Annotated in this window: 721 protein-coding genes, 22 tRNA genes, 3 rRNA genes, 1 other RNA gene, 6 pseudogenes and 2 riboswitches (2 of these 755 cut by a window edge); of the genes and pseudogenes, 355 read left to right on the top strand and 398 right to left on the bottom strand. The window is 70.0% G+C overall.

The annotated features are described in order from the left end of the window. On the bottom strand, nt 1–222 hold the 5' portion of the coding sequence (locus EL266_RS10870; RefSeq protein ID WP_026426659.1) for an RNA-binding S4 domain-containing protein. Its footprint begins 18 nt before the window's first position; the window shows 222 of its 240 coding nt (coding positions 1–222); the start codon lies at nt 220–222; the stop codon falls past the left edge of the window. Nucleotides 223–445: 223 nt separating this feature from the next. Between EL266_RS10870 and EL266_RS10865 the strand changes: the two genes are divergently transcribed. After that, nucleotides 446–3,121, top strand: a complete 2,676-nt coding sequence (locus EL266_RS10865) for a right-handed parallel beta-helix repeat-containing protein (RefSeq protein WP_034514759.1) — start codon at nt 446–448, stop codon at nt 3,119–3,121. Between the two features lie 62 nt (nt 3,122–3,183). Next, entirely contained in the window at nt 3,184–3,489 is a 306-nt protein-coding gene (locus EL266_RS10860) for a hypothetical protein (RefSeq protein ID WP_051281053.1), read from the top strand. A gap of 210 nt (nt 3,490–3,699) precedes the next feature. On the opposite strand, the gene metE is transcribed toward EL266_RS10860, so the two are convergent. Further along, nucleotides 3,700–6,042, bottom strand: a complete 2,343-nt coding sequence (metE, locus tag EL266_RS10855; RefSeq protein ID WP_026426660.1) for a 5-methyltetrahydropteroyltriglutamate--homocysteine S-methyltransferase — start codon at nt 6,040–6,042, stop codon at nt 3,700–3,702. Further along, nucleotides 6,039–7,181 carry a methylenetetrahydrofolate reductase gene (locus EL266_RS10850; RefSeq protein ID WP_084500616.1) on the bottom strand — a complete coding sequence of 381 codons (1,143 nt, stop codon included), beginning with the start codon at nt 7,179–7,181 and terminating at the stop codon, nt 6,039–6,041. Before EL266_RS10850 ends, metE begins: the two co-directional genes overlap by 4 nt. 5 nt (nt 7,182–7,186) lie before the next feature. Further along, a riboswitch (SAM riboswitch) is annotated at nt 7,187–7,271 on the bottom strand. Nucleotides 7,272–7,415: 144 nt separating this feature from the next. Here EL266_RS10850 and hisD point away from each other — a divergent pair. The 7 genes from hisD (at nt 7,416) to EL266_RS10815 (ending at nt 16,223) form a co-directional block, all read left to right on the top strand. After that, the gene (gene hisD / locus EL266_RS10845; RefSeq protein ID WP_026426661.1) at nt 7,416–8,756 is read left to right on the top strand and encodes a histidinol dehydrogenase; all 1,341 of its coding nucleotides are present in this window, start codon (nt 7,416–7,418) and stop codon (nt 8,754–8,756) included. Between the two features lie 320 nt (nt 8,757–9,076). Then, nucleotides 9,077–9,331: a hypothetical protein gene (locus tag EL266_RS10840; protein WP_026426662.1), complete on the top strand. Its 255-nt coding sequence runs from the start codon at nt 9,077–9,079 to the stop codon at nt 9,329–9,331. Then, the gene (locus EL266_RS10835) at nt 9,328–10,722 is read left to right on the top strand and encodes a glycosyltransferase family 2 protein (RefSeq protein ID WP_084500606.1); all 1,395 of its coding nucleotides are present in this window, start codon (nt 9,328–9,330) and stop codon (nt 10,720–10,722) included. The genes EL266_RS10840 and EL266_RS10835 overlap by 4 nt, the downstream gene beginning before the upstream one ends. Beyond that, nucleotides 10,719–11,429, top strand: coding sequence for a hypothetical protein (locus EL266_RS10830; RefSeq protein WP_026426663.1), 711 nt, complete (start codon nt 10,719–10,721; stop codon nt 11,427–11,429). Before EL266_RS10835 ends, EL266_RS10830 begins: the two co-directional genes overlap by 4 nt. A 135-nt stretch (nt 11,430–11,564) precedes the next feature. Beyond that, on the top strand, nt 11,565–12,761 hold the full coding sequence (wecB, locus tag EL266_RS10825; protein ID WP_026426664.1) for a non-hydrolyzing UDP-N-acetylglucosamine 2-epimerase: 1,197 nt from the start codon (nt 11,565–11,567) through the stop codon (nt 12,759–12,761). After that, a complete protein-coding gene (locus tag EL266_RS10820) occupies nt 12,758–14,707 on the top strand; it encodes a DUF2334 domain-containing protein (protein ID WP_051281046.1) in 1,950 nt (649 codons plus the stop codon). The genes wecB and EL266_RS10820 overlap by 4 nt, the downstream gene beginning before the upstream one ends. A 16-nt stretch (nt 14,708–14,723) precedes the next feature. Next, nucleotides 14,724–16,223 carry a Tat pathway signal sequence gene (locus tag EL266_RS10815; RefSeq protein WP_232012017.1) on the top strand — a complete coding sequence of 500 codons (1,500 nt, stop codon included), beginning with the start codon at nt 14,724–14,726 and terminating at the stop codon, nt 16,221–16,223. Nucleotides 16,224–16,247: 24 nt separating this feature from the next. Here EL266_RS10815 and EL266_RS10810 read toward each other — a convergent pair whose 3' ends face one another. Then, nucleotides 16,248–18,869, bottom strand: coding sequence for a DEAD/DEAH box helicase (locus tag EL266_RS10810; RefSeq protein ID WP_026426667.1), 2,622 nt, complete (start codon nt 18,867–18,869; stop codon nt 16,248–16,250). A 195-nt stretch (nt 18,870–19,064) separates the two neighbouring features. On the opposite strand from EL266_RS10810, the gene EL266_RS10805 reads away from it, so the two are divergent. Next, nucleotides 19,065–20,270, top strand: a complete 1,206-nt coding sequence (locus EL266_RS10805) for a cobalamin-independent methionine synthase II family protein (protein ID WP_026426668.1) — start codon at nt 19,065–19,067, stop codon at nt 20,268–20,270. A gap of 147 nt (nt 20,271–20,417) precedes the next feature. Here the strand turns inward: EL266_RS10805 and amrS are convergent, their stop codons facing one another. Beyond that, nucleotides 20,418–21,521: an AmmeMemoRadiSam system radical SAM enzyme gene (amrS, locus tag EL266_RS10800; RefSeq protein ID WP_026426669.1), complete on the bottom strand. Its 1,104-nt coding sequence runs from the start codon at nt 21,519–21,521 to the stop codon at nt 20,418–20,420. Then, entirely contained in the window at nt 21,518–22,177 is a 660-nt protein-coding gene (amrA, locus tag EL266_RS10795; protein ID WP_026426670.1) for an AmmeMemoRadiSam system protein A, read from the bottom strand. The genes amrS and amrA overlap by 4 nt, the downstream gene beginning before the upstream one ends. 149 nt (nt 22,178–22,326) lie before the next feature. On the opposite strand from amrA, the gene EL266_RS10785 reads away from it, so the two are divergent. Beyond that, nucleotides 22,327–23,622 (top strand): integrase catalytic domain-containing protein, encoded by a 1,296-nt coding sequence (locus tag EL266_RS10785; protein ID WP_232011975.1) that lies wholly within the window; start codon nt 22,327–22,329, stop codon nt 23,620–23,622. A gap of 95 nt (nt 23,623–23,717) precedes the next feature. Here the strand turns inward: EL266_RS10785 and amrB are convergent, their stop codons facing one another. Continuing rightward, entirely contained in the window at nt 23,718–24,554 is an 837-nt protein-coding gene (gene amrB / locus EL266_RS10780) for an AmmeMemoRadiSam system protein B (protein ID WP_026427361.1), read from the bottom strand. Nucleotides 24,555–24,719: 165 nt separating this feature from the next. Here amrB and EL266_RS10775 point away from each other — a divergent pair, with 165 nt between their 5' ends. From EL266_RS10775 to EL266_RS10765, 3 genes are all read left to right on the top strand, one after another. After that, nucleotides 24,720–25,844, top strand: coding sequence for a histidinol-phosphate transaminase (locus EL266_RS10775; protein WP_026427360.1), 1,125 nt, complete (start codon nt 24,720–24,722; stop codon nt 25,842–25,844). 64 nt (nt 25,845–25,908) lie between these two features. After that, a complete protein-coding gene (gene hisB, locus EL266_RS10770) occupies nt 25,909–26,508 on the top strand; it encodes an imidazoleglycerol-phosphate dehydratase HisB (RefSeq protein WP_026427359.1) in 600 nt (199 codons plus the stop codon). Next, nucleotides 26,508–27,221: a hypothetical protein gene (locus tag EL266_RS10765; protein WP_026427358.1), complete on the top strand. Its 714-nt coding sequence runs from the start codon at nt 26,508–26,510 to the stop codon at nt 27,219–27,221. The genes hisB and EL266_RS10765 overlap by 1 nt, the downstream gene beginning before the upstream one ends. A gap of 43 nt (nt 27,222–27,264) precedes the next feature. On the opposite strand, the gene EL266_RS10760 is transcribed toward EL266_RS10765, so the two are convergent. After that, nucleotides 27,265–28,830 (bottom strand): serine/threonine-protein kinase, encoded by a 1,566-nt coding sequence (locus EL266_RS10760; RefSeq protein WP_331852922.1) that lies wholly within the window; start codon nt 28,828–28,830, stop codon nt 27,265–27,267. Nucleotides 28,831–29,020: 190 nt separating this feature from the next. On the opposite strand from EL266_RS10760, the gene hisH reads away from it, so the two are divergent. Together hisH and priA are read left to right on the top strand one after the other, a co-directional pair. After that, nucleotides 29,021–29,659, top strand: a complete 639-nt coding sequence (gene hisH / locus EL266_RS10755) for an imidazole glycerol phosphate synthase subunit HisH (RefSeq protein WP_026427356.1) — start codon at nt 29,021–29,023, stop codon at nt 29,657–29,659. A 20-nt stretch (nt 29,660–29,679) separates the two neighbouring features. After that, nucleotides 29,680–30,429, top strand: a complete 750-nt coding sequence (priA, locus tag EL266_RS10750; RefSeq protein ID WP_026427355.1) for a bifunctional 1-(5-phosphoribosyl)-5-((5-phosphoribosylamino)methylideneamino)imidazole-4-carboxamide isomerase/phosphoribosylanthranilate isomerase PriA — start codon at nt 29,680–29,682, stop codon at nt 30,427–30,429. A 66-nt stretch (nt 30,430–30,495) separates the two neighbouring features. Here the strand turns inward: priA and EL266_RS10745 are convergent, their stop codons facing one another. From EL266_RS10745 to EL266_RS10735, 3 genes are read right to left on the bottom strand one after another with little or no spacing between them, the layout of a single operon-like run. Beyond that, on the bottom strand, nt 30,496–31,779 hold the full coding sequence (locus EL266_RS10745) for a lysophospholipid acyltransferase family protein (protein WP_026427354.1): 1,284 nt from the start codon (nt 31,777–31,779) through the stop codon (nt 30,496–30,498). A gap of 39 nt (nt 31,780–31,818) precedes the next feature. Further along, nucleotides 31,819–32,751: a phosphatidate cytidylyltransferase gene (locus EL266_RS10740; protein WP_026427353.1), complete on the bottom strand. Its 933-nt coding sequence runs from the start codon at nt 32,749–32,751 to the stop codon at nt 31,819–31,821. Further along, nucleotides 32,748–33,422: a CDP-alcohol phosphatidyltransferase family protein gene (locus EL266_RS10735; RefSeq protein WP_034515119.1), complete on the bottom strand. Its 675-nt coding sequence runs from the start codon at nt 33,420–33,422 to the stop codon at nt 32,748–32,750. Before EL266_RS10735 ends, EL266_RS10740 begins: the two co-directional genes overlap by 4 nt. Before the next feature lie 193 nt (nt 33,423–33,615). On the opposite strand from EL266_RS10735, the gene EL266_RS10730 reads away from it, so the two are divergent. From EL266_RS10730 to EL266_RS10695, 8 genes are all read left to right on the top strand, one after another. Next, on the top strand, nt 33,616–34,434 hold the full coding sequence (locus tag EL266_RS10730; RefSeq protein ID WP_034515118.1) for an SseB family protein: 819 nt from the start codon (nt 33,616–33,618) through the stop codon (nt 34,432–34,434). A 29-nt stretch (nt 34,435–34,463) separates the two neighbouring features. Beyond that, nucleotides 34,464–35,171: an ABC transporter ATP-binding protein gene (locus EL266_RS10725; protein ID WP_026427351.1), complete on the top strand. Its 708-nt coding sequence runs from the start codon at nt 34,464–34,466 to the stop codon at nt 35,169–35,171. After that, nucleotides 35,168–36,703 carry a DUF6297 family protein gene (locus EL266_RS10720; protein ID WP_026427350.1) on the top strand — a complete coding sequence of 512 codons (1,536 nt, stop codon included), beginning with the start codon at nt 35,168–35,170 and terminating at the stop codon, nt 36,701–36,703. The genes EL266_RS10725 and EL266_RS10720 overlap by 4 nt, the downstream gene beginning before the upstream one ends. Before the next feature lie 296 nt (nt 36,704–36,999). Beyond that, a complete protein-coding gene (gene infC, locus EL266_RS10715; protein WP_084500919.1) occupies nt 37,000–37,635 on the top strand; it encodes a translation initiation factor IF-3 in 636 nt (211 codons plus the stop codon). Between the two features lie 102 nt (nt 37,636–37,737). Further along, the gene (rpmI, locus tag EL266_RS10710; RefSeq protein WP_026427348.1) at nt 37,738–37,932 is read left to right on the top strand and encodes a 50S ribosomal protein L35; all 195 of its coding nucleotides are present in this window, start codon (nt 37,738–37,740) and stop codon (nt 37,930–37,932) included. Between the two features lie 28 nt (nt 37,933–37,960). Next, a complete protein-coding gene (gene rplT / locus EL266_RS10705; RefSeq protein WP_026427347.1) occupies nt 37,961–38,341 on the top strand; it encodes a 50S ribosomal protein L20 in 381 nt (126 codons plus the stop codon). Between the two features lie 298 nt (nt 38,342–38,639). Further along, nucleotides 38,640–39,557 (top strand): TrmH family RNA methyltransferase, encoded by a 918-nt coding sequence (locus EL266_RS10700; protein WP_026427346.1) that lies wholly within the window; start codon nt 38,640–38,642, stop codon nt 39,555–39,557. 241 nt (nt 39,558–39,798) lie between these two features. Next, the gene (locus EL266_RS10695) at nt 39,799–40,863 is read left to right on the top strand and encodes an IS630 family transposase (protein WP_126412080.1); all 1,065 of its coding nucleotides are present in this window, start codon (nt 39,799–39,801) and stop codon (nt 40,861–40,863) included. Here the strand turns inward: EL266_RS10695 and EL266_RS10690 are convergent. The 3 genes from EL266_RS10690 to EL266_RS10680 all read right to left on the bottom strand — a co-directional run bounded on the left by EL266_RS10690 (nt 40,835) and on the right by EL266_RS10680 (nt 44,921). Then, entirely contained in the window at nt 40,835–41,686 is an 852-nt protein-coding gene (locus EL266_RS10690; protein ID WP_126412332.1) for a DUF2690 domain-containing protein, read from the bottom strand. The two genes, EL266_RS10695 and EL266_RS10690, sit on opposite strands and share 29 nt — an antisense overlap. A gap of 140 nt (nt 41,687–41,826) precedes the next feature. Then, entirely contained in the window at nt 41,827–42,558 is a 732-nt protein-coding gene (locus tag EL266_RS10685; RefSeq protein ID WP_084500890.1) for a toll/interleukin-1 receptor domain-containing protein, read from the bottom strand. Continuing rightward, the gene (locus tag EL266_RS10680; protein ID WP_126412330.1) at nt 42,555–44,921 is read right to left on the bottom strand and encodes a hypothetical protein; all 2,367 of its coding nucleotides are present in this window, start codon (nt 44,919–44,921) and stop codon (nt 42,555–42,557) included. The genes EL266_RS10685 and EL266_RS10680 overlap by 4 nt, the downstream gene beginning before the upstream one ends. Before the next feature lie 399 nt (nt 44,922–45,320). On the opposite strand from EL266_RS10680, the gene EL266_RS10675 reads away from it, so the two are divergent. From EL266_RS10675 to EL266_RS10660, 4 genes are all read left to right on the top strand, one after another. Continuing rightward, nucleotides 45,321–46,115, top strand: a complete 795-nt coding sequence (locus tag EL266_RS10675; RefSeq protein ID WP_408608498.1) for an amino acid ABC transporter ATP-binding protein — start codon at nt 45,321–45,323, stop codon at nt 46,113–46,115. 33 nt (nt 46,116–46,148) lie between these two features. Further along, nucleotides 46,149–47,156: a glutamate ABC transporter substrate-binding protein gene (locus tag EL266_RS10670; RefSeq protein WP_026427292.1), complete on the top strand. Its 1,008-nt coding sequence runs from the start codon at nt 46,149–46,151 to the stop codon at nt 47,154–47,156. 81 nt (nt 47,157–47,237) lie between these two features. Next, nucleotides 47,238–47,894, top strand: a complete 657-nt coding sequence (locus tag EL266_RS10665) for an amino acid ABC transporter permease (RefSeq protein WP_026427293.1) — start codon at nt 47,238–47,240, stop codon at nt 47,892–47,894. Next, nucleotides 47,891–48,772 (top strand): amino acid ABC transporter permease, encoded by an 882-nt coding sequence (locus EL266_RS10660; protein WP_034515076.1) that lies wholly within the window; start codon nt 47,891–47,893, stop codon nt 48,770–48,772. The genes EL266_RS10665 and EL266_RS10660 overlap by 4 nt, the downstream gene beginning before the upstream one ends. A 120-nt stretch (nt 48,773–48,892) precedes the next feature. Here the strand turns inward: EL266_RS10660 and EL266_RS10655 are convergent, their stop codons facing one another. Together EL266_RS10655 and EL266_RS10650 are read right to left on the bottom strand one after the other, a co-directional pair. After that, a complete protein-coding gene (locus EL266_RS10655) occupies nt 48,893–49,351 on the bottom strand; it encodes a type II toxin-antitoxin system VapC family toxin (protein WP_232012016.1) in 459 nt (152 codons plus the stop codon). Beyond that, a complete protein-coding gene (locus EL266_RS10650; protein WP_034515078.1) occupies nt 49,348–49,605 on the bottom strand; it encodes a type II toxin-antitoxin system Phd/YefM family antitoxin in 258 nt (85 codons plus the stop codon). Before EL266_RS10650 ends, EL266_RS10655 begins: the two co-directional genes overlap by 4 nt. Nucleotides 49,606–49,889: 284 nt before the next feature. Between EL266_RS10650 and pheS the strand changes: the two genes are divergently transcribed. From pheS to EL266_RS10605, 9 genes are all read left to right on the top strand, one after another. After that, on the top strand, nt 49,890–50,975 hold the full coding sequence (gene pheS / locus EL266_RS10645; RefSeq protein WP_026427297.1) for a phenylalanine--tRNA ligase subunit alpha: 1,086 nt from the start codon (nt 49,890–49,892) through the stop codon (nt 50,973–50,975). A gap of 1 nt (nt 50,976) precedes the next feature. Continuing rightward, the gene (pheT, locus tag EL266_RS10640) at nt 50,977–53,634 is read left to right on the top strand and encodes a phenylalanine--tRNA ligase subunit beta (RefSeq protein ID WP_026427298.1); all 2,658 of its coding nucleotides are present in this window, start codon (nt 50,977–50,979) and stop codon (nt 53,632–53,634) included. 209 nt (nt 53,635–53,843) lie between these two features. Continuing rightward, nucleotides 53,844–54,341 carry a flavodoxin domain-containing protein gene (locus tag EL266_RS10635; protein ID WP_026427299.1) on the top strand — a complete coding sequence of 166 codons (498 nt, stop codon included), beginning with the start codon at nt 53,844–53,846 and terminating at the stop codon, nt 54,339–54,341. Nucleotides 54,342–54,477: 136 nt separating this feature from the next. After that, the gene (gene argC / locus EL266_RS10630; RefSeq protein WP_026427300.1) at nt 54,478–55,602 is read left to right on the top strand and encodes an N-acetyl-gamma-glutamyl-phosphate reductase; all 1,125 of its coding nucleotides are present in this window, start codon (nt 54,478–54,480) and stop codon (nt 55,600–55,602) included. After that, the gene (argJ, locus tag EL266_RS10625) at nt 55,599–56,783 is read left to right on the top strand and encodes a bifunctional glutamate N-acetyltransferase/amino-acid acetyltransferase ArgJ (protein WP_026427301.1); all 1,185 of its coding nucleotides are present in this window, start codon (nt 55,599–55,601) and stop codon (nt 56,781–56,783) included. The genes argC and argJ overlap by 4 nt, the downstream gene beginning before the upstream one ends. A gap of 5 nt (nt 56,784–56,788) precedes the next feature. Beyond that, nucleotides 56,789–57,766 (top strand): acetylglutamate kinase, encoded by a 978-nt coding sequence (gene argB / locus EL266_RS10620; protein ID WP_051281293.1) that lies wholly within the window; start codon nt 56,789–56,791, stop codon nt 57,764–57,766. Beyond that, nucleotides 57,763–59,010 carry an acetylornithine transaminase gene (locus tag EL266_RS10615; RefSeq protein WP_026427303.1) on the top strand — a complete coding sequence of 416 codons (1,248 nt, stop codon included), beginning with the start codon at nt 57,763–57,765 and terminating at the stop codon, nt 59,008–59,010. The genes argB and EL266_RS10615 overlap by 4 nt, the downstream gene beginning before the upstream one ends. 2 nt (nt 59,011–59,012) lie before the next feature. Next, nucleotides 59,013–59,618: an arginine repressor gene (locus EL266_RS10610; RefSeq protein WP_051281296.1), complete on the top strand. Its 606-nt coding sequence runs from the start codon at nt 59,013–59,015 to the stop codon at nt 59,616–59,618. Between the two features lie 166 nt (nt 59,619–59,784). Further along, nucleotides 59,785–61,008 (top strand): argininosuccinate synthase, encoded by a 1,224-nt coding sequence (locus EL266_RS10605; RefSeq protein WP_026427305.1) that lies wholly within the window; start codon nt 59,785–59,787, stop codon nt 61,006–61,008. 152 nt (nt 61,009–61,160) lie between these two features. Here the strand turns inward: EL266_RS10605 and EL266_RS10600 are convergent, their stop codons facing one another. Next, a complete protein-coding gene (locus tag EL266_RS10600; protein ID WP_026427306.1) occupies nt 61,161–62,027 on the bottom strand; it encodes a formate/nitrite transporter family protein in 867 nt (288 codons plus the stop codon). Between the two features lie 118 nt (nt 62,028–62,145). Between EL266_RS10600 and argH the strand changes: the two genes are divergently transcribed. The 41 genes from argH (at nt 62,146) to EL266_RS10400 (ending at nt 109,236) form a co-directional block, all read left to right on the top strand. Continuing rightward, a complete protein-coding gene (gene argH, locus EL266_RS10595) occupies nt 62,146–63,654 on the top strand; it encodes an argininosuccinate lyase (protein WP_051281294.1) in 1,509 nt (502 codons plus the stop codon). 3 nt (nt 63,655–63,657) lie between these two features. Beyond that, complete coding sequence (locus EL266_RS10590) at nt 63,658–64,338, top strand: DNA-3-methyladenine glycosylase (protein ID WP_026427307.1); 681 nt, start codon at nt 63,658–63,660, stop codon at nt 64,336–64,338. Further along, nucleotides 64,338–64,610, top strand: coding sequence for a methyltransferase domain-containing protein (locus EL266_RS10585; protein WP_026427308.1), 273 nt, complete (start codon nt 64,338–64,340; stop codon nt 64,608–64,610). The genes EL266_RS10590 and EL266_RS10585 overlap by 1 nt, the downstream gene beginning before the upstream one ends. Beyond that, the gene (locus EL266_RS10580; protein WP_051281295.1) at nt 64,607–65,338 is read left to right on the top strand and encodes an endonuclease III domain-containing protein; all 732 of its coding nucleotides are present in this window, start codon (nt 64,607–64,609) and stop codon (nt 65,336–65,338) included. The genes EL266_RS10585 and EL266_RS10580 overlap by 4 nt, the downstream gene beginning before the upstream one ends. 148 nt (nt 65,339–65,486) lie before the next feature. Then, nucleotides 65,487–65,741: a type II toxin-antitoxin system Phd/YefM family antitoxin gene (locus tag EL266_RS10575; protein ID WP_034515080.1), complete on the top strand. Its 255-nt coding sequence runs from the start codon at nt 65,487–65,489 to the stop codon at nt 65,739–65,741. Further along, nucleotides 65,738–66,148: a PIN domain-containing protein gene (locus EL266_RS10570; protein ID WP_026427309.1), complete on the top strand. Its 411-nt coding sequence runs from the start codon at nt 65,738–65,740 to the stop codon at nt 66,146–66,148. The genes EL266_RS10575 and EL266_RS10570 overlap by 4 nt, the downstream gene beginning before the upstream one ends. Before the next feature lie 169 nt (nt 66,149–66,317). Continuing rightward, a complete protein-coding gene (tyrS, locus tag EL266_RS10565; protein WP_026427310.1) occupies nt 66,318–67,598 on the top strand; it encodes a tyrosine--tRNA ligase in 1,281 nt (426 codons plus the stop codon). A 153-nt stretch (nt 67,599–67,751) separates the two neighbouring features. Next, complete coding sequence (gene arcD / locus EL266_RS10560) at nt 67,752–69,227, top strand: arginine-ornithine antiporter (RefSeq protein ID WP_026427311.1); 1,476 nt, start codon at nt 67,752–67,754, stop codon at nt 69,225–69,227. Between the two features lie 596 nt (nt 69,228–69,823). Continuing rightward, nucleotides 69,824–71,372: ribosomal RNA gene (locus EL266_RS10555) — 16S ribosomal RNA — on the top strand. A gap of 621 nt (nt 71,373–71,993) precedes the next feature. Further along, a 23S ribosomal RNA gene (locus EL266_RS10550) occupies nt 71,994–75,182 on the top strand. Nucleotides 75,183–75,441: 259 nt separating this feature from the next. Next, nucleotides 75,442–75,559, top strand: a 5S ribosomal RNA gene (rrf, locus tag EL266_RS10545). Together the 16S, 23S and 5S rRNA genes form the textbook arrangement of a ribosomal RNA operon. 672 nt (nt 75,560–76,231) lie before the next feature. Continuing rightward, nucleotides 76,232–77,029 carry a tetratricopeptide repeat protein gene (locus EL266_RS14060; protein ID WP_026427595.1) on the top strand — a complete coding sequence of 266 codons (798 nt, stop codon included), beginning with the start codon at nt 76,232–76,234 and terminating at the stop codon, nt 77,027–77,029. After that, nucleotides 77,016–78,107, top strand: a complete 1,092-nt coding sequence (locus EL266_RS10535; protein ID WP_026427594.1) for an HAD-IIA family hydrolase — start codon at nt 77,016–77,018, stop codon at nt 78,105–78,107. Before EL266_RS14060 ends, EL266_RS10535 begins: the two co-directional genes overlap by 14 nt. Before the next feature lie 73 nt (nt 78,108–78,180). After that, nucleotides 78,181–78,327: a hypothetical protein gene (locus tag EL266_RS13425; RefSeq protein ID WP_156907657.1), complete on the top strand. Its 147-nt coding sequence runs from the start codon at nt 78,181–78,183 to the stop codon at nt 78,325–78,327. Nucleotide 78,328: 1 nt separating this feature from the next. Continuing rightward, nucleotides 78,329–79,204, top strand: coding sequence for a TlyA family RNA methyltransferase (locus tag EL266_RS10530; protein WP_026427592.1), 876 nt, complete (start codon nt 78,329–78,331; stop codon nt 79,202–79,204). A gap of 74 nt (nt 79,205–79,278) precedes the next feature. Beyond that, the gene (locus tag EL266_RS10525) at nt 79,279–80,208 is read left to right on the top strand and encodes an NAD kinase (protein WP_051281353.1); all 930 of its coding nucleotides are present in this window, start codon (nt 79,279–79,281) and stop codon (nt 80,206–80,208) included. After that, complete coding sequence (gene recN / locus EL266_RS10520; protein WP_026427591.1) at nt 80,205–82,022, top strand: DNA repair protein RecN; 1,818 nt, start codon at nt 80,205–80,207, stop codon at nt 82,020–82,022. Before EL266_RS10525 ends, recN begins: the two co-directional genes overlap by 4 nt. Continuing rightward, on the top strand, nt 82,019–83,221 hold the full coding sequence (gene steA, locus EL266_RS10515) for a putative cytokinetic ring protein SteA (protein WP_026427590.1): 1,203 nt from the start codon (nt 82,019–82,021) through the stop codon (nt 83,219–83,221). Before recN ends, steA begins: the two co-directional genes overlap by 4 nt. 47 nt (nt 83,222–83,268) lie before the next feature. Next, nucleotides 83,269–84,192, top strand: a complete 924-nt coding sequence (locus EL266_RS10510) for a copper transporter (RefSeq protein ID WP_026427589.1) — start codon at nt 83,269–83,271, stop codon at nt 84,190–84,192. Between the two features lie 55 nt (nt 84,193–84,247). Further along, nucleotides 84,248–85,192 (top strand): hypothetical protein, encoded by a 945-nt coding sequence (locus tag EL266_RS10505; RefSeq protein WP_026427588.1) that lies wholly within the window; start codon nt 84,248–84,250, stop codon nt 85,190–85,192. Continuing rightward, the gene (gene murJ, locus EL266_RS10500; protein WP_051281343.1) at nt 85,189–86,865 is read left to right on the top strand and encodes a murein biosynthesis integral membrane protein MurJ; all 1,677 of its coding nucleotides are present in this window, start codon (nt 85,189–85,191) and stop codon (nt 86,863–86,865) included. The genes EL266_RS10505 and murJ overlap by 4 nt, the downstream gene beginning before the upstream one ends. Nucleotides 86,866–86,877: 12 nt before the next feature. Further along, nucleotides 86,878–88,020: a glycosyltransferase family 4 protein gene (locus tag EL266_RS10495; RefSeq protein WP_026427587.1), complete on the top strand. Its 1,143-nt coding sequence runs from the start codon at nt 86,878–86,880 to the stop codon at nt 88,018–88,020. Between the two features lie 132 nt (nt 88,021–88,152). Then, the gene (locus tag EL266_RS10490; RefSeq protein WP_051281342.1) at nt 88,153–89,862 is read left to right on the top strand and encodes a CTP synthase; all 1,710 of its coding nucleotides are present in this window, start codon (nt 88,153–88,155) and stop codon (nt 89,860–89,862) included. A gap of 79 nt (nt 89,863–89,941) precedes the next feature. Beyond that, nucleotides 89,942–90,628, top strand: coding sequence for an NUDIX domain-containing protein (locus tag EL266_RS10485; RefSeq protein WP_051281341.1), 687 nt, complete (start codon nt 89,942–89,944; stop codon nt 90,626–90,628). A 256-nt stretch (nt 90,629–90,884) separates the two neighbouring features. Next, nucleotides 90,885–91,880, top strand: a complete 996-nt coding sequence (locus tag EL266_RS10480; RefSeq protein ID WP_026427585.1) for a LacI family DNA-binding transcriptional regulator — start codon at nt 90,885–90,887, stop codon at nt 91,878–91,880. 87 nt (nt 91,881–91,967) lie between these two features. Continuing rightward, nucleotides 91,968–93,251, top strand: coding sequence for an ABC transporter substrate-binding protein (locus tag EL266_RS10475; RefSeq protein ID WP_026427584.1), 1,284 nt, complete (start codon nt 91,968–91,970; stop codon nt 93,249–93,251). Nucleotides 93,252–93,327: 76 nt separating this feature from the next. Further along, nucleotides 93,328–94,233, top strand: coding sequence for a carbohydrate ABC transporter permease (locus EL266_RS10470; protein ID WP_026427583.1), 906 nt, complete (start codon nt 93,328–93,330; stop codon nt 94,231–94,233). A gap of 1 nt (nt 94,234) precedes the next feature. Continuing rightward, nucleotides 94,235–95,188: a carbohydrate ABC transporter permease gene (locus EL266_RS10465; RefSeq protein ID WP_026427582.1), complete on the top strand. Its 954-nt coding sequence runs from the start codon at nt 94,235–94,237 to the stop codon at nt 95,186–95,188. Between the two features lie 5 nt (nt 95,189–95,193). After that, nucleotides 95,194–96,105: a glycoside hydrolase family protein gene (locus EL266_RS10460; protein WP_026427581.1), complete on the top strand. Its 912-nt coding sequence runs from the start codon at nt 95,194–95,196 to the stop codon at nt 96,103–96,105. Between the two features lie 258 nt (nt 96,106–96,363). Beyond that, a complete protein-coding gene (locus tag EL266_RS10455; protein ID WP_026427580.1) occupies nt 96,364–97,782 on the top strand; it encodes a glycoside hydrolase family protein in 1,419 nt (472 codons plus the stop codon). Between the two features lie 114 nt (nt 97,783–97,896). After that, entirely contained in the window at nt 97,897–99,255 is a 1,359-nt protein-coding gene (locus EL266_RS10450) for an ABC transporter substrate-binding protein (RefSeq protein ID WP_051281340.1), read from the top strand. Nucleotides 99,256–99,340: 85 nt separating this feature from the next. Next, entirely contained in the window at nt 99,341–100,219 is an 879-nt protein-coding gene (locus tag EL266_RS10445; RefSeq protein WP_026427578.1) for a carbohydrate ABC transporter permease, read from the top strand. A gap of 2 nt (nt 100,220–100,221) precedes the next feature. Then, nucleotides 100,222–101,133 (top strand): carbohydrate ABC transporter permease, encoded by a 912-nt coding sequence (locus tag EL266_RS10440; protein ID WP_084500983.1) that lies wholly within the window; start codon nt 100,222–100,224, stop codon nt 101,131–101,133. 35 nt (nt 101,134–101,168) lie between these two features. Then, the gene (locus EL266_RS10435; RefSeq protein WP_232012160.1) at nt 101,169–102,176 is read left to right on the top strand and encodes a LacI family DNA-binding transcriptional regulator; all 1,008 of its coding nucleotides are present in this window, start codon (nt 101,169–101,171) and stop codon (nt 102,174–102,176) included. A 380-nt stretch (nt 102,177–102,556) separates the two neighbouring features. Beyond that, on the top strand, nt 102,557–103,309 hold the full coding sequence (locus EL266_RS10430) for a helix-turn-helix transcriptional regulator (RefSeq protein WP_034515224.1): 753 nt from the start codon (nt 102,557–102,559) through the stop codon (nt 103,307–103,309). Nucleotides 103,310–103,389: 80 nt separating this feature from the next. Beyond that, nucleotides 103,390–104,829, top strand: coding sequence for a Fe-S cluster assembly protein SufB (sufB, locus tag EL266_RS10425; RefSeq protein ID WP_026427574.1), 1,440 nt, complete (start codon nt 103,390–103,392; stop codon nt 104,827–104,829). An 83-nt stretch (nt 104,830–104,912) separates the two neighbouring features. Beyond that, nucleotides 104,913–106,157 (top strand): Fe-S cluster assembly protein SufD, encoded by a 1,245-nt coding sequence (sufD, locus tag EL266_RS10420; RefSeq protein WP_026427573.1) that lies wholly within the window; start codon nt 104,913–104,915, stop codon nt 106,155–106,157. A gap of 37 nt (nt 106,158–106,194) precedes the next feature. Further along, nucleotides 106,195–106,944 carry a Fe-S cluster assembly ATPase SufC gene (gene sufC / locus EL266_RS10415; protein ID WP_026427572.1) on the top strand — a complete coding sequence of 250 codons (750 nt, stop codon included), beginning with the start codon at nt 106,195–106,197 and terminating at the stop codon, nt 106,942–106,944. A gap of 92 nt (nt 106,945–107,036) precedes the next feature. Next, entirely contained in the window at nt 107,037–108,362 is a 1,326-nt protein-coding gene (locus EL266_RS10410; protein ID WP_026427571.1) for a SufS family cysteine desulfurase, read from the top strand. A 2-nt stretch (nt 108,363–108,364) separates the two neighbouring features. Continuing rightward, nucleotides 108,365–108,838 carry a Fe-S cluster assembly sulfur transfer protein SufU gene (gene sufU / locus EL266_RS10405; RefSeq protein ID WP_026427570.1) on the top strand — a complete coding sequence of 158 codons (474 nt, stop codon included), beginning with the start codon at nt 108,365–108,367 and terminating at the stop codon, nt 108,836–108,838. A 29-nt stretch (nt 108,839–108,867) separates the two neighbouring features. Further along, nucleotides 108,868–109,236: a metal-sulfur cluster assembly factor gene (locus tag EL266_RS10400; protein WP_026427569.1), complete on the top strand. Its 369-nt coding sequence runs from the start codon at nt 108,868–108,870 to the stop codon at nt 109,234–109,236. An 18-nt stretch (nt 109,237–109,254) separates the two neighbouring features. On the opposite strand, the gene EL266_RS10395 is transcribed toward EL266_RS10400, so the two are convergent. The 5 genes from EL266_RS10395 to ypfJ all read right to left on the bottom strand — a co-directional run bounded on the left by EL266_RS10395 (nt 109,255) and on the right by ypfJ (nt 114,257). Next, nucleotides 109,255–109,758 (bottom strand): flavodoxin family protein, encoded by a 504-nt coding sequence (locus tag EL266_RS10395; protein WP_026427568.1) that lies wholly within the window; start codon nt 109,756–109,758, stop codon nt 109,255–109,257. 6 nt (nt 109,759–109,764) lie between these two features. Then, nucleotides 109,765–111,432 carry a hypothetical protein gene (locus EL266_RS10390; RefSeq protein WP_051281339.1) on the bottom strand — a complete coding sequence of 556 codons (1,668 nt, stop codon included), beginning with the start codon at nt 111,430–111,432 and terminating at the stop codon, nt 109,765–109,767. Further along, on the bottom strand, nt 111,429–112,385 hold the full coding sequence (locus EL266_RS10385; protein ID WP_026427567.1) for an ABC transporter ATP-binding protein: 957 nt from the start codon (nt 112,383–112,385) through the stop codon (nt 111,429–111,431). The genes EL266_RS10390 and EL266_RS10385 overlap by 4 nt, the downstream gene beginning before the upstream one ends. 49 nt (nt 112,386–112,434) lie before the next feature. After that, nucleotides 112,435–113,250, bottom strand: a complete 816-nt coding sequence (locus EL266_RS10380; RefSeq protein ID WP_026427566.1) for a MerR family transcriptional regulator — start codon at nt 113,248–113,250, stop codon at nt 112,435–112,437. Nucleotides 113,251–113,348: 98 nt separating this feature from the next. Further along, the gene (ypfJ, locus tag EL266_RS10375) at nt 113,349–114,257 is read right to left on the bottom strand and encodes a KPN_02809 family neutral zinc metallopeptidase (protein WP_026427565.1); all 909 of its coding nucleotides are present in this window, start codon (nt 114,255–114,257) and stop codon (nt 113,349–113,351) included. A gap of 97 nt (nt 114,258–114,354) precedes the next feature. Here ypfJ and EL266_RS10370 point away from each other — a divergent pair, with 97 nt between their 5' ends. Beyond that, a complete protein-coding gene (locus tag EL266_RS10370) occupies nt 114,355–115,401 on the top strand; it encodes a quinone-dependent dihydroorotate dehydrogenase (protein ID WP_026427564.1) in 1,047 nt (348 codons plus the stop codon). A gap of 85 nt (nt 115,402–115,486) precedes the next feature. Here EL266_RS10370 and EL266_RS10365 read toward each other — a convergent pair whose 3' ends face one another. Further along, nucleotides 115,487–116,494 carry an aldo/keto reductase family protein gene (locus EL266_RS10365; protein WP_026427563.1) on the bottom strand — a complete coding sequence of 336 codons (1,008 nt, stop codon included), beginning with the start codon at nt 116,492–116,494 and terminating at the stop codon, nt 115,487–115,489. Between the two features lie 102 nt (nt 116,495–116,596). Beyond that, complete coding sequence (locus EL266_RS10360) at nt 116,597–117,196, bottom strand: DUF3043 domain-containing protein (protein WP_026427562.1); 600 nt, start codon at nt 117,194–117,196, stop codon at nt 116,597–116,599. Nucleotides 117,197–117,237: 41 nt separating this feature from the next. On the opposite strand from EL266_RS10360, the gene EL266_RS10355 reads away from it, so the two are divergent. Beyond that, the gene (locus EL266_RS10355) at nt 117,238–118,635 is read left to right on the top strand and encodes a dipeptidase (RefSeq protein ID WP_026427561.1); all 1,398 of its coding nucleotides are present in this window, start codon (nt 117,238–117,240) and stop codon (nt 118,633–118,635) included. Between the two features lie 46 nt (nt 118,636–118,681). Beyond that, nucleotides 118,682–119,863, top strand: a complete 1,182-nt coding sequence (locus EL266_RS10350) for a glycerate kinase (RefSeq protein ID WP_026427560.1) — start codon at nt 118,682–118,684, stop codon at nt 119,861–119,863. A 28-nt stretch (nt 119,864–119,891) separates the two neighbouring features. Here EL266_RS10350 and EL266_RS10345 read toward each other — a convergent pair whose 3' ends face one another. After that, nucleotides 119,892–120,920 carry a LacI family DNA-binding transcriptional regulator gene (locus tag EL266_RS10345; RefSeq protein ID WP_026427559.1) on the bottom strand — a complete coding sequence of 343 codons (1,029 nt, stop codon included), beginning with the start codon at nt 120,918–120,920 and terminating at the stop codon, nt 119,892–119,894. 151 nt (nt 120,921–121,071) lie between these two features. Beyond that, nucleotides 121,072–122,304: an alpha-amylase family protein gene (locus tag EL266_RS10340; RefSeq protein WP_026427558.1), complete on the bottom strand. Its 1,233-nt coding sequence runs from the start codon at nt 122,302–122,304 to the stop codon at nt 121,072–121,074. A 184-nt stretch (nt 122,305–122,488) separates the two neighbouring features. Between EL266_RS10340 and EL266_RS10335 the strand changes: the two genes are divergently transcribed. From EL266_RS10335 to EL266_RS10325, 3 genes are all read left to right on the top strand, one after another. Further along, on the top strand, nt 122,489–123,775 hold the full coding sequence (locus EL266_RS10335) for a deoxyguanosinetriphosphate triphosphohydrolase (RefSeq protein ID WP_034515307.1): 1,287 nt from the start codon (nt 122,489–122,491) through the stop codon (nt 123,773–123,775). Between the two features lie 92 nt (nt 123,776–123,867). Beyond that, nucleotides 123,868–125,865, top strand: coding sequence for a DNA primase (gene dnaG, locus EL266_RS10330; protein WP_026427556.1), 1,998 nt, complete (start codon nt 123,868–123,870; stop codon nt 125,863–125,865). 177 nt (nt 125,866–126,042) lie between these two features. Further along, nucleotides 126,043–126,543 carry a DUF3145 domain-containing protein gene (locus EL266_RS10325; RefSeq protein ID WP_026427555.1) on the top strand — a complete coding sequence of 167 codons (501 nt, stop codon included), beginning with the start codon at nt 126,043–126,045 and terminating at the stop codon, nt 126,541–126,543. Nucleotides 126,544–126,641: 98 nt separating this feature from the next. Here the strand turns inward: EL266_RS10325 and def are convergent, their stop codons facing one another. From def to EL266_RS10295, 6 genes are all read right to left on the bottom strand, one after another. Next, nucleotides 126,642–127,133, bottom strand: a complete 492-nt coding sequence (def, locus tag EL266_RS10320) for a peptide deformylase (protein ID WP_026427554.1) — start codon at nt 127,131–127,133, stop codon at nt 126,642–126,644. A gap of 95 nt (nt 127,134–127,228) precedes the next feature. Then, nucleotides 127,229–127,300, bottom strand: a tRNA-Asn gene (locus EL266_RS10315). A gap of 91 nt (nt 127,301–127,391) precedes the next feature. After that, nucleotides 127,392–127,934: a hypothetical protein gene (locus EL266_RS10310; RefSeq protein WP_026427553.1), complete on the bottom strand. Its 543-nt coding sequence runs from the start codon at nt 127,932–127,934 to the stop codon at nt 127,392–127,394. A 79-nt stretch (nt 127,935–128,013) separates the two neighbouring features. Further along, nucleotides 128,014–129,270, bottom strand: coding sequence for a beta-ketoacyl-[acyl-carrier-protein] synthase family protein (locus tag EL266_RS10305; RefSeq protein WP_026427552.1), 1,257 nt, complete (start codon nt 129,268–129,270; stop codon nt 128,014–128,016). Nucleotides 129,271–129,274: 4 nt separating this feature from the next. Next, nucleotides 129,275–129,523: an acyl carrier protein gene (locus EL266_RS10300; RefSeq protein WP_026427551.1), complete on the bottom strand. Its 249-nt coding sequence runs from the start codon at nt 129,521–129,523 to the stop codon at nt 129,275–129,277. 105 nt (nt 129,524–129,628) lie between these two features. Beyond that, nucleotides 129,629–130,828 carry a PucR family transcriptional regulator gene (locus EL266_RS10295; protein WP_026427550.1) on the bottom strand — a complete coding sequence of 400 codons (1,200 nt, stop codon included), beginning with the start codon at nt 130,826–130,828 and terminating at the stop codon, nt 129,629–129,631. A gap of 254 nt (nt 130,829–131,082) precedes the next feature. Between EL266_RS10295 and aspA the strand changes: the two genes are divergently transcribed. Then, nucleotides 131,083–132,552, top strand: a complete 1,470-nt coding sequence (aspA, locus tag EL266_RS10290) for an aspartate ammonia-lyase (protein WP_026427549.1) — start codon at nt 131,083–131,085, stop codon at nt 132,550–132,552. A 13-nt stretch (nt 132,553–132,565) separates the two neighbouring features. On the opposite strand, the gene EL266_RS10285 is transcribed toward aspA, so the two are convergent. Together EL266_RS10285 and aceE are read right to left on the bottom strand one after the other, a co-directional pair. After that, entirely contained in the window at nt 132,566–133,282 is a 717-nt protein-coding gene (locus EL266_RS10285; protein ID WP_126412323.1) for a hypothetical protein, read from the bottom strand. 127 nt (nt 133,283–133,409) lie between these two features. Continuing rightward, the gene (aceE, locus tag EL266_RS10280; RefSeq protein WP_026427547.1) at nt 133,410–136,169 is read right to left on the bottom strand and encodes a pyruvate dehydrogenase (acetyl-transferring), homodimeric type; all 2,760 of its coding nucleotides are present in this window, start codon (nt 136,167–136,169) and stop codon (nt 133,410–133,412) included. A gap of 343 nt (nt 136,170–136,512) precedes the next feature. On the opposite strand from aceE, the gene EL266_RS10275 reads away from it, so the two are divergent. Then, nucleotides 136,513–136,917: a DUF3052 domain-containing protein gene (locus tag EL266_RS10275; RefSeq protein ID WP_026427546.1), complete on the top strand. Its 405-nt coding sequence runs from the start codon at nt 136,513–136,515 to the stop codon at nt 136,915–136,917. A 59-nt stretch (nt 136,918–136,976) separates the two neighbouring features. After that, nucleotides 136,977–137,052 (top strand) — tRNA-Val (locus EL266_RS10270). 130 nt (nt 137,053–137,182) lie between these two features. Here EL266_RS10270 and EL266_RS10265 read toward each other — a convergent pair. Both EL266_RS10265 and EL266_RS10260 read right to left on the bottom strand, forming a co-directional pair. Next, nucleotides 137,183–137,806, bottom strand: a complete 624-nt coding sequence (locus EL266_RS10265; RefSeq protein ID WP_026427545.1) for a class I SAM-dependent methyltransferase — start codon at nt 137,804–137,806, stop codon at nt 137,183–137,185. Nucleotides 137,807–138,351: 545 nt separating this feature from the next. Continuing rightward, the gene (locus EL266_RS10260) at nt 138,352–138,924 is read right to left on the bottom strand and encodes a hypothetical protein (RefSeq protein ID WP_126412321.1); all 573 of its coding nucleotides are present in this window, start codon (nt 138,922–138,924) and stop codon (nt 138,352–138,354) included. Nucleotides 138,925–139,398: 474 nt separating this feature from the next. Between EL266_RS10260 and EL266_RS10255 the strand changes: the two genes are divergently transcribed. Beyond that, on the top strand, nt 139,399–139,854 hold the full coding sequence (locus tag EL266_RS10255; protein ID WP_026427544.1) for a peptidase inhibitor family I36 protein: 456 nt from the start codon (nt 139,399–139,401) through the stop codon (nt 139,852–139,854). A gap of 223 nt (nt 139,855–140,077) precedes the next feature. Here the strand turns inward: EL266_RS10255 and EL266_RS10250 are convergent, their stop codons facing one another. After that, the gene (locus tag EL266_RS10250; protein ID WP_026427543.1) at nt 140,078–140,401 is read right to left on the bottom strand and encodes a hypothetical protein; all 324 of its coding nucleotides are present in this window, start codon (nt 140,399–140,401) and stop codon (nt 140,078–140,080) included. A gap of 397 nt (nt 140,402–140,798) precedes the next feature. Between EL266_RS10250 and EL266_RS10245 the strand changes: the two genes are divergently transcribed. After that, on the top strand, nt 140,799–143,039 hold the full coding sequence (locus EL266_RS10245; protein ID WP_197719240.1) for an MMPL family transporter: 2,241 nt from the start codon (nt 140,799–140,801) through the stop codon (nt 143,037–143,039). Nucleotides 143,040–143,200: 161 nt separating this feature from the next. Here EL266_RS10245 and EL266_RS10240 read toward each other — a convergent pair. The 5 genes from EL266_RS10240 to EL266_RS10220 all read right to left on the bottom strand — a co-directional run bounded on the left by EL266_RS10240 (nt 143,201) and on the right by EL266_RS10220 (nt 149,168). After that, nucleotides 143,201–143,282, bottom strand: a tRNA-Leu gene (locus EL266_RS10240). A 29-nt stretch (nt 143,283–143,311) separates the two neighbouring features. Beyond that, nucleotides 143,312–143,403 (bottom strand) — tRNA-Ile (locus tag EL266_RS10235). Between the two features lie 220 nt (nt 143,404–143,623). Continuing rightward, nucleotides 143,624–145,879 carry a glycosyltransferase family 2 protein gene (locus tag EL266_RS10230; RefSeq protein ID WP_232012014.1) on the bottom strand — a complete coding sequence of 752 codons (2,256 nt, stop codon included), beginning with the start codon at nt 145,877–145,879 and terminating at the stop codon, nt 143,624–143,626. A 367-nt stretch (nt 145,880–146,246) separates the two neighbouring features. After that, nucleotides 146,247–147,770, bottom strand: coding sequence for a glycosyltransferase family 2 protein (locus EL266_RS10225; RefSeq protein WP_026427541.1), 1,524 nt, complete (start codon nt 147,768–147,770; stop codon nt 146,247–146,249). 75 nt (nt 147,771–147,845) lie between these two features. Further along, nucleotides 147,846–149,168 (bottom strand): UDP-glucose dehydrogenase family protein, encoded by a 1,323-nt coding sequence (locus EL266_RS10220; protein WP_026427540.1) that lies wholly within the window; start codon nt 149,166–149,168, stop codon nt 147,846–147,848. A 314-nt stretch (nt 149,169–149,482) separates the two neighbouring features. Between EL266_RS10220 and EL266_RS10215 the strand changes: the two genes are divergently transcribed. Then, nucleotides 149,483–150,343, top strand: coding sequence for a Nif3-like dinuclear metal center hexameric protein (locus EL266_RS10215; RefSeq protein ID WP_051281337.1), 861 nt, complete (start codon nt 149,483–149,485; stop codon nt 150,341–150,343). A 70-nt stretch (nt 150,344–150,413) separates the two neighbouring features. Next, complete coding sequence (locus tag EL266_RS10210) at nt 150,414–151,148, top strand: zinc ribbon domain-containing protein (protein WP_026427538.1); 735 nt, start codon at nt 150,414–150,416, stop codon at nt 151,146–151,148. Nucleotides 151,149–151,183: 35 nt separating this feature from the next. Here EL266_RS10210 and EL266_RS10205 read toward each other — a convergent pair whose 3' ends face one another. Beyond that, the gene (locus tag EL266_RS10205; RefSeq protein ID WP_026427537.1) at nt 151,184–151,996 is read right to left on the bottom strand and encodes a YaaA family protein; all 813 of its coding nucleotides are present in this window, start codon (nt 151,994–151,996) and stop codon (nt 151,184–151,186) included. 74 nt (nt 151,997–152,070) lie between these two features. On the opposite strand from EL266_RS10205, the gene rnpB reads away from it, so the two are divergent. Beyond that, an RNA gene (gene rnpB / locus EL266_RS10200) (RNase P RNA component class A) lies at nt 152,071–152,465 on the top strand. Nucleotides 152,466–152,553: 88 nt separating this feature from the next. On the opposite strand, the gene EL266_RS10195 is transcribed toward rnpB, so the two are convergent. Both EL266_RS10195 and map read right to left on the bottom strand, forming a co-directional pair. Beyond that, the gene (locus tag EL266_RS10195; protein WP_026427536.1) at nt 152,554–153,666 is read right to left on the bottom strand and encodes a hypothetical protein; all 1,113 of its coding nucleotides are present in this window, start codon (nt 153,664–153,666) and stop codon (nt 152,554–152,556) included. A 168-nt stretch (nt 153,667–153,834) separates the two neighbouring features. Next, a complete protein-coding gene (map, locus tag EL266_RS10190; protein ID WP_034515299.1) occupies nt 153,835–154,731 on the bottom strand; it encodes a type I methionyl aminopeptidase in 897 nt (298 codons plus the stop codon). 163 nt (nt 154,732–154,894) lie between these two features. On the opposite strand from map, the gene EL266_RS10185 reads away from it, so the two are divergent. Further along, nucleotides 154,895–155,536, top strand: a complete 642-nt coding sequence (locus EL266_RS10185) for a LysE family translocator (protein ID WP_026427534.1) — start codon at nt 154,895–154,897, stop codon at nt 155,534–155,536. A gap of 22 nt (nt 155,537–155,558) precedes the next feature. Here EL266_RS10185 and panB read toward each other — a convergent pair whose 3' ends face one another. Further along, nucleotides 155,559–156,410 (bottom strand): 3-methyl-2-oxobutanoate hydroxymethyltransferase, encoded by an 852-nt coding sequence (panB, locus tag EL266_RS10180; protein WP_026427533.1) that lies wholly within the window; start codon nt 156,408–156,410, stop codon nt 155,559–155,561. A 183-nt stretch (nt 156,411–156,593) separates the two neighbouring features. Between panB and EL266_RS10175 the strand changes: the two genes are divergently transcribed. The 3 genes from EL266_RS10175 to EL266_RS10165 are packed head-to-tail and all read left to right on the top strand — an operon-like array spanning nt 156,594 to nt 162,438. After that, nucleotides 156,594–157,934: a glutamine synthetase family protein gene (locus EL266_RS10175; protein ID WP_026427532.1), complete on the top strand. Its 1,341-nt coding sequence runs from the start codon at nt 156,594–156,596 to the stop codon at nt 157,932–157,934. 21 nt (nt 157,935–157,955) lie between these two features. Beyond that, the gene (locus EL266_RS10170; RefSeq protein ID WP_026427531.1) at nt 157,956–161,663 is read left to right on the top strand and encodes a bifunctional [glutamine synthetase] adenylyltransferase/[glutamine synthetase]-adenylyl-L-tyrosine phosphorylase; all 3,708 of its coding nucleotides are present in this window, start codon (nt 157,956–157,958) and stop codon (nt 161,661–161,663) included. 46 nt (nt 161,664–161,709) lie between these two features. Further along, nucleotides 161,710–162,438 (top strand): histidine phosphatase family protein, encoded by a 729-nt coding sequence (locus EL266_RS10165; RefSeq protein WP_026427530.1) that lies wholly within the window; start codon nt 161,710–161,712, stop codon nt 162,436–162,438. A 5-nt stretch (nt 162,439–162,443) separates the two neighbouring features. Here EL266_RS10165 and EL266_RS10160 read toward each other — a convergent pair whose 3' ends face one another. The 10 genes and pseudogenes from EL266_RS10160 to lipB form a co-directional block, all read right to left on the bottom strand. Then, complete coding sequence (locus tag EL266_RS10160; protein ID WP_232012013.1) at nt 162,444–166,445, bottom strand: tetratricopeptide repeat protein; 4,002 nt, start codon at nt 166,443–166,445, stop codon at nt 162,444–162,446. Between the two features lie 66 nt (nt 166,446–166,511). After that, nucleotides 166,512–166,976, bottom strand: a pseudogene (locus EL266_RS14055) (S1 family peptidase); the annotation flags it as partial. A gap of 5 nt (nt 166,977–166,981) precedes the next feature. After that, on the bottom strand, nt 166,982–167,359 hold the full coding sequence (locus EL266_RS10155; RefSeq protein WP_026427528.1) for a CU044_2847 family protein: 378 nt from the start codon (nt 167,357–167,359) through the stop codon (nt 166,982–166,984). Nucleotides 167,360–167,493: 134 nt separating this feature from the next. Then, nucleotides 167,494–168,315: an amino acid ABC transporter ATP-binding protein gene (locus EL266_RS10150; RefSeq protein WP_026427527.1), complete on the bottom strand. Its 822-nt coding sequence runs from the start codon at nt 168,313–168,315 to the stop codon at nt 167,494–167,496. Beyond that, on the bottom strand, nt 168,312–169,307 hold the full coding sequence (locus EL266_RS10145) for an amino acid ABC transporter permease (RefSeq protein ID WP_084500979.1): 996 nt from the start codon (nt 169,305–169,307) through the stop codon (nt 168,312–168,314). Before EL266_RS10145 ends, EL266_RS10150 begins: the two co-directional genes overlap by 4 nt. A 3-nt stretch (nt 169,308–169,310) precedes the next feature. Continuing rightward, the gene (locus EL266_RS10140) at nt 169,311–170,234 is read right to left on the bottom strand and encodes an ABC transporter substrate-binding protein (protein WP_026427525.1); all 924 of its coding nucleotides are present in this window, start codon (nt 170,232–170,234) and stop codon (nt 169,311–169,313) included. Between the two features lie 144 nt (nt 170,235–170,378). After that, on the bottom strand, nt 170,379–171,803 hold the full coding sequence (glnA, locus tag EL266_RS10135; RefSeq protein WP_026427524.1) for a type I glutamate--ammonia ligase: 1,425 nt from the start codon (nt 171,801–171,803) through the stop codon (nt 170,379–170,381). Between the two features lie 148 nt (nt 171,804–171,951). Beyond that, a complete protein-coding gene (locus EL266_RS10130) occupies nt 171,952–172,674 on the bottom strand; it encodes a DUF4191 domain-containing protein (RefSeq protein ID WP_026427523.1) in 723 nt (240 codons plus the stop codon). Between the two features lie 93 nt (nt 172,675–172,767). Next, entirely contained in the window at nt 172,768–173,862 is a 1,095-nt protein-coding gene (locus tag EL266_RS10125; RefSeq protein ID WP_084500977.1) for a lipoyl synthase, read from the bottom strand. Between the two features lie 122 nt (nt 173,863–173,984). After that, a complete protein-coding gene (lipB, locus tag EL266_RS10120; protein ID WP_026427521.1) occupies nt 173,985–174,695 on the bottom strand; it encodes a lipoyl(octanoyl) transferase LipB in 711 nt (236 codons plus the stop codon). A 118-nt stretch (nt 174,696–174,813) separates the two neighbouring features. On the opposite strand from lipB, the gene EL266_RS10115 reads away from it, so the two are divergent. Continuing rightward, a complete protein-coding gene (locus EL266_RS10115) occupies nt 174,814–176,478 on the top strand; it encodes a serine/threonine-protein kinase (protein ID WP_084500975.1) in 1,665 nt (554 codons plus the stop codon). 101 nt (nt 176,479–176,579) lie between these two features. Here the strand turns inward: EL266_RS10115 and sucB are convergent, their stop codons facing one another. From sucB to EL266_RS10100, 3 genes are all read right to left on the bottom strand, one after another. After that, nucleotides 176,580–178,313 (bottom strand): 2-oxoglutarate dehydrogenase, E2 component, dihydrolipoamide succinyltransferase, encoded by a 1,734-nt coding sequence (gene sucB, locus EL266_RS10110; protein ID WP_126412317.1) that lies wholly within the window; start codon nt 178,311–178,313, stop codon nt 176,580–176,582. A gap of 30 nt (nt 178,314–178,343) precedes the next feature. Beyond that, nucleotides 178,344–179,717 (bottom strand): dihydrolipoyl dehydrogenase, encoded by a 1,374-nt coding sequence (gene lpdA / locus EL266_RS10105; protein WP_026427520.1) that lies wholly within the window; start codon nt 179,715–179,717, stop codon nt 178,344–178,346. Nucleotides 179,718–179,946: 229 nt separating this feature from the next. Continuing rightward, the gene (locus EL266_RS10100; protein WP_026427519.1) at nt 179,947–181,536 is read right to left on the bottom strand and encodes a leucyl aminopeptidase; all 1,590 of its coding nucleotides are present in this window, start codon (nt 181,534–181,536) and stop codon (nt 179,947–179,949) included. A 123-nt stretch (nt 181,537–181,659) separates the two neighbouring features. On the opposite strand from EL266_RS10100, the gene EL266_RS10095 reads away from it, so the two are divergent. Continuing rightward, nucleotides 181,660–182,226 carry a hypothetical protein gene (locus tag EL266_RS10095; protein ID WP_051281336.1) on the top strand — a complete coding sequence of 189 codons (567 nt, stop codon included), beginning with the start codon at nt 181,660–181,662 and terminating at the stop codon, nt 182,224–182,226. 121 nt (nt 182,227–182,347) lie between these two features. On the opposite strand, the gene EL266_RS10090 is transcribed toward EL266_RS10095, so the two are convergent. Further along, entirely contained in the window at nt 182,348–184,360 is a 2,013-nt protein-coding gene (locus EL266_RS10090) for an alpha/beta hydrolase family protein (RefSeq protein ID WP_026427518.1), read from the bottom strand. 183 nt (nt 184,361–184,543) lie between these two features. Between EL266_RS10090 and dxs the strand changes: the two genes are divergently transcribed. The 4 genes from dxs to pflA all read left to right on the top strand — a co-directional run bounded on the left by dxs (nt 184,544) and on the right by pflA (nt 190,308). After that, nucleotides 184,544–186,517, top strand: coding sequence for a 1-deoxy-D-xylulose-5-phosphate synthase (dxs, locus tag EL266_RS10085; protein WP_034515219.1), 1,974 nt, complete (start codon nt 184,544–184,546; stop codon nt 186,515–186,517). Nucleotides 186,518–186,976: 459 nt separating this feature from the next. Next, nucleotides 186,977–189,091, top strand: coding sequence for a pyruvate formate lyase family protein (locus EL266_RS10080; RefSeq protein ID WP_026427517.1), 2,115 nt, complete (start codon nt 186,977–186,979; stop codon nt 189,089–189,091). Nucleotides 189,092–189,164: 73 nt separating this feature from the next. After that, entirely contained in the window at nt 189,165–189,410 is a 246-nt protein-coding gene (gene grcA2 / locus EL266_RS10075) for an autonomous glycyl radical cofactor GrcA2 (protein ID WP_026427516.1), read from the top strand. 22 nt (nt 189,411–189,432) lie between these two features. Continuing rightward, complete coding sequence (pflA, locus tag EL266_RS10070; protein WP_026427515.1) at nt 189,433–190,308, top strand: pyruvate formate-lyase-activating protein; 876 nt, start codon at nt 189,433–189,435, stop codon at nt 190,306–190,308. A 28-nt stretch (nt 190,309–190,336) separates the two neighbouring features. On the opposite strand, the gene EL266_RS10065 is transcribed toward pflA, so the two are convergent. After that, complete coding sequence (locus EL266_RS10065) at nt 190,337–191,620, bottom strand: HRDC domain-containing protein (protein WP_232012011.1); 1,284 nt, start codon at nt 191,618–191,620, stop codon at nt 190,337–190,339. Beyond that, nucleotides 191,617–192,213, bottom strand: a complete 597-nt coding sequence (locus tag EL266_RS10060) for a DUF3000 domain-containing protein (protein WP_026427513.1) — start codon at nt 192,211–192,213, stop codon at nt 191,617–191,619. The genes EL266_RS10065 and EL266_RS10060 overlap by 4 nt, the downstream gene beginning before the upstream one ends. A gap of 214 nt (nt 192,214–192,427) precedes the next feature. Between EL266_RS10060 and EL266_RS10055 the strand changes: the two genes are divergently transcribed. Then, complete coding sequence (locus EL266_RS10055; RefSeq protein WP_051281335.1) at nt 192,428–193,717, top strand: carboxylate--amine ligase; 1,290 nt, start codon at nt 192,428–192,430, stop codon at nt 193,715–193,717. A 42-nt stretch (nt 193,718–193,759) separates the two neighbouring features. Beyond that, complete coding sequence (locus EL266_RS10050) at nt 193,760–194,830, top strand: lipid II:glycine glycyltransferase FemX (protein WP_026427511.1); 1,071 nt, start codon at nt 193,760–193,762, stop codon at nt 194,828–194,830. Nucleotides 194,831–194,839: 9 nt separating this feature from the next. Here EL266_RS10050 and treZ read toward each other — a convergent pair whose 3' ends face one another. The 3 genes from treZ to glgX all read right to left on the bottom strand — a co-directional run bounded on the left by treZ (nt 194,840) and on the right by glgX (nt 201,533). Continuing rightward, the gene (treZ, locus tag EL266_RS10045; RefSeq protein WP_084500972.1) at nt 194,840–196,570 is read right to left on the bottom strand and encodes a malto-oligosyltrehalose trehalohydrolase; all 1,731 of its coding nucleotides are present in this window, start codon (nt 196,568–196,570) and stop codon (nt 194,840–194,842) included. A gap of 71 nt (nt 196,571–196,641) precedes the next feature. Then, nucleotides 196,642–199,281 (bottom strand): malto-oligosyltrehalose synthase, encoded by a 2,640-nt coding sequence (gene treY / locus EL266_RS10040; RefSeq protein WP_084500970.1) that lies wholly within the window; start codon nt 199,279–199,281, stop codon nt 196,642–196,644. 89 nt (nt 199,282–199,370) lie between these two features. Continuing rightward, nucleotides 199,371–201,533 carry a glycogen debranching protein GlgX gene (gene glgX, locus EL266_RS10035; RefSeq protein ID WP_026427509.1) on the bottom strand — a complete coding sequence of 721 codons (2,163 nt, stop codon included), beginning with the start codon at nt 201,531–201,533 and terminating at the stop codon, nt 199,371–199,373. Nucleotides 201,534–201,769: 236 nt separating this feature from the next. Here glgX and EL266_RS10030 point away from each other — a divergent pair. The 23 genes and pseudogenes from EL266_RS10030 to EL266_RS09920 all read left to right on the top strand — a co-directional run bounded on the left by EL266_RS10030 (nt 201,770) and on the right by EL266_RS09920 (nt 225,048). Beyond that, a tRNA-Gly gene (locus EL266_RS10030) sits at nt 201,770–201,842 on the top strand. Nucleotide 201,843: 1 nt separating this feature from the next. Further along, nucleotides 201,844–201,915, top strand: a tRNA-Val gene (locus EL266_RS10025). 289 nt (nt 201,916–202,204) lie between these two features. Continuing rightward, entirely contained in the window at nt 202,205–203,452 is a 1,248-nt protein-coding gene (locus EL266_RS10020) for a carboxylate--amine ligase (RefSeq protein WP_026427508.1), read from the top strand. After that, nucleotides 203,453–204,580 carry a lipid II:glycine glycyltransferase FemX gene (locus tag EL266_RS10015; RefSeq protein WP_084500968.1) on the top strand — a complete coding sequence of 376 codons (1,128 nt, stop codon included), beginning with the start codon at nt 203,453–203,455 and terminating at the stop codon, nt 204,578–204,580. Nucleotides 204,581–204,657: 77 nt separating this feature from the next. Further along, nucleotides 204,658–206,709 carry a threonine--tRNA ligase gene (gene thrS, locus EL266_RS10010; protein ID WP_026427507.1) on the top strand — a complete coding sequence of 684 codons (2,052 nt, stop codon included), beginning with the start codon at nt 204,658–204,660 and terminating at the stop codon, nt 206,707–206,709. Beyond that, on the top strand, nt 206,702–207,286 hold the full coding sequence (locus EL266_RS10005; protein ID WP_026427506.1) for an HIT family protein: 585 nt from the start codon (nt 206,702–206,704) through the stop codon (nt 207,284–207,286). The genes thrS and EL266_RS10005 overlap by 8 nt, the downstream gene beginning before the upstream one ends. 109 nt (nt 207,287–207,395) lie before the next feature. Then, nucleotides 207,396–208,052, top strand: coding sequence for a phosphatidylinositol phosphate synthase (gene pgsA / locus EL266_RS10000; protein ID WP_026427505.1), 657 nt, complete (start codon nt 207,396–207,398; stop codon nt 208,050–208,052). Next, nucleotides 208,049–209,092 (top strand): phosphatidylinositol mannoside acyltransferase, encoded by a 1,044-nt coding sequence (locus EL266_RS09995; RefSeq protein WP_051281333.1) that lies wholly within the window; start codon nt 208,049–208,051, stop codon nt 209,090–209,092. The genes pgsA (EL266_RS10000) and EL266_RS09995 overlap by 4 nt, the downstream gene beginning before the upstream one ends. Continuing rightward, nucleotides 209,089–210,276: a glycosyltransferase family 4 protein gene (locus EL266_RS09990; protein ID WP_026427504.1), complete on the top strand. Its 1,188-nt coding sequence runs from the start codon at nt 209,089–209,091 to the stop codon at nt 210,274–210,276. The genes EL266_RS09995 and EL266_RS09990 overlap by 4 nt, the downstream gene beginning before the upstream one ends. A 68-nt stretch (nt 210,277–210,344) precedes the next feature. Continuing rightward, on the top strand, nt 210,345–211,019 hold the full coding sequence (locus tag EL266_RS09985; protein WP_034515276.1) for a hypothetical protein: 675 nt from the start codon (nt 210,345–210,347) through the stop codon (nt 211,017–211,019). A gap of 25 nt (nt 211,020–211,044) precedes the next feature. Then, entirely contained in the window at nt 211,045–212,307 is a 1,263-nt protein-coding gene (locus tag EL266_RS09980; protein ID WP_026427502.1) for a PrsW family intramembrane metalloprotease, read from the top strand. Nucleotides 212,308–212,545: 238 nt separating this feature from the next. Continuing rightward, nucleotides 212,546–213,442: a pyridoxal 5'-phosphate synthase lyase subunit PdxS gene (pdxS, locus tag EL266_RS09975; RefSeq protein ID WP_051281332.1), complete on the top strand. Its 897-nt coding sequence runs from the start codon at nt 212,546–212,548 to the stop codon at nt 213,440–213,442. Then, a pseudogene (locus tag EL266_RS13895) lies at nt 213,439–214,023 on the top strand (NUDIX hydrolase); the annotation flags it as partial. The gene pdxS and the pseudogene EL266_RS13895, both read left to right, overlap by 4 nt. A gap of 189 nt (nt 214,024–214,212) precedes the next feature. Next, nucleotides 214,213–214,914 (top strand): pyridoxal 5'-phosphate synthase glutaminase subunit PdxT, encoded by a 702-nt coding sequence (gene pdxT / locus EL266_RS09965; protein ID WP_051281350.1) that lies wholly within the window; start codon nt 214,213–214,215, stop codon nt 214,912–214,914. Nucleotides 214,915–214,972: 58 nt separating this feature from the next. Next, on the top strand, nt 214,973–215,737 hold the full coding sequence (locus EL266_RS09960) for a YebC/PmpR family DNA-binding transcriptional regulator (protein WP_026427500.1): 765 nt from the start codon (nt 214,973–214,975) through the stop codon (nt 215,735–215,737). Nucleotides 215,738–215,795: 58 nt separating this feature from the next. After that, nucleotides 215,796–216,410, top strand: coding sequence for a crossover junction endodeoxyribonuclease RuvC (gene ruvC, locus EL266_RS09955; RefSeq protein WP_084500993.1), 615 nt, complete (start codon nt 215,796–215,798; stop codon nt 216,408–216,410). 136 nt (nt 216,411–216,546) lie between these two features. Beyond that, the gene (gene ruvA, locus EL266_RS09950) at nt 216,547–217,158 is read left to right on the top strand and encodes a Holliday junction branch migration protein RuvA (RefSeq protein ID WP_026427498.1); all 612 of its coding nucleotides are present in this window, start codon (nt 216,547–216,549) and stop codon (nt 217,156–217,158) included. Beyond that, complete coding sequence (ruvB, locus tag EL266_RS09945; RefSeq protein WP_026427497.1) at nt 217,151–218,191, top strand: Holliday junction branch migration DNA helicase RuvB; 1,041 nt, start codon at nt 217,151–217,153, stop codon at nt 218,189–218,191. Before ruvA ends, ruvB begins: the two co-directional genes overlap by 8 nt. A 168-nt stretch (nt 218,192–218,359) precedes the next feature. Continuing rightward, nucleotides 218,360–218,767: a preprotein translocase subunit YajC gene (locus EL266_RS09940; protein ID WP_026427496.1), complete on the top strand. Its 408-nt coding sequence runs from the start codon at nt 218,360–218,362 to the stop codon at nt 218,765–218,767. 95 nt (nt 218,768–218,862) lie between these two features. Beyond that, entirely contained in the window at nt 218,863–220,962 is a 2,100-nt protein-coding gene (gene secD, locus EL266_RS09935; RefSeq protein WP_051281349.1) for a protein translocase subunit SecD, read from the top strand. Beyond that, on the top strand, nt 220,959–222,059 hold the full coding sequence (secF, locus tag EL266_RS09930; protein WP_026427494.1) for a protein translocase subunit SecF: 1,101 nt from the start codon (nt 220,959–220,961) through the stop codon (nt 222,057–222,059). Before secD ends, secF begins: the two co-directional genes overlap by 4 nt. Beyond that, nucleotides 222,059–222,634 carry an adenine phosphoribosyltransferase gene (locus EL266_RS09925; protein ID WP_026427493.1) on the top strand — a complete coding sequence of 192 codons (576 nt, stop codon included), beginning with the start codon at nt 222,059–222,061 and terminating at the stop codon, nt 222,632–222,634. Before secF ends, EL266_RS09925 begins: the two co-directional genes overlap by 1 nt. Nucleotides 222,635–222,720: 86 nt before the next feature. Next, nucleotides 222,721–225,048, top strand: a complete 2,328-nt coding sequence (locus EL266_RS09920) for a RelA/SpoT family protein (protein WP_026427492.1) — start codon at nt 222,721–222,723, stop codon at nt 225,046–225,048. Here the strand turns inward: EL266_RS09920 and EL266_RS09915 are convergent. Then, nucleotides 225,038–225,637, bottom strand: a complete 600-nt coding sequence (locus EL266_RS09915) for a hypothetical protein (RefSeq protein WP_026427491.1) — start codon at nt 225,635–225,637, stop codon at nt 225,038–225,040. The two genes, EL266_RS09920 and EL266_RS09915, sit on opposite strands and share 11 nt — an antisense overlap. Nucleotides 225,638–225,775: 138 nt before the next feature. On the opposite strand from EL266_RS09915, the gene EL266_RS09910 reads away from it, so the two are divergent. Continuing rightward, nucleotides 225,776–226,678, top strand: coding sequence for a MerR family transcriptional regulator (locus EL266_RS09910; protein ID WP_084500966.1), 903 nt, complete (start codon nt 225,776–225,778; stop codon nt 226,676–226,678). 13 nt (nt 226,679–226,691) lie between these two features. Here the strand turns inward: EL266_RS09910 and EL266_RS09905 are convergent, their stop codons facing one another. Next, the gene (locus EL266_RS09905; protein WP_026427490.1) at nt 226,692–228,434 is read right to left on the bottom strand and encodes a DUF349 domain-containing protein; all 1,743 of its coding nucleotides are present in this window, start codon (nt 228,432–228,434) and stop codon (nt 226,692–226,694) included. 251 nt (nt 228,435–228,685) lie between these two features. Between EL266_RS09905 and EL266_RS09900 the strand changes: the two genes are divergently transcribed. The 6 genes from EL266_RS09900 to EL266_RS09875 all read left to right on the top strand — a co-directional run bounded on the left by EL266_RS09900 (nt 228,686) and on the right by EL266_RS09875 (nt 235,768). Then, on the top strand, nt 228,686–229,264 hold the full coding sequence (locus EL266_RS09900; RefSeq protein WP_026427489.1) for a hypothetical protein: 579 nt from the start codon (nt 228,686–228,688) through the stop codon (nt 229,262–229,264). A 10-nt stretch (nt 229,265–229,274) separates the two neighbouring features. Continuing rightward, nucleotides 229,275–229,967 carry an RES family NAD+ phosphorylase gene (locus EL266_RS09895; protein WP_051281331.1) on the top strand — a complete coding sequence of 231 codons (693 nt, stop codon included), beginning with the start codon at nt 229,275–229,277 and terminating at the stop codon, nt 229,965–229,967. A gap of 109 nt (nt 229,968–230,076) precedes the next feature. After that, nucleotides 230,077–230,922: an MBL fold metallo-hydrolase gene (locus tag EL266_RS09890; protein WP_026427488.1), complete on the top strand. Its 846-nt coding sequence runs from the start codon at nt 230,077–230,079 to the stop codon at nt 230,920–230,922. 27 nt (nt 230,923–230,949) lie between these two features. Next, nucleotides 230,950–232,341 (top strand): histidine--tRNA ligase, encoded by a 1,392-nt coding sequence (gene hisS / locus EL266_RS09885; RefSeq protein ID WP_026427487.1) that lies wholly within the window; start codon nt 230,950–230,952, stop codon nt 232,339–232,341. Nucleotides 232,342–232,346: 5 nt separating this feature from the next. Beyond that, entirely contained in the window at nt 232,347–234,113 is a 1,767-nt protein-coding gene (locus tag EL266_RS09880) for a dynamin family protein (RefSeq protein ID WP_051281330.1), read from the top strand. Next, complete coding sequence (locus EL266_RS09875; protein ID WP_026427486.1) at nt 234,110–235,768, top strand: GTPase; 1,659 nt, start codon at nt 234,110–234,112, stop codon at nt 235,766–235,768. Before EL266_RS09880 ends, EL266_RS09875 begins: the two co-directional genes overlap by 4 nt. Before the next feature lie 19 nt (nt 235,769–235,787). Here EL266_RS09875 and EL266_RS09870 read toward each other — a convergent pair whose 3' ends face one another. Together EL266_RS09870 and EL266_RS09865 are read right to left on the bottom strand one after the other, a co-directional pair. Continuing rightward, nucleotides 235,788–237,437, bottom strand: a complete 1,650-nt coding sequence (locus EL266_RS09870) for a cation:proton antiporter family protein (protein ID WP_026427485.1) — start codon at nt 237,435–237,437, stop codon at nt 235,788–235,790. A 469-nt stretch (nt 237,438–237,906) separates the two neighbouring features. Further along, on the bottom strand, nt 237,907–240,501 hold the full coding sequence (locus tag EL266_RS09865; protein WP_126412315.1) for a DEAD/DEAH box helicase: 2,595 nt from the start codon (nt 240,499–240,501) through the stop codon (nt 237,907–237,909). Between the two features lie 757 nt (nt 240,502–241,258). Here EL266_RS09865 and EL266_RS13750 point away from each other — a divergent pair. From EL266_RS13750 to aspS, 3 genes are all read left to right on the top strand, one after another. Further along, a complete protein-coding gene (locus EL266_RS13750; RefSeq protein ID WP_232012010.1) occupies nt 241,259–243,271 on the top strand; it encodes a hypothetical protein in 2,013 nt (670 codons plus the stop codon). A gap of 76 nt (nt 243,272–243,347) precedes the next feature. Beyond that, on the top strand, nt 243,348–244,097 hold the full coding sequence (locus tag EL266_RS09855; RefSeq protein ID WP_232012009.1) for a DNA-directed RNA polymerase II: 750 nt from the start codon (nt 243,348–243,350) through the stop codon (nt 244,095–244,097). 133 nt (nt 244,098–244,230) lie between these two features. Then, nucleotides 244,231–246,018 carry an aspartate--tRNA ligase gene (gene aspS, locus EL266_RS09850; protein WP_026427483.1) on the top strand — a complete coding sequence of 596 codons (1,788 nt, stop codon included), beginning with the start codon at nt 244,231–244,233 and terminating at the stop codon, nt 246,016–246,018. A gap of 106 nt (nt 246,019–246,124) precedes the next feature. Here the strand turns inward: aspS and EL266_RS09845 are convergent, their stop codons facing one another. Further along, nucleotides 246,125–246,448 (bottom strand): hypothetical protein, encoded by a 324-nt coding sequence (locus EL266_RS09845; protein ID WP_034515214.1) that lies wholly within the window; start codon nt 246,446–246,448, stop codon nt 246,125–246,127. Beyond that, nucleotides 246,432–246,749: an ArsR/SmtB family transcription factor gene (locus EL266_RS09840; protein WP_034515210.1), complete on the bottom strand. Its 318-nt coding sequence runs from the start codon at nt 246,747–246,749 to the stop codon at nt 246,432–246,434. The genes EL266_RS09845 and EL266_RS09840 overlap by 17 nt, the downstream gene beginning before the upstream one ends. Before the next feature lie 101 nt (nt 246,750–246,850). On the opposite strand from EL266_RS09840, the gene EL266_RS09835 reads away from it, so the two are divergent. Beyond that, nucleotides 246,851–247,618: a glycerophosphodiester phosphodiesterase family protein gene (locus tag EL266_RS09835; protein ID WP_034515208.1), complete on the top strand. Its 768-nt coding sequence runs from the start codon at nt 246,851–246,853 to the stop codon at nt 247,616–247,618. 88 nt (nt 247,619–247,706) lie between these two features. After that, entirely contained in the window at nt 247,707–248,324 is a 618-nt protein-coding gene (locus tag EL266_RS09830) for an L-threonylcarbamoyladenylate synthase (RefSeq protein WP_026427480.1), read from the top strand. Here EL266_RS09830 and EL266_RS09825 read toward each other — a convergent pair. After that, nucleotides 248,311–250,761, bottom strand: a complete 2,451-nt coding sequence (locus tag EL266_RS09825) for an MMPL family transporter (RefSeq protein ID WP_084500991.1) — start codon at nt 250,759–250,761, stop codon at nt 248,311–248,313. The two genes, EL266_RS09830 and EL266_RS09825, sit on opposite strands and share 14 nt — an antisense overlap. 178 nt (nt 250,762–250,939) lie before the next feature. Between EL266_RS09825 and EL266_RS09820 the strand changes: the two are divergent. The 12 genes and pseudogenes from EL266_RS09820 to nusB all read left to right on the top strand — a co-directional run. After that, nucleotides 250,940–252,310 (top strand): annotated as a pseudogene (locus EL266_RS09820) (replication-associated recombination protein A); the annotation flags it as partial. 122 nt (nt 252,311–252,432) lie between these two features. Beyond that, on the top strand, nt 252,433–253,257 hold the full coding sequence (locus EL266_RS09815) for a sulfite exporter TauE/SafE family protein (protein ID WP_084500961.1): 825 nt from the start codon (nt 252,433–252,435) through the stop codon (nt 253,255–253,257). A 195-nt stretch (nt 253,258–253,452) separates the two neighbouring features. Beyond that, on the top strand, nt 253,453–254,076 hold the full coding sequence (gene rpsD, locus EL266_RS09810; protein WP_026427478.1) for a 30S ribosomal protein S4: 624 nt from the start codon (nt 253,453–253,455) through the stop codon (nt 254,074–254,076). 204 nt (nt 254,077–254,280) lie between these two features. Beyond that, entirely contained in the window at nt 254,281–256,992 is a 2,712-nt protein-coding gene (gene alaS, locus EL266_RS09805; RefSeq protein ID WP_026427477.1) for an alanine--tRNA ligase, read from the top strand. A 3-nt stretch (nt 256,993–256,995) separates the two neighbouring features. Next, entirely contained in the window at nt 256,996–257,487 is a 492-nt protein-coding gene (gene ruvX, locus EL266_RS09800) for a Holliday junction resolvase RuvX (RefSeq protein ID WP_084500959.1), read from the top strand. Then, a complete protein-coding gene (gene mltG, locus EL266_RS09795) occupies nt 257,484–258,740 on the top strand; it encodes an endolytic transglycosylase MltG (RefSeq protein ID WP_026427475.1) in 1,257 nt (418 codons plus the stop codon). Before ruvX ends, mltG begins: the two co-directional genes overlap by 4 nt. Nucleotides 258,741–258,753: 13 nt before the next feature. Then, nucleotides 258,754–259,719, top strand: a complete 966-nt coding sequence (locus EL266_RS09790) for a shikimate dehydrogenase (protein WP_232012008.1) — start codon at nt 258,754–258,756, stop codon at nt 259,717–259,719. 47 nt (nt 259,720–259,766) lie between these two features. After that, nucleotides 259,767–260,987, top strand: a complete 1,221-nt coding sequence (gene aroC / locus EL266_RS09785; RefSeq protein ID WP_026427473.1) for a chorismate synthase — start codon at nt 259,767–259,769, stop codon at nt 260,985–260,987. Between the two features lie 13 nt (nt 260,988–261,000). Next, nucleotides 261,001–262,899, top strand: coding sequence for a 3-dehydroquinate synthase (gene aroB / locus EL266_RS09780; RefSeq protein WP_026427472.1), 1,899 nt, complete (start codon nt 261,001–261,003; stop codon nt 262,897–262,899). Then, a complete protein-coding gene (locus EL266_RS09775; RefSeq protein ID WP_026427471.1) occupies nt 262,896–263,429 on the top strand; it encodes a shikimate kinase in 534 nt (177 codons plus the stop codon). Before aroB ends, EL266_RS09775 begins: the two co-directional genes overlap by 4 nt. Before the next feature lie 108 nt (nt 263,430–263,537). Next, nucleotides 263,538–264,101, top strand: coding sequence for an elongation factor P (gene efp / locus EL266_RS09770; RefSeq protein ID WP_026427470.1), 564 nt, complete (start codon nt 263,538–263,540; stop codon nt 264,099–264,101). Further along, on the top strand, nt 264,101–264,694 hold the full coding sequence (gene nusB / locus EL266_RS09765; protein ID WP_084500957.1) for a transcription antitermination factor NusB: 594 nt from the start codon (nt 264,101–264,103) through the stop codon (nt 264,692–264,694). Before efp ends, nusB begins: the two co-directional genes overlap by 1 nt. Before the next feature lie 53 nt (nt 264,695–264,747). Here the strand turns inward: nusB and EL266_RS09760 are convergent, their stop codons facing one another. Then, nucleotides 264,748–265,449, bottom strand: a complete 702-nt coding sequence (locus tag EL266_RS09760; protein WP_051281328.1) for an FMN-binding negative transcriptional regulator — start codon at nt 265,447–265,449, stop codon at nt 264,748–264,750. Nucleotides 265,450–265,511: 62 nt separating this feature from the next. Here EL266_RS09760 and EL266_RS09755 point away from each other — a divergent pair, with 62 nt between their 5' ends. The 13 genes from EL266_RS09755 (at nt 265,512) to EL266_RS09695 (ending at nt 281,282) form a co-directional block, all read left to right on the top strand. Continuing rightward, nucleotides 265,512–266,393 carry an SDR family oxidoreductase gene (locus EL266_RS09755; RefSeq protein ID WP_084500955.1) on the top strand — a complete coding sequence of 294 codons (882 nt, stop codon included), beginning with the start codon at nt 265,512–265,514 and terminating at the stop codon, nt 266,391–266,393. A 216-nt stretch (nt 266,394–266,609) separates the two neighbouring features. After that, nucleotides 266,610–267,227, top strand: a complete 618-nt coding sequence (pyrR, locus tag EL266_RS09750) for a bifunctional pyr operon transcriptional regulator/uracil phosphoribosyltransferase PyrR (protein ID WP_026427467.1) — start codon at nt 266,610–266,612, stop codon at nt 267,225–267,227. After that, complete coding sequence (locus tag EL266_RS09745) at nt 267,224–268,213, top strand: aspartate carbamoyltransferase catalytic subunit (RefSeq protein ID WP_026427466.1); 990 nt, start codon at nt 267,224–267,226, stop codon at nt 268,211–268,213. The genes pyrR and EL266_RS09745 overlap by 4 nt, the downstream gene beginning before the upstream one ends. Next, nucleotides 268,210–269,517 carry a dihydroorotase gene (locus tag EL266_RS09740; protein ID WP_026427465.1) on the top strand — a complete coding sequence of 436 codons (1,308 nt, stop codon included), beginning with the start codon at nt 268,210–268,212 and terminating at the stop codon, nt 269,515–269,517. The genes EL266_RS09745 and EL266_RS09740 overlap by 4 nt, the downstream gene beginning before the upstream one ends. Before the next feature lies 1 nt (nt 269,518). Beyond that, complete coding sequence (gene carA / locus EL266_RS09735) at nt 269,519–270,757, top strand: glutamine-hydrolyzing carbamoyl-phosphate synthase small subunit (RefSeq protein ID WP_051281327.1); 1,239 nt, start codon at nt 269,519–269,521, stop codon at nt 270,755–270,757. Nucleotide 270,758: 1 nt separating this feature from the next. Then, nucleotides 270,759–274,094, top strand: a complete 3,336-nt coding sequence (carB, locus tag EL266_RS09730) for a carbamoyl-phosphate synthase large subunit (protein ID WP_026427463.1) — start codon at nt 270,759–270,761, stop codon at nt 274,092–274,094. Next, nucleotides 274,094–274,978, top strand: coding sequence for an orotidine-5'-phosphate decarboxylase (pyrF, locus tag EL266_RS09725; RefSeq protein WP_051281347.1), 885 nt, complete (start codon nt 274,094–274,096; stop codon nt 274,976–274,978). The genes carB and pyrF overlap by 1 nt, the downstream gene beginning before the upstream one ends. A 123-nt stretch (nt 274,979–275,101) precedes the next feature. Then, entirely contained in the window at nt 275,102–275,413 is a 312-nt protein-coding gene (gene mihF / locus EL266_RS09720; RefSeq protein ID WP_026427461.1) for an integration host factor, actinobacterial type, read from the top strand. A gap of 153 nt (nt 275,414–275,566) precedes the next feature. Next, nucleotides 275,567–276,166 carry a guanylate kinase gene (gmk, locus tag EL266_RS09715; protein WP_026427460.1) on the top strand — a complete coding sequence of 200 codons (600 nt, stop codon included), beginning with the start codon at nt 275,567–275,569 and terminating at the stop codon, nt 276,164–276,166. 45 nt (nt 276,167–276,211) lie between these two features. Beyond that, complete coding sequence (gene rpoZ, locus EL266_RS09710) at nt 276,212–276,613, top strand: DNA-directed RNA polymerase subunit omega (RefSeq protein ID WP_026427459.1); 402 nt, start codon at nt 276,212–276,214, stop codon at nt 276,611–276,613. 18 nt (nt 276,614–276,631) lie between these two features. Then, nucleotides 276,632–277,954 carry a bifunctional phosphopantothenoylcysteine decarboxylase/phosphopantothenate--cysteine ligase CoaBC gene (gene coaBC / locus EL266_RS09705; RefSeq protein WP_034515200.1) on the top strand — a complete coding sequence of 441 codons (1,323 nt, stop codon included), beginning with the start codon at nt 276,632–276,634 and terminating at the stop codon, nt 277,952–277,954. A gap of 44 nt (nt 277,955–277,998) precedes the next feature. Then, entirely contained in the window at nt 277,999–279,204 is a 1,206-nt protein-coding gene (gene metK, locus EL266_RS09700; protein WP_026427458.1) for a methionine adenosyltransferase, read from the top strand. Between the two features lie 23 nt (nt 279,205–279,227). Then, on the top strand, nt 279,228–281,282 hold the full coding sequence (locus tag EL266_RS09695; RefSeq protein ID WP_197719306.1) for a primosomal protein N' family DNA-binding protein: 2,055 nt from the start codon (nt 279,228–279,230) through the stop codon (nt 281,280–281,282). Between the two features lie 32 nt (nt 281,283–281,314). Here EL266_RS09695 and EL266_RS09690 read toward each other — a convergent pair whose 3' ends face one another. From EL266_RS09690 to EL266_RS09650, 9 genes are all read right to left on the bottom strand, one after another. Beyond that, nucleotides 281,315–281,998: a TetR/AcrR family transcriptional regulator gene (locus tag EL266_RS09690; protein WP_232012007.1), complete on the bottom strand. Its 684-nt coding sequence runs from the start codon at nt 281,996–281,998 to the stop codon at nt 281,315–281,317. 87 nt (nt 281,999–282,085) lie between these two features. Beyond that, entirely contained in the window at nt 282,086–283,456 is a 1,371-nt protein-coding gene (locus EL266_RS09685; RefSeq protein ID WP_026427456.1) for an MFS transporter, read from the bottom strand. Nucleotides 283,457–283,605: 149 nt separating this feature from the next. Next, the gene (locus EL266_RS09680) at nt 283,606–284,619 is read right to left on the bottom strand and encodes a DMT family transporter (protein WP_026427455.1); all 1,014 of its coding nucleotides are present in this window, start codon (nt 284,617–284,619) and stop codon (nt 283,606–283,608) included. 210 nt (nt 284,620–284,829) lie between these two features. Then, nucleotides 284,830–285,603 (bottom strand): creatininase, encoded by a 774-nt coding sequence (locus EL266_RS09675; RefSeq protein ID WP_026427454.1) that lies wholly within the window; start codon nt 285,601–285,603, stop codon nt 284,830–284,832. A 69-nt stretch (nt 285,604–285,672) separates the two neighbouring features. Beyond that, nucleotides 285,673–286,638: a DMT family transporter gene (locus tag EL266_RS09670; RefSeq protein ID WP_232012006.1), complete on the bottom strand. Its 966-nt coding sequence runs from the start codon at nt 286,636–286,638 to the stop codon at nt 285,673–285,675. Nucleotides 286,639–286,815: 177 nt separating this feature from the next. Beyond that, a complete protein-coding gene (locus EL266_RS09665; protein WP_026427453.1) occupies nt 286,816–287,943 on the bottom strand; it encodes a serine/threonine protein kinase in 1,128 nt (375 codons plus the stop codon). Between the two features lie 222 nt (nt 287,944–288,165). Continuing rightward, on the bottom strand, nt 288,166–289,077 hold the full coding sequence (gene arcC, locus EL266_RS09660) for a carbamate kinase (protein WP_034515245.1): 912 nt from the start codon (nt 289,075–289,077) through the stop codon (nt 288,166–288,168). Between the two features lie 3 nt (nt 289,078–289,080). Beyond that, on the bottom strand, nt 289,081–290,088 hold the full coding sequence (gene argF / locus EL266_RS09655) for an ornithine carbamoyltransferase (protein ID WP_026427452.1): 1,008 nt from the start codon (nt 290,086–290,088) through the stop codon (nt 289,081–289,083). 82 nt (nt 290,089–290,170) lie between these two features. Continuing rightward, nucleotides 290,171–291,397 (bottom strand): arginine deiminase, encoded by a 1,227-nt coding sequence (locus EL266_RS09650; RefSeq protein ID WP_026427451.1) that lies wholly within the window; start codon nt 291,395–291,397, stop codon nt 290,171–290,173. Between the two features lie 377 nt (nt 291,398–291,774). Between EL266_RS09650 and EL266_RS09645 the strand changes: the two genes are divergently transcribed. The 4 genes from EL266_RS09645 to rpe all read left to right on the top strand — a co-directional run bounded on the left by EL266_RS09645 (nt 291,775) and on the right by rpe (nt 295,848). Then, the gene (locus tag EL266_RS09645; protein WP_331852920.1) at nt 291,775–292,497 is read left to right on the top strand and encodes an HAD family hydrolase; all 723 of its coding nucleotides are present in this window, start codon (nt 291,775–291,777) and stop codon (nt 292,495–292,497) included. 5 nt (nt 292,498–292,502) lie between these two features. Continuing rightward, a complete protein-coding gene (fmt, locus tag EL266_RS09640) occupies nt 292,503–293,450 on the top strand; it encodes a methionyl-tRNA formyltransferase (protein ID WP_026427449.1) in 948 nt (315 codons plus the stop codon). Further along, a complete protein-coding gene (locus tag EL266_RS09635; RefSeq protein ID WP_084500953.1) occupies nt 293,450–295,036 on the top strand; it encodes an RsmB/NOP family class I SAM-dependent RNA methyltransferase in 1,587 nt (528 codons plus the stop codon). The genes fmt and EL266_RS09635 overlap by 1 nt, the downstream gene beginning before the upstream one ends. Nucleotides 295,037–295,185: 149 nt before the next feature. Next, on the top strand, nt 295,186–295,848 hold the full coding sequence (gene rpe / locus EL266_RS09630) for a ribulose-phosphate 3-epimerase (RefSeq protein WP_026427447.1): 663 nt from the start codon (nt 295,186–295,188) through the stop codon (nt 295,846–295,848). 25 nt (nt 295,849–295,873) lie between these two features. On the opposite strand, the gene EL266_RS09625 is transcribed toward rpe, so the two are convergent. Further along, nucleotides 295,874–296,941 (bottom strand): LacI family DNA-binding transcriptional regulator, encoded by a 1,068-nt coding sequence (locus EL266_RS09625; protein ID WP_051281326.1) that lies wholly within the window; start codon nt 296,939–296,941, stop codon nt 295,874–295,876. 230 nt (nt 296,942–297,171) lie between these two features. On the opposite strand from EL266_RS09625, the gene EL266_RS09620 reads away from it, so the two are divergent. The 10 genes from EL266_RS09620 to putP all read left to right on the top strand — a co-directional run bounded on the left by EL266_RS09620 (nt 297,172) and on the right by putP (nt 319,713). Next, the gene (locus EL266_RS09620; RefSeq protein ID WP_026427446.1) at nt 297,172–299,166 is read left to right on the top strand and encodes a glycoside hydrolase family 31 protein; all 1,995 of its coding nucleotides are present in this window, start codon (nt 297,172–297,174) and stop codon (nt 299,164–299,166) included. Nucleotides 299,167–299,229: 63 nt separating this feature from the next. Then, nucleotides 299,230–300,486 carry an ABC transporter substrate-binding protein gene (locus EL266_RS09615; protein ID WP_126412311.1) on the top strand — a complete coding sequence of 419 codons (1,257 nt, stop codon included), beginning with the start codon at nt 299,230–299,232 and terminating at the stop codon, nt 300,484–300,486. Beyond that, nucleotides 300,483–301,394, top strand: a complete 912-nt coding sequence (locus EL266_RS09610; protein WP_232012005.1) for a carbohydrate ABC transporter permease — start codon at nt 300,483–300,485, stop codon at nt 301,392–301,394. The genes EL266_RS09615 and EL266_RS09610 overlap by 4 nt, the downstream gene beginning before the upstream one ends. Continuing rightward, a complete protein-coding gene (locus tag EL266_RS09605) occupies nt 301,391–302,302 on the top strand; it encodes a carbohydrate ABC transporter permease (protein WP_197719239.1) in 912 nt (303 codons plus the stop codon). Before EL266_RS09610 ends, EL266_RS09605 begins: the two co-directional genes overlap by 4 nt. A 445-nt stretch (nt 302,303–302,747) precedes the next feature. Continuing rightward, complete coding sequence (locus EL266_RS09600) at nt 302,748–304,571, top strand: ATP-binding protein (RefSeq protein ID WP_026427443.1); 1,824 nt, start codon at nt 302,748–302,750, stop codon at nt 304,569–304,571. Between the two features lie 66 nt (nt 304,572–304,637). Next, nucleotides 304,638–306,206 carry an acyl-CoA carboxylase subunit beta gene (locus EL266_RS09595; RefSeq protein ID WP_197719305.1) on the top strand — a complete coding sequence of 523 codons (1,569 nt, stop codon included), beginning with the start codon at nt 304,638–304,640 and terminating at the stop codon, nt 306,204–306,206. Nucleotides 306,207–306,382: 176 nt separating this feature from the next. Continuing rightward, nucleotides 306,383–315,754 (top strand): type I polyketide synthase, encoded by a 9,372-nt coding sequence (locus tag EL266_RS09590; protein ID WP_051281345.1) that lies wholly within the window; start codon nt 306,383–306,385, stop codon nt 315,752–315,754. A gap of 209 nt (nt 315,755–315,963) precedes the next feature. Continuing rightward, nucleotides 315,964–317,418: a sugar porter family MFS transporter gene (locus EL266_RS09585; protein ID WP_026427440.1), complete on the top strand. Its 1,455-nt coding sequence runs from the start codon at nt 315,964–315,966 to the stop codon at nt 317,416–317,418. Nucleotides 317,419–317,457: 39 nt separating this feature from the next. Beyond that, on the top strand, nt 317,458–317,991 hold the full coding sequence (acpS, locus tag EL266_RS09580; protein WP_051281325.1) for a holo-ACP synthase AcpS: 534 nt from the start codon (nt 317,458–317,460) through the stop codon (nt 317,989–317,991). A 237-nt stretch (nt 317,992–318,228) separates the two neighbouring features. Continuing rightward, nucleotides 318,229–319,713 (top strand): sodium/proline symporter PutP, encoded by a 1,485-nt coding sequence (gene putP / locus EL266_RS09575; RefSeq protein WP_026427438.1) that lies wholly within the window; start codon nt 318,229–318,231, stop codon nt 319,711–319,713. A 326-nt stretch (nt 319,714–320,039) separates the two neighbouring features. Here putP and EL266_RS09570 read toward each other — a convergent pair whose 3' ends face one another. The 4 genes from EL266_RS09570 to EL266_RS09555 form a co-directional block, all read right to left on the bottom strand. Next, nucleotides 320,040–320,876 carry an ImmA/IrrE family metallo-endopeptidase gene (locus EL266_RS09570; RefSeq protein WP_034515170.1) on the bottom strand — a complete coding sequence of 279 codons (837 nt, stop codon included), beginning with the start codon at nt 320,874–320,876 and terminating at the stop codon, nt 320,040–320,042. Then, complete coding sequence (locus tag EL266_RS09565) at nt 320,876–321,223, bottom strand: helix-turn-helix domain-containing protein (protein ID WP_051281324.1); 348 nt, start codon at nt 321,221–321,223, stop codon at nt 320,876–320,878. The genes EL266_RS09570 and EL266_RS09565 overlap by 1 nt, the downstream gene beginning before the upstream one ends. A 118-nt stretch (nt 321,224–321,341) precedes the next feature. Then, entirely contained in the window at nt 321,342–322,634 is a 1,293-nt protein-coding gene (locus EL266_RS09560) for a Fic family protein (RefSeq protein WP_026427436.1), read from the bottom strand. A gap of 95 nt (nt 322,635–322,729) precedes the next feature. After that, on the bottom strand, nt 322,730–323,635 hold the full coding sequence (locus tag EL266_RS09555) for a DMT family transporter (protein WP_051281323.1): 906 nt from the start codon (nt 323,633–323,635) through the stop codon (nt 322,730–322,732). Nucleotides 323,636–323,763: 128 nt separating this feature from the next. Continuing rightward, nucleotides 323,764–323,904: riboswitch (FMN riboswitch) on the top strand. Nucleotides 323,905–324,197: 293 nt separating this feature from the next. Here EL266_RS09555 and EL266_RS09550 point away from each other — a divergent pair. Both EL266_RS09550 and EL266_RS09545 read left to right on the top strand, forming a co-directional pair. Further along, nucleotides 324,198–325,013, top strand: a complete 816-nt coding sequence (locus EL266_RS09550) for an ABC transporter permease (protein WP_026427435.1) — start codon at nt 324,198–324,200, stop codon at nt 325,011–325,013. A 59-nt stretch (nt 325,014–325,072) separates the two neighbouring features. Then, a complete protein-coding gene (locus EL266_RS09545; protein WP_197719238.1) occupies nt 325,073–326,119 on the top strand; it encodes an ABC transporter substrate-binding protein in 1,047 nt (348 codons plus the stop codon). A 47-nt stretch (nt 326,120–326,166) separates the two neighbouring features. On the opposite strand, the gene hisG is transcribed toward EL266_RS09545, so the two are convergent. The 4 genes from hisG to EL266_RS09525 all read right to left on the bottom strand — a co-directional run bounded on the left by hisG (nt 326,167) and on the right by EL266_RS09525 (nt 329,838). Next, nucleotides 326,167–327,012: an ATP phosphoribosyltransferase gene (hisG, locus tag EL266_RS09540; protein ID WP_026427433.1), complete on the bottom strand. Its 846-nt coding sequence runs from the start codon at nt 327,010–327,012 to the stop codon at nt 326,167–326,169. Nucleotides 327,013–327,093: 81 nt separating this feature from the next. Further along, nucleotides 327,094–327,357, bottom strand: coding sequence for a phosphoribosyl-ATP diphosphatase (locus EL266_RS09535; RefSeq protein ID WP_026427432.1), 264 nt, complete (start codon nt 327,355–327,357; stop codon nt 327,094–327,096). 73 nt (nt 327,358–327,430) lie between these two features. After that, a complete protein-coding gene (locus tag EL266_RS09530; protein ID WP_026427431.1) occupies nt 327,431–329,068 on the bottom strand; it encodes an ABC-2 family transporter permease in 1,638 nt (545 codons plus the stop codon). Further along, a complete protein-coding gene (locus EL266_RS09525; RefSeq protein ID WP_051281344.1) occupies nt 329,065–329,838 on the bottom strand; it encodes an ABC transporter ATP-binding protein in 774 nt (257 codons plus the stop codon). The genes EL266_RS09530 and EL266_RS09525 overlap by 4 nt, the downstream gene beginning before the upstream one ends. Nucleotides 329,839–329,984: 146 nt before the next feature. Between EL266_RS09525 and EL266_RS09520 the strand changes: the two genes are divergently transcribed. Next, on the top strand, nt 329,985–330,719 hold the full coding sequence (locus EL266_RS09520) for a DUF6882 domain-containing protein (protein WP_026427430.1): 735 nt from the start codon (nt 329,985–329,987) through the stop codon (nt 330,717–330,719). Between the two features lie 20 nt (nt 330,720–330,739). Here EL266_RS09520 and EL266_RS09515 read toward each other — a convergent pair whose 3' ends face one another. The 3 genes from EL266_RS09515 to EL266_RS09505 are packed head-to-tail and all read right to left on the bottom strand — an operon-like array spanning nt 330,740 to nt 334,075. After that, nucleotides 330,740–331,504 carry a response regulator gene (locus EL266_RS09515; RefSeq protein WP_034515167.1) on the bottom strand — a complete coding sequence of 255 codons (765 nt, stop codon included), beginning with the start codon at nt 331,502–331,504 and terminating at the stop codon, nt 330,740–330,742. A gap of 4 nt (nt 331,505–331,508) precedes the next feature. Further along, entirely contained in the window at nt 331,509–332,870 is a 1,362-nt protein-coding gene (locus EL266_RS09510) for a sensor histidine kinase (protein WP_084500949.1), read from the bottom strand. Then, complete coding sequence (locus EL266_RS09505; RefSeq protein ID WP_026427429.1) at nt 332,867–334,075, bottom strand: DUF3866 family protein; 1,209 nt, start codon at nt 334,073–334,075, stop codon at nt 332,867–332,869. The genes EL266_RS09510 and EL266_RS09505 overlap by 4 nt, the downstream gene beginning before the upstream one ends. A 98-nt stretch (nt 334,076–334,173) precedes the next feature. Here EL266_RS09505 and EL266_RS09500 point away from each other — a divergent pair, with 98 nt between their 5' ends. The 8 genes from EL266_RS09500 to EL266_RS09465 all read left to right on the top strand — a co-directional run bounded on the left by EL266_RS09500 (nt 334,174) and on the right by EL266_RS09465 (nt 343,841). Continuing rightward, nucleotides 334,174–335,166 (top strand): helix-turn-helix transcriptional regulator, encoded by a 993-nt coding sequence (locus tag EL266_RS09500; RefSeq protein ID WP_026427428.1) that lies wholly within the window; start codon nt 334,174–334,176, stop codon nt 335,164–335,166. Then, on the top strand, nt 335,166–336,167 hold the full coding sequence (locus tag EL266_RS09495) for a helix-turn-helix transcriptional regulator (protein WP_026427427.1): 1,002 nt from the start codon (nt 335,166–335,168) through the stop codon (nt 336,165–336,167). Before EL266_RS09500 ends, EL266_RS09495 begins: the two co-directional genes overlap by 1 nt. Nucleotides 336,168–336,287: 120 nt before the next feature. Further along, nucleotides 336,288–336,542, top strand: coding sequence for a Sec-independent protein translocase subunit TatA (gene tatA, locus EL266_RS09490; protein WP_026427426.1), 255 nt, complete (start codon nt 336,288–336,290; stop codon nt 336,540–336,542). An 83-nt stretch (nt 336,543–336,625) separates the two neighbouring features. Then, a complete protein-coding gene (gene tatC / locus EL266_RS09485) occupies nt 336,626–337,483 on the top strand; it encodes a twin-arginine translocase subunit TatC (RefSeq protein WP_026427425.1) in 858 nt (285 codons plus the stop codon). A gap of 20 nt (nt 337,484–337,503) precedes the next feature. Then, on the top strand, nt 337,504–338,526 hold the full coding sequence (locus tag EL266_RS09480) for a diacylglycerol/lipid kinase family protein (protein ID WP_051281320.1): 1,023 nt from the start codon (nt 337,504–337,506) through the stop codon (nt 338,524–338,526). A 10-nt stretch (nt 338,527–338,536) separates the two neighbouring features. Next, entirely contained in the window at nt 338,537–341,392 is a 2,856-nt protein-coding gene (locus EL266_RS09475) for a DEAD/DEAH box helicase (protein WP_026427424.1), read from the top strand. Continuing rightward, nucleotides 341,377–343,032, top strand: coding sequence for an apolipoprotein N-acyltransferase (lnt, locus tag EL266_RS09470; protein ID WP_051281319.1), 1,656 nt, complete (start codon nt 341,377–341,379; stop codon nt 343,030–343,032). The genes EL266_RS09475 and lnt overlap by 16 nt, the downstream gene beginning before the upstream one ends. Before the next feature lie 29 nt (nt 343,033–343,061). Then, nucleotides 343,062–343,841, top strand: a complete 780-nt coding sequence (locus tag EL266_RS09465) for a polyprenol monophosphomannose synthase (protein WP_026427422.1) — start codon at nt 343,062–343,064, stop codon at nt 343,839–343,841. A 103-nt stretch (nt 343,842–343,944) separates the two neighbouring features. Here EL266_RS09465 and EL266_RS09460 read toward each other — a convergent pair whose 3' ends face one another. Continuing rightward, nucleotides 343,945–344,298: an RNA polymerase-binding protein RbpA gene (locus tag EL266_RS09460; protein ID WP_026427421.1), complete on the bottom strand. Its 354-nt coding sequence runs from the start codon at nt 344,296–344,298 to the stop codon at nt 343,945–343,947. 201 nt (nt 344,299–344,499) lie between these two features. Here EL266_RS09460 and EL266_RS09455 point away from each other — a divergent pair, with 201 nt between their 5' ends. Continuing rightward, nucleotides 344,500–345,621: a 6-phosphofructokinase gene (locus EL266_RS09455; RefSeq protein WP_026427420.1), complete on the top strand. Its 1,122-nt coding sequence runs from the start codon at nt 344,500–344,502 to the stop codon at nt 345,619–345,621. A 33-nt stretch (nt 345,622–345,654) separates the two neighbouring features. Further along, the gene (locus tag EL266_RS09450; protein WP_026427419.1) at nt 345,655–345,972 is read left to right on the top strand and encodes a hypothetical protein; all 318 of its coding nucleotides are present in this window, start codon (nt 345,655–345,657) and stop codon (nt 345,970–345,972) included. Between the two features lie 19 nt (nt 345,973–345,991). Here EL266_RS09450 and EL266_RS09445 read toward each other — a convergent pair whose 3' ends face one another. Beyond that, on the bottom strand, nt 345,992–346,510 hold the full coding sequence (locus tag EL266_RS09445) for a GNAT family N-acetyltransferase (RefSeq protein WP_026427418.1): 519 nt from the start codon (nt 346,508–346,510) through the stop codon (nt 345,992–345,994). A 312-nt stretch (nt 346,511–346,822) separates the two neighbouring features. Then, complete coding sequence (locus tag EL266_RS09440; RefSeq protein WP_408608463.1) at nt 346,823–349,270, bottom strand: ATP-binding cassette domain-containing protein; 2,448 nt, start codon at nt 349,268–349,270, stop codon at nt 346,823–346,825. Between the two features lie 184 nt (nt 349,271–349,454). On the opposite strand from EL266_RS09440, the gene EL266_RS09435 reads away from it, so the two are divergent. Then, entirely contained in the window at nt 349,455–350,078 is a 624-nt protein-coding gene (locus EL266_RS09435) for an SGNH/GDSL hydrolase family protein (RefSeq protein ID WP_026427416.1), read from the top strand. A 91-nt stretch (nt 350,079–350,169) separates the two neighbouring features. Beyond that, nucleotides 350,170–351,195, top strand: coding sequence for a LacI family DNA-binding transcriptional regulator (locus EL266_RS09430; RefSeq protein ID WP_026427415.1), 1,026 nt, complete (start codon nt 350,170–350,172; stop codon nt 351,193–351,195). Between the two features lie 77 nt (nt 351,196–351,272). Here the strand turns inward: EL266_RS09430 and EL266_RS09425 are convergent, their stop codons facing one another. The 4 genes from EL266_RS09425 to EL266_RS09410 all read right to left on the bottom strand — a co-directional run bounded on the left by EL266_RS09425 (nt 351,273) and on the right by EL266_RS09410 (nt 356,603). Then, on the bottom strand, nt 351,273–353,270 hold the full coding sequence (locus EL266_RS09425) for a sucrose-specific PTS transporter subunit IIBC (RefSeq protein ID WP_197719304.1): 1,998 nt from the start codon (nt 353,268–353,270) through the stop codon (nt 351,273–351,275). 215 nt (nt 353,271–353,485) lie between these two features. Then, nucleotides 353,486–355,021, bottom strand: a complete 1,536-nt coding sequence (locus EL266_RS09420; RefSeq protein WP_026427413.1) for a glycoside hydrolase family 32 protein — start codon at nt 355,019–355,021, stop codon at nt 353,486–353,488. Between the two features lie 65 nt (nt 355,022–355,086). After that, complete coding sequence (locus EL266_RS09415) at nt 355,087–355,323, bottom strand: hypothetical protein (protein ID WP_026427412.1); 237 nt, start codon at nt 355,321–355,323, stop codon at nt 355,087–355,089. After that, nucleotides 355,320–356,603, bottom strand: coding sequence for an inorganic phosphate transporter (locus tag EL266_RS09410; RefSeq protein ID WP_084500948.1), 1,284 nt, complete (start codon nt 356,601–356,603; stop codon nt 355,320–355,322). Before EL266_RS09410 ends, EL266_RS09415 begins: the two co-directional genes overlap by 4 nt. Nucleotides 356,604–356,947: 344 nt before the next feature. Here EL266_RS09410 and EL266_RS09405 point away from each other — a divergent pair, with 344 nt between their 5' ends. Further along, the gene (locus EL266_RS09405) at nt 356,948–358,510 is read left to right on the top strand and encodes an Hsp70 family protein (protein ID WP_026427411.1); all 1,563 of its coding nucleotides are present in this window, start codon (nt 356,948–356,950) and stop codon (nt 358,508–358,510) included. A gap of 102 nt (nt 358,511–358,612) precedes the next feature. On the opposite strand, the gene EL266_RS09400 is transcribed toward EL266_RS09405, so the two are convergent. The 6 genes from EL266_RS09400 to gndA all read right to left on the bottom strand — a co-directional run bounded on the left by EL266_RS09400 (nt 358,613) and on the right by gndA (nt 363,912). Then, on the bottom strand, nt 358,613–359,569 hold the full coding sequence (locus tag EL266_RS09400; protein ID WP_026427410.1) for an aldo/keto reductase: 957 nt from the start codon (nt 359,567–359,569) through the stop codon (nt 358,613–358,615). Between the two features lie 119 nt (nt 359,570–359,688). After that, nucleotides 359,689–360,207, bottom strand: a complete 519-nt coding sequence (locus EL266_RS09395; RefSeq protein WP_034515227.1) for a MerR family transcriptional regulator — start codon at nt 360,205–360,207, stop codon at nt 359,689–359,691. Nucleotides 360,208–360,516: 309 nt separating this feature from the next. Then, nucleotides 360,517–360,972 carry a hypothetical protein gene (locus EL266_RS09390; RefSeq protein ID WP_051281318.1) on the bottom strand — a complete coding sequence of 152 codons (456 nt, stop codon included), beginning with the start codon at nt 360,970–360,972 and terminating at the stop codon, nt 360,517–360,519. A gap of 65 nt (nt 360,973–361,037) precedes the next feature. Further along, entirely contained in the window at nt 361,038–361,688 is a 651-nt protein-coding gene (gene ftsR, locus EL266_RS09385; protein WP_026427408.1) for a transcriptional regulator FtsR, read from the bottom strand. 101 nt (nt 361,689–361,789) lie between these two features. Next, a complete protein-coding gene (locus tag EL266_RS09380) occupies nt 361,790–362,242 on the bottom strand; it encodes an FHA domain-containing protein (protein WP_026427407.1) in 453 nt (150 codons plus the stop codon). A 191-nt stretch (nt 362,243–362,433) separates the two neighbouring features. Beyond that, on the bottom strand, nt 362,434–363,912 hold the full coding sequence (gndA, locus tag EL266_RS09375) for an NADP-dependent phosphogluconate dehydrogenase (protein ID WP_026427406.1): 1,479 nt from the start codon (nt 363,910–363,912) through the stop codon (nt 362,434–362,436). Nucleotides 363,913–364,114: 202 nt separating this feature from the next. On the opposite strand from gndA, the gene zwf reads away from it, so the two are divergent. From zwf to EL266_RS09345, 6 genes are all read left to right on the top strand, one after another. Further along, nucleotides 364,115–365,701, top strand: a complete 1,587-nt coding sequence (zwf, locus tag EL266_RS09370) for a glucose-6-phosphate dehydrogenase (protein WP_026427405.1) — start codon at nt 364,115–364,117, stop codon at nt 365,699–365,701. Next, nucleotides 365,698–366,654 carry a glucose-6-phosphate dehydrogenase assembly protein OpcA gene (locus tag EL266_RS09365; protein WP_026427404.1) on the top strand — a complete coding sequence of 319 codons (957 nt, stop codon included), beginning with the start codon at nt 365,698–365,700 and terminating at the stop codon, nt 366,652–366,654. Before zwf ends, EL266_RS09365 begins: the two co-directional genes overlap by 4 nt. Continuing rightward, on the top strand, nt 366,651–367,481 hold the full coding sequence (pgl, locus tag EL266_RS09360) for a 6-phosphogluconolactonase (protein WP_084500944.1): 831 nt from the start codon (nt 366,651–366,653) through the stop codon (nt 367,479–367,481). Before EL266_RS09365 ends, pgl begins: the two co-directional genes overlap by 4 nt. 116 nt (nt 367,482–367,597) lie before the next feature. Continuing rightward, the gene (locus tag EL266_RS09355; protein WP_026427402.1) at nt 367,598–368,521 is read left to right on the top strand and encodes an aldo/keto reductase; all 924 of its coding nucleotides are present in this window, start codon (nt 367,598–367,600) and stop codon (nt 368,519–368,521) included. A gap of 34 nt (nt 368,522–368,555) precedes the next feature. Further along, complete coding sequence (locus tag EL266_RS09350; RefSeq protein WP_026427401.1) at nt 368,556–369,563, top strand: HNH endonuclease family protein; 1,008 nt, start codon at nt 368,556–368,558, stop codon at nt 369,561–369,563. Nucleotides 369,564–369,573: 10 nt separating this feature from the next. After that, entirely contained in the window at nt 369,574–370,014 is a 441-nt protein-coding gene (locus EL266_RS09345; RefSeq protein ID WP_034515164.1) for an RNA-binding S4 domain-containing protein, read from the top strand. Nucleotides 370,015–370,046: 32 nt separating this feature from the next. Here the strand turns inward: EL266_RS09345 and EL266_RS09340 are convergent, their stop codons facing one another. From EL266_RS09340 to EL266_RS09330, 3 genes are all read right to left on the bottom strand, one after another. Then, entirely contained in the window at nt 370,047–370,907 is an 861-nt protein-coding gene (locus EL266_RS09340) for an HAD hydrolase family protein (RefSeq protein WP_026427399.1), read from the bottom strand. 182 nt (nt 370,908–371,089) lie between these two features. Next, nucleotides 371,090–372,079, bottom strand: a complete 990-nt coding sequence (locus EL266_RS09335) for a CAP domain-containing protein (protein WP_026427398.1) — start codon at nt 372,077–372,079, stop codon at nt 371,090–371,092. Between the two features lie 326 nt (nt 372,080–372,405). Continuing rightward, nucleotides 372,406–373,770 (bottom strand): glutamate--cysteine ligase, encoded by a 1,365-nt coding sequence (locus EL266_RS09330; RefSeq protein ID WP_026427397.1) that lies wholly within the window; start codon nt 373,768–373,770, stop codon nt 372,406–372,408. Between the two features lie 330 nt (nt 373,771–374,100). Here EL266_RS09330 and EL266_RS09325 point away from each other — a divergent pair, with 330 nt between their 5' ends. Both EL266_RS09325 and EL266_RS09320 read left to right on the top strand, forming a co-directional pair. Continuing rightward, nucleotides 374,101–376,341 carry a hypothetical protein gene (locus EL266_RS09325; RefSeq protein ID WP_026427396.1) on the top strand — a complete coding sequence of 747 codons (2,241 nt, stop codon included), beginning with the start codon at nt 374,101–374,103 and terminating at the stop codon, nt 376,339–376,341. A 343-nt stretch (nt 376,342–376,684) separates the two neighbouring features. Beyond that, entirely contained in the window at nt 376,685–376,936 is a 252-nt protein-coding gene (locus EL266_RS09320; protein WP_026427395.1) for a hypothetical protein, read from the top strand. 157 nt (nt 376,937–377,093) lie between these two features. On the opposite strand, the gene EL266_RS09315 is transcribed toward EL266_RS09320, so the two are convergent. Next, entirely contained in the window at nt 377,094–377,312 is a 219-nt protein-coding gene (locus EL266_RS09315) for a hypothetical protein (protein ID WP_126412307.1), read from the bottom strand. A gap of 30 nt (nt 377,313–377,342) precedes the next feature. On the opposite strand from EL266_RS09315, the gene EL266_RS09310 reads away from it, so the two are divergent. The 4 genes from EL266_RS09310 (at nt 377,343) to EL266_RS09295 (ending at nt 380,008) form a co-directional block, all read left to right on the top strand. Next, nucleotides 377,343–378,731, top strand: a complete 1,389-nt coding sequence (locus EL266_RS09310; RefSeq protein ID WP_126412305.1) for a PQQ-binding-like beta-propeller repeat protein — start codon at nt 377,343–377,345, stop codon at nt 378,729–378,731. A 148-nt stretch (nt 378,732–378,879) separates the two neighbouring features. After that, nucleotides 378,880–378,956, top strand: a tRNA-Pro gene (locus EL266_RS09305). Between the two features lie 288 nt (nt 378,957–379,244). Next, the gene (locus EL266_RS14050) at nt 379,245–379,667 is read left to right on the top strand and encodes a transposase (RefSeq protein WP_126412303.1); all 423 of its coding nucleotides are present in this window, start codon (nt 379,245–379,247) and stop codon (nt 379,665–379,667) included. After that, the gene (locus tag EL266_RS09295; protein ID WP_170175871.1) at nt 379,664–380,008 is read left to right on the top strand and encodes an IS3 family transposase; all 345 of its coding nucleotides are present in this window, start codon (nt 379,664–379,666) and stop codon (nt 380,006–380,008) included. Before EL266_RS14050 ends, EL266_RS09295 begins: the two co-directional genes overlap by 4 nt. Nucleotides 380,009–380,032: 24 nt before the next feature. Here EL266_RS09295 and EL266_RS09290 read toward each other — a convergent pair whose 3' ends face one another. Together EL266_RS09290 and EL266_RS09285 are read right to left on the bottom strand one after the other, a co-directional pair. Continuing rightward, entirely contained in the window at nt 380,033–380,239 is a 207-nt protein-coding gene (locus EL266_RS09290) for a hypothetical protein (RefSeq protein ID WP_126412299.1), read from the bottom strand. A 569-nt stretch (nt 380,240–380,808) separates the two neighbouring features. Further along, nucleotides 380,809–381,983 (bottom strand): IS3 family transposase gene (locus EL266_RS09285; protein WP_408608462.1). Its coding sequence is split into 2 segments (ribosomal slippage): nt 380,809–381,650 and nt 381,650–381,983, totalling 1,176 coding nucleotides; the frame shifts between segments, so codons are not numbered across the junction. A gap of 203 nt (nt 381,984–382,186) precedes the next feature. Here EL266_RS09285 and EL266_RS09280 point away from each other — a divergent pair. Then, on the top strand, nt 382,187–382,969 hold the full coding sequence (locus tag EL266_RS09280) for a transposase family protein (protein WP_126412096.1): 783 nt from the start codon (nt 382,187–382,189) through the stop codon (nt 382,967–382,969). A 35-nt stretch (nt 382,970–383,004) separates the two neighbouring features. Here the strand turns inward: EL266_RS09280 and EL266_RS09275 are convergent, their stop codons facing one another. The 3 genes and pseudogenes from EL266_RS09275 to EL266_RS13745 all read right to left on the bottom strand — a co-directional run. After that, nucleotides 383,005–383,889, bottom strand: coding sequence for an IS3 family transposase (locus EL266_RS09275; protein ID WP_026427392.1), 885 nt, complete (start codon nt 383,887–383,889; stop codon nt 383,005–383,007). Continuing rightward, nucleotides 383,886–384,170 (bottom strand): transposase, encoded by a 285-nt coding sequence (locus tag EL266_RS09270; RefSeq protein ID WP_026427393.1) that lies wholly within the window; start codon nt 384,168–384,170, stop codon nt 383,886–383,888. Before EL266_RS09270 ends, EL266_RS09275 begins: the two co-directional genes overlap by 4 nt. Nucleotides 384,171–384,260: 90 nt before the next feature. After that, nucleotides 384,261–385,499: pseudogene (locus EL266_RS13745) on the bottom strand (IS256 family transposase); the annotation flags it as partial. A gap of 147 nt (nt 385,500–385,646) precedes the next feature. On the opposite strand from EL266_RS13745, the gene EL266_RS09260 reads away from it, so the two are divergent. Further along, on the top strand, nt 385,647–386,957 hold the full coding sequence (locus EL266_RS09260) for an ISL3 family transposase (RefSeq protein ID WP_026426729.1): 1,311 nt from the start codon (nt 385,647–385,649) through the stop codon (nt 386,955–386,957). Between the two features lie 38 nt (nt 386,958–386,995). On the opposite strand, the gene EL266_RS13890 is transcribed toward EL266_RS09260, so the two are convergent. Further along, a complete protein-coding gene (locus tag EL266_RS13890) occupies nt 386,996–387,121 on the bottom strand; it encodes a hypothetical protein (RefSeq protein WP_269471438.1) in 126 nt (41 codons plus the stop codon). A gap of 156 nt (nt 387,122–387,277) precedes the next feature. Here EL266_RS13890 and EL266_RS09255 point away from each other — a divergent pair, with 156 nt between their 5' ends. Together EL266_RS09255 and EL266_RS09250 are read left to right on the top strand one after the other, a co-directional pair. Then, nucleotides 387,278–387,622 carry a hypothetical protein gene (locus EL266_RS09255; RefSeq protein ID WP_126412291.1) on the top strand — a complete coding sequence of 115 codons (345 nt, stop codon included), beginning with the start codon at nt 387,278–387,280 and terminating at the stop codon, nt 387,620–387,622. Continuing rightward, nucleotides 387,619–388,719, top strand: coding sequence for an integrase core domain-containing protein (locus EL266_RS09250; protein ID WP_126412293.1), 1,101 nt, complete (start codon nt 387,619–387,621; stop codon nt 388,717–388,719). Before EL266_RS09255 ends, EL266_RS09250 begins: the two co-directional genes overlap by 4 nt. Nucleotides 388,720–388,756: 37 nt before the next feature. On the opposite strand, the gene EL266_RS09245 is transcribed toward EL266_RS09250, so the two are convergent. Beyond that, on the bottom strand, nt 388,757–388,999 hold the full coding sequence (locus EL266_RS09245) for a helix-turn-helix domain-containing protein (RefSeq protein WP_051281189.1): 243 nt from the start codon (nt 388,997–388,999) through the stop codon (nt 388,757–388,759). A 122-nt stretch (nt 389,000–389,121) separates the two neighbouring features. Here EL266_RS09245 and EL266_RS09240 point away from each other — a divergent pair, with 122 nt between their 5' ends. Further along, nucleotides 389,122–389,331, top strand: a complete 210-nt coding sequence (locus tag EL266_RS09240; protein ID WP_331852919.1) for an integrase core domain-containing protein — start codon at nt 389,122–389,124, stop codon at nt 389,329–389,331. 246 nt (nt 389,332–389,577) lie between these two features. Here EL266_RS09240 and EL266_RS09235 read toward each other — a convergent pair whose 3' ends face one another. The 12 genes and pseudogenes from EL266_RS09235 to EL266_RS14110 form a co-directional block, all read right to left on the bottom strand. Next, nucleotides 389,578–394,008, bottom strand: coding sequence for a beta-ketoacyl synthase N-terminal-like domain-containing protein (locus EL266_RS09235; RefSeq protein ID WP_051281187.1), 4,431 nt, complete (start codon nt 394,006–394,008; stop codon nt 389,578–389,580). 54 nt (nt 394,009–394,062) lie between these two features. Next, nucleotides 394,063–406,092, bottom strand: coding sequence for an SDR family NAD(P)-dependent oxidoreductase (locus tag EL266_RS09230; RefSeq protein ID WP_026427039.1), 12,030 nt, complete (start codon nt 406,090–406,092; stop codon nt 394,063–394,065). After that, nucleotides 406,089–417,653: an SDR family NAD(P)-dependent oxidoreductase gene (locus EL266_RS09225; protein WP_026427038.1), complete on the bottom strand. Its 11,565-nt coding sequence runs from the start codon at nt 417,651–417,653 to the stop codon at nt 406,089–406,091. The genes EL266_RS09230 and EL266_RS09225 overlap by 4 nt, the downstream gene beginning before the upstream one ends. Then, complete coding sequence (locus tag EL266_RS09220) at nt 417,650–429,934, bottom strand: SDR family NAD(P)-dependent oxidoreductase (RefSeq protein ID WP_034514914.1); 12,285 nt, start codon at nt 429,932–429,934, stop codon at nt 417,650–417,652. The genes EL266_RS09225 and EL266_RS09220 overlap by 4 nt, the downstream gene beginning before the upstream one ends. Further along, on the bottom strand, nt 429,931–443,391 hold the full coding sequence (locus tag EL266_RS09215) for an SDR family NAD(P)-dependent oxidoreductase (RefSeq protein WP_026427036.1): 13,461 nt from the start codon (nt 443,389–443,391) through the stop codon (nt 429,931–429,933). The genes EL266_RS09220 and EL266_RS09215 overlap by 4 nt, the downstream gene beginning before the upstream one ends. 14 nt (nt 443,392–443,405) lie before the next feature. Continuing rightward, nucleotides 443,406–444,260: a methyltransferase domain-containing protein gene (locus tag EL266_RS09210; protein WP_051281186.1), complete on the bottom strand. Its 855-nt coding sequence runs from the start codon at nt 444,258–444,260 to the stop codon at nt 443,406–443,408. Then, nucleotides 444,260–445,099, bottom strand: a complete 840-nt coding sequence (locus EL266_RS09205) for an alpha/beta hydrolase (protein WP_169719949.1) — start codon at nt 445,097–445,099, stop codon at nt 444,260–444,262. The genes EL266_RS09210 and EL266_RS09205 overlap by 1 nt, the downstream gene beginning before the upstream one ends. A 79-nt stretch (nt 445,100–445,178) precedes the next feature. Continuing rightward, entirely contained in the window at nt 445,179–448,493 is a 3,315-nt protein-coding gene (gene fabD, locus EL266_RS09200) for an ACP S-malonyltransferase (RefSeq protein ID WP_034514911.1), read from the bottom strand. Further along, nucleotides 448,486–449,223: a 4'-phosphopantetheinyl transferase family protein gene (locus tag EL266_RS09195; RefSeq protein ID WP_051281184.1), complete on the bottom strand. Its 738-nt coding sequence runs from the start codon at nt 449,221–449,223 to the stop codon at nt 448,486–448,488. The genes fabD and EL266_RS09195 overlap by 8 nt, the downstream gene beginning before the upstream one ends. 133 nt (nt 449,224–449,356) lie before the next feature. Further along, a complete protein-coding gene (locus EL266_RS09190; RefSeq protein WP_197719235.1) occupies nt 449,357–450,196 on the bottom strand; it encodes an ABC transporter permease subunit in 840 nt (279 codons plus the stop codon). Next, nucleotides 450,168–451,070 (bottom strand): ABC transporter ATP-binding protein, encoded by a 903-nt coding sequence (locus tag EL266_RS09185; RefSeq protein ID WP_026427032.1) that lies wholly within the window; start codon nt 451,068–451,070, stop codon nt 450,168–450,170. Before EL266_RS09185 ends, EL266_RS09190 begins: the two co-directional genes overlap by 29 nt. Nucleotides 451,071–451,414: 344 nt before the next feature. Next, nucleotides 451,415–451,642, bottom strand: a pseudogene (locus EL266_RS14110) (IS1634 family transposase); the annotation flags it as partial. A gap of 58 nt (nt 451,643–451,700) precedes the next feature. Between EL266_RS14110 and EL266_RS09175 the strand changes: the two are divergent. Together EL266_RS09175 and EL266_RS09170 are read left to right on the top strand one after the other, a co-directional pair. Next, nucleotides 451,701–452,875 (top strand): IS3 family transposase gene (locus EL266_RS09175; protein ID WP_408608462.1). Its coding sequence is split into 2 segments (ribosomal slippage): nt 451,701–452,034 and nt 452,034–452,875, totalling 1,176 coding nucleotides; the frame shifts between segments, so codons are not numbered across the junction. A gap of 360 nt (nt 452,876–453,235) precedes the next feature. After that, the gene (locus tag EL266_RS09170) at nt 453,236–454,018 is read left to right on the top strand and encodes a transposase family protein (protein WP_126412295.1); all 783 of its coding nucleotides are present in this window, start codon (nt 453,236–453,238) and stop codon (nt 454,016–454,018) included. A 30-nt stretch (nt 454,019–454,048) separates the two neighbouring features. Here the strand turns inward: EL266_RS09170 and EL266_RS13420 are convergent, their stop codons facing one another. The 3 genes from EL266_RS13420 to EL266_RS09160 all read right to left on the bottom strand — a co-directional run bounded on the left by EL266_RS13420 (nt 454,049) and on the right by EL266_RS09160 (nt 456,029). Beyond that, a complete protein-coding gene (locus tag EL266_RS13420) occupies nt 454,049–454,237 on the bottom strand; it encodes a hypothetical protein (RefSeq protein ID WP_232012003.1) in 189 nt (62 codons plus the stop codon). A 350-nt stretch (nt 454,238–454,587) separates the two neighbouring features. Continuing rightward, nucleotides 454,588–455,688, bottom strand: a complete 1,101-nt coding sequence (locus EL266_RS09165; protein ID WP_126412293.1) for an integrase core domain-containing protein — start codon at nt 455,686–455,688, stop codon at nt 454,588–454,590. After that, nucleotides 455,685–456,029, bottom strand: a complete 345-nt coding sequence (locus tag EL266_RS09160; RefSeq protein ID WP_126412291.1) for a hypothetical protein — start codon at nt 456,027–456,029, stop codon at nt 455,685–455,687. Before EL266_RS09160 ends, EL266_RS09165 begins: the two co-directional genes overlap by 4 nt. 123 nt (nt 456,030–456,152) lie before the next feature. Here EL266_RS09160 and EL266_RS09155 point away from each other — a divergent pair, with 123 nt between their 5' ends. After that, entirely contained in the window at nt 456,153–456,656 is a 504-nt protein-coding gene (locus EL266_RS09155) for an integrase core domain-containing protein (protein WP_197719234.1), read from the top strand. A gap of 247 nt (nt 456,657–456,903) precedes the next feature. Here EL266_RS09155 and EL266_RS09150 read toward each other — a convergent pair whose 3' ends face one another. Beyond that, nucleotides 456,904–457,221: a hypothetical protein gene (locus tag EL266_RS09150; RefSeq protein WP_026427170.1), complete on the bottom strand. Its 318-nt coding sequence runs from the start codon at nt 457,219–457,221 to the stop codon at nt 456,904–456,906. 85 nt (nt 457,222–457,306) lie between these two features. Beyond that, entirely contained in the window at nt 457,307–458,194 is an 888-nt protein-coding gene (locus EL266_RS09145) for a DUF4839 domain-containing protein (RefSeq protein WP_084500849.1), read from the bottom strand. A gap of 243 nt (nt 458,195–458,437) precedes the next feature. Here EL266_RS09145 and EL266_RS09140 point away from each other — a divergent pair, with 243 nt between their 5' ends. Both EL266_RS09140 and EL266_RS09135 read left to right on the top strand, forming a co-directional pair. Continuing rightward, the gene (locus tag EL266_RS09140; protein ID WP_026427171.1) at nt 458,438–458,632 is read left to right on the top strand and encodes a hypothetical protein; all 195 of its coding nucleotides are present in this window, start codon (nt 458,438–458,440) and stop codon (nt 458,630–458,632) included. 115 nt (nt 458,633–458,747) lie between these two features. Further along, nucleotides 458,748–459,926 (top strand): aminotransferase class I/II-fold pyridoxal phosphate-dependent enzyme, encoded by a 1,179-nt coding sequence (locus EL266_RS09135; protein ID WP_026427172.1) that lies wholly within the window; start codon nt 458,748–458,750, stop codon nt 459,924–459,926. A gap of 56 nt (nt 459,927–459,982) precedes the next feature. On the opposite strand, the gene EL266_RS09130 is transcribed toward EL266_RS09135, so the two are convergent. Both EL266_RS09130 and EL266_RS09125 read right to left on the bottom strand, forming a co-directional pair. Next, nucleotides 459,983–461,134, bottom strand: a complete 1,152-nt coding sequence (locus EL266_RS09130; protein ID WP_026427173.1) for a MalY/PatB family protein — start codon at nt 461,132–461,134, stop codon at nt 459,983–459,985. A gap of 100 nt (nt 461,135–461,234) precedes the next feature. After that, nucleotides 461,235–462,029, bottom strand: coding sequence for an MBL fold metallo-hydrolase (locus EL266_RS09125; RefSeq protein ID WP_169719955.1), 795 nt, complete (start codon nt 462,027–462,029; stop codon nt 461,235–461,237). On the opposite strand from EL266_RS09125, the gene EL266_RS09120 reads away from it, so the two are divergent. Further along, a complete protein-coding gene (locus tag EL266_RS09120; RefSeq protein WP_084500863.1) occupies nt 462,018–462,344 on the top strand; it encodes a helix-turn-helix domain-containing protein in 327 nt (108 codons plus the stop codon). The two genes, EL266_RS09125 and EL266_RS09120, sit on opposite strands and share 12 nt — an antisense overlap. Nucleotides 462,345–462,354: 10 nt before the next feature. Here the strand turns inward: EL266_RS09120 and EL266_RS09115 are convergent, their stop codons facing one another. Continuing rightward, nucleotides 462,355–463,587: a glycoside hydrolase family 32 protein gene (locus EL266_RS09115; protein WP_051281263.1), complete on the bottom strand. Its 1,233-nt coding sequence runs from the start codon at nt 463,585–463,587 to the stop codon at nt 462,355–462,357. A 160-nt stretch (nt 463,588–463,747) separates the two neighbouring features. Here EL266_RS09115 and EL266_RS09110 point away from each other — a divergent pair, with 160 nt between their 5' ends. The 5 genes from EL266_RS09110 to EL266_RS09090 all read left to right on the top strand — a co-directional run bounded on the left by EL266_RS09110 (nt 463,748) and on the right by EL266_RS09090 (nt 469,444). Next, nucleotides 463,748–465,079 (top strand): extracellular solute-binding protein, encoded by a 1,332-nt coding sequence (locus EL266_RS09110; RefSeq protein ID WP_084500855.1) that lies wholly within the window; start codon nt 463,748–463,750, stop codon nt 465,077–465,079. Next, the gene (locus tag EL266_RS09105; RefSeq protein ID WP_197719233.1) at nt 465,069–466,010 is read left to right on the top strand and encodes a carbohydrate ABC transporter permease; all 942 of its coding nucleotides are present in this window, start codon (nt 465,069–465,071) and stop codon (nt 466,008–466,010) included. The genes EL266_RS09110 and EL266_RS09105 overlap by 11 nt, the downstream gene beginning before the upstream one ends. Then, complete coding sequence (locus EL266_RS09100) at nt 466,010–466,849, top strand: carbohydrate ABC transporter permease (RefSeq protein WP_026427176.1); 840 nt, start codon at nt 466,010–466,012, stop codon at nt 466,847–466,849. The genes EL266_RS09105 and EL266_RS09100 overlap by 1 nt, the downstream gene beginning before the upstream one ends. A gap of 44 nt (nt 466,850–466,893) precedes the next feature. Continuing rightward, a complete protein-coding gene (locus tag EL266_RS09095) occupies nt 466,894–468,237 on the top strand; it encodes a NosD domain-containing protein (protein ID WP_026427177.1) in 1,344 nt (447 codons plus the stop codon). A 160-nt stretch (nt 468,238–468,397) separates the two neighbouring features. Further along, nucleotides 468,398–469,444 carry a LacI family DNA-binding transcriptional regulator gene (locus tag EL266_RS09090; RefSeq protein ID WP_034514988.1) on the top strand — a complete coding sequence of 349 codons (1,047 nt, stop codon included), beginning with the start codon at nt 468,398–468,400 and terminating at the stop codon, nt 469,442–469,444. 148 nt (nt 469,445–469,592) lie between these two features. Here the strand turns inward: EL266_RS09090 and pgi are convergent, their stop codons facing one another. The 20 genes from pgi to uvrC all read right to left on the bottom strand — a co-directional run bounded on the left by pgi (nt 469,593) and on the right by uvrC (nt 493,965). After that, complete coding sequence (gene pgi / locus EL266_RS09085; RefSeq protein WP_026427179.1) at nt 469,593–471,248, bottom strand: glucose-6-phosphate isomerase; 1,656 nt, start codon at nt 471,246–471,248, stop codon at nt 469,593–469,595. 114 nt (nt 471,249–471,362) lie between these two features. Then, nucleotides 471,363–472,121 carry a polyphosphate--glucose phosphotransferase gene (gene ppgK, locus EL266_RS09080; protein ID WP_034514994.1) on the bottom strand — a complete coding sequence of 253 codons (759 nt, stop codon included), beginning with the start codon at nt 472,119–472,121 and terminating at the stop codon, nt 471,363–471,365. A gap of 105 nt (nt 472,122–472,226) precedes the next feature. Then, nucleotides 472,227–474,389 (bottom strand): bifunctional cytidylate kinase/GTPase Der, encoded by a 2,163-nt coding sequence (gene der, locus EL266_RS09075; protein ID WP_026427181.1) that lies wholly within the window; start codon nt 474,387–474,389, stop codon nt 472,227–472,229. 152 nt (nt 474,390–474,541) lie between these two features. Continuing rightward, the gene (locus tag EL266_RS09070; RefSeq protein WP_034514996.1) at nt 474,542–475,696 is read right to left on the bottom strand and encodes a prephenate dehydrogenase; all 1,155 of its coding nucleotides are present in this window, start codon (nt 475,694–475,696) and stop codon (nt 474,542–474,544) included. A 23-nt stretch (nt 475,697–475,719) separates the two neighbouring features. Next, on the bottom strand, nt 475,720–476,688 hold the full coding sequence (locus EL266_RS09065) for a pseudouridine synthase (protein WP_026427183.1): 969 nt from the start codon (nt 476,686–476,688) through the stop codon (nt 475,720–475,722). Further along, nucleotides 476,685–477,278: an SMC-Scp complex subunit ScpB gene (gene scpB, locus EL266_RS09060; protein ID WP_026427184.1), complete on the bottom strand. Its 594-nt coding sequence runs from the start codon at nt 477,276–477,278 to the stop codon at nt 476,685–476,687. Before scpB ends, EL266_RS09065 begins: the two co-directional genes overlap by 4 nt. A gap of 86 nt (nt 477,279–477,364) precedes the next feature. Beyond that, on the bottom strand, nt 477,365–478,240 hold the full coding sequence (locus tag EL266_RS09055; RefSeq protein WP_084500859.1) for a segregation and condensation protein A: 876 nt from the start codon (nt 478,238–478,240) through the stop codon (nt 477,365–477,367). Next, nucleotides 478,230–479,099: a ParA family protein gene (locus tag EL266_RS09050; protein ID WP_026427186.1), complete on the bottom strand. Its 870-nt coding sequence runs from the start codon at nt 479,097–479,099 to the stop codon at nt 478,230–478,232. Before EL266_RS09050 ends, EL266_RS09055 begins: the two co-directional genes overlap by 11 nt. Before the next feature lie 238 nt (nt 479,100–479,337). Continuing rightward, nucleotides 479,338–480,255, bottom strand: a complete 918-nt coding sequence (gene xerD / locus EL266_RS09045; RefSeq protein WP_026427187.1) for a site-specific tyrosine recombinase XerD — start codon at nt 480,253–480,255, stop codon at nt 479,338–479,340. A 64-nt stretch (nt 480,256–480,319) separates the two neighbouring features. Further along, the gene (gene secG, locus EL266_RS09040; protein WP_026427188.1) at nt 480,320–480,562 is read right to left on the bottom strand and encodes a preprotein translocase subunit SecG; all 243 of its coding nucleotides are present in this window, start codon (nt 480,560–480,562) and stop codon (nt 480,320–480,322) included. 148 nt (nt 480,563–480,710) lie between these two features. Further along, nucleotides 480,711–481,490, bottom strand: a complete 780-nt coding sequence (tpiA, locus tag EL266_RS09035; protein WP_026427189.1) for a triose-phosphate isomerase — start codon at nt 481,488–481,490, stop codon at nt 480,711–480,713. Between the two features lie 4 nt (nt 481,491–481,494). Further along, nucleotides 481,495–482,688 carry a phosphoglycerate kinase gene (locus EL266_RS09030; protein ID WP_026427190.1) on the bottom strand — a complete coding sequence of 398 codons (1,194 nt, stop codon included), beginning with the start codon at nt 482,686–482,688 and terminating at the stop codon, nt 481,495–481,497. Between the two features lie 163 nt (nt 482,689–482,851). Next, on the bottom strand, nt 482,852–483,859 hold the full coding sequence (gene gap, locus EL266_RS09025; protein ID WP_026427191.1) for a type I glyceraldehyde-3-phosphate dehydrogenase: 1,008 nt from the start codon (nt 483,857–483,859) through the stop codon (nt 482,852–482,854). 250 nt (nt 483,860–484,109) lie between these two features. Continuing rightward, entirely contained in the window at nt 484,110–485,090 is a 981-nt protein-coding gene (gene whiA, locus EL266_RS09020) for a DNA-binding protein WhiA (RefSeq protein ID WP_026427192.1), read from the bottom strand. A gap of 181 nt (nt 485,091–485,271) precedes the next feature. Beyond that, on the bottom strand, nt 485,272–486,288 hold the full coding sequence (locus EL266_RS09015) for a gluconeogenesis factor YvcK family protein (protein WP_026427193.1): 1,017 nt from the start codon (nt 486,286–486,288) through the stop codon (nt 485,272–485,274). Between the two features lie 5 nt (nt 486,289–486,293). After that, the gene (rapZ, locus tag EL266_RS09010; protein ID WP_026427194.1) at nt 486,294–487,265 is read right to left on the bottom strand and encodes an RNase adapter RapZ; all 972 of its coding nucleotides are present in this window, start codon (nt 487,263–487,265) and stop codon (nt 486,294–486,296) included. 111 nt (nt 487,266–487,376) lie between these two features. Continuing rightward, complete coding sequence (locus EL266_RS09005; protein WP_026427195.1) at nt 487,377–488,810, bottom strand: glycoside hydrolase family 1 protein; 1,434 nt, start codon at nt 488,808–488,810, stop codon at nt 487,377–487,379. Nucleotides 488,811–488,849: 39 nt separating this feature from the next. Beyond that, nucleotides 488,850–490,706, bottom strand: a complete 1,857-nt coding sequence (locus EL266_RS09000; protein ID WP_026427196.1) for a beta-glucoside-specific PTS transporter subunit IIABC — start codon at nt 490,704–490,706, stop codon at nt 488,850–488,852. 188 nt (nt 490,707–490,894) lie between these two features. Next, on the bottom strand, nt 490,895–491,755 hold the full coding sequence (locus EL266_RS08995) for a PRD domain-containing protein (protein ID WP_026427197.1): 861 nt from the start codon (nt 491,753–491,755) through the stop codon (nt 490,895–490,897). A gap of 56 nt (nt 491,756–491,811) precedes the next feature. After that, nucleotides 491,812–493,965 carry an excinuclease ABC subunit UvrC gene (uvrC, locus tag EL266_RS08990; RefSeq protein WP_026427198.1) on the bottom strand — a complete coding sequence of 718 codons (2,154 nt, stop codon included), beginning with the start codon at nt 493,963–493,965 and terminating at the stop codon, nt 491,812–491,814. A gap of 61 nt (nt 493,966–494,026) precedes the next feature. Between uvrC and EL266_RS08985 the strand changes: the two genes are divergently transcribed. Further along, nucleotides 494,027–494,857, top strand: coding sequence for a Cof-type HAD-IIB family hydrolase (locus EL266_RS08985; RefSeq protein WP_026427199.1), 831 nt, complete (start codon nt 494,027–494,029; stop codon nt 494,855–494,857). 33 nt (nt 494,858–494,890) lie between these two features. Here EL266_RS08985 and EL266_RS08980 read toward each other — a convergent pair. Next, nucleotides 494,891–494,963: transfer RNA gene (locus tag EL266_RS08980), tRNA-Val, on the bottom strand. 148 nt (nt 494,964–495,111) lie between these two features. On the opposite strand from EL266_RS08980, the gene EL266_RS08975 reads away from it, so the two are divergent. The 3 genes from EL266_RS08975 to EL266_RS08965 all read left to right on the top strand — a co-directional run bounded on the left by EL266_RS08975 (nt 495,112) and on the right by EL266_RS08965 (nt 495,368). Continuing rightward, nucleotides 495,112–495,184, top strand: a tRNA-Gly gene (locus EL266_RS08975). A gap of 37 nt (nt 495,185–495,221) precedes the next feature. Then, nucleotides 495,222–495,292 (top strand) — tRNA-Cys (locus EL266_RS08970). A 1-nt stretch (nt 495,293) separates the two neighbouring features. Continuing rightward, nucleotides 495,294–495,368 (top strand) — tRNA-Val (locus EL266_RS08965). Nucleotides 495,369–495,614: 246 nt separating this feature from the next. Here EL266_RS08965 and EL266_RS08960 read toward each other — a convergent pair. Together EL266_RS08960 and EL266_RS08955 are read right to left on the bottom strand one after the other, a co-directional pair. Further along, nucleotides 495,615–497,471: an amino acid ABC transporter ATP-binding/permease protein gene (locus EL266_RS08960; protein ID WP_026427200.1), complete on the bottom strand. Its 1,857-nt coding sequence runs from the start codon at nt 497,469–497,471 to the stop codon at nt 495,615–495,617. Next, a complete protein-coding gene (locus EL266_RS08955; RefSeq protein ID WP_026427201.1) occupies nt 497,468–499,405 on the bottom strand; it encodes an ATP-binding cassette domain-containing protein in 1,938 nt (645 codons plus the stop codon). The genes EL266_RS08960 and EL266_RS08955 overlap by 4 nt, the downstream gene beginning before the upstream one ends. A gap of 122 nt (nt 499,406–499,527) precedes the next feature. Between EL266_RS08955 and EL266_RS08950 the strand changes: the two genes are divergently transcribed. The 3 genes from EL266_RS08950 to EL266_RS08940 all read left to right on the top strand — a co-directional run bounded on the left by EL266_RS08950 (nt 499,528) and on the right by EL266_RS08940 (nt 502,647). Next, a complete protein-coding gene (locus tag EL266_RS08950) occupies nt 499,528–500,649 on the top strand; it encodes a FecCD family ABC transporter permease (protein ID WP_051281265.1) in 1,122 nt (373 codons plus the stop codon). A gap of 157 nt (nt 500,650–500,806) precedes the next feature. Next, nucleotides 500,807–501,793: an ABC transporter substrate-binding protein gene (locus EL266_RS08945; RefSeq protein WP_026427203.1), complete on the top strand. Its 987-nt coding sequence runs from the start codon at nt 500,807–500,809 to the stop codon at nt 501,791–501,793. After that, entirely contained in the window at nt 501,790–502,647 is an 858-nt protein-coding gene (locus EL266_RS08940) for an ABC transporter ATP-binding protein (protein ID WP_051281266.1), read from the top strand. Before EL266_RS08945 ends, EL266_RS08940 begins: the two co-directional genes overlap by 4 nt. 383 nt (nt 502,648–503,030) lie before the next feature. Here EL266_RS08940 and EL266_RS08935 read toward each other — a convergent pair whose 3' ends face one another. The 5 genes from EL266_RS08935 to EL266_RS08915 form a co-directional block, all read right to left on the bottom strand. After that, nucleotides 503,031–503,489 (bottom strand): zinc transporter, encoded by a 459-nt coding sequence (locus EL266_RS08935; protein WP_126412285.1) that lies wholly within the window; start codon nt 503,487–503,489, stop codon nt 503,031–503,033. Between the two features lie 392 nt (nt 503,490–503,881). Then, a complete protein-coding gene (locus tag EL266_RS08930; RefSeq protein WP_126412283.1) occupies nt 503,882–504,466 on the bottom strand; it encodes a DUF6318 family protein in 585 nt (194 codons plus the stop codon). Between the two features lie 375 nt (nt 504,467–504,841). Then, nucleotides 504,842–505,498 carry a hypothetical protein gene (locus EL266_RS08925; protein WP_126412281.1) on the bottom strand — a complete coding sequence of 219 codons (657 nt, stop codon included), beginning with the start codon at nt 505,496–505,498 and terminating at the stop codon, nt 504,842–504,844. A gap of 463 nt (nt 505,499–505,961) precedes the next feature. Beyond that, nucleotides 505,962–506,615, bottom strand: coding sequence for a hypothetical protein (locus EL266_RS08920; protein ID WP_026427790.1), 654 nt, complete (start codon nt 506,613–506,615; stop codon nt 505,962–505,964). A 1,065-nt stretch (nt 506,616–507,680) separates the two neighbouring features. Continuing rightward, entirely contained in the window at nt 507,681–509,057 is a 1,377-nt protein-coding gene (locus EL266_RS08915) for a UTP--glucose-1-phosphate uridylyltransferase (protein WP_026427789.1), read from the bottom strand. A gap of 169 nt (nt 509,058–509,226) precedes the next feature. Here EL266_RS08915 and EL266_RS08910 point away from each other — a divergent pair, with 169 nt between their 5' ends. After that, on the top strand, nt 509,227–512,088 hold the full coding sequence (locus tag EL266_RS08910) for a hypothetical protein (RefSeq protein WP_051281382.1): 2,862 nt from the start codon (nt 509,227–509,229) through the stop codon (nt 512,086–512,088). 31 nt (nt 512,089–512,119) lie between these two features. Here the strand turns inward: EL266_RS08910 and uvrA are convergent, their stop codons facing one another. After that, nucleotides 512,120–514,966 (bottom strand): excinuclease ABC subunit UvrA, encoded by a 2,847-nt coding sequence (uvrA, locus tag EL266_RS08905; RefSeq protein ID WP_026427788.1) that lies wholly within the window; start codon nt 514,964–514,966, stop codon nt 512,120–512,122. A 117-nt stretch (nt 514,967–515,083) separates the two neighbouring features. Here uvrA and EL266_RS08900 point away from each other — a divergent pair, with 117 nt between their 5' ends. Both EL266_RS08900 and EL266_RS08895 read left to right on the top strand, forming a co-directional pair. Continuing rightward, nucleotides 515,084–515,368 (top strand): YciI family protein, encoded by a 285-nt coding sequence (locus EL266_RS08900; RefSeq protein WP_026427787.1) that lies wholly within the window; start codon nt 515,084–515,086, stop codon nt 515,366–515,368. Nucleotides 515,369–515,466: 98 nt separating this feature from the next. Then, nucleotides 515,467–516,105: a class I SAM-dependent methyltransferase gene (locus EL266_RS08895; protein WP_026427786.1), complete on the top strand. Its 639-nt coding sequence runs from the start codon at nt 515,467–515,469 to the stop codon at nt 516,103–516,105. 9 nt (nt 516,106–516,114) lie between these two features. On the opposite strand, the gene EL266_RS08890 is transcribed toward EL266_RS08895, so the two are convergent. The 11 genes from EL266_RS08890 to polA all read right to left on the bottom strand — a co-directional run bounded on the left by EL266_RS08890 (nt 516,115) and on the right by polA (nt 533,891). Further along, complete coding sequence (locus EL266_RS08890) at nt 516,115–518,625, bottom strand: HAD-IC family P-type ATPase (RefSeq protein ID WP_051281381.1); 2,511 nt, start codon at nt 518,623–518,625, stop codon at nt 516,115–516,117. 19 nt (nt 518,626–518,644) lie between these two features. Continuing rightward, nucleotides 518,645–519,649, bottom strand: a complete 1,005-nt coding sequence (locus EL266_RS08885) for a TerC family protein (protein ID WP_026427785.1) — start codon at nt 519,647–519,649, stop codon at nt 518,645–518,647. Nucleotides 519,650–519,987: 338 nt separating this feature from the next. Continuing rightward, nucleotides 519,988–521,646 (bottom strand): hypothetical protein, encoded by a 1,659-nt coding sequence (locus EL266_RS08880; RefSeq protein WP_051281380.1) that lies wholly within the window; start codon nt 521,644–521,646, stop codon nt 519,988–519,990. An 8-nt stretch (nt 521,647–521,654) separates the two neighbouring features. Further along, nucleotides 521,655–523,163, bottom strand: coding sequence for a glycosyltransferase family 2 protein (locus EL266_RS08875; RefSeq protein ID WP_084501046.1), 1,509 nt, complete (start codon nt 523,161–523,163; stop codon nt 521,655–521,657). Then, nucleotides 523,160–523,792, bottom strand: a complete 633-nt coding sequence (locus EL266_RS08870) for a hypothetical protein (protein ID WP_126412279.1) — start codon at nt 523,790–523,792, stop codon at nt 523,160–523,162. The genes EL266_RS08875 and EL266_RS08870 overlap by 4 nt, the downstream gene beginning before the upstream one ends. Before the next feature lie 153 nt (nt 523,793–523,945). After that, complete coding sequence (uvrB, locus tag EL266_RS08865) at nt 523,946–526,042, bottom strand: excinuclease ABC subunit UvrB (RefSeq protein ID WP_026427782.1); 2,097 nt, start codon at nt 526,040–526,042, stop codon at nt 523,946–523,948. 270 nt (nt 526,043–526,312) lie between these two features. Beyond that, nucleotides 526,313–526,945 (bottom strand): dephospho-CoA kinase, encoded by a 633-nt coding sequence (gene coaE / locus EL266_RS08860; RefSeq protein ID WP_408608460.1) that lies wholly within the window; start codon nt 526,943–526,945, stop codon nt 526,313–526,315. 107 nt (nt 526,946–527,052) lie between these two features. Further along, nucleotides 527,053–527,370 (bottom strand): DMT family transporter, encoded by a 318-nt coding sequence (locus tag EL266_RS08855; RefSeq protein WP_026427780.1) that lies wholly within the window; start codon nt 527,368–527,370, stop codon nt 527,053–527,055. Between the two features lie 69 nt (nt 527,371–527,439). Further along, on the bottom strand, nt 527,440–529,152 hold the full coding sequence (locus EL266_RS08850; protein WP_026427779.1) for a hypothetical protein: 1,713 nt from the start codon (nt 529,150–529,152) through the stop codon (nt 527,440–527,442). Between the two features lie 211 nt (nt 529,153–529,363). Next, nucleotides 529,364–530,815: a 30S ribosomal protein S1 gene (rpsA, locus tag EL266_RS08845; RefSeq protein WP_026427778.1), complete on the bottom strand. Its 1,452-nt coding sequence runs from the start codon at nt 530,813–530,815 to the stop codon at nt 529,364–529,366. Between the two features lie 295 nt (nt 530,816–531,110). Continuing rightward, complete coding sequence (gene polA / locus EL266_RS08840; protein WP_026427777.1) at nt 531,111–533,891, bottom strand: DNA polymerase I; 2,781 nt, start codon at nt 533,889–533,891, stop codon at nt 531,111–531,113. 17 nt (nt 533,892–533,908) lie between these two features. On the opposite strand from polA, the gene EL266_RS08835 reads away from it, so the two are divergent. Continuing rightward, complete coding sequence (locus EL266_RS08835; protein WP_026427776.1) at nt 533,909–534,511, top strand: thioesterase, FlK family; 603 nt, start codon at nt 533,909–533,911, stop codon at nt 534,509–534,511. 129 nt (nt 534,512–534,640) lie between these two features. Here the strand turns inward: EL266_RS08835 and EL266_RS08830 are convergent, their stop codons facing one another. Then, a complete protein-coding gene (locus EL266_RS08830; RefSeq protein WP_026427775.1) occupies nt 534,641–535,252 on the bottom strand; it encodes an ANTAR domain-containing response regulator in 612 nt (203 codons plus the stop codon). Nucleotides 535,253–535,306: 54 nt separating this feature from the next. Between EL266_RS08830 and EL266_RS08825 the strand changes: the two genes are divergently transcribed. After that, nucleotides 535,307–535,380 (top strand) — tRNA-Leu (locus EL266_RS08825). A 149-nt stretch (nt 535,381–535,529) separates the two neighbouring features. Here the strand turns inward: EL266_RS08825 and pyk are convergent. The 19 genes from pyk to EL266_RS08730 form a co-directional block, all read right to left on the bottom strand. Beyond that, on the bottom strand, nt 535,530–536,960 hold the full coding sequence (gene pyk, locus EL266_RS08820; RefSeq protein ID WP_026427774.1) for a pyruvate kinase: 1,431 nt from the start codon (nt 536,958–536,960) through the stop codon (nt 535,530–535,532). Nucleotides 536,961–537,089: 129 nt separating this feature from the next. Further along, a complete protein-coding gene (locus EL266_RS08815) occupies nt 537,090–538,550 on the bottom strand; it encodes a glutamate synthase subunit beta (RefSeq protein WP_026427773.1) in 1,461 nt (486 codons plus the stop codon). Next, nucleotides 538,543–543,111 (bottom strand): glutamate synthase large subunit, encoded by a 4,569-nt coding sequence (gene gltB / locus EL266_RS08810; RefSeq protein WP_026427772.1) that lies wholly within the window; start codon nt 543,109–543,111, stop codon nt 538,543–538,545. Before gltB ends, EL266_RS08815 begins: the two co-directional genes overlap by 8 nt. A 66-nt stretch (nt 543,112–543,177) precedes the next feature. After that, nucleotides 543,178–544,155 carry a prolipoprotein diacylglyceryl transferase gene (gene lgt / locus EL266_RS08805; protein ID WP_232012001.1) on the bottom strand — a complete coding sequence of 326 codons (978 nt, stop codon included), beginning with the start codon at nt 544,153–544,155 and terminating at the stop codon, nt 543,178–543,180. After that, the gene (locus tag EL266_RS08800) at nt 544,156–544,998 is read right to left on the bottom strand and encodes an indole-3-glycerol phosphate synthase TrpC (protein WP_051281378.1); all 843 of its coding nucleotides are present in this window, start codon (nt 544,996–544,998) and stop codon (nt 544,156–544,158) included. A gap of 93 nt (nt 544,999–545,091) precedes the next feature. Then, a complete protein-coding gene (gene hisI, locus EL266_RS08795; protein WP_051281377.1) occupies nt 545,092–545,517 on the bottom strand; it encodes a phosphoribosyl-AMP cyclohydrolase in 426 nt (141 codons plus the stop codon). 63 nt (nt 545,518–545,580) lie between these two features. Then, nucleotides 545,581–546,072 carry a DUF4190 domain-containing protein gene (locus EL266_RS08790; protein WP_051281376.1) on the bottom strand — a complete coding sequence of 164 codons (492 nt, stop codon included), beginning with the start codon at nt 546,070–546,072 and terminating at the stop codon, nt 545,581–545,583. A gap of 121 nt (nt 546,073–546,193) precedes the next feature. Beyond that, nucleotides 546,194–546,598 carry a DUF2752 domain-containing protein gene (locus EL266_RS08785; RefSeq protein WP_026427769.1) on the bottom strand — a complete coding sequence of 135 codons (405 nt, stop codon included), beginning with the start codon at nt 546,596–546,598 and terminating at the stop codon, nt 546,194–546,196. Nucleotides 546,599–546,777: 179 nt separating this feature from the next. Continuing rightward, nucleotides 546,778–547,245: a DUF2752 domain-containing protein gene (locus EL266_RS08780; protein WP_232012000.1), complete on the bottom strand. Its 468-nt coding sequence runs from the start codon at nt 547,243–547,245 to the stop codon at nt 546,778–546,780. Beyond that, the gene (locus tag EL266_RS08775; RefSeq protein ID WP_026427767.1) at nt 547,235–547,627 is read right to left on the bottom strand and encodes a DUF4190 domain-containing protein; all 393 of its coding nucleotides are present in this window, start codon (nt 547,625–547,627) and stop codon (nt 547,235–547,237) included. Before EL266_RS08775 ends, EL266_RS08780 begins: the two co-directional genes overlap by 11 nt. 136 nt (nt 547,628–547,763) lie before the next feature. Beyond that, nucleotides 547,764–548,534, bottom strand: coding sequence for an imidazole glycerol phosphate synthase subunit HisF (gene hisF, locus EL266_RS08770; RefSeq protein WP_026427766.1), 771 nt, complete (start codon nt 548,532–548,534; stop codon nt 547,764–547,766). A gap of 47 nt (nt 548,535–548,581) precedes the next feature. Beyond that, complete coding sequence (locus EL266_RS08765) at nt 548,582–550,792, bottom strand: hypothetical protein (protein WP_126412277.1); 2,211 nt, start codon at nt 550,790–550,792, stop codon at nt 548,582–548,584. 27 nt (nt 550,793–550,819) lie between these two features. Further along, nucleotides 550,820–552,247: a Pup--protein ligase gene (gene pafA / locus EL266_RS08760; RefSeq protein ID WP_026427765.1), complete on the bottom strand. Its 1,428-nt coding sequence runs from the start codon at nt 552,245–552,247 to the stop codon at nt 550,820–550,822. Beyond that, nucleotides 552,244–552,438: a ubiquitin-like protein Pup gene (locus EL266_RS08755; RefSeq protein ID WP_026427764.1), complete on the bottom strand. Its 195-nt coding sequence runs from the start codon at nt 552,436–552,438 to the stop codon at nt 552,244–552,246. The genes pafA and EL266_RS08755 overlap by 4 nt, the downstream gene beginning before the upstream one ends. An 82-nt stretch (nt 552,439–552,520) precedes the next feature. After that, entirely contained in the window at nt 552,521–554,290 is a 1,770-nt protein-coding gene (locus EL266_RS08750) for a proteasome accessory factor PafA2 family protein (RefSeq protein ID WP_026427763.1), read from the bottom strand. After that, nucleotides 554,287–555,984 (bottom strand): proteasome ATPase, encoded by a 1,698-nt coding sequence (arc, locus tag EL266_RS08745; protein WP_051281374.1) that lies wholly within the window; start codon nt 555,982–555,984, stop codon nt 554,287–554,289. The genes EL266_RS08750 and arc overlap by 4 nt, the downstream gene beginning before the upstream one ends. Then, nucleotides 555,977–557,101, bottom strand: coding sequence for a tRNA (adenine-N1)-methyltransferase (locus EL266_RS08740; RefSeq protein ID WP_084501038.1), 1,125 nt, complete (start codon nt 557,099–557,101; stop codon nt 555,977–555,979). Before EL266_RS08740 ends, arc begins: the two co-directional genes overlap by 8 nt. 198 nt (nt 557,102–557,299) lie before the next feature. Beyond that, entirely contained in the window at nt 557,300–558,526 is a 1,227-nt protein-coding gene (locus tag EL266_RS08735; RefSeq protein WP_026427762.1) for a multidrug effflux MFS transporter, read from the bottom strand. Nucleotides 558,527–558,651: 125 nt separating this feature from the next. Further along, nucleotides 558,652–559,767, bottom strand: a complete 1,116-nt coding sequence (locus EL266_RS08730; protein ID WP_034515382.1) for a site-2 protease family protein — start codon at nt 559,765–559,767, stop codon at nt 558,652–558,654. Nucleotides 559,768–559,967: 200 nt separating this feature from the next. Between EL266_RS08730 and EL266_RS08725 the strand changes: the two genes are divergently transcribed. The 6 genes from EL266_RS08725 (at nt 559,968) to EL266_RS08700 (ending at nt 564,400) form a co-directional block, all read left to right on the top strand. After that, nucleotides 559,968–560,930: a RecB family exonuclease gene (locus EL266_RS08725; protein ID WP_084501036.1), complete on the top strand. Its 963-nt coding sequence runs from the start codon at nt 559,968–559,970 to the stop codon at nt 560,928–560,930. Nucleotides 560,931–560,952: 22 nt separating this feature from the next. Beyond that, nucleotides 560,953–561,225, top strand: coding sequence for a ribbon-helix-helix domain-containing protein (locus EL266_RS08720; protein WP_232011999.1), 273 nt, complete (start codon nt 560,953–560,955; stop codon nt 561,223–561,225). Then, complete coding sequence (locus EL266_RS08715) at nt 561,222–561,464, top strand: hypothetical protein (RefSeq protein WP_026427758.1); 243 nt, start codon at nt 561,222–561,224, stop codon at nt 561,462–561,464. The genes EL266_RS08720 and EL266_RS08715 overlap by 4 nt, the downstream gene beginning before the upstream one ends. Nucleotides 561,465–561,948: 484 nt before the next feature. After that, entirely contained in the window at nt 561,949–563,064 is a 1,116-nt protein-coding gene (locus tag EL266_RS08710; RefSeq protein WP_051281373.1) for a YeeE/YedE family protein, read from the top strand. A 28-nt stretch (nt 563,065–563,092) separates the two neighbouring features. Further along, complete coding sequence (locus tag EL266_RS08705) at nt 563,093–563,314, top strand: sulfurtransferase TusA family protein (RefSeq protein ID WP_026427757.1); 222 nt, start codon at nt 563,093–563,095, stop codon at nt 563,312–563,314. 105 nt (nt 563,315–563,419) lie between these two features. Then, nucleotides 563,420–564,400: an aldo/keto reductase gene (locus EL266_RS08700; protein ID WP_026427756.1), complete on the top strand. Its 981-nt coding sequence runs from the start codon at nt 563,420–563,422 to the stop codon at nt 564,398–564,400. Nucleotides 564,401–564,446: 46 nt separating this feature from the next. On the opposite strand, the gene EL266_RS08695 is transcribed toward EL266_RS08700, so the two are convergent. The 7 genes from EL266_RS08695 to EL266_RS08665 all read right to left on the bottom strand — a co-directional run bounded on the left by EL266_RS08695 (nt 564,447) and on the right by EL266_RS08665 (nt 573,066). Then, the gene (locus tag EL266_RS08695) at nt 564,447–564,779 is read right to left on the bottom strand and encodes a hypothetical protein (RefSeq protein WP_026427755.1); all 333 of its coding nucleotides are present in this window, start codon (nt 564,777–564,779) and stop codon (nt 564,447–564,449) included. 123 nt (nt 564,780–564,902) lie between these two features. Beyond that, complete coding sequence (locus EL266_RS08690; protein ID WP_026427754.1) at nt 564,903–565,997, bottom strand: NAD(P)/FAD-dependent oxidoreductase; 1,095 nt, start codon at nt 565,995–565,997, stop codon at nt 564,903–564,905. A 39-nt stretch (nt 565,998–566,036) separates the two neighbouring features. After that, a complete protein-coding gene (locus EL266_RS08685; protein ID WP_026427753.1) occupies nt 566,037–568,091 on the bottom strand; it encodes a M3 family metallopeptidase in 2,055 nt (684 codons plus the stop codon). A gap of 248 nt (nt 568,092–568,339) precedes the next feature. Next, on the bottom strand, nt 568,340–568,876 hold the full coding sequence (locus tag EL266_RS08680) for a TetR/AcrR family transcriptional regulator (protein WP_026427752.1): 537 nt from the start codon (nt 568,874–568,876) through the stop codon (nt 568,340–568,342). Continuing rightward, entirely contained in the window at nt 568,873–570,474 is a 1,602-nt protein-coding gene (locus EL266_RS08675) for an MFS transporter (RefSeq protein ID WP_232011998.1), read from the bottom strand. Before EL266_RS08675 ends, EL266_RS08680 begins: the two co-directional genes overlap by 4 nt. Nucleotides 570,475–570,587: 113 nt before the next feature. Then, nucleotides 570,588–571,727, bottom strand: coding sequence for a bifunctional GNAT family N-acetyltransferase/nucleoside triphosphate pyrophosphohydrolase family protein (locus EL266_RS08670; RefSeq protein WP_026427751.1), 1,140 nt, complete (start codon nt 571,725–571,727; stop codon nt 570,588–570,590). Between the two features lie 106 nt (nt 571,728–571,833). Beyond that, nucleotides 571,834–573,066, bottom strand: coding sequence for an MFS transporter (locus tag EL266_RS08665; RefSeq protein WP_026427750.1), 1,233 nt, complete (start codon nt 573,064–573,066; stop codon nt 571,834–571,836). Nucleotides 573,067–573,522: 456 nt separating this feature from the next. Between EL266_RS08665 and EL266_RS08660 the strand changes: the two genes are divergently transcribed. Together EL266_RS08660 and EL266_RS13740 are read left to right on the top strand one after the other, a co-directional pair. Continuing rightward, nucleotides 573,523–574,200: a DUF805 domain-containing protein gene (locus tag EL266_RS08660; RefSeq protein WP_026427749.1), complete on the top strand. Its 678-nt coding sequence runs from the start codon at nt 573,523–573,525 to the stop codon at nt 574,198–574,200. 377 nt (nt 574,201–574,577) lie between these two features. Beyond that, on the top strand, nt 574,578–575,312 hold the full coding sequence (locus EL266_RS13740) for a DUF805 domain-containing protein (protein WP_232011997.1): 735 nt from the start codon (nt 574,578–574,580) through the stop codon (nt 575,310–575,312). A gap of 145 nt (nt 575,313–575,457) precedes the next feature. Here EL266_RS13740 and EL266_RS08650 read toward each other — a convergent pair. Continuing rightward, a tRNA-Leu gene (locus EL266_RS08650) sits at nt 575,458–575,545 on the bottom strand. A gap of 149 nt (nt 575,546–575,694) precedes the next feature. Continuing rightward, nucleotides 575,695–576,579: a D-hexose-6-phosphate mutarotase gene (locus EL266_RS08645; RefSeq protein WP_026427748.1), complete on the bottom strand. Its 885-nt coding sequence runs from the start codon at nt 576,577–576,579 to the stop codon at nt 575,695–575,697. Between the two features lie 267 nt (nt 576,580–576,846). On the opposite strand from EL266_RS08645, the gene EL266_RS08640 reads away from it, so the two are divergent. Continuing rightward, a complete protein-coding gene (locus tag EL266_RS08640; RefSeq protein WP_034515461.1) occupies nt 576,847–578,169 on the top strand; it encodes an AI-2E family transporter in 1,323 nt (440 codons plus the stop codon). Nucleotides 578,170–578,218: 49 nt separating this feature from the next. Here EL266_RS08640 and dnaE read toward each other — a convergent pair whose 3' ends face one another. Both dnaE and EL266_RS08630 read right to left on the bottom strand, forming a co-directional pair. After that, complete coding sequence (dnaE, locus tag EL266_RS08635) at nt 578,219–581,848, bottom strand: DNA polymerase III subunit alpha (protein WP_026427747.1); 3,630 nt, start codon at nt 581,846–581,848, stop codon at nt 578,219–578,221. 156 nt (nt 581,849–582,004) lie between these two features. After that, entirely contained in the window at nt 582,005–582,664 is a 660-nt protein-coding gene (locus EL266_RS08630) for a thymidine kinase (protein ID WP_026427746.1), read from the bottom strand. A gap of 206 nt (nt 582,665–582,870) precedes the next feature. On the opposite strand from EL266_RS08630, the gene EL266_RS08625 reads away from it, so the two are divergent. Then, a complete protein-coding gene (locus EL266_RS08625; protein ID WP_084501033.1) occupies nt 582,871–583,671 on the top strand; it encodes a phosphatase PAP2 family protein in 801 nt (266 codons plus the stop codon). Nucleotides 583,672–583,701: 30 nt separating this feature from the next. Here EL266_RS08625 and EL266_RS08620 read toward each other — a convergent pair whose 3' ends face one another. Together EL266_RS08620 and EL266_RS08615 are read right to left on the bottom strand one after the other, a co-directional pair. Beyond that, complete coding sequence (locus EL266_RS08620; protein WP_026427745.1) at nt 583,702–585,507, bottom strand: DNA polymerase Y family protein; 1,806 nt, start codon at nt 585,505–585,507, stop codon at nt 583,702–583,704. Between the two features lie 2 nt (nt 585,508–585,509). Further along, nucleotides 585,510–586,715 (bottom strand): hypothetical protein, encoded by a 1,206-nt coding sequence (locus EL266_RS08615; RefSeq protein ID WP_051281372.1) that lies wholly within the window; start codon nt 586,713–586,715, stop codon nt 585,510–585,512. A 295-nt stretch (nt 586,716–587,010) separates the two neighbouring features. Here EL266_RS08615 and EL266_RS08610 point away from each other — a divergent pair, with 295 nt between their 5' ends. After that, the gene (locus tag EL266_RS08610; protein ID WP_026427744.1) at nt 587,011–587,598 is read left to right on the top strand and encodes a YbhB/YbcL family Raf kinase inhibitor-like protein; all 588 of its coding nucleotides are present in this window, start codon (nt 587,011–587,013) and stop codon (nt 587,596–587,598) included. Continuing rightward, the gene (locus EL266_RS08605; RefSeq protein ID WP_026427743.1) at nt 587,595–588,446 is read left to right on the top strand and encodes an SDR family oxidoreductase; all 852 of its coding nucleotides are present in this window, start codon (nt 587,595–587,597) and stop codon (nt 588,444–588,446) included. Before EL266_RS08610 ends, EL266_RS08605 begins: the two co-directional genes overlap by 4 nt. Nucleotides 588,447–588,484: 38 nt before the next feature. On the opposite strand, the gene EL266_RS08600 is transcribed toward EL266_RS08605, so the two are convergent. Then, nucleotides 588,485–588,943 (bottom strand): tRNA (cytidine(34)-2'-O)-methyltransferase, encoded by a 459-nt coding sequence (locus tag EL266_RS08600; RefSeq protein WP_026427742.1) that lies wholly within the window; start codon nt 588,941–588,943, stop codon nt 588,485–588,487. 210 nt (nt 588,944–589,153) lie between these two features. Between EL266_RS08600 and EL266_RS08595 the strand changes: the two genes are divergently transcribed. From EL266_RS08595 to EL266_RS08580, 4 genes are all read left to right on the top strand, one after another. Then, complete coding sequence (locus tag EL266_RS08595; RefSeq protein WP_084501031.1) at nt 589,154–589,549, top strand: ArsR/SmtB family transcription factor; 396 nt, start codon at nt 589,154–589,156, stop codon at nt 589,547–589,549. Next, nucleotides 589,542–589,985 (top strand): SRPBCC family protein, encoded by a 444-nt coding sequence (locus tag EL266_RS08590; protein ID WP_026427741.1) that lies wholly within the window; start codon nt 589,542–589,544, stop codon nt 589,983–589,985. The genes EL266_RS08595 and EL266_RS08590 overlap by 8 nt, the downstream gene beginning before the upstream one ends. Nucleotides 589,986–590,019: 34 nt before the next feature. Beyond that, entirely contained in the window at nt 590,020–590,379 is a 360-nt protein-coding gene (locus tag EL266_RS08585) for a nuclear transport factor 2 family protein (protein WP_026427740.1), read from the top strand. 178 nt (nt 590,380–590,557) lie between these two features. Beyond that, complete coding sequence (locus EL266_RS08580; protein WP_026427739.1) at nt 590,558–591,148, top strand: YbaK/EbsC family protein; 591 nt, start codon at nt 590,558–590,560, stop codon at nt 591,146–591,148. Nucleotides 591,149–591,188: 40 nt separating this feature from the next. Here the strand turns inward: EL266_RS08580 and EL266_RS08575 are convergent, their stop codons facing one another. The 5 genes from EL266_RS08575 to acnA all read right to left on the bottom strand — a co-directional run bounded on the left by EL266_RS08575 (nt 591,189) and on the right by acnA (nt 598,137). Beyond that, the gene (locus EL266_RS08575; protein WP_026427738.1) at nt 591,189–592,640 is read right to left on the bottom strand and encodes a dihydrolipoyl dehydrogenase family protein; all 1,452 of its coding nucleotides are present in this window, start codon (nt 592,638–592,640) and stop codon (nt 591,189–591,191) included. A 124-nt stretch (nt 592,641–592,764) separates the two neighbouring features. Next, entirely contained in the window at nt 592,765–593,103 is a 339-nt protein-coding gene (locus EL266_RS08570) for a TetR-like C-terminal domain-containing protein (RefSeq protein ID WP_051281371.1), read from the bottom strand. Continuing rightward, nucleotides 593,049–593,396: an alpha/beta fold hydrolase gene (locus EL266_RS08565; protein WP_084501029.1), complete on the bottom strand. Its 348-nt coding sequence runs from the start codon at nt 593,394–593,396 to the stop codon at nt 593,049–593,051. The genes EL266_RS08570 and EL266_RS08565 overlap by 55 nt, the downstream gene beginning before the upstream one ends. Nucleotides 593,397–593,638: 242 nt before the next feature. Further along, nucleotides 593,639–594,940, bottom strand: a complete 1,302-nt coding sequence (locus EL266_RS08560) for an Abi family protein (RefSeq protein ID WP_269471454.1) — start codon at nt 594,938–594,940, stop codon at nt 593,639–593,641. Nucleotides 594,941–595,452: 512 nt separating this feature from the next. Beyond that, nucleotides 595,453–598,137 (bottom strand): aconitate hydratase AcnA, encoded by a 2,685-nt coding sequence (acnA, locus tag EL266_RS08555; protein ID WP_026427737.1) that lies wholly within the window; start codon nt 598,135–598,137, stop codon nt 595,453–595,455. 582 nt (nt 598,138–598,719) lie between these two features. Here acnA and EL266_RS08550 point away from each other — a divergent pair. Then, nucleotides 598,720–600,564 (top strand): DUF7926 domain-containing protein, encoded by a 1,845-nt coding sequence (locus EL266_RS08550; protein WP_232011995.1) that lies wholly within the window; start codon nt 598,720–598,722, stop codon nt 600,562–600,564. Between the two features lie 85 nt (nt 600,565–600,649). Here EL266_RS08550 and EL266_RS08545 read toward each other — a convergent pair whose 3' ends face one another. Together EL266_RS08545 and EL266_RS08540 are read right to left on the bottom strand one after the other, a co-directional pair. After that, a complete protein-coding gene (locus EL266_RS08545; RefSeq protein WP_084501027.1) occupies nt 600,650–602,155 on the bottom strand; it encodes a class I SAM-dependent RNA methyltransferase in 1,506 nt (501 codons plus the stop codon). A 150-nt stretch (nt 602,156–602,305) separates the two neighbouring features. Then, a complete protein-coding gene (locus EL266_RS08540; RefSeq protein ID WP_126412275.1) occupies nt 602,306–604,228 on the bottom strand; it encodes a DNA-binding protein in 1,923 nt (640 codons plus the stop codon). A gap of 272 nt (nt 604,229–604,500) precedes the next feature. On the opposite strand from EL266_RS08540, the gene EL266_RS08535 reads away from it, so the two are divergent. After that, entirely contained in the window at nt 604,501–605,166 is a 666-nt protein-coding gene (locus EL266_RS08535; protein ID WP_026427734.1) for a potassium channel family protein, read from the top strand. Between the two features lie 4 nt (nt 605,167–605,170). After that, on the top strand, nt 605,171–605,887 hold the full coding sequence (locus EL266_RS08530; RefSeq protein WP_026427733.1) for a potassium channel family protein: 717 nt from the start codon (nt 605,171–605,173) through the stop codon (nt 605,885–605,887). A 26-nt stretch (nt 605,888–605,913) separates the two neighbouring features. Here EL266_RS08530 and EL266_RS08525 read toward each other — a convergent pair whose 3' ends face one another. The 4 genes from EL266_RS08525 to EL266_RS08510 all read right to left on the bottom strand — a co-directional run bounded on the left by EL266_RS08525 (nt 605,914) and on the right by EL266_RS08510 (nt 608,333). Next, nucleotides 605,914–606,687: a DUF3159 domain-containing protein gene (locus tag EL266_RS08525; RefSeq protein WP_026427732.1), complete on the bottom strand. Its 774-nt coding sequence runs from the start codon at nt 606,685–606,687 to the stop codon at nt 605,914–605,916. Next, nucleotides 606,684–607,070 carry an OB-fold nucleic acid binding domain-containing protein gene (locus EL266_RS08520; RefSeq protein WP_051281369.1) on the bottom strand — a complete coding sequence of 129 codons (387 nt, stop codon included), beginning with the start codon at nt 607,068–607,070 and terminating at the stop codon, nt 606,684–606,686. The genes EL266_RS08525 and EL266_RS08520 overlap by 4 nt, the downstream gene beginning before the upstream one ends. Further along, the gene (locus EL266_RS08515; RefSeq protein WP_026427731.1) at nt 607,071–607,844 is read right to left on the bottom strand and encodes a DUF3710 domain-containing protein; all 774 of its coding nucleotides are present in this window, start codon (nt 607,842–607,844) and stop codon (nt 607,071–607,073) included. Between the two features lie 183 nt (nt 607,845–608,027). Next, nucleotides 608,028–608,333 carry a DUF4193 domain-containing protein gene (locus EL266_RS08510; protein WP_026427730.1) on the bottom strand — a complete coding sequence of 102 codons (306 nt, stop codon included), beginning with the start codon at nt 608,331–608,333 and terminating at the stop codon, nt 608,028–608,030. A 334-nt stretch (nt 608,334–608,667) separates the two neighbouring features. Here EL266_RS08510 and sepH point away from each other — a divergent pair, with 334 nt between their 5' ends. After that, nucleotides 608,668–609,975, top strand: a complete 1,308-nt coding sequence (sepH, locus tag EL266_RS08505; protein WP_026427729.1) for a septation protein SepH — start codon at nt 608,668–608,670, stop codon at nt 609,973–609,975. A 66-nt stretch (nt 609,976–610,041) separates the two neighbouring features. Here sepH and EL266_RS08500 read toward each other — a convergent pair whose 3' ends face one another. Both EL266_RS08500 and EL266_RS08495 read right to left on the bottom strand, forming a co-directional pair. Beyond that, a complete protein-coding gene (locus EL266_RS08500; RefSeq protein WP_084501025.1) occupies nt 610,042–611,322 on the bottom strand; it encodes an alkaline phosphatase family protein in 1,281 nt (426 codons plus the stop codon). Further along, a complete protein-coding gene (locus EL266_RS08495) occupies nt 611,319–611,918 on the bottom strand; it encodes a DUF5998 family protein (RefSeq protein WP_051281368.1) in 600 nt (199 codons plus the stop codon). Before EL266_RS08495 ends, EL266_RS08500 begins: the two co-directional genes overlap by 4 nt. Nucleotides 611,919–612,010: 92 nt before the next feature. Here EL266_RS08495 and EL266_RS08490 point away from each other — a divergent pair, with 92 nt between their 5' ends. Together EL266_RS08490 and EL266_RS08485 are read left to right on the top strand one after the other, a co-directional pair. Next, nucleotides 612,011–614,551 carry a DNA gyrase/topoisomerase IV subunit A gene (locus EL266_RS08490; RefSeq protein ID WP_026427726.1) on the top strand — a complete coding sequence of 847 codons (2,541 nt, stop codon included), beginning with the start codon at nt 612,011–612,013 and terminating at the stop codon, nt 614,549–614,551. 137 nt (nt 614,552–614,688) lie between these two features. Beyond that, nucleotides 614,689–616,305, top strand: coding sequence for an amidohydrolase (locus EL266_RS08485; RefSeq protein ID WP_026427725.1), 1,617 nt, complete (start codon nt 614,689–614,691; stop codon nt 616,303–616,305). 28 nt (nt 616,306–616,333) lie between these two features. Here the strand turns inward: EL266_RS08485 and EL266_RS08480 are convergent, their stop codons facing one another. Then, a complete protein-coding gene (locus EL266_RS08480; protein WP_026427724.1) occupies nt 616,334–617,389 on the bottom strand; it encodes a GNAT family N-acetyltransferase in 1,056 nt (351 codons plus the stop codon). A 210-nt stretch (nt 617,390–617,599) separates the two neighbouring features. Then, nucleotides 617,600–619,849: a DNA gyrase/topoisomerase IV subunit B gene (locus EL266_RS08475; RefSeq protein ID WP_026427723.1), complete on the bottom strand. Its 2,250-nt coding sequence runs from the start codon at nt 619,847–619,849 to the stop codon at nt 617,600–617,602. A 313-nt stretch (nt 619,850–620,162) separates the two neighbouring features. Here EL266_RS08475 and EL266_RS08470 point away from each other — a divergent pair, with 313 nt between their 5' ends. Then, complete coding sequence (locus EL266_RS08470) at nt 620,163–620,435, top strand: DUF7455 domain-containing protein (protein WP_026427722.1); 273 nt, start codon at nt 620,163–620,165, stop codon at nt 620,433–620,435. Nucleotides 620,436–620,550: 115 nt separating this feature from the next. Here the strand turns inward: EL266_RS08470 and EL266_RS13520 are convergent, their stop codons facing one another. The 3 genes from EL266_RS13520 to EL266_RS08455 all read right to left on the bottom strand — a co-directional run bounded on the left by EL266_RS13520 (nt 620,551) and on the right by EL266_RS08455 (nt 624,187). Beyond that, on the bottom strand, nt 620,551–621,027 hold the full coding sequence (locus tag EL266_RS13520; RefSeq protein ID WP_197719231.1) for a hypothetical protein: 477 nt from the start codon (nt 621,025–621,027) through the stop codon (nt 620,551–620,553). Nucleotides 621,028–621,130: 103 nt separating this feature from the next. Beyond that, nucleotides 621,131–622,204, bottom strand: coding sequence for a trypsin-like serine peptidase (locus EL266_RS08460; RefSeq protein ID WP_084501023.1), 1,074 nt, complete (start codon nt 622,202–622,204; stop codon nt 621,131–621,133). Between the two features lie 339 nt (nt 622,205–622,543). Next, entirely contained in the window at nt 622,544–624,187 is a 1,644-nt protein-coding gene (locus tag EL266_RS08455; RefSeq protein WP_026427719.1) for an RNA polymerase sigma factor, read from the bottom strand. Between the two features lie 195 nt (nt 624,188–624,382). On the opposite strand from EL266_RS08455, the gene EL266_RS08450 reads away from it, so the two are divergent. Together EL266_RS08450 and EL266_RS08445 are read left to right on the top strand one after the other, a co-directional pair. Further along, nucleotides 624,383–625,534 carry a polyprenyl synthetase family protein gene (locus EL266_RS08450; protein ID WP_034515446.1) on the top strand — a complete coding sequence of 384 codons (1,152 nt, stop codon included), beginning with the start codon at nt 624,383–624,385 and terminating at the stop codon, nt 625,532–625,534. A 119-nt stretch (nt 625,535–625,653) separates the two neighbouring features. Beyond that, nucleotides 625,654–627,681 (top strand): Stk1 family PASTA domain-containing Ser/Thr kinase, encoded by a 2,028-nt coding sequence (locus tag EL266_RS08445; RefSeq protein ID WP_026427717.1) that lies wholly within the window; start codon nt 625,654–625,656, stop codon nt 627,679–627,681. A 59-nt stretch (nt 627,682–627,740) separates the two neighbouring features. Here EL266_RS08445 and EL266_RS08440 read toward each other — a convergent pair whose 3' ends face one another. The 3 genes from EL266_RS08440 to EL266_RS08430 form a co-directional block, all read right to left on the bottom strand. After that, nucleotides 627,741–629,081, bottom strand: a complete 1,341-nt coding sequence (locus EL266_RS08440) for a class II 3-deoxy-7-phosphoheptulonate synthase (RefSeq protein WP_026427716.1) — start codon at nt 629,079–629,081, stop codon at nt 627,741–627,743. Between the two features lie 184 nt (nt 629,082–629,265). Continuing rightward, nucleotides 629,266–630,495: a pyrophosphate--fructose-6-phosphate 1-phosphotransferase gene (locus tag EL266_RS08435; RefSeq protein ID WP_026427715.1), complete on the bottom strand. Its 1,230-nt coding sequence runs from the start codon at nt 630,493–630,495 to the stop codon at nt 629,266–629,268. A gap of 136 nt (nt 630,496–630,631) precedes the next feature. Then, nucleotides 630,632–631,363, bottom strand: coding sequence for a CPBP family intramembrane glutamic endopeptidase (locus tag EL266_RS08430; protein WP_034515374.1), 732 nt, complete (start codon nt 631,361–631,363; stop codon nt 630,632–630,634). 105 nt (nt 631,364–631,468) lie between these two features. On the opposite strand from EL266_RS08430, the gene EL266_RS08425 reads away from it, so the two are divergent. From EL266_RS08425 to EL266_RS08415, 3 genes are all read left to right on the top strand, one after another. After that, nucleotides 631,469–632,281, top strand: a complete 813-nt coding sequence (locus EL266_RS08425) for a PaaX-like protein C-terminal domain protein (RefSeq protein WP_051281367.1) — start codon at nt 631,469–631,471, stop codon at nt 632,279–632,281. 251 nt (nt 632,282–632,532) lie between these two features. Further along, on the top strand, nt 632,533–634,518 hold the full coding sequence (locus EL266_RS08420; protein ID WP_126412273.1) for a hypothetical protein: 1,986 nt from the start codon (nt 632,533–632,535) through the stop codon (nt 634,516–634,518). 351 nt (nt 634,519–634,869) lie between these two features. Next, nucleotides 634,870–636,216, top strand: coding sequence for an ISL3 family transposase (locus EL266_RS08415; RefSeq protein ID WP_034515369.1), 1,347 nt, complete (start codon nt 634,870–634,872; stop codon nt 636,214–636,216). On the opposite strand, the gene EL266_RS08410 is transcribed toward EL266_RS08415, so the two are convergent. Together EL266_RS08410 and EL266_RS08405 are read right to left on the bottom strand one after the other, a co-directional pair. After that, nucleotides 636,194–638,185 carry an NACHT N-terminal Helical domain 1-containing protein gene (locus tag EL266_RS08410; RefSeq protein WP_126412271.1) on the bottom strand — a complete coding sequence of 664 codons (1,992 nt, stop codon included), beginning with the start codon at nt 638,183–638,185 and terminating at the stop codon, nt 636,194–636,196. The genes EL266_RS08415 and EL266_RS08410 overlap by 23 nt on opposite strands. A gap of 29 nt (nt 638,186–638,214) precedes the next feature. Continuing rightward, nucleotides 638,215–639,072 carry a lysophospholipid acyltransferase family protein gene (locus EL266_RS08405; RefSeq protein ID WP_026427711.1) on the bottom strand — a complete coding sequence of 286 codons (858 nt, stop codon included), beginning with the start codon at nt 639,070–639,072 and terminating at the stop codon, nt 638,215–638,217. A 286-nt stretch (nt 639,073–639,358) separates the two neighbouring features. Here EL266_RS08405 and EL266_RS08400 point away from each other — a divergent pair, with 286 nt between their 5' ends. After that, nucleotides 639,359–641,032: a DEDD exonuclease domain-containing protein gene (locus EL266_RS08400; protein WP_269471453.1), complete on the top strand. Its 1,674-nt coding sequence runs from the start codon at nt 639,359–639,361 to the stop codon at nt 641,030–641,032. A gap of 131 nt (nt 641,033–641,163) precedes the next feature. On the opposite strand, the gene EL266_RS08395 is transcribed toward EL266_RS08400, so the two are convergent. Next, entirely contained in the window at nt 641,164–641,607 is a 444-nt protein-coding gene (locus tag EL266_RS08395) for a hypothetical protein (protein WP_026427709.1), read from the bottom strand. Nucleotides 641,608–641,779: 172 nt separating this feature from the next. Between EL266_RS08395 and EL266_RS08390 the strand changes: the two genes are divergently transcribed. Continuing rightward, a complete protein-coding gene (locus EL266_RS08390) occupies nt 641,780–642,403 on the top strand; it encodes a superoxide dismutase (protein WP_026427708.1) in 624 nt (207 codons plus the stop codon). 101 nt (nt 642,404–642,504) lie between these two features. Here EL266_RS08390 and EL266_RS08385 read toward each other — a convergent pair whose 3' ends face one another. From EL266_RS08385 to EL266_RS08370, 4 genes are all read right to left on the bottom strand, one after another. Continuing rightward, complete coding sequence (locus EL266_RS08385; protein WP_026427707.1) at nt 642,505–643,494, bottom strand: FKBP-type peptidyl-prolyl cis-trans isomerase; 990 nt, start codon at nt 643,492–643,494, stop codon at nt 642,505–642,507. A gap of 156 nt (nt 643,495–643,650) precedes the next feature. Continuing rightward, on the bottom strand, nt 643,651–644,040 hold the full coding sequence (locus tag EL266_RS08380) for a HesB/IscA family protein (RefSeq protein ID WP_026427706.1): 390 nt from the start codon (nt 644,038–644,040) through the stop codon (nt 643,651–643,653). Nucleotides 644,041–644,200: 160 nt separating this feature from the next. Further along, nucleotides 644,201–645,859, bottom strand: coding sequence for an ABC-F family ATP-binding cassette domain-containing protein (locus EL266_RS08375; protein WP_026427705.1), 1,659 nt, complete (start codon nt 645,857–645,859; stop codon nt 644,201–644,203). 187 nt (nt 645,860–646,046) lie between these two features. Then, a complete protein-coding gene (locus tag EL266_RS08370; protein WP_232011994.1) occupies nt 646,047–646,739 on the bottom strand; it encodes a hypothetical protein in 693 nt (230 codons plus the stop codon). A 387-nt stretch (nt 646,740–647,126) separates the two neighbouring features. Here EL266_RS08370 and EL266_RS08365 point away from each other — a divergent pair, with 387 nt between their 5' ends. Further along, nucleotides 647,127–649,232 carry a glucose PTS transporter subunit IIA gene (locus tag EL266_RS08365; RefSeq protein WP_026427703.1) on the top strand — a complete coding sequence of 702 codons (2,106 nt, stop codon included), beginning with the start codon at nt 647,127–647,129 and terminating at the stop codon, nt 649,230–649,232. Nucleotides 649,233–649,303: 71 nt separating this feature from the next. Here EL266_RS08365 and EL266_RS08360 read toward each other — a convergent pair whose 3' ends face one another. From EL266_RS08360 to EL266_RS08345, 4 genes are all read right to left on the bottom strand, one after another. Beyond that, nucleotides 649,304–650,164 carry a TrmH family RNA methyltransferase gene (locus EL266_RS08360; RefSeq protein WP_026427702.1) on the bottom strand — a complete coding sequence of 287 codons (861 nt, stop codon included), beginning with the start codon at nt 650,162–650,164 and terminating at the stop codon, nt 649,304–649,306. Nucleotides 650,165–650,374: 210 nt separating this feature from the next. Then, nucleotides 650,375–651,550 carry an SPFH domain-containing protein gene (locus EL266_RS08355; RefSeq protein ID WP_051281388.1) on the bottom strand — a complete coding sequence of 392 codons (1,176 nt, stop codon included), beginning with the start codon at nt 651,548–651,550 and terminating at the stop codon, nt 650,375–650,377. Between the two features lie 91 nt (nt 651,551–651,641). Beyond that, on the bottom strand, nt 651,642–652,097 hold the full coding sequence (locus tag EL266_RS08350) for an NfeD family protein (protein WP_026427701.1): 456 nt from the start codon (nt 652,095–652,097) through the stop codon (nt 651,642–651,644). A gap of 70 nt (nt 652,098–652,167) precedes the next feature. Beyond that, complete coding sequence (locus tag EL266_RS08345) at nt 652,168–652,950, bottom strand: ABC transporter ATP-binding protein (protein ID WP_026427700.1); 783 nt, start codon at nt 652,948–652,950, stop codon at nt 652,168–652,170. 166 nt (nt 652,951–653,116) lie between these two features. Between EL266_RS08345 and EL266_RS08340 the strand changes: the two genes are divergently transcribed. Beyond that, entirely contained in the window at nt 653,117–653,872 is a 756-nt protein-coding gene (locus tag EL266_RS08340; protein WP_026427699.1) for a hypothetical protein, read from the top strand. Nucleotides 653,873–654,181: 309 nt separating this feature from the next. Here EL266_RS08340 and glgA read toward each other — a convergent pair whose 3' ends face one another. Further along, a complete protein-coding gene (glgA, locus tag EL266_RS08335; protein WP_026427698.1) occupies nt 654,182–655,411 on the bottom strand; it encodes a glycogen synthase in 1,230 nt (409 codons plus the stop codon). A gap of 181 nt (nt 655,412–655,592) precedes the next feature. Here glgA and glgC point away from each other — a divergent pair, with 181 nt between their 5' ends. Together glgC and serB are read left to right on the top strand one after the other, a co-directional pair. Next, on the top strand, nt 655,593–656,837 hold the full coding sequence (gene glgC / locus EL266_RS08330) for a glucose-1-phosphate adenylyltransferase (RefSeq protein ID WP_026427697.1): 1,245 nt from the start codon (nt 655,593–655,595) through the stop codon (nt 656,835–656,837). Nucleotides 656,838–656,992: 155 nt separating this feature from the next. Next, nucleotides 656,993–657,676, top strand: coding sequence for a phosphoserine phosphatase SerB (gene serB / locus EL266_RS08325; RefSeq protein ID WP_026427696.1), 684 nt, complete (start codon nt 656,993–656,995; stop codon nt 657,674–657,676). A gap of 93 nt (nt 657,677–657,769) precedes the next feature. On the opposite strand, the gene EL266_RS08320 is transcribed toward serB, so the two are convergent. The 3 genes from EL266_RS08320 to EL266_RS08310 form a co-directional block, all read right to left on the bottom strand. Next, nucleotides 657,770–658,279 (bottom strand): SixA phosphatase family protein, encoded by a 510-nt coding sequence (locus tag EL266_RS08320; RefSeq protein WP_034515440.1) that lies wholly within the window; start codon nt 658,277–658,279, stop codon nt 657,770–657,772. Nucleotides 658,280–658,451: 172 nt separating this feature from the next. Continuing rightward, a complete protein-coding gene (locus EL266_RS08315) occupies nt 658,452–659,252 on the bottom strand; it encodes an SDR family oxidoreductase (protein WP_026427694.1) in 801 nt (266 codons plus the stop codon). Beyond that, on the bottom strand, nt 659,249–659,974 hold the full coding sequence (locus EL266_RS08310; protein ID WP_026427693.1) for an SDR family oxidoreductase: 726 nt from the start codon (nt 659,972–659,974) through the stop codon (nt 659,249–659,251). Before EL266_RS08310 ends, EL266_RS08315 begins: the two co-directional genes overlap by 4 nt. Before the next feature lie 180 nt (nt 659,975–660,154). Between EL266_RS08310 and dusB the strand changes: the two genes are divergently transcribed. Then, entirely contained in the window at nt 660,155–661,414 is a 1,260-nt protein-coding gene (gene dusB, locus EL266_RS08305) for a tRNA dihydrouridine synthase DusB (protein WP_026427692.1), read from the top strand. 54 nt (nt 661,415–661,468) lie between these two features. On the opposite strand, the gene EL266_RS08300 is transcribed toward dusB, so the two are convergent. Both EL266_RS08300 and EL266_RS08295 read right to left on the bottom strand, forming a co-directional pair. Next, the gene (locus tag EL266_RS08300) at nt 661,469–662,845 is read right to left on the bottom strand and encodes a YibE/F family protein (RefSeq protein WP_408608459.1); all 1,377 of its coding nucleotides are present in this window, start codon (nt 662,843–662,845) and stop codon (nt 661,469–661,471) included. 173 nt (nt 662,846–663,018) lie between these two features. Further along, nucleotides 663,019–664,410 carry a glycine--tRNA ligase gene (locus EL266_RS08295; protein ID WP_026427691.1) on the bottom strand — a complete coding sequence of 464 codons (1,392 nt, stop codon included), beginning with the start codon at nt 664,408–664,410 and terminating at the stop codon, nt 663,019–663,021. A 125-nt stretch (nt 664,411–664,535) separates the two neighbouring features. Here EL266_RS08295 and EL266_RS08290 point away from each other — a divergent pair, with 125 nt between their 5' ends. Genes EL266_RS08290 through EL266_RS08275 form a run of 4 tightly spaced genes read left to right on the top strand, consistent with a single transcriptional unit; the run spans nt 664,536 to nt 667,927 of the window. Next, nucleotides 664,536–665,678 carry a metal ABC transporter substrate-binding protein gene (locus EL266_RS08290; protein ID WP_051281366.1) on the top strand — a complete coding sequence of 381 codons (1,143 nt, stop codon included), beginning with the start codon at nt 664,536–664,538 and terminating at the stop codon, nt 665,676–665,678. A gap of 13 nt (nt 665,679–665,691) precedes the next feature. After that, nucleotides 665,692–666,642, top strand: coding sequence for a metal ABC transporter ATP-binding protein (locus tag EL266_RS08285; protein WP_034515358.1), 951 nt, complete (start codon nt 665,692–665,694; stop codon nt 666,640–666,642). Next, nucleotides 666,642–667,523: a metal ABC transporter permease gene (locus EL266_RS08280; protein WP_026427689.1), complete on the top strand. Its 882-nt coding sequence runs from the start codon at nt 666,642–666,644 to the stop codon at nt 667,521–667,523. The genes EL266_RS08285 and EL266_RS08280 overlap by 1 nt, the downstream gene beginning before the upstream one ends. Then, the gene (locus EL266_RS08275; RefSeq protein WP_026427688.1) at nt 667,520–667,927 is read left to right on the top strand and encodes a Fur family transcriptional regulator; all 408 of its coding nucleotides are present in this window, start codon (nt 667,520–667,522) and stop codon (nt 667,925–667,927) included. Before EL266_RS08280 ends, EL266_RS08275 begins: the two co-directional genes overlap by 4 nt. Nucleotides 667,928–668,118: 191 nt before the next feature. Here the strand turns inward: EL266_RS08275 and EL266_RS08270 are convergent, their stop codons facing one another. The 3 genes from EL266_RS08270 to leuA all read right to left on the bottom strand — a co-directional run bounded on the left by EL266_RS08270 (nt 668,119) and on the right by leuA (nt 671,607). Then, nucleotides 668,119–668,919 (bottom strand): isoprenyl transferase, encoded by an 801-nt coding sequence (locus EL266_RS08270; RefSeq protein ID WP_051281386.1) that lies wholly within the window; start codon nt 668,917–668,919, stop codon nt 668,119–668,121. A gap of 84 nt (nt 668,920–669,003) precedes the next feature. Further along, complete coding sequence (recO, locus tag EL266_RS08265; protein ID WP_026427686.1) at nt 669,004–669,753, bottom strand: DNA repair protein RecO; 750 nt, start codon at nt 669,751–669,753, stop codon at nt 669,004–669,006. A gap of 60 nt (nt 669,754–669,813) precedes the next feature. Then, entirely contained in the window at nt 669,814–671,607 is a 1,794-nt protein-coding gene (gene leuA, locus EL266_RS08260; RefSeq protein ID WP_026427685.1) for a 2-isopropylmalate synthase, read from the bottom strand. Between the two features lie 318 nt (nt 671,608–671,925). Here leuA and EL266_RS08255 point away from each other — a divergent pair, with 318 nt between their 5' ends. The 3 genes from EL266_RS08255 to EL266_RS08245 are packed head-to-tail and all read left to right on the top strand — an operon-like array spanning nt 671,926 to nt 673,837. Continuing rightward, complete coding sequence (locus EL266_RS08255; RefSeq protein ID WP_026427684.1) at nt 671,926–672,780, top strand: ABC transporter ATP-binding protein; 855 nt, start codon at nt 671,926–671,928, stop codon at nt 672,778–672,780. Then, nucleotides 672,777–673,613, top strand: coding sequence for an ABC transporter permease (locus EL266_RS08250; RefSeq protein ID WP_026427683.1), 837 nt, complete (start codon nt 672,777–672,779; stop codon nt 673,611–673,613). The genes EL266_RS08255 and EL266_RS08250 overlap by 4 nt, the downstream gene beginning before the upstream one ends. Next, nucleotides 673,613–673,837: a helix-turn-helix transcriptional regulator gene (locus EL266_RS08245; RefSeq protein ID WP_026427682.1), complete on the top strand. Its 225-nt coding sequence runs from the start codon at nt 673,613–673,615 to the stop codon at nt 673,835–673,837. Before EL266_RS08250 ends, EL266_RS08245 begins: the two co-directional genes overlap by 1 nt. Nucleotides 673,838–673,859: 22 nt before the next feature. On the opposite strand, the gene EL266_RS08240 is transcribed toward EL266_RS08245, so the two are convergent. From EL266_RS08240 to EL266_RS08180, 13 genes are all read right to left on the bottom strand, one after another. Beyond that, a complete protein-coding gene (locus tag EL266_RS08240) occupies nt 673,860–674,945 on the bottom strand; it encodes an acyltransferase family protein (RefSeq protein ID WP_034515355.1) in 1,086 nt (361 codons plus the stop codon). A 135-nt stretch (nt 674,946–675,080) separates the two neighbouring features. Further along, on the bottom strand, nt 675,081–678,638 hold the full coding sequence (locus EL266_RS08235) for a proline dehydrogenase family protein (RefSeq protein ID WP_026427681.1): 3,558 nt from the start codon (nt 678,636–678,638) through the stop codon (nt 675,081–675,083). A gap of 164 nt (nt 678,639–678,802) precedes the next feature. Continuing rightward, on the bottom strand, nt 678,803–680,035 hold the full coding sequence (gene era / locus EL266_RS08230; protein WP_026427680.1) for a GTPase Era: 1,233 nt from the start codon (nt 680,033–680,035) through the stop codon (nt 678,803–678,805). Further along, nucleotides 680,028–681,311 (bottom strand): hemolysin family protein, encoded by a 1,284-nt coding sequence (locus tag EL266_RS08225; protein ID WP_026427679.1) that lies wholly within the window; start codon nt 681,309–681,311, stop codon nt 680,028–680,030. The genes era and EL266_RS08225 overlap by 8 nt, the downstream gene beginning before the upstream one ends. Further along, nucleotides 681,308–681,766 (bottom strand): rRNA maturation RNase YbeY, encoded by a 459-nt coding sequence (gene ybeY, locus EL266_RS08220; protein WP_026427678.1) that lies wholly within the window; start codon nt 681,764–681,766, stop codon nt 681,308–681,310. Before ybeY ends, EL266_RS08225 begins: the two co-directional genes overlap by 4 nt. Next, a complete protein-coding gene (locus EL266_RS08215) occupies nt 681,763–682,803 on the bottom strand; it encodes a PhoH family protein (RefSeq protein ID WP_084501060.1) in 1,041 nt (346 codons plus the stop codon). Before EL266_RS08215 ends, ybeY begins: the two co-directional genes overlap by 4 nt. A gap of 251 nt (nt 682,804–683,054) precedes the next feature. Further along, nucleotides 683,055–683,375, bottom strand: a complete 321-nt coding sequence (locus EL266_RS08210) for a HigA family addiction module antitoxin (protein WP_197719230.1) — start codon at nt 683,373–683,375, stop codon at nt 683,055–683,057. Then, nucleotides 683,353–683,661: a type II toxin-antitoxin system RelE/ParE family toxin gene (locus EL266_RS08205; RefSeq protein WP_331852941.1), complete on the bottom strand. Its 309-nt coding sequence runs from the start codon at nt 683,659–683,661 to the stop codon at nt 683,353–683,355. Before EL266_RS08205 ends, EL266_RS08210 begins: the two co-directional genes overlap by 23 nt. 133 nt (nt 683,662–683,794) lie before the next feature. Further along, a complete protein-coding gene (locus tag EL266_RS08200; RefSeq protein ID WP_026427676.1) occupies nt 683,795–684,664 on the bottom strand; it encodes an EamA family transporter in 870 nt (289 codons plus the stop codon). Between the two features lie 115 nt (nt 684,665–684,779). Beyond that, nucleotides 684,780–685,526, bottom strand: a complete 747-nt coding sequence (locus EL266_RS08195) for an ABC transporter permease (protein ID WP_026427675.1) — start codon at nt 685,524–685,526, stop codon at nt 684,780–684,782. Further along, the gene (locus tag EL266_RS08190; protein WP_026427674.1) at nt 685,523–686,461 is read right to left on the bottom strand and encodes an ABC transporter ATP-binding protein; all 939 of its coding nucleotides are present in this window, start codon (nt 686,459–686,461) and stop codon (nt 685,523–685,525) included. Before EL266_RS08190 ends, EL266_RS08195 begins: the two co-directional genes overlap by 4 nt. Nucleotides 686,462–686,652: 191 nt before the next feature. Beyond that, complete coding sequence (locus EL266_RS08185; RefSeq protein WP_026427673.1) at nt 686,653–687,309, bottom strand: TetR/AcrR family transcriptional regulator; 657 nt, start codon at nt 687,307–687,309, stop codon at nt 686,653–686,655. 88 nt (nt 687,310–687,397) lie between these two features. Next, nucleotides 687,398–688,195 (bottom strand): 16S rRNA (uracil(1498)-N(3))-methyltransferase, encoded by a 798-nt coding sequence (locus EL266_RS08180; protein ID WP_026427672.1) that lies wholly within the window; start codon nt 688,193–688,195, stop codon nt 687,398–687,400. A 52-nt stretch (nt 688,196–688,247) separates the two neighbouring features. Here EL266_RS08180 and EL266_RS08175 point away from each other — a divergent pair, with 52 nt between their 5' ends. Then, nucleotides 688,248–689,000, top strand: a complete 753-nt coding sequence (locus tag EL266_RS08175) for a YggS family pyridoxal phosphate-dependent enzyme (RefSeq protein ID WP_026427671.1) — start codon at nt 688,248–688,250, stop codon at nt 688,998–689,000. A 64-nt stretch (nt 689,001–689,064) separates the two neighbouring features. On the opposite strand, the gene dnaJ is transcribed toward EL266_RS08175, so the two are convergent. Further along, nucleotides 689,065–690,186 (bottom strand): molecular chaperone DnaJ, encoded by a 1,122-nt coding sequence (gene dnaJ, locus EL266_RS08170; RefSeq protein ID WP_026427670.1) that lies wholly within the window; start codon nt 690,184–690,186, stop codon nt 689,065–689,067. Nucleotides 690,187–690,245: 59 nt separating this feature from the next. Next, nucleotides 690,246–691,337 (bottom strand): heat-inducible transcriptional repressor HrcA, encoded by a 1,092-nt coding sequence (gene hrcA / locus EL266_RS08165; protein WP_026427669.1) that lies wholly within the window; start codon nt 691,335–691,337, stop codon nt 690,246–690,248. Nucleotides 691,338–691,508: 171 nt separating this feature from the next. Here hrcA and EL266_RS08160 point away from each other — a divergent pair, with 171 nt between their 5' ends. Continuing rightward, complete coding sequence (locus tag EL266_RS08160; RefSeq protein WP_026427668.1) at nt 691,509–692,660, top strand: DUF3097 domain-containing protein; 1,152 nt, start codon at nt 691,509–691,511, stop codon at nt 692,658–692,660. Between the two features lie 70 nt (nt 692,661–692,730). On the opposite strand, the gene hemW is transcribed toward EL266_RS08160, so the two are convergent. From hemW to lepA, 5 genes are all read right to left on the bottom strand, one after another. Then, complete coding sequence (gene hemW / locus EL266_RS08155; RefSeq protein ID WP_026427667.1) at nt 692,731–694,041, bottom strand: radical SAM family heme chaperone HemW; 1,311 nt, start codon at nt 694,039–694,041, stop codon at nt 692,731–692,733. Next, nucleotides 694,038–695,501 carry an MFS transporter gene (locus EL266_RS08150; protein ID WP_126412267.1) on the bottom strand — a complete coding sequence of 488 codons (1,464 nt, stop codon included), beginning with the start codon at nt 695,499–695,501 and terminating at the stop codon, nt 694,038–694,040. Before EL266_RS08150 ends, hemW begins: the two co-directional genes overlap by 4 nt. Next, nucleotides 695,498–696,505, bottom strand: coding sequence for a tRNA (guanosine(46)-N7)-methyltransferase TrmB (gene trmB, locus EL266_RS08145; RefSeq protein ID WP_051281363.1), 1,008 nt, complete (start codon nt 696,503–696,505; stop codon nt 695,498–695,500). The genes EL266_RS08150 and trmB overlap by 4 nt, the downstream gene beginning before the upstream one ends. A gap of 2 nt (nt 696,506–696,507) precedes the next feature. Further along, entirely contained in the window at nt 696,508–697,365 is an 858-nt protein-coding gene (locus EL266_RS08140; protein WP_232011992.1) for an MOSC domain-containing protein, read from the bottom strand. 72 nt (nt 697,366–697,437) lie between these two features. Beyond that, the gene (lepA, locus tag EL266_RS08135; RefSeq protein ID WP_026427665.1) at nt 697,438–699,312 is read right to left on the bottom strand and encodes a translation elongation factor 4; all 1,875 of its coding nucleotides are present in this window, start codon (nt 699,310–699,312) and stop codon (nt 697,438–697,440) included. Nucleotides 699,313–699,837: 525 nt separating this feature from the next. On the opposite strand from lepA, the gene EL266_RS08130 reads away from it, so the two are divergent. The 11 genes from EL266_RS08130 (at nt 699,838) to EL266_RS08080 (ending at nt 713,176) form a co-directional block, all read left to right on the top strand. Continuing rightward, the gene (locus tag EL266_RS08130) at nt 699,838–700,590 is read left to right on the top strand and encodes a DUF3800 domain-containing protein (protein ID WP_051281362.1); all 753 of its coding nucleotides are present in this window, start codon (nt 699,838–699,840) and stop codon (nt 700,588–700,590) included. A gap of 336 nt (nt 700,591–700,926) precedes the next feature. Further along, nucleotides 700,927–701,421 carry a DedA family protein gene (locus EL266_RS08125; RefSeq protein ID WP_232012154.1) on the top strand — a complete coding sequence of 165 codons (495 nt, stop codon included), beginning with the start codon at nt 700,927–700,929 and terminating at the stop codon, nt 701,419–701,421. A 206-nt stretch (nt 701,422–701,627) separates the two neighbouring features. After that, complete coding sequence (locus tag EL266_RS08120) at nt 701,628–703,367, top strand: anthranilate synthase component 1 (RefSeq protein WP_084501016.1); 1,740 nt, start codon at nt 701,628–701,630, stop codon at nt 703,365–703,367. A 3-nt stretch (nt 703,368–703,370) separates the two neighbouring features. Continuing rightward, a complete protein-coding gene (locus tag EL266_RS08115; protein WP_232011991.1) occupies nt 703,371–704,126 on the top strand; it encodes an anthranilate synthase component II in 756 nt (251 codons plus the stop codon). A 70-nt stretch (nt 704,127–704,196) separates the two neighbouring features. Beyond that, nucleotides 704,197–705,315, top strand: a complete 1,119-nt coding sequence (gene trpD, locus EL266_RS08110; protein WP_084501014.1) for an anthranilate phosphoribosyltransferase — start codon at nt 704,197–704,199, stop codon at nt 705,313–705,315. 6 nt (nt 705,316–705,321) lie between these two features. Continuing rightward, complete coding sequence (gene trpB / locus EL266_RS08105; RefSeq protein WP_026427662.1) at nt 705,322–707,574, top strand: tryptophan synthase subunit beta; 2,253 nt, start codon at nt 705,322–705,324, stop codon at nt 707,572–707,574. A gap of 1 nt (nt 707,575) precedes the next feature. Beyond that, nucleotides 707,576–708,415 (top strand): tryptophan synthase subunit alpha, encoded by an 840-nt coding sequence (trpA, locus tag EL266_RS08100; RefSeq protein ID WP_026427661.1) that lies wholly within the window; start codon nt 707,576–707,578, stop codon nt 708,413–708,415. 315 nt (nt 708,416–708,730) lie between these two features. After that, complete coding sequence (locus tag EL266_RS08095; RefSeq protein WP_051281361.1) at nt 708,731–710,206, top strand: hypothetical protein; 1,476 nt, start codon at nt 708,731–708,733, stop codon at nt 710,204–710,206. A gap of 71 nt (nt 710,207–710,277) precedes the next feature. Beyond that, nucleotides 710,278–710,973: a type II toxin-antitoxin system PemK/MazF family toxin gene (locus tag EL266_RS08090; RefSeq protein ID WP_026427660.1), complete on the top strand. Its 696-nt coding sequence runs from the start codon at nt 710,278–710,280 to the stop codon at nt 710,971–710,973. Nucleotides 710,974–711,194: 221 nt separating this feature from the next. Further along, a complete protein-coding gene (gene rpsT / locus EL266_RS08085; protein WP_026427659.1) occupies nt 711,195–711,455 on the top strand; it encodes a 30S ribosomal protein S20 in 261 nt (86 codons plus the stop codon). A gap of 233 nt (nt 711,456–711,688) precedes the next feature. Then, complete coding sequence (locus tag EL266_RS08080) at nt 711,689–713,176, top strand: DUF1846 domain-containing protein (RefSeq protein ID WP_026427658.1); 1,488 nt, start codon at nt 711,689–711,691, stop codon at nt 713,174–713,176. 12 nt (nt 713,177–713,188) lie between these two features. Here EL266_RS08080 and holA read toward each other — a convergent pair whose 3' ends face one another. From holA to EL266_RS08055, 5 genes and pseudogenes are all read right to left on the bottom strand, one after another. Then, nucleotides 713,189–714,217 carry a DNA polymerase III subunit delta gene (holA, locus tag EL266_RS08075; protein WP_026427657.1) on the bottom strand — a complete coding sequence of 343 codons (1,029 nt, stop codon included), beginning with the start codon at nt 714,215–714,217 and terminating at the stop codon, nt 713,189–713,191. Between the two features lie 80 nt (nt 714,218–714,297). Further along, nucleotides 714,298–715,278 (bottom strand): annotated as a pseudogene (locus EL266_RS13980) (ComEC/Rec2 family competence protein); the annotation flags it as partial. A 725-nt stretch (nt 715,279–716,003) separates the two neighbouring features. Further along, the gene (locus tag EL266_RS08065; protein ID WP_232011990.1) at nt 716,004–716,798 is read right to left on the bottom strand and encodes a helix-hairpin-helix domain-containing protein; all 795 of its coding nucleotides are present in this window, start codon (nt 716,796–716,798) and stop codon (nt 716,004–716,006) included. Between the two features lie 114 nt (nt 716,799–716,912). Next, nucleotides 716,913–717,740: a DegV family protein gene (locus EL266_RS08060; protein ID WP_026427655.1), complete on the bottom strand. Its 828-nt coding sequence runs from the start codon at nt 717,738–717,740 to the stop codon at nt 716,913–716,915. A gap of 60 nt (nt 717,741–717,800) precedes the next feature. After that, nucleotides 717,801–719,045, bottom strand: a complete 1,245-nt coding sequence (locus EL266_RS08055) for a glycosyltransferase (RefSeq protein WP_026427654.1) — start codon at nt 719,043–719,045, stop codon at nt 717,801–717,803. A 274-nt stretch (nt 719,046–719,319) separates the two neighbouring features. On the opposite strand from EL266_RS08055, the gene EL266_RS08050 reads away from it, so the two are divergent. After that, nucleotides 719,320–721,308, top strand: a complete 1,989-nt coding sequence (locus EL266_RS08050) for a helicase HerA-like domain-containing protein (protein WP_026427653.1) — start codon at nt 719,320–719,322, stop codon at nt 721,306–721,308. Between the two features lie 310 nt (nt 721,309–721,618). Beyond that, nucleotides 721,619–723,892, top strand: a complete 2,274-nt coding sequence (locus EL266_RS08045; RefSeq protein ID WP_026427652.1) for a DUF7926 domain-containing protein — start codon at nt 721,619–721,621, stop codon at nt 723,890–723,892. Between the two features lie 123 nt (nt 723,893–724,015). Here EL266_RS08045 and EL266_RS08040 read toward each other — a convergent pair whose 3' ends face one another. Then, a complete protein-coding gene (locus tag EL266_RS08040) occupies nt 724,016–727,000 on the bottom strand; it encodes a leucine--tRNA ligase (RefSeq protein WP_026427651.1) in 2,985 nt (994 codons plus the stop codon). A 310-nt stretch (nt 727,001–727,310) separates the two neighbouring features. Between EL266_RS08040 and nhaA the strand changes: the two genes are divergently transcribed. Beyond that, nucleotides 727,311–728,585: a Na+/H+ antiporter NhaA gene (gene nhaA / locus EL266_RS08035; protein WP_051281360.1), complete on the top strand. Its 1,275-nt coding sequence runs from the start codon at nt 727,311–727,313 to the stop codon at nt 728,583–728,585. 57 nt (nt 728,586–728,642) lie between these two features. Here the strand turns inward: nhaA and EL266_RS08030 are convergent, their stop codons facing one another. From EL266_RS08030 to EL266_RS08010, 5 genes are all read right to left on the bottom strand, one after another. Further along, on the bottom strand, nt 728,643–729,089 hold the full coding sequence (locus tag EL266_RS08030; RefSeq protein WP_026427650.1) for an HIT family protein: 447 nt from the start codon (nt 729,087–729,089) through the stop codon (nt 728,643–728,645). A 51-nt stretch (nt 729,090–729,140) separates the two neighbouring features. Next, nucleotides 729,141–729,863: a metal-dependent transcriptional regulator gene (locus tag EL266_RS08025; protein ID WP_051281359.1), complete on the bottom strand. Its 723-nt coding sequence runs from the start codon at nt 729,861–729,863 to the stop codon at nt 729,141–729,143. After that, nucleotides 729,860–730,588: a vitamin K epoxide reductase family protein gene (locus EL266_RS08020; RefSeq protein WP_026427648.1), complete on the bottom strand. Its 729-nt coding sequence runs from the start codon at nt 730,586–730,588 to the stop codon at nt 729,860–729,862. The genes EL266_RS08025 and EL266_RS08020 overlap by 4 nt, the downstream gene beginning before the upstream one ends. Before the next feature lie 143 nt (nt 730,589–730,731). Beyond that, complete coding sequence (locus tag EL266_RS08015) at nt 730,732–732,624, bottom strand: metallophosphoesterase family protein (protein ID WP_051281358.1); 1,893 nt, start codon at nt 732,622–732,624, stop codon at nt 730,732–730,734. Continuing rightward, the gene (locus EL266_RS08010; protein ID WP_026427647.1) at nt 732,621–733,454 is read right to left on the bottom strand and encodes an HAD hydrolase family protein; all 834 of its coding nucleotides are present in this window, start codon (nt 733,452–733,454) and stop codon (nt 732,621–732,623) included. Before EL266_RS08010 ends, EL266_RS08015 begins: the two co-directional genes overlap by 4 nt. A gap of 127 nt (nt 733,455–733,581) precedes the next feature. Here EL266_RS08010 and EL266_RS08005 point away from each other — a divergent pair, with 127 nt between their 5' ends. Then, nucleotides 733,582–735,291, top strand: coding sequence for a variant leucine-rich repeat-containing protein (locus EL266_RS08005; protein WP_026427646.1), 1,710 nt, complete (start codon nt 733,582–733,584; stop codon nt 735,289–735,291). A 217-nt stretch (nt 735,292–735,508) separates the two neighbouring features. Here the strand turns inward: EL266_RS08005 and EL266_RS13415 are convergent, their stop codons facing one another. The 3 genes from EL266_RS13415 to EL266_RS07990 form a co-directional block, all read right to left on the bottom strand. Beyond that, nucleotides 735,509–739,105, bottom strand: coding sequence for a DUF5979 domain-containing protein (locus EL266_RS13415; protein WP_026427645.1), 3,597 nt, complete (start codon nt 739,103–739,105; stop codon nt 735,509–735,511). A gap of 459 nt (nt 739,106–739,564) precedes the next feature. Beyond that, the gene (locus EL266_RS07995) at nt 739,565–739,747 is read right to left on the bottom strand and encodes a methionine/alanine import family NSS transporter small subunit (protein WP_026427644.1); all 183 of its coding nucleotides are present in this window, start codon (nt 739,745–739,747) and stop codon (nt 739,565–739,567) included. 1 nt (nt 739,748) lies between these two features. Continuing rightward, nucleotides 739,749–741,332 (bottom strand): sodium-dependent transporter, encoded by a 1,584-nt coding sequence (locus EL266_RS07990; RefSeq protein WP_026427643.1) that lies wholly within the window; start codon nt 741,330–741,332, stop codon nt 739,749–739,751. A gap of 298 nt (nt 741,333–741,630) precedes the next feature. On the opposite strand from EL266_RS07990, the gene deoD reads away from it, so the two are divergent. Together deoD and EL266_RS13885 are read left to right on the top strand one after the other, a co-directional pair. Further along, nucleotides 741,631–742,353 (top strand): purine-nucleoside phosphorylase, encoded by a 723-nt coding sequence (gene deoD, locus EL266_RS07985; protein ID WP_026427642.1) that lies wholly within the window; start codon nt 741,631–741,633, stop codon nt 742,351–742,353. 81 nt (nt 742,354–742,434) lie between these two features. Next, on the top strand, nt 742,435–742,566 hold the full coding sequence (locus tag EL266_RS13885) for a hypothetical protein (protein ID WP_269471437.1): 132 nt from the start codon (nt 742,435–742,437) through the stop codon (nt 742,564–742,566). 130 nt (nt 742,567–742,696) lie between these two features. On the opposite strand, the gene EL266_RS07980 is transcribed toward EL266_RS13885, so the two are convergent. The 4 genes from EL266_RS07980 to EL266_RS07965 all read right to left on the bottom strand — a co-directional run bounded on the left by EL266_RS07980 (nt 742,697) and on the right by EL266_RS07965 (nt 745,608). Next, a complete protein-coding gene (locus EL266_RS07980) occupies nt 742,697–742,978 on the bottom strand; it encodes a DUF1540 domain-containing protein (RefSeq protein WP_026427641.1) in 282 nt (93 codons plus the stop codon). 244 nt (nt 742,979–743,222) lie between these two features. Then, nucleotides 743,223–744,116, bottom strand: a complete 894-nt coding sequence (locus EL266_RS07975) for a hypothetical protein (RefSeq protein ID WP_232011989.1) — start codon at nt 744,114–744,116, stop codon at nt 743,223–743,225. Nucleotides 744,117–744,252: 136 nt separating this feature from the next. Continuing rightward, the gene (locus EL266_RS07970; RefSeq protein ID WP_026427639.1) at nt 744,253–744,723 is read right to left on the bottom strand and encodes an Lrp/AsnC family transcriptional regulator; all 471 of its coding nucleotides are present in this window, start codon (nt 744,721–744,723) and stop codon (nt 744,253–744,255) included. A gap of 240 nt (nt 744,724–744,963) precedes the next feature. Further along, nucleotides 744,964–745,608, bottom strand: a complete 645-nt coding sequence (locus EL266_RS07965; protein WP_084501012.1) for a putative quinol monooxygenase — start codon at nt 745,606–745,608, stop codon at nt 744,964–744,966. Nucleotides 745,609–745,810: 202 nt separating this feature from the next. Here EL266_RS07965 and EL266_RS07960 point away from each other — a divergent pair, with 202 nt between their 5' ends. The 5 genes from EL266_RS07960 to EL266_RS07940 all read left to right on the top strand — a co-directional run bounded on the left by EL266_RS07960 (nt 745,811) and on the right by EL266_RS07940 (nt 747,648). Further along, nucleotides 745,811–746,044 (top strand): hypothetical protein, encoded by a 234-nt coding sequence (locus EL266_RS07960; protein ID WP_026427638.1) that lies wholly within the window; start codon nt 745,811–745,813, stop codon nt 746,042–746,044. 6 nt (nt 746,045–746,050) lie between these two features. After that, nucleotides 746,051–746,323, top strand: a complete 273-nt coding sequence (locus tag EL266_RS07955) for a hypothetical protein (RefSeq protein WP_084501010.1) — start codon at nt 746,051–746,053, stop codon at nt 746,321–746,323. Continuing rightward, nucleotides 746,320–746,724, top strand: coding sequence for a hypothetical protein (locus tag EL266_RS07950; RefSeq protein WP_084501008.1), 405 nt, complete (start codon nt 746,320–746,322; stop codon nt 746,722–746,724). The genes EL266_RS07955 and EL266_RS07950 overlap by 4 nt, the downstream gene beginning before the upstream one ends. Nucleotides 746,725–746,728: 4 nt before the next feature. Further along, nucleotides 746,729–747,004, top strand: coding sequence for a hypothetical protein (locus tag EL266_RS07945; protein ID WP_051281356.1), 276 nt, complete (start codon nt 746,729–746,731; stop codon nt 747,002–747,004). Between the two features lie 89 nt (nt 747,005–747,093). Then, nucleotides 747,094–747,648, top strand: coding sequence for a GNAT family N-acetyltransferase (locus EL266_RS07940; protein WP_051281355.1), 555 nt, complete (start codon nt 747,094–747,096; stop codon nt 747,646–747,648). A gap of 55 nt (nt 747,649–747,703) precedes the next feature. On the opposite strand, the gene EL266_RS07935 is transcribed toward EL266_RS07940, so the two are convergent. The 6 genes from EL266_RS07935 to nadD all read right to left on the bottom strand — a co-directional run bounded on the left by EL266_RS07935 (nt 747,704) and on the right by nadD (nt 751,660). Continuing rightward, nucleotides 747,704–747,776 (bottom strand) — tRNA-Ala (locus tag EL266_RS07935). A gap of 89 nt (nt 747,777–747,865) precedes the next feature. Next, nucleotides 747,866–747,941 (bottom strand) — tRNA-Ala (locus tag EL266_RS07930). A gap of 121 nt (nt 747,942–748,062) precedes the next feature. Further along, nucleotides 748,063–748,662, bottom strand: coding sequence for a histidine phosphatase family protein (locus EL266_RS07925; protein ID WP_026427636.1), 600 nt, complete (start codon nt 748,660–748,662; stop codon nt 748,063–748,065). 3 nt (nt 748,663–748,665) lie between these two features. Then, on the bottom strand, nt 748,666–749,070 hold the full coding sequence (rsfS, locus tag EL266_RS07920; RefSeq protein ID WP_026427635.1) for a ribosome silencing factor: 405 nt from the start codon (nt 749,068–749,070) through the stop codon (nt 748,666–748,668). 63 nt (nt 749,071–749,133) lie between these two features. Then, nucleotides 749,134–750,987, bottom strand: a complete 1,854-nt coding sequence (locus EL266_RS07915) for a hypothetical protein (protein WP_026427634.1) — start codon at nt 750,985–750,987, stop codon at nt 749,134–749,136. Continuing rightward, nucleotides 750,977–751,660, bottom strand: coding sequence for a nicotinate-nucleotide adenylyltransferase (gene nadD, locus EL266_RS07910; protein ID WP_026427633.1), 684 nt, complete (start codon nt 751,658–751,660; stop codon nt 750,977–750,979). The genes EL266_RS07915 and nadD overlap by 11 nt, the downstream gene beginning before the upstream one ends. Before the next feature lie 306 nt (nt 751,661–751,966). On the opposite strand from nadD, the gene EL266_RS07905 reads away from it, so the two are divergent. The 10 genes from EL266_RS07905 (at nt 751,967) to EL266_RS07860 (ending at nt 764,070) form a co-directional block, all read left to right on the top strand. Next, on the top strand, nt 751,967–752,743 hold the full coding sequence (locus EL266_RS07905; RefSeq protein WP_026427632.1) for a DeoR/GlpR family DNA-binding transcription regulator: 777 nt from the start codon (nt 751,967–751,969) through the stop codon (nt 752,741–752,743). Between the two features lie 180 nt (nt 752,744–752,923). Then, nucleotides 752,924–754,111 (top strand): glycosyltransferase family protein, encoded by a 1,188-nt coding sequence (locus EL266_RS07900; RefSeq protein WP_034515340.1) that lies wholly within the window; start codon nt 752,924–752,926, stop codon nt 754,109–754,111. Continuing rightward, the gene (locus tag EL266_RS07895) at nt 754,108–755,319 is read left to right on the top strand and encodes a glycosyltransferase (protein WP_026427631.1); all 1,212 of its coding nucleotides are present in this window, start codon (nt 754,108–754,110) and stop codon (nt 755,317–755,319) included. Before EL266_RS07900 ends, EL266_RS07895 begins: the two co-directional genes overlap by 4 nt. Then, on the top strand, nt 755,319–756,464 hold the full coding sequence (locus EL266_RS07890; protein WP_026427630.1) for a glycosyltransferase family 4 protein: 1,146 nt from the start codon (nt 755,319–755,321) through the stop codon (nt 756,462–756,464). Before EL266_RS07895 ends, EL266_RS07890 begins: the two co-directional genes overlap by 1 nt. A gap of 103 nt (nt 756,465–756,567) precedes the next feature. Continuing rightward, a complete protein-coding gene (locus EL266_RS07885) occupies nt 756,568–758,349 on the top strand; it encodes an ABC transporter ATP-binding protein (protein ID WP_051281384.1) in 1,782 nt (593 codons plus the stop codon). Next, nucleotides 758,346–759,533, top strand: a complete 1,188-nt coding sequence (locus tag EL266_RS07880) for a phosphotransferase family protein (RefSeq protein ID WP_084501006.1) — start codon at nt 758,346–758,348, stop codon at nt 759,531–759,533. The genes EL266_RS07885 and EL266_RS07880 overlap by 4 nt, the downstream gene beginning before the upstream one ends. Beyond that, on the top strand, nt 759,521–760,561 hold the full coding sequence (locus EL266_RS07875) for a phosphotransferase (protein WP_034515337.1): 1,041 nt from the start codon (nt 759,521–759,523) through the stop codon (nt 760,559–760,561). The genes EL266_RS07880 and EL266_RS07875 overlap by 13 nt, the downstream gene beginning before the upstream one ends. Further along, the gene (locus EL266_RS07870) at nt 760,552–761,895 is read left to right on the top strand and encodes a UDP-glucose dehydrogenase family protein (protein WP_026427628.1); all 1,344 of its coding nucleotides are present in this window, start codon (nt 760,552–760,554) and stop codon (nt 761,893–761,895) included. Before EL266_RS07875 ends, EL266_RS07870 begins: the two co-directional genes overlap by 10 nt. A gap of 46 nt (nt 761,896–761,941) precedes the next feature. Continuing rightward, nucleotides 761,942–763,369: a sensor histidine kinase gene (locus EL266_RS07865; protein ID WP_026427627.1), complete on the top strand. Its 1,428-nt coding sequence runs from the start codon at nt 761,942–761,944 to the stop codon at nt 763,367–763,369. Nucleotides 763,370–763,407: 38 nt separating this feature from the next. After that, a complete protein-coding gene (locus tag EL266_RS07860; RefSeq protein ID WP_026427626.1) occupies nt 763,408–764,070 on the top strand; it encodes a response regulator transcription factor in 663 nt (220 codons plus the stop codon). A 51-nt stretch (nt 764,071–764,121) separates the two neighbouring features. Here the strand turns inward: EL266_RS07860 and EL266_RS07855 are convergent, their stop codons facing one another. Beyond that, nucleotides 764,122–764,520, bottom strand: coding sequence for a hypothetical protein (locus EL266_RS07855; RefSeq protein WP_026427625.1), 399 nt, complete (start codon nt 764,518–764,520; stop codon nt 764,122–764,124). Between the two features lie 12 nt (nt 764,521–764,532). After that, nucleotides 764,533–765,840 (bottom strand): glutamate-5-semialdehyde dehydrogenase, encoded by a 1,308-nt coding sequence (locus tag EL266_RS07850; protein ID WP_026427624.1) that lies wholly within the window; start codon nt 765,838–765,840, stop codon nt 764,533–764,535. A gap of 286 nt (nt 765,841–766,126) precedes the next feature. Here EL266_RS07850 and EL266_RS07845 point away from each other — a divergent pair, with 286 nt between their 5' ends. Continuing rightward, a complete protein-coding gene (locus EL266_RS07845; RefSeq protein WP_026427623.1) occupies nt 766,127–767,290 on the top strand; it encodes an AAA family ATPase in 1,164 nt (387 codons plus the stop codon). Nucleotides 767,291–767,340: 50 nt separating this feature from the next. Then, on the top strand, nt 767,341–767,901 hold the full coding sequence (locus EL266_RS07840; protein WP_232011987.1) for a hypothetical protein: 561 nt from the start codon (nt 767,341–767,343) through the stop codon (nt 767,899–767,901). A gap of 33 nt (nt 767,902–767,934) precedes the next feature. Here EL266_RS07840 and proB read toward each other — a convergent pair whose 3' ends face one another. The 5 genes from proB to EL266_RS07815 form a co-directional block, all read right to left on the bottom strand. Then, a complete protein-coding gene (gene proB, locus EL266_RS07835) occupies nt 767,935–769,092 on the bottom strand; it encodes a glutamate 5-kinase (protein WP_026427621.1) in 1,158 nt (385 codons plus the stop codon). Continuing rightward, nucleotides 769,089–770,678 (bottom strand): GTPase ObgE, encoded by a 1,590-nt coding sequence (gene obgE, locus EL266_RS07830; RefSeq protein ID WP_026427620.1) that lies wholly within the window; start codon nt 770,676–770,678, stop codon nt 769,089–769,091. Before obgE ends, proB begins: the two co-directional genes overlap by 4 nt. Nucleotides 770,679–770,795: 117 nt before the next feature. Next, nucleotides 770,796–771,053, bottom strand: coding sequence for a 50S ribosomal protein L27 (rpmA, locus tag EL266_RS07825; protein ID WP_026427619.1), 258 nt, complete (start codon nt 771,051–771,053; stop codon nt 770,796–770,798). A 72-nt stretch (nt 771,054–771,125) separates the two neighbouring features. Beyond that, complete coding sequence (gene rplU, locus EL266_RS07820; protein ID WP_034515333.1) at nt 771,126–771,446, bottom strand: 50S ribosomal protein L21; 321 nt, start codon at nt 771,444–771,446, stop codon at nt 771,126–771,128. Between the two features lie 220 nt (nt 771,447–771,666). After that, a complete protein-coding gene (locus EL266_RS07815) occupies nt 771,667–774,822 on the bottom strand; it encodes an Rne/Rng family ribonuclease (RefSeq protein WP_232011986.1) in 3,156 nt (1,051 codons plus the stop codon). Between the two features lie 526 nt (nt 774,823–775,348). Here EL266_RS07815 and EL266_RS07810 point away from each other — a divergent pair. The 5 genes from EL266_RS07810 to EL266_RS07790 all read left to right on the top strand — a co-directional run bounded on the left by EL266_RS07810 (nt 775,349) and on the right by EL266_RS07790 (nt 783,798). Continuing rightward, nucleotides 775,349–776,863, top strand: a complete 1,515-nt coding sequence (locus EL266_RS07810) for a cytochrome ubiquinol oxidase subunit I (RefSeq protein WP_026427617.1) — start codon at nt 775,349–775,351, stop codon at nt 776,861–776,863. Nucleotides 776,864–776,890: 27 nt separating this feature from the next. Next, nucleotides 776,891–778,024, top strand: coding sequence for a cytochrome d ubiquinol oxidase subunit II (gene cydB / locus EL266_RS07805; RefSeq protein WP_026427616.1), 1,134 nt, complete (start codon nt 776,891–776,893; stop codon nt 778,022–778,024). 112 nt (nt 778,025–778,136) lie between these two features. Further along, nucleotides 778,137–779,951, top strand: a complete 1,815-nt coding sequence (gene cydD / locus EL266_RS07800; RefSeq protein ID WP_084501004.1) for a thiol reductant ABC exporter subunit CydD — start codon at nt 778,137–778,139, stop codon at nt 779,949–779,951. Further along, nucleotides 779,948–781,813 (top strand): thiol reductant ABC exporter subunit CydC, encoded by a 1,866-nt coding sequence (gene cydC, locus EL266_RS07795; protein ID WP_026427615.1) that lies wholly within the window; start codon nt 779,948–779,950, stop codon nt 781,811–781,813. The genes cydD and cydC overlap by 4 nt, the downstream gene beginning before the upstream one ends. After that, nucleotides 781,813–783,798, top strand: a complete 1,986-nt coding sequence (locus tag EL266_RS07790) for a sensor histidine kinase (RefSeq protein ID WP_026427614.1) — start codon at nt 781,813–781,815, stop codon at nt 783,796–783,798. The genes cydC and EL266_RS07790 overlap by 1 nt, the downstream gene beginning before the upstream one ends. 55 nt (nt 783,799–783,853) lie before the next feature. Here EL266_RS07790 and EL266_RS07785 read toward each other — a convergent pair whose 3' ends face one another. Next, the gene (locus EL266_RS07785; protein ID WP_026427613.1) at nt 783,854–784,507 is read right to left on the bottom strand and encodes a response regulator; all 654 of its coding nucleotides are present in this window, start codon (nt 784,505–784,507) and stop codon (nt 783,854–783,856) included. A gap of 239 nt (nt 784,508–784,746) precedes the next feature. On the opposite strand from EL266_RS07785, the gene EL266_RS07780 reads away from it, so the two are divergent. Next, on the top strand, nt 784,747–785,157 hold the full coding sequence (locus EL266_RS07780) for a hypothetical protein (protein ID WP_126412263.1): 411 nt from the start codon (nt 784,747–784,749) through the stop codon (nt 785,155–785,157). Next, nucleotides 785,154–785,807, top strand: a complete 654-nt coding sequence (locus EL266_RS07775) for a hypothetical protein (protein WP_126412261.1) — start codon at nt 785,154–785,156, stop codon at nt 785,805–785,807. The genes EL266_RS07780 and EL266_RS07775 overlap by 4 nt, the downstream gene beginning before the upstream one ends. Here EL266_RS07775 and mutM read toward each other — a convergent pair. From mutM to coaD, 5 genes are all read right to left on the bottom strand, one after another. Then, nucleotides 785,796–786,878, bottom strand: coding sequence for a bifunctional DNA-formamidopyrimidine glycosylase/DNA-(apurinic or apyrimidinic site) lyase (gene mutM, locus EL266_RS07770; protein ID WP_026427612.1), 1,083 nt, complete (start codon nt 786,876–786,878; stop codon nt 785,796–785,798). The two genes, EL266_RS07775 and mutM, sit on opposite strands and share 12 nt — an antisense overlap. After that, on the bottom strand, nt 786,871–787,689 hold the full coding sequence (gene rnc / locus EL266_RS07765) for a ribonuclease III (RefSeq protein ID WP_026427611.1): 819 nt from the start codon (nt 787,687–787,689) through the stop codon (nt 786,871–786,873). Before rnc ends, mutM begins: the two co-directional genes overlap by 8 nt. Further along, complete coding sequence (locus EL266_RS07760) at nt 787,689–788,246, bottom strand: YceD family protein (protein ID WP_026427610.1); 558 nt, start codon at nt 788,244–788,246, stop codon at nt 787,689–787,691. Before EL266_RS07760 ends, rnc begins: the two co-directional genes overlap by 1 nt. Nucleotides 788,247–788,354: 108 nt before the next feature. After that, nucleotides 788,355–788,924, bottom strand: coding sequence for an ATP synthase subunit B family protein (locus tag EL266_RS07755; protein WP_026427609.1), 570 nt, complete (start codon nt 788,922–788,924; stop codon nt 788,355–788,357). A 34-nt stretch (nt 788,925–788,958) separates the two neighbouring features. Beyond that, nucleotides 788,959–789,456, bottom strand: coding sequence for a pantetheine-phosphate adenylyltransferase (gene coaD, locus EL266_RS07750; protein ID WP_026427608.1), 498 nt, complete (start codon nt 789,454–789,456; stop codon nt 788,959–788,961). A gap of 119 nt (nt 789,457–789,575) precedes the next feature. Between coaD and rsmD the strand changes: the two genes are divergently transcribed. Continuing rightward, on the top strand, nt 789,576–790,154 hold the full coding sequence (gene rsmD / locus EL266_RS07745; RefSeq protein WP_026427607.1) for a 16S rRNA (guanine(966)-N(2))-methyltransferase RsmD: 579 nt from the start codon (nt 789,576–789,578) through the stop codon (nt 790,152–790,154). 44 nt (nt 790,155–790,198) lie between these two features. On the opposite strand, the gene EL266_RS07740 is transcribed toward rsmD, so the two are convergent. From EL266_RS07740 to EL266_RS07725, 4 genes are all read right to left on the bottom strand, one after another. After that, complete coding sequence (locus EL266_RS07740; RefSeq protein ID WP_331852914.1) at nt 790,199–790,639, bottom strand: type II toxin-antitoxin system VapC family toxin; 441 nt, start codon at nt 790,637–790,639, stop codon at nt 790,199–790,201. Further along, a complete protein-coding gene (locus EL266_RS07735; RefSeq protein ID WP_026427605.1) occupies nt 790,572–790,781 on the bottom strand; it encodes a type II toxin-antitoxin system VapB family antitoxin in 210 nt (69 codons plus the stop codon). The genes EL266_RS07740 and EL266_RS07735 overlap by 68 nt, the downstream gene beginning before the upstream one ends. Before the next feature lie 48 nt (nt 790,782–790,829). Beyond that, entirely contained in the window at nt 790,830–793,079 is a 2,250-nt protein-coding gene (locus tag EL266_RS07730) for an ATP-dependent DNA helicase RecG (protein ID WP_026427604.1), read from the bottom strand. A 180-nt stretch (nt 793,080–793,259) separates the two neighbouring features. Then, the gene (locus tag EL266_RS07725; protein ID WP_034515331.1) at nt 793,260–795,140 is read right to left on the bottom strand and encodes a DAK2 domain-containing protein; all 1,881 of its coding nucleotides are present in this window, start codon (nt 795,138–795,140) and stop codon (nt 793,260–793,262) included. Between the two features lie 301 nt (nt 795,141–795,441). Between EL266_RS07725 and rpmB the strand changes: the two genes are divergently transcribed. Further along, the gene (gene rpmB / locus EL266_RS07720) at nt 795,442–795,633 is read left to right on the top strand and encodes a 50S ribosomal protein L28 (protein ID WP_003785965.1); all 192 of its coding nucleotides are present in this window, start codon (nt 795,442–795,444) and stop codon (nt 795,631–795,633) included. 126 nt (nt 795,634–795,759) lie between these two features. Here the strand turns inward: rpmB and EL266_RS07715 are convergent, their stop codons facing one another. Both EL266_RS07715 and EL266_RS07710 read right to left on the bottom strand, forming a co-directional pair. Continuing rightward, the gene (locus EL266_RS07715; RefSeq protein WP_026427602.1) at nt 795,760–796,797 is read right to left on the bottom strand and encodes a thiamine-phosphate kinase; all 1,038 of its coding nucleotides are present in this window, start codon (nt 796,795–796,797) and stop codon (nt 795,760–795,762) included. Further along, the gene (locus tag EL266_RS07710) at nt 796,784–797,956 is read right to left on the bottom strand and encodes a D-alanine--D-alanine ligase family protein (protein WP_026427601.1); all 1,173 of its coding nucleotides are present in this window, start codon (nt 797,954–797,956) and stop codon (nt 796,784–796,786) included. Before EL266_RS07710 ends, EL266_RS07715 begins: the two co-directional genes overlap by 14 nt. Nucleotides 797,957–798,113: 157 nt before the next feature. Between EL266_RS07710 and EL266_RS07705 the strand changes: the two genes are divergently transcribed. From EL266_RS07705 to EL266_RS07690, 4 genes are read left to right on the top strand one after another with little or no spacing between them, the layout of a single operon-like run. Next, nucleotides 798,114–799,019, top strand: a complete 906-nt coding sequence (locus EL266_RS07705) for an ABC transporter ATP-binding protein (RefSeq protein WP_026427600.1) — start codon at nt 798,114–798,116, stop codon at nt 799,017–799,019. Further along, the gene (locus tag EL266_RS07700; RefSeq protein WP_026427599.1) at nt 799,016–799,846 is read left to right on the top strand and encodes an ABC transporter permease; all 831 of its coding nucleotides are present in this window, start codon (nt 799,016–799,018) and stop codon (nt 799,844–799,846) included. Before EL266_RS07705 ends, EL266_RS07700 begins: the two co-directional genes overlap by 4 nt. Before the next feature lie 47 nt (nt 799,847–799,893). Next, a complete protein-coding gene (locus tag EL266_RS07695) occupies nt 799,894–800,985 on the top strand; it encodes a sensor histidine kinase (RefSeq protein ID WP_051281354.1) in 1,092 nt (363 codons plus the stop codon). After that, complete coding sequence (locus EL266_RS07690; protein ID WP_232011985.1) at nt 800,982–801,686, top strand: response regulator; 705 nt, start codon at nt 800,982–800,984, stop codon at nt 801,684–801,686. The genes EL266_RS07695 and EL266_RS07690 overlap by 4 nt, the downstream gene beginning before the upstream one ends. 203 nt (nt 801,687–801,889) lie before the next feature. On the opposite strand, the gene EL266_RS07685 is transcribed toward EL266_RS07690, so the two are convergent. Next, a complete protein-coding gene (locus EL266_RS07685; protein WP_126412021.1) occupies nt 801,890–802,954 on the bottom strand; it encodes an IS630 family transposase in 1,065 nt (354 codons plus the stop codon). 92 nt (nt 802,955–803,046) lie between these two features. Between EL266_RS07685 and EL266_RS07680 the strand changes: the two genes are divergently transcribed. Continuing rightward, nucleotides 803,047–803,667 (top strand): AMIN-like domain-containing (lipo)protein, encoded by a 621-nt coding sequence (locus tag EL266_RS07680; protein WP_051281086.1) that lies wholly within the window; start codon nt 803,047–803,049, stop codon nt 803,665–803,667. A gap of 63 nt (nt 803,668–803,730) precedes the next feature. On the opposite strand, the gene EL266_RS07675 is transcribed toward EL266_RS07680, so the two are convergent. The 5 genes from EL266_RS07675 to leuC all read right to left on the bottom strand — a co-directional run bounded on the left by EL266_RS07675 (nt 803,731) and on the right by leuC (nt 809,284). Next, a complete protein-coding gene (locus EL266_RS07675) occupies nt 803,731–804,753 on the bottom strand; it encodes an NAD(P)H-dependent glycerol-3-phosphate dehydrogenase (RefSeq protein ID WP_026426798.1) in 1,023 nt (340 codons plus the stop codon). Beyond that, complete coding sequence (locus EL266_RS07670; RefSeq protein WP_051281090.1) at nt 804,750–805,484, bottom strand: lysophospholipid acyltransferase family protein; 735 nt, start codon at nt 805,482–805,484, stop codon at nt 804,750–804,752. Before EL266_RS07670 ends, EL266_RS07675 begins: the two co-directional genes overlap by 4 nt. Before the next feature lie 131 nt (nt 805,485–805,615). Continuing rightward, entirely contained in the window at nt 805,616–806,938 is a 1,323-nt protein-coding gene (gene murA / locus EL266_RS07665) for a UDP-N-acetylglucosamine 1-carboxyvinyltransferase (protein ID WP_026426797.1), read from the bottom strand. 199 nt (nt 806,939–807,137) lie between these two features. Beyond that, a complete protein-coding gene (gene leuD, locus EL266_RS07660; RefSeq protein ID WP_026426796.1) occupies nt 807,138–807,791 on the bottom strand; it encodes a 3-isopropylmalate dehydratase small subunit in 654 nt (217 codons plus the stop codon). Nucleotides 807,792–807,829: 38 nt separating this feature from the next. Beyond that, nucleotides 807,830–809,284 carry a 3-isopropylmalate dehydratase large subunit gene (leuC, locus tag EL266_RS07655; RefSeq protein ID WP_051281085.1) on the bottom strand — a complete coding sequence of 485 codons (1,455 nt, stop codon included), beginning with the start codon at nt 809,282–809,284 and terminating at the stop codon, nt 807,830–807,832. Nucleotides 809,285–809,463: 179 nt separating this feature from the next. Here leuC and EL266_RS07650 point away from each other — a divergent pair, with 179 nt between their 5' ends. Beyond that, nucleotides 809,464–810,198 (top strand): IclR family transcriptional regulator, encoded by a 735-nt coding sequence (locus EL266_RS07650; RefSeq protein WP_026426795.1) that lies wholly within the window; start codon nt 809,464–809,466, stop codon nt 810,196–810,198. Between the two features lie 38 nt (nt 810,199–810,236). Here the strand turns inward: EL266_RS07650 and EL266_RS07645 are convergent, their stop codons facing one another. Together EL266_RS07645 and nrdR are read right to left on the bottom strand one after the other, a co-directional pair. After that, complete coding sequence (locus tag EL266_RS07645; protein WP_026426794.1) at nt 810,237–811,379, bottom strand: glycosyltransferase family 4 protein; 1,143 nt, start codon at nt 811,377–811,379, stop codon at nt 810,237–810,239. A 51-nt stretch (nt 811,380–811,430) separates the two neighbouring features. Next, nucleotides 811,431–811,889: a transcriptional regulator NrdR gene (gene nrdR / locus EL266_RS07640; RefSeq protein WP_026426793.1), complete on the bottom strand. Its 459-nt coding sequence runs from the start codon at nt 811,887–811,889 to the stop codon at nt 811,431–811,433. 235 nt (nt 811,890–812,124) lie between these two features. Between nrdR and EL266_RS07635 the strand changes: the two genes are divergently transcribed. Continuing rightward, a complete protein-coding gene (locus EL266_RS07635) occupies nt 812,125–813,126 on the top strand; it encodes an L-lactate dehydrogenase (protein WP_026426792.1) in 1,002 nt (333 codons plus the stop codon). Between the two features lie 168 nt (nt 813,127–813,294). Here EL266_RS07635 and lexA read toward each other — a convergent pair whose 3' ends face one another. Next, the gene (lexA, locus tag EL266_RS07630; RefSeq protein WP_026426791.1) at nt 813,295–814,050 is read right to left on the bottom strand and encodes a transcriptional repressor LexA; all 756 of its coding nucleotides are present in this window, start codon (nt 814,048–814,050) and stop codon (nt 813,295–813,297) included. Between the two features lie 210 nt (nt 814,051–814,260). On the opposite strand from lexA, the gene EL266_RS13515 reads away from it, so the two are divergent. Beyond that, nucleotides 814,261–815,304: a LysM peptidoglycan-binding domain-containing protein gene (locus EL266_RS13515; protein ID WP_232011984.1), complete on the top strand. Its 1,044-nt coding sequence runs from the start codon at nt 814,261–814,263 to the stop codon at nt 815,302–815,304. A gap of 317 nt (nt 815,305–815,621) precedes the next feature. On the opposite strand, the gene EL266_RS07620 is transcribed toward EL266_RS13515, so the two are convergent. The 4 genes from EL266_RS07620 to hflX form a co-directional block, all read right to left on the bottom strand. Continuing rightward, a complete protein-coding gene (locus EL266_RS07620; RefSeq protein ID WP_026426790.1) occupies nt 815,622–816,590 on the bottom strand; it encodes a quinone oxidoreductase family protein in 969 nt (322 codons plus the stop codon). Nucleotides 816,591–816,679: 89 nt separating this feature from the next. After that, entirely contained in the window at nt 816,680–817,228 is a 549-nt protein-coding gene (locus tag EL266_RS07615) for a MarR family winged helix-turn-helix transcriptional regulator (protein ID WP_084500660.1), read from the bottom strand. A 71-nt stretch (nt 817,229–817,299) separates the two neighbouring features. Then, on the bottom strand, nt 817,300–819,201 hold the full coding sequence (locus tag EL266_RS07610) for an ATP-dependent DNA helicase (RefSeq protein ID WP_084500659.1): 1,902 nt from the start codon (nt 819,199–819,201) through the stop codon (nt 817,300–817,302). Between the two features lie 110 nt (nt 819,202–819,311). Next, nucleotides 819,312–820,895 (bottom strand): GTPase HflX, encoded by a 1,584-nt coding sequence (gene hflX / locus EL266_RS07605; RefSeq protein ID WP_026426788.1) that lies wholly within the window; start codon nt 820,893–820,895, stop codon nt 819,312–819,314. Nucleotides 820,896–821,144: 249 nt separating this feature from the next. Here hflX and EL266_RS07600 point away from each other — a divergent pair, with 249 nt between their 5' ends. Both EL266_RS07600 and EL266_RS07595 read left to right on the top strand, forming a co-directional pair. Continuing rightward, entirely contained in the window at nt 821,145–822,524 is a 1,380-nt protein-coding gene (locus tag EL266_RS07600; RefSeq protein ID WP_026426787.1) for an MFS transporter, read from the top strand. A 131-nt stretch (nt 822,525–822,655) separates the two neighbouring features. Next, nucleotides 822,656–823,255: a class I SAM-dependent methyltransferase gene (locus EL266_RS07595; RefSeq protein ID WP_026426786.1), complete on the top strand. Its 600-nt coding sequence runs from the start codon at nt 822,656–822,658 to the stop codon at nt 823,253–823,255. A gap of 46 nt (nt 823,256–823,301) precedes the next feature. Here the strand turns inward: EL266_RS07595 and brnQ are convergent, their stop codons facing one another. The 12 genes from brnQ to EL266_RS07535 form a co-directional block, all read right to left on the bottom strand. Further along, nucleotides 823,302–824,723: a branched-chain amino acid transport system II carrier protein gene (brnQ, locus tag EL266_RS07590; protein ID WP_026426785.1), complete on the bottom strand. Its 1,422-nt coding sequence runs from the start codon at nt 824,721–824,723 to the stop codon at nt 823,302–823,304. A gap of 53 nt (nt 824,724–824,776) precedes the next feature. Further along, nucleotides 824,777–825,739, bottom strand: coding sequence for a diaminopimelate epimerase (dapF, locus tag EL266_RS07585; RefSeq protein WP_026426784.1), 963 nt, complete (start codon nt 825,737–825,739; stop codon nt 824,777–824,779). A 10-nt stretch (nt 825,740–825,749) separates the two neighbouring features. Beyond that, the gene (gene miaA, locus EL266_RS07580) at nt 825,750–826,709 is read right to left on the bottom strand and encodes a tRNA (adenosine(37)-N6)-dimethylallyltransferase MiaA (protein WP_026426783.1); all 960 of its coding nucleotides are present in this window, start codon (nt 826,707–826,709) and stop codon (nt 825,750–825,752) included. 10 nt (nt 826,710–826,719) lie between these two features. After that, nucleotides 826,720–827,406 carry a type III secretion system chaperone family protein gene (locus EL266_RS13735; protein ID WP_026426782.1) on the bottom strand — a complete coding sequence of 229 codons (687 nt, stop codon included), beginning with the start codon at nt 827,404–827,406 and terminating at the stop codon, nt 826,720–826,722. Continuing rightward, a complete protein-coding gene (locus EL266_RS07570) occupies nt 827,406–827,867 on the bottom strand; it encodes a YbjN domain-containing protein (protein ID WP_026426781.1) in 462 nt (153 codons plus the stop codon). The genes EL266_RS13735 and EL266_RS07570 overlap by 1 nt, the downstream gene beginning before the upstream one ends. Before the next feature lie 168 nt (nt 827,868–828,035). Beyond that, nucleotides 828,036–828,620: an FMN-binding protein gene (locus EL266_RS07565; RefSeq protein ID WP_026426780.1), complete on the bottom strand. Its 585-nt coding sequence runs from the start codon at nt 828,618–828,620 to the stop codon at nt 828,036–828,038. Then, on the bottom strand, nt 828,617–829,441 hold the full coding sequence (locus EL266_RS07560; RefSeq protein WP_084500652.1) for an ABC transporter ATP-binding protein: 825 nt from the start codon (nt 829,439–829,441) through the stop codon (nt 828,617–828,619). Before EL266_RS07560 ends, EL266_RS07565 begins: the two co-directional genes overlap by 4 nt. 1 nt (nt 829,442) lies before the next feature. Further along, nucleotides 829,443–830,852, bottom strand: a complete 1,410-nt coding sequence (locus EL266_RS07555) for an ABC transporter permease (RefSeq protein WP_051281084.1) — start codon at nt 830,850–830,852, stop codon at nt 829,443–829,445. A 25-nt stretch (nt 830,853–830,877) separates the two neighbouring features. Continuing rightward, nucleotides 830,878–832,167, bottom strand: a complete 1,290-nt coding sequence (locus EL266_RS07550) for an ABC transporter permease (RefSeq protein WP_026426778.1) — start codon at nt 832,165–832,167, stop codon at nt 830,878–830,880. Nucleotide 832,168: 1 nt separating this feature from the next. Next, nucleotides 832,169–833,446: a DUF2318 domain-containing protein gene (locus tag EL266_RS07545; RefSeq protein ID WP_026426777.1), complete on the bottom strand. Its 1,278-nt coding sequence runs from the start codon at nt 833,444–833,446 to the stop codon at nt 832,169–832,171. 139 nt (nt 833,447–833,585) lie between these two features. Continuing rightward, on the bottom strand, nt 833,586–834,212 hold the full coding sequence (locus EL266_RS07540; RefSeq protein WP_026426776.1) for an iron transporter: 627 nt from the start codon (nt 834,210–834,212) through the stop codon (nt 833,586–833,588). A gap of 93 nt (nt 834,213–834,305) precedes the next feature. After that, nucleotides 834,306–835,982, bottom strand: coding sequence for an FTR1 family iron permease (locus tag EL266_RS07535; RefSeq protein ID WP_232011983.1), 1,677 nt, complete (start codon nt 835,980–835,982; stop codon nt 834,306–834,308). Between the two features lie 225 nt (nt 835,983–836,207). Here EL266_RS07535 and EL266_RS07530 point away from each other — a divergent pair, with 225 nt between their 5' ends. After that, entirely contained in the window at nt 836,208–837,143 is a 936-nt protein-coding gene (locus tag EL266_RS07530; RefSeq protein WP_026426774.1) for an FAD:protein FMN transferase, read from the top strand. A 107-nt stretch (nt 837,144–837,250) separates the two neighbouring features. On the opposite strand, the gene miaB is transcribed toward EL266_RS07530, so the two are convergent. After that, a complete protein-coding gene (gene miaB, locus EL266_RS07525; RefSeq protein WP_034514818.1) occupies nt 837,251–838,972 on the bottom strand; it encodes a tRNA (N6-isopentenyl adenosine(37)-C2)-methylthiotransferase MiaB in 1,722 nt (573 codons plus the stop codon). Between the two features lie 133 nt (nt 838,973–839,105). On the opposite strand from miaB, the gene gcvP reads away from it, so the two are divergent. The 3 genes from gcvP to gcvH are packed head-to-tail and all read left to right on the top strand — an operon-like array spanning nt 839,106 to nt 843,752. Then, on the top strand, nt 839,106–842,054 hold the full coding sequence (gcvP, locus tag EL266_RS07520; protein WP_232011982.1) for an aminomethyl-transferring glycine dehydrogenase: 2,949 nt from the start codon (nt 839,106–839,108) through the stop codon (nt 842,052–842,054). 29 nt (nt 842,055–842,083) lie between these two features. Further along, the gene (gcvT, locus tag EL266_RS07515; RefSeq protein ID WP_026426772.1) at nt 842,084–843,325 is read left to right on the top strand and encodes a glycine cleavage system aminomethyltransferase GcvT; all 1,242 of its coding nucleotides are present in this window, start codon (nt 842,084–842,086) and stop codon (nt 843,323–843,325) included. Nucleotides 843,326–843,362: 37 nt separating this feature from the next. Further along, the gene (gene gcvH / locus EL266_RS07510) at nt 843,363–843,752 is read left to right on the top strand and encodes a glycine cleavage system protein GcvH (protein ID WP_026426771.1); all 390 of its coding nucleotides are present in this window, start codon (nt 843,363–843,365) and stop codon (nt 843,750–843,752) included. A 79-nt stretch (nt 843,753–843,831) separates the two neighbouring features. Here gcvH and cobA read toward each other — a convergent pair whose 3' ends face one another. Further along, the gene (gene cobA, locus EL266_RS07505) at nt 843,832–845,370 is read right to left on the bottom strand and encodes a uroporphyrinogen-III C-methyltransferase (protein WP_051281082.1); all 1,539 of its coding nucleotides are present in this window, start codon (nt 845,368–845,370) and stop codon (nt 843,832–843,834) included. A gap of 76 nt (nt 845,371–845,446) precedes the next feature. Beyond that, a complete protein-coding gene (locus EL266_RS07500; RefSeq protein ID WP_026426769.1) occupies nt 845,447–846,949 on the bottom strand; it encodes an NAD(P)/FAD-dependent oxidoreductase in 1,503 nt (500 codons plus the stop codon). A gap of 290 nt (nt 846,950–847,239) precedes the next feature. On the opposite strand from EL266_RS07500, the gene EL266_RS07495 reads away from it, so the two are divergent. Genes EL266_RS07495 through EL266_RS07485 form a run of 3 tightly spaced genes read left to right on the top strand, consistent with a single transcriptional unit; the run spans nt 847,240 to nt 850,520 of the window. After that, nucleotides 847,240–848,148: a carbohydrate ABC transporter permease gene (locus tag EL266_RS07495; protein ID WP_026426768.1), complete on the top strand. Its 909-nt coding sequence runs from the start codon at nt 847,240–847,242 to the stop codon at nt 848,146–848,148. Between the two features lie 13 nt (nt 848,149–848,161). After that, on the top strand, nt 848,162–849,091 hold the full coding sequence (locus EL266_RS07490) for a carbohydrate ABC transporter permease (protein ID WP_026426767.1): 930 nt from the start codon (nt 848,162–848,164) through the stop codon (nt 849,089–849,091). 7 nt (nt 849,092–849,098) lie between these two features. Continuing rightward, the gene (locus EL266_RS07485) at nt 849,099–850,520 is read left to right on the top strand and encodes an ABC transporter substrate-binding protein (protein ID WP_034514817.1); all 1,422 of its coding nucleotides are present in this window, start codon (nt 849,099–849,101) and stop codon (nt 850,518–850,520) included. 282 nt (nt 850,521–850,802) lie between these two features. Here the strand turns inward: EL266_RS07485 and EL266_RS13510 are convergent, their stop codons facing one another. After that, a complete protein-coding gene (locus EL266_RS13510) occupies nt 850,803–851,732 on the bottom strand; it encodes a hypothetical protein (RefSeq protein ID WP_084500648.1) in 930 nt (309 codons plus the stop codon). A gap of 92 nt (nt 851,733–851,824) precedes the next feature. Next, nucleotides 851,825–852,523, bottom strand: a complete 699-nt coding sequence (locus tag EL266_RS07475; RefSeq protein ID WP_026426765.1) for a hypothetical protein — start codon at nt 852,521–852,523, stop codon at nt 851,825–851,827. A 253-nt stretch (nt 852,524–852,776) separates the two neighbouring features. Between EL266_RS07475 and EL266_RS07470 the strand changes: the two genes are divergently transcribed. Then, nucleotides 852,777–853,259 (top strand): RpiB/LacA/LacB family sugar-phosphate isomerase, encoded by a 483-nt coding sequence (locus EL266_RS07470; protein WP_026426764.1) that lies wholly within the window; start codon nt 852,777–852,779, stop codon nt 853,257–853,259. Nucleotides 853,260–853,263: 4 nt separating this feature from the next. On the opposite strand, the gene EL266_RS07465 is transcribed toward EL266_RS07470, so the two are convergent. The 7 genes from EL266_RS07465 to pgsA (EL266_RS07435) all read right to left on the bottom strand — a co-directional run bounded on the left by EL266_RS07465 (nt 853,264) and on the right by pgsA (EL266_RS07435) (nt 859,129). Beyond that, nucleotides 853,264–855,006: a formate--tetrahydrofolate ligase gene (locus tag EL266_RS07465; RefSeq protein WP_051281081.1), complete on the bottom strand. Its 1,743-nt coding sequence runs from the start codon at nt 855,004–855,006 to the stop codon at nt 853,264–853,266. Nucleotides 855,007–855,075: 69 nt separating this feature from the next. Continuing rightward, nucleotides 855,076–855,576 carry a regulatory protein RecX gene (locus tag EL266_RS07460; RefSeq protein WP_026426762.1) on the bottom strand — a complete coding sequence of 167 codons (501 nt, stop codon included), beginning with the start codon at nt 855,574–855,576 and terminating at the stop codon, nt 855,076–855,078. After that, a complete protein-coding gene (gene recA / locus EL266_RS07455; protein ID WP_026426761.1) occupies nt 855,576–856,805 on the bottom strand; it encodes a recombinase RecA in 1,230 nt (409 codons plus the stop codon). The genes EL266_RS07460 and recA overlap by 1 nt, the downstream gene beginning before the upstream one ends. A gap of 225 nt (nt 856,806–857,030) precedes the next feature. Beyond that, nucleotides 857,031–857,279 (bottom strand): DUF3046 domain-containing protein, encoded by a 249-nt coding sequence (locus EL266_RS07450; protein ID WP_026426760.1) that lies wholly within the window; start codon nt 857,277–857,279, stop codon nt 857,031–857,033. 115 nt (nt 857,280–857,394) lie between these two features. Continuing rightward, the gene (locus EL266_RS07445) at nt 857,395–857,802 is read right to left on the bottom strand and encodes a helix-turn-helix domain-containing protein (protein WP_026426759.1); all 408 of its coding nucleotides are present in this window, start codon (nt 857,800–857,802) and stop codon (nt 857,395–857,397) included. A gap of 179 nt (nt 857,803–857,981) precedes the next feature. Beyond that, nucleotides 857,982–858,512, bottom strand: coding sequence for a CinA family protein (locus tag EL266_RS07440; RefSeq protein WP_034514815.1), 531 nt, complete (start codon nt 858,510–858,512; stop codon nt 857,982–857,984). Next, nucleotides 858,512–859,129 (bottom strand): CDP-diacylglycerol--glycerol-3-phosphate 3-phosphatidyltransferase, encoded by a 618-nt coding sequence (gene pgsA, locus EL266_RS07435; protein ID WP_026426758.1) that lies wholly within the window; start codon nt 859,127–859,129, stop codon nt 858,512–858,514. The genes EL266_RS07440 and pgsA (EL266_RS07435) overlap by 1 nt, the downstream gene beginning before the upstream one ends. A gap of 156 nt (nt 859,130–859,285) precedes the next feature. On the opposite strand from pgsA (EL266_RS07435), the gene EL266_RS07430 reads away from it, so the two are divergent. Further along, nucleotides 859,286–860,743 (top strand): CapA family protein, encoded by a 1,458-nt coding sequence (locus tag EL266_RS07430; RefSeq protein WP_232011980.1) that lies wholly within the window; start codon nt 859,286–859,288, stop codon nt 860,741–860,743. A 16-nt stretch (nt 860,744–860,759) separates the two neighbouring features. On the opposite strand, the gene EL266_RS07425 is transcribed toward EL266_RS07430, so the two are convergent. The 7 genes from EL266_RS07425 to EL266_RS07395 form a co-directional block, all read right to left on the bottom strand. Continuing rightward, the gene (locus tag EL266_RS07425) at nt 860,760–863,609 is read right to left on the bottom strand and encodes an FtsK/SpoIIIE family DNA translocase (protein WP_026426757.1); all 2,850 of its coding nucleotides are present in this window, start codon (nt 863,607–863,609) and stop codon (nt 860,760–860,762) included. Nucleotides 863,610–863,715: 106 nt separating this feature from the next. After that, a complete protein-coding gene (locus EL266_RS07420) occupies nt 863,716–864,639 on the bottom strand; it encodes a PfkB family carbohydrate kinase (RefSeq protein WP_026426756.1) in 924 nt (307 codons plus the stop codon). An 18-nt stretch (nt 864,640–864,657) separates the two neighbouring features. Continuing rightward, nucleotides 864,658–866,292 (bottom strand): ribonuclease J, encoded by a 1,635-nt coding sequence (locus EL266_RS07415; protein ID WP_084500646.1) that lies wholly within the window; start codon nt 866,290–866,292, stop codon nt 864,658–864,660. Nucleotides 866,293–866,439: 147 nt separating this feature from the next. Then, nucleotides 866,440–866,515, bottom strand: a tRNA-Glu gene (locus EL266_RS07410). A gap of 43 nt (nt 866,516–866,558) precedes the next feature. Next, nucleotides 866,559–866,631 (bottom strand) — tRNA-Glu (locus tag EL266_RS07405). 43 nt (nt 866,632–866,674) lie between these two features. Next, a tRNA-Glu gene (locus EL266_RS07400) sits at nt 866,675–866,747 on the bottom strand. Between the two features lie 29 nt (nt 866,748–866,776). Then, nucleotides 866,777–866,848, bottom strand: a tRNA-Gln gene (locus EL266_RS07395). Nucleotides 866,849–867,039: 191 nt separating this feature from the next. Between EL266_RS07395 and EL266_RS07390 the strand changes: the two genes are divergently transcribed. After that, nucleotides 867,040–867,831, top strand: coding sequence for a hypothetical protein (locus tag EL266_RS07390; RefSeq protein ID WP_026426754.1), 792 nt, complete (start codon nt 867,040–867,042; stop codon nt 867,829–867,831). A gap of 120 nt (nt 867,832–867,951) precedes the next feature. Here the strand turns inward: EL266_RS07390 and gltX are convergent, their stop codons facing one another. The 4 genes from gltX to EL266_RS07370 all read right to left on the bottom strand — a co-directional run bounded on the left by gltX (nt 867,952) and on the right by EL266_RS07370 (nt 873,479). Further along, entirely contained in the window at nt 867,952–869,505 is a 1,554-nt protein-coding gene (gene gltX, locus EL266_RS07385; protein WP_026426753.1) for a glutamate--tRNA ligase, read from the bottom strand. Next, nucleotides 869,498–871,363: a LuxR C-terminal-related transcriptional regulator gene (locus EL266_RS07380; protein ID WP_026426752.1), complete on the bottom strand. Its 1,866-nt coding sequence runs from the start codon at nt 871,361–871,363 to the stop codon at nt 869,498–869,500. The genes gltX and EL266_RS07380 overlap by 8 nt, the downstream gene beginning before the upstream one ends. A gap of 107 nt (nt 871,364–871,470) precedes the next feature. Further along, nucleotides 871,471–872,604: a C45 family autoproteolytic acyltransferase/hydolase gene (locus EL266_RS07375; RefSeq protein ID WP_051281078.1), complete on the bottom strand. Its 1,134-nt coding sequence runs from the start codon at nt 872,602–872,604 to the stop codon at nt 871,471–871,473. 26 nt (nt 872,605–872,630) lie between these two features. Continuing rightward, nucleotides 872,631–873,479: a polysaccharide deacetylase family protein gene (locus EL266_RS07370; RefSeq protein ID WP_026426751.1), complete on the bottom strand. Its 849-nt coding sequence runs from the start codon at nt 873,477–873,479 to the stop codon at nt 872,631–872,633. 168 nt (nt 873,480–873,647) lie between these two features. Between EL266_RS07370 and EL266_RS07365 the strand changes: the two genes are divergently transcribed. Next, nucleotides 873,648–874,889 carry a MalY/PatB family protein gene (locus EL266_RS07365; protein WP_026426750.1) on the top strand — a complete coding sequence of 414 codons (1,242 nt, stop codon included), beginning with the start codon at nt 873,648–873,650 and terminating at the stop codon, nt 874,887–874,889. 66 nt (nt 874,890–874,955) lie between these two features. On the opposite strand, the gene EL266_RS07360 is transcribed toward EL266_RS07365, so the two are convergent. The 5 genes from EL266_RS07360 to EL266_RS07340 form a co-directional block, all read right to left on the bottom strand. Beyond that, nucleotides 874,956–875,771 (bottom strand): fumarylacetoacetate hydrolase family protein, encoded by an 816-nt coding sequence (locus EL266_RS07360; protein ID WP_026426749.1) that lies wholly within the window; start codon nt 875,769–875,771, stop codon nt 874,956–874,958. 160 nt (nt 875,772–875,931) lie between these two features. Further along, the gene (locus EL266_RS07355; protein ID WP_051281077.1) at nt 875,932–877,482 is read right to left on the bottom strand and encodes an alanine/glycine:cation symporter family protein; all 1,551 of its coding nucleotides are present in this window, start codon (nt 877,480–877,482) and stop codon (nt 875,932–875,934) included. Nucleotides 877,483–877,649: 167 nt separating this feature from the next. Beyond that, on the bottom strand, nt 877,650–879,098 hold the full coding sequence (locus EL266_RS07350) for an alanine/glycine:cation symporter family protein (RefSeq protein ID WP_026426747.1): 1,449 nt from the start codon (nt 879,096–879,098) through the stop codon (nt 877,650–877,652). 43 nt (nt 879,099–879,141) lie between these two features. Next, on the bottom strand, nt 879,142–880,638 hold the full coding sequence (locus tag EL266_RS07345; protein ID WP_051281076.1) for an alanine/glycine:cation symporter family protein: 1,497 nt from the start codon (nt 880,636–880,638) through the stop codon (nt 879,142–879,144). Between the two features lie 24 nt (nt 880,639–880,662). After that, nucleotides 880,663–882,171, bottom strand: coding sequence for an alanine/glycine:cation symporter family protein (locus EL266_RS07340; protein WP_026426745.1), 1,509 nt, complete (start codon nt 882,169–882,171; stop codon nt 880,663–880,665). 201 nt (nt 882,172–882,372) lie between these two features. On the opposite strand from EL266_RS07340, the gene EL266_RS07335 reads away from it, so the two are divergent. Then, nucleotides 882,373–885,069 carry a DEAD/DEAH box helicase gene (locus tag EL266_RS07335; RefSeq protein ID WP_026426744.1) on the top strand — a complete coding sequence of 899 codons (2,697 nt, stop codon included), beginning with the start codon at nt 882,373–882,375 and terminating at the stop codon, nt 885,067–885,069. Between the two features lie 48 nt (nt 885,070–885,117). Here EL266_RS07335 and mmuM read toward each other — a convergent pair whose 3' ends face one another. Beyond that, complete coding sequence (mmuM, locus tag EL266_RS07330; RefSeq protein WP_051281075.1) at nt 885,118–886,083, bottom strand: homocysteine S-methyltransferase; 966 nt, start codon at nt 886,081–886,083, stop codon at nt 885,118–885,120. Nucleotides 886,084–886,278: 195 nt separating this feature from the next. Between mmuM and EL266_RS07325 the strand changes: the two genes are divergently transcribed. Beyond that, nucleotides 886,279–887,619, top strand: a complete 1,341-nt coding sequence (locus tag EL266_RS07325) for an amino acid permease (RefSeq protein ID WP_026426742.1) — start codon at nt 886,279–886,281, stop codon at nt 887,617–887,619. Nucleotides 887,620–887,688: 69 nt separating this feature from the next. On the opposite strand, the gene EL266_RS07320 is transcribed toward EL266_RS07325, so the two are convergent. The 3 genes from EL266_RS07320 to EL266_RS07310 form a co-directional block, all read right to left on the bottom strand. After that, complete coding sequence (locus EL266_RS07320) at nt 887,689–888,072, bottom strand: YccF domain-containing protein (protein ID WP_026426741.1); 384 nt, start codon at nt 888,070–888,072, stop codon at nt 887,689–887,691. 34 nt (nt 888,073–888,106) lie between these two features. Further along, the gene (locus EL266_RS07315) at nt 888,107–888,505 is read right to left on the bottom strand and encodes a hypothetical protein (protein WP_051281074.1); all 399 of its coding nucleotides are present in this window, start codon (nt 888,503–888,505) and stop codon (nt 888,107–888,109) included. A gap of 175 nt (nt 888,506–888,680) precedes the next feature. Beyond that, nucleotides 888,681–889,601, bottom strand: a complete 921-nt coding sequence (locus EL266_RS07310) for an ATP-grasp domain-containing protein (protein ID WP_026426740.1) — start codon at nt 889,599–889,601, stop codon at nt 888,681–888,683. Nucleotides 889,602–889,803: 202 nt separating this feature from the next. Here EL266_RS07310 and EL266_RS07305 point away from each other — a divergent pair. From EL266_RS07305 to EL266_RS07285, 5 genes are all read left to right on the top strand, one after another. Next, nucleotides 889,804–889,876 (top strand) — tRNA-Lys (locus tag EL266_RS07305). 66 nt (nt 889,877–889,942) lie between these two features. Beyond that, nucleotides 889,943–890,018: transfer RNA gene (locus tag EL266_RS07300), tRNA-Lys, on the top strand. 325 nt (nt 890,019–890,343) lie between these two features. Further along, entirely contained in the window at nt 890,344–890,526 is a 183-nt protein-coding gene (locus tag EL266_RS07295; RefSeq protein ID WP_026426739.1) for a hypothetical protein, read from the top strand. Between the two features lie 131 nt (nt 890,527–890,657). Continuing rightward, entirely contained in the window at nt 890,658–891,134 is a 477-nt protein-coding gene (bcp, locus tag EL266_RS07290; RefSeq protein ID WP_026426738.1) for a thioredoxin-dependent thiol peroxidase, read from the top strand. A gap of 151 nt (nt 891,135–891,285) precedes the next feature. Next, nucleotides 891,286–891,367, top strand: a tRNA-Leu gene (locus EL266_RS07285). 37 nt (nt 891,368–891,404) lie between these two features. Here EL266_RS07285 and EL266_RS07280 read toward each other — a convergent pair. Then, nucleotides 891,405–892,040 (bottom strand): DM13 domain-containing protein, encoded by a 636-nt coding sequence (locus tag EL266_RS07280; RefSeq protein WP_026426737.1) that lies wholly within the window; start codon nt 892,038–892,040, stop codon nt 891,405–891,407. A gap of 182 nt (nt 892,041–892,222) precedes the next feature. Then, nucleotides 892,223–892,516, bottom strand: coding sequence for an antibiotic biosynthesis monooxygenase family protein (locus EL266_RS07275; RefSeq protein ID WP_026426736.1), 294 nt, complete (start codon nt 892,514–892,516; stop codon nt 892,223–892,225). Between the two features lie 133 nt (nt 892,517–892,649). On the opposite strand from EL266_RS07275, the gene rph reads away from it, so the two are divergent. Together rph and rdgB are read left to right on the top strand one after the other, a co-directional pair. Beyond that, nucleotides 892,650–893,471, top strand: a complete 822-nt coding sequence (rph, locus tag EL266_RS07270; protein ID WP_026426735.1) for a ribonuclease PH — start codon at nt 892,650–892,652, stop codon at nt 893,469–893,471. Then, the gene (gene rdgB / locus EL266_RS07265) at nt 893,468–894,133 is read left to right on the top strand and encodes an RdgB/HAM1 family non-canonical purine NTP pyrophosphatase (RefSeq protein ID WP_034514814.1); all 666 of its coding nucleotides are present in this window, start codon (nt 893,468–893,470) and stop codon (nt 894,131–894,133) included. The genes rph and rdgB overlap by 4 nt, the downstream gene beginning before the upstream one ends. 104 nt (nt 894,134–894,237) lie before the next feature. Here rdgB and EL266_RS07260 read toward each other — a convergent pair whose 3' ends face one another. Genes EL266_RS07260 through clpS form a run of 5 tightly spaced genes read right to left on the bottom strand, consistent with a single transcriptional unit; the run spans nt 894,238 to nt 897,536 of the window. Then, on the bottom strand, nt 894,238–894,780 hold the full coding sequence (locus EL266_RS07260; protein ID WP_126412257.1) for a DUF3054 family protein: 543 nt from the start codon (nt 894,778–894,780) through the stop codon (nt 894,238–894,240). 19 nt (nt 894,781–894,799) lie between these two features. Then, the gene (locus EL266_RS07255; RefSeq protein WP_026426733.1) at nt 894,800–895,597 is read right to left on the bottom strand and encodes an MBL fold metallo-hydrolase; all 798 of its coding nucleotides are present in this window, start codon (nt 895,595–895,597) and stop codon (nt 894,800–894,802) included. Continuing rightward, nucleotides 895,594–896,448 (bottom strand): glutamate racemase, encoded by an 855-nt coding sequence (gene murI / locus EL266_RS07250; RefSeq protein ID WP_051281073.1) that lies wholly within the window; start codon nt 896,446–896,448, stop codon nt 895,594–895,596. The genes EL266_RS07255 and murI overlap by 4 nt, the downstream gene beginning before the upstream one ends. A gap of 30 nt (nt 896,449–896,478) precedes the next feature. After that, nucleotides 896,479–897,198 (bottom strand): DUF2017 family protein, encoded by a 720-nt coding sequence (locus EL266_RS07245; protein WP_026426732.1) that lies wholly within the window; start codon nt 897,196–897,198, stop codon nt 896,479–896,481. Then, nucleotides 897,198–897,536 carry an ATP-dependent Clp protease adapter ClpS gene (gene clpS, locus EL266_RS07240; RefSeq protein ID WP_026426731.1) on the bottom strand — a complete coding sequence of 113 codons (339 nt, stop codon included), beginning with the start codon at nt 897,534–897,536 and terminating at the stop codon, nt 897,198–897,200. The genes EL266_RS07245 and clpS overlap by 1 nt, the downstream gene beginning before the upstream one ends. A gap of 124 nt (nt 897,537–897,660) precedes the next feature. Between clpS and EL266_RS07235 the strand changes: the two genes are divergently transcribed. Together EL266_RS07235 and EL266_RS07230 are read left to right on the top strand one after the other, a co-directional pair. Continuing rightward, on the top strand, nt 897,661–898,956 hold the full coding sequence (locus EL266_RS07235; protein WP_232011975.1) for an integrase catalytic domain-containing protein: 1,296 nt from the start codon (nt 897,661–897,663) through the stop codon (nt 898,954–898,956). A gap of 114 nt (nt 898,957–899,070) precedes the next feature. Further along, complete coding sequence (locus EL266_RS07230) at nt 899,071–900,459, top strand: nicotinate phosphoribosyltransferase (RefSeq protein WP_026427168.1); 1,389 nt, start codon at nt 899,071–899,073, stop codon at nt 900,457–900,459. A gap of 10 nt (nt 900,460–900,469) precedes the next feature. On the opposite strand, the gene EL266_RS07225 is transcribed toward EL266_RS07230, so the two are convergent. The 13 genes from EL266_RS07225 to EL266_RS07165 all read right to left on the bottom strand — a co-directional run bounded on the left by EL266_RS07225 (nt 900,470) and on the right by EL266_RS07165 (nt 915,455). Next, complete coding sequence (locus EL266_RS07225; RefSeq protein WP_026427167.1) at nt 900,470–902,290, bottom strand: DEAD/DEAH box helicase; 1,821 nt, start codon at nt 902,288–902,290, stop codon at nt 900,470–900,472. Further along, on the bottom strand, nt 902,287–902,646 hold the full coding sequence (locus tag EL266_RS07220) for a DUF3039 domain-containing protein (RefSeq protein ID WP_026427166.1): 360 nt from the start codon (nt 902,644–902,646) through the stop codon (nt 902,287–902,289). Before EL266_RS07220 ends, EL266_RS07225 begins: the two co-directional genes overlap by 4 nt. A 176-nt stretch (nt 902,647–902,822) precedes the next feature. Continuing rightward, entirely contained in the window at nt 902,823–903,560 is a 738-nt protein-coding gene (gene nagB / locus EL266_RS07215) for a glucosamine-6-phosphate deaminase (protein ID WP_026427165.1), read from the bottom strand. Nucleotides 903,561–903,673: 113 nt separating this feature from the next. Continuing rightward, nucleotides 903,674–905,404: a hypothetical protein gene (locus EL266_RS07210; RefSeq protein WP_026427164.1), complete on the bottom strand. Its 1,731-nt coding sequence runs from the start codon at nt 905,402–905,404 to the stop codon at nt 903,674–903,676. Next, the gene (locus EL266_RS07205) at nt 905,380–906,174 is read right to left on the bottom strand and encodes an ABC transporter ATP-binding protein (protein WP_051281260.1); all 795 of its coding nucleotides are present in this window, start codon (nt 906,172–906,174) and stop codon (nt 905,380–905,382) included. The genes EL266_RS07210 and EL266_RS07205 overlap by 25 nt, the downstream gene beginning before the upstream one ends. A gap of 194 nt (nt 906,175–906,368) precedes the next feature. Further along, nucleotides 906,369–906,650, bottom strand: coding sequence for an HU family DNA-binding protein (locus EL266_RS07200; RefSeq protein WP_026427162.1), 282 nt, complete (start codon nt 906,648–906,650; stop codon nt 906,369–906,371). Nucleotides 906,651–906,905: 255 nt separating this feature from the next. Continuing rightward, entirely contained in the window at nt 906,906–907,616 is a 711-nt protein-coding gene (locus tag EL266_RS07195; protein ID WP_026427161.1) for an N-acetylmannosamine-6-phosphate 2-epimerase, read from the bottom strand. Continuing rightward, nucleotides 907,613–908,662 carry an ROK family protein gene (locus EL266_RS07190; protein ID WP_051281259.1) on the bottom strand — a complete coding sequence of 350 codons (1,050 nt, stop codon included), beginning with the start codon at nt 908,660–908,662 and terminating at the stop codon, nt 907,613–907,615. The genes EL266_RS07195 and EL266_RS07190 overlap by 4 nt, the downstream gene beginning before the upstream one ends. Nucleotides 908,663–908,685: 23 nt before the next feature. Further along, entirely contained in the window at nt 908,686–909,606 is a 921-nt protein-coding gene (locus tag EL266_RS07185) for a dihydrodipicolinate synthase family protein (protein ID WP_026427160.1), read from the bottom strand. A 57-nt stretch (nt 909,607–909,663) separates the two neighbouring features. Next, complete coding sequence (locus tag EL266_RS07180) at nt 909,664–910,476, bottom strand: ABC transporter ATP-binding protein (protein ID WP_026427159.1); 813 nt, start codon at nt 910,474–910,476, stop codon at nt 909,664–909,666. Then, complete coding sequence (locus EL266_RS07175; protein WP_026427158.1) at nt 910,476–912,662, bottom strand: dipeptide/oligopeptide/nickel ABC transporter permease/ATP-binding protein; 2,187 nt, start codon at nt 912,660–912,662, stop codon at nt 910,476–910,478. The genes EL266_RS07180 and EL266_RS07175 overlap by 1 nt, the downstream gene beginning before the upstream one ends. Further along, entirely contained in the window at nt 912,662–913,627 is a 966-nt protein-coding gene (locus EL266_RS07170; protein ID WP_026427157.1) for an ABC transporter permease, read from the bottom strand. Before EL266_RS07170 ends, EL266_RS07175 begins: the two co-directional genes overlap by 1 nt. A 205-nt stretch (nt 913,628–913,832) precedes the next feature. Then, nucleotides 913,833–915,455, bottom strand: coding sequence for an ABC transporter substrate-binding protein (locus EL266_RS07165; protein WP_026427156.1), 1,623 nt, complete (start codon nt 915,453–915,455; stop codon nt 913,833–913,835). A 354-nt stretch (nt 915,456–915,809) separates the two neighbouring features. Between EL266_RS07165 and EL266_RS07160 the strand changes: the two genes are divergently transcribed. Together EL266_RS07160 and EL266_RS07155 are read left to right on the top strand one after the other, a co-directional pair. Further along, nucleotides 915,810–916,535 carry a FadR/GntR family transcriptional regulator gene (locus tag EL266_RS07160; RefSeq protein ID WP_026427155.1) on the top strand — a complete coding sequence of 242 codons (726 nt, stop codon included), beginning with the start codon at nt 915,810–915,812 and terminating at the stop codon, nt 916,533–916,535. Nucleotides 916,536–916,668: 133 nt separating this feature from the next. Next, nucleotides 916,669–918,618: a solute carrier family 23 protein gene (locus tag EL266_RS07155; protein WP_232011978.1), complete on the top strand. Its 1,950-nt coding sequence runs from the start codon at nt 916,669–916,671 to the stop codon at nt 918,616–918,618. A gap of 32 nt (nt 918,619–918,650) precedes the next feature. Here EL266_RS07155 and EL266_RS07150 read toward each other — a convergent pair whose 3' ends face one another. The 5 genes from EL266_RS07150 to tig form a co-directional block, all read right to left on the bottom strand. Continuing rightward, complete coding sequence (locus tag EL266_RS07150; RefSeq protein WP_051281258.1) at nt 918,651–919,430, bottom strand: hypothetical protein; 780 nt, start codon at nt 919,428–919,430, stop codon at nt 918,651–918,653. Next, complete coding sequence (locus EL266_RS07145; RefSeq protein WP_026427169.1) at nt 919,430–920,128, bottom strand: fluoroquinolone export ABC transporter permease subunit; 699 nt, start codon at nt 920,126–920,128, stop codon at nt 919,430–919,432. The genes EL266_RS07150 and EL266_RS07145 overlap by 1 nt, the downstream gene beginning before the upstream one ends. After that, nucleotides 920,125–921,093, bottom strand: a complete 969-nt coding sequence (locus EL266_RS07140; protein WP_232011977.1) for an ABC transporter ATP-binding protein — start codon at nt 921,091–921,093, stop codon at nt 920,125–920,127. The genes EL266_RS07145 and EL266_RS07140 overlap by 4 nt, the downstream gene beginning before the upstream one ends. Continuing rightward, the gene (locus EL266_RS07135) at nt 921,090–921,767 is read right to left on the bottom strand and encodes a TetR/AcrR family transcriptional regulator (protein ID WP_026427152.1); all 678 of its coding nucleotides are present in this window, start codon (nt 921,765–921,767) and stop codon (nt 921,090–921,092) included. The genes EL266_RS07140 and EL266_RS07135 overlap by 4 nt, the downstream gene beginning before the upstream one ends. A 233-nt stretch (nt 921,768–922,000) precedes the next feature. Beyond that, nucleotides 922,001–922,746, bottom strand: partial view of a trigger factor gene (gene tig / locus EL266_RS07130; protein WP_026427151.1) — the 3' portion only. It continues 673 nt past the right edge of the window; the window shows 746 of its 1,419 coding nt (coding positions 674–1,419); the start codon falls outside the window, past its right edge — the gene reads right to left on this strand; it ends in the stop codon at nt 922,001–922,003.

The following is a 922,746-nucleotide window of genomic DNA, read 5'->3' as shown; positions in this document are numbered from 1 at the left end:
GACGGCTCCCACCGGACCGCTGGGCTGGTCGACGACGACGAGATCGCCGTCGACCAGCCGGCGACCCCGACGGGTCTCCACCCTGCCGCAGACGGTGACGTCGCCTCCCTGGATGGCGATGCGGGCCTCGGCGCCGTCGTCGACCAGTCCGGCGAGTTTGAGGAACTGTCCCAATTTGATCTCTCCGCGAACGGGAACCTCCGGGGCAATCACATGTGTCATGAGTCCATTGTGACAGGTGTGACGAGAGGAGTTCCAGTGCGCGAGGCGACGGGGGCATGGGCCGAGCGTTCGAGCGACTTTGCTTCGCGTGACCCTCATGGACCCTCGGTCTGAGAATAACCAGAGAGGAGTCTGTGGCTAACCGGTGAGTGATGGGCACAACTCCCCATGCCCTGAACATCACGATATGGTGACGCCGTCACACGACAATGAGGAGACCTCGATGATGCGTCTATTCGTCGCCAAGATGGCGGTTGTAGTACTTGGACTGGCAGTGGCCGCAGTTGCCGCACCACAAGCAGCGGCAGATCCAGGAGGGGGCACAATCCATGTATCCGCTCAGGGAGGCTCCGATTCAGGGGACGGGTCGGCGGCCAGCCCCTACCAGACCATCGGAGCCGCGGTGAAGGCGGCCTCGGCCGGCGACACCATCGAGCTGGCCGATGGCACGTACCGCGAGGGCGAGCTCTATATCGACAAGAGCGTGAGCATCAAGGCCGCACAGGGGGCCACGCCGGTGCTCTCGGGCGCGAAGAACACCTCGTCCTGGAGCGCCAAGGGGGACGGCACCTGGGCGACCGGACATGACATGGTCCGCTTCTGCACGGTGTGCACCATCAATTCCGATCCCTCCGTCGAGGGCATGGCCGCCCACCCCGAGCAGGTCTTCGTCGATGGCAAGCCCCTGACCCAGGTGGCCAGCCGCGGCGAGGTCAACGAGTCCAGCTTCTACGTCGACGATCCCGACCCCGTCACGCTCAAGGACCCCAAGAACAACCGCGCGGGCTACAACGTCAAGCCCCACACCGGAACCTCCTACGTCATCGGCGTGGACCCGGCCAAGCACGACGTCGAGGTCGTCCAGCACCACCGCGCGCTGTCAGTGACGGCGGACAACGTCACCATCTCCGGGCTGGTGGTGGAGAAGTACTCCGCCGTGCAGCGCTGGGACTACAAGGACCCGCAGATCGGTACGGCCTCGGGCGGCGGCATGGCCGTCGTGGCCGGCGCCAACCTGCGCGTGGAGAACTCCACCTTCCGCTACTCCTCGACCGCCGCCGCCCTGCAGGTCATCGACTCCACCAATGCGGTGGTCACGGGCAATCGCTTCGAGAACAATGGCGCCAACGGGTTCGGCATCAACAACTCCAACGGCGTGACCGTTGAGCGCAACCACTGGACCGCCAACAACACCTCCAGCTTCATTACCACCAACTGCGGTGCGTACTGCACCCTGGCGGACACCAAGATCACTCACGCCAAGGACATCCGCTACGCCTTCAACACGGTGGACTACTCCCACACCGGTGAGGACATCTCCCAGCCCACCGTCTACGCCAACAAGCGCGGCGCCGGCGTCTGGTTCGACGAGGGGGTCATGAACTCCGAGGTCGTGGGCAACTACTTCGTCAACGTCCCGGTGGCCATCTTCGATGAGGTCTCCGCGGACAACCTCATCGCCTCGAACATCATCGAGGGCGCCGGTGTGGGCATCCACATCTCCGGCTCGGAGCGCTCCAAGGTCTGGAACAACACCATCTCCCACGCCCTGACCAGCATCATGGTTCAGGAGGACTCCCGCTCCGACGGCTGCAACGCCCGCCGCGGGGACGGCAGCTGCGCCCAGACCCAGCCCTGGAGCGCCGAGCAAGGCCTGTCCTGGGACACCACGGGCGTGGTCATCAACAACAACATTCTGTCCTCGGAGCAGACCGAGCCCAAGCCGGGCGACCCCTGGCGCTTCTCCGCCATGCTCCAGGTCACCGGTGGGTCCAACGACGATGGCTCCAGGGCCGTCTACGCCAACGAGATGATCTCCGCGATCGACCACAACGTCTACTACCGCCCCCAGTCCAATGGCAACCCCTCGACCACAGTTCTGTGGAACTGGGGCGCCGATCTGGCCACGCAGAGCATCAACGCCCCTGAGCTCTCCGAGTTCACCGGCGATGCCAAGGTGACCACCCAGGGCAAGGAGGCCAACGGCCTCGACCTGCGCGGCACTCGCGCGGAGAACCCGATCTTCGTCCGCGAGTCGGAGGACCCCACGGCCTGGAAGACCTCGGACTTCCACCTCAAGGACGGCAGCCCCGCCGCAGGCACCGGCCAGGCCCTGCCCAACGACGTGGCCAGCGAGATCGGTGTCACCGGCGGCGTCGCGGTTGATCGTGGTGCCCTGGTCAATATTGCCTGGGATGGCGGCAATGCGAGCGTCGGTGCGGGCAGCCCGGCGGCCCCGCAGCAGGCGGAGGCTCAGACCGCCTCGGCCTCTGGTGAGCAGTCCGGCGAGCAGGCCGGTGCTGGCGAGCAGGCCGGTGAGGCGGCCGATCAGGCTGGTGCCGGTGAGCAGTCCGGCGAGCAGGCCGGTGCTGGCGAGCAGGCCGGTGAGGCGGCTGACCAGGCTGGTGCCGGTGAGCAGGCTGGCCAGGCTGGTGCCGGTGAGCAGGCTGGCCAGGCCGGTGCTGGCGCGCAGTCTGGTGAGCAGGCCGGCGCTGGCGAGCAGGCCGGTGCTGGTGAGCAGTCCGGTCAGGCCGGTGCTGGTGCACAGGCCGGTGGCAGTGGCTCTGCCGCGCAGACCGACACCCAGGCTGCCGGCGCCGCTCAGAACTCTGATGCCGGCTCGCCCGGAAGCACTGACACCGCAGCGGTCAAGAGCCGGCAGGTCCAGGCGGAGACCGCCTCCAACTCCTCCGCCAAGGGGGTCACTGTTGATGGCCGCGAGGTCACGGCGGTCGTCGACACGGCCGATGCCAAGGCTGCTGACACCGAGCAGAGCGCCAAGCCCGGCATTCTCGCCAGGGCAGGCCTGGCCAACCCGGGCCTGATCATCGCGGCGGTGGCCGCCATCGTCCTGGGCGTCGGGGCGCTGATCCACCGGCGCCGCATGGCGGGCAGGTGACCTCCTCGCCAGAGGACGACCTGGCGATCGTCATCGGCGCGCGCTATCCGGTTGGTCAACGGATGCACCGGCTGACCAGCCGGATGGCGCGCGCCGTCGTCTTGTCCCGCAGCGTCCTCATTGATGTCGCTCAGCACAGGGAGGTCATCACGTACGGGGAGCTGAGCCAGTCGATCGACGGTGCCGTCCTTGCCCGCCATATGGGGCCGCTGCTGCACATGATCAGCCACGACTGCGAGGCGCGCGGCGAGCCGGATCTCGCCTCCCTCGTCGTGTCGGCCAGCACCGGAGAGGTGGGGACCCCCGATGGATCCTGGGCCGTCCCCCAGCGGCGGGCCTGCTGGGAGTACTGGCAGGACGAGGCCTGAGAACGACTCTGCTCGCCCACCGGCGCGGCCTTCGACCCGGCGGCCTTCAACCTGCCCGCGCCCTCGGTGCCATGATCGACAGGCCCCGGGGGCGGATCGCCGAGCACCGCTCTGCCCGCGACGCCGGATGAGGCGCGCGGGGCATGAGTCGAGGGCTGGGGCCTGTGCGCCAGGCCCCAGCCCTCGAAAGCCCTGAGAAGCTCTCGGAGCTCAGGCGCCCTGGCTGCGAATGTGAGCGGCGGCCTGCACGAGATTGACCAGGCTGGCCTCGGTCTCCTCGTATCCGCGGGTCTTGAGCCCGCAGTCCGGATTGGCCCACACCGTCTCAGCCCCCAGGGCATCGACGGCCCGGGCGAGCAGCTCGGTGCACTCCTGAGCGCTGGGCACGCGCGGGGAGTGGATGTCCCACACGCCCGGGCCCAGCTGGCGCTCGAAGCCGTGGGCGGCCACGGCCGGCAGGATGTCCATCCGCGAGCGGGAGGCCTCGATGGAGGTCACGTCGGCGTCGAGGTGGTCGACGGCGTCGATCACCACATCGAACTCCGAGTAGCACAGGTGGGTGTGGATCTGGGTCGACGGCGCCGCCCCGCCGGTGGCCAGGCGGAAGGAGCCCACCGACCACTCCAGGTAGTCGGGGCGGTCCTCGGCCCGCAGTGGCAGGGTCTCGCGGATGGCCGGCTCATCGACCTGGATGACCCCGATCCCGGCCGCCTCCAGGTCCTCGACCTCGGCCCGCAGGGCCAGCCCCAGCTGATCGGCGACCTGGGCGCGGGGCAGATCGTCGCGCACGAAGGACCAGGCCATGATCGTCACCGGGCCGGTGAGCATGCCCTTGAGGGGCTTATCCGTCAGGGACTGGGCGTAGGACGACCACGCCACCGTCATGGGCGCGGGCCGGGCGACATCCCCCCACAGGATCGAGGGGCGGGTGCAGCGCGAGCCGTAGGACTGGACCCAGCCGTGCTCGGTGGTGACGAACCCCTCCAGCAGCTCGGCGAAGTACTGGACCATGTCGTTGCGCTCAGCCTCACCATGGACCAGGACATCCAGGCCGATCCGCTCCTGGAGGGCGATCACCGAGGCGATCTCGGCGCGCATGGCCTCCTGGTAGGCGGTCTCGTCGATCTCCCCACGGCGGTGGGCGGCGCGCGCCTTGCGGATCTCGGCGGTCTGGGGGAAGGAGCCGATGGTGGTGGTGGGCACCTCAGGCAGTCCCAGGCGCGCCTCCTGGGCGGCCTTGCGGGTGGCGTAGGGCTCCCGGGTGCGATCCGCCGCCGTGATGGAGGCGACGGCCTGGCGCACCTCGGGGCGCTGGACCCCGGGGTGGGCGGCGCGCTGGGCGCGCAGCTCGGCGTCCTGGTCCAGCTCGGCCGCGATGGCCTGGCGGCCCTGCTCCAGGCCCCGGGCCAGGATGAGGACCTCCTCGACCTTCTGGTCGGCGAAGGCCAGCCAGGAGCGGATCGCCGGATCCATCGCGGTCTCACGCTCCACGTCATGGGGGACATGCTGCAGTGAGGTCGAGGTGGCCACCGTGATGGGGGTCCCCGAGGGCAGGGCCTCGCGCAGGGCCTCCAGCCGCTCCAGCGCGGCGGACAGGTCGGTGCGCCAGATATTGCGGCCCGAGACCACGCCGGCGACCACTGACTTGCCCTCCAGGGCGGCCAGGTCCTCGCTGGAGGGGACCCCTCCGGCGACCAGGTCCAGGCCCACCGCCTCAATGGGCGAGGCCGCCAGGGCGCCCAGCGCATCGCCCAGATCGCCGTAGGAGCCGACCACCAGGATCTGGGGGCGCTCGACAACCGCTCCCAGCCAGGCGTAGGCCTCGCGCACCGCGGCCAGGACGCGCTCGCGTCCCACCGACCAGGAGTCGGCGACCAGGGCCGGCTCGTCGAACTGCACCCAGGAGGCGCCAGCGGCCTGAAGATCCATGAGGAGGTGACCGTAGGCGTGCAGGACATCGGGCAGGCGGTCCAGGGGCTCGAATCCCTCGGCGGCCTCATCGGTGGGCTTGGCCATGAGCAGATAGCTGACCGGGCCCACCACCACCGGGCGCACGGCGGCCGTGCTGCCGGCGCCGGCCTGGGCGGCCTCCACAACCTGGCTGGCGAGGCTGCCCTCGACATAATCGATGGGAGTGGACTCATCGATCTCGGGCACGAGGTAGTGGTAGTTGGAGTCGAGCCACTTGGTCATCTCCAGGGCCGGCCGGTCGCCCTGGCCGCGGGCCAGGGTGAAGTAGCCATCCAGGTCCAGGGCGCCCTGGGCATTGAGCAGGTCGCGGAAGCGCGCCGGCACCGCCCCCAGGGCGGCCGTGACCGCGAGGACCTGGTCGTAGAAGGTGAAGTCGGCGGGGATCGAGGAGTCCTCGGACAGCCCCAGGCCTGCCAGGCGCTCCCGGGTGGCCGCCCGCAGCCCCGTGGCCGCCTGGCGCAGCTCCTCGGTGGTGATGGCGCCCTTCCAGTAGGACTCCACGGCGCGCTTGAGCTCACGATCCCGGCCGATGCGCGGGTATCCCAGGATGGTGGCCGAGGGCAGTGGGGAAGCGGTGGTCATACGGTCTCCTTGACGGTGGAGGTGCTAACGGACAGTGAGGCCGTGCCGGGATGCCCCGGCCTCGAGGCGCTGGGAGGGCTCAGGGGGCTGTGCGCCTCCTGCAGGAAGGCCGGCATTCCGCCCGGCGTGGCCTGCAGGTAGCCGCGCTCGATCGCCTCGCGCATCTGCGGATCAGGGGGTGAGCCGGTCAGGATCCCTCCCAGCCGCAGGTGGCTGACGACGTCGAGCGCCGGACGGGTGCGGTTGAAGGTGTAGAGGTGGAGGCCGGGCGCCCCCTCGGCCAGGAGCTCGGTGGCCAGCGTCAGGGTGGCGTCCAGGCCGCGGCCCACGAGCCTGGCCCCACTGGCCGATCCCAGGGCATCGCGCAGATGCGCCGGCACGCGCACCCCGGTCAGTGCCTCCAGGCGCGTCAGGCGCCCCAGGTCGGTCAAGGGGATGAGACCGGGCAGGATGGGCATGGTGATGCCGGCATAGGTGGCTCCCCGCAGCAGGGCCGCGTAGTCCTGGGAGTCGTAGAAGACCTGGGTGATGGCCATATCCGCGCCGGCGTCCTGCTTGGCGGCCAGTACCTCGATGGCCTGGGCGTGATCGGAGGTCGCCGGATAGGCGGCCACCGCCACGGTGACATGCTGCCGGCCATCATCGAAGTACTCGGCCTCGACCTCACGGATGACGCGCACCAGGTCATCGGCGTGGGCCAGCTCCCCGGCCAGCTCGTCCGCGGCCGTCCCGGCGGGAGGATCGCCCCGCAGCGCCAGGAAGCGGCGCACCCCCATGCGCAGGAAGAGGGTGACGATCTCGACCACGTCCCGCTTGCGGTAGCCGATGCAGGTCAGGTGGGCCATGAGGGGGACCCTGCTCGTGGCCAGGACATGGGCGACCACATCCTCGGCGGGGTTGTGCTCGCGCACCACCCGCACCCCTGCGCCCCCCTCATCGTCCCGCGGATCGGTGACGAACCTGGGACGATAGGTCACTGAGACGAAGTCGGGTGAGGTCGACAGCAGGGTGTCGATGCGACCCCAGGTGGCGGCGGCAGCCGGACCGGAGCGGGGAGGGAAGAGCTCCATGCTCAGGGTGGGGCGCACCGTGGCGGCGACAGGCGCCGGCGGGCTGTGCGGTGGCTGCGGGTGCGCCATGCTCTCCTCCATCGATCCTGGCTGAAGCACCCGTGGCCCGGGTTGCTGCGGCGTCATGGAGCCAGATCTCTCGGCCGCTCTGGATGGTGGGGCCACATTATGCAGGCCGACCGGGACGGCGGTCACCCATCCCACATCGCGAAATCCGTCCATTGGGTCGGGATGATACCCTGCCCGTCCTGCCCGGCCGGCTCCGAGGTCGCTGGGCCGTGAGGCGCTCAGTAGGCTTGGGCCATGCTGAACCGCATCGATCTGCGCATGACCGACCTGAGCCCCGCCGAGCTGGCGGCCGCCCTGCCGCGGGCCGCCCTCGATGTCAGCGCGGCATTGGACCAGGTGGCGCCGATCCTGGCCGATGTGCGCGCTCGCGGCGCCCAGGCCCTGCGAGACGCGGCCGAGCGCTTCGATGGCGTGGTCCCCGAGCACCTGCGCGTGCCGCCCGCGGCCATCACCGCGGCCCTGGAGTCGCTGGACCCCGCCGTGCGCCGGGCCCTGGAGATCTCCATCGAGCACAACCGGGCCGGTCACGCGGCCCAGCTCCCCGCCGAGGCCTCCACCGAGATCGTCCCGGGCGGCATCATCGCCCAGCGATGGGTCCCCGTGCGCCGCGTGGGTCTCTACGTTCCCGGCGGGCTGGCCGTCTACCCCTCCTCGGTGGTCATGAACGCGGTTGCCGCCCAGGTGGCGGGTGTGGAGCAGATCGCCCTGGCCAGTCCGCCCCAGGCGGAGCACGGCGGCCTGCCCCATCCCACGATCCTGGCGGCCTGCGCCCTGCTGGGAGTCGAGGAGGTCTACGCCGTCGGCGGGGCCCAGGCCATCGCCATGCTCGCCTACGGGGCCCAGGCGGTCAGCGAGGTCGACCGGGCCGACGCCGCGGGGCCGGTCCTGTGCCAGGGCGTTGACGTCATCACCGGCCCGGGCAACATCTACGTCGCCGCGGCCAAGCGCGCCGTGCTGGGAGTGGTGGGCATCGATGCCGAGGCGGGCCCCACCGAGATCGCGGTCCTGGCCGACGCAGGCGCCGATCCGCAGTACGTGGCGGCCGACATGCTCTCCCAGGCCGAGCACGACCCGAATGCCGGATCGGTTCTCATCACCGACTCCCCCCAGCTGGCCGACGACGTCGAGCGGGCCCTGGCCCAGCGCCTGGCCGCCACCCGGCACGCCGAGCGCGCCGCCACGGCGCTGGCCGGCCCGCAGTCGGCCATCGTGCTGGTGCGCGACCTGGACCAGGCCGTGGACGTGGCCGATGCCTACGCCGCTGAGCACCTGGAGATCCACACCGCCGACGCCCCGGCCGTGGCCCGGCGCATTCGCAATGCCGGAGCCATCTTCGTAGGCCCCTACAGCCCTGTTCCCCTGGGGGACTACCTGGCGGGCTCCAATCACGTGCTTCCCACCGGCGGCACCGCCCGCTTCGCCGCGGGACTGTCCGTCATGGCCTACCTCAAGCCCGTTCAGATCATCGAGTACAGCGCCGATGCCCTGGCGGGGCTGGCCGAGCCGCTGGAGGCCCTGGCCCGCTGCGAGGATCTTCCGGCCCACGGCGAGGCGGTCCGGGCCCGACTGGCCTGAGCCCGTCCGGCGGTCCCGCCGCTTCGATGAGCCCCGGGACCGCCTCGTCTCAGCGCGCTCCCGGGCCGTGGGCGATGGGCCGCGCGGCGTTTTCTCCTGGTACCCTCAGGACCGCTTTGATGGTCCTGAGGATTCCTCTAAAGAGTGAAGTCGATCACGGTTGATCCTCACAGTTTCGCTATCCGTTACGGTATCGTTATATTCCGGTATGACGCGCGGTGCGTCGTGCCCCGCGGGATGAGTTCCCACATCCCGTCCCCCTGGCACGCCGCACCGCGGCGCCGCCCCCGTACCCCCGATTCCCACTTGGACGGCCCGACATGCACTACTCCCCACTCGCCACTGGTACCGGACTTTTCATCCTGTGGCACGCGGTTCCCTCCGATTCCGTGCCCGGACTCATCGCCCGCATCCTCATCGACATCGCCGGCCTGAGCTTCGCCGTCATCCTGGCCTATTTCCTGATCGCCAACCTTGTGGGCGCCATCAGGACGGCCGTGGCGCGCAGGGGAGCGGTGGTGGGCCGTCACAGCCTGCCCGCGCGCCGCGGCCTACTCGCCTTGGCGGCGCGATGACTCCGCTCGGAGCGGTCGGCGCCGCAGGCCGGACGCAGGACCTGCTGGAGGTCCTGCCCACGGCCCTGGACCGCATCGGCTGGTGGGGAGCGCTGGCCATGATCGCGCTGTCCCTGCTCTACGCCCTGACCCTGCTCATCGCCTCCCGCTCCGAGCCCCGGCGCTCGGCCCCCGCCGTGACCCCGCCCCTGCACATCGTCATCCTCATGCCCTGCCTCAATGAGGCCGAGGTCATCGGCGCCAGCGTGGCGCGCCTGAGCGCCATCACCGACCCCAACCTGCGCATCCTGGTCATCGACGACGGCTCCGATGACGAGACCGCCCAGCAGGCGCTCATCGGCGGCGACCCCCGAGTCGAGGTCATGAGGCGCGTGGCGCCACGCGCCCGCCTGGGCAAGGGCGAGGCCCTCAACGACGCCCTGGACCTGATCCGCCGCCGCTACGCGGCCATGCCCGCCCGACAGGTGATCGTCGGGGTCATGGACGCCGACGGCCGCCTGGACCCCCACGCCATCGCCGACGCCCACCGCGCCTTCGCCTCCCAGGAGGTCGGGGCGGTCCAGATGGGCGTGCGCATCAACAACCGCTTCGGCTCCCTGCTGGCCCGCATGCAGGACATGGAGTTCGTCGTGTTCACCGAGGTCTTCCAGCGCGGCCGGCGCCGCCTGGGCAGCGTGGGCATGGGCGGCAACGCCCAGTTCGTCCGCCTGGCGGCCCTCAACGCCCTGGGCCCGCGGCCCTGGACCCGATCCCTGACCGAGGACTTCGACCTGGGCGTGCGCCTGAACACCACCCGGTGGATCAACGAGTTCTGGTCGGGCGCCTCGGTCCACCAGCAGGGCGTGACCAGCCTGAGCCGCCTGTTGCGCCAGCGCACCCGCTGGTTCCAGGGCAACCTCCAGTCGGCCGGGCTGCTGTGGCGCGTGACCAGGCAGCGCCAGGGCTGGGGCAGGGCGGACACCCTGTGGCAGATCCTCACTCCCTACATGCTCCTGGCCGGGTCCCTGCTGTCGCTGTCCTTCCTCATCACCATGATCATGGTCGTGGTGGCCGCGATCATGGGATGGCCCCAGCCGTGGGCCTGGATGGTGGTCGCCTACACCATCGCCTTCGGTCCCGGGCTCATCTACGGCTTCCTGTACTGGCGCATCGAGCGCCACGAGGGCCTCGGGCCGCTCAGGGCCCTGGCCTACGCCCACCTCTTCGTGCTCTACGGCCTGCTGCCCAGCCTCTACGGCTGGCGGGCCCTGGGCCGGGCCCTGGTCGGGCGCACCGGCTGGGCCAAGACGGCGCGCGAGGCCGAGCCCGCCACCCAGGCGCCCACGGGCCAGGCGGGCGGGCCCGGCGGACCCTCACCCCTGATGGCCGATGAGGCCCAGGAGGCCGCATGACCACTGAGCTCCCCGGCTACCCCAAGCCCCGGGGCCGCCCCAGGCCCCGGCGCATGCGCCGCATCGTCACCGTGCTCGGCGCCCTGGCCCTCGTGCTGGGACTGACCGGCCTGTGCCAGGCAGGAGGATGGATGAGCCGGGCCGACTGCGGGCAGTGGGACGTGGTCTTCGACGGGTACGGCCAGGCCACCTGCGCCGACGGCCTGCTGCGCCTGTCACCCAGGGCCGCCACCGTGGCAGACCGCACCCACGCCGGGCTGGCCACGTCGACCTCAGCCAGGATCGAGCAGAACACCACCCAGACCATCTCCACCACGATGACCACCGTCGAGCAGCTGCGCGAGAACGACAAGCCCAACACCTGGGAGGTCGCCTGGCTGCTGTGGAGCTACACGGACAACAACCACTTCTACGCCCTGGTCCTCAAGCCCAACGGATGGGAGGTCTCCAAGCAGGACACCGACTATCCCGGGTACCAGCGCTTCCTGGCCTCGGGGGACACCCCCTCATTCCCGACGGGCACGAGCTACGAGGCCTCGGTGCGGGTGGAGACCACCGGCTCACGCGCCGTCTTCACCATCACCGTCGACGGCCAGGAGCTGGCCACCGTCACCGACACCGACTCCCCCTACATGTCAGGGGCGGCGGCCGCCTACTGCGAGGACGCCGTCGTGACCTTCACCCCGATCACGCGCACCGAGGAGTAGGCGCCGCCCCGCCCGCCGCACCCGATCACAGCAAGGAGCCCGCCTCACCGACCACCACCTCTCCCCGTGCCGATCAGGCACACCGGCGACCCACCCAGGCCGCCGGCCCCACACCCTTCCCAATGAGGAGAACACATGACAGCCCCGATCCCGAGCCGGCCCCTGCGGGTCATGCTCGTCTACGGCACGCGCCCCGAGGCGATCAAACTGGCCCCCCTGGTCGAGGCGATGCGCCAGGACGAGGGATTCACCCCCATCGTCGTCGTGACCGGCCAGCACCGCGAGATGCTCGACCAGGTCCATGACTTCTTCGGCATCGCCCCCGATACGGATCTTGATATCCACGCCCCCGGCCAGAGCCTGACCCAGATCACCACCCGGTGCCTCCAGGGAGTCGGCGCCGCCCTGGAGGAGCACGCCCCCGACGCCGTGGTCGTCCAGGGAGACACGACCTCCGCCTTCGCCGCGGCGCTCGCGGCCTTCTACCACGGCGTGCCCGTCCTGCACGTCGAGGCGGGCCTGCGCACCGGGGACATCACCTCGCCCTTCCCCGAGGAGGCCAACCGCCGCCTGGTCTCCCAGATCGCCGCCCTGCACCTGTGCCCCACGCAGACCAGCCGCGACAACCTCCTGCGGGAGAGCATTGAGGAGGCCCGGGTGGTCGTCACCGGCAACACGGTGATCGACGCGCTGCTCGAGGCGGTGCGCCGCCAGGTGCCCGCGCCCGATGAGGCCCTGGCGGCCGCCCTGTCCGACCCGCATCGGCGCATGGTGCTGGTCACCGCCCACCGCCGGGAGTCCTGGGGCGAGCCGATGCGGTCCATCGGGCGGGCCGTGGCCCGTCTGGCGCGCGCCCACCCCGACGTCCTCTTCGCCCTGCCGGTCCATCGCAACCCCCGCGTCCGCCAGGACCTGCTGCCCCAGATCGAGGGCATCGACAACGTGGTGTGGACCGACCCGGTGGAGTACGGGGCCTTCTGCGCCCTGATGAACCGGGCCTCCATCGTGCTCACCGATTCGGGAGGGGTCCAGGAGGAGGCCCCCGCCCTGTCCAAGCCCGTCCTGGTCATGCGCGACAACACCGAGCGCCCCGAGGCGGTGGACTTCGGAGTGGCCGAGCTGGTCGGCCCCGATGAGGAGCGGATCGTCGAGAGGGTCTCGGCCCTCCTGACCGATCCCGCCCAGTACGCCGCCATGGCCCAGGCGGCCAACCCCTACGGGGACGGCCTGGCCTGCCGTCGCATCCTGGCGGCCACAGCGGCCCTGTTCGGACGCGGCGAGGCCATGCCCGCCTTCTCACCCCTTCCCCACGCACTCAAGGAGGCCTCATGAGCACCGCACCCCTGAGCCCCGCGCGCCCCAGGTCGGAGCGCGCCCGCGCACGCGCGCGGAGTCGAACCGCCCTGCTGGCCCTGGCCGCCTGCCTGGCCACCGCCCTGGGCGCGGCTCTGCCCGTCTCGCCCCCGGCGCAGGCCGAGCCCGAGCAGGAGCAGGCCGGCCTGGCCGGGGCGCCCGATGCGCCCCTGCCCGCCCCGCCCGAGCCTGAGGCCGCCGCCCAGGAGGTCCTGCCCCTGGAGCTCGATGAGCAGGCGCAGGTCGATCTCCAGGCCCCGGTCGCCCCCCAGCCGGCTGCGCAGCCGGCCCTGCGCGATCTGGGCGTCAACCCGCCCAAGGTGCCCAAGAGCGCGGTGAGCTTCTCCAACAAGAAGGCCGGTCCGGCCACCACCCTGGTCCTGTTCGACACCACCGGCCCCACACCGACCCTGGGGGAGTACTACGCCCTGGCCATGGGCACCCTGGCCAGCCACTCGGGGCGGGTGACCGCCATGCCGGTCAAGGACTACCAGCCGGGACTGGCGGGCCGATTCACCAATGTCATCTACACCGGCTCCACCTATGACGAGCCCCTGCCGCGCGGCTTCATCGATGACGTGCTGACCGGTGACGTCCCCGTGCTGTGGTCGGGCTTCAACATCTGGCAGCTCACCCGCACCGAGGCCGACCGCGCCGCCTTCATCCAGCGCTACGGCTGGGATGCGGCCACCTCCTACATCGACTCCGCGGACCACGTCACCCAGATCACGTACAACGGCGCCTCCCTGAAGCGCAACGAGCTCAACACCTCGGGCATCATCGCCCCGCATATCACCAACCCCGAGGCGGTCACCGTCCTGGGCCAGGCCCAGTGCTCCGGGCCCGACGGCGCGGCCAAGGCCTGCGAGCCCATCGCCCAGACCCAGGGGAACTCCTTCCCCTGGGCCATCGCCTCCTCGGGACTGACCTACATCGGCGAGGTTCCCCTGACCTACCTGGGTGAGCACGACCGCTACATCGCGGTGGCCGACATCCTCGTCGACGTCCTGCAGCCCGGTGCCGCCGAGTTCCGCCAGGCCGCGGTGCGCCTGGAGGACATCAGCCCCGACAGCGATCCCGCCGAGCTCCAGGCCATCGTGGACTACCTGTACTCCGAGCAGGTGCCCTTCCAGCTGGCGGTGGTCCCCATCTACAGCAACCCCAAGGGCGTGGACAACGGGGGCGTGGCCCAGTACCGGACCCTGCACGATGCCCCCGAGCTGGTCGCGGTCCTCAAGGACGCCCAGGCCAAGGGCGGCACCATCATCCAGCACGGCACCACCCACCAGTTCGACTCCCTGGACAACCCCTACAACGAGGTCTCCACCGACGACTTCGAGTTCATCCGCTCCTGGTGCACCCAGACCAATGACCGCAACGCCCCCCAGGTCGCCTGCGCGCAGAACTCCTGGGTGCAGATCGGCGGCGCCCTGCCGGGCACGGACAAGGACTGGGCCGAGGACCGCGTGGAGCAGGGCCGGGACATCTTCAAGGAGGTGGGCCTGGGCAAGCCCAGAATCTTCGAGACCCCCCACTACTCGGCCACCCGGGAGGCCTATGCGGGCATCGGCGAGGAGTACAAGGTGCGCTATGAGCGCGAGCTCCTCTACGCCGGCACCCTGACCAGGACCACGGCCGGGCCCCACGACTACTACGGCCAGTTCTTCCCCTACGCGGTCAACGACCCCTACGGCACCCGGGTGCTTCCCGAGAACCTGGGCAACTACGAGCCGGAGGCCGCCAACCAGCACCCGCCCCGCCTGGCCGCCGACGTCGTGGACGCCGCCCGGGCCAACCTGGTGGGGACCCACGCCACGGCGAGCTTCTTCTTCCACCCCTACTACCCGCTCTCCGAGCTCAAGGCCATCGTCACCGGCATCAAGGGCCTGGGCTACACCTTCGTGCCCGCCGGCCAGTTGAAGTGAAGGAGACAATGGGATCATGACCACTCCGTCAGATGCGCATCACGCGGGAGAGGGCGACATGAGCAGCATCCCCGGGACAACGAGGAGGACGGCGCTTACCGTCCTGGGGGCCACCACCGTGGGGGCCTCGCTGATGGGCGGCGGCCCGGTCGGCGCCGCCCAGGCGGCGGGAACCACCCACCTGCGCCTGCGCTTCAGCGACGCCAACGGCAATGCCATGGGCCTGGCAGCGGTTCGCAGCATCCAGTCCCACGGCCTGGGAGAGGTGGGGTACGACGACGCCCTCCTGGACTCCTCCACCCTGGAGGTCGTGGCCATCGCCCCCCTCTACCAGGACGAGTCGGGCGCCATCAGCCTGGATGCGCCCACCGGGCGCTCATGCACCCTGACCATGTCCTGGCCCACGAGCCACGGCTACTCCGCCCTCATGGTGGATCTGCCGGCCTCGGGGGAGGTTGAGGTGATGGAGGCCGCCGCCCGGAGTCTGCACTCGCGCCAGGAGGCCCGGGCAGCCGGGGTCTCCGACGCCGCGCTGGCCTCTGCCCGGGCCACCACGGGGGCAGAGCTCACTGCCTGCCAGAAGGCCGCCAGCGCCACCCAGCGCGGCGCGCACGCGGTGCGGGCCCTGGAGTCGGCCTCCACCGCCCAGCTCGCCCTGGACGGGGCCCTGTCCACCACGGCGCCGGGCGACTCGGTGCTGGGCGTGACCTTCACCCGTCCGCCCTCCAGCGCCGAGGCCTCAGGGCTGGCCGGCCGCCTGGGCGGGGCCGGGCGCACGGCCGTGCGCATCGTTGTGGAGGACCCGGGCGACGCCGCCGCCATGGCCCAATGGCGCGGCGCCGTGACCACCCTGCAGGCCCAGGGGATCCGCGTGGTGGGGCAGATCTGCGACTCTCGGATCATGGCCGGGCTCGACGACGCCGCCTGGGACCGGCGCGTGAGCACCCTGCTGACCGGGCTGCCCGGGCTGGAGACCTGGGAGATCGGCAATGAGCTGGGCGGCAACTGGCTGGGCGCCTCACCGCTGCCGCGCATCATCCGGGCCGCCAAGGCGGTGCGCCAGCGGACCAAGGCGACCACGCTGCTGACCCTCTACTACCAGCTGGGCCTCGACAGCGCCGAGCACTCGGTGTTCAACACGGCGCGCGCCGTGGCCGCCAGCGAGCTGGCGGGCCTGGTGGACGTGGTGGGCCTGTCGGTCTACCCGCAGTGGCATCCCCTGGGCACCGCGGCCGATCGGGTCCTGTCCGCCCTGGCGGCCACCTTCCCCAAGGCGCGCACCGCGGTGACCGAGCTGGGCTACGGAGGGCCCAGCCTCAGCGGACCGTGGTGGTTCGGCTCCAAGACCGATGTCGCCGCGGGCCGGCGCGCTGTCATCGATCACATCACCAAGGCCGCCCTGGGGCGCCCCGGAGCCTGGGGCGCGCCCTTCTGGTGGTACTACCTGGAGGATGAGGCCCCCGGCGCCGTAGGCGGCCCCGTCCAGCCCACCCTGGCCCGCCTCAAGCCCGCCTAGGCGCACCGCCTGGCCCGGCGCCGCTCAGCGCTGGGCCAGGACCAGGGGGTGGACGGCGGCGGCGCCGGCACGGCGCAGCATGGCGGCGGCCACCGTCACCGTCCACCCCGAATCGGTGAAGTCGTCGACAAGCACCACGGTGGCGCCATGGAGGGCCTGGAGTTGGTCAGCGTCCCAGTCCTCCAGGCTCAGGTCGCGAGCCACATGGGCCAGCCGGGTCGCCGAGTTGACATCATGACGGCCCGCCGGCCCGCTGACGCCCACCGCCCCCAGGGGACGGCAGCCCAGGCGGGAGGCCACCGCATGACCCAGGTGGCGCACCAGGCGGGGGCGCGAGCGCGAGTCGACGATGACCACCGCGTCGATTGCCGCATCGGCCTGTGGGTTGGCCGGTGCGTCGGTCGGCGCGTCGGCCTGGATCATCTGGGCGAGCCGGTCGATGACCTCGACAACGGCTCCGCGCAGCTCCACCGGCACCAGCCCGTCGCCGCCGCCCCGGGCCTCGGCGGGCTCAGTGGGCTTAGCGGGCTCAGCGGCATGAGTGCCCCCGTGCCCAGGTCCGACGTCGGCTGGGCCCGCACCAGGGCCGCCGTCGGCCCCTGTGCCCGAGACCGCCCCCACAGGCCCAGCACCTGGCGTCCCGGAGGACTCGCGGCCCTCATGATCAGGCCCATCCCCCGGGGCGGGGCCCGCATCCGCCCCATCCTGGACTGGGCGACCAGCGGGCTCCATCAGCCGGCGCAGCGCCACCGAGATCCCCAGGCCGTCCAGGCGCCCCACCGCCAGGCCCGCACCAGCCTGCTCCTCGGCCGCGATCCGGCCGGAGAGCTCGGGCAGGCCCAGGCGGGCCATGCCCGTGGGCCACTGCCTGCGCGCCACCAGCTCGACCCCCGCGCGCTCCAGCGCCTCGCGGGCCCGGAGCACCGCCTCCTGGTCGGGAGCATCGGGCAGGACCAGCCCTCCGCACAGATCGCATGCCCCGCAGCGCCACCCCGCCTCCAGGACCGGGTCATTGAGAATGGCCCGCACGAAGGCCATGCGGCACTCGATATCCTCACCGGCCCGGTCCCGCCCCAGCGCCTCATAGGCCAGCATGGCGCTCTCCTCATCGGCGCGGGCCCTGGCCACCCGGGCATAGCGCTCAGCGTCATAGTCCCAGGGCTCGCCCGTGGAGACCCAGCCCCCGCGCACCCTGCTCACCGCCCCGTCAACATCCAGGACCTTGAGCATCAGCTCCAGGCGGGAGCGCCGCAAGGAGGTGGAGGTCTCCAGGGCCGCCGTGGACAGCGGCGGGCCCCCGGCCTCGCGCTGGGCATCCAGAGCGCCCAGCACCTGGTGGACCTCCTCCTGGGGCGGGAAGCCCTGGGAGCCGAACCACGCCCAGATGGCCCGATCCTCCGCCCCCGGCAGCAGGATGGCCTCGGCCCGCTCCACCCCGCGCCCGGCGCGCCCCACCTGCTGGTAGTAGCTCACCGGAGAGGAGGGCGCCCCCACATGCACCACGAAGGCCAGATCGGGCTTGTCGAAGCCCATCCCCAGGGCCGAGGTCGCCACCAGCGCCCGGAGGCGATTGGCCTTGAGATCCTCCTCCAGCCGCTCGCGCTCAGCAGGCTCGGTCTGCCCCGTGTAAGTGGCCACCTCCAGCCCCGCCGCACGCAGATGCTGGGCCACCTCACCGGCTGAGGAGACCGTCAGGCAGTAGACGATGCCGCTTCCCCGCGCCGAGCGCAGATAGGCCGTCAACCACGCCAGGCGGGAGGCGGAATCGGGCAGGGACGTGACCCCCAGGTGGAGGGAGGAGCGCTCCAGGCTCCCGCGCAGCACCAGCACCCCAGCGCCACGAGGGGCCGTGGGGCCACTCCCCGCGGGCACGGAGCGCTCGGCGGCCGGGTCCACCGGCGCATCCTCGCCATCGCCTCCCCGGCGGCCCAGTTGCTCGGCCACATCCTGCGTCACGCGCGCATTGGCCGTGGCCGTGGTGGCCAGCACCGGGGTGGTCGGGCCCAGGCCCGCCAGGAGCGTGGCGATGCGCCGGTAGTCCGGGCGGAAGTCGTGCCCCCAGTCGGAGATGCAGTGCGCCTCATCGACCACCACCAGGCCGGCCCCCGCCGCCAGATGGGGCAGGACCTCCTCGCGGAAGACCGGATTGTTCAGCCGCTCGGGGGAGACCAGGAGAACATCGACCTGGCCCTGGCGCACCTCCTGCTCGATCTGCTCCCACTGGGTGGTGTTGGCCGAGTTCATCGTCACCGCATGGATGCCCGCCCGCCGAGCCGCCGCCACCTGATCGCGCATGAGGGCCAGCAGAGGCGAGATGATGACCGTGGCCCCCGCCCCCGAGTGCGAGCCGGCCGACGGCGGGGGATCACCCGGGCGCCACTGCGACCAGCCCTCGCGCATGAGGACCGTGGCCACGAAGTACACCGCCGACTTGCCCCAGCCGGTGCGCTGGACCACCAGGGCCCGGCGGCGCCCCACCACCAGCGCCTCGATGGCCCGCCACTGGTCCTCGCGCAGTCGCGCATCCTCGCGCCCCACCAGGGCGCGCAGAACGGCCTCGGCGCGCTCGCGGATCGCACCCGCCTGCGGTGACGCAGGTGCTGCAGGTGCTGCACTGGTCTGACGCTCGTTGCTGCCCTCACTCATGGTCCCACCGTAACCGCGACCACCGACAGGCCACTGACAGGCAACCGACACGCGGGGCCTGGCCCGGGCCACTGGCGGAAGGACGGGAGCGCGGGCGGGTCGGCGGCGTGGTCTACAGTGTCCGTGCCCTCACGCCCGTACCACCGACACCCTGCGCGCATCGCGCCCCGCATCCGTTCGTCTGAGAGGACACCCATGTCTGCCGCCATCCGCACCACCCACGTCGGCTCCCTGCCCCGCACCCAGGCGCTCCTGGAGGCCAATGCCGCCCACCACGCCGGAACCCTCGACGACGCCGGGCTGGCCGCCGTCGTCACCGCCGAGACCGACGCCGTGGTCGCCCGCCAGGCCGAGATCGGGCTGAGCATCGTCAACGACGGCGAGTACGGCCACGCCATGACCGAGAAGGTCGACTACGGGGCCTGGTGGTTCTACAGCTTCCAGCGCTTCTCCGGCCTGGAGGTCATCAGCCCCGAGCAGGCTGCCGCCTCGCGCAGGCCCACCCCGGCCGGCAAGCTCGAGCTGGACGCCATGACCGACCGGCGCGACTGGGTGGCCTTCGCCGAGGCCTACTGGGACCCCACCTCCGGCATCCACCTGGCCAACGGTCCCGCGCCCGTCATCCCGGCCGTCACCGGGGAACTGGCCTACACCGGCCAGGAGATCGTCGCCCGCGACATCGCCGCCCTGACCTCAGCCCTGGACAAGGCGGGCAAGCCCGTCTCCGAGGGCTTCATCGCCTCCATCTCCCCGGCCTCGGCCGCGCGCATCGGCAACTACCACTACGAGGACGATGAGGCCGCGGTGTGGGCCTGGGCCGAGGCGCTGCGCGAGGAGTACCTGGCGATCACCCAGGCGGGCCTGACCGTCCAGATCGACGCCCCCGACCTGGCCGAGTCCTGGGACCAGTTCCGCATCGAGCCCGCTCTGGAGGACTACCGGGCCTTCTCCGAGGTGCGCATCGAGGCCCTCAACCACGCCCTGCGCGGCATCGACCCCGCCCAGGTGCGCTACCACGTGTGCTGGGGATCGTGGCACGGACCCCACTCCACCGACCTGGGCTTCGCGCATATCGTGGACCTGGCGCTGTCGGTCAACGCGGCGGGCCTGACCTTCGAGGCCGCCAACGCCCGCCACGAGCACGAGTGGCGGATCTGGCAGGACACCGAGCTGCCCGAGGGCAAGTACCTCATCCCCGGCGTGGTGGGCCACGCCACCAATGTCCTGGAGCACCCCGAGCTCGTGGCCGACCGCATCGAGCGCTTCGCCCGGGCCGTGGGCCCCGAGCGGGTCGTGGCCTCCACCGACTGCGGCCTGGGCGGGCGCGTCCACTCCCAGATCGCCTGGGCCAAGCTGGAGGCCCTGACCCAGGGCGCGGCAATCGCCTCCGAGAGGCTCTAAGGAGCTCGCCTCCCTGCTCGTGACCTCGGCCGGCTCGGTGGAGTGCGCCCTGACGCGCCTGGACTACGAGGAGATCATGCTGACCTCCCGCCCGCAGTGAGCCACAGCCCTCTACCGATCCGGGCTGTTCCGGGCAGTGCGGGGCAGTCAGGCGCCGACGTCGACCCGTCGCGGCCACCACTGGCCCACCGCCGGTGGCGGGCCGGCCGGGTCCCAGAGGCCCGCAACCCCACGGTCGCACTGCGGGCAGGCGCCCTCGGGTGTGATCCGGTAGTCGGTGACTCGGTAGCCCTCACGGCCCACGAGCAGGGCCCCGCAGCCGGCGCAGCGGGTGGAGGAGCCGTCACGGGTCCGGACGTTGCCGAGGTAGACGTGGGCGATCCCGGCGTCACGGGCGATCTCCCGGGCCCGCTCCAGGGTGGAGGCCGGCGTGCGGGGCACGTCCAGCATGCGGTGGGCCGGGTGGAAGGCCGAGAAGTGCACGGGCACCTCGCTGCCGAGCTCGGCGACGATCCACGCGCACTGGGCGGCGATCTCAGCGTCGGAGTCGTTGCGCCCGGGGATGAGCAAGGTGGTGATCTCCAGCCAGGTCCCCAGGGAGCGCACCAGGACGAGGGTATCCAGGACGTCGGCCAGGCGCGCCCCCGTGGTGCGCCGGTAGAAGTCCTCGGTGAAGCCCTTGAGATCGATATTGGCGGCGTCGACCGCTGCGAAGAGCTCGCGCCCGGGGGCCGGCTCGATCCAGCCCGCGCTGACCGCCACCGCCAGCAGTCCCGCCTCATGACAGGCCTGGGCGACGTCGATGGCGTACTCGGCGAAGACCACCGGATCGTTGTAGGTCAGGGCCACACCCACGGCGCCCTCCTGCCCGGCGGCCCGGGCCAGTACGGCGGGGGAGGCGCTGGCGGCGAGCGCGTCCACGTCCCGCGAGGTGGAGATCTCCCAGTTCTGGCAGTACCTGCACGCCAGGTTGCAGCCAGCGGTCCCCAGGGACAGGATCGTCGATCCCGGCCGCACATGCGCCAGCGGCTTCTTCTCGATCGGGTCCAGGGCCAGACCCGAGGAGCGCCCGTAGGTGGTCAGGACGATCTCGTCGCCGCGCCGGGCCCGCACGAAGCAGAACCCGCGCTGGCCATCGCGCAGCGTGCACCGGCGGGGGCACAGCTCGCAGCGCAGCCGGCCGTCCGCCATGGGCCGCCACCACCGGGCCGTGCGGGGCTCGGTCCCCGCTCCGGCGGACTGCGCGCTCATGGCAGCCTCCCTCCTTCCGGATCGCCCGTGGGGACACCGGCCGCCGTCTCCTGCCAGGCAGTCACCGTGTAGGTCTCGATCGTGACCTCGGGCCCCCAGTAGTCGGCGGGCAGGCCCGCCTTGCGGCGCAGATGGGCCAGGAAGTCGGCGGGCTCGGGCAGCTGCTCCCACACCTGGGGCAGGAAGGTCGCGCGGCGGCCGCAGGCCGACAGGACGACGCCGTCGACGCCGGGGCGCAGCCGAGCCAGCAGATCCGCCTCGTCCACCACCGGCAGGGCGGCCGGGGCGGACAGGACGCAGACCTCCACGACGGTGTCGGCGAGCTCGTGCGGGGCTAGGGGCGGGAAGCGGGGGTCGCGCGTGGCGGCCGCGACGGCATTGGCCTGGATGTCCTCGCCCAGGGGGCGGTGGGCCTCAAGGCTGCCGATGCAGCCGCGCAGGGGTCCGCCCGGGGCCCGTCCCGAGGTCAGGGTCACGAAGCTCGCCCCGCTCGGTCGCAGCCAGGCGGCGCCCTCGGCGGAGTGCTCAGCGGCGTCCTCGGCGAGGGCCGGGTGGGGCAGGCCAAGGCGGCGGGCGATGGCGCCGCGGGCCAGCGGTAGGAGGACGAGACCGGCGTCGGGAGGCAGCCGCGGTACTGAGGTCGGCGCTGAGGTCATGGCGGTGCACCTCCTGGGTGATGCCCCTCCATGGTGCGCTCGCGGGCGCCGCCGCGTCCAGCACGCGACGAGACTCATCGTGGATGCCCGCGAAGGAGGTCCCGTGCCTCATGTGGAAGTGCCCGCGAAATCCGCGGACCGTGGTGGGCATGGGAAGCGAGTTGTCGATGGGGGCTAGGGCTGAGATCACCAGGAAGTACGCCACGGCGTATGCCAGGGCGTCCAAGGGCGATAAGGGGCGGATGCTCGACGAGGTGTGCGCGGTGACTGGCTGGAGCCGGGACAACGCGCGCAGGCGCCTGACCCAGGCCGCCAAGCGCCCTGGCGGGGCCAAGAAGGAGGCGCCCAGGCCCAGGGGCCGCAAGTACTCCTATGACGCCCTGAAGGTCCTGCAAAAGGTGTGGGCGGCCAGTGGCGGGCAGTGCGGCAAGTACCTGGCGGCGTCCATGCCGCTGCTGCTCGACCTGCTCCAGTCCCACGGGGAGCTGGATGACGAGCCCCGATACACGCCCCAGGTGCGGGCAGAGCTGGAGGCCATGAGTGCGGCGACCATCGACCGGTACCTGGCCCCAGTACGCGCCAAGGACCCCGTCCGGGGGATCAGCACCACCAAGGCCGGGCCGCTGCTGCGCAACTCGATCACCATCCGCAAGGCCGGTGACGAGATCGAGGCCGCCCCGGGGTTCTTCGAGGTCGACACCGTCGCCCACTGCGGCCCGGTCCTCAAGGGCGAGTTCGCCCGGACCCTGAACATGACCGACGTGCTCACCGGGTGGGTGTTCACCCGCACGATGCGCAACAACGCGGAGAAGCACATCATTGCCGCCCTGGACGCAGCCATCGACGCCGTCCCGTTCCCGCTGCTGGGCATGGACTTCGACAACGGCAGCGAGTTCATCAACCACGGGGTCGTGGCATGGGCCGGCAACCTGGGCATCTACTTCACCAGGGCCCGGCCCTACCGCAAGAACGACCAGGCGACCATCGAGTCCAAGAACAACCATCTCGTGCGCCGCTACGGCTTCTACTACCGGTACGACACCGACACCGAGCGCGCCACCCTGAACCGCCTGTGGTCCCTGGTCGACGACCGCCTCAACTTCCTGACACCCACCCGCAAGCCCGTCGGGTGGGGCACCGACAAGGCCGGGCGGCGCAAGCGCCTCTACGACGCCCCCGCCACCCCGCTGGAGCGGCTCCTGTCCACTGATGCCCTGACCGGCCAGCACAAGGATGAGCTGATCGCCTACCGCGACAGCCTCAACCCCGCCAAGATCGCCAGGCGCATCCACGACCTTCAGGCCTCCCTGATCATGCAGGCCAAGACCAAGACCGACGAGCTCTACGCCGCCCAGATCCCCAGCGCCCTGCCCGACGTCCACCACAGCATCCGCGTCAAGAAAGCCTCCCGACACCCCACCCGTTTTGCGGGCATTCCTACATGAGGCACGGAGAAGATTTCGCGGGCACCTTGACATGAGGCACCCCGGACGTCCCCATGCCGTCGCCTGCCCGACTGGGCCGGATCCGGGCGCCGGACTCATGAGCCCGGAGGGTCGTAGAAGCCGACGGCGACATAGCCCACCACCCGGTCCGGGGTGCCGGCGGTGTCCGCGGAGGTCGCCGCGCCCAGCAGGCGGGGCCTCAGGCCCCGCTCACCGGCGGCCAGCAGGAGGGCGTTCACGCCGGTGGCGCCGCAGGCCTCCTCATGGCTGATGCCGGCGCGTAGCGCCAGGATGCGTCCAATGGTCGCGTCATCGACCCGCCGGGCCTCCGCCTGGGGCAGGTAGTGGGACAGGTCGGAGCTGATGACCACCAGGGTGTCCTCGCGACCCAGGAAGGGGCGCAGAGCCTCAGCGGCGCGCTCCGGGGTGACCCGGCCCACGGCCAGGGGCACGAGGCTCGCCTCCGGCAGGACGGTGGTCAGGAAGGGGAGCTGGACCTCCAGGGAGTGCTCGGCGGCGTGGACATCGGGTCGGGTGACCACCAGTCCGCCGGCGGCCAGGGCCTCGACCTGGGGCGGGACCTCCACCGTCACGGGGCCCAGCGGGGTGTCCATGGCCCGGCAGCCGGGCAGGGCGAGGGCGCGCACTCCCACCCGGTGCGTGGGCCCCAGCATGACGACCCGGCGGACCGTCCCGCGCAGGGCCTCGGCCTGCGCCCAGGCCAGGGCGGCGGTGGGACCCGAGTAGACGTAGCCGGCGTGGGGGACGATGAGGGCCGCCGGGGCGCCGGCGGGCTCGGTGTCACCGGCGGGCCTCGCCGCCTGGAGCATGGCCTCCACATCGGCTCTCAGGCGGGAGGGCTCGGCGGGGTAGAACAGGCCCGCCACCGCTGGTGGGCGCACCTGCTGGGACTGGTATGGCGGCTGACTCATGAGGATCGCGCTCCCGGGATCGCCTGACCCCTCCAGGCTACCCGTCCGGTCCGTCCTACGGGGCAGGGTGAGCCAGGGGCGTTGGCTGCCTCGCCTGCCCCGGCTGCCCCGGCGCGCAGGACGCCCGCGGGTCGTCCCGGCACATGGGCACGTAGACTCCGGGCCGTGACCATCCTTCCCATCCGTCCCGGGCTTGAGGACGAGACCCCCTACGGCGCCCCCGAGCTGGAGGTGCCCGCGCGTCTGAACGTCAACGAGAACCCCCACCCGCCCAGCCAGGCGGTCATCGACGACATCGCCCAGGCCGTGGCCCGGGCCGCCGGCGGGCTCAACCGCTACCCGGACCGCGACTTCCCGGCCCTGCGCCAGGCCCTGGCCGACTACCTGGGCGCCGAGTCGGGCGTGCGCCTGGCCGGTGAGCAGATCTGGGCGGCCAACGGCTCCAATGAGGTCATGCTCCACGTCCTGCAGGCCTTCGGCGGGCCGGGGCGGGCCTGCCTGTCCTTCACCCCCACCTACTCCATGTACCCCGAGTACGCCCGCGACACCCTGACCGACTACGTGACCGTGGAGCGCCGCCCGGACTTCAGCATCGACCTCGAGGCCGCCGGTGAGCGCATGAGGGAGCTGCGCCCCGCCGTGGTCATCGTCACCAGCCCCAACAATCCCACCGGAACTGCCCTTCCCGCCGCCGACCTGCGGGAGATCCTCGCCGTCGCCCGGGGCAGTGGCCCGGCCGGGGCCGACGGCGCTGAGACGGACTGCGTGGTCATCGTCGACGAGGCCTATGCCGAGTTCCGCCGCCCCGGCGTGCCCAGCGCCCTGGAGCTGCTGGCCGACAACCCGCATCTGGCGGTGACCCGCACCATGTCCAAGGCCTTCGGGGCCGCCGGGCTGCGACTGGGGTACCTGGCCGCCTCCCGCGAGCTGGTCGATGTGCTGAGGATCGTGCGCCTGCCCTACCACCTGTCGGCCATCACCCAGGCGGCCGCCCTGGCCGCCCTGGCCCACCGCGAGGAGCTCATGGGGCAGGTCGCCTCCCTACGCGCCGAGCGCGATGGCCTGGTGGACTGGCTGCGCGCCCAGGGGCTGACCGCCCATGAGTCCGACGCCAACTTCGTGCTCTTCGGGCCCTTCGCCGATCGCCGTGCCGTCTTCGAGCGCCTCCTGGCCGACGGCGTCCTCATCCGGGTCGTGGGTCCCGAGGGCTTCCTGAGGGTCAGCGTCGGCACGCCGGAGGAGATGCGGGCCTTCCGCGACTCGCTCGGCGCCGTGCTGACGGCGGGCTGACACCCACGGCGGGCAACGCGGTAGTCTCACCGGGCAGAGCCATCCGCCGACCCAGGGAGCAGGCATGAGCCGCACCGCCCGCATCACGCGCGCCACGAGCGAGTCCAGCGTCGTCGTCGAGCTCGACCTCGACGGGACCGGAGCCACGCAGATCTCCACCTCCGTGCCCTTCTACGACCATATGCTCACCGCACTGGGCAAGCACTCCCTGATCGACCTGAGCGTGAGCGCCACGGGCGACACGCATATCGATGTCCACCACACCGTGGAGGACACCGCCATCTGCATCGGACAGGCCCTGGGCCAGGCCCTGGGGGACAAGCGGGGCATCCGGCGATTCGGCCAGGCCAGCGTCCCGCTGGACGAGGCGCTGGCCACAGCCGTGGTCGACATCTCCGGGCGCCCCTACCTGGTGCACGAGGGGGAGTCGGAGGCCTTCGTCCACCATCTCATCGGCGGGCACTTCACCGGATCCATGGTCCGTCACGTCCTGGAGGCCATCGCCTACCACGCCGGGATCTGCCTGCATGTGCGCGTCATCTCCGGCCGTGACCCCCACCACATCGCCGAGGCGGAGTTCAAGGCCCTGGCCCGGGCCCTGCGGGCCGCCGTCGAGCCCGATCCGCGCGTCGACGGGATCCCCTCCACGAAGGGAGCGCTGTGATGACCTCCTCACCCTCACCGGAACAGCCCGAGCGGGACGTGGACGCGGAGTTCGCCGCCCTGATGGGGGGCGTGTCCCTCCCCGACCTGGAGCCCGACCTGGAGGAGGGCACCGGGGTCGAGCCCGATGAGGTCCCGCGCAATGTCTACCGCGAGGACGGCGAGCCCACCGCTGGGCGTGACGCCGAGCAGGAGCCGCCCAAGGCGGTCAAGGTCGCCGTGGTTATCACCCCGCTGGCCAGTGCTGAGGCCCTGGCCTCCCTGTGCGCGATGAGCGACCTGGAGTGCACCGTGGTGCCCTCCTCATCGGGCGCCTTCGCCGTCAAGCAGTTCGTCTCGGCCCATGCCGAGTGGGATGTCGCCGAGCTTCTGGGCGGGGCCGACTCCGAGCCCGCTGAGGCAGCCGAGCTCGCCGGGCGCCTGTCCATGCTCTCGCGCGCCGGCGTGATCCTCATGACCGCCGACCTGGCCACCGATGTGGGCATCGAGACCGGGCTGTCGGGAACCATCACGGCGCGCCGCTATGTCAGTGGCGAGGCGGGTGAGGACGCTGCCGCGGGGCTGCTGCTGGCCAACCTGGACCAGGTCGTCGAGGACGTGCTGCTGGGGATCACGGAGGCGCACGAGGCGCCCGGCGCGGTGTCCACCAGCGAGGTCAAGCCCTCCAAGGCCATGCGCTGGCTGGGCAGGGGCCTGCGGCGCCCCCGCGGCTGAGCACCGGTCGCCCCGGCGGCTCGCCGCTGCGGCCTCAGGAGCCTCAGGAGGTGGCGACGGCGCAGGAGAACCCGCGGTTCGACGTCGTCCTCCACTCCACCTCACTGGGGCCCAGCACGGTGATCTCGGGATCGGACCCGCCACGGGCGCCGGCCGCCTCAGCGGTGCAGACGTCCTGGACATTGGGGTCGGCCGCCAGGTCGGCATCGGTGAATCCGGAGGTGGACTCCGCCAGCGTGCCCACGGCGAACACCTCCCAGTGGTGGGGCTCGGAGCAGTCCACCTCGCGGGCGCTGGAGACCCCCGAGACGGACACGATCCCCGACAGGCACGCCCCCACCTCGGCAGGCGGCGTATTGGCCGGGCCCTGTGATGGGGCAGGGGACTGCTGCGAGGAGGCGGGGGAGACGGGGGAGACGCTGCTGGCGCTGCTGGTCGCCCCGGGACTGGCCGCATGCGCCGGAGAGATCCTCGGCAGCATGATCGCAGCCGTCTCCCAGCCCCCGACGGCCCCCAGCGCCAGGCCCGCCGCCAGGCCGGCCAGGGCCGCGGGCCACCGCTTGACGCCGCGCCTGGTGCGGCGCCTGGACGAGCCCGCCGAGCGCATCCGGCTCTTGCCCGAGCCCGCGCTGGCCGCCGAGGCAGCGGGCCCCGCCTCCGCCAGGCGCAGGGAGGCCAGCGGGCCGCTGACCGTCAGCCGGCCCGCCCCGAGCTGGCCGCGCACCTGGTACAGGGCTGAGGCCAGCTCGCGGCCCGAGGCGAAGCGGTCCTCGGGCTCAGGGGCCATGGCCTGCTCCAGCAGGGGCAGCACAGCGGCAGGCACCTGGGGATCCCTCAGGTCCAGGGGATCCTCCAGGCAGCGCACGATCTCCGGCAGGCTGCGAGCCACCCCGTCCGGGCCGCGCCGGGGACCGCGGCCGGTCAGCAGGGCGAAGAGCACCGCCCCCATGGACCACACATCGCCCTGCGGGCCCGGGCGGGAGAGCATGAAGGCCTCCGGCGGGGCGAAGTCCGGGGTCAGGCACTCCAGGGTGACCGTGGGGTCCTGGCCCTCGCGCTCGACCGAGGCGATGCCGAAGTCCGACAGGCGCGGGGAGCCGTAGGCGTCCAGGAGAATGTTGGCCGGCTTGATGTCGCGGTGCATGACCCCTGCCGCATGCGCCGCCGCCAGTCCCGAGCAGGCGGCGGTCACCAGGGCCACGGCATCCGCCGGCTCAGTGGGGCCCTTGGCGACCAGGTCCGCCAGGCTCCCGCCCGAGCACAGCTCCATGATCAGGTAGGGCCGGGCGTCCGGCAGCACGCCGGTGTCGATGAGCGAGACCACGTGCGGGTGCCCGGCGATCCGGGAGGCGGCCTGGACCTCCCGCATGAAGCGCCGCTTGTTGCGCGGGTCGTCCAGGGGGCGCGAGTCGATCTTGACCGCGACCGGGCGCTCCAGTGAGCCCTGGATGCCGGCGTAGACCGTGGCGAATCCTCCCCGCCCCAGCACGCTGTGGAGCTGGACCCCGGCGATCGTGTAAGGGGTGGACAGGGTGTCGGCCAGATGGGGGCGCGAGCCGGGATCCGGCTCGGGCGCAGCCGTCTCGGGCGGGGGGAACTCGGTGGTCACCCCGGAATGATCGCCCATGGGACAAGTCCGCGCGACCTCATCTCAGCGACCACGGCGATCTCAGCGATCTCAGCGTTGGAGGGCCCGGGGCCGCTCATCGTGCCAGGCCGGGGCGCGATGAGCGGCGCGCCAGAGCCGCCACGCGGACGGCGGCACCGGACCGCGGTCTGCCAACGGTAGGCTGAGCAGCGTGAACTCCCCCCGCGTCGTCGTCCTTGCCTACGGCTCAGGCAATGTCCGCTCTGCGGTGCGTGCCCTGGAGCGCGTCGGAGCCCAGGTGACCCTGAGCGCCGATCCCGATGAGGTCGCCCAGGCCCACGGCCTGGTGGTGCCCGGGGTTGGCGCCTTCGAGGCGGTGATGACGCAGCTGCGGGCGGTGGACGCCCCCCGCCTCATCGAGCGCCGCCTGGCGGGCGGGCGCCCTGTTCTGGGCATCTGCGTGGGCATGCAGGTCATGTTCGAGTCCTCCCAGGAGCACGGCGCCTCCTCCCCGGGCCTGGGGCAGTGGCCCGGGACGGTACGGCGCCTGCGCGCCCCGGTCGTGCCGCATATGGGCTGGTCCACCGTGCGCCCCGGGGCCGGATCGGTCCTGTTCGACGGCGTGGCCGATGAGCGCTTCTACTTCGTCCACTCCTATGCCGCCACCGTGGACCCCGCCACGTTGCTGGGCCCCGGCCCCACGACGCAGCCCCTGGCCACCTGGGCCACCCACGGCGAGGACTTCCTGGCGGCGGTGGAGAACGGCGCCCTGAGCGCCACCCAGTTCCACCCCGAGAAATCCGGCGACGCGGGGGCCGCGCTCCTGCGCAACTGGCTGACCACCCTGTGAATCCCGTGAAGGAGACCCGCATGCTCACACTCCTGCCCGCCGTCGATGTCTCCGACGGCAAGGCCGTCCGCCTCCTGAAGGGCGAGGCCGGCTCCGAGACCGATTACGGCAGTCCTGTGGACGCCGCCCGCGACTGGGCGCAGGCCGGTGCCCAGTGGATCCACCTGGTGGATCTCGACGCGGCCTTCGGGCGCGGCTCCAATGCCGAGCTGCTGGCGCGCATCGTGGGGGAGGTCGGCGTCAAGGTCGAGCTCTCCGGGGGCATCCGCGACGACGCCTCCCTGGCGCGGGCCCTGAGTGCCGGGGCCGAGCGCGTCAACCTGGGCACCGCCGCCCTGGAGGATCCCGCCTGGACCGAGCGGGTCATCGCCGAGCACGGCGAGCGCATCGCCGTGGGGCTCGATGTGCGCGGCACCACCCTGGCGGCCAGGGGCTGGACCCGAGAGGGCGGGGACCTGTGGGAGACCCTGGAGCGCCTCGATGAGGCGGGCTGCGCGCGCTACGTGGTCACCGACGTCAACCGGGACGGCACCCTGACCGGCCCCAACACCGAGCTGCTCACCCAGGTCTGCCAGCGAACTGAGGCCCCGGTGGTGGCCTCGGGCGGAATCGCCCACCTCGATGACCTGGTGGCCCTGCGCGGGCTCGTGCCCCTGGGGGTTGAGGGGGCCATCATCGGCAAGGCCCTCTACCACGGGAACTTCACCCTGGCTCAGGCCCTGGAGGTGGCCGGCCAGGACCCCGACCCACTGGCCAGCGGCCTGCGCTAGTCGCGCTTCCTCAAGGGGCAGCGCCCTGGCTGAGCGGTCATCGCCGCTCGCGGGGCGCGGCCCGCCTCAGCGCCCGCTGGGCCGGGACTGCCAGTGCTTGATGATGCGGTGCAGTGCCGTGGAGAAGACGGCCCCGGTGGTCAGCAGGTAGGGGCCGTAGTGCTGGCGCGTGATCGGCCCCAGGGGCCTTTCCAGGGCCGCGACGGCCGCCGTGAAGGCGGCCATCCGCGCCGCCCGCTCCCCGCTGGCATGCACCAGGACCGGCCCCAGGGGGAGGTCGCGCCGCCCCGACTCGGCGGCGAAGAGCTTGACGGGGATGCCGGTCAGGGCCTGGTGCCAGTAGCCGCGCGCCCCGCGCTCCAGGTAGCGGGAGGCCGCCGCCTCCATGGACGGCGTCGTCCACGGCGCCGGTGGACGGTGCCCGGCCCGGGTCAGCAGGTGGGTGATGGCCACACCGGTCACCGAGCCCGCCACCACGAATCCGGCCCGGCGCCACAGCTGCTTGGGGCGGGTCAGCCCCAGCCACACCTGGCTCATCTCGGCCATGATCGGGAAGGACACGGCCTCGGCCAGGCCCCAGGCGAACATGAGGGCATCGCCCCTGGCGCCGGTCATGGCCTGGCGGATCACCGTGTGCAGGTCGGAGACCGGGACCGGGCGGCGGGGGCGCTGGAGCATCTCCACGATCTGGTCGCGGGCCTCCTGGCTGACCGCGGAGACATCCTCGCTGGGCTCGATGGGAGCGCCCACGCGCACCTCCACGGGGGAGTAGCAGGGCGGGCCGCCCCGCTTGGGCATCATCTCCCGGGAGCCCACCAGGGCCACGGGGAGCACCGGGATGCCGAAGTCCCGCGCCAGCCGGGCCGCCCCGGAGTGGAAGTGGCCGACCTGCCCGTCCTGACTGCGCGTCCCCTCGGGGAAGATGAGCACGCTCATGGACTCGGCCACCCGGGGCGCCAGGGCCGAGCGCAGTTCCTCATAGGCGCCCTCGCCGTCACGGCGCACCGGATAGGCCCCCAGCAGGCCCCGGGCGATGGCCCGGCGCGAGCCCTTGGTGAACCAGTAGTCCTGCGCGGCCACGGTGACCACGCGCATGAGCGTGGGCGAGGCGCTCATCATGGCGATGGTGTCGGCATGCGAGCCGTGATTGGCCACGACGACGTAGGGCCCGCCGGTATCGAACTCCCCCTCGACGTGGACCCCGCCGAAGGGCGCGATGATCGCCGACCAGAAGCGCTGGCGCGCCACGGCTCGCCAGGTGACCTTCTGGGGCGTGCGCACGATGGAGCGCAGACGGCGACCGGCTGAGGCGAGGTCGGCCGGGCCGGGCAGCTGGGGGAGGGAGGGCATATCAGTGGCCTTTCTCAGATCGAACGGACGGGGGAGCCGCTATCCCAGGACAGCGGCCAGGGGCAGCACCAGCAGGAGGGAGTCCACACGGTCCAGCAGTCCCCCGAAGCCCGGGAGCCAGGAGCCGGCGTCCTTGACCCCCGCGGTGCGCTTGACCAGGGACTCCAGGAGATCTCCCAGGACTCCTCCCAGGCCGACGGCGATCACCAGGCCCGGGGTGATCTGTCCCAGGAGGGTCAGGATGAGCACGGATCCGATCATGGCCCCCGCCAGGCCGCCCACCGTCTTGTTGGGGGACAGGGGGGACAGGGGGGACAGGGGGCGCCTGGCCCAGGCGAAGCGCCGGAGGAAGGTGCCCCCGGTCCAGGCCGCCACATCAGCGGCAGCGGCGGCGAAGGCGATGAGGAAGGCGTCCTGCCACAGCACCACCAGATGCGCCAGCGACCAGGGGATCCACACCGAGGAGAATCCGGCGATCGTGGCGCGGCGCACCCCGTGCTCGGCATCCCCGGCCAGGACTGCGGGCATGGCGCAGACCAGAACCATGAGCGGGGCCAGGCCCATGAGCCCGGGGCGCAGCCAGGCGGCCAGGGGATAGACCACGGCCAGCAGCGCCAGCAGGGCGGTCTCCGGCCGGGGAAGGCGCGTGAGCCGGGCCAGCTCGCGCACGGCCTGGAGGGCCAGGAGGGCGGCCAGCAGCGCCGTCGTCCCGCGCCCCACCCAGATGGGGATCCCCACGGTGGGGATGATGATGGCCCACGTCGTCCAGCGGCGGCGCAGCTCCGCCTTGCCGGAGATGGCCACGCCGATGCCGGCCACCACCAGGATGGCGATGGCCGCGGCCGCCAGGAAGACCGCCCGTCCGGTGAGCACCCAGCCGGCGCCGGGGACCACAAGGGTCCAGCTGCGCTCATCACCCAGCAGCCAGTCCACCACCCCGGTCAGTGCCGGGGCGGCCGATGCGGGGCTCACGGCCGGCTCCCGTCGCCGCCCAGTCGGGCGATGTCATCGGGAGGGGTGGGAGCCGAGAGGTCGGCCAGGGCCGGACCCGTGGCCCCCGACAGGGTGCGGGCGGTGCGCACCAGGCGAGTGGTGGCCGTCAGCAGGGAGCCGGCGATGATCAGCCAGGCGATCGCCGCCAGGTACTGGGGCAGGGCGCAGGCCACCACGGCGGCCAGGCAGCGCTCGGTCTTGCCGAAGGGCCCGCCGTTGAGCCTGGGAGCCCCGGCTCCCGCGGCGCTGAGGGAGACGAAGGTCGGCAGCGTGGCCGCTGCCAGGGCCACCAGGGTCAGCGCCACTGTGCCCTGGCCAGCGCCCTGCCGCAGGGCCAGCCCCACCAGCCCCGCCATGATGAGCAGATCGGACAGGCGGTCACCCAACTCATTGAGGACGAAGCCGAAGGGCCGGGAGACCCCACGGGCGCGGGCGACCGCGCCGTCGAGATTCGCGCCGCCGAGCCTGGCCGCCAGCAGGATGAAGGCCAGGGGCCACCAGCCCATGATGAGCGCGGCGCACCCGGCCGCGGCGGCCAGCACGCCGACGGCGGTCCAGACATCGGGGGAGATGCCGCGGCGCACCGATGCCCTGACGAAGAGGCCCAGTCTGCGCGTGTACCAATGCTTCAAGCCGTAAAGCGAAACCACGCCACCAGGCTAGAGGGCTCGATCCCGCCATGGCGGCGATTCCGGCGCGGAGAACTGCCCATGCGGCCGGGCGGGGCAGGGCACTGCGCCGCGGCTGAGATCCGCATGGACCCGCGTGGATCCGCATGGCGGGCGTGGAGCCGATACCGTGACGCATGTGAGCACCTCTTCGGATCCCGCAGCGCCACCGGCCATGATGCCCGCTGACCCGCTTGCCCCCCAGGCGGCGGCCGCCCAGGCCGCGCGGGCCAAGATGCAGCGCCTGCTGTCCGCGCCCACCCCCTTCGCGGGGGATGACGGCGCCCCCGACCCCGCCGTGACCGCCGCCCTGGAGGCCACCGACCGTCCCCGCCACGAGTACCTCGACGCCCTGTGGACCGCCCTGGCCGCCAGCCGCCTCCTCGTCCCCGTGACCGCCCACGCCCTGAGCACCGGGCCGCAGGCCCCGACCCCGTCCGCTGGTCAGGACAACGGCGGACAGGCCGGGCGCGTGCCCTCCCACCAGGTCCATACGGCTGACGCCTGCCAGGACGCGGCCACCCTGGCCGTCGACCTGCCCGATGGGCACCGCGCCCTGCCGGTCTTCACCAGCGCCCGGGCCCTGGAGGCCTGGCGCCGCGATGCCCGGCCCGTGCCCGTGGACCCGGCGCGAGCCGCCCAGGTGGCCTGCCTGTCCACCGACCAGCTGTGGATCCTGGATCCTGCCAGTCGCGACCTGCGCCTGCCGCGCCCGGCCATCCTCGCCCTGGCCACCGGGCAGGACTGGGTGCCCTCGTGGCGCAACGAGCCGGTACAGGCCGAGATCCGCGCAGGCCTGGAGCAGGTCGCGGGAGTCACCGGCGTGGCCTTCGCCCCAGGGGAAGGGGCGGAGCTGCGCGTCTTCATCCGCATCGACGCCTCAGGCGGGCGCAGCCGGGTCGCCGCCACCCTGGAGGCCTGTCAGCACGTCATGGTCGATCCCGCCTGGGGAGATGTCATTGACTCCGTCGAGCTGTGCCCGCTTCCGGCCTGAACCCGCAGGCGCCGTGATAGAACAGGGGGATGAGAGCCAAGACCGTCAGGGCCGGGAGAACTCTGGTCTCGGCTCAGCAGGTCAGCGTCGGCTACGACGGCAACCCGGTCTGCGCCCCGGCCACCTTCACCCTGGAGCCCGGTCAGGTCCTGGCCATGGTGGGCATCAACGGCGCCGGAAAATCCACGCTCCTGCGCACCTGCTGCGGCATGCTCAAGCCCCTTGACGGCAGGGTCGAGCTCCTGGGGCTCAAGCCCGACCCCAGGTCGGCCACCCAGCGCGCAGCGGTGGCCGCAGACATGGGGGAGGCCTCCTTCTTCCCCTCCCTGAGCGTCGCCGAGCACCTGCGCCTGGTCTGCTTGGGCCACCGGGTGCCCCAGGCGGACCAGGCCGTCGAGGACATCCTCATCGACCTCGACCTGACCCGGCAGGCGCATGCCCTGCCCGATGCGCTCTCCAGCGGCCAGAGGCGCCGCCTCGCGCTGGCCGCCGCGCTGATCCGGCCCCGTCGGCTCCTGGTGCTCGACGAGCCCGAGCAGCGCCTGGACCACACCACGCGCCTGCTCCTGGCCGACCGCCTCACCGCCGAGCGCCAGGCGGGCGGGGGCGTCCTGATGGCCAGCCACGATCCGGATCTGGTGGCGGCCTGCGCCACCGCCGTCCTGCTCGTGGGCTCCGACACCCGGCTGATGAGCGTCGATGAGGGCGTGGACGCCATCCACGAAGGGCTGTCATGAGTGATCCGCCCTCCCCGGCAGGCCTGCCTGATGGCGCCGCCGTGCGCCGCTGGGCCAGGAGGCAGTCCCGCAAGGAACCGGTGGGCACCTGGAAGATCCTGGACCGCATCTACACGGTGCTGATCTCCGTGCTTGTGGGCGGAGCGCTCGTGGCGCACCAGCTCTCGACCCTGTCCGCACTGGGCGAGCGTCGGAGGCTCGACCTGAGCCTGGACCCGGCCTGGATGGCCGTGAGCGTCGTCGCGGCGGTGGCCGTCTGCGCGATCCGGCCTCTGATGCGCCTGGGCCCGGTGTGCCTGCGCCCCCATGAGGCCACCTGGTGGCTCGCCCTGCCGGTGGAGCGGGTCGGGCTGCTGCGCCCCGTCGCCCTGGTTCTCATCGCCCTGGCGGCCTGCGCGGGAGCCCTGATCGGGCTGGTCGTCTCCGCCCTGGGCGCTGCTGGCTGGGGCGGCGCCCTGGCCTGGGGCGCCGCCATGGCAGCCGGGGCGGCATTGCTCGTGATCACCCTCATCGGGGCCCAGGTTGAGGGCAGGACTCGGCGCGCCCCGGAGCTCGTGACCGCCAGTGCCGCGGGCCTGGCCCTGGTGGGCGCTGTGGCGCTGCCCTTCCCCACCAGCGCGGCGGCTCACGCCGTGACCGGCGCCGTGGGGGCGGCCATGGCGCTTGCCGCCGTGGCCGCCTGGCGACGCCATGGCCCGCGGCTGGGAGAGGTGCACGATGCGGTGCTGGTGGAGGTATCTCTCAGGGCCCACAGCGCCCGAGTCTCCTCCCAGTCACTGGACACGCGCGCTCTGGGCAGGCTCCTGAGTCCGGAGCCGCGCCTGCCCGGCAGGCCCTGTAGCCTGCCGCTGGCGGCGGTGGGAGCGGTCCTACCCAGGCCCTTCGCCGTGGCCCTGGCCGTGGCCCAGGCTGATCTGCTCGTCCTGGCGCGCCAGCCCCAGCGCTGGTGGCGACTGGTGCTCAGCGCCATCATCGCCCTGGGGCTGCAGTTGGTCCCGGGAGCCGGAGCGCTGGCCATGGCGGGCGCGCATGTGGTGGGCGTGTGGCTTGCCGTGCTGACGGTGGCCGAGCCGGCCCGGCGCGCCTGGTTCGATCCCGGCCCCGAGGAGCAGCTTCCCGGCGGGTCGACGGCGCTGAGCGCCGGCCACCTGCTGGTTCCCACCGCGCTGATGAGCGCCTGGTCCCTGGTGGTCGCGCTGCCGCAGCTGCTGGGGCCGTCCGATGCCCGGACCGGCCTGGTGCTCGCCACGATGATCCTGGCGGGCCTGGGCTGGGGCGGGGCCGCGCTGCGCGCGGGCATGCGCCCGATGCCCGACTTCTTCGAGCCCCCGATGCCCTCGCCAGTGGGCCCCGTCGCCCCCTGGCTGGGCCAGGCCGTGGTCGCTGGCTACGACGCAGCGGTGCTGTGCGCCGCGCCCACCGCGCTGCTGGCGGCCGGAGTCACACCGTCGTGGCTGCTGCTGGGCCTCCAGGCGGTGCTGACCGCCCTTGTCATCGCCTGGGGGATGAGCGATGGGAGCCTGGAGCGATGAGACGCGTGGGCAGCCTCACGCAGGCGGCGCCGTCGGCCACCTTGGGCACGATGCCTGGCACTGGTAGCCTTGACGCCTGACCGGCCGGGGCCCAGCCCCGGTGCGCAAGCGGAGAGATCCCACCTTGATCCCAACAAGGGGACCGGGTTCATGCGAGGGCACCAGCCCTCCACGGTCGTCCCACGGCCCTGGCCGTGCGGGCAGCCGTGCTCATTCGAGGCCTCCGACCTGCGTGACAGGGCGGGGGCCTTTCTCCGCTCCTGCGGTCTTCCGTGACTCTAGAGTGAGGAACCGCCATCAGCGAGCCCCGTATCAACGAACGGATCCGCGTTCCCGAAGTGCGCCTCGTCGGTCCCAGCGGCGAGCAGGTCGGCGTCGTGCGCGTGGAGGATGCCCTGCGTCTGGCCGAGGAGGCCGACCTGGATCTGGTCGAGGTCGCCCCGGACGCACGCCCCCCGGTGTGCAAGCTCATGGACTACGGCAAGTTCAAGTACGAGTCGGCCATGAAGGCCCGGGATGCCCGACGCAACCAGGCCAACACCCAGCTCAAGGAGATCCAGTTCCGCCCCAAGATCGATGAGCACGACTACGCCACCAAGCGCGGGCACGTCGAGCGATTCCTCAAGGGCGGGGACAAGGTCAAGTGCATCGTGCGCTTCCGCGGCCGCGAGCAGTCCCGCCCCGAGCTGGGCATCCGGCTCCTGCAGGGCCTGGCCGAGGAGATGGCCGAGCTGGGCACCATCGAGTCCCACCCCCGGCAGGACGGCCGCAACATGGTCATGGTCCTGGCCCCGGTCCGCAAGAAGGCCGAGGTCAAGTCGGATCAGCGCCGTCGTCGCGAGGAGGCCCGCGCCGCCCGCCGCGCCGAGAAGCACGCGGGCAGGGGCGCCAAGCCCTCCGCCGCGGGCGCCTCGGCCCAGGATCAGGCCTGAGGCCCGCCACCACTGACGACCACCCAGACCCACCCCCTCACCACCGTGAGCGGGGTCCGCAGTCCCGGGCCCATCGGCCAAGGACCAGGAAGAGGAAGAAATATGCCGAAGAACAAGACGCACTCCGGTGCCAAGAAGCGCTTCCGGGTGACCGGCAGCGGCAAGCTCATGCGCGAGCAGACGAACAAGCGCCACCTGCTTGAGGTCAAGTCCTCCCGTCGCAAGCGCAAGCTGTCCCAGGACCAGCCGGTGGCCCCGGCCGACGTCCGCAAGGTCAAGAAGCTGCTCGGCCGCTGAGCGGCCCCATCACTGAAGGAGTCATCGCATGGCACGTGTGAAGAGGGCCGTCAACGCCCAGAAGAAGCGTCGTTCCGTTCTTGAGAAGGCCTCGGGCTACCGCGGTCAGCGCTCCCGCCTCTACCGCAAGGCCAAGGAGCAGGTCACCCACTCCGGCGTCTACGCCTTCCGCGACCGTCGCGCCCGCAAGGGCGACTTCCGTCGCCTGTGGATCCAGCGCATCAACGCCGCCGCCCGCGCCGAGGGCCTGACCTACAACCGCTTCATCCAGGGCCTGGGCCTGGCCGGGGTGGAGGTCGACCGCCGCATGCTGGCCGAGCTGGCCGTCAACGAGCCCGCCGCGTTCTCGGCCCTGATCGAGACCGCCCGCAAGGCACTGCCGCAGGACGTCAACGCCCCCAAGGCCTGATTCTGCCGCGTCGCCGGGCCCGATAGCCCGGAGCACGCGAGACGAGCCCTCGCGGATGACTGGTGCGCCGGTCATCCGCGAGGGCTCGGTGCATGGGGCGGTTGGGGGAGTGGTGCCGGGGGTGCTGCTCGCCGGCGCCTGCTCGCGTCACGGACGTGGGTCTGCGTATCGGACGAGGGTTCGCGTCATCGCACTGGGGTTAGCACGGGGGTTAATGAGGCAAACCCTCGTCGTCGACGCAAAAGCACGTTCACGATCGCTGCCGAGTGCGTGCGAAGGGGTCCCGTAGGCTGGCGGCATGAGCCCTTCGACTCCCTTTGACCCTGACGAGCTCCTGCGCGACGACGAGGAGCAGGCCCCTGCCGTGCGAGGCCCCAGGCGCCGCACGATCGGCGAGGGCCCGGCGGCGGGCCGGGAGATCCTGACCAATACGGCCTCCACGCGCGTGGCCCGGGTAGCGGGACTGGCCCGCAGGAGCGCACGATCCAAGCACCGCCGCTTCCTGGTCGAGGGCCCGCAGGGGGTGAGGGAGGCGGTGCGCTTCTCCCAGGAGCGGGTGCTGGATGTCTATCTGACCGAGGTGGCGCTGGAGAGGCACTCGGAGATCTGGCAGGAGGCCCAGGATGCGGGCCTGTACGCGCATGTGGTCAGCGGCCCAGTCATGGAGGCCATGAGCCGGGACGCCCAGGGGGTCCTGGCGGTGGTCGCCATGGATGAGGCCACGGGCAGCGAGGCCTTGGCTCGGGCCCTTGAGGGCGCGCGGCTGGTTGCTGTTCTGGCGGAGGCGCAGGACCCGGGCAATGCGGGCACGATGATCCGCGCGGCCGACGCCGCGGGGGCCGATGCCGTGATCCTGGCACGGGGCAGCGTGGAGGCGACGTCGCCCAAGGTGGTCAGGGCGAGCGCGGGCAGCCTCTTCCACCTGCCGGTCGTCACGGGGGTGGCGCTCGACGACGCCGTCGATGCTGTGCGCGCGGCGGGTCTGACCGTGCTGGCGGCGGATGCACGCGGGGACTTCGACCTGTTCGAGGCCGGCGACCTGCTGGCAGCGCCGAGCGCGTGGCTGCTGGGCAACGAGGCTCATGGCCTGCCGCCAGAGGCCCTGGGCCTGGCCGACGCCGTGGTCTCGATCCCCGTCTACGGCAAGGCGGAGTCCCTCAACGTGGCCGCCGCGGCAGCGCTGTGCCTCTACACATCGGCGCGGGCAGTGCGGTAGCGCTCGAGTATTGAGCATCGTAGTCTTTTTCTTAACTGCTGCATAAGTCGCCTACAGCCTTCTCTCCAGAGTTAGTTGTGCCCTCGAAGTGAACGCAGTAGATGGTACTGCTCTCATCGTCTCCTCCCGCTGTGGCATCGACCATACCGGTCCATCCGCGACTATGGCCGGAATTAAACAAAACCGTATTCCGGTGTGTTCTTGGGTGGATATTGGTGCGGGCGAGGTATAGAATGGGCGCATGCGGGTTGATGTCACGTCGGATGAGCGCGATGTCCTTTTGGGATGGAAGAAGCGCAATGACACGCTGATCCTGGTCAGATTGAAAGCCGAGGCGATTCTCTACGCGTCCCGTGGCGTTGACGTGGGTGTTATCGCTGAAATGGTCGACCGATGCGAGAGAACCGTGAAGGAATGGCTGGCGGACTGGCGGCGCACCAGACTGCATTCCGTCGTGACCGGTCACGCCGGAAATGAGAACGCCGCGAAACTCACCCGCACCCAAAAGGAGCAGCTCAAGGAGGTCCTGAGCCAGCCACCATCGCGGTCCGGCATCGCCGCCGACTTCTGGGACGTACCCGCCCTGCGCGACGTGGTCAGTGCGAGGTTCGGCGTGGAGTACGCCTCGGACTCCTCCTACCAGCTGCTCCTGCGCTTGGCCGGCATGAGCTTCAAGCTGCCCGATCCCTTCGACAAGCGCCGCGATGAGAAGGCCATCACCGAGCGGATGGCGCAGATCCGCGCCGAGGTCGCCGGCCTGTTGGCCGGCGGCTGGGAGGTGTACACCGTCGATGAGGTCCGTGTGGAGCACGAGGCCGAGACCCGTCGTATGTGGCTGCCCAAGGGCGAGCGCACCAAGATCCACGTTGACCGCACGCGCTCGGCCCAATCCTTCTTCGGGGCCCTGAGCCTGACCACCAAGAAGATGAAGGTCTATCCCATCGAGGGCAACCAGAACGCCGAACAGATCATCCTGGCGATGGCTCGCCTGGCACGCGAAACAGACAACGACAGGATCGCTGTCGTCCTGGATAACGCCAGATTCCACCACGCCAAGGCCCTGACCAGCCTGTACGAGCCCGGCGAGGCACTAGACCGTATCACCCCGATCTACCTACCGCCCTACGCGCCGGACCACAACCCCACCGAGCACGTTTGGAACACCGCGAAAGGTCACATCGCCAACATTCAACGCGACACCCCCGAGCAGACCTGGACCGCGTTCACCAGCTACATCACTAGCCGCACCTTCGACTACGACTTCGAACACCTACCAATCACCCCACCAGAAGGAAACCTTGTTTAAAGCCGGCCATAGCATAGTCTTGACCTCTTACTCTTTCGCTCTTGTTGTCGCGCTTATTTCCCGAATTGTCATCATAGCTTTGAATAAAAAACTCAGTATCACGATATGAGGTCAAGTCGTAGCCAGTGATCATTTCGAAGTGACCCCAGTTCGCTCCACACTTAGGGGAGTAAACAAGCGAGATAGTTCCGATCTCGCGCGGAGAATCTCCGTCGGTACCGATGGACGCAGAAGCGACATCGATTCTTTCATCATCAGTTTCGCAGTTAGTTCCCTGTGGATCTTTGTTAAGGCAAGTTTCCTGGTGGCAATATGGTTGCTTGGAGAGGTGCTCTCCTTTTAAGGCTAAGAAAGTGTGAGAGAATGTGAGCGCCGCACAGACGCTAACAAATACGCCTAGTGTAATGTAAATAAAACGAGAAGATTCTTTTTTCGACTTGCGACGCAGGTCAGCCTTCGAGTTGCTTTCATGTTGAAGCACGAGGGGAAATGCAGTGATGGAAATAACTGAAGTTAGAATAATTAACACGACTGTCACATTAAAGCATGTTGATGCAGTATCGAGTAAAGTATTGATTCCCGAGAAGTTAGGAGCCCCTTTTTCCACCAATTGACGACTGTCGGCGACCTTCTGGTCCGAATTCACAAGAATTCCGACAAATGATAGTGCTACGGATGCATGGGTTAGTAGGGCTATGAACACGTCTGTTGTTGTTGTGGTTTCGCTATTAGACTTATTAGTTCGATCTTGACGTGCAATAAAAATCTGTCGCCGATAGTTTCTGTTCATGTTTCGACCGGCATTGGCTCGCGATGGAGTCATGGACCTGCCCTTTCGGTGCCTCACTGATGATCTGTCTGGTCGAACTGCTTTATGTAGCGGCAGCTTCTAGGCAAGATAGGTGTCGAGAAGATCGGGTTTGTTTGAATGCTACAACGGTGGGTGCGGCGATTTCGGATCCTCTATTTGACTCTTGGTGGTCCTTTCATTGTATTGCTCTTTCGTTTTGGCTTACGAACATGTTCAGGTTTGCCGTCTATCTGCTCCTTTAACCAATCGACCAACAAAGGCTGGGACTGCCATCCCCAGCCATGATGCACGTATCGGTGTGCCCGACCGAACTGTTCATTGTTCGCGGCGATCGAGATGATGCGCTCCCAATTCTGCTTCTCAAGAGAAGAGGCCTGCGCAAGGAGTGACACGATCGAATCGCTCTCGTCAAATGATGACGACGACGCAAGGCTCGTGATGAGATGCTGAGTGAGCGGATCCCTCAGGGGTTCTAGTCGGAAGCACCATTCAGCTATTGCTTGAACGTCGTCTTCTGCGGAATCGCTAGGCTGGGATGTATGCGCCTGCGTTCCTGCGAGCAGTCCGCAAGGGAGTTCTTTGACATCGTAAGAGATCCAGAAGATCGGCAGCCTGCGTGCCAGCGCCCATCCCACCTCCTGCTGGCACCAGGCTCGTTGGGAAAAGCCGGGTGTGCCGAGGCAGATGAGAGCGTCGCTCGAATCCAAGAATGACTCTATGCCGTCGTCCCACTGGGTGCCGGGAACAACGTCGTGCTTAGCGACGATGATGTTGATACCGACTCCCTCGAAGATCTCTTGAATGTCGATGGCTCGTTCCGATCCTGTATCCTCGGCAAAACTCAGAAAGATCTGAAGGGTAGAATGGTTGTGGTTCTTTTTCATGATTCTCCTGAAGGGGGTGTAGACTTAGATGCGAGAGAGATGAGCCCTTTGGCAATGAGCCCAGCAAGCTCCGCGGGGCGATGCGTCCTCGACAGTCGGGAGACATCGGCCTCGCTCAGTCCAATGTCAGTCCGCCAGTGGTAGGAGCGGCGAATCTCGTCGATAGCACTGCTCATCGCAGGACTCATCTTTCCAATCGTGGTGGGAAGCTTGTCATCCTGACTGCCGGGAAGATCGAGTTGTTTGGCCAGCAGTGCTGACGCGCCACCGAAACCACCAGCGATATAAAGAGGCTGTCCGGCGCGCACGGTGACCAGCGCTTCCTCGATGATTCCCGGCATCGATCCGCTGTAGCCGTCAGGATGGGAATCTGATCGAGGGATAGTTTTTCCGCCGATAACGAGTCGGGCGTGACATAACCGCGGCAGTTGACTGCGGACGGCGCTGATTGCGGCGGCGATCTGGGTGGGAGTGCTGGAATCGGGCCAAATAAGAGTCTCGTTCTCCTCGTCCAGATCATGAGTGTGACCATAAGCGTCGATCGTTTCAAACTTTACCCGATTGCAGAGTGCCTTGCGGGCCATTCTCAGACGCTCTAGTGCTTCACTTGTTTTGATCTGAGTGCAGGGAGTAGTCACATAGAACATGGGTCCGGGGTGGTATGTTTTAGGGATTGCCTCCCGTGCTCGGAATTTCTGCTCTTCACGCAGGGTGAACTCGGTGTATTGGCTCACTGCATCGAGGACGGCTGACGTGAGATCGGGGGCATGAGTCCCGAGCGCTCCGGCATAGGTGACAGACCCGCCGGCCAGTAGGACCAGTTGGGCGATCTCAGCAACGACTTGTTCCAAGTGGACGGGCTTGAGGCCGAGCGCACCCTGGTCCTCACTCAGAGCCATTGAGAGACCCAAACGCCAGTGGGCCAGGGGACGGCCAGCATCCAGATCGTTGAGCGAGGCAGCGATTCGGTGTTCATCGCCAGGCTTGTCGTCAGCCAGAACGCCTCCGGAGGCAAGGAAGGTCCGCGGCGTCAGAATGTGCACAGAGTTCCGCTCGTATTTTGCGAGTTCGCACAGATCGAGGATCGTCTCGTGCTCCGGTGCGAGAAGTGGTGGATCAGGATGGATGAGCCAAAATTCTCTATCATCCTTATGATCTTCTCGGTGCTCGCGTAAGAGCTTGGCCAGCGTTGTCGGTTCAGGTGAATGTACAGGCCTCGCGTCGAAGCCAGTATTGTCGGCTGACAGCGATTCAGCGACTGCCTTCCTGAAGACGGTTTGCTTTGTCCATAGAGCTCGCTTGAGGCACTCGTCGACCAAAGCGTTCAATGCAGTCATCACAGCGCGTCTGCGGAGATTGGCGATATCGTTGTTGTGGTCGGCACCCTGAGGAATCGGTGGAGTGGGTGATGCGGGGTAGGCGATAGTGGGAATGTGGTCCATGAGAAAGGATCCTCGAGATTCACCGTGCTCCAAGGCTGTAAGACTCACAATGGGAACATCGGCTCTCTTGGCATCCAGGACCTCCCACTGGGTGAATGAGCGACTTGAGTAGTGGTCGGTGCGCAGCATGAGAAGAGCGTGGGTGCTGGCCTTTTCGGCGATGGCCTGGTGCCAGTCGTCGTTTCCCTGAATATCACGAATGTCGAGAAACCTTCTGAGGCGAGTTTTGTCGATGAGCTCGGTTGCGTCGGTTACGACGTTTTGCTGTTGACTGTGTATGCTACCAGGTTCGGGAATATCCTGGCGTGCATGGCTCAGGAATACTGTGATCCGCTCGTCGGCATTCGAATCTGTGAGGAGCGCTTGGACGATCATTTGGCTCAGGTCGCGAGTCAGAGCCCCCATGGACTCGACGCTCTCTGCTGCCACCCTCTCTGACCAGGTGAGGCTGTCGTAGTGGAGTCCTTGCCTGCGTAGTAGTTCCGATATTACGTTGGGTGCGCCGATCGTGCTGACACCGTCCTGTAGGATCGGTACGACAATTCTCCGGCGCTCCTTGTCATCGGGTTCGTTGCGCAATTTGAGAAGATCGACAATGTAATGCGCCCACGGACCACTACTCGCCTGCTCCATGAGATGGACCCCGATGACCGGGAGGATGACGGTGAACTCCGCGGCGTCCTGGCCGGTGGAAGGCGAGCCTTCCAACGGCTTCACCGGGATGGGCAGGGGCTTATCGGCGCCGTATGCTGGTTCCGATCGTGCGTACACATCGATGGCACCGCCGGCCAGGCCTGAGTAGGCCTCGCTGTGGTAGTGCTCGTAGATCGTCGAGAAGACGCGTTCGCCAACGCGGTCCTTGGGATTCCAGACGACGAAGATGTCCAGGATGGAGGGTGTGGGCGCTGAAGGGGGCGACATGCCACTACGCTAGCATTCTTCCGGCGGTTGCAGGTCGTATTTGTGGGACAGCGTTGGTATCCAGAGTGAGGCAGTGGATGCCTTGCCTGCGATCCGCGCTTCCGTGGCGATCCTCCTGGGCGTGCGGGGATCGGGCTGGGCGCTGGTGCATGCTGGCTCACGGTCGTTGCCACGCCATGTGCTGGGACGCGTTGACGGCGCCGTCCCGCGCGGTGCTAGCCTCTGTGGCGACTAGCCGCGACCGACGGCGGCCCCCTGCGTAGGGACACAGAGCCGTCGGCCCGGGACGCCGTGAGATAGGGGAATGCAGTGCGCATGCGGATGTGTTGCTGTTGCTGTCGGTGAGACAGCTCATCAGCCTTGCCCATCCGCCCACAACGAGACGAGGTGCTCGTGAACATTGCTCCCAACCCCCACGACCAGGCGCAGGACAACGCTCCTGACACGTCGTCCGACGAACTGCCGCTGGTGCGCATCAGCGAGGTCACCAAGCGCTTCGGGGACTTCACCGCCCTGGATGGCGTGTCCCTGGACATCAGGCAGGGCGAGGTCGTCGCCGTCATCGGAGCCTCGGGCTCGGGCAAGTCCACCCTGTGCCGCACTATCAACCGCCTGGAGACCATCACCAGCGGCAGCATCATCATCGATGGCACGCCCCTGCCCGAGGAGGGTGCCGAGCTCGCACAGTTGCGCGCCGAGGTCGGCATGGTCTTCCAGTCCTTCAACCTCTTCCCGCACCGCACCGTCCTGGACAACATCACCCTGGCGCCCATCAACGTGCGCGGCATCCCCAAGGACAAGGCCGTTGCCCGGGCTCATGAGCTCCTGGAGCGCGTCGGCCTGGCCGACCAGGCCGCCAAGCGCCCCGGTCAGCTCTCCGGCGGCCAGGCCCAGCGCGTGGCCATCGCCCGGGCCCTGGCCATGGACCCCAAGATCATGCTCTTCGATGAGCCCACCTCCGCACTGGATCCCGAGATGATCAACGAGGTCCTCGACGTCATCGGCGACCTCGCCGCCACCGGCATGACCATGCTCGTGGTCACCCACGAGATGGGATTCGCCCGCAACGTCGCCGACCGCGTCGTCTTCATGGACGCCGGCCAGATCGTCGAGGAGGGCGACCCCGCCACCTTCTTCACCTCACCGCGCACCGAGCGCGCCCGCGACTTCCTGTCCAAGGTCCTGAGCCACTGACGGCGCCGCGCCGCCACCACGAAAGGAACGCCCATGCTCACCCTGACCCGCCGCGCCGCCCTGGGCGCATCCGGAGCCGCAGCCGTGGCCGCAGTCCTGGCCGCCTGCTCCGACACCGGAGCCGACGGCAACGCCGTCGCCAGCGGCGATGCCTCCGAGGCCTACAAGAAGGCCATCAACTCCGGACCCCTGGCCGACGAGGACGCCGTCGCCGCCTCCACCTGGGCCTCCGCCATCAAGAAGACCGGGAAGCTCAAGACCGGAGGCACCAAGACCTCCCTGGTCTTCTCCCAGGAGAACCCCACCACCGGCCAGCTCAAGGGCTTCGACGCCGGAATCTCCCAGGCCCTGGCCCGCTACATCATCGGAGGCGACGACGCAGCCAGTCTCGTCGAGGTCGTCCAGGCCACCTCCGACACCCGTGAGAGCTTTCTGGAGAACAAGCAGGTCCAGGCCGTCTTCGCCACCTACACCATCACCCCCGAGCGCGCCGAGAAGATCTCCTTCGCCGGCCCCTACTACTCCTCGGGCCAGGCCATCCTGGTCAAGGCGGACAACACCGAGATCAAGAGCCTCGATGACCTGGCCGGAGTCAAGGTCGCCGTCCAGTCCGGATCCTCCTCCGGACCGGCCCTGAGCGAGCACGCCCCCAAGGCGGAGGCCGTCCAGTTCGAGGATGACGGCAAGTGCCTCGCCGCGCTGGGCAGCGGCCACGTCCAGGCCTACGTCGTCGACCAGGCCCTGCTGCTGTCCCACGTCGCCAAGGACGACTCCTACAAGATCGTCGGCGAGCCCTTCACCGAGGACCCCTACGGCATCGGGCTGCCCAAGGACTCCGACGCCCAGGAGTTCGTCAACAGCTTCCTGACCGCCATCTACGAGGACGGCACCTGGGAGAAGATCTGGCAGGCCACCATCGGTGAGATCACCGGCGGCGACGCTCCCAAGCCACCGGCCCTCGGATCCGTCCCCGGCTCTGAGACCGCCGCCCCCGCCGACCCCAGCGCCGGGGCGCAGGACAGCGCCTCGCCCGCCAGCTGAGCCCCCGGGGCCGGGGTCAGCCGCCGTCGGCCCTGGCTCCGGGCCCCGACCCTCGCCGCACCGCCCCTGAGGAGGAACCGCATGGACGTCATCACCGACAACCTGGGGATGATCGGCTGGGGACTGGCCACCACCGTCATCATCGCCCTGCTCGCCTACGCCGGCGCCCTCATCCTGGGGGCGGTCATGACGGTCTTCAGGGTCGGCCCCATCCCGCCACTGCGACTACTGGCCACCGCCTGGGTGACAGTCGCCTGCAACATCCCCACGCTGTGCTTCATGATCCTGCTGGCCTTCGGCGCCCCCAGGGTCGGCGTGGGCATCTCCCTGTTCTGGTCGGCCGTTACCGCCATCGTCTTCTCCGCCTCCGGATTCGTCTGCGAGACGCTGCGCAGCGGCGTCAACTCCGTGCCCAAGGGGCAGATCGAGGCGGCCCGAGCACTGGGCATGCCCTTCGGGTTCATCATCCGCGCCATCGTCTTGCCCCAGGCCTTCGCACGCACCATCCAGCCGCTGGTCAACATCTTCATCTCCTGCCTCATCGGCTCCTCGCTGGCCGCGGCCATCGGCGTGCGCGAGCTGACCAATGTCACTCAGCAGCTCAACATCGTCTACGCCGAGGCCGTCATCACCTTCCTGCTGTCCGGGCTCATCTACCTGGGCATCGCCTTTGGCGCCACCAAGATCGGCGCGCTTGTCGAGCGGGCCGTCACCGCCACCCCAGGAGCGCGCTCATGACCTCCCCGGCAGTACTGACCACCGCACTGGGAACCCGCCTGGGCCGACGGCGCCCCCAGGCCGCCTCCGACGCGGACCTCCTCTTCGACGCCCCGGGCCCCAAGGGCCGCAGTCGGATTCTCATCGGCTCCATCCTGGCTGTGATTGTCATGGCCACCATCGCCGGCCTGGCACTCCACCAGGCCGGCATCAACGGCGAGCTGGCCTACCCCAAGTGGCGCTACTTCCTCGGGCAGAGCACCGTCGCATTCCTCGGGGGAGCGCTGCGCGACAGCCTCATCGCGGCGGGCATCGCCGCTGTCGCCTCCTTCCCCCTGGGGATCCTGCTCGGCTGGGCGCGCATGGCGCGCAACGCCGTGGTGCGCGGGGTCGTCGGCCTGTGGATCGACGCCATGCGCGCCATCCCCATGCTGCTCCTCGTCTACTTCTTCCTCCTGGGCGTGCCGCCGCTGACGGGCTATACCTTCCCCGTCATCTGGATGCTCGTCATCCCCATCATCATGTGCTCCTCCGCCACCACCGCCGAGGTCTTCAGGTCAGGAGTCAGGGCCCTGGACGCGGGGCAGAGCGAGGCCGCCGAGGCACTGGGGCTCAGCCGTGGCCAGACCATGCGCCTCATCCTGGCGCCCCAGGCGCTGCGCATGATGCTGCCGACCCTCATCACCCAGCTGGTCACCATCCTCAAGGACACCTCGCTGGGATACGTCGTGGCCTACAACGAGCTCATGTACGCCGGACGGCGCCTGGAGACCTTCACCCGCAGCGAGTACAGCATGGATGTCTACCTGCAGACCTACGTGGTCATCGCCGCCATCTACCTGCTGGCCAATTGGGCCCTGGGAGTCCTGGCTCGTCGCATCGAGGCCCGCACCCGATGAGGCGCCGAGCGCCCGGAATCTGTCCACCGTGAACAGCTTTAACCGCCTCCGCGCCCGGGTCCCACGCGGCAAAGGCGCTCCGACCTGCGCGTTTGCCAACGCGGCAAGCGGTGGTGAGTCTTAAAACTGTTCACGGTGGACAGAACCCGGTGCGTAGACGCGCATGCCGATCGCGACCGCTGCGCGGCTCATCTCATGGTCGTAGGTCACAAGTGCTTGTGCGCCGGTCATCGTGGCGACGGTGAGGTGGATGGCGTCCGCGGCTCGCAGACCGCTGCGTGCCCGAGAGGCCTGCAACAGGTGATCCCGAGACAGGTCGACGAGTTCGATGCCCGCCAACAGGCTGTCGACCACAGAGGTCTTGAGGGCGGCGCGGCGCGCGCAGGCGCAGTGCAACTCGGTGTGCAGGAGGAGCGAGGAGCACAGGACGCACTCATCGAGCACGGCATCCTGGAGCCATCGCGCCAGTCGCGATGACTCCGGCTCATTGATGAGGAGCTTGAGCGCTGCGGAGGTGTCGACGTAGATGAGCGTGCCACTGGCGAGCGCCGCCATGGGCTCGGAGGTCGGGGTCCTCACCTGTCGCCTCGAAGGTCATCAAGGACCTCCCGGCTGGTCAGGCTGTCCACTCGTTCCAGGGCGGTGAAGTCGCAACCGGTTGCCGGGATCGTCGCCCCCGCGGCACGCAGCTGCTCGAGAGGCTCGTCCGGCACGGGGATGAGCAGTGCGACGGCCTGCCCGTGGTTGGTGATGCGGAAGGACTGGCCGGCCTGAACCCGCCGGAGCACCTCCGCGCTCTCGTTGCGCAACCTGCGATGTGCGAGACTCTGCATTCCACTCACCTCGTAGCAAATGTAGCACACTGGTCGATCGCCTGAGTCAGACTGTCCACCGTGAACAGCTTTAACCGCCTCCGCGCCCGGGTCCCACGCGGCAAAGGCGTTCTGACCTGCGCGTTTGCCAACGCGGCAAGCGGTGGCGAGTCTTAAAGCTGTTCACGGTGGACAAAGCGCCCCTCGCGCCGGCTTTCAGGGGCGCTGCTGCCTGCCACGATTTCAGGCCCTCGCAGCCGCCGGACTAACCTAGGCGCGACGTACCACATGGAAGGCGCTCGCACATGACTGACGTATCCGGCGCGCTCTCGCCACTGGACGAGGCGGGCATCAACGCCCTCGTCGAGGAGGCCCTCGCGGCCATCGCCGCCGCCACGGACCTGGCCGCACTCAAGGAGACCCGCCTGGCCTACACGGGCGACTCCTCGGTGCTCGCCCGCACCAACCGCGGCATCGGAGCCCTCGACAAGGCGGACAAGCCCACCGCCGGCAAGCTCATCGGCGCCGCGCGCGGACGCATCACCGGCGCGCTGAGCGCCCGGCAGGCCGAGCTGGAGGCCGCCGCAGAGGAGGAGATGCTGCGCACCGAGGCGGTGGATGTCACCGTCCCCAACCTCCGCGGACCCGTGGGCGCCCGCCACCCCCTTGACCTGCTCATCGAGGAGATCTCGGACTTCTTCATCTCCATGGGCTGGTCCATCGCCGAGGGCCCCGAGGTCGAGCACGAGTGGTACGACTTCGACGCTCTCAACTTCGACACCGATCATCCCGCCCGCCAGATGCAGGACACCTTCTACATCCAGGGCGAGTCCGTCGGCGCCCAGCCCGGGGACCCCTCCAACCTGGTCCTGCGCACGCACACCTCCCCGGTCCAGGCCCGCGTCATGCTGGGCGGGCAGCCGCCCCTCTACGTGGCCTGCCCCGGCAAGGTCTTCCGCTCCGATGAGCTCGATGCCACCCACACCCCGGTCTTCCACCAGGTCGAGGGCCTGGCGGTGGACAAGGGCCTGACCATGGCCCACCTCAAGGGCACCCTCGACCACTTCGCCAAGTCCATGTTCGGCCCCGAGGCCCGCGCCCGCCTGCGCCCCTCCTTCTTCCCCTTCACCGAGCCCAGCGCCGAGATGGACCTGTGGTTCCCACAGAAGAAGGGCGGCGCCGGTTGGATCGAGTGGGGCGGCTGCGGCATGGTCAACCCCAATGTGCTCACGGCGTGCGGCATCGATCCCGAGGTCTACACGGGCTTCGCCTTCGGCATGGGCCTGGAGCGCACGCTCATGCTGCGCCACGGCATCTCCGACATGCATGACATCGTCGAGGGAGACATCCGCTTCTCCCAGCAGTTCGGCTCCACTGGAAAGGGACACTGACATGCCATACATCCCCCTGGAGTGGCTGCGCGAGCACGTCGAGGTCCCCAGTGGCCTGAGCGCCGAGCAGCTCGCCGCCGATCTGGTGCGCGTGGGCCTGGAGGAGGAGCGGATCGTTCCCCCCTCCGTGACCGGCCCGCTGGTCGTCGGGCGCGTCCTGACCCTGGAGTCCAAGGAGCAGTCCAACGGCAAGATCATCAACTACTGCCGCGTGGATGTGGGGCCCGAGCACAATGACGCCCCCGGCACCGGCAAGGAGCCCTCGGAGCTGCCCAGCCGTGGGATCGTCTGCGGCGCCCACAACTTCGCGGTGGGGGACTCCGTGGTGGTCAGCCTGCCCGGGGCCGTCCTGCCCGGCGACTTCGCCATCGCCGCCCGCAAGACCTACGGCCATGTCTCCGACGGCATGATCTGCTCGGCCCGCGAGCTGGGCATCGGCGAGGACCATGACGGCATCATCGTCCTGCAGGACTACCTGGCCGCCAACGGGCACGACGGCGAGGAGCCTCCCGCCCCGGGCACCGATGCCCTGCCCCTGCTCGGGCTGGGGGAGGAGGTCCTGGAGATCAACGTGACCCCGGACCGGGGCTACTGCTTCTCCATGCGCGGCGTGGCCCGCGAGTACTCACACGCCACCGGGGCGGCCTACACCGACCCCGCCGACGGCGCCAACCCCGGCCTCTACCCGAACGGGATCGCCGCGGCTGGCCCTGACGGCTACCCGGTCACCATCGCCGAGGGCCCCAGCCCCATCCACGGCCGCCCCGGGGCGGACCGCTACGTGGCGCGCGTGGTGCGGGGCATCGACCCGGCAGCGCCCTCCCCGGCGTGGATGCGCGACCGGCTCACCGCCGCCGGCATGCGCCCCATCTCCCTGGCCGTGGATGTCACCAACTACGTCATGCTGGACCTGGGCCAGCCCCTGCACGCCTTCGACCTGGGCAAGCTCGCCGCCCCCATCGTGGTGCGCCGGGCCAGGGCGGGGGAGACCCTGACCTTCCTCGACGAGGTCACCCGCGCCCTGGACCCCGAGGACCTGGTCATCAGCGACTCCCCGGATGGTCAGGGATCGCGCCCCCTGGTGCTGGCCGGTGTCTTCGGCGGGGCCGCCGCCGAGGTCGATGCCACCACCACTGATCTGCTGATCGAGGCCGCGCACTTCGACCCGGTCTCCATCGCCCGCTCCGCGCGCCGCCACCGCCTGCCCACCGAGTCCTCCAAGCGCAATGAGCGCGGGGTGGACACAGCACTGGCTCCCGTGGCCGCCCAGCGGGCCGTCGATCTGCTCGTCGAGTACGGCGGGGGCACGGCCGAGCCCATCGCCACCGACATCGACCGCACCACCGCCCCTGCGCCGCAGATCATCCGCGCCGATGAGGCCGAGCGCCTGACGGGCGTGCCCTACGGCAAGTCCCGGGTCACCGAGCTGCTGGAGATCATTGGCTGCACTGTCAACCCGGCCGGGGCCGACGACGCCGGTCGTGAGCTGCTCGAGATCACTGCCCCGACGTGGCGGCCCGACCTGGTGGGGCCGGCCCACTTCGCCGAGGAGATCGCCCGGCTCGACGGCTACGAGGCCATCGACTCCATCGTGCCCAGCGCTCCGTCGGGCGCGGGGCTGACCGGGCGCCAGCGCCTGAGCCGCGAGGCGGTCCGCGCGCTGGTCGGCGCAGGCCTGACCCAGGTGCTGTCCTACCCCTTCATCGGAGGGGTGCACGACCTCCTGGAGATCCCCGAGGACGACCCGCGCCGCCAGGCCGTGCGGCTGGCCAACCCCCTGGCCGAGGACGCCCCCTGGCTGCGCACCTCCATCCTGGACTCCCTGGTGGAGACCGCTGCCCGCAACATCTCCCGAGGGCTGCCCGATGTCGCCGTCTTCGAGGTCGGCTCGGTCACCCTGGCCCAGGGCACGGTGCCCGCCGCGATCCCCGGGGTTGACCACCGCCCCAGCGATGAGGAGATCGCCGCGCTGGCGGCCGGCGTTCCCCGGCAGCCCATGCATGCGGCCGCCATCGTGACGGGCGCCAAGGAGAGCCCGGGAGTCCTGGGCGCCGGGCGCGCCTGGGACTGGGCCGATGCCATTGAGATCGCGCGCACCGTTGGCCGTGCCCTGGGGCTGAGCCTGGAGACCGTCGCGCCCCCGGCCCCGGTTGCCCCCTGGCATCCCGGGCGCCTGGCCGAGCTGCGCCTGCCCAGCACCCGGCGCGGCAAGGAGATCGTGGCGGGCCAGGTCGTCGGCCATGCCGGCGAGCTGCACCCGCGCGTGACCCGGGCTCTGGGGCTCCCCGAGCGGGCGTGCGCCGTGGAGATCGACCTGGAGCCCATGCTGGAGGCGGCTCTGGGCCGCGGGGTCCTGCAGGTCGCCCCGATCTCCACCTTCCCCGCCGCCAAGGAGGACATCGCCCTGGTCGTCGATGAGTCCGTCACCGCCGCCGAGGTGGAGTCCGTGGTGCGCGCCGGCGCCGGAGCCCTCCTGGAGGACCTGCGGCTCTTCGATGTCTTCCGCGGCCCCCAACTGGGGCAGGGGCGCAAGTCCCTGGCCTTCGCCCTGCGCCTGCGCGCCAGTGATCGCACCCTGACCGCCGAGGAGACGGCAGCGGTGCGCAAGCGCGTGGTCAAGCGGGCCGCCAAGGCTATGGGCGCCGAGCTGCGCTCCTGATCCGCCTACCCGGCTCGCCAGCAGGGCGGTCCGCCTGCCCGGCCCGCGGTGATGCCGGGAGACGCATGGGGCCGGCGGCCGGACATCCGGCAGCCGGCCCCGGCACCAAGGGCTCGACAATGGGACGCGGATGTGTTTCTAGTTACACGACGGTGGCCTGGGCCTCAGGTCCAAGACGCGGGGTGGCCAGCGCGTGAATACTGGCGGCCATGAAGCTCCTTCTCACCTCCTCCTCCCGCCACGGCTCCACCGACGAGGTCGCCGCGGTGATCGCCGAGCGCCTGCGCTCGGCCGAGATCGACGTCGACACCGCGCAGCCCGAGGATGTCGAATCAGTGGATGGCTATGACGCCTTCATCCTGGGCAGCGCCGTCTACATGACCAAGTGGACCAATGCGGCAGTCGCCTTCACCGAGCGCTTCCGCGAGGCGCTGTCCGCCAAGCCTGTCTGGGCCTTCTCCGTGGGGCTCTCGGGCCTGCCCAAGGGCAAGATGGCCGATCCTCAGCGCATCGGCCCGGTTCTGCTGGCCCTGGAGCCGGAGGACCACATCACCTTCGCCGGGCGCTTCGACCCTGACCGGCTCAGCCTGCGCGAGCGCTCCATCGCCAAGCTGGGTGGTGCCGCCGAGGGCGACTTCCGCGATTGGGACCAGGTACGCGAGTGGGCTGACGCGATCGTCACCTCCTTGCGGGACCGGCCGCTGTGATTCGCGCATCAGCCGAGGACGTTGTCGTCGGCCATCGCGCCCCGTCTCGCGGCGCGGTGCGCGGACACGTACGGGGTGATGTCTCACCACGGCCCGCCAGTTCGTATTTCTATGCATCGAGTCGTATGGTTTGCGCATGACGTGGACTGCAGCTGTTGCCGGAGCCACCGGCTACGCCGGAGGCGAGGCCCTGCGGCTCCTGGCCGCACACCCTCAGATCGAGATCGGCGCGCTGACCGCCGCCTCCTCGGCGGGCACGCAGCTGGGACAGCACCACCCCCACCTCGCCTCACTGGCCGGGCGCACCGTCGAGCCCACCGAGGCCGTCCGCCTGGCACGCCATGACGTCGTCATCCTGGCCCTGCCCCACGGCGCCTCCGGTGAGGTCACGGCGGCCATCGAGGCCGAGGCCAGGGCAGCCGGCACCGACCCTCTGCTCATCGACTGCGGCGCTGACCACCGCCTGACCGACCCTCAGGCCTGGGCGGCCTTCTACGGATCGGACTACGCCGGAGCCTGGAGCTACGGCATGCCCGAGCTCCTCCATGCCGGTGAGCGCACGGCCAGCGCCCAGAGGGCCGAGCTGGCCGCCACCCGGCGCATCGCCGTCCCCGGCTGCAATGTCACCGCGGTGACCCTCGCCGCCCAGCCCGGCATCGCCGCAGGACTTCTCGACACCTCCCCGGATGCCCCTGCCATCACCGCGGTCCTGGCCGTCGGCTACTCCGGGGCCGGCAAGTCCCTCAAGCCCCATCTGACCGCCGCCGAGGCCCTGGGCTCGGCCCAGCCCTACGCCGTGGGCGGCACCCACCGCCACATCCCCGAGATCACCCAGAACCTCCTGGTCGCCGGAGCCGGATCGGGGGCCGGGCGACTGGCCTTCACCCCCGTGCTGGTCCCCATGAGCCGGGGCATCCTGGCCACGGTCACCGCACCGGTGACCAGCGCCGTCCATGACAGCGACGACCCCACCGCCATGCTGCGCCAGGCCTGGGCCCAGGCCTACGGCGGGCCGGGCGAGGACGGCGAGGCCCTCATCCACCTCCTACCGCAGGGGACCTGGCCCACCACCGGCGCCGTCGCCGGCAGCGGTCTTGCCACCGTCCAGGTCGCCTACGACCCGGTTGCCAGGGCGGCCACCATGCTGTGCGCCATCGACAACCTGGGCAAGGGCACCGCCTCGGCGGCGCTGCAGTCCCTCAACCTGGCGCTGGGAATCCCCGAGACCACCGGCGTCATCACCGAAGGAGTCGCACCATGAGCGTGACCGCAGCCAAGGGATTCAGGGCCGCAGGGGTGACCGCGGGGCTCAAGGCCTCCGGCAAGCCGGATGTCGCCCTGGTCGTCAACGACGGCCCCATGCGCACAGCCGCCGGCGTCTTCACCACCAACCGCGTGGTGGCCGCCCCCGTGGTCTGGTCGCGACGTCAGCTTCAGGCCTCCGGGGGCCAGGCCCGCGCCGTCATCCTCAACTCCGGATCCGCCAACGCCTGCACCGGCCAGCAGGGGGCCGACGACGCCGCCTCCACCGCCCAGCACGTCGCCTCGCTCCTGGAGTGCCGGGCCCAGGAGGTGCTCGTGTGCTCCACCGGCGTGATCGGTGAGCCCCTGGACATGCCCCGCCTCCTGGAGGGGGCCGGGGCCGCCGCCTCGGCGCTGGCCACCACCGCCGAGGCCGCCGGCCAGGCAGCGGCCGCCATCATGACCACCGACACCGTCTCCAAGGAGAACGCCCTGAGCGTGGGCCAGGGGGAGCAGCGGTGGAGCATCGGCGGAATGATCAAGGGCGTGGGGATGCTCGCACCGGGCATGGCCACCATGCTCGCGGTCATCACCACCGACGCCGTCGTCGAGCCCGACGCCGCCCGTGAGGCGCTCATGCGGGCCACCTCACGCACCGTCAACAGGATCAACTCCGACGGCTGCATGTCCACCAACGACACCGTCCTCCTGCTGGCCTCCGGCGCCTCCGGGGTGAGCCCCGGCGCCCAGGACCTGGAGGCGGCCCTTCAGGAGGTCATGGCTCGCCTGGGCCGCAGGCTCGTGGCCGACGCCGAGGGCGCCACCCATGACATCGCCATCACCGTGACCGGGGCGGTCAGCGAGGAGGCGGCGGAGGCGGCCGCCCGTGCCGTCAGCGCCTCCAACCTCCTCAAATGCGCCGTCGCCGGCGGGGACCCCAACTGGGGCCGGGTCCTGTCACAGTTGGGGACAGTGCCCGAGGAGGTCTGCCCCTTCGATCCCGACCAGGTCGATGTGGCCATCAACGGGGTGACGATCTTCCGGCACGGAGGCCTGGGGGAGGACCGATCCGGGGTGGACATGACCCCGCGCGAGACCCGCATCGACATCGCCCTGAGCGCCGGCCAGGCCAGCGCCACGGTGTGGACCAATGACCTGACCCACGGATACGTCACCATCAACGCGGACTACACGACATGAGCGACATGACCAGTGCAACCCCCCGTCCCCGGTCCCTGCTGCGCCCGGCCGGCTCGCCCTCCACCTCGGGCCTGTCCCCTCAGCACAAGGTCTCCGTCCTGCTGGAGGCCGTGCCCTGGCTGCGCAGCTACAAGGGCGCCACCATGGTCATCAAGTACGGCGGCAACGCCATGGTCGATGAGGAGCTCAAGCGGGCCTTCGCCCAGGACATCCTCTTCCTCCACCAGGTGGGGGTCCGCCCCGTCGTCGTCCACGGGGGAGGGCCGCAGATCAATGCGATGCTCAAGCGCCTGGGCATCGAGTCGGAGTTCCGCGGGGGCCTGCGCGTGACCACCCCAGAGGTCATGGACGTGGTGCGCATGGTGCTCACCGGCTCGGTCCAGCGCGAGCTCGTCTCCCTGCTCAACACCGACGGCTCGGCGGCCGTGGGCATCTCCGGTGAGGACGGCGGCCTGCTGCGCGCCAGCCAAAGGCCCGCCACCGTTGACGGCCGCAGTGTGGACGTGGGGCTCGTGGGCGACGTCGTCGAGGTCAGTCCCCAGCCCATCATCGACCTGCTCGACCAGGGCCGCATCCCTGTCATCTCCTCGGTGGCCCCCCTTGTTGAGGACTCCTCCACGGTCCTCAACGTCAACGCCGACACCGCCGCCGCCGCCATCGCCGTGGCGCTCAAGGCCCGCACCCTGCTCATGCTCACCGACGTCGAGGGCCTCTACGCCTCCTGGCCCGACCGGGCCTCTCTGGTCCCCTTCATCAGCGCCGCCGCGCTGGAGGAGCTCCTGCCCAGCCTGGAGACCGGGATGATCCCCAAGATGGAGGCCTGCCTGCGGGCGGTGCGCGGAGGCGTGAGCCAGGCCCACATCGTCGATGGGCGTCAGGCCCACTGCATGCTCCTGGAGATCGTCACCGATGAGGGCGTGGGCACGGCTGTCCACCCCGGAGACGCCCCCCTCACGCCCCTGCGCAGAGGACAGGCGCTATGACCGCCCTCGGCTCCGCAGCGCAGACCGGCCAGTCCTGGACCGACCGCTACACCGCCTCGGTCATGAACACCTTCGGCACGCCCCAGCGGGTTCTCGTGCGCGGCCAGGGCGCCCGGGTCTGGGACGCCGACGGCGCGGAGTACCTCGACCTGCTGGCCGGCATCGCCGTCAACTGCCTGGGCCACGCCCATCCGGCGATCACCGACGCGGTAGGCGCGCAGCTCGCCTCCCTGGGCCACGTCTCCAACTTCTTCACCACTGCCGCCCAGGTGCGCCTGGCCGAGGAGCTCGCCTCCCTGGTCTACCCGGGGCGCGAGGCGGGCACCAGGGTCTTCCTGGCCAACTCGGGCACCGAGGCCAATGAAGCGGCGTTCAAGATCGCCCGCCGGCACGGCGGCCCCCAGCGCCCCCGCGTTCTGGCACTGGAGCAGGCCTTCCACGGCCGGACCATGGGGGCACTGGCCCTGACTCACAAGGCCGCCTATCGCGAGCCCTTCGAGCCCCTTCCCGGCGGGGTGGAGTTCCTGCCCGCCGGGGATGCCGCCGCCCTGGAGCGGGCCATGGGGCCCGATGTGGCGGCCCTCATCATCGAGCCCATCCAGGGCGAGGCGGGGGTCCGCGAGCTGGGCACCGACTACCTGGAGGCGACCCGCCGCCTGACCGAGCAGGCCGGAGCCCTGCTCATCATCGACGAGGTGCAGACCGGCATGGGGCGCACCGGGGCGTGGATGGCCCACCACCTCCTGGCCCCCGGGCTCATCCCCGACGTGGTCACCCTGGCCAAGGGACTGGGCGGGGGCATCCCCATCGGCGCCGTCGTCGCCCACGGGCCGGCGGGCGAGCTGCTGGGGCCCGGACAGCACGGCACCACCTTCGGCGGCAACCCGGTGGCCTCCAGCGCCGCCCTGGCCGTCATCGAGACCATCAGGTCCCATGGCCTCCTGGAGCGGGTGGCCCACCTGGGCGCCCAGTGGGCCCGGGACATCGCCGCCATCCCCGGGGTGGAGGAGGTCCGCGGACGCGGACTGCTGCTGGGCGTCGGCCTGGCCGACGGCCTGGCCTCAGCCCAGGTGGCGGCCGCACTGCTGGAGCGCGGCTTCATCGTCAACGCTCCGCGCCCCGACACCATTCGCCTGGCCCCGCCCTTCATCCTCACCGATGAGGAGGCCGCGAGCCTGACCGTCGCCCTTGGCGAGGTCCTGGAGGAGCAATCGGCTGGCGCCGCCATAGGGGGCCGGTCATGAGCATGGCACTGGAGGAGCACGACCTGGCCGCAGACGAGGCAGGGGCTCAGAGCCCGCGGACCACGGCACGGGCCGGGGCCTCCAGCCCCAGCACCAAGGCCGCCAGGCACGCCCTGATCACCCGCATCCTGGCCAAGGAGCGCATCCGCTCCCAGGCCCAGCTGCGCGACGTCCTGGCCTCCCACGGTGTCAGCACCACGCAGGCAACCCTGTCGCGGGACCTGGTCGAGCTGCGCGCGACCAAGATCCGCTCGGCCGGCGGCCGCCAGGAGTACGCCATCCCTGAGACCAGCGTCCCGGGTCAGGCGCCCACCGGCGCCCCCGTGCGCGACGACGGCACCCTGGCCGACCACACCACTGCCCGCCTGACCCGCTGGTGCGCCGATCTTCTGGTGACCGTGGAGTGGGCCGGCGGCCAGGTGGTTCTGCGAACCTTGCCGGGAGCGGCCGAGCTCCTGGCAAGTGCAGTCGATGACGCGATGATGCCCGGCATCCTGGGCTGCATCGCCGGGGATAACACCGTTCTGGTCATCACCCGCAGTGAGGAGATCTCCGCAGAGGTCTCAGGCCATCTTCTCGCCTTGGCGGACAGCCGCCCCCGGCTCTGAGGACTCCGGCGCCATCGCGCCACCTGCCATGGGGCAGGGCCACCCGTGCTCTGCCCACCACCAACCCCAGCCAGGGGCGGAGCGCACCCATTTTCGCCCTGTTTTCGCCCTGGCACCCGCAGACGTTTCCCGGCTGCCCCGGCAGCCCAATGGGAGGAGAAGAATCATGAGCACGCACGCGAACAAGGTGGTCCTGGCCTACTCCGGAGGCCTGGACACCTCCGTGGCCATCGGATGGATCGGCGAGCAGACCGGCAAGGAGGTCATCGCCGTCGCCGTGGATGTGGGCCAGGGAGGCGAGGACCTGGAGGTCATCCGCCGCCGCGCCCTGGACTGCGGGGCCGTCGACGCCTACGTTGTTGACGCCCGCGAGGAGTTCGCCGCCGACTACTGCATGCCGGCGCTCAAGGCCAACGGTCTCTATCAGGGGACCTATCCGCTGGTCTCGGCGATCTCGCGTCCCCTCATCGCCAAGCATCTGGTCAAGGCGGCCCGGGACTTCGGCGCCGACACCGTCGCGCACGGCTGCACGGGCAAGGGCAACGATCAGGTCCGCTTCGAGGTCTCCATCACCTCCATGGCCCCGGATATGCACTGCATCTCCCCGGTGCGCGACCTGGCCCTGACCCGGGACCTGGCCATCGACTACGCCGAGAAGCACCGGCTGCCCATCGAGACGACCAAGCACAACCCCTTCTCCATCGACCAGAACCTCTGGGGGAGGGCGATCGAGACGGGCTATCTGGAGGATCTGTGGAACGCCCCCACCAAGGACGTCTACTCCTACACCGAGGATCCCACCTACCCGCCTCTGCCCGATGAGCTGATCATCAGCTTCGAGTCCGGGGTGCCGGTGGCCATCGACGGGCGGGCCGTCACCCCGCTGGAAGCGGTCCAGGAGATGAACCGCCGCGCCGGTGCCCAGGGCGTTGGCCGGATCGACATCATCGAGGACCGGCTCATCGGCATCAAGTCCCGCGAGGTCTATGAGGCCCCTGGGGCCCTGGCGCTGATCGAGGCCCATCGGGCCCTGGAGGCCGTCACCCTGGAGCGGCTCCAGCACCGCTACAAGCGGCAGGTCGAGATGACCTGGTCCGACCTGGTCTACGAGGCCCAGTGGTACTCCCCGCTCAAGCGCTCCTTGGACGCCTTCATCGAGGACACTCAGCGCCATGTCACCGGGGAGATCCGCATGGTGGTGCACGGGGGCCGGGCCACGGTCAACGGACGGCGCTCCGAGGTCGGCCTCTACGACTTCAACCTGGCCACCTATGACTCGGGGGACACCTTCGATCAGTCCTGGTCGCGCGGCTTCATCGAGATCTACGGCATGCCCTCCAGGCTGGCAGCGGCTCGGGAGATCCGCACGGGCGGGGCCACCGGCTTCTGAGCCGCGCGGAGCGCGCCTCATGCCCACGATGCGCCCTGCCCCGGGCCGGTAAGCGCTTACCGGCCCGGGGCAGGGCGCATCAGAGTGCCTCGTCGCGGTAGGACTCAGCGCTGGGAGTCTGAGTCCTAGGCGCCCTAGTCGTCCTGGCCGTCCTAGTCGTCCTGGCCGTGCTGGTCGGCGGTGCGCCGCAGCCAGCGCGAGTCATCATTGACATAGGCGTAGTAGGCGCCGATGAGCAGTCCACCGCCCACGAAGTTGCCCAGAAGCGCGATCCCCACATTGCCGGCCGCGGCGGCGACATCCACCCCGTGGGTCAGGCCCACCACCGTGAAGAGCACCGTGTTGGCCACCGAGTGCTCCAGGCCCAGGAAGGCGAAGACGAAGACCGCGATGATCATGGAGAAGATCTTCGACCAGTCCTCCTTGATGTAGCCGTTGTAGATGAGCAGCATGGCCAGGTTGATCATGAAGTTGCACAGGATGGCCCGCACGAACAGGTCCACAAGGCCTGAGGCGGACGAGACATAGGCGAGCTTGGTCTCCACCGAGTGCAGGGCCTGCTCACCGGTGGGACCCTCCACAAGAGTGGAGAAGCGGTAGAGCAGTGCGAAGATCAGGCCTCCCAGGAAGTTGCCCAGGAAGCACAGTCCCAGGACCCGCAGGCCTCGCCACACCGAGATCCGGTGGTAGTAGCCGCCGATGACCACCACCATCATGTTGCTGGTCAGCAGCTCTGACCTGGTGTAGTAGATGAAGACGAGCGCGGGCCCGAAGGCCAGCGCTCCCAGCAGTTTGCCCACGGATGCCAAGGAGTCGCCGCCGGCGCTGATGGAGTCGAAGACGCCCACGATCGCGTAGTTGACCACGTAGAAGACCGCCACGATCATGCCGGCCATGCCCGCGCGCATGAGGTAGCGGTGCGCCAGGGATCCGGTCATGCGGGTCTTGGTCTCCAGGGCCTCGAGCACTGTGGAGATGAATGCTTTTCCCGGGAAGAGGGAGTCCGTGGGCTGTGTCATGCCCCTATCGTTCCATGTCCAGCCCCTGCTGTGGCCGTGCCGGTTGTCCGATGTCATGGTCGACGACGCACATCCCCCGCTCCCCACGGCGGGGCGCGACATGGGCGAGGATGAGGCCATGAGCACCGTCGAGCCCAGCCCCCAGTCCGCCGACTCCGAGAGCGCCCCGGGCATCAGCCTGTGGGGAGGCCGCTTCACCGGGGGCCCGGCCCAGGCCCTGGCCGCCCTGAGTGTGTCCACCCACTTCGATTGGCGCCTGGCTCGCTATGACATCGCCGGATCGCGCGCCCACGCTCGGGGCCTTCGCCGCTGCGGGCTGCTGGATGATGCTCAGCTCGCCGGCATGCTCGGCGCCCTGGACGCCCTGGAGGAGGAGGTGATCTCCGGTGCCTTCGCCCCCACCCCCGCCGACGAGGACGTCCACACCGCCTTGGAGCGGGGCCTGATCGAGCGGGCGGGGGCTGATCTGGGCGGGCGCCTGAGGGCGGGGCGCTCCCGCAACGACCAGATCGCCACCCTCATCCGGATGTATCTGCGCGACCAGGCCCGCCATCTCGCTGGCCTGGTGCTCGACGCCGTCGATGCCCTCATCGACCAGGCGGCCGCGGCCGGGGAGGCCATCATGCCCGGCCGCACCCATCTTCAGCACGCCCAGCCCGTCCTGGTGGCCCACCACCTGCTGGCCCATGCCTGGCCCCTCATGCGCGATGTCGAGCGCCTGGAGGACTGGGACACGCGCGCAGCCGTGAGCCCCTACGGCTCAGGGGCCCTGGCCGGCTCCACCCTGGGCCTGGACCCTGATGCGGTGGCCGCCGAGCTCGGCTTCGACTCCGCGGTGGAGAATTCCATCGATGGCACCTCCGCCCGCGACGTCGTCGCCGAGCTGAGCTTCATCCTGGCCATGACCGCCGTGGACCTCTCGCGCCTGAGCGAGGAGATCATCATCTGGAGCACCAAGGAGTTCGGCTTCGTCACCCTGGACGACGCCTACTCCACGGGCTCGTCCATCATGCCCCAGAAGAAGAACCCGGATGTGGCCGAGCTCGCCCGCGGCAAGGCCGGGCGGCTCATCGGCGACCTGACCGGCCTGCTGGCCACTCTCAAGGCCCTTCCCCTGGCCTACGCCCGCGACCTGCAGGAGGACAAGGAGCCGGTCTTCGACGCCGTGGACACGCTGGCCGTTCTTCTGCCCGCTGTCACCGGGATGGTCGCCACGATGCGCATGAATCGGGAGCGCATGGCCGAGCTCGCCCCCCAGGGATTCTCCCTGGCCACCGACGTGGCCGAGTGGCTGGTCAGGAGCGGGGTGCCCTTCCGGGACGCCCACGAGATCTCCGGTGCCTGCGTGCGCGCCTGCGAGGCGCGCGGCATCGAGCTGTGGGAGCTGACGGATGAGGACTTCGCCGGCATCGATCCGCGCCTGGCCCCCGGCGTGCGCGAGGTGCTGTCGGTCGAGGGCAGCGTGGCGGCGCGCAGCGGCCATGGGGGCACCGCGCCCGTGCGCGTCGTCGAGCAGTTGGTCCGAGCCATTGAGCGCTCGGCGCAGCTGCGGGTCTTCGCCTGGGAGGGCTCGCTGCTCGACGGCCCTGACGCTCCCGATGCGGCGGATGCGGGGGAGCGGGACTGAGATATGTCTGAGGCTCGGGATCAGGTGGGCCTGCCCGAGGAGCTTCATGCGGTGCTGACCCTGGACTCCCTGGAGGCGGCGCCGAGGCTCCTGGGAGCGGTCTTCACCGCCACGGATGCTGAGGGCACCGTCGCCGTGCGGATCACCGAGGTGGAGGCCTACCGCGGTGAGAAGGACCCCGGCTCCCACGCCTTCCGAGGCCCCACCGCCCGCAACGCCTCGATGTTCGGCGCCGGTGGCATCATCTACGTCTACTTCACCTACGGCATGCATCACTGCCTCAACGTGGTCACCGGTCCCAAGGGCCTGTCCCGCGCGGTGCTCCTGCGCGGCGGCGAGGTGATCGAGGGCCTGGACCTGGCGCGCTCCCGTCGGCCAGCGGCGCGCGCCGACCGCGATCTGGCCCGGGGCCCCGGGCGCCTGTGCGCGGCCCTGGGGCTGAGCCGCGTTGACGACGGCGCCGCGCTCGGGCCGCCCGGTGCGCGCGTGAGCCTGGCCCTGCCGGGTGCGGGGCAGGCTCCGGCGCCGGGCGCGATCCGCACCGGTCCGCGCACGGGAGTGGCCGGCCCCGGCGGTGATGGTGAAGCCTTCCCCTGGCGCTTCTGGATCGAGGGCGAGCCCACCGTCTCGCCCTACAAGGCGGCGGCGCCCAGGCGCGGGAGGGCCGCGTCAGGAGGGCCCTGATGCCCGAGCAGTACTGGAACCACAATGCCGCCTTCCATGACGAGATCCTCGCCGAGACCTCCACCCGTGGCGGTCGGGCCTGCGACGTTGGTTGCTGGGAGGGTCTGCTTCTGCAGCGTCTCGCGGGAGTATGCGAGGAGATCGTGGGCATCGAGGTCGACCCGGCCACGGCGCGGCTGCTCCCAGGCAGCCGAGTCCGGCGCCGCTTCTATTACCGCTACACCCTGACCTGGGACCGCCCGGCGGGCCTGGCGCCGGAGGCGGGCCGGTGAGTGGGGACGGGAACGGGGACACCGGCCGTGCCCCGTTGCGGCTGCGCCGGCTCCTGGAGGTCCTGCGCGCTGAGTTGGGGACGGGCCACGGCTGGCCGGCGGACTCGGGCTTCGAGATCATGGCGGGCGCGGTCCTCGTCCAGAACACCGCCTGGGGCAACGCCCTGCGCTCCCTGGAGCGCCTGCGCACCGCCGGTGCCCTGGAGCCGACGGCGCTGCTGGCCCTGCCCGAGCAGGGCGAGGACTGTCTGCCCCGCCTCATCCGCCCCTCCGGTTTCATGACCGGCAAGTCGGCCACCCTGCGCGCCCTGGCAACCTGGCTCACCACAGGGCCCGGGCGCCAGGCTGGCTCCATGAGTGACGGCGCACTGCGCTCCTCCCTCATGGGCCTGCGCGGCGTGGGGCCGGAGACCGCCGACGTCATCAGCCTCTACGCCTACGACCGGCCCCGCTTCATCTGGGACACCTACGCCCGGCGCATGCTGACTGCCCTGGGGACTCCCGTGGGGCGCGACTACGAATCCACCCGCAGGCTCCTGGAAGAGGCCGTGGCCCAGGAGGCCCTGGACGCCGCCGAGCACCAGGAGCTCCACTGGCTCGTCCTGGAGGCCGGGAAGGCCGCGCGCGCCCAGGGAGGCTGGCCCCTCTACGCGCAGCGGCTGGGGTTGGGGATGTCAGCGGCGGCCGCGGTTGCGCCGCCGTCGGGGCCCGGGAGGACGGGCGGATAAGGGGCGAGGGGACGACGCTCGCCCGCCGGCCGGTGCCCCGAGCCCTGAGTCGGGGGGGCGACGGCGGCCGGGGGCTCTCGCCCGGACGCCGCCTTCCCCGTCCCTGGAGTCTTCCGACGATTGTGCTACACGATGCTACGATGAGGTCATGGAGATGGCGCGGATCAGCCAGCGAGAACTGAGGAATGACAGCGCTGCGGTCCTGCGCCGCGTGGAGGCCGGGGAGGAGATGACGGTGACCCGGCGAGGAATCCCGGTGGCGCGCCTGTCCTCCGCCACACCGGATTCAGACCTCCGATGCGTCAAGCCAGCCGTGCGCAGGCACAGGTACTCGGAGTTCCGGCGGGTTAGGCTTGAGGAGAGCACTGAGGAACTCCTCGCAGCGATCCGTGATGACCGATGAGGTGGTACCTCGACACCTCGGCGGCCCTGAAGCTCCTCGTTGAAGAGGCTGAGTCCGAGGCATTGGCCGAGCGGATCGATGAGGCGAGGGCGGATCTTGCCGGCGCACTCCTGCTTGAGACGGAACTGCGTCGAGCCGCTGCGCGCCGCACTGCTCTGACGCAAGGCGCCATTACCTCCCTTCTCGAGGGGATCGATCTCTTCGACATGCCGCGCTCGCTCTACACGGAGGCCGGGTTGATCGGGGGAGCCGGCCTCCGTTCGCTGGACGCCCTGCACCTGACGGCGGCCATCCGATGCAGGGCCACCTATCTTGTGACCTATGACGCGCGCCTTATCGACTCGGCGCGCGACGTGGGAGTCCAGGTCTTGTCGCCTGGAGCGGATTCGGGGCCGGACGGCTGTTGAACCGTGCCCACGGTCGTTGACCACGTGGATACCGCCTGGGAGGTCCTCCGAGGGAGATGCGGGAGTGGTCAAGCGCGGTGGTCGTGGCAGACTAGCGCCGCCGAGGCGCGCGCCCGGCGCCGTCGCCCCTCATGGGGGCCGGCCCAGTCCCATGGAAGGCAACAGGACCGTGACCGATATCCTGGAGGAGTTGCAGTGGCGTGGGCTCATCGCCCAGCACACCGACATCGACGCGCTCCGCGCGGCGCTCACCGAGGGGCGGATCACCTTCTATTGCGGCTTCGATCCCACGGCGCCCTCCCTGCATCATGGTCACCTCGTGGCCGTCAAGGTCATGCGCCACCTTCAACTGGCCGGCCACCACCCGCTCGCCCTGGTGGGCGGGGCCACCGGGCTGGTGGGCGACCCCCGGGACAGGGGCGAGCGAAGCCTCAACACCCCCGAGGTGGTCGCCGGATGGGCTCGCTCTCTGCAGTCCCAGCTCGAGAACCTCCTCGACTTCGAGGGGGACAACCCGGCCCGGATCGTCAACAACCTCGACTGGACCGCAGAGCTGACCGCCATCGGCCTGCTGCGGGATCTCGGCAAGTACTTCCGCATGGGCACCATGCTCTCCAAGGACGTCGTCGCCCGGCGCCTGTCCAGTGAGGAGGGCATCTCCTACACCGAGTTCAGCTACCAGATCCTCCAGGCCAACGACTACCTCGAGCTCTTCCGCCGCTACGGCTGCACCCTCGAGGTCGGCGGCAACGACCAGTGGGGCAACCTCGTGGGCGGCATGGACCTCATCCACAAGGTGGAGGGCGCCTCCGTGCACGTCATGACCAACCCCCTCATCACCAAGGCCGACGGCACGAAGTTCGGCAAGACGGAGGGCGGGGCCATCTGGCTCAACCCCGAGATGCTCAGCCCCTACGCCTTCTACCAGTTCTGGCTCCAGGCCGACGACGTCGACGTCGTGCGCTTCCTCAAGGTCTTCACCTTCCTGGATCGCGCCGAGATCGAGCGCCTGGAGGCAGCGGTGGCGGACAACCCCCGGGCGCGCGAGGCCCAGCGGGCGCTTGCCCGGGAGGTCACCCGCTGGGTGCACGGCGAGGAGGCGCTGGCCCAGGCCGAGGCGGCGACGGCGGCACTGTGGGGCAGGGGAGACCTGACCCAGATCGATGCGGGCACCATGGCGGCGGCCACGGCCGACCTGCCGGCCGGCGAGCTGGAGACGGGCGTGTCGACCATCGTGGACCTGCTGGTGAGCACCGGTCTGGACAAGGGGCGCAATGCCGCGCGCAAGACCGTGGCCGGCGGCGGCGCCTACCTCAACAACATCAAGGTTGAGGACGAGGACGCGACCATCGGCGCTGATCAGCTGCTGGCCGGGGGAGTGGTTCTGGTGCGCAAGGGGCGGAGGAATCTGGCTGTTGCGCGTGCGTCTCAGGCCTCTGACCCTGCCTGAGATGGAATAGCGCTTTTCCGCCTGCATGAGTATGCGGTGAAAGGAATAGATTTCCGATTCGCATGTTATGACGGTTATTTCCTATCTTGACGTCTGATGACTTGTGGGAGACAATTGCATTATTGTTTCCCCACTCCTTGGAGATGTCGAGTGATGTCTGAATCTGGCTCTGCTGTGACGAGTCCGCCCGCTGAAGATGCGAAGGGCGGTGGTTCAGCCGTCAGCACCCTGCCTGTTGTCGGGCTGACCGCACTCGTCGTTGGTTCGATGATCGGTGGGGGGATCTTCGGCCTCCCATCTCAGATGGCCAAGGTGGCCGCACCGGGGGCTCTGCTCATCGGGTGGATCATCACCGGGGCGGGCATGCTCGTCCTGGCCATGTGCTACCAGCGCCTGGCGGTCAAGCGGCCGGACATCGATGGCGGTGTCTACGGCTACGCCCGGGCCGGCTTCGGCGACTACGTGGGCTATGCCTCGGCCTGGGGCTACTGGCTCAGCGCCTGGATCGGCAATGTTGGCTATCTGGTCCTGCTCATGTCCTCCCTGGGCGTGGTCTTCCCCATGTTGGGATTCGGCTCCGGCAACACGCTGCCCGCGATCGCCTGCGCCTCGGTGGTCCTGTGGCTGCTCCACTTCCTGGTGCTCCAGGGCGTGCAGCAGGCAGCATTCGTCAACACCATCGTGACCGTGGCCAAGGTGGTGCCCCTGGTGGTGTTCATCGGGATCGCGATCATCGCCTTCGACGCCGGCCTGTTCACCCAGGACGTCTGGGGGCGCGCTCTGACGATCGACGGCGCGCCGCTGGGCTCCATCCTCGATCAGACCAAGGGCATGATGCTGGTGACCGTCTGGGTCTTCATCGGGGTGGAGGGCGCCTCGGTGTTCTCCGAGCGCGCGCGCAGCCGCAGGGACGTGGGACGAGCCACCCTGCTGGGATTCGCCTTGGTCCTGGTGCTCCTGCTGCTGGTCAACTTCCTGTCCTACGGCCTGGTCGAGCAGGACCAGCTCGCCGCCATGGAGGATCCCTCGCTGGCCCATGTGCTGGCTGCGGCCGTCGGTGACTGGGGGGCGACCTTCATCTCCGCAGGCCTGGCCATCGCGCTGATCGGAGCGGTGCTGGCCTGGGTCCTCATGTGCGCTGAGATCCTGCGCCTGCCGTCGCGTGACGGCGTTCTTCCCGCCTGGCTGGGCAAGGAGAATCGCAACGGCACCCCGGTGGGCGCGCTGATCCTGACCAACGTCTGCTGCCAGGCCCTGCTCATCTGGACCCACTTCAATGAGCAGACCTACACCGCGCTCATCATCCTGGCCAGTGCGCTCATCCTGCTTCCCTACCTGCTGTCCGCCATCTACCAGTTGCTCCTGGCCGTGCGAGGCGGGACGCTGAGCGACAAGGTCGTCGGCGGCCTGGCCACCGTCTACACGGTCTGGCTGCTCTACGCCGGTGGAATCCAGTACCTCCTCATCAGCGCCATCGTGTACCTGGCCGGCACGGCGCTGTTCGTCCAGGCCCGCCGCACTGCAGGCGGCCCGATCTTCAAGGGCTGGGAGTACCTGCTGCTGGCCATCTTCACCATCGGTGCGATCGCCGGCGTCATCGGGCTGAGCTTCGGGGTGATCACCGTCTGAGCCCTTGCCCTGGCCTCGCGCAGGACAGCGGGGCGATTCGGCACCGAGCGGGCACCGCCCGAGGCCGGGTCGCCCCGCTCCTCATCTGCAGGGCCTAGCCGCGACTTCGTGGTAACTCGAGACATGTGTCAGCACTCACTGATTCAGGGTTTGACGGACCTGGGGGCTGTGCGTAATGTTCTCTCCGGCCCGAAGGCAGCCGGATGCATAATCCGACCGGACGGTCACCGAGAACTGAAGGAAGACGCGAATGGATGACGAGGGTCACGAACCTTCGATTTGACATTTGAATGCAGTTTCGCTAAAGTTTCTTGGACGCTTCTGGTGCAGGACTGAGGAGACGAATTTCCTCAAGTTTCCGCGTCAGTGGGTGTGTTGTTTGAGATCTCGATAGTGTGTCATGTTTTTTATGCCATTTTTGGCTGGGGCATTCCTTTGGGCTGCGTGATTGTTTTTGGTTGTGTGGCTTGTGGGGGTGTTCTGGTTGTTTTGTTTTTGGTTTGGTCTGCCCGTGCGCTGTGTGATGCGATGTTTTGTCGTGTTGTGTGGTGTTGTGGGTGGGTTGGGCTGGGGGATATTGTTTTCTCCGAGATGTTTTTTTGGAGAGTTTGATCCTGGCTCAGGACGAACGCTGGCGGCGTGCTTAACACATGCAAGTCGAACGGGCCGGCCCTGGCATTTTTGTTGGGGTTGGTTAGTGGCGAACGGGTGAGTAACACGTGAGTAACCTGCCCCTCACTCCTTGGATAACCTCATGAAAGTGGGGCTAATACGGGATATTCTGGTCTCCTGCTGCATGGTGGGGCCGGGAAAGGTAATTGTTCTGGTGGGGGATGGGCTCGCGGCCTATCAGCTTGTTGGTGGGGTGATGGCCTACCAAGGCGGTGACGGGTAGCCGGCCTGAGAGGGTGGACGGCCACACTGGGACTGAGACACGGCCCAGACTCCTACGGGAGGCAGCAGTGGGGAATATTGCACAATGGGCGCAAGCCTGATGCAGCGACGCCGCGTGAGGGATGGAGGCCTTCGGGTTGTGAACCTCTTTCGCCAGTGAAGCAGGCCGCCTCCTGTGTGGGGTGGTTGACGGTAGCTGGATAAGAAGCGCCGGCTAACTACGTGCCAGCAGCCGCGGTAATACGTAGGGCGCGAGCGTTGTCCGGAATTATTGGGCGTAAAGAGCTCGTAGGCGGCTGGTCGCGTCTGTCGTGAAATCCTCTGGCTCAACTGGGGGCTTGCGGTGGGTACGGGCCGGCTTGAGTGCGGTAGGGGAGACTGGAATTCCTGGTGTAGCGGTGGAATGCGCAGATATCAGGAGGAACACCGGTGGCGAAGGCGGGTCTCTGGGCCGTTACTGACGCTGAGGAGCGAAAGCGTGGGGAGCGAACAGGATTAGATACCCTGGTAGTCCACGCCGTAAACGTTGGGCACTAGGTGTGGGGGGCCTTTTCCGGGTCTTCCGCGCCGCAGCTAACGCATTAAGTGCCCCGCCTGGGGAGTACGGCCGCAAGGCTAAAACTCAAAGGAATTGACGGGGGCCCGCACAAGCGGCGGAGCATGCGGATTAATTCGATGCAACGCGAAGAACCTTACCAAGGCTTGACATGTCAGCGCCGGCCGCAGAGATGTGGTCTCCTCCTTTGGGGGCGCTGTCACAGGTGGTGCATGGTTGTCGTCAGCTCGTGTCGTGAGATGTTGGGTTAAGTCCCGCAACGAGCGCAACCCTTGTCCTGTGTTGCCAGCACGTGGTGGTGGGGACTCGCGGGAGACTGCCGGGGTCAACTCGGAGGAAGGTGGGGATGACGTCAAATCATCATGCCCCTTATGTCTTGGGCTTCACGCATGCTACAATGGCCGGTACAGAGGGCTGCGATGCCGTGAGGCGGAGCGAATCCCTTAAAGCCGGTCTCAGTTCGGATCGGTGTCTGCAACTCGACACCGTGAAGTTGGAGTCGCTAGTAATCGCAGATCAGCAACGCTGCGGTGAATACGTTCTCGGGCCTTGTACACACCGCCCGTCACGTCATGAAAGTCGGCAACACCCGAAGCCCGTGGCCCTACGGGGAGCGGTCGAAGGTGGGGCTGGTGATTGGGACGAAGTCGTAACAAGGTAGCCGTACCGGAAGGTGCGGCTGGATCACCTCCTTTCTAGGAGCCCGAATAGTGGCGCGGCAGGACCCGCGACCCGGACAAACCAGTTGGGGCCCTGCCTGGGGCCCGGTCCGGGGCGCAGCATGGGGGCTGCCGCCAAGTTGGGAGACCCGCACCACCATCCCCCCAGCAGGTGGGGTGTGGTGCGGGGTTGAGTAATGGCATGAGGAACCACCACCAGCATCCCCTCTCCTTGGGGGTGTGGGTGGTGCCCTGGTCTGCCTGGTCGCCTGCGCCCCCCTGCTTGTGGGGGTGGGGGTGGTCGGATGGGGTGGGGGTGGCATGCTGTCGGGCTCTGGGGCGGTGCGCCCTGGTGGCCCGGCCCTGCTGGGCGGCCCTGATTGTTGTCGGGGTTGTCTGGGTGGGGTGTGGGTGGGTTGGTTGTGAACTGTATAGTGGGTGCGAGCATCTCGCATTGCCTTGTCGCGTGTCCCGGGGGTTCTTGGGGTGCGTGCGGGGGTGGTGCGTGTAGTGCTGTGAATGTGTTGTGGTCGCGCTTCTGATCGCAGCCTGTTGGGTTGTGGTTGGTTGTGTGGCCTGTGTTCTGTGTTTTGTTGTGTTGTGTCGCACCATTCGCGCGTGGCTGACTGTATGGTTGGTTGTGTGGGGTGGTGTTGTTGTTTTGTTTTTTTGAGCGTTCGGTGGATGCCTTGGCATCAGGGGCCGATGAAGGACGTGGTGGCCTGCGATAAGCCTCGGGGAGCCGGCTGGCGGGCTGTGATCCGAGGGTTTCCGAATGGGGGGACCCGGCACGAGTCATGTCGTGTCACCCGTGTCTGAATTGTCTAGGGCGCGGGGGGTGACGCGGGGAAGTGAAACATCTCAGTACCCGTAGGAGAAGATATTCCGTGAGTAGTGGCGAGCGAAAGCGGATGATGGTGAAACCGTGTGCGTGTGATACTCGGCAGGGGTTGCGCGCGCGGTGTTGTGGGGCTTTGCTGTTCGTCTCTCTGCCGGGGGGCGGCGCTGGGTGTGCTGGTAGCCGAGGCGTCTGGGATGGCGTGGCGTAGAGGGTGAGACCCCCGTAGGCGTAACCGGTGATTGTCCTGGTGTGGGTGGGGTTCCCAAGTAGCATGGGGCTCGTGGAATCCTGTGTGAATCTGCCAAGACCACTTGGCTGCCTGAATACCTCCTGATGACCGATAGTGGATAGTACCGTGAGGGAATGGTGAAAAGTACCCCGGGAGGGGAGTGAAATAGTACCTGAAACCGGGCGCTTGCAAGCCGTCAGAGCCCTTGCCTGCTTTGTTGTGGGTGTGGGGTGGTGGCGTGCCTTTTGAAGAATGAGCCTGCGAGTCAGTGGCGTGTCGCGAGGTTAACCCGTGTGGGGTAGTCGTAGCGAAAGCGAGTCCGAATGGGGCGATTGTAGTGGCGCGTCCTGGACCCGAAGCGGGGTGATCTACCCATGGCCAGGCTGAAGCACGTGTAAGAGCGTGTGGAGGGCCGAACCCACCTAGGTTGAAAACTGGGGGGATGAGCTGTGGGTAGGGGTGAAAGGCCAATCAAACTCCGTGATAGCTGGTTCTCCCCGAAATGCATTTAGGTGCAGCGTCGCGTGTTGCCCGGCGGAGGTAGAGCTACTGGGTGGCTGATGGGCCCCACAGGGTTACTGACGTCAACCAAACTCCGAATGCCGCCAGGGTTGAGCGTGGCAGTGAGACCGCGGGGGATAAGCTCCGTGGTCGAGAGGGAAACAGCCCAGATCGCCGGCTAAGGCCCCTAAGCGTGTGCTAAGTGGGAAAGGATGTGCGGTCGCGCAGACAACCAGGAGGTTGGCTTAGAAGCAGCCATCCTTGAAAGAGTGCGTAATAGCTCACTGGTCAAGTGGTCGTGCGCCGACAATGTAGCGGGGCTCAAGCACACCGCCGAAGCCGCGGACCCACCACGTATGATCCCTCCAGGGCTGGGCTTGTCCCGGCTTCTTTTGGCAGGGGTGGTGGGTGGTAGGGGAGCGTCCCGCGCCGGGTGAAGCCTCGGGGTGACCCAGGGGTGGATGGCGCGGGAGTGAGAATGCAGGCATGAGTAGCGATACTAGGGTGAGAAGCCCTAGCGCCGAATGACCAAGGGTTCCAGGGCCAGGCTAGTCCGCCCTGGGTGAGTCGGGGCCTAAGGCGAGGCCGACAGGCGTAGTCGATGGATGACGGGTTGATATTCCCGTACCGGTGAAGCACCGACCATGCTGACGCGCGGGTGCTGACCCACGCCCAGGCCCCCACGCAAGCACCTGGCTGCCGCTTCGGTGGTGGCTGGGTGTGGTGGGGGCTGGGTCTGGGGACCCTCCGCGCAGGTAGGCAAGCGTGTTAACAGGGGTGACGCACAGTGGTAGCCTCCGCGGGCCTGATGGCTTGGCCCGTTCAAGCGCGCAGCCCGGTCCCCAGGCAAATCCGGGGGCCTGTCTTGGATGACGGGGGTGAGGCGTGATGGTGACCCCACCACTGGTGGGGGATAGTAGGGTGATCCTGTGGTGCCGAGAAAAGCCTCGACGCGATGGTGCCAGCCGCCCGTACCCGAAACCGACACAGGTGGTCGGGCAGAGTATGCCTAGGCGCACGAGTGAATCATGGTTAAGGAACTCGGCAAAATGCCCCCGTAACCTCGGGAGAAGGGGGGCCCAACCCTTGAAGCCCCGTTTGCGGGCTAGGGGGGAGGGTCGCAGAGGCCAGGGGGAAGCGACTGTTTACTAAAAACACAGGTCCGTGCGAAGCCGCAAGGCGATGTATACGGACTGACGCCTGCCCGGTGCTGGAAGGTTAAGAGGAGCCCTCAACCACATGGTGGTGAAGGGGTGAATTCAAGCCCCAGTAAACGGCGGTGGTAACTATAACCATCCTAAGGTAGCGAAATTCCTTGTCGGGTAAGTTCCGACCTGCACGAATGGCGTAACGACTTCCCCGCTGTCTCAACCATGAGCTCGGCGAAATTGCACTACGAGTAAAGATGCTCGTTTCGCGCAGAAGGACGGAAAGACCCCGGGACCTTTACTACAGCTTGGTATTGGCGTGTGGCATGGCTTGTGCAGGATAGGTGGGAGACGCTGAGGCCGCCACGCCAGTGGTGGTGGAGTCACTGTTGAGATACCACTCTGGTCATGGTGCGCGCCTGAACCTCGGCCCGTGATCCGGGTCAGGGACAGTGCCTGGTGGGTAGTTTAACTGGGGCGGTTGCCTCCTAAAGAGTAACGGAGGCGCTCAAAGGTTCCCTCAGCCTGGTCGGCAACCAGGTGTTGAGTGCAAGTGCACAAGGGAGCTTGACTGCGAGACCGACAGGTCGAGCAGGTGCGAAAGCAGGAACTAGTGATCCGGCGATCCCGTGTGGATGGGTCGTCGCTCAACGGATAAAAGGTACCCCGGGGATAACAGGCTGATCCTGCCCAAGAGTCCATATCGACGGCATGGTTTGGCACCTCGATGTCGGCTCGTCGCATCCTGGGGCTGGAGCAGGTCCCAAGGGTTGGGCTGTTCGCCCATTAAAGCGGTACGCGAGCTGGGTTTAGAACGTCGTGAGACAGTTCGGTCCCTATCCTCTGCGCGCGCAGGAGACTTGAGGAGGCCTGTCCCTAGTACGAGAGGACCGGGACGGACGAACCTCTGGTATGCCAGTTGTCCCGCCCGGGGCACGGCTGGTTAGCCACGTTCGGAACGGGTAACCGCTGAAAGCATCTAAGCGGGAAACCATCTCCAAGACAAGGTCTCCACACCCCCAACGGGGTGGAAGGCCCCCAGCAGACCACTGGGTAGATAGGCCGGAAGTGGAAGACCAGCAATGGCCTCCGAGCTGACCGGTACTAATAGGCCAACACAAAACAACCCCCCAACACCCCAACCCAACCAAACAAGGAACAGGGACAAGGGCAAACAAAAAAAGAGGGGGGGACAAACACGCAAACAACAACCACCGCACCCACTATACGGTCCACAACCAACCCACACACAAACAAACAAACCAGCCACCACAACCCCACCACACAATGGTGGGACCCACAACCGAATAACCCAACCACCGCACCACCCCCCCACCCCACACACAAAGAAAAGGGGACACAGGGGGGAGCAAGCCCCACCACCGTCTCGGTGGTCACAGCAGCAGGGGACACGCCCGGACCCATCCCGAACCCGGAAGCTAAGCCCGCCAGCGCCGATGGTACTGCACCCGCCAGGGTGCGGGAGAGTAGGACACCACCGAGCACACACCACACCGGGCCCCCTGGGGACCCGCCCCACACAAGCAGGGCGGACCCCAAGGGGCCCGGACACATACACACCACACCCAAACACCGACCGACCCACCGCTGGATCTGCGGGTAGGCTTGGCCCAGCCCGAGTCCCCGTCTTGAAAGAAGCATCATGGCCGATCACGATCATCCCGACCGCCGTGACCGCAGGCGGGATGCCGGACGATCCGAACGGCATGGCTTTGGCCGTCGCGGTGATCACGGCGGTCGGGGCAACGGCCGTGGAGAGCGAGACGATCGCGAGCAGCGCTTCGGGCGCCCGGCCGACAGGCCCGGCAGTCGGCGCAGCGATGGTGAGCAGCGACGCGAGCGCAAGCCCTGGGGCCGTCATGAGGATGGCAGGGCCCTGGAGCAGCGCAGATGGCGCGATGGCGAGGGGCGCGGGCGGCGCGAGGAGGACGCCCCCCGTGGCGGTCGCCGAGGCGACCGGGGCCACAGGCGCGACGACCGCGGCCGCGGATCTCAGCGGTCCAACGGTGCCTCCGGACGGCCTGCCCAGCGTCAGCGCGTCCCTGAGCCGGCGGTCCCCGAGGGCATCGAGCCCGCCGATCTTGACCGCAGCGCCCGCCTTGAGCTCAGGGCCCTGGGGCGCGCCAATGCGGAGAACGTCGCCCGCCACCTGATCATGCTCCAGCGCCTGCTCAACGACGACCCCCAGGCGGCCTATGAGCACGGGCGCTACGCCGCCTCGCAGGCGGGACGGGTCGCCGTCGTCAGGGAGTCCACCGGTATCGCCGCCTACCTCGCCGGCCTCTACACCGAGGCGCTCCGCGAGATCAGGGCCGCGCGCCGACTCTCCGGCCTGGACCTTCACCGCGCCATCGAGGCGGACTGCGAGCGCGCCCTGGGCAACCGTGACAAGGCCCTTCAGGTCGTCGCCGGCGCCGACCCCCGCCAGCTCGACGACGTAGAGCGAGCCGAGCTGGCCATGGTCGCCTCCGGTATTCGCCATGAGATGGGGCAGACCGAGCTCGGTCTCATGGTCATCGAAGACGCGATCAGGGCTCGTCCCACGCGTAGCGAGATCCTGTGGCGGCTCCACTCCGTGCGCGCCGACCGGCTCGAGGACCTGGGCCGCCAGGCTGAGGCCCAGGCCATTCGTGAGCGCATCGGTCCCGACCCCGCAGAGCAATTCGAGGAGGAGGTCGAGGTCTTCGACATCGAGGACGAGGACGATGACGAGCCCCAGCAGCCGACTGCTGAGGACGCCGCGGCGCCGGATGCTGAGCCGGAGACCGCAGACGCCGTGGACACAGCGGAGGCTGCGGATTCCGCCGACCCAACCGCCTCGGCGTCCCCTGATGATGACACGGACGAGGACGCCCACTGGTCGGCCGAGTTCGCCCAGCGCGTCGAGGACGAGCTCACCGAGCTGCTGGCCGAGGCCGAGCAGGACCCCAGTGCGCCCCATGAGGAGGTCTGAGATGATCACCAGCGCACAGCCCGGCACCCAGGAGCGAGTCGGCCTCTTGGCCGCTACCGAACCCCTGTGCGAGATCCACGACGTCGCCCTGCTCGACCTCGACGGGGTCTGCTTCGCCGGCAATGCCCGCATCGCCCACGCCGCCGACTCGGTCAACGGCGCTCGCAGCGCGGGCATGCGCATGTCCTTCGTCACCAACAACGCCTCCAGGACCCCTCAGGCCGTGGCCGACAAGCTCGCCGACAACGGCATCCAGGCCAGCCCCGCCGAGGTCTTCAGCGCCGCCATGGACGGCGCCGCCCTCCTGGCCGAGCACGTCCCCGCGGGGGCCACCGTCCTGGTGGTGGGGGGCGACGGCGTGCGCGAGGCCCTCATCGACCAGGGGTACCAGGTCACCGACACCGCCGAGCACCGGCCAGCGGCCGTCGTCCAGGGCTGGGACCCCGGCGTCGACTGGGCACTGCTGTCCGAGGCCCTCTACGCCATCTCCCAGGGCGCCCTGCACGTGGCCACCAACCTCGACTCCACGCTGCCCACCGAGAGGGGCTTCGCCCTGGGCAACGGCAGCCTGGTGGCGGCCGTCGTCAACGCCACCGGGGTCCAGCCCCTTGCCGGGGGCAAGCCGACCCCCGGGATCTACCAGCGCGCACTGGCCCGTGCCGGTGGCAGCCGCCCCCTGGCCGTGGGGGACCGCCTCAACACCGACCTGGTGGGCGCTCGCACCGCGGGCTTCCCCGGCCTCCACGTACTGACCGGGGTCTCGAGAGCTCGCGACGTCATCCTGGCCGGGCCTCACGAGCGGCCCAGCTACCTGCACACCGACCTGCGCGGCCTGACCGAGCCGCACCCCGCCCCCCACGCCGTCGAGATCGAGGGCGCGACCTGGTGGCAGGTCAGCCAGCAGCGAGCCCGCGTGGTCGGCGGGCGACTGGAGCTGGACGGCTCAGGCCTCCTGACCGAGCCCGGCGCCGTCCGCCTGGACGCCTACCGCGCCCTGGTCGCCGCCGCCTGGGACCACGCCGACACCACGAGCGGGGACTCGCTCCAGGTCCCCGAGCTCGACGTCCTGGCCCCCTGAGACGCGCCTGCGCAGGAAGGACCTCGACCCGCCAGTGAGCCCCCACCCCCGTCCGGCGCCCAGACCAGGGCCTGTGCCCGGTCCGGCGCGCAGCGCCCCTCTGACCGACCACGAGGCAGCCCTGGAGGCCATCGCCGAGCTCCCCCTGGATGAGCGCGCTCAGGCCCTGGCCGACATCCACGAGGACCTGTCCGCAGTGCTGCGCGAGACCGGCGGCTGATATGGCCCGCCTCATCCGCATCGACTCCGAGCTGGCCCGCCGCGGCCTGGCCCGCTCCCGCACCCACGCCGCCGAGCTCCTGGCCCAGGGGCGCGTCACAGTCGACGGCGCCGTGGTCACCAAGCCGGCGCGCCAGGTCAACCCGGCCCAGGCCATCGAGGTGCTCCCTCCTCGCAGGGGCGGCGACGGTCAGGACTACGTCTCCCGTGGGGCCCACAAGCTCGCCGGCGCCCTGGACGCCCTGGCCGATCGCGGCCTGGCGCCGCGGGTGGCCGGGCGCCGCTGCCTGGATGCCGGGGCCTCCACCGGAGGCTTCACCGACGTCCTGCTGCGCCGCGGCGCCGCGCATGTCGTGGCCGTCGACGTCGGCTACGGCCAACTGGCCTGGTCCCTGCGGTCCGACCCCCGGGTCACCGCCCTGGACCGCACCAATGTGCGCACCCTGGACCCCGCCGCCGTGGCCCCCGGTCCAGGACTGGTGGTGGGCGACCTGTCCTTCATCTCCCTGACCCTGGTCCTGGAGCCCCTGACGCGCGCCGCCGCACCGGATGCCGACCTCCTGCTCATGGTCAAGCCCCAGTTCGAGGTGGGCAAGGAGCGCCTGGGGCGCGGGGGAGTGGTCCGCGATCCCGACCTCCATGTCGAGTCCGTCGTGGAGGTCGCCCAGGCGGCCCACCGACTGGGCCTTGCCGTGCGGGCCGTGACCGCCTCGCCGCTGCCGGGTCCCGCCGGGAACGTCGAGTACTTCCTGGCCATGCGCGCCGGCCAGGCCGGGGGCGCCGGTGACATGGACGGCCAGGAGCTCTACGACCAGGCCCTGGAGGCCGTCGCGCAGGGCCCGGCCGGTAACCTGGGCCGCGGAAGGAGCCAGCCGTGACCACCCAGCAGGGCAGCGCCCATATCGCGCCCCACCATGCCGATGCCCACCAGCATGCGCAGCTCCAGCGCGTCATGCTCTTCAGGCGCGACCTCAACGACAAGCCGGTGCCCCCGCACCACCGCTCAGCGCCCACCGCCTCCGCCCTGGCCCGCGCCGAGCAGGCCCTGCGCGCCCACGACGTGGAGCCCGTCGGGCCGGGATTCGAGGGAGAGGTGGACATGGTGCTGGTCCTGGGGGGCGACGGCACCATTCTGCGGGCCTGCGAGGTGGCCCGCGAGCGGGACATCCCCCTGGTCGGCATCAACACGGGGCATGTGGGCTTCCTGGCCGAGGCCGATCCTGACGCCGTGGAGCAGGTGGTGGCCGATATGGTCGCCGGGCGCTACACGGTGGAGACCCGCACCGCCCTGAATGTCGAGGTGATCGGCCCCGATGGGACGGTCAGCCGCCAATGGGCCCTCAATGAGGCCGCCCTGGAGAAGCGGGATCGGGCGCGCATGCTCGAGGTCGCCATCGGCGTCGACGGCCAGGCCGTCTCCTCCTTCGGCTGCGACGGGCTGATCATGTCCACCCCCACAGGCTCGACCGCCTACGCCTTCTCCTGCGGCGGCCCGGTCATCTGGCCCGAGGTCGAGGCCATGCTGCTGGTGCCCATCGCCGCCCACGCCCTGTTCACCCGCCCCCTGGTGCTGGGCCCGCGCTCCTGCCTGGAGGTGGTCATCCAGCGCGCCGGCTTCGGCGGGGCCGAGGTCTGGTGCGATGGGCGGCGCAGCCTGGACGCCCCCGTGGGCTCCCGCATCCGAGTGACCCGGGCTGAGCGCCCCGTCAGGCTGGCGCGCTTCAACGAGGCCCCCTTCTCCACCCGGCTCGTGCGCAAGCTCGACCTGCCGGTCGAGGGCTGGCGCGCCTCGGCCAGTGCCGAGAGCGCCGAGGAGACCGGGGACCTCGAGGACGTCCCCGCCTCACCACAGGGCCGCGGCCCCTCGGGGGGCGCGGCGTGATCGACTCCCTGCACATCGAGGACCTGGGCGTCATCGAGAACGCAGAGCTGGATCTGGCCCCGGGGCTCAACGCCCTGACCGGGGAGACCGGAGCGGGCAAGACCATGGTCCTGACCTCCCTGGGCCTCCTGCTGGGCCAGCGGGCCGACGCCGCCGCCGTGCGCGCCGGGGCGCAGCGCTGCCTGGTGGAGGGCGCCTTCATCATCGACCCCGACTCGCGCGCCGCCCAGCGCGCAGTTGAGGCCGGGGCTGAGATCGACGAGGACCTGCTCCTGGCCTCACGATCAGTCCCCGCCTCGGGGCGCTCCCGCGCCCACCTGGGGGGACGGGCCGTGCCCTCCTCCGTGCTGGCCGAGGTGGGCTCCTCCCTGGTGTCCGTGCACGGGCAGTCCGATCAGCTGCGGCTGCGCTCAGCGGCCGCCCAGCGCTCCGCCCTGGATTCCCTGGGAGGGGCCGAGCACCTCGACCTGTGCCGCCGCTACTCCCAGGCCTACCGCGCGCGCCAGGAGGCGGCCCGAGCACTGGAGGAGTGGCAGGCCTCCGCCGAGGCGCGAGGTGAGGAGATCGAGCGTCTGCGCGGCTGGCTCACCGCCCTCGAGGAGCTCGACCCCCAGCCGGGGGAGGATCGCGCCCTGACCCAGGAGGCCGAGCGCCTCGATCACGCCGAGGACCTGCGGCGCGCCGCCACGGCCGCGCTGAGCGCGCTCAGCGGGGAGGATGACGCGGTCCAGGCCCCTGACGCGGTGAGCCTGATCGCCGAGGCCGAGCGGGCGCTGGCCGCCGAGGCCGCGGTGGACCCCGCCCTGGCGCAGCTGGCCACGCGTGCCGGTCAGCTGGGCATCGAGGCCGCCGATATCGCCGGGGACCTGTCCACCTACCTGGCGGGCCTTGAGGCGGACCCGGCCCGACTGGCCCACGTCCAGAACCGTCGCGGCGCCCTGGCGCAGGCCTGCCGCGAGATCGCGGGCGCCGAGCGGATTGAGGACGTCGACGCCCTGCTGGCCTGGGGGCAGCGCGCCGCCGCCCGCCTGTTAGAGCTCGACGGCCCCCACGACGGCGCCTCCGCCCTCGCCGAGCACCTGGCCCGGGCCGAGGACGATCTCGCCGCCCGGCGCACCGAGCTCACCGGGGCCCGTCAGCGCCTGGCCACCCATCTGGAGCAGGCCGTCACCGCCGAGCTGGAGGGCCTGCAGATGAAGGGCTCGCGCCTGGTCGTCGAGCTCACCGAGCTGGACGAGCCCGGCCCCACCGGCGGGGAGTCGGTGACACTGGCCCTGATCTCGCACCCTGGTGCCCCGGCCCTGCCGCTGGGCAAGGGCGCCTCAGGCGGCGAGCTCTCCCGCATCATGCTGGCCCTGGAGGTGGTCCTGGCCGAGGCCCGCGCCACGACAGCGCCCTCCGCCCCAGGCCGGGGCGTGCGCACCCTGGTCTTCGACGAGATCGATGCCGGCGTGGGCGGCAGGGCCGCCCGCGAGATCGGCAGGCGCCTGGCCCGCCTGGCCCGAAGCCACCAGGTGGTGGTGGTCACCCACCTGGCTCAGGTGGCGGCATGGGCCGACCAGCACCTGGTGGTGCGCAAGGACACCGTCCCGGCTGGTGACGGGCAGTCCGAGCTACCCCTGGATCCCGCGCAGAAGCCCGGCGGAGCGCCGGCCGCCCGCACCAGCGTCGTCGTGGTCACCGGCCAGGAGCGCCACCGGGAGCTGGCCCGGATGCTCTCGGGGCACGAGGACTCCGAGGTCGCCGTCCGGCACGCCGCCGAGCTGCTGGAGGAGGCGGCCCACCAGGCCGCCGTGGCAGAATCCCACGCGTGAGGAGTCCCTTCCGCAGGCCTGCGTCCCGATCCGCGCGCTCCACCGGGGTTGTGCGGGTCGATACACGCACCAAGCGGCTCACCAAGCGCCTCCAGCCCGGTGAGATCGCCGTGATCGACCACACCGACCTGGACCGAGTGGCGGCCGAGTCCCTGGTGGAGCGCCGGCCGGCGGCCGTCCTCAACGCCGCCCCGTCGGTCTCCGGGCGCTACCCCAACCTGGGCCCGGGGATTCTCATCGAGGCCGGCATCCCCCTCATCGATGACCTGGGGCCGGACATCATGCGCCTGCACGACGGCCAGCGCGTCGAGATCCACGACGGGGCGGTCAGCCACATGGGCAAGACCCAGGTCATCGCCGAGGGCACGCTCCAGAGCGCCGAGTCGGTGGACGCGGCCATGGAGGAGGCCAAAGCGGGGCTGGCCGTCCAGCTGGAGGCCTTCGCCGCCAACACCATGGAGTACATGCGGGGCGAGTGGGACCTGCTGCTCAACGGTGTGGGCATGCCGGCCCTGCGCACCCAGATGAGCGGCAAGCACGTCCTGGTGGTGGTGCGGGGGTACTCCTACAAGGAGGACCTCAAGGCGCTGCGCCCCTACATCCGTGAGTACAGGCCGATCATCATCGGCGTGGACGGGGGCGCCGACGCGGTTCTCGAGGAGGGCCTGAAGCTCCACATGGTGGTGGGGGACATGGACTCGGTCTCCGACAAGGCCCTGACCAGTGGGGCCGAGATCATCGTCCACGGATACCGCGACGGGCGCGCCCCGGGGCTCTCGCGCGTCGAGGACCTGGGCGTGGAGCACTCCGTGTTCTCCGCCACCGGCACCTCGGAGGACATCGCCATGCTCATGGCCGACGAGGCCGGGGCGGAGATCATCGTCGCCCTGGGAACCCACGCCACGCTCCTGGAGTTCCTGGACAAGGGTCGCTCGGGGATGTCCTCGACCTTCCTGACCCGCCTGAAGGTGGGCGGGCGGCTCATCGATGCCAAGGGCGTCTCCCAGCTCTACCGCACCCGCATCTCCGGGTGGTGGCTGGTGGGCCTGGCCCTGGCCGGGCTCCTCGCCCTGGCCACGGCGATCATGTCCACCCCCGGCGGTCAGGCCTTCCTGGGCCTGTCCGGCGTGCTGTGGGACGACATCATCAACTTCTTCCGCGCTCTGGTGGGCCTGTCCCCCCAATCGCCCACTGTCTGACGCCCCCAGGGCCACCAAGGCTCGACCACGAATCGAAGGCCACCATCATGATCGACTTCCGCTACCATCTGGTCTCCCTCATCTCGGTGTTCCTCGCCCTGGCCGTGGGCGTCGTGCTGGGGGCGGGCCCCCTGCAGAACTCCCTGGGAACCGCCCTCAACGACCAGGTCGCCGCCCTGCGGGAGGAGCGCAAGGCCACGCAGCTGCAGCTGGAGCAGACCGCCACGGCCGTCAATGAGCGCGACAACTACATCACCCAGGCCGCCGCGGGCTTCCTCCCGGGAACCCTGGAGGGCAAGACCGTGGCCATCGTGGTCCTGCCCGAGGCCAAGAACGAGGACATCGAGGCCATCCAGACCCAGATCCAGGCCGCCGGAGGGAGCGTCGACGGGCGATTCGCCCTGACCCAGGAGTGGATCTCCACCAGCCGTGCCGGCTACCGATCCACCTACTCGGGCCAGGTCGCCTCCGCCCTGGGCGAGCCCGCCTCCAAGGACGCCGACGCCATCCTGGGAGAGGGACTGGGCAAGGCGCTGACCTCCAGCGAGGCGGAGGCCGCCACCCTCAAGAGCCTGCTGACCGCCACCGGCCAGCCCCTGATGACCGTCGAGTCACAGCCCTCCGCCCCGGCATCCATGATCGTGGCGGTCGGGCCCCGCCCCACCGGCGGGCCCGAGGCGAAGGCCACCGCCACGGCCTCAGGATCCGTGGACCCCGCCGTATGGGCCAAGTCCCTGGGAGGAGTCGCCAGCGCCGCGACCACCGTCGTGGTGGGAAGCGCCGACGGCGAGGCCAGCCTCATCGGCGTCATCCGCTCCGCCAGGGCTCAGGTGACCACCGTCGACTCGGTGGGGCAGGCCACCGCCGCGGTCTCGACGCCGCTGGCCCTGGCCGCCACCGATGCGGGCACCCGAAGCCACTACGGATTCGACGAGGGTGCCCAGGCGGTGATCCCGCCCGTGGCCCGCTGAGCGGCACGGACCGCGCCGTCGCACCTGCGCCCCAGCGCTGGCCTAGGCTGAGTCCATGACGCGCGCGCCCAGCACTCGATCGGCCCTCCTGCACTCGCTGGCCCCTGCGGCGCGGGCGGGTCGAGCCGCCCTGGAGACCTCCAGCGGGCTGAGTGGGGTCCCCAAGCTGACCTCCCGCATGGAGCGCACCAACTACCGGGGCCGCGCAGTCAGCCTGCGCGGGGGGATCGGGGCGGCGGCCGGGGCCTGCATCGCAGCCCTCGCGCCCGCCCTCACGCCCGCCCCGCGCCGCCGCGGGGGCCTGGAGCCCGGCCGCGCCGCCTCCATCGCCGCGGTCGCCGCCACCACCTCGGCCGCGACCGCCGGGCTGATCGATGACCTGACCGAGGCCGCGCCCCAGGGCCAGGACGGCCGGCGCCCGCCCAAGGGGCTCAAGGGCCACCTGGGGGCGCTGGTGCGCGGGCAGGTGACCACCGGGGTGATCAAGATCGCCGTCATCGGCGCGGGGGCGGCCGTCGCCGGCGGAGTTCTGGCGGCCAGCCGCGGCCAGGGCGGCACCGCAGGGCGCGTGCGGGTGCTGGCCGACGCGGCCGGGTCGGCCGTCGTCATCGCCTCGTGGGCCAATGTCATGAACCTGCTCGATCTGCGCCCGGGTCGCAGCCTCAAGGCCGCGGGCCTGGCCTCGGCGGCCGTGCTGGCCCTCGCCGGCCGGGACGCCGGGCCCAGTCGTCGGCTGGCGGGAGCCGGCCTGGGCGTGGTGGCCGCCGCCCTTCCCGAGGACCTCATGGAGACCACCATGCTCGGGGACACCGGCGCCAACACCGTGGGCGCCCTGGTGGGCACGGCCCTGGCCGCCCATCCCCGCCGGTCCCTGCGGTGGGCGGCGGCGGGGACGGGAGTCGCCCTCATCCTGGCCAGCGAGAGGGTCTCCTTCTCCCAGGTGATCTCGACAACCCCGGTCCTGGCCGCCCTGGATGACCTGGGGCGCCGACCGGCATGAGGGTGGCCGACGACGGCGCGGGCGGCGGGCCGGCGCCGGGCCCGAGGCGAGCGCGCAGCGCCCTGGGGGCAGCGGGGGGAGTGGCCGGCCTGACCCTCATCGCCCGCGCCCTGGGATTCCTGCGGTGGATCGCTCAGGCCTCCGCGGTGGGCGCGGGGACCGTGGCCGGGGCCTACGCCAGCGCCAATCAGCTCCCCAACGTCCTCTACGAGGTGGTGGTCGGCGGCGCGCTGGCCGCCACGATCGTGCCCCTCCTGGCCCCCGCCGTCGCCGCCTCCCGGCGCCAGGAGGCCGAGCGCACGGCCGGCGCGCTGCTGGGCATCGTCCTGGTGCTGCTCGTGCCCCTGGGGGCGGCCCTGGCCCTGGCGGCCGAGCCCATCGCCGGCCTCCTGCCCGTCTCCCAGGGCGAGGACAGCGCCGTGCAGATCGCGCTGGCCGCGGACTTCCTGCGCATGTTCGCCCTCCAGGTCCCCCTCTACGGCGTCGGCGTGGTGCTCACCGGTGTTCTGCAGGCTCACAACCGCTTCGGCTGGACCGCCATCACCCCGATCCTCTCCAGCGTCGTGGTCATGGCCGCCTACGGCCTCTACGGAGCCATGACCCAGGGCGCCGAGGGCGCCTCCGACGCCGCTCTGCGGGTGCTGGGATGGGGGACGACCGCGGGCGTGGCCGCCTTGAGCCTGCCGCTGCTGTGGCCCATCCACCGCATGGGGCTGCGGCTGCGGCCCAGTATCAGACTCGATGCGGCCGCATGGGGACGGGCGCTTCGGCTGGGCTCAGCCGGGGTGGTGACCCTGGTGGCTCAGCAGATCAGCGTCCTGGCCGTCCTGGCCCTGGCCCGATGGGGCGGGACAACGGGGACCGTGGCCGTCCACCAGTACACCCAGGCCGTCTACGTCCTGCCCTACGCCGTCCTGGCGGTCCCCGTGGCCACGGTCCTCTACCCGCGCCTGTCGGCGGCCTTCGACGAGCGCGCCCGGGCGGGGGGCCCCGGGCCGGGGCAGGACCGGGCGGGCGTCGGGTCGGGCGCCCGAGAGCTGTCCGCACGGGCCACCGCGGCGGTCAGCGCCGTCGCCGTGGCGGGGGCGGGGATGCTGCTGGCCGCCTCCCACGGTGCCGAGCGCTTCTTCCTGCTCCTGGCCGACGTCCAGGGGATGAGCATGGCCCTGGCCACCCTGGCGCCCGGGATCGTGGGCTACTGCCTCATCTACCAGATCACCCGCGTCCTGTTCGCCGCCGACCGCGCCCGCGACGCCGCCCTGGTCACCGCGGCGGGATGGCTCCTGGTGGCCGTGGTCTCGTGGTTGGCGGTCGGCGGGCTCTCCCGGGGCGGTGACGCCCCGGCCACCCTCCTGGGACTGGCCGTGGGGCAGAGCGCCGGCATGATCCTAGCCGGGGCGGGCCTGATGGCCGTCATGGCACGGTTCCTGGGGTGGACCGTCCTGAGGCCGAGCCTGCGCGTCCTGGGCGCCGCAGCGCCCGTGGCCCTTGTGGGCGGACTGGCTGTCCGTGCGGCGAGCGCAGCCCTGGCCTCGCCATGGGCGGGGATCGCGGTGGCCGCCACCGGGGCGCTGTTGACCGCGGCGGCCGCGCTGGGCGCCGCGCACCTGGCGGACCGCGGCCTGCTGAGCGGGCTGCGGGCGCCGTCAGCGCCACTGAGTGAGACCGAGTGAGGAGGACGGATCATGACGACGGCGACTCACCCCGAGGCGGGGCCTGCGGGAAGCGCCCGCAGGCGCATTCTCCAGGTCGCGGGATCGGCCGCGGGAGGGGTGCGCGCCCACCTGGCCGACTGCGCCCGGATCCTTGCCGGGCAGGGCCATGATGTCATCGTCCAGGCACCGGCCGCGGTGCTGGAGGGACTGGACGTGGGAGCCGCGCGCGCCGAGGCCCTGGAGATCGGCCCGCTGCCCAGCCCCACCGATGCCATGACCGTGGCCCGACTGCGGCGCCTGGGACGACGAGCCGATGCGCTTCACGCCCATGGGCTGCGCGCAGGCGCCCTGGCCGCCCTGGCCCTGGGACGGCGCCGTCCGGGTCGTGCACGGCTCGTTGTCACGCTGCACAACCTCACCGTGGGGGGCAGGGCCGCACGCGCCCTGGGGCGATGGCTGGAGGGGATCGTGGCCAGGCGCGCCGACCTCGTTCTGGCTGTCAGCCCCGACCTGGCCGAGCGCGCCCGATCCCGGGGAGCCGCGGCTGTGGAGCTGGCCATCATCCCTGCCCCCGAGGCCGGGGCCGCTCAGGACTCCTCCGTCTCCTCCATCCCGCCCGCGGACCACGATGAGGCCTGGGGGCAGGGCCTGCGGATCCTGACCGTGGCCCGCCTGGCCCCCCAGAAGGGCATCGACCTCCTGCTGGAGGCCGCTTCCATCCTGTCGCGCAGGGTCGGCGTGGGCGAGATGCCGGCCTTCACCTGGGCGGTGGCGGGGGAGGGGCCGGTGCGAGTCCAGGCCCAGGACCGCATCGCCGCGGACGGCCTGCCCATCAGGCTCCTGGGACAACGGCAGGATGCGCCGGGGCTCATGGCCGCCAGCGACATCGTGGTCCAGACCAGTCTGTGGGAGGGGCAGCCGCTGACCATCCAGGAGGCGCTGCGCTCCGGGGCGGCCATCGTGGCCACCGACGTCGGCGGGACGGCACTGACCGCCAGGGGAGGCGCCGTGCTCGTGCCCGCTGAGGCGCCCGCCCTGGCCGAGGCGATCGCCGAGCTGCTGACTGATGACCGGGCCCGTGCCCAGGCCTCCGGGCGAGCCAGCCGTGCCTGCCAGAGCCTGCCGACCAGCGCCGATCTGGCCGCCCAGTTGCGCCGGGCGATGAGCGCCTGACGCCCCGATGCGCCCCGCGGGGGCGTCGAGCGCCGCATGGCCGGACTCGCCCAAGGCGCAGGGGCAGGGCGACGCCCCTATGTGACACCGGTGTGACGGGGCGGGGACGGCGCGGTGCTAGGTTGAAGTCCCGTGAACCACGCACCCGCTCGAAGCCACAGGAACCAGCCCACCGTCCCCCGTCACATCTTCGTCACCGGGGGAGTGGTCTCCTCGTTGGGCAAGGGCCTGACCGCCTCCAGCGTTGGGCGCCTCCTGCGCGCCCGAGGGCTGAGCGTGGTCATGCAGAAGCTCGATCCCTACATCAATGTCGATCCCGGCACCATGAACCCCTTCCAGCACGGGGAGGTCTTCGTCACCCAGGACGGGGCCGAGACCGACCTCGACATCGGCCACTACGAGCGCTTCCTCGATGTCGATCTCTCCGGCAAGGCCAATGCCACCACCGGCCAGATCTACTCCACCGTCATCGCCAAGGAGCGGCGCGGGGAGTACCTGGGGGAGACGGTCCAGGTCATCCCGCACATCACCGATGAGATCAAGCGGGTCATGCGCTCTCAGGCCGAGCCCGACGACGACGGCCGGGTCCCCGATGTCATCATCACCGAGATCGGCGGCACCGTGGGCGACATCGAGTCCCAGCCCTTCCTGGAGGCCGCGCGCCAGGTGCGCGCCGACCTGGGGCGCGACAACGTGGCCTTCGTCCACGTCTCCCTCATCCCGTACCTGCCGGCGGCCGGGGAGCTCAAGACCAAGCCCACCCAGCACTCCGTGGCCTCCCTGCGCAGCATCGGGATCCAGCCCGACGCCCTCGTCCTGCGCACCGACCGCCCCCTGCCCGAGGGCGTCAAGGACAAGGTCGCGCTCATGTGCGACGTCGACCAGGACGCCGTGGTGGAGTGCAGGGACGCGGACTCCATCTACGAGGTCCCGCCCACCCTGCACCGCGAGGGCCTGGACGCCTGCCTCGTCCAGCGCCTGGGCCTGACCTTCCGGGACGTGGACTGGACCCAGTGGAACGGCCTGCTTGAGCGCGTGCGCTCACCGCGCCATCATCTGGAGGTGGCGCTGGTGGGCAAGTACGTGGACCTCCACGACGCCTACTTGTCGGTCTCCGAGGCGATCAGCCACGGCGCCTTCGCCAATCACGCCCGCGCCGAGCTGCGCTGGGTGGCCTCCGATGCCTGCCAGAGCCCCGAGGGCGCCGAGCGGGCCCTGGCGGGCGTGGACGCCGTCGTCGTCCCCGGGGGCTTCGGCGTGCGCGGCATCGAGGGCAAGCTCGGGGCGCTGCGCTGGGCGCGGGAGAACCGGGTTCCCACCCTGGGGCTGTGCCTGGGTCTGCAGTGCATGGTCATCGAGATCGCGCGCAACCTCCTGGGCCTGACCGAGGCCTCCTCCACCGAGATGGATCCCCAGACCCCCGACCCCGTGGTCACCACCATGGACTCCCAGCGCGACATCGTCTCGGGCGGGGGCCAGATGGGCGGCACCATGCGCCTGGGCTCCTATGACGCCGTCCTGGCCCCCGGGTCCCTGGCCGCCCGGGCCTATGGGGCCACCGAGATCAGTGAGCGCCACCGGCACCGCTTCGAGGTCAACAACGACTACCGCCAGGCTCTGGAATCCGCCGGCCTGCGCATCTGCGGCACCTCTCCCGACGGCGAGCTGGTGGAGTTCATCGAGTTGGACCACGACCTCCACCCCTACTACATCGCCACCCAGGCCCACCCGGAGTTCACCTCCCGGCCCACCCGGCCCCACCCGTTGTTCGCCGCCCTCATCCGCGCCGCCCTGGACGCCCGGGACGACGGCGGCCAGAGCCCCGGGGCCGCGGCGCACTAGGCGCAGCCCGCGCCCGGCTCCCAGCTCCGCGCCCGCACGGGCGCACCGATCGATCATGCGCACCAACGCAAGGACGGACATGAACCAGCAGTCGCCCACCCACCAGCAGCCCCCGATCAGCGACCAGCGCCAGGATCGCGAGGTCATCTCCTGCGAGCGGGTCTGGTCCGGGCCCATCTTCGCCGTCGACGCCGAGCAGGTCGCGCTGACCCCCGGAAGCCGGCCTCTGGCCCGCCAGACAGTGGCCCACCATGACGCCGTCAGCGTCGTCGCCCTGCGCGAGGGGCAGGACTCCTCCCAGCCCGACGGCGCAGCCGAGATCCTCATGGTCCGCCAGTACCGTCACCCGGTGCGCGCCAGCCTGTGGGAGATCCCGGCCGGCCTGCTGGACCTGCCCGGCGAAGAGCCGGTCATCGCCGCCCAGCGCGAGCTCGCCGAGGAGACCGACTACACGGCCGCCCGCTGGGATGTCCTGGTGGAGTTCTTCGCCTCCCCGGGATTCACCACTGAGGGCGTGCGCGTCTTCCTCGCACGGGATCTGCGGCCCCTTCCGCTCGAGCAGCGCACCGTGCGGCAGGCCGAGGAGGCCGAGTTCGTGCCCACGTGGTGGCGATTCGATGACGTGGTCGCTGCCGTCATGGCCGGTCGCCTCCACAACCCCTCCACGGTGGCGGGCGTGCTGGCAGCCGACCACGCGCGTCGCCATGACTGGCACGGCCTGCGCCCCACCGACGGGGACTGGCTCACCAGTCCGCGCAGCCTGTAAACGGTCCAGCCCGCCGCACCGCGGCGCCAGGGACGCAAGAGACGCGCCGGGGACTCGGTGGTCGAGCAGACCGCCGGGCCCCTGGCGCTTTGCGGTTGCCGGGGCGCCGCAAGACCCGCGGAGACCCCAATCCATCAATCGATTAATTGACTGAGAATGAATCCGTTAATCGGTTGACTGAAGGCGGCGGTGACCGCATACTGATGCCACCGGGCACCGACGCACGGCCCGCGCCAAGCGGATGGGAAGGAGGATCATGGTCACCCTGGCTGATGTCGCCGATCTTGCCGGAGTCTCCACGGCCACCGTCTCCCTGGTCCTGTCCGGCAAGGCCACCGGCCGCGTGGGCGCCCAGGCCTCCCAGCGCGTGCGCGATGCCGCCGAGGAGCTCGGCTACGTGCGTGACGCCCTGGCCGGCGGCCTGCGATCCCAGCGCACCCGCACACTCGGCGTCATCTCCGAGCAGGTCCTGTCCACCCCCTACGCGGTGGCCATGATCGAGGCGATCGTCTCGGCGAGTCGCGAGCTGGGCTGGTCAGTGCTCCTGACCGAGGGGGGCGCGGACCGCGAGCAGACGCGCCAGGTGCTGCGCGAGCTCCAGTCCCGCAGGGTCGATGCCATCGTCTACGCGGCCATGTACCACCAGGAGGTCGAGGTCGATCCCTGCCTGGAGTCCGTGGCCGTGCTCAATGGCTTCGCCGATAGGCCGGGCGTGGCCGGCGTCGTGCCCGACGAGCGCCTGGCGGCCCGCCGGGCCGTGGAGCATCTGCTGGAGCTGGGCCACCGCAGGATCGGACACATCACCTATGACCAGGACTCCACCATCGCCGTCGGGCTGCGGCTCCAGGGATACCGGGAGGCGCTGGAGGAGGCGGGGCTGGACTACCGGGAGGAGCTGGTGGTGCGCGGGGCCAGCGACCCCGCGGGCTCCGAGGCCTGCGCTCACGCCCTGCTCAGCCGGCCCGATCCTCCCAGCGCCGTGTTCTGCTTCAACGACGGCATGGCGGCCGGCGCCTACCGGGCCGCCGCCCGCCTGGGCCTGTCCATTCCAGCGGACCTGTCCGTCATCGGCTTCGATGACCTCAAGCTCATCTCCACCAACCTCGCCCCCGCGCTGACCACGATGCGCCTGCCCCATTACGAGATGGCGGCATGGCTCACCCGGGCGGTGATCGGCAAGGAGACCGAGGGGCGCACGGTGCTCGTCCCCTGCGAGCTCATCGCCCGAGACTCCACCGCACCGCCACCCTGATCCGTCGCGCCTCAATCCCATGCTTCCGGGAGCCGCATCTCCCGGTCGACCCCTCCCATCACCGAGCACACCAAGGAGTGCACTGCCATGCTCATCAACCGCCGCAGCTTCATCGGGGCTGGCGCCCTGGCCGCGTCCGCTACGGCTCTGGCCGCCTGCTCCTCCCAGCAGGGAGCCTCCTCCGGGGGCATCACCCTGTGGACCCACAACGGGGGCAACACCGAGGAGCTCGCCGTGGTCAACAAGGCCGTGGAGGCCTTCAACGCCGCCAACCCCAAGACCACGGTCACCGTCAAGTCCTTCCCGCAGGCCTCCTACAACGACGCCATCGCCTCGGCTGCGGCCGCGGGGGACCTGCCCGACATCCTCGACCTGGACGGACCGATCATGCCCAACTGGGCCTGGGCCGGGTACCTGGCGCCCCTGACCATCTCCAAGGACCTCGAGGGCTCCATCATCGACTCGGCCAAGGGCTACTGGAACGACACCCTGTACTCCGTGGGCCCCTACGACACCTCCCTGTGCTTCCTGGGCCGCAAGTCCGCGCTGGATGCCGCGGGAGCGCGGATCCCCACCATCGACAAGCCCTGGACCAAGGACGAGTTCGACGCCCTGCTCAAGAAGCTGGCCGAGCTGCCCGACTACAGCTACGCCATCGACATGGGCGTGTGGGACACCGCGGAGTGGTGGCCCTACGCCTACGCCCCCATGCTCCAGTCCTTCGGCGGGGACCTCATCAACCGGGATGACTTCTCCACCGCGGAGGGCTTCCTCAACAGTGCCGAGGCCGTGGCCTGGGGGACCTGGTTCCGCAGCCTCTTCGCCGACGGACTGGCCTCGGAGACCCCCGCCACCGACGGGCAGGACTTCCTGCAGTCCAAGGTCCCCATGGTCTACACCGGTGGCTGGAAGGTTCTCCAGGCCCAGGAGGCCTTCGGGGCGGAGGAGGTCGTCATCCTCCCGCCGGTGGACTTCGGCAAGGGCGCGCACGTGGGCGGCGGCTCCTGGCAGTGGGGCGTGTCGGCGACCTCCAAGAACCCCGAGGCCGCCAACAAGTTCATCGAGTTCCTCATGCAGGACGACTACCTCGTGGAGTACTCCAACGCCATCGGCACCTACCCCTCGGTGGACTCGGCCATCTCCGGGACCAAGAACTACGGGGAGGGCAAGCCCCTGGAGCCGGTCCACCAGATCGGCAAGGCCTTCGCCCTGCTGCGCCCGGCGACGCCGGGGTACAAGGTCATCTCCTCCATCTTCGACAAGGCCGCCCACGACATCGTCTCGGGCGCCGATGTCAAGAAGACCCTGGACCAGGCGGTCAAGGACATCGACGCCGACATCGCCTCCAACAACGGCTACAAGGCCAAGTGATGCTCCATCCGTGAGCGCCCCAGCCCGATCCTGGCAGAGGCGCTCCGGGAGCATCCCCAGCATGTCAAGGAGACACATGTCCGCCACCGCTACCCCGCGGCGCTCGGCCGCGCTGCGCAAGGAGGCCAGGATGGCATGGCTCATGTCATCCCCGGCCCTCCTTCTCCTGGCGCTCTTCATGGGCGTCCCGATCCTGCTCACCTTCGTGCTGAGCTTCACCAACGCCAGGCTCATCTCGCCCGATCCCCCCAGCTTCGTGGGGCTGGGCAACTTCACTCGGGCCTTCGCCCACGACCCCACCTTCCTGCGCTCCCTGGGCAACACCGCATTCTTCGCCGCGGTTGTGGTGCCCTGCCAGTCCGGCCTCGCCCTGGCGCTTGCGGTGCTGGTCAACCAGAAGGTCAGGGGAGTGACCGCCTTCAGGACCATGATCTTCATGCCCGTGGTCACCTCCATGGTCGTGGTCTCCATCCTGTGGAGCTTCTTCTACGAGGAGAACGGCCTGTTCAACTCCATGCTCAACACGCTCACCGGCGGTGGGTGGACGGCGATCGCCTGGCTCAACAACCCGGGCTCGGCGATGCCCGCCATCATCGTGCTGTCCATCTGGCAGGCGGTGGGCCTGCACATGGTCATCTGGCTCGCCGGCCTGCAGATGATCGATCCGGCGCTCTACGAGGCGGCCTCCCTCGATGGGGTCAATGCCTGGCAGGAGTTCCGCTACATCACCTGGCCGGGCCTTCACTCCACGATGGTCTTCATCCTGGTGACCATCACCATCGCCGCCCTGGGGCTGTTCGTGCAGGTCGATGTCATGACCTCCGGCGGGCCCCAGGACGCGACCTCCACACTCGTCTACCACGCCGTGCGCAAGGGCTATCGGGAGCAGGACATGGGGTACGGCTCGGCGATCTCGCTGATCTTCTTCATCCTGGTGCTGACCATCTCCCTCATCCAGCGCCGGCTGACCAAGGAGGACTGAGATGACCACCATCTCCTCAGAGCTGCCCGACCTGGAGTCGGCGGTGGACAAGGCGCTCGACACCCCTGGCATCGGGCGGGCGGCCTCCAAGCGGCGCAAGAAGACGCTGACCTACGTCGGCCTGGTCGCGGCATCCTCGGTGGCCGTCTTCCCGCTGCTGTTCATGATGTTCTCCTCCCTGAAGCCCGATTCCCAGATCTTCTCCGACCTGGGCACCATCAGGGCGTTCCTGCCGATCGGGGATCTGAGCCTGGACAACTACGTGGGCGTGTTCCAGCGCGTGCCGGCGGCCCGGTTCCTCATGAACTCGGTGATCGTGACGGTCGGCATCGTGGGCTGCGGCCTGGTGGTCAACTCCATGATCGGGTTCGCCATCTCCCGCATGCGGTGGAAGGGCAAGAACGTCATCCTGTCACTGGTGCTGGCCACCCTCATGGTCCCCTTCGAGACCATCGCGGTTCCCCTGGTGTTCTGGGTGGCCAAGCTGCCGCATGTCTCCTGGGTCCAGGACGGATTCCTGCTGGACCAGAGCCTGCTCAACACCTATTCGGTCCAGATCCTGCCCTTCATCGCCAATGCGCTGGCCATCTTCCTGTTCGCCCAGCACTTCTCCGACATCCCCAAGGAGATCGATGAGGCGGCGCGCGTGGACGGTGCGGGCTGGTGGACGATCTACCGCAAGATCGCCGTCCCCCTGTCGGGGCCGACCTTCGCCACGGTCGCTATCATCACGATGCTGCCGGCCTGGAACTCCTATCTGTGGCCGCTCATGGTGGTTCAGGAGGAGGAACTGCGCCCGGTGAGCGTGGGCATGCAGTACTTCTTCCAGCTCAACCCCGTCTGGGGGGAGATCATGGCCTACGGCACGCTCATCACACTTCCCGTGCTCATGATCTTCGTGGCCTTCCAGCGCTCCTTCGTGGCCTCGCTGGCCGGCACCGCGGTCAAGGGGTGAGGGGCGTGGCACTGTCACTGGCCGACCACTGGGTGTGGGACCACTGGATCGCCGACGACGGCGAGCAGTACCACCTGTTCTTCCTGCGCGCCTCCCGGGCCCTGCATGATCCTGACCGTCGGCACTGGCGCGCCGGCCTCGGGCATGCGGTCTCCGATGACGCGCGCACCTGGCGTCTGATGCCCGACGCCCTGGTCCACTCCGACGGCCCGGCCTTCGACGACCAGGCGATCTGGACCGGCTCGACGATCATCAAGCCCGACGGCTCCCTGCGGGTCTTCTACACCGGCATCTCCCGGGCCGAGGGCGGGATGGTCCAGCGCATCGGCTGGGCGGACAGCGATGACGGCACCGTCTTCCACCGCACCTGCTCCTCGCCCCTGGAGGCGGATCCGCGCTGGTACAAGAAGGCGGGCGAGGACGCGCCCGACGAGCACTGGCGCGATCCCTTCGTCTTCGCCCATGAGGGGAGATGGCACATGCTCATCACCGCTCAGGCCACCGGCGTGGAGCGCAAGCGCTCCGGCGTCATCGGGCACGCGGTCTCCGACGACCTGGAGACCTGGGAGGTGCTGGAGCCCTTGACCCAGCCGGGAGGCTTCGGTCAGCTCGAGGTCGCCCAGTCCCGCTGCATCGAGGGCCGTCACCTGCTGGTGTTCTCCTGCGGGCAGGACATGCAGGCCGAGCCCGGTCCCGGGGGCGTGTGGCTCGCCGAGGGGGACAGCCCTCTGGGCCCCTGGGATGTCGCCTCGGCGCGCTACGTGCGTCTCGAGCACCTCTACGCCGGCCAGCTCCTCCGGCTCAGGCAGGGCCAGTGGGTCTTCACCGGATTCGACGACGGAATCGGCCAGACGCCCTTCGTGGGCTCCGTGCCCGATCCGATTCCCTGGGAGCGGATCGAGCTGATGAGCCGCTGAGGCCGCAATAGCCGCTGGGATGAGCGCATGCGGCGCGAGCCGTGCTCCCGTCAGGGCGGGCGCCACCGACCGGTGGCGCCCGCCCTCGTTCATGGGGCCGCGCGCGTGAGCGGGGCATTCAGGGCTGGGGCCTCCATGCCCGCATGCCCCATACGCGGAGCGGAGTGAAGATGAGTGCGCAAACGCTTGACCAGTGCGATGCTGACCCGCTAACCTCGTGGAGTCCGCAGATCAATCGTTTGACCATCAGGACCTGCCATGAGATCCGAGATCTTCTTCCGCCCGGCGCCCCACTGGGTGGGGGACGTCATCCCCTTCAGTGACGGAAAGCGCCTTTCCCTCTACTACCTCTACGAGCGCCGCACCCAGCCCAAGCCCGGCACGCCCTGGGCCCTGACCACCACCACGGACCTGGTCCATTACGAGGACCGCGGCATCGTCCTGCCCAGCGGGGGGCCGCAGGCGGAGGACCACAACGCCTACACCGGCAGCATCGTCCAGGACGACGAGGGCCTCCACCACCTCTTCTACACCGCGAGCAACCCCGAGCGCCTGGCCGCCGACGGGCGTCCCCTCCAGCTGGTCTCCCACGCGACGAGCCTCGACGGCGAGCACTGGGACAAGCACCCTGAGGACACCTTCGGCGCTCCGGCCGGCTACGACCCCGCCGACTGGCGCGACCCCTTCGTCTACCGCCTGCCCGGCGAGGACCAGTGGTCGATGATCCTCGCGGCCCGCCATGCGCAGGGGGCCGACCGGCGTCGAGGCGTGGTGGCCAGGCTCACGAGCCATGACCTGCGCCGCTGGAGGGTGGAGGCGCCCCTGTGGGACCCGAGGCGCTTCGTGACCCAGGAGTGCCCGGAGGTCTTCCGCATCGGCCAGTGGTGGTACCTCGTCTACTCCGAGTTCACCGACCGCTTCGTCACTCGCTACCGGATGTCCCGCAGCCCCCACGGCCCCTGGACCGCCCCTGCCCATGACACCCTCGATGGTCGTGGCTTCTACGCCGCCAAGTCCGCCGATCTCCACGGGCGCCGCCTCTTCTTCGGATGGATCGCCTCGCGCAGCGGTGCCAGCGATGACGGCCCCTGGCTCTGGGCGGGCACGATGGCCTGCCTGGAGGCGAGCCAGAACGAGGATGGCAGCCTCTCAATGAGCATCCCCACCGAGGTCCTGGAGGCCTACGGCGCACCGGTGGCCGCGACGTCGCCAACCGCTGCGGTGGGCTCCCGGGAGGCCTACGGCGCCACGGTCCTCACCGACGTCCTGCCCGACGACGTCGCGGTCGGTGTGGACCTGTCCTGGGAGCCCGGCACCAGGGAGACGGGCCTCCTGATCAGGACGGATGCCGAGGGGGAGACCGGCTACATCGTGCGCCTGGAGCCCGTGCACAACCGCCTCGTCCTGGACCGCTGGCCCAGGAGGACCGCCGGCGCCGAGCAATGGCATCTCGCCGGGGACATCCCGCACGTCATCGAGCTGGAGCGCCCGATCGACCTGAGCGCGGGCCGCGCTCACATCGACCTCATCATGAGCCACGAGCTCCTCCAATGCTGCGTGGACACAAGGGTCTGTCTGTCCACATCGGTCTACGACCACCCCAGCGGCCGGCTCGGCCTGTTCAGCCTGGACGGGGCGACCACCCTGGCCGGCCTGAGCATCCGCACTCGCACCTGAGCCCTGCCAGGCGGCACGCCGCCCGACCGGCGCATCCCTTCAGCATCACCCCATCCCAACCGCACCACGGCCCCGGCCGCCGAGCCGCCCGGGGCACTTTCGAAGGAGAAAGACATGACCAGTCCCCACCTGAGCCGCCACCAGTTCCTCGGCCTGGCCGGACTCACCCTGGCCGCCCCCGCCCTGGGCGCCTGCGGTGGGAGCAGCGCCGCCCCCTCCGGGCCCGTGACCATCAACCCGAGCGGGAGCATCGAGCCGCGCGAGATCTCCTGGCTCCTCTCACGCCCCGCCAACGGCGCGGTGATCACCACCATGCAGCAGATCGCGCAGGACTACGCCAAGGAGCACGACGGCTTCAAGCTCACCCTGATCACCACGCCGGACCGCCCCTCCTACATCCAGAAGTACGAGACCCTGGCCGCGGCGAACAAGCTCCCCGAGCTCTTCGACACCGATGCCACCCCCTTCGCCCGCAAGCTGGCGAAGAAGCACCAGATGGTCGACATCGCCGCACTCCTGGACAACCTGGGCATCACCAGCACCTACCGCCCCTCCGCCCTGGACTACCAGCGCTTCGACGACGGCTCGCTCTACATGATCCCGCTGGAGTACGGCATTGAGGTCTTCTGGTACAACAAGGCCCTCTTCTCCGCGGCTGGCGCGGACATCCCCGCCAGCCTCGACGACTTCCCCCAGCTGTGCAGGAAGCTCGCCGGCTCCGGGGTCATCCCGATCGCCCTGGACGGCCTGGACGGCTGGCCCCTGGAGCGCTACGTGGCCTACCAGCCCTTCCGGATCGCGGGGGAGAAGTACATCACGACGCTCAAGACCGGCGAGGCCTCCTTCGCCGACGACCCGGGCAGGCGAGCCGCGCAATGGCTCCACGACCTGGGCGAGGCGGGCGCCTTCCAGAAGGGCTTCTCCTCCGTGGGCTACACCGACGCCCAGAACCTCTTCACCTCCGGCAGGGCCGCTATCTACTGCATGGGCACCTGGGAGCTCCCGAGCCTGGCGACGACGGACCTTCCCGCGGACCTCCACAAGAGCATCGGCTACTTCACGCTGCCGACCATCTCCGGCGGCGTCACCGGCGCCAACGAGTACGTCGCCCCCTCGGGCATCGGCGTGGCCGTCAACGCCGCCACCTATGACCCCCTCGTCCACGACTTCCTCCGCTTCGCCCTGGAGCGCTACCCGGAGATGTACGCCGCCACCGGTCTCCTGGGCCCCACGACCACGCCCCCCGTGGTCCCCGACAACGCCCTGCCGATCTATCAGCAGGCCATCGACGAGGCCGCCAAGGTGGAGGGCGCCGCGCTGATGCCCTGGGACACCCAGCTCGACCCCACCACCAACACCACGCTGCTCCAGGAGCAGGTGCTCCTCGTGCAGGGCGATATCACCGTCGATGAGTTCATCTCCACCATGGATCAGGCCCTGTCGACCAACGCCCCCTCCTACTTCAGCGAGTGAGCCCTGCGGGGCGGGGGATCCTCGCCCCGCGGCAGGGCCCCCGCCCCGATCCCCCAATCACTGCTGAGCCCAATGTGAGGTCCTCATGCTTCCTTATCGCTCACGACGGTCCGTGGCCGTCTTCCTGCTCCCGCCGATCCTCCTGTTCGGCGGCGGCGTTCTGCTGCCCATCATCCAGTCCCTCGTCCTGAGCTTCTTCCACTGGGACGGCATCACGCAGATGCGGTTCGCGGGCCTGGACAACTACACCAGGATGCTGGGGCAGGACCCGGTGTTCTGGAAGGCCTTCGTCAATCAGCTCCTCTACCTCGTCATCTGCGTGACGATCCAGATGGGGGTCGGATTGGGGATCGCCTGCCTCCTGCTGACCATCACCCGGGGGCGAGAGGTCCTCAAGGTCCTCCTCCTCATGCCGGCGGTCATCTCCACCACCGCCATCGCCCTGCTCTTCCAGCGCATCTACTCCCTGGATCCCCGGGGCCTGGTCAACTCCGTCCTCGACGCCGTCGGGCTGGGATCCCTGGATCAGGCCTGGCTGTCCAACACCAGCACGGTCCTGGCCGCGGTCTCCGTCCCCGAGGGCTGGCGGTTCCTCGGGCTCTACACCATTATCCTCTACGCCGCTCTGCTCTCGGTGCCCAAGGAGCTGGAGGAGGCCGCCTCCCTCGACGGCGCCGGCGCCTGGAAGGTCTTCACCGCGATCCGCTTCCCGCACATCAGGCCCGTGTGGACCACGACGCTCGTCATGGCCGTCACCTACGGGCTTCGGGGCTTCGACATCCCCTACCTGCTGACCAATGGCGGCCCTGGCCGGGCCTCCGAGCTCGTCACCACCTACATGTACAAGACCGCCTTCACCTCGACCAACTACGGCTACGCCTCCGCGATCTCGGTGTTCATCGTCGTCGAGTGCCTGGTCGCCGTGGGCCTCATCGTCGGGATCATGAGAAGGGGGAAGGACTGATCATGACCACCACCGCACCCACCCTGCCCGGCATCCCGGACAGCATGCCGCGCCAGCACTGCCAGCACCGCCAGCACCGTCGGCGCCGGCTGCGCGCCGCGCAGATCCTCCACAGGCTCCTCCTGGGGCTCGCGCTGGTCATCCAGGTCTACCCGTTCATCTGGCTGATCCTCACCTCCGTGCGCGGCCCCGAGGACTTCGCGGCGGGCAATCCCTTCGGACTGCCCGCATCCCTCACCCTGGACAACTTCGCCCGAGCCATCGAGCAGGGGGACCTGGGGACCACGATCCTCAACTCCGCGATCGTCACCCTGGGATCCTGCGCCCTCATCGTGGTGTGCGGCATGATGGGCGCCTACGCCATCCAGGTCCTGGGCTTCAAGGGCGCCGGGCTGATCCGCGCAATCCTCCTCATGGGGATCGTGGTCCCCGTCCAGATCGCGCTCGTGCCGCTGTTCATCGACTACTCCAGGATCGGCATGCTCGACACCCACCTGTCGATCATCATCCCGCTGGCCGGGTTCGCCCTGCCGATGTCCCTGTTCCTCTTCATGTCCTTCTTCAGCTACATCCCCCGCGAGATCTACGAGGCCGCCTCGATCGATGGCGCCGGCCCCTACCGCATCTTCACCCGCATCACCATGCCCATGTCCCTCAACACCGTCGTCACCGTGGTCATGGTCAACGCGATCTTCATCTGGAACGAGTTCGTCTTCGCCAACACCTTCGTCCTGACCGAGGGGCTCAAGACCGTCCCCCTGGGACTGCAGAACTACATCGGCGCGATGGGCAAGACCGACTGGACCGCGACCTTCGCCGCGGTGACCATCACGATCACCCCGCTGCTCCTGGTATTCCTAGTCCTCAACAAGGCCATGATCTATGGTCTGGAGAGCGGATCGACGAAGGGATGAGGATGAGCCGGGCGGGCGAGGGCCATCGCGTCACCATGCGGGAGGTGGCCCAACGAGCAGGGGTCTCGGTGACGACCGTCTCCCACGTGGTCAACCACAAGACGGAGGCGCGGATCGGCCCCGAGGCGCGTGAGCGGGTGCGCCAGGCCGTCGAGGAGCTCGGGTACCGCCCCAACGCCCTGGCCAAGACCCTGGTCCAGGGGACCAGTCCCTTCATCGGGCTGGTGGCCGACTCCATCGCCTCGACTCCCTTCGCCGGGCAGATCGTCCACGGCGCCCAGGAGGAGGCCTGGAGGCACGGTCACGTCCTGCTGGTGACCAATACCGAGGGCAACCAGGAGGCCGAGGAGCGGGCCATCGCCATGATGCTCCAGTACAACGTGCGCGGCATCCTCTACTCGCGCTGGTACCACCGCGAGGTGGAGGTCCCCCCCGCACTGGGCGAGACCGACTCGGTCCTGGTCAACTGCTACGGCCGGGTGGGGGCGGGCCCCGCCGCGGTCGTCCCCGACGAGGTCGACGGGGGCAGACGGGCGGCAGAGATCCTCCTGAGGCGGGGGCACCGCCGCATCGCCTTCATCAACACCACCACCGCCTCGCCCGCCCGCTCGGGGCGCCTGCAGGGCTACCGGCAGGCGCTGGCCGGGGCGGGCATCCCGGTGGACGAGGATCTCATCCTGGAGGCCAGGCCCGATCAGGAGGGCGGCTACGGGATCGCCGACGACCTGCTGGCCACCGGGGCCACAGGGGTGTGCTGCCACAACGACCGCATGGCCATGGGCCTGTACGACACCATCAAGGAGCGGGGTCTGAGCATCCCCCAGGACCTGTCCGTCGTCGGCTTCGACAACCAGGAGGTCATCGCCGGCCACCTCCACCCCTCCCTGTCCACCGTGGCGCTGCCTCACTACGAGATGGGGGCCGCTGGGGTCAGGGTCCTCCTGGGCCTTCAGGAGGTCCCGGCAGGGGGGATCCTGACCGTCCCGTGCCCGCCGGTGGAGCGCGACTCCGTGGACGGCGCCGCAGCCCCGCCGACCGGCTGAGGCCACGGCGGCCCGTCCCTCTCGACATCCCTCTCGACATCTCCCTCGACATCCTTCCTGATCACCGTGCCCCCTTCGGCGTGGGCGCGCCGCTCCGGGCTGGTGCGCAGCGCGGAACCGGCCCGCGACACGGCCCATAGCAGCAGCCGCCTATTGGTAAGGCCTGCCTGGCCCTCTAGGAGCTTCTATCGTCGGTGGTGTTGAATCCCACCATCGAGATGTGCTCGTGAACTTGCCTGGATGGAATTCGGCAAGCATGATCTTGGTTAAAGTACTCGTGGGGCCACCAGGCGCCCCGCCGCCGGGCGGATCCGAGGGTCATCCGAGGGACGCAGGCCCGGCAGCCGAGCCGGATTACGCGGAGAGGAGCGATGAGAGCCATGGCAGCGCCCGCCGATGACGACTCCACCCGGGCCCGGGTGCTCGATCTCATCGCCGAGAAGGGCCCGGTGTCCGCCGCCCAGCTCGCCAAGGTCCTGTCCCTGACACCCGCCGCCGTTCGTCGGCACATCTCCGCCCTGGAGGACGAGGAGCAGATCGAGGTCCACAGCCCGGCGACCATGGGCAAGCGCGGGCGGGGCCGCCCGGCGCGCCACTACGTGCTCACCGCCACGGCCCGCACCTCCTTCGCCGAGGGCTACTCGGACCTGGCCAACCGGGCGCTGCGCTACCTGTCCCAGGTGGCCGGGGACGGCGCCGTCGACTCCTTCGCAGCCGCCCGCGGCCGCGATCTCGAGCGGCGCTACTCCGGTGCTGTCGAGGCAGTCGGCAAGGACCCGGCCGAGCGGGCCCGCGCCCTGGCCGACGCCCTCACCCTCGACGGCTACGCCGCCTCTGTTCGCGACGTCGGGGACGGCTCCTACGCGGTCCAGCTCTGCCAGGGCCACTGCCCCGTGCGCGACGTCGCCGGAGAGTTCCACGAGCTCTGCGATGCCGAGACCCAGGCCATATCCCGCCTGGTGGGGGTGCCCGTTCAGCGCCTGGCCACCCTGGCCGGCGGGGAGCACGTGTGCACCACTCACATCCCCATCGCCATGCCCGCGCTGCGAAAGCGCGCGGTGCGGGCGGCCAAGGGCGCCCAGGGCCTCAGGCCCCCGGCTGCCGGCAGGCAGGGCCCCGCGGCCACGAGCTGATCCCCGCACACCACCCACGACCTCCACCACCGTCACGACGCGCCACTGCGGCCGTCAATGGAAGGAATTCGATGACTTCGATGACATCTCCTACGACCGAGACCGTGCGCAGCAGCGACGACGAGATTATCGACTCGATCTCGACAAGCTACGACTTCGGCTGGCACGACTCCGATGCGGCCGGGGCCAATGCCAAGCGGGGCCTGGATGAGCAGGTGGTCCGGGAGATCTCCGCCATCAAGGGCGAGCCGCAGTGGATGCTGGACAAGAGGCTCAAGGCCTACAGGACCTTCGAGCGCAAGCCCATGCCCACCTGGGGCGTGGACCTCTCGGATCTGGACATGGACGCCGTGAAGTACTACGTGCGCTCCACGGACCGCCCCGCCAACTCCTGGGATGACCTGCCCGAGGACATCAAGAACACCTACGACCGCATCGGCATCCCCGAGGCCGAGCGCGAGCGCCTCGTGGCCGGCGTCGCCGCCCAGTACGAGTCCGAGGTCGTCTACCACCAGATTCGCGAGGACCTGGAGGCCCAGGGCGTCATCTTCGTGGACACGGACACCGCCGTGCGCGAGTACCCCGAGCTGGTCCAGGAGTACTTCGGCACGGTCGTGCCCGCGGGGGACAACAAGTTCGCCGCCCTCAACACGGCCGTGTGGTCCGGGGGCTCCTTCATCTACGTCCCCAAGGGCGTGCACGTCGAGATCCCGCTCCAGGCCTACTTCCGCATCAACACCGAGAACATGGGGCAGTTCGAGCGGACCCTCATCATCGCCGACGAGGATTCCTACGTCCACTACGTCGAGGGCTGCACCGCCCCCATCTACTCCACCGACTCCCTCCACTCGGCCATCGTGGAGATCGTGGTGAAGAAGAACGCCCGCGTGCGCTACACGACCATCCAGAACTGGTCCAACAACGTCTGGAACCTCGTGACCCAGCGCGCCACCTGCGCCGAGGGCGCCACCATGGAGTGGATCGACGGCAACATCGGATCCAAGCGCAACATGAAGTACCCGGCCGTCTTCCTCATGGGACCCCACTCGCGAGGCGAGGCCCTGTCCATCGCCTTCGCCGGGGAGGGCCAGCACCAGGACACCGGCGCCAAGATGGTTCACATGGCGCCCCACACCTCCAGCCACATCGTCTCGAAGTCCGTGGCCCGCCACGGGGGCCGCTCGGCCTACCGGGGCTTGGTGCAGATCATGAAGAACGCGCGCCACGCGAAGTCCAACGTGCTGTGCGACGCCCTGCTGGTCGACGAGGTCTCCCGCTCGGACACCTACCCCTATGTGGATGTGCGCAACGACGACGTCGAGATGGGCCACGAGGCCACCGTCTCCAAGGTCAGCGCCGATCAGCTCTTCTACCTCATGCAGCGCGGGCTGAGCGAGACCGAGGCCATGGCCACGATCGTGCGCGGCTTCGTGGAGCCCATCGCCCGCGAGCTGCCCATGGAGTACGCCCTGGAGCTCAACCGCCTCATCGAGCTCCAGATGGAGAACTCCGTGGGCTGAGCCCCGCCGGCCACAGCCCAGACCCCAGGACCATCCACCCGGATCATCACCCGTCGCGGTATCCCCGCGGCAAGGAGCCATCAATGCCTGACCTGTCCACCGACCACTCCGGCGCGCAGCTGGATGGCGCCCACTCCCACGGCGCCGCCCAGGGCCCCGGCCCGCGCTACGTCTCCTCGCGCGCTGAGCGCCCCACCTCCTTCGACCCCGCGCAGATCCCTGTTCCCGGTGGCCGGGAGGAGGAGTGGCGCTTCACCCCGATGAGGCGCTTCGCGCCCCTGTTCGACCTTGATGCCGTGGCCATCGGCACCGCGGCCGACGCCCTGCGCGTGGAGACCGACCTGCCCGCCGGGGCCATGGTGGAGGTCGTGGACCGCCACGACCCCCGCCTGGGCACCATCGGCGCCCCCGTCGACCGCAGCGGCGTGACCGCCTGGGCCGCCTTCACCAGCGCCACCGTCGTGACCCTGAGCGCCGGAGCGCGCCTGGAGCGGGCCGCGCGCCTGGACATCATCGGCCAGGATGAGGAGCTGGCCCACCCCACCGCCCAGCACCTCCACATCGCCGCGCAGGCGGGCTCGGTCGGCACCGTCGTGCTGGACCACACCGGGACCGCCGCCCTGACCCAGGGCGTGGAGATCGACGTCGCCGATGGCGCCGAGCTGACCGTGGTCAGCATCCAGGGCTGGCAGCACCGCTCCGTCCACGCCTCCAACCACCGCGTGCGGGTCCAGGGCCGGGGCGTGCTCAAGCATGTCGTGGTCTCCCTGGGCGGGGACGTGCGGATCTGCCCCGACCTGGGCTATGCCGGCGAGGGCGGGCGCATCGACGCCTACGGCGTCTACTTCACCGACGCCGGCCAGCACCAGGAGCACCGCCCCTACGTGGCGCACACCGAGCCCCACTGCTACTCCCGCGTCACCTACAAGGGCGCCCTTCAGGGCGAGGGGGCCCATGCCGTGTGGGTGGGGGACTGCCTCATCGGGGCAGGGGCCCGGGGCACCGACACCTACGAGCTCAACCGCAACCTGGTGCTCACCCCTGGGGCCAAGGCCGACTCCGTGCCCAATCTGGAGATCCAGAACGGCAATATCGAGGGGGCGGGCCACGCCAGCGCCACCGGGCGATTCGACGACGAGCAGCTGTTCTACCTGCGCTCGCGCGGCATCACCGAGACCGAGGCCCGCCGGCTGGTGGTCCTGGGCTTCTTCAACGAGATCGTCGCCGAGATCGGCGTGCCCGAGGTCGAGGAGCGCCTCATGAGCGCCATCGAGCACGAGCTCCAGCTCACCGGCGTCATCGCCGCGCGCACCGACCAGCAGGGCTGAGCCCACCCCACGAACCGTACAAGCCGAAAGCACATCCATGAGCACCCTTGAGATCATCAACCTCCACGTCCAGGTCGAGAGCAATGACGGACCCAAGCCCATCCTCAAGGGCGTGGACCTGACCATCGACTCCAACCAGGTCCACGCCATCATGGGCCCCAACGGCTCGGGCAAGTCCACCCTGGCCTATTCCATCGCCGGCCACCCCGACTACGAGGTCACCGAGGGCAAGGTCCTGCTCGACGGCGTTGACCTGCTCGAGCTCAGCGCGGACGAGCGCGCCCGCGCCGGCCTCTTCCTGGCCATGCAGTACCCCGTGGAGGTTCCCGGGGTCAGCGTCGCCAACTTCCTGCGCACCGCCAAGACCGCCATCGACGGCCAGGCCCCGAAGGTCCGCCAGTGGGTCAGCGAGGTCAATGCCGCCATGGAGCGCCTGCGCATCGACCCCTCCTTCTCCCAGCGCGACGTCAACACGGGCTTCTCCGGCGGGGAGAAGAAGCGCTTCGAGATCCTGCAGATGGAACTGCTGCGCCCGCGCTTCGCCGTCCTGGACGAGACCGACTCGGGCCTGGACGTCGACGCCCTGCGCATCGTCTCCGAGGGCGTCAACCGCCTCCACGCCGAGTCCGAGGCCGGCTTCCTCCTCATCACCCACTACACGCGCATCCTGCGCTACATCAAGCCCGACTTCGTCCACGTCTTCGTCGACGGGCGCGTGGCCGAGGCCGGCGGCCCCAACCTGGCCGAGCGCCTGGAGGAGGAGGGCTACGACCGCTTCCAGGCCTGAGCGCTCGTCCCGGGGCGCACCGCGCGCCCCGGGACGGTCCCAGACTCACCGTGAGCAGACCGTGCCACGCCCCATCGCCCGGAAGGCAGCTCATGACACCCACCGCCACCGCCCTCAGTGACCGGGAGGTCGACGCGATCCGCGCCGACTTCCCCTACCTGGCGCGCCCGGCCCGCAACGGCGAGCCGCTGGTGTACCTGGACTGGGCCGCGACCAGCCAGAAGCCCGCCTGTGTCATCGAGGCCGAGGAGCGCTTCTACCGCCTGTCCAACGGTGCCGCCGGCCGCTCGACCTACCAGCTGGCCGACGAGGCCACAGCCACCTGGGAGGACGCCCGCCAGGCCGTGGCCGCCTTCGTGGGGGCCCGAGGCGACCAGCTGGTCTTCACCAAGAACGCCACAGAGGCGATCAACCTGGTGGCCCTGGCCATCGGCCATGCTAGCGCCGGCAGGCCCGCCTCCCATGGCGAGGGCCGGGCAGCGCCCCACGACCCCTCCTCCCGCCTGGCCATCGGCGCCGGCGACGAGGTGGTGGTCACCCGTGCCGAGCACCATGCCAACCTGGTGCCCTGGCAGGAGCTGTGTGCCCGCACGGGGGCGCGCCTGACCTGGTTGGATCTCAGCGATGACGGGCGCATCGACCTGGAGACCCTCGAGGTCATCACCGAGCGCACCCGGGTGCTGGCCCTGACTCACGCCTCCAATGTCACCGGGGCCATCAGCCCCCTGGAGCAGATCCTGCCGCGGGCTCAGGCGGTCGGGGCCCTGGTGGTCCTGGACACCTGCCAGTCCGCCGCCCACCTTCCGCTGGACTTCTCCTACCTGAGCGCGGCGGGCGTCGATGCCATGGTCCTGTCCAGCCACAAGATGTGCGGGCCCACCGGGATCGGGGCCCTGGTGGCCACCGAGGAGCTGTTGAGGTCCATGCCACCGGTCCTGACCGGCGGATCCATGATCGAGGTCGTGACCATGGAGTCCTCGACCTACATGTCCGGTCCGGCGCGCTATGAGGCCGGCAGCCAGCCCCTGGCGCAGGCAGCGGGGTGGCAGACGGCCGTGGACTACCTGGGCGCGGTGGGGATGGACCGCCTCCACGCCACCGAGATGGCCCTGCTGGAGCGGGCCCTGGAGGGCCTGGGGGGCATCGAGGGGCTGCGGCTCATCGGGCCGCAGGACTCCCGCGACCGCCTGGGCGTGGTGGCCTTCACCATTGAGGGGGTCCACCCCCACGACGTGGGCCAGGTCCTGGATGCCGCTGGGGTCGCGGTGCGCACCGGCCATCACTGCGCTCAGCCGATTCACGCCCACTTCGGCGTCCACGCCACATCGCGCGCCTCCTTCGGGCCCTGCTCCAGGGCCGAGGACATCGACCGCCTACTGGACGCCGTCCAGGACGTCCGCCGCTACTTCCGGAGGTGAGCATGAACGAACTCGACCAGCTCTACCAGCAGGTCATCCTCGACCACTCCCGCGAGCGCCACGGATGCGGCGCTCTTGAGGCCCCTGACGCCACCAGCCACCAGGTCAACCCGACCTGCGGGGATGAGGTGACCCTGGGCGTGCGCGTCCAGGACGGGCGGATCGAGGCCGTGGGCTGGCAGGGGCAGGGGTGCTCCATCTCCCAGGCCTCCATCTCGGTGATGCACGATCTGGTCGACGGCGCCGACCTGGCCACCGTCGCCCGCCTGGAGGCCGACTTCGACATCCTCATGCACTCGCGCGGCAAGGGCGTCGATGAGGAGGTCCTCGACGAGCTCCAGGACGCCGCCGCCTTCGAGGGGGTCTCGAAGTATCCCAACCGTGTCAAATGCGCCCTGCTGGGCTGGATGGCCCTCAAAGACGCCCTGGCCAAGTCCGGTGTGGCGCTGCCCGACGTCGAGCCCCGGACCACCTGAGTGCCGCATTCCGCGATCAAGGAGAACCCATGAGTGAGAGCACCGCCGCCAATCCGATGGCGGCACAGCACAGCCCAGCGCCCGTCGAGCAGGTGGACGCCGCCGCAGTCGAGGAGGCGCTGCGCGACGTCATCGACCCCGAGCTGGGCATCAACGTCGTGGACCTGGGCCTGCTCTACGGGGTGTCCATCGACCCTGATGGCACCGTGGTGCTGGACATGACCCTGACCACGGCCGCCTGCCCGCTGACCGATGTCATCGAGGAGCAGGCCCAGCAGGCCCTGGTGGGCATCGCCGACCAGGTGCGCATCCAGTGGGTGTGGCTGCCGCCGTGGGGCCCGGACAAGATCACCCCCGAGGGCCGCGAGCAGCTGCGGGCGCTGGGCTTCAACGTCTGAGGCCCCCGGGCCGCCGGGTCAGGGCCGGGCGAGCTCGGCGCCCCATGCGCGGGCGGCCTGGGCCTCGCCATGGGCCAAGGGCCCCTGGGTGCCGGTGACCACGAGGCTGCGCATCGGGGCTCGCCGGCGCCCGAGGGCCTTGAGGATCTGCCTGGCCGCTGAGCCGTGGAGCCAGGAGCGCCCGGTGACGGTGTCGAAGGCCGCCACGCGAGCCTGCGGGGGGATCGGGGCGGTGGCCAGCCACTCGCGCATGCTCCGACCCGCAGGACCGCCTGCGCGCTCCGCGCCGTCGTCGCCCCCTGCCGCTGCGGCCTTGGCCAGACTGGCGGTGGTCGGCAGCCCCCGGTTGTGGGTGGGCGCGCCCAGCACGACGAGCCCGGCCCCGGCCAGCGCCTCGCCGGTGGCCTGGCCGGGGGACAGGACCCGGGCGGGGACTCCGGCATCTTGTAGTCCCCGCGCGATCTCCTGGGCGGCCGCCCGGGTGGAGCCGAAGCAGGACTCGACGACGATCACTGCGGTCATGGGGGATCATCCTCTCGATGGTGCGGGTTGAGGGTGGATCGGTGAGAGGCCCGGATGAGGCAGTCCCGGGCGGGTGGTGCCGGCCAGCATGAGGTCGCGCCGTCGGTGGAGGAGGATGCCTGAGGCGATGAGGACGACGGCCATGCCGAGCAGCCACCACGATCCGCTCTGGCCGGCCTGGGCCGCAGGGTTGGCGTCACGGATCCCCTCGGGCAGGTCCAGGCTCGCCCCGAACTGCGTGATGCCCAGGCTCGCGAGTACGGGGATCCAGGCCAGCCCTCGCCACCGGGGCCGGGCCGCGCACACGAAGGAGGCCAGGCCGGCCGCCGCGATCGCTGCGGGCCACTGCCCGGCCACGAGCCGGAGCGCATCCCAGGAGTCTGTCCCCAGGGCATCCTCCCCGACGGTCGCCGCTGCCCCGGCCGCGCAGGTGAGGGTCAGGCCGGAGTTCACCAGCGCCGTCATCCACCACGCCAGGATGGTGCGCACCGTCGTGACACCGGTGGCGGACACCGCCTCGATCCTCCCGCTGAGCTCCTCGGCTCCCGCACTCGAGGCCAGGGACACGGCCTGGCACGCGGCCAGCACCCCCAGGAGGGAGCCGAGGTAGGCCAGGAAGGCCTCCCCGGGATCACTGCTGCTGCCCAGAAGCGACCCCATCTCGCTGTCAGAGCTCAAGCCGCCCTGCTGGGCCAGTTCCACCAGGCTCCTGCCCATATCTGTGAACAGTCCCGCGGTCGCGCCCACCGCGAGCGCCCAGGTGATCATGCTGCGCGCCGAGAGCCACAGGGCCAGCGCGGCGGGCCCAGGCGCGCGCAGTGGCATCCGCATCCAGGGCGGGCGCACTGAGACGAGGCCCTGCCCCAGATCCCGACGGCGCGCCATCACGGCGGCCACTCCCGTCAGGAGGATCCAGGCGGCCAGCGCCCACAGGCAGGGCGTCCAGTCATGGCCCTCACCCGCTGCCAGCTCCTCACGCAGCCGGAAGGGCGAGGCCGCCGCGGCCAGGCCGGACCACCGCCAGTCCTTGGCGCAGTCCAGCCCGTAGGAGAGGAAGCTCGCCGCCAGCACGGTCATCCCCACGGCGCGGGTGCCCGCGGCATCCGCGGCGAGCTGGGCGCCCACCTGGGTGGTGGCGGCCAGCAGCAGGCAGGTCAGTCCCACGGCCACCCCGTAGGAGCAGGCGTCGGCGGCGCCGGCGCCCTGCAGGGCGAGCAGGCCCGCGCCCGCGGCCGCCCCGACCAGCGCGCTGAGGATCCCCAGGAGGGCGGCCTGTGCGATCACCCGGGGCACCGGTCCCGCGCAGGCGGCGTGCAGGAGCTCGGCACGGCCCTGGTCCTCCTCGCCCCTGGAGACGGCCGCAGCGCGCAGGACGATGACGATGCCCAGGACCAGGCAGGTCATGGCGCCCAGTTCCCACACCGCGATCTCAACGGCGTCCGCCTCGCTGTCCAAGCGGCCGTACAGGAGCATCATCGTGTCGTTCGCGCGGGCCTGGGCCACGACCTGCTGCTGATCCGCCCTCGAGGCGAAGGTCCTGCCGTAGGAGGGGGATAGGGCGGCGGTGAGCAGGAGGACCCCCATGGGCAGGGCGATCAGCCATGCGCGCTCGCAGCGCAGGCGCAGGCGCATGTCGATGAGCCACGGGCGCAGCGCGCCATCGCCGGGGCTCATCGTGCCTCCGCCCGGTAGTGCTCGAGGAAGACCTCGTCGAGGGAGGCGGGAGCGCAGGTGAGCTCGCGCGCCCCGGCGTCGAGCAGGGCGGCCAGGACCGCGGGCACCTGCTCGGCGGGCACGGAGGCGCGGAAGCGGCCCTCGGCGTCGGGCTGGGGCCAGGCGGGGTCCTGATTCGCGGAAGACGCGGACCACCTGTGGGGGAGGAGCCCGCCGAGCCCGCGGCGGTGGCGCCCCAGTCGTGCTCCCGGGGGAAGCTGGCAGGTCAGGCGCGAGGCCCTGAGGTGCCGCAGCGCGGCCATGGACCCGGACTCGACGGCCCGGCCGTCCTTGATGATGGTCACTGCCTCGCAGAGCCTGTCGACCTCGGCCATGATGTGACTGGACATGAGGACTGTCCGGCCGTGATCGGCGGCATCGCGAACGGCGGCGACGAAGGTCTCGGACTGGAGGGGGTCGAGCCCGGAGGTCGGCTCATCGAGGATGAGGAGCTCGCAGGGCGCCGCCAGAGCGGCGACCAGCATGACCTTCTGGCGGTTGCCCTTGGAGTAGGAGCGCACCGGCTTGGAGGGATCGAGGCTGAAGGCCTCGATGAGCTCGGCCTCGCGGCGGGGGTCGCGGGCGCCGCGCAGGCCTGCCAGGGCATCGAGCGTCTGGCCTCCGGTCAGGGCCGGCCACAGGGCCACGTCGCCGGGCACGTAGGCGGTGCGCCTGGTGATGGTGGCGGCATCGCGGGCCGGATCGAGGCCCAGGACGCTCACCGCGCCGGCGTCGCGGCGGTACATGCCGAGCATGACCCGGATGGCGGTGGACTTCCCGGCTCCGTTGGGGCCCAGGAAGCCGTGGATCTGGCCGGCGCGGATCGTCAGGTCGAGCCCGTCGAGTGCCCGCAGGCCCCCGAAGGTCTTGACCAGGCCCGTCACCTCGATGGCGGGGGAGTCAGGAGTGCTCATGCCTCCACGATCGGGTGTGACGTGGCGTCGCACGCAAGGCCCGGGAGTGTCAGGACTCCTCCGATACCGCCCAGTGATCGATCGCCTCGAGGAGGCGAGCCTCCATGGCCCGGGCGTAGGCGGATCCCAGCTGTTCGAAGGAGGCGAAGAACTGGAAGACCGCGTGGATGGCCTCCCGGTCCGCCTCCCGGGCCAGGGCGCGCAAGCGCTCGGGCTCCACGCGGCGGACGAGGCGCTCGACCATCGCGGCGGCCATTGCCTCGGTCTCCTCCTGGCTCAGTCCCGCGCCGGCCCTGCCATAGGCGGCCAGCGTGGCGGCGTCATCCCCGGCGTCGGGATCGGGGAAGAGGAGCTCGGCCTCCGCGGGCATCTGGCCCCGGTAGCAGGCCAGGTCGACGGCGTCCCGGTCGGCCCGCACGGCGGCCCGGGTCCGCTCATCGGAGGCCGCGGCCTCCATGCGGTCGAAGAAGGCGGCCATGCGCGGGGGCATGGGGCTCACTGCCATCCCGGCCCGTGAGCGCTCCAGGAGCGAGGCGAGCATGTCCCGCTGGGCGGTGACCTCCTCCAGGTGGGCCTCGGCCGAGGCCAGTGCGGCAGCGAGGTCCTGGGTCACTGATGCTCCGTCGGGCGCGCCGTCGTCGGGGACCGTCGTCGGCTCAGCGCCATCAAGCACCCGGGCGACGGCACTGAGCGGCACCCCGGCCCGCACCAGCCAGCGGATGCGCGACAGGCGCGCCACATGGCTCAAGTCGTAGTCCCGCCAGCCGCCGCGCTCGGCGGGCACGGGCAACAGTCCCAGGGAGTGGTAATAGCGCACCGTGCGCACCGTGGTACCCGTCAGCCGGGCGATCTCCGCGACTCGCATGGGGCAAGTCTGCCAGGCGCGTCCGCTGGCGCTGTGGGCCGCGTCTCAGCCCCGAGTGCTCGCGGGCGCGGACCCGGGAGCGCTCATGGCCTTGAGGATCACAGCTGGGAGGCGTCCACGGCGAAGGTGTCGCAGGTGTGCACCGAGCCCGACTCCATCCCGGTGGTGAACCAGCGCACGCGCTGCTCGGAGGAGCCGTGCGTCCAGGTGTCGGAGTCGACCTGACCGGCGTGGCGCTCCTGGATGTGATCGTCCCCCACGGCCTCGGCCGCGTTGATGGCCCCGGTGATCTCCTCGGCCGAAGGGCGCACGAGGAAGGGCTTGCCCGTCTCGGGGTCGGGCGTGGTCGAGGCGTAGTGGACCCACAGGCCCGCATAGCAGTCGGCCTGGAGCTCCAGGCGCACCGAGTCCGAGGTGGCGCCTGCCCCCGAGCGGTCCGCGGCGGCCATGGTCCCGGTCAGGTGCTGGACGTGGTGACCGAACTCGTGGGCCACGATGTACTCCTGGGCCAGGGGAGTGTCCTTGGCGCCCAGGGTGCGCTCCATGTCGGAGAAGAAGCCCATGTCCAGGTAGACGCTCTCGTCGCCCGAGCAGTAGAAGGGGCCCACTGAGCTGGAGGCCGTCCCGCAGGCCGAGTTGACCGCGGTGCCGTCCCACAGCACGAACTCGGGGCGCCGGTAGGCCGGCCCGCCCTGGGAGGGGAGCTGGTCCCCCCACACCGCGTCCAGGGACTCGGCGGTCGCGATCATGCGGCACTGGGTGTGCTCGTTGGCCGCGGCGCCATCGGTGCACATCGAGGTGTCGATGGTCGAGGAGGTCGAGGCCGTCGAGGCCCCCTGCTGCTGGTTGAGCAGGCCGCTGAGATCCACTCCGGTGAACTGGGAGATCAGGACGACGGCAATCACCGTCAGAATCGATCCGCCACCAATGGCGGCCCCGCGCCTGCCCCCGCCGGAGCGGGTGGACACGCGGTTGGGATCGAGCTGGATGTCGCGGTTGAAGGACACGGGCTACCTCGGTGATCGTGGCCCCTGCCCCGGTGCCGGGATCGGCGGGCCGGCGGCTCAGGGCGATGGCGCAATGCTGTCAGGGTAGCCTGAACCCGTGCTCTACGACCTTCTCTACAAGACGACACTGACCCGCATCGACCCCGAGCTCATCCATGACGTGTGCCTGAGGGCCATCAGGACCACCAGCAGGGTCCCCATCCTGCGGGATGTCGTGCGCCAGGCGTGGGGGCGTCGTCCTGCCTTCCCCGTGCCCTCCAGCGGCCAGGGCGGGCCCCTGGCCCGACCGGTTCCCGGGCTCCTGGGCCTGGCCGCGGGCATGGACAAGGACGGGGAGGCGATCGAGGGCCTGGACATGCTCGGATTCGGCTTCATCGAGGTGGGCACGGTCACCGCTCGCGGCCAGGAGGGCAATGAGCCTCCCCGCATGTGGCGCCACCCCCAGATGCGCGCCATCCGCAACCGCATGGGATTCAACAACGCCGGGGCTGATGAGGCTGCCGAGAGCCTGAGGCGGCTGCGCTCCACCGTGCGCGGGCGCTCCATCGTCGTGGGCGCCAATATCGGCAAGACCAAGACCACGCCCCTTGAGGGGGCGGTGGAGGACTACCGCTACTCCGCCTCCCGCGTGGCGCGCTGGGCCGACTACCTCGTGGTCAACGTCTCCAGCCCCAACACCCCCGGGCTTCGCAGCCTGCAGTCGGTCGAGGCCCTGCGCCCTATCCTGGCGGCCGTGCGCCAGGCCGGGGATGCGGCGGCGGGACGGCGAGTGCCCCTGCTGGTCAAGATCGCCCCGGACCTGGCCGATGAGGACATCGATGCCGTGGCTGACCTCGTGCTCGAGATGGGCCTGGAGGGCGTGGTGGCCACCAACACCACCATCGACCACGATCTGGGGGAGGGCGGTCTGTCGGGCTCTCCGCTGCTGCCCCGCGCCCTGGAGGTGGTGCGCCGCCTGCGCCGGCGCCTGGGGGAGGGGCCCATCATCATCGGCGTGGGCGGCATCTCCTCGATCATGGATGCCGAGCTCATGCTCGACGCCGGGGCGGACCTGCTCCAGGCCTACTCCGCCTTCGTCTACAACGGCCCGGCCTGGCCGGGCCGCATCAATCGGGCGCTGTCCCTGCTCCGCCCGGCGCGCTGAGGAGCCTGTCACGCGCCGAGGCCCTCGGCAGGCGCGCTGGAGCGCCGGCCGAGGGCCTCGCCTCTTCAGAGTGGGTGTGCGGCGCTCAGGCCGGACGCTGCTCGGGGGAGACCGTCAGCGCCGGGTCGCGCTCGATGACGCCCTCCAGGGCGGCGTCGATGGCAGTGAGGACATCCTCGTCAAGGACCACCCCGGAGGCCTTGACGGTGTCGCGCAGCTGCTCGGGGCGCGAGGCGCCCACGATGGCGGCGGAGATCGCGGGGTTCTGCAGCACCCAGGCGATGGCCAGCTGGGGCATGGTCAGCCCCGCCTGCTCGGCCACGGGTACCAGGCCCTGGACGGCGGTGAGGACCTCGTCGCGCATCCAGCGCGAGATCATGTCCTTGCCGCCCTTGGCATCGGTGGCCCGTGAGCCGGCCGGGGGCTGGGCACCGGGAAGGTACTTGCCGGACAGGACGCCCTGGGCCATGGGGGACCACACGATCTGCCCCAGTCCCAGCTCCGTGGATGCGGGCACGACCTCGTCCTCGATGATGCGCCACAGCGCCGAGTACTGGGGCTGGTTGGACACCAGGCGGAAGCCCATCTGGGAGGCCAGCTCCTGGCCGGCCCGGATCTGCTGGGCCGTCCACTCCGAGACGCCGATGTAGAGGGCCTTGCCCGAGCGCACCACGTCGGCGAAGGCCTGCATGGTCTCCTCCAGCGGGGTGGCGTAGTCGTAGCGGTGCGCCTGATAGAGGTCGACGTAGTCCGTGCCCAGGCGTGTCAGGGAGCCGTTGATGGCCTCCATGATGTGCTTGCGCGACAGGCCCACGTCATTGGGGCCCTTGGGGCCGATGGGCCAGTAGACCTTGGTGAAGATCTCCAGGGACTCGCGGCGCTGGCCGGCCAGTGCCTTGCCCAGGACCTCCTCTGCCGCGGTATTGGCGTAGACATCCGCCGTGTCGAAGCTGGTGATGCCCAGGTCAAGCGCGGTGTGGACGCACTCGGTGGCGGTGTCCGCCTCCACCTGGGAGCCGTGCGTCAGCCAGTTGCCGTAGGTGATCTCAGTGATTTTCAGGCCTGAGGAGCCGAGATGACGATATGCGACCATAGCGCGATTCTAGGACCGGGGCGGACGGGCGGGAGGCGGCTGCCCACCACCTGGTCGGTGTCCGCGCTGCGCGGACGTCGAAGGGACTGCCGGCCTGCAGGCTCAGGAGGGGTAGTCGCCGCGCGCCACCAGGGGGGAGGGCTGGCGCCAGCGGCGCACCTGCATGCAGCGCATGAAGACGTAGAAGAAGATCCCGCCGGCCTTCCTGACCTCCTCGGCGCCGAAGGCCGCCACCAGGCGCCGGCGCACCAGCAGCCAGCACAGGACGGAGTCCGCGATGGCCAGGAAGAAGACGGCGTAGACCGAGAGCATCACGTAGATGCCCGTGTTGCCCAGCCAGGAGGAGAAGGCGAACATGAGCAGCATGAGGACCAGTGTCAGCGGCATGAAGACCTCGCCGATGCAGAAGCGCGCATCGATGTAGTCGCGGACGTAGCGCTTGATCGGGCCCTTGTCGCGTGCGGGGAGGTAGCGCTCGTCCCCGGTGCGCATGGCCTCGCGCTGGCGCTCCCAGGCGGCGTCCCGGGCGGCCTGGGCCTCGCGCTTGGCCGCCTTGCGGTCAGCGGGGACCACCGGCCTCAGGCCCTTGGCCTCGGCCGCCTTGCGCTTGGGGGTGGGGCGCCCCTTGCCGACCACCGGCTGGTCCTCGACGACGGCCGGCTCGGGCTCGGACTGCGCGCGGCGCTTCTTGAACAGATCCACGAAGCACAGACTAGCCGCAGCGGCGCGATACCCTGAAAACCATGATCACAGTCGATACCGTGCGCACCGCCGTCCACTCCTCCTTCCCCGACATCGTTGCCGACCTAACCGACCTGGTGTCCATCCCCTCTGTGTCAGCATCCAGCCACGACCAGTCCCAGGTCCTGCGATCCGCGCAGGCCGTCGTCGAGCTGCTGGGCCGGGCCGGGCTGGAGGCCGAGATCCTCACCGCCCAGGCGCCCGATGGCACGGTCTCCAGGCCCGCGGTCCTGGCTCACCGCCCCGGCCCCGAGGGCGCCCCGCGCGTCCTGCTCTACGCCCACCACGACGTCCAGCCCGTGGGCGACCCCTCCGGCTGGGACCAGGCCGACCCCTTCCGCGCCGAGCAGCGCGGCGACAGGCTCTTCGGCCGAGGAAGCGCCGACGACAAGGCCGGGGTCGTCACCCATGCCCACGCCTGCCGCCTCCTGGCCGAGCTGGGCGGAGGCGAGCTGCCCTGCTCGGTGACCGTCTTCATCGAGGGCGAGGAGGAAGTCGGCAGTCCCGCCTTCGAGGCCTTCCTGGCCGAGCACCGCCAGCGCCTGGATGCCGACATCATCATCGTGGCCGACTCCATGAACTGGAAGGTGGGCATCCCCGCCCTGACCACGACGCTGCGCGGGGTGGTCCAGGTCGACGCCCGCCTGGAGGTCCTGGATCATGCCCTGCACTCCGGCCAGTACGGCGGCCCGGTCCTGGACGCCGCCACCGCCATCTGCCGCCTGGTGGCCTCCTGCCACGACGAGGCGGGGGATGTGGCCATCGCCGGCCTGGTCACTCGCCCCCAGGCCGAGCCCGGGGCCCCTGAGTACACCGAGCAGGACTTCCGCGCCGATGCCGCAGTGCTCGACGGCGTGGAGCTGACGGGAACCGGCGACCTGACCGCCAGGCTGTGGACCAAGCCCTCCCTGACGCTGATCGGCACGGACATCACGCCCCTGCACCTAGCCGGCAACGTGCTGGCCCCCTCGGCCACGGCCCGCCTGTCCCTGCGCATCGCCCCCGGCCAGGATCCCCAGCAGGCGCTGGAGGCCCTGAGCGATCACCTCCACGCCCATGTGCCCTTCGGGGCCCGCCTGACCGTCTCCGGGCGCGAGGCCGGCCCGGCCTTCGACGGCGGCGATCAGACGCCGGCCACCCAGGCGGCCCACTGGGCGCTGACCGAGGCCTGGGGCCAGCCCTCGGTGGGGATCGGCCAGGGCGGGTCCATTCCCTTCATCGCCATCCTCAAGGAGACCTTCCCCCAGGCGGAGGTCCTGGTCACCGGCATTGAGGACCCCGACACCCGCGCTCACAGCGAGAACGAGTCCATGCACCTGGGCGAGCTGGAGCGGATCGTCGTGGCCGAGGCGCTGCTGCTTGCGCGCCTGGGCGGCGCCATCGAGGACATCGAGGAATGAGGGCCCCGGTAGCCAGGAGCGGTGCCGGTGCGGGCGGAGCCCGGCGATGAAGGTCCTCCTCGCCGTCGGCGCCATGCGCCCCGAGCCGGCCGGCGTGGCCCTGGTCGGCCCGCGGCACGGCCTGCCCGCACCTCGCGTGGCCAGGGCCCTGGCCACGGGATGGGGCAGTGCCCGGGGCGGGGATGCGCTGCGGGCACTGCCCCTGGCCGACGGCGGGCCCGGCTCGGCCCAGTGCCTCCCCGACTCGCTGGTCCTGGGGCGAGAGGCGCTGCAGGCCCCCGGTCCGCTGGGCCAGGTGCGGGAGGTCGACCTGCTGCAGCTGGCGCCCCGGGCGGAGGATGACCGCAGCGGTGCAGGGCGAACCTGGTTCCTCGATGCCGCGCGCCTCATGGCACTGCCCACCGATCCCCTCCAGGCGGCCAGGGAGGCCCGCCAGGGCTCATCGGCCGGTCTGGGGGAGGTCGTGGCACAGGCCCTGGCGCGCACGCAGCCCGCCGACACCCTGGTGGTGGGCCTGTCACGCTCCGCGCTTCACGACGGCGGGGCGGGCGCGATCGAGGCCCTGGGAGGTCTCAGGGCAGCGCGCCAGCTGCTGCACGGCCGCTCCCTGGGCCTGGCACTGGCCGATGATCTTCCCCTGGGCGGCCTGGGCGGCGCGGGCGCGGCCCTGGCCTCGGTGAGCGGGATCGCCCCCGAGGAGGCCCAGGAGCTGGACAGGGCGGCCTGCGCCCGCGGCGGTGAGCTGCTGGACCGAGCCCGGCGGAGCGCTCCGCGAAGCCTGCCGGTGGTGGGAGGCGGTCAGCCCGAGAGGATCACGGTCACGACCTGGGGGACAGGAGCCTGCGGGGGAGGGGCGCTGGCACTGCGCGCCCTGGGCGCCTGGGCCGCCCCCGGGGCGAGGGTCATGGCCTCCCTGACCGGGCTGGCGCAGGCCGTCAAGGGCCAGGACCTCGTGGTCACGGCCCATGGCGAGGTCTACGACATCGTGGCCGACTCGGTGGTCGCCCTGGCCGGGCAGGCCGCCGGCGCGCTGGCACTGCCCGCGGTCCTGGTCGCCGGGCGCTCCAGCCTGCCCCGCGGGGAGATGGCGGCCGCGGGCATCTCCGCGGTCTACAGCCTGGAGCAGCCCCATGCCGGGGACGCCGAGTGGGACGCCGGAGGGCCCGGGGCCATCGCCGAGCGCCTGACGGGGCTCGGAGCGCGCCTGGCACGCTCATGGTCGCGCTGATCGCCTGGCGCACCGGGCCGGCGGACCGTCAGGAGCCCTCGTGGGGCGAGGAGGGCGCCGGGGCGGTGGAGGAGCGCACGATGAGGTCGGGGATGAAGGACATCTCCGCATCGGCCGGCTCCCCGCCGTCGATGGCGCTCAGGATCGTGCTGACCGCGGCCCGGCACATCGCTGAGACCGGCTGGCGCACCGTGGTCAGGGGCGGGTCGGTCAGGGCGATGAGCGGGGAGTCGTCGTAGCCGACCACTGAGACGTCCTTAGGAACGCTCAGGCCCGCGTTGCGCACCGCCTGGACCACGCCCAGGGCCATGATGTCCGAGCCGCAGAACACGGCGGTGCAGCCCTGCTCCACGAGCCGTGCCCCGGCGGTCAGCCCTCCCTCATAGGTGAACAGGGCCTCGGCGATGCGCAGGGGCTCGTCAGGCAGTGCGGCTCGCATCGCGTCGCCGTAGCCCGAGCGCTTGCGCTGGGCCGGCACCATGCGGGTGGGCCCCATGGCCAGGCCGATGCGCCGATGGCCCAGGGAGATCAGATGCTCCACCGCCATGCGCGCCGCCGCCGAGTCATCGGTGGTGAAGCCGGGCGCCGTGATGGTGGGGGCATTGCCGTTGATCGTCACCACCTGCACCCCGCGCTCCCGCAGGCGGTGGTAGCGGGTGACATCGCTGGTGGTGTCCGCATGGCGGCCGCACACGAAGATGATGCCGTCCACGCCGCGGTCCACGAGCATCTCGATGTACTCGTCCTCGCTGATCCCCCCGGGTGTCTGGGTGCACAGCAGGGGAGTGCGCCCCGTGGGCGCCAGGAGCTGCTCGATCTCCTGGGCGAAGAGCGGGAAGACCGGGTTGGACAGCTCGGGGACGATGAGCCCGATCAGCCCCTTGGAGGCCTGGTGGAGCGACTCGGGCCTCTCGTACCCCAGCACGTCGAGGGCGGCCAGGACCTGGTGGCGGGTCGACTCCGCCACATTGGACTTGCCGTTGAGCACGCGCGATACCGTGGCGGTGGAGACGCCTGCCTGATCGGCGATGTCTGCGAGGGTCAGGCGCTGGGGCACAGGGGCTCATCCTCTTCGCGGCGGGTGCGGGCCAAAGTGATTCTCCTTCGAATCGAGATGGTGCGTCGATGGTCGACGGTCCGAAGGTAAACCAATCGTGCAACGAATGCAAGAAAACATGCAGCGGCTTGCACTCGCGCGGTTGCCGAGTTCAGGCGACGGTCGAGGCCTCCAGCCAGATCGTCGTCGTCTCCGGCAGCACGATCCGTCCCTCATCCTGTCCCAGCGGCCCTGAGGCCAGCAGCGGACGGGCCTCAGGGGGCAGCAGTATCGGGCTGGTGGACAGGTTGACCACCACCAGGACGTCACGGGCCAGCAGCGTCAGGGCCTCGGGCGGGCACCAGTCAAGCCCGGTGACGAAGGCCAGCGGTGCCGTGGCCAGGGCGTGATCACGGCGCACGTGGGCGGCATGGCGGATCGTGGCCACGGATGAGCCCAGATGCGAGGACTGGGTGCGGGCGTGCTCGGCCACCAGGTCGGCGAGCTCGCGCGGCGCGGTGGGCTTGTCGGCGTCGACCATGGCGATCTCATCGCCCTGGCGCAGGTAGAGCACGCCGGGCAGGGCCAGCATCATGGCCTGAAGGGCGCCGCCCCGAGTCACGCGGGCCTCAGGATCCGTGGAGTACCAGCGCATCCCGTCACCCGGGTCGAGCTCGGCCAGGAGCGAGTGGGAGGGCAGGAGCCTCCAGGCGGGAGGAGCGCCGAAGCGGGCGTGCTCGGCCAGGGACTGGGTCAGGTGCGTGGTGATCGAGACCGCATCCCAGCGCACCAGGGTCAGGCAGTCATCGCGCAGGTGGTGGATCCAGTCCTCCTGAAGATGGTGACGCAAGGAGTCGGGGTAGTCGGCGGTGACATCGGCGCCCACGAAGCCCTCGTCGCAGTGCGCCGCCACCAGGGCCTGCAGGCGCGCGAAGTAGGTGCTCAGCGCCGACAGGTCCGTCTCATCGGTCACCTCCGGCGGGATGATCGTGCCCAGATCGATCCCCTCGGCACCGGCCCGCAGATAGGCCTCAGCCCTGCGCATGAGGTCCTCGCCCTTGCCCTCCAGCCCGGTGAGGTACGCCGTGTGCCGCCCGGCAAGGGGGCCCGTGACGGGGCCCAGGGCGCCGGATATGCGCATGACCACTCGTAGATCCCGCTCATGGGCGCGGGCGATGAAGGCGCGCACGGCATCCATGTCCCCGCGTGAGGCGGTATCCACCAGGCTCGGGCGCGCCAGCACCCCTCCCAGGCCCAGGGAGACGATATGGTCGAGCACCTGGTCACTGTCCAAGAGGTCCTGGGCCGACAGGCTCGGGGAGGCGAGCTCGTAGACCAGCCCGTGGCGCCACCATTCCTGTGGCGCCTCATCAGGGCGGTGGACAAGCGTCGTGGTGGTTGGCACAGGGCGCGTCTCCCTTCGGCCCGGGCGGGCGCCCGGGCATTCCAGCCATCTTAACCTCCACCTGCGCTACCTTGTGACCATGTCCCACGAGCAGCCCGACGACGATGCGGCCAGCCGGCTCCGGCTCGTCCTGGTCGCCCCCGCCGATGATCCCGCCGCGCCCGGCACCCAGGCCCTGGAGGGCATGGAGGGCATGGAAGGCATGGGGGGTTACGGGGCCCACGACGTCGAGCGATTCGTCGACGAGCCCGCCAAGGACCCCCGGCGCACCCACTTCGAGCGCGATCGGGCCCGCGTCCTGCACTCCTCCGCCCTGCGCCGCCTGGGGGCCAAGACCCAGGTCCTGGGGCCGGCGGCCGATGACTTCGTTCGCACCCGCCTGACCCACTCCCTGGAGGTCGCCCAGGTGGGGCGGGCCCTGGGCCAGGAGCTGGGCTGCGACCCCGACGTCGTCGACGCCGCCTGCCTGAGCCATGACCTGGGCCATCCCCCCTACGGCCACAACGGGGAGCGCGCGCTGGACATCGTGGCCGCCGACATCGGCGGATTCGAGGGCAATGCCCAGACATTCAGGATCCTGACCCGACTGGAGCCCAAGGCCCTGGGGCACCAGGGACGACCGGTGGGGGTCAACCTGACCCGGGCCAGCCTGGATGCCGTGGCCAAGTACCCCTGGGGCAAGGGGCAGGGCAGCGGCGGCAACGGCGAGAACAGGGCCAAGAGCCTGCGCAAGTACTCCGCCTATGAGGAGGACGCCGAGATCTTCTCCTGGATGCGCCGCGGCGCACCGGCGGGCCGGCGCTGCATCGAGGCCCAGATCATGGACCTGTCCGATGACATCGCCTACTCGGTCCACGACGTCGAGGACGCCATCGCCCTGGGGCGCATGGACCCTGAGCGCCTCACCGACCCCCAGGAGGCCCAGGCCCTGGTCGAGGCCACGCGCCAGTGGTACGGCAGCGCCCTGGATGCCGACGAGCTCGGGGCGGCGTGGGACCGCCTGGTCTCCCAGCCCTACTGGATCGCCTCCTACAGCGGATCGCGCGCCGATGCCGCGGTGCTGAAGAACCTGACCAGCGAGCTCATCGGGCGCTTCGTGTCCTCGGTGGCCCGGGCGACCCGCCAGATCCACGGCCAGGGCAGGCTGACCCGCTACCAGGGCGACGTCGTCCTGCCCAAGGACACCGCCGCCGAGATCCAGATCCTCAAGGGGGCGGCCGTGCGCTACGTCATGGCGCCCCGCGAGCACGAGCCCGTCTACATGCGCCAGCGCACGGTGCTGTTCGACCTGGCCGACGCCCTGCTGGCCTCCGACGGCCAGCACCTCGATCAGTCCTTCGCCGCCGACTGGAACGAGGCCGCCGACGACCGGGGCCGGCTGCGCGTGGTGGTCGACCAGCTCGCCTCCTTGACCGACACCTCCGCCCGGGCCTGGCACGCCCGCCTGTGCGGGCTGTTCTCCCAGGTCTGATACCCGCTGTCTGATCCCCGCTGCGCGCCGCCGCCCGGCAGGGGAGCCGGGGCAGGACTGGTGATGTCGCGGCCCTCGCCTACGATAGGGCCGTGGCGGGACTGATCAAGCGCGAGGACATCGAGGCGGTGCGCCAGCGCGCCCAGATCGAGGACGTCGTCGCCGAGCACGTCACGCTCAAGAGCGCCGGCGTGGGATCCATGAAGGGGCTGTGCCCCTTCCACGATGAGCGCACCCCCTCCTTCCATGTACGCCCCCAGCTGGGCTACTGGCACTGCTTCGGCTGCGGCCAGGGCGGGGATGTCATCAGCTTCATCCAGCGCATCAACCACCTGGGCTTCACCGAGGCCGTGGAGTACCTGGCCGACCGCACCGGGGTCCAGCTGCGCTATGAGGAGGGCGGGCAGGTCCGCCGGGGAGTCGAGCCCGGCACCCGCCAGCGGCTCATGGACGCCAACCGCCTGGCCCAGTCCTGGTTCGCCGAGCAGCTGGCCACCCCCGGGGCCCAGGCCGCCCGCGACTTCCTGACCTCGCGCGGATTCGACCGGCACGCCGCCGCGCACTTCGGAGTCGGCTACGCCCCGGCCGGCTGGGACAACCTCGCCCGCCACCTGCGATCAGCCGGCTACACCGAGGCCGAGCTCGTCGATTCGGGCCTGTGCAGCCGTGGGGGAGCCGACGGCGCCCGCGTCTACGACCGCTTCCGCGACCGTCTCATCTGGCCCATCCGGGACGTCACCGGCGCCACGGTGGGATTCGGGGCCCGGCGTCTGTCCGAGGAGGACAAGGGGCCCAAGTACCTCAACACCCCCGAGACCGCCGTGTTCCACAAGAGCCAGGTCCTCTACGGGCTGGACCTGGCCAAGAAGGAGATCGCCAGGTCCCACCGCATCGTCGTGGTCGAGGGCTACACCGATGTCATGGCCGCCCACCTGTCCGGGGTCACCACGGCCGTGGCCACATGCGGCACGGCCTTCGGGGCCGATCATGCGCGGATCGTGCGGCGCCTGCTCGGGGATGTGGCGGATCCGGCGGCCGGAGTGGTCACCGGCAGGGGGCAGCAGGCTCGCGGTGGGGAGGTCATCTTCACCTTCGACGGTGACGCCGCGGGGCAGAAGGCGGCCCTGCGCGCCTACGCCGAGGACCAGCGCTTCGCCACCCAGACCTTCGTCGCCGTCGACCCCGGCGGGATGGACCCGTGCGACCTGCGCATGAAGGAGGGCGACCAGGGCATTCCCCGGCTGTTGGGGCGGCGCGTTCCCCTCTTCGAGTTCGTCATCCGGGCCAGCCTGGCCAGCCTCAACCTGGACACCTCCGAGGGGCGCGTCCAGGGGCTGCGCGCCGCCGCCCCCGTGGTGGCCGGCATCAAGGATCGTGCCCTGAAGCGCGAGTACACCCGCCGCCTGGCCGGATGGCTGGGCCTGCCCGATCGCGAGGTCGTCAGCGCCGTCCAGGGCGCGGAGCGGCGCAGTCACCGCGGCCAGGCCGAGCAGTGGCCCATCGATGGGGAGGGAGGTCAGGCCCGGCCCCGCGGCCTGCCCCCGGTCAGCGACCCGGTCGAGCGCCTCGAGCGCGAGGCCCTGGCCGTCATCATCCAGCTCCCCGGTCCCGCCGGTGCCGCGGCCGCCGATGAGATCGGGGCCGACTCCTTCAGTCAGCCCACGCATCGGGCCGTCTACGAGGCCATCGAGGCCGCCGGCGGCACCGCCCAGGCCCTCAGCCTCATCCAGCGCGCCACTCAGGCCGGGCTGGCAGAGCCGGAGGCCAGTCGCAGGGCGACCCAGCGCTGGATCGAGCAGGTCCGCGACGGGGCCGTCGGCCTCATCGACGCCGCCATCACCGAGCTGGCGGTGGCGCCCCTGCCGCTGCCCACCATCCGCGGTCGCGGCACCGAGATCGATCCTGGCGCCCTGGAGCGCTACGCCGCAGGGGTGCTCAGCTCCCTGGCCGTCATGGGGATCAATCGGCGCCTGGCGGATCTGCGCTCCCGCCACCGGCGCATGTCCGCCGAGCAGGAGGGCTATCGCGAGCTGCTGGGCGAGATCACCTCCCTGGAGCAGCGCCGCATGCGCATCAAGCAGCGGCTGTGAGCTCGCCGCCCGCCCGCGCGCAGTGCTGATGCTCTGCGATGCGACCGGCGCCTCACTGGATTTCCATGCTTGCCTGGGGCACAATGTCTCTGCATGCCGCGTGCGTCGTGAATGCGTCCCGTTTGGGTCGAGACCGTTGGGGAAGACGAATCTCGGACCATCTAGGAGGCGTTCATCATGATCGGTGCCTACACCCGCGGTGTACTTTTCGTGCACTCAGCACCCCGGGCGCTGTGCCCCCATGTCGAATGGGCCGCCGCCGAGGTGCTCGATTCGCGTGTCCGCCTGGACTGGACGGAGCAGCCCGCAGCGCCGGGGATGATGCGCGCCGAGACGAGTTGGGTGGGTCCCGCGGGAACAGGGTCCAATCTGACCTCAGCGCTGCGCGGCTGGGCGAACCTGCGCTACGAGGTCACCGAGGAGGCCAGCGCTGGCATCGACGGCGGGCGCTGGTCCCACACGCCCGACCTCGGCATCTTCCATGCGCAGACCGATGTCCACGGCAATGTCGTGGTGCCTGAGGATCGGATCAGGGCGGCGCTGCTGCACGCCGCCGACCCCGAGCGCATGCGCCGTGAGCTGGACCTGGCCCTGGGGCAGGCCTGGGATGACGAGCTGGAGCCCTTCCGCTACGCCGGCGCCGGCGCCCCCGTGCGCTGGCTGCACCGCGTGGGCTGACCCCTGACTCCGCCAATTTGCGTGAGTTCGTGCTTTTCCGGGCCCGGAAAAGCACGAACTCACGCAAATTGGCGGAGTGACAGAGGGGACGGGGTGTCCTACAGGCCCTTGGCGCGCAGCTCCTTCATGGCGTGCGCCCGGTTCTTGCGGTCGAGGCGATCCAGGTAGAGGTGCCCGTCGAGGTGGTCAAGCTCGTGCTGGATGCACCGCGCCATGAGCTCCTCGCCCTCGACCACGACCGTCCTCCCGTCCAGATCCGTGCCCTCGGCGCGGGCGTACCAGGCCCGCTCGGTGGGGTACCACAGCCCGGGGACCGACAGGCAGCCCTCATCGCCGTCCTGGTACTCGTCCTGGGAGGACTCCACCAGCCTGGGGTTGAGGATGTAGCCGATCTCGCCGTCGATGTTCCAGGAGAAGGCCCTGAGGCCGACGCCGATCTGGTTGGCGGCCAGGCCCGCCCGCCCCTCATCGTCGACAGTCTCCAGCAGGTCCTCGACCAGGGCCTTGACCGAGTCGTCGATATCAGTGATCCAGTCGCATTCGGTGCGCAGGACCGGGTCGCCGATGATGCGGATGTCGCGATAAGCCATGGCGCCAATCCTCGCACGCCTCCGGCCCGGCGATGCAAGCAGGGGCGCGCGGCGACGACGAAGCCCCGGCTGTGGGGGCCGGGGCTCGTGGTGGGCTCCTGCGGCTGGACTCGAACCAGCAACCGTCCGATTAACAGTCGGATGCTCTGCCATTGAGCTACGCAGGAATGCGTGTTGCGCGGGTTGAACTGTAGCAACGATCCCGTGCCTGCGTCGAATCCCCCCGGGCGCGCCGAATGGCTGAATCCTCGGGAAATGTCAGTCTGTGGGCAGACCCACACCGTCCGCGGCCCGACGGCGCAGGGCGCGCAGCGCCGCCTCATCGGCCTCACCCTGGCCACTGGCCGGGCGAGTGACGATGTAGAGACTGGAGTCCTCGGCGCGCCTGACGCTGGCCGAGGCCGGCAGGCCGCTGGGCAGGGTGGCGGTGACGGCATGGACAATGGCGGCCTCGACCCTCTGGCGCAGTGCCCGGGCGAAGGGTGCCACATCCCAGGAGACGAACTCGCCGTGGCGGCGCACCCCGGCAACGACGCGAAGGATCAGCGGATCAGCAGCTTCATCGGTCCAGGTCACGGTGAAGGTCCGGGTCTCAGCCTCCCAGGAGGCGCGCTCGACCCCGGTCCATGGGTGGGCGGTGGCCGGCGCCGCCTGGGACAGGATGATCAGCCGCCCGGCCGTGGCCACCGCCCAGGACGAGTCGTCCTCGGCCAGGGGGACGGCGCCCAGGACCTCTTCGTCAACGCCGGCGAGCAGGGTGGTCGGGACCGTCGGGCGCGAGCGGCGGGTGAAGATCGGCATGCCGCCAGGCTACCTGCGCCCCCGGTGAGAACCGCAGTGGCGGGAAGTCGGCCCTGGGCTCAGCCCCGCTCAGCCCTGCTCAGCCCCGCTCAGACCCGTGCGGGCTGGTGAAGACCAGGGCTGCGTTATGGCCGCCGAATCCGAAGGAGGTGGACACGGCGGCTGTCAGGCCGGGCAGATCCCGTCCGCGGGGGCCGACCACATCGATGCCCAGTGCGGCGATCTCCGGATCAAGGCCGGCGGGAAGCAGGGTCGGGGGCGCCCAGCGCTCCTGGAGCGCCAGGACCGTGACAACCGCCTCCAGGCCGCCCGCACCGCCCAGGAGGTGGCCGGTCAAGGACTTCGTGGCGCTGATCGCCGCCCGGGGCAGTGCCCGTGCCAGGACGGCGGCCTCGACGGCGTCGCCCGCCGGGGTGGAGGTGGCGTGGGCGTTGACATGCCCGACCTGCTGGGGGAGCACCTCGGCGCGCTGCAGCGCCAGGCGCAGGGCTCGCTCCTGCTGGGCGCCACTGGGCTCGGGGCGGGCCACGTCATAGGCGTCGGCCGTGACGGCGGCCCCGGCCAGCACGGCCAGGACGCGCGCGCCCCGGGAGGCGGCGTGCTCGGCGGACTCCAGGACCAGGACGCCGGCCCCCTCGCCCAGGACGAATCCATCGCGGTCGGGTGCGAAGGGGCGGGAGGCCGTGGACGGGTCCTCGTTGCGGGTGGACAGCGCGCGCATGGCTGCGAAGGCGGCCACGGTCATGGGGTGCAGGGCCGCGTCCGTGCCGCCGGCCACCACCACCTCGGCTCGTCCCAGGGCGATGAGATCGGCGCCGTAGGCGATGGCCTCGGCGCCCGAGGCGCAGGCCGAGACCGGCGCGTGGATGCCGGCGCGCGCTCCCAGCTCGATGCCGACCCCTGCGGCAGGGGCGTTGGGCATAAGAGCGGGGACGGCGGTGGGAAGGACCCGTCGCGGCCCCTTGCCGCGAAGATCGTCCCAGGTCTGCATCACCGAGAGCACGGGCCCCATGCCCGGGGAGATCGACACCGCCAGCTCATCGCCGCTGACCTCGGGGGAGCCTGCGTGCTCCCAGGCCTGGCGGGCGGCGAGCACCGCGCACTGGGAGGACCTGTCCAGACGGCGCATCTGGCGGGGGCTCAGCGTCTGCGCCGGATCGATGGCCAGGAGCGCGGCCAGGCGCACCGCCAGGCCGTGGTCCTGCGCCCAGTCGGCGTCGAGACGGCCGACGGCGCAGCGCGAGTCCCGCAGCGCCTGCCAGGTGGAGGCGGCATCGCCGCCCAGGGGGTTGACCGTGCCCAGGCCGGTGACGACGGCCTGGTGGGCAGGCGGCATCGGCTCAGGACCGCTGGGCGGCAACGAGATCGACCAGTGCGCCCACAGTGGGCAGGGTGGGGATGAGGGAGTCGTCCAGCGTCACCCCGAAGCGCTCCTCGACCTGGGTGGCGATCGTCAGCAGCCCCAGGGAGTCGATGTCCAGGTCCTGGGCGAAGCGGCTCTCGGTGGTGATCCGGGAGGGCTCTTGGCCGGCCTCCTCTGCCACGATCTGGGTGATCGTCTCCAGGATCTCTGGGTCGGGCGAGCTCATAGGGGTCTCCTTCCTGTCGGTGGTGGCGCAGGCGGGCCGGCGCCGCAGCCGCGAGCCATTGTCCCGCGGTCGGCGCCCAGTGGGGAATCGGGTGGGGCGGGCCGCTCACTCCTGGCGATGAGCCGCCAGGCGCCCGATGATGATAGCCATGTGGAGCATCAGCCCGTCGCGAGCGTCGGTCGCGTCCCAGCCGACCTGCTCGCTGACCCGGCCCAGCCGGTAGCGCACGGTGTTGGCGTGGACGAACAGGCTGCGGGCCGTGGCCTCCAGGCTGCCGCCCAGCGCCAGGTAGGTGGCCACGGTGCTCTCGAAGGGGTCGCCCATCTCGTGGAGCGGGGCGTGGACCAGGTCGAGGATCTGCTCGGTGGCCAGCTCGTCGCCTGCCAGGAGTCGCTCGGGCAGGAGGTCGTCGGCGTGCACGGGGTTGGGCGCCTCGCGCCACCCCGGCAGGGCGCGTAGGCCGGCCAGCGCCGAGCGCAGGGAGCGCCCGGCCAGGCCGATGCCCGGGACCACCGGGCCCACAACGGCTGATCCGCCCAGGCCGCCCGCGATCTGCATGGCGGCCTCATCGATGAGCCGCTCGGGCGTCTCACCGCTGCCGCCGGCCTGCCCTGCCTGGTCCTCGGTCCGGCTGGAGCCGCCCAGGACGATGAGCACCGAATCGCCGCGCACCGAGACCAGGCAGTCCGAGGTCAGGGCCCTGCAGTCGTGGCGCAGGCGCGAGATGCCCAGCGCGTCCAGGGAGGTGCGCGCGGCGATGCCGACCACGGGGCCGGCACCGGTCCACCCGGCTGAGCCCGCACGGGTCGAGGCGTCCTGGGGGCTGTCGTGGAGCATGGCGTCCACGGCCACGGACTCCAGACGAGCGTCCCAGGCGCCCCTGGCCTCGGCGGCATGGGCATAGACCTCGGCGGCCGCGAAGCCGACGTCCCGCCCGAAGGTCAGCACCAGGATCCTCACGGCATCGTGATCCTCCTGGGGGACGGCGCGGGGGGCCTCGTCGACGACGACGTCCAGGACGGTGCGCACCAGGGCCAGGGTCTGCTCCAGGGAGATGACGCCGGTCAGGGCCGCGGGAGCATCGGAGAAGATCTGAGATGGGGAGGTCGTGGAACGGGGGTTCTCCGCGGTATCCACGAACAGGGTCACGCCCAGGCGCGCGACGGCGGCGATTTGCTCACGATCGCCCTCGGGGAGGGTGCGATAGAAATCATGTGCGGAGCTGATGCGATCCAAGGAATGTTCAATAATCGTGTCCTGCGCCTCTCGCAGCGCAGTCACGGCCGGAGTGCTCAACTCATCCATGGCGGAGATGCTACATAATGGAAAACCTCGATCACAGCAATGTCACCTCCGGCATGGCGAGCGGTGCGGCGCCGGTTTCCCGCGAGATCTGGGGAAATAGGTCCGGATTGGCTTGATGTGGCGGGTTGAGACATGTGATAAAGTTGTGACCTATTGTCGGCTTCCCATAGTCGTTTCATCCTGAGCGGCCGGACATGCGCTACCGTGCAGGTGTCAATCATCCTAGAAGCGCATGACATGCGAGAGGAGCGACGATGCTGCAGGCCACGCGGACGGAGGAGGATCTCCTGGGGCCCAGGGAGGTGCCGCTGGAGGCGTACTGGGGGATCCACACCCTGCGGGCGTTGGAGAACTTCCGCATCTCCGGCGCCGCGATCGGCGACGAGCCCGCCTTCGTGCGGGGGATGGTGCAGGTCAAGCAGGCATCCGCCCTGGCGAATGCGGAACTGGGGACCCTGGATCCGCGGATCGCCGAGGCCATCGTGTGGGCCTGCGGGCAGATCCTGGAGGGTGGGCGCTGTCTCGACCAGTTCCCGGTCGATCCGTTCCAGGGCGGTGCTGGTACAAGCGTCAACATGAACACCAACGAGGTTGTGGCGAATCTGGCGCTCGAGCATCTTGGCTATGCCAAAGGCCGCTACGACATCGTCAACCCCAATGATCATGTTAACAAGTCTCAATCCACCAATGATGCCTATCCGACGGGTTTTCGGTTAGGACTTCATACCCTTGTGGAGGAGCTCGTCGGCGAGCTTGAGCGTCTGATCGCCGCGTTTCGTGATAAGGGCGCGCAGTTCCAGGGGGTCCTTAAGATGGGCCGCACTCAGCTCCAGGACGCCGTGCCCATGAGCCTGGGCAAGGAGTTCGAGGCCTTCGCGGTGCTGCTGGATGAGGAGGTCTCGCGCCTGCGCAACAACTCCGCCCTCCTGCTGGAGGTCAACCTGGGGGCGACGGCCATCGGCACGGGACTCAACACCCCTCCTGGCTACCAGGACGCTGTCGTGCGCCATCTGCGCGAGGTCTGCGGGCTGGAGATCCATGGGGCCCGTGACCTGCTGGAGGCCACCAGTGATACCGGTGCCTATGTCTCCATGCATGCCGCCATCAAGCGCCTGGCGGTCAAGCTCTCCAAGATCTGCAATGATCTGCGTCTGCTCTCCTCGGGCCCGCGCGCCGGGCTGGGGGAGATCCGACTGCCTGAGCGGCAGGCGGGCTCATCGATCATGCCGGCCAAGGTCAATCCGGTGATCCCCGAGGTGGTCAATCAGGTCTGCTTCAAGGTGATTGGAAATGACGTCGCGCTGACCTTCGCCGCCGAGGCCGGTCAGCTTCAGCTCAATGTCATGGAGCCGGTCATCGCCCAGGCGAGTTTCGAGTCCCTCAACCTGCTGGAGCGGGCCATGGCCTCACTGCGCGAGCTGTGCGTGGTGGGCATTGAGGCCAATGAGGAGGTGTGCCGGCGCAACGTGCTGGAGTCCATCGGGATCGTCACCTACCTCAATCCGGTGATCGGGCACCACAACGGTGACCGCGTGGGTCGGGAGTGCGCTCGCTCGGGTCGCAATGTGCGCGAGGTGGTCCTGGAGATGGGCCTCCTGGAGGAGGCCGTCCTCGACGAGCTCCTCAGCCCCGAGAACCTGCTTCAGCCTCACTACCGCGATATGGGCGCCCACTCGGGAACTGATCCCTCGGCTCCCGACGACGGTGCCGCTGAGGGCAGTTGATCAGCGCCCCGACTCACAGGTCGGAGTGCATCGGGCACTGGCTGACGATGCCCTGGTGGACGTCCTTGGCGATGATGCTGCTATCGGCGTCATCCTTCTCCGAGGCTGGTCCCTGATCCCGCCAGTACACCTGGTTGTAGTACCCGGATTCGACCTCCATGCCGGCCCAGTTGGCCACCATGCCCTCCTCGAAGACGACCTCGCGCACGGAGTTGACCCAGACCGTGTTGTTGGAGCCTTTGATGGTCAGGGTCTGCAGGTCCGAGTCGATGACGTAGATGAGGTCCGAGGCCTCGATCGTGACGTGCTGCGCGCCGGACTCGATCCTGACGATGTAGGAGCTGAGCGTGGCATCGGAGCCGACGGTGACCTCCGGGGCGCCGGGGATGACGTGGACATGCTCGGTCTGGGCATCGGCTGCCGCTCGATCCGTCAGAGGGTCGGGCTCGTCGCTGTCGTCGTCGCCCGTGGCCTCGAACTCGGCGACCTCGTCGGCCGTGCAGTTGCCGTACTCCATAGGCGACAGCGGCTGATCCGGCCGGTCCTCGGAGTCCTGGTCCTCGGGCTCCGAGTCATCGGCCTCATCCTGGGAGGCCGCCTCCTGCTGGGAGGCGGGGGCGCCGTCGGCCGAGGTCCCGGTCCGGCCCCCGGGCAGGCCCACCAGGCTGCAGGCGCTCAGGCACAGGCAGCCGACGGCGGCCAGGAGCATCTGGGGCAGTGATCGGCGCATGGGGCCATGGGACATGGAGACCTCGTCTCTCAAGTGCTGGCGCTGGGGAGGGTCGCGCCACAACTGACTGACGGCGCCATCCTAGGCCAATCCCGGATGACGCCGTCAGCGCTGCGATGAGTCCTGCTCAGGCCTCCCCGCCCTGACCGCCGGAGGTTCCGGCGTTGACATTGTGGAGGTCGTAGCGGCCGATGGCCTCGGACAGCACGTGGCGGCCCAGGGATCCCTGATCGACCAGCGCCTGGAGCGCCTTGACCACGACGGACTGGGCGTCGATGAGGTAGTGGCGGCGCGCCGCGGCGCGGGTGTCGGAGAAGCCGTAGCCGTCGGCGCCCAGGGTGCGGTAGTCGCCCGGGACCCAGGGGCGGATCTGGTCGGCGATGAGGTGGTCGTAGTCGCTGGTGGCGATGAAGGGGCCCTGGGCCTCGGAGAGCCGGGAGGTCACATAGGGGACGCGCTGCTCGGCGTCGGGAGCCAGGAAGTTGGCCCTCTCCACTTCCAGGGCCTCGCGGCGCAGCTCGTTCCAGCTGGTGACCGACCAGGTCCCTGCGCGCACGCCCCAGTCCTCGGCCAGGAGGCGGCGCGCCTCCTCGATCCAGGGCAGCCCCACGCCGGAGGCGAGGAGCTGGACCACCGGTCCCTCGCCCTCAGGGGCCGCCTGAAGGCGGTGCAGGCCGCGGATGATGCCCTCGACGTCGACATCCTCCGGCTCAGCGGGCTGGTGGATGGGCTCGTTGTAGACCGTCAGGTAGTACATGACATCCCGGTTGCGGCCCGAGTCCGGCCCGTACCAGCGCTCCAGGGCGTCGCGCACGATGTGCCGCATCTCGTAGGCGTAGCCGGGGTCGTAGGTGATCACGGCGTCGTTGGTGGCCGCGATGATGGGGGAGTGGCCATCCATGTGCTGGGTGCCCTCACCGGTCAGGGTGGTGCGCCCGGCGGTGGCCCCGATGATGAAGCCTCGCGCCAGCTGATCCCCGGCCGCCCAGAACTGGTCGGCCGTGCGCTGGAAGCCGAACATCGAGTAGAAGATGTAGACCGGGATCATCGGCTCGTCATGGGTGGAGTAGCTGGTGCCCACCACCTGGAACAGGGCGGCTGAGCCGGCCTCGTTGATGCCGGTGTGCATGAGCTGGCCGGAGGTGGACTCCCGGTAGGACAGCATCATGTCGGCATCCACGGGCGTGTAGTTCTGGCCCTGGGTGTTGAAGATCTTCTTGGTGGGGAAGAGGGACTCCAGGCCGAAGGTGCGCGACTCGTCGGGAACGATCGGCACGATGCGGCGCCCGATGCCCTTGTCCTTGATGAGCTCCTTGAGCAGCTGGACGAAGGCCATGGTCGAGGCGATCTCGCGCTTGCCCGATCCGGCCTTGAGCACCTCATAGGTCTTGTCCCCGGGGAGCTCGAGCTGCTTGCCGGAGTCGCGGCGCTCGGGCAGGAACCCGCCGAGCTGGCGACGGCGATCGAGCATGTAGAGCAGGGCCGGGTCGTCCTGGTTGGGCCGGTAGTACGGCGGCATCTTCGGGTTGGCCTCGAGCTGCTCATCCGTGATCGGGATGTGGAGGCGGTCGCGCAGCGCCTTGAGGTCGTCGAGGGTGAGCTTCTTCATCTGGTGGGTGGCGTTGCGCCCGGCGAAGTGCTCGCCCAGCAGGTAGCCCTTGACGGTGTGGGCCAGGATGACGGTGGGCTGGCCCTTGTGCTCGGTGGCGGCCTTGTAGGCGGCGTACATCTTGCGGTAGTCGTTGCCCCCGCGCTGCAGGGCCCAGATCTCGTCATCGGTCCAGTCCTTGACGAGCTCGGCGGTGCGCGGATCGCGGTTGAAGAAGTGCTCGCGCACGTAGGCGCCGTTATTGGCCTTGAAGGTCTGGTAGTCGCCGTCGAGCGTCTCCATCATGAGGTGCTCCAGGGCGTGGTCCTTGTCCGCGGCCAGCAGCTGATCCCAGCCGCGGCCCCACAGGACCTTGATGACGTTCCAGCCCGCGCCCTTGAAGAAGGCCTCGAGCTCCTGGACGATCTTGCCGTTGCCGCGCACCGGGCCGTCGAGCCGCTGGAGGTTGCAGTTGACGACGAAGGTCAGGTTGTCCAGCTGCTGGTGGGCGGCGAGCTGCAGCATGCCGCGGGACTCGGGCTCGTCCATCTCGCCGTCGCCCAGGAAGGCCCATGTGTGCTGCTGGCTGGTGTCCTTGATGCCGGCACCGGTGAGGTACTTGTCGAACCAGGCCTGGTAGATGGCCTCTGCCGGGCCCAGGCCCATGGACACGGTGGGGTACTCCCAGAAGTCCTCCATGCGGCGCGGGTGCGGGTAGGAGGGGATGCCGCGGCCCTCGCCGCGCGCGGGGTGGGAGACCTCCTGGCGGAAGCCGTCGAGATCGGCCTCGCTCAGGCGCCCCTCGATGAAGGCTCGCGCGTAGTTGCCGGGGGAGGCGTGGCCCTGGAAGAAGAGGTGGTCCCCGCCGCCGGGATGGTCCTTGCCGCGGAAGAAGTGGTTGAAGCCCACCTCGTAGAGCGTGGCGGTGGAGGCGTAGGAGGAGATGTGGCCGCCCACCCCGATCCCCGGGCGCTGGGCGCGTGTGACCATGACCGCGGCGTTCCAGCGCAGCCAGCGGCGGTAGGTGCGCTCCAGGGCCTCATCACCGGGGAAGTAGGGCTCGTCCTCCACCGGGATCGTGTTGACGTAGGCGGTGGTGGTCTGCCCGGGGACGGTGACATTCTTCTTGCGGGCCTGGGCGAGCATCGACAAGAGGATGAAGCGCGCCCGGGGACCGCCCTTCTCCTCGATGAGGGCGTCGAGGGATTCGCGCCACTCGCTGGTCTCATCGGGGTCATTGTCGGCGACCTTGGTCAGGAGGCCGTCGATGAGAGGCGTGGAGTCGCTTGTAGGGCTCACGGAATCCTTCTTCCTGGCATCGAAGCGGTTGGGGACCGGCCGGCACAGGGCCGCGGAGCCGACTCGGGATCGGCGGTGCGCCCGGTGAGTCAGGCCGCGATGATTGACAGCCCTAACATACGGCCTTCTGCGCTCCAGCAGTGTGCTGCGACGGGAGGAAGGTCCCATGTCACGTGTGAGGTGGGGCACTGTGACTGGTGAGGCGATGGGGCTGTCGGAGCTGGCCGGGCAGATGGGAGCGTGTTCACTTGCGCCGGGGGCGCCTGGTGCGATGGGCTAGGCCAAGCGCCCAACCCCGGGCGCTGCGAGCACGGGCCGCGGCCCGCAGGAATGGAGGACAGACGTGGCGAGCACACCAGGCGGGGCCTTCGGCTTCGCCTCGGGCCTGATCATTCAGGAGTTCGGGTATGACGAGGATGCCGACCAGGCTCTGCGCGAGGCCGCTGAGACTGAGACCGGCACGGCGCTGGTCGACGAGGACTACGAGGATGTGGCCGACTCGGCCATCGTGTGGTGGCGCGACGACGACGGCGATGTCGACGATCTGACCGATCTTCTTGTGGATGCTCAGGCGAATCTCGATGGTGCCGGCGTCATCTGGGTTCTGACTCCCAAGGCCCGCACCACCGGCTCGGTTCCCACCTCCGAGATTGAGGAGGCGGCGGCCACCGCGGGCATGCATGCCACCTCGGCGGCGTCGATGGGGTCGCGCTGGAGCGGGATCCGCGTGTCCTCCCGGGGGCGTTGAGCGGCCCTGACCGCGCCGGGGCGCGAGGGCCCGTCGGCAGCCGGGGCGTCGCCCAGCATGGACCTGTAGCTCAGCTGGTAGAGCAACGCGTTTACACCGCGTCGGTCGTCGGTTCGAGTCCGGCCGGGTCCACCACGATGTCCTTATCCGACGGGAGTCCGACGGGAGTAGGGAGGAGCGCGATCAGCTCGCGCGCATGGCTGTGGGTGTTGGGGAAGCTGGGGGAGGTGGAGCGGCCTACGCGATGGCCGACCGCCGTGGAGCGTCAGTCCGCCGTCCAGCGCAGCAGATAGCGGTAGTACAGGCCGCGGCGGATCTGGGCATCGGGCAGGATGGTGCGCGCCGCGCGGCGGACCTGGGCCAAGGTGTGCACGGGCTCTGCCTCGACGACGCCGATGTCGGCCTGCTCGCCGTGGAATGCTGAGCCGAGTCGCGCCCATGGCTTCTGCATCCCGGCGACGAGGGACTCCACTGGGCCCCGGTTGGCGGGGATGCCCACGATGAGCAGATCGCCGCCCGGCGCCAATAGATTGCGGGCGCGCAGCAGTGCCCTCTCCAGGCGCATGTGGTGGATCGTGGCGACGAAGGTGATGAGGTCGAAGCGCACGCCGCCGGAGTTGAACTCGTCGAAGGGGAGCTTGTAGAGCCGGGCCTCGGGGACTCCCTCGAGGCGCGCACGGGCCCGTGCCAGGGCGAAGTCGTCCGGGTCGATGCCTGACAGGCTGTCCGCGTAAGGGGCGAGGCGCTCCAGAAGCAGTCCCTCGCCGCAGCCGACGTCCAGGACCACGCGGCGCCGGCGCTCACGTGCCACGCCCAGGATCCACGGGTGGTAAGCCGTGTTGTGGTTCCAGTAGGCGCGCGGGGGGTGGGCGCCGGGGACGTGGTTCATCACGGGCACGTTACCAGTGTCGTCGGGGAGTCCATGCCCAGCGATCCGCGTCACAGCAGGCCAGATGGGAGATAAGACTCCCAGGTGTCGGGAGATGGCAGAGGGCTTCAAAGGCGTCGTTACCAGGATGTTATGGGTGGCGGGATCGCCGGGCAGCGCGCTGAGCGACCCGCCGTGGGGCAGCGTCGCCGTGAGTATGCACCGCTATGAGCGAAGCGCGTGGGGCTGGGCCAGGTGCCCTCCTGTGGCTCACGCAATCCTTGGGTGTCAGGAGTGGCGGGTCCCGGTGCGGCCGGAGGGCCGACGACGGCGTCGCGGGCGAATCGATTGCGTGACCTGTCTCATCCGCGAAGCGAGGGACGCCGAGCTGAGTATGACGCCGCCGGTCGCCTGCGACCACAATCACATGCGGTGTCTCAAGACTGTCTTCCTTCGCCGGTCAGTTACGCCCTTCTTCGCGGCGCTCGCCTGCGCAGCGACCGGGTCGCTCGGGGGAGTGGTGGTGGGCGCTTCGGCGCGGATGGGCGGCAATCAGGCCTGCCGGGCTATCGCGGCGCCCTGTGATGCATAATTTTTTGAACAAGATAGTTGCCAAGCAGGATAACGATACCTCCAACTGCCAGTGCGATCGCACTAAATTTAGCGATAGTCGCAAAACTGGCCGCGACATAAAGCGGCTGCCAATCTCTCGGGAACAGAAGCAGCAAACTGCTGATCGTGATATTTTCTAGCCAGTCAAACACTGCGGCAATCCATGGCAAGGCCGGCAACGCTTTGAGGTGGCGAAAATTGTGGCCGGTGCGACAGTGCCGAAGCAGTATGACCATCCAGCTCGAGTAGAATATCGCATACGTCAGTGGGTAAAACGTGTCGACCAGATAGAATCTCAAATAGGCGACTCTGCCATTCTCGCCAAGCGCTACAATGGTTTCGCGAATGAAGCCTGGTGAGTTGCCGATATTCAAGTCCAGAATGGAGACTCCGCCAGTAGTCTCCGCAACTTGCCCGGCGGCATGGCGCACAATCAACATGGAGACGACGAAAATCAATCCAAGGATCAATACGTGGAATCCAGTGATTTTCAACCTCAAACCAAGCATTCTGCTGATCGGCCTCATAATGGTCATCATAGCAAGAGCAGACTTGAGATGTTGTTTGAACCCAGGCGTATTGCGGCTTGCAGAGCCGAAGAGTGGGTCAGTGGGCCGAGGAGTGGCGCGGCCTGGCCGGGCTCCAGGGCCGGCAGAGGATCATTTGGTGGGGCCAGGGTATGTCCTAGGGCATGTCAGGGCCTGCGCTGAGGCCACCCCAGTGGTGAGCCCGTCCGTGCCCCGGAGATCCGGGCGCCGGCGGATGCGCCTCTCTACTGGCCACTGCTCTATGGTGGGACTCGGGTTCTCCGGCAGATCCTGGTGGATGACGTGGGGAGTACTCCCCATGGGCTCGCTGTCTGGTGCAGTCATACGGTCGAGTGGTCGAGCATCCGTGAGTAATCTCGGCATGACGGGGGCGCATGGACAGGCCCCCAGTACGTTCCCAAACCCCGCGAGCACTTCCGTTGAGGTGCTCACTCTCTGAGAGGAGTCCCGCTCATGTCCATCCGTGTCAACATCCGCCCGCGCCTCATCGGCCTGGCCTCCGCCGCAGTGCTGGCGGCCGGCGCCCTGACCGCTCCGGCTGCTGCCGCGCCACCGCAATCCACGGAGCAGAATGGCATCTGCGAGAAGAATGAGATCTGCCTCTACTACGGCAGTGGTAATCGCGGATCATTATCTGATTTCTCTGTGAATACCTTTGTTGATGACTATGGCGATTCCCGGGACGACTGCTACAAGTTCATCAGCCCGGGCGCAGGGCGGGGGGAGTGCATCAAGAACAATGCTGAGTCCATTGTGAATAACAGCAAATTCGATGTGTCGGTTCACACCTCTGGTCCTGTTGGTGAGTTCACGTGGATGTCCTTCGATTTTGCTCCCTATTCATCGGATGATTTCGATGATGAGCTCAAGAACTATAATACGACGCACCGCCTGTTCATAGCGATCTGAGTTCTTTGCCCACCTCGACTCTCAGGTCCGTGGCATCGAGGTTGTCTCGCCTGGATCGGAGCTTGACCTGGATGATCGCTGGGAGGATAGGGAGAGGCGCGTCTCGCGCACGGGTGTGGGCCAGCTCCTGGGACCTCCTATCGTTCCAGTCCTGATGCGTCTGTCTTCGCTGTGAGGCGTGTGGCATCCGCTCGCCGGCAGCGAGGCAGCGCGCTCAATCGGCTTAATCCACCGGAGCGGCGGGTGAGGAGGATGAGGGTGGAAGGCTGAGCGCGCCGGGGGCGATCTCGGGGTCATGATTGGCGATGAGACCCAGGCATCGCGGATCATGCTCGACGGCGCGCACCCACGCCAAGGAGGTCTCCGCCTGCGAGGCGTTGACGACCACGCCGGGGCGAAGGCCCTCGTCGAAGGACGGGCGGCCGTAGCCCGCGTCGGAGGTCAGCAGGTAGAAGCTGCGCGGGTCCTCGGAACCTGGGGTGTCCACGCCCTTGACCCAGCCGGCGCAGGCTGTGCCGGCGCCGTCGGGCGCCTGGTGCCCGCGCACGATCGTTGCGCACAGCCCCGGGAATGACCGTGCCGGTGTGAAGAACCTCCAGTGTGGTGCTCATGCGACAACTGTGGGGTGCTGCGCTTCGTAGGGCTTAAGGCGTGGAAGCGGGTCTCATCTCGCGATGATCCGCGCTGTTCTCCTCGTTTCCTCGATGACGGCGGCTCTGATTGGCAGGTCATGAGGGGTACGACACCCGATCCTCATATTACGAAACTGCTTGACTTCGTTTCACTGCACTGGGATGCTGCACCCGTGACGCACTCCTGGCCCACCACGGCGTCGACCTGCGCGGCATCCCCGTGGATGCCTCCATCTCATGCGTTAGCGGGGGTCAGGGTCCGGCGCGTGACTTTGAGTGGATGAGGCCGATCTCGGCTGGAATCCGGCCTGAGTGAAGCAACTAAGCGGCGAGAGGAACGAAGCATTGGTTCCGGTGCGGTCTGCCCCCGAATCAGGAACGCGACGCCGGCAGGCGGGACCGCTCGCCGGGCTCGCGGAGCACGCCGCGCGGCGGCCATGGCACGGCATCCTCTTGGGCCTGCTTCTCCTGATCCTCGGGGCGGTGGCCGCCACGGGCACGATGGACCGGCTGCTGCTGAGCCGTTTCGAGAGCCCCGGCACCGAGTCGGCGACGGTCGAGCAGCGCCTGGGGGAGGAGTTCGGGACCGGCAAGCACCACTTCCTGCTGCTGGTGACCGCCCGCTCGGGCGATGTGGACGACCCGGCGGTGGCCTGGGCGGCGGAGCGGCTGGAGACCGAGCTCGCCCGGCGCCCGGAGATCCTGGAGACCGCCTCGTACTGGAGCCGAGGCGAGTCGCCCACCATGCGTTCCCGGGACGGCTCGCAGGCGATCATCACCGCGCGGCTGGCCGGCACGGTGACCGAGGCGCGCACCGCGCTGGCCGACGTCTCGACCGATTTCAGCCGCGAGGATGAGTTGATCTCGGTGCAGGTCGGCGGCGGGGACGAGATCTTCCGACAGGCGGCCGCTCAGGCGAGAGCCGACTTTCTTCTGGCCGAGGCGATCGTCTTCCCTCTCATCCTCCTCCTGCTCCTGCTGCTGTTCCGAAGGCTCGCGGTGGCCGCCCTGACCCTGGGCATGGGACTGCTCTCGGTGGTCACGACGCTCGCGCTGCTGCGGGCGATCACGTATTTGACGGATGTATCGACCTTCGCCGCCAACCTCGTCCTGGTCATGGGCGTCGGACTGGGAGTGGACTACAGCCTTTTCATCATCAGCCGCTTCCGGGAAGAGCTGGCCTCCGGAGCCGATCCCGGCCCGGCCGTGCAGGTGGCGGTGCGGCGGGCGGGCCGCACTGTCGCGTTCAGCGGCCTGACCGTGGCCGTCTCGCTCTCGTGCCTGCTGCTGTTCCCCTTCCCGTTCCTGCAGTCCTTCGCCTACGCGGGCATCGGTGCGGTCCTCACCTCAGTCTTCGCGGCTCTCGTGATCCTGCCCGCCGCACTCGCGAAGGCCGGCCGTCGGGTGCTGCCGCGTCGCGGGCTGGAGCCCGAGAGCGGCTGGTGGCGCACGACGGCGCTGCGCATGATGCGCCGGCCCCTGCTCTTCGGGCTGCCAGCCCTCGCGCTGGTGCTGCTGCTGGCCGCTCCCGCACTCACTCTGAGCGTCGGTCTGCCCGATGCGAGGGTCCTGCCGCAGGGGACCAGCAGCCGGGACGTGCAAGACCGGATCGAGCGGGGCTTTGACCAGGAGCAGATGGATGCGGTATTCGTCCTCGTCGATCTGCCCGACGGCGCGGACCGGGCCGCCGAGGTCTCCGAGTATGCGACGCGGCTCTCCCGCATCCCGGGTGTGGATCAGGTCGACGCCCTGACCGGGCGTTTCGCGAACGGGCAGCGTTTGGCTGGACCCGAGCCGGGCGCGGAGCGCTACGCCGGCCCGAACGCCACCTGGCTGTCCGTCGTGCCCGAGGCATCCGCTCTGGCGGATGCCGAAGAGCTACTCGACGAGATCGCACGGACCCCCGCCCCCGCCTCCGCGGCCGTCGGCGGCTACCCGGCGGATCTGCACGACTTCCGGACCGCGCTGCTGGGAGCCGTCCCGCTGGTCTTCGGCCTGATCCTGGTGGCCACCTTCGTGCTGCTCCTGCTGATGACGGGAAGCCTGCTGCTCGCGTTCAAGGCGATCGTGCTGAACGTGCTGAGCATCGCGGTCATGTTCGGGGTGATGGTGTGGATCTTCCAGGAAGGGCACCTCTCCGGGCCGCTGAGCTTCACCGCGAACGGCACTCTGGAGGCGACCTTCCCGATCCTCATGTTCTGCATCGCCTTCGGGCTGTCCATGGACTACGAGGTGTTCCTGCTGTCCCGGATCAAGGAGGAGCACGACCGCGGCGCCGCCACTGCGGAGGCGGTTGCCGCCGGGCTCCAGCGCAGCGGCCCGCTCGTGACGGCGGCCGCGGGCATCCTGGCGGCCTCCTTCGCGGTTTACGCGGTCTCCGAGGTGCTGTACCTCAAGATGCTCGCGATCGGCATGGCCGCGGTGATCATCGTGGATGCGACTCTCATCCGGGCGGTGCTGGTGCCCGTGTTCATGCGAATCGCCGGCGAGGCCAACTGGTGGGCGCCCCGCCCGCTGGCGCGTCTGCACGGGAGACTCGGCCTGTCCGAGTGAGCCATGCGCCAGCCCCGCCTTGACGGTCTTCCTCGTTCACCTCGGGCTTGCCATCGTCAACCCGCTCATGCTGCGCTCTCCGGACGGCTGGGTCTAGAGGAATGGCGGATCGGCACGCATTGCCCCGCGGGCCCGGCGTCGGTCCCAGACCATCGACATTGTGCCTCCGGCGGGACTCGAACCCGCACGCCCGTAGGCAGCGACTTTTAAGGTCGCGGTGTCTACCGATTCCACCACGGAGGCTCGGAGCCCGGCATCCACCGGGGTACCGGTGCCCCCACTGGGATTCGAACCCAGGACCTTGTGCTTATCAGGCACGAAACGAGGTATAAGCTCGCTGCTCTAACCGCTGAGCTATGGGGGCGGTGACTGGAGTCCGGCGCAGGGCTGCGCCGGGCGATGCCGGGGAGTGGCAACGCCTGAAGGCTACCCCAGTCAGAGGCCTGCTCCTGACCGTTCTCGTGGGGAGTTCTGTACATCTCCCACATAGCCGCTACGGGGCCCGTGCCATCGGTGAGCGGAGGCCCGCCAGAGTCGGTCTCGCGCCGTGGGGAGGGGCCCGGGAGGCTGCGCGCGGACTGGCTCTACTGCCAGGAGCCGGCGGGGATGTTGCCTGTGGGGTAGGTGCGCGACTTGCGATGCATCGCCGCCCCTTTGCCAGGAGCCGACGACGGCGTGGAGGCGGAGTTGCTCACGCGTGCGGTCGGCGACTTCTCCGGTGGGGGAGGAAGGTGCCCGTGACCGGAGTGGCCCGCCTGGCCCGCCTGATCGGCGCGCTCGACCTGCTCGGCCTGGCTGGCGTGCTCGGCCTGTGCGGCCTGCTCGGTCGGATCAGCACGGTCGAGGTGATCGACGGGGGCGGCAGAAGCGACGTCCGCCTCGTCCCTCTCGGCCGGCGGAGGGGGCGGAGGGGCGGGTGCCGGCGCAGGGACGGGCGCCGGCGACGACGCGGAGGGCGAGTTGGCCGCCCAGGCGGTCAAGGGCTTGGCCGGGGGAGGCGGAAGCGGCGAATGGCCCAGGCGCGCCGGCGACGTGGTCCTGGGCCGCTTGCTGGGCGGTGGGACAAGGAGGTCCGCGGCCGAGGGGGGCGGAGGAGGGGGCGGCGGAGCGGCTCCGGCGTGAGCCGACTGTGAGCCCAGCACGCCCGGCCGGGGAGCAGGCGGCCGGGAGACCGGGCGCGTCGATGCCGCTCGGACCGGGGTCGCCTGGGGCTTGATGGAGGAGCGGACCGGGACAGGGCCTGCGGGCGCGACCACCAGGAGGTCCTGCTCCTGGGAGTTCTCCTTGACCTCGACCTGCTGGCGGGTGTTCCAGCCCATCTTGGTGCTGGTGACCATCCCCCACAGACGCAGGGGCCGCAGCAGGAAGGTGGTCCACAGGGTCGCCAGGGGCGAGATCACCAGGGAGCCGTAGCGCTGGCGCGAGGAGACATCGGAGCGCCACACCCCCACATAGCGCAGATTCTGGGCCAGTCCGATGAGGATGGGGACTAAGAGGACCTCGATGGGGATGCCGTAGTCGGTGAACAGGGGGCGCCAGACCACTAGGTAGACGAACACCGAGGACACCGCCCACAACTGCAGCCAACCGGTGACCTGGCGCCACCAGCCCCACGAGAGGATCGGCAGGAAGCGGATGCGCCACAGCCCGCGGATGAAGGAGCCGCGGAACCAGCGCATCTGCTGGCGGTAGTGATGGCTGAACCGGTCGGGCATCCAGGCGAAGGCGAAGGCCGAGGGCTGCTGGACGGTGCGCCCGCGCAGCATGGCGAAGAGCGTGAGCATCGAGTCATCGGAGAACTCCACATGACGACCCATGTAGGTCTCGTTCATGTAGATGTCGATGTTGTCGGCCAGGATGGAGTAGCGGTAGGCCGCCAGGCCGCCGGAGTTGACCATGACGGTTCCCAGGCGGGACATGGAGGAGCGGTCGGTCAGCTGCTGGCCCACGAAGATCATGTCCGTGATGCGCGCCAGCAGGTTGACGCGATTGTTCATCGCCAGGATGATCCCGGCCACCGACATCACCCGCTGCTCGGCGAAGGGCCTGGTGATCTCCTTGAGGGCCTCGGCGTCGAGCATGGAGTCGGAGTCCACGGTGACGAACAGGTCCGCCCTGCGGATCTGCCGGAAGGCCTGGGCCTGGGCGTGGCGCTTGCCCCGATTGGGCGTGCGCTGCCAGGTGGCTTGAATCCCCTGATTGGCCGCCTGGGCCAGGAACCACTGCCTCTCCTGGGGGTAGGCGCCCTGCGTGGAGCCGTCGTCGACCACGTGGATCTCCTCAGGCGGCTGGCTCTGGGCCAGCAGCGCTCCCAGCATGCGGCGCACCACCTGATGATCCTCGTTGTACAGCGGGATGAGCACCGCGACCCTGCGGGGCCCCTCCCCGCCCCCGACGATGCGCCGCTCGGAGAAGGCCAGTGCGAGCTGGAGCGCCACCAGGGCGAAGATCATGTTGAAGGTCCAGATCAGCCACGGATCGAAGTGCCCTCTCCACGTCACCGTGATGCGCCAGTACAGCCAGATCACCAGGAACGCGGCGACCAGGAGCAGGGCGGGGGAGTAGCGCGAGGAGGTGGCAAGAGCGCGGGGCAGGCCCGTGCGATCGGCGAACTCCTGGGCGTCATCGATGGAGGCCTGCCGCTCCTGGGGGTCGTCCTCGGCGGCCCGCGGTCCCCGGCTCGACGTGGCTCGCGACGAGCGCCCCCTGCCCGAGCCCAGGGAGACGTCGGGCTTGAACAGGAGCTTGACCCCAATCGCCGCCAGGAGGATGACCCCGCACATGAGCACCACGAACATGCCGAAGGGCATGCCCGGAAGCGTGCTCAGTGGGGTGACCATGGAGACCTCGTGGGGAGTGGTAAGGATGCAGTTGGCTGGGCTGACGCCCCGGTGCTCCCCGAAGGGGACGCAGGCCGCTGCTAGCGACGCCCTGCGGCGACCTTGAAGCGCAGCGGCCTCGGGCGGCGGCAGGCGCCCTCCGTGCGCTCCCGAAGTCCTGCACCCGCATTCAACCTCAGTGCCAAATGATATGGAATCGTGACACGCCACCCTCGACAGTGGCGCGATTGTGTGGAAACCGCACGATGATGCGGCTGCTGGCTTGTGGGTAACGACGGACCCGCCAATGTGATTCGAGACACATTCACGGGGTGGGAGACTTGTGTCCTCCCACCCCGTGAGATCTCGTGATGCGTTCTGCCGGGTTCTACGCGGATGCCGCCTGGGTGGTCACCTCAACGCTCTGGCGGGTGTTCCATCCCATCTTGGTGCTGGTGACCATCCCCCACAGGCGCAGGGGCCGCAGCAGGAAGGTGGTCCACAGGGTCGCCAGTGGCGAGAGCAGCAGTGACAGGCGCCGGGCGCGGTCGGAGACATCGGAGCGCCACACGCTGACATACCTCGCGTTCTGCGCCAGTCCGATGAGGATGGGGACCAAGAGGACCTCGATGGGGATGCCGTAGTCGGTGAACAGGGGGCGCCAGACCGCCAGGTAGACGAACACCGAGGAGACCACCCACAGCTGGGCCCACCCCAGCATCTGGCGCCACCAGCCCCACGAGAGGATCGGCAGGAAGCGGATGCGCCACAGCCCGCGGATGAAGGAGCCGCGGAACCAGCGCACCTGCTGGCGGTAGTGATGGCTGAACCGGTCGGGCATCCAGGCAAACGCGAAGGCCGAGGGCTGCTGGACGGTGCGCCCGCGCAGCATGGCGAAGAGCGTGAGCATCGAGTCATCGGAGAACTCCACATGACGACCCACATAATTCTCATTCATATAGATCTCGATGTTGTCCGCCAGGATGGAGTAGCGGTACGCGGCCAGGCCGCCGGAGTTGACCATGACGGTTCCCAGGCGGGACATGGAGGAGCGGTCGGTCAGCTGCTGGCCCACGAAGATCATGTCCGTGATGCGCGCCAGCAGATTGGTCCTGTTGTTGGTGGCCAGGATGATCCCGGCCACGGACATGATGCTGGGGTCCGAGAAGGGGCTGGTGATCTCCTTGAGGGCCTCGGCGTCGAGCATGGAGTCGGAGTCCACAGTGACGAACAGGTCCGCCCTGCGGATCTGCCGGAAGGCCTGGGCCTGGGCGTGGCGCTTGCCCCGATTGGGCGTGCGCTGCCAGGTCACGTGGATCCCGCGGTTGATGGCCTCGGCGTGGAACCACTTCCTGACCTCGGGGTAGGCGCCCTGCGTGGAGCCGTCGTCGACCACGTGGATCTCGGAGGGCGGGGCGCTTTGCACCAGCAGCGCCTCCAGCATGCTGCGCACCACCTCCGGGTCCTCGTTGTAGAGGGGGACCAGGACCGCGGTGCGGTGGTCGTGCTCCTCTCCCACGATTCGCCGCTCGAAGAAGGCGATGAGCAGTTGGGCGGCCACGGCCGCGAAGACGATGTTGAAGGTCCAGATCAGCCACGGGTCGATGGTGTCCCGGAGGGTGACCGCGATTCGCCAGTACAGCCACAGCCCCAGGCCGATGACGACGATGATGAGCAACGGGCAGAAGACGGACGGGGCCGGCAGTGCGCGGGGCAGCTTGGTGCGATCGGCGAACTCCTGGGCGTGCTCGGGGGTGGTCACCCGACGCCTGGTGGTGCGCAGCGCTTGACGGCGCGGGGTGCGGGAGGGCGTGAGGTCCAGGCCGCGTTTGAAGCACAGCTTGATCGCCAGGCAGGCGAACAGCATGAGCACGCAGACCAGGACGACGAACACTCCGAAGGACCAGCTCATGGTGGGGGCTCCTTGGATGATCTCGGTCTCTAGGACAGTGATGCCGGTGGGATGCGGGTGGGATGCGGGTGGGTGTCAGCGCCGGCCGATGCCGATGTAGGTGAATCCGGCGGCCTTCCACGCCTGGGGGTCCAGGGCGTTCCTGCCGTCGATGACCCGGGCGTGGCGCATGAGACGGGCCGCGCGATGGGGGTCCAGCTGGGTGTACTCATGCCACTCAGTGCCCAGGATGGCCAGGTCGGCGTCGGCCAGCGCGTCCTGGGCCTCGGTGGTGACCTCATAGGGGAGGTCGTCATTGACCGCCAGGATCGGGGCAGCCTGCGGATCGGTGACGACGACGCTGCCCGCCCGCCGGGCCAGGTCGGTGGCGATCTCCAGGGCGGGGGAGTTGCGCATGTCATCGCTGTCGGGCTTGAAGGTCGCCCCCAGGATCGCGATGCGGGATGTGGGCAGGTCGTCGCCCAGGAGCTCGGCGGCGGTGTCGATGACACTCGCCCGCATCCAGTCGTTGATCCTGTCGACCTCGGCCAGGAAGGCCAGCGTCTCGCCTTCCCCGAGCTGGTCGGCTCGGGCCTGGAATGCGCGGATGTCCTTGGGCAGGCATCCTCCGCCGAATCCGATCCCGGCGCGCAGGAATCGGTGGCCGATCCGCTCATCCATCCCGATCGCGTCAGCCAGGTCGGTGACGTCGGCCTTGACCGTGTCGCAGATGCGGGCCATGGCGTTGATGAAGGAGATCTTCGTGGCCAGGAAGGCGTTGGCTGCGGTCTTGACCAGCTCCGCGGTGGCGTAGTCCATGCACAGGCGGGGCGTGCCCGAGCTCATCACCGGGGCGTAGACGGCGTCGAGCACGTCCTGGGCCTCCTGGGCGTCCCTGGGGTCGTCGGGCAGCCCGTAGACGAGGCGGTCGGGCTCCAGGGTGTCCTTGACGGCGAAGCCCTCCCGCAGGAACTCGGGGTTCCACACCAGGGTGGCCCCGGTTGCGGCGATCCGCTGCGATAGGCGCGAGGCCGTTCCCACCGGGACGGTGGACTTGCCCGCGACGATCTCGGCTCCCGATTCGCATGCGCCCAGATGGGGCAGCATCTGCTCCACGGCCTTGTCGACGTAGGTCAGATCCGCGGCGCCATTGGAGGACTGGGGCGTGCCGACCCCGATGAAATGGACCTGGGCGCCACGGATCGCCGAGGAGTCTGTGGAGAATGACAAGCGCCCTGAGGACACGTTCCGCCTCAGGAGCGTGGACAGGCCCGGTTCGAAGAATGGAGCGTTGCCGGCCGATAGGGAGTCGACCTTCTCCTGATCAATGTCAATCCCAACAACCTCGTGGCCGATGTCGGCCATTGCGGCCGCGTGAACCGCTCCGAGGTATCCGCATCCAGTTACTGAAATTTTCACGGTCCGTATTCAACGTGAGTCCTAAATGTGATGCTCTTGTGACTTACGGCAGAGGATGGGGGTGGGTTGTGTGGGTTGCGGAGAAACTGCAGGTCAAGGGTTGTGCGGGAGGCGCGCTCTTATGTTCTTCCCTGAATGTTATCAGGAATTTATCAGACTGTGATTGCGATAGAGAACATATGAAGGCCCTTATTCTTTGGCAATTTTCTGATGTCGAGCGCGCCGCTGGCGCTGGCAGTCCCGGCGCCGGTGCCAGCGGCATGCCCGACCCAGCGGTCCCGCTGCCGCCAGGAGGCGGCGCTAGCCTGGGCGCCATGAACCAGTCTGGCGCCAAGGCCCCCGCACTGACCGTTGCCGACGTCGTCGCCATGGTGGAGGCGGCCGCACCGCCGCATCTGGCGGCGCCCTGGGACTCCAACCGCCTGATCTGCGGGGACCCCGACGAGGCCGTGGCCTCGGTTCTCCTCGCCGTGGACCCTGTGGCCTCCGTTGTCCAGGAGGCCATCGAGACAGGGGCCGACATGCTCATCACCCATCACCCCCTCTACCTGCGGGGGACCGACCATGTCTCGGCCGCCGACCCCAAGGGGAGGCTGGTGCACCGACTCATCCGCAACGGGATCGCCCTGCTCAATGCGCATACGACGCTGGATGCCGCCCACGGGGGAGTCGCGGCCGCCCTGGCGGCGGCCGTGGGCCTGCGCGCGGCGGTGCCCCTGGAGCCCGACTCCCAGGACCCCACTCAGGGCATCGGCAGGATCGGGGCGCTGGAGCGGCCCACGCGCCTGAGGGACCTGGCGGCCGTCGTGGCCGCGGCCCTGCCCGACTCCGCCCCCGGGCTCCTGGTGGGCGGGGACCTGGAGGCGACCGTGGAGACCGTGGCCGTCAGCGGGGGCGCGGGGGACTCACTCCTGGAGGCCGCCCGGCAGGCGGGCGCCGATGTCTTCCTGACCGCGGACCTGCGCCACCACCCCGCCTCGGAGCACCTGGAGGCCGGGCGGCCCTACCTGCTGTGCGGAACCCACTGGGCCACCGAGTGGGTGGGGCTGGCGCCTCTGGCGCAGCGCCTGGAGCGCGCCGCCGCCGCTCGGGGAGCACGGCTGGAAGCCACGGTCTCGCGGATCGTCACCGATCCCTGGGTGATGCGTCTGCCCACGGGCCCGGACAGTCCGTGAGAGGATCTGCGCAGCCGGCCGCACCGGCTCCACCTGCTCTCAACCCTCCCAGCAGCGAAGGACCCCCGCCGTGAACAGCGCCCCCATCGCCCAGCAGCGCCTGCTCATCGACCTGCAGTCCGTTGACTCCCGGCTCGCCCGGCTGCGCCACGAGCGCGCCAGCCTGCCCGTGCTGTCCCGCATCGAGGCCACTGTTGAGCGCTTGAAGGCCAATAAGCGGCAGGCCGTCCTGGCCGACGCCGCCCTGGTCGAGGCCCGGGCCGCGGCCACGCGCCGCGAGGATGAGGTGGCCCAGGTGGTGCGGCGCGCCCAGACCCTGCGCGAGCGGCTCCACTCCGGCAGTGCCGGGGCCCGGGACCTGGGCGCGATCCAAAGCGAGATCGATCATCTGGGCGTGCGCCAGGGCGTGCTGGAGGAGGCCCAGATCCAGGCCATGGAGGAGCTCGACGCCGCCCAGCAGGAGGTTGAGCGCCTGGCTGGCCAGGAGCAGGAGATCCGGGCCGCGGGTCGCGAGCTGACGGCCCAGCGCGACGCGGAGTTCTCCCGACTCGACGCCCAGATCTCCTCGGCGGAGGACCAGCGGGCAGACCTGGCCGGTTCCATCGATGCCGCCCTGCTGGAGATCTACGACCAGGTGCGCGCTCGGACGGGAGGGCTGGGCGCCGTCGCCCTTCACGGGCGGCGCATCGACGGCGGCTCACTGGAGATCAGCCCCCACGAGCTCGCCCGCATCGCCGCGGCGCCCCGCGATGCCATCGTTCAGGCAGAGGAGAACGACGTCATCGTCGTGCGCATGGAGATCTGAGACGGGCTGGTCCTTTGAGCGCTCAGGCTCGGCGCTCAGGCACCGGGGCGGGTCAGCACCGTCAGATCGCGCCGGCCCCGCCTGTCGGCCCGGCCCAGCTCCACGTCCTCAACCCCGTCGATCCCCGCGGCGATCCGGGCCACGTCCTCGGCCTGGCACTCAGGGTCGAGGGATCCGCCGGCCACGGCGCCCAGTAGCGCGCCGGTCAGCAGGCCGCGCGTGTGCTTGGCCTGGTGGGAGATGACGGCCCTGCCGCCCTGGTCATCGATCGCGACGGCCTTGACGCGCAGCAGAGTGATCCCCAGTGAGGCCAGGGGCTGCCATGCGGCGGCGTAGGCCGCCGAGCGGCAGTCGACCACCGTGCGCCCCGCGGCCAGGCTGTCGAGGACCGGGGCCAGAGGGGCCTTCCAGTAGGCCGACATCCGTCCCAGGCCCGGCAGAGCCCGGCCCATGGACAATCGGTGGTCGGGCAGCAGGTCGGTGGCCCTGACGGCGCCCCACAGCCCTGACAGGATGACCGCGTGCTTCGCCAGTGCGCCACCGGCCGCGTCCTGGCGGGCAAGGGCACTCAGCCGGGCCGCCTCATAGAGCACCCCGCTGAACAGATCGTGCGCGGGGGCGCAGGCCGAGCTCTCCAGGCTCAGATTGAGGGCGGCGTCGGCGGCGCTGCGGGGGCCCAGCCCGAGGAAGGAGGCGGCCTGAGGAGAGGCGCTGACCTCCTTGAGCGCCTCCATCGCCCGCTGGCGCGCCGGCGAGAGTCTGCTCGCGCCCAGCAGGCCGCTCATGTCCAGGCGGGGTCCCGATTCGGGCGCGGACTTTCCCTCAGAGGGAGGCAGGAGGATCAGCACGGGCCTATGCTAGGTGAGCTCCTGGGCGGCAATGCTGCTGGTCGGGCTACGTCGGGCTATGCTGTGCCCGCGGACGAGCCGACCGGGCGGCCGCGGTACCGGTATGCCAGGCCCCTTCGGGGCCGGGCGCCGGGCTGAGGAACGTCCGGGCTCCACAGAGCAGGGCGGTGGCTAACAGCCACCCGGGGTGACCCGCGGGACAGTGCCACAGAGAGAAGACCGCCGGCCCATGGCCGGTAAGGGTGAAAGGGTGGGGTAAGAGCCCACCAGCGCGGCGGGTGACCGTCGCGGCTCGGTAAACCCCGCCCGGAGCAAGACCGCACAGCCGGCGCCCGAGGGCTGCTCGCCCGAGCCGGCGGGTAGGTCGCTCGAGGCCATCGGCAACGGTGGCCCAAGATGAATGGTCGCCGCCGCCCAGGCCGGTAACGGCGGGCGGTAACAGAACCCGGCGTACAGGTCGGCTCGTGCGCGCAGGGGCGCCCCGCCAGTGATCACTGGCGGGGCGCCCCTGTCATGCTCGCCCGTGGCATCCGCGCTCAGCGCGCGGGGCCAGGCGCTCACTTGGCGGCGAAGTACCGCTCCGTCTGGCCGAAGGTCACGACCCAGGTGCCGGAGTTCGCGTTCTCCGAGGGGATGGCGAAGGTGTAGTAGCCCGAGGCAGAGCCGCCATCGCGAGGCATGGTCTGCTGGGAGAACTCGTCCTTCAGGTCGTAGAACCGCGTGGCCTCGACGGAGTTGCCGTCCTTGTCGTAGTCGACGCTCAGGTCGTACTCGCTGAACTGCCCTGAGCCGTGATAGGTCACCGTGACCTTGACGCGGACGTAGACCGAGCCCTCCGGCGGGGCCTCGTAGCTGTACTTCGAGGTGTTGGCCTGGACATCCGAGGTCGCATCCCACTGGACCTCATCGATCTGGACATCGATGGAGGAGTCGGGGTTGGAGGAGTACTTGCTGGCCTTGATGGTCACGACGTCACTGTCCGGGTCCAGCGGGTCGCTCGGACTCGATCCGCGCTCACCGGAGGTGTCCCCACTGTCCCCGCCGGAGTCACCGGACTTGGCGCTGGAGCTGCTGCTCGACTTCGTTGAGGTCCCGTCGGCGTTGTCGCTGCCGCCCGAGGACATGGCGCTGAAGGCGGCGACGGCGATGACCAGGACGACGACCAGGACGACGGCGATGATGGTCCAGAACCACCACTGCTTGGTCACCGGCTTGGCGGCCGCGGCCGCATAGCCCGCGCCGACGTCCACCGGCTGCCATCCGCCGCCTGCTCCCGGTGCGCTGGGCACGCCCGGCGCGCTGGGGACCCCGGGGGCGCCCGGCATGGGCTGGGAGGCCTGCCCCTGGTAGGGGGTGGGGGCCTGGGCGTAGTCGCCGGAGGCGTAGTCGCCCGTGGGAGCGGATGCGGAGGCACCCGTGGGGTCGGCCACCGGCGCCGTCGGGCCCGTGCCCACGGCCTGGGTGGGGGCCCAGGCGGCGTCGGCCTCTGAGGACTCGGCAGCCGATCCGGTGGTCTGGGGAGAGCCGGCGGAGGGGGCGGAGTCATCGACCCAGAGCTGCCATCCCTCGGGCGCGGGGCCCCAGGCTGGGTCGGGCTGCCAGCCCGCCGGGGGCTCGAAGCCCTCGGGCGGCGCTGGCCAGTTCGGCGGCGGGTTGAAGCGCAGTGCCATATGTACCTCCGGAGATGGAAAGAGCGGGGTGCGCTCGGCAAGAAGCGTTGCTGTCGAGTCAAAATGTACACGCCCGTGCCCGGGATGTGACCAGCGGTCTGACCCAAGAGATGGGGAGGAGGGCACCTGGAAGCCGCCTGAGTCCGTGTGGGCGCCCCTCAGGGCCCCTCAGGGCAGGGTCAGGATCTGCGCGCCGTCCTCGGTGACCACCAGGGTGTGCTCGAACTGGGCGGTGCGCGAGCGGTCCTTGGTCAGCACGGTCCAGCCGTCCTCCCACTGCTCCCACTCGATGCTACCAAGGGTGAGCATCGGCTCGATGGTGAAGACCATGCCGGTCTCGATGATCTCGGAGTGAAGGGGCGCGGCGTCGTAGTGGGGGATGATGAGGCCGGAGTGGAAGGCCTCGCCCACGCCGTGACCGGTGAAGTCCCGAACCACCCCGTAGTTGAACCGCTTGGCGTAGGCCTCGATGACCCGGCCGATGACATTGATCTCGCGGCCGGGCATGACCGCGCGGATGCCGCGCTCCATTGCGGTGCGCGTGCGCTCGATGAGCAGCGCCGACTCCTCATCGATCTCACCGACGGCGAAGGTGGCGTTGGTGTCGCCGTGGACGCCCCCGATGTACGCGGTGACGTCGAGGTTGATGATGTCGCCCTCGGCCAGGACGGTGGAGTCGGGGATGCCGTGGCAGATCACCTCGTTGACGGAGGTGCAGATGGACTTGGGGAAGCCCATGTACCCCAGGCAGGAGGGGTAGGCGCCGTGATCGCACAGGTACTCGTGGGCGATGCGGTCCAGCTCATCGGTGCTCACCCCCGGGGCGATGGCCTTGGCGGCCTCCTCAAGGGCCCGGGCGGCGATCCTGCCGGCCACGCGGATGCGCTGGATGGTCTCGGGGCTCTTGACCTCCGGGGCGGTGACCCGCTCGGGCCCGTCATGGAAGAGGTACTCCGGGCGGGCGATGGCGCTGGGGACCTGGCGCTCGGGGCCGATGGTCCCGGGAACCAGGGTGCCCCGGGGGGCGCGGTCGGCGAGGGACGAGGCGGAAACCGGTGACGTCATGACCCCCAGCATAGGAGTCGAGGACGGCGCGGCGCACTCATCCTAGGATGTGCCCCATGGTGAGGACGTCGCGCGCGCAGGCCACAGGCGCGGCGCGCCCGCAGCGAGGCAGGGTCGGCGCGCGATCGGGCGCGTGCTGGGATGCGATCGGCGGGAGCGCGTCATGACCCTGGCACAGGCCCTGGCGGGCTTCGCCGTCGTCGCCCTGCTGCTGACCCTGGCGCCGGGCCTGGATTTGGCCATCGTGCTGCGCCAGTCCCTGACCCGGGGTCGGGGCCATGCCGTGGCCACGATCCTGGGCATCCAGTGCGGACTGCTGGCCTGGGGCGCGGCCGCGGGGGCAGGGGCCACCGCGGTGCTGGCGGCCTCCCAGGGCGCCTACCGGGTCCTGTCCGCCGGTGGGGCCGTCTACCTGGCGTGGATGGGGGCGGTGATGCTGCGGCGCGCCTGGCGCCCCCAGCCGGCGCCCGCCCGCCGCGGGCCCGGGGCGCCCCAGCGCGGTGGGCTGTGGCGCGCCTGGCTGACCGGGGTCGCCACCGATCTGCTCAACCCCAAGGCGGGAGTGTTCTACCTGGCCACGATCCCCCAGTTCATGGCCGACGGCGTCAGCCCCCTGGTCATGGGGGTCCTGCTGGCAGGGGTCCATGTGGCGCTGTGCGGGGCGTGGTTCGGCCTCGTGGCCCTGGGCGCCTCCCGCCTGGGGGAGCGCCTGCGCTCCCCGCGCGTGATGCGGGCCGTGGACGGCCTGACCGGGGGAGTGCTGGTGGCCTTCGGGGTGCGGCTCGCCCTGGACGCCCGGGCATGAGGCCCCCGGTCCTCAGGGCGGCCTACTGCTCGAAGCCGTGCTCCGGTGCGGGGAAGGAGCCCTCGCGGACGGCCTGGCCGTAGTCCTGGACCGCCTGGTGCAGCGCCTGGCCCACCTGGCCGAACTGCTTGGCGAAGCGCGGCCGCCAGTCGGTCATGCCGGCCATATCCGCCCAGACCAGGACCTGCGCGTCGCAGTGGGGCCCGGCCCCGATGCCGATGGTCGTTCCGCTCAGGGCCTGGGTGACGCGCTGCGCCAGATCGGAGGGCACCATCTCCAGCACCAGGCCGATCGCCCCGGCCTCCTCCAGGGCCAGTGCGTCCTGGAGGAGCTTGTCACCGGCCTCCTGCCCGCGGCCCTGGACGCGGAAGCCCCCCAGGGAGTTGACGGACTGCGGGGTGAAGCCGAGGTGCCCGACCACCGGGATGCCCGCCTGGCTCAGGGCGCGCACGCTCTGGGCGCGCGGCGCCCCGCCCTCGAGCTTGACGGCGTTGGCCCCGGCTCGGAGGAGGGCCGCGGCGCTGTCCAGGGCCTGGGCGGGGCCGGCCTCATAGGTGCCGAAGGGCAGGTCGGCCACCACCATGGCGCGCGTGACGGCGCTGGCCACCGCGCGGGTGGCGACCTCGATCTCCTCCAGGCGCACCTGAAGGGTCGAGGAGTGCCCCAGCATGACGTTGCCAATGGAATCGCCCACCAGGAGCATGTCCATCCCGGCCTCATCGAAGATCCGGGCGGTCAGGGCGTCGTAGGCGGTGATCATCGTCAGCCGGGCTCCGCTGGCCTTGGCCTGCCGGAGGTGGTGGACGCGCACCGGCCTGCCGCCGCCGATCAGGTCTGGGGCGCCAGAGGGCGCGCCGGGGGAGACATCGCTCATGCCCGGGAGTCTATCCCCTGCCCATCGCCGCCCCGCGGTCGTGGCCCCGCTGCCCCGGTCGGTGGTCGTCAGGCGGCTCGTGCCCTGGCCCCACCTGAGGGGGAACAGCGGCTAGGCTCGTGGCACGGGGCTCGTCCGGGGCGAGCGGCCCGCCACACTGTGCCCAGCGACCGCGGAGGGATGATGGACAAGCAGCAGGAGTACGTTCTGCGGGCGATCGAGGAGCGGGACATCCGCTTCGTGCGCCTGTGGTTCACCGATGTGTCCGGCCAGCTCAAGTCCGTGGCCATCGCCCCGGCGGAGGTCGAGGGCGCCTTCGAGGAGGGCATCGGCTTCGACGGCTCGGCCATCGAGGGCCTGACCCGGGTCTTCGAGTCCGACATGCTCCTGGCCCCCGACCCCTCCACCTTCCAGATGCTTCCCTGGCGCGAGGGCGCCAACGGCGTGGCCCGCATGTTCTGCGATGTGCGCACCCCCGACGGCGAGCCCGCCCGCACCGACCCGCGGGCGGTTCTCGAGCGCCAGATCGCCCGGGTCGCCGAGGCCGGATTCACCTGCTACATCCACCCCGAGATCGAGTTCTACCTGGTCAAGCGCGATGAGCAGGGCCGTATCCGCCCCACCGACTACGCCGGGTACTTCGACCACGTCCCCGGGGGCACCGCCCACGACTTCCGCCGCCGGGCCATCCTCATGCTCGAGCAGATGGGCATCTCCGTGGAGTTCTCCCACCATGAGGGCGGCCCCGGCCAGAACGAGATCGACCTGCGGTTCGCCGACGCCCTGTCCATGGCCGACAACATCATGACCTTCCGGGCGGTGGTCGAGGAGGTCGCCCTCCAGGAGGGCAGCATGGCCACCTTCATGCCCAAGCCCTTCGCCGACCAGTTCGGGTCGGGCATGCACACCCACTTCTCCCTGTTCGAGGGGGACCGCAATGCTTTCTTCGACCCCTCGGGCCAGTACCAGCTCTCCGCCACCGGGCGGGCCTTCATCGCCGGGCTGCTCCACCACGCCTCGGAGATCACCGCGGTGACCAACCAGCACGTCAACTCCTACAAGCGCCTGTGGGGCGGGGGGCGCGGCGATGAGGCCCCCAGCTACGTGTGCTGGGGCCACAACAACCGCTCCGCCCTGGTGCGCGTGCCCATGCACAAGCCCGGCAAGGCCCAGTCGGTGCGGGTGGAGTACCGCGGCATCGACTCCTCGGCCAACCCCTACCTGGCCTACGCCGTCATCCTGGCCGCGGGCCTGAAGGGAATCGAGGAGGGCTACGAGCTGCCGCCGGAGGCCGAGGACGACGTGTGGGCGCTGTCCCCCCTGGAGCGCAAGGCCCTGGGCATCCACGCCCTTCCCACCTCCCTGAAGAGCGCCGTGGCCGCCATGCAGGGCTCGGACCTGGTGGCGGACACCTTCGGGGAGGACACCTTCGAGTACTTCCTGCGCAACAAGCGCCGCGAGTACCAGGCCTACGACGCTCAGGTCACCGCCTTCGAGCTCGACCAGTTCTTCCCCCGCTCCTAAGGCCCGGGACAGCCAGTGGCCGTGGAGCATCAGGACGATGAGCCGCCTCGGCCCGCGGGCCAGGCGCCCGCGGGCGCGCGCCGATCCTCGCCGCGCGCCCGCCTCTTCCGGGCCGGATTCGCCGACACCGACCGGGCCGCCTCCCTGCTGACCGACCCCGACCTGCGCGCCCTGCTGGGCCAGCGCCCCGGCCCCGGGGACCCCGTCCAGGCGCTCATCACCGACCTGTCCCAGTGCGCCGACCCCGACCTGGGCCTGCTGACCCTGGTGCGCCTGGCCCAGGCCTGCCGCCAGGAGACCCCCCACGGCCCCCGCCCCGCGGCGCTCCTGGCCAGCCTCATGGCCACCGCCACCGATCGGGCGGCTCAGGCAGCCCAGGACTCTCCGCATGCCGGCGCCGACCTCCAGGCCAACGACGGGGACGATCCCGGCGCCCGGGCCCAGCACTGGCGCAGGCTCCTGGCAGTCATCGGCTACTCCCAGGCCCTGGGCGACTTCCTGGTCTCCCACCCCTGGAGGATCACCGCCCTGAGCCCGGCCAATGCCTGGGAGGCCAGTGGCAGGGGCGAGGCGCACCGCATGCTCATCCAGGCCGCCCGCCAGGCCCTGGAGGCCCCCGAGGATCAGGAGCCGGCGGCCCCCACCGTCACCGAGGCCCGCAACGGCGCCGAGCCCCGGATCGCCCGCGCCACCGCGGCCCTGCGCTGCGCCTACCGGGACCGCCTGGCCGCCGTCGTCGCCGACGACCTGCTCAGCGGCGACCCCGTTGAGCACATGGCCACCGTGGGGGAGCGCATGACCCGCCTGGCCGACGCCGCCCTGGAGGCCGCCCTGCTCATCGCCCGGGCCGCCGTCGGCCCCCGGGCCCAGGAGGTCGAGCTGGCCATCATCGCCATGGGCAAAACCGGGGCCGGAGAGCTGAACTACATCTCGGATATCGACGTCGTCTACGTCGTCGCCCCCACCGACCCCCAGGCCGGGCTCACCGAGGAGCGGATCGTGGCCACCGGCACCCTCATCGCCACAGAGCTGGCCCGCATCACCTCCGCCACCGGGCCCGAGCCCGCCCTGTGGCCCCTGGACACGGCGCTGCGCCCCGAGGGCAAGGACGGCGCCCTGGTGCGCACCCTGGAGTCCCACCTGAGCTACTACCAGCGCTGGGCCGAGTCCTGGGAGTTCCAGGCCCTGCTCAAGGCGCGCCCTGCCGCCGGCAGCGCTGAGCTGGGCGCGGCCTACTCCCAGGCCATCACCCCGCTGGTGTGGCAGGCCTCCAGCCGCGAGAACTTCGTGGAGGACGCGCGCGCCATGCGCCAGCGCGTGGAGCGCGCCTCGGAGCGGGCCGGCACCGACCGGCGCATCAAGCTGGGGCCGGGAGGCCTGCGGGACGTCGAGTTCACCGTCCAGCTCCTCCAGCTCGTCCACGGCCGCGGCGACCCTGCCCTGCGCGCCCCCGCCACCCTGGAGGCCCTGAGGGCCCTGTCCGACGGCGGCTACGTCAGCCGGCAGGACGCCGCCGCCCTGGCCGACTGCTACAAGGCCCTGCGCGTCCTGGAGCACCGCGCCCAGCTCCACCGCCTGCGCCGCACCCACGAGCTGCCCTCCCGGCCCGAGGACCTGCGGCGCATCGGCCGCAGCCTGCACCGATCCCTGGCCGACGCCCCCTCCCTGTGGACCGTCTTCCGCGAGCTGCGCCGCCGCGTGCGTGCCCTGCACGAGGAGATCTACTACCGCCCCCTCCTGGGCGCCGCCGCCAGCCTGAGTGCCGACGAGATGGCCCTGAGCCCCCAGGCCGCGCGCGAGCGCCTCCAGGCCGTGGGCTACCTCGACGCCGAGGGCGCCCTGCGCCACATCCAGGCCCTGACCGAGGGGGTCTCCCGGCGCGCGGCCATCCAGCGACAGCTCCTGCCGGTCATCATCGGATGGATCGGGCAGGGGGCCGACCCCGACGCCGGGCTGCTGTCCTTCCGCAAGCTCTCCGAGACCATCGGGGGCTCCCACTGGTACCTGGCCATGCTGCGCGACTCCCCGGTGGCGGCCCAGCGACTGTGCCAGGTCCTGTCCGGCTCCCACTGGGCCACCGAGCGCCTCACCGAGTTCCCCGAGTCCATCGCCTGGCTCGATGACGACGCCGAGCTCGCCCCCCGCACGCCCGAGGCCCTGGCCGAGGAGATCGCCTCCGTCCTGCGCCGCCGTCCCCTGGACGCCACCGAGGCCACCGCCCTGGAGGCCCAGGCCCTGGAGGCCGTCCAGGCCGTGGTGCGGGTGCGCGCCCGCGAGGAGGTGCGCGCCCTGCTGGCCGACTGCCTCGACGGCATCGACCCGCGCCGCACCGCCGCCATCCTCACCAGCGCCACCGACGCCGTCCTGGCCGGGGCGCTGAGCGTGGCCACCGCCCTGGTGGCCGCCCAGCGCAGCGGCCAGGACCCGGACGGTCACCCCGCACAGGACCCGCAGGATCCGCAGGGCCCCCTGGCCAGGCACGCCATCATCGCCATGGGGCGCCTGGGCGGGGCGGAGACCAGCTACGCCTCGGATGCCGACGTGCTCTTCGTCCACGAGCCCGCCCCCGGGGTCGAGGAGGGTCGGGCCGCCGGCGAGGCCGAGGCCGTGGCCCGCACCACCGTCCGCCTGCTGGCCGCCGCCCGCCCCCACCCCCTGGAGGTCGACGCCGATCTGCGCCCGGAGGGACGGCAGGGCGCCATGAGCCGATCCCTCCAGGCCTACGCCGACTACTACGGGCGCTGGGCGCAGGTGTGGGAGCGCCAGGCCCTCCTGCGCGCCCGGGCATGCGCCGGGGACCCGGGGCTCGGCCGCCGATTCGAGGCGCTCATCAACCCCCTGCGCTGGGCCCCCCAGGGCCTGAGCCGTGATGAGCTCAGGGAGATCCGCCGCATCAAGGCGCGCGTGGAGACCGAGCGCCTGCCCCGCGGCATCGCCCCCGCCCGCCACCTCAAGCTCGGCCCCGGGGGGCTGAGCGACGTGGAGTGGAGTGCCCAGATCCTCCAGCTGCGCCACGCCGGCCAGCATGAGGGCCTGCGCACCACCTCCACCCTGGAGACCCTGCGCGCCGCCGTCAGCGCGGGGCTGCTCAGCGCCGAGGAGGGCGGAGCGCTCGCGGCCGCCTGGGTGATGGCCAGCCGCCTGCGCGCCGCCATTGTCCTGGGCACAGCGCGGACCTCCGCCCCCCGCAACCAGGTCCTGCCAGATGCCATCAGGGAGATCCGCCTGGTGGGTCGGCTCATCGGCCTGTCCGCCGGGCGGGAGCGCGAGTTGGAGGACCTCTACCGGCGCAGCGCCCGCCACGCCCGCAGCGCCGCCGAGCACCTCATCTTCGGCGCGGAGGCCGCGGACGCCGATGCCTCGGGGGAGGAGGACGAGGCTCTGGCAGTCCCCGCCCGGGAGCCGATCAGTCGCGCCGCCCTGCGCGATGAGGAGGCCGTGCCGCAGGCGCGCAGCAGGCGAAGCGCGGCAGGACGCCGGTCGGCTGTCCCGGGCCGGCCGGGGCCGGACAGTGACAGGGGGAGCCGGCCCGCCGCCGATGCGGGCGAGCGCCCTGATGAGGCGGGCAGCTCGGGGGAGGCGAGGGGCCAGCAGAGGCACAGTGCCGGTAGCCCCGGCGGCACTGGAGCCCCTGGCGGTCAGGCGCGCCGGCCGGCCCCGGGTGGCGCTAGGCGCGGGGGAGCGGCCCGGCCCCGCAGGCGCCGTGAGGGGCCTTACCCCTGGAGCTGAGCGGGTGAGGGGCCAGGTGGCGCGGGCGGCTGGCAGACTTGGGTCCGTGAAACTCCTCCTGGTCCGTCACGGCCGCACCATCGCCAATGTCATGAACGCCCTGGACACCGCCTTCCCCGGCAACCCCCTTGACGATGAGGGCCAGGCCCAGGCCCGGGCCCTGCCGGGGCGCCTGGAGGCCGCCGGGCACCTGGAGGGCATCTCCTCCCTGTGGGTCTCCCCGATCCTGCGCGCCCGCCAGACCATCGCCCCACTGGAGGCCGCCACGGGGATCACCGCCCGCATCGCCAGTGGGCTGCGCGAGGTCCTGGCCGGGGAGCTGGAGATGAACACGGATGCGCGCTCCATGCGCTGCTACATGGACACCACCCGCTCCTGGATGGTGGGGCGTACCGCGGCCCGCATCCCTGGCTCCCACGAGGACGGTCAGTCCACCTTCGAGCGCTTCAACGCCGTGGTCGAGGAGATCGCCGGAGACCAGGGCACTCAGACCAGCGCGCAGGAGAACCCCGTGCTCGGGCAGGGTGCCGCTGGGAGGGGCACCACTGGGAAGGATGCTGCTGCGGCGGGCGGTGGAACCGCCCTGCTGGTGGCCCATGGCACGATCCTGCGCCTGTGGACGGCCCTGGCCGCGGCGAAGGCCTCCGGCGTGGACCCGGCCTGGATCGCCAACTCGCCCCTGCCCAACACGGGCATCGCCGTGGTCGAGGGCGGTCCCGCCTCCGGCTGGCGCCTCCTGGACTGGAACGAGGGCGCCTGGCGGGCCGGCTCCTAACGGCATCACTCCTCGTTGAGGATGCCCGCGATCAGGCGCTCACGGCTCTCCTCATCAAGGAAGCGCAGGGCGTCATTGAGATACTCCCGTACAACATCGCGGTTGCCAGTCCGCGCCAGTTCGTGCAGCGCGCGGCAGGACTCTTTCGCCATCTCCTCATCCTGGGTGAGGAGCGCATAGCTCAGAGTGTGCGAGTGGAGGAGAAGAACATACTCGTCCTGCGGGTGGTCAACAATGAGGATGGCCAGATCTTGAAGAATCATCCTCATCAAAAGGAGATAATTGATCTCCTCTGAAATCATGAGCGCTTCCTTAAAGCACTCATGGGCGACAGAGTGTTCGCTCTGGCTATGGGCGAGGGTTCCTAGATTATGGAGGGTTGTTGCGGTGCTGTGCTTGTCGCCGAGTTCGCGGAAGATGGCGAGGGATTGGTGGTAGAGGTCTTGAGCCTTGGAGTACTCGCCCTGGTCGTGGGCGAGGTTCCCAAGATTCCCGAGGGCTCGTGTGGCGCCTTGCTTGTCGCCGAGTTCGCGGAAGGTGGTGAGGGATTGGTGGTAGAGGTCTTGAGCCTTGGAGTACTCGCCCTGGTCGTGGGCGAGGTTCCCAAGATTCCCGAGGGCTCGTGTGGCGCCTTGCTTGTCGCCGAGTTCGCGGAAGGTGGTGAGGGATTGGTGGTAGAGGTCCTCGGCAGTGGGATAGTCGCCCTGGAGTCGGGCGAGGATTCCCAGTTGGCGAAGGATTTGTGCGGTGCCTTGCTTGTCGCCGAGTTCGCGGAAGGTGGTGAGGGATTGGTGGTAGAGGTCCTCGGCAGTGGAGTACTCACCCTGGAGTTGGGCGATTTTCCCCAGGTTACCGAGGGCTCGTGTGGCGCCTTGCTTGTCGCCGAGTTCGCGGAAGGTGGTGAGGGATTGGTGGTAGAGGTCCTGGGCTTTGGAGTACTCGCCCTGGAGTTGGGTGAGGTTCCCCAGGTTGTTGAGGGTTTGTGCGGCGGCTTGCTTGTCGCCGAGTTCGCGGAAGGTGGTGAGGGATTGGTGGTAGAGGTCCTCGGCAGTGGAGTACTCACCCTGGAGTTGGGCGATTCTCCCCAGGTTACCGAAAGTTTGTGCGGCGCCTTGCTTGTCGTCGAGTTCGCGGAAGGTGGTGAGGGATTGGTGGTAGTGGTCCTGGGCGACTTGATAATAGCCCTGTTTCTGGAAGACATCCCCTAACCGCTGCGACCATTCAGCCGCCGCGACGCTGCCTGGGGCCGCAGCGTTCAACTGCTGGCGCGCCAGGGATGCCGCGTCATCCCACATTCCACTAGTGATCATCCGGGAGACTACCTTCTGGGATACAGAATCGGCTCCTTCGACGTCTCCCGCAGCCAGTCGATGATCCCGTACGAGCAAGAGATCATGGGCATCCGCTTCCTGCCCCTGCTGGGTCACGCGGAATCTCGTGAGCCAGTAGCGTGCGGCACGCTCATGACGAGATGCGGAGGAGGGCATCGACTCCTCGGCCTGCTCCCAGACCCTCTCCAGGGCCGTCGCAGTCCAACGATGCACGAACCACTGAGGGGGCGCGGCTGAATCCTTGGAGCTTTTTATCTCAGTGAGCAAAGAGGAGCGACACAGCTCATCTAACTGGGCGATGAGGGAATCGGACTCCGGTGTCTGTCTCCACTGGGTGAGCCACTGCGCATCCTCATCGGTGCCAGCGGACGCTGCCTGTGGTCGAGAGACGAAGGCGATGGCCTCCAAGGGGATGGGCTCGGTGAAGACCGAGACCGCCGCCAGGAGACGGTGGGCCTCCGCCGTCAGCGTCTCTAGCAGCTCGGGAAGAATGATGTCATCGGCGGCCACGGTCACGGCATCGGCCAGGGCGGAATCCAGGGTGCGCTCCTGTGCCAGCCACTGCGCCGGGGTGGTGTCCGATCCCGCCAGAACAGTGTCCAGGGCAGTGCGGAGCCTGTCGGTCACATGCCTCAGTCGTCCTGCTCCGTGAACAAGCAGGGCATCCACCGTCTCCAGGGTTCGCGGGTGCCCGCCCACCGACGACCAGAGGGTGTGCAGGTCCTCCCAGGGCAGCCAGGCCAACTGCGGCAGCGCCCAGACCATGTGGAGAGTCTCGGGCCAGGACAGCGGGGGAACCTGCCTGGTTTCCATACCCGTCAGCCCAGTCAGCTCGAAGGGATACCGGCAGGTGATGAGCATTCCGCCGCGCCCGGGATCACTGCCCCAGGCGGTGAGGAACTCGGCCAACTGCGAATCACGCAGCTCGCGGTGTGACGAGCCCTCGCCCGGCTCGAGCAGGTTGTCCTCCGCGTTATCGAGAACCAGGATCACCGGGTATTCATCCAGTACCTGCTCGCTCAGCACTTCGAGCCGGTCCTGCCAGCGTAGATCTCCGCTCCGCAAGTGATTGAGAAGTTGGTTGAAGCCAGTGTCCTCCTGCCCGGGGAAGGCCTTGCACAGAGCCGATGCGGTGGCCTGAAGCACCTGATCGGCCGTCACCATTCCCTTCAAGGGCACGATGATGGTCGAGGGGTCGATCTCCGTGAGGCGCCGGATGACCTCTGTTGCCAGGGTGGTCTTTCCCACTCCGCCGATCCCCTGGAGGACCACGCCCGAGCACTGCGGGGATAGGAGCAGTCTGGGCACCTCATGCTGCTCGCGCCGCCGTCCCACAAAATCCCCAGGCTCCAGGGTGAGAAGCTCTCCGATGCGCCGAGAGCGCGACGGTGACCCCCAGGAAGGAAGACTTGGCCCGCTGCTGCGCGTGATGGGCAGAGGATTCTCCCAACGCGCCGTTGTGGCGGTGACAACGCTCCAGTCCCCGCGAACCTGATCATCCTGGTTGCGCGGGTCCTTACTGCGGTCGAGCTCCTTGACGGTGCTGCGGCGAGCGTGGGCCAGAGCGGTGATCGTCTCAGGTCTGCTCGCACTGGCCAGCTCCCGGTAGAGACTGGCGAAGACAAGCGTCGCGTAGCGGTCCGAGATCGCGCTCGTCGTGCCCACCACCGCGGGAGCCCCGGCATCGGCCAAGCCATCAGCGAAGGAGCCGATCTCCGCCTGACCGCTCAGGCTCGTCTCGCAGGCGGCCAGGCAGATGACCGGCGGCATCATGCCGGCAGGGATGGCCTCCCTGACGAACTCAGCGGCGGTCACCTTCCGGGCACGGGAGTCCTCATCCTCCAGCAGCAGATGGCCCGCCGAGCCGTGCGCCGAGATGTGAAGAACATGGACATCGCCCTCATCCAGCGCCCTGCGGATGGCCTCAGTGGTGGCGAAGTGGATGATCCGCACCCGAGCGCCGGCACCGCGTGCCGAATGCACTGCCTCGAGGATGTTGCGCAGCTCGGACTGGTAGTCCAGCGGTGCGCCACCGCCCTCAATCGGCGAGGCGATGGCAACAACAATGGTCAGAGGCCCCTCCACCGCATGAGGCTCGGCGCCTGAGCCCGCGCGGCGGAAGAGCGCGACCAGATAGTGCAGCGCCACGGGCTCCGACTCCCCGGCAAGCCATAAGGACTCCCAGGGCAGGGCGCGCAACTCCTGGCCTGCGGCGCTGAGATCCAGGGCGAGGAGCACCGGTTGGTGCCCAGCCTCGGCTTGCCTGAGAATGCCGCGCAGCGCCTCGCTCATCTCCCCGGAGACGAAGAGCTCGGACAAGCGCCGCCCGACGCGCTCCACGCCTTCGCTCACCGCCTGACTGGACTCTCGGGCCGCGAGCGAATGTCCGTAACGCGTGGAATGCCGGTTGCGCGCGAGCTCCTCCAGAGCCCAACGGATATCCGCATCAGGCCCATCGTGGTCAGCCGTCAGGTCGATCCCCAGCTCCGCGCAGGTCAGATGCACCCGGTGATCGTCAATGCGCAGACTCACCCGCGCTGGGGCGGCACAGGGCCCCGTGGCATCCGGTAGGAGGCTGCCGCTGGGATCAATGAAACGCCGAAGCTCCTCCACCGGGGCCAGCCACACGGTATCCCTGCCCCAGGAGTCGGGGGCGTTGTAGCGGGAGAGCACCATGCCCACGACCGCGGGAGCGGTCACCCCGGAGGAGTCGCAAGAGGTGCCGCTGAGAAGGACCGGTGCGCCGGACATCCCGGGATGCAGACTCTTGCAGTCGATGCGGGCCAGAGGCACCCCCTGCTCCAGACTCGTGCCGTCCCAGTGCCCAGTGGTCGAGTAGTACTCGAAGGAGCGGTCTCGACCGCGATCCTCCATGATCGCCATGCCATGCACCTCCACCTCGGCGTGCATGGCAGCGTCGCCCAGTGGCGGCGGTGCGGCCGGCCAACGGTCGGCATCGACCTCCAGGGAGGCGATATCAAGAACCGGGTCGAGCCTGGTCAGACGCGCGGCAATCGCCGTGCCCCGCATCGGCTCGACGGTCACCTCGGGCGCCTCGTGCTCAGCACCTGGGGCGATGACCTCTCCGGTGGCATCCCTGATGACATGCGCCGCCGTGACCACCAGGCCGGGGGCCGCCAGCCAGCACGTCCCCACCGCGGTGCCCGCAGAGCCGAGCACCCTGCCAAGGAATTCCGGCGCCGCCATGCGCATCACGCCTGCTCGCCGCGCCTCGCGGTCCTCGCCGAGGACGCCGAGGACTCGGGGCGGAAGGTCATGGACACCGCGATGGAGACCTCGGCAGTGGAGGAAGCCACGACGACCGTCCCCGCCGTCGTGATCTTCAGACCGATCGTCGCCGTCACCTCGGCCGGAGCGGGGCCAGCGGCACCGAGATCGTCCAGGGTCTGGGACAGGTCACTGGCCACGGCCCCGATGACCGAGCGCACCGCCTCAAAGGCATCCTCCGCCCGATCACGGGCCCTGCTGGCCGCAGAGGTCTGCTCCGTACCGCTGCGGCGCGCGGGAACCGCCTCGATCTCAACGTCCTGCCTGCCGATTCTCGTTGTGATCGTGGTGGGGAATGCCACGGAGACCTCCTAGGGATGGCTTCCCGCGCATCCTACCCACCATCGCCATAGTCATGTGCCGTGTGACATGGTTTATCTCGGATCGCCTGGAGGCGGTCGCTGAAACAGGACTCCGCCCGCCCTGCGCCCGGTGCCTAGAGCACCGAGGACAGGAAGGTCTTGGTGCGCTCGGCCTGGGGGTTGTCGAGGACCTCGGTGGGCAGGCCGGACTCGCAGATGACGCCGCCGTCCATGAAGATGAGTTGGTCGCCCACCTCCCGGGCGAAGCCCATCTCATGGGTGACCACCACCATGGTCATGCCCGAGGCCGCCAGGTCCTTCATCACCTGGAGGACCTCGCCCACCAGCTCGGGATCCAGGGCGGAGGTCGGCTCATCGAAGAGCATGAGCTCGGGGTCCATGGCCAGGGCCCGGGCAATGGCCACGCGCTGCTGCTGGCCGCCGGAGAGCTGAGAGGGGTAGTGGTCCAGGCGATCGCCCAGGCCCACCCGCTCCAGCAGCTCGATGCCGCGCTTGCGGGCCTGCGCCTTGGGGATCTTGCGCACATGGATCGGTGCCTCCATGACATTGGCCAGCGCCGTCATATGCGGGAAGAGGTTGAAGCGCTGGAAGACCATGCCGATCTTGGCCCTCTGGGCGGCGGCGGCGCGGTCGGAGAGCGCATGCAGCACGGTGCGCCCGTCCTTGACCACCTCGCGCATGCCGATCAGCTCGCCGTCGACCCGCACCCGCCCGGCATCAATGGTCTCCAGCTCATTGATGCAGCGCAGCAGGGTCGACTTGCCCGATCCGGAGGGGCCCACGAGCACCGTCACCGATCCGGGCGCCACCGTCATGTCCACGCCGCGCAGCACATGCAGCTCGCCGAAGAACTTGTGCAGGCCCGTGATCTCGACCTTCGGCGTGCCCGGCGCGGCAGGGGAGGAGGTGGCGGGGGAGTCGTTGCGTGCGCTCATGGGGTGACCTCCCGGAAGGGATCGTCCTTGGTGGTGTGGGCATCGAGGATCGCCTGCTGGCGCGCGGACAGGGAGCGCTTGGCGCCCTTGCCCGGGGAGTCGGAGTCGAATCCCTTGCCGTAGTAGCGCTCGATGTAGTGCTGGCAGACCATGAGGATCGAGGTGATGATGATGTACCAGATCGCCGCCACCAGGAGCAGGGGGATCGTCTGGTAGGTCCACGAGGCGTAGGAGTTCGTCACGAAGGTCAGGTCCAGGGTGAAGGGGACCGCCAGCACCAGGGAGGTGGTCTTGAGCATGGAGATCGTCTCATTGCCGGTGGGCGGCACGATGACGCGCATGGCCTGGGGGATGATGATGCGCCGCAGGATCTGGCCCTTGGACATCCCCAGGGCCCGGGCCGCCTCCGACTGGCCCCGGTCCACCGAGTTCAGGCCCGAGCGCACGATCTCCGAGAGGTAGGCGCCCTCATTGATCCCCAGGCCCAGCACGGCGGCCACGAAGGGCGTGAAGACGGTGGTGGTCTTGAAGGTCAGCAGCTCGGGGCCGAAGGGCACCCCCAGGCTCAGATTCTGGTAGAGGGCGGACAGCGCCCCCCAGAACACGAGTTGGGTGTAGATCGGGGTGCCGCGGAAGAACCACAGGTAGGCCAGGGAGACCACCCGCAGCACCGGGTTGGAGGACTGGCGCATGATGGCCGTGGTCACCGCCAGGATGATGCCGATGAACATCGCCATGAAGGTCAGCAGCAGCGTCCAGCCCACCGCGGAGACCACGCGGACCTCGCGGAAGAAGAACCAGACCGTGTCCCAGTGGAACTTCTCATTGGTCACCAGCGCGTTGATGAACATGGCGCCCAGCACGGTCACCACGACGGCGCTGATCCACGTCCCCGGGCGGGGGACGGGCTTGGGGCGGTTGAGCTGGACGGGCTGGGCGGCCTGGGGGCCGTCCTGCTCGGCCCGCACGGATACGGGGGTGCTTCCTGCCATGGCTCAGTCCTTCACTCTCGGGTTGAGCTCGGCCTTGGTCAGGGCCGCATCCTCCACGCCCCAGGTGGTGAGGATCTCCTCCCAGATCCCCTCATCCATGAGGTACTGGAGGGCGGCCTGGATCGCCGTGGTCAGCTCGGTGTCCTGCTTGGAGGTGATCACCCCCTGGGGCAGGGCGTCCTCAACCTCCCCGATGGTCTCCACCGCGCCGTCGGTCCGCTCCGCGGCGTAGCCGGCCACCGTGGAGTCCGAGTAGGTCGCGTCGATGGTGCCGCCGGCCAGGGCGGAGGTGGCGGCGTCCTGATCGTCGTAGGGGCGCACGTCGATGGGGGGCTGGTCGGCCTGGGCGCACTCCTTGGAGGAGGCGTTCATCGTCTCCTCCTGGGCGGTCCCCACCTGGACGCCGACGGTGCGGCCGCACAGGTTCATGTGGCTGGAGGCGTCGACGCCCTGCGGATTGCCCTGGGCGACGTTGAAGCGCGAGCCCACGTTGATGTAGGAGGTCATGTTGACCTCGGCGGTGCGCTGGGAGGTGATGGTGAAGGAGGAGATCCCGGCGTCGTACTTCGATCCGATGGCGGCGATGATGGAGTCGAACTCGGCGGTGTGCGTGGTGGCCTTGATCCCCAGGACCGCGGCGATGGCCTGGGTCAGGTCGACGTCGTAGCCGATGGGCTTGCCGGAGGTGTCCAGGAACTCCGCCGGGGCGTAGTTCGTCGCCGCGCCCACGTCCAGCACGCCGTCCTCCAGGGCGTCGGCCGGCAGCAGCGCGGCGATCTCGGGCTGCACCTCGATGCCGGAGACGTCGTAGCCCGTGGGCTCCGGATTCGTCCGCGCCCGCCAATCAGCGGCATTGGTGCAGGCGGACAGGGCCAGGCAGCAGGTCATCGCTGCCAGCCCCAGAGCCGCCGTGTGGTGGATCCTCATGCTGGGCTCCTTCGATGCGATCGGCGATGCGCGAACGATATCCACTGACGAGCATAGGTATGCAAGTCCTGGAGGGTGGCGTGGGGCACGTCGGCCCCATGCGCGGCGGTCCCGGCCCTCATGAAAGGGCCGGGACCGCAGTGCTCACAGGTCGTAGTAGAGCTCGAACTCGTAGGGGTGAGGCCGCTGGCGCAGCGGATCGATCTCATGCTCGCGCTTGTAGTCGATCCAGGTCTCGATGAGATCGGGGGTGAAGACATCGCCCTCGGTGAGGTAGTCGTGGTCCGCCTCCAGGGCCTCCAGGGCCTGATCCAGGCTGTAGGGGAGCTTGTCGATGTCGTGGTACTCCTCGGGGGCCAGCTCGTAGAGGTCCTTGTCCACCGGATCGCGCGGCTCGATCCGGTTGCGGATGCCGTCGATCCCCGCCATGAGCACCGCGGAGAAGCACAGATAGGGGTTGGAGGAGGGATCCGGGACGCGGTACTCCACCCGCTTGGCCTTGGCCGAGGAGCCGGTGACCGGGATGCGGATGCAGGCCGAGCGGTTGCGCGCCGAGTACACCAGGTTGACCGGCGCCTCGAAGCCGGGGACCAGCCGGTGGTAGGAGTTGACCGACGGGTTGGTGAAGGCCAGCAGCGAGGGGGCGTGAGCCAGGATCCCGCCGATGTACCAGCGGGCCACATCCGAGAGCTGGCCGTAGCCGCGCTCATCGAAGAACAGGGGCTTGCCGTCCTTCCACAGCGAGTGGTGGGTGTGCATTCCCGAGCCGTTGTCCCCGAAGATCGGCTTGGGCATGAAGGTCGCGGTCTTGCCGTGGCGCCAGGCCTCGTTCTTGATGATGTACTTGAACTTCATCATGTCGTCCCCGGCGGCCAGCAGGGAGTCGAACCGGTAGTTGATCTCCTGCTGCCCGGCCGTGCCGACCTCATGGTGGGCGCGCTCGATGTCCAGGCCCGACTCGATGCAGGTGCGCACCATGGCATCGCGCAGATCCGCCATCTGGTCATTGGGGGAGACGGGGAAGTAGCCGCCCTTGAAGGCGGTCTTGTAGCCCTTGTTGCCGCCCTCCTCGGAGCGGCCCGTGTTCCAGGCGGCCTCGGCCGAGTCGATGGCGTAGCGCGTGACCTGGGGAGTGGACTCGTACTCCACGGAGTCCAGGAGGTAGAACTCGGCCTCAGCCCCGATGTAGCAGGTGTCGGCGATCCCGGTGGAGCGCAGGTAGTCCTCCGCCTTGGCGGCGATGGAGCGCGGGTCGCGCGAGTAGGTCTCATCGGTGAAGGGGTCCACGATGGAGAAATTGATGACCAGGGTCTTCTCGGCGCGGAAGGGGTCCAGGAAGGCTGTGGTGACATCCGGGATGAGCTTCATATCGGACTCGTGGATGGCCTGGAATCCTCTGATCGAGGAGCCGTCGAACATGAGTCCGGAGGTCAGGGCCTCATTCTTGAAGGCGGAGACGGGAATCGTGAAGTGCTGCATGACGCCGGGCAGATCGCAGAAGCGGACGTCGACGAGAGCGACCTCCTCCTGCTCGATGAATGCCAGGGCCTGGGATGCGTCGGTAAACATGCTCTCTCCGGGATGTGACTCCGCACGATCCGTGCGGCTGACGAAAGAACGCTAGGGCCGCGCCGTGACGCGGGCGTGCCAGTCGTGTTGCTCCGGTGTTTCGCGCCGGGCGCCGCTTCAGGATGCGGCCATGGGGTGCCGGCGCGGCTCAGCGCCCGCGCATGGCGCGCCTGTCGATGCGCATCTTGGTGGGGTCGATCCCCTTGGGAATGGGCAGGCCCTTGGAGGACAGGGAGCTCAGGCGCTTGGAGACCTGGGAGATCTCGGAGTCGGTCAGGCGCACGGGCTTGGTGGGGAGCTTCCTGAGGGTGCCGGGAAGATCCTTGAGGCGCACCTGCTCCGCGCCGGTGCCCACGTGGACGGTGTGAATGGGCACAGTCGACAGGATGCGGTGCACCTTCTTGTGCTCGTCGGCCGCCATCTTCTGCACGCGCCCCATGGGGCCCTCGACGATCAGCACGATGCCCGGGCGCCCCACCACCCGCCACACGGCGTCCTGGGTCTTGGGGTTGACGGCGGCGGGCTCGGACTCGACGTACCAGCCCCGGCCGATCTGGTCCAGCACGGCCTTGGCGGCCCCGGGCATACCCTCGATCTGGGAGTAGGAGGCGCGCCGCACGGTCAGGGACAGGATGATCATGCAGACCATGAGCGCCAGCAGAACGCCCAGGAACAGGCAGTACCACAGGGCCAGCCCCGTGAGCCGGGACAGCCCCACCGACAGGGCGATGGCGCCCAGTGCCGAGCCCAGCATCGCCCACCCGACCCACGGGTAGGTGCGCCGCGAGATCGTGTAGGAGTCCTTGATGTTCTGGAAGTACTGCCCCAGGCGGCGCCTGCGCGTGGGCTTGGGTGTCTGACTGGTGCTCACGGTCCACACAATAGACGACGCCGTCGCCCCCGGATGCCGGGAGAGGACCGGCGCTTCCAACCGGCGCTTCCAACCGGCGCTTCCAACCGGCGCTTAGGAGGCGGCGGACAGGGAGGCGTGGTGGGCCAGAACCGCTGAGGCCTCCTGGCGGGCCGTTCCCGGCTCGGCCAGCGCGGCCAGGTGCTCGGGGATCGGCCAGCCGCGCTTGATCATGGCCCGGCCCCACAGCATGCCCGCGCGGTAGGAGGAGCGCACCATCGGCCCGCTCATCACCGCGGCGAAGCCCATCTCCTGGGCCAGCTCCGACAGCTCGACGAACTCCTGGGGCTTGACCCAGCGGTCGATGGGGTGGTGCAGCTTGGAGGGGCGCAGGTACTGGGTGATGGTCAGGATGTCGCAGCGGGCGGCCAGGAGCCCCTCCATGGCCGACTCGATCTCCTGGCGGGTCTCGCCCATGCCCAGGATGAGGTTGGACTTGGTGACCAGCCCCGCCTCGGAGGCCGCCGTGATGACCTCCAGGCTGCCCTCATAGGAGAAGGCCGGGCGGATGCGCCGGAAGATGCGCGGCACCGTCTCCAGGTTGTGGCCCAGGACCTCGGGGCGCGAGGAGAAGACCTCCGCCAGGGCATGAGGATCGACATTGAAGTCCGGGATGAGCAGCTCGACGCCGGTGCCCGGTGAGAGCTCGTGGATCTGGCGGGCGGTCTCGGCGTAGAGCCAGGCGCCGCCGTCGGGGCGGTCGTCGCGGGAGACCCCGGTGACCGTGGCGTAGCGCAGGTCCATATCCCGGATGGACACGGCCACGCGGCGCGGCTCGTCGACGTCGTACTCGGTGGGGCGGCCGGTGGCGATGTCGCAGAAGTCGCAGCGGCGCGTGCACAGCTCCCCGCCGATGAGGAAAGTGGCCTCGCGATCGTTCCAGCACTCGTAGATATTGGGGCAGTTGGCCTCGGCGCATACCGTGTGCAGGTTCTTCTCCCGCACCAGGCCCCGGACCTCCTGATAGGTCTGGGAGACCACGGCGCGGGTGCGCAGCCACTCGGGCTTGGTCTCGATGGGGGTCTGGGCGTTGCGCGCCTCGACGCGCAGCAGCCGGCGGCCCTCAGGCGCGACGGCGCCAGAGGCGCTCGGGGCGCCGCCTGTGCTGGCGGGGCGGGCAGTGCTCGCTGTGCTGGCGGTGCTGGCCATGGTCGGGATCTCCTCATCGGCTCGGTCCGTCCTGCCGGATGCGCCGGGTGGGCGCTGATCTGCTGGCCGGATGGCTCCGGGGGAAGTCTATGCCCCCAGCACGAGGGCGTAGGACCTCAGCCCTATGCCCTGAGCGGGGCCGCAGTGGCATCGGCCACGAGCGGGCCAAGATGCGCCCTCAGCGCCCGGACCAGGGCCTCGGCCGGCTCCGCGGTGGCCATGGGGCGCCCGGTCTCGGCGCTCAGGGAGGTCACCCCGGCGTCCTCGATGCCGCAGGGCACGATCCGCTCCAGGGAGAAGGCCCGAAGATCGGGATCCACGTTGAGCCCGATGCCGTGCATGGACACCCCCCGCGCCACCCTGATGCCCAGGGCGCAGACCTTGCGCTCCACGCGCCGATGCTCCTGGGGGTGGCCCGCATCTCCCGGCACCCACACCCCCGAGCGGCCCTCGACGCGCATCGCCTCCAGCCCGTATCCCGCGCACAGCTCGATGACGGCGGCCTCCAGCGCGCGGACATAGGCGATGACATCGATGGGGGAGGCCAGGCGCAGGATCGGGTAGACGGTGAGCTGGCCGGGGCCGTGCCAGGTGGTCTTGCCACCGCGGTCCACCTCCACCACGGGCACGCGCTCGGGCCCGACCACCTCGCCGGCGGGGCGCTCCCAGGAGTGGGTGCGCCGCCCCAGGGTGTAGACATCCTCGTGCTCCATGAGCAGCAGCGTGCTCGGCAAGGCGCCCGCGACGACCTCGGCATGCACGCGGCGCTGGAGCTCCCACCCCTCATGGAAGGGGACGAGCCGTTCCCCCAGCCCGACATCTCGACGCTCCACCCGCCCAGCCTACGCCCACCGACTCCAGCCACCGCGTGCCGCCGAGCGCGGGCGGACGTTATCCACAGGCCCTGCTGAGAGCTGGCACGGGAGGAGCCGAGGGGCGGAGGATTCTCCTATGAGCCCGACGACGCGCCCAGAGCCCTCCCGCAGGCACCGCACCCAGCCCACTGGCCCGGCTGATCCGCCCGGTGCGGGGAGCCCGGGGCGCAGCAGGCGGTCCCGACGGGCCAGGACCGGATCGCAGGAGCATGACGAGGCGGGCCTCAGCGCCCAGGAGCACCAGGCCCTCAGGTCAGCGGGACTGGCCGTGGGCACGCCCCTGGCCAGGCGCCTGGGCCCCGGAGCGCCCCTGCGCGCCCTGGACGCGCAGGGCAGGCATGTCGTGGTGCGCATCCTGGAGATCCCCGAGAGCGAGGCCGGGGCGGCCATGCTGCGCCGGATCGCGGGGATGCGCGCCCTGCGCCACCCCGCCCTGGTGCCCATCCGCGAGGTCATCTGCCTGCCGCAGGGCCGTGCCGCCGTCGTCATGGATCTCATCGAGGGGGCGAGTCTCGACGTGGTCCTCGGCGCGCGCGGGCGCCTGCCCTCCGGCCAGTTGGCCACGCTCCTGGACGCGCTGGGCTCAGGGCTGGCCCATATGCATGAGCGCGGATCCATCCACGGGGATGTCTCCAGCGGCAACGTCGTCATCGACGTCTCCGGGCAGCCGGTCCTCATCGACCTTCTCGGCTCGGTGATGGAGACCGGCACGACCTCCTGCGCCGCCCCCGAGAGGCTGGCCGGAGGGCCCGCCACACCGGCCTCCGACGTCTACGCCCTGGCCGCCCTGCTGCGCGAGTGCGCCGGCAGCTCCGCAGCGGCCCGCCGCCTGGAGCGGCTCATCGGCGACGCGATGTCGGAGCGCGCCGACCAGCGGCCCAGCGCGCGCGACCTGGCCGCCCGCGCCCCCGAGCTCGCCCAGCCCAGCCCGATCGTCCTGCCCGACGGCGCCCGGCTGGCGGCCGGGTCCCTCAGGGCCGCCGCCCGCACCCCCACCCGGATGGTCGAGCCCCGATCCCGCCTGGCCCGCTCCGGCCTGCCCCGGGCGGACCGGCCCCGCATGGGCCGGGCGCGGCCCCGCAGGCACCTGGCCGTGGTCACCTGCGCCGCTCTGGCGCTGATCGGCGGCGCGATGCTGTGGAACCCCGGGGACATCCTCGGCCAGGTCCTGCCCGCCTGGGCGGCCACCGCCCACACCGGCGCCAATCGGCCGACCGCCAGTGCTTTCTCAGCCTCCCCGAGCTCCTCGGTCTCCTCAGCGCCGAGCCCCCCGGTGCCCGGCTCCCCGGCGCCGAGCGCGGGCCCCAGTGCCGCCCCATCGCCCCAGGGCTCGCCCGGGACCGGTCAGGACCAGGAGGACCTGGTCACCATCGTCACCACCCTGGCCAGGGCCCGCGATGAGGCGCTGATGGCCGGTGACCCCCAGGCCCTGGCCACCATCACCGTCCCCGACTCACCGGCCGCCACCGCCGACGCGGCCATCCTGGAGGAGTTGGCCGCCACGGGTGAGCGCATCGAGGGGCTGGAGACCTCGGTCAGCCAGATCGTCGAGGTCCCGCTTCCCCCGCAGGCCGGCGCCTGGCCGAATGCCCGGGCGGTGCGCCTGACCCTCTCGCAGGGGGCCAGCTCGCGGGTCGGGCCGCAGGGAACGCGCACGGTGCCCGTGCTCCAGGCCCGCCAGGTCGTGCTCATCCTCGTGCCCGGTCCGTGGCGCGTGGCCGAGGTCCTGGCCGTGGACTGAGCACCCGCCGCGCATGCCAGTGCGGTGCGCACCGCGGGCGGGAACCCTGTGGTGCGCACCGCACTGGCGCGTCATGCCCTCAGGCGCGAGGGGCTAGGGCCTCACAGGCCGAGCTCGCCGGCGAAGTCGGCGTCCTCCAGGCGCTTCTTGACCGTGGCCAGGTAGCGGGCGGCATCCGCGCCGTCCACCAGGCGGTGGTCGTAGGACAGGGCCAGGTAGCACACCGAGCGGATGGCGATGACCTCGGCGCCGTCGGCATCCTTGATGATGCGCGGCTGGCGGGTGATCGCGCCCAGGCCCAGGATCGCGACCTCGGGCTGGTTGATGATCGGGGTGTCGAACAGGGCGCCGCCCGAGCCGGTGTTGGTGATGGTGAAGGTCGAGCCGGAGAGCTCATCGGGATTGACCTTGTTGTCCCGGGTGCGGGCCGCCAGGTCGTTGATGCGCTTGGCCAGGCCGGGGATGTTGAGGTCGCCGGCGTTCTTGACCACGGGGACCAGCAGGCCGCGCGGCGTGTCCACCGCGATGCCCACATGCTCGACGTCGTGGTAGGTGACCTGCTTGCCATCGATCGAGGCGTTGACCTTGGGGTGGGCCTTGAGGGCCTCGGTCGCGGCCTGGACGAAGAAGGGCAGGAAGGTCAGCTTGGTGCCATTGGCCGCCAGGAAGGCGTCCTTGGCCCGGGCGCGCAGGGCGGCCACGCGCGTGACATCGACCTCGACCACGGTGGTCAGCTGGGCGGAGGTCTGCAGGGAGTCGACCATCCGCTCGGAGATCACCTGGCGCAGGCGGCTCATCTTCTCGGTCTTGCCGCGCAGCTCGGTGTCCACCGCGGGCTTGGCCGCAGCCCCGGCGGGCGCGGCGGGCACTGAGGGCCCTGCAGCCGGGGTCTCGGGTGCCGGTGCGGCGGCTGCCCGCGCCGCCTCCGCCGCCTTGCGGGCCGCCTCCGCAGCGGCCTCGACATCCTGCTTGCGGATGCGTCCGCCCACACCGGTGCCGGTCACCGTGGACAGGTCCACGCCCCTGTCCCGAGCGAGCTTGCGCACGATCGGCGTGACATAGGCGGTGGAGGCCCCGGCCGACGGCGCAGCGGCCGGCTCGGGGGCCAGCGCTGCGGCCGGTGCTGCGGCCGGCTCGGGCGTGGCGGGGGCTGAGTCCTGGGCGTCCTGGGCGTCCTGGGCGGCGGGTGCCGGCTGCTCGGCGGGGGCGGGCTCCGTGGGGGCGGAGTCGGCCTGGGCGGGGTCGCCGATGATGGCCAGGACGGTGCCGACCTCGACGGTCTCGTCCTCGGGCACGAGGATCTCCAGGATCACGCCTGCGGCGGGGGAGGGGACCTCGGTGTCGACCTTGTCGGTGGCCACCTCCAGCAGGGGCTCGTCGACCTCGACGGTATCGCCGACGGCCTTGAGCCAGGACGAGACGGTCCCCTCGGTGACGGACTCGCCCAGAGCGGGCATGGCCACCTGGGTGCCGGAGGCCTCGGCCGATGGAGCAGGGGTGGGCTCGGGTGCGGCGGGGGCTGAGTCCTGTGCGGGCTGCTCGGTGGATGCCGGTTGCTCGGCGGGGGCGGGCTCCGTGGGGGCGGAGTCGGCCTGGGCGGGGTCGCCGATGATGGCCAGGACGGTGCCGACCTCGACGGTCTCGTCCTCGGGCACGAGGATCTCCAGGATCACGCCTGCGGCGGGGGAGGGGACCTCGGTGTCGACCTTGTCGGTGGCCACCTCCAGCAGGGGCTCGTCGACCTCGACGGTATCGCCGACGGCCTTGAGCCAGGACGAGACGGTCCCCTCGGTGACGGACTCGCCCAGAGCGGGCATCTTCACTGACTCGGACATTGCTGTCCTCCTAACTCTCTTATCCTGGGATCAGCCGTGGTTGTGCAGAGGCTTGCCGGCAAGGGCCATGGCAGCCTCACCGAGGGTCTCGTTCTGGGTGGGGTGGGCGTGGACCAGGGAGGCGACGTCATGGGCGTCGGCCTCCCAGGAGACGATGAGCTGGCCCTCGCCGATCTGCTCGCCCATCCGGGTCCCGATGGCGTGGAAGCCGATGATGGGGCCGTCCTTGAGGGAGACGAGCTTGACGAAGCCCTGGGTGCCCAGGATCTGGCTCTTGGCGTTCCCGGCCACGTTGAACTCCGAGGTGGTCACGGCCTCCCGGCCATGGATCTCAACCGCCTTGGCCTCGGACAGGCCAACGGAGGCGATCTCCGGCTCGCAGAAGGTCACCTTGGGCACCAGGACGTCGTCGACCGGGGCCGGGTCCTGGCCGGCGATCTTCTCGGCCACGACGATGCCCTGGGCGAATCCGCGGTGGGCCAGCTGGACGCCCGGGACGATGTCCCCCACGGCCCACACGCCCTCGATATTGGTGCGGCCGTACTCATCGGCCAGGACGAAGCCGCGGTCCATCGCCACCCCGACCTCCTCATAGCCCAGGTTCTGGGTGGCCGGGCCGCGCCCGACGGCGATGAGCATGACCTCGGCCTCGTGGGTCTTGCCGTCGGCGGTGCGAACGGTGACCCCGCCGTCGTGGCGCTCGACCGACTCGAACATGGTGGAGGTGTGGAAGGCGATCTTGCGCTTGCGGAAGGCTCGCTCCAGCTGCTTGGAGATGGCCTCATCCTCATTGGGGACCAGATGGGGCAGGCCCTCGATGATGGTGACTTGGCTGCCCATGGAGGCCCAGGCCGAGGCGAACTCCACGCCGATGACGCCGCCGCCCAGGATCACCCCTGAGGCCGGCACGCGGTCCAGCTCCAGGGCCTCCTCGGAGGTCAGCACCCCGCCGGAGATCTCCTGGCCGATGGTCTTGGAGACCGACCCCGAGGCCAGGACGATGTTCCTGCCCTCGATGCGGCGGCCGTCGACCTCGACGGCGTTGTTGGCCACCAGGCGGCCCCAGCCCTGGATGAGGTCGATGCCGCGCGAGGAGACCAGTCCCGTCAGGCCCTTGTACATCCTGGTCACGACGCCGTTCTTGTACTCCTGGACCCCGGCCATGTCCACGCCCTCGAAGGAGGCCCGGATGCCCAGGGCGCCGGCCTCGCGGACCGCCTCGGCGGTCTCGGCGGCGTGAAGGACGGCCTTGGTGGGCACGCAGCCCCGGTGCAGGCAGGTTCCGCCGACCTTGTCAGCCTCGATCAGGGCGACCGTGAGTCCCAGTTGGGCCCCGCGCAGGGCGGCGGCGTAGCCGCCCGATCCAGCGCCCAGAATGACCATGTCGTAGACGGTCTGTGTCACGAATCCACTCCTCGTTTCGGTCCTAGCGCCCTTGTGGGGGCTCGGCACGAGGGCCATTGTGTCACCCCATCCCGATCTCCATGACCCGAAACCGGTGCTGAACGGGACCAGGGTCCTGAAAACGGCATGAGACCGGTCACTGATTTCTTCTGGAGGTTGCCGCTCCCATGGGCCCGGGGTCGGCCGGGCCGCCATGCGACCAGCCCTGCGACCAGCCCTGGGCCGGCCCTCAGTGGGGCTGGGCCTGGGAGCGGAGCCACTCCACGAGCGTGGCCACCCCCATGCCGGTGCCGCCCGTGGGGGTCAGGCCCCAGGGCGCCTTGTCGTTGTAGGCCGGTCCGGCCACATCCAGATGCGCCCAGGGCGTGCGGCCCACGAACTCCCGCAGGAACAGGCCCGCCGAGAGCATCCCGCCGAATCGGCTGGACATATTCGCATTGCGCAGATCGGCGAAGGGGGAGTCCAGGCCCTCGCGCAGCGACGCCGGCAGGGGCATGGGCCACAGGGCCTCGCCCGAGCGCTGGGCGGCGGCGACCAGCTCCTCGCGCAGCATCGGGGTGCCCATCACCCCGGCGACGCGCTCTCCCAGGGCGATGAGCTGGGCGCCGGTGAGAGTGGCGACGTCCACGACGGCGTCGGGCTCCTCGGCCACGGCGGTGGCCAGGGCATCGGCCATGACCAGGCGGCCCTCGGCGTCGGTGTTGGTGATCTCCACGGTGGTGCCCGAGCGCATGGTGACGATGTCGCTGGGGCGCTGAGCCCCGCCCGAGGGCATGTTCTCGGCCAGGGCGAGCCATGCCGTCACCCGTACCCCCAGCTCGAGCTGGGCGGCGGCCATGACCGTCCCCAGGACCGCGGCAGCACCGGCCATATCCGACTTCATCTCCGGCATGGAGGCCGCGGGCTTGAGGGACAGGCCCCCCGAGTCGAAGGTGATCCCCTTGCCGACCAGGGCGACATGCGCGGCCGGGTCCTCAGGCGCCCACTCCAGGCGCACCAGCCTCGGCCCGTTGACCGATCCCTGGCCGACCCCGATGATCCCGCCGCAGCCCTGCTCAGCCAGGGCCTCATCGTCCCAGACCGTGACATCCAGGCCGGCCTGGGCGGCCAGCTCCTCGGCGCGCTCGGCGAAGACCGGGGGAGTCAGGCGATTGGGCGGCTCATTGACCAGGTCACGGGCCAGTGCGGTGGCCCTGGCCAGTGCCCTGGCGCCGGCCAGGGCCTCCTGGCCGGCGTCGGCCAGCGGCGAGACCACGGTGATGCGCTCCAGCGCCTCGGTGTCGGCCTGCGAGGACCCCTGGTCGGGGCCGGTCGAGCGCCCCGACCAGGAGTAGGCCCCCAGGGCAGCCCCCTCGATCACGCTGCGCAGCTCGGAGTCGCTGGGGGTGGGCAGGGCCATGGCCGCCCACGTCGTGCCGGCCAGCGCCCGTGCCGCGCGGCCCGCGGCTCGGCGCAGCAGGCCCGGGCGGTCGGCGCCCAGGGCGGCCTCATCGTCGACCGTGCCCGCCTTGGTGGGATCGGCCGCGGCCCAGGCCTTGCCCAGGCCCACGACCACCAGCACCGGCGGCCCGCAGTACTCGGCATCGCTGACCGCGCCGGCGGGAACCCTGGCCACCGCGTCCTGCTCGGCCTTGAATCCCAGATCGGGCAGGAGCGCGGCCAGGGCGCGGGTGTCCACGCCGGTCTCGGCGGCGCCCTCCACCAGGAGCTCAACGCCCCTGGCCTCACCGTCGGGCACTGCTGCCAGGACCAGGGTCTGGGGGGCGGGCGCATCATCGCTGGTCGTGGGAACGGATTGAGACAACTCGATAGTGCTCACACCTGGAATGGTAGCGTCGTGGGCGCCGGCACCGGGAGAGCCCGCTCCTGCGTGCCGGACGGTGCCCAGCGTGTGATCAGCGGGCCCTGATGCTCACACCTGATTCCCGGAAAGGAATCGCGTATGGACGAGCGCCTCCCCGCGCGCGAGGTGCAGGACACGCGCCGTCCCGCCTACGGCGCGGGACGGCTCCTCGTGGTGCTCTTCGCCGGCCTCGGACTGGTGATCCTCCTGCCCGCGGTCGTGGCCCTGGTGCGGGCCCCCCACACCGCCCCCGTGGTCGAGGCCTTCAACATCCTGGGCGGCCTGCTCTACCTCCTGCTGGCCGTGTGCGTGGCCCACAACGGGCGGCGGATGCGCAATATCGGCTGGATGAGCCTGGCGGCCCTGGCCACCATGGCGGTGCTCATCGGCGCCCTCAGCCTGTCCAGCCCCGTGCCCTACCTGGAGGGATCGGCCTGGGCGCACGGCGGGGCGCGCCTGGCCTACCTGCCGCTGATCGCGCCGGTCGTGGCGGCGGTGTGGATGTGGATGTCCGACCCGCGGCGCATCGTGGTCAATGCCGAGAGGATCACCGAGCTGTCCGACTCCCTGAGCGAGCGGGCGCGCGCAGCGCGCTCGGCCGAGCCGCGCGACCAGGATGGCCAGGACGGGGCGGCCGGCGGCGCGCAGCCCGATACTGAGCAGTGACGCCAGGTGAGGCGACGCGGTGAGGTCAGGCGGTGCCGCGCCCCCACCGCAGGGATCGCGCTGAGGCGCGGCGCCGGTGAGACGGCGGCAGCCCTGGCAGTGGATGCGGGGACGGGCCCCCTCACCGCCCCTGGTGGAGGTTCTCCACGGTGATGGCCCGGCCGTCCTCAGCCACGGACTCGATGCCCCACACCTGGCGGAAGAAGCTCAGCTCGGTCTCGTAGTGGCGCCGGATGCTGGCGGCCAGGCGGAAGCCGTGGCCCTCCCCGTGGAAGATCTCCAGGGCGACCGGCGAGCCCTTGGCCCGCAGGGCCTCGTACATGAGGGTGGCCTGCTCGGCGGGGACGATCGGGTCCTCCGAGCCCTGGAGCAGCAGCAGGGGAGTGGTGATGGCCTCGACCTGGTTGATGGGGCTGCGCTCGGCCATGAGCGGGTCGTTCGGGTCCTCGGTGCCCAGCAGCTGGCCGATGTAGTGCGACTCGAACTTGTGCGTCGTGCGCGCCAGCAGGCTCAGGTCCGCGATCCCGAAGCAGGAGGCCGCCGCGGAGAACACATCGGTGCGCGCGATGGCGCTGAGAACCGTGAAGCCGCCCGCGGAGGCGCCCCGAATGGCGATGCGAGCCGGATCGACCAGGCCGGCCTCGATGAGATGGCGCGCGCCGGCGATGCAGTCATCGACGTCGTAGACGCCCCACTGGCCCTCCAGGGCTTTGCGGTAGCCCGTGCCGTAGCCCATGGAGCCCCGATAGTTGACGTCCAGGTAGCCGAAGCCGCGGCTGGTCCAGAACTGGATACGCAGGTCGTAGCCGGGAACCGCGGTGGCGGTGGGACCCCCGTGGACATTGACGATCAGCGGCGGCAGCTCCCCCTCGGGGGCCCGGTGGTCGGCAGAGGTCGGGGGGTAGTAGAAGCCGTGAGCGGTGGCGCCGTCGCTGGTCGGCCAGGAGACGGGCTCGGGGAAGGCCACGCCGATGGACTCGGGCTCGAACTCCCCGGAGTCGCGCAGCACCGTCACGGCGCCGTTCTTGACCTCCACGATGCTGGGCAGGGCGAGCTCATTGGAGGCCAGCATGACCACCCTGCCCGATGAGGAGGCCACGTTGCCGATGGGCTGCCACCCCACGTTCCACTCCTCGAGCTCCCCGTTCGACAGGCGCAGGGTGCCCAGGTGGGCGACGGCGTTGCGCGACCAGGTGGCGATGATCCGCTCGCCGTCGAGGATGTCGAAGGAGTGGGGGCCCAGCTGCCATGCCGGGTAGGTGAAGGTGGCCTCGGCCGGGTGCAGGGCGCGGGTGCGCAGATCACCGGTCCAGCCCTCGCGGTTGGTGCCGCGCCGGGGGAAGCCCTCGGTGCGGTACAGGTTCCAGAAGCCCGAGGAGTTCGACCCGTGGACCAGCTCGCACTCCTCGGTCCAGCGGGGCTCGGCCACCGAGTGGCCGGAGCCGCCGTCGAGCACGGTCTGCTCGCCGATGGTGCCATCGGGCAGCAGATCCCCGACGTGCAGGCGGGCGTTGTCCCAGGGCATGCTGGGGTGGTCCCATGTGATCCAGGCCAGGTGCTCCGAATCGGGTGACAGCGTGGGGGCCACGACGAAGTCGGTGCCGGAGACCACGGTGCGCACGGCGTCGTCGTCCCGGGCGGCCGAGCCGTCCAGGGGGATGGCCACCAGGGAGTTGACGGCCTCGCCCGGGCCGCGGTGGTCCTCGCGCACCGCGTAGACCAGTCCCCGGGCGGTGTCGATCTCCAGGTCCCCGTGGCGCACCTCCCCGTAGATCGTCAGCGGGACCAGGCCCCGCAGGCGGTGGGCCACGTCGTAGCGGTAGAGGCGCCCGTCCCCGGCATGGGAGACCACGATGATGCCCCCGTCCACCGCGTAGGCGCGCCCGCCGTACTCATGAACCCTGGTGCGCACATCCACCAGCTCATCGGCCGGGGTCAGGGGCAGGACCTCGCCGATCTGGCCATCGCCGTCGCGGCGCAGCAGCACGTTGCGCCCCGCCTGGGAGGCGCGCTGCTCCACCCAGTAGGTATCCCCCGCGTCGACCCGCACCTGGGACAGGCGCACCGTCCTGGTGGTGATGGTTCCCGGCGTGATGGGCGAGTTCCAGGTGCCGAAGGGGGCGGTGGTGCTCATGGTTCCTCCTGGCATGAGAGGCGGGGCGGGGCGGTGACCGCAGTGGCCGGGCACAACACTACGTGCTCGGCCCGTGATGCGCGTGACACGTCCGGTCCTCGGTCCCGAGCGCCTATGCTGGTCGCTTGACGTCCTCAGTCGCCCTGGCTGAGTCGCCCCTGCGAGCCCATGAGAAGAGGAACCTTGCCTGCATCCCCGCGCACAGGTCGGCCGGGAGCCGAGCGGCCCGTAGGCGATCTGCTCGGCGGCGTGCGCCAGCCATCCGATCTGCAGCGCCTGACCAGCGATGAGCTCGTCGCCCTCGCCGCCGAGATCCGCACCCGCCTGGTGGAGTCCGTCGCTCGCACCGGGGGGCATCTGGGCCCCAATCTCGGCGTGGTCGAGCTGACCATCGCCCTGCACCGCACCTTCGAGTCCCCGCGGGACACCTTCATCTTCGACACCGGCCACCAGGCCTATGTGCACAAGATGCTCACCGGCCGCCAGGACTTCAGCCGCCTGCGCGAGCGCGGCGGACTGTCCGGCTACCCCTGCCGCGCGGAGTCCGTGCACGACGTCGTGGAGAACTCTCACGCCTCGACCTCCCTGTCCTGGGCCGACGGCGTGGCCCAGGCCAACCGCCTGCTGGACCAGGGGGACCGCCATGTGGTGGCCGTCATCGGGGACGGCGCCATGACCGGGGGCATGGCCTGGGAGGCCCTGGACAATATCGCGGACTCCTCGGACAAGCACCTGGTCATCGTGGTCAACGACAACGGCCGCTCCTACGCCCCGACCATCGGCGGACTGGCCCACCACCTCGACGCCCTGCGCACCAACCCCGGCTATGAGCGGATGCTCTCGGGGGTCAAGCGCACCCTGCTGGCGCAGGGCGCACCGGGCAGGGCCGCCTTCGACGCCCTCCACGGCCTCAAGCGGGGCCTGAAGGACGTCCTGGTGCCCTCGGCCTTCTTCGAGGACCTGGGCATCAAGTACACCGGCCCCGTCGACGGGCACGACATCACCGCCCTGGAGTTCGCCCTGACCCGCGCCCGGGAGTACTCCGAGCCGGTCATCGTTCACGTCATCACCGAGAAGGGCCGGGGCTACACGCCGGCCGAGGAGCACGGCCCCGACCGCTTCCACGCCGTGGGCCGCATCCATCCCGAGACCGGGCTTCCGGTGGTGCCCGAGCGCTTCGGGTGGACCTCGGTGTTCGCCCAGGAGATCGTGGAGCTTGCGCGCGCCGATGAGCGCCTCGTGGGGGTGACCGCGGCCATGCAGGCCCCCGTGGGCCTCCAGCCGCTGGCCGACGCCATGCCCGAGCGGGTCATCGACGTGGGCATCGCCGAGCAGCACGCCCTGACCGCCAGCGCGGGCATGGCCTACGCGGGCCTCCACCCGGTGGTCGCCCTCTACGCCACCTTCCTGAACCGCGCCTTCGACCAGGTGCTCATGGATGTGGGCCTCCACCGGGCCGGGGTGACCATCGTGCTGGATCGGGCCGGGCTGACCGGCACCGACGGCGCCAGCCACAACGGCATGTGGGACATGGCCCTGCTGGCCCATGTCCCCGGCCTGCGCCTGGCGGCCCCCAGGGATGAGGCCGGGCTGCGCCAGGCCCTGCGCCAGGCGGTGGCCGTTCCCGATGCCCCCACCGTGGTGCGCTATCCCAAGGGCGCCATCCCCGAGCCCCTGGAGTCCCTGGGCCTGCTTCCCGGCGCCCAGGGCGGTGACCCCTCCTCGCCCTTCGACGCCGTCGATGTGCTCCTCGATGAGGGCGCCCGGAGCGGCGGGCCCCGACTGCTCCTCGTGGCCGTGGGGCCCATGGCCACGGCCGCGGTGGCGGCCGGTCGCGAGCTGGGCCGCCAGGGCCGCAGGGTCACAGTGGTCAGCCCCCGCTGGGTGATCCCCGCCCCCGGATCCCTGGTGGCCGCCGCCGCGCAGGCCGATGCCGTGCTCGTCATCGAGGACGGGCTGGCCGACGGCGGGATCGGATCCCAGCTGCGCGACGCCGTGGAGTCGGCCCATCCCGGGCGCGCCGCGGCCTGGCGCCGCGTGGGCGTTCCCCGGGCCTTCCTCGACACGGCCTCGCGCGAGGAGCTGCTGGCCGACTTCGGCATGGATGAGGCCGGCCTGCTGCGCGCCGCCCAGGAGCTCGTGGGGGCCGCCGGCTAGGGACTCGGGCCGGGCATCTCCCCGGTCGCGGCTGGTGGTCGCCTCCCGATGGCGCGGGCGCCCTGGGCGATCGGGACTTTGGGACCGCCACGGGCACAACCGCCGCCGCGGCGCGCCGATGCCCGCGATCGCATGGGACGGCCGTCCTAGCGGCAGGCATTCGACACGGCGACGCACTTCGCCAATCCCCCGCCAATTCCCCGTCTGCCGTGGTCTGATCAGGATGGGGCGGCCACTCAACGGGATGGCCGGGATTCGAGCGCGACGGGACCTTCGTCCCCGGTATGGGGTGCGCGCAAGACCCCTGTGAGTCATCGCACCGAGCAGCCAGGGACTAGTGGCCCAACTCCAGGCGGGCGCGGCCTAGGCTGGGGGCGACGGCGCGGATGTGCCGCCTCGCCTCACAAGGGCGATCACCACCGGGTGGCTCACCGGCCGCCCACATGAGGGAGGGCAAGGATGACCGCCGAGCTCACGACAGCCGCCACCACGGGCGCCAGGGATGAGGCCTGGGAGGGCTTCGTCACCGGTCCGTGGACCGAGAGCACTGACGTCCGCGACTTCATTCAGCGCAACTACACCCCCTATGACGGCGACGCCTCCTTCCTGGCGGGCGCCACCGAGAAGACCCTGCGCGTGTGGGACACCCTGGAGAAGGAGTTCCTGTCCAAGGAGCGCAAGGTCCGCATCCTCGACGTCGACACCCACACCCCCGCTGATATCGACGCCTTCAAGCCCGGCTACATCAGCCCCGATGACGATGTCATCGTCGGTCTGCAGACCGACTCCCCGCTCAAGCGCGCCATGATGCCCAACGGCGGATGGCGCATGGTGGAGACCGCGATCAAGGAGGCCGGCAAGGAGGTCGACCCCGAGGTCAAGAAGATCTTCACCCAGTACCGCAAGACCCACAACGACGCGGTCTTCGACATCTACACCCCGCGCATTCGCGCAGCCCGCTCCTCCCACATCATCACCGGCCTTCCCGACGCCTACGGGCGCGGTCGCATCATCGGCGACTACCGGCGAGTGGCGCTCTACGGCGTGGACCGGCTCATCGAGCTCAAGCAGATCGCCAGGGACGAGGTCGCCGGCGAGCCCTTCTCCGAGCACTGGGCGCGCTACCGCGAGGAGCACTCCGAGCAGATCAAGGCCCTCAAGAAGCTCAAGGCCATGGCCGCCTCCTACGGCTATGACATCTCCGGTCCGGCCAGGAACGCCCATGAGGCCGTGCAGTGGACCTACTTCGCCTACCTGGCCTCGGTGAAGTCCCAGGACGGCGCCGCCATGAGCATCGGGCGCCTGTCGGCCTTCCTCGACGTCTACTTCGAGCGCGACCTGGCCGCCGGGATCATCGACGAGACCCGCGCCCAGGAGCTCATCGACCACATCGTCATCAAGCTGCGCATCACCCGCTTCCTGCGCACCATCGACTACGACCAGATCTTCTCCGGCGATCCCTACTGGGCCACCTGGTCGGATGCCGGATTCTCCGAGGACGGCCGCTCACAGGTCACCAAGACCTCCTTCAGGCTGCTGCAGACCCTGCGCAACCTCGGCCCCGCCCCGGAGCCCAACATCACGATCTTCTGGGACGAGAACCTGCCCCAGGGCTATAAGGAGTTCTGCGCGCTGATCTCCATCACCACCTCCTCCATCCAGTACGAGGCCGATGAGCAGATCCGCGAGCACTGGGGGGACGACGCCGCCATCGCCTGCTGCGTGTCGCCGATGAAGGTCGGCAAGCAGATGCAGTTCTTCGGCGCCCGCGTCAACTCCGCCAAGGCCCTGCTCTACGCCATCAACGGCGGGCGCGACGAGATGACCGGCAAGCAGGTGGTCTCCGGGCTGCCCGGCATCGAGGGGGACGGTCCGCTGGACTTCGATGAGGTCTGGGACAAGTACGAGAAGATGCTCGACTGGGTGGTGGCCACCTACGTCGAGGCCCTCAACATCATCCACTACTGCCACGACCGCTACGCCTACGAGTCCATCGAGATGGCCCTGCACGACTCGGAGATCATCCGCACCATGGGCTGCGGGATCGCCGGGCTGTCCATCGTGGCCGACTCCCTGAGCGCCATCAAGTACGCCACGGTCACCCCGGTGCGCGATGAGACCGGCCTGGTGGTGGACTACATCACCGAGGGCGACTTCCCGATCTACGGCAATGACGACGACCGCGCCGACGACATCGCCGCCACCGTGGTCCACACGGTCATGTCCAAGATCAAGGCCCAGCCCTTCTACCGCGACGCCATCCCCACCCAGTCGGTGCTGACCATCACCTCCAATGTGGTCTACGGCAAGGCCACCGGGAACTTCCCCTCCGGGCACCGCAAGGGCACGCCCTTCTCCCCGGGGGCCAACCCGGAGAACGGCATGGACACTCACGGGATGGTCGCCTCCATGCTCTCGGTGGGCAAGCTGGACTACAACGACGCCCTCGACGGCATCTCGCTGACCAACACCATCACCCCCCAGGGCCTGGGCCGCACCGAGGCCGAGCGGGTGGCCAACCTCGTGGGCATCCTCGACGCCGGATTCGTTCCCGACGACTGCGCCGAGATCTGATCCGCCCTGTGGCGGATGACTCGGATCACCGCCAGACCACACACTGTTCACCGATCACGAAAGGGGCCTAGCCATGGCCACGTATGAAGAGCGCCTCGCCTCGATGAAGGCTCAGCGTCAGGACAACGGCGGCGTCAAGGGCCTGTACCACGCCAACATCAACGTCCTTGACCGCAACACCCTCGAGGACGCCATGGAGCACCCGGAGAACTACCCGAACCTGACGGTGCGCGTCTCGGGCTACGCCGTCAACTTCGTCAAGCTCACTCGCGAGCAGCAGCTCGACGTCCTGGACCGCACCTTCCACTCCCAGGCCTGAGCCGAGCATCAAGCGGTCGTTGATGTCCGAGACGCGCACGACCGCGCAGGCGGGCGGCCGGGACCAGGACTTCCTGGCCCCGGCCGCCCGCCTGCGCGGAGCCGGCATCGGCGGGCTCGAGGAGCTCACCGACCTTCAGCGCTCCGAGCGCCTGGAGCGCATGCGCAGCGGTGAGCTGGGCTCCATCCACTCCTGGGAGCTCGTCACCGCGGTGGACGGCCCCGGCACGCGGATGACCGTCTTCCTCAACGGATGCCCCCTGCGCTGCCTGTACTGCCACAACCCGGACACCTTCCTCATGAAGGACGGCGAGCCGGTGGAGGCCGCCGAGCTCCTGCGACGCATGCGCCGCTACCGGGGCGTCTTCCGCGCCTCCAAGGGGGGCATCACCCTGTCCGGCGGCGAGGTCCTCATGCAGCCGGCCTTCGCCGCCCGACTGCTGGCCGGGGCCAAGGCCATGGGCATCCACACCTGCATCGACACCTCCGGCTACCTGGGCGCCAACGCCACCGATGAGATGCTCGACACCATCGACCTGGTCCTGCTGGATGTCAAGAGCGGGGATGAGGAGACCTACGCGGCGGTCACCGGCAGGGAGCTGGCTCCCACCATCGCCTTCGGCGATCGCCTGGCGGCCAGGGGCATTGAGATCTGGGCGCGCTTCGTGCTCGTGCCGGGCCTGACCGATGACCCGGCCAATGTCGAGAATGTCGCGCGCATCATCGAGCGCTGGGGCTCGGTGAGCCGAGTCGAGGTCCTGCCCTTCCACCAGATGGGCACCGACAAGTGGGACAGCCTGGGCCTGGACTACCGGCTCAGGGACACCCGGCCCCCCGAGCCCGAGCTCGTGGAGTCCACCCGCGCCATCTTCCGCGCCCACGGATTCACGGTCTACTGATCATCGCCCGGCCCCGCGCGGGATCGGGTCAGGCCAGCGCGCCGGCGATGGCCGAGGCTGTCTGCTCGACCTGCCAGGGCCTGGCCCCCAGCGCCTCCAGGCGCTGCTCGATCTCACGGGTGCCCGGACGCCGATGGCCGTCCTGAGCCTCCAGGCCCAGGCGCCAGGCCAGGCGGCGCTGGACGTCAGGGGCGAGCAGCAGCTCCTGGGGCACCCGGATGGCCTCGGCCCGCTCATGCACCGTGGCGCGCACACGGGCCAGGGCGCGGGCGGACTCTGCGTGGTGGCGCTCCCAGGAGCGCGGCTGGGGCAACTCATCGGGGCCCAGGGGGGCACGCGTGGGCGGCAGATCGTCGTCGGGAAGCTGCAGGGCGCGCTCGATGGCCCGCCACCACCTCTCCTGGTACTGGCGCGCCTGGCGTGAGGAGAACTCCTTGAGCGCGGTCATCTTGCGCCGTGAGGTGGGCCGGGCAACCGCCGCCGCCACCAGCGCCTGATGCGGCAGCACCTTGGAGGGGGTGCGGTCCAACTGGGCGGCCAGCTCCTCGCGCGAGATCCACAGCTCGCGCAGAATCGCCAAGGACCTGGGGGAGCGCACGGCCTTGCCGGCCCGCGGTGTCTTGCGCCACGGATCGACCTTGGCAGGCCTGGGCGGACGGGTGCGCACATGCTCGAACTCCTGGGCCGCCCAGTCGGCCTTGCCCGCGGTATGGAGCTCATCGCCCAGGGCCTGCCGCAGCTCGATGAGCAGCTCAACATCCAGCGCGGCGTAGACCAGCCAGGAGGTGGGCAGGGGCCGGGTGGACCAATCGGCTGCGGCGTGATCCTTGGCCAGGCGCAGGCCCAGGGTCTCCTCGACCACCGCCCCCAGGCCCACATGCGCCCGGCCCAGCAGGCGGGCGGCCAGCTCGGTGTCGAACAGGCGGGATGCGCGCAGGTCCAGGGCGGTCAGGCAGGGCAGGTCCTGATCGGCGGCATGAAGGATCCACTCGGGCCCGTGCAGCGCCCGCGCCAGGGGAGCCAGGCTCCCCGAGCTGAGAGGGTCGATGAGCAGCGTGCCCGTGCCCCGGCGCCGCAGCTGGAGGAGGTAGGCGCTCTGGCCGTAGCGGAATCCCGAGGCCCGCTCGGCGTCCACGGCAATAGGGCCCGCGCCTGCGGCCAGGGCGCGAGCGGCGTCGCTCAGCGCCTGGGGATCGGCGGTGATCGCCGGGAGCCCGTCACGGGGACGCAGGTAGTCGCGAACCTGCTCAGGAGCTATGGGGTGATCGGTGGTGCCCGGCTCGGCGGCGGGCAGAGGAGGGGAAGGGGTCACTGACGGTCTCCGGCCAGGCTCAGGGGGCGCACCAGGGCCGGCTCATGCCCGGAGGCCATGAGGATGAGCTCGTACCAGGCCGTCAGATGAGGGCTCAGATCAGCCGTGGCGGGGGACCAGGAGGCGCGGATCTCAGCGTGCCCGCAGGCATCGGAGAGCTCCAGGCCCCCGAAGGTCTCCGACAGCACCCGGGTGACCGTGCCCACCAGGGCGTGGTAGCCGGCGCCGGCGTCGTCCAGTGAATCCGTCAGCCACGACCAGGCGGCCGTTCCCAGCAGCGGGTCGACGTGGACCTCGTCGTCGAGCCGAGCGCGCACCATGACCACCATGCGGAAGTCGGAGTCCCAGGACTCCTGCCCCGCCGGGTCGTGCAGGATGACGAATCGTCCCGAGCCCACCGGCGTGCCGCCCACAGTGTGGACAGTCTCCGCTGTTAGCGCAGCGGCATAGGGCGCCATGCGGCTGGGGGCCGGCACTTCCTCCAGCACCAGGCCACGAGGCCGGGGAGTGTCGCGAATGGACAGCAGCGCCTCCTCGAATCGTTCGGGGATAGCGCTTGTCTCGCCCTGCTGCGACCAACCAGTGCCATTCACACCCTGAACGCTAGCCGTGAGCCGGAGTGGGCACGCGGTGCCACGCCGCGCCAAAAGATCGCAATCCGCCAACTCCGACAGGACTGTGGTTTTGGACTCGCCGGTTCTCGCCGAGAATCGGAGAGATTTCTTGGGCTATCGTGACAGCCCCGCTAAGGAGGACGGCGGGTATCGGCTGCACAGCAGTGGCACAGGACGGGGGAGAGGCACTCGGATGGACACGACTCTGGGCTCACCGGGCGGCTCGCCGCTGTCACAGGGCAGGGCGCCGGGACTCATGCCTGTCATCCTGGGCGGCGATATCGGGGTCTACGCCCTGGCGCGCTGCTTCCACGAGGCCTACCGGGTGCCCTCGGTGTGCATCGCGCCCAGTCCCACCCAGATCCTCACCCGCTCGCGGATCGCCCGGACCGTGGCCCTGGGGGCGGGCGCCCAGCCGGGCGACTACGTCGAGGCGGCGGTGGACGTGGCCCGCCGCAGCCCCGGAGCGCGGCGCATGCTGCTGGCCAACACCGACTGGCACATCCGCGTCATCAACGACCACCGAGACGCCCTCGCCGAGCACTACGCCATCCCCGCCCCCCAGGCGGCGGTCGCGGCCAGGGTCTCCGACAAGGCGGTCTTCGCCTCGATCTGCCAGGAGCTGGGGGTGGCCACGCCCACCACGGTCATCCAGGACTTCTCCGGCGCCGATGACCCCCAATGGTCCCCCGCCCCCGTGGAGCACCTGGGGGCCCCGCTCATCGCCAAGCCCGCCTCCTCGGCGCAGTACAACGACCTGCGCATGGAGGACAAGAAGAAGGTCTTCGTCCTCAACGACGCCTCCCAGGCCCACCAGCTGTGGGAGCGCCTGCGCGCAGCCGGCTTCCGCGGGCGCTTCCTGGCCCAGGAGCTCATCGGCGGTGATGACACCTCCATGCGCTCCCTGACCGCCTATGTCGACTCGCGGGGCACGGCCCTGCTGACCGGATCGGCGCGCGTGCTCCTGGAGGACCACGCACCCACCATGCTGGGCAACCCGGTGGCCATGATCACCGAGCCCTTCGATGAGCTCATGTCCAGCGCGGTCAGGCTGCTGGAGCACGTGGGCTACACGGGCTTCGCCAATTTCGACATCAAGGTGGACCCGGCCACGGGGCGCGCCCTGTTCCTGGAGGTCAACCCGCGCATCGGGCGCAACTGCTACTACATGGCCGCAGCCGGCAAGAACCCGGTGATCCCGGCGGTGCGCGACCTGCTCCTGGACCGCAGGCCCGCCGCCGAGCGACTGGAGGAGGAGATCCTCTACTCCCTGCTGCCCCACCGGCTCCTCACGCGCTACCTGCGCGACCCCTCCCTGCGCTCCCGCGTCGAGGGCCTCATCGCCTCCGGGCGCACCGCCAACCCCCTGCGCTACCAGGCCGACCGCTCCGTGCGGCGCGCCCTGGTGGTGCGGGCCCAAGAGCTCAACCAGTACCGCAAGTTCTCCCGCTACTACCCCCATCCCACGGATTTCTCCGCCTGATCCCGCCAGGATCTGGGCATCAGCCAAGAGAGGCGCATAGAGATGAACAGCACGGCACCTCCAACGACCCCGGGCACGATGCGCGAGGTGGACTGGGAGACCTTCCGCCAGATCGCCGCGCAGGCCTCGACAACCCTGCCCATCGAGCAGACAGCGGTGTGGGACGCCTTCGACATCGCCGCCTCGGGCCGCGAGCCCTGGGGCCGTGTGGTCTACCGGAATGCCCAGGGCAAGGACCGGGCCCTGGTGTCCCTGGCGCGCATGACCGTGCGTGGCGTGCCCTACCTGTGGGCCCGTCATGCGCCGGTGTGGCTGGGCGAGCCGCCCAGCGCGGCCGAGGAGCAGGACCTGCGCGACCGCCTGGTGGCCGGCGTGCGCCGCAAGGACCGGGGCGCGGCCTTCATCCGGATCCACTCCGCCTCCCAGGGCCCGGACTGCCACGAGCTGCTGCAGACCATGACCTACGACCGCACCATCGTCCTGGACCTCGATCAGCCCGACGACGAGGCGATCCTGGCCTCCTTCAAGTCCCGGGGCCGCCGGGATGTGCGCAAGGCCCTGCGCAACGAGGAGCTGACCTTCCACGATGAGACCGACATCGCCGAGGAGGTCTTCTCCGAGCTCTACGAGATCCTCGTGGAGACCGGTGAGCGCGACGGCTTCAGGCCCGCCCCCGAGGAGGTCTACCGCACCATGCTGCGCTCCCTGGGCCCCGAGCACGCCCGGCTGTACGTGGCGCGCCGCAAGGGCCAGGAGGCACTGGTGTGGTCCCTGACCACCATCTACGAGGACCAGGGCCTGCGCTTCTACGCGGGATCATCGGCCGAGGGCCGCCACCTCAGGGCGGCCGACGCCCTGGTGTACAAGGAGGCCTGCTGGCTGCGCGCCCGGGGCGTGCGCCACTACGACCTCATGGGCGTGGACTCCCAGCGCGTCCCCGAGCTGGCCGGCGTGCGGGAGTTCAAGAGCAAGTTCTCCACGCGCGGCCCCATCGAGGTCCCCGGGGCATGGGACGTGCCGGTGCGCCCCCGCCTCCACCGGGCCCTGGTGCGCGCCATGGGCCTCAAGCGCTCCGCGGAGCGCATGCTCTCGCGCCTGCGCCGCACCCCCTGAGGGGCTTGATCAGCGGCGGGCGATCAGCGTGTGACCGGGCAGCAGGACCGTGGGGCACTCGTCCTGGGGGAGCCCCGGAGCCCAGCGGGCGAGCGGCTCGTCGACATCGGGGACGGGCCGGCGGGCGCCTCCCAGATTCGCCGCGACGACGATGTCCTCGTAGGTCACGGTGATCATGCCCTCGCTGTCCTCAACCGCGGGCCACTGGCGGCGGTCGGCCCAGCCCAGCTCGCGGCGCAGCGCGATCAGCTCGGTGAACCAGGCCAGCATGCGGGCGTGCCCCTCATCGCCGAGCTCCTGCCAGTCCAGGCACGAGGCCCGGAAGGTCCCCGGATCCTGGGGGTCGGGGATATCCGTGGCATCCCAGCCGAAATCCGCGAACTCCCGGCGCCGCCCAGCACTGACACCAGCGGCCAGAGCGGGGTCGTCGTGATCGGTGAAGAACTGGAAGGGCCGGCGCGTGCCCCACTCCTCGCCCATGAAGAGCATGGGGGTGTAGGGGCTCAGCAGCACCAGGGCCGCCTGGGCCGCCACAGCGCCGTCGTCGAGGCCGGCTGAGGGGCGATCCCCGATGGCCCGGTTGCCCACCTGATCATGGTTGGAGGCGAAGACCACGAAGCGCCGGGGGTCGGTGCCCTGGGGGACGGGCGCCCCCCAGTTGCGGCCCCTGAAGCTCGACCAGCACCCGTTGTGCAGGAAGGCGCCGGCATAGGCCTTGAGCCACGCCCCCGGCTCAGCGAAATCCGCGTAGTAGCCCTGGGACTCACCGGTCAGGCGCGCATGCAGGGCATGGTGGACATCATCGGCCCACTGGGCCGTCATCCCCAGGGCGGGCATGCGCGCCGGCGGCGTGGCATGAGTGGGGGTGATGACGCCGACATCGTTGAGATCCGACTCCGCCACCAGGCTCAGGGGACGGCCCTCCTGGGCCGACAGCGCCGCCACCGCATCGGAGAGCTCGGCCAGGATATGGCGCGGGGAGTCATCGACGATGGCGTGAATGGCATCCAGGCGCAGGGCGTCGACATGGAAGTCCCGCAGCCAGCGCAGGGCGGCATCGATGATGTAGGCGCGAACCTGCTCGCTGCCCTCCTGGTCGACATTGACCGCCTCCCCCCACGGCGTGTGGTGGGCGCCGGTGAAGTAGGGGCCGAAGACGCTCAGGTAGTTCCCCGAGGGGCCCAGATGGTTGTAGACCACATCCAGGCACACCGCGATGCCGGCGCCATGGGCCGCATCGACGAATCTCATCAGCGCATCGGGCCCCCCGTAGGCCTCATGCACGGCCCACAGGCTCACCCCGTCATAGCCCCAGCCCGCGGTGCCGGGGAAGGGCGCCAAGGGCATGAGCTCCACCATGTCCACGCCCAGGGCGGCCAGGTGGCCCAGGCGCTGCGCGGCCGCATCAAGAGTGCCCTGGGCGGTGAAGGTCCCCACATGGAGCTCGTAGATGACCGCGCCGCGCGCATCGCGGCCCCGCCACGCACCGTCCGTCCAGCTCTCCCGCCAACGGGAGGCCTCCACCCTGCGCGAGGGGCCGTGGACGCCGTGGGGCTGGTGGGCGCTGCGAGGATCAGGCCGATCAGGGCCGCCGTCGACCCGGAAGGCGTAGTCGGCGCCGTCGGGCACCTCCACGGGCGAGCGCCACCAGCCCCGCCCCGTGGGCTCCATGGCCACCAGCGCTCCACTGGCCGGCAGGTGCAGGTCAACCGAGCTGGCCGACGGCGCCCACACCGGCACGCCGGAATCCGGCGGCGGGGCGGGGGAGACCCACGGCGCGGCGTCGGGGGCGCTCGCGGCCCGCGCCGCGCTCACTGCTCGCCCCCGATCGCGCCGGCGCCCTGATCGGGGGGCTCCTCATCGCGCATCCGGGCCAGGACGACGACGGGGGCCTCACCCATCACCTCGGCCAGATGGCAGTCCCCGCCCTGGCACCGTGCACCGGAGAGCACATCGCGCCACTGCCCCGGGGGCAGGACCACCGAGTCCTGGCGCCAGCCGCCCAGCTGCTCCAGGCGGCGCGGCAGGCGCCGGGCGATGACCACCACGTCGGGCTCGCCGTCCAGCAGCCGGGCATAGGCGAAGGCCAGTGAGGTGGTCACCGGGATGGCCCGATAGCCCGAGCGGGGACCAACGAAGGTCTCGGGCCGCTGGGCGCGCAGCCCCGCCAGGCGGGAGACCAGCGCCAGCTTCTCCTCATCGAGGCTGCGGGGCGTCTGCCCTGCCTCGAGCCGCTCCAGGACGGTGGACAGGCCCTGGGGCCCGTCATAGTCCACCGGTCGGCGGTTGTCCGGGTCCACCAGGGAGGTGCGCGTGGTCTCCGAGCCCTGGTAGACGTCGGCCACGCCCAGCCAGGTCAGGGTCAGGGCCTTGTTGGCCAGCACGCAGGCGCGCACCGAGCGGGCGGTCAGGGAGGCGAAGGCCCGCATCTCCTCGGCCACCTGCTCGTCGGTCAGCAGATGAGCGGCGTAGTCGGTCAGCGCCCTCTCGCGCGCCTCATCCGGGGCGGTCCAGGTGGTCCAGACCTTCTGCTCCCGGGAGGCCTTGATGAGGTAGGCGCCCAGGCGCTCGGCGGTCATCGGGTCGCCCGAGTCCGGAGCCCAGGTCCCCCACAGGGTCTGCCACAGCAGGTTCTCGCTGCGACCGTCCAGGTCCGTGGGACGGGCCGCGGCGGTGGCGGCGCGCAGGCGGTGAACCATGTCCTCCCACTCGGTGGAGTAGGAGGCCAGCACGTCCAGGCGCGCGCGCACATCCTCGCCCCGCTTGGTGTCATGAGTGGTGGAGGTCACCATCGTCACGGGCCACAGCTCCTGGGTGCGGGAGGCCCAGGCATGAGCCTCATCGGCGCTGAGAGCGAATCCGAAGGGATTCCCTCCGACCTCGGTCAGGCTGGTCAGATGCGTCCAGCGGTAGAAGGCCGTGTCCTCCACGCCCTTGGCGGTCACGGCCCCGCAGACCTGCTGGAAGCGGATCACGGCCTCAGCGCGCTCAGGGGAGTCCGACAGTCCCTCGGATCCCACCGCCTCGCCCAGCAGCAGGGCCACCACCAGGTCCAGGGTCTCGGCCTGGTCCGCCTCCAGTCGGGTGCGGGCCCGCTCGGCGTCCCCGCGCAGCACGGCCTCCGTCTCCGGTGAGGGCGCGACTCCGGGCACCACGTAGGCGCGGTACTGGTCGGCCGCGACCAGCAGCTCGACCACGCAGTCGCGAAGGTCCCGCACCGTGTGGTCGCGCAGGCGCACGTCCTGAGAGGTCAGGGAGCCCAACAGCCGGGCCAGGCGGTCGACCTCCGAGGCCAGGGATCCGGTGATGATCTCCCGCTTGGCGGCCTCGACGACGCGCTCGTAGAGCACCGGGCCCTCACCGGTGAACTCCTGCATGAGGGCGCCCAGGCGGGCGGCCCCGGCGCTGTCGACCTGGAGCTGGTCGATGCGCCAGGCGGCGTCGTAGCCGGTGGTGCCGGCCACGGACCAGGAGGTGGGCAGCGACTCGGTGGGGGCCAGGATCTTCTCCGCCGCGATCCAGGCCCCGCCGGTGGCCTGGGACAGGCGGTTGAGGTAGCCGCCGGGATCAGCCAGGCCGTCGGGATGGTCCACCCGCAGGGCATCGATGACCCCGGAGTCCATGAGCTCCAGGATCAGGGCGTGGGAACCGGCGAAGACCTCGGGGTCCTCCACGCGGATGGCCGCCAGGGTGCCCACATCGAAGAAGCGCCGGTAGTTGATCTCCTCATCGCCCACCTTCCAGTAGGCCAGCCGGTAGTGCTGGCGCTCGACCAGCACATGCATGGGCAGGGACTGGGTGCCCTCGGCGACGGGGAAGGCCTGGTCGTAGTACCGCAGCACCCACTGGGGGCCCTCGGCCTCCAGGCCGGGCACCACCGCCTGCTCCAGGACCAGCTCCTCCTCGGCCAGGACCGCCCCGATGCGCCTGCCCAGCACCGGCATGAGGATCGGCTCATCGACCGAGACGTCGAACCAGGCGGCGAATGGGGACTGGGGGCCCTCGCGCAGCACGGACCACAGGGGCAGGTTGTGCCAGGCCGGGGTGGGCACGGCCATGTGGTTGGGGACGATGTCCACCACCACGCCCATGCCGGCCTCATGGGCGGTGCGGGCCAGGGCCTCCAGGCCCTCGCGCCCGCCCAGGTGCTCGGCGATGCGCCGGTGATCGACCACGTCGTACCCGTGGGTGGACCCCGGTGCGGCCGCCAGGATGGGGGAGAGGTAGAGGTCGGTGATGCCCAGTCGCTTGAGGTAGGGCACCAGCTCGGCCGCATCGGCGAAGGTCATCGACTCGCCCAGCTGGATGCGGTAGGTGGTCACCGGGGTGCGGCGCCCCGGGGAGGGCACATGGCCCGACCAGGGGGCGTACTCCCCGCCGGTGTCCTGCTCGGGCCGCTCCGGGCTGCGGGCGGTGGTGATCTGATCGGCCGTGCTCTGCGGTGTCTCCATGCTCAGCTCCAGTACGTGGTGGTTCGGTCGCCCGGGGCCGGGCGCGGGCCCGACCGCCCGGGTCAGGATCGGTCGGGCCCGCGCCGCGGTCAGGACGAGGCGTGCTCGGCGCTGATCGCCTCGGGGTCACAGGTCAGGAAGAGCATGGAGCGGGACTCGACCACGACGGTCTCACCGGCCTCCAGGACGGGGTCGGAGTCCCCGTCCACCGCCGGGGCGGTGTCCAGGGCCACCTGCCAGCTGGGGGCGTAGTCCGGGGTGGGCAGGGTGAACTCGATGTCCTCCTCGGAGGCGTTGATGAGCACCAGGAAGGAGCTGTCCACGATGCGCTGGCCGCGCAGGTCGGGCTCGGCGATGGCCTGGCCATTGAGGAAGACCATCATGGCTCGGGCGTACCAGGTGCCCCAGTCCTGCTCGGTCATCGACTGCCCCGAGGGGGTGAGCCACTCGATCTCCCCGAGCTCGGACTCCCCGCCGTGCCCGGCGTCCCCGGAGAAGAAGCGGCGACGCCGCAGCACCGGGTGGTCGCGGCGCATCCACATCATGGTGCGGGTGAAGTCCAGCAGCTCCTGCTGATGCTCATCGAGATCCCAGTGCACCCAGGAGATCTCGTTGTCCTGGCAGTAGACGTTGTTGTTGCCGCCCTGGGTGCGGCCCATCTCATCGCCATGGCAGATCATGGGCACGCCCTGGCTGAACAGGATGGTGGCCAGGAAGTTGCGGATCTGACGCATGCGCAGCTCGATGACCTGCGGATCATCCGTGGGGCCCTCGGCGCCGCAGTTCCAGGAGTGGTTGTTGGAGTCGCCGTCGGCGCCGCCCTCCAGATTGGCCTCGTTGTGCTTGGTGTTGTAGGAGACCAGGTCGCGCATGGTGAAGCCGTCATGCGCGGTGACGAAGTTGATGGAGGCCACCGGGGTACGGCCCGAGTGCTGGTAGAGGTCGGAGGAGCCGGTGATCCGGGAGGCGAACTCTCCCAGGGTCGAGGGCTCACCGCGCCAGAAGTCGCGCACCGTGTCGCGGTACTGGCCGTTCCACTCGCTCCACAGGACCGGGAAGCCGCCGACGTTGTAGCCGCCGTCGCCCACATCCCAGGGCTCGGCGATGAGCTTGACCTGGGAGAGGACCGGATCCTGGTGGATGATGTCGAAGAAGGCGGAGAGCTTGTCCACCTCGTGGAACTGGCGCGCCAGGGTGGAGGCCAGGTCGAAGCGGAAGCCGTCGACATGCATCTCGGTGACCCAGTAGCGCAGGGAGTCCATGATCAGCTGCAGGACGGCGGGGGAGCGCATGAGCAGGGAGTTGCCGGTGCCCGTGGTGTCGAAGTAGTGGGCCTGGTCGCCGTCGACGAGCCGGTAGTAGGAGGCGTTGTCGATGCCGCGGAAGGACAGGGTGGGACCCATGTGGTTGCCCTCGGCGGTGTGGTTGTAGACCACGTCGAGGATCACCTCGATGTCGGCCTCGTGGAGGGCCTTGACCATGGATTTGAACTCCTGGACCTGCTGGCCGTCGGAGCCGTAGGCCGTGTAGGTGTTGTGCGGGGCGAAGAAGCCGATGGTGTTGTAGCCCCAGTAGTTCGACAGGCCTTTCTCCTGCAGATGCGTGTCATTGACGAACTGGTGGACCGGCATCAGCTCGATGGCCGTGATCCCCAGGGACTTCAGGTGCTCGATGATCACCGGCTGGGCCAGCCCCGCATAGGTGCCGCGCAGGTGCTCGGGGACCTCGGGGTGGAGCTGGGTCAGGCCCTTGACATGGGCCTCGTAGATGATCGTCTCGTGGTACTCGTGGCCCGGGGGGCGGTCGTGCCCCCAGTCGAAGAAGGGGTTGATCACCACTGAGCGCATGGTGTGCTCGGCGGAGTCCTCCTCGTTGCGGGCCTCAGGGTTGAGGAACTGGTAGGAGTAGAGCGCCTGCGAGGGGGAGACCTGGCCGGACATCGCCTTGGCGTAGGGGTCCAGGAGCAGCTTGGAGGGGTCGCAGCGGTGCCCGCTGGCGGGGTCGTAGGGTCCGTGCACGCGGTAGCCGTACTTCTGCCCCGGGGAGATCCCGGGCAGGTAGGCGTGCCAGACGTCGGCGTCGACCTCGGTCAGCGGAATCCTCGTCTCGGCGCCCTTGTCATCGAACAGGCAGAGCTCGACCGAGGTCGCCACGGCCGAGAAGAGTGAGAAGTTGGTGCCCGCCCCATCGTAGGTGGCACCCAGGGGATAGGGCTGGCCTGGCCAGGTCTGCGGAGTCTGAAGAGTCGCCATGGCACAACCTTGCCACGTTCGCGACCACGGGGCGGGTCACTTGGGCCGGGGATGCCGCAGGCCGGACAGGAGCCCCGGGCGGGGGCGAACAGGCGGCGTGGGGCTGCTGCTCCCCGCTGGGCGCGGCGCGCCCGCATATGATGAGTGAGCCACCTCATGCCCTCTGGTCTGCTCGGCGCTTTGCCGCCGAGCCGGGGCTCTGCTAATTTTCTTCCCGCACCCCACAAGGGTGTCACGCGGATGTGGCTCAGTTGGTAGAGCATCACCTTGCCAAGGTGAGGGTCGCGGGTTCGAGTCCCGTCATCCGCTCGGGCGATTGGCGCAGCGGTAGCGCGCTTCCCTGACACGGAAGAGGTCACTGGTTCGAACCCAGTATCGCCCACCGGCATCACGGATACCGAGCAGGCGCCCAGGGGCGCCTTTTTTGCTGCTGGCGCGCCTTGGGCCGGTGGGCCGCCTCATCCCCGGGACAGGCCCGGCCTCCTGCGCATGACCAGGGGGCGCGATGGCCGAATCATCCCGACGAAGGATCGGGATGACCCTGATCGTGCCATATGGTGGGCCTTATCGCTCTTGCTTGTGATGACCGATCCCCTCGCGGACGCACGGCTCGCAAGCGCGCGACGCCGGTCCCAGGCGGGTCCGGCCCCATCGGCACAGAACGGATAGGAATGGCAGCACGCTTCGGGCACCTGCTCCCGATCGTCCTCGGAGGGGACATCGGGGCCTACGCTCTGGCCCGCCAGCTCCACGAGGCCACCGGCAACCGGGTGGCACTGGTGGCCAGCGAGCCGATCGTGGCGATCACGCGATCCCGTTACATCGACGTCGTCCATCAGGAGGCCGGCGCGCCCGGCGAGCAGACCGTCGCGATCATCGAGAGGCTCACGGCCGACCGCCCTGAGCGCAGCGCGGTGGTCATGGCCAATACCGACGCCGCGGCCGCGCTGATCGCCGCCAACCGCGAGCGCCTGGAGCCCACCTGCGTGCTTCCCTTCCCCGACCTGGAGGTCATGGAGCGCGTCAGCGACAAGGCCTCCTTCTCCCGCCTGTGCGCCGAGGTCGGGGTCGCCACTCCCCGCGAGGTCATCGTGGACCTGGCCGATCCCGCCTGCACTCCGCCCCTCGACCCCGAGCCGCTGGGCGTTCCCTTCCCCCTGGTGGCCAAGGCCGCCATCGGATCGGATTACGACCGGGTCTCCTTCGAGGGCAAGCGCAAGATCTGGTTCATCGACGACGCCCAGGAGCTCGCCGCCATGTGGCAGGCGCTGGAGTCGGCCGACTACCGCTCGCCCTTCCTCCTCCAGGAGCGCATCCCCGGGGATGACACCGCCATGCGCTCGGTCACGGTCTACATGGACTCCACCGGCGCCATGCGCCTGGTCGGCTCGGCCCGCGTCCTGCTGGAGGACCACGCCCCCTGGCTCATCGGCAACCCGGTGTCCATGATCACCGAGGCCTTCCCGGGCCTGTGGCGGGCCACCGAGGCGCTCCTGACCCACGCCGGCTACCGGGGCTTCGCCAACCTGGACATCAAGGTCGACCCCCGTGATGGTCGCGAGCTCTTCTTCGAGGTCAACCCCCGCATCGGCCGCAACTCCTTCTACCTGTCCGCCGCGGGCGCCAATCCCATGACCGTCATGCTCGACGATCTGGTCTGCGACATGCGCGGCCCGCGCACCGAGGTCACCACCCAGGTGCTCTACTCCCTGGTCCCCTACCGCCTCCTGAGGCGCTACCTGGCCGATCCCGAGTTGCGCGGCCGGGCCGACTCCCTGGCGCGCGGCCTGGCCGACCCGCTGCGCGACCCCACCGAGCGCTCCGTGCGCCGCCGCCTGACCATCGAGGCGCAGCGCCTCAACCAGTACCGCAAGTTCGCCCGCCACTATCCGATCTCCTCCAACGACAGGTCCCGCTGAATGTCCACGCACAGTCCCTCGCAGTCCTCGCCCCGCCCCGCCTCCCAGGGCGGCGCAGCCCAGCGCCCGGCGGTCCCCAGGGCACTGTCAACCCCCGGACGCTCGGAGACCCTGCGTGCCGTCGACGGGCGCGAGATGCGCATCGCCGTGGGCAACAGCCCGATGCCCGTGGAGCAGGCCGAGTGCTGGCAGCGCTTCGAGGAGGCCCTGGGGCGCCGCCTGTGGGGCCGCTACCTCTACGAGGACGGCGGCAAGCCCGTGGCCGCCATCGCCCTGTACCGCTACGAGCTGGCCGGCCAGGCCTTCCTGTGGGCCAAGCACGGTCCGGTCTGGCTCAAGGAGCAGTCCCCCCAGCGCGAGGCGCATCTGCGCGAGCTCCTGCGCATGGAGGTCAAGCGCCGGGACCGCTCGATCCGGTTCATCCGCATGCACGCCCGCTACGGCGCCAAGGATCTTCGCGAGCTCATCTCGACCATCACCTATGACCGCACCTATGTCATCGACCTGACCCCCAAGACCCCAGAGGCGATCGCGGCCGCCATGCCCAAGGACGGGCGCCGCGCCGTCAAGCGCGCCGAGAGGGTGGCCCGCGAGGCCGGCTGCACGATCAGCGACGAGACCGGGCTGGACCGCCAGGCCTTCGAGGAGGTCTACGAGGTGCTGCGCGAGACCGCCGAGCGCGACGGCTTCTCGCCCCACGGCTCCGAGGTCTACTGGACCATGCTGACCTCCCTGGGCCCCGAGCACGCCCGGCTCTTCGTCCTGCGCCAGGACGGGGTGCCCCACGCCTGGGACCTCATCCTGACCTCCGGCAAGGACTCCGTGGCCTACTACGGCGCCTCGTCCAACGCCTCGCGATCCTTCCGCGGGGCCGAGGCCCTGGACTGGTGGGCCGCCTGCGCCCTGGCCCAGGAGGGCTACCGCGGACTGGACCTCATGGGCGCCGGCTCCACGCGCGTGCCCGAGCTCTACACGGTGGGGCAGTACAAGAAGCGCTACGCCCAGCACGTCACCGAGGTCGACGGCGCCTGGGACGTGCCGGTCTCCCGGGTGGTCTACCGGGGGCTGGTCAGTGCCAAGCGGATGCGTGATGCACTGCGCTCCCGGGGCGGCGAGCAGGTCGACTGACTCGCGGCGCTCCCGGTTAGACTCAGGGCCAAGCCAGGGTGCTGGTGCAGCACCCCATGACCCAAGGAGACAAGCGCGTGGAAGCCCAGCCCACCTGTGACATCACCCTCGACGGCCTGGTCAGGAGCATCGAGCCGGGGACCACGGGCACGGCCCTGTTCGGGCAGGAGGCGATCAGGGCCGGGGTGGTGGCCATGCGCGTCAACGGCGAGCCCTGGGACCTGGAGCGCCCGATCCCGGCCGGTGCGGCCGTTGAGCCCATCACCATCGACTCGCCCGACGGCCTGGACATCCTGCGCCACAGCGCCACCCATGTCATGGCCCAGGCCGTCCAGGAGATGTTCCCCGAGGTCAACCTGGGCATCGGACCCTTCATCACCGATGGCTTCTACTACGACTTCGGCAATATCGACGCCGTGACCCCCGAGATGATGCGCGAGATCGACAAGCGCATGAAGCGCATCGTCAAGGAGGGCCAGCGCTTCGTGCGCCGCGAGATCACCGAGGCCCAGGGCGCCGTCGAGCTGGCGGACCAGCCCTACAAGCTCGAGCTCATCACCACCAAGGGCGCCGGGGCCGAGGGCGCCTCGGTGGAGGTCGGCTCGGGGGGCCTGACCGTGTATGACAACGTCCGGCGCGATGGCAGCGTCGCCTGGAGCGACCTGTGCCGCGGCCCCCACCTGCCCTCGACCCGGCATATCGGGATGGGCTTCGCCCTGACCAAGTCCTCCTCCGCCTACTGGAAGGGAGACCAGTCCGGGGACTCGCTGCAGCGCATCTACGGCACCGCCTGGGCCACCAAGGAGGAGCTCAAGGCCTACCAGGAGCGCATCAAGGAGGCCGAGCGGCGCGACCACCGCAAGCTCGGCGCCGAGCTCGACCTCTTCTCCTTCCCCGAGGAGATCGGCCCCGGCCTGGTCGTCTTCCACCCCAAGGGAGCGATGCTGCGCCACGAGATCGAGAGCCATGTCATCGCCCGCCACCGCGAGTACGGCTTCGACTTCGTCCACACCCCCGAGATCTCCAAGGGCGGGCTGTTCCACACCTCGGGCCACCTGCCCTACTACGCGGACACCATGTTCCCGCCCATGCTCGCCGATGAGGAGCGCGACGAGGCGGGCAACATCACCAAGGCCGGCCAGGAGTACTACCTCAAGGCCATGAACTGCCCCATGCACAATCTCATCTTCCGCTCCCGGGGGCGCTCATACCGCGAGCTGCCCCTGCGCTTCTTCGAGATGGGGCACGACTACCGCTACGAGAAGTCCGGAGTGGTCCACGGCCTGACCCGCATGCGCGGATTCACCCAGGACGACTCCCACACCTACTGCACCACCGAGCAGGCCGGGCAGGAGATCAAGGCCCAGATCGCCTTCTTCATCTCCATCCTCCAGGACTTCGGCCTGACCGACTTCTACCTGGAGCTGTCCACCCGCGATGAGGACGGCGCCAAGAAGGACAAGTTCATCGGCTCCGACCAGGACTGGGCGGTGGCCACCGCGGCCCTGAAGGAGGCCTGCGACGCCTCCGGCCTGACCGTCGTTCCCGACCCCGGGGGCGCGGCCTTCTACGGGCCCAAGGTCTCCGTCCAGGTCAAGGATGCCATTGGGCGGACCTGGCAGATGTCGACGGTCCAGTACGACTTCAACCAGCCCGAGCGCTTCGACCTGGAGTACACCGCCTCCGATGGCACGCATCAGCGCCCCATCATGCTGCACTCGGCCAAGCTCGGGTCCGTCGAGCGCTTCATCGGGGTGCTCACCGAGCACTACGCGGGCGCCTTCCCGGCCTGGCTGGCTCCCGTCCAGGTCCGCCTCATCCCCGTGGCCGAGGCCTTCGACGACTACGTGCGCGAGGTGGCCGAGCAGCTGCGCGCCCGCGGGGTCAGGGTGGAGGCCGACCTGTCCGACGACCGCTTCGGCAAGAAGATCCGCAACGCCTCCAAGGACAAGATCCCCTTCACGCTGATCGCGGGTGGAGAGGACGCCCAGGCCGGCGCCGTGTCCTTCCGCTTCCGCGACGGGGAGCAGACCAATGGCGTGCCCGTGGGCCGGGCCGTGGAGCACATCGCCTCGGTGATCGCCCGGCGCGTCAACGACCCGGCGGGGGAGAGGCTCAGCCGTGACTGAGCGGCCCGACCCGCCCCTGGTCGAGGAGCCCCCCTACCACGAGGGCGCTCCGGCGGCCTTCCAGAGGCTGTGGACGCCCCACCGCATGGTCTACATCGGCGGGCAGAACAAGCCCGCTGATGACACCCCCTCCCAGTGCCCCTTCTGCATCGGGCCCCAGCAGGCCGACGCTGAGGCGCTGATCGTCCATCGCGGCCTGAGCGCCTATGTCATCATGAACCTCTACCCCTACAACACCGGTCACCTCCTGGTGTGCCCCTACCGGCACATCTCCGACTACACCGAGGCCAGCGAGGATGAGCGGGCGGAGATCGGCGAGCTGACCGCGCGGGCCATGGAGGTGGTGCGCTCGGTCTCGCGCCCCCACGGCTTCAACCTGGGGATGAATCAGGGCGAGGTGGCCGGCGCCGGCATCGCCGCGCACCTCCACCAGCACATCGTGCCCAGGTGGCAGGGGGATGCGAACTTCATGCCCATCATCGGACGCACCAAGCCCGTCCCCCAGCTCCTGGGCACTCAGCGCGACATGCTCGCCCAGGCCTGGGACACGGCCCCCGGCGCCGCTGGGCCGGGCTGAGCGGCGCCAGGCCATCCTCGCGGGCCGCCGGCCCGCCTGACAGTCCAACCCTGATCAACCCCGACCAACCCCGACCAACCCCGACCAACCCCGACCGACGAGGCAGCACATGCTCGGACAGCACGGACGGGGCCTGAGCACGGCCCTGTTCACCCGGCCCGCCCTGGCCCTGGCCAGGGCGGGGGTCACCCCCAACATGCTCACCGTGGCCGGCACGGTGCTGACGGTGGGCGCGGCCGTGTCCACCCTGCCCCAGGGGCGGTTCCTCCTGGCGCCCCCGCTGCTGGCCGCGCTGCTGGCCGCCGACTCATGCGACGGGATTCTCGCCCGCGCCACCGGACGGACCTCGCAGTTCGGCGCCTTCCTGGACTCGACCATGGACCGCCTGGCCGACGGCGCGATCTTCGGCTCCCTCATCGTGTGGGCCGCACTCCACCTGGCCGACGGCGCCCTGCGCACCACGACGGTGAGCCTGGGGGTGGTCTGCGTCGTCCTGGTCGCAGCCGTCCCCTATGCCAGGGCGCGGGCGGAGTCCATCGGAGCCACCGCCTCGGTGGGCATCGCCGAGCGCACCGATCGGCTTGTCATCATCGGCGTCGCGATCCTGGCGGTCGGACTGGGCGCGCCGGCCTGGGTGCTCAGCGCGGGACTGGCCCTGGTGGCCGCGGCCAGCGCCGTGACGGTGATCCAGCGCATCGTCGTCGTGCGCTCCCAGGCCCTGGCCCAGGAGCGCGCCGGGGCGATGCCAGGCGGGGAGCGGGCATGAGGCGGCCCGGCGTCCAGGACGCCTATCGCATGGCCTGGAGGCATGCGCACCGCCTCCCGGCCCCGGTGGGCTACGCCCTGGCCCACGGCGTGGGCGACATCATCTGGTGCCTCCACCGCCTGCGCGGCGCGCTGGGCGGCGCCGGCACGGGCAGCGGAGTGGGCCAGCTCGAGCGCAACCTGTCCAGGGTCCTTCCCGGTGCCAGCCCCGCCCAGGTGCGGGCGGCCTCACGGTCGGGCATGCGCTCCTACATGCGCTACTTCTACGAGGTCTTCGCCCTGCCGGGGATCGGTCCGCAGCAGCTCCAGGCCCGCGTGCGCGCCGATGCCGACCCCGCCCTCCATGAGGATCTGCGCCGCGGCGGCGTCGTGCTGGCCCTGGGCCACACGGGCAACTGGGACCTGGCCGCCGCCTGGGCCTGCCGGGAGCTGGCGCCCGTGCTCACCGTCGCCGAGAGGCTCGAGCCGGCGGATCTCTTCGAGCAGTTCACTGCCTTCCGTCAGGGCCTGGGCATGCGCATCATCGGCCAGGCCCGTGGCGAGCGAGTCTTCGACCGCCTGGTGAGCGCCGCCCGCGAGGAGCACTGCGCCATCGCCCTGCTGGCGGACAGGGACCTGAGCTCGGCGGGGATCGAGGCCCGGCTGTGCGGGCACAGCGCCTACGTGGCCGCCGGCCCCGCCGCGATCGCCGCGCACCTCGACCTGCCCCTGTATGTCGCCTCCATCCACTACGAGCGCCTGACCGGCCAGCGCCGTCGTCGGGCCGGATCCCCCTGGGGGCTGGTGCTGACCATCAGGGCGGTGCCCGGTGTCCAGGACGGGCCCGATCGGGTGGCCGAGCACACCCGTACCTGGGTGCGCGAGCTCGGACCACTGCTGGCCGCTCACCCCCAGGACTGGCACATGCTCCAGCCCGTCTTCACCGAGGACCTCGATCCGCAGCGGCTGGCCCGCGGCTGGGCCCGGGACAGCCGGCAGGAGTCGCACGCGAGCGCGGAAAGCGCCATGGTCAAGAACGAGCCGGGCCAGGAGGGGGCATGAGGATCGGGATCGTGTGCCCCTACTCCTTCGAGGCCCACGGCGGGGTCCAGGCCCATGTCATGGACCTGGCCGGAGAGCTCCAGTCGCGGGGCCATGAGGTCCAGGTCCTGGCCCCCGCGGCGGAGGACACAGAGCTGCCCGAATGGGTCACCAGCGCCGGGCAGGCCATCGCCATCCCCTACAACGGCTCCGTGGCCCGTCTGAACTTCGGCGCCCTGGTGGCCCGGCGCGCCCGGCGCTGGCTGGAGGCAGGCGACTTCGACCTCGTCCATATCCACGAGCCCATCACGCCCAGCGTGGGCATGCTCGCCCTCCAGGCCGCGCAGTGCCCCGTCGTGGGCACCTTCCACGCCGCCCTGGACCGGTCCCTGGCCCGCGAGCTGCTCTCGCCGGTGGCCGTCCCGCTCATGGAGAGGCTCACCGCCCGCATCGCGGTCTCCGAGGAGGCCCGGCGCACCCTCATCCAGTATCACGGGGGCGACGCCGTGGTCATCCCCAACGGCGTGCGCACCGCGCCCTTCACCCGGGCCCGCGGCGACGACCCCCGCTTCGCCGGCACCGAGCAGGCCCCCACCATCGCCTTCCTGGGGCGCCTGGACGAGCCGCGCAAGGGCCTGGACGTTCTGGCCCGCGCCATCCCCGCCGTCCTGCGCGCCGTGGCCGGGGCGCGATTCCTCATCGCCGGGCGCGGCCAGGCCCTCCACATCAGGGAGCAGCTGGAGAGCCACGGCGACTGCGTGGCCTTCCTGGGCGGGATCAGCGACGAGGACAAGGCCGCCATGCTGGCCTCGGCAACCTGCTACGTGGCCCCCCAGACCGGGGGGGAGTCCTTCGGCATCGTCCTCATCGAGGCCATGGCCGCCGGAACCCACGTCATCGCCTCGGATCTGACAGCCTTCTCCGATGTCCTGGACCAGGGCCGCTACGGCGCGCTCTTCCGCAACGGGGACAGCCAGGACCTGGCCCGCGTCATCATCGAGACCCTGACCGAGCCGGCCGCGGCCATTGAGCGCGGCCGGGCGGCCAGCGCCATCGTGGGCCGCTACGACTGGGCGGCCGTGACCGATGAGATCCTCGACGTCTATGAGATGGCCCTGTCCACTGCACAGGCGCCGGGGGCTCCCGAGGCCAGGACCGGCACCGCGCTCGACCGCCTCCGCCGCGCCCGCCAGGAGGAGACATGATCCCGCCCCGGACCCAGGCCCCGCTCCTGCAGCCCTTGATCCTCGGCGATGGTCCCTGGCCCACTGTGATGAGCGTGCTGGTCATCGTCCTGCCCGTCCTGCTGGTCATCGGATGGTCCCTGTACGTCATGGCGGTGCGCGTTGACCGCCTCCACCGGCAGGTCCTGGGCTCCCGGGCGACCCTGGAGGCCCAGCTCACCTACCGCGCCGAGGCGGCCTGCGACCTGGCCGCCAGCGGCGTCTTGGATCCCGCCTCCAGCCTGCTGCTGATCAGGGCCGCTTGCGAGGCCCTGGACGCCGAGGGGCCCATCGTGGAGGACGGCCTGGATCCCGGCCCCCGAGTCGATGCCGCCGATGCCCCAGATGCCGCAGATGCCCCGGTCCAGCCCGGCCACCGTGGCCACCGTGCTCAGGGCGAGGCGCATCCGGGCCAGCAGCGCCGAACGGCCCACCGAGCCGGCCTGGAATCCGATCTCAGTCGGGTGCTGCGCACCGTGCTGAACGTCCCGGCACGGGCAGAGCTCACCGATGCGCTCGGCGCCCAGGCTCTGGCACGGTTGGACAGGGCGTGCAGCCGGCTGGTCCTGGCCCGCCGTTTCCACAACACCCATGTCAGTGAGGCACGGGCCCTGCGCTCCAGCCTGATCGTCCGGGTCTTCCACCTGGCCGGGCGGGCCCCCATGCCCCAGACCTTCGATGCCGACGACGACGCCGAGCCGGCCCCTGGGCCCACAGGGCCATGAGCCGACGGCCATGTGAGAGGGAGTCATGAGCGCACCACCACCCGGAACAGGAGCCTGGGCGCCGCGCCCGGGCTATCGGCGCGCCGAGCTGCCCGTGCTCTCGGGAGCCTCCCGGCGCCCAGAGGGCGCGATGGGGGCGCGGGGGATGGCCCTGCCCGGCCATGCCCCGGCCGGCACCCTGGGACAGGCCCCGGACTGGGGCGCCCCCGGGGCGACCGGGGGCACGTGGCGCGACGTGCTGCGGATCGTCCTGGTCGCCCTGGGCTCCCTGGGGCTGATCGCCATGCTGTGGATCGTCTCGCTGTCCGCCTCCAGCCTGGCTCAGCTGGCCTCGGTCATCCTGCTGGCGATGATCCCCCTGGTCATCGTCCTCGCCGTGGTGCGGTGGATCGACCGCTGGGAGCCCGAGCCCTGGAGCACCCTGACCGTGGCCTTCCTGTGGGGAGCGGGGGTCTCCACCGCCATCTCCCTGGTGGTCAACACCACCACCGTGGGGCTGGTTGCCGGATCCTCGGGCGACCTCGAGGACGCCATGTTCTTCTCCGCGGTGGTCTCCGCCCCCATCATCGAGGAGCTGACCAAGGGCCTGGGAGTCCTCATCATCTTCCTCATCTGGCGCCGGACCTTCAACGGCGCCGTGGATGGGCTCGTCTACGCCTCGGTCGTGGCCGCCGGATTCGCCTTCGCCGAGAACATCTCCTACTTCGTCCAGTACAACGACATGCTGGTCTACGTCTTCATCATCCGCGGAGTCTTCTCCCCCTTCGCCCATGTGAGCTTCACGGCCTGCACCGGTCTGGCCATCGGGCTGTCCGCCCGCAGCCGGTCCAGGGCCGCCTGGGTGTGGTGGACGCCCCTGGGGCTCGTGGGGGCCATCATCCTGCACGCCTTCTGGAACGGCGTGGCCAGCTCCTCCGCGCTGCTCTACCTGCTTGTCGAGGTCCCTCTCTTCCTGGTGTGCATCGGCATGGTCTTCTGGCTGCGATGGGCCGAGCGGATGACGATGCGCACCCGGCTGTCCGACTACGCGCGCGCCGGCTGGTTCTTCCCCACCGAGGTCACCATGCTCACCACGGGCTCGGGGCGGCGACGGGCCAAGCAGTGGGCCGGCTGGCAGGGACCGGCGGTGGCCCAGGCGATGGCTCGCTTCCAGAAGGCCTCCGCGCAACTGGCCCAGCTGCGCCAGCAGGCCGTCGACGGCCACGCCGAGCCTGACTTCGCCCAGCGCGAGAGCCGGCTGCTGGCCGAGATCACCTCCTCCCGCAAGGTCTTCCTCGGCCAGTACTGATCCCGGCCGGCGCCGGGACCAGCCGGCGGCTGGGCGGCTAGCGGGCAGGCGGGTAGTAGCATCGGGGCGGCTCGGGCCGAGCCGCCGCGAGATCACCCTCCGATGCCCCGCCCGTCCCCGGCCTCGCCGGCATTCCGCACTCGCTACACCCGCTATACCCGCTGCACCTGCTGCACCCGCTATACCCGTCACACCCGCACGCCGCCCTTGTGGGGGCGGCCCTGCCCCGAGGATCACGATGAGCACGACGAACGCGACCACCGGCACCCCGACCATCAAGCGCGGCATGGCCGACATGCTCAAGGGGGGCGTCATCATGGATGTGGTCACCCCCGACCAGGCCCGCATCGCCCAGGATGCGGGCGCTGTGGCCGTCATGGCCCTGGAGCGCGTCCCGGCCGATATCCGCTCCCAGGGCGGTGTGGCCCGCATGTCCGATCCCGACCTCATCACCGGCATCATCGAGGCCGTCTCCATCCCGGTCATGGCCAAGGCTCGCATCGGCCATGTCGTCGAGGCCCAGGTCCTCCAGTCCCTGGGCGTGGACTACATCGACGAGTCCGAGGTCCTCACCCCCGCCGACTACGTCCACCACATCGACAAGCAGGCCTTCACCGTGCCCTTCGTCTGCGGGGCCACCAATCTGGGGGAGGCCCTGCGCCGCATCGCCGAGGGGGCGGCGATGATCCGCTCCAAGGGCGAGGCGGGCACCGGGGACGTGTCCAATGCCGTCACCCACATGCGCACCATCCGCGACGAGATCCGCCGGCTCACCTCCCTGCCGGAGGACGAGCTCTACGTGGCTGCCAAGGAGCTCAGCGCCCCCTACGAGCTGGTCGCCGAGGTCGCCCGCACCGGGAGCCTGCCCGTGGTCCTGTTCACCGCCGGGGGCATCGCCACCCCGGCCGACGCCGCCATGATGATGCAGATGGGCGCCGAGGGCGTCTTCGTGGGCTCGGGCATCTTCAAGTCCGGCGACCCGGCCAGGCGCGCCGCCGCCATCGTGCGCGCCACCGCCCAGTTCGATGACCCGGCCGTGATCGCCGAGGTCTCACGGGGGCTGGGCGAGGCGATGGTGGGCATCAGCGTCGAGGACGTGCCCGCGCCCCACCGCCTGGCCGAGCGCGGCTGGTGAGCGCCTCGAGCACCGCCGCCGGGGCAGCCGCGACGCGGGCCGCCGACCTGACTGGGGACCTGACCCGGGACCTGACCCGGGACGGCCGCGACCCGCACCTGGTCCCCGAGGACTGGGCGCTGACCCTCGACCCCCAGGAGTGGCGCCTGGGCCCCGATGGCCTGCCCTCCAGGCGCGCCGCCAGGGTGATCGTCCTGACCGGACAGGACTCCGGTGAGAACCGGGTCCTGCTCCTGACCGGGCATGACACGGCCGATCCGTCCCACAGCTGGATCTTCACCCCCGGCGGCGGCCTGCGGGCTGGGGAGGGGGCGGCCAGCGGCGCGGCGCGCGAGCTGGCCGAGGAGACGGGGCTGCGGATCGAGCCCGGCGATCTGGAGGGCCCCGTCGCCCATCGTGAGGCGCTCCTGCGATTCGCCCGCCTGGTCTGCCGCCAGAGCGAGACCTACTTCCTGCTGCGCCTGAGCACCCCGTACGCCCCCTCCGCCGCGGGATGGACCGCTCTGGAGCGCGATGCCGTGGACAGCGTGCGCTGGTGGAGCCACGACGAGCTGGTCGGGGCGCGCGAGCGGGGCGAGGAGGTCTACCCCCGGGCCCTGCCCGAGGTCATCGAGGCGCTCGGCCGGGGATGGGATGGGGCGGTGATGGACGTGTCCGACCCGGGTGACGCCGTCGAGCCGGAGGCACCGAGCGACCCCCGGGCCCGGCAGGAGCAGCGGCTCGCCGGCCACGGCGCTGCCAGCGCCCCCTCCAGGGTGGATGGCTCGACCCTGAGCGCCCTGAGGCCCCGGGCCCTGTTCCCCGCCGCCTCGAGGCTCGATGCGCGCCCGACCATCGGGGTGCTCGCCCTGCAGGGGGACGTGCGCGAGCACAGCCTGGCCCTGGAGGCCGCCGGAGCCCGGGCGGTGGCCGTGCGCAGCGCCGGGGACCTGGGGGCGCGCCCCGGGGACCGGCTCGACGGGCTCATCCTCCCGGGGGGCGAGTCCACGACCATGAGCACGCTGCTGACCTCCTTCGGGATGCTCGAGCCACTGCGGGCCCTCGTGGCCGAGGGGCTGGCCGTCTATGGCTCCTGCGCGGGCATGATCATGCTGGCCGACCGCGTTCAGGGGGCGGCGCCGGGGCAGTCCTTCCTGGGCGGCATCGGCATGACCGTGCGGCGCAATGCCTTCGGGCGCGAGGTGGACTCCTACGAGGAGGACCTCATCGCCCCCGGGCTCGGCGCGGGACCGGGCGATCCCCTCAGGGCCGTGTTCATCCGCGCCCCCTGGGTCGAGGAGGTCGACGAGGGCGTCGAGGTCCTGGCCACGACCCGCTCGGGCAGGGCCGGCAGTGATGAAGGCTCAGCATCAGGCGGTAGGATCGTGGCGGTTCGTCAGGGACCGCTGCTGGCCACCTCCTTCCACCCCGAGGTCGGGGGCGATCACCGCGTCCATGGCGTCTTCGTCGATATGGTGGCGCACCGGTCCTGAGGCCGCGGCGCCGCACTCGCCCATCCGCCACATCCACTGACACTCCCAAGGAGCATGTATGTCGGGTCACTCCAAGTGGGCCACCACCAAGCACAAGAAGGCCGCCATCGATGCCAAGCGCGGCAAGCTCTTCGCCCGCCTCATCAAGAACATCGAGGTGGCTGCGCGCACCGGCGGCGGTGACCCCACCGGGAACCCGACCCTCTTCGACGCCATCCAGAAGGCCAAGAAGAACTCGGTGCCCGCTGACAACATCACCCGCGCCGTCAAGCGCGGCAGCGGGGAGGAGGCCGGGGGAGCGGACTGGCAGACCATCATGTACGAGGGCTACGGCCCCGGCGGCGTGGCCTTCCTCGTCGAGTGCCTGACCGACAACCGCAACCGCGCCGCCTCCGACGTGCGCGTGGCCTTCTCCCGCAACGGCGGCAGCCTGGCGGATCCCGGCTCGGTGGCGTACAACTTCTCGCGCAAGGGCGTCATCGAGGTCCCCAAGGCCGAGGGCGTCGATGAGGACTCCATCCTCCTGGCGGTCCTGGAGGCCGGCGCCGAGGAGGTCGAGGACATGGGGGAGTCCTTCGAGATCTACTCCGAGCCCGGCGACCTGGTGGCCGTGCGCACCGCTCTGACCGAGGCCGGGATGGACTACGACTCCGCCGAGGTCCAGTTCGTGGCCGGGACCAAGGTGGAGGTCGACGTCGAGGGCGCCCGCAAGGTCTTCCGCCTCATCGATGCCCTGGAGGACTCCGACGACGTCCAGAACGTCTTCACCTCCGTGGACATGTCCCCTGAGGTCGCCGCCGAGTTCCAGGCCCACGAGGACTGAGCGCGCCGTGTCCCCCGCGCCGATCCGCTCCCGCCAGGCCGTCGTCGCCCAGCAGCGAGTGCTCGGGATCGACCCGGGCCTGACCCGGTGCGGCCTGGGCTGCGTGGACATCGATCCCGGCCGCAGGGTGCGCCTGGTGCAGGTCGGCGTGGTGCGCACGCCTCCGGCCCAGAGCCCGGAGCTGCGCCTGCTGACCATCACCGAGGCCATCGAGGACTGGATCGCCCGGCTGGGGCCATCGGTGGTGTCCATCGAGAGGGTCTTCGCCCAGGACAACCTGCGCTCGGTCATCTCAGTGGCCCAGGTCATGGGAGTGGCCATGGCCGCCGGCGCCCGGGCGGGCCTGGAGGTGGCCCAGCACACGCCCAGTGAGGCCAAGGCCGCCGTCACCGGATCGGGGACCGCCGACAAGGCCCAGGTCCAGGCCATGGTCACCCGCATTCTCGGCCTGGACGCTCCCCCTCGGCCCGCCGACGCCGCCGATGCCCTGGCCCAGGCCATCTGTCACGGATGGCGCGGTGGGGGCACGGGCGCCGACGACGCCACCGACATGGTCTCCGCCGGCGGATCGGTGCGGGCCTCGGCGCGCACCCCCGCCCAGCGACAGTGGGCCGCGGCCCAGGCCGCGGCCCGCCGCACCGGCGCCGTCGACCCCCGGCGCATCCGGCGCTGAGACCTGCTCTGGCCCGCTCTGGCCCGCTCTGGTCCGCCCAGACCCAACGGGGCCGCGCGCCTGGGCGCACCGAGCACAGGCGCCTGCTAGGCTCCGAACATCTGTTCGACCCCGTGTTCTCAGGAGATCCCCAGGCATGATCGCTTCACTGCGCGGCACCGTGCTGGACCTGTCCCTCACCGGCGCGGTGATCGAGACCGGCGGCGTGGGCATGAGCCTGCAGGCCACGCCCGCCACGCTCTCGGGCCTGAGAGTCGGCCAGGAGGCCCTGGTCCACACCGAGCTGGTGGTGCGCGAGGACTCCATGACCCTCTACGGCTTCGCCGAGGCCGACGAGCGGGACTGCTTCCGCGTCCTCATGAGCGCCAGGGGGGTGGGGGCCAAGCTCGCCCTGGCGATCCTCGCCGTCCACACCCCCGACGCGCTTCGCCGCGCCATCGCCGACCAGGACGTGGCCGCCCTCAAGCGCGTTCCCGGCCTGGGGCCCAAGGGCGCCCAGCGCATCATCATCGACATCGGCGACAAGCTGGGCGCCGTCGTGGGGGATCCCATCGCCGTGGCCCAGGGCGCCGCGCCAGCGGTGGCCGGTGATCCCGACCCCGATGTCATGGCGGCGCTGACCCAGCTGGGCTGGAACGAGTCCGCGGCCCGCCAGGCGGTCCTGGCGGTTCAGGATGATCACCCGGCGGACACCGCCGAGCTGCTGCGCGCCTGCCTGCGCTGGCTGGGAGGCGGCCGCCATGGCTGACATGGCTGACATGGGAGACCAGCGCATGGTCGATGGCGGCGCCCAGGACTCCGAGCGCGCCGCCGAGGCCGCCCTGCGCCCCAAGCGCCTGGAGGACTTCATCGGCCAGGAGGTCGTGCGCGGCCAGCTCTCGGTGGTGCTGCGCTCGGCCCGGGCCCGCGGTGTGACCGCCGACCATGTGCTGCTCTCGGGCCCTCCCGGCCTGGGGAAGACCACCCTGGCCATGATCATCGCCGCGGAGGTCGAGGGCTCGCTGCGCCTGACCAGTGGCCCGGCCATCCAGCACGCCGGGGACCTGGCCGCCATCCTGTCCTCCCTGGAGGAGGGCGACGTGCTCTTCATCGATGAGATCCACCGCCTGGCCCGAACCGCTGAGGAGATGCTCTACCTGGCCATGGAGGACTACCGGGTGGACATCGTGGTGGGCAAGGGCCCGGGGGCCACGTCCATCCCCCTGTCCCTGCCCCCCTTCACGGTGGTGGGGGCCACCACTCGCGCCGGCCTCCTTCCCGCCCCCCTGCGCGATCGCTTCGGCTTCACCGGTCATCTGGACTTCTACGGGCCCGGTGAGCTGACCCGGATCCTGCGCCGCAGCGCGGGCCTGCTGGGCGTGGACCTGGAGGGTGAGGCGGCGAGCGAGCTCGCCCGCCGCTCGCGGGGCACGCCGCGCATCGCCAACCGGCTGCTGCGCCGCGTCCAGGACTGGGCCGAGGTCCACGGCAGCCCCGGGCGCCTGGACTTAGAGGCGGCCCGCGGCGCGCTGGAGGTCTTCGAGGTCGACCCCCTGGGACTGGATCGGCTGGACCGCCAGGTGCTCCATGCGCTGTGCACGCGCTTTGGGGGAGGGCCCGTAGGACTGACCACCCTCGCGGTCAGCGTGGGCGAGGAGCCCGAGACGGTCGAGACCGTGGCCGAGCCCTATCTGGTGCGCGAGGGACTCATGGTGAGAACTCCCCGGGGCCGGGCCGCCACGGTCGCGGCCTACGAGCATCTGGGACTCCAGGCGCCGGCTGAGGGAGTCCTGTTCACCTGAGGGCCTGCGCCGGGCGGGTCCCGGCCAGGTGCGGGCCGTCGAGACCATCTTGTGCCCGATTCCTCGTGCATATCGCTTGTGCTCTTGACTCGGTGGCCTAGACTCGCCCCCGTCGGTTTGCGCCATCCTGGCCCTGACATCACCCCGATGCGAAACGGAGACGCCATCATGGAACTGTTCGCAATGCTCGCACTCATGCTGGGCGTCTTCTGGATCATGTCCTTCTTCGCCCGGCGCCAGCAGTCGAGGATGGCCGAGGCTCAGGCCCAGAGGATCGAGGAGGCCCTGGTCCCCGGCGCCTGGGTGCGCACCACCTCCGGCTTCTACGGAACCGTCGTCGAGGTCGATGGGGATGTGGTGACCCTCGCCACTCCGCTGGGCGATGAGACCCTGTGGGCCAAGCGCGCCATCAGTGGCGCTGAGGAGCCGCCCTTCGCCTCGGCGCAGGACGAGGAGGGCTCATCCGACTCCGATGCCATCGATGAGGTCGACGGCGTTGAGGACGGCGAGGACGAGACTCCCGGGCAGGAGCCCGCCAAGGAGTCGGACCAGCCCTCGGACGAGAACCGGCCCTGAGCCCCGGCATCACAGCCGCGCAGGCTCCCACACCTCCAGGAAGGGACCACGTGTCCACCACACCGCAGCGAAAGCGCTCGGGGCAGCGCCTCCTGATGCTTCTCATCCTCATCGCCCTGGGCTTCGGGGCCCTGGTCGCGGGATCGGTCACCGGGCGCGCCTCGATGACCCCGGGCCTGGCCCTCGACCTCGAGGGCGGCACCCAGATCATCCTGACCCCCACCACCTCCGACGGCTCAACAATCACCGACGCCGACGTGGACCAGGCCATCGACGTCATCCGCCAGCGCGTGGACGCCTCCGGCGTGGCCGAGGCCCAGATCTCCAGGCAGGGCGGGCAGAACATCGTGGTCTCACTGCCGGGCAAGCCCAGCCAGGAGACCCTGGACCTCGTGCGCACCTCGGCGGTCATGTACTTCCGGCCCGTTCTGCGCGTCATCGAGGCCAGCGCGCCGATGATCGCCCAGGCCCAGGCCTCGCAGGCGGGCCAGCAGACCGCGCCCGCGCCGTCGGCCAGCCCCGATGCCGTGGTTCCGGACGGTGCCGCCACCGCCGAGCCCGGCGTGAGCACCGTCGCCCCTGAGGAGACCGAGGTCGAGCCCGCGGCCACCCAGCCCGCCCCCGATCCCGCCGCCGAGCCCACGGAGCCGGCGGCGCCCCAGGAGGAGCAGCCCACGGAGCAGCCCACCGAGGCGCCCGCGGAGCAGGCCAGCCCCGAGGCGCCGACCGAGCCCATGACGGCCGAGCAGATCGCCACCCAGGCCGCCGACGTCAACGGCGATGGCACCATCTCGACCGACCCGCTGCCGGCGACCTCCCAGGACAACTCCTCGGACCACTGGATGACTGAGAAGCTCATCTACGACGCCTACATGACCAACTGCACCGACCCCGCCAACCTCACCGGCCAGACCCAGGACCCCAAGAAGGCGGTCATCTCCTGCGCCAAGGAGGGGGCGCCGGGCGCCTACATCCTCGGCCCGGCCGAGATCACCGGGACCGAGCTGGACAACGCGGCCTCCGGCCTGGAGACCACCAGCCAGGGCGGGACCACCAATCGCTGGGTGGTCTCCCTGGAGTTCGACTCGGCCGGAACCAAGAAGTTCTCCAGCCTCTCCGGGCGCCTCATCGGCTTCCGCGACTCCTCCGGGGCCGCCGCGATGGGCGGGGCCGCCTCCCCGGATGCGGCCAAGGCCCAGTTCGCCATCGTCCTGGACGGCCTGACGATCATGGCCTCCGGCTTCAATCCGGAGGTCACCACGGCCATCACCGACGGTCGCGTGCAGATCAGCGGCGACTTCACCCAGAACCAGGCCAACACCCTGGCCAATCAGCTCTCCTTCGGCTCGCTGCCGCTGAGCTTCACCGTGCAGTCCGAGCAGCAGATCTCCGCCACCCTGGGAACCGAGCAGCTGCGCAACGGGCTGATCGCCGGGCTCATCGGCTTCGGACTCATCATCATCTACCTGGCCTGGCAGTACCGGGGCCTGTCGATCGTCGCCGTGCTCTCCCTGATCATCGCCGCCGCAATCACCTACCTGGCCATCACGGCGCTGAGCTGGGGGATGGGCTATCGCCTGTCGCTGGCCGGAGTGGCCGGCCTGATCATCGCCATCGGCATCACCGTGGACTCCTTCATCATCTACTTCGAGAGGATCCGTGATGAGGTCCGCCAGGGCCGGGTCCTGGCCACCGCCATCGATGAGGGCTGGAAGCACGCCCGGCGCACCATCATCGTCTCCGACATCGTCAACCTCGTGGCCGCCGTGGTCCTCTACTTCCTGGCCGTGGGCGGGGTCCAGGGCTTCGCCTTCACCCTGGGGGTCACCACCCTGGTGGACCTGGCCGTCGTGGTCATGTTCACCCACCCGTTCATGGTCTGGCTCGTGCGCTTCCGCTTCTTCGGCGAGGGCCACCGCCTCTCCGGCCTGGATCCCGAGCACCTGGGCTCGACCTCGGCGTCCACATACGGTCGGCGCCGTGAGGCCATGGCCGGGGAGATCGTCTCCTCGCTGGCCCGCCGCAAGGTCGAGGCGCGCCGCGCCGCCTCATCGGCGGATGACGGCCCGGATGAGGACCCCCTGGAGGCCGACCGGGACGAGGCGCCCACGACCACCGATTCCGATGGGGCTGAGGAATCCGATGATGCCGCCGACGCCCTGACCTCCTCAGGAAAGGACGGTGAGCGGGCGTGATCTCCCTGTCGAGCCTCGGAAACGACCTCTACTCCGGTCGGACATCCTTCCCGATCGTGGCCAAGCGGAGGATCTGGTACACGATCGCCGTGCTCATCATCGCCGGCTCGGCCCTCCTGCTGGGAACAGTCGGGCTCAACCCCGGCATCGACTTCAAGGGGGGCTCGGAGATCACCATCACCGGCATCTCCTCACCCGCCGTCGAGCCGGCCAATGACGTGCTCAGGGATGCCGGGCTGAGCTCGGGCTCCTCGGTGAGCACCATGGGCTCGTCCTCCGTGCGCGTCCAGACCAATGAGCTGGCCAAGGCCGAGCTCGACAGCCTGTCGGCCCAGCTGGCCAAGGCCTACAAGGTCGACGCCGGGGCCGTCACCGCCACCACGGTGGGACCGACCTGGTCCTCCGACGTCACCACCAAGGCCGCCCGCGGCCTGGCGCTGTTCTTCGTGCTGGTGGGACTGCTCATCTGGTTCTACTTCCGCACCTGGAAGATGGCGGTGGCCGCCATGGCCGCCCTCGTCCACGACATCGTCGTCACGGTGGGCATCTACGCCGCCACCGGCTTCGAGGTCACCCCGGCCACGGTCATCGGGGTGCTGACCATCCTGGGCTACTCCCTCTACGACACCGTCGTGATCTTCGACAAGGTCCGGGAGAACACCGCAGGCTTCGAGGCCCAGACCCGCTCGACCTACGGCGAGCTGGCCAACCTCGCGGTCAACCAGACCCTCATCCGCTCCCTGAACACCTCGGTGGTCGGGGTGCTCCCGGTGGCCTCCCTGCTGGTGGTCGGGGCCTTCATCCTGGGCGCGGGCACCCTGCGCGACATCGCCCTGACCCTGTTCATCGGCATGATCGCGGGAACCCTGTCCTCGGTCCTCCTGGCCGCGCCACTGCTGGTGGACCTGCGCTCCCGTGAGACGGTGGTCATCGAGCAGGCCGCCAAGGTGGAGGCTGCGCGCCAGGACCGCATCGCCCAGGCCGGCGACGATCAGGAGGCCCTGGAGGCCATCAGCGCCGCTCCCGCGGCCTCCCCCCTCATCCCCGGCCATCACCTGGGCGTCAGCGCCCAGCCCAAGAGGAAGAAGAGGCGCTGATGACCGCCGCATCATCACCTGCCCGCGAGGGCTCTGCCCTCCCCGCGATCCCCCAGGAGCTGACCGGGCTCGTGCTGGAGCATCTGCGCGAGATCCCGGACTTTCCCGAGCCCGGTGTCCTGTTTCGCGACATCACGCCCCTGCTCGCCGACGGGCCGGCCTTCTCCCGGCTCGTCGAGGGCCTTGCCGACCACTACCGCGGACGCGTGGACGCGGTGGCCGGCCTGGAGTCACGGGGCTTCATCCTTGCCGCGCCCCTGGCCGTCGCGCTGGGCACCGGCATGCTGACCGTGCGCAAGGGCGGCAAGCTGCCCGGACCGGTCATCGGGGCGGACTACGCCTTGGAGTACGGCACCGCCCGCATGGAGCTGCGCCCGGAGAGCGTGGAGCCCGGATCGCGGGTGCTGGTCATCGACGATGTCCTGGCCACCGGGGGGACGGCCGCGGCCTCCATCAGCCTCCTCGAGCAGGCCGGGGCGCGGGTCGACGACGTGTGCATGCTCCTGGAGCTGGCCGCTCTGGGGGGCAGGGCCCAGCTGGCCGGCCGACGGCTCGCCTCCGTCGTCGTCTTCTAGCGGGCCGGCGGCCTGACCGGCCAGGGCTCCACTGCGCTGAGGGCCTGGAAGAGGCGGCACGGTCCATAGGCGGATATGATGCCGCAATGACGGAGACCAGAAGCGCCACGGACACGACCGGGGACAGCATCGTCCCCGGCTCGCGCGTGCGCAGTCGGCTGGCCTGGTTCGGCTCCCGGGGCCACTCCACGCCGGCGGCCATCGAGCCTCTTCTGAGGGCGGTGAGGGCCAATCACCCCAAGGCCGACACGAGCCTGATCGTGCGCGCCTATGAGGTGGCGCAGAAGGCCCATGACGGGCAGCGGCGCAAGTCCGGCGAGCCCTACATCACCCACCCCGTCGCGGTGGCCACGATCCTCGCCGAACTGGGGATGACGCCCCAGACCCTGGCCGCTGCCGTGCTGCATGACACCGTCGAGGACACCGACTACAGCCTGGAGCGGCTGCGAGCGGACTTCGGCGATGAGATCGCCCTGCTGGTCGACGGCGTGACCAAGCTGGACAAGCTCCAGTACGGGGACGCGGCCCAGGCCGAGACCGTCCGCAAGATGATCATCGCCATGTCCAAGGACATCCGGGTCCTGGTCATCAAGCTGGGGGATCGCCTGCACAACGCCCGCACCTGGAAGTACGTCTCCGCGGGGAGCGCCGCCCGCAAGGCCAAGGAGACCCTGGAGATCTACGCGCCCCTGGCTCACCGCCTGGGCATGAACACGATCAAGTGGGAGCTGGAGGACCGCTCCTTCCGCGCCCTGTATCCCGGGGTCTACGAGGAGATCGAGCGCATGGTGGCCGACCGGGCCCCGGCCCGGGAGGAGTACCTGCGCCAGGTCCGCCTGCAGATCGAGGAGGATCTGCGGGTCAACAAGATCAAGGGCGTGGTCACCGGCAGGCCCAAGCACTACTACTCGATCTACCAGAAGATGATCGTGCGGGGCAAGGACTTCGACGACATCTACGACCTGGTGGCCGTGCGCGTCATCGTGGACTCCATCCAGGACTGCTACGCCGTTCTGGGCTCCCTGCACTCGCGCTGGACCCCGATGAGCGGGCGCTTCAAGGACTACATCGCCGTTCCCAAGTTCAACCTCTACCAGTCCCTGCACACCACCGTGGTGGGCCCCGGCGGCAATCCCGTGGAGATCCAGATCCGCACCCATGAGATGCACCGCATGGCCGAGTACGGGGTGGCTGCCCACTGGAAGTACAAGGAGGACCCCAACGCCTCTGGACCCAGCCCCTTGGGCGGGGGCAAGGAGGGGGACGGCTCCGAGATGGGCTGGCTGCGCCAGCTGCTGGACTGGCAGAAGGAGACCCAGGACCCTGCGGAGTTCCTCGACGCCCTGCGCTACGAGATGGCCGGCACCCAGGTCTACGTCTTCACCCCCAAGGGCGATGTGCGCTCCCTGCCCTCGGGGGCGACACCGGTGGACTTCGCCTATGCGGTGCACACCGAGGTCGGTCACCGCACGGTGGGGGCCCGCGTCAACGGGCGCCTGGTCCCCCTGGACACCCGCCTGGAGAACGGCGACACCGTCGAGGTCTTCACCTCCAAGGCCGCCAATGCCGGCCCCTCCCGGGACTGGCTGAGCTTCGTGGGCTCCACGCGCGCCCGCAACAAGATCCGCTCCTGGTTCTCCAAGGAGCGCCGCGAGGAGGCCATCGAGGAGGGCAAGGGAGCCATCGCGCGCGCAATGCGCAAGAAGGACCTCCCCATCCAGCGCCTCATGAGCCATGACTCCCTCATGGATGTGGCCAAGACCCTCGACAAGGGCGATATTGACGGGCTCTACGCCGCAGTGGGGGAGGGGCATGTCTCCGCCCAGCACGTGGTCGACACCCTCGTGTCCGCCATGGGCGGGGAGGACGGCGCCGAGGAGACCCTGGCCGAGGGCATCCTGCCCACGCGCGCGACCAGCCAGCGCCGGCACCGCACCACCGATTCCGGCGTGGTGGTGGCCGGCATGGACGCGGGGGACGTCTACGTCAAGCTCGCGCGCTGCTGCACCCCCATGCCCGGGGATCCCATCATGGGCTTCATCACCCGTGGCTCAGGAATCTCGGTGCACCGGGCGGACTGCCAGAACGTCGCCCAGCTCCAGCGCGAGCCTGAGCGCCTGGTGGGGGTCGCCTGGGCGGAGCGCGCCCAATCGGCCTACCTGGTCCAGGTCGAGGTCGAGGCCCTGGACCGCGGTGGTCTCCTGGTGGACATCACCCGGGCTCTGGCCGAGGGGCATGTCAATCTCATCAGCGCCAACATCAGCACCAGCAGGGACCGGGTGGTCAAGGGCCGCTTCGTCGTCGAGCTCGCCGAGGCCGGGCACCTGGACCACACCCTGGCGGCGCTGCGGCGAATCGACGGGATCTTCGAGGCACGGCGATCCCTGTCCTCCGCACGACCGGTCAAGGGCTGAGAACGGCGGGCAGCTGCTCGATGATCCGCTCGGCGCGGGGCCGCCCGACGGCGGCTGCTCCCCGGCAGTGGGACAGGGCGAGGAGGAGCTCGATCCGACTGACCCCGGCGGTTCTGGCGGCCAGGAGGGCCCGGACGGCCTGAGCCGGTGGCGCGGTACGGGCGATGTCGACGGCGGCGCGGGCCAGGCTCGCGCAGGCGCGGCCCCCGATGGTCACCAGGTCGGCGTGGGGCAGAACCGTGCGGTGCAGGGTATGACGGCGCCAGCGCCCCCGGTCGCGGTCGGCCACCCCGATGACGAGCTGGTGGGGCGGGATGCCACCGGTGTGGACCCACAGGGCGGTCGAGGCGAGCAGGGCGCCTCTGGCGGGCAGCTCGGGCTCGAGAGCCGCCACCCGCCCCTCGGGGCTGGAGAGCAGATCGAGAGGGTAGGGGCGTCCCAGCACCGTGGCGAAGAGCCGCTTATCGAGATCCGCGCAGCGCAGAAGACGGGCCTCCTCCTCATCCACGGCGGCAAGGATCGGCGAGCTCGGGCGGGGGGCCAGATGCGCCAGTGCGGCGTGGCCGGGAACCGTGATGATGCGGGCCATGACTCATCCTGGGGCCCTCGCCCCGGTTCTCGCCACCGCAGACGTGCCCTGTGGATAACTCGCTGCCAGGGGCGTGGCGCCCCTTGACCCTCACGCGACGTCAGGCATGAGGCTGCTCGGGTGAGAGATGCTCTGATCATGACTGACACGACTGGCCCTGGCAGTGGGATGACCGTGGGGGCGCTCGCCTCTCTGATGGGCCTGAGCGTGCGCACCCTGCACTACTGGGACGAGATCGGGCTGGTCGTCCCCTCACGGCGCAGCCGGGCGGGCTACCGCCTCTACTCCGAGGAGGATGCCCAGCGGGTCCAGCAGGTCCTGGTCTACCGGCAGACGGGCCTGAGCCTGGCGGAGATCGGGCGGGTGCTCGCCGAGCCGGGCAGCGACGCCGCGGCCCATCTTGCGCGCCAGCGCGAGCTGCTGGAGGAGCGGATCTGCCGGATGCAGGCGATGGTGCGAGCCATCGACACCATGATGGGCAGGCGGGCCATGGGTCAATCGCTGAGCGCCGCCGAGCAGGCCGAGATCTGGGATTCCGACTGGGGGCCGTCCTACGCCCAGGAGGCCGAGGAGCGGTGGGGCGGCACTCAGGATTGGGCCGAGGCCGCCCGCCGCCAGGCCCGCATGTCCAAGCCGGACTGGATCCGGGCCCATGAGGAGACCGAGGACCTGGAGGCCGACCTGGCCCAGGCCTTCGTCCAGGGTGTGGAGCCGGGCAGCCGGCGCGCCAACGAACTGGCCGAGCATCATCGCGCCGATCTCAACCGATGGTTCGAGGTCTCAGTGGCCAAGCAGGTGCTCATCGCCCGCAGATACACCTCCGACGAGCGCTTCGCCCGGCACTACGACCGGCGCGCCGTGGGCCTGGCCGCCTGGCTCAGAGCAGTCGTCGAGGTCGGCGCCAGGGCCCAGGGCGTGGACCCCGCCGCTGCGCGGTGGGACTCAGGCGCCTCGGTGGGCGGCCCCAGCGGCGATGGTGCCCGCGCTGACCACGGCGATGGGCCGCTGCCTCCCTCTGCGGGGAGACAGCGGCCCATCTGAGCAGTCCGCGGCCTCAGGCCTTGGCGGAGCGCCGCACCTGGTCCAGCCAGGCGCGGCGGGCGGTCAGCGCTGCCTCTGCCTCGGCGATCTTCTTGGCATCGCCCGCGGCCTGGGCCTTGGCCAGGTCGGCCTCCAGGCTGGCGATGGCATCCTCCAGCTGGCCGGCCAGGCCCTCGGCGCGAGCCTTGGTCTCCGGGTCGGAGCGGCGCCACTCGGCGTTCTCAGCCTCGCGCACGGCATCCTCGACGGCGCGCATGCGCCCCTCGATGCGCCGCAGGGCCGAGCGCGGCACACGGCCGGCCTCGTCCCAGGCGTCCTGGATGGGGCGCAGCGCCTTCTTGGCGGCCTTGACATCCTTGATCGGCAGCAGTGCCTCGGCCTTGGCCACGAGGGCCTCCTTGACCTTGAGGTTCTCGGCGAACTCGGCGTCGGCGGCCTCGTCCTTGGCCCGGCGCGCGTCGAAGAAGACCTGCTGGGCGGCGCGGAAGCGGGCCCACAGCGCGTCGTCCTCCTTGCGCGAGGCCCGCCCGGCCTTCTTCCACTCGGTCATGAGGTCGCGGTACTTCGCCGAGGTGCCCGCCCAGTCCGTGGAGTGCTGGAGCTCCTCAGCGCGCTTGATCAGCGCCTCCTTGGCCTCCTTGACCTTGGACTGCTTGGCGTCCAACTCGCTGAAGAACTGCCGGCGGTGCCGGTCAAAGGTGGTACGCGCGTGGGAGAAGCGCTTCCACAGCCCGTCCTCGGAGGCCTTGTCCAGGCGGGGCCCGCGGCGCTGAGCCTGCTTCCAGGTCTCCAGCAGCTCGCGCAGCTCGGCGCCCGAGCTCTTCCACTGGGTGCGGGCCGGGTCCTGGGCGGCGATGGCCTCAGCGCGCTCCACGATGGCGGTGCGCTCCTTGAAGGCCTGCTCCTTGGCGGCGGCGCGCTCGGCGGCGACGGCGGCCCGACGCTCGGCGGCCACGGCCTTCAAGGCGTTGAAGCGGGCGCGCAGGCCCTCCAGATCGCCCACGGCAGCGGGCTCGGCCAGCGACTCCTCAACGGACTTCAGCGTTGAGTCGATCTCCCGGACGCTGAGCTGGGGCAGGCGAGTGGCGAACAGATCCACCGTGGCCTTGAGGTCGAGGTAGCGGCGCACGTAGAAGGCCATCGCCTCGGCCACGGGGGCGTCGGGGAACTGGCCCACCTCGCGCTCCGCGCCACCATCCTGCACATAGACCCGACCCTCGCCGTCCACGCGGCCCCACTTGGCGGCATCCATGGCCTCCTGGGGGTCCACCGGTGCCTGCGCAGGGGCTGCGGGAGCACCGCCCTGACCGTCAGCCTCGGCGGCCGGAGCATCCTGGACCGGAGCATCCTGGACCGGAGCATCCTCGGCGGCAGGATCGGCGTCGTCCTGGGCCGAAGCGGCCTGAGCCTCCTCGGCGGCCGGTGCGGCGTCCTCGGTCGGAGCGTCCTCGGCGGCCGGTGCAGCGTCCTGGGCCTGGTCGGCCTCGGCGGACTCGACCGGTTCTGTGGTCTCAGGGACCTCAAGGGCCGGCTCGGCCTCCTCGGCGGCGTCAGCGGGATCAGCCGAGGGGGCCTGCGGGGCGGGGGCGTCGAGATCGACGCCCGCATCGGTCCCGGTCTGAGTCCCGGCCTCGGTGCTGGTGGCCGAGGGCTCGACACTGCTCTCGGCCGGGTCGGCGGTGGCGGACTCCTCCGCCTCGGGGGTGGACGTGGCAGCGGCCGTCAGCTCGGTGTCGCGCTGGTTCTGCTCGGTCACGGGGTGCTCCTTCGAATAGTGACGGGGTGAGGGAGGATCTGATCCCTGTTCCGTTCGCGCCCGGCCTCCTCAGCCGGATGGCGGTCCACTGGGCCGGTAGGCGCCAGTGCGCCGAGCCTACCCGCAACCCCGCATAAGTCCGAGTCCTGCTTGCCATCGGCTGCCATGGCGCATGAATGCGCAACACGGTAGAATCAGTTGCGTCCATTCGGCGGCCTCCAGTGCCGAGATCCGCGGGAGAGGAGAACCGGATGACTCTGACCATCGCCGATGTCTACGCCGAGCAGGGCCTCGACTACGACGAGGAGGCCTACGCCCGCCAGCTCCAGGCCATGCTGCGCCAGGCGCCGCGCGCCATGGCGGTGGGGGAGAGCATGCTGGCCGACCTCCTGGAGCACGGTGGCCTGAGCGAGCCCGAACGCCTGCGGTCATGGTCCACCCAGGACGCCGCCCGCCTGGCCACTGGCCATGCCGAGATGATTATCAACCGGACCCTGGAGCTCACCCTGTCCGCCGCGCAGGCGGCCGAGGAGCTCGGCATCAGCCCCTCCAGGCTCTCCCATCGCGCCGCCTCGACGCCGCTTGCCTCCACCATGGTGGGGGGCCGCAAGCGCTACTGGCGCTGGCAGTTCGCCTCCGGGCACGCGCTTCCCCGCCTGGGGGAGGTGGTCTCACGAATCCCGCAGGAGCTGGCCGGTATCGATGTCGCCGTCATCATGACCTCCCCGGAGGAGTCGCTGGGAGGCCGCAGCCCAGTGGACCATCTCCTGCTCGGGGAGGGGATCGAGCCGGTCGTCGCACTGCTCGACGCCGCGGCCCGGGCGGCCTGAGCAGCCCGACATGCCAGCCTCGCCCATGTCCTGGGATGCCCCGAAGAACCCCGTCTCCCCGCCGGTGCCGCTGAGGATCGGCCCTGAGGACATCCGGTCCTACCAAGGACTGCTGTGGCGCATCCATCGCACGGCGGGGGAACACCCGTCGGCCTGGAACTCCTTCCGCTCCTTCGGGCCGCTGCCCACCATGAGATGGGACCCCCACCCTCAGCCCCTCGGCGAGCACCCCGGCAGCGCAGTGCTCTACGCGGCCACGGACCTGCGGACCGCGGCAGCCGAGGTCTTCCAGGCTCAGCGCCGGATCGATCCGATGAGCGCAGGCGTATGCGCCACCACCTTCGTGCCCGCTCGCCCGCTCCGGCTCCTCGCCCTTCTCGCCACGGACTCGCCCTGGCTGCTGCGCCACGGCGCCAGCCACTCGCTCATGGCGGCCCCGCGGTCGACCTGTCGCGCCTGGGCCCGGCAGATCGCGCGTGCCGAGCCCGCTGACGGCATGGGCCCCCTGGACGGGCTCTGGGTCGAGTCGACGATGACGGGGCGCCCCATGGTCGTTCTCTTCGCCTCGGCGCTCCCCGCCCTTCCCGATGCCCCGCGATCCAGCGCGCCCCTGGCCGCCCCCGTCATGATGGCGGCCCTGGCGGATATCAGCGACTCCCTGGGCTGGGAGCTCGCCTGGCCCGTGCCGCCCATCGGCGCCTGACCGCCCCGTGAGAGCCCCTTCGCTGCGAGCCGGCCACCGGCGCTCATGCCGCCGGATGGCCCAGGCGGTGATGCGCGGGGCGCCGGGAGCCCGCGGCTAGGCTGGCACCATGATCCTGGAGCGCACGATCGCACCCGTCTTCGCCGCCAACTGCTACGTGCTGGCGCCCGGGCCCGGCAGCCCCGCCCTCGTCGTCGACCCGGGGGCCGGCGCCGCGGCCGGAGCCCTGGCCCTGATGCGCGGTCACGGCCTGACCCTGGGGGCCATCCTCCTGACCCACGGCCACGCCGACCACGTCTGGGACACTCACAGGCTCATTGAGGCCGCCTCGGCGGCAGGGATGCTGACCGGCCAGGACCCGGCTGACCCCGCCGAGGCCGCAGGCCGCGTGCCCGTCCACATCCCCGAGCCCGACCTCTACCGCCTGGAGGATCCCGATGCCACGACGGGCGTGCGCGCCCAGGGCATGGGATTCGCCGACCTGGCCGGCAGCCCCTGGGCGCGCCCCAGCGGCATCCGGCCCTTCCCCGGCCATGGCTTCAGCCGCGCCGTCGAGCTCGTCCCGGGCATCGGGATCCAGGCGGTCCCCGCCCCGGGCCACTCCGAGGGCTCCAGCGTCTTCTTCCTCAACGCCCGCCTGGGCGCCAACGATCTGCTCATCGAGGCCGAGGTCCCCGAGCTCATCGAGGCCGACCCCTCAGCGGCCGACCAGGAGCGGGATCACCTCATCGCCCTGAGCGGCGATGTCATCTTCAAGGGCTCGGTGGGCCGCACCGACCTTCCCGGAGGCGACCAGGTTCAGATGCTGGGCACCCTGCGACTCCTGGCCTCAGCCATCGACCCGGCCACCGTCCTGCTGCCCGGTCACGGCGCTGCCACCACCATGGCCCACGAGCACCGCGCCAACCCCTACCTGGCCGAGGCCAAGGTCCGCGGGGGAGACCTCAAGGCCTGATCCCGCCCGGGCACCGGCCATGACACAATGCCGCCCATGGCAGCAGCACAGGCACGAGCAGCGATGTCCTCACTCTCCGGCTTCCCCGAGTGGCTCCCGGCGGGCCGGATCATCGAGCAGGCCTTCATCGACGCCCTGCGCACCACCTTCGAGCTGCACGGCTTCGCCGGTATCGAGACCCGCGCCGTCGAGCCGCTGAGCCAGCTCACCTCCAAGGGCGAGACCTCCAAGGAGGTCTACCTGCTCTCGCGCCTGCAGGCCGAGCCCGGTGAGCTCGAGGCCGATCCCGCCAAGCAGCTGGGGCTGCACTTCGACCTGACCGTGCCCTTCGCCCGCTACGTGGCCGACAACGCCGGCCTCCTGACCTTCCCCTTCAAGCGATACCAGATCCAGAAGGTCTGGCGCGGCGAGCGCCCCCAGGAGGGCCGCTTCCGCGAGTTCATCCAGGCCGACATCGACATCGTGGGCGACGGCGCGCTGCCCCTGCACAACGACGCCGAGATCCCCCTGATCATGCACGAGGCGCTGGCCGGTCTGCCCATCCCGCCGGTGACCATCCACGTGTCGAATCGGAAGGTCGCCCAGGGGTTCTACCAGTCCATCGGCATTCAGGACGCCGATCTCATCGAGGTCCTGCGCGTGGTGGACAAGCTCGACAAGATCGGCCCGCGGGCCGTGGCCGCCGAGCTCACCGAGACGGTGGGGGCCACCGCCGAGCAGGCCGAGCGGGCCCTGGCCCTGGCCACCATCACCGGAGCCGAGCCCGAGCAGGTGCGCGGCGCCGTCCTGGAGGCCCTCCAAGGAGCCCAGCCCTCGGAGCTTCTGGACCAGGGCCTGGACGAGCTCACCACCCTCCTGGCCACCGCCGCCCGACGGCGCCCCGGGGCCCTGATCGCCGACCTGAAGATCGCCCGGGGGCTGGACTACTACACCGGTTCCGTCTACGAGTCCTTCATGGCCGGTCATGAGGACCTGGGCTCGGTGTGCTCGGGGGGCCGCTACGACTCCCTGGTCACCAATGGCAAGCGCTCCTTCCCCGGGGTGGGGATCTCCATCGGCGTCTCGCGCCTGCTGGCCCGTGTCATCGGGCAGGGGCTGGTGTCGGTGACCCGGCCCGTTGCCACCTGCGTGCTCGTGGCGGTCAGCGATGAGGAGCACCGCGCCGTCTCCGAGGCCGTGTCCCAGGCGCTTCGCGCCCGGGGGATCAGCGCCGATGTGGTGCCCAGCGCGGCCAAGTTCGGCAAGCAGATCCGCTTCGCGGACAAGCGCTCCATCCCCTTCGTCTGGTTCCCGGGGGCCGACGGCGAGGCGGACTCGGTCAAGGACATCCGCTCCGGGGAGCAGGTGGAGGCCGACGCCGCCTCCTGGGCGCCCCCGCAGGAGGACCTGGTGCCCCGCGTCATCGCAGGCCAGGGCTGAGTCGCGTGACGCTCCGCCCGGCTCCCGGCCCGCAGCTCCCGCAGGCCCTGGCCGCGCTTGGCCGCGCGCTGGGCGCCCTGCGCCTGCCCTACGCCCTGCCCGGCGCCGCTCAGGCGGCAGACCGCGGGCAGCTGCTGGCCGATCAGCTCGCGGACTATGTGCTGCCCCGCCTGGCCTCCATGGACGCCCCGCTGCTGGGCGTCATCGGCGGCTCGACCGGCGCCGGCAAATCCACCCTGGTCTCCTCCCTGGTGGGCCGTCCCGTCACCGCGGCCTCGGCGATCCGACCCACCACCAGGAGGCCCGCGCTGCTGCATGCCCCCTCAGACGCCCCCTGGTTCGAGACCGATCGGATCCTGGGCTCCCTGGCGCGCCTGCGCGTGGCCGAGGACGCCCCGCCGAGCCCGGCCGGTCAGCACACCCCTCGCGAGCTGGAGCTGCGCGCATGCTCGGCGCTGCCCGCGGGACTGGCCCTTCTGGACGCCCCCGATATCGACTCCGTGGTGGCGGAGAACCGCGAGTTGGCCGCCGGGCTCCTGGCCAGCGCTGACATGTGGGTCTTCGTGACCACCGCCGCCCGCTACGCCGACGCCGTGCCCTGGGAGCACCTGCGCGCGGCCGCGCAGCGGCAGGTGACCGCCGCCGTCGTCCTGGACCGGGTACCGCCCGGGGCGCAGGGCGAGGTGGAGGCCGATCTTCGGCGTCGGCTGGACGCCGCGGGTCTGACGGAGGCCCCCATCTTCACCATCCCCGAGACCGCCCTGGATCCCCAGGGCCTGCTCCCGGCCGAGGCGACCGCCCCCGTGCGCCACTGGCTGGGGGCACTGGCCCAGGACGCGGCCGCCCGCCGGGCGGTGGCCCAGCGCACCCTGGCCGGGGCGATCGGCTCCGCCCTGGGGCAGGCCGAGATCCTGGCGGTCGAGATCGCCGCTCAGGAGGCCGAGCACGCCGAGCTCGTGCAGGGCGCCGCCAGCGCTCATGCCCAGGCCCTGGAACGGCTCGCCCAGGCCACCGCTGATGGCTCCCTGCTGCGCGGCGAGGTGCTGGCCCGATGGCAGGAGTTCGTGGGAACCGGCGACCTCATGCGCTCATTGGAGTCCCACATAGGCCGCCTGCGCGACCGCCTGGGCGCCGCCCTGCGGGGCAGGCCCGCCCCCGCAGCGCGCGTGGAGGAGGCCATCGAGTCCTCCCTGGTGGGGCTCATCGTGGCCGAGGCCCAGCGCGCTGCCATGGACACCGAGCGGTCCTGGCGGCGCTCGGCCAGCGCGGCTCCCCAGCTGCGGGCCGCCCTGGAGGCCCTCCCGTCCCATCAGGCCCTGGAGCGCCAGGCGATCTCCCTGGTGCGCCTGTGGCAGGGGGAGGTCCTGGCCCTGGTGCGCGCCGAAGGCGCGGATAAGCGACTGACGGCCCGCCTGGTGTCCCTGGGCGTCAACGGCGCCGGTGTGCTGCTCATGATCCTCGTCTTCGCCCATACCGGGGGGCTCACCGGGGGAGAGGTGGGCATCGCCGGTGGCACGGCGCTCCTGGCCCAGCGCCTCCTGGAGGCCGTGTTCGGGGACCAGGCCATGCGCACCATGACCCGGCGTGCCCGGGCCGATCTGACCGAGCGGGTCCAGGCCCTCTTCGCCCAGCAGGAGGGCGGCTTCATCCAGTGCCTGGACGCCCCCGTCCCCGCCAGCCAGACCCTGCGCGCCCATGTGGAGCAATGCCGCAGCGCCGCTCAGGACCTGTCCCTGGACCCGACCTCCACGACGAGGCAGGAGCCGCGATGAGCCAGTCCAACGCCGTCCAGCAGGATGAGTCGGGGCTCGCTGCGCGCCTGGAGGCCCTGGAGGGCGTGGTCGAGCTCGGTTCGCGCCTGGGCATGGAGGCGCGACTGGGCCCGACCCGCGAGCTCCTCCAGCGCGCCGGCCAGCGCCGTCGCCTGGCCCCCGGCACCACCGTGGTCGCGCTCCTGGGCGCCACAGGGGCGGGCAAGTCGAGCCTGGTCAACGCCCTGGCCGGGGCGCCGATCGCCCGGGTCGCCGTGACCCGTCCAACCACGTCCCAGCCCCTTGCCCTCCTGCCCGGGACCGGAGAGGACCAGGGGGCCGGTGACGCCATCCCCGCGCTCCTGGACTGGCTGGGCGTCGGGCAGCGAGTGGTCGCCCCCGAGGCGCTGGGCCAGCGACTGGGCGCCTCGACGATCCTGCTGGACCTGCCGGACATCGACTCCGATCACCCCGAGCACAGGGCCCTGGCCGAGCAGCTCGCCGGCAAGGTCGATGTGCTCGTGTGGGTCCTGGACCCCGAGAAGTACGCCGATGCCGTGGTCCACCAGGATTTCCTGGCCCCCATGTCCGCCCATGGGGAGGTCACCCTGGTGGCCCTCAACCAGATCGACCGGCTTGACCAGGACTCCGCCCGTGCCGTCATGGACGACGCCGCCCGGCTCCTGGCGGCCAACGGGCTGGACGGCGTGCCGCTGCTGGCGGTCAGTGCCCGCACGGGCGCGGGACTCCAGTCGCTCAGCGAGGCCATCGCCGCCATTGCCCGCAACCGCGCTGCCGCGACTCGTCGGCTCAGCGCCGATGCCCGAACCGTGGCGGGCAGGCTGCGCGTCGGGCTCGGGCTCTCCGGCGGCCAGGTGCGGGGGCGGGCCGACGACGAGGCGGGCCTGCGCCTGCACCGGGCCGCCAGCGCGGTGGCGGGCACCGAGCTCATCGCCAGCGCCGTGGCCGGGGCGCACAGGCATCGGGCCCGCAGCGCGGTGGGATGGCTCCCGGTGCGCTGGATCGAGCGGCTGCGGCGGGACCCTCTGACCGCCCTGCACCTGGGACAGCGCCCAGGCGCGGCGCTGGAGCACCACCCCGCGCCCGCTGGGCGCAGCTCCCTGCCCGAGGCCGGGCCCGGGGACACAGGGGCCCTGTGGTCAGCGGCCCACGCCTACGCCCTCAATGCCTGCGCCGGGCTTCCCGAGGACGCGGCCGCCGAGGCGGTGGCTCGCAGCGACGATCGCGCCCGGTCCCTGGCCCCCGCCCTGGATGAGGCGGTGGCCGGCGTCGAGGTGGGCCAGCGCCGGCCCGCATGGTGGTCGGTGGCCAATGCCCTGCAGTGGGCGCTGGGGCTGACCGCGCTGGCCGGCGGCCTGTGGCTGGCAGGACTCCACCTCATCGAGCGCTACCTGCTCATCGCGGCCGACCCGCCCCGCTGGGGGCAGATCCCCTGGCCCGTGATCCTGCTGGTGTCGGGCATTGTCCTGGGCATCCTCCTGGCGCTTGCGGGAGGCCTGGCGGCACGGGCGGGCGCCGCCAGGCGACGACGCGCCGCCGCGGCCGCGCTTGAGGCGGCTGTCAGCGATGTGATCGAGTCCCAGGTGATGGCCCCGTTGCGGGCCGAGCTCGACGACTGGCAGCGGGTGGCCGAGCTCCTGGACCGGGCGACCTGAGGCATCGCCCGGTCGCGGGTCAGGCCGGGGCCGGTCTGGGCGCGTGCTCGACGACGGCCTCCGGGGCCATCGGGGAGGAGGGCCATCGGTCCTCGGCGGCGTGGGCCAGGGCCTTGCCCACGCCTTCGTAGATGTTGATGACCGTGCTCACGCCGCGCCGGCGCATCTCGCGGGCCTCGTCCTTGTAGCGGGCCACGGCCAGCACCTCGCCGGCGAACTCGTGGTGCTCGATCCAGTCCAGCACGGCCAGATTGGCGCCGGGCTCAGGCATGGCCAGCACGGCGATGCGCACACTGCCCGCCCCCAGGCGCTGCCAGAAGTCGGTGTCCGTGGCGTCGCCCTCGATGACATTGAGGCCCTGGGCCGCCAGGCGCTCGACCTTGTCCGCGTCGTTGTCCACGCCCATGATGGGGATCGGGGCGCCCTGGGGCCGTGCGGGAAGGTCCTCGACGAGTTGGTTGTAGGTCACCAGGCCCACGCGCCCCATCCCGAACACGACGATATCCACGCCCTGGGCCTCCACCGGGGCCTCTGCGGGATGCAGGTCGTCCGGGGCGTGATCGGGCATGGCATGGGAGAGCTTGCGGACGATGTTGCGGGCTCTCTTGTTGACAATGGAGGCCACCACGAAGGACAGGGCCACCGCCAGTGACAGGCTCTGGAGCCATTGGCTTCCCAGCACGCCCTGATCGACCCCCACCTTGGCAACGACCAGGGCCAGTTCGGAGTAGGAGGCCACGGCCAGGCCGGTGAGGACCGCGCTGCGGTGGCGCAGCCGCAGGAACCACAGGGCTGCCGTGTAGGCGGCCGAGCGCAGCGGCAGGAGCGCCACGAGGATGAGCGCCATGACGACGGCTCCGGCGCTGGGCACCCCCGCCGTGCCGATCCCCACGAAGAAGGCGACGAGGAAGAGCTCCTGGATGGGGCGGAAGGACTCGGCGAGATCCGCGGCGCTGTCATGGGTCGCCAGCATCGCCCCCACCAGGAGGGCGCCCAGGGTCCCGGGAAGGCCCACCCAGGCGAAGAGCTCGTAGCCGGGCAGAAGCGCCATCGTGATGCCGAACAGCGCGTACATCTCGCGATGCTCGATATGGTCGAGCACTCTGCCCAGGAGCTTGACCACCGGCAGGAGCAGGACCAGGCCCAGCGCCAGGGGGCTGGGGGCCGTCCCGGCGATGAAGACGAGCAGGATGATGGAGGCGGTGTCCTGGAGGATGGAGGTTCCCACGGCGATGCGCCCGTAGAGGGCGGAGGCATCATCCCGGTCCTCCAGGATCTTCATGATGACGATGGTCGAGGAGGAGGCCAGGCCCAGGCCCAGCATGAGCGCCGCGCCCCATCCATCGACGAAGCCCACGCTCAGGCCCAGGATCAGGACGACGACGCCGATGACCAGAGCCGTGGCCAGGGCGATGAACACCATGGTCACGGCTGCGGTCCCGGCGATGACCTTGCGGCCCAGTGTGCGCAGGTCCAGATCCAGTCCGATGGAGAACAGCAGGAGAGAGGCGCCCATCTCACCGACTGTCTCCATCCAGGGAAGATCAGGCAGCCCGCTGGCTCCCAGGAGGAAGCCGGCGGCGATGAAGCCGACCATCGGGGGAAATCTGAGCAGTGCCGCGGCGAAGCCAAGGATGACGACGGCGGCGAGATAGATGGCGAGTGTCACGTAACGGGATCCTCATCTGGTGGAGGCCAAGGCGGAGCCACTGGGGAGGCGGCCCGCGGGGGAACTGGCGGTGCTTGCTGGTGCATCTGGATGGGCCACGGCTTCCTTGCCGGCGCCCAGGGCCGCGATGTGATGCCTTCGGGTGGTGGCGGCCATGAGGCGGACGTGCCGATCCATGCTGCCTCCCCATTGTTCATCTCGGTGTCGGGTCCCACGGGGCAAACGCCCAGGTGACTCGGAGTATTCCCGGTCAGCGCGGTCAACGGGGCACCCGGCGCCGGCCCGTCGCGGGCAGCGGCGGGGAGGGCCTGAATATGCGATGCGGGGCCCGATCGCGGAGGGCAGGGCGTCAGCCCCTCCTCCGTATCCGGGCCCCGCATCGCGAGGCAGTCTCCTGGGCCACTGCGGTCCAGCAGTCCATCGGTGCTCTCCGCCGACCCCGATGGCAGCACCAGGCGGCGATCAGGTCTCAGCGGGCGTCGCGGTTGCCCCGGTAGCCCCCGCCCCGGTTGCCGCCGAAGCGGCCCGAGCCACGGTCATCCCTGCCCGAGCGGTAGCCTCCGCCATCGCGGCCCCGCTGGTCCCCGCGTCCGCCGCGGAAGTCCCGGTCCTCCCAGCGGCGCCCGCCGCGGGAGTCCCGGCTCTCCCAGCGTCCGCCGCGCTCGGAGCGCTCGGAGCGGTCGGCCCTGAAGCCGCCGCGCCCGCCGCGGGAGTCCCGGTCCTCCCAGCGTCCGCCGCGCTCGGAGCGCTCGGAGCGGTCGGCCCTGAAGCCGCCGCGCCCGCCACGGGAGTCCCGGTCCTCCCAGCGTCCGCCGCGGAAGTCCCGGTCCTCCCAGCGGCGCCCGCCGCGGGAGTCTCGGTCCTCCCAGCGTCCGCCGCGCTCGGAGCGCTCGGAGCGGTCGGCCCTGAAGCCGCCGCGCCCCCCGCGCTGCTGGTCGCCGTTCGGGCCGGACCAGCCGTGGCCCGGTCCCTCATCGGGGCGGATGCGCAGCTCGCGGCCCGCATAGGTGGCCCGGCCCATCGTCTCGAGCTGATCCGGGCTGAGGTCGGTGTGGATGGTCACCAGGGAGAAGGACTGGAGGATGTCGATCTTGCCGATATCCGACCCGGAGATCCCGCCCTCATTGGCCAGCGCTCCCACAATCGCGCCGGGCTGGACACGGTCACGGTGCCCGACCTCCACCCGGTAGACGGTCCCGGGGCCCTCGTGGTCGCGGCGCCCCCCGCGGGCGGCGCCGCGCTTGCCGTCGGGGCGCTGGCCCCGACGGCGGTCCTCGCGCCCGCCCTCGAAGGAGGCGGACACGAAGGCGCCCTCCTCATCCAGGTTCTCCTCGCGCCGGGGCCGGCGAGCCTCGCCGTGGCTGTCCTCGCGGTCCTCCCGACGGCGCGGCCCCTCATCGCCCACGGCCAGGGCCAGCAGGGTGGCGGCCAGCTCCTGGGCGTCAACCCCCAGCTCGGCCGCGGTGGACTCCACCAGGGGCAGATAGACCCCCAGGCGGCCACGAGCGTGGCGGGAGGCGGCCCGGGCCATGAGCCTGGCGGCGCGGTGCTCGGAGACATCGGCGGGGGAGGGCAGGGTGATCTCCTCCAGCCGGGTGCCGGTCAGGCGCTCGATCTGGCGGAGCTTGCCCTTCTCCTTGGGAGTCAGGAAGGTCACGGCCTCACCGGTGCGCCCGGCGCGCCCGGTGCGCCCGATGCGGTGCACGTAGGCCTCGGCCTCCCGCGGGACATCGAAGTTGACCACCAGGCCGATGCGGTCCACATCGAGCCCGCGCGCGGCCACATCCGTGGCCACGAGCACATCCAGGGTGCCGCCGCGCAGGCGCTCGACCAGGCGCTCGCGCTCGCGCTGGGGCACATCCCCGGAGATCGCGGCGGCCTGGATGCCCCGTCCCGCCAACTCGATGGCCACGTCCTCGGCCGTGGACTTGGTGCGCACGAACACGATCGCCGCCTGGGCGTCGGTGACAGCCAGCACACGGGAGACCGCGCCGATCTTGTGGCGGAAGGGGACCACCGCATAGGTCTGGTGCACGGTGGAGACGGTGGAGGAGGGACGGGAGACCTCGACCTGGACCGGCTCATGGAGGTGCTGGCGGGCCACGGCCTGGATGGCGGGGGGCATGGTCGCCGAGAACAGGGCGGTGCGGCGCTCGACGGGAAGGGACTCGGCGATGGTCTCCACATCCTCGGCGAAGCCCATGCGCAGCATCTCATCGGCCTCATCCAGGACGAAGTAGCGAACGTCCTCCAGGCGCAGGGCCCCCTTGTCGATGAGATCGATGACGCGGCCGGGTGTTCCCACCACGACCTGGGCGCCCGACTTCAGCGCACCGATCTGAGGGCCGTAGGGCGCGCCGCCGTAGACGGCCACCACATCCAGGCCGCGCGAGCGCGAGGCCATCTCGGTGATCGCCTCGGCGCTCTGAAGGGCCAGCTCGCGCGTGGGGGCCAGAACGAGCGCCTGGACGGAGCCGTCACGCGCGTCGACGGCATCGAGCAGGGGCAGTCCGAAGGCGGCGGTCTTGCCAGTGCCGGTCTGGGCCACCCCCACCACATCGCGGCCGGCCAGGAGCACCGGGATGGCCTCCTTCTGGATGGCGGTGGGGGTCTGGTAGCCCATGTCCGTGACAGCCCTGAGCAGGTCCGCGGGCAGGCCCAGGTCGGCGAAGGTCACGGCGTCCACGGGGTCTGCGGGGTCCGCAAGGTCAGCGGCGTCCTTGACCCCGTCCCGGGCCTCGGCAGGGTCATCGTCGTCCTCATCGTCCTGGTCGATGAAAGGCGCGTGGCCATCGACCTGCTCCTCGTCGATCTCCTCATCCTCGTCCTGCTCGGGATCGTCCTCCTCATCCTCAGGATCGGCCTCGGGCACATCGTGCTCGACGTCGTCCTCCTCATCCTCGTGCTCGATGTCCACGGGATCCTCGGGGGTGTCGGAGGCCACGGGGGCGACGAAGTCCTCAGGAGACTCCTGCGCACGGGCAGCGGGCGGCGGAGCCACATCGCCGGAGAGCTCGGTGGCGAACAGGGCGTCAAGGCTCAAGGGCTCGTTGGGGGTGCTCATGAAATTTGTCCCGAATCTGTCCCCTATGGCGGGGACTGCTGCGGAGTGTGGGGGAGGGTCCGTTGCCCTCCACTCTTGCCGCACCCGGCCCACCACACTCGCCCTGCACCCGGCATGATGCAGGGTGTCGATGGGCTGGACGCACAGACTCACGGGATGCCCGACAGCGCCTGTGCGGCGGCGTCGGGGCCCGAACGGGGCCAATAGGACGCGGTTCGCTCCTGCGGCGAGTCTATGGGGCGCGGTCAGTGCAGCGCACGACGGCGCGCATCAGGTCACAGGTGAGGTCGGTTACCCGCAATGCGGGAACCGACTCCTCGCCGTCCTGACGGCCCCGGCCCATCGTGTGATGGGTGGTGAATGAAATTTCATGCCTGCGCTCAGTGCCCGGCAATGCGTATGTGACACCCCTTCTGCGCCGCTGCGCATAGGGAACTGTGACCGAAGAGAGACGTCCGCGGCATGAGGAGTGGAATCATGCGCCGCCAGGGCGCTCCAATACCGTTTTTCGCCGGATATTCTGCCAAAAGAGTCGTGCGCCCCCGAGATCAGATGACAGAGGGGATCGCGGGGGGAGCGCCCTTCGCGCAGGGGGCCGGCCAGGTGCGGCCGCCAGCGGCGCGGGGAGCGCGGATATGATGTCTGGACGACGACTCGGTGCATTGCCTTTCTCCCGCAGGACCGATCGGCGCCTGACAATCCGCATCAGATCCCAGCCAATGGCACTCTCCACATCCTGCCCCATGAACGAGCCCACGTGACGCATTACATCCATCGATCCTCGACAGCCCGCCTGACCAGGCCCGCTGCGATTGGCGCACTGCCCATGACCCTTGGCCTGCTCCTGGCGGCCTCCACGGGCCTGGGCCCTGTTGCCGTGGCCGACGAGACGGGACAGCAGAAGGCCGATGCCGCCGCGTCAAGCCCGGCGACTCCCTCCGACGCGGACGAGCCGACCGCGGCTGCCGAGGACGCCAAGGACCCCGAGGACTCCGGGGACTCCGAGGACTCCGGGGACGCTGCGCCGGATGCGCGGGCGGGCCAGCGGGATGCCGCATGCGCGCCCCAGGCCACTGTCACCCATCCTGAGGGCCAGAACGCCCAGACGCCCGTCTACGTGGTGGGACAGCCCGTCGGCATGACGGTCAGTGGCTGGTGCTCGACCCCGGGCACGGCCCTGCCCCATCCCGGGATCACGGTCAATGTCCATCACGGCGATGCGGTCTCCTCCTATGAGACCGAATACGTGCTGGTCGTCAACCGCTCAGGGCCCGACGCGGGCTCGGCGCAGGGGCAGATCGACATGGATGCGCTCCTGGAGGATGTGGCCGATATCCACGGCATCGTCGTCGGCCGTACGGGGACCTTCAGCATCACCCTGTCCTCTCAGGGCTCCACGGTCACCACGGGCACCTTCATCGTCACCGATCCCGCCCCTGAGGAGCCCAAGGAGCCGACCCCGTCGCCCACCGCATCGCCCTCGAGCGAGCCCACCGCTGAGCCCACCGAGTCCCCCCGTCCCGATCCGACCCCGTCGGCCTCCGCTGAGCCGAGCACGTCTCCGGCGCCGTCGGCGAGCCCATCAGCCGGGCCCAGTGCGGAGCCCAGCACGACGCCGTCGGCCCAGCCCAGTGCGAGCGCGGAGCCCGATCCGATCTGCGACCCGGCCAAGGCCCGGAGCCAGGTGGTCGTGCCCGACAGCGGCGCCTACACCGCCGGTCAGGCGATCGTCCTGCGCGTCAGCAACTGGTGCGACTCCCAGGGCCGGCTCGCCACCGGGGAGGCCACGGTGACCGTCAACCTCTCCACCCCCGGCGGGTATGCCGGCAACCCAGTGACGATCCGGGTCCTGTTCACCCAGGGCGGTTTCGAGGCCGCCGTGCCCGCCGCCGTCTACAACGGCGTTCCGATCGAGTCGGGGCAGTCCTACTACCTGCAGATCAGTGCTCACGGAGCGATCAGGGGCTCCTCGAGCTTCACGATCATCCAGCCCCAGACCCCGGCGGAGCCGTCCCCGGCGCCCGAGCCGCAGGCCACGGCCGCGCCGGCCGAGCCGGAGCGGCCCGTAGAGCCCCCCGCCGCCCCGGCCTCCGCCGAGGAGGATGACAGCGCCGCTGCCACGGAGCCGAACAGTCCGGCGCTCACGGAGGCGCCAGCGGACGAGGATCCGGCGAGCTCAGCGGCGGAGTCCGTCGTGGAGCGGCCCGAGTCCTCCCAGGACGCCGACTCCCCGCAGCAGGAGGCATCCCAGGATCAGCGGTCCGAGGATCGCACCGCGCGTCCTGACCGCGCTCCGGTGGCGCCCGTCAGTGATGCCTCCGAGCTCAGCGCTGACAACGCGGGCTCCCTGTCCGGGTCACGGCAGGGCAACCTCGTCACCCTCATCCTGCCCTCCTGGGCCGTTGCCGAGGGGGACTGGGTCTCCGTCTTCGTCTTCCCCGGCGGCAAGACCGCCGGATGGGTCCAGGTCGGTGCCGACAACTCGGTGACCATCGACATCTCCTCCCTGGGATCGGGCAGCTACGAGCTGGCTGTTGCCAGCCGGGACAACGCCCTTCTGGGGTGGGCTCGCCTGGAGATCGCCGAGGCCTCCTACGCCCCGGGGGATATCCGGGAGGCCCGTGTGGTCACAGGCGGCGAGCTCGCCGCCGGCCCGGGGCTCATCGGCCCCGATGACTGGCTCCTCATCTCGGCGGGGGGCCTGCTGGTCCTGGGTGCGGCGAGCTTCCTCGTGGCGGCTCGCTCCGGACTGGCGGCGATCAAGCGCTGAGGTTGCTGAGGTCGAAGTGATGAGTCGCATGGTGGTCCCGCGGGGCCACGATCAGCAGGATGAGGAAGGAGGAGCCGTGCTACGACTGCCTGTCAGGATCCGGGCGGGTCGAGTGCCGCTGGGCCATCAGGCTCTTGGCGCGATCTGCCTGCTGGTCATGGGCCTGGGCGCGATCGTCGGCTCGGTCGTGCCGACTGCGAGCGCGAATGTCGGCTCTGGAGCCTCGACGACGGGAACGGCGTCGACGGTCAGCCCGTCGACGGTTGCCCGTGGCGGGACCGTCATGTACACGGTGTCGGGCTTTCCCCGCGGCGCCCAGGTCCACATCCTCATCGATGACGGCGCGCTGGTCGACACCGGCAATGCCGCTGATGCGGTGGCCGCGACCTTGACCATTGAGGCGGATGGAACCGCCTCCGGATCCTTCGAGCTGCCCGACTACGTGGAGCTGGGCACCCACTGGCTGCGATTCAAGGTCGCCGCGGGCCAGGACGTGGCCACATCCCCGGTGCGCACCGCCGACTACACGAACAAGAGCCCCTACTTCACGGTTGCCGGGGTGACGATCATCGGCGGGACGGACACCGTCCCCTCCGCTCCTCGCGACCAGGCCACGACCCCGGCCTCGGTGAGCGCGCGCCAGGAGGACGAGGGCGATGCCCAGAGCCCTCAGGCGGCTGGATCCGTCGCCCGACCGGTGGCCGGACCGGGATTCCCCATCGTGGGCGCCTCGGTGCTCATCCTGTGCGTCGTCCTGCTCATGCTGGCGATCCTGGTGGCGGTCAATCGGCGCCGGCTGGCGCGCTTTCACAGCGCTCAGGCCTGAGACACTGGAGCTCGTGGGCGCGCTGCGGGCATGCGCCCTCTGCTGCTCGTAGACTGCCCGCGGCGCTCGCCCGTCTCGCGGTGCGCCCCGCCGGGCACCGGATCAGTGCCCCTCATGGAAGGAACCCAGCACCGTGCTGCGAACCCGCACCGCAGGCTCCCTGCGCACCGCCGACATCGACACCACCGTGACCCTGACGGGATGGGTGGATCGGCGCCGCGACCACGGGGGCGTGGCCTTCATCGACCTGCGCGACGCCTCGGGCATCGCCCAGGTGGTCATCCGCGAGGAGATCGCCCACGACCTGCGCGCCGAGTACGTCCTGAGGGTGACCGGAGTGGTCGCCGCCCGGCCAGAGGGCAATGCCAACCCCAACCTGCCCACGGGCGAGATCGAGGTCGTGGTCAGTGATGTCGAGATCCTCAACACCTCGGCGCCGCTTCCCTTCCAGGTCTCCGACCACGCTGAGGACGCCGGACAGGTGGGGGAGGAGGCCCGCCTCAAGCACCGCTACCTGGACCTGCGCCGCAGCCCCATGCAGAGGGCCATTCGCCTGCGTTCCAAGGTCTCGGCCGCCGCCCGCCGTGTGCTGGAGGGCCACGACTTCGTGGAGATCGAGACCCCGACCCTGACCCGCTCCACACCTGAGGGCGCCCGCGACTTCCTCGTCCCCGCGCGCCTGGCGCCCGGGTCCTGGTACGCCCTGCCGCAGTCGCCCCAGCTGTTCAAGCAGCTGCTCATGGTGGCGGGAATGGAGCGCTACTACCAGATCGCCCGCTGCTACCGCGACGAGGACTTCCGCGCCGACCGCCAGCCCGAGTTCACCCAGCTGGATATCGAGATGAGCTTCGTCCAGCAGGACGATGTCATCGCCGTGGCCGAGGACGTTCTGCGTGAGGTGTGGGCCCTGATCGGCCACGAGCTTCAGACCCCGATCCCGCGCATGACCTACGCCGAGGCCATGGAGAGGTACGGCACGGACAAGCCGGATCTTCGCTTCGGCCTGGAACTGGTGGATCTGACCGAGTACTTCGCCGGCACCGCCTTCCGGGTCTTCCAGGCCGCCCACGTGGGGGCCGTGGTCATGCCCGGCGGAGCCTCGCAGTCGCGCCGCACCTTCGACGCCTGGCAGGAATGGGCCAAGCAGCGCGGCGCCAGGGGCCTGGCCTACGTGACCGTGGCCGAGGACGGCACGCTGGGCGGCCCGGTGGCCAAGAACATCTCCGAGGAGGAGCGGGCCGGGCTGGCCGCGGCCGCCGGCGCCGAGCCCGGGGACTGCATCTTCTTCGCCGCTGGTGCCGTCGAGGCCGCTCGCGCCCTGCTGGGAGCGGCTCGCCTGGAGGTCGCCAAGCGCTGCGGGCTCATCGACGAGGACGCCTGGTCCTTCGTCTGGGTGGTGGACGCGCCCCTGTTCAAGGCGGCCGCCGAGGCCCGCGCGGAGGGCGATGTGGCGCTGGGGGGATCGGCCTGGACGGCCGTCCACCACGCCTTCACCTCGCCCAAGCCCGAGTGCCTGGAGACCTTCGACACCGACCCGGGCAGCGCGCTCGCCTACGCCTACGACATCGTGTGCAACGGCAATGAGATCGGCGGCGGCTCCATCCGTATCCATCGCCGCGACATCCAGGAGCGGGTCTTCGCGGTCATGGGCATCGACGAGCAGGAGGCGGCTGAGAAGTTCGGCTTCCTGCTCGAGGCCTTCGCCTATGGCGCTCCGCCCCACGGTGGCATCGCCTTCGGCTGGGACCGCATCGTCTCCCTGCTGACCAAGGCGGCCTCGATCCGCGACGTCATCGCCTTCCCCAAGTCCGGCGGCGGCTACGACCCGCTGACCGAGGCTCCCGCCCCGATCACGGCCGAGCAGCGCAAGGAGGCCGGCGTGGACGCCGAGCCCGAGGAGCCGAAGGCCGAGCGCGCCTGAGGGCCTCTCAGGCACGGCCCGCGCTGAACAGCGCAGACGAGAGCCGGGGCGGGTGCCCATGGGCACCCGCCCCGGCTCTGTTGCGAACTGGGAGCGAGTCCGGAGCTCAGGCCGCGTGGGTGCACGTGGCGCAGGAGCAGTCCTCGCACGCGCATGATGAGCAGGAGTCCGAGCAGTGCTCGCACTGGCAGGTGTTGTGGTTGCAGGTCGGGCAGGAGCAGGCGGCGCACTGGCAGGCGGCGCAGACGTCGTCGCAGTCGGGGCACGAGCACACCGTGCACTCGTCGTAGTGGCCGCCGTCCTCGCGGTGGGCGTGGCCGTTGTGCAGGTAATCGACGTGATCGCCGTGGATGACGGCCGTGTGCCCGCAGTCGGGGCCGTGGGTGTGAGTGTGCGCCTCGGCGGGGCGGTGCTCAGTGGTGACAGTCATGCTCGTGTTCCTTCATATGTCTGAGCGCATCGAGGAAGATCGATGCGACGTGGTCGTCGATGAGGGAGTAGCTGCTCCTGCGCCCGTCCTTGAGCGCCTCCACCAGATGCGCCTCCCGCAGCACCCGGAGGTGATGGGAGACCAAGGGCTGGGAGGCGCCGAGCATCTCAACGAGCTCGGAGACATCGGCAGGGGACTCGGTCAGACGGTGAATGATGCTGGCCCTCATGGGGTGCGCAAGAGCCTTGAAGAGTTGGACGACCGGTGAGTCGTCGGTCAGCGCCTCAATGCTCTGTTGCATAAAAGGGATCTTATATGAAGAAACGTTGATGAGCAAGGAGGGGAGGGCCTGCGGGGCCGGGTAGCCTTGGCCCCAGCTCCCACCCACCCAGGAGGTTGCCCGTGAGCGCGCAATCAGCACCCCGCCTCGAGCGTCGCATCTACGCCCATCGGGGCTTGAGCGGGCGCGCGCCCGAGAACACCCTGTCCGCGGTGCGCGCGGCCGCTCAGGCCGGGGCGACCTGGATCGAGGTGGACCTCGATGTGCTCCGCGATGGAACAGTGATCCTCATCCACGACTCCACGCTGGACCGCACCACCAACCGGTCGGGGCGCTACGACGATCTGGGTGCCGAGGATCTGGAGGGCATCGACGCCGGCGCGTGGTTCTCGCCCCGATTCGCCGGCGAGCCCCTGCCCACCCTGGCCGATCTGGTGGAGGTGCTCAATGAGACCGGGCTCAAGGCCAATCTGGAGCTGAAGTCCAACGAGGCCGGCGCGCAGCGCAGCCTGCTGCTCCTGGACCAGCTCATCAGTGGGCTCAAGGGCCTGCGCGGCGAGGGCGGCGAGGGGCGCATCCTCATCTCCTCCTTCAATCACCTGCTGCTTTACCTGCTCAAGGAGCGGGCGCCGCACCTGCCCGTGGCCTGCCTGTACGAGGCGGCCACGCTGCGCTGGGACTGGCGCTCCGTCATGGAGCTGACCGGCGCCGAGCACATCCATGTGGAGGACGCGGGTCTGAGTCGGGAGATGGTCCACATGGCGCGCGGGGCCGGCTACGGCGTCAGTGTGTGGACCGTCAACTCCCGGGCGCGCGCCCACGAGCTCCTCAACTGGGGCGTGACCGGTATTTTCACGGATGTCGCCGAGGAGATGCTCGACCTGGTCTGAATCAGGCCCGACCTGAGCGGTGATGGACTCCGGACAGGGCGGAGCGTGACGTTATTGTGAGTGTCATCACTGCGTGTAGCATGGGGGCATGTCGCGCTACATCGAGCTGCACCCGGACAACCCCCAGGCCCGCCGAGTCGCCACGGTGGTCGACTCCCTCAAGGACGGCGGACTGATCGCCTATCCCACGGACTCGGGCTACGCCCTGGCCTGCGCGCCGGGCAACAAGGAGGGGCTGGAGCGCATCCGCGCCCTGCGCCAGCTCGATGGCAAGCACAACTTCACCTTCATCTGCGCGGACTTCGCCCAGGCCGGGCCCCTGGCCATCGTGGGGAACAACGCCTTCCGCCTCATCAAGCGCCTGACCCCGGGCCCCTGGACCTTCATCCTCAAGGGCACCAAGGAGGTCCCGCGCATGACCCTCAACCCCAAGAAGCACACCCTGGGCGTGCGCATCCCCGACCACGCCATCACCCAGGCGCTCGTGGCGGAGTTCGGGGCCCCGATCCTGTCATCAACCTTCATCCGGCCCGGCAACGAGGAGCCCGAGACCGACGGCTGGCAGATCGAGGACTCCCTGGGGCACCTCATCGACATCGTCATCGAGGGGCCGGTGGGCCGGGCCGAGTCCACCACGGTCGTCGACCTGACCGACGACGTCCCCGAGGTGCTGCGCGAGGGCGCAGGCGACATCAGCCTGCTGTAGGAGGCGGAGGCGGCGCCTCCATCATGGCCGCCGGCGGCCGGTGCCCGTCGTACTGCTGGTGCTGCTGATCCTGCGGCGCGATCGGCCCCGGCGATGGCGCGGGAATCGCCTGTGCGGGCGGATGGGTGAGGCGGACGTGCTCGTGATGGACCCCGGGGGCGCCATGCAGGCCCCTGAGCCACTGCGGGGCCCACCAGTTCCAGCTCCCCAGGAGCTTCATGACGGCGGGCACCAGCAGAAGGCGCACCAGCGTGATGTCCAGTGCCACGATCACCGCCAGGGCCAGCCCGATCTCCTTGACCGCCAGGAGCCGGCCGGTGATGAATCCCGCGAAGACCACCACCATGATGAGGCCGGCGAAGGTGATGATTCGTCCCGATCGCTGCAGCCCCCGCTCCACGGCGGTGTCATTGTCGAAGCCCGCTTGGCGGTACTCGGTGATCCGCGCCAGGAGGAAGACCTCGTAGTCCATCGCCAGGCCGAAGCCCAGGGCGGCGGTCGTCGCCACCACCGTCGCCTCCAGGCCTCCCACCGGGGTGAAGCCCAGGGGGCCGGCTCCGTGCCCGTCCTGGAAGACCCACACCACGACGCCCAGGGAGGCGCACAGGGACAGGACATTGACCGCCAGGGCCTTGAGGGGGATGAGCAGGGAGCCGGTCAGGCCGAACAGGAGGATGAAGATCGACAGGGCCACAAGGGGAAGCGCCACGGGCAGGCCCTGGATGATCGTGGCCTTGAAGTCGACCTGATTGGCCGCCTGGCCGGTGACCCAGATGTCCACCGGCGCGTCCAGGGCGCGCACCCCGATGACGGCCTGCTCGGCGGAGGCGCTCCACTGCGAGCCCTCCAGGTCCAGGTAGACCACCGTGTAGTCGCCCGCTGTCGATGGGTTGAGCACCGACTCGACCCCGGCGACGCCCGCCACCTCATTGTTGATGAAATCGGTGACCCGGGATCCGGTTCCCGCCAGGATGAGCGTGGCGTCCTGGCCGGCCACCGCCGGGTAGTCCTTCTCCAGCGTCTCGTGGTGGAGCCGCTGCTCAGAGCCAGGGGGCAGCTGCTCGATCGAGGTGTTGAGCAGCTGCATGTGGCGCAGTGGCAGTGCCAGGAGCACCAGGATCATGAGGCAGCCCAGGAGCACCGCCCAGGGATGCGCGTGGATCCTGCGCGCCAGGGCGGAGAAGGAGCCCTCGTCCCGGGTGACATCCCCGACCCTGCGCAGCACCGGTCCCAGCACGGGCACCGTGGACAGCACCGAGCGCCTGGATGCCCTGCGCCCCAGGAGCACCAGGACGGCCGGCACCAGGGTCAGGCTGGCCGCCGCGGAGACCAGGGCCGCCGCCGCTCCCGCCAGACCGATGGAGCGCAGGATCCCCGGCCCCATCGCCACCAGGCCCATGAGGCTGATCGCCACGGTCAGGGCGGAGAAGATGATCGTTCGCCCCGCGGTGCGCATGGCGGTGGTCATGCAGGTGACCACCAGAGTGTCGCGCCGACCGCTGCGCCGTCGCCGCCTGGTGGCGGGGCGGGAGCCATGGGTGAGCTCCTCGCGGGCGCGCGCGAGCTCCTCGCGGTAGCGGAAGGTCAGCAGGAGCGCGTAGTCGATGGACAGCCCCAGACTCATGACGCTGGCGACATTGACCACGAAGGACTGCAGGTCCATGACCAGGGACATCCCGTACAGGGCGCCCACCGTGCCGAGGATGGCCGCCAGCGCGCCCAGCAGCGGCATCCCGGCCAGCAGGAAGCCGCCGAAGACCAGGATCATGATGAGCAGCGCCGCCGGAAGGGCGATGAGCTCTCCGACCAAAAGGTCCCGCTCGGCCTGGTCGTTGATGGCCTGGGCCCGCAGGCCCTCATGGGAGACGATCCCGGTGGCCTTGGGCTCAACGGCCCTGAGCTCGCCGGGAACCCTCTCCAGGCGCTGGCTGACCTGCTCGACCTGGCCCAGGACCGTGGCGGCGTACTCCTGGTCCTGGGGATCGGCGACCTTGGGGCCGTTGGGGTTGACCGTGGCCACGATGATGAAGCCGTCACCGCTGGTCGAGGCCATGGACTGCGCGGCTGGGGAGGTGAGCATCCCGGGCACCACGAAAGGGTCCAGGACATTCTCCTTGCCCACGATCGCCCCGAGGTCGGCATGGGCCTGAGTCAGCGCCTCGGCGATCGCCTCCTGACGGGCGGTGGTGGTCAGATCGACATCGGTGACCAGAAGGGTGACGATCACCGAGTCCCCGGCCAGGGAGTCGAGCACCTGCTGCCCCTCGGCGCTCTGGGTGCCGGGCAGCCCGGTGGAGCTGGGGCTCAGGCGATCGAAGAGCCCTGATCCTCCCAGCCCTGTCAGGCTGACCGCCGCGACGACCACGAGCATGAGGACCCAGGTGATGACGACATACCAGGCGTCCTTGATGACGCGGTGAGCGAGCCAGGAGAGCATGAGGGCATTCTCCCACCTCAGCGGCCGGTAGCGCGCCATATGCGACGCGATCATGGCGGCGCCAGGACCATAAGCGCCGGGAGAATCTGGGCGGCGAATGCGCGCGGAGGGCCGGCGCGCGCGGTGCGCCGAGCCCCGCGGGGCCGGGACCACCAGGGCGGGCGCTAGGCTCAGGGCCATGGACCTGTTCGAGTCTGCCGGCACCGATGAGGCGGGCCTGCCCACTGATGCGCATGCGCCCCTGGCCGTGCGGATGCGACCGCGCAGCCTGGATGAGCTGGTGGGGCAGGGGCATCTGCTGACGCCGGGCTCACCGCTGCGGCGCCTGGTCGAGCCGGCCGACGGCGCTGCCGCAGGGGCGGGGGTCTCATCGGTCATCCTGTGGGGGCCTCCAGGGACGGGCAAGACCACGCTGGCCTACCTGGTGGCCCGGGGATCGGGGCGGCGCTTCGTCGAGCTGTCCGCGGTGACAGCGGGGGTCAAGGATCTGCGCGCCGTTGTCCAGGACGCCCGGCGCCGCCTGGGAGCCTCTGGCCAGGAGACGGTCCTGTTCGTCGATGAGGTCCACCGCTTCTCCCGCTCCCAGCAGGACGCCCTGCTGCCCAGCGTGGAGAACCGCTGGGTCACGCTCATCGCCGCCACCACGGAGAATCCCTCCTTCTCTGTGGTCTCGCCCCTGCTGTCGCGCTCCTTGCTGCTGACCCTGCGCCCCCTGGAGGCCGAGGACGTCGCCGCCGTCGTTGATCGGGCCCTTGCCGATGAGCGAGGGCTGGGCGGCCGTGTGGGCATCACCCAGGAGGCCCGTGAGCAGGTGGCGCGCATGGCCGGATCCGATGCGCGCAAGGCGCTGACCGTGCTCGAGGCGGCCGCGGGCGCCGTCCTGGCCGATCCGGGTGCACGGACCCCCGGTGAGCAGGGGGAGGCAGCGCCCCTCATCGCCGTGGAGGATGTTGAGCGGGCCGCTGACGCGGCCGCAGTGCGCTACGACCGCGCCGGCGACCAGCACTACGACGTCATCAGCGCCTTCATCAAGTCCATGCGCGGATCGGACCCCGATGCCACCATGCACTACCTGGCCCGCATGATCGCGGCCGGGGAGGACCCGCGCTACATCGCCAGGCGCATCACGATCCACGCGGCCGAGGATGTGGGGCTGGCCGATCCCGGCGTGCTGTCCACGGCGGTGGCCGCGCAGCAGGCGGTCGCGCTGATCGGCATGCCCGAGGCCGGGCTCGTCCTGGCCCAGGCGGCCCTGGCCGTGGCCACCGCCGCGAAGTCCAATGCGGTCACCCTCGCCCTGGACCGGGCCATGTCCGACGTGCGCGCCGGTCGGGGCGGGCAGGTGCCTGCCCACCTGCGCGACGCCCACTACCCGGGCGCCCAGTCGCTCGGCCACGGCCAGGGCTACCTCTACCCGCACGACTTCCCGCATGCCGTGGTCGCCCAGTCCTACCTGCCCGAGGACCTGGAGGGGGCCGAGTACTACCGGCCGACCTCCCACGGCTTCGAGGACCGCCTCGCCCAGCGCCTGGCCTCCATACGCAGGATCCAGCGCGGCACGACTCCGATCGATTCTCACCCCGGCGGCCCGACGGAGGCCGAGCGGTGCTCGCAGGCTCGCAGCGCACTGAGCCAGGGCCCGTGGTCGGGCGCCCCCAGAGGGCAGGAGTCATGAGGCGCACCGCGCCGCCGGGCTTCCCCTCCCAGCGCGCCGACGCCCAGCCGTGGGGAAGGAGGGCCCTGGCGGGCCTGGTCGGCGCGGGCGCCGGGCTCCTGTCCGGGCTGTTCGGGGTGGGGGGCGGCATCGTGCTCGTGCCCGCACTGGTGGTCGTCCTGGGCCTGGACCAGCGCAGGGCCGCCGCGACCTCCCTGGTGGCCATCATGCCCGCCGCCCTGGTCGGCGCGCTGAGCTACGGCCTTCGCGGCGAGGTCTCGCTCATCGCCGCGGCCCTGCTCGTGCTCGGCTCGCTCCTGGGCACCCAGATCGGCGTGCGCCTCCTGCACAGGCTGCCCACCCGGGCCCTGAGCTGGGTCTTCGTGGCCTTCATCATCGTGGTGCTCATCGGCCAGCGCCTGTCCGCCCCGGGGCGGGGCGGGGAGCTCGCGCTGGATCCGACCCGGTGCGCAGGCCTGGCGGTGGTCGGGCTCGTGGCCGGGGTCATGGCCGGACTGGTGGGCGTGGGCGGGGGAGTGGTCGTCGTGCCGGGGATGGAGATCGTCCTGGGCGCCGGCGACCTGCTGGCCAGGGGCACATCCCTGGCGGCCATGGTGCCCACCGCGCTGTCGGGGACGGTGAGCAATCTGCGACGGGGCAGTGCCGACCTGCGCATCGGTCTGCTGGCGGGTCTGGCCTCGGCCGCGACCTCCCCGGCCGGGGCGGCGCTCGCCGCGGGCCTGAGCCCGGCCGTGGGCAGGTGGCTCTTCAGCGCCTTCCTCCTGCTCGCCGCCCTCTCGGTGATCCACCGCGCGCAGCGGGCGGGCGAGGGCCGTGGGTGATGAAGATCGCTCCAAGGAGTGCGGGTGAGGGATGCGGCCCCGGCCGCGCCGGGGCTAGAGTTCTGGGGTTGTCCGTCGACGCCCCGCGTCCGGCGGGCCTCCTGGGGTCCCGGCCCGATCATCCGATCAGCGGCTGACCCCGCGCCGGTGGCACCGTCATCGGCGTGCGATTCACTCCGACAGGAAAGACAACACATGAGCTCCTCACGCTCTCGCCGCCAGGTGCGCCTGTCCCGCGCCCTGGGCATCCCGCTGACCCCCAAGGCCGTGCGCTACTTCGAGCGCCGCCCCTACGGCCCCGGTGAGCACGGCCGCGCCCGTCGCCGCACCGAGTCCGACTACGCCGTGCGCCTCAAGGAGAAGCAGCGCCTGCGCGCCCAGTACGGCATCCGCGAGGCTCAGCTCCAGCGCGTCTTCGAGGAGGCCCGCCGCGAGAAGGGCCTGACCGGTGAGTCCCTGGTCGAGCTCCTCGAGATGCGCGTGGACGCCCTGGTGCTGCGCGCTGGCATCGCCCGCACCATCGCCCAGGCCCGACAGGCCGTCGTCCACCGCCACATCCTCGTGGACGGCAAGGTCGTGGACCGCCCCTCCTACCGCGTCAAGCCGGGCCAGACCATCCAGGTCCGCCCCCGCTCCCAGGTGATGGTGCCCTTCCAGGTCGCCGCCGCCGGCGCCCACCGCGATGTGCTGCCCCCCGTTCCGGACTACCTGACGGTCGAGCTCGAGAAGCTCTCGGCCACCCTGGTGCGCCGCCCCAAGCGCGACGAGGTCCCCGTGACCTGCGACGTGCAGATGGTCGTCGAGTACTACTCGCGCTGACCCTCCCCGAGACGTCACGCGGGGCGCCCCGGACCGGTCCGCGGTTCGGGGCGCCCCGCGTATGGGGACTACCCTCACTCACGGCCCTAACCCGGTCCACCGCATCACCCGTCGCCGACTCAAGACGCCACCACCGACGCCCGCCGGCCCGCACCGAGCCACCCCAACCTCCCGGGCGCGCCTGACACGAACAGGATGAGGACTATGCGCACCTCCGAGATCCGCAGCCGCTGGCTGGAGTACTTCGCCAAGAACGGGCACGAGATCAGGCCCTCGATCTCTCTCATCTCCCCGGAGCCCTCCATCCTGTTCACCGTGGCCGGGATGGTCCCCTTCATCCCCTACATCCTGGGCACCGAGGAGGCCCCGTGGCCCAGGGCCGCCAGCGTGCAGAAGTGCATCCGCACCAATGACATCGACAATGTCGGCTTCACCACGCGCCATGGCACCTTCTTCCAGATGAACGGCAACTTCTCCTTCGGGGACTACTTCAAGGAGGGGGCCATCTCCTACGCCTGGGAGCTGCTGACGGGATCTCGCCAGGAGGGCGGCTACGGCCTGGACGGCGAGAGGCTGTGGATGACCATCTGGGAGGAGGACCAGGTCTCCCTGGACTACTGGACCCGTGTCATCGGGGTGCCGGCCCAGCGCATCCAGAAGCTCCCATTCGCCGAGATCTCCTGGTCCACCGGCCAGCCGGGCCCGGCGGGGTCCTGCTGCGAGATCCACTACGACCGCGGGCCGCAGTACGGTCCTGAGGGCGGCCCGGCGGCCGATGCCCAGGGCGACCGCTTCCTGGAGATCTGGAACCTCGTCTTCGACGAGTACGTGCGGGGCGAGGGCTCGGGTCATGACTTCGAGCTGGTCGGCAAGCTCGACCCCACCGCGATCGACACCGGTGCGGGCCTGGAGCGCCTGGCCTTCCTCATGCAGGACAAGCCCAACATGTATGAGATCGACGAGGTCTATCCCGTCATCGCCGCGGCCGAGGAGATGTCCGGGAGGACCTACGGTCGCGGAGCGGCCGGTCCCCAGGCCGGCGAGGCCTACATGGATGACGTGCGCATGCGGATCGTCGCCGACCATGTGCGCAGCGCCCTCATGCTCATCGGAGACGGCGTGCGCCCCGGCAATGACGGCCGCGGCTACGTGCTGCGCCGCCTCATCCGCCGCGCGGTGCGCTCGATGCGCCTGCTGGGCGTGGAGGAGGCCTCCCTGCCCACCTTGCTGACCGTCTCGCGCGATGCCATGAAGGCCTCCTACCCGGAGGTCGAGGAGAACTGGGGCACCATCTCCGATGTGGCCTTCGGCGAGGAGGAGGCCTTCCGGCGCACCCTGGCGGCCGGCACGACCATCCTGGACACGGCGGTGGCGGCGGCCAAGAAGACGGCCGGCCCCAGCGCTGCGCCCGTGGTCCCCGGGCGCAGCGCCTTCGAGCTGCACGACACCTATGGCTTCCCCATCGACCTGACCCTGGAGATGGCCGCCGAGCAGGGCGTCAGCGTCGATGAGGCCGCCTTCCGCTCCCTCATGGAGGAGCAGAAGGAGCGCGCACGGGCCGATGCCCGTGCCAAGAAGGCCGGTCACGCGGACCTGCGCGTCTTCCAGGAGCTGTCACGGCAGATGGAGGGCGGGTCGACCTTCTTGGGCTACACCGACTCCGCCGCTGACGCCTCTGTCGCCGGCCTTCTTGTCGACGGCGTGCCGGTCACCACCGCCAGCGCCCCGGCGCAGGTCGAGGTCGTCCTGGACCGCACCCCCTTCTGGGCGGAGATGGGCGGGCAGCTCGCCGACCAGGGCACCATCCGCCTGTCCGACGGCGGAGTGGTGGACGTCGTCGACGTCCAGGCCCCCATCAAGGGCCTGTCCGTCCATCGCGGCGCCCTCACCGAGGGGACGATCACCGTGGGTGAGAAGGCCCACGCGCAGATCGACACCGCTCGCCGCCTGGCCATCGCCCGGGCCCACACCTCCACCCACATGGTCCACCGCGCCCTTCACGAGGTGGTCTCCGACAGCGCCACCCAGGCCGGCTCGGAGAACTCGCCCTCCCGGCTGCGCTTCGACTTCCGCCACGGCACGGCTCTGGCCGGTGAGCAGATGGCGGGCATCGAGGAGCTGGTCAACACCCGCCTGGCCCAGGACCTGCCGGTGACCGACGAGGTCATGGACATCGACGCAGCCCGTGCCGCCGGGGCCATCGCCCTGTTCGGGGAGAAGTACGGCAAGCAGGTGCGCGTGGTCTCCATCGGCGGGGACTGGTCCAAGGAGCTGTGCGCCGGCACGCATGTTCCCGCCACCGGTCACATCGGCCGCATCACCCTCATGGGGGAGTCCTCCATCGGCTCGGGCGTGCGCCGCATCGACGCCCTGGTGGGCGACGGCGCCTATGGCTTCCAGGCCCAGGAGCACGCCCTGGTCTCCCAGCTCACCGCACTGGTGGGCGGACGTCCCGAGGACCTGCCCGGGCGCATCGAGTCGCTCATGGGCCGGCTCAAGGAGGCCGAGAAGAAGGTGGCCGCCGCCGAGCAGGCCGCCACCGCCGCTCGCGCAGCCGACATCATCGGGGCCGCCACCCGTGTGGGCGGCACGCGCCTGGCGGCGCTGTCCCTGGGCGAGCTGGGCTCGGCGGACGCGCTGCGCCCGCTGGTGGCTGATGTGCGAGAGCGCCTGGGGGAGGCCGAGCCCGCGGTCGTCGCCGTGGCCGGCGTGGTCTCGGGCCGACCGGTCATCGTCGTCGCCACCAATGCTGTCGCGCGGGACAAGGGGATCAAGGCCGGCGCCCTGGTGCGCGTGGCCGCCACGGCCCTGGGCGGTGGCGGCGGAGGCAAGGACGACCTCGCGCAGGGCGGCGGTCAGAACCCCGAGGCTCTGCCACAGGCCCTCAAGGCCATCGCCACCGAGCTGGCGGACTGAGCCATGGAGTCAGCGGCGCTGCGCCCCGGGGTGCGCCTGGCCTTCGATGTGGGTCGGGCGCGCATCGGCGTGGCGCGTTGCGATCAGGACGCTCTTCTGGCGTTTCCCGTGCTGACGCTCAGGCGGGACCGCTATGGTGCGGATCTTGACGAGGCTGCGGATCTTGTCGCCGAGCACGACGCCGTGGAGGCGGTGGTCGGCCTGCCCATCAACCTCAGTGGCGCAGGCTCCTCCTCCTCCAGGGATGCGCGGCGATGGGCTCGCGAGTTGGCTGATCGCATCGCCCCGGTGACGGTGCGCCTGGTCGATGAGCGCCTGACCACCGTCTCGGCGCATCGTCATCTTCACGAGGCCGGGCTGAAGGAGAGGAGTTTCCGCAGCATCGTCGATCAGGCGGCGGCTGTTGTCATACTGGAGCAAGCCCTGCACGCCGAGCGCAGCACCGGGCGACCAGCCGGGCAGCGAGTCCATCCGAGTAAGAAAGGCAGAGCGTGAGCCACGACGATTTCTTCGCCGAGCTCGGCATCCAGCGCGAGGATGCGACCTCTGGCGAGGCCAAGCCCAAGGCCCGTAAGGAACGGCGCCGGGAGAAGGTCGAGCGCAAGCGGCGCAAGCGGCGCCGCCACTGGCTGACCACCGTGGTGCTGGTCATCGTGCTGGCGGCTGTCGGCGTCGTGGGCTACAAGGCCGTGGGGATCATGCGAGGCGTCAGTGGCATCGGCACCTCCGTCGAGGACTACGAGGGCACCGGGGACAAGAGCATCGTCGTCACCGTGCCCGAGGGCGCCACGGGCCGGATCATCGGGGAGATCCTCAAGGAGAAGGGCGTCGTGGCCAGTGTCGAGGCCTTCGTCGAGGCGTACAACGCCAACACGAAGGCGGGCACGATCCAGGCCGGGACCTATTCGCTCAAGACCCGCATGTCCGCGGCCAATGCGGTGGCCGCCCTGCTCGACCCCAGGAACAAGGACGGGCACGCCCTGACGGTTCCCGAGGGCTTCACCAAGGCGCAGATCAAGGACCGGCTCATGAGCGTGGGGGGCTTCAGCGCCGAGGAGGTCGACGCCGCCTATGCCGACACCGCCGCCATCGGACTGCCCGAGGCGGCCGGCGGCAATGTCGAGGGCTGGCTGGCGGCCTCGACCTATGACATCCCCGACGGCGCCACCGCCACGGACGTCGTGGCCCAGATGGTCGCGGCCACGGTCAAGACCCTGACCACCCTGGGCGTCGAGCCCGACAACTACCAGAGGGTGCTCATCAAGGCCTCCATCGTCGAGCGCGAGGTCGCCAGCCCCGAGTACTACGGACAGGTCGCCCGGGTCATTGAGAACCGTCTCATCGATACCGAGGGCGAGACCCGCGGCCTGCTCCAGATGGACTCCACCGTCCAGTACGGCCTGGGCCGGGTGGGCGGGATCCCCAGCAAGGAGGAGATCGCCGACGGCTCCAACGCCTACAACACCTACCAGCACGCGGGCCTGCCCCCCACCCCCATCGGCAGCCCCGGCACGGAGGTCATCAAGGCCGTCCTGAACCCGCCCCAGGGCGAGTGGCTCTACTTCGTGACCGTCAACCTCGAGACCGGCGAGACCCTGTTCGCCACGACGCATGAGGAGCAGGACGCCAACACGACCAAGCTGCGCGAGTACTGCGAGAAGAACAAGAAGGTCTGCGAGGGCGAGTCCGGCGGCGCGACGCCCGGCTCGGAGTCCAGCGCGGCGCCCAGTGCCGCACCCACCCCCTAGGCAGGGAGTCATCATGGCCATGACACAGGATCCGGGACCGGGCGGCGGGCGGCTGCTGACGCACCGGGCGGCGGTGATCGGGCAGCCGGTGACCCACTCCCTGTCCCCGGTGCTCCACCGCGCCGCCTACGCGGACCTGGGCCTGGAGGACTGGCATTACGGGACGCGGGAGGTCGTCCCCGACGGGCTGGCCGGCCTGCTCGCCGATGTCGCCGCCCCCGCCGGGCCGGGCCCGGAGTGGGCGGGGCTGAGCGTGACGATGCCCCACAAGCAGGTGATCGCCAGCATGCTCGACGTCGTCGACCCCCTGGCCCGGACCGTCGGGGCGATCAACACCGTGGTGGCCCAGCGCTCGGGTCGCGGCCCGGCACTGCTGGCGGGCTTCAACACCGACGTGGCCGGCATCGTCCAGGCCCTGCGCGAGACGCGAATGGCCGCCGCGGGGGCCCGCGCCGGTCGGGACTGGGGCAGCGCCCTCATCCTGGGCTCGGGCGCAACCGCGTGCTCGGCCGTGGCAGCGCTCAGCGAGGTAGGGGTCGGCTCCATCGCCGTGGCGGCCCGCAGGCACGCCGGTCCGCGACGGGCCGCCGCTGCCGCCCACCGCATGGGCGTGGCCATCGAGACCCTCGACTGGCAGCCCGGGCGGGCCGGCTCCGATGAGGCCCTGGCCAGGCGCATGGCCGGATGCGGCGTCGTGGTCTCCACCCTGCCCTCCCGGGGGGCCGATGACCTGGCCGGGGTCCTGGCCCGGCAGCTGTCCGTGCGGCCATGCGCGAGTGGAGCCGTCCTGCTCGACGTCGCCTACGATCCCTGGCCCTCGGCCCTCGCGGCCGCCTGGCACGCGGCAGGAGGAGCCGTGGCCCCCGGATGGCTCATGCTGCTGCACCAGGCGGTGGACCAGGTCAGGCTCTTCACCGGGCACAGCCCGCGCCTCGAGCCCATGCGCCAGGCCCTCCTCCTGGCCCTCCAGGCGCGCTGACCTCCCGGTGGGCGGAGGCCAGGCGCGGATATGGGATGATCGGCGTCATGCTTCGATGGATGACCGCCGGTGAGTCTCACGGCGAGGCCCTGACCGCCATGATCGACGGCGTGCCCGCCGGCATCGAGATGACAAGCGAGATGATCCGCGCCGCACTCGCCCGGCGCCGCCTGGGGCACGGCCGCGGCGCTCGCCAGGCCTTCGAGCGCGACGAGCTGAGGGTCCTGGGCGGCATCCGCCACGGCAGGACCCTGGGAAGCCCCATCAGCCTGCTGATCGGCAACTCCGAGTGGCCCAAGTGGTCGACGGTCATGAGCCCCGACCCGGTGGATCCCGCCGAGCTGCTCATCGATGCGGGCACCGGTGATGAGCGCGAGATCGCCCGGAACCGGCCCCTGACCAAGCCCCGGCCCGGCCACGCCGATCTGCCCGGCATCCTCAAGTACGACCTTCCCGACGCCCGCGGGGTCCTGGAGCGGGCATCGGCGCGCGAGACTGCGGCCCGGGTGGCCCTGGGCGCGGTGGCCGAGGCCCTCCTGGAGCAGATCGCCGGCATCCGCCTGGTCAGCCATGTGGTGCGCATCGGCACGGTGGCCCTGCCCGAGGACGCCCCGGCCCCCGGCCCCGCGGACGGCGAGCGCCTGGACGCCGATCCCGTGCGCTGCACGGACCCGGCCACCAGCGCCGCCATGGTCGCCCACATCGACGCGGCCAAGAAGGCCGGCGACACGCTGGGAGGCGTGGTCGAGGTCATCGCCGAGGGCGTCCCGGTGGGCCTGGGCTCCCACGTGGCGGCCGACCGCAGGCTGGATGCGCGCCTGGCCGCCGCGCTCATGGGGATCCAGGCCGTCAAGGGCGTGGAGATCGGCGAGGGCTTCGCCCAGGCGGCCCTGCCGGGCTCCCAGGCTCACGACGAGATCCTGTCCGTCGACCAGGGGCGGATCGAGCGGGCATCCAATCGGGCCGGCGGGATCGAGGGGGGAATCTCCAACGGCTCGCCGCTTCGCGTGCGGGCCGCCTACAAGCCGATCTCCACCGTCCCGCGTGCCCTGCGCACCATCGACCTGGCCACGGGCCAGGAGGCCACCGGCCTGCACCAGCGCTCAGACACCTGCGCCGTCGTTCCCGGCGCCGTCATCGCCCAGGCCATGGTGGCCCTGGTCCTGGCCGATGCGCTGCTGGACAAGACCGGGGGCGACAGCCTGCCCGAGTCCCGGCGTAACCTGGAGGCCTACCTGGCGCGCACCGCCGCGCGCACCCAGTGGTGAGGAGTGCACAATCATGTCCTGGCATCACATGCCCGAGATCGCCCTGAGCGATGACCAGCTTCCCCTTGTCCTGGTGGGACTGCCCGGGGCGGGCAAGACCACCGTCGCGCGCCTGCTCGCCCAAGCACTGGGGGTCCAGGTCACCGACACCGACGCCGAGATCCGGCGTCGGGCGCGCATGACGATCCCGGAGATCTTCGCCACCGAGGGCGAGGAGGGCTTCCGGGATCGGGAGTACCGGGCCATGCTGGCCGTCCTCGACTCGCCTGCCGCGGCCCAGGGCGTCATCGCCCTGGGCGGGGGAGCCGTGCTGCGCCAGAGCAATCGCCGGCTGCTGTCGGGGCGCACCGTCATCCATCTCAGCGCATCCCCGGCCACCGCCGCCGCTCATGTGGGCGACGGCGCCGGCAGGCCCGTGGTCAAGCCCGGCGCCGACTCCGACCAGGCCCGGGCGGCCCAGGAGGGCCCCGGCGGCGCCACCCCCGATGCGATCCTGGCCCTGATGGAGACCCTGCACGAGCAGCGCTTCCCGCTCTACACCGAGGTCGCCTCCCTGACCGTTCCCACCGACGGGCTCAGCCCCCAGCAGGTCGCCGCCCTCATCCTGGTCGCCCTGGGAGCCGACGCCCCCCAGACGGCTCGGGCCCTGTCCGCCATGGGAGCCACCAAGCATCAGCGCTCCGGCGAGCCGGCGAGCGAGCCGGCGCCCACCACCCGGGCCGCCCCTGCTCCAGGAGCCAGGAGCCGCCGAGCCGAGGCGGAGGGGCACGGCCTGATCACGCCGGAGCTGCCCGGGGTCGACGCCCACGGGAGACGGCGCATTCAGGTCGGCGGTCCGGCCCCCTACGAGGTGGTCATCGGCCACGACCTGACGCCTCAGCTCATCGAGGCGGTCGCCCAGGCCCCCGGGCGCGGAGCCGGGGGCGTGGCCATCATCCACAGCGCCTCGCTGGACGCCGCAGCCGGGGCCTGCCAGGCGGCACTGAGCGAGTCGGGGCTGCGCGTGAACAGCATCGAGGCGCCCGACGGCGAGCAGGCCAAGACCACGGCCGTCCTGGACCGGATCTGGGGCGAGCTGGGGCAGATGCGCATGGGCCGTGACGGCCTCATCGTGGGCCTGGGAGGAGGGGCGATCACGGATCTGGCCGGCTTCGCCGCAGCGACCTGGCTGCGCGGCGTGCCCGTCGTTCAGGCCCCCACGAGCCTGCTGGCCATGGTCGACGCCGCAGTGGGCGGCAAGACGGGGATCAACGCCGAGGCGGGCAAGAACCTCGTGGGCGCCTTCCACACCCCGGCCGCTGTCATCGCCGACCTTCGGGCCCTGGAGACCCTGCCCGTCGAGGAGCTGAGGGCGGGACTGGGTGAGGTCATCAAATGCGGCTTCATCGCCGACCCCGTCATCCTCGACCGGATCCTGGCCGACCCCGCCGACTGCCTGGTGTGGGACTCGCCGGTGCTGGCCGAGCTGGTGGCCCGCTGCGTGGCGGTCAAGGCCGCCGTCGTCTCCCAGGACCTGGCCGAGGCCGGCCTGCGCGAGATCCTCAACTACGGGCACACCTACGCCCATGCCGTCGAGCGGCTCACCGATTACACCTGGCGCCATGGGGAGGCGGTGGCCGTGGGCTGCGTCTTCGCCGCCGAGGCCGCCAACCGCGCCGGCCGCCTGGACTCCGACGCCCTGGCGCTGCACCGCCAGGCCCTTAGCGCCGTCGGCCTGCCCACGACCTTCCCTCAGGGGGCGGGGCGCTGGCGGGAGATGGCGCAGATCATGGGCTCGGACAAGAAGGTGCGCGCCGGAGGACTGCGCATGGTTCTTCTCGACGCCATCGCCCATCCGGTGCGCTGCGCCGCCCCCGAGGAGGCGCTTCTGGAGCACGCCCACCAGGCCGTCACCCAGGAGGCGGCATCGTGACAACGGCGGCCGGCATCATCCTGACCGGCCCTCCCGGCGCCGGCTGCAGCAGCGTCGGCCGCGCCCTGGCGGAGCTGACCGGCTCACCGCTGGCCGACCTCGCCGAACTGACCGCCGATGCCCTGGGCGTCGAGCCGGGCACGGCGCTGGTCGCCGTCCCCGAGCCCGACTACCGGCGCACCGAGTCCGCCACGGCGCTGCTGGCGCTGGAGCAGGTCCTTGCCCAGGGCGCCGTCCTGGCCCTGGGGTCCGGATGCCTGGGCGATGAGACGGTGCGCAGCGCGCTGATCCAGGCACGTGATCGTGGTGCTCGCATCATCGCCCTGGGCGCCCCCATCCGCGTCCTGACCTCCCGCAACGGCCTGGACGCGCCGCGCTCGGTGGCGCTGGGCCCCGTCCACCACCAGTTCACCCAGATGCTCAGGGCCCGCGAGGCCGCCTGCCGGGACGTGGCCGAGACCGTGATCAGCACCGCCTCGACCAGCCCTGAGCAGACCGCCGCTGCCATCATCGGCCTGCTCGGCGCCTGAGCCAGGCCCCCGTGACCCGCCTGACACGCAGCGCCCCGAGGGGCGGTTGCGCCGACGCGGTAGACTCCGCTCATCCGTCCACGTCACCCAACAGTGAGGAATCCGCCTGTGGCAACAACGAATGACCTGAAGAACGGCCTGGTGCTCAACCTCGAGGGACAGTTGTGGCAGGTGGTTGAGTTCCAGCACGTCAAGCCCGGCAAGGGCCCGGCCTTCGTGCGCACCAAGCTCAAGAACGTCCTGTCGGGCAAGACCGTGGACAAGACCTTCAACGCCGGCCTCAAGGTCGAGACCGCCACCGTGGACCGCCGCGACATGCAGTACCTGTACAAGGACGGCGAGGACTACGTCTTCATGGACACCACCAGCTACGAGCAGACCTATGTGCCTGCCTCCACGGTGGGGGAGGCCGCCACCTTCATGCTGGAGAATCAGGATGTCATCGTGGCCTTCCACGAGGAGACCGTGCTCTTCGTCGAGCTGCCCGCCTCGGTGGTCCTGACCGTCTCCCACACCGAGCCCGGCCTGCAGGGCGACCGCTCCTCGGCGGGAACCAAGCCCGCCACTGTTGAGACCGGCGCTGAGATCCAGGTGCCGCTCTTCCTCAACACCGGGGACAAGGTCAAGGTGGACACCCGCTCGGGCACCTACATCTCCCGCGTCACCGACTGATGGCCCAGGACCTCCCTGATGCCGGGCGGCCCGGCGCCCCGGCGCTCAGCGCCGAGGGTGCCGAGGGTGCCGAGTCGTCTCCCGACGCACCCGAGCCGAGGACGAGTGCCATCAAGCATCCGGTGACGGCTCGCACCAAGGCCCGGCGCCGCGCCGTCGAGATCCTCTACGAGGCCGATCAGCGCGGCATGATCCCCGCCAGGCGCAGTGGGCGGGATGAGCAGGACCCGGCCTCGGATGCCGGCCAGCGCTTGCGCGACTTCGCCGCCGAGCGGGCACTGCACTCGGCCAACCACACCGAGGCGCCCGCGTACACCCGGGAGATCCTGGCCGGCCTGGCGGATCATCTCGAGCAGGTCGATGAGACCATCGAGACCTATGCCCAGGGGTGGACGCTGGGGCGCATGCCCGCCGTGGACCGCGCCATCGCCCGCATCGCCACGTGGGAGATCGTCCACAACGATGAGATCGACCCGCCGGTGGCCGTCGATGAGGCGATGACGCTGAGCCGCATGCTCTCCACCGACGACTCACCCCGCTTCCTCGGCGGCCTCCTGGGCCGCATCGGCGATCTGGCGGAGACCCTGAGGTAGGACCCAGGCGGGGGAGCGCGCAGCCGGGCGGGGCTCCTGCGGGCCCCGCGCCCTCAGGGAGTGCGCCCCGACGGTCGGCCCGTGATACTCGTGATACCACTGACCGCCGCTCGCGCGCCCTCAAGGCGCTCGATCGTGGCGAATCGCTGCTCGGCGTAGGGAAGGCTGACATCCCGCAGGAAGTCCACCATCGTGGTCTGCCCCTGCTCCTCAAGCGCCTCCATCAGGCTGCGGATGTCATCGGGGTGGCGGTTCTGGCTCATCTTGGCCTTGCCCTCGATGTGCTCGACCTCCACCTCCACCGCGACGATGGCCCGGGCCATGGCCTCCAGGTTGTCCTGGCCGACCGCATCGAGGGTCGCGGCCGACTCCATCCTCAGCGTCAGCTCGCGGGCGGCCTCCAGGGCCGCCCGCGGGTCCTGGCTGATCCTCATCGGACCGCGCACGTGGAGGGTGATGTAGTCCCAGGTCGGCACATTGGCCTTGACGGCGTTGGTCGCGTACCAGTGGGGGGAGACGTAGGCATCGGCCTCATCGAGGATGACCAGCGCCCGGCCCAGGGCCGGCTGCTTGGCCTGCGGGTTGTTGCGCACCAGGTGGGTGATGAGGGCGCCCCGATCCTCATCGAGGTAGAAGGGCACGAGGGTGGCGGCCGGCCCGTCCTCATGAGCGGTCACCAGATTGCCCACCCGCACCTGGGACAGCAGCGCGGTGGCATAGTCCTGGGGAAGGCTGAAGTGGCGCGGGACATACATGCCCCGATGCTAACGGTTGCGGCCCACTCCCAGATGCGCCGGTGGTGTGCTACAAACGGGGCATGAGCGCAGTGACGCAGGCCGCATCCATGCCCATCATCGCCGTGACCGGCGCCACGGGGAAGATCGGCGGGATGGTGGTCGATCTGCTGCGCGCCCGTGGTCTGAGCCCCCGGCTGCTGGTGCGCGATGCCTCCCGGGCGCCGCAGTGGGCTGATGACGTGGCTGTGGCCGAGTATGGCGACCGGCCCGCGGTGCGCGCGGCGCTGGAGGGAGTGGATGCCCTGCTCATGGTCTCGGCCGCCGAATCCGAGGACAGACTGGAGCAGCACCGCGCCTTCATCGCCGAGGCCGCGGCCGCGGGCGTGCGCCATGTCGTCTACACCTCCTTCCTGGCGGCCTCGCCCCGGGCCACCTTCACGCTCTCGCGCACCCACTGGCACACAGAGCAGGCCCTGCGGGACTCGGGCATGGCCTTCACCTTCCTGCGCGACTCCTTCTACGCCGATTTCTTCATCGAGCTCGCCGCGGAGGGAGCCATCACCGGCCCGGCGGGACAGGGCCGGGTGGCGGCCGTGGCCCGGGACGACGTCGCCGCCTGCGCCGCCGCCGTACTGCTCGACCTGGCATCGGGGAAGGGCGACCATGCCGGCGCCGCCTACGACCTGACCGGTCCCGAGGCCTTCACCATGGCCCAGGCGGCCCAGATCATCTCCGAGGTCACCGGGCGCCCGGTGACCTACCACGAGGAGACAGTCGAGGAGGCTTATGCCTCGCGCGCCCACTACGGCGCTGCGGACTGGGAGGTTGAGGCCTGGGTGAGCACGTACACCGCTATCGCCTCGGGCGAGCTGTCAGCGGTCAGCGACGACGTCGAGCGCCTGACGGGGCGTCAGCCCCTGTCGCTGGCCGACGTGCTGCGCCAGCGCTCCGGATCCCGCTGAGCACCGCGCCCACCCGCGCTAGGTATCCTCCCTGGGCGCGATCCTCCATGCCCTGGGCCTTCATCTTGTCCATGGTCGCAATCGTGTGATCAAGGCCCCGCACCGACCCGCTCCCAGATGGCGGTCGCGGCGCGCGCCCCGGTTCCTCGGGCGCTAGAGTGGCGCCTGCCAGACATCCTTTAAATCCGTCCTGTGAGGCGGGGAAGGGGGCCTCTCATGGCCGAACATCTGTCAGGCGCCGCTGGCGCACCACCCCAGGGCAAGGGCATTCTCGGCCCGCCCGACATCGCCCGCTCCCTGTTGCGCATCGCGCACGAGATTCTGGAGCACAACGGCGGGGGCAAGGACATCGTGGTCCTGGGCATTCCCAGCGGCGGAGTGCCGCTGGCCCGCAGGCTCATCGAGGCCCTCGCCGTCGCCGCGGCCAAGGAGCCCGAGGGCGCACCCGCAGTCGACATTCCCGTGGGCACGCTGGACATCACCATGTACCGCGATGATCTGGGACGCCACCCCATCCGCGTCCCGAGCCCCACCCGCATCCCCGAGACCGGCATCGACGACAAGATCGTCATCCTGGTCGACGACGTCCTGTACTCCGGGCGCACCATCCGCGCGGCCCTGGACGCCCTGGGCGCCATCGGGCGGCCGCGCGCCGTCCAGCTCGCCGTCCTGGTGGACCGCGGGCACCGCGAGTTGCCGATCCGCGCGGACTACGTGGGCAAGAACCTGCCCACCTCCCGCTCGGAGAAGGTCGTGGTCTCGCTGACCGAGCTCGGCGCGCAGGAGGACGCCGTGACCATCATCCCCGCCAGCGCTCAGGAGGCCACCCGATGAAGCACCTGCTCTCCGCCAAGGACCTGAGTCACGACGAGGTCGTCATGGTCCTGGACACCGCCGAGGCCATGGCCGCGACTCAGCGCCAGGCCGTCAAGAAGCTGCCGACCCTGCGCGGCAAGACCGTGGTCAACCTCTTCTTCGAGGACTCCACCCGCACCCGCCTGTCCTTCGAGGCGGCGGCCAAGCGCCTGAGCGCCGATGTCATCAACTTCTCGGCCAAGGGCTCCTCACTGTCCAAGGGCGAGTCCCTCAAGGACACCGCCCAGACCCTCCAGGCCATGGGGGCCGACGCCGTCGTGGTGCGCCACAGCGCCTCCGGCGCCGCCCACCTGCTGGCCCACGCCGGCTGGATCGACGCCCCCGTGCTCAACGCGGGAGACGGCACCCACCAGCACCCCACCCAGTCGCTGCTGGATGCCATGACCCTGCGCCGCTGGTACGACCCGACCAGCCCCGGCGGGGCCGACGGATCCCCGGCGCCACGGGGACGAGACCTGGCCGGGGCGCGGGTCATCATCGTCGGTGATGTCCTGCACTCGCGCGTGGCCCGCTCCAATGTGGACATGCTCGCCGCGCTCGGCGCCGAGGTCACCCTGGTGGCCCCGCCCACCCTCCTGCCCGTGGGCATGGAGAACTGGCCCTGCGCGGTGTCCTACGACCTGGATGCCTCCATCGCCGAGCTGCGCCCTGACGCCGTCATGATGCTGCGCGTCCAGCGCGAGCGCATGAGCGCCGCGGGCGGGGGCTTCTTCCCCAGCCCGGCCGAGTACGCGCGTGCCTACGGCCTGGACCTGGCCCGCCGCCGGGCCATGCCCGACCACGCCATCGTCATGCACCCCGGCCCGATGAACCGTGGCCTGGAGATCACCGCCGAGGCCGCCGATGACCCGCGCTCGCGCATCATCGAGCAGGTCGGCAACGGCGTCTCCGTGCGCATGGCCGCCCTCTACCTCCTCCTCGCCGACGAAGGGAACCAGCTGTGACCTCCCACCTCCTGACAGGCCTGCGCCCCTACGGCGAGGACCCCACCGACATCCTCATCACCGACGGGACCATTGCCGCGATCGGGCCCCAGGCCCGCGCCGACGCCCCCGAGGGCACCACCACCCACGACCTCGCCGGGCTGGTCGCCCTGCCCGGCCTGGTCGACATCCACACCCATCTGCGCGAGCCCGGCGGTGAGAGCGCCGAGACGATCTTCTCCGGCACCCGCGCCGCCGCGGTGGGCGGCTACACGGCGGTCTTCGCCATGGCCAACACCGACCCGGTCCAGGACTCCGCCGGCGTGGTCGAGCAGGTCCTTCGCCTGGGTCGTCAGGCCGGCTGGGTCGACGTCCACCCCGTGGGCGCGGTCTCGGCGGGGCTGCGCGGCGAGCAGCTCTCCGAGATGGGCGCCATGGCCGCCAGCGAGGCCCGCGTGCGGGTCTTCTCCGATGACGGCAAGTGCGTGTGGGACCCCGTCCTCATGCGCCGGGCGCTGGAGTACGTCAAGGCCTTCGACGGCGTCATCGCCCAGCACGCCCAGGACCCGCGCCTGACCGAGGGCGCACAGATGCATGAGGGCGCCCTGTCCGCAGAGCTGGGCCTGCGCGGCTGGCCGGCCGTGGCCGAGGAGTCCATCATCGCCCGTGACGTGCTCCTGGCCGAGCATGTGGGCTCGCGCCTCCACGTCTGCCACGTCTCGACCGCCGGCAGCGTGGAGATCATCCGCTGGGCCAAGTCCCGTGGGATCCAGGTCACCGCGGAGGTCACCCCCCACCACCTGCTCCTGACCGATGAGCTGGCGCGCACCTACTCGCCGCTGTACAAGGTCAACCCGCCACTGCGCACCAGCGGTGATGTCGAGGCCCTGCGCGAGGCCCTGGCCGACGGGACCATCGACGTGGTGGGCACCGACCACGCCCCCCACCCGGTGGAGGACAAGGACTGCGAGTGGGCCGCCGGCGCCTTCGGCATGACCGGCCTGGAGACCGCCCTGAGCGTGCTCATCGAGACCATGATCTCCACCGGCCGCATGAGCTGGCGCGACCTGGCTCGGGCCATGTCCGAGGTTCCCGCGCGCATCGGATCGCTGGAGGATCAGGGCAGGGGCATCGAGGTCGGCGCCCCGGCCAACCTGACCGTGGTTGACCCCGAGGTGCGCCGCACCGTCGACGGCGCCGCCCAGTGGACGCACTCCACCAACACCCCGTACGCGGGAATGGAGCTTCCCGGACAGGTCAAGGCCACCTTCCTCCACGGGCGCCCCACCGTCCTGGAGGGCCTGCCCGTCGAGCGGGACGCCTGAGATGTCGACCGCGGGGACGCCACCCGATGCGCGCACCCGCTCCACCGCCCTGCTCGTGCTGGAGGACGGCTACGTCCTGTGCGGCAAGGCCTACGGCGCGTCGGGTCGCGCCCTCGGTGAGATCGTCTTCAACACCGGCATGACCGGATACCAGGAGACCCTCACCGACCCCTCGTACCACCGCCAGATCGTCGTCATGACCGCCCCGCACGTCGGCAACACGGGCGTCAATGACGAGGACCCAGAATCCTCACGGATCTGGGTGGCGGGGTACGTGGTGCGCGACCCGGCGCGCCGCGCCTCCTCCTGGCGGGCCCGCCGCGAGCTGGAGGACGAGCTGCGCGGGGCCGCAGTGGTGGGGGTGTGCGAGATCGACACCCGGGCATTGACCCGGCACCTGCGCGAGCGCGGGGCCATGCGCGCCGGCATCTTCTCCGGCGCGGCACTGCCGGCCGGGGCCGACGACCCCGCCGGCCCCTCCGCGGCGGCGGTGGAGATCTGCCTGCACGCGGTGCGCAGCGCGCCCCTCATGGCCGGGCAGGCCCTCGCCGCGGAGGTGAGCACCCCGCGGGGCTACGTCGTCGAGCCCTCAGGGGACTTCGCCGGCAGGGAGCCCGTGGCGGTGGTCGCCGCCGTGGACCTCGGCATCAAGGCCCGCACCCCCTTCCAGCTGGCCGAACGGGGCGTGCGCGTCCACGTCATGCCCCAGTCGACGACCCTGGCCGAACTGCTCGCCCTGGAGCCCGACGGCGTCTTCTTCTCCAACGGCCCGGGCGATCCATCCACAGCGGGCCATGAAGTCGACCTGCTGCGCGGCGTGCTCGACGCGGGAATCCCCTTCTTCGGGATCTGCCTGGGCAACCAGATCCTGGGCCGGGCCCTGGGGTACGGCACCTACAAGCTCGCCTACGGGCACCGCGGCGTCAACCAGCCGGTGCTCGATCGGGCCACCGGCCGGGTTGAGATCACCGCCCACAACCACGGCTTCGCCGTCGACGCCCCCATCGAGGCGCCCTCGGTCTCGCCCTATGATTCCGGCCGCTACGGGCGCGTCGAGGTCTCCCACCTCGGTCTCAACGACGGCGTTGTCGAGGGCCTGCGGGCCCTGGACCTGCCGGCCTTCTCCGTCCAATACCACCCCGAGGCGGCCGCGGGACCGCACGACGGCGAGCACCTCTTCGACCGCTTCGTCGATCTCATGGTCTCCCATCGCGCCGACCACCGCCAGGAGGCCCCCTGACATGCCCTTGCGCACCGACATCACCTCTGTGCTGGTCATCGGATCGGGACCAATCGTCATCGGGCAGGCCTGCGAGTTCGACTACTCGGGTACCCAGGCCTGCCGGGTCCTGCGCGCCGAAGGCATCCGCGTCATCCTCGTCAACTCCAACCCGGCCACGATCATGACCGACCCGGAGCTGGCCGACGCCACCTACGTCGAGCCCATCACCCCGGAGGTCGTCGCCTCCATCATCGCCATGGAGAGGCCCGACGCCCTCCTGCCCACCCTGGGCGGTCAAACCGCCCTCAACACGGCTATGAGTCTGGTGGAATCCGGTGTGCTGGAGCGCTACGGCGTAGAGCTCATCGGCGCCAGCGCCCATGCCATCAACGCAGGGGAGGACCGTGAGGCCTTCAAGGCCGTCGTCGAGCGCTGCGGCGCCGAGGTCGCCCGCTCGGTCATCGCCCACACGATGGAGGAGTGCCGGGCGGGCGTGGCGGAACTCGGCGGATACCCGGTCGTCGTGCGCCCCTCCTTCACCATGGGCGGACTGGGCTCCGGAGTGGCCTTCGACGAGGCCGACCTGGATCGGATCTGCGGACAGGGCCTGGCGGCCTCCCGCACCACCGAGGTGCTCCTGGAGGAATCCATCCTGGGCTGGAAGGAGTACGAGCTGGAGCTCATGCGCGACACCGCCGACAACGTCGTCGTCGTGTGCTCCATCGAGAATCTCGACCCGGTCGGGGTGCACACGGGCGACTCCGTCACGGTGGCTCCGGCTCTGACCCTGACCGACCGCGAGATGCAGCGGCTGCGGGACGTGGGCATCGCCGTCATCCGTGAAGTCGGGGTGGATACCGGCGGCTGCAACATCCAGTTCGCCGTCGACCCCGCCACGGGACGGATCATCGTCATCGAGATGAACCCCCGCGTGTCGCGCTCCAGCGCCCTGGCATCGAAGGCCACCGGATTCCCCATCGCCAAGATCGCCGTGCGCCTGGCGGTGGGCTACACCCTCGATGAGATCCCCAACGACATCACCGGTTCGACTCCAGCCTCCTTCGAACCGACCCTGGACTACGTCGTCGTCAAGGTGCCGCGCTTCGCCTTCGAGAAGTTCCGCGGAGCCGATCCGACCCTGACCACCACGATGAAATCCGTTGGCGAGGCCATGGGCGTGGGCCGCTGCTTCACCGAGGCCCTGCAGAAGGCCATGCGCTCCATCGACAAGAAGGGCGCGGCCTTCCACTGGGACGGCCCGCCCCCGGGGCCCGAGGAAACCGCCGAGCTCGTGGCCGGGCTGGCCGTTGCCACCGAAGGGCGACTCGTCGACCTCCAGCAGGCGCTGCGTGGCGGGGCCGATCTCGGCCAGATCCACGAGCGCACCCGCATCGACCCCTGGTTCCTCGACCAGATGCTGCTCCTGGAGGAGATCGCTCGGGAGCTGCGCGAGGCGCCGGCCCTGACCCGCGACATCCTCACCACCGCGAAGCGACATGGTTTCTCCGACGCCCAGGTGGCCGCGCTGCGGGGCATGGGGGAGGACACCATCCGTGAACTGCGCCACGCCTTCGGTCTGCGGCCCGTGTACAAGACCGTCGACACCTGCGCCGCCGAATTCGCCGCGCGCACGCCCTACCACTATTCGACCTACGACACCGAAACCGAGGTGGCACCGCACCGGCGCGAAGCGGTCCTCATCCTGGGCTCGGGGCCCAACCGGATCGGCCAGGGCATCGAGTTCGACTACTCCTGCGTTCACGCCACCATGGCCCTGGCCGAGGATTACGAGACGGTCATGGTCAACTGCAACCCGGAGACGGTCTCCACCGACTACGATGTCTCGGATCGCCTCTACGTCGAGCCTCTGACCTTCGAGGACGTCATGGAGGTCTATGAGGCGGAAGCGGCGGCCGGCCCGGTCGCCGGTGTGATCGTGCAACTGGGCGGCCAAACCCCCTTGTCCCTGGCCGCCCGGCTGCAATCCGCCGGCGTGCCGGTGCTGGGCACGAGCCCCGAGGCCATCCACATGGCCGAGGACCGGGAGGCCTTCAGCGTCGTCCTGGACGCTGCGGGGCTGCCTGCTCCCGCGCACGGCACCGCCATGTCTGACGCTCAGGCCCTGGCGGTGGCGCGGTCGGTGGGCTACCCCGTGCTCGTGCGCCCCAGCTACGTCCTGGGGGGACGGGGCATGGAGATCGTCTACACCGCCGAGGGCCTTGGCGACTACCTGCACCGCGCCGCCGAGGAGACCGGCGGGGCCTGGACCAGTGGCCCATTGCTCATCGACCGCTTCCTCGACGACGCCATCGAGATCGACGTCGACGCCCTCTACGACGGCACCGAGCTCTTCCTGGGCGGAGTCATGGAGCACATCGAGGAGGCGGGCATCCACTCGGGCGACTCGGCCTGCGTGCTGCCGCCCATGAGCCTGTCGGATGTCGAGATCACCCGGATCCGCCACTCCACCGAGGCGATCGCCGCTGCCGTCGGCGTGCGCGGACTGATCAACATTCAGTTCGCGCTCATGAGTGACACCCTCTACGTCATCGAGGCCAACCCACGGGCGAGCCGCACCGTGCCCTTCGTCTCCAAGGCCACGGGCGTCCAGCTCGCCAAGGCCGCCTCCCTGGTCATGGTCGGCCACTCCATCGCCTCCCTACGGGAATCGGGCGTGCTGCCCGGCGTCGACGCCGGGGTCTCCGACCCGCGCGACCCCATCGCCGTCAAAGAGGCGGTGCTGCCCTTCAAACGCTTCCGCACCCCCGAGGGCAGGGTCGTCGACACGGTCCTGGGCCCCGAGATGCGATCCACCGGGGAGGTCATGGGGTACGACGTCGACTTCCCACGGGCCTTCGCCAAGTCCCAGGACGGCGCCTACGGCGGCCTGCCCGATGAGGGCACCCTGTTCGTCTCCGTGGCGGACCGCGACAAGCGGGATGTCATCCTCCCGGTGGCGCGCCTGGCGGAGATGGGCTTCACCGTCCTGGCCACCGCCGGCACCGCCCAGGTGCTGCGCCGCAACGGCATCCCGGCGGCCGCCGTGCGCAAGGTCAGTCAGGGCGCCGGCGACCATGGAGAGATGACCATCGTGGACCTCATCGAGTCCGACATGATCGACATGGTCGTCAACACCCCGCGCGGGCAGGGGGCGCGCGCCGACGGGTACTCCATTCGCGCGGCCACCACCAGCGCCGGCAAGCCGATCATCACCACGGTTCACCAGCTGCAGGCCGCCGTCCAGGCCCTCGAGGCGCAGCTGCGCGGCCCGCTGCGGGTGCGCAGCCTCCAAAGCCACAACTCCGACCGCGCGGCGCGCCGCGCCAAGACGACCACGCAGGAGGATGTCGCGTGATCCAGGACCACGAAGCCTTCCCGGGCACTCCGGGCACTCTGCCCTTCGGCGCCCGTCTCAGTGAGGCCATGGACGCTCACGGTCCCCTGTGCGTGGGAATCGACCCTCATCCCGGACTGCTGCGCGCCTGGGGCCTGGCCGACTCACCCGCGGGTCTGCGCGACTTCACCCTGCGCACCACCGAGGCGCTGGCCGGGAGGGTGGCCGCGGTCAAGCCGCAGTCGGCCTTCTTCGAGCGCCACGGCAGCGCGGGCATCGCTGTTCTGGAGGAGGCGCTGGCCGCCCTTCGAGATGGCGGAACCCTGTCCATCCTGGATGTCAAGCGCGGCGATATCGGCTCCACGATGGCCGGCTACGCCCAGGCCTACCTGGGCGATGGCCCCCTGGCCGCCGACGCCGTGACCCTGGCTCCCTACCTGGGCTACGGGGCCCTGGCCCCCGCCCTGGAGCTGGCCGAGAGCAACCAGCGGGGTGTGTTCGTCCTGGCCCTGACCTCCAACCCTGAGGGGGCCGCGGTCCAGCACGCCCGCGACCCGCAGGGCCTGCCCGTGGCCCGTTCCATCGCCGAGGCCGCGGGAATCTCCAACGCCCCGGCGCGCGCAGCCGGGATCCTGGGCAGCGTGGGCCTGGTGGTGGGAGCGACCATCGGCAGCGCGGTGGCCGATCTGGGCATCGACCTGCGGGCCAGTGGCGGTGCGCTCCTGGCCCCCGGCGTGGGGGCCCAGGGCGCCGGGGCACGGGAGCTGGAGCGGGTCTTCGGGGCGGCGCGCCGCCAGGTCCTGGCCTCAACCTCCCGGGCGGTGCTGGGAGCGGGCCCGGGCATCGAGGATCTGCGCGCTGCTGCGGCATCGGCGGCTGCGGAGGCCCATTCCGCGCTGCGCTGAGGCGCACCGAGCGCAACAATCCTACTCAAGGGGGATTTCGCGGCGCGCTCGCGCTGCGGAAACCTCTCAACAGTTTTATCCTGGTGTTGTGTGTCACCGACGATGAGGTTAAGGAGGACACTCATGGCGCTTCCCACGCTGACACCAGAACAGAGGAGCGAGGCACTGAGGAAGGCTGCCGCTGCGCGCCTTCGACGTGCCGAGGTCAAGGCCGAGCTCAAGAGCGGGACGATGAGACTCTCGGAGTTCTTCGAGGCCGCGGATCGCGAGGAGGTGCTGGCCAAGATGAAGGTCAAGGCCCTCCTGCTCTCCCTGCCCCGGGTGGGGGTGACCACCGCAGATGCCATCCTCACCGAGGTGCGCATCGCCGAGTCCCGCCGCGTCCGTGGTCTTGGGGCCAACCAGCGGGCGGAGCTCATCAGCCGATTCGGCTGATCTCACAGGCTCCGTGCCGGGAGGATGAGGCAGCCCCCTCCCGGCACGGATTATCGACGCAGGGCGGCTCCTCTTCGCAACGGCGCGCAGATCATGGGATCACGCCCTGAGTCGCGCTGGCACGGTGTCCTCGCCATGGGCCATCATGTGCCCATGACCCATGCCTCTCATCGGGCTGCGCCCCCTGGCCATGACGGTGCGGCCCGGCTGACCGTGCTGGCCGGTCCCACCGCCGTCGGCAAGGGAACGATCGTGGCCGAGCTGCGGCGTCGCCACCCCGGGCTCTTCGTGTCGGTCTCCGCCACCACCCGCAGTCCTCGCTGCGGGGAGATCGACGGGACCCACTACCACTTCATCAGCGATGAGGAGTTCGACGCGCTCGTCGATGACGAGCAGATGCTCGAATGGGCCACCGTCCACGGCTGCCACCGCTATGGCACGCCCAGGCGCCCCGTCATCCAGCGCCTTGAGGCCGGGGCTCCCGCACTGCTGGAGATCGACCTGGCCGGTGCCCGGCAGGTGCGAGCGGCCATGCCCGATGCCCGCCTGGTCTTCATCGCTCCTCCCAGCTGGGAGGAGCTCGTCTCCCGGCTGGTCGGCCGGGGCACTGAGGGCCAGCGCGAGCAGGAGCGGCGCCTGGCCACCGCCCGGGTTGAGATGGAGGCCGCAGGCGAGTTCGACCACACCGTGATCAACGACTCCGTGGCACGTGCCACGGATGAGATCGAGTCCCTCATGGGACTCAGGGGCTAGACTGTCCCGGCGCAGCATCTACCCTCAAGAACCGGAGTCACACACATGCTCGGAACCTCACCCCAGCCCGAGGGCATCACCAACCCGCCGATCGACGACCTCCTGGCGAAGGTCGACTCCAAGTACGGCCTGGTGGTGGAGGCGGCCAAGCGCGCCCGGCAGATCAACACCTACACCCAGCAGCTCGAGGACAACCAGTTCGAGTTCTTCGGCCCCCTGGTCGAGACCGAGTTGGAGGAGAAGTCCCTGGGCATCGCACTGCGCGAGATCGCGGCGGACAAGCTCGAGGTCATTCCCGGGGATGTCGCCCGCGCCCGCCGCGCCGAGGCCGAGGAGGCCCGTCGCGCCGCGGAGGAGGACATGTTCTCCGACATCGACCTGGACGCCCCCCTCTCCCTGGGAGACTCCGAGGCTGAGACCACCAGCCTGGACGACATCGAGTTCTAGGCACGGGCGCCCACGCCAATGCAGGCGCATTCCTCGCCCCGCAGGGGCACCGCGCGCATCGTCCTGGGGGTCTCCGGCTCCATCTCGGCCTACAAGGCCCCTTTCATCATCCGGCAGCTGCGCGAGGCGGGGCACGAGGTCAAGGTGGTGGCCACGCAGTCCGCGCTGCGCTTCATCGGCGCCCCAGCGCTGGCCGCGATCAGCGGGCAGCCCATCGCCAGCGGCATCTTCGAGGATCCCGCCGCCGTCGAGCATGTGGCGGTGGCCGAGTGGGCCGACCTGGTGGTCGTCGCTCCCGCCTCAGCAGACCTCATCGCCCGGGTCAGGGCGGGCCGGGCCGATGACATGCTCACGGCCACCCTTCTCACCACCGCGGCGCCGGTGCTCATCGCCCCAGCCATGCACACCCAGATGTGGCTCAACGCCGCCACCCAGGAGAACGTCAGCCGGCTCCGCAGCCGCGGCCTGATGGTCATGGACCCCGATGACGGGCCCCTGACCGGAAAGGACTCGGGTCTTGGCCGCCTGCCCGAGCCCGAGCGGATCGTCCACGAGGCCCTGGCCCTGCTCAGACGCGCGACGGCTCCAGCCGGCCCCGCCCACCCGGGGGCGCCGGACCTGACAGGCCGGCACATCGTGGTCTCCGCAGGAGGCACCCGAGAGCCGATCGACCCGGTGCGATTCCTGGGCAACTGGTCCTCGGGGAGGCAGGGCTGCGCCCTTGCCGCAGCGGCGGCGCAGTGCGGGGCGCGCGTCACCCTGGTGCAGGCGCATGTCAGCCCCGAGCTGCTGGCGGCCCTGCCCGCGCGAGTGGAGACCGTCCCGGCGGGAACCGCCCTGGAGATGGAGGCCGCCGTGCGTCGGGCCGCGACGGATGCCGATGCCGTCATCATGGCCGCCGCCGTCGCCGATCACCGACCCGCCCGCGTGGCCGCCACCAAGATCAAGAAGCATGACGCCGCAGACGGTCCAGACGGTCCAGCCGCCTCACCTGCTGCGATCGACCTGACGGAGAATCCGGACATTCTGGCCGGCCTGGTTGCCGATCCGCCCCGGCCCGGCCAGATCGTCATGGGATTCGCCGCCGAGACCGGCGACGAGGCCGCCGGGGTGCTGGAGCACGGCGCGGCCAAGGCCCGGCGCAAGGGCGCGGACCTCCTGGCCGTCAACCAGGTCGGGGGCGGGCGCGGATTCGGCGAGGTGCCCAACAGCGTCATCGTGCTGGACCGCAAGGGCGAGCGTGTCGCGCAGGCCCAGGGGAGCAAGGAGGACGTCGCCCGCGCGCTGATCGCCCTGATCGGCGAGCGCCTGGACGGTGGTCCAGGGTCCGCCCCCGTGTGACACGCCACCGATTGTTGTCGGTGCCGCATGGTTACCATTGCCGAGTGACATCATCTCTGCGCCTGTTCACCTCCGAATCCGTCACTGAGGGACACCCCGATAAAATCTGCGACCGGGTCTCCGACGCGATTCTGGATGCCATCCTCGAGCAGGACCCCACCGCGCGCGTGGCAGTGGAGACGATGGTGACAACCGGCCTGGTGCATGTGGCCGGCGAGGTCACCACCGAGCGCGCCTATGTCGAGATCCCCGAGATCGTTCGCTCCGAGATCACGCGGATCGGCTACACCTCCTCCGATGTGTGCTTCGACGGCCGCTCCTGCGGCGTGTCAGTCTCCATCGGTCAGCAGTCCCCGGATATCGCCGCCGGCGTGGACAAGGCCCTGGAGGCGCGGGTCGATGCTCAGGCCATTGATCCTCTTGACCTTCAGGGCGCCGGGGACCAGGGCCTCATGTTCGGCTACGCCTGTGATGAGACCTCCGCCCTCATGCCCGCCCCGATTCATCTGGCCCACCGCCTGGCCGAGCGCCTGGCCGAGGTTCGCAAGAGAGGAATCGTGGAGGGCCTGCGCCCCGACGGCAAGACCCAGGTGACCATCGGATACGACGGCGATCGCGCCGTCAGTCTGGAGACCGTGGTCGTGTCCACCCAGCACGATGAGAACCGCAGTCGCGCCTGGCTCACCGATGCCATCTCCTCCCAGGTCATCGCCCCGGTTCTTCAGGAGCAGGCGGCCCAGGGCCTGGAGCTGGACGCCTCCTCCATGGACCTGCTGGTCAACCCCTCCGGGCAGTTCGTCATCGGCGGACCGGTTGGGGATGCCGGCCTGACCGGACGCAAGATCATCGTGGACACCTATGGGGGCATGTCCCGTCACGGAGGCGGCGCCTTCTCGGGCAAGGACCCCTCCAAGGTGGACCGCTCGGCCTCCTACGCCATGCGCTGGGTGGCCAAGAACGTCGTGGCGGCGGGCCTGGCGCGCCGCTGCGAGATCCAGGTGGCCTATGCGATCGGCTCGGCGCGACCCGTGGGCCTGTACGTGGAGACCTTCGGCACCGAGTCAGTGGCCCCCGCTCGCATCCAGGCCGCCGTCGAGGAGGTCTTCGACCTGCGGCCCGCGGCCATCGTGCGCGACCTGGACCTGCTGCGCCCCATCTACCGGGCCACCAGTGTCTACGGGCACTTCGGCCGTCCCGGCTTCGCCTGGGAGGCCACGGACCGCGTCGAGGCCCTGCGCCAGGCGGTGTGATCGGCGAGTATGGGGGAGTCGCCATGGGGCTGAGCGGGGGAGCGGGGCTGAGTGAGCCGGCCCCGCTCGGCACCCAGGGCGAGCTCTTGGACATTCCCGAGGCGTCCTCGCGCACCGTGCGCGTTGCGGGCGTGGACCGTCCCGTGGCGCGCGTGCTGCTGGACTCCTCGGTGCCGCATCTGGACCGTGTCTTCGACTACGCCGTGCCCGCGGAGCTCGCCGAGCAGGCCCGCCCCGGCACGCAGGTGATGGTGCGCTTCGGCGGTCAGGAGATGCGCGGATGGGTGTGGGAGCGCGCCTCGACCACCACCCACCTGGGGCTGTTGACTCAGGTGCGGCGGGTGGTCTCCGATCTGCCGGTGCTGCCCGAGGCCTCCAGGCGCCTCATCGATGCCCTGGCAGCGCGTCAGGCGGGCATTCGTGCTGATCTTGTGCGCCTGGCCGTCCCTCAGCGTCATGCCACCACCGAGGCCGCCATGCGCGATCAGGCCCCGGTCCGCCTGGCCACCTGGCAGGCCCCCCAGCCCGCCGTCTGGGAGTCCTATGACGGCGGCCCGCAGTTCCTCAGCGAGCTGGCCGACGGCGGTGCCCCCCGTGGCGCCTGGTGCGCGCTGCCCCCGGGTGGCTCGGGCGCCCGGGCGCAATGCCTGGCCCTTGCCGTGCGTGCAGCCCTGGCCGGCGATCGTGGCGTGCTCATCGTGGTGGCGACCACCGACCAGGCCGATGAGCTGGCCGATTCGCTGAGCGGCGCCCTTCAGGACGAGGACGTCGTCGTCCTGTCCGCCGAGCACGGGCCCGCTCGACGCTACCGGGCCTTTCTCAAGCTGCTGCTGGGGCGCTCCCGCGTTGTGGTGGGCACGCGCGCCGCAGCCTTCGCCCCGGTTCATCGCCTGGGACTGGCCGTCATCTGGGATGACGGCGACCACCGCCTCGATGAGCGCCGCGCCCCCTATGTCCACGCGCGCACGGTGCTGGCGCTGCGCTCCTCCCTGGAGGGCGCCGGGCTCCTCCTGGCCGGGTACACCCGCACCGTGGAGGCCCAGTCCCTCGTTGAGCAGGGATGGTGCGCTGACCTGCTGGCCCCCAGGGAGCTCAGGCGCCAATGCGCCCCGAGGATCGAGGTTCCCGGTCTTCCCGAGCTGGATGCCGAGGGCGCCTCAGGATCGGCGCGCATCCCCTCCCTGGCGCACCGGCTCCTCAAGGAAGGGCTGACCGAGGGCCCGGTTCTGGTCCAGGTGCCCCGATCCGGATACGCCCCCATGGTCGCCTGCGCCGATTGCCGCACTGCGGCGCGCTGCAGGCACTGCGGCGGACCGCTGGCGATGCTCCGCGACCACAGGACCTTCTGCCGCTGGTGCGCCAGGCCCCAAGGAGCCTGGACCTGCACCGAATGCGGCGGGCAGGCACTGCGCATGGTAGTGGTCGGCTCGACGCGCACCGGTGAGGAGCTGGGCAGGGCACTGCCAGGCACCCCGGTGGTGATCTCGGGTGCCAGGGAGGACCACGGCGTGCTGCGCTCGGTCGACGACTCGCCCCGGTTGGTCGTGGCCACCCCGGGCGCTGAGCCCGTGGCTCAGGGAGGCTACCGGGCCGTGCTGCTGCTCGACGGCGCGGCGCTGTCAGCCCGGGCGGATCTTGGTGCGGGCAGTGAGGCCTTGCGGCGCTGGACGAATGCGGCCGTGCTCGCGCGACCCGATGCTCGAGTCATGCTCCTGGGCCATCCCGATCAGACGGTGTCCCAGGCCTTCCTGCGCTGGGATCATGCCGGATACGCGAGTCGTGAACTGGCTGACAGGGCCGAGCTCCACCTGCCGCCGGCCTGGCGGGCCGCCAGGATCGATGGCCCGCAGCGCGAGGTGGAGAGCCTGGCCGCACAACTATCGAGCGGCTTCGAGGTGCTGGGGCCAGTCATGCCCCGCCGCGAGCCCGCCCAGGCGCCGACGGCGCGGGCGCTGGTCAGAGCGCCCCTGTCCCGCGGCCACGACCTGGCCAGGGCCCTGCTCCTGGCCATGCGGGAGCGCTCCATCAGGCGCGAGGAGCCGGTGCGCGTCGAGGTGGATCCCACCGTGCTGTGGTGAGCTGTGGTGAGCCATGGTGAGCTGGGTGAGGCTCAGGTGCTGCGGGTCTCCACGACCTGCGGCACCGGCAGACCGTTGGCCGCGCTGATGAGGATGGTCAGGTACTGCGCAGCGGTGGCGCGCACGTCACGGCCTTCGCTCAGGGCCGTGACAGCGGCGCCGTCGACCACCGCGATGACCATCTCGGGCTCCACAGGACTGCCCAGGTGTTCCAGGACCCGGGAGACGGCGGCATTGAGGCGCTGGCGCCCCTCGCGGTAGGCCTGCTCCACCGGGGCCGAGGTCCCCGCGGCGATCAGCTGAAGGTAGTGGCCCATATAGGGACCCTGCGCGGGAAGGGTGGCTCGCAGCAGGTGGGAGACCCGCTGCTCGATGCGCAGCGGCCCGGACAGGGACTCGACCTGGTCGGCCACGCGCTCCGCGCGGGCGGCCCACAGCGAGATATTGTGCAGGCCCGCGTGGTGGAGCAGGTCATCGAGGCCCTTGAAGTAGTAGGTGGTGGCAGACAGCGAGCATCCCGCCCGTTTTGCCACGCTGCGGTGGCTGACCCCCGATGGCCCGGACTCTCGTAGTTGTGCCGCAGCGGCCTCGATGATGGCCTGCCGGCGGTCGTTTCCCCGGGGAGTCGTGCCCGAGTCCGGTAGACCGGAATCGGGCACGACCTGCGTGAGGGCGGTTGTCTCCATGATCTCCTCCGTTATCGTGGCATCAACCATGACGGCCATCGTAGGCCGGAGCCCTGCAGCGTTCCTGGTGAGCGCGCTGATGTCTCAGCCGCTGGTCCCAGGGCGTGTCATCGTCACCTACTCATCCGAGGCGCCCTCGCCGACGGCCTCGGTGAGCTCGGAGCCATGAATGACCCGGGACTTGACGATCGCGATCATCGCGATGATCGCAACGGCAGTCAGGTAGAAGGCGGGCACCAGGGTGACGCCAGTGACCTTGATGAGCCACGTGACGATGAGCGGCGTGGTTCCACCCAGCAGGGCATTGGCACCGTTGAAGGACAGGGCGAATCCGGAGTAGCGGACATTGGTGGGGAAGGACTCGGCCAGGAAGGTGGCCAGGGTGCCGTCATTGGCCGTGAGGATGAGAGCGAAGACGATCTGGCATGCGATGACCACCCAGAGCATCCCGGCGGCATGCGTCATGACGTAGAAGAGCGGCACGGTCAGGACGATGAAGGCCACGCAGGCCGCGATGAGCATCTTGCGGCGCCCGAAGGAGTCCGAGAGATGCCCCATGAAGAAGATCGCGGCGATGTAGACCGTGAGCATGATCGAGGTGGCCATGGTCGCGGTGTCCTGGCTGAAGCCGAGCTCCTCATGGACGTAGGTGGGCATGTAGCTCAGCAGCATGTAGAAGGCCACGGCATTGAGACAGGACACGCCGAAGGTGATGAGGACGTCACCGAGGTGGTTGTAGGCGAGGAGACGCAGCGGCTCGGCCCAGTTGGAGGACTTGGGCTCTGAGGGCAGCTCCTCGACCATGGCCTGGTAGACGGGGGAGTCCTCCAGGTGGACACGGATGTAGCGGCCGATGAGACCCAGGGGCCCGGCCAGCAGGAAGGGGATCCGCCAGCCCCAGGACTGCATGGCGGCATCATCCATGACGACGAGCATGCCCGAGACCATGAGGGAGCCGGCCAGCAGGCCCGTGGCGGTGGAGGCGGGAACCAGGCTGGTGTACATGCCCCGCTTGGAGGCAGGGGCGTACTCCGCCAGGAAGGTGCCGGCTCCGGCGTACTCCCCGGAGGCCGAGAAGCCCTGGACCATGCGCAGGAGGAGAAGAAGGATCGCGGCCCACCAGCCGATAGCGGCGAATCCGGGCAGGATGCCGATGAGGAAGGTCGATCCGGACATGATGAGGATGGACCAGGACAGCGCCCAGCGGCGGCCCCAGCGGTCTCCCCAGGCGCCCCACACGACGGCTCCCACGGGGCGCAGGATGAAGGACATGGCGAACACCGCGAAGGCGGACAGTGTCTGAAGCCCGGACTCCGACTCGGGGAAGAAGACGCGACCGATGATCACAGCGAGGTAGCCGTAGGAGGCGTAGTCGAACCACTCGATGAAGTTGCCGATGAAGCTGGCCTTGGCGGCGCGGCTCAGCGCAACCGCCCTCTCATGCTCATCTGGGTGAGTCGCGTGCTGATGGTTGGCATTGGTACTCATGTTGGTGCTCTCTACCGTGCAGGATGCAATCATGTGGGCGCGCATGGCGCTCCAAGGCTGGATGCGGCAGGCGCCGGTGCCTGCCTGTGACCATCATATCCGCAGGTCACAGACAGGCCAAGGACTTTCAGCCGTCATCCAGCCTTGGGTCAGCCGCGGCGCTTCATCATGTCCAGCACGATCGGGGCCAGACCGCCGCCGACGATGAGCAGGCCGCCGATCACCCCGACGGGCGTCAGGCTCTCACCCCACACGAGCAGGCCGCACAGGATCGCGACCGGGCACTCCCAGTAGGCGATGGTGGAGTACTCCACAGCAGGCAGGTTCCGCCCGGCCACGACGAGGAAGCCCAGGGCGAACAGCCCGCAGACGAGGAACAGGGCCACCGCCCACCTCCAGTTGTAGGCGGTGAAGGTCGACACGCCGTGCCAGGGGCTCAGGATGATGGACATGATGAGGGTGGCCACGGCCGCCCACAGGAAGTTCCACACACCGCGCACCACGGAGTCGATGTCCTTGCGGTAGCCGTAGAAGAACATGGCCAGGCCGTAGAAGACGCCGGACAGCAGGCCGAAGAGGTCACCGAGCGCCTTGTTGGGGTACTCCGTGGAGGTCGCTGACAGGTCCAGGCCGAAGACGAAGCCGCCGTTCTTGAAGTCGATGATGCCAATGGTCAGGAGCATGCCCACGAACACCAGGGAGAGGAAGACCGCCGCCAGGGCGGAGATGTGCTCCTTGCGGAAGATGCGGGCGAGGATCGCGCAGAACAGGGGGCCGGTGTAGATGAGGAAGACCGCGTTGGCGATCGAGGTCATAAGGGTGGAGGAGATGTAGAAGCCCAGGGACAGGCCGATGCACACTCCGCCCAGGATGACGGTCATGCTCAGCTTGGTGGAGCGGAACAGCCCGACCTTCTTGGTCAGCCACAGGATGAGCAGGAATCCAAGGCAGCCGGTGGTCATGCGGCCGAAGGCCAGGAAGGATCCGATGACGGACTTGTCGGCGTCGGCGAGCCCGGCGGTGGCGCCCCGGCTGATGGTGCCGACCAGGCCCATGCCGGTGGCGGACAGAAGCATGGCGATGGCGCCGAGCTTCTTGTTCATGACGTACTCGCCAGCCGTCGTTGGGGCCTTGGCGGCGGTCGTCGCGGTGGACTGGGACATTGTTGTTGAGGTTCTTTCGTGAGCGGATCGATGGGATTGATGACGCATGAGCGTCATCACGAGTGCTGGGATCCGGGCCGTCGGGCCCGGTCCCGTCAAGCTCGACCTGGCAGAGGCGGGCTGCGGCCCCCTCTGCCACCGGTCCGGAGGCTTGACACCTGGGGCCGTGCGACGGCATGCGTCATCGCACGGCCCCAGGGAGGCGTTGCTCTACATGCCGAATCTGCCGGTGATGGACTCGGCGATGCCGGAGACGATCGATTCGGCGAGGATGCGGCCCTTGTCCGCCGATGCCGCCAGCCCCGAGGACAGGCAGCCTGAGCTCGGAGTCAAGGAGGGGTCGACGGGCAGAAGGTCGTAGAGGGGAAGGTCGGCGGGTGGCAGATCCATGACGCGGTCCATCGCCACCTGCTCGGGGAAGTACTCGAGCATCAGGGAGGTCTCCATAACCCCTCCGTGCTCGACATCCCACCCGGGGAAGCCGTCGGGATAGAGCTGGGCGATGACCTCCTCGGTGACGAAGTCCCAGTAGGACAGGATCATGACCGATGGAGCGTCCTGGTCACCGATCTCGCGCAGTGCCAGATCCACTCCCTCGTAGATGAACTGGTAGTTCTCGTAGTGCCCGTTGACGAACACGATGCGCCGGGCGCCGTGCCTGGTCAGCTCCCTGACCAGGGTCTGGCAGATGCCGATCACCGTTGCCGCATCGAATCCGAAGGAGCCGATGAGGTGATTGCCGCCGCCCGAGCGCTGCTGCGACTTGTAGCCGGTGGTCACGGTGGGGCCCACCAGGGCGCCGATGCGCTCTGCGGCGAGCTCGGCCATGCGCGTGGACAGCAGCATGTCGACCCCCAGGGGCATGTGGGGGCCGTGCTGCTCGATGGCGCCCACGGGGATGAGGATCGGGGGCTGAGGCTGGGCGGCCAGTCGCTCCCGGTAGGTGAAGGCATCCAGTCTGGTGATATTGACGTCACTGCTCATGGGGTGTCCCACTCTCTCAATGTGCGAGTCTGCGTCGGAGTCAAGGTGTTGGTGAGGAGAAGTTAGGAATCAGGAGCCTGCGCTCACGGCAACCGGCTCCTCTTCGGCAACAGCGCCGGCCACGGGCTTCTTGGTGGAGAAGACGATCTGGGAGACGCCACCGATGATGATGAGCGCGCCGCCGATGGCCTGCATGAGGGCCAGGTGCTCGCTGAACAGCGCCATGCCCAGGATCGTGGCCATGATCGTCTCCTGATAGGAGATGGTCGCCAGCTCGCCGGCAAGAAGGATCTTGGAGGCCACGGTCAGGAAGAAGAACGCACCGAATCCGGTGATGACTGCCGCCACTGCCAGGACGATCCAGCCCCTGGTGGTCATCTCCGCCAGGCTGGGCCGCATGAAGGCCAGGATGATTCCCAGGGTGACGATCGCGAAGGTGAAGTTGAGGTAGGACCTGACATCGGAGTCGACATCAGTGCGGTAGCGGCTGAAGAAGAGGAACAGGCCGTAGGCCACGCCGGAGGCCAGGGCAACCATGTTGCCCACCATGTACTTCGGGTCCAGGTCCAGGCTGACGGTGAAGCCCTCGGCGGAGGTGTAGTTGATGATGCCGATGATGAGCAGGCATCCGACAACCACTGCGGCCAGGGAGAAGGCGGTGACCTTGGTGAAGGGCTCCTTGAGGAAGATGGTGGCCAGCACCGTGGAGTAGATGGGGCCGGTGTAGATGAGGAACGCCGCATTGGACAGCGTGGTCATCTGGGTGGACATCACGTAGAGACCGGAGAGCAGGCCCAGGAAGATGCCGCTGAGAAGGATCGCGGGAGTGATCTTGAGCCCCTTGAACTTGTGAAAGCGCCTGGCGGCGAGAAAGATCAAGGTCATTCCGATGAAGCCGGCAAAACTCCGGTTGAAGGAGATGAAGATCCCCGGCGCCTCGATGTAGCGCGCAAAGGCGCCGATTCCTCCCATGAGGCTTGAGGACAGGAACATGAAGCCGAATCCCTTGAGCTTTTCACGACCTGAAGTGTCCAACGTCCGCTCCTTTGCGGGTTTGCACCGTGGCGGTGCCGTAGTTGTCTATGTGGATAACGTGGTGGTGATTGAGGCTGATGGTGTAGGAGGTGGGTGGGAGGGGCACTGCGCGGTGCCGGTGGTGCCGGGGGCGGCGGCCTGTCGACAGGCCGCCGCCCCCGGGTGAGTGTCACCGGATCAGACGAGCGTGGGGTCGTCGACCTGGTTCGGGAAGTAGTCCTCGCAGGTGCCCTCGCGGTAGACGTCCGCCGTGGCGCAGTGGAGACCACCGCCGAAGGCGTAGGCGTCGCGGAAGGGAACCGGGATGACGTTCATGCCCAGCTTGTCCATCTGCTCCATCTGGTGGACCTCGCTGGCCTCGACACACACGGTCTTGTGGTCGATGACCAGGCAGTTCATGGACAGCCACACCGAGGAGTAGCACAGCGGCGGCGGGGTGTCGTGGGCCGGCTGAGCCGCGTCGACGATCTGCCAGTCGTTGGCCTCGAAGATCTTGCGCTGCTCCTCGGGCAGACGACGGTGCGGGTTGTTGATGATCAGGCCCGGCCGCAGCGGCACGAAGGTCGCGTCGATGTGGATCGGGTAGGGGTCACCGGGGAAGTTCACAGCGTGCACCCGCAGGTCGGGGTAGTAGCGCTTGAACCACTCCATCGCCGTCCTGTTCGTGGTCAGGCCGTGCTGGATGAACAGGTCCTTGCCCACGCGCATGACGTCGGCGGCGTCCCACATGGGCTCGAACTCGGTGGTGACGAAGTCCTTGGCGGCCGTGCGCTCGAGACGCTCCTCCAGGGAGATCTTCTCGTCGTAGTAGTTGTGCTTGTAGGACTTGTCGGTCAGGCGAGGACGGGGGGCCTGGGTCCACAGGAACTCCGGGTCCTCGTCGAAGTACTGCTTCATGAGCGGCCAGTAGGCCAGGTACTCGAAGTAGCGGCAGCGGAAGGAGTTGGCCGAGGAGATGATCTCCTTGCCGATGGTGAGCAGGATGTCACGCGGGGGCATCTGGGTGAAGCCGGACTCGGTACGGAAGTCGGGCGTCGTGATGGCCTGGTTCCACTGCAGCGGGGTGGGCCGGTCAACCTTGATGCCCAGACCCTCGAGGATCTTGGCGTAGTTGTCCAGCTGCTCGTTGGCGGCCTCGACCGTGGCGGTGGGGCGGGGGCCCCACATTCCGCGCATCTCGGAGTCGATCGGCACCTTCTCAGAGGTGGCGGGCTCCTCGGGAGGGATGACGGAGAAGTCAGCGCGTCCGACGATGACGTGCTTGAGCGGGTCGAAGTCGTTCCACGAGTTGACGATCGTCGTCATGAGTGAGTCACTCCTTTGTGATGGTTGTTTACTGCTGATGGTTGTGCTTCGTTGAGTGGGACCGAGCTGCGCGATGCAGGGGTGCAGCGGCGCGGTCCCATGCGTACCGGTGTGAAACCACCTCCTTGAGGCCCGATACATTCTTGCAGGTCAAGGCCTGTTCGGGAAGCGAGCCTCAGGCATGTCGCGCCTGATGCCGCCTCTGGCGAACAGGGTTGGTGATCAGCCTCCGAGAGTGACGATGGTCCCGCCGGTGCCCTCCAGGATGGTCGAGGCATCCTCCAGGCGCCCGATGGCGGCGGTGCCTCCGGCGAGCTCCACGAAGCGGCACACCGCGTCGACCTTCGGCCCCATGGAGCCGCTGGGCAGGCCCATGTCGCGCAGCTCGGCGGGGGTGGCCTGCGGGATCCGGCGCTGGTTCTCAGTGCCGAAGCCCTCGTAGACGCCGTCGACATCGGTGAGGATGAGCAGCGCGTCGGCATCCAGCGCCTCGGCCAGGACCGCGGCTGACAGGTCCTTGTCGATGACGGCCTCGATGCCCTCGAGCTTGCCCTCGCTGTTGCGCACCACCGGCACGCCGCCGCCACCGGAGCAGATGACCACGGCACCGGCGTCGACCAGGGTGCGGATCATCCTGGTCTCGATGATCCTCTGGGGCTGGGGGGAGCCGACCACGCGGCGGTAGTGCTCGCCGTCGGCCTTGACCGTCCACCCCCGCTCCTCGGCCAGGCGCTCGGCCTCCTCCTTGGAGTAGACCTCGCCGACGAACTTCGTCGGGTTGGCGAAGGCAGGATCGCTGCCCAGGACCAGGGTCTGGTTGACCATGGCCGCGACATGCTTGCCGGGCAGCTCGTTCTGCAGGGCCTGCAGCAGCCAGTACCCGATCATGCCCTGGGTCTCGGCGCCCAGGGTGTCGAAGGGGTAGGGCTCGCTGAGACGCTCGTCATTGGCCGACTCCAGCGCCAGGACCCCGACCTGGGGGCCATTGCCGTGGGTGAGGATGAGCTCGTGCTCCTGAGCGAGCTTGGCAAGCTCCGTGGCGGCCACCTGAACATTGTGAATCTGCGTGCGGGCGTCAGGCTTGTCCCCGCGGCGCAGGAGGGCATTGCCCCCGAGAGCAACAACGATTCGCACGGCTCAGTCCCACTCTCCCAGCGTGGCCACCATGACGGCCTTGATGGTGTGCATGCGGTTCTCAGCCTGGTCGAAGGCGACGTTGTGCTCGGACTCGAACACGTCGTCGGTGACCTCCAGGCCGTCCATACCGGTCTTGGCGAAGATGTCCTCGCCCACGGTGGTGTTGCGGTCGTGGAAGGCGGGCAGGCAGTGAAGGAACTTCACGTCCGGGTTGCCGGTGGCCTTCACCAGCTCGCCGTTGACCTGGTAGGGGCGCAGCAGGGCGATGCGCTCGTCCCAGACCTCCTTGGGCTCGCCCATGGAGACCCACACGTCGGTGTAGAGGAAGTCCACCCCGGCCACGCCGGCGGCCACGTCGTCGGTCACCAGGATCTTGGCGCCGGAGTCCTTGGCCAGGCGCTCGGCCTCCTTGACCACCTCGGGCGGGGTCTGGAGCTCGGAGGGAGCCACCATGCGCACGTCCATGCCCATGAGGGCGCCGGCGATGAGCAGGGAGTTGGCCACATTGTTGCGGGCGTCGCCCAGGTAGGCGAAGCTGATCTCCTCGATCGGCTTGCCGGAGTGCTCCAGCATCGTCAGCTGGTCGGCCAGCATCTGGGTGGGGTGCCAGTCATCGGTCAGGCCGTTCCACACCGGCACGCCGGAGAGCTCGGCGAGCTGCTCGACGTGCTCCTGCTTGGAGCCGCGGAACTCGATGCCGTCGTAGAAGCGACCCAGGACTCGGGCCGTGTCAGCCACGGACTCCTTGTGGCCCATCTGACTGCCGGAGGGGTCCAGGTAGGTGACCTGGGCGCCCTGGTCGTAGGCGGCGACCTCGAAGGAGCAGCGGGTGCGGGTCGAGGTCTTCTCGAAGATCAGGGCGATGTTCTTGCCGGTCAGGCGCTTGACCTCGCGCCCGGCCTTCTTGTCCGCCTTGAGCTGGGCCGAGAGCTCGAGCAGGCTGCCCCACTCCTCCTTGGAGAAGTCGAGCTCCTTGAGGAAGCTCCTGTTGTGCAGGGGATGGGTCATCGTGGCACTCCTTGATGTGGATAGATGTGACAGGGATTGACAGAAGGTGGGAGATGCGCGCCCCGGCGGCCGAGCGCCGGGATCAGGCGTCGACCGGCTCGCGCAGGGTCGGGCAGCTCATGCAGTGCGGGCCGCCGCGGCCGCGGCCGAGCTCGGCGCCGGGAACGGCCAGCACCTCGATGCCGTGGTCGGTGAGGAACTGGTTGGTGTTGACGTTGCGGTCGTAGGTGAGGATGACGCCGGGGGCGATGGCCAGGGTGTTGGAGCCGTCGTTCCACTGCTCGCGGGCGGCGGCGCGGGAGTCCTGGGGGGTGACGAGCACGCGGAGCTTGTCGATGCCCAGGGCCTTGGCGATCACGGAGTACATCTCCTCGGGGGCGTTGCGGGTGATCTCGATCCCCTCTGCGTCCCCGGGGCGCAGCGTCAGAGTGGGAAGGGTGCCCAGGTCGCCGTAGACGGTGAAGGTGCCCTTATCGACCATGGTCATCACGGTGTCGAGGTGCATCTGGGCGCGGTTCTTGCTCATCTCGACGGCGATGATCTGGGAGACCTGGCCGCCCTTGAACAGCCGGGAGGCCAGGCGCTCGATGCCCTGGGCGGTGGTGCGCTCCGAGACGCCCACGAGCACGGCGCCGTTGCCGATGATCTGGACGTCGCCGCCCTCGACCGTGGCGGGCCCCGCGGCCAGGCCCTCGGACCACAGCGGGACGTCCGAGCCGGCGAACAGCGGGTGCCAGCGGTAGATGGCCTCGTAGTGGATGGTCTCGCGCTGGCGGGCCTCCATCATCATCGAGTTGATGGACACGCCCCCGTAGATCCAGCAGGAGGTGTCCCGGGTGAACAGGTGGTTGGGCAGCGGGGTCAGCAGGAGGTCGTCGTCCTCCATGGTGGACAGGACCAGGGAGTCCGCGCCGGTCGTGCGCTCGAGGAGCTCCGCCTTGGTGATACCGGCGATGAGCAGCTCGGCGAGCTCGGGCTCGGGGAGGGACTCGGCCAGGGCGCGCACGGTCTGGGCAGCGCGCGGACCGCAGGTGTTCTCGTTGAAGACATAGTCCAGGATGTAGGACTTGGCCTCGGCGACCTGGAGGGTCTGGGCCAAAAGCTCCTGGAGGTAGAGGACCTCGGCGCCTCTGTCGCGCAGGATCTGGGCGAAGCGGTCGTGCTCCTCCTGGGCCTTCTCGAGCCACAGGATGTCATCGAAGAGCAGGTGGTCCTTGTTCTGCGGGGTCAGCCGGAGCATCTCCTTGCCGGGGCGGTGGATGATGACCTGCTTCAACTTCCCGATTTCGGAATCCACGGAGAAACCCATGACTCCCTCTCTGACACTGCGTTGTGTCGTCGCATTGAAGAATGGTGTGATCGATTGCGCGGCTCCTGGTGGACCAGCGGCCGCGCCTGGTACATCCGTACCGGAGTGGTACGAGCGTACCAGACCTCACCGGCAAAGAGAAGCCCAGGTGAGGGGCAGTTTGCGGCATCCTCCAGCCAGTTCATCTGACCATTGAGACCTTGGTCCCTGGTCGGGGTCGTTCGGTGCCTGCCGTATCTCCCGGCCGCGCTCCGGGCCGGCTGAGCTCGCGGGAGCGCCTTGTCGCAGATCTCCAAAGCGCATCGTCAGGCGATGACCGGCTAACGGCTCCGGCCGGCTCATGGTGATGCACCACACTCTGCGCAACAATGACGAGCATGAGCCACCCGAACCCCTCCCGTACTGCTCGCACTGCTCGCGCTGCTCGCACTATGGCCGACGCCACGGCCCGCGGCGCGGCGCCCGCGCCATCACAGCCCATCGAGGCCGTCATCCTCGACTACGGCAACGTCCTCTACACCTGGGAGGCGACCGCCGCGATCGCGGGCCGCGTCCCCCTGGAGACGTGGGAGGAGTTCGTCACCGGGGCGGACTTCAGCCAGTGGAACGTCATGTCTGACGCCGGAACTCCCTTTGAGGAGGTGGTGGCCGCACTGATGGCCCGCCACCCGCAGCGCCCCGACTGGGCGGAGCTGCTGCGCACCTATCGGCGGAACTTCGCCCACTCCCTGACAGGACCCGTCCCCGGAACCGCCGACGTGATCGACGATCTGCTCGCCGCCGGCATCCCGCTGTACTGCCTGACCAACTTCGACGCCCCCACCTTTGACGGCGCGGACGGGCTCGTGCCCCAGCTCGCGCGCTTCAAGGGCGTGGTGGTCTCGGGCCGGGAGCACCTGGTCAAGCCCGATCCCGCGATCTTCGACCTCCTCATCACCCGCTACGGGCTGAGCGCGGAGCGCACCCTGTTCGTCGATGACACCCCGGCCAACATCGCCACGGCGCAGGCCCTGGGCCTGCGCACCCATCTGTTCACCGGCGCCGGTCGTCTGCGGGCCGAGCTGACATCCCTGGGCCTGCTGGAACCGCTCGTAGACTGACCCTCATGCGCCTTCTCTTCGCCGGGACCCCAGAGGTCGCCCTGCCCACCCTGACCGCGCTCATGGAATCCCAGCACGAGGTGGTCGGCGTCCTGACCCGGGCCGACTCCCGCCGGGGCCGGGGCCGGGGCCTGAGCGCCTCACCCGTGGCTGCCGCCGCCAGGCGGGCGGGACTCGATGTGCGCACCCCGGACACGCTCAAGGACCCCCAGGTGGGGGAGTGGATCACCCGGGCGCAGGCCGATGCGGCCGTCGTCGTCGCCTATGGGCGACTGGTGCCGGCCGAGCTGCTGAGCGTCCCCGGGCACGGCTGGCTCAACCTCCACTTCTCCCTGCTCCCCGCATGGCGGGGAGCAGCCCCCGTGCAGCGGGCCATCATCGCCGGGGAGGAGATCACCGGGGCATGCGTCTTCAGGCTGGAGGAGGGCCTGGACACGGGCCCCGTTGTGGCCAGGCTGACCGAGACCATCGGCTCGCGCGACACCAGCGGCGACCTCCTGGACCGTCTGTCCACCTCAGGCGCTCAGCTCGTTCTCCACGCCCTGGACCGGGTGGCGGCCGGGGCAAGGCCCGAGCCCCAGGACGACTCCCTGGCCACGCTGGCCCCCATGCTCAGCGCTGCCGACGGCCAGGTCCGCTGGAGCGATCCCGCCCAGGCCATCGACCGGCGCATCCGGGGCGTGACCCCCGCCCCTGGAGCCCACACCACATGGGCGGGCAAGCGCTTGCGACTGGGGCCGGTCGAGCCCCTCCCCGAGATCACCGACCTGCTGCCCGGCCTGATCCGGGCGCTCAAGCACGAGGTTCACGTGGGCACCGGGGGCTGCGCAGTGCGCCTGGGGCGGGTCGCCCCCGCGGGACGCTCCTGGATGGAGGCCGCTGACTGGGCCCGCGGCGCCCAGCTCAGCGCCGGTGCGCTTCTCGGCGATCCCGCTGGCGGGAGCCGGGGCTGATGGCGAGGGCTTCGCGGCGGGGCCAGGGCCGGGAGCGCGGCCGCCACGAGCGCGGGCACGCAGGCGCACAGCGTCGCGGCCAGGGCCGGGAGCGCGGTCGCCAGGACGACCGGGCACGGCGCTCCAAGAGCCCGGCAGGCCGGGACCGGGGGAGCGCGGCGACCACCGGCAGGGCTGGACATGGGAAGGATCCGGCGCGCCAGGTGGCCCTGGACGCCCTGACAGCGGTGAGCAGGGACGGGGCCTATGCCAATCTCGTCCTTCCCCCACTGCTGGACGCCGGCGGCCTGGAGCGTCGCGATGCGGCGCTGGCCACCGCCCTGACCTATGGCACCCTCAGGCTCCAGGGCCGCTATGACGCCATCATCGCCGTCTGCGTGGATCGGCCTCTGGAGAGGATCGATGCCGTGGTCCTGGACCTGCTGCGCCTGGGCGCCCACCAGCTGCTGGGCATGCGCGTCCCCAGCCATGCGGCCGTGTCCGCCACCGTGGACCTGGCCACCACGGCGGCAGGGCGCGGAGCCGCGACCTTCGTCAACGCCGTGCTGCGCCGTATCGCGGGCAGGACGCTCCAGGCCTGGATCGCCGAACTGCGCGAGAGCGCGGGGGATGAGACCCAGGCCCTGGCCTGGGTGGAGTCCCACCCGGTCTGGGTCGTCAAGGCCCTGCGCCAGGCGCTCATCGCCAACGGGCGGCCCGACGAGGAGCTCGGGGCGCTGCTTGCCGCCGACAATGAGGATCCCCAGGTCGTCCTGTGCGCCCGCCCCGGCCTCATCGCCCCCGAGCACCTGGCGCGCCAGGCCGCGGCGGCCTGCGGGCACGAGCCCCGGCTGGGCGACATCAGCCCGGTGTCCGTGCTGCTGGGCGGGGGCGACCCGGGTCGCATCGGCGCCGTGCGCGACTCGCGAGCGGCCGTCGAGGACGAGGGCAGCCAGCTCGTGGCCCTCATGCTCGCCCAGGAGCGCCTTGAGGGTCGTGATGAGCGCTGGCTGGATATGTGCGCCGGCCCCGGGGGCAAGGCGGCGCTCCTGGCCTCCGTGGCCGCGCAGCGCGGCGCCCGCGTGGTGGCCAATGAGATCGCCCCGCATCGCGCGGATCTGGTGCGTGGCGCGTTGCGGGCCATTGCCTCGGGGGTGGCCGAGGTGCGCTGCCATGATGGCCGCCGCTACGGGCATGAGGAGCCGGGGCACTATGACCGGATCCTGGTGGACGCCCCCTGCTCGGGGCTGGGCTCGCTGCGCCGCAGGCCCGAGGCCCGGTGGCGCCGAAGCCAGGCGGATGTCGCAGAGCTGGCCGATCTTCAGCGCGAGCTGCTCGCCAGCGCGATGGCGGCCGTGCGCGTCGGGGGCGTCGTGGCCTACGTGACCTGCTCGCCCCATGTGCTGGAGACCAGTCTGGCGGTGCGCGATGCGCTGCGTCGGCTCGAGCGCGGCGGCATCGGGGTCGAGGTCCTGCACGCCGGCGATGCCGCCACGCGCATCGCTCCTCGGCCCCCGGCCGGGGCCGAGGCCCAGATGCTGCAGCTGTGGCCCCACACCGATTCCACGGACGCCATGTTCTGCGCCCTGCTGCGGCGGACCTCCTGACCGTTGCCCGGCCTCCATCCGGTCGTCGCAGTCGGTCCGCGATCTCCGCGATCACGTCTCGATCCGGCGCGCCCGGGGCATGCCGGCGCGCCCCAGGGGCACAATGGGGGGACTGCCGCGCGGCAGCGCATGACCCATCAGGAGCCGCCATGCCCTCTCCAGCGATCCACCCCTCCATTCTCAACTGCGATATCTCTCGGTTGGGCGAGGAGCTCGCGCGGATCTCAACGGCCGACGGCGTGCACGTCGATGTCATGGACAACCACTTCGTGCCCAATCTGTCCTGGGGTCTGCCGGTCGTCGAGGCGGTGCTGGGAGCCACGGGCCTGCCGGTGGACGCCCATCTCATGATCGAGGACGCCGACCGCTGGGCACCTGCCTATGCCGAGGCCGGCTGCCACACCGTCACCGCTCACGCCGAGGCCACCACCGCTCCGGTGCGCCTGGCCGGTGAGCTGCACCGCCTGGGTGCCAGGGCGGGCATCGCCCTGCGCCCGGCCACGCCCCTGGAGGCCGTGGCCGATGTGCTGGGTGAGCTCGACATGCTGCTCATCATGACCGTCGAGCCGGGCTTCGGCGGACAGTCCTTCATCGAGGCCATGCTCCCCAAGATCCAACGCGCGCGCCGGCTGGTGTCACGCGGCGGTCTGGACCTGCGCATCCAGGTCGATGGGGGAGTGTCCGCCCAGACCATTGAGCGCGCCGCGGAGGCCGGCGCCGATGTCTTCGTGGCCGGCTCCGCGGTCTATCGGGCCGACGACGCCCTGGCCGCCATCACCGAGCTGCGCGAGCTGGCCACGGCGCACTGCTGAGGCGGGCGAGTGGGGCGGACCAGGCTCAGGCGCTGGGCTCGGCAGAGCGCCGCGGGGAGCCCAGCCGGCTCGCAGCGGGGGAGTCCCGGGTGATGAGGGTGTTGCCGCGCTGCAGCGCCACGGGCAGGAGGATCGGCTCAGTCCCCTGGGCCTCATCGTCCTCCACGTGGGCGATGAGCAGGTCGACCGCCTGCTCGGCCAGCGCCTCATTGCCCATCTCGAAACGCGCCGGCTCGTAGGGCGAGTGGGCGTGCGCGCCGCGCCATGCCGAGGCCAGCAGGGAGATCTCCTGGCCGGGCCTCAGGCCCTGGCGCTCCAGGGCGTTGGCCCAGTCATCGGCGTCGATCAGAGGACCCAGGATGATCGCCTCGCCCGCCTGGGGGCGCATGGCGGCCACGGCGCTCAGGGCGCCGGACAGTCCGGGCTGCGCTGAGTGCACGGCCAGGCCCACCTCGACGCTGCGCGCCTGCTGGCAGGCGCCCTGAGCGAAGCGGCGCAGGAAGCCCAGGGCGCGCACGGACTCATCGGCGCTGCCAACCAGGTGCAGGTGCCCGTGCCCGCGCGCCACCAGCTCGGCCACGGCCTGGCGCCCCGCGGCCTCGTAGTCCGCGTCGATGGCGATCGCCCCGGGATGGCCGGGCAGGCCGATGAAAACGGCGGGCGTCGTAGCGGCGGTCACCTCGCGGGCGCGCGGATCGTCGTCGATCACCTCCATGATGAGCAGGCCATCGCACAGCCCGGTGGAGACGACCCGCCGCACGCCGGCCACGCCCTCATCGGTGGTCAGGGTCAGCAGGTCGTAGCCGTGCATGCGCGCCCGGCGCGCCAGGGCGATGATGAGCTCATGCTGCGCCGCGGCGTCGGCACCGGCCCGATAGGGGACCATGGCGCCGATCACCCGGGCGCGCCGGGACCGCAGGGCCCGGGCGCTGGCATCGGGACTGTAGCCGAGCTCCTCCATGGCCTCGAGCACGCGCTGCCGGGTGCGATCGGAGACCGGGCGGCGCCCGCTCATGACGTAGGAGACAGTGGTCTGCGAGACGCCCGCCAGGGATGCCACATCGCGGCTCGTGGCCTTGCGTCCCGAGTCCATCGTCGTTCTCCCTCCCCGTGCGGATGACTCACACAGCCCAACCACGCCGCTCAGAGGCACTGATCAGGGTTTGTTCAGCGCCTTGACAGGTGCGGTGCATGCTGCCTAGCCTACGTCCATTCCGCGCACAAGCATCGGCGCTTGAGTCGCGGCACAGGACGCATACGTATGCGCAGTGGAGCGCATGCACCGTCCTCACGGCTGACAACGGAAAGGCTGGCGAAGAGGCCATGATCGAGTGCACCCAGGGTGAGCACCACGTCGAACTGCGGTACCGGCACGATGTCATCAGGATCGAGTCCTGGGGCCGTGACGCGATCCGGGTGCGCGCGGGGCGCCACCGCATCGCCGAGGAGGACCACGGGGCCCTGGGGACTCCGCCGCTGCGCGAGGCCATGACCCTCGACGCCCTCCCCGAGGGCACCGAGGCCACCATCGGCCTGGGGGCCATCAGCGTGCGCGCCGTGCTCGACCCCGGCTCGGGCAACCCCCGCCTCATGCTCAGCTTCCTGCGCGATGGCCGTGAGATTCTGACCGAGGCCGCGGAGCACTTCTGGTGGCCGGGACCGCGCTCCATCTCCAGGGGCCCCGATGGCTCCCAGATCCGACAGTCCTTCGTCTCCGACCCCTCCGAGCGCCTCTACGGCCTGGGCCAGCACAGTCACGGGCGCCTCGACCTCAAAGGGCTGGTGGTCGACCTCATCCAGCGCAACGGCGAGGTGAGCATCCCCTTCCTCCTGTCCAGCCGCGGCTACGGCCTGCTGTGGAACAACCCCGCCGTGGGCAGGGTCGAGCTCGCCGCGGACCGCACCCGCTGGACCGGCCACGGCACCGAGCAGATCGACTACTGGCTCTGCCTGGCCCCGACCCCGGCCGGCATCCTGGGCTCCTACGCCGACGCCGTCGGCCACGCTCCGCAGCTGCCCGAATGGGCCACGGGGTTCTGGCAGTCCCGCCTGCGCTACACCAGCCAGGAGGAGATCCTCCAGGTGGCCCGCCGCTACCGCGATGAGGGTCTGCCCCTGTCGGTGATCGTCACCGACTTCCTCCACTGGCCCGCCATGGGCGACTACTGCTTCGACCCCGAGGAGTACCCCGACCCCGATGGGATGCTCCGCGAGCTCGAGGCCATGGGCACCAGGCTCATGGTCTCGGTGTGGCCCACGGTCTCGCCCCACTCGCGCAACGTTGAGGAGATGCGCGCCAAGGGCCTGCTCGTGGCCACCGAGGCCGGAGTGGAGTACCACCAGGAGTTCAAGGACAAGGGCATGGACCGGCCCCTGCCGGTCAGCTTCTACGACCCGACCAACCCCGCGGCCCGCTCCTACCTGTGGCAGCGCATCGTCGAGGGGTACTACGACCTGGGCGTGCGGCTGTGGTGGCTCGACGCCTGCGAGCCCGAGCTCAGCCCCGGCCACCCCGGCAACCTCAGCTTCTACTCCGGCCAGGGCCTGGCGGTGTCCAACACCTATCCGCGCGAGCACGCCCGCGCCTTCTGGGAGGGCATGACGGACAGGGGCGAGCGGCACACCGTGCTGCTGTGCCGCTCGGCCTGGGCAGGCTCCGCCCGCTACGGCGTCGCCGTGTGGTCGGGGGACATCGCCCCGACCTGGCAGGCGCTGCGCGCCCAGATCCCCGCCGGCATGAGCATCGGCATCGCCGGCATCCCCTGGTGGACCTCGGACATCGGCGGCTTCCATGGGGGAGACCCCGCCGACCCGGACTACCAGGAGCTGTTCATCCGCTGGTTCGAGTTCGGGACCTTCTGCCCCCTGTTCCGACTCCACGGCCATCGCGAGCCCCGCGAGGCCGTGGGCGCCGTCAGCCCCGGCGGCCCCAATGAGATCTGGTCCTACGGACCCCAGGCCCACCGGATCGCCGCCGATCACATCCGGATGCGCGAGCGCCTGCGCCCCTACATCGACTCCGTCATGGATCAGGCCTCTGCCACAGGCCTGCCCGCCATGCGGGCGCTGCTCGTGGACTTCCCCCAGGACCCGCGCTGCTGGAGCGTCGAGGACCAGTTCCTCCTGGGGCCGGACCTCCTGGTCTGCCCCATCACCGAGCCCGGTGCCCGTCAGCGCCAGATCTACCTGCCCGACGGCGCCCAGTGGCGGGACCCCGTCGACGGCGCCGTCTACGACGGCGGGACCACCATCACCCTCCCGGCGCCCCTGGAGCGCATCCCGGTGCTCATCCGCCAGGGCTCGGAGCTGGAGATCTAAGACCTCGCCCCTTGGGGCGTCGCACGCACGCATGCACACACGTTTCGCAAAGGAGAGAACACCATGAGTGCAGCATCATCGATCCGCATGACCCGCCGCAGCGCGCTGATCACCCTGGCCGGTGCCGCGAGCGCCGTCGGGGCTGTCTCCCTGACGGCCTGCGGGGGCGGCCAGAGCGGGGGCGGGCAGGCCAAGGGCGCTGTGGAGATGTGGGACTACCTGGGCCAGGGGGTCTCCCACACCGCCATGGAGGCCGTGGTGGCGGCCTTCCACAAGGCCAACCCCGACATCACCATCACCCGCAAGTCCTTCGCCTACGGCGACCTGGCCACCTCCATCATCCAGGGAGGAGTCGGCGGCGAGGTCCCGGACATCGCCGTGGTCGACGTCGTGGACAACCAGAACTTCGCCGCACTGGGCCTGCTCAAGGATCTGACCGAGACCCAGGGCAAGAAGTCCAGCGAGTTCCACGAGGGCCCCTGGACCTCCACCCAGATGGACGGCAAGACCTACGGACTGCCGCTGAACTCCAACAACCTGGGGCTCTACTACAACAAGACCCTGCTGGAGGCCGCCGGCAAGAAGGCGCCCACCACCTGGGAGGAGCTGACCGACGTCGCCAAGGCCACCACCCAGGGCGATGTCACGGGCCTGGCCATCTCCGCGGTGAAGAACGAGCAGGGGACCTTCCAGGTCCTGCCCTTCGTCTGGCAGACCGGTGGGGACCTCGACACCTACGAGACCTCGGGAGCCGAGGCCCTGACGTACCTGAAGTCCCTCATCGACTCCGGGGCCATGTCCGCGGCCGTGACCAACTACAGCCAGGAGGACGCCCGCACCCAGTTCGCCGCCGGGAAGGCGGCCATGATGATGAACGGCCCCTGGGAGCTGGCCAACCTCTCCGACGTCGACTTCGAGTGGGCGGTGGCGCCCCTGCCCAGCGGCAAGCGCGCGGCCACCGGGCTCGGCGGGGAGAACGCCGTGGTCATGGCCCAGGGCAAGAACCCCGAGGGCGCGGAGAAGTTCGCCGCCTTCCTCACCAGCGCCGAGGGCGCCAAGATCTACTGCGACGCCTCCGGCCAGCTCTCGGCCCGCCCGGACCTGGCGGGCAAGCTCTCGGGCGCCAAGGACGCCAATATGCAGGTCTTCGAGAAGCAGCTGGAGGTCGCCCGCGCACGGGCCTACGGCAAGGACTACGCCAAGGTCTCCGAGGCGGTCCAGCAGTCCATCCAGCAGGCCCTGACCGGCGCGGCCAGCCCGCAGGACGCCGCCAAGACCGCGGCGTCCACCATCGCCCCGCTGCTGGACGGCGCCAAGTGACCAGGCCAACCGCGGCATCGGCGGCGGGGGCCATGCGCACCCGCCGCCTCGGCCTGGTGCTCTCCGCGCCGGCCATCGCCTACATCACCGTCTTCCTCCTGGCACCCCTGGTCTACAACCTGTGGATCTCAGCCAGTGACGCGGGAGGCGCCAGACTCATCTCGGGGGAGTTCTCCTTCAACAGCATGGCGAACTACCGCCATGTGCTGACCGACCCCGATTTCTGGAACGGGCTGCGGCTGTCGGCCATCTTCACCGTCTCGTGCCTGAGCCTTCAGTTCATCCTCGGCTACGCCCTGGCGCTGCTGTTCCGCCGCCCCTTCCCGGGCAACGGGGTCATCCGCGCCCTGCTGCTGGTGGGCTGGATCCTTCCCCCCGTGGTGACCGGGACGGTCTTCCGCTGGATCTTCGACTCCGACTACGGCGTGCTCAACCACGCGCTTGTCTCCGCCGGGATCATCGAGACCCCGGTGCTGTGGCTGACCGGGCCCACCACGGCGATGGTGGCCGTGGTGGTGGCCAACCTGTGGGTGGGCATCCCCTTCAACATGCTCCTGCTCCTGTCGGGCCTTCACACCATCGACGACAGCCTCTACGAGGCTGCCCAGGTCGACGGAGCCGGCCGCTGGCGCTGCTTCACCTCCATCACCATGCCCCTGATGATCCCGGTCATCGTCTCGGTGCTCCTGCTGGGGGTCATCAACACCTACAAGGTCTTCGACCTCATCTACACCATGACCAGCGGGGGACCCGTCAACGCCACCACGACCCTGCCGATCTACACCTATCTGGAGACCTTCAAGGTCTTCGAGTTCGGAAACGGTGCGGCGGCCTCCACCCTGACCATGGTGCTGCCGCTGGCACTGTCATGGTTCTACGTCCGCAGTCTCAGGCAGGAGGATCGATGAGCACGACTGTGACCCGCGACGCCCGCGACGCCCGCGATACCGGCGCCTCGCGCCACGGCGCCCTGTCGGCGGCTGAGCGCCGCAGGAGACGGGCATCCCTGGCCGCCTCCGCCCTGGCCTGGGCCATCGCCATCGTCTACCTCTTCCCGGTCTACTGGATGGTGGTGACATCCCTCAAGGGCAGGGCGGAGACCTTCGCCCAGCCTCCCCATCTGTGGCCCCATGCCCCGACCCTGGACGCCTACCGGGCGGCGCTGTCGGCGACCTACGGAGTGGCCCCGGCACTGGTCAACTCCCTCATCATCGCCACGGGCACGCTCGCGCTCACGCTGCTCATCGCGGTGCCCGCCTCCTACGCCGTGGCCCGATTCCGCACCGGGGTGACGACGGCGATGATGGTGATGCTCACGGTGGTCCAGCTCCTGCCGGCCATCGCCATCTCCATCCCGATGTTCGTCATGTTCCGTCAGGCAGGGCTGGTCAACACCCATCTGTCGATCATCCTGGCCGATGTCTCGGCCACCCTGCCCTTCGCGGTCATCCTGCTGCGGCCCTACTTCAAGCAGTTCCCGGTGGAGGTCGAGGAGGCCGCTCGCCTGGACGGGCTGGGATCCATCGGCACGATCGTGCGGATCGTCATCCCCACCATCCGTCCTGGGATCATCATGATCTCCTCCTTCGCCTTCCTCATGGCCTGGGGCGAGTTCACCTATGCCCTGACGCTGTCCACCGATCAGTCCATCCAGCCCTTGACGGTGGCCCTCAACCGCCTCATCGGCCAGTACGGCACCAACTGGAACGATCTCATGGCCGTGGCCACCGTCATCGCCGCGCCGGTGCTCGTGGTCTTCATCGCGCTGCAGCGCTACATCGTGGCGGGCCTGGCCGGAGGAGCCACCAAGGGCTGAGTCAGGGCGCGATACCAGCCGCATCTCGTCGATTGTGGTCAAGGACACAGGGAGGTGGTGCTGGTGGGATTCATGTGGCGTGAGGGTGCAAAGGGGAAGGTGGGGCGATCCGCTCCGCTGGATTGTGGGAAACCTCAAAGCCGGCGCGAATGGTACCCCCACCTTTCCCGTGCGCCCGTTATGACGCGGCTTTCCCAGCCTCTCGGCCGTTAGGCCAAGGCAATCGGCTGTCTTTGTGAGGTTTCCACAAATTGCTCCCTCGTGCCGAGCCCGTAACCTCACCACTGGCGGCTCCCGACGTTCCGGCCCATGCTGGGGCAGACAGGGCGGCCACGACCCGCAAGGACATGCGGCGCACTCATCGGATGCACGGCCCGGATTGAGAGGAATCCACCGTCGTCGCCGGGAGCGCCGCCACAGGCACCACAGGCTAAGGAGACACTCGGTGACCTTCTCCCGCATCCTCATCGCCAACCGCGGTGAGATCGCACTGCGCGTCCTGCGCACCGTCCGCGACCTCGGGGCGACCTCCATCCTTCCCTACACTCCCGAGGACCTCATGAGCCCGGCCGCCGAGCTCGCCGATGAGGCTCACGCCCTTCCCGAGGGCTCGTCGTACACCGACGCCCAGGCCATCCTCGCCCTGGCCCGCTCCACCGGCGCCCAGGCCATCCATCCCGGCTACGGCTTCCTGTCCGAGAGCGCCGAGTTCGCCCAGGCCGTCATCGAGGCCGGCATCACCTGGGTGGGCCCCTCGCCCTCGGCCATGGAGGCCCTGGGGGACAAGATGAGCGCCCGGCGCACGGCCGAGAGCGCCGGGGTCGACCCGGTCCCCGGCATCACCGAGCCGATCACCGAGGTGGAGACCATCACCGCCTTCGCCGCCCGGTACGGCTACCCCGTGGCCCTCAAGCGCACCGATGGCGGCGGTGGTCGTGGCATCACCGTTCTGGCCAGTGACGAGGAGGCCGCCTCCACCCCGGCGCTGGCCTCTGCCGCGGCCGGCAGCGGAACTCTCATCCTGGAGCGGTTCGTGACCCGAGCGCGGCACATCGAGACCCAGTGCGCCCGCGACGCCCACGGCGGCTTCGCCGTCATCAGCTCGCGCGACTGCACCCTGCAGCGCCGCAACCAGAAGCTCCTGGAGGAGGCTCCCGCCCCCTTCCTGCCCGAGGGCCTGCACGAGCGCCTCGTCGAGGCCTCCCGCCGCCTGATGGAGGCCGTGGGCTACGTGGGCGTGGCCACCTGCGAGTTCCTCCTGACCCCGGCCGGAGACCTGTGGTTCCTCGAGGTCAACCCCCGCCTGCAGGTCGAGCACTGCGTCTCCGAGGAGGTCACCGGCCTCGACCTGGTCGCCCTCCAGCTCCGCCTGGCCGAGGGCGGGCGCATCGGCCAGATCGACCCGGTGCGCGGCCACTCCATCGAGCTGCGCATCACCTGCGAGGACCCCGGTCGCGGACTGGCTCCGGCCACCGGCACCATCACCCGCCTGCGCTGGCCCGCCGGTCCCGGTGTCCGCATCGAGTCCGGCGTCACCGAGGGCGACGTCGTCACCCCCATGTTCGACCCCATGCTCGCCAAGATCGTCATCACCGGGGCCGACCGAGACCAGGCCCTGGCCCGCGCCCGCCGCGCCCTGGCGGAGACCATCGTCGAGGGCGTGACCGTGTGCACCGGCCTGCACTCCGAGGTCCTGACCCGGCCCGCATTCACCCAGGCCGATGAGCAGAGCGGCCTGGGCGTGTCCACGCGCTGGATCGAGGAGGAGGTCCTGCCCGACCTGGCCCAGGAGGCGCCCGCCGCCGATGACCAGGGTGAGCAGGCCCCAGCCGAGCAGTCCCCGCGCACCCGCTCCAGCTATGTCATCGAGCTCAACGGCCGACGCATGCAGCTGACCCTGCCCGACGGCATCCTGGCGCCCTCCAACCCCGGGCGCGGCTTCACCTCGCGCTCGCGCCGCATGCAGCCCCTGCGGGGCCGGGCGAGCTCCGGGCGGACCCGCACCGGGGCCGATAGCGGCATGACCGAGCCCGGCGTGATCGCCGCGCCCATGCAGGCCATCGTCACCCGGATCTGCGTCGAGCCCGGCCAGCAGGTCTGCGAGGGCGACCTGCTGGTGGTCCTGGAATCGATGAAGATGGAGAACTACGTCCACGCCCCCCATGACGGCCAGGTCGGCGAGATCCCCGTCTCGGCAGGTCGCACCGTCTCGGCAGGGGACGTCCTGGTCCGCCTGTCCACCCCCGAGCCCACCCCCCAGGAGGCCTGAGCCGTGACCACCAGCGCCATTCCCACGCCCTCCCAGGGCATCGCCTCCGCTGCCGCCGGCGACTCCATGGCGGACTCCGCCGCCACCACCGCCTTCCGCCAGCGCATGTCCCGGGTGGACCGCGAGGCCGAGGAGCGCGCCGCCGAGCGCCAGCACGCCAAGGGCAAGCGAACCGCCCGCGAGCGCATCGACGACCTGCTCGATGAGTCCACCTTCCTGGAGATCGGCCGCTACACCGGCTCGGGCGCAGGCGACCGGGCCCGCCCCTCGGGAGTGGTCACCGGATTCGGGCAGATCGACGGACGCCAGGTCGCCGTGTACTCCCAGGACTTCTCCGTCTCCGGCGGGGCCCTGGGCAGCGTGGAGGGGGACAAGATCGTCCGCCTGCTCGACGACGCCCTGCGCCTGCGCATCCCGGTCATCGGCCTCATCGACTCCGGCGGCGCCAAGATCCAGGAGGGCGTGGGGGCGCTGCGCCAGTACGGGCGCATCTTCAACCGCACCTGCGCGGCCTCGGGCCTGGTTCCCCAGATCAGCGTCATCCTCGGCCCCTGCGCAGGCGGCGCCGTCTACAACCCGGCCCTGACGGACTTCGTCATCGCCACCCGCGAGGCCTCCCACATGTTCGTCACGGGGCCCGACGTCGTGCGCTCGGTGACCGGGGAGAACATCAGCGCCGAGGACCTGGGCGGCGCGCGCATCCACGGCTCGGTCTCCGGGGTCGTGCACTACGTGGCCGAGGATGAGGGCGATGCCCTGGGCCAGGTGCGCACCCTGCTGGCCTACCTGCCCTCCTCGGTGGAGGCCGAGGCCCCGCACTACGCCTATGACGACTCCGATGCCGAGGCCGACGCCCAGACCGCGCGCACCGTGGGCTCCCTGGTCCCCTCCTCGACGCGTCAGGCCTATGACGTCGTCGACGTGGTCTCCGCGGTGGTCGACCACGGCGAGCTGGTTCAGGTCCAGGAGGAGTTCGCCACCAATGTGGTGGTGGGCTTCGCCTGCTTCGAGGGCCAGCCCGTGGGGATCGTGGCCAATCAGCCCCTGGTGGATGCCGGGACCCTGGATGTGGACGCCTCGGAGAAGCTGGCGCGCTTCGTGCGCTTCTGCGACGCCTTCGGCCTGCCGGTGGTGACCTTCGTCGACGTGCCGGGCTACCGGCCCGGCGCCGAGCAGGAGCACGCCGGCATCATCCGCCGCGGGGCCAAGGTCATCAACGCCTACGCCACCGCCACCGTCCCCCTGGTCACGGTGGTGCTGCGCAAGGCCTACGGCGGCGCCTACATCGTCATGGGCTCCAAGGCCATCGGCGCCGATCTCAACTTCTGCTGGCCCGGGGCGGAGATCGCCGTCCTGGGCGCCGCCGGCGCGGTGGGCATCATCCACCGCCGCGACCTGGCCACGGTGCGCTCCGAGCAGGGCGATGAGGCGGCGGCCGCCGAGCAGGAGCGGCTGATCGCCGAGTACACCGAGTCAGTGATCAACCCGGACAAGGCGGTGGCCATCGGCGAGATCGACGCCGTCATCGCCCCGGAGGACACCCGCACCGTCATCGTCGACTCCCTGGCTGCCCTGCGCGGCAAGAACGACGCCAGACCCACATCCCCCAAGAAGCACGACAACGTGCCCCTGTGAGGTAGCCACCGATGAGCCAGACAGCGCCTGAATCCCAGGCATCCCAGACCGACAACCACAACCCCGCAGCGCCTGCCATGGCCCCCACCACGAAGGACTCCACCACCGTGCACGTCACCGACACCCCCGCCCCTGACACGATCGCCCAGCGACTGGCAGGCGGCGAGGCCTACATCATGACTTTCGGCGGTCAGGCCACCCCGTGGCGCTCGACCCTCGACGAGCTGGTCTCCCTGGACCGCGGCCTGGCCGCTGAGCTGGCCCGGATCGACCAGGCCGTTGCCGACCGCCTGGCGCCCGTGGCCACTGAGCTGCTGACGGTGACCCCGCGCGGATCGCGCCTGCTTGACGAGGAGGCCACCCCGGTCTCCCCGGCCCACCGCACTGCCGCCGACGGCGCCGACGTCTCAGTGCCCGGCATCCTCATGGCCCAGCACGCCGCCCTGGCCAGCCTGGGCGGGGCCGGGGTCGATGTGTCCGCCAAGGCGCCGGTTCGCGCCATCGGTCACTCCCAGGGCGTCCTGGGCGTGGCCCTCCTGGAGGCCCTGGGCGCGGGGGAGGGGGACGTGGTTCAGGTCCACGCCATCGCCCGCCTCATCGGCGCCGCCGCCACCCGCACCACCCGCCGCCTGGACCTGGCCACTGTGGGCCAGTTGACTCCCATGCTCTCCGTGCGCGGCGTGACCCGCTCGGTCCTGGACTCCGTGCTCGCCCGGGTCCCCGGCGCCGAGCGCATCTCGGTGGGCGTGGCCAACGGCCGCCAGGCCCATATCCTCTCCGGGCGCCCCGCCGACCTGGAGAAGGTGATCACCGCGCTGGAGGCGGCCGCGGCCCGCAGCGCCAAGGCCCGCAAGGAGCGCCGTCGCGGCGGCGCCGTGCTCGCGCCCGTCACCGAGTTCCTCGCCACCTCGGTCCCCTTCCACACCCCGCTGCTGGCCCCCGCCGTCGAGGACGTGGCTGCCTGGGCCAAGGCCTGCGGGCTCGATGAGACCCTGGCCCGCGAGCTGGCCCAGGCCGTGCTCATCGACCCGGTGGACTGGCCGGCCCTGGTCAACAGCGCCCTGTCGGGCGAGGAGCCCGTCAGGACCGTGCTGGACCTGGGGCCCGGAACGGTCCTGGTGCGCCTGACCGAGGCCGTCGTCGCCGGGACCGGAACCACCGTGGTGCCCGCCGGCACCGCCAGGGACATCGACAATCTCGACCGGGCCGGCGCCGCCCCGGCGGCGGCCGTGGACCGCTCGCGCTTCGCCCCGCGCCTGACCCGTCTCCCCGACGGGCGCCTGACCCTGGACACCGCCTTCACCCGCCTGACCGGGCGCAGCGCCGTCCTGCTGGCCGGTATGACCCCCACCACCGTGGACCCGGCCATCGTGGCGGCGGCCGCCAACGCCGGCTACTGGGCGGAGCTCGCCGGTGGCGGCCAGACCACCCCCGCCGTGCTCACCGAGAACCTGCGCGGCCTGGAGGAGGCCCTGGAGCCGGGGCGCACCGCGGCCTTCAACGCGATGTTCATGGACCGCTACCTGTGGAACCTGCACCTGGGCACCCAGCGCCTGCTGTCCAAGGCCCGCGCCGGCGGTGCCCCGGTGGACGGCATCGTCATCTCCGCGGGAATCCCCGAGCTGGAGGAGGCCACCGCCCTGCTCGAGCGCCTCCACGCCGAGGGCTTCCCCTACATCGCCTTCAAGCCCGGGACCGTCGACCAGATCCGCCAGGTCCTGGCCATCGCCCGCGCCGTTCCGGCCTCACCGGTCATCATCCAGATCGAGGACGGGCACGCCGGAGGCCACCACTCGTGGGAGGACCTGGACACCATGCTCCTGGCCACCTACGACGCCATCCGCGCCGTCGACAACGTCGTCCTGTGCGTCGGCGGGGGCATCGGCACCCCGGCCAAGGCCACCGACTACCTCACCGGCCGCTGGGCCCTGGCCTACGGCACCGCCGCCGCCCCCGTGGACGGCGTCATGGTGGGCACCGCCGCCATGACCTGCCTGGAGGCCAAGACCAACGACGACGTCAAGCAGCTCCTGGTCGACACCCCCGGCATCCCCGAGGACTCCGGGGTCGAGGGCGGCTGGGTCCCCTCCGGGGAGTCCATCGGCGGCATGACCTCGGGCCTGTCCCACCTGCGCGCCGACCTCTACGAGATCGACAACTCCTCGGCCCGCGCCTCGCGACTCATCCAGGAGCTCGCCGGCGATGAGGCGGCCATGACCGAGCGCCGCGAGGAGATGATCGCCGCGCTGGCCAAGACCGCCAAGCCCTACTTCGGCGACGTGGAGGAGATGACCTACCTGGAGTGGGCCACCCGCTACGCCGAGCTGTGCGTGGCCCCCCACGACGGGCGCGCCGCCACCGAGGCCGACTGGGCCGACGAGGGCTGGTACTACCGCTTCCTCGACCTGCTCCACCGCATCGAGGCCCGTCTGGACAGCGCCGACCACGGCGAGATCCCCACCCTGTTCGCCGACTACGACGCCGTCATCGACGCCGACGCCGCCCTGGCGGCGCTGGCCGAGCGCCACCCCACGGCGGCCATCACGCGCGTCGAGCCCGTGGACGCCGCCTGGTTCGTCGACCTGTGCCGCAAGCACCCCAAGCCCGTGCCCTTCGTCCCCGTCGTCGACGCCGACATCCTGCGCTGGTGGGGCACCGACTCCCTGTGGCAGTCCCAGGACCCGCGCTACAGCGCCGACCAGGTGCGCATCATCCCCGGCCCCGTTGCCGTGGCCGGCATCACTACCATCAACGAGCCCGTGGGCGAGCTGCTGGGACGCTTCGAGACCGCCGCCGTCGAGGCCCTCCAGGAGGGCGGCACCCCCGAGCACCGGGCCGCCGGCCGCCTGGGCGCCGCCCCGGCCGTGGCCGATGGCTCCCTGGTCTCCCCGGTGGCCGACGCCACCGAGCTGGTGCGCGTGGCCCCCCACGTGCTGTGGAACGGCCACCTGACCGTCAACCCCGCCACCGTCCTGGGGGAGGAGGCCTACAGCGTCGTCGCCCGCCCCGACGTGGCCGAGGACGCCTACGACCTGGACATCGTCCTGGACACCCACTGGGACTCGACCCCCGGCGGCCAGGACATCCACGCGGTGCGCCGACTCGTCGTCCCCCTGCGCCTGGCCCGCGCCTGGGACGGCGCCGCCCCCCTGGTGGATCCCGAGCGGATCAGCGACACCATGAACGACCTGCTGCGGGCCACCGCCGGTGTGGGCGCGGTGTCCATCACCGGTGACCATGTCTCCCACCTGCCCGAGGTGCGCCAGGCCGAGCCCGGCGCCACCGACGCCCTGGGCCGCCCCGCCACTCAGCCCTTCGGAACCATCCACGGCTCCTTCACGCTGGCCTCCACCCTGGGCCACGACCACGCCTCGGTGACCGCCGACGCCCTGGAGTCGGACCTGTCAGCCGCGCCCCTGGTGCCCGACGCCCTGCTGGGTCCCTGCTGGCCCGTGGTCTACGCGGCCCTGGGATCTGTGGTCGAGGAGGGCATGCCCCTCATCGAGGGCCTGCTCGGCGCGGTCCACCTGGACCACACCGTCGACCTGCGCCTGACCCTGCACCAGCTGCAGGCCGCCGCCCAGGCCAACCCCACCATCACCGTCACCGGCTGGGTGGCCGCCCTGGAGGAGTCCAGCGCGGGCCGCGTCGTCGACGTGCGCCTGGAGCTGACCGACGCCTCGGACGGCACCCTGGTGGCCCTCATGCGCGAGCGCTTCGCCATCCGCGGGCGCGCCTCGGGCAGCGCCGTGCCCTCGGCCCCCGAGCTGGCCGGCGGGACCGGGCGCCCCACCGCCCCGGCCGCCCGCCGCATCCTGCGGCGCACCACCGTCACCGCCCCGGCGGATATGACGGCCTTCGCCCGGGTCACCGGCGACTTCAACCCCATCCACACCTCCTACCACGCCGCCCGCGTGGCCGGGATGGAGGCCCCGCTGGTGCACGGCATGTGGCTGTCGGCCACCGCCCAGCAGGTGGCCGCCTCCACCGCCGCCGACGGCTCGCGCCATGTGCTGGCCGGCTGGACCTACGTCATGACCGGCCCGGTCGAGCTCGGCGACGAGGTCGAGGTCACCGTCGAGCGCACCGGACTGGTGGTCGGCGGAGGCTACGTCCTGGAGGCCGTGTGCCGCATCGGCGGAGAGGTCGTCTCGCGCGGCACCGCCGTGACCATCCCCGAGCCCACCGCCTACGTCTACCCCGGCCAGGGCATTCAGGCCCCCGGCATGGGCCTGGACGAGATGGCCACCTCCAAGGCCGCCCGCGAGGTCTGGGAGCGGGCCGACGCCCACACCCGCGCCGAGCTCGGCTTCTCCGTCATCAACCTCGTGCGCGACAACCCCACCGAGATGACCGCCCGGGGCGTGACCTACCGCCACCCCGAGGGCCTGCTCAACCTCACCCAGTTCACGCAGGTCGCCCTGGCCACCGTGGCCCTGGCCACCACCGCCCGCCTGGCCGAGGCCGGGGCGCTGGTGGAGGGCGCCGCCTTCGCCGGCCACTCGCTGGGGGAGTACACCGCCCTGAGCGCCTACGGGCGCGTCATGCCGGTGGAGACCACCATCTCCATCGTCTTCCAGCGCGGCTCGACCATGCACTCCCTGGTTCCCCGCGATGAGGAGGGCGCCTCGAACTACCGCATGGGGGCGCTGCGCCCCAACCAGGCCGGCATCGGGGCCGAGGAGGTCGAGGACTACGTGGCCTCGATCGCCAGGGAGTCGGGGGAGTTCCTCCAGATCGTCAACCACAACCTGGCCGGCGTGCAGTACGCCGTGGCCGGCACCATCAAGGGCCTGGACGCCTTGGCCGCCGACGCGCGCGCCAAGGCCAAGGCCCGTGGGGCCAAGAACCCCTTCATGTTCGTGCCCGGCATCGACGTGCCCTTCCACTCCGAGGTCCTGCGCCCCGGCGTGCCCGAGTTCCGCGGGCGCCTGCTCGAGCTCATCCCGGCCGACCTGGACTACCAGCGCCTCATCGCCAGCTACGTGCCCAACCTGGTGGCCCGTCCCTTCGCCCTGAGCCAGGACTTCGCCCGCGCCATCCTGGAGGTCGTCCCCTCCGAGCCCATCGAGGAGATCCTGGCCGACTGGGACTCCTGGGCCAGCAGGCCCAGTGAGCTGGCCCGCCAGCTGCTCGTCGAGCTCCTGGCCTGGCAGTTCGCCTCCCCGGTGCGCTGGATCGAGACCCAGGACATCCTCCTGTCCTCCCCCCAGGAGGGCGGCATGGGCATCGAGCACGTCGTGGAGGTGGGGCTGGCCAACTCCCCGACCCTGGCCAACCTGGCCAAGAACACCCTGGCCCTGCCGCGCCACCTGGGGCGCCACGTCACCGTGCACAACGCCCGCCGCGACGAGGCCCGCGTCCTGGCCACGGACACCGACCCCGCCGTCGAGCTGAGCGAGCCGGACTTCGAGGCGCCTGCCGCTGAGTCCTCCGCCGCGCCCGCGGAGCCGGCAGTGCCAGCCGCCACGGCGGCTGAGAGCGCCCCCGCCCCGGCAGCGGAGGCGGCTCCCGCCGCTGCGCCCGCCGCCCCGTCGGCCGGGCCCGCCGAGGACATCGCCTTCGGGGCCACCGACGCCCTGACGGTGCTCCTGGCCCACGCCTCGCGCATCCGCCCCGAGCAGATCGGGGCCACCGACACCACCGAGACCCTGACCAACGGCGTGTCCTCGCGGCGCAACCAGCTCCTCATGGACCTGGGCACCGAGTTGGAGCTGGCCTCCATCGACGGCGCGGCCGACGCGGACATGACCGCGCTGTCGGCCACCGTGGCCAAGGGCGCGCCGGGCTACAAGGCCTTCGGGCCGGTCCTGACCGAGGCGATCCGGGCGGGCCTGGGCCGCATCCTGGGCCCCTCGGGCGTGCGCGCCTCGCGCATCGCCGAGCGCGTCACCGGCACCTGGGCCCTGGGCCCGGGCTGGGTCTCCCACGTCACCGCCGCCCTGTTCCTGGGCACTCGTGAGGGCGCCTCCATGCGCGGCGAGGACCTGGCCTCCCTGGGCTCCTCGGCGCCGCTGACCTCGGCCGGGGCCGTCGATGCCCTCATCGACTCCGCCGTCCAGGCCGTGGCCGCCGAGCGCGGCGTGGCCGTGTCCAAGCCCAGCGCCGGCGGGGCGGGCGGAGCGGTGGTCGACTCCGCCGCCCTGGATGCCTTCGCCGCCAGTGTCACCGGCGAGGAGGGCGTGCTGGCCACGACCGCCCGCACCCTCCTGGAGGCCCTGGGACTGGCTGACAAGGCCAGCGTCCCAGCGGACGCCGGCGATGAGGATGCCCGCACCCGCGCCGCCCTTGCGGCCCTGGACGCCGAGCTGGGCAACGGCTGGGTCGCCTCGGTGACCCCGGCCTTCACCCCCGAGCGCGCCGTCCTCATCGACGACCGCTGGGCGACCGCCCGCGAGGACATCGCCCGCTTCGGCTCCGGGGAGACCGAGCTGGAGCGGGGCCAGGAGCTGCTCGTCCCCGAGCGCTTCACGGGTCTGGGTCAGGCCGTGGCCGATCAGGCCGCCTGGTGGCAGCGCCAGCTGGCCGACGCCGAGCTGGCCGACGCCTCCCAGCGGGCCGCAGTCCTGTCCGCCATCGCGCAGGCCGCCACCACCCGGCCGGCCGCGGGCAGCGCCACTGTGCGCTGGTCCGACGACGTCGCCGTGGTCACCGGGGTCGCCCCCGGCTCGATCGCCGCGGCCGTGGTCGGCGAGCTCCTGGCCGGCGGCGCCACCGTGGTGGCCACCAGCTCGCGCCTGAGCCACGAGCGCCTGGCCTTCGCCACCGAGCTCTACCGCGAGCATGCGGTGGCCGGGGCGCGCCTGTGGATGGTGCCCGCCAACCTCTCCTCCTACCGGGATGTCGACGCCCTGGCCGAGTGGATCGGCAATGATCAGATCGTCACCGCCGGGGGCAAGACCACCGTGGTCAAGGAGGCGCTGGTTCCCACCCTCCTGTTCCCCTTCGCCGCACCGCGCGTCTCGGGCACCCTGGCCGACGCCGGGCCCGCCGCCGAGTCCCAGACCCGCCTGCTGCTGTGGAGCGTTGAGCGCTCCATCGCCGCACTGAGCGCCATCGGCACCGACACGCATGTCGACCACCGCCTGCACGTGGTGCTGCCCGGCTCGCCCAACCGCGGCACCTTCGGCGGGGACGGCGCCTACGGCGAGGTCAAGTCGGCCCTGGACGCCGTGGTCAACCGCTGGTCCTCCGAGCGCGCCTGGGCCGGGCGCGTCACCCTGGCCCACCCGCGCATCGGCTGGGTTCGGGGGACCGGCCTCATGGGCGGCAATGACCCGCTCGTGGCCGCGGTCGAGGCCGCCGGCGTGCGCACCTGGGCCACTGAGGAGATCGCCTCCGAGCTCATCGCCCTGTGCACCCCCGAGGTCCGCTCCCAGGCCATGCAGGCCCCGGTGAACGCCGACCTGACCGGTGGACTGGGCGACGACGTCGACCTGGTGGCACTGCGCGAGTCCGCGGCCGCACAGGCAGCCCCCGCCGTCGAGGATGCCCCGGCCCCCGCCACGGTCAAGGCCCTGCCCACGCCGGTTGTTCCCACCCAGCCCACCGCCCCCAACTGGGGCGAGGTGGACGCCGATCTGGATGACCTGGTCGTCCTGGTCTCCACCGGAGAGGTCTCCACCTGGGGCTCGGCGCGCACGCGCCGCGAGGCCGAGCTGGGCATGAGCGGCGGGGAGAGCGTCGAGCTCACCGCAGCCGGAGTGCTCGAGCTCGCCTGGGGCATGGGCCTGCTCACCTGGCAGAACAGCCCCAAGGCCGGCTGGTACGACGCCGAGGGCGAGTTCGTCGATGAGTCCGAGATCCTGGAGCGCTACCGCGACGAGGTCGTGGCCCGCTGCGGCATCCGCGAGTTCGTCGACGACGGGGTCATCGCCCCCATCGCCGACGAGGAGGTCGCCGTCTACCTGGACCGCGACATCACGCTCACCGTGCCCGACGAGGCCACCGCCCGGACCATCGAGGCCTCCGACCCCGAGCGCACACTGGTGGCGCCCGACCCGACCACGGGGGAGTGGACCGTGACCCGCCTGGCCGGCTCCCTGGCCCGCGTGCCCCGTCGCGCGGCCCTGAGCCGCACGGTGGGCGGGCAGTTCCCGCGCGACTTCGACCCGGAGCGCTGGGGCATCCCGGCCTCCATGGCCCAGGGCATGGACCCCATCGCCGCCTGGAACCTGGTCACCGCCGTGGACGCCTTCCTGTCAGCCGGCTTCACCCCCGCCGAGCTCCTGGCGGCCGTCCATCCCTCCGACGTGGCCTCCACGCAGGGAACCGGATTCGGCGGCATGGAGTCGATGCGCAAGATGTTCGTGGGACGCCTTCTCGATGAGGAGCGCCCCAGCGACATCCTCCAGGAGGCCCTGCCTAATGTGGTGGCCGCGCATGTCATGCAGTCCTACGTGGGCGGCTACGGCTCCATGGTCCAGCCGGTCTCGGCCTGCGCCACGGCCGCGGTGTCCATCGAGGAGGGCTGGGACAAGATCGCCCTGGGCAAGGCCGATGTGGTGGTGGCCGGCGCCATCGACGACATCTCGATCGAGTCGGTGGTGGGCTTCGGCAACATGAACGCCACCGCCGAGGCCGCCGCCATGCGCGCCAAGGGCATCTCCGACCGCCACTTCTCCCGGGCCAATGACCGCCGCCGCGGTGGCTTCGTCGAGGCCGAGGGAGGCGGCACGGTGATCCTGGCCCGCGGCAGTGTCGCGGCCCGCCTGGGGCTGCCGGTGGCAGGCGTGGTGGGCTTTGTGTCCTCCTACGCCGACGGCGCCCACACCTCCATCCCCGCACCGGGGCTGGGGGCACTGGGAGCCGGGCGCGGCGGGACGGACTCGCGCCTGGCCCGGGCCCTGCGCGCCCTGGGCGTCCAGGCCGATGACATCGCCGTGGTCTCCAAGCACGACACCTCCACCAATGCCAACGACCCCAACGAGTCCGAGCTGCACACGCGCCTGGCCCGGGCCCTGGGCCGCTCCGAGGGCAACCCGCTGGTGGCCGTGTCCCAGAAGACCATCACCGGTCACGCCAAGGGCGGTGCCGCGGTCTTCCAGGTCTCCGGCCTGGCCGAGATCCTGGCCACCGGCGTGGCGCCCGGCAACGCCTCCCTGGACGTGGTCGACGCCCCGCTGGCCAAGGACGCCTTCTGGGTCTGGCCGCGCACGCCCATCCGCCTGGCCGGCCGGGGCGGCGTCTCGGGCCAGGTGCCCGGTGCCGGCCCGGTGCGCGCGGGCCTGCTGACCTCGCTGGGCTTCGGGCATGTCTCCGGGCTCATCGCGATCGTCCACCCCGGTGCCTTCGAGGCGGCCCTGCGCAAGGCTGGCGGCCAGGAGGCGGTGGATGCCTGGCTGGCCTCGGCCAACGCCCGTCTGGCGGCCGGCACGCGCCGCCGTCGGGCCGGGATGATCGGCCGGGCCCCGCTGTTCGAGCAGGTCCAGGGGCGCCGGCTGGGCGAGGAGACCAAGCAGCGCGACCCGCACGAGGTCGAGGCCGCCATGCTCCTCGACCCCGATGCCCGACTGGGCGCCGACGGCGTCTACCACGCCGGGGAGTGAACGTCGCCTGATGCGCTGAGTGGCGGTCCTTGAGGGGGCCGCCACTCAGCGCATCAGCGCCGAGTGGGCTGGCTGGGGGCTACTGGCACCGGAGCGCCGCACCTACTCCGAGAGGAGTGATCTATGTCATATTGATATATTTGTCAGAACATATTGAGGAATCAGCGTTAGGGTCGGTGTCACCTTCAAGTCCTGACAAAGGAGTCGACGTGACACACGACCCTACAGCCACGGCGCATAACTCTGGCCTCCCGCCGTTGACGCCCGGCCGCTACCGCAGGCGACTCGGCTTCGTCACCCTCATCGCCACGCTCGGCGGTCTGCTCTTCGGCTACGACACCAGCGTGATCAACGGGGCGGGCGGATTCATGGCCCAGCCCGACCAGCTCAATCTCGACGACTTCGGGTTGGGCGTGGCGGTCAGCTCGCTGCTCTTCGCCAGCGCCGTTGGAGCGCTGGTCGGCGGAGGCGTCTCCGATGCGATCGGGCGTAAGAAGACCATCACGGTGATGGCCTCGATGTTCATCCTCGGCGTGGTCATGGTGGTGGCCTCCCTCAACCTGGCGATGATCGTTACCGGACGCATCATCCTGGGCCTGGCGGTCGGATCGGCCTCCGTGGTCGTGCCGGTCTACCTGGCCGAGCTCGCCCCCTACGAGATCCGCGGCTCCCTGGCCGGCCGCAACGAGATGATGATCGTGACCGGCCAGCTCCTGGCGATCATCATGAACGCCATCATCGGCAACCTCTGGGGGGAGCAGTACCCCTGGGTGTGGCGCGTCATGTTCACCCTCGCGGCGCTGCCCGCCATCGCGCTCCTGCTCGGCGTCTCCCGCCTGCCCGAGTCCCCCCGCTGGCTGGCGGACAAGGAGCGCCAGGACGAGGCTCTGGCAGTCCTGGACAACCTCCGCCCGGAGGGACGGGCCAAGCCCGAGCTCGATGAGATCAACGCCGCCCGCCATGAGGAGGCGGCGCGGGAAGACTTGTCCATCCGCGAGGTCATTGCCGACAACAACCTGGTGAAGATCGTGCTCATCGGCTGCGGCATCGGCTTCTTCCAGCAGACCACCGGCATCAACTCGATTCTCTACTACGGGGAGAGAGTGCTGGAGGAGGCCGGGTTCGGCCGGGGCGGCGCTCTCATCGCCAACATTGCCCCCGCTGCCATCTCGGTCATCACGGCCATCATCGCCCTGCAGATGATGGACCGCTTCTCCCGGCGCAAGACCTTCCTGTGGGGCTACGGCCTGGTGGCCTTCTCGCATGTGCTCATCGGCACCACCGCCGAGCTGATGCCCGAGGGCGGGGCCAAGCCCTACGTCTTGCTCTTCCTCATCGTGTTCTTCGTCGGCTCGATGCAGCTGTGCCTCAATGTGGCCACGTGGGTGACGCTCTCGGAGATCTTTCCCCTGAAGATGCGCGCCTTCGGCATGGGGGTGTCGGTATTCATCCTGTGGATGACCAACTCGGCGCTCGGCCTGTTCTTCCCCACGCTCATCGCCACCATCGGCATGTCCGGGTCCTTCTTCACCTTCGCCGTGCTCAACGCGATCGCCTTCCTGTTCGTCCTGACCTTCGTCCCCGAGACCAAGGGGCGCACCCTGGAGCAGTTGGAGGAGGATGTCATGAGCGGCAAGATCTTCCACCGGGGCGCGAGGGCGTAACCCACTCGGATGGCTCCGAGGCCCCAGTAGCATCGGGGCATGGTCGGCGCACACCCCTCATCACCGCCGCCCGCCGCGGCACCGCCACTGCCGCCGCTGCCCGCACTCCCTGCGGGTAGCGGCGTGCTCGGCGTCGGGATCGATCTGGTCCACATCCCCGACCTCGCCCATCAACTCACCATCCCAGGCACCGTCTTCGGCGAGCGGGCGTTCACCGCCCGCGAGCTGCGCGACGCCGCGCGACGCGCCGAGGTCTCCGGTTCCACACGGGCCGAGCACCTCGCAGGCCGCTGGGCAGCCAAGGAGGCCTTCATCAAGGCCTGGTCCGCTGCCGCCAACACCCGTAGCGGACGGGCCGTGGCCCCGCATCTGCCACCCGAGACGGTCGACTGGCGCGATATCGAACTGGTCGGCGACCGCTGGGGACGTCCATCGCTGCATCTGACCGGAACCGTTGCCGCTGCCATCTCGACCAGCCTGGGCAAGGGCGCCGTCACGGCGGCGCACTGGCCCGTCTCCATCAGCCACGACGGCGACTGGGCCGTTGCCATCGTTTTGTGCACCACCCACTGACACTCCGACCCGCGCATCAAGTGATCGGTCGCCGAATCGGGGCGCGCGGCAGCGGCCATAGGCCCTCCGGGGCTCCATCAGCACCGGCAGGGTCACCGGTGGGGTACCTCGGCGTCCCACACACAGAGCCGATGACGGCTGCTCACGGCGCAGCCCATTAGGCTGAGCGCAACGGCCTTCGCGAGCCACTGCGCCTGCAGGCTCGGCGTCCCGGCCCCACAAGAGTCAGGAGTTCCGATGACGGACACAACCTTTGAAGCCATTGCCATGATCGTCTACTTCGTGGCGATGATCATGATCGGACTGTGGGCCTATGTGCGCACCAACGATCTCGACGACTACATGCTGGCCGGACGGGATCTCAACCCCTTCGTCGCCGCCCTATCCGCAGGGGCATCGGATATGTCCGGCTGGCTGCTCATGGGCCTGCCCGGGGCGCTGTACAGCGCGGGCCTGGTGGAGGCCTGGATCGCGATCGGCCTGACGGTGGGGGCCCTGGTCAACTGGATCATCGTGGCCCCCCGGCTGCGCACCTACACCGAGGTGGCCGGCAACTCCATCACCATTCCCAGCTTCCTGGGCAATAGGCTCCATGACTCGAGCAACTACCTGCGCTGGGCCTCCGGGGTGATCATCCTGGTCTTCTTCACCTTCTACGTGTCCTCGGGGATGGTGGCCGGTGGGACCTTCTTCGAGTCCTCCTTCGGCATGGACTACCGGCTGGGCATGACGCTGGTCGCGGGCATCACCGTGCTCTACACCCTGGTGGGGGGATTCCTGGCGGTGTCCTGGACGGACCTGGTCCAGGGACTGATGATGGTCGGGGCGCTCATCGCCGTTCCGGTGGTCGGGGTCATTCATGTGGGCGGCCCGGGGGCCGTGGTCGAGGCGGTGAGCCGGGTCGATTCCGACTACTGGGCCCTGGTTGGGCCCTCGGTCTCGGTGATCGGTGTTATCTCGGCTGTGGCCTGGGGGCTGGGGTACTTCGGTCAGCCGCATATCATCGTGCGCTTCATGGCGATCCGTACGCCGAGGGAGGCCCTTCAGGGCGGGATCATCGGCATCAGCTGGATGATCTTCGCGGTTGTGGGCGCGATCGGGACCGCCGTGGTGGGCGTGGCCGTCTACGCCCGTGACCCGGAGAGGCTGGCCAATCCTGAGGCGGTCTTCATCAGTCTGGGCCAGCTCCTCTTCCACCCCCTCATCGCCGGCTTCATGCTGGCGGCGATCCTCGCGGCCATCATGTCCACCGTCTCCTCCCAGCTGCTGGTGACCAGCTCAGCACTGATCGAGGACCTCTACCGCACGATCCGCAAGAGCGAGCTCTCGAGCTCTCACCTGGTTATCGCCTCGCGCACTGCGGTCTTCCTGGTGGCCCTGGTGGCGGCGATCATGGCCTGGACCCCCAGTGACACGATTTTGGCCCTGGTGGCCTTCGCCTGGGCGGGCTTCGGCGCGTCCTTCGGCCCCACCATCCTGCTGTGCCTCTACTGGAGGCGGCTGACGGCGGCCGGGGCTCTGGCCGGGATGATCACCGGCGCGGTCCTGGTGGGGCTGTGGGGAAACCTGGAGGGCGGTCCCGGGGGGATCTTCGACCTCTACGAGATCCTGCCCGGCTTCTTGGGGAACCTGGCCGTGGCCTGGGGCGTCTCCCGGCTCGGCGCCCCCGAGCAGGCCGTCTCCGAGGAGTTCGACCGGGCCGTGGCCGCCACCAAGGCCTGAGCGCCGGTGAGCGATCCGCGGCCCCCGTTACCTTATTAGTGGTCGTGGGGATAACCGCTTAACCCTCCGGGCTACGGCTGACGGTGAGTCGCCTGCTTCCACAGTCCAGGACTGAGCAGGCCGGTCTGCTCGATCGGAATGAGCCCGTCGTCCAGTCCGCGCATCCGTTTGTACAGTGCTCTAAGGGCTGCCTTCGAAAGCACACCTGCACGCACAGCGCGCTCAAGCACGGTTGTCGTTCGCAGTAGTTCGATGCTGCCTACTTCCGGTCTGGAGTAAAGAAGTTGAGACCAGGTCCAGCGTCGAAGATGATGGGAGACACTGACCTACTCCGGGGAGTCCCCGAGAAGAGCATCGAGCTCGTCAAGGTCAACCTCGTGAAGTGGGGCGTCACCAGCCTCCTGCCACGTGGGCTCGACTGCCACTGGAGTTATTCCGGCACTCTTGAGCTCGCTGAGTACCGTGCTGAGCGGGTTTCGCTGGAGGGTGGCAAGAATTTGAGGCTTGACAACGCCGAGGCGGTATCCCTCGATTGCGCGTTCCAGGAGACGCCTGGGAGGTCGTGCCTTCTGGGACTGCTGCGACAGAGAGTCGTAGTAGGTGCGCCACCCGAAGCGCGTCGCGAGTTCGGGTGTGCGCACGCCCATCCACTCTCTCTTGCGCTCCTGGGAGATATGCCTGGCGATGCTGAGCTGGATCGCCACCATGGCCGGAGAGGCGAGGTAGGAGCGGACGAGATCCGAGAGATCATCGAGTTCCCAACTGACCCCGTTGCGCGGTCGAGCCTGTTCGACAGCGGGGAGCGGGACGAGGAGGTGACGTGCGAAAGCGTCGGCCAGGCGCTCCGGAGCAGGTCGCATCCCGTTTTGCGGATCGGGGAGGTCGATGGCGAGGTCGTGATGGAGAAGATGGCTGAGCTCGTGAGCCAGGGTGCTGCGCTGGCGCATGGGATGCTGCGTGGTGGCGACGGCCATGAAGGTGACGCCGCGCTGAGAGTCGGTCATGGTTAGCCCGTGCTCCTCATCAGGGGCGTCGACGATGGCGACATCGCATTCGGTGGTCTTCTCAATGAGCTCGATGAGATCGCCGATCGGGGCTGTGCCCAGTGCGTGTTCGCAGCGAAAGCGCTCCGCGGCCAGGCGCCCCTGCTCCTGAGTGCTCATCAGTGCCCCCGGGGCACGGCCTGGCCATCGAGATAAGCATCAAGCTCATGGAAGTGCAGGAGCGTGCCGCGCATGCTGTCCATCGCGGCGTCGCCCTCACGCCGAGCCGCGACTTGGCAGCGTTCGGCCAGCGGACTGACTCCGCTCAGCATGGTGAGAGGGACGCTCAGCGCTTGGGAGAGCGCGAGCAGTTCCGGCACGGTCGCGGTCCGACTGCCGGTGACGATGCGCGAGAGCGTGGCCTGTGAGAGTCCTGCGGCAGCCGCGGCCTGGCGCTGGCTCATGCCCGCTACGCTGAGCGCTTGAGCCAGTGCCTGCGGGACTGTCTGCGTCGTGTCGGCGACCATGACATTTCTCCTTGTGAATCAGACTTTGGCTTCTTGATTCAAGGTTACCTGATCCTAGCCCCACCGACATCCCCTTGCGTCTGCGGAGTCAGACGTGTGAGCGATACCTCGGCTCTGATCACGGAGCCGCGGGGACTGCTCGTACGGGCGCTGAGGCCTTGGTGTCGAAGCGGGTGCTGGCCAGGCGCCGCTCAGCCCAGGTGATGGTGTCGAGAACGGCCTGGGCCGCATAAGCACGTCTATTGGGAGCAATGGACAGGGTGGTGAGCACGCCGGCCTCTTCCAGTGATTGGAGTCCACGCGAGGCAGCGGGGTGGCTGACCTCGAGCATGCCGGCTGTCGTCGTTGGAGTGAGAATCGGAGCGCCGGGCAGGATCGCCAGCAGTCGACGCGCGGTGGAGTCCCCGCGCAGAGTGCGCCTGCGCGAGGACTCCCACCGTGCGATGAGACGCTCCCACTCGCCTCGAACCTCAGCGACTTCGGCGGCGATGAGCTCCGCCTGATCGCATGCCAGGCACGCGGCCTCGATGAAGAACATCAACCAGTCCCAACGCGGGTCGCGACCAGTCGCTGCTGGAGGGGTGCCGAGACAGGGGTCCGCGTTAGGAAGGCGGAAGGCGGTGAGAGCCTTGACATACTGCTCGCTGAGGGTGGCCAGCACCAGACTGATCGGCAGGACCGCACCCGCCGTCAGGCCCCGTCGCGCCAGAACGGTATGGATGAGGGCCCGCCCCACACGACCGTTGCCATTGGTGAACGGATGGATCGTCTCGAACTGCGCATGCACGAGTGCCGCCTGGATCAGAGGGCTTGTCGCGGCTCCGTTGAGACAGACCAGCAGGTCATCAATCAACCAGGGCACGTCCTGTGGAGGCGGCGGCACGTACTCAGCATCCAAGGGGTGGTGGCTCGAGCCACCGAGCCAGTTCTGAACCGTGCGCAGGCCGTGGTGCTCGGGGTGGTCAGGCAGGAGACTGCGGTGGAGGGCAAGAAGGTCGGCTGCGGTCACCTCGGAGGCCTCGACCAGTGCCTGCGTCGCGGAGCGCACGAGGGTCATGTTGTTGGCGACCAGGCGAGCCTGCTCCGAGATGCCTCGAACCGTTTCACGCTGTCCCAGCTCAGCAAGCGCAACGTTCTTGGCCGAAGGAGCTATACCCTCGATCTGAGAGGAGGCGATCGCCTCGGAGCGCAGGAGGAATCGGTCGATGGCCTCCAGGTCGTTCGAGGCGCGCAAGGAGCGGATGCGGCGCTCAGCATGGGCGACGAAGAGAGACAGCTCGTCGTCGACGACGACAGGCCCGTTGATCGACTCAGGGATGAGGGCCTGGTAGTCGCCCGAGCGGCGGTCCCGTGGACGCAGACCGCTGACGGCGCTCGACTGCCAGTTCAGTGTCACCCATGTGCCTGCCATCCCACACCCTCCCGTATCCGTTCACTCATCCTGTCATGCGTGAACTTTAACGCATAAAGTATGCGTCGTGGCCTTGGTGGTGAACCGAACGGCCGTCAATCGCGCGGCGGCCCTGCGCCAGCGGCGCGCCGGACCAGGCGGTCGGCGCGCACAGCGGGACCCAGCTCGCTGAGCAGCATGGCTGTGATGACCAGACCACCGCCGATCACCATGCGCCAGGTCAGCGACTCCCCGCCCAGGAGAATCGCGAAGAACGCGCTCCACACCGGCTCCATGCTCATGAGCACGGCGGCCCGCGCGGCGCTCATCCGCGCCTGGGCCCAGGTCTGCCCGAGGATCGCCAGGAGGCCGGAGGCGATCGCCATCCACAGGAGCGGCCCCCACACCTGCCACGTCGCGGGGACGTGGACGCCTCCCGGCAGGGCCCCCACCCAGCACAGGGCGGCGATCGCCACCATCTGCACCGCCGCCAGGGCCAGGGCGTCCGCGCCCCTGGACCGCAGGCCGAGCACCATGATGTGCAGCGCATAGCCCACCGCGGAGAGCAGGCACAGCAGGACCCCGGGGCTCACATCGAAGCCGCGCAGGCTGAGCACCCCGATGCCGATGATGGCCAGGACCGCCGCCATCGCTGTCGTCGGCCCCACCCTGGTGCGCAGGAGAAGCAGCCCCAGCAGCGGTGTCAGCACCACGTAGACGGCCGTGACGAAGCCCGCCGTGGAGGCCTCGGTGAAGCGGATGCCCTCGGTCTGGGCGAGCTGGGCCAGGCCGTAGATGACCCCCGCCCCGAGCCCGGAGAGCACCTGGCGGCGGGTGAGCCTGGCCAGCCTGCGCCCGGCCAGGGCGAGCCCTCCGATCGCGGCGATCGTGAAGCGCATGGCGAGGAAGTCCCCGGTGGCCACATGGTCCAGGGCATCCTTGAGCATGAAGAAGGTCGACCCCCACATGGCGGTGACCGCGAGCATCGCCGCCGCGGGCAGCAGGGAGGTCAGGCGCGCCATCGCAGCAGATTAGGCTCCTCGCCGCGCAGCCTCGACCGCAGCGCATCGCCTGTGAGCACCTCCACATCACCAGTGTGCTTCCAGACCTCCGGACTCAGTGCCCCGCAGCGGTAGCCTTGCCCGCAAGCAACGTGCTCCGGGGTCGGTGAAAGTCCGAACCGGCGGTGAGAGTCCGCGACCCGGCCGCAGGCGCCCCCAGGCGCAGCGGACGGTTGAGCCGGTGGAATTCCGGCACCGACGGTGAGAGTCCGGAAGGGAGGATGCACGTGGCGCCCGGTCGCAGACGCATGTCTGCCCGCATCCTGGTGCGCTGCGCGACGCGCGGCGCCAAGGAGGCGCATCGGTCGCCCAGCACGCGGAGTGCCGATCAGTCGGCCCGCCGCGGACCCCGGTGCATGCCGGGGGCGCGCGTCCCCGGATCAGACCGGGAGGAGACGCCGTGAGCAGTACCAGCGCCCTTGGCGTGCGCAGCGACGTCAGCAGCCGGGCCGCGCCCATCAGACAGGCCGAGGACGCCTGCGCCGGTAAGCCCGCCGACGGCGCCGGTGATCATGCGCCGGGCCTGTCACGACCTCGCCGTGGAGGCCTCAGGCCCAGCCGTGATGCCCCCCAGTCCCGCCGGCCCTGGCCGGCCCTGGCCCTGGGCGCCCTCATCCTGGCCGCCTGGCACGCCGCCTCGGCCTCAGGCGCCATCCCCGCCGTCTTCCTGCCCGGGCCTGCGGCGGTCGCCGGGCGGCTCTGGCTGTCACTCACCCAGGCCCGGCTCCTGGACTACGCCTGGGTGACGCTTCAGGAGGCCATCCTGGGCTGCCTGCTCGCCGCCGCCATCGCCCTGCCCCTGGCCTGGGGGCTGCACCACTGGGGCCTGTTCTCCCGCGCCGTCCTGCCCTATGTGGCCGCCAGCCAGGCCGTTCCCGCCATCGCCGTCGCCCCGCTGCTCGTCCTGTGGGTCGGCTACGGCACCTGGCCGGTGGTCATCCTGTGCGCCTTCATGGTCTTCTTCCCCATCACCGTCACCGTCCTGCTGGGACTGCGCGGGCTGGACACCGACATCGTCGACGCCGCCCGGCTCGACGGCGCCCACGGCTGGAGCATGCTCGTCCACATGGAGCTGCCCATGGTGCTTCCCGCCATCCTGGCCGGCCTGCGCACCGGATTCACCCTCTCCATCACCGGGGCAGTGGTCGGAGAGATGACCATGGGGGGAACGGGCCTGGGCATGGCCCTGGCCTCCCAGCGCGACGCCGTGGACACCACCGGCCTGTTCGCCACCATCGCCCTGCTGTGCGCCATGGCCACCACCATCCACTGGGGGCTCCACACCCTGGAGAGGCGCAGCCGCACGGTTGAGGCCATGCGCGGGCGCCGCGCCACCTGAGGCCCGCCGCAGCGCCCCCACCCCACGCCTCATCGAGCACCGACCACGAAAGACCCACCATGACCACTGCCGTCTCAGCATCACGACCCTCCCTGAGCGGGACCTCCCGCCGCAGCCTGCTGGCCGGAGCCCTGCTGACCCTGGGTGCGGGCGCACTGAGCGCCTGCTCCTCGGGCACCGCCTCCCGAGCGGCCTCGGCCTCCGGGACCGGGCAGGGCCTGACCATCGGGCTGACCTACACGCCCAATATCCAGTTCGCCCCCTTCTACCTGGCAAAGGACAAGGGGCACTACGCCTCCGGGGTGGCGCTGCGCCACCATGGCGCCCAGGAAGGGCTCTTCGATGCGCTGGCCACCGGCGCCGAGCACATGGTGATCGCCGGAGCGGACGAGGCGGCCGTGGCGGCCTCCAATGGCTCAGAGCTGGTCATCATCGCCGGCTTCTACCAGCAGTACCCGGTGCGCATCATCGTGCCCGAGTCCTCGCCGATCACAGCCCCCGCGGATCTCAAGGGCCGCAGCGTGGGCCTGCCGGGGCGGATGGGGGAGAACTGGTACGGACTGCAACTGGCCATGGCCGGCGCCGGCCTGAGCGAGGCGGACCTGACGATCCAGGAGGTCGGCTTCACCCAGCAGTCCGCCCTGGTCACCGGCGCCGTCGATGCCGTGATCGGCTTCTCCAACAATGACGCCGTCCAGATCGCCCAGTCCGGCACCCCCGTGCGCACCATCGCCGTGGCCGACGACGTCCCCCTCATCGGGGCCAGCCTGGTCACCACCCGCTCAGTGCTGGGCGCCCGCCGCCAGGAGCTCACCGAGGCGGTGGCCGCCTCCATCAAGGGCATGACCGCCTTCGCCGATGACCCCGACTCCGCCGTGGAGTCCACCAAGGCGCATGTGCCCGATCTGGTCGATGCCACCCAGGCTGCCAACGCCCGGGAGGTCGCGGTGGCCACCGGCACGCTCATCCGCCCCGAGGCCGACTCCGTCGTCGGAGCGCTGGCGGTCGATCAGGTGACCAGGATGCTCGACTTCCTGGCCGAACGCGGGCTCATGGGAGGCGCAGCCGTGAGCGCCGATGCCCTGGCCGACCCCCTGAGCGCCTGACATGATCACTGGGGCCGGATACCGGTGGCGGTATCCGGCCCCAGTGATCACAGTCGGCAGGCCAGGAGGGAGGAGACGAGGATCGCGCGGGCGCCGATCTCGTAGAGCTCGTCCATGATGCGGTTCATATCCGCCCGGGGGACCATGGCCCGCACCGCCACCCAGTCGGGGTTCTGCAGGGGAGAGACGGTGGGGGACTCGATGCCGGGAGTCAGCTCGGCGGCCACGTGGAGCTTGTTCATGGGGATGTCGTAGTCCACCAGCACATAGGAGCGCGCCCGCAGCACCCCCTCCAGGCGGCGCACCAAGGTGGCCAGGCCTGGGGCGTCGCGGTACTGCTCGGTGGTGATGAGCACGGCCTCGCTGACCAGGATCGGCTCGCCGAAGGTCTCCAGGCCCGCCGCGCGCAGCGTGGTGCCGGTCTCGACCACATCGGCGATGAGGTCGGCCACGCCCAGGTGGACCGAGGACTCCACGGCCCCGTCCAGGTGCACGGTCTGCGCCTCGATGCCCCGCTCCGCCAGGAAGCCGCGCACCAGGACGTCATAGGAGGTGGCCACTCGCTTGCCGGCCACATCCTCCAGGGCGGTCATGGTGCCGGCGGGGGCGGCGAAGCGGAAGGTGGAGCGGGCGAATCCCAGGGCCAGATGCTCAATGGCCTTGACTCCGGAGTCCAGCAGCAGGTCGCGCCCCGTGATCCCGGCATGAACCGTCCCCTGGCCCACATAGACGGCGATGTCCCGCGGTCGCAGGAAGAACAGCTCGATCTCGTTGGCGTCGTCGACCAGGACCAGCTCGCGCCCGCTGCGACGGGTGCGGTAACCGGCCTCCTTGAGCATGGTGACGGCGGGTTCGGACAGCGAGCCCTTATTGGGCACGGCGATGCGCAGCACGGCGGATCCTCACTGTTGATGCGGGCACGCGGCAGGGCGCCGCGGCACTGGGGGAGCGGAGCGGGACTCAGTCCCAGGGCCTCACAGATGCCTGTAGACGTCCTGGAGGGAGTAGCCCTTGGCGACCATCATGACCTGGAGGTGGTAGAGCAGCTGGCTGAGCTCCAGGCAGGCGGCCTCATCGGACTCGTGCTCACAGGCCATCCATGCCTCGGCGGCCTCCTCGACGAGCTTCTTGCCGATGAAGTGGACACCGCGGTCCAGCTCGGCGACCGTGCCCGAGCCCTCAGGGCGGGTGGCGGCCTTGTGCTCGAGCTCGGCGAACAGGTCCTCGAAGGTCTTCATGGGCGCAAGACTAGCGAAGACCTGCCCGGACCTGCTCACAGCCGCCTCACCGTGCCATCAGGTGACCGGGGCCTCAAGCGCCCTCCCGCACCGCCACGTGCCGCGCCCGGGCGATGGCCGCCGCCATCGCCCCGCAGCCGATGACCGCGCTGAGCCCGGTGATCGCCAGCCAGGTGCCGGGGAAGGCCTCGGCGACCCGCATCCATGCCCAGGGGCCCGCCACCCACAGGGAGGTCCGCGCCAGGACATCATTGCCGCCGATGACCAGTCCATCGAGCAGGAGGATGGCATTGAGCACGATGGAGGCCACCGGTCGGGCGCACATGGCCACCGCCAGGCTCACGGCCACCATCATGAAGGCCACCGCCGGCATGACCATCAGGCCGTACAGGCTGCCGCTGATGGCCGCGGCCTCGGCCTCAGTGGGCGTCAAGGGCTGGCCGGCCTGGGCCACCAGCCAGGACCCGACCCCCACGGTCACCATGAGCATGCCACCGTGCACCATGAGCGAGCCCAGCAGCACCGCGGGCTCACGGCGCACGATAAGGCTGCGCCAGGAGGCCTGAACCGAGCCCCACAGGCAGATCCCCACCACGGTCGCGGAGATCGGCAGGCCCACCAGCTCCAGCAGTCCCAGGGCGGCCTCAGGGGAGTAGGCGCTGCGCACCACCACCAGGATGAGGAATTCGACTCCGGCCAGTGCCAGCCACAGCCTCCAGGGAAGAGCCGGACCCAGGCCGCGCAGCGCCGAGCGCGAGACCCGGGCCGGGCCCGCGCCGCCCGCATCCGTCTGGCCCGCCTCCCAGTGCCGGGCAGAGGCGGGCCCGTTGGCCCGCCGGGCCTGGGCTGCCGAGCCCCGTCCCGGCAGGGCGTCGGGCCAGCCGACCGACGAGCGCAGCGGACGGTCTCCCAGGGCGATGCAGGCCATCGCTCCCAGCGCCGCCAGTCCCACCGAGGCGAGCGCGCCGGGCAGCACCGGGTAGTCCCAGACGGGGGATCCGGTCTCCAGGATGACGCTGTTGCCGTGCACGCCCAGCAGGGGCAGCACGGGGCGGGCCGACCACGCCCAGGGCAGCATCCACCAGTCAGGGCGCTCGGCGCTGCCAAGCCCTGCCACGGACCACACCAGCCCCAGGACAGGGGCGGCTCCCACGGCCACCACCCCCATAAGCCGGTAGGCCACCATGCCCCAGGCGCTGGCGCCCGTGACCTGGATCCACATGAGCAGGATGAAGGCCAGGTATCTGGGCCAGGGCCCCCATCCGCCTCCGGTGATCAGGGCGTGGATGACCACCGGTGCCACCAGGGCAAGCTGGCAGGCCAGGGCCGAGACGCTGAGGATCCCCATGCGGGCGGCCAGGACGCGCCGGGGGCTCACGGCCCGCCAGGCGGTCCCGCCCTGGCGCCAGCGGTCCTCGCGCCATTGGGCCATGACCCCGACCAGCAGGCCCAGGGGGATGGCGAAGCCCGCTGGGTAGAAGTGCATCCAGGCCAGGGCGTTGCCATTCCAGGCGACGTCCTCCACGACCCCCCGGCTGATGGTCGCGTGGGCGAGGATGAGGGTGTGCACAGTGAAGGCCAGAGTCGCGCCGATGACGCCCCAGGTGAAGGTGCGCCGTGAGCGCAGCAGCTCGGCGCCCAGTAGACCGCCCAGGCCCACGCGCGCGCCAGGAGTGCCCATGATTCTCGTCGCAGTGGTCGCGGTGGTCATGATGCCACCGCCTCGGTGGCGTGGGTCGGATCGGTGGCGCCCACGGCGCGAAGGAAGGCGGCCTCCAGGGCCTGGGGGTCATCGGTGCCGGCGAAGTCCTCCAGGGGCCCCTCGTAGACCAGCGATCCCGACGCCAGCACGCCCAGATCGTCGCACATGTGGGCGATCTCCCCGAGCTGGTGGCTGGAGACCACCAGGGTGCGCCCCTGGGAGGCCAGGGCGCGCACGAGGTCGCGCAGCTCGATGATGCCCTGGGGGTCCAGGCCGTTCTGGGGCTCATCGAGGATGAGGACCTGGGGGTCGGTCAGCAGCGCCATGGCCAGGGACAGGCGCACCTTCATCCCGGTGGAGAAGGCCCCGGCCCGCTTGGAGCCTGCCTGGCCCAGGCCCACGCGCTCCAGGAGGGGGCCGATCACCGCGGGGTCGGTGCCGGTCAGCCGGCAGTGGACCAGCAGGTTGCGCCGGGCGGAGAGCTGGGGGAAGAGCGCGGGACCGTTGATGGCCGCCCCCACCTGGGCCAGGCTCTGGCGGGTGAGGGCCGATCCCTGGATCTCCACGGCCCCGGTGTCGGGGCGCAGCAGGCCCAGGGCCACGTTGAAGGCCGTGGACTTGCCCGCGCCGTTGAGGCCCAGCAGGCCGTAGACGCGCCCGGGGCGGGCGGTCAGGCTCAAGGATCGCAGCACCTCCTGGTGGCCGAAGGACTTGGTGACATTGATCAGCCGTAGCCCGGCAGGCGCGCTCGGCGCGGTAGCAGTACTCATGGCAGTGATGCTCCCCGTCCCACCCGTCCGGCAGATCCCCACCAGGGATCGCGGTGCGCGCCGTCACCGTGCCCGCTCCTCCTCCCGCAGGAGGAGGACACCTGGCGGGGCACTGCTACGTAACCTTCCTGTGATCTTTTGCTAACGTGTGCGGCGTGATTCCTCAGCTCCGTCGGGTCGGCCAGCGCGCGGCCATCTACGCCCTCGTCCGTCAGGAGATGCTCGCCGAGATCCTGGAGCAGCGGCTGGGGGAGTACGACTGGAGCGTCAACCTTCCAGAGCGCCGCTTCGTCTTCAGCTCCGAGCGCGGGAAGATCACGGCCACCGGCCAGGTCCTGGCCTCCATCGCCGTGGATCCGGCCACCCTGCTGTGGGGATTCGCCGCTCCCTTCGCCCCGTTCACCGGCCAGGACCCCGCCGCCGCCCGCATTCCCATATTCGGGGCGCGCCACAGCCTGGACATCCTTCAGCGCGAGGAGGTCCCCTACGCCGTGCGCCCGCAGGACGACCAGGTCGATGTCATCACCTCGCTGTCGCACGACGTCGGCATGGCCGCCACGGAGATCTTCGGGCCCACGGCCCTCTACTACTCGGGGGCCACCGGAGGGGCGGGCTCCCGACAGGTCTTCCTCCTGGACGATCTCTCCGTCCCGGTTCCCGAGCTCACCCTGGGCAGGCTCTTCCCCTCACTGACTCGCTATGTCATGGCCGTGGACGACATCGACTGGTCCCTGCACGGCCTGGTCCACCTCATGCCCGGCTGGTCGCTGAGCCGCGAGGACGCGGGAGTGACCACCGGCTACCGGATCACCGACAGCCGAGGCGAGTCCTACATGCTGTCGGTGACCCGCAACGAGCAGGGCGGTATCGCCAACGTCTTCATGTCCTGAGGCGCGCCTCCAACGAGGGTCTACCGGTGCCCCTGGTTCACGCGGGGCAGGGGCACCAGGCCGACGGCGAAGGCGTGGATGACCAGCTCGACGCGGTTGGTGCACCCCGTCTTGCCCAAGATCGCCTTGACATGCGTCTTGATCGTGGACTCGGCCAGGTAGAGGCGCTGGGCGATTCCGGCGTTGGATTGGCCCTGGCACACCAGGGCCAGTACCGCCTCCTCCCGCGGGGTCAGGGGCTCGTAGAGCCCGCCAGGGATCGGGCTGGGCTCCAAGGACGGCGCTGGGCCCGGTGCCGCGCGCCCGCCCGCGGTGGGCGGTCCGGCGTCGGGATGGCCCTCCAGGTGGGCCAGCACCGTGCCGGTGATCGTCGGGTCCAGCCACGCCCCGCCCTGGGCGACCACCCGGATCGCCTCAAGGAGGACCTCGGGGGAGGCGTCCTTGAGCAGGAATCCGTTGGTGCCGGCTCGCAGGGATGCCAGCACCAGCTCCTCGTCATCGAAGGTGGTCAGCACCAGGATGGGCAGGCCTGCACTGGCCTGGTGGGCGCGCAGCGACGCGATGGCGCCGATGCCGTCCATGACCGGCATGCGCAGGTCCATGAGCACGACCAGGGGCGCCGCGCCCCGGGCCTGCCGGAGCTCGGCGCTGAGGCGCTCCAGGGCCTGGCGCCCATTGCTGGCCGTGATCGCGACCTCCATGTCCGCCTGGGCTCCGATAAGAGCGCTGAAGGCGGAGACGAGCAGGTGCTGGTCGTCAACGATCGCCACGCGGATCGTCGTCATCTCATCACTCCTGAGGTGCTGGGCCGGGGGAGGCGTTGACGGGGAAGGAGGCCTTCAGACGGAAGCCGGGGGCGCCGTCGGGAAGCGTGAGTGCGGAGGCCTCAAGGCGGCCCCCGGCCAGGCGCAGGCGCTCCTCCAGGCCGATGAGGCCGTAGCCCGCTCCTGCGCCCTGCGCGTGGCCGTCCCGCCGCTCGGGGCTTCGGGCGTTGATCACCTCATTGATCACCTCATTGATCACCTCCAGGTGGCAGTGGCCCTGGCGCAGGCTCAAGCGCATCTCGATGGGCCCGGCGCCGTGCTTGACGGCGTTGGTCAGGGCCTCACCCACCAGGCGCACCAGGGTCAGGCGCTGCATCATCGACCAGTGCTCGCTCCAGGTCTCCAGCACCGCCTGCTCGGGCAGCTCGGCCTCCACCCGGCGCCCGGCGCTGCGGGCGGTGGCGATCAGGTCGGGGATGGTCCGCAGGTCGGCCAGGGCGGTGGTCTGGTGGGCCTGGGAGCGCAGGGCCCTCACGAGCTCGCGCACCGAGTCCAGGGAGGCGCTGGCCGACTCCCGCACGGACTCCAGGGCGCTGCGCATCTGCTCGGGCTCGCCCAGGGCCAGCCCGGTGGAGGCCTGGACGGTGACCGCCGTGAGACTGTGGCCCACCAGGTCGTGGAGCTCGCGGGCCATGCTCAGGCGCTCGGTGGCCACCGCCGCGGTGGCCGCAGAGGATGCGGCGGCCATCGCGCTGCGGACCTCCTGGGCGTGGTCCTCGGCGGCGCGGCGCCGGGAGGAGGCGTGCAGGTGGGTCACGATGACCGTCCCCACGAAGACCAGGCAGATCAGCATGAGGGGGATGAGCAGGATCCCGGTGCTGGCGGCCTGGAAGCGGATGGCCATGATGGCGGCCGGGTTGATCACCGCACCGGCCAGGGCCAGCAGGAGGGCAGCGGTGCCCCAGCGCCGGTCGGGCTCCCAGCGGGTGACGGCGTGCAGGGTGGTGACCGCGGTGATGATGATCGGATCGACCCCCAGGTTGACCGGGGAGAGCACCACCAGCAGGGCGTAGGCGGCAAGGAGGGCGAAGGTGGCGATGAATGCGGCGCGCAGGCGGGTCAGGCGCACCAGCTGAACGAGGGCCAGGCCCAGGCACAGGGCGAGGTTGAGCACGTAGACCGTGTAGGCCCCGTAGTCCAGGATGAAGTCGAGGTTGCGGTAGGCCACCGCCAGGAAGAGGGCGCTCCAGGCCACATCGACGGCGGGCAGTCCGCGCCGGGCAGCGCCCGGTGGGATCCTGCGGCAGCGCCGGCTCCAGTCGTAGGGGGAGGGTACTGCGGCCAGGGGCGTGCCCGCTTGTGTGGAGGCGCCCGAAGGCGCGCTCATGAGCCTGCGGGCCCGACGGCGCCGGCCTCCAGCAGGCCGCGCGCCCGGCGCCCGGCGGCGGCGGCGGCCAGGAAGGCGGCAGGGTCGGCCTCAAGCCCGCGCCCCATGGTGGACAGGCGCACCCCGGTGGCCTCCCGCACCCCCTCCAGGGCCAGGTCCAGGCCGTCAAGGCGCACGGGCACCAGGCGATGGCCCGCCCGCTGGGCAAGCCCGACCAGGGCCTGGGCCTCGAGGCGCACCTGCTCACCCAGCTCTCCGGGCAGCTCGGGCACCGCGATATCGGCAGCGGCCAGGGCGACGCGACCATAGGCGGTGATGGAGTGGTGGGAGACGCCCCTGTGGCGGGGGCGGGGATCGGCCTGGGAGACGCGCAGGCAGGCCACCGCCCTGCCCCCCAGCGCCGCCACCGCGTTGACCGCCTCCCCGCAGGCCACCCCGGAGAAGCCCCAGGGCGTTCCCGTCCCCAGGTTGCCGGGCCCCTGGATGACGACGACGACCTCGGCTGCCAGCACATGGCGCGCCGCGAGCAGCGCGTTGTGAAGGGAGACCGCCTCGACGTCGCCGCCCCAGGCCTGGCCGGCGCTGACCGTCCCGGACAGCCATCCGGCCTTGGTCAGGGCGGCGCAGGTGCGCGAGTAGGGCAGGGGCAGGGCCCCGCCGTCGGTCATGATGTAGACGGCCCGGGGCGCCTGCGGAAGGTCCTGCGATGCCCCGGGGGATGCCTCGGGAGTGACGGCGCGCAGGCCGGCTAGGATCGCCGGCAGGCTGGAGTGAAGATCGGCCACCACCACGGGCATCCCCTCCAGGCCGAGCTCGCCGATGGGCGCCGAGAGCAGGCCGTGATGCTCACTGCCCTGCTCATCGACCCCGGTGACCATGACCTGGTCGGGCATGTAGCGCGCCTTGACCAGGTGGCCCGCGCGGACCGGGTCGGGCGGCAGGACGTCGAGCCGGGCGGTCACCATGGCGTGCCCGCCGGTTCCCAGGCCGCGGTCCAGTGCCGAGACCTCCAGGCGCAGGCGCTCACCGGGCCCGGGCAGGCCGGTGAGCGCCTCATAGGCCACCGCCGTGATGCGCTGCCCGGCCCTGAGGGACTGGGCGCCCTCAGGGGCCGCGATGATCTCCACCTCCACCTGGGCGCATGCGCCGGTGCCCGCGCCCCAGCTCTGGCCCTCACCCGTCACTACGCCATCGCGCCACATCATGGTGCCAGCCTACCCAGGCCTGCCCGGGGCTGCTCAGGCCGCTGTCCGGCCCGCGCGCCATGCCCCGGCGGACCAGGCCTGCGCCTACGCTGGGCGCCGTGAGCGAGCCGACCCGCAGTGCCGAGGAGCGCCTGGTCAACCTGGTGCTCTCCCTGCGCAACACCGAGACCGGGATGAGCGCCGCCGAGATCATCGAGGGCGTGGCCGGCTATGCCGCCAAGCCGGCCTCGGCGCGGCGAATGCTCGAGCGGGACAAGGAGATGCTGCGTGACCTGGGCATCGAGCTGAGCACCTCCGGCCCGGCCGAGGAGCCGCGCTATCGCATCGAGGAGGGCGACTACGCCCTGGCCCCGCTTCACCTGGACGCGGCCCAGGCCGCCGCTCTGGACCTGGCGGCCTCCGCCTGGCGCCACGGCACCCTCCCGGCCACGGCTCGCCGGGCGCTGACGAAGCTGCGGGCGGTCACCCAGCGCACTGGGAGCGGCCCCGACAGCCAGGGCCCCGCACCGGAAGAGCATGCCGTGCCGTCCCTGAGCGCGGACCTGGCCGGTGAGCAGATCCCCGAGGCCCTGGTGACCGCCGTCGACGAGCGCCGCCTGGTGGCCTTCGACTACGCCTCGGCGCATTCGGGCACGAGGAGGGCCCGCACAGTCGAGCCCCATCATCTGCGCATGAGCGAGGGAGCCTGGTACCTGGAGGCAGTTGAGGCGGGCCGCAGGCGTACCTTCCGCCTGGCCCGCATCATCGGGCGGGTCACGCCCCTGGGGCGGGCCGGCGCCTTCAGGCGCAGCGAGCGCGTCGCTCCTGAGCCGCGCAGCGCGCTGCTGGCCATCATGCCGGGACGGGCCCTGGCCCTGCGCCTGGCGGGGCGGAGCGCGCAGCCCTCAGCCGCAGGTCACGTGAGCCAGGTGAGCCAGGCCGCTGTGGAGGGCCGCGACGTGGTGGCCGTTGACTACACCGATCCCTTCTCCTTCGCCGGGGCCCTGGCCGGCCTGGGGCCCGCCGTCATCGTCCTTGAGCCCGCCGAGCTGCGCGAGGCGGTTGTCGAGCATCTGCGCGGGGCCGCCCGGGCATGCGGGGGTGAGCGGTGATGGCGCGCCCCTCGTCAACCGAGCGCCTGGCCCGCCTCCTGGCCCTGCCCGCCTGGGTGGCGCATAACGAGGGCGCCACCATCGCCGAGGCCGCCGGGCACTTCGGGGTCACGCCCCACCAGATCGAGGCCGACGTCAACACCCTGTGGGTCTCGGGCCTGCCCGGTGGCCTGCCCGGCGACCTCGTGGACTTCAACGCCGCCGACTTCGAGGCCGGCTACCTCAGCCTGGCCGAGCCCCTGGGGCTGGACCGTCCCGTGCGCCTGTCGCGCCAGGAGGCCCTGTCCCTGGTCCTGTCCCTGCGCGTGCTCGCCCCCCTCCTGGCTGACGATGCCGCAGCCGCGGCAGCTCTGGTCTCAGCTGAGCGTGCCATCGCCGAGCTCCTGGTCGCCCACGGGCCCCGGGTCGAGGGCGAGCGGGCCGGTGAGCCGCCCGATGAGGCCAGCGGCGCCGATCAGGCCCGCTCGACCCGCTCGGGCGAGGTCCTGGCGGCGGTTCGCACCGCCCTGGCGGCTGGGCGCCGACTGGAGCTGGACTACGTCTCGGCCACCGATGCCCGCTCCCAGCGCCAGGTCGACCCCATCGAGCTGGTCTCCGACGGCGCCCACCTGGCCCTGCTCGGATGGTGCTTGAGCGCCGGCGCCAGGCGGACCTTCCGCCTGGACCGGATCCTGTCCGCCACCGTCCTGGAGCACCCGGCGGCCCCCCACCGTGCCTCGCGCAGCCAGCAGGACGACCAGCTGCCCCAGGCCATCCTCACGCTCAGGCCCACCGGGCGGTGGCTGACCGAGCAGATCGAGTGCCTCAGTGTGGAGCAGACCCCTCAGGGCACCATCCGCGCCGTCGTCGAGGGCCGCGACGAGGACTGGCTGACCGGCCTGGTTCTCAGCGCGGGGGCCCATCTGGTCAGCGTCGAGCCCGCGTCCCTGGCGGAGCGGGCCGGCCAGCAGGCCCGCCTGGCCCTGGCCGCCTACGGGGAGGCGTCGCCGCACGATGACTGAGATGACTGATCTACCGGGCCCACAGGTGCGCGGCAGGCGGCGCTGGTGCGGACCACCGTCGCGGGGGCGCTAGACTCGTGCGCGTACGCATATGCATCCAGCGGAAGTGAGGGAACGACTATGAGGCTGTCACCGTGGCAGATCGTTGTTCTTGTCGTCCTTGTCATCCTGGTCTTCGGGGCCGGACGACTGCCCGATATCGCCAAGAGCGTTGGCCAGTCCATGAAGGTCTTCAAGAAGGAGGTCAAGGAGTTGCGCGAGGATGACGACGCCCCCGCGCAAATCCAGCAGCCCCAGGAGGGGACCTACTACACCCAGCCCACGCAGTCCGGGCAGACCGCGCCTCAGAATCCCGAGGGCACGCCCCAGCAGTGAGCACGATCCGCCCGCCCCACGGGGCGGGTGGCCCTCAGGCTCCCGGACAGACAGATCACCACAGGCACGACAGGAGGTGTGCGGTGCCCAAGCTTCCCAAGTTCCCCACGAGCAAGCGCAAGGACAATCCCGAGGCTCGGATGTCCATCGGGGACCATCTGCGCGAGCTGCGCAACCGCATCATCATCTCCGCCGTCGGCGTCCTGGTCTGCGCGGTCATCGGCTACATGATCTACGACTGGGCCTTCGCCCTCGTGACCTACCCGGTGACCAATGCCAATGCCCATGGGGCCAACCTGTCGATCAACTTCGCCACGATCCTGGGCTCATTCGACATGAGGATCCGGGTCTCCCTGTGGTTGGGTCTCATCATCTCCGCGCCCCTGTGGATGTACCAGTTCTGGGCCTACGTGGGCCCGGGCATGACCCGCAAGGAGAGGCGCTACGCCTGGGCATACGGCGTGGTGGGCCTCCTGCTCTTCGCCTGCGGTGTGGCCCTGGGCGTCTTCCTGCTGCCCCATGCCGTGCAGATCCTCACCAGTTTCATCCCCTCGGGCGCCACCTCAGGCTTCATCGACGCCAGCACCTATCTGTCCTTCGTCATGCGGATCATCCTGGTCTTCGGACTGGCCTTCCTGGTGCCGGAGATCATGGTGGCCCTCAACCAGCTGGGCCTGGTCAAGGGCCGGACCCTGCTCAAGGGGTGGCGCTGGGCCGTGGTCATCATCTTCGCCTTCATGGCCCTGGCCAACCCGCTGCCCGACCCCTGGTCGATGATCTTCATGGCCCTGCCCGTCACCGGCCTGTACTTCCTGGCCTGCTACATCGCGATCGCTCATGACAAGCGCGTGGAGAAGAAGCGCGCGGCACTGGATGCCGAGCTGGACGCCGCCCTGGCCGAGCCGACCGACACGTCGCTGCCGCCGGGCAGCCAGGGCTGAGCCCTCCAGCATCCCCGCCGATGCGCATCGCCCTGCTCTCCAATCCCTCCTCCGGACGCGGCCGCCACGCCGCCGCTGATGAGAAGGCCCGGCGCACCCTGGCCCGGCTGGGCCACGAGGTGGTCCACCTGCGGGCAGGGTCCTATGAGGAGGCCCGCCGCGCCGGCACCGCCCTGCTCGACGATGGCATCGACGCCCTCGTGGTGGTCGGCGGCGATGGCATGGTGCACCTGGGGGCCGACGTCGTCGCCACCACGCCCGTCCCCCTGGGGATCGTGGCCACGGGCACGGGCAACGACGTCGCCCGGCACTTCGGCCTGCCCCGGCGCGACCCGCAGGCCGCCGCCCGCCTCATCGATGACGCCCTGTGCGGCCGCGGGCGAGTGGCGGACATCGATGCCATCCGCGCCACTCGCCCCGACGGCTCGCCCGTTGACGACCAGCACGAGTGGTCACTGGCGGTGGTCAGCGCCGGCCTGGACGCCGCGGTCAACGCGCGCGCCAACCTCCTGTCCTGGCCGGCGGGGGAGGGGCGCTACCTGCGCGCGATCCTGCCGGAGCTGGCCGCCCTGGCCCCCTACGGCTATCGCCTGACCACCGACTCGGGCACCTGGGAGGGCCCGGCCCTCCTCCTGGCCGCCGCCAACACCCGTTACGTGGGCGGGGGCCTGGACCTGGCCCCCGGGGCCGACCCCGAGGACGGCCTGCTGGAGGTGCTGCGGCTGGACCCGGTGGGCAGGGCGCGCCTGGTGGGCCTGCCGCGCAAGCTCCTGGCGGGAACCCACCTGGACTCGCCCCACGTCCACCTCCAGCGCAGTCGTCGGGTGCTCATCGAGGCCCTCGACGAGCGCACCGGCCGCGACGGAGGGCTTCGGCCACCGCCCCACCCCTATGCCGACGGCGAGCCCCTGGCGCCCCTGCCCCTGCACCTGGAGGCGGTCGGCTCAGCGGTGCGCCTCCTTGTGGCCCGGGCCTCGGGCAGCGCCGCGGGCCGGGCGGGTGACCGCGGCGGGGTGCCCGGGCCCGACGGCGCGCGATCGTAGGGTTGGCCCCATGAGCACACCCGCGCAGCGCTACGCGGCCGCCAGACGCCGCCAGGCGGCATCCCGCACGGAGCTGGCCCGCTTCGCCTCCGGCTACGACTTCCCCCTTGATCACTTCCAGGAGGAGGGCTGCGCCGCCCTGGAGCGGGGCCAGGGCGTGCTCGTGGCGGCGCCCACCGGGGCGGGCAAGACCGTCGTGGGGGAGTTCGCCGTCCACCTGGGCCTGGCCCGCGGGCTCAAGACCTTCTACACCACGCCCATCAAGGCCCTGTCCAACCAGAAGTACCTGGACCTGGTGGCCCGCCACGGCCCCGAGACGGTGGGGCTGCTCACCGGTGACGCCTCGGTCAACCCCCACGCCCAGGTGGTGGTGATGACCACCGAGGTGCTCCGCAACATGCTCTACAGCGGCTCGCGGGACCTCGATGGCCTGGGCTACGTGGTCATGGATGAGGTCCACTACCTGGCCGACCGCTTCCGCGGCCCGGTGTGGGAGGAGGTCATCATCCACCTGGACCCCGCCGTGCAGGTGGTCTCCCTGTCCGCCACCGTGTCCAATGCCGAGGAGTTCGGGGCCTGGCTGGGCCAGGTGCGCGGCACCACCGCCGTGGTGGTCAGTGAGCACCGGCCCGTGCCCCTGACCCAGCACATGATGGTGGGCCGGCGCCTTCTGCCCCTGCACGCCCAGTCCCACCCGCAGGAGGCTCAGGAGACCGAGACGCCGCCGGTCAACCCCGAGCTGGTCGAGGCCGTCAAGCGGGCCCGGCGCGCCGCGGCGGGGGAGGGCGACCGCCCTCAGCCCTGGCGCCGAGGGGCCGCCACGCGCGGTCGGGCCCCGCGCCGGGGCCCCTCGGGGGCGCGCGTCGCCCGGCTGCGCCCGCCCTCGCGCACCGCCGTCATCGACGCCCTTCAGTCGGCGAGCCTGCTGCCGGCCATCGTCTTCGTCTTCTCGCGGGCAGGCTGCGAGCAGGCCGTCGCCCAGGTGATCGCCTCGGGCGCGGACCTGACCACCAGCGCTGAGGCGGCCCGCATCCGCCGGGTCATCGATCGGCGCACCGCCGACATCCCCGCGGGCGACCTGGGGGTCCTGGGATTCCACTCCTGGGCCCACGCCCTCCAGCGCGGAGTGGCGGCGCATCATGCGGGCCTGCTGCCGGTGTTCAAGGAGACCGTCGAGGAGCTCTTCAGCGCCGGCCTGGTCAAGGTCGTCTACGCCACCGAGACCCTGGCGCTGGGCATCAACATGCCGGCGCGCACCGTCGTGCTGGAGTCGCTGCGCAAGTGGAACGGATCGGCGCATGTCTCCCTCAGCCCGGGGGAGTACACCCAGCTGACCGGCCGGGCGGGGCGCCGGGGCATCGACGTCGAGGGGCACGCCGTGGTCCTGGCGGCCGACGAGATCGATCCCGCGGCCGTCTCCTCCCTGGCCTCCCGACGCACCTACCCGCTGGTCTCGGCCTTCCGCCCCACCTACAACATGGCCGTCAACCTCCTGGGGCGCACCTCCCGGGCGCGGGCCAGGGAGGTGCTGGAGTCCTCCTTCGCCCAGTTCCAGGCGGACCGTGGCGTGGTCGAGCTGGCCGCCCAGGCGCGCGCCAAGCGCCGCGGCCTGTCCGCGCTGGAGGAGGCCATGGCCTGCGACCTGGGGGACTTCCGCGAGTACGCGCGCCTGCGCCAGGACATCGCCGATGCCGAGGCCGACCTGTCCCGGGCCACGTCGGCGGCCCGGCGCAGCCAGGCCGGGCGGGACATGAGCGCCCTGGCGCGCGGCGACGTCGTCGTCCACCGCCGGGGCCGGCGCCTCAAGCACGCCGTGGTCCTCGACGTCGAGGCCGACCGCACCGGCGCCCCGGCCATCACGGTCCTGGGCGAGGACTCACGGATCGCCACGCTGACCCCGGACACCACGCCCGAGGGAGTCACCCGGGTGGGAACGCTGCGAGTGGCGGCCAGCGCGGATATGCACCGGCCCCGGGACCGCGATCGCCTCGTGGGACGACTGATCGAGGCCCTGCGCTCGAGCGACCTGGACAAGGGGCCGCGGCGCCGCACCCGCGGGGGCCAGGACGCCCGGCGCGCCGGGGCGGTCTCCCGCCTGGAGGACCTGCGTCACCGCATGCGCGCCCATCCCTGCCACGGCTGCCCCGACCGTGAGGAGCATGCCCGCGTGGGCCGCAAGTGGTCCAAGGCGCAGGCGGCCCTGGACCGCCTGCACGCGCGCATCGAGGCGCGCACCGGCACCGTGGCGCGCCTCTTCGACGCCGTGTGCCAGGTCCTGGTGGATCTGGGCTACCTGGAGCCGGTCGACGCCGACCAGCCCCTGGGCGAGCTGCGGGTGACCGGGGACGGCAGGATGCTGGCGCGCATCTACGCCGAGCGGGACCTGCTCATCGCCGAGTGCCTGCGCACCGGGATCTGGCGGGACCTGGACTCCGCCCAGCTCGCCGGGGCCCTGAGCGCCTGCGTCTACGAGCCGCGGGCCGCGGCCCAGCCCTCCGGCCTGCCGGTGGCACCGGGATCGGCGCTGGGGGCGAGCCTGCGCGCCCAGATCGGGGTGGCGCGCCGCATCAACGAGCGCGAGGCCCTGGCGCGCCTGGAGCCCTCATCGGGCGCCGAGCCCGCCCTGGCCGGAGCGATCCAGGCATGGTGCCAGGGCGCCGCCCTGAGTGAGGTCCTGGAGGAGGGGGATCTCAGCGCCGGGGACTTCGTGCGCTGGTGCCGCCAGCTCCTCGACGTCGTCGGGCAGATCGCCTCCCTGCCGGCCCGGGGCGCCGACCAGCCCGACGGGCTGGCCTCACTGACGCTGCGCGCCGCCGAGGCCGCCCAGGACATCGACAGGGGAGTGGTGGCATGGTCCGCGCTCTAGGATTGCCGACCGCTGCGCTGCGGGTCGTCCTGGCCGCGATCTGCGGCCTGCTCACCTATACGGCCTTCCCGCCCATGGGACTGTGGTGGGCGGCCTTCGTGGGGGTGGGGGGCCTCATGGCCCTGGTGCGCGGCAGGTCGCTAGGCGGTGGGCTCGTCCTGGGGCTGGTCTACGGCGCCGGCCTGTTCACGCCGCTGCTGCACTTCACCGCCGTGGCCATGGGCAACCCCATCGGCTGGGCGGCCCTGGTCACCCTGCAGTCCCTCTACCTGGCGGCCCTGGGCAGCGCCTGGGCACTGGTCAGCCGCCTGCCCGCTCTGGAGGACCGTGAGCAGCAGGAGACTGCGCCGTCGTCCAGCGCCAGGGGGAGCGGGACGGGCGCCGTCAAGGGACGCCGGATCCACCCGGGCCTGGCTCGCATCGGGGCCTTCGCCATCCTGTGGTCAGGGGTCGAGGAGCTGCGGTCCTCCTGGCCACTGGGGGGATTCCCCTTCGGCCGCCTGGCCTTCGCCATGGCCGATGCCCCCATGCTCCCCCTGGCCGCCTACGGCGGGAGCATCGGGCTCAGCCTCATCACGGCCCTCATCGCCGCCTGCCTGGCCGAGGCCGCCTGGTGCCTGCGCCGAGCGCGCGCCTTCCCCGCCATCGTCTCAGCCACCGCCGCCGGCGCGCTCCTCCTGGCACCCATCATCCTTCCCGTCGACACGCGCACCCAGGAGGGCACCATCCGCGTCGGCGCCATCCAGGGCAACGTGGCCAAGGACTTCGAGAACGCCTACGGCCGGGCCCTGGAGGTCACCGGCAACCACACTGAGGCCACCCGCCGGCTCCTGGCCGAGCCGGGCACGGGCCGGCTCGACATGGTCATCTGGCCCGAGAACGCCGCCGACCTCGACCCCCGCACCCACCGCGCCACCGCGCGCCTGGTCGAGCAGGCCGCCCAGGAGGCGGGCGCCCCCGTCCTGGTGGGGGCCGTGGCCGTCGAGGGCCAGGTGCGATACAACGACATGCTCATCTGGAGCCCGGACCAGGGGGCGGGAGACTACTACCGCAAGCACCGCCCCGTGCCCTTCGCCGAGTACATCCCCGCCCGCGACCTCGTGCGCCGCCTGACCACCCAGGTGGACCGCATCGGCATCGACATGGCGCCCGGCCACGGCCCCTACGCGCTGAGCGTACCGGCCGCCGCCCAGGACCGGAATGTCACCCTGGCCATGGGCATCTGCTTCGAGGTCGCCTACGACGACGCCCTGCGCGCCGGGGTGCGCCAGGGCGGCCAGGCCATCGTCATCCCCACCAACAACGCCTCCTTCCTGGACTCCGGGGAGGCCGCCCAACAGCTCGCCCAGGGGCGCGTCCAGGCCGTCGTCCACGGTCGCAGCGTCATCCAGGTCTCCACAGTCGGCTACACCGCCATCATCAACCCCAAGGGCGCTGTCCTCCAGGTCACCGAGCCCTACACCCAGGACGGGATCGCGGCCGACGTCGGCCTGCGATCCAGCGTCACGGTGGCCGACCGCCTGGGGCCGTGGCCTGGGCTGATGGCTGAATCGCTGGCCGGGGCACTGGTGCTGGCGGGTATCGTGGGCGCGGTGCGCCGCTGGCGCGCTGCCCGGACCACCAGGCGGACCCGGAGCTGACCACCAGCCTCATCGACCGGAGAACATACGTGCAGGCCCTCGTCGTCATTCCCACCTACAACGAGATCGAGTCACTGCCCAGCGCGCTGGACCAGGTGCGTCAGCACGCCCCAGCAGCGCATATCCTCGTCGTCGACGACGGATCGCCCGACGGGACCGGGGACTACGCGGACTCCCGGGCCGCAGCCGATGACCACATCCACGTCCTGCACCGCACGGAGAAGAACGGCCTGGGCCCGGCCTACCTGGCCGGCTTCTCCTGGGCCCTGGCCGGGGGGTACGAGCTCATCGTCGAGATGGACGCCGATGGCTCCCACCGGGCCGAGGACCTGGCCCTGCTCATCCAGCGCGCCGAGATGGCCGACGAGCCGGACCTGGTCATCGGATCGCGCTGGGTCTCCGGCGGCGCCACCCAGGGCTGGGACGCCAAGCGCGTGGCCCTGTCTCGCGCCGGCAATCTCTACATCAACGCCATGCTGGGCATGCGCGTCAAGGACGCCACTGCCGGCTTCCGCGTCTACCGGGCCTCCATGCTGCGGCGCATGGACCTGGGCAGGATCGAGGCCCTGGGCTACGGCTTCCAGGTCAACATGACCAAGCTCGTCGACGAGGCCGGCGGGCGGATCGTGGAGATGCCCATCGTCTTCAAGGAGCGCGAGGCCGGGGTCTCCAAGCTCTCCGGCGGGATCATCACCGAGGAGCTGGCGCTGGTGACCCGGTGGGGCGTGACCAAGCGGGGCGGCCAGCTCGTCGACCTGGCCAGGCAGACGGCCACGCGCCTGCAGTCCCGGTCCCGCTCGGGGCGCTGAGACCACTGCCTGACACGAGGCGAGGCGGCAGGGGACCGGATCCCACTGCCGCCTCGCCTCTCGCCTTCTCAGCCGGCCTCACCCAGCCGACTCGGATGCCGGGTCAGACCCGCTCGCGGTAGACCTCCCCGCTGCGCAGCTGCTCCAGGCGCTCATCGAGCAGCTCCTTGAGCTCATCGACGCCGCGCCGCTCCAGGAGCATGTCCCAATGGGTGCGGACGGTCTTCTTGGGCTCCTCGGAGTCCTGGTCGTCCTCGCCGCGGCGCGCTGCGGCCTGACCGCACTCGGGGCACTCCCAGGTGGCGGGGACCTCGGCCTCGGTGGACATGGGGACGCTGGTGACGTGTGCGAGCGGGCACTCGTAGGTGATGATCATCCGCTCGGCGAACTCGACGCCCTCCTCGGACTCCATCGACTTCGCGCCGATGGTCATGCCCCGCAGTGCGCGGTCTGCCATGCTGCTGCCTTCCTCGTGGCTCGTGCTGCGGCGCCGATGGCGCCAGAGGGATCAACAGGCGAGCGCCGGCGATTGTTCCCGGCGGCCTGCTCATCGCCCTCATACCAGCCCCGCATGATACCGGCTCCCCGGTCGCGCTGAGGAGTGAGACGCCGCTGCCCATAGGCCGCCTACCTGTGAGGATCACGGCATACTGGCCCTATGACAAAGCGCATTGGCATTCTGACGGCAGGCGGGGACGCCCCGGGGCTCAACGCAGCGATCCGCGGATTCGGCAAGGCGGCGATCCAGGAGCACGGCTGGGAGCTCATCGGCTTCCGCGACGGCATGCGGGGCCTTGCCGAGAACCGCTTCACCGAGCTGGACGCCGGGGCCCTGTCCGGGATCCTCACCACCGGCGGCACCATGCTGGGCACCAGCCGGGACAAGGTCCACCGCATGATGGTCGACGGCGAGGCCCGCGACATGATCCCCACCATCGTGGAGAACTACGACAAGGACCAGCTCGACGCCCTGGTGTGCCTGGGCGGGGGCGGGACGGCCAAGAACGCCAAGCGCCTCATGGATGCCGGGCTCAACGTCATCCACCTGCCCAAGACCATCGACAACGACATCGTTCACACCGACACCTCCTTCGGCTTCGCCACCGCCCTGGAGATCGCCACCGAGGCCGTGGACCGCCTCCACTCCACCGCCCACTCCCACCACCGCATCATCCTGACCGAGATCATGGGGCACCGCGCCGGGTGGCTGGCCCTGGGCGCGGGCATGGCCGGTGGGGCCGATGTCATCCTCCTGCCCGAGATCCCCTACTCGGTGGAGGCCATTGCCGAGAAGATCGAGCGGCGCCGCTCCCGCGGCTCCAGCTTCTCCGTGGTGGCCGTGGCCGAGGGCGCCCTGAGCGTGGCCGACCACGCCGAGCTCGAGCACGCCCGCGCCCTGGTCAAGGACGCCTCCACCCCGGAGCGCAAGGCCATGGCCAAGCGGGGCGTCAAGGCCCTGGAGGCCTCGCACCGGGCCAACACCTTCACCCTGGCCGAGCAGCTGGAGGCCGCCACCGGCCTGGAGGCGCGCGTGTCGATCCTGGGCTATGTCCAGCGCGGGGGCTCGCCCTGCGGCGCCGACCGCATGCTGGGCACCCGCCTGGGCGTGGCCGGGGCGAGCGCCATCGCCGAGGGCCGGCACGGCGTCATGGTGGCCGATCGGGGCCACGGCACCGATCTGGTGCCCCTGGCCGATGTGGCCGGCCGGACCAAGTTCGTCCCCGCCGACCACGAGTGGATCCAGGCCGCCCGAGCCGTGGGGACCGCGCTGGGGGATTGACCGGCGAGGGCGTGCGTGCAGCGGATGGGAGCCATGGAGATGAGTGACTCACGCGCGCGCTGGTGGAGGCGGGCCTTTGTTGCCGGGTTCGCCGTCGCCTTCGTGATGGTGAACTGGTCGGGGCCTGGCCGCAGCGCCGCGATGATGATCGCCGCGACGGCTCTCATCACCGTTATCGCCATCGAGTTGGGCTCCCGCCTTGGCGCCGTTGTCGCATCGATGGCGCTCCTCGGTGCCGTGGTTCTGGCCGCGCAGGTCGGCACAGTGCTGCAGTGCGTGCCACTCGGCGCGTTTGTGGCTGTGGCCTGGTGGCGGATCGAGGGACGACGGCGCGCGGAGCCCAGGGCATGACTCGGGCGCCGCGCTCGACTCAGCGCCCGGCCAGAGGGCGGCTCATGAGGGTCAGGTCCAGGACCCGCCCGAGCTTCTCCCCGGCCTGCGGGATGGTGCCCACGACGGTGAAGCCGTGGCGCTCGTGCAGGCGGATGGACACGGCGTTTCCTGCCTCGATGGCGGCGATCATGGTGCGATCCCCGGCGCGCTGCGAGGCCTGGATCAGCGACCCCAGGAGCCTGCCGCCGAGCCCGTGGCCCTGGGCAGCGGGGGAGAGGTAGATCGAGTCCTCCACGGTGCGGGCATACCCCTCGTAGTCGCGCCAGGGCGTGGCCACGGCGAATCCGACGATCCTGCCATCGGCGGGATCGCCGTCGCCCTCCTCGACGGCCACTAGCGCCGTGCCGCGGCTGACGGCGGGCTCCAGCCAGGCGCGCGCCTGGCTGGGGGAGTGCTCGCGGGATGTCCACAGGGCCAGCGACTCGCGGGCAGCGGCATTGCGGATGGCCCGAATGCCCTGGGCATCCGCCATCGTGGCGGAACGGATGGAGATCATGGCGCCAGTCTGCCGTGCGCTTCGCCGGCGATGCATCCTCCCGTCGTCGGACGTGATACCGTCGATATCATGCCTGACAACGTCGAGCTGCGGATACTCTCTCGAAACTGAGATCCGCCAAATCCTGGGCGAGGTGGTGAGAATGCTCGAGGAGAATATCGGAATAGCTTTTTATCGCTTTGGTCAGGAAAATGGGGGATTCGACCTAGAACTTCCTTCGCGAGAAGTCGAGGATCATCCCGCAGCCCTTTTCTGATCGAACCTCGTCCGATCGATTCGACAATGCTCTAAGAAATCATCGACGAATCGTCGTCAACGATCAAGGTACTCCGCCAGGTGCTGGCCGGTCAGGGTGGAGCGGGCAGAGACGAGCTCGGCGGGAGTGCCCTCGAAGACCACTCGTCCGCCGTCGTGACCGGCGCCGGGGCCCAGATCGATGATCCAGTCCGCATGGGCCATGACCGCCTGATGGTGCTCGATGACCACCACGGTGCGACCGGCCTCCACCAGGCGGTCCAGCAGGGCGAGCATCGCCTCGACATCCGCCAGGTGCAGGCCAACCGTCGGCTCGTCCAGGACGATGACGTCACCGTCCTCGCCCAGGTGCACGGCGAGTTTGAGTCGCTGGCGCTCCCCGCCCGACAGCGTGGTCAGCGCCTGGCCGAGGCGGAGATAGCCGAGCCCGCAGTCGGACAGCCGATCCAGAATGCGCAGCGCCGCCGGCAGGCGCGCCTCGCCGGCTGAGAAGAGCTCCTGGGCGGCCTCCACGCTCAGATCCAGGACATCGGCGATGGAGTGCCCGCCCAGGGTGTGGGCCAGGACCTCCTCATTGAAGCGGCGCCCGCCGCAGGCCTCGCAGCGCGACTCCACGGTCTCCATGAAGCCCAGCTGGGTCTCGATGACACCGGTGCCCCCGCACACGGGGCAGGCCCCCTCGGAGTTGGCGGAGAAGTGCGCCGGCTTGGCTCCGGCATCCTTGTTGGCCTTGGCGAAGGCCTTGCGAATGGGCTCGAGGAGCCCGGTGTAGGTGGCCGGGTTGGAGCGGCGCGAGCCCTTGATGGGGGACTGGTCGATGGTGACCACGCCCTTGACGGGGGACAGGTGCCCGTGGATGAGGCTGGACTTGCCCGAGCCCGCCACGCCCGTGACCACCGTGAGAACGCCGCGCGGGATATCCACGTCCACGTCGGCCAGGTTGTTCGTGGCCGCGCCGCGGATCTCGATGACACCGGTGGGGGAGCGCAACTCGTCCTTGAGCCGGGCGCGGTCGGCCAGATGGCGGCCGGTGGGGGTCTCGGCGTGGCGCAGCTGCTCCACGGTCCCCTCGAAGCACAGGCGCCCGCCCGCCGCCCCTGCACCCGGGCCCAGGTCCACGACATGGTCCGCGATGGCGATGGTCTCCGGCTTGTGCTCGACGACGAGCACTGTGTTGCCCTTGTCCCTCAGGCTGACCAGGAGCTCGTTCATCTGGTGGATGTCATGGGGGTGCAGCCCGATGCTGGGCTCATCGAACACATAGGTGACATCCGTCAGGGCCGAGCCCAGGTGGCGCACGAGCTTGGTGCGCTGGGCCTCACCGCCTGAGAGCGTGGAGGCCGGCCGGTCAAGCGACAGGTACCCCAGGCCGATCCTCACAAAGGCCTCCAGGGTCTCGCGCAGGGAGGCCAGCAGAGGAGCGGCCCCGGCCAGGCCCTCGACGCGGGGGAGCGGCCCGTCATCGTCGTGGCCGCCGCGCTCCTGCCCGGTGGCGGCGCACTCCAGGCGGGTCACCCAGGCGGCGAGGTCGGAGATCTGCATGGCGCAGGCATCGGCGATGGAGCGCCCGTCGATGAGGCAGGAGCGAGCGGGCTCGGCCAGGCGCGTGCCATCGCACTGCGGGCACGTTCCGAAGACCACGGCCCGCTCGACGAAGGCGCGGATATGCGGCTGGAGAGCCTCGGTCTCCTTGGAGAGCATGGACTTGCGGATCTTGGGGACCAGGCCCTCGTAGGTGATGTTGACGGCCCCCACCTTGATCTTGGTGGGCTCCTTGTAGAGGAAGTCGTCGAGCTGCCTGGGGGAGAAGGAGGAGATCGGCTTGTCGGCGGGGAAGAAGCCGGACTCGGCGAAGCCTCTCACCATCCAGCCGTCAGCGGTGTAGCCCGGGACCGTGATGGCGCCGTCCTTGAGGGACAGGCTCTCGTCGTAGAGCTCGGCAAGGTTGATATCCGAGACCCTGCCCAGCCCCTCGCAGTTGGGGCACATCCCGCCCACCACGCTGAACTTCTTGCGCTCGACGACCTTGCGCCCGCCGCGCTGAGTGGTCAGCGCCCCGCCGCCGGTCACCGAGGGCACGTTGAAGGCGAAGGCCTGCGGGCCGCCGATATGCGGTGTGCCCAGGCGCGAGAACAGGACGCGGAGCATGGCGCCGATATCGCTGACCGTGCCCAGGGTGGAGCGGGGATTGGAGCCCATGCGCTCCTGATCGACGACGATGGCCGGGGTCAGGCCCTCCAGGCGATCGACGTCGGGGCGCGCGTTGGAGGGCATGAAGCCCTGGATGAAGGCCGAGTAGGTCTCGTTGATGAGCCTGCGCGACTCCGCGGCGATCGTGGCGAACACCAGTGAGGACTTGCCCGAGCCGGACACGCCGGTGAACACGGTGAGCCGGCGCTTGGGGATCGTCAGGCTGATCCCGTCCAGGTTGTTCTCGCGCGCGCCGACGACGCGAATGAGGTCGTGGCTATCAGTGCGGCTGCTCGATGCGGGAGACGTGATCACGCAGGGATTGTGCCATGCGGCCGGTCCGGCCCAGAGCAGGCTCGGAGAAGACAAGGAAGACAAGCGTGTCCAAAACCCCAAGCCCCTTCTCGCAGAGCCGATAATGCACATTATGTCATTCTCTGGGAAGAGAAGAGTCCTCACGTCCCGCCCCGGCGCACGCCCCGACGGCTATGGTCTGCGCATGTCCACCATCCCGCATGCCAGCGACTTCCCCACCGCCGTCTTCCTGGGCGACTCCGTGACCACCGGCTGGCGCGGCGTGACCCACCCGCGCCAGCGCTGGACCTCGCTGGTGTGCGAGCACCAGCGCTGGCGCGAGGTCAATCTGGCCGCTGACGGCCTGGGTCACTTCGCCCGCCGCGGTGGCCATGCCCCCGGCGGGGCCCGCACCCCCTCCTGCCGGGACACGACCTGGCTCGAGGCCATCCTGCGGTGCGAGCCCGACCTGGTCACCGTGAGCCTGGGTCTCAACGACGCGGCCTTCCTGTCCTCCCAGCGCGAGCTGGTCGACCAGGCCATTGAGCACGATCTGAGCTTCCTGGCCGCTCGCCTGCGCGGGACCGCCATCGTCGTCGCCCCCTACTTCCCCGCCATGGACACCGGCCCCCGCTTCCAGGCGGTGCGCCGCATGATCCACGAGCACGCCACCGCCCTGGGCCTGACCTCCACCGACACCCTCAGCCAGGCCATCGACGGCGACGACGAGCTCCTGACCATCGATAGCATCCATCCCGATGACGCCGGGCACGCCGCCATGGCCCGCGCCATGATCGGCCTCTATGAGGAGTTCCTGACAGTCTGCTGACGATCGACGCGCATTTGTGCAGGTCACTTGGGCAATGAGGGGCAGTGGGCATATGCTTTGCGGGTAAAGATCAGACATCTGGAGGAGCCACGTGCCATCACGTCACGAACCCACCCTGGCTGACGTCGCCCAGGCTGCCGGGGTCTCCCTGACCACGGTCTCCCGTGTCCTGAACGACCGCGGCTACCTGTCCCAGGGGACCCGTGAGCGCGTCTCGGCTGCCATCGCTGAGCTCAACTACCGTCCCAATCAGGCGGCCAGGGCGCTGCACGGCAAGTCGACCCAGTCCATCGGGCTGATCGTGCCCACCGTGGGCCTGCCCTTCTTCGGCGAGCTGGCCGAGCATGTCGAGGACGCCCTGGCCGAGCACGACTATCGGATCTTCATCTGCAACTCCATGGGCAAGGCCGACCGTGAGCGCGCCTACCTCGACCTGCTGGTCTCCCACCGGGTCGACGGCATCATCTCGGGGGCTCACAACGAGAACATCACCGAGTACTCCACCGTGCGCATGCCGCTGGTCACCATCGACCGCTCCCTGTCCCCCACGATCCCCAACATCCGCTGCGACAATGAGGCCGGCGGCCGCCTGGCCACCGAGAGGCTCCTGAGCCGCGGCGCCAGGCGCCCTGCCCTGCTGACCTCGCGCTCCGGGAAGCACAACCTTCGCGAGACCGCGTACCGGGCGGTGCTGGCCGAGGCGGGCATCGAGCCGGTCGTTGTGACGGTCGACTTCCACACGCCTGATGACCTGCGGCCCCGTCTCATCCACGAGCGGCTCGACGCCGTCGCCCAGACCATCGACTCCGTCTTCGCCACCGATGACCTCTCCGCGGCCGCCGTCCTGGAGTGGGCGGCGATGCGCGGTCTGCGCGTTCCCGAGGACTTCAAGGTGATCGGCTTCGATGGCACTGCGGCGCTGCGGCGGGCCCTGCCGGGCCTAACCACGATCCGCCAGCCGATCGCCGAACTGGCCTATGCGGCCGTCGATATCCTCCTTCGCCAGATCGAGCAGGCGCACTCCCAGGAGGAGCAGGAGGAGGCTGAGGCGGCCCAGGAGTCCCTCCCCTCCCCCACTCCCCTGGGCGTTGAGCTCCTGGAGGGCCAGACCGCCTGAGTCCTGACATGCTGGTGGGCCGGCTCCCTTGAGGGAGCCGGCCCACCAGTTCTAGGGCTCAGCGCGAGTCGATGAGATCAGGCCTCGGCTGGCTCCGCGGCCTTCTGGAGAACTCCGTAGAGCTCATCGCCGCGGTGGATCGTGCCGGAGCCCTTCTCCTCGATGCCCTCGAAGGTCGCGCCGTTGGACACGACGATCGGGGTGACGGTCTGATATCCGGCGGCGCCCACAGCGGCCCAGTCGACCTCCACCAGCGGCATGCCCCTGAGGACCTTGTCGCCGGCCTTGACCTTGGGGGTGAAGTGCTTGCCGTCCAGCTCGACCGTGTCCATGCCCACGTGGATGAGCAGCTCGATGCCGCTGGCCGAGCGCAGGCCGTAGGCGTGCCCGGTGGGGAAGGCCACCATGACCTCGCCGTCGACCGGGGAGACCACGGGTCCCTCGGCGGGGACCACGGCCATGCCCGGGCCCAGCATCCCCGAGGAGAAGGTCTGGTCCTCGACGTCGCCCAGCGGGATGGCCCGGCCCTGGATCGGAGAGGTGATCGTGAAGTCCTCGGCGGCCTCGGCGGGCAGCTCCACATGCTCGGCGTGCTCGGCCATGGCCTCGGCCTCCAGAGCGGCCTCATCGACATCGCCCGCCTCAGTGGCCAGGGAGGCCCGGCCCTTGGCGGATCGGGCGTAGGCGAAGGTGGCGGCGAAGGCGATGGCGAAGGTGACGACCTCCAGGATGAGGTAGGTGGGGATGTCAGAGGGAACGATGGAGACGAACCCGACGAAGCCCGCCGCTCCCAGGGCCTGGTTGTGGATATCGAACAGGGCCACCAGCGCGCCGCCGATGGCGGCAGCACCCATGCCGATGAAGAAGGGCCAGCGCAGGCGCAGGTTGACACCGAAGATCGCGGGCTCGGTGATGCCGAAGACCGCCGAGACACCACCGGCGCCGGCCAGACCCTTCATCTTGGCATCGCGGGTGTTGAAGAAGACCGCCAGGGCCACGGCGCCCTGGGCCACATTGGCCATGGAGGCGATCGGGAAGATGAAGGAGCCGGGACCGCCGCTGCTCATCTTGGCGATGAGGGGCAGCTCGACAGCCGGGAAGGACTGGTGCAGGCCGGTGACCACGATGGGCGAGTAGACCAGGCCGAAGAGGAATCCGCCCACCGGGCCGGCAGTGTTGTACAGCCACTCCAGGCCGTTGGTGATACCGTCGGAGAGCTGGCGGGTCAGCGGGCCCACGACGACGAAGGTGAGGAAGCCGGTGACCAGCAGGGTGATGAGCGGGGTGAGCAGGAAGTCGGCGGTTCCCGACAGGCGCTTGTGGAGCCACTTCTCGATGAACGAGAGGATCCAGGCCACGCACAGCACCGGGATGACCATGGCCTGGTAGCCGATCTTGTCGACCGTCAGGCCGAAGAGGTGCCAGACCTCGATCTCGCCGGCCTCGGTGGCCTGCTGGATGTTGTAGGCGTTGGTCAGCTCGGTGGAGACCATCGCCGCGCCCATGGCCGCGCCCAGGTAGACGTTGCCGCCGAAGCGCTTGGCGGCCGAGAAGCCGATGAGCACCGGCAGGAAGGCGAAGGCCGCCGAGGAGACCAGGTTGATGAGGCTGGCGTAGTCGGACAGCCAGGCCCAGCGCTCGACCAGGGCCTTGTCGCCGAAGAGGCCCTCGGCGGTCAGGACGTTGTTGATCGCCATCATCAGACCGCCGGCGATCAGGGCCGGCAGGACCGGGACGAAGATGTCCGCGATCACCTTGATGAAGCGAGACACGGGGTTGCCGCCCTTGGCGGCCTGCTCCTTGGCCTCGTCCTTGGAGACCTCCTTGACGCCCCCGGTCTTGATCATCTCGTCGAAGACGTGGTCCACGTCCCCGGGGCCCACGATGATCTGGAACATGCCGCCTGCGATGAAGGTGCCCTTGAGATCAGGGTCCTTGTCGAGGGCCTTCTGGTCGACCTTGTCCATGTCGCTGAGGACAAGGCGAAGTCGGGTTGCGCAGTGCGCAGCCGCATTGATGTTCTCGGCGCCGCCGACGTATGTCAGCACGTCCTTCGCCACTCGGGCGTGATCCATTGCCACCCGGGCATCCTTTCTCGTGATGGCGCCGCATTCCTTGGGAGGCTTGGGGAAGCCCACGGTGCGGGATCGTCAGTGACTCCCATGCGGCCACACCTGTGTCAATCGATAGTCACACTACAGTCAGGGTTACCTGACCGCAACCGCAGGACGGGTTGTGGTCACGTGCTGGGATGGCCGGGCCGCCTTGAGAGCAGGTCGAGCGCCGAGCCTCAGTCCCGGATGCAGCAGGCGCCGTCAGCCAGGCGCAGGCCCCCCTCCACCAGCAGATCGGCCCCTCCGTGCTGGGGGTCCACGAAGCTGCGCAGGGTGAAGGCCAGGTCGCCCTCCCCCACGAAGACCTCGGTGACCGAGCGATCGTGAAGGATCTCCAGCACCGGTGGAGTGCCGGCGGGCAGTGTCACCGTGCGCTGGGCGCCGTGCTGGGTGTAGCGCGAGGCGCGGCGATCCACGTGGAGCGCTCCGCGCTCCAGCGCGATCTCCACATAGGAGTCCTCAGAGCCGATGCGCACCCCCCAGCGGCCCGACGACGGGGCCTCGGCCGCCAGGCGCAGATGCCAGCTGCGATGCGAGCCGAGCTCCTCGATGCGGTGGAGCCCCGCGCCCAGGGGCTCCCCCACCAGCGCGGGACGCCGGGCGTCATCGGGCAGGACGACCGCCGGGCGCTGGATGAGCCTGCCCGAGCGCAGCGACAGGGCCCGCGGAACGGTCAGGGCGTGCACCCATCCGCCTGTCCCGCCGTCGGGCTCGATGGAGGGCTGGTCATCCTGCGAGGCGTTGCCCGCCCAGCCGGACAGGAGCGCAGGGCCGGGCTCGCTGGGACGCCGGGCGAAGATCTGAGGGGCGTAGAACTCGAAGCCGCGATCCACCTCGTGATAGACCCCGGTGGTCTCCCGCAGCTCAGTGCCCACCAGACGGCCGACTGTGTAGACGCAGGGGAAGATGTTCTCAAAGCCCTCCCGGTCGGGATCGATTCCCTGGGGGCACCAGATGAGCACATCCCAGGGCTCACCGGAGTCCTCATCGTGGAGGCGCACGATCCCCGGGCACTCCCACATGTAGCCGAAGTCGTCGAATGCACCCGCGGCATCGGGGAAGGACAGCTCCCCCTCCAGGTCCCAGGACAGCAGGTCGGCCGAGCGGAACAGCAGCGCGGCACCGGTCTCATCGGCGCGCTGGACGCCCAGGAGCATGCGGTACTCCCCCGGCCGGTCCGGGTCTCGGAAGACCTGCGGGTCGCGGTAGTGGGCGGTGTAGCCCTCAGCGTGATCCGGGATGAGGGGGTTGCCCGGCCACTTGCTGAACTCGCGCAGATCGGGGCTGGTGACCAGGCACTGGCTGGCCGTGCGCTCATCGGTGACCGGGTCCTTGAGATTGCCGGTGTAGAAGAGCTGGAAGGGGGCGCCCGCCGGGGCACTGCTGAGCTCCTCGCCCTCCAGGACCAGGGCATTGCCGGAGTACGCGCCCGAGAGGTCGTAGGAGGAGTCGGGGATGATCGTCGGCTCGTGGTGCTCCCAGGTCACCAGATCGCGTGACGAGGAGTGCCCCCAGTAGACGAGCTTGCGCCGCGGGTGGAAGGGGCTGAACTGGTAGAAGGCGTGGTAGGTCTGCCCATCGACCAGCAGGCCATTGGGATCGTTGAGCCGCCCCACGGGGGCGACGACGTGGAAGCGGGGGTAGTCGGGGTCGTCGCTCGCCCTCGATGAGGCGATCGCGTCCAGGGCCAGGGTCTTGAGGTCCTCAGTCACGCATGGAGAGTAGCAAGCCGGCGCCCGTGCCGGTGGCCCTGCGAGCGGACTGATGCGCTCGCGTCTCAGTGGAAGTAGGGGATGATGAGCCACAGCCCGTACAGGACGATGAGTCCGGCCAGGAAGAGGAGGACCCCGGCTGAGAGCTCTGCGGCATGGAGGCCCTTGACCTCATGGTTGCTCCGCTTGATATGCACCTCATCGAGCATGCGCGCCGCCCACGAGCAGATGACCATGATGAATGCGGTGCCCAGGACGGTCACTGCCGTCACCAGTGCCAGCGAGGCCCAGTCGATGCTCATGCCACGCTCTCCCTGCTCTGCTGAGTGCTGATCGCCTCGGAGGCCTCCGAGGCGAGGTCGTCGGCCAGGACGGTGCGCGAGTGATCCTCCTGGCCCGTGAGCTCGCTGCGGATCTGCTCCACGCTGCGGGGCGCGCGCGTCAACTCCGGGTGCTGGCGCTTGACCACCACGACCTCCTCGGAGTCGTTGACGTTGGAGAAGTCGACCCGGTTGTGGCTGGCCTGGCGAATGATCGCCAGTGAGCCGCAGATCAGCAGGCCGATGACCAGCACGGTGCCCGCCACGCCGCCGCGCACCGCGATGTAGGAGGTCAGGCCCCCCACGACGCCGGCACAGGGCAGGGTGATGAGCCAGGCGATGCCCATCTTGCCCGCGGTCCCCCATGAGACCTTGGTTCCGCGCCCGATGCCCGAGCCCAGGATGGAACCGGTGCAGATATGGGTGGTGGACAGGGCGAATCCCAGGTGGGAGGAGGCCAGGATGGCCACTGTCGATGCGGTCTCGGCGGCGAAGCCCTGGGGGGAGTCGATGTGGACCAGCCCCTTGCCCATGGTGCGCATGATGCGCCAGCCGCCCGAGTAGGTTCCCAACCCGATGGCCAGTCCGGCCGCGCCGATGACCCACCACTGCGGGTTGGTGCCCGGTGCCTGGTATCCGCCGGCCACGAGGGCCAGGGTGATGACTCCCATGGTCTTCTGGCCGTCAGAGGTCCCGTGGGCCAGGGCCACCATGGAGGCCGACAGCCTCTGCCCGTTGCGGAAGACCGCCTGGGAGTAGCGGTCCGAGGGGCGGGCCAGCCGGTAGGCCAGGACCGTGGCCAGCGCGGCGGCCAGGCCCGCGACGACGGGGGCGACGAGAGCGGGAAGGATGATCTTGGAGACCACGGTGCCCCAGTGGACGCCATTGACGCCCGCGGCCACCATGACCGCTCCGATGAGGCCGCCGAAGAGCGCATGCGACGACGATGAGGGCAGCCCGAACAGCCATGTGGCCAGGTTCCACAGGATCGCGCCGGCCAGCCCGGCGAAGATCATCGCCGGAGCCTCCTGTATGAGCATGTCATCGAACATCCCGTGGGAGATGGTCTTGGCGACCTCGGTGGACAGGCAGGCGCCGATCACGTTGAGAACCGCGGCCACCAGAACAGCGCGCCGAGGACTGAAGGCGCCCGTGGCGACCGAGGTGGCCATGGCGTTGGCGGAGTCGTGGAAGCCGTTGGTGAAGTCGAAGATGAGAGCCGTCACCACGACGACGATCACGATGAAGAGAATGGTGCTCATGCCGTTCCCGTTGGGAGTCTCAATGGCCGGTCACTGAGGGCAGCGTCGGCCCGGGCCGCACGGGGCGCAGCCCACCGATATTGTTACCAGTCCGGGGCCCTGTTGGCGAATGGGCTGCACCCTCTCCTCGTGCAGGCGACGGACTCCCCATGCGCCAGTCTTGGGCTGACGCCTGGCGCAGGGCGCGATGCCCTGCGTCCGCCCAGAGTATCCCTGGGCTCGTTATCACATGAGGGCCAGAGGTCTCAGAGGCGCGCCCGGGCCTTGAAACCTGTCATGACACGGTTGCAGTTCAGCAGGTGAACCCGCCCCCGGCTCCCAGGATGCCGCGATATGGTCGGCTCATGGCAGTGGACAGTGGCACCTTCCTCAGTGGCAAGAGCAGTATCGATACCGATGTCGACCTCGGCATCGACCTGGGGACCACCCGCACCGTCGTGGCCCGGGCCGATCGCGGCAACTACCCGATCCTGGGCTTCGCCGACGAGGAGGGCGATGACCACGACTTCATCCCGTCCTTGACCGCTCTGGAGGACGGCGAGATGGTGCACGGCTTCGCCGCTCGCGCGGCGGCTCGTCGGGGCGCTCCCCTGCTGCGCAGCCTCAAGCGGCTCCTGGCCTCCCCCACGGTGACGGCGGACACCCCGGTGGAGCTGGGCGGGCAGCGCTTCACCGTCCTGGACATCCTCACCGGATTCCTGGGCCACCTGCGCTCGCGCCTGGAGGCCGCCGACATCGATGTCACGCGCTCGCGCGTGGTGGTGGCCGTGCCCGCTCACGCCTACGGCGCCCAGCGCCTGCTGACCCTGGAGGCCTTCCGCGCAGCCGGGTTCCACGTGGCGGCGATGCTCAATGAGCCCAGTGCCGCCGGATTCGAGTACACCCATCGCAAGGCCTCGACCGTCTCCTCCAAGCGCACCCGCGTGCTGGTCTACGACCTGGGAGGGGGTACTTTCGACACCTCGCTGGTGGACGTGGTGGGCACCTCCCATGAGGTGCTGGCCTCCCACGGCCTGGGGGATCTGGGGGGCGACGACGTCGACCTGGTGGCGGCCCAGATGGTGCTGGAGCGCGCCGGCATCGCCGAGGAGGACCTGGCCGCCGCTGAGCTCGACGAGTTGCTGGAGCAGTGCCGCGATGCCAAGGAGGGCCTGAACCCCCAGAGCCGGCGCGTGGTGGTCGTCCTCAGGGGTCAGGACGTCATCATCCCGGTCTCCGAGCTCTACGAGGCCTGCATGCCGCTGATGGAGCGCTCCCTGTCAACGATGGCGCCCCTGGTCGGTCACCTGGAGGACGGCACCCCGGATCTGACCGAGATCGCCGGGGTCTACCTGGTGGGAGGGGCCTCGGGCCTGCCGCTGGTCCCCCGGCTGCTGCGCGAGCGCTTCGGCCGGCGCGTTCACCGCTCCCCCTACCCCGGCGCCTCGACGGCGATCGGACTGGCCATCGCCGCCGATCGCACCAGTGACTACGATCTGACCGACCGCCTGTCGCGGGGCTTCGGCGTCTTCAGGGAGGCCGACGGCGGGCATCGCCTGGTCTTCGACGCGATCCTCAGCCCCGACTCCATCCAGGCCTCCCCCGGCGGCAGGGAGGGCACGATCATCACCCGCGAGTACCAGGCCGCGCACAACGTCGGCTGGTTCCGCTACGTGGAGTGCGCGGATGTTGATGAGGCCGGTGAGCCCAGCGGCGAGCTGGCCCCCTACCAGGACATCGTCTTCCCCCTGGAGGCCGGGCTGCGCGAGGTCGAGGACCTGCGCGACGTGCCGGTGGAGCGCCGCGACCACGGCGCGCGCATCCAGGAGCACTACCGCATCGATGAGGCGGGGCTGGTGCGTGTCACCATCACCGATCTCAGCGATGGCTACTGCCGCCAGTACGTCCTGGGGCGTCGCACCCACTGACCGGAGCCGAGCGCCACGACTCACTGTGGTCACCCAGAATCGGGTGGGGCCCTGACCTGTGAGACAGGTCGGGGCCCCACCCGCTCCTGAGCCGTGCAGCGATCAGGCCGGCTGGGGCCGCGCGGCGTCGGAGGCGCGAGTCAGCATCTCGGTCTCCTCCTCGGCCAGCTCCAGGCTCATGGCCTGGAGGAGGGGGCCGAGCTGGTCCAGGTTGCGAGCCGATGCCAGCGGGGCGACCACCCCGGGGCGGTCGCGCAGCCAGGCCAGGGCGACCGCCGCGGGCTCCACGCCGTGCGCGGCGGCGATCTCCACCAGCGCATCGACGACGGCGTAGCACTCCTCGCGGTCATAGTCGGCCACCATGCCGGCTCTGTCGCCCTGGGCCTGCTGCCCGCGGCGGTACTTGCCGGTCAGGAAGCCCGCTGCCAGTGAGAAGTAGGGCATCAGACCCAGGCCGTGCGCGGCGGCGACCTCTCCCCTATTGCCCGGCCCCTCGACATCGCCCCGGTGCAGGAGGTTGTAGTGGGGCTGAAGGACCACTGGAGGGGCGAATCCATTGACCTGGGCGATGGAGACCCACTCGTTGATGCGCTCGGGGCTGTAGTTGGACAGGGCGACATGCCGCACCAGCCCCTGGCGACGGGCGTCCTCGAAGGCCGTGATCGTCTCCTCCAGCGGGGTGTTGGCGTCGTCGAAGTGGGCGTAGTAGATGTCGACGTAGTCGGTGCGCAGGCGCGTCAGGGACTCCTTGAGAGCCGTGTCGATATTCGATGCGGCCAGCCCCGAGCGGTCCGGCTTGGTCGAGACCTTGGTGGCCAGGACGACGTCGTCGCGCCGCTTCCGCTTGTGGAGCCAGGAGCCGATCACGGTCTCCGACTCCCCTCCGCTGTTGCCGGCGGCCCAGAAGGAGTAGCCGTCAGCGGTATCGATGACGTTGCCGCCCTGCGCCAGGAAGGCATCCAGCAGATCGTGGGAGGTGGACTCATCGGCGGTCCAGCCGAAGACGTTGCCTCCGAATCCGATGGGACTGACCTCGAGGTCGGCGATCCGTCGTGTCATGGTTCCTCCTGGCTGTTGCTGACGAGGCCGCGTGCGTGCACCAGCATAGAGGCGGGGCCGATGCGGCACCACGGGTGCGCTCGGCCCCGGACATGATCGCGGGCACTGCCCCTGAGGGCTCAGCCCGCCTGCTGGCGCTTGGCCTCCCGCCTCTTGGCGAGCTCGTCCTCGACCACGGGCTGGGAGGCGTGATCCACGGGCAGCTCCGCCAAGGAGCCCTCAACCTCGTGCCACACCCGGCCCACGGCAATGCCGAAGACCCCCTGGCCGCCCGCGACCAGGTCGATGACCTCGTCCGGTGAGGTGCACTCGTAGACCGAGGCGCCATCGCTCATCAGGGTGATGGAGGCCAGGTCATCGACGCCCCGGGAGTGGAGCGCGGTGACTGCGGCGCGGATCTGCTGCAGGGAGACGCCGGTGTCCAGGAGGCGCTTGACGATCTTGAGCACGAGGATGTCGCGGAAGGAGTAGAGCCGCTGCGAGCCCGAGCCCTTGGCACCACGGATCGACGGCTCCACCAGGCCGGTGCGAGCCCAGTAGTCGAGCTGGCGATAGGTGATGCCGGCGGCGCGGCAGGCCACCGGGCCCCGATAGCCCGAATGAGCATCGAGTTGCGGGAGCGGATCGCCGAACAGCATGCCCTGGACGCGCTGGGGCGCCGCCTGGGCGCTGGCCTCTTTCACGCTCACGTTGCCTGCTCCTGTCGGGGTTGTCGGGATGCGCGGGTCCGCGCTGCGCTGCCGCTGGAAGCGGCCACGGCCCCACGATAGAACCCCGCACCGCGTTGCTCAATGAAGGGCGCGCCATCACCAGGGGCTCAGGAGGGTTTCAATCTCGACCGCAGGTTGAGGGTGATGCGAGCCAAGCCGGTTTTGCCGCGGAATGACGGCGATCCACTGCTCCGCCAGCGTCGCGCATCTATGTTGCATGTCACATCCTTAGTCACATCAGTCACATTCGTCCCGCGTGTCGCAGTCGAGGTCTCTGTGCGTGTCTGGAGTCGGATCGGTGAAGTCCCAGGCCCTCAGGCGCAGCGCCTCGGCACTGGCCAGCAGTGGAACGCTCTGCGTGCAGCCGAGCACCATCCCGTCCCCGGCGCCGCAGGGCACGGTCACAGGCTCGCTCCCGTTGGCGGCATCGAGGACGAGACGGGCGGTGATGCGGGCGTCGGCATCGGCGTCGAGCTCCAGACGGATGAGGCGGCCCCCCAGGGTGTGGACCAGATCCTCGACGACGCCGGCCCAGGAGGGGGCGCGACCCACCTGGCATCCTTGCAGCGCCAGCCCCTGGCGGGCCGTGACCGGCACCGCCAGCACAGCGGGGCCGCCGTCCTCAACCAGGACGGCCACCAGGCCCCGCTCAGGCTCTGTGGACCGGATATCCACCAGTCGCATGGCGCGCATCTGCCCACCATAGAGGTCGCGGCAGCGCCTGTCTTGCCGACGGGCGTCAGACAACACCGGATTCGTCAGTCCAGCGCGCTGACGGCGCGGTGCAGCAGGGCCGTGTGCAGCTCGCCCACGAGCTCGGCCAGTGCGCGCGCCGACTCCTCGGCGCTGCCATGCGAGCGCACGCGCAGGTGGGAGACCGCCTGATCAATGGCGTCGGCCTCCCTCTCGGCCGAGGTCCGCACCGCGCGAAGATTGCGCAGCGGCAGGCCGCGACGGGTGACCTCCAGCGCCAGGCGCACGGTGCGCAGGCACTGGGAGGAGTAGCGACCATGCGCGTCGGGGCTGATGAGGCCGACGGCGACCATCTCCTCGATCTGCGACTCCGTGGCTCCGCTGTGCGCCGTCAGGGAGGTCAGATCCATCGCCCCGGTCTCGACCAGGCGGCCATCGCGGGCTACCACCCGCGCCACCGGCTGCGGGGCCGGAGCCTGCTCATCGGCGTCGAGCTCGGCAAGGCGCTGCCTGATGACGCTCAGGGGCAGGTAGTCGTCCCGCTGCGCCGACAGCGCGTAGCGCAGTCGCTCCAAGTCCGCCTGGGAGTAGCGGCGATAGCCGTTGCCCACCCGATGCGGGGAGATGAGCCCCTCCCCCTCCAGGTAGCGGACCTTGGAGATGGACAGTGCCGGGAACTCACCCTTGAGCGCATCGACGACCTGCCCGATCTTCATCTTGGGCTCGCGCGAGATTCCGCGCGGCCATGGGGCCGGCTGGGCAGCGGCGACCCCGGTCGCTGGGGCGCCGCTGCGATTGGCCCGGGCAGCGGCCGCGCTCACTGGGCCGCTGCCGCCCGCTGGGGGCCGGGGTGATAGGTCATCCGGTACTTGCCGATCTGGACCTCATCGCCGGGGCTGAGCGCCACCTGCTCCACCCGGGTGCGGTTGACGTAGGTGCCGTTGAGGGAGCCCGAGTCCCGCACCCCGTAGCCGCCATCGGGCAGCGCGGAGAAGACGGCGTGCTTGCGCGAGACGGTGACGTCGTCCAGGAAGATATCGGCCCTCGGGTGGCGTCCCACTGTGGTCTCGGCGGCATCCAGTAAGAAGCGCGCACCGGTGGTGGGCCCATGGTGGACGAGCAGAAGCGCGGTACCCGCGGGAAGCGCGGCGATGGCCGCGGCGTCCTGCTGGCTCAGGCCCATGATGGGCATCGAGCCGGAGGTGTTGTGGTCAATGACCCCGAACGTCTGCGTGGAGGAGGGATCCTGTTCGATCGGCATGCTCGACATTCCTGCCCCTCAGGTCTTTGCGGCGCCTGGTGCGCTGCCTCAAGGACCACCATACCGCCCAACGCAAGCGCGTCTAACCGAGAATCACCGTGTCACCGTGGATGCGGGCCCGCTTCCGCGCGCCTCCATGCCTCAACGGAATCAACCGCAGGGAACTCCCAGGGTTTTCCCCGTACTCATTGTCCCTTTTCTCAGTTCCACTTCTCCTCGGCGCGCTCCGGGGTGGACCACAGCGTGTGGTAGACGCCAGTCGGATCATCCACTCGGTGATAGGTGTGGGAGCCGAAGAAGTCGCGCTGCCCCTGAATGAGGGCGGCCGGCAGGCGCTCGGCGCGCAGCTGGTCCACATAGGCCAAAGAGGCGGCGAAGGCCGGGGCCGGAACACCGGTCAGGGCGGAGGTGGCCACCACCTGGCGCCATGCCGGCAGGGCGCCGGCCAGCGCGGCGGAGAACACCGGCGCGGTCAGCAGGCTGGCCAGCTCCGGCTCCTGGGCGTAGGCCCGCGTGATGTCCTCCAGGAAGCGGGCGCGGATGATACAGCCGGCGCGCCAGATCGTGGCCATGGCGCCCAGGTCGATGTTCCAGCCGTACTGGGCCGAGGCCGTGGCGATCTCATCGAAGCCCTGGGCGTAGGCGGCGATCTTGGAGCCGTAGAGGGCCTGCCTGACGGCCTCGATGAAGGCCTCGCGCTCGACTCCGGCCAGCGGCGCGTCCTGGGAGGCGCCCAACTCGATGCTCGCGCCGCGCACGGCGGCCCGGGCGTCGGCGGAGGACGAGGCGGCGCGCGCGAAGGTGGCCTCGGCGATGGCCGGCACGGCCACGCCCAGCTCGAGGGCGGTCTGGGTGGTCCACACGCCGGTGCCCTTCTGCCCGGCAGCGTCCACGATGACATCGACGAAGGGCTGGCCGGTGGCCGGGTCGGTGCGGGAGAGCACCTCGGTGGTGACGTCGATGAGGTAGGAGTCCAGCTCGGAGTCCTTCCAGGAGCGGAAGACCTCGGCGATCTCGGCGACGCTCAGCCCGCCCACGTGCCGCAGCAGGTCGTAGGCCTCGGCGATGAGCTGCATATCGGCGTACTCGATGCCGTTGTGCACCATCTTGACGAAGTGGCCCGCGCCATCGGGCCCCACATGAGTGCAGCAGGGCGCGCCGTCGTCGGCCCGGGCGGAGATGCTCTCCAGCATGGGCCCCAGGCGCTGGTAGGACTCCTCGGTCCCCCCGGGCATGATGGAGGGGCCCAGCAGTGCGCCCTCCTCTCCCCCGGACACGCCCATGCCCACGAAGTGGATGCCGCGATCGCGCAGCGCCTCCTCGCGACGGCGGGTGTCGGTGTAGAGCGTGTTGCCGGCGTCCACGATGATGTCGCCGGGCTCCATCAGCTCGGCGAGCTGGCCGATGGCCTCCTCGGTGCCGGCGCCGGCCTGGACCATGATGATGGCGACCCGGGGGCTGCGCAGGGAGGCCACGAAGTCCGCCAGGTCGGCGGCGGGCACGAACTCGCCCTCGGCGGCGTGGTTGTCCATGAGTCGCTCGGTGCGCGCCGTCGTGCGGTTGTACACGGCGACGGCGTGACCGTGGCGGGCGAGGTTGCGGGCGAGATTGGCCCCCATCACCCCCAGTCCGTAAACACCAAGGTCGGCCGAGGACGGTGCGGGGGTGAAGCCGGTCATGAGGGGCCCTTCCAAGTGCGGACTGTGTGCGCCGGGCGAAGGCGCTCCGATAGTGCAGACACTACCCCGCCCACGGCATGGGACGAAGGTCGTTGGATTTGGCCTGTCTCTCATGCTGTCTTGCCGGCGAGCGGGCGGTGGAGCCCTAGGATGGGGACCAAGCGCCCCGGCGCGGGGCGCTTCCCGTCTCAGGAAGGCTCGCGTGCCCACCACAGACTCAGCGCCTGCCGGCCAGCAGGCCAACGCTCACCCGCAGGGAGTCAATCCGCTTCTCGATCCCCGGGATCTGAGACTGCCCCGTATCGCCGACCCCTGCGTGCTGGTCATGTTCGGCATCACCGGCGACCTGGCCCGTCATAAACTGCTCCCGGCCATCTACGACCTGGCCAGCCGAGGCCTGCTCTCCCCCAGCTTCTCCCTGGTGGGCGTGGGCCGGCGGGACTGGAGCGATGAGGAGCTGCGCGATTACGTCGAGCAGGCCGCCCGCTCGGGAGCCCGCACCCCGTGGCGCCCGGCCATCTGGGACCAGTTGGCCGCGGGCATGCGCTTCGTGGAGTTCTCCTCCTTCGAGGACGACGACGCCTACGCGGCACTGAGCCGGGTCGTCGCCGAGTTGGACGCCACTCGCGGCACCGCCGGCAACCGAGCCTTCTACCTGTCCATCCCGCCGGGGTGGTTCCCGGCGGTCACCGAGCGCATCGCCCGCTCCGGACTGGTCGACGAGGCGGCCGGGTCCTGGCGCCGGGTGGTCATTGAGAAGCCCTTCGGGCACGACCGCGCCTCGGCTCGCGAGCTCGATGATCTCGTGGGGCGCATCGTGCGACCCGACGACGTCTTCCGGGTGGACCACTACCTGGGCAAGGAGACGGTTCAGAACATCCTGGCACTGCGCTTCGCCAACACCATGCTCGAGCCGCTGTGGAACCAGCGCTATGTCGACCACGTCCAGATCACCATGGCCGAGGACATTGGCATCGGCACACGGGCCGGCTACTACGACACCATCGGCTCGGCGCGCGACGTCATCCAGAATCACCTCCTCCAGCTCCTGGCCCTCACGGCCATGGAGGAGCCCACCTCCATGGATGCCGCGGCGGTGCGCGCCGAGAAGGAGAAGGTCCTGGCCTCGGTGGTCCTGGAGCGCGACGGCGTGCTCGACCTGGACCTGACCACGGCCCGCGGCCGCTACGACTCCGGCTTCCAGGGCGGACTGCCGGTTCGCGGCTACCTGGAGGAGGAGGGCGTGGGCGCCGACTCGCGCACCGAGACCTATGCGGCGATTCGACTGGAGATCGCCAACCGCCGCTGGGCCGGGGTGCCCTTCTACCTGCGCGCCGGCAAGCGCCTGTCCCGGCGGGTCACCGAGGTTGCGGTGGTCTTCAAGCGCCCGCCCTTCCTCCCCTTCGAGGCGGCTGCCACCGCAGGGGTTGGCGCCAACACCGTCGTGCTGCGCATCCAGCCCGATGAGGGAATCACCATGCGCCTGGCCTCCAAGGTCCCGGGAACCCAGATGGAGCTGCGCGATGTCTCCATGGACTTCGGCTACGGGGCCTCGTTCAACGAGGAGTCCCCAGAGGCCTATGAGCGCCTCATCCTGGACGCGCTGCTGGGCGATGCGCCGCTCTTCCCCCACCAGCGCGAGGTGGACCTGTCCTGGCGGATCCTGGACCCTGTCATCGAGCACTGGGCGGCCTCCGGCGCCCCGCAGGGCTACCGGCCCGGCTCGTGGGGGCCGGCCTCCGCCCGTGAACTGCTCGCCCGTGACGGCCGCATCTGGAGGCGCTCATGATCACGACCCTGACCGCGACCACGACCGCCCGGATCGTCTCCGAGCTGCTGGAGCACTCCGGGGCCGCCGGCGCCTCGCGCGTGCTGACCCTGGTCATCCCCACCGATCCCGGGGGCCTGGAGGAGGCGCTGTGCGCGGCCCACGGCGCCAGCCTCGACCACCCCTGCCGGGTGATCGCCGTGGTCTCCCCGCCCGAGGATCAGGCCGCCGTGGGGCCGCGCAGCCGTGACGGCCATGTCTCGGCCGATACCCCCGGCCACCTGGACGCCGAGATCCGTGTGGGCCACGACGCCGGTGCCGGGGAGACCCTCGTGCTGCGGCCCTGGGGAGAGGCCGCCAAGCACACGGACACCCTGGTGGTGCCCTTCCTCCTGCCCGATGTCCCCGTGGTGGTGTGGTGGCCCGACGCCGCTCCACCGGTGCCCTCCGAGGATCCCCTGGGGCGCCTGGGCACCACCCGCATCACCAACACCCCGGCGCGGCCCGAGCCGGCCCACGACCTGTCCGCCCTGGCCCCGATCAGCGTGCCCGGGGACATCGACCTGGCCTGGACCCGCATCACGCTGTGGAGGGCCATGGTGGTCGCCACGTTGGACAGCGCCTTGCGCTCCGGGGAGATCGAGGGGATCGTCGTGGCCGGTGAGCGCCTCAACTCCTCGGTGTCCCTCATGGTCACCTGGCTCAGGCTCCGCCTCAACGTGCCGGTCGAGCGCGAGGACCAGGACGGCTTCCAGGGGATCGCCTCCATCACGGCCCGCACCGCCCAGGGCGATATCACCATCGCCCGCCATGACCATGAGCGCGTGACCATCACCCGCCCCGGCTCCCCGCCCAGGGTGGTGACCATGGCCCGCCGCGAGCCGATCACCACCCTCAATGAGGAGCTGCGCCGCCTGACCCCCGATCTCGTCTATCACGAGGTCCTGGCCGCCTTCGATCAGGAGACACGATGACCACCTCACCCGCAGACGCTCCCTCCACGCCCCCCGCCCGTGCGGGTCTGCCCTCGCCCGAGGAGGCCCGCGCCCGCATCGAGCGGGCGGCCGCCGCCCTGGAGGCTCCCTCACTGGAGGTCCTGGCGAGCCTGGACAAGGCCGCCCGCGCGGCGGCGGCGCAGACCGCGCGACTCCTGGATGAGGCGGTGGCCGAGCGCGGACTGGCCCACCTGGCCCTGACGGGTGGCTCGGGGGGCGAGGCCCTGGCCGAGCACCTGGGCCGCGAGCTGGGCGCGCTGGAGGAGCCGGTGCGGCAGGCCATTCACCTGTGGTTCGGTGACGAGCGCTTCGTGGAGGCCGGGGACGCCCAGCGCAACGACCTGCTGGTGGCGCCGCTGGTATCAGCCGGCATTCCCGAGGGGCAGGTCCATCGCCTGGCCGACCCCGAGGCGGTCGCCGACCTGGATGAGGCCACCGCCCTGATGTCCCAGGACCTGCGGGCCAACGGCCTGGGGGCCGGGGCCTTCGACGTGATCCACCTGGGTCTGGGGCCTGACGCCCATGTCTGCTCCCTGTTCCCCGACCACCCTGCGGCCCTGGCCCTGGGCGCCCCGGCGGTGGCGGTGCGCGAGTCGCCCAAGCCCCCGCCCCAGCGCGTGTCACTGACCTTCGAGGTCATTCACCGAGCCCGCTGCGTCATGGTGATCGCCGGCGGTGCGGGCAAGGCCGAGGCGGTGGCCTCCGCGCTGGGATCGCCCGACGCCCTGGTGCCCGCCTCCTGCGCCCGGGGCGCGAGCACCGTGTGGTACCTGGACAAGGCCGCCGCCAAGAACGTGCCCAACTGAGCACCCCATGGCGGCTGGTCGGGGGCTGGGCGAGGCGACGCGCGCCCCGGTGGACGCCGCACCGACCGAACTGCTCGCGCCGCTCGGGCCGGGACCGGCCGGGCTAGCCTTGGGCCATGAGAAGCATCGCTCTGGGCGGCTCCGACCTGTCGGTTCCCAGCCTCATCCTCGGCCTCATGCGCATCCAGGATCTCAGCGACGCGGAGATCCGCGCCCTGGTGTCCGCCGCCCAGGAGGAGGGCATCACCATGGTCGACCACGCCGACATCTACGGCGTGGACCATGCCTGTGAGGAGCGCTTCGGCTCGGCCATGGGCCTGTCCGCCTCCCAGCGCGAGGAGCTGATCATCCAGACCAAGTGCGGGATCCGATTCGGCTGGTTCGACTTCTCCGCCGAGCACATCATGAGGACGGTTGAGGCCTCACTGCGCGCCCTGCGCACCGAGTACATCGATGTCCTCCTCCTGCACCGGCCCGACGCGCTCATGGAGCCCGAGGAGGTCGCCGGCGCCTTCGACCGCCTGGAGGCGCAGGGCAAGGTGCGCCGCTTCGGCGTGTCCAACCACACCCGCGGCCAGCTCGAGCTGCTGCGCTCCGCCGTCAGGCAACCCCTGCTGGCCAACCAGCTCCAGCTCTCCCCGACTCACGCCCCGATGATCGCCGAGGGCCTCGCCCTCAACATGGCCCACGATCAGTCGATCATGCGCACCGACGGCATCCTGGACTACTGCCGGCTGACCCATACGACGATCCAGGCCTGGTCCCCCTTCCAGTCCGGTGACGGCTCCGGCCCCTACCTGGGCAACCGTGAGGCCTACGGCGAGCTCAACGACGTCGTCGACCGCCTGGCCGCCGAGCACGGCGTGGCTCCCGAGGGCATCGCCACCGCGTGGATCCTGCGCCACCCGGCCAGGATGCAGGTGGTGCTGGGCACGAGGCGCCCTGAGCGGGTGCGCGCCTGCGCGGCCGGGGCGGACATCGAGCTCTCCCGCGAGCACTGGTACGAGATCTTCCGCGCCGCCGGGTATATCGTTCCCTGAGTCCCGCCCGCCACAACAGATCCAGCCTCCGGTGATCACCCTGCCCCAGCGCCTGTCCCCTCTTGCCGCCCTCCTGCTGGCCGCCTGCCTCCCACTGGCCGCAGCACCGGCGCGGGCCTCCGCTGAGGATCCTGCCCAGGGGCCGACGGCGCAGGTCGCCTGGGATGATCGGGGCGACCAGGTCCTGGGGCCCGCCGAGGCGCTTGAGGCCCTGGAGGCCCTGCCCCAGGACTCCCCGGCGCCCGAGTCATGGGGGCAGGGCGGATCGCGCAAGGGCTGGTTCGGCGAGCCCTGGCTGGATGTGGACGGCGATGCCTGCGACACGCGCAACGAGATCCTCGCCCGGGATCTGGTCGATGCGGACTACTCCCGCGCCCCTGGCCTTCAGGGCCCTGAGGAGGCGGCCGGTCAGGGCGCCTCGGTGTGCCCGGATGCCACGGTGTGGACGGGTACGCTCCACGACCCCTACACCGGGCAGACCATCGCCTTCCAGCGCGGGCAGGAGACCTCTGCGGCGGTACAGATCGACCACGTGGTCCCTCTGAACTACCTCTACGCCCACGGAGCCTGGGCCTGGCCGGAGCGCACCCGACTCCTGGTGGCCAATGATCCCCTCAACCTGCTGGCGGTCGACGGCCAGGCCAACCAGTCCAAGGGCGCCTGCGGCCCGGCGACCTGCCCCATCGGATCAACGGAGACGGGCAGCTGGCAGACGGCAAGCGGCCCAGGCTGGTGGCCACCGAGCAAGGAATTCCGCTGCCACTACGCCCAGCGCTTCACCTCGGTGGCCTCGGCCTACGATCTGGGGCTGCCTGACGAGGACCGGCAGGCCCTGCGCAGCACTCTCAGCGACTGCGCCGCAGGTGGGGACGGGGCGCCGTCGGCCATCCAGGAGGCGGCGGGCACGGCTGAGGACCTTGGCCGCACCATCCTGTCCTCGCCGTGGCTGGCCGCGCTGGCCGCGCTCGGCGCCCTGGTCCTGGGCTGGGGGCTGATTGTCCGAGGGCGCAGGTCGGTGCGGCGGCGTCGGCGCTGGCCCTAGGATGGGCGCCATGTCCCGTGCATCATCTCGCGCCTCGGCATCCCAGAGCGGGGCTGCCGCAGGCGGGGAGCCGGTCTCGGCCAGGATCGACGTATGGCTGTGGAGCGTGCGCCAGATCAAGTCGCGCTCCGCGGCGACGGCCGCCTGCAAGGCAGGCCATGTGCGCATCAACGGCGAGACCGCCAAGCCCGCGCAGCATGTGACGATCGGCGATGAGGTCCGCTACCGGGTCGATGGCTTCGACCGGTTCCTCAGGGTTGAGCGGATCCTGACCAAGCGGGTGGGGGCGCCGATCGCCCGGACGGCCTACGAGGACTTCTCGCCTCCTCGCCCCTCCCCCCTCCTGGCTCCCGCTGCGGTGATCCGCGACCGTGGCGCCGGGCGGCCCACCAAGAAGGAGCGCCGCCAGCTCGACGCCCTCATGGGAGGCGGCCGGCACCGCGAGCGGTGACCGGGCGCCTGGCCCGGGCGCGGCCCGCCGGATCAGTCCATGCGCGACAGGAGCTCGGCCAGCGTGCGCAGCACGCCGTCCTCGGTGTTGGCCGGTGCGGTGTAGGCGGCCACGGCGTGGATCCCCGGGTGGGCGTTGCGCATGGCGAAGCTCAGCTCGGAGTGCTCGAAGAGGTCGAGGTCGTTGAGGTAGTCGCCGAAGACCGCGGTCTGGGCGGGGGTGATGCCCAGGCGCCTCTGCAGGGCGGCCAGGGCGCGACCCTTGGAGGCGGCCATGGGCATCAGGTCGGTCCAGTGCTTGCCTGAGACCACGGTCTGGGCGTCGGGTACGGCGGCGGCCAGGGCCTGGGAGCTGCCGTTCTCCACGTCGTCGAAGTCGAAGGTGGCCACCTTGAGCACATCGTCCAGGGGCCGCTCCATGAGGTCGTCGACGACCTCCAGCGCCTCGTAGTAGCGATCCGCCTGCTCCAGGAAGGCCGGGTCCTGGCGCTCGATGTAGGCGCAGCGCGAGCAGGCCAGCACGGCGCCGACGTCGTGGCCATCGAGCCTGAGGTCCCGCACGGTGGTCACGGCCGCCGCGGCCTGGGCGCTGGAGAGGGTGTCGATGTGGATCTCCTCCTGGCCCTGAACCACGAGAGTGCCGTTCTCGGCGATGATGGGGGCATCGTCGACCTCGGGGCCCAGGACGGCGCGCAGGTTGGCGAGCTGGCGCCCCGAGGCCGGGGCGAAGACGATACCCGCGGCGCGCAGTGCGGAGATCATGGGGGCGAATCCGGCGGGGACGCGGCCCTCGCCGTCGAGCAGGGTTCCGTCCATATCGCTGACGACCAGGCGCAGATCCACCTGTGCGGGCAGGGGCTCGGTCAGCTCTGGTTCCAGGGGTGCATGCCTCACGGGGACCATCATGGCAGAGTCGCGGCCTCCGGACTCGCTCCTGGGCGCCTCATCATTCCTCGTGCCGTCCCATCACCGGGCGCAGCCCTGGAGCGGCCGCAACGGCGGGGTGCCCGCCACCGGAACGCCGGCGGCGGGCACCCCGACCTCATGCAGTGCTTGTCTCGGCTGTCTCAGCTGTCTCAGCTGTGGCGACGACGGCGCAGCAGCAGGACCAGTCCGACGCCGACCAGGCCCGGGACCAGGAGGGCCACTGCGATGCTCGGGCCGGTCCTTGCCAGGCTCCGGCCGGGCGAGGAGGCACCGGCGGCGGCCGGTGCGGTGGTCGAGGTCGCCGCGGCCTGGGAGCCGGTGAGCTGGTCGTCGGTCCGCGGGGACGCATCCTGGGTGCTCGGGGCCTGCGATGTGGCGGGCGCCGTGGGGCTGGGCGAGGGGGTGTCCGACTCGGGCGCCCCGGTGGTCCCCGAGGCCGTGGGCTCAGGCTCGGGAGCGTCCTGGGTGGACGGGGCCGACGGCGCCTCCGAGGGGGCGTCCTGCTGCGGGGCGGGCTCGGTCGTGGTCTGCGGTGAGGGCGCGGGGCTGTCCTGGGAGCCGCCGTTGCTCGAGGAGTTCGAGGAGCCCGAGCCGCCCGACTGGGTCAGCCCTGCGGCGCTGGCGTTCTGGTAGGCGGCGAAGTTCTGCGTGGCGTACCAGGCGCCGGTCGAGTCCTGGGCGATGCCGATGCCGATGGAGTTGGCGTCGGGGCTGACCATGTTCTCGTAGTGCCCCGGCGAGTTGAGCCACTGCTTGAACAGCTCCTCGCCGATGTCCTCGTTGGAGGCGCTGCTGCGCATCGCCACGTTCTCCGACGCCGAGGTCCAGCCCTTCGGGTAGGACTCGGCGTACGTGGGGTTGTGCTCCATGGTCCTGGAGGCCGCCATCTGCTCCGACCAGTTCTGCGCCACGGTGTCGAGCTGGGTGTAGCGGGTCACGGGGGTCAGGCCCTTGCTGGTGCGCAGCTCGTTGACGCGCGTGAGGATGGTCTGGGCGTGGCGCGCTCCTTCGGCGCTGACCGCGCCGGGCAGGATCGAGCTCTGCACGCCGCTGTCCACGGGGGCCGCATGGGCCGGGACCGTCAGGCTCAGCGGCATGACAGCGAGGGCTGCCGCAGCGATGACTCGCTTGGTGATCATGAAGACTCTCTCTGCTTGGGGCACGGCAGCGCATGGTTGATCCCGAGGACGTGGCGGAGTCTGCGCTCTGGCGCAGTGGGGCATGCGCTGCCCTGGTCGTCCACCGGGTGATCACTCAACCACATCACAAGTTGAATACGCACGTGACCGCAACGTGACGTTTCTGACGTTGCTCTGTGACCATGGTGAGCGGCAGCGCTGTGGCAATATGCGCTGCCGGCCAGCGATCTGCGCAGGTCACGGCCCATTCGCCTCCCAGGGGCCGGTCAGCGGCCAGTACTGCGCTCAGGCGCTTCCCACCGTGCTCGGAGTCCACCGCGCCCGGACTACAGGGCGCTGCGCTCGTAGACCTGCTCGATCCTGCTGCGCCCCGGCTGGTCGAGGTCGTTGATGAGGCGCTCGGCCGGGGTCAGGCCGGACTCGACGATCTCCTCCAGGGGCTCCAAAAGGATGGACTCGTCCTGCCCCTGGGCGTTGCGCAGATCACGGGCGGCCAGGCCGGAGCGCGCCAGCTCGACGATGTCGCGGGCCAGATCGCCCAGGCTCCCGCGACCCATGGATGTGCGCAGGCCCAGTCGTGGGGCCTGCTCGCGCAGATCCTGGCGTTCCTGGGCGCTGAGATGCTTGACCAGGTCCCATGCGCCGGCCAGCGACGGCCGGTGGTAGAGCAGCCCGGTGATCAGTGCGGGCAGGGCCGTGATGAGGCCGGGGCTCACCGAGTCGGCGCCCCGCATCTCCAGGACCCGCTTGAGCCTGACCTCGGGGAAGAGGGTGGAGAGGTGGTTCTCCCAGTCCCCCAGCGTGGGCCGCTCGGCAATGCTCGGATGGCGCCCGTTGAGCAGATCGCGGAAGGTCCCGGAGGTGGCGTCGTGGTAGGCGTCGCCGCGCTTGAGGAAGTACATGGGCACGTCCAGGGCGTAGTCCGTGTAGCGCTCGTAGCCCATGCCCGACTCGAAGACGAAGGGCAGCATGCCGGTGCGCTGGGGGTCGGTGTCCAGCCAGATGCGGGAGCGCATGGACAGCCAGCCGTTGGGGGCGCCGTCGGTCATGGGCGAGTTGGCGAACAGTGCGGTGACCAGCGGCTGGATGGCCAACGAGAGCCTGTACTTGGCCACCATGTCCGCCTCGCCGCTGAAGTCGAGATTGGTCTGGACTGATGCGGTGCGCAGCATCATGTCCAGGCCCATGGTGCCCACGCGCGGCATATGGGCGGTCATGATGTCGTAGCGGCTCTTGGGCATCAGCGGGATCTCCTCGCGTCTCCAGACCGGGCTCATGCCCAGGCCGAGGAAGCCGATGCCCAGGGGGTGGGCGACGGCGGCGGCCAGGCGCAGGTGGTCGTCGAGCTCGTCGGCGGTGTCGTGAAGGGAGGTGTAGGGAGCGCCGGAGAGCTCGAACTGGCCGCCGGGCTCCAGGGAGATGGCGCCCCCTGATCCGTGCAGTCCGATGATGCGGCCGGCGTCCATGATCGGCTCCCAGCCCAGGTGCGCCGCCATGCCCTCCAGGAGCTGGCGGATGCCGGGCCGCGGCCCCTCGTAGGGGACCGGGCTGAGGTCGTCGCGGTAGTAGGGGATCTTCTCGTGCTCGGTGCCGATCCGGTGGTTCGAGGCGGGCTTCTCCCCCTGGGCGATCCATCCGGCGAGCTCCTCGACGGACTCGATGGGCACGGAGTTGTCGATGTCGCGGGCCATACCAGGCTCCTTCACAGCGCGGGCGCGAACGCCTGTGGTGATCTCGGCGAGCGGGGCCGGGCGCTTCGCCGGCCCCGCTCACGGGCATTGCTGGCCTGACAGGTCGCCAGCCGCAGGTGATCATCCTGTCATACGGGCGGGCCGAGGCGCCGTCGGCCTGCGCGTGTTGGGCTCAGGTGGGCCCGGCATGGCCCCGACCTGCGGCAGGACTGGGCGACTCCCCGGCTGCGCGCCCCAGAGCGCCGGGGCCTGGGGGCTTGGGGAGCCGTTCCCTTCACATTCTGAGTCAAGGTGCAGCGGCGCCGTGGATATCACCGCAAGAATGGGGGCATGGCTCCGATCTACTCCCCCACGCCGTCGGGCGGGCCCGAGTCGAAGGATGAGGCCCCCGTCGAGCCGTTGCCTGCGGCACCGGCCGCCCTTGGAAGGATCAGCAAGCCCAAGCGCACCCCTCCCCCGGTCAAGCGCCGGCGCCGCCGCATGAGCCGCGGCGCCCTGATCACGAGCATCACCGTGCCCGTGATCATCATGCTCGTCGTGGGGAGCTCGGTGATCTACACCCGGTGGGCGGATGCGCGGGACCACACGCAGGCGCCGCAGTTGGCCGCTCGTGCTGATCTGAGCAGCTTGGGAGACACGATCGTGGCCAAGCCCTTCAACGCGAAGGGACAGACCATGCTGCAGCACGGGAGCATGAGGATCTTCAGGGCCGACTATGGCCAGGGGCAGGCACTGATCGGCCTGGACCTGACCTCGTCCACCGGGTACCCGGCCTGGATCTCGCCGCTGCCCGAGGAGCTGGAGACTGAAGATCTGTCCTGCGCCATCACCGATGGGGTGCTGGACTGCGGCGAGGGAGTCAGGGTCTCGGTGTCGGGCGGCACCAACGACGCCAAGGCAAGAATCATCTCCGGGGCCACTCAGGAGGCCTCCGCCCCGCCCACCGAGGCCGCCGGGGGCCAGAGCGCTGAGGGCACGGGCTCAACCATCCGCCTGGGGCAGAGCGCCGCCACCAAGGACGCCCCCATCCTGTCCGATACCGGCACCCTGACCACCGCCGACGGCAAGTCGATCGAGGGGCTGTCCTTCGACCCGCTGGCGCCGGTGTGGGCGGTGCAGTCCGAGGCGCCCCGCCGCCTGGGGCCGGTTCGCCTGCCGGGGGGCAGCAGCATCTGGCTGGTCAGTGACGGCACGACGCTGGCGGCCATCAAGGGACGCAAGGTCATGTGGACGCGCACGCTGCCCGAGGGGTCGGCCCAGCTCAACAGCCTGGGCGGCGAGAGCACGCCCCTGTGGTCGGCCTCCGGCAGCTCCCTGCTCATCGCCCAGCCTGACGGAATCGTGTCCATCAACGCCGCTGAGGGAACCACCCAGTGGCAGGTCGCCACCCCGGTGACCTCCTGGGTCTCCGTGCCCGGGTCGGTGGTCGTGTTCAACGGGACCTCCATCTCCCTGCTGTCCTCCGAGACCGGGGCCAAGCAGTCCCCACCCGCCAAGGATGTTCCCCAGCCCCTGACCCAGGAGCAGTTGGGGAACAGGACTCTGTCCCTGCCGGCGGAGTGCCCCGTGGGGGCGCAGGACGGGGAGTCGGGCACCTGGAGCGCCGAGATGTCAGGCGGGGTGGCCGGGGATGCGCAGGCGGGCCCCTCGGCGTCCATCACCGCCGCGGCTCCCGGTGTCTCCGCCGGGCAGCCGATCACCATCGCCTCCCTGTCCTGCTCGAGTGAGCAGGGCTCGGGCGATGTGGTGGCCGCCTACGCCGCGGACGGCAGTCTCCTGGGGTCGATTCCCATGGAGTCCCTCACGGGGCTCGGCTCGCTGTCGCGAGTGAGCATCGATGAGCTGCGCGTGGTGGGGCAGACGGTGCTCTTCCGCGTGCCGGGCATCCTCATCGCCGGGGACTCCTCCTGTGAAGGATGCTCGGGCAACGGGGCCGCCACCGTGACGGCCCAGTGGAACGGCAAGGGATTCACCATCGCCGACACCCTCTACCACACACCGGCGGGAGAGTCCCGGATCCCCGATACGGCTGAGGTTCAGGCCTTCTACGATGCCGTGGCCAACCAGGACTACGCCACCGCCGGCGAGCATGCCGATGAGAAGCTGCTCAAGTCCCTGAGCACGCCGCGCGGGGAGGGCACCCAGATCGCCAGCGCCTCGGACACGATCCGCAGCGCCCAGTTCCCCCCTGGGGGCGTGGTCACCGGCTGCTTCATGGCCGGTCCCGCTGCCGATGGGGTGACGCCGGTGCCCGGCGGTGTGGTCAAGTATGCGGAGTTCGAGGGTGGGGACGTGGTGTGCCCGGTGACCTCGGAGGATCCGGGGCATCCGTGGATGAGCCCTGCGCCTGATGAGAACGGCACCGTGGTCTATCAGGTCTGGCTGGTGCTCAAGGGGCTGCCCGACGGCACTTTCGAGGTCACCGCCTTCGGCCCGCCGCTGCCCGATCCCAAGCCCACGACGCCAACGCCCTCGCCGACGCCCAAGGAAGGCGAGGGCAGTGAGGGCGGCGAGCAGGGAGACCAGGCAGACTCGGCGCAGAGCCCTGAGCCGACTCCCCAGGAGGGATAGGGGGCATCCCCAGCCGGGCAGGCTCCTGCCTGAGGCACCGGGAGAACCGCTGTTCAATCCGCCCCGCGGAGGGGGATCGGCGACATAATTCCACTATGACTCCCGTCACCCCAGATTCGCATCCCGCTCCCACGTCACCCGATGATCACGACACAGGGCCCGTCGCATCGCCGGCCCCCGCGACCCCTGCTCCGGAGGCTCCGGCGGGCGCGGCTGCGCCGAGTCCCGCCTCCCTCGCCGGGGCCTCCCCCGGTAGGAGTCGACGTCGGCGCGAGCCGTTGGCGGGTGTGGCGGTCATGGCCGCCGTGGCCATGGTCCTCAGCGGAGGCTGGGCCCTCACGAGATGGGCGGCTCGCTGGAGTACCTTGACCCGCCGAGGATCGCCGCCAGTGCTGACACCTCCGGCCTGGGCCAGGAGATCCAGCCACTGCCCCTGAGCAGTGCGGGCGAGGTGGTGCTCACGGTGGACGATCTCATGTTCCTGCGGATCGGCTACCGCTCGGGCCAGGCGCTGGTGGCGGTGGGGCCCAGGCGGACTCCAGCACACCTCGGTGGATCGTGCCGATCCCCGGGGATCTGGACGGCAGTGACCTGAGGTGCCGAGTCAGCTCCGGCATCCTGGACTGCGGGGACCAGCTGAGGATCGACCTGGCCACCGGCGGGCTGACAACACCGCCTGCGCCCAATGCCGTCCAGATCCCTCAGGCGGAGGCAACGCAGCCGACCGCCGACGGCGCACCTGGGGATCCGGATCAGGAGGCATCGGCCACCGGCGATCCCGGAGCCCAGGCCTCCACTCCCCACGAGGGCCAGGCTCCCCTGCCCGACGGCGCCGCGCCCAACAGCAGCGCCACGGCGGTGGCGACCGAGGACGGTGGCCAGGCCCAGGAGAGCGGGCCACCGGCTGCCAAGCGCTCCACACCCATGAGCGCCGCGGGCGAGCAGGCCCCTGCGGTTGACGCCCAGGGCAAGGTGAGTGTTGAGGGGCCGCCGTCGAGGGCGTGGAGCTGGAGCCCGGGGCGCCGGCCTGGTCGATCGCGGCTGAGCCTCCTCGACGCGTGGCCGGGATGCGGGTGCCGGGCATGCGGTCAACAGCCTGGGTGATCAGCGATGGCGGGACACTGGCGGGCGTCCGGGGCGGGAAACTCTTGTGGAGCAGGCCCCTTCCTGAGGGCGCCGCCGCCCTCAACAGGCTCGGCGGCGCCGAGCAGCCCCTGTGGCTGGCGGTGGGCGGCACGCTCATCATGGCCCAGCCCGACGGGATCGTGGCCATCGACGTCGTCGACGGCTCCACGGTGTGGCAGGCGAGCACCCCGGTGGACTCGTGGGCGGCCGCGGGTGAGCAGATCGTCGTCGTCCATGGCGGGCAGGTCACGGTGCTCACCCGCCAGGGCGACGACCTTCCCGAGGCCTCGGCGCCGCCGACGGCCGCCGCCACTGCGTCGGCGGCGCCGGGAATGGAGGATCTGAGCGATGCCACGCTGAGTGTGCCCGAGCAGTGCGCTCCCGTCGGGGAGCCGGATGGCAGCGGGCTGGTGAAGGCGACCTTCGTCGATGGTGTCGCCACCGGGCAGGAGATGGCCGGCGTCGCCCCGACCGTCACGATCTCATCGGCCTCCCCCACCGTGCTGGACGGAAAGCCCGCCTCGGTGGTCACCCTGTCCTGCTACGGCGGGGGCAATACCGCGTACAGCATGATCACCGTCTACGGGCAGGACAATGCCTATCTCGGCGGCCTCGAGCCCGAGAGGATCGCATCCCTGGGAGGCATGCCCGATCAGGTCATCACCGACCCGCAGCCGGTCGGTCCGGCGATCATCTTCTCCCTGGCCGGTGTTCAGATCGCAGGCGATCAGAACTGCCACGCCTGCCGGGGCAGCGCGTCGGCCACGGTGACGGCCATGTGGAGCGGATCGGGCTACGACATCGCCGATGTGCTCTACCAGACCCCTGATGGCGAGGTGAGAATGCCGCGCCTGAAGGAGGTCCAGGCCTTCTACGACGCCGTCGCCTCCGGTGATGACGCCACCGCCGGCGAGCATGCGGATCAGGCTGTGCTGGCATCGCTTGAGCAGTCGACGATGGAGCCGGGGAAGACCAAGCGCGAGCTCGGCTTCCCGCCTGGCGGCAGGATCAAGGGCTGCTACATGCCAGGGCCGCAGGCGGGGACGATGCCGTCGTACCCGGTGGGCCCCGGCCAGGTGCACAGCCCGGGACTCCAGCCAGGCGACGTGGTGTGCCCGGTGGTCTCCGATGATCCGGCCCAGTCCCTGCTGAACCCGGCGATGGATGCCAGCACGGGTCGGGAGACCTACCTGGTGTGGTTGAAGCTGCGCCCCGATGGCAGCGGCTCCTTCCGCGTCACCGACCTCATGATCGACATGGGCTGAGGCCGGGCTGGGCCCCGCGTTCGCGGGCATCTCGCGAGCATGGGGCCCAGGAGGTGGTGAGCGGAGTCACCATCGTGTCATTTCGACGAGGGGGCGCCCATGGGCTAGGGTTCTACTCGTTCCGAGCGGTCAGCTGGTCGCAAGGACACGGGCTGTGGCGCAGTTTGGTAGCGCACTTGACTGGGGGTCAAGGGGTCGTGGGTTCAAATCCCGCCAGCCCGACCAATTGCATCGTACTCAAACCCACGTCATGAGAGGCTTCTGGCGTGGGTTTTTGGTTGGAAATTGGCTGGTTCGGGGCGATTTCGGTCGGGTTCGGGGCGTCTGGGCGGCTTCGTGGCGCGGTGGTGGGCTGAGAGTTTTCGACTTCAGTGCCACTCTCGACATGGTGGCCACCAGGCCTCATCGGCGCTTCGAGATCCTCCTGCCCCATCGCATCCTCTGCGCTCTGCGTTGGGGTGAGTGGTGTTTTTCGGACAGGGGAGGATTTTCGTCTTCCTTTGATTCGATAGGATGGGACCATGTCAAGGGCGAGGTGACTGTGAGGGGTTCAAGGAACAGGTGGTGCGCGAGGTGATCGACAAGGAGCGGTCGATCGCGTCGGTGGCGGCCTCCTATGGTCTGGTGGCTCAGACGGTGGGTAACTGGGTCGCGAGGCACAGGATGGAGCACGCCACGGATCAGGAGAAGGAAGCGGCAGCGGAGGCGGCTGAGATCACTCGGCTTCGGCGTGAGGTCCGCGAGTTGCGTCAGGAGAACGAGTTCCTGGGAAAAAGCGGCAGCCTTCTTCGCGAAGAACGACCGGTGAGCCAGCGCTACGAGCTCGGGGCCGCGAGGAAGGCAACTACCCGATCTCCTCGATGTGCCGCTGGTCGAGGGTCTCCCGATCGGGTTACTACTTCTGGCGGGACCGGCCGCAATCGGCGACCTCGATGAGAAGGGAAGAGCTGACATCGATGATCAAGGCCGAGTTCGAGGCCTCGGATGGCACTTACGGCTACCGGCGTATTACTGCCCGTCTGGGGCGTCGGGGCGTGGTGACGCACCATGGCACCGTGCGCTGCCTCATGCGTCAGGCCGGTCTGGTGGCCGCGCAACCTCGCCGAAAGGTCCGCACCACCACCCCGGCGGCTGACCTGGAGGGGCGCCCGGATCTGGTGGAGCGGGACTTCACCGCCACAACGCCAGGAACCAAGTGGGTCGGGGACATCACCTATATTCGCACCTGGGTGGGATTCGTCTACCTGGCCACTGTTCTGGACTGCGCTTTGACCTGACTCCTGACACTTTGGTGTCCCGTTTCAGGTTTGGGGCGTCAGGGCTGTGAGGATCTGGTGGGCTTGGGGGGTGATGGGGTCTGTGGCGGTGTAGGGGTGTCCGGCGATGAGGATCTCGATGGTCTGGATCGGTTTGAGTGTCTGGATGATCTTCTTGATCGAGGTCCCGGTGGTCTCCTGGAGGTGACGGGCGATGGCCAGGGAGGCGGTGACCATGGTCAGGTGGGCCACTGGTGGAGTCGATCTGGTGGTGGAAGACCGGGCGGGCTGCCAGGTCGTGCTTGGACATGCGCCAGGTCTGCTCGATATGCCACAGCGCCTGGTAGGAGGCCACCACCTCGCTGGCCTCCATCCGGCTGGCGGTCATGTTCGTGACATAGCCCTTGAGACCAGCGGCGCTCAGGGCCCGCTGGTAGGCGTCCTCGTCCAGGGCCAGGTCCGCCTTGGAGCCCTTGACGAACCTGGGCCTGCGCGCTGAGGCCTGGCCCGCCACGACAGCCAGCGCCTTGTTGCGCTGAGCGTTAAGAGCCTGGTTGTCGCGGGCGAACCGCTTGGCGCTGTAGTGCCACACCACCCGCCATTGGTTCGGGTTTTCCTTGGGGTCCCACGGGGGCGGGGCGTGCCTACGGGAACCACCCAGGCTGTGCTGCTCGTCCTTGTCCTTCCTGGTCCTGGCCGGAGCGCGCCGGTGCCTGGGGGTGGTGGTCTCGGTGATCCAGCCGGCGGTGGGAGAAATCCTTGTCCCCGAAGGCTTCGAAGGGTGGACTGCTGGGTGTTTTTCGGACTGTGTGTTGTGTTGGTCAGGCTGCCTTCTTGTGGTCCAGGAGCTCGCGTTCCACCTCGTTAGGGGTGCGATATCCCAGAGAGGAATGCAGTCGGGTGTGATTGTAGACCAGCTCGATCCATGAGGCAATATCATTCATGGCCTTGCTCCGTGTGGGGTACACCATCCGGTGAACCCTCTCGTTCTTGAGTGTGGCATTGAAGGACTCCGCCCATGCATTGTCCCAGCACACCCCGGTCCTGCCCACCGACAGGCGAATACCGTAGGCGCCCAGGTGCTCAGCGAATTTCTCGGAGGTGTACTGCGACCCGCGGTCGGAGTGGAAGATCGTTGTTCCTCTCGTCGGCGGGCAGTTGCGCACCGCCATATCAATCGCCTGGCAGACAAGCTCAGTGCGCATGTGATCAGCCATGGCATAGCCAACAACCTTCTTCGTGGCGCAGTCCAGAACAGTGGCCAGGTAGACGAATCCCACCCAGGTGCGAATATAGGTGATGTCCCCGACCCACTTGGTTCCTGGCGTTGTGGCGGTGAAGTCCCGCTCCACCAGATCCGGGCGCCCCTCCAGGTCAGCCGCCGGGGTGGTGGTGCGGACCTTTCGGCGAGGTTGCGCGGCCACCAGACCGGCCTGACGCATGAGGCAGCGCACGGTGCCATGGTGCGTCACCACGCCCCGACGCCCCAGACGGGCAGTAATACGCCGGTAGCCGTAAGTGCCATCCGAGGCCTCGAACTCGGCCTTGATCATCGATGTCAGCTCTTCCCTTCTCATCGAGGTCGCCGATTGCGGCCGGTCCCGCCAGAAGTAGTAACCCGATCGGGAGACCCTCGACCAGCGGCACATCGAGGAGATCGGGTAGTTGCCTTCCTCGCGGCCCCGAGCTCGTAGCGCTGGCTCACCGGTCGTTCTTCGCGAAGAAGGCTGCCGCTTTTTCCCAGGAACTCGTTCTCCTGACGCAACTCGCGGACCTCACGCCGAAGCCGAGTGATCTCAGCCGCCTCCGCTGCCGCTTCCTTCTCCTGATCCGTGGCGTGCTCCATCCTGTGCCTCGCGACCCAGTTACCCACCGTCTGAGCCACCAGACCATAGGAGGCCGCCACCGACGCGATCGACCGCTCCTTGTCGATCACCTCGCGCACCACCTGTTCCTTGAACCCCTCACAGTCACCTCGCCCTTGACATGGTCCCATCCTATCGAATCAAAGGAAGACGAAAATCTCCCCCTGTCCGAAAAACACCACTCACCCCAGGGAGCCTGTCAAGTTTGGACTGCTGGGTGTTTTTCGGACTGTGGGTGTTATTCATGGGGGTTTGTTCGTGTCGTTAGTTGGTGCATCGGCCGTCTCGGGAGAGAATTGGGTTACCACACTCGATTCTCTTGGGGAGGCGGCCGATGCATTACGAGTCTACCACGGGGCTGTGCGATGAGGATATCGATGAGCTTGTCGGGCGCATCGAAGAGGTGCTCGAATCTCGGGGCCAGAGTCTATTGGGCTACCGCCTGGGGCTCAGGCAGCAGGTGGAGTTGACCTTGATTCTGGCGCGCCATAACATCTCCCAGGCCCTGGCCGCCGACATGTGCGGCGTCTCCCAGCCCACCGTCTCCAGGATCTGGAGGCGCATGGTCCCCTTGCTGACCCATGTGCTGGCCATGAGTGGGATCTCTCTGTCCCAGGCAGTGGCTCAGGGCAGCCTGCTGCTCGTTGATGGCACGCCGATCCCCACTGGTAACAGGCCCGCAGCCGGCAGGCAGGTCGAGAAGGCCAACTACTCGGGCAAGCACCATGCCCAGTGCCTGAATGTCCAGGTCGCCGCCACCACCGACGCCACCCTGGTGGCGGTCTCGGACCCGGTGCCCGGCTCACGTCACGACAGCGCCGCCTTGAGCCTGTGCGGCTGGGACACGATCCTCACCGGCGCCGATTGGATCGCCGATACCGCATACACCGCTCATGGCGCACTGACCCCCATCAAGAAGACGCCGGGAAGAGATCGTCTGGAATGGGAGAAAGACTTCAACAGAGCCGTGTCATCCACGCGCGCCGCCATCGAGCACACCATCGCGACGCTGAAGAAATGGAAGATCCTATCCACCGGCTACCGCCACCGCCTGGCAGAGCTCCCCAGCATCATCACCCTGATCACCAAACTCGAACTCTACAGAACAGGCTGGTAACCCCCACATGAATAACACCCTGTGTGTTGTGTTGGTCAGGCTGCCTTCTTGTGGTCCAGGAGCTCGCGCTCCACCTCGTTAGGAGTGCGATATCCCAGAGAAGAATGCAGCCGGGTGTGATTGTAGACCAGCTCGATCCATGAGGCAATATCATTCATGGCCTTGCCCCGTGTGGGATACACCATCCGGTGCACCCTCTCATTCTTGAGCGTGGCATTGAAGGACTCCGCCCACGCATTGTCCCAGCACACCCCGGTCCTGCCCACCGACAAGCGAATACCATAGGCGCCCAGGTGCTCAGCGAATTTCTGACAGGTGTACTGCGACCCCCGGTCGGAGTGAAAGATCGTCGTTCCTGTCACCGGCGGGCAGTTGCGCACCGCCATATCAATAGCCTGGCAGACAAGCTCAGTGCGCATGTGATCAGCCATCGCATAGCCCACGACCTTCTTCGTGGCGCAGTCCAGGACGGTGGCCAGGTAGACGAATCCCACCCAGGTGCGGATATAGGTGATGTCCCCGACCCACTTGGTTCCTGGCGCCGTGGCGGTGAAGTCGCGCTCCACCAGGTCTGGCCACTCCTTCAGGTCGGCCGCCGGGGTGGTGGTGCGAGTCCTTCGGCGAGGCTGAGCGGCCACCAGGCCGCGCTCGCGCATGATGGAGCGCACGGTGTCATGGTGCGCCACCACGCCTCTGCGCCCCAGACGGGCGGTAATCCTGCGGTACCCGTAGGTGCCGTCCGAGGCCTCGAACTCGGCCTTGATCAGGGCCGTCAGCTCTTCCCTTCTCATTGAGGTCGCCGATTGTGGCCGGTCCCGCCAGGAGTAGTAGCCCGAACGGGAGACCTTCGACCACCGGCACATCGAGACGATCGGGTAGTTGCCTTCCTCGCGATTGATGAGCGCATACTTGTGACTCACCGCTGTTCCTTCGCGAAGAAGGCCGCCGCTTTTTTCAGGAACTCGTTCTCCTGCTGCAGCTCGCGGACCTGTTTCCTCAGGCGGGCTACCTCCTCGGCTTCGGCAACCGCTTCTCTTTCCTCAGCGCTGCCGTGCTCCTTCCTGTGCTTCGCGACCCAGTTGCCCACCGTCTGGGGCACCAACTCGTAGGAAGCGGCCACCGACGCGATCGACCGTTCCTTCTCGATCACCTCGCGCACCACTTGTTCCTTGAACTCATCAGAGTACTTTGCCCTTGACATGGCTCCATCCTATCGAATCAAAGGAGGATGAAAATCCTCCCCTGTCCGAGAAACACCACTCACCCCAGTTTTCTGTGTAAGCGGGTTTGATCAGAGGTAGGGGTTGATGCGGTCGGGGTAGGCGGTGGTGAGTTGGGCCAGGGCCTGTGTCCAGCTGGTGGTGGTCTGGCCCTCGATGAGGTGGCCCTTGGCGCGCCTGTCGGGGGCGCGCTTGCCGGCCTCCTTGGCTCGCTGGTGGGCCCGTTTGTCCTCGATGTCGCAGATGGTCAGCCACAGCAGCTTGACGGCCGCCTCATCACTGGGGAACTGGCCGCGGGACTTGGTGACCTTGCGCAGCTGGTAGTTCAGCGACTCAATGGAGTTGGTCGTGTAGATGACCCGTCTCAGGGCTGGGGGGAAGGCCAAGAACGGCGTGAATCGCTCCCAGGCCCTCTCCCAGGTCGCTGCGGTCTCGGGATACTTACCTCCCAGGGGACTGGATGCGAAGTCCTCCAGGGCCTTCCAGGCGGCCTCCTGACTGGGGGCGGTGTAGATCGGTCTGAGGGCGGCGGCGACCTTCTTGCGGTCCCCGTAGGACACGAACCGCATGGAGGAGCGGATCAGGTGGACCACGCAGGTGGGGACCACTGAGTCGGGCCAGGTCGCCTCGATGGCCTCGGGCAGGCCCGTCAGCCCATCGCATTCCCCCGCGCGCTTCGCTTTCAAGCGGGAGGTGCCCCCTCTACGATCAGGCGCATCGGCCACGCCTCTATTGGCCAGGTCGGCGCACACATGCCGCCCGTCAGCGAGGCCCCTTCGTCGGCCTGGACCCAGATCCCCAGGACGTGCTTGATCCCTTCCATGTCGACCCCGATGGCGATATGGGCGGCCCGGCTCATCACCCGGTGGCCCTGGCGGACCTTGACGCGGATCGCGTCGAGGTAGATCACCGGGCAGGTAGGCCTCCAGGGGCGGCGCTGCCAGTCCAGGACCGCCTCGCACACCGCGTCGGTGATCTTCGAGGGATCGTCGCACTGGACAGGTCCACATCCAGGGTCTTGCGCAGGTGGTGGGAGATATCCCGCACTTATCAATCCCACCGGCGAACCAGGCCTGGTGATTCACACGCATCCAGCCCGCCCCGTGCGCCTCTGGCCCTTACGCACCAGGCGCGGTGTGAAGGTCCCGGCCCGATCCCGGGGGACCACCGGTCTCAAAAGAGCCCACCTGTCAATCCACGGTCTTGGCAGTGGTGCCGTTACGGGCGTTGCCGCGAGCCGCAGTCGTGGGCTCGCCCTTGGCATAGCCCAGGTGGTCATCAAGCTCGGCGCGCAGCCCGGCCTCCAACGAGTTAAGCGGCTCTTCGTGTTTAGGGGTGTGGTAGGTGGGGGTTATTGGTGTGATTGTGTGTGGTGGGGGTGCGTCGTTGCTGGGGTAGGGGTCGAGGTCCTCTGATGATGGGAGCTGCTTAGACAACCCATCTGCGAGGACCTCGACATGGCTGACACTACCTTCACCGCTGCTGATCTGACCACTTTCCTGGGGCTGGAGGCCCTGGGCCTGCGGGCGGTGGGCCAGCGCCTGCAGGACGATGGGGCGGTGGTGGAGTGCCGCCTGGCGGTCAGCCTGGAGGATCCCTTCTGCCGGGTCTGCGGGGCTCAGGGGGTGGCTGTGGGCACCGTCTCGCGTCGTCTGGCCCATCTGCCGGTGGGGTGGCGCCCCACACAGCTGGTGGTGCGCCTGCGGCGCTTTTCCTGCGCGCCGTGCCGCCGGGTGTGGAGGCAGGATGCCGCCCGGGTCGCCGCCAAGCGCTCCAGGCTGACGTGGTCGGCGGTGGACTGGGGGATGCGAGCCCTGGGGGCGGAGTTCATGTCCGTGTCGCGCATCGCCAAGGCTCTGGGGGTGGCCTGGCACACCGCCAACAGCTCGATCCTGTCCAGGGCCCAGCAGGTGCTGCTCGAGGACCCCGGCCGCCTGGAGGGCGTGGAGGTCATCGGGGTTGATGAGCACGCCTGGCGCCACACCGCCAGGGGCGATAGGTATGTCACCGTCGTTATCGACCTGACCCCCGTGCGCACGGGCACCGGTCCCGCTCGGCTGCTGGACATGGTCCCTGGCAGGTCCAAGCGGGCCCTCAAGGACTGGCTCGAAGGACAGGACGAGGCCTTCCGCCACAGAATCGAGGTGGTGGCCATGGACGCCTTCACCGGGTTCAAGAGCGCCGCCGCTCAGGCCCTGCCCGACGCCACCGAGGTCATGGATCCCTTCCACGTGGTGGCCCTGGCCGGCGATAAGCTCGATCGCACGCGTCAGCGCCTCCAGCGCCAGACCACCGGGCGCCGAGGCCGCAAGAACGACCCCCTGTACAAGGCCCGCAGACTGCTGCGCACCGGGGCGGGACTGCTGACCGACAAGGCCTGGGATCGCCTCGAGGGCGTGTTCGCCGATGAGCGTCACGCCGCGGTGGAAGCCACCTGGAGCGCCTATCAGCGGATCATCGCCGCCTACCGCGCCAAGACCCCCGCCGCCGGCAAGGCCCTGATGACCAAGATCATCGACACCCTTGGCACCGGTGTCCCCCAGGCCCTGGGCGAACTGGCCGAGCTCGGTCGGACCCTGCGCAAGCGCCGCCACGACATCCTGGCCTACTTCGACCACCCCCACGCCTCCAACGGCCCCACCGAGGCTATCAACGGCAGGCTCGAGCACCTGCGCGGCATCGCCCTGGGCTTTCGCAACCTGACCCACTACACCACCCGCAGCCTCATCCACGCCGGAGGATTCAGGAAAAAACTCCTACACCCCTAAACACGAAGAGCCAGTTAAGCAGAGCAGGCAGCAGGCCATCACAGCCCCTCAAGCGCCACAGAGCCGTCCTCGATCCGCTCGAACAGCTCATCCAGGGCCCCGGAGTCCCGAAGCGCCCGAGCCACCTCCGCGCCCGAAGCAGGAGCAGTCGTCTCATCAGTCACCCTCAATCAGTGTGTCAGTCCTTCCAACAGAGGGGCTTACACAGAACAGTCAACACGCCCCGGCGTTCTGGTTTGCTTCAGCGTTCGTGTCCGGTTTTGGGTCTGGGATCAAGCAACATCGGTACGGTCTTGATGAGGCCTTCAGGAGGGGGCGCGATGAGCAACAACGGGAGCTCGGTACCGAGGAAGCGGCGACCGAAGAAGGTGCTGTCGCCATCGGCGAAGTACGAGATCTGGCTACGGCTGGTCCGCGGTGAGGTCACGATCTCACAGGCCGCGAGCCAGGCCGAGGTGGACCGGTCTACGATCATTCGCCTGCGACAGGTCGCCAAGGACGGGGCGTTGACGGCCTTGGCGGCCTCGAAGCCCGGGGCTCGGGGCAAGCCGGCCCGGGACGTGGAACTGGAGCAGGCTCACGCCGAGATCGAACGTCTGAGCGAAGCGGTTAAGGAACTAGCGGTCAAGCTGACGGTGCTGGAGAAAAAAGGGGGCTCGGAATGAGTGTCGGGGCCCCGGTCCCCGCCCGGGTCGACGCGCGCGTCAAGCAGGGACTGCTGGAGGCGGTGGACTACGCCACCGGCCAGGGATGGGCTGTATCCAAGACCTGCGAGGTCCTGGGATTGGATGTGCGCCGGGCCCGCCGATGGAGGCGCCGGTGGCGGGTCAACACCGAGACCGGGCTGGTCGATGCCCGTCCCGGCGCATCGGTCAACGCGCTGACGCCCTGTGAGGTCGAGGCGATCTTGGAGGCCTTCGAAGCCTTCGGGGACAAGGATTTCTCCCACCGCCGGCTGACTCACCGAGGCTCCTATAACGGGCTGTTCTGGGTTGGCCCCTCCACGGTGCGCCGGGTGCTCAACGACCACGGCCTGAGGTTTCGTCACCCGCCGAGACCGTCGGGATCCAGGCGTCGTCCGTTCCCCGATTGGGCGACCTACACCCCCAACTCGATCTGGATCTACGACTCCACCCATTTCACCGCCTGCGGCATGACCGTGCTGATTATCGAGGACCTGGTGTCACGCAAGTGGATCACCCACGTCGTCTCATCTGAGGAGACCCACACCCAGGTCCGGCTGGCTTTTGAACAGGCCTTGGATGCCGAGGGACTGCTGGAGGCCGCCCTGGAGCGGGCCGACGCGCTGGATGAGGCCACAGACCCTGACGGGGACGAGGAACTGACCCCGATCCTGCTGGCGGTGTCGGACAACGGCTCGCAGATGATCTCGGCGAACACCCGCAAGTTCATGGCCATGGTCGCTATCGCCCAGCATTTCGGCCGCCCGGCCACCCCGAGTGACCAAGCGTGGATCGAGTCTCTCAACGGCACGCTCAAGCACGAGTGGCCTCACCTGCTGGCCATCACCGATCCCGCCATCCTTCGAGCCGAGCTCGACACTGTGCGCACCGAGTACAACACCGCCCGTCTGCACTCCGGCATCGGCTACGTCACACCCCACGACGAGCACACCGGTCGCGGCCAGGCCATCCGCCAGGCCCGCCAGGACGGCCTGAGACGAGCCGCCCAAGACCGGCTTGCCTACCACCGCAACCAACGAGACAATCAACCCAACCACGACCACCCCGATGTGGTCTGATCCAACCGCCCAAAGCGGACATTAACGCTGAAACACCTCAGTTCTCATTTCCGGCATGCCCGGTCACGACGGAATGCAACCTGGTGCGCCGCCAGTCCGAGAGCCATTCCTTCACGGTCCTTTCGGCTCGGTCGACCATTTCAGCGATAACACCCACGTCAACGCCACGGGACGCGTAGAGAATCGCCTCGGCTTTCAATCTGACCAGGATCAGCGTGTCATTGCGCTTCTTCCACCCCACAAGGACATCGCGCTCATCCGACGTGACATCAACTCGCATGCGCCCATTCTATGCCCCGCCCACACCAATATCCACCCAAGAACACACCGGAATACGGTTTTGTTTAATTCCAGCAATATTCGCTTGTCGGTGGGTAGGACCGGGGTGTGCTGGGACAACGCATGGGTCCGAGCCATGCGATGTCCTTCAATGCCACGCCCGGGAATGAGAGGGTGCGCCGGATGGTGTACCCCACACGGGGCAAGGCCTTGAATGATATTGCCTCATGGATCGAGCTGGTCTACAACCACGCCCGGCTGCACTCCTCTCTTGGATACCGCACCCCCAACGAGGTGGAACAAGACCTCCTGGACCACAGGAAGCCAGCCTGACCAACACAACACACAGTCCGAAAAACACCCAAGCAGTCCACATCGTCAGCCACGACCGTCACCTGCTGTCCCGGCTCGGACTCACCGGGTCTTCGATCTCTCCCCCGACGGCACGCTGCGCCCCAGCGAGATCAGGGATTCACCGTCGCCGGAATCACCGCCGATGTATCGGTAGCTCCCAAGTATTTCGCGCACGCCGCTCACGCCGCGACGCTGACAAAGGGGTCCGGCGCGGCCGGGCCGCCTTCACGAGACTGAGTACAAGCGGTCACGAAGGTCGTCCAGCAACTCCTGCTCGCTCTGGTCGTGGTGGAGGAAAAAGTGGTCGCCCTCGAACACGCGCAATGCGAAGGAGCCGCTGGTCAACCCCTCCCAAGCGCGCATCTCCTCCTCGACCACGAACGTGTCGCTGCGACCGTGGTAGCCAGCGATAGGAATCGTCAGACCCTCCTCGTCGGGGTCGAACTGATACGTGTGCACAAGCCGGAAGTCCGAGTACCCGACGGGTTTTAGTGCATAGCGCATCTCGTCATTGACCTCGATTCCGAAGGTCTCACTGATGTAGTCCTCGTACTCTTGGGACCGATCCTTCGGCATCTGGATCAACTCCTCCACCTCGGGGAGCGTGTCGAAACCGAATTCATGGAAGGATTCGACCACGCGGTCATAGACGGGGTTGGACCCGATCGACGGCGACGAAAATGCCCCCACGAACAAGTGCCGCAGCAACCCGTCGGATCGCTCGGCAAGACGATGGGCCAACCGGAAGGCCACCAAGGCCCCCACACTGTGCCCATAGATCGCGAAGGGCCGGTCCATGTAGCTAGCGAGCACCTGCTCGAGCGCACCCACCGCTTCATCCATCTCGGAGATGGGTCGCTCGTTGATTCTGCCCTCCTTCCCGGGGAACTGCACGGGGCACACGTCGATGTCGTCGGGCAACAGGCTTTTCCACGAGGCGTACAGCGATGCGCCCTTGATGCCGTAGGGAATACAGAAGAGCCGGGCGCGCGGTGCCGCGCTTAGACGCTCATGGGCCAGCCAATCGCCGGGCTGCGTCGAATATTCGCCGGAGTGCCACGAGACCTGCTCGTCCGCTTCATGTCTGGAACGACTGTCATCGGCGCCGTTGATGATCCTCAGGATAGACGCACCCAGACCGTCGATGCTGGGCCCTTGGATTAGCAGTTCCAGCGCGAGTTGGACACCAAATTCGTTCTTGACGGATCGGCGCAGCTCAAGCGCGGCAAGCGATTCCAATCCCAATTCCGCCAAGGAGACGTCGAGGGGGACATCGCCGTCCCCGTTGCCGAGGATGTCCTGGACGGCCGCGACGAGGTGGCCACGAATCCGCGACTCCAGTTCTTCGTCCGCCTCGGAGCTGAGCCCACCCGCCCTCGCGTCCACGACGGTGCCGTCGTCACCAGGCACCCCCGCGACCTCGCCGGTCAGTTCCTTGGGGATAACACGCAGCCGCATTCCTTGACACCGGGTCACGTAGTTGCCGCTGCCGTCGTACACGTCAAAGTTGACGGAGATGGTTCCGGCCTCCTGGTCATCGACGGCCCACAGATGGCACCAGACCTCTTCTCCCCAACGTCGGTCGGGAACCTCGAAGTGGGCGATGTCCACAGTGATGTAAAGGTCGTCGTCGGCCAGTTGGTCCCTGCCTGCGATCATGGCCAGTTGTGCACAGGCATCGAAGAACCCCGGCGACAGGTGCGCGGCCGCCTCACCCTCGGACGCCCGCGTGCGGATCCTGGCCAGCGCTTGCCGCGCGCCGATCCGCACCTCCTTGACCAGCCTCACCGAGGCCCCCACTTCGAATCCACGAGCAGCGTAGTCCTGGTAGAAGTCGCTGCCCTCCAGAGTCTGCGGGCACTGGTCCATGATCTCTTGGCGACCCTCGCTGGTGACCTTCGGACGCATGGGGACATGACGCGCCTGGACGGTACCGCGGGCGTGGAGCTCCCACACGTCACCGTTCGCCTCTCGACTGTGGAACTCGAATGGCTGTTTGCCTTGGTCGTCAGGGCTCCCCATCACCATCTGCACGAGGCGGTCGTCCGTCCCGGAGATGTGGAGCGCCTTCACGAACGTGAAATCCTCCACGATCATGTCACCGACCATGCCCAGTTCACGCAGTGCGTGCTCGACCATGCGGGTGTAGTAGCCGATGTGGAACAGGCCACCGGTGTCCGCGATCTCGGGAAGCAGCCAAGTGTTGATGCGAGCCTCGACCTGTCGGGTTGGCAGCGGCGACGCGACGAGGGAACCCGGGACCGTCTCCTGGGTCTGGCCGTCGGCGACCGCCACCGGATCCTCGAGGAAGAGCCGGTACTGGAAGGGGTAGGTCGGCAGATTGAGCATTCGCGCGGGCACGGTCTGGAAGAACCGCTGCCAGTCCATGTCCCACCCCTCCTGGGCCAGGCGCGAGACACCACTGGACAGCAGTTCCCAGGCACCCTCCGCTTCGCTCACCGATGCGACAACCACCGTGTCTGTCCCAGCTCCGCCCAGTTCGCGGCCGGACACGTAGACCACGGCCCTGTAACCGCGTCCGAGAAGTGCGGTCATCTGAGCTGCGACGTCCAGAGGTGGGCATGGTTGGTTCCACGAGTCTGCGCCGGTCTGGGCACGACCATCGGCGCATATGAAACGCACTTGCGCGGGGCGCAACTCAACGTCCACCACAGGCCCCTGGCCATGCCTCTGGGCAAGAATCGCCAGGGCCTCGTCCTCGGTGAGCAGGCCAGCCACCACGGCTGCGGGGAGGTCGCCGTCCCCTTCGGCGAGGATGGCTGCGGGTCGAATGCCCCAAGATATCCACAATCGAGCGACGCCCAACTGAGCGGCAAAGTCCTGCGCCGCCCGCGTCAGCAGCTCGTCGCACGAGCCATCGACGCCCGCCTGCTGATGGGCGTCCAACCACTGGGCAACCTGGTTCCAGGTGTCGACAAACACCGATTCAGTGGCGAGCTCGTCGAAGATGACCGAGGGCGCCTCAAGGTGACCACCGAAGACCATGGCGATGTTGCCGCCTGCGCCTCGGCTGAAACGCCCCCTGTCGATGGCATCGGTTAGCTGCCGCACGGCGTCGTCGATCGACTTGACGCAGAATCCCCGCCGGACCCTGTGCTGGACGCGCCCCTCGCACATGGTTCGACACAGGCTCGCCAGCGAGGTCTCGGGCTGGGCTTCCACGTATAAGAGGAGTCGGCGCATGCTCTCGGCCAGCGGTTCATCTGCACGAGCCGACATCACCAGAGGATAGGCGGTCCTGTGATCGGGCTCGTCCGCCGCAGCAGCATCATTCTCGTCGGCCTGGGTGATGATTATGTGGGCATTCGTGCCGTTGAACCCAAAGGAACTGATCCCGGCCGCTCGGACAGCCGTATCCGGCCAGGGCTCCAAGACCGTGGGAAACCTGACCGAGGAGACATCGGCCGTAATCCGGGAGTTCAGTTTCGTGAGGTGCACGTTCGGTGGCACTTGCGCGTGCCGCAACGACAGAACCGCCTTGATCAGTCCGGCGACGCCCGCCGCTGCTTCCAGATGCCCGACGACGGACTTGGCCGACCCCACCAATAACGGGGCCTTCCTGCGCTCGCTCACGTAGGACTCCAGGGCCGCACGTACCTCGATCGGGTCACCTAGAGGAGTCCCCGTGCCATGCGCCTCGAGGTAATCGACCTGCTCGGGCTCCAATTGTGCCGATTCGAGCGCCTCAGAGATGAGGCGATGCTGGGCCGTTCCGTTGGGGACGGTGACGCCGCTGCTGTGCCCATCGTGGTTGATCGCGGTGCCGCGAATGACCGCGAGGATCGGTGATCCGTCCGCCTGGGCGTCGCTGAGTCGTCGCAGGACCACCATGCCGCACCCCTCCGACCTCACGTAGCCGTCAGCCGCCTCGTCGAAGACCTTGCATCGGCCATCCGGGGATAGCGCGCGCATCTTCGAGAGCATCACGAATGGCGCTGGGGAAAGCAGCGCATTGACCCCGCCCACGAGGGCCGCATCGATCTGCCCGCTGCGCAACGCTCCAACCGCCAAGTGGACCGCCGCCAACGACGACGAGCATGCGGTGTCGACGGCCAGCGCCGGACCGCTCAGGCCCAGGGTGTGTGAAATCCGGCCCACGGCGACGCTCATGACTGAGCCCGTGGCCGCATAGGGACCGATGTCCGTGTTGCGGGGCAAAGTGGCGTACTCGGAGGCCGTCGCACCGACGTACACGCCGATGCGATGCCCGGGTAGTCGATCGGAAGGCAGCGCCGCAGACTCCAAGGCCTCCCAGCTGGTCGTTAGCAGGAGTCGATGTTGGGGGTCCATCTCGCGTGTCTCCGCGTCCGAGATCGAGAAGAACGCGGGGTCGAACCGGTAGAGATCATCGGCAAGGAAACCGCCATCGGCGACGTAGGTCTTTCCAGGAGCATCCGGATCTGTGTCCAGATACGCCTCGGCGCTCCAGCGATTGGCGGGCACTCGTGAGATGGCATCCCTGCCCGAGGCGACCAGATCCCAGTACTCGTCGGGATTGGAGACCCCACCCGGAAAGTGGCATGCCATCGCTGAGATCACTATCGGCTCGGTGCCCCGAGACCTCGCCGCTTCGAGTTCATTCTTCAGTTCCTTAATCGTCAACAGTGCCCGTCGGATCAATGTCTCGTCTTGCACGCTGGTCTCCTTTCGTCGGTGCTCGGCAGGGGTGGGGGTCGGGGATTGCAGGGATCACCAACCTGAGTCCAACTCATCGAGCAATTCGGCGAGTTCGGACTGTGCTTGGCTCGGTGTCGTCTCTTGGGCCCGCTCGATGGGCAACAGGGCCGACAGCTGTTCCATGTCGGCGACCACGACGCCGACCTCGGCCGCGTCCCCGGAGAGTGCGGCGTCGAAGGTCCTCAGGCCCGATCCGGTGGGGAGCTGAGCGATGCCCAACCGCCTTCGCATCGTTTCGCGGGTTTGCTCGTCCAACGCCATGCCGCCATCGCGCCATGTTGGCCAAATGAGGGCACGGCTGAGCCCATGGCGTCGACCGTCGATCCGGAGTTCCTCGCGAGCAGCAGCGAATGAACCCAGGAACCGGTTGGCGAAGGCGTAGTCAGTCTGTCCGGGATTTCCACCCACGGACGCCATCGACGAGAAGACCACGAAGAAGTCGAGCCGATCCTCCGACGTGGCCGCGTCGAGGTTGAGTGCACCGGCCAATTTGGGATCGATCACCGTGTGCATCTGCTGTGCGGTCCGCGTCAGGAGCATCCCGTCGTCCAAGACGCCGGCCGCATGGATGACACCGGTGATGGGCCCCCGGTTCCGAATCGACTGCATGAGCGAGGACACTGCCGCTCGGTCGGTCACGTCGATGGACTCGTAGCTGGCCTCGGCTCCCAGCCGCCGCAGCTCCTCGATCTGGGTGACGTGGCGCCCGTCCTGAGCTGACCTGCCGGTCAGGACCAACCGCTTGACGCCAAGTTTGACCAAGTGCCGGGCAACGATCCGCCCCAGGCCACCTGCTCCTCCGGTGATAACGCAGGTGCCGCCCCCATCGAGGCGGATCTCTGGCGACGATGATTCGGCCACGTTCATCTGCCTGAGCGAGCGTGTCCACCGCTGCCCCCAACGGTACCGGACCTCGTGCTCGGCTGAGTCACCACCGAGTTCACGCAGGCAGGCCTCGGCGATGAACGAGACACGATCCTCCACATGAGCGACCTCCAGACCCAGCGTGCGAACCACCACGTTGGGACTCTCGTGCCTGACTGCACGACCAAAGCCACCGAACCCCTCATGGACGGGATCAGGCGTGCCGTTGAACACGTGGGCGTAGACGATGTCCACAGGGCGAGTGGGTCGAGACCTGACAACGGCCTGCACCAGGTGGAATGCGGGGAACGAACATTCCCCTTCCGCGCCATCGGCGTGGACCGTCCTGGTGGGGCGGAGGTCAAGAATGACGTCGGGCATCGTCCCCAGATCGTCGAAGAGCCGTCGAAGATCATCCGGCTCGTCACGCCCGATCCTGAAGGTGGACTGGTCACATCGCGCATATGAGTCCCCGGCAAGGACGAGGACCACCGGCTGACCCGGCCACATCCCACGCGCAAGGATGTACTCTCGCACTGCGTCATCCGCGTCAAGGATGACCAGCGGTCCCGTGGGCAGATCGTGGTTGGGGGCCGCGACCTCCGACGTCACCCAGTTCGCGGTGTAGATAACGCGCTCCAGAGCCGAGTCGTCCACGAGCTCATCCTGCCCCTCCTCCAACGGAGCCGTGGCGCTCGACCACGTCCGGGAGAGCTCCGCTGCCAACTCCTCGATCGTTGGATGGTCGAACATGGCATTCGCATGCAGGACGATGCCAAGGTCCAGCTCGACCTGGCTCACTAGCCTCGTGGCGAGCACGGAGTCCATTCCCATCTCGAAGAAGCCGCTGCGACCATCCACGTGGGAAGGATCCGGGATCTCGAGAAGTTCGGCGACCTTCTCGCCGAGGTACACGGTCAGGATCTGACCGCGCTCGCCCTCGGTGGCGTCCGACAGCTCGCCCTTGAGCCCAGTGCCGATGTCGGACGATACACCGGGGGCGCTCACAGCCTCGGTATGAGGCGCCGGCGGCGCGGGGGCGGACGGCTCGGAGCCGCTCGGCCGTGACGCATCGAAGGGATCGACGATCCAGTACGACGCGCGCTCGAAAGGGTAGGTTGGCAACGGCACCCGCCCGGGCGTTCCGTGGGGGTAGAGCTGACGCCAGTCAGGTTCCTCTCCACGGAGCCACCGCCCGGCCAGGTCGCTCGCGAGGCCCCGCGCCGACTTCCCTCGGTCCGTGTCAGGATCGCGCGGTCCCCCGTCCCCGGCACCTGAGCGGGGGGACCCAACCTCGGTGACCCGAAGATCATTGGACTCCCGGCCCTCCCGGACGAAACTCTCTAGAGTCTCGGCGGCTGCCTTGGGGTCGCTCGCTAGGAGGGCGAGCCTGTGCTTCAGTGATCGCCGACCGTCCTGGAGGGTCCAGGCGATCGACGAGAGGTCCCCCTCGCTCGGCTCCACGCCTCTGAGATGCTCGGCCAACCTCGATGCTGCATTCCTCAGCGCAGACGGGGTCCTGGCTGACAGGACGAGAACCACGGGGCCGTCGCCCCGCGGCCGTCGGTCCTCCACTGGCTTGGGCGCCCCTTCTACGATCACGTGGACGTTGACGCCGCCGGCCCCGAAGGAACTCACCCCGGCCCGTCTGCGGCCACCTCTCGCCGCAATTGGCCATGGTCCCAGTGAGCGCTGCACCGTGAAACCCACACTGTCGAAGTCGATATTCGGGTTCAGATTGTCCGAGTGGATCAGCGTCGGAACCAGCTGCGCGTGGGTCAACTGCAGGACAACCTTGTGCATCTGGGCGATTCCCGCAGCCGCCTCGGCATGACCGATGTTCGACTTGACGGAACCGATCGCACAGCGGGACGGCCTGTCGTTGGCGTCCCCCAAGGCTCCGACCAGACCCCTGATCTCCAGCGGATCACCAAGGCTGGTCCCCGTGCCGTGCGCCTCCACGTAACTGATGGTGTCGCTGATCACCGACGCATCAGCCAACGCCGCCGAGATCACCTCGGTCTGAGCGACGGGGTTGGGCACGCTGTACCCGAACGTGTGACCGTCATGGTTAATGGCGCTCCCCAGGATCGTCGCGTATACGTGGTCACCGTCCTCGAGCGCCTGCGAGAGGGGCTTGATCAGTACCGCCCCGACGCCCTCTGCCGGCACGTAGCCATCGCCGCCCTCGCCGAACGAGTGGCAGCGCCCATCGCCCGCGATGAAGCCAGACTCCGCAAGCGTGACGTACTTCGACGGATGCAGGGTGAGGTTCACTCCTCCCGCGATCGCGGCGTCGCATTCTTTCCGCCGGATCGCCGCGCACGCCAGGTGGATGGCGCTGAGCGAGGACGAGCATGCCGTGTCCACGGTGAGGCTTGGCCCCGCAAAGTTCATGAGATACGAAACGCGGTTCGCCAGCGAGAACGTCTGCGAGTTGACGGGGAGCCAGTCGCCGTGCTCCAACTGAGAGGCGGCGTACATCTGGTAGTTATTATACGTCGCCCCGACGAAGACGCCGACGCGCCCCCTGGAATCACCCGCGGCCCCGCGCGTGATCGCCTCCGGAGTGTGACCCGAATCCTCGATGCACTGCCATGCTGTCTCGATGAACAGGCGCTCCTGGGGATCCAGGAAACGCGCTTCGAGGGGAGAGATGTTGAAGAACTCGGGCTCGAAGGCGTCATAGCCATCGATGAAACCGCCCCAACTGGGATACGACTCCTTCCCCAGTCTCTGGCGCGCCACCTCCTCGTACTTCTCCCAGCCGGGACGGTCTGCAGGGATAGGGCTGACACAATCCCTGCCGTTGACCAAGTTCGTCCAGAACTCCGACAGGTCGTCAGCCATCGGATATCGTCCGCTCATCCCCACGATGGCGAGCAGTCGTCGATCCTCGCCCAGCGGTGGGCGCTGGAACATCGTCGCGGCCTCGGACGCCGGGTCACCACTGCCCTTGACGGTGTCTTCACGTACGTCCTCCTCGACCTCGGCGTGGACTGGGACTAGATGGCGGTCGACGTAGTCCGCGAGCGCACCGGCAGTCTTGAACTCGAACAGCACGGTGGCGGGGAGGGCACCGAACTCAGCGGCGAACGCCTCGTTGGCCTCCTTCACGAGGACCGAAGTGAATCCCAGTTCCTCGAAGGTCGCCTCGGGGTGGATCTCGGAGGAATCCCACCCGAGCACGCGCGCAAGCAATCGCTGGACGCGCGCCAACGTGGTCCGGCGAGAGGCCTCCTCTCGGCGATCGGTGACGATGTCCGACGGTGCTGGCTTCGGCGTGGGCGGCTCAGATTGAGACGCAGTGTGGCTTGCCCCAGGCCGCGCATACTTGCCACGAGGTTCGAGGTCGATCCGGTGGATGGTTGCGTCTAGCCAACACCTGCGGGGCTCGAACGGGTAGGTGGGCAGCGACACCCGCAAGGGGCGTGCCCCGTCCCACAGACGGTCCCAGTCGAGGTTGATACCCCCGACCCAGAGCCGCGCCAGCTTGTCCGGGGTGTGCGATTCCCGCAGTTCACGCTGATAGGCATCGCCCTCGGCTCCGGTCAACAACAGCCCGGTGAGGTCCTGCACCGCTGAGACGTCCCCCGTCCAGACGCCCGGGAGGGACCTCTCGCCGTCCAGGTGTCTCCCCAAGAGGTCGTGGAGTTCCTCAACGCTGCCGGCCACGATGGCCAGACGGTGCGCGAATGGTTCGCGACCGGTCTGCAGGGTGTAGGCGAGGCCATCGAAGTCGACGGGCGCCCGCGTCAGTTCAGCCAACGCCGAGTCAACGCCCAGCTCGCTGCCGATGACGTCCACGAACTCGCTCACCGTCCTGCAACGCCCCGCGGTCATCAGGTCACCAGGAATCTGATACTTGTCCGACACTCGGGTGCACAGGGTCGCCATGTCCACCGGATCCAGACCGATCTCGCCAAGATCCTCGTGGGTGTCGATGTCGGACGGATCGACCTGCGCGATGTCGGCCACCAGTCGCGAGACCTCCTTGAGGTGTGTCTGCGTTTCGACGGGCACACTGCGGCGGTTGCGTTCCAAATGCGCGAGCAGCGCGCGACCTTGACGTTCCAGTGCGTCCATGGTCTTGGCGCTGAGTGTCACGACCTGGGGACGGCCGGACGAGACCGCCGGAACGGGCTGCCGGTGCTCCTCGAGAACGATGTGGGCGTTGATGCCGCCGTACCCGAAGGAACTGATGCCCGCTCGTCGAGGCGATCCATCGGCGTGGGTGGGCCAAGGTCGGAGCTCGCTCGAGATCGAGAACGGGGTCGGATCCAGGTTCAGAAGTGGCGACACGGCACGAAGGTTGGACTGCGGTGCGATGACCCCATCCCTCAACGACAGGAGCACCTTCATGAGGGACGCCATGCCGGCGGCCGTCTCAAGGTGGCCCACATTGGCCTTCACCGAACCGAGGGCACAACCTGTCCCTGGCGCCGCGTGATGCCGATTGAAGGCCTCAACCAGGCCTTTGATCTCGACAGGATCGCCAAGCCGGGTGCCAGTGCCGTGAGTCTCGATGTAGTCGGCGCTGGTGACGGAGACGTCGGCTTGATCCCAGGCGGCCTCGATGATATCGGCCTGGGACTGCGCCGATGGAGCGGTCAGTGAGACGCCCCGTCCCCCATGGCCGATCGCCGAGCCCCGGATCAGAGCGTAGACGTGGTCGTGATCCGCTTCGGCGTCGGACAAACGCTTGAGGACGACGGCCCCGACCCCCTCCCCTCGGATGTACCCGTCAGCGTCGGCGCTGAAGGGCTTGCAGACGCCGTCGGACGCGAGCATGCCGGCCTGCGAGAACGCGATAAACCCGGTGGGAGAGCACAAGGCATTGACGCCGCCGGCAATGGCAGCGTCCGACTCATGAGCACGCAACGCTTGGACGGCACGGTGCATGGCCACCAGGGACGCCGAGCAGGCGGTGTCGATGGGCTCGGAGGTGCCACGCAGGTCATAGAGGAACGAGATGCGATTGGCGAGCAGCGAGTGCGCAGACCCGGTGGCGGTGTGTGCCCCCACACCCGCCCCAGAGGCCCGCAACAGCTCGGAGTAGTCAGAGCCGCCCACACCCACAAACAGACACATGTTGGTCCGGGCGAATTCACTCATTCGGTGTCCGGAGTCCTCGACCGCAGCCCACACGGCCTGCATGAAGATACGCTGCTGGGGATCCATCAGCTCGGCCTCACCCGGCGAGACCCCAAAGAACTGGCAGTCGAAGTTCTCGATCCCCGGCGCGAAGCCACCGAACCTCACACCATTGGCTTCGTCGTCGCCGGAGCCCTGCCATTCGCGCCAGTCCCAACGCCACGCTGGCACCTCTCCGGTCATGACCTCACCAGCGCGTACGCGTCGCCAGAACTCCTCGGTGTTCCCGCCCGGGAAGAGACCAGCCATACCCACGATCGCGATGGGTTCGGGGGCATCGTCACTCTCGTTGGTCCGAATCGTGGCCGCCACCTGCGGGGTAGCGATGGCCAATGGGTGTGCATCATCGCGATCCGACGTCCGCTGTGAACCCTTCTCAGCAGGGTCCGGGTCCGTGGGCTCGGCAGGCACGCTGGGAGCGTCCGGCTTGGTCCCAGGCGTCTCGGGGACGGAGACAGCCCAGCCGCGCTGCATCGCGACCTCACTGCCGAACTCGTCCGCGACGAAGTCCACGAGCGATCTCAGCGTGGTGTGGTCGTAAAAGACCGACGGCAGCAGCTCAAGGCCCCACAGGTTATTGAGCCAGGAGGCCAACTCGGTGAACGTGATCGAATCGAAGCCGAACTCGACCAGTTCTGCCCTCAGGTCGACGTCTTGGTCCGCCAGACCCAGGGTGGTGGCCACACCGCGCGCGAGGTCGCTTCCCAGCAGGTACCTGACGCGGTCCGTCTCCGCGTCGTGCGCCGGCTGCGCCACCTGATCGACGTTGCCCGGTCGGTCGGCAGGGTGGCCCTTCCGAACCGTGCCGCCGAGTCCGTCCTGGGTTCGGACGTCCCCGTCCGGCAATCTGGCGGTCTGGTCGGCGAAGAACCGTCCGGCGATCTTGGAGTGATCTCCCTTGACGATCGAGATCACCGGGTGAGGCGCGTCGTGGATGAGGTTGGCGAGGATGGTGAGGCCCTCCCCGGTTCCCAGCGGGTTCAGACCACCAGTCTGGCGCATGAATCGCTCAGTGGCAGGGTCGACCCGCATTCCGCCGTCCTTCCACAGCGGCCACTCGATCGATAATGAGGTTCCGGGGCGGTCCGCGTGCCGCGACCGCCAGACCATGAGCTCGTCGACGGCCCGGTTGGCATATGCGTAGTCCGACTGACCAAGGTTGCCCCTGAGCCCCGCCACTGACGAGAACACCACGAAGAAGTCCAGAGGATCGTCGGACGTCAGTTCGTCGAGGCAGACCGCCCCAACCGCTTTGGCGGCGACCACGTCCTCGACATCCCCAGGCGACTTCTCCCAGGTCAGCGAGTCGTTCAGGACGCCCGCCGCGTGCAACACTCCTCGGATTGGCCCCAGGGTCCGGGCGTGCGCGAGGGCCTCGGCCAAGGCACCGTGATCCGTGACGTCGACCTTGATCGAGGTCACCGGCCCAGCGAACCGGGCCAGCCATTCGGGGGAGGCACCAGAGCGCGAGAGAACCACGGCGTGCCCACCGGCGGCGACAATCCAGTCGACAAGGTGCCGACCGATGCCACCTGTTCCACCGGAGACCAAATACACCTTCCCAGCCTGGATCGGAGTCTCGTGGAGCGTCCAATCAAGCGGAATCTCGCGAATCCTCGGTGATCGGCACCCCTCGGGGCCCATACGAACTTCCTGGATGCCGGACGTGGTCACCGCGGCGGCCAGTTCCCCAGCCAATGCCGCGACCGGATCGGTCGCCATGACCACTCGAGCGGAGAAGCCCGACCATTCCAGCGCGACACTGTGCGCCCAGGCGCCGACGGGCTTGTCCCACATGCTCATGATGGACTGCTCCTGCGCACCCAGGAACACGAGTCTGAGCGTGCCGGCGGCCCTGTAAACGGCGCCAACCAACGCGGTCAGATCCATCACGCAACGGCGGTTGGATCCACCCATCCACAGCACCAAGTCTGGCTCCCGCGATGCTCGAGCTGAAGCGGCGTAGGCGTCAGCAGCCGCGTCCGGGAGCACGACCTGCGCCACCTCGCCCCCGGCGCTGGTCACCCGCCGCACCACCTCGTCCTGGCGCCCCTCGCCGACGACGAGGACCGTCTGCCCCGCCAAGTGCCCTGCGACAGGGCTGGCGCAGTCCACCCAGTCCTCGACCAACCCCACGACTCCAAGGCCCACCCACCTCAGCTCGAAGTCCCGAACGACCAAGAGGACGCGACCTTGGTCGTCCGCGATGTCGAGGTCGAACCGAATCTGATCGGAGCGGGCGGCGGACGTGGACCGCTGGGCGCGCACCCACATCCGGTCGTCCAACGCTGCGTACCGCTCGATCCGGCCGATCCGGAACGGTAGGTAGAGCGGACGCACGGTCTCCTTGACCGGCGCTTCCGAACCGACCACCACACCGCTGATCGTCTGCAGTGCGGCGTCCAGCAAGGATGGGTGGAGCGGCCAGTCATGCACGCTGTCACGAAGGTCATCGGAGAGTTCGAGACGGGCCAAGGCCTGACCATCACCACGGTAGAGACGGGTGATCGAGCGGAACGATGGGCCATAGGCCAGTCCGGTCCGGCTGAACTCGTCGTAGCATTCCTCACCAAGTCGGAGGTCGGGGCAGTGCTGTATGATCGACGAGACGTCGAGAAATTCCTGCGTCCCGCGCCCTGAGCCATACTCGAGACGCCCACTCGAACACACCTTCTCGTTGTCTCCTTCGAGGCATCCGATGGTGAACGAGGCACGGGTGTCCGACTCCTTGCGGACGACCACGTGTACCTCAGCACCCTCGGATGCCATGATCGGCGCCGCCCAGGTCACGTCCGATATGGTGTCGGCCCGCAGCTCGGGGAAGCCGGCCTCGCTGGCGCGCAGCGCAAGGTCCAGGTGTACCGCGCCCGGAACGACGTTGTCTCCCTTGACCACATGGTCACGCACGACGAAGTCTTGGCGCGTCAGATGGATGCGGTAGTGGACCTCGTCGTCCTCACGAACGACGCTGGCGCGGGACGTGGCTGTGGCCGACCGCGTCGAGTCCCCCAGGACATCTGTGAACCAGTAACGATCACGAGCGAACGGGTAGGGGGGCAGGCTGGTGACCCCGCCGGAGGGGCCCAGGGCGTTCCATTCGACGGGCTCCCCCTCCTCAAACCGACGCGCCGCATTGTGCCTCGGGTCGGACCCGGCCGCGTGGGCAGGAAACTGACCGCCGCGTGCAAAGGTCTCGAGTTGCGTCACCGCATCGTTGGCGTCCACGACCACGAACGCCGCCCTCGACGTCATGGTCGCCCGACCCGTTTGGAGGGTGTGGGCGGTGTCGGAAACCGTCGACCGCCGCTTGGCCAGGTGACCGGCCAAGAGACCAGCCATCTCGCGCAGCTGCGGCTCGGTCCTGGCGGAGAGCGGCAGGATGTGGACTCCCGCCCGATCGACCTCTCCGGGATGGCTGTACTCCTCCACAACGATGTGCGTGTTGCTGCCCGACATGCCGAAAGAACTGACTCCCGCGCGTCGAGGCGTGCCGGTCCGACGCGGCCACTCCTCCAGATGATCGTTGATCCGGAGACCAGAGCCCTCGATCTCGAGATAGGGGTTCCGCGTCGAATGGTTCGGCATGGCAGGAATCTCACCGTGTTGCATAGAGAGGATCACCTTGATCAGCCCGGCGAGGCCCGCGCACGCCTCGAGGTGACCGACATGCGACTTGACCGAGCCGATCACACAGTCGAATGATGAGTCTTCGCCTGCGACCTCGCGGCGTGCCGTCACGAGCGACTTGGTCTCGATGGGGTCCCCTAGGAGGGTTCCCGTCCCGTGCGCCTCGACATACCCGAGAGTGCTCGGGTCGACACCGGCATCGGCCCACGCTTCGCGGAGCACGGCCACCTGGGTTTCCGGGGACGGTGCAGTCGGACTGTTCGCCCTTCCGTTGTGATTCGTGGCCGTCCCCTTGATCACCGCATGGATCCTGTCACCGTCCGCGAGCGCCAGATCGAGGGGCTTGAGCAGGACTGAGGCGACCCCCTCGCCGGGGACGTAGCCGTCGGCGGCGGCGTCGAAGGAACGGCAACGGCCCGTCGGTGACAGTGCCCCGACCCTGCTGGTGTACACGTAGTGCAGGGGGCTAATGAGCAGGTTCGTCCCCGCCACCACCGCCTGTCGACACTCTCCGGCGCGGAGGGAGGCCACCGCGAGATGCAAGGCGGTCAGGGAAGAGGCACACGCGTTGTCGACCGGGACGCTTGGCCCCCGGAAGTCGAAGATGTACGACAGACGCCCCGACAGCGCCGACGGCACACACGACACCGCTTGGTAGTCCGTGAACTCCACGCCCGATCTGAGGATCTCGTCCCAGTACTCGTGGAAGGCGACCCCAAGGTAGAAACCGGTGGTGGTCCCCCGCAACAGGTCGGCGCATCCGGCGTCCTGAAGGGTGCCATGGACGACTTCCAGGAGGACACGCAACTGCGGGTCCAGCCACAACGCCTCGCGAGGCGCGACTCCGAAGAACCCCGCGTCGAACTTGTCCACCTCGATGAAGCCGCCCCATCGCGACCGGGACCGGTTCGGGGCCCCCGGCTCGGGGCTGTACCAATCGCGCCAGTTCCACCGTTCGGCCGGGACCTCAGTGATCAGGTCGTCGCTGGCACGCAGGTGCTCCCAGAAGGTCCACAAGTCGGGCGAACCGGGGAAGCGTCCATCCATCCCGACGATCGCAATGTCCCTGTTGCTCTCGGGCACGACGGCCGGGACGGGCCCCGACGGAGCCGGAGCCGGCTCGTCGCGGGTCGCGTCCATTGAGGCTCCGAGACGAGCGGATAGGGCCTCTCCGTGCTGGGCCACCAGGGCGGCGCTGAGTTCTGCGATGGTGGGATACTCGAAGAACAAGGTGGGGTACAACTCGAGACCCAGGTCGTCCTCGAGAACACCCGTCATGGCAATCATCTGGGCGGAGTCCGCCCCCAACTCCATGAAACTGACTTGGTCGTCCAGAACCTCGCCCGTGCCGAGCGTCCGTTGCACGAGTCCGGTCACGTAGCGATGCACGGTCGCGTCCGACGCATCCGACGCCCTGGAGGGCGGCTCGGGGGCCGCCCCAGTCGCCTCGGTGGGCTGCGCCGACGCCAGCGCACCGCCGATGCGGCGCAGCGTCATGCCGTCAACCTCGAGGACGCACCGTCCCTCGTCGTCATGGAAGCGAAGATCCATGGTGATCAACTGGTCCGTCACCCGCACGGAGCTGGCGCGGCACCAGCAGGCGTTCGGAAGGGTGCTTCCCGTTCCCCGCATGGCCCGCACCGCCATGGTCACCCAGGTCGACCCATCCGATGGCGTCAGGACGGCGGGATCAACGAGCGTGCCACCGACTACGAAACCACCGTCGAGGAGTGCAGGGTGGACCGCGAGCTCCCCCTCCGCCGTGATGGCTTCGGGGCGCAGTTGCAGCCGCCCCAAGGCCTCGTCCCCTCGGATCCAGACCCGGCTGACGCAGTCGAGAACCGGGGCGCGAGACAGCAGCGGGACTGCCCGGATCTCGTCTGGGGACAGCGTTCGGTCGGACGTCCCCGTGAACGTATCGATCACCATCGGCTCCGTTACGCAACCACCGTCATCCATGTCCCCCAACTCAGCCGTCATGGTCACGCGCTGCGCTCCCCCGCTGATCGAGAAGCGACCGACCAGCTTGCTCACATTCGCGTCGTCGCGCTGGACGACCACGTCCACGCTCGTCCCTGGGGGAACCACGACGGGCTCGACAAGCACGAGATTGCGCACACCGAATTCCTCGGACGCAAACTGGGCCGCCATGGAGTAAAGCGTGGTGCCCAGCAGCACCTGCTGCCCCTGGACGACGTGTGCGGCCAAGTACGGTTCATCATGAACCCATCGCCGCTGAACAGACTCCCCCCGGGGACGGCTCCCACTCCTCACCAGCTCCCCCACCTGGTCCCTGGTCAGCTGCCCGCGGGCGAACATCTCCAAGGCCACCGTGATCGAGTGCTCGTGGCGGGGCTCGGCAGGGTCGGACTGACGGTTGTCCGGAGTATCGCTCATGCTCGCGGATTCCTCTCCCATGGTTCTGCGGACGCGGGATTCGCTTCCAACAACACTGCGGCCGCCTCCGGGGACAGCTGGCCGGCTTCGATCTTGTCGAGCACCGCCTCGAGGTCACCCACCGCCAGGTCCGATGGGTTGGCCACGCCGATGGGGTCACCCACCTTGAGGTGCCTCCGGTTGAAGCGAGGGGGCGCCAACGGCTGACGGGTCGGAAGATCCGGGTCGGCCGCCTCAAGCACGACGTGGGCGTTGGTGCCCCCGAACCCGAAGGCCGACACTCCCGCTCGACGCGGATGGGCGGCATCCCCTGGCCACAGCACCAGTTCGCTGACCGGATAGAAGGGCGACTCCGAGAAGCGGAATCGGGGGTGCGGATTCGGACAGTTGAGGGTAGGGGGGATATGCCCATGTCGAAGAGCAAGGATCACCTTGATGAGGCCGGCAATCCCAGCTGCCCTTAGCAAGTGGCCGATGTTCGACTTCACCGACCCCACACCGCACTGTTGACGCTCCGCGCCGTCCGCGATGAAGACACGTGAGGCGGCCTGGATCTCAATCGGATCGCCGAGCGAGGTCCCGGCCCCATGGGCCTCCAGGTACGAGATGTCGCTGGCCCGGACGCCAGCCGCGGCAAGCGCACTCGCCACGACGTCCTGCTGGCCGTGGGGGTCGGGGACCGTCAGCCCGATGGTGTGACCGTCGTTGTTCACGGCACTGCCCAGGATGACTGCGTGGATGGTGTCCCCATCCCTGATGGCCGCCCGGTAGGGTTTGAGAAGCACCAGACCAGCCCCCTCACCGGGCACCATCCCGTCAGCGTCCGCGTCGAAGACGCGGCAGACACCGTCCGCAGCCAGGGCGCCCGCCTTGCTGAAGCCGATGTGCACCTGCCCGTCGGTCAGAAGCTCGACGCCGCCCACGATCGCGGTGTTGCAGTCCCCCGCCCGCAGGCCGGCACACGCCTGGTGGAGTGCCACCAGCGCCGACGAGCAGGCAGTGTCGATCATCTGCGACGGACCCCTGAGGTCTAGGAAGTCCGAAACTCGAGCAGCGGCCATGTTCGGGATCGTGTTGACCACAGCGCGCCGCATCATCGCACTGGACAGTTGCGAGAGCTGGCCCTTGAGGTAGTTGCTCTCGCCGCCCCCCAGGTAGACGCCGGTCTTCGAGCCAGCAAACTCCTCGGGCCGGTACCCGGCTTCATGCAGCAATTCCACCGATAACTCCAGCACGAGCCGGTGGTGGGGATCCATGACCATGGCGTCCTCCTCACCGATTCCGAACCAGTCCGGGTCGAAGGCGAAGATGTCATCGTCGAGGAAGCCACCGTGCTTGGAGTACGTGCGACCCGCCGCGGACCGGTCGGCACTGTAGAGCTGGTTCACGTCGAAACGATCTCGGGGCATCTGGCGCACCAGACAGTCCCCCGACTGCAAGTGACGCCAGTACTCCTCGACCGTCCGGGATCCCGGCAATCGCGCGGCCATGCCGATGACTGCTACCCGGTCAACGTCGTGGGGAATCTCTGGGGCCTGCGCGACGTCCCTCCCCTGGTCCACCGACGGCTGTGGGGCTACCGAGGGTCGATCGGGCACCACAGGGCGACCAACCCCCCGGTCCTCCAGGTGGCGGGCCATCATGGCCAGAGTCGTGAGCTGTGAGAACTCGCCCGGGGCGACCGTGGTCGAGAAGGCCTCCTCCACGCGGTTCATCAGCGTCATCAGCCCGATGGAATCGAGGCCGTAGTCGTGGATGTCCTCGGTCGGATCGATCTCGCTGGGCGGGTACTTGAGGATGTCCGCACAGATGTCGACCAAGCGGCCCTCTACGTCGCGATGGGAGGGCGCCGCCGCGTCGTCCGTCTCGACCGCGCAGCCAGACAGGCCCATGACTTCGGTGACGCGCTCGCGATGACCATTCAGGACGCCCACCCAGGGTCGTCCAGCGGCGAGAAGCGATCCGAAGAGACGCTGTCCGACCTCGGTGGCCATTGGGACCGTTCCGACCGTGCGCTCGAGTCGTGCGATGGCCTCGTCATCCAGACCCATGCCCCCGTCCGACCACAAGGGCCAGCCGATCGACAGGCTCCTCCCAGACCGTTGCCCTGACGCGCGCAACCGCTCCCGATCGGAGATGTAGGCGTCCATGAAGCGGTTCGCATACGCGTACTCGCACTGGCCGGGGTTGCCGACCGCTCCTGCCAGCGACGAGAAGCAACCGAACCAGTCCAGGTCCATGTCGGCGGTCTCCTCGTCCAGGACCACCGTGCCAGTGACCTTCGGGGCACACACCTCGTCCCATGCTCCGGAGTCCTTGATGGCGAGCAAGCCATCACGAAGCACGCCCGCCGCATGGAGGATCCCCCTCAGTGGTGGACGCTCGGAGCCTCGAAGCATCTGAACGAGTTCGCGAACCGATGCTCGATCGGAGACGTCGAGCGCTCGGTACTCTGCCGCGCACTCCAGCGAGTCCAACCAGGCGGCTGCCTGCGGGTCCAATGCTCTGCGACCGGTGAGCACGACGCATCCCGCCCCCCGCGCGGCCAAGAACTCCGCGAATCGACGGCCCAGGACGCCCAGGCCGCCGGTGATCAGGTAGGAGGCGTCGTGGCGCGCGCGAAAATCGGTGGACTCGTCCAGGATGAATCCGGCCCAGCCCAGCACCTCGCGATCCGACTCCTGAAGCCGAACCTCGGCATCGTCGGCCCCACCCCGGATCTCGTTCAAGAGCGCGTCCGGGGCCACACCGTCGCCGACCTGGACCGCCGAGGCTCGCAGCCGCGGTTGCTCCGCGCGCACGGTGCGAGCCATGGCCGCCAGGGCCCGGACGTTGGCGGATGCACCGTCGTGCACCATGACGAGGCGTTGGATCCGCCTGTCCGCAACGGCGTTCCTTAGCGCATGATAGGCGCCGGTGGCATCCACGTTCTGGTACGCAACACCAGATTCGAGAACGAGTCGTTCGAGAGGCGGCGACGCGTCTACCAGGAGGGTGCGCGTCTCAGATGGACCCACCTGGGCCACGCCGGACGCCGGCTTCTTCCGCCAGTCAGGCCCGAACACAACGTGACCAACCTCCCCCTGCGACGCTGGGTTCCCGGGCGCGTGGTCCGGCACCACCGGCGCGGCAATCGCAAACTGGCGGAGCATGAGGCCATCGATCCGCACGACGGGATTCCCGCCGTCATCGGTGACGACGATGTCGACCTTGCGCACCCGCGCATCCGGGCAGCGCACGACCTGCACCCAGCCGCTGCCGGGAAGTTTCCCGCTCCACGTGAGTCGAGACAGGGCGAAGGGCACCCAAACGTCCCCAACATCGTCCGGGTCCGACAGGCCCAACACGGTCTGGAAGGCCGCATCGATGATGCTTGGGTCGAGGGTGTCGTTGCCCGTCCCGCCACCAGAGGGAATCTTCCACCTCGAGAGTGCCATCTGGCTGCCACAGTGGATCTCGCGCAGCCCCCGGAAGGTGGGGCCGTAGTGCAGACCGGCGTCGTCCAAGGAGCGGTAGCAGTCCTCAGCTGGGAGGGTCCGATGCATCCTGTGCAGGAGGGCATCCGGATCGACGCGTTCGCCCATGTCTTCCGGCTGACGGGACACGTGGATCCGCCCCTGGCAGTACTCGGTGGCCTGATCGGCGCCATGCCCCGTGACCGCGAAACGGATTGTATGGTCCGATGCCGTCAGGGACAGGTCAACGCTGGTCGTCCGATCGGTGGCCTGGATGGGACGTGCCCACAGGACGTCGGAGATGGCGCGCACAGGCTCCCCCGACGCCAACGTCCCACCTGCCCGTGCCATCTCCAGTACCGCCGCACCGGGCAGTGTCGGGTCCCCCAACACCACGTGGTCCGCCAGGTGGGGCTCGTCAGACCTGAGCACGGTGGTGAATCGGGTGTCCGTCAGGGAAGACGTGTTCGTCCCCAGCAGTGGTGCGAGGCGCCGATCTTCGTGAGCATCATGCACGGCGCTCACCGCAGCGTCGCTCTGGTGGACCACTCCGGTCCGGCTTCGAGGGAATCTGCAGTCGACATGTTCGAAGGGGTAGGTCGGAAGCTCGACGGTCCTGGCTCCCTGCCCCAAGGGCACGCGCTCCCAATCGATGGTGGCCCCCATCACCCACAGACGAGCCAGTTCGGCCCAGTCCTCCTGATCGATCGCCAGCTCGACGTCCGCCTCATCGGGACGATCGCCGCGCCGCTGCGTTGGGCGAGTCGACCAAGCGTTCTCACGGTTCGCCGCGGCGTCAAGTTCGGTCAGCAACTCGGCCAGCGTCGACACCACGAAGCCGATGCGCTCGTCCATCGGCTCCCTGCCCACCCGCAACGTGTGGGCCACGTCGATCAGCCGGAGGTCGCTTCGGTGGCGGCCACCCAGATCTGCCACGTCCACGAGCTCCAACAGGCTCGAGTCAAGCGATATGTCGGGCAGCGAGCCGCAGCGTGGGGCGCCCACGTCCGTGAGCAGGGTCGTGAGTCCGACTATGTCCAACCCTTGCTCACCGAGAGTCGCCTCGGGGTCGATCGCGTCCTCGCTGACGCCGAGCACGCGAGCGGCAGCCGTCACGAGTCGACCGAGCCGGTTGTCGTCCTCCCGGGCCGACAATGTCCCTCGCCTGGCGCGAAGGTGATCGGCCAGGGCGGCACAGTACCGGCTCAGCCGCTCGGGAGTTCGAGCGGACAGCACCACAATCTGGGGGCCAGCGCAATCTCGAGGGGCATCACTGGTGAATTCCTCGACCACCACGTGCACGTTGGTGCCACCGGCCCCGAACGAACTGATGCCCGCCCGCCGCGGCCCCTCGACGAGTTCGCCCGCGACCATGCTGGTCGGGGCCTGCCACTCAGATGCAGCCGTCTGCAACTCGATGCGAGTATCGTCGAAGTCCAGTCGAGGGTTCACCGGCGTGCAGTTGAGCGTCGGCACGAGCGTTTGGTGCCGGAGCTCGAGGATGGCCTTGGTCAAGCCAGCGATACCCGCCGCGCCTTCCAGGTGTCCGATGTTCGACTTGACCGAACCCAGGGAGACCGCACCCAGGTTCCCCGCGGGGGCGCCCACCACGTTCTTCAGCGCGGCCAGTTCGATCGGATCGCCCAGGACGGTTCCGGTGCCGTGGGCTTCGACGCACCCGATGCTGCCGGGGTCCACACCTCCGGTTTCGAGGGCCGCGCGAATGACATTCGACTGGGCGGCGGGATTGGGAACGGTGTAGCCATTGGTCCGGCCACCATGGTTGGTCGCGGTCCCCTTGATGACGGCGACCACGTTGTCACCATCCTCGAGTGCGTCCGCCAGCGGCTTGAGCAGGACGGCGCCGACTCCCTCGCCGGGGACGAAGCCATCGGCGTCCTGACCGAAGCTCGAACAGCACCCGGTGGGAGACAGCATCCGCGCCTGGGCCAGCGTGATGTACTTCGCGGGATGCATGTAGAGGTTGACGCCGCCTGCGAGCGCCATACGGCAGGATCCGTTGCGCAAGGCCTCGCAGGCGAGGTGGACGGCGCTGAGGGACGCGGCGCAGGCGGTGTCAACCGTCATGCTGGGGCCACGGAGGTCCATGATGAAGGACACCCGATTGGCCAGTGACCACGACGCCGACTGCGGGTTGACTCCGCTCTCGGCGGCCCACTGTTCTGGAGCCCACATCTGGTTGGTGTATGTCGTCACTCCGGCAAAGACGCCCACCTCATCACGGGATGTTCTCAGTCGCGATGGCGGGTAGCCGGCCGCCTCGAAGGTGTGCCAGGACGTCTCGAGGAAGAGGCGTTCCTGCGGGTCGAGGGTTTCCGCATCGCGCGGGGAGATGCCGAAGAACTTCGGATCGAACCGTTCGACCCCGTCCAAGAAGCCGCCCCACCGCCCGTACGAGCGGCCCCCCCTGGTATTCTCGGGATTCTCGTCGAGGAGCGCATGGGCGTCCCACCGGTCCAGGGGGACTTCCCGAATTGCGCTCCTTCCCGCCACCAGCAGGTCCCAGAACTCGTCCAGATCGTCCGCCCCCGGATAGCGCCCGTCCATGCCGATGACGGCAATGTCGTCCGACCGAGCCCGGGCAGGATCCGGGAGCAGCGGCCGACCTGCCAGGACCTCTGGCCGAGGGACGTCATCGTCCGCGGACGACGAGACACACTTCTTGGCCGGAGCGGTGCCCTCTTGTCCTGGAGCTGGTCGCTCCCTGGCCAGCGCACCCAAGGCGTCCCCATGGAACCTGACCAGGTAGTCGACCATCTGCGCCAACGTGGGATGCTCGTAGGCCAAGGTGCTCGGCACCTGCCCCAGAGCCTGCATCAAACCCCTGTTCAGGCCGCGAACGACCATCGAGTCCATGCCCAGTTCGGCCAAGGGTATGCCCGGTGCGATGTTCTCCGGCGCAAGCCGCATTTCCTGGGAGAGGATGGCCCGGAGCAGTCGCTCGGCGGTGTCGCTCGCGCTCTCGGCGGGCCCCACCCCAGCGGCAATTGCTCCCGAGTTCGCAGGCGGATCCGATCGAGGGTCCGGGGCAGGCGACTCGATCGGGAGAGGCGGCGTGCTGGTGCCCCCGACCCCGACGCTCGGGGTATCCCGTTGCGCCCACGCGCGGTCTGGCGAGTCGAAGAGGTCCACGAGCGTCGCGTACAAGGTGGGTGTTCCGTACGCACACAGGAGCTCGGGTTCGTCGCTGATGAGGGCTCCCGTGAGCGCGCCAAGACCCGCGGCGACCGGCAGCCGCTCGCCACCTAAGCGCGCCAGATCCTGCATACGAGCGGCGTCGACTCCCATATCCCCGCCCGCCCACAACGGCCAATGGACGACCCGCACCGTTCGATCGCCCTCGGCGCGTCGTTGCTGGGCGTAGTGGGCGAGGAAGGCATTCGCATAGGCGTAGTTGCTTTGTCCCGCATTCCCGACGACGCCCACTGAGGACGAGAACAGCAGTAGGAATTCCCTTCCGGCCCCGCGAGTGGCGAGGTCGATGTTGCGGGTGCCTTCCGCTTTCGGGCCCAGCACTGCCTCGATGTTCGCCCTATCGAGGTTGCGGACGAATCCATCACGCAGCGTTCCGGCGCAGTGGATCACCCCGTCGATGCGTCCATGGCGTGCGATGACCTCCTCCATGAGCGCCGTGACGGCGGACGCTTCGCGGACGTCGCAACTCGCATACTCTACCGTTGCGCCCAGCGCGCGAATCGAGTCGAGCAGTCCGTCCTCAGGAAGCGACGACCGTGCCATCAGCACCAGGTGGGCCTGAGGCGTCTCGGCAACGTGCCGCGCCACATGGGCGCCAAGGCCCCGCCCCCCACCGGTGATGACGTAGACGCCGCCTCGACGGAACGTTGCCGCGTTGGGACCAGAACCAGAGCTGGCCACGGACGAGTCCTGGACCAAGCACCTCGTCGACCGACGCTGGCCGTCCCATCGGACCTCGAAGCCATCCCGCTCACCGAACTCCTCCAACAGATCAGCGATCTGCCAATCATCCGACACCTCCACGGTTCTCGCGTGGAACTTCGGTTCCTCCTGCGCGAACGACCGCAGGAATGCGGCGATCGCCGCGTTGGCCGGATCGGCGCCCCCGCCGCAACGCGCGTGGGTGCGGACGAAGCGCAGTTCGGAGAGATCCCGTCGACCACTCAAGGAGACGAAGAACGCGGACAGCTGCACGAGCGTGTCCACTGGGTCCGGCTCTTCGGCAGGGTGCGTCCCATCCAGCGCAGACAGGTCGAGCACGTCGATGGTGCCGCTGCTGGGGATCGACTCGGTGCCGTGTGGCCCGTTCCCGGGGATCCGCACCACGGTGCGCCACTGGTCGGCCTCCACCGGCCACTCCTCACCACCGATGACCACGAGGACGTCGCCTTTGACCGCGATGCGGCCGCCAGCGGCCGGCCTCCACACTGGTCGCAGCCACGAGACCGCGGGCTGCTCCTCGCAAGGCGGAACGGCCAAAGGTCCCGGTAGCCAGTGACGCTCAGCGGCGAAGGGATAGGTGGGCAGCGACACTCGCTGGAAGTCGTGGTCGAGCTGCGCATCAGCCCAGTCGACGTCCAGACCGTGTGTCCAGCACGAGGCGAGGTCATCCCACGCGCCGCTGGCCACGAGGTGGTCGACCAGAGCCGTGCTTGATCCGCTCGCCGAGAGCCGCTTGGCCAACGAGTCCTCACGTCCCACGGTGCCACGATGGACGCCTGGGACCAGGTCATCGGCCAGGAAGGAGTCCAGGGCAGTCCCCACCTGCTCGAGATCGGACGCGACGATCGCCAACCGTTCGGGCATCGGCTCGCGCCCCTCCTGCAGCGTGCGGGCGAGGTCGGTGAGCGAGAGCTCGGGGTGGGCCGCGATGTGCTCACGAACGCTTTGCGCGTAGCGGCGGAGCCGGTCGGCATCCTTGGCACTGAGCGTCACGACCTCGGCGTGGGACGACGTGCGAGTGGCGACCCGCGTCGGGGGTTCCTCGACGACGATGTGGGCATTGACACCGCCATATCCGAACGAGCTGATGCCGGCCCGCCGGGGGGTCCCATCCTCGTGCAAGGGCCAAGGCTGCGGACGCGTCGGGATCGTAAAGACAGTCGAGTCGAGCCTCAACAGCGGCGACACCGTCTCGAGAGTGGGGTGTGGGGCGATCGTGTCGTCGCGCAGGGAGAGAAGCACCTTAGCCAAGGAGGCGATGCCAGCTGCCGTTTCCAGATGACCAACGTTCGCCTTCACCGATCCGATTGCGCAGTGTTTGGAGAAATCGTGGTCGTGCTGTCGGAAGGCGTGGTCGAGGCCTTCGATCTCGACAGGATCGCCGAGGCGTGTGCCCGTCCCGTGGCTCTCGATGTAGTCCGCAGTGGTGATCGGAACTCCAGCATTGCGCCAGGCGGCGTCGATCACCTCGGACTGGGACCGCGCGGAGGGCGCCGTCAGCGAGACGCCGCGGCCACCGTGCCCGACCGCGGTGCCCACCACGAGACCGTAGATGTGGTCGTGGTCAGCGCGCGCCTGGGACAGCCGCTTCAGGACGACGGCCCCCACCCCTTCGCCACGGACGTAGCCATCGGCGTGCTCGTCGAACGCCTTGCACAGCCCGTCCGGTGACAACATCCCCGCCTCGGAGAACGCCACGAATCCCGTTGGGGAGCACAAGACGTTGACCCCGCCCGCGATTGCCACATCCGAGTCACGGTTGCGCAGCGCCTGCACCGCCCGGTGGATCGCCACCAGCGAGGCGGAGCAAGCCGTGTCGATCGGCTCGGAGACCCCACGAAGATCGAACAGATAGGACACCCGGTTCGCGAGGACGGAATGCGCAGAGCCCGTGGCCGCATGGGCCATCATGCCCACCCCGTCCGCCCGAAGGAGCTCGGCGTAGTCCGATCCTCCGACGCCCACGAACAGACTGGTATTCGTGCCCGCGAGCTCGCTGATTCGGTGACCAGAATCCTCCACGGCGGACCACACCACTTCGAGGAACAGCCGCTGCTGGGGATCCATCAGGTCCGCCTCGGCGGGCGATATGCCGAAGAACTGACAGTCGAAGTTCTCGATTCCTTCGATGAAGCCACCGAAGCGGACGTCGGTCCGATGTCCCGAACCCGTTGCGCCGTGCCAAGCACGCCAGTCCCAGCGCCAAGCCGGGACCTCACTGGTCAGGACTCTCCTAGAGCGCAGCGATTCCCAGAACGACTCTATGTCACCGCCCGGGAATCGTCCCGCCAAACCCACCACGGCGATGGGCTCGTCGGCGGCAGCTGCCTCCGACGCAGATGGGCAAGCCACGTCCAGCGCTGCCGGGACGGGCTGGGCGAATGTCTCTCCATTCGTGTGGACCAGGTCGTTCGTCTGGACCAGGTCGTTCGTCTGGACCGCGTGGACAGGTTCGACACCCCGCCAGCCTCGGTGGTCGGCGATCTCGTCACCGAAGCATCCACCGACGAAGTCCACGAAGGATCCGACTGTGGCGTGGTCGTAGAATACGGACGGCAACAGTTCCAGGGCCCAGCGTTCGTTCAGCCAGGACGCCAGTTCGGTGAAGGTGATCGAGTCGAAACCGAATTCCACGAACTCGGAAGAACGGTCGATCTGGTCGAGCGGAACGCGCATGGTCGTCACGATCGCCCGAGCCACGTCATGCTCCACCGACTCGGCAATGGTGGCAGACCCAGCGCTCCGTACCGCCGTCGGTCGCTTGGGGGCGTTTTCGCCCGGCGGTTCCATGAAACGATCGGAGATCTTGCGACGATCGCCCTTGAGAATAGCGGTGGTGGGGTTCGGCGCGGCGTCGAGGAGGCTGCCGAGGACGGCCAACCCCTCGCCGGTCTCAAGCGACGAGAGCCCACCCGTACGACGCATGTATTGCTCTGCGGCGGGCCCTGGACGCATCCCGCCATCTGCCCACAGCGGCCAAGCGATCGAGAGCGAGGCACCAGGATGGCCTGAATGGTCGGCACGCCATTGGATCAGCGCATCCAACACCCGATTCGCATAGGCATAGTCGGACTGGCCCAGGTTGCCGCGCAATCCAGCCACCGCCGAGAAGGCAACGAAGAAGTCGAGGGGGTCGTCGGCCGTCGCCTCGTCGAGCCACAGCCCGGCACACGCCTTCGTCGTCACCACCTCGGTGATGTCGGCGGCGGACTTCTCCCAGACCAATGAATCGTGCAGGACGCCCGCCGCGTGGATCACACCACGCACCGGCCCCAGCTCCCGCGCCTTCGCCAAGGCCCGCGCGACGCCGTCACGATCACCGAGGTCGGCGACCACCGACGTCACCGCCCCGCCAAATGTGGACAACCAGTCCGTCGGCGCGCCCGACCTGGACACAACGACGGCGAGACCCCCTGCTCGAGTCACCCACTCGGTGACGTGCCGACCGACTCCCCCGGTTCCACCCGTGATTACATAGACGCCCCCCGGGACGAGGGGCGGAGTGCGCCTGTTCAGGGTCAGGGGGATCTCGGTCAGCCGAGGCGAGCACCGGCCATTACCGCTCCAACGGCTCTCTTCCACACCCAAGGTGTCCTTCACGAGGGCCAGCTCCGTCGCCATCACTTGCTGCGGATCACCACCGCATGTCACACGGGCATGGAATCCCGACCACTCAAGGGCGACGCTCCGCGCCCATGCCCCGATGGCGCAACCCCAGATGCCTTGGACGGTTGACGCCTCTCCTCCGACGAACACCAATCGGAGCTCGTCCATGGCCTCGTGGGCGGTGCCCACCAAGCTGGTAAGGTCGACCACCGTCTGGGGTCCGTGTGTGCCGAGCCAGACCACGGCATCGGGCGTTCGGGACAGCCTCACCAGCTGGGTCAATTTCTCCGCCGCCTTGCTGGCGCTCGTGAGCGTCACCTCGCCCACTCGGTCCGACAAGAGCGCATCCGACTGTGGCGCATCGTCGTCGCAAACCAGCAGCACGTGCCAGCCGGTCACGTCCGTGCCCGCGACGGGAGCATCGTCGACCCAGTCCTCCACAAGAGCCATGATCTCCCCGTCCGCCCGGAGGGAGCGGATGAGGCTCGCGCCGTCTGCGGGCGACAGCGAGCCACTCTCGATACGGGCGAGAATGTTGTCGACTGGCAGCGGGGTCGTCATGCCATTTCCTCCACTCGTTTGCGGGCGTCCGTCACAGTGATCTTTCTCCTAGACAGTTTGGAGAGCAGATCCTCCAATGGATCCGGCTCCTCGTGCTGCCCGTCGAGGCGGTTCGTGGCCGTGGATTGCTGCCTCATGGTCAAGTCGTGGAAGGCGACCCTCGTGGCCCCCTGATCATCCACGATGCGCACGTCGAACCGGTGCCCGCCCTGGCTTGCAGGGGTTGATGACGGTCGAACCAGGGCCCAGCCAGTGGCCGGGGTGGCAGCCAGTATGTCAATGCGTCCGACATCGAACGGCACGCTGGGACGCGAGCTGTGGGCCAGTTCGCCCTCGTCGAGAACCCCAATGCCGCCCTGTAGCGCCCCGTCCATCACGGCGGGGTTGAGCACGCAGTCGACAAGGGCTTCATCCGACGGCGCATGGAGCCGGACCAGCACGCCGCCATCCACGTGGTACAGGGTCTCGATCGCTTGCAGCGCAGGACCATAGTGCAACCCGTGCCGGCCAAACGACTCGTAGATGTTCTGGCCGTCGGTGGGCGGACGCGTTGCAGACGACAGCAGCCGTTCCAGATCGACGCGAGCGGGTTCCGATACCACCGCGTCGTCCACAAACACGCGTCCCTGGCTGTGAACCACGCGTCCGTCCTGGCTGGCGAGTGTGAAGTCGAGGGATCCCCCACGGCGCATTGAGATCGTGGTCTCGACAGTGATGCCCCCACGGGGGACGACGATGGGCCGCGACCAGACGATCCCCCTAATCACATGAACTGGCGCACCGGTCGCGATCTCGCTGGCAGCCCGGACCATCTCGATCTGAGCAACGCCCGGAACGGTGGGGTTGCCAGCGACGATGTGGTCACGCACCACGCCCTCCTCGCGCGTCAGATGCGTCATGAAGGCGCAGTGATCGAACGTAGACATGTTCACGTGCAGCAGCGGATGGAGACGCTGCGGGCGCCCGGAGGGGCCCTCCGTTCCCACCGCGATGGACACGTTCGTGGGGGCCCAGTAGCTGTCCCCCCCAAAGGGATACGTCGGCAATGACAGTCGCTGGGGTGACTCGTCCCGGAACAGGACCTCCCAATCGACCACACCGCCAGCCAGGAAGTCGCGCATCGCGGCCTCCACGTCCGTCGAGGCCGCCGAACTGTCCACCTCGCGGTAATCGTCCTCGGCCCGCGCGAGGACCAGGCTCCTCAGCTCCGCGACGCTCGAAACGACCCATCCAGCCCGGTACGAGAAGTGCGACCGTCCGACCGCCAAGGTGAACGCGAGGTCGCGCAGGTCGGCGTCCGGATTCTGGTCGATCCACTGGGCCAGCTCGACCAACTTGTGCCGGAGATCGCCCTGCGATCGCGCGGAGACGGGAACTGGGTGGGCGGCACGTCGAGACTGACGTTGTTCCTGCGTGCCAGGCGCTTCGCGCACCACCAGGTGCGCGTTGGTCCCGGAGAATCCGAAGGAACTGATCGCGGCCATTCGCTGGCGCCCATTCGGCGTCTCCCACGCGTGCAGGCGCTGGTTCACCCTGAAGGGCGAGTTCTCGAAGTCGATGAGGCTGTTCTCACGTGTGACATTCACCGTCGGGACCAGCATGCGATGATCCAGACACATCAGTGTCTTGATGAGCGCCGCAACTCCCGCGGCGGCCAGCGTGTGGCCGATGTTCGATTTGATCGAACCGATCTCGCAGTAGCCGTTGGCCTTGGTGTGCACACGGAAGGCATCCGTCAGCGCGTCCACCTCGATCGGGTCGCCCAGACGCGTGCCCGTACCGTGCGCTTCCACGTAGGTGATGTCGGACGCGTCGATCCCATACCGCTCGTAGACAGAGAGTTCGAGCTGGGTCTGCGAGGGCCCGCTGGGCGCCATGATCCCGTTGGTCTGACCGTCCTGATTCGTTCCCGACCCCACGATGACCCCGTAGATGTGGTCACCGTCGGCGACGGCATCCTCCAGCCGCCTGAGCACGACCACGCCCACGCCTTCGCCGGGGATGAATCCGTCCGCATCATCGGAGAACGTCCGGCACAACCCCGACGGCGAAATCATCCCGGCGCTGCTGGCGAGATGGTGGAAGAACGGCGTCGTCATGATCATGACCCCGCCGGCCAGGGCCGAATCGATGCTGCCGTCCCTGAGAGCCCGGCATGCCGTGTCAACAGCTACCAGGGATGACGAGCAGGCGGTGTTGACGGTGACGCTCGGACCGCGTAGGTCCAAGCAGTACGACAGCCGCGCAGCGAGGATCGCCTCACTGTTCCCGACGAAGGCGTGCGAATCGGGGTGCTCCACGCTATCGTCGACCAGACGGTAGTAGTCACTGCCGTTGAAGCCGACGTAGACGCCACACGAGCTTCCACGCAACGAGTCCGGCGAGTGTCCCCAGTCCTCGATCGCGCGCCACGACTCCTGGAGGAGCAGCCGATGCTGGGGATCCATCACCTCGGCTTCACGCGGTGAGATGTTGAAGAACAGCGGGTCGAACCGATCGACCTTGTCCAGGAAGCCGCCCCTCCTGCTGTACGAGATCCCCGGATGGTGACGGTCATAGGGGTTGTCGGAACCCCAGTGGATGCTCTCGCCCACGGAACAACGCCCCGCGCAAAGGTTGGCCCACAACTCGTCTAGGGCGCGGGCACCGGCGAATTGGCCGGACATGCCGACCACCGCGATGTCCAGCGCCTTCGGACCCGCGGGGGATACGGGCCCATCGGCCGTGACTTCACGTTGAGCGGGCGCGGCTGTTCCCTCAGACCGCGGAACCCGCGACGCCAGCGCCGCACCGTGTTCTCGGCAGATGTGGGCCACGAGCTCGCGGGGACTTGGGTAGTTGAACAGGTCGGTCGACCTGATTCGGATCTTCATGGTCTCGTTGATGACGTTCGTGATCTCGATCGCCATCACCGAGTCCACCCCCCGATCGGCATGTGGCGCGTCGAGATCGAAGTCGGCCTCGCCCACATGGAGGATGTCGGCAATGATTCCCACGACGGTCTGCGTGACCCATGACGTGAGCGCCTCATCCCCATCGTCCGGCGGGGGCACCGCCGGAGCTGGGGCGGTCGTCTCCGCCCCCTGCCCGGACAACAACGATTGCGGCTGCGCCGCGACCAGCTCGGGTTCGCCGGACGCGACCGCTACGATGACGCTTTGCTGGTCCGCTAGCGTCTTGGGCGCATCGGGCCCAAGACCGAGGACTTCGCACGAAGCGAAGCCGGAGGACGCAAGCACCTCGAGCCAGCCATTGCGGTCGATCATCGGGGACGCGGGCAATCGGCGGTGCTGATCCCTGCTGCTCCACCAACCGGGGAAGAGGCCAAAGGTCAGCGTCGCGTAGTCGTGGATGCGCGTTCCCTCGTTGAGGATGATCCACCCCCCGGGGCGGAGGAATTCCCGCACCCGGCCAACCGATACGGCAACGTCGGATGTCGCATGGAGCACGTTCGTCGCAACCACGAGGTCGAAGTCGCTCCCGTCCCGGCCCTGCTCAGCGAGGTCGCGTTCGATGTCGAGGATGCCGAACTGCATTCGGGGGTACCTGGCGCCCAGCCGCGCCTTGGCCTGGGCCACCAGCTGGGCAGAGATGTCGGTGAACTCGTAGGAGACGTGCGCGAGGTCCTCCCCCAGTCCTCCCAGGATGACCTCGGTGGTCGCACCCGTGCCCGCCCCGACCTCGAGAATCCGGATCGAGTCCCAACCGCGGGCCAATCGGTCGCGTACCGCGGCCCTGATGGTGTGGGACACCAGGCGGTTGAAGTGATGAGTGATCGCGTCCCCGCGATAGACCTCCTCGAGCAGATCCCCTCGCCCGCCTGGGAACATGACCTCCGTGGGGGTGACCTCGCCCTTGAGGAGTTCCGGGTAGCGGTCCATACACGCCTCCAGAAGGCGGACGTGCGCCCGAACCCCCGGATACTCGTCCGCGAGGCGACGCCCGTCTTCTCGAAGCGCCGTCAGGCGAAGGTCCTCGTCAGGTCTCGGATCCTGGGCGTCCCGGTCCAAGATGGCGGCCATCGCCGCAACCAGCCGATCATGCTCGGCTGCCCTGTCTGGCCATTCGCGCAGGCGCGCAGACAACGACCCACCAACATCTCCCGCTGGGACGCACAAGGAGGTGGCCACAACGCGCAGCCAACGGCGCGCAAGGTCCGCCAGGCCAGTCCACGCCGCCTCGGCGTCGCGAAGGGTCTCCCCGTCGAGCCTGGGTGCATCTGCCAGGGCCGTGCGAAGATCGGGGCCGGGGTCGTCGGCTGGACCTTCCGACTTGCCGTCGGTCAGGCGCACATACTGGCCCAGTTTCTCCGTGTCGACCTGGGCCGCCATGACCTGGTCGACACTGTCGCTGGCCAACAGTCGAGTCACGACCTCCAGCCCAGAACTCGGCTCGATTGGCTGTGCTCCCTGTTCGCCCAGCCGCCGCGCATAGGACGGCGCGGACACTGCGCCCACCGCACCCCAGTACCCCCAGTTCACGACCTTGACCGGCCACGGCGCCCCGACGCGCAGCCACTGAGCGTACCCGTCCTCGAACTGCGACGCGGCAGCATAGTTGCCCTGTCCCGCGGCGCCGATGAAGGTCTGGGCAGAGGACATCAAGAGCAGGAAGTCCAACGACTCCCCCCGAAGGGCGTCGGCCAGGGCAACCAGTCCGGCGACCTTTGGAGCAAAGACGTCACGGAGATCGCCGTCGGTCATCGACCTCAGCGTCTGGTCGCGCAGGACCATGGCCGAGTGGATCACGCCGTCCAGACGGCCGAACCCGTTCTTGGTGGTCTCGATCGCTCGACGCACCTGCTCACGGTCGGTGACATCGCAACGGATGTAGAGCCCTTCGCCGCCCTCCGCCTGGATGGTGTCCAGCAGCTCACGATGGCTTGCTCCCACGGCGGCGCGGCCGAGCAGCGCGACCTTGGCGCCACAGGCCTTCGCCAGATGGCGCGCCAGAAGCGAGCCGACGCCCCCGGCTCCCCCCACGATGAGGTAGACGCCCTGCGAGCGGAACGGACTGCGGTAAGCGTCCTCGACAGTGACGGGGCGCAAAGCCCTGACGAGCAGCCTGGTCCCTTCGATGCGGACCTCCTCGCCGAACGGAATGGGTTGTCCCAGCAGAAGGTCGACGTTGCGCGGCGAAGGCTGTGCGCCGTCGATGTCGGCGATCACCACTTCCCATGCAGGGTGTTCACGCGCAGCCGATCGGGCGAGTCCCACACAGGCGGCCGCGTAGGGAGCGGCAGGTCCGCCGATGGAGCGGTGGACATCACGGGTGACCACCCAGAGGCGGACGGGTGTCTCGGACAAGCCCGCCGCGTCCATGCCCCTGATCAGCCTGAGCAAGCCCAAAGCCGAATCCGATTCCTCACTGCCGGGGAGTACCTCGTCCGCCTCATGGACGCCCAGGAACCAGACGTCCTCGGAGGGGCCGGGGGTGTCCCCCGCCAGGTAGTCGTGGAAGGTCGCGGACGTATACCGGACGGCGATCTCTTGGGCCAACGCGGCTCCCTGACCGCTGCTCACAATCCAGGCTCTGTCGGAACGTCGTTGCCCACCTTGCGAGGAACGCGCCGCTTCGACCCAGCACGGCTCGCGCAGGATCGACAACAGCGGGTCAACGGACACTGGCAACGCCGAACTGGGAGCGGAAGGGGTGCTCTCGAACCAGTACCGGGTGCGCGCGAAGGGATAACTGGGCAGCGGCACGCGGCGAGGCTCACTCGTGCGATCCAACGAGCCCCAGTCGATGCCGAGGCCCCGCACCCACAGGTCGGCCAGCTCCTCCACACGCTGCGTCCGCCACAGCGACGCGACCTGCCCGCGGCTGACGTCGATTTTGACAGAGTCCAGTTCTCCGGAAGCCGACGAGTTCGTGACGGCCATCGCCGGCGTGGTGCCTGCGGCAAACGTCGACAGCTTCTCCGCCGCCTCCCCGAGGGTCGACGCTACGAAGGCCAGCCGCTCGCCCATCTGGTGCCGCCCCACTTGCAGGGTGAAGGCCACGTCCTCGAGGGTGACCCCGGCCGGCCCCCCTCCGTATCTCGCGCTCCTGAGAGCTTCGGACATGCGCGCCGCATAGTCCCGCAGACGATCCTCGGTCCGCGCCGACAACACCACGAGCTGGCGAGAACCGCCTCCGATCGGAACCTCCTGCGGAGGCGCCTCCTCGACGATGACGTGCGCATTGGCACCTCCGAAGCCGAACGATGACACACCCGCTCGGAGAGGCAACGCGACGCCGCCGTGGTCGACCGCCGCCCGCCATGGGCCGGTCTCGATCCCCAGACGGAATCGGGACCCATCCAAGGGCAGGTACGGGTTCTGCAAGGTGAAGTGGAGTAGCCCCGGAAGGGTGCGATGCTTCATGGCCAGCACGACCTTGATCAAGCTGGCGACGCCAGCCGCGGGCTCGAGGTGGCCGATCTGATTCTTGACCGAACCCAAGGTGCAACCCGGATCCGCGACGTGGTCGTCCCCATAGCTCTCAAGAGCGGCAGTGAAACCGCGCACCAGCCCCTCCACCTCGATCGGGTCGCCCAGCTCGGTCCCTGTCCCGTGCGCCTCCACGTAGGTGACGCTCGCCGGGTCAACACGGGCGTCCGCCAAGGCACGCTGGACCACCTCGCCCTGCGCGATGGCGTTCGGCGCCGTGGGCGAACTAGCCCTGCCCCCGTGGTTGACGGCGCTGCCGCGCAACACCGCGTACACGTGATCACTGTCCCGGAGCGCGGATTGCAGGGGCTTCAGCAGCAGGACTCCGACACCCTCGCCCCTGACATAGCCGTCGGCGCTCGAGTCAAAGGTCCTGCAGCGTCCTGTTGGGGACAACACACCCGCCTGGTTCGACAGCACGTGGTAATACGGACTCAACACCAAGCTGACGCCACCGGCCAGAGCCGCCTCGCAGTCCCCCGTCCGCAGCGCCCTGATGGCCCGATGGATTGCGACCAAGGAGGACGAGCACCCGGTATCGACGCTTTCGCTCGGGCCCCTGAGATCGAGGAAGTAGGAAACCCGGTTGGGGATCATCGTGTGCGCATTGCCCGTGCCGACCTGGACTCGTTGGATCCCCGCCTTGTCCATGAGGGACTGGTATTCCGAGAATTGGACGCCCGCGAAAACGCCGATCGGGCGTCCTCGCACCGCGTCGGGCAGCCATCCCGCGTCCTCCAGGGCCGCCCACGACGTTTCAAGGAAGAGACGCTGCTGCGGGTCCATCAACTCGGCCTCGCGGGGCGAGATGCCGAAGAAGTCCGCGTCGAACATGTCGTGTCCCTCAAGGAAGGCGCCCCACTTCGACTGCGTCCTGCCCGGCGTCATCCTCTCGGGGCTGTAAATGTCCTCCCAACACCATCGGTTGGTTGGTACCTCCGTCACCAGGTCGTCGCCGGCAACCAGCCGCTGCCAGAATGAGTGCGGATCGTCTGCTCCCGGGAATCGGCCTGCCATGCCGATCACCGCCACGGGGTAGTTCGCTTCCCCACCCAGGTCGACAGCGGCCGACGCGGACGAGGACGACGGTTCGCCGATGGTCTCGAGGACACGCTCGGCCGCGGGCGGATGGGGGGAGGTTTCCCGTCCTTGACGAGCGACGCCGATGCCATCGGGGTCATCGCGAACGATGAATTCCGCCACCGAGTCCAGCGTCGGGTAGGTGTAGAAGACCGTGGGCGTCACCACTACGCCGAGCTGCTTCTGGACGGCTCGGGTCAGTTCCTTGAGAGTGATGGAATCGAAGCCATATGACCCAATGTTCTCGTGGGGATCGATGTCTGCCGGCTGGACAGTCAACACCTCGGCAGCCATGGCCGCCAGTCTCTCGCTCACCCACGGGACGAGGACGTCGGCGTCGTTGACGATTTCGGTGTTTTCGGCGTGGTCCGTCTCCAGCTCGCCAGCGTCCTGCGCTGCCTCGGACATCTCGGCGTTTCCCTCCTGCGGCGTCGTGATACGGACGAGGGCCTCGTGGGTTCCCGACAGGACCACGGCATGAGACAGGTCGGACGCCATGACGGCGTCGAAGGCGGCGAGCGCATCGTCGGTTTCCAGGTAGTCGAGCCCCGAGGCGCCCAAGTAGAGCGACTCGTTCGTCACGTGCATGCCCCCGTCGCGCCACAGCGGCCACGCGATGCTGACGCTGCGGCCTCGCCGCTGTCCAGCAGAACGGCGCAACTCGCGCTCGGTCACGTAGGCGTCCAGGTATCGATTTGCGGCGGCGTAGTCGTCCAGGCCCATTCCGCCCAGCGCCGATGACGCCGATGAGAAGACCACGAACGCGGCGAGGTCGTCGGTGCTCGTCGCCTCGTCGAGAGCGCGGACCCCAAGTACCTTGGGCGCCAGGACGGAGTCGATGTCCGCGTCGGCCTTGTCGAACCATGGCCGACCGTCGGCGACGCCAGCGGCATGGATGACGCCACCGATCCGTCCCAGCCGCGCACGGACGTCGCCCATCAGGGACGCGACTGCCTGGGCGTCGGTGACGTCGAGCTGGCAATACTCGCAGTGTGCGGCCCCGGCCGATCGGAACTCGGCTACGACCCGCTCGGATTCCTGCGATGGGGCAGAACGCCCAGTCAGGACAAGCCCTGCATGGAACCTCTCGGCAAGGTGGCGGGCCAGTAGCCGCCCCAGCGCACCCAGCCCACCGGTCACGATCCACGGACCGTCGGCGTCGAACGGCGGACAGTCTGGGCCGACACCGCCGATCCTGGCCAGCGCGAGTGTCAGTTGTCTCTTCCAACGGTTGCCGGACTCGAGTCGTACCTCGCCTCCCTCACCACTCAGCTCGGTTAAGGCCACCTCCACGAGGGACGCTGGATCGCAGCTGTCAGACACCTCAGCCACGGTGAATGGGCACCGAATTGCTGCTGGAGTCAGCGTCACCGCACCCAAGGCCACCGCTGCGGGATGGGGCGGCTGAGCAGCCTCGTGCCCGTGGACGATGACGACGCGGCGAGGAGCCCGCCGTCTGAGTTCGGCAAGCAGTCGGAAACCGAAGCGCAGCGACCATGCGGGCCCCCATAGGATGATGACGTCCGCACCATCGACGAGGGAGGGCTCCAAGGTGACGTCCGACCCGGCCAGAGCGATCTCCGCGACGCGAACGTCCTGGCCACAGCGCAGACCCGTCCGGGCTTGCCCCAACGCCTCCTGGTCTCCGAGCAGGACAACGGCTCCCCCCACCGCACGTTGCGCAGGGCCGACTGCACGCCATCCGGGCACATACAGCTCCGACGTGCGGCGGTCCTTCGTTGACTCCTCGCGGTCTGCAGTGGCGTCGTCCGCGTCGGGTCCGGTCGGAGAGATGGGAAACCAGTGTCGATCCGGACGGAAGGGGCGGGGCGGCAGCAAGATCATCCGCCCGGGGGCACTTCTCGGCATGGGCGCTCCCTCGAGCCAAGCGCGAGCAGCCCGCACGTCCGCGGTCTCGTCGTCGGTTTCCCAGCCGACGGTGCCGGGCGCGGTCTCTCGCAACAAGCCGATGGCGACGTCAAGGCGATCCGCCACGACGGCCATCCGGACTAGGTGGGTCTCCCGTCCGTGCCGCAGGGTGTAGGCCACGTCGCTCAGCGCCGGGCGCTCGAGTTCGATGTGGTGCGCGACCGAGTCGGCCCAGCGGCGCAGTTGATCCTCGCTGGGAGCGGTCAAGAGCAGGACGGAGGCCCCTTCCTGCTCGAGGGCAGGATCGGGACGCATCGGGGCCTCCTCGACAACCACGTGCGTGTTCGTGCCCGAGAGACCGAACGAACTGATCCCCGCGCGCCGGGGACCACCGTAAGGCGTCGTCCAGGGCTGCGGGTCCACATCGAGTTCGAACGGCGCGTCGTCGAGCGCCAAGTAGGGATTCGGTGCTTCGAACCCGGACATGCCGACGTACGTTCCGTGGTGCATGCACAGCACCACCTTGATGAGGCTGGCCAGCCCCGCCGCCCCCTCCAGGTGGCCGATGGCGGGCTTCACGGAGCCGACCCGGCAGACGGACGACGTGACCTCGGCGCGCAAGAAGGCCTGCTTGATGGCCGAGAGCTCCACGGGATCACCCAGGAGGGTGCCCGTACCGTGCGCCTCCAGATAGGTGATGGCGTCCGCGTCCACCCCCGCGTCCTTCCACGCCGCCTCCAGCACGGCCACCTGCGCGTCGCCGCTCGGGGCGGTGGGATTGTTCGATCGCCCGTTGTGGTTGGTGGCGCTGCCCTTTAGCACGCCTTGGATGGGGTCGTGGTCGCGGATCGCTGCGTCGAGGGGCTTGAGGAGGACCGCCGCAACGCCCTCACCTGGCACGTATCCGTCCGCGCGGGCGTCGAACGTGTGGCACTGCCCACTCGGAGACAACGCCATGGCCTTGGCAGCCGCGACGTGGTGCAGTGGACTGAGAACCAAGTTGACTCCGGCGACAAGCGCCGTCTCACTCTCTCCCAACCGCAGCGACGCCATGGCGAGGTGCAGGGCCGTCAGGGAGGAGGCACAAGCAGCGTCAACCGTGACGCTCGGACCATGGAGGTCAAAGGTGTAGGACAAACGACCAGCCAGGGCGGAGAACAGCCCCGAAGCGGCCTGGTAGTCCTGGATGGGAACGCGAGCACGGACAACCTCGTCCCAGTAGTCCGTGAAGCAGCTCCCGACGAAGGTCCCAGTCGTCGTGCCCTTGAGACGTCCCCCCATGCCAGCCGCCTCGACCGCCTGGTGACAGACCTCGAGCAACAGACGCAACTGCGGATCCATCCATCGTGCCTCGCGGGGCGACACACCGAAATGTTGAGCGTCGAACTGCGCAACGTCGATGAAACTGCCCCAGCGAGAATAGGTCCGGCCTGCCGAGGTTGGGTCCTCGTCGAACCAATCCCGCCAGTCCCACCTGTCGGAGGGAACCTCGCTGATGAGATTCCTGCTCGCCGACAGGTTCTCCCAGAACGAGTCGAGATCCGGCGATCCGGCGAATCTGCCAGCCATCCCGATGATCGCGATGTCCGCGCTGTGCGCTGCCGGTTCGGGCGCGGGGCGCGGCCCTGCCTCGGCCGGGCGTGAAGTGGCCTGGGGCGCGGGCGCGTCCGAGTCTGCAAATTGTTCGAACGCACTCGCATGGTTCTCCGCGAACCATTCGACGAGTTCGGTCAAGGTCTGGTGCTCGAAGAACAGGGTCGGGTACAGCGCCACACCCAGGTCGTCCTCGATGCTGCGCGCCAACTCGATCAACTCCATGGACTCCATGCCATTGGACATGAACGTCTCGTCATCCAGGACATCGACGTGGCCGTTGCGCTGCCACAGTTTGTCGGCCAAGAAGTCGCGGACGCGGTTCCGCAGCGGCATAGTGGCGGCATCTCGAACGCCGGGTGACGACGTGTCGACGCTGGGGAAGTCCGCCCCATAGCGCACAAAGCGGTAGGTGAAGCCGACGATCGACAGCAGCACCCGGCCCTCGTCGTCGCACAGGGCGATGTCACACGTGTGGATGTCGCCGCGTGAGCGTGCGTTGCGAACCACGCACGTGGAACTGCGACCCACCAAAGCATGTGCCTCAACCCGATCGATCGAGAACGGGATCCAGACCCCCGTGGCCCCGTCGAGATCCCCATGCTCCCCATCACCATCGACCAGCTCCAGACTGGCCACGTAGCCAGCATCGAGCAACGAGGGGTCAACGGCGAGGCAACTGGCGTCCAGTTCGAGCTCGTCGCTCATCTCCAACTCGGCGACCACCCGTCCCTGTCCGCTCCAGAGCCGACGGATGCACTGGAGGGAAGGGCCTCGTTGACCCTCCACCCGCGTGGCAAGGCGGTGTGCGTCCACCTCCTGGAGGCCGTCGCGGGCCGCCTCAAGGTCCACCGACTCCGCCGCACCGGCGTCGCACTGCCGGGCTGACGCGACGGTCGTCCCCACTGGATCGTTCGGGCCGACGGTTTCCACCGTCACGACGCCAGTGGCGAGTTGCGTTTCGACATGGGCGATGACCTCGGCGTCTTCGCCGTCTAGCAGGACTGGACGATCGAAACTGACCGAACGCAGCCCCACGGCACCGCCTTGAGCTCGCATGAGCGTCGTGATCGCCATGGCGCACCACGTCAGACCGAGGACCACCCGGGTGCCGGGCCTGGAGTCGAAAGGATTGAGGCCCCTGTGGTCCCTCACCCGGGGCGCCGCATAACCGATGGTCGCGCTCGGTGAATCGGATCCGAACTCCAGGATCCGCTTGGCCTCGCGATTCGACATACGCCCGTCGCGGACCTCCCGCAGGGTCTGTCGAAGAACCTCGGAACGGAAATCACTCGGGCGTGTGTTCATCGGAGTCCCTCCACCTTATCGAACGCCTCGTCCACTGTGAGCTGACCGTCCCTGACGGCATCAAGCAACCGCTCGAACTCGTCCTTGCCCGCACCGACGCTCTCGTCATGGGCCCGCAGCCGGAACTGCTTGCGGGAGAATGACGGGGCGGGGTGCGGGCGCCTGCGGAGCACGAACCCCGGTGGCACATTGAACTCCTCGAGCACGAGGTGCGCGTTGGTCCCGCCGAACCCAAAGGACGAGACGCCCGCCCGCCGGGCTCCTCCGCCCGGCACGTGCCACGGTTCCAACTCCGTCACCGGACGGAACGGGGATTCGGAGAAGCGGAAACGCGGATGCGGATTTTCACAGTGCAGGGTGGGAGGGATCTGACGATACTGCAGCGACAAGACCACCTTCACCACCGACGGCATCGCCGCTGCCCTGAGCAGGTGACCGACATTCGACTTGACCGAACCTACCCCGCAGTGGCCGATTCCACTGCCGTGTTCACCGAGCACCTTGGACGCGGCGCGGATCTCGATCGGGTCACCGAGGAGGGTTCCGCTGCCATGGGCCTCGAGGTAGCTGATACTGGCGGGACTCACGCCCGCCGCCGCGTATGCCCTGCGCAGCACCTCTTCCTGACCTTCGGCGCTCGGAACGGTCAGCCCCATCGTCCGACCATCGTTGTTGACGGCACTGCCCAGGATGACCGCACGAACGTTGTCACCATCGCGAATCGCGGTGTCGTACGGCTTGATGAGCAACAGGCCCGCTCCCTCGCCCAGAACCATGCCCTTGGCACGCTCGTCGAAGACGTAGCAGATGCCGTCGTCGGCGAGCACCTCGGCCTTGCTTAGTGCGATGTGCAGGTACCCGTCGACGAGCAACTCGATGCCGCCGACGATCGCCTGCTCACAGTCGCCTGCCAGCACCGCGCGGCAGGCATTGTGCACAGCCACCAGCGACGACGAGCAGGCCGTGTCGATCACCTGGGCGGGTCCATGCACGTCGAACGCGTCACACAAACGAGCCGCCATCATGTTCGGGATGGTGTTCACCACCATCTTCCTCTCGAACTCGGGGAGGAGACGGTCGGCAGTACGATTCACGTAGTTGCTTTCACCACCGCCGATGAACACCCCAGTGCGGGATCCCGCCAGCTCGGCGGCGTCGTAACCTGCATCGGCCCACAGTTCGTCGGCCAACTCCATGAGCATTCGATGCGTGGGGTCCATCGCAAGGGCGTCGGCCTCGGTGATTCGATATCGCGCCGCATCGAAGCCATAGATATCGTCCAGGAACCCACCCCAGCGTGAGTACGACCGCTGGGCGGCGGTCTTGTCGGCGCTGAAGAACCCATCCAGCGGCCAGCGATCGGACGGGATCTCGGTGACGACGTCTCGGCCATCGACCAGGTTCCGCCAATAGTCGTCCAAGGTGGCGGCGCCGGGGAAACGTCCCGCCATGCCGATCACCGCCAGGCGACCATCATGGCCCCCCACGCCTGCGGGGCGCGGCTCTGATGAACGGGACGGTGCCGACGACAATAGTCCCGCCTCTGGAGAACTGGACGGGTCCGACAGCGAGCGTTCCGTCTCGGGGACAGACCCTTCATGGGCCATGCCGCTGAGCGCCCCAGCCATGTCGCGGATCGTGGCTTGCTCGGCGAGCACGCCCGGTTCGACGATGACGCCCAGTTCCCTCTCGATCGCCTTCATCAGGGAGATCATCATGATCGAGTCCACGCCATAGTTGGTGATGTCCTCGTCGACGTCCATCTCCGAGACGTCCACCCTCAAGAAGTTCGCGACGACGCGCATCAGGGTGTCCTCATCGGCAGCCAGCGAGGCATCCGGTAGGTCTCGCGGCTGGTCTTCCACCAGGAGTTTTTCCCGAAGGGTCGACACGTCTCCGAAGGCCACCCCCACTCGGGTCTGGTTGGACAGGGTCGCCGCGTCGAAGACCTCCAGACCGACGGCGGTGGGCATCGGAGCCATCCCGAGGGTCTGGCGGAGCCGATCCACCACGTGACCAGGCACCGTCATCCCACCCTCCTGCCACAGCGGCCACGCGATGGACACGGTGTGACCGGAGCGTCGGTGGAGCTCAACCAGTTCCTCCCGTTGGCGTGCGAAGGCGTCGAGACGGCAGTTCGCGTAGGAGTAGTCAGCCTGCCCTGCGTTGCCCAACACCCCGGAGCACGAGGAACACAGGACGAACAGGTCTAGGTCGTCGCGTGCGGTGAGTTCATCTAGGACCTCGGCCCCGCGTACCTTCGGCTCGACAACATCAACCCAATCCGCATCGCTCTTTCGAGCCAGTGCCCCATCGCGAACCACGCCAGCCGCATGGACGAGGACATGGAGACCACCAAAACGGTCACGGGCACGCCCCAGGGCGGCGGCGGTCGCCACTCGATCCGTCACATTCGCGTCCTCGAGCATCACCGGCACCCCGAGCTGGCGGGCCCAACGCTCGCTTTCCGCGTCGGCCGGATGGCGGCCGATCAAGACCACACCAGCGACGCCGCGCCCCACCAAATGCTCGGCCAACAACCGACCGATCCTGCCTCGACCCCCCGTGACCACCGCGATCGCACCTTCGCGGAAGGGCCGACCGGACGGTGCAGGCAGCTCGATCTCGCGGAGGGACTGACGGAATCGGCCGTCCGCCCCATGCAGGACGACGACATCGTCGTCTCCTCGCGAGACCTCGTGACGGACCCGCTCCACGTCCGGGAGACCGTCCGTCTGGACCACCGAGACTGCCAGCTGCGGGTTCTCGAGTCGGGAGGTGCGGGCAAGTCCGGACAATCCCTCACTCACCGGGTCGCGCCGATCGGTGACGATCACAAGCCGTCCAGGATTTCTCTGGGCAACCAGGTCGCGGCAGGCGTGGAACACATCCTCGACTGTGGCCGTTCTCATACTCATATCCGCTTCCAGCATGTGTCTCAAACGAGAGGCCTCCCCGACGCACAACACCTGTACCGGGCGGTCCTTTTGCGCAGCTTCCCCCAGATCCCGGGGCACCCAACAGGGGGCGAAGGTGAGGACCCCATCGGTGGTCGAGGGATCGCCGATCGCCACCTCGGGGTCCCCGTAGCTACCGTCGGTCACGGGTGCCATCTGGCGCAGCGCCAGGTCATGGACGTCAACACACACGGCTCCGTCACCGTCCGTGATCCGAAGGTCGAAGCGGGGAACGTGACCGGCGCCCTGGCCTCTCCTGGTCGCATGGGCCCAGCCATTGGACGGAAGCGGCGCGTGGATCTGGACCTCCCCCATGCTGAAGGGCACGGACGGATTGCCGCTCGACTGGTCGACCAACGCCAGCAGTGTGTGCAGGGCCCCGTCGAAGGTGACCGGGTCCAGTATCCAGCCTCGCTGCTCGGACGCCGGCTGCGGTGCTCGGGTCCACCGGGCGAGAGCCTCGTCCGCCGCAGACCACACCTCATCAAGACACTGGAATGAGGAACCGTACTCCAGCCCGGATCCCCGGAGCCGTTCGTAGCATTGGGCCCCGGAGGCGAATGGCGTCAAACGGTCTCGGATGGCGGCAATCGGCAATGGCTGCTGGGGCTGCGCTGACTCGGACACGAGGCATCTGGCCCGCGCGTGGATCCCTTCGTCCGAAGTGAACTCGATCGACACCGTTCCGCCCGGTCCCGCGGACGCGGCGGACCGCAGCTCCACGGGCGAGGGACCAACTACCAAGGGCTTGGCCCAGATGAGGTCTTTCACCACGCTGATCGTTCCCCCCACGTGGAGACCCGCCGCGTAGCGGGCCAGTTCGAGGAAGGCAACCCCGGGGAGGGTACGGAAGCCATGAACCACGTGGTCTCGCAGGAAGAGTTCACCTCCTCGCAGGGTGGTTGTGAGGGTCCAAACTCCTTCCCTTTCGTTGACGCTGCCCGCGAAGGGATGCGTTGGTGGTGCGTCCGGAACTGTCCCAGCAACGGGTTCCGGCCCGCTGAACCAGTGGCGGGAGGGTTCGAACGAGTACGTCGGCAGCGACACCTTCCGCCCGGACATGTACGTGGACCAGTCGACGTCCTCGCCACGCAGCCAGTCCCTCGCGGCGGCCTCTTCGTCGCTGTCCCCGCTCCCGCCAACCAGGGTCTCTGCTTCCCGCCCGTCGGCAAACTGCTCGAGCTGCTCCACAAGCTCGTCGATGGAACCCACCACGACCGCGTAGCGGCGTGGGTGCGCTGCACGTCCCACCGCCAAGGTGTAGGCGACGTCGCCGAGGTCCACCGTGGCAGGCAAGCCCGCAGCGAGCTCGGCCACCGTGGTGTCAAGGCCCACGACAAGGCCGTGCGGCCTTGCCCCACACTGGGACCGCAGCCGCGACACCACCGACGCGATGGACGTCGCGTCAAGCCCGACGTCGCCCAAGGCGGTGTCCCCGTCCAACTCGGAGAAAGGCACTCCCAGACACTCGGCCAACACGACCCTGACCCTCTCCAGGCGTCGGTCGAAATCTCGCGACAGGAAGTCCGCCAGGTGCCTCGCGGATCGGCGAAGCTGCGCATCCGTGCGAGCGGAGAGCGTGACCACTCGAGGATCCCCGACTTCCCCCGCAGGTTCGCCTGCCGGTGGCTCCTGCCGGTGTTCCTCGACGACCACATGCGCATTCGCCCCGCCGAAGCCAAACGAGCTGACGCCGCCGCGACGCGGTTCGCCGTCGATGATGGGCGCCGGCCAGACCGTGGAGCGATCAACCACGGTGAAGGGGCTACCCTCCAGTTCCAAATAGGGATTTCGCGGCAGGGCATTGAGCGTGCCCGGAATGATGTGGTGGCGCAGCGCAAGGATCAACTTCACCAGACCCGCGATCCCAGCGGCCGGCTCCAGGTGACCGATCTGTGTTTTGACGGAGCCCAATCCGCAGGCACCGATCGCGGGGGCCCTTCCCGAACGGCGGGCCGACTCGTCAAACGCTGTCGACAGACCCTCGACCTCCACGGGGTCACCGAGCTCCGTTCCCGTACCGTGAGCCTCGATGTAACCGATATCTGCGGCGTCAACGCCCGCATCATCCCAGGCCGCCAGCAGGAGGTCAGCCTGCGCCCGGGGGTTCGGAGCACTAAATGAGTGGGCATGACCACCATGCCCGATTGCGGAGCCTCGTAGCACCCCCCAGACATGGTCGTTGTCCCGTATCGCCTGTGCCAACGGCTTCAGGGTCAGGACGCCGACGCCCTCTCCCCGCACATAGCCGTCCGCGTTGGCGCCGAAGGTGTGGCAGCGCCCACTGGGCGACGCCACGCCCATCTGGGTGGTCAGCACGTGGTATTGGGGCGTCAGCATCAGGCTGACCCCACCGACCAGCGCGATCTCCGTCTCACCCGATCGGAGCGACCGCATGGCACGGTGGACCGCCGTCAGCGCGCCGGAACAGGCGGTGTCCACGACCTCGCTCGGCCCACGCGCGTCCAACAGGTACGAAATGCGGTTCGCGAGCATGGAGTGTTCCACTCCGGTGCCAATCTGGGCTCGGCTGAGACCAGCCGAAGCGAGCAACTGTGCATACTCGTGGAACTGTGCCCCCACGAAGACCCCCAGCCGACGGCCCGTGATGGACTCGGGCATCCATCCCGCGTCCTCGATGGCCGCCCAAGCCGTTTGGAGCAGCAAGCGCTGTTGCGGATCCATCATCTCCGCCTCCAGCGGCGAGATCTTGAAGAAGCGTGAATCGAACTCATCGACTCCATCGATGAACCCGCCCCACTTGCTCACCGACCGCCCTTCCCGATCCCCGTCAGGCGAGTACCAGTCCCGCCAGTCCCACCGATCACGTGGAATCTCGACGATGGAGTCGACTCCCCCGACCAAGTTCCGCCAGTACTCCTCTGTGTTCTCGGCGCCCGGGAAGCGGGCTGCCATGCCGACCACCGCGATGGGCATGCTCGCGTCATCGCGGACGTCCATCACCGGGTTGACGGCAGCCACGTCGTTCGCCAAGCCGTCGGTGAGATCTCCCGGCCGGAGGTCACTGTGACCGTTTGACACAGGGGCGGGGGCATCACCGAGCAAGGAGTCGGTCGCGTCAGCGGGGTCTGCATCCCTTTCGGGAGCCCGGCTGGCGGGGGGTACCTCGATCTGGTCGCCGTGCTGGTCCACGAGGAGACGTAGCACCTCACCCATCGTTCCACACGCGAAGAACACGGTTGGCGAGACCGGAATCCCCAGCTCCTCTGTCAGCCGTCGCGCATGGGTCTTGAGCGAGACGGAATCAAAGCCGTAGTCCGCGAGGTCCGCCTCGAGGTCAATACGCTCCACCTCGATCCCGAGCGCCCGAGCAGTCGCATTGAGAACCTGCTCGCGTAGCGACTCGGACCCGGCAGTCTCCGGGCGGGCCGGCTCAGCAGCGCCACCCGTCGTGTCAACAGTGGGCAGGTGGTCGGCATCGGCTCGCGGTGCAGGCGCCGCGCCGTCGTGAACGGCCGGCATCACCACGGCCGTTGAGATGCCGCGGGCGAGGACGGTGTCGAAGATGGCAAGGCCCTCTGCCGTACCGAGTGGCACGACGCCAGACGCCTGCTGGTGGAGTCGCTGTCCCCCCGCTCGCATAGCGCCGTCCTCCCAGAAAGGCCAGTCGATCGATACGGTCGCGCCCCGTCGGGCGCCTTGGGCGCGCAGGTGATTGCGGTACTCGCAGAACGCGTCGAGGAATCGATTAGCGACACCGTAGCCGCCAAGCCCGAAGTCACCCAAGACCGCCGACGCCGACGAGAACAAGATTACCGAATCGAGGTCCTCGTCACGAGTGACCTCGTCGAGCACCTGGACGCCTTCGACCTTGGCCTTGAGGGCACTTTCGAGTGCCCGTTCATCCATGGCACTGAGGGGGCGGGAATCGAGGACTCCGGCCGCGTGGACGACGGCATGCACACCCCCGCGTTGCTGTCTGACGGACCGCACCACCTCGCGCATGGCCATCACGTCGCTGACATCGGCCTGCAGGTAGACAGCACTGGCGGCACCGGACGACTTCAGCGATTCCAAGTGTTCGCTCGTTTCCAGCGTGGGAGCCGAACGCCCCACCAGCACCAGGTGAGCCGCGAGGGTGGATGCCAGGTGCCGGCTCACGATCCGGCCGAGGGCCCCCATTCCCCCGGTGACGAGGCACACCGCTCCCCGACGGATGACGATGGGCTCGTCGGCGGCAGCCGGTGCCGCCAATTCGGGCACGAAACGGGCGCCATCACGACGCAGGACCTCGGGGTCGGAGGCCGCCCACTCGCTGACGGCATGGTCGACGCACTCACCGACAGAGGCGGCGCCATCGACCCGGAGAAGGGTGAAGGTCATTTCAGGCGCCACGAGAGCGGCGGAGTGCCCCACCGCCGCTGCAGCGTCATCGAAGGGCTGGGGAACGCTTCCTCGGCGAGTCACACACACCACGCGCCGCACTCGCGCCGAGGTCCGTCCGGCCGCGCCGACGAGGTGGAGCGAGGCCCCGAAGGCGGGGTCCACGGATGCGTCGGAACCGGCGTGCAGGGGCCACAGGTTCAGGACATCGATGGGGACGTCTCCGGCCTGCGCGGCCAATAGCTTGTCGAAGTCGCCCGCGCTGCGGGGGCTGATTCGCCAGCTCTCTCCCACGGGCACGAGCTCATCCTCGGAAGCCTGACCCACCAGGATGATGGGCGTCGAGGGCCAGTGTCGCCGGACCGCAGCTATGTCGCTTTCATCGCCCATCAGCAACAAGCGTCGAGGGGACTCGACGGATGATGGAGCAGGTTCTGGCCGCCACGCCGGCACCTTCACCTCGAAGTGCCTAGTCGAGTAGACGACGCTCCCTGCGGGCTCGCTTGGCCGTCGCTGGAAGTTGATGTGGTCGAAGCGGTAGGGCGGCAGGCTCACGGGGGGCGCGAGAGGCTCGCCGTGGAGTTCGGCCCACGGCACGTCCAGTCCGTCCACCCAGGCCCGCGCCAGCGGCTCGAGGCGTCGACGCCGGGCGAGATCCGCCAGGAAGTCGTGCCCGGCCCGGTCGCTGAACAACGAGGCAATCGACGACAGCTGCGCCATGGTCTGACCCGCGAAGACTGCCTCGGACTCGCCGCGTTGCAGATGCTCCCGAAGCCGGGTGACGAGCTCCGAAGTGCTGGACGCCAGCACGGCGACCCTGTGCCCATGCGCGGTGCGGTTGAGCTGGGTCGTACGGGCGATCGCCTCCAACTGCGGGGCGGCATCGCAATCTCCTCGTTCCACCCATTCGAGAAGCGCCTCCTCATTGCGGCGCAACGCCGTCTCGGTGTGGCCTGACACGACGACGACGTGTTCGAGGCTGCCATCGCGATCGGCGTGCTCTGGAGTCGGGGCCTCTTCGAGTAGGACATGCGCATTTGTGCCGCTCAGCCCGAATGCGCTGACCGTGGCTCGTCGTGGACCCTGTTCGGGCACCTTCCACGGCGTTGCTTGCTCGGGAAAGTAGAATGGGGACTCGTCCCAGACCATCAGATCGCTGGGCGTGTTGACATGCCACGTCGGCGGAATGGTTGCATGACGAAGCGCTTGGACGACCTTGATCACGCCGGCCACGCCTGCTGCCGCCGCGGCATGGCCCATGCTGGCCTTCACCGACCCAAGCGCACAGTAGGTGCGCGCGGCCGTGAATCGCCGATGCGCTGCGGTGAGGGATTCGGCCTCGACGGCGTCGCCGAGCCGCGTTCCCGTCCCATGCGCCTCCGCATATCCGATGCTCGTGACGTCAATCCCCGCCTGACGGTAGACCTCCTCCGCCAGGTCAGTCTGGGCTCGGGCGCTGGGCGCGGTGAATCCGTTGGACGCCCCGTCGTGGTTGAGCGCGGAACCGCGGATCACCGCGAGAATGCGGTCGCCACTCCGACGAGCCGCGCCAACCGTCTTGAGGACCAGGGCGCCGGCTCCCTCGCCGGGGACGAATCCGTCGGCGCGACTGTCGAAGGGACGACAGGCACCTGCCGACGAGAGCAGTGACATATTGCTCATAGCCACGTGGAAGCGCGCCGAAGGCATCACGAAGACGCCGCCCGCCAGTGCCATGTCGGTCTCGCCCGAGCGCAGGCTCTGCACCGCCAAGTGGAGCGCGACGAGCGAGGACGAACAGGCCGTGTCGATCGAGATGCTCGGACCATGCAGATCCAGAAGGTAGGAGATCCTGGCCGCCAGCACCGAAGAGTAGGAGCCCACCGTTGCGCCAGGGTCCGCGGAGGCGCCCTCCAGCTCGTTGAGCAGAGGCGTCTCATTTGCCACACACCCGACGTAGACGCCGCACTTCGTGCCCCCCAAGGACACCGGAGGATAGCCGGCATCCTCGAGGGCCTTCCACGCATGTTCGAGGAAGACGCGCTGCTGTGGATCTGTGATCTGCGCATCGCGACCCGACATGCGGAAGAAGAGCGGGTCGAAAAGGTCCGCATCGGGGATGAGCCCAGCCACCTTGCAGTAGGTGCGGTCGAGCCGGTCCGGATCCGGGTCATAGACGGCGTGGACATCCCACCGCTCGCGGGGAACCGGCCTCACCGAACAACGACCCTTCACGATGTTGTTCCAATAGGCTTCTGGATCTCGAGCGTCCGGGAACGTGCCCGACATTCCGATGATGGCGATGGGGTCATCGTCGGCCGCCGGGGGTTCCAGGCTCGCGTGGACCTGCCTCGCTGGTGTGACCAGTCCCACAGTTGGAGTTGGTGCCTCACGAACTTCCCAACTCCCAGGGTCCCACTCCACGCCGGAATTGCGAAGATGCTCGATGAGCTGATTGGGCGTCGAATGCTCGAAGAGAACCGAGGCACTCAACTGGGTCCCCAGCGCCGAGTTCAGGGTCGCAACAAGTTCCGGCGCGATGAGGGAGTCGACACCGAGCTCCGCGAAGGCGGTGTCCGCATCGACGCCGGCGACGTCCGCCTCAACTGCTTCCACCACGGAGCGCAGAACCGTCGCACGCAGCGCATCGGAACCGGACTGCCCATGGTCCCGACGACTCTGCGCTGCCTCTGGCGAGTCGACGCGATGGCCCGCGTCGTCTCGCCCTGGTGTCCGCCGCAGCTCTTGTCGGATCGACGCCAGCTTGGCGGCGACCATGACGTTCTGGGACACGCCGTACCTGCCCACCGTCGGCCCCAGAACGGTCGTGGGGCCGAACCCCCCGTCCGACAGGACGGAACTCCAGTGGGTGGCGTCCAGCAAGGGGGATTCGGGGATTCGCACCTCCGGGTCGCGGAACAGCCACCAGCCGTCGAGAAGCCCCGCCGCCATCGCATACACGTCGGGACAGCCGGTCAGCTCGTTGAGGACGAGGACTCCCCCTGGCCGCAACAACGAGTGCAGATTGCGCGTCGATTCACGAATGTCAGGCGTGGCATGGATGACGTTGGTGGCGATGACGATGTCGGCGTCGTCGTAGGCGAATCCCTGCTCACCGGGATCGACCGAGATGTCCAGCCGGGCGAAGTGGACGCTCGGAAAATCCTTTTGAAACTTTTTGGCTCCCCATGTACTGAAGGCCAACGAGAGATCCGTGTAGGCGTAGTCGATGCGGTCCTTCCACCGGTTCAACGCCTCCAGCACCGGCCGCGTGGTGCCCCCGGTGCCCGCCCCCACCTCGATCATCTTGATGGTGCGGCCAGCGGGGACCTTGTCGAGGATGTGCTGAACGCACTGCCAAGCGACCAAGTCATTGCACAGATCCGCCATCTGGTTGCCCGTGTAGAGACGGCTCATCGGCGTGTCACTGACCTTGGGGAACAGCACCTCGACCGAGGTTCGGGTGCCAGCAAGAATGTCCGGATAATGCTCGAAGCACAACGCCAACAGCGGCGTGTAGATGGCCGCTTCAACGAACTCTCTCTCGATGTCCTGCCGTCGCTCGTCCAGGGCTGCCATCGGCTGAGCGCTGGCGGTGATCTGCAGGTGATCGCCAGCGGTGCGCATGAACCCCTCGCGAACGAACATGCTGACGAGATGCTCGAAATGCTGTCGATGACGATCAATCACCTGGACGCTGTCTGCTAGGGCGTCCACGGTGTGCGTACTTCCCCGCGCCCAATCACCGGCCGCGTCCGCCAGGACCGCGAACAACGTTTGCATGGCCCACGCGGTCAACGCGCTGTGGGCACGCTCATGCTCGTCGAGTTCCCGGGCCGACAGCTCCGGCGCGACCGATGATCGCTCGGGCCCCGCATCGTGGGGCGCTGACGAGGCCGATTCCATATCCGTAGGACCGCCGATCCAGTAACGATGGTCGTCGAACCGATAACCGGGCAATGACAGTCGTTGCCAGTGGTCGCTGACGTGCAGTCGTTCGAAGTCGACTGTCGCACCACCGCAATAGCCACGGAAGACGTCGGTCAACTCGTCCGCCGAGATGTCGGGGTTGCCTGGGTCACTGCCCCCCTGTCGTTCGCCATCCAGCCGGCGGTCACCGCTCGACCAGAATGGCGCCATCCCGCCCTCCTGGGACAGCGCCTGCTCGATCTGGAGGCGGAGCGTGCGACAGTCGTCCACAACAAAAGCGCGCCGACGAGCATGGTGCTGGCGACCGACCTGCAAAGTATAGGCGACGTCGCCCAGCGCGGCGTCATGGGTCGCGAGCCATTCCGCCAAGGCAGCGAGGTTCCCCCTCAACGCCTCGTCAGTCCTCCCCGAGACAGGGATCAGCTGCGGACGCTCACGACCGATCGAGCGACGAGCTGGTTTGAACTGCTCGAGGATCACATGCACATTCGTGCCATTGAAGGCGTAGGCGTTCACTCCCGCTCGCGTCGGCAACTCGCCGTCGGACGCCAACCGCGTCGGGGTCGCTCCGAGGACGAACGGCGAATCATGCGATGACAGGTGCCGATGATCAGCCTCGCCCCCGACCCATCCGGGGGCCTCGCCGCGACGGAAGGAGGCGAGCACCTTGGCCACTGCGGCCATGCCCGAGGCAGCCACCGCATGCCCCAGGACGCTCTTGGTGGACCCGAGAACGCAACTGTGAGGCGTAGCTCCCAGCTCGGTCAACGCCGCCGTGAGGGCAGAGAGCTCCGCGCTGTCGCCCACAGGCGACCCGGTGCCTTGCGCTTCCATGAGGCGTACGCTACGCACATCGGTCTCGCTGTCGCGGTATAGTTCGACGATCATGTCACGCATGGATCGGGTGACTGGCGCCATGATGGACGGTGCGCGTCCGTTATGGCTCATTGCGCTGGCTCGGACGATCGCGTAGACGTGATCGCCGTCGGCCAGCGCTGACGGCAAGGGCTTCAGGACGAGCACTCCCACACCATCCCCGAGCACCATTCCGTCGGCGTCTTCGCGGAAGGGACGACACCGTCCGCTGGTGGACAGCAAACCCGCCTCTGCAGCAAGCGCCTGGAACCGCGGCGAGGTCACGAACACTCCGGCAACGATGGCGAGCTCGCACTCTCCACGCCGAATGCTTTCCGAGGCCATGTGGAGCACCGCCAAGGACGAGGTGCATGAGTCGTCCACCGTCACGCAGGGGCCCCTCGTGTCGAACCAGTGGGCGAGCCGACCGGACAAGACGGACATCTCGTTGCCGAGCAACGCCTGGGAAGAAGGCCCGTCCACCCCAACGACCTGATCCTCGTAGCCGCCTACCTTCGCTCCGACGAAGACCCCCACACGGTCACCTGCCAAGGAGGCCGGATCATGCCCGTAGTCCTCGATTGCGTGATAGGCCTCTTCGAGCAGCAGACGCTGCTGGGGATCCATCCTGCGCGCCTCACGAGCGCTGATGCCGAAGAACGGCGCATCGAACCGGTCTGGGGTGGAGATGAACCCGGACGGAGCCTGGTCGCAACGCCAGGTGATCGAGCCCTCATTCCTGGCGTCAGCCCCCCACAAGGCCGCCTCGAGCGCGTCGACGTTGTCGAGATCCGCGAATCTCATGGACTGACCGACGATCGCCACGGGCACCGTGGCTTCCTCAGCTGGCGTCGAATCGGATGTGAAGTCGACGAGTCGGTCGTCAGGCGCGGGCATGGAGAGCAACGACTCGATGTGCCCCGCGAGTTGCCCGGGAGTGACGAAGTCAGAGATTGCCTCGGCGCTGAGGCTGATCCCCAACTCGTCGTTGAGCGCATCGACCAAGTCGGCGGAGTACACCGAATTTAGCCCCAAGTCCGTCCATGTTCGGGCCGGGTCCCAAGGGCCGACATCCTGCCTCAAATGCACCTTGGCCAGTCGTTCGACGACGTCAAACAGGGAATCACGGACGGGGGACATCGTCATGCGGTCAGCCGAAAGCAGCTCCTCGGCGGCCATGGACAGCCCAGCCAAGGTCGGATGGTCGTAGATCGCCTCGGCACCGAGGGTGAGGCCGTACTCGGCGTTGATCTCGTCTACGAGATCAACACCAAGGACCGACGTCAACCCCTGTTCTGCCATGGGTAGCGACGGGTCGATCTCGGCCTCGTCGCCGTTGGTGATGTCAGCAAAGAGGGAAAGCAATCGAGCAAGGACGGGGGTGGGAGTCACTTGTCAATCTCCTGTCAGATTGTCGGTCGTCTGGCGGCGCTCACATGAAGTTGTCGGATCTGGGCATGTCGGGGACTTCGCACAACGTCACGCCAGCGTCGTGAAAGGTGGCCCATGGTCGAACTGCTCAGGTAGCCGTCCTGAACGAGTCGCGACGGGATGCTGATGCCCTCGGAGCGCGAGAAGATCTCGTCACCCAGCACCGCACTGTGCGCCGCCACGATGTCGTAGTCAACGTCGACGAACCCGGTCTCGCGCAGGAGCAGCGGAAGGTCTCGGCCGATCAGTGGGTTACCGCCCTCGTCCTCGCGCGCCCTGCAATAGGCCGAGTACACCTCGCGCAACTCCGGCACTGGCGGGCTCGCCATGAGATGCATCTCGAAGTCGTTGTCCACTACGACTGCACGTCCGCCAGGCTTGGTGATCCGAAGGATCTCGTGCAGCGCCCTCTCGGGATCGGGCAGGTGCTCGAGGACGAGTCGCACGAGCACGAAGTCGAATGCCCTCTCTTCGTAGCCAGTGTCCAGAATGCTCGCCTCTCGAACGGTCACGTCCAACGACTCCTCGGCGAACATTTCCCGAGCGCGCACCACCAGGTCGGGATCGAGTTCAAGCCCGTGCAGTTCGAGACCGGGAAACTCGTGGGCCATGTGGCGCAGAACGAAGCCGGGACCACACCCCAACTCGACGACCCGACGGGCGGCGCCGAGCCCGTAGGACTCGTAGAGCCTTCTCTCCTTCTCCCAGAAGAGGTCGACCTGGGCCGAGAGCCGCGCCGTCTCGGCGTCGATGCCGGCGCCGATTGAGCAGGCATCATATGAACTGGCACGGGTGCGGGACGCGAAGATAGGAGCTCCTTGCTGCGGCATCAGCGCTCCTCCAACGATTCGAGGAAGTCGATCAGTCGGTCCGCGACCGCGACCCAGTTCGAATCGAGCATGGCCGCATGACCTACGCCGGACACGATGGTGGCGTCCACGCCATAGACATCGGCAGTCGCGTGATTCACCTGCGGGGCGAAGAACAGGTCCTCTTCCCCCCCGATGACCGCCACCGGCACGCCCACCGACTTGGGGTCCCGCAGAACCGTCCGTGACAGTTGCTTTCCGGCACGCTGTGATTCTCCCTGCATCCGGCTGCCGTACGAGACGAGCGTGTCCTTGTCGAGATCACCGGCGAAGAACATCCCGTAGGGGAAGGCCGTCCGATCAGCAGCATCCTCGGGACCGAGCTTGCCGCTGTGCAGCTTCCACAGCTTGACCATGGCCCCCATGCCGAGCTTTGTCCACGCCAGCGCCTCCTTCCCCCCGACGCCGGACGGGGGCACCGAGGACAACAGCACGACGCCGGACACAAGGTCCTCGTCAGCGCCAAGGACCTTCTGAACGATGCCACCACCCATCGAGTGCCCGACAACGACCGGTCTCGTCGGCATGGCCTTCAACGTCTCAACGACGTCCTCGACGTACTGCTCGAGCCTCAGCGATCTGAGCGGCTGCGTCGTGCGGCTTGCGCCGTGTCCCCGCAGACTGACCGCCCACGAGCCGTAGCCCCGGTCCGCCAGATACGGCTGGAACTTCTCCCAGCACCATGCCGCGAAGTACCCGCCGTGGACGAAAAGGACGGTGGTGCCACGCCCCTCCCTCGTCGGTTTCACCCGAATCGTCTCCAAGTCCAGCATCACGTTTCTCCTATAGGTCTGCATCATCGGTTTCGAGTAAGTCATCCAGTCCGTCTGCGTCATCCAGGCGCGTAACCGATCAGATGCCATGCGTCAGCGTGGTCAGTCAACTCGCAAAATCTGCGAAGTCCCGTGACCTCGAATCCAACAACCGGCCCATTTCGGTAATCAGCTTGATCCCGATGTCATCAACATGACGGTTCCGCCAGCTCTCGAACTCGGTGCCCTTGACCCACTGGTTGAACGCCCCCAACGCCGGTCCGCAGTGGACTTGGAAGTCGACCACTCGAGTCTTGTCTCCGGCTAGGGCGAGCTGCGTCGAATGGGCGAGGTACCACTTGAAGACCGCCAGCATCTTCTGCCGATCGGTGGGCGCTCCCCCGCAGTTGATGCTGACGCGCGACTTCACCTCATCCCAGATGCCGTCGAAGGAGCGACGGAAGTACCGCTGCTCGAGCTGGTGGCGCGTGTCCACATCGATCGTCTCCCAGGAGTCGAACTGGCGGTACAGGGAGTAGAGCTTGTTCGCGCGAGCCGGGAAGAACACTCCTCGTCGCAACACCTGCACACGGCTTCCCAGCTCGAACATGTCCCCCGCCGGAGCGTAGTCGGTATCCTGGACGTTGATGTCCTGGAGAAGGTCCTTCATCACCTCGCTGGCCCCAGACTCGACGGTGCACTGGTTGATCGAACCGGTGACGATGTATTCGGCGCCGAGCAGGTAGGCGGCAGCCGCAGACTCAGGAGTTCCGATACCACCGGCACCCCCGACTCGCACCCGAGGCAACTGGGGAGACTCCTCCTGCATGCGGTCCCGCAGACGGGCAATGGTGGGGATCAGGGTGAGGGCGACCGCAGCGTCCGTGTGTCCACCCGAATCAGCCTCGGCCGTGACATCGTCTGCCATGCGCACGTCACGCGCGAGGCTCGCCTCCTCGGCCGTGATGACCGCCGCATCCTTGAGCTGCGAGACGATCGATTCCGGCGGCGGGCTCATGAACGCGGCGGCGACCTCGGGGCGGGAGAGTTTGGCCATGACCCGGTGCGGTGTGATGATCCGCCCGTCCGCACCCCTGTGCGCGCCGTTGAGTCGGAACCGGACCAGGGCCGGACTCACATCAACGAAGGCGGATGCCTCGATCACGTTCACGCCTCGCGAGAGCAGCAGATCGACCAACTCGTCCTCGCGTCGAGGATCACCGTGGCTGTGCAGAAGGTTGAACCCAAACGGCGTCCCCGCCGGAAGCCGCCGCTGGAGGTAGTCGATTGAAACGCCGACCTCGGACAGCGGCATTCCCCCAGTGCCGACAAACCCAAGCATGCCGGCCAGCGCGATACGCTCAACGAGTTCCTTGGACGCAATCCCGCGATACATCGAGCCGGTGACATAGGGATGCTTGAGCCCGTATGCCGAGCAGAGCGTCTCATTTCCGGGCGCTGGCACGGGGGCGGACTCGACGCGCGGCTCTGGTTGTCCCGAACTGACCGATCGACGTACCCCCTCGGCGCGGGTCGTCTTCTCGTTCTGAGCCTTCGCGTCGCTGCGCACGATCGCGTGTGTCAGGCCGGTCAGCACGTTGCCGGGACCAACTTGCTCAAGGGTCGCTCCGGCGCGCATCAAGTAGCGCACCGTATCAACCCACTGCACGGGAGAGGTGATCTGCTCGGCAAGAAGGCGTGCCGTGTCCGCGTCATAGGGGCGAGCGGTGACGTTTGAGATGACTGGGCAACAAGGCCTCCCAAAGGAAATACCCTTCAGCTGTTGCTCGAACTGCTCCCGCGCATCGCGCATGTAGCGGGAGTGGAACGCACCGCTGACGTTGAGCGGCACGAAGCGTGCGCCCGCCGCCGTGAAGAGCTGCTCGCAACCCAGCACCTCTTCACGCATTCCGGAGATGACGACTTGCTCGGGCGAGTTGAGGTTGGCGATGTCGACGCCCTGCTGGCTGCCCTTGGCGAGGACTGCGGCCACAGCGTCTTCGCCAAGTCCCAGAACCACGGCCATTCCTCCGCCACGGGCCCGAGCCATCAACTGACCTCGGATCTTCACGAGGGACAGCCCCGTGGCGAAGTCCACAATCCCTGCCGCATGGAGCGCGTTGTACTCACCCAAGCTGTGTCCCGCGACGAAGTCGGGAAGGGGCGCACCGTTCGCTATCTTACTGAGATAGCTCAACGCATTGACGACGTAGAGGGCTGGCTGCGTGAACTCCGTGTTGTCTAGGCGATCCTTCGGACCGGCGAGGCACAACTCCTTCACCGACCAGCCGAGGATCCGATCGGCCTGGGCGAGCTCTTCCGAGTGCTGGTCAAAGAGCTCATGGCCCATACCGATGGACTGTGAACCCTGGCCTGGGAAGACGTAGGCGAGCAATTCATTGCCATCGGGTTTCCCGGACGGTTGTGGTGACATGAGACGGAGCTCCTCTGTAGTGGTGTCGACGGATTGGGGGGCGGTGGAGGCGCGTCGGTCCCTCCCCGTGGGGTATTGGTCGGACAACGTGGACAACTTCTCGACCATGTGGCTGCTGTTCATGAATGGCGTCACCAGGGCGTGACTGGACTCGGTGGGAATGGAGTGCTGGCGCAGGATCGCGGACATCGAGGTTCCCGGTCCGATCTCGACACAGCGATACCGCCCCGACTGGGCCATTGCCCGCAAGGCGGTCGCTGCCCTGATCGGTTCTCGGAAGACGCGCCACCAGTGGCCGGGCTCGAGCGAGTCTACTCGTCCACCAGCGGCACACGAATAGAAGGGCACTCGCAGTGACGATCCCGCACTCGCTTCCGTGCGGGTTGGAGGCTTCAGGGAGTCAAGCCGTCTTGAGTGGAACGGATACCTCACCGGCAGCGCGACGTAGTTGACGGCGGCGGCATCCAGTTCGGCCTGCAATGACTTGAGGTTGTCCAGCCCTCCCGTCACGACGAAGTGCTCCGGCCCGTTCACCGACACGAGGTCGCACTCGTGTCGGGGGGCGATGCCATCGTGCCATACCTCCGGACGGGCAAACACGGCCATCATCCCGCCCGGGGAACACTGCTCGACAATTCGATCGGATTGTTCACAGATCATTCTGACTGCCGTCTCGGCCCCGAACCCGCCGGCGAACGTGGCCGCTGCCACCTCTCCCAGGCTGGCCCCCACCAAGCAGGTCGGCTGCACCCCGCGTCGGATCAGGAGTTGCGATACGGAGTACTGGAGCGAGAAGATCGCCGGATGGCTCACGCGAAGATCCGTCACGGCGTTGGCCCACTCATCACCATACAGCGCGTCCAAGAACCCGTCGCCGCGGTAATCCCGCACCACGGTGTCGATCTGCTGCATGTCCCTTCTGAACTCGGGAAACCGAAGCCAAAGGTCGTGCCCCATGCCGGGGAACTGGGAACCCTGCCCGGGAAAGATGAATGCCCAGTCACGCATGGGCCACCCCCGCGACGAGTGCCTTCGTTGAGTCGAGTCCTTGGAGCTCCGTGTCGCGCGGATGGCCCAGAGCCACCGCGTAGTTTCTGATTCGAACCGCCCTGGCCCCGTACTGGATGAGATTCCGGAACCGGATGCGGTACCCATCATGATCTGCGACCACGGACGACACCTCGAGCAGCGAGGACGGCACGGTCAGTCCCGTGAGCATCGCCTTACCCACCGCCTCCTTGGCGCACCACAGATGGGTACTCATCTCGAGCATCGACACCCGGTGTGCGAGGCACAAACTGACCTCGCTGTCGACCACTTGGGATCGCAGGGTGGCCTCCCGCCTCCGATTGATCAACTCAATGTCGATTCCCATGGGATGCCCGACGTCGAAAGCGATCGCCACGGCGCATCCGCCGCTGTGAGCGATGCTGACCCCGACCCTCGCCGACTCAGGGCAGCGGACGATCGGCTGTCCGAACACACCAGGCTCGATGAGGATTGAAGAAGGACGAAGCCACGTCGCGAGCTGCGCGCAGATCGCCAATTTAGCTGCATGGTGCCCAGCCACGAAATCCGACCGCCTCTTGTCGGACCTCGCGCGCCCCAACTGCTCCCACTCGTAGGGGTGCAATGACTCCACAAAAGACGACCAGTCGCCGACGAGAACGCAACTAATGGTCGCTTCCGACTGACGGCCCGAGCGCGACAAACGCAACCGCCTCGTGCTCTCGAACATAGTCGTGCCTCACCTCCGGTCCGTGTACAGGTCCCAAAAAAGCCGCGCAGATAGCACGCGGCGGTTGACCGCAGCGCTGTCGGTGCGCTATACCGCCCCGCTGGCGGATGATGCCCGTGGGGTCTTTCGCAAGTTAGGCCGAGATGTCCTTGCGCCGATACACGAATACTGCAACGGCAAAACATCCGACGATCACGAACAATGACACCAGTAGATGGGCAAGATCCATCGTGGCACTCCCCTTGGTCGCTTCGTCGACTCGGACGTAGGAGAAGAACGAGAACCACGATAACCACTGGGCCGAATCGCTGGAGTTCGCAAGCATCTGAAGAAAATAAGCGCCGAGAGAGATTCCGATGGTGAGCGGGTAAATGACCCGGGAACGCACTACGAAGACCGACAGAAGGAATCCGATCGCAGCAAATATCAAGTGCACGAGAAACGACCCGAGAGCCAGTTGGAGGAGCGCCTGCAGGGAATACCCGTCCTGCTGGAAAGCGACACACATCGCCCAGGACGCAAGAAACAGAACGATGTTGAGGGCGACAGCATAGAAAATGACCACTGCGACCTTCGTCACCACGATCGCGGTACGACTCAGTGGCTGCACCAACAGGTACTCGATTGTGTTGTCGTCTTCTTCCTTGGATAAGATCGTTGCGCCCAGCATGATCAAGTAAACCGCGCCCAAGAGTACTAGGACCGAGAAGACACGAGCCCCATAGTACCCGGTGATGCTGGTCATGTCGACGCCGGCAAGGCCGAACATTGCCACTTCCGCCGGCGAAAACTCCTGCAGAGCCTCCTTGGCAAAACCGTACTTTTCGTAGAACTCAGGGTATCCCGCCATGCGGAAAATACTCATGAGTGGCAAGATCAACGCCCAGACGATGAACGAGGTGCGGTGACGACGAACGTCCGTGCGGAAAAGGACCCCATGCACGTCAGACCCCCCTCCCTTGAGTCTTGTCATCGCCCGAATAGAAGTTCAAGAAGACTTCCTCGAGAGGCGGGTCTTCGATTGTCAGTTCCTCGACCTCATGCCCGGCGAGCCAGCCGAGCAGTCGATTGACATCACCCTGGATCATAAACTTGTACCCAAGTTCTGTCTTCTCCATGGAATTGGCCCCCGCGAACTCCGGTTTCACGTCAGGGTCGCGGAACCGGACTCGAACCGACTTGTACTGGGCAGCGCCGGGCTCGGACAATTCCTCGACCGCGACGAGCCTGCCCTCCCTGATGATCGCGACCCTGTTGCAGAGTCGCTGCACCTCGCTGAGAACGTGGGACGAGAAGAAGACGGTCTTGCCAGCGCCTTGTTCGTTGCGAAGAATCTCGTAGAAGGTGTTTTGGACCAAAGGGTCCAAGCCACTGGTGGGTTCGTCGAAGATGAGCAAGTCGGGATCGTGAAGAATGGTCTGGATGATCCCGACCTTCTTCTTGTTTCCTGTCGACAGCGAACGGAACTTCTTCGACAGGTTGAGATCCAGCCGTGAACTGAGTTCCTTTATCTTCTCAGACCCATCGACATCGTGGAACCTCGCAGACAAATCAAGCAACTCACCCGCCGTCATGTCATCGTAGAGGCTGACGTCTGCAGGGAGATAGCCGATTCTCTTGTGGATTTCGCGAGACTCCTCGACCACGTCGTAACCCAAAACCTTAGCGCTCCCACTCGTGGGCTTCAGGAAGCCGAGAAGTGTTCGGATAGTCGTGCTCTTTCCCGCGCCATTTGGGCCGATGAAGCCGAAGACCTCACCCCTCTCGACGGCGAGATTGACATCCTCGACACCACGGGATTTTCCGTAACTCTTGGTTAGTGAACGCGTCTCAATGACCAGCGACATGAGTCACCCCCTTTACACCGAATGGGGGACGTGGCCGTGCGACGGGTTGTGGCGGTCTGACACATAGTCATGCGTATACCTTGACCCATCCGACGGGGCACCACGCCGCAAGTGTACAAGACGAGCGGACGATGGCAAGACCGACGGATGTGCTCTCAACTTGTAAGGGTGGGTGGGGGCATCAATTCAAGGATTGTTGCCCACGTTATAGAAACGCATCTCGATGATAACAGCGCCTCCACTGGGGTGTCAATGGCTGGCCCCACCAAGCTTCACGGACTACACGTATGCTGCCCGAGTCGCGCCGAACGCCGGTGGCGTACTGGCACCTGAGTTGTCTCAACTTAGTGCCCCGAGGTTAGTTCGTTGATGATTTTTTGTGCTGTTGTTGCGATTTGGGGTTGGGCAATAATGTGATGCCCGTTAACGCTGATGATGACTTCTTGTGGTGGTTTGAGTTCTTGGATGATTGTTTTAATGCTTATCCCGGTCGTCTGTTGGCGGTGATGGGCTATGGCCAGGGCGGCGACAACGATGGTCAGGTGGGCCTCAATGGCGTCGCGGGTGTGGTTGGGGTGAGTGGTGTTTTTCGGACAGGGGAGGATTTTCGTCTTCCTTTGATTCGATAGGATGGGACCATGTCAAGGGCGAGGTGACTGTGAGGGGTTCAAGGAACAGGTGGTGCGCGAGGTGATCGACAAGGAGCGGTCGATCGCGTCGGTGGCGGCCTCCTATGGTCTGGTGGCTCAGACGGTGGGTAACTGGGTCGCGAGGCACAGGATGGAGCACGCCACGGATCAGGAGAAGGAAGCGGCAGCGGAGGCGGCTGAGATCACTCGGCTTCGGCGTGAGGTCCGCGAGTTGCGTCAGGAGAACGAGTTCCTGGGAAAAAGCGGCAGCCTTCTTCGCGAAGAACGACCGGTGAGCCAGCGCTACGAGCTCGGGGCCGCGAGGAAGGCAACTACCCGATCTCCTCGATGTGCCGCTGGTCGAGGGTCTCCCGATCGGGTTACTACTTCTGGCGGGACCGGCCGCAATCGGCGACCTCGATGAGAAGGGAAGAGCTGACATCGATGATCAAGGCCGAGTTCGAGGCCTCGGATGGCACTTACGGCTACCGGCGTATTACTGCCCGTCTGGGGCGTCGGGGCGTGGTGACGCACCATGGCACCGTGCGCTGCCTCATGCGTCAGGCCGGTCTGGTGGCCGCGCAACCTCGCCGAAAGGTCCGCACCACCACCCCGGCGGCTGACCTGGAGGGGCGCCCGGATCTGGTGGAGCGGGACTTCACCGCCACAACGCCAGGAACCAAGTGGGTCGGGGACATCACCTATATTCGCACCTGGGTGGGATTCGTCTACCTGGCCACTGTTCTGGACTGCGCCACGAAGAAGGTTGTTGGCTATGCCATGGCTGATCACATGCGCACTGAGCTTGTCTGCCAGGCGATTGATATGGCGGTGCGCAACTGCCCGCCGACGAGAGGAACAACGATCTTCCACTCCGACCGCGGGTCGCAGTACACCTCCGAGAAATTCGCTGAGCACCTGGGCGCCTACGGTATTCGCCTGTCGGTGGGCAGGACCGGGGTGTGCTGGGACAATGCATGGGCGGAGTCCTTCAATGCCACACTCAAGAACGAGAGGGTTCACCGGATGGTGTACCCCACACGGAGCAAGGCCATGAATGATATTGCCTCATGGATCGAGCTGGTCTACAATCACACCCGACTGCATTCCTCTCTGGGATATCGCACCCCTAACGAGGTGGAACGCGAGCTCCTGGACCACAAGAAGGCAGCCTGACCAACACAACACACAGTCCGAAAAACACCCAGCAGTCCAAGCCGACTCGATAGAGCCGTCGTTCGCCGACTTGGCGGTCTTGTTGATCTGACCGGACCTCGCTGTACCGGCAGCCTGTCCGGCTCGGTGCAGCGCCAGCATCAGCAGCACCCGAGCCAGCGCCTCAGCATCGATCTTCTGGCGCCATGACGCCACCGCTCGGTAACGCGGCCGACAAGCGCCTCGATTCCTGTACCTCATGACACTCGCCTCCGCTTAGGGTGTTATTCATGGGGATTGGTTCGTGTCGTTAGTTGGTGCATCGGCCGTCTCGGGGAGAGAGTTGGGTTACCACACTCGATTCTCTTGGGGAGGCGGCCGATGCATTACGAGTCTACCACGGGGCTGTGCGATGAGGATATCGATGAGCTTGTCGGGCGCATCGGTGAGGTGCTCGAATCTCGGGGCCAGAGTCTATTGGGCTACCGCCTGGGACTCAGGCAGCAGGTGGAGCTGACCTTGATTCTGGCGCGCCATAACATCTCCCAGGCCCTGGCCGCCGACATGTGCGGCATCTCCCAGCCCACCGTCTCCAGGATCTGGAGACGCATTGTCCCCCTGGCCACCCACGTGCTGGCCATGAGTGGGATCTGCCTGTCCCAGGCAGTGGCCCAGGGCAGCCTGCTGCTCGTTGATGGCACGCCGATCCCCACTGGCAACAGGCCCGCAGCCGACAAGCAAGTCGAAAAGGCCAACTACTCGGGCAAGCACCACGCCCAGTGCCTGAATGTCCAGGTCGCCGCCACCACCGACGCCACCCTCGTGGCGGTCTCGGACCCGGTGCCCGGCTCACGCCACGACAGCGCCGCCTTGAGCCTGTGCGGCTGGGACACGATCCTCACCGGCGCCGATTGGATCGCCGATACCGCCTACACCGCTCATGGCGCACTGACCCCCATCAAGAAGACACCGGGCAGGGAACGTCTGGAATGGGAGAAAGAGTTCAACACAGCCGTGTCATCCACGCGCGCCGCCATCGAGCACACCATCGCCACGCTGAAGAAATGGAAAATCCTATCCACCGGCTACCGCCACCGCCTGGCAGAGCTCCCCAGCATCATCACCCTGATCACCAAACTCGAACTCTACAGAACAGGCTGGTAACACCCACATGAATAACACCCTTACTCCGCTTCACCAGCGCCGCAGGCACCAGCGCGCCCCGGCCACGGCGCCGGCGACAACGCCTGCCACCGCGACCGCCCACCGGTAGCGCCAGGCCAGCTCCACCGTCCAGACCAGCAGCACGACGCCGCCGAACAGGTACAGGCGACTCCTCCAGAACCTCACCGCGAGCGAGTGCATCCCGCCACCGTCCGACATGCTTAACCCCTCTCATGATCCGACCTCCTTGGCGAGTTTGGTTTGCTTCAGCGTTCGTGTCCGGTTTTGGGTCTGGGATCAAGCAACATCGGTACGGTCTTGATGAGGCCTTCAGGAGGGGGCGCGATGAGCAACAACGGGAGCTCGGTACCGAGGAAGCGGCGACCGAAGAAGGTGCTGTCGCCATCGGCGAAGTACGAGATCTGGCTACGGCTGGTCCGCGGTGAGGTCACGATCTCACAGGCCGCGAGCCAGGCCGAGGTGGACCGGTCTACGATCATTCGCCTGCGACAGGTCGCCAAGGACGGGGTGAGGTGTTTCAGCGTTAATGTCCGCTTTGGGCGGTTGGATCAGACCACATCGGGGTGGTCGTGGTTGGGTTGATTGTCTCGTTGGTTGCGGTGGTAGGCAAGCCGGTCTTGGGCGGCTCGTCTCAGGCCGTCCTGGCGGGCCTGGCGGATGGCCTGGCCGCGACCGGTGTGCTCGTCGTGGGGTGTGACGTAGCCGATGCCGGAGTGCAGACGGGCGGTGTTGTACTCGGTGCGCACAGTGTCGAGCTCGGCTCGAAGGATGGCGGGATCGGTGATGGCCAGCAGGTGAGGCCACTCGTGCTTGAGCGTGCCGTTGAGAGACTCGATCCACGCTTGGTCACTCGGGGTGGCCGGGCGGCCGAAATGCTGGGCGATAGCGACCATGGCCATGAACTTGCGGGTGTTCGCCGAGATCATCTGCGAGCCGTTGTCCGACACCGCCAGCAGGATCGGGGTCAGTTCCTCGTCCCCGTCAGGGTCTGTGGCCTCATCCAGCGCGTCGGCCCGCTCCAGGGCGGCCTCCAGCAGTCCCTCGGCATCCAAGGCCTGTTCAAAAGCCAGCCGGACCTGGGTGTGGGTCTCCTCAGATGAGACGACGTGGGTGATCCACTTGCGTGACACCAGGTCCTCGATAATCAGCACGGTCATGCCGCAGGCGGTGAAATGGGTGGAGTCGTAGATCCAGATCGAGTTGGGGGTGTAGGTCGCCCAATCGGGGAACGGACGACGCCTGGATCCCGACGGTCTCGGCGGGTGACGAAACCTCAGGCCGTGGTCGTTGAGCACCCGGCGCACCGTGGAGGGGCCAACCCAGAACAGCCCGTTATAGGAGCCTCGGTGAGTCAGCCGGCGGTGGGAGAAATCCTTGTCCCCGAAGGCTTCGAAGGCCTCCAAGATCGCCTCGACCTCACAGGGCGTCAGCGCGTTGACCGATGCGCCGGGACGGGCATCGACCAGCCCGGTCTCGGTGTTGACCCGCCACCGGCGCCTCCATCGGCGGGCCCGGCGCACATCCAATCCCAGGACCTCGCAGGTCTTGGATACAGCCCATCCCTGGCCGGTGGCGTAGTCCACCGCCTCCAGCAGTCCCTGCTTGACGCGCGCGTCGACCCGGGCGGGGACCGGGGCCCCGACACTCATTCCGAGCCCCCTTTTTTCTCCAGCACCGTCAGCTTGACCGCTAGTTCCTTAACCGCTTCGCTCAGACGTTCGATCTCGGCGTGAGCCTGCTCCAGTTCCACGTCCCGGGCCGGCTTGCCCCGAGCCCCGGGCTTCGAGGCCGCCAAGGCCGTCAACGCCCCGTCCTTGGCGACCTGTCGCAGGCGAATGATCGTAGACCGGTCCACCTCGGCCTGGCTCGCGGCCTGTGAGATCGTGACCTCACCGCGGACCAGCCGTAGCCAGATCTCGTACTTCGCCGATGGCGACAGCACCTTCTTCGGTCGCCGCTTCCTCGGTACCGAGCTCCCGTTGTTGCTCATCGCGCCCCCTCCTGAAGGCCTCATCAAGACCGTACCGATGTTGCTTGATCCCAGACCCAAAACCGGACACGAACGCTGAAGCAAACCACCCACACCCAGGTCCGGCTGGCTTTTGAACAGGCCTTGGATGCCGAGGGACTGCTGGAGGCCGCCCTGGAGCGGGCCGACGCGCTGGATGAGGCCACAGACCCTGACGGGGACGAGGAACTGACCCCGATCCTGCTGGCGGTGTCGGACAACGGCTCGCAGATGATCTCGGCGAACACCCGCAAGTTCATGGCCATGGTCGCTATCGCCCAGCATTTCGGCCGCCCGGCCACCCCGAGTGACCAAGCGTGGATCGAGTCTCTCAACGGCACGCTCAAGCACGAGTGGCCTCACCTGCTGGCCATCACCGATCCCGCCATCCTTCGAGCCGAGCTCGACACTGTGCGCACCGAGTACAACACCGCCCGTCTGCACTCCGGCATCGGCTACGTCACACCCCACGACGAGCACACCGGTCGCGGCCAGGCCATCCGCCAGGCCCGCCAGGACGGCCTGAGACGAGCCGCCCAAGACCGGCTTGCCTACCACCGCAACCAACGAGACAATCAACCCAACCACGACCACCCCGATGTGGTCTGATCCAACCGCCCAAAGCGGACATTAACGCTGAAACACCTCACCCCGTCCTTGGCGACCTGTCGCAGGCGAATGATCGTAGACCGGTCCACCTCGGCCTGGCTCGCGGCCTGTGAGATCGTGACCTCACCGCGGACCAGCCGTAGCCAGATCTCGTACTTCGCCGATGGCGACAGCACCTTCTTCGGTCGCCGCTTCCTCGGTACCGAGCTCCCGTTGTTGCTCATCGCGCCCCCTCCTGAAGGCCTCATCAAGACCGTACCGATGTTGCTTGATCCCAGACCCAAAACCGGACACGAACGCTGAAGCAAACCACGAGCGGGATGGCATCCTCGTAATGGGCCTGGAGGAGCTTGTCCCACTGATGAACCAGCCTCTGCCGGGTAGCGGTCAACTGAGCCAACTGCTGCTGGGTGTCCTGAACCATGAGCTCGAGCCGGTGGCGCAGGGCCTGCTCCAGCTCCCCACGACAGCCAGGATGCAGCCGAATCCGCCGATACAGCGCCTCCACTTCTTCCTCGACCATCTCGGTCAGGGTGGCACGGAACGTGCACTCGGGCTGCTTCATTCACACCGGAAAATCCAGGAAAACTCCCATCCCCCTCAGCGCGAAGAACACAAAATTGTCGCTGCCATCAACTACAGAAATCGAATCACCGCACAGTCGTTGCGATCGGATCAAGTTGGAATAGGCCAGTCGCCGGATCGTATTGACCAACTTTAGCGACGAAGTGCAGATTGGCGCCAACGGGAACGGACTCAGGAGCAGTCTCTGAAGGAAAACGAAAATCGTAATAGTTGATGTCGGAGAACTGGAATGATGGACCCGAGGCGCTGTCTGGATCGTAGTCTCCCGCAGAGAGCAGGTAGTCAAAGCGAGTCTTGGTAGAGCCATGTTGAGCTACCGCGACCACGCATCCATCAAACTCGATGACCTGGTTCTTGTATGTTGCCGCAAAACTGGCCACCGACGGATCGAACGGGTCCTTTAGCATTAGAAGAACAGCGAGGTCTTCGTTGTTCTCCGCGGTCAAAGTCGCGGTCGTTGTTGTCGGAGCGGGACCGGTGGTCTGAGGCGCCTTCGGGACAGGGGAAACACTTGGTGATACTGTCATGGGAGTAGGCGACACGGTCGCTGGCAGAGGCGACGCAGTCGCAGATCCCTCAGGCATGGGCGAAGGACTTGCGTCCTCGGGGAAGGTGTGATAGCGAATGATCACCGGAACAGAAGGGTCGAAACGCTCTCCGGTAGTGAATTCGGTATCCCCTCCGATTGAGATCTCCTCTACCTCTCCATCCTCTACCAACCAGCCGAGAACTAGATCGGGAATAGGCTCCATCTTCACATTGGTGAAGCCGGCCTCCTGAAACAGGGCAGCAACCTCTAAATAGTCATGATCGTCAAACTTAGATGATGACAGCGGCGGCTGCACCTGCGGCACTGCTTCACTTTTGCCGCACGCACTCACAGGAAAAACGATGAGCGCAGTTGCCAGCATTCCAACGACGATGTTGTCGCGCAATTGCGAACGAGAGAACATGACTTCTCCTCTAAGGATGGTTATCTATGGGGAGTTAAGTTTTTGGTGTGTTATTAGGGACGCGTCGGTCGTCTGACGAGAGAATTGGGTTACCACACTCGATTCTCTCGCGGAGGCGGCCGATGCGTTACCAGTCTACTACGGGGCTGTCTGGAGATGACTTCGATGAACCTATCGGCGGGATCCAGGGCATGCTCGGTGCTCGCCTCCCGGGAGTCCACCGGCTCGGGGATCTAGCGTCGCATGGTACCCCTGCTGAGCCATGTGCTGTCCATGAGCGGTACCAGCCTTACCCAGGCCGTAGCCCAAGGCAGCCTGCTGCTCACCGACGGCACCCCGATCTCCGCCAGCAACAGGCCCGGCAACGGGAACGCCATGACCAAGTCCAACTACTCAGGCGAGCACCACGCCCCGTGCCTGAGCGTCCAGGCGCTGTGACGCCTGGCCACCATCTACTCCGGGAGCACAGCCTAATGGAAAAGGCTCATTGTGGATCTACCCTGTGGTCGAGGGCGCCACCAGGCTCCCGGTCCTCCTCCATGGAAGCAGTGTCATGAAGATCGCCCAGCGCGCCCTGTCCGCCCAGCCCTTCCACGCCATGAGCATCGGCGCTCGCGCCCGGGAGATCGAGGCCCAGGGCCATCATGTGGCCAAGTTGAGCCTGGGCGAGCCCTCCTTCGGGGCTCCCCCGGCCGTGCGGGAGGCCGAGCGGGCCGTCATGGACGGACGCGACCTGCCCTACACGCCCGCGGCGGGACTTCCCGACCTGCGCCAGGACATCGCGAGCTACTACCGCGACCACCTGGGCGTGGAGGTCACCCCGGATCGCGTGCTGGTGACCTCGGGGGCATCTGCCGGCCTGCTGCTGGTCACCGCCCTGACCACCGAGCCGGGGGACGACGTCGTCCTCGCCGACCCGTGCTACCCCTGCAACCGTGCGCTCATCGAGACCTTCGGCGGGCGCGCTGTGCTCGCCCCGACCACGGCGGCATCGCGCTATCAGCTCGATGTGCGGATCATGGAGCGGGCATGGACCCCGGCGACGCGCTCGGTCATGCTGGCCACGCCCTCCAATCCAACGGGGACCACGATCCCCTTCGATGAGCTGACTCGCCTGTGCCAGACCGCCCGCGACCGCCAGGCGTGGCGGATCGTCGACGAGATCTACTTGGCGCTGGCCGACCCGGATGTCGAGGGCCGGCCAGCGCGCACGGCGCTGGAGGCCGATCCCGAGGCCATCGTCGTGTCCTCCTTCTCCAAGCAGTTCGGCATGACGGGATGGCGCCTGGGCTGGGTGGTCCTGCCCGACGCCCTGGTCGAGGCCGCGCAGAACCTGGCGGTCAACTTCTTCCTGTGCGCCTCCACGCCCACGCAATTGGCGGCGCAGGCCGCCTTTACCGCGGAGTCTTTGGAGGTGTGCGAGCAGCGGCGCATCGAGCTGTTGGCCCGCCGGAACATCGCCCTGACCGGACTTAAGCGCCTGGGCCTTGAGGTTCCGGTGCTGCCCGACGGCGCCTTCTACATCTACTTCGATGTCTCCTCCACCGGCATGTCCTCCTGGGAGTTCTGCATGCGCGCACTCGATGAGGCGCATGTGGCTCTCACGCCGGGACGCGACTTCGGGACGGCCACCGGCGAGACCCACGTGCGCCTGTCCTACGCGGCCTCCCGCGAGGAGATCACCGAGGGCCTGGAGCGCCTGGGCGCGTTCTTGAACCGCAGCGGCTCCTAGCCCGGCAGGCCGCTGAGACTCACGACTCGCCCGACGCATGGGCCGGGAGTTCAGGCTCACCGCTGATCGGCGCAACGAGCGATCCTGTCGACCGCCTCAATGATGATCTCGGACGCGCAGGCCAGGTTCATCCGCGCATACCCATGCCCAGGGGGACCGAAGGCGGGGCCGCTGCCCAGCGCCACATGCGCATGCTCAAGAATGTGGGCGGCCGGGTCCTCTCCCCAGCCCAGGGCGCTCATGTCGAGCCAGGCCAAGTAGGTGGCGTTCGAGGACCGCCGTCGCACCTGCGGCAGTTTGTCGGCCAGGTGCTCATCGAGCAGGGCGATGTTGTCCTCGATGGTGCGGACCGTCGACTCCAGCCAGGGGCGTGAGCCGGCGAAGCCTTCACGAGTAGCGATAAGTCCGAGCAGACCAGTCCTGAAGCTCACCTCTTCGGGCAGGGAGGCGATGAGGCCGTTCATGCGCTCGGATGCGGCGACGAACATGGCGCATTTGAGCCCTGCGAGATTGAAGGCCTTGCTCGCCGACTGCGCCGAGATGCCATGCTCGCGCGCCTCATCACTGACGGCGAGGTAAGGGGTGAAGGCGCGCCCCCGGTGAGTCAGCGGGGCGTGGATCTCATCGGAGACGACCACCGCACCATGGTGGGCGACGATCCTGGACAGGTCATCGAGTTGCTGGCGCGAGTGCACGAGCCCCACCGGGTTGTGGGGGCTGCACAGCAGCACGGCGCGGGCGCCATCGGCCAGTGCACGGTCGATTCCCGCCAAATCCAGGGCGTAGGACTCGCCGTCGTCGAGCAGGGGGACATCGACGACGGTCCCTCCCGCCTCGGGGACCAGATCGAAGAACGGCGGGTAGACCGGTGAGTTGATGATGACCCCCTCACCGGGGGCGATGAGTCGACGCAGCGATTCGACGATGACGACGCTCACATCAGTGGTGTAGCCAATGGCAGCGGGATCGACCTCCCAATCCCAGGCCTCGCGCGCGTAGGAGGCGAAAGCCCGGGCGGCGCCGGTGTCATGAGGGTTGACGTACCCGGTGTCGCCGATCTCGATCGCCTGGTGCAGGGCCGACGCGATCCCCGGGGCCAGGCCGAAGTCCATCTCGGCGACGAACATCGGTAGGACATGATCGGGGTAGGTCGTCCACTTCTCGCTGGAGCGGCGCCGCAGCGCCACCAGGTTCTCAGCACTCGTCATCCATCCTCCTGGGCTCATCCTGTGGGCGGGTACGCGCCGCATCGACTGAGCAGGGCGCTCGCACCAGGCCCGGTGTCGGCACGGACCGGACCTTCCCCGGTCAGTGGCTGAAGGAGACGTCGCGCTCATGGGCGCAGAGCACATCGACACCTTCTGCCACCTGACGGTACAACCAGGCCCGGCTCTCCCGCCAGGCACGGCGGTCGGTTCTCATCAGCCGCTCGAAGACGGCCAGCCCGAGCGGGGTGCGGCCGCCGCGAAGGACGCGAGTGTCGTAGACAGCGTCGCCCACGTGAAGAAGGGGCCCAAGACCGGGCCTTGTGATCATCACCCCGCAGTGGCCCTCGATGTGACCATCCAGCGCCACAAGATGAATGCGATCGTTGACCTGCGCACTGGGTCTGCCAAGGCCCCTCCCCCGCAGCTGCGCCGGCCTCCACAGCGGCCCGTGCCGCCACTGCTGAGGGCGCAGCCGACCAGCCAGTCGGGCGTCGAGGGCCGGGGCGATCAGGCTCAGATGCGCGCTGGAGAGATGCACCTCGGCCCAGGGGAAGTCCGCCAGCCCACCGGCATGGTCGAGGTCGTGGTGGGTCAGGACGATGCTCGTCACCCGGCGCGGATCAATGCCGAGCGCCGCCACCTGCGCCACCGCCGGCTCGGCAGGATCCAGCGCGGGGCCGCAGCGACGGACGAACTCCTGGCCCAGGCGCCCGACTGGATCGGCCAGGTCCAACGTGCCCAGTCCGGTGTCGATCAGCGTGTACTCCCCGGCCGCATGCTCCACCAGGAGGCAGTTGCAGGCCAGGCGAGCGCGCTCGAGCAGGCCGCCTCGCCCATTGACGAGCCGCGCGGATGCAGGGCGGAGTGTGCCACAGTTGAGGTGATGGATTCCCATGAACTCAACTCTGACCCTTCGGGTCGACCCGAAGGCAAGCTCATCGGCGCGGCAGCGGCGGAACTGGGTGTCTCCGTGCACGTCTTGCGGCATTGGGAGGACGTCGGGGTCCTCGTCCCCGCCCGAGACGCCCTGGGACGCCGCCGCTACGGCGATGCCGACCTGCGCGGCGACGAGCGCGATCGCGAGGCACTGCTCCGCGAGCACGGCCGGTCCCTGGAGTCGGCGCAGCGCGAGCTGGCTCAAGCGCTCGCCACGGTCACCGCGGCCCTCTCCGACCCGGGCGACCGGGCCTGCCCCTACAGTCTCCGCTGACGCAGGCCCGTCAGGGCGCGGCAGGGGTCTCCGGGTCCAGGACCTGGACGTCGAGGTCCGCACCGCTGGCGAGTGCGTACCCGCAGCTCCCGCAGCACACCTCGACGATGGGGCCGTCCACGATGAGCGTGACGGCCGCGCCGGGAGCCACAGGCACAGTGACAGGCGCCTGGTCGCCCTGCTGGACCCGGATGCCCCCGGAGTCGCGGTGAAGCAGCGTCGTCGCGCCGGTTCCGTCGCTGATGCGCAGGTCGCCGTCGGCCGGACGCCACTGCGTGAGCAGCGGTGCGATCCCGTCCCCGTCCGGCTCCCACGCCTTGACCTGGGTTTCGACCCCGGGATGGACGCGCATGACCAGCTCGCCATCGACCATCGACAGGAGGTAGGGGACGCTGTGCGCCCCGGCCCAGCCGGCCTGCTCGTCGAGCGCGCCTCGCAGCCAGAAGATGAGGCACGGCCTGCCCAGGCGGTCACGGAAGAAGGAGGGGGCGTAGTAGCTCTCGCCGTAGGTCAGCCGGCGCCACGTGTCAGGGCGGAAGCGCCCGTTCTCCCAGCGCCCAGTGGCGTAGGCCACGTAGTGGAGCACATCGTTGTCCCATATCGAGGTCACCAGTACGTCCTGCCCATCCACCGTGAACAGTTGCGGGCACTCCCACAGGCTCCCTGTCCACACCGGCTCCGTGAGCGCACTCGACCGGGAGGCGGCGATGCCGTCATAGGTCCACGCATGGCCATCCGGTGAGGAGAACGAGGTCGCGGCCGCCGTCCCGTTGCTCAGGGCGACGCCGATCAGCATGCGCCAGCAGCCGGCATCCCGGAAGACGAAGGGGTCGCGGAACGCGATCGCGTCGAGCTCCGGTGGCAGACCGACGACGATCTCCTCCTTGACCCAGCGCCTCCACTGGGGATCCGCGGGACGTGCGACGCGAACGCGGCCGATGCCGAAGTCCGGCACCTGAACCGAGGTGTAGTAGGCGCGCGCACCCTGGTCGTCATCACGGGCTATCGAGCCGGACCACACGCCGTCGTCGCCGTCGCCGGGCTCCAGGGCGATCGGGTGCTCGCTCCAGTGGACGAGGTCGTCGCTGACCGCGTGACCCCACCTGCACTGCGGCGCCCAGGTCGTGCTGCCCGGCACGTGCTGGAAGAACAGGTGGTAGCGGTCGTCGACGACGCTCAGTCCGTGGGGGTCGTTGATCCAGCCGGACGCGGCGGTGAAGTGGATGCGTGGGCGTGAGGTCATGGCCATCCTCCTCGATGTGGCGGGGCGCCTCCGGTGGCGCTGGTTCCAGTATGGGGTTGACACGACGTTTTGGCAAAACGTATTGTCAACCGCATGGGGCCGCCTCGCTGACCCCGGTTCTCATCTGCACCGCCGCACGAAGATCGGAGGCGAAGTAACGATGCTTCGCAACAGTCCTTCACATCCCCCCTCGGGGGGCGCCTGGTCGGGCGCACGCCCGACCAGGCGCAGCCTCCTGACGGGAGGCCTCGGCCTCGCAACGGCAGCCACGCTGGCCGCATGCGGGGTTGGCGGGGGCGGGTCGTCCGCCTCCAGCAACGCCCTGACGCTCCTGGTTGAAGCAGGGGGGCACGGCGAGCTCCAGCCCATCGCGGACAAGTTCCAGGCGGAGACGGGCACCACCGTCTCCTTCGTCGAGCTGCCCTACGACGGCCTCTACAACCGCCTGAGCAGTGAGCTCAACGGCAACGCCGTGTCCTTCGACATCGCCGCTCTGGACGCCATCTGGTTGTCCGCGTTCCGCGGCGCCCTCCTCCCGCTGGATGACCTGTTCACCAAGGAGGTCAAGAGCGACCTGTTCCCCTCCCTGGTCAAGGAGGCGGCTCCCGACGGGACGTTCATCGGCATGCCCGCGTGGACCAACGCCGAGATCGTCTACTACCGCACCGACCTGCTGGAGGACCCGGCGCACAAGTCCTCCTTCGTCAAGGCCTACGGCTACGACCTCGCCCCGCCAACGACCTGGGAGCAGTACCGCGACGTCGCCAAGTACTTCAGTGAGGCCATGGACGGCAAGGTGTACGGCACGGACGTCAAGGGGGCCGTCGAGACCGAGTGGCTCGCCACGCTCGCCCAGACCGGTGAGAAGAACCTGGTCGTCGACCCGGACGGCACCGTGTCCCTGGGCAACAAGAACAGTCTCGCGGCCCTGAACTTCTACACCAGCCTCCTGCCGTACGCCCCCTCCGGCGCCGCCCAGCTGGACTGGGCCGGGGCCCAGAACCTCTTCAACCAGGGCCAGCTCGCCCTCATGCGCTTCTGGGCCCACGGCTACCGGCAGATCCCCGAGGACTCCCCCGTCGCCGGGAACGTCGGCGTGGCGCCGATGATCGGTGGCGCGGCGGGCCCGGCAGCCATCCCCGGGGCGTGGTACCTCTCGATCGCCAAGGGCAGCCGGAAGCAGGACCTGGCGCGCAAGTTCGTCCAGTACGCCTACGACCACAACGAGCTGAGCATCGAGACCAGCCTGGGCCTGGCCGCGCGCGTCTCAGCCCTGGAGGCGCAGGCCGACAAGGCCGGCTTCGAGTACGTCGCGCCCCTGCTGGAGACGCTCAACGCGCCGGCCACCCTGCCGCGCCCGGCAGTGCCGCAGTGGCAGGAGATCGTCGACACGGCGCTGACCCCCATGATCCAAAAGGCGATGGAGTCTGGCGCGGACAACGCCACGCTCCTAAGCGATGCTCGCAAGGAGGTTGAGAACATTGTCGCCTGACATCTCCGCACCCGCCCGCCCCACGCGCTCGCGCGGGCGAGGCCTCCAGCTCACCGACCGCCAGTTCGCCACGCTCCTCATGGTGCCGGCCACCGTCTTCCTCATCGCCTTCGTCGGACTGCCGCTCCTGTCCTTCATTCGGGACTCCTTCTTCGACATCGACCCGGTCACCGGTGAGCGCACCTTCGTCGCCCTGGAGAACTACAGCAAGGCGATCGGCGGCTCAGCGTTCCGCGACGCCGCGTGGCGGACCGCCGTCTACACCGCCATCGTCGTCTTCTTCGAGTTCTGCCTGGGTCTGGCTGTCGCGCTGCTGTTCTCACTGATCGGGAACTCCTCGCGCGTCTTCCGGACCATCTTCCTCTACCCGCTCATGATCGCCCCGGTCGTGGCCGGTTTGCTGTGGCGATTCCTGCTCATCGACAACTTCGGAATCGTCAACGAGCTCCTCTCCCGAGTCGGGATCCTGGACTCCGCCAGCGACATCGCCTGGCTGAGCGACCCGGATATCGCCCTGTTCTCAGTGGCGATCCCCGACATCTGGCTGACGACGTCCTTCATGACCCTGGTCCTGTTCGCCGGACTGCAGAACATCCCCGGCGACGTCATCGAGGCGGCGCGGATCGACGGCGCACGGGCCCCGACGATCCTGTTCCGGATCATCATCCCGCTCCTGCGCCCGGTCATCGCCGTCGCGCTCATCATCCGTGGCATCGACGCCGCCCGCGCCTTCGATGTCATCCTCATCCAGACCAACGGTGGCCCCCAGAACAGCTCGGAGGTCATGTCCATGCTCATCTACCGCACCATGGTGAGATTCGGTGATCCCGGACTCGCAAGCGCGATGAGCACCCTGTACCTCATTGTCATGATGGTGGTCGCCTCGATCGCGGTGCTCGCCATCTGGAAGCCCGGAAGCGAGGACAACTGATGGAAGGCCTCCAGGTAAGACGCAAGCCGACCAGGATCGTCCTGTGGGTCCTGCTGGTCGTGACGGTCCTGATCTATGCGTTCCCGTTCCTCTACATGCTGCTGACCTCATTCAAGGCGCCGCTGGAGACGATCGCGGTTCCGCCCAGGATCTTCCCGAGTCACTGGACGATCGAGAACTACACGACCGCGGTCTCGCGTGAGGGCGTGCTGGCCTCCTTCGTCAACGGGATGATGACCGCCGCGCTGAGCACGGCAGTGTCCCTGCTCCTCGCCGTTCCGGCGGCCTACGCCGTCACCAGGTTCCGAACCCAGTACGGCCGGATCTTCATCGTTCTCGCACTGGTCATGAGGATGGTGCCGCCGATCGCCATCGGAGTGCCGATGGTCCAGATCTTCCAGTCGGTCGGCCTGTACGACACGACCTTCGCCCTGGCGCTGGCGCACGTGACCATCTCCCTGCCGCTGTCCGTGTGGCTCATGTCCAGCTTCTTCGAGGCCGTGCCAGTCGAGCTGGAGGAGGCGGCCAAGATCGACGGCGCGAGCCGACTCGGCGCCTTGTGGCGGGTCGTCCTGCCAGTGGCCTCAGGGGGCATCGCGGTGACAGCGATCTTCGCGTTCCTCGCCTCGTGGAACGAGTTCCTCTTCTCGCTGCTCCTGACCGCCTTCCGCTCTCAGACCACGCCGATTGTCATCGCGAACTTCCAGACGCAGTTCGGCCTGGACTGGGGCGCCATGACGGCGCTCGCCGTCCTGTACTCGCTTCCGGTGATCGTCCTGACGATGCTCATGCAGCGTCACATCGTCGCCGGCATGACGCTCGGCGCCGTCAAGGGCTGACCGAGGCGTGAGCCATCAGAGCCTACGAGAGGAGTGAGAAGGCCATGACCGCACCCAACAGGTACGACGTGACCGAGTGGCCCGGGGGTGACCCCCATGACGACATCGGCGCGGTGATCAACAGCATCGTCGCGGACATCAAGCACCGTCAGCGCTCGAAGGACGAGGATGACGGCGGACGGCCAGGAGCCGTCATCATCATCCCGCCCGGCGACTACCGTTTGCGCACGCAGGCAGTCATCGATGTCAGCTACCTGCGGATCGAGGGCGCCGGGCACGGCTTCACCTCCTCGAGCATCCGCTACAACGTCCCGCAGTCGCAGTGGAGCGAGCTGCACGAGCTGTGGCCGGGAGGCAGCCGGATCCTGGTGGACCTGCCTCCGGCCGATCACGGGGACGAGGCGAGCGCGGCAGCCTTCCTCGTCGCGCGCCAGGGCGATCCTCGAATCAGCTCGGTCGAGTTCTCCGGTTTCTGCATTGACGGGCTCCATTTCGAGCCCGACGGCGTGAGCGAGAACCCGGAGAACTCCTACCGGAACGGGCGGACCGGCATCTACGTCGAGGACCCGAACGACTCGTTCAGGATCTCCCAGATGGGAATGGTCTACCTTGAGCACGCCGTGACGATCCGGAAGGCCGACGCGCTATCGATCCACGACAACTTCATCGCGGAGTGCGGCAGTTGCATCGAGCTTCTCGACTGGGGGCAGGCCTCCAAAGTCACCGACAACCTCATCGGCGCCGGGCCGTACGGCCACTCCATCTACGCCGAGAACCACGGCGGTCTGCTCATCGCCACGAACAACGTCTTTCCCCGGGGTGAAAGCAGTATTCGCCTCTCGGGCGTGACACGGTCCCTGGTGAGCGCCAACCGACTCCACTCCTTCTACCCGGGGGTTGTCATCCTCACCGATGACAGCGCCGAGAACCTCGTCGAGGGCAACCATCTCCTGCGGGACCAGGAGCCCTGGGCTCCCTTCCTGGAGGTGTCCAACGGGCGAGGCGACTCCTACGGGATCATCCACGTGGAGGGAAGCCACAACACGATCGCCAGCAACCACGTGTCGATCTGCGTGGACTCGACCACCCTCGCGACAGCCGACGAGGGGATCGTCGGTGTGCGTCTGGCCTCAGGCAGGGGCAACTATGTCTCGACCACGCACGTCGTGGCGCGAGACGTCGCCCGCAACAGCGGGGAGTCGGCCTTCGAGGCGCAGGTCAGCGCACTGCTGTCGAGCGCTGACCTGGGGGCGCTGGACGTTGTAACGGTTCAGGTGGACGCCGCATCGACCGCGAACACGGTCATGGACTCGGGCACCGAGGAGGAGGTGGCGATTGATCGCACCGCCAACGCGTTCCGCCCCACCCCGCGCCTGGGTGCGCTCTAGGAGGGGCAGGTCGACTGGCCGATGCGGCGGTGCGGTGGGTAGGGCATCGGCCAGCCGGCCATTCCGGACGCGCCGCCATCGCAGACGGCTACCGCGCAGCGGGACAAGAGGGTACAAATAGTGCTGTCGCGGTCCCGGATACGTGGAGAAGGCAGGTCACATGGCAGGGCGCAAGAGTGTGGGGATCCGTGACGTCGCGCGTGAGGCCGGGGTCTCGGTGACCACCGTGTCTCACATCCTCAATCAGGTCCCCTACGCGCGCGCCAGTGACGCGACACGGCAACGGGTGCATGCGGTTGCGGCTCAGCTCGGCTACGAGCCCAACCGCATGGCCCGTGGCCTGCGCACCCAGAGGTCGGAGATGATCGGCCTGCTCAGCGAGGACATCGCGACCACCCCCCACGCCGGCCAGATCATCCTGGGCGCTCAGGCGGCAGCGCGTGAGGCCGGGCTGACGATCGTGCTGGTCAACACCACGCAGGAGCCCACCGCGGCCGACCGGGATACCGACATCCTGCTGCGCCAGTCCGTGGACGGGGTCCTCTACGCGACGATGTACCACCGCACCGTCAAGGTTCCTCAGGCCCTGGCGGGCGTGCCGACGGTCCTCATCGACGCGCAGGACAAAGAGTCACGTGTGCCCTGGACCGTTCCCGACGAGACGTCCGGTGCCCGGGCAGCGGTCGAGGAGCTCACCGAGCACGGGCATCGCCGTATCGGATTCATCACCAACACGGACGATGTGCCCGCCACCCACGGCCGGCTCGAGGGGTACCGCGCCGGATTGAGGAGCGTGGGTCTGACTGACGACGACATGCTCGTCGTCGCCCGCCCGTCAGAGACGCCCGGCGGGTACCAGGCGGCCATCGAGCTGCTGAGCCGCAACCAGGAGGTCACGGCGCTGTTCTGCTACAACGACCGCATGGCGATGGGCGCCTATCGCGCAGCGGCGGAGTTGGGGCTGCGCATACCCGAGGACCTGTCGATCGTCGGCTTCGACAACCAGGAGATCATCGCCGACGGCCTGTTCCCCGCGCTGACGACCGTTGCGCTGCCGCACTACGACATGGGTCAATGGGCGACCCGGAAACTCATCACGATGCTCCCCGGCGGGGACGACGGGCAGACGAGCATTCCGGACTCGGCTGTGCTGCCCTGCCCTCTCGTGCGGCGATCCTCCGTCACCGCGCCTCGCTCCCGGGCGTAGGGCGCACGGGATCGAGACGCGGAAATCTCGGGGCGGACGGCAAGCACCGTGAGATCTCGGTCAGTCACTCCCGCAGGGAAGTTCCCGAGAGGCCTCGGACCCGTCCTTCGCCAGCCGGTGCGGGCACACCGCCCTGACGTCACTGGCGTCACTGCCTCCACTGGCGGTAGCGGGCGATGAGGCCCTGGGTGGAGGCGTCCTGTGCCTCCAGGGCCGCGGCGTCGCCCTGGACGGCCGGGGCGATCTCCAGGGCGAGCTTCTTGCCCAGCTCCACGCCCCACTGGTCGAAGGAGTCGATCCCCCACACGATGCCCTGGGTGAAGGTGATGTGCTCATACAGGGCGATGAGCTGGCCCACGACGCTCGGGGTGAGCGCGGGGGCGAGGATCGAGGTCGTCGGCTTGTTGCCGGTGAACACACGGGCGGGCACGATCTCCTCGGGCGTGCCCTCGGCGCGCACCTCCTCGGCGGTCTTGCCGAAGGCCAGGGCGGCCGTCTGGGCCAGGTAGTTGGACAGGAACAGCTCGTGGACATCCACTCCCCCATCCTTGGTGGGGTGGGCGGGCGTGGCCACGGCGATGAAGTCGGCCGGGATGAGCTGGGTGCCCTGGTGGATGAGCTGGTAGAAGGCGTGCTGGCCGTTGGTGCCGGGCTCGCCCCAGAACACCTCTCCGGTCTGCGTGGTCACGGGGCTGCCGTCCCAGCGCACCGACTTGCCGTTGGACTCCATGGTCAGCTGCTGGAGGTAGGCGGCGAAGCGGTGGAGGTACTGGGCGTAGGGCAGGATGGCGTGGGAGCCGGCCTGGAAGAAGTTGACGTACCAGACGTTGAGCAGGCCCATGAGCATGGGGACGTTCTCGGCCGGCTCCTTGGTGGCGAAGTGCTCATCCACGGTGTGGAAGCCGGCCAGGAACTCGGCGAAGCGCTCGGGGCCGATCGCCACGGCCAGGACCGTGCCCACGGCGGAGTCCACCGAGTAGCGCCCGCCTACCCAGTTCCAGAAGCCGAAGGCGTTGGCCGGGTCGATGCCGAACTCGGCGACCTTGTCCAGCGCGGTGGACACGGCCACGAAGTGCTTGGCGATCGCCCCCTCAGTCTCCACGCCCTTGGCGGCCAGGGCCTCCAGGAACCAGTCGCGGGCCATGCGGGCGTTGGTGAGGGTCTCCAGGGTGGTGAAGGTCTTGGAGGCCACGATGAACAGGGTGGTCTCCGGGTCCAGGCCCTTGACCTTCTCCGCGCAGTCGGCCGGGTCGATATTGGAGATGAAGCGGCACTCCAGGCCCTCCTGGACGTAGGGCTTGAGCGCCTCGTAGACCATGACGGGCCCCAGGTCGCTGCCCCCGATGCCGATGTTGACGACCGTCTCGATGCGCTTGCCGGTCACCCCGGTCCACTCCCCCGAGCGCACGCGGCGGGCGAAGTCGTAGACCCTCTCCAGCACCTCATGAACATCGGCGACGACGTCCTGGCCGTCCACGCTCAGGGAGTCCGTGGCGGGGCGGCGCAGCGCCGTGTGCAGGACCGCCCGGTCCTCGGTGACGTTGATGCGCTCGCCGGCATACATGGCGTCGCGGCGCCCGGGGACATCGACCTCGATGGCCAGGGCCGCCAGGGCGTCGCGGACCTCGTCGGTGAGATAGTTCTTCGACAGGTCGACGAACAGGTCGCCGAGCTCGAGGCAGTAGCGCTGGGCGCGCTCAGGGTCCTCGGCGAACCAGGAGCGCAGATCCGGGGAGAGGGTGGAGCGGAGCTCGGTGAGGGTGGTCCAGGCGTCGGTGGTGGTGGCATCAACAGGCTTGAGCATGCGCCCCAGTCTACGGGCTGCCCCGGCTCCATGGGCCGTCCCCGCCGCGCTCAGCGGCCCTGCGCCCGCCCCGCTGACTTACCGGATCGCCTCACCCTCAGGGAGCGAGCGGCGCTACCCCTGGCGCTCGACGGCGCGAGCGGCCTCGTAGGCGGCACCGACGATGCCCGCGGTGTTGAGCAGGGCGGCCGGGACGATCGGCGCTCGCAGGTCGAGCAGGGGCAGGAACTTCTCATGCTTCTTGGACACGCCGCCGCCCACGACCAGCAGATCCGGGGAGAAGAGCATCTCGACGTGGCTGTAGTAGCGCTGGAGGCGCTTGGCCCACCGCTTCCAGCCCAGGTCCTGCAGCTCCTTCTGCGCGGAGGAGGCACGGGTCTCGGCGTCATGGCCATCGATCTCCAGGTGGCCGAGCTCCGTATTAGGGACCAGGGTCCCATCCACGACGACCGCCGAGCCGATGCCCGTGCCAAGAGTGGTGACGATGACCGTCCCCTTGACGTCCTTGGCGGCGCCATAGGCCACCTCCGCCAGGCCTGCGGCGTCCGCGTCGTTGAGCGCGTGCGAGGGGCGGCCAAGGTGCTTGGTCATCAGCTCATCGACATTGATGCCGGTCCATGTCTGGTCCAGGTTGGCCATGAAGGGCACGACGCCGTGGACGATCGGAGCGGGCAGAGTGACGCCCACGGGCACGTCCTGGCCAACCTCAAGGGCATCGACGATCTGCCGGCAGACCTGGGCGACCGAATCGGGAAGTGCGGGCTGGGGCGTCTCGATGCGCACCCTGTCGCCGATGAACTCGCCGGTGTCCAGATCCACCAGCGCACCTTTGATCCCCGATCCTCCGATGTCAATGCCGCATGCCGTGCGCATCGCGATGCCTTCCGTCAGTGCCAGTGCAGTGTGGGTCACACGGTACCCCCACACCTGGGCCTGCCGCACCCGAATCGCGCCGATTGGCCGTCGAGCCCTCGCTCATCACCGACCCCGCTTGCGCTTCTCGCGCACGCGCACCCCGATCTGGATGGGCGTGCCCACGAAGCCGAACTCCTCGCGCAGGCGCCGCTCGATGAAGCGCCGGTAGCCGGCGTCCAGGAAGCCGGTGGTGAAGATGACGATCCGCGGAGGGGCCACCTGCGCCTGGGTGGCGAACAGGATGCGCGGCTGCTTGCCGCCGCGCACCGGGTGGGGCGTGGCCGACTGCAGCTCTCCAAGGAACCCGTTGAGCCGCCCCGTGGGCACGCGCGTTCTCCACCCCTCCAGGGCGGCGTCCAAGGCGCGCACCAGGCGGTTGGTGTGCCACCCGGTGCGGGCGGCCAGGTTGATATGCGGCGCCCAGGAGACATGGGCCAGGTCGTGCTCGACCTCCCAGTCGAGCATGCCGCGGCGCTCCTCATCGACCAGGTCCCACTTGTTGTTGACCAGCACCAGGGCCCGGCCGGCGTCCACGGCCTGCTGGATGACGCGCACGTCCTGCTCGGTGATCGTCTCAGAGGCGTCCAGCAATACCACGGCCACCTCGGCCTTCTCGATGGCCCCCTGGGTGCGCAGCACGGCGTAGTAGTCCGCCCCCCGCGACTGCTTGACGCGCCGCCTGATGCCGGCGGTGTCCACGAACACCCACTTGCGGCCCTCGAGCTCGATGATCTCGTCAACCGGGTCGCGCGTGGTCCCCGCGGTCTCGTTGACCACCACCCGCTCGGCGCCGGCGATGGCGTTGAGCAGGGAGGACTTGCCCACGTTGGGGCGCCCCACCAGGGCGATGCGGTGCAGGTCGCCCTCGGGCGCCGCCCCGGCCACGGCGGAGACCTCAGGCAGCGCCTCCATGACGGCGTCGAGCACCTCGCCACTTCCCCGGCCGTGCAGGGCCGAGACCGGGAAGGGCTCCCCCAGCCCCAGGTTCCACAGGGCCGCCGCGTCCCCCTCCTGGGCCGGGGAGTCCACCTTGTTGGCGGCCAGGACCACGGGCTTGCCGCTGCGGCGCAGCATGGAGACCACACGCGCGTCGGTCTCGGTGATGCCCACCTGGGCGTCGACCACGAGCAGGACGGCGTCGGCCATCTCCACGGCGACCTCCGCCTGGGCCGCCACCGAGGCCTCCAGGCCCTTGACGTCGACCTCCCAGCCCCCGGTGTCCACGATGGTGAAGCGCCGCCCCGCCCACTCAGCCGGGTAGGAGACGCGGTCACGGGTCACTCCCGGAGTGTCCTGGACGACGGCGACCCTGCGTCCCAGCACCCTGTTGACCAGAGTGGACTTGCCCACGTTGGGGCGGCCGACGACGGCCAGCACCGGCAGGCCGGGCTCGACTCGCTCGGCGGCCGGGGCATCGCCGTCGGCCTCCAGGAGGGCGCGGTCCTCCTCGTCGAGCTCGTAGTCCTCCAGGCCCAGGCGCATGGCCTGGGCGCGCAGGTCCTCCTCAGCGTCCTGGGCGGCCGCCTCATCGACGGCCTGCTCCACCAGGTCCAGGACGCGGGCGATGGACTCATCCAGGCTCAGCTCGGAGGTGTCCACGAGGGTCACGCCCTCGAGCGCGGTGAGGAACTGGGAGACGGTGGAGTCGTCGCGGTCGCGGCGCAGCACCTGGTCGCGCAGGTCGGCCGCCTCGACCGCCTTGCCGGCGCGCTCGAGCTCATCGGCGCGGCGGGCCAGGCGCGCCTCCTGGGAGGCGGTCACCAGGAGGCGGGCGTCGGCATCCGGGGCGATGACGGTGGTGATGTCGCGCCCCTCGGCGACGATTCCCGCGCCGCCGGAGAAGGAGGAGTCATGGCCCTGGCGCTCGGCGCTGATGATCTCGCGCTGGCGCCGGGCGAGCTCGGCGCGCACCGCCAGATTGGTGGCCACGGCGGAGACCACGGCGGCGATATGCGGCTCGCGGATGGCCTCGGTGATGTCCTGGCCGGCGCAGGTGAAGACGGGCCGGGCGGGGTCCAGGCCAACGCTCAGGGGCATGGCCTCCACTGCTGCGGCCACCGCCTGGGCATCGGCCAGGTCGATGCCCTCATGCTCGCACCACCAGGCGGCGGCCCGGTACATGGCGCCGGTGTCGAGGTAGGCCAGGCCCAGCTCGGCGGCGACAGCCTTGGAGACCGTGGACTTGCCCGATCCGCTCGGCCCGTCGATGGCGACGACGATTCCCATGGTGCCCTCCAGGCGTCAGTGATTGGCGTCAACGGGGCCAAGCGTCCCACAATCGGGCGCATCGACGCGGATTGGGCCGGATGAGTCCGCACACAGGACCCGGGCGCTGAGGCCCATGAGGCCGCCCGGCGCGCTCTGCCCGCCGCCCTCGCTCAGGAGCCGACGACGCGCCAGCCCTTGGCGTCCAGCGCCTCCTCCAGGCCCTGGGCGGCGGCGGGGAGCACGGAGACCATGGCGATGCCGGCGCTCTGGCCCGCCGAGTGCTCCAGGGCGAAGTCCTCGACGGAGACCCCAGCCTGGCCGATATCGCCGAAGAGCCGTCCCAGCTGGCCCGCGGAGTCGGGCACGAGCACCTGGACCTCGGCGTAGCGGCGCGGCGCCCCGCCGTGCTTGCCCGGGATGCGGGCCTGTCCGGCATGGCCGCGGATCATGACATCCGTGATCGCTCCCACCGCGCCGGGGGCGATGGTCTCCGCCCTGCCCGAGGCGGCGTACTCGGGGCTGTCGGGGTCCAGGGCGGCCGGCTCGATCCCGGCCAGGAGGGCGTCGAGGTCCTCGCGCAGCTCCCGAAGGAGCTCGGCCACCGGCCCCGCGTTGCCCACGACGATCGCCGACCACAGGCGCGCATCGGAGGCCGCGATCCGCGTGACATCGCGCAGGCCCTGGCCGGCCAGGGACAGGGCGGGCTCGCCCAGGCCCTCGAGGCGGGCCGCCACCAGGGAGGAGACGAGCTGGGGCATATGCGAGACGGCCGCCACGGCCTGATCGTGCTCGGCGGCGCCCATGCGCACGGGGGTGGCGCCAGCGTCCACGGCCAGGTTCCTGATGGCCAGCTCCGCGTCGGGGTCGGCCCCCTCCCCCACGATCACCCAGGGGCGCCCGGCGAACAGGTCGGAGTCGGCGGCCACCGCGCCCGAGCGCTCCCGTCCGGCCATGGGATGGCTGCCCACATAGCGGCTCACGCCGCTGCCAGCGTGCGCCCGCACCTCGGCGGCCACCCGGTTCTTGACCGAGGCGACATCGGTGACCACGGCCGAGGGGTGCTCCTCCAGGGCGCGCAGGACAACGGCGGCCGCCACATCCGGTGGCGTGGCCACCACGACGATGCGCGGTTGGGGGTCACCGTCCTGGCGGGGCCTGCCCGCGCCCATGTCCCGGGCCAGGGCCAGGGAGGTGGGCGAGGTGTCGCTGAGCTGGACCTCCACGCCGGCGGCGGTCAGCGCCAGTGCCAGGGAGGTGCCCAGCAGCCCGGTGCCCACCACGAGGACCGGCCCCTGCGTCGAGGCGCGCCCACGGGAATCGCCCATGCCGTGCAGGTCATCGATCCCGCTCACAGCCCGACCTCCTTCTGCAGCGCCATGATCTCCTCACGGCTGAGCCGCCGCATCTGCCCCGGCGCCAGGCCCGCCACCCCCAGGGGGCCGAGCCGGGTGCGCGCCAGGCGCCTGACCGGGTGACCCACCTCGGCCAGCATGCGCCGCACGATCCGGTTGCGCCCCGAGTGCAGGGTGATCTCCACGATGGAGCCGCCAGGCCCGGAGTCCTTGACGGTGACCCGGTCGGCCTGGGCCGGGCCGTCCTCCAGCTCGATGCCGCGGCGCAGCTTGCGCGGCACCCACGGCTCGACCTGCCCCTCGACAATGGCCACATAGGTCTTGGCGATCTCATAGCTGGGATGCATGAGCCGATGGGCGAGTTCGCCGTCATTGGACAGCAGCAGCAGCCCCTCGGTCTCGGTGTCCAGCCGCCCGACGTGGATGAGGCGGATGGCCTGGGAAAGCTCCGGATGCTCCTCCAGGAAGCGCTGACCGTACTGGGCGACCGTCTCACGGCCCTGAGGGTCCTCCATGGTGGTGACCACGCCGGCGGGCTTGTGCAGGAGCACGGTGACATGATCCGGGTTGGTCAGGATCCGCGTGCCGTCCACGCGGATCTCCTGGGCGGCGGGGTCCACGCGCAGGCCCGGCTCCCAGACGGTGACGCCGTCGACGGTCACGCGCCCCTGGGAGATCATCTGCTCACTGGCGCGCCGGGAGGCGACCCCGGCGTGGGCGAGCACCTTCTGGAGGCGCTGGCCCCCGGCCACATGCGGGTCCCGCTCCCCGCCCCGCCCGGCGCGCTCACGGTCCTGCCAGGCCCGCTCCTCCTCGTCCTCGCCCATGGCCTCGGCGTCGAAGGCCGCGAGCTCGGCGGCATCAGCGCCCTCGTCGAGCTCCTCGAGATCGTCGTCGTCGTAGAACTCCTCACCGCCGAAGTCCCCCGGGGGGATCGGCTGAGCCCCGCGTGCTCGTGCTCTCATCGCATGCTCCTGTCGGTCAGCTCCTCATGGAGGTCGCCCAGGGCCTCGGGGCCGGGCAGGTAGGGGGCCAGGGGAGGCAGGTCCTCCAGCGAGTCGATTCCCAGATACTCCAGGAACTCCGCGGTGGTGCGGTAGAGGATGGCGCCCGAGGGCTCGGTGCCGGTCTCCTCGATCAGGCCCCGGGCGTGCAGGGTGCGCACCACGCCGTCCACATTGACCCCCCGGATCGCGGCGACTCGTCCGCGCGTCACCGGCTGGCGGTAGGCGATGACGGCCAGGGTCTCCAGGGCGGCCTGGGACAGGCGGGCCGTGGCTCCTCCGATGACGAAGGCCTCCACCAGGTCGGCGTGCTCGGGCGCCGAGGCCAGCCGCCAGCCGCCGGCTGCGCGCCGCAGCACGAATCCTCGCGGCCGAGAGCCCGAGTCCTCGCCCCGGTACTCAGCGGCCAGCTCCTCCAGGAGCTGGTCGGCGGCGCTGTCCTGCAGCCCCAGGGCCTCCGCCATCGCCGCGGTGGTCACCGGCTCATCGGCGACGATGAGGATCGCCTCGGCCGCGCTGCGCAGCTGGGGGGCGGCCACGGCGCTGACCATGGCCTGCTGGGGGGCCTGCTGGGGGGCCTGCTGAGCAGTGCCCCGCGGGGAATGGGAGGCCTGGTCAGTGTGCGCTGGCGCCTGGCTCATGCGAACTCCTCCTCGACATCGGCCTCCATGATGCCCATGATGCCGTCCTGGTCGCCGCACCACCGCACCGTGATCTCACCCATGGCCTCCTCCTGGTCCAGCTCCGCGCCTCCCTGGCGGTGCAGGAGCAGAATCGCCAGGAACCGGGCGACGACGACGGCCGTGCGCTCGGCATCCTCGATGATCTGCGCGAAGGTCAGGGTGCCGTGGCTCCGGAGTCTGGTGACGATGAGCCCCAGTTGCTCGCCCACGGGCACGGCCTCATGAAGATGGACGGTCCGGACGCCGGGGTGGTCGGGTCGGGTGAGGGCGGCCACCGCCAGGCGGGCGAGGTCCTCGGGGCTGATGGTGGCCACCAGCCGGGGCAGGAGGGCGGCCAGGTGGGGCTCCAGGCCGACGACGCGGGGGTGGCTTCGCGAGGCGCCCTCGGCCAGATCCCGGAAGCCGGCGGCCGCCTCCTTGTAGGCGCGGTACTGGAGCAAGCGGGCGAAGAGCAGGTCGCGGGCCTCCAGCAGCTCTAGGTCCGGGGCCTCCTCGCCCTCCTCCTGGGGCAGGAGGCGGTGGGCCTTGAGCGCCAGGAGCGTGGAGGCGACCACGAGGAACTCGCTGGCCCGCCCCAGGTCCCAGTCGGCGCGCATATGCGCGATGAACTCGTCGGTGACCTCGGCCAGCGCCAGCTCGGTGACATCCAGGCGCCTGCGCGCGATGAGGCTGAGCAGCAGGTCGAAGGGCCCCTCGAACTGGGGCAGCGCCACGTTGAAGCCGGCCACGCGCACCGGCCCCTGCTCCTGGGCCGATGCGGCGGCAGATGCGGCGGGCGGCTCCTGCGGGAGGGGGACCTCCAGTGGGGGTTCGCCGGGCTCAGGCGACATCGCCGCGCGCGATGATCTCCCGTGCCAGGCGGCGGTAGGCCTCGGCCCCCGGGTGGGTGGGGGCGTAGCTGGTGATGGGCTCGCTGGCCACTGAGGCGTCCGGGAACTTCACGGTGCGCCGGATCCGGGTGTCGAAGAGCTTGTCCCCGAAGGCCTGCTCCAGGCGCTCGAGCACCTCGCGCGAGTGCAGGGTGCGGGTGTCGACCATGGTGGCCAGGATCCCATCGATCTCGAGGCTGCCGTTGAGGCGGTCGGTGACCCGCTCGACGGTCTCCACCAGGAGGGCCACGCCGCGCAGGGCGAAGAACTCGGTCTCCAGGGGGATGATGACGCCGTGGGAGGCGGTCAGGGCGTTGATGGTCAGCAGCCCCAGGGAGGGCTGGCAGTCCACGAGGATGACGTCGTAGACGTCCATGACCGGGCGCAGCACGCGCTTGAGGGCCTGCTCCCGGGCGACCTCGTTGACCAGCTGGACCTCGGCGGCGGACAGGTCGATGTTGGCCGGCACGATGTCCAGGCCGTGAACCGTGGTGCCGTGGATGATCGTGCCCACATCGGGCTTGTTGGCGACCAGCTGGTCGTAGATCGTCGAGTCCAGCTCGTGGGCGTTGATGCCCAGGCCCGCGGAGGCCGCGCCCTGGGGGTCGAAGTCCACGATGAGGACCCTGCGGCCGTACTCGGCCAGGGCAGCCCCCAGATTGATGGTGGTGGTGGTCTTGCCCACCCCGCCCTTCTGGTTGCACATCGATATCACCCGCGCGGGCCCGTGGGACTCCAGTGGTGCGGGGACAGGGAAGACCTTCTCCTCCGGATTGGAGGCGGACGAGTCGATCAGGCCGGGCTGCTTGGAGTCGTTCACAATGGCCAGCGTAGCCGAAACGTGTGCTCAATCCCTGATACTGAGCGCAGAACACCCTGGTGAGAGTCCCGGAGACCTCGCCCCGGCGAGCCGGATCCGCTCGGCCCGGCGCCCCTGTTGGTACCCAGTCGGCGCCGAGGTCCCGCCGGATCGACGCCCGCTGAATGTCGCTGGACGTCGCCGGGCATCGCTGGGCGTCGTGGTCTGCGGGATCGGCGGGATCGGCTCGTGGCGGCGGTCAGGCCAGGGCGCGCGGGTGGCTGGTGGCATAGACCTCGCGCAGGTGGTCGACGGTGACGCGGGTGTAGATCTGGGTGGTGGTCACCGAGGCGTGGCCCAGCATCTCCTGGACCACCCGGACGTCGGCGCCGCCGGCCAGTAGATGCGTGGCGAAGGAGTGGCGAAGCGTGTGCGGGGAGACGTGCCGATCGATCCCGTCCTGCCCCAGATCGGCCCGCTGGGCGGCGGCCTGGAGCACGGCCCAGGCGCTCTGGCGGCTGAGCGGCCGTCCCAGGGTGTTGACGAAGACCTCGGGCACTCCCCTGCCGCGACTGACCAGCACCGGCCGGCCCCGCACGAGGTAGGCCTCCAGCGCCTCCCAGGCGAATCCGCCCATGGGGACGATCCGCTCCTTGCTCCCCTTGCCGAACAGGCGCAGGACGCCGGAGTCGGGATCCAGGTCATCGACCACCAGCCCGACGGCCTCGGAGATGCGGGCACCGGTGGCGTAGAGGAGCTCCAGCAGGGCGCGGTCGCGCAGGGACACCGGTGAGTCGTCAACGCCTGCGGCCTCCAGGAGCCGGCGTACCTCATCGATGCTCAGCGCCTTGGGCAGGCGCCTGCCCGGCTGGGGCGGGCGCACGGCCGCCGACGGGTCCTCGTCGGTCATGCCCTCCTCGGCCAGGAACCGGTGCCAGCCGCGCGCGGCGGTCACCGCGCGGGAGGCCGAGGACGCGGCCAGGGGTCGCCCGGCGTCGGAGCCGGTGCGCAGGGCCTCGAGGAATCCGGCCACCTGGCTCGGCTCGACCTGCCGGGGGTCATCGATGCCCAGTGACGCCAGATAGGCGGTGTAGCGCGTCAGGTCGCGCTCATAGGCGGCCAGGGTGTTGGGGCTCAGGCCCCGCTCAACCCGCAGATGCGCGAGATACCCGCGCAGCGCGCGCGCAAGGGCGTCACCGCGCGGGTCGGTGTCTCGGGGCGGCGCAGACGTGATGCCCGCTTCAGCTCAGCTTGGCCAGCAGGCCCAGGCCGATGATGGTCGCGGTCCAGGTCAGGGCCACGCCCACGGTGATGCGGTTGAGGTTGCGCTCGGCGACGCCGGAGGAGCCGGCTGAGGAGGAGATCCCCCCGCCGAACATGTCCGACAGTCCGCCACCCTTCCCCTTGTGCAGGAGGATGGACATGATGAGGAAGAAGCTCGAGAGCACGAGCAGCACCTGCAGGACGATGCGCAGGATGTCCACGCCATTCCCTTCGTCGTTGTCGTGGGCCAGGGCCCACCGGTTCGCGGCCGAGTCTACCCGCATACAGGGGTGGCCCGGTCACCTCATTCTGTGAGGTGACCGGGCCAGCGTGACAATACGGTCTCCGCCTGCGGCCGGAGTCAGGGACTCAGGCGTAGAAGCGGGCCATGGCCGCGAAGGACTCGGCCTTCAGCGAGGCGCCGCCGATGAGGGCGCCGTCGACGTCGGCCTGGGCCATGAGCTCCTTGATGTTGTCGGGCTTGGCCGAGCCGCCGTAGAGGATGCGGGTGGCCTCGGCGGTCTCCTCGCCGAAGTCGGCGCGCAGCGCCTCGCGGATGGCAGAGCACACCTCCTGGGCGTCGGCGGCGGTGGCGGTCTCGCCGGTGCCGATGGCCCAGATGGGCTCGTAGGCGATGACGATCTTGGCGACGTCCTCGGCGGCCCAGCCGGCCAGGGCGGCGCGGATCTGGCCCAGCACGAACTCCACGTGGGTCCCGGCCTTGCGGACCTCGAGGGCCTCGCCGCAGCACAGGATCGGGGTCATGCCGGCGTCCAGGGCCTTGCGGGCCTTGGCGCCCACGAGCTCGTCGGACTCGCCGTGGTACTCGCGTCGCTCGGAGTGGCCCATCACCACGTGGGTCACGCCCAGCTTGTCCAGCATGGCGGTGGAGATCTCGCCGGTGTAGGCGCCGTTGTCGTGGATGGAGACGTCCTGGGCGCCGTACTTGATGCTCAGGGAGTCGGCCTCGACCACGGTCTGGACGGTGCGCAGGTCGGTGAAGGGCGGGATGACGACGACCTCGCACTTGGAGTAGTCGTGGTCGTGGTCCTTCAGCTCCATGGCCAGGCCCTGGATGAGGTGGTTGGCCTCGAGGTGGTCGAGGTTCATCTTCCAGTTGCCCGCCATCAGCGGGGTGCGGTTGCTCATGCTTTCAGCCTTCCAGGACGGAGATTCCGGGCAGCTCCTTGCCCTCGAGCAGCTCGAGGGAGGCGCCACCACCGGTGGAGATGTGGGAGAAGGTGGACTCATCGAAGCCCAGGACGCGCACGGCCGCGGCGGAGTCGCCACCGCCGATGACGGTGAAGGCGCTGGACTCGCTCAGGGCCTTGGCCACGGCGCGGGTGCCGCCGGAGAAGGCCTCGAACTCGAAGACGCCCATGGGGCCGTTCCACACCACGGTCTTGGCCGTGGCGATGGCCTCGGCGAAGATCTCGCGGGTCTGGGGGCCGATGTCCAGGCCCATCTGGTCGGCGGGGATCGCATCGGAGGGCACCACGGTGGCCGGGGCGTCGGCCTTGAACTCCGGGGCGATGACCGTGTCCACCGGCAGGAGCAGCTCAACGCCGTTGTCCTTGGCGGTGGCGATGTAGCCCTTGACGGTCTCGATCTGGTCCTTCTCCAGCAGGGAGGTGCCGACCTCGTGGCCCTGTGCGGCCAGGAAGGTGTAGGCCATGCCGCCGCCGATGATGAGGCGGTCGGCCTTGGACAGCAGGTTGGCGATGACGCCGAGCTTGTCGGAGACCTTGGAGCCGCCCAGCACCACCGTGTAGGGGCGCTCGGGGTTGTTGACGGCGCGGCCCAGGGACTCGATCTCCTTGACCACGAGCAGGCCGGCGGCCGAGGGAAGGAGCTTGGCGACGTCGTAGACGGAGGCCTGCTTGCGGTGGACCACGCCGAAGCCGTCGGAGACGAAGGCATCGGCCAGGGCGGCCAGCTCGGCGGCGAAGGCCTCGCGCTCGGCGTCGTCCTTGGAGGTCTCGGCGGCGTTGAAGCGCACGTTCTCCAGCAGGACGATCTCGCCCTCGGCGGCGGCCTCGACGGCGGCCTTGGCCGAGGGACCCACGGTGTCCTCGGCCAGGGTGACCGTGACGCCGGTGACCTCGCCCAGGCGCTTGGCCACCGGGGCCAGGGAGAAGTCGGGGTTGACCTGGCCCTTGGGGCGGCCCAGGTGAGCGGTGATGATGACGCGAGCTCCGGCGTCCAGCAGGGTGCGCAGGGTGGGCAGGGCGGCCTGGATGCGGCCGTCGTCGGTGATGTTCTTCTCGGCGTCGAGCGGAACGTTGAAGTCGGAGCGGACCAGGACGCGCTTGCCCTTCAGGTCGCCCAGGGACTCGATGGCTCTCATGCGAAACCTCTCAGTCGTTGATGGAAGGTGAATGGTCATGGCCGACGGCGCAGCCGGGCCTGCGGGCCGGAGCGCTGCGGTCCGGCCCTACGGGACTGCGCCCGCGCACGCAGGGCGCGTGCACGGGCGCAGTCGGGATGTCATGCGTGGACGAGGCGGGCGCTCAGGCCAGCTTGGAGCCGACCAGGGCGGTCAGCTCGACCAGGCGGTTGGAGTAGCCCCACTCGTTGTCGTACCAGGACAGGACCTTGACGAGGTTGCCGATGACCTTGGTCTCGTTGGCGTCGAAGATCGAGGAGTGCGAGTCGCCGACGATGTCGGTGGAGACGATCGGGTCCTCGGTGTAGTACAGGATGCCCTTGAGCTCGCCCTCGGCGGCGGCCTTGACGGCGGCCTTGACGGACTCCACAGAGACCTCCTTCTCGGCCTGGAAGGTCAGGTCGGTCAGGGAGCCGGTCGGGGTGGGCACGCGCACGGCCAGACCGTCGAACTTGCCCTTGAGCTCGGGCAGGACGAGGGCCACGGCCTGGGCGGCACCGGTCTTGGTGGGGATCATGTTGAGCGCGGCGGCACGGGCACGGCGCAGGTCGCCGTGCGGGGCGTCGAGGACGCGCTGGTCACCCGTGTAGGAGTGGATGGTGGTCATGATGCCCTGGACGATGCCGAAGTTCTCGTGCAGGACCTTGGCCAGCGGCGCGAGGCAGTTGGTGGTGCACGAGGCGTTCGACACGATGCTCATCGTGGCGTTGTCGTAGTCGCCCTCGTTGACGCCCATCACGAAGGTGCCGTCCACGTTCTTGGCGGGGGCGGAGATGACGACCTTCTTGGCGCCGGCGTCGATGTGCGCCTTGGCCTTCTCACCGTCGGTGAAGAAACCGGTGGACTCGACGACGACGTCCACGCCCAGGTCGCCCCAGGGCAGCTCGGCGGGGTCGCGCTGGGCGAGCACCTTGATGTGCTTGCCGTCGACGGTGATGCCCTCGTCGTCGTAGGAGACTTCGCCGGTGAAGCGGCCGAGGATGGAGTCGTACTTCAGAAGGTGGGCCAGGGTCTTGTTGTCAGTCAGGTCGTTGACTGCCACGACCTCGATGTCGGCGCCCTGCTCGAGAGCGGCACGGAAGAAGTTGCGGCCGATGCGGCCGAAGCCGTTGATACCAACGCGGGTGGTCACTTTGCGTCCTCCTAGTGCGCCGTTGAGGCACACGGTTTCTGGGCTCATTCGCACATGTGCTGTGCTCCGGCTCCGCGAGTCCCCTGGGATTGAGAACCCTCGGCCTGCCGGCAGTACTGAGTCTAGCCACACCGTGCGGGCCTCACTGATCTTCCTCCACGCCACGGGCGAACAAGATCGACGCAGTCCAATGGGCGAAGCGAATGTGACCGACCTTTGACCGATAGACGGGACCTCGGTCCCGGATCGATCAGGGCTCGAGCATGTCCTGGGTCAGGGCCGACTCGGTGTCGGGCACGCCCAGCTCACCGGCGCGCTTGTCAGCCATGGCCAGCAGGCGCCGGATCCGCCCGGCCACCGCGTCCTTGGTCAGCTGGGGGTCGGAGAGCTGCCCGAGCTCCTCGAGAGAGGCCTGCTTGTGCGCGATGCGCAGCTGGCCGGCCTCCAGCAGGTGGGGGGGCACGTCCTCCCCCAGGATCTCGAAGGCGCGCTCGACCCGTGCCCCCGAGGCCACCGCCGCGCGCGCCGAGCGGCGCAGATTGGCGTCATCGAAGTTGGCCAGGCGATTGGCGGTGCCACGGGACTCCCGGCGCGATCGCCGCTCAGTCCAGGTCGTGGTGGCCTCCGGGGCCCCCATGCGGTCCAAGAGGATGCCGATGGCCTCACCATCGCGCACCACCACGCGGTCCGCGCCGCGGACCTCTCGGGCCTTGGCCACCACCTCGAAGCGACGCGCCGCCCCCACCAGGGCCAGGGCGGCCTCAGAGCCGGGGCAGGTGACCTCCAGGGAGGCGGATCGACCCGGCTCGGTCAGGGAGCCCCGGGCCAGGAAGGCGCCGCGCCAGGCCGCCGCCGCCGCATTGCGCCCGCCCTGGACCACGGCCACGGGCATCCCGCGCACGGGCCGGCCGTGCTCGTCGACCAGCCCGCTCAACCGGGCCAGGTCCTTGCCCCGGTTGGTCACGCGCAGCACGTAGCGCGAGCCGCGGTGCAGGGAGCCCCCCTGAACGACCATGACCTCGGGCTCCATGCCGTAGAGCTCCTTGAGGTGGCGGTGCAGGCGGCGCACGGCCCCGCCGTGATCGAGCTCAACCTCGACCACGATGCGCCCGGAGACGATATGGAGCCCCCCGCCGAAGCGGAGCATGGCGGAGACCTCGGCGCGCTTCTGCGCACTGTTCTCAGGGGTGACGTGCGCGAGCTCGTCCTTGACCGTCACCGTCAGCGACATATACCGAGTCCTCGTTTCTCATAAGCGGTTCCTGCGCGCGGGCATGACTTCATGAGGAAGACTAGCGGACGGTCTGCCCGCTCATCCCGCTTCCGGCGCATATTCCTTCGCAACAGCTTCATCACTGCCGCGCTCCAGGCTCCCCTCGGCGGGCCTGGACCGTGGCCCGTGCCCGGCCGGCCTAGAGCCGCTCCTCGCCTGCACTCGGTAGATGCTCGACATCCCCCAGCGCCCCCTCGAAGGCGTCCCGGAAGGCGGCCGCCAGGCGCAGGGGGTCGTGGTGGCACTGGGCCTCGCCGGTGCGCACCTGGCGCAGCATGAGGGTGGCGCCCAGGGAGCGGGCCGCGGACTCCAGGTCATCGATGTCCTCGACGGTGGAGGGATCGGCCAGGATGACATCGGCCCGGATCTCCGGGGCGCAGTCGGCCAGGACCCGCAGGTGGTCGGCCGCGGTCATCCCGTCGGTCTCGCCGCGCTGGACGGAGAGGTTGAGCACGATGGCCTTGCGGGCGCCTGTCGCCGCCAGGGCCTGGCGCATGGAGGGCAGGATGAGGTGGGGCAGCACCGAGGTGTACCAGGAGCCGGGCCCCAGCACCACCCAGTCGGCCTGCTCGATGGCCGCCAGGGCGGCGGGGTGGGCCTGGGCCTCCTGGGGGACGATGGACACGTTCTCCATGCGGCCCCGCGCGCTGGCCACGGCGACCTGCCCCGAGACGCGCTCGCGCTGATCACCGTTGACGATATCGGCCTCGATGACCAGGGGCGAGGGCGACATGGGCACCACGCGCCCATGGATCGACAGCAGCCTGCCCACCCACTCCAGCCCGGCGACGTCGTCGCCCAGGAGCTGCCACAGCGCCAGGATGAGGAGGTTGCCCAGGGCGTGGTTGTCCAGCTCGCCCTGCCCCTCGAAGCGATGCTGGAGCACATCGCGCCAGGTCAGGCCCCATTCGGAGTCGTCGCACAGGGAGGCCAGCGCCATGCGCAGGTCGCCTGGGGGAAGGCAGTCGAACTCCCGGCGCAGCCGGCCCGAGGAGCCGCCGTCGTCGGCGACCGTCACCACGGCGGTCAGGCGGTGGGTGATGTGCTTGAGGGCTCGCAGCGTGGCGGACAGGCCATGCCCCCCGCCCAGGGCCACGACGGCAGGGCCCTCCTCGCCTCTGCGCGGCCAGCCGGCGACGTCGATCGTGGTGCCCATGACGCTCACTCCCGTCCCAGGTCCCGGTGCTGGACGACGACCTCGAAGCCGCGATGGCGCAGCCTGGCGCCTATACGCTCCGCCGAGGCCACGGAGCGGTGCTTGCCGCCGGTGCAGCCCACGGCCAGGGTGACATAGGGCTTGAGCTCGTTGACATAGCTGGGCAGCGCCGGCGTGAGCAGGTCGGCGTAGCCATCGACGAAGGCGGCCGCCCCCTCCTGGGCGAAGACGTACTCGGCCACGGGCGCATCGCGCCCGGTGAGATGGCGCAGCTCGGAGACCCAGTACGGATTGGGGATGAAGCGCACATCCAGGACATGGTCGGCGTCCAGGGGCAGGCCGTACTTGAAGCCGAAGGACATGACATTGATGCGCAGGGCGAGGTCCGACTCCCGGGCCACGAGCTCGCGCACGCGCCGGGCCAGATCGTGCACCGAGTACCGGGAGGTGTCGATGACGGTGTCGGCCACGCCCTTGAGTCCCCCCAGGAGGGTGCGCTCGTGCTGGATGCCATCGAGGATGGAGCCGGTGCCCTGAAGGGGGTGGGGGCGCCGGGAGGACTCGAAGCGCCGGACCAGGACGGCGTCGGAGGCGTCCAGGAAGATGAGGCGCACGTCAGTGCCTGCCTCGCGGACCTTGCGCAGGTAGTCCATGAAGTGCGCGAAGAACTCGCGGCTGCGCACGTCGACCACGGCCGCCAGGCGGTGGACGCCGGCCCCCACGGTTGTCATCATCCCGGCCAGGGCCGGCAGGAGCTGGGGAGGGAGGTTGTCGACCACGTACCAGTCGAGATCCTCCAGGGCGTTGGCCGCCCGGGAGCGGCCCGCGCCGGACATGCCCGTGACAATGATCATCTCCGGCCGCTCGGCGGGCGGCACCGGCGGGGTTGCGTCGTCCAGGGCGGGGATCTCGATGGGAACCGTGTCCCTGAGCGGGTCCCGGGCCTGGCTGGTCTGGGGGCGGTCCTGGGCATCCATGCCCCAAGCATGGCATGGCGATCTGCTTATCCACGCCGAGGTAGACGTTTTCCGCCGAGATCGACGGCGAATGCGTCGACCTCGGCGGAAAATGTCTACCTCGGTGGAGGATCAGTCGGCGAGACTGGCGCCGTTGCTCGCGATGACCTCCTTGTACCAGTCGAAGGACTTCTTGCGGTAGCGCTCCAGGGTTCCGCTGCCGTCGTCATTGCGGTCGACGTAGATGAAGCCGTAGCGCTTGGAGAGCTGGGCGGTGGAGGCCGAGACGCAGTCGATGCAGCCCCAGGTCGTGTAGCCCAGCACCGTGACGCCGTCGGCGATGGCCTCGCCGACCTGGATGAGGTGGTCACGCAGGTAGTCGATGCGGTAGTCGTCGACGACGGTGGGCTCGCCGTCGGGTCCGGTGACCAGCTCGTCGCGCGCCCCCAGACCGTTCTCGACGATGAACAGCGGCTTGTTCCAGCGGTCCCAGAACTGGTTGAGCACGACCCGCAGTCCCACCGGGTCGATCTGCCAGCCCCACTGGGAGGCCTCCAAGGTGGGGTTGGGCACCCCGCCCATGATGTTGCCCTCGCCGGCCTCGACCTCCTGGGTGGCGGTCTCGCAGACCGACATGTAGTAGCTGAAGGACACGAAGTCCACGGTGTGCTCGCGCAGTAGGGCCAGATCCTCCTCGGTGGCACCCAGGTCGGACAGCTCCAGGCCCTCCTCGCGCAGGGTGCGCAGGAAGTACCCCGGGTAGACCCCGCGGACGTGGACGTCGGAGAAGGCCAGGTTGGCGTGGTCCGCCTTCATGGCGGCCAGGACGTCCCGAGGGTCGGGAGTCAGCGGGTAGATCGGCGTGGCGATGACCATGCAGCCGATGAGCGCCTCGGGAACGACCTCGCGGGCGATTCTCGTGGCCGCGGCGCTGGCCACGAGCTCGTTGTGGATGGCCGTGTACAGGTCCTTGCGGCTCAGCTCGTTCTTGGGGGTGTTGATGCCGCCGGACATCAGCGGCGCGTGGAGCACCGAGTTGATCTCGTTGAAGGTCAGCCAGTACGTGACGCGCGAGCCGTAGCGCTCGAACAGCGTGCGGGCGTAGCGCTCGTAGAAGCCGATGAGGCGCCGGTCGGTCCACCCGTCGTAGGTCTCGGCCAGGTGCAGCGGGGTCTCGTAGTGGCTGATCGTCACCAGTGGCTCGATGCCGTGCTTCTCGCACTCATCGAGAACCCGATCGTAGAAGGCCAGGCCCTCCTCGTTGGGCTCGGCCTCATCGCCCAGCGGGAAGATGCGCGACCAGGCGATGGAGAAGCGGAAGACCTTGAACCCCATCTCCGCCAGCAGGGCGATGTCCTCGGCGTAGCGGTGGTAGAAGTCGATGGCCTCGTGCTTGAGGTTGTCGGGCGTCGGCGCGTCGGTGCGCGGGGCCATGATGCCGCGCGGCATGACGTCCTGGATGGACAGGCCCTTGCCGCCCTCGTCGTAGGCGCCCTCGACCTGGTTGGCGGCGACTGCTCCGCCCCACAGGAAGGTCTCGGGGAAGGTCGGTGCGGTGGTGGTCATCAGTGGTGTCTCCTTCGTGAGCGGTGGGGGGGGTGGTTGTCAGTGGTCGATCTCGACGACGGTGGTGCTCGTGGTGACCTCGCCCTCGACGATCGGGACGACTGCGGCCAGGGAGGCGGTGTTGGTGACCACCAGGATGGTGGTGGGGTCGTAGCCGGCGGCGCGAACGGCCTCCAGGTCCACCTCCACCAGGGGCTGGCCGCGATCGACGCGCTGCCCGGCGGTCACGGCGGGGCTGAAGCCCTCGCCCTTGAGGTTGACCGTGTCCAGGCCGATGTGAATGAGGATCTCCACGCCGTCGTCGGTCTTGATGCCGTAAGCGTGCCCGGAGTCCATGGCGGTCACGACGGTTCCCGCCGCCGGGGCCACAACGGCGCCGCCGGTGGGCAGGATGCCGACTCCCCCGCCCAGGGCCCCGGAGGAGAAGACGGGGTCTCCGACCTTCTCCAGAGGGGTGGCCCTGCCCGGGACCGGTGAGGTCAGGGCGAGGGTGGGCTCGGCGGACTCAGTCGACTCGGCGGGGCCCGTCGTGCCAGCGGCATCGGCCTCCTCCTTGAATCCCAGGAGCAGGGTGAGGGTGAAGCTGATGATCACAGCCACCATCATCCCCAGGAGGACGAGGAGAAGGTTGCCCTGCCCGAGCAGGGCGGGGATCCCGATGAGGGAGGGGAAGACGAAGGAGGTCGTCGCGCCACTGGCCGCTGCGACGATGACGCCGCCGACGGCACCGCCGATGCAGCCGTAGATGAAGGGGCGCTTGAGCGGCAGGTTGACGCCGTAGATGGCCGGCTCGGTGATGCCGGCCAGGAATCCGGACAGGGAGGCGGGCCCGGCGAGCTGGCGCATCTTGGCGTTGCGGGTGCGGATCATGACAGCGAGCGTGGCCGCGGCCTGGGCCAGGACGGCGGGGAAGATCGGCCCGGCCATGAGGGAGTAGCCGGGGTCCTTGTACTGGGCGAGCATGACGGGCACCAGGCCCCAGTGGACGCCGAACATGACGAAGACCTGCCAGAAGGCACCCATGATCGCGCCGGCCAACCAGGGGGCGACCTCGAAGAGGACGTTCATGCCCGAGGCGATGCCGTTGGACAGCGCCGTGGTCACCGGACCGACGGTGATGAGGGTCAGGGGAACCATGATGAGCAGGACCAGGAGCGGGACCATGAAGTTGCGGATGGCCGAGGGCAGCACCGCGGTCAGCCAGCGCTGAAGGTGGGACTGAACCCATACGGCCACGATGATCGGCACCAGGGAGGAGGCGTAGGAGGTCATGACCACGGGGATACCGAAGAAGCTGACGGCACCTCCCGCGTCATTGAGGGCGACGATGTCGGGGTAGACAAGCGCTCCGGCCAGGGCGACAGCGGTGATCTCGTTGGCCTTGAAGTGGCGGGCCGAGGTGATGGCCAGAAGGATCGGCAGGAAGTACAGAGCGGAGTCCCCAGCGGCGTTGAGGATCGTGTAGGTCGTAGACTCCTGCGACCAGCCCAGTGTCGTGGCCAGGGTCAGGAAGGCCTTGATGAGGCCCGCTCCGGCCAGGGTCCACACCACCGGGTTGATCAGAGCGGAGACGATCTTGATGAAGCGGTCGAAAAGACTGCCCTTCTCACCGCCCTGCTCCTGGGCGCCATCGCCGTGACCCAGCGAGGTGATCTTCCCCAGCTCCTCATAGAGCATGGGGACGTCATTGCCGATGACCACCTGGTACTGGCCGCCGGCCTGGACCACGGTGACCACGCCATCCATGGCGCTGATCTGGTCGGTGGCGGCCTTGGACTCATCGACCAGGACCAGGCGCAGCCTGGTGGCGCAGTGGCTCAGGGCGCGGACATTGGCCTCACCTCCGACCTTCTCCAACAGCTGCGGCGCCATCGCCGCGAAGTCGATCTTTGCCATGGGGATCCTCCTTGATTCTCTGGGCCCGCTCGGAGAACAAAAAAGACCCGAGACGAAGTCGGGCGACATGGGTCGCCGCGATGTCTCAGGTCTTGCCCCTGGCGGGTCACAATCCTGTTCGCTGAATTCCCTGAGGGAATGCAACTACTGGAGAAGACTACGGAGTGATCACGGGAACCACAAGACGGTCAATTGTGCTGCGCATCACTCCCAGATTCGTTGGCGTTGAGCAGACGGGCCACATGCATGGTCAGGTAGGCGGTCTCATCAGCCAGAACCCTCATCCCCAGACGCATCTCCAACAGCTCGGCGATGCGCAGCGCCAGCCGGTGCGCACGGGGCTGGGTCTGGCGCAGCGACTCGGCGACGATCGATGCGGTCCCATCCTGGATCTGGACGCCCGTGCGGGCGCGGACCAGGAAGTAGCGCAGGTGGACGGCGAAGCGCGCCGCGTTGATCGAGTGCTCATCGAAGCCCTCCCCCAGCGCGGCCTTGAGCAGCCCCATCACCTGGCCGATGAGACGGGACTGGGCGGAGGCCTCCTGGGTGGAGGGCGCACCGACCGCGGCGGTGAACAGGTGCAGCGCCAGGGCGATCGCCTCGCCGGCGGGGAGCTGGACCTCCTGGGCGGCATTGAGCTCGGCGACCATCCGCTCGGCCAGCCTCAGCTCATCAGGGTGGAGGTGGGCGACCTCGGCCCGCAGCGGGTAGTCCATGGTGATACCCGCACTCACTCGCTCCATGGCCTGATTGACGTGATCGACCACCGCGACCACTGTCGATGAGGGCACTCCCGTCCCCAGCTCCCGTGCGGCGGATCGGAAGACCCGCTCGATGAGGGCGATGCGCTCCAGGGGGATGCCGGCGATGACCTCGGCCACGGACTCGGCATTGTGCGCCGGCACGTAGCGCCGATCGATGAGCGTCGTATCGACGCGCTGGCCCGCCTTGCGGCCGAAGGCCAGCCCCTTCCCGGTCAGGATGGCCTCGCGCCCGATCTCGTCGCGCGCCAAGACGACGTTGTTGTTGAACACGCGCAGGATCTCCACAGGGAGAGTCTGCCACCTCGATCCGCATCCTTCCGCGTGTTGGTGAACTCCCCAGCTCAGGCGGAGCCCTCCGCGTTGAGATGATCCAGGACGGCCTGAGCCAGGGCCGGGCCGATGCCCTTGACCTGGGCCAGGCGATCGGGGGTGGCCTGGCGGATCCGCTTGACCGATCCGAACTCGCGCAGGAGGGCCGCCTGGCGGGCCGGCCCCAGCCCGGGGACGCCGTCGAGCACCGAGCGGGTCATGCCCGCCGTGCGCTTCTTGCGGTGGTGGGTGATGGCGAAGCGGTGGGACTCATCGCGCAGGTGCTGCAGGAGGTAGAGGGCCGGTGAGGTGCGCGGCAGGACGATCGGGAACTCGTCCCCGGGCACCCACACCTCCTCCAGGCGCTTGGCCAGTCCGATGAGGGGCACGTCCACGCCCAGCTCATCGAGGACGGCTTGTGCGGCCCCCACCTGGGGCAGGCCGCCGTCGACGACGACGAGGCTGGGGGCGTAGCTGAAGCGCCGGGCCCGCCCGGTGGTCGGGTCGATGGGCCCTGAGGCGACGGCGATGCCCTCGGCATCCTCGATCTCCTCGGCGGCCTGGTCGGCGGACACCGCACTGGTGTCACGACCCTGCTCGGCGATGAGGCGCTTGAATCGCCGGGTGAGGACCTCGTGCATGGCCGCGGTGTCGTCGGCGGCGCCCTCGCCCTGGGGGCCGCGGATGATGAAGCGCCGGTAGTCCGACTTGCGGGGGGCGCCGTCCTCGAAGACCACCATGGACCCAACCTGATGACTGCCCTGGGTATGCGAGATGTCGTAGCACTCCACGCGCAGGGGCGCCTCGGGCAGGTCGAGGGCCTCGGCGAGCTCCTCCAGGGCCTGGGCGCGCTGGGTCAGGTCCCCGGCCCGCCGGGTCTTGTGCAGGCGCAGGGCCTCCTCGGCGTTCCTGCGCACGGTGGACATGAGGGAGGCCTTGTCCCCCCGCAGCGGGACGCGCAGGCTCACAGCCCCGCCGCGCAGCTGGCGCAACCAGGCGGTGATGGTCGCCGCATTGGCGGGAAGGACGGGCACGAGGATCTCCCGGGGCACCGCCGTGGTGGCCGTATGGGCCACATCGTCCACGCTGGTGGCCGCCGCATCCCCCTCCCGGGCGGCGGGAGCATCGGGGGCGCCTGCGCGCGGCAGCGCCCGGGCATGGTGCGACTGGCCCACGCCCAGGGATGTGGTGGGGCCGGAGGCGGGCGCGCTGGGGCCGCGGCCCGCGCCGGCCTCATCGGCCGGATCCACCAGGGCTGAGTAGACCTGCTCCAGGAGGCGCTCGATGAGCTCGGCGTCATCGGCGTCGTCGGCCAGGTCCAGGACCCAGCCCCTCTGGCCCCGAACGCGCCCACCGCGCACGTGGAAGACCTGGACGGCGGCCTCGAGCTCGTCGCGCACCAGGGCGAAGACATCGGCATCGGTGGCATCGGGCAGGACCACGGCATTGCCCTCGATGACCTTGCGCAGGGCGGCGGCGTCATCGCGCAGGCGGGCGGCCCTTTCGAAGTCGAGCGCGGCGGAGGCCGCCTTCATCTGGGACTCGACCTCTCGCAGGTAGGGGCCGGTGCGCCCGGCCATGAAGGAGCACAGGTCCTCGGCGATGGCGCGGTGATCCTCGGGGCTGATGCGCCCCACGCAGGGCGCGGAGCACTTGTCGATGTACCCCAGCAGGCAGGGCCGACCCGAGGAGCGGGCGCGGTTGAGCACCCCGGTGGAGCAGGAGCGCACGGGGAAGACGCGCAGGAGCTGGTCGAGGGTCTCGCGGATGGACCATGCCGCCACGAAGGGCCCGAAGTACCGGGCGCCGGCACGGCGGGCCCCGCGCATCACCTGGGCGCGGGGGATCTCCTCCTGCATGGTGACGGCCAGGTAGGGGTAGGACTTGTCGTCCTTGAACATGACGTTGAAGCGCGGGTCGAACTCCTTGATCCAGGAGTACTCCAGCGCCAGGGCCTCGACCTCGGTGGACACCACGGTCCACTCCACGGCGCAGGCGGTGGTCACCATCCTCTGGGTGCGCGGGTGCAGGGCGGCCAGGTCCTGGAAGTAGCTGGACAGGCGCGCCCTCAGGCTCTTGGCCTTGCCGACGTAGATGACGCGCCCCTGGGCGTCCAGGAAGCGGTAGACGCCTGGCGACGTGGGGATCTCACCCGGTGCGGGGCGGTACGTCGAGGGGTCGGCCATGCCGGAAGACTACGTGCCGCCAGGGCTTCCGGCCCCGAGCCCGCGTCGTTACGATCGCGACATGATTCTGCTGATCGATGTCGATGGGACGCTGGTGACCTACCGCAATGAGGTGCCGCGCTCCGCCGCGCGGGCCATTGCCGCCGCGCGCCGTGCCGGGCACCGCGTCTACGCGTGCACGGGGCGCTCGCGCGCCGAGATGCCCGAGGAGATCTGGGCCCTGGGCCTGGACGGGATGATCGGCGGCAATGGGGCCTATGTGGAGGACGACGGCGAGGTGCTGCTCCATTGCCACCTCAGTGACCAGGAGTGCGGGCGTATCGTCGGCTGGCTGCGGGAGCGGGGCCTGGGGTTCTACCTGGAGGCCAACTCCGGCCTGTACGCCTCCCACTCCTTCCGCGACGCGGCCCGCCCGGCGCTGCGGGCCTATGTCGCCTCCAAGGGGCATGCGGATGTCGAGGGGCTGGAGGTTGAGGATGTCCTGCACGGACTGGTCTATACCGAGGACCTTGTGCGCGGGGACGTCAACAAGATCAGCTTCCTGCTCTCGGGTCCGCAGGATGCTCAGGCGGCGCGCGAGGAGTTCGCGGGACTGATCGTGGGCACGTGGGGCGGGCGCGGCCATGCCGCGCTGTTCGGGGATGTGGCGGCCCCGGCCGCCACGAAGGTCGAGGCGATCGACATCCTGCTGGCCCACCGCGGGGCGAGCGTGGAGGAGGCGGTGGCCTTCGGCGATGCGACGGTGGACATCGGGATGCTGGAGCACTGCGGCGTGGGAGTGGCCATGGGAAATGGGTCCGCCGAGGTCAAGGAGGCAGCGGATCTGGTGACCGATGATGTCGAGGAGGATGGCCTGGCCACGGCATTCGCCCGCCTGGGACTGCTTGATTGAGAGGCGCGCCAACAGGTCAGTGAGGACCGGGAGTGGGCGATACTGGAATCGAACCAGTGACCTCCTCGGTGTGAACGAGGCGCTCTAACCCCTGAGCCAATCGCCCGGTGCGGCGACAACCATAGCCACCTGGGACGCGCCGGAGCAAACGTCAGTCCGGTGAGGTGAATCACCGGAGCGTGATTTGGGGGTTCCCATCGTGACAGTGCTATGGTTCTCAGGCACCAAGTGGTCCGGCAGGACTGCGAGGGTTCGCGGATGTGGCTCAGTTGGTAGAGCATCACCTTGCCAAGGTGAGGGTCGCGGGTTCGAGTCCCGTCATCCGCTCCGAGGAGCCGGGAGCGCCCAGCCCCCAGCATCTCATGGTGGGTTGGCCGAGAGGTTAGGCACCGGCCTGCAAAGCCGTTTACACCGGTTCGAATCCGGTACCCACCTCGGGCGATTGGCGCAGCGGTAGCGCGCTTCCCTGACACGGAAGAGGTCACTGGTTCGAACCCAGTATCGCCCACCATGAGCCTCGGGCACGCGTTGATGCGTCTCCGATGTCATTCTGATCCTCTCAACAAAGAATCGGAGCGTGCTCAAGAAGATCGGATCCGAGTCGCGCAACCGCGTCGTCCGGATTTCCAGCGAGCGCCACGGGCATGATCGCCCTCATCGACGATCACATCAACGAGCACCGCGATCAGCTCAGATCAACTCAGATCAACTCAGCGATCAGTTCAGGGGCCGGGCCGCCTCCCGCACTCCTGCCAGGTCATTGCGCGCCCACAACCGCCTGACCGCACGACGATGCCCAGAGCGCCTCACTCACGGACCTCGTCCCGCCGTCGTGGAGGAGCACGACCGCATCGCAGGCCCTCATGACGGCGCGCCGGTGGGTGATGATGATGGTGGTCCGGCTCGGTCTGCCGTGGATCAGGGCCTCGAGGAACTCGGCCTCGGTCCGGGTGTCCAGGCCCGCGGTGGGCTCATCGAGGACGAGCACGCTCGGGTCGCGCAGCAGGCCTCGGGCCAGGCCGAGGCGCTGGCGCTCCCCGCCGGACCATGCCGCTCCCCGCTCAGCCAGCACCGTGTCCAGGCCCTGCGGCAGGGCCCGCACGTGGTCCGCCAGGCGAGCGGCCTCCAGCGCCCGCCAGATCCCCTCCTCGGGAGCGTCGGGGGCCAGCAGGTTGTCTCGCACCGACGCCTTGAAGACGTGGGGGTGCTGCCCCACCAGGACCAGGCGCTCGCGGGTCCTCTCGGGGGCCTCGGCGCCCGTGTCAACGCCGTCGATGAGGATCTGCCCCTTCTCCTGCGCGATGAGTCGAGCCAGGCTCAGCGCCAGGGTGGTCTTGCCGATCCCGCTGGGTCCGACGACGGCCACCATCTGCCCGGCCTCGACATCCAGATGGACGCCGTCGAGGACGGGTCGGTCGACGTCGGGATAGCGCACCCGCAGGTCCCGAACCTGTACGCTCCCGAGCCCGTGGGCCCCCAGGTGGTCCTGCGGGGCCTGCGATTTCTGCGCAGCGCCGGCCGGGTCCCTCTGCGGGCCGGAGGCGTCGTCGTCGGGCCCGGGCCGCCCATATGAGGCGGCCGACGCCGGGGGCGCCACCGGCCTGATGCCCGGGGCGCGGATGAGGGCGTCCACCCGCTGCGCTGCGGCCGCGGTCTCCCCCAGGCGGCTCATGGCGCCGGTGATGGCCGTGGCCGGCAGGAGACTGACGCCCGCCAGGGTGACGACCACGGGGACCAGGTCCGGCTGGAACTGCCCCCGGCTCGACAGGTCGGCGGCCAGGATGAGCGCCAGGATGACCAGGGCCACCGAGGCCGCCTCGATGAGGGCCTGTTCGAGCCCGGTGCGCAGAGCCAGGGCTCTGCGGGCCGATTGGACCCGGCGCGTCTGCGCGGAGGCCTGACGGGAGACCTCGGGCAGCCGGCCCAGGAGCAGGGTCTCACGTGCGCTGGCCCGAGCCGACAGGGCATGCGCGGACAACTCCGCCAGGGCGGCTCGCAGCATGGTGCCCTGCCGTGCGGCCCGGGGCAGCAGGAGCACCGGAACGAGCACCACGAGGGCCTGGGCCGCGGGGATGACGAGGGCCCACGGCCCGAGCCAGGCCAGGGACAGCCCGCTGACGGTCAAGGCCGCCAGGACTCCGGCCAGCACCTGCGCGGCGGTGTGCGCGTAGAACCACTCCAGGCTCTCAGCGTCGGCCATCGCTGCCGAGACGGTCTCGCCGGAGCGGCGGCGGGCCAGGCCCAGCGGCGCCAGGCGGGCGATGGCCCGGTGGATCCTCAGGCGAATGGTGTCGATGACCCGATAGGCCAGCACGTGGGCGAACCACTGCTCGAACCAGGCGACCAAGCCGACGGCGAGCACTCCTGCGAGCAGCGCGACAAGCAGGTGGCCGGCGCTGCGGGCACCGGATGCCGCCAGTGCGGAGGCCGCTGCCACCGACAGGAGGGCGGTGGTGATGGACAGCAGGAGGGAGAGCCACACGGTGGCCAGGACGATCGCGAACAGACGGCGCTGGTTGCGCAGGTGACGGCTCATGGCCAGGACGGAGCGAGTCATGTCGACCAGCCCCGGGGCTGCGGGGACAGGTGTCTGGGCGACAGTGGACTGTCTCATCGATGCGCTCCTTGCCTCTCGCGCTGCGGCGTGGCCAGGGCCTCGCAGGGCTCGACGGCTTGCGAGCCATTGAGCTCGGCGGACACGAGGGCGGCGAAGGCGCCGCCCCGGGCGACAAGCTCCTCCGGCGCGCCCTGCTCGACCACGCGCCCGTGATCCAGAACGATGACGCGGTCGGCGCTGCGGGCCACGGCGAGACGGTGGGTGATGGCGATGACGGTGCGTGCGGCGTCGCGGCGCACGGCCTCGACAAGTCGGGTCTCAGCGGCCGGGTCGAGCGCCGAGGTGGACTCATCCAGGATGAGGATCGCGCGCTGCTGCGCCAGGGCCCGGGCCACGGCGACGCGCTGACGCTGCCCTCCCGACAGGAGGGCGCCCGCCTCCCCCACGGCTGTTCCCAGGGTCAGGGTGGCGTCGTCAGTGCCGATCCCTGCGGTGCGCGCCGCCCGGGCGATGACCTCCTGGCTGTGCCGGCTGCGCTGGGTGGCGCCCGAGGTCGGGACCGCCGGTGAGACCCCGGTCCCCCTCAACGGCCCGCCATCACCGGGGCCACCGGGAGCGCCGGGATCCTCTGGCAGGCCCAGGGCGATGTCCTGCTCAACGGTGACGCCGAGGAGCACCGGGTCCTGGGGGACGAGACTGACGAGGTCCAGGAGCCGGTCGGGGCCGCAGGCAGTGCCGGAGACCTCGATCGTTCCGCTCTCGGGGGCGAGCAGTCCCACGAGAGCCGCGGCCAACGTGGATTTCCCTGAGCCCGTGGCACCAACGATCGCCGTCAGGCCCGGGCAGAAGTCGAGATCGATGTCGACCAGCGCCGGGGCCTGGGCACGCGGGTAGCGGGCGCTCAGGCCGCGTACCGTGACCACGGGGGCTGCGGGCGGGTCTCCATCGGCAGGTCCCGGCGCATGGCGGGTGCTCCTGGGCTGCTGCGCGTGCGGGCGCCGGGAGGCGCCGTCGGGCTCGTGGCCTCGATGGTGCGCGCCCGTGGCATCGGAGTCGAGCAGTTCCATGATGCGGGGGCCCGAGAAGGTCCCCAGGTATCCGGCATGCCACAGGGCCGCCAGATCGCGCAGGGGTCTCACCAGCTCAACGGACAGCAGCACCAGTACGAAGACCTCGAAGGCGCTCAGGTCCTTGCTGCGGGCGACGACTGTGGCCAGGACAAGGGCGGGCACGGCGGACAGGGCGAATCCGGAGAGCCCCGATTCGAGCAGGGAGATCCGCAGCTGCCCCAGAGTGCGCGCGAGCAGGCGCTGGGACGCCTGGGCCAGCTGCTCCTCCCGCCACAGGTCCGCCCCGAAGGCGACCAGGGTCGTCATGCCCTGCATGGAGTCGACGAACTCGGCGTGCAACTCCTGGTAGGCGTCCCAGTGGTCGGCACCGCGAGAGGCCAGGATCCGATCCCACAGCCGCGGCAGGCTCGGAAGCAGTAGAGCCGCGGCCACGGCGATGACTCCGGTCACCGGATCGATGGCTGTCATGATGCTGCCGACCACACCGAGGACGAGGATCGTCACGGCCATCTGAGGGATGTAGCCCGAGAGGTAGGCGTCGAGGTTCTCGATGCCGTCGACGACGGCGGCGTGATCGTGCCCCGTGCGACCAGCGGCAGGATCGAGCGCGCTGCGGCGGATGAAGGCGGTCAGCGCCCGGGACCGCAGCGAGGCCTTGACCCGGGTCATGGCATGGTGGGCCAGGAGTTGACGGACCATCACCAGCAGTGGCCTGATGAGGAGCACGGCCACCAGGGCGAGGACGCTGGGGGCCAGTGCAGGGTCGGACAGCGGCGCCTGGGAGATGAGCATCGCGAAGATCCGCGAGCTCAAGAGCGCCTGGCCGGTCCACGCCGCGGCCACCGCGACCCCTACCGCGGTCAATGCCACGAGAAGGGCTCCATGGCCGGCCCACAGTCGCATGAGGCGCATGTGCTGCATGTCCATCCTTTGGTCGGATCGCTTCCCTGCCTCGGGGTGTCGGGGAACGCTTCGGTCAGCCCTAAGAGGCGTGCCGCAGCGATCTCGAACCGCACCTTAACGAGAATGATTACCATACGCACATGCCTGTCGCCCCTCCCCTGAACCCGCGCTACCGGCCTGGCGGCCTCCTCCGGCCCCCTCGGCGCCGCCAGCGCGCCTGCCGCCCGCTGCTGGTGATGGCCGTCCTGGCGGCCGCGCTTCCCCTCATCGCCCTCGTGTCGGTGGGGATCGGCCAGGTCCATGCCTCACCCATGGAGGTCGTGACGGCCCTCCTCAGCCGCGAGACCACAGCCGCGCCGTCCTCGACCCTGGAGACCGTCGTGTGGCAACTGCGCCTGCCCCGGGTCCTCACCGGACTGTGCGTGGGCGCCGTTCTGGCCTGCTCCGGAGCCGCACTCCAGGCCGTGGTGCGCAACGTCCTGGCCGACCCCTACCTGCTGGGCATCTCCTCCGGGGCATCTCTCGGCGCCGCCCTGGTCATCGCCGGGGGTCTTGCCAGCACGCTCGGCGCCGCCATCGGCACGGCCGCCACCCCGATGAGCACCCTGGCAGTGACCGCAGGCGCCTTCGTCGGAGCGATCAGCGCCCTGGGACTGGTCCTCGTCCTCGTGGGCGCCAGGCACCACCGGACGTCCGGCTCGCGCCTCATCCTCGCCGGGCTCGCCGTCGGCTACTTCCTGTCCGCGGCCACGAATCTGGTCGTTGTCCTGTCGGACAGTCGCGACGCCGTGCGCGCAGTGACCTTCTGGATGCTGGGATCCCTGGGGCGCGCCTCATGGTCCGAGGTCCCGCCCCTGGCAGGGGCCGCCCTCCTGGCCGTCGGCTTCCTCACCCTGCGCGCTCGGCGCCTCGATGCCGTCGGCTTGGGCGACGACGTCGCCCGATCCATGGGGATCGACCCGGAGCGACTGCGTCGATCCACAGCGGTCGTGGCGGCACTGGCCGTGGCCATCGCCGTCGCCGTGGCCGGAACCATCGGCTTCATCGGCCTCGTGGTCCCCCATCTTGCCCGGCTCCTGGTGGGCGCCACGCATCGCCTGCTCCTGCCCACCAGTGCGCTGCTGGGCGCCCTGGTCCTCACCGGCGCCGATGCCCTGGCCCGCACCGTTCTCGCGCCCCGGGAGATCCCCCTGGGAATCCTCACCGCCCTGGTGGGCACACCGCTGCTCATGGTCATGCTGCGGCACAGGAGCCCCAGGTGACCCGCACATGCCGACTCTTCTCCCCGCCTGACCGCGCTGACCGCGCTGACCGCCACGGCGGTCATATGAGCGGATCCACGACCAGTGCCACCACGCGACTCAGAGCGGCATCACCGCCTTCACCACATCAGTTCACGACACCACGCTAGGAGAATCAATGCCCTCCCCTCTCATGCTGCGCTCTATCCGCCCGACTGCGGCGCTCACCGCGATCCTTGTGGGCCTCGGCCTGATGGGCTGCTCGGCGGTCAAGGACTCCGACGCCTCCTCGCAGGGCGCCTACCCCGTCACCGTCGAGGACTGCGGGAGCACGGTCACCATCGACGCCGAGCCCAAGCGCATCCTGACGGTGGGCACGGCCGCCGTCGAGATGCTCGACGCCGCAGGAGCGGCCGACCGCATCACGGCCCGCACCGGCGAGTTCGGCGCTCCCCTGCCGGAGACGCTGAAGAACCCTCCGTCCGACGATCTCATCACCAACCCGTCGGATCCCACGACTGAGGAGATCCTGGCCGCCGAGCCGGACCTCGTCCTGGGATACGGCCTGTTCAACGCCGATATCGACCAGTTGCGCCAGGCCGGCATCACCGTGCTGACCGTCCAGGGCGAGTGCGGGCATGACAGCACCTCGCAGTCGGGCTCCGGCGTGACGCTGACAACCGTCACCGACGATCTGCGCCGACTCGGAACCGTCCTGTCCACGTCCTTCACTGCTGATGCCGCCGCCGCGAGCCTTGATGAGCGCATCGCGCAGGCCAGGCAGGACAAGGCCGGCAGCACGGCCGCCTGGGTCTACTACTTCTCCTCACAGGACCCGCTGTCCGCCTACGGCGGGCAGGGCCTGGCGAACTCCTCGCTGCAGGACGCCGGACTGACCAATGCCTACGCCGCGAGCATGGACGCCTATCTCACGATCTCGGTGGAGAGCCTGTTGTCGCAGCAGCCCGATTGGATCATCCTCAGCTATGGCCTGTACGGGGAGAGCGAGGAGGAAGCCAGGCAGAAGTTCCTCGCATCTCCCGGCGTCGACTCACTGACCGCTGTCAGCCAGAACCACCTCGTGCTGCTGCCCGCAAGCGCCTCGGCACCAAGCCCTTCGGGCATCGCCGGCATGGAGCAGCTCGTTGAGGCGACCCGGAAGTGAAGCCCGACGCGGATGGCACGTCCCTCGCACCGCCGTCCTCGCATGGGCGCGGGGATTGCCCCAAGACCGCGGCCCTGGCGCGAGCCGGCTCGAGAGCCAGCGCCCTGGAGGCCGACGACGTCCACCTCACCCATCGTCATGCCGATGCGCTGGCTGGCGTGAGCCTGCGTGTTGAGTCGGGCGAGACGGTTGCCGTGGTGGGACCCAACGGGTCGGGCAAGACGAGCCTGCTGCGCATCCTGGCGGGCATCACGCACCCGACCCGGGGGCAAGCCCTGCTCGAGGGCCGGGACCTGCGCAGCATCAGGGACAGGGAGCGCGCCCTGCTGGTGGCCTGCATGGCTCAGGAGGAGCACACCGATCTTCCCTTCACAGCTCGAGAGGTTCTGCTGCTGGCCCATACAGCGACGATGAGCGACTGGCGCCCCTACCGGGCGCACGACCATCGAGCGGTCGAGGATCTGGCCGACTCCTGGGATCTGGGCGGCCTGCTGGACCGCAGTCTTCAGCAGATGTCCGGGGGTGAGCGCAGGCGGGTGTTCCTGGCCCGAACCTTCGCCCAAGGCACGCGCACGGTCATCCTCGATGAGCCCACGAACCATCTCGACCTGCGGTATCAGCATGATCTACTGGAGCGCCTGTCCGCCTCGTCGCGCACCACTGTCGTCGCGCTCCACGACCTCGATCTGGCCGCAGCCTATTGCGATCGGATCGTGCTCATGGACGCTGGCCGGGTCGTCGCCGATGGCCCGCCGGGTCAGGTGCTGACCGCTGCGGCGATCGAGGCGGTCTACGGTGTCACAGCTCGCCGAGCCGATCTTGACGGGCGCGTGCGCATCCTCATCGGTCGCTGACCGAGCGGGCGTGGGGGCTGCCCTTCTGCCTCACCGGAGTGATCGTCCTCTACCCTCACCTGGAGGCGGACGCGCTCTTCCTGGAGTTTCCGGACACCTCGCCTCTGCGCTTAACGGGGCCTGCGGCTGTCATCGCCGCACCCATGGTGACATGGCACGCCCATGGCCTTGATGGCCTTCGCAGCCATCCCGGTCTCGAGCCGCTGCGGATTCGCGATCATACGGAATCCTGATCGACCCTCGCCGCCCCGCGGGAACGATGACGATGCATCCTGAGAACAGGGGCGAGGTCTTCACACAATCCCTGAATGCGTCGTGATGGGATGATTCGCGCTTCCATGCGCCCCCTATCAAGCCTCTGGACGATTCTCAGCGAGAATATCTCAGTGGTTTTGCTCTTCTTCGGCGTCGTCGGTGAGGTAGGTGATGGTGCGCACCACGTCGTAGGCGGTGGTGGTCTCGGTGGTGGTCAGGGTCCCGGGGATGGGGCGCCAGGCGCTGGTCCCGGCGGGCTGGTAGCGGGCCCTCCAGGTCGTGGTCAGCGTGGTGTGGATCTGGGTATGCGTGGTGGTGTAGTCATGCCACACGGTGTGATCGGGCCAGGCCGCCCCCGGATCAGTGGTCGACAAGTACACCCCGTCGCCGAAGTCCCACAGGTAGGAGATCGGCGTGGTCTCAATGGTCACCGCCCGACCCAGGATCTGGGCGGTATAGGTGCGGGTCGCGGAACTGGTGTAGACGATGAAGGGCTTGGTCGACAGCACCTGGGGCCCCGGGGGCTGACGAGTGATGCCCGACCCGCTCAGGGACAGGGCCGCCAGATCATGAACACTGACCACCACGCGCCCACCCCCACCCGGGGCAGCCGGGGCCGGGGCCGGGGCAGGGGCCGGGCCGGTGGCACGGGCCAGCAGCTCACCAAGCCTGCACACATCAGCACCCGCGCCCCTGTCATCACAGGAGGACTGCTGAGTCTCCACCACCACAGCCCCACCCCCATCCGAAGGCCCAGAACCCGACTCAGCCGACGGAGCCGAAGCAGCAGGCTCCTCATACACCACCGACTCCTCACCAGTGACAATAACGGAGTCTCCAGCGCCTTCGCCACCGAACACGGTCTCTCCATCTGCTTTCGCGGTGCTGAGAACGTGATTTAGTGCCATCAAGATGCAAAGCGCCACGAAGGCCGTCACAGTTGGCTGCGCAATACTCGCAGGCGCACCTTTCTTAGCTCTCACAGATGCTGCCCCTCCCGTACGATCCAGCGATTTCCATTCCACCGGAGCGCTAGTTTGATCTTGTCCTCAGGGCTGGCATCATAGGCGGTCTTCCCACCTTTACCGTCATGCTTACTGGCCTCACCCTGACTGATCGTCACATCCACGGCCGCATAATCGTAGCCCTCATTCTGAACATAGATCGTCGAGTCGGTAACGGAAAACTCCCAAGGGTCCATCCAGCCGCCCGAATCATGAAGAGCCGTCACATTGTCAATGACAGATTGGCAGAATTCGCAGCCTTCTTCACTCATGGCTTTCCACTCGGTGAGATCACCAGTCGAATACACGTACGGGTAAAGCGAGATGAAGTACTCGGCGGCGGCGCCTCGGCCCTCGGGAGTGTTGTAAGTCGCCAACTCGGGCATCACCGGCGCCGCAGTGGCCAAAGCCTCCTGCTTAAGCCCCCACTCCTCCACACTCAGCCCCTCAGCAGCAGCACTGGCACTGACCACCGCCGAAGCACTGGCCGCAGCACTCGCACTGGCACTGGCCGCCGCAGACCGCTGCGCATCCCACGTCGCCTGCTGACTGGCCATCATCTCCGCATGCGAGGCCCCACCCGAGCACCCCGCCACCACCAGCACCAAGGCAGCCACGGCCACAGCGCCAACCAGCCCCAGCAGGCCAGCCCGACCAGCACCACGCTCGCCAGAGCGCCCAGCACGCGCACCAACAACCGACCCAGCAACCCGCACACCCATGAGCGGCCACCCTCCATGCGATCCGAACCAGCACGGGCCTCACCCTCGAGACCAACACCAACACTACCCAAACCACCCCCACCAACGTCAAGACCCAAACGTCCTCGACCCAGACCTCCTGGAGCCAAGCCCCAGACAACCAGACCTGCTCGCACCAGGGCGGCTCTGATCAACTGTCTTGTCAACAGCAGGTCGCGAGGCCGAACCCGCCGCTCACGGGACCGGGTCCCCCAGGCACAGGGAGAAGTCGAACCTATTCGTGTCCTTGGCCATAGTCACACGGAGAGACTCAATCGGGTTGCGGTCGCCGTCGGGAGGGATGATCCGCTCCAGGCGCCAGCTGTAGACCGAGTCGATCGGCTCCTCCACCCCGGTGCACACCTCGGCACCCGGGAGGTCTGAGTCCGAGAGCAGGGTGGGGACCGTGCCTTCGGCGACAGCCAGGACCGGAAAGGCTCCCGATTCGCACGGCGAGCGCTCCGCCGTGATCTCCTGGGCGCCGGGCGAGGCGGAGGCGGCGGCCGAGCCCCGAGGCTGTCCTTCGGTCAGGGTGACGCAATCACCGGCTGCGATGGTATTGATCTCCTTGGCGAGATCAGAGGAGGCCAACGCCATGCACGCCACGAAGCCATTCTCGTAATAGATCGACTCCGCGCCGGCAACCTTGACACATTCGGGGCTATCTTCAGCTAGGTCGACGATCCGATACTTCGCCCGCTCGTTGCCGCAGTCGATCACCTTGCCGGAGCCTTGCGACGGATCGGTCACGCATTCGCCGACCTGGGCAGAGGTGATGTCCTTCCGGCCAAGATCCTCCAACGCGGGCTTCAGCATGACAGCCGCGCACAGGAGAACCACGATGATCGCCACGGCGATGATGATCAGGTTGAGGCGCTTACTGCTCCTCCCGCCCTGCCGCGGGCCGGACTGCGGACCATAGGGAGGCATCGCCGTGCCCGGCGGCTGTGCCGCAGGAGTCCAGTGGTAGTACCCCGCACCAGGGAGCGCCTGGTTATGGGGCCCGTACGGCCCGGGAGCCGGGTGGTGGTGCATGACATGTCCTCCTGACTCGCGCTCCCGCGCTGAGGTGCATCGACGGAGCCGGGAACTCACCCGCCGACGCATGCAATCCGTTATACACCAGTGATGGCTGCCCGGGGCAGGGTTAGCAATGGGGAGCTCAATCCGGGCAGGGCAATGCCACCACGTCTCCTCTACCGGCCACTGAAGCGCCGCAGATGCGCCGAGTCGCCCGGGATGCCTCAGCGCCATAGGACATCGTGGACAACTCCCACTGGCGCAGCAGAACGGCGTCGGACTGGCGGCCCGCCACTCACATGATCGGACTCCCCAGGCACAGGGAGAAATCGAAGATGTTCGCATCCTCAGCCGAGGTCACGCGGAGGGACTCGATCGAGCCGCGATCGCCGTCGGGCGGGATGATCCGCTCCAGATTCCAGCTGTAGACCCAGGTAACGGACTCCTCTACCCCGGTGCACACCTCGCGGCCCGGGGCACGTGAGTCCGCGATCAACCCGGAGGGCTTGCCCTGGGCGACGGCCAGGACCGGGTAGGCCCCCGATTCGCACAGCGAGCGCTCCGCCGTGCGCTCCTGGGCGCCGGGCGAGGCGGAGGCGGCCGAGCCCCGAGGCGTCCCTTCGGTCAGAGTGACGCAGTCACCGGCCGCGATGGTGTTGATCTCCTTGGCACGATCAGAGGACACCAGCGCCATGCACGCCACGAAGCCATTCTCATAGTAGATCGACTCCGCGCCGGCGACGGTCACGCAGTCGGCGCTGCTCCTGGCCAGTGCGAGAATGCGGTACTGCGCCCGCTTGTTGCCGCAGCCGACAACCTTGCCCGTGCCGCGCGATGGGTCGGACACGCACTCGCCGACCTGGGCAAAGGTGATGTCCTTCCAGTGCAGGTCACCCAGCCTGGGCTTCAGCACGACAGCCACGTACACGAGCGCCACGACGACCACCACGGTGATGAGGATCCAGAGGCGCCGACCGCGCCTCCCACCCCGCCGGCCCCGCCGAGGGCCGGGCTGTGGGCCATAGGGATGCATCACGACTGCCGGGGGCCGCGCCGTCGGGGCCCAGTGGTAGTACCCCGCACCAGGGAGTGCCTGGTCGCGGGGTATGTGCTGCCCGGGAACCGGGTGGTGGTGCATGGTACGTCCTTCTATCTCGCGCTCCTGCACGGATGCGTCCAGGCGCGGCCGACCGGCCGTCCAATGAGTCCTGCGAGGCGGGCCCGAGCGCACAGGGCGGATGCCCACCGACGGAGCCGGGAACTCACCCGCCGACGCCTGCGATCCGTTATACACCAGCAACAGCGGCCCGTGGCGGGGTTCGCAGACCGCCGACGCCGCCGGGCCTCCAGACCCTCACATCGCGGCGAGGCTCGGGCGGCCCCCACGATCCCCGATCCCGGGCACCCTCCCCGGTTGCACGAAGGCCGACTCCACCGAACTTTCAGATATTTATCAGGAGGCTGTCGGTTACGCGTCTTGCTGTGAGTTGGCGCTGAAAATCAGCCTGATCTGGTCTCATCAATCGATCCTCCCAGCCCGCCTCGCCCGGCATCCTTGGGTATGCTCGTGACGGCCGCGGATGGGGAAGGGCACAGCGGTGGCTCTGCCCCAACCCGGCCAGGCACATGACCGCGGGCACCTGGTGCCCATTGTTCCGGGGAGGGGAACCTCTCCCCATCCCTCAGCAGTCCTCATCCCAGCGTCGACCCCTCACCATGGTGCTCATCCGCACTGCCGCACCCGCAGCCAGGAGTCCTCGCCACACCCATGATTCGGATAGGAGCACAGGCATGGAGGCCTTCGAAGAACTCATCGCCATCCTCGACGAGCTCAGAGCCGAGACCCAGGAGGAGATCAGGATCCTCGAGGTCATCGCCAACCCTCCGCCGCTTCCCATCCCCGAGCCCCTTGGCGCATCAGGGAGTCGTGAGGCCGAGGCCGTCGGAATCCGACTGGCCCCGGCCTGCGGCCCGGCTTCCCGGAGCATTCTGCCCGTGCGCCGCTGCGTGCCCCTCAGATCCTGGCGCCGTCGTCAATCCGGCCAGGCGCGCCTTGGGCACTCACGCAGGCCTCGCCAGTCGCGACCACGCTGGCACCGAACGTCCAATCGCCGGTGACGCTCAGCGAGCGCGCCCCGCGCAACGAGGGCGCCCCGACGGGGAAGCGCTTCTCGAAATCCCTGATGGTCTTGTAGTGCGCCGGGTCGAGGCTGACGGTGCAGGCCTCCTCCACGGTCTGGACCAGCAGTCCATCCTCATCGACCTCGTAGACATCCGAGCGCAGCAGCAGCAGATCATTGGTGGTCTTGACCGGTAGGAAGCGGCTGCGGGGGACCTCCACCGCCGTCGCCCCCTCGAAGGCCTCCACGGCCGCCCCCATCGCGGTCTCCAGTTGGATGACGGCGGGAGAGGCGGGATCGGAGGGATCCACGGTCTTGCTGTTCTTGATCAGCGGCAGCCCCAGAATGCCCCGGCGCTCCGCCAGCGTGTCACGCAGGACCTCCAGATCGAACCAGAGGTTGTTGGTGTGGAAGAAGGGGTGGCGGAACTGGTCGGTGAAGTAGTGCATCTGGTCCGCGGGGGTCTGAGCCGTATCCCGCAGGATGATGCGCCCATCACTCTTGCGCACGGCGAGGTGCCCGCCCTTGACATCGGCCGGGGTGCGCCGGCACATCTCCGGGGCGTAGGGGGCGCCTGAGGCCGCGAACCACCCCGCGATGCGCGCCGAGGGAGCCGCGCCCAGGTTGTCCGAGTTCGAGGTCATCGCATAGCGATAGCCCTTGTCCAGCAGGGCGTCGAGAACGCCGGAGGCGACCAGTGCCGTGTAGATGTCGCCATGCCCCGGCGGGCACCACTCCAGATCGGGATCGGCCTCCCAGGTCACCGGGGTCAGGTCATCGGCGCGCAGCTTGGGCTCGCGATTCTGCAGGAAATCCAGCGGCAGGCCCTCGACGCGAATATCCGGGTGGGCCTCGAGAGCGGCCAGGGAGTCCTGCCTGGTGCGGAAGGAGTTCATGAGGATGAGGGGGAGGGTGGCCCCGTAGCGCTGACGGGCGGCCCTCACCTGATCGACGATGAGATCCAGGAAGGTCTTGCCCTCGCGCACGGGCAGGAGCGACTTGGCCTGATCCAGGCCCATCGAGGTGCCCAGGCCGCCGTTGAGCTTGATGATGGCGGTGCGCCTGAGGGCCTCGCGCGCATCACTCTCACTGATCTCGACATCGTCGATGGAGTCGATGCTGGTCAGCGGCTCAATGGTCTCCTCGGGGATGAGGCCGGTGGCCCCCTCCTCCAGCTCACGGTAGTAGTGGGAGAAGACGTCGATCGCCTGCTCGGCAACGCCCGCGTCGCGCATCTTCCTGACAGCCTGGGTGAGTCCGGTCTCGCTCATGGCAGCAGACTACCTCAGAATGAGCGATCACGTCTGCTAATGTGCGAAATTGTTCGATAGGAGCGTGATCACGTCCGCTTCTCGTCATCCACTGGTGGGCACTCCCCGTGGTCACCGGTGCGGCGAGCGCCTACGCTGTTCGTGCTGCCGAAGGCGCAAGGAGGAGCACATGTCATCGCCGTTCCCATCAGGGCCCACCACGGACCAGATCATGCAGCGCCTGGACCTCCTTGAGCGCAAGATCGACTGGCTCGCCAGGCACGCCGCCCTGATGCCTCCCCACAGCGGCCCCTCGGCCATCGTTGAGACAACCGCTGAGACAACCACTGAGACAACCAATGAGGCATCGGCATCCCAAGGGGAGCTCAGCACGCCCCACCAACCCGCCCCGTCCTACGGCATCGTCCCCGACGACGCCGACGACCCCGACAACCCCGACGACGCTGACAGCCCCTTTGCTCCAGATCCCCATGCCGCCTCCTCGGCGACGAGCGCGGCTGGACAACAGTACGGGCGAGTCTCGCCCTCCGAAGCAGCCGAGTCGGCCACCGACCCCGCCAAGCCCGCCGAGCCCATCAAGGCGGATCAGCCCTCAGCGCCCACCCAGCCCGCCGCGGCCTTCGCCCCGCCCTCGATCCCACCGGCGGGCCGGGCGCTGCCCGTACCTCCTGCCGGCCTCGCCCATCCACCCCTTCAACATCCCCACCCAGGCTTCGCACCGGGCTGGCCCGCTGCCTACCACTACCAGCCGATGCGCCCCGACCAGCGCTTGGCACCACCCGGCGGCCCCGTGCCGCCCCAGTGGCCTGTCGGCAGGCCTCCCATGCCAGGCGCCCCTCCGACGGGCCCCGGCGTCGGCGCTGGCGCTACCGCCGCTGCTCCCAAGCCCGCCTGGCCATGGCTCGAGCGCATCATTCAGGAGGGCAAGCTCGGCATGTTCCTCCTGTCAGGCGCCGCGGCCCTCCTGGTCATCGCCGCCGCGGTGAGCCTGATCGCCCTGGTCTGGGACTCCATCCCCGATCTGCTCAAGATCGGGGGCCTGGCCCTGCTCGCGGGAAGCCTGACGGCCGTGGGGTTGGCCCTGTCCATCACCCGGCCGGGGCAGCGCGTCGCCGCCGGCACCCTGACCGGCACCGGCGGTGGGCTGGGATTCGTCGCCGTCATCGGCGCCGCCCTGCTCCTGCCCGGGGTCTCCGCGCCACTGGCCATGCTTCTCATGGCCATCTGGGGCGTCCTCCTCCTCATCGTCTCGCGCCTGACCCGTGTGCTGTTCACCGCCGTCGTCTCCACCATCGGAGCACTGGTGACCATCATGTTCGCCGGGGCCGAGGCCTCTCGGCAGCCGCAGCAGGCAGTCGTCATCTGGCTGCTCGTCCTGGCCTACGCCCTTGTCCTCGCTCTGAGCGGCGCGATCCTGGCACGCGGTGCCCCCGAGACGCGCCAGGCCGCCTGGTACCCGCTGACCTCCATCGTCGCCACCCTCGCCGCGCTGGCCCTCGCCCCCGCGCGGCACATGCTGGATGCCTCCGTGGGCATGAGCATCGCGATCCTCCTGACGCTCAGCGCACTGCTCATCGCACAGGTCCTCCACTCCGGCCTGTGCCTGTGGCGGATCGGCAGGCGCGCACTGACCGGATGGGACTGGCTGGCCACGGGCCTGTTCCTCCTCGCCATCGACACCATGCTCATCACGGCCCTGCGCGCAGACCACCAGGAGGAGGCCTGGGCCGGACTCCTCGTGGCCATCGCCATCCTGGTCATGCTCGTGGCCGTCTCCGTGGCCCTGACCACGCTCCCCGCCCCCGAGCAGTGGCGCCGCGCCCTGGCCATCGCTCAGCAGGTCGTGGCGCCCGCGCTGGGAGGAGCCGTCGTGCTGGCCGTGGGCGAGCCGCTCCTCTACCCCCTCCTCCTGCTCGCCGTGGCCCTGTGCCTGATGCCGGCGCTCCGGCTCCAGTGCGCCGAGGCCCACCTCGTCATCCCCATCCTGGGCTTCGGAGCCGTCTTCCTCCTTTTCGAGGGGCGCTCGGCCGCTTGGCTGACGATCCTGTCCATCCTGCTGGCCGTCCTGCTCAGCGCCTCCCTGGAGGGTGCGGCGCGGCACCCCTCCCCGGCCGCCGTCGGCAAGAGCCTGGCAAGCGCCCTGCGCGCAGCGGTGATCATCACCGCCGTCAACATGGTCGCCCTCATCCCCCTGGCCGTGCTGCTCATGATCGATGCCTCCAATCACGCCTTCGGCCTGGCCCAGATCCTGCCCGGGGTCCTGCTCGTGAGCCTGGCGCTGCTGGGTCTGTTCTCCCCCGGGGCGACACTGCTGCAGGTCCTGGGGGCGCGACTGGTGGGCAGGCGCTACGGCATCGATGCGGCCGGGCGCCCCCTGACCGGCACCGGTCCCACTGGCGGCGCGGTGCTCAGCGCCCTGCTGCTCAAGGCCACGGGCATGCTCCTGCTGCTGATCGCCCCGCTGCAGCCTCTCCTGGTCTGGAAGGCTGCCGTGGTCCTGGTGGTCGCGGCTCTGGGAGGCTGCGGCTCCTGGATGCTGGCGCCCTGGGCGCGCCGCCCCGGCACCTCACTGATCATCGCGATGAGCAGCTCAATCCTCGTGCTGGGCTCGGTGATGACGCTGACCCAGACGGGCCCCGGCTCCGTGGTGACCTCCGTGGTTCTCCTGCTCATCGGGGCGGCGTGCATCGTCGTCGGCTTCCGCCAGCGCCTGACGCCCCTGCGGCACTACGGGCTGGTCCTGGTGCTCGTGGCCGTGCTCAAGCTCGCCGTGGTGGACATGGGATCCCAGAGCTCGATGGGCAGGGTGCTGTCCCTGGCCATGGCCGGCGCGATCTGCTTCGTCCTGTCCCTCATCTACAGCCGCTACTCCAAGGAGATCGGTGGTCCGGCGCCCGTGCCCGCGGGCGGGTGGGGAGTCAACCCCGCCGGGCCGCAGGGCCCAGGCGGCCCGGTACCACCGGGCGCACAGCCTCCCACCGCATACACCTGGCCGCAGCCTCCCCCGGGCAGGCCTCCGGCCATGGGCTAGCCTCCCAGCGGTGAGCGGCCCGAGGCCTCCTCTACCGGCGCAGGCCCTCGAAGACCTGGGCGAGGAAGCGGCCGGTGTGGGACTCCGGTGTGGCCGCCACCTTCTCCGGGGTGCCTGCCACCACCACGCCTCCCCCGCCCTTGCCGCCCTCGGGGCCCATGTCGATCACCCAATCGGCGTTGGCGATGACATCGAGGTTGTGCTCGATGACAACCACCGAATTGCCCTTGTCCACCAGGCCCTGGAGGACGGCCAGCAGCTTGCGGATGTCCTCGAAGTGCAGGCCCGTCGTCGGCTCGTCCAGGACGTAGATGGTCCGGCCGGTGGCCCGGCGCTGCAGCTCGGTGGCGAGCTTGACGCGCTGGGCCTCACCCCCGGACAGGGTTGTGGCCGACTGCCCCAGGCGCACGTAGCCCAGCCCCACCTCCACCAGGGTGCTCAGGTGCCGCGAGATCGCCGAGGAGGCGGAGAAGAACTCGGCGGCCTGATGAATCGTCATGTCCAGGACATCGGCGACCGTCTTGTCCTTGTAGCGGATCTCCAGAGTCTCACGGTTGTAGCGGGCGCCATCGCAGACCTCGCAGGGCACATAGACGTCGGGCAGGAAGTTCATCTCGATCTTCAGCGTTCCGTCGCCCTTGCAGGACTCGCAGCGCCCTCCCTTGACATTGAAGGAGAAGCGCCCGGGGCCGTAGCCGCGGACCTTGGACTCGGGGACAGCGGCGAAGATCTTGCGGATGTGATCCCACACCCCCGTGTAGGTGGCGGGGTTGGAGCGGGGCGTGCGGCCGATCGGGGACTGGTCGACGTGCACCACCTTGTCCAGGTTCTCCACGCCGCGCACGGTCTTGTGGCGCCCGGGCACGCCCCGGGCCCGGTTGAGGCGGTTGGCCAGCACCTGGTAGAGGATCGAGTTGACCAGGGAGGACTTGCCCGAGCCGGAGACGCCGGTGACAGCGGTGAACACGCCCAGGGGGAAGGTCACTGTCACATCCTTGAGGTTGTTCTCCCGCGCCCCCACCACGGTGACCTCCCGGCCCTTGGTCCTCTTGCGACGCACCGCGGGGACCTCGATGCTGCGGCGCCCCGCCAGGTAGTCGCCGGTCATGGAGTCCTCGGCCTCCAGCAGACCGGCGAAGGTGCCGCTGTGCACCACCCGTCCCCCGAGCTCCCCTGCGCCGGGGCCGATGTCCACGATCCAGTCCGCCGAGCGGATGGTGTCCTCATCGTGCTCGACGACGATGAGGGTGTTGCCCAGGTCCCGCAGTCGAGCCAGGGTCTCGATGAGGCGGGCGTTGTCCCGCTGGTGCAGGCCGATGCTGGGCTCGTCCAGGACGTAGAGGACGCCCACCAGGCCCGAGCCGATCTGGGTGGCCAGGCGGATGCGCTGGGCCTCCCCGCCCGAGAGGGTCGCGGCCCCGCGGGCCAGGCTCAGGTAGTCCAGGCCCACATCCACCAGGAAGCCCAGGCGGGCATTGATCTCGGTGAGCACGCTGCCGGCGATCTGCTTGGCCTGTCCTGACAGGTCCAGGCCCGCCAGGAGGTCCCGGGCCTCGCTGATGGGCAGCTCGCAGAGCTCGGCGATGGAGCGCTCCCCCACGCGCACGGCCAGCACCTCGGGCTTGAGGCGGGTGCCCTGGCAGGCGGGGCAGGGCACCTCGCGCATGTAGCCCTGGTAGCGCTCGCGCGACCAGTCCGACTCGGTCTCGTCGTGCTTGCGCATGACGTAGTCCAAAACGCCCTCGAAGCCCGAGGAGTAGATGCGCTCCCGGCCCCAGCGGTTGCGGTAGCGGACCTTGACCTCGTAGTCCTTGCCCCGCAGGATCGCCTCCCTGGCCCGCTGGGGCAGCGCCCGCCAGGGGGTGTCGACGTCGAAGGACAGCTCTTCTCCCAGGGCAGCGAGCTGGCGGGTGAAGTACTTCTGATGCCCGGTCCACGGAGCGATGGCGCCCTGGGCCAGGGTGAGCTCCTCATCGGGGACCACCAGATCGGGGTCGACCTCCAGGCGCGTGCCGATCCCGGTGCACTCGGGGCAGGCGCCGTAGGGGGCGTTGAAGGAGAAGGTGCGCGGCTCCATCTCATCGAGCTGGAGGGGGTGCTCATTGGGGCAGGCGCGCTTCTCGGAGTAGCGCTGCTCGCGGGCCGGATCCTGGGCATCGAGGTCGACCTGCTCGATGATGAGCAGGCCCTCGGCCAGTGCCAGGGCGGTCTCAACGGAGTCGGTCAGGCGCTGGCGCATGCCCTCGCGCACAACGAGGCGGTCGACGATGACCTCGATGTCATGCTTGAGCTTCTTGTTCAGGACGATGTCCTCATCCAGGCGGCGGGTCTGGCCGTCGACGCGCACACGGTTGAAGCCGCGCCCTCGCAGCTCCTCGAAGAGCTCGAGGTACTCGCCCTTGCGCCCGCGCACCACCGGTGCCAGGACCTGGAAGCGCGTGCCCTCGGGCAGGGAGCGGACCTGGTCGACGATCTGCTGGGGGGTCTGGGAGGAGATGACGGCATCGCAGGTGGGGCAGTGCTGGATGCCGGCTCGGGCGTAGAGGAGGCGCAGGTAGTCGTAGACCTCGGTGACCGTGCCCACGGTGGAGCGGGGGTTGCGGGAGGTGGACTTCTGATCGATGGACACCGCCGGGCTCAGGCCCTCGATGAGCTCGACGTCGGGCTTGTCCATCTGGCCCAGGAACTGGCGGGCGTAGGAGGACAGGGACTCGACGTAGCGGCGCTGCCCCTCGGCGAAGATCGTGTCGAAGGCCAGTGAGGACTTTCCCGATCCGGACAAGCCGGTGAAGACGATCATCCGGTTGCGGGGCAGGTCCAGATCCACGCCCTTGAGATTGTGCTCGCGGGCTCCACGGACGATGAGAGAGTCATTCACGGGAAAGGAGTCTATGCGCCATAGCGCTTCGCACACGTGTTCGACACGTCTCACAGGCCCGCCCGCCCGGCGCCCGAAATCCCCTCCGCAGGGCGTGCCCGCCTCTAGCCTGGTGCCATGAGCACGATCTACGCCGTTGAGTACGCCTACGTCACCGACCGTGATGAGGAGATGGCCGAGCTGCGACCCGCGCATCGGGCCTTCAACCAGTCCCTGGCAAACGAGGGCCGGCTGCTGGCCGCCGGCCCCTATGTGGGCACGCATGACGCGCTCATCGTGGTGCGCGCCGAGGACGAGGCCGATGCCCTGGCGCTGCTGGAGGATGACCCCTTCCAGCAGGCGGGCTTCATCGCCACGCGCACCCCTCGTCAGTGGAATCCCGTCATCGGCGTCCTGGCCTGAGCCACCGCCCCGGGCATCGTCCAACCGGATGCTGCCTATCGACCATATTTTGCTGACAGTCCTTGCTCGGCCTATTCGCGCGATGGAAGCCTGGTGGCATGGAACCCGCCATGTCGCCCGCTTTGCCCAAGGCCCCCGCGCACTCGCAGTTCTCCAGGCCCTCCTCCAGTCTCATCGGCCGGCTGCTCCTCACCGCCATGAACCAGGGCCACCAGCCCTTGCACGCGTGGGGACTCAAGCGCCTGGTGCTTCGTCCCTCCGATCGTGTCCTTGATGTGGGCTGTGGCGGGGGCGCGGCGATCAAGCGGATCCTGCGTGAGACCAGAAGGGAGGTGGCTGGGGTCGATCACTCCCCCGCAGCCGTGGACACCGCGTTGAGGGCCAACCGCGCCGCCGCAGCCAGTGGCCGCCTGAGAGTTGTTGAGGCCTCTGTGGAGGATCTTCCCTTCCGCGACGGGTTCTTCGACGCGGTCACCGCCTTCGAGACCACCTACTTCTGGCCGGACATCGCCGCCGGGATGGCGGAGATCCGCAGGGTCCTGCCTCCCGGCGGACGCCTGCTCATCGCCAATGAGTACGCAACCCGCAGCGATGCCGGCCATTGGGCCGACAGGCTGGAGATGACGATCCCCGACGGCGACCACCTGGCAGGCATGGCTCGTCAGGTGGGCTTCAGCCAGGTCGACTGGGACCACCATCCCCGTCGCTCATGGCTGCGCCTGGTGGCCATCGCCTGAGCCCATCTCTTACTCCCCCACGCCGAGCAGCCGCCTGCGCAGGAGGTAGACGGCCTCGATTCCCGCCACGGCGGCGCCTGCCATCACCGCAACCGCCAGCCACACCCCGGGGGCGGGCCAGGCCAGGAGGAAGAAGCCCCGCACGGCGGGCACCAGCACCCCGACCAGGGCCCCGGAGCCCATGAGCAGGACGAGCCCGAGCCTCCAGCCGAACAGCGGGCGCGCGGTCAGCGTCAGCAGCCACAGGCCCGAGGCCACCAGGACCAGGGTCGCTCCGGTGGAGACCTGGCCCGCGGGCGCGCCGCTCAGGGAGAGCCAGGCGCGGGTGATCAGGACGGCGCATCCCGCCACCACTCCCGCGGGCGCTGCCAGGGTCAGGACTCGGCCCAGGAATCCGGCCCGGTAGCGCCGCGCACTGGGCGCCAGCGCCAGGATGAAGGCGGGAAGGCCGATGGTCAGCGTGGAGACGATGGTCAGCTGGCGCGGCAGGAAGGGGTAGGAGATGGCGGTGGCCGCCACCACGACGGCGATCAGCGAGGCGTAGACGGTCTTGGCCAGGAACAGCGAGGCGATGCGCTCGGTGTTGGCCATGACGCGCCGGCCCTCGGCCACCACGCGGGGCAGGGCGGAGAACTCCCCGTTGATCAGCACCATGCGGGCCACGGCCTTGGTGGCCGGCGCGCCGTTGCCCATGGCGATGCCCAGGTCGGCGTCCTTGAGGGCCAGGGCGTCGTTGACGCCGTCGCCGGTCATGGCCACCACATGCCCCCTGGAGCGCAGCGCCCGCACCAGGGAGCGCTTCTGCTCGGGCGTGACCCGGCCCAGGACCTGGGCCCCCTCAACGGCCTGGGCCAGGCGCTCCAGGTCCTCGGGCGAGTCCTCGCCGTGCTGAGCGCCGGGGGGCAGCTCACGGGCGTCGATGGCGACCAGCTCTGTGCCGTCGGGGGCGGTCACGCCGGCCTTGCGGGCCACAGCGGCCACGGTCTGCGGGTTGTCGCCGGAGATGACCTTGGCCTCCACGCCCTGGCCGCGGAAGTAGTCCAGGGTCTGGGCGGCGTCGGGGCGGATCTCCTCGGCCAGGGTGATCAGCGCCGCCGGGGCCAGTCCTGCGGGCAGGTCGGGGTCCTCCTGCCCCTGGCCCCAGGGCTGGGAGGATCTGGCCAGGGCGAGCACGCGCACGCCCTGGGCGGCATGCTCCCTGACCCGCTCCAGGGCGCCGGCACCGTCCTGGGCCGCGGCCAGCACGATCTCGGGGGCGCCCAGGATCCAGGTGGTTCCCTGGCTGCGGATCGCCGACCATTTGCGGCGCGAGGAGAAGGGCACCGCCTCGGTGGGGCCGGTTCTCTGCGCGGCCGGCAGCGCCTGCCCCAGGTACTCCGGGCGCGCCAGGCCCTGGGCGATCGCCGTGGAGGAGGCGTTGGGATCCTCGCCGCCACTGAGCAGCGCCAGGGCCTCGAGGGCGGCCCGGTCGGCGGGCCCGCCCTGGGCTGCGGTGATGTCCTCCAGGGTGATGGCGCCGGTGGTGATGGTGCCGGTCTTGTCCAGGCACAGGGTGTCGACCCTGGCCAGGACCTCCACGGCCGGGAGCTCCTGGACCAGCACGTTGCGGCGGGCCAGGGCCAGTGAGGCGGCGGCGAAGTTGACGCTGGTGAGCAGCACCAGGCCCTGGGGAACCATGCCGACCACACCGGCGACGCCGGCGACCAGCGCCATGCGCCATGTCCCCGAGGACAGGGCGGTCTCGAAGCCCCCGTGGGCGCGCATCTGGGACCACACGAGCAGCAGGGCCACCGGCACGATCACCCAGGAGATCCAGTGCAGAACCCGGTTGGTGCCCGCCTGGAGCTCGGAGACGGCCAGGGAGTAGCGGCGGGCCTCGCGAGCCAGGCGGTGGGCGTAGGAGTCGGCTCCCACGGCGGTGGTGCGGAACAATCCGGTCCCGGCGATGACGGTGGTGCCGGACATGACCCGCTCCCCCGCGCCGGGGCGCACGGGCCGCGACTCGCCGGTGAGGATGGACTCGTCGATCTCCAGGCCCTGGGACTCCAGGACCTGGCCGTCGGCGGGGACCTGCTGCCCGGCGCGCAGGCGCACGACGTCGTCGAGCACCACCTGCCCCAGGCTCACCTCCTGCTCGGCGCCGTCGCGCACCACCTCGGCCCGGGGGGCCTCCAGGACGGCGAGGCGGTCCAGGGCGCGCTTGGCGCGGATCTCCGCCAGGGTGCCGGTGGCGGTGTTGAGCAGCAGCACGAAGCCGAACAGCGCGTCCGCCGGATGCCCGACCACCAGCACGACCACCAGTGCGGCGCCCAGGATCGCGTTGAAGATCGTCAGGACATTGGCGCGCAGGATCTGCGCGGCGCTGCGGGAGGTCCGCTCCCGGTACTCATTGGTCTGACCGGCCTGGACGCGCTGGGCGACCTCGGCCGCGCTCAGGCCCTGGACTCCGCCCGTGCGGGAGGACTGATCACTGCTGACTGTCACAGTGCTGACAGTAGCGGTGCGGCTGGGCCGGGCCATCCGCCTGCTGAACGACCGCTCAGGCGGCGGTCTCCGCCCTGCGGCGGTCCGCGCGGGACTTCACGATGGAGGCGATCACCGTGATGAGGATGGTGACCACGATGAATCCCAGGGAGACGCCGATGGAGGGCTCGGGAACGAGGTGCACCTCCTTGCCCCCGTTGATGAAGAACACCTCGTTGGTGTGCAGCGCGTGGTTGACGAGCTTGAGACCGATGAAGCCCAGGATCGCGGCCAGCCCGTAGTGCAGGTAGACCAGGCGGTCGAGCAGGCCGTCGATGAGGAAGTAGAGCTGGCGCAGCCCCAGCAGGGAGAAGGCGTTGGCGGCGAAGACCAGGTAGGGCTCGGAGGTCAGGGAGTAGATGGCGGGGATGGAGTCCACGGCGAACATGACGTCGGCGGTGCCGATGGCGATGATGCACAGCATCATGGGGGTGATCATGGTGCGCCCGGCGTGGCGGTGCACGAGCTTGCCGCCCACGAAGCCGTCGGTGATGGGCACGACGCGGGAGATGAAGCGGACGAAGCCGCTGGGCTCGTACTCCTCGCTGTGATCGCCGGGCTCCTCCACGCCCTCGCGGGCCTGGGCGATGGCAGTCCACAGGAGCCAGGCGCCGAAGATGTAGAAGATCCAGGAGAAGTTATCGATGAGGGCGGCGCCGGCCAGGATGAAGACCAGCCGCAGGACCAGGGCGATGATGATGCCCGCCAGCAGCACCTCCTGCTGGTACTTCCGCGGCACCCGGAAGGAGGAGATCATGATGACGAAGACGAAGAGGTTGTCCACGCTCAGCGCCTTCTCGGTGATGTATCCGGCGAAGTACTCCTGGCTGTAGACGCTGCCCCACACGGCCCGGACGATGCCTCCGAAGACGACAGCCATGGCGATGTAGGCCGCTGACCACCAGGCGGCCTCCTTCATGGTGGGCTCGTGCGGGGTGCGCACATGACCGACGATGTCGATCGTGATCATGATCAGGATGATCGCTCCGAGGGCGATCCATCCCAGGGCGTGGACATCCACGTGATTCTCCTCCGGTACGGGTCTGGTACCGGAAGGTCTCCTCCCGCCGCGCCGGCGCCCTGATCGCGCCGGCACTGGCCCTCGACGCCGGGAGACGGGCCGGCGCGCCGCTTGGCGCGCGACCCTCCGCCGCGATGACGACGCCGCTGTTGGTGGGAGTACTCCCCTGCGCCGGTAACGCTGATGAGTCTAACGTCCCGGTTCGCCGCGGGTCGGAGTCGCGGGTCACCTCGGCACTGTGTGATCGGCAACGGCCCGCCGCGTCGACGGCCGGTCCCCGCCGGGGCGCGCCGCCGCCCGCCGGCGGGGGGTCCCGCAAGGAGTGCTCAAAGGAGTGCTCAGGGGTTGAACTGGTAGAGCCGCCATTCGCGGCCCTCGTTGTTGCTCCACGCCGCCACGAGCGTGGCATTGCCTCCCCCGTCCCACAGGTGGGGGTGACGACGGCGCACGGAGTCCGCCGGGGCGAAGGTCTCGTCGGCCACCAGCGCGTAGCTCACCCCGTGGGCGGGAGGATCATCGACCACCTCATCGAAATCGCGGTCCGGGGTGATGATGAACTGCTTGGGCCTGTCGCTGTAGAGGATGATCGGGAAGGTGTAGGCGGCGTCGGTGATGATGCTGCCCTCGGGCAGGCCCATCCCGTCGATCTGGGCGGCTGCCTGGCGCAGCATCGGATAGCGCCCCTCGCGCACGGCCAGGGCGGCCTGGTGCTCCTCGCGCGCCAGCTCCGGATTGGCCAGGGCCCGCCAGGCCACCGGCAGGGACAGCACGAGGGCCGCCACCACCGCCACCGACGCCGCTCGGCGGCCCGCACCGGCAGGCGGGACCAGGCCGCCGGTGCGCTCGGCGCGGCTCAGCGAGCCGGCGAGGTAGCCCGATGCCAGGACCACCAGTGGGATCGCCGCGATCTGGAATCGCATCCACCCGAAGGAGCTGCCGGCCACGAAGGTCAGCCACTGGAAGCCGAGGATGGCGCCGAAGGTCGCCAGCGGTGCGGCGATCCTCGGGTCGTTGCGCATGACGGCCACCCACGCGGCCAGGCCCACCACGGGCAGCAGGAGGGGCGCGGTGTTGGCGAGCTGCTCCACGACATGCGCCATGCGCTCGACCGCCGTGCTGCCCGTGGCCGCCGCGATGCCGGTGCGATAGGAGCCCACCTGCGCGGTGTTGCCGTACTCGGAGGTGAAGGTCTCCAGCCAGGATCCCACGATGAGCCGGCTCATGAGCGCCCAGACGATGAAGGCCGTGGCCAGTGGGGCGACGGCCAGGAGCGTGTCGGTCATCGCCGCGGCCCGCGGGGCCCGCCGGTCACGGGAGCGGGCCAGGGAGACCGCCAGGACCAGCGCCCCGACTGTGGGACCCATGGCCAGGGCCTCATAGCGCACGAAGTAGGCCGTGCCGCAGCCCACCCCCACCAGCACCAGGTGCCAGGGATCGTCCTCCAGGAGCCAGAGCATGAGGTGGATGGTGACGAACAGGCAGGTCACCAGCAGCATGGCCTCGCTGGCACCGGTGGCGGCAGCCAGAACGATCAGCGGGTGGAGGGCCATCGCGGCGGTCAGGACGCCCTGAGCCAACCGGCCTGATCCGAGCATGGCCAGCAGGCGGTAGGTCTGGGAGACCGTGGCCGCTCCGCACAGCACCGAGACGATGACTCCTGCCAGCACGCCGGAGGCCATGAACTTGAACACCGGCGCCACGACCAGCAGCGGCAGGACCGCCAGGGAGGGCAGCGGGTTCCAGACGAATCCGATGGCCGCCAGGCGCGGGTCGCGACTGAACAGGACGTAGTAGGCGTTGGCCACCCGGCTCATGGAGTCGGGGAAGATGTAGTCGTTGACGATGAGCCACACGCCCAGGAGCCCGTAGACCAGCAGGCAGGACCAGAACACGATCCTGCGCCCCACGTCCTTGCTCCCGGCGCGGGCGACCCGCGGCGCCGAGGCGGGCGTGGTGGGGGCAGCGCGGTGGCGCAGCGGCAAGGCGGCAGTGCTCACCGCCGCGCTCATGACGCTCCCCCGACCGGGGCGCCCGCCTGCCCAGCGCTCTGGTGCAGGCCGTGGGCGGTCTTCTCCCAGTAGGAGGGCTTGGTGATGAGCTGGAGGGCGGCCTTGACCGCGGCCAGCCACATGAGGATCCAGTACACGGGGCTGAGCACCGCGGCCAGGAGCAGATCGGGCCGGTCCATCTGCCTGACCGTGAACAGGTTCATGTACATGACGGCGAGATTGCCCAGGATCAGGCAGATCATGCCCGGGTAGTAGATCGCGGCGGGGAAGAGCTCGGCCACCACCCGGGTGTTGGCGGAGAACCACATGGCGGTCAGCGCCCACAGCACCCCGTTGATGGCCGAGAGCACCGGGGTTCCCGCCACGAAGATGATCAGGCCCGCCAGGGCTCGGGCTCCCAGCTGGCGGCTCACGAGGCGGGGCTGGCGCATATGGACCAAGAAGGTCTGCAGGTAGCCCTTGTACCAGCGGCTGCGCTGGCGCACCCAGTTGATCGGGTCGGGGTTGGCCTCCTCCAGGGTCACCGAGGCCAGCACCCCGACCTTGTATCCCGCGCGGTGCAGGCGCAGGCCCAGATCGGCGTCCTCGGTGACATTCCACGGATCCCAGGCTCCCACCTGGCGCAGGACGTCGGAGCGGAAGTGGTTGGAGGTGCCGCCCAGCGGCACCGGAGCGCCCAGGGCCACCAGTCCGGGCAGGATGGTGCCGAACCAGGCCCCGTAGTCCAGGGTGAACCATCGGGTCAGCAGGTTCTGGCGCGAGTTGTAGAAGCCGAGCTGCGCCTGGATGCAGGCGTACTGGGGACCCAGGCGGTGCAGGGCGATGACGGCGCGGCGCAGCTGGAGGGGGTCGGGCTCGTCCTCGGCGTCGTAGATGGTGCACATCTGGCCGGTGGCCGTCAGGAAGCCGAAGTTGCAGGCCTTGGGCTTGGTGCGCGGCTGGTGCGGGGGCACGTGGACGATCGTCAGGTGGGGCCGGGGCTCGAGCACGGAGGCCGCCTGGACGGTCTGATCGTCGTCGGCCTCCAGCAGGAGGCGGATGTCGAGGCGATCGCGCGGGTAGTCCAGGCGCTCCAGGCGGGCGACGAGCTCTGCCACCAGCGGCTCCTTGAAGACCGGGACCAGCACCGTGTAGGAGGGCAGCGCCGCCTCGGGAACGGCCAGGGCCTCCTCATCGGTGACGCGGGTCAGGTGCCCGCCGCGCGCGCCCATGCGGAACAGCAGGAGCCGGTACCCCAGTGCGGTGATGTAGGCGATGGTGGTGCCGGTCATGATGATGATGGCCGTGAGCCACGGGACCAGGATCAGCCCGATGACGGCGGACACCACCACGGCCAGGAGGGCGAGGCGCTGCCAGCGCCACAGGACGTACCTGGCGGAGTAGGCGGGGGCCTGCGATGACAGCCCGTAGCAGGACATGCTCACCAGGGCGTCCCGGTCGCCGTGGAAGGCGTGGGCCGGGGGCAGGGCCAGGGACGGGGGCGAGGCGGTGTCGGGGCGGCTCATAGGAGGATGTCCCGGTAGGCCAGCAGCCCGACGGCGACGGCGGAGACCAGGGGGAAGAAGAACCGCAGGGGCATGATGGCCCGGTACTGGTCGGCCTGCGCCGGTCCCCGCATGAGCACAAGAGCGATGGCGCCGAGCAGGCACAGTCCCAGGCCGCAGATGCCCATGGGCAGCGAGGCGAGGAAGGGGCTCATGCTGGCGATGGCAGGAACGACGGCGGGGCTCCACCACCAGGTGATGCGCGTCCCGGCCACGGCCAGGCTGGCGCCCATCATGAGGCACAGCCCGGCGAGCATGCGGACGCCGTGAGCCGCGGTGGCGTCCCACTGCACCACCAGCCAGGCGGCGGTCAGGAAGGCGCCGGTTGCCAGGATCCGATCAAGGTCGCGGTCATCGATATGGGGCTGGGGGTGCTGGGTGAGTATGAGCGTGCCCAGGGCGATCGCAGCGCCCAACCACCACAGCGGGGCGCCCTCGCCCAGCGGGTACCAGGGCAGGATGACCACAGCGCCCGCCACCATCGCGCCGGCCAGCATCACATGGGCGATGACCTGGGCAAGGCCCGGCAGGCGCAGGGCGGTCGTAGAAGGGGAAGCGTGCTGGATAACAGGGGAAACGGCGGTAGACACGCTCGGCACGCTATCATGTTATGAATACCCAAATCACTTATACACAATCTCCAGTTTTCTGTGGGGAATCTTTCAGATTAGGTCAAGCGAGCAGGTCACAGCGGGTTACCGTCACCCGCGGCCTCGAGGGCGCCTGGGGAGTCCGACCCGGTCTCACGATGCCTCGCGCATCGCGCGCAGCTCCTTCTTGAGGTCCTGGATCTCATCGCGCAGACGGGCTGCGAGCTCGAAGTGCAGCTCCTCGGCAGCGGCATGCATCTGCCCGGTCAGCTCGCTGATGAGATCTGCCAGCTCGCCCTGGGCCGCGCCGGCCAGGCGCTCGCGGGCCGTGGCCTCGGCGGCCTTCTTGCGCCGCGTGCGGGCGCCGGCCTCCTCGTGCCCGCGATAGCCGCCGGCCAGCAGCTCGGCGGTGTCGATGTCCTCGCGCGCGAGCATGTCGGTGACATCGGCGATCCTCTTGCGCAGGGGCTGGGGATCGATCCCCCTCTCGGCGTTGTAGGCCAGCTGCTTGGTGCGCCGCCGCTCGGTCTCCTCGATGGCCTCGGCCATGGCCGCGGTGACGGAATCGGCGTACATGTGAACCTCGCCGGAGACGTTGCGGGCCGCTCGGCCAATGGTCTGGATGAGGGAGCGGGTCGAGCGCAGGAAGCCCTCCTTGTCCGCATCCAGGATGGAGACCAGGGAGACCTCGGGCAGGTCCAGGCCCTCCCGCAGCAGGTTGATGCCCACCAGCACATCGAAGCGCCCCAGCCTCAGCTCGCGCAGGAGCTCGACGCGCCTGAGCGTGTCGACGTCGGAGTGCAGGTACTCCACGCGCACGCCCCGCTCGGCCAGGTAGGTGGTCAGGTCCTCGGCCATGCGCTTGGTCAGGGTGGTCACCAGGATGCGCTCGTCCTTGTCCACCCGGGTGCGCACCTCCTCGAGCAGGTCGTCGATCTGGCCCTGGGTGGGCTTGACCACCACCTTGGGGTCCACCAGTCCGGTGGGCCGGATGATCTGCTCGACGACGCCGTCAGACAGCTCCAGCTCATAGTCCCCGGGGGTGGCGGACAGGTAGACGGTCTGACCGATGCGCTCATTGAACTCGGCGAAGGTCAGGGGCCGGTTGTCCAGCGCGGAGGGCAGGCGGAAGCCGTGCTCGACCAGCGTGCGCTTGCGCGAGGCATCGCCCTCGAACATGGCGCCGACCTGGGGGACGGTGACGTGGGACTCGTCGATGACCAGGAGGAAGTCCTCGGGGAAGTAGTCCAGGAGCGTGTTGGGGGGCGTGCCCGGATCGCGCCCATCGATGTGCAGGGAGTAGTTCTCCACCCCTGAGCACGCCCCGATCTGCTGGAGCATCTCCAGATCATAGGTGGTGCGCATGCGCAGGCGCTGGGCCTCCAGGAGTCGCCCATCGCGCTCCAGGACGGCCAGGCGCTCGGCGAGCTCGGCCTCGATGCCGGCGATGGCCTTGGCCATGCGCTCGGGCCCGGCCACGTAGTGGGATGCGGGGAAGACGAAGACCTGCTCGGCGGTGGCGATGACATCGCCCGTGACCGGGTGGAGGGTGGCCAGGGCCTCGATCTCGTCGCCGAAGAACTCGATGCGGATGGCCAGCTCCTCGTACATGGGGATGATCTCGACGGTGTCCCCACGAACCCGGAAGGTGCCGCGGGTGAAGTCGAGGTCGTTGCGGGTGTACTGCATGGACACGAAGCGGCGCAGCAGGTCGTCGCGGTCGATGCTCTGCCCCACCTCGAGGGCGGTCATGCGGTCCACGTACTCCTGGGGGGTGCCCAGGCCGTAGATGCAGGACACCGAGGAGACCACGACGACGTCACGGCGGGTCAGCAGCGAGTTGGTGGCGCTGTGCCGCAGGCGCTCGACCTCGTCATTGATGGAGGAGTCCTTCTCGATGAAGGTGTCCGTCTGGGGCACGTAGGCCTCGGGCTGGTAGTAGTCGTAGTAGGAGACGAAGTACTCCACCGCGTTGTTCGGCAGGAGCTCGCGGAACTCGGCGGCCATCTGCGCGGCCAGGGTCTTATTGGGCTCCAGGATGAGAGTGGGGCGCTGGACCCGCTCGACCAGCCAGGCGGTGGTGGCCGACTTGCCGGTGCCGGTGGCGCCCAGCAGGACGATGTCCTTCTCCCCGGCCTCAAGGCGCTCGGCGAGCTCGGCGATGGCCGTGGGCTGGTCGCCGCTGGGGCTGTAGGGGCTGATGACCTCGAAGGGCTTGGCGGCGCGCTGAAGCTCGGTGACAGGACGCATGCCCCCCAGGCTACGCGCCGCACCGCGATCGGGGCGTCATCCCTGCGACCAAGGCGCAACCCCAACGATGCGTCACTGTATCCAGAAGTGGCCGAATATATACATTTTCCCTATTACCTTTGCTCCCGTTGGTGCGCTCACGCACCCCGATCAATCTCCCAAGGAAGCACAGTCAGGAGCCGTCATGGCCTTCATCCTCGCCCTGTCCGCCACCGTTGTCACCGCCTACGGCCCCGCCAGGGCCACCGCGCGCAAGGAGGGCTGAGAACCTCAGCCCTCCGGGGCGAGCTGCTGGTCCCACAGGTGGTCGACCGCCAGGGCGAGATCCTCCAGTGAGCCCGAGTTGGCGATCACCGCATCGGCCACCGCCCTGCGCTCGGCATCGGTGGCCTGGGAGGCGATCCTGGCCATGGCCTGCTCAGCCTCCATCCCCCGCGCGGCCAGGCGCTCCAGACGCGCCTCCATGTCAGCCTCGACGACGACGACGACATCGAACATGTCCTCCATCTGCCCCTCGACGAGCAGGGGGACGTCGTAGACCGCGACGCGCCCGGGCTCAACCTCCTCCAGGCGCGCCCAGGCCTCAGCGGCGATGAGGGGCAGGAGGATCTCCTCCAGGCGCGCGCGGCGCAGCTCATCGGCGAAGACCAGCCTCCCCAGGGCCGAGCGGTCCAGGGAGCCGTCTGGGCGCAGGACCTGCGGACCGAACTCGGCCACCACCGCATCCAGGCCCTGGGTGCCGGGCTCGACGACCTCGCGGGCCACGTCGTCAGCCGCCACCACGACAGCCCCGTGGCGGGCCAGGTGCTCGGCGACCGTGGACTTGCCCGCGCCGATCCCCCCGGTCAGTCCCACGCGCAGAGCGCGCCCTCGAGGGTGGCTGATCCGTGATGCATCACTCATGAGCACATCATGCCCGCAGCCCACCCACCCGTGTCCAGAGTTCGACCACGACTTCCACGACTTCCACGGCTTCGCCTCGTCAGGGGCCTGCGCGCAACGGGCGGGGCTCAGGCCTCGGTGATCTTCAGCCCGACCACACAGCTGATGAGTCCCGTCAGCAGCAGGACCCTCACCACGGAGATCGCCTCGGCGCCGGTGATCATCGCCCAGATGACCGTCGTCGCCGCCCCGATGGCCGTCCACACGGCGTATCCCGTGCCCACCGGGATCGTGCGCAGCGCGTAGGCCAGCCCGGCCATGGAGATGAGCAGGGCCCCGGCGAACACGAGGCTGGGGATGAGGCGGGTCAGGCCCTCGGAGCGTGACAGCGCGGTGGCCCACACGGCCTCGAAGAGGCCGGAGCCGATGAGAATGATCCAGGCCATGGCCCGGGCTCCTTACCGGGGCCGTCCCCGCATGAGGTCCTGTGGGCGGCGGGTCGTCCCGCCGCCGTGTCAGCCTACCCCAGCGCCGCTCCCCCGGCGCCGCCCGCCCCGGCCCCGCCCGTAGGGCGCCACGCGCGTCTCGATCTCCGCCAGGCGCTCGACGACGCCCTGGGGAGGATGCGCGCAGCGCGCGAGCTGAGCGGATGCGCGGTTGAGGATCTCGCGCACCACGGAGGCCCGCGAGTGGTCCTCCTCGACGCCCTCGACCAGGTTGGCGGCCAGGGCCTCCATGACCCTGGCGCTCAGGCCCGGATCCCCGATGGCATCGGCCAGGACGGTGCAGCGCTCCCCTGGTCGGCCCGAGGGCCAGTTGGCCAGCTCAGCGCGGCATCGCTCCCAGCTCACCCGCGAGCCGGCCAGGTTGCCCCGCGCATGGGCTGCGTGCGCCGCCAGCGCCAGGGCCGCGCAGGCCATCTCGGTCCAGCCCTGGCTCAGGCTCAGCTCGGCGGTGTCCAGGTTCTCCTTCTCAGCGCGCTCATTGGCCCCGAGCGCGGCCAGGAGCCGGCCGAATGCCAGGCGCAGGTCGACCACGAGCTCCAGGGCGGAGTCGTCCGTGACCTCGGCCAGGGAGGCGCTGACCGTCTCCGCCAGGGGGATCGCCCGATCGTGCACCGACTCCATCCCGTAGCCGCGCCCCAGGGTCAGCAGCTCGCGCACCTCCCGCAGCAGCGCCGGCCGGTTGCGGAGCCTGGCAGGATCGGTCGGAGCCGCACTGGTCACCGTGCCGTAGGAGCGGGCGGACAGGCTCGAGGACTCCGCCGCCATCCGGGTCTCGACCCGCAGCGACACCGTGTTGTTGCCGTTGCGCTTGTCCAGGCGCACGGCGATGGCCCTGACGAAGGCCGTGGTCAGGTCGTAGGCGCGCGCCACGGTGTCCCATCCGGTGATCTTGAGATCCCCCCACGGGGTCGCCCAGTCCAGGGACAGCCCCACAGCATTGCGCCCGTAGTCGGCGCGCACCGCCTCTCGCAGGACCAGGGCCAGGCCGACACCGGCGTTCATCAGGGTCCAGCCGCTGGCCTTGGCCGCCCCGGTCAGATCGGTGTGCCGCAGCATGGCGAGCGCTCGCTGCCACTGGGAGGACAGCCCCAGGAACTCCAGCTGGTCCCCCAGGGCCCGGAGCCGGGCGGAATGAGGCAGGTCCAGCTGCGCCAGGGAGGCCAGGGCGTCCTCGGCCTCGACGCGCCGGCCCTGGGCCAGGTACGGGATGAGTGTGGCGCCCAGGCTGCGGGCGGTGCCCACGGGGTCCGCCTCAGGGCGGGAGGCGACCGCGGTGGTGGTGCGGATGACGCCGGAGTAGTCATCGTGCAGGCGCGCCGCGGCCAGGATCGCCCCGGTGTCGGCCCCATCGAAGGAGAAGAGACGGGCCACCCGCAGCTGCTCGATGGCGTCGTCACGCTGGCCCAGAGTGCCCAGCGCCTCCACGCGGGCGTAGCGCGGCGGCATGACGGAGTGGCCGTGGGCGGCGCGCAGCTCCTCGCAGCGCTGTGCGGCCGCCTCGATCTGCTCCTTGGAGGTGTCGGGATCCTGGCCCAGCTCGGCGATCCAGACGCGGTCGACCTCTGCCAGGGCATCGACGATGGCCTTGGGCACCTGCCCCGCCGGGATGGACGACTCGCCCAGATCCTCCAGGGCCTGACGCAGATCCGTCACGCTCCCCCTGCTGGGACACTGAGGATCCACAGCCCGCAGGGCGCGATCCAACTCATCCCAGCTCGTCATTCGATGCCCTCCTTGATCGGCATTGTCTCATTGCTCTCCAGCTGCCGCTGATGCCGCACCATAGCCGCCGCAAGGGTCACACACTCCGGCGGATCCTGCGATGGGCATTGCGGCCCCTGTCGCGATCGCGAGGCCCGACCGCGGCACCCATGGGGCGGGGCCCCACCCGCTCATGCGAATGGGGCCCCGATCCTAGAAGCGCTGAGCGGGCTCAGTTGCCGGTGAGCTTCTCGCGCAGAGCGGCCAGAGCCTCGTCAGAGGCCAGCGTGCCCGAGGCCTCAGAGGGGGCCGAGGAGTAGGAGGAGGTGTTCGCCGGGGCGGCGGCACTGGTGTCCTGCTCCTCCTCGAAGGCCTTGGCGACCTGGGACTTGTGAGCCTCCCAGCGGGCGTGGGCAGCCGCGTACTCGGCCTCCCAGGCCTCGCGCTGGGCGTCGTAGCCCTCCAGCCACTCGTTGGTCTCCGGGTCGAAGCCCTCGGGGTACTTGTAGTTGCCCTCCTCGTCGTACTCGGCGGCCATGCCGTACAGCGAGGGGTCGAAGTCCTCCGAGGAGGGGTCGACGCCCTCATTGGCCTGCTTGAGGGACAGGGAGATGCGACGGCGCTCCAGGTCGATGTCGATGACCTTGACGAAGACCTCGTCGTTGACCTTGGCGACCTGCTCGGGAACCTCGACGTGGCGCTGGGCGAGCTCGGAGATGTGGACCAGGCCCTCGATGCCGTCCTCGACGCGCACGAAGGCGCCGAAGGGCACCAGCTTGGTGACCTTGCCGGGCACGACCTGGCCGATGGCGTGGGTGCGCGCGAAGGCCTGCCACGGGTCCTCCTGGGTGGCCTTGAGCGACAGCGAGACGCGCTCGCGATCGAAGTCGACGTCGAGGACCTCGACGGTGACCTCGGTGCCGACCTCGACAACCTCGGAGGGGTGGTCGATGTGCTTCCAGGACAGCTCGGAGACGTGGACCAGGCCGTCCACGCCGCCCAGGTCCACGAAGGCGCCGAAGTTGACGATGGAGGAGACCACGCCGGAGCGCACCTGGCCCTTCTGCAGGGTCTGCAGGAAGTTGGTGCGAACCTCGGACTGGGTCTGCTCCAGCCAGGCACGGCGCGAGAGCACCACGTTGTTGCGGTTCTTGTCCAGCTCGATGATCTTGGCCTCGAGCTCACGGCCCACATAGGGCTGAAGGTCGCGCACGCGGCGCATCTCCACCAGGGAGGCGGGCAGGAAGCCGCGCAGGCCGATGTCCAGGATGAGACCGCCCTTGACGACCTCGATGACGGAGCCGGTGACGACGCCGTCCTCCTCCTTGATGCGCTCGATGGTGCCCCAGGCGCGCTCGTACTGGGCGCGCTTCTTGCTCAGGAGCAGACGGCCCTCCTTGTCCTCCTTCTGAAGGACAAGGGCCTCGATCTGGTCGCCGATGGAGACGATCTCGTCGGGGTCGACGTCATGCTTGATCGACAGCTCACGGGAGAGGATGACGCCCTCAGTCTTGTAGCCGATGTCAAGGAGGACCTCGTCGCGGTCGACCTTGACAACAGTGCCCTCGACGATGTCGCCGTCGTCGAAGTACTTGATGGTCTCGTCGACGGCGGCGAGGATCTCCTCGGTCGTGCCGATGTCGTTGACGGCGACCGGGGCGGGGGTGGGCGTAGTGGTGGTCATTGAGTGGGTGCTCCGAATACGGATAGATGGTTCGGGTTGACAGATACCATGCCTCTCCCGCAACGGGGACCGGCCCGGACCGAGCCCCCGGTGCAGTTGGACATCCTGTGAGACAAGGCCATCAGATCACTTCATACGAAAGTGTCTATAAAGACTTCTTCATGCAAGACGCCCAGAGACGCACGGCTGAACCCTATCAGCATGTGACGAATCCGTGACTAGTCCTTTCGCTGACCGAGTGCCGACTGTGAGGGTGGGATCGATCACATGCGCCGGTGAGGCCCGCTCCGCCGCCTCAGTGGGCGGCCTCCCGCCAGGTCCGCCCGCGCCCGGCGGCGACATCCAGGGGCACGGAGAGCTGGGCCGCCGCCGCCATCTGCTCGATGAGGAGCGCCTCGACCTCGTCGGCCTCCCCGGGAGCGATCTCCAGCATGAGCTCGTCGTGGATCTGAAGCAGGATGCGGCTGGACAGGCCCCGCTCCCCCAGGGCGGCATCGACGTCGATCATGGCCCTCTTGACGATGTCGGCGGCACTGCCCTGGATGGGGGCGTTGAGGGCGGCGCGCTCGGCCATCTCGCGGCGCTGGCGGTTGTCGCTGGTCAGATCCGGGAGGTAGCGGCGCCGCCCGAACATGGTCTGGGTGTATCCATCCCGGCGGGCCTGCTCGACCACCGAGACCAGGTAGTCGTTGACGCGCCCGAAGCGGGCGAAGTAGGCCTCGCGCAGCGCGGAGGCCTCGGCATTGTCGATGCCCAGCTGGCGGGCCAGGCCGTAGGTGGACAGCCCGTAGGCCAGCCCGTAGCTCATGGCCTTGACGTGGCTGCGCTGCTCGGCGCTGACCTCCTCGACGCTGATGCCGTGGACCAGGGCGGCGACATAGCGGTGCAGGTCCTCGCCACTGCGGAAGGCCTCGATGAGGGCCTGGTCCCCCGACAGGTGGGCCATGATGCGCATCTCGATCTGGGAGTAGTCCGCCGTCATCAGGCATTCGAAGCCCTCTCCCACGGTGAAGGCCTGGCGGATGCGCATGCCCTCCTCGGTGCGGGCAGGGATGTTCTGCAGATTGGGGTCGATGGAGGACAGGCGCCCGGTGGCGGCGATGGTCTGCTGGAAGGTGGTGTGGATGCGCCCGTCGGAGGCGATGGCCTTGCGCAGTCCCTCCACCGTCTGGCGCAGCTTGATGGCATCGCGGTGCTCCAGCAGGTGGGCCAGGAAGGGGTGGCCGGTCTTGGCGTACAGTCCCGCCAGCGCCTCGGCATCCGTGGTGTACCCGGTCTTGGTCTTGCGGGTCCGGGGCATGCCCAGCTCCTCGAACAGGACGGTCTGGAGCTGCTTGGGGCTGGAGAGGTTGAGCTCGTGCCCGGCCTCGGCGAAGGCGCCCTCGGCCGCCCTGGTCACACGGGAGTCCAGCTCCGCGGCGCGCTCGGCCAGGACGGAGTCATCCACGGCGATGCCGGCATGCTCCATGAGGGTCAGGGTCGCGGCCACCGGCATCTCCAGGGCGGTGAAGAGCTCGCTGGCCTGGCGATCGGCCATCTGGGCCTCCAGCGCCGTCAGGAGCGGGCCCATCGTGGCGGCGCGGCGAGCGGAGTCCAGGGCGGCCCGGGGCGGGGCGTCGGCCTGGAGGGACTGCAGGTCGAAGGCGGGCTGCTCCTCGTCCTCCCCGTCCTGGCTCAGCGAGGCCAAGTCGATGCCCAGCCACCGCTGGGCCAGGGTCTCGACGTCGTAGGTGCGCTGCTCGGGGCGGCACAGGTAGGCGGCCAGGGAGACATCGGCGATGACGCCGTCCAGGTTCAGGCCCTGGGCGGTCAGGGCATGCCAGGTCCCCTTGGCGTCGGCCAGGATCTTGGGGCGCTGGGGATCGGCCAGAAGGGCCTCCAGGGCGGCCTCGTCCTCAACGCTGAGCTGGGTCAGGTCGATGGCCAGGGCGCGGTTGCCGTCGCTGAGCGAGACGATCTCGGCGCTGCCCGCCACGGGGCGAAGGCTCCCCACGACGTCCAGGCCCAGGGCGCGGTCGTTGTCGGCCAGATGCTCGGCGAGCCACGCGCTGAGCGCACCGGGGGCCAGATCGTGGCCCAGGACGGCGACCTGCAGCTCGGCCAGGCGCTCCAGGGGCCCGTCGTCCTCGGGTCGACCGTGGTCGGAGGGGTCGGCGAACTCCAGGGTGCGCAGCGCCCGGGCGTGCAGGGTGCGGAACTCCAGGGTCTCGAAGATGCGGGCCAGCGCGCTGCGGTCGGCGCCCGACAGGCGCAGGGACTCGGGGGTCAGGCCGAGGTCCAGATCGGTGAGCAGGTGGTTGAGGCGGCGGTTGCGCAGGACATCGGGCAGGTGGTCGCGCAGGGACTGCCCGGCCTTGCCCTTGATCTCCTCGGCATGAGCGATCACGCCGTCCAGGCCGTCGTAGAGGGTGATCCACTTCGCGGCGGTCTTGGGCCCCACCCCGGGCACCCCGGGCAGGTTGTCGCTGGACTCGCCGACCAGTGCGGCCAGGTGCGGGTAGCGCTCAGGGGGCACGCCGTAGCGCTCCTCGACCTCCTGGGGCGTCATGCGGCGCAGCGTGGACACGCCCTTGACCGGGTAGAGGACGGTGCACCTGTCGGTGACGGTCTGGAAGGAGTCGCGATCGCCCGAGCAGATGAGGACCTCCAGGCCCTGCTCCTGGGCCTGGCGGGCGAGGGTGGCCAGGATGTCGTCGGCCTCGTATCCCGGTGCGGTGATCGCCGGGATGGCCATGGCGCCCAGGACGTCCTGGATGAGCTCGACCTGTCCGATGAAGGGCTGGGGGGTCTCGTCTCGGGTCCCCTTGTACTCGGCGTACTCCTCGGTGCGGAAGGTCCCCCCTGGCAGGTCGAAGGCCACGGCCACATGCGTGGGGGCCTCGGACTCCACAAGGGAGAGGAACATGGAGATGAAGCCGTGGACGGCGTTGGTCGCCTGGCCGGTGGAGGTGGTGAAGTTGTCCACGGGCAGGGCGTAGAAGGCCCGGAAGGCCATGGAGTGGCCGTCGATGAGGAGGAGTCGGCCGGCGTCCTGCTGACCGGTGGAGGGGTGCGGACTGGTCGCGGTGGTGCTCACCGTGTCAGCCTAGGCCCATGACTGAGCAGCAGCCCGACGACGTTCCCAACAGCGCCGCATCCGGTCAGGACATCCCCACGATTGTCGGCCCCATGGGGCCTGTGGGCCAGACCACGGGAGCCTTCTTCTCAGGTGCGAGCGCCGCACCGGTCGCCTTCCCCGACCCGGTTCACCGCCCCTACCCTGAGCCGCGCCCTGCCGGCTCGGCGATCTCGGCCTTCTCGGCGGTGCGCACTGATGCCGGTCTGGCGGACAGCGAGCTCGGCACGCTCATGGAGACCCTGGGCATGGAGGTCACTCAGCGCGACGCCCAGTGCACCCATGTGCGGATGCCCGTCGAGGGCGCCCTCCAGGTGGCGGGCATGCTCCACGGGGGCGCCACGGCGGCACTCATCGAGACCGCGGCCTCCGTGGCGGCGCGCGAGGCTGCGCCCTCGGGCTCTGTTCCGGTGGGCGCCGAGCTGACGGTCTCCCACCTGCGCCCGGTCTATGAGGGCTGGGTGACAGCGGTGGCGACCCCTATCCATGTGGGCCGGCGCACCGCCGTGTACGACGTGGCGGTCAATGACGATGAGAACCGCCAGATCGCCCGTGGGACCCTGCGCAGCCTGTTCACGTAGGGCGCGGCCTCAGGGGGCTCGGGTCGGGTCCCGGTCTCTCATCCCGATGATCAGATGATCATTCGCCTGATCATTCGCCGCTGCGCCCTGCCCGCGCCTCAGTGGACCCTCAGTGGGCCCTCAGCGGGCTCAGTCCTCCTTGGCGGCGGAGCCGACCTGCTCGATGACGGCGTCAGCGACCTCGCGCATGGTCAGGCGCCGGTTCATGGAGGTCTTCTGCAGCCAGCGGAAGGCCTCCGGCTCGCTCAGGCCCATGCGCTCCATGAGCAGGCCCTTGGCGCGGTCCACGCGCTTGCGGGTCTCGAAGCGCTCGTTGAGGTCATTGATCTCATTCTCCAGGGAGACGATCTCCTCGTGACGGGACAGGGCGATCTCGAGGGCGGGAATGAGATCGGCGGGAGTGAAGGGCTTGACCACATAGGCCATGGCGCCCGCGGCGCTGGCGCGCTCGACGAGCTCGGTCTGGGAGAAGGCCGTGAGCATGACCAGGGCGCAGGAGTGCTTGTCCAGAATGCGCTCCGCAGCGGTGATGCCGTCGGTCACGGGCATCTTGACATCCATCACGCACAGGTCGGGCTCGTGCTCCTCGACCAGGCGGATGGCCTCCTCGCCGTCGGCGGCCTCGGCCACGACCTCGTAGCCGGCCTCCGTGAGGGTCTCCACGATGTCAAGGCGGATGAGGGTCTCGTCCTCAGCGACGAGGACCCGGCGGGATCGGGTGGTACTGGACTCGTTGCTCACGGCATTGATCCTAGTATGATTCGGCTGTCGCCGCCTTCTGAGCGGCAAGGACGGGCCTCCGTAGCCCAATTGGCAGAGGCATCCGACTCAAAATCGGAGTGTTGTGGGTTCGAGTCCCACCGGAGGTACTCCCACCGGAGTTCCCGCGCTCAGCCCTGATCCGGCGCCCATGGGAGGCCGGCTCGCGGCATGCGGGAATGCTGGCCAGTGCGATGCGACTGCGGGGCGCGAGCATTGCTCGCGCCCCGCAGTCGCATTCCGCCCAGGCGGACGTGGCTCAGACCTTGTAGTCCACGGTCTCGCCCACGGTGTGAACGCGAATGGAGTTGGTGGAGCCGGGGGTGCCGGGGGGCATGCCGGCCACGATGATCACCGTGTCCCCGGCATGAGCCAGATGCTTGTCCTGGAGGATCTCATCGACCTGGGCCACCATGTCATCGGTGTGGCGCACCGCGGGGACCTTGTAGGTGTTGACGCCCCAGGACACGGAGAGCTGGTTGCGAGTGGAGTCCAGCGGGGTGAAGGCCAGCAGCGGGATCGGCGAGCGCAGGCGGGACAGGCGCCGGGCCGTGTCCCCGGACTGGGTGAAGGTGACCATGTAGGTCACGTCCAGCTGCTCGCCCATCTCGGCGGCGGCACGGGTCAGGGCCCCGCCACGGGTCTGGGGGTAGGAGCCGAGCGCGGCGATCCGCTCCCCGCCGTTCTCCTCGACATTCTCGATGATGCTGGCCATGGTGCGCACCGCCTCAATGGGGTAGGCGCCCACGGAGGTCTCCCCCGAGAGCATGACGGCGTCGGCGCCGTCCAGAATGGCGTTGGCGCAGTCGGAGGCCTCAGCGCGGGTGGGGCGGGGGTTCTGGATCATCGACTCCAGCACCTGGGTGGCCACGATGACCGGCTTGGCCTGGCGGCGGGCCAGCTCGATGGCGCGCTTCTGCACCAGCGGCACCGATTCCAGGGGCATCTCCACGCCCAGGTCACCACGGGCGACCATGATGCCATCGAAGGCGGAGACGATGTCGTAGAGGTTCTCCACCGCCTGGGGCTTCTCCACCTTGGCGATGACGGGGATGCGCACCCCGACCTCGTCCATGATCTCGTGGACATCGCGGATGTCATCGGCGTTGCGCACGAAGGACAGGGCGATGACATCGGCGCCGACCTCCAGCGCCCAGCGCAGGTCCTCGCGGTCCTTCTCCGAGAGCGCGGGCACCGAGACCGCCACGCCGGGCAGGTTGATGCCCTTGTTGTTGGACACATACCCCGGCACCTCGACCTTGGTCACCACATCGGTGTCCGTGACTGACACCACGCGCACCGCGACGTTGCCGTCGTCGATGAGGAGACGGTCCCCGGGGCGGCAGTCGCCGGGCAGGCCCTTGAAGGTGGTTGAGGAGCGCTTGACGGTGCCCAGCACCTCATCGGTGGTGATGGTGAACTCGTCGCCCTTGTTGAGCATGACCTTCTGGTCGTTGACGAACTTGCCCAGGCGGATCTTGGGCCCCTGGAGGTCCACCAGCACGGCCACCGAGCGGCCCGAGGCCTGCGCGGCCGCGCGCACGCGGCCGATGACCTCCTCGTGGTCCTCGACCCGTCCGTGAGAGCGGTTGATCCGCGCGACGTTCATGCCGGCGTCCACGAGCGCTTGCACCTGCTCGGGAGAATCAGTGGCCGGTCCCAGGGTGCAAACGATCTTGGCTCTACGCATGCGCCAATCCTAAACGACGGCCGGCCACTGCGAGCGGGGGACGGGCGAGTCACCGTGGTTGTCCCCCTCACGCGCCCCGCCCGCAGCGGCGGCGTGACGTGGTCCTCCCGTCGGCGCCGATCGCGGCTCTCAGGGCTGGAACTGAACCTGGTCGGGGGTGATGGGGCTGGGCAGCTCGGTCGAGCCGCGCAGGTAGCGGTCCACGCTGGCGGCCACGGACCGCCCCTCGGCGATCGCCCACACGATGAGGCTCTGCCCGCGTCCCGCGTCACCGGCGATGAACACCCCGGGAACCGAGGAGGCCCAGTCCTGGTCGCGCTCGATCCGCCCGCGCGGATCGATGCTCACGCCGAACTGCTCGACCAGGCCGGCCCCGGCCACGCCGGTGAAGCCCATGGCCAGCAGGACCATCTGGGCGTCGATGACGCGCTCGGTGCCCGCGACCGGCGTCGGGCGCCCGGCCTCCAGGCGGACCTCGGTGAGGCGCAGCCCTCCGACCCGGCCGTGCCCGTCGTCGAGCATCTCGACCGTGGAAGTGGCCCACAGGCGCTCACCGCCCTCCTCGTGGGCGCTGGCGACCTTGAACAGGCGCGGATAGGTGGGCCAGGGCTGGTCGGCCGGGCGCTGCTGCGGCGGGGCGGGCATGATCTCGATGGAGGTCACCGAGCGCGCGCCCTGGCGAATGGCCGTCCCCAGGCAGTCGGCGCCGGTGTCCCCGCCCCCGATGATGACGACGTCCTTGCCGTGGGCGCTGATGGGAGCGGGGCCGTGTCCGTGGACCTCCCGGGTGGCGGCGGTCAGGTAGTCCAGCGCCTGGTGGGTGCCCTCCAGGTCGCGTCCCGGCACGTTGAGGTCGCGGCGCAGGGGCGTGCCCACCGCGATGACCACGGCCTCATAGGATTCGCGCAGCTCCTCGCCGGTGATGTCGCGGCCCACGTCGACCCCGGTGTGGAAGCGGGTCCCCTCGGCCTCCATCTGCGTCAGGCGCCGGTCCAGAACGGATTTCTCCAGCTTGAACTCGGGGATGCCGTAGCGCAGCAGTCCGCCGGGCAGGTCGTCGCGCTCGAAGACGGCCACGGTGTGGCCCGCCCGGGTCAGCTGCTGCGCCGCGGCCAGCCCGGCCGGTCCTGAGCCGATGACGGCGACGGTGCGCCCGGTCAGGAAGGCCGGGATCTGAGGGGTGATGAGATCGCGGTCGAACCCGGCGTCGGCCAGGGAGTGCTCGATGCTCTTGATCGTCACCGCGGGCTGGTTGATGCCGAGTGTGCAGGCGTACTCGCACGGGGCGGGGCACAGCCGTCCGGTCAGCTCGGGGAAGTTGTTGGTGGCGTGGAGCCGCTCGAGCGCGCCGTCGAGGTCGTCCCTCCAGGTCAGATCGTTCCACTCGGGGATGAGGTTGCCCAGTGGGCAGCCGGAGTGGCAGAAGGGGATGCCGCAGTTCATGCACCGTGAGGCCTGCCGGCGCAGCATCGCCTCGTCCTGGGTGGAGCGGTCCTCCACCTCCTTGAAGTCCAGGATGCGCACGTCCACGGGTCGGTTCGCCGGGATCTGGCGCTCGGTCACGGTCAGGAAGCCTCGGGGGTCAGCCACGGGACACCTCCAGGATGCTCTGCCATACGGCGGGGTCGGACGGGGTCATGCCCTGGGACTGGGCCTGGGCGAGGATGCGCCTGACGGCCGCGTAGTGGCGCGGCAGGACGCGGGTGAAGCGGGAGGCCAGCTCGCCATCGGCCAGCAGCCGGGAGGCGACCGCGGATCCGGTGAGCTCGGCATGCGTGCGCATGATGGTCTGAAGCACGTCGAGATCGGCGGGCTCGGGCGGTCCCAGCTCAATGGCCCCCGAGGCGAGGGCCTCGGTGTTGACCAGGGCCGGGTCCAGGTCCAGGAGGTAGGCGGTTCCCCCCGACATCCCCGCGGCGACGTTGCGCCCCGTGGCGCCCAGGATGACCACGGTCCCCCCGGTCATGTACTCCAGGGCGTGGTCCCCGGCCCCCTCGGCCACCAGGGTGGCGCCGGAGTTGCGCACCCCGAAGCGCTCGCCGACCCGCCCGCGGATGAACAGCTCGCCGGCCGTGGCGCCGTAGCCGATGACGTTGCCGGCGATGACGTTGTCCTCGGCGACGAATCCGGCCTCGGGTCCGGGTGCCACGCTGATGCGCCCGCCGCACAGGGACTTGCCCACGTAGTCGTTGGCGTCGCCGGTCAGGTGGATGCTCACCCCCTGGGGCATGAAGGCCCCCAGGGACTGCCCGGCCGATCCGGTCAGCTTGATCTCGATGGTGTGCGGGTCGAGCCCGTGGTCGCCGTGGAGAGCGGCGATCTCGTGGCCGAGCATGGTGCCCACGGAGCGGTCGGTGTTGCTCACCGGGTGGGTGAGGGTCACATGCGCGCCCTGGCGCAGCGCCGGGGCGGCCTGCTTGATCAGGGTGCGGTCCAGGACGGCGTCGAGCCCGTGGTCCTGGGCGCGCACCTGGTGGAGCGCCGATCCGGGCTGGGGCTGGGCCATGGTCAGGGTGTCGGTCAGGTCGAGCCCCGAGGCCTTCCAGTGCTCGATCGCCCTGGCGGTGTCGAGCAGATCGGTGCGGCCCACGGCCTCCTCGATGCTGCGCAGGCCGAGGCTGGCCAGCAGCTCGCGCACCTCCTCGGCGATGTAGGTGAAGAAGGTGATGAGGAACTCGGGGCGCGCGTCGAAGCGCTCTCGCAGCACCGGGTTCTGCGTGGCCACCCCCACGGGGCAGGTGTCCAGGTGGCACTTGCGCATCATGATGCAGCCCGAGACGACCAGGGCGGTCGTGGCGAAGCCGAACTCCTCGGCCCCCAGCAGGGCTGCGATGACGACGTCGCGGCCGGTCTTGAGCTGACCGTCGCACTGCACGACGATCCGGTCGCGCAGGTCGTTGAGCACGAGGGTCTGCTGCGCCTCGGCCAGGCCGATCTCCCACGGGGCCCCGGCGTGCTTGATGCTGGTCAGGGGCGCCGCCCCGGTTCCGCCGTCGAATCCTGAGATGAGGACGACGTCGGCCTTGGCCTTGGCCACGCCGGCCGCCACGGTCCCCACACCGATCTCGGAGACCAGCTTGACGTGGATGCGGGCCCGCTCGTTGGCGTTCTTCAGATCGCTGATGAGCTGGGCGAGGTCCTCGATGGAGTAGATGTCGTGGTGCGGCGGCGGGGAGACGAGCCCGACGCCGGGGGTTGAGCGCCTGGCCTGCGCCACCCACGGGTAGACCTTGTGCGCCGGGAGCTGTCCGCCCTCACCGGGCTTGGCCCCCTGGGCCATCTTGATCTGGATGTCCTCGGCGAAGCTGAGGTACTCGGCGGTGACCCCGAATCGCCCCGAGGCGACCTGCTTGATCTTGGAGCACCGCTGCGGGTCCCGGAGGCGCTCGGGCATCTCCCCTCCCTCGCCGGTGTTCGACTTGCCGCCGAGCCGGTTCATGGCGATGGCCAGGGTCTCGTGGGCCTCCTTGCTGATGGATCCGTAGCTCATGGCGCCGGTGGCGAAGCGGGTGACGATGGAGTCCACCGGCTCGACCTCCTCCAGCGCGACGGGCTCGACGTCCTCGGTGCGCAGGCGCATGAGTCCGCGCAGGGTCATCAGGCGCGTCGAGGCGTCGTTGATCTCATCGGTGTACCGGCGGAAGACCTCGCGCTGCTCGGTGCGCGTGGCGTGCTGGAGCCTGGCGATGGTGGCGGGGTTGAACAGGTGCTCCTCGCCCTCCCTGCGCCACTGGTAGTCGCCGCCGGTGTCCAGGGTCCGGTGGGCGGGGGCGATGCCCGAGGGCGGGTAGGCGAGGCGGTGGCGCCGCAGGACCTCCTCGGCGATGACGTCCAGCCCCACTCCTCCCAGCGGTGAGGAGGTGCCGGTGAAGAACTCGTCGACGAGGCCCTGGCTGAGCCCGACCGCCTGGAAGACCTGGGCGCCCCGGTAGGAGGCGACCGTGGAGATCCCCATCTTGGACATGACCTTGAGGACTCCCTGGCCCAGGGCCCGGACCACGTTGTCGACCGCTCGCTGCGGATCGACGTCGATCTGCCCGGTGCGGGCCATCTCCTCGGCCGATTCCATGGCCAGGTAGGGGTTGACCGCGCCGGCGCCGTAGCCGATGAGCAGGGCCACGTGGTGGACCTCGCGCACGTCACCGGCCTCGACGACGATCCCCACCTTGGTGCGGGTGCGGCGGCGCAGCAGGTGGTGGTGGATGGCGCTGGTCAGCAGCAGTGAGGGGATGGGAGCCATCTCCGCGGTGGACTCGCGATCGGACAGGACGATGAAGGAGGTGCCCTCCTCGATCGCCTGGTCGACCTGCTCGCACAGCTCGGACAGGCGCTCGCGCAGGGAGGCCTGCCCGCCGCTGACTCGGAACAGCCCGGAGATCTTGGTGGCCCGCAGGCCCTTGCCCGCCCGTGCGCGCCCGATGTGGGTGATCTGGGCGAGCTGGTCGGAGCTGAGCACCGGGAAGGGGATGGCGAGCTTGTGCGCGTGCTCGGGGAGGTCCGCGAGCAGGTTGGGCTCCGGGCCGATTGCCGCGGCCAGGGAGGTGACCAGCTCCTCGCGGTAGGAGTCCAGGGGCGGGTTGGTGACCTGGGCGAAGAGCTGGCTGAAGTAGTCGAACAGGAGCCGCGGACGGGCGGACAGGACCGCGATGGGGGTGTCGGTCCCCATGGAGCCGATGGCCTCGGCGCCGGTGCGGGCCATGGGGGCCAGCAGCATGCTCAGGTCCTCGTGGGTGTACCCGAAGGTCTGCTGGCGGCGCAGGACGGAGGAGGCGGAGTGCCCGACGTGCTCCCGCGCGGGGAGGTCCTCCAGTCGCACCAGGTGCTCGTCGAGCCACTGCTGGTAGGGGGCGCCGTGGGCCAGGGCGGTCTTGACATCGACGTCGGGGACGATCCGGCCGCTGTCCAGGTCCACGAGGAACATGGTGCCCGGCTCAAGGCGGCCGCGGGCGCGGATATTGGACTCCTCGATGGGCAGGACGCCGGTCTCCGAGGCCAGCACGATGGTGCCGTCCTTGGTCTCGGTCCACCGTCCCGGTCGCAGTCCGTTGCGGTCCATGACCGCGCCGACCTGGGACCCGTCGGTGAAGACCATGGCGGCCGGGCCGTCCCAGGGCTCCATGATGGTCGAGCAGTACTCGTAGAAGGAGCGCAGCGCCGGGTCCATGGTGGCGTGCTTGTCCCAGGCCTCGGGGATGAGCATGGCCATGGCGTGGGGCATGGAGCGGCCTGCCAGGGTGAGCAGCTCGAAGACCTCATCGAAGGAGGCGGAGTCCGAGGATCCCGGGGTGCACACCGGCGTGAGCGGGGCCAGGTCCCCCAGGGCGGGGCACTCCATGGCCCCCTCGCGGGCGGCGATCCAGTTGCGGTTGCCGCGCACCGTGTTGATCTCGCCGTTGTGGGCGATCATCCTGAAGGGCTGGGCCAGGGGCCAGGAGGGGAAGGTGTTGGTCGAGAAGCGAGAGTGCACCAGCGCCACACGGGTGGCCAGGCGCTCGTCGGACAGGTCGGGGAAGAAGCCCGCGAGCTGCCCGGTGGTGAGCATGCCCTTGTAGACCAGGGTGCGCGTGGACAGGGAGGCCATGTAGACCCCGGCCTCGTGCTGTGCGCGCCTGCGCAGGCGGTAGGCCATGCGCTCCAGCGCCAGGCCGTGGGCCCGCCCGCCGCGGTCGGTGACGACCAGGTGCCGGAAGGTGGGCATGCAGCCGCGGGCGGTGGGGCCGATCATGGAGTCGTCGATCGGCAGGTCGCGCCAGGCCACGACCCGCAGGCCCTCGTCCCGGGCCAGGCGCTCCACGGCCGCCACCGCGGTGGAGCGCGCCTGAGGGCCGTCATGGGCCCCGGGCAGGAAGACCAGTCCGACGGCGTAGGAGCCCTCCGGGGGCAGCGCGGCGATCTGCGCCCGCAGGAAGGCGTCGGGCACGCCCATGAGGATGCCCGCCCCGTCACCGGAGTTCTCCTCCGCGCCGACCGCGCCCCGGTGGTCAAGGCGCTCCAGGACGTGCAGCGCGTCAGTGATGACCGAGTGCGCGGGCTTGCCGTCGAGGCGAGCGACGAATCCCATTCCGCAGGCGTCGTGCTCGTTGGAGGGATCGTAGAGGCCCTGCCGTGGGGGGATCGCGCCATGGGAGGGCTGGGCTGCCGGAGAGTGCATGCGGACCGTCCTCGAAGTGGGAAGTCGCGGTGGTCTCGCATCGGAGCCGGTCGCCCAGGTGCGGGACTACCGTGTCTCGTTCTGGGCGAGGCTCTCAGCACTGGGTTTCGGCGCTATTTCAGCATCCTCTCCTTGCGATTCTCGCGAAGGCGCGGCACTGTGATCGGAGTCGCGGTGCACGGCGTCACTGAGGGCGCGACGGGAGGAGATGATGAAACCGATCAGGCCCGCGGTGAAGACGATGACGGAGGTCCACACGTTCAGGCGCAGCCCCGCCACGATCTGGGCCTCGTCGACGCGCAGGTACTCGATCCAGACCCGGCCGGCTGTGTAGACCATGAGGTAGGCCCACAGCAGGCGCCCCCCGGTGACTCCCCCGTTGGCCAGGAGGCGTCGCCCCAGCCACACCAGGAAGGCGGCTCCGGCGAGGTTCCACAGCGCCTCGTAGAGGAAGGTGGGATGGAACAGGGTGCCGGGAGCGTAGCCGGCGGGGATGTGCTGGGCGTCGATCTCCAGGCCCCAGGGCAGAGTGGTCGGCCCGCCGAAGAGCTCCTGGTTGAACCAGTTGCCCAGGCGCCCGATGGCCTGGGCCACCAGGAGCGCGGGGGCGACGGCGTCGGCCAGGGGCGCGAATCTCAGGCCCCGGCGACGGATGTACCAGGCGGCCGCCCCCACGCCTGCGGCGATCCCGCCCCAGATGCCCAGGCCACCGTTCCAGATCTGAGGGATGAGGGCGGGATCCCCCTGGGGTCCGAAGTAGGCGTCGGGCGAGGACAGGACGTGGTAGATCCGCGCCCCCACGATGCCTGCGGGCACGGCGATGATCGCCACGTCCTGGATGATCTCCTTGTTCCCGCCCCTGCGCTCATAGCGGCGACCCGCCCACCACACGGCGACGAACACCCCGGTGAGGATGCACAGCGCGTAAGCGCGGATCGGGACGGGGCCCAGGTACCACACGCCCGTCGAGGGGCTGGGCAGGGATGCGGGCGGCAGCGCGGTCGGCAGCGCGGTCGGCAGTGTGGTCGGCAGTGTGACGAGCACTCAGCGGGCCTCTCGATTGGCGACGTGGAGAAGGGAGGGATGCGCGCCGGCGGCGACGAGCTCGGCGACGAACTGCTGGGGGTCTGTGGAGCGGAGGATCGCCTCGCCGGCCAGGACGACGTCGGCGCCGCTGCGAGCCAGGTCCATGACGTCGTGGGGCCCGAGCACTCCCCCGGCGACAATCCGCGTGATGCCTGCGGGCAGGACCTCGGCGACCTGGTCGAAGCGACTTCGATCCACTTGGCGGGTCTGCGGGTCGCGAGTGTCGACGGCGATCATGCGCCCGCCGGTCTCGATGGCGGTCAGGGCCTCGCGCCGGGTGCGCACCTGAACGACGGCGCTCATGCCCAGGGAGTGCACGCGCTCGATGAGCCCCTCGAGGATGAGGGGCTCCAGGCGCGCGTCGAGCATGAGCAGATCGGCGCCGTGGGCGCGGGCCTCATGGACCTGGTACGGGGTGACGACGAGATCATGGGCGAGGACCGGCACGTCGATAGCCTCGCGGACGGCATCCAGGTCCTCCAAGGAGCCGTCGCAGCGATGAGGGTCGGTGACCACGGAGACGCATGCCGCCCCGCCGGCGGCATAGAAGCGGGCGAGCATTCCCGGGGCGCCCGCGCCGCTGAGATCGGCGAAGGTCGCGGCGGAGCGCTTGACCTCGGCGATGACGCTGACGGCGCGATCGGGCGCGCACAGCGCGGTGCGCGCGTCCCTGGCCCCCGGTGCTCGGCGGGCCATCTCCTTGAGGCGCCGCATGGGAACGCGCCGGGCCCGCGACTCGGCAGCAGCCCGCGCGTCGGCGGCGATCCGCGCGAACCGCTCGGGCTCCTGGGCTGCGGCCATCCTGCGCCTCCTCCTAACAGGCCTGCCACAACAGATGCGCCGTGGCGTCATCAGGCACAATCGTGGTCCTCAACGCCCCGGCAGGCAAATCTGTCATTCGTGCGCCCCTGCCCCGGGCGAGGCCTGTGGGCGGCTGCCGACGACCGCGCCCAGGTCCCCTCCCTGGAGGAAGCAGGTGCGCTGACCGGTGTGGCAGGCGGCGCCCACCTGGTCGACCTCGATGAGCAGGGCGTCCCCGTCGCAGTCCAGGCTGACGGACTTGACGTACTGGGCATGCCCGGAGGTGTCGCCCTTGCGCCAGTACTCGCCTCGGGATCGGGACCAGAAGACGACGCGCCCCTGGCGCAGGGTTCGGGCCAGGGCGGTGTCGTCCATCCAGCCGACCATGAGCACCTCCCGGGTGTCGTACTGCTGGACGACGGCGCAGACCAGGCCCGCCCCGTCCCGCTTGAGGCGCGAGGCGATCTCCGCCGGCAGCGCGTGCGGGTGCGGCTCAGGTGGCGCGGATGGGGAGGTCATGGCTCGAATTGTCCCACAGCCGCAGCGCGGCACCGCCCGGCTCCGTGGGACTCGCACCGCCGCTTACAACGAGAGCATCGTGCTTGAGTAGTCCGCCGTCTCCGAGATGTTGTAGACCACGGCGCCCACGAAGGCGATGTAGGCGACGAATACGATGACGGCCAGCGCGAGCGTCACCGCTGAGATGATGAGGCCGGCCATGGCGATGCCCTTGTTGTCGGCCTTGCCGTCGCGCACGGCCATCATCGCGATGATCCCGAAGATCAGGCCGACCGGCTGAACGCCGCACAGGGCGAGGATCAGGGAGACGATCCCGGCCCAGTTCATCTCATCGGGACGCCGATATCCCGGAGGGTAGGCCCCGGGAGGCGGATAGGCGTAGCCCCCGGGGTAGGACTGGGCCGGGTAGGGCGCGGGACCGCCGGAGGGCTGACCGCCGGGCGCGCCGCTCCACGGCGAGGGGTCGGCCTGCTGGGCCGGGGCGGGGCCCTCCCCGTAAGCGGCCGAGGCGGCGTAGGGGCGATCGGAGTCGTCGACGCGGTCGGAGGATGTCATGCACAGGAGTGTCCCACCGATCGGCTCCCGGGCACATGGGTCCGGGAGCACTGGATGAGGTGACCGATGGACCCCAACGAACGCAGCCGGGCGCAGGCGCGCCGTCGTGCCCGAGGGCGGCTCACCCGGGCGGCCCCAGCAGGGGGCCCAGATGGATCCACATCCCCGGCAGGTTCCTCACGATGAGGAACAGCACTGCGGCAAGGGCGTAACCGGTCATCTCTGCGCCCGACATCAGGGCGCCGTCGCGGCCGGCTCGCCTGCGGACGACCCAGCGCAGCACGAGGAGCACCGCGACAAGCTCGGTGGCCACGGCGAAGGGGTTGTAGGCCATGGCCGCCTCAAGATCTCCGCGGATCAGGGCGGCCGTGGCCCGGGTTCCCCCGCACAGCGGGCACCACAGGCCCGTTGTGCGATGCAGGATGCACAGGTCGGGAACAGCGGAGAACCGCTGAGGCAGGAGAACACCGCCCAGGATGAGCACCGCACCGGGAATCGCGGCAAGCCCCGCGATCCTGTACGGCAACGCACGAGATCGCGTGTGCCGCGACTCCCGGTTGGCAGATGCGGATAGTGACTCGACCATGAGACTCGACCCTGGGGGTGTCATGCCTGTCATCCCTTGTACCTCGACGTACCGCGACCACTCGCGTGGGCCGCCCATCGTGCGCGACCGGCCCACGCCCCGCACCCGGTGGCGAGCGTTCAGCCGGGCGGTCCCAGCAGCGGGCCCATATGCAGCCACATTCCGGGCAGGTTCCTGATCACGAAGAACAGTCCGGCGGCAACGAGATACCCGGTGATCTCGGATGTGGAAAGGAATGCGGCGCTTCGATGACGCAGGCGCCGCAGCATCCAGCGCAGCATGACCACGACGGCCACAACCTCAGTTGCCAGGGCGAAGGGGTTGTAGGCCGATGCCGTGCTGAGATCACCGCGGATGAGCGCGGTGGTGGCACGAGTGCCTCCGCAGAATGGGCACCACAGCCCCGTGGTCTGATGCATCACGCATAAGTCCAACTCCCCGGTGATCGGCGTGCCCGCGAGTGTGCTGCCGATGATCACCGCTCCGGGAAGGAGGGTCGCCGCCAGAAGCGCGCGGCCGCGCCACGTCTGGGGGCCCCAGGTATCGAGATCCAGGGCCCGCCGCCGCATCGCCGGCTCAACTGCCAAGGTTCGTGAACGCTCCAGTGGAGATCTGGTAGATGGTGCCGATCACGCTGAGCACCGTGAAGATGATTCCGATGATGAAGGCGGCCTGCGCCACGCCGCCGTTCGTCGCACGGCCCTGCTCGGCGGCCTGCTTGCCCATGTACCCCATGACGGCACCGGCGATCGCCGTGGGAAGGCAGCAGAATCCGAAGATCGCCAGGCCCAGCGCCCAGGCGTTGAAGGCGTTCTTCTCCGTGGGGTTGGGGGCGCCGAAACCGCCGTAGGGGGCGCCGAAACCGCCGGGGCCGGGCTGGCCCGGGTAGGGCTGGGGGCCTCCACCGGGGTAGGGCTGCTGCTGGTTGTTGGGGTCGTAGGGGTTGGGCTGGCCGGGGAACTCACTCATGCCGCACTCCTCAATGGGTGATGGGGGAAGCGCTCCGGGCAAGGCTTGCAGCCGCATCAGCAGGAGCGCCTCGACACATGCTGATGCCGTGAACCGTACCGAGATCGCGATTCGGGCGCAAACCTGCGGCGAGCCTCTACCGCACCGGGTGCCCGGCCTGGCGCAGGGCCTCCTTGGCCTGGCCCACGGTCATGGTCCCGTAGTGGAAGACGGAGGCGGCCAGCACGGCGTCGGCCCCATGATCGGCGGCGATGGCGAAGTCCTCCGGACGGCCCGCGCCCCCCGAGGCGATGAGGGGCACGCTCACGGCCGCGCGCACGTCGTCGATCATCTCGGTGTCGAAGCCCTTGGTGACACCGTCGGCATCCATGGAGTTCAGGAGGATCTCCCCCACGCCGAGCTCAGCGGCGCGCACCGACCAGGCCACGGCATCGATGCCGGTTGAGCGGCGCCCGCCGTGGGTGGTGACCTCGTAGCCGGAGTCCGTGCTCACGCCCTGGGGGCAGCGCCGCGCATCGACCGACAGCACCAGCACCTGGTTGCCGAAGCGCTCGGCGACCTCGCTGATCAGCTCGGGGCGGGTGATGGCGGCGGTGTTGATGCCGACCTTGTCCGCACCGGCGCGCAGGAGGGCGTCGACATCCTCAGCGCTGCGCACCCCACCGCCCACGGTCAGGGGCACGAACACCTGCTCGGCCGTGCGGGCCACCACCTCGATCATGGTCGAGCGCCCCTCGGCCGAGGCCGAGACATCCAGGAAGGTGATCTCGTCCGCCCCCTGGCCGTCGTAGCGCGATGCCAACTCCACCGGGTCACCGGCATCGCGCAGGCCCTGGAAGTTGACCCCCTTGACCACTCGCCCGTCCTTGACGTCCAGGCAGGGGATGACGCGGATGGCAACGCTCATGCTCATTCCTTCTCGATGAGTCTGACGGGGCTTGAGAGCCTGCCGGCTCAGGACTCCTTGCGGGCGGGGGTTGCGGCGCCGGTGGCGCCGGCTGGTGTTGGGGTCGCGGGAGCAGGCGCGCCGGCGGAGGCATCGGCTGCAGGGCTCGGCTCGGCAGGCGCTTCGGAGGACACCTGGCCGCGCTCGATGATGCCCAGGATATCGATGACCACGGCCTCGGCGTCCTCGCCCCGCGCCTGTTCGGCGGGCAGGGCCAGGACGACGCGCGATCCGACCGGCACATCGACAAGCAACTGGGAGATGCCCGCCAGCGTGTTGGTCATGTCGATGGGACGGGGCAGCACCGCAGTGCCATAACTGGACGTGCCCATCGCCTTGCCATCGGACCAGCGGACAATGGAGTGGCGGGCGATGATGACATCCTTCTGGCCGATCTGGCGGCCCTCGCCCTGGATAAGTGTGGCGATGGTGGCGCGCTCGGGAACCGGCAGGTCCTTGACGCTCAGGGAGGCCGTGCCGTCCTTGGCGAAGCTGACCTGGGGCATGCCCTCGGTCGCGGGGCGCTCCTCCCCCACCGCGGTGGTGGGCAGGATGTCGATGACGGTGATCTCGGTGGTCGCGGTGGAGCTCTCCTCGTGCGCGGAGCGCAGCACGATGCGCGAGCCCTCCTTCTGATCCTTGACAGCGGCGTCGATCTCCTGGCCCAGCTCCGGGTTGAGGGTGGCCACCTTCAGGGAGACGCCGGAATCCGTGCCAGTGGTGTTGCGGCCATCGATCCCCGAGAAGGTGGAGACCGACAGCAGGACGGGGTCGCCCTCGGCCACCGTGCGCCCGCTGCCCTCGGTGAGCAGATCGGTGCGCACCTCGCTGGTAGCCGTGAGCCTGCCCTTGAGGGAGACCACGGGAACGCCGCCCGGATCGCCTGCCACCTCCATGATGGAGCTCAGCTCACCGTCCCCGGGCAGCACCGTGGACTCGGCCTGGGCGCTGGCCTGCGCCCCCTCGCCGCGCAGTCCCAGGTTGTTGACCGCCAGTGGGACCAGCACGATCACCAGGACGACGACGCCTGCCAGTGCCACGGCCAGCAGCCCCTTGGGCCGGCGTCCCAGGGCGGCGCCCACGGCGCGCTGCGTGCCGGTGACGGCCACGGGCTCGCCCGCCGTGGCGGAGTCCTGGCGAGCATCCTGCTCAACCTGGGCGGCCCGCTCCTCGGCGCTGCGCCGGGTGCGCTGGCGCTGCCCCGAGCCCTTGCCGCCGGGCCGGTCTGATACCCGGCCCTCGGGCGCACTGAGCGACGGTGCCGAGGCGGAGGGAAGACTCGCTCGCAGCGCGGCACCGAAGCTCGACGGCTCGACGGCGCCGGGCGCCTCATCGGAGGCATCTGGTATCTCGGTCATCTCGCGGGCTGGCGACGCCGGCTCAGCGGGGACCGTGCCCGCCAGTCCCTGCGGCACGCCCCTGGGCGAGGCCTGGTGCGCGGTGGGCTCCTGGCCCACCGCGGGCACGCTGACGGTGGGCTGCTCCGCCGCCTCGCCCGGGGCCAGCGCTCCGGGTACCGGCATGGAGGGCCTGGCGGCAGGCCACGCCGGCGCTGGTCCCGCCGGGGTTGGGGGCATGCGACGCATGCCGCCGGCAGGCGTGGGGATGCTGGTCTGGGCTGGTCCGGGTCGAGCGGAGCCGGCCGCAGCGGCCGGATCGAGTGTCGGGCTCGCCGTCGGATCCACCGCCGGACCCGCGGCGGGCCGCCAGGCAGGCCGGGCTGGACCCGCGGGACGCTCCACCGATGGGTCCTGCGCCGAGCGGGCCTGGGGCGTGGAGTCGGGGATGCCGGGCATGCGTGAGACCCGACGACCGGCCCCAGCGCGCGTGCCCGCCGGGCTGGCCGAGGTCTGCGGCATGGCGCCGCCGGGCTTCGGCCGCCCAGTGGCGGTCTGGGCGGGTGCGGGGCCCGTCCCCCTCGTGGCCGGGCCCGCGCCCTGGGTCGGGCCAACGGCGCGCAATCCCCCACTGGGTGTGGGCATGGCCCACTCCGCCGCACCGGGCCCGCCCTGGCGGGTCTGCCGAGCACCGGCCGATGCTGCCCCACCGGCCTGGGAGGCCGAGGCAGCTCCGGGCCCCGCGGCTCCGGCCTCCGGCGCGGCCTGGACGGGGACCTGGCCGGTCTGCCTGAGGAACTCCTCGTGAGCGCGCTCGCGCTCGCGCCGCTGACGGCGTGTCAGCGGCGCGCCGTCCCCAGAGGGGGTGCTCGGTGTGCTCATCGGGTGAGTCTCCTCGTCATGGGCGGGTCAGACCCCGGTGGGGAGCCCGCGGGGGCCGGACTCCATCGCCTCCAGCAGAGCGTCGACGCGCTCGTCCCTGGTGGTGAAGGGATCCTTGAGACTGATGGTAGAGGAGGTACCGTCGTCAAGCCTAAGACTGACCCAGTCCACGCTCAGGTCGCGGCGCAGATCCTCGGCCCTGCCCACCGCCGTGCCCCGCAGATGGGCGCGAGTGGTGGCCGGGGGCTGCGAGACGGCCTGGCGGCAGGCCTCCTCATCGACCCAGCGGCGCAGCAGGCCGGCCTGCTCCAGGCGGGGCCGCAGGCCGTCATTCGCGCCGATGTCGTGATAGGCCAGTGCCAGGCGGGCCATGCGCGGATCGTCGAGAGTCACGCCGCTGCGGGCGGCGTACCGGGCCAGGAGCTGGTGCTTGACAGCCCAGTCCAGCTCCGTGGCCACCAGCGCCGGGTTGGCCGCGCGCACGGCCTCCAGGCCCCGATCCCACAGGTCGAGCACGGAGTGCTGAGAGTCACTGAGGTCCAGCTCTCGTCGGGCATGCTCGCTGACGCGCTCGAGGTGCTCGGCCTGCAGATCCACGGGGGTGATGGTCCCCCCATCGGCGCGCTCCAGGGTGACGGTGCCGCTCAGGTCCAGGCAGGTGTCGCGGATGGCGCGCATGGGCTCGGCCAGGGCCAGGTCATCCAGGCTCCCGCCGGACTCGAGGTAGTCCAGCAGCAGGTCCATGGCCCCGGCTCTCAGCAGCGTCGAGCCCTGGGCCATGGTGGAGTCCCCGGCGATGACATGCAGCCTGCGGTAGTGCTCGGCATCGGCATGAGGCTCGTCGCGGGTGTTGATCAGGGGCCTGGCGCGCGTGGTGGCCGCTGAGACCGGGTCCTGCATCTGGCCGGCCCGCTGAGAGAAGCAGTAGCGCACTCGTCCCCGCGGATCGGCGGTGATATGCCCCGCGCCGGTCAGGATCTGGCGGGTGACCAGATGGGGCACCAGGGCCTGGGCGTCCTGGAAGAATCCGGCAGAGCGCCTGATCAGGTAGTTCTCGTGGCTGCCGAAGCCGTTGCCCTGGGCGTCCAGGTTGTTCTTGAGCAGGTGGATGCGCCCGGGCACGCCGGCCTCGGCCAGGCGAGCATTGGCCCGCTCCGCCAGGTCGGTCATCATGAGGTCTCCGGCCCGATCCTGGGCGATGAGATCCTCCAGGCGGTCGCATTCGGCGGTGGCGTACTCGGGATGCGCTCCCACATCCAGGTAGAGCCGCCCCCCGCCACGGGTGAAGATGTTGGAGGAGCGATGGCGCTGGAGCAGGGGCTCGAAGAGCTCGCGGGCGGCCTGCTCGGCGTCCAGTGGCGGTGCGTCCCCGGTTGAGGAGGCGCAGGTGATGCCGTACTCGGTCTCAATGCCCACGATGCGACGCGCCGTGGGGCGTGAGCCGCTCGCGCTCATTGGCCGCCCTTCTGGACGAAGCCCTGGACGAAGGCCGCCGCATTGGTCTCGATCACGGCATCGATCTCGTCGAGGATCGCGTCAACACCGGCGACCTGAGCCTGGCCCGCGCCCCCGAGGGCACCGGGGCCGGTGTCCTGCGGGCCGGCATCCTGGGGGTGGGCGAAGCCCTGTCCCGCTGTCTGCGCCATGTGCCTGTCCTTTCTGGCCTGCCTGGTTGTTGTGCCGGCGCCGAGCCGGGGACAGGTCCCCATTGCGCAACGCGGGTTGGCCTCAGTCTCCCCCAGGACGGGTCGCGCGGCCAATCTCCTGGTTCATGGCGGCTGTCTCATCGGCGGTGACAGCAACACTGTCAGGCAGGGCCAGGCGCATCAGATCGGGGCGACCTGGCAGATCCAGGACCACCGAGGTCCACGAGGCGCCCACGACAGCGGCATGCTGGGCGATGGCGGCCCCTCGAATGGCGGCGCGCGTGCCCGACGGCGGTGAGTCGGCAGCAGCCTCCACCTCCTGTGGCGTGACGAGGCGGCGGATGCGGCCGGCCGCATCGAGGGCGTGGATCACCGAGCGGCCCGGGCGCAGATCGGCCCACTGGATGTCCAGTGCTGCCAGACGAGGATCGGCCCAGGACGAGCCCGTGCGGGCGCGAAGGCCCTGGCACAGCTCCAGCTTGGCCACCCACTCGACGAGGGCGGGCGCCGCCCCGGTGCCGTCGGCCGCCCACTGCTCCAGGGCATCCAGGGTCTCCAGCCACAGGTCGAGGGCCTCCATGACCTCCCCGGACGCGGTGACACCACCGTTGAGCGGCTCGTGGTCCTGGGCCTGCTCCTCGGCAATGGCCTGGCGCACGGCATAGAGGAAGGCCCGCTGGATGTCCAGGGCGCTGCGAGGACCTGACACGGTGGCCAGCTCGTGGCGCAGGGAGGTGTCATGTGACAGCGCCCACTGCTCGGCGACGGCGTCCCCGCTGAGCTCCAGGCGCGCCAGAGGGCCCAGGCCCTCGCCGCGGGAGTGGAGGCGCTCCAGGCACCACAGGACCAGGCTGGTGGAGGCGACCTTGAGGTAGATGGGGACGTCGAAGCGGTTGGCGTCCCCGTTGATGACATGGAGGCGCCGCCATCGCCGGGCATCGGCATGGGGCTCGTCGCGGGTATTGATGATGGGGCGGTTGAAGGTGGTCTGAAGGCCGATGGGGGACTCGACGTAGTCGGCGCGCTGGCTGATCTGGAAGCCGGGGGTCTGGCTGCGCTGGCCGATGCCCACGCGCCCGGCCCCGGCGATGATCGGCCGGGTGACCAGGAAGGGCGTGAGGACCCGGGCGATGTCCTCGAGCGGCAGGTCGCGCTGGAGCAGGTAGTTCTCGTGGGAGCCGTAGGCCGCGCCCTTGCCGTCCACATTGTTCTTGTACAGGACGATCTCCCCGCCGGGGCCGCCCGCCCTCGCGTGGGCCTCCATGGCGCGCCGGGCGATGACCTCACCGGCGCGGTCCCAGATGAGGGCGTCGCGGGGGGTGAGGACCTCGGGCGAGGAGTACTCGGGGTGGGCGTGATCCACGTAGAGACGGGCCCCGTTGGTCAGGACGGCGCCCGCGGCCCGTGGGAGGGCGGCCTCGGCGACGCTGGGGCGGGGCCGCATCCCCCATGGTGGCCGCGCCTGGTCGGGCCCCGACCCGACCGACCCCGCCGATCCGCCGGGGGCGATCCGGGCGCCCGGATCGACTCCTGTGGAGTCGGTCAGGCCGGGGTCGGCGTCGGGCGAGGGGGCCGGGAGCCAGGGGTTGTCGGTGAGCTGACTGGGGTGGGCCGCGGCCCTGGCCAGGCGCCCACCGCGAAGGTCGGCCAGGGGGTCCTCCCCCTCATAGTCCCAGTGCGCCGGCGGGGCAGGGTCCCCAAGGGCGTCGGTCAGGCCCTGGCGGGAGATGTCGGCGTAGGCGCCCACGATCTGCGTGGACATCTCCACGGCGTTGGCCCCCGGCTCACCGGGGCGCAGGACGCCGAACTCGGTCTCCAGGCCCACCGGCCGGCGGATCGGGCCCGCCCTCATGGCGCGTCCTGCCGATCGGCTCCACCGGCGGCCAGGCGGCGCACGCTGCGCACGGCCGCGCCTCGGCCGCCCAGCAGCCGGGTCCAGCCCTCCGGCGTCGTCGCCCCGGTGATCTCCTCGCTGCGGCGGGCCTGAAGCGCCACCGCCTCCAGGACGCGCGCCGTGCTCAGGCCCCCCGGCTCCCCGGCCAGCTCGGCCTTGATGGAGGCGGTCTTGGCCCGGGCGACGACAGCGGCCAGCATGGCCCCGCTGACCAGATCCCCCAGGTGGAGGGTGTGTCGAGTGGCGTCGGCGTAGACCACCTCCAGAACAGCGGTGGCGGGGCTGCGCTCATAGAGCGCCGCCACGGCGGCACGGCGCATGGCCGCGGCAGTGGCCTCGCGGTCCCCGCCATGGGCGGCCAGCTCCTCGGGCGCCAGGGGGAGCTCCGCGGTCAGGTGCTTGGACAGGATCTCCTGGGCTCCAACGGCGTCGGGGCGCTCGATGCGGATCGTCACATCCAGGCGACCGGGGCGCAGGACGGCCGGGTCGATCATGTCCTCCCGGTTGGAGGCCCCGATGATGACGACATTGCGCAGGTCCTCCACCCCGTCGATCTCCGCCAGGACCTGGGGGACGATCATGGTCTCCACATCGCTGGAGACTCCCGATCCGCGGGTGCGGAACAGGGCCTCCATCTCATCGAAGAACACGACGACGGGGCGGTCCTCGGCAGCGACCTTGCGGGCCTGGTCGAAGATGGCTCGGATCTGGCGCTCGGTCTCGCCGACGAACTTGCTGAGCAGCTCGGGGCCCTTGATGTTGAGGAAGGCGGCCTGGCGCCCGCTGGTGCCCGAGGCCAGGGAGGTGGCCACCGCCTTGGCGATGAGAGTCTTGCCGCAGCCCGGAGGGCCGTAGAGGAGCAGGCCCTTGGGGGCGCGCAGGCCGTAGGAGCGGTAGAGGCCGGGATGGGTGAAGGGCAGCTCCAGGGCGTCGCGGATCTCCTCGATCTGGGGCCCCAGCCCGCCGATGTCGTCCCAGGAGACGTCCGGGGTCTCGGAGACCACGAGCTGCTCGACGCTCGTGCGCTCGATCAGGGCGGTGGCCACATCGGCCCGCAGGTCGGCGGCCAGGGTGTCGCCCGGCTGGAGGTCGGCGGGGTCCAGGTGCCCGGCCAGGGTCAGGATGCGGGCCGAGCCCGAGCCGGTGGTGGCCAGGACGCGGGTGGCGTCCAGGGTCTCCTCCAGGGTGACGGCCTCCCCGGTCTCAGGAGGCGGGAGGGTGCCGACGATGAGCATCTGGTCGTTGACTGCCACGAGTCGCCCCACCGTCAGGTCCTCGTCGGGCACGCCGGGGTGGACGCCCAGGCGCATGGGGCGGCCGGCCAGACTCACCCCCGCCTCGCGAGGGCGCTCGGCTCGGGAGGGCTCGGCGGTGTCCCCGGAGGCCCCGGCACCCGCGGGGGCGCTGATGAGCAGGCCGAGGGTGGCCGGGGGGAGGGTCGCGGCGTCGAGCTGGGAGCCGAGCTCGGCGATGCGCTCGCGCGCCGCGGTCAGGGCCGCCACAAGGCGCTCGTTCTTGGCGCCCAGGCTCACCGCCTCGGCGCGGGCCTCGCGCAGCTGGTGGGCGGCGAAGTCGCGGTCGGGCAGGCCCAGGAGCTGCGGCTCGCGCTCCCCCTGGCCACCCTGGAGGCTGGTCTGGCCGGTGTCAGTCATGATGGGACTCGCTCTGCCGTGGCGCCGCGCCCGCGGGGAGCACGGGGGTGGCGTCCTCGGGCTGCTTGGCGCGACAGTCGCGCAGGACGCGGCGGACCTTCTTATCGGTGCTCGTGCGCTCCTTGACGTCCTCGGGCAGCCAGTACCCGCCCTCGTCATAGGCCCCCCGGGCGGGCGGGCGCTTGCGGGTCAGGGGCGCCGAGCCTGCGGCCAGGCGCCGGGCCGAGAGCAGGAAGCCGGTGTGGGCCACCATGCGGTGGTCGGGGCGCACCGCCAGACCGTCGACGTTCCACGTCCGCACCATGGACTCCCAGGACTCCGGCTCGGTGAACAGGCCGCAGTGGCGCAGGGCCTCCACAGTGCGCGAGAGCTGGGTGACGGTGGCGACATAGGCCAGGAAGACCCCGCCGGGCGCCAGGGCGCGCGCGGCGGCCTCGATGTTCTCCCAGGGGGCCAGCATGTCCAGGACCACGCGGTCGATGCTGGCGGGCTCCACATGGGCGGCGACGACCTCGGCGAAGTCCCCGGCGCGCAGCTCCCAGGCGGGGTGGTGCCCGCCGAACCACGAGTCCACATTGGAGGCCGCGATCCGGGCGAAGTCCTCCCGGCGCTCAATGGACAGCAGGTGGCCGGACTCACCGATGGCGGAGAGCAGGTTCATGGTCAGGGCTCCCGAGCCCACGCCCGCCTCCAGGACTCTGGCCCCCGGGAAGATGTCCCCCAGGGCGATGATCTGACCGGAGTCCTTGGCGTAGACCACCTGGGCGCCGCGGGGCATGGACAGGACGTAATCGGCCAGCAGGGGGCGCAGGAGCAGCAGCTCGTGACCGGACTCGGTGGTGATGACGCTGCCCTCCTGGAGTCCCACGACGTCTCGGTGGTGGAAGGAGCCGCGCACGGACTGGAAGTAGCCGCGCTCATCGAGGACGAAGGTGTTCTTGCGGCCCTTGGAGTCGGTGACCTGGATGCGCTCACCATAGCGGAAGGGCCCGCGCCGGCCTGCCTGGCCCAGAATCTCCTGGCTCAGCGTGCGCGGCGCGGGCTGGTCGCCGGGTTCGCTGGACTCACCGGACTTGTCGTGGATCTCGTCAGGGCTGGCGCTTGGTGTCATGGTCATCGGGAGAAGTGTATGCGCGCCCGTAGTTGTCCACCGTGAACAGCTTTGCCGGCGCTCGCTCGCAAGTATCGTCAAGTAACTGTGCTCTGACCTGCGTACTCACAATCGGGGCGCATGCTGCCGATCGTTAAAAGTGTTCACCGTGGACACCGCGAGCACTGCGGAGCACCATGGACGCCTCGACCACCCGGGTCCGCCTCAGGCGGCGGGCAGGCGGCGGCTGTGCCCGGCCCTCCCGGCCAGGGTGTAGGCGCACCACGCCCCGGTGATGCCCATGAGCATGACCACCACCATGGGGATGGCGCTGTCCCCGCCCCCGGAGCTGGCCAGTGGCGCGGAGATGCCCATGGCGATGGCCTGGGCGACGCCGAGCATGGCGCTGGCCGCCCCGGCCACATGCCGCACCTCTCCCAGGGCGAGGGCACTGGCGTTGCCGAAGACGAATCCCTGCGCCGCCATGGTCACCACGAATCCCAGGCACAGCGGGATGAGCGCCACGCCCAGGGCGAGCACGCTCACGGTGACCACGGTGATGCCCAGCGCGGACATGCTCAGTCCCACCGCGATGAGCCGTCGGGGCCGGTAGCGGCCCACGAGCCTGGAGTTGAGGATGGCCATGAGCATGTTGGAGCCGGCGGTGCAGGCGAAGAACACGGAGTACTGCATGGGGGTCAGGCCCTTCATCTCCTGCAGGACGAAGGAGGAGGCCGAGACGTAGGCGAACATGGCGAAGCCGGAGCATGAGGAGGTCAGCAGGTAGCCCATGAAGCGCCTGTGCGCGACCAGCTCGGCGAAGCCCGTGGCGAATCGGCGCAGGCCCCCGCTGGCGCGCTCGTCAGGGGGCAGGGTCTCGGGGATGAGGAGGGCGGCCATGGCCATCATGAACACCCCGAACCCGGCCAGGCTCCAGAAGATGGCCCGCCAATCGGCCACCGACAGGACTGCCCCGCCGGCGACGGGCGCGATCATGGGAGCCAGGCCGACCACTGCCATGAGCACGGACATGATCCGGGCCAGCCGATCACCGTGGGCCACGTCCACCAGGACGGCACGCCCCACCACGGAGGCCACTCCCCCGCCCAGGCCTTGGAGGAGCCGGCCGGCGATGAGGAGGGAGATGCCCGGGGCCAAGGCGCAGATGATGGAGCCGATGGTGCACACGAGCCCGCCGGTGATCATGGGCAGGCGCCGTCCCCACTGGTCGGAGGCGGTGCCGCCGAGCACCTGGCCCACCCCCATGCCGATGAAGAAGGCGGTCAGCGTGAATCCCACGGCGGCGGCGCTGGCGCCCAGCTCGTTGGCGACCTGGGGGAAGGCCGGGGAGTACATGTCCGTGGCGAAGGGCGGCACGGCGCTCTGGACAGCCAGGGCGAGGATGAGGCTCACGGTGATCGCGGCCTCGGGCGCGGGGCGCGAGGGGGTCATGGAGGTCTTTCAGTGCGGACGGGCGGACCGGTTGATTCGGGTGAACACGGTACTACCGACCGGTCGGCGCAGCCCGCAGGGCGCTGCACGGCGCGATGGCAGAAGCGTCGGGGCCCGCCCGCGGCTCAGCGCGCGCCGGTGGGCACGGCGCCGGTGGCGCGGCCGTCCTCCACGAGGATGAGCCAGCGGGAGACGGATCGTGCCCTGCTCATGGCCTCGGCGGCCGCGGGGCCGGTCAGCTCGGTGGTGATGGCGGCGGCGGGCAGGACGGTGCAGACCTGCCCGGCGGTGGCGCCTGCGTGACCGGGCGCCTCTGCCAGGCCTGCCTCGCGCAGTCCGGTCCGGTCGATGCTGCCCAGGAGCTGGTCGGCGTCGGTCACCAGGACCAGGCCGTCGCCGGCCAGGAGGTCGCGCACCTGGCTGATGGGGGTCTCGGCGGGCAGGATGGCCAGAGGGCGGGCGAGCTGGCGCAGGTCGAGGCGCTGGGCGGCGCGCGAGCCGCCTCCCAGGCCCAGGATCCTCCAGCTGGTCGAGCCGATGGACCAGGAGATCATGGCCACGATGATGAGGTTGAAGGTGTTGGGCTGCCTGCCATCGAGGATGAGGGGCCCGATCACCCACCACCACAGGATCCCGGCGACGACGGCCAGGCCTCCCCAGGCGGCGGTCGTGAGCCCGAGGCGATGGTTGCCGGTGAGCTGGGCGATGGCGGCGGACAGGGCGTGCCCGCCGTCCAGGGGCAGTCCGGGCAGGGCGTTGAAGATGGCCAGGGCGAGGTTGACCCAGCTCAGGGCCCAGATGGCGAAGGCGGCGGGCAGCGGGATGGAGGATGATTCGATGAGGGCGCGACCGGCGGCCCACAGGGCCAGGTTGGTGGCGGGCCCCGACAGGGAGACGGCGGCGTCCTTCCAGGGGGTCCAGGTGGCCGGGGCGCGGCCGAAGGTGGTCAGGCCGCCCCACAGGTAGAGCTCGTAGCGGTTGGGCCGACGGCCCAGAAGTGTGCCGGTCAGGCCGTGGGCGAGCTCGTGAAGGAGGATGGAGACTCCCACCCCGGCAACGGTGGCGACGACGACGCCCAGGACCGTGGTCAGGCCAAGGCCGCTCAGGGCGCTGGAGACCAGCGGGTACCAGCTGGCCGCGATGAGCAGGCCGAGCAGCAGGGAGGTGGGGGCGACGACGACGGGCGCACCGCCGATTCTGCCCAGCACCCATTCGCCGGCGCGGGGGGCTGCAGGTGACATGGCCCCGAGACTACCGGGGGAAGGGGCGGGCTCAGACGGAGGGTCCTGAACCGGAGTCTTATCGTGAGTCTCGTCGCGCCTCGAGGCCTGCCTGCTCGTCGGGCACCACAGGCAGAGCCCTCAGCGCGCATCACCGCCCATCTGTGGACGGGGCGAGCCACGCCGCCCTTGCGCCTCGGCCCGGCGGTAGCGTCGTGCCCATGAGCCAGTCGCCCATCTCCTCCAACGTGGACGCCCCTCTCCCCTCGCTCGAGGCACTCCCCCACGACTCCCCCGATTCGTCACAGGCGCAGCAGACCGCTCAGGGGGCTGGCTCCGGCTCTCGTCCGGGCTCCGGGCGCAGGGCGGCGCTCTCGCCGTCGCGGGCCAAGGACTTCATGCAGTGCCCCCTCATGTTCCGCCTGCGCACCGTGGACCGCCTCCCAGAGCCGGGCTCCCTGGCCACCCACAAGGGCACTGTGGTCCACAGCGTCCTGGAGCGCCTCTACGATCTGCCCGCCCCTGAGCGCACCCAGGACGCCGCCCTGGGCCTCCTGCCCGGCCAGTGGCAGGCCCACCGGGAGAAGAACCCCGGGGTCATGGAGCTCTTCGAGGCCCCAGAGCAGGTGGAGACCTGGTTGGGTGAGGCGCGCGCCCTCATCGGCTCCTACTTCGCCCTGGAGAATCCCGAGCGCCTGGAGCCGGCCGAGCGCGAGCTCTTTGTTCAGACCGAGACCGCCGACGGGCTCTTGCTGCGCGGATTCGTCGACCGCCTCGATATCGCCCCCAACGGCGCCATGCGCGTGGTGGACTACAAGACCGGCCGCAGCCCCCACCCGCGCTACATGCAGGACGCCCTGTTCCAGATGCGCTTCTACGGCCTGGTGCTCTGGCGCCTGCGCGGCCGCCCCCCGGCCCGACTCCAGCTCCTCTACCTCAAGGACGGGCGCACCCTGACCCACGACCCCCACACTCTGGAGCTGGAGTCCGTGGAGACCAAGGTCTCCCGCATCTGGGACGAGGTGGAGGACTGCGCCCGATACGGGGACTTCCGCCCCCAGCGCTCCCGCCTGTGCGACTGGTGCGCCTTCCAGGCCCAGTGCCCGCTCTTCGGCGGGGACACGCCGCCCCCGCCGGAGGACGGCCTGGCCCAGCTCCTGACGGCCCGCCGCCCGGCGGGGTGAGAGTTGCCGGACAGCCCCAAGAATGATCGCCATCAATGAATTTTCGTTATACGATAATGGCATGGTGTCCGAAGAGCAGATCGCGCAATGGGTGGCTGAGGCAGAGGCCGGCTATGACGTCGAGGAGTTGAAGAAGCGTGGGAGAGGGCGCCCAGGACGTGGGGCCCAGCCCATGCAGGTGATCGCCGTGCGGTTGACAGCCGAGGAGATCGCCGCCCTGGACGCAGCGGCCGACCGCCAGCACATCTCGCGCTCTGAGGCAATCCGCCAAGCGCTGAGTGCCTTCGCTGCATGAAAGTCCACCACAGCGCTCTCAAGCACGGAATCGATGCGGAGGACGCGACCCATGCCGCCTACTGGTCACAGTGGATCGAGCCGTTGGAAGACGAGGAGTGGCCGCACAGGGAGTTGCGCCTCGGGTTCGACACACAGGCACGACTCCTGGAAACAGTCGTCCTCATCTTTGAAGGCGGGGATGAACTGATCATTCATGCGATGCCCGCGCGCAGGCAGTTCTGGGACCTGCTTCCCTGAGCACTCCGACGACTGCCTGGCCCAGCTCCTGACGGCCCGCCGTCGGCCAGGGTGAGGGTCTCGGCACAAGAGACGGTCTTGCCCTAACTTGCCCCGAGGGGCGGATGCGCATAGGGTCCCGGTGCCGCGCAGGCCCTGCGCGTCGCAGCACTGTCACCGACTCGGAAGCGACCCTCATGAGCGCCCACCAGGCACGCACCATCCGCACCGCTCAGCGCGGCGGCATGTGTTGTATGCGCTGCCTGGTCCGGATGCCCTGAGGCGGGTGACAGGCACACCGCCCTCTCCGGTCGCCCGCACCACGGCGGTGCCCGGCTGACCACCTCCGACCAGGCCTCCACACATCATCCGGAGGAACCGTCATATCCCTGCGCACCCTCTGAGCCCGCCGTGGACGCCCCGCGTCCGGCTCAGGGGACGGCGCGCGCTCCTCCGGTCCACCGGCCGCCCGCACGACCGCGGCCCGACCCAAGGACACACAACCATGATCATCACCGGACTCGCCGTGGGCGCCGCCCTCGGCTTCATCCTCCAGCGCGGCCGCTTCTGCATCACCGGTGCCTTCAGAGACCTGTGGGTCTCGCGCTCCGGGCGCTGGTTCACCGCCTTCCTCGTGGCCGTGGCCGTCCAGGCCATCGGCGTGGCCGCCCTGACCGGCGCGGGCGCCATCTCCCCCGAGATCCCCCAGTTCTCCGTCGTGGCCACCGTCGTGGGCTCCTTCATCTTCGGAGTGGGCATCGTCCTGGCCGGGGGCTGCGCGACCGGCACCTACTACCGCGCCGGCGAGGGCCTGGTGGGCTCCTGGTTCGCCCTGGTGGCCTACGTCCTGAGCGCCGCCGCGGCGCGAGGCGGCATCCTGGCCCCCGTCACCGACTGGGTCAAGGGAGCGTGGACCACCGGCCTGACCACCATCCCCGCCAGCATCGGCATCCCCGAGTGGGCGGGAGTGATCATCCTGGCGGGAGCGACCGCCCTGCTCGTCCACCGCCACGTGGTGGCCTCCCGCGCCCGCAGCGCCCCCGTCCAGCTGCCGGCCCAGCGCCGTGGCCTGGCCCACCTGCTCCTGGAGAGGCAGTGGAACCCGCTTGTCACCGGCGCGCTGGTCGGCGCGATCGCCATCATCGCCTGGCCCGCCTCCTGGGCCACGGGGCGCGAGGACGGCCTGGGCATCACCGCCCCCTCGGCCAACCTGGTGGGCGGCATCGTCACCGGGGACGCCTCCCGCTTCGACTGGGGCGTCCTGCTGATCCTGGGCATCGTGCTGGGCTCCTACATCGCCGCCAAGGCCTCCGGGGAGTTCCGGGTGCGGGTGCCCAGCGCTCAGGTCATCCAGCGCTCCATCGGCGGCGGCCTCCTCATGGGCGTCGGCGCCGCCTGGGCCGGGGGCTGCTCGATCGGCAACGCCCTGGTCCAGACCTCCCTGCTGTCCTGGCAGGGCTGGGTGGCCCTGGTCTTCCAGATCCTGGGAGTCGGGGCGGCTGCCTGGGTGCTGCTCATCCGCCCCCGCCAGCGCCGTGCCGCCGAGCGCGCCGCCGCGCGCCAGGCCGCCAGCGCTGAGACCGCCCCGGATTCCGCCGAGCCCGTCACCGCCGGCGCCTAAGACCCATCACCAACCCCAAGGAGGCATCATGCGCACTGTTCTGGAGACCACCGGCCTGGTCTGCCCCTTCCCCGTCATGGAGGCCGAGGAGGCCATGGCCGATCTCGATCCCGGTGACGAGCTCGTCATCGGCTTCGACTGCACCCAGGGCACCCAGTCCCTGCCCGCCTGGGCCGCCGACAACGGGTACACCGTCACCGAGTTCGAGCGCACCGGCGAGGCGGCCTGGTCCATCACCGTCCGCAAGTAGCGGCCTTCCGCCCGGGAGCCATGGGCCGGGCCCCGGCGGCAGCAGGCCGCCCGGGCCCGGCGCCCGTGTTCAGGTTCCGGTCAGGGACGCATTACGGTTAGCACTATGGAGCACAGGAGACTCGGCCGCACCGGAATGCGCGTGTCCTCAGTGGGCCTGGGCACCATGACCTGGGGCCGGGACACCGATGAGGTCGAGGCCAGGGAGCAGCTCGATGTCTTCCTCGACGCCGGTGGCACACTCCTGGACACGGCCGCGTCCTACTGCGAGGGCGCCAGCGAGGAGGTCATCGGAACCCTCCTGCGCGAGCACGTCCACCGCCAGGACATCGTCCTGGTCTCCAAGGCTGGCGTGCGCACCTGGCGCACCGGCGAGCGCCCCAGCGTGGCCGACGCCTCACGCGGAACCCTCCTGGACACCTTGGACACCACGCTGGCGCGCCTGGGGACCGACCACCTGGATCTCTGGCTGGTCCAGGTCCCCGACCCCACCACCCCCCTGGAGGAGACCACCCACGCCCTGCGCATGGCAGTGGCCTCGGGCCGCACCCGCTACGTGGGCCTGTCCAACCACCCCGCCTGGGTGAGCGTCCATGTCTCCGATCTGCTGGGCTCCGGCTCCCAGGGACCGGGCCTGGCCGCCGTCGAGGTGGAGCACTCCCTGCTCTCGCGCGGTGTGGAGCGCGAGCTGCTTCCCGCCGCCGGCGCGCTGGGCTTCGGGGTCATCGGCTACGCGCCCCTGGGGCGAGGCGTCCTGACCGGCAAGTACCGCTCCTCCACTCCCCCCGACTCGCGGGCCGCCTCCCCGCACCTGCGCTCCTACGTGTCCCCCTACCTGGGCCAGGCGCATCATGGGGTCGCCGAGGCCGTGGCCACAGCCGCCGCGGGCCTGGACCGCAAGCCGGTCGAGGTGGCCCTGTCCTGGGCGCGCGATGCCCCGGGCGTCACCTCGACCATTGTGGGGGCGCGCACCGCCGCCCAGCTCCAGGGCGCCCTGGCCGCCGAGGACCTGCGCCTGCCCGTCCAGATCCGTCATGCGCTGGACGAGGTCACCGCCCCGGCCCTGGGCTACCCCGAGCGCTTCTGAGAGCCCGTCGGCGTCTCGCTCGGAAAACGGGGCTCAGAAAACGGGCTCAGCGAACGTAGTCCTCGTCCTCATCGTCGACGTCCTCGATGTCGTCCTCATCGAAATCGTCGTCGTCATCCTCGTCCTCGTCGTACTCGTCCTCATCGTCATAGTCATCGTCATCGACGTCCTCGTCCCCCTCGCCATCGAAGGCCTCGAAGGGCAGCTCGATGCCGTAGGCGGTGAACAGCGAGTCGTCATAGGTGAAGAAGGCGTCCTGGAGGACATTCTCAGCGGCGACAACGGCCGGCGAGTCCTCGTCACCGGTGGCGGCGGCGTCCAGATGCGCCTCGAATGCGGCGATGAGTCGGTTGAGCGCGGACCGCGGGTCGTTCGTCATGTGGGATACATTACCTGCTACCCGCCCAACAGTGCACTGCCCGGGCGCAGGCGGTGGCCAGGGCGGGAGAAGCACTCCTCGCCCCGGCCCCTGGCCGAGCCCGGGCATAGTGGGTCGGGTGGATCACTCGGCCACGCCCAGGGCCTCGCGCACGAAGCCGAGGAAGAGGTCCTCCCCCTTGATGCGGCTGGTCTCCTTAGGGCCGACCACCACGCGCACGCCGTCGCGCAGGATCTGGGACGCCCCGCCCTCGGGCCCCAGGGGCAGGAGCAGCAGCTCGGCGCCGGGGGTGTAGGTGGCCGACGGCTCCCGGCCGGCGATGAGGTCGGCGATGTTGGCGGCCACGACCTTGGCGTGGGCGCGAGCGACGTCGGCCCGCTTGGACTCGCGCACATCGGTGATGTCCCCGATGGCCCACACGCCGGGGTGGTCGATGACGCGCAGCTGCTCATCAACCCGGATCGTCCCGTTGTAGTGGCGGATCTCGTCGTAGTCGGCCCCCAGGAAGCCGGTGGCCGCGGCCGATCCATAGGCGCGCATCCACATATCGGCCTCGATGCGGCGCCCGCCCTTGGTCTCGACCCGGAAGGGGGCGAGCACGCCCACATCCACCGGGGGCAGGTAGCTGAGCTTGTCGCCGGTGATGATCTCCACGCCGCGCTCGATCAGCTGGGATGACACGGACTCGCGCAGCTCCTGCTTGACGTCGCTCTCGGGGAGGATCTGCTCGGCCTGCTCCAGCAGGGTGACCTCGATGCTGGGGAAGGCGGAGGTGATCTCCCCGGCCATCTCGATGCCCACGGCGCCCGCGCCCACGATCAGCACGCGCCCGGCCTGCTCCAGATTGGTGCGCATGCGCTCGATGCGGGCCTTGGCGATCACCGAGGAGGACTCCATGTGCTTGGCCGGGAAGGGGTAGTTGGTGCCGGTGGCCAGGATCAGGTAGTCGGCCTCGATGGCCCCGGCGCCCGAGACCTCCACGGTGGTGCCGCGCACCGTCAGCGCGGTGCCGTGGACGACGCGGCCCCTGGTCAGCAGGCGGTCGTAGGGGATGAAGATCTTCTCGGCCCATTCGCGATCCACGGCGGCGCGCAGGGCGGCGGCGTGGTTGACGAAGGTGTCCTTCTGCTCGACGAGGGTGACCTCGGCGACGTCGTCGAGCGCCTTGGCGGCCGTGATGCCGCCGTAGCCGCCGCCGACGATGGTGACGCGTGCCATGGTGTGTTCCTTCCGGTCGGGGTGGGTGCTGCTGCGGGCTCAGGTCAGCCCGCGGCGCTCCAGGAGTGGCTGGATGCTGGGGTCGCGCCCGGTCAAGGCGCGGTAGGAGGTGTGGGCGGGCCGGGAGTCGCCGCGCGAGAGGAGCTCCCGGCGCAGTGCCTGCCCGGCGGCGCGGTTGAGGCCCAGGTCGCCGCCTCGCGCACCGGCGCCGTCGGTGCGCAGCCACCGGGTGGCGTCGGCATCCATGACCTCGCTCCAGATGTAGGCGTAGTAGGCGGCCGCGTATCCTCCCGAGAAGGCGTGGGCGAAGTAGGTGGAGCGGTAGCGCGGCGGGACGAGGGCGGCATCGATGCCCGCGTCCTGGAGGGCCCGGCGCTCGAAGTCCTCCACGTCCCCAGGCTCGGGCACCTCATCGGGGCTCAGGGTGTGCCAGGCCTGGTCGAGCAGGGCGGCCCCCAGGTACTCGGTGGTGGCGTAGCCCTGGCCGAAGGCCCCCTGGCCGCGCAGCTGCTCGGCCAGGGCCGCCGGAAGCGCCTCACCGGTCTTGACGTGGCGGGCGTAGGTGGCCAGCACCCGGGGGTGGAGGGCCCAGGACTCGTTGAGCTGGCTGGGGAACTCCACGACGTCGCAGGGAACGGCGGTCCCCGAGGTGCTGGGGTATCGGGTGTCGGACAGCAGTGCGTGCAGGGCGTGGCCGAACTCGTGGAAGCAGGTGATGACCTCATCCCAGGTCAGCAGGGCGGGTCCGGAGCGCGGTCGCTCGATATTGGCGCAGTTGATGACCACCGGCCGGCGCCCCAGCAGATGGGACTGGTCGACCAGGCTGTCCATCCACGCCCCACCGCTCTTTCCGGGCCGCGCGTAGTAGTCGCCCACGAAGATCCCCAGCACGGGTGCGGGCCCGCTTTGCGGCGCGGCGTCGTGCACCTCCCAGACCCGCACGGTGGGGTCGTACATGCGCTCGGCCAGGTCGGGGCGCTCATGGAAGGTCAGGCCGTAGAGGCTGGTGGCGGCATGGAAGACGCCCCGCTCGATGACGCTCCACAGCTCCAGGTAGGGGGCCAGGACCGCGTCGTCGACGCCGAAGCGCTCCTTGCGCTCAGCCGCCTCGTAGAGGGGCCAGTCGGCCGGGCCGAAGCTCTCCCCCGGCTCGGTCTGCGGGTCGGCGGCCATGCGGGCGGACAGGGCCTCGGCCTCGGCGCGGGCATTGGCCATGGCCGGGGCGCTCAGGCTGGTCAGCAGCTGGGATACGGCCTGGGTGGTGCCCGCGGCGCTGGCCGCGGCGACGATGGCGGCGTGGTGGGGGTAGCCCAGAAGGTCGGCCCGCTCGGCCCGCAGCCGCGCCAGCTCGACGACGATGCCCCGGGTGTCGTGCTCTCCCTCCAGCCCTCGCGACATGGCGCGCTCGAGCAGATCGAGCCGAGCGCGATGGGGGCGGGTGGTGGCCAGGGCGGGTGTGGCCGTGACGTTGGCGACTCCCGCGGCGTTCATGGCCTGGGTGGCCAGGGTGGAGAAGCGGGCCTCCAGGGCGGTGATCCGGGCATTGATCTCCCGAAGCCGCTGAGCCTGCGCTCCGTGGAGGGCCACGCCGTCGCACTCGAAGTCCTCGACCGCCAGACGGATGAGCCGGGCGGTCTCGGCGTCGATGACCCGCCCCTGGGCGTCCCGGGCCCGGCCCGCGCCCGCACCGGCCACCAGGGTGTCCAGGGCGACGAAGCGCCGGTAGAGGCGCTCATCCAGGTCGTAGGCGTCCTGGTGAGCGGCCAGCTCGGGGGCCAGCTCCTCCTCCAGGGCGTCCAGATCGGGGCAGTGCGTGGCCGAGGTCAGGGTGTGCAGCACGGTCAGGGCGCGGTCCAGCAGGTCACCGGAGCGCTCCAGGGCCTCGACGGTGTTGGCGATGGTCGGCTCGGCCGGGTCGGTGGCAACCGCCTCCCACTCCTGCCGTTGCGCGGCCATGCCCGCGCGGATGGCGGGCTCGATGTCCTCGTGCGCCACGGCCAGGAAGTCGGGCAGGCCCAGATCGAGCGTCCACGGGGCGGCGAAGGGGCTGGCCTCGGGCAGGAGACCGCGGGTGCCGCCGGTGAACTGCTTCATGGGACCATCGTGCCATGGCCGGACCGAATCGCCGTCCCGCATTGCTGGTCCGCCTCATCAAGCCGGTTCTCCGCCTGGGCGGATCACGGAACCTCAGCCCGCATGAGCCGCACCGGGGTCGCGAGCCGTGCAGTGCTGGCGCGGCAGGATCAGCCGGCGTCCCAGAAGCGGTCCTCCAGAGGGCCGTCCTGGGTGAAGAGCCGCACCTGCGTGATGAGTCCATCCTCCACGGTGAGCAGGTCGACTCCCTACAGGGCCCGGTCACCGGCGGCCAGGGCGATGATCAGACGGCGGGTCTCCTCGTCGTCAGGGTCGTGGTAGCCGGTCTGCAGCGCCTGGTTGGCCCACCAGCCGTCGATGGCCAGGATCGCCACGCGCTGGATGGGGTCGAGCTCCCCAGGATCGCCGATCCAGTCCCTGCACAGCTGGCTCCAGGCCTCGGCCAGCGCGGCCGCCTCCGGGCCGCCGGACAGGAGGAAGGACAGCTCTCCCGGCAGCACCTGACTGCCAACGGTGCTGGCGGCCAGGGCCCGTATCCGCTCAGAGCGGTTGGAGTCCTCCACCGGCTTGCCCAGCTCTGCCTGCGCCTGGGCTCGCCAGCGCGACAGCAGGGTTGCGGCGATCCCCTCCAGCAGCGCCTGCTTGGTGGCGAAGTGGTAGACCAGCCCTCCACGGGTCAGCCCCACGTGCTCGGCCAGCGCCTCGAAGGTCAGCGCCTCGAAGCCGCTGCTGAGAGCCAGCTCCAGCGCGCCCTCAACGATGCGGTCGCGATTGGAGGCCCTCATGCCACCACATCCGAGCGCGCCTCGGCGCCGGCCTCTTGGGAACGGCCCTCATCGCCGTGCGGGTCATGGGAGGCGCCCTCGGCGGGCACGCGGCGGGCGGCCATGATCCCGGCTGCCAGCAGGATGATGGCCGCGATGACGGCGGTGGTCTGCATGGCCTGGGTGAAGGCGGCCTGCGCCTGGGAGAGGAGCTCGAGCTGGGCCGGACTGGAGCGGTCAGCCGCGCCGGCGAGAGTGGCCAGCGACTGGTGGGCAGCGTCGACAACCGCCTCGGGCACCTGGTCTGAGGCCTCGGGCAGGCGCAGTCGGTAGCCCACATCCTGAACCGTTCCCAGGATCGCGATGCCCAGGGCGACGCCCAGCTCCAGGCCGGTCTCGGAGATCGCCGAGGCCGCGCCCGCGCGATCGGCGGGCACCGACCCCAGCACGGCGCCGGTTGAGACGGTGAAGGCCAGCCCGATGCCCGTGCCCACGAGGAACAGCCCCACGCAGATCAGTGCGAAGCCGCCGTAGGACTCGGCCACGGCCACCACGATCAGCCCCGCGGCCCCCAGCATCAGCCCGCCGCCAAGCGCCCGGCCGTGGCCCAGGCGGCGCACCACGCTGGCCACGACCACCACCACGGCGATGGAGGACAGCGAGACGGGCAGCTCGGCCAGTCCCGCCTGGAGGGTGGAGAATCCGCGCACCAGCTGGAGGTACTGGGAGAAGAAGTAGAGCAGCCCGGCCAGGGCGAAGATCGCCATGACCGTGGCCAGCACCGCCCAGGTGAAGGTGGGGCGCTTGAACAGCTCGACGTCGATCAGCGGCGTGGCCAGGCGGCGCTGCCGGCGCAGGAAGGCGCGCCCGGCCAGCAGACCCGCCGCCAGGGCGACCACCGCCCCGATCGTCAGCCCGTCATGGGCGAAGGACTTGACCGCATAGACGATGGGAACGATCGCCACCACGGACAGGACCGCGGAGAGCATATCGACCGGGGCGCCGTCGCTGTTGCGGGACTCGGGCAGCAACCACGGCCCGGTGGCGACGACCAGGACCATGACCGGGACGTTGATGAGGAAGACGCTGCCCCACCAGAAGTGCTCCAGGAGGAGGCCGCCCACCAGCGGCCCCAGGGCCGTGCCTCCGGAGGTTCCCGCCGTCCAGATGGCGATGGCCGTGGTCCGATGGCGCGCGTCGGGGAAGATATTGCGGATCAGGGACAGCGTGGAGGGCATGATCGTGGCCCCCGAGATGCCCAGCAGGGCCCGGGCGACGATGAGGGCGCCGGCACTGGGGGCGAAGGCGGCCAGCACGCTGGACAGGCCGAAGCCCACGGTGCCGATCAGCAGGAGCCGACGGCGCCCGATGCGGTCGGCGACATTGCCCATGGTGACCAGCAGGCCCGCCAGGGTGAAGGAGTAGATGTCGCCGATCCACAGCAGCTGACTGGCACTGGGGGCCAGGTCCGCGCTCAGTGAGGGGATCGCCAGGGCCAGGACCGTTGAGTCGATGGCCAGCAGGGTCACGGCCAGGGTCAGGACCGCCAGGGCCGCCCACTGGCGGGGCCCGGGCGCTGTGGCCTCGCGCCCGGCGCTGATGGTGGAGTCTGCAATCACCACCCGAACTTTACTGCACGTGCAGTAAAGTTCGGGTCGGGACGGCGGAGGCCTTCAGCACAGCGCCGTCGGCTCGATCACCCCGCCGACCGCGCGCAGCGGGCTCGGCGGGCTCACAGCCCCTGCTGGCCTCGCAGCACCCCGGCCACATCCGGGGGGAAGTAGTCCGGCCCCTTGAGGACCTTGCCGTCGTGCCGGTAGACGGGCCGTCCATCGGCCCCGAGCTTGGACATGTTGGAGCGCTGAACCTCGGACAGGACCGCGGCCAGGTCGATGCCGGTCTCCAGGGCCATGCCGTAGATGACGTAGATGAGGTCGGCCAGGGCGTCAGCGGCCTCCACGGTGTCGCGGGTCTCGTCGTCGCCGGCCACGGCCCGGGCGCAGGCGGACTCGATCTCGGCTCGGGCCCCCGCCCCGTAGACGGCTCCGGCCAGCTCGGCGAACTCCTCGGCGATCAGGCCCATGCGCATGTTCAGGCTGGCCCGCTCCAGGCTGGGCCCATCGGTCTGGATGGGCAGCCCGTAGACGCGGTGGAAGCGGCGCACCAGGGCCTCGGGATCATCGCCCTCGCGCTGCCCGACACCATCATGGGCCACCAGCGGCATCTCACTGGAGCGGGCGTGCTGCGAGCCCTGGCGAACCGGGCCGTCCCAGGGGGCCACCGGCTGGCGGGGGTCGTCCTTCATGAGGGTGGCGATCCAGCCATCGCGCAGCGCGCCCTTGTCGGCGATCAGGGCGCGGACCGTGCCCTCACGCCGGAATCCCAGGCTCCAGGCGATCCTCCACGACGGCCAGTTGGGGACGCCGTCATGGATCATGCAGCGCCAGCGCAGCGCTGTCAGCCCCAGGCCCTGGTCATCGAAGGCCGTATCGACAACCGCGCGCACGGCCCGGGTCATGAGGCCGCGTCCGCGCGCAGCGGGATCGAGCCAGTACCCGATCTCCCCGAGCCGGCCCTCGACGGCGATGCCGACCATCCCCACCAGGACGGGCTCGCCATCACCGGACAGTTCGCGCACCGCCCAGGTGGCCTCCTTGCCCTGGGCCAGGTCGGCCCGCTCGCGGGCCACGAGGTCGCGCAGGAAGGCGTGAGCCGAGTCCAGCGTGTAGTCGCTGGGCATCTCTGTCCACCGCGGGATGTCCGAATCCCGGCAGATCTCGGTCATGCGCTCGGCGTCCTGCTGGACCGGGACGGACAGCAGCAGATCGGGCAGGGCGATCGTCAGGGACTCCATAGACTCCATAGACTCCATGGTCGACGATGGTAGTCAGGTTGCCCCTTATGAACATCAGTGCGCTCCCGCGGGCCCTCCCCCGGGCCTGAGGGGCGCGCTCATGGCGGACGCCGACCCGACGCGCTCAGGCTCGACGGCGCAGCACGGGCCAGCAGGTGGCCAGGATCACCCCGCCCAGCAGCCCGTAGGCCAGGGCGACCCACTGGCCGTGGGCATCGGAGAGCCATCCGACGATCGGCGGTGCGATGAGCCCGGCCAGGCGGGCCAGCCAGGACACGATGGTCAGGCCCAGTCCGGGGGGCAGGCCCTCCACGTCGTCGGCGGCGGAGTAGGTCACCGGCACGGCCACGGCGCAGCCCAGTCCTGAGATGGCCATGCCCACCAGGGTCCCCGGCACGGAAGAGGCCAGCAGGGCGATCCCCATGCCGGCGGTCACCAGCACTCCTCCCCCGGCGATCACGGCCCTGGCTCCCACGGCGTCGATGACGCGGTCCCCCACCAGGCGGCCCAGGATCATGACGCCCTGAAGGGCGACGACGCCCAGGCCCACCTGGCTGGCCCGGGCCCCCTGGTCGGCCAGGAGCAGGGAGGACCAGTTATGGGCGATGTCCTCGGGGAACATGGCAGCGGCGCACAGCAGGCCGACGACGCCCAGGAGCCCGGCGGTGACGAGCCGCGGCCGGGCCGGCCCGCGCCAGGTGGGGGCGCTGGGGCTTCCCAATGGCTCGACTGACTCGGGGCGATCCAGGGAGTCATCCCCGGGCAGGAACCACCCCAGGGCGAGAGGGCCCACGCAGACCGCCAGCAGAACCATGGCCGTGATGAGCATGTGAGTCACCAGGCCGACCCCCGCGCCTGCCATGGCCTGGCCGGCGACGGCGCCCAGAACCGCGCCCAGGGACCAGGCGGCATGGAAGCTGGTGACGATCGAGGACCCCCAGCGGCGCTGGATGCGCAGGCCGTGGGCGTTCTGGGCGACGTCCACCACCGCGTCGGTACCGCCCATGATGAGCATGCAGGCGGCCAGCACCGCCCAGGACTGAGCGCCGGCGGCGCCGATGAGGGATGCTGCGACGAGGAGCATCCCCAGGGAGGCCACGCGCGCCGAGGTGTAGCGGGTGATGAACCGGGAGGCGGCGAGCCCGGCCAGCAGCGCCCCAACACTGGCCGCGGCCACGGCCTGACCGAAGGCGGCCTTGGTCAGGTCCAGGTGGGCGACGATCTCGGGATAGCGGGGCATGAGGTTGGCCACGCCCAGCCCGTTGCCGAGGAAGACCAGGCAGACGGCGATCCGGGCCCGGATGAGGCTGTGCCGATCAGCCGGGGCGCCGCGGGCGGATGCCGGGTCATGTGTCACAGGGGTTCCTCCACGTGCTCGGCGGGCAGACGGCGATCGAGCACGATCCTGTCGCGTCCTCATCACTGAGGCAGGGCATGCAGGAGCGGCCAGACCTGCGCAGCCTAGCGGAAATCAACCGCGCGGTCGCTTCAGATGGGCGAGGGCCGGGTCCGAGTGATGCCGCCATGGGCATCATGGGCATCATGGGCATCATGGGCATGGAAAGGCCACGCCACAGTGCGGCCGAGCCCCGGGGTCCCCCTCTGCTGCTCACCACGGCTGATCGACGGCATCCCTCACCGAGCAGCCGCACCACATGGGTCATACGACCCATCTGCCGGAATCGGCGTGACTCGCGGGCGCTCGGGTGCTTAGTCTGTGGGCATGCGCCGTTGGCAGTCGGCCTTCGCCGGGCCGGTGCAGCCTGGCTGCCCAGCAGCGCCTCGCCCACCCCCACATGATCTTGGAGACTTCATGTCATACGGTACGTCGCCTGACCCGTACAGCGCCCAACCCGGCCAGCCCGGCTACGGCCAGCCTGGCGGCTATCCCGGCCAGCCCGGCCAGCCCCAGCCGGGATACTCCCAGCCCGGCCAGCCCCAGCCGGGCTACAGCCAGCCCGGCCAGCCCCAGCCGGGCTACGGCCAGCCCCAGCCTGGCGGCTATCCCGGCCAGCCCGGCTTCGGCGCGGGCGCCTACGGCCAGCCCATGGCGCTGCCGGAGCACCTCGCCCCGCTGCCCGGCGCCAGCCTGGCCGATGCCATCAAGCGCTTCTTCAAGCGCTACGCGCAGTTCAAGGGCTACGCCTCACCCTCCGAGTTCTGGTGGGCCTACGGCGCCAATGCGGCCGTCGGCGTGATTCTCTATATCGTGTTCGCCATCATGGCTGCCGCCGGAGCCGCCTCTGCCTCGGATCCTGATGCGGCCGCCGCTGGCATCGGGTTGTCGGCGGCGATCTTCATGGTGCTGCTCGTCGTCTACGCCCTGGCGACCGTGGTCCCCATGATGGCATTGACCGTTCGCCGCCTTCATGACACCGGCAAGCCGGGCCTGTTCGCTCTGTTCTATCTCGCAGGTCTCGGCATTGTCCCCCTGGTCCTGTGCGCCTTCCCCTCGCGCCCGGATCTTTACCAGCCCGAGTGGCACAGCTGATCCTCACGCGTGAGGGGGTGGCCGATCAAGCGGTCCTCCCCCATTCCCCTGCGGGAACCTGGCGATTCCGCCAGCAGTCCCGCAGGGGACTGTGCCTTCAGCGCCTCGGCAGGCTGAGCGTCGCCGCTGCCCGCATGGCGAGTCGTCGACGTTGACATGCGGCGGCAGGGCGATTGGCTGATGGGTGAGAGGGGCTGACCGCGCAGCTGCCGACTCGGCACGAGCTGTGGAGTGGTACCCATATGACATCGCGGTGCAGGCACGTATGATCCGCCGATGTGCGCCCCTGCGGGATCTCCGCCAGCGACGCGCCCGATGGGCGGTCGCAGCGCCTCAGGGACCCCAGCCTCACACCATGCCCCTTGATCGGAGACCACATGTCCTACCAGCCCAGCCCCGCCTCCGATGACCCCCAGCCCCAGGACGGCGCCCCACTGGGCGATCACCCGCAGGACTATGCTCCGTCGGGCGGATACCCCCAGGGCTATCCGGGCGGGTACGCCTATCCCCAGACAGGCGGATACCCCCAGGGCTACGCCCAGCCGGGCGGGTACGCCTATCCCCAAACAGGCGGATACCCCCAGGGCTACGCCCAGCCAGGCGGGTATTACTACCCTCAGCCAGGCGGGTATCCGCCAGGTGCGCACGGCTACGGAGCCGGGTACCCCTGGGCCGGCGTGCCCATTCCAGAGCACAGCGCCCCGATGCCCGGTGTTGGTCCAGGTCTTGCGATCAAACGATTCTTCCAGCGCTACGCCCAGTTCAGAGGTTACGCCTCACCCTCAGAGTACTGGTGGATTCAGATCATCTCTTTGGTGGTCAATATTGCCATAGTATACGTTTTCGCAGCATTAGGAGCCTTCTCCACTCCGAGCTCTCACTCCACTACGGACACCGCTCCGATCGAGGTTCTCGCCATGTTAACGCTGTTCGCCTACGCGATCGTCCTCATTATTCCTTTATGGGCCGTGACTGTGCGGCGCCTCCATGACACCGGCCAGTCAGGATGGATGGCACTGCTAGCACTCATTCCTTATATCGGTGGTTTCATCATTTTGATCCTATGCGCCTTCCCGTCGCGGCCTCACCTCTACCAGCCCCGATGGAGTTGATCCTGTGGATTCGAGTCCGGATGCGCCACTGCGCGCCTCAGGGGCGGTGACCACTCACCAGGGCGCTGCTCACTGTTCCTCGGCTCATCACCATGAATATCAAGGGGCCCCTGGGCTGCTCAGCAGTCCAGGGGCCCCTGGTGGGTGTCCGAGGGGGGACTTGAACCCCCACGCCCGTTTAATAAGGCACTAGCACCTCAAGCTAGCGCGTCTACCTATTCCGCCACTCGGACGTGCGGCTGCCCGTGGAGCAGGCTCCGCGGGGCAACGCAGAGAAACTTAGCATGCCGCCGCCGCGGGCCACCAATCCGTCTCCCGGTGCTTCGGATCACACCTGTTGGTCGGTGCACTGGTCCCCCTGCCCCGGCCACCCCGGCAGGTGCTACAGAGCCTCGACCCCGATGCGGGCCTGCATGGACCACGTCGCCCCCGGCTCGATAACAGGGGCGTGGTCGCGCACGGCCCCGCTCTCCACGCAGAGCATGGAGGCGAACTCCGCATCAGCCATATCGGGCAGCGCGGAGGCGGCGGACCAGGGGTTCCACACGATGGTCGAGGGGGCGGAGCGCTTGGACACGGTGATGACCCGGCCGTTGCCCGGGTCGGTCAGGGACACCGCCGCGGTGGAGTCGTAGATGCGGTCCACCGGGCCGTTGATGCGCAGCCTACCGCCGCTCGACCTGCCATCGCAGGGCCCTGGGCCGCTCGTGAGGTTGTCCCAGTACCGACTCCCCTCCAGGCCGGTGAGCTCGGCGGAGGTCACGTCGTGCAGTGCCAGGTAGGTGTGGAGGGCCGCCTCCACGGTGCGGGGGTGGGCGCCATCGTTGCGCACCGAGAGCGTCAGGCCCAGGCTTGAGCCCGCCTCCACCTCGTACAGGAGGCTCAGCCCGTCGCGATTCGCGGCCAGAAGCGCGCGCACTCCGCCCTCAGCGGTGGCCTCCACGGAGCGCAGCGACCAGGCCACCAGGCGCGCCCAACCGTGCTTGGGCAGGGCGTCCCCGTGGATGCCGGTGCTGAAGTCCGGCAGGCACAGGGGCACGCCCCCGCGGATGGCCGTGGCGCCGTCGAACACCGCGTCGCGGGAGGTGAAGAGGACCTCCTTGCCGCCGCGCGGAATCCAGGAGGTCACGGTGGCGCCGTGCAGGTAGATCTGCGCCGAGGCCGCCGGCGCATCGATGAGGAGACGGGGCTGCCCGCCCCTGCCGGGGCCCAGCGCGGCGCTGCGCGGCAGGCGCGGAACGGGAAGAGGATGCGGTCCACTGCTCATGGCCCCACGCTAGTAGGCTGACGCTGCCTCTCGCACGGCTTGGAGCGGGCGGCATCGCAGTATCGCAGCCAGGAGAAGGGGAGGAGAGCCGGCAGCGTGGAGGAGCACACCACCGATCCGCACGCATCAGCGCAGTCCCTGCCCAGTCGGCAGGCCGCGCCCGAGGAGCCCGAGAAGGCCGACGAGCAGGAGCCCGTCCCCCAGCGCGATCCCTCGGCATCGCCCGCACCGCCTGCCGTCACGGGCGGTGGTCCGGTGAGGCGGCTCATGAGCGCCTGGAGGCGCGCCGTGGACCGGGTCGACCAGCGACGTCGGGCGGAGCGCGCCTGGCAACTGCACTACGAGGAGTCCGTCGGCTCGCGGACAGGCGAGGCCCCGGGCGAGCGGGCTGCCGGCCCTGCGCCCAGCGGCGCGGCGCACACGGCGGACTCCCCCGCTCCGCAAGCGGCCGCGCATTCGGGCCTGCCCCCGGTGATCGCCACCCGCTCGACCGCCCTGGCCTCCCTGCCCTCCTGGCTGGTGCGCGGAGGACTGGGGGCCTGGCTGGGGCTGGGCATCATCATCATGATCGCCCTGGTGGTCTACGCGACCTCCATCATCGTGCCGGTGTTCATCGGCGTGTTCATGGCTCTGGTCTTCACCTCCATCCTTCAGCCCCTGGTGAGCCTGTTCGCCCGCGTCATGCCGCGCTACCCAGCCACATTCCTGGCCCTGCTGACCACGCTGGCCGCCATCGTGGGGCTCATGACCTACGTGGTGACCTCGGTGACCAGCCAGTGGGCCTCCCTGACCTCCCAGTTCTCCGATGGCCTGGACACGATCGTGGACTTCGTCGAGCACGGGCCCCTGCCGGTGCACCTGACCCAGCAGGAGCTGGCCGAGCAGTTCCAGGCCTGGGTGCGCCAGGGCCAGGACTACCTCCAGTCCAATGCGCCCACCCTGGCCACCGAGGTCCTGTCCAATGCCAGTGCGGTGGTGGACTTCTTCGCGGTCATGGCGCTGGCGATCTTCTCCACCATCTTCTTCCTGGCCTCCGGGGGCAGGATGTGGCGCTGGTTCCTCGATGAGCTGCCCGCCCACCTGCGCGAATCGGTGCACCGGGCCGCCGGGGCCGGCTGGTACACCTTCGCCGGATACGCGCGCGGCACCGTGATCGTCGCCCTGGCCGACGGCGTCATGGCCGGCATCTTCCTTCAGCTCGTGGGCATCCCGCTGGCCGCTCCCCTGGCGGTCCTGGTCTTCATCGGCGCCTTCATCCCGATCATCGGGGCGCCGGCGGCCATGATCATCGCCATGGTGGTGGCCCTGGCCTCCCACGGGCCGCTGACCATGGTGGTGGTCGGCCTGGGGGTGGCGGCCATCGGCCAGATCGAGGGCCACATCCTCCAGCCGCTCATCATGGGCCGGCAGGTCTCCCTGCACCCGGTGGTGGTCATCATCGGCGTGGCCGTGGGCACCTACGCGGCGGGGCTGCTGGGGGCGATCATCGCCGTGCCGCTGATCGGCGTCCTGTGGTCGGTCTACTCCGAGCTGCACGTCAAGGACGCCCCCGTGGTCGGCGAGCTGCCCGCCTACACCGCCCGGGGCTGATAGCGCCCCCGGCCGCCGCGGCCGGCCTCAGGGGCTGAGAGGGCCCCGGTCAGCACCAGTCCCGACTGCCGGTGGGGGTGATGCCGCCCAGGGCCTCGAGGTGCTCGGCGCGCAGGGCGGTCACGCCATCGCCCCTCTCCACGGTGCCGCGCACGATCAGCGCGGTGGCCCGCCTGCCGATGGAGCGGTAGCGGCGCCACATGCCCGCTGAGCAGACCACGTTGAGCAGCCCGGTCTCGTCCTCCAGGTTGAGGAAGATCATGCCCGTGGCCGTGTGAGGGCGCTGACGGTGGGTGACCACGCCGGCGGCCCTGACCCGCCTGCCCGGCTCCTGGCGGCCGACCTCGGCCAGGGCCAGGATGCCGCGCTCCCCCAGTCCCTCCCGCAGGCCGGCCATGGGATGGTCCTGGGTGGTCACCCCGGTCAGGCGCAGGTCGGCCACCTGCCGCTCGCGCTCCCCCATGGCGGGCAGGCGCGGGGCCCGGGCCCCCACTGCGGTGCCCGGCAGGGTGGGCTGGAACCACCCGCGCCCGGCCTGGCCCTGGGCCTCGGGCTGTGGGGGATCCTGGGCCTCCTGACCGGTCCCGTCGTGGCCGAGCGGCGCTCGGGGCGCGATGGTCACGGGGCGCGGGCCGCGGCGTCGGCCCCGGGTCACGGCGGGGGCAGCCGCTCCGGGCCCTTGATGGCGGGCCCCGTGCTCCTCGGCCAGGACCCCGGCGGCCCACAGGGCCTCGCGCCGCTCAACCCCCAGGCTCTCCAGGGCCCCGGAGGCGGCCAGGGCCTCCAGCGCGGCACGGCTCAGGCGCACGCGCCGGGCCAGGTCGGCCAGGTCCCGGTAGGGGCCGTTGGCCTGCCGCTCGGCCGCGATGGCCTCGGCTCGCTGCGCGCCGATCCCCTTGATGGCGGCCAGCCCCAGGCGCACGGCCAGGTCGTCATGGGCGTCAAGGGGGCTCAGGGCCTCGGGTGAGGGGGTCAGGGGGAGCCACTGGCGGGCGCCAGAGGAGCCGGCCTCCACGGCCTGGGGGCGCGACTCGACGATGGCCTGGGCCCCTGAGGCGTTGACGTCGGCGGGCAGGACGCGCACCCCGTGGCGGCGGGCGTCGGCCACCAGGCTCTGGGGCGACCAGAAGCCCATGGGCTGAGCGGCCAGGACCCCGGCATAGAAGTCCTCGGGCTTGCGGGCCTTGAGCCAGGCCGAGGCGTAGACGAGGTAGGCGAAGGAGAAGGCGTGGGACTCGGGGAAGCCGAAGTCCGCGAAGGCCCGCAGCTTGGCGAAGACGGCCTCGGCAACCTCCGGCTCAGCGCCCTGGAGGCCGACCATGCCCTCCACGAAGCGGGTGTGGAGGGCCTCCATGCGCTCGGCGGAGCGCTTGGCCCCCATGGCCTGGCGCAGGGCGTCGGCCTCGGCGGGGCTGAAGCCGGCGGCATCGACGGCGATCTGCATGAGCTGCTCCTGGAAGAGCGGCACGCCCAGGGTCTTGGACAGGGCGGGCCTGAGGCTGTCGTGCAGGTAGTCCACCGGCTCTCTCTTCAGGCGGCGGCGGATGTAGGGGCTGACCGCATCGCCCTGGATGGGGCCGGGGCGGATGAGGGCCACCTCGACGACGATGTCGTAGAAGCACGTGGGCCGCAGCCGGGGCAGGGTGGCCATCTGGGCGCGGGACTCGACCTGGAAGACGCCCACGGTATCCGCGGCTGTCAGGAGGCGGTAGACGGCCGGATCGTCCTCGGGCAGGGTGTGCAGGTCCCAGGGCCTGCCGATCTGGGCGGCGCGCAGGACTCCGGCGGGCGCTGAGCCCCCAGTGTCCCCGGTCCGCCCAGCGTCTCCGGCCCGATCCTCCTCCGGGCGACCCGCGGCCCGGCCCTCCCCTGCGGCGCGGTCGCTCCGGGAGGGCGAGGGCTCGGGGACGGTCTCTCCGCGCTGGGCCAGGGTGGTGAAGGCCAGGCGCAGGGCGGTGAGCATCCCCAGCCCCAGCAGGTCGAACTTGACCAGCCCGGCGGCGGCGCAGTCGTCCTTGTCCCACTGCAGGACGGAGCGGCCCTCCATGGCGGCCCAGCGCACGGGGCAGACCTCGGAGACGGGGCGGTCGGCCAGGACCATCCCCCCGGGGTGGATGCCCAGGTGGCGGGGCAGGCGCAGGAGGCGCTCGGCCAGGCCGAGGACCTGGTCGGGGACCTCCTGGCGGGACGCCCGGGCCGAGCCGTTGGGGGGCAGGGCGCCGGGCTCGGCGTCCTGCTCGATGCGGAGGGTGGACCAGCGCCCCATCTGGGCGGCCCAGGCGTCCTGCAGCCCGGCGGGGTGGCCCAGGGCCCGGGCGGCGTCGCGCACGGCGGAGCGGGGCCGGTAGGAGATGACGTTGGCGACCTGGGCGGCGCAGTCGCGCCCGTAGCGGGAGTAGACGTGCTGGATGACCTCCTCGCGGCGGCAGGCCTCGATATCCAGGTCGATATCCGGGTATCCGGCCCGCCCCGGGGACAGGAAGCGCTCGAAGAGCATCTGGTGGCGCACCGCATCCACCGCCGTGATGCCCAGGGCGTAGCAGACCGCCGAGTTGGCCGCCGAGCCCCGGCCCTGGCACAGGATGCCGGAGCGCTCGCAGAACTCCACGATGGAGCGCACGATGAGGAAGTAGCCGGCGAAGCCCAGCGCCTCGATGATCTCGAGCTCATGGTCCAGGACCTGCCAGGCGCTCGGGTCCTGGGCACGGCTGCCGTAGCGGGCGGTGGCTCCGCGACCGGTGAGCTCGCGCAGCCAGCTGGCGGGGGTGTGTCCCGGCGGGACGTCGGCGGCGGGAAGGTCTGGGGCGATGAGGGCCAGGTCGAAGGCCAGCTCGGAGCCGATCTCGGCGGCGGCCTCCACCGCCCCGGGAGCGCGGCGGTGGAGCCGGGCCATGTCGGCGGGGCCGCGCAGCCAGCGGCCGATGGCGGGCAGATGGCCGCGAGCGCCCTCCAGGTCGGTAACCAGGCGGGTGGCGGTCAGGACGTCGGCCAGGCGGGCGTCCGCTGGGCGGGCGCAGCGCACGGCGCCGGTGGCCACCAGGGGCAGGCGGTGGGCGGCGGCCAGGCCGGTCAGGGCGTGGGTCAGGGCGGCGTCGGTGGGTCCTCCGTCCAGGGCCAGCTCGACGGCCAGGCCGGTGGTGGCGCTCTCGCCGACGGCTGGGCGGGTGGGGCGGTTGGGGGCGAAGAGCTCGGCGAGGCGTCCCAGGCAGGCGTCGGCGGCGTCCAGGTCCCAGGCGCTGGGGCGGTGGGGGCTGCCCAGGGCTCGGCGCAGGGGGCCGTTGACGGTGCCGGTGAGGATCAGGCAAGTTCCGGCCAGGGCGGGGGCCAGGTCCTCGGGGCTGTGGGCGGGGTCGCGGCGGTGCCCGGCGGTGAGGTTGTGGTCGGAGATGGCGGCGACCAGGCGGTGGTATCCGCGGGGGTCGCGGGCCAGGATGGGCAGGCGGGCGCCGTCGGCCAGGGTGAGCTCGCTGCCGTGGATGGTGGGCAGGCCGTGGGCGCGCCCGGCCTGGGCGTGCTTGACGATTCCGGGCATGCCGTCGTGGTCGGTCAGGGCCAGGGCGTCCAGCCCGAGCTCGGCGGCGGCGGCCACGAGGTCCTCTGGCTCGTTGGCCCCGTCGAGGAAGGAGTAGGCGGAGTGGGCGTGCAGCTCGGCGTAGCGCGGCGCCCCGGATTCGAACATGTGTACAGTCTAGGCGGATGGCCGGCCGGGGGCATGATCCTGCCTCCTGCTCACGATCCGTCTGCGCGGTTTGTGGCCCCACCGGTTCTTGGTCCCACAGGCGGTGAGCCGCTCGGGAGGGCGGTGGCGCGGGGCGCAGCGGGGTTGGGGCCCGTGCTACTCGTGGGGCAGGGCGCCGCCGGCGGCGAGGTAGCACTTGCCGCACAGGGACTCGTAGGTGATCTCGCCGGCGTCGATGGCCACCTGGTCGCCGTCGAAGACGTAGTGGCCGGCCTGCCCGCCGGTCTTGCGCGCGTTGAAGATGGCCTTGCGCCCGCAGCGGCAGATGGTCTTGAGCTCTTCCAGGGAGTGGGCGATCTCCAGCAGGCGCCGTGATCCGGGGAAGCTCAGGGTGCGGAAGTCCGAGCGGATCCCGTAGGCCAGGACGGGGACGTCGTCGAGCAGGACGATCTCCATGAGCTGGTCGACCTGGCGGGCGGTGAGGAACTGGGCCTCGTCGACCAGCACGCAGTCCAGGGCGCATCGCAGCTCCTTCGGCTCCTCGCCGGCGCGCCCGCCACCGCTGGGCGCACCGGCGTCGCGCCCCAGGATGCGGCGGTGCACGAGGGCGCGCAGGTCCTCGTCGGAGTCCACCAGCAGGTCCACTGCGCGCGAGAAGCCGAGTCGGGAGACGACGGTGCCCTCCCCCTTGGTGTCCACCACGGCCTTGATGATGAGGACTCTCTGGCCCCGCTCCTCGTAGTTGTGGGCGGTCTGGAGCAGGCCGGTGGTCTTGCCGGAGTTCATGGCGCCGTAGCGGAAGTAGAGCTTGGCCATCGCGTTCCCTTGCTGTGCCCCGTGGTGTGCTCCGGCCGCCCGGGGCTGGGAGGGGCGGGCGGAGGCGCAGATCGCCTGGATGCTACCGCCGCCGGCCTGCGATCACTGCCAGGCCCGGCTGCGCCCTCCCCTGCTCTTGTGTCCCTCGGGGGCGGCTCAGCAGGGGCTCACAGCGGGGGCATAGCCCTGGCGGCTAGGGTCTGGGCATGATCAGCCTGGACCATCTGCCTGACACGTGGCGCACTCCTCGCGCCGTGACCCTGGCCGTCTGCGCCGCGCTCCTGCTGGGCCTGTTTAGCTGGCTGGCGGTCACCGCCCCGGCGGGTGCGGGTCTGGCCGTCTTCGACTCGCGGGTGAGTGCCTGGGCGGTGTCGCTGCGCACGCCCCCGGTTTCCGCGGTGATGACGGCGGTCTCCGCCCTGTGCTCGACCCCGGGCCTGAGCGCGCTGACCGTGGTGGGCGTCCTGGCCCTGGCCTGGTCGGGGAGGCGCGGCCAGGCGCTGGTGCTGGCGGCAACGATGATCGGCTCCTCCCTCATGACGGTGGAGCTCAAGCGCTTCTTCGGCCGTGAGCGCCCCTCGACGGCGACGCTCCTGGGCGAGCCCGAGCACACCCTGTCCTTCCCCTCAGGGCACTCCCTCAACACGGCGGCCTTCGCCTGCGTGCTGGCGGGCATCGTCCTGTTCAGCGCGGCGCGGCTCATGGGCAGGGCACTGGCGGTGGTCGGCGCGGTGGGACTGGCGGGCCTGGTGGGGGTCTCGCGGGTCTATCTGGGCCATCACTGGATGACGGATGTGCTGGCGGGCTGGGCCTTCGGGGCGGCGTGGGTGTGCCTGGTGGCCCTGGCGGTTCTGTGGCTCCGGGGCAGGCGGGTCCCGCTCGGCGAGCATCGCGGCGCGGGTGAGCACGGCGGCGAGCATGGCGGCGAGGCAGGGCCTGCAGAGGCGGAGGCGGCCGTGGGTGCGGTGCCGCGCCTCGATGGGGCCGGGGCAGGGCCTCAGGAGTAGTCAGGTGCACTCAGGAGTATTCAGGAGTACTCAGGAGTAGATCGCCTCGAGCCACCACTGGCCGGCGCGCATGAGCAGCAGGGGCGGCCCGGCGTCGGTGGTGACCTGGAGGTAGGCGCGCTGCCAGGCCCCCTGTGGCGTCCACCATCCCTCGTCCAGGGGCCAGGGCCCGGCCCAGGAGGTGACTTGCTGGGGGCCCGACGCCCATGGTTGCGCCCTCCCCCTGACCTCGGGATGGTGATCCCATGGCATCTCGCCCTCGATGCTGACCAGTGCGGGGGCGGCGTCGATCTGCCCGTGGATGTCGACGCCGATCTGCCGTCCCTGGGCGTCGGTCAGTGTCACCGGGATGGGGCGGGCCAGGACGATGGAGGGCGAGGGCCGGGGCAGGGCGCCCGCCCAGGGGGCGGTCTGGGGGCTGCGTGCCTGAGTCGTCTGAGCGGTCCGGGCGCCCCGAGTCGCCTGGGCGCTCCGGGCCGTGGGGTCAGCGCGCTCCCCCCAGGGGATCAGGCGCGCCCGTGAGCGCGGGTCCCGTCCATCGGTGAGCAGCGGGGCCTGGATGCCGCCGGCCCCCAGGAGGGACTCGACGCGCTCAGCGGCTCGGGCGGCCCGGGCTCCGGCCTGCTCCCCGGGCGCCTTCCACAGGCCCGCCTGACCGGCTCCCGCGGGGCTGATCTCCAGGGCGCTCAGGCGCAGGCGCGTCAGGGGGGAGGCCGGTGGCCTTCCGCTGCGCCCGGCCAGCCAGCCCTCGAGCTGCCAGCGCACGCGGTCGGTGAGCTCGGAGACGGTGGGCGCGGTCTCCAGAGCCCAGGAGCGGGCGAGCTCAGCGCCGTCCTGGCAGTGGGCCTCCACCAGGAGCCGCCCTGCGCTGGCCCCGGCGGACAGGAGGCCTGCAGCCAGATCCTCGGCAAGGCTGCGCGCGGCGAAGGCGGCGGTGTCCGTGCGCTCCACGGGAGGGTCGAGCAGGGTCTCGACGGTCAGATCCCCGACGGGTCGGGGGGTGGTCTGCGCCTCATGGTCGATGCCTGAGGCCAGGCGGTGGAGCCGGGCGCCCGTCACGCCGAAGCGCGCTGCGACATCCCTGCCGGGCAGGGCGGCCAGGTCCCCGAGTGTGCGCAGCCCGAGCCTGCTGAAGGTCTCCACAAGGGCGCGAGCCTCATGACGCTGACGGCGCAGGGGCAGCGCGGCCAGGAGGGCCTCCAAGGGCCAGGGCTCTAAGAAGGCGGGGGTGGCTCCTGACGGGACGATGATGCCCCGCCTGGCGGCCAGGATGGCTCCGGCCAGGCCCTCACCGATGCCCACCTGGCACTCGGCATCAGCCCGCTCGGCAACGGCCTCGACCAGGGCGGCCGCCAGGGTCTCCTCTCCCCCGGCCCATCGGGCGGGGCCTCTGGCCCCGCTGATGGCCAGGCCGGGGCGCAGCACGAGGGGATCGGCCAGCAGGCGGTCCAGGGCGTCCATGACGGTCTCGAAGGCGCGGGCCTGGCGCTCAGGCTGGGGAGGCAGGACGGTCAGATCGGGGCACAGGGATCGGGCGACGCGCAGGCGCATACCGGTGGTGATGCCGGCGGCGCGGGCGGGGGCGGAGGCGGCCTCGACGCCGTGAGCCCCGACGATGGCGACAGGCTCCAGGGCCGGGTCGGGCGGCAGGAGCTCCCGGGGGCCGCCTCCGGCAGCGCCCGCCGGCCGGCCAGCAGTCCGGCCAGCAGTCCGGCCAGCAGTCCGGCCAGCAGTCCGGTCAAGGCCGCGGCGCTGGGCGCGGGCCTCCAGGGTCAGGGCGACAACGGGCCAGTCGGGAGCCCAGATGGCCACGCGTCTGGGTGCGCATCTGCTCATGCTCATCCGGCCTCCGTCAAGGCGCGAGGATGAGGCTGAGACTCCATCCCCGCGCCCCCGGTCTCCTGGCCCCGCCCCGGGGCCGACGCGGGATCCAGGGCCGGCGCTTGAAGGCTCAGGCCCTCCTCGCCCAGGGAGAGGGTGCTGATGCCCTGGCCTCGCTCGGGATCGGCCAGGGCCCAGGTCAGGCGGGTCAGGAAGCCGGAGGGCATCTCCTGGGCGGGCCCGGCCCCCCGGGGAGCCCCAGCCCTCCCCGTGCTGGCAGAGCCCTGTTCCCGCGAGCTCCCCGCCCCGCCCCCATGGCGGACCTGGCGCGAGTGCAGGGCCACGACGACCCCGCCTCGCCTCTGACCGGGTCCCGTGGCCTGCGGATCGCCCGCCTGAGCGGTGCGGGCCCCCTCAGGCGCCGGAGCCAGGGGCATCGGCTCGGCGCCCCCGTCACCCACGGCCTCCCCCGTCATTCCCGCCCCGGCCGGCCCGGGAGCACCGGCTCCCGTGGCACGGACTCCGCCGTCGGCCTCCAGGAGGGTGGCACGCAGGGTGCGGGCCCCCTCCCAGGGGGCGGGGGTGAGGATGAGGGCGCCGCGCTCGCGGGCCCGGGCGGTCAGGAGGCGCCGGTCCCGGGGACGCAGGGCACTGGCCGTCCGGGCTGTGACGAGGAGGAGATCCACGCCGTCGAGCAGGGCCCCGGTGGCCGCCAGGAGCAATCGGGGCTCAAGGGCTCCGGCCGGGACGACCAGGACTCGGGAGACGTCCAGGCCGAGCTCCACGGCGGCGCACCATCCCAGGTCCTCGCCGCCCACGACACCGCACCAGCCGTGGGAGCCCTGGCGCGCGGCGGCCGCTGCCAGCAGGAGGGAGGTGGAGCCCGCCAGGCTGACAGCGCCGCAGGACTCCGTGCGCAGCCCCTCCCAGGGGCCGGTCGGCGCATGCTCGCCGCCTCCCCGCGGCACGCCCGGGGGTCCCGGGATCAGGCGCGGCGGAGCCGGCGCGAGGACTGCTGGCGCCGCGCCGGCCAGGGCGCGCTCCACCTGGCGGGCGCCGTCGGCTCGCAGACCGGTGCGCTCCTCGGCCCGAGCCAGGGCGAGTCTGGCCGCAGCGAGCCGCTCCCGGGAGCTCGAGGGCGCCCCGAGGCTCCCGGCCCTCCTCACCGGCTCAGCCGGCTCAATCGGCTCAATCGGCACGGCCCGCACCGCTGCCTCGCTCATGCGCCCTCCCCTCAACGTTCTCATGACCCTCATCACAAGGGTCACCACAACCAGACAAATGATCGAACATGTGTTCGACCCCTGGATTCCAGGATAGCGCCTGCCCGCGACAGGATCAGCCCCGCTCTGGCCGTCGCGCTGCCGCGCCCTTCCCGGCGCATTCCCCGAGGCCCGGCGGCGACGCAGCGGGCCCAAGGCGTCTAGAGTGGAGCAGCGCCCCTGCGCACCCGACCAACGTCCCAGGTCACGATGTCATATCGCGACAAGCCGCACCACGAGTCATGAGGAGGCATCCATGGCAGCCGATCACAGCCCCGATCTGTCACGCACCCGACCGCCCGCTCCCTACGACTTCCTCCCCGCTGTCCCGGCTTTCACCCTGACCTCTCCGGACATCGAGGAGGGCGGACGGATCGCGGACGCCTTCACCGGCGTTCACGACAACATCTCCCCGGCCCTGAGCTGGTCGGGCTTCCCCGAGCAGACGCGCTCCTTCGTGGTCTCCTGCTTCGACCCCGACGCCCCGACGCCCTCAGGGTGGTGGCACTGGACGATCGTGGATCTGGACGCCTCGGTGACCTCCCTGGCCCAGGGGGCGGGCGCCAGCGACCTCCAGCTCGACGGCGCGGCCTTCCACCTGGCCGGCGACAGCGGGGATCACGCCTGGTTCGGCCCCTACCCGCCGGCGGGCGACGGCGATCACCGCTACATCTTCGCGGTGCACGCCCTGGATGTGGACACCCTGGGGATCGATGATGAGACCAGCCCCGGCGCGGCCGCCTTCCACCTCTCCTCCCACTGCATCGCCCGGGCGCTGCTGACCGCCACCTACAGCGTGCCGGGAGACCCCGGCACCCCGACCTTCCTCAAGGAGAGCAAGTGAGCCCACAGGCCGATGCCGTCCCGATGACCCGCTCCGGGAGGCGCCGCCGCGACGGCGGGGCGGACTTCACGCCCGCCTTCGGCTTCTCCGCCATCACCTCCGGGCGCCATCAGCGCCGCCCGGTGGCCCTGGTGACCGGGGCGACCTCGGGGATCGGCCTGGCGGTGGCCCGGGACCTGGCCCGGGACCACAACATGATCCTCATGGCCCGCACGCTCAAGGATCTTGAGGAGCTGGCGGCCGCCCTGGAGGAGGAGTCGGGGGCAGCCGTCCTGGTCTGCCCGGTGGACCTCACCGACGATGCGACAGTGGCGCGGATGACGAGCCGCATCCAGCTCGACCGCCTCGACGTGCTCGTGCACTGCGCGGGGGTGGAGGCCCCCGGGCGGATCGATGCGCTCGCGCCCGCGCGGTGGCGCGAGGTACTGGATCTGGACCTGGTCTCCGTGGCCCACCTGACCAGCCTGCTACTGCCGGCGCTGCGCCGGTCCAAGGGCCTGACGGTCTTCATCAACTCCGGAGCTGGCCTGCGCACCAGCGCCGGCCACGCCCTGTACTGCGCGGCCAAGGCCGGGCTCAAGGCCCTGGCCGATGCCCTGCGCGAGGAGGAGCGCGGCCAGGTGCGGGTGACCACGATCTACCCGGGCCGCGTGGACACCCCCATGCAGGAGCGGCTCCAGGCCGTGCATGCGGCGCAGCGTCGGGCCGAGGGCGCCACAGCCCCGGCCTACCGAGCCGCCGATCACATGACGCCGCAGTCGGTGGCCTCCGCGGTGCGCCTGGCGGTGAGCACCACCATGGATGCGGTGGTCGAGGACCTGGCGATCCGCCCCTCGGCCATGCTCTGAGGCCCCGGGGTCGTCAGCCACCCGCAGTCACGCCCGCCCTACTGCCCACCGGGGAAGCCGAGGCTCCTCCAGGCCTCGTACAGGCCGATGGCGGCGGAGTTGGCCAGGTTGAGGGAGCGGCTGCCCGCCACCATGGGGATGCGGATGCGACCGGTGACCCGGGGGTGGGCCATGGCCTGCTCGGGCAGGCCGGTGGGCTCCGGGCCGAAGAGGAGGGCGTCGTCGGCCCGCCAGTCAACCTGGGCGTGCAGGCGCTCGGCCTGGGCGGTGAAGGCGAAGACCCTCCCCGGGATCTGGGCCAGGCAGGCCTCCAGGCCCTCATGGACACGCGTGTTGGCCAGGTCGTGATAGTCCAGGCCGGCGCGGCGCAGCTTGGCGTCCTCCATGTCGAACAAGGGGTCGATGAGGTGGAGCATGGAGCCGGTGTTGGCGCTGAGCCGGATGGCGGCCCCGGTGTTCCCGGGAATCCGCGGCTCGAAGAAGATCACGTGCAGCACGGGCGCCATTGTGGCACCCGGCCGCGGCAGCAGGCCGACCGCCGTCGACAGTCGGCCGCTCCCCCGGCGGGCTCCCGCGATCGCTGCCAGCACGATCCTCGGCAGTCGCCTCTGCCATGGCAGGCACCGCTGATCACCAGATGACCAACGCACATAAGTACAAACAGACGTTTGTGATACGCTGCGTTCACTCGATTCAGGAGGGGCGCCATGGGCAAGCAGGCAGCAGACGACCTCGATCTGGCGCTGCGCGCGCTGGCCGATGGGAACCGCCGGGCGATCCTGCGGGCGATCCGTACCTCCCCGCGGCCGGTGGGGGCGATCGCCGAAGAGCTCGGCCTGTCCCAGCAGACGACCTCGCATCATCTCGGGGTACTGCGCAGGGCGGGACTCGCCGTCGACGCCCGGGAGGGCACGCGCCACCTGTTCGCCGTCGATACGGATGGCCTGGCGGCCGTGCGCTCGTATCTCGACGACTTCTGGCCGCAGAGGCTGGCCGATCTCAAGGCCGCGGTCGAGACCCGCGAGGCTCGCACGTCGATAACGCACCCGCCCCAGGAGGAGCTCAAGCCCCGCCAGACGCAGGAGGCCCGGCGTCATGGCTGAGTTCCACGACTCGATCGAGATTGCCGCGCCCCCGGAGGCGGTCTTCGAGTACTTGATCACCAATGAGGGCATGACGGCGTGGATGGGCCAGCATGCCGACCTTGACGCCGTCCCGGGCGGGCGCTTCGCGGTCAACATCGCGGGCCACCCGGTGCGGGGCACGTTCCTGACCGTCGAGGCGCCGAACCGCGTGGTGGTCTCCTGGGGGTTCGCAGGTGACGAGGACCTGCCCGCGGGCTCCTCGAGGGTGGAGTTCCGACTCACGCCGATCGACGGCGGAACCCGGGTGGACCTGTGCCACTTCGATCTGCCCGCCCCCAGGCTTGCCGGTCATGCCGATGGATGGGCGCACTTCCTGCCCCGACTCGCCGTCGCGGGCGCCGGTGGCCAGGCCGGGCCGGATCACTGGCGGCCCCTGGCCGACCGCCTTGCATGACACCTCACTGACACCACGACCCTAGGAGGACCATATGAGCCCCCGTACCGCCTACGACACCGTGCAGGCCTATCACCGGGCCTGGACGAGCGGCGACATCGATACCGCCATGGATTGCGTCTCCGATGAGATCACCTGCCGCGCCCCCGGAGTAGACCTGGAGGGGAAGGAGGCCTATCGCGCCTTCATCGCCGGCTTCGCCCCGAAGCTGACCGGCATTGGCGAGATCGCCGAATTCGCGGACGGAGACCGGGTCGCACTGTTCTACTACCCGCAGACCGCCGTCACCTCCACCGCCCCGGCGGCCGAGTACATCACCGTGGCCGACGGGAGGATCGTCCAGAGCATCATCATCTTCGACCGGCTCTCCTACGCCCCGCCCACGCGGGGCTGAGGCAGGGAACAGGCACGACTCCCCCGCTTCAGCGCGCATGCGCGCGCTGCATGCCGGCGACAGGCGCATCCGCGCACTCCCGATGGGGTCACCCAGCGGACGGCGACGGCGCAGCGCCCGCCGAGCGCCGTAGGCTCATGGTGTTCCAATCCGCCCTGGACAGACCGAGGAGGAGCAGATGAGCGAGCCGCGTGATCCGCAGGAGGTCTTCGCCGAGGAGATCGGATGGCGCCCGGCGCTGGAGCATCCCGAGCTGCTGGCCCCCAGCACCGCCGCCGCCCTGACGGCCCTGGCCGAGGGCTCGCCCCAGGAGGCTGCGCTGGCCCGCCAGGCGGCGGTGGTCGAGATCGACCCGGATCTGTCGGACACCGATGCCCTCAACGCCGCGTACAGCCTGGACCTGGAGGCCACGGGCAACTGCGTGCTCGTGGCCGGCAAGCGCTCGGGCCAGGAGCGGGTGGCGGCCTGCGTGGTGCGGGCCAGTGACTTCGCCGACGTCAATCACGTGGTCAAGCAGCGCCTGGATGTGCGCAAGGCCTCCTTCATGCCGATGGAGGCCGCCGTGGAGCGCTCGAGCATGGCCTACGGCGGGATCACCCCGGTGGGGCTGCCCGAGAACTGGAGGCTGTTCGTCGATGCGGCGGTGGCCGCCCGCGCCACGGTGCTCATCGGCTCGGGCGTGCGCCACTCCAAGCTGCTGGTGCCCGGCGCCCTGCTGGGGGCCCTGCCCGGCGCGGAGGTCGTCGAGGGCCTGGGCGTGCGGCCCTGAGCCCGTCCGCCGCGCGGCGGACAGGCCCACGGACCCGGGCTCAGCCCAGGGAGTCCAGGACGATGTTGAGTCCCTCGCTCATCGTGGGGTGGGTGATGACGGCGTCGCGCAGCTGGCGCCAGGTCAGGCCCCCCAGCATGGCCATCTGGACGCTGGGGACCACCTCGCTGGCCTCGGGGCCGATGATCGCGGCTCCCAGGATGAGATCGGTGCGCGCATCGACGATCACCTTGTAGAAGCCCTCGGTGCGCCCCAGGGTCTTGGCGCGCGGGACCGCGGCCGTGGGGGTCTTGGCCACGAGCACCTCATGCCCGGCGGCCCTGGCCTCCTCCTCGCTCAGGCCGACGTGGCCCAGCTCGGGCGTGGTGAAGACCGCCCAGGGGATGAGGCGCCCCGCGGTGGTGGCCTCCTTGCCCGCCAGGATGTCGCGCAGAACGCGGAAGTCGTTCCAGGAGGCGTGGGTGAACTGGGGCGTGCCGGCCACATCCCCAGCGGCGTAGACCTGCTCGGCGGTGGTGCGCAACTGCTCGTCCACGCGCACGAAGCCCCGATCGGTCAGCTCCACGCCGGCGGCCTCCAGGTTCAGCCCCTCGGTGACGGGGGTGCGCCCCAGAGCCACGAGCAGGTGGGAGCCCGATGCCTCGCGACCGTCCTGGGAGTGGGCCACCACTGACCCATCGGCGCCGGCGCTCACCCGCGAGACCTGCGCACCGGTCAGCACCGTGACCCCCAGGGCCTCCAGGCCCGCCGTGACCTCGGCGGCGACGTCGGCGTCCTCACGATCCAGGATGTGCTCACCCGCGTGCATGAGGGTGACCGGCACGCCCAGGAGTCCCATGAGGGAGGCCATCTCCACCCCGATGACGCCCCCGCCCAGCACGACGAGGCTGGTGGGCAGCGCGGGCAGGGTGAGCAGGTCCTCGCTGGTCCAGTAGCGCACCTGCTCCAGTCCCTCGATCGGGGGCACGGAGGGCGCGGTCCCGGTGTTGATGAGCACCCGGGCCCCGCGCACGCGGCGGACGGGGCCGCCCTCGACGTCGATCTCCACCGTGCGCTCGGCGATGAAGCGGGCGGTGCCCAGCACGAAGTCCATACCGGAGGAGGGGTAGAGCGTGTCACGGTGGGCGGCGACCATGCCGCCCACCACGGCCTCCTTGCGGGCGCGCAGGGCCGCCAGGTCGATGCGGGCCCGGCTCAGGGCCTGGGCCCCGCCATCGGCGGCGGGAAGGTCGACGCCGTGGGCGCCCGCCCCCTGGGCCTCCCCCAGGACGCGGGCCGAGGAGATGAGGGTCTTGGTGGGGATGCAGGCGACGTTGATACAGGTCCCGCCGATCTTGTCGCGCTCGACCATGACCACCTTGTCCCCGGCCTTGGCGCGCAGCATCGCCAGCGACTTGCCCGCCTTGCCCCCGCCGACGACGAGAAGGTCAACCTCCTCCAGCTCCTCCGATTCGTGGGCTCCGGCAGGGGCGGCGGCGTGGTTGTCGGTCATGGTTCTCTCCTCGGATGTGTTGGGCCCGCCGTCCTGCCGGCGGTCTCTGCCAGATCAGAACGACGGTGAGGCTCAGCGCTATTCCCGATCATGCCCCGGGGCGGCGCGGGGAGCTCGTGAGGCACTACCTGGAGCCGGAGGCTAGGGAGCGCAGGGCGGCGTCGAGCATGTCCAGCAGCACGGTGAAGCTCTGGTCGACCGGCTCGGGCCACGCGAATCCGCCCTTGACCTCGATGTCCGCGAATCCGTGAAGCGCCGAGCGCGTCATCATGACAACGTCGATCATTCTCGCCTCGGGGATGCTGTAGCCGGCTAGTGCCGCGACGACGATCTCCACAGCGCGCTGCGCCTGCACTGAGTCGGCATCCGCGTTCGCGCTTCCGCCAACGCCCCCGCCCCGGAACTGCGTCAGTGGATAGAGGCCGGGGTAATCATGGGCGAAGCGCCGGTAGGCCTGGCCCATCGAGATAAGCGCGTCGCGTTCCGCACGATGTTCGTCATGACAGTGGTTGCACGGAATGCCGACCAGTACCCGGGCCTGCACAGAAGGTCGGAGAGAGCTGCGGCTCTTTCACGTCCGCCCACAAGGAGCACCGGTCCCGCAGTGGCAACAGCACCGAGGTGCTCCAGCAGGGCGATGAGGTCGCGCGCGGTGTCCTCGTCCCCGTACGAGAGGAAGTTCGCATCACTGTCACCATGCCCGCGTAGATCGGCGGCAATGACACGGAACCCGCTGCCGATGAGCGCCTGCGCCAAGGCCTCGTAGGCGTCACGGAAATCGCCCCATCGCGGGCGAGCGGATCACGAGCGGCCCCTGGCCCCGATCCTCGAAGTCGATCCGGCCACCATCAACACCCAGTTGGCTAATATTCATAGCCTTTTAGTTGCCAACATTAGCCATCGAGAGCGAGTCCGACCCGCCGGGCGGCCACGAGCCTCCGGGAAGCTTGACGCCCGCGTAAGCACAGAACCCCTGATGCTGCCCACCCGCAGGTCAGTCAGGTCGACACAGAAAAACTACCGGTCGCGTTTACCTCGTCAATTTTCACAGCGAAATCCTTCTCGCAAACAGAGTTCAACAGGTCAAGTGGCGACCCGGTCCGGCCACCCTCACCCGACGGCAGATCCGGATGTGGCGTTTGCCACCAGTCCAAAAGTGCTTTAGCCACGCCGACTGAAGACACCCCGTCGCAGGATGAGGAAAGTTTCCGGTTGATCTCCGCAAGAGCATCGATGATCTTCCCGTCACGAAACTGGAAGGTGGGGTAATATTTTGTCTTTCCGAGTTGAATCTCGATCACGACTCCATACTTGAGGTAGGCTCGCAGCAACGCACGCTGGGCTGCCTTCATCGCTCTGTCAGTCTGTGTTGAGGTCTGAGCACAGTCAACCTCAGTAGGTTGTGCACTGGTGAGCGCTTCCCGAGCCTCGGCAGCCGTCATACACGATGCACGATCAAGCAGGTTCGCAGCGAGCATCGGTTCATGATCGAGCATAAAGCACTTGCTCCATATTGGATTTCCTCTCCACTTGTCTGGAAATCCGAGTTTCCCTATATCAAATCCCACCGAGTCGGCCCGCTCCTCGATGAAGTCGACAAGATCAACGACGTCAGCCCTACCCGGCGCGATGCTCAGCAGGAGATAACGCATGATGATCAGCACACCGTAGAGTCTATTGTTCACATCTTTTCTCACGAGCGACGCTAGAAGGTCATCAGCGTCTTCGCGAGCCCGCCCTGGTGCATCAATGAGCACATCGAATGTCCGGTTCCACAAGCGTCCGTAGTGCGCACAGATGTTTCGCACATTCCTAAGATTGTTGAGCCAGTTATTGAGGGCACCGCGATCACCGCGCCCATCTGCGGTTCGAATCTGGAAACGCGCAGCAATAATCTCCTGATCGCTTTGCCGCATCAGTCCGTAGAGCTTGGTCAGGGCACCGAAGGACATTACTTCAGTTGCCACCCAAATAGGAAGATGGGGACCATACTTTTCGCGGAAATGAGTAACGAAATCTCCTCGAGCGCGCCCCTCCAGGCGATCGTACTCGCTGAGCCATTCGCGATAGGCGGCAGTCGGCTCAGTCAGAGAGTCAGGGCCTTCCTGCCTCACTGCGCCAAGAATATAAGGTTCTCTGTGCGCGAAGGTGTTGATCATGCCGAGCCGATGACCGATGAAGAAGCGGAACGCCGTCTCAATTATGCTGAGGATACTGCCGACACGATTCCGGAGCTCGTGATCAAACTCGTACACCGAGACTACCTGTGCGAGGCGAGTGTCGGGAAGGAAGGTGTCCAGCCGACTTTCGCGCCCTCCCTCATCTCGTCGGGGGGGGTCGGAGGAGCAGGCCAGTCACGATAGACATACCAGTAGCCCGACAATCGGTAGTAGCCGTAGCGTTGCAGGACCTCCGTCGCGTAGGCATCGTCTCCACAGTCCATGCCGCGCTCGCGTAAGCGGCGAATCTGCTCGGGTACCGTGAGAAACGGTTTCTCATAGGTGCTCTCGAGAGGTGTCACACTCACGTCATCCCACCTTCCGCCCGCACACCCAATATAGAAAAGAGAACAGGCCCGCGTCTCACCTGGAGAAGCGAACCCGTCGTGTTGGTCTCAGGATAGAGACTTTGCAGGTTCAGGTCAAAGCGACAACAGCGTTCCCAACAAGACCATCAGAGTGAGGTGAGCCACACTCATTGCTCGCAGAGCGCCGCACTGCAGAAACATGCCCCAGCCTATCCCCACGTCCCTATCCCCGCGCCAAGGGGCTGGTGCCCGCACGTCACCACGCGGGCACCAGCGCAGCCTGTCTCAACTGCGGGCGAGCGAGCGCAGCACGTACTGCAGGATCCCGCCGTTGCGGAAGTAGTCGGCCTCGCCGGGGGTGTCGATGCGCACAACCGCGTCGAAGGCGACCGCGCTTCCGTCGGCCCGCTCGGCGCGCACCGCAACGGTCTTGGGGGTCACCCCGTCATTAAGCGCCGTCAGCCCCGTGATGGAGAAGGTCTCGGTGCCATCCAGGCCCAGCGAGGCGGCCGACTCCCCCGCCGGGAACTGCAGGGGCACCACGCCCATGCCGATGAGGTTGGAGCGGTGGATGCGCTCGAAGGACTCGGCGATGACCGCGCGCACGCCCAGCAGGGCCGTTCCCTTGGCCGCCCAGTCGCGTGACGAGCCGCTGCCGTACTCCTTGCCGCCCAGCACCACCAGCGGCACGCCGGCCGCCTGGTAGGCTTGGGAGGCGTCGAAGATCGACTCGACCTCGCCGGTGAGGAAGTTGCGGGTGAACCCGCCCTCGACGCCGTCGAGCAACTGGTTGCGCAGGCGGATATTGGCGAAGGTGCCGCGGATCATGACCTCGTGGTTGCCGCGGCGCGAGCCGTAGGAGTTGAAATCCGCCCGCTCCACGCCGTGCTCGGCCAGGTACCGACCCGCCGGGGAGTCGGCCTTGATGGCGCCGGCCGGGGAGATGTGGTCGGTGGTCACCGAGTCGCCCAGGAGCGCCAGCACCCGGGCGCCGTCGATATCCGTCACCGGGTCCAGCTCCATGGTCAGGCCCTCGAAGAAGGGGGCCTTGCGCACATAGGTAGAGGCCTCGTCCCAGGCGAAGGTCTGGCCCTCGGGCGTGTCCAGGCTCCGCCAGCGCTCGTCCCCGGCGAAGACATCGGCGTAGTCGCGCGTGTACATCTCCCGGTCGATGGTCGCATCAATGGTGGCCTGCACCTCGGCGGGGCTGGGCCAGATGTCGGTCAGGAAGACGTCGTTGCCCTCAGCGTCCTGCCCCAGGGGCTCGGTGGCGAAGTCGAAGTCCATGGTCCCGGCCAGCGCGTAGGCGATGACCAGAGGCGGGGAGGCCAGGTAGTTCATCTTGACGTCGGGGTTGATGCGCCCCTCGAAGTTGCGGTTGCCGGAGAGCACGGAGACCACTGCCAGGTCCGCCTCCCCCACGGCCGCGGAGACCTCGGCCGGCAGGGGGCCGGAGTTGCCGATGCAGGTGGCGCAGCCGTAGCCCACCACATTGAAGCCCAGCTCGTTGAGGGCCGGCCACAGCCCCGCCTTCTCGTAGTAGTCGGTCACCACCTGTGAGCCCGGCGCCGTGGAGGTCTTGACCCACGGCTTGGAGCGCAGGCCGCGGGCCACCGCATTACGGGCCAGCAGCCCCGCGGCCACCATGACCGACGGGTTGGAGGTGTTGGTGCACGAGGTGATCGAGGCGATCGCCACATGCCCGTGGTCCAGCTCGGTGACGGTGCCGTCGGCCAGGGTCACCGAAGTGGGCCTGGAGGCCTGGTCGGCGTAGGTGGGCAGCACCTGGCGGAAGGCCTCCTTGGAGGCGGTCAGCTCGATGCGGTCCTGGGGGCGCTTGGGCCCGGCGATGGAGGGCACCACCGTGGACAGATCCAGCTCCAGGTACTCGGAGAAGACCGGCTCGCGGGAGGGGTCGTGCCACATGCCCTGGGCCTTAGTGTAGGCCTCCACCAGGGCGATCGACTCCTCGGAGCGCCCGGTCAGGCGCAGGTAGTCCAGGGTGACCTCATCGATGGGGAACATGGCGGCCGTCGAGCCGAACTCGGGGCTCATGTTGCCGATGGTGGCGCGGTTGGCCAGGGGCACAGCGCCCACGCCCTCGCCGTAGAACTCCACGATCTTGCCCACCACGCCGTGGGCGCGCAGCATCTGGGTGATGGTCAGCACCACGTCGGTGGCCGTGGCGGCGGCCGGGATGGCACCGGAGAGCTTGAAGCCCACCACCTTGGGGATGAGCATGGACACGGGCTGGCCGAGCATGGCGGCCTCGGCCTCGATGCCGCCCACGCCCCAGCCCAGCACGCCCAGGCCGTTGACCATGGTGGTGTGGGAGTCGGTGCCCACGCAGGTGTCCGGATAGGCCACCGTCACCTGGGCGCCGTCGCGGGTCTCGGTGCGGGTGAAGACGGTCCGGGCCAGGAACTCGATGTTGACCTGGTGGACGATGCCGGTGCCCGGGGGCACCACGCGGAAGTTGTCCAGGGCGCCCTGCCCCCAGCGCAGGAACTGGTAGCGCTCGGCATTGCGCTCGTACTCCAGCTCCTTGTTGCGCTCCAGGGAGCCGGGCAGGCCGAAGGAGTCGATCTGAACGGAGTGGTCGATGACCATCTCGGCGGGGGCCAGGGGGTTGATGGCCTCCGGGTCGCCGCCCAACTCGGCGACGGCCTCGCGCATGGTGGCCAGGTCGACGATGCAGGGAACACCGGTGAAGTCCTGCATGACCACCCGGGCCGGGGTGAACTGGATCTCCGTGTCCGGCTCGGCCGTGGGGTCCCACTGGGCCAGGGCGCGCACGTGATCGGCGGTGACATTCGCGCCGTCCTCGGTGCGCAGGAGGTTCTCGGCGAGCACCTTCAAGGAGTAGGGCAGCCGCTCCAGGCCTGGGACGGCGTCGAGACGGAAGATCTCGTAGGTGCGCCCGCCCACGTCGAGCGCGTCACGCGAGGCGAAGGTGTTGAGACTGGCCACCGGGGTTGCTCCTGTTCCTCATGCTGGTCCGTCCGCCGCAGGGCGGGGAATTCTGGGCCGACGCTACCGAAGGCCGCGTCATGCGCCGTCAATGACTGGCACCGCTCCCCATCGGGAGCGCCATGCCCAACCATTTACGTCACGCCCACTGCGCGCAACACCGCTGCTCACCCGCGAATCGCGAGGCCGCCCTGCGGATCCCCGCGAGTGCAACGGCCTCCGATCACCCACATTTTGAGACACCCGCCACAGCCCGTCCCTGCTCACCGGCCCGCAGCATCCGCGAGTCGGGTTCCAATTCGGTCACAGCACGGCTCCCGCAGCGACCCCCTGGGCCACCCCTGACAACCGGCAAGGCACTCGCTCTTCCTGACAAGCGCTGACCCCGTCAGGGATTGTCCAGACAGGCCGTGCCCCCGCAGCGCTGGCGCCGCGATCCCATGGGGGCTACGAAATGATCACCGAGCCCGAATCATCGTCAATTCACGGACAACGACTACTTAGGCTTCTTCCATACCGCTGACCGTAGGAACAACGCGGTGGGCCCAGCCCAACTCATCCCGATCTCTTCCCATGGAGGCCATGATGCAATTCCAGTACCCCGCTGCGCACCGCAGATATGCGGCTGCCGCGCTATCCGCGGTGCTCTTGATCCTGGGCGGCCTTATCGCCCTGACCGTCCCCTCGGCTCACGCCGCGCAGAACTCAGCGGTCAAGGTGTCCTTCGAGCCGCTCGTCCTGGCCGACCACAGCGGCAACGAGTACCCGGGCAAGCCGGCCCATCTCGAGGACCCCGTTCGCCTGAAGTTCACCTGGGACGCCTCCGCCGCGAATCCGCAGCCGGGAGAGTCGTTCATCATCGCCCTGCCCGATGAGTACCGATTCCGCGAGATCGGCCGCCAGGACGACCTGGTCCTGAGCGACGGCACGAAGGTCGGGGACTGCGTGACAGAGGCCGCGGCCCTGACCTGCACCTTCAACACGGCGATCTCCGCGGCCACCGAGCTCAAGGGATCGGGCAACCAGCTCCTCGTCGCCCAGCAGGTGACGCAGACCAGCACCACCACCTTCAACGCCAACGGCACTGATGTCACGGTCTCCCACCCCAATGACGAGCCCATCCTGCCCATCGCGTGGGAGGAGAAGGACCTGGGCAAGTACGCCAACTCCCTCAACCGGGAGTCCAGCTCCGCGACCTGGCACATCCAGTTCAGCGGCACCACCATCGCCAACCACCTCGGGGTCGCCGACGGCTCGGTCAGCTCCGTGACCCTCAAGGACACCACCGGCGGCGGGCAGGTGCTCAACCCCGATAAGAGCACGTGGTACGTGCGGGTCAATCCCCAGAGGTTCGGCGGGGGCGCCGACGGCTACTTCGACGTCGCCAAGGCCGACGGGACTCAGATGACCACCGAGCACGGCACCTTCACCCTGACCCCGACCATCTCCGAGGACGGCACGAGCGCCACGGTGACCCTGACCCGCACCGACGGCACCTTCGACCCCGACACCAACTACGAGATCGTCTACCAGTCGCTGGCCGAGGGCGGCCGGATCGTCCCCGGGAAGGTCTACACCAACAGCGCGACGCTGGAGGGCGGCGCCGGCACGACCGTGTCCACCCAGGTGTCCTACAAGGACCCGATCTCCTACGACGTCCAGCTGACCCAGGGCTTCGGCTCCTTCGGCGTCAAGAAGTACGTCACCGGTGAGCGCCAGGGCGATGTCACCTCCGAGACCAAGGTGCGGGTCACGGTGGCCTATGAGCTGCCCAACGGCACCACCGAGGCGGACTACCGGAACTGGACCAACAAGCCGGCGACCAACCCCTACACCGTCGAGGTGGCCGTCAATGAGAAGCAGCCTGACAACACCCTCTACGAGTTCCCCAAGGGCACGCGCATCACGCTGACCGAGGACACCTCGGCCGCGACGCTGCCGGACTCCCTGGCATGGGGCGAGACGACCTTCTCGGTCAACGACTCCCAGAGCCCGGACACGGCCTCCTTCACCGTGGCCGAGGAGGTGACCCCGGTGAGCCTCTACAACGAGGTGACCACCGAGACGCCCCAGCCCACCCCGGACCCGACGCCGACTCAGGACCCGACGGACCCCACGCCCACCCAGGACCCGACGGAGCCGACGCCGACTCAGGATCCCACGGACCCCGCGCCCACCCAGGACCCGACGGACCCCGCACCGTCCCAGGACCCGACGGACCCCGCGCCCACCGAGAGCCCGGTTGGCCCGACGCCCACCGGCGACCCGACCGGCCCGAAGGCCTCCACGACGACCGTCCCCGTGCCCACTGGTGGCACCGGCGCGCTCGCCAGCACCGGCGCAGCGGTTGTCATGGCTGTGATCCTGGGCGCGAGCGCGCTCGTGGCAGGAGCGATCCTCATGGCTGCGCGCCGTCGCTCTGAGTGAGGCACTCCCGCATTGACGGGCCCCGGTCCTGGAGGACCGGGGCCCGTTCATTCCTCCCCGTGCTGAGGGTGGGGGCGTGCGCGCCTCAGCGGCGCTCGAGAACCGCGATGGTCTCGAAGTGGTGGGTGTGGGGGAACATGTCCAGGGCGCTCATGGCCGCCAGCTCGTAGCGATTGTCCAGGAGCACGGCCAGGTCGCGGGCCAGGGCCGCCGGGTCGCAGGCCACCAGCACGATCCGCTCGGGGGCCAGGCCCGCCAGGGCGCCGATGACCTCGCGCCCGGCACCCTGGCGTGGTGGGTCCAGGACGACGACGTCGGGCGCTTTTCCCATCGCCTGGCCTGCCTGGGTCACCGAGCGCGCCGTGACCCGCCCGGTGGACAGGCGGACCGAGCCAAGGCCGTGGAGGTTGCGCCGCGCATCGCCCACGGCCTGGGAGCTGCCCTCGATGGCGCACAGCTCGCCGCCGTCGATGAGCATGGCCAGGGGCAGGGTGAACAGCCCCGCCCCCGAGTAGAGCTCCATGACCCGCTTGCCCCGGGCTCCGCCCAGGGCCTTGGCGCCGTCGCCCCCTGTGCCCGCGGCACTGGGCTCCTGGCCCAGGGCAGCGCGCACCACGCGGTCGACCAGGGTGACCGGTGCGTCGCGGTGGATCTGCCAGAAGCCCTCGGCGTGAAGGCTGTAGCGCAGCTCGCCCAGCCCCAGCCCAGAGGCGTCCACCGCCTCCTCGACGCGGCGCCTGCCCGTGGCGTGGGCCTGGGAGGTCAGGACGCGGTCATCCAGGAGCACCAGGGGCTCCCCGATGCTGGGCGCCACGGCCTCGACGCGCATTCCGGGCCGGTAGTGCTTGCGCCAGCGGGAGCTCTCCAGGAGCCCGATCTCCTCGATGGCGGCAACGGCCAGGGGGAGGCGGTCCAGGGGCTGCACCGTCCCGGAGCGGAAGCCGTGCATGCCCGGGCGCCCATCGGGTCCCACGGTCAGGGACACGCGGGTGCGCGTCCCCGTCCCTGCCAGTCGCGCCTCCCGGGCCTGCCCGCTGGCCTCGGCCGCGGCCTCGCTGGCCAGCGGCTCGACGACGATGCTGCCGCTGCTGCCGGCCTCCTCCAGGGCGGCGACGGCCTGGGCGGTGGCGGGCCCGCCGATGCGGCGCAGGCAGTCGGCCAGCACCCAGCGCTTCCAGGTGCGCTGGGCGGGCAGGGCGACGTGGGCCAGCTCTCCGCCGCCCACTCCCCCGGGACCGGCCTGGGGCCACACCGAGTCCACCCGGTCCGGGGAGGGGGTGAGGATCTCAACGGCATCGGCCCGCCAGATCTTGGCATTCTTCTCGGTCATCGCGGCGCGCACCGTCTCACCGGGCAGCGCATGGCGCACGAAGACGACGCGGCCGGTGGGGTCGTCAGCGGGTCGGGCCACGCAGTGGCCACCGTGGGCGGGTGCGCCCACGGCCAGGATGATCTCCTCGGCCGGTCCGCGCTGAGCGGGCTCATCGACGGCCTCGTGCCGGCGCCTCCCCGCGTTGCCCGCCCGACCACGGGGGCGGGAGGGGCCGCGGCGCGCGGGACTGGAGGGCCGCTGGGGGCGCTGAGGGCTCATGGGTGGCTCCTGGATGACGGGGCGGCTCGACCGAGACCGATGGGACAGAGGCGGATCAGGGGGCGCGCAGTGGCTGGGTGAGTGGCTGGGTGGCTGCCTGGCAGGATCCGCGGCGGGGCGCCTGGGCGGGCCGGCGCCCCCGGGCGAAGGCTAGTCGATGGGCCGGCGCCGGTTGCGGGAGGCGCGACGGGCCGCGGCGTCGGCATCCACGATCTGGCTGTCCGTGCGGGCCCGCACGCCCCCGTGGACGTGGGTCTGACCGGGGTCGCCCAGATGCCAGGGGACCGTGGCCACGATGACCCCGGGGGTGAACAGCAGGGCGGCCCGCAGCCCCAGGGCGGCCCGGTTGTGGAGGAGCTGCTGCCACCAGTGGCGCGCCAGGTACTCGGTCAGGAAGACCACGACCAGGTCGCGCGGGGACTCCCGGCGCAGGGAGCGCACATAGGCCACGATCGGGTCGCCCAGTCCCTCGGGGGCGTCCAGCAGTGTCAGGGGCACGGGGATGCCGGCGCTGCGCCAGTCCTCCACCAGGCGCCGGGCATGCCCGTCGCCCAGATCGACGGTCAGGGCCTCGATGGTTGCGGGCTGGGTGGACTGGGCGTAGCTCAGGGCCCGTAGCGTGGGCCGGTTCAGGCGCAGGGCCGGCACCAGGGCGTGGATGTGAACGGGCATGGTCCTGGCCTCTGAGACCTCGCTGAGCGCCAGCTCCTCATCGAAGCCGCGGTAATGGGCTCCGATGGCGCGCATGGTGACCCAGACCAGGGCGATGGCGGCCAGGACCATCCACGACCCGCGCCCTGCCAGCGCCACCACGGCCAGGAGCAGGAGCGCCCCTGAGGCCACCGCGGCGATGATGCTCAGGATGCGGGCGCGCCGGATGCTCTGGCGCCGGGTCGGCTCGGTGGCCCGGCCCAGCTCCCTGGTCCAGTAGCGCGTCATGGCCGCCTGGCCGAGCGCGCTGCTGGCCGTCGCGGTGACAACCGCCAGCACTGCCAGGCACCCCACGGAGGCCCCGGTGGCCGCCAGCAGGAGGCTCGCCCCCAGCCACAGGGCGATGATGCCCCCGGCGCGAGCCCGACTGGAGCGCGAGAAGAGCTGGCGGGGCAGGTAGGCGTCCCTGGCCAGGATGCCCATGAGGGCGGGAACGCGCAGGAAGGCGGACCCCGCCGCAAGGACGAGCAGGCAGACGGCCAGGGCCATGACGACCAGGCCCGCCAGTCGCTGTCCGCCCAGGGCCGCGGCGGAGATCTGTCCCAGCACGGGCCAGGCCGGCGCCGCCTCGCGTGGGGCGGAGGGACCTGGCCATCCGGCACCCGCAGCGCCCACGGCTCCCATGGCCGCGCCCAGGCGGGTCAGCCCCAGGAGGAGCAGGCCACTGACGGCCACCAGCAGTGGCACGCGCGCCCTGAGCGCCACCAGGACCGCACGGTGGAGCAGCGCCCGGGAGCCGCGCTCGGTGACACCGGCGCGCCCCGGGGCCGAGCGCCAGCCGGTGGCGCCCCGCAGGCCGAGCCAGCCGCCGGGGGCTGAGGGGATGCGGCAGATCCCGATGAGGATCAGCCCGCCCAGGGCCAGCGCCTGCAGCACCGCCACAGCGTCCGTCCCCATATCCGTCTCCACCGGGCGGCCCTGCGCCCCGCCGGGCGCGGCCTGCCCGCCCGGGTGCAGGCTCCCGGCCAGATCCCGTGCCAGTCCCCAGACCACCACCGCTGTCAGGACGATCAGCAGGCCGCCGACAGCGCCGGCCTGGACTCGCAGGCCTGCGCCGCCAGGCCGTCCACGCCCCAGGGGCGCGCCTGCCAGGGCAGCCAGGGCCAGGGCCGCGGTGGTCCCAGTCGCCACGGCCAGGCGGTAGGGGGCCAGGGCGGGGAGGATCGCCGCCAGGTGGACGGTGGCGGCGGCCAGGAGGAGGGCGGCCATGACCGCGCCCTCGACGAGCATGGTCGCGCCTGAGGCAAGGCCGGCATTGGGCCCCAGGACTGACAGGGACACCTCGTAGTCGCTGCGGCGCCGATGGGCCAGGGCCGCGCGCCGCTGGGACAGCAGGACCGCAGTCCAGACAAGGAGGGCCACCGCGGACACCATGAGTGCCGCCCAGCTCCCCGGGATCATCCTGACAGAGCCACCCTCAGCAAGAGTGGCCAGAATCACATCAGGGAGGCAGATGATGGCGGCCAACGGCCCCAGGATGGCTGCCGGCAGAGCAGCGCCGGAGCGCAGGGGCGCCCGGCCGCCGGCCCGTCCCCGAGTGCCAGGGCCGGTGGACGCCCGCTGGGGGCGGTCAGCGGAATCACGCACGGTCACCGATGCTACGCCGCCCGCCGGGCGGGAGTACCGTCTTCCTCGTGCATTTCGTCATCATGGGCTGCGGCCGCGTCGGCGCCACCATGGCCACGCGCCTGGACCGCATGGGCCATTCCGTGTCCGTCATCGACCGCTCCTCGGAGGCCTTCCGGCGCCTGCCCCAGGACTTCAGCGGCCGCAAGGTCAAGGGCATCGGCTTCGATCGCGACGCCCTGGAGCAGGCCGGCATTGATGAGGCCTATGCCTTCGCCGCGGTGTCCAATGGCGACAACTCCAATATCGTCTCCGCCCGCGTGGCCCGCGAGACCTTCGGGGTTGAGCACGTGGTGGCCCGCATCTACGACTCGCGGCGCGCCGACGTCTACGAGCGCCTGGGCATCCCCACCGTGGCCACGGTCCGCCAGACGGCCGAGCAGATGATGCGCCGCATCCTTCCCGAGGGCTTCGCCCGCCTGGCCGAGGACCCCTCCGGCACGATCGCCCTCATCCAGCCCGATATCGCCCAGGCATGGGCGGGGACGAGGATCGCGGCGCTGGAGGAGGCGCTGGGGGTGCGAGTGGCCTGGATCTCGCGGCGCTCGACCGCTCTGCTGCCGGGCCCCAAGACCCTCATCCAGCACCAGGACCGGCTGCACATGGCGGTGCCCACCGAGCGCATCGGCCAGGTCCAGCGCGCCCTGTCCCGACCCCCCGCCCAGGAGGAGTGAGCCCATGCAGATCGTCATCGCCGGAGCCGGGTCGGTGGGCCGCTCCATCGCCCGGGAGCTCATCAGCCACGGCCACGGGGTCACCCTCATGGACCGCTCCCCCGATGCCATGCGCATCGCCTCGGTGCCCCAGGCCGAGTGGATCCTGGCCGATGCCTGCGATGTGGAGGCCCTGGAGAAGGCGGGCATCCCCGACTGCGACGTGGTGGTGGCCGCCACCGGGGACGACAAGGCCAATCTGGTGGTCTCCCTGCTGGCCAAGACCGAGTACGCGGTGCCGCGCACCGTGGCCCGCGTCAACAATCCCAAGAACGAGTGGCTCTTCGACGAGGCCTGGGGCGTGGACGTGGCCGTGTCCACCCCTCGCTTCATGACGGCCCTGGTCGAGGAGGCGGTCAGCGTGGGCAGCCTGGTCTCGGTCTTCCGCTTCCATCAGTCGGGCACCTCCATGCACGAGCTGACCCTGCCCGAGGACTCCCCGGTGATCGGTCAGCCGGTGGGATCGGTCCGCCTTCCCGCCCACACGGTGCTGGCGGCGATCCTGCGCAACAACAGGCCCATCAGCCCGGAGGCCCAGGAGAGGTTCGAGCGCGGCGACGAGCTGATCTTCCTGACCGCGCGGGAGGGTGAGCACGGGCTGGAGAGGATCCCGGCGATCCTGACCGCCCAGCCCTCCGACCCCCTGGCGCAGGCGGCCGAGCCCGATCCTGAGGACCTGTGAGGCCCGCTCGCCCCTGACCGGCCGGCTCAGCCGCGGCGCAGGGGTGAGACCAGCAGCCAGATGATCCACAGCCCCAGGGCGTACAGGGGCAGGCCCAGGACGATGCGGGCCACTCCCAGGGCCGCCACGGCCGAGTCCCCCGCCAGGAAGAGGGGCACCTCGACGATCAGGCGCAGGGCGAACACGCCCGCCAGGACGGCGGTGGCCAGGGCGTAGCGGCGCCGCGCCTCGCGCTGGGCGGGGTCGGCTCGCCAGCCCCACGGCCCGGAGGACCCCTCAACTTCGGCGCCCCCGTCATGCGCGCCGGGATCCTGCTCAGGCCCCTGCGTCTCGGAGTCCCCGGAGCCCTCGTCCCCGCCGGCCCCGGCGGCGGCCTGCCACAGGGACAGCAGCACTCCCACCAGCGGCCACCCTGCTACCAGGGATCCCAGGCAGGCCACCAGCCACACGGCGTTGATGGCCAGGCCCACGGTGAAGAAGCTCGAGGCCTCCCCGCTGCGCCAGGCCCACAGGGCCGAGATGACGGCCAGTGCCGCTCCCCCCATCACCTGGGTCACGCCCTGGCGCTGGATGAGGCGGGAGATCAGGCCGACGGCGCTGATCGACAGCGACACGATCAGCGCCGGGACCAGCGCTGCGGGCCGCAGCGCCACGACACTGATGAAGGCCATGATGGGCAGGACGGACTCGGCGATGCCCCGCCATCCGCCCAGGGCGGCCATGGCGTCGTAGCGCTCCGCTCCCACGGCCCCCAGGCCGCTGCGGGATGGGGCAGGGCGCCGCCGCGGGCTGTCTGTCATTGCTCGCCTTCCAGAAGCTCGTAGACGGGGTTGTAGATCTGAAGGCGCTGACGGCCCTGGCCCACCATGCCCTCGGCGATGAGGAGAGCGCCGGGGACGATGCCGGCGATGCGCCGCTGCCCCATCCACACCAGGTCAAGGCTGCCGGTGGCGTCCACGAGTCGGCCCACCAGCGCGGGGCGCTGGTTGCCGGTGTGGTAGGTCACCGCCCGCAGCACTCCGCCGACCCGGGCCCGACTGCGCGGCCGCAGCCGGGCGATCGCCTCGGTGCCGGCCAGTCGGGGTCGCAGCTCGGGGCCCTGATCCGCCTCGCCGGTCCTGAAGGCGGGCAGGCGTCCCAGGTACTGGCCCAGATTCTCGGCCAGGGTCTCGATGAGGCGCATTCAGCGCACTTCGGCGATGGTGGGGCCCGGGCCGATCGGGTCGATGCCCGGCAGCTCCTCGGCCTCGGGGGCGGGGGCCGCGCCCGGTGGGTGGAGGGGCAGGATCTCGCGCGGGGGGCGGGCCTGGCTGTCGCGGACCACCACGATGCCGCGCAGCACCTCGCGCAGCGGGGTGCTCGTCTCCTCGGAGGCGGCGGCCGGCCCCTGGAGGACCCCGCGCAGGAACCACCGGGGCCCGTCGATGCCGATGAAGCGCACGGTGCCCGTGGAGGTGGTCCCGTCCGGGGCCCGCATGGGGATGTGGGCCAGGATCTCGGTGCCGTGCTCGCCGTCGACCTCCTCGTAGCGGGCCCTGGCCCCGGATAGCTCCCGGGCGATGTCCTCGCGCAGCTCCTGCCAGATGCCGGCGGTCTTGGGCGCGGCGAAGGCCCGCAGCTCCAGGGCGGATCCTCCCAGGGCCAGCACGACGGCGGTGATGCCGTCCTGAGCGCTCTGCTCCAGGCGCAGCTGCATGCCGTCAACCGCGGGGATCCGCAGCGCCCCCAGGTCGAGGCGGGTGACGCTCTCCTGGGAGGCGGGCAGCGATGCCTGGTCCCAGGGGCCGTGCGCGGCCCCGCCGGCGGTACCCGCAGAGCCGGCCTTGCGGCTCCTCGCGCCTGCCTCCGCCCCGGCCGCTGCCGAGCGGGCGGGCGTGGAGGCCGAGGAGGTCCTGGCCCTCCTGCCCGAGGTGGTGGAGGCGGCCGTGTCATCACGGCGTCGCGAGAACAGTCCCATCGAGAATCTCCTGGGGGTAGGCGGGAGGGCGGGCGCCCTGCACCGCAACTCTAGACAACTGTCGTGCGCGATCGCACCGCGCGGTGCCCGGTGGCACGGGGCGCGGCCCCCTGACTGGGCGTGCGGCGGGCGATCGGACGCAGGTGCCGGGTTTCAGCCGGCATCAGCCGGCATCAGCCGGCATCAGCCGGCGCAGTCGGCGCACACGGGAAGGCCGGTGGCGTCATCCACGTAGGCGAGCTGGCTGCGGTGGTGGACCAAGAAGCACTCCGAGCAGGTGAACTCGTCCTCGAGCTGGGGCACGACGTGCACGCTCAGCTCCTCGCGGGACAGGTCCGCGCCCGGCAGCTCGAATCCCTCCGCGGCCTCGTTCTCATCCTCCTCGATCGCAGCGGAGGACTGATCCTTCTGCCGGGATGTCAGCTCTTCAATGGAATCCGCCTCGGGCTCGTCATCGTGCTTGCGCGGGGCGTCGTAGTCGGTCGCCATAGCCTCGTCATTCTTTCTCGTCGACGGCTCTCGGTTGGCTCCCGGAATCGCAAGCGGCCGCGGCCACCGGGGCACCGGCACCACGATGCGGTGCTGAGGCCCTCCGTTCCGGGGAAGGGCACGCGCACAATAGCACCGAGTCGCCATACGTCAAGCCAGAACGCCGCCCCCACTGCTGCACGACTGCCGGGCAGTTCTCCACCAGCCGCTGGATCAGGCCGGCGCGCCCCGCCTCACACGAGGCACACCGGCCTGCCTCCCGGCCAGGGACTGCCAGTGATGGCAGGCTGAGTCTGTATCGTGCAAACAGCGGGTACGAAAGGGGACTCAACCCATGGTCGAACTCGAACTGCTGGGCGCCAACGGGGACACGATCGTCATGACTGATGCTGATGGCGAGCGCTACAGCATCGTCGTCGACGACGCCCTGCGCGCCGCGGTGCGCCGTGACCGCGGAGCCATCGCGCCCGCGCCCAGTCCCGTTGTGGATTCTGCCGCGCCTGTGCGGCCGCGCCACCTCCAGGCCCTCATGCGCGCCGGCGCCACCGCCTCGGAGGTGGCCATCGCCACCGGCATGACGGTGGATCATGTCCGGCGCTACGAGGGGCCGGTGCTCGCCGAGCGCCAGTGGGCCGTCACCCAGGCCCAGGCCTGCCGCATCGGCTGGGAGAAGGACTCCCCGCTGCTGGGCGAGCTGGTCGTGGACCGCCTGGCCACGCGCGGCGTGGACCCGGCGTGCCTGGAGTGGGATGCGGTGCGCGAGGGCCGGGAGCCATGGCTGGTCATGCTCACCTTCATCCAGTCCGCCCAGGAGAAGCAGGCGCGCTGGACCCTGGACCTGACGGCGCGCTCGGTCCACGCCCTGGACGATGAGGCGCGCTGGCTGACCGAGGCCGGCGCCGCGAGCCAGCGCCCGGCGGTCTTCGACCAGGACTCCTCGGCTCGTGGGGCCTCGGCGCATGCCCCGTCCCTGATCTCCCTGCCCTCTGACCTGGCTCAGGCAGAGCCTGAGTCCGCCCAGCAGGCCCAGCCCGCCTCCCCTGCCCCGGCGGCCTCCCATGACGCTCCGCACCTGGAGATCCCCCTGCTGAGGGATCCCGCCCAGGACGACACCGACGCCCTGCTGGCCGATCTGGCCTCCAACCGGGGCCGGCGCATCGAGGTGGCCCTGCCCCTGGACGACGACGAGGAGGACCAGGGCTCCCCTGCCTCGGCGGGCTCCCCTGGCGCCCCGGAGGCCGGGCAGGCGGCCAGGCAGGAGCCGGAGCCCACCACCCAGACCTCGGGGATCCGCGCCCAGGTCTACTCCATGTCGGAGCGCCGCAGGCGCTCCACCGGCAACCACCCGGCCGGCTCCCGGCTGGGGGCCACCGCCCCCTCGCCCAGTGAGCCCTCGGCCCGTACCGCCTCGGGGGGCCTGCCCCGCGTGATGCCCCCCGCTGCCGGCGGGTCCTCCAGCGCCGACGACGAGCCCGTCACCGAGCCGGTGCCCTATGTCCCCATGCCGCCGCGCAGGGGCACGGCCTCCCAGCAGGAGCCGCTGCCCCAGATGCCAGCGGCTCCGGCACCGCGGCCCAAGCGCCGCTCGCGCCGCTCAGTGCCCTCCTGGGATGAGATCGTCTTCGGCGCCAAGCCCGAGTAGGCCCGAGTAGGCCCGAGCGGGCCCGAGCAGCTGACCAGCCGCCCCTGCGCGGCGGTGCCGGGCGGCTCAGCCCGCGATGAGCAGGGGGATCCCGGTCTCGGCCCGGGTCAGGCCGCCGTGGACGCCGGGCATGGCGATGGCGGCCGGGGCGTGGACTCGGGGGTCGACCAGCACCCAGGCGCCGTCCATGACCACCACCACATCTCCCACCACGCCCCGAGCGCGCTCGCCCAGGGGCCCCATGAGGGCGCCGACCTGCTCGCGTGTCCCCACCCAGGCGGCCCTGTCCCCCAGCGCCTGGCGGTAGCGCTTGGCGACGCGCTCGGCCAGGTCGGGGTCGGAGTCGGCCACATGCAGGTGGGTGAAGCGGGGCTCTCCGGCCACCGCCACGATGCCGCGCGCCAGATCGGGCTCGGCGCTCAGGTCGATGCGGTGGGAGGCGTCGGTGTCGACCATGCCGTGGTCGGCGGTCAGGATGATGCGGGTCCCGGGCGGGACTCGGCGCTCCAGATCGGCCATGGCCGCATCGAGGTGCTCCAGGCGCGTCAGCCACTGGGGGCTGCGCCAGCCGTGGAGGTGCCCGGCGTGGTCGAGCTCGCCCACATAGAGGTAGACCAGGGGCGCGCCCTGGCGCAGGGCCCGGGCGGCCAGCGCGGGCCGGTTCTCCAGGCGGTCGGCCCCCACGTGCCTGGCTCCCCGGAGCCCGGCCTCGGTCAGCCCCGATCCTGCGAATCGCGCCGGGCCGATGCTCACCGCCAGCGGCTCGTCGGGGGGCTCGGCCTGCGGCTCGGTGCGCAGGCGCTCGAAGACGCAGGGCACGTCCTGCCAGGCCCGGGGGTCGAGCCCCGCCCCCTGCCAGGCGATGAGGCTGAGCAGCTGGTCGGGATGCGGGACCGTGCCCGCCGGCAGGCTCGGCCCCAGCAGGGGGCTCAGGACGCTGTAGCCGACCATGCCGGTGGCCCCGGGCGGGGCGGTGGTTCCCAGGGTGGTGATGGCGGCGGCCGTCGTGGAGGGCAGGCAGGTCGACAGCCGCGGGTCGCGGCCATCGGCCTGGGCGCCCGCCAGCCAGGCGCGCAGGGTGGGGGCGTGCCCACGGCGCTCGAGCAGCTGCTCCAGGCCCAGCCCGTCGACCAGGACGAGCACGGTCGGCGCGCTCTGGGCAATCCCCCACGCCTGGGCGGCGCGGCGGGCCTGGGCATCGCTCAGCACCGACCCGCTGCCGACCGGGCCCGGATCGGCCAGGGTCAGGCCGGCGCCCACGGCCGCGGCGGCCAGGACATGGCCCAGGCCCAGCTCCTCATGATCCGCCGCGGCCCGCGCCCCGGCGGCACTGGCTGCGCCACTCATGCGCGCAGGGCCGCGCGAGAGGTGATCTGGGACAGGATCCGCGCGAAGGCCTCGGCCCGGGCCAGGGCCGCATCGCCCTCCACCCCGGCGGACACGCGCAGGGCGATGTCATCGGGCATGCTCACCCCCGACATGCCGTGATCGGCCTGGCAGTCAGGATCGGCGCAGGAGGCGGGCTCCAGATCGATGCGCCGCACCGAGCCCCAGGAGATGGCGATGGTCATCTCGGTCAGGCGGCCCCCGTCGTCGGCCGGGTCGCTGACGCCCCGGGTCAGGGCCACTGAGCGGATCCGGCTGATGGCCACCGCCTCGGAGGTGGCCAGGGCCCCGGGCCTGCCGTCCTCGCGGGGGGCGTCGTCGACATGGACGATGATGAGGCGGCTGGCGGTCAGGGCCAGGACGGTCAGGTGGCGGTGGACCGCCTCGGCGAAGGTGGTCTCCGCCTGGACCAGGCTGATGACGATCTCCTCCCCGGCCGCCGCCAGGGCCAGGGTGTCAAGGACCAGCTCGGGGTAGTAGCCGGCCCGCTCCACCTCCGCGGCCAGTGCCTGGCCCTCCTTGGTGTGCCGCACAGCGCGTCGATCCTTGGGAGTCATGACACGCATTGTGCCATTGCCCCCAAGGCCGCGCCCCCTGCGCCCGGGTGTCGCTGTTGGCGGCGGCGGGGGCCGGCGCGGACAATGCGGCCATGCCCAAGTCCAGCCAGACCGCCGTGATCGACGGTGAGATCGTCGACCTCGACCTGTCCGCGGAGATGCGCACGAGCTTCCTGGAGTACGCCTACTCCGTCATCTACTCGCGCGCCCTGCCCGATGCCCGCGACGGCCTCAAGCCCGTCCAGCGCCGCATCCTGTTCCAGATGGACCGCATGGGGCTGCGCCCCGACCGCCCCCATGTCAAGTGCTCGCGCGTGGTCGGCGATGTCATGGGCAAGCTCCACCCCCATGGCGATGTGGCGATCTATGAGGCCCTGGTGCGCCTGGCCCAGCCCTTCACGATGCGCCTGCCCCTGGTGGACGGGCACGGCAACTTCGGCTCCCTGGACGATGGCCCGGCCGCGGCCCGCTACACCGAGGCGCGCCTGGCCGCCCCGGCGCTGGCCCTGACGGCGGATATCGACGAGGACACGGTCGACTTCTCCCCCAACTACGACTACACCCTCACCGAGCCCGAGATCCTGCCGGCGGCCTTCCCCAACCTCCTGGTCAACGGCGCCTCGGGGATCGCGGTGGGCATGGCCACCAATATGCCCCCGCACAACCTCATCGAGGTGGTGGGGGCGGCCCGTCACCTCCTGGAGCACCCCGAGGCGAGCCTGGAGGACCTCATGGCCTTCGTGCCCGGCCCCGACCTTCCCGCCGGAGGCATGATCGTGGGCCTGGAGGGGATCCGGGAGGCCTACCGCACGGGGCGCGGCAAGTTCCTGACCCGGGCCACCGCCCAGATCGAGTCCATCGGCCCGCGCCGCAAGGGGATCGTCTTCACCGAGCTGCCCTACATGGTGGGGCCCGAGAAGGTCATCGCCCGCATCAAGGAGGCGGTGACCTCCAAGAAGCTCCAGGGCATCACCGATGTCAACGACCTGACCGACCGCAAGAACGGCACCCGCCTGGTCATCGGGATCAAGAACGGCTACAACCCCGAGGCCGTCCTGGCCCAGCTCTACCGGCACACGCCCCTGGAGGACTCCTTCGGGATCAACAACGTCTGCCTGGTCGAGGGCCAGCCGCGCACCCTGGGGCTGCGCGAGCTCCTCGAGGTCTTCGTGCGCCACCGCCTGACGGTGGTGACCCGCCGCACCCGCTTCCGCCTGGGCAAGCGGCGCGAGCGCGCCCACCTGGTGGACGGCCTGCTCATCGCGATCCTCGACATCGACGAGGTCATCGCGCTCATTCGCTCCTCCGAGGACGCCGCCACCGCGCGCGAGCGCCTCCAGCAGGTCTTCGACCTGACCGAGCCGCAGGCCTCCTACATCCTGGAGCTGCAACTGCGCAGGCTCACGAAGTTCTCGGTGATCGAGCTGGAGAAGGAGCGCGAGGAGCTGGCCCGCGAGATCGAGGCCCTCGAGGCGATCCTCGCCGATGAGGTGCTGCTGCGCCGGGTGGTCTCCCGGGAGCTGGCGGCCGTGGCCGAGGAGTTCGGCACGCCCCGGCGCACCGTGCTGCTGGAGGCCCCGGGCGCGGGGGCGGCCGGAGATCAGGCACCGGCCGGTTCCCAGGCCGCGGGGCCGGGCGCGACCGGCCCTGGAGCCTCAGCGGCAGCACTGTCCCTGACGGCCAGCGCCTCACGGGACACCCCCCTGACCATCCCTGACGGGCCCTGCCGGGTGCTGCTGTCGACCACGGGCCTGGTGGCGCGCCTGGCCGGGCAGGACCCGGTGGCGCGCACCGGCGGGCGCCAGGCCCACGACGCCCTGGTCAGCCAGGTGGCCGCCACGGTGCGCGGCCGGGTCGGGGCCGTGACGGACACCGGTCGACTCGTCCTGCTGGAGGTGGTCTCCACCGCGGAGATCCCGCGCCTGGAGGGGGCGGCCTCCCTGGCCGGCGGCACGCCCGTGCGCCAACTGGTGGACATCACCCCCGAGGAGAGGGTCGTGGGCCTGGTGCCGCTGGGGGCGCCCGGTCAGGGCCCGGCGGCCGCGCCGATCGTCCTGGCCACGGCCGCCGGCGTCGTCAAGCGCGTCAAGCCCGGCGATGAGCCGCGCAACGCCCAGGCCTGGGAGGTCATCTCCCTGGCGGAGGGCGATCGGGTGGTGCACGCCTCCACGGCCTCCGACTCCGACTTCCTGGCGCTGATCAGCTCCGATGCCCAGCTGCTGCGCTTCAGCGCGGCCAGGGTCCGCCCCCAGGGGCGCGGGGCCGGGGGCATGGCGGGCATCTCCCTGCGCGAGGGGGCGCGGGTCATCGCCGCCGGAGTGGTCCCCGAGGAGCTTGTGGCCGAGGCCGTCGTGGTCTCGGTGGCCGGGGCCCGGGGGGCGCTTCCGGGCACCGGCGGGGGCAGCGCCAAGGTCACTCCCCTGGACCGCTACCCGGTCAAGGGACGGGCCACCGGCGGGGTGCGCACGCACCGGTTCCTGCGCGGGGAGGATGAGCTGGTGGCGGCCTGGGTGGGCGTGGGCCCGGCCCGGGCAGTCGGCTCCGGGGGCCAGGCCGTGGCCCTGCCGGAGCCCGATGAGCGCCGCGACGGCTCGGGCGCCCCGCTGCCCGGCCCCCTGGCCGGTATCGGCTGACCCGGGCCCTGGGCCGGACGGCCTCCCCCGCCCCGGGGGCTTCGCCGTCGTCCCCGCAGCGGCTCCAGGCAGGGGAGCATCTCGGATCGGGACCTCCGCTCCGCGATGAGGGCCCCGGATGGTGCCTATGGTTGCCCATGGCCGAACTGCTGATCAGGGACGCGCGCATCGTCCCGTTGCGCTCCCGCTCCCGCCTGTCCCAGGTCCGCGCCCGCACCGGGGCCGCGGCCCCGCCCTGCCCGGTCCCCGACCCCGTTGACCTGAGGATCAGCGCCGGCAGGGTCACCCAGGTGGGCCAGCACCTGGCCGACGACGGCGCCCGGGTCCTGGCGGCCGACGGCGCCTTCATCATCCCCGGCCTGTGGGACGCCCACGCCCACCTGGACCTCGAGGCCGCCCGGGCGGCCCGCCTGGACACCCTGTCCACGCGCAGCCCTGAGGAGGCCCTGGCCATTGTCGCCGCCGCGGCCAGGGCTCTGCCCACGGGCCCTGGGCCGGTGACCATCCAGGGATTCGGGCATCGGCTGTCCAACTGGACCCGCCTCCCCACGGTGGCCGAGCTCGACGCCGTCACCGGCGCCATCCCCACGGTCCTCATCTCCGGGGATGCCCACTCCGGGTGGCTCAACTCCGCCGCGCTGCGCCTCCTGGGCCTGCCGGGCGCCTCCGCCCAGGACCCGGGGGCTCCCATCACCGAGGACCCGTGGTTCGCCCTGCTGAACCGGCTCGATGAGATCCCCGGCTCGCGCGAGCTGCGCGAGTCCGGCTACCGCACGGTCCTGGCCCGCATGCTCGCCCAGGGCGTGACCGGCGTGGTGGACATGAGCTGGTCCAGCGATCACCGCGACTGGCCCCGGCGCACCGCCGCCTGGGCCGCCGAGGGCCGCCTGCCAGCGGTCCTGCCGCGCATCCGCTCCGCCGTCTACCGAGACGGCCTCGACCAGCGGGTCGAGGCGGGCCTGCGCTCGGGCTCGCCGCTGGAGGGCTCGCCCCTGGCCGCCGACGGCGCGCCCCTGATCACCCAGGGGCCCCTGAAGGTCATCGCCGACGGCTCCATGGGCACCGCCAGCGCCCACATGTGCGCTCCCTACCCGCCCGAGCTGGGCCTGGACCGCCCCTGCGGCGTGGCCAACATCAGTCGCCGCGAGCTGAGCGAGCTCCTGGAGCGCGCCCGCCTGCTGGGCTTCGAGGCCGCCATCCACGCCATCGGGGACGCGGCCATGAACGACGTGGCCGCGGCCTTCACCGCCTCGGGCGCCCGTGGGCGCCTGGAGCACGCCCAGCTCCTGCCCGCCGACGCCATGGCCGATCCCGACGGCGCCCTGAGGCAACTGGTGGCATCCGGCATCGAGCTGTCGATCCAGCCGGCCCACCTCATTGACGACTGGGAGGCGGTGGGACGGGTGTGGCCCGGACTGCAGGAGCGCACCTACGCCTTCGCCGACATGATGAGCGCCGGCGCCCTGCTGCACCTGGGCTCCGACGCCCCCGTGGCGCCCCTGGACCCCTGGCTGGCGATGAGCGCGGCGGTGGGCAGGCGCACCCCCGACCAGCAGGTCTGGTCCCCCGGCCAGTGCCTGAGCCCCGAGGAGGCCCTGGCTGCCAGCATCGACGGCGCGGGCCCCCTCGCCCAGGGCTCAGTGGCGGACCTGGTGCTCCTGGCCGAGGACCCCCTGGTCATGAGCGCTGAGCAGCTGGCGGCTGTGCGCCCTCTGACCACGATCGTCGCCGGGGCTCTCGCGCCCCGACCCTGAGCGCAAGGGGGCGCGGGCCGGCCTGCGCTCACACGTCCAGGACGTAGAGGATGGTGCCCCGGGTGGGCTCATACCCCAGGGACTCGTAGAGCTCGGTGGCGCCGGAGGGGTTGTCGGTGTCCATGCCGGCGGCCGCATAGTCCATGCCATCGACCGCATAGGCCCGCATGGCCGCGGTCAGCAGGGCTGATCCCACCTGGCGGTGGCGGTAGTCGCTGAGCACGCCGAGCATGTCCGTGTAGCCCTCGCGCCACCCCAGCGCCTCCCAGTCCTGCTCGTAGCGGCTCGATCGCAGGTAGCCGGCCACCCGGCCGCGATCCCCGGAGCGGTCCATGGCCACGAAGCTCCACTGGGGCACCACGAAGGTCGCCCCGGCGACCCACTCCTCGGGGCTGACGGCATGGGCCCCCCAGGCGTCGCCCATCGCCTGGTTGTGGGCCCGGCGCACCGCGTCGTCGATCGCCGGGCTCCACGGCTCGATGGCCAGGAAGCGGTCGAGCTCGACCGAGGGGATCTCCAGGGCCAGGGAGCGGCGCACCTCCCGGTACCAGCGCTTGGGGGCGAATCCCAGGCGGTCGAGGTGCTCCTGCATGCGCTCGTCGTCCTCCAGCACCGTGGTCACCACGTGGGCCGAGCCGTGCTCCCCCGAGTGCTCCCGGGGGTGACCGGCCCGTTCAGCGCCCACCAGGTGGCGCGCCCTCTCGGCCTGCCAGTGCAGCAGGGCCCCGCCGATGCCCTGCCTGCGACTGACCGGATCGACCACCCCGGTCATGGAGGCGTAGATCTCCCCTGCCGGGCGCAGGCGCACCAGGCCGAAGGCCCGCATCACCCCCTCCTGGTCACGGCCGGCCACGCCCGAGTAGATCGGATCGACGAAGTAGTCGGCGGTCTCCTGCGCGGTGGTGCGGTAGGGAGGGTTGTCCACGGCCTCGGCGCGGGCGATGAGGGCCGCCAGCTCGGCATTGTCCTCCGGTCCCAGAGGCATCCAGGACAGCTGGCGCGGCAGGGAGGAGCGGGGCCCCGGGCGCAGCATGGCCCAGGGCGAGCGGCCGCCACCGCGGGGGTATCCGTAGACGGGTGCCATAGCGCCTCCTAGATTGGGAGCAGACCGGCGGGGAGCCGGGAAAGGGACGAGCGCGAGGATCAGTGCGCAGAGACTACCCCAGCCATGGATTGCGCTGATCCCGTATATCAGGATCCAACATGATCGCCGCCCCGGGGATTCCCTCCCCCGGATCGACGGCCCCTCCAGGGAGGCGGTCCGACCCCGGGCCGCGCCGGCGGCCAGCGGGCCTCAGGCGTCGATGCGCTCGCGGTCCACGTGGGAGGCGCCCTCAACGATGAAGTCGCGACGCGGCTCGACCGAGGAGCCCATGAGCAGCTCGAAGACGGACTCGGCCTCCATGATCTCGGCCTCATCGCCCAGGGTGATGCGCCGCAGGGTCCGGTGCTCGGGCTCCATCGTGGTCTCGGCCAGCTGGTGGGCATCCATCTCCCCCAGGCCCTTGTAGCGCTGGGGCTCCTTGAAGCTGCGCCCCTGCTTCTCCAGGCGGCGCAGCGTGGTGACCAGCTCGTCGTCGGAGTAGGTGTAGAGGATCTCCTTCTTGCGCCGGCCCTGGCCCGAGACCTCGATGCGGTGCAGGGGCGGGACGGCGGCGAAGACGCGCCCGGCCTCGATCATGGGGCGCATGTAGCGGAAGAAGAGGGTGAGCAGCAGGGTCCGGATATGGGCGCCGTCGACGTCGGCGTCGGTCATGAGGATGACCTTGCCGTAGCGGGCGGCCTCCAGGTCGAAGGTGCGCCCCGATCCCGCGCCCACCACCTGGATGATGGCCGAGCACTCGGCGTTGCGCAGCATGTCGGCCTGGGAGGCCTTCTGGACGTTGAGGATCTTGCCGCGGATGGGCAGCAGGGCCTGGAACTCGGAGTTGCGCGCGTTCTTGGCCGTGCCCAGGGCCGAGTCCCCCTCGACGATGAACAGCTCGGAGGCGCTGACGTCGTCGCTGCGGCAGTCGGCGAGCTTGGCGGGCAGGGTGGAGGACTCCAGGGCGGTCTTGCGCCGGGTGATCTCCTTGTGCATGCGCGCCGAGATGCGGGCGCGCATCTCCCCGACGATCTTCTCCTGCAGCGCGCGCGACTGGGTCTTCAGGTCGCGCTTGGTGGAGGTCAGCAGGGCGGTGAGCTCGGACTCAACCACCTTGGCCACGATCTGGCGCACAGGGGCGGTGCCCAGAACCTCCTTGGTCTGGCCCTCGAACTGCGGCTCGGGCACGCGCACGGTGATGACGGCGGTCAGCCCGGCCAGGATGTCGTCCTTCTCGATGCGACCGTCGCGGGAGGTGACCTTGAGGGCCCGGGAGTTGGCGTCGATCTGCTTGCGCAGCACCTTGGTCAGGGCCTGCTCGAATCCGGTCAGGTGAGTCCCGCCCATGGGGGTGGCGATGATGTTGACGAAGGAGCGCTCGGTGGTGTCGTAGCCGATCCCCCAGCGCAGGGCGACGTCCACCGTGCAGGTGCGCTCGACCTCGACGGGGCGCAGGTGGCCCGAGCCGTCGAGCTGCTGGACGGTCTCGGAGTAGGAGCCCTGGCCGGTCAGTCGGAAGGTGTCGGTCACCGAGCCGTCGGTGGCCAGGAAGTCCACGAAGTCAGCGGTTCCGCCCCGGGCCTGGAAGACCTCGACGCCGTCGTCGCCACCGGTGTCGAACAGGTCCCCGGCCCCCTCGACGGCGTTCTTGGCCGAGGCCCGCAGGGAGACCTCGTGGACGGCGTCGTCAGTGGCCCCGGCGTCGGCGGCCGGGGTGCGGGAGGCGGCCTCGGCCTCGGCCTCAGGGCGCTGGTCCTCCAGGCGCAGGGTCAGCCCCGGCACGAGGAAGCTGGTCTGGCGCAGGCGGGCGCGCAGCGCACCGGCGTCGTACTCGGTGGGCTTGGGGAAGATCTGGGGGTCGGCCCAGTAGCGCACGCGGGTGCCGGTCACGCCGCGCTTGGCCTTGCCGATGACGCGCAGCTCGGAGGCGTCGGTGAACTCGGTGAAGGGGGAGTCGGGGCCGCGGCCGGCCGAGTCGTCGAAGATGCCGGGCTCCCCGCGGTGGAAGCTCATGGCGTAGGTCTTGCCGCCCCGGTCCACCTCGACGTCCATGCGCGCGGCCAGGGCGTTGACCACCGAGGCTCCCACGCCGTGGAGTCCGCCCGCGGCGCCGTAGGAGCCGCCGCCGAACTTCCCGCCGGCGTGCAGCTTGGTGTAGACCAGCTCCACACCGGTCAGGCCGGAGGAGGGCTCGATATCCACCGGCACACCGCGCCCGTTGTCGCGCACCTCGATGGAGCCGTCGGCGTGGACGGTCAGGCGGATGTCGTCGCCGTGGCCCTCCAGGGCCTCGTCGACCGCGTTGTCCAGGATCTCCCACACGCAGTGCATGAGTCCGCGCTGGTCGGTCGAGCCGATGTACATCCCGGGGCGCTTGCGCACCGCCTCCAGTCCTTCCAGGACGGAGAGGTGTCGGGCGGAGTAGTCCCCACGGCTGGTCTTGTTCTCGGATGCGGGCACGGCCGGACTCTAGCGGACTGGGCCCGACGCGGCGCTGTCCCGCGCCGCAGCCGCGCTTGTGGCATGGGTATGCCAGCCCAAGCTCTCCAGGCGCTCTATCTCGCTGTCACGTACCTCCTGCCAGGATGTGCATGAAGTGCATGATGCGGCTGCCATGGAGTCCTCCTTCCACATGCGCATTCGAATACGTGCTCTCCCCCGTGATCGTCGACCGCTGATTCCCTAATGCGCCGTCGGCGAAAGCCCGTGCGCCGGGGGCGGAAACGGGGCCTGGCGGGCATGGAGACCGGTTGCTGCGTGGTGGAATGCCGACATGAGCACCACGAGCACCTCCCCTGCTCCCGAGGCGATCACGATCCAGGACGAGCAGGGCTCCACCACCGCCGGCACCGCCGAGCAGCGCCCGCTGACCACGGCCGACCGCTGCGACGTGTGCCAGGCCCAGGCCTATGTGCGCGCCGTCCTGCTGACCGGCGAGCTCTTCTTCTGCGCCCACCACGCCCGCAAGCATGGTGAGCGCCTCAAGGATGTCGCCCTGCTCTTCCAGGACGAGACCCGCCGGCTCCAGGAGACCGGCCAGGCCTGAGACCAGTCCGCTGACAGGCCCTGGCGGGCGACCCCGCCGATTACAGCACGCGTTGTCAACACCTGCGCCGCTGACCGGTCGCTGAGGCCGACCGGCCAGCGGCAGCGCTTTGCCCTCACCTCTGCTCGGCCTGGGTGACGCTGCGATCGCCGAGGGGCTCATCGAGGGTCACCCGGAGAGTTGTGCGCAGGGCCATCGCCGGGCAGTCGCCGTCAGCTCCGGGGATGGCGCCCTCGGCCAGGTCGATGGTGACCGTGTCGGCGTCCTCAGTCACCGTGGCGCTCACGCCCACACAGGACTGAGGGCCAGTGGTGAGCGTGACCTCGATGGTGGTCTCATCGATCTGCGTCCACGACTCCCAGGCCAGGGGCCGGGGGTCGATGAGGTCATCGCGCGCCACGATCCCCCCTCCCGACGGCGTCTGGCCCGACTCGGGACTGGTCAGGCTGTGCGCGGTCGAGGATCCGGGGCTCTGACCGGGGGCACTGCTCGCCTCCGGGGCAGGCGCTGGCGGGGACTGAGAGGCGCCGGGGGTCCTCCCTCCACCGCCGCAGCCTCCCGCCAGTCCCAGCGCGATGATGAGGCAGGTCATCGCAACAGCCCGTCGAGCCGCGCCTGCGGCCCGGGGAGCACGACGCTTCCCGGGCCGCAGGCGCCTGAGGGTGCCGAGCACCCCGATGGTTCTGCCCGCGTCATCAGTCCGCGGCGGTCGCATCCATCATGTCCTTGACGTACCGGGAGAAGTACGGCCCCCAGTTGTGCTTGGAGACCGGATGCCACAGGGAGGTCACGGACCGCACTCGTCCCAGGGAGGCGCTCGCGTCGTAGCTGTGAAGCCAGGGGCCGCCTGAGGCTCCGAATCCGAAGTCGCAGCCGTCGACCATGCCCATGGAGGATTCCTCGATCACGCCGTCCTTGCACTCGCGCATCACCGGGTTCCCGCCGGGAGCGGACTGATTGCTCGGGTAGCCGTGGATCGTGGCCTGGAAGTCGTGACTTCCTCCCCAGGCCAGGCCGTGTGCGCCAACCGCGTCCGCCACCGGCTGGGTGGCGTCACCGCCGTCATTGAGGGTGACGAATCCGACGTCGTTGGTGTAGTCGGTGGTGTTCTCGATCCAGGCATCGAAGGTGCGCAGGGATCGCGCCGTCCAGACGCCCGCGGGGGCGGCGTCCTCAGCGGTTCCGTCATATCCGGGGACGAAGACCATGTTGGTCATCCAGAATCCCTGTCCGTCGGCTGAGGCCCCGTAGACGCAATGGCCGGCGGTGACGAGCACCCGCTTGGAGGGGGCGTTGACCACTGAGGCCGAGCAGGAGGAGGGACCGTCGGGGCTGTCGAAGAACAGGATGCCGTCGGGCATGGTCGAGGCTCCGGAGCTGGCGTCCTTGGGGCCGACGGGGTCGATCTTGCCGAACGGGTCGGTGGAGCTGGTCGAGCCCGAGGCGGGCTTGGGCGGGCCATCGGCATCGGGCTGGGGCCCCTCATAGGGCTTGGCGGCCGCCATTCGCTCCTCCGTCCAGTACGCGGCCACCTTCTTGTCAGGAGCATTGCTGCGGCCCGAGGCCGCCTGCGGCCCATCGGAGATCTTTGAGGCCTCCTGGCCAAAACTGGTCGGAGCCGTCACTGCGCTGGACACATCGCCCTTGGTTCCCGATTCCTCGGCGCTGGCTGTGCCGCCCAGGGCCGCTGGTGCCAGGCCCGCCAGGGAGAGCACCGCCACCGCCCCCAGCGTCGCACTCCGGCGTAGGGAGAATCGATTCCCTCTCATCTAACGTCCTTCCGTCGAATAAGCAGTGCGGTCGACGCAGGGGACGACGCGCCCGCCTCATATGACGCCGCGCACGAACTCCCCAGGTCAACCATTGTCAAGATGACGACCACATCAAACTATCACGATTCAATAACGACGCCTGAGGGCGCACAACACAAAATCTCCCGACACCTTCTGTCACACCTCCTGAATGAGGCCTGAACGGCGCCGAAAATATGAATCGTCAATGACGTCGGGCAGTGGCGAATCGAGCGCGAATAAGGCCGGCGGCTCCGGCGGGGCGCACGATGGTGCCCCGCCGGAGCCGCCGGCCTCGATGAGCGTGACCCGCAGGCCTCAGTCCAGGTAGTCGCGCAGGACCTGGCTGCGCGAGGGATGGCGCAGCTTGGACATGGTCTTGGACTCTATCTGCCGGATGCGCTCGCGCGTGACCCCGTAGACCTTGCCGATCTCATCGAGGGTCTTGGGCTGGCCATCAGTCAGGCCGAAGCGCATGGAGACCACCCCGGCCTCGCGCTCCGAGAGCGTGTCCAGCACCGCGTGCAGCTGCTCCTGCAGGAGAGTGAAGCTCACGGCGTCGGCGGGCACCACTGCCTCGGAGTCCTCGATGAGGTCGCCGAACTCGGAGTCGCCGTCCTCGCCCAGAGGCGTGTGCAGGCTGATGGGCTCGCGACCGTACTTCTGGACCTCGATGACCTTCTCCGGGGTCATGTCCAGCTCGACGGCCAGCTCCTCGGGGGTGGGCTCGCGCCCCAGGTCCTGGAGCATCTGGCGCTGGACGCGGGCCAGCTTGTTGATGACCTCCACCATGTGCACCGGGATGCGGATGGTGCGGGCCTGGTCGGCCATGGCGCGGGTGATGGCCTGGCGGATCCACCAGGTGGCGTAGGTGGAGAACTTGAAGCCCTTGGTGTAGTCGAACTTCTCCACCGCCCGGATCAGGCCCAGGTTGCCCTCCTGGATGAGGTCCAGGAAGAGCATGCCGCGGCCGGTGTAGCGCTTGGCCAGCGACACCACGAGGCGCAGGTTGGCCTCCAGGAGGTGGTTCTTGGCCCGCTGGCCGTCCTGGGCCACCCAGTGCAGCTCGCGGCGCAGCTTGGAGGGCAGGTCGTTGCCCTCCTCGGCCAGCAGGTGCTCGGCGTACAGGCCGGCCTCAATGCGCTTGGCCAGCTCCACCTCCTGCTCGGCGTTGAGGAGCGCCACCTTGCCGATCTGCTTGAGGTAGTCCTTGACCGGGTCCGCCGTGGCGCCCGCGGTGACAACCCGCTGGGCGGGCTCATCGCCCTCATCGGTGTCCGAGACGGTGAAGGAGCCGTCCTTGTCCGTCTTGGAGCGCTTGCCGGCCTTCTTGGCGGCGGCCCGCTCGGCCTCCTCGCGGCGCATGCGCTCCAGCTCGCCGGTCAGGGCGGCGATGGAGGGCTGCATCTTGATGCCCTTGATGACCCAGCCGCGGAAGATGTATCCGTTGTGGGCCAGGTAGTCGCGGGCCACCATGGGCTCGGAGTCCCCGATGACGAAGCGGGGCACGGGGCCGTGCCCGTAGGGCGCCAGGGTGATGGGCTCCTCAATGGTGCCGTGACCGGCGATCTCCAGGTCCTCGACCACCGTGCGTGAGCGGATGAACAGCGTGGCCCCGGGAGCCAGGCGCACGCCCTTGAGAGAGGCCACGGTATTGAAGGGGTGGCGCTTGGTGCCGTCCCCGTTCTCCTCCAGGCTCACATCCAGGTAGTAGTCGCGCAGCTCGGGGGCAGGCCCCTCATCCTCCTCAGGGGCCTGGGAGTCGGGCCCCTCCTCATCCTCGTCCTCGGAGTCCTCCTCCTCGGAGTCGTCATCGCCGTCGTAGTCCTCGTCCTCCTCATCGTCCTCGGAGTCCTTGTCGAAGTCCTCGTCCTCATCGAGGTCGAAGTCCTCGTCCTCAACGGTCTCGTCGACGTCGTCGGTCAGCTCGGGGCGCTGACGCGTCGCAGTGGAAGAAGCCACGGAGTTCCTTTCGCAGGGCGGGTGAACCGGCGACCAGTGGACATGGGCCACCACTATGGGTACAAGTAGGCAACCCTCCGATTGTAGCGTTTATTCCAGCGCCTCGTGCCCGGCGTTCCACGACCCCACCACGACCCCACCAGGGCCCCGGGCCGGCGCTTCATGGCGCGCTCCGGCCCCGTCTACCCTGTGCCCATGAGCGATGTCTCCGAGCCGCTGGGCGCCCTGCGATCCGCCGTCGAGTCCCGCCTGACCGAGGTGATCGACGGCTGCCGCGCCCGGTGGGGCGACCTGGGGGACGCCGGCGCCCAGATGCTCGACGCCGCGGCCCAGGCCCTGGAGGGGGGCAAGCGGATGAGGGCCGTCCTGGGCGCTGTCGGCGCCGGCATGGGTGCGGGAGACGAGCGCGCGAGGCGGATCACAAGCTCCCCGGTGCTGCATCTGGGCACCGCCCTGGAGCTCTATCAGGCCAGCGCCCTGGTCCATGACGATGTCATGGACGGCGCCCTGACCCGCAGGGGGCGGCCGGCCTCGCACCGGCTCTTCGCCGCCGCCCACGCCGAGGGCTCCTGGCGGGGTCGGGCCGAGGACTTCGGCACCAGTGGGGCGATCCTGCTGGGCGACCTCCTGCTGTCCCTGGCCAGCGAGGAGATGGGGGCGATCCGGGCGAATCGGGCCTTCCCCTCCCCCGAGTCGGTGGTGGCCTGCCGGGCCGCCTTCGACGCCATGACCACTGAGGTGGCCCTGGGCCAGTTCCTCGATGTGCGCAGCGAGGCCATCGCCCTGCCCGACGGCGCCGATCCGCTCAAGGAGTCGGCGCGCATGGGCGAGGCGGCCCTGGCCGTCATCCGCCACAAGTCGGCGCGCTACTCCGTCCAGCACCCCCTGCTCATCGGCGCCCTGCTGGCGGGCGCAGACCCCTTGGGTGAGGCCTTCGGGCATCTGCGGGAGCTCGGGGAGGAGATCGGGATCGCCTTCCAGCTGCGCGACGACGAGCTCGGCGTCTTCGGAGACCCGGCCGTCACCGGCAAGCCCGCGGGCGACGACCTGCGCGAGGGCAAGCGCACAGTGCTGCTGTCCCTGGCCTGGGGGATGACCGACGCCGCCGGGCGCCGTCTCCTGGAGCAGGTGCTGGCCAACCGACAGGCCGAGCCTGCCGAGCTGGAGGCCGCGGCCCGCATGGTCGAGGACTGCGGGGCCCGGGCCGCCCATGAGGAGGCCATCGCCGCCCACCGGCAGGCCGGCGCGCGCGCCCTGGCCGCACTGGCGAACACCGGCGAGGCCGACTGCCAGACCCTGGAGGACCTGACGGCCCTCATGCACCGGCTCATCGACCGCAGCGCCTGACTCGGCCCGACTCGCCCGGCAGCGGGCAGTGGCGAGCAATAGCGAGCAGTGGCGGGCGGGGTGGGGCGACGCGGTGCGATGGCGCTTGCGCGCCGCGGGCGCACCGTAGAATCACACCCGTGGTAGAAGATCCCCTCATCGGTCGCCTGATCGACTCGCGCTACGAGATCGTCGATCGTGTTGCCCGTGGCGGTATGGCCACTGTCTACCGCGCCCATGACCGGCGACTGGACCGCCGGGTGGCGCTCAAGCTCATGCACCCCCACCTGGCCGACTCCCCCGACTTCGTCTCGCGATTCCGCCGCGAGGCCCGCGCCGCGGCGCGCCTGTCCAATCCGGGGGTGGTGGCCGTCTACGACCAGGGCAGCCTCGATGGGGTGGCCTACCTGGTCATGGAGTACGTCGAGGGCCCCAACCTGCGCGATCTCATCGCCCAGGGGCCCCTGTCGGTCAAGGAGGCCCTGGGCCTGGTCTCCCAGCTGCTGCGCCCCCTGGGGGCCGCCCACCGGGCGGGGCTGGTCCACCGCGACATCAAGCCGGAGAACGTGCTTCTCCCCTCCGATGGCTCGGAGGCCAAGGTCGCCGACTTCGGGCTGGCCCGGGCCGTGACCGAGGTCGCCCAGACCACGACCGGCAATGTGCTGGGAACGGTGGCCTACCTGGCCCCCGAGCTCATCACCTCAGGGACCTCCTCCTCCCGGGCCGATGTCTTCTCCGCCGGCATCGTCCTGTACGAGCTGCTCACCGGCGTCCAGCCCTTCTCCGCCGACTCCCCCATCCAGATCGCCTTCCGCAACGTGCATGAGGATGTGCCCCTGCCCTCGGCCCTGGTGCCGGATATGCCGGCGGATGTCGATGAGCTGGTGGCGACCATGACGCGGCGCAACCCCGAGGAGCGCCCCGAGGACGCCGACGCCGCCCTGGCCCTGCTGCGCGATGTCCATGATGAGCTGACGGTCTCCGAGCTCGCGGTGCGCCGCGGGGGCGGGACCACCTCGATGCGCGACCTGGAGGCCATGAAGACCGGCCTGGAGGCCGAGGCTCCCGCGGTGCGCGCGGCCTCCGCCCCCTCACCCCAGGAGTGGGAGGACTCCCAGGACTCCCCGCATGTGGGCATGCGCACGGTCTCCCTGCCCATCGGCTCCATCGGCCCTCAGTCGGGCCGGTCGGCCCGCAGGGCGCAGCGCTCGGCACTGGCCGCCGATGCCAGGCAGACCGACCGCCTCGCCACTCGGCCGAGCTCCTCGCGCCTGACGCGGCGCGCCCTGCTGGGGGGCGGGGTGCTGGCCCTTGCCCTGGCCGGGGGCGGGGGTGCCGCCGCCTGGTACTTCGTGGCCGGCCCGGGCCGGAAGGTGACTGTGCCCGCGATCGTCGGCAAGTCCCAGGAGGATGCCCAGGCGGAGGTCGAGGCCCTGGGCCTGGTGTGGGCCTCCCCCTCGCGCGCCTACTCCGACACGGTCAGCGCCGGTGCGGTCATCTCCTGCGAGCCGGCCCCCGGCCAGCAGGTCCCCCAGGGCCAGGCGGTGGCGGCAGTGGTCTCCCGAGGGGTGGAGACGATGGCGGTGCCCAATGTGGTGGGCAAGACCGAGGCCGAGGCCCGCAAGGCCATCCAGGGTGCGGGGCTGACCGTGGGCTCGGTGACCAAGGAGTACTCCGCCGACGTCGCCTCCGGCAAGGTGATCTCCACCAATCCCGCGGCCAAGAAGGTCGTCAACCACTCCACCCCCGTCGACATCGTGGTCTCCCAGGGCAAGCAGCCCACCACTGTCCCCGACGTGACGGGGATGAGCCAGGACGAGGCCACCACAGCCCTGGAGAACGCGGGGCTCAAGCGCGGCACGGTCAAGAAGGACTACTCGGACACCGTGCCCAAGGACGCGGTGATCTCCTCCTCCCCCAAGGCCGGCGAATCGGCCTACTACGGGGATGCCGTGAGCATCACGATCTCCCGGGGCCCGGAGAACGTGGAGGTCCCGGACGTGACGGGCATGAGCGAGGAGGAGGCGGTCTCCGCCCTGGAGGACGCGGGCCTCAAGGCCCGGGTCGAGTACAGCCTGGGGGGCCTGTTCGACAAGGTGCGCTCCACAGAGCCCGCAGCGGGGACCCGCGTCAAGACGGGATCCACTGTCACCGTCACGGTCAGGTAGGGCCTCTGGCCCGTGAGGCGCGCCTGGTCCTGAGGCGCGCCTGGCCCCGAGGCCGGGCCTCAGCCCTTGAGCATCTCGGCGACCTCGAAGGCGACCTCCAGGGACTGCTGGTGGTTGAGGCGCGGGTCGACCAGGGTCTCGTAGCGCCGGCCCAGGGCCTCCTCGTCGATGGGCTCGCCCCCGCCCAGGCACTCGGTGACGTCGTCGCCGGTCAGCTCGACGTGGATGCCCCCGGGCACGGTTCCCAGACTGCGGTGGACCTCGAAGAAGCCGCGGATCTCATCCATGATGGTCTCGAAGCGGCGGGTCTTGTAGCCCCCGGCGGCGGTGATGGTGTTGCCGTGCATGGGGTCGGCGATCCAGGTCACGGGGCGCCCGTCGGCGCGCACGGCCTCGATGAGGGGCGGCAGCACCTCGCGGATGCGGTCGGCGCCCATGCGGGTGATGAGGCTCAGGCGCCCCGGATCGCCCTCGGGGTTGAGGTGGTCCATGAGGCCGCGGATCTCGTCGGGGGTCGTGGTCGGGCCGATCTTGACGCCCACGGGGTTGTGGACGCCCTCGAGCAGGGCGACGTGGGCGTCCTCGGGGTCGCGGGTGCGCTCCCCGATCCACAGCATGTGGGCGCTGGTGTCGTAGAGGCGCCCGGTGCGGGAGTCCTCGCGGATCATGGCGTCCTCGTACTCCAGGAGCAGGGCCTCGTGGGCGGCGTAGAAGTCGACCTGCCGCAGGGCCTCGAAGTCCACCCCGGCGGCCTCCATGAAGCGCATGGCCCGGTCGATCTCCTCGGCGAAGGACTCGAAGCGCTTGTAGGCCGGGTTGGCGGTGAAGCCGCGGTTCCAGGAGTGGACCTCGCGCAGGTCGGCGTAGCCGCCCATGGTGAAGGCGCGGATGAGGTTGAGGGTGGTGCCGGCGCGCAGGTAGGCGTCCAGCATGCGGGAGGGGTCGGCGGTGCGGGCCTCGGGGGTGAAGGCATGGGAGTTGACCGAGTCGCCCCGGTAGGAGGGCAGGGTCACGCCGTCGCGGGTCTCCTCATCGGCGCTGCGGGGCTTGGTGTACTGCCCGGCGATGCGCCCGATCTTGATCACGGGGGTGGAGGCCCCGTAGGTGAGCACCGCGGCCATCTGGAGGATGGTCTGGATCTTCAGGCGGATGTTGGTGGCGGTGTTGTCGGTGAAGGACTCCGCGCAGTCCCCGCCGGTCAGCACGAAGGCGCCGCCGGTGGTGGCCTTGGCCATGAGATCGCGCAGGGCGTCGACCTCGCCGGCGAAGACCAGGGGCGGGCGGGAGCGCAGGTCGGAGCTGACGGCGGCCAGCGCCGCGGGGTCGGGGTAGGACGGCTGCTGGCTGGCGGGCCGATCGCGCCAGCCCGTGGCGGTGCGCTTGACGTCGAGCTCATTCATCACGGGCTACAGCATAGGTGAGGAGCGCGCGCCGCCCCCCGCCCGGTTCACAGTGCGGCCGTGGTGGTGCCCGCCGCAGTGGCGCCCACCGCATCGGCCGGGGCTCCCTGGACGAGGCCGCGCCCAGGCTCCCGCTGATGCGGGTCCGGGGCGCGGCTGGTGTCTGGGCTCAGGCGCGGCGGGCTCAGTGCTCGGCGCTGACCTCAGCGGGCTCGATGCTCTGGCCGAGCTCGTTCATGAGCTCGACGAACCAGGGCTGGGTGATGTCGAAGGGCTTGGCCCCGGCGATGCGCGGGAAGGGGATGGCGACCAGGGCGTCGTCGTTCTCCTCGTCCTGGCCGATGACGCCGGACTCGCCGCGCAGGGCGCACTCGACGGCCAGGTCGCACATCTCCTTGATGAGGGCCAGGTCCTCGGCGTTGGCGTGCGCGGCGCGCGAGTAGTAGCCGGACTTCTGGACCATGACCTTCTCGGCGCCGATGAGGGAGGCGAACTGCCCCGCGAACCACTGGCCGGGGTTGATGGTGTCGAGCTTGACGTGGCCGAAGGGGTCGCGCTGGACCTCCTCGCCCTTGGCCTCCATCTCCGCGATGATCTCGGGGACGCCGGCGCCCTCGGACAGGAAGATGTTGACATTGCCCTGCTCGTCCATGATGGCCTTGAGGCGCTTGGCCTCGGCGGCGATGTCGAGCTTGGCCTCGGGGACGAACACGGCGTGGACGTCCCAGCGCTCACGGCTCAGACCCAGGGAGGGCGCCCACTGCTTGGTCCCCAGCAGCTCGTGGTAGCGGCGGGCGGTCTCGGCGGTGAGGTAGCCGCAGTTGCGGCCCATGCACTCGTGGACGATGAGCATGCGGGGGTTGGAGCGGTGCTCCCCGATGATGTTGAAGGCGAAGCCGGCGCCCTCCTCGGCGGCGGTCCAGGCGCCCAGGGACTGGCGCACGGGGACGACGTCGTTGTCGATGGTCTTGGGCAGGCCCACCACAGTGAGCTCGTAGTCGTTCTCGTGCAGGTAGGCGGCCAGGTCGGCGGCGGTGGTGTTGGTGTCGTCACCGCCGATGGTGTGCAGGACGTCGACGCCGTCCTTGCGCAGCTGCTCGGCGGCGAACTCCAGGGGGTTGACGCCCTCCTCGACCAGTCCGCGCTCGACGAGGTTCTTGGCGTTGGTGAGCTTGACGCGGGAGTTGCCGATGGGCGAGCCGCCGAAGTCCCGCAGGATGCCGGCGTTCTTGCGGCCCTCGTCGTCGATGACGATGTAGTTGCCGGTCAGCAGGCCGTGGTAGCCGTACTGGTAGGCGATGATCTCGACCTCTGGGGCGACCTCGGTGTAGCGCTCGATGAGGTCGCCGACGGCGGCGGACAGGCAGGGGGCGAAACCGCCCGCGGTGAGCAGGGCGACGCGACGGATCGACATCGGGAACCTTTCGGGTTGTGGACTCGCGGGGCGCGGGCCCCGGTCGGATGTATGCGGCGCTCGCCGCATCACCGGCCATCCTACGCGGGGCCCGGCCGGCGGCAACAGACGCTGCGGCCCGGAACGCTGCCGCCGGTCAGCCGCTGTAGTGAATGCCCTCGAGGATGCCCTGGATGAGGGGTGGATCGCCCAGTACGTGGGCCATGGCGTGAGCGATGTAGGCGGGCATCATGCTCCGACCGCTGGCAATGAAGAGCGTGGAGAGCAGGCTGAACAGGACGAAGCTGGAGACCCAGTAGGAGGGCCAGACGTGGTGGCCGACGATCCCGTGGTACACCGCCATGAGCGCGCCTGTGATCACGATCTGGAGGAGGCGGCTCGTGCCGCATCGGGCCAGGCGGTCCAGGATGAGGCCGCGGACCATGATCTCCTCTCCGAAGGCCAGGATCAGGCCCATGGCCATCATGAGGGGGCGCTGCCAGGTGATCGCCAGCGGATCGCCTCCGCGCGCGTAGGCCAGTGCGGCCCAGGCCAGGCCGAAGAGCACGGCGATGACCATCGCCGGTCGCGGGGCGCGTTTGCGCCAGCCCAGCTCCGCGAAGGTCTCCCCGGCTAAGCGCTGGCGCCACCAGGCGAAGGAGGCCAGCCCCAGGCAGGCGATGAAGTAGACGGCGTCGAGTAAGAGGGCGGCGTTCAGGCTGGTCCCCCAGCTGTCATAGATCCACTGGGCCCCGATAACGAAGCAGCCAGCCCCGAGCACCGTCCACAGCACGGCGGTGGTCAGGGCTATCTCCCGCCATGCGGCCGCCCGGGTGAGCGGCGGCCGCTCGGCACGCTCCGCACTGGGACAACGATCTCGCACTGTCATGACGCACTCTCCTTACGTTTCGTAGTCGCATCGAAGTGAATAGTAGGTGAGCCACGCCCCTGGCGCCACGCGACTTCTGAGTCGATCTGGGCGCAGGATGGTGCCATGCCTCCAGCCGCGCAGCACCAGACCGCCGTCACCTACGGCACGGTCGCCTTCCTGTGCGGTCTGGCCGAGACGGAGGAGTTGCCCGGCACCTTCCTCGTCGAGGTGCTCACGGCACTGGGGATGAGCGGCTCAGGTGCGCGCTCTCACCTGAGGCGCGCAGTGGGCGACGGGCGATTGGCCACGCGCCGAGTGGGGCGCCGCACCTTCTACCGGCTGTCCGGGGTCTACCTGCAGCAGTACCAGCAGGTCGAGAGCAGGTTCAGTGAGCCTCCTGCATGGGAGGGGCACTTCCACATCGTCATCTATGACGTTCCCGAGACGAGGCGGGCCGAGCGCGATGCGCTGCGCGCGGCGGCATTCGAGAAGGGCTGGGCCTCCCCTCGCCCCGGGGTGCTGCTGGGCATGGGCCCGCCCGGCGCCTGGGCGGCCGATCCTTCCTGCTCGGCCGGGCGCTTGGAGATCGACGACGTCGCTGCGCGCACTCTCGCTGCACGCGCCTGGCCTCTGGCTGAGGCAGCCATGAGAATCCGGCATCTCGCGGCGGAGTTGGAGGAGATGGGGCAGGCGCAGCCGCACGAGCAGAGCACTCGCGACGATGCGCATGCCGTCCTGCTCGAGCGGATCGTCGACGCTCACACCCTCCTGCGTCGCGCTACCTACCTGTGGGGCTCACTGCCGCACCTGCCTGCCGAGCTCCTGCCAGAGGACTACCCGCACGATCTCCTGGCGCGGATCACCGACACGATGAACGGCCCCATCATGGGAGCCGGCGTGCGCGCCGCCCACCGGCTCCTGGCGGAGCACCAATGATTCCGGGACAGCACTCTCTGCCCACGCGTCCGCGTCCGGGACAACCGCCATCGGCTATGCGTCGTCGTCGACCTTCTTCACATCCGCGGCATACAGGTCCACATACTCCTGGCCGTCGATCAGGCAGTCGTAATCCCGTCGCTGTCAGCATCGGTGAGGAGGCGCTCTCTGACGAGTCGGAGGGCAGGGTCTGGCGCGAGGTGCATGAAGGTCTCGAAGTGCTCCCAGACCGAGGCGCCCAGGAGCCAGGAGTGCACCAGGCAGGCACGCCCCAGCGACTGCCACGCTCGCAAGGCCTCGGAGTTCCCCTCGACGGCCTCAGCGCAGGACTGGCACAGGTCGGCCAAACTGCCACAGTAGGAGGCCAGTTCTTTCCTATCGACGCCTCTGGCACCCACTGCCGTCGCCAGCTCATGTTGGGCGGCGGTCAGGGCCGAATCAATGTCACCCTGCTCGCACATGGCAGTAAGCGCGGATTGGAGCGCTGTGGCTCGACAATCACTGCATACGTCCAAAGAGCCCGCAATATCCCGCGCCTCATCGGTCTGTCTCGCCAGAGCCAACAGACCAGCCACGCGGGCCAGGGCTCGAGCACGGTCCCAGGGGTCATCGATTCGCTCGGCAACCCGCTGCGCCTCATCAGCCCGACCGGCCCGAACCAGCACACCAGCCACATCAGCCAAAACCCGCGCACGATCCCAAGGGTCATCGATCTGCTCGGCAATTCGCTGCGCTTGACCTGCCACAAGCGCCGCCTCATCAGGCTGTCCGGCCCGAACCAGCACACCAGCCACATCAGCCAAAACCCGCGCACGTTGCCCGGGGGTCGTGATCCGCTCGGCAATTCGCTGCGCCTGACCAGCCACAACCACCGCCTCATCAGGCTGTCCGGCCCGAACCAGCACACCAGCCACATCAGCCAAAACCCGCGCACGATAACCGGGGTCTATGATCTGCTCGGCAATTCGCTGCGCCTGACCAGCCACAACCACCGCCTCATCAGGCTGTCCGGCCCGAACCAGCACACCAGCCACATCAGCCAAAACCCGCGCACGTTGCCCGGGGGTCGTGATCTGCTCGGCAACCAACTGCGCCTGACCAGCCACAACCACCGCCTCATCAGGCTGTCCGGCCCGAGCCAGCACACCAGCCACATCAGCCAGGGCTCGAGCACGGTCCCAGGGGTCATCGATTCGCTCGGCAACCCGCTGCGCCTCATCAGCCCGACCGGCCCGAACCAGCACACCAGCCACATCAGCCAAAACCCGCGCACGATCCCAAGGGTCATCGATCTGCTCGGCAATTCGCTGCGCCTGACCAGCCACAACCACCGCCTCATCAGGCTGTCCGCCCCGAACCAGCACACCAGCCACATCAGCCAAAACCCGCGCACGTTGCCCGAGGGCTGTGATCTGCTCGGCAACCAACTGCGCCTCATCAGCCCGACCAGCCCGAACCAGCACACCAGCCACATCAGCCAAAACCCGCGCACGTTGCCCGGGGTCTATGATCTGCTCGGCAACCAACTGCGCCTCATCAGCCCGACCAGCCCGAACCAGCACACCAGCCACATCAGCCAAAACCCGCGCACGTTGCCCGGGGTCTATGATCTGCTCGGCAATTCGCTGCGCCTGACCAGCCACAACCACCGCCTCATCAGGCTGTCCGGCCCGAACCAGCACACCAGCCACATCAGCCAAAACCCGCGCACGATAACCGGGGTCATCGATCTGCTCGGCAATTCGCTGCGCCTGACCAGCCACGAGCGCCGCCTCATCAGGCTGTCCGCCCCGAGCCAGCACACCAGCCACATGAGCCAAAACTCGCGCACGTTGCCCGGGGGCTGTGATCTGCTCGGCAATTCGCTGCGCCTGACCAGCCACAAGCGCCGCCTCATCAGGCTGTCCGGCCCGAACCAGCACACCAGTCACATCAGCCAAAACCCGCGCACGTTGCCCGGGGGCTGTGATCTGCTCGGCGATCTCCTGTGCCTGACCAGCCACAACCACCGCCTGCTCAGTCCGGCCGGCCCGACCCAAGGCACCAGCCACATCAGCCAAGGCCTGAGCACGGTCATCGGGGTCATCTATTCGCTCAGCGATTCTCTGCGCCTCCTCGATCCGACCAGCCCGAGCCATGGCCCGAACGCGACCCCTGGGGGCTGTGATCCGCTCGGCAACCTGCTGCGCCTCCTCGATCCGGTCGGCCCGAGCCAACGCTCCGGTCACATCAATTAAGACCCGAACATGGTTGTCGTGACTATGGATCTGCAGTGCCATGTCAAGCACATCTTGAGTTACCGCACCAATCCGATCTAGTTCGCCTGCATCGGCGAACAGAAGAATCTCTGATCGGAGAGCATCTACGCAAACTAATGGCCAATCTCTCAGCGAGTCAATAACATCCGAAATAAGACCTGAATCAATACAAATTCGCCGATCCTCGAGAGACAGCGGTGCGTCAATGAGTTCCTTAAGGGGCTCTTCCGGTTTGAGGGGGTGAGGGGTGCGTGGCGGGTGGAGTGGGGTCGAGGTCCTGGGCGATCATGGGGTTGCTCAAGACTCACCATGATGCCGAGGACCTCGACGATGGCTCACACTACCTGCCCTGGCCCGCCTGCTGGGGGGTTTGACCCTGTTGATCCTGATCGGCTGCTGGGCCTGGATGTGCTGGGACTGGCTGCCACTGGCCAAAAGATCATCGATTCGGGCGGACGGCAGGTGCTGTGGGTCCAGTGCCGGCCCGTGCTGGAGGCTGGTGATGAGCGCCTGTTTTGCGCCTGCTGTGGGGCGATGGGCAGGCGCAAGGGCACCGACGCGCGGATTCTGGCCCACGCCCCAACCTGCGGGCGGGTCACTCGCCTGCTGGTGAGAGTCCCTGAGCTGACCTGCCAGCACTGCCGGCGGGTGTGGAGGGTGGACATGACCTCGGCAGCTGAGCCCCGGGGGCTGCTGACTCACGGCGCGGTGCAGTGGGCCCTGGAGGCGGTCGCGGTGGACAACATGGCCATCTCGCGGGTCGCGGCACGCCTGGCAGTGTCCTGGGACACCGCCAACGACGCGGTCATGGTCGCGGGCTTGGAGGCCCTGGGGCCCCTGGAAGAGCGCCTCAAGGGTGTGCGGGTGCTGGGTGTGGACGAGCATGTGTGGCGCCACCGGGGCCACCAGCGGTACGTGACGGTCCTGATCGACCTGACGCCCGTACGCCAGGGCACCGGCCCAGCGCGCCTGGTCGACATGATCCCCGGCAGGTCGAAGACGGCTCTGGTCTCCTGGCTGGCCGACCGAGACCCCCACTGGCGAGGCCAGATCGAGATCGTAGCCATGGACGGCTTCACAGGATTCAAGAGCGCCGCCGCCGAGCAGCTACCCACTGCCACCACGGTGATGGACCCCTTCCACGTTGTGAGCCTGGCCGGCGACGCCCTGGACGAGACCCGTCGCAGAGTCCAGCAGGCCACTACCGGACGGCGGGGAACCACCAAGGACGCCCTGTACACGGCCCGGCGCACGCTCTTGACCGAGATCGACCTGCTGACCGTGCGTCAGGGCCAGCGCCTCGAAGAGCTATTCGCTGACGAGCGCAACACCCCAGTGGAGGTGGCCTGGGACGTGTACCAGACGATGATCGACGCCTACCGACACAAAGACCGCACCCAGGGCAAACGCCTCATGAACCGGCTAATCGACTCCATCGCATCTGGCGTACCAGCCGGCATCGAGGAGGTCACCCGCCTGGGTCGGACCCTGAACCGGCGCAAAGACGACATCCTGGCCTACTTCGACCACCCGGGCTCCTCCAACGGCCCCACCGAGGCCATCAACGGCCGCCTGGAACACCTACGCGGCATCGCACAAGGCTTCCGCAACCTCACCCACTACATCACCCGCAGCCTCATCCACACCGGCGGCCTCAGACACCGACTAACCACCTGACCACCCCCTCAAACCGGAAGAGCCCCTTAAGGGCCCTCTCTCGATCACTCGGGTCTTCAAAACTGAGAATCAAGCCGCGGAGCGGCTCAAAATCACCTTCTGCACTGAGCGCCTCCACAGTCACTAGTCCGGGGATATAAGGGAAAGATCTTGTGAGACGCTGACGCTCCTCGGCGACACCGAGAAGGATTTTAATATCAGATTCTTCACAATCAGAACCGCGGCCTTCAAGATAGCGATTTGCACACTCGTCAATGAGGCTGATCACTCCATATCCGCTGCCATTCCGTTGCGCAATTCGATCATTGCGCTCCCGAACGCCCAAAAGTTCAAGGACGCCCCGGTCACCCTGCTCCCGCTGAACCACCGACACGTACCCTTCACCCAGAAGGTAAGAAGGTGAGTTTCTCGACCACTCATGCGTCTCAGCCCAGTGAATAATCGTGTTCCGATAGGGCTTCAACACCCTATCTCGTAGTCCAGCCCAAAACAATTCACCTTCAGGATCGTCTCCCTCGCCAAAGCTATCCGGGCTCAGTTTGCGCAGGGTCTTCCTGAGCATCACATCGTGCCCTAGAGAATAGGCCATAATTGGGCTTCGACCCATACCGATGTTCATGACGTTGAGAAGCCGGCCGGGCGCCCTTTTAATAAAGCCACCCAACGCCGCCGAATTGCCCCCATCGCTCAGTCGGCCCATCAACGCCGAGAGATTGTCCACTGTCAACTGGCCTTCACACGCCGCGAGGAGGGCGCCGACGGTCAGGCCACACTCATGGTTAAAGAACTTATCGATATCTTCAGGGCTGACTTCCGCTATCGCATGCGGCGAAGAGCTCAGTTCCCAGTCAATGCGATGTTTCCAGGCCTCACAGAGCACGTCCGTGGGAACGGGAGGATTGGGTCGCGATGCCGTGATCACCTTGAGTTGCCCTGGAAGCCTGGGGGGCAATGTCGAGAGAATCGATGCATCCCTGTCAGGAGCCTCGAAATAGACATCCTCATCCAATCCGTCGACGAGAAGCACCAGGCGCTCACCCCGACTCTCACAAACAGCAGTCGCCATCCTCAAGGAATCAGCTAAATATGCAGACTGCGCCAGCTGCGTTGCTTGCGCAACTGAGTACACGTAACGATCTCCCAAGATTTCAGCCAATTGAGTCATCACCGAGAGGAAGAAACTTTGATGATTGTTACTTGCCTCGCTCCTTCGCACGAAGTAAGAGACAACTCTCACCCCTCGTGGCGGGCGGAGAGCAAAGTCCGCCATCACGGCAGTTTTACCGCTGAGCATCGGTGCCGTATACGCCACCCACTGCTCTGGCGCCTCATGAACAAACTTCTTCAGATCGGCCTTCTCTGTTTCACGATCTTTGAGTTCTTCTGGCGCCAGCATTTGAGTCTTGTGTCGGTGGGCGTCCATCATTTCTCGTACCAGAGGCCCGCGCTGCATACCTTCACGAATATCGCCGAGCACATCACTCATCTCGCCGAGGAGCTCGATAATCCTCTCCAGGGCCTCACTGTCCGTGAACAACTCGGCCACCTGCCGGCAGGCCTCCTCCAGGAGCCAATCGAAGGCAGTCTTCGCCTCCTCATCTCCAAGATTGGCTCTGCGCTCCCGGCCTCCCGCCTCGAGAACAGCCTTCCGTAGTGCTTCAGCGTCGTAACCCGCATTGCGCCGCTTCTTCTCAGGCAGGTCCCTCAGCAGCGCAGCCACATCCTGCGCGGCGGCCTCCCACTGGTGGTCTTCAATCTGCCTGTACTCCTCCCCAGACGGGACACGTTCGGCGATCTCCTCCGCCACCCGCTCGCCAGCCCGGACCTCCTTGCCCGGCTTGGGCACCGGAAGACGATCCAGCAGGCCCGCCACGCCACCGGCGAGAGCAGCATGTCCGCTATCGCCGGAGATCAGCAGGGTGATCTGGACAATGGCCAAGCCAACGCTGACAATCGCCGTCGCACTCATGACCCGCACTCCCGCGCTGCCTTGAGACCTCAGGACTCCGAGGGATCGTCCTGCCTGGCGTCGTCCTTGGTTTCATCCTCGGGCGGCTCGGGAACACTGACATCAGGGGCGGGCCGCCCACCGGGAGCGGCCACGCGGGCAGCCGCCGGACGGGCCCTGGCCTGGGCCTCCAGCATCTCGGCCACCACCTCATCAGCGGACTTCTTCTCCGCATCCATCGCGTTCTTCACATCCGCGGCATACAGATCCACATACTCCTGGCCGGACAGCGCCATGAGGGCGTACATGATCTCATCGGTGATCGAGCGCAGGACGAATCGGTCGTTCTCCAGGCCCTTGTAGCGGGAGAAGTCCAGCGGCTCACCGATGACGATGCCCACGCGATGACGGGTGGAGGGGATCGCCTGGCCGATCGGCTGAGCCAGGTTGGAGCCGATCATCGCCACCGGGATCACCGGCGCCCCCGTGGCCAGGGCGATGCGGGCCACGCCGGTCTTGCCGCGGTAGAGCCTCCCATCAGGGCTGCGCGTGCCCTCGGGGTAGATGCCGAACAACTCCCCGGAGCGCAGGCGGTCGATCCCCGCCTGCAGGGCCGCCTGGGAGGCCTTGCCGCCGGAGCGGTCCACCGGGATCGTGCCGACGGTCTTCATGAAGTTCTTCACCGCCCAGCCCTTGACGCCCTTGCCGGTGAAGTAGTCGGCCTTGCCGATGAAGGCCACCTCCCGGTCCACCAGCAGCGGCAGGAAGAAGGAGTCGATCACCGCCAGGTGGTTGGAGGCCAGGATCGCGGCCCCCTCCGCAGGAATGTTCTCCTCGCCGCGGATCCAGGGCTGGTAGAGCATCTCCAGGGCGGGGCCGACTGTCGCCTTGATGGGTCCGTATCCCAACGGGGCCTCCTGTGATCTGCGGGCGGGACGGCCGCGCAAACGCCCGCGCCATCGGGGATGGATGGCGCCGGTGCCTGAAGGGCCGCTCGGGTGTAGGGACGATTCTAAGTCGCCCGACCCTGTGCTCGCACCGACTTGCCGAGGCCATCCCCACCTGGCCCGACGACGCCCGCCCCACTCTCCCTTGCGTCCTTGGAGCATTGGTGTCATCGCCCTGCCCTACCCTGCCCATGTGAGCACCGCAGCGCCCCCGCACTCCCCCACCGGGGACTCCGCGGGCACCTCCCTGGCTCCTGGCCGGGCCGCCGCGCCCACCGCGGGCATCCAGGCCAGCCTGGAGGAGATGGGCACGCCCCTGAGCCAGGTGACCTTCGTCGTCGTCGACCTGGAGACCACCGGGGGAGTGCCCGGCGCCCGGGCACTGACGGAGATCGGGGCCCTGACCGTGCGCGGCGGCCAGGTCCAGGCCGACTTCTCCACCCTGGTCAACCCGGGCACCGCCATCCCCGCCCAGATCACCATGCTCACCGGCATCACCAACGCCATGGTGGCCACCGCCCCCAGCCCCCGCTACTGCCTGGAGGCCTTCCTGTCCTGGGCGCGCCTGGAGGACCCCGATACGGTCCTGGTGGCGCACAACGCGCGCTTCGACGTCGGCCACCTCCGCGCCGCCGCCAAGGAGCTCGATCTGACCTGGCCCGAGCCACGGGTCCTGGACACCCTGGCCCTGGCCCGCAAGGCCTGGCCGCGCACGCAGGTGCCCAACCACCGCCTATCCACGCTGGCAGCCTTCGTCGGCTCCTCCACCCGCCCCGAGCACCGCGCCCTGGGCGACGCCCGAGCCACCGTCGACGTCCTGCACGCCGCCCTGGAGGCCCTGGCGCCCCTGGGCGTCACCCACCTGGAGGACCTGGCCACCGCCACCGACGCCGTGCCACCGGCCCGCCGCGCCAAGAGCCGCCTGGCCGACGACCTGCCCACGGGCCCCGGCGTCTACCAGTTCTGCTCAGCGGCCGGGCAGGTCCTCTACATCGGCAGCGCCACCAGCCTGCGGCGCCGGGTGCGCTCCTACTTCACCGCCGCCGAGAAGCGCCGGAAGGTCGCCCAGATGCTGGACACGGCCGTGGCCGTGCGGCACATCCCCACCCCCACCCTCATCGAGGCCCGAGTGCGCGAGCTGCGGCTCATCGCCGAGCTGGACCCGCCGGTCAACCGCCGCTCGCGCAGCCCCGGCCGCCAGCCCTGGCTGCACCTGGCCGGGGCGCACACCGACGAGCCCCGCCTCGCCCTGACCACCGTCCTGCCCGCGGCCGAGGCCGCCTGCGCCCTGGGCCCCTTCTTCTCCCGCGCCAGCGGCAACGAGGCCATGCGCGCCGCCGAGTCCGTGCTCAGGCTGCGCCACTGGGACGAAGCCGGCCTGCGCGCCGTCGGCGCCCAGGATCGCCCCGCCAGCCCCGAGCAGGCGCGCGCCGCCCTGTCCGGCCAGATCGACCTGGTCGCCGTCCCGCTCCTGGAGCGCATCGCGGCACTGTCGGCCAATCAGCGCTACGAGGAGGCGGGCCTGTGGACGCGCCGCCTGCGCGCACTGCTGCACGGGGCGCTTCGGGCCGAAAGACTGCGGCCCCTGCTGGCCTGCCCCCACCTCATCGCCGCCAAGCGCCGCGAGGCCGGCGGCTGGGAGCTCGTCGTCGTGCGCTGGGGCATGCTCGCCGGCACCGCCGTCTCACCGCCGGGGGCCGATCCCCGCCCCATGGTGGAGACCCTGCGCGCCAGCGCCCGTGTGGTGGATCGGCCGGTGCGCGTAGGCCAGAGCGCCAGCGCCGAGGAGACCAGCCTGCTGGCCGACTGGGTGCTGGAGGCCGGGACCCGGCTGGTCGAGGTCGAGGGCGATCCCGCCGCCCTGACCTGGCCGCTGGGATCGGCGGCGCGCCACCGCCGGGTGCTTCAGGCCGAGGGATGAGGCGGCCGCCCCCAGGATCTCCATGAGGCGAGATCGGCAGGGGCGGCGTCGGCAGGATCAGCGACTGACCATGACCAGCAACTGATCAGCACTGACGAGCACCACGGCGCCCGCCTGCGCCGTCGGGCCGCTCAGCCGGCGGCCACCACGGTCCCGGGACGTGCGGTCAGGGCCCGAGTCACGCCCTCCTGCAGGCTCGGCGGGTCCAGGGGGCGGGAGACAACGGCCTCGGCCTTGGCCCAGGCGGAGAGCCAGTCATCCTGGGGACGGGCGGTCAGCAGCACCACCGGGGGGCGCTGGTCGAGTTCGGTGAACAGCTCATGGGCCAGGCCCATGCCGCCGAACTTCTTGGTCTCGGCATCGAGCACCAGGCCGTCGAAGGGCGCCAGGCCCTCATCCTGGCGATCCTTGATCGCCATGCGCACGCCCTCGGCAGTGGCGGTCTCGGTCCACGACACCAGGGGCAGGCCCTTGGCCGGGCGACGGCCGACCCCCTCGATGACCTCGCGGCGCACCGAGGCGTCGTCGGAGAAGATGAGGAGCTCGAGGCGTTCGGATGCGGCTGTGCTGGTCATACGGTCCTCCGTGAGACGTGGGCAGCGAGGCGTTCAGCGGTCAGTGTAATCGCTGGGACGCTCGCCCCAGCCCCCTGTCCGCCCCCGGCGAGGCCGCCTACGATAAGCACTGTCCAGGACCTCAGTCCTATTCATGGGCTGGAGCCGTGTTCGACCGACGAAAGGCAGCCACATGGCCGTGTACACCCTTCCCGAGCTCCCCTACGACTACGCCGCGCTGGAGCCCCACATCTCCGGGCGCATCATGGAGCTCCACCACGACAAGCACCACGCCGCCTACGTCGCCGGGGCCAACGCCGCCCTGGAGGCGCTGACCGCCGCTCGCGACGCCGGGGACCTGGCGGCCGTCAACCTGTGGGAGAAGAACCTCGCCTTCAACCTGGGCGGTCACACCAACCACTCCGTGTTCTGGAAGAACCTCTCCCCCAACGGCGGCGGTGAGCCCGAGGGCGAGCTGGCCGAGGCTATCAAGGACTCCTTCGGCTCCTTCGAGAAGTTCAAGGCCCACTTCACCGCCACCGCCATGGGCATCCAGGGCTCGGGCTGGGCCGTGCTGGCCTACGACTCGATCTCGGGCAAGCTCGTGATCTTCCAGCTCTTCGACCAGCAGGGCAACGTCCCGGTGGGCACCCTGCCCCTGTTCATGGTGGACATGTGGGAGCACGCCTTCTACCTGGACTACCTCAACGTCAAGGCCGACTACGTGGCCGCGATCTGGAACATCGCCAACTGGCAGGACGTCTCCGAGCGCCTGGCCGAGGCCGTGGCCAAGTCCCAGGGCCTCATCGTGCGCTGACCCCTCGCCCCTGACTCCGCCAATTTGCGTGAGTTCGTACTTCTCCGGGCCCGGAGAAGTACGAACTCACGCAAATTGGCGGAGTGAGGTGGGGCAGTGGGTCAGAGGATCTGCTCGATATCCACCACATGGGCAGAGGCCGGGGCGCCCGAGGCGGCGTCCGCGGGGGTGAGGACCACCACGCGCGATCCCGCCGGCACGCCCACGAGGTCACTCATCGGCTTCTGATCGGTGACCGGGATGGACTGCGGGGACTGGTTCTCCCAGGTGGAGTTCGGGGTGCTGTTGTCCCAGGACATGCTGGCGGTGTGGGCCAGGATCGTGTCGCCCGCCTTGATCGGCTCGCCCGTGCCCCGCGCCAGGACGATGACCTCCGGGGCCGTCGGCTCCGCGGCGCCCTCGTTGACCGAGACCGTCGCCGCCGCGCCGAGCTCGCCGCCAACCGTGACGCCCTTGGCCTGGACCGCGGCCTCGCCCTCCATGACGGCGTCCTTGGTCCCAGCAGCAATCTCATCGGAGCTGCCGCCGCCCTTGATCTCGACGACGAAGACCAGGGTGCCGGTGGGCCGGCCACCAGCGGGGTCATCGCCGTAGGCCAGATCGGCGGGGATGGACATCAGCACCCGGTCCCCCACATGCGCGCCGGTCAGGCCGCAGGTCCACCCGGAGACCACCTGCTGCAGCGAGAAGGCCGCCGGGCTGCCGCCCCTGGACCACGAGGAGTCGAAGGCCTCGTTGGTGTCCCACTGCCAGCCCACGTAATGGGCGATGACGGTGTCGGTCTCCTTGAGCTCCTGGCCGCTGCCCTGGTCGAGGGTCTTGACCGTGAGATTGGCCGGGGGCTCCTTACCGGTCCAGGACACCGCGGGCTCGGCGCCGGCCTCCCCCTTGATGACGGGCAGGGCGTCGGAGTCGGAGTCGACCGTCACGGTCGAGCAGTCCACTGGGCCGGGCGCCGGCTGAGCCGTCGCCTGAGTGCTGGCCTGGGCAGCGGCGGTGGACTGGGCGCCGCCGCCGGACTGCCCGCATGCGGCCAGGGTCAGGCAGGCCGCCAGGGCCATGGTGGTCAGGGTCAGGTGTGTGCGGCGCACAGATGCTCCTTGCGACGAGGAATTATCACGGTGTCAGCGGTGCCGACCCCGCTCATCATGCACGCCGCGGCCCGCCCCCGCGGGGAGGGGCGGCGCGGTGAGCGTGTCGCCCTGGCGTCACGATGAGACCACGGGCGGCTCAGCGCCGAGCCCGGATCAGTTGAAGGACTCCCCGCAGGCGCAGGTCCCCGCGGCGTTGGGGTTGTCGATGGTGAAGCCCTGCTTCTCGATGGAGTCGGCGAAGTCGATGGTAGCGCCCGACAGGTAGGGCACGCTCATGCGGTCCACGACCACCTCGACGGCCTCCATCTCGGCCCCCGCGGTGGGGAAGGATCGCACGGCGTCGCCGTCCAGGAGGCGCTCGTCGAAGTAGAGCTGGTAGACCAGACCCGAGCAGCCGCCGGGCTGGACGGCCACGCGCAGGCGCAGGTCGTCGCGGCCCTCCTGGATGAGGAGGCTGGCGACCTTGGCAGCCGCGGTCTCGGTGAGGATGACCTCGTGCTCGGCGACCTCGGTGCTCGGGGCGGTCGCAGTGGTCTCGGCCATGTCTGTCTCCTGTCAAGCGTTGGGTGGGATGCCTCGGGCCCAGGGCCCGTCCGGCTCTCTTCCACCGGGGCGAACACTGCGAGGCACGACCTTGTTCCCACCCACCCTACGCGCTCACCGCCCGGGGCGACGAGGCGGTGGGACAGGCACCCCCGCGCGCTCAGGCCAGTGTGACCAGTTCCATGTACTCCTCGCCCCACAGATCCTCGTCGCCGTCGGGCAGGAGGAGCACGCGGTCGGGGCTCAGGGCCTCCACGGCCCCCTCGTCGTGGGTGACCAGGACGACGGCGCCCGTGAAGGTGCCCAGGGCGCGCAGGATCTCCTCTCGGCTGGCCGGGTCGAGGTTGTTGGTGGGCTCGTCCAGGAGCAGGACATTGGCCGAGGAGACCACGAGCATGGCCAGGGCCAGCCGGGTCTTCTCCCCTCCTGAGAGCACCCGGGCGGGCTTGTCCGCATCGGATCCCGAGAAGAGGAAGGAGCCCAGGATGCTGCGCACCTGGGTGTCATCCAGGCCCGGGGCCGAGCGGCGCAGATTGCCCACCACGGTGTCGGAGGTGTCGATGGTCTCGTGCTCCTGGGCGTAGTAGCCGATCTTCAGGCCGTGGCCGGGAACCACCTGCCCGGAGTCGGGCTCCTCCGCCCCGCCCAGCAGGCGCAGCAGGGTGGTCTTGCCGGCGCCGTTGAGGCCCAGCACCACCACGCGCGACCCGCGGTCGATGGCCAGGTCCACCCCGGCGAACACCTCCAGGGACCCGTAGGCCTTGGACAGGCCCGTGGCGCGCAGCGGGGTCTTGCCGCAGGGGGCCGGGTCGGGGAAGCGCAGATGGGCCACCCGCTCGACGGCGCCCTCCTCCTCCAGTCCGGCCAGGAGCCTGTCGGCCCGCTTGAGCATCTGCTGGGCGGCCACGGCCTTGGTGGCCTTGGCCCGCATCTTCTCCCCCTGGCTGCGCAGGGCGGCGGCCTTCTTCTCGGCGTTGGCGCGCTCACGACGGCGCCGGTGCTCATCTTCGGCCCGCTGCTTGAGGTAGGCGTCCCAGCCCAGGTGGTAGACGTCGAGGGCGCCGCGTGCGGCGTCGAGGTAGAGGACCTGGTTGATGGTGTCGCGCAGCAGCTCGACGTCGTGGCTGATGACGATGAACCCGCCCGAGTAGGAGCGCAGGTGGTCTCGCAGCCAGACGATGGAGTCGTGGTCCAGGTGGTTGGTGGGCTCATCGAGCAGGAGGGTGTCCGGCTTCTGGAACAGCACGCGGGCGAGCTCGACCCTGCGCCGCTGACCGCCCGAGAGCGTGCCGATGGGCTGGTCCAGGATGCGCTCGGCCAGGCCCAGGGCGGCCGCGATGCGAGCCGCCTCGGAGGCCGCCGCGTAGCCCCCGGCCATGGTGAACTCGTGGTCCAGCCTGGTGTAGCGGTCCAGGGCCTTGGCCTGGGCACTCCCCTCGGTGGTGGCGATCCGCTCCTCGGCCTTGCGGATGCGGGCCAGGAGCTGGTCGATGCCGCGCGCCGAGAGGATGCGGTCGCGCGCCCTCTCCTCCAAGTCGCCGACCTTGGTGTCCTGGGGCAGGTAGCCCACCGAGCCCTGGCAGGCGATCTGCCCCTCGTGCTCGACCGCCTCCAGGCCGTGGCGCTCATCGGCGTCGGCCACGGCCTGGCTGGCGCCCTGGGCCACGCAGGCGGCGGCCAGCAGCTTGGTCATCGTGGTCTTGCCGGCGCCGTTGCGGCCCACCAGGCCGATGCGCATGCCCTTGTCCACGCGGAAGGAGGCGCCGCCCACCAGTTGGCGGGCACCGATGCGCATCGTCAGGTCCTGAACATTGATCACAACCGCAATGCTACGGCGCCGCCGCCCACCGGCGCTCCAGCGCCTCCAGACCCTTCAGGGCCGCTGGCAGGACTGGGAGTACTGTCAGCGCTGATGCCGCCGGCAGTGTCGGCAGCGTCGACAGCGTCGGCCAAGCCCGCCGCGCCGACGGCGCCAGCGGTGCCAGCGGTGCCGGGATGCCAGCGGGTCAGTCCCACCACATCCACCAGCCCGGCGCCCCGCCGGCCCACTCCGGGCGGAGCCGGCGGATCTCATCGGGCATGGCCAGGGCATCCAGGCCGTAGCGCTGGCTGACTCGGGCCCACAGCGCCTCGCACTGGCAGCCGTCTCGATGCTCGGGATGAACGTCGAGGTCCTGCAGGTCGTGGTCGGCCGCCCACAGGGCCTCCACGCTCAGGCGCTCGTCGTGGCGCTGGGGACCGATCCCGTATCCGGAGAGGCGGAGCTGGCCCTCAGATCCCGCGCATGCCTCCAGCAGGGTGCGCAGACTGGGCGCCAGATTCTGGCGGTCTGCCAGGTTGGCCTGGGGCAGGAGCTCCAGGAGCTGGCGCGCCGCCTCGCCGTCCATGCCGTGGAAGGGGACGTAGTCGCTCACAGGGCCTCCGCTCGCATCGATGAGCGGGGCACCGGCCCGCCCCTCGGGTGCCGGGCCGGGACTGCGCGCAGGGCCGGGCCATTGGTCCAGGATGCGCCACAGACCCAGCCTCACGCTCCAGCCGGGCGAGCCGTACAGGCCCTCCTCTGCCTGGCGCCCGGGCCACTGCCCTGGGGACAGCGGGGCCATGCCGTCCCCGTTATCTGCGACTCGGATCGGCGCCTCCGGCGGCTCAGCGCTCATAGGCGCCGGGGTCTCGATGACGCTTCGGCTCATCGTGGTCATGTGCTCCTCCTTGGTCCCTCGTGATCCGTTCATGGCCGGCCCCGCGGCAGGCCGCGTGCCCGAGTGCGGCACAGGGTCAGGGTGCGAGCCCAGGTGGCCAGCGTCACCTTGTGAGTCGACCGCTTGTGGAGCCGGCGAGCACTCGATACTCAGTCGCCATGTGGGGTTCCCGGCTCGCCGCGCGATTCCCGTGGATCACGGCGTGTGAGGAGCGGGCGTCGATGTGCTGAGACCAGCGGGTCTATGCCTTTCGCTGGTGGCCTAGTAGCCTGTGATGCTGTCCGTCTCCCTTGACGGATCGCGACAAGCGGTGCGCACAACCATCTTGGTCGCTGCTGGAGACCTCCGGACAGCGCAAGAGGCCGAGGCACCGGGAAAGGTCCCTTCATGGCAACCACCACGTCCACCCCAGAGGCGATCCTTGACGCCGTTGGTGGTCCTGGCAACATCATCCACCTCACCCACTGCGCCACCCGACTGCGCTTCGAGCTCAACGACGCCTCCGTCATCGACAAGGCCGCCGTTGAGGCGATCCCCGGAGTCATGGGTGCCGTCCCCCAGTCCGGAGACCGATACCAGATCATCATCGGCGGCGCCGTCCAGGGCGTCTACACCGACATCATGAACCTGCCGGCGATGAAGGGCCAGGGCGCCGATGCCTCGGATGCCGACGTCAAGGCGGCCGCCCGGGCCAAGGCCCGTGGCAAGAACGCCTACATCGACGCCTTCTTCGAGTACCTCTCGGACTCCTTCCGCCCCCTGCTGCCGGTGCTGCTCGGCGCCTCCCTCATCATCGCCTTCGAGGCCGTCCTCGACGCCGCCGGCTGGGTCGACTTCCGCGATGACACCGCCAAGGGAGCGACCTGGGTCTTCGTGGACGCGATGTGGCGCTCGGTGTTCTACTTCCTGCCGGTCATGGTGGCCTACAACGCCTCCAAGAAGCTCAACATCGACCCCTGGGTGGGCACCGCCGTCATGGCTGCGATGCTCACGCCCAACTTCATGAGCCTGAACTCCATGGCCTACACCGAGACCGAGGAGGGCTCGGGGCTGTACACGGCCGCGCTCATGTTCTCCGATCAGGTCACCTGCACGACCAACGAGACCCTGGGGACCGAGTCCTGCGTCGCCCAGGTCTTCGGGCTTCCCATGCAGCTCAACGACTATGGGGGCCAGGTCTTCGTGCCCTTGATCATGGCGGCGGTCCTGGCCGTGGTCTACAAGGGCCTGACGCGGATCTTCCCGCCCAACCTGCAGATGGTCTTCGTCCCCTTCTTCTCCTTCGTCATCATGATCCCGGTCACGGCCTTCGTCCTGGGCCCCATCGGCGTGTGGGCGGGTAACGGCATCGGCGCGGCGCTGGCATGGCTCAACGACAGCGCGCCCATCGTCTTCGCCATCATCATCCCGCTGCTCTACCCCTTCCTGGTGCCGCTGGGCCTGCACTGGCCGCTCAACGCCCTGATGCTCATCAACATCGACACCCTGGGCTACGACTTCATCCAGGGCCCCATGGGCGCCTGGAACTTCGCCTGCTTCGGCGCCACCGCCGGCGTGCTCGTCCTGGCCATCCGGGACAAGGACAAGGTCATGCGTCAGACCGCCTCCGGTGCTCTGGCAGCCGGGCTCTTCGGCGGAATCTCCGAGCCCAGCCTCTACGGTATCCACCTGCGCTTCAAGCGCATCTACCCGCGCATGCTGGTGGGCTGCGCCGTCGGCGGTCTCATCGTCGGCATCGGCGGCGGCCTGAAGGCCTCGACCTTCGTGTTCACCTCACTGCTGACCATCCCGGTCTTCTCCCCCATGGTGCTCTACATCATCGCCATCGCGGCGGCCTTCGCCACCTCGATGACCCTCATCGTCCTGACGGACTACCGCACCAAGGAGGAGCGCGCTGAGGCCGCCGCGGCGGCCGCCGGCGGCGCCGTCCAGGCCTCCGCCGAGGAGACCGCCGCGGACCTGGCCCTGGAGGCCGACTCCGCGAAGGACGCCGCTCCTGAGACCAAGCCGGCCCTCGAGCCCGGCGCGGTCACCGAGCTGCCCGCCCCCCTGACCGGCACGGTCATGCCCCTCGATGAGGTGGCCGACCCGGTCTTCTCCTCGGGCGCCGTCGGCCAGGGAGCCGGCCTGACCCCGGTGGGCGACATCGTCGTGACGGCCCCGGCGGACGGGACCGTGGTCGTGGCCCCCGCCTCCGGGCACGCCTTCGGCATCACCCTGGACAACGGCATCGAGATCCTCGTCCACGTGGGCCTGGACACCGTCAACCTTGAGGGCAAGGGCTTCGACGTCAAGGTCGCCCAGGGCGACCGCGTCAAGGCCGGCCAGGAACTGGTCACCGTGGACCGCGCGGTCGTCGAGGAGGCCGGCTACCCGCTGACCACCCCGGTGCTGGTGACCAACACGGCCTCCTTCGCCTCGGTGGAGGTCGTGGCCGAGGGCGAGATCGCCTCCGGCGCACCGCTGCTGCGCGTCACCGCCCCCGAGGCCTGATCGCCTCATCACCGCCAAGGGCCGGGCTCCTCCGTGGAGCCCGGCCCTTGGTGTATGCGCCTACCGCCGCCTCACGGGACGCGCAGCGCCCAGAAGGCCACTGCCGCCGCGGCCGCGACGTTGAGGGAGTCCACCCCGCCGGCCATGGGGATGCGCACGACGGCGTCGGCCGCCGCCACCGTCCTGGCCGCCAGGCCGTCCCCCTCGGTGCCCAGGATGACCGCGACCCGGGAATCCGCCCCCGTGCAAGCCGGCGAGGCGGCGAAGTCATCGAGGCTCACCGCCTCGGGGCTCAGGGCCAGGGCCGCCACCGTCATGCCCGCGCCATGCAGCTCGCCCATTGCGGGCCACGGGTCGATCCGGGTCCAGGGCACCTGGAAGACGGTGCCCATGGACACGCGCACGCTGCGCCGGTAGAGCGGGTCGGCGCAGCGCGGCGTGACCAGCACGGCGTCGATCCCCAGGGCCGCCGCTGAGCGGAAGGCGGCACCCACATTGGTGTGGTCCACCAGGTCCTCCAGGATCGCGACCCTGCGCGCCCCCTGCCCGCCCCGGGCATCGGCCAGGAGCTCGGGCACCGAGGCCAGGGCGGGGCGGTGCATGGCCGCCAGGGCGCCGCGGTGCAGGTGGAAGCCGGTGATGGACTCCAGGGCCTCCTCGGGGGCGAGGAAGACCGGCACCGGGCCGCCGTCAGCCCTGCCCTGGCAGCCGACCGCCGAGGCGATGACCGGGGCCATCTCCTCATAATGGCGCGGAGCCATGAGGAAGGAGCGCGGGGCGTGCCCTGCGGCGACCGCCCGGGAGATGACCTTGGTGGACTCGGCCATGTAGAGGCCCCGCTCCGTCTCCAGGCGACGGCGCAGCGCCACATCGGTCAGGCTCGTGTAGTCGGCCAGGCGCTCATCCCCGGCCCCGCTCAGCTCGATGATCATGCCGCGCCCCCGCCTCCGAGAGCCCAAGCGCGGCCGGTGGCACGACGGCCTGCGGCCCGCAGGGTCGTGTGGGAGGGAGCGCATGGCGCCGGATCGGGGGGATCGGGGCGGTGATGAGACAGCAGCACGGCGGGAAGACTAGACGCGCATGAGGTGCGCTGCCCAGGTCCTCCCGCCGTGCTGCCAGGCTGTGAGGCGCGGATCACCGGCTCACTGCTGGGGCTGGCCGCCCTCGGGGCTCACCGTCCCATAGTCGCCGGAGGGCGAGGAGGGCCGGGAGGCCGGCGGCACCGAGGGCGGCGCCGTCGGGGCGCCCGCGCCGCGGGGAGCACCGGGCACCTCCTCACTGGCCTCCTGGGAGGCAGACTCGGCCTCACCCCGGGCCTGGGCCAGGGCCTCCTCCGGAGTGGGCAGGTTGGTCGACGCCAGGTCCGAGGCGATCCCCAGGTCCAGGGAGGTCCCGGTCAGGTCCACGCCCACCGGGGCCTCCTCCCCCGAGCCCGAGGGCGCGGGGCCGGAGGACCTGCCGCCCAGTGCCCCGGAGATGCCGTCGAGTGCGGCGGTGAACTCCGTGGGCACGATCCACATCTTGGACGACGAGCCGTTGGCGATCTTGGGCAGGGTCTGCAGGTACTGGTAGGCCAGCAGCTTGGGGTCGGCGTTGCCGCGGTGAATGGCGTCGAAGACCTGGAGGATGGCGCGCGACTCACCCTGGGCCTTGAGGATGGCGGACTGGGCCTGGCCCTCGGCCCGCAGGATCGCGGACTGCTTGTCACCCTCGGCGGTCAGGATCTGGGACTGCTTGACGCCCTCGGCGGTCAGGATCGCGGCACGGCGGTCGCGCTCGGCGCGCATCTGCTGCTCCATGGCCCCCTGGATCGAGGCAGGCGGGTCAATGGACTTCAGCTCCACATTGGACACGCGGATGCCCCAGCGCCCGGTGGCCTGGTCCAGCACGCCGCGCAGCTGACCGTTGATCTGGTCGCGGCTGGTCAGCGTCTGCTCCAGGTCCATGGAGCCGATGACGTTACGCAGCGTGGTCACCGTCAGCTGCTCGATGGCCTGGAGGTAGCTGGCGATCTCGTAGGTGGCGCGCTTGGGATCGGTGACCTGGTAGTAGATGACCGAGTCGATGCTCACCACGAGGTTGTCGGAGGTGATCACCGGCTGGGGCGGGAAGGACACGACCTGCTCGCGCAGGTCCACGGTGGAGCGCACCCGGTCCACGAAGGGCACCAGGAAGTGCAGCCCGGCACCGTACTCGGCCTGGAACTTGCCCAGGCGCTCGACGATGATCGCGTAGCTCTGGGGCACGATCCGGACCGCGCGGAAGATCGCGACGATCACGAAGACCGCGATGAGGATGAGAATGACGAAGGGGATCATGGCGAACTCTGACACTTGCAGGGCCTCCTCATGAGGTAGTCGAGTGGGGGAACGTGACACGGGCAGTGTCTGGTGGTGGTCTCCGAGGACCTCAGGTGGCCTGGGGCGCGGTCGCCTGGGCGGGGGCCACGACGGCGATGGCGCCGTCGATGTCGACCACCGTCACCTTGGCGCCCGCGGCCAGGCGGTCGCCGGCGCCGGGGGCCAGGCGGGCGCTCCACTCGCCACCGGCCAGGCGGACGCGGCCACCGTGGTCATCGACGGCGGTCAGGGCCGTGGCCGAGCGCCCCACAAGGGCATCGGCATTGGTGCGCATCTCCGGTGTGGTCGCGGCCAGGCGCCGCCTGGCCCAGGGGCGCACCGCGAAGACCATGAGCACCGAGACCACGGCGAACACGACGACCTGCACGAACACGGGGGCGCCCAGGGCGGCGGCCACGGCCCCGCCCACGGCGCCCGCGGCGATCATGAGGAAGGTCAGCTCGGCGGTCAGTGTCTCGATGACGGTCAGGACAAGGGCTCCTGCGAGCCAGAGCAGCCATCCCATGATTTCCTCCTGATGCGGTCTGATGCGGTGTCCGGTTGATATGCGCCTCGGCCTCAGCGCTCCACGACACCTACTGGCCCCGGGCCCAGTAGCGCCCCCGGTCCGTGCGGATCTCCAGCGGCAGGCCGAAGGTGGCTGACATGACCGGGCCGGTCAGGACCTCGGCCAGGGGGCCGGCCGCCTCCGCGCTGCCCTGGCGCAGGGCCATGGCGTGGGTGAAGCCCACCGGGATCTCCTCCAGGTGGTGGGTGACCAGCAGCATGGAGGGCGCCCCGGGGGCGGAGATGATCTCGGTCAACGAGGCCAGGAGCTGCTCCCTGCCGGCGACGTCCAGCCCCGCCGCCGGCTCATCGAGGATGAGGAGCTCCGGGTCGGGCATGAGGGCCCGAGCCAGCTCGACGCGCTTGCGCTCACCCGAGGACAGGCTCGCCCAGCGCCGCTGCGCCAGATGACCGGCGCCCAGTGCGGCCAGCAGGCCGTGAGCCCGCTCGATGTCGAAGTCGTCGTACTCCTCGCGCCAGCGACCCACCATCCCGTAGGAGGCTGACAGCACAATGCCCAGGACCTCCTCGCCACCGCCCACGCGGGCGGCCAGGGCCGCCGAGCACAGGCCGATGCGCGGGTGCAGCTCGGCGATGTCGACCCTGCCCAGGCGCTCTCCGAGCACCCGGACGCTTCCCGAGGAGGGGAAGAGACGGGCGGCGGCGATCCGAGCGATGGTGGTCTTGCCTGCGCCGTTGGGGCCCAGGATCACCCAGTGCTCACCCTCGTCCACGCTCCAGGTGACCTGGTCGAGGATCTGGGTGGCACCACGATGGAGGCTGACGCCGTCGAGGTCGAGCACACTGGTCATGGCGCGATGCTACCGTGCGCGGGTGATCTCAGTCCCAGGTCCGCGCGGCCGGATGGGTCGGCGGCAAGGCCCGCCGTGGACGGCGCTCACCATCGCCAGGGCCCTGGCCCTCCAGGCCGACCGGGCCGGGCTCGGGCAGGGCACGGGAGGAGCATCGTAGGGTCGGCTGGTGAGCCTGACCCTCCCGCCCTCCGTCCTGCTGGCCCTGTGGCTGCCGTCCCCCTCCTCTCGAGGCGCCGCCGTCGTCGAGGGCCAGGACGGTGCGCATACGGTGGAGGACCCCACCATCAACGACTCAGACGACTCAGACGGCTCAGGCGACCCAGACGACCCGCTGCCCCTGTCCGCCTGGATGGCCCGGGTGGGCCGGCCCACGCGCGTGACGGCCGTGCTCCCGGCCCCAGCCGATCCCATCCCCGGGCTGCCACTGGCGCTGGAGGCGGGTGAGGCGGTCATCCACGAGAGCGGCCCGGGTCTGCGGCGCCTGCTGGTGCCCAGCCCCTCGGGCACCTCCATGGTGTGGCGGGTCAGCGCGCTGCCCACGGCGGCACCGCCCTTCGACGCCTCTCAGGCCCGGCGCGAGGTCCACCGGGCGACCCAGGAGGCCATCGAGGCGCTCATCGAGCTGGACCTGGCCCGCGAGCGCCCGGATCTGGCCGATGCCCTCAACGATCTGATCACCGCAGTCATCGATCCCCGCATCCTGCCGCCCGCGGTCGATCCGCGCCGGGTCGAGCTCCTGGAGCGCTCGGCGCGCCTGCTGGGGATCTGCGAGCTGGCCCTGGCCGACGACGGCGCGGCGGCCACGGCCCTGCAGGCCAGACGCCGTGCCGAGGTGCTGCGTCCGCTGGCGGCGGTGGCCAGGCGCGGGGTTAGCGCGGCCACTGAGCGGTGGGCGCCCACCTCCGGGGCTGCTGGCTGAGGGGTCGGCGTCGGGCGGGCCCCAGTTGAGCCCTGGGCTGGGCCCCGGGGCCTGCCCGCCTCCCCTGCGGGAGGGTCCGGGGTGCACCAAAAGGTGCCTGTCCCACAACGCTCTGTGTCCGCATCCCCCGCGGGAGGGTCCGGGAGACGGCGCCCACCCGGCCCGCCCTCCCCCACGACCTCCCTTAGCCTGCGATGGGGCCCCGGGACAGCGCGGCTGTCCCGGGGCCCCATCGCGGGCTTGAGGGTCGGCACCGGGCGGATCGCCGTCGTCCTCAGGGAAGGCGACGGGCCTGCCGGCGGGTGGGGCTCAGCCCTGCTCGAGCACCCAGGTGTAGACGTCCATGGTGCGCTGGGCGATGGCCTGCCAGGCGAAGTGATCCTCGACCCGGGCCCGGGCGGCCTTGCCCATGGCGCTGACCTTCGCGGGGTCGGTGACCAGGGCGGTCAGGCGCTCGGCCAGATCGGCCTCGAAGCGGGCGGGATCGATGGGGGTCCCCGTTCCGTCCTGAACCTGCTCGATGGGCACCAGCAGGCCGGTCTCGCCGTCGACGATGACATCGGGGATGCCCCCGGTGGCCGAGCCGACCACGGGCAGGCCCACGGCCATGGCCTCGAGGTTGACGATGCCCAGCGGCTCGTAGACGCTGGGGCACACGAACACGTCGGAGGCGGCCAGCACGGCGATGAGCTCGGGGCGCGGGAGCATCTCCTCGATCCACACCACGCCGGTGCGCTTGTCCCGCAGGCCCGCCACCAGGCCCTCGACCTCGGCCTTGATCTCGGGGGTGTCCGGCGCGCCGGCGCACAGGATCACCTGGACGTCGTCGGGCAGCATCTCGCAGGCGCGCAGCAGGTGGGGAAGGCCCTTCTGGCGGGTGATGCGCCCGACGAACACGACCGTGGGGCGCTGGGGGTCGATGCCCAGGCGCTCCAGGGTGGCCTGCGCCGCGGCGTCGGCCTCCTGCCCCTCGGGGCGCTGCCAGGCCTCCAGGTCGATGCCGTTGTGGACGACCTTGACGCGCTCGGGGTCCACGGCCGGATAGGAGCGCAGGATATCCTCGCGCATGCCGTTGGACACGGCGATGATCCCCGAGGCGGCCTCGTAGGCGGTGCGCTCGGCCCAGGACGACAGGGCGTAGCCGCCGCCGAGCTGCTCGGCCTTCCAGGGGCGCAGGGGCTCCAGGGAGTGGGCGGAGATGACGTGGGGCACGCCGTGAAGCAGGCCGGCCAGGTGGCCGGCCAGGTTGGCGTACCAGGTGTGGGAGTGGACCAGGTCGGTGCCCTCGGTCCCCTGGGCGATCTCCAGGTCGACGCCGAAGGTGCGCAGGGCGGCGTTGGCCTCGGCGAGCTCTGCGATCTCGGGGTAGCCGGTCACGCCCTCGTCGGCCCCCTCGGTGCCGGGCTCGCGCGGGCCCCCGAAGGCGTGGACGCGCACATCGGCCAGTGGTCGCAGCACCTTGGCCAGCTCGTTGACGTGGACTCCGGCTCCGCCGTAGATCTGGGGCGGGTACTCCTTGGTCAGCAGGTCGACCCTCATGGGCATGCCTCTCTGTTGTCGCGGTGAGCCGACCGCACCGCCTGCGGTGCAGGGCTGCGGCCGGTCGGCGCCGGGCCGCACCTCCGACGGTAGCCCGCCTGGGCGCATTACGGGAGCATTCGGGAGATTCACTAGTCCCATTCGGCCCCGCGCGGGCCCGTGAGGACGTAGTGTGTGCCACATGGCTCAACCACGTGTTCTCGCAATCGTCCTCGCAGGTGGTGAGGGCAAGCGCCTCATGCCCCTGACCGTCGATCGCGCCAAGCCCGCCGTGCCCTTCGGCGGCATCTACCGGCTCATCGACTTCTCCCTGTCCAACATGATCAACTCCGGCTTCCTCAAGGTCGTGGTGCTGACCCAGTACAAGTCCCACTCCCTGGACCGGCACATCTCCAAGACCTGGCGCATGTCGGACATGCTGGGCAACTACATCGCCCCGGTGCCCGCCCAGCAGCGCGTGGGCAAGCACTGGTTCCTCGGCTCGGCCGACGCGATCTACCAGTCCCTCAACCTGCTCGATGACGAGCGGCCGGACTATGTGGTCATCACCGGTGCGGACAACATCTACCGCATGGACTTCTCCCAGATGCTGGAGCACCACATCGCCTCGGGGCTGCCGTGCACCGTGGCGGGCATCCGCCAGCCGCGCTCCCTGGCCGACCAGTTCGGCGTCATCGAGACCGACCCGGACAACCGCGGCAAGATCAAGGCCTTCGTGGAGAAGCCCAAGGACACCCCCGGACTGCCCGACTCCCCTGAGGAGATCCTGGCCTCGATGGGCAACTACATCATGGATGCCGACGCCCTGCTGGAGGCGGTGACGGTCGACGCCGCCGACGAGGGCTCCAAGCACGACATGGGCGGCAACATCGTGCCCTGGTTCGTGGACCGCGGCGCCGCCGGCGTCTACGACTTCAAGGACAACCACGTCCCGGGGTCCTCGGAGCGGGACCGGGACTACTGGCGCGATGTGGGGACGGTGGACGCCTTCTTCGACGCCCACCAGGACCTGATCTCGGTGACCCCCGTGTTCAACCTGTACAACGACCGCTGGCCGCTGTTCGCCGGCTACCAGGCGGCCATGCCCCCGGCGAAGTTCGTCTACGGGCACCACGAGCGCCTGGGGCACGCGGTGGACTCCATCGTCTCTCCGGGCGTCATCGTCTCGGGAGGCGAGGTCATCTCCTCGGTCCTGTCCCCCGGGGTGCGGGTGAACTCCTGGTCCTCGGTGCGCGAGTCCGTGCTCATGGACGGCGTTGAGGTGGGCCGCAACACGGTGGTCAACCGCGCCATCCTGGACAAGTACGTGCGCGTCGAGGAGGGCGCCATGGTGGGCATCGACCCTGAGCGCGACCGGGAGCGGGGCTTCACCGTCACCGAGTCGGGCATCACCGTGGTCGCCAAGGGCCAGGTGGTCGCTCGCTGAGCCCCTGCCGCGCAGGCGGACGCCGTCGTCGGGCCATTAGTGGTGGCCGGCGGCGGCGCCTTGGCGTGCCGGGGCATGCGGGTTGGTCGCGGGGCGATCTCCATGCCGCGGTGGGCAGCCGCGACGGCGGGGCCGGCAGTGGCTAGCATGCGGCCATGGATGCCACCTCCCCCCGCGTCTCCGGCTCGCCCGCCTCCGGCCCCCTGCGCGAGCGGGGGCCCGGGCTCCTGGTGATGGATGCGGACTCCACTCTTATCGAGCAGGAGGTCATCGAGATGCTCGCCGAGCATGCCGGTGCCCAGGAGCGGGTGGCCGAGGTCACCGATCGGGCGATGCGCGGGGAGATGGACTTCGCCGCCTCCCTGCACGAGCGGGTCGCGACCCTGGCGGGCCTGGAGGAGACGGTCTTCGCCGAGGTGCTCGCCCAGGTGCGCCTGACGCCGGGCGCTGAGGATCTCATCGAGGAGATGCACCGGCGCGGCTGCCGGGTGGGCGTGGTCTCAGGGGGCTTCGAGGAGGTGGTTGTGCCCCTGGCCCGGCGCCTGGGGATCGACCATGTGGCGGCCAACCGCCTGGAGACCGCCGAGGGCCGGCTCACGGGCCGGGTGGTCGGGCGCGTGGTGGACCGCGAGGTCAAGGAGATCATGCTGCGACAGTGGGCCGGGCAGGACGGGGTGGACATGGCGCGCACGGTGGCCGTGGGCGACGGCGCCAATGACCTGGGCATGATCGGGGCGGCGGGACTGGGAGTGGCCTTCTGCGCCAAGCCGGTCGTGGTCGAGCAGGCTCCGGCGGCCGTGCATGTGCGCGATCTGCGCGCCGTCCTCGATCTCCTCTAACCCTGACTCCGCCAATTTGCGTGAGTTCGTGCTTTTCCGGGCCCGGAGAAGTACGAACTCGCGCAAATTGGCGGAGTCAGCGGAGTCAGCGGGTCAGCGGCGGGCGGTGAGGATCTCACGGATGCGCGCCGTGCGGGGAGCCAGCTCCTGCCAGGCGCAGGGCACGTCCAGCAGGACGGCGGTGGCCGTGGGCACGCCGAAGGAGATCTGGGAGGCCAGGTCGTCATCGGTGTCGTGCAGGAGGTGGCCCAGGATGGAGATGGTCGGCTCATGGCCCACCACGATCACTGTGCGTGCCTGGGCCTGCTGACCGACCAAAAGCCTGAGGATCCCGTTGGCCCCCAGGGTGTAGATCTCCTCGTGCACCGAGGTTGCCGAGGGCTCCAGACGACGGCGGATGGGGCGGGCGGTCTCGCGGGCGCGGGTGGCCGGGGAGACCAGGAGCTGGTCGGCGGACACCAGGCGGCTGCGCAGCTCGCGCGCCAGCAGGTCCGCGAGCTCAGCGCCCTTGGAGCTCAGAGGACGCTCGATATCGGTGGCGGCGTCATGGGAGGCCTTGGAGTGGCGAACGAGGACGAGCCTGCGCATGGTATCCGTGCTCACGCGCACACCTTACGGCACCTTCGCCGCCCCGCGCTCCCCACAGCCTGCCCAGCGCCTCACCCAGCTCACCCAGCACCTCGCCGCACCGATCCGGATCCGCCCCTTCGCCGGCTCGGCCAGGCCCGTCGGGATCCGATCCGAATCCGATTCCGATCCGGGCCCGGCCCGGGTCTCAGTGCCCGGTGATGCCCGCTCCGCCGTCGGCATGGATGACCTGGCCGGTGGTGGCGGGCAGCCAGTCGGACAGCAGCGCCAGGGCGCTCCTGGCCACAGGGGCCGTGTCCTCGCCGTCCCAGCCGAGCGGGGCGCGCGCCTGCCAGCCGGCGAGGAGATCCTCGAAGCCGGGGATCGCCGAGGCTGCCGGGGTCCGCAGGGGCCCACAGCTCAGGGCGTTGACACGCACCCCCTGGCCGCCCAGCTCAACGGCCAGTGCGCGCACGCATGCCTCCAGGGCGGCCTTGAGCGGACCCATCCAGCCGTAGCCGCGGTGGGCGCGCTGGGAGTCGAAGCTCAGCGCCAGCACCGCCGAGCCTCTGGCCAGCAGGGGCCGGACGGCGTGAACCAGCCCGGGCAGGGATGCCGTCGAGACGGCGAAGGCCCGCTGGAGGGACTCCAGTCGGTCCGACCCCTCGGCCCCGGGCTCGCTGGGGAGCATGTCCCCCAGCAGGTCGCGCTCGGCGTGGGCGATGGCATGGACCAGGCCATCGAGCCGGGCCACGCCCAGGGCTCTCAGGCCTGCCTCCAGCCCGCCCAGGCTGGCCGGGTCCCCCGCGTCAAGGGCGATGGCGGGATCCAGGCCGAGCCTGCGGGCGGTGGCCGTGGTGATCGCCATGGTGGCCGGGGCACCGGTGAGGATGACTCGGGCCCCCTGGTCGGCGGCCAGGGCGGCGATGGATGAGGCGATGGATGTCGGGCGCAGAACACCGGTGACCAGGATGGTGCGGCCGGCCAGCAGGCCCGGGGCGGGGCTCATCGGCCCATTCCCATGCCGCCGTCGACCCCCAGGATGGTGCCGGTGATGTAGGAGGCGCCGGGTGAGGCCAGGAAGATGATCGGCCCGACCACCTCCTGGGGCTCGGCGAAGCGCCCCAGGGGGATCTGCTCCAGGTAGGCCTCACGGGCGGGCTGGGGCAGGGACGCGGTCATGTCGGTCTCCACGAATCCCGGGGCCACGGCATTGACGGTGATGGCCCGCGGGGCCAGCTCCCTGGCCAGGCTGCGGGTCAGGCCCTCGACCCCGGCCTTGGCGGCGCCGTAGGCAGCGAGCCCCACTCCCCCGCGCGCGGCGATGACCGAGGAGACCAGGATGATGCGCCCGCTGCGGGCGCGCATCATGGCGGGCAGCACCGCCCGCACGATGGCGAAGCTGCCGGTCAGATTGGTCTCCAGGGCCTGCTGCCACACCTGGGGCGGGGTGCGCGCCGCCAGGGCGTCGCGGCTGGCGCCCGCCGCGGCGATGAGCACCTGGGCCGGGCCGTGGGCCTGCGCGGCGGCCTCGGCGGCCTCCTTGAGGGCCTGCGGGTCAGTCACATCGGCGGACAGGCCCAGGACGCCCTCGGGGGCGGTCCCCGAGCGGGAGATCCCGGCGACCAGATCCCCCTGAGCGGCCATGGCACCGGCGACGGCCGCCCCGATGCCGCCGGAGGCCCCGGTGACGACGACGGCGCGCGGCTCATCCGATGCGAGTGGCTTCACGGGATCAAGCCTAGAGGAGACGGCCGCCGGGCCGTTGGGGGTCGGGGCCTTCAGGGCCACTGGCGGCTCGTGTGCCAGCATGGCCCGGTGATGATGACCGACGACGCCCGCCCCGCGGACACCGGCGCCCACCCTTCCCCCGGTGGCACCTCGGCGACCCGCCATGGGACGGCGCATGAGATGGCGCCCCTGCGCATCGGCCCCCTGGAGATCGCCACCCCGGTGGAGCTCGCGCCCATGGCCGGGGTGACCAACGCCTCCTTCCGGCGCCTGTGCCGGACCTTCGCCGAGGAGGCCCTGCCCCCCGGGCTGCGCCCGTCCCGGCCAGGCCCCCTCGTCACCGGGGACAACGGGCTGGCAGCGCCGGCGGGCCTGTACGTCACCGAGATGGTCACCACCCGCGCCCTGGTGGAGGCCAATGCCAAGACCCTGGACATGGTGCGCACCGACCCGGCTGAGAGGGTCCGCTCCATCCAGCTCTACGGGGTCGACCCCGCCACGGTGGCCGCGGCGGTGCGGATCCTGGTGGAGCGGGATCTGGCCGACCACATCGACCTGAACTTCGGCTGCCCGGTGCCCAAGGTGACCCGCAAGGGCGGGGGCGCGGCACTGCCCTGGAAGCGGGATCTGCTGGCGGCCATCATGCGCGAGGCCGTGGCCGCCTCGCAGGCCGCGGTGCGCGCCGCGCGACGCGACCGCGAGGTCCCGGTGACCATCAAGATGCGCCTGGGCATCGATGAGGAGCATGAGACCTTCCTGGATGCGGCCCGGGCGGCGGCCGACGCGGGCGTCTCCGCCCTGGCCCTGCATGCGCGCACCGCCCGCCAGCACTACTCGGGGCAGGCGCGCTGGGACCAGATCGCCCGGCTCAAGGAGGCCACCGACCTGCCGGTGCTGGGCAACGGCGATATCTGGAGCGGGGCCGACGCCGTGGAGATGATGCGGGCCACCGGATGCGACGGCGTGGTGGTCGGCCGCGGGTGCCAGGGGCGCCCCTGGCTCTTCGCCGACATCGTGGCCACCATGCACAACCGCGCCGAGCAGGTCCTGGAGCGCGCCCGCCCGGACCTGGATGCCGTCATCGCGGTGATCCGCGAGCATGCCCGGATGCTGGCCGACGAGATGGGCGAGGACCGCGGCGTGCGGGACCTGCGCAAGCATGTGGGCTGGTATCTGCGGGGCTACCCGGTGGGAGGGGCGGCGCGCGCCGACCTCATGCGCGTGGCCTGCCTGGAGGAGCTCGATGCGGGCCTGGAGCGGATGCGCTCCCACCTTCCCGAGTCGGTCCCCTTCCCCGGTCCCGCCGCCGAGGGCCCGCGGGGGCGGGCCGGCAGCCCCAAGACCCCGCATCTGCCCGAGGGCTGGCTGGACTCCCCCTACCTGGCCGAGGCCGACCGCGGCCTCCTTTCCGAGGCCGAGTCCGACGCCTCCGGGGGCTGAGCCCGACGGCGGCCCTACCGGCGCCCGGGCGAGAGTCGACCGGCGTCCGCGGGGTCAGTGCTCCTCGGGCACGGCGGTGGTGCGGCACAGGGCCGCGGCGATCGCGGTGGTGGCGGGGATGGCCAGGACCAGGCCGATGGAGGAGACCAGGGTGCGCACGATCTCCTCGGCGATCTCCCCCGACAGGAGGGTGCCGGTCACCGGCCGGTCGATGAGGGAGGCCGACAGGATGAGCGGCAGCGCGGTGCCGGCGTAGGCGAAGGCCAGGGTGTAGACGGTCGAGGCGATGTGGTCGCGCCCGATGCTCATGCCCCCGGTGAACAGGCGCGTGCGCGACAGTGACGGGTTGGCGGCGTGCAGCTCCCAGACCGCCGAGGCCTGGGTGATGGTCACGTCGTTGAGCACGCCCAGGGCGGCCACCACCATCCCGCAGGTCAGCAGGGTCTGCAGGTCGATGCCCTCGACGACGGAGGCCAGGGTCAGGGCGGTCTCATCGGTGGCGCCGGTCAGGCTTGCGGCCTCGGTGCCCCACATGGACAGGCCGACGGTCAGCACCACCCCGGCCACCGTGCCCAGCAGGGCGGTGGTGGTGCGCACCGAGACTCCGTGGGCCACGTAGACCGCGGCCAGCATCATGGCCATGGAGCCCACGAGGGTCACCGCCAGTGGCGATGAGCCGTCCAGCAGGGCGGGGATCATGAAGAAGACCAGGACTCCGGTGGCCACGAGGAGCCCCAGGACGCTCAGGGCTCCCTTGCGCCCGGCCACGGCCACCACCAGCAGCAGGTAGACCACGGCCAGTGCCGCCACCGGCACCTGGCGCGTGTAGTCCACGTAGACGTAGGGGGTTCCCGAGGCCACGGCCTCGGGGGTGTACATGACCTGGAGCTCATCGCCCACATCGGCGATGTGGCGCGACTCGGCGGGGATGTGGACCGGCATGGTCAGCCCCTGGCCCTTGCCCGACTCGATGCGGGCGCACACGGCGTCGGCCAGCAGGGCGCCGCTGGAGATCCCCTCCAGCGCGCCGGAGTCGTCGGCGCAGTCGGCTGCGTTAAGGGAGGTGATGGTGGCGGTCTCCAGCTCGGTTCCCTTGGCGGTGAAGGGGCGCGAGCCCACCAGGGAGCTGGAGCCCGGCCACAGCACCACCAGGCCGATGAGTGTGGCCACCAGCAGGGGGATGACCAGCGCGGCCAGGACGATGCGCGCTCGTTTGGCCTCTGAGGCGTCCAGGTCGATGGGCCCATGGGAGTGGGAGTGCCCGTGCGAGTGCCCCTGGGAGTGCTCGGCGCCGGGTGACGCCGGGGCGTGGGCGTGACCCGGGACCCGGCCCCGGGCGCGATGGCGCCCCGCCGCCAGAGGGCGCTGGGGCTCCTCCCCCAGGTCGGAATCCGGCTCCAGGTCCTCGTGCGGGGTCGTCTCGTGGCTCACCGGACCATGATGCACGGCCACGGCGCGCACCCTTGGGCAACCCGCCCGGGAGTTCCGCGTGGGCGATCCGCCCTGAGGACCCATCCGGTCTCGGTCGGATATGGGCCCGGGGGCGCGGCCAGGATCGCGCGTCCCGGCCGCGCCCCCGGTATGGCCGGGTCGCGCGGGGCGGCTCAGCAGCCGATGAGGCGCTCGGCCAGGTAGCGCTCCACGCCCTCGATCGGGATGCGCTCCTGGGCCATGGTGTCGCGCTGGCGCACGGTGACCGCCCCGTCCTGGGGCGAGTCGAAGTCGTAGGTCAGGCAGAAGGGCGTGCCCACCTCGTCCTGGCGGCGGTAGCGGCGGCCCACGGCGCCGGCGTCGTCGTAGTCGACGTTCCAGTTGCGGCGCAGGCGGGCGGCCAGCTCGCGGGCCGGGCCCGTCAGCTCCTCCTTGCGGCTCAGCGGCAGCACGGCGGCCTTGACCGGGGCGATGCGCGGGTCGAGCTTGAGCACGATGCGCGTGTCCGTCCCGCCCTTGGTGTTGGGGGCCTGGTCCTCGGTGTAGGCCTCCACGAGGAAGGCCATGAGGGAGCGGGTCAGCCCCGCCGCCGGCTCGATGACGTAGGGGGTCCAGCGCTCGGAGCGGCCCTGATCGAAGTAGGACAGGTCCTTGCCGGAGTGCTCGGCGTGCGTGGACAGGTCGAAGTCGGTCCGGTTGGCGATGCCCTCCAGCTCGCCCCACTCCGAGCCGGAGAAGCCGAATCGGTACTCCAGGTCGACGGTGCGCTTGGAGTAGTGGGAGAGCTTCTCCTGGGGGTGCTCGTAGAGGCGGATGTTGTCCGGGTCGATGCCCAGGTCCACGTACCAGGCTTTGCGGTGGTCGATCCAGTACTGGTGCCACTCCTCGTCGGTGCCCGGCTCGCAGAAGAACTCCATCTCCATCTGCTCGAACTCCCGGGTGCGGAAGATGAAGTTGCCGGGGGTGATCTCGTTGCGGAAGGACTTGCCCACCTGCCCGATCCCGAAGGGCGGCTTCTTGCGGGCCGCGCTCATGACATTGGTGAAGTTGACGAAGATGCCCTGGGCGGTCTCGGGGCGCAGGTAGTGCAGGCCGGACTCGTCGTCGACCGGGCCCAGGTAGGTCTTGAGCAGGCCGGAGAAGGAGCGCGGCTCGGTCCACGAGCCGGCCTGGCCGGTGACCGGGTCGGGAACCTGGTCCAGGGTCACCGTCTCGGGGTCCAGGCCCTTGCGCTCGGCGTACTCCTCGATGAGCTGGTCGGCGCGGTAGCGCCTGTGGGTGTGGAGGGACTCCACGAGCGGGTCGGTGAAGGCCTGGACGTGACCGGAGGCCACCCACACCTCGCGCGGGAGGATGACTGAGGAGTCCAGGCCCACGACGTCGTCGCGCGAGCGGACCATGTACTGCCACCACTGGCGCTTGATGTTCTCCTTGAGCTCCACCCCCAGCGGCCCGTAGTCCCAGGCGGAGCGGGTGCCGCCGTAGATCTCGCCGCAGGGGAAGACGAAGCCGCGGCGCTTGGCCAGGTTGATGACGGCGTCGAGTCGTGAGGGGGTCTGTGCCACCGGAATTCTCCTCAGGGGTCGTCGTGGCCCCACCTGGTTGGCGGGGACGAGTGCGGCCAGTCTATGCGGTGCCCCGGGCGGGGTGGGCACGCCGTGCTTGACCCTCGGCCGCGCACAGGTTGAGAATGATTCCCATGAAGACATCTGCCTCTCACTCATCGCGCCGGCTGCGCCGCCCCCTGGCAGCACTGGCGGCCCTGTCCCTGGCCGCGGCCCTGACGGCCTGCTCCGCCCTGGGAGGATCCGGCTCCTCGGGGGCCGGGGCCGACGGCAAGGTCGCCGTCTCGACCTCCTTCTACCCCATCACCTACCTGGTCCAGGCCGTGGGCGGGGAGCATGTCACCGTCACCTCGGTGACCCCGCCCAATGCCGAGCCCCACGACTACGAGCTGTCCCCCAAGGACGTCACCGCCCTGGGCCAGGCCTCGCTCATCGCCTACGTCCCCGGCTTCCAGCCCTCCCTGGACGAGGCCGTCGCCCAGGTCTCGGGCCCCACCGTCCTGGACCTGGGGCCGGCCGCCAACCTGGTCCACCACGAGGGCGTCGGCGAGCACCACCACGATCACGGCGACCACGGCGAGGAGGACCCGCAAGCCTCCCAGGAGCCCTCCGCCCACGCCCACGATGATGACCACTCCCACGAGGGCGAGGAGGGGCATGGGGATCATGGGGATCATGGGGATCACGAGGACGAGGCCGCCCCCGCCCAGAGCGCCACGCCCTCCGCGCAGGCCCATGATGAGGACTCCCACGAGGCCCTGGACCCGCATTTCTGGCTCGACCCCGAGCGCATGACCGCCGCGGCCCAGGCCGTTGAGGCGGCCCTGTCCAAGGCCGACCCCGATCACGCCGCGGACTACAAGGCGAACCTGGACACGGTCATCACCTCCCTGGGCGCGCTGGACACCAACTACGGCGACGGCCTGAAGACCTGCGAGCGCACCACCGTGGTGACCACCCACGCGGCCTTCGGCTACCTCACCGAGCGCTACGGCCTGACCCAGGCCTCCATCTCCGGCCTCGACCCGGAGTCCGAGCCCAGCCCCGCCGAGCTGGCCGCTGTCAAGAAGGTGGTCCAGGACACCGGCACGACGACGATCTTCACCGAGGAGCTCGTCTCGCCCAAGACCGCCGAGGCCCTGGCGGCTGAGACCGGCGCCACGACCGCCGTGCTGAGCCCCTTGGAGTCGGCCCCCGAGAAGGGCGACTATATTGACGCCATGACCGCCAATCTTGAGGCTCTCAAGACTGGGCTGGGATGCCGGTGAGGCCCCACCGCTGATGAGCCCGTCCCCCCGTGACGCGACGCCGCCCGACCACCCGCGGGCGGCGTCGCCGCGCTGCGCCGAAAGCCCCGACAGGGCCCGGAGCGCCGCTGATGCCACTGACGCCACTGGCGCCGCGCCCGTCGAGGTGAGCCAGGCCAGCGTGGTCCTGGGATCGAGCCTGATTCTCGACGGCGTCGACCTGCAGGTGGGCCCGGGGGAATCCGTGGCCCTGCTGGGGGCCAACGGCTCGGGGAAGTCCACGCTGGTCAAAACCGTCCTGGGGCTGGTCCCCCTGGTCGGCGGGACGGTCAGGCTCCTGGGGACTCCGGTGCGCCGTCGCCGCGATGTGGCATGGGACCGCGTGGGCTACGTGCCCCAGCGGGTGACGGCCTCCTCCGGCGTTCCGGCCACCGCCCTGGAGGTGGTGCGCTCCGGGCTGCTGGGGCCCACCCGCCCCTGGGCGGATCGGGGCCGGCGGGCGGCCCAGCGCGCCATGGAGGCCCTCGACGCCGTCGGGCTGGCCGATCGCGCCGGCGACCACGTCCAGGTCCTCTCCGGGGGCCAGGCCCAGCGCGTCCTCATCGCCCGGGCCCTGGTGCGGTCCCCCGAGCTGCTCATCCTCGATGAGCCCCTGGCCGGCATCGACCGGGCCAGCCGCGAGTCCCTGGCCGCCATCCTGGCCGATCTGCGCTCCCGGGGCCTGACCCTGGTGACCGTGCTCCACGAGATGGGCGAGCTGGCCGAGGTCGTGGAGCGGGCCGTGGTCCTGGCCGACGGGCGCGTGGTGATGGACGTGCCGGCCCACCGGGTCCTGCCGGCCCATCACGACCACTCCCGTCATGCCGAGCTCGGCCATGACACGGCCGAGGACTGTGAGCACCAGCACCTCCACGGCCCCACCGGCCCCGCTCAGCACCGCGCCCCGGCGCTGAGCGCCGACCCCGTCCGACAGGAGCCCCGCTGATGCTGGCCGACCTCGCCCAGATGCTCGCCAGCCCCCTGATGCAGCGGGCCTTCATCGTGGCCGTTCTGGTGGGACTGGCCGCGCCCGTGGTGGGCACCTACCTGGTCCAGCGCGGCCTGGCGCTGCTGGGTGACGGGATCGGGCATATCGCCCTGACGGGCATCGCCCTGGGCTGGCTGGCCGGGGCGGCGGCCCACGCCACGCCGCGCGACGCGCTGGCCATCCCCGGGGCGATCATCGCCAGCATCGTGGGCGCGGTGGTCATCGAGGTCATCCGGGCCCGGGGCCGCACCCGCGGGGACGTGGCCCTGGCGCTGCTGTTCTACGGGGGCATCGCCGGAGGCGCGGTGCTCATCAAGCTCGCCGGGGGGACGACCACCAACCTCAACGCCTACCTGTTCGGCTCCATCTCCACGGTCTCGGTGTCCGACGCCTGGTTCACCATCATCCTGGCGGCAGGGGTCCTCATCGTGGGCCTGGGGCTGCGCGGTCCCCTGTTCGCCCTGTGCCATGACGAGGAGTTCGCCCGATCCTGCGGCCTGCCCACCGGGGCGCTCAACATCCTCATCGCCGTGGTGGCGGCCCTGACGGTCTCGGTGTCCATGCGGGTGGTGGGGGCGCTCATGGTCTCGGCGGTCATGATCGTGCCGGTGGCCATCGCCCAGCTGGTCTGCCGCTCCTTCACCCGTACCATGCACCTGGCCATGGGCCTGGGGGTGGCGGCCTGCGTCAGCGGCCTGGTCATCACCTACGTCTGGGCCCTGTCCCCCGGGGCGATGATCGTGGTCCTGCTTGTGGGGGCCTACGCAGCCGTCGCGATCGGCTCGGGAGCGGTACGGTTGGTCAGCCGGGAACGTCACCGTCAGGAGGCCAGCCGATGACCGAGAGGTCCGCCCGCCGCTCCACCCGCCAGAGAGCGGCCGTGGTCGACATCCTGGAGCGCACCGATGAGTTCCGCTCCGCTCAGCAGATCCACTCCGCCCTGGACGCGGAGGGCACCCGGGTGGGCCTGGCCACCGTCTACCGCAACCTGCAGGCCCTGGCGGAGTCCGGGCAGGTCGACCAGCTGCGCAGCGCCGACGGCGAACTGCTCTACCGGGCCTGCGCGGGCAGCGAGCACCACCACCACATCGTGTGCCGCAGCTGCGGGCGCACCGTGGAGGTCGCCGGCGGGGAGCTGGAGGCCTGGATCGAGAGGGTCTCGAGGGAGCACGGATTCACCTCCATGGTGCACACGGCGGAGTTCTTCGGCCTGTGCGCCTCCTGCTCGGCTCCCACCGCGTAGTACACGTAGTACTTGCTCGAGACGGGTCTCATCCCCGCGCCTCGCAGGCGCGCCTTCGCGTACCGGACGTGACTTTGCGTACCAGACGATGGTCTGCGTCATTCACCCCTGTGCCAACCTCAGTGCGATGACGCGAACCCTCGTCATCGACGCAAACACTCGTCTGCCACGCAGACCGGCGCTCCCGCCTCTCAGGGCGCCACGCGGTCGATGGCTCCGCCGAAGCGGCGCTCGCGGTTGACGTAGGCCTCGCAGGCCCGCCAGAACTCGGCCCTGTTGAAGTCCGGCCAGGCCAGGTCGGAGAAGTACAGTTCGGCGTAGGCCGAGGACCACATGAGGAAGTTCGAGGTGCGCTGCTCCCCGCCGGTGCGGATGAACAGGTCCACGTCCCGCATGGTCGGCGAGTACAGGTAGTGCTGGAAGATCGTCTCGTTGATGGCCGAGGCCTTGAGCCGGCCGGCGGACACGTCCTCGGCGATCGCCCTGGCGGCGTCGGCGATCTCGGCGCGCCCCCCGTAGTTGATGCACATGTTGAGGGTCAGGCGCGTGTTGGAGGCGGTGAGGCGCTCGGCCTCGCGCAGCTCGCCGAGCACGGAGCGCCACAGGCGCGGGGAGCGTCCCACCCAGCGCACGCGCACGCCCCAGGAGTTGAGCTGGTCGCGCTGGGCCCGCAGAACCGTGCGGGCGAAGCCCATGATGAAGCGGACCTCGGCCGGGGAGCGCTTCCAGTTCTCCGTGGAGAAGGCGTAGGCGCTGACCTCCTGGATCCCCAGCTCCACGGCCCCGGCCACCACGTCCATGAGATTGGCCTCGCCGGCGCGGTGCCCCTCGGTGCGCGGCAGGTTGCGGGCGTTGGCCCACCGGCCGTTGCCGTCCATGACCATGGCCACATGCGCGGGCAGGGCCTTGGGGTCCAGGGCCGGGGGGATGAGGCCCGGGCGGTGAAGGGGGGTGGGGCCGCTGTAGGTCAGATCGGGCAGCGGATGGGCCAGGGCCGCCTCCTCGGAGCGCTCATCGTCGACGGGCTGGTCATCGCTGCCCGCGTTCAGCGGCTGATCAGTGTTGTCTGCCACGGCTCATGCCCTTTCCACAAGTGCCAGGGAGCGCAGTCGGCGCTCCAGGTGCCAGGTCGCGTAGGCCGAGACTAGCCCGGAGGCCTGTGAGCGCTCCCGCTGACCGGAGGCGTCGGCCACCGCCCAGTCGCCGGAGAGCAGCGCCCCCAGCAGGACCATGGCCCCCGCCTCCACCGCCACGGCCCCGGCCGAGCGGCAGTTCTCGCACACCGCGCCGCCGGCCTGGATGTGGAAGGCCGCGTGGGGGCCGGGCGAGCCGCAGATGGCGCAGTCGTAGCAGGAGGGGGCCCAGCCCGCCAGGGCCAGGGAGCGCAGCAGGTAGGAGTCCAGGATGAGTCCGGGGGCGTGGCGCCGGTGGGACATGGCGGCCAGGGCGCCGGCCAGCAGCAGGTACTGCTGGGGGCTGGAGTCGGTGCCCAGGTCGCCGTTGTCGGCGCTGAGTCGCTCGGCGGTCTCCACCATGGTCGAGGCGCAGGTGAACATGGCGTAGTCGGAGGCGATGGCCCGCCCGAAGGGGTCGATGGTCTCCACCTGGGTGACGGTGTCCAGCCCGCGTCCGGCGTGGAGCTGGACGTCGATCATGGAGAAGGGCTCCAGGCGCGCCCCGAAGCGCGAGGAGGTGCGCCGCACCCCCTTGGCGACGGCCCTGACCTGGCCGTGGTGGCGCGAGAGCATGACGATGATGCGGTCGGCCTCCCCCAGCCTGTAGGTGCGCAGGACCACGGCCTCGTCCCGGTAGAGCCTGCTCGTCACCCCCACAGTCTGCCACGTCGGCCCGACGGCGAGGCGCATCGCCGTCGGGCCGGTCCGCCCTCAGCGCAGGGCGCGGTTGACGGCCGAGATGATGGCCTTGAAGGAGGCGGTGGTGATGGAGGCGTCGATGCCCACGCCCCACAGGACTTGCCCACCGACCTCGCACTCCACATAGGAGGCGGCCTGCGCGTCGCGCCCCTGGCTCAGGGCGTGCTCGGCGTAGTCCAGGATGCGCACCTGGATGCCGGTGGTCTCCAGGGCGGTGACGAAGGCGTCCACGGGGCCGCTGCCCTGCGCGGTCAGGGTCGTCTCCTGGCCGGAGTCCCTGATGGTGACCGTCAGCTCGGAGTCCTGGCCCGAGCCCGCCGAGGTCAGGGTCGCCCCCGCCAACTCGTAGCGGCCCCACGGCTCCAGCCCGTCCAGGCCCTCGGAGTCGTGGGCGCCGTGGGCGGGGAGGTACTCATCGGCGAAGATGCGCCACAGGGTCATGGCATCCACCTCCCCGCCGTAGGTGTCGGTGTGGCGCTGGACGATCCGGGAGAACTCGATCTGCAGGCGGCGCGGCAGGTCGAGCTTGCGGGTGGCGCCCAGCAGGTAGGCCACGCCCCCCTTCCCGGACTGGGAGTTGACGCGCACCACGGCCTCGTAGGAGCGCCCCACATCGTGGGGGTCGATGGGCAGGTAGGGCATCTGCCAGGGCACGGCGGTCTCGGCCGCCGCCTCATCCAGGCCCTGATCGCGCTGGGCCTGGACCTTGGCGGCGCGGGCGGCGAATCCCTTCTTGATGGCGTCCTGGTGGGAGCCGGAGAAGGAGGTGTAGACCAGGTCGCCGGAGTAGGGGGTGCGCGGGGGCACATCCATGCCGGTGGCCTGCTCCACGGTGCGGCGGATGTGGTCGATGTCGGAGATGTCCAGCATGGGGTCGACTCCCTGGCTGAACAGGTTGAGGGCCAGGGTCACCAGGTCCACGTTGCCGGTGCGCTCGCCATGGCCGAACAGGCAGCCCTCGACCCGCTGGCCGCCGGCCAGCAGGCCCAGCTCGGTGGCGGCCACGCCCGAGCCGCGGTCGTTGTGGTTGTGCAGGGACAGGCACACATGCTCGCGGTGGGGCAGGTTGCGGCTCATCCACTCGATCTGGTCGGCGTAGACATTGGGGGTGGCGCGCTCGACCGTGGCGGGCAGGTTGAGGATGATCTCGCGGCCCTGGCCGGGCTCCCACACGTCCATGACGGCGCTGCACACCTCCAGGGCGTACTCGCGCTCGGTGTCCACGAAGATCTCCGGGGAGTACTCGAAGCCGACGATCGTCTCCTCCCCCAGGACCTTCTCGGCTCGGGCCATGACCTGGCGGGTGCCCTCGACGGCCAGGTCGCGGACCTGGCCGCGGTCCATGCGGAAGACGACGTCGCGGAAGAGGGGGGCCACGGCGTTGTAGAGGTGGATGGTGGCCCGCGGGATGCCCACGCAGGCATCCAGGGTGCGGTCGATGAGGTCGCCGCGGGACTGGGTGAGCACGGAGATGGTGACGTCGGCCGGGATGGCGTCGTCATCGACCAGGGAGCGCACGAAGTCGTAGTCGGTCTGGGAGGCGGCCGGGAAGCCGATCTCGATCTCCTTGAAGCCCATGCCCACGAGCAGGTCGAAGATGGCGCGCTTGGCGGCCGGCCCCATGGGCTCGATGAGGGACTGGTTGCCGTCGCGCAGGTCGGTGGACAGCCAGCGGGGGGCCTGGGTGATGCGACGAGTGGGCCAGGTGCGGTCCGGCAGGTCCGTGGCGAGGGTCTCGACGAAGGGGAGGTACTTGGCGTAGGGCATGCCGGAGGGCTGCTGAGGTGCGGGGGGTGCGGTGCGCATAGTGGTTCCTGAGTCAGTGGTGGCGGTCGGGCGATCCTGGGCGCCCGGCGGCTGGCAGCACGAAGAGCCGCGGTCGGGGTGCCGGCCTGTCAGGCCCCGCCGCGGCGACTAAGCAGCAGGCTCTGCGGACGCGCCGCCGAGCAAGGGGTGGCTCCTATCGCTCGCACGGGGGCGACGCTATCGCAATTCAGGGCGGTGCGCAGGTCGCAACGCACTGAGACCGGTGCATGGCAGCCATTCAGTCAGCGAACTAGTTCGACATGAGATAGTATGTCTACTACATTTAGATGTGCACCTACTGACACTCAAGGAGGCACGATGCCGTGCGTCATCTCCACGGAGAACCTGGAGTTCTCCTACGGCGCCACCCCGGTCCTGCGGGGCGTTGATCTGAGCATCCGGGCAGGGGAGGTCGTCTGCCTGCTGGGGCCCAACGGGGTCGGCAAGACGACGCTGGTGGAGAACCTCCTGGGCTCTCTCACCCCGGGGGCCGGCACCGTTGAGGTCCTGGGAACCGATCCTCGCCGCGCCGGCGCCCGCTTCTGGTCGCGCGTGGGCCTGGTCCAGCAGAACTGGTCGGACCACGCCAAGTGGCGGGTGGCCGACCAGCTGGAGTGGGTGCGAGCCATGCACGCCACCACCGTCAGGGCATCGGAGCTGCTGAGCGTGCCCGAGGCCCTGGAGGCCGTCGGACTCGCCGACAAGGCCACCACCCGCCTGTCGCGACTGTCCGGCGGGCAGCGGCGCTCCATCGATATGGCCGCCGCCCTCATCGCCCGCCCCGAGGTCCTCATCCTCGATGAGCCCACCACCGGCCTGGACCCCGTGTCCAAGTCCCGCCTCCACGAGGTCATCCTCGACCGGGTCGACGACGCGGGCGCCGTCCTGATGACCACCCACGACCTGGCGGAGGCCGAGCGGATCGCCTCACGGGTCCTCATCATGAGCCAGGGCCGGATCCTGGCCGACGGCACCGTCACCGAGCTGCGCGAGGGCCTGGCCCACGACGCCGAGGTCACCTGGAGTCAGGACGGCGAGCGCCACGTCCACTCCACCTCCGACCCGGAGCGCTTCGTGTCCGCCCTCGACCTGGAGACCATCAGCGACCTCACCATCACCCGCCCCACCCTCGAGGAGACCTACCTGGCCCTCGTACGCAAGGAGGAGTCATGAGCACAGCACCGGCCATCGCCCGCGCCGTCGTCCGTCAGGTCATCGGCGACCTGCGCCCCATCATCCTGGGCAGTGGAGCCTTCTCCATCCTCGCCTCAGCGGGAGTCTTCGTGGTGATCGGCGTGCTGGACCAGAAGCCCATTGAGGGCACCTCACTGCCGTTCGGCGCCATGCTGGCCGCCAGCGCTGTGGGCGCCACCAGCGGCTTCATCTCCCTGCAGATCGTCAGCGAGGCCTACACCGACCGGATCGGCGGCGCGCTGGTGCGGGTGCGGGTCCTCCCCCACGGCCCGCTGGTGTGGGCACTGGGCAAGCTGATCACGGCGCTGACCCAGATGCTGATCATCCAGGGCACGGTCCTGCTCGGGATCCTCCTGGCCGTGCGCTCGCTGCCGGTCACCCCGATGCAGGCTCTGATCTGCCTGCCCCTCATCCTGCTCGGCTCGGCCGCCTCCGCGCCGTTGGGCTTCGTGATCGCCTCCCTCGTCCGGGGCGTGTACTCCATGGTGCTCGCCCTGCTGGCGATCACCGCCGTCGTGCTCACCGGTGGATTCGTCTTCCCCCTGTCGCAGCTTCCCACCTGGCTGCAGGTCATCCAGCAGGTGCTGCCCACCTACTGGGCCGGTCACCTGAGCCGGTGGGCGCTGGTCGGAGACCCGTCCTGGGAGATCGGCGGGGCCTTCCACCCGATGCTCGCCCTGGGAGTGCTCCTGGCCTGGGCCGTGGTGGGCTTCGCCTGCACGCCCTTCATCGTGCGCTACTCCTTCCGCAAGGAGAGCATCGGTAACCTGGCCCGTATGCAGTCCCAGCTCCGCACCCAGTCAGGCCTGTGATGAGCGAGGAGTCCGTCCACAACCGGATCGCCCTGCTGCGCACCGACCGGAAGGTCTCCCGCCGGGAGCTGGCCGAGGCACTGGGCGTGCACTACCAGACGGTCGGCTACCTGGAGCGCGGCGAGTACGCGCCCTCGCTGCACCTGGCGCTGCGCATCGCCCGGTACTTCGACGTGCCCGTGGAGTCCGTGTTCTCCCTGGAGGAATTCCCCCGCCTGATATGAGGCGGGGGCGAGACGAGGCCGCTCAGGCCAGATGGGCGTTGCCCCAGTGGCGCATGCGCCGCTCAACCGGGTGCTCGATGAACCTGTACAGGGCCCACGCCAGGGCCAGGGCGATCGCCAGGACCGGCGGGTACCACAGGAGGTTCCCCACGCTCTCGGACTGGAAGCCGACGACGTCGCGCACCGTGTACATGACGGTGGCGTGCACCAGGTAGAAGGCGAAGGACCAGGCCCCCAGCCTGACCATCAGGCGGTGGCGGAGCCAGGAGCGGCCCTGAGCCAGGTCGCGGTTGGCGATGCCCAGGATGAGCAGGGCGAACAGGACGGCGAGCACCTGGAGCTCGAATCGTTGGGCGGCCAGGGACCAGGCGTCGGCCCAGCCGTGGCGGCGGGACAGGACGCACCACGCGATGAAGGCCAGGAGCGCGCCGTAGCCCAGCCACGGGCGCACCCAGCGGCCCGCGCCCAGCTGGACCAGGCGCGCGACCACCATCCCCAGGGCGAACTCGCCGAGCCGGGCCACCGGCGTCGGGAGCTGGGCCAGTGCCCCCGCCTCATCGTGGAGGGCGGCCAGGCGGTGAGCCATGATGACGGCGATGACTGCCGCGAGCACGACGAGCGCCCCGCGCCTGCCCGTCCTGCGCAGGACCAGGTTCCCCCAGGGGTGGAGGAGGTAGAAGAAGGCCTCCACGCCGAGGGTCCAGGCCGCTGGATTCCCGGAGAAGAGGATGACCGGGTCGCTGGACCAGCTCTGCAGCAGCACCAGGGACAGCAGCAGTGGAGCGATGGACAGCGTCTTGACCCAGGGCTGGCCGGGGTCGGGCGCCAGGGAGTAGAACACGGGGATCGCCAGGATGAGGGCGACGACGTGGGCGGGGTAGATGCGGGCGAAGCGGCGCCAGTAGAAGTTGCGGACCGTGGTCCCGCCGGTGCCCGCCGACCAGGTCAGCACGAAGCCCGACAGGACGAAGAAGAAGGCGACGCCGTGGTTGCCGAAGCGGGCGACCTCGCCCAGGAGCGGCACCGGGGCGAGGTTCTTCATGTGGTACAGGAAGACGGCGAAGGCCGCCCACCAGCGCAGGCCTGTCAGCGAGTCGAGCCGCATCATGCCCTGCGAGCCGGTGCGGTGAGGGATTCTCCTGGGGAGATAGGCATGGCCACACCCTACAGGCACCGCGCCCGATCCCTTTTATCAGCGCAGGTCGGCGGGCAGACCCGGGCCTGCCCGCCGGCGCTGATCCGGTCACAGGATCCCAGCGGCCAGGTCGAAGGGCGTGCCGAAGCGGTGGGTGGTGATGGACACCGCCTGCTCGCGCAGGAAGGGAAGCAGCTCGCTGTGAGGGCAGGCCGTGACCTCACCGGTGTACAGCGCCACATCCGGGCTGCCCCCAGTGACCTGGGAGGCCTGCGCCCAGCGCTCCTGCGGGCTCTGCTCGCGCGGTCCCAGGATGCGCACCCACGCACCCAGCTGGCCCGATGCCGCCAGATCGGCGAGCCTGGCCTGCCACACCACGGGCATCTCCACCACCGTGTCGACCTGAGCGGCGCTCAGGGCGCCGCGCAGCGAGGGGCTCAGGGGCTCGGGCACCGAGACCAGGAGGCTGGCGCGGCTGAGAACTCCCGCGGCCAGGACGCGGACGAGATCTGCCGCAGCGGTCCCCTCGTGGGCCCGGATGATGACCTGACCGGGCCGGTAGCGCAGCACATTGCGCTCGCAGGCCAGTCCCGTGACATCGCGGGACTGGCCGTAGGAGGCCTGCCAGGCCCGCTGGTCCGCAGCCAACGCCGCCCGCAGGAAGCACAGCTCCTCATCGGGCAGGTCGCGGCGCACGGCCTCGAAGAGCCCGGCGACGCCCGGGTCGACTGGGCCGATCTCCAGATCGGCCAGGGCGCCGCGGTCCCCGGCGACCAGGTCCCCCAGCCCCAACAGGTAGCTGGGCCCTCCCGCCTTGGTGGTCGAGCCGATGGCCGAGCGCTTCCACCCGCCGAAGGGCTGGCGGCGCACGATGGCCCCGGTGATGCCGCGATTGACGTAGAGGTTGCCGGCCTGGACCTCCTCCAGCCACTGGTCCAGCTCCTCGGCATCCAGGGTCTGCAGGCCGGAGGTCAGCCCGTAGTCGACGGCGTTGACGGCCTCAATGGCCTCCTGGAGGGTGTCCACGCGCATCACCCCCAGAACCGGGGCGAAGTACTCGGTGAGGTGGAACTCACTGCCGGGCACCACCCCCGCCCGAATGCCGGGCCGCCAGAGCCCTCCCCCCAGGTGGCGGGGCCGCAGCACCCAGTGCTCCCCCGGGCCCAGCGTGGTCAGGCCCCGCAGCGCCTTGGGCTCATCGGCCACGACGACGGGCCCCACCTGGGAGTCCAGGCGCTCGGGGCCGGCCACCGTCAGGGAGGCGGTGGCATCGACGAGCTGGCGGGCGATCCGCTCCGAGCGCCCCGCGGAGCCCACCAGGATGAGCAGTGAGGAGGCCGAGCACTTCTGCCCGGCATGCGCGAAGGCCGAGGCCACCGTGTCGCGCACCGCCAGGTCCGGGTCCGCCGAGGGGGTGACGATGATGGCGTTCTTGCCGCTGGTCTCCCCCAGCAGGTGCATGTCGGTCTTCCAGGAGCGGAAGAGGCGGGCGGTGTCGTAGGAGCCGGTGAGGATCACCCGGTCCGCACCGGGGTGGGTCACCAGGTGCCGGGAGGTCTCGCCGTCGTCGATGGGGGCCAGCATGAGGACATCGGAGGGGATCCCCGCCTCATGGAAGGCGGCCACCAGCTCGGCGGCGCAGCGCTTGGCCGGCGGGGCGGGCTTGAGGATGACGCCGCTGCCGGTGGCCAGGGCGGCCGCCACTCCCCCCACCGGGATCGCCAGGGGGAAGTTCCAGGGCGAGGCCACCACCGTCAGCCGGGAGGGCACGAAGCGCGCCCCCGCCAGGTACTCCGGGCTCTCCAGCTCCAGGCTCATCTGCGCGTAGTGGTGGCAGAAGTCGATGGCCTCGGAGACCTCTGGGTCGGACTGGTCGATGGTCTTGCCCGCCTCGCTGGCCGCCACCTCGATGAGCTCGCCGCGCCGGCGGGCCAGGACATCGCCCGCCCGGTGCACGATGGCGGCCCGCTTCTCGGCGCCCAGCCCCGCCCAGCCGGCGGCGGCCTCCCGCACCAGCTCGACGGCGGCGTCCACGGCCTGGGTGGTGCTCAGGCGCGCCGCCCCCGAGGCCACGGCCTGCGCGCCGCGCTGACTGGAGGGCACCGCGGCGGCGATGGCACGGGCCCACTGGCGGTTGTCGGCCAGGGCCGGGTCGGAGTCCGGGGTGGAGACGAAGGGACGGCGAGCGTCCTCGGGGCCGGCCTGCGGCAGCTGGTAGGCCTGCCCCGCCTGCTCCGCCAGCCGGTTCTGGCCGCGGCGCGGGGCGGGCAGCGGCGCGGTGGGGTCGACGTCGGCCAGGGAGGCCAGGAAGCGGTCGCGCTCGCGGTTGAAGACGGCCTCGTCGGAGGCGATGTCGAAGACCCCGGACATGAAGTTCTCGGGGGCGGAGTTCTCCTCCAGGCGGCGCACCAGGTAGGCGATGGCCACGTCGAACTCCGTGGGCGAGACCACCGGCACGTAGAGCAGGAGCTGGCCCACGTCGCGGCGCACCACCTCGGCCAGGCCCGTGGCCATGCCCGAGAGCATCTCGAACTCGACGGCGCTGCCGTGGGCCAGGCCGCGCTGGTCCCTCATCTCATAGGCCAGGGCGATGTCGAAGAGGTTCTGACCGGCCACCCCCAGGCGCACCGCCTCGGTGCGCTCCGGAGTCATGGCCCACTCCAGGATGCGCTTGTAGTTGGTGTCGGTGGCCTGCTTGGTGGGCCAGGTGGTCATGGGCCAGCCGTGGATCTGGGCGTCGACGGCCTCCATGGCCAGGTTGGCCCCCTTGACCACGCGCACCTTGATGGGGGCTCCGCCGGCGGCTCGGCGCTGGGCGGCCCAGGCCTGGAGGCGCTGCATGGCGTCCAGGGAGTCCGGCAGGTAGGCCTGCAGGACGATGCCGGCCTCGTAGTCGCGCAGGTCCTCCTGGCTCAGGATGGAGGTGAAGACCGCCAGGGTCAGGTCGAGGTCCTTGTAGTCCTCCATGTCCAGGTTGATGAAGGTGCCGTGGTCACGGGCCAGGCGGTAGAGGGGGCTGAGAGCCTGCGCGCCGTGGGCCACCACCTCGTCGAAGCCCCAGGGGTTGTGGGGCCCGGTGACGGCCGAGACCTTGACCGAGACGTAGTCCACGTCCTGGCGGCATACCAGGTCGGCCACGGCGGTCAGTCGCCGGGCCGCCTCCTGCTCGCCCAGGACGGCCTCTCCCAGGAGGTTGACGTTGAGGCGGTTGCCGTCCTTGCGCAGGCGGGCCAGGGCTGAGCCCAGGCGCTTGTCGGTGGCGTCGACGACGAGGTCCCCGACGATCTCGCGGAAGGTGCGCCTGGCGGCCGCGGCCACGACCGAGGGGGCCAGGCGCGAGGCCGTGCCCCCCAGGCCCATGGCGGCGGCCAGCGCGGGGGGAAGGAAGTCGGTGCGCCTAGAGGCCAGGCGCTGCAGGGCGCGCCCGGCCACCTCCAGGTCGGCGGGCCGCACGACGTCGTCGACGAAGCGCGTGGTGAACTCCAGGCCCTCGGGGTCGGCCAGGATGCGCGACAGGAGGGCGGCGGTGCGCGGCACCGGCAGGGAGGCGGAGGCGTTGGCCCAGCGCCGGGCACGGGCCACGGCCCGTTGGCCGAGCTCCCAGAGCTCATCCGGGCATGGCCGAGGGTCGGTGCTGGGGGCTGGGCGGGGTGACGTCGTTGTCATCGTGTGCGCTTCCATTCGTATCAGGGAATGATGCTGAGCTGGCCTGGAGCAGCAGCGGAGACCACCTTATAGTGTGCGTCATCACAGCCCTTGTTCGCAGCGCATCCGCGCCGCGAGTCGCCCGCCGCGACGCCCCCGATCCGGGGCCGGGGCTCGAATGGGGATCAGAATCCGAGGCGCGCCAGGGCCTTGGGGTCGGACTGCCAGTCCTTGGCGGTGCGCACGTGCAGGTCGAGGTAGACCTTGCGCCCCAGCAGCCTCTCGATTCCCTGGCGGGCGCGCACGCCCACCTCCTTGAGGCGGGCACCGGATCGGCCGATGACGATGGCCTTCTGGGAGTCCCGCTCAACCACGAGGGAGACGCGCACCTGGAGGCGCTGGCCGGTGCCCTTGACCAGGCCGGCCTCGCGGCTGGTGTCCCTGGGGTCGGCGATCTCGTCGACGACGACGGCCAGGGAGTGGGGCAGCTCGTCGCGCACGCCCTCCAGGGCGGCCTCGCGCACGAGCTCGGCGATCATGACCTCCTGGGGCTCATCGGTGATCTCCCCCGTGGGGTAGAGGGGCGGGGAGAGTGGCAGATGACCGACGAAAACCTCCTCGAGCACGTCGATCTGCTCGCCGCTCTTGGCCGAGACCGGGACGATGTCCGCCCAGTCCCCCAGGGCGTCGACTGCCAGGAGCTGGGCGGCCAAGGCCTCACGGCTGACCGTGTCGGCCTTGGTGACCACGGCGACGACGGGGGTGCGCAGGTCGGCCAGGTCGCGGGCGATGAATCGGTCCCCGGGGCCGACCTTCTCGTCGGCCGGGATGCACATGGCCACGACGTCGACATCCGCCAGGGTCTGGCGCACCAGGTCGTTGAGGCGCTTGCCCAGCAGGGTCTTGGGCCGGTGCAGCCCGGGGGTGTCGACCAGGACGAGCTGGGCGGTGGGGCGGTGGACGACGCCGCGCACGTTGTGCCGGGTGGTCTGGGGGCGCCCGGAGGTGATGGCGACCTTGGTGCCCACCAGGGCGTTGGTCAGCGTGGACTTGCCGGCATTGGGCCTGCCCACGAAGCAGGCGAAGCCGGCCCGGAAGTCCTCGGGGTAGTCCGGGATCTGGACGCTGACGCGCGCCGAGGCCAGGCCGCCCTCGGCGCTGCCGGGGCTGTTCTCCCTGTTCTCCCTGTCCTCACCGTCCTCGCCGTCCTCCCAGTCCTCATCCTCCAGGGCGTTGGGGCCGTCCATGAGCTCGGCATCGGAGGGGAAGCGGATGGGGGTCGGGGCCGGAGACGGGGCAGCCGCGGGGGGCTGCGGCGTCGGGGCATCGCCCGGCGCCGGGACCTGGACGGCCTCCAGGGCGGGCTCGGTGAGCCCTGAGGGCTGTGGGGGCTCAGGGCGCTCGGTGGGCTCAGTCATCGGTGTCCTTGTCGTGGTCGGGAGTGCGGGATGCGATGAGGGTGGAGACCTGGCGCCGCCGCCCGGCGACATCCTCGGCCTGGAGGCGCAGACCCTGGATATCGCCTGTGGCCCCGGGCAGGGGGACCCGGCCGATGGCCTTGGTCAGCAGGCCGCCGGCGGTCTCGACGTCGTCGTCCTCGATCTCCAGGTCGAACAGGGCGCCGAGCTCGTCCAGGGCCAGGCGTGCCGGGACCCGGTAGCGGCCGGGCGCGACCTGGGCGACCTCGGGAAGCTCGGGGTCGTGCTCATCGGTGAGCTCCCCGACGACCTCCTCCAGGAGGTCCTCCATGGTGATGAGCCCGGCGGTGCCGCCGTACTCGTCCACGGCCAGGGCCATGTGGAAGCGGCCGGTCTGCATCTCGCGCAGGAGGTCGTCGGCCAGCTTGGTCTCCGGGACGTACTCGGCCTCGCGCACGAAGGAGGCCACGGGGTGATCCTCGTGCTCGGGGTGGGCGGCCAGGCGGCGCAGGACGTCCTTGAGGTAGAGGATGCCGCGCACGTCGTCGGCGTCCTCCCCGATGACGGGCACCCGCGAGTATCCCGAGCGCACGAAGAGCCGCATGGCGGCCGAGGCGGGCTTGGCGGCGTCGATGGTGACCATGTCGGTGCGCGGGACCATGACCTCGCGGACCAGTGTCTGGCCCAGCTCGACGACGCTGCGCATCATCTGGCGGTCCTCGTCCTCGATGGACTCCGACTCGCCGATCTCGTCGATCATCTCGCGCAGGTCCTCGTTGACGGCCTCGCGGGCCTCGGCGTCGGTGGGCGCGGCGTCGCGCCGGCGCCGGGCGGCCAGGCGGTGCCAGGGCGAGACCAGGGCGTCGACCCAGGCCAGCAGGGGCCCCAGGGTGAGCAGGGTGGTGGCGGGGTTGCGGCGCCCGTAGGTGCGTGGGGACAGGCCCACCACCACGCCGAGCAGGAGGATGTTGGCCAGCAGGGAGACGATGAGCACGAGCCACCAGCGCTGGACCAGGCCGGCGACCGCCAAGGTGGTGAGGACCGCTACGATCATGTCCACGGCCACGCGCACCAGGGCCAGGGAGGCCAGGGCGGAGTCGCGGCGATCGGCCAGCGCCTGGACGCGGGCGGCCCCGCGGCGCCCCTCCTGTGCCAGGTCCTCGGCGGCGGCGCGGGTGAATCGCGCCAGCGCCGCCTCCCCGGCCGACAGAAGGGTGCCCAGCGCCAGGGCGATGACGGCGCCGGCGATGAGCAGGGCGACGGGGATCCCGCTCACGCGCGGCGCTCCGCGAGGAAGGTCAGAAGGAGCTTGCGCTGCAGGGCGAACATCTCCTTCTTCTCCTCGGGCTCGGCGTGGTCGTAGCCCAGGAGGTGGAGGATGCCGTGGGTGGCCAGCAGGAGCATCTCCTCGACCGCGGAGTGCCCGGCGGCCAGGGCCTGCTCGGCGGCGACCTGCGGGCACAGCACGATGTCGCCCAGGGTTCCGGCGGGGGTCTCGGCGCCAGGCGATCCGGGGCGCAGCTCGTCCATGGGGAAGCTCATGACGTCGGTGGGGCCGGGCAGGCTGAGCCAGCGCTCGTGGAGCTCGGCCATGGGCTCGGGGTCGATGAACAGAATGTTGAGCTCGGCGGCCGGATTGACGTGCATGGCCCTCAGGACGTGGTCGGCCAGTGCCGCGAACTCGGCGCCGTCGATGTCCACGGATGTCTCGTTGTTGACCTCGGTGCTCATGCGCGGCTCCTGTCATGGTGGGCGGTGCGAGCCGGCCGGGGGCCCGGGACGGTGCGGCGGGTGCCGCGACTGCGGGCGGCCTGACGGGCGGCGATCTGGGCGTCGTAGTTCTCGTAGGCCTCGATGATCCGGCCCACCAGGCGGTGGCGCACCACGTCTGCGCTGCCCAGCTCGCAGAAGGCGATGCCGTCCACGCCCTCCAGGATGGAGCGCACGACGACGAGCCCGCTGGTCCGTCCCCCGGGCAGGTCCACCTGGGAGATGTCCCCGGTGACGACCATCGTGGAGCCGAACCCCAGGCGGGTCAGGAACATCTTCATCTGCTCGGGGGTGGTGTTCTGCGCCTCGTCGAGGATGATGAAGGCATCGTTGAGGGTGCGGCCGCGCATGTAGGCCAGGGGCGCGACCTCGATGGTGCCCGAGGCCATGAGGGTGGGCAGGGCGTCCGGCTCCATCATGTCGTGCAGGGCGTCGTAGAGGGGGCGCAGGTAGGGGTCGATCTTGTCGGTCAGGGATCCGGGCAGGAAGCCCAGGTTCTCCCCGGCCTCGACGGCGGGGCGGGTCAGGATGATGCGCGAGACCCGCTTGCGAGTCAGGGCGTCGAGGGCCTTGGCCATGGCCAGGTAGGTCTTCCCGGTCCCGGCCGGGCCGATGCCGAAGGTGATGGTGGCGGAGTCGATGGCGTCGGTGTAGGCCTTCTGCCCCAGGGACTTGGGGCGCACGGTGCGGCCACGGGCGGTGAGGATGTCGTCGGTGAGGACCTCGGCGGGGCGGGCGGCGGCGGCCAGCAGGCCGATGGCGCGCTCGACGGCCTCAGCGGTCAGGGGCGTGCCGGCGCGGGCGACGTCGATGAGCTCGGAGAGCAGGATGACGACCGTCTCGACGCGGGAGGGCTCGCCGGTGACGGTGACGGTGGTGCCGCGCACGTGAATGTCGATATCCGGGAAGCCCTTCTCCACAGCGCGCAGGACCTCGTCTCGCGGTCCCAGGAGCCGCACAGGTGCGAGGTCCTCGGGCAGGATGAGCGTGCGGGTCACAGCCGCCTGGGTTGCGGGGTCGGCAGTGGGAGCCGTGGGGGCGGAGGGGGCTCCGGGTGCGAAGCCCGCGGCGAGCGGGCCGGCGGTGTGAGGCTCAGGTGCGGAGGTGGTCTGCGGCGCGCGACGCGGCGCTACTGGATCGATGGGCTCGATGGGCGATGTGGTCATCGCAGCCGATACTACCGGGGCGGGGCGGGGCGCGCCTCGGCCGCGCCAATCCTCGGTCCCGGGGCGGCCCGGCGGTGGCCGGCTCAGGCCGCGTGGATCGGGGAGATGCCCGTGAGCTGCTCGGAGATCCGCTCCTCGGCGAGGTCGAGGTCGTACGCGGTCTGCAGGTTGAGCCAGAACTGCGCCGTTGTCCCGAAGTAGCGGCTCAGGCGCAGCGCCGTGTCCGCCGTGATGGCGCGCTTGCCATGAACGATCTCATTGATGCGACGCGGTGGAACGCCGATCGCCACAGCCAGCTTGTGCTGCGTGATGACGAATCCCTCCAGGAAGTCCTCCATGAGAACCTCTCCCGGGTGGATCGGGCTCAGCCGGTCCGTTGGTTCAGTGGTAGTCAACGATGTCAACCTCCTCGACTCCGGCAGCGGTCCACACGAAGCAGATGCGCCACTGGTCGTTGATTCTGATGCTGTGTTGCCCAGAGCGGTCTCCGCGAAGGGCCTCCAATCGGTTGCCTGGAGGAACTCTCAGATCGTTGAGGCTGGTCGCCGCATCCAAAAGCCTCAGTTTGCGCAGAGCTGACCGCTGGAGGCGAGGATCGATCCCAGGAACGCGCCAGCGACGCCATAGAAGCTCCGTGTCGCGACTCGCAAACGATCTGATCACGACCTCAGCCTGCCAGGCATAACGCATCTCGTCAATAACGCGGTGCGACATATCTTCCACAGACTCCCTGGAGCCCCCCACCCTGCATTGGAGCGGGAAGCGTCGTCGGACGTGAAGGCGGGCAGGCGCGCTCATGCGCCCAAGGCCTTCGACGCTCGCCTCATAGCACCATCGCGAGTGTCCCGGCGGTCAGCAGGGCCAGTCCTGCCAGGTAGCGACCACTCAGGCGCTCGCGCAGGACGAGCGCGGAGAAGGCCACCGTCACCAGGATGCTCAGCTTGTCGATGGGCACCACCACGCTGGCCGGTCCGTCTTGCAGCGCGCGGTAGAAGCAGAGCCAGGAGGCGCAGGTCGCCACGCCCGATGCCAGGATGAGCACCAGTTCGCGCCGGGGAATCCGCCTGACCTGGCGCATGCGTCCCGTCACGCCCACCATCACCCAGGCCATGACCAGCACCACCGCCGTGCGGATCGCCGTGCCCAGGTTGGACTCCACCCCCATGATCCCCATCTTCCCCAGGATCGCCGTCAGAGCGGCGAAGACCGCCGAGCCCAGCGCGTAGGCCAGCCATCCGCCGCCAGAGGCCAGGGCCGCGGGCAGAGCCCGGACATCCTCCCGCTCCAGCATGAGCACAGTGCCCACGGTGATGAGCAGGACCCCGGCCCCGCCCACCGGGCTCAGCCGCTCCCCCAGGATGATGAGCGCCAGGACAACCGTCACCACGGTGGAGAACTTGTCGATGGGGGCAACCTTGGAGACCTCACCGATCTGGAGCGCCTTGAAGTAGCACAGCCAGGATGCCCCCGTCGCCAGGCCCGAGAGCACCAGCAGCCCCAGGCTGCGCAGGTCGATCTGCCCCAGGCCGGCCTGCGAGCCGACCACGAGCACCATCACCCATGCCCCCGCCAGCACCACGGGCGTGCGCACAGCCGTGGCCACGGTCGAGTCGGTGACCCGGATGCCCGCCTTGGCCAGAACCGCCGTCACCCCGGCGAAGAAGGCGGCCCCACAGGCGAAGACAATCCACATGGGGATCAGGCTACGGCCCCGGGGAGGCTCCCCGAATCCGCCGCGCTCTCCGCTCCAAGCAGAGCGGGGAGCGCGAGGCCGCACAGCCGCGGCACCGGAACGTTAGCGGCGCCTCTCAGCGGGTCTTGCGGGGCATGGTCAGCGGCGCTGCCGCAAGCAGCACCAGGCCGATGACGGCCAGCACCCCCATGTCCGCGACAAGGCCCTCGGTGACCTCCGAGCCGGCCCGCACCTCGTTCACGGCGTTGATCGCCCAGCTCATGGGCATCACATCACTGACGGGCTGCAGCGCATCGGGCAGCTGGTCGCGGGGAACGAGCAGCCCGCACAGGAAGATCTGCACGCCGATGAGCAGCGGCATGAACTGCACCGCCTGGAACTCCGTGCGCGACAGCGCCGAGACCAGCAACCCCATCGCCACGCCCACGAAGGCATCGAGCAGGGCAGTGAGGATCACCCACCCCCAGTTCCCCAAGATCGTCACGTCCAGCGCCCAGGCGCATACGGCTGAGACCGCCAGGGCCTGGCCCACCGCGACAAGCGTGAAGGCCGTCGCATAGCCCATGAGCAGATCGGCTCGGCGCATCGGCGTGGTCCACAGGCGCTCCAAGGTGCCGCTGACCCGCTCCTGCAGCATGGTGATGCTCGTGACCAGGAACATGACGGACATGGGCAGGATCGCGATCATCTGCACCGCGACCCGATCGAAGAGGACATCCCCGCCCGGGTAGTCCTTGTAGACGAAGTACAGGAGCGTGACCAGCAGCGCGGGCACACCCAGGATGAGGGCGATCGTGCGCTTGTCGTTGAGCAGCTGGAGCAGGACGCGTCGCACCGTGGCGACATAGGTGCGCAGGTTCATCGGCTCGTCTCCTTGCTCGCAGTGCTCGCCGCGGCAGCGCTCACCGTGGCGGTGGGTGCGGCGCTGTCAGTGAGCCCCGCCTGGCGGATGATGGTGAGGAAGGCGTCATCGAGGGTCTCGGCTCCAGTGCTGGCCAGGAGCTCGGGCGCGGTGGTGTCCGCCAGGATGCACCCCTCCCGCATGAGCAGCACGCCGTCGCAGCGGAAGGCCTCATCCATGACGTGGCTCGACACCAGGATCGTCGTGCCGCCCGCGGCGATGCGGCGGAAGGCCTCCCACAGGTCCTCACGGGTCACCGGGTCCAGTCCGACGGTTGGCTCATCGAGCACCAGCAGCTCGGGCGCGGCCACGAGCGCGCAGGCCAGGGACACCCGGTTGCGCTGCCCGCCGGAGAAGGTGGAGACCAGTCGATCAGCGATGTCGGCGATGCCCACCTCCCGCAGGACCTCGTCGACGCCCCGAGCCCGCGGGCCCGCGAGGCTGGCGAAGTAGGCGACGTTCTGCCTGGCGCTCAGGTCCCGGTAGATCGAGGCCTCCTGGGTGAGGTAGCCGATGCGGCCCCGCAACGATGTGCTGCCCGGCGTGGCGCTGAGAACCTCGAGCCTGCCCGAGTAGTGCTGCACGCCGACGATCGCGCGCATGAGCGTGGTCTTCCCGCATCCCGAGGGCCCCAGCAGGCCGGTGACGGATCCGGCCGCCAGCCGCAGGTCCAGGCCATGGAGGATCTCCTGGCCCCCGCGAGTCACGACGAGTCCCGAGGCCTCCACCACCGGCCTGGGGGCGGCCGGAGTCACGGGCATCGCCGCCGGCGCAGCAGCCGGCGCAGTCGTGCCCGCCGCCGCGGGCGGGCCGACCACCTGGGAGACGACGACGGGCTCAGTGGCCGCCCCGGACGCGAGACTGCGCTCGATCGTGATGGAGATCCGCTCGATCATTGGCGGCGCCCCCTCATCCGGAGCCCCGGAAGAGGAATCCTCGTTATTCATCATATGATGAATGTAAGGACGCGACTCCGCCCGTGTCAAGGGCTCTGGAGCGCATCAGCCGCGATCGGGGCGACCCAGGATCCTCCGGCGGCCTGCGCGGCGCCTACGGCGGTGGACCCGGCAGGCCCGGTGGGCCCGCCCTACTCGCCGGGCGCAGCGGGTACCGCAGGCGCACCAGACACCGGAGTCTCCGCGCAGGGGGGCAGTTCACCGAGCGCATAGCGCTGGATGGTGGGCCCGATCAGCGCCACGGCCCCATCGACGTCGAGCGCCGCCACGTGGTCCGCGCGCGCCACCCAGCGCGCCATGCCCAGCCCGATGAGCTGGCTGGCGATGAGCTGGCCGCGCAGCTCGGGGCGATCAGCGGAGAAGCGCTTGACCAGTGGCCCCAGGATCCCCGTGGTGATGAAGTCGCGGAATGGCGCCAGAGCCTCATCGCTGCTCATCGCCGCGCGCAGCACCGCGGCGAAGCGCTCGGCGCCCGCGCCATCCCACAGGGTCAGGTAGGACCGGACGATGCCCTCCCCCAGCTCCTCGGCCGGCAGAAGCGCGATCGCCTCGGCGCGTGCCGCCACGTCAACGTCCTCGCCGGCCATCGTGGAGATGACCGCCTGGGCGAACAGCGTGGCGCGGTCCTTGAAGTAGTGGTGGATCAGCGCCGGATCCACACCAGCCTCCCGCGCCACACCGCGCAAAGAGGTCTTGTAGCCATCCCGGGCGAAGGCTGAGCGCGCCGCGACGAGGATCGCCTCGCGGGCATCCGGGCTCCCAGCGGGCCTGCGCCCGCGCGGGCTCATCGCCGCCTCACAGCCGGCAACTCCATCATCAGCATGACCGCAGTATGCCCCACCATCGCGCCATCACCCGCCATAGGAGCGCGTCATATCAGGACCACAGGCCGGCGCGCTGGGCGAGCACTGCCAGGGCCACTGGGCCGGCGGAGGCGGTTCGCATGACATGGGGCCCCAGTCGCACCATCCGGGCGCCGGCCTCGACCAGTGCCGCGGCCTCCTCCCCGCCGATCCCGCCCTCGGGCCCGACGATGACCGCCAGCACCGCGGCCCCATCGCCCGCACCGGTGGGCGCGGGCTCGGGCAGGCTGACCAAGGGCGCCTCGGCCTCCTCGTGGAGCAGGCCGACCACTCCCCCGCCCCGGCATGTCAGCTCGATCCACTGGGTCAGCTCGCGCGTTGACCGCGGTGCCTCGACGTGGGGCACGACGGCGCGGCGCGCCTGCTTGGCCGCCTCGCGGGCCGTGGTCGCCCAGCGCTCACGCCCCTTGACCAGCTTGGGCCCGGACCACACGGAGATGGAGCGGCCGGCCTGCCAGGGCACGATGAGATCGACGCCGACCTCAGTAGCGGTCTCCACCGCCTGCTCATCGCGCCCGCCCTTGGCCAGGGCCTGGATAAGGGCCAGGCGGAGGGGCGGCTCGGGCTCGCTGACCCGGCGGATCAGGCTCACCTCAAGGCGGTCCCGGCCCTGGACGGCGCTCACCTCGCACTCCAGGCGCAGGCCGTGACCGTCCACCAGATCCACCCGCTCCCCGGCACGCAATCGCCGTACTGACACGGCGTGGCGCGCCTCGGGCCCGGTGAGCACCAGCTGCACCCCGGGCGCGGCGGCATCAGCGCCGGCGGGCTCGAGGGTGGCGGCAGTGAGGATGAAGACAGGCGCGGTCACGCGCCCCAGCCTACGGGCACCAGACGCCGCCTCCGGTGTAGCGTCATGGGATATGCAGCCCGACGATCCAGCACCAGCCTCCGGCCCTGCCCCCATCTCAGCCAGCGCCGAGGACTTCCAGCGCACTCTGGCCGTCGTGCAGGGGCGGATCGATGCCGCCGCGCAGCGCGCCGGCCGCGATCCCAAGGAGGTCCGACTGCTTCCGGTCTCGAAAACGGTTCCCGAGGAGCGGCTGCGGGCCGCCCACGCCGCGGGCATCATCCAGATGGGGGAGAACAAGGTCCAGGAGGCCCAGCGCAAGAGCGAGAATCTGGCCGACCTGGGCATCCACTGGGCGCTCATCGGCCACCTGCAGACCAACAAGGCCCGCAGCGCGGCCGCCTTCGCCGAGGAGTTCCAGGCCCTGGACTCCCTGCGCCTGGCCCAGGCCCTGGACCGGCGCCTCCAGGAGGCCGGGCGCGGCATGGATGTCTACGTCCAGGTCAACTCCTCGGGCGAGGACTCGAAGTTCGGTCTGCCGCCCGCCGAGGTCCCCGCATTCCTGGCCCAGTTGGGCCCCTGCTCCAGCCTCCGCATCCGGGGGCTGATGACCCTGGCCGCCAACACGCCCGACCGCGAGCGCGTGCGCGCCTGCTTCCGTCTCATGCGCGATCTGCGCGACGCCGCCCTGGAGGCGGGCACGATCGGCCCGGGCCTGCTGTCGATGGGAATGAGTGGGGACTTCGAGATGGCGATCGAGGAGGGCTCGACCTGCGTGCGGGTGGGCCAGGCGATCTTCGGGGCGCGCCCCTCCCCCACTGCCTGAGTCCGCTGCCTGAGTCCCCTCCCAGGCGGTTCCCCGTCCGGGCGCCGCCGAGGGCTCGGCGGGCTTACCGGCCGGAGAAGCGCTCCTTGAGCTTGCCCATGACGCCCTCGTCCTTGGCCGGGGCGACGTCGTCCTCCCCGCGCAGGGCCGCGAGCTCCTTGAGGAGCTGGCGCTGCCTGTCATCCAGGCGGGTGGGGGTCTCCACGACGATGGACACGTGCAGGTCCCCGCGGCCCTTGCGTCGCAGGCGGCCCACGCCCAGGCCGTCGAGGACGACCTCGTCGTTGGGCTGGCTGCCGGGCCTGACGGTGACCTGCCGCTCACCGTCGAGGGTCTGGAGGGGGAAGGTGGCGCCCAGGGCGGCGGCGGTCATGGGGACGCGGAGCTCGGTGTAGAGGTCGTCGCCCTCGCGCTCCAGGAAGTCGTGGGGCTTCTCGTGGATCTCCAGGTAGAGGTCGCCGTTGGGGCCTCCTGCCGGCCCGGCCTCGCCGCGCCCGGACATGCGGATGCGCGTCCCGGTGGAGACGCCTGCCGGGATGGAGACCTCCAGCTCCTGGCGCCGATGGGTGCGCCCCTCCCCGGAGCAGTCCTTGCAGGGGGTGACGATGACCGTGCCGTAGCCCTGGCAGCCCGGGCAGGGCGAGGAGGTCATGACCTGGCCCAGCAGGGTGCGGGTCATGCGCTGGATGGATCCCTGGCCGTTGCACTGCGAGCAGGTCACCGGGTCGGTGCCCGGGGCGCAGCACGATCCCCCGCAGGTGGTGCAGGTGACGTAGGTGTCCACGGGGACGGTGCGCGTGGCCCCGAAGGCGACGTCGGCCAGCTCGACCTCGACGGCCACCAGGGCGTCCTGGCCGCGCCTGGCGCGTGAGGCGGGTCCCCGGCCGCCGGCGGCCCCGCCGAAGAAGGACTGGAAGATCCCCCCCAGGTCCCCGAAGTCGGCGCCGGCGAAGCCGCCCCCGAATCCTCCGCCGCGCAGGGCGTCCTCGCCGCCCAGGTCGTAGACCTGGCGCTTGTCGGGATCGGAGAGGACCTCGTAGGCGGTGGAGACCTCCTTGAACTCCTCCTCGTGACCGGGGCCGGCGACGTCGGGGTGGAGCTGGCGGGCCTTCTTGCGGTAGGCCTTCTTGATCTCCTCGGCTCCGGCGTCGCGGCTGACTCCGAGCACCTCGTAGTAGTTGCTCACGTGGCGTGTTCCTTCGGTCTGCGTCTGGGATGGTCTGGTGGTCCGGGGGCGGAGTCGGCCTAGGGCTCGGGGTCCTGGGCCTGAGTGGGTGACAGGAATCGGGACAGGTAGCTGGCCACCGCCCTGACGGCCGCCATGGTGGCCGGGTAGTCCATGCGGGTGGGCCCGATGACTCCCAGGTGGGCGACGGCGTCGCCCTCGCGGGGGCCGTAGGTGGTGGTGACCACGGAGGCCTCGGCCAGTGCGTCGTCCTGGTTCTCCGAGCCGATGGACACGTGCATCCCCGCCAGGCTGCGCCCGCCGGAGGCGGGGTCGGCGGTGAACAGGCGCAGCAGCACCACCTGCTCCTCGATGGCGTCGAGCAGGGGGCCGATGGAGGCGAAGTCGGGGATGGAGCGGGCCAGGTTGGCGGTTCCGGCCACCACCAGGCGCTCCTCGGCGTCGGGGCGCAGGGCGGCGACGAGCTCCTCGGAGACCGCGGACAGCAGGGCGCGCTCCTCGGCGGGTGCGTGCTCGGCCAGGGCGGCCAGGATGGGGGCGACGTCGGCGGCGCGCCGGCCCACCAGGGCGGCGTTGAGCCGGGTGCGCAGGCGCTCCAGGGTCAGGGGGTCGATGACCTGCGGCAGGTGGAGGTCGGAGCCCTCCACGCGCGTGGCCGCGAGGCTGACCGTGCGCTGCTCGACGCGTCCGGTGTCGGTGATGATGACCAGCAGCAGGCGGGTGGGCCCCAGGGCCACCAGCTCCAGGTGCTGCAGTGAGGTGAGCTTGAGGCTGGGGTACTCCACGACGGCGAGCTGGCCGGTCAGCTGCGCCAGGGCCCGCACGGTGCGGGCGACGACCTGCTCGAGGTCCACGGCGCCTGCCAGCAGGGCGGTGATGGCGTTGCGCTCGGGGATGGACAGGGGCTTGATGCGGGCGACCTCGTCGACGAAGAGGCGGTAGCCCTTCTCGGTGGGCACGCGGCCGGCGGAGGTGTGGGGCTGGAGGATGTAGCCCTCGTCCTCCAGCACCGCCATGTCGTTGCGGATGGTGGCCGGTGACACGCCCAGCTGGTAGCGCTCGGCCAGGGCCTTGGAGCCCACGGGCTCGCGGGTGCGCACATAGTCGGTGACGATGGCGGAGAGCACCTTGAGTCGGCGGTCGTCTGCCATGGGGCCCTCCTTCCGTGTCCTGGGTGGTCCTGGATGGCCTGAGCGGATGGTGCTGCCGCTCCCGGCGCCGTGGCCCTCCCCGACGGCGCGTTAGCACTCCGGGGATGTGAGTGCCATCCTACGCCGTGGATCGGCGGGTCAGGCTGTGGCGGGCCGTGAGGTTCCCCTACCGTGCCCAGGGTGAACACCGCCCCGTACCGCACGCCAGTCCCCGGAAGCACCGCAGCGCGCCGAGCCGCGCTGCGCGCCCGCGCTGAGGCTGAGCGGGCGGAGTTGGCGGGACGCGCGGAGCCCTCGGGGCAGGCAGGGTCCTCGGACGGCGCACTGTCCGGGGCGAGGCCGTCTGCGGGCCGGCAGGCGGGGGCCCGGGGCGCTGCCAAGCGGAGGGCCGCTGCCCCGACGGCGACGACCCCGGCCCGCCGCCCCTCGTCCTCGGACCGCTACGGCGGGGACGTTCTTGCCGCAGACCCTCACCGGGTGGGGCCCGGGGCGATTCGCCCCGAGTCGGTGCCCGTCCCGGTCTCGCGCGGCCTGGTGGTCGAGGACCGCGAGACCGGGTTCGTGGGCGCGGCCGTGGCGGTGGAGAAGTCGGGGGGCCAGCACGTGGTGGTCTTGGAGGACCGCCATGGCACGCGGCGGGCCTTCCCCCTGGGGCCGGGCTTCTGGATCGAGGGCCGCCCCGTCATCCTCCAGCCGCCGGTGCCCCGCAAGCGGCCGCCCTCCGGGCCTCGCAGCGCCTCGGGGCGCAAGCTGACCGCGTCGGGCTCCTATGCCGTGGAGGGCGAGCGGGCCAGGGTCGCGCGGGCCTCGCGCATCTGGGTCGAGGGCAGGCACGACGCCGAGCTGGTGGAGAAGGTGTGGGGCGATGACCTGCGCCACGAGGGCGTCGTCGTCCTCATGCTCGACGGCGTGGACAACCTGCGCGCCGTCCTGGAGGACTTCTCCCCCTCCCCCGAGCGCCGCGCCGGGGTCCTGGTCGACCACCTGGTGGCCGGCTCCAAGGAGTCGCGCATCGCCCAGGAGGTCAGGGACATGCCAGGCGGTGACAACGTCCTGGTGCTCGGTCACCCGTACGTGGATGTCTGGCAGGCGGTCAAGCCCGAGCGCGTGGGCCTGGAGCGCTGGCCGGAGGTGCCACGCGGCACCGACATCAAGCACGGCACGCTCGAGGCCCTGGGCTGGCCGCACGCCGATCAGGCCGACGTCGCCCGCGGATGGCAGCGCATCCTGGCCACGGTCCGCACCTACAAGGACCTGGAGCCGAGCCTGCTGGGGCGCATGGAGGAGCTCATCGACTTCGTCACCGCCCCCGGCACCGCCTGACCCCGCACAGCTCCCCGATGCCGCCCTGCCGCGCCGCCTGTGGCCCGGCAGTGGTCCAGCAGTGTCCGGGTCAGTCCCCGACCAGGGCGCGGGTGACGGTGTCGGCCATGAGCCGGCCTCGCAGGGTCAGCACGGCCCGCCCGTGCAGGGCGGCCTCGCCCTCCAGCAGCCCGTCGGCCACCAGGCGCCCCACCACCGGGACCAGCCGCCTGGGCGTCCGGCCGGGCGTCCGATGGCTGCCCTCCGAGGACACAGCTGCCCCGTCGGCCTCAGCGGCCCCGGCCTGCCCCAGTCCCGCCAGGGCGATTCCCTCGCGCAGGCGGATGCCCAGCATGACGCGCTCCAGCTCGCGCGATCGGGCGTCGATCACCTCATGCCCGGCCACGGGCAGGGCCCCGGCCCTGATCTGCCCCGCCCAGGCCACCGGGTGCTTGGTGTTCCACAGCCGCACGTCCCCCAGGTGCGAGTGGGCCCCGGGGCCCGCGCCCCACCAGTCCCAGTCCTGCCAGTAGGCGCGGTTGTGGCGGCACCGGCGCCCGGGCAGGGACCAGTTGGAGATCTCGTACCACTCATAGCCGGCCCGCCCCAGGGCGGCGTCGGCCATCTCGTACTTGGCGGCCTCATCGTCATCCTCGGGCATGGGCAGCTCGCCGCGAGCGACCTGACCCCACATGCGGGTGCCCTCCTCGATGACCAGCGCGTAGGCGCTGATGTGATCCGGCCCGATCTCGATGGCGGCCTCCAGGGATCGGCGCCAGTCATCCATGGACTCCCCGGGCGAGCCGTAGATGAGGTCCAGGGAGGTCTCCAGGCCCGCTCGCCGCGCCCACTCCACCACCCGCGGCACCCGGGCGGGCTCATGGGTGCGCTCCAGGACCTCCAGGACATGGGGGACGGCCGACTGCATCCCGAAGGAGACCCGGGTGAAGCCCCCCTTGGCCAGCTGCGCGAGTCCCGCCTCATCGATGGAGTCCGGGTTGGCCTCGGTGGTGACCTCGGCGTCGTCGGCCAGCGAGAAGCACTGCCGCACCAGCCCCAGGATGTCCACCAGGTCGCCGGCGGGGAGCATGGTGGGCGTGCCCCCGCCCAGGAACACGGTGGAGGCCTGGCGCGCCGGCAGCCCGGCCGCCTCCATGGCCGAGCGCGACAGCTCCAGCTCGCCGGCCAGCGTGGTCACGAAGTCCTTAGCCGAGGCGCCCTGGCCCATGGCCAGGTTGGTGTAGGTGTTGAAGTCGCAGTACCCGCAGCGCACTCGGCAGTAGGGCACGTGCACGTACACCGACAAGGGCCGCGCCTGCCCGTCGGGAGCGGGGGACGCGGCCTGGGCGGGCAGCGCGCCCAGGCCGGGCAGGGGCGCGCCCAGGGGCTGGGCGGGGCTCACCCCTGGCCCCCATCGGGGTCCCGCCGCGAGGGCTCATGACTCGAGGGCTCCTGGGGGCGGTCCCCGATGTCCGCACCGGTCGAGGCCCCGGCGCCGCTCGGCTCGTCTTGGCTCCCGGCGCCCTCCAGGACCGCCAGGTGGCTGGCCGGCCTGGCCGTGCGGGCACGAGCCGTGATCTGCCCGCAGACCGTCATGATGACCAGGGCCCCCACCACCACGGCGAAGGGGATCCGCCACCCGCCACTGGCGCCGTGGATCCAGCCGGTGACCACCGGCCCCGTGGCGGCCACGCAGTAGCCCACGGACTGGATGAGCGCCGTGGTCTGGCGGGTCTCGTCGATGGACTCCGAGCGTCGGATCACCAGGGTGAACAGGGCCGCGAAGAAGGCCCCGTGGGCGATGCCCGAGAGCATGCAGGGCACGAGCCACAGGGAGGGGGCCACCACCAGGCACACCGGCAGCGCCAGCCAGCAGGCGCAGATGCTGCCCAGCACCCGCGCATCGGACCACTTCAGCACGCCGAACATGATCGGCACCAGCAGCGGCCCCACGATCCCGGTCAGGGAGAAGACCGAGGCGGCCGCGCCCGCGCCGGCCTCGCTCATGCCCAGCATCGCCACCAGCGCGGTGGGCAGCCACCCCAGGATCGAGTAGTAGGAGAAGGTCTGGGCCGCGAAGGCCACCGCCATCACCCAGGTCAGGGGCCGGCGCCACACCGCGCGCCCCCGAGAGGCGGCGCCGGAGTCCAGGTGCCGCTCGCGCACCCAGGAGACCATGCCCGAGCGCTCGCGCAGGCTCTGGCGCGGGCTCTGCGCGCCAGGAGGGAAGACCCACCACCACAGCAGGGCCGAGACGGCAGCCGGGATGACGGCCCACCCGGCCGCGGAGGCCCGCCATCCCACGACCAGCGCCACCGGCACCGCCAGCGCCGTGGCGGCGGTGACGATCACATTGCTCACCGCCGAGTACAGGCCGGTCATCAGGGATGTCCGGTGCCAGAAGTCCCGGCCGATGAGCATCGGGGCCACCAGGTTGCCCATGGTCAGCCCCACCCCGATGATCACGGTGCCGGCGAAGGCCGCCCAGGTCGTGCCCGCCGAGCGCAGCAGGGCCCCGGTCAGCACCAGGGCCAGGGTCACCATGCCCCCGGTGTTGATGCCCACGCGGCGCAGCACCACGGAGGCCAGCGGCGTCATCAGGCCGAAGCACACCAGCGGCACCGAGGTCAGCGCCCCTCGGGCCACCTCCCCCATGCCCAGGTCCTGACCCATGCGCGTCAGCAGCGGTGGAATGACACCCACAGGGGCGCGCAGCACCGCGCAGAAGGCCAGGAAGCCGACGACGATCAATGCCAGCCAGACCCGGCGCGGCAGCACCCGCCGCGGGCCGGGCGCTGCCCGGGGCGAGTCCGGCTGCCGGTCCCCCGCCCGGTCGTCCCCGACGGCGCCCGCCGGGCTCATGGCAGGACCGTCCCCAAACCGCCCATGGCATCAGCGCCCCGCAGCCGCCAGGGCTCCTCCTCCAGGCGGTCCCAGGCCCGCCCCTCCAGCTCCAGGCGCTCCAGGGTCCTGGCATCCTGCGGGGGCTCCCAGGGGGCCTCGGTGCGCACCGCGGTCAAGTCCCTGATCGTGCGCCCCTCCTTGATACCCCTGGCCTCGAAGCGGGTCATCACCCGGCCCGCGAAGCGCTCGGACCACCCCCCGAGCATGCCGGAGGCGGATCCCGGGTCCACGCCATTGCCCAGGCTCCCGGCCACGGCACCGGCCATGCCCAGGTCGGGGCGCGCCCCGGCGTCGTCATAGCGGAAGTAGGGCTCGGTGGCGTCGCCCCGCAGCCCCTGCGGCAGGGCGGAGGCCGCCTCCAGGACGTCGCGCATCTGCCAGGCGTAATCCGACCAGTCCGTGGCCAGGCGCCACACGCCCCCGGGGCGCAGCACCCGGGCCACGCAGTCGGCGAAGTCCCGGGTGACCAGGCGCCGCTTGCGGTGCCGGGGCTTGCGCCAGGGATCGGGGAAGAAGACCCACACCTCGGCGGCGCAGCCCACCGGCAGGGCGGTGGCCAGCAGCTGGGAGGCGTCGGCCGGGACCACCCGCACGTTGTGCAGCTCCTGGCGGCCGATCGCGGCGACCAGGCGGGCGATCGCGGTCTCCCAGACCTCCACCGCCAGGTAGTCGGTGCCCGGGTTGGCGGCGGCATGAGCCAGCAGCGCCTCCCCGCTGCCCGAGCCCACCTCGACGATCAGGGGCCGGGCCTGGCCCGGGTGGCCGAACACCGCCTCAGGGTCCAGTCGGAAGCCGCGGGCCACCGTGCGCACGGCATCGGCCCGGGGGACCTGGACCAGGTATCGGGGGCCGAACTCGGCCAGGGCCTGGGCCTGCCCCGGGCGCAGGCGCCCCCCGGAGCGGGAGAAGGAGCGCACGCGCGAGGGGATCGCGTGAGAGCGGGGAGGATGCTGCTGCGCCATCGTCACCCCTCCTCAGCCGCGGGCCGCTCGCCGGCGGCGGCCTGCACGTACTTGCGGGTGAAGGGCGCGATGACGCACCGGCCGGAGGCCTCGGCGTCGAGCATCGCCCGGGCGTCGCGAGGATCGTGGTGAGCGAACCAGCGCCGGCAGGTCACCCCATGCCCCGGGGTGGTCACCACGCCCACCTCATCGCCCGCCCGCGCGCGGCCCCCTCCCAGCACCGCCAGGTAGACCCCCACCCGGTTGCGCGAGGAGAAGACCTCCACCCAGTCGGCCCGCCCCACGCCCCGGGCGAAGGTCGGGCAGGGATTGCGCACGCCGGTGACCCGCACGGTGATCCCTCCGTCCCCGGGATCACCGATGGACAGGACCGCGCCGATCTCCACATCGTCGATGCCCACGCCCGCGGCGCTCTCGATGAGCATGTTCTCCCCCAGCGCCCCGGGCTCGATGCCGCCAAGAACACCCGACCAGTGGCGCGCCTCAGCGCCATCCATGACATAGAGGGCCTTGTCCGTGCCCCCGTGATGGGCCCGATCAGCCTGCTGATCATTGACGATGCCCAGGGCATTGACCTCCGCCGGGCCCTCGATGGGCCCCTTGCGGATCGCCGAGACCCCCGCGTCCCCGCAGTCGGGGCGCAGCCGGCGCACCGCGCAGACCGCGCTGATCCGGCCCACCGCCTCCCCCGGGGCGAAGGGCGAGGGCTCATCGTCATGGCGCCCATCGGCCCCCGCATGGGGCTCGCCCAGCACCCGGGCCAGGGGGCGGCTCAGAACCAGGCCGGAGCCGTCGTCGGACATGGCGGCCTCAACCGTGCCGGAGGTCACCGGCACGCCGTCGATCATCCGCTCGCTCATGGCCCGCTCCTCCTCGTCTCACCGATCCTCCGGCAGGGGCTCGCCCCGGCCTCAATTGTCCCGCGCGCCCGCCTACTTGTCCTTGCCCGTGGGGCTGTCCGCCCCCAGGGCGGCGATGAAGGCCTCCTGGGGCACATCGACCCGGCCGATCGCCTTCATGCGCTTCTTGCCCTCCTTCTGCTTCTCCAGCAGCTTGCGCTTACGGGTGATGTCGCCCCCGTAGCACTTGGCGAGCATGTCCTTGCGCAGCGCCCGGATGGTCTCCCGGGCGATCACCCGGGTGCCGATGGCCGCCTGGACGGGTACCTCGAACTGCTGGCGCGGGATGAGGTCCTTGAGCCGCTTGGTCATCATGACCCCGTAGGAGTAGGCGCCGTCGCGGTGGACGATGGCGGAGAAGGCATCCACCTTCTCCCCGTTGAGCAGGATGTCGACCTTGACCAGGTTGGCGTCCTGAGCCCCATCCATCTCGTAGTCCAAGGAGGCGTAGCCGCGCGTGCGAGACTTCAGCGCGTCGAAGAAGTCGAAGACGATCTCCGCCAGCGGCAGGATGTAGTGCATCTCCACCCGGGTCTCCGAGAGGTAGTCCATGCCCTGCATGGCCCCGCGCCGGGACTGGCACAGCTCCATGACCGTGCCCACGAACTCGCTGGGGGTCAGGATCGTGGCCCGCACCACCGGCTCGCTGACCGAGGAGACCTTGCCCTCGGGGAACTCGCTGGGGTTGGTCACCGTGTGGGTGGAGCGGTCCTCCATGGTGACCTCGTAGACCACGGAGGGGGCCGTGGAGATGATGTCGAGGTTGAACTCGCGCTCCAGGCGCTCGCGGATGATCTCCAGGTGCAGCAGGCCCAAGTAGCCGCAGCGGAAGCCGAAGCCCAGGGCCACCGAGGTCTCCGGCTCATAGGTCAGGGCGGCGTCGTTGAGCTTGAGCCGGTCCAGGGCGTCGCGCAGGGCCGGGAAGTCCGATCCGTCCACGGGGAAGAGCCCGGAGAAGACCATGGGCTTGGGGTCCTGGTAGCCGGCCAGGGGCTCAGTCGCGGGAGCCGCCGCCGAGGTGACGGTGTCCCCCACCTTGGACTGGCGCACGTCCTTGACCCCGGTGATGAGGTAGCCGACCTCCCCGGCCCCCAGTCCCCCCGAGGGCTTGGGCTCGGGGCTGATGACGCCGATCTCCAGCAGGTCGTGGACCGCGCCGGTGGAGAGCATCTCGATGCGCTCACGGGGCTTGAGGGCCCCGTCGACGACGCGCACATACGTGACCACGCCCCGGTAGGTGTCGTAGACCGAGTCGAAGATCATGGCGCGAGCCGGGGCCGAGGGATCGCCCACGGGGGGCGGGACGGCCTCGACGATCCTGTCCAGGAGCTCGGGGACGCCCAGGCCGGTCTTGCCGGAGACCTTGAGGACCTCCTCGGGCTCGCAGCCGATGAGGGAGGCGATCTCCTCGGCGTGCCGCTCGGGCTCGGCGGCCGGCAGATCGATCTTGTTGAGCACCGGGATGATGGTCAGGTCCCCCTCGATGGCCATGTACAGGTTGGCCAGGGTCTGGGCCTGGATGCCCTGGGCGGCGTCGACCAGCAGGACGGCGCCCTCGCAGGCGGCCAGGGAGCGGTTGACCTCATAGGAGAAGTCGACGTGCCCGGGGGTGTCGATCATGTTGAGGGCATGGACGACGGCGCCGTCGGGGCCCTCCACCGCCCAGGGCATGCGCACCGCCTGGGACTTGATGGTGATGCCGCGCTCGCGCTCGATATCCATGCGGTCCAGGTACTGGGCGCGCATGTCCCGGGGCTGGACGACGCCGGTGGCCTGGAGCATGCGGTCGGCCAGGGTGGACTTGCCGTGGTCGATATGCGCGATGATGGAGAAGTTGCGCAGGAGCTCGGGCGCGGTGGCCGCGGGCTGGACGGCGCTCATCTGCTCGGGCGTGGGAATCGGTGACACGTGGGCTCTTCCGTGGACTGGACGTGGATCTGGGGCCAGTGTCCCACGGCCGCGGCGCGGGCGACGACGTCGCAGGCGGCCCGGCGCCGGATTGTGGCCAAGCCGTCGCGGCGCCGATCCGGCTCCGGCTGCCGGCCAGGCTCGGGCGTACACTTCCAGCTGCGCTTCCAAGGTCTCACTCTCGTGCTTCTCCGGCAGCCGCACAGCCTTCACGGGCGACAGCCGGAACCAGAGCGCCGTTCTCGATGTCACGCGGAGAACCTCATTTCCACGGATGGTGCAGAGCATGCCCGCATTCGTCCCCGTCCCCCAATTGAGAACAGTCATGTTCGCGCATGCCGAAGACATCTACTAAGATGGCAATTTGCGGGCCAAATGACCCGCATGACACCGGCGAGCAAACTGGAACCGTCCATCCCCACCCTATTTCAACCCGTCTGGAGCATGAGGGCCCATGACCTCTCCCGCCGCCACCGACCCGCCCCGTCACCCAGCCGACAGCGTCCGCACCCCTCAGGACCGACCGTGAGCAGTCAGGAGTGGGTCGCCTACCTCGACGAGTCGCAGCAACGATCCCACTACTTCGTGGGAGCGGCCCTCGCTCCTGAGGATGTATGGCAGGAGATAGCGTCGCGCCTGGCCGCACTTCGCTCATCCATCGCTTCGACCTACGGCATCCCTGCGGATATCGAATTCCACGGCAATCCTCTCATGAATGGCAAGGACGGGTGGGAACCACTGCGCGGCAGGCACCGCGAGGTTGCCAACACCTATCTCAGAGCGCTGACAACGCTCGACGGCCTGGAATCGCCCCACCTCCTCTTCTACGGCGTAGACGTGCAACGACTCAATGCGAGGTACAAGTATCCCATGAGCCCTCATGAGGTATGCATGGACCACCTGCTTGAGAGGATCGACGACTTCGCAAGATCTCAAGGACTCGGGCAGGTCATGGTCGTCGCCGACCAGTCGAGTCAGGAGAAGCAGCTCCAGGATCGGTTCGCGCGCAATCAACGCCTCGGCACAGTCGGCTACCGGCGCAGCCGACTCGAGCAGATCAAGGCCCTGGAGTTCAGGTCATCGGCGGACACGGACGGCCTGCAGATCGTCGACCTGGCCCTCTACCTCCGTCAGAGAGCATTCCACGTGCCCCAGGAGAAGCACCCCCAAGGCCCAAGCAAGCCGGGAAAAACTCCTGGGAAAGATCAGTCCGCGAACGAGGCGCTGGGAAGTATGGCGACCATGAAAACAGCCACCCCGGAGGGGTGGCTGTGCTGACGATGCCTCGGCAACCGATTCATCGTGACTCAAGTCTAGCGGCTCCCATGAGGAGACCTCAAGTCCGCGACGAGACTCATCGTGGATGCCCGCGAAGGAGGTCCCGTGCCTCATGTGGAAGTGCCCGCGAAATCCGCGGACCGTGGTGGGCATGGGAAGCGAGCTGTCGATGGGGGTCGGCGCTGAGACTACCCGCACATACGCGACAACTGGATCCAGGTCCTTCCGGTTGCACGGGCGGCCCGGCGCCGGATTGTGGCCAAGCCGTCGCGGCGCCGATCCGCCGTTCGGGCCGTTGGGTCCGCCCGCGTAACTTAGGCTAGCCTTGCCCGCGTGATGGACCGGATCAACGACCTGCCCTACGGCTGGCTCTTCGCCTTCTTCTGGTGCCTGGGCATGATGCGCTCCCACACCATGTACTGGATCGGCCGGGGCATCACCGCCGGCACGGCCCACAGCAGGTGGGCGGGCGTGCTGGAGACTCCCCTGTACGCCACCGCTCAGGCCTGGGCGGCGCGCTGGGGCGTCCTGGCGATCCCGATGTCCTTCCTGACCGTGGGGCTGCAGAGCTGCATCCAGATCTCGGCGGGCGTGACCCGGATGCGCCTGGGCCTCTACTCCCCTGCCGCCGCGGCCGGCTCCGTGGTGTGGGCCGCCGTCTACACCACGGTGGGCATGGCGGTCATCGCCGCCTGGCTGTCGAGTCCCGCCGGCCGGGTCGTCTCGGTTCTCATCGCCGCGGCCGTCATCGGCTCGATCATCGCCCAGCACCGCCACGCAGGCTCCCGCATGCGCCCCTCATCGATCCGCGACCCGCAGGTCCACGGATGACCGGCATGCGGACAGTTGGGATGCCCGGGCAGGCTGGGTCTACAGTTGCGCCCATGACCGCGCGGCACCGCACCTGGTGGTGGCTCTCCTCTCGGCGAGCCGCCCCTTCTCCGCGCTAAGACGCACCGGCTCGCTGACAGCGGGCCACCCCGGCACCACGCGTGAACGGCCCGCCTGACCCCGATGGAACTCAGGAAAGAGGCCCCATGGAACCCGCCCCGACCCCACTGACGCGCACCGTCGCCTATCACGCCGACGGCGGCGCCCTCCTGGAGTCGCTCATGCGCCAGGGCGTGCTGCGCACCGACTCCAGGGGCTCGCGCCCAGTGGACTGCGTCCTGCTGGAGAGCGCGGACATCACCACCAAGGCCTCGCGCACCACCGTCGCGATCCTGGAGGCCACCACGAGGCTGACCTGCTGGGGAGGGCAGGTGCTCGCAGAGGCCCTTCCCGCCGGCGCCCGGGGCCAGTTGCCCGGCGCGGACGGCCTGGCGGCCCTGTCCCGCCTGGAGGATGCCCTGGGGGACCACGTCGTGGATCACAGCTGGGGCCGCCTGGCCCTGGAGCTGCCCACCAGCGCCGACGACGACCCCGCCGTCGAGGAGCGCACGCGACTGACCGCGCTGTCGACCATCGAGCCCCTGCGCATCCTGGCGGCCGCCGAGATCGACCATCCCCACCTGCCCCTGGAGGCCGGCGCCTTCGCCTTCGACTACCTGGCCACCTTCGAGTTCCTGCCCGAGGTCGCCCAGTCCACCAACACCTGCCCCGACTACCTCTTCTACGACGCCCGCATCATCCTGGTCATCGACCATCCCACCGGCGAGGCGACCCTGGTGGGCGCCTCGGTCGACCTGCCGGGCCTGCAGACGCGCATGGCCGAGCTGGCCGCCGCCATCGACGCCGCCCCCCAGGGCGGGGAGTCGGCCGATGCCGACCACCGCCCCCCGCGCCCGGCCGATCCGGAGCGGACCGTGCTGGCGAGCCCCACGCTGTCCGACGCCGCCTTCGAGGAGGTGGTGGCCGAGATGAAGGGCTACATCGCCGCGGGAGACGTCTACCAGGTGGTGCCCTCCCGGGGCTTCACCATTGACTGCCCGGATGCTCTGGCCGCCTACCACGTGCTGCGCCGCTCCAACCCCAGCCCCTACATGTTCTACGTGGCCGCACCGCGCTTCGAGCTCTTCGGCGCCTCCCCCGAATCAGCCCTGCTGCACTCGGCGCGCACCGGTGAGGTGGCCATCCGGCCCATCGCCGGCACCAACCCCCGGGGCCTGCATCCCGACGGCAGCCTGGACCATGAGCGCGACACCCGCCTGGAGCTGGAGCTGCGCACCGATGCCAAGGAGGTCGCCGAGCACGTCATGCTGGTGGACCTGGCGCGCAACGACGTGGCCCGCGTCAGCCGCCCCGGAACCCGCAGGGTGCGCGACCTCATGCGGGTGGACCGCTACTCGCGGGTCATGCACCTGGTCTCCGAGGTCAGCGGCCAGCTGGCCGAGGGCCTGGACGCCCTGGACGCCTTCAGGGCCTCGATGACCATGGGGACGCTGACCGGCGCCCCCAAGCTGCGGGCCGCCGAGCTCATCCGCGCCGCCGAAGGCGTGCGGCGCGGCTCCTACGGCGGCTCGGTGGGCTATATCCGGGGCGACGGCGAGCTGGACACCTGCATCGTCATCCGCTCGGCCTTCGTGGCCAGGGGCAGTGCCCTGGTCCAGGCCGGTGCGGGCGTGGTCTCCGACTCCGTGCCGGCCAAGGAGGCGGCCGAGACCGTGCACAAGGCGCGAGCGGTTCTGGAGGCCGTGGCCACCGCCCAGGGAGCCAGCCTGGTCATCGACCCCGGCGCCCCGCCGCCGAGCACCCGCAAGGACGATCCGGACAGGGAGCGCCGTCGCCGCGCCCGCGATGCCATGCTGCGCGGCATCACCCAGCAGGAGGAGGCCTGAGCCATGGATGACGCGACCACCACCGAGCCCATGACGGCGCCGACCGCCCAAGAGTCTCAGGAGCCCCAAGAGCCCTCGGAGCACCTCCAGGAGCGCAGCGGTCACAGCGGGCACGATGATCAGGCGGGGCCCTCCCGCGTGGTCCTGCTCGACAACCGAGACTCCTTCGTCTACAACCTGGTGGACCAGTTCGCCTCCCTGGGCTCGCAGATCGAGGTCTACCGCAACCATGTCAGCGCCTCCCTGGTCCTGGAGGCCCTGGAGCCCGGGGATCAGGACAGGCGCGCCGGGCGCCGCCCGGTGCTGTGCCTGTCCCCCGGCCCCGGCCACCCCAGGGACTCGGGCTGCCTCATGGAGCTGGTGAGCACCGCCGTCGAGCAGGGCATCCCGCTGCTGGGCATCTGCCTGGGATTCCAGGCCCTGGTCGAGGCCTGCGGGGGCGAGATCGCGCCGGTCGGCCCGGTCCATGGCCGCAGCCACCGCGTGGAGGTCACCGCCGAGGGCCGCGCGGACGGGGCGCTTGGCGTCCTGGCCGGCGGTCCCCTCGACGTCGCCCGCTACCACTCCCTGGGCACCCGGGACCTGCCCGAGGACCTGACCTGCCTGGCGCGCACCGATGACGGGATCGTCATGGCCGCCCGCCACCGCAGCGCCCCTGCGATCGGCCTGCAGTTCCACCCCGAGTCCATCCTCACCCCCCAGGGCCCCGCCCTTCTCAAGGCCATCACCGCGGACCTGGGCGCGACCGCCCGTGCCTGAGGCCGCTTCGCGCCTCGCCGGGCACACCGCCGATCGTCCCCAGCCGACCAGCCCCACTCAAGGAGAGACCATGACCGCCCCAGCCGACCAGCCCGCCAGCCCCGACTCGCCAGACCCCATCCCGGGCGCGACCGCCGGGCAGGTGCCCACCGACGCCGACGCCCACCAGTTGCTGCGCGGCGTCATCCAGGGCGCGCGCCTGAGCCATGACCAGGCCTCGATCGTCTTCGCCGCCCTGGGCGCGGGGGACCTGTCCGAGGCTGAGACCGCGGCCCTGCTGGCGGCCCTGCATGCCCGGGGCGAGGAGGCCCAGGAGGTCAGCGGCGCGGCCACGGCCTTCCGCGCCGCGGCCCGCGCCTTCCCCGAGGTCACCTTCCCCCTGGTCGACGTGGTGGGCACCGGCGGGGACGGCGCCGGCACCATCAACATCTCCACCGGGGCGGGCCTGGTGGCGGCCTCCATGGGGGTCTCGGTGGCCAAGCACGGGAACCGGGCGGTGTCCTCCAGGACGGGGGCCGCCGATGTCATCGCCGAGCTGGGCCTGCCCCTGGACGTCGATCCTGAGGTGGCCGTCGAGCTGCTGGCCCGCGACCACTTCACCTTCCTGTTCGCCCAGGCCTACCACCCGGCGATGCGCCACGTGGCGCCGGTGCGCAAGGACCTGGCCACGCCCACGATCTTCAATGTGCTGGGGCCGCTGATCAACCCGGCGCACCTGACCTTCCAGCTCATGGGCGTGGCCAACCCGGACATCCTCGACATGATCGCCGAGTCGATGGTCCAGCTGGGACGCAAGCGAGCCCTGGTGGTGCACGGCGCAGGCCTGGACGAGATCGCCGTCCACGGCCCCACCCTGGTGCGCGAGGCCACCCCCCGGGGGATCAAGGCCTACGAGGTCACCCCCGAGGAGCTCGGGACGGACCGCGTCGACCTGGAGGATCTGCGCGGCGGGGAGCCCGCGGAGAACGCCCGCCTGCTGCGAGAGGCCCTGGCGGGCCAGGGGCGTCAGGCCCACCGGGAGGCGATCGCCGTCAACGCCGGGGCCCTGCTCTACCTGGCAGGACCTGCCGACAACCTGGCCGACGGCGCCGCCATGGCCCGCGAGCAGCTGTCCTCGGGCCGCGTGGCGACCCACCTGGACTCCATGACCAAGGCCGCCGACCTGGCCGAGCCCGCCAACAAGGAGTAAGACCCGATGACTGACTCCCCCAGCGCCTCAGGCGCCCCGCGCGCCCACCGCGAGCACCGTGAGCACCGTGAGCCCATTGAGGCCCGCCTCATCGCCACCGGCACCGTCCTGGACTCCATCGTCCAGGCCCGCAGGGAACGCATCCCCGAGCTGCGCGAGCGCTTCGGCCACCTCAGCGCCGGGGAGCTGCCCCGCTCCGAGCGCTCCCTGGCCCAGGCGCTGCGCACTCGCAGCGGAGCGCGCCACAGCCCCCAGCCGGCCCTCATCATGGAGTGCAAGGCCGCCTCGCCCTCGCGCGGCACCATCCGCTCCGACTACGACCCGGCCGCCCTGGCCAGCCAGTACGCCCCTCACGCCTCGGCCGTCTCGGTGCTGACCGAGCCCGACCGCTTCAACGGGTCGATGGACGATTTAGCGGCCGTGCGCGCCGTGGTGGAGGCACCGGTGCTGTGCAAGGACTTCATCGTCGATGAGGTCCAGGTCCTGGCGGCCCGCCACCTGGGGGCCGACGCGATCCTCCTCATGCTCTCCGTCGTCCCCGACGACGTCTACCGGGAGCTGGCGGACCTGGCGGCCGACCTGGGCATGGATGTTCTCACCGAGGTCTCCACCCCCGAGGAGATGCACCGCGCCCGCGCCCTGGGGGCCCGGATCATCGGCATCAACAACCGGGATCTGCGCACCCTGTCCACGGATATCTCCCGCACCGAGGAGATGGCGCCCCTGGCACCGGCCGGAGCGGTTCTGGTGGGCGAGTCGGGCATCGAGTCGCCTGGCGACGTGCTCCGCCTGGCCGGGCTGGTCGACGCCCTGCTGGTGGGCTCCTCCCTGTCGGGAGCCGACGATCCCGGGGCGGCCGCGGCCGCCCTGGCCACGGCCGTGCCCCTCCCGCCAGCCGGGCAGGGCCGGGATGCCGGTGAGCCGGCTGCGGGCACCGGGCCGGCGTCGTCGAACGGCCAGGCCTCCCACCCGCGCCTGCCCGCCTTCTTCGGGCCCTACGGGGGCCAGTTCGTCCCCGAGCTGCTCATCCCCGCCCTGGACCAGCTCGAGGACGCCTTCATCGAGGCCCAGGCCGACCCCTCCTTCCACGCCGAGCTCAACGAGCTCATGACCCGCTACCTGGGCCGGCCCACCCCGATCACCGAGTTGCGCAACCTGCCCAACCAGGGGCGGGCCCGCATCCTGCTCAAGCGCGAGGACCTGGTCCACGGAGGGGCGCACAAGGGCAACCAGGTCCTGGGCCAGGCGCTTCTGGCCAAGCGCATGGGCAAGCGGCGCATCATCGCCGAGACCGGCGCCGGCCAGCACGGGACCGCCACCGCCATGGTCTGCGCCCTGCTGGACCTGGACTGCACGATCTACATGGGCGCCACCGATGTGGTGCGCCAGGCCGCCAACGTCGAGCGCATGGAGCTCATGGGCGCCACCGTGGTGCCGGTGGCCAGCGGCGCCGGCACGCTCAAGGACGCCGTCAACGAAGCGCTGCGCGACTGGACGGCCTCCTTCCACACCACCCACTACCTGCTGGGCACGGCCGCGGGCCCTCACCCCTTCCCCACGATCGTGCGCGAGTACCACCGGGTCATCTCCCGGGAGGCCCGCGCCCAGGTGCTGGCCCTGACCGGGCGCCTTCCCGATGAGGTCATCGCCTGCGTGGGCGGTGGCTCCAACGCCATCGGCATGTTCGCCGACTTCATCGACGATGAGTCGGTGGCGCTGACGGGCGTGGAGCCGGCCGGCGAAGGCCTGGGCACGGCGCGCCACGGGGCGCCGATCGCCATGGGACTGGTGGGCATCCTCCACGGTGCCCGCAGCTATCTCATGCGCACATCCGAGGGCCAGGTCGAGGAGTCCTTCTCCGTGTCGGCGGGCCTGGACTACCCGGGAGTGGGGCCGGAGCATGCCTGGCTGTCGGATACGGGCCGGGCCCGCTACGTGGGCGTCGAGGACGACGAGGCCATCGAGGCCTTCGAGCTGCTCTCACGCCATGAGGGCATCATCCCCGCGGTGGAGTCGGCCCACGCCCTGGCCCACGCCCTGCGCGTGGCGCGCCAGACCCCGCCCGAGGACCCGGCCCCGGTGCTGCTGGTGTGCCTGTCCGGCCGGGGCGACAAGGACCTGGACCAGGTGCGCATGCGCCTGGGCGGCTCCTTCTCCGCCGACGGAGCGGTGGCCCGGGCCTCGCGCATGGTCGAGGAGATGGGCAAGCGCAGCGAGTACACCGCCCTGGCCCAGCCGGGCGCCCGGAAGGAGTCATGAGATGAGCCGCTACAGCGAGATGTTCACCGGCCTTGAGCAGCGCGGCGAGGGGGCCTTCGTTCCCTTCGTCATGGTGGGCGATCCCAGCGCCGAGCTCAGTGAGGTCGTCATCGAGGCACTGATCGCCGGCGGGGCCGACGCCCTGGAGCTGGGCGTGCCCTTCTCCGACCCGGTGGCCGACGGCCCCACGATCCAGCGCTCGCATATCCGCGCGCTGAGCTCCGGGGCCGACTTCCACGCCTGCATGCAGGTGGTAGCCCGTATCCGCCAGCGCCACCCGCGCCTGCCCATCGGCATGCTCATCTACGGCAATGTGCCCTTCGCCCTGGGCCTGGAGCGCTTCTACGCCGAGTGCGCCGCGGCGGGCATCGACTCGGTGCTCCTGCCCGATGTGCCGGTGCGCGAGTCGGCCCCCTTCTCGGCGGCCGCGCGGGCCGCCGGGGTCGATGCGGTCTACATCGCCCCGCCCTCGGCCTCGCCCCACACCCTGGATGCAGTGGCGAAGGCCTCGCGCGGTTACGTCTACGCGGTCTCGCGGGTGGGGGTGACCGGCACCGAGCACGCCTCCTCCACGGTGGGGCTGGCCGAGTCCGTGGCCAGGCTCCGGGCGGATGCCGCTGCCCCGGTCATGCTGGGATTCGGCATCTCCCGGCCCGAGCAGGTGGCCGAGGCCATCGCGGCGGGCGCCGATGGGGCCATCTCCGGATCGGCCACGGTCCAGATCGTCGAGGCCCACGCTCCCGCCCTCATGGGCGACCGCCCTGACCGGGCCGCCCTGGAGGCCCTGGAGCGCGCGCTGCGCGACTTCGTGGCCACGATGAAGGCCGCCACGCGCCGCTAGCCCCTCCGTCCGGCGGCGAGGTTGTCCGTGGTGAACAACTTTAGGGCCTGGCGTCGTCAGCTCGATTTTGATCATCCCAGGTCACCCCATGATTACTCGCTGATATTAAGCGCGTGGGGCGCTCAAAGTTGTTCATCACGGACACTCGGGGAGCCTGGTTCCGGTCTTTACCAGATATAACGGCGGCGTTATATTACACGGACATGCATCGTCAACGCAGTGCCGCTCGACGACACCCCGTTCCCACTGAAAGGCCTCCTCATGAGAGCGTCCCCCAGCCGCCGGCACCCCACATGGCGGCAGCTCCTACACGCCATGATCCTCACCCTGCCCCTGATCGCCTCGCCGCTCCTTGGCGCCCCGGCACAGGCGGATACCCCTCAACCCTCCGGAGACATCGCGGCCTCAGGGACGTACTCCACGGCGGGAGCCGACTGCCATGGAACGGATAAGGCCACCGGCTGCCTGTCCTGGGGACTGCGCGTCCCCGCCACCGCGGCCCCCAATCAGACCACCACCCTGACCATCGAGATCCCCTCCCAGCCGGGCCAGTGGGAGTGGGCCTGCCGGGATGAGAGCCGAGTGGAGGGCACGGCCACCTACTACACCGCCCCCCACGAGGGCGCTCCCATCGAGAGGCTCACCCAGTCGGGCCTGGGCTTCTTCGACCACCTGCGCTATGACAGGCACGGCAGCTCGGTGGGATACGCCAAGAGCGTGTCCTGCACCCCCGAGCGCCTGAGCCTCACCTACGAGGTCGAGTTCGACCAGGCGCCCTCGGGCACATACCTCGACTTGAGCATGGATGCCGTGGTCGTGGCCCCCGGAAGCGCCGAGCGCACCTACTCCATTGCCCCGACGATCACAACCTCCCATGACAATGCGGTCCGCACCCCCTCCGCCTCGGTGACCAAGCCCGATGCCGCAGCTCCCCAGGTCACCGTGACCACGGCTCCCGGCACGGCGGCCCCGGACGCCGACTCGGGCGCCGGGCAGTTCGTGGCCACCGTGCGCAATGACTCGACCACTGCGCTCAGCGCCTTCACGGTCAGCGTCGCCACGACGCAGGGACCTGCCAGCATCACCGGGCTCAGCTGCGACCTGCGCGCCCATGGGGGCTCCGAGCTCGTCGCCCCCACGACCGGCCGGAGCGTGGATCTGTCCGTGGACTCCGCGGACAAGACATCGGTGCCCGCGGGCGGCGAGTTCACCTGCCTGGTCAGCTACTCCGGTGCTGTGGGACGCAATACGCTGACCACGAGCGTGTCCACCGGGGGCAGGAGCGTGTCCTCGGATCATCAGGACAACCGCCCCGGACAGGAGGTCACGGTCCAGGCGGAGAAGAGCAGCGTCAGCGTGGATCCTCCCGGGGGCGTGGTGTCCACGCCCCACGTGAGCATCAAGTACACCGTGACTGTCACCAACCCGACCGACGCCCACGGCTCGACATCCGAGATGCGCCTGCGGCCGCAGGCTCCCAACGGGCTCACGCTCAGCAGTATGTGGGCCAGCATGCCGCGATGGACGTTCTGGATCGACCCCGAGGAGGATGGGACCTTCCGGATCGTCTCGGCCGACCTGCCGGCGAACTCCTCGCAGACATTCAGCTTCACCGCCATCTACGCGGTTGACACCGCTGCGATCGACGAGCAGGGATGGGCGTCACTGAAGACCTGCAAGGCCGGCGACCCCACCACCGGAGTGACGACGCTCATCGACCTGGCGCCCGCCAATGCGGGCCAGGCCCCGACCACCATGGAGACCTGCACCGCGGTGGAGCGCCCGAACTGAGGCGGCCCCTGGCGTCGGCCCCGCATCCGCGGGTCACCGCTGTCGTGGCACGGCGACTGTAGGGTGGCGCCATGACCAGCCTCGTCAATCGACTCCTTGGCGCGCTCGGGCGGGCCGCCTCGCACGCCGCCTCCGACGCGCTCGGCAGCGCCCTGAAGTCCCCGGGGTCGCAGGGACAGCAAGGGAAGGGCGGGCGCAAGCGCCCCTCCTCGGGCGGGTCCTCCGGCTCGGCTCCTGGCAGGCCAGCGGGCTCCGCGCCGTCACCGGGCCCAAGGGCAGCCAGCGGACCCAGTGGATCCAGTGGCCCCAGAGGACAAGGCCCCACGCGCGTGGAGCAGACCGGGGCGCCCGGGTCAGTGGCGGTGTATGACGTCGCCGCCACGGGCCTGCCCGAGTTCTCCTACTCCCCCGACCCCGATGGGGACGCCGACCCCGGCGAGGTCGTGTGGACCTGGGTGCCCTACGAGGAGGACGCCTCCCGGGGCAAGGACCGCCCCGTCCTCGTGCTGGCGCGCTCCGGGGGGCGCCTCGTGGTGGCGCAGATGACCTCCAAGGACCATGACGGCGATGCCGCGCAGGAGGCCCGCCACGGGCGCTACTGGCACGACGTCGGCACAGGGGACTGGGACCGCCAGGGCCGCCCCAGCGAGGTGCGCCTGGATCGGCTCCTCCTGGTCAGCCCCGACTCCGTGCGCCGCGAGGGCGCCACGATGGCCCGCCGGACCTTCGACGGCGTCGTGGCCGCCCTGCGCGCCCATCACGCCTGAGAAATCCGAGCCGGCCGAGGCGATGCACCTCACGCCCGGGCCTCTGCCTGATCCCTGGGGTTGCGGCAATGCCGGATGATAGAGTCCCCCACTGGACCTCTGGCCTGGCCGGCTGCGGGGTCCGGCGACCGGGCCAGCCAGGTGCCCCACCACCCACGTCAGCCCGAGGCGCGAACCCTCTTTCCGGCCATTGACCACACCAGACACGAGAAAGCTTCACCGTGGCGAACATCAAGTCCCAGATCAAGCGCATCAAGACCAACGAGAAGGCCCGCCTGCGCAACAAGGCCGTCAAGTCCGAGCTCAAGACCTACGTGCGCCGCGTGCGCGAGGCCGTCGAGGCCGGCGACAAGGGCACCGCTGAGGAGCACCTCAAGGCCGCCTCCCGCAAGCTGGACAAGGCCGTCTCCAAGGGCGTCATCCACAAGAACCAGGCGGCCAACCGCAAGTCCAAGCTGGCCAAGCGCGTCGCCGCCCTGTGATCCGCCACCTGTGATCCGCCAGGCGGACAGCCGCAGTTGAGCATGCGCCAAGGGGCGCCTCCCGCAATGGGAGGCGCCCCTTGGCTCTGCCCCGCACCGGGCCCGAATCGAGACGCTCATCCTGGACCCGTCACCTCCCGGTCATGTTCACCGGGCTAGCATGTCCCCCGGCCTGCGGCCGAGTCGGCCGCCAGGCGCCCGACTCACTGCGACCACCAGGAGCGCTCATGCCCATGCGCATCGGATTCGACCGGGACAAGTACCTGGGGATGCAGTCCAGGCATATCGCCGAGCGGCGCGCCCAGTTCGGCGGCAAGCTCTACCTGGAGTTCGGCGGCAAGCTCGTCGATGACCTCCACGCCTCTCGCGTCCTGCCCGGCTTCACCCCGGACAACAAGATCGTCATGCTCGCCGAGCTCGCCGAGGAGGTCGAGATCGTCGTGGCGGTCAACGCCAAGGACTTCGCCCGCAACAAGGTGCGCGCCGATCTGGGCATCCCCTATGAGGACGACCTGCTGCGCCACATCGATGCCTTCCGGGCCTATGGCCTCTACGTGGGCTCAGTGGTGGTGACCCAGTGGACCGATGACAACCGTCAGGCCCAGGACTTCAAGCGCAAGCTGGAGACCCTGGGCATCCGGGTCTACCGGCACTTCCCCATCGCCAACTATCCCAATGATGTGGCCCTCATCGTCTCCGATGAGGGGTATGGGCGCAACGAGTACATCGAGACCAGCCGGGACCTGGTGGTGGTCACCGCCCCCGGGCCGGGCTCGGGCAAGATGGCCACCTGCCTGTCCCAGCTCTACCACGACCACCGCCGGGGACTGTCCTCCGGCTACGCCAAGTTCGAGACCTTCCCCATCTGGAACCTGCCGGTGGACCACCCGGTCAACATCGCCTACGAGGCCGCGACCGCCGACCTCGACGATGTCAACATGATCGACCCCTTCCACCTGGCCGCCCACGGGGTCCAGACCGTCAACTACAACCGGGACGTGGAGATCTTCCCCGTGCTCTCGCGCCTGTTCGAGGAGATCCTGGGCTCCTCGCCCTACTCCTCCCCCACGGATATGGGCGTCAATATGGCCGGGTACTGCATCAGTGACGATGAGGCCTGCCGGGAGGCCTCCCGACAGGAGATCATCCGCCGCTACTACCGGGCGCTGGTGGCCGAGAAGCGCGAGGCCACCGAGGCGGTCCAGTCCAGGCGCATCGCCCTGCTCATGGCCAAGGTGGGGGTTGCCGGCCAGGACCGGCCGGTGGTGGGCCCCGCCCTTCACGTCGCGGCTGCCACCGGCGCCCCGGGGGCGGCCATCGAGCTGCCCGATGGGCAGATCGTCACCGGCAAGACCAGTGCTCTGCTGGGCTGCTGCTCGGCGATGCTCCTCAATGCGCTCAAGGTCCTGGCGGGCATCGAGGACAGTGTGGATCTGCTGGCCCCCCAGTCCATCGAGCCCATTCAGACCCTCAAGACCCAGCATCTGGGCTCGCGCAACCCGCGCCTGCACACCGATGAGGTGCTCATCGCCCTGGCGGTGTCCGCCAACGGGGATGACAACGCCAGGCGCGCACTGGACCAGTTGGAGAGCCTGCGCGGCTGCGATGTGCACACCTCCACGATCCTGGGTCCGGTCGACGAGGGGATCTTCCGCTCCCTGGGCGTTCAGGTCACCAACGAGCCCGTCTACGCCACCAAGTCCCTGTACCGCAAGCGCTGAGGCGCCCGGCGCTCAACGGCGCCGCGCCCCTGAGCGCCGGGCGCGGCAGATGGTCAGGATGGCGCGCTCGACGGCGTAGACCGGGTCGCGGCTGGCGCCCTTGGCCTCAGCGTCGGCTCGGGCCACAGCCAGGATGGAGGTGGCCAGGGCGTCATCGGACCAGCCGGAGAGCTCGCGGCGAGCCCGGTCGACCTGCCAGGGGGCCATCCCCAGTTCGGCGGGGCTCATGCGCCTGCCCCCAGCGGCGGCCACACGCGCCAGCTGGCGGATCTTCATGGCCAGGGCCGCCACGATGGCGACCGGGTCGGTGCCGGTGGCCACGGCGTGGCGCAGGGCCGTGATGGCGGCGGGCGTGTTGCCGGCCGCGGCGGCGTCGGCGACGGTGAATCCGGTGGCCTCGATGCGCCCGGCGTAGTAGGTGCGCACGTGCTCAGCGGTGATCGTCCCCTGGGTGTCGGACAGGAGCTGGTCGACGGCGGAGCACAGCTCGCGCAGGTCGCTGCCCAGCGCGTCCACGAGTGCGCCGACGGCCTCGGGCTCGATGCTTCGCCCCGCCCGGCGCACGTCGGCGTTGACCAGGGAGGACTTGTCCTTGGCGCTCTTGATGGCCTCGCAGGCGACCACCGGGTGGGCGGAGGCCTTGATGGCATCGAGGAGCCTCTTGCCGCGCTGGCCGCCGTTGTGGCGCAGGATGACCACGACGTCTGGGTCTGGCGCCCCCACATAGGCCAGCAGGTCGGTCAGCAGGGCGTCGGTCATCTGCTCCAGGGCGGGGATGAGGATGAGTCTGGGCTCGCCGAACAGCGAGGGTGAGACGAGGGTGTCGAGCTGGTGGGACTCGTAAGTGGCGGCCTCGAGTCGCGTGACCTCCGTCGTGGGGTCCTTGTCCCGGGCCTGAGCCAGGAGACGGGCCACCGCCCGGTCGGCCAGGACCTCCTCGCCCGCGCGGATGAGGACGATGGGGGCGAGCTCGACCTGATCCCAGGACGGGCCGGCGGGCGCCCGTGAGCCACGAGGGCGCGATGAGCGGGGGGATGCCATGGGCCAAGCCTGCCATGGCAGGCGGCCTTCCAGACCCGCGCCAGGCCCGATCGTGCCCGCCGGGAGGCGGCCACGAGGGCTGCGGCCTCCAGGGCGGCCAGTCCCGCCGCGCCGGGCAGACCCGCCGGCCAGGCCACCTGCGCCCCGGGCAGTCCGGCGAAGAACCGCGCCAGGAGGACCAGCCAGGAGCAGGCGACCACCGCCGGCCAGGCCAGGGCTGCTCCGGCCTGCGGCCACAGCGGGGCGATGAGCGCTGCCATGAGGCCCAGGACCGTGGCCAGGGGGACCACGGGGGCCGCCAGCGCATTGGCCGGAACCGACCAGAGCCCGACCGCAGGCTGGAGCAGGATGAGAATGGGGGCGCAGGCGGCCTGGGCAACCAGGGGCAGCGCGATAAGGGCCGCCAGCCATCCGGGCAGGCGCTGGGACAGGGCGGCGGTGGCCGGCCGGGAGGCCAGCAGGATTCCCGCGGTGGCGGCCACGGACAGGGCGAAGCCGTAGTCACGGGACTGCCAGGGGTCGGCCAGCAGCAGGACGATGACGCCGCCGAACAGGGCGGGCAGCGCTGCGGCCCGGCGGCCGGCCGCCACGCCCACCAGCATGACCGAGCCCATGGCCGCTGATCGCAGCACGGAGCCCGAGGGGCGCACGAGCACCACCAGGGCCGCGAGGACCACCGCTCCGGTCAGGGCCCGCCATCGGCTCGGCAGCACCCCCAGGGCGGTCAGACTCAGCCCCAGGACGATGGCCACATGCTGCCCGGACACGGCGGTCAGGTGGGTCATGGACACTGCTCGCATGTCCTGCCGCAGGCCGGCGGGCAGGGCGTGGTCGTCCCCCAGGGCTATTCCGGGCACGAGCTCTCGCGCCCCCTCGGGCCACGGGCCGGCTTGGCCCGTTCCGGCCGCCCGGGCCAGGCCCTGGCGCAGGGAGGCGACGGCGCCCAGGGTCCCTGAGGCAGGGGCCAGGAGGCGCGGCGAACCGCGGCCGATGAGGGCCGCCTGAGCGCTGCCGGGCTCTGCGGGCCGGATCGAGGTGCGGACCCGCACCTGGGCCCCCATATCCAGGTCCGCCCATTCCTGGCCGCCCAGGACTGTGGCCGAGAGGCCCGATGCGGCTCCGTCCACACTGGCGACATCCAGGACGGTGAGCACTGTGGTGGCGCGCGCGGAGGCGATGACGCGCGGCTGCTGCGCGATGGTCCCGATGAGTGTGGCGCTGCGCCCCTGCTCGGCGGCCTCGGTCAAGGGGTCCTGCTGCCTGGCCCACACCTGGGCCGAGCTGACGGCCAGGGCGCTGGCCGCCGCCAGGCAGCACACCATGAGGCTGGCGGTGGGCGTGCCCATAGAGGCCGGCTCCCCCTCGGGCGCGCCCGGGCGCGGGTCGGCGCGGTGGCGCGGTGGGCGGAATCGGCAGAGCGCGGCGGCCAGGAGCGCGGCGACGCCCAGCGCGGCAAGTGCCGCCGCCGCGGGCTCCTGCCATGCGGCCGCGCCGGTGCGGCCGACCGCCCAGGCGGCTGCCGCCCAGGCGCTCAGGGCAGGGACGGCCAGGCGCAGATCCAGGGCCTCGGGGGCCTTATCCGCCGGAGCGGTGGCCGGCTCAGGTCCCAGGGCGGACAGAATGGCGGGGTCATCCCAGGCGGCCGGGGGAACCTGGACCGGCTCACCCGTCCGCGGGCTCCGGGAAGGAGCGCAGCCCGCGGGCGCCGCCTGCGACTGCCCCGGCGATAGGTCCGGTGCGGAGGGCCCGCCGGAGGCTGGGCCGCCCGCGGCGGTGCGATCCCGGGTCATACGGTGGCCTCCTCCTTGAGGGCCTCCATCTTGGCCTGGCCGATGCCGGGAACGTCGGTCAGGTCCTCGACCGCGCCGAAGGGGCCGTGGGCCTCGCGGTGCTCCACGATCCGCTTGGCCAGGGCGGGGCCGATCCCGGGCAGCTCCTCGAGCTGTGAGGCCGTGGCAGTGTTGATGTTGATCCTGCCCCCGGCCTGCTGCGCGGATGCGCCCGCGGTGGCGCCTGGGCCGGCTGGGTCACCGCCGGCGGGCTGCTCGGGCAGGGTCTCGCCGATCCGCGGGACGCGTACCTGCTCGCCATCGCTCAGGATCCTGGCCAGGTTGAGCTGGTCGGTGTCGGCGTCGGCGCTGGCCCCTCCTGCGGCCTCAATGGCCTCGATGACGCGCGAGCCGTGAGGCAGGCGGACCACTCCGGGTGCCTGGACGGCACCGGCCACATGCACCACGACGATGCCCTCCGGATTCCCGCCTACTGCCGGGGCGCTGGCCGATCCTGGATCGGGCGGGGCGAGCACGGGGGCGGATGCGCCCTCCTGCGTGGGCCCTGGGCTCGCCGTCGAGGCCGCATGTGCCGGGGCTCCGCTGGGCTGGGGCACGGCGGTGGCCCCGCTGATGGCCCGCATCGCGAGCATCAGGGCCAGGCCGATGAGGATGACTCCTGCGATGATGGCGGCACGTGGCGCGATGGCCAGGCGGCTGGGGCGGCGCTCTGGCTCCTGCGGGTCGGTGGAGCAGGCCAGGCGCACAAGGTCGTCCAAGGACTGCTTTCCTGATGCTGCGCGCCTGCCCATGGCAGGACGCTAGGGCAAATCGCCGTCGCACTGCCTGGGCCAGCGGTGGGCCTGTGGAGGCCGCCGGCATGGGCTGGCCTGTGGTGACCGGCCTGCCGCGTCGTCGTGCGAGGGTCAGAGCAGGCCCCGTGCCGGGGCGATCGCGATTCCCAGAGCGCCTGGTCCCAGGTGGACCTGCAGCGCCTCGTCGATGGGGAGGATGTGGCGCTCGACGACGATGGCGCCAGCCTCCTCCAGGGCCTGGTCGAGTTGGGCGGAGGTCTCCTCCAGGATCTGCGGGTCCTGGCCCTGGAGGGCCAGGCGCACGGGCTCGGCCGGGGGCCTGGGGCCGGACAGGGCCGTGCCCCCGGCGGCGTGGACGGCCTGGGCGATGAGATGGCGCCGCGCCCGTGCCGCCCCTCTGACGGTCTCCACCGCCCGGATGCCCTCGGGGGTGACGGTGAGGATCGGGCGGATCCCCAGTACTCCCCCCAGGCGCGCCGTGGTCCGATCGATCCGGCCCGTGCGGGCCAGGTGAGCGAGGCTATCGATGATGAAGAACTGGTGGGAGCGGGCCGCGGACTCGCGAGCCAGGGCGGCGCCGTGCCTGAGATCCCCCGCACCGCTGGCGGCCAGGGCGGCCAGGGCCAGCGCCGCCGAGCAGGTCCCGGAGTCGATGACCTCCACCTCGATGGGCTCCTCGGCGCTGACCTGCTGGGCGGCCAGTCGGGCATTGTCCATGGTGCCGGACAGGGAGGCCGACAGGTGGAGGGCCAGGACCTCTCGGCTGCGCCCGCCGGCGCTCCGGTAGGCCCGGGCGAGCTCCTCGACGCTGGGCCGGGAGGTGGTGGAGGCGCCAGTCTCATCGGTGTGGGCGTGCAGCGCGACGACCTCGATGCCGTGGTCCTGGGCGAGACTGGGCGTCAGGCAGGCAGCGGAGTCGGTGACGACGGCGAGGGGCATGCCCAACAGCCTATCGGCACTCCCGGGATCAGCAGGGATGGGGCCCGGCGCGCACCGCTCTCAGCGGCGCGCCTCGATGAGGCCGGTGTACAGGTCGATCAGCCGTCCTGCGGCCGTGGCGACGTCGAAGTCCTGTGACACCTCCAGGGCCCCGCTGCGCAGGCTCTCCAGACGCGCCTCATCGCCCAGGACCTCGTTGAAGGCCCGGGCAAGGTCCTCCCCCGTGATGCCGCTGGCGAGGACGGCATTGCGCTCGGTGAGGCACTCGGTCATCCGCTCATCGCAGTAGACGATGGGCAGTCCTGCCGCCGAGGCCTCCAGGAAGACCATGGGCTGGTTGTCGAAGTGGTAGGAGGCCAGTGCGAAGACATCGGCCTGCTTGAGCAGGGTCGCGACCTGCTCGGGCGGGAGCATCCCGGCGAAGACCACGCGATGGGCCACCCCCAGCTCTTCGGCCCGGCGTCGCAGCTCCGCCTCCGAGGGCCCGCCGCCCACCAGGATGAGGCGTACCGGATCGGGGAGGTGGGCGAGGGACTCGACAAGCGCTATCTGCCGCTTCTCAGGGCTCAGGCGCGCCACGCAGATGATGAAGCGCTGCCCCGGCTCCTTGGGGATGAGGGAGTCCTCGGCCCGCGCGTGTCGGTAGAAGGCGGTGTCGATGCCGTTGGGCAGCACCGTGCACGGGATGCTCAGCCCGCCGTCGTGGATGAGGATCTGGGCCAGGTGCTGGGAGGGCGCCAGGCAGGCGTCGCACTTGTTGGCGAAGGCCGCCGTGAGCCTCCACCCGTGGCGCGATAGGGCCGCCTTGATCGTGGAGCGGCGCAGGTGCTTGATGGAGTCCCGATGCACCCGAGGCAGGACCGGGGTGGACTTCAGGGCCACGGGAAAGGCGAAGGAGACGGCCAGGAGCCCGGCCACGATCGCCACGGGGTAGTCGTCGATGAGCTCGGTGTAGAGGGTGTGGATCGTCGTGACATGGGGGATCCCCTGACGCTTGGCCACTGAGTGCGCCAGGACCCCGAGGCTGAACTGGGTCTGGCTGTGGACGACATCGAAGTCGTAGGCGTCGAAGCGCTTGGCCAGGCCGGGGTAGATATTGGCCATCTCCCGGCTGTCGAACACGTAGTACTTCGAGGAGGACAGGCGAATGATGTGGTCATCGTGCTCGATATGCCCCTCGGCCTTGGGGGCGACGATGAAGACCTCGTGGCCCAGATCCTCCAGGGCCCGGCGGAAGGCGGCGGTGGATGTGGCCACGCCGTGCACGGAGGGCAGGTAGTCGTCGATGAAGAAGGCGATCCTCATCGCAGGCCTCGCATGAGTGGCGCTGTCGCGGTGCTGGGCAGGAACATGAGTATGCAGTGACCTCGTGATGCGGGAGAGCTGGCGTGGACGAGCTGGCTGGGGATGTCGAGCGGTCGGGCGGCGGTCAGGCAGGCCTTAGGCGAGGCTACACCGGGCGACGAGGATGGACAGGCCCCTGGGGCGGGTAACGCCAGCCGATGCCCGGCGAGGGCAGGGCGCTCGGCGCCTCAGCGCTGCTCCGGCTCCTGTGAGGCGCAGCCCTTACCATGGCGCCATGAACGACTCTGAGATCGCACGCCTCAAGGCCGAGGCCGCTCAAGCCGCCGCCGAGGCCGCCGCCGCCAAGGCAGCAGCCGCTCAGGCCGCGCTGGACGCCGCCCTGGCCACGGCTCCCGCCCAGGCCGCGGAGGCTGAGGATGCTCCCGCCGACGACGCCGCGCCCGCTACCACTGAGCCCCGCCCCGTCGAGGCCGCCTCCAGTGAGTCATCCGACGACGTCGTCCCTGACCAGGCCCCGCCCGCCGAGCCCGCTGCTGCTCAGGCCGTCCCGGATCCCAGCCCGCAGGCCAGCCCTGAGCCCCCCTCCGGATCCGATCCTGCCTACGCCGCCCAGGTGCGCGCGGGCTACACCTTCTCCTCCCCCGCGCTGCCAGTGGGCACCTATCTCGACACGCAGTCCGGTGGAGAGCCGGCCCCCGTGGCGGGCCTGGAGGTGGGCATCCCCCTGAGCCTGCTCAACCGCCACGCCCTGGTTGCCGGAGCCACGGGAACGGGTAAGACGCGCACCCTCCAGCTGCTGGCCGAGGGCCTGAGCGCCGCGGGGGTCCCGGTGTTCCTCTCCGATGTCAAGGGCGACCTGACCGGACTGGCCGAGCCAGGGTCCACCAGTGAGAGGCTGGAGGCCCGCACGGCCTCAACAGGACAGGCCTGGCAGGCCCAGTCCTTCCCCCTGGAGCTGTTCACCCTGGGCGGTGCTCAGGCCTCACAGCCCGGCGCCATCGCGGGCACTCCGATCCGCACGACGATCACCGACTTCGGCCCGATCCTCCTGTCCCGCGTCCTGGGCCTCAATGACACCCAGGCCTCCGCCCTCCAGCTGGTCTTCCACTGGGCCGATGCCCAGGGCCTGGCGCTGCTGGATCTCAAGGACCTGCGCTCCGTCGTGGACTACCTGACCAACTCCGATGCCGGCAAGGCCGAGCTCAAGACCATCGGCGGGGTCTCGGCCGCCACGGCCGGGGTCATCCTCCGGGAGATCGCCGCCCTGGAGGCAGCCGGTGGCGAGGCCTTCTTCGGCGAGCCTGCCCTGGATGTGCGTGACCTCATGCGCACCTCCTCCGATGGCCGGGGGCTGATCTCCGCCCTGGAGCTGGCGGATATCCAGTCCCAGGGCACCCTGTTCTCCACCTTCCTCATGTGGCTGCTGGCCGAGCTCTTCGAGACGCTGCCGGAGGTGGGAGACCCGGACAAGCCGACGATGGTGTTCTTCTTCGACGAGGCCCACCTGCTGTTCGCCGGCGCCTCGAAGGCCTTCCTGGAGGCCGTTGTGCGCACGGTGCGCCTCATCCGCTCCAAGGGCGTGGGAATCGTCTTCATCACCCAGTCCCCCACGGATGTTCCCGAGGAGGTCCTGGCCCAGTTGGGCTCGCGCATCCAGCACGCACTGCGCGCCCACACGCCTGCGGATGCCGCGAACCTCAAGAAGGCCGTGTCCACCTTCCCCACCAGCCCTCTGGACCTGAGCCAGGTCCTGACCTCATTGGGCACCGGGCAGGCGGTGGTCAGTGTCCTGGATGAGAAGGGCCGTCCCGCCCCCGTGGCGCCGGTGGTCGTCAATGCGCCCGCCGCGGTCATGGGGCCCGCCCAGGAGTCCACGGTGGCGCAGGTGCTGAATGCCTCGGCGCTGGCTCCGAAGTACGCCTCGCCGGTGGACAACGAGTCCGCCTATGAGCTGCTGGCGGCCCGGGTGGAGGCTGATGCCCGTGCGGTGGAGGCGGCCCGTGCCGAGGAGGAGGCTGCCAAGGAGCGCGCCAAGGCGGAGGCCGCGGCCCAGAAGGCGGCGCAGAAGGAGGCCGCTCAGCGCCAGAAGGAGGCTGAGCGCCTGGAGCGCGAGGCGGCCAAGGAGGCCGAGCGCCGCCAGCGGGAGGCTGAGAGGACGGCCCAGCGCCGTCAGCGCGAGGTGGAGAAGACCATCGGCTCGGTGGGCCGCCAGATCACCCGCGAGCTCACCCGCACGCTGCTGGGCACTCTGCGCCGACGGTAGTCCGGCGTCGGGATCCTGACCTCCCGGATCACGACCTTCGACCCCTCTCACCTCCGTGAAGCCCTGGAGCCCATGCATTGTGCGTCTGTCGGAAGAGCACATATTCCGGCCCCGGTTTTTTGCGATGCCTCACGAAGCTGTTATCACTCCGATGCCATCCCGCGCATTTGACATCAAATCGTCATCATGGATGCGCCGGGCACCATAGATTCGCCTGGGCGGCGGGTTCTAGCATCGACGGGTCAATCCCATCCATGGCTCAGGTCCCATGAGCCTGCGCCACGATGCTCCACCCGTCGAGAGGATTACTGTGCCCTCCCTATCCTCACCGCGATCCCTTCGCGGGGCCGCCCGGACCACTGGGGTTCTGGCCGTGCTGCTGGCCATGATCGGCGCACTGCTGGTCGTCCTGCCTCATTCCGCGCAGGCTGCCACCAATGAGAGGATCATCATCAGCGACCTGAGCCTGATCTCCTCTGACGCCAATGGGAATGAGGACCCCTCGGACACCAGCGTCAAGGTCGACGACTTCCTCAAACTCAGCTTCAGCTGGGACGGATCGGCTGCCGATATCGCCTCCGGTGACTCCTTCCAGATCACTCTCCCCGATTTCCTGCGCAACCGCGAGACCATTCCTGCCCAGCCCCTGTCCGTCCAGCACAACGGCACCACGGTGGACATCGGCTCCTGCGCCCTGGAGGCCACGACCATCACCTGCACCTTCAATGACAAGCTCACCGAGGTGCGCGATCAGGGCTTCAACGGCTTCCGCGGCAAGGGCAGTGCTCTCCTCGTGGCGACGCAAGCCACGGAATTGGACACCGCTGAGATCAACGCCAACGGACAGATCACCCAGGTTGCCATCCCGGGTGGCAAGATCTCGGAGAACGTCGGCCTGAACTACGAGCCCGAGGGCCTGCGTAAGTGGGCCTTCCCTGTCACGGCGAGCTCCACGGCGGTGGACTGGGAGATCAGCTTCGGCTTCCCCCGCGTCCAGGAGGCGCTGGCGGCTGCGGGAACCCCGATCATCGTGGATGGCCAGACCCGCTCCACCATCACCCTGACCGATACCCTTGAGCCCGGCCAGGTCTACGTCGAGGATCCCAGCGCGTGGAAGCTGGAGATCGGCACCGCCCGGGACCGCTCCGCGGTCCACGGCCAGGTCACCGACGCCAGTGGCGCTGACAAGGACACCTCCCAGGGCGACTTCGATCTGAGCGTCACAGTGAATGGCAATACCGCCACCATCACGGTGACCGGGCCCTTCGCGCCTGACACCAACTACATCGTCTACTACGCCTCCACCCCGATCTCGCAGAGCGGCACGGTCCAGCCCGGCATGGAGTACACCAACCGGGCCTCCCTCGTGGGGACCGATCTGAGCTCCAGCTTCACGGTGTACTACACCAAGTCCTTCTCCATCGAGGTCACCATGGAGCGCGGCTTCGGCGGATTCTCCGTCACCAAGCTGCTCTCCGGCGAAGCCGCCGACAAGGTCAAGGAGGGCACCTCCTTCGACGTCGTCATCGACTACCAGCTGCCGGGCTCCAACAAGGTCAGTGACTACGCCGATGAGGGCTGGAAGGCCCCGGGCACGATCAACGACAGTCAGACCGGTGGACGCACCACGATGAAGGTCACCGTGGGTGAGATCACGACCTTCAACGGGACCTTCCCGGCTGGCACGATCATCACCCCCAGCGAGGATCCCACGACGGCATCTCCCGCTCCTGCGGGCGTGACCTGGGGAGCTCCGAGATTCAGCATCGGTGACCTCTCCGGCCCGTCCTTCACCATCGGCGATCAGCAGTCCGCCGCGGTCTTCCTGCGCAACTCCGCGCAGACGCAGGACGTGCCCGCGACCGGTCGATTCGCGGCCACCAAGAATGTTGAGGGCGCCGAGGCCTTGGAGGGCGACGAGTTCTCCTTCACCTACGAGTGCCTCAACGGCAGCTCCGGGAGCTTCACGCTCACAGAGCACAATGAGCGCACGCAGTTCTTCGAGAGCCCGGAACTGCCCGCAGGCACGCAGTGCACGATCACCGAGACCAACGCGGAGCGCGGCGGCCACACCGTGGTCACCACGATCACTGTGAGCAGTCCTGATGCGGCCCCGGGGGATACTCCCCCGGTGACGACGGGCAAGGCTGCGACCGTGACCATCCCCGGCAGCTCTGAGCCTGTGCTCCTGTCCGTGGTCAACACCTATACGCCGAGGACCCCGGACGAGCCCGAGCCCCAGCCCACCCCGGACGAGCCCGAGCCCCAGCCCACCCCGGACGAGCCCGAGCCCCAGCCCACCCCGGACGAGCCCGAGCCCCAGCCCACCCCCGATGAGCCCGAGCCCCAGCCCACCCCGGACGAGCCCGAGCCCACCGAGACCCCGACGCAGGAGGGCTCCACGCCCGCTCCTTCAGCGCCCGGTTCCTCAGCTCCTGGCCAGCCGCAGTCCCCGGACTCGCCCACCCCGTCCCAGCCGAGCGGCGGGCTGGCGAGCACCGGTGCGGGCCTGGGCCTGCTCGGAGTGGGGCTGACGGTCCTGGTGGCCGGAGCGATCGCTCTGCGTCTGCGCCGTCGGGCATGACGGCCCCGGCCTGAGCCACCGGCACTCGCCAAGAACCGGGTGGTCTGGCACTGAGGACTCAGTGCCAGACCACCCGGTTCGTCTGTGTTCATCTGTGCATGCGACGGGCGGGCCGCGGCGGATTCACTCCGGGACGATGCTGACCAGCTTGGGGGCCTTGACGATCACCTTGCGCACGCCCTTGCCGTCCAGGGCGCGCACCACGCCGGGGGCGGCCAGGGCCAGCCGCTCCAGCTCCTCGGCGGAGATGCCCGGGTCCACCTGGAGGCGGTCGCGCACCTTGCCCTTGATCTGGACCACGCAGGTGACCTCCTCCGCCTGCAGCAGCGACTCGTCGGTCACCTGTGGGAAGGGCTCGTGCGCCAGGGAGGCCTCATGGCCCAGCCGGCTCCACAGCTCCTCGGCGATATGGGGGGCCACCGGCGCCGTCATGAGCACCAGGGCCTCGATCGCCTCGCGCGGCACCGACTCCAGACCGGTCAGGTGGTTGTTGAGCACGATGAGCTTGGCAATGGCCGTGTTCAGGCGCATGCCCTCGTAGTCCTCGCGCACTCCCACGATCGTGCGGGCGACCAGGCGGCGCGTGGCCTCATCGGCCTCCTCCTCCACCACGGTGAGCTCGCCTGTGGCCTCATCCACCGCATTGCGCCACAGGCGCTGCAAGAAGCGCTGGGCGCCCACCACGGCCCGTGTCTCCCAGGGCCGATCCACGTCCAGGGGGCCCATGGACATCTCGTAGACGCGGAAGGTATCCGCCCCGTAGGCCTCGTACATCTCATCGGGAGTGACGATGTTCTTCAGGGACTTGCCCATCTTGCCGTACTCGCGCTTGACCGGCTCCCCCTTCCAGGTGAACGCGGGCGAGCCGTCCTCACCGGTGACCTCAACGACCTCATCGGCCGGCACGTACTGGCCGCGGGCGTCGGTGTAGGCGTAGGCCTGCACGTAGCCCTGGTTGAACAGGCGATGGTAGGGCTCGGAGGAGGAGACCACACCCAGGTCGAAGAGCACCTTGTGCCAGAAGCGCGAGTAGAGCAGGTGCAGCACCGCGTGCTCCACGCCGCCCACGTACAGGTCGGTCCCACCGGAGGTGTTGCCGGCCTCGGGCCGCGGCCCCATCCAGTAGGCCTCGTTGGCGGGGTCGATGAGCGCGCTGTCATTGCTGGGGTCGGCATAGCGCATCTCATACCAGCACGAGCCCGCCCACTGGGGCATCGTGTTGGTCTCCCGGTAGTAGGTCCGGGGCCCCTCCCCCAGGTCCAGCTCGACCTCCACCCACTCGGTGGCCTTGCCCAGGGGCGGCTCCGGGGAGGACTCGGCATCCTCGGGATCGAAGGAGCGCGGCGAGTAGTCGGTGACCTCCGGCAGCTCGACGGGCAGCATGGACTCGGGCAGGGCGTGGACGCCGCCGTCCTCGTCCCACACGATCGGGAAGGGCTCGCCCCAGTAGCGCTGGCGGGAGAAGAGCCAGTCGCGCAGGCGGTAGGTCACCGCGCCGCGCCCGACCCCCTTGGCCTCCAGCCAGGCGATCATGGCGGCCTTGGCCTCGTCCTTGCCCATCCCGTTGAGGTCCAGGTCCTCATTGGCGGAGTTGATGACCAGGCCGTCACCCGTCCAGGCGGCCTCCTCCAGGCTGAAGCCCTCAGGGGGCTGGATGGTGGCGACGACGTCGAGCTCGTAGGCGCGGGCGAAGTCCCAGTCGCGCTGGTCGCCGGAGGGCACGGCCATGATGGCCCCGGTCCCATAGCCCATGAGCACGTAGTCGGCCACGAAGATCGGCACCCGGCTGCCGTTGACGGGGTTGATGCCGAAGAACCCGGTGAACACCCCGGTCTTGACCCGGCCCTCATCGGTGCGCTCGGCCTCGGTGGCCGCCGCCGCACGCGCCCGGTAGGCGGCCACCGCCTCAGCGGGGGTGGCATGACCGCCGGTCCAGGCATCCCGCGTGCCCTCGGGCCAGGACGCCGGGACGCTCAGCGCCTCCGCGTCAGCAGCGATCTGAGCCTCCGTGCGCACCGAGGCGGAGGAGGCCAGGCCACCCAGCATCGGGTGCTCGGGGGCCACCACCATGAAGGTGGCGCCGAACAGCGTGTCGGGGCGCGTGGTGTAGACACTGAGCTCGCCGACCTCGGAGCCCGCCTCCGCGGCGCCGGGCACGGCGAAGGAGACCTCCGCGCCCTCGGAGCGGCCGATCCAGTTGCGCTGCATGAGCTTGACCTTCTCGGGCCAGTCCACCGTGTCCAGGTCCTCGGCCAGTCGATCCCCGTAGGCGGTGATGCGCATCATCCACTGGCGCAGATTGCGCTTGAAGACCGGGTAGTTGCCGCGCTCGGAGCGGCCCTCGGCGGTGACCTCCTCATTGGCCAGGACCGTTCCCAGGCCCGGGCACCAGTTGACCGGGGCGCTGGAGACATAGGCCAGGCGGAAGGAGTCGATGACCTCGGCCTGCTCAGCCGCGCTCAGGCCCGACCACGGGCGGCCATCGGGCACGGCCACCTCCCCGCTGGCGAGCTTGTCGCGCAGCTCGGACACGGGACGGGCCGCGCCCCGTCCCCGCCCATCGCGGCGCGGAGCCGTGGGGTCGAACCATGAGTTGAAGATCTGCAGGAAGATCCACTGCGTCCAGCGCACATAGTCCAGGTCGATCGTGGCCAGGGAGCGACGCGGGTCGTGGCTGAGCCCCAGGCGGCGCAGCTGGCGGCGCATATTGGCGATGTTGGCCTCGGTGGAGATGCGCGGGTGCTGGCCGGTCTGGACGGCGTACTGCTCGGCCGGCAGGCCGAAGGCGTCATAGCCCATCGTGTACAGGACGTTCTTGCCGGTCATGCGGGTGAAGCGGGCCACCACATCGGTGGCGATATAGCCCAGCGGATGGCCCACGTGCAGCCCCTTGCCCGAGGGGTAGGGGAACATGTCCAGCAGGAAGAACCTCTCCCGCTGAGCCCCGGGGCCGGCCAGGTCCCCCACGGGGTTGTCGCTGTGGAAGACGCCGTCCGCCTCCCACCGATCCTGCCAGGCGGTCTCGATGGAGTCTGCCAGGGCCGCCGTGTAGCGGTAGGGGGTGGCTTCCGCCTCGGCGGCCTGGGCGGCCTGACTGTGGTCCGTCATCCTCGCGGCGCTCTCTTCCGTGTCCATGAGACTGCGGCGGACCGGGACCACCGGCGCTATGGCCGAGGCCGTTATGCGCGAGAACTCGCCCGATCCGCCCTGTACCAGGGCACAGCCTATATCCTGGCGGCCGCGCACCGGTCCGCCACCTGCCCGGACGGGATTTGAGGCCCATCACGTCCCGTCCGCCGTCGGCCAGCAGCACCAGAGCACGAAACACTCATCGGGTAGCCTGATCCTCCGGATAACCCGTGGCAACCGCATGTGGGCCGGAATCCCGCACCCGGGCACACCCCTGAGAAGAGGATGCATGAACCCGAACTCCCCCCACTCACGCAGTTCGAGCTCACGGACGGGAGCCATCGGCGCGCTCCTGGAGCGAGTGACCCACAGGCTCGAGTCCGAGGTGTTCTCGGGCCTGCTCATGGTGACGGCCGCCGTTGTGGCGCTCATCTGGGCCAACTCGCCCCTGCGCGGGAGCTATGAGGCGATCTCGAGCACTGTCATCGGCCCCCACTCCCTTCATCTGGACCTGTCGGTGGCGACGTGGGCGGCGGACGGCCTCCTGGCGATCTTCTTCTTCGTCGTGGGCCTGGAGCTCAAGCAGGAGTTCGTCGTCGGCTCCCTGCGGGATGTCAAGGAGGCGGCCCTGCCGATGCTGGCCGCCGTCTTCGGCATGGTGGGCCCCGCCCTGGTCTACGTGGGCATCCAACTGGCCTCGGGCTCCGGGCACCTCCATGGCTGGGCGGTGCCCACGGCCACTGATATCGCCTTCGCCGTGGCGGTGCTGTCGATCTTCGGCCGTGGCCTGCCCCCCGCGGCCCGCACCTTCCTGCTGACCCTGGCCGTGGTCGACGACCTCCTGGCGATCATCGTCATCGCCCTGTTCTACTCCCATGGCTTCCACCCGCTGGCGCTTGTGGGCGCCCTGGCCGTGGTGGTGGTCTTCGCCCTCCTGGTGCGCAAGGGCTTCACCCGGTGGTACGTGCTCATCCCGCTGGGCGTCATGGCCTGGTGGCTCATGCACTCCTCGGGCGTGCACGCCACCATCGCCGGCGTGCTGCTGGGCATGGTCGTGCCCGCCAAGCCCACCCGCACCGAGCCGACCGGCATGACGGCGCGCTTCGCCCATGCCGCCCACCCGTGGAGCGCGGGGCTGGCCCTGCCGATCTTCGCCCTGTTCGCCGCCGGGGTCAGCATCGTCGACGGCGGGGGCTTCGGGCAGGTCATCACCGACCCGGTGTCCATGGGCATCTACCTGGGCCTGCCCCTGGGCAAGATCCTGGGCATCTGGGGCTCTGTGGTGCTCCTGACCCGGTTCACCCGCCTGCACCTGGGCCACGGCATCGACAATGCCGACATCCTGGCGCTGTCGGCCATCGCCGGCATCGGCTTCACGGTCTCGCTGCTCATCGCCGGACTGGCCTTCGGCGATGGCCCTCTGACCGACCACGCCCGGGCGGCGGTCATTCTGGGAACGGCGATCTCGACGATCCTGGGGGCGGGGCTGGTCCAGCACCGGGTGCGCCAGCCGCGCAGGGGTCAGCCCTCCACCCGCGGCCACGTCATGCGCCCCCGCCACTGAGCTCGTGCCCTGGGGCCGGCCACTGCCCTCCACCGCCCGGCCCCAGGGCTGGGGCCCCTAAAGCGCCGCGGAGCTCAGGTCCGCGGGGACGAAGGAGGCCCACCCCTGCTCGCGCAGGCCGGCGCGCAGACGCTCCATGGCCTCATCGAGCTCCACACCGGGGACGTCACGGCGCGCCGAGGCGAAGGCCAGCTCCGCCTCGTTGCGGATGGGCAGGACATGGAGGTGGAGGTGGTCCACGCCGAAGCCGGCCACGATGAGCCCGGCCCTGGGCGCCCCGAAGACCTGCACCTGCGCGGCGCCGATGCGCTTGGCCACCACCGCCATATGCGCCACCAGCTCATCGGGGGCGTCGATGTAGGAGTCGATCGCCTCCCGGGGCACCACCATGACGTGTCCGGGAGCATGCGGCTCGATGGTGGCGAAGGCGACCACCTGCTCGTCAGCCCACACGAATCGGCCGGGGATCTCGCCGGCGATGATCTTGGTGAAAACAGTGCTCATGGCCCCATTATCCCCTGCCGCCCCGGGTTGCGGGCACGGTGCACGAGTGCATCAGGCCAGGATCCACACCGTCCCGTCGGGCACGACGGCGGGCACCGCTCCCTCATCCAGGCGGCGCACCGCACTGGCTCGCCTGCGCTTGCCCTCGGGCTCGGCCGGGGCCATGGTCCCCCTCTCAATGAGCTCCACTCGGGTGTCCAGGGCGATCCCCGCACGGGCCAGGTGGCGCAGCGTCTGGGAGTCGTCCTTGATCCGCCCCACCAGTCCCTGCGCCCCCACCCGCAGGGACTCCACCGGCACCAGCTCGGGGACCACCAGGTCGCCCTCAGCGGTGGGGATGGGGTCCCCGTGGGGGTCGCGCAGTGGCCGGCCCAGCACCGTGTCCAGGCGCTCCAGGAGGCGGTCGGACACGGCGTGCTCCAGCTCCTCGGCCTCGACATGGACCTCGTCCCATTCGAAGCCCAGGCGGGTGACCAGGTAGGTCTCCAGGAGGCGGTGGCGGCGAACGATGGCCATGGCCCTGCGCCTGCCCTCCTCGGAGAGGGTGACCGCCTTGTAGGGCTCGTGGATGAGCAGGCCCTCGTCGACCAGGCGGGCCACGTTCTCCGAGGCGGTCGAGGCCGCCACCTCCATGCGCCGGGCCAGCCCGGTGATCGAGGCCCCGGCCCCGCCCCACTCGCAGGCCGCCCACACGGCCTTGAGATAGTCCTGGGTCACCGTGGACTCGGCCACCGAAGGATCTCCAGCGGCACCCGATGCGCCCGGGGGTGTCACAGCAGCGCCATCCACTGGTTCCAGAAGGCGACGACGATCACCAGAACCACCATGAGGTACAGCAGTCCGGTGATCCACCAGCGCTGCCCCGCCAGAGTCCCGGCCACCTCCCGGCTCAGCCCGAGATGCCCGCCCAGGGCCGCCCACGCCCAGGTATTGACGGCCACGGGGATCGTCACCGCCCAGATCACCATGCAGTAGGGGCACAGCTTGGCGAAGGTCACCACGGAGATCGTCAGGAACCAGGCCACGAAGGCGATGCCGCCCGCGCAGCCGGCGCTCAGCGCCCACCAGATCCATCGGGGCAGGCGGACACCGGACAGCAGCAGCGCCCCGATGGCCGCCAGCGCAGCGAAGGCCATCGCGCCGACGAAGGAGTTGGGCACCCCCAGCAGGTTTCCCTGCCAGACGTTGAGCGTGTCCCCACAGGCGACGAGGGGGTTGAGATCGCAGGTCAGATCGGCCAGGGGCTCTTTGAGGAGCTGGATCTGGGATCGGATGAGCTGCCAGCAGGCCAGCCCTCCGATCGCCGAGCAGATGAGGAGCAGCAGGCCGTAGGAGCGGGGGGCTCCGCTGCGCTGCAGCCATCCGGCCTCCGGCTCCTGTCCCGAGGGGCCGATGAGCTCGGACATGGCGCTGTCATGCTGGGAGGCGCGGCTCAGGTACTCCTCCAGCTCCTCCTCGCTCATGGCGTCGATCTCGGCCTCGGTGGGCACTCGCGTCATCTGCTGATGTCTCCTTGCTGATGAGGATCGGCAGGCCGGGCCGGCTGCGAGCCGGCCCTGTCCGTGTGCCTGGCTGGACACGGCGCTCATTGTGCCCCATGTGGGCCGGCAGGCGAACGGTGCCGACGTCGGCCGGTGTCGTATCACCTCTGGGCACCGGTGCTGCTCGGCGTCGGCGACTGGCTGGGTCCGGTGGTGGGGCTGGCATCGGCCGCTGAGGGCTGTGCCGGGGGAACCGGTCTCCAGGCCCCCACGGTCACGGAGGAATCAGGGTGGAGGATGATGACTCGCCATGCCACCAGCGCGCCGCCGGCGTCGAATGACATCACGTGCAGGTAGGCGTCCTCGGTCACCGCCCCCAGCGAGGTGCCGCCCTTCCCGGCCCCCGAGATCAGGGCGGAGACTGGGCCGTTGGGTCCCTGCACCGTCGTCATCCCCCGCTCGGCGTGGACGTGACCGGCCAGGAGCAGGGGGGCGCAGCCCGAGGACTGCAGGGGCTCGAAGGTGGCGGGCTGGTGGATGAGGACCAGGTCGGGTCGCGTGCTGCCGCAGCTGGTCGAGGCCAGGCGCTGGCCGACCTGCGCGGCGCTCTCCCCGTTGCGAGAGCGACTGCCGGTGGCGGTGGTGCGGTCCGGGTCGTCGTCGCCCAGGATGCGCAGAGGTCCGACGGCCTGGACGGTGCCGTCGGTGACGGTCCACCCCTGGGAGCGCAGGCGGGCCGCGGTGGAGTCCGAGTCGTGATTGCCGATCGTGGCAACCTTGTCCACCCCCTTGGGCAGCGCGTTGCTCAGCGCGTCGACGCAGACCTGCTCGGGGTTCGAGCCGGTCATGGTCAGATCCCCGTCGTCCATGTGAATGTCTGAGCCGGAGAGCTCGTTGAGGGTCCCGGCGAGCGAGATGACGTCGAGGTTGCAGTGCAGATCGGTGGACAGGACGGCTGTGGTGACTGCGCGTGAGGCAACGGCGGCCGCGCCCGTCAGAGGCGGGGAGGCACTCGCCGCGGCGGTCGGGCCTCCTGAGGCTGTGGACGCCGTGGACGCTGTGGACGCCGTGGGCGCAGCGGGCGCTGTGGTGGCGCCGTCGCCCGGCGCCGGCTGGGAGGCGCTGCCGGCCACGAGGGCCGACAGCGCCGTGGCGGAGACGATGGCGGCCTGCTGGGCCAGGGCCTCATCGTCCACCTGCCCGTCCGCGGCCTTGACATGCACGGCCCCACCCAGTTCCTGCGAGCGCTCCCAGGCGACGCGGAGATTGGTCTCGGCCGTGGTGTAGAAGGTCTTATTGGTCTCCAGGAACTCGGTGACGCGCGGGCCGTAGGCGGTGGCGATATCGGCGATGCGGCCCGACAGGCGCGCGTGGGCCAAAGGCGTGCCCTCCAGCGCCGGGAGCGTCGTCCCGCGCACGGGATCGGGGCGCAGCGCGGGCACGAGCAGGGCCGCGACGGTGGCCACGACCACCGATGAGGCGATCACGGCTGCCGGCCTTCGCCTCGCGCCCAGCCACAGGACATCGCGCAGGCGCCCGGAGCCGGCCATGCGGATCGCCGTGATCGCGCACAGGATGAGGGCCTCGACGACTCCGGCCCGGCGCAGCGCGTCATGGATGAGGGCGTGCTGAACCCGCTCGATGGTCAGCTCGGGATGGCTGATGACGGAGATGTAGGAGGCGACGTCGGAGGACAGGGATTCCCCCACACTCGCCGAGTCGGCGGCCGCGGGGTCAGGGGCAGAGGGGATCTCCCCCAGGACGACCTCCACGCCGAGAGGGCCGGCCGGCGAGTCCATCGAGGCCATTCCCAAGGGCCCCAGGTCGAGGGTGACCCTGGAGTCCAGGGTGGTGGACCAGGTGGCCTCGTGGGGGCCCAGGGGCGATGAGACGCTGGCGGTGGCCAGCCCGATGAGGGCTGACAGGAGCGAGGTGGTGACCACCAGCGCCAGGGTGCGCACGGCCTGCCGGAAGCCCAGGCTGCGCCCGCGCCACCACAGCCACAGGCCGCTGAGTGCACGGCCCGCGGCGGTCCTGACCTGCCAGGGCCTCACCCAACCGCCTCCCGGGCCGTGGACTGCTGGGGGATCCGCCTGGCCAGCTCGTCAACGACGACGACGGTCTCCTGCCAGTCGGCGACCGCCCGGCAGGGCACGCCCAGCGCCTTGACCGGGTAGTCGTTGCCGTCGGGGTCCAAGCGGTCCCCGATGAAGAGCATGCTCTCAAGGCCGATGCCGGTGACCTGGGAGAGCCTGCGCATGCCGTAGGCCTTGTCCACGCCCTTGAGCGTGATGTCCACGCTGGTCGAGCCGCCCGATCGCACCTCCAGCTCGGGCAGGCGGGCGGCGACGGCATCCCGCAGGGCGCTCTTCCGCTCACCGGTGGGGTCCCAGGCCTTCTTGGCCTCCAGAGGGGCCTCCTGGCCCAGGGCGGAGAAGGTGATCTGGCTTCCGCGGTTCTCCAGAGCCGGGCCCCAGGTCCGCTCCTGCCACAGTCCCAGGGCCCTGGCCTCTGCCTCGACGACGGCGAAGCCCTCCTGGATCTGCTCGGGGCTCAGGTCGTTGGCGTAGACGAGTCGCCACCCGGCAGGAGCTCCATCCTGCTGTGGGGCAGCAGCATCATGCACGTAGTAGCGAGTGCCGCAGGTGGGCATGAGGTGCAGGCGGGCCAACTGCTGCGGCCCGGCCTCCAGGTGCGCGAGAACCTGGTCGCGGAACTGGGCGATCTGGCCCCCGGAGATGATGCAGACCGGGACGACGTCGAGCAGGGAGCCCAGGGCGGTCGCCATGGTGGGCGGCATCGCCGACTTCGAGGGGGCCAGGGTGTCATCGAGATCGAAGGCGACCAGGGCCGGGGCAGGACTCGCCTGTTCTGGTTCAGTCATGACCGACATTGTCGCCCACCGCCCTGGAAAAGCGCGCAACGGCGTGCTGGGCGCTGCCGGACCCTGTGCCCTCACTGCTCGCGCCATTGCTCCCCGCACACGCGCTCCAGGGCCGTATGCTCCAGACATGTCCCAGGATGACGGCATCTCGCCGAGTCTCTCCGCCGCCGAGCGCGCCGCCGATCCTGCCACCCCCGAGGCTGAGCTGCGCCAGCTGTCCTTGCTGCGCCACGACCTCCACCACCTGCTGGCGGCCAATCCCACCACGCCCGAGGACGTTGTCGAGCGCCTCCGATCCTCCTCGGATCGACGCGTGGCCGCGGCACTGGCCGCACGGCCTCCCGCGTCCTCGGCTCGGCCCGCGCGCCGGCCCTCGTCGCCCGCCGAGCCCATGGGCCCCGCATCCAACGATGCCGCGACAACGGCCACGCGGATCAGCGCGACCCTCCGCTCCCCCACCCTCCGTCAATCGCCCTCCCCACCGCTCAACCGCCGTTCGCCCCGCCGAATGGTGGTCGGCGCCGTGATCGTCCTGGCCGTCGTGGCAGCGGGAGTCCATCTGGCCGGCCGGGATGATGTCTCCTTGACGGTGGGAGCGCTCAACGCCGCCTCGGCGTCACCCACCGCGACGACGGGTCCCTCGGTCCCGCAGGGCCTGCTGTCCACGCCGTCCACGGGCGGCGCCGTGCCCCAGGGCGCTGACGAGTCAGCGTTGTCGGATGCCTGGGCGCGGGGCGCCGCGCGGGTATGGGGGGAGAACATCGGCACCGACCACGATGCCATCGTCGTCGCCGGCGACTACCTCCTGGCGCTCAAGGGGGCGGCCCTGAGCGCCTATACCCCGATCGCGAAGGATGGCCTCAAGGAGGCGTGGCGCATCCAACTCCCAGAGGCAACGGATCTGCCCCTCCTGCCATGGGGCGACAACACCGCCATCTACGGCTCCACGCTCATCGACCTGGCCACGGGCAGCACGCGTCCAGCGCCTTGGAGCAGCGGGACCACGGTAGTTGTGGCCGACGATGTGGCCATCAGTTGCGATGCCGCCGGGACCTGCACCGCCTGGAGCCTTGAGGGGACGATCCGCTGGAGCATCTGGATTCCCGGGTCGAGTTCCTCCCCAACGCTGCTTCCCTCAACCGGGGATGGCCTCTCCGTTGTCCAGCACGGCGGGCAGCGGCTCATCGCGCTGAGGAGCACGGTGGTCAACCTCGACGATGGAGCCACCATGGCCCTGGCCCCTCCCCGGGGTGGGCGGAGCGATGACGTCGAGGCCATCGAGACCCTGCCGTGCCGGGACGGATGGTTCGTCGTCGTGCGCTTCGCGAGCCCTGACATCCCTGACCGGGCCGCGGCCTATGACTTCTCCGGGCGGCATCTCTGGGAAGGGCCGCTGAGCCTGGACGATGCCCGCGAGCTGCCCCGCGCCGTGATCCCCGAGGGCACCTTCCCCACGCTCCAGGAGCGGTGGGCGCAGGGCGTCGGCGCCCAGGAGGCCTTCTCCGGCAGGGCCTTCGCCACGGTGGAGCAACAGCGGGTGGTCACTGTCACTCTGACCAACGGCGACACGATCTCCGCCCCCACTCATCGTGAGGACTCATTCACCACCTTCGCGGCCACCACGACGCCCAAGGGGCGCCTCATCGCCTTCCACGGCCGTACCGACCAGGAGAGCAGCACCTGCCTCACGGGTCTGTACGACAGCCGGAAGGGCCGGTTCATCGCCTTCTACGACGTCAAGCCCGGCGAGGATGTCCTCATCCAGGTCTCTCCCGAGCTCCTGGTCACCTATGACCCGGAAACAGGCGGCCTCAAAGCCTATGCGCCGCTCGGATAGGACGCTGAGGCAGAGAGCCTGCCCGTGCGGGGCCGACTCGCCGGCGGCCAGTGGCGCCGGTGACGCGCGCACGGCTCACCTCCGCGTCCCCATCAGGCCGCGCAAGGCCGCACCGGTCGACTATCCGCGCAACCTCGTCGAGGTTGCGCGGATAGTCGCCTGGTCGCCATCGGCGGGGACATCGGCGCTCAGGGCTCAGCGAGCGCCGAGTCGATGCTCAGCCCCTGCGGCGTCGAACCAGGGCCACACCACCGATCATGGCGGCCAGGATCATCACCATGGGCAGCCCCACGCTGATGCCGGTCCGGGCCAGGGAGGGCCCGGGGGCGGAGGCAGTGGCAGGCGGCGTCTGCTCACCAGACGGCGTCGGCTCGCCAGGGGTGGGGGACTCACCGGGCGTGGGCGCCGGCGGCTCGGGGCTCTCGGCGTAGGCGTTGATGAAGGTGGTGGCCACCACCTCGTCCTTGTCCGAGATCGTCACCGTCTGGGCCTGCGGTGCGGCCAGGGTGTGGCCCTCCAGCTCGGCGGCGGCCGCGTCCTCGGTGATCGTGCACTGCGTGCCGGTGGGCAGCGCCGGGCCGGATACTGCCTCACCGTCCGCCTTGACGGACAGCGCGCCTTCGGAGCCGTCGGTGCAGGTGTAGGCGAAGGAGAACTCCTTGTCACCGACCTGGGCGCCCGTCACCGTCTTGAGCACCGAGAAGGTGCCCGTGTGGCGGGTGTAGGTGTTGGTCAGGGACAGGGCCGCGGTCTCGTCCTTCTTGGAGATCGTCACCGTCTGGGCCTGAGGGATGGCGACGTCGTAGCCCGCGACCTGGGCCGAGGAGCCCCTCTCCGCCACGCTGCACTCGGCGCCGATGGGAAGCTGGATCCCCGAGCCCACAGCGCTTCCGTCGCCCGGGACCTGGATCTCGCCGGCCCTGTCCCCCTCCACGGAGGTGCAGGAGTACTCGACGATGAAGGACCTGCCCTGGTGCTCCTCGGCCCCGTCACCGGCCACGGTCTTGGCCACGGAGAAGGTGCCGCGATCAAGGGTGTAGGTGTTCGTCGCGGACACTGCCACGGCGGCGGCGTCCTGACCGGTGATGTCGAAGGTCGCCTTGGCGCCGTCGACGGCCTTCCCGTTGACGCTCAGAGCACCGTTCCAGGAGGCGCGCTCGATGGCGGCGTCCTTCTCGGTGACCGTGCATGAGCCGGTGGGCACGTCGGCGACGTGCTTGGTCTCGCCCGCCTTGAGCGTGAGCTCCTCGGAGACGGTGGCCTTGCCGGTCACGGCGTCGGTGCAGGTGTAGGTGAAGGTGAAGTCCTTGTCCCCGGCCAGCGCGGCGCCGTCGCCCTGGACGGTCTTGGACACCGAGAAGCCCCCGGTCAGGCGGGTGTAGGTGTTGGTCACCGTGGCCTCGGCGACCTGGTCCTTGACGATGGTCACCGTGGGCGAGGAGTAGGCCGTGGTCACGGAGAAGCCGTCGCGATGGGCCGAGGCCGCGTCCTCGCTCAGGGTGCAGGAGGTGCCGGTGGGCAGGGCCGGGCCGTCCACGGCCGTGCCGTCCATGGGCACCTCGAGGGTGCCGCTGGTGGTCTCGGCGTCGTCGCAGGTGTAGGTCACCTTGACCGAGTCGCCGGCGGCGGGGGCGTAGTCGCCCTCGACGGCCTTCTTGACCGTGAAGGTGCTGGTGTCGCGGGTGTAGGTGTTCGTGGCGGTGACGGCGACGGTCTCGTCCTTGCCGATGGTCACCGTGTCCTGGGACAGGCTGGAGGCCACCGAGTAGCCCGCTCTGGCGGCCGAGGCGGCGTCCTCGGCCACGGTGCAGGTGGCGCCCGCTGGGAGCCTCGGGGAGGTCACCGCCGTGCCGTCGCCGGGAACCGACAGGGTGCCCTCAGTGCCATCGGTGCAGGTGTAGGTGAAGGAGAAGGCGCTCTTGGCGAAGCCGTCCTCACCGCCCTGGACCGACTTGGCGATGGAGAAGGCGCCCATGTCGCGCGTGTAGGTGTTGGTGAACTCGGCGGTGGCCACCTCGGCGGTGGCGGCGCCGATCGTCACGGTCTGCGCCTCGGGGGCGGTCAGGGTGTATCCGTCGATCGCGGCGGCGGAGGCATCCTCGGTCACGGTGCAGGTGGTGCCCGGGGCGAAGGTCTTGTCCGCCGCGACGGCTGCGCCGTCACCCTTGGCCATCACGGTCCCCGACTGCCCATCGGAGCAGGTGTAGGAGAAGGTGTAGTCCTTGGTCCCGGCGCCCTCGGCACCGGAGGCGGACTTCTTGACCTGGAAGGTGCCCGGCTCCTCGGCCGGCTCGGCGATGTTGACCAGGGAGACCTTGGTGGAGGTCTGGTCGGCGATGGTGAAGGTGCTGGTGGCCTGGTTGCCCACGGTGAACTCGGGGGTCATCCAGGCATAGCCCTCGGGCTTGGGAGAGGCGCTGGCGGTGTCCTCGGACAGGGTGACGACGGTGCCCTTGGGGAATGTCGCCGGGAAGGTGCTGGTCTTGCCGATGTGGACCTTCATGGTGGTCGATCCGCTCATGCCATCGGCGTTGAGCGTTCCGGGGGCGCTCCAGCCCGTGTAGGCGGAGGCCGGTCCGGGGAGGGTGTAGTCGACTGCGACGTCGAGAGTGGTGCTTGCCACATCGACGGAGTCCAGGGCGGAGCCCTTGAGGCTCTTGAGGACCTCGAAGCCCCCGAAGCCCGCGGCCATCTCCACGGTGACCTTGAATGACTCCGCGTAGCTGCGCGTGAACTCGCCCTCGATGCCGGAGTTGTTGAGAGAGGCCTGGTTGCCGTACTGCACTCCAACCGTGGCCTTGCCGCTCTTGGAGGTGAAGGTCACCGGGTAGGAGATCTTGTAGTTCGTCTTCGCGGCGAGGGGGCCGGTGATCGTGATGGTGGCGACCTGTCCGTCAACATCGACCGACATGTCGAAATCGCCGTAGGTGTTGTTGAGGTCCGTGCCGGCGGCGTTGGTGACGGCGACTCCGGCGAGGTTGGGCTCGGCGGCGCTGTTGCGCACCATGAGGAACCACTTGCTCATGTCGGTGCCATAGGTCATGCCGGCGCCCAGGGTGTCGGTGATGACGATGGTGTCGCGGGTGGCGCCGTCGACCGTGATGGGGCTGGAGCCGTTGGCCAGCCCCTGCTTGATGTAGTCCGAGCCGAAATTGACCTCCCAGATCATCGAGGTGGAGGAGGAGTTGATGACTGACGACATCTTGGTGAACTTGAAGGGGGTGTAGACAGTCGGCGCGACGCCGGAGATGCCTCCACTGCCAGGGAGCTTGACACTCACCGTCTGGGAGCCGTTGACCGTCATGTCCACCGAGCTGGCAGTGGTGGTCTGGGTGATGAGGAGCAGACCCATGCCGGCGCCCTTGAAGTCCGTGAACCCGGCATTCCTGAGCTCATCCACCTTCGAGGAGAAGGTGCACACGACCTCCTTCTCGCTCAGCTCGCAGGTGCCGATCTCGGTCAGCTGACCGTTGTAGGTCACCTGCATGGGGGCGCTGATGGGGTACTCGAGATTCTTGAAGTAGGTCCCCAGGTTGATGGAGAAGGAGTCCCCCGACTTGACGGTGGTCTTGGTCGCATCCCAGTTGTAGCTGAGCTTGGCGACATCCTGGTTGGTCAGCCCCCCGGAGGCGTTATTGCCGTCGCGGTCGGACTTGATGAGCGTCAGACCGGTGACCTCGATGCCGGGGTTGACGGCGGCATGGGCCTGGATGGGCGTGACGACGCCCAGGGCCAGGGCCAGCAGCGCCAAGAGGGCGGCTGCCAGCGGAACCCGTCTGGACTCCGCCCATCTGCGGCTGGTGGGAGTGAGCATGGGAACTTCCTCTTCAGTAGGGATGATTGATTCACAAACAATGCATCCAGCATACAGAGGGGAAAATTATCTCGTCGTGAATGTGAGCAACCAGGCGATAACTCTTGTCACCGTTATATGATCGCGATGGAAACATGATCTCAGTGAGATAATGAGACTGGCGCCGATACCGCTCAGAGATCCTTCTTAATATTTCCTCCACATACCGCAACGCTCTTTTCCTTTTTCCACAGCGGGAAATCCTCCGGGCGATCGCCTCTCCCACTCAGGGCCGTCCAGGGCGATGCGCCTGCCCGCGCCGGGCCGTCGCCCACCAAGGACCGCGTGGGCACCGCTCAGCCGGCCGGGGCGGGAGTCACGTGGGCCCGGGGACGCGAAGACCTCCGGGATGGATGCGGATGCCTGATGGCCCCGCACCTGCCCGGAGGTCTTCGTATCGTCCTGCTGACCCGTCGTGCCTCAGTCCACCTGGTCCTCAGTGGTCTGGCCTCGCAGGTGGGCGTGGGCCGCCTGGGAGGCGGCCTTCTTGGCGTCGCGCTCCTCGCGCCGTCCCCGGGAGATCAGCGCGGTCACGGACACTGCCAGGCCGCCCCAGATGATGACGATGGACACCAGCAGGAAGGCGATCGCGGATCCGGTCATGTCACTTCACCTCCTCGAGGGCATCGAGGTCCAGGGGCGTGAACTCATCGACAGGCACCCTCCAGGGCATGAGGGTGGCGACCGCGGTGACCACGGCCACCAGGAGCAGCATCCCCCAGCCGAAGATCGTCTCGAAGGCGCCGGAGTAGGCGTAGCCATCGGTGGCGTAGGACCAGAAGGTCTGAACGAACATCGTCCCCAGGAGGGCGGGAACGACGATGGCGATGATCGCTCGCCACCAGGCCCCGATCACACGGGACTCGGAGACCAGATTGAGGTGGCGCTGGAGGGGCCTGAGCTGGCGGGCGGCGACGCCCACGGCCAGGCACATGATGATGGTCGAGCCCACCACGCCGATGTTGTTGATGAAGGCGTCCACGACGTCGAGGGTGTAGAGGCCCGAGGAGGTCCCGAACAGGATGAAGGACAGCAGGGCCGCGGGCGCGCCGACGATCACCGTCGCCCTGGGAATGTCCACATCGAGCTTCTCGGCGACCGCGGCGGCCACCACCTGGATGATGGAGATGAAAGAGGTCAGCCCCGCCATGGAGAAGGAGGCGAAGAACAGCACCCCGAACAGGGGGCCACCGGGCATCTGGGAGATGACGGTGGGGAAGGTCGTGAAGGACAGGCCCACCCCGGAGATGTCCTCCAGATCGCCCACGCCCACGCCCTGAACATGGGCCATGAAGCCCAGTGTGGAGAAGACGCCGATCCCGGCGAGGATCTCGAAGGAGGAGTTGGCGAAGGCGGCCACCGTGCCGGTGCCCACGAGGTTGGAGCGGCGCTTGAGGTAGGAGGCGTAGGTCAGCATGATGCCGAATCCCACGGATAGGGAGAAGAAGATCTGCCCGAAGGCCGCCATCCACACGCGGTGGTCGGACAGGGCCGACCAGTCCGGGGTGAACAGGGCGTTGAGGCCGTCGGTCGCGCCGGGCAGGAGCAGTGCTCGCCCCACCAGGACCACGAACATGATGACCAGCAGGGGAAGGAAGAGGCGGTTGGCCTTCTCCACGCCATTGGACACGCCGCGGGCGATGGTGACGATCCCGAAGACCCACACGATGACCAGGGGGATGATCACCCCGGCCACGGGGACGATCGAGTAGGCGGGAGTGCCGGAGGTCGACAGGTCCGCCAGCTCGATGTAGGAGCCGAAGAAGGCCGCGGCGTTATCGCCCCAGGCGGTGTTGACCGAGAACAGCGTGTAGCGCAGCGCCCAGGCCACGATCACCGCGTAGTAGGTCATGATGAAGAAGCAGATGAAGACCTGGAACCATCCCAGCCACTCCAGCTTGGTCGACACGCGGCGGAAGACCGCCGGTGCGCTGCCGCGGAAGCGGTGGCCCAGGGCGTAGTCCAGGAAGAGCACCGGGATGCCCACGCAGACCAGGGCGGTGATGTAGGGGATCATGAAGGCGCCGCCCCCATTGGTGTAGGCGACCCCCGGGAAGCGCCAGATATTGCCCAGGCCGATCGCCGAGCCGATGGCGGCCATGAGGAAACCGACCTGACCGCTCCACTGCTCTCGCTTGGGCGCCTGGGGTGTTGGCTGGGCCTGACCGGCTCCAGGGCTGGATGTCATGGATGACCTTCTTCGTCTCGGCGATCGGCCATCATCGGACCGCCGGGTGGGTGGGATGCGGCGGACAGGAGGGCCCCATCCGCCGTCCGCACGTCATTGATGGCCGCGGACCACAGAACGTTAGAGGTGTTGCCCCGGTCTGTCGCCTGGAGTCCAGAATACGGACGGTAATGCGCGCGGCGCCTATTGCCGCTATCAGCAGTGGGGAGATGGTGCCGTGCGTGCTCGCCTGTGTCACACTGGCGACGGCAGGCCCTGCCCCGGGGCACTGATACCGCCTTTTTGCGAAAGGATCCCCATGGCCACCGCGCATATTGCCGCCGAGCCCGGCGACTTCGCCCCTGCTGTCCTCATGCCCGGCGACCCCAGGCGTGCCCAGCGCATCGCCGAGTCCCTCATAGACGACGCCCGTCTGGTCACCGATGTGCGCGGCATGCTCGGCTTCACCGGCACTGTTGACGGCAGGCCGCTGAGCGTCATGGGCTCGGGCATGGGTCAGCCCTCCTGCACCATCTACGCCACCGAGCTGTTCTCCACCTTCGGGGTTGAGCGGATCATCCGGGTGGGCACGGCGGGCGGCATCGCCCCGCAGGTGGCCGTGGGCGACGTCGTCCTGGCCACGGGCGCCCACACCGACTCCTCCATGAACCAGGCCCGCATCCCGGGGGTCAACTTCTCCGCGGTGGCCGATTTCCATCTGGCCCGGGCGGCCTGGGAGGCCTCCTGCTCCGGCCGGGCCGACCAGGAGGGGGCGGTGCATGTGGGCACGATCATCTCCCGGGACCACTTCTACTTCACCCCTGACCAGCAGACGGAGCGCCTGGCCGCCCATGGCGTGCTGGCCGTGGAGATGGAGGCGGCCGCCCTCTACGGCGTGGCCGCGGAGTTCGGCAAGCAGGCACTGGCTGTCCTGACGGTCTCCGATCATCTGCTGGATCACTCCGGCGATATGAGTGCGGCCGATCGGGAGACCCGCTTCGCCGGGGCGCTGCGCCTGGCACTGGCCGCCGCCCACAGCTGACTGCCGCCTTCTCTCCCATCGCCTCGCCTCTCGCCGCCCAACCACCGCCCCAGGGCTGGACGGCAATGCCAGAATGCGTCTATGTCGACCTCAGCACGTGCGACGCAGCACTCCATCACCGTGGTGGGCGGACCCACGGCCGTCATCGATCTGGCCGGCTCATCTGCGGCACTGCGGCCGCCCCGCTGCTGGGAGAGCGCGCCACCGGGCTGACCCCCTGGCAGAGCGCGACCGTCGAGGCGTCCGACGGCGCGGACACGCGCCGAGGGGCTCCGCATGGCGCGGGGCCCCTCAGTTGTCGGTCGCCGTCCTCGGGCTGGGCGCTCGACCCGGCACGTGGGTCTCAGCGGGCCTCGTAGGACAGGCAGGAGGCGGTGTCACCTCCGACGCTCACGGCCTCGGCCGAGCACATGAGGTCGGTGTTGTGCACGCACTCCAGGCGCTGGCAGGCGCCGACGTGCCCCTCGGCCACGGGCAGGCCGCCGCGGGCGTCCAGGCTGATGAAGGTGTCGCAGGAGGGGCTGCCGGCATCCCCGCCCACGGTGATGGCGAAGGCCGTGCAGCCGCCGTGGTTGAAGGCGCAGGCGGTGGTGGCGCAGGACTTGATCTGAGTGACGGTGGCCATGATTGCTTCCTTGTCGAGCGGTCGGCGATTCGGACACCATTAACGTAAATCCGTCGTCGTCCACCGACAACCAAGGTCAGGCTGCCCTACTCGATTCAGTCTCTCGAATCCTTGCAATCACGCGGTTTTACGGAGCACCGGGGAGCGCTTCACCCGAATTCAATGGCGGCTTCGAGCGCCCGCCTTCGATGCCATCGGCTTTCGTTATTCCAGCCAGGTAAGGCAGGCCTGGCAAGACAGTGCCTCAGGGGCGCGTCAGGCGCTGAGGCAGGAGCTCGGCCGCCAGATCCTCCAGGACCTGACCGACCTCACCCGCCGCAACGGGTCCGTGCGGGAAGGCGACCACCAGGGTGACGACCTCCTCGCTGGTGATGTGCATGAGGGTCGTGCCATGGGCATCGACGTCCACGCACAGGGTCCTGCCCCACAGGCTGGCGCAGACGCCGACGGCCGGTCGGCGCGAGCAGACCCATCCCGGGACGGCGCTGTCACGCACGGCGTCGCAGATGGCCTGCAGGCCCAGTGGGCCGACGGCGGTGACGGCCTCGTGGGCGGCCAGAGCCTCCTGTGAGCCCCAGGCATCCGCGGAGGGGCTCTCGGAGTCGAGATCGAGGATCTCGCCAATGGCGTGACCGGAGACCCCGGTCACGCAGTGGAGCATGACGCGATCAGCGACGAGAACACCCAGCCGCCCACCGGGCCAGCCTGAGACATCGGCGATGCGCTCGATGGGATCCTCCCCGGTGATGGCGCAGTGGCAGGCGGGCGTGCGGGCGGAGGCCAGGGCGAGGGCGGTGTCGGCCTCATCGATCCAGGTGAGGGTGCCCAACAGGTGAGCGGTGGCCGCGGTGATGCGCACGCCGGGCTCAGCGGCATCCAGCGTGATGTCCATGCGGACCTCCACCGGCAGGCCTGCGGGGGCGATGGCAAGGGGCTCCCCCGGCGCGGGGCACGCGGCGATGAGGATGCGACCGTCCTGGCACAGCGCATGGGCGACGAAGGCCGCGGGTGCGGCGGGGTCGACGCGATAGGCGGTCACTGCCGCGCTGCCGGCGCCGGACAGGAGCCTGCGCGCCGTGCGGCGGGCCTGCAGAGCGATGCCGGAGCGCTGTTCGCCTCCGATGCGTGATGAGCTCACTCCTCGATGCCTTTCTGCGGTCCTTCGATCGGTCCCGGACCGCCAGGGCGGCCGTTCAAGGTGAGGCTACCCTCAGTAGACCGCCTGGCCAAGGCGTGTCCACGTCACAGAGTCGCAGAGGGGCGGTCGCCTCCTCTCAGGGGGTCTCACCAGTCAGGAGTGGCACGGTCCCGTCTCCCCCGATGCGCTTGACGACGATGGTCGACCTCAGGGACTGCACCCCGGGCAGGGTGGAGTAGATCGAGTCGTGGAGGCGCTGATAGTCCTCCAGATCTGTGGCCAGGACCCGCAGGAGGTAGTCGGGCTCGCCGAAGAGCCGCTGCGCCGAGACGATGGAGGGCTCGGTTTGGACCGCATTCTCGAAGTCCCTGATGGTCGCCGCATCCGTGCGCCCCATGGTGACCAGGATGACCGCCTCGAAGTCCAGGCCCACCGCCCTGGGATCGACCACTGCCGCATAGCGCTGGATGGCCCCGATGCGCTCCAGATCCTTGAGGCGGCGGTGGCAGGCGGACAGGCTGAGGCCCACCTGCGAGGCGAGCTGTGTGACGCTCAGGCGCCCATCATCCTGGAGGAGGAGAAGAATATTGCGGTCGATCCTGTCCATGCAGACAATTCTTGCACTATACCCAACTGTTACGCTAGGTCCTCTGAGTACTTCCGGATCTTCTCGGCATAGTCTGCGGTCTGCACTACCCGCATTGGGGTCGGCTCACGCCGTCAGTCCCTGGACGGCCTCGGTCGTCACCCTCACGCATGTCGTTGCCGCATCAAGGGGCCGCCGCGATCGTCCGAGTATCCTGCGAGAGCGGGGTTTGGGCAAGACGGAGGCCGGAACCGGCGTGCCCTACGGCGCAGCGGGCTCATCCGGTCGCTGGATCCACTCGATCTGGCAGCCGGGAACGCCGGTGAATGAGGCCCACAGCCGAGCGGCGGCATCGCCGATCGCATCGGCGACATCCTCTCCCCCGGAGGTGATCACGGCGGTCACCGCGCAGGTTGCGCCATCCTCGCGCATCTGCCCGATCTCGACCGCCCATCCCCCGGCGCCGAGCACGCCGTTGGCGTCGGTGTCGCACTGAGCGATGTACTGCGCCCGTGCCCGGGCGGTCTCGTCTCGCGATGACGTCGGCGCACTGATCTCGGCGACCAGCCGGCGCACCGCTGCAGGCTGCCACAACCAGTCGTAGTCCAGCGAATAGGGAACGGGCTCGTCGACGTCGGACACGAGGTAGTCCCGCGCGATTCCGCGTGTGCGCTCGCCCCAGGCACGCGCGCGCAGCCCACGACGGTGCCTGTCAAGATCGGCCCGAGACCGCCAGCGCTCGTGCACCGCCCACACCAGCCGATCAGCGGTGGGGGTCACCTCGAACAGCAGGCACCCGGTCTCCCTGCGGGAGATGTCGACATGCTCGGCGAGGAGCTCGCTGACGACCTCCGCCGCATGGTCGTCCCCGCATCGCAGGGTCCCTGTCAGCACCACATGTTTCATGGCGGCGCAGTCTATCCACTCGAATCCGAACGTCGCTGTAAGAGTGATGATGGTGGGTGGACGCTATGCGAACAGCCCGCGCGCAGGGCGTGAGCCTGAACGCGCTGGCGCGTCACTTCGGGGTTCACCGGGGCACGGTGTGGGCGAAGACGCGGTGGCGGAACCGCTTGGCAAGTTCCCTTGCGACAAGTAAACTTGTGACATGGAGGCGGAACCGATCATCCTCGACAGCGCCCACCGGCACGGCGTCACCGATGAGGCGATGCTCCATGCGCTCCGTTTCCCTGTCCGCCATTTTGTGCAAAACCACTCGATGACCATGTTCATCGGTCCCGATGAAACCGGCACCCTCGTGGAAGTCGGTGTGATCGAGTGGCACGGTGTCATCGCTATCGCTCACGCCATGCGCCCGGCCCGACCCAAGTATCTGAGGTGAACCACCATGACTCGACGCTCCATTGCAGACATCAAGGCCCGTGCCGACGAGTTTGCCGACGCTTTCGAGAACTATGACCCGAAGCCCGGCGATCAGGACGCACCCCTCCCGCCCACGATGGCGGTCAAGCTCGCCGCGTGGCGACGCGACGCCGCCGAGAAAGAGCTTGCCGAAGCGGTGCGCGCTGCACGCGAACAGCGGCTGTCTTGGCGCGAGGTGGGAGAAGCGATTGGCACCAGCGGCGAAGCCGCCCGACAGCGTTACAGCGCGACGACATGACGAGCGGCTCGATCATGCGACGCATCAACGGTGAGAAGTTCGGACGGTGGAGCCTCCGACTCGACGCCGCCTATTGCACGGTGCTGGGTGCTGCGGTGGCGCTGTTCGCCGGGCGGATCGCCGAGGGTGTCGCGCTGCCCGCGCTGCTCATCGCTGCTGCCGGTGTCGCTGTCGTGGTGTGGGCGGGCGGCATTGTGTGGATGCTCGCACGTCTACCACTGCGCTCCGCGCTTCGCCTTGTGATGGTCGCCAATCTGGTCGCCGCCATCGCGGTCGGGTTCGCCTCGGCGACCGCCGCGACGCTGCTGATCGTGCTTGCCGTCGTGACAGTGGCGATCGACATCGCCCTGTTCGCTACGAGCCAGGCCGTTGCGTTGCGGGCGCTCCCTGTCAGGGGCTAAGCAGATGAGCATCTGGGAGGCGGGCCAGGGCGTCGTGGAGCTCCCCGACGGTCGGCGCATCCGAGGTCGAGGGCTGCGCAAGAACTTGCTCGGGAGCGTCGAACCGGAGTTCGGCGTCTACTTGCTCGGTCGTGACCCGAACATCGAGGGCTGGCCCTCGCGCTGGGTGCGCTGGCGTGACTTCCGGCTACCGGACTCCACCGGCGAGCTGACCCTAGAAACGAGTGAGCCAGCGGACGCGGCCGAACTGCTCAAGACGATCTTCCTCCCCGACGACTAACCCCACCCCTCGCCCGAAGGACCACTACACCACTTCCAGGGACTTGACCTGGAGGAGGCGACAGCGAGCCAGAGTGGTAGCGTACCCAGATGCATGCCGAGGTGAACCTGCGATCCGCGACTCTCGCTGATATGCCGCTGGTGGAGCGTTGGTTCCGGGCCGAGCACGTGCGCCCCTTCTGGTCGCAGGACCTTGACGCGGACCTTGCGGACGTGGGCAGTGAGCTCGCATCCGGTGGTCCTACCAGCTACTTCATCGCCTTGCTCGACGGCACTCCTGTGGGCTTCGTGTTCTACTACCGTCTTCGCGACTACCCCGAGTACGCCAAGGAACTCACCGAGGCAGGGGTGGGTGTGCACGACGGCGATTGGAGCCTCGACTATCTGATCGGAGAACCGCACGCCCTGGGTCGCGGAGTGGCCGACGCGATGCTCCGACTCGCCATCGGCGATCTCTGGCGTGCTCAAACTGCGTCGACGCGCCTGGTGGTCGCCGTCAACGTCGCCAATCGGAGCTCGTGGAGGCTGCTCGAAAGAGTGGGATTCGCGATCGGCCCTGATCCGGTGGAGATGGAGCCCGACAACGACGAACTACCGCGCCAGCACCTCATCGCCACTCGGTTCCGCCCTCACGTGCTGACATGATCGTCATCATCACGTGAGCGGAGCAGACGGTGGACATCCCTGTCCGCGAACTGGGTGGAGCTAGGGGGATTCGAACCCCCGACCTCTTCCATGCCATGGAAGCGCGCTACCAACTGCGCCATAGCCCCGTGGTGGGCGACCCTCGCGGGTCGTGGCCGGTCACCCCGGCCTCAGCGAAGGAGCCTCGTCCCGGGTAGGGATGGTTGGACTCACTCGCTGGTGGAGCTAGGGGGATTCGAACCCCCGACCTCTTCCATGCCATGGAAGCGCGCTACCAACTGCGCCATAGCCCCGTCACTCGGGCACCGCCCCGGCGGGCGACGCGGATAACTGTATGGAGTTCAAGGCCAGCGGGGCAAATCCCCGGGGCGTGCACTACCTCACCACTCCCCCAAGCGGCCCAGGGCCCCCGCCTCAGCCGAGGTTCCACCCCGTCAGCACCCAGCCCGGCTCGCGCCGGGCCGAGCGCAGCACCCCGTAACGGCAGTTGTCCAGGCCACGGAGCCCGAACCATGCCGAGACCCGCTGCCCCAGCAGGCTGCTGGCCGCGATGCTCAACGCTGAGCCGTGGGAGACCACCACGACGCGCTCATCCTCCTCCGCCGTGGCGCAGATGCGCTCCAGCGCAGCGCGCACACGGGTCGCCACCTGGTCGCGGGTCTCCACCCCCAGGCCCCGAGGCTCCCCGCCCTCACGCCAACGGCGGTACTCCTCGGGCCACCCGGCCGCGATCTCCTGACGGTCCTTGCCCTCCCAGGCCCCGAAGGAGCGCTCGACCAGTCCCTCCTCCACAGTCACCGCAAGACCGCAGCGCTCCCCCAGGACCTCGGCGGTCTGCAGAGCGCGCTTCAGGGGCGAGCACACGATTCGATGAGGCTCCAGGGCTGCCAAAGCCGGTGCCACCGCCTGCGCCTGAGCCACACCCGTCGCATTGAGTGGAATGTTGGAGCGGCCCTGGATGCGCTGGTGGAGATTGGCGTCGGTCTGACCGTGCCGCCACAGGACGAGCTCCACGGCTCAGGCCCCCTCCACCGAGTCAGGCACATCCAGAGCCGTCATGTCATCGAGTCCGGGGATCTCGATGGCAGGGCAGTCCTTCCACAACCGCTCCAGGGCGTAGAAGTCACGGTCCTCGCTGCGCTGGATGTGGACGACGACGTCCCCGTAGTCCAGCAGCACCCAGCGCGCCTCCGTCAGCCCCTCACGCATGCGGCGCTTGGCGCCGGCTTTGAGCATGGCCTCATCGACGACATCGACGATCGCGCGCACCTGACGGTCATTGGCCCCAGAGGCGATGAGGAAGACGTCGGTCAGGGCAAGCCGATCGGAGACATCGATCGCGATGATCTCCTCGGCCTTCCTCTGCGAGGCCGCCAGCGCGGCGCGTCGGCACAACTCGATGGCGCGGTCAGTGGCAGGCACAGGACTCCTTACATGTCTGGGCGGATGCTCGTTGCCCACGATGCCATCGCGGGCAACGCAAGCCTAGACGAGCTGACGGTCCCAGGGCCCGATGGGGGCCAGGGCCGCAGCGCTGTTCGAGCCATTGCTCAGGAAGTACCACACCACCGCGAGCAGCACCAGTGCCACCACCAGCACCACCAGGAGGATGAGAAGCACCTTGCCCAGTCCCGAGGACTTGGCGGGCTCGGGCTGGGCCGGAACCCTGGGGCTGAAACCGCCCCCGGCATCAGCCTGCTCATCCGATGGCGCGGCAGCCGACGCGACCTGATCCCACCGCGCCTCTTGCTGGAAGGAGTCCGCCGCAGGCTCCGGCATGCCGCCCGGTACCTCGGCGCTCGGCGCCTGGCCGGAGAGCGAATAGGGGCTCATCGGCTGCTGGCCTCCCACCAGGGAGTCATCGGTGGTCATCCGCTCGCGCAGGGACTTCCACTGCGGGATCTCCCCGGTGTCGAAGCCGGACCCGCCCTCGCTGGTGTCCAGCACACCTGTCTCCGTGGCATCGGGCAGGGCCTGGACCGCCTCATCCACGGGCATCTCGAATTCCTGATCGCCAACCGGGCCGGCCCCGTCGGCCTCACCGGCCTCCGACGGGCTCACGGGCTGGACGGCACTGAGCTCTCCAGTGGAGATGTTGACCGTGCGCACACCCTGGGCGGCTGCGGGAATCTTGACGATCGGGCGCCGCACCGAGCCGGGAGAGGCCGCCGCCGGCGCGCCCTGGGCGCCGGGAGCATCGGTGGGCTGAGCGGGCTGAGCAGCCTGCTCGCCGAAGCCGCCTGTCGGCTGGTCGTCCCATGGCTGCACCGGCACGGCGTTGGCCGCCTGAACCGCGCTGGAATCCTCCTGGCCGGACTGCCACTGGGGCAGCGCCGCAGCACCGTGGGGCTCAGCCCCTGCAGGCACCGCGGGCTCAGCCTCCTGCCCCGCCGCATAGCCCTCATCGGAGGCCATGGCGTAGGGCGAGGGCTCGGCACCGCCCTGGACAGGCGCCTCCATCTCGGCGGGGCCGGGCAGATCCTGCCCGGCGTCCTCGCCCGGCACCGTGCCGTAGGGCTGCGAGGCCCCCGTCACCGAGGGCACCTGGCCGGTCTCCAGCCTCTCGCGCAGTGAGGACCGAGTGGGCACCGGGGCGGGCTCTGTGAGGACCTCGGCCGCCGCGGCGCGCTCGGCCTCCGCTGAGGCGATGGGAACATCGACGGCGTCCATGAGCCCGGTGGGCAACTCGGAGATGGCCACAGCCTCATCGGCTGTCAGGGAGCGCCATGCGCGCCCCGCGCTACCGGCGCTGGCCGCGCTGCTGGCGCTGGGCGCACTGCCGACACTGGCCGCACTCCCAGCACTGGCCGCGCTGGCACTCTGCCAGCCTCCGGTCTGCGCCCCGGCCTCAGGCGTCGGCTCGCCGAGCTGGGCGGCTGCCGGCTCAGCATCGAGCGCGGCGGCCGGAGCGGCGCTCCAGGAGGGCGTGTGCTCCACGGCGGGATGGGCGGTCAGGGTCTGATCGGCGTCGTCGGACTGCCATCCCTCCGGCTCCTGGATCACCGGCTCGCTGCGCGAGGCTCCCTGCCCGATCGGTGCGGCGCCGTCGTCCGCACCCCCGTCCTGGGACTGCTGGCCCGTGGGGTCCTGGAGGGCACGGGCCTGCTCGGGCGTGATCTCCCCGGCCTCCACCGCTGCGCGCAGCGCCGCGGCCTCCTCGCGCAGGCGCCGCATCTCCCGCCGGGTGAGCAGGGGCTGCTGCCCGGTCAGGATCGCCTCGCGCTCGGCTGCCCGCTCAGCCTGTCGGATCGCGCGGCGGCTGCTGCGTGGCCGACCCTGCGCGCCCTCCGTCAACTCGTTGGACGCTGGGTCGTTAACGCCGGTCTGATCAGTGCTCACCGTCGTTCTCCTTCCTCAGGGACTGCTCGTGGGCCACCCGCGCCGTCATCGACGTCGCCGATGAGGGCCGCAGAGGCATACGATAAAGCCCATACTTGCGGATGTACTGCACAACGCCGTCAGGAACCAGGTACCACACGGGAACCCCCTGGCTGACCCGCCGACGGCACTCCGTTGACGAGATCGCCATTGCCGTGACCTCCAGCAGCGAGACGCGATCCCGCGGGACGCCGGACTCGGTCAGCGCATGCCCTGGCCGCGTGACCCCCACCAGATGAGCAAGATCGAAGATCTCGTCACTGTCCTTCCAGGTCAAGATCTGCGCCAAGGCATCCGCGCCGGTGATGAAGTACAGCTCAGCACCCGGATACTCCGCGCCGATATCGTGGAGGGTGTCGATGGTGTAGGTGGTTCCCCCGCGATCAATATCAACCCGGGAGACCGTGAAGCGCGGATTGGAGGCCGTGGCCACGACAGTCATGAGGTAGCGGTGCTCGGCCGGGGAGACGCGATGGTCCTTCTTGAAGGGCTGAGCCCAGGTGGGCACGAAGATGACCTCGTCAAGCTCGAAAACGCTTTGAACCTCACTGGCCGCCACGAGGTGCCCGTGGTGGATGGGATCAAAGGTTCCGCCCATGATGCCGATGCGCAGCGGGCGTGCAGGTGCGCTCACGCCGTGCGCCTCGTTCCATGACTGGCGGTCACGTCAGGTCCCTCCGATGGTGCCGATGCATGCAGACATTGAACATACTGCCATGTATGGCCACATGCGTGGGCCTGCGCAACGCCCGCAGCGAATCCTGAGCGCCTTGATGGCACTGTGCGCGTGCGCACACGATCCTGCTTCGGCGGGCCATTGCCGCTGCCGGCCCGTGCGCGCCGCAGCCGGCTCCGCTCTATGCTCTATGCTTCCCTCTGCCCGCCGTGCAGCGCCGCCCGGCAGGCTTCCCCAGCGCAACCACCATGCAGGAGGACCCCGATGTCCCGCCACGAGCGTCTGTCCGCCATCCTGGGCATTGTCGTCGAGGAGGGCAGTGTCCACATCGATGACATCATCACCCGCCTGGGCGTCTCAGCGGCCACCGCCCGGCGCGACCTGGACCTTCTGGCAGACCAGCAACTGGTGACCCGCACCCGCGGGGGCGCCAGCGCCAACCCCACCTCCGGCGAGCTGCCCCTGCGCTACCGCCCCTCCCGCATGGCCAGGGAGAAGACCCGCATCGCCCGGGCCGCGGCCGCCATGGTGTCCCCCGGCGACAGCGTGGGCCTCAACGGGGGCACCACCACCACCGAGATCGCCCGAGAGATCGCGCTCCTCCCCGAGCTCACCGACCCCGAGACCCCTGTGACAGTCACCACTAATGCGATCAACATCGCCAGCGAGCTCGCCGTGCGCCAGTGCGTGCGCGTGGTGGTCACCGGCGGGGCGGCCCGGGCCCACTCCTTTGAGCTGACCGGCCCCCTGTCCGAGCTCATCCTGCCCTCCATCACCATCGGCACCCTCTTCCTCGGCGTCGAGGGCATCGACGAGCACGGCACCTACACCCCGCACGAGTCACTGGCCGCGGTCAATGCCGCCCTGGTGCGGGCCGCGCGACGCGTGGTGGCGGTCTGCGACCACACCAAGCTGGGCGCCTCCGCCTTCGCGCTGATCAGCCGCCTCGATCAGATCGATCTGCTCATCACCGACGACGGCGCTGACCCCGCCGTGATCGAGAGACTGCAGCGAGCGGGCCTGGAGGTCCGCCTCGTGTGAGGACCGCGTGAGGGCCGCAGCGCGGGCCCAGCGCAGGCCCGGCGCCCCGATCCTGGCCGCCCTCATCTAGTTTAGAGTTCTCTCATCTCCTCCTCATGGCCGCCTATTTCTGGCCCTCCAGGCTTGAGTCTGGCCCAGTCCGGGCCAGTCTCATGACAGCGACCAGGAAGGGGAGGTCCCATGACCGCCGCTCCCATCAGAGTGATGCTCTACAGTCACGATGCCCAGGGCCTGGGGCATCTGCGCCGCAACCTGGCGCTGGCCCACCACCTGGCCCAGGGCCTGCCCTCGCTGACCGGTGCCCCGGTCACCGGCATGGTCATCACCGGGCTGGCCCCCGGGGAGGGATTCGACCTGCCCGAGGGCTTCGACTGGCTGGTCCTGCCCGGAGTGGCCAAGGGGGCCGATGGCTACGAGCCTCGCAGGCTGGGGGTCTCGCGCACCGAGCTCGGCCTCATGCGCTCCAGCCTCCTGGACGCCGCCCTGTCCTCCTTCGCCCCGGACCTGCTCATCGTCGACCGCCACCCCTACGGTGTGCGCCAGGAACTGCGCGATCCGCTTCGCAGCCTCAAGCGCAGGCACCCGCGCGCCAAGGTGGTCCTCGGCCTGCGCGAGGTCCTCGACACCCCTGACGCCCTGGCCCGCGAGTGGAGCGCCCTGGGCTCGACCGAGCTGCTGCGAGAGCTCGTCGATCACGTGTGGGTCTACGGCGACCCGGCAGTCCATGACCTGGTGGACACCGGTGAGGCGCCCACCGGTCTCATCGACCGCATCCGCTTCACCGGCTACCTGGCCCACGGTCGCAGCGAGGCGGAGGCTCAGGTCGAGCCCTACACCACGCCCTTCGTCCTAACCACGGCCGGTGGCGGCTCGGATGGATACGACCTCCTCCTGGCAGCCGCGGCTATGAAGCCGCCCATCGGCCACGAGCATGTGGTGGTCACCGGACCCCAGCTCAGCGACGAGGAGTTCTTGAGCATCGCAGCCGCCGGAGGCAGCCGGACCCTGGTTCGGCGGACCTGGCCGGGCATGAGTCGGCATGTGGCCGACGCATCGGCGGTCATCTCGATGGGCGGCTACAACACCATCTGCGAGATCCTGTCCACCTCCACCCCCGCGCTGATCGTGCCCCGGGAGGTCCCGCGCCTGGAGCAGCTCATCCGCGCCCGAGGCCTGGAGCAGGCCGGCGCCGTCGATCTCATGCGCTCCCAGGACGTGGACTCCTCGGCACTGGGGGCCTGGGCCGCCTCGATGGTGGGCCGCCAGGTCAGTCGTGCCCACCTCGACCTCGACGGACTGGCCGCCGTGCCGCGCCTGGCCCGCGAGCTGCTGCGCGGCCCGCGCCTCATCGAGGGGCGAGTGGCATGAAGCGGATCGGATACGTCCTCAAGGTCTACCCCAGGTTCTCCGAGACCTTCATCGTCACCGAGATCCTGGCCCGCGAGGCGCTGGGCGATGACCTGTCCATCTACGCGCTGCGCCCCACCACCGATGCCCGCTTCCACCCCGAGATCGCCAGGGTGCGCGCCCAGGTCCACTGGGTGGAGCGCTCCATGACGGCCAAGGGCATGTGGGCCCAGCTGTCCGCCAACCTGGACACCGAGGAGCTGCGCGAGCGCTTCTCCCGGATCATGCCCGTCGTGGCCGATCTCAACGGCGATGAGGTCGCGCAGGCGGTGTCCCTGGCCCACCAGGCGCTGGCTGACGGCATCACGCATCTGCACGCGCACTTCGCCTCCCTGGCCGGCCGGGTGACCTGGATCGCCTCGGCCCTGACCGGGATCCCCTACACGGTGACCACGCACGCCAAGGACATCTTCCATGAGTCCGTGGACCCGCAGTGGCTGAAGCGCATCTGCGCCGACGCCGACCGGGTCATCGCCATCAGCCAGTTCAACGAGGCGCACCTTCGCCATGAGCTCGAGGGCAGCGGCGCCAGGATCTCCCTGCGCTACAACGCTCTGGAGCTCAGCCGCTTCGAGTACCGGCCCCCCGTCCGCCCGACCCTGCCCCTGCAGGTGTGCGCCGTGGGGCGCCTGGTGCCCAAGAAGGGCTTCGCGGACCTCGTCGAGGCCGTGCGCCTGCTGGCTGACGCCTCCGTCCCCGTCCAAGTGGAGATTGCCGGGGATGGCGAGGAGCGCCAGCGCCTGACCGCTCAGATCGAGGCCTTGGGCCTGGCCGGTCAGATCCGGCTTCTGGGGCCCCTGACTCAGGAGGAGGTCCGTGGTCTGCTGGAGCGCTCCGACGCCTTCGTGGCTCCCTGCGTGGAAGCGGCCGACGGCAATGTCGATGGCCTTCCCACGGTGATCCTGGAGGCCATGGCCTGCGGCACACCTGTGGTGGCCACCGCGGTCTCGGGCCTGCCCGAGGTGGTGCGCGACGGTGAGACCGGCCTGCTGCTGCCCCCGGGGGATCCCGCGGAGATCGCCCGGGCGCTGCGAAGCATCGCCGAGGGGACCGTGGACATCCTGGCCCTGTCCCAGGGGGCGCGGGCACTGATCGAGGAGCAGTTCGATTCCCGGCACCAGGCGGCGGCCCTGTCCGCCTGGCAGTCCGGACGATGGGGAGGATTCTGATGCGCGTCGCCTATATCTGCATGGACCCTGGCATCCCGGCATTCGGGACCAAGGGGGCCTCAGTCCACATCCAGGAGGTCATCCGCGAGCTGCGGGCACTGGGCCACGAGGTGGCCCTGTACGCGGCCCGCACCGGTGAGCACCTCCCCGATGACCTTGCGGACCTGGAGGTCCACCACCTGCCCGCCGGCGCTCAGGACCCCGCACTGCGCGAACGGGCCCAGGGCATTGCCGCCGCTCAGGCCGCCCAGATGGTCATCGACGCCGGGGCCGACCTGGTCTATGAGCGCTACTCCCTGTTCAGCCAGGCCCTGGCGGAGATCACCTCGGCACTGGGCATCCCCGGCATCCTGGAGGTCAACGCCCCTTTGATCGATGAGCAGCGCACCCATCGCCACCTGGTCGATGAGGAGCGCGCCCACGAGGTCCTGCTCGCCCAGGCGGCCGCCGCCGCAGCCACGATCTGCGTCTCGGACCCGGTGGCGTCCTGGGTGCGCCAGGCCACCGCCGGCATGGAGAGCGCCCCGGAGATTCATGCTCGCATTCACACCGTTCCCAACGGGGTCTCAGTGCGTCGCATCACCCCTCAGGACGAGGCCGACTCCGTGGTGGTCACCTTCGTGGGCACCCTCAAGCCCTGGCACGGGGTTGCCGATCTGCTCGAGGCCGCGTCCCGGGCCACAGTCGACTGGAACCTGCGGATCATCGGCGATGGGCCTGAGCGCGAGGCGCTCGAGTCCCAGGCCACCGCCCTGGGACTCACGGTCGACTTCCGCGGCGCCGTCGCCCCCCAGGACATGAGCTCTCACCTGGCCGGATCAGCGATCGGCGTGGCTCCCTACCCCGACCTCGGCGGCCAGGACCAGCAGTACTTCTCCCCCCTGAAGGTCCTGGAGTACATGGCGGCCGGGCTGCCCGTGGTGGCCTCCGACGTCGGGCAGATCCCCCAGCTCCTGTCCGGGGTGGGCATCCTGGTCGAGCCCTCCAATCCCACGGCACTGGCCCGGCAGATCGATGCCCTGGCAGCCGATCCGGAAGCCCGGGCCGACCTGGGCCTGCGCAGCCGCGAGCGCGCCATCGAGCAGCACTCGTGGATGATGGTGGTGCGCACGATCCTGGATCATGCGGGGGTCGCTGATGACTGACGCACCCGCGCGCGGCTCTGGCGCGCCGGGCGATAAGGGGTCTGCAAGCGGCCGGTCCCGCACGAAGGGCAGGGCCGACGACGAGCGCAACCGCCCCACGGCGCTGCGCCAGACCCTCCGACTGCTGCGGCCCGACGCCGCCCCCCAGTGGCGCCTCATGGTGGGCGGCACGGTGGTCCTCCTGGCCGAGGTGGCCTTCCGCGTGCTGGAGCCCTGGCCGCTGAAGATCGTCATCGACGCCGTGGTGGCCTCCATGGGCTCATCGACAGGAACCGCGCCCGCGACCCTGGGCCTGCTCCTGGGCATGGGCGCCGTCCTGGTGGGACTCGTCGCGGCGCGAGCCCTGTGCAACTACCTGGCCACCGTGGCCTTCGCCCTGGTGGGCTCGCGCACCGCGGCCTCGCTGCGCGCCCGCGCCTTCCAGCACGTCCAGGGCCTGTCCCAGCAGTTCCATGCCCGCAACCGCAGCGCTGACACCGTTCAGCGGCTCATCGCCGATGTCAACCGCATGCAGGAGGTGGCGGTCACGGCGGGCCTTCCCCTGGCCGCCAACATGCTGACCCTTCTGGTCATGCTGATCGTCATGGTGGTGCTTGACCCGCTGCTGGCCATGATCGTGGTGGTGGCGGTGGCGCTGTTCGCCCTGACCTCCCAAGGGTCCTCCAAGCGGATCACGGCGGCCTCGCTGCGCTCGCGCCGCTCTGAGGGGAACCTGGCCAATACGGCCCAGGAGGCGCTGTCCGCAATCAAGGTGGTCCAGGCCTACGGGCTGGAGCCGCTGCTCCAGGAGCGCTTCACCGGCGCCAATGCCGTGTCCCTGAGAGAGGGCGTGCGCTCCCGGAGGATCGCCGCCCGCCTGGAGCGCTCGACGGATGTCATCGTGGGCCTGGCCACGGCGGTGGTCATCGTCGGCGGTGGGATGCGGGTCCTGCAGGGGGCCATGACCCCTGGAGACCTGGTGCTGTTCACCACCTACCTGCGCACCACGATGAAGCCACTGCGCGACATGGCCAAGTACACCGGGCGCATCGCACGTGCCACGGCCTCGGGCGAGCGGGTGGCGGATCTCATGGCCGTGGAGCCGGATATCGTCTCCCCGCACTCGGGGCTGGCGCCCAGCGAGGTGCGCGGCATGCTCCGCTTCGCCTCGGTGCGCGCGGCCTATGAGGGTGTTGAGGTGCTCCACGGGGTTGACCTCACCGTGCGCCCCGGGGAGCACGTGGCGCTGGTGGGCCCCTCCGGGTCGGGCAAGTCCACTCTGGCCTCCCTGGTGGTGCGGGCCATGGATCCCACATCAGGGACGGTGAGCCTGGACGGCACCCCCCTGCCCGAGCTGGAGCTGAGCCATTTGCGCTCCCAGGTCTCGGTGCTCCATCAGGAGGCGGTGCTGCTGACCGGCACCATCAGGGAGAACATTCGCCTGGGCCGGCCCGGGGCCAGTGATGAGGAGGTTGAGCGGGCCGCCCGCGCGGCCTACGCCCACGACTTCATCTCGGCCATGCCCGACGGGTATGACACGGTGGTCGGCGAGCGGGGCGGAACCCTGTCGGGCGGTCAGCGCCAGCGCGTGGCCATCGCCCGGGCCTTCCTGCGCGACTCGCGGATCGTGGTCCTCGACGAGGCCACCACCGGGTTGGACCCCGCGTCGACGTCGCTGGTGCTCGACGCCGTCGACCACCTGGTGGAGGGCCGCACCACGCTGACGGTCACCCACGAGCCCCAGGCCGCCCTGCGCGCGGGCCGGGTGGTGTGGATCCAGGATGGGCGCATTCTGCTCAATGGCGCCCCCAGGGAACTGCTGCTGACCTCCCAGGACTTTCGGGACTGGGCGCGCACGGCCACCCAGGAGGACCACCAGTCCGCGACTGCCCAGGAGGACTCATGAGCAGCGTCTCGACTCTCGCCGCCGTCACCGAGGTGCTGGACGCCGAGCGGCTCAGCGAGCTGATCGGCCGCCCGGTGCGAGCCGTGCAGATGCGCGTCAAGCCGGGGGTCTCCCTCATGCTGGGTCTGGCGGAGCGGCCCGGGGGACGGCCTGCGGGCTGGGCCCGCGTCCTGTGGCCGGTCTCGGCCTCCAAGGCGGCCAAGACGCGGCAGCAGGCCGCGCGCATCGGCTCCGCGGTGATCACCCGCGACCTGGCGGGAGGCCTCATCCTCCAGTCCGGCGGCATCGACACCGATCCCAAGCTGTCCCCCTATCTGCGGCAGGCGGTTGAGCACAGCCTGCTGGAGGGATGGGCCACCGGTGATGTTCTGCGCTACAACCCTGCGCGGCGGCTGGTGCTGCGCGACGGCGAGACCGTTGTGCGCATCCGCGCGACATCCGGGGGCCTCGGTGATGATGTCCACCGCGCCGTGGAGGGGATCCTGCCCGCGCCGCGGCTCCATGAGCTGGGCGAGCGGTGGGATGCCGGCCACTACAGCCGTCAGGACTGGTGCGGCACCACCGACCTGGAGCGGGGCCCCGACCAGGAGGCCTCCCGTGCGGCGGGCGCCATCTTCGCCCGCCTGCATGACGCAGCAGGACAGTTGCCCGACCAGGTGCACAGGCGCCTGGATCGCGGAGCACCCAGGGCCGAGGACCTTGCCGCCACGCATGCGCGCATCCTGGAGCCCCTGATGCCCGAGCTGGCTAGGCGCGTCCGGGCTGTGGCCGGTCCCCTGACCGACGCCCTGACCGGCGCCCCGGCCCTGATCCACGGCGATGCCTCGCCTGACCAGGTGCTGCGCGATCCGGCCGATGGGCGCGTGTGGCTCACCGACTTCGACCGCGCCCGGCTGGCTCCGGTCTGCCTGGACCTGGGCTCATACCGAGCGATGGCCGCCCATGAGGAGTTCGAGGCCCTTCTGGAGGGCTATAAGGCGGCAGGCGGCGCGCCTCCCAGCATCACGGACCTGCGCGCGGCCACCTGCCTGGCCGAGCTCTCCCGACTGGCCGAGCCCCTGCGCCATGGGGATCCGCGGTGGGCCGAGGCCATCTCGGCGCGGCTCGACCGCCTGGAGTCCCAGGTCGCCGACCTGGAGCGGGGCGATGGGCGCGTGAAGGGGGGCGGATCGTGGACGCTCTGAGCATCCTGTGCACAGTTCCCGGACTGGAGCGGGCATGGCCCGGCAAGAAGGGCGGCCTGGTCTTCGAGTCCCGTGACGATGAGGGTCGCCTGCGCGCGGGATCCATCGGCCCCGACGGCGCGACCCACCTGCTGGACTACGCCCGCGACCCGGCACTGCCCGGACTGACCCCCGGCCTTGACGGTGAGCTCGTGGTGCACCGTGCCGGGCGCAGGGCGGTTGTGGTGGGGCCAGGCGGGGTCAGAAAGCTGCTCCGGCCCGGCCGGGCGAGCATGCCGGCCTCCCAGGAGCTGGCCCAGGCGCTGTGCTCCACGGGGCTGCGCACCGCCGAGATCCGTGAGATCGGGCATGCCCACATCGACTTCGAGCTCCTGCCCGGGAGCAGCCTGGGCGATCTGGGAGACGCGGGCCTGCCCGGCTGGAGACGCCTGGCACAGGCCTGGGGCGCGCTCGGCAGGGCACCTGGCGACGCGCATGGTGATCTTCCCGTCCACGGCCCGGCCCAGGAGGCCGAGGTCCTGCGCCACTGGCTGGGGCGGGCCCAGGAGCACGGGGTGCTGGCAGGGCTCGTGGAGGATCCCCGGGACCTGGAGACAGCAGTCGATACGGCCTGCGCCAGTCTCATGGAGGACCCTGGGGAGCTGGTCCTGGCTCACCGCGACCTTCATGAGGGGCAGCTGCTCTGGGACGGCACCGACCTGTCCGTCCTGGACCTGGACACCGCCGCCCGTGCCGAGGCGGCACTGGATCTGGGCAACCTGCTCTGCCATGTCGAGCTCATGGCCCTCCGGGGGCGCCTGTCCCCCTCGGCGCATCAGCGCATCGAAGGGCTCGTGGAGGACATGGCCGCCAGGGCACCGACCACCAGGGCGCGCCTTGCCGCCTACCGCCATGCCTCGGCCCTGCGCCTCATCTTCGTCCACGCCTTCCGGCCGACAGCCCGGGCCTGGCTCCCACAATGGGTGCAGCGACGCCTGGAGCACACCATGATGAACACCACCAAGGATTGGAGCGCACCATGCGCCTGACAGTAATCGGATGCGGATACCTCGGAGCCGTCCACGCGGCGGCCATGGCTCACCTGGGCCATGACGTTCTGGGCATCGACACCGACCCCCACCGCGCAAGCACCCTGGCCCGGGGCGAGGCCCCCTTCTACGAGCCCGGCCTGCCCGAGCTGTTGGCCCCCGGCGCCGCCGACCATCGCCTGCGCTTCACCGCGGAGCCCACCACCGAGGACCTGGCCCTGGCCGATGTCCACTTCATCGCCGTGGGCACCCCCCAGTCCGCCCACGGCGGGGGCGCGGACCTCTCCCAGGTCTTCTCCGCCGTCGACCTGCTGCTCGAGCACCTGCCCGAGGGGGGCAGCCCCCTGGTGGTGGGCAAGTCAACGGTGCCGGTGGGAACCGCCCGCGAGGTGGCCCGCCGCCTGGCCGGCCGCGCCCACGTGGTGTGGAACCCCGAGTTCCTGCGCGAGGGACTGGCCGTCAAGGACACCCTCCACCCCGACCGGATCGTCTATGGCCTCCCCGATGACCCCGACCAGGCCCGGGCGGCATGCCAGAGCCTCGACACGGTCTACGCCGAGCTCCTGGCCGAGGGCATCCCGCGAATCACCATGGACTACGCCACCGCCGAGCTGGTCAAGACCGCCGCCAACTCCTTCCTGGCCACCAAGATCAGCTTCATCAACGCCATGTCGGCCATGTGCGAGGCCGCAGGGGCCGACGTCACGGTGCTCGCCCAGGCGCTGGGGCACGACCAGCGCATCGGCCACCGCTTCCTGCAGGCGGGCGTGGGATTCGGGGGCGGCTGCCTGCCCAAGGACATCCGCGCCCTGCGGGCCTCGGCCGTCTCCATGGGAGTCGATGCCCTGGCCGATCTGCTCGCCCAGGTCGATGCCATCAACCAGGCGCAGCGCGAGCACATCGTCGAGCTGGCCGTCCAGCACGCCCAGGGCGGCCCGGAGGGCGTCAAGGGCATGGAGGGCATGGAGGGCATGGCGGTGACGATCCTGGGGGCCGCCTTCAAGCCCAACAGCGATGATCGGCGCGATTCCCCCGCCCTGGATGTGGCCGACCGGCTGGCCCAGCTGGGGGCCACGGTCACCATCTGCGATCCCAAGGCACTGGACGGCGTGGCGCAGTCCCATCCCGGCCTGCTGCCGCAGGTCGACGTCGAGGAGGCCCTCAAGGGCGCCGAGCTGGTCCTGCTGCTGACCGAGTGGCAGCAGTTCGTCGAGCTCGACCCGGCCCGAGCCGCTGAGCTGGTGGCCCGCCCGATCATCATCGACGGCCGCAATGCCCTGGATCCCCAGGCGTGGCGGGCCGCCGGGTGGTCCTACACCGGCATGGGCCGGTAGCCGCATCATGCTGGGGCAGGGGCCGGGCACCGGGCACAATGGTCCCGTGCGCGCCGAGCAGATCGCACCGACCTTCACCGTCGGGACCCGGGTCATGGCGGCCATCATCCTGGTGGCCACCATCGCCCTGGCCATGTCGGGCACGATCGTGTGGCTCCTGGGCCAGAGCAGCTTGCGCGCCGAGATCGATGAGCAGTTGGAGCGCAACCGGAATCGCTTCAGGGTGCTGGCCACCCAGGGGGTGGATCCCTCGACCGGCGCCCGGTTCACCAATGCCTCACAGGTGGTCTACACCCACATCCAGCGCGCGGTCATCCATCCCGGGGAGAGCGAGCTGGGATTCGTGGGCCGGGAGGTCAAATGGCGTCCCGCTGAGAACACGACGCTCAGGCCGGACCAGGATGCCCAGCTGGTCGAGGCGCTCGAGCCCCACGTGGTGGCCGACGAGTCGGTGATCACCACCATGGAGACGGACAAGGGCTCCTATCGGGTGATGGTGGTTCCCCTGCGGGACGGCAGAGCCCAGGCCGCCCTGGTCCACATCATCGACCTGGACGCCGCGGGCCAGGAGCTCAGGCGCACCATGCTCCTCTACGCGGCCTCGGCGGTGTTCACCATAGCCCTGGTCTCCGCCCTGAGCTGGTTCGGCGTCGAGCGGCTGCTGCGCCCCATCGGCGAGCTGCGGCGCGCCACCGAGTCGATAGGGGACAACGACCTGACCTCCCGGGTCCCGGTGCGGGGGCGGGACGACCTCAGCGTCCTGGCCCAGACCATCAACTGGATGCTGGACCGGGTCCAGCGCTCGGTGGAGGCCGAGCGCAGCCTGCTCGATGACATCGGCCACGAGCTGCGCACGCCCATCACGATCATCCGGGGGCATCTTGAGCTCCTGGACCCCCAGGACGCCGAGGATGTCACCCAGACCCAGACCCTGGCCATCGAGGAGCTGGATCGCATGGGCATCCTGGTCAACGACCTGCTGCTGCTGGCGAAGTCCACGGGCGCCGATCTCATCATCCCCGAGGAGGTGGACGTCGAGGACCTGACGCTGGGGGTCTTCGACAAGGCCCAGGCCCTGGGAGACAGGCGATGGGAGCTGCAGGAGACGGCGACAGCCACCTGCAGGGTGGACCGCCTGCGCCTGACCCAGGCCTGGCTGCAGCTGGCCGCCAATGCGGTGAAGTACTCCGATCCCGGCACGCGCATCGCCATGGGGTCGCGCATCGACAACGACGAGCTTCTCCTGTGGGTCACCGATGAGGGAATCGGCATCGCTGAGAAGGACCTGGACCTGGTGCGCACGCGCTTCGGCAGGAGCGCCGACGCCGAGCGCAAGGCCCACGGCACCGGCCTGGGGCTGAGCATCGTGGAGTCCATCATCGGGGCGCACCAGGGCACGCTCGACATCGCCTCCCAGCCATCAGCCGGCTCGACCTTCACCCTGCGGATGCCCTGCGGGGGCATTGGCCGTTAGTATCGACCGTCCAGCACCGCAACGAAGGGTAGGCTTCGATGAGTAGCATCCTCGTCGTCGAGGACGAGACCCGCATCGCCTCCTTCCTGGTCAAGGGGCTCAGGGCCGCGGGGTTCACAGCGCAGACCACCGCCTCGGGCAATGAGGCGATCCACCTGGCGGTCCAGGACGATATCGACCTGATCATCCTGGACGTCGGACTGCCCGACACCGATGGATTCGCCGTCCTGGAGCAGATCAGGGGGCAGGGCGTCTCCACCCCTGTGATCATGCTCACCGCCCGCTCCTCGGTGGCCGACAGGGTCGCCGGCCTGGAAGGAGGGGCCGACGACTACATGCCCAAGCCCTTCTCCTTCGAGGAACTCCTCGCCCGCATCCGGGTGCGCCTGCGCTCAGATGCCTCAGCAGCGGCCGACCCCACCCAGCTCACCCACCGGGACCTGGTCCTGGACCTGCGCACGCGCACCATGGAGGCCGATGGCCGGATCATCGAGCTCTCCGCCCGAGAGTTCGCCCTGGCGGAGACCCTCATGCGCCACCCCGGTCAGGTCCTCAGTCGCGAGCAACTGCTGAGCTCGGTGTGGGGCTATGACTTCGACCCCGGCTCCAATGTGGTGGAGGTCTACATCTCGTATCTGCGCGCCAAACTCGGCAAGGACCGGGTCCAGACCGTGCGAGGGATGGGTTACCGCCTCGTGTGAACCGGGGTGGTCGCGCCGGCGCTGCCGGGCCCTGGCGGCGGACCGTCGGCCTCAGTCGTCGATGTCGACCTCACCGAGGTCGTCGTCATCATCGTCGAGATCATCATCCGTTGGAGTCGGCGCCGGGGCGGGCGCCTGCTGGGCCGAGGGCTCTGACGCGGGAGGCTCTGACACGGGTGGCGCGGCCGGCCCGGATTCGACCGTGGCGGGCGCTGCGGGCTCGACGGCTTCGGAGCTGGTGGGGGTCGAGGGCGTGGGCACCGATGATGAGGGGGGCCAGGCCTCCCGCTGCGCCGCCGTGGATGTGGAGGTCATGACGATGCCCGGCTCATTGACCTTCGCGCCGGGCTCGCTGAGCGCTGCCCAGGTCACCCAGGCCAGGAGGACGGAGGTGACGGGAACGGTGATGGCGGCGATCGCACGGCCGCGGCTGGTGAACAGGCTCCTCATCAGGCGCTCCTCTCAGGTGCGGATATGTCCGTCGCCCTCAACGATCCACATCGTGGTGGTCAGCTCCGCAAGGCCCATGGGACCGCGGGCATGGAGCTTCTGGGTGGAGATCCCCAGCTCGGCTCCCAGCCCCAACTGGCCGCCGTCGGTGAAGCGGGTCGAGGCGTTGACGATAACGGCCGCCGAGTCCATGCCGGCGATGAAGTCGTTGATGACAGAGGCGTCCTGTGCCAGGACGGCCTCGGTGTGGCCCGTGGTGTGGGCGCGGATGTGCTCGATGGCGGCCTGGACGTCGTCGACCACGCGCACGGCCAGGTCCAGGGAGCCGTACTCGGTCTCCCAGTCCTCGGGGGTGGCGGCCTCCAGGAGCGCCTCATGCCCGCCAGCGCCTGCGGCGGGGGCCAGGATCTGGAGAGCCTGCTCATCGGCGTGCAGAGTGGTGCCCTTCTGCCACAGCGCCTCGGCTGCCCGCGGCAGCCAGGCCTTCGCGATCTCCCGGTGGACGATGAGCGTCTCGGCGGCGTTGCAGACGCCGACGCGCTGAGTCTTGGCATTGATGATGATCTCGACGGCCTCATCCTGCTGGGCGCTGGCATCGACGTAGACATGGCAGTTGCCGGAGCCGGTCTCGATGACTGGGACGATGGAGTTCTCGACCACCGAGCGGATGAGGCCGGCGCCGCCGCGCGGCACCAGCAGGTCGATGGCCCCGCGGGCTCGCATGAGCGCCGTGGCGCCCTCGCGCCCGGCCGCGTCGATACTGGCCACGAGCTCAGGGGGCAGCCCTTGAGCCTTGAGGGCCGAGCGCAGGGCAGCGATGATGGCGGCGTTGGAGTCCTGGGCCGCGCTGCCGCCCCGGAGGATGACGGCGTTGCCCGCCTTGATGGCCAGGGCCGCCACATCGACGGTCACATTGGGACGGGCCTCGTAGATCATGCCGACCACCCCGATGGGCACGCGCACGCGCCGCACACGCAGGCCGTTGGGCATGACCGAGCCGTCAAGGATCTGACCCACCGGGTCGGGCAGGGCGGCGATCTCCCGCAGGGCCTCGGCGATGCCCTCCAGACGGGAGGCGTCCAGGGCCAGGCGGTCCAGGAGCCCGGGCTTCATGCCGGAGTCCCGGCCCCGCTGGAGGTCCGAGGCATTGGCGGTCAGGATCTCATCGGTGTGGGCCACCAGGGCATCGGCCATGGCCACAAGAGCCGCATCCTTGACCGCGCGCGGGGCCCCGGCTATGGAGCGCTGCGCCGTGCGGGCGGCACTGGCAGTGGCGGCGACAAGGTCCTGAGCATCCCGGGGGGCGGTCGATTCAGCCATGCGCCCTACCCTACGGTGAAAAGATAAGAACGGGGTGGGCACGACCTGACTTACCGGAGGCAACCCGCTGAGAGCCCCCGCACCAGTGCCGGGCTCACGCCCAGGCTCGCGTGCCGCTCAGAGCCCATGACGCCGCCTCCCGACTCGCCGTCCCCTGTCTCACCGGCGTGATGCCCCATCACCGCTCCCGGGCTCAGACACCTTCTGGCCAGGATCGCTGTCACCAGCCACAGGATAGACTCGGGGAAGATGCTCTGGAGAACCGCATGATCGGAGGGCCGCTGCCGTGAGGATCACCCATCTGGAGGCCAGCAACTGGCGCAACTTCAAGAACGTCTCCTTCGACATCGGCGACCGGCTCTTCGTCGTAGGGCCGAATGCCTCCGGCAAGTCCAATCTTCTGGATATCTTCCGGTTCCTGGGGGACCTGACCCCGGCCGGAGGGGGTCTGGGTCACGCGATCAAGAAGCGTGGGGGCCTGAGCAAGCTGCGCAGCCTCTTCGCCCGCAACAACGCCAAAGGGCACCTGGTTGTGGCTGTCACCCTTCAGGATGGCGAGGACACGTGGGAGTACCGACTGTCGATCAAGGGCGAGGGCCAGGGCCACAATCGTCCGGTCGTGGCCGAGGAGCTCGTGATCCGTAACGGAGAGCGACTCCTGCGACGACCAGACGCTCAGGACGACGCCGACCCGGAGCGACTCACACAAACCCACCTGGAGCAGATCTCGGCGAACCAGCCATTCCGCGCTCTCGCCGACTACTTCACGCGGGTCCAGTACTTCCACCTGGTCCCGCAGATCATTCGGGACCCAAATCGAGTAGGCATCCCCGACAACGACCCCTACGGAGCCCACTTCATCGCCGAGATGAACGCCACGCAGACCAGAACCCGCGACGCCTGGCTCCGTCGAATGGAGAAGGCCCTCCAGGCCGCCGTTCCCGGCTTCGAGACACTTAACATCGAGACTGACAGCGCGGGTAAGCCGCACCTCATCGCGGGGTACAGGAACTGGCGGTCCAAGCCGGCGCTTCAGAGCGAGGCGGACTTCTCCGACGGCACCCTGCGCCTCATCGGCCTGCTGTGGTCGATCATCAAGGCCCCAAAGACCCCCGGCATCCTCCTGCTGGAGGAACCCGAGTTGTCCCTGAACAGCGCTGTGGTGCGCATGCTGCCAACGGTCCTGGCCCAGGCACGCCGCTCCTCCGACCTGCAGATCCTGCTGTCCACCCACGCGCCTGAGATTCTCAATGACGAGGGTGTCGTCCCCTCAGAGGTACTTGTGCTCACGGTGACGAAAGACGGGTCCCAGGCGGGTCTGCTCTCGGAGCCGGCCTTCGGCACCGACGAGAACCTGACCCTGGGGTTGAGCCTCGCCGAGATCGTCGACGGACTCATCACTCCGGGTGATCTCACCGGGCTGACCGTGGCCGCACGGAGCAGTCGATGACCGTCCCGCCATGTGTGAGCGTCGCGGTAGAAGGACGCTCCGACACAGGCATGGTGCAAGCCCTGCTGCGCCACGTGGGCCTGGCCCTCACGCGACCATGCTTGGAGAAGAGCGGCTCGGCGAACCTGGACAAGCTGATCAAAAGGCTCGCCAACGCGCCCCTGGCCAACCCGTGGATCGTCTTCCGGGACTCCGACTCCCACTGTCCCGTTGAGCTTCGAACGCAACTGCTCGGTCAGGCCTCTGTCGGTGAGGGTTTCATCCTGCGCCTGGCCTGCTCGATGACCGAGTCCTGGCTCATGGCGGATACCACGGGCTTCGCTGAGCACTTCAAGGTCCCGCATACCCGCGTTCCCGCCCGTCCCGATGATCTGCCTCACGCCAAGCAGGAACTGCTACGGCTGTGCCAGCGCTCAAGGTCCTCACAGATCAAGAAGGATGCAGTTCGCCAGGACGGCAGCCCCGGCCCGCTGTACGTCACCGTCATCAACACCTTTGCCCAGGAGCATTGGGATGTGGCACGGGCGTGCGAGAGCAGTCCGAGCCTGAGTCGCGCCGTCGCCGATCTCGCGCGACTCCGCGATCTGCTGGTGAGCGCGCAGGACCAGTGAGTCCGACGCACTCGCCGCTGACGGGTGGGAGTCTCAGACCCCTGCGGTGCGGGGGAGCTCGGCCAGGTCGTCGCGGTGGACGACGGGGGCCACATGGTCGGGCACCGGCCCTCCGGTGGCCCGAGCGGCCAGGACCTCCTCCAGCTCGGCTGCCGCATAGCGGCAGATCCCCCGGGCCACGATGCGCTCGGGCCCCACGACGTCGACCACGGCCCCGGACTCGAAGTCCCCGGTCACGCCGATCACCCCGGGAAGCAGAAGCGACTTCTTGCCCACGGTCAGGGCGCGGGCCGCTCCCTCATCCACCAGGACCCGCCCTTCGGGCACCGAGGCGTAGGCCATCCACAACCGCCGGCTGGGGCGGTGGGGCCCAGTGGGGGCGAACCAGGTGCCCACGTCGGCGGGCAGCCGCGGTCCGGACAGGAGGCGGGCGGCGTCGTCAGCACTGGCGATGAGGGTGGCGGTCCCTGAGGCGCAGGCAATGGTGGCGGCCTGGACCTTGGTGGTCATGCCGCCGGTGCCCACCGCCGAGCCACGGCCGCTGACGGATACGCCCTCCAGATCGGCCCCCGATCGCACCAGCCGGATCGGCTCGGCCCCCGGGGTGCCCGGGCGGGCGGTCCACAGCCCGTCGACGTCGGTGAGCAGCACCAGGACATCGGCTGTCACCAGGTGGGAGACCAGGGCCGCCAGGTGATCGTTGTCCCCCAGGTTGAACTCCGTGGTGGCCACGGCGTCGTTCTCATTGATGATGGGCACCGCACCCAATGACAGCAGGGCGTCGAAGGTTGAGCGAACCGTGCGGTAGTGACTGCGCACCGCCACGTCCTGGGCTGTCAGCAGCACCTGGGCGGTGACCACCCCATAGGCGCTCATCGCCGTCTGCCAGCGGGCGAGCAGATTGCCCTGTCCCACGGAGGCGGCCGCCTGAAGCAGGCGCAGCTCGCCGGGCCGGCGCTCCATGCCCAGCGGGGTCAGGCCCGCGGCTACCGCCCCCGAGGAGACCAGCACCACGTCATGGCCCCGGCCCCGCAGTCCGGCGACAAGACCGGCCATGATGTCGATGCGGTTGAGGTCCAGTCCGCCGTCGTCACGGGTCAGGGAGGATGAGCCGATCTTGACCACGACGCGCGCGCCGCTCGGCAGCGCCTCAGGCCGCCCCGCCTGCACCTGGGCGGATACGGTGCTCATCGCTGATCCCCCTCATCCCAGGCGGCATCGGTCCACAGGCCCTCAGCGGCCTCAGCCCGCAACTGGGCGCGAGCGGCCTCCTTGGCGTCCATCCGCTCGTGGTACTCGGCACGGCGCTCCACATTGGTGCGCCTGGTGCTGGGGTCCACGCGCAGGTCGGTTCCCCGCGCCCCCAGCAGCTCGGGCCCGGTGGACAGGGATGGCTCCCAGGTGAAGAGCACCCCCCCTTCCAGGGCGCCGATGAGCACCGGGTCACCGGCCTGCGCCCCGGCCTTGACGAGCTCGTCCTCCACTCCCGCGGCGGCCAGGCGGTCGGCGAGGTAGCCGACCGCCTCATCATTGGAGAAGTCGGTCTGGCGCACCCAGCGCTCGGGCTTGTCCCCGCGCACCTGGTAGACCCGCCCCTCAGTGGGATGGGTGACGTAGCGCACCTCGGCCACCGGCTCGGGCCGACGGCGCCCCACGGCGGCAGGCCGGATGACGGGACGCTCAGCCTCGGCGGCTGCCTGAGCGGCGGCAGCGGTGACCGGGGCGGAGGAGCGGGCCTCATCCACCAGGGAGGCCAGGGCGAAGGACAGGGGGCGCAGTCCCGTGCGCGCGACGGCGGAGACCGCGAAAACCGGCATCCCGCGGGACTCGAGGTCCTCACGGACGAAGTCGGCGAGCTCGGCCGCATCGGGGACGTCGGTCTTGGCCAGGACGGCCACGCGCGGCCGCTCCATGAGCGGGACCCGCCCGGTGACGGCCGGGTCACTCTCCTGATCGCCCAGGCGCTCGGCGTAGGCGGCCAGCTCGGCCTCGATGGCGTCCATGTCGCTGAGCGGGTCGCGGCCCGACTCCAGGGTGGCGCAATCCAGGATGTGGACGATGACGGCGCAGCGCTCGATATGCCGCAGGAACTCCAGGCCCAGGCCCTTGCCCTGAGATGCTCCCGGGATGAGACCGGGCACATCGGCGATCGTGTAGCGGGTGGAGCCGGCCTCCACCACCCCGAGATTGGGCACGAGGGTGGTGAACGGGTACTCGGCGATCTTGGGCCGCGCGGCGCTCATGGCGGCGATGAGGGAGGACTTGCCGGCACTGGGGTAGCCCACGAGGGCGACATCCGCGATGGTCTTGAGCTCCAGGGTCACATCCAGGGCCTGGCCGGGCTCGCCCAGCAGGTGGAAGCCCGGGGCGCGGCGCCGCGCGGAGGCCAGGGAGAAGTTCCCCCGGCCCCCGGTGCCCCCGGCGGCCACCACGACGGAGGCCTCGGCGCCGACGAGGTCGGCGAGGACCTCCCCGGAGGCGTCCTTGACCACGGTACCCTCGGGGACGGGAAGGATGAGGTCCTTGCCATCGGTCCCGCGCCGCCAGTCCCCCATGCCGGGGGTGCCGTTGCCGGCCCTGCGGTGCGGGGAACGGTGGTAGGTCAGCAGGGTGGTCACAGAGGGGTCGGCCACCAGGATGACGCTGCCGCCGTGCCCACCATCCCCGCCGTCGGGGCCTGCCAGGGGCTTGAACTTCTCACGATGGACGGAGGTGCATCCGTTCCCGCCGTCGCCGCCGGCGACGTGAAGGACCACTCGGTCGATGAAGCTGGGCATGCGGCGCTCCTGGGTCTATCAGCTCAGCGATGGGGGATCCCATCCGGTACGCCGCGAGGGCGGACGGCCCGTGCCGTCCGCCCTCGCGGCGTGAAGGAAGCGGGTGCTCTCCTGGGCTCAGGCCTCGGGGAGCACGATGTTGACGACCCTGCGGCCGCGGAAGGTGCCGAACTCGACATTGCCGGCCGCCTTGGCGAAGAGGGTGTCGTCATTGCCGCGGCCCACGTTCTTGCCGGGGTGGAAGTGGGTGCCGCGCTGGCGGACGATGATCTCGCCGGCCTTGACGAACTGGCCCCCATAGCGCTTGACGCCCAGGCGCTGGGCATTGGAGTCGCGGCCATTGCGGGAGGAGCCAAGACCCTTCTTGTGTGCCATGTCAGGCTTCTTTCTTCTCGATCTGGTGAGTTCAGGGGGACCGGTGCCGTCAGGCTCGACGGCGCCGCGGGGTCACTTGATGCCGGTGACCTTGATGGCCGTGAGCTGGGCGCGGTGGCCCTGGCGCTTGCGGTAGCCGGTCTTGTTCTTGAACTTCAGGATGTTGATCTTGGGGCCCTTCTCATCGCCGATGATCTCGGCGGTGACGGAGGCCTTGGCCAGGTCGGCAGCGGCGGTGGTCACCGTGTCGCCATCCACCAGCATGAGGGGGGCGAGGGAGACCTCGTCACCGATCTCGCCGGCGAGCTTGTCGACAACCACGACGTCGCCGACGGAGACCTTCTCCTGACGGCCGCCGGCCTTGACGATCGCGTAGACCACTTGAATGCTCATCTCTGTCGTTACTTCATCGGGCTCTGCGCGCAACGAGCGTTGCGCCGGGCCCTCTCCTGGGCAATGGTGCAGCACGCACCGGCTGACAACTTTAGGCGATACGACGCGCCGCTCCAACCTCCTGGCCCTTGACCCGCCTGTGTTCTTGGGCACCCCGCCTCGGGAGAATGCCGCGGCGGCGGGCCCGGCCAATCAGTCGGCGCGAGTCATTCAGCGCCGGTCAGTCGGCCGGAGCCTCCTCGGCCTGAGCCTCAGACTGACCCTCAGACCGGGCCTCGGCCTGGACCTCGACCTGGGAGTCCTGAGCCTCCTGCTCCCGATGAGCGTGCTCGGCCGCGGCGGCGATCTGAGCCAGGGCCCCGCGCACAGCGGCGCGGGCCTCCTCCTCCGCCTCCGGGGAGGTCGCCTCCTTGGTCTCCTTGTCCTTCTTGCGAGCGGACTTCTTGTCCTTCTTCCCCTTCTTCTCCTTGGGCGCGGCCTCGGAGGAGGCCTCCTCCTGGCGCTTGCGCCCCCGGGAGCGCCCTGACCCGCGGGAGGCAGAGGCGGACATATCCGCCTGCTGGTTCTCCACCGGCTCGTCGTGGACGATGAAGCCCCGGCCCTTGCAGCACTCGCAGGTCGTGGAGAAGGCCTCGACCAGGCCCTGGCCCACGCGCTTGCGGGTCATCTGGACCAGACCCAGGGAGGTGACCTCGGTGACCTGGTGGCGGGTGCGGTCCCGCCCCAGGCACTCCACGAGCCGGCGCAGCACCAGGTCACGGTTGGACTCCAGGACCATGTCCACGAAGTCGATGACCACCATGCCGCCGATATCGCGCAGGCGCAGCTGCCGGACGATCTCCTCGGCGGCCTCGATGTTGTTGCGGGTGACGGTCTCCTCCAGGGTGCCCCCCGCCCCGGTGAAGCGGCCGGTGTTGACGTCGATGACCGTCATGGCCTCGGTGCGGTCGATGACAAGGGTGCCGCCGCTGGGGAGCCAGACCTTGCGGTCGAAGCCCTTGGCCAACTGCTCATCGATGCGGTGAGCGGCGAAGACGTCGTCGGGCCCGGTCCAGTGCTCCAGGCGGTCGGCCAGGTCGGGGCTCAGCTCACCGACGTACTCCGAGATGGTCCGCCAGGCCTCGGGCCCGGCCACGACCAGCTTGCGGAAGTCCTCGTTGAAGACGTCGCGGACCACGCGCACGGCCAGCTCCGGCTCCCCCTTGAGGAGCATGGGGGCCTTGGCCGAGCCCTTGAAGACGCTGGCCGCCTTCTTGTCGATGGCCTCCCACTGGGCGACGAGGCGAGCGACGTCAGCGGCGAGCTGCTCCTCACTGGCGCCCTCGGCGGCGGTGCGCACGATGACGCCCGCGGAATCGGGCACGATCCGCTTGAGGATCTTCTTCAGGCGCGAGCGCTCGGTGTCGGGCAGCTTGCGGGAGATCCCGGTCATCGTGCCCCCGGGCACCAGGACCAGGAAGCGGCCGGCCAGGGTGATCTGGCTGGTCAGGCGGGCTCCCTTGTGGCCGATGGGGTCCTTGGTGACCTGGACCAGGACGGGGTCCCCACTGGAGAGGGCATCCTCGATGCGGCGCGGCCGGCCCTCCATTCCCGCGGCGTCCCAGTTGACCTCCCCGGCGTAGAGCACGGCGTTGCGACCCTTGCCCAGGTCCACGAATGCCGCCTCCATCGAGGGCAGGACGTTCTGGACGCGGCCGACGTACACATTGCCCACCATGGAGGTCTGGGTGTGGCGGGCCACGTAGTGCTCCACCAGGAGGCCGTCCTCCAGGACGGCGATCTGGTTGAGGCCATCGGACTCGCGCACGATCATCTGGCGGTCCACGGACTCCCGGCGCGCCAGGAACTCGGCCTCAGTGACGATGGGCCGACGACGGCCGGCGGCCCGGCCCTCCCGGCGGCGCTGACGCTTGGCCTCCAGGCGCGTCGAGCCCTTGAGCGCGGTGACCTCGTCACGCACGTCCCGCCCGGCATCGGATCGGGTGCGCGAACGACGGCGCCTCCGCCGCGAGCTGGAGCCGCCCTCGTCCTCAACCTGGATGCGGGAGGACGACGCCTGATCGTCATCGGACTGCGCGTCCTGGGAGCGGTCCTGCTCAGCAGCCTCCTTGGAGGGGGACTGCTCGGGCGTCTCCTCACGGCCGCGGGAGCGGCGACCCCGCCCTCCCCGACGGCGCTTGCGGCGCCCGCCGGCGGACTCCTCGTCACCGCCCTGCTGGGCCTGCCCAGCATCGTCCGCCTGCTCGAGGTCCTCGTCCTGAGTGGCCTCCCCGCTCACCTCGGGGGCGCCTGCGGCCGCGGCGGCCTTCCTGCGACGACGGGGGCGACGCCCGGCCGGGGCCTCCTGGTCCGCGGCGGCGTCGGCATCCCGGGAGGACTCCTCACGGTCCTGGTCCTGATCGGCGCTCGCCTCCGCAGTGGATCGTCCCGGGCGCTGCCGGGCGGCGGGCGCGGCGCTGGGCGCTGTGGTGGCGGCCGTGGCACGGCGACGACGGCGGGCGCGCGCGGGGTCGGGGGCCTGGAAGAGCAGCGATGCCGCGGGCAGCCGGAAGGCCTCCTCATCGGAGTCATTCGGGGAGTCCTCGGAGTGCTCGGCGCTCTCAGCGTCCTCTGCGTCCTGGTCCTCCGCGCCCTGGTCCTCGACGGCGCCCTGGTCGTCATCCTCCTCGACGGTCGGGGCCTCCTGCGAGGCCTCCTCATCCCCCTGCGGCTCTTCGGCGGCCTGGGCGCCGTCCTGGGACACGGCGGTCTCGCCCGACTCATCAGCCGGGCTCTGAGCATCCGTCTCAGGCTCCGGCGCCACAGCCGGCTGCTCGGCGGCCGGGGCCTGCTGGGGGGCGGCCGAGGCGGCGGTCGCCTTGCGGCGGCGGCGCGGGCGTCGGGCCGGCTCCTGCTCGGCAGGCTCCTGGGGCTCGGCGTCCCCGGTCGCGGCGGAGTCCTGAGCGGGTTGGGCCGCCTCGTCATCCGGATCAGTCGGGGCACCGCCGGCCTCGTCCAAGGCCGCGGCCTCCTGAGCGGCTGTGGCCTTGGACCGGGCGGCACCAGTGGTGCGGGAGGATCGCCCGGCGGCGCGCTTGGATGAGGGCGCCTTCGCCGTCATCCTCGCCGTCGGGCCAGACGCCTCATCCGTGGGCCCGTCGGTCTCCACCGGGGACTGGGTCGCCTCAGCGGGCTCAGCGGTCGCCTCCTGGGCCCGGAGCTCCTCGACGGCCGGGGCCGCGGCCGGCGCGGTCACTGAGGACGTGGCCCGGCGCCGTCGGGCGGGCCTCTTCGGGGCCTGCTCCACTGCGGCGGCCGCGACGGCGTCGTCCGCCGACTCCGGCGAGACTGCCGGCTCGAATGATTCTGATGATTCTGATGTGGTGCGATCTGCCATCTCGGACTGCACTCTCCGGCCGCTGTCGCGCCGTCGTACCTCCGGCGCGACAGCGAGGTTGTGCCCCCGAGTCTCGGGGGCGCTCATAAAGTCTGCGTCTGCGCCATGGGGCGCCTCGCCCTCGGGGGACGCCCGCTCAGTCCGGACTCGCGGCGACGCTCGAGGCGGCGCGAGAATCCCGGGCGGGGTCTTCCCCGAAGGTCTGGGCACCGGGTGCCGGTACGGGGCACGCGGAGCCGAGACGAGTATTCCACACCCTCCCCCGGATGCGCGCAGGGATCTGCCTCACGGCGCGTCCCGCACCAGACCGACCCCGCGCCGGGTCCCAGACGATCCGCAACCGCCAAACACACCCAAAGATCTCAGTAAAATTTCCAACAACCCTCATCAGATCACATAGTCGCAACTGATGACAGCCTTTACTGACATGCCGTCACAGCATTGCTAGACTCGAGCCTATTCCCGAGCGGGACGAACCGCCACATACCCTATTAAACTCATCGCCGTTCCTGAAAGGTGGTGCCGCTTGAGTATCGCACCGCTGGCACTGGACTCCCTCGACCTGGCTCGATGGCAGTTCGGCATCACAACCGTCTACCACTTCATCCTGGTGCCCCTGACCATCGGCCTGTCACCCCTGGTGGCGCTGATGGAGACCATGTGGCGCCGCACCGGGAACGAGCAGTGGCTGGTCGCCACCAAGTTCTTCGGCAAGATCCTGCTCATCAACTTCGCCCTGGGCGTGGCCACCGGCATCGTCCAGGAGTTCCAGTTCGGCATGAACTGGTCGGAGTACTCGCGCTTCGTCGGCAACATCTTCGGCGCCCCGCTGGCCTTCGAGGCACTGCTGGCCTTCTTCATGGAGTCCACCTTCCTGGGCCTGTGGATCTTCGGCTGGGACCGCCTCTCCCCCAGGCTGCACAACCTGTGCATGTGGGCGGTGGCCGCCGGCACCAACTTCTCGGCCTTCTTCATCCTGGCAGCCAACTCCTGGATGCAGCACCCCGTGGGCACCGTCATCAACCCCGTGACCGGCCGCGCCGAGCTCGACGGTGTCAGCGGCTTCCTCGAGGTCCTGTCCAACCCCATCCTGTGGACCACCATCGCCCACGTCGTCGCCTCCTCGCTGCTGGTGGCCGGCGCTGTCATCGTGGGGGTCAGCGTGTGGTGGATGACCAAGGCCGTGCGAGCCGAGCAGGAGACCGAGGCCCGCGAGCTGTGGGGGCGCCTGACCCGCTTCGGCGCGGTGACCATGGTGCTGGCAGGCCTGGCCACGGCCGGCACCGGGCACTTCCAGGGGCACCTGGTGGTCGAGGAGCAGCCTGCCAAGATGGCCGCGGCCGAGGGCCTGTGCCACACCGAGTCCGGGGCCCCGTTCACCGTGGCCGCCTTCGGGGACTGCGACAAGGGGATGACGCGCTTCATCTCCGTGCCCGGCGTCTACTCCTTCATGGCCACCAACGATCCCAGCGCCGAGGTCATGGGGCTGGCCGAGGCCCGCGAGATGTACGCCCAGCGCTACGGCACCACGGACGCCCGGGGCAACGAGGTCGATTACGCCCCCAACGTCATGGTCACCTTCTGGTCCTTCCGACTCATGATCGGCCTGGGCATGGCCTCCCTGGGGGTCGGCGTCCTCGCCCTGTGGCTGACCCGCGGCGGGAGGCTGATCAGCGATCCACGACTGGGCAAGGCGGCCCTGTGGTCCATGTGGCTGCCCTTCATCGGCATCTCCTTCGGGTGGATCTTCACCGAGATGGGGCGCCAGCCCTGGGTGATCGTGCCCAACCTGGCCGATCCGGTCTCCCAGGTCTACATGCTCACCGCTGACGGGGTGTCCACCGTGGTCCCTTCCAGCACGGTTCTGGCCTCCATGGTCATCTTCACCCTCCTGTACGCGGCCCTGGGCGTGGTCTGGTTCATGCTGCTGCGCCGCTACATCCGCGAGGGCGTACGCACCCGGGCCGCCACCAAGGAGCCCCCCGTCGAGGACGGTCAGGAGCCCGACGCCTCGACGCCGGCCCTGTCCTTCGCCTACTGAGACCGGTTGGAGAGTGTAGGAGCACCCATGACACTGGACATCCTCTGGTTCATCCTCATCGCCGTTCTGTGGATCGGCTACCTGACCCTGGAGGGCTTCGACTTCGGGGTGGGGATGCTGCTGAAGATCCTCGGCCGCAACGAGAAGGAGCGGCGCGCCACCCTGGGCACCATCGGCCCCCACTGGGACGGCAACGAGGTCTGGCTGCTGACCGCAGGCGGAGCCACCTTCGCCGCCTTCCCCGAGTGGTACGGCACCCTCTTCTCCGGGGCGTACATCCCCCTGTTCCTCATCCTGCTGGCACTGATCGTGCGCGTATGCGCCATTGAGTGGCGCGTCAAGATCAACTCCCAGTCCTGGCGCGACCGCTGGGACTGGGCCCACACGATCAGCGCCTGGGTCCCCTCCGTCCTGTGGGGCGTGGCCTTCGCCAACCTCGTCCAGGGCATGCACGTCGAGGTGGTCAAGACCGCGACCGGCGAGGTGGTGCCCTCCTCCATGGTCCCGGCCAACACCCTCATCAACGGCGCCGCGCACCAGATCACGGGCGGGTTCTGGTCCATGATCACGCCCTTCACCCTGCTGGGCGGGGCGGTGACCTGCCTGCTCTTCCTCAACCATGGCGCCCTGTTCGTGGCCCTGAAGACCACCGGCGAGCTCTCCGACCGCGCCCTGTCCCTCTCGCGCAGGCTCGCGGTGGCCGCCACCGTCGCCACCGCCGCATGGGGCCTGTGGGCGCAGGTCGCCTACTCGGCCTCCCAGCTGTCCTGGATCCCGCTGGTGGTCTGCGCCGTCGGGCTCATCGCCTCGCTGATGGCCGGGGCCAAGGGCCGCCAGGGCTGGGCCTTCTCCCTGCACTTCCTGGGGATCGCGGCCGCCGGAGCGTTCATCTTCGCGGCTATGGCTCCCGATGTCATGCGCTCCTCGGTCTCCCCGGCCTACTCCCTGACGATCACCCAGGCGGCCAGTGCGCCGACCACGCTGCTGATCATGACCCTTGCCTCGGTGATCTTCCTGCCCGGGGTGCTGGCCTACACGATCTGGAGCTACAAGGTCTTCGCCAAGCGCATCAACGCCGAAGAGATCGACCCTGACCAGGGAGGCCTGCACCCCACGAAGGTGCGCGACTCGGCTCAGCCCGAGGCGCATATCGGCTACTGACCGCACGCCCCATCGTGACTCCGCCAATTTGCGTGAGTTCGTACTTTTCCGGGCCCGGAAAAGTACGAACTCACGCAAATTGGCGGAGTCAGGGAGGCCCTAGACTGATCGCGTGAAGCCCCTCGACCCACGGCTGCTGCGTCATGCCCGCGCGGCGCGCCGGTACATCGTCACCACGACGGTCACCGGCGCCGCCACCGCCGGCCTGGTGGTCGGCCAGGCGGTGCTCATCTCCCTGGCGCTGGCCCCTGTCATCGCGGGCGAGGCGGGCATCGGGCAGGTATGGCCGCTGGTGGCGCTCCTCGCCCTGGTGGTGGCCGCCAGGGGCCTGGTGCTGCTGATCCAGGAGGCCCTGGCGCACCGGGCGGCCACGAGAACCATCATCGAGCTGCGCCGCCAGGTCCTGGAGCATGCCGCCGCCCTGGGGCCGCGCTGGCAGGCCGAGCACGGGCCCGATACGGCCACCCTGGTCACCCGGGGCCTGGAGGACCTGGAGCCCTACTTCACCCGCTACCTGCCCCAGCTGCTGCTGGCGGCCACGGTCACCCCGGCCACGGTACTGGTCCTCTTCACCCAGGACTGGCCCTCGACCGTGGCGGTCATCCTGACCATCCCCCTGATCCCGATCTTCATGATCCTCATCGGCCGTATGACCGTCAGGCTCTCCACGGAGCGGCTGGAGGCCATGGAGCGCCTGGGCAGCCAGGTGCTCGACCTCATCGCCGGACTGCCCACGCTCAAGGCCCTGGGCCGCGAGGAGGGCCCGGCCCGACGAGTGCGCGCCCTGGGGCGCTCCTACCGCCTGGCCACCATGTCCACGCTGCGCATGGCCTTCCTGTCCGGGGCGGTCCTGGAGTTCATCACCACGCTGTCGGTGGCGATCATCGCCGTGGAGGTCGGCTTCAGGCTCCTGTTCGGCCAGCTGGACCTGACCACGGCGCTGCTGGTGCTCATGATCGCCCCCGAGGCCTACCAGCCGATCCGTCAGGTCGGCTTCCACTTCCATGCCTCGGCCAACGGCGTGGCGGCCGCGGAGACGGTGTTCGAGGTCCTTCAGACCCCGGCGCCCCGGCGGGGCAGCCACAGCGCCCCCGACCTGTCCCGGGCCACCATCGTCATCACGGACCTGTCCGTGGTCTCCCGGGGATCCCTGGCCCCCCACGGACTGAGCGCCCTGATCCCCCCGGGGCGCATCACCGCCCTCGTGGGCCCCTCGGGCGCGGGCAAGACGACGACGACCCAGGTCCTGCTGGGGCTTCTGCCCGCCGATGAGGGTGGGGTGAGTGTGCGGCTCCCTGACGGCGAGCGCGTGGAGCTGGAGCAGATCGATCCTGTCAGCTGGTGGGCCCAGATCTCGTGGGTGCCTCAGCGCCCGGCCATCGTCCCGGGCACCCTGCTGGACAACATCCTGGGCGAGAGCCGGGCCGGGGAGCCCGACGGGCGGCGCCCTGTCCCCGAGGCGCTTGAGGCCGCCGCGCGGGCCACCGGCCTGACGGAGGTGGTGGCGAGCCTCCCCCAGGGCTGGCACACCGTGATCGGACAGGGCGGGATCGGGCTCAGCCTGGGTCAGCGCCAGCGCCTGGCCCTGACCCGGGCCCTGGTCTCACCCGCCCCACTGGTGGTCATGGATGAGCCCACCGCGCATCTGGACGCGGCCAGTGAGGCGCATGTCCTCGACGGCGTGCGAGCCCTGTCCCAGGCGGGGCGCACGGTTGTGGTCATCGCGCACCGCCCCGCACTGATCGCACTGGCCGATGAGGTCATCGAGGTCACGGCGGGAGGCGCTGCCCCGGATTGCAGCGCTGAGGGCGATGGCCGGGATCGAGTGGATCTGGGCGCTGCCTCCGGTGGGCTGCGACGCGCTGCCCCGCCTGCTGAGGCTGCCTCCCGCCCCGGCCCGGACGCGGCCCGTGAGGAGGACCGATGAGCGCCGTGCTCTCCCCCGGCGAGCGCCGGTCCCTGTCCCGGGCGCTGTCCCTGCTCGATCTGGAGCGTGGGCGCTTCGCGGCCTCAGTGATCACGGGAGCCGCGGGACTGGCCTCCGCGGTGGCGCTCGCCGGAGTGGCCGCATGGCTCATCGCCCGGGCCTCCCAGATGCCCGATGTGGTGGCCCTGGGCGTCGCCCCGGTCCTGGTTCGCTTCTTCGGGATCTCCCGCTCCGTTCTGCGCTACTGCGAGCGCCTGGTCTCCCATGACACGGCCCTGCGGGGAATGGGAACGCTGCGCGCGCGCCTCTACGAGATCCTGGCCGGCGCCCGCACCGACACGGTGGCAGCCCTGCACCGCGGGGACGTGCTGGCCCGCGTGGGCGCGGATGTCGATGCCGTGGGCGACCTGGTGGTGCGAGCCCTGCTGCCGATGGCCGTGGCAGGCACCGTGGCGGTGGCCACATGCCTGGCCGTGGGGCTGATCTATTGGCCGGCAGCCCTCATCCTGGCGGTCTGCCTATTGCTGGCGGGTGTGGTGGGGCCCCTGCTGACCATCCGCTCGGCCCGCCTGGCGGAGCTGGCCCGCCAGCGCAGCGCCACGGATCTGGCGACGGCCTCCATGACCATCCTGGAGTCGGGGGCGGAGCTGGCGGTCTCCTCGCGCCTGGCACCGGCCCTGGCCGGCCTGGGGCGCATTGAGGAGGACCTGGCGGCGGCGCGCGACCGCGCGGCTCGTCCTGCTGCCGCGGCCGCCATGATCGATGCCCTGGCCATGGGCCTGGCCGTGATCGGCGCCCTCCTGGTGGGGATCCCGGCGGTCTCCTCGGGTGCGCTGGGTCCGGTGTGGCTGGCGGTCATCGTGCTGATTCCCCTGGCGGCCTTCGAGGCCACCTCGGTCATGGGGCCTGCCAGCGTCCAGCTGGTGCGCTCGGCTGGAGCGGCTGAGCGGATCATCACCCTGGTCGAGCAGGCCGAGGCCGGTGCGGCGGAGGTCATGACGGCGCGGCAGGAGCGGGTCGAGCAGGGCGGCGATGAGGACGATGGGGGGCTGTCCGGTGACGGGCAGGCGCGCCTGGAGGCCCGAGGGCTGGCAGTGGGCTGGCCCCAGGGGCCGGTGGTGGCCGAGGGCATCGACCTCGACCTGTCCCCCGGACGCCGCGTGGCGATCGTGGGGCCTTCGGGAATCGGCAAGACGACGCTGCTGCTCACCCTGGCGGGTCTGCTTGAGCCCAAGGGCGGCCGCCTGACGCTGGACGGCCTCCGACCCTGGGCGATGGCGCGCCGGGAGGCGGCCGGGCGGATCAGCCTCACCGCTGAGGACGCGCACATCTTCGACACCACGGTGCTGGAGAATCTGCGCGTGGCACGCGGCGACGTCGGCGAGGAGGAGGCGGCGGAGCTGCTGAGGCGCACTGGCCTGGGAGACTGGTTGGAGGGCCTGCCCCGGGGCTTGAGCACCGTCTTGGGCACGGGGGCCTCGATGCTCTCGGGTGGGGAGCGCCGTCGGCTCCTGGCGGCTAGGGCCCTGGCGGCCCCGGCACCGCTCATGGTCATGGATGAGCCGGGCGAGCACCTGGAGCCCGCGACGGCGGACCGCCTGGTGGGCGATCTGCTGAATGCGGGCCGCGATGAGGGACGGGGCGTGCTGCTGGTCACCCATCGGCTCAGCGCCCTGGCCGCCGCCGACGAGGTCGTGGTCATGGGCCGCCCCCAGGGCGCCCAGGGCGCTGAGGGCACTGAAGGCATCGAGGATGCTGAGGGCTCTGGGCCGGCGAGGATCCTGGCCCGCGGACCCCATGCCGAGCTGGCCAGGTCCAATGCCGCCTACCGTTGGGCGCTGGGACAGGAGGAGCAGGAGTGATGACGCCAGACCGCAGCAACCGAGCGGAGGAGGCCGCCCCGGTGGCCTTCCCGGGCTTGCCCGACGACGATCTGCTCTTGGCGGTGCCCTCCAGTCCCAGCCCTGAGGATCCGGCGGGGGTGGGGCACCTGGCCTATGCGGTGCACGCCGATCAACTGGCCTCGACCCGCAGCGCCTCTCCGGGACGGGCCCGCCCCGGGATGGATGAGGCGGCTGTTGAGCTCATCCAGGCGGCGTTGCGCATGACGGGGTCGCTGCGCGTGCCCGAGGCCCTGCGCCGCCTGGTGGAGTCGGCCTGCCAGATCACCGGCGCCGCCTGGGGGACGATCGCCGTGCTCAACCGCGCTGACGCCCATGAGGCGCAGGCGGGGATCGGGGCCACGGTGAGTGCCGGGGCGCCCACCGCCAGTGTTGATGAGCTGGCGGCGCGCGCGGGTGGCGCTGGCGCGGGCACCGGAGAGGAGGGCGTGAGCATCAGCAATGACCTGTCGGGGATCTCGGCCTTCACCGGCGCCATTGAGGATGAGGAGCCCGGCAGTCTGCTCAGCGCTCCGCTGCGGGTCCACGGCCAGGTCTACGGGCGCCTCTACCTGTGCGACAAGCCGGGCGGCTTCACCCATGAGGATGTCGAGGCCGTCCTGACCCTGGCGCAGGCGGCTGCGGTGGCGGTGGAGAATGCCCGCCTGTACCGGGAGGCCCGCGATCGCGAGAAGTGGATCTCGGTGTCCCAGGAGCTGACCACCCTGCTGCTGTCGGGGGCGGCGGAGGATGATGCCCTGACCCTCATTGCCCGTCGGGTTCGCCGTGTGGCACGGGCTGACACGGCGGCTCTCATCCTTCCCAGTGTTGGGGACACGTGGATCTGCGAGATCGCCGACGGCGAGCATGCTCAGGAGCTCATCGGCGCCCTGTTCCCGCCGGAGGGGCGCGCCCGCTCGACCCTGGACCTGCAGACGGGCCTGCTGGTGGAATCCCTGGCCCGGGCCTGGGACCAGGATGATCTGCAGGTGCCCCAGCTGGCTCGATTCGGCTCGGCCCTCTACGCCCCGATGATTCACAGGGGCCGCGGAGTGGGGGTCATGCTGCTGCTGCGGGCCGAGGGCGAGGCGCCCTTCACCGATCAGGACCTGGAGATCGCCGAGCTGGTGGCCGGGCAGGCGACGATGGCCTTCGAGCTGGCCGATGCCCAGCATGCCGAGGAGATGGCCACGCTCCTCGATGAGCGCGCCCGCATCGGCCGCGATCTGCACGACCTGGCCATCCAGCAGCTCTTCGCCACGGGGATGCAGATCTCGGCGGCCCAGGCCAGGCTGCGCCAGGGCGAGGACATCGATCATGAGGCGGTCTGCGCGGTGCTGGCCTCAGCCCTGGAGGCGGTGGATGACTCGGTGGGCCAGATCCGCTCCATCGTTCGCTCCCTTCGGGACCGCGATGAGGATGTCAGCCTCGTTGAGCGACTGAGGCGGGAGGCCTCCTTGGCGCGCACCGCGCTGGGCTATGCGCCGTCCTTGCTGCTCAGTGTTGATGGGCGGGGCCTGGCCCAGGGCGAGCGCGAACTGGAGGATGAGCTCATCGCGGCGGTTGAGGCCGCGGTGGAGGACGATATCGCCGATGACATGGTGGCCGTGGTGCGCGAGGGGTTGAGCAATGTGGCCCGGCACGCCCGGGCCTCCTCGGTGACGGTGGATGTCAAGATCGAGGGGGTGCTCCCGGCGGGCTGCGCGGATAGCGTCGGACTGGTGGGCGGTCAGGGCCCGGCCTCGGGCGACTCCGAGCCCTTCACGGGCACCCCTGTGGTGGAGATCGTCTGCCGCGACGACGGCGTGGGGGTGGATCCGCGAGTGGCCCGCCGTTCGGGGACGGCCAATATGGCTGAGCGGGCTCGCCGCCATGGGGGCAGCTTTGTCATTGGCCCCAGGGCTCGCTCCGACGGCGAGAGGCGCGGCACCTGCTTCACCTGGCGGGTCCCACTGGATGGCCGGTAGGCGGGCCTGCGGTCGGCGCCGTGCGGCGCCCGCAGGATCCCGGGGTGGGGGACCTTCAGGCGTTGCGCCAGCCGGATGCGCGCTGGCCGGCGACCCAGGCGGCCACCTGGGTGCGCCGCTGCAGGCCCATCTTGGCCAGCAGGGAGGTGATGTGGTTTTTCACGGTCTTCTCGGCCACGCCCAGGCGCTCGCCGATCTCCCGGTTGGACAGGCCGTCACCGATAAGATCGAGGACCTTGCGCTCGGCGTTGGTCAGGTCCGCGGTGGGGTCGTCGTGGTCGGCCCGACGGCGGGTGACGGTGCGCTCATCGAGCAGGACGCGTCCTGCGGCCACGGCCCGTACGACGTCGCTGATCTCGGCGCCGTGCACGGTCTTGAGCAGGTAGGCGCGGGCTCCGGCGTCGAGGGCCTCGGCCAGGGCCTCGTCGTCATCGAAGGAGGTCAGGACCACGGGCAGGGCGTCGGGGACGGAGTCGCGCAACTCGCGCATGAGCTCGATGCCGGTGCCGTCGGGCAGCTGGAGGTCGACGAGGATGACGTCGGGGCGCACGAGCTCGGCGCGGCGGGTGGCCTCGGCGCGCGATCCCGCCTCGGCCACGACGTCCAGGCCGTCAGCGCGGTCGATGATCTCGGCGATGCCTCGGCGGACGATCTCATGATCGTCCACGATCATGACGCGGACTGTCTCCGGCGAAGGGGGGTTGGGCATGGCACGAACCCTACCAGCGCTGGGGACCAACGTCACACACGCCCGCAGCATTCCGGGAAAAAGTCGCGGACGCAGGTCCCAGACCCGTACCGCGTGGGCTCGCCACGGACAAGGCATGGAACGAGTATCGGGAAGGTTGGGGCACTGGTGACTCAATGACAATCCAGAGGACACCGGGGATCACAATCGGGTAACCTGAGCCAGGTTGTTCCGTACCGTTGATCACAGGAGGCTTTTCCATGGCAGATGCGCATCTGACCGCGTTCCGAATAGGGGCCCTATCTGAACGCACAGCCGCCCCCGGCATCACCACATCGATCAGTCGACCCAAAGTGTTCGCCATCGAGGCCGCCGAGGAGTTGGCCACTGAATCAGTGCGGACGCTTCTCCGGACCATGATGGCTCAGGTCGCCAATAACGGCCATCTGCCCCCCAACGCGTATGACGAACAAGGAAAACCCTACAATTACGAATGGATGAAGGACGACAATTCATCGGATCATCCGACGATCGACATCAGGTCTGTGTTGCAGGACGACAAGCAAAGCGGACAGTTTAACGAGTGGCTTGACGACCCAAATATCGCTAGCTCCGACCTAACACAATCTTTCGATGCGGGAATCAGAGACGGCCAGGGAACCGCATTATGAGCATCGATGTATCTTTTTTCTCATCACTCAAGAAAAGCCTGACTTCCTCGCGACGTTGTCGCCTTTTCGTCTCAACCATTGCTGCCATCGTTCTCATCGGCGCGGGATCAGTGTCCTATGTTGTCATCGATGACTACATCGACTCCAGACGCGACGACTACTGCCTCGTCTTCAGCGAGGGAGACTTCGGCTCAGTCCTAGACGGAATCACCAGCACATCCGATGACGACGAAGGCGAACGTCGGCAATCCCCGGATAATTGGAGTTGCAGGATCGATGGAGACAACGGTCAGCGACTCCGTATCGAATCGACGTCCAACGCAGATTTCTATTTCCCTAAGGACCCGAATCTCACCCGGGCGGAGGATCGCTCTATGATGCCGGGATCCGTGGTCAGCGATGTTCCCGGCAGTGACGCGCTGGTTGCCTCCTGGACAGGAGACGGATATGCTGCCGCCGGATGGTTCGAAGGAAATTCCGCTATCGCCATCTACACCTTGGAGTCCGTCGAGTCTTCTCAGTGCGAATACACAGCCGAAATCTTGACAAAGGTTATCCTGCGCCGGGCCCCAGCCCTCCTGAGCGAAACAGGATTCACTCCCACTCATACCCCCACGACCACACCCGAGCCCGCCTCCTCACCGACCTGATCGCCGGCTTGCCACCTGTACGGAGGTGCCGCCTCGCGGACGGGTCTGGCAGCGCGGGCAGAAGGCATGGGAGCGCCCCGCGATGATCTCACCGCGCATCACCGCCCCACAGCGCCTGCACTCCTGGCCGGCGCGCCCATAGGCCTGCAACTGGCGGGCGAAGAATCCGGCTGCGCCCTCGGCATCCACATACAGCGCGTCGAAGCTCGTCCCGCCCACCGCCAGGGCCTGCTCCATGACCTGCGCCGTCGCCTCCAGCAGCCCCAAGGCCACCCGCGGCCCCAGGGCTCTTCCCGGGCGCAGGCCATGCAGACGAGCGCGCCACAGGCCCTCATCGGCGTAGATGTTCCCCACCCCCGAGACGATGCCCTGATCCATGAGAAGGGTCTTGACGCCACGGCGCGAGGCGCGCATCCGCGCCACCGCAGCGCCCCTGTCCAGGAACGGATCCAGCAGGTCACGGGCGATATGGGTGGCATCCGCCGGCAGGAGCGGCGCCTGGCTCCCCTGGCCGCCAGGGGCGCCGTCGGCCGTGGGAGCCAGGTCCACCACATGCAGGCCCCCCAGCATCCGCTGATCCACCAGGTCCAGGGCCGCCCCCGTCCCCGGGTCCCCGGGACGGGCGGACAGATGCAGGCGCACCCTCAGGTGCCGGGGATGCGCCGACAGGTCGCGCACCAGGCTCGGCGCGCGCGTCGCCGTCAGATCCACACGGGCCGCTGCCGGATCGCCCAGGAAGGACTCCCCGTCAGCCACCGGGCCCGAAGCGCTCCGGTCATCAGGCGCATCGGACCCGGGCCCGGCCGAGGTGCCGCGCACGAGGAGCTGGCCGCTCATGCCCAGGTGGGCGCTCAGCGCCCTGCCGTCGTCCAAGGCCAGCCACAGGAACTTGCCCCGGCGCACGGCCGCGGTGATGGCGCGGCCCTCCAGCTCCCGGGTGAAGGCCTGCGCCCCGCCGACCTGCCGGCGCAGCGGCCGGGCGTCAAGAACCTCCACCCCCGCAACAGTCCGCCCCACCACATGCCTGGCCAGCCCGGCGCGAACGGACTCGACCTCCGGCAGCTCAGGCATCGGCGGCCGCGCCCGCCTCGCCCTGCCCGGCCAGACGATGCGCCTCAAGGTCGGCTCGCAGAGCCTCATTGACCCCGGGCAGGTCGAGCCCGCCATCACCGTGAGCGGCCAGGATGGCTGCATAGGCGGCCTCGGCGGCCGCATGCTCGGCGACCTTCTTGGAGGTGCCGCTCCCCCGGCCCTTCTCCTGCCCGCCGATGAGGGCGCGGGCGGTGAAGACCCGGTCATGGTCGGGGCCCTCGCCGCTCACCTCGTAGGACGGGCTGCCCAGGCGGTGGGCGGCGGTCAGCTCCTGCAGGCTCGTCTTCCAGTCCAGGCCCGCCCCCCGGGTGCGGGCCGACTCCAGGAACCGGGAGACCAGGCGGATGACCACGGTGCGCGTGGTCTCCAGGCCGTGCGTGAGATACGTGGCCCCGATGAGGGCCTCGACGGTGTCGGAGAGGATCGAGTCCTTGTCCCGCCCCCCTGACAGGGCCTCGCCCTTGCCGAGCTTGATGAACTCCCCCAGGCCCAGGTCCCGGCCCGCCGCGGCCAGGGCCTGCTCGGAGACCGTGGCGGCGCGCATCTTGGCGAGCTGGCCCTCGGGCACCTCGGGATGGGTGCGGTAGAGGTGCTCGGTGACGATGATGCCCAGCACCGAGTCCCCCAGGAACTCCAGGCGCTCATTGGTGGGCAGCCCCCCATTCTCGTGGGCCCAGGACCGGTGGGTCAGGGCCAGGTCCAGCAGCTCAGGCTCGATGCCGGGCCCCCACCGGTAGACCAGGGCCTCGACGTCGGCGCGTGCCGGCGGTGCGCTACGGCGCTTGGCCATCAGGCCTCCTCATCATCCGGGTCCGGGGAGGCCAGGGCCGCCAGCGCCGACCACCGGGGGTCGAGGTCCTCATGGTGGTGGCCCTCCTCCAGGTCCTCCATGCGCTCACCGCACTGGGAGCACAGGCCCGGGCAGTCGGGACGGCACAGGGGGCGGAATGGCAGTGTGGGGACCAGGGCGTCGCGCAGGGCGGGCTCCAGGTCCAGGGTGGTCTCACCCAGGACATACAGCTCCTCCGCCTCCTCATCGCCCTCGTCCTGCTGGGCCTTGACGGCCTCGGGCAGGAAGTAGAGCTCATCGATGCGCACCGTGCGATCCTCATCCAGATCGCGCAGGCATCGCACGCACTCACCATGGATGTGCAGGTCAGCGCTGGCCTGGGCCAGAACGCCGTCGTCCATGGAGGTCAGGGTCACCGCGATGCCCAGATCGCTGCCCTCGGGGACGCCGATCACCCCGGCGCCCAGGTCAGCCGGGGCCGGGGCGGTGATCTCCAGGGTCTTGACCGAGCCGGTGGCCCGGGGCAGGTCGGCGATGTCAATGACGAGTCCGGGCATGGTCTCCTCCAGGGGTGTGGATATGCGTGCGGCGCGACTGTACCCGCCGTGGTGGACTGCAGTGGCCTGACATGGACTGCCGTGGGCTGACGTGGGCTGAGAATGGTCTCAGCGCAGCGCGCCGGGGTCCACGGACCAGTTGGAGCGGCGCCGCACCGGCTCCTGGACCTCGCCGACGGCGGCCTGGCCGGAGTCCGCCTGCCAGGTGTCCAGGCGGGTGGCCAAGACCTCGCGGCCCGCGCGCACCTGCTCGGCGATCTTGGCGACCTCCGACTCCAGGCCGGCCAGGGCGCGGTCGGAGTACTCATCGGCGCCGTGGCGCAGGGAGGCGGCCTTGTCCTCGGCTGATTTGATGATGGCATCGGCCCGGTCATTGGCCATGCGCACCACGTTCTCCCCGGCCACGAGCCTCTCGGCCTCCTGGTGGGCGTGCTCGATGAGCCGCTCGGACTCCTCACGGCCCTGGGCCAGGACCGCGTCGGCGTCGGCGACGATCTCCTCGGCCCGGCGCACGGCCATGGGCACCGAGCGCCGGGCTCGATCGATGAGGTCGAGGACCGACTCCCGGTTGACGATGACCGAGGAGCTCATGGGCATCGAGCGCGCCTGGGCGACGAGCTCGCCGAGCTGGTCGAGGATGCGCAGCAGGTCGTCTCCGGCATCGCGGCTGGTCGTCACGGTTGGTCCTCTCGGTTGTTCGGGGAGCCGGGGCCTACTGGGAATCCCGGCCGGCAGGCAGGGCTGCGGCCAGGGCCCGGGCGACGGCGTCGGGCACCAGGCCGTGGACATCGCCCCCATGCCGGGCGACATCCTTGACCAGGGAGGAGGATATGTGGCCGTGGGCCGGGGAGGCCGGCAGGAACACGGTCTCGGGGGCGCCCAGGTCCCGGTTGAGCAGGGCCATGGGCACCTCGGCATCCAGGTCGCTGCCGTGGCGCAGGCCCTTGACGATGGCGGTGGCGCCGCGTGCGCGGCAGTAGTCGGCCAGCAGCCCGGGCACCAGGTCCACCTCGACGCCCGGGATATCGGCCGTGGCCTGGCGGGCCAGCTCGGCGCGAGTGGGGGCCTCCAGCAGGTAGCGCCCGGTCTTGTCCGCGTTGTGGGCGATGGCGATCACCACCCGGTCGAACAGCGCTGCCGCGCGCCCGGCGATATCGACATGCCCCAGGGTCAGGGGGTCGAAGCTCCCAGGGTAGACGGCGAGGCTCATGTCCCCACGCTAGCGGCCGGGCCCAGTGGCGTGCGGGACGCGCGCCGAGTCGCCGAGTCCCAGCGGCGAGCCCGGCCCCGGCACCGGGCTCGCTGCCACAGGCGGGTAGGGTCGGGACCATGACCAGGATCGTGGCCGGCGTGGCCGGCGGCAGGCGGCTTGAGGTGCCCACGGCGGGGACTCGCCCCACCTCGGAGAGGGTGCGCGAGGCGCTGTTCTCCCGCCTGGAGCACTACGGGGTGGTCCGCGGCGCCCGTGTGGTGGACCTGTGCGCCGGATCGGGGGCGCTGGGCCTGGAGGCCGCCAGCCGGGGCGCCGCCGAGGTGGCCCTGGTGGACAGCGCCAAGCCCGCGGTCGCCGCCTGCCAGCGCAATGCCCGCTCCCTGGGGCTGGCCGGCGTGCGCGTGGTCAAGGCCAGTGCCTCGGCGTATGTGGAGGGCGCTGCCGGCGCGCCTGTGGACCTGGTCCTCATCGACCCGCCCTACGACGCAGACCAGGAGTCACTGGCGGCCATGCTGGAGCCCCTGGCCCGCGCGGAGGATCCCTGGCTGGTGCCGGGGGCGGTGGTGGTGGTCGAGCGCTCGACCCGCTCCCCCGAGCCGCCCTGGCCGGCGGGCCTGCGCCGCTTCTCTCACAAGCGCTACGGGGAGACCGCCGTCTGGTTCGCCGAGCCGGCTGCAGGCGACCATGCCGACTGACGCCCTGCTCATCGCCTGTGCCTTGAGCGCCGTACGGCCGCCGTCTATCGATAACCAACCCCGAGTTCGTCGGCGGCAGCTGCCAGGCGCTTATCCCTAGTCCACAGCAGCGCACCCCGCTCGGCGACAACGGATGCAAGTAGGTGCACGTCTACGGCGGACAGGCCCCTTCCCCATAGGCGGCGACGCTCGGTGAACCAGCGGACCTCGCAATCGGAGATCTGGGGCACCCGTCGTAGAGATCCCAGGGAGTTGAGGACCTTCTCACGGTTCTTGATAGATCCAAGCGCCAGTTCGGTGAGGACGGCCTCGTGGGTGGCAGCCTCATCTCTCTCGAGGAGGGCCACGAGACGGTTGTCGCTGACGTGCAGGTGGTCTATCCACACGTTGGTGTCTATGAGGATCATGCGGAGCCGGTCAGCAATCCTGCCGGTCCCGCATGCCTCGATGGCGCGGGGCCGCTTCGGCGGCAGGGTCGGAGCCACCGAGTGCGATGAGACGCCGCGAAGACTCCACTCTGATGAGAGTGCTGACCGCCTGCCTCACAAGCGCAGCCCGCTCGGTAATGCCTGTCAACTCGCTTGCTCGTTCCACAAGGTCGTCGTCGAGTGTGATCGTGGTGCGCATGGTTCCTCCTGCATCAATTCTGATGCAGAAGGATGCTCTTGTCCATGCTCAGGAGCGCGCGAGGTAAGCCTGGGACTCCTCATCGAGGCGGTCGACGATGGCGGCCGCGAGCGCCCGGTGCTCCGTCAGCTCGGGGTCGGCGGCGATGATCTCCTCGGCCTGGCGCCGGGCGGTGGTCAGGAGCTCGGCGTCGCGGGTCACGCGCAGCAGGTCCAGGCCGGAGGCGCGGCCCGACTGGGAGGCGCCCAGCACGTCGCCCTCGCTGCGCAGCTCCAGGTCGGCCTCGGCCAGGGCGAAGCCGTCAGTGGTGGAGGCGAAGGCCTTGAGCCGGTGGAAGGCGGTGGTGCCGACCTCCACGCCGGTCACGGCCATGCAGATGGCCTCGGCGCTTCCGCGCCCCACGCGCCCGCGCAGCTGGTGGAGCTGGGACAGGCCGAAGCGGTCGGCGTCCAGGATGACCATCATGGTGGCCTCGGGCACGTCGACGCCGACCTCGATGACGGTGGTGGACACCAGGATGGGGGCGGCCCCTGAGGAGAAGGCCCCCATGGCCTCCTCCTTCTCGGCGCTGGTCATGCGCCCGGTCAGGGCGCCCACCGCGATGCCGGCCAGGGCGGGCTCACCGCTCAGGCGCTCCACCCACTCCTCGACGGCGGCCAGTGGCCTGGCGGGGGCCTGCTCGGGACCGGCGGGCTCGGCGGGTCCCGCGGGATCAGGCCCGCCGGTCTCTTCGTCCTGGTCGGCATCCTGATCGGCATCCTGGTCGGCACTGATGCGGGGGCACACGACGTAGACGCGCCCGCCGCCGGCCACCTCCTGGGCGGCGCGCCGCCAGATGCCCTCCACCCAGGTCTGCCGCTGCCAGGGCACCAGATACGTGACCACGGGGCTACGGCCGGCGGGCAGCTCATCCAGGACCGAGGTGGCCAGGTCACCGAAGACCGTCATGGCGATGGTGCGCGGGATCGGGGTGGCGGTCATGACCAGCAGGTGGGGGGTGCGGCGCTGGCCGGTCACGGGGTCGGCGGCCCCGCCGCGCTCCCGCAGGGCGTCGCGCTGGGCCACGCCGAAGCGGTGCTGCTCGTCGACCACCACCAGCCCCAGGAAGGGGATCTGGACGGTGTCGGACAGCAGGGCATGGGTGCCCACGACGATGGCCCCGGCGCCCCCGGCCAGGTCCGCCAGGATGTCGCGGCGCTGGGCGGCGGGGGTGGAGCCGGTCAGCAGGTGGATGCGGGTGGCGCGCTCGGCGCCATCGAGCATGCCGCCGCGGGCCAGTGGGCCCAGGATGGCGCTCAGGGAGGCGTGGTGCTGGGTGGCCAGGACCTCGGTGGGGGCCAGCAGGGCGGCCTGCCCCCCGGCCCCGACCACCTGGAGCATGGCGCGCAGCGCCACCAGGGTCTTGCCCGAGCCGACATCCCCCTGCAGGAGGCGCTGCATGGGCACGGTCCCGGCGAGCTCGGCCGCCAGCTCGGCGCCCACGCGCCGCTGCCCGTCGGTCAGGGCGTAGGGCAGGGAGGCGTCCAGGTCGGCCAGGAGGCTCCCGCTGGGCTCGGGGAGGGGCCAGGCGACGGCGGTGCGGGTGGCCTCATGGTGGGCGCGGCGCTGGGCCAGGGCCGTTTGGAGGATGAGGGCCTCCTCATGGCGCAGGCGGTTGCGGGCGGCGCGCCACTGCTGGGCGTCCCGGGGGCTGTGGGCCCACTGATAGGCCGTCAGGGCGTCGATGAGCCCTGCCTGGCGCCGGATCCGCTCGGGCAGGGGCTCGGGGACGTCCTGCGGGCCCAGCTGGTCCAGGACGGTGCGCACCGCCTTGGCCACGCGCCAGGAGGGCAGGGAGTCGGTGGCCGGGTAGATGGGCATGGGGCGGGCCAGGAGGGCCTCGCGCTCAGCCTCGTCGAGCTCGTCCAGGACGTGGAAGCGGGGGGAGGCCAGCTGCCTGCGGCCCTGGTGCCGGGAGACCTTGCCCGAGAGCAGGACGGTGGTGCCCGGGCGCAGCTGCTCGGCGACGGCCTTCATCTGGCCGGCCGCGCCGAAGAGCACGACGTCCATGGTGGCGGCGCCGTCGGTGACGGTGGCCTCCATGAGGGCGGGGGGCCTGCCGGCACGGGTGCGGCGGGAGGAGGAGCGGAGCACCTGGGCCTGGATGGTGGCCTGCTCGCCCTCGATGAGGGCGGCCAGGTCGGTCAGCTCTCCCCAGGTGTCGTAGCGGCGGGGCAGGTGGCGCAGGAGGTCGGCGCCGCGGGTCAGCCCCTGCTTGGCCAGCTGGGTGGCGGTGGCCTTGCCGACCAGCCGCTCCAGGGACCGGTCCAGCGGCGGGACGGCGCCGCGCGGAGCTGCGGATGGTGTCATGGCGATGAGCGGTGGCCTGCGATCTCCTGAGGTGCGGGCCCGCCTCGGGGCGGGTTGCGTGCAGGCTACCCCACAGCAGGGCACGGCCCGGTCATTGCCCGCCATCGCATGCGCGGCGGCTCCGGGCGCCTACTCGATGGCGATGAGGACATCGGGGCGCTGCTGGCCCCCGGCGTGGATGGCGACCTCGACCTCGGGGCCCGCGGCCCCGGCGGCCAGGGCTCCGACGTCCCGGCCGGCGTGGCGGCCGGTGATGACTGTCAGGAGCTCGTCGTCGGGCCTCAGGGCGGCGGCGACGGTGCGGGCCACGGCCTCGGCCTCGGCGGCCGGGCCGTCCAGGGCGATGGTGCGCAGGCTGGCCCCGGCGCTCCAGGCGCGACGGGCGAGGTCGGCCAGCTCGGCGTCCTGCGCTCGCCCGGCCGCGGCCACGGCGGCCGCCAGGACCCGGGCCTCGTCATCGGTGTCGCAGACCAGGAGCTGGATGCCCTCCGCCTGCGGGGCGCCCTGAGAGGAGCCGCGCGGCCCGTGCGCCCCCGGTGGCGCGGCGACCGTGGAGGCGGCCGAGCGGGCGGCCAGGAATCGTGCGGCCTCGTGGGCCGCCTCGGTGCAGGCGGCGTCGCAGGGAAGGACGATGGCCTGGGCGGCGCCCAGATCCCCGGCGGCGCGCACGATCCCGTCGCGGTCCGGGTCCAGGACGACGACGGCGCCCGAGCGGGCGAGCTGCTCGATGAGCCCGGGCGCCCGGGTGCAGGCGATGACGCCGATGCCCTCATGGCGGGCCGGTGAGGGTCGAGGGGGGCGCCGGTAGGCCTGGGGGGCGCGAGCGGTGGCGGCCTGTGAGGGGTGCATGCGCACCGATTGGGCCTTGCGCTCGGCGCGCCGGGCCGCCAGGCGCTCGAAGGACACCACGTGGCCCTGGGGGTCACCGCCCTCGCCCCACGGGGAGGGGGGCTCGTCAGCGGGGGCGACCAGGGCGGTGGGGTGGAGGTGGTGGATGCAGGTCTGGCGGGCGCGCCCCTGGCGCGGCAGGGCCGCACGGGGGGTGTCGGTGTGGACATGGACCTGATAGAGGCCCACGCCCAGGGCGTCTGGGGTTCCCACCACGCCCACCGAGTCCCCGATGCGCCCCAGGTCCTGGCGCAGCTGATCGGCCTGGGCGGCGGTGGCCTCCAGGAGGTACATGACCTCGAACTCCCCGGTGGACATGCCCTGATTCCGCTCGGCGTCGTGGCGCACTCCCCCCACCGCCAGGTCCACCAGCATCTGGTGGGCCACCGCGGTGTAGGGCGCCCTGGGCTGCAGGCCGCCTCCCGGGCCCACCCGCTCCAGCGCGACCTGCTCAGGGGTGTCGATGCAGTCCGACAGGCAGGTCAGCAGCAGCATGAAGGCGGCCCCGCCGGCATCCACCGGCCCGTGCCCCAGTCCCACGGTCTCGACCACGGACTCCTGGGCGCCGAAGGCCGCCGCCGCGGCGATGGAGCTGATCGAGGCGGGCGCTGCGGCACTGGACTCCTGCAAGGCGGTGCGGGCGGCCAGGGCCGCGTCGCGGGCCACTGTCAGCAGGGTGCCGGTCACCGGCCTGGAGACCGCCTGCCAGGTGGTGGTGGCCATGCGCTCATAGGCGGCCACCAGCTCCACGGGGCGCAGGCTGGTGGGGTCGGGGGCCTCGGCGCAGATATCGGCCAGGGCGGCCAGGGCCTGGGAGATGAGCAGACCGGAGTTGCCGCGCGCTCCGCGCACCGCGCCATCGGCGGCCGCCCGCGCGACCTGGGCGGCGTCGGCGGCCCGGGGCAGGCGCACCAGGGCATCGCTGGCCGAGCGCAGGGTCAGCAGCACATTGGTGCCGGTGTCGGAGTCCGGGACGGGGAAGACGTTGAGGGAATCGACCAGATCGCGGACCTCGGCGGCCACGGACTCGGCCAGCTCCACCCACTGGCGCACCAGATCCCCATCAAGACCGCTGGACGCGCCTCGAGGCAGGATCGGCCCGGTGCCGCCTGGCTGCGCCATGCCTGCCTCCTTCATCATTGAGATCTCGCCGTGGGGTACGGCCGGCCCGGGTCCTGGGCCCGCCGCCGTTGGATTCAGGCTAGCCGGTCAATTCTCGCTTGTCCTATCGAAGCAGGTGACAGCGGTTCCACCGCTCCCGGCCACGGCATGTGCCTGAGCACACGCCCACCCCGCTTGGGCCCTGCCAAGGGCATCGGCTATGGTGTGCGGGTTGCCCAGCGCACCAGCGCTCTGGGCGGTGGACCTAGCGCAGGGCCGTATCGGCCTGAGCGCTCCAGCGTGGAAGATCAGGAGTGAGACCGTGGCTGCTGTGTGCGATGTCTGCGGCAAGGGCCCCATCTTCGGCAAGAGCGTCTCGCACTCCCACGTGCGGACCAACCGCCGGTGGAACCCCAACATCCAGCGCGTGCGCGCACTCGTGAACGGCGCCCCCAAGCGTCTCAATGTGTGCACGTCCTGCCTCAAGGCCGGCAAGGTGACGCGCAACATCTGAGCGCGCCCCCTGCTTGAGCAGCGCAAGGCCGCCGCCTCTGCCGAGGACGGCGGCCTTCGTCATGCGTGCCCGGAATGGGCTGCGCGGAGTGCGCGCCGCGATCGGCAGCGCAGGGCCCCGCGCCCATCAGCCGAAGTGATCCCAGCCCAGGTCCGCTCCCGCGCTGCGGCCACCCACCAGGACCCCTGGGCCCTGGGCCGAGGCCTCGCGCACCCGACCGATCACCCGGGCGCCGTCGGGCAGCGAGCCCAGGGAGGCCTGGGGGACGGTGGCCAGCAGGCCGTGATCCTCTCCCCCGGTCAGCACCCACCACCGGGCCAGCTCGCGCGGCCGCGTGCCGGGGAGCACAGCGGCGACCTCCTCCAGGAGCTCCACATCAGCGCCCAGCACCGCCTCCGGCTCCCCCAGGTCGAGGACCACGGAGGAGGCGCGGGCGATCCTGCCGGCGTCGCGCAGCAGCGAGTCGGAGACATCCATCATGGAACTGGCCCCGGCCGCGGCCAGGGCGGGACCGGCATGCAGGGGCGGTCTCGGGGCGCGGAAGGCATCCAGGCACGCGGCGGCCCGCGCGATGGTCTCGGCGCGCGGCGCCAGCCCGGCCTCCAGCAGCGCCCATCCAGCGGCGCTGCGCCCCAGGGTGCCCACATGCACCACGGCGTCCCCAGGCCTCGCCCCGCTGCGCAGCACGGGGGCGCGCCCCTGGAGGTCCCCCACAACGGTGACCGCCACCATGAGGCTCTCACCGGCGCTCAAGTCCCCGCCCACGACCCCGGCCCCGCACTCGCGGCAGCCGGCCGCCAGTCCGGCGGCGAAGTCCCGCACCCAGTCCACCGTGGTCGTGGGCGGCATGACCAGGCCGACCACCAGGGCGGTGGGCAGCGCGCCCATGGCGGCGGCGTCGGCCAGGTTCTGAGCGGCGGCCCGCCGCCCGACGTCATGCCCGGTGGACCAGTGCGCGCGGAAGTGGCGGCCCTCAACCAGCACATCCGTGCTGAGCGCCGCGCAGCCATCCGGCAGGGCCAGGACCGCGCAGTCATCCCCGCTGCCCACCAACTCGCCCGGCGCGTGGGGAAGCATCGGGGTGATCAGGGCGATCAGCGCCTCCTCGCCGAGCTCGGCCACGGTCGCGCCGGGAGCGACCGCAGGGGGCTCAGCGGTTGACATCCGTGGAGCGGGTGCGGGCCAGCTCGATGAGCTCAGTGACGAGCTCCCCGTAGGACAGGCCCGAGACCTGCCACATGTAGGGGTACATGGAGTAGGGCGTGAAGCCCGGCATGGTGTTGACCTCGTTGACGATGGCCTGGCCCTGGGGGGTCAGGAAGAAGTCCACCCGGGTCAGTCCCTCGGCGCCCAGGGCCTCGAAGGCCCGGGCGGCGGTCTCCATGAGCAGCTCGCGCTCGGCCGGGGAGATGCGCGCAGGGCAGACCATGGCCACGGCGTCATGGGCCAGGTACTTGGTCTCGTAGTCGTAGAACTCCCCGGCCCCCTGGGAGGCGTCCATGACGATCTCGCCGGGCTCGGCGACCCGCGGGGGCTCATCCCCTCGCCCGCCCAGGACGGCCACCTCGATCTCGCGGCCGGTGATCCCGGACTCCACGAGCACCTTGGGGTCGACCTCGCGGGCGGCCTCGATGGCGGCGCGCAGGTCCTCGGGGCGGTCGACCTTCGTGATGCCCAGGGAGGAGCCGGCGCGGGCGGGCTTGACGAACAGCGGGTAGTCCAGTGACTGGCAGGCCTCCAGGATCGCCTCGCTCTCGCGGCGCCAGGCATGGGGGCCGACCACCACGTGGGGGGCGGTGGGGATGCCGGCATCGGCCAGCAGCACCTTGGTGACCTGCTTGTCCATGCCGGCCGCCGAGGCCAGGACTCCGCAGCCCACATAGGGCAGGCCCAGCATCTCCAGCAGCCCCTGGATCGTGCCGTCCTCGCCGTAGGGGCCGTGGAGCAGGGGCAGGACGACGTCGATCTCCCCCAGGACGCTGGGTCCCTCGGCGGTCAGGGCCACCGGGGCCCCGCCGCCCAGGCGCATGGCCAGCTCGCCGCGTCCCAGGCCGTCGGCGGTGATCTCCACCGGCGGGGCGTCATCGCGCAGCTCCAGGGCCGAGGGGTCGTCATCGACTAGCACCCACTTGCCCGACGGGGTGATGCCCACGGGCAGGACCTCGTAGCGCTGACGGTCGATGGCGGAGAGCACGCCCGCGGCGGTGGCGCAGGAGATCGTGTGCTCCCCGCTGCGCCCGCCGAAGACGACGGCGACGCGGGGCCGGTCAGGCGCGCTCGCGCCGTTCTCAGAGCTGGCGGCTGGGTCCAGGGCATCAGGCATGGGCACAGGCTACCGCCGCTGCGCGCGAGGCACGCCCACCGGGCGTCACCATCGTTTTTCCCTTGTTTTTCCTCATATCTGTCCACCGAGAGATGGATAGAACTGTCCACCTGACCACGGATACAACCGACCCTCCCGACGGGTCCATAGTCATGTCATGGCTCACTCCCCGACTCCCGCGGTCCAGATCCACGAGCTGACCAAGGACTACCCGCCCAAGAGGGTCCTGCGCGGCCTGGACCTGGAGATCCCGCACGGGGCCACCCTGTGCCTGCTGGGCCCCAACGGGGCCGGCAAGACCACGGCGGTCGAGATCCTCCAGGGCCTGCGCCGCGCCACCTCTGGCACGGTGCGGGTGCTCGGCCAGGACCCGGCCCCGCGCACCAGGTCCTGGAGGGCCCGCCTGGGAGTCGTGTCCCAGGCCTCCGGCGACCTCGGCCAGCTGAGCGTGCGGGAGGCCGTGGAGCTCGCCTCGCGCTTCTTCACCCAGCCCATGGCAGTCGAGGAGGCCATCGAGCGCGTGGGCCTGGCCGACGACGCGCGCACCCGCGCCGGGCGCCTGTCCGGTGGGCGACGGCGTCGCCTCGACATCGCCCTGGCCATCGTGGGCCGCCCCGAGCTGCTCTTCCTCGATGAGCCGACCACCGGCTTCGATCCCGGGGCGCGCCGGGCCCTGTGGCGCCTGGTCGCCGACCTCAAGAGCGAGGGCACGACCATCCTGCTGACCACCCACTACCTCGACGAGGCGGAGGTCCTGGCCGACGAGGTCGCCATCCTCCTGGAGGGGCGCATCGTCGAGCAGGGCAGCCCCGCCGACCTGCGCGCCCGCTCCGACCAGGGCGCCACCGTCTCGTGGATCGAGAACGGGACCGCCCACCGCCTCGACACCCCCGCCCCCACCGCTGTCCTGGCCGACCTCATGGGCCGCCTGCGCGGGCCCGACGGCGAGGTGCCGGGCCTTCAGGTCGTGCGCCCGAGCCTGGAGGACCACTACCTCGCGCTCATCGAGGCGCACCACCACGCTGATGACTCCGCACCCGCATCCACCAGGAGGGCCTCATGACCGCCGCCACCGCCCCTGCACGCGCCGCGCGCCGCCCCGGACCGGCGTGGCGCATCGTGACCGGGCTGGCGGTCACCAACCTGCGAAAGATGGCTCGCACCCCGATCGTCATCATCATGGCCATGGCCTACCCGGTGGGCATCTACGTCCTGTTCTCCGCCGTCTTCACCCAGCCCTACCCCGGGGGCCTGACCCACGCCGCCTACTCCCTGCCCTCGATGGTGGTCATCGGACTGATGTCCAACTGCCTGTTCAACCTCTCGGTGGACGTGACCAGTGAGCGCGAGGAGGGCCTCCTCAAGCGCCTGGCCCTGCTGCCCTGCCCGGCCTGGGCCTTCCTGACCGGCAAGATCGTCTCCGCTGCGATCATCACCGCCCTGTGCACGGCGGCGCTCATCCTCACCGGCGGCCTGGTGATGGGCGTGCCCCTGCCCACCTCGCCGGCATCCTGGGGGCTGATCCTGCTCACCTGCCTGCTGACGATCGCCTACTGCGCGGCCCTCGGCATCGCGCTGGGGCGCACGCTGCGCAGCGCCCAGGTCACCCTGGGGGTGGTCCTGCCCATCTTCATCATCGTCCCCTTCGTCTCCGGGATCTTCCTGCCCATGTCCATGCTGCCCGGCTGGCTGGTGACCGGCGCCTCCATCCTGCCCGTGCGGTGGTCCGCCCAGCTGCTGCGCCAGGGCTTCCTGCCCGACGCCCTCAAGGCCGGCGAGCAGGGCGGCTCCTGGCAGACCGCCACCGGCCTGGCGATGGTGGCCTGCTGGGTCCTCATCGGCCTGCTGTGGGCGATCATCGCCTCGCGCCGGGACACCTTCGACCGATGAGGTCTCCGGGCAGAGGCCCTGCGGCGCCCATCGGTCACACTGCCCCCATGAGCGCCACCGCCCCTGCCACCGCCGCTCCGCGTGAGGCCACTGAGAAGATCGAGCCGATCACCTCCTTCGAGCGCTGGTGGTGGTGCGCGGCCGCATGGGCCCTGGCCGCGCTCAACCTGTACCTGCTGACCCTCACGCCCCTGGCCTGCGGGGGCATGTCGGTCGTCTACCCGGCCCTGTGGATCACGCACCGCTCGCTGCGCAGCGCGATCACGGCGACCCTGGTCTTCGCGGCGGGCATCGCCCTGGCCCTGAGCGTCCCGATCGGGTGGTGGCCGGCCGTGACCGTCGCCGTGCTGTCAGCGGCGGGGTCCTTGAGCATCGGCGTGTGGCTCGTCCTGCTGGACTCCATGCGCCAGCGGACCCGCCGGGCGCTGGCGGACAAGGAGGACGCCCTGACCGCCACCCGGCAGGCCCTTGACGAGCTGGCCGCGGCCCAGGGGGCACTGGTATCCGCCGAGCGCGCGGCCGCCGCCAGCGCTGAGCGCCAGCGCTGGGCGCATGAGGTGCACGACACCCTGGCCCAGTCCTTCGTCTCCCTCATCACCCTGGCGCAGGTGGCCGCCTCCTCCTCGGGCCAGGAGGCGGAGGCGGCCCATGAGCGCATCATCGCGATCTCGCGCGAGGGCCTGCGCGAGGCCCGGGCCCTCATCGCCGGGGATCAGCCGGTGGCGCTGCGCGGCGGGCTGCGCGAGGCGCTGGCCCGCCTGTGCCAGGCCCAGGCCCAGGACGGCAGCCCCGTGCCCGAGCTCGACCTGCGCCTGGATCGCGAGCTCGCCCCGCAGGTGGAGGCGGCGACCCTGCGGGTCGTCCAGGAGGCGCTGACCAATGTGCGCCGCCACGCCCATGCCTCCTGGACGCGTGTCGAGGTCGCCGTCGAGGTCGCCGCCGAGGCCAGCGCCCCCGATCTCGTCGTGCGGGTGGTGGACGACGGCGTCGGGCTTCGCGGGGCGCCCGAGGGCACCGGAATAACGGGGATGCGCGAGCGCCTGGGGACCCTGGGCGGGTCACTGACGGTGGACCCGGCCAGCACTCATGCGCCCAACGGCATGACGGGCACGCTCCTGGAGGCCAGAATACCGATGTGAGTTCCACGCCCGCCCTGCTCGAGACGGCTCCCCGCACCGTCAGCGCGCCCACAGGCCCCGTGGGCAGCATTCGCCTCCTGGTCGTGGACGATCATCCGGTGGTGTGCTCCGGGATCGTTCAGCTCCTGGGGCGCGAGCCCGGGATCGACGTCGTCGGCGAGGCCCGCGACGGCGCTCGGGCGGTGGAACTGGCCGCCGTGACGCGCCCGGACGTGGTCCTCATGGACCTGCGCATGCCGGCGATGAGCGGCGTGGAGGCCACGCGCCGGATCCGGGCCCTGCCCAGCCCGGCCCAGGTCGTCATCCTGACCACGTATGAGGCGGACTCGGATGTCTCGCGCGCCGTGGAGGCCGGGGCGATCGGCTACCTGCTCAAGGACTCCACCCGCGAGCAGATCGCCGAGGCGGTGCGCACCGCGGCCCTGGGGCGCTCGTCGCTGTCGCCCGAGATCGCCGCCCGCCTCCTGCGCGCCTCGCGCCGGGCCACCAAGAGGGCCTGCGAGCCGGCCCTCTCGCCCCGGGAGACCCAGGTGCTGGGCCATGTGGCCCAGGGGCTGTCGAACGCGCAGATCGGCGCGCGGCTGTTCGTCTCGGAGGCCACTGTCAAGACGCATCTGCTGCGCGCCTACACCAAGCTCGGCGTGGACTCTCGGGCGGCGGCCGTGGCCGAGGCGATTCGGCGCGGCGCGCTGGAGGTCTGAGGCGGCGTTGCGCTGGCCCTGCCGGCCCTGCGGGCCGCTCCCCCGGCCGGTCGCGGGCTGGGCTCCACCCCGGATGGAGAGTTCTCCTCCATGCCGATTCCGGTGCTCAGCACGGATGCGCCGTACTCTGGATTTGCGCGCACCATACAGATCGAGACAGTCCTGGAGATATCATGAAGCACTATCACCTCCTATGGCCAGAATTAAACAAGATCGTGTGCTGGCGTGATGTTTGGGAGGTGTTCGAAGTCGTAGTCGAAGGTGCGGGTGTTGATGTAGCCCATGAATGCGGTGTAGGTCTCCTCGGGGGTGTCTCTCTGGATGTTCGCGATTGTGCCTTTGGCGGTGTTCCAGACGTGCTCGACCGGATTGTGGTCGGGTGCGTAGGGCGGCAGGTAGATGAGCTTGAGGCTCTCGAGCCGGCCTCCGGGCTGAAGCTGCTCTCTTAGCGCTTTGGCGTGGTGGAACCCGGCATTGTCGAGAACCACGGCGATCTTGTCGTTATCGGTCTCGCGCACCAGGCGAGTCAGGCAGGAGAGGATCTTCTCGGTGTTCTGGTTGCCCTCGATGGGGTAGACCTTGACCTTCTTGGATCTCAGGGACAGTGCGCCGAAGAAGGAGCAGGCGTTGCGGGTGCGGTCCACGTAGATCTTCGTTCGTTTACCCTGGGGCAACCACATGCGGCGGGTCTCAGCCTCGTGCTCCACGCGCACCTCATCGGCCGCGTACACCTCCCACCCGTCGCTCAGGAGGTCTGCGACCTCGTCTTGGATCTGGGCCATCCGCTTGGTGATGGCCTCCTCGTCGCGGCGCTTGTCAAAGGGGTCGGGCAGCTTGAAGCTCATGCCCGCAAAGTGCATGAGCAGCCGGTAGGAGGAGTCCGACTCGTACTCCACGTCGAATCTGGTCCTCACCACGTCAGCCAGGGCGGGAACATCCCAGAAGTCCGCCTTGATGCCGGACTGTGACGGTGGCCGGCTCAGAACCTCTTTGAGCTGCTCCTTCTGCTCGCGGGTGAGCTTGGCCGCATTCTGATTTCCCTTATGACCGGTGACCACCGAATGCAGACGGCTGACACGCCAAGACGCCAACCACTCCTTAACAGTCCTCACCGTGCGCCCCACCATCTCCGCAATGAAATCCAGGTCAACGCCGTGCGAGGCGTAGAGAATAGCCTCAGCTTTCAACCGGATGAGAATGAGGGAGTCACCTCGCTTCTTCCACCTGATAAGGACCTGCTGCTCCTCGTCTGTCACAACCACGTGCATGAAGAAATTCTACAACGAAAGGTGCCGTCATATCCAGCCCAGAAAGCCCCGGAATACGGTTTTGTTTAATTTCGGCCATACCTGCCCTCGTCGTGGCCCTGGGTGGCTCGCTGGCACTGAGCGCCTGCAACTCCAGGGAGTGGAGCGAGGAGCTGGCATCCAGCGCCAACTCGCCGACCGCCCAGGCCGCCGCCACAGCCGCCGGCGCCGATCAGTCGCCGACCACCACGGGGTCGCTGACCGGTGACGAGGCGGCCGAGAGTCCCACACAGACCTGGGAGGGCGCCGCCCAGGAGAAGGGGGCCGCCCCCGACTCCCAGCTGACCATCACCGATGTGCGCTCCGGCTGGCACGAGGACGAGGGCTATGACCGCGTCGTCGTCGAGTTCGCCGGCCAGGGCACCCCGGGGTGGATGGCGCCGCAGTGGGTCGACCAGGCCACCACGCCGGGCAAGGGCGACCCGATCAGCATCGAGGGCCAGTACATCCTAGTCATCACGGGCACCGGCGCGGCAGCCGTCCCCGATGCCCAGACCGAGTACAGCGGGCCGACGGACATCACCGTGGACGGCACGGGGATCAGGGCCGCCCACATCGACGCTCCCTTCGAGGGGGAGTACCAGATCGTCCTGGGAACCGATACCCAGGACTTCCGGATCTTCACCCTGGACAGCCCCACCCGCCTGGTCATCGACGTCCTCAGGAACGAGTGAGCCCCTCCCCCAGGAGCGGCGCAGGCGCGGCGCGCCTGAGACCGCCCGGGACCGGGCCGGGTCTCAGGCGTGGAGGCCCTCGGCCTTGCGCGGCCGGGCCAGGAGCTCATCGGTGACCTCGGCCACGCTGGCGGCTCCCTCGACAACGGCCACCACGCCGGCGGTGATGGGCATCTCCACGCCGTGGGCGGCGGCCAGGTCCAGGACCGCGCGCGCGGACTTGGCGCCCTCGGCCACGCCGCGCGAGGCCGCGGCAGCCTCCTGAACGCTCATCCCCTCCCCCAGGTGGCGCCCGAAGACCTGGTTGCGGCTCAGCGGCGAGGAGCAGGTGGCCACCAGGTCCCCCATGCCCGCCAGCCCCGCGAAGGTCTCGGGCCTCGCGCCCAGAGCCGCGCCCAGGCGGGTGATCTCCACCAGGCCCCGGGTGATGATCGTGGCCTTGGAGTTGTCCCCCATGCCCCGCCCTGCAGCCGCCCCCACGGCCAGGGCGATGACGTTCTTGACCGCGCCGCACAGCTCGACTCCCAGAACGTCGGTGTTGGTGTAGGGGCGGAAGGCCGTGGTGGCGCACAGGGCGGCCACGCGCGCGGCGACCTCCTGGTCGCCGGCGGCCACCACGGTGGCGGTCGGCTGACCGGCGGCGATCTCATCGGCGAGGTTGGGCCCGGAGATGACGGCCACCCGCTCCTGGCCCAGCCCCAGGGCCTGAGCCAGGACCTGGCTCATGCGCAGCCCCGTGCCGGCCTCGATGCCCTTCATGAGGGAGACGGCCACAGCCCCCGCCTCCACCTCGCCCAGGGGCGCCAGGGCCCCGCGGGCCTCCTGGGAGGGCAGGGCGACGACGATGAGCCCTGCTCCCGCCACCGCCTGGGCCAGGTCCGTGGTGGCCCTGATGGTCTCGGGCAGCTCCAGCCCCGGGGTGTAGCGCTCATTGCCCCCGGCGTTGATCTCCTCGGCGACCTGCCTGCGCCGGGCCCAGATCGTGGTGGGCGTGCCGGCCTGGGCCAGCAGCCAGGCGAAGGTCGTGCCCCAGGCTCCCGATCCGATGACGGCGGCACTGGTGATCGCCGGAGCGGCGGCGCTCACGGCTGGCCCTCCTGCCCGGCGCTCTGCTCCCCCGGATCCGACTCGGGGGCCGGCGCGGGGTCGGGGCGGCGCACGCCGATCTGGCCCTTGCCCGGATCGCCGTCGTAGTGCATGTCGTAGGGGCGGGGGGCCTTCTCGCCGCGCAGCTCCTCGACCAGGGCGGTGATGGCGCGCATGATCTCGGCGGTGCACTCGCGCACGGCCTGGCGGTCCTCGATGTCCTGGCCGAAGCGGCCAAGGTCCAGTGGGGCGCCGATCGTGATGCGCACGTCCTTGCGGGGGAAGGGCCGCAGCTTCTTGGAGTAGCCGTCCAGGATGAGGTGGGCGCCCCACTGCCCCATGGGCAGCACCGGCGCCCCGGTGCGCATGGCCAGGCGCGCGGCCCCGGTCTTGCCGGTCATGGGCCACCGCAGGGGGTCGCGAGACAGGGTGCCCTCGGGGAAGACCATGATCGACTCCCCCGCCCGCAGGAGCCTCTCGGCCTCCGCCAGGGAGCCGGCCGCATCCGTGGAGGTGCGGTGGACCGGGATCTGCCCGCCGGCGCGCAGGATGGATCCCAGGACCGGCACTGAGAACAGGCTGGACTTGGCCAGGGAGTAGACGGGGACGTCCTGGTCGACCAGGGCGCGCATGGCCGTCAGCGAGTCCAGCTCGGTGAGGTGGTTGGCCACCGCGATGAAGCCCCCCTGGCGGGGGATGTTCTCCTGGCCGGTGACCTGCTGGCGGGACATGGCCTTGAGCGCGGGGATGATGACCCCTCTGGCGGCGAAGCGGTAGAAGGGCGTGAACTGTCGCGTGGTGGGCACGCACGCACTCTAGCGGCTCCTGGCGCCTTGGCGCCTCGGAGTCCAGCCCGGAGCGCTCAGGCCAGGCGGGTGACGTCGGCGTCCAGGGCCGCGAGCTTGGACATGAAGCTCTCGTAGCCGCGGTCGATGAGGTTGACCCCCTCGACGCGACTCGTCCCCTGGGCGGCCAGGGCGGCGATGAGGTGGGAGAAGCCCCCGCGCAGGTCGGGCACCACGATGTCCGCGCCGGTCAGGGGCGTGGGCCCAGAGACGACGGCGGAGTGGTAGAAGTTGCGCTGGCCGAAGCGGCACTCGGTGCCCCCCAGGCACTCGCGGTAGACCTGGATGGTGGCCCCCATCTTGCGCAGGGCCTTGGTGAAGCCGAAGCGGTTCTCGTAGACGGTCTCGTGGACGATCGACAGGCCCTCGGCCTGGGTCAGGGCCACCACGAGGGGCTGCTGCCAGTCGGTCATGAAGCCGGGGTGGACATTGGTCTCCACGACGATGGAGCGCAGATCCCCGCCGGAGTGGTAGAAGCGGATGCCGTCGTCGCGCACGTCGAAGGCCCCGCCGACCTTGCGGAAGATGTTGAGGAAAGTGGTCATGTGGCTCTGGTGGGCCCCGCGCACGAACACGTCCCCGCGGGTGGCCAGTGCGGCAGAGGCCCATGATGCGGTCTCGATGCGGTCCGGCAGGGCGGCGTGGTTGTAGCCGCCGAGCTCCTCGACGCCCTCGACGTGGATGGTGCGGTCGGTGTCCACCGAGATGATGGCGCCCATCTTCTGCAGGATGTCCACCAGGTCCATGATCTCGGGCTCGACGGCGGCGCCCCGCAGCTCGGTCAGGCCGTGGGCGCGCACCGCCGTGAGCAGGGTCTGCTCGGTGGCGCCCACCGAGGGGTAGGGCAGGTCGATGACGGTCCCGTTGAGCCCGTCGGGAGCGGTCAGGCGGATACCGGCCTGGAGCTTGTCCACGCTGGCGCCGAACTGGCGCAGGATGTCGAGGTGGAAGTCGATGGGGCGGTCCCCGATGCGGCATCCCCCCAGGTCGGGGATGAAGGCCTCCCCCAGGCGGTGCAGGAGGGGGCCGCAGAAGAGGATGGGGATGCGAGAGGAGCCGGCATGGGCGTCGATGTCGGCCACATGGGCGGTCTCCACCCGTGAGGGGTCCAGGGTCAGGATGCCCTCGGTCCGGTCGTGCTCGATGCTCACCCCGTGGAGGGTCAGCAGGCCGGAGACCACATCGACGTCACGGATGAGCGGGACATTGCGCAGCACGGAGGGCGTGCTGCCCAGCAGGGCCGCCACCATGGCCTTGGGAACCAGGTTCTTGGCCCCGCGGACAGTGATCTCGCCGGTGAGCGGACGACCGCCCTCGACCTGGAGCAGACCGTCGACCATGCGTACCTCCGAGACATGATGTGGCGTGGATGGGGCTGCGCGGGCAAGCCCGCCCGGCGCGGGCGCCAAGCCGTCCCAGCATAGGCCCCGCCCTGTGCCTCCTCGGCTCCCACGGGGGTGTCCTTTGCCTCAGCCAATTGCCTCGGCTCATTGCCTCAGCCAATCGGCCGGCCGGGCCGGGCGCGACCGGCCGTGCGGGTCAGGGACGGGGCATGTTGGCGGCGCGGGCCGGCACGACCTCCTGGGCGGGCAGGTGCTTGGCCGGCAGGGTGCGCGGCTTGAAGGCGGGCCGGCCACCCTCGTAGGCGACGATCTCCTCCTCATGCGTCAGGGTCAGGGAGATGTCATCCAGGCCCTCCATGAGGATCCAGCGCACGTAGTCGTCGATGCTGAAGGCGCAGCGGAAGGCGCCGGCCTCCACGGTGCGGTTCTCCAGGTCCACGGTGATCTCGGTGCCCGGCGAGGTCTCCAGGATCTTCCACAGCTGCTCGCAGTCCTCCTGGCTGATGACGCCGGCCACGAGCCCCTGCTTGCCGGCATTGCCCCGGAAGATGTCGGCGAAGCGGGGGGCCAGGACCACGCGGAATCCGTAGTCCTTGAGGGCCCACACGGCGTGCTCGCGCGAGGAGCCGGTGCCGAAGTCGGGGCCGGCCACCAGCACCGAGGCGCGCTTGTAGGCCTCCTGGTTGAGGACGAAGTCGGGCTCCCCGGATCGCCAGGAGGCGAAGAGGGCGTCCTCGAAGCCGGTGCGGGTGATGCGCTTGAGGTAGACGGCCGGGATGATCTGATCGGTGTCCACCTCGCTGCGGCGCAGGGGGGCGCCGATGCCGGTGTGGGAGATGAACTTCTCCATGATCTGCTGCTCTCCTTGTCGTGGGCTGGCTGGGCGGCTCAGGCGGGAACGGGGGCCGGGCGGTCGGCGCCGCGCCCCTGCCCGTCCAGCGGGGGGAGGTCGGCAGGGGTGGACAGGGTGCCGCGCACGGCGGTCGCCGCGGCCACCACGGGCGAGACCAGGTGGGTGCGCCCGCCGGTGCCCTGGCGCCCCTCGAAGTTGCGGTTGGAGGTCGAGGCGGCTCGCTCACCGGGGCTGAGCTTGTCGGGGTTCATGGCCAGGCACATGGAGCAGCCGGCGTTGCGCCACTCGGCCCCGAAGTCGGTGAAGACCCGGTCCAGGCCCTCGTCCTCGGCCTGGAGGCGCACGCGGGCGGAGGCGGGGACCACGAGCATGCGCAGGCCCTCCGCCTTGGTGCGCCCGCGCAGGACCTCGGCGGCGGCGCGCAGGTCCTCGATGCGCCCATTGGTGCACGAGCCCAGGAAGACGGTGTCGACCCGGATGTCGCGCAGGGGCATGCCGGGGGTCAGGTCCATGTACTCCAGGGCGCGCTCGGCGGCACGGCGCTGGGTCTCGTCGGCGATCTCCTCGGGAACGGGCACGGTGGCCGAGATCGGCAGGCCCTGACCGGGGTTGGTGCCCCAGGTGACGAAGGGCTCGATGTCGGCGGCTTTGAGGACGACCTCGGTATCGAAGACCGCGTCCTCATCGGTGCGCAGGCTCATCCAGTACTCGACGGCGGCGTCCCAGTCGGCGCCCTCGGGGGCGTGGGGGCGCCCGGCCAGGTAGTCGAGAGTGGTCTGGTCCGGGGCGATCATGCCGGCCCTGGCCCCGCCCTCGATGCTCATGTTGCAGATCGTCATGCGGGCCTCCATCGAGAGCTGCTCGATGGCCCGGCCGCGATACTCGATGACGTGGCCCTGGGCGCCGTTGGTGCCGATCTTGGCGATGATGGCCAGGATGATGTCCTTGGCGCCCGAGCCGGCGGGCAGATCGCCGTCGATGGTCACGCTCATCGTCTTGAAGGGGGCGATGGGCAGGGTCTGGGTGGCCAGGACGTGCTCGACCTGCGAGGTGCCGATCCCGAAGGCCAGGGCCCCGAACGCCCCGTGAGTGGAGGTGTGGGAGTCTCCGCACACCACGGTCATGCCCGGCTGGGTCAGCCCCAGCTGGGGGCCCACGGCGTGGACGATGCCCTGATCGGCGTCCCCCAGGGAGTGCAGGCGCACCCCGAACTCGGCGCAGTTGGCCCGCAGGGTCTCGATCTGCGCGCGGCTGGTGACATCGGCGATGGGCAGGTCGATGTCCAGGGTGGGGGTGTTGTGGTCCTCGGTGGCCAGGGTCAGGTCGGGGCGGCGGACCTGACGGCCGGCCAGGCGCAGGCCCTCGAAGGCCTGGGGGCTGGTGACCTCGTGGACAAGGTGCAGGTCGATGTAGAGCAGGTCGGGAGCGCCGTCGGCCCCCTGGGAGACTACGTGATCGCGCCAGACCTTCTCGGCCAGGGTCATGCCCATTGCGCTGCCGTCCTTTCCTGACAGTCCCTCCGCGCCGAGCCCTTCGGCACGAGATTGCATGTTCTGCGGGGCGCGCGCGCCGAGCCCGGACTAAACTGCTCGACAAGATACTGACGCCGCGCCACCTCTCTGGACGACGCTACTTGAAGTCTCGCACCTCGGGATGGGAGTATCAGAGTATGGACAGTTCGATTGAGCACGACTCCTCCAGCGGCGTCGGCGTTATCGACAAGGCGGCCCTGGTGCTCAATGCCCTGGAGGCCGGCCCTGCGACGCTCGCGCAGCTGGTCGCCATCACCCACCTGGCCCGCCCGACGGCGCACCGCATCGCCGTCGCCCTGGAGCACCACCGCCTGGTCACGCGCGACACCCAGGGACGCTTCGCACTGGGGGCCCGGCTCGCCGAGCTGTCCGCCGCCGCCGGCGAGGACCACCTGCTGTCCGCGGCCGCCCCGGTGCTGGCCGCCCTGAGGGACAAGACCCACGAGTCCGCCCAGCTCTACCGGCGCCAGGGGGATGTGAGGGTCTGCGTGGCCAATGCCGAACGGCCCATCGGACTGCGCGACTCCATCCCCGTGGGAGCCACCATGTCCATGCAGGGTGGCTCGGCCGCTCAGGTCCTGCTGGCCTGGGAGGAGCCCGATCGCCTTCACCGCGGGCTGGTGGGGGCGCGCTTCAACGCCACCATGCTCTCGGCGGTGCGGCGCCGCGGCTGGGCCCAATCCGTCGGGGAGAGAGAGCCCGGCGTGGCCTCCGTCTCCGCCCCCGTCAGGGGCGCGGGCGGCAAGGTCGTGGCGGCCATCTCCATCTCCGGGCCCATCGAGCGCATGGGCCGCCAGCCCGGGCGCGCCCACGGCCCGGTGGTCATGGCCGCCGCCCGGCGCCTGTCCGAGGTCCTGCGCGCCGAGGGCTAGGAGACCGGCAGGCCTGCCGCCCTCAGCCCCTGCCGCCCTCAGCCCCTGGCCGCGGCGATGGCACGGCGGTAGGCCTCCTCATGCATGCCCACCACCGCCGCCCACTCGACCGCGGGGGCGACCGCGCGGTTGTGGGCCCTGATGCGCTCCAGCATCTGACGGTCGGTCAGGAGCGTCTCCAGGGCGCGGGCCAGCTCGGGCTCGTCGTCGACCAGCAGGCCCTCGACGCCGTCCTCGATGAAGTCGCTGACCCCCGAGGAGCGCCGCGCGATGATGGCCAGTCCTGCCGTGCGCGCCTCCAGCACGGCGATGCCGAAGGAGTCATCCGTCGAGGTCTGCAGGAAGATGTCCCCGCGATTGAGGGCGCGAGCCAGCTCGGGGCGCTCCAGGCGCCCCACCAGGACGATCCGCTCGGCCACCCCGGAGCCCTCCACCTCCCGGGCCAGGCGCTGGCGCAGCGGCCCATCGCCGTACATCATGAGAACCGCGCGCTCATCGCCGACCGCCTGCACCGCATCGGCGAATGCGCGCACCACCTGCAGTGGCCGCTTGCGCCCGATCCAGCGCTGCGAGGCCGTCACCGTCAGCGGCCGGTCAGGCGAGTGATCGGGGCTCTGCCAGTCCTGAGGCAGCCGCCAGTCGGCCACGGTGATCCCGTTGGGCAGGATGTCGACATCCCTCCCGCCCGCGGCCTCGACCTGGCGAACGAGCATGGAGGAGACCGCCGTGAGGTGGGCGCCGGCGCGCTGCCAGCGGCGCACGGGGCTCAGCGCCCCGGCCAGCGCCCCCGCCCGGGCCCAGGGGCCCAGCACGCAGTGGAAGGTGATGAGCAGCGGCAGTCCCCGGCTCTGGGCCGCGGCGATCCCCGACCAGGCGAAGGGCGAGACGATGCCCACATGCACATGGACGACCTCGGGGCGCAGCCGGTCCATGGCAACGCCGATCTCGCGGCGCGCCAGGGGGTGGACCGGCAGCTCGGCCGGCAGTGGCACGGTGGTGCGCCATACGGGGAATCCATCCTGGGTCTCGATGCTGCGCCCGCGCTCACGCCCCACGGGGGTGGCGGTCACCACGGTCGGCTCATGCCCAGCGGCCCGCAGGTTGAGCGCCAGATCGCGCACCTGGGTCTCGATCCCGCCCAGGCGCGGCGGATAGCAGTCGGAGACGATGAGCACGCGCATGGCGGCAGTGTGCCACGCACCGCTTGACGATCCGAGCAAGGCCCGGGCGACTCAGCCCGGCTGGGCGACGGGGGCCCGCAGCTCGGCGATGGCCGCCTCGAAGTCCTCCAGGGTCTCGAAGGAGGAGTAGACCGAGGCGAAGCGCAGGTAGGCGATCTGGTCGAGCTCGCGCAGGGGGCCCAGGATCTCCAGCCCCACCTCATGGGAGTCCACCAGCGCCTGGCCGCCGGCCCGGATGGACTCCTCGACCTTGTGGGCCAGCAGGGCCAGGTCGTCGTCGGAGACGGGGCGGCCCTGGCAGGCGCGGCGCACGCCGACCATCACCTTGTCCCTGCTGAAGGGCTCGACGACGCCCGAGCGCTTGCGCACCGAGAGGCTGGAGGTCTCCAGGGTGGTGAAGCGCCGCCCGCACTGCTGGCACTGGCGTCGACGGCGGATGGAAGCGCCATCCTCTGCGGTGCGCGAGTCCACCACGCGCGAGTTGTCGTGATGGCAGAAGGGGCAGTGCACGCCGGCATCTCCCGTCTTGTGGCGTCACGGGTCACAGGCAGACTAACAGATCGCCCCGCAGCCGCGGGCCCCACCGATCGCACGGCGGCCCGCTGGGTCCGCTGGGTGCGCCTGGGCGGGAATGATGCGTCAATGCGGGACCGCTGGCCCCTGCCCCGGGCTCCGGTCAGCACGTAGGCTTGGCCCTGGTAGGCGCTGCAGGGGCCTGCCGATCGATCCCACCGAGGAGAAGAACGTGTCCGACCGTATCACCAACACCGCTGAAGGCTCCTACCCCATCTCCCGCTCCGGCCGCCCCTCCAAGGTCGCCATCATCGGCGCCGGAGCCGTGGGCTCAACCCTCGCCTACGCCTGCGTCACCAAGGGCGTGGCCCGTGAGATCGTGCTGCAGGACATCGCCAAGGAGAAGGTTGAGGCCGAGGCCCTGGACATCGCCCAGGGCATCCAGTTCACCTCCGCAGGCGCGGTCTCAGGCTCCGATGACCCGGAGATCTGCCGCGACGCCGACGTCATCGCCATCACCGCCGGGGCCAAGCAGAAGCCGGGGCAGTCGCGCCTGGAGCTGGCCGGGGCGACTGTCGGCATCATGGAGAAGATCCTGCCCAAGCTGGTCGAGGTCGCCCCCAACGCGATCTTCCTGCTCGTGGCCAACCCGGTCGATGTGGTGACCTACTGCGCCAAGAAGATCACCGGCCTGCCCGAGAACCAGGTCTTCGGCTCGGGCACCGTCCTGGACACCGCGCGCATGCGCTACCTGGTCTCCCTGGAGACCGGCACCGCCACCCAGAACATCCACGGCTACATCGCCGGCGAGCACGGCGACTCCGAGGTGCCGCTGTGGTCCTCCACCGAGATCGGCGGCGTGCCGATCACCCAGTGGGGCCAGACCCTGGACGGCGGGCAGTTCGATGAGGCCAAGCGCGAGCGGATCGCCCATGACGTCGTGCGCTCGGCCTACCGCATCATCGAGGGCAAGGGCGCGACCAACTACGCGGTGGGCCTGGCGGTCCAGCGGATCATCGGCGCCATCCTCAACGATGAGCAGCGCGTGCTGACCGTCTCGCCGCTGCTGACCGACTGGCACGGCATCTCCGATGTGTGCATGGCCGTGCCCACCATCGTGGGACGCGAGGGCGCCGGCCGCCGCCTGGAGCTGCCGCTGACCGACGACGAGCACGCCGCGCTCAAGGCCTCCGCCGATCACCTGCGCGAGGTCGCCCGCGGCCTGGGCTACTGAACTGAGCTGAGCAGCCCGCCTGCGCCGTCGCCCCTCAGCCGCTGAGGCCCGACGGCGCAGGCGGCATCGCGTCACGGCATCGCCGACCACGCGCTTGGGGCGCGCCTCGGGAGCACCGAGGCGCGCCCCAAGCGCTGTGCGAGCGGGAACCGGCCGGGAGTCACCGTCCTACAGGGAGCGCAGGACGGTGACGACCTTGCCCATGATCGTGGCCTGATCGCCGTCGATGGGGGCGTAGTCTGGGTTGCGCGGCAGCAGCCACTGATGGCCGTCGCGCCGGGACAGGACCTTGACGGTGGCGCTGGCCCCGTCGACGTCCTCGATGAGAGCGGCGACGATCTCGCCGTTGGCGGCGTCGGGCTGGGAGCGCACCACTACCCAGTCCCCATCGCAGATGGCCGCATCGATCATGGAGTCCCCGTGGACCTCCAGCATGAACAGCTCGCCCTGGCCGGTCAGGCGCCGCGGCAGGGTCATGACATCGGTGATCTCCTGCTCGGCCAGGATGGGAGAGCCCGCGGCGATGCGCCCCACCAGCGGGATGGCGACCCCCTCCCCCGCCGGGCCCGGGGAGGCCGGGGCCTGGGGGCCGGCCTCCCCGAGGGCGGGCACAGCGCGCAGCTCAACGGGAGGAGTGGGCTCATCGGCCGGCTCGCCGGCCTCGGGCAGGAGGACCTCCATGGCGCGGGGACGCTTGGGGTCGCGGCGCACCAGCCCCAGGCGCTCGAGCTTGTCGAGCTGGTGCTTGACCGAGGAGGGGCTGGTCAGGCCCACCTGCGAGCCGATCTCGCGCAGGGAGGGCGGGTAGCCGTGGGACTCCACCGCCTGTCGGACGGCCCGGTAGACCGCCCGGGCCCGGTCATCAAGGCCCTCCAGGATCTCGGCGACCGCGGGGCCGCCGCCCCGGTCAGTCGTGGTGCTCATGGCCCCTCCTCAGCCCCCTCATGGCAGGACCGGGCAGTCCGGCTAAGAGGGGCGGATTCATGTCAGTGGTCGGTGATGTCGTGATGCCACAAGCCTAGAGGCGATCCGACCCACATTCAAACACGTGTTCGAAGAGATGCTGGACGTGTCGCCCTCCAGGCAGTAACCTGTCGAACAGACGTTCGTCGAACATGTGTTCAGGAGGAAGACATGAGCGCCTTCATCGCCCCGCCCCGCCCCTCGCGCGGCCCTTCCGCGCAGTCCCGGCGGCCCGGGCAGCAGCCCGGCTCCTCGTGGGAGGCAGTCGGTAGCGCCGCGGGCGCGGTGCCGGGAAGCATGTCAGGACGCAGGGGGCACCTGCGCCTGGTGACCGAGGCCGCGCCAACTGGCGATGGGTCCCCGGGGCGCCCGTCGCGCGCTGCGCGCCGCGCGCCCCTCACCTCCTCCACCGGCGTTCCGCGCCTGCGCCTGGTGGGCCATGCGCCGGCAGGTCCCGCTGCGCGCGCCGACGGCGCTCACGGCACTGGCGACACCAGCGGCACCGGCGGTGCTGCTGGCGCGTCCGGCGCGGTCACTCCCCAGTCGCGGGTCACTGCGCCCCGTCGTCCCGCTGCGCCGGCCACGACGCGTCCCCGGCCGGCACCTCGAGCAGCGAGGCCTGCGCGCCCGGCCGCTCCTTTCGCTGGGCGCGGCTCAGCGGAGGCCTCATCCCTGGGGATCGAGGATGCCCTAGAGCTGCTGGCGCCGCGCCATCCCGCGGTGCGCGCGGCCCGGCGCCGCTCCCAGGCGGCATCGCCGCGGCCGGTCCGGCCCACGCGCCCCGGCCGGCCCGCCCCACGCCGTGAGCGGACTGCCGTGGGCGCCTCCGCGCGCAGACCGGCCACGCGCGGATCCTCCGCGCCTCGCACTGCTCGCACTGCCAATGGCTCGGTCACCGCCAGGCGCGACCGGCCGCAGGCGGCAGGGGTCGCCGTCCAGGTGCGCCGCGCCGTCACGGTGATCAGCGCCTGCCTGGCGGTGATCGCCCTGGTCGCCACGGCAGCGGTGGCCGCAGTGGCGCTGCCAGGCGTGGGCTCGGCTGAGGCAACGGGAACAGCCGTCGCGGTGGTCCAGCCGGGCCAGTCCCTGTGGGAGATCGCCTCGAGCACCGGCACCTCGGATGTGCCGGGCACGGTGGCCACCATCGTCGAGCTCAACAGCCTGGAGGATTCCACCATTCACGCCGGCCAGCGCCTCACGGTTCCCGTGCACTGAGCCGGCCCGGACCGGATCCGCTCCCCCGTTGGTGCCACGGGACTGTGATCTGACACAATGGGGACCCCTGCACCTCGACGAAGGAGTCCCCGTGCGATCCGCTGCCAAGGCCCTGCTCTCCCTGATGGGCTTCATCGCCCTGTTCCTGGTCACCGTCTTCCTGTCCTCCCCCGCCGCCGCCCTGGGCCTGTGAGGGCCGCGCGCCCACGGCTCAGTAGGCCCCCAGGGGACAGCGCCGCACGGCCCAAAAGGCTTGCCCCAGCGCATCGCGTCGGCGACCCTGAGGGATCACCGACGCTGACATGCCCCGCGAGTGATCAGCTCCGCGGTTCGTGGACGAGCACGGTTTTGCCGATGGTCGATCCTTGGCGCAGGGCGGCGATGACGCGCGGTGCTTCCTGGATGGGGGCCCGCTCGCTGATGTGGATCCCCACCTCGCCGCTGGCCACGAGGCCCACTGCTCGCCGGAGGTACTGGCCGACGAGCGCGGGATCGGCAGCGGTCAGCGCCCCCAGGTTGAAGCCGATGACACCTGCGCCGCGCAGCCACAGGGACGTGGAGTTGATGAGCTGGTCTCCACCGCGGGCGGCATCCCCCAGGGCCAGGAGCCGTCCTCCCACACGGAGCAGATCCAGGCTCCTGAGCCGGCCGGGGCCGGAGACCGGGTCGGCGACGACGTCGAACTGCCCGCCCTCAGCGGAGTCGAGCTCCTCGGGCAGCCAGGCCTCGTCGTAACCGAGGTCCAGGACCGCCTGGCGCTTGGCGGGCGAGCGGGTGACTCCCACAACCCGCTCAGCACCCAGCAGGCGGGCGACCTGCCCCATCTGGGAGCCCAGCCCACCCGCAGCGGCATGGACCAGGACATGCTCCCCTGCGCGCATGTGGGCCACATGCTCCAGGGCGATGAGAGCCGTTGTCGTGTTGGCCGGAACCACTGAGGCCAGGGCTGGATCCAATCCGTCGGGCAGCGGGGCCACAAGATCAGCGCCGGTGACGACCACCTGCCCGTAACCGCCGCCTCCCATGATGAGAGCGGCCACGACCTGGCCGGGCTCGAGGCCGGTGACGCCCGGGCCCACCTCGCGGATGGTGCCGGCCACCTCCAGCCCGGGGGTCCAGGGAAGCTCCCGCTGCAGGAAGCCCTCGGCCAGAAGCGCCTCGATGTAACCCACCCCGGAGTACTGCGCATCAATCGAGACCTGGCCGGCTGAGGGCTCAGGCAGGGGAGCCTCCTGGTAGCGCATCCCCTCGGCCCCGTCGAAGCTGACGATCTGCATCGCTTTCATATCAAGATCCTCCCTTGAGTCAAGTGCCTCGATCATATCAAGATCTTGACACAGATGAAGTGGCGGATGCTCTGCTTCGCTGTCAGCGGTCAGCCAGGCGTCCCCTCCTCGAGACCACCGGCAGCGCTTGACACCGGCTCTGACGCCGAGCCCGCCTGATGGTCGCAGGATCCACTGAAGGCCTGCGTCGCGCGCTGGAGCATCTCCACCAGGAGGTCGAGCTCCTGGGAGGAGAAGGCGTCCAGCGCCCGCTGCTCGATGGCCCGAGCGGCCTCATCCGCCCTGACCAGCACGGCCTCGCCAGCCGGGGTCAGACTGGTGATGAGAACCTTGGCGTGCACGGAGGAGGGGGAGCGCGAGATGAAGCCCTTGGCCTCCAGCTTGGTCAGGACGGCGGCCATGGCCTGCGGGGTGACGCCAGACTCCCGGGCCAACTGCGCGGAGGATCGGCCCGAGTCGTAATGGAGCGCCAGCAGAACCGCGTACTGCGCCACAGTGAGATCGAATTCCCGCAACGCCTCCGCCTTGGCCGCCATCATCGCCGCCTCAGCGACCTTGATATGGCGACCCAAGCGGGCGCAGGAGTCCTCCTGGAACTCACGACGGCCGCGCCGCAGCCCCGGGACCACTGAAGGCATCTTCACGCAGTCATGCTAGCAGCGCCAAGGAATCCGAGGAATCGGAGATGACAACATCTATCCACGGCATCTCAGCCGGCACCCGCCAGGCGGGCCAGAGCACCTCGGACCACGGCCGGGTCCGTCGTCGGCCACAGGGCGGGCATGGAGCGGGTCAGGAAGCCGGCGTAGCGGGCCGTGCGCAGACGGGAGTCCAGGACCGCGACCACGCCGCGGTCATCGCCTCGGCGGATGAGCCGGCCCGCCCCCTGGGCCAGCAGCAGGGCGGCATGAGCCGCCGAGACGCTCATGAACCCGTTGCCGCCGCCGGCCACCACCGCGTCGGTGCGCGCCTGGGCCACCGGGTCATCGGGGCGGGGGAAGGGGATGCGGTCCATGACCACCAGGCGGCAGGTCCGCCCCGGCACATCCACTCCCTGCCACAGGCTGAGCGTGCCCACCAGGCAGGCGGCGTCGTCGGCCGCAAAGGCCTCCACCAGGGCAGGCAGGCTGTCCTCCCCCTGGGCGTAGACCGGCAGGGAGGTCGCCCCGCGCAGGACCTCGGCCGCCTCCTGGGCGGCCCGCCGCGAGGAGAACAGGCCCAGCATCCCGCCCCCGGAGGCCTCCGCCAGGGCGAGCATCTCGTCAAGGGCGGCCTCGGATATCCCCGCACCGGGGCGCGGCAGGTGCGCGGCCACGTAGAGGATCCCCTGGCGCGGATAGTCGAAGGGCGAGCCCACGTCCAGGCCCTCCCACCGCTGCTCCGACAGCGTCAGTCCCAGGGCGCGCGCCATGGGCTCAAAGCCCCCGCCCAGGGCCAGGGTCGCCGAGGTCAGCACCGCGGTGCGCTCGGCCAGAAGACCAGTGGCCACCGAGCCGGCCACCTCGATGGGCGCCAACAAAAGCCGCGGCGGCTCGGCCCCCATGCGGGGCCGCTCGATCCAGGCCACATCCCGCCCCTGGGCCACCGAGTCCGAGACCATGCGCTCCAGGGCATCGACGAGATCCGCGATGGCGGTGCGGGCCAGGGCCAGGCCGCCCGCGTCCAGGCCCGAGCCCTTGGCCCTGCCCTGCTCTCGCACATCGGCGGCCACCTGGCGGGCCGCGGCCTCGAGCACCGCCAGGGACTGGCCCAGCGCCGGGGGCAGGCCATCCTCCAGGCGCCCGTCGGCAAGCTCGGCCAGGACCAGCTGGAGCTCCTGGCCCGCCGCCTCCAGATCGGCCACCAGCACCGCGGCGTGCTTGCGGGCCGTGGCAGCCGTTCGCGCCACCGATCCCGCTGAGAGCACCACCGTGCCCTGGGAGCGCACGCGCTCGGCCAGATCATGGGCCTCATCGACGATGAGGACCTCGTGCTCGGGCAGAACCCCCGGGTTGCCCGCGGCCACGATGCCCAGCATGGCGTGATTGGTGACCACCACGTCGGCCTGCCCGGCGGCGGCACGCGCCGCCTCGGCGAAGCACTCGGCCTTGAGCGGGCACGCCCCGCCCAGGCACTCGGCCCGCGAGACCGAGGCCTGAGCCCAGGCCCGGTCGGACACGCCGGGGACCAGATCGTCGCGGTCACCGGTATCCGTGGAGGCGGCCCACTGGCGCAGGCGGAGCACCTGCTCACCCAGGCCCGCCTGCGCGCCCTTGCCCGTTCGAGGGCGGGCCAGCGCCTGGTCGGCGTCGAACAGGGTTCCCTCATCCTGGTCGGGGTATCCGCCCTGGAGGCGGTGACGGCACAGGTAGTTCTGCCACCCCTTGAGCAGGGCCACATCCGGCCGGGCCCCGGTGACGGCCTCGACGGCGCGCGCCGCCAGGGGCGCGTCCTTGATGAGGATCTGGCGCTGGAGGGCCAGGGTCGCGGTGGAGACCACGACGCGCTGACCCGACTCCACGGCATGTGCCATGGCGGGCACCAGGTAGCCCAGGGACTTCCCGGTGCCGGTCCCGGCCTGGACCAGCAGGTGGTGGCCCTCCTCGATCGAGGCGGCCACGCCGCGCACCATATCGGCCTGACCGCTGCGCGCACGCCCGCCCAGCTCCTGGACCGCGATGTCGAGGGCGCGCGTCGAGACCCCCTCCAGGCCCTCCGCCGCCCGGGACTCGGGAGGCGGGGTCACGGCCGGTCCGAGGCCCCGCGGGCGGCCTGAAGCTCAGCCGCCAGGGCGGGATCGACCCGGGCCACCAGGCGGGTGCCGGACTCGACGTACTCAACGGTCTCGATCTCGCCGTCGGCATGCGCGCGGGAGACCAGGTCGCCGCGCGAGTAGGGCACGACGACGTCGACCACCACCTCGGGGCGGGGCAGCATCTCCTCGATGCGCGCGCGCAGATCACCCAGGCCCTCCCCCGTGCGAGCCGAGACCATCACCGCCCCCGGCAGTCGGGTGCGCAGGGCGGCCAGCGTCACGGCGTCGGCCAGATCGGTCTTGTTGAGCACAATGAGCTCGGGCACATCCAGAGCGCCGGGGATCTCGGCCAGCACGGTGCGCACGGCGGCGATCTGGCTGAGCGGGTCGGGATGAGCCGCATCGACGACGTGCACGAGCACATCGGCCCCGGCCACCTCCTCCAGGGTGGAGCGGAAGGCCTCGATGAGCTCGTGGGGAAGGCTGCGCACGAACCCGACCGTGTCGGTCAGGGTGTAGACGCGCCCATCAGCGGTCTCAGCGCGGCGCACCGTGGGGTCCAGGGTGGCGAACAGGGCGTCCTGAACCATGATCCCGGCATCGGTGAGCCGGTTCATGAGCGAGGACTTGCCGGCGTTGGTGTAACCGGCGATCGCCACCGAGGGGATGGACCCACGGCGCCGGGAGCCGCGCTTGGTGGCCCTGGCGGGCTCCATCGCCTTGATCTCGCGGCGCAGCTTGGCCATGCGCTCGCGGATGCGACGCCGGTCCAGCTCGATCTTGGTCTCGCCGGGGCCCCTGGAGCCGATGCCCTGTCCGGCGGCCACCCGCCCACCGGCCTGACGGGACATGGACTCCCCCCAGCCGCGCAGGCGCGGCAGCAGGTACTCCAGCTGGGCGAGCTCGACCTGGGCCTTGCCCTCCCGGGACTTGGCGTGCTGGGCGAAGATGTCCAGGATGAGGGCCGTGCGGTCGACGACCTTGACCCCCACGGTGTCCTCCATGGCGCGGCGCTGGGAGGGGGTCAGCTCGCCGTCGACGATCACCGTGTCCGCCCCGACCGCGGCCACCATCTCCGCCAGCTCGCGGGCCTTGCCGCTGCCCAGGTAGGTGGCGGGATCGGGGTGGTCGCGCCGCTGGATGAGGGCGTCCATGACCTGGGAGCCGGCGGTCTCGGCCAGGGCGGCGAGCTCGCGCAGGGAGGTCTCGGCGTCCTGGGCGTCGCCGGGCAGCGCACCAGGGGCGGCGCCGGTCGGTCGCCTGGCCGGCCGCTGATGGGGCAGGTCCAGGCCCACCAGGACCACCTTCTCCAGGCGGACCTGGCGGTACTCGACCTCGGAGACGTCCTCGAGCTCGGTGGACAGCCCCGCCACGCGCCGCAGTCCCGCGCGCGCCTCGCGCTCCAGGGCGCCGTCGTCGTGCTGGCCGTCCCAGTGCCCGCCGTCGGTGGAGGCCAGGGCCGTGCCGGTGCGCGAGAGAACCCGGGCGACGATGTCCTCGGGGGTGCGGGCGGGGACGGTGGGCGCTGCGTCGGCGGACGCAGTCGAATCAGGGGTGCGGATCTCGTTCACAGGGGTTCCTTGTCGTATGCGTGGGGATGCGGGGCATCGATGGCCCCGCCCAGGGGCCTGCGGGCCGATGAGGGCAGGGGGTGAGCGTGGGGCGGCGTCACAGCCACCGGCTCATCGCATACGGGAAATCCACATGGCGGCATCCTAGCGCATGCCCACCCCGTCGCCATGCCATCGATGCCGGGCGGGGCGCACGGCACCGGGCGCCGACCGCGAGCACCCGGGCGGGGCGCCGGTAGCCTGGCCAACGTGACTCCTCCCCCTGCCGGGCACCCGCCCCTGTCGCTGCGCGCCGTGCTGACCACGCGCCTGGGGCACCTGGTGGTGGCCATGCTCACGGTCGAGCTGCTGGCGGGCATGCAGATCTACATCAATCAAACGGTGCTGCCCCTGCTGGCCACCGAGCTGCATGCCCGCAGCCACTACGGCCTGGTGACCGCCGCGGCCCAGGTGCCCGCCTTCCTGACCATGCCCCTGGGCGGGGCCATGCTGGCGCGCTGGCGGGCGGACCGGCTCATGACGGCGCTGACCGCCCTGCTCTGCGCCGGGGCCGTCATGGGGGCGATGGCCCCGGGCATCGGGGTGTACGTGGCCGGCGAGGTGCTGCGGGGCCTGGCGGCCGGGGCCCTGGCCACGGTGACCATGGGTGTTCTGGTCGCGGGACTGCCCGATCAGTGGCGGCGCCTCTTCCTGGCCGTCGGGTCGGCCACATGGGTGGTCTCCTCGCTCCTGGGCCCGGCCTACGCCGCCACCATCGCCTCGCTGTGGGGGTGGCGCTGGGCGCTGGTGGCCTATGTGCCGCTGCTGGTGGTGGCGCGCCTGCTCATGGCCCGGGAGATCCGCGGGCTGCGCGTGGAGGACGAGGGCGGCAAGGCCCCCTGGTCGGCGGCGCTGGCGCTGGCCGGCGGGGTCGGGCTCATCGGGGCGCTCCCGGGAGGATCGGCGTGGTTCTGGCCGGGCTGCGGCCTTGGGGCGGCGGCCGCACTGTGGGCCTGCACCCGGGTCTTCCCCGCCGGGACGCTGCGGCTCCGCCCGGGGCGTCGCGCCGCCATCGCCGCCCTGGCCTGGGTGTGCATGGCCTACTTCGCCCTGGACTTCCTGGTGGCTCCCGGCGCCCATGACGTTCTGGGGCTGGGGGCCGGCGCCATCGGCTGGGCGCTGACCGCGGCCGGGGTGTGCTGGTCGGTGGTGGCGATGTGGTGCGGGGCAACCCCGGCGCGAGCCCCAGTCACCTACATGCTGCGGACCGCGGGCGGGGCCGGCTGCTTCCTCACCGGGGGGCTGCTCATGGCCGCGGCCTTCGCCGATGCCCTGCCCTGGTGGTGGCTGCACGTGGGCTTCTCCGTGGCGGGCCTGGGGATGGGACTGACGCACCAGGACACCCTCATCCGCTGCGTCAGCCAGCCGGGCCCCGATGGGCCCGACGACGGCATCTCCCAGGCGCGGGCGGCCACGGCGGTCACCGTCGCCTCGGCGGCCGGGGGCGCGACGCTGGGCACGGCGGTCACGGCCTTCGTGGCCCCCACCGATGCGGGGGTCGAGGGGCCCAGGCTGGTGGGCGCCGTCATCGCCCTGTCCCTCATGCTGGGGGCGACCGCGCTGCTGACCCGGCGCGCCGCCGGGCGGTGACCGCGCGCTTGGCCCCCGCCCTCCTCCGGCTCGCCCCGGGCCGGGGCCCTCGCCGTGGGCCCCGGCGCACAGTGGCGGCCCCGACCCCGGCGAGGAGCCGATGGGGCGGGCGTGGCCGGTAGCCTGGGAGCGTGAGCGAGCACTACTTCTCGGCCTCCCCGCAGGGCGATCCGCGCAGCCGCACCCACCGCTTCACCATCCGCGGCACCGAGCATGAGGTCATCACGGCCGCGGGCGTGTTCAGCGCCGACCGCCTGGACAAGGGCACGCAGGTGCTGCTCGATCACGTCCCCGATCCGCCCGCCCACGGCACCGCCCTGGACCTGGGCTGCGGCTGGGGGCCCATCGCCCTGGCCCTGTGCGACGCCGCCCCCCAGGCCCGGGTCCTGGCCACCGACATCAATGAGCGGGCCGTTGACCTGACCGCCCGCAACACCGCCGGCCGTAATGCGCGCGCCCTCCTGGCACCCGACCTGCTGGCGGAGCTTCACCGGAGCGGGGACCGGCTCGATGTCATCTGGTCCAATCCTCCGGTGCGCATCGGCAAGACGGCCCTTCACGCCCTCCTGGCCGATTGGCTCCCCCTCCTGGCCGACGACGGCGAGGCCTGGCTCGTCGTCGGCAAGAACCTGGGCGCCGACTCCCTGGCCGGGTGGATGGCCGAGCAGGGCTGGCGGGTCAGCCGCGAGGCCTCCGCCAAGGGCTTCCGCATCCTGCGCGTCAGCCGCTGAGCCCCGGACCGCGCGGCGCGACCGGGCGTGGCCCCGGGCCCGGCCCTCAGGGGGCCGAGGCCTCCTGGGTCAGGTGGGAGGCCACCGCGTGGGTGATCTCCTCCTCGGCGTCGCTCTTGTCGTCGGCCGGCGTGGTCCAGCGGCCCCGGTGGATGTCCCAGGCCAGTCCCACCAGGACGGCCACCGTGGTGGGCAGGATCCACCCCGTGGCGTCATCCCACATCCCCGTGCGCGCCAGGGCCTGGGAGGGGGCGGCGACCCCGACGTCGGCCAGGGCCGAAACCAGGCCCAGCAGCCCGGAGACTGCCACGCCCCAGCGGTAGGCGGCCTTCAGGTGCCCGGGGGCCACCACATCCACGATGGTCACCGTGATGAGGGTGATGGTCATGGGGTAGAGCAGCAGGGTGACCGGGGAGATGATCTGGATGATCGCGGCCAGGCCCAGATTGGACAGGATGAAGGTGACCCCGGCCGCGCCCAGGAGCTGGCCCTCGAAGCTGGTGCGCGCCAGGAGCGTGGAGGCGTAGCCGGCCCAGGCCGACAGCAGCCCGACCGCCGTGGTCAGGCAGGCCAGCAGGACGATGGCCCCGAAGATCACCACCCCTGCCCGACCCAGGCCGTCCTCCGCGGCCGCGCGCAGCAGGGCGGTCCCATCATTGACGGGCCCGGGCGTGCGCGCCCCGATCATGGCCAGGCCCACATAGACACCGGCCAGAAGCGCCGCCGCCAGGCATCCCGCCCCCGAGGTGTAGGCCACGATCCGCCGCTGGTCGCTGATCCCCTGGCCGCGCAGGGCGTTGAGGACCACGATGCCGAACACGGTGGCCGCCAGGACATCCATGGTGAAGTAGCCCTGGGTCAGCCCCTGGGCCACGGGAGCCGCGGCGTAGGCGGGCTCGGGAGCGCGATCGATGACCCTCCCCGCGCTGATCGCCACGGCGCACAGCACGATGATGAGCAGGAGCAGCGCCGGGGTGAGCCAGCGCCCGATCCGGTCGGCCAGGCGGCTGGGGCGCAGGGCGATGAGGGAGCTGACCGCGAGGAAGACCAGGGCGTGCACCGGCAGCGCCCAGGGGCCCACCGGGATCCCGGCCAGCTCCAGCAGGGGGCGCGCGGTCAGCTCGTAGGACACGGTGGTGACCCTGGCGATGGCGTAGAGGGGGCCGATGGCCAGGTAGACGGCCGCGGGCATGACCAGGCCGAAGCCGCGGCCCACGCGCCGCGCCAGTCCCACGATCCCCTCCCCGGAGGTGGACACGGCGATGATCGCCACCAGGGGCAGCAGCACGCCGGTGGCGAGGAACCCGGCCATGACGGCGGGCAGGCCCGGCCCGGCCGAGGCGCCCAGCACCGGCGGGAAGATGAGGTTGCCCGCCCCGAAGAACAGGGCGAAGAGCATGAGCCCGGTGGTGATGAGACGGCGCGCCGGCGAGCCCGCGGGGGCGCCATCAGCGGTGGGATGGGACATGTCGTTGGTCTTCGTTGGTCGTCGTCGGTCTTCTTGCTCGGGCAGGCTGATTCTCAGGCCACAGTGATCCTGGCGGTGATGGAGGCCGGTCCGGTCAGCAGCACGGTGGCCCCGGGCGCCAGAGGATCGGGCCCCACGTGGACGCCCAGTTCCCCTCCGGCCACGAGCAGGCGGTAGTCCTGGGGGGCGTCCTGTCCCTGCCACACGCTCAGAGCCACAGCCGCTGCGCAGGCGCCGGTCCCACTGGAGAGGGTCTCCCCCACGCCCCGCTCAAGGACTCGCATGCGGGCCAGCCCCACGGCCCGCCCGCTGTCAGGATCCGTCTCCTCCCCCAGGGGCACCACCAGCTCCAGGTTGGTGCCCTGGTCGGGGGCTGGATCGTAGGCCACTGGCTCGCCGGAGCCCTTCAGCCCCGCCAGCTCAGCGGAGTCCAGCTCGGCCTCCTCCCCCAGGGCGAGGACGGTGTGCGGGCTGCCCATGGACACGCTCAGGGCGGCGCGCTGCCCCTTAAGCCCGGGCACGACGACGGCGGTGTCCCAGCCCTCGGCGCGGGCGGCCTCGCGGTGGGGCAGCCGTGCGGGCCCCATGTCCACGGTCCACAGGTCGCCCAGGCGGGTGAGGCTGCGCGCCCCCGCCCGGGTGCCGATGGTGATGGACTCCTCCTCCCCCACGTCAGCCAGGCCCTCATGGTCCAGGACGTGGGCGAAGAGCCGGGCGGCGTTGCCATTGACCTCGGCCACGGTGCCGTCGGCGTTGTAGTAGTCCATGAACCAGTGCGCCTGGGGGGCCGCGGCGGCGAAGTCCTGCGCGCCGGGCAGGGCCTGGGTGCGCACCACGCGCACGAAGCCGTCAGCGCCGATGCCCGCGCGCCGGTCGCACACGGCGGCGATATCGGCGGCGGAGACGGCGGCATCGCGCTCGGGGTCGACGAGCAGGAGGAAGTCGTTGAGGGTGGCGTGGCCCTTGATGAGCTCGCGCCCGCTCAGGCCCGCGCCGGGTCCCAGGGTCGATGGCATGGGCCCAAGCCTAAGGGACGAGCTCCGCGCTGCCGATCCGCTCCAGGGCCGCCTCCAGGACCCGCTGGCGCTCGCCGTCGGCCCAGTCGCCCTGGCGGGTCAGGGCCGCATCGATCCACTGGACACGCGGATCGCGGCGGAACCACTTGATCTGCCGGGAGGCGAGGCTGCGGGTGGCCTGGGCGGTCTGCTCCACGGCCTCCTGCGCGCTCATCCGGCCCGCGAGGACCTCAAGCGCCTGGGCATAGCCGATGGCCCGCGGCGCCGTGCTCCCCTCGCGCAGGCCCAGGGCCACGAGGTCCTCGGTCTCCTCCAGCAGGCCGGAGTCGAACATGGCGGCGGCGCGCGCGTCGATGCGGGTGTTGAGGACCTGTCGATCGACTCGCAGCGCCAGGTGGACGGTGGGCGCCGCGTCCCGGTAGTCCGGCAGGGAGGCGGAGAAGGGGCGGCCGGTGATCTCGATGACCTCCAGGGCCCGCACGATGCGGCGGGTGTCGCCCGGGGCGATGCGGCCGGCGGCCACCGGGTCTTGCTGGGCCAGCTCCTGGCCCAGGGCCCTGCCGCCCTCGGTGCGCGCGCGCTCCTCCAGGCGGGCGCGCACCGCGGGGTCGGTGCCGGGGAAGTCCATGTCATCGGTCAGGGCTCGCACGTAGAGCCCCGAGCCCCCCACGATGATGACCCTGGCTCCACGGGCCTCGATCGCGGCGGCGTCTGCGCGGGCGTGACGCTGGTAGGAGGCGACATTGGCCTCCTGGCGGACCTCGAGCACGTCGAACTGATGATGGGGCACGCCCCGGCGCTGGTCGACCGGGAGCTTGGCGGTGCCGATGTCCATGCCCCGGTAGAGCTGGGAGGCGTCCGCGTTGATGACCTCCGCGCGCCCCTGGTCCCGCGCCCCCAGTGCCTGGGCCAGGTCCAGGGCCAGGTCGGACTTGCCCGTCGCGGTGGGGCCCACGACGGCGATGCGCACCGCCGCCACCTCAGATCTCCGGCAGCAGGGGGCCGACGGCGCTGAGGGCCTGCGTGCAGGAGGACAGCGCCGTGTTGAGGTGCAGGCGCAGCTGGGTGTCGGTGATGCCGGAGTTGAGATCCACCATGTAGGTGGCGCGCACGCGCGGCCCCATGGGACCGTCCAGGACGCCAACGGTGGGGAAGAACTTGTCGCGGTTCCAGTCATTGGCGCTGGAGGCGATCTCATCGCGCTGGGAGGCGGGAGCGGGCTCCTGCCAGTCGCCCGAGACCAGGAGCCAGCCCTCGTGGCCCTGGGGGATCTCGATGACGAAGGGGAACTCGTCCCAGGTGCCCAGCAGGCAGGAGTGACCCTCCTCGCTGTGCTGGCGCACCGCGTATCCCATGGGCCCGGTCAGCATGGTCTCAATGCGATCCAGGTCCAGGGGCAAGGGGGCCTCGATGGCCGTGGGAGCGGAGTCCTGCGCCGGTTCCGGCGCCACTGGGCGCCGATCGGCCCGCGCCTGGGGCCGCGCGAGTCCGCCCTGCGCGTCCATGCGCGCCGGGTCGTCTCCGGTGCGCGCCGCGGGCTCCTCGGAGATGCGCCGAGCGCGGGGACGGGGATGCCCGGCGGCGCGGGGCGCCTGGGCGCGCGAGTCCCTCTCCTTGGACAGGAGCCGGGCGATGAGCCGGGACAGTCTCGGCCTGCGTCGTGGCATCACGGCTCCAGGCCTCCGCTCAGCGGGTCGGGGAACCTCTCCTCGGCCTGGCGCATGAGAGCGATGATGAGGCGGCAGCTGGTGAAGATGAAATCGGACAGCTGCTGGTCGGTCATCCCGGCGCGCAACGGGTAGGTCGCCTCCCCGTGGAGTCGGACCACACCGGCGTCATCGATGGTCAGGTAGGCCTTGGGACCGATCCGGGTGACATTCCAGTCTTCGACGAGCTCACGCAGGTGGGGAAGGTTCTCGGTCTCGGCGATGCGGTGCCATACGCCGCGCAGCTGGATGGCGCGGGTGTCCTGGAAGATGACGTGGATGGTCACCAGGCGCCAGGGGATGCCCACATCGCCCTCGTCGTCGATGAAGTAGCGCAGCCCCAGGCCCTGGACGCTGCGGCGCACGCGCTCGGTGTCAACCGGTGCGGGCGCGACTGGCGCGGGCGTGTCGGAGGCGGGCATGCCTCCAGCGTAATGGGGTCGCCTTCGGGGAGTCTGCATGCTGTGGCGGGCTCCACCCTGAGCGCAACGCGGGGCACGGCCGGCACGGCCAGCAGGGCCGGGCGCTGTCCACGGCTGAGGCCTGAGGGCGTCAGGGAGCACCAAGGGGCGGGGGTCCCTCAGGAGTACTCAAGGGGTTGAGGCCTGGGAGGTCGTCGCGCCCGGCGTCGCAGCGGCCTTGCGGGCCTGCTCGGCGATGGCGTCGACCGCGTCGTTGAAGGCCCTGGAGGTCTTGGAGGCCCCGGCCAGCGCCTCGACATGCGCGTCCTCCACGCTGCGGCCCACGACCTCCTCATCGATCTTGTCCACGAAGCGCTGCACATGCTCCTTGGAGGTGTCGGTCAGTGCGTGCCCGACGACGTCGACATCGGTGATCCGACCCTCGGAGAGGGTGAGGGTGACGTCGATGGAGTCCTCCTCCACCAGGTCGTCGATGGGGCCGTAGGCCTCCGAGGCGCTGTAGCGTCCATCGGCGTAGGGCCCAGCGGTGGGCGAGGTCGCCGAGCTCGGCTCCCGGGTGGGCTGCGCGCTGCCGGTGGAGGAGGCTGAGCCCTCCTGGGGGCGCCCGGCGTACTCGTCCTGACCGGGGGTGACCTCCTGGCTCCCGCAGCCGCTCATACCCGCTGCCGCCAGTGCGGCACCCGCGACGGTGACGACCCTGACCAGGGAGCGCCGCTGGCGGCTGTCATGGGGGTGGTGCTGGTGACTGCTCATCGATCCTCCTGACTCGTCCTGCTCCCCGGGTCCGCCTCCTGGACCGGCTGGTCCGGGGATTCCTGGGAAGCGCCGTCCGGGTCGGGCTCGGGGCCGGGCCCATCGGGCTCCGAGTCGTGCCCGGAGAAGTCCAGCATGTCGGAGTCTCGCCGCGCCACCGAGCCGTCATTCATCCTCTCCCCCACCAGTCTGCCGTGGTTGAGCAGGATCTGGCGCTGGGCGCAGGAGGCGACGTAGGCGTCGTGGGTGACCACGATGAGCGTGGTCCCCTGCTCGTGCAGGCGGCGGAAGATGTCCAGGACGAGCTGCTCATTGGTCTCATCCAGGTTCCCGGTGGGCTCATCGGCCAGGACGATGTCGGGGTGGTTGATCAGGGCCCGGGCGATGCACACGCGCTGCTGCTCCCCGCCCGAGAGCTGGGAGGGCAGGTGGTGGGCGCGATCGGCCAGGCCCACCGTGTCCAAGGCCTCCATGGCCTCCTTCTCATCGGTCATGGAGTGGTAGTACTGGGCCACCATGACGTTCTCCACGGCGGTCAGATGAGCGATGAGATGGAACTGCTGGAAGACCAGTCCGATGACGTTCTTGCGGATCTCGGTGAGCTGGGCGGCGTTGAGGGCGCTGAGCTCGCGCCCGTCGAGCGTGACCGAGCCCTTCGAGGCGGTGTCCATGCAGCCGATGATGTTCATCAGCGTGGTCTTCCCCGATCCCGAGGAGCCCACGATGGACAGCCACTGCCCGCGGGGGACCTCCAGGCTGAGATCATCCACCGCGTGCAGCTCGCCGTAGATCTTGGACACGTGGGACAGCTCGAGCAGCATGTCATTCCTCCTTCAGGACGAGCGCGGGATCGATGCGCGAGGCGCGGCGCACCGGCGAGTAGGAGGCTGCCACGGCCACCAGCGCGGAGAGGAGCACGGTGGCCAGCGCCAGGGGCCAGTTGAAGGAGATGGAGGTCTCGAAGACCCCCAGGCAGACGGCCACCGCCAGGACGTGTCCCAGCCCGGCCCCGATGAGTCCGCCCACCGCTCCCAGGACGGCGGCCTCCGAGTGGAACTCCAGTGCGATGGACCTGCCGGAGGCGCCCAGGGCCTTGCGCAGACCGATCTCCTGGCGCCGCTCGGAGACGACCACGGTCATCGTCGTGGAGACGCCCACCAGGGTCAGGGCCAGCACAACAGCGGAAACCACCCAGAACAGGGTGTTGAGCATCGTGATGATGCGGGTATCGCCGGAGGTGATCTTGGAGACCGGCTCAGCGCGGAGCCCCTGCCCGGCATCGTCGACCGCCGAGACCACCGAGTCCATCGGGGTCAGCGAGGTGTCGATGGACATCTCGATGACGTCGTAGCCCGCATCAGCGCTGCCGGTGAGCTCCTCGACGGCGACCGCCGGGGCGTAGACGATGTCGTCCTCCTCTCCCCCGGTGTCGACAATGCCGGCCACTCTCCATGAGGCCTCGCCCTGGGCCTCCTCCTCGGGCTCCTGCGCCTGCCCGCCCTGGGAGGAGCCGGCCTCGGAATCCGAGTGGCCGCCATGCCCGCTGTGGCCGCTGTGCCCGCTGTGGCCGGCATGGTCGCTGCTCTCGGCGGAGCCGCTCGGCTCGTCGCCGGCGGAGGGGCTCTGGCTCGCCCCGGGCGTGGCGGTCTGGAGGTGGGAGTTGTCCAGGGCGAGGTTGTCGCTGGAGAGGTACTCGGCGGTCACGGTCGACCCGATCTCCAGCCCCGCGGCCTGCGCCACGTCCTTGCCGATGATGACCTCGCCCTGCTGGGGCCAGCGGCCCTCGAGCGACCAGTGCCCGTTGAGCTCGCGGACCTGGTCAACGTCGATGCCGGCCAGGAGATAGGGGGAACGGTTGATGCGCACCGTCTCGTAGCGGTAGGCGGCGCTCTCCACCTCACCGGTGCCGCTGGCCCGGGAGACCGCCTGGATAACGGCGTGAGCCTCGGCGTCGGGGATCCGATTGGAGGAGCCGTCCTGCGAGACGGGCACCACGATGAGGTTCGCGCCGAACTGGCGCATCTGGGCGCTCATCTGAGCCGGGATGGCCAGGCATACCGCGGCCAGGCAGAACAGCGTGACGGCTCCCACCGCCGAGGAGAGCATGGCGGTGAGCACCCGCGAGCGCCGTCGCAGGACGGCGGAGGCCAGCATGGTGAGGAACATGCGGCGATTGGTCATGGGGCGCCTGCGCCCGGCGCGCTGCCCTGCTGGCAGTGGTGGTCTGGTCATTGTCATCATCCTCCTGGCCATCGGCTCATCTGCGGTGCAGGGCGGTCGCCGGCTGGATCCGCAGGATCGAGCGCATCGAGGAGGCCGTGGCCACCAGGAGGACGAGCGCGATGAGGATGGTGACCAGCACGTAGACCATGGGGCGCATGGTGATGGTCGATTCGAAGACGACCGCGCCGATCACCTGGGCCAGTCCCGAGCCGATGGCCGCTCCCACCACTGTCCCTATGACGCCGATGACAGCGGTCTCGGCCAGGATGAGGCGGTTGACGGAGGCCGAGGAGGCGCCCACGGCCTTGAGCAGGGCGAACTCGCTGGTGCGCTCCACCAGGGAGGCCGTGGTCAGGGAGGCCACCGCCAGGGCTGCCGCCACCAGGCTCAGGGCGGTCATGAGGATCATGAGCGCCTGGGTCTTGGACAGCACATTGCCCTCCACCGCGGCGACCTGGCGCACCTGCTTGGCCACCGCCCCGGGCATGACCTCCTCGATCTGGTAGGAGATGGAGGAGGCGTAGGCGGTGCAGTACCAGGTCTCCCACTCCGTGCTGGACAGGGCGGCGGGGTTGGAGGCCGCCTTGCGCGACAGGTCGTTCTCCGGCGTGGTCAGGGCCTTGACCTCGACCTGCTCCACGCTGCCCGGCCGGCCCGAGAGCTCCTGGATGACCGCCAGGGGCGCGTACAGGGTCCTGTCATCGTCGTCGCCGGAGGTGTAGACGCCCGAGATCCTCAGCTCGCGCTGCCCCTGGGCGCCGGCCAGGGTGATGGTCTGCCCGGTGCCCACGCCCAACTGCTCGGCCAGCTCGGCGCCCACGATCGCCTCATCGGCGTCGTCGCGGGGCCAGGCGCCGTCGACCTCCCACCAGGAGCGCAGGGTGGTCACCCCCAGTGTCGTGCTCTCCCCGGTGGACAGGGTCAGGTCCTTGTCGAACCAGGTGCCTGTGGCCAGGATCTCGCTCGTGGTCCCCGAGTCCGAGGAGACGGTCACCGAGCCGGAGAGGGTGGGTGCCAGGTCCACGATGTTGTAGGCCCAGAAGATCGTCTTGATCCCGGCGACCTCCTCCTCGTTGAGGAATGAGGCGGCCTCGGTGTCCTGGCTGGTCTCGTAGAGGTTGTCGACCACGGCGCCCGACCGGGGCTGGACGACGATGTTGGAGCCGTAGGTGGTCAGCTCGGCGTTGATCTTGTCCCCGACGTCGAGCACGACGCCGAGCATGGCCACGGAGATCGAGGCGCTCAGGGCGACGGTCAGGGCGATGAGCGCCCGGCGCCGCAGCTGGCGGCTGAAGGAGCGGTGGAGCAGGCGCAGCAGGAACATGTCAGGAGAACACCTCCGCCGATTCCTCCAGGATGGATGTGGCGATGATCAGGTCCCCGCCCTCGACGGTGAAGTCGAGGGGGATGGGGTTGCAGCCCCCCTTGAACCCGATGGTGGCGGGGTTGATGGCCACATCGCAGCGCAGGCAGATGACCTTGCCCTCGTCCTCGTAGTAGCCCGAGGGACCGCAGTTCTCACAGGCGTCCAGGCCCACCCCGTAGGCCCCTCCGTTCTTCAGGATGGCGATGAAGCGCACCTCGGTGGAGTCCTGGGCCGCGTAGGCGTATCGGTGCAGGTGTCCGTCGGCCAGCGCTGATAGCGCCAGGCGCGCCTGCCCGGCGGCCTTGTCCAGCGCGTAGTCCTCGGGCTCGGAGAGGGTGGGGACCTCGTTGACCTTGGCCAGGGCGATCGTGCGGGTCAGCGCCAGGCCTCCCAGCGCCAGTGCGGCGGCCATGACCCAGCGGCGCGAGCGACGGCGCTCGGCGCGCTGGGAGCGCTCCCGGGCGGGATTGGGCTGGGCGACAGGGGGCGTGAGGGTGGTGGCGAGCAGGCCGATCAGCGGCACGAGGAAGACCGCAGCGACGGTGATGAGGATGAGTCCCTGGGCGTTGTTGGTGGCCCAGATCAGGGCGCGGAAGGCGGGTCCGTGGAGCTGGAGGCGATGGGTGGCGTGCAGGTGGCGGACCAGGTCCGCGCCGTCCATGGCCGTCATGGCCACCCCGAACACCAGGGCCGTGAGGTGGGCCGCTCGCCTGGGGATGCGCCGCAGGGCGCGGACATTGATGAAGGCGAGCAGTGACACCGCGCCCCAGCCGCCCAGGAAGCCGAGCAGGCGCAGGAGCATCTCGGAGGAGACCACGGTCTGCCCCGGCTCGATGAAGGCCGTCAGTTGGAGGATGACCTCCTGTGCCGCGCGGAAGAATGACAGGACCAGCACCAGGCAGGCCACCGCGTTGGCCGCGAGACTGAAGCGCCCCTCGTGGCCCCAGCGGGTGCGCGCCACCAGCACCGCCAGGATGGCCAGGAGCACGAGGTCGCCGATGACCAGAAGCGTTGCGGTGGGCAGGTTGACGGCGGTGCGCGACTGCAGGACGGCGGTGGCTCGCAGGACGGCGAAGACGACGGCTGCGGCCAGGCCCGCGCCGGCGGCCGCCATCCGGGCCCTACTGGCCCGGGGCCAGCCGTTGACGAGATCCGGGGTCAGGACCACGGTCAGCGCGGCCAGGAGCAGGAAGGGGACGGTCATGCCCCCGACGACGGAAACGAAGTGCTCCAGCATGATGATGAGCTCCTCTCCTCACCGGTTCGCTCGCGCAGGACTGCCGCCTGCTCGAGCCGCCCGCGGGGTGGGACAGCGGCCCAGGTGGCCACGCATGCCGCCCCGCGGGCCATGCATCGACGGGCGATTCACCGGCTGCTCACCACTGCCCCGGGGTGTAGTCCCAGTCCCAGGTCAGCTCGATCGGCTCGGTCCAGAAGCGGCCCTTGACACCGGTCTCCTCGTCCACGTGCAGGACCCACCCGTTCTCCTCCGGGCTGTGGATGATGACCTTGAGCTCGTACTGGCCGGCATCGGGCAGGGCCACATTGCCGCCGTAGTGGGGGCCGTCGGAGGCGTTCATCTCCATGAAGGTGCCCTTGGTGACCTCCTTGCCCGTGGACTTGTCGGAGATGGTGTACTCCACCGTCAGGCCGGGGACGAAGTCACCGCCGCCGTAGCCCAGGGTGTTGCTCTCCAGGGCGCTGACGTCGGCCTCCAGGTGGAGATCGGCGTCCTTGGCCGCCAGGCCCGATCCCGCCGGCTCCATGTCGATGGGCTGGAAGTAGACCATGGCCACGTTGATCTGGTCCTCGGCCTCCTGGTCGTCCCCGACCGGGAACTCCTCGAAGCCGGCACCGGAGTCGCCTCCTGAGTCCTGGGCGGCCGTTCCTGTGGCCCCGGAGGAGGCGCCCTGTCCGGTATCGCCCGAGGAGCAGGCCGCCAGGCCGAGTGCGCCGGCCAGGACGAGGGCGCCCAGGGCGCTGGTGATCTTCAGTGATCGCATAGCAGGATTCCTTTGCTGAGTGATGTGGGTGATTGGGAACTGTGTGCCCGGCGCGGCGATCCGCGCCGTGGTCAGGGGCGAGACGACCGGCCATCACCCCTCATCGGTCGATGGCGCTGAGCCGTCCTGCGCCCGGGCGGCGCGCTGCCTCATCAGGGAGATCACCGCCAGGGTGATGACGATGACGGCCATGACGGCTTGGACGCTGAGGGTCTCGACGTAGGGGTAGACGCCCAGGTAGTCGTAGGTGGGCCACCCCTGGAGGTAGGTGGCCGGGATGACGTCGCCCTCCAGCAGGGCGTGAGAGCCGCCCCCGGCGAAGACCACCACGAGGAGGGACAGCATGATCGAGGTGATGAGGAAGAAGGGCCGCAGCGGGATGCGCACGGAGGTGTAGCGGATGAGCAGGAAGATCACCACCAGCACTGCCGCTCCTGCGGCGAAGCCCTGCCAGATGCTCGTGCTCCCTCCGGGGTCGATGGCCAGCAGCGCCTCGTAGAACAGGATGGTCTCCGCCCCCTCGCGGAAGACCGCGAGGAAGCTCAGTGAGGCCAGCGCCCACACCCCGCCGTTGGAGATCGACGCCGCGGCGCGATCCTTGATGTACCTGCTCCACGCCTGGGTCGAGGATTTCGAGAGCATCCAGTTGGAGGTGAACAGGAGCATCACCATGGCCGCCAGGGCGACGATGCCCTCCAGGACCTCCTGGTGGGAGGAGGCCGAGTTGTAGAGCACCCGGAAGAGCACGGCGACCACGCCGGAGGCCGCCAGGCCCGCTGCCACGCCCAGGTAGATGTGCTTGACCCGGTCCTTCATGCCGGCCTTGACCAGGTAGGCGATGGTGGCCGCCACCACGAGGATGGCCTCCAGCCCCTCGCGCAGCAGGATGAGGAAGGCCTGGCCGAAGGAGCCGGAGAGGAAGGCGCGCACCGGGCCGACCTGAGCCGCACCGCCGTCGAGAGCCGCGGCGTCCTGGGTGAGCATGGAGGTCAGGCGGTCCGCCTCACTGGTGAGGTCCTGGCCGGTCTTACCGGCGATCATGGCCTTGCGAACCACTTTGAACTGGTTCTCCACCTCGGAGACCCGGCTGCCCGAGATCGCCGCCATGACGGTCTTCTCGAATCCGAGCTTCTCGTAGTAGCCGTAGTAGGCCTGGTTGACCAGCGCGGCACCGGCCTTGCCGTCGCCGGCCTGGGCCTTGTCCACCCCCTGATTGATGAGCTCGTTCATCTCCGCGGCCACCTGGGTCCAGGAGCGATCCCCGCGCCCCTCGTTGACGCGGGTCTTGGAGGCGTCGAGCTCGGCGCGCTGGGAGGCGATCGCGGTGGCCTGCCGCGAGGCGTAGTCGCGCGGCCCGGGCAGGTCGGCGATGGCGTCGAGCTCGGTGGCGGCGGTGGTCAGATCACTGGTGAGGGTCTCGACCCCCTGCGCCAGGGATTCCTCATTCCCGCTGGTGCGTGCGTCCTTGCGCAGGGCGGAGAACTGGGACGTGTGATCGTCCCTGGTCTCCTGGCCGATTCGGGCGGCGATGACCTCGCTGAGGTTGGAGGCGACGTATCCGGAGCTGTAGGTGCGCCTGAAGCCGGCCGCCGCCCCGGCGGTATCGCCGCTGCGGTAGGAGCTCAGGGCCGCGTCCAGCTCCGCGACCACGGCATCGGCCGCCTCGCCCCAGGTGGCGTAGTCGCTGTCGGCGTCGGCGGCGCGGGCCCAGGGTGCCGGCAGCAGGAGCGAGGCGAGCAGGAGGATCAATACGGGCGCCGTCGCCCGCATGGCTGGCTCCGACCGGGTGCGCACCGCGACCCTCACAGCCCTCATAGCCCTTGTCCGGGCATCGACCGGCGATGAGACTGAGTGCATGGCGGCATCCTTTGCACGACGACGAGTCGTTGGCTTTGTAGGTAAGGCTAACCTTTATGCGAAAGACTAGATTGCGTGAAACCTGTACGTCAAAGCCCTCGGCGAGATCAGGCCGCCCGCACCACCTCAACCGCTCGCATGGCAGCATTCCGTCCGCAGGACGCCCTCGCGTCCAGCACATGGTCCTTCCCTGCCACTGGCACCACCTGGCGGGTGTCCACGGCCGCCCCCCTCGCTCCTGCGCTGCGCGAGGAGATCACGGCCCTGGTCGAGGCCTTCGAGCAGACCTGGTCGCGCTTCCGCCCCTCCTCCCTGGTCAGCCGCGCGGCCCGGGGCGAGATGGGGCCCGGCCCGATCAGCCTGGGGCTGCCGGCGGGCAGCGCCGCCATGCTCGATCTCTACGACGTCTTTCACCGCCTGACCGAGGGGCGCGTGGACCCGCTGGTGGGCAACGACCTGGTGGAGCTGGGATACGACCCGCTCCTCAGCTTCACGGTGCGCGACGGCGCGCCCGAGAGGCTGGGGGCCGTCCGCGGCAGGCCCACATGGGCGCAGGCGGTGGAGCACGAGGGCGACGCGCTCACACTGCGCGAGCCGGCGCTCATCGATATCGGCGCGGTCGGCAAGGGCTTCCTGGCCGATCTCATCGGTCAGACCCTGGAGGCCGCCGGTGCGGGGGACTACCTCATCGACGGCTCGGGCGACCTGCTGGTGCACTGCGCCCGTCCCGTGCGGATCGGGCTGGAGCAGCCCGGCAGGCCGGGCTTCGTCGTCGGCGCGGTGGAGATCAGTCGGGGCGCCGTCTGCGGCTCCGGGGTGGACCGGCGCGCCTGGGGCGAGGGCCTCCACCACATCCTCGACGCCGTGACCGGGCGGCCGGTGCAGCCAGTGGCCGCCGCCTGGGCGATGGCCCCCACCTGCGCGCTGGCCGACGGCCTGGCCACCGCGCTGTTCACCACCGCCCCCGAGCGCCTGGCCTCAGAGATCGCCTACGACTTCGCGCTCCTGCGCACCGACGGCTCGGCCTCCACCTCCCGAACCTTCCACCGCCTGGGAGAGCTCTACACCTCCTGACCAGTCGGGCGCTGCGCACTGCGGGTGGCGAGCCCGCGATAGCGTCATCGCCCAGCAGGACGCGCAACTCCACCAGGGGGTCGGATGGGGCTGCTCCCGCCCCGGCCTCAGATGCTCCGGGGCTGGCCCAGGGCGCTCATGCCGCCACGGTCGGGGGCACCGATGCGGATGGTGGGCATGCCGATGGACACGGGGGCGGCATCGGACTCCGGGGTGGCACAGGCCTCGGCCCGGCGGCGCTCCCAGGCGTCCCCCGCGCGGGTGCGGCGCACCTCGAACAGGGCGGGACCCTCGTCGTACCAGACCCGGTCCCCCGCGGCGCGGGAATTATTGGCGGCCAGCTCCTCGGGGCTCAGGGCCCGCCCGCACAGGGCCGAGTCGGCGATGAGGTTGTGGGGCGCGCCATGCGTGACGCGCACGGTCACCATGTCACCGGGCCGGGGAGCCCCGCCGTCGTAGTCATCGGCGGCGAGCCCCGCGGGCAGGGCCAGATGAACCAGCCGGTTGTCCGCGGCCCGCCCCGAGACCCGGGCGGTGGCACTGTCACGGCGCCCCTCGCCCTCGGCGACGAGCACTTCCACGATCCGCCCCTCCTGGGCCGCATTCTCCTCGTGGGTGATGCGCCGCACGAGCTCATCGAGCCGCCGGTAGCGGTCCTTGACCACCTCGACGGGCACGGGCTCCAGGTCGGCGGCCGGGGTTCCGGGGCGCGGGGAGTACTCGAAGGTGAAGGCCGAGGCGAAGCGCGCCTTCTCGACGACCTCGAGGGTGGCGGCGAAGTCCTCCTCGGTCTCGCCGGGGAAGCCCACGATGATATCCGTGGTGATGGCGGCCTCGGGCATGGCGGCGCGCACGCGATCCAGGATCCCCAGGAAGCGCTCGGAGCGGTAGGAGCGGCGCATGGCCCGCAGGATCCGGTCGGAGCCCGACTGCAGGGGCATGTGCAGGCTGGGCATGACCGCCGGCGTGGAGGCCATGGCCTCGATGACGTCGTCGGTGAAGGCGGCCGGGTGGGGGCTGGTGAAGCGCACCCGCTCGATCCCCTCCACGGCACCGGCCGCCCGCAGCAGCCCGGCGAAGGCCCCTCGATCCCCGAAGCCCACGCCGTAGGAGTTGACGTTCTGACCCAGCAGGGTCACCTCGATGGCGCCCTGGGCGGCGACGGCCTCGACCTCGGCCAGGACCTCCCCGGGGCGCCGATCGCGCTGCTTGCCGCGCAGGGAGGGAACGATGCAGAAGGTGCAGGTGTTGTTGCAGCCCACGGCGATGGAGACCCAGGCCGCATAGGCCGACTCCCGCCGCGTGGGCAGGGTGGAGGGGAAGACCTTGAGGGACTCCTCCAGCTCGACGGCGGCGGCCTCGTTGTGGCGGGCCCGCTCCAGCAGGGCGGGCAGGACGTCCAAGTTGTGGGTGCCGAAGACGACGTCGACCCAGGGGGCCCGCTCGACGATCCCCTCACCCATCTGCTGGGCCAGGCAGCCGGCCACGGCGATCTGCATGCCAGGGCGCTCGCGCTTGACCGCGGCCAGCTGCCCCAGGTTGCCGAACAGGCGGGTGGCGGCGTTCTCCCGCACCGAGCAGGTGTTGATGATGACCACATCCGCCCCGCCATCACCGGCCGGGGTCGCCCGGGCGGCCGCGGCCGGGACATCCTCGACCCGCAGATAGCCCGCCCGCTCCAGCAGGCCCGCCATGTGCTCGGAGTCGTGGACATTCATCTGGCACCCCAGGGTCCGCACGTGATAGGTGCGCGGCACCGGCCCGACGGCGCCCTCGGGGGCGATCGAGCGGGCGTCCAGGGCGGGGGCGGTGGTCTCAAGGCCTGTCATCGGGGGCGATTCTAGGGGCCGGGGAGACCGGCTCCCAGCCCGCTGGCCGTGAGGCGCTGCACGGGTCGGGCCTTCCCGATCCGTGCGGGAGTGGTCCGGGCCGCGGCACAGGACCTATGATGTGGCACCGTTCATGAGCTCACCGGAGGTATTCATGGCCCAGCGACGCGCCACCGCCCACGCCCCCTTCGCCCACCGCCACCTGGGCACGACGGGACCCGAGTTGGGCACCATCCTTCAGCGGCTCGCCGTCGCCGACCTCGAGGATGTGGCAGCGGCGGCGATCCCCGAGGGCCTGCCAGTCCTGCCCCCGCGGGAGCACGCCCAGCCGGCCAGCCCCAGCGCGGGCGGCCTGGACGAGGCCGGCGCCATCGAGGCGCTGCGCGCCCTGGCGGCGCTCAACGACCCCCATGTCGAGATGATCGGCCAGGGCTACCACCCCTGCCTGACTCCAGCGGTCATCGCCCGCGACATCCTGGGCAACCCGGCCTGGACCACCTCCTACACCCCCTACCAGGCGGAGATCTCCCAGGGCCGCCTGGAGGCGCAGCTGCTCTTCCAGACGGTGATCTGCGACCTGACCGGCCTGCCGGTGGCCTGCACCTCCCTGCTGGACGAGGCCACCGCCGTGGCCGAGGCCGCCACCCTCATGGCCCGCGCCGCGCGAGCCAACCGGGGCACGGTGATCCTCGATGCGGGACTGCACCCCCAGTGCCTTGAGGTGGCACGATCCCGCTGCCAGGCCCTGGGCCTGGAGACCCTCCAGATCGGGGCGGAGGAGATCAGCGATGCGGCCGCGCTCCCCGAGGCGCTGCTGGGGGCCGTCCTGGCGCACACCACCACCCGGGGGCGGGTCCAGGACCTGTCAGCCGCCGTTCGCGTCGTTCACGACCGCGGCGGCCTGGTGGCCATCGACGCCGATCCCCTGGCCCTGACCGTCCTGGCCTGCCCCGGGCAGATCGGCGCCGACATCGCCGTCGGATCGGCCCAGCGCCTGGGGGTCCCCCTGTTCTTCGGCGGGCCCCACCCGGGATTCATGGCCGTCTCCCAGGCGCTCCAGCGCCAGATCCCCGGGCGGATCGTGGGGGTCTCGCGCGACGCCGAGGGCGCCCAGGCCTACCGCCTGGCCCTCCAGACGCGCGAGCAGCACATCCGCCGGCAGAAGGCCACCTCGAACATCTGCACCGCCCAGGCGCTGCTGGCCGTGGTGGCCGCCATGTACGCCGTCCACCACGGCCCCCAGGGCCTGCGCGACATCGCCACCGCCATCCATGAGCGGGCCGCGCAGATCGCTGTCGGAGTGCGGCAGGCCGGCCTGGAGATCGAGCACGAGGACTTCTTCGACACCCTGGCCGTGCGCCTCGCCGACGCCGCCCAGGCCGTGGCTCGCGCCGAGGCCGGCGGCTACAACCTGCGCCTGCTCGACGCCGAGCACGTCGGGGTCTCGACCAACGAGACGACCACGGCCGCCGATGTCAGTCGCGTCATCGCCCTGCTCACCGGCCAGGAGCTCGACGATGCGCAGCCCGCCCCGCCGGCCGACGGGGTCCTCCCCCTGCCGCAGGCCCTGACCCGCGAGGGGGACTTCCTGACCCATCCCACCTTCCACGAGCATCGCAGCGAGGCCTCACTGGTGCGCTACCTGCGTCGCCTGGCGGATCGGGACCTGGCACTGGACCGCACGATGATCCCCCTGGGGTCATGCACCCTGAAGCTCAATGCGGCCGTGGAGTCGGCGGCGTGGCTCGATCCTGCGCTCGCGGGCATCCACCCCTACGCCCCTGCCCGCCAGACCCGGGGGTGGCGGCGCATCCTGGGCCAGCTCTCCAGCCGCCTGGCGCGCCTGGCCGGATACGACCGGATCAGCCTCCAGCCCGCCTCCGGCGCCCAGGGCGAGCTGGCGGGCCTGCTGGCCATCTCCTCCTACCTGGAGTCGATCGGCCAGGGCCAGCGGGACACCTGCCTGGTGCCGGCCTCCGCGCACGGGACGAATGCCGCCTCGGCCGCGGGGGCGGGCATGCGCGTGGTGGTCGTGGCCTCGGCGGCGGACGGCTCCATCGACGTCGAGGACCTGCGCAGGGCCCTGGCCGCCAATGAGAGAAGGGTGGCGGCGATCATGCTGACCTACCCCTCGACCCATGGGGTCTTCGAGCCGCAGGTGACCCAGGTGGCCGAGCTGGTGCACGCCGCGGGCGGCCAGGTCTACATCGACGGCGCGAATCTCAACGCCCTGTGCGGCCTCATGCGGCCCGGGGACCTGGGCGGGGACGTCTCCCACCTCAACCTCCACAAGACCTTCGCCATCCCCCACGGGGGCGGCGGCCCGGGGGTGGGGCCGGTGGCGGTCAAGGCGCATCTGGCCCCCTTCCTTCCCGGCGCCCCCACGGGCTCGGCGGCCCCTGTGGACGGCGACCCGGACACCGGCTTCACCGGGGCCCCGGTCTCCGGGGCTCGCTTCGGCTCAGCCGGGGCCATGCCACTGGCCTGGTCCTACCTGGCCCTCATGGACGACGCCGATCTGCGCACCGCCTCCCTGAGCGCGATCGCGCACGCCAACTACATCGCCGCCGAGCTGGCGGACTCCTTCCCCACCCTGTACTCGGGCCCTGGGGGCTGGGTCGCCCATGAGTGCATCCTGGACCTGCGCGAGCTGACGGCCGCCACCGGGGTGAGCGCCGAGGACGTGGCCAAGCGACTCATCGACTTCGGCTTCCACGCCCCCACCCTGGCCTTCCCGGTGGCCGGGACCCTCATGGTCGAGCCCACCGAGTCCGAGCCCAAGGCTGAGCTCGACAGGTTCATCGCCGCGATGCGCACGATCCGCGCCGAGATCGATGAGATCGCGGCAGGCGCGGTCGCCCTTGAGGACTCGGTCGTGCGGCGCGCCCCTCACACGCTGGCCCAGGTGGCGGGTGATGATTGGGATCGTCCCTACCCGCGCAGTCGGGCCGCCTTCCCCCTGGAGGGCATGGAGCGGGACAAGTACTTCGCACCGGTGGCCCGGATCGACAACGCCTTCGGGGACCGCAACCTCGCCTGCACCTGCCCACCGCCCACCGCCTTCCAGGATGAGGCGATCTGAGCCCCCGATCTGAGAGCCAAGGAGACACGATGACGAGTCCAGCCGACCCCCAGACCCCGCGCCGCACCCCTTTGCACCGCACTCACCTGGAGCTGGAGGCGGTCTTCACCAGCTTCGGAGGCTGGGACATGCCGCTGCGCTATGAGTCCGACCTGGTCGAGCACCGGGCGGTGCGCACCAGCGCCGGGATCTTCGACCTGTCCCACATGGGGGAGGTCAAGGTCGAGGGCCCGGGGGCCGCAGCGGCCCTGGATCACGCCCTGGTGGGGCGGATCTCCGCGGTGGCGGTGGGTCGGGCCCGCTATTCGATGATGGTCGATGAGGAGGGGGGCATCATCGACGACCTCATCGTCTACCACGTGGGCGATGAGGAGTTCCTCGTGGTGCCCAATGCCTCCAATCGGGCGCGCGTCGCCGTGGAGCTGGTGGGGCGCTGCTCCGGATTCGACGCCAGGGTCACGGACATGTCCCTGGACACCGCGCTGATCGCCGTCCAGGGGCCCCGCGCTCAGGAGGTCCTGGGGCAGGTGGTGGAGTCCGGGGCGGCCATTCCTGCGGCACTGCGACCGGCGCAGGGCTCGGGCGAGGAGGACTGCGGGCCCGATGTGCTGTGCGGGAAGGGCATTCTGGCTCGGCTGCGCTACTACGCGGCCGTGCGCGCCACCGCCGCCGGGCACTCCATCCTCCTGGCCCGCACCGGCTACACCGGAGAGGACGGCTTCGAGCTGTTCTGCGGAGCGGAGGACGCCGAGGACCTGTGGCGGGTCATCACCTCGAGCACGATCACCGGCCCCGGTGGGGACGCCGTGCTGACCCCCTGCGGTCTGGCGGCGCGCGACTCTCTGCGCCTGGAGGCCGGCATGCCCCTGTACGGTCATGAGCTGGCCCCCACGATCACGCCCTTCGACGCCTCCCTGGACGCGATCGTCGCGCTCGACAAGCCGGACTTCGTGGGTCGCGAGGCGCTGGCCCGCCGTCAGGCGCGCCGGGGCTCGCCGGGCACGCAGGTCCTCGTGGCGCTGGTGGGCCAGGGACGCCGCGCGGCGCGCACCGGCAGCACCATCACGGATGATCAGGGCAAGGACCTGGGAACCGTGACCTCAGGGCTGCTCTCGCCCACCCTTGGCCACCCCATCGCCCTGGCCCGCCTGGCGCCCTACTCCTCCGAGGAGCCCGACTGGCCCGTGGGCACGGAGCTGAGCGCCAATGTGCGCGGCAGACTCCTGCCCATGCGGGTGGTCTCCGCCCCCTTCTACTCCCGGCCGCGCTGAGCCGGAGCACATCACTGCTGATCGAAAGGACGATTCCATGGCACGCCAGCCCATCCGCCCCAACCTGCGCTACTCCGCCGAGCACGAGTGGATCGACTCCTCCTCCCCCGCACGCGTGGGCGTCACCGCGGTGGCGGCCGACGCCCTGGGCGAGGTGGTCTTCGTGGACCTGCCGCAACCCGGGGCCGAGGTGAGCGCCGGTCAGACCTGCGGCGAGCTGGAGTCGACCAAGGCGGTCTCGGACCTCTACTCACCGGTGACCGGGGTCGTGGTGGCTGTCAACGAGGCCCTGGAGGAGGACCCGGCCCTCATCAATGCCGACCCCTACGGCCAGGGGTGGCTCTTCACGGTGGAGGTCGGCTCCGAGGGGGACCTTCTCAGCCCCGAGGAGTACGCCGAGCGCTTCGACGCCGTCGTCGAGGGCTGATGGCCTGATCCGACGCTCGGCGGGTCGTGCCCCGGAGCCCGCCGGATCGGGCAGCGGCTATAGATTCCGCGGATTCCGCTCAGGCGCCGGCAGCGGCCTGGTATCGCTCCACGATCAGCTCGGTGAGCAGCCGGTGGGCGCCGATCGGCTCGGCGAGCACGTCGGCGACCTGGCGCAGCGTGGAGTAGAAGTATCCCGGCGCCAGCAGGTAGGGGGCGATGGCCACGTGCCGGGCGCGGTCCCGCGCCGCGGCGACGGCCTGCTCGACCGTGGGCGATGCGGCGGCGATGAAGCCCACCTCGACGGGCCGGCCCAGCTCGGCGGCCAGCAGCTCGCCCATGGCCAGCCCCTGCGCCTGGCCCTGCGGGTCGGATGTGCCGGCCACGGCCAGGACGATCCCGGTCTCGGGATCCTGAGCGCTCGCGCCGGCCTCATCGAGGCGCTCGGCGAGGATGCGCGCCAGGCGCGGATCGGGCCCCAGGGTGTCGGCCGCCAGGGCGCGTCGACGCTGGACCGCCGAGCCGATGTCCTTGCGCACGTGGTAGCCGGTGCTCAGCAGCAGGGGCACGACGATCCCGTCGATCGACTCATCGCGGGTCGCGGCGCTGGGGGCGCAGGCCGCCTCGACCGCGGCCGCCACGGTGGGCTGCTGAACATCGACGTAGGACTCACGCACCTCGACCCCGGCCAGCTGCTCGCGCACGTCCATGAGGATGCGACGGATGACGTCCCGGCCTGCCCGTCGCCGTGTGCCGTGGGCGCAGCCGATGAGCACCGGGGCGCCGGCGCCGGTGAGGGCCTGGGGAACGTGGCGGGGCATGGGCAGGGCCTCGCGCCCCGACCCGTGGGGGCGCGCCGGTGCCGGCGGGGTCAGGAACCCCTCGGCGGCCGTGCGGCCCAGCGCGATGACGGCGGGGAAGGTGATGCCCTCATCGATCACGCGCTGGGCGAGGGTCTCCAGGGTGGCGTGAATGGTGCGCTGCTCGGGCATGGTGGCGCTGTGGACGACGGCGGCCGGCAGGTCCGGGCTGATGCCCCCCAGGAGGGCCTGCGCCTGGAGGCGGGGCAGCCAGTCCACGCCCATCATGAGCACGGTGGTGGTGGCCGGATCGGCCAGAGCGGCCAGATCGGCGGGCCCCAGGTCCCCGTGGGCGTTGACGATATGGACGGCCACGGCCGTGCCGCGCTGGGTCACGGGAACATCCCCTGCCGCGGGGCCGGCGATCGCGCTGGTGACGCCGGGCACCACCTGGACGGGCACGCCGGCCGCGCGGCAGGCCAGGACCTCCTCGCCGCCCCGGCCCAGCAGGAAGGGGTCGCCGCCCTTGAGGCGCACGACTCGCCGACCGGCCAGCGCCCGCTCCACCATGAGGGCCTCGATCTCCGCCTGGGGCACGCTGTGGTGGCCCGGCATCTTGCCGACCTCGATGATCTCGACGCGCTCATCCAGCCGGTGGACCAGGCCGGCCGGCCCCAGGCGGTCGACCACGACGACATCTGCCTGCTCCAGCAGCGCCAGGCCGCGCACGGTGATGAGGTCCTCCGCCCCGGGGCCGCCGCCCACCAGGGCGACGGATCCCGGCTCCAGGACGGCTCGGCTCAGATCGCTGCTCCTCACGGGGTGCTCCTGTTCATCGTTGCCCCGGTCCGGCCCAGGATAGCTGGATTGACGACGGTTGGACGGGCCGGGTGGCTCAGCCCTGCTGCTTGCGCCGCTGGGCCAGGGCGGCATCGTTGAGCGCCGCCTGGGCGAAGGCGGCGCCGGGCCTGGCCACAGAGCCGAAGGAGGCCAGGTCGCGGCGGAAGACGACGGCGGCGAACCAGTCCATCATGATGCGCACCTTGCGGTTGACGGTGGGCATGGCGTAGACGTGGTAGCCGCGGTGGGCCGTCCAGGCGGTGAAGCCGCGCAGGTTGCGCCCCATGATGCGGGCCACGCCCTTGCCGATGCCCAGGGACGCCACCGTTCCGATGTTCTCGTGGGCATAGGCCGCCAGGGGCTCATCGCTCCGCGTCAGCACGGACACGAGGTTGTTGGCCAGGACCGTGGCCTGTCGCACGGCGTGCTGGGCGGTGGGGGCGCAGGTGGCGCCCTCCTCCTCGCTGGTGACATCCGGGACCGCCGCGCAGTCGCCGGCCGCCCAGGCTCCCTCGATCACCTCGCCCTCGCGGGCGACCTGGAGGGTGGGCAGGGTGGTGACCCGCCCGCGGGACTCGATGGGCAGGTCCGAGTCGGCCAGCACCGGGGCCGCCTTGACGCCCGCGGTCCACACGATCGTGTCAGCGTCGAACTCGCTGCCATCGGACAGGACCACGTGGCCATCGACGCAGGAGGTCAGGAAGGTGTTGAGCCGCACGTCGATGTCGCGCTCGCGCAACTGCTCCAGGCCGTAACCCGAGAGCTCCTCGGTCAGCTCGGGCAGGATGCGGCGCGAGCCCTCCACCAGGATGAAGCGCACATCGTCCTGCTCCACCGAGTCGATGGTGGACACGAAGGCCCGGGCCATGTCCTCCAGCTCGGCGATGGCCTCCACCCCGGCGAAGCCGCCTCCGACGAACACGAAGGTCAGCAGGCGCGCCCGGCGCTGGGCGTCCCAGGTGGAGGCGGCGTCCTCGATGCGCGACAGGACCCGGTTGCGCAGGGCCAGGGCCTCCTCGACCTGCTTGAACCCCAGCGCCTGCTCGGCCAGGCCGGGGATGGGCAGGGTGCGGGCCTCGGCGCCCAGGGCCAGGACGAGGTGGTCGTAGCCGATGCTGTAGGGCTCGGGAGCCTCATGCGTGGACTCGGGCACCGGAGGGGTGATGGTGATGGTGCGCGAGGCGTGGTCGATGCCGGAGACCGAGCCGGTCAGGATCGTGCACCCGGCCAGGGAGCGGCGGTGGGAGGCGATGACGTGGCGGGGCTGGATGGATCCGGCGGCGACCTCCGGCAGGAAGGGCTGGTAGGTCATGTAGGGCCTGGGGTCGATCACGGCGATCTCCACCTGGTCGGTGCCCAGGCGCTCGCGCAGGGCGCGGGCGGTGCAGAAGCCCACGTAGCCGCCGCCGGCGATGACGATGCGCGGAGGGCGCCCGGCGCCCTCCCGGGTGATCTGCTCAGCGACGGCGGGGCGGGCCGGGCGGGCGGCCAGGGCAAGCGCGGTGCCGGCGGCCAGGAGACCGGCGGCTGACAGCGCGAAGGCGGTACGACGACTCATGCGCTCAATTTAAGGGCAGCCTTAGTAGCCATGACAGCCAGGACCTTGATCCCAGGACGTGGTTCCCATCACATGACGTCGCACCACAGTGCACGCCGTCGGTCGAATATGTGCACATATGAGCAGTCCCGGATGAGCCGTGTTTGTGAGCGGCTTTCGAGCGGCTAAGGTACGCCAGGGGCTGATACCTGCGTCACAGAGGACGGAGGGCGGCCCTACTGTCCACACGATTCTGCTGCCAGGTGTGCGGCAGTCCCCATCATCCCCGCATCGCGCTGAATGGAGCCATTGTGAGCACAACGACCGCGACTGCGCCCGCAGTCGGCAGACGGCGCGCCAAGGACGATCGCGTCCTGGGCATCGCATTCATCATCCCAGCCACAATCGGCCTGGTCACCTTCTTCCTGTGGCCCCTGATCAGGGGGATCTGGCTGTCCTTCACCGAGTACAACCTGCTGACCCCCGAGCAGTTCAACGGCCTGGCCAACTACGAGCGCATGGTCTTCGACGCGATCTTCTGGAACGCGGTGTGGGTGACCCTGCAGTACGTGATCATCAACATCGGCGTCCAGACGATCCTGGCCCTGGCCCTTGCCGTGCTCATGCAGCGACTGACCCAGTCCACCCTGGTGCGCTCCATCGTGCTGACCCCCTACCTGGTCTCCAATGTCGTGGTGGCGATGCTGTGGCTGTGGATCCTGGACAACACCCTGGGCATCACCAATGAGCTCATCACCGCCCTGACCGGGGAGAGCGTCAACTTCTTCTCCTCGACCATGGCCATCCCCACCATCGCCCTGATCAACGTGTGGCGCCACGTGGGCTACACGGCCCTGCTCATCTTCGCCGGGCTGCAGGCCATCCCGGGAACGGTCTACGAGGCCGGCAAGGTCGACGGCGCCTCGGAGTGGACGATGTTCTGGCGCATCACGGTGCCGCTGCTGCGCCCCATCCTGGCCCTGGTGCTCATCATGACGATGATCGGCTCCTTCCAGGTCTTCGACACCGTCTCGGTGACCACCGCCGGAGGCCCGGTCAACGCCACCCGGGTGCTGCAGTTCTACATCTACGACATGGCCTTCGGGCGCTTCCAGTTCGGCTACGCCTCGGCCATGGCCGTGGGGCTGCTCATCGTCCTGGCCGTCATCACCATCGCCCAGTACCGCATGACGCGCGCTGGCCAGACGGACCTGGACTGAGAGAGGACAGACAATGAGCAACGCGACGACCACTGCCTCACCGGCCTCGAGCGCCCAGGCGGACAAGCCCGGCCTGAACCTCGGCCGCATCCTGGCCTGGGCGGCCATGATCCTGTTCATGATCATCACGCTGCTTCCCTTCTACTGGGTGCTGCGCACGGCCCTGTCCGCCAATGCGGGCCTGGCCTCCGACCCCACCTCGCTCCTTCCCGTGGACGCCAACCTGCGTGGATTCGCGCGCGTCTTCGGGCTGCAGACCATCGAGGAGGCCCAGGCCGACGGCGGCTCGGGCGCCCAGCTCAACTTCTGGGTCTACCTAGGCAACTCCGTGATCGTGGCCACCCTGGTCACGGTGGGTCAGGTCTTCTTCTCGGCCATGGCCGCCTACTCCTTCGCCCGCCTGCGCTGGAAGGGGCGCGACACCGTCTTCACGATCTTCCTGGCCGCCCTCATGGTGCCCTCGATCTTCACCCTGCTGCCCAACTTCGTCCTGGTCAAGCAGCTCGGGCTCATCGACTCCCTGCTGGGGGTGGCCCTGCCGACCATGTTCATGACGCCCTTCGCGGTGTTCTTCCTCAAGCAGTTCTTCATGAACATCCCCCGGGAGCTGGAGGAGGCCGCCCTGCTGGACGGCGCCTCGAAGATCCGCGTCTTCTTCCAGCTCATCCTCCCCATGGCCAAGGCCCCGATCACCACGCTGGCGATCCTGACCTACATCACCGCCTGGAACGACTACTTCTGGCCCCTGCTGGTCTCCTACACGGACTCCTCGCGGGTCCTGACCGTGGCCGTGGCCGTCTTCAAGTCCCAGGCCCCCCAGACCGGGCCCGACTGGTCCGGCCTCATGGCCGCCACGCTCGTGGCCGCCCTGCCGATCATGCTGCTGTTCATGGCCGCGGCCAAGCGCATCGTCAACTCCATCGGCTTCACCGGAATCAAGTGAGGTACCCATGACTCCCCTGCCTTCATCTCGCTCGCGCGGCCGCGACACGGCCGCCCCCCTACTGACCCGCCGCACGGCCCTGGGCGCGCTGGGCGCCCTGACCGCCGCGGCCGGCGCGGCCACCCTTGGCGCCTGCTCCCCTCAGCGCTCGGCCGGCGACCCCAACACGATCGATTACTGGCTGTGGGATGCCGGGCAGCAGCCCGCCTACGAGAAGTGCGCGGAGGTCTTCAAGGCCAAGACCGGCATCACGGTGCGCATCACGCAGATCGGCTGGGATGACTACTGGACCAAGCTGACGGCCGGCTTCATCGCCGGCACCGGCCCGGATGTCTTCACCGACCACATCGCCAAGTTCGCCCAGTTCGTCGACCTCGATGTCCTGGTGCCCCTCAACAAGCAGGCCGCCTGGGCCGATGTTGATGAGGAGGCCTTCCAGGAGGGCCTCATCGACCTGTGGAAGGGCGAGGACGGCAACCAGTACGGCTGCCCCAAGGACTGGGACACCGAGGCTGTCTTCTACAACAAGGACATGGTGGCCGAGGCGGGCCTGACCGAGAAGGACCTGGCCACCTGGTCCTGGAATCCCGACGACGGCGGCACCTTCGAGAAGATCCTGGCCCGCCTGACCGTGGACCGCAATGGCGTGCGCGGGGATGAGAAGGGCTTCGACCCCAAGCACATCGCCACCTACGGCATCGGGATCCAGGATGCCGGCTCCAATGATGGCCAGACCCAGTGGAGCCCCTTCACCGGCTCGATGGGCAATGACTGGCTGTACACGGACAAGAAGACCTGGGGGACGCGCTACCGGTATGACGACAAGGAGTTCCACAAGACCCTCGACTGGTACTTCGGCCTGGTCGACAAGGGCTTCATGAATCCCAACGGCGCCTTCTCCGACGCCACGAGCACCGACGTCCAGCTCGGGTCCGGCAAGGTGGCCATGTCCATCCACGGCTCGTGGATGTTCAACACCTTCGCCCAGTTGGACCTCAATGTGGGTGTGGCCGCCAACCCGGTGGGCCCCAGCGGCTCCTCCGCCTCCCTGTTCAACGGGCTGGGGGACTCCATCTCCAAGCAGTCCACGAAGATCGAGGCGGCCTCGAAGTGGGTGGCCTTCCTGGGCACCGCTGAGGCCCAGGACATCGTGGCGGAGGCCGGGGTGGTCTTCCCGGCGATCTCCTCCTCCTCGGACAAGGCGATCAAGGTCTTCCAGAAGACCGGGCTGCCCACCGAGCCCTTCACCCAGCATGTGGAGAACGGGACGACCTTCTACTTCCCGCTGACCTACTTCGGCGCCGACGTCAAGGCCATCGTCACCCCGGCCATCGATGCGGTCTGGGCGGACCGGGTTCCGGCCTCAACCCTCACCGAGTACAACGAGCAGGTCAATCTCCTGTTCGAGACCTCCTCGCACACCGAGTAGCGGCCGGCGGGAGCCGCCGTCGCAACGGGACTGATCGTGGGGCTGGGTGCGGCATTCCGCACCCAGCCCCACGATCAGAGTGTGCACAGATAGGTGGGATGTGGTGCTGCACGGTGGCGGGCATGAGGGCCTGCAGAAGTTGAGGTGTCGAATCTCGCTTCATGGTCCAGGAGAGTCCTCACGCCCGCTGCTCCATTCTCAGGCCACGGCATCCCCCTGGGGTGGTGATCGCCGGGGCGAACCAGCCCCCGCTGCTGCAGGCCGACTTGGAGGCCGGGTGGTTCAGTCGTCGGTGGTGTTGAGGGTTTGGACCTCGGCGACGGGGATGGAGGTCTCGGTGCGGGTGGAGACTACTCCCAGTCCGCCGCTGGTGCCGTCCGAGGCGGTGAAGGTGGTGTGGTAGTTCACCGAGACGGTCAGGGGCGTGGTCCCGCCCAGGTGGGCGCTGGAGCGGGTGAAGACCAGGGTGCAGTTGCTGGTCGCGTTGCTCGGCAGGTCGGAGGTCCAGGGCCGGCCGAATCCGGTGCACGTGGCCTGGCTGTCCGGGGCCTCCAGCTTCAGGCCGGTGGAGGCGGCCGTGACCTGGGCGGAGGAGGTGCCGGCCGTGGCGGTGGCCCGAACCTCGCTGGGAGTCTCGCCCGTGGCCCATACCCAGGTCTCATAGCCCACGACGGTGGCCTCGGAGCCATCCAGGCGGGGATTGCGGTCGATGGTGGGCGGGGGGATGGTGATGGCCTTCATGGCCGCCCGCGCCAGGGTCTTGCCGTCCACGGGCGGGATAGGAGGCGGTGAGCCGGCGGGGACCCACTTCGCGTAGACACGGCCTGGTGCGAAGGCCTTGACGGCCGCCCTGAATTGCTCGTCATCCTCGGCGCGGGTTCGGTCGCAGAACGACTTGTACCACTGCCCGGCCTGACCCACGTAGGACTCCGCGCCCGGGTAGAGCTTGTTGCGCCTTTCATCCCGCGTCTTCTCAGACCATTTGAACCGATCCTTGAGGTCATCATAGAGTTCGATGACCTGCTCATTGGTATACGAGGGCTTGTAGTAGCAGATCGGTTTGACCGTGGTCTCCACGCTGCCTGAGGTGGTGGTCGCTCCGCCGCCACCACCCGATGAGCCACCGGAGGCCGACGTCGACTCCACCGAGACGGTGATCGTCACCGAGCCATCAGCGGACTCCTCAGAGGACCCGCCGGAGTTCGTCCTCATAGCGTGCGCCGGGGTGCCAATACTCTGACACAGAAGAAGAATGAACGCCATGACGGCCATCATGGGCGAAGAGAACATGTGTCGAAAGCGCATCAGCATGTCTCCACCGACCCTCCGTCGATACTGAGAACGATCCATTTACCCCCTACATTGCTCATAACGATCTGATCCAACTCATATGTGGATCCATCCGTTCGCTGGACTTCCTGACCCGTCTCATCGACTCGCTTCATGCGAGTGTAATCGCTGCAGGTCTGCACCGTTGCCTCATCACCGCCCTGGGCGACATCAACCGAGAGGACCTCGGCCGTATACGAGCCCTCATAATGAGTCCCGGAGGACTGCAACTCGCTGTAGAATGAACGGTAGTTGTCCAGAACGGTGCCGGTCATCAGCGGTTCAATGCTCTCGATTCCGCTGACCTCCCTCGCCCCCTGCCAGGTGCGCGCGTCATAGGTGACGTAAGCCTTGAGAACCTCGACCTGCTCTGCACTGAGGTCCTCCGGAATGCCGGTGACGGTGTACTCGATGTCGGGTTGGGAGAGCTCTTCGGCAGTGATGGTCGCGGTAGCCGCACTGGAGTCGCCTGACGCCGCGGAGGAGGCACCGGTCGAGACTGGTGCTCCTGAGGGGCCGGCGGAGGCTGATGGGTTGGCGGAGGGGTTGTAGCTGGGCAGTGATGCCTCGGAACCGGCGTTCTGCCCGGATGAGCAGGCCACAAGACTGGCGGCCAGAGCGGCTGTCGCCGCGACGGCCAGTCCTCGCTGCGATGACGCGGATGATGCGCTCATGACGCTCCTCCCAAGGATCGGAGACACGAACCTCGCCGTAATATACTCGTGACCTCCCGCCTGTCCACCCCTTCGCCTCGCCCATCAATCCACGCAGCCTCTTAGTCTTACTGCCTGCACCTGCTGACATGTAGAGCAACACTCCATGCTGTTCGCCTGACCCACCAGACGCGCACCGTCCCGACCCTCGAAGGAATGGTGCCCACACACTGAAGTCGACCACAGCCTGCCACCGGCACGTTATGCTCATCACATGCATATCGCGCTCGCCAGTGACCATGCCGGCTACCCGCTCAAGCGTGAGATCGCGGCCTGGCTCGAGGACCAGGGGCACACGACCAGTGACTTCGGGGCTCCAGGCACCCAGGCCGCGGACCTGTCCGATCATGTCTACCCAGCCGCCCTCGCGGTGGCGCGAGGGCAGGCTGAGCGCGGGATCTTCGTGGACGGCGTCGGCTACGGCTCTGCCCTCATCGCCAATCGGGTGCATGGGCTGACAGCGGTGGTGTGCCAGGATCCCTTCTGCGCGGGACTCGCCCGGGAGCACACCGACTCCAATGTGCTGTGCCTGGGGGGCAAGATCATCGGCTCGGCCATCGCCCTGGAAATCGTGCGGGTGTGGATGACCACCGACTTCCTGGACGAGCCCAAGTACCGCAGGCGCGTGGCCAAGGTCGAGCAGATCAGCGATCGGCACCTAGTGCGGCTGGAGGACCTGCCCGATCCGGGCCTGTGAGCCATCAGCGCAGCCCCAGGATCGCTCCGGTGGTGGTGTCGACGTCGATGTCCTGGGCCGCCGGATGACTGGGCAGGCCAGGCATGGTCGACAGGTTCCCGCAGATGGCGTAGACGTAGCCGGCCCCGGCGGCCAGGCGCACCTCGCGCACGGGCAGGCGCCAGCCGGTGGGCGCGCCCTTGAGGCTCGGATCGGCGGACAGTGACAAAGGCGTCTTGGCGATCAGGACGGGCAGGTTGCCGAAGCCATCAGCCTCGTAGGCCTCCAGCAGGCGGCTGGCCGCCGGCTGGTAGTCCACGCCCTGGGCGCCGTACATCGTGGCAATCGCGGAGATCTTGGTGCGCAGGTCGTCATCAGCGCGGTACAGGGGTTGAGCCTGGCCGGTGGACTCCCGGCAGGCGTCCACAACGGCCTGAGCCAGTTCCTCGCATCCTGCGCCCCCATCGGTCACGGGCCGGGAGGCGGCCACGCGCGCGCCCGCCTGGCGGGCGATGGCCCTGATCTCCTCGATCTCGCAGTCGTGATCGGTGGGGAAGACATTGATGGCCACCACCGGGCTCAATCCCAGTCCCCGCACGATCTCCAGGTGCTTGAGCAGGTTGTCGGCGCCGGCCCGGACATCCTCGGCACTGGGCGCCAGCATCTCCTCGGGCAGATCCTTGCCCGAGACCACGCGGTGGCGGCCGCTGTGCGCCTTGAGGGCGCGCACACTGACCACCACGACGGCGACCCTCGGGCTCATGCCGGAGCGCGCGCACTTGACATCGATGAAGCGCTCCAGCCCCATATCCGCGCCGAAGCCCGCCTCGGTGAGCACATAACCGCCCTCCCCCACCCCTTGGGCGGCCAGGCGGTCGGCGATGATGGAGGAGCAGCCGGTGGCGATGTTCCCGAAGGGGCCGGTGTGGAGCAGCACGGGCACGCCCTCCCCTGTGCGCAGGAGATTGGGCTCCAGCGCCTCGCGCAACAGGGCGCACATCGCTCCGGCGGCGCCCAGGTCCTCAGCGGTGACCCAGCCGATGCGCCCCTTGGCGATGATGATGCGCCCCAGTCTGGCGCGCAGGTCGGCCAGACCGGTGGCCAGGGACAGGATGACCATGACCTCGCTCGCCGGGGTGATGTCGAAGGAGGCCTGGCGGGTCACGCCATCCGTCGCGGCGCCCAGCCCGGTGATGATGTGGCGCAGCGAGCGGTCATTGACATCCAGGACCCGCGGCCAGGTGATGGTGCGCTCCTGGATGCCCAACTCATTGCCGTGGTGGAGGTGGTTGTCGATCATCGCCGACAGCAGGTTGTGGGCGGCCGTCACGGCATGGAAGTCCCCAGTCAGGTGGAGCCCGGCCTGCTCGGCGGGAAGGATCCTGGCCTGGCCCGCTCCGCCTGCCCCGCCCTTGATTCCGAAGGTCGGTCCCATGGCGCCCTGCCGCAGGGTCAGGACCGCGCGATTGCCGATGCGGGCCAGTCCCTGAGCCAGCCCGATGGCGGTGGTGGTCTTGCCCTCCCCGAAGGGCGTCGGGGTGACGGCGGTGACGACGACGTAGTTGGCGCTCTCGGACCGACCGGCGGATGCATCGGCCCCCGCCGGCTCCGCCGGTTTCGGCTCATCCGGGAGGGCAGCCAGATCGATCTTGGCCATCTCCCGTCCGTAGGGGATGACATGATCGGACTGGATGCCGGCACGGGCAGCAAGAGCGACAGGGTCAATGCGCCCGTGGTGGCAGGCGCTGGTGCGAGCCTCATTGATCATCGCGCAAGCCTAGAGCACTCATCGCGATTCGCGCCCGCTCAGCCGGGCCTCGGCTGCCCGGGGAGGGGCTCAGGCCGTGCCCTCATCGGCCAGGGCGGCCTCGATGGCGCGGGCGGCGGTTTCCTGGCTGTAGCCCTTGCGCCCCAGCAGCGCGGCCGTGCGGCGGCGACGCACCTGCGGGGGCAGGGCGCGGGTGGAGGCGAGCTTCTTGCGGGCCAGGGCCAGGGCCGCCTGGTTCTCATCCTCGGGATCGATCTGCTCCAGGGCCAAGGCGATGGTCTCCTCCCCCAGGCCCTTGCGGCGCAGCTCATCGGCGATGGCGCGCCTGGCCGCCCCCTTCTCGGCGAATCGGGTGCGCGCCAGGCGCTGCGCATAGGCGGCATCATCGATCAGACCCGCTGACTCCAGGCGGTCGAGCACCTCCTGGGCCACCCGGGGGTCGACGTCCCTGCGCTCCAGGAGCTCGGCCAGGGCCGCCCGGGGAACGGCGCTGCGATCCAGACGGCCAAGGGCGATCTCCCGAGCCTGCTCAACCGCCCGGGTGTGGGCATCAGGCGTGAGCCAGGGCATCAGAAGCCCCCGGCGTCCTCACCGAAGATAGTCTCGGTATCCTCCTTGGCGCCCGCGGCGGCCTCCGAGGCCTTGGTGCTCCTGGTGCTCTTGCGGGCCTTGCGGGCGGTCTTGACAGCACTGGCGGCGGCTCCGTCAGCGGCCTGGGCCAGAGCCTGCTCAACGGCCTCCTGCTCAGCGGCGGCCTTCTGCTCGGCCTCAGCCTCGCGGGCCTTGCGCCCCGGCTCGCCGATGCCCAGGGCAGCCAGGATCTTCTCCTCGATCTCCCCGGCGAGCTGGGGGTTGTCCCGCAAGAAGGTGCGCGCATTCTCCTTGCCCTGGCCGAGCTGATCCTCCCCGTAGGTGAACCAGGCGCCCGACTTGCGCACCACCCCGTTGTCCACGCCCAGGTCCAGCAGGCTGCCCTCGCGGGAGATGCCCTGGCCGTAGAGGATGTCGAACTCGGCCTGCTTGAAGGGCGGGGCCATCTTGTTCTTGACCACCTTGACGCGGGTGCGGTTGCCCACGGGCTGATCGCCGTCCTTGAGCGTGGCGGTGCGGCGCACATCCAGGCGCACCGAGGAGTAGAACTTCAGCGCCTTGCCCCCGGTGGTGGTCTCCGGGTTGCCGAAGAACACGCCGATCTTCTCGCGCAGCTGGTTGATGAAGATGGCCGTGGTGCCGGTCGAGGACAGCGCCCCGGTCAGCTTGCGCAGGGCCTGGCTCATCAGGCGCGCCTGCAGGCCCACATGGGAGTCCCCCATCTCGCCCTCGATCTCAGCCTTGGGCACCAGGGCGGCCACAGAGTCGATGACGATGATGTCCAGTCCCCCGGAGCGGATGAGCATGTCGGTGATCTCCAGGGCCTGCTCGCCAGTGTCCGGCTGGGAGACCAGGAGGTTGTCGATGTCCACTCCCAGCGCCTGGGCGTAGACCGGGTCCAGGGCGTGCTCGGCGTCGATGAAGGCGGCATTGCCCCCCGCGCGCTGGGCGCTCGCCACGGCGTGCAGGGCCACGGTGGTCTTTCCCGAGGACTCCGGACCGTAGACCTCGACAATACGGCCACGGGGGAAGCCTCCCACGCCCAGTGCGACATCGAGGGCCACCGAGCCGGTGGGGATCACGGCCACGGGCGGGCGGGTGTCATCGCCCAGGCGCATGACCGAGCCCTTGCCGAAGCTCTTGTCGATCTGTGCGAGCGCGGTGGCCAGGGCCTTGGAGCGGTCCTGGGTCTGGGTTGCTGCGGGCATGGTTCTCCCCTGTCAGTCTCGGGCGGCTCTCAGCCGCGGCGGGCATGGCTGGTCTATGTGCACGATCCCCTCTCCGGGGCTCTGGTACGACGGTATGCCCGACCACTGACATCTTTCACCGCGCCTTGGATGCCCCTGTGGGCACAGGGCGCGGCGCCGTCGTCCGTGGAGAACGGTACCCGAACATATGTTCGATTGCGGCATCGTTGCCGCCCGGCGTGTCGCCTATCCGCAAGTCCCTGGAGAGCCCGACCCCCTCCGGGGCGGATCGATGCGGATCACCCAGCGCTCAGCCTCGCTGCGCCCCGTCTCATCGCACAGCGCGGACCAGACCTCCCGGGGCGCCACCCCGGCTTCCAGGGCCTGGGCGCCCGTCCTGCCCCAGGGGCCCAGCACCAGGTCCTGCACCAGGGAGCGCCCATGCGCCGCACCGAACACCGTCTCCACGGCGGCCCAGAACTCCGAGTGCTTCATCTTTCCTCCTGAGCGGCGCCTCGACCGGCCCTCGCGTTGCGATCCCCCTCAATGCGCAGCACTCCCCGGCCTGCCGAGGCAGCCGGGGAGTGCATGGTCGGATGGGCGCCGCGCCTCAGCGCAGGGCGATGCCCTGCTGGCGGATCAACTCCTCGGGAACCGTGTCCGGAATGGCCACGCCCTCGCTGAGGGCGACCCGATCCGAGACCTCGCGCAGCACCATGGACAGCGGGGCGTCGAGAGCCTGGCAGATCGAGGCCAGCAACTCCGAGGAGGCCTCCTTCTGCCCCCGCTCCACCTCGGAGAGGTAGCCGAGGGAGACCCGGGCCTGGGAGGAGACCTCGCGCAGGGTGCGCCCCTGATGCTGACGGACGCTGCGCAGGACCTCGCCGATCTCGCGGCGAAGGAGGACGCTGTCTTGCCTGTGCGTATCCACGGCAGCACCGTACCCTGCGGCAGGCGCCTGGCGCACCGGCATCCTATTGTTCGGACGGGAGGTACGGGGGTGAGTCGTGTTGTTCATCGTCAGGCACAACCATTCGCGTCGTGGATTCATTCCCGCCGCGTGAGCAGTGCCCCCTGCGGCGATGATGCGATCCTGACCAACGTTCCTGAAAAGAACCTTAAAGCCGACTAAGCCCCGTGCATGCAGCGAACGCCCCGCCCTGAACGCCGCACTGGCAGGCAGGATCGCCGTGGGAATCAGGGCTCCCCAGCCGGCGCGGACCCATCTGCGCCAGCAGATGTGTCCAGCATCTCACGGGCGAGGAGGAGCACCGCCTCCACGGCGCCCTCGCGAACCCGGTCGCGGTCGCCGGCCAGGCGCAGCTCACGGTGAGCGCTGGCGCCAGGGGCCACCACGGCGATATGCACCTGACCGGCCTCATGGCCATCAGCAGGACCGGGCCCCGCGACACCGGTGGTCGCCAACCCGACCTCCGCCCCCATGATCCGAGCGGCGCCCTCAGCCATCTGGATGGCGACGACGGCGTCCACCGGGCCCGTGCGCTCCAGGCGCTGCGCATCGACCCCCAGGACCTCGGCCTTGATCCGCGTGGCATAGGCGACCACGCCTCCCATCAGCACCCGAGAGGCTCCGGGAACCGCCACCAGGGAGGCCGCCACCTGCCCGCCGGTCAGTGACTCCGCCACCGCCAGCCGCAGGTCCTGGCGCGCCGCGGCCTCCAGCAGCCCGGCGGCCGTCGCCGCGATCGCGCCCCCGAGCCCATCCATCAGTCGCGCCCCGGGGCGCGCCGGGACAGCGCGAGGGCCTGGCGCACGTAGTCAAGTCCGGTGACCACCGTGACCACCAGGGCAGCGCCGATGATGACGTAGGCCAGGGTCATCAGTCCCTGGGCCAGGCCCTGCCAGGGAAGCGCCCCCCAGGGCACCAGCAGGCCCACGAGCCCCGCGATCTGCAGCACGGTCTTGAGCTTGCCCCCGCGCGAGGCGGCCATGACGGCGCGACGCAGCATGAAGAACCGCAGCACAGTGATGCCCAGCTCGCGCACGATGATGGCGATGGTGACCCACCACCACAGGCTGCCCTCCAGGCTCAGCAGGATGAACGCCGTCATGGTCAGGGCCTTGTCGGCGATCGGGTCGGCGATCTTGCCGAAGTCGGTGACAAGGTTGCGCGAGCGCGCCAACTGCCCATCGAGCTGATCGGTGATGGCGGCCCCCACGAACACCACGAGCGCTGCCAATCGGGGGCCGTGGCCCTCCAGGAGCATGAGGTAGATGAAGACGGGCACGAGGATGAGCCGCAGCACCGTCAGCGCATTGGCTATGTTGAGCACAGGCGCCGACTGCGGCCGCTCCGCCGCGCTGGGTTGAGTGGTGGCGTTCATCAAGAGACAAGCCTACCGGCGCGGGCCACAACGCGCCCCGAATTCCCCGCGGCGGGGCGCTGAGAGGACGGGCGGCTCCTTCACGCTGCGTCGGGCCCCAGGATCGGAGCGCGCATTCCCCATCGGCCATTCAGGTCCGCGCCGTATTCTGCACCCGTGCCCTCCACCGTGCCTCCAGATCCCAGCAGCAGCCCGGACAAGGCCTCGGGCCCCGACCCTGATACCCGCAGGCCGCTCCTGGCCGGGCAGTCGCACCGGGGCGAGAGACTGTCCGCAGCATCCCACGCCCCCCACTCGCGGCGATGGGGGAAGCCCATCGCGGTGTGCGCCGTCGTCGCCCTGGCTGCCGCGGCGGCATGGGCGCTGACTGACCGCTACTGGGGCTCCGGCCCCGGGTCGCAGGTGACGGCGGGCGCCGTGGCCACCGATGAGCCATCGGGCGCATCGGCCTCCCCCACGGCCAAGGATGTGTCCTTCACCGTGGGTTACGCGGGCGATGTGCTCATGCATATTCCGGTCCTGGAATCCACGCCGCAGGCCTCGGGGGACATCGCCCCGCTCATGGAGGCGCAGACCCCCTGGGTCGAGGGCCTGGATCTCGCCCTGTGCGGGCTGGAGGTGCCCGTCGCACCCGACGGCGTCTACACCGGCTACCCCTCCTTCGGCATGCCCGCCCAGGTGGTGTCCTCCCTGGCGGCCATGGGCTGGGACGGCTGCGCGACGGCCTCGAACCACTCCGTGGACCGCGGCCAGGAGGGCGTCGAGGCCACCCTGGATGCCCTGGAGGCCAATGGCATGGGACACGCCGGGACCTTCCGCTCGGCCGAGGACGCGGCCATCCCCTTCCAGCTCTACGAGCTCCAGCGCGAGGGCAGGACCATCACGATCGCTCAGATCTCCACCACCCACAACCTCAACGGGTATGAGGATCCCACCGGCCACTCGGTGGCGGTCAATGACGCCGAGGCCGTCAAGCAGGCGGCGATCCGGGCGCGCGCCGCGGGCGCGGATCTGGTGGTGGCCCACGCACAGGTCGGCACCCAGGAGTACTCCACGACGCCCGATCACGAGCAGATCGAGTACGCCCAGGCCCTGGCCAACACCGCGGAGGTCGATCTCCTCTTCGGCGCCCACCCCCATGTCCCCCAGCAGTCGGTCAAGCTGGAGGGCGGCGTGGACGGCAAGGGCATGTGGGTCTCCTACTCGGCGGGCAACGCGATCTCCAACCAGGACGAGTCCAGTGCCGCCCTGCTCTCCGACGTCGGCCTGCTCGTGTGGGCGGACATCACGGCCCATGGGGACGGCACGGTGAGCGTTGAGGGACTGCAGTGGCGCCCCTTCACCACCGATATCGCCGCCGGTCACGTCGTCAGGGACCTGGCCGCCCTGCATGACGGCGAGCGGCCCGAGGGCCTGGCGATCCCGGCCGAGGAGATCGAGCGGCGCTGGAGCGCGCTGCAGGAGGTCGTCGACCCCTCCACCATGGCCGATGCCCCGCCCTCCCCCAGCGGGGCCGAGCCCACGGTTCTCACCGAGGAGCAGATCGCGGCCGTCGTTGAGGCCACGGCTCAGCCGACTGCCACCAGCACGCCGACCGGCGACGGGCAGAGCTGACCGGCCGCGCGGCCCCTCACCAGGAGGGACCGCGGCCGGTCAGGGACCAGGCGTCCTGAGAGTCCTCCTCGGCGGCATCGTCCTCCCAGGACTGCGACTCCGGCAGGTCGGCCTCCCCCTCCAGGGGATCAGTGGCGTAGCGGTTGGCGGGCAGGGACACGGTTCGCGGCTCGCCCGCGGCCGGCTCAGGGGCCTGGTCGGCCTGGGAGTCGGCCTGGGACTCGCCCTGGTCGGGGGCGGCGCCGTCGCCCCGGATCCAGGCCAGGGTCTCCTCGAGCTGCTCGGGCTGAACCAGGACATCGCGGGCCTTGGACCCCTCCGAGGGACCCACGACCTCACGGGACTCCAGCAGGTCCATGAGGCGCCCGGCCTTGGCGAAGCCCACGCGCAGCTTGCGCTGAAGCATGGAGGTCGAGCCGAACTGGCTGGTGATGATGAGCTCGGCGGCCTGCAGCAGCAGGTCCATGTCGTCGCCGATCTCCTCGTCGATCTGCTTCTTGACCTCCGGGACCACGACGTCCTCGCGGTACTCGGGGGTCAGCTGGGCCTTGACATGGTCGACCACCGAGCGGATCTCGGTCTCGGTGACCCAGGAGCCCTGGATGCGCACCGTGCTGGAGGCGCCCGGACCCAGGTAGAGGGCGTCGCCCTGGCCGGTGAGGGTCTCAGCGCCGTTCTGATCCAGGATGACGCGCGAGTCGAGCTGGGAGGCGGTGGCGAAGGCCAGGCGCGAGGGGACATTGGACTTGATCAGCCCTGTCACCACCTGGGCCACGGGCCGCTGGGTGGCCAGGATGAGGTGGATGCCGGCGGCTCGGGCCAACTGGGTGATGCGCTGGATGGAGGCCTCGACATCCTTGGGCGCGGTCATCATGAGGTCGGCCAGCTCGTCGACGACGACCAGGAGGTAGGGGTAGGGGCTGACCTCCCGCTGAGAGCCCGGCAGGGGCTGGACGTCCCCGGCGCGCACGGCCTTGTTGAAGTCGTCGATGTGCTTGTACCCGAAGGAGGCCAGGTCGTCGTAGCGAGCGTCCATCTCCCGCACCACCCACTCCAGGGCCTCGGCGGCCTTCTTCGGGGAGGTGATGATCGGGGTGATGAGATGAGGGATTCCCTCGTAGATGGTCAGCTCCACGCGCTTGGGGTCCACCAGGACCATCCGCACCTCCTGGGGGGTGGCGCGCATCATGATGGAGGTGATCATGGAGTTGACGAAGGAGGACTTTCCCGAGCCGGTCTGGCCGGCCACCAGCAGGTGGGGGGTCTTGGCCAGGTTGGTGACCACGTAGTCGCCCTCGACATTCTTGCCCAGCCCCACCACCAGGGGGTGGGACTGCTTCTTGGCGGCCTGGGACCGCAGCACATCACCCAGCTTGACCATCTCACGGTCGGAGTTGGGGATCTCGATGCCGATGGCGCTCTTGCCGGGGATCGGCGTCAGCAGGCGGATCTCATCGGAGGCCACCGCGTAGGCGATGTTCTTCTCCAGCCCGGTGATGCGCGAGACGTTGACGCCGCGACCACGGGCGACCTCGTAGCGCGTGACCTGAGGGCCGCGGGTGTAGCCGGTGACCGTGGCATCGACATTGAACTCGGCGAAGACGTTCTGGAGGGCCTCGACGACGGCGTCATTGGCGGGGGTGCGCGTGGAGTGGCCGGGGCCGGGGCCCAGCAGGGCATCCTCGGGCAGTGAGTAGGTCGTCCCATCGGGCAGGGCCATGTCGCTCATGGCGATGGCGTCGGCCAGATCGGGCTCCTCGGTCACCTGGGGGGCCGAGACCTCAGGGGTCTCGGCGGTGATGGCATCGAAGTCCCAGGACTGGGCAGCGCTGATGACATCGGGGTCCTCCCCCGCCGTCTGGGAGGCCGCCTGGTCCGCGGCCGCTGCCGGCTCATCCTGAGCGCGCCGCTTGGCCGGCGAGCGTCGCAGGGCGGGCGCGCTCTGGCTGGAGCCGTGGGAGGCGATACGCGTGGTGCTCTCAGGCTCGACGAAGGGCTCATCAAGAAGGGAGGTGGCCTCGTCCCCAGCCTGGTCCAGGGCGGGATCAAGACTCGGCTGCTCGCCGGCGGAGACGCGCTTGCGGCGCCCGTTGCCGCGCTTGCGGCCGCCGCCCTCCGTCTCCAGGGCCGAGCGGAAGGCCTCATCGCCGTCGTAGGAGTCCAGCAGTGCGGTGGAGCCCGGGTCGTCTCCCCCTGCCCCGGTGCGGCGCACGCGCCCCAGGGCTCGCTGGGCCAGGGTATCGGTGCCGTCAGGGTCTCCCAGGAGGGCGGCTCGGCGCTGGATGAGGATCTCGCGCAGCTCGGCGATGGTCTTGCCGGAGACCACCAGAGCGGAGAAGGCCACCAGCAGGATGAACAGGATGAAGGCACCCACGGAGGAGAACAGGACGACCAGCGGGTAGCCCACGAGCCAGCCCAGTATCCCGCCCGCCTCCTCCAGGCCTGCGATGCCATCGGCCAGGCGGGGGTTGCCCGAGCCGACCTGGATCATGCCGGTCAGGGCCGTCAGCAGGCCCAGGCAGCCCACAGCGACACGGGCGTGGAGCGCGCCCATGTGGTGGACGCGCAGCATGGACACGCCCAGCGCCCCCAGGAGCAGGGGGACGATGATGCCCAGCACGCCCACCGGTCCGGCGGCGATGTGGTGCAGGAAGGCTCCGGCTGTCCCGGAGATGCCGAACCACTCGCGCAGGCCCAGCATGCCGGCCAGGCCGAGGATGGCGAAGGCCCAGCCGGTGCGGCGGTAACGGGCCCCTGGCAGGCTCTGGGAGCCCGGGGCGTGCGGATCGGGGGCATGCGCGCTGGCGCCCCTGCCCCGGCCTGAGCCGGAGGAGGCAGAACTGCTCGTGTTGCGACGATTGGCCATGATGCCCCTGAAACTATCGGATTCTGGCGGGCGCCGGGCCTGCCACGCCGCCGCGGAGCACTAGGAACGCGTCACCTCTCGCGCTCCACCGACTGCGCGCCAGGGATCAGGCCAGGGCCAGCAGAGCGTCGATCTCCTCGCGCCGCGGCGCCTGAGCGGGCCCCATGCGCGCCACGGCCTCGGCGGCGGCGGCGTTGGCGCGGCGGGCTGCCATCATGGGCTCCAGGCCATCCATGAGTCCGACGACGAGCACGCCGGTGTGCGTGTCCCCCGCCCCGGTGGTGTCCACCACGGTGCGCACGAATCCGGGGACCTCGATGCTGCCGCCATCCGAGGGCCACAGCACGCATCCGCGAAAGCCCGTGCGCCGCACCACCAGCGCCTCGGGGCAGGCCCGGCGCAGCGCATCGGGGCCCCCGAGCCGGGAGGCCAGCCGGGTCATCTCCAGGTCATTACCGGTCAGCAGAGTGCAGCGACGCAGCAGGGGCATGAGGATGGCATCGGAGATGTCGGGCTGGACCGGACCCAGGTCCATGACGAATCCGGCCTCCGACGGCATGGACAGCAGCCATTCGACGAGCACCGGGCAGCTGGTGGGATGGGCCAGGTCGTAGCCGGTGGCGTAGACCCAGTCCCCTGCCATGAGATCGATGCGCTCCAGGTCCTCGCGCTGGGGCTCGGCCTCGACGCCCTCAGTGGTCACGAAGGTGCGCCGCCCTGAGGGCTCGATGAGCGTGGTGCAGGTGCCGATGTCCCCCACGAGCTCCTCGACCAGGAGCTCGACGTGGTCCAGGCGCATCGCCTGGCGCACCAGCGCGGAGTTGGGGCCGGTGCCCAGGGTTGCGGCCAGCGCCGCGGGCAGACCCTGGCGGGCGACGGCGGAGACCACCGTGTAGCCGCCCCCCACCGCCGGGCCTGAGGAGGTGCCGGTGATGGCGCCTCCTGGGGCCGGGATCCGCGTCACATGGAGCGGCAGGTCGATGAGGACCGATCCGGTGGAGATGAAGCAGGACGGCCGGTGCAGCGTCATCGCTGGCGATTCCTCCTCTCAGGCCTCGATGACCACGGGGACGATCATGGGCCGGCGCCTGAGCCGGCGCCCCACATAGCGCCCCAGGGTGCGGCGCATCACCTGGGCCAGGGAGTGGGAGTCGGCGTTGCCGGAGTGCAGCGCGTCCGCCAGGGCCTGCGTGACCTCGGGAAGGATCTCCTCGAAGACGGAGTCGTCCTCGGCCATGCCGCGCGCCTGGATGTGGGGGCCGGCCAGGATCGTGCCGGTCTTGGTCTCCACCACCGCGTAGACCGAGACGAATCCCTCCTCGGCCAGGATGCGCCGGTCCTTGAGCTCGGCCTCATCGATCTCACCCACCGAGGAGCCATCGACGTAGACGTAGCCGCAGGGGACCTGACCGGCGATGCGGGCGTGTCCGTCAAGAAGGTCCACGGCCACGCCGTCCTCGCACAGCATGACGTTGGCGGGGTCGATGCCGGTCTTGACCGCCAGAGCGCCGTTGGCCACCAGGTGGCGGATCTCGCCATGGATGGGCATGACATTGCGGGGCTGGACGATGTTGTAGACGTGCAGGAGCTCCTCGGAGGAGGCGTGCCCTGAGACGTGCACCTTGGCATTGCCCTGGTGAACGACCCTGGCTCCCAGGCGCATGAGCTGGTTGATGACCCGGAACACGGAGTTCTCATTGCCCGGGATGAGGGAGGAGGCGAAGACGACCGTGTCCCCCGGCTCGATGGTCACGCTGCGGTGCTCGGAGTGGGCCATGCGGCTCAGGGCGGCCATGGGCTCACCCTGGGAGCCGGTGACCATGAGCACGCGCTCTTGGGGCGGCAGGGAGGTGACGTCACGCGGGTCGATGAGGACGCCGTCGGGCACCTTGAGGTATCCGCGCTCGGCGGCGATGCCCATGTTGCGCACCATGGATCGCCCCACCAGGGCGACGCGGCGGTCGTGGAGGGCGGCGGCGTCGAGCACCTGCTGGACGCGATGGACATGACTGGCGAAGGAGGCCACGACGATCTGGCCCTCGGACTCCCCGAAGACGCCGTCGAGCACCGGCCCGATCTGGTTCTCGTGGGCGACCATGCCCGGGACCTCGGCGTTGGTGGAGTCCACGCAGAACAGGTCCACCCCCTCCTCACCGAACCGGGCGAAGGAGCGCAGATCCGTGATGCGGCCGTCGATGGGCAGGGAGTCCATCTTGAAGTCACCGGTGATCAGGACGCTGCCGGCCTCGGTGCGGATCATGGCGGCCATCGCATCGGGGATGGAGTGGTTGACGGCGACGAACTCCACGTTGAAGGGCCCGTAGTCGACCTCCTCGTACTCGGTGACACGGCGGAGCACAGGGGTGATGCGGTGCTCCTTGAGCTTGGCCTCCACGAAGGCCAGGGTCAGCTCGGAGCCCACCAGGGGGATGTCCTCGCGCAGGCGCAGCAGGTAGGGCACCGCGCCGATGTGATCCTCATGCCCGTGGGTCAGGACCAGGGCGACGACGTCATCCATCCGATCCTCGATGGAGGAGAAATCCGGGAGAATGAGGTCCACGCCGGGCTGGTGCTCCTCGGGGAACAGCACGCCGCAGTCGACGATGAGCAGACTGCCATCCACCTCGAAGACAGTCATATTGCGCCCGACCTCCCCCAGTCCGCCCAGAGGGGTGATGCGCATGGCCCCCTCGGGAATGGGGCCGGGGGTCTTCAGCGTGGGAAAGTACGTCACCCCGGCAGTGTAGCCACCACCGCTGCCCAGACGGGGTCCGCACCGCCTGGCGCCCCTGGCAGCACAAGACCCGAGCCGCATGCGACTCGGGTCTGCTGGTACCCCCAGCCGGATTCGAACCGGCGCCGCCGCCGTGAGAGGGCGGTGTCCTAGGCCACTAAACGATGGGGGCTTTGGTGATGAGCCGAACGATCCGCGGATCGCCCTGCTCCTCGTACCCCCAGCCGGATTCGAACCGGCGCCGCCGCCGTGAGAGGGCGGTGTCCTAGGCCACTAAACGATGGGGGCTTTGGTGATGAGCCGAACGATCCGTGGACCGCCCTGCTCCTCGTACCCCCAGCCGGATTCGAACCGGCGCCGCCGCCGTGAGAGGGCGGTGTCCTAGGCCACTAAACGATGGGGGCATCATGATGGAGTTGTGGAGAGGTCTCCGCTGGGGTACCAGGACTCGAACCTAGAATAACTGAACCAGAATCAGTCGTGTTGCCAATTACACCATACCCCAAGGGCGCACCGCCACGACCGATGCCGGTCGGAAGCAGCGGGACGTAATCTACACGCCCACTCCGGGGCCGACAAATCCTGTGGGAGTGAGCGCAAGCACATAGGAGTGCGATGGCCGACCCGACGCGACTAGACTCCTCACCGAGACTCCCCTCCCCTTCCCACACCGTGGAGGTTCATGTGACTATGCCGATGACGACCCGATCAACTCCGCGAGGCTCGCTCGTGCGATCCCTGGGGATCGTGGCCAGCCTGAGCGCGGCGCTGACGCTGAGCGCCTGCGGGGTCATCCTGCCCAACACCTCCGGAGGCGATCCGGAGACCGGCGCAGTGCGCACCAAGACGGCCAAGCCCTCGACCGCGGCTCCCGCCAAGGAGGAGACCCCCTCCAGCGTGCGGCGCAAGACCTCGGCCCCCTCCACCGCCGCCAAGCCCTCGTCCTCCCCCTCGCCCACCGCCGCGGCGACCTGGCCGAACCCGAGCATCAAGTTCTACAACGAGGACACCTCGATCTGGTACCAGAACGACGACGTGGTCAACCTCGACGCTGCCGGGGAATCGGGGAACATCGAGGGCTACATCACCAACAACAGGGCCTGCTTCGGCTATGTCACCAGGGACACCAAGCAGGCCATCTGGGCGTTGCGGGGCGACGACAAGGCGCTCTCCGAGACCAGGGCGAACAGGAGGGAGTCGATCATGACCGACTACAGCGCCCAGGATCCGGTGGTCGTCGATCTCGTGCGTGATGACAACGGCACCATGGCGGGCTACGAGCGAGTCTTCTCCACGACCGTGAACTTCGAGGATGTGGGGCCCAGGCCCTATGAGGGGTACCGCTTCGACCGGGTGGTGGGCGACTACGGCTTCGAGTTCGCGATCCTCCTGCTGTGCGAGGCGGGCTCCAACCTCACCGTCGAGCAGTGGCACCAGATCCTCTCCGGCGTGCGCCTGGAGGGGATCGACGCCGGTGCCATGGAGTAGTAAGGAGCAGCGCGACTCCGCGCCCTCATCCTCCATGTGCCAGGGCCCGGCCGATCCCGTGGGATCGGCCGGGCCCTGGGCTTGTGGGGCCCTGTCCCAGGCCTTGCCCCGCGGCCGCTCTCAGGCGAGCGCCAGGCGCAGGGCGCGCAGACGCGACAGGCTGGAGGCGGCGCCCAGGATCTCCATGGACTCGAACAGGGGCGGGGAGACCTGCCGGCCGGTGATCGCCACCCGCAGGGGTCCGAAGGCCAGGCGGGGCTTGATGCCCTGCCCCTCGGGCATGCCCGCGCCCTCCACGATGGCCTCGCGAAGGACCTCCTCGAGCCGCGGCGTCGTCCACTCCTCAGGGGCCAGCGCCTCCAGGGCGGCGATGCCCGCATCCAGGACCGCCGGAGCGGAGTCCTTGAGCTTGGCCACGGCCCTGTCGTCGATGGGCAGGTCGCCATCCTCCACGAAGAGGAAGCCGAGCATGTCCCGGCTCTCGCGCAGCAACTGGATGCGGGTCTGGATGAGAGGCGCGGCGGCCTCCAGGATCTCCTGCTCGCGAGCCGAGAGATCGGCGAAGGAGCTCGCCGAGACCAAGGGAGCTGCTGGCTCCTGGCCCAGAGGGTCGGGGTAGGCGTCGGCCAGGTAGGGCACCAGGCGGTCGCGGAAGTCCCCGGGCGCCAGGAGGCGGACCTGCTCGGCGTTGATGGCCTCGCACTTCTTGAGGTCGAAGCGAGCCGGGTTGGGGTTGACATCGTGGACATCGAAGGCGGCGATCATCTCCTCCGCGGAGAAGACGTCCCGGTCGGCGCTGAGCGACCAGCCCAGCAGCGCCAGGTAGTTGAGCAGGCCCTCGGGGATCATCCCCCGGTAGCGGTGGATGAGCAGATTGGACTGCGGATCTCGCTTGGACAGCTTGCGGTTGCCCTCCCCCATGACGTAGGGAAGATGGCCGAACTGTGGGATCGCCTGGGCGCGTCCGATGTCCACCAGGGCGCGGTACAGGGCGATCTGACGGGGCGTGGAGGACAGCAGGTCCTCACCGCGCAGGACATGGGTGATGCCCATGGCGGCGTCGTCGACCGGATTGACCAGGGTGTAGAGGGGATCCCCTCCGGCGCGCACCACGACGTAGTCGGGGACTGTGCCGGCCTTGAAGCTGATCTCACCGCGCACCAGGTCGGTGAAGACGATGTCCTCGTCGGGCATGCGCATGCGCAGGACCGGCTCGCGGCCGGCGGCGCGCAGCTCCGCCCTCTGCTCATCGCTGAGGTCGCGGTCGTATCCGTCGTACCCGAGCTTGGGGTCGCGGCCGGCGGCGCGGTGACGGGCCTCGATCTCCTCGGGGGTGGAGAAGGACTCGTAGAGGTAGCCGGCCTCCAGCAGCTCGGCGGCCACCTCCCGGTAGAGGTCCATGCGCTGGGACTGGCGGTAGGGCTCGTGGGGCCCGCCGCGGCGCACGCCCTCGTCCCAGTCCAGGCCCAGCCAGGTCAGGGAGTCCAGGATCGCCTCGAAGGACTCCTCGGAGTCCCGGGCGGCGTCGGTGTCCTCGATGCGGAAGACGAAGGTGCCGCCTGTATGCCGGGCGTAGGCCCAGTTGAACAGGCAGGTGCGCACCAGGCCCACGTGGGGCGTGCCCGTGGGCGAGGGGCAGAAGCGGACACGAATGGAAGAGGCGGCGTCAGTCATGATGGGCCAAGCCTAGCCCGAGCCGTGAGGAGTCCAGGCACGTGCCCTTGAGGCTCACCGGTGCCTGCGCGTAGGCCTCGGGGAGCACGACAACGTGCCGCCCTTGGCGCACCTGGAACGTCAGCTGGGCCTGTGACAGCGAGCCGTCCAGGCTCTCGTAGGGGTAGCTCAGCGGAGCCTGACCCGGGCTGGCCAGCCAGTAGCTGCCGTTGACGCCACGGTGCGTCTGGTGGCGCAGATGCTGGATGACATCACGGCGATCCCGCGGGTGGGCGGCCTCCAACCACGACCGCATGAGCATGCTCACGGCGTCATAGTGGACGCCCGCCTGAGAATGCCCCGGAGCGCGGCCGAAGGCGGCCTCGAGGTCCTGGCGGAACCGTCGGCCCAGGACATCGCCATAGGTCCCCGTCTGGGTCGACCAGATGAGACCCTCGGCGAGCTCAGCATTCCTCTCGACGAACCCCGCCAGAGAGGGGGTGAACAGCGCGATCATCAGCGGTGGGCGCCTGCGTCGGCGCACGGCGGCGAGCACGTCCACCAGCAGCTGCTGATCGAGGAAGGAGGCGCTGACGACGATGTCCGGGTCCAGGCGCCCGAGGCTCTCAACCACCCGAGCGCGCTCAGCCGCATCGCAGATCGGCTGGCGGCGCGGGACAGGCTCCAGGACGATGCCGCGATCGTGCAGCCGTTGCGCGGTGAGCGGTCCCATGACATCCATGCCGGGCGGGGGCTCGATGAGTGCCAGGCGCATCCCCCTCAGGGACTGGCCGCGGAGGTCCTCGATATGGTCCACAAGCGCGAGGATGCCCGGCCCGTAGAGCTCGTCACCCGCGCAGATGTGGAAGATGTTGCCGAGACTGCCGGGATTGTCGGCGACGCAGTCGATCGCCCGGCGCGAGGTGGAGGCGTGGATGACGGGGATCCCGATCTCACCGGCGCGGTCAAGGAAGCTCTCGGTGCGCGGGTAGTCGAGGTTGTAGCCGATGACCACGGCATCAGCACCGCGATCACTCAGCTGCGCGAGCGCGCGAGACGTGCTCTCCGAGTCGAAGGCGTCGCAGCCGATGACACAGTGCTCGATCCGCCGCCCATGGACGCCCTCGCGCGCATTGCGACGGCGGATGGCGAGCTCCGCCCCCTGAGCCATGTCCTGCGCCTCCCCGGGAAGGCAGTCCGGGACGATCGAGCCGATGATCAGCGGGGCACGCTGCCCCGAAGAGCCCCAGCCCCGCACGGCTCGTTGCCTCACCGCCTCCCCAGGTGCAGCCCGCTCGCCGCTCGGCGGGGCGGCAGGGTCGGCCCGGCGCTCCATCCACTCGTGCTTGAGCCGGCAGATGCTCAGGCCCGGCGCGTGCGAGGTGGTGGGGACGACGTCGAGAAGGAGGGCCTGCTGCTCGACCGCCATCACGGTGGCCAGTGTTCTGTTCGGCGCGCCGAGGCGGGCGAAGATCTCCTCGACATGCGCCCCGACGGTCTTGGGCCGGATGGCCAGGAGGGAGGCGATCTCAGGGTTGGAGTAGCCGAGCGCGAGCAGGGTGAGGACCTCCAGCTGGCGGGATGTCAGCCCCCAGGGCAGGCCGTTGTCCTCGACGACGAGCTCCCGAATACCGGCGGCGCAGTCGGGTCGTCTGATCCTCACCCGCAGCGCGCCAGAGCTCCCACCGTGCAGCATGAAGCCGGTGGAGCCGAGGTCCAGACGCATCGATGCCCGAACGATTCCAATGATGTCCTGACCGACTCGGGAGGCCAGGAGCCCGAGCGGGTCCGCCAGGGCCTGCCACATGTCCTCACCGACCATGGCCTCGGCGCACAGGGGCCCGCCGGCCGGCGCCGTCGTTCCCCTCGTCACAGTCATGGCCGCGCATCCTCCTCGCCCGGGAGGGCAATCCCTGGGCCGCACCGCCCTCCGCCGCACCGATGATCATGCTACCGATGCGCCTCAGGGGTCAATGAGTCCGGGGATCACGCCTCCCTCATGGCGAAGCGCGGCCGGTAGGGCCTGCGCTCGGCTGTGCACGGGGTGCCGAGGCACACATGCGCGATGCGGTCCGTCAGGTCGTAGATCACCGAGGCCACGGTCATGAGCTGGGCGATCGGCTCCAGGGACTCATCAGGATGCCGGCAGATGCTGTTGGGATGCAGATCGCCATGACTCTGGCAGATCTGGTGGAGGGTCCGCACATTGAGCCTGCCTCTGGCCCCAGCCAGCAGGTCGCACACCTGACGGACCCTCTCGGGCCCGTCGGGGATCTCCTGAGCACCGACGTCGTCGAATCCGACGTCGCACACGAAGCAGTTGGAGTGGCCGATGGTCCCCTGGTCCGCGTGGACGCGAGCCAGAGCTCCCCGCTGCCCGGGCCAGGTCTCCACCGACACTGCGCTGCCCGCCGCATCAGCCAGCAGGTAGTTGGCCGACGCCGAGCACGCGGCTCTTGCGAGGAGATCCTCGGCCTGAGCCACGGTGGTGCAGTTGAGCACCGCACGGAGCAGCACGTGGTACGGGATCCCTGGCTCACCCTTGTCGAACGGTGAGATGAGCGTGTTGGTGGCCAGCCCGACCCCCGCGGAGTTGAACCCGGTCTTGGCCAGCAGGCCGGCCTCGACGATCGTCATGTACCCGGGGGCGTCGGGCCCCTGATCGACGTCGAGAAGGATCGTGGTGCTCAAGCACCCCGGTTTCCAGTCCCAGTTCTGCCCCATGAGCACATGGCCGTCCGCTGTCGCCTCCGCGGCGGCGAAGAACGAGGTGCACTCGGCCGGCGGTGTGATCTTGAGGCCAAACATGATCTCGGACCGAACGTTGAGCGCGAGGATGTCTCCCCGCCCCACTCCTGCGCCATCAGCCATGCCATCGATCTCAGCGAGAATGGCTGGTGAGTAGTCGCTGATCACGGCGCGGAACGCCTGGGCATGCTCGACGACGCGGGGCCACTCCAGCCCCGTGTAGTGCTCGAAGACGCGGGTGTAGAGCTCCAGGGATCCGTCGATCCATGTCTTGGCCCGGGCGCCGATCATCCTCCCCCGCTCGTAGGGGTCCGCGCTGTCGACCGTGATGACCGGCATCATCGCGGGTGCGGCGCTGTGCTCACTGCCCATGGTTCACTCCTCGCTGCCCGCCAGGCTCAGGACTCCGGGAAGGGGTTCTTGCTCTTCCAGGTCGTCGCGGCGTCGAGACAGGTGGAGAACTCGAAGCCGAGCTCACGCGCCTTGCGGATCATGTTCTCCACGACGCGGAGACGGGCGCCGCGCCCGATGACCTGGGGGTGGAAGCACATGACGAAGACGCCGTCCTCGACCTCCTCCGCCATGAACTCCATGTCGGCCAGCCACATGGCCTCGCACTTCTTGGGATCGTTGAGTCCCTCGATCGTCAGGGAGCCGCCCAAGACGAACTCCATCTGCGGGAAGTCATCGAGGGTCCAGGAGAAGGGGAGACTGACCAGGGGAACGGTGGTGCCGAAGCGGATCGAGCCATCCACGCCGAGCTCGTCGTTCTCCCTGCACCAGTACGGGGAGAAGTCATCGGCGCACATGGTGGCGTCGTAGACGAATCCCTCCTCGCGCAGCAGGCGGATCGAGTTGGGGGACAGATCAGATGCCGGCGAGCAGTAGCCGTAGGGTCGGTAGCCGTCGAGGTGGCGCTCCATGGCGTCGATGCCCCGGAGCAGCTCCTCGCGCTCCTCGGCCTCCGTCATGGGAACCGGGCTGACGTGGCGGTAGCCGTGGTGGGCGAACTCGTGCCCGTCTCCACGGATCTCCTTGCAGATCTCCGGGAAGGTGTCGACAGTCAGCCCGGGGGTGAAGAAGGTCGCGGGCACGCCCTCACGGCGGAGCACCTTGAGGATGCGGGGCACGCCGACCCGCGCGCCGAACTCGCCTCGGGAGGCGGTGGAGGGGGAGGTCACCCCGAACATGCCCGGGTAGAGGCTGACGGCATCGAAGTGGAAGGTGAGGCAGATGGTGCCGGCCATGAGAATCACTCCTTCGTTGTCACAGGACTGGCATGATCGACGGTACCCATGCCAGAGGCGGTGGACATCGGGTGATTGCCCTAGATCCTGGTTCCGCATTGACGCAGCGTCACCGAGCAGTGCGCATGGGGCAGTGAGGCTGGTCACGGCGCCGGTATCATTCGGTCCATGACTCAGCCCGCAGGCCATCCATCCTCGCCCTCCCCCGACTCGGGGCTTGTCGCCGCCATGGACGCGCTGACCCCTGAGGCCATGCGCGCCCAGGGGTCGATGAAGTGGAGCGCGCATCCCGGCGATGTCATCGAGGCCTGGGTGGCGGAGATGGATCTGGGCACGGCGCCGGCCGTCACCGCCGCCCTGGAGCGGGCGGTAGCGGGTGGACGACTCGGCTACATGCCGCCGGAAGTGGCGCGCACGGCTCGCCAGGCCATGGCCGACTACCAGGAGCAGGCCTTCGGCTGGCAGGTCCCCACCGCCGATGTCAGCCTCCTGCCCAATGTGCTCTCCGCCCTGAGCGTCATCATCGCCCACCACACCCCGGCCGGATCCCCAGTCATCGTGCCCACCCCCGCCTACATGCCCTTCCTGGAGATCCCGGGGCGCCATGGGCGCGAGTGCCTGGAGGTCCCCGCCATCGAGAGCCGCGATGCCGATGGCTCTCCGCACTGGGAGCTAGACCTGGAGGCGATCGAGGCGGCCATGGCCGAGCGCGCGGGCCTGCTCGTGCTGTGCAGCCCGTGGAACCCGGTGGGCAGGGTCCTGTCCGCCGAGGAGCTGGACGCGGTCGCCGAGCTCTCGGCCCGCTACGGAGTGGCGGTCTTCGCCGATGAGATTCACGCCCCCCTCATCCTGGATCCCCGGCTGAGCCACATCCCCTACGCCTCCAGGCCGGCCTCGGACCCCGACCTCACCTACACGGCCACCGCCGCCTCCAAGGGCTGGAACATCCCGGGCCTGGGCTGCGCCCAGCTCATCGCCTCCGGGGGCGCCCGGCGCCGGTGGCAGGCCGAGGCCCGCGGCGCCGTCCTGTCCCATGAGGCCTCGATCCTGGGGGCGCTGGCCACCACTGCGGCGCTGGAGGAGGGCCGGGAGTGGAACGCCCAGGTGCGCGCCTACATCAGCGCCAATGCCGCCGCCCTGGGCGAGGCGCTGGCCGGGATCGCGGGGATCGAGGCGACCCTGCCCCAGGGAACCTATCTGTCATGGCTGGATGCACGGAGCCTGGGCCGTCGACAGACCGCGCAGTTCTTCCTTGAGGAGGCGGGCGTGGCCATGAATGAGGGCACGACCTTCGGCCGTCACTGGGAGGGCTTCGTCCGCCTCAACCTGGCCACCGGTCGTGGCATCGTCACCGAGGCGGCCCGCCGTATCACCGAGGCCGTCCTGGCGGCGCGGGCGCACAGCGCCTGAGCCCGCAGATCCCCGGGGGCGCCGACGGGCCCGCCCGCCGCCCCGGCCGCGCCGCGACGGCGCGGCTCAGCGGCGCAGCACCGGGTTGGACATGGCTCCGATGCCCTCGACCTCCACCTCCACGCGCTGGCCGGCTCGGATCTCGCCGACGCCGGCCGGGGTGCCGGTGAGGATGACGTCGCCGGGCAGCAGGGTGAAGATCGTCGAGGCGCGGGAGACCAGCTCGGGGATGGAGACCCTGAGGTCCCGGGTGCTGCCCTCCTGGACCACCCGGCCATCGACGCGAGCGCGCACCATGGCGCTGGCCGGGTTGAAGTCACCGCCGGGCTCGGGAACCTCGATCCAGGGGCCCAGCGGGCAGGAGGTGTCGAAGGCCTTGGCGCGCACCCACTGGGGCTCGGCGCGCTGGCGGTCGCGGGCAGAGACGTCGTTGGCGACCGTGTAGCCCAGGATGACCTCCTGGGCGCGCTCCACGGGAACGTCCTTGGCCAGGGTCTTGATGACCACCGCCAGCTCGGCCTCGTAGTGAACCTCCTCGCTCCACGCGGGCAGGACGATCGGGGCATCGGGGCCGATCACGGCGGTATTGGGCTTGAGGAAGACAACGGGGTCCTCGGTTCCCTGACCGCCCATCTCATGTACGTGCTCCAGGTAGGTCCGACCGAATCCCACCACCTTGGAGCGCGGGATCACCGGGGACAGGAGACGGGTGTCGGCCAGGTCGACCACCTCGCCAGTGGCCTCAGGCGCGGACAGGAGCGGGTCGCCCTTGAGGACCAGGATGCGCCCCTCGGACTCCCCGCTGGTGGCGGCTCCCCCAGGACCGTCTTGGACAATGCCGTAACGGGGCTCGTGCCCCGTGGAGAAGCGCGCGATCTTCATGGCTGACAGCCTATCGCCCCATCCGTTGACCGGCTGGCCCGCCTCAGGCGCCGGCCCGCGGCACCACCGCCCGCATAGCAGGGCCGAGCGCCGGAGAGGATCCGTCGAGAATCCCCCGTGGCGCCCGACCCGTGCTGTTGGACTCAGACCGAGCTCGGTCTCAGGGGTTCCCGGGCGAGCCCCCGGCAGTCTCCTCCAGGGCGGCTCGCCGCGCGGCGCTCCCGGCGTGGGCCGCGCCGTCGGCCGCCCACATGTCATCGGGCAGCGCGCCGGGCAGGTGGGGGTTATCCGTGGCGATGAAGCGGATCTCGCTGATCTCGCCGGCGCGCAGGGCGGCGTCCTGCACCTCCCAGTCCCGCAGGGCGCCCAGGGCCCACTTGCCCAGCAGGGCGATGGCCACGATGTTGATGATGGCCATGAAGCCCATGCCGATGTCGGCCAGGTTCCACACGAAGTCCAGGCTGGCCACCGCGCCGATGAAGGCGGCGATGAGGATGACGCTGCGCAGCATGATGTGCGCCCAGCGCTTGGCGCCCCCGCACAGGAAGTCCACGTTGACCTCGGCGTAGGTGTAGTTGCCCAGCAGGGAGGAGTAGGCGAAGACCAGGATGATGATCGCCATCAGGGTCTGGGTCCATCCGCCCATGACCTCGGAGATCGACTGGGAGGTCAGAACGTTGGGGTCGATGCGCTCGGCCTGCTGCGGGGAGTAGAACCCTGAGAGCAGGATGATGAGGGCGGTGGAGGTGCACACGACGATCGTGTCGACGAAGACGCCGAAGGACTGGATGAAGCCTTGCTGGACGGGGTGGGCCACGGTGGCCGTGGCGGCCGCGTTGGGCACCGAGCCCTCACCGGCCTCGTTGGAGAACAGGCCCCGCTTGATACCGTTGATCGCGGCGGCGAAGAACCCGCCGGCGGTCCCGTAGAGAGCCTGGTCCAGGCCGAAGGCGCCCTTGATGATCATGGTGAAGGCCTCGGGGATCGCGCTCAGGTTGAGCAGCAGGACGGTGATGGCCAGGATGACGTAGACCAGGGCCATGAGCGGGGCCATCCACTCGGTGACCCTGGCGACGCGGCGGATCCCCCTGAAGACCACCGGCAGGGTGATGAGGACCAGGGCCACGGCCGTGTGCCACTCGCTGATGTTGAAGGTCCCCTTCAGGGTGCCCGCGATGGCGTTGGCCTGGATGGCCTCGTAGGCGAAGCCGAAGACGAAGGTGATGATCACGGCGAAGACGACGGCCCAGGCCCTGGAGCCCAGTCCGCGCTGGATGTAGTAGGCGGGTCCGCCGCGGAAGGTCCCATCATGACTGGTGACTTTGAACATCTGCGCCAGAGTGGACTCGATGAATCCGGTGGCCATGCCGATGGTGGCCACCACCCACATCCAGAACACGGCACCGGGCCCGCCCAGCTTGATGGCCAGGGCCACGCCGATAATGTTGCCGGTGCCCACGCGGGAGGCCAGGCCCACGGCGAAGGCCTGGAAGGAGGAGATCCCGCCCTCGGCTCCCGCGCGCGAGGCCGTGATGGCCTTGACCATCTGCCCGAAGAGCCGGATCTGAAGACCGCGGGTGGCGATGGTGAAGTAGATCCCGATGGCGATCAGCAGCCAGGCCAGACCACGGCTGTAGAGGTGGTCGGCACCGGTTTCCAGGATCGCGGTGGCGTCCTCCAGGATTCCTGTGGGGACAGATGTGAGAAGCATGGCGCCTCCGAAGTCTGTGGGCGCGGCACCACGGAGTGCCGTCCATCGTGGTCGGGATATGCGCAGAGCATGGCCCGGCGCGCTGAGGCCGCCGGGGCGCCTGCGCGCATGGGGACCACGGGAGGCTAGTTCCCCCCTGTTTCAGACACGTGACATCGGTGATCAGGTCATGACCGCCGGGGCCAGGCATCACCCTCCAGCTCGGCCGGCAGATGGGGTGAGTCGGCGTAGAAGAGCGGCTCGTCCCCGGGTGCGGACTGACTGGCCCGCCCCCGCTGAGCCTCCCAGTCGCGCAAGGCGCCCAGGACCCATCGGCTCAGCAGCACCAGGGCGACGAGGTTGAGAATGGCGCCCAGGCCCAGCAGCACATCGGCCAGGGTCCACACGGTGGTCAGCTTCTGGACGGCGCCCACCCCGGCGCAGGCGACCGCCGCGACCTGCAGGCCTCGCGCCGCCCAGGGCTTATCGGTCAGGTAGTCCACGCAGACCTGGGCGTAGGAGAAGGCTCCGATGATCGTGGTGTAGGCCAGGACGACGATGAGCATGGCCATGGGCCAGCGGCTCCACTCCCCCACCAGGGAGGCGATGGCGTCCTGGGTCAGGGAGCCCGCGGCATCCGCCACGGTGACGCCGGGCCGGAAGACGGCGGGCCCGGCCACAAGGATCGCCAGGGCCGTGGCCGTGCAGATGAGAAGGGTGTCGACTACGACGCCGAAGGCCTGGATGAAGCCCTGCTTGACCGGGTGGGTCACCGTGGCGGAGCCCGCGGCGCATGCCGCCCCGCCCAGGCCCGCCTCGTTGGAGAACAGGCCTCGGCGCACGCCGTTGAGCAGGGCCGCGACCAGTCCCCCGGCCAGGCCCGCGAGCCCGGGGCGCAGCCCGAAGGCGCCCTCAAAGATCGAGATCAGGGCCTGCAGCGCCGCTGCGGGGTGGAGGATCAGGATGCCCGCCACCAGCAACAGGTAGGCCAGGGCCATGATCGGGGCGAGGTACTCCGCGACGCGGGCCATGGTGCGCAGGCCTCCCAGGAGCACCGGGGCGACAAGCGCCACGACGAGCAGCGCCGTCGCCCATGGCGCGATGCCCTGGGCGGCCTGGAGGGCCGCGGCGATCGCATTGGCCTGGACCATCGGCATGGCCAGTCCGTTGGCGATCATGAACACGATGGCGAACACGGCTCCGAGCGCCGGCAGGCCCAGCCCTCGGGCGATGTAGTGCGCGGGGCCGCCCCTGAAGGTACCGTCGGCGCGACGGACCTTGAAGACCTGGGCGAGGGTGGACTCGGAGAAGGCGGTGGCCGTCCCCACAACCGCCACCACCCACATCCACAGCACCGCTCCTGGTCCGCCCAGGATGAGGGCGAGGGCCACGCCGACGATGTTGCCGGTGCCCACACGGCAGGCCAGGCCCACGGCGAAGGCCTGGAAGGAGGTGATGCCGCCGTGAGCGCCGTCGCGCGAGCCGCGCACCGCCGAGAGGATGGCATGGACGTGGCGCAGCTGGAGGCCGTGGGTTCTGATGGTGAAGTACGCCCCCGCCCCGATGAGGAGCCAGACGAGCACGGTGGAGAAGAGCCAGTCCGAGGTCAGGGTCAGGAGGTCGTTGATCGTGGTCATGTGCTGCTCCCAGGATGCGGGTGGTCAGAGGCGGGGTTGACGCTCAGTCGCGCGGGGCGCTGTCCGAGGCCTCCCAGACCCCGGGGACGACGTCGCCGGGCAGGTGGGGATTGGAGTGCCCCACGAAGACCGGATCGATGCCCCGGGCGTACTGCGCCTGGAAGTCGCGCAGCGCGCCGATCACCCACGGTGCCAGGCGGACGATGACCACCAGGTTGATCATCCCCAGCAGGCCCAGGGCGATGTCGGTCAGCGCCCACACGATCGGCAGGCTCAGCACGCAGCCCCCGTAGGCGGCCGCCGTCAGGGCCAGGCCGAAGACCTGCTCGGAGCGGCGCTCCCCTCCCAGGTAGTTGACGTTGACCTGGGAGTAGGAGTAGCAGCCCAGCACGGTGGAGAAGACCAGGACGAAGATGAGAACCACCATGGGCCAGGTCGTCCACTGACCCAGGTGCTCGACGACGGCCCGCTGGGTCAGGACTGCGCCCACCGCATCGGTGTTCTCCTCGCTGTAGGTCTCGGGGCTGTAGGTCTTGGTGGCCAGGAGGATGAGCAGGCCGGTGGCGGTGCACACCACAATGGTGTCGATGAACACGCCGAAGGACTGGATGAGCCCCTGGCGCACCGGGTGGGCCACGGTGGCCGTGCCGGCGGCGTTGGGAACCGTGCCCAGGCCGGCCTCATTGGAGAACAGGCCGCGCCGCACGCCGTGGAGCAGGGCCGCCAGAATGCCGCCCGCCGTGCCGTAGAGCGCCTGCTCGAGCCCGAACGCCCCGCGGATGATGGAGGACAGGACGGCGGGGAGCTCCGGCAGGTTGATCACGATGACGATGACGGTGGCCACCACGTAGACCAGGGCCATGACCGGGGCCATCCACTCGGTGAGGCGAGCCACCGCCTTCAGCCCTCCCAGGACGACGGGCCCGGTGAGCATGACCATGAAGACCCCCACCATCCAGGGCTGGACGGAGGGGACGGTGGCGTTGATGACCCCGGCCAGGGAGTTGGTCTGGACCATGACCACCGTGATGCCCACCGAGATGATGCACAGCATGGCGAAGACCCGCGCCCACACCCGCTGCCCCAGGCCGTTGGCGATGTAGTAGGCGGGACCGCCGCGGAAGGTGAAGTCCCGCCCGCGCTCCTTGAAGATCTGGGCCAGGGTGGACTCGGTGAAGCTGGTCGCCATGCCGATGAGGGCCACCACCCACATCCAGAACAGGGCACCGGGCCCGCCGGCGACGATGGCCAGGGCGACGCCGGCGATGTTGCCGATGCCCACCCTGGCGGCCAGGCCCACGGCGAAGGCCTGGAAGGAGGAGATCCCGCCCTCGGCACCGCCCCGCGAGCGCAGGATGGAGGTCACCATGGTGCCGAAGTGGCGGACCTGCACGCCACCGGTGCGCACCGTGAGGTAGATGCCCACCCCCACGAGCAGGATGATGAGGATATAGGTGTACAGGGCGTTGTTGATCTGCCCCAGGAGGCTCTCGACCTGGGACTGGAGAGTGTCGGGCTGGGCGGCCGATGCTGCGTTCATGATGATCGTCCTCTCAGTGGCCAATCAGTGCTCGGCAGGGGGCTGGTCGGACTGTGCCGGGGTGCTCTGGCGCTCGGCGGTCCAGACGTCGCCGGGGACATCGCCGGGCAGATACGGATTGCCGATGCCCACGAAGACGGGCTCCTTGCCGGCCCGCACCTGCGCCTCGTAGTCGCGCAGGGCACCGGTCCCCCAGGAGAAGAGCCCGAGGAGGGCAAGAAGGTTGGTCAGCGTCATGATGGCCATGGCGATGTCCACCGCGTTCCACACGACGTCGAGGGTCAGGACGGCCCCAGCGGTGGCCGAGACCACGGACAGGACGCGCACGAACCACGTGGCCCGGGGGTTGCCCGAGGTCAGGTAGTCCATGTTGACCTCGGAGTAGACGTAGGCGGCGATGATCGAGGAGTAGGCCAGCACGAAGATGAGGACCGCCATCGGCAGAACGGTCCAGCCCCCGAGCCCGTGCGCGATGGCCAGGGTGGTCAGGGTGGCCGGGTTGGCCCCGGGGTCGGTCCAGACCTCAGGCCCGGCGATGAGGATGACGAAGGCGGTGGCCGTGCACACGATGATCGTGTCGATGAACACGCCCAGGGACTGGATGAGGCCCTGCTTGACGGGATGGGTGACGGTGGCGGTGGCGGCGGCGTTGGGCGCGGTGCCCTGGCCGGCCTCATTGGAGAACAATCCGCGCTTCGTGCCGTTGATGACCGCGGCCAGGATTCCGCCGCCCAGGCCGCCGACAAGGGGCTCGGGCGCGAAGGCGCCGTTGATGATCTGGGTGAGGACGGTGACGAACTCACTGAGGTTGGCCAGGCAGATGACGGCCACGAGGACGATGTAGACCAGCGCCATGATGGGCGCCATCCACTCGGTGACTCGGGCGACCGAGCGGATGCCGCCGAAGATGACCACAGCCGTGAGCACGAAGGTCAGGCCCGCGACGACGAGCTGGGCGGGGCTCAGACCCCCGAAGCCGGGCAGGGCCGAGGACCCCTGGCCGAAGGCGGACACGAGGGTGCCGGCGAAGGCGTTGGCCTGCACCGAGGTGATGACGAAACCGCAGGTGATGACCGTGATGCCGGCGAAGAGGACGGCCAGCGGCTTGGCGCGCATGCCGCGTGCCATGTAGAAGGCCGGGCCGCCGCGGAAGGAGCCATCAGCCGCCCTGACCTTGAAGATCTGGGCCAGCGTCGCCTCGAAGAAGGCGGTGGCCATGCCGACCAGTGCGACGACCCACATCCAGAAGATCGCGCCCGGCCCGCCCGCCAGGAGGGCGGCGGCCACGCCGAAGATGTTGCCGACCCCCACCCGGGCGGCCAGTGAGATCGCGAAGGCCTGGAAGGAGGAGATGCCCCCCTTTGCCTGTGAGCGGGAGCCCAGGACCTGACGGACCATCGCGGGCAGCTGGCGCAGCTGCACACCGCGGGAGATGACGGTGAGGAACAGGCCAGTGGCGATGAGCACCCACATGGTGATGTGAGCGGTGATCCAGTCCGCTATCGCCAGAAGGCTGGCAGCCAGAGCATCCATGAGTGACGACCTTTGCCACATCGGGGGTGGAGAACGGGCGCATGATCTCACGAGTCGGGCCGTGGTTGCGCCAATGTGCCGGATGGTGGTCCCCACGGTCGTCGAGCAGGGCGGACGGAGGGCTCTTGCCGGACCGGTGCCCGCTGCCATCGGCGGGTCCCTGCCGCCTTGGGGCGCACCACCGCGTGAGAGCATGGCGCCATGCCCGCCACTGGTTCCTCCCCTGCGCTCAATGCGATGCTCGATGATCTGATCCCGGCTGATGACCCGGATCGGGTGCCCGAGCCGGAGGAGGTCTACCTGGCCTTCAGCCAGTGGGCGGAGTCCAGCGGCCGACCCCTCTACCCGCATCAGGACGAGGCCCTGTCCCAGATCCTGGAGGGCAGGCACGTCATCGCCGCCACGCCCACGGGCTCGGGCAAGTCGATGATCGCCCTGGCAGCCCATACGGCCTCGCTGGCGCGCGGTGGGCGCTCCTACTACACCGCCCCGCTCAAGGCCCTGGTCTCGGAGAAGTTCTTCGAGCTAGTGGGACTGTTCGGGGCTGGCAATGTCGGGATGGTCACCGGGGACACCTCGATCAACGCGGCCGCCCCCATCATCTGCTGCACGGCGGAGATCCTGGCCAATCAGGCCCTGCGGGAGGGGGAGGATCTCGATATCGACTGCGTGATCATGGATGAGTTCCACTACTACGCCGATCCGCAGCGCGGCTGGGCTTGGCAGGTCCCGCTCCTTGAGCTGCCCCGGGCGCAGATGGTGCTGCTGTCGGCCACGCTGGGGGACGTCTCCTTCTTCGTGGGGGATCTGCGGGAGCGCACGGGGCGCGAGGTCGCCGTCGTCGATGATGCGGTGCGACCGGTCCCCCTGGAGCTGGACTACAGCGTCGAGCCCATCGGGGAGCTGCTCCAGCGCCTGGTGGGTCAGGACCGGGCCCCGGTCTACGTGGTCCACTTCTCTCAGAAGGAGGCCATTGAGCGGGCCACGGCACTGCTGAGCGTGGATCTGGTGCCCAAGAGCCGCAAGGCGGAGATCGTGGCGGCGCTGGCGGACTTCCGCTTCGGCGGAGGCTTTGGCGCCACTCTCTCGCGGCTTGTGCGCGGGGGCATCGGAGTGCACCATGCCGGGATGCTGCCGCGCTACCGGCGCCTCGTCGAGAGGCTGGCGCGCGCCGGTCTGCTGGCGGTGATCTGCGGGACTGACACCCTGGGGGTGGGCATCAACGTGCCCATCCGCTCAGTGGTGCTGACCTCACTGGTGAAGTTCGACGGCTCCAAGGAGCGCCACCTCACGGCCCGGGAGTTCCATCAGATCGCGGGGCGCGCCGGGCGGGCGGGATTCGACACCCGGGGATTCGTCGAGGTCCAGGCCCCCGAGCATGTCATCGAGAATGCCAAGGCCCTGGCCAAGGCAGGCGATGATGAGCGCAAGCGCCGCAAGATCGTGCGCAAGAAGGCCCCCGAGGGGCGGGTGAACTGGACCGACAAGACCTTTGAGCGCCTGCGGGACGCCTCTCCGGAGACCCTGACCAGCCAGTTCCAGGTCACCACCACCATGGTGCTCAGTCTCATGGAGCGCCCCGGTGATCCGGTGGCGCATATGGCCGCTCTTCTCAGCCGGGTGCAGGCCAGCGGCGAGGAGCGACGCCGTCATGTGCGCCGGGCCCTGGACATCTACCGCTCCTTGCGCACGGCTGGCGTGGTGGAGCATGTCTCCAGTGCGGTGGCCGCGGCCGATGGCCGGCCGCGCCTGCGCCTGGCGGTGGACCTGCCCGGGGATTTCGCCCTCAACCAGCCTCTGGCGCCCTTCGCCCTGGCGGCCATGGATCTGCTGAACACGCAGTCCGCGGAGCACACCCTCGACGTGGTCTCGGTGGTCGAGGCGACCCTGGATGATCCCCGCCCGCTGCTCTACGCCCAGCAGCGCCAGGCCCGCGGGGAGGCCGTCGCGGCGATGAAGGCCGAGGGGATGGACTATGAGGAGCGCATGGAGGCCCTGGAGGAGGTGACCTGGCCCCAGCCCCTGGCCGATCTGCTCTCCCCCGCCCTGGCGATGTACCGCCAGGCCAACCCCTGGGTGGCCGATTACGAGTTGAGCCCGAAGTCAGTGGTGCGCGAGATGGTGGAGAACGCCATGACCTTCTCCGATCTCGTCTCCCGCTACGAGCTGGGGCGAAGCGAGGGCGTGGTCCTGCGCTATCTCTCCGATGCCTACCGGGCGCTGCGCCAGGTGGTGCCCGAGGAGCACCGCACCTCCGAGGTGGTCGAGCTCATCGACTGGCTGGGGGGCCTGGTGCGGGCCGTCGACTCCTCCCTGCTGGATGAGTGGGAGGCTCTGGGGGCGGCCGAGCGCGGTGACCTGCCCGGGGCGGGGGCTGTGCCCGGGGACCGGGCAGGGGCGGATGATTCAGTCGGCCAGGAGCGGGCCTTCGGAGCCGACGCCGACGGGAGGGTGGCCCTGACCCGCAATCTCCATGCCTTCCGGGTGGCCGTGCGCCGCGAGCTGTTCCGCCGCGTCGAGCTCATGGCCCGCGACGACGTCGAGGCACTGGCCCGCCTGGACGCCGCCTCCGGCTGGGGCGAGGACCGCTGGGACGAGGCGCTGGGCCGCTACTGGGAGGAGTACGACTGGATCGGCACGGACACGGCTGCCCGTGCGATCGCGCTGGCTCCCATCGATGAGGCTCCCGATCCATCAGCGCTGGCTGCGGTGGGTGTGGCGGACCGGCTCATCGAGGCCCTGGAAGCTCAGGGCCGCAGGGTCTGGCTGGCGACCCAGATCATCGAGGACCCTGATGGCGATCACGACTGGCGCCTGACCGCTCTGGTGGATCTGGACGCCTCCGACCGGGAGGACAGCGCCGTCGTGCGCCTGCTGAGCGTCGGGCCGCAGGGCTGAGCGCCGCTTCAGTGGCGCCCGGGCTTACTCCGGCGACCGTCTCGGTCCTCAGCGCAGGACCGCGGCTGCGAGCACGGCGGTGTCGGCGGGAGTGGTTCGGCAGCAGCCGCCGATGAGGCGGGCCCCGGCCTCCAGCCACGCCTGGGCCCGCGCGGTGAAGCGCTCCGCAGAGCCGGCCGCGGTCCAGGTCTTGGTATCCGGGTGGTAGGCGTCCCCGGAGTTGGGGTAGGCCACCAGCGGCTTGGATGTTGCCGCTCGCAGGATGCGCAGTGCGGGCAGAACCGCCTGAGGGGCCACGCAGTTGATGCCCACCGCGATCACGCCCTCGGTCTCCTGCGCCCAGGCTCCGGCCTCGGCGATCGGGGTGCCTTCGGCCAGGCGCTCGCCGTCGTCACCCACCTGGAAGGAGGCCCAGCACTGCGCACCGGGGGCGATCCCACGGATCTGCTCGACGATCCACTGGGCCTCGTCAAGCCGCGGCTGGGTCTCCACCGCGAAGACCCTGATCCCTGCCCCGACCAGGGCCTCGATCCGGGGCAGGTGGACCGCCTCGAAGCCGGGTGCGCCCAGGCTGTAAGCACCGCTGTACTCCGAGCCGTCGGCGAGGTAGGCGCCGTAGGGCCCAAGGCTTCCGGCGACGATCACCTGCCGGCTGGGGAACTCCTGCTCAAAGCGGCCTGCCACCCCCAGGGCGATGCGAGCGCTGGAGGCGATCACCTCTCGTGCCGCGTCCTCGCCCAGTCTCGCGTCGATGAGGGCTGGCAGGGTCGCCTGATAGGAGTTGGTGGTGATGATGCTCGCGCCTGCGCGAAGATAGGAGTCGTGGACCGCGGCCACGGCCTGGGGGTCCTCGATGAGGGCAAGGGCGGACCACAGCGCCTGGGCCGTGTTCACCCCGCGAGCCTCGAGCTCGGTGCCCATGGCGCCGTCGAGCACGATCGGGCCGCCGCGCAAGGCAGCGGCCAGGTCGCCAGGCCGGGCGCACTGACTGGCAGGGGCGGCAGGGATGGCCATGAGGCGAGCCTAGCGGGGGCGTGAGGCCATAGTGGAGGGGATTCCAGCACCGCAGCAGGCTCATACCGTGAGAAAATCTCGCGGCTGATGGGAGGGAGCATTAGCGTCCCGGTCATGTCCGACCCGAGCCCCTCCCCCACCCAGGCATCCCCTGATCCTCAGCGCACCGGGCATGTCGACGCCCTGGAGCGGCGCATGAGCACCCGTCACCTCATGATGATCAGCTTTGGCGGGGTGATCGGCACAGGCCTGTTCCTGTCCACGGGCTACACCATCAACCAGGCCGGGCCCTTCGGCACGATCCTGGCCTACGGCATCGGCGCGGTGATCGTCTACCTGGTCATGGTGTGCCTGGGCGAACTGAGCGTGGCCATGCCCTTCACCGGCGCCTTCCACGTCTACTCACGGCGCTTCATCGGCCCGGCCACTGGCTTCACCACCGCGGTCCTGTACTGGCTGACCTGGACGGTGGCCCTGGGCAGCGAGTTCACGGGGGCGGCCATGATCATGAACGGCTGGTTCCCCAGCGTGCCGGTCTGGGTGTGGGCGGCGCTGTTCATCGTCCTGATCCTCGTGCTCAACATGGTCTCGGTGAAGGTCTTCGCCGAAGCGGAGACGCTGCTGAGCGGGGTCAAGGTCATCGCCATCATCGCCTTCATCATCCTGGGCGGGGCCGCCGTGGTGGGACTGCTGCCCTATGAGGGCGCTACTTCCGCACCGATGCTGACCAATCTGACCAGCGGTGGGTTGTTCCCCAATGGCTTCGGCGCCGTGTTCACCACGATCCTGGCGGTGAACTTCGCCTTCTCGGGCACCGAGCTGATCGGCATCACCGCCGGCGAGGTCAAGGACCCCGGCACCACGATCCCCCGCGCCATCCGGGCGACCCTGGTGCGACTGGTCATCTTCTTCATCGGCTCCATCGTCATCATCGCCGCGCTCATCCCGTGGAAGGACGCCGGGGTGGAGCAGAGTCCCTTCGTCACCGTGCTGGATCGCATCGGTGTGCCGGCGGCCGGGACCATCATGAACATCGTCATCCTCACCGCGATCCTCTCGGCGGCCAATTCGGGCCTGTATGCCTCGACCCGCATGCTGTGGTCGCTGGCCAATGAGGGCACCCTGCCCCGCGTGCTGGCGCATACCAACAGGTTCGGTGTGCCGGCGCTGGCGATGGGCCTATCCATGGTGGGAGGACTGGCCTCACTGCTGACGTCCACCTATGCCGCCTCGACCGTCTACCTGGTGCTGGTCTCGGTCTCGGGCCTGGCCGTGGTGCTCGTGTGGGTGGCGATCTCCGCCTCTCACCTGTCCTTCCGACGCCGCTGGCTGGCCGAGGGGCGCAGCATTGAAGACCTGTCCTACCGCGCCCCCGCCTACCCGTGGGTGCCCCTGGCCGCCTTCATCCTGGCCAGCGCCTCGTGCCTGCTCATCGTCTTCGATCCCCTCCAGCGCCCCGCCCTGGGCATCACGGCGGTCTTCCTGGCCGTGTGCTACGGCGGGTACTGGGCGGCCACGCGACGCATCAGCCTGTGAGCCCAGGATGATCAGGGGCGCCACCGCGCCTAGGTGGCCGGCGCCGGCACGGGTGCCGGCCGCGGCGGCTCACAGGATGCCGCGGCCGGCCACCACCTGCTTGCCGAAGGGGAAGCAGGTCACCGGGATGAGCTTGATGTTGGCGATCGCCAAGGGGATCCCGACGATCGTGACCGCCTGGGCGCAGGCCGTCGTCACATGGCCGATGGCCAGCCACAGCCCGGCCACGAGGAACCAGATGATGTTGGAGATCCCGCTCATGGCCCCGGCTCCGGGCGCGGGGACGACCTCGCGGCCGAAGGGCCACAGCACGTAGCCGGCGATCCGGAAGCAGGCCACGCCCGCGGGGATGGTGATGATGAGCAGGCAGGCGATGACGCCGAAGAACAGGTAGCCCAGGAACAGCCAGAAGCCCCCGAAGACCACCCAGATGACGTTGAGCAGTGTGCGCATGCCTCTTACCTATCACATGGCCATCACGCCGCTGTCACACCCATGCCAGCAGCGCCTTCCCTGCAAGACCACAGGCCACTGCCCAGATGAGCGAGGCGAGGGTTCCGATCGTGAGGCGCTCGACGGCGCCAGGCCGCTCCGGTGAGTCCTTGGCCCCGGTCCAGTGCGCCAGGACTTTGATGGCGATCACTCCCATGAGCAGTTCGTAGCGCCCGGAGAGGAGCAGCCCTGTCACGGCGAGTCGCTCCAGCCCCCCAATCCACATCCCATGGTGCATCCCCAGCTTTTCCTCATTGGCGAGCAGCACGCTGTTGCCACTGCTCGATGGTTTGGCGGTCCGGTCGATAACTTTGAAGAGCAGGTCTACGAGGTGCGCGCCCAGGACCACGGAAACCGCGATTGTCCCGACACATATGAGGATCGTGGGGAGCATGGGACTCCTTCAGGGCGCTGGCGGTCATCGCCGCTCAGAGGGCAACGGGGAAGCCCGGCTGAACCAGGCGCATCAAGGCTAGAACCTTGATGTGGCCCGATCAAGGCTATGGCCTTGATCGGGAACCCTCACCTGCCCGCAACGGAGCGGTCAGAGCGCCGACGAAGGACCCGAGTCACCAGAACACGCGCTGGGCGATGGCGTCGGCGAAGCCCTCCAGGGCGTCGGGGACGGAGCCCAGATAGAGGCCGGCGTCGATGAGCGAGACCTCCATGAGGTAGAAGCCGCCCTTGCCGTCGCCCACCACATCGACGCGGTTGAAAAGCAACTGGATGTCACGCCCGGCGGTCTCCTTGATGAGCCGGTGGATGGCCTTGCGCACGCGCTCGCCCCAGAGCCACTCCTGCTCACTGGGCTCGCGGGCCGTGACGATCTCCTCATGGATCTCATCGGTGGAGCGGAAGGAGGGGTGGAGCATCGGGGCCTTCTCCACGGCGTGGGACAGCACGCCATTGAAGTAGACCAGGGAGACCTCCCCCTTGCGGTCGACCTCCTCCAGGTAGCGCTGCACCATCACCGAGCGCTCCCGGCGCAGGTGGTGCATGGCGTCGTTGATGGCCGCCGAGCGCGAGCGCGCATCCGTGGCGGTGTAACGGCCCGTGCCCCGCCCGCCCGAGGAGATCGCGGGCTTGACGACGAAGTCACCCAGGGCCGGGAAGCGCGTGTGCACCTGGTGCTTGGAGTACTGGGCCTCCGGCTCCAGCCAGGTGGTGGGGATGGTGGGCACCCCCAGGTCGCTCAGGCGCGTGAGGTAGTGCTTGTCGGAGTTCCAGGCGACGACGTCGGGATGGTTGGCCAGGCGCGGCAGCGAGCGGGACCAGGCCAGGAAGTTGGTGTAGTTGCCCTTGCGGGCGTAGTCGCGCACGCTGCGCAGGACCACGGTGCCCGCATCGGCCCAGTCCACGGAGGGGTCGTCCCACACGGCGATCCTGGGCTCGATGCCCCGCTCGCGCAGCGCATCGGGCAGGCCGCGGTCATCCTCGTCGAGCTCAGGGAAGTCGGCGCAGGTGGCCAGAGTCACGATCGGGTCAGTCACGGCTCCACCGTACCGCGTGGGCGGGCGTCACGGGTCCAGATGGCGGTGTGATGCCGACTGGCAGCGCCCTCATCGCACCCCCATGAGACTTCCCGCACAAACCACCCTTCGCGCCCCCAACGAACTGGACGAGCGGCGAAGGGCGACGTAAAGTCTGCCTCTGTCGCCAGCGCAAGCGCTTCTCGCGAGCACTGCACGGCATGCACCGTTAGCTCAATTGGTAGAGCAACTGACTCTTAATCAGTGGGTTCAGGGTTCAAGTCCCTGGCGGTGTACGGCTCCCGGAGGAACGGTCAACCGGCCGACTTCCCACCGCGGGGCGAACCGCCCGGCTGGGCGGAGCACCGCTAGCTCAATTGGCAGAGCAACTGACTCTTAATCAGTGGGTTCAGGGTTCAAGTCCCTGGCGGTGTACCACGAGGACAGTCCTGGCTGCAGGATCCCGGTGACGCGACCGGATCCCCAGCAGGCTCACCGTCATGACGAGCAGGATGTTCCTGACGCATGAGTCGGCGGTGAACGCACCGGTTCAGGGAATGGAGTTCCCTCCCCCGCTTCTGGTGCGCCCAGCATTCCTCGTGCGGGCCGCAGGCCCCGCGCAGCGGGCCCGGCCACCCCTGCGCGGCGCGGGCCCGATCCGCCCTCCGGGGCTGTAGGAGTCACCCGCCCTTCACCCGGCGCGCAGGGCCCACGAGGCAGACGATGAGAAGTCAAGGAGACCACGATGAACCGCACGACGCAGATGAACCGCACCGCACGCAACCCCGTCGAGCAGGAGGCCGCCGCCCGCGAGGCCGCCGAGCGCGAGCTGCTCGCCGCCCACGCCGAGTTGGAGTCCCTGGGCGGGGCCGCCTCCCCCTCCCGCCTGGAGCGGGCCCTGGAGCGCGTGGCCGCTGCGCGCAGCGCCCTGGCCCTGGCCGCCTGAGCGCCTCGCTGATAGGCGGATCCAGGGCCTCGGCGTTCGCGAAATCACGAAACTGCATCTGAGCACTCCTGACAATTCAGGCCCGCTGATGCGAGGATGAGCACAGAGGAATCGGAGCCGAAGGAGGACCCATGGCCCAGCTCGCCGTCGGCGATGCCGCACCAGATTTCGCCCTGCCCGATGCTCAGGGCACCACCGTCCGGCTCAGTGAGCTGTGCGCCTCGGCGGACAAGGGTGTGATCGTCTACTTCTACCCCAAGGCCTGCACCCCGGGGTGCACCAAACAGGCCTGCGACTTCCGTGACTCCCTGGCCTCCCTGGAGGCCGCGGGCTATCGCATCGTCGGGATCTCTCCCGACTCCACTACCATGCAGGCCAAGTTCTCCGACCGCCACCACCTGCCATTCCCACTGCTGTCAGATGCCGACCACGCCGTCATGGAGGCCTGGGGCGTGTGGGGGGAGAAGAAGAACTATGGGAAGACCTACACCGGGGTGATCCGCTCGACGGTGGTCGTGGATCCCGCCGGGAAGGTCTCCCTGGCGCGTTACAACGTCAAGGCCACGGGCCACGTGAGGCGCCTGCGCGCCGATCTGGGCATCGACTGAGGCACACTGACCGGCGGTCGGGCCTGAGCCGGGGCGTCTGACGATCGGCGACACGAGCGCCAGGCCGCGGGCGGCTGGGTGGCATGGTTCATAGATCCGGCCCCAGTGACCGCCCCAGCGCTTCGGGGGCGGACGGTAGAGTGCCGGGCGAGCGCGAGTGGCGGAATTGGTAGACGCCCCAGGTTTAGGTCCTGGTGCCTTCGGGCGTAAGGGTTCGAGTCCCTTCTCGCGCACGATTCTCCTGGGTGAGGATGCGGGTCCTCACCGCGGTCATGCCGATGCCAGTTCAGCGGCTCCGAAGGAGACGCTGAAGTCCTCGCACCACAGCACCACGCTCGTCCACGCGGACGGGTCCGTTCCTGCCGGCAGATCGTAGACCTGGTTGCCGAGGTTGCCCTTGATGGGCGCGACCTCGAGGTGCTCGTACCGGCCGGCCGTGAACCAGCCGTCCCTGCCCTCGATCACCGGCCCAGCGCTGAGCCAGACCCGCACATCGGGACCGTTCGACGTCGACAGGTTCTCCAGCACCAGCTGGTGAGACCCATCGGGCAGGCTCAGAATCCGCGCAGTGCCACTCGTGTCATGCTCGTGGGAGATGAAGGAGCCGCTGGCCACCTGCACAGGGCCCTGCGCGGCGGTCGAAGGTCCTTGAGCCTCCTCCTGGGAGGCGCTCGCGGTGGGTACGGTCGGCTCGGAGGCGTCCTGGTTCGGCGACCGCGCCTCGGGCGCGCCGCCCTCAGCCGCCGGCGGAGTCGTGGTCACCGAGAAGACCGGGATCTCATCGTCGACGGATGCATCGACGAAGAGCAGCCACGGCTTGAACACGGCCAGTCCCACCGCGGCTGCGAGCATCAGTGCCCCAACCACGACGGCGAGGCGCTTGCGGGAGGACAACAGGCCGGACATACAGATCTCCTCAAGTCTTGGCCCTCAACTCGGGCATCCCGGCCACCGTGACCGGTCTGCCTCTCTTAACGCGCCAGGGCCTCAACATCATCGCCATATCAAGAATGGTTCTCATCACTCGAAAAACGATGCGCTCTCGCCACAGTGCAGCGAACAGCCCGGACTCTCCGGCCCGCTCTCCCCTACTCCTCGAACTGGACCACCTCGAAGCCGCGGACCTCGATGCTCATGCCCCGGCGTTGGTCGTCCTCATGCCCGCCGGCGGGCCTGGACGCCCTCCACGCCTCATAGTCCTCTCGGCTGTCCCACCGGGTCACCACGTAGTAGCGGCTCTCCCCGAGCACCGGGCGCAGCAGCTCGAAGCCCTGGAATCCCGGCGAGGCGTCCACGGCCCGCCTGCGCGCGGCGAAGCGCCTCTCGATCTCAGCCTCGGCACCCTCTGGGATGGTCAAGGCAGTGATGTTGACAAAGGTCATGGGACTCTCTCCCTTCTGCAGCGATGCCCGCCGCCCGGCCTGGACTTCTCGGGTCAGGCTACCCTCATCGACCCGCTGAGGCGGCGCCCCGACTCACGCCTTCTCGGCCCCACCAGCGGGTAGCCTGGGCGCCGTGACTGCTACCTCCTCCGCATCCGCCTTCTCCCGCCGCGATGGCCGCGCCACTGACGAGCTGCGTCCCGTGACGATCACCCGCCACTGGCTCGACCACGCCGAGGGCAGCGTCCTCATCAGCTTCGGGCGCACCCGGGTCCTGTGCGCAGCCTCCTTCACCGAGGGCGTCCCGCGCTGGCGCAAGGGAAGCGGCCAGGGCTGGGTGACGGCCGAGTACGCCATGCTGCCGCGCGCCGGCTCGGAGCGCTCGGGCCGAGAGTCCGTGCGAGGCAAGGTCGGCGGGCGCACCCACGAGATCTCCCGGCTCATCGGCCGCGCCCTGCGCGGCATCATCGATGTCTCCGCCCTGGGTGAGAACACCATCGCCCTGGACTGCGACGTCCTGCAGGCCGACGGCGGGACCCGCACCGCCGCCATCACCGGCGCCTACGTGGCCCTGGCCGACGCCGTCGCCTGGGGAACGTCCAAGGGCCTCATCAAGGCCCGTGCCGGCAGGCCGGTCCTGTCCGACTCCCTGAGCGCCATCAGTGTGGGCATCATCGACGGCGTGCCCTGCCTGGACCTGCCCTATGAGGAGGACGTGCGCGCCCATACCGATATGAATGTCGTCCAGACCGGGGACGGGCGCTTCATCGAGGTCCAGGGCACCGCTGAGCACTCCCCCTTCGACCGCGACGAGCTCGACGCCCTGCTGGACCTGGCCGCCACCGGCAACAGGGAGCTGACCGCCCTGCAGCGCCGCGCCCTGGCCGGGCCAGCCGGCGAGGTCTTCACCGTCGCCTCCACCGATCCTGCCGACGCCGGGGACCAGGCCTCATGAGCGTCGTCGTCCCCGACGGCACCCGCCTGGTGCTGGCCACCCACAATGCGGGCAAGCTCGCCGAGCTGCGGCAGATCCTGGCCCCTCTGGTCCCCGGGCTCGCCCCCGAGGCAGTGATCTCCGCGGCGAGCCTGTCGGTGCCCGAGCCCGTTGAGGACGGGCTGAGCTTCGCCGCCAATGCCCTGCTCAAGGCGCGCGCGCTCATGGAGGCCACGGACCTGCCGGCCGTGGCCGATGACTCGGGCCTGTGCGTCGACGTCCTGGGCGGGGCACCGGGGATCTTCTCGGCACGCTGGAGCGGGCGCCATGGGGACGACGCCGCCAACCTGCGCCTCCTGCTCGACCAACTAAGGGACGTGGACGAGCCTCATCGCACCGCTCGCTTCACCTGCGCCGCGGTGCTCGCCGTGCCCGGCGGCGAGCCCACGGTCATCGAGCGCTCCATGGACGGTCGCCTGACTCATGAGCCCCGCGGCGAGGCAGGATTCGGCTACGACCCGATCTTCGTCCCCGCATCCCAGGACGCCCCCGGAGGCGCGGGCCTGACGACGGCGCAGATGACACCCGAGGAGAAGAACGCCATCTCCCACCGGGGCCAGGCCTTCCGTGCCCTGGCACCCATCCTGGCCGACCTGCTGCGCCGCGAGACCAGCCCCTCCTGAGCCGAACGCCTCTGCCCGCCGCCCTGGTCCACGGCCTTGCCGGCTGGCGCGACCGGCGAGGGCCCGCACCGGATCCCACCGGCCAGCGGGCAGGGGCAGGCAGATCAGTCGGCCCGATCGGCCTCGGGATCACCCTGCTCGGCCATCCGGCGGGCCACGGGCGCGGGCACCAGGGAGTCGTGGGCCCGGGCATAGCCGTAGAGCCAGCGCCAGCCGCACAGGAAGACCAGGAGGAAGGTCCCGGTCATCACCGTCCAGGAGGCCAGGTCCCCGCCCTGCCCCATCGGGAGGCCCCACCGCAGCGCGCTCCAGGCGACCCAGGCCGTCGCCGCGACGATCAGCCCCTCAGGAGCGGCCATCTCCAGGTGGTCCGGGCGGCGCCGGCGCACCAGCCAGGCCACGGCCCATCCTGCGGACACCGCCACCTCCGCCTGCCACAGCGCAGTGGGCGTCGCGGAGGTCGCGCGGGTCGAAGCCGCTCCGAGAACCGCGACCAGTCCCATCGCCACCAGGTCGGCAGGGATCACCAGCCACCAGCGGGTGCGGCGCCCTCTGGTCCACGGGCAGTCGGCGCCGTCGGGCACCGCAGGGGTGAAGTCGATCCGGGCCTTCCCCTCGCCCTGCCGCCCGGAAGCCCCGCTTGTCATCGCCACGGTCGCGACCGCCTCACAGCTCCCATGCGGCACCGGCACGGGCGGCCTGGACGGGACCGGAGTAGACCTGCCGGGCCTCGGCCACGGGCACCGCCGGGTCCGTCCAGGGCTGGATGTGGGTGAGCACCAGCTGCCCGACGCCGCCCTGAGCCGCCAGCTGCCCGGCCCTGCGGCCAGTCAGGTGCATGCCCGGCACCGTGTCGCGGCCCTCGACGAAGGCCGCCTCAGCCAGGAGCAGGTCGGCTCCCTGCGACATCTCACTCATGCCCTCGCACAGGTCCGTGTCGCCGGTGAAGGCCAGCGACACCCGTCTGGTCGGGTCATGCTCGCTGGGCCCCTCGATGCGGTAGCCGTAGGCCTCCACCGGGTGCAGCGCCGTGAAGGGCGTGATGGTCAGAGGGCCCACGACCACCGAGTGCCCGTGGAAGGCACGCAGGAAGCGGAACTCCGTGCGATAGGACTCGGTCAGTCCGGCGCCGTCCACGCCGCGCAGGCGCGTCAGCAGGTTCGAGGGCCCCAGGCAGGCCACCGGCCCCAGCGCCCCCTCGGGGTGCCAGCGGCGGTAGACATGCATGCCCACCAGGTCCACCATGTGATCGGCGTGGCAGTGGGAGATGGCGATGGCATCCAGGCGGGCAGGGTCGACGTGCCTGAGCATCTGACCCATGGAGCCCGGCCCCAGGTCCAGCACGAGGGAATGGGTGCGGTGCGTGCGATCGGCCCCCACGCCCTCAGCCTGCACCAGATAGGAGGAGGCTGAGGACTCCGGCCCGGACATCGATCCGGTGCAACCGATGATCGTCAGCCTCATGACCGCCCCCTTGCGCCACCGCCCGCCGATGCTCCAGCGCCGTGAGCGCCCTCGACTGCGGGCAGTGCGTCAGCGCGCTGCACATGGCTGACCTCGGGTCCCAGGAAGCGGCGCGCCAGAACGGCGAAGGCCTCGGGATCCCCGGTGGCGCGGAACTCGTGGCGCGCCTGTCCCACGGTGGGCTCGCGCAGCAGCTCCCGGGCGGCCAGGGCCCGGTAGACGTCCTTGGCCGTCTCGTCGGAGGAGGTCACCAGGGTGACATCGCGGCCCATGACGTAGGAGATGGGCCCCACCAGCAGGGGGTAGTGGGTGCAGCCCAGGATGAGGGTGTCGACCTCGGCGGCCTGGATGGGGGCCAGGTACTCCCGAGCGACGTCGAGCACCTCGGGGCCCGTGGTCTCGCCCCGCTCGGCCAGCTCGACGAAGCGCGGGCAGGCCTGGCTGGTGAGCGTGATGCCCGGCACCACGCCCAGAGCATCCTCGTAGACGCCCGAGTCGACTGTGCCCTGGGTGGCGATCAGCCCCACCCTGCCGTTGTGGGTGACGTGGGCCGCCGCCCGAGCCGCGGGGTGGATGACCTCGATGACCGGGACGCCCTTGCCCTTGGTGTAGCGGTTGCGGGCCGTGTGCAGCACCGCCGCCGAGGCCGTGTTGCAGGCGATGACCAGGAGCTTGACGCCGGAGTCCACCAGCTCGTCCATGACGCGCAGCGCCAGTGCGCGCACCTCGTCAATGTCGCGTGGGCCGTAGGGGCCGTGGGCGGTGTCCCCGATGTAGAGGATCTGCTCACCGGGAAGCTGGTCGATCACAGCGCGGGCGACTGTCAGGCCGCCGACACCCGAGTCGAACATCCCGATAGCAGCATTGTTCATTCGGCGAGACTATGCGGGCGCTGAGCCGCCGAGCACCACGGATACCAGTGATTCCTGCCACCAGGTCACCATGGTGTACACCAGTGCTGCGCCTCGGCGCCTGCTACCGTGAGCAGTCTCATCCCCGTGCTCATCGCCATGGGTGTGCGGCAGGTCATCGTCCTGGAGCGCCAGGGCATGAACCTCCTCGGCATCCTCTGGGCCATCGATGCCCAGGCCGGCCGCCAGGACCAGGCGCATGTCGTTCATCGCCCCCAGCCAGTCGCTCTCCTGCCCCTGGGGGACCAGGACCGCGCCGCGAGGTCCGGTGGGGGTGGCGAGCTCTGCCGCCAGACGGCCCAGGCGCCCCGCCTTGTCGGCGCGCAGGGGCTCGCGGGTCAGCTCCGCGACCTCACGCGCGATCCCGGGGTCCTGCGACGCCGGGGGCAGGAGGGCCTCCAGGGCCCTGGCCATGCCGGCAGGCACCTGCGGAGCACCGGCAGCCTCCTGGTCCTGGGCGACGGGCTCGAAGTCCAACGCCTCCAGGATCTGACGATCACGACTGGACTCACCCGGCCGGATGTCGGAGTGCTCGAGTGCGGGATCGGCGGCTGCGCTGGGAACGGTCCCCTCAGCGCTCTGGACCTCCAGGATGGCCACGACCTCCAGGGCGAGGCGGGACAGCAGGACCCGCTCCCACTCCTCCAGGTGGCAGGCCAGGCCGGCGTCGACTGGGACGAAGGCGCGCATCAGGCGGCTCCCCCGGATGGGTCATGGCCGTCATCCTGCTCCTGTCCACCGGCCAGGGGCTCGATGGTGGCGCGCAGGCCGTAGCCGTGCATGGCAGAGACATCGACCTCCATGCGCTCGCGCGAGCCACGGGAGACCACCGCCCGTCCTGCGGTGTGGACTTCGAGCATGCGGGCCCTGGCCACGGGGATCGGCAGGCCGAAGTAGGAGTGGAAGACCCAGGTCACGTAGCTCATGGTGTTGACCGGATCGTCGTGGACCACGGTGCACCACAGGCGCTGGGCGCGCACGCGGGCCTCCTCCATGACCTCGGGCTCGACGACGGGCAAAGGGCTCATGCCCCCAGCGTATCGGCCCACCGGAGCACCGGCACCAGGGCGACGAGACTCATCGTGGATGCCCGCGAAGGAGGTCCCGTGCCTCATGTGGAAGTGCCCGCGAAATCCGCGGACCGTGGTGGGCATGGGAAGCGAGTTGTCGATGGGGGCTAGGGCTGAGATCACCAGGAAGTACGCCACGGCGTATGCCAGGGCGTCCAAGGGCGATAAGGGGCGGATGCTCGACGAGGTGTGCGCGGTGACTGGCTGGAGCCGGGACAACGCGCGCAGGCGCCTGACCCAGGCCGCCAAGCGCCCTGGCGGGGCCAAGAAGGAGGCGCCCAGGCCCAGGGGCCGCAAGTACTCCTATGACGCCCTGAAGGTCCTGCAAAAGGTGTGGGCGGCCAGTGGCGGGCAGTGCGGCAAGTACCTGGCGGCGTCCATGCCGCTGCTGCTCGACCTGCTCCAGTCCCACGGGGAGCTGGATGACGAGCCCCGATACACGCCCCAGGTGCGGGCAGAGCTGGAGGCCATGAGTGCGGCGACCATCGACCGGTACCTGGCCCCAGTACGCGCCAAGGACCCCGTCCGGGGGATCAGCACCACCAAGGCCGGGCCGCTGCTGCGCAACTCGATCACCATCCGCAAGGCCGGTGACGAGATCGAGGCCGCCCCGGGGTTCTTCGAGGTCGACACCGTCGCCCACTGCGGCCCGGTCCTCAAGGGCGAGTTCGCCCGGACCCTGAACATGACCGACGTGCTCACCGGGTGGGTGTTCACCCGCACGATGCGCAACAACGCGGAGAAGCACATCATTGCCGCCCTGGACGCAGCCATCGACGCCGTCCCGTTCCCGCTGCTGGGCATGGACTTCGACAACGGCAGCGAGTTCATCAACCACGGGGTCGTGGCATGGGCCGGCAACCTGGGCATCTACTTCACCAGGGCCCGGCCCTACCGCAAGAACGACCAGGCGACCATCGAGTCCAAGAACAACCATCTCGTGCGCCGCTACGGCTTCTACTACCGGTACGACACCGACACCGAGCGCGCCACCCTGAACCGCCTGTGGTCCCTGGTCGACGACCGCCTCAACTTCCTGACACCCACCCGCAAGCCCGTCGGGTGGGGCACCGACAAGGCCGGGCGGCGCAAGCGCCTCTACGACGCCCCCGCCACCCCGCTGGAGCGGCTCCTGTCCACTGATGCCCTGACCGGCCAGCACAAGGATGAGCTGATCGCCTACCGCGACAGCCTCAACCCCGCCAAGATCGCCAGGCGCATCCACGACCTTCAGGCCTCCCTGATCATGCAGGCCAAGACCAAGACCGACGAGCTCTACGCCGCCCAGATCCCCAGCGCCCTGCCCGACGTCCACCACAGCATCCGCGTCAAGAAAGCCTCCCGACACCCCACCCGTTTTGCGGGCATTCCTACATGAGGCACGGAGAAGATTTCGCGGGCACCTTGACATGAGGCACCCCGCGGCTCGGCGCGGCGGGCGGGGCACCGTCGAGAACTGCGCTGCGGGGCGATGGCGGGATAGGTTGCTGCCGTGAACAGCTTCCACACCGCGCCGTCGACCGCGCCGTCGACCTCACTGCTCACCGACATGTACGAGCTGACGATGCTGCAGTCGGCCCTGCACTCGGGGACGGCGAGCCGCCCCAGCGTCTTCGAGCTCTTCGGTCGCCGCCTGCCCGGATCACGCCGATTCGGGGTGGTGGCCGGCACCGGCAGGCTGCTGGACGCGATCGAGTCCTTCACCTTCACCGGCGAGCAGATCGACTTCCTCCACCGCACCGGCGTGGTCAATGACGAGACGCTGGACTACTTGCGCGACTACCGCTTCACCGGGACGATCCGCGGCTATGCCGAGGGCGAGTGCTACTTCGCCGGCTCGCCGCTTCTCAGCGTCGAGGGGACCTTCGCCGAGGCCTGCATCATCGAGACGGTGGCCCTGTCCATCTACAACTACGACTGCGCCGTGGCCTCGGCGGCCTCGCGCATGACCATCGCCGCCCACGGCCGGCCCTGCATCGACTTCGGCGCTCGTCGCGCGCACGAGCAGGCGGCGGTGGCCGCGGCCCGGGCGGCCGTCGTCGGCGGATTCGTGGGGACATCGAACCTGGAGGCGGGCCTGGCCTATGACATTCCCACCTTCGGCACCTCGGCGCACTCCTTCACCCTCCTGCACGACTCCGAGGAGGAGGCCTTCGCCGCGCAGATCGCCTCCCTGGGAACCGGCACCACGATCCTGGTGGACACCTACGACGTGGCCACCGGCGTGGAGCGGGCGGTGGCCGCGGCCCGCGCGGCGGGCGGCGAGCTGGGGGCGGTGCGCCTGGACTCCGGCGACCTCGTGGCCGGGGCCTTCAAGGTGCGCGCCCAGCTCGACGCCCTGGGCGCCACCTCCACGAAGATCACCGTGACCAGCGATCTGGATGAGTACGCGATCGCCGGACTGGGCGCCGCCCCGGTGGACTCCTACGGGGTGGGGACCCGGCTCGTCACCGGCTCAGGGCGCCCGACCGCCGCACTGGTCTACAAGCTGGTCGAGCGCCAGGGCGCCACCGGGCGGATGGAGGAGGTCGCCAAGTTCTCCTCGGGCGGCAAGTCCACGGTGGGCGGGGCCAAGTGGGCCGGGCGCGTCCTGGACTCCTCGGGAACCGCCGTCGAGGAGCTCGTCGTGTCCTGCAGCGCGCAGGCCGAGGCCATGAGGGCCCTCGAGGCCGCCCATGCCCGTCCCTTGCAGGTGACCCTGGTCGAGGAGGGCCGGATCGTCGAGGAGCACCGCGGGCACGAGGCCCTCCAAGCCGCCGCCGAGCGCCACCGGGTCTCCCGCGCCGAGCTCCCCTACGACGCCTGGCGCCTGAGCGAGGGCGAGCCGGCGCTGCCCACCCGGCACGTCGACCTGGACGGCACCGGAGCCAGGCGGCGCTGAGGCCGGCGGCCTACCGCTTGCCCACGAACCAGCGTCGCAGCGTCTGGATGCGCTTCTCGATCTCCTCGGTCGAGGCCGCGGCCACCTCCGGTCCGCCGCACACCCGTCGCAGCTCGGTGTGGACCACGCCATGAGGCTGATTGGAGCGCCGCGCCCAGGCGGAGACCAGCTGGGAGAGCTCCTTGCGGGCCGCAGCCCGACGACGGGCGTCATCCACCCCTGAGTTGGCGCGCCGCTGCTCGGCGGCGGCCGCCTGCTTCCTCTGGGCCTGGATCTGCTTGTCCTGTCGCTGGCGCAGCAGGGCCGTGACCTGCTCGGGCTCCAGCAGGCCGGGCAGACCCAGGTACTCCTGCTCCTCCACCGAGCCCACCATGGCCCCGGTGCCGAACTCACCGCCATCGAAGAGCACGCGGTCGAACTCGGCCTGACTGCCCATGGCCTCATAGCCCGGCAGAAGATCGGCCGAGGCGGACTCCTCCTTGTTGGCCTCGGCCACCAGCCGGTCCTCGGGGTTGAACAGCGTGTCCCCGTCGTCCTGGGCCTGCGGCCTGGCCAGGGCGTGGTCGCGGGCGACCTCCATCTCATTGGCCAGCCCCAGCAGGGGGGTGACCGAGGGCAGGAACACCGAGGCCGTCTCCCCGCGGGCCCGGGAGCGCACGAATCTGCCCACCGCCTGGGCGAAGAACAGGGGCGTGGAGGTGGAGGTGGCGTAGACGCCCACGGCCAGGCGCGGGACGTCGACTCCCTCGGAGACCATGCGCACCGCGACCATCCAGCGGTCGGTGGAGGCGGCGAAGGCCTCGATGCGGCTGGAGGCCCCCGAGTCATCGGAGAGCACCACGGTGGGAGCCTGGCCGGTGATGGCATGCAGCTGCTTGGCATAGGCCCGGGCGGTGGCCTGGTTGGAGGCGATGACCAGGGCGCCGGCGTCGGGGACCTGACGGCGCACCTCGCTCAGGCGCTGATCGGCGGCGGCCAGGACGGCGGGGATCCACTCCCCCGCCGGGTCCAGGGCGGTGCGCCAGGCCTGGGACTCCATGTCCTTGGTCAGGGGCTCGCCCAGTCGCGCGGCCACCTCGTCGCCCGCCTTGGTGCGCCAGCGCATCTGCCCGGAGTAGGACATGAACATCACCGGGCGCACGACGCCGTCGCGCAGGGCATCGGAGTACCCGTAGGAGTAATCGGCCTGGGAGCGCTGGACGCCGGCGGAGTCGGGCCGGTAGCGCACGAAGGGAATAGGGGCGATGTCTGAGCGGAAGGGCGTCCCGGTCAGGGCCAGGCGGCGCCGGGCAGGGGTGAAGGCCTCCCGGATGGCGTCCCCCCAGCTCAGGGCGTCGCCGGCGTGGTGGATCTCGTCGAGGATCACCAGGGTCCGGGAGCGGTCGGTGCGGGCGCGGTGGAGGTTGGGGTTGGCGGCGACCTGGGCGTAGGTCAGGGCGACGCCGTCGAAGCGGGCTCCCAGCGCCCCCTGGGAGTTGGCGTAGGCGGGGTCGATGTGGATGCCCACGCGGGCGGCGGCCTCGGCCCACTGGTACTTCAGGTGCTCGGTGGGGCACACGACGGTGAGCCTGTGAACATCCCCGGCACTGAGCAGCTCCGTGGCCACGCGCAGTGCGAAGGTGGTCTTGCCCGCCCCGGGGGTCGCCACCGCCATGAAGTCCTCGGGCATGGCGGTCAGGTACTGCTCCAGGGCCGCCGCCTGCCATGCGCGCAGGGATCCGGCCGTCCCCCAGGCGGCACGACGGGGGTAGGCCGGAGGCAGGCTCTGCGCTGCCGACGTCGATACCCGCGAGGGGTGGTGAGCTGCCCGACCGCCGGTGGCGGCGCTCACTGACCGCCTCGTCCGAAGGGGAAGCGGGGGAAGCGCGGCCCCTTGCCGGAGTCGCCGCCATCGCGCATCTGCTCGTAGATGGACTTGCAGGTGGGGCACACCGGGTACTTCGACGGGTCGCGCCCGGGGGTCCACACCTTGCCGCACAGGGCGACCACGGGGCGCCCGGTGGTCGCCGCGGCGGCGATCTTGTCCTTGCGCACGTAGTGGGCGAAGCGGTCGGCGTCGCCGTCATCGGTGGACTGGAGCTCCTCGCGCTCGAGCACCGCCGTGCCCACGCCCTGAGAGGGCTCGGCAGCGGGATCCGAGGGACGGCCGGGGTCACCGGGGTCTGCGCTGGCGAGGATAGGAGTCATGCCTCCAGTGTAGGACGGCCCCAAGGGCTCGGGGGGCGCGCGCCAGGGAGGGAGCCTGTGGGGAGGCTCTCCCCACAGGCCGGGCTCGGGCAGGCGCGCCGCAGGATCCCGCGGCAGGGCAGCAAGAGCAGTGCCCTGCCGCATCGTCTGCGCGTCACCTACGCGTCACCTGCGCGTCAGTCGCGCGTCAGGAGGCTGGCGGCTGCCGGGTCCACCAGCACCAGGGCGTCGTCGTGGCCCTGCATGACGGTGGCCGGCCATTCGGCGCTGATCTCGCCCTCGACGAGCTCGCGGATGGCCTGGGCCTTGCCCTCGCCGGTGGCGATGAGGAGGAGCTTTCGGGCCTCCATGATGGTGGCCAGGCCCTGGGTGAGGCAGTGGGTGGGCACGGCCTCGATGTCGTCGTTGAAGAAGCGGGCGTTGTCCCTGCGGGTCTGCTCGGTCAGGACGTCGACATGCGTGCGCGAGTCCAGGGGCCCTCCCGGCTCGTTGAAGCCGATGTGGCCGTCGGTGCCGATGCCCAGGATCTGCAGGTCGCAGTAGCCGGCGGCGGCCATCTGCTCCTCATACTCCTGGCAGGCGGCCTGGAGATCCTCGGCCAGGGCGTTGGGGCCGTGCAGGGCGCCGGGGCGCATATCCACCCGCGAGCGCAGGTTGGTCTCCATGAAGGTGGCGTAGCGCTCGGGGTGGCCCTCGGGCAGTCCCACGTACTCGTCGAGCATGAAGCCGGTGACCTCGGCGAAGCTGATGCGCCCGGCGGCGCAGCGGGCGGTGAGCTCGTCGTAGAGGGGCAGGGGGCTCGAGCCGGTGGCGGTCCCCAGGATGGCGTTCGGCTTGGCGGTCAGCAATGCCTCGATCTCGTCGGCAGCGCGCTGGGCGATCGCCTCGGCCGTGTCCAGGATGACGAGTTTCACAATGGGTCCTCTCCGAGCTCTGAAGGTGTCAGTGCGCAAGCCATGTGTGGGCCGCGACACGGTGCACTCTACTCCAGGGCCGCGCGAGCCTCGGCTCACCCGCCGGGGAGGGCTCAGCGCTCCTGGCTGTGGCCGGGCCAGGAGCGGATGGTCGCCAGGATCGCTGGGCCGCGGGCATCAAGCAGGCGCCCGCCCATGATGATGCCCAGCCCGGCGGCACCGGCCCCCCACAGGAGACCGATGACCCCGGCGGCCCATCGCCACGGAGTGCTGTCGCTGAAGGCGGCGTAGATGGCCGGGCCGGTTGCCGGGGCGCTCACCAGCAGGATGGCGAGCATGCCGATCATCTGGATGAGGGCCACCACGATGGCCATTCCCGAGGTGCGCGAGTTCAGGGGGCTCTCCCCCGGCGCGTTGGTCTCATAGGGCAGCAGGACGCAGGTCATGGCCGACCAGCCCAGGGAGCAGCCGTAGAGGGCCAGTGCGCCGCCCAGGAGGGCGGGCGCGTCCTGCCAGCGCCCGGTCCACAGGAGCATGCCCGCCCCCATGACCAGCAGGGTGGGCAGCTCCCAGACGGCGGCGGCCACCACGCGGCCCAGGATGTCGTGGCGCCCGGGCACTCCGGCGCTGATGTGGCTCCACAGGGCGGTGGAGTCGAAGCCCAGGTCGTCATGAACGGCCCAGCCCATCAGGAGGGCGATGAGGGGAACGGTGAGCAGCATGGCGGCCGGCGCCTGGCCGATGGCCAGGCTCATGGTCAGCGGCTCCCCGTTGACCTGCACTGTGCCGCGAATGCCGATGGGCACGATGACGACGACCATGGGCAGGAAGACGATGGAGACGACCTGGGCCAGGTAGCGCGGGTCCGAGCGCCAGTAGCGCAGGCATCGCGCGGCGATGGCGGCCGAGGCGGCCGGCAGCCCCGGCAGGAGGGAGCCCAGTCGGCGAGCCCAGGTCAGCGCGTCAACACTGCCGGCCGACTGCCGGTCGCCGCTGGCAGGGTTGGCAGAGGCGTAGGCGCGGGTGCGGCCGCTGTGCCCGGCGGGCCTGGTCATCACGGCGGCGACCAGCCTCTCCCAGGGCCGCAGGAGCGCAAGGGGGATGATCCAGCCGCCTGCGGCCAGGGCCAGTGCTGCCAGGGGCTTGCCGGTGGCGGCCATGCCCGGGGCGAGGAAGGCCCAGCCGAAGGGGGTCAGTGCCAGGATCTGCCCGGCGCGCCTGAAGGACTCGAGGATCTCCGGACCGTGGGCGCCCAGGGAGGCGTTGAACAAGGAGGGCAGCAGTGAGGCGATCAGGACGACGATGAAGGCGATGATGGTGGTCATCTCCTTGCCCCGGCGCGAGGAGGACAGGTTCGCTGAGACCACGATGATCCGGGAGATGGTCACGCAGGCCGCGAGGGCGGCAGGAGCGCAGAGCAGGGCCAGCAGTGCGGCCAGGAACTGGCCGGCGACCATCCAGACCAGCGCCGGCAGCAGGCACGCCACGGCGGTGACCAGGCCCGGGATCCCTGCGGCCCCCGCGGCGAGGAGCCCCCGGGCCAGGGGCCGTGAGGGGGCGGTCCAGGCGGCGATGGCCCGGGGGTCGAGGGTGGCGTCGGCTCCGGTGAGCAGCAGGGGGACGAGGCACCAGCCGATCACCAGCGCCGCGCCCAGGGCGCCGAGCAGCACGGCCGCGTCCTGGGGGGCGGCATAGGCGCCCAGCCCGACCGCTGCCGCGATGAGCCCGCCCAGCGCGCCGATGGCGTACAGGGCGCCGATGATGCTGCCGATCAGCGCCCACACGTTGGAGCGCAGGGCGTTGAGGGTCAGGCGCCACCTCAGTGAGACGAGGGTCGCAACCATGCCAGTCCCTCCGTGCGCACCTGCGCCCCCACGACCTGGGTGAAGCGCTCCTCAAGGCTGCCTCCGGCGGCGACCTCAGTGGTGGACCCCGCTGTCATGACGCGGCCGGCGTTGATGATGGCCACGTGATCGCACAGGCGCTCGACGGTGTCCATAACGTGGCTGGAGATGACGACGGTTCCCCCGGCGGCCGCGAAGTCCCGCAGGATCGTCTGAATGGTCTGAGCGGAGATGGGGTCGACGGCCTCGAAGGGCTCGTCCAGGACGAGGATGGCCGGGGAGTGCACCATGGCGCAGGCCAGGTGGATCTTCTTGCGCATGCCCGCCGAGTAGTCGGCCACGAGCTTGGTGCCGGCCTCCCACAGGCCCAGCACGGTGATGAGCTCGACGGCCCTCGATTCGACGGTCTGGCGCTCCATGCCGCGCAGGAGGCCGGAGTAGGTGACCAGCTCCATGCCGTTGAGCCGGTCGAAGGTGCGCAGACCGTCGGGCAGGACCCCCAGGAGCGCCTTGGCCCGCTGCGGCTCGGCCCAGATGTCGGTGCCGTGGATGAGGGCGCGTCCGGCGTCGGGGCGCAGCAGGCCCGTGGCCATGGACAGGGTGGTGGTCTTGCCTGCGCCGTTGGGGCCCACCACCCCGTAGAAGCTCCCGGTGGGGATCTCCAGGCTCAGGTGGTCAACGGCGAGCTTGTGGCCGAAGGCCTTGGCGAGCCCCTCCAGGACGATGGCGGGAGCACCGGGACTGGGCTGGTGCGGAGGCTGTGCGGACATGCCATCACGCTAGGGGATATCAGGCGCCGGCACATCCACCCGGGGAAGGGGCGCGTCTCGTCGCGGAGGACCAGGCGCTCCCCGTGGGTCAGCGGACTGATCCCGCACGGCGGTGCGCCGAGCACGCGTCGGGCCCGCGGGTCCCGGGTATCGCCCGGGGCCCGCGGGCCCGATGCGCACTGGCTGCGCCGCGTTCAGCCGGCGACGGCCTTCTTCAGGGAAGAGCCGACGGTGACCTTGACGCCGTAGCCGGCGGGGATCTGGATCTCCTCGCCGGTACGGGGGTTGCGGCCGGTGCGTGCAGCGCGCTCGACGCGCTCAACGCCCATGAGGCCGGTGATCTTGACGGCCTCGCCCTTGGCGACGTTCTCGACCAGGACGTCCTGGAAGGCACCCAGGAACGCGTCGGCGTCGGTCTTGGTCAGGCCGGCCTTCTCGGCGATGGCGGCGATGAGCTCGGTGCGGTTGACAGACATGTCTTCCCTCTCGATCGTGGGTGGGCACCCGTTTGTGGTGCCACTGCCTGCAACGCTACGCATAGAACCTGGGATTTGTCAGGTACAGAGCCGGTGTTGCGCCGCATGACGCGTAACAATTGACGCCCGTGCGCCACTGCTGTCACACCTGTCTCATGTGAACCGATTCGCTGGAGGGCGCGGTTTCCCCCTGGGCGAATCCGCGCCCTTCCGGCTTCCCTGCCGCCCTGTTCGTGCCGTGCGAGGCGACCCCGTTCAGGCGCCGCTGACGGCGCTGACGAACCAGGAGGTGATCGTGGTCGGGTGCGTGATGGCCGTGCCCACCACGACGGCGAAGGCCCCCCGCTCCATGGCGGCGGCGGCCTGGGCGGGAGTGTGCACGCGGCCCTCGACGATGACGGGCAGCTCGGCGCGGGCCACGATCTCATCGACCAGCTCCAGGTCCGGGCCCTGGGTGGCGGGGCGCTGCCCGGTGTAGCCGGCCAGGGTGGTGCCCAGGATGTCGACGCCGGCGTCCTGGGCGGCCAGGGCGTCCTCAAGGCTTCCGCAGTCCGCCATGACCAGGGCACCGGTCCGTGCCTGGCGCAGCTCGGCCACGGTCTGGGCCAGAGTGAGCCCGTCGGGGCGGGGTCGGCGGGTCCCGTCCAGGGCGACGATCTGGCAGCCGGTGGAGGCCACGGCGATGGCGTGGGTCAGGGTGGGGGTGATGAAGACGCCCTGGGTCCCGTCCTTCCACAGCCCGATGACCGGAAGGTCGACCTGCTGGGTGATGAGGCTCAGGTCGGCCAGACCCTGGGCCCTGATGCCCACGGCTCCTCCTGTGGCGCAGGCCTGGGCGACCTGGCACATGGTGCGCGGATCGCGCATGGGCTCGCCCGGGTAGGCCTGGGCGGAGGCGATGAGCCCGCCGCGCAGGCGCGTCAGAACGGGGTGGTCACCGGGGGGCGGCTGGCGGGTCGTGGTCACGGCTCCTCCTGGGGCTGATCGGTGGTGTCCCGGGCGGCGCCCGGCTCGGTCTCGGGCAGGCCCGCGGCCCTCAGGGCGCCGCGCGCGGCCCCGATGATGGGGGCGGTGGTTCCCAGGGCGGCCGGGAGGATCTCGATGCCGGCCAGGGGCTCGATGACCTCGGCGGCGAAGGCCCGGCGCAGGGGCCCCCACCACAGGTCCCCCGCCCGGGCCAGGCCCCCGGAGATGAGGATGCGATCGGGGTCGATGGCGCTGGCCAGTCCCGCCAGCGCCTGTCCCAGGGCCTGCGCCGAGTCGCGGTAGACCGCCAGGGCCAGCTCCTCTCCGGCCAGGGCCCGCTCCTCGACCTGGCGGGCGTCCCGCACGGCGTCGTCCCCTCCCCCGGCCAGGTACCGCCGGTGGATCTGGGGCCCCGCCACAACGGCCTCCAGGTGCCCGATCCGCCCGCAGGTGCAGGTCTCCCCCTGCGCGCCCGGGGCGGGGATGTGCCCGATCTCCCCGGCCACGTGGTGGGCTCCGCGCCGGGTCCGCCCCTCCAAAACCAGGGCCCCTCCCACCCCGGTTCCCACGGCGGCCACGAGAAGGCTGGAGCATCCCCGCCCGGCTCCCCTCCAGGCCTCGGCGGTGGCGTAGGCGTCGACGTCGTTGACCACGTCGATGGGGATGCGGCCCAGGCCGGCGGGCTCCAGGCGCTGGGACAGGCCCTGGGCCACGGGGGTGCCGGCCCAGCCCGCGAGCGCCTCGGTCGCCGAGATGATGGTGCCGGTAGTGGTGTCGACCACCCCGGCGGTGCCGATTCCCACCGCGGCGATCGGCGGCTCTCCCGGCCCCGCCGAGGCGGCCAGGTCCAGCACCAGGGAGGCGACGGCGTCGAGAATCGCCTCCGGCCCCTGGCTGGCCGGGGTGTCCAGGCGGGCCGCGGGACCCAGGAGGACGCCATCGGCCCCCACCAGGGCGGCGGCCATCTTGGTGCCGCCCAGGTCCAGGCCGACGACGGCGCCCGGCCCATGAGGGTCGGGGGCGCAGATGCGCTGTGCGGACTCCATGGCGGGCTCCTCGTGACGCGTCCTCAGATGAGGCCCTCGCGCCTCATGACCTCGACCACTGCCTCCCTGTTGGCCTCCTCCAGCGGCTCGATGGGAAAGGCCATGCGGTTGGTGGCGATGATGCCCATCTGGGCCATGGCGGTCTTGAAGGCCCCGATGCCGGTGGCATCGCCGGAGCGTCCCTGGACGGCGAAGACCGCCTCGAACCGGGCGGCGAGCCCGTCCTGGATCTCGCGGACCCGCTGCCACTGGCCCTGCCTGGAGGCGTCCCACATCTGGCGGTAGGGGCGGGGCTCGACGTTGCCGTATCCGGGCACGCAGCCGTCAGCGCCCAGCAGGAGCATCCCGTCGACCATGAGCTCATGCCCGCTGAGCAGGGCGAGGGGGTGTCCGGCCGCCTCGTTGGCGGCCACGAGACGGCGGAAGGCCACGTCGTCGCCCGAGGAGTCCTTGACCCCGACGATCACGCCCTCCTTGCCCAGGCCCACGAGCAGGTCGCGCGAGAGCTTGGTCCCGCCAAGGCGCACGGGGACGTCATAGGCCAGGACGGGGATGGTCAGGGCGGCGGCCACGGCCCGGAAGTGGGCGGCGATCTCGGCCTCATCGTTGAGGGCGTAGAAGGGGCAGGTGACCACGACGGCGTCGGCCCCCAGGTCCTGGGCCCGCCGGGCCTGCTCGATGACGCGCGAGGCGGTGGTGTCGATGGCCCCGGCCAGGACGGGCACGCGCCCGTCCACGCGGGAGACGACGCGCCGGAGCACGGCCTCGCGCCGGGCGTCGGTCAGGTAGGCGACCTCGCCGGATGAGCCCAGGGGGAACAGGCCGTGGACGCCGCCGTCGATGAGGTGGTCGATGAGGCGGTCCAGGCTCTGGGCGTCGAGCTCGCCCTGGGGGGTGAAGGGGGTGATGACGGGCGGGATGACGCCGGTGAAGCGGGTGTCCATGGGCGGAGTCCTTCTACGGTGCGGGGGGGTGGTGGGTGGAGCTGGCCTGGCCGGGGCTCAGGCCTGGAGCAGTGAGGGGACCGCGCCGAGCAGGGTGCGGGTGTAGTCCTGGTTGGGATGGGAGAAGATCTCCTCGGTGGTGCCGGTCTCCACGATGCTGCCGGAGTTCATGACGGCGATCCGGTCGGAGACGTAGCGCACGGTGTTGATGTCGTGGCTGATGAAGACCAGGCCCAGCCCCAGGCTCGCCTTGAGGTCCTGGAGCAGGTTGAGCACCTGGGCCCGCACCGAGACGTCCAGGGCGCTGGTCGGCTCGTCGGCCACGATGATGTCGGGGCCCAGGGCCAGGGCCCGGGCGATGGCCACGCGCTGGCGCTGGCCCCCAGAGATCTGGCGGGGAAGGACGTTGAGTGCCGAGGGCGGCAGGCCCACCAGGTGGAGCAGGTCGCGCACGCGGCCCTCGCGCTCGGCCTGCGAGCCGATCCCGTGGACGTTGAGCGGGTCGATGAGGGTGTCGCGGATGAGCATGCGGGGGTTGAGGGCGGTGGCCGGGTCCTGGAAGACCACGGAGACCGAGCGCCCCAGCTCGCGGCGGTCCGCGGCCGAGCGCCCCAGGGGTCTGCCCTTGAAGAGGACCTCCCCGCGGGTGGCGGCCTGCAGGCCCACCATGACCCGCGCGGTGGTCGACTTCCCGCAGCCCGACTCCCCCACCAGGCCCAGGGTCTCGCCGCGGCGCACCGACAGGCTGACGTCGTTGACGGCATGGACCTTCTCGGGCTTGAAGAGCGAGCCGGTGCGCGAGGTGTGGATGACGTGGACGCCGCGCAGCTCGATGACGGGGTCGGCGGGGTTCCAGGTGGCGGCGGGCATCAGTGACGCTCCTTGTCGAGCAGGGCCTCGAGCTCGGGGGTGACGGCCCAGTGGTGGTCAGGGGATCCGGGAACGGGCTGGAGCACCGGTCGGGTATCCAGGCCGACCCCGGGGTGGGAGGAGCGCGGGGCGAATCGGTCGCCGGCGACGAACTCGCTGGGCGAGGGCACCACGCCGCGCACCTGGTGCAGGCGGGTGGAGCCGGACTCGATGGACAGCACCGCCCCCAGCAGTCCGCGGGTGTACTCATGGACCGGGTTGCACAGCAGCTCGGCCGTGGGCGCCTGCTCGACGACCTGGCCGGCGTACATGACGGTGATGCGGTGGGCGAGCTTGGCCACCAGGGCCAGGTCGTGTGAGACGAAGACCATGGCGAAGCCCAGCTTCTCGCGCAGCTCCCCCAGCAGGTCGATGACCTGCTTCTGGACGGTGACGTCCAGGGCGGTGGTGGGCTCGTCGGCCAGCACCAGGGCGGGGTCGCGAGTCAGTGCCATGGCGATGAGGACGCGCTGGCGCTGGCCCCCGGACAGCTCGTGGGGGTAGCTCCTCAGGGTGCGCACGGGATCGAGTCCCACCAGCTCCAGGAGCTCCTCGGCGCTGCGGGTCCCGCCCCGGGAGGTCAGCTGCTTCATCTGGGAGCGGATGAGCATGGAGGGGTTGAGGGAGGACAGGGCGTCCTGGTAGATCATGCTCATCTCGTGGCCGCGCAGCGCATTGTGCTCGGCCGGGCTCATCTCCAGGATGTTGCGGCCCTGGAAGAGGATCTCGCCGGTGATGCGGGCGCTGGGGGGCAGCAGTCCCATGACCGCCAGGGAGGTGATGGACTTCCCGCAGCCGGACTCCCCCACCAGGCCCATGGCCTCGCCGGGACGCACGGAGAAGGACACCGAGTCGACGATGTCGACCTCGCCGTGCTGCTCGGGGAAGGCGATGGACAGGTTCTTGACCTCCAGGACGGGCTCGGCCCCCGGGTTGTCGTAGACCAGGCGGTCGGCGCGGGCCAGCTCGGAGACCCGCAGATCGCTCAGGCGCTTGTCCAGGGGCACATCCTCCACCGCGGCGGCGCTCACCCCGGTCAGGGCGCTGCGGCTGAGCGCCTCCCCGGCGCCGGGGTCCTCGGGGCCGTCGGTGCCGGCCTCCTCCTTGGCGGAGGCGGCCTTGGTGACAGCCTCGGCGGCCTCCTGCCAGGCGCTGTCGTCCCGGGCGGCGCGGGTCTCCATGGCCTCCTCGTCGGCCTGGACGTCGGCCCGGGCCTTGATGCGCGGAGAGGCCATGGCGTCGGTCAGGCCCTCGGAGAGGATGTTGAGGCACAGCGTGGTGATGAGGATCATCAGGCCGGGGAAGAAGGTGGGCCACCAGTGGCCGCTGAGCAGCAGCGCCTTGCCCTCGGAGAGCATGTTTCCCCAGGTCGCGGCGTTGACCGATTTGATGCCCGCCCCGATGAAGGACAGGGAGGCCTCGAAGACGATGGCGTCGGCCACCAGCACGGTGGCGAAGACCATGATGGGGGCGATGCAGTTGCGGGCCACGTGCTTGGCCAGGATCCAGGCCGTGCCCGATCCCATGACGCGACTGGCCGCCACATAGTCCTCCCCGAACTGGGACAGGATGTTGGCGCGCACCACCCGGGTGAGCTGGGGCGTGTAGAGCACCGCGATGGCGATGATGATCACCGGCAGCATGGGCAGCCGGGTGGACATCGCCGAGACGAGCACCGCGGCCAGGGCGATCCCGGGGAAGGACATGACGACGTCCAGCAGCCGCATGAGGGTCTCGGAGATCCAGGTTCGGCTGGTCGCTGCCACGGCCCCCAGCACGGCGGCCACGGCCAGCGCCAGCCCGGTGGCGGCCAGGCCCACCACCAGGGAGACCCGGGCTCCGTGGACGATGCGCGAGAAGATGTCGCGGCCGGTGGCATCGGTGCCGAAGAGGTGGGAGGCCGAGGGCGCCACGGCCGGGTCGGTGGAGGTGACCTCCCCGACGCCCTCGATATGGGTGACGGTCTCGGTCTGGGCCAGGCCGGTGGCACCGGGGCTGTAGGGGGCCACCAGGGGGGCCAGGATGGCGGCCAGGGCGATGATGCCCAGGATGATCACGGCGATCTTGGAGCTCAGGGGAAGGGCCCTGAAGCCCTGGAATCGCAGTCCGGGCTGGGATGCCTTGTCAAGGGTGCGGCGGTGCAGCATCACACGCTCCTGATTCGCGGGTTGACAAGCACGTAGAGCATGTCGACCACGATGTTGATGAGGATGAAGGCCAGGGCCACGGTGATGGAGACCCCCTGGACGATGTTGACGTCGTTGCGGGTGATTCCCTGGAAGATGAGCTGGCCCATGCCCTGGATGTTGAAGATCATCTCGATGACCACGGCCCCGCCCATGGCGTAGCCGATGCGCAGGCCCAGCACCGTCAGGGGCGTGATGAGCGCGTTGCGCAGCACGTTGCGGGCCACCACGACGTGCTTGGGAATGCCTCCGCCGATGGCGGTGCGCACGTAGTCGCGGTCGAGCTCCTCGACCATGGCGGTGCGCACCACCCGTGTCAGGGAACCGGCATTGGGCACGGCCACGGCCAGGGCCGGCAGGAAGATCTGGTTGATGTAGCCGGTGGGATCATCCTCGAAGTGAACCCAGGTGGTCACCACCGAGGGGAAGGTCCCCGTGCCGCCGGGCACATCGCCGAGCCACTGGATGAGCAGCAGGGCCAGCCAGAAGGAGGGGGTGGCCAGGCAGGCGATGGAGATCACGCGGATGATCTGGTCGGGCCAGCGGTCGCGGTACAGGGCGGCGATCACGCCCAGGGCGGTGGCCACCACCACGGCCGCTGCGATGCCGATGAAGGTCAGCTGCAGGGTGATGGGGAAGGCCGTGGCGACCATGTCGGAGATCTTGACCCCGGTGAAGGACGTGCCCAGGTCCCCATGGAGCAGGCCCACGAGGTAGTCCCAGTACCGCTTGAGCAGCGGGTCGTCGAGGTTGTGGGCGATGCGGTACTGCTCCAGGGCGTCGGGCGAGGCCGACTCCCCCAGCGCCAGGCGCGCGGGATCGGCCGAGGACAGCGACATGACGACGAAGACGAGCAGCGTCACGCCCAGCACCATGACCGGCAGCGCGGCCAGGCGCCGTCCGATCAGTCGCAGGAGATTGGACACTGTGATGCTCCTTTGCGTGAGCGTCCTGCCGCCGTGGTCGGCGGCCGAGGGAGAGGCGGGCGAGCGCGCCCTCCGCCCCGGCAGGGGCGCGGGCCGCGCATGAGCGACCTGGTGGTCTGCCGGGCAGGCCCGCTCCTCTGGCGGCGGGCCTGCCCGAGGCCGGCAGGCGGGCAGCAGGCGGACGGCACGGCGCCGCCCGGCTGGCTCAGGACTGCGTGGAGCCGACGTCGACGAAGGACAGGCCCGTCAGGGCGATCGGCTGGAAGTTCTGCAGGGTCTGAGAGTTGTAGGCCGTGGGGGACTTGCGGTGGAAGATCGGGTAGAGCGGAACGGCCTGGGAGAGCTGGTCGAAGATCTTCTGCCATGCGGCGATCTGCTCGTCCCCCTTGAGCTTGACCGCCTCATCCAGAGCGGTCTGGATGGCGGTGTAGGACTCGCTGCCCTTCCAGTGCATGCGGGTGTCGGTCCACAGGTCGGCGCCATACCACCAGCGCATGAGCAGGTCGGCATCGTTGCCGAACACCGAGGGATCGCCCGGCGCCACCAGGACATCCCAGGGGCCCTCGGCGCTGTCGATGAACTTGTAGGCGTCCGCGGACTGCTTCTCGTCGTAGGTGACGCTCACCCCCAGGGCCTCCAGGTTCTCCCGGATGATGGGGCGCACCGAGGAGAACCAGCCATGGTCGGTGCACAGCAGGTTGATGGAGGTCACGCCTGCCTCTGCCAGCAGGGAGGTGGCCTTGGCGGCGTCGAGGCTGTAGACCGTCGAGGACTTCTTGTAGGCGGGGTGGCCCTCCTGGACGAAGCAGGTGGCCGGTGTGGCCAGGCCTGCCATGCCGGTCTCGCAGATCTTGGTGTAGTCCAGGGCGTGGAGCACGGCCTGGCGGGCCTTGACATCGGAGAAGGTGGTGCCGTTGAACATGACGAACAGCAGGCTGAAGCCCTGCTCGGCCGCCACCGTGACCGGCTCCTTCATGGAGGACAGGTTGGCGGCGGGCACCGCGTCGATGGCCTGGACGGTTCCCGAGGTGATGGCGTTGGTGCGGGTGGTGTCGTCGGGCAGGATCTGCCAGGTCATGGAGCTGGCCAGGGCGGGGCGCGGTCCGTTGTACTTCTCGTTGCGCGCGAAGACGATCTTCTGGGAGGCGGCGCCGTTGTCCGTCATCGTGTAGGGGCCCGAGCCCACCGGGCTCATGTCGAAGGCCTTGGCATCCGCCTCCACAGCCGCCTTGGGCACGATCTTGACCACCGAGAGGCGCTCGGCCACCAGGGAGTAGGGGTGCTTGAGCGTGATGGTCACCGTGGAGTCGTCCTTGGCCTCCACCTTGTCCAGGAAGGTCAGGAACTGGGAGTAGATGGACATGTTGTCCGGGTTGAGCACGCGCTCGAAGGAGAAGACCACATCGGCCGCCGTCACGGCGGCGCCGTTGGAGAAGACCGCGTCCTTGCGCAGGGTCACCTCGTAGGTGGTGTCATCGACCATGGTGGGCAGCTCTGCGCCCAGGGCCGCGTAGACCTCGCGGGTGTCGGGGTGCAGCTCGGTCAGGCCCTCCATGGTGTGCCAGTTGGCGGCCACCGTCAGCGCCGCGGAGGTGGTCATGGGGTCATAGCCATTGGTGCCCAGCTCGTAGGAGATGCCGGCGGTGATGACGCCGTCCTTGTTGGTGACCTCCTGCGCCCCGGAGGCCGAGGAGTTCGCCCCTCCGGAGGAGGCACCCGATCCGCCGCAGGCCGACACAGAGGCGGCCAGTCCTGCAGCCAGCCCCAGGGTGCCGGAAAGCTTGAAGAAGTCCCGGCGGCTGGAGCTCGCCGGAGTGATGATCGCCATTGAATCTCTCCTGAAGTCGGACGTCTCATGTCTGACGTTGGTAGGATGAGTGTATCAGACATCAGACATCCCCGCCACCGTCGACACTCATCTGATACGTGGGCGGCCACAGCGGCCGACCGGTCAGCGTGCTACAAGGGTGGGGCCAGCCATGAACCAAGCCCCATAAGCCGAGATCACATGACCGCGAAGAACATCGACGACGACGCACGCGAGCCCCACGACCCCCTGCTGGCGACCCCATGGGCACAACTGGCCGCCACCTCGGCCCCAAGCGGCTCAGTCGCCTCACAGGCAGGCACCCAGAATCACCGTCACCCAGCGAACAAGGCCAAGAGGTCGGACAATGGAGGCATGCAGAGCACACACGGCGTGATGGCCGACATCATCGCTGCCCCCACCACCCAGGCATCCGTGGCCATGGAGGGGATCAAGGAGTACATCCTGCGGGAGAACCTCCAGCCCGGCCAGGCCCTGCCCACCGAGTCCCGCCTGTGCGCGGCTCTGGGCGTCTCGCGCTCCTCGGTGCGCGAGGCCGTGCGCACCCTGGTGGCCCTCGACATCGTCGAGGTCCGCCACGGGCACGGCATGTTCGTCGGGAGAGTCTCCATGCGGCCCATGGTCGAGTCCCTCGTCTTCCGCGGCCGCCTCCACCCCGGGGATGATCACCAGGGCCTGCGTGACGTCGTCGAGGTGCGCGCCACCCTGGATCAGGCGCTGGCCCCCCATGTCATCGAGGCCTGGACCGGCCGCGATGATGAGGAGCTGGACGCCATCGTCGAGGAGATGGATGCCAAGGCCCAGGCCGGACTGCTCTTCGCCGATGAGGACCGCCGCTTCCACCTGCGGATGCTCGAGCCCCTGGACAACAAGCTCTTCCGGCACCTGACCGACGCCTTCTGGGCGGTCCACACCCTGACCGTGCCCCTGCTGGGCGCCCCCGCGCCCGACGACATCCTCAAAACCGTCAGGGCGCACCGCGACATGCTCGCCGCGGCCCGAGCCGGAGATATTGAGGCCTACCGGCAGGCGACCTCACAGCACTACGCGCCCCTGCTCTCCGCGCTGACAACCGGGTGAGACGCCACCTGGCCCGCTGCCCGACGCGCGGCCCGGCGCGCTGAAGCGCCGTCGGGCCGGGCCAGGCCCCAGAATAGATCCGTCAGACCGCCACAACCGTCGGACCACCTCCCCATCGCTCCTGGAGACCACTGTGCCCCTGCACCCGTCCACCCCGATCACCGCCAAAGACCCCGTTGACGCCGTGCCCCCGGTGGGCCGGCTCACCGTGCTGGGCATCCAGCACGTCCTGGCCTTCTACGCCGGCGCCGTCGTCGTCCCCCTGGTCATCGCCACCGGGCTGAAGCTGGACAGCGCCACCACCATCCACCTCATCAACGCCGACCTGCTGACCTGCGGCATCGCCACGATCATCCAGTCCGTGGGCCTGGGCAAGCGGATCGGCGTGCGCCTGCCCCTCATCCAGGGCGTGACCTTCACCGCCGTCTCCCCGCTCATTGCCATCGGCCTGGCGGCCACCGGCGGCAAGGGCGGCGTCGAGGGCCTGCCCGCCATGTACGGATCGATCATCGCCGCGGGCCTGGCCACCTTCCTGGCCGCCCCGTACTTCGCCAAGCTGCTGCGATTCTTCCCGCCCGTGGTCACCGGCAGCCTGCTGACCGTCATGGGCACCACACTCATGAGCGTATCCGCCATGGACATCGTCTCGTGGGGCGCCAATGCCGGGCCGGGCCAGGACGCCTCGGCCCTGACCCTCAGGGGGCTGGCCTACGCCCTGGCGACCCTGGCGATCATCGTGGCGGTCCAGCGGATCTTCAAGGGCTTCATGTCCACCATCGCCGTCCTGGTCGGGCTGATCACCGCCACCGCCGCAGCCCTGGCCCTGGGGGATGCCGACTTCTCCGGAGTCCAGCAGGCCGCACCCCTGGGCATCACCACGCCCTTCTACTTCGGCATCCCCCAGTTCACGATCACCGGGATCGTCTCGATGATCATCGTCATGGCCGTCACGGCCGTGGAGACCACCGGGGATGTCTTCGCCACCGGAGAGGTGGTGGGCAGGCGCATCACGCCCCGCCACATCGCCGCCGCGCTGCGCGCCGACGGGCTGTCCACCCTGCTGGGGGGCATTCTCAACTCCTTCCCCTACACCTGCTTCGCCCAGAACGTGGGACTGGTGCGCCTGACCCGGGTCAAGTCCCGCTGGGTGGTCACGGCCGCCGGCGTCCTCATGATCATCCTGGGCGTGCTGCCCAAGGCGGGGGCCGTGGTGGCGGCGATCCCCACGCCCGTGATCGGCGGGGCGAGCCTGGCCATGTTCGCCTCAGTGGCGGTGGTGGGGATCCAGACCCTGGGCAAGGTCGACATGCGCGACAACCGCAACGCGGTCATCGTCTCGACCTCGGTGGGCCTGGCGCTGCTGGTGACCTTCAAGCCGGATATCGCCAACGTGATGCCCTCCTGGCTGGCGATCCTCTTCGGGTCGGGGGTGACGATCGGGGCGATCAGCGCCGTGGTTCTCAACATCGTGTTCTTCCACCTCGGCGCGCAGCGGGGCGCGGACGTGGCCGTGGTCTCCGGGCGCCCCGTGGACCTCAAGGCGGTCAACGCCATGGATCGCCAGGAGTTCGTGCGGGCCTTCGCCGACCTGTACGAGGGCGCGACCTGGCCGGCCGAGAGGGCCTGGCAGCGCCGCCCCTTCGCCTCCGGCGCCGAGCTGCACCGGGCCCTGGAGGAGGAGGTCCTCTCGGCCAGCGCCCAGGAGCAGGAGGAGCTGATCGCCGGCTACCTGCCCGTGGTCGATCTCCTCCTGGGCGAGGGCGGGGACGCCCAGGCCGAGCTGGACACCGCCTCCCTGGCCCTGGGCGAGTTCGACGACGCCGAGAGGGCCGAGCTCCAGGGCCTGGCCGATGCCTACCAGGAGAGATTCGGTCGTCCCCTGGTCATGTGCGTCTCGCGCGCGGCCGATCGCAGCCAGTTGATCGCCCGCGGCTGGCAGCGCGTGGAGGCCTCACCGGCTCGTGAGGCCCGCATGGCCCTGGGAGAGGTCATCGACATCGCCCAGGCGCGCTTCGAGACCAGGGTGGCCGACGCCAACCCCATCCGCAGCGCCTGGTCCCGCGCCTTCGAGCAGCTGGACTGAGGCCTTTCCCGCTGGTGGACGGCCCACTGGCACTACTGCCCCCGTCCCGCCCGGTGCACCGCCATCACGGTGCACGCCATGGCGAGCAGCCAGGAGACGAGAAGGTGGGCGGCGGCCTGGCCGCCCGAGGCCGCCGCCTCGTAGACCTTCAGTGGCCACCAGCTCGGAATGAGGGCCAGCAGGAGTGACCACTGCTGGATCTGCAGCGCGGCCATGCCCTCGGGCATGGCCGCGGGCCCCGGGCCCACGGGCGATCCGATCAGCCCGATCGCCGGGATCGCGCTGAGCACCATCGCCAGCTTGACCGCGGCGAGGCACTGCGTCATCGAGCGCGCCAGGCAGGCCAGCGCCATCGCTGTCACGGCCGCCAGTGGCGCGGCCCCCACCGCCACCACGGCCGCCTCCGCCGCGCCCAGAGCGCTGAGCCCGGAGACCTGCAGGCCCGCCAGGCTGGCCACCGCGCCCATGACGGCGCAGCCCGCCGAGCGCCAGGCCAGGTAGCCGCTCAGGGACATCGGCGTCACGGCGAGCGCCTCCCAGGAGCCGTCCTGCTTCTCCTCCACGAGCATGATGCCAATGACCACTCCCATCATGATCGGGACGACGACGGCGAAGGCCAGGGCATCGAGCAGGGGAAGCCACGCGCTGACCTCCACCGACCGGGCCTCCAGCAGCTCCACCGCATCGGGGGCGCAGAGCCGGGCTGCCAGGGCCAGGACCAGGGGGATCGCCACCGCCCAGGCCAGGAGGCCGTCGCGGCTGACGCGGCGGGCGTCACTGGCCAGCACGGCTCGCAGGCGCGCCGGACTCATCAGCGCCCTCCCCCGTCGACCACCACGGCCCTCAGGCGTCGGCGCGCCAGCAGGAGGCAGGCCATGACCCAGCACGGCCCCAGGACAAGGGCGGGCGTCGCCCGCTCGGGCGGAGCCGAGCCGAGGGCGACCTGGAGCATGACCACGCAGCCGTGGAGCGGATGGAGCCAGAGCCATGGCCCATTCCCCACCCCCAGAAGGGGGAGGAGGGGAACAGCCAGTATCAGCGTCCAGACCCCCGATGGGAGCAGGAAGGCGCTCATCGAGGGATAGCCGGCAACGGCGATGACCCCGTAGAGAACGCAGAGGGCGCAGACCAGGGCCACGGCGAGAATCGCGAAGCCCCATCGCTGCGGGCGGGCGCCGCCCAGATGCAGCAGCACGACCGATTCGGCCAGCCCCAGGGCTCCCAATGAGGCCGTCAGGGCCGCCAAGTACTCCCCGCGCCCAAGCGGGGTGACTGCCAGGGCCGCCAGCACGCCCTCGTCGCGCTCGGCCAGCACCTGCGCAGCCGCGAAGTAGAAGCAGGTGACAACCAGCTCTGCCAGCAGCAGGAGCGGCCACCAGCCCCCGGGGTCGCCAGGAAGCGCTCGCGCCAGTGCGGCGACGATGACGCCGACCAGGACGGCGATGAGCCAGAAGCCGCCGGCCGCCTGGCGACGCACATCCACCGCGATGACAGTGGCGACGCGGCTCATCCCAGGCTCCGCCCGGTCACGGCCAGGAAGACCTCAGCGAGGTCGGCCTCACGGCTGTGCATCGAGTGCACCTCGTGCCGCCTCAAAGCGGCATGAAAGGCCTCGTCGTCGGCCAGGCCCGCCAGGGGGAAGGACGCACTCCCGCCCTCCCAGGAGACAGTGACCTCGGCCTGACCGTACCGGCGGCGCAGGGCCTGCGGACGGCCGAGCTCGACCACCCGCCCATCGACGACGAAGCCCACGCGGTCGCAGACCGTCTGGGCCAGCGTCATGTCGTGCGTCGTAACCACGACCGTGCACCCGCGGCGGCGCTGATCATCGATGATCGCCTCGACTCGCGCTACCGCCGCCGGATCGAGTCCGGAGGTCGGCTCGTCCAGGAACAGCAGCTCGGGATCGGGCAGGAGGGCTCGGGCGAGGTTGAGCCTGATGCCCATGCCCTTGCTCATGTGGGCGGCGGGAGCCTCGGCGTCCTCCCCGAGACCGACCATGGCCAGCAGCTCGTCGGGGTCGCGCGTGGCCCGGGCGTACATGCGGGAGAAGTAGACGAGGTTCTCCCGCAGCGTGAGGCGGCCCAGGTGGACGGGGCGCTCGAATCCGACCCCGATCCTCTCGTAGAGGCCGCGCCCCCAGTCGAGGACCTCACGGCCCAGGACTCGGGCGGATCCCGTGTACCGCGGAAGCAGGCCGATCAGCACTCGCTGCAGGGTCGACTTGCCGGCCCCGCTGGGACCGAGCAGGCCCAGGACCTGGCCGGCGGGCACCTCCAGATCGATGCCCCGCAGGGTCCGGCGGCCGGCCCCGCGGTAGGAGTAGCCCAGGTCGCGGACCAGCAGGGCGGGCATGGCAGGGTCCGCCCCCAGGAGCGGTCCGGCTCCCCGGAGTCGAGCGCCCCCGCGGTGCGCGGCACCCGCTCCCCTCCCGGTGGCGGGCCCCAGGGCTCGCAGGCAGCGCAGAGAGCTCATGACGGGCATGACGACCCCCCTTGATCATCATCCGCCCCGGAGGCGTGAAGCGCCGAGACGATCATGGCGATGATGTCCTGAGCGACGGCGGCGATCCGCGGCTGGTCGAAGGCGCTGCCGTCGACCGCCGCCCGCTGCGGGTCAATCGCGAAGCGCCGCATGACGAACTCGGGAAGCCCCATGAGGAGGTGCTCGATCATCCAGGCGGCGGTGCCCGGATCGACGTCGTCGCGCAGCTCGCCCGATTCCTGACCGGCGGTGATCGCTGCAAGCGCCCACTGGTGGACGCCGTCACTCAGCGCCCACTCCTCGCGACTGGCGGGCGCATCGTCGGCGTAGGAGCGCGCCAGCACGGCCCAGCCGGCCGGATCCTCGGCCTGGAAGGCACGCGATCCGAGGACCTGCGCCGTGAGAACATCGCGGAGGGTCTCGGTGGGCACCGAGGCCTGTGCCAGTCCGATGCGGCGCGTCATGAGTGTGCTCAGGAGGTGGGTGTAGGCGTCCTCCTTGTCGTGGAAGTACTGGTAGAAGCTGCCCTTGGAGACCCCGGCCGCTGCAGCGATGCGGTCCACCGAGGCGCGGGAGTAGGGCCTGGAGGCGAACTCGGCCTTCAAGGCCTCGATGATGCGACGGCGCTTGGGCTCCGGAAGGTTGGCGAAGGTGGATGTGGGCATGCGGACCCCTGTGCATTCGATATGACTGGCCAGTCATATGACTGATCAGTCACATGGTAGGTCGCACCCTCCTGCGCCGCAAGACCGCGGTCAGACTCATGCGGGACTGCCGGCGAGCGGCGCCGGCCGCGGACGCCTGCCGCCCTCCTGAGGCGGCAGGCGGGACGATCAAGGGCCCCGCACCACGGTGGTGCGGGGCCCTTGATCCTCGGTTGATCCTCAGTGCGCTTGGCTCACTTCTCGGCGTCCTCGGCGTCCTCGGCGTCCTCGGAGTCCTCGACCTCGGCGACCTCGACGGTCTCAGCGGTCTCGGCAGCCTCATCCTCGGCGATGGCGTCGGCCTCAGCATCCTCCGCAGAGGCGGCGTCTGCCTCATCGGAGCCGATGAACTCACTCAGGTCCACGGCCTTGCCGGCGGAGTCCTTGACCGTGACCTTGCGCAGCGCGATGGCCAGCGACTTGTTGCGGGCGATCTCCGCGACGAAGGCCTGCATCTGACCGGCCTGCTGGGCGCCCTGGATGAACTGGGCGGGCTCCATGCCGTACTGCTGGGAGGTCTGGAACAGGAAGTCCCACAGCTCGTCCTGGCTGACGCCCACCTGAGTCTGCTCGGCCAGGACGTCGAGGATGATCTGCTCACGGATGGAGTTGGTGATCTCCTCGCGGATCTCCTTGCCGTGCTCGTCGTCCGCGGCCTTGCCCTCGGCCTGGAGGTGCTGGGCGACCTCCTGGTCGACGACGGCCTGGGGAACCTCGAAGTCGATCTCGGTGCGGAGCTTGTCAAGCAGGGCATCGCGCGCGGCCACGGCCTGCTCGCCGATCTTGCGGTCGGTGACCTGCTTGGCCAGGTCCTCGCGCAGCTCCTCGACCGTGTCGAACTCCGAGGCCATCTGGGCGAACTCGTCGTCGACCTCGGGCAGGTCGCGCTGCTTGACGGCGGTGGCGGTCACGGTGACCTCGGCCTCCTCGCCCTCGTGCT

The sequence above is a fragment of the Actinomyces slackii genome (assembly GCF_900637295.1).
GTDB lineage: Bacteria > Actinomycetota > Actinomycetes > Actinomycetales > Actinomycetaceae > Actinomyces > Actinomyces slackii.
The sequence above is the reverse complement of the archived record's forward strand: the minus strand, read 5'-3'. Positions and strand labels throughout refer to the sequence as shown.

Coding starts and splice junctions, on each gene's coding strand:
- EL266_RS10475 (WP_026427584.1), top strand. CDS start 91,968: ATGCTCATCAACCGCCGCAGCTTCATCGGGGCTGGCGCCCTGGCCGCG.
- ppgK (WP_034514994.1), bottom strand. CDS start 472,121: ATGCGCACGGCATGCGGCATTGACATCGGAGGATCGGGGATCAAAGGT.
- EL266_RS07710 (WP_026427601.1), bottom strand. CDS start 797,956: ATGCCTGATGCCCTGGACCCAGCCGCCAGCTCTGAGAACGGCGCGAGC.
- EL266_RS10590 (WP_026427307.1), top strand. CDS start 63,658: ATGTCTGAGGCTCGGGATCAGGTGGGCCTGCCCGAGGAGCTTCATGCG.
- EL266_RS08530 (WP_026427733.1), top strand. CDS start 605,171: ATGCAGATCGTCATCGCCGGAGCCGGGTCGGTGGGCCGCTCCATCGCC.
- EL266_RS08055 (WP_026427654.1), bottom strand. CDS start 719,045: ATGAGGATCGCCTTCTTCATCGACGACTACCTGCCCTCCGTGCACGGC.
- EL266_RS07980 (WP_026427641.1), bottom strand. CDS start 742,978: ATGGCCACCGTCACTCAGATCAAGTCCTGCGCCACCACCGCCTGCGCC.
- EL266_RS07145 (WP_026427169.1), bottom strand. CDS start 920,128: ATGAGCCGCGTCGCCACTGTCATCGCGGTGGATGTGCGTCGCCAGGCG.
- EL266_RS10325 (WP_026427555.1), top strand. CDS start 126,043: ATGATCGGTGCCTACACCCGCGGTGTACTTTTCGTGCACTCAGCACCC.
- obgE (WP_026427620.1), bottom strand. CDS start 770,678: ATGCCCAGCTTCATCGACCGAGTGGTCCTTCACGTCGCCGGCGGCGAC.
- EL266_RS07990 (WP_026427643.1), bottom strand. CDS start 741,332: ATGACATCCAGCCCTGGAGCCGGTCAGGCCCAGCCAACACCCCAGGCG.
- EL266_RS07705 (WP_026427600.1), top strand. CDS start 798,114: ATGGCTCACTCCCCGACTCCCGCGGTCCAGATCCACGAGCTGACCAAG.
- EL266_RS10090 (WP_026427518.1), bottom strand. CDS start 184,360: ATGAGCACCACCGCCCCCTTCGGCACCTGGAACTCGCCCATCACGCCG.
- EL266_RS08020 (WP_026427648.1), bottom strand. CDS start 730,588: ATGACGCGAGTGCCCACCGAGGCCGAGATCGACGCCATGAGCGAGGAG.
- sufU (WP_026427570.1), top strand. CDS start 108,365: ATGAACGAACTCGACCAGCTCTACCAGCAGGTCATCCTCGACCACTCC.
- EL266_RS07775 (WP_126412261.1), top strand. CDS start 785,154: ATGAGCATCGATGTATCTTTTTTCTCATCACTCAAGAAAAGCCTGACT.
- EL266_RS08470 (WP_026427722.1), top strand. CDS start 620,163: ATGAGCACCACGAGCACCTCCCCTGCTCCCGAGGCGATCACGATCCAG.
- EL266_RS08190 (WP_026427674.1), bottom strand. CDS start 686,461: ATGATCGAGCGGATCTCCATCACGATCGAGCGCAGTCTCGCGTCCGGG.
- EL266_RS07555 (WP_051281084.1), bottom strand. CDS start 830,852: ATGACCAGACCACCACTGCCAGCAGGGCAGCGCGCCGGGCGCAGGCGC.
- EL266_RS13740 (WP_232011997.1), top strand. CDS start 574,578: ATGTCCTACCAGCCCAGCCCCGCCTCCGATGACCCCCAGCCCCAGGAC.
- EL266_RS08720 (WP_232011999.1), top strand. CDS start 560,953: ATGATCGCCATCAATGAATTTTCGTTATACGATAATGGCATGGTGTCC.
- EL266_RS10395 (WP_026427568.1), bottom strand. CDS start 109,758: ATGACCGCAGTGATCGTCGTCGAGTCCTGCTTCGGCTCCACCCGGGCG.
- EL266_RS08835 (WP_026427776.1), top strand. CDS start 533,909: ATGACTGAGCAGCAGCCCGACGACGTTCCCAACAGCGCCGCATCCGGT.
- EL266_RS07960 (WP_026427638.1), top strand. CDS start 745,811: ATGGAGGCGGAACCGATCATCCTCGACAGCGCCCACCGGCACGGCGTC.
- EL266_RS07945 (WP_051281356.1), top strand. CDS start 746,729: ATGAGCATCTGGGAGGCGGGCCAGGGCGTCGTGGAGCTCCCCGACGGT.
- EL266_RS10505 (WP_026427588.1), top strand. CDS start 84,248: ATGACGCGCGCGCCCAGCACTCGATCGGCCCTCCTGCACTCGCTGGCC.
- EL266_RS09415 (WP_026427412.1), bottom strand. CDS start 355,323: ATGAGCATCGACTGGGCCTCGCTGGCACTGGTGACGGCAGTGACCGTC.
- EL266_RS07940 (WP_051281355.1), top strand. CDS start 747,094: ATGCATGCCGAGGTGAACCTGCGATCCGCGACTCTCGCTGATATGCCG.
- hisS (WP_026427487.1), top strand. CDS start 230,950: ATGCCGCCCATGGCAGCAGCACAGGCACGAGCAGCGATGTCCTCACTC.
- EL266_RS10820 (WP_051281046.1), top strand. CDS start 12,758: ATGAGCACCGCACCCCTGAGCCCCGCGCGCCCCAGGTCGGAGCGCGCC.
- EL266_RS10745 (WP_026427354.1), bottom strand. CDS start 31,779: ATGCCCTCCCTCCCCCAGCTGCCCGGCCCGGCCGACCTCGCCTCAGCC.
- EL266_RS07140 (WP_232011977.1), bottom strand. CDS start 921,093: ATGAGCTCTCTGCGCTGCCTGCGAGCCCTGGGGCCCGCCACCGGGAGG.
- EL266_RS09685 (WP_026427456.1), bottom strand. CDS start 283,456: ATGAGTACCAATGCCAACCATCAGCACGCGACTCACCCAGATGAGCAT.
- EL266_RS10080 (WP_026427517.1), top strand. CDS start 186,977: ATGACCGCCGAGCTCACGACAGCCGCCACCACGGGCGCCAGGGATGAG.
- EL266_RS09425 (WP_197719304.1), bottom strand. CDS start 353,270: ATGGATCACGCCCGAGTGGCGAAGGACGTGCTGACATACGTCGGCGGC.
- rplT (WP_026427347.1), top strand. CDS start 37,961: ATGGCACGTGTGAAGAGGGCCGTCAACGCCCAGAAGAAGCGTCGTTCC.
- EL266_RS10835 (WP_084500606.1), top strand. CDS start 9,328: ATGACTCCGCTCGGAGCGGTCGGCGCCGCAGGCCGGACGCAGGACCTG.
- EL266_RS08115 (WP_232011991.1), top strand. CDS start 703,371: ATGGATGACGCGACCACCACCGAGCCCATGACGGCGCCGACCGCCCAA.
- EL266_RS08715 (WP_026427758.1), top strand. CDS start 561,222: ATGAAAGTCCACCACAGCGCTCTCAAGCACGGAATCGATGCGGAGGAC.
- EL266_RS07715 (WP_026427602.1), bottom strand. CDS start 796,797: ATGTCAACCGCTGAGCCCCCTGCGGTCGCTCCCGGCGCGACCGTGGCC.
- gcvH (WP_026426771.1), top strand. CDS start 843,363: ATGGCACGCCAGCCCATCCGCCCCAACCTGCGCTACTCCGCCGAGCAC.
- EL266_RS09535 (WP_026427432.1), bottom strand. CDS start 327,357: ATGAAGACCTTCGAGGACCTGTTCGCCGAGCTCGAGCACAAGGCCGCC.
- EL266_RS09195 (WP_051281184.1), bottom strand. CDS start 449,223: ATGTTCGAGAGCACGAGGCGGTTGCGTTTGTCGCGCTCGGGCCGTCAG.
- EL266_RS10815 (WP_232012017.1), top strand. CDS start 14,724: ATGACCACTCCGTCAGATGCGCATCACGCGGGAGAGGGCGACATGAGC.
- EL266_RS08580 (WP_026427739.1), top strand. CDS start 590,558: ATGAGCGAGCCGCGTGATCCGCAGGAGGTCTTCGCCGAGGAGATCGGA.
- EL266_RS10650 (WP_034515078.1), bottom strand. CDS start 49,605: ATGCAGAGTCTCGCACATCGCAGGTTGCGCAACGAGAGCGCGGAGGTG.
- EL266_RS10765 (WP_026427358.1), top strand. CDS start 26,508: ATGACCTCCTCACCCTCACCGGAACAGCCCGAGCGGGACGTGGACGCG.
- amrS (WP_026426669.1), bottom strand. CDS start 21,521: ATGAGCGCGCAGTCCGCCGGAGCGGGGACCGAGCCCCGCACGGCCCGG.
- uvrB (WP_026427782.1), bottom strand. CDS start 526,042: ATGCGTCCTGTCACCGAGCTTCAGCGCGCCGCCAAGCCCTTCGAGGTC.
- EL266_RS10840 (WP_026426662.1), top strand. CDS start 9,077: ATGCACTACTCCCCACTCGCCACTGGTACCGGACTTTTCATCCTGTGG.
- EL266_RS09990 (WP_026427504.1), top strand. CDS start 209,089: ATGAGGATCGGGATCGTGTGCCCCTACTCCTTCGAGGCCCACGGCGGG.
- EL266_RS07245 (WP_026426732.1), bottom strand. CDS start 897,198: ATGCGCGCCTTCGTCCCAGTCGACGCCGGCCTGGCCTGCCACCTGGAG.
- EL266_RS09845 (WP_034515214.1), bottom strand. CDS start 246,448: ATGACTGTCACCACTGAGCACCGCCCCGCCGAGGCGCACACTCACACC.
- EL266_RS10805 (WP_026426668.1), top strand. CDS start 19,065: ATGTCTGCCGCCATCCGCACCACCCACGTCGGCTCCCTGCCCCGCACC.
- EL266_RS08670 (WP_026427751.1), bottom strand. CDS start 571,727: ATGGAGTCTATGGAGTCTATGGAGTCCCTGACGATCGCCCTGCCCGAT.
- EL266_RS09645 (WP_331852920.1), top strand. CDS start 291,775: ATGAGCCACCCGAACCCCTCCCGTACTGCTCGCACTGCTCGCGCTGCT.
- EL266_RS09135 (WP_026427172.1), top strand. CDS start 458,748: ATGAAGATCGCCCAGCGCGCCCTGTCCGCCCAGCCCTTCCACGCCATG.
- clpS (WP_026426731.1), bottom strand. CDS start 897,536: ATGAGCCCTTTGCCCGTCGTCGAGCCCGAGGTCATGGAGGAGGCCCGC.
- EL266_RS10660 (WP_034515076.1), top strand. CDS start 47,891: ATGACCTCCCCGGCAGTACTGACCACCGCACTGGGAACCCGCCTGGGC.
- EL266_RS09210 (WP_051281186.1), bottom strand. CDS start 444,260: ATGCCGCAGCAAGGAGCTCCTATCTTCGCGTCCCGCACCCGTGCCAGT.
- aspA (WP_026427549.1), top strand. CDS start 131,083: ATGCTGCAGGCCACGCGGACGGAGGAGGATCTCCTGGGGCCCAGGGAG.
- EL266_RS07900 (WP_034515340.1), top strand. CDS start 752,924: ATGACCGCCGCTCCCATCAGAGTGATGCTCTACAGTCACGATGCCCAG.
- EL266_RS08480 (WP_026427724.1), bottom strand. CDS start 617,389: ATGGCACCCGTCTACGGATACCCCCGCGGTGGCGGCCGCTCGCCCTGG.
- EL266_RS10390 (WP_051281339.1), bottom strand. CDS start 111,432: ATGAGCCCCGGCGATGGCGCGCTGCGCCCGTGGCTCATCGACATGCGC.
- EL266_RS09160 (WP_126412291.1), bottom strand. CDS start 456,029: ATGAGCAACAACGGGAGCTCGGTACCGAGGAAGCGGCGACCGAAGAAG.
- EL266_RS10260 (WP_126412321.1), bottom strand. CDS start 138,924: ATGAGGCCGATCAGCAGAATGCTTGGTTTGAGGTTGAAAATCACTGGA.
- EL266_RS10295 (WP_026427550.1), bottom strand. CDS start 130,828: ATGGATGAGTTGAGCACTCCGGCCGTGACTGCGCTGCGAGAGGCGCAG.
- EL266_RS09755 (WP_084500955.1), top strand. CDS start 265,512: ATGAGCGCAGTGACGCAGGCCGCATCCATGCCCATCATCGCCGTGACC.
- EL266_RS07380 (WP_026426752.1), bottom strand. CDS start 871,363: ATGACTGTGACGAGGGGAACGACGGCGCCGGCCGGCGGGCCCCTGTGC.
- arcD (WP_026427311.1), top strand. CDS start 67,752: ATGTCTGAATCTGGCTCTGCTGTGACGAGTCCGCCCGCTGAAGATGCG.
- EL266_RS07840 (WP_232011987.1), top strand. CDS start 767,341: ATGGTGCAAGCCCTGCTGCGCCACGTGGGCCTGGCCCTCACGCGACCA.
- arc (WP_051281374.1), bottom strand. CDS start 555,984: ATGACTGACACCGGCCAGACCAGCCTCCAGGGTGGCCAGGGGGAGCGC.
- EL266_RS09005 (WP_026427195.1), bottom strand. CDS start 488,810: ATGACCACCACCGCACCGACCTTCCCCGAGACCTTCCTGTGGGGCGGA.
- EL266_RS09635 (WP_084500953.1), top strand. CDS start 293,450: ATGGCGAGGGCTTCGCGGCGGGGCCAGGGCCGGGAGCGCGGCCGCCAC.
- EL266_RS08930 (WP_126412283.1), bottom strand. CDS start 504,466: ATGATGGCCAGTCAGCAGGCGACGTGGGATGCGCAGCGGTCTGCGGCG.
- EL266_RS10785 (WP_232011975.1), top strand. CDS start 22,327: ATGGGAAGCGAGTTGTCGATGGGGGCTAGGGCTGAGATCACCAGGAAG.
- EL266_RS07530 (WP_026426774.1), top strand. CDS start 836,208: ATGGCAGCATTCCGTCCGCAGGACGCCCTCGCGTCCAGCACATGGTCC.
- EL266_RS08345 (WP_026427700.1), bottom strand. CDS start 652,950: ATGACCAGTGTGCTCGACCTCGACGGCGTCAGCCTCCATCGTGGTGCC.
- EL266_RS07175 (WP_026427158.1), bottom strand. CDS start 912,662: ATGCTGCACCGCCGCACCCTTGACAAGGCATCCCAGCCCGGACTGCGA.
- EL266_RS08350 (WP_026427701.1), bottom strand. CDS start 652,097: ATGGGATGGCTGCTCTGGCTCGCAGGAGCCCTTGTCCTGACCGTCATC.
- EL266_RS10570 (WP_026427309.1), top strand. CDS start 65,738: ATGAGGTGGTACCTCGACACCTCGGCGGCCCTGAAGCTCCTCGTTGAA.
- hisI (WP_051281377.1), bottom strand. CDS start 545,517: ATGACCTCCCCATCCGCGCCACCTGAGCCGCACCCGCACGCGCTGCCG.
- EL266_RS07780 (WP_126412263.1), top strand. CDS start 784,747: ATGGCAGATGCGCATCTGACCGCGTTCCGAATAGGGGCCCTATCTGAA.
- EL266_RS09065 (WP_026427183.1), bottom strand. CDS start 476,688: ATGAGAGCACGAGCACGCGGGGCTCAGCCGATCCCCCCGGGGGACTTC.
- EL266_RS09435 (WP_026427416.1), top strand. CDS start 349,455: ATGTCCACCATCCCGCATGCCAGCGACTTCCCCACCGCCGTCTTCCTG.
- EL266_RS07490 (WP_026426767.1), top strand. CDS start 848,162: ATGAGCAACGCGACGACCACTGCCTCACCGGCCTCGAGCGCCCAGGCG.
- EL266_RS10575 (WP_034515080.1), top strand. CDS start 65,487: ATGGAGATGGCGCGGATCAGCCAGCGAGAACTGAGGAATGACAGCGCT.
- EL266_RS08390 (WP_026427708.1), top strand. CDS start 641,780: ATGGCCGTGTACACCCTTCCCGAGCTCCCCTACGACTACGCCGCGCTG.
- EL266_RS09240 (WP_331852919.1), top strand. CDS start 389,122: ATGGGTCCGAGCCATGCGATGTCCTTCAATGCCACGCCCGGGAATGAG.
- amrB (WP_026427361.1), bottom strand. CDS start 24,554: ATGAGTCAGCCGCCATACCAGTCCCAGCAGGTGCGCCCACCAGCGGTG.
- EL266_RS08570 (WP_051281371.1), bottom strand. CDS start 593,103: ATGGGCCAGGCCTACCGGCGCTTCGCCCATGATTACCCCGGCCTCTAT.
- EL266_RS10050 (WP_026427511.1), top strand. CDS start 193,760: ATGAACAGCACGGCACCTCCAACGACCCCGGGCACGATGCGCGAGGTG.
- EL266_RS08200 (WP_026427676.1), bottom strand. CDS start 684,664: ATGTGGATTGTCTTCGCCTGTGGGGCCGCCTTCTTCGCCGGGGTGACG.
- nusB (WP_084500957.1), top strand. CDS start 264,101: ATGGCCCAGGACCTCCCTGATGCCGGGCGGCCCGGCGCCCCGGCGCTC.
- EL266_RS09335 (WP_026427398.1), bottom strand. CDS start 372,079: ATGATCACCAAGCGAGTCATCGCTGCGGCAGCCCTCGCTGTCATGCCG.
- EL266_RS09980 (WP_026427502.1), top strand. CDS start 211,045: ATGAGCGCACCACCACCCGGAACAGGAGCCTGGGCGCCGCGCCCGGGC.
- gcvP (WP_232011982.1), top strand. CDS start 839,106: ATGAGCTCACCGGAGGTATTCATGGCCCAGCGACGCGCCACCGCCCAC.
- lexA (WP_026426791.1), bottom strand. CDS start 814,050: ATGAGCACCACGACTGACCGGGGCGGCGGCCCCGCGGTCGCCGAGATC.
- EL266_RS07345 (WP_051281076.1), bottom strand. CDS start 880,638: ATGAACGCAGCATCGGCCGCCCAGCCCGACACTCTCCAGTCCCAGGTC.
- argJ (WP_026427301.1), top strand. CDS start 55,599: ATGAGCGTGACCGCAGCCAAGGGATTCAGGGCCGCAGGGGTGACCGCG.
- argH (WP_051281294.1), top strand. CDS start 62,146: ATGAGCACCGTCGAGCCCAGCCCCCAGTCCGCCGACTCCGAGAGCGCC.
- leuC (WP_051281085.1), bottom strand. CDS start 809,284: ATGGGCATGACCCTGGCCGAGAAGGTCTGGCGCGATCACGTAGTCTCC.
- EL266_RS07855 (WP_026427625.1), bottom strand. CDS start 764,520: ATGAGGAGCCTGTTCACCAGCCGCGGCCGTGCGATCGCCGCCATCACC.
- argC (WP_026427300.1), top strand. CDS start 54,478: ATGACGTGGACTGCAGCTGTTGCCGGAGCCACCGGCTACGCCGGAGGC.
- rpsD (WP_026427478.1), top strand. CDS start 253,453: ATGAGCTCCTCACGCTCTCGCCGCCAGGTGCGCCTGTCCCGCGCCCTG.
- EL266_RS08235 (WP_026427681.1), bottom strand. CDS start 678,638: ATGACAACGACGTCACCCCGCCCAGCCCCCAGCACCGACCCTCGGCCA.
- EL266_RS09985 (WP_034515276.1), top strand. CDS start 210,345: ATGAGCGTGCTGGTCATCGTCCTGCCCGTCCTGCTGGTCATCGGATGG.
- rnc (WP_026427611.1), bottom strand. CDS start 787,689: ATGGCCAAGCGCCGTAGCGCACCGCCGGCACGCGCCGACGTCGAGGCC.
- EL266_RS10725 (WP_026427351.1), top strand. CDS start 34,464: ATGAGAGCCAAGACCGTCAGGGCCGGGAGAACTCTGGTCTCGGCTCAG.
- EL266_RS07350 (WP_026426747.1), bottom strand. CDS start 879,098: ATGACCACGATCAACGACCTCCTGACCCTGACCTCGGACTGGCTCTTC.
- sufC (WP_026427572.1), top strand. CDS start 106,195: ATGAGCACCCTTGAGATCATCAACCTCCACGTCCAGGTCGAGAGCAAT.
- EL266_RS07375 (WP_051281078.1), bottom strand. CDS start 872,604: ATGGGCAGTGAGCACAGCGCCGCACCCGCGATGATGCCGGTCATCACG.
- EL266_RS09260 (WP_026426729.1), top strand. CDS start 385,647: ATGGCTGACACTACCTTCACCGCTGCTGATCTGACCACTTTCCTGGGG.
- EL266_RS08730 (WP_034515382.1), bottom strand. CDS start 559,767: ATGTCACCTGCAGCCCCCCGCGCCGGCGAATGGGTGCTGGGCAGAATC.
- EL266_RS07955 (WP_084501010.1), top strand. CDS start 746,051: ATGACTCGACGCTCCATTGCAGACATCAAGGCCCGTGCCGACGAGTTT.
- EL266_RS07735 (WP_026427605.1), bottom strand. CDS start 790,781: ATGCGCACCACGATCACACTCGACGACGACCTTGTGGAACGAGCAAGC.
- EL266_RS09625 (WP_051281326.1), bottom strand. CDS start 296,941: ATGGACTCGGGACGCAAGGCCACGAGCCGCGATGTGGCATCCCTGGCG.
- EL266_RS10830 (WP_026426663.1), top strand. CDS start 10,719: ATGACCACTGAGCTCCCCGGCTACCCCAAGCCCCGGGGCCGCCCCAGG.
- EL266_RS09140 (WP_026427171.1), top strand. CDS start 458,438: ATGGTACCCCTGCTGAGCCATGTGCTGTCCATGAGCGGTACCAGCCTT.
- EL266_RS09110 (WP_084500855.1), top strand. CDS start 463,748: ATGCTTCGCAACAGTCCTTCACATCCCCCCTCGGGGGGCGCCTGGTCG.
- EL266_RS09840 (WP_034515210.1), bottom strand. CDS start 246,749: ATGCAACAGAGCATTGAGGCGCTGACCGACGACTCACCGGTCGTCCAA.
- aroC (WP_026427473.1), top strand. CDS start 259,767: ATGCTTCGATGGATGACCGCCGGTGAGTCTCACGGCGAGGCCCTGACC.
- EL266_RS14060 (WP_026427595.1), top strand. CDS start 76,232: ATGCTCCAGCGCCTGCTCAACGACGACCCCCAGGCGGCCTATGAGCAC.
- mmuM (WP_051281075.1), bottom strand. CDS start 886,083: ATGGCCATCCCTGCCGCCCCTGCCAGTCAGTGCGCCCGGCCTGGCGAC.
- EL266_RS10720 (WP_026427350.1), top strand. CDS start 35,168: ATGAGTGATCCGCCCTCCCCGGCAGGCCTGCCTGATGGCGCCGCCGTG.
- EL266_RS10685 (WP_084500890.1), bottom strand. CDS start 42,558: ATGAAAAAGAACCACAACCATTCTACCCTTCAGATCTTTCTGAGTTTT.
- dusB (WP_026427692.1), top strand. CDS start 660,155: ATGGCGCCCCTGCGCATCGGCCCCCTGGAGATCGCCACCCCGGTGGAG.
- EL266_RS07450 (WP_026426760.1), bottom strand. CDS start 857,279: ATGAAGCACTCGGAGTTCTGGGCCGCCGTGGAGACGGTGTTCGGTGCG.
- EL266_RS10810 (WP_026426667.1), bottom strand. CDS start 18,869: ATGAGTGAGGGCAGCAACGAGCGTCAGACCAGTGCAGCACCTGCAGCA.
- EL266_RS08695 (WP_026427755.1), bottom strand. CDS start 564,779: ATGACGAACGACCCGCGGTCCGCGCTCAACCGACTCATCGCCGCATTC.
- EL266_RS07565 (WP_026426780.1), bottom strand. CDS start 828,620: ATGAGCAGTCACCAGCACCACCCCCATGACAGCCGCCAGCGGCGCTCC.
- EL266_RS09445 (WP_026427418.1), bottom strand. CDS start 346,510: ATGATCTCCATCCGTTCCGCCACGATGGCGGATGCCCAGGGCATTCGG.
- glgA (WP_026427698.1), bottom strand. CDS start 655,411: ATGAGGGTCGACCTGCTGACCAAGGAGTACCCGCCCCAGATCTACGGC.
- EL266_RS10445 (WP_026427578.1), top strand. CDS start 99,341: ATGCTTCCTTATCGCTCACGACGGTCCGTGGCCGTCTTCCTGCTCCCG.
- EL266_RS10285 (WP_126412323.1), bottom strand. CDS start 133,282: ATGCGCCGATCACTGCCCCAGATGCTCCTGGCCGCCGTCGGCTGCCTG.
- EL266_RS10435 (WP_232012160.1), top strand. CDS start 101,169: ATGCGGGAGGTGGCCCAACGAGCAGGGGTCTCGGTGACGACCGTCTCC.
- EL266_RS09590 (WP_051281345.1), top strand. CDS start 306,383: ATGACTTTCGGCGGTCAGGCCACCCCGTGGCGCTCGACCCTCGACGAG.
- EL266_RS08520 (WP_051281369.1), bottom strand. CDS start 607,070: ATGCGCCTCATCGAGACCCTGGCCGAGAATCTGGGCCAGTACCTGGGA.
- mutM (WP_026427612.1), bottom strand. CDS start 786,878: ATGCCTGAGCTGCCGGAGGTCGAGTCCGTTCGCGCCGGGCTGGCCAGG.
- EL266_RS10145 (WP_084500979.1), bottom strand. CDS start 169,307: ATGGCAGGAAGCACCCCCGTATCCGTGCGGGCCGAGCAGGACGGCCCC.
- EL266_RS10480 (WP_026427585.1), top strand. CDS start 90,885: ATGGTCACCCTGGCTGATGTCGCCGATCTTGCCGGAGTCTCCACGGCC.
- EL266_RS08005 (WP_026427646.1), top strand. CDS start 733,582: ATGTCCCAGGATGACGGCATCTCGCCGAGTCTCTCCGCCGCCGAGCGC.
- coaE (WP_408608460.1), bottom strand. CDS start 526,945: ATGAGTGATGCATCACGGATCAGCCACCCTCGAGGGCGCGCTCTGCGC.
- ruvA (WP_026427498.1), top strand. CDS start 216,547: ATGATCGCTTCACTGCGCGGCACCGTGCTGGACCTGTCCCTCACCGGC.
- putP (WP_026427438.1), top strand. CDS start 318,229: ATGACGGACACAACCTTTGAAGCCATTGCCATGATCGTCTACTTCGTG.
- EL266_RS09100 (WP_026427176.1), top strand. CDS start 466,010: ATGGAAGGCCTCCAGGTAAGACGCAAGCCGACCAGGATCGTCCTGTGG.
- EL266_RS08735 (WP_026427762.1), bottom strand. CDS start 558,526: ATGACCCCCTCGCGCCCCGCGCCCGAGGCCGCGATCACCGTGAGCCTC.
- EL266_RS10055 (WP_051281335.1), top strand. CDS start 192,428: ATGGACACGACTCTGGGCTCACCGGGCGGCTCGCCGCTGTCACAGGGC.
- EL266_RS07210 (WP_026427164.1), bottom strand. CDS start 905,404: ATGGTTGCGACCCTCGTCTCACTGAGGTGGCGCCTGACCCTCAACGCC.
- EL266_RS08355 (WP_051281388.1), bottom strand. CDS start 651,550: ATGATCCCCTTCGTCATTCTCATCCTCATCGCGGTCTTCGTGATCGTC.
- EL266_RS10160 (WP_232012013.1), bottom strand. CDS start 166,445: ATGGTGCTCTCCCGCTACAACGCCCCCGACTCCTGGGGCAGGGATACC.
- EL266_RS07165 (WP_026427156.1), bottom strand. CDS start 915,455: ATGGCGATCATCACTCCGGCGAGCTCCAGCCGCCGGGACTTCTTCAAG.
- EL266_RS09400 (WP_026427410.1), bottom strand. CDS start 359,569: ATGACACGACGGATCGCCGACCTCGAGGTCAGTCCCATCGGATTCGGA.
- EL266_RS13515 (WP_232011984.1), top strand. CDS start 814,261: ATGAGCGCCTTCATCGCCCCGCCCCGCCCCTCGCGCGGCCCTTCCGCG.
- pflA (WP_026427515.1), top strand. CDS start 189,433: ATGTCCGAGACGCGCACGACCGCGCAGGCGGGCGGCCGGGACCAGGAC.
- EL266_RS09745 (WP_026427466.1), top strand. CDS start 267,224: ATGAAGCACCTGCTCTCCGCCAAGGACCTGAGTCACGACGAGGTCGTC.
- EL266_RS08285 (WP_034515358.1), top strand. CDS start 665,692: ATGAGCCCGTCCCCCCGTGACGCGACGCCGCCCGACCACCCGCGGGCG.
- EL266_RS07700 (WP_026427599.1), top strand. CDS start 799,016: ATGACCGCCGCCACCGCCCCTGCACGCGCCGCGCGCCGCCCCGGACCG.
- EL266_RS09355 (WP_026427402.1), top strand. CDS start 367,598: ATGAGAAGCATCGCTCTGGGCGGCTCCGACCTGTCGGTTCCCAGCCTC.
- EL266_RS07370 (WP_026426751.1), bottom strand. CDS start 873,479: ATGGCCGGCACCATCTGCCTCACCTTCCACTTCGATGCCGTCAGCCTC.
- EL266_RS09675 (WP_026427454.1), bottom strand. CDS start 285,603: ATGAGCAGTGACGTCAATATCACCAGACTGGATGCCTTCACCTACCGG.
- EL266_RS07895 (WP_026427631.1), top strand. CDS start 754,108: ATGAAGCGGATCGGATACGTCCTCAAGGTCTACCCCAGGTTCTCCGAG.
- EL266_RS07905 (WP_026427632.1), top strand. CDS start 751,967: ATGTCCCGCCACGAGCGTCTGTCCGCCATCCTGGGCATTGTCGTCGAG.
- EL266_RS07280 (WP_026426737.1), bottom strand. CDS start 892,040: ATGTCCGGCCTGTTGTCCTCCCGCAAGCGCCTCGCCGTCGTGGTTGGG.
- dapF (WP_026426784.1), bottom strand. CDS start 825,739: ATGCCATCGACCCTGGGACCCGGCGCGGGCCTGAGCGGGCGCGAGCTC.
- EL266_RS10450 (WP_051281340.1), top strand. CDS start 97,897: ATGACCAGTCCCCACCTGAGCCGCCACCAGTTCCTCGGCCTGGCCGGA.
- EL266_RS10610 (WP_051281296.1), top strand. CDS start 59,013: ATGGCACTGGAGGAGCACGACCTGGCCGCAGACGAGGCAGGGGCTCAG.
- EL266_RS07485 (WP_034514817.1), top strand. CDS start 849,099: ATGACTCCCCTGCCTTCATCTCGCTCGCGCGGCCGCGACACGGCCGCC.
- deoD (WP_026427642.1), top strand. CDS start 741,631: ATGGCCACCGCGCATATTGCCGCCGAGCCCGGCGACTTCGCCCCTGCT.
- EL266_RS07390 (WP_026426754.1), top strand. CDS start 867,040: ATGACGACCCGATCAACTCCGCGAGGCTCGCTCGTGCGATCCCTGGGG.
- EL266_RS13735 (WP_026426782.1), bottom strand. CDS start 827,406: ATGCCACGACGCAGGCCGAGACTGTCCCGGCTCATCGCCCGGCTCCTG.
- EL266_RS08630 (WP_026427746.1), bottom strand. CDS start 582,664: ATGGCCAAGCTCTACTTCCGCTACGGCGCCATGAACTCCGGCAAGACC.
- EL266_RS09895 (WP_051281331.1), top strand. CDS start 229,275: ATGCCAGCCTCGCCCATGTCCTGGGATGCCCCGAAGAACCCCGTCTCC.
- EL266_RS09595 (WP_197719305.1), top strand. CDS start 304,638: ATGGCGGACTCCGCCGCCACCACCGCCTTCCGCCAGCGCATGTCCCGG.
- EL266_RS08195 (WP_026427675.1), bottom strand. CDS start 685,526: ATGAACCTGCGCACCTATGTCGCCACGGTGCGACGCGTCCTGCTCCAG.
- carB (WP_026427463.1), top strand. CDS start 270,759: ATGCCCTTGCGCACCGACATCACCTCTGTGCTGGTCATCGGATCGGGA.
- EL266_RS07670 (WP_051281090.1), bottom strand. CDS start 805,484: ATGTCCCGCCAGCAGGTCACCGGCCAGGAGAACATCCCCCGCCAGGGG.
- EL266_RS13415 (WP_026427645.1), bottom strand. CDS start 739,105: ATGCTCACTCCCACCAGCCGCAGATGGGCGGAGTCCAGACGGGTTCCG.
- panB (WP_026427533.1), bottom strand. CDS start 156,410: ATGAGCGATGTCTCCCCCGGCGCGCCCTCTGGCGCCCCAGACCTGATC.
- EL266_RS08370 (WP_232011994.1), bottom strand. CDS start 646,739: ATGACCACGATGAGCCGAAGCGTCATCGAGACCCCGGCGCCTATGAGC.
- EL266_RS07465 (WP_051281081.1), bottom strand. CDS start 855,006: ATGATCAATGAGGCTCGCACCAGCGCCTGCCACCACGGGCGCATTGAC.
- recA (WP_026426761.1), bottom strand. CDS start 856,805: ATGCCCGCAGCAACCCAGACCCAGGACCGCTCCAAGGCCCTGGCCACC.
- EL266_RS10730 (WP_034515118.1), top strand. CDS start 33,616: ATGATGCCCGCTGACCCGCTTGCCCCCCAGGCGGCGGCCGCCCAGGCC.
- EL266_RS07365 (WP_026426750.1), top strand. CDS start 873,648: ATGACTCAGCCCGCAGGCCATCCATCCTCGCCCTCCCCCGACTCGGGG.
- EL266_RS09320 (WP_026427395.1), top strand. CDS start 376,685: ATGGGCGGCTCGCTGGAGTACCTTGACCCGCCGAGGATCGCCGCCAGT.
- EL266_RS10690 (WP_126412332.1), bottom strand. CDS start 41,686: ATGACTCCATCGCGAGCCAATGCCGGTCGAAACATGAACAGAAACTAT.
- EL266_RS10510 (WP_026427589.1), top strand. CDS start 83,269: ATGATCGACTTCCGCTACCATCTGGTCTCCCTCATCTCGGTGTTCCTC.
- EL266_RS08395 (WP_026427709.1), bottom strand. CDS start 641,607: ATGACCAGCACAGCCGCATCCGAACGCCTCGAGCTCCTCATCTTCTCC.
- EL266_RS09205 (WP_169719949.1), bottom strand. CDS start 445,099: ATGATGCAGACCTATAGGAGAAACGTGATGCTGGACTTGGAGACGATT.
- EL266_RS07645 (WP_026426794.1), bottom strand. CDS start 811,379: ATGCGCGTGCTCATCGTCTCCGACTGCTATCCGCCGCGCCTGGGCGGG.
- EL266_RS08855 (WP_026427780.1), bottom strand. CDS start 527,370: ATGGCCTGGATCATTCTCATCGGCTCCGGCCTCTTCGAGGCCGTGTGG.
- EL266_RS09280 (WP_126412096.1), top strand. CDS start 382,187: ATGCATTACGAGTCTACCACGGGGCTGTGCGATGAGGATATCGATGAG.
- mihF (WP_026427461.1), top strand. CDS start 275,102: ATGGCGCTTCCCACGCTGACACCAGAACAGAGGAGCGAGGCACTGAGG.
- EL266_RS08065 (WP_232011990.1), bottom strand. CDS start 716,798: ATGGGCAGGCGCGCAGCATCAGGAAAGCAGTCCTTGGACGACCTTGTG.
- EL266_RS10695 (WP_126412080.1), top strand. CDS start 39,799: ATGCGGGTTGATGTCACGTCGGATGAGCGCGATGTCCTTTTGGGATGG.
- EL266_RS09185 (WP_026427032.1), bottom strand. CDS start 451,070: ATGTCGCTGGTCATTGAGACGCGTTCACTAACCAAGAGTTACGGAAAA.
- EL266_RS09960 (WP_026427500.1), top strand. CDS start 214,973: ATGTCGGGTCACTCCAAGTGGGCCACCACCAAGCACAAGAAGGCCGCC.
- EL266_RS08890 (WP_051281381.1), bottom strand. CDS start 518,625: ATGGCCCGGCCCAGCCGCACCGCTACTGTCAGCACTGTGACAGTCAGC.
- EL266_RS10530 (WP_026427592.1), top strand. CDS start 78,329: ATGGCCCGCCTCATCCGCATCGACTCCGAGCTGGCCCGCCGCGGCCTG.
- EL266_RS08360 (WP_026427702.1), bottom strand. CDS start 650,164: ATGATCATCGAGCTGAGCGGGGCCGGGGATGAGCGCCTGGCCGACTAC.
- EL266_RS07965 (WP_084501012.1), bottom strand. CDS start 745,608: ATGAAACATGTGGTGCTGACAGGGACCCTGCGATGCGGGGACGACCAT.
- EL266_RS10335 (WP_034515307.1), top strand. CDS start 122,489: ATGGAGGGCATGGAAGGCATGGGGGGTTACGGGGCCCACGACGTCGAG.
- fabD (WP_034514911.1), bottom strand. CDS start 448,493: ATGCGTGACTGGGCATTCATCTTTCCCGGGCAGGGTTCCCAGTTCCCC.
- lnt (WP_051281319.1), top strand. CDS start 341,377: ATGGTCCGCGCTCTAGGATTGCCGACCGCTGCGCTGCGGGTCGTCCTG.
- EL266_RS08245 (WP_026427682.1), top strand. CDS start 673,613: ATGAGCGAGGAGTCCGTCCACAACCGGATCGCCCTGCTGCGCACCGAC.
- EL266_RS09875 (WP_026427486.1), top strand. CDS start 234,110: ATGAGCCAGTCCAACGCCGTCCAGCAGGATGAGTCGGGGCTCGCTGCG.
- EL266_RS08775 (WP_026427767.1), bottom strand. CDS start 547,627: ATGAGTGAGTTCCCCGGCCAGCCCAACCCCTACGACCCCAACAACCAG.
- EL266_RS08410 (WP_126412271.1), bottom strand. CDS start 638,185: ATGAGTGCGACGGCGATTGTCAGCGTTGGCTTGGCCATTGTCCAGATC.
- gltX (WP_026426753.1), bottom strand. CDS start 869,505: ATGACTGACGCCGCCTCTTCCATTCGTGTCCGCTTCTGCCCCTCGCCC.
- trpA (WP_026427661.1), top strand. CDS start 707,576: ATGAGCCGCTACAGCGAGATGTTCACCGGCCTTGAGCAGCGCGGCGAG.
- EL266_RS07650 (WP_026426795.1), top strand. CDS start 809,464: ATGGACAGTTCGATTGAGCACGACTCCTCCAGCGGCGTCGGCGTTATC.
- EL266_RS07135 (WP_026427152.1), bottom strand. CDS start 921,767: ATGCCCACATCCACCTTCGCCAACCTTCCGGAGCCCAAGCGCCGTCGC.
- sucB (WP_126412317.1), bottom strand. CDS start 178,313: ATGTCCGAGTCAGTGAAGATGCCCGCTCTGGGCGAGTCCGTCACCGAG.
- EL266_RS09395 (WP_034515227.1), bottom strand. CDS start 360,207: ATGCTGTTCGGCGATCCGCTCCCGCAACTCGATGCTCATTCGGGCTAT.
- rsmD (WP_026427607.1), top strand. CDS start 789,576: ATGACCAGGATCGTGGCCGGCGTGGCCGGCGGCAGGCGGCTTGAGGTG.
- EL266_RS08120 (WP_084501016.1), top strand. CDS start 701,628: ATGGAACCCGCCCCGACCCCACTGACGCGCACCGTCGCCTATCACGCC.
- EL266_RS08545 (WP_084501027.1), bottom strand. CDS start 602,155: ATGAGCCCTCAGCGCCCCCAGCGGCCCTCCAGTCCCGCGCGCCGCGGC.
- EL266_RS10455 (WP_026427580.1), top strand. CDS start 96,364: ATGAGATCCGAGATCTTCTTCCGCCCGGCGCCCCACTGGGTGGGGGAC.
- EL266_RS08645 (WP_026427748.1), bottom strand. CDS start 576,579: ATGAGCAGTGGACCGCATCCTCTTCCCGTTCCGCGCCTGCCGCGCAGC.
- EL266_RS10310 (WP_026427553.1), bottom strand. CDS start 127,934: ATGCCGATCTTCACCCGCCGCTCGCGCCCGACGGTCCCGACCACCCTG.
- EL266_RS09650 (WP_026427451.1), bottom strand. CDS start 291,397: ATGGGTTTCTCCGTGGATTCCGAAATCGGGAAGTTGAAGCAGGTCATC.
- EL266_RS09995 (WP_051281333.1), top strand. CDS start 208,049: ATGAGGCGGCCCGGCGTCCAGGACGCCTATCGCATGGCCTGGAGGCAT.
- EL266_RS09245 (WP_051281189.1), bottom strand. CDS start 388,999: ATGCGAGTTGATGTCACGTCGGATGAGCGCGATGTCCTTGTGGGGTGG.
- EL266_RS07470 (WP_026426764.1), top strand. CDS start 852,777: ATGCATATCGCGCTCGCCAGTGACCATGCCGGCTACCCGCTCAAGCGT.
- EL266_RS07950 (WP_084501008.1), top strand. CDS start 746,320: ATGACGAGCGGCTCGATCATGCGACGCATCAACGGTGAGAAGTTCGGA.
- EL266_RS08255 (WP_026427684.1), top strand. CDS start 671,926: ATGCCGTGCGTCATCTCCACGGAGAACCTGGAGTTCTCCTACGGCGCC.
- EL266_RS09890 (WP_026427488.1), top strand. CDS start 230,077: ATGATCCTGGAGCGCACGATCGCACCCGTCTTCGCCGCCAACTGCTAC.
- pyk (WP_026427774.1), bottom strand. CDS start 536,960: ATGCGTAGAGCCAAGATCGTTTGCACCCTGGGACCGGCCACTGATTCT.
- EL266_RS08030 (WP_026427650.1), bottom strand. CDS start 729,089: ATGAGCACTGTTTTCACCAAGATCATCGCCGGCGAGATCCCCGGCCGA.
- EL266_RS08430 (WP_034515374.1), bottom strand. CDS start 631,363: ATGACAGTGCGAGATCGTTGTCCCAGTGCGGAGCGTGCCGAGCGGCCG.
- coaD (WP_026427608.1), bottom strand. CDS start 789,456: ATGAGCCTCGCCGTCTACCCTGGGAGCTTCGACCCCCTGACCCTGGGG.
- EL266_RS09475 (WP_026427424.1), top strand. CDS start 338,537: ATGAGCACACCCGCGCAGCGCTACGCGGCCGCCAGACGCCGCCAGGCG.
- EL266_RS07355 (WP_051281077.1), bottom strand. CDS start 877,482: ATGCTTCTCACATCTGTCCCCACAGGAATCCTGGAGGACGCCACCGCG.
- pdxS (WP_051281332.1), top strand. CDS start 212,546: ATGAGCACGACGAACGCGACCACCGGCACCCCGACCATCAAGCGCGGC.
- EL266_RS08610 (WP_026427744.1), top strand. CDS start 587,011: ATGGCAGCCGATCACAGCCCCGATCTGTCACGCACCCGACCGCCCGCT.
- EL266_RS07790 (WP_026427614.1), top strand. CDS start 781,813: ATGACGCCAGACCGCAGCAACCGAGCGGAGGAGGCCGCCCCGGTGGCC.
- EL266_RS08800 (WP_051281378.1), bottom strand. CDS start 544,998: ATGGCCGCAGCCCAGGAGCCCGAGCGGTTCGCGCGGATCGCCGCCGAC.
- EL266_RS09790 (WP_232012008.1), top strand. CDS start 258,754: ATGGCCATGACACAGGATCCGGGACCGGGCGGCGGGCGGCTGCTGACG.
- EL266_RS10605 (WP_026427305.1), top strand. CDS start 59,785: ATGAGCACGCACGCGAACAAGGTGGTCCTGGCCTACTCCGGAGGCCTG.
- EL266_RS08095 (WP_051281361.1), top strand. CDS start 708,731: ATGATCCTCACCCTGCCCCTGATCGCCTCGCCGCTCCTTGGCGCCCCG.
- EL266_RS10255 (WP_026427544.1), top strand. CDS start 139,399: ATGTCCATCCGTGTCAACATCCGCCCGCGCCTCATCGGCCTGGCCTCC.
- EL266_RS09170 (WP_126412295.1), top strand. CDS start 453,236: ATGCATTACGAGTCTACCACGGGGCTGTGCGATGAGGATATCGATGAG.
- EL266_RS07880 (WP_084501006.1), top strand. CDS start 758,346: ATGAGCAGCGTCTCGACTCTCGCCGCCGTCACCGAGGTGCTGGACGCC.
- EL266_RS07440 (WP_034514815.1), bottom strand. CDS start 858,512: ATGGATGGGCTCGGGGGCGCGATCGCGGCGACGGCCGCCGGGCTGCTG.
- EL266_RS09090 (WP_034514988.1), top strand. CDS start 468,398: ATGGCAGGGCGCAAGAGTGTGGGGATCCGTGACGTCGCGCGTGAGGCC.
- EL266_RS10150 (WP_026427527.1), bottom strand. CDS start 168,315: ATGAGCGCACGCAACGACTCCCCCGCCACCTCCTCCCCTGCCGCGCCG.
- EL266_RS09830 (WP_026427480.1), top strand. CDS start 247,707: ATGTCGCGCTACATCGAGCTGCACCCGGACAACCCCCAGGCCCGCCGA.
- EL266_RS09760 (WP_051281328.1), bottom strand. CDS start 265,449: ATGTATGTCCCGCGCCACTTCAGCCTTCCCCAGGACTATGCCACCGCG.
- EL266_RS08690 (WP_026427754.1), bottom strand. CDS start 565,997: ATGGCACGCGTCACCATCGTCGGCGGCGGCTACGGCGGCATCACGGCC.
- EL266_RS09605 (WP_197719239.1), top strand. CDS start 301,391: ATGAGCACGACTGTGACCCGCGACGCCCGCGACGCCCGCGATACCGGC.
- EL266_RS07535 (WP_232011983.1), bottom strand. CDS start 835,982: ATGCGGGCGACGGCGCCCGTATTGATCCTCCTGCTCGCCTCGCTCCTG.
- EL266_RS10860 (WP_051281053.1), top strand. CDS start 3,184: ATGCACCGGCTGACCAGCCGGATGGCGCGCGCCGTCGTCTTGTCCCGC.
- EL266_RS08900 (WP_026427787.1), top strand. CDS start 515,084: ATGAGCACGATCTACGCCGTTGAGTACGCCTACGTCACCGACCGTGAT.
- EL266_RS09145 (WP_084500849.1), bottom strand. CDS start 458,194: ATGTTCTCTCGTTCGCAATTGCGCGACAACATCGTCGTTGGAATGCTG.
- EL266_RS07995 (WP_026427644.1), bottom strand. CDS start 739,747: ATGACCGGATCCGCGATCGCCTTCCTGCTGGTGTCCATCGTCATCATC.
- murI (WP_051281073.1), bottom strand. CDS start 896,448: ATGTTCGACTCGGGTGTCGGCGGCCTGACAGTCGCCCGCGCTGTGATC.
- EL266_RS09015 (WP_026427193.1), bottom strand. CDS start 486,288: ATGGGCACCACGATCGACGTCGCCGGCTGGCCGCGCAGAGGCGAGGAG.
- der (WP_026427181.1), bottom strand. CDS start 474,389: ATGGGAATCGTCGTCGCCATCGACGGGCCGAGCGGATCGGGCAAGTCC.
- EL266_RS07500 (WP_026426769.1), bottom strand. CDS start 846,949: ATGAGTCGTCGTACCGCCTTCGCGCTGTCAGCCGCCGGTCTCCTGGCC.
- EL266_RS09330 (WP_026427397.1), bottom strand. CDS start 373,770: ATGGCCCGCGACATCGACAACTCCGTGCCCATCGAGTCCGTCGAGGAG.
- EL266_RS08955 (WP_026427201.1), bottom strand. CDS start 499,405: ATGCAGCACATGCGCCTCATGCGACTGTGGGCCGGCCATGGAGCCCTT.
- EL266_RS13510 (WP_084500648.1), bottom strand. CDS start 851,732: ATGAGGACGAACTCCGGCGGGTCCTCTGAGGAGTCCGCTGATGGCTCG.
- EL266_RS09030 (WP_026427190.1), bottom strand. CDS start 482,688: ATGAGAGCCATCGAGTCCCTGGGCGACCTGAAGGGCAAGCGCGTCCTG.
- EL266_RS08685 (WP_026427753.1), bottom strand. CDS start 568,091: ATGAAGCAGTTCACCGGCGGCACCCGCGGTCTCCTGCCCGAGGCCAGC.
- rpmA (WP_026427619.1), bottom strand. CDS start 771,053: ATGGCACACAAGAAGGGTCTTGGCTCCTCCCGCAATGGCCGCGACTCC.
- EL266_RS10470 (WP_026427583.1), top strand. CDS start 93,328: ATGTCCGCCACCGCTACCCCGCGGCGCTCGGCCGCGCTGCGCAAGGAG.
- EL266_RS07425 (WP_026426757.1), bottom strand. CDS start 863,609: ATGGCCAATCGTCGCAACACGAGCAGTTCTGCCTCCTCCGGCTCAGGC.
- EL266_RS07160 (WP_026427155.1), top strand. CDS start 915,810: ATGCAGAGCACACACGGCGTGATGGCCGACATCATCGCTGCCCCCACC.
- tatA (WP_026427426.1), top strand. CDS start 336,288: ATGAGGCTGTCACCGTGGCAGATCGTTGTTCTTGTCGTCCTTGTCATC.
- EL266_RS10865 (WP_034514759.1), top strand. CDS start 446: ATGATGCGTCTATTCGTCGCCAAGATGGCGGTTGTAGTACTTGGACTG.
- ybeY (WP_026427678.1), bottom strand. CDS start 681,766: ATGAGCACCGAGGTCAACAACGAGACATCCGTGGACATCGACGGCGCC.
- EL266_RS09270 (WP_026427393.1), bottom strand. CDS start 384,170: ATGTCAAGGGCAAAGTACTCTGATGAGTTCAAGGAACAAGTGGTGCGC.
- rplU (WP_034515333.1), bottom strand. CDS start 771,446: ATGAGCATTCAAGTGGTCTACGCGATCGTCAAGGCCGGCGGCCGTCAG.
- EL266_RS07860 (WP_026427626.1), top strand. CDS start 763,408: ATGAGTAGCATCCTCGTCGTCGAGGACGAGACCCGCATCGCCTCCTTC.
- ruvB (WP_026427497.1), top strand. CDS start 217,151: ATGGCTGACATGGCTGACATGGGAGACCAGCGCATGGTCGATGGCGGC.
- EL266_RS09250 (WP_126412293.1), top strand. CDS start 387,619: ATGAGTGTCGGGGCCCCGGTCCCCGCCCGGGTCGACGCGCGCGTCAAG.
- gndA (WP_026427406.1), bottom strand. CDS start 363,912: ATGACCGGCTTCACCCCCGCACCGTCCTCGGCCGACCTTGGTGTTTAC.
- EL266_RS10665 (WP_026427293.1), top strand. CDS start 47,238: ATGGACGTCATCACCGACAACCTGGGGATGATCGGCTGGGGACTGGCC.
- era (WP_026427680.1), bottom strand. CDS start 680,035: ATGACTGAGCCCACCGAGCGCCCTGAGCCCCCACAGCCCTCAGGGCTC.
- pyrR (WP_026427467.1), top strand. CDS start 266,610: ATGGCCGAACATCTGTCAGGCGCCGCTGGCGCACCACCCCAGGGCAAG.
- tpiA (WP_026427189.1), bottom strand. CDS start 481,490: ATGAGCAACCGCACCCCGCTGATGGCGGGCAACTGGAAGATGAACCTC.
- EL266_RS10305 (WP_026427552.1), bottom strand. CDS start 129,270: ATGCCGCCTGCCCACCAGGCCGTCGTCACCGGCCTGGGCACGGTCAAC.
- map (WP_034515299.1), bottom strand. CDS start 154,731: ATGACGTCACCGGTTTCCGCCTCGTCCCTCGCCGACCGCGCCCCCCGG.
- EL266_RS10020 (WP_026427508.1), top strand. CDS start 202,205: ATGGCAGCACGCTTCGGGCACCTGCTCCCGATCGTCCTCGGAGGGGAC.
- EL266_RS08440 (WP_026427716.1), bottom strand. CDS start 629,081: ATGAATGAGCTCGACGTCAAGCGCACCGCCACGGGCTGGCGCGATCGG.
- EL266_RS10185 (WP_026427534.1), top strand. CDS start 154,895: ATGACCCTGGCACAGGCCCTGGCGGGCTTCGCCGTCGTCGCCCTGCTG.
- EL266_RS10410 (WP_026427571.1), top strand. CDS start 107,037: ATGACACCCACCGCCACCGCCCTCAGTGACCGGGAGGTCGACGCGATC.
- EL266_RS09900 (WP_026427489.1), top strand. CDS start 228,686: ATGACTCTGACCATCGCCGATGTCTACGCCGAGCAGGGCCTCGACTAC.
- trpD (WP_084501014.1), top strand. CDS start 704,197: ATGACCGCCCCAGCCGACCAGCCCGCCAGCCCCGACTCGCCAGACCCC.
- rdgB (WP_034514814.1), top strand. CDS start 893,468: ATGAGCGTCGTCGTCCCCGACGGCACCCGCCTGGTGCTGGCCACCCAC.
- brnQ (WP_026426785.1), bottom strand. CDS start 824,723: ATGTCCCATCCCACCGCTGATGGCGCCCCCGCGGGCTCGCCGGCGCGC.
- EL266_RS08705 (WP_026427757.1), top strand. CDS start 563,093: ATGCGCACTGTTCTGGAGACCACCGGCCTGGTCTGCCCCTTCCCCGTC.
- EL266_RS10485 (WP_051281341.1), top strand. CDS start 89,942: ATGAACCAGCAGTCGCCCACCCACCAGCAGCCCCCGATCAGCGACCAG.
- EL266_RS07815 (WP_232011986.1), bottom strand. CDS start 774,822: ATGGCAGATCGCACCACATCAGAATCATCAGAATCATTCGAGCCGGCA.
- EL266_RS10465 (WP_026427582.1), top strand. CDS start 94,235: ATGACCACCATCTCCTCAGAGCTGCCCGACCTGGAGTCGGCGGTGGAC.
- EL266_RS09125 (WP_169719955.1), bottom strand. CDS start 462,029: ATGGGAATCCATCACCTCAACTGTGGCACACTCCGCCCTGCATCCGCG.
- EL266_RS08755 (WP_026427764.1), bottom strand. CDS start 552,438: ATGGCGCAGACAGCGGGACAGGGCTTCGCCCACCCCCAGGATGCCGGC.
- EL266_RS08615 (WP_051281372.1), bottom strand. CDS start 586,715: ATGAGCGAGGCAGCGGTGCGGGCCGTGCCGATTGAGCCGATTGAGCCG.
- EL266_RS08575 (WP_026427738.1), bottom strand. CDS start 592,640: ATGACCGACAACCACGCCGCCGCCCCTGCCGGAGCCCACGAATCGGAG.
- EL266_RS08585 (WP_026427740.1), top strand. CDS start 590,020: ATGAGCCCCCGTACCGCCTACGACACCGTGCAGGCCTATCACCGGGCC.
- EL266_RS10535 (WP_026427594.1), top strand. CDS start 77,016: ATGAGGAGGTCTGAGATGATCACCAGCGCACAGCCCGGCACCCAGGAG.
- argF (WP_026427452.1), bottom strand. CDS start 290,088: ATGACCCATCCCCTGCACAACAGGAGCTTCCTCAAGGAGCTCGACTTC.
- dnaE (WP_026427747.1), bottom strand. CDS start 581,848: ATGTTCGAATCCGGGGCGCCGCGCTACGCCGAGCTGCACGCCCACTCC.
- EL266_RS07475 (WP_026426765.1), bottom strand. CDS start 852,523: ATGAGCGCATCATCCGCGTCATCGCAGCGAGGACTGGCCGTCGCGGCG.
- EL266_RS08945 (WP_026427203.1), top strand. CDS start 500,807: ATGCCCTCCCCTCTCATGCTGCGCTCTATCCGCCCGACTGCGGCGCTC.
- EL266_RS09255 (WP_126412291.1), top strand. CDS start 387,278: ATGAGCAACAACGGGAGCTCGGTACCGAGGAAGCGGCGACCGAAGAAG.
- EL266_RS13885 (WP_269471437.1), top strand. CDS start 742,435: ATGTCGACCTCAGCACGTGCGACGCAGCACTCCATCACCGTGGTGGGC.
- EL266_RS08140 (WP_232011992.1), bottom strand. CDS start 697,365: ATGAGCGAGCGGATGATCGACGGCGTGCCGGTGACCTCCGGCACGGTT.
- EL266_RS09095 (WP_026427177.1), top strand. CDS start 466,894: ATGACCGCACCCAACAGGTACGACGTGACCGAGTGGCCCGGGGGTGAC.
- EL266_RS07445 (WP_026426759.1), bottom strand. CDS start 857,802: ATGAACAACACGACTCACCCCCGTACCTCCCGTCCGAACAATAGGATG.
- EL266_RS10365 (WP_026427563.1), bottom strand. CDS start 116,494: ATGGTCGCATATCGTCATCTCGGCTCCTCAGGCCTGAAAATCACTGAG.
- EL266_RS08150 (WP_126412267.1), bottom strand. CDS start 695,501: ATGAGCCCGGCGGGCGCCGTCGGGGACGACCGGGCGGGGGACCGGCAG.
- pafA (WP_026427765.1), bottom strand. CDS start 552,247: ATGAGCGCGAGCGGCTCACGCCCCACGGCGCGTCGCATCGTGGGCATT.
- EL266_RS08910 (WP_051281382.1), top strand. CDS start 509,227: ATGTCATCGCCGTTCCCATCAGGGCCCACCACGGACCAGATCATGCAG.
- rpmI (WP_026427348.1), top strand. CDS start 37,738: ATGCCGAAGAACAAGACGCACTCCGGTGCCAAGAAGCGCTTCCGGGTG.
- rpe (WP_026427447.1), top strand. CDS start 295,186: ATGCCCTCTCCAGCGATCCACCCCTCCATTCTCAACTGCGATATCTCT.
- EL266_RS09495 (WP_026427427.1), top strand. CDS start 335,166: ATGGCGCGCCCCTCGTCAACCGAGCGCCTGGCCCGCCTCCTGGCCCTG.
- EL266_RS08660 (WP_026427749.1), top strand. CDS start 573,523: ATGTCATACGGTACGTCGCCTGACCCGTACAGCGCCCAACCCGGCCAG.
- EL266_RS08915 (WP_026427789.1), bottom strand. CDS start 509,057: ATGAGCGAGACCGGACTCACCCAGGCTGTCAGGAAGATGCGCGACGCG.
- EL266_RS10195 (WP_026427536.1), bottom strand. CDS start 153,666: ATGGCACTGCGCTTCAACCCGCCGCCGAACTGGCCAGCGCCGCCCGAG.
- EL266_RS08060 (WP_026427655.1), bottom strand. CDS start 717,740: ATGCCCCTCGCCGTCGTCACCGACTCCGCTGCCTGCCTGACGCCCAGT.
- EL266_RS09505 (WP_026427429.1), bottom strand. CDS start 334,075: ATGATGTGGCGCGATGGCGTAGTGACGGGTGAGGGCCAGAGCTGGGGC.
- EL266_RS09510 (WP_084500949.1), bottom strand. CDS start 332,870: ATGAGCGCGCCTTCGGGCGCCTCCACACAAGCGGGCACGCCCCTGGCC.
- glgC (WP_026427697.1), top strand. CDS start 655,593: ATGGCTCAACCACGTGTTCTCGCAATCGTCCTCGCAGGTGGTGAGGGC.
- sufB (WP_026427574.1), top strand. CDS start 103,390: ATGACATCTCCTACGACCGAGACCGTGCGCAGCAGCGACGACGAGATT.
- EL266_RS08040 (WP_026427651.1), bottom strand. CDS start 727,000: ATGACGGACCACAGTCAGGCCGCCCAGGCCGCCGAGGCGGAAGCCACC.
- EL266_RS07150 (WP_051281258.1), bottom strand. CDS start 919,430: ATGAGTCCGGCGCGCCTGCGAGCCGTGCTGGCCAGTGACGCCCGCCGC.
- EL266_RS08960 (WP_026427200.1), bottom strand. CDS start 497,471: ATGAGACAGTCCACTGTCGCCCAGACACCTGTCCCCGCAGCCCCGGGG.
- EL266_RS07295 (WP_026426739.1), top strand. CDS start 890,344: ATGAACCGCACCGCACGCAACCCCGTCGAGCAGGAGGCCGCCGCCCGC.
- acpS (WP_051281325.1), top strand. CDS start 317,458: ATGGTCGGCGCACACCCCTCATCACCGCCGCCCGCCGCGGCACCGCCA.
- fmt (WP_026427449.1), top strand. CDS start 292,503: ATGCGCCTTCTCTTCGCCGGGACCCCAGAGGTCGCCCTGCCCACCCTG.
- EL266_RS10585 (WP_026427308.1), top strand. CDS start 64,338: ATGCCCGAGCAGTACTGGAACCACAATGCCGCCTTCCATGACGAGATC.
- scpB (WP_026427184.1), bottom strand. CDS start 477,278: ATGGTCAGCGCCGTGGCCGCCCCCCAGCTGCGCAGCGCGGCCGAGGCG.
- argB (WP_051281293.1), top strand. CDS start 56,789: ATGACCAGTGCAACCCCCCGTCCCCGGTCCCTGCTGCGCCCGGCCGGC.
- EL266_RS08895 (WP_026427786.1), top strand. CDS start 515,467: ATGGAACCCGCCATGTCGCCCGCTTTGCCCAAGGCCCCCGCGCACTCG.
- EL266_RS09695 (WP_197719306.1), top strand. CDS start 279,228: ATGGGGCTGAGCGGGGGAGCGGGGCTGAGTGAGCCGGCCCCGCTCGGC.
- EL266_RS08205 (WP_331852941.1), bottom strand. CDS start 683,661: ATGCGTTATGCCTGGCAGGCTGAGGTCGTGATCAGATCGTTTGCGAGT.
- EL266_RS09190 (WP_197719235.1), bottom strand. CDS start 450,196: ATGACAAGACTCAAGGGAGGGGGGTCTGACGTGCATGGGGTCCTTTTC.
- pheT (WP_026427298.1), top strand. CDS start 50,977: ATGCCATACATCCCCCTGGAGTGGCTGCGCGAGCACGTCGAGGTCCCC.
- EL266_RS08485 (WP_026427725.1), top strand. CDS start 614,689: ATGGCCGAACTGCTGATCAGGGACGCGCGCATCGTCCCGTTGCGCTCC.
- EL266_RS08620 (WP_026427745.1), bottom strand. CDS start 585,507: ATGAGCAGATGCGCACCCAGACGCGTGGCCATCTGGGCTCCCGACTGG.
- EL266_RS10095 (WP_051281336.1), top strand. CDS start 181,660: ATGGACGAGCGCCTCCCCGCGCGCGAGGTGCAGGACACGCGCCGTCCC.
- EL266_RS07460 (WP_026426762.1), bottom strand. CDS start 855,576: ATGCCCTGGCTCACGCCTGATGCCCACACCCGGGCGGTTGAGCAGGCT.
- EL266_RS08850 (WP_026427779.1), bottom strand. CDS start 529,152: ATGACGAGCTGGGATGAGTTGGATCGCGCCCTGCGGGCTGTGGATCCT.
- EL266_RS08280 (WP_026427689.1), top strand. CDS start 666,642: ATGCTGGCCGACCTCGCCCAGATGCTCGCCAGCCCCCTGATGCAGCGG.
- EL266_RS07870 (WP_026427628.1), top strand. CDS start 760,552: ATGCGCCTGACAGTAATCGGATGCGGATACCTCGGAGCCGTCCACGCG.
- EL266_RS07970 (WP_026427639.1), bottom strand. CDS start 744,723: ATGGACAGGATCGACCGCAATATTCTTCTCCTCCTCCAGGATGATGGG.
- EL266_RS08625 (WP_084501033.1), top strand. CDS start 582,871: ATGATCAGCCTGGACCATCTGCCTGACACGTGGCGCACTCCTCGCGCC.
- EL266_RS07190 (WP_051281259.1), bottom strand. CDS start 908,662: ATGGAGTCCGCACAGCGCATCTGCGCCCCCGACCCTCATGGGCCGGGC.
- EL266_RS09825 (WP_084500991.1), bottom strand. CDS start 250,761: ATGCTCTCCTGGCTCGCTCACCGCGTCATCAAGGACGCCTGGTATGTC.
- EL266_RS07415 (WP_084500646.1), bottom strand. CDS start 866,292: ATGCGCATCACCCCTCTGGGCGGACTGGGGGAGGTCGGGCGCAATATG.
- EL266_RS09570 (WP_034515170.1), bottom strand. CDS start 320,876: ATGAGCACTCAGGAGCAGGGGCGCCTGGCCGCGGAGCGCTTTCGCTGC.
- EL266_RS09620 (WP_026427446.1), top strand. CDS start 297,172: ATGATCGAGTGCACCCAGGGTGAGCACCACGTCGAACTGCGGTACCGG.
- EL266_RS07340 (WP_026426745.1), bottom strand. CDS start 882,171: ATGGATGCTCTGGCTGCCAGCCTTCTGGCGATAGCGGACTGGATCACC.
- EL266_RS07200 (WP_026427162.1), bottom strand. CDS start 906,650: ATGTCTGTCAACCGCACCGAGCTCATCGCCGCCATCGCCGAGAAGGCC.
- EL266_RS10525 (WP_051281353.1), top strand. CDS start 79,279: ATGCTCTTCAGGCGCGACCTCAACGACAAGCCGGTGCCCCCGCACCAC.
- EL266_RS08515 (WP_026427731.1), bottom strand. CDS start 607,844: ATGGGACTGTTCTCGCGACGCCGTGATGACACGGCCGCCTCCACCACC.
- EL266_RS09070 (WP_034514996.1), bottom strand. CDS start 475,696: ATGGGCGATTCCCGTGGGCGCGCCTCGACGCAGGGGCCGGTCCTCGTG.
- EL266_RS07420 (WP_026426756.1), bottom strand. CDS start 864,639: ATGACGCTGCACCGGCCGTCCTGCTTCATCTCCACCGGATCGGTCCTC.
- EL266_RS08010 (WP_026427647.1), bottom strand. CDS start 733,454: ATGACTGAACCAGAACAGGCGAGTCCTGCCCCGGCCCTGGTCGCCTTC.
- EL266_RS09545 (WP_197719238.1), top strand. CDS start 325,073: ATGACCACTGCCGTCTCAGCATCACGACCCTCCCTGAGCGGGACCTCC.
- EL266_RS08125 (WP_232012154.1), top strand. CDS start 700,927: ATGGACCGGATCAACGACCTGCCCTACGGCTGGCTCTTCGCCTTCTTC.
- EL266_RS07725 (WP_034515331.1), bottom strand. CDS start 795,140: ATGGCGCAGCCAGGCGGCACCGGGCCGATCCTGCCTCGAGGCGCGTCC.
- EL266_RS08950 (WP_051281265.1), top strand. CDS start 499,528: ATGCCTGTCGCCCCTCCCCTGAACCCGCGCTACCGGCCTGGCGGCCTC.
- EL266_RS10125 (WP_084500977.1), bottom strand. CDS start 173,862: ATGGCCAGCACCGCCAGCACAGCGAGCACTGCCCGCCCCGCCAGCACA.
- EL266_RS07760 (WP_026427610.1), bottom strand. CDS start 788,246: ATGCCCGGACTCGTCATTGACATCGCCGACCTGCCCCGGGCCACCGGC.
- EL266_RS10230 (WP_232012014.1), bottom strand. CDS start 145,879: ATGGTCACCCCACTGAGCACGCTTCCGGGCATGCCCTTCGGCATGTTC.
- EL266_RS09920 (WP_026427492.1), top strand. CDS start 222,721: ATGACGGAGACCAGAAGCGCCACGGACACGACCGGGGACAGCATCGTC.
- EL266_RS08435 (WP_026427715.1), bottom strand. CDS start 630,495: ATGTCGATCCGTCGCGTCGCCCTGCTCACCGCGGGCGGTTTCGCCCCC.
- EL266_RS09410 (WP_084500948.1), bottom strand. CDS start 356,603: ATGAGCACCATTCTCTTCATCGTGATCGTCGTCGTGGTGACGGCTCTC.
- EL266_RS09120 (WP_084500863.1), top strand. CDS start 462,018: ATGGATTCCCATGAACTCAACTCTGACCCTTCGGGTCGACCCGAAGGC.
- EL266_RS08750 (WP_026427763.1), bottom strand. CDS start 554,290: ATGAGGGCGGGCCCGATCCGCCGGCCGGTGGGCCTGGAGACCGAGTTC.
- EL266_RS07610 (WP_084500659.1), bottom strand. CDS start 819,201: ATGGTGCGCGGCGTGGCCGCCTCGATCGAGGAGGGCCACCACCTGCTG.
- whiA (WP_026427192.1), bottom strand. CDS start 485,090: ATGTCGCTGACGGTGACGGTCAAGGACGAGCTCGCGCACGTCACCCCT.
- wecB (WP_026426664.1), top strand. CDS start 11,565: ATGACAGCCCCGATCCCGAGCCGGCCCCTGCGGGTCATGCTCGTCTAC.
- EL266_RS10380 (WP_026427566.1), bottom strand. CDS start 113,250: ATGCGAGTCGCGGAGATCGCCCGGCTGACGGGTACCACGGTGCGCACG.
- EL266_RS08250 (WP_026427683.1), top strand. CDS start 672,777: ATGAGCACAGCACCGGCCATCGCCCGCGCCGTCGTCCGTCAGGTCATC.
- EL266_RS08510 (WP_026427730.1), bottom strand. CDS start 608,333: ATGGCGACCGACTACGACGCCCCGCGCAAGCACGATGACGAGCCCGAG.
- EL266_RS09325 (WP_026427396.1), top strand. CDS start 374,101: ATGGCTCCGATCTACTCCCCCACGCCGTCGGGCGGGCCCGAGTCGAAG.
- EL266_RS08175 (WP_026427671.1), top strand. CDS start 688,248: ATGCAGCCCGACGATCCAGCACCAGCCTCCGGCCCTGCCCCCATCTCA.
- hisD (WP_026426661.1), top strand. CDS start 7,416: ATGCTGAACCGCATCGATCTGCGCATGACCGACCTGAGCCCCGCCGAG.
- cydB (WP_026427616.1), top strand. CDS start 776,891: ATGACACTGGACATCCTCTGGTTCATCCTCATCGCCGTTCTGTGGATC.
- EL266_RS07560 (WP_084500652.1), bottom strand. CDS start 829,441: ATGCTGCTCGAGCTGTCCCACGTGTCCAAGATCTACGGCGAGCTGCAC.
- rpoZ (WP_026427459.1), top strand. CDS start 276,212: ATGCTCGGAACCTCACCCCAGCCCGAGGGCATCACCAACCCGCCGATC.
- EL266_RS09940 (WP_026427496.1), top strand. CDS start 218,360: ATGGAACTGTTCGCAATGCTCGCACTCATGCTGGGCGTCTTCTGGATC.
- EL266_RS07570 (WP_026426781.1), bottom strand. CDS start 827,867: ATGCCCGCCTCCGACACGCCCGCGCCAGTCGCGCCCGCACCGGTTGAC.
- EL266_RS08710 (WP_051281373.1), top strand. CDS start 561,949: ATGATCATCACCGGACTCGCCGTGGGCGCCGCCCTCGGCTTCATCCTC.
- EL266_RS13520 (WP_197719231.1), bottom strand. CDS start 621,027: ATGACCTGCCTCATCATCGCGCTGGGACTGGCGGGAGGCTGCGGCGGT.
- EL266_RS09115 (WP_051281263.1), bottom strand. CDS start 463,587: ATGACCTCACGCCCACGCATCCACTTCACCGCCGCGTCCGGCTGGATC.
- amrA (WP_026426670.1), bottom strand. CDS start 22,177: ATGACCTCAGCGCCGACCTCAGTACCGCGGCTGCCTCCCGACGCCGGT.
- aroB (WP_026427472.1), top strand. CDS start 261,001: ATGTCCTGGCATCACATGCCCGAGATCGCCCTGAGCGATGACCAGCTT.
- grcA2 (WP_026427516.1), top strand. CDS start 189,165: ATGGCCACGTATGAAGAGCGCCTCGCCTCGATGAAGGCTCAGCGTCAG.
- serB (WP_026427696.1), top strand. CDS start 656,993: ATGGATGCCACCTCCCCCCGCGTCTCCGGCTCGCCCGCCTCCGGCCCC.
- EL266_RS10680 (WP_126412330.1), bottom strand. CDS start 44,921: ATGTCGCCCCCTTCAGCGCCCACACCCTCCATCCTGGACATCTTCGTC.
- murJ (WP_051281343.1), top strand. CDS start 85,189: ATGAGGGTGGCCGACGACGGCGCGGGCGGCGGGCCGGCGCCGGGCCCG.
- EL266_RS08050 (WP_026427653.1), top strand. CDS start 719,320: ATGAACGACTCTGAGATCGCACGCCTCAAGGCCGAGGCCGCTCAAGCC.
- pgsA (WP_026426758.1), bottom strand. CDS start 859,129: ATGAACGCCACCACTCAACCCAGCGCGGCGGAGCGGCCGCAGTCGGCG.
- gmk (WP_026427460.1), top strand. CDS start 275,567: ATGACCCATGCCTCTCATCGGGCTGCGCCCCCTGGCCATGACGGTGCG.
- EL266_RS07235 (WP_232011975.1), top strand. CDS start 897,661: ATGGGAAGCGAGTTGTCGATGGGGGCTAGGGCTGAGATCACCAGGAAG.
- EL266_RS09295 (WP_170175871.1), top strand. CDS start 379,664: ATGAGAAGGGAAGAGCTGACATCGATGATCAAGGCCGAGTTCGAGGCC.
- EL266_RS07695 (WP_051281354.1), top strand. CDS start 799,894: ATGAGCGCCACCGCCCCTGCCACCGCCGCTCCGCGTGAGGCCACTGAG.
- miaB (WP_034514818.1), bottom strand. CDS start 838,972: ATGACAGGCCTTGAGACCACCGCCCCCGCCCTGGACGCCCGCTCGATC.
- hisB (WP_026427359.1), top strand. CDS start 25,909: ATGAGCCGCACCGCCCGCATCACGCGCGCCACGAGCGAGTCCAGCGTC.
- nhaA (WP_051281360.1), top strand. CDS start 727,311: ATGAACCCGAACTCCCCCCACTCACGCAGTTCGAGCTCACGGACGGGA.
- EL266_RS09390 (WP_051281318.1), bottom strand. CDS start 360,972: ATGCGCGCCATGCGACTGGTGGATATCCGGTCCACAGAGCCTGAGCGG.
- EL266_RS08240 (WP_034515355.1), bottom strand. CDS start 674,945: ATGATGCGGCTCGACTCGCTGACAGGCCTGCGCTGGTGGGCGGCCTTC.
- EL266_RS09220 (WP_034514914.1), bottom strand. CDS start 429,934: ATGAACACACGCCCGAGTGATTTCCGTTCCGAGGTTCTTCGACAGACC.
- EL266_RS07890 (WP_026427630.1), top strand. CDS start 755,319: ATGCGCGTCGCCTATATCTGCATGGACCCTGGCATCCCGGCATTCGGG.
- EL266_RS10850 (WP_084500616.1), bottom strand. CDS start 7,181: ATGGCGCACCCGCAGCCACCGCACAGCCCGCCGGCGCCTGTCGCCGCC.
- EL266_RS10430 (WP_034515224.1), top strand. CDS start 102,557: ATGGCAGCGCCCGCCGATGACGACTCCACCCGGGCCCGGGTGCTCGAT.
- EL266_RS09130 (WP_026427173.1), bottom strand. CDS start 461,134: ATGACGAGTGCTGAGAACCTGGTGGCGCTGCGGCGCCGCTCCAGCGAG.
- rapZ (WP_026427194.1), bottom strand. CDS start 487,265: ATGGATGCCCAGGACCGCCCCCAGACCAGCCAGGCCCGGGACCCGCTC.
- EL266_RS09690 (WP_232012007.1), bottom strand. CDS start 281,998: ATGGTTGATGCCACGATAACGGAGGAGATCATGGAGACAACCGCCCTC.
- EL266_RS07335 (WP_026426744.1), top strand. CDS start 882,373: ATGCCCGCCACTGGTTCCTCCCCTGCGCTCAATGCGATGCTCGATGAT.
- EL266_RS07205 (WP_051281260.1), bottom strand. CDS start 906,174: ATGTCCGCACAGCCTCCGCACCAGCCCAGTCCCGGTGCTCCCGCCATC.
- EL266_RS09515 (WP_034515167.1), bottom strand. CDS start 331,504: ATGACGACGATCCGCGTGGCGATCGTTGACGACCAGCACCTGCTCGTC.
- rpsA (WP_026427778.1), bottom strand. CDS start 530,815: ATGACCACCACTACGCCCACCCCCGCCCCGGTCGCCGTCAACGACATC.
- EL266_RS07315 (WP_051281074.1), bottom strand. CDS start 888,505: ATGCTCCCCACGATCCTCATATGTGTCGGGACAATCGCGGTTTCCGTG.
- EL266_RS08490 (WP_026427726.1), top strand. CDS start 612,011: ATGCCCAAGTCCAGCCAGACCGCCGTGATCGACGGTGAGATCGTCGAC.
- EL266_RS09555 (WP_051281323.1), bottom strand. CDS start 323,635: ATGGCGCGCCTGACCTCCCTGCTGCCCGCGGCGGCGATGCTCGCGGTC.
- EL266_RS10300 (WP_026427551.1), bottom strand. CDS start 129,523: ATGAGCTCGCCCGACCCAGAGATCCTGGAGACGATCACCCAGATCGTG.
- leuD (WP_026426796.1), bottom strand. CDS start 807,791: ATGGAGAAGTTCATCTCCCACACCGGCATCGGCGCCCCCCTGCGCCGC.
- EL266_RS09150 (WP_026427170.1), bottom strand. CDS start 457,221: ATGAAGCAGCCCGAGTGCACGTTCCGTGCCACCCTGACCGAGATGGTC.
- EL266_RS07220 (WP_026427166.1), bottom strand. CDS start 902,646: ATGACTCCTATCCTCGCCAGCGCAGACCCCGGTGACCCCGGCCGTCCC.
- EL266_RS08080 (WP_026427658.1), top strand. CDS start 711,689: ATGCGCATCGGATTCGACCGGGACAAGTACCTGGGGATGCAGTCCAGG.
- alaS (WP_026427477.1), top strand. CDS start 254,281: ATGCGCACCTCCGAGATCCGCAGCCGCTGGCTGGAGTACTTCGCCAAG.
- EL266_RS09565 (WP_051281324.1), bottom strand. CDS start 321,223: ATGGTCGCCGACACGACGCAGACAGTCCCGCAGGCACTGGCTCAAGCG.
- leuA (WP_026427685.1), bottom strand. CDS start 671,607: ATGCGCACCGCACCCCCCGCACCTCAGCAGCCCTCCGGCATGCCCTAC.
- EL266_RS08525 (WP_026427732.1), bottom strand. CDS start 606,687: ATGACAGACAGCCCGCGGCGGCGCCCTGCCCCATCCCGCAGCGGCCTG.
- EL266_RS10215 (WP_051281337.1), top strand. CDS start 149,483: ATGAACCAGTCTGGCGCCAAGGCCCCCGCACTGACCGTTGCCGACGTC.
- EL266_RS07850 (WP_026427624.1), bottom strand. CDS start 765,840: ATGGCTGAATCGACCGCCCCCCGGGATGCTCAGGACCTTGTCGCCGCC.
- EL266_RS10670 (WP_026427292.1), top strand. CDS start 46,149: ATGCTCACCCTGACCCGCCGCGCCGCCCTGGGCGCATCCGGAGCCGCA.
- EL266_RS08415 (WP_034515369.1), top strand. CDS start 634,870: ATGGCTCACACTACCTGCCCTGGCCCGCCTGCTGGGGGGTTTGACCCT.
- EL266_RS07540 (WP_026426776.1), bottom strand. CDS start 834,212: ATGCGATCACTGAAGATCACCAGCGCCCTGGGCGCCCTCGTCCTGGCC.
- gcvT (WP_026426772.1), top strand. CDS start 842,084: ATGACGAGTCCAGCCGACCCCCAGACCCCGCGCCGCACCCCTTTGCAC.
- EL266_RS07255 (WP_026426733.1), bottom strand. CDS start 895,597: ATGAGGCTGACGATCATCGGTTGCACCGGATCGATGTCCGGGCCGGAG.
- EL266_RS10615 (WP_026427303.1), top strand. CDS start 57,763: ATGACCGCCCTCGGCTCCGCAGCGCAGACCGGCCAGTCCTGGACCGAC.
- pgi (WP_026427179.1), bottom strand. CDS start 471,248: ATGCTCAAGCCTGTTGATGCCACCACCACCGACGCCTGGACCACCCTC.
- EL266_RS08985 (WP_026427199.1), top strand. CDS start 494,027: ATGATTCTGCTGATCGATGTCGATGGGACGCTGGTGACCTACCGCAAT.
- EL266_RS08595 (WP_084501031.1), top strand. CDS start 589,154: ATGGGCAAGCAGGCAGCAGACGACCTCGATCTGGCGCTGCGCGCGCTG.
- EL266_RS09910 (WP_084500966.1), top strand. CDS start 225,776: ATGACTGACACGACTGGCCCTGGCAGTGGGATGACCGTGGGGGCGCTC.
- cydC (WP_026427615.1), top strand. CDS start 779,948: ATGAGCGCCGTGCTCTCCCCCGGCGAGCGCCGGTCCCTGTCCCGGGCG.
- glgX (WP_026427509.1), bottom strand. CDS start 201,533: ATGGCGACTCTTCAGACTCCGCAGACCTGGCCAGGCCAGCCCTATCCC.
- EL266_RS09680 (WP_026427455.1), bottom strand. CDS start 284,619: ATGTCCCAGTCCACCGCGACGACCGCCGCCAAGGCCCCAACGACGGCT.
- EL266_RS08740 (WP_084501038.1), bottom strand. CDS start 557,101: ATGACCATGACACCAAGCGCCAGCCCTGACGAGATCCACGACAAGTCC.
- gltB (WP_026427772.1), bottom strand. CDS start 543,111: ATGCACTCTCCGGCAGCCCAGCCCTCCCATGGCGCGATCCCCCCACGG.
- EL266_RS10600 (WP_026427306.1), bottom strand. CDS start 62,027: ATGACACAGCCCACGGACTCCCTCTTCCCGGGAAAAGCATTCATCTCC.
- EL266_RS09560 (WP_026427436.1), bottom strand. CDS start 322,634: ATGGCAGGCACATGGGTGACACTGAACTGGCAGTCGAGCGCCGTCAGC.
- bcp (WP_026426738.1), top strand. CDS start 890,658: ATGGCCCAGCTCGCCGTCGGCGATGCCGCACCAGATTTCGCCCTGCCC.
- EL266_RS09815 (WP_084500961.1), top strand. CDS start 252,433: ATGAGGCGCACCGCGCCGCCGGGCTTCCCCTCCCAGCGCGCCGACGCC.
- EL266_RS09460 (WP_026427421.1), bottom strand. CDS start 344,298: ATGGCAGACCGCGCACTGCGGGGCATGACCATCGGCGCGAAGTCGATG.
- EL266_RS10700 (WP_026427346.1), top strand. CDS start 38,640: ATGAGCCCTTCGACTCCCTTTGACCCTGACGAGCTCCTGCGCGACGAC.
- EL266_RS07620 (WP_026426790.1), bottom strand. CDS start 816,590: ATGAAAGCGATGCAGATCGTCAGCTTCGACGGGGCCGAGGGGATGCGC.
- EL266_RS13420 (WP_232012003.1), bottom strand. CDS start 454,237: ATGTCGGACGGTGGCGGGATGCACTCGCTCGCGGTGAGGTTCTGGAGG.
- EL266_RS09225 (WP_026427038.1), bottom strand. CDS start 417,653: ATGACGACCCCGCTGCCAGTCGACAACATTCTCGCCCGTATCGAGAGT.
- EL266_RS10440 (WP_084500983.1), top strand. CDS start 100,222: ATGACCACCACCGCACCCACCCTGCCCGGCATCCCGGACAGCATGCCG.
- uvrC (WP_026427198.1), bottom strand. CDS start 493,965: ATGGCCGACCCCTCGACGTACCGCCCCGCACCGGGTGAGATCCCCACG.
- coaBC (WP_034515200.1), top strand. CDS start 276,632: ATGCAGGCGCATTCCTCGCCCCGCAGGGGCACCGCGCGCATCGTCCTG.
- EL266_RS09405 (WP_026427411.1), top strand. CDS start 356,948: ATGGCAGTGGACAGTGGCACCTTCCTCAGTGGCAAGAGCAGTATCGAT.
- holA (WP_026427657.1), bottom strand. CDS start 714,217: ATGGCATCCCCCCGCTCATCGCGCCCTCGTGGCTCACGGGCGCCCGCC.
- hisF (WP_026427766.1), bottom strand. CDS start 548,534: ATGAGCGTTGCCATCCGCGTCATCCCCTGCCTGGACGTCAAGGACGGG.
- trmB (WP_051281363.1), bottom strand. CDS start 696,505: ATGGCGCAGCAGCATCCTCCCCGCTCTCACGCGATCCCCTCGCGCGTG.
- metE (WP_026426660.1), bottom strand. CDS start 6,042: ATGACCACCGCTTCCCCACTGCCCTCGGCCACCATCCTGGGATACCCG.
- EL266_RS08090 (WP_026427660.1), top strand. CDS start 710,278: ATGACCAGCCTCGTCAATCGACTCCTTGGCGCGCTCGGGCGGGCCGCC.
- EL266_RS07325 (WP_026426742.1), top strand. CDS start 886,279: ATGAGCACCCGTCACCTCATGATGATCAGCTTTGGCGGGGTGATCGGC.
- EL266_RS08680 (WP_026427752.1), bottom strand. CDS start 568,876: ATGAGGGCCTCCAATCGCGACCGCATCGTTGAGGGCGCGCTGGAGCTG.
- ftsR (WP_026427408.1), bottom strand. CDS start 361,688: ATGAAGATCGGGCAGGTCGTCGATGCGCTCAAGGGTGAGTTCCCGGCA.
- EL266_RS10015 (WP_084500968.1), top strand. CDS start 203,453: ATGTCCACGCACAGTCCCTCGCAGTCCTCGCCCCGCCCCGCCTCCCAG.
- EL266_RS07180 (WP_026427159.1), bottom strand. CDS start 910,476: ATGCCCGCCGCCACCTGGAACCCCGCCGACCCCGTCATCGAGCTGCGC.
- EL266_RS07785 (WP_026427613.1), bottom strand. CDS start 784,507: ATGCCCAACCCCCCTTCGCCGGAGACAGTCCGCGTCATGATCGTGGAC.
- hrcA (WP_026427669.1), bottom strand. CDS start 691,337: ATGGCAGACGACCGCCGACTCAAGGTGCTCTCCGCCATCGTCACCGAC.
- priA (WP_026427355.1), top strand. CDS start 29,680: ATGCTCACACTCCTGCCCGCCGTCGATGTCTCCGACGGCAAGGCCGTC.
- EL266_RS09230 (WP_026427039.1), bottom strand. CDS start 406,092: ATGAGCGATACTCCGGACAACCGTCAGTCCGACCCTGCCGAGCCCCGC.
- EL266_RS10175 (WP_026427532.1), top strand. CDS start 156,594: ATGGACAAGCAGCAGGAGTACGTTCTGCGGGCGATCGAGGAGCGGGAC.
- EL266_RS09165 (WP_126412293.1), bottom strand. CDS start 455,688: ATGAGTGTCGGGGCCCCGGTCCCCGCCCGGGTCGACGCGCGCGTCAAG.
- treY (WP_084500970.1), bottom strand. CDS start 199,281: ATGGAGACACCGCAGAGCACGGCCGATCAGATCACCACCGCCCGCAGC.
- sepH (WP_026427729.1), top strand. CDS start 608,668: ATGGTCGAACTCGAACTGCTGGGCGCCAACGGGGACACGATCGTCATG.
- EL266_RS08365 (WP_026427703.1), top strand. CDS start 647,127: ATGGCAACCACCACGTCCACCCCAGAGGCGATCCTTGACGCCGTTGGT.
- EL266_RS09380 (WP_026427407.1), bottom strand. CDS start 362,242: ATGTCGAGCATGCCGATCGAACAGGATCCCTCCTCCACGCAGACGTTC.
- EL266_RS09665 (WP_026427453.1), bottom strand. CDS start 287,943: ATGACGACGATCGTCAACTCGTGGAACGACTTCGACCCGCTCAAGCAC.
- EL266_RS10635 (WP_026427299.1), top strand. CDS start 53,844: ATGAAGCTCCTTCTCACCTCCTCCTCCCGCCACGGCTCCACCGACGAG.
- trpB (WP_026427662.1), top strand. CDS start 705,322: ATGACTGACTCCCCCAGCGCCTCAGGCGCCCCGCGCGCCCACCGCGAG.
- EL266_RS09615 (WP_126412311.1), top strand. CDS start 299,230: ATGAGTGCAGCATCATCGATCCGCATGACCCGCCGCAGCGCGCTGATC.
- EL266_RS10400 (WP_026427569.1), top strand. CDS start 108,868: ATGAGTGAGAGCACCGCCGCCAATCCGATGGCGGCACAGCACAGCCCA.
- EL266_RS08185 (WP_026427673.1), bottom strand. CDS start 687,309: ATGAGCCCGCGCGGGCGCAGGCCCGCTGGGAGCCCGGATGCCCGCGAG.
- EL266_RS09450 (WP_026427419.1), top strand. CDS start 345,655: ATGGAGATGAGTGACTCACGCGCGCGCTGGTGGAGGCGGGCCTTTGTT.
- EL266_RS07685 (WP_126412021.1), bottom strand. CDS start 802,954: ATGCACGTGGTTGTGACAGACGAGGAGCAGCAGGTCCTTATCAGGTGG.
- EL266_RS10225 (WP_026427541.1), bottom strand. CDS start 147,770: ATGAGCTGGTCCTTCGGAGTGTTCGTCGTCCTGGTCTGCGTGCTCATG.
- EL266_RS07275 (WP_026426736.1), bottom strand. CDS start 892,516: ATGACCTTTGTCAACATCACTGCCTTGACCATCCCAGAGGGTGCCGAG.
- EL266_RS10265 (WP_026427545.1), bottom strand. CDS start 137,806: ATGAACCACGTCCCCGGCGCCCACCCCCCGCGCGCCTACTGGAACCAC.
- EL266_RS08765 (WP_126412277.1), bottom strand. CDS start 550,792: ATGAGCACACCGAGCACCCCCTCTGGGGACGGCGCGCCGCTGACACGC.
- EL266_RS08875 (WP_084501046.1), bottom strand. CDS start 523,163: ATGAGCCGCCCCGACACCGCCTCGCCCCCGTCCCTGGCCCTGCCCCCG.
- EL266_RS09345 (WP_034515164.1), top strand. CDS start 369,574: ATGTCCCGTGCATCATCTCGCGCCTCGGCATCCCAGAGCGGGGCTGCC.
- EL266_RS08640 (WP_034515461.1), top strand. CDS start 576,847: ATGAGCGCCTGGAGGCGCGCCGTGGACCGGGTCGACCAGCGACGTCGG.
- EL266_RS09480 (WP_051281320.1), top strand. CDS start 337,504: ATGCGCATCGCCCTGCTCTCCAATCCCTCCTCCGGACGCGGCCGCCAC.
- EL266_RS09925 (WP_026427493.1), top strand. CDS start 222,059: ATGACCGCCGCATCATCACCTGCCCGCGAGGGCTCTGCCCTCCCCGCG.
- EL266_RS10140 (WP_026427525.1), bottom strand. CDS start 170,234: ATGAGGATCCACCACACGGCGGCTCTGGGGCTGGCAGCGATGACCTGC.
- EL266_RS08380 (WP_026427706.1), bottom strand. CDS start 644,040: ATGGCCGAGACCACTGCGACCGCCCCGAGCACCGAGGTCGCCGAGCAC.
- EL266_RS08725 (WP_084501036.1), top strand. CDS start 559,968: ATGAGCCAGTCGCCCATCTCCTCCAACGTGGACGCCCCTCTCCCCTCG.
- EL266_RS07360 (WP_026426749.1), bottom strand. CDS start 875,771: ATGAAGATCGCGCGCTTCTCCACGGGGCACGAGCCCCGTTACGGCATT.
- secD (WP_051281349.1), top strand. CDS start 218,863: ATGCTTCTCATCCTCATCGCCCTGGGCTTCGGGGCCCTGGTCGCGGGA.
- pheS (WP_026427297.1), top strand. CDS start 49,890: ATGACTGACGTATCCGGCGCGCTCTCGCCACTGGACGAGGCGGGCATC.
- EL266_RS07545 (WP_026426777.1), bottom strand. CDS start 833,446: ATGCTGGAGCACTTCGTTTCCGTCGTCGGGGGCATGACCGTCCCCTTC.
- EL266_RS07550 (WP_026426778.1), bottom strand. CDS start 832,167: ATGTTCCTGCTGCGCCTGCTCCACCGCTCCTTCAGCCGCCAGCTGCGG.
- EL266_RS08460 (WP_084501023.1), bottom strand. CDS start 622,204: ATGAGAGGGAATCGATTCTCCCTACGCCGGAGTGCGACGCTGGGGGCG.
- EL266_RS09000 (WP_026427196.1), bottom strand. CDS start 490,706: ATGGCAAAGATCGACTTCGCGGCGATGGCGCCGCAGCTGTTGGAGAAG.
- pgsA (WP_026427505.1), top strand. CDS start 207,396: ATGCTCGGACAGCACGGACGGGGCCTGAGCACGGCCCTGTTCACCCGG.
- EL266_RS08290 (WP_051281366.1), top strand. CDS start 664,536: ATGATTCCCATGAAGACATCTGCCTCTCACTCATCGCGCCGGCTGCGC.
- EL266_RS07615 (WP_084500660.1), bottom strand. CDS start 817,228: ATGCCTTCAGTGGTCCCGGGGCTGCGGCGCGGCCGTCGTGAGTTCCAG.
- EL266_RS08315 (WP_026427694.1), bottom strand. CDS start 659,252: ATGAGCCCCGCCCCGGGCCTGCTGGCCGGCCGCACCATCCTGGTCACC.
- EL266_RS07260 (WP_126412257.1), bottom strand. CDS start 894,780: ATGACAAGCGGGGCTTCCGGGCGGCAGGGCGAGGGGAAGGCCCGGATC.
- EL266_RS08425 (WP_051281367.1), top strand. CDS start 631,469: ATGCCTCCAGCCGCGCAGCACCAGACCGCCGTCACCTACGGCACGGTC.
- carA (WP_051281327.1), top strand. CDS start 269,519: ATGTCGACCGCGGGGACGCCACCCGATGCGCGCACCCGCTCCACCGCC.
- EL266_RS08550 (WP_232011995.1), top strand. CDS start 598,720: ATGATGCAATTCCAGTACCCCGCTGCGCACCGCAGATATGCGGCTGCC.
- EL266_RS09865 (WP_126412315.1), bottom strand. CDS start 240,501: ATGAGCACCCCCAACGAGCCCTTGAGCCTTGACGCCCTGTTCGCCACC.
- def (WP_026427554.1), bottom strand. CDS start 127,133: ATGGCTTATCGCGACATCCGCATCATCGGCGACCCGGTCCTGCGCACC.
- EL266_RS09455 (WP_026427420.1), top strand. CDS start 344,500: ATGACAAAGCGCATTGGCATTCTGACGGCAGGCGGGGACGCCCCGGGG.
- EL266_RS09915 (WP_026427491.1), bottom strand. CDS start 225,637: ATGGCCCGCATCATCACGGTTCCCGGCCACGCCGCACTGGCGCATCTG.
- EL266_RS08495 (WP_051281368.1), bottom strand. CDS start 611,918: ATGACTCCCAAGGATCGACGCGCTGTGCGGCACACCAAGGAGGGCCAG.
- ruvX (WP_084500959.1), top strand. CDS start 256,996: ATGGAGTCAGCGGCGCTGCGCCCCGGGGTGCGCCTGGCCTTCGATGTG.
- EL266_RS08450 (WP_034515446.1), top strand. CDS start 624,383: ATGAGCGATGTCTCCGAGCCGCTGGGCGCCCTGCGATCCGCCGTCGAG.
- EL266_RS07185 (WP_026427160.1), bottom strand. CDS start 909,606: ATGGACACCCGCTTCACCGGCGTCATCCCGCCCGTCATCACCCCCTTC.
- EL266_RS07320 (WP_026426741.1), bottom strand. CDS start 888,072: ATGCGCACACTGCTCAACGTCATCTGGGTGGTCTTCGGGGGCTTCTGG.
- EL266_RS09055 (WP_084500859.1), bottom strand. CDS start 478,240: ATGTCGCCTGAGCCCGGCGAACCCCCACTGGAGGTCCCCCTCCCGCAG.
- EL266_RS10385 (WP_026427567.1), bottom strand. CDS start 112,385: ATGAGCACTCCTGACTCCCCCGCCATCGAGGTGACGGGCCTGGTCAAG.
- glnA (WP_026427524.1), bottom strand. CDS start 171,803: ATGTTTACCGACGCATCCCAGGCCCTGGCATTCATCGAGCAGGAGGAG.
- EL266_RS10115 (WP_084500975.1), top strand. CDS start 174,814: ATGAGCCCGACGACGCGCCCAGAGCCCTCCCGCAGGCACCGCACCCAG.
- EL266_RS10355 (WP_026427561.1), top strand. CDS start 117,238: ATGATCACAGTCGATACCGTGCGCACCGCCGTCCACTCCTCCTTCCCC.
- sufD (WP_026427573.1), top strand. CDS start 104,913: ATGCCTGACCTGTCCACCGACCACTCCGGCGCGCAGCTGGATGGCGCC.
- EL266_RS09530 (WP_026427431.1), bottom strand. CDS start 329,068: ATGACCACCGCGACCACTGCGACGAGAATCATGGGCACTCCTGGCGCG.
- EL266_RS14050 (WP_126412303.1), top strand. CDS start 379,245: ATGGGACCATGTCAAGGGCGAGGTGACTGTGAGGGGTTCAAGGAACAG.
- EL266_RS08500 (WP_084501025.1), bottom strand. CDS start 611,322: ATGAGTGGCGCAGCCAGTGCCGCCGGGGCGCGGGCCGCGGCGGATCAT.
- EL266_RS08590 (WP_026427741.1), top strand. CDS start 589,542: ATGGCTGAGTTCCACGACTCGATCGAGATTGCCGCGCCCCCGGAGGCG.
- EL266_RS10350 (WP_026427560.1), top strand. CDS start 118,682: ATGAAGGTCCTCCTCGCCGTCGGCGCCATGCGCCCCGAGCCGGCCGGC.
- pgl (WP_084500944.1), top strand. CDS start 366,651: ATGACCACCTCACCCGCAGACGCTCCCTCCACGCCCCCCGCCCGTGCG.
- EL266_RS08700 (WP_026427756.1), top strand. CDS start 563,420: ATGGAGCACAGGAGACTCGGCCGCACCGGAATGCGCGTGTCCTCAGTG.
- EL266_RS10495 (WP_026427587.1), top strand. CDS start 86,878: ATGACGACGGCGACTCACCCCGAGGCGGGGCCTGCGGGAAGCGCCCGC.
- EL266_RS08275 (WP_026427688.1), top strand. CDS start 667,520: ATGACCGAGAGGTCCGCCCGCCGCTCCACCCGCCAGAGAGCGGCCGTG.
- proB (WP_026427621.1), bottom strand. CDS start 769,092: ATGAGCACCGTATCCGCCCAGGTGCAGGCGGGGCGGCCTGAGGCGCTG.
- EL266_RS08790 (WP_051281376.1), bottom strand. CDS start 546,072: ATGACATCCTCCGACCGCGTCGACGACTCCGATCGCCCCTACGCCGCC.
- EL266_RS09365 (WP_026427404.1), top strand. CDS start 365,698: ATGATCACGACCCTGACCGCGACCACGACCGCCCGGATCGTCTCCGAG.
- murA (WP_026426797.1), bottom strand. CDS start 806,938: ATGGTCGACGGTCTGCTCCAGGTCGAGGGCGGTCGTCCGCTCACCGGC.